The organism is Haloarcula sp. H-GB5, assembly GCF_054850705.1.
The window spans coordinates 108,833-999,002 of sequence record NZ_JBTWBG010000001.1 but is presented as its reverse complement, the minus strand read 5'-3'; the positions used below and the strand labels follow the sequence as shown (position 1 = coordinate 999,002).

The following is an 890,170-nucleotide window of genomic DNA, read 5'->3' as shown; positions in this document are numbered from 1 at the left end:
TCGGCTCCTGTCGGCACGAACGACGGCGTCCGTCTCGACAGCGAGTTCGGCGTCGCTGGTTTCGACGTTGTGCCAGCACTGTTCGGCCGTGTCCGTGAGTGCCACGACGCCGGCGTCAACCGTCGACTGCTCGTCGCGTGCGGCCGCGAGCAGGTCGTCGATGAGCGTCCGCATCCGTTCGAGCGCGTCACTGGCGCTGTCGAGGTGTTCACTGTCGGACTCCTGCTGGGCCAGTTCGATGCGTCCCTCGGCGACGGATAGCGGGTTCCTGAGGTCGTGGCTGACGATGCTCGTGAACTCTTCAAGACGTTCGTTTGTCTCCTCCAGCTCCTGCTCGCGGCGCTTGCGTTCGGTGATGTCACGGTCGATACCGATCGCCCGGACTGGAGCCCCGTCGCCGTCGGATTCGACGCGGCCCTTCGCCTCCATCCAGCGGACCTCGCCGTCACGGATGATTCGGAACTCGGCTTCGTACGTGCCAGTCTCGGTCGCCGATTCGATGCGTGCCGCTACGTCCCGCTGGTCCTCGGGATGGACCAGCGGTAAAAACTCGTCCAGCGACTCGATGTCGGTGCCATACAGTGTTTCGGACCCGGGGTAGTACGACAGGCCGCCGGACTCGAATTCGCGGTCCCAGACGACCGTATTCGTGGTCTCTAGCGCGATTTCCATCCGCTCGCGAGCCCCCTCCAGTTCGCGCTCCCGGAGCTTTCGGTCCGTGATATCCTGGACAGAGCCACGGAGTTTGACAACGTCGCCGTTCTCGGTGACCGGTTCACACAGCGCGCGGACCCACCGGAAGTGGTCTTCGTCTCCGATACGCACCTCCATGTCGTACCCCTCAGCCGTTTCTATCGCTCGATGGAACTCAGCCATGACCGCTTCCCTATCGTCGGGGTGGTACAGGTCGACGATGGATTCGACGCTCAGTTCGTCATCCGGCGTCAACCCATGTATCTGATAGAACTCGCTTGTCACCGTCATTTCCGGCGGGTCGGTTGTCACGTCTATCTCCCAGCCGCCGACACTCGCGATCCGCTGGGCCTGGTCGAGGAGTTCCTTCGTCCGGGTAAGTTCCTGCTCGCGTGCCTTCCGTTCGGTGATATCCCGACCGATACCGGCCAGCATCGGATTTCCGTCGGGGTCCTCGACGCGGGTCGCCGTGAACTCGTGAGGGATCTGATCTCCCGATTTCGTAATAAACGGGACCTCCACGCGGGTGGTATCACCCTCGAACACCGATTCGATCGCGGCCAGAACAAGGTCTCGATGCTCTTCCGGGAAGAATTCAGCTCCATGGGTTCCGGCGACTTCGGCAGCCGTGTAGCCAGTCACGTTCAGCAGACTCTCGTTCCAGCGCCGGAAGCGGCCATCGCTATCGAGGACATAGAACACGTCATCGATGGCGTCCAGCATGTCGTCGGTGTACTCCTTGTACCGTTCGAGCCGCTCCTCGCGCTGCTGACGTTCGAGTTCGTAGCTCACCCACTGCGCCGCGAGATGAACGAACGTCTTCTCGTCCTCGGTGAACGGCGTCTCGCGAGACGATCGGTCGACGAAACAGAGTGTCCCCGAGTGCGTATCGCAGACGCGGACCTCGCCGCTGATGTACGTCTCGAATTCCCATCGTTCGTACGCTGGATCGGACGCCCAGCCCTCTTCGGACGCTTCTGCGATTGCCATGACGCTTCCCGCGTCGGTCATCTTCCGGCAGTACGACTCCGACAGCGGCGTGACAGTTCCCGGCGTGAGCCGTTCGTCGCTCCCGCTCGCATAGCGAATAGTGAACTCGTCGCGGTCAGCATCGTTCGAGGACAGGAACGCGCCGGCGGTCCCGAGACGCTCCCGGCCCAGATCCAGAACCGCCTGAATCTTCTCTTCGAACGAGGCGTCGGCGTCGGCGCTGATTTCGTAGAGTTTCCGGAGCGTCTGGTTGTGCTCCGCGAGCTGGTTCTTCGTGGCTTCGAGTTCGCGCTCGTGGTTCCGCCGCTCGGTGATGTCACGAGCGAATCCGGCCACGCGAACTATCTCGCCGGCGTCGTTCGTGATCGGCTCACCCTGTATCCAAACCCAGCGCTGATACTCCTCTGTTGCGTTGACACGGCATTCAACGTCAGCCGATTCGCCGTTCATGAGGCTCCGCATCGTGTCTTTCATCAGTTCGCGGTCCTCGGGGTGGATGCCGTTTAGGAAGTCGTACGGGTTGTCACGGAGCTTGGCCACCGACCGCCCCCAGATGTCCTCGTAGGCTGAGTTGATCACGAGGACTTCGCTCAGGTCGGCGGTGAACTCCCAGAGGATGTCGTGGGTCGCCTCGGTGAGTTCACGGACGCGGCGCTCTGACTCGGCGGCTTGTCGTTTCGCGCGGTACTCGGAGACCGCGTTTTCGATGCGGTTGGCCAGCAGTTCGTACACCTCGACGCCGAACGACTTCTGTAGATAGTCGGTAACGCCCATCGAGATCGCTTCGCTGGCTACCTCTTCGCTCCCTTTGCCAGTGAACAGAATGAACGGCAGATCCGGGTTCGTCTCCCGAATCGCGTCGAGCAGTTCGATGCCGTTCATCTTCGGCATATCGTAGTCGGAGACGACAGCGTCGAACCCGTCTTCGGCGAGCCGGTCGAGCCCGTCTCGTGCGCTGGTCGCGGTTTCGACGGAGATCCGGTCGTCCGCGGCCTCCAGGGAATCCGCTGCGACAGCCACGAAATCGCGATCGTCGTCGATGTGTAACACCCGAATTTGTTCGCCGACGACATCGGTTTCCCCGTCGAGATGTCGGCCACGAAGCGCCTCGGTCATAGTCAGCTAGTTCACAAGTCCATGCAAAAACAGTTCTGCCGGTTAATCCGTGTTCGCGCGTGAGCGAAGACGGCAGTCATTGACGGCGAGGCCCTACCTGCGTGTGACAACACGGTCCGTCGGTAATCCGACAGCACCGGGACATCCGGCTTCAGTCTGCCGCGCGACTGCCGCCGCCGGCGTACGCGCGAGTCACGTCGACGAGCGCCTTCCGGAATTCGGACTCGTCCGGTTCGGGCGAGAGTGCCGCGAAATGGTGCTTGAATTCCGCGAGGTCGACCGATTCGGCGTCCTGTGCCGCGGCGTGTGCGAGGTCGTACAGGCGGTGGTCCGAGCCGACCAGATCGTGGCGCTCACACAGCGCAAGAGCGAACGCTGCGTTGACAGCTGTGATGTCCGGATCTGCAGCCGGCGTCAGCCGTGCGGCCGGTTCGCTGGGGTGGCGCACCCGGGTCAGCGATGCCGAGCGATCCCAGGTCGGCGGATCGCCGGGGCGGTCCGCGACGGCAGCCGCGAGGCTGGCTTCCAGAAACGGCACCAGCTTGTCGCCGGGAACCACCGGCATCCAGATATCGTCGGCGTAGACGTCCTTCATGTGGTTGGCGATCTGGTAACAGTGCGTGAGCTTTCGCTGTTCGACCGATCGCCCCGCCAGCGCGAGGTAAATGGCTTCTCGCGTCGATTGTGTGTGCGATGGATGCCCGCATTCGTGGTGGTGCATGTGTGCGTACTCGTGTAACGCGAGTTCGCGGGCCATTGCGCTCGTGGCGACCTGGCGGGAGATCGTCAGCTTATGGGCGTCGTCGCTGTGGCTGACGCGGGTACGCTCGTCAGGGTCCTCCCGGACCCGGACAGTCACTGGTCGGTTCAGGTCGTGTTCCGTCGAGAAGAGGTCCCTCGCTCCGAGAAACGGTTCGGCCGGCCCACCCTGCACGTGCACGTCCATGTGTCACTATATCACGGGGCGAAGCGCTATTAATGCACGGGTGGGGGCAGCGTTCGCGTGCAGCGATCAGGACTCAAGCGCCGCGAAACCACGCTCCAGGTCGGCCCGGAGGTCCTCGACGTCCTCGATCCCCACCGAAAGGCGGATGAGTGTATCGGAGATGCCGAGGTCGTCCCGCGCCGCCGGTGAGAGCGGTTCGTGTGTCATCGCTGCCGGAAGCTCCGCTAGGCTCTCGACACCACCGAGGCTGACTGCCAGCGTCACCGTCTCTAACGCTTCGAGAAAACGCTTGGCATCGGCCATCTCTCCGGTCAGTTCGAACGAAAGTACGCCGCCAAAGCCCTGCATCTGCTCGCGGGCGAGGTCGTGCTGTGGATGGCTCTCTAACCCCGGGTAGTGGACCGTTTCGACGCGCTCGTGGTCCTCGAGGTACCGCGCAAGGGCCATGGCGTTGTTCTCGTGGCGAGTCATCCGGACACCCAGCGTCTTGATGCCCCGCGAGATCAGGTAGCTGTCGAACGGGGCAAGCATGTTCCCGAGGGCGATCTGCTGGCGGAACTCTACCGGTTCGGCGACCTCGGGGTCGTCGGTAATCAGCGCGCCGCCGACGGCATCGCTGTGGCCGTTGAGGTACTTCGTTGTGCTGTGGACCACGAGGTCCGCACCGAGCGACAGCGGCTGCTGGAAGTACGGACTCGCGAAGGTGTTGTCGACCCCGACCGTCGCGTCGTAGTCGGCGGCGACGGCCGCAATCGCGTCGATGTCACAGAGTCTGATACCCGGGTTCGTCGGGGTCTCGACCCAGACTAGCTCTGTTGCCGGTGTCATCGCGGCCGCTACAGCGTCGACATCGGTCGCGTCGACGAACTCCACGTCGACACCGAGCTGGTCCCGGAACAGCGTTTCAAACATTCGTCGCGTGCCCGCGTAGAGGTCGTCGAACGCGACGACGTGATCGCCCGGCTCGACCAGTGAGAGTACCGCTGTTGCGACGGCTGCCGTCCCCGAACTGAAGGCATAGGCCCGCTCTCCGCCTTCGAGCGCGGCTAACTCCTGTTCGAGGCCGTGTCGTGTCGGGTTCGACAGCCGCGAGTAGAGGAATTCTCCCTCCCCGGGGTCGATGTCCTCTAGAGACAGGTCCGTGTCGAGCCCGGCCAGTTCGTAAGTCGAGGAGAGGTGTATCGGGAGCGTGACGTCCCCTGCTGCTGACGCCGTCTCAGTATCGACTGCGATCGTGTCGAGGTGTGGACGCCGAGTCATACGCTTCCCTCTGCTGGCTGGCGCTAATACCTTTGCAATCATTACTCATTCGACTGCAAATAATTATAATCACTGAGCATACGCCTTTAGTTATCCATCGGTCGGAATGCCAGACCATGCCACGCGAACGGCCGGATTTCGAGCGGTCACGGCCGTAGTGAAACACTATCCTTTTGACCCTGCTGTTGATAGAAAGCTGTATAATGGGCCGACGTAAGAAAATCGTCCAAGAATGTGAGACACTGATGGACGATCCGGAGCACATCCGGAACATCGCCATCGCTGCTCACGTCGATCACGGAAAGACGACGCTGACAGACAATCTGCTGGCCGGTGCCGGCATGATTTCCGACGACACTGCCGGCGAACAGCTGGCGATGGACACCGAGGAAGACGAACAGGAACGTGGGATCACCATCGACGCGGCTAACGTTTCGATGACCCACGAGTACGAGGACCAGAACCACCTCATCAACCTTATCGACACCCCTGGCCACGTCGACTTCGGTGGCGACGTGACCCGCGCGATGCGTGCCGTCGACGGCGCGCTGGTGGTCGTCGACGCCGTCGAGGGCGCAATGCCCCAGACCGAGACGGTGCTCCGGCAGGCGCTCCGCGAGGGCGTCAAGCCGACGCTGTTCATCAACAAGGTCGACCGCCTCATCTCCGAGCTTCAGGAAGGCCCCGAAGAGATGCAGAAGCGCCTGCTTGCGGTCATCCAGGACGTCAACGAACTCATCCGCGGCATGACCGAGGAGATGGACGACATCGAGGACTGGACGGTCTCCGTCGAGGAAGGGACTGTCGGCTTCGGCTCCGCGCTGTACAAGTGGGGCGTCTCGATGCCGTCGATGGAGCGGACCGGCATGGACTTCGGCGAAATCATGGAGCTTGAGCGCAACGACAAGCGTCAGGAACTCCATGAGCGCACACCGCTGTCCGACGTGGTGCTCGACATGGTGTGTGAGCACTTCCCCAACCCCGTCGACGCCCAGCCGATGCGCGTTCCGCGTATCTGGCGTGGTGACGCCGAATCCCAGCTCGCCGACGACATGCGGCTGGTCAACGAGGACGGCGAAGTCGTCCTGATGGTTACTGACATCGGTGTCGACCCTCACGCCGGCGAAATCGCCGCCGGTCGTGTCTTCTCCGGCACGCTGGAGAAGGGTCAGGAGCTGTACGTCTCCGGGACTGCGGGCAAGAACCGCATCCAGAGCGTCGGCATCTACATGGGTGGCGAGCGCGAGGAAGTCGACCGCGTCCCCGCCGGGAACATCGCCGCCGTCACGGGCCTCAAGGACGCTATCGCTGGCTCCACTGTCTCCAGCGAGGAGATGACGCCGTTCGAGTCCATCGAGCACATCTCGGAGCCGGTCATCACGAAGTCCGTCGAGGCACAGAACATGGACGATCTGCCGAAGCTCATCGAGACGCTCCAGCAGGTCGCCAAGGAAGACCCAACCATTCAGGTCGAAATTAACGAGGACACCGGCGAGCACCTCATCTCCGGGCAGGGTGAGCTTCACCTCGAAGTCATCGGCCAGCGTATCGAGCGCAACCAGGGTATCCCGATCAACACCGGTGAGCCGATTGTTGTCTACCGCGAGGCCCCGCAGGAAGACAGTCGCGAAGTCGAAGGTCGGTCGCCGAACAACCACAACCGCTTCTACATCAGCATCGAGCCGCTCGGCGAGGACATCGTCGAGACGATCAAGATGGGCGAGGCGTCGATGGATATGCCGGAACTGGAGCGCCGTGAAGCGCTGCAGGAGGCCGGTATGGACAAGGACGACTCCCAGAACATCGAGCACATCCACGGGACCAACATCCTGCTCGATGAGACGAAGGGTATCCAGCACCTCAACGAGACGATGGAGCTCGTCATCGAAGGTCTCGAAGAGGCCCTCGACGACGGTCCGCTCGCGTCCGAGCCGGTACAGGGGTCGCTCATCCGTCTCCACGACGCCCGCCTCCACGAGGACGCCATCCACCGCGGTCCGGCCCAGGTCATCCCGGCCGTCCGCGAGGCCGTGCACAACTCCCTCATCGACGCCAGTATCAAGCTGCTGGAGCCGATTCAGCAGGTCCGCATCGACGTGCCCAATGACCACATGGGCGCTGCGAGCGGCGAGATTCAGGGCCGCCGTGGCCGCGTCGACGACATGTACCAGGAAGGCGACCTGATGGTCGTCGAAGGCGTCGCGCCGGTCGACGAGATGATCGGCTTCTCTTCCGACATCCGCTCCGCGACCGAGGGCCGTGCCTCCTGGAACACCGAGAACGCCGGCTTCCAGGTCCTTGCCGACAACCTCCAGCCCGACAAGATCAGCGAGATCCGCGAGCGCAAGGGGATGAAGCAGGAACTGAACCCGGCCATCGACTACTTCTAGACCACCTTTTTCCCGCTCGGGTGAGCGCTACGCGCTCACCTCTCGCGGCAAAAACGTGGGCGAAAAAGGCGCGAATCGCGGAGCGATTCGCGGGAAACCGCGCGCCGTCGGCGCGCGGTATGCGTGTCCGCTCCGCCTCGTCTGATTTCACTGCGTCTGTACTCGTTTTCGGCTATTCCGCTTCTGTCTGCGCCCGTAATCGATCGATACGGTTCCCCAGCGGCGGCGATTTCGAGAACGGGTTCGGGATGCGACGTCGGGACGGTTCCATGTCGTGGACGTCGGCGTACCGTTCGAGGGCGTTCGCGACGGTCTCCGGGCCAACGCGCTCGGCCGCGTAGTCGTCGGCTGCCCGGACGCCGCGGCGAGTGACCCACAGGCTTACCATGATGAGTCCGAGACTCGTACCGACGAGGGGCCACAGCGGGCCGACGTCGGCCAGTGCCACGAACAGCGGAACTACTGCGACGAGCAGGCCACCGGCGAGTCTGAGTAGTACCTGTGCCTCCTGACGACCCGCTTCCACCGCAAGTGACGCCGTCGCAGTCTCGTCGTCGTAGCTGTCGAGGAACGTGCTCGTCACGAATAACCGTCGGTATCGGCCGAACCCTCGGATGGTTGCGCTCGCCGTCTCCTCCTTATTAGTGTCGAGCACCCGGACGTCACGGACAGCTACCCCGGCGCGCTGTCTGAGCGAATCGAGCCGTTCGTCAGTCGCTTCTGCCGGCCTGTGAGTCGACCGTAATAGTGGGATATGCCACGGTGCTGTAGCAAGTACGGCAACAAAGAATACGACGAAGAGGGCAAACAGCGCAGGCGACCCGAGTCCAATTTCAAGCGGTGCGACGCCGACGGTCACCAACACGGACAGCCCGAGGACGTACCGTCCCATCCGGACGAGCGCCCCGCCGGTCGTGAGTTCGATGTCCCGGACGCTTCGGACGCCGCGAACGGTCGGCGCGTAGGCGATCAGTCCCACGACGCCTGCGGCGAGCAGTTCGGTGAACGTCGCCAGCAACGTTTCGACCGCTCCAGTCCCTCCGCCGACCACTGCGTAGCCGAGTCCGACCAGCCGAAAGACGGCGTACGACAGCAGGGCGAATGGGAATAGGAGACCGAGGTACAACTGCCGATATCTGGCGACGGGGTTCGAGAGCCGCTGTACGACTGCGCTTCCGAGTGCGCCGAGGACGATTCCAATGACGGCGAGGACACCGACGAGGAACACCGCCGTCCCTATCGCTATCGGTGATGACTGGAGGGCGTACACATACGACACGCTTCACCGGTGAGGAAAAAACGTAGCGTTCCCTGCCAGTGATTGTCTCGACGGAGGCAGGCCCCACGTTTAGGTCTACTGGCGTCGAACGGCCGGATATGAGTGAGCGTCTGCATCAGATTGTGGACCTTCTCGTCGCTGCTGTCATCGCCGGCACGTCGACGTTCATCTGGAGTTTCGTCCTCCCGACGGGGCTGGCGTTGACGCTTGCGGGGATGTTCGCAGCGATGTACTACTTCTCGCGTAACCCCTGGGGGTCGCCCCGCGGCGAGGCGTACAACGAGTGGATCGACGACCTGTACGATCGGTTTCTGCCCTGAGACCAAACGAACGGTTTCTTATACGTGCCCCTGCTGAGTCATCCACAATGAGCCGAGATACTCAGGAGGTGAGCGGGCGATGAGTGACTCGACCGACGAGGTACGGTCCTACACAGTTCGGCTGGAACTGGTCGACGAACCGGGCGAACTGTTGCGGGCGCTCGAGCCCATCGCCACAAGCGGCGGGAACCTCCTCTCTATCTTCCACGAGCGGGGGAACGTGACCCCACGGGGGCACATCCCTGTGGAGGTCGATCTGGAGGCGACCCCCGAGCGGTTCGACGGGATCGTCGACGCACTCCGGGACGCGGGCATCAACGTTATTCAGGCCGGGGCCGAGCAGTACAGCGAGGCGCTGACGATTATTCTCACAGGCCACCTCGTCAACACTGACCTCTCCGACACGCTCTCGCGGATCCACGAATCCACAGACGCGACCGTGACCGACCTCTCGCTGTCGGCACCGGGGGGAACGGAAGATGCCTCCAGTGCGCGCATCCGACTGGCGACCGAGGAGGGGGCGGTCGACGAGGCGATGCGGTCCATCCGTACCGTCGCCGACGAGAAGGGACTCCACGTCATCGAACCCCTCGCTGCGGGAGGTGACGCATGAGGCTCGCCGTCATCGGAGCCGGTGCCGTCGGCTCCGCCGTCGTCGAACTGGCGAGCGACCACGGCCATTCGGTTACTGCGTTTGCCGATTCCAGCAGCGCCGTCATCGATAGCGCCGGTATCGACACTGCCGAAGTGCTCGACCGGAAGCGAACCGACGGTGTCGTCGGGAACGACGCACCAGAGGACGCGCTTTCGGCCGAGTACGACGTGCTTGTCGAGGCGACGCCGACGACGCTCGGCGACGCCGAACCGGGCTTTAGCCACGTCCAAGCCGCCCTCGAACGGGACCGCCACGCCGTGCTGGCGAACAAAGGTCCGGTCGCCGAACGGTACGCGGACGTTCGCTCGCTAGAACACGAAAGCGAGGGGTCCGTGCTGTTCGAGGCGACCGTCGGCGGTGCGATGCCGATTCTCTCGACTATCGACGACTTCGACCCGAGTCACATCACCGCCGTTCGCGGGGTACTCAACGGCACGGCGAACTTCATCCTCTCGCGGATGGCGACCGAAGGGCTCGACTACGAGCACGTCCTCGCGGAAGCGCAGGATCTGGGCGTCGCCGAAGCCGACCCGACCTTCGACGTAGACGGGACTGACGCAGCGCTGAAAGGCGTCATCATCGCGAACGTCCTGTCAGACGACGAAACGGAGTACACGCTCGACGATGCCGAGGTCGAGGGAATTCAAGAAATCTCTGGCAGCGCGCTCGAACTCGCCCGGGCGGACGGCCGGACTGTCCGACTCATCGCTGAGGTCGTCGAGGGCTCTGTCCGTGTCGGCCCGCGACTTGTGCCGGACAATGCGCCGCTCGCTGTCTCTGGAACCCGGAACATTGCCCAACTGGAGACCGAGCACGCCGGCCAGCTCAATATTTCCGGTCGCGGCGCTGGCGGTCCGGAGACGGCGAGCGCGGTGCTTGCCGATATCGGCCGGCTGTAACAGGACAGCAGGATTTCTAACGCGGCCGCGTCGTTTCTCGCATTCGCTGCCTTTCCCACCCACCAGTTCCGTTTGTCACTCCGAAAGACACTGATCCGGTTGTGACTGCCGGTATCAGCAGCCCCTCACACTAAGTCATCGGGTGTCACACTACCATGGCATGGCGTGCCGAATCGCAAGAAAGCGACGGGCTGACGCTTACACGCTTTCGAAATCGTTTTATGAACCACCAGCTAATAAACCCGATACAGCGCCTCTGCGCGTGAGAGATAACAATGAGCGACGAACAACACCAGAACCTGGCCATCATCGGTCACGTCGACCACGGGAAAAGCACGCTCGTCGGCCGACTCCTGTACGAGACAGGGTCGGTACCGGAGCACGTCATCGAACAGCACAAGGAAGAAGCCGAAGAGAAGGGCAAGGGCGGATTCGAGTTCGCCTACGTCATGGACAACCTCGCCGAAGAGCGTGAGCGTGGTGTCACCATCGACATCGCCCACCAGGAATTCAGCACTGACGCCTACGATTTCACCATCGTGGACTGTCCTGGTCACCGCGACTTCGTGAAGAACATGATTACCGGCGCGTCCCAGGCCGACAACGCCGTCCTGGTCGTCGCCGCCGACGACGGTGTCCAGCCGCAGACCCAGGAGCACGTGTTCCTGGCCCGCACCCTGGGCATCGGCGAGCTCGTCGTCGGTGTCAACAAGATGGACCTCGTCGACTACGGCGAGTCTGAGTACAAGCAGGTCGTCGAAGAGGTCAAGGATCTCCTCACTCAGGTCCGCTTCGACCCTGACAACGCCAAGTTCATTCCGCTCTCGGCGTTCGAAGGCGACAATGTCGCCGAGGAGTCCGAGAACACGGACTGGTACGACGGCGAAATCCTGCTGGAAGCACTCAACAACCTGCCGGCTCCGGAGCCGCCGACGGACGCGCCGCTCCGACTGCCGATTCAGGACGTCTACACCATCTCCGGTATCGGTACGGTCCCGGTTGGCCGTGTCGAGACGGGTATCCTGAACACCGGCGACAACGTCAGCTTCCAGCCGTCTGACGTCTCCGGTGAAGTGAAGACCGTCGAGATGCACCACGAGGAAGTCCCGAAGGCCGAGCCCGGTGACAACGTCGGGTTCAACGTCCGCGGCGTCGGCAAGGACGACATCCGACGCGGTGACGTCTGTGGTCCGGCTGACGACCCGCCATCGGTCGCCGAGACCTTCCAGGCCCAGATTGTCGTGATGCAGCACCCGTCCGTCATCACCGAGGGTTACACGCCGGTCTTCCACGCTCACACGGCACAGGTCGCCTGTACCGTTGAGTCCATCGACAAGAAGATCGACCCGTCCTCCGGTGAGGTCGCCGAGGAGAACCCCGACTTCATCCAGAACGGGGACGCTGCCGTCGTGACGGTCCGCCCACAGAAGCCGCTCAGCATCGAGCCGTCCTCCGAGATTCCGGAGCTCGGCTCCTTCGCTATCCGCGACATGGGTCAGACCATCGCCGCCGGCAAAGTCCTCAGCGTCAACGAGCGATAACGTATGTCCCAGCAGGCACGCGTTCGGCTCGCGGGCACAAGCCCCGAGGACCTCGACGACATCTGCGCCGACGTGCGGGAGATCGCGAACAAGACCGGTGTCGAACTCTCCGGTCCTGTTCCACTCCCAACCAAGACGCTGGAAGTTCCCAGCCGCAAGTCCCCCGACGGTGAGGGGACTGCGACGTGGGAACACTGGGAGATGCGCGTCCACAAGCGGCTCATCGATATCGACGCCGACGAACGGGCACTGCGCCAGCTGATGCGCATCCAGGTTCCCAACGACGTCTCCATCGAGATCGTCCTCGAGGACTAATCTCCGGGGGCTGTCGCTTCGCGACAGCGTCGGTGTGCCACCCGTCCGAACCGCTGGCCGGGACAGTGTGAATCGCTATCGAAGGCCGCTCTCACGCGCAGGGTTTTTATAACTCCGCGTTCGAGTGGCAGACCACGCGGGCTCGTAGATCAGTGGCAGATCGCTTCCTTCGCAAGGAAGAGGCCCCGGGTTCAAATCCCGGCGAGTCCATGCGAATTTCGCTCGTTCGGTAATCGCCCCAAGGCAGTCGTTCTTTATATAACCTACACACCGTTGAGCCGTGTGTTCGCTCCGTCGTGAGGCACAGTTTGCCGGTAGTGTGTTCATGATTTCTTCGAATCCACCCCTCGCTGTATGGTGGTTTTTGAGAATGAACGAAGCTATTGTAGAATACCGGTGGTTCCTTATTCTACTGAATGACTTTCACTTCAACGTCGAACTCATCACCCGATTTACTCCGTCTCCCGGTGAGGTCTGACTCCAGATTAGACTTATCAACAATTTCTGAGTTCCCGTCCCAAACTACAGCGAAGAGATTTGCGCAATTTTCGTGAGAATGGTAGCTCTCAATATCTATTTTCAGCTCATCTCCAATCCCGTTTGCATGGCTACTGTTTCGAACGTACTTTGTTTCTACAATAGACGAAATCTCAGGGACAGAAACATCTACTCTCTTCGAAGAAGTGGCGTGCTTCGGCGTCCATTCCTCAATTCTTGCTGTTTGAAACGTTGGCTTAATAACTGCAAGCAGGAGGTCTTGAATATCGTTCTCACAGGTGACCTCAAACGGAGGTCTGTCCTCTCGTCGGTCTTGTAGGAATAGAGCCGACTCTTTTATATTGAACAACATATCTTTCAATGCTGTAATATTATCAGCGACGGGTGAATCCCCTCTAACTTGATACCGGTGGGGTTTATGACCCGATAATAGCGACTCAAGCCCGTCTGTGATAAAGGCGGCAAAGCACCATGGGTTTACGTTTTCTTCCCCTTCAGCCCACTCAGCGTACTCTTTGGCTCGGTTCCGGACTTTCTCGTTATCGACCCCTTCTAATGCTTCTTTAGGAGTGCATCCCTCATCGCGTAGTTTCAGGAAACGGTCGTATGCTCGGGCCGATTCAACGAATTCTACTATCTCCGCTGGTTCGAATTCTATCCTATAACTGCGGAACTCCTCATCGTCTTCACTCCAGAACCGAGCCGTGGTACTCCCGTCGTACTCTAATGATTTCAACTCATCTTCGATTCCTTTGTTTAGAAAATCAAAGTAGTGACCGAAAGCCTTCATAAATTGTACAGAGTGTTCAGCAACGAAAGGTTTGCCCTGCAGTCTGTCGAGAGCGAAGGTTAGGACATACTACCGATTTGTGTTAGATTTTATCGTATCATTCCCGTCTTCACCGCGATGAGGGGGAGAAAGTGGATTCAAGCTTCAACTCTGCAGTGGCTCAGAACACCGGGGTTCGGTTCTGCGGTGATGCAATCCACACCAGAGATGAACCCCACATCTCTGTCTACACTCCCCGCCTCATCGCATTGAACCTCAGTGAGTTAGTTCTCTGAACCACCGTACAAACTATCCCTCTATTGCCTCCCATTCTTTCTAATCTTGAAGTGGCGACCTCAATAGATAGCGCGATGAGGCAGGTTCAGTAGACACCATTTCACCTCAATCAGCGGGCCGGCTCATTTTGTGGAACCTCTGGTACACAACCCTGAACTTCCGGCACGACAGGCAGGCCGACTGCGCGGTTAGCACACGAAGGTGCGGGCCTGAGGTACACTTAGGTAACCTCGCCTCAGAATTCTGCCAATTTTAACTTCAATTTGGCGTTTCCTGTAGAGCCGTTTTTCAGAGAGTATGAGTATGGAAAAGCAGAGTGTATGGAGAAAACATTAGAATATTTATAGTTTCGCTAAGACTATCAACGGGATTTATACAACTATCTCAACCTATCGGCAGTTACTAACCAACTGTTTGTGACTTGATAATGTGGCACTAACTGACCTAATCCCGTTCATCGGGATTCCAATGCTTATAATGACAGGTGCGGTCACAATTGATTCCCACAGTCGAAACAAGTACGCTACTCCGTGGTTCCTTCTCGTTAGTGTAATTGGATTGTTTGGTGTGGTGTTTTATTATGTCACAATCCGCACAGAGGAACGCGCGGAATCACCCCCTGCCCCGTCAACTCTAACCCGAATCGCATTACCACTTCTCTCTCTTGTAGGCGCACTTTGTGCCTTCGCGGGGATAATCGGGATAATCGGTGCGTTGCGTGGTGACGGCTCTATTGTTGCTTTTCTATACGGATTTCCCGCGTTAGCGATTGGATTTCTACTTTATTACGACTATAGCTTCGGTGACTTCGAGAGACAAAAATTGTTCGTAGAATGTCTTTATGCGTTCTCTCTCGGAAGCGTTCTTGCCCTTTCGTTGTTTCCTCGGGAATTCGCCAGTCAATTTATCTCATATCACATGGGAACCGCTATCATTCTCTTAATCACAGTTCTATTTCCCCTCGGTTGGTATGCTTTCAGAAAGAAAGACGACGGTTGCCTATCTGTTGAAGGGGCTTAATAACTTCCACAGCTATTCTCTGTGTGGTGAGCCGACCTTCTCCTTGCCGTTCCGGGGTTAGTCACCATCCACATCAGAAGGTGCCTAGAACCCCGTAGGCGGTGCGTGGTCATTCTTGAAGATTTAGATGGTTCACGCGATGACGGCGCGTTTGGTTAGAGTGAGAAACAGAACTCCCAAACAAGCAGAGAATACGAGAACTACTTCAATGTGGTCTAAAACCGCCCCGTCATCGCGTTTGAGATTCGAATTAAACTGAGATTGGTAGTTCTACCTCCAACCGCTGAGTCGCCACTCTCAATGACCGTCCACCCTATGGAATGGTAACGGGTATAAGTACCCCATCCCCGTCACTCTCGACTCTTAGCGGTTGAACTGTGCATCAGATACCCCATACTTGTCTATGTCTCTGCTCGCGGGTTCGCTTTCGCCTACTGTCCACGACCTGAGTTTCGCCGCCACCTTCCCGTACGCTTTGAATAGTCGTCGCTGTTGCTCGGTTGGAAGACTATCGTAGTAGTCCTGAAACGTACTCGGCCAATTCGCACGTGCGTTTGGATGTGACTGGCGCTCATCGCGTTCATCCTCTTTCACCAAGTACAGACAAACGCAGAACGCAGAGAGTCGAATGTCGTAGCCAAGCCGGTCGAACTTGAGCCGTCGAAACCATTTCTCGGCTTGCCCCGTCTCGGATTCTGTGAGGCCGAGTCCATTGGCAAGGGACTGAGATAGGTGACGATTTGAGAGATATGTTTGGAAGGCCTGATTGACTCGACCGGCTCCGTTCTTGTGACCTCGATGCTGAGTATCGAGATGCTTCCAATATGTTCGTTTATTCGTCTTCCGCCAATCAGAGTCACTTTGAAAGTCCTCTGTGGTCTCTACATCTTTGGGGTCAAACCACGACGCGTAGTTCGTATCAGCGTTCTCCAATCCGGTATACGAATGGTTTGACCCATCTGTACTGGTTGCTGGTGCTATTGTTGCGCTCATAGTGCGAGAGAATGTACAGTACCGAAGGTAGACTCTCCACTACTGGTTTGTTGAATGGGATAAGAACCTACCCGCGAACTGCCTCACTCTATTAGATGTTCTCCAGCATCCTAAGTGTGGCGAAAAAAGCCGAATGAGGCACTCTAACGACAGACTAATTCAAACTCCACTCCACTATTCTCTCCACGAACACCCGGGATGTGGGTGTAGTGTTCTGTTTGAATAGGGGTTCTTGCTGGAGGTGCGTGTGTCGGCTGGACTGGTTGAGGCCAAACGCGGGGTCGTGGAGGACTACCCCGAAGTGTTCTGACTCCCCTCCGCCTCATCGCATACCGACGCCGCTGAGCCAACAAGACTCAATTTTTAACGAAGTTAACGAAATTTTGAGTGATATTAAGTACCTTCTGGCTGTTGGTCGTCCATGAAGTTCTCAAGATTCAAAATCAAATACCCAAATACAGCGAGCCTTCTTCCTCAAGAGTTTATGAAGAAGGCTGGAGACGAACACCACCTCCGAAAATCGATTGACCGGAACCGACTTGATTATCTTGATTTGGTTGAGCGTTTAGTCGCCAAATCCCCTGCCGAAGCAATTGCCCAAGGTTCATTCCAGAATTCACTTCATTTGAAAGGTAAGTTTAGCGCCTTCGTCTCAGAGTTGCGCGGGAGTAGGATTATGAATGAGTTGTGTTATCCGACCCCGGCTGATGTGCCGGGGAGTAGCGGATTACCTGACCTGAAATGTGACTCCTACGGTAGGCACGGTATCGATGTTGAAATCACACGACTTTCCAGTTGGGATAAAATGGATAATGTCCAGACAAAGGTTACAGATATGTTCGATGGGACAACGTATACTCCGGTTGTCAATTGGACTGACTATTTTTACATAATGCCCTATGATTATAAACAAATTCGTGCCAATGAAATATTTGTCGAGGATATATTAGATGATTTAGATAACATCAACCCGAGCAACCCTCCAAAAAAGATAGAGAACTATGGTATTGAGATTGAATTTGAAAAAAGCAACCCCTCAAATGGGATAATAGCATCCAGTACGGTTCGTGCATTCCCCGTTGACCCAGAGCAGGCTGTAGAAAGTAGAGTGAAGGAGAAGGCGAAAAAACAGCGAGGCTCCCGCCCTCTTATCATTTTTGTCGATAGCCTCCTTTCATTTCTTGATTTAATAGATATGAAGCAGATACTTCTTGGAACCACTACGGGAACGTCTGGGAGTTTGGATATATCTCCAGAACTAAAACAGTACGAGCCTGTTTGGGGAGACTATCTAAAAAATAACGGCTATCTCCCAAGTAGTTCTAAGGGCCGAATATCTGGTATTCAAAGGGGTGATGAAGGGATATTCTCTGAGAAAGAATTCCGATACGTTGCAGGAGTTCTTTTCTTCGACAGAACAAACACCGCTCAGTATCTACCGAATGTTTACTCGGACAAAATTGAGCATCGGTCTATTCACGAAGATATAGAACAGTCCATCAATAGTCGGATGTTTTCGAACATTTAGGTATTTTGATAATTGGTTCATTTGGTAGTGAGGCAATCTCCCCTCTCCCTCATCGCGTCTTGACTCAGTCGAGCTAAACCGAACGAACTTCCAAGGAATTGGAACTGTTGATTTGATACCCGATTTCGTCTGACTCTAAAGTATCAATTGAGGATATTTTTGTACGTGGTTTAAAATGTATTGCCCGTGTCTGGATAAATGATGGGAAAGAAACGCCGGAAAAATAAAGAGCATAAAATCGGCGAGTCAATGCCGGGAACTGTCGGTGATAGTAAAGGTACTTATCACGATGACGCCTCATCGCCTATGGCGAATGTACATAACCGCCGAAATGGTGAATTAATCAGTGGCCGAGAAGCTGATAGATACCTAAATCCTGAAAAATATAAAAGCGAGAATCCGTCAAGTGGGGAAACTAATCCAAGTGACTGTGAGTATGGTTTCCCACTTACAAAAAGAGAAAAGTCTGCTGTGAAATATGGGCACTACTGGACTCCAGAGCAGAAACGGGAGTTCTTAAATAGTGACACTGAGTTAACTGTTGATGATTTGGGTTGGGAAGATTTAGATTTACCTTCGAAAGAAACTGAAGACGACTAAATCTTCTTTCAGACTGCTGAATTATACGTCTATGATATGTTCCTCCCTTCGCTCCATTTGTTCATTCTTCGTCGCCTTGTCGTAGTGCTTGTCCATGACCTCATGAGACATATCCACTCTGTCGGCGGTCACATCCTTAGGCTGGCCTGCGTTCAATGCCTCGGTAACGTACCCTCGCCGGAGCGCATGGGGACTTACCGAGGCAGGACACTTACTGGCTGTATTGTACGAGGTAGCCTCGCACTCATCGAGGTCACGGTCCATTGGACATTTCCCGGTGTAGTGGCAGGGGCGAGTCACCGTGTAGATGTTCCGCTGGATGGTGGAAGGCTCACACCGTTTCCCGTGAGACGACGTGAGTAGCGGCGTGCGTCCGTGTTCATCCACACCGTCGGGATGGTTGAACCGGAGGTAGTCACGTAGCACGCTGGCAACCTCGTCCGTTATGCGTACGTCACGCTCACCCCGACTCTTGTTTTTGAGCGGCGTTTCAGTTTCTGGCCGATGACGAACACGGAGGTATGGGTTCGCGCCGTCCTCGAAGTCGCGCTTGTCGAGTGCATACAATGAGCTTCGGCGCATCCCGGTCTTCCACAGTACTGCAAAGATGACGTGACGCAAGCTCGCGTACTCGTGCTTGTCCAGATACTCCAGAATCTTCGTCGCCTCATCGCCTGTCAGGACGGCGTCGGCTACCTCGTCCTCGCGGTTTGGCTTCGGGATACGGACTAACCCGTGCATCCCGTCTGGGACGGCGTCGATGTGTTCACAGAAGCGGATGAAGTCTTTCACGCACGTCATGTCGGTCTTGAGCGTGATTGTCTTCACACGCTCCAGCCGCCACTCTTTGAATTGCTGAATCTCGTCACTCGTCAGTGTGTTCAACGTCGTCACGCCCGCCTCATCGCACAGCCAATCGCAGAAGACGTTTAGAGTCGTCTTGTAGTTCGACACCGTCGAATCGGTTACATCGGTGGACTTATCTTTCAGATAGCGGTTCTTCGCTTCGTGTGGTGGGGTTGCGTTCATGTGGTTCTCCGACACCGAACGCACGAATCATCCCGATGTATGCTCGCCCGCAGAGTGGCACATCGGTTTCTTCGCACATACCCGCCGAAGCGCCTTCCCCGCGTTGCGGCCTGAAGGCCCTGCTGAGGCGGTAGAGGCCCCGGGTTCAAATCCCGGCGAGTCCATAACAATTCTTCTACAGTAGAACACGGCAGATTAGCGACAGCACTGCGCCTGAGTGGCAGTTATCGATGTAGAGATGAGGCATGAGAGTCTTGCACTGATTTCATACAGTTGCTGTCGCGGATACTCGGCCCTTTCAGCACACCCGGCGTGGTAATCTGGTATTTTTTCGCAGGAGTACTCGCTCCAAGACTCAACTATCGGAACGACCGCTTTCGGTCTAAGGTTCTCACCGTGCAGAATATGGTGGAAACAACTGACTATCTGCAGTCGCGACTCATTGCTCCCCGTTCCGTCGATAGCCGAGCCAGCCAAGCAACAGCGATAGCGAGACGACAACGGCAGCGAGATCGAATCCGGGGCCGGAGCTATCCGTTGTTGTCGTCTGCGTCTCTGAGGCGAATGTCGTCGTGCCAGTCCCAGCGTCCGAAGCTGTGGTCTCTGCGCCAGTCTGCGTCGTGGTGTCGGTTACAGTGGTCGACGCTGTCGAATCTGGTGTCGGTGAGACAGTCGCAGTTGCTGTGCCATTTATGGTCTCGTTCCCAGTTGTATTCATCGTCCCGTTCGTGGTGCTGTTGGCCGTTCGAACGGTCACGTTACCCACATTGGTTGTGTTGAGTTTCACGGCGTGGACACCGGATGAGTTGAACCGGACTGTGAGGTTCACCTGACGCTGTTCTCCCTCCGGGATTTCGAGGCTCGCGTTCGTCCCCGTCACTGTTCCGTTATCATAGACACGCGCTTCGAACGTTCCGTCATCGTCGCCATCATTCTCGATGGTTCCGGACACCATGACTGACTGTCTAGGCGCGACCGATGTTCTGTTGAGCGACGTGTTTATGATCGAATACGATGGTTCAGGTGGGGAGATAGCACCGCCTCCACCCCCACCCCCACCGCCGCCGTTGTTATCATCATCGTCGTTATCGTTGCTGTCATCATCGCTATCATTGTTATCGCTGTCGTTGTTGCCGGTAGAATCGTCGGTCTCGTTTCCTGCTCCATCGTCAGTATTGGTCGCTGTTTCCGTAGCTGTTGGCGTGTCCGTTTCCGACGGTGTCGCCGTGTCTGTTGGGGTCGATGAACCAGTGTCGACGCGTAGCTCAATACTGTTGTAGGCTTCGGGTGTGACAGTCTCGCCGTCGCTGTCGGACAGTTTCGTGTCCGCGTCGACGAAGTCGAGCTGTGTGGACCCAGACGCATTTTCCGGGACTGTGAGCGTGATTTCGGCGAGAACAGGGTCGTCCGTCTCCCCGGGCCGGAGCTGATTGAACGCAACCCAGCCGGCCTCGTTGTTCACGTTTGTGACGGGGTCGTCGAAGTCGTCGCTCCCGGCAACGGTGTCGATCTCCGCGACAGTTGGGTCGAACGTGACATTGGTCTGGTAGCCACGCACTGCCGTTGCGTTGGCCCAGACCTGCACGGTGACTGTTTCACCGGGAGCAACGGCGAGGCCGTCGCCGGACGCTCCCGAGACAGTGGTACCGACCGAAATCGCGCTTGCTGACCCCGGAGCTATGGTAGCGACCGCTATCGGGAGCGTGCCGACTACGACTGTCAGGGCAACGGCGATAACAAGCGTTCGGCTGGCTCTCATGGGTTATCTCCTGCCAAGTTCCGGGCGGCAACGGCATCGCCGATGTCGACGTCGCCGTCGCCGTCGACGTCTGCCGCGTCCCGGTCGATGTCGACGTCTTCGCCGGCAATCGACCGCTGGAGTCGGTCTACGTCGTCAGTGTCGACGTCACCGTCGCCGTCGACATCACCGGCCACCGTTTCGCTTGGAGTGTAGCTGATAGTCAGCGTTGGTGGTCTGGAACTGTCGGCGCTCTGGATGTCCCAGCCGTCGTTCCCGAGCGGGCGAAACACCCACCCGGCGTTCTGTGCGCCGTTTGCCCACGCCTGCACGCTCGCCGTCACATCAATCGAAGTCTTACCCGTCTCTACTGCGCCGGTTCGTGTGACCGCCTCGGCAACGGCCTGGGAACCATCTGCCTGGATGCCACCGTCGAACGACGCCCACGTCGAATCGGCGCTCCACTCCGTTCGCAGTCGATGGACCGCTGCGCCATCCCCCTCGTCCGACGTTTCAAGCGCTACAGTGGCCTGTTTCACGTCCGACCCGGGCGGTATCTGCCCGCCGTCTGTCCCGATGATACCGTCGAAACGGAGGAGAACCTGCGTGGTACTGCCCGACCCCTCCGGATCGCTGCTGTCGATAGACAGTGTCTCGGCGGTGCCGTAGCTCGCCTCCGGTTCGGCGGCGCGTATCACCGTGTCAGTCGCCCCGCTGTAGCCGTCCGTCCCCTGCTGGAACGTGATAGTCGGTATGTCTGGCGTGTCCGGTGTCGCCGTCGGTGTCGGCGTCCCGGGTGACGACGAACCGAACCGAGCGTCGAAGTCGAGGTCGAACCCGAACTGCGAGTCGTCGTCGGTCTGTTCCTCATCCGTCCTCGGCGAGTACGTCCGGACCTTGATCCGATCCGGCGCGTCCGAACCGTCCCCCGGACGGAACTCGATGCGGCGAAGCAGGCCGTGCCCGCCATCGTCTCGGGTCTGGTAGTTCGCGAGCAGTTCGTACACCGACGAGCCGTCGACGTTTGTCGACACCTGATGGGCTTCCCCGCTGCTCTTGCCCGTGCCATCGTGCCAGTGGCCACAGAGAACCATGAATATCTGGTTGTTCGGCGCGACGAACTCCTCCCAGACGGTCTGTCCCATGCTCCCGATGCCGTTCGCCTCCTGCACCTCCCGGGTCCGTCGCTGTGGCCCGTCGCGGAGATACGAGTGCGTCGTGAGTATCGTCGCCCGGTCTGGATGCTGGTCGAGGATACCCTGTGCCCAGCCCAGCGTTGTCGACTGGTCGTCCACCGGTCCCGGCGGCTCCCACTCCAGGGCGAGATGGAGGAAGTCGTAGCCGCCGGCAGAAAACAGCTGGTAGGTGCTGAGGTTGTCCCGACCTTCGCCACCGGCGGTTGGCCCTGCCCCGCCGAACCAGTCCCGGTCCTCGTACCGCGAGGGGCCGAAGTACTCTCTGTACTTCGCAACAGAGGAATTCCGATCCCACAGTGTCGCGTAGTCGTGATTACCCGTCACGGTGGCGTAGGGGACCACCCCATCGAGCGTGGACATGGCTTCGTCCATGTACTCCCACTCCGCGTCGTTGTCACCGTGATCGACCACATCGCCCTCGTGGCTGACGAACGCGATGTTTTCGGCGTCCGCGTTGTCAGCGATCCACTGCGTCTGGTCCTTGCCGTAGGGCGTTCCCTCTTTGGCATACACCTGCGTGTCCGGCAGTGCAACGACTGTCCAGTAGTCCGACTGCTGGCCGGTACTGGCGGTGGTTCCCAGCGCGGTGAGGCCCACGCCAGCACCGGCGGCTTTGAGCACCCGTCGTCTGGTCGTGGTGGCCAGCCGGTCGGACCTGTCGCTACTGTCCATACTCACACCCGGAACAGGTCCTGTGGTGAGTCTGGGCGCAACCCCATCGCTTTGTGATCCACCTGTTGTCTCGCCAGCCACGATGATACTGTTGCGTCTGCCACCGGCCGGTGGCCTCGGCATGTGATCGATACATTGCTAGGCTCTCGAACACAGACCCGTTCGCCGAACGGCGATTAGTTATTGATCGGTTACTGCGAGTATGCTGTTGTTTTTCGGCGCTATCGTTACAGGGACTCTTCGTCACAACTATCCACTGACTCACAGCCAGGGGGCTCACCGTCACTCTCGGTTTCACTCCGTTTTCACGACGCATATACGATACTCGGCTCAGTCCATCGCCTGTATCACACGCGGGGAGTCAAGCGATTCGACGGCCTCGACGATGGCGGTGTCGAGGTTGTGGTCGCCCCAGTCCCGTTTCCGGGGGATGTGTGCGCGGTAGGTCGCTACGTCGTCGAACAGCTCGCGGAACGTCGCTCGCTCCTGTTCGACGACCGCATCCAGAGCGGCAACCATTGAGCCGTCGTCGACGAGCGAATCGTAGGCGTGGAAGTACTCCCTGAGCCGCCCATCCCACTCGAAATTACAGATCGACGACGTGGCCGACATCGCGGTGTCGGTCGAGATGCCTTCTACAGTGATTGTCTCCAGGTTCGGTGCGGCCTGAAGGAAAACGACGGAATCGACAGTCGACCGCTCAACGTATTCCGCGCGCGGATACAGGTCCGAGATATTCGTGAAGTCCCGGCTATCATCGCCGAGAAACGTCTCGTTCAGGAATTTGAGCGCTGTTTCCGGGAACGAACCGGTTCTGTCGACTTGCTCGTCGATAAACCCGTGGAGTTCACTGCGCAGCCGGTCCAGTTCCGTGTCGTGCTGTCGCTTTATTTCGGGGAACGACTCGATATTGAACGACTGGAGGTTCACACCGAGCGGGTAGCCGACAGCCGTGCCGTCCGCGCCGACCCAGAGCCGATCATCGGAGAGGAAGTCCGCACCCTCGCGCAACAGCGACAGCAAGGTGTTGGTCTTGCCGGCCCCGCGCCAAGCCGGAAACAGCGTCGTCCGGCCGTCGAGTCGCACGCCCGAGGCGTGTATCAGCGCCTGCTGTCGCGCAGCCCGCTGCTGTCGGATGTGGAACTCGACCGGATAGATGGAGTAAAACGGCTCGAAGCCGTGTGTCACTCGGATGTGCTGCCAGCCCGGCGTCACCGCCATGAAGTCCGCCCCGTTTCGGATGACGAACTCGTCGCCAGTCCAGGCGTAATGGTCGTCAGGGTCCCCGAGAACGATTTCCGCGTGGACCTCGTCTGTCGTCTCTTCGATGACGATGTCGGGATCGTTGACAGGTGTGTCGGTCTCGAACTGATCGTACATCTTCCGGTACTGCCGGCTCGTCCGCCCGCCAGCCCCGAGAACCGTTACGACAACGTCGCCAAAGAAGTCGTACGAGCGTTGGTTCATAGCCACCTCGATAGATGCTGGCCCGGTATCGGACCGAGATAGACAATCATCTGACTCATCGTTCTCGTCTGTACGCGGTTACTGCATATTGTTATATATGCGACAATATGCTACATTTCACTACTAACGAATGATTAGTTCTCGAAAGCAACATATACGGTCCGAGACGACGCATGATACCAAACGCTGGATTTCAGCCGTCACACGGGATATCTTCGGGTAAGGCTGGGTTATGAACGATTTAGCCGCTCAGAAGAACTGAAACAGATCGTCCCGCTGGACCTCGTGGAGGTGGTGTCGGACGGCTTCGTTCAGTGGCTCGGTGGAGCCGCGCTTTGCGCTGATCGGTGCGATAGTTTCCTGCCACTGCTGCCACGGCGGGTGCAGACCGAGGCGGTCACAGAGTTCATTCAGGCGTTCGTCCTTGTCGTCGACCTTGTCCATCTTGTTGACGGCGACGACCGGTTCGACGCCGACCTCCCGGAGGAAGTGAAACATCTCCACGTCGTGGGGGATCTCGTCGGGACCGGAGTGACGGTCGATGATATCGATAACCGACTTGCCGTCCACGACGAGGATACCGACGAGAATCTGCTCGGCGTTCCGCTCAGTGTACTGGATCACGTCGGTCTTGATTTCCTCGCGGACGTCTTCGGGGACGCCTTTCATGTATCCGAAACCGGGGAGGTCACTGATGACGAAGTCGGCGCTGGCCCAGTCGAAGTGGTTGGGCGAACGCGTGACACCGGGTCGCTGGCCTGTGTCGAACGTGTGGCCCGTTATCTCGCGCATCAACGTCGATTTCCCGACGTTTGACCGACCGACGAGCACCACCTCGGCGTCCCGGTCCGGTCGTGACTCGAACATACCCCGTGTACTCCGCCAGCGGGGAAAAGCGCGTCCGTTTCGCGGGGACCGACTGTTTCGTGATTCACGATCGCATTTCAATCCAGTTCTGCACCCACGACCCGCTAACTAGCCGCTTTTTTACCTTCGCGGGTCCCACCCGGAGCCGTGCGGCTGGTACAGATACTGATTCCGACCGGGAAGCGTGATGCCGTGTTAGGCGTGTTAGCCGACGAGGGCATCGACTACGTGCTCACCGACGAGACGAGCGGTCGGGAGTTCACCGCTGTCGTCACCTTTCCAGTCCCGACAAACGCGCTCGAACCAGTCCTCGAAGAGTTGCGGGATGTCGGCATCAACGACGACGGCTACACGGTCGTCGTGGACGCGAACACTGTCATCTCCAGCCAGTTCGACGAGCTAGAAGAGAAGTACGCCGAGGAGGAAGACGAAGACCGCATCGCCCGGGAAGAACTCACATCGAAGGCGAACGATCTCGCGCCCTCGATGTCGAACTACGCGCTGATGACCGTCATCAGCGCGATTATCGCGACTGCGGGGCTTCTGCTCGACTCCCCCGCTGTCGTCGTCGGCTCGATGGTCATCGCACCGCTTATCGGCCCGGCGATGACCGCCAACGTCGGCACCGTCGTCGACGACCACGAGATGTTCGCACAGGGCGTCAAACTTCAGGCCATCGGGCTCGGACTCGCTGTGGCAAGCGCGACTGTCTTCGCCCTGTTCGTCCGGCACGCCAACGTCATCCCGCCGCTCGCTGACGTGACCGCGGTGGGCCAGATACGCGAGCGGGTCGCCCCCGATTTCCTCTCACTGGTCGTCGCACTCGGCGCTGGCGCGGCCGGCGTCGTCAGCCTCACCAGCGGCGTCTCGACGGCACTGGTCGGCGTCATGATCGCCGTCGCACTCATCCCGCCGGCGGCCACGGTCGGCATTGGCATCGCCTGGGGCCAGCCGCTCGTCAGTCTCGGTTCTGCCGTGTTGCTGCTGGTGAACGTTCTTTCTATCAACCTCGCAGTCCTCGTCGGACTCTGGTACCAGGGCTACCGCCCGGAACACTGGTTTCAGGAGAGCGACGCGCGATCGGCGACTCTCAAACGCATCGGCGTTCTCGTCCTGTCGATACTCGTCCTGTCGGCGTTTCTGGGCGGCGTCACCTTCGACTCCTACCAGCAGGCGACGACGGAGTCGGACATCCGCGAGGGCATCGAGGGAAGCGTCAGCCCGCCTGCCAGCGTGCTGTCGGTCGAAGTCGAGTCCACCAACACTGCGATCTTCCAACAGCCCCGCCGCGTCGTTGTCACCGTCGGCCTGCCGCCGGATGCGACGCGGCCGACGCTCGTAGACCGACTGGACGCGATAGCCGACGAACAGGCCGGCCGGAACGTCACGACGGAAGTCCACTACGTCACTATCGAACGCAGCGATTAACGCTCAAAACCGACTTTGAGCGTTCGACGGCATAAATACCGCGGGGTGTGTCGGAGACGATATGGTATCACGACCACTCGCAATCGCTGGCGTGCTAGCACTGCTTGTTGCCGGCGGCGTCGGGTTCGCATTCGCGGACACCGGGGCCACCGCGCCGTCGTCGAACTCGACTGTGAGCGTCAACGCGGACGCCACCGTCGAACGCGCACCCGACCGTGCAACTGTCACCGTCGCTGCCGTGGGTCGCGGTGAGACCGCCGAAGCGGCACGCAACAATCTCAGCGGCGACGCCGACGCCATCACGTCGGCGCTGGAAGACGAGGGCGCAACCGTGACCTCCTCGCGGTTCCAGATCCGCCCCGAGTACGAGGAGAGTAGAGAGGGCCGCGAACAGGTGGGCTACGTGGCGATCCACACCGTCGAGGCCGAAACGAGCAACGTTTCGACTGCCGGGACACTCATCGATGCCGCCGTCGATGCCGGCGCGGACCGCGTCGAGGGTGTGCGCTATTCGTTGAGTGAGGAGACAAGGCAGGACGCCCGTGAAGAAGCCCTGACGACTGCTATGGACAACGCCCGAACGGACGCCGAAGTCGTCGCCGCTGCGGAGGATCGATCCGTCGGTGACGCTGTCACGGTCCAGACCAGCAACCACGGCCGCCCCGTCGTGTACGCGGAAGCAATGGCGTCCGATGCCGGCGGACGGACGAACATCCAGCCTGGCGATGTCACCGTCGACGCTTCGGTTAGCGTCACGTACGAACTAGAATAAGCCGTTCTTATTCGCTACACCGTTCCCTGTTCGCGTTTTCAAAACACTGCCTGTTGGTGACCACAGTCCTCGCAATGGCGACCGCAGTCCTCGCGGGTCGCCGGGCTCCCCGCTCGGCGCTTTCGAGACGCCTCCCGGTGGTCGGCGTCTCGCTACTCGTCAAACGGCAGTTCGAGTTCGTAGTCCACCGCGTCGATAGCGGCCTGCAACACGCCGTCGACGTTGTCGTCTTCGGTGACGCTCATGTAGTGGTCGGCCTCCACGTCCGTCGAGAGGTCGCTCTTGTTCGCGATGGTCAGCACCGGCACGTCGAAGCGCGCTTCGATGGCGTTTCGCAGTTCCAGCTGGTCCGCGAGCGGATAGCCACACTCGCCACTCGGGTCGATGAACACGAGGACTGCGTCGGCGAGGTGTTCGAGCGCGCTCACGGCCTGGGACTCGATCTCGTTGCGGTCCTCCGGCGGGCGGTCGAGCAGGCCGGGCGTGTCGACGAGCTGGTAGCGGATGCGCTGGTCCTCGAAGTGGCCGACGCGGATCTGCGTCGTCGTGAACGGATACGAGGCGATCTCGTTGTCGGCCCGCGTGACGCGGTTGACGAACGACGACTTGCCGACGTTAGGGTAGCCCGCGACGACGATGGCTGGCTCGTCCGGGCGGATGTCGGGGATGTCTTTGAGGGCGTTGTGTGCGGTCGAGACGGCGGCGAGGTCGTCTTCGACTTCCTCGACGACGTCGGCGATACGGGCGAAGGCCTGCTTGCGGAGCTTCCGGGCAGTGTCGATATCGCCGCGGGCGACGCGGCTCTCGTACTCCTGCCGGATCTCGACGACCTTGTCGGCGGCCCACGAGATCTCCGAAAGGTGCTGTTTCAGCGCGTCGATGCCGGGGTCGTCGTCCGCGGGGTAGGCCTCGCCGACGACAGCGTCGGCGAGTTCGACGTAGAAGGGGTCGAGGTCGTCAATCGTCGGCCACGCGGTCACCACGTTCTCCATGTTGTCGGAGGCGATGTTCGACGCTGTCATCAGCATCGACTGCTGGGCTTCGTTCCCGTCCTTGGCCCCGCCGGCGCGTGACGCCCGCGAGAAGGCTTTGTCCACGAGCTCCTCGGCGGTAGGCGTCGTCGGCAGACCCTCGAAGGGATGGCTCATAGGTCCCGTTGACGGCCGGAGCGTAAAAGCGCGTTCAATCGCTCCCCAAACTGTTGCGAGTCACGTTTTTCAACGCCCCGACCGCAACTCCAGTATGGCACAGATTGACGCCGGCGAGATTCTGCCCAACGACCACGTCCAGCAGATGGCCGCCGAGGGACGGGTCACCCAGATGCACCGTGGTCACCAGTATGCTGACGAGGGCGATACCTTCGAGATAGACGGCACCGAGTTCGAGGTGACAGACGTAACACACCGGACGCTTGGCGACATGACTGACGAGGACGCACAGCGAGAGGGGTCAGAGGACCTCGCTGCGTACAAGGAACGAATGAAAAAGGTTCACGGCAGCTTCGAGTGGGACGACGACAGCGAGGTCGTCAGGCACCGGTTTGCGCCCGTCGACGAGTGAGACGGGAGCTTCTGGTACCGGCCGGCGATTGAATCGACAGCCGAGCAGTCTGACACCGAATCGCAGACAACCCTTATCAACTCCGGTAACTCTCAGTAACTACATGACAGAGACGATGACGAAGTCGAAAGCAGACGACCCGGAGCGGGCGCATCTCGCGGACGTTGAGGACGGCTGTGGCTGTACCGAAATCTGGGAGCACATGAGCGAAGCCCGCGACGAAGACGACGACTGAGCGCCCTATTCTTCCGACACCACGTCGACACCAGTAAACTCGAAGCGTGCACCGCCGGCATCGCTTTCAGTGAGCGTAACCGTCCAACCATGTGCAGCGGCGATCTGTGAGACAATCGAGAGCCCGAACCCGGTGCCGTCAGTCGTCGTCGAGTAGCCGCTTTGGAACACCGTCTCCCGGTCGGATTCGGGGATGCCCGAGCCGTCATCCGAGACGGCGAACCCCCCCGGAATCGCACTCATCGTTATTGTCACGCCCGGACCGTCGTAGTCGCTGGCACCGCCAGACTGCATCTGCTCGTCCGTGGCGCTGTGCTCGATGGCGTTTCGGATCAGGTTCTCCAGCAACTGCTTGAGCCGCGTCGCATCTGCCTGTATCTTGCGGTCGGTGTCGACCACCAGCGCTGCGTCGCCGGTGTCGACGACCTCCCAGCAGTCCTCGACTGCCGTTTCCAGTGCCACCGTTTCCATTTCGGTGATGCTGTCGCCGGTCCGGGCCAGCAACAGGAGGTCGTCTATCAACGCCTGCATCCGGTCGAGTGCCTGCTCTATCGCAGCGACGTTGTCGTCGTCACACTCCTCTTTCAACGAACCCAGCCGACCGATAGCGACGTTCAGAGGGTTGCGAAGGTCGTGACTGACGACTGTTGCGAACTGTTCCAGACGGTCGTTTTGCGTCGACAGTTCCTGCTCACGGTCACGGAGCTGTTTGTCGCGCTCGACGGCGGCGAGGGCCGCCTCCATGTTTGCCGCGAGGACCCGTCCAGCGACGATGTCTGCTTCGTTGAAAGCGTCGATAGTCGCCGATGCGGCGATGAGAAGGCCGTGTTCCCCCAGTGGCAGATATAGCTCGCTGCGTATCGGCGTCTCGGGGTTCTGCACGTCCTCTTCCAGCCGCACGTCTGGAACTGCAGTCGCCTCGCCACGTTCGTACACCCGCCAGGCAATGCTGTCGCCCTGCTCGAACGTTGGGATATCACCGACCAACTCCCGAGCCGACGCGGTCGCGGCGACGGGTTCTAACTGCCCGTCATCGTTGATGAGGTGGACGGCGTTTGCGTCAAGTCCGATAATCTCCGCGGCGGCGTTGACACCGATACCGGCGACTTCGTTGTGGACTTCGGCGGCCATCAAGTGCCGGGTGGCCTCGTGTAGCGCTTCGAGTCGATGCTCGCGCTCGTCGGTATCGCTTCGGTCGCTGATGACCGACACTGTGCCGTCGTTGCCGTCCCAGGTCACGTCACAGGCTGTGATGCTGGCTTGGACGCTGTTGCCGGCCAGCGTTCGTATCATCCGTCTGACCTGGCCAGCCGTCCGGTCGTCCCCGACGACGCGTTCGACGGTCTCGACTCCGCCGTCAGCCGTCGGTTCGACGAGGTCAGTCAGCGGCCGGTCGCGGAGTTCGTCGCTGTCGGCGGCACCGAACAGTTCAGTTGCCGCCGGGTTCGCGTACACGACGGTGTCGGCGACGCTGACGAGAACCGCATCGCTCGTTGCGTCGAGAATCTGTTTTGTCCGTGTCTGTGCGGCGTCGGCTGTTGCTTTCGCTCTGACTCGTTCGACTGTGTTTCGGATTCGCTGCGCGAGTATGGCGTACTGCTGGGACCCATGTCTTTTTTGAATATAGTCAGTGACGCCGGCCGAGACTGCCTCGCTTGCGAGCGACTCGCTCCCCTGGCTTGTAAACAGCAGAAACGGCATGTCCGGGTCTCTGGCGCGGACCGTTTCCAGAAACTCCAGCCCGTCGATACCGGGCATGTCGTAGTCACTGACGATACAGTCTACGTCGTGTTCGTCCAGATACGACAGCCCGTCCGCAGCGCTCGTGACGCCGGTGGCGTCGATCGCCTCGTCGTTGCGTTCGAGATGTGTCGCGATCAGATCTGCGTACGACGGTTCATCATCGACACAGAGGACTGTAATGCCCGACACCACATGGCCCATACCTCCTGATATGAACTGTATCCGTGTCAATCTATCGTGCCCCTCTCCTGGTGACGGGTCGCCTTACCGCCGCTTGGCCAGTTCTGTACGCAAATCGTCGACATCCATCTCCTTCATCGACAGCAGAACGAGCAGGTGATAGACGATGTCGGCCGACTCGTGGGCCAACTCCTCGGTGTCGTCGTCCTTGGCCGCCAGAATCAGTTCCGTGGTCTCCTCGCCGAGTTTCTCCAGTACGGCGTTTTCGCCCTTCTCGTGGGTGAACAGCGACGCAGTATAGGAGTCCTCTGGAAGGTTCGCCTTGCGGTCCTCAATGACAGCGAACAGTTCGTCGATAACGTCACCGGTGTCGTCGCTCATAGCCGCCGTTCGGTCAGCGGGGCCTTCAGGCCGTCGCTACGACTCCACCGAGTCGAAAAAGGCCAGATCGTGGATGCGCGGGTCCTCGGTCAGTTCGGGGTGGAACGACGTGCCGACGACCGGTCCGTCACGGACGGCGACCGGACGGTCGTCCCACGTCGCCAGCACTTCGACGTCCTCGCCGACGTAGTCGATGACCGGTGCGCGGATGAACACCGCCGGGAACGAGTCGTCAAGCCCGGTCACGTCAAGCGGGGCCTCGAAGCTGTCCTTCTGTCGCCCGAAGGCGTTGCGTTCGACGGAGACGTCGATGACGTTCAGCGTGTCGACGCGGTCGTCCTGTGCGTCGGTCGCGCTAACGATGAGCCCGGCACACGTCGCCAGCACCGGCTTGCCGGCCTCGACATGAGATTCGATTTCCTCTGCGATGCCTTCCCGGTGGATGAGCCGCGAAATCGTGGTCGATTCCCCGCCCGGTAGCAACAGGACATCGCAGTCCGGGACCAGGCCTGCCTCGCGTATCTCGACGACCTCCGCGGTCCGGTCGTGGGCCGCTGCTGCCCGCTCGATTGCGTCCCCGTGTTCAGAGACATCGCCCTGAACCGCGAGTACACCCGCGCGTAGCGTCATATATCCCTGTTGGTGACCCCGTGCGAAAAGCCTCTCGTCTCCTGCAAGTGTCCGTTCTGGCAGCGACTGTCCTGACTGAATACAGTGACAGCCATACCGCCGCCCAGTGCTCGCTCGGTCATACCCGAACCAAACGGTTAGGTGAGGCGGACTGTAGACGTGGCACATGGGAAAGCGACGGCAGGACCCGGTCGAGGTAAACGCTGACGGGTCTGCTGACCTCTACGAGATATCGACTTGGGAGCCCCGGTCGACACTGGACCGGTTCGCCCACTGGCTCTACCACATCGGAATACGGACGCTGCGGTATCTGGTTGTCCTCACAGCTATCGCGATTCTCCTCCTGCAGGTCGCGTTCGGGAGCCTCGGCGCGCTCGGCGACCAGCCGCTGTTTGCTGGGATGGCGATTCTCTCTGCCGTGCCAGCGCTCGGCCTTGCGGCCTACATCTACTACGCCGACGTGACCACGCAGGAACCGCTAACGCTGCTCGTGGGGACGTTCCTCCTTGGCGTGCTGTTCGCCGGTTTCGCGGGCGTACTCAACGGGTTCCTTGGCGAACCGGTGCAAACAATCGGTTCCGGGTTCGGACTCGTACCGTTCCTCGGTCAGGTGTTCGTTTTCTTCCTCATCGTCGGTCCCGTCGAGGAGACAGTGAAGTTGCTGGCGGTGCGCCTGTACGCCTTCCGCGACAACCGTTTCGACGCCGTCGTCGACGGTGCAGTGTACGGTGCCGCCGCCGGCCTTGGCTTTGCGACCATTGAAAACGCGTTGTATATCACCCAAAACGCCGAGATGGCTACGGGGACGGTTGAGTTACTCGCGGCCAGTAGTGACATCACCGCGGTCAGAGCACTCGCAGGACCGGGACACGTCATCTACTCGGCCTTCGCCGGCTACTACCTCGGTCTGGCGAAGTTCAACCCCGATGATGCCGGCCCAATCGTGCTGAAGGGACTGCTCATCGCTTCGCTCATCCACGCCGTCTACAACACGCTGGCCGGCCCAGTTACCGCCATCGTGGCCACGATATACAACGTCGACTTCCTCGTCGCGTTCTTCGGATTCGTCATCGTGTACGACTCATTCTTCGGCCTGCTGTTGCTGAAGAAAGTTCACACCTACCGGCGGGCCTACAAGCGCGCTCATGAGGACCCGGACGAGACTGCGCTTCGGCCGGAACAGACCGAGTTCGACCCTTAAACCAGCTGTTCGACGTACTTCGCGACTACGTCGACCTCCAGATGTACCGGATCGCCGACCGTCTTCTCCGACAGCGTCGTCTCGGCGTACGTCGTCGGGATGATCGCCACGTCGAACTCCTCGGAGCGCCGGTCGGCAATAGTCAGGCTGATGCCGTCGACCGTTATCGACCCTTTCTGGACTAGATAGTCCCGATGGTCCTCGGGCAGAGAGAACGTGAACGTCCAGTCCTCGCCTTCCTGCTCGATACCGACGATTTCGGCCGTCGTATCGACGTGGCCCTGTACGATGTGGCCGTCGAACCGACCGTCGGCGGGCATCGCCCGCTCGAGGTTCACCTGATCACCGCCTGCAAGATCGTCGAAGAACGTCCGGGCAAGGGTTTCCTGAGCGAGAAATACCTCGAACCACTCGCCGTCGGCTGCTTTCTCGACGGTGAGACAGACGCCGCTGACGCTGATCGACTGGCCGTGGTCGAGTCCCTCGAACGGCGCGCCGATCCGCATCCGACGCCCGCCCTCGTCGTCAATAACCGCCTGCACCTCGCCGGTCGTCTCGACGATTCCGGTGAACATATGCCAGATACGGCGCGGCTGGCGGAAAGCACTTCGCTTCCCGGAGACATAATATAGACTCGGAATCGAGTAATTACTTACACCAATATTGCAGAAGGAATTTATCATCGCCGCTGGTAACGCAGTGTATGGCAGCCACGCCCGACGCTGACCACGACTGGACTGGCCGTCACGCACGGACGGAGCCGACCGAAACCGGGCGAATCGTCGAGGTGCCCGACGAAATAATCGAGGACTGGGACCTGCGACACGCCGAGACGAAAGGCCGCAGTTAACGCTGCAGCACTTCGACGCCGACCAGTTCCGCGCCGGTCAGTGCCCGGATGTAGGCCCCACCCGCGATAGAGACGTGGCCGAACTCGTCCTCTTCCATTCCGTACATCTCGATGGCTCGTGAGGTGTCACCGCCGCCGACGACGGAGAAGCAGTCGGTGTCGGCGATAGCTTCGAGCACGCCGGCGGTCCCGACCGAGAACCGCTCGTCCTCGAACATCCCCAGCGCGCCCTTCACGAAGACGGCCTCGGAGTCGCGGATGATCGGTGAGTACTCCATGACCGTCTCGCTCCCAACGTCGAGGTAGGAGACGCGCTTCTCCTCGATATCGTCGACGGCCTGCTCAGCGCGGTCACCGTCGTCTTCGTAGGCCAGATCGACCGCGAGCGTGATCTGGTCGCGGTGGTCTTCGAGCATGGACTCGATCTTTTCGCTGTTCTGTTCCCACTGCTCGTCGTAGAGGTTCGCGTCGTCGATGTCGTAGCCGACCGGGTAGCCAGCGGCTCGCAGGAACAGTTCGCCCGCGATACCGCCGAGCAGGAAGTCGTCGACCTTCTCATCGAGGTGAGTCATCACGTCGATGACGTCGGTGGCCTTCGTCCCGCCGACGACCATCGTCACCTGCCCGTCGAACTCCTTCTCGGCGATGGCGGTGTTGGCCTCGTACTCGGTCTCCATCACGCGGCCGGCGTAGGCGTCCATCACCAGCGGGAAGCCCACGAGCGAGGCGTGCGAGCGGTGGGCCGCGGAGTAGGCGTCGTTGATGTAGGCGTCGAACTCCCCGGCCAGCGTCTGGACGAACTCCGTCTGTGATTTGATCTCGGGGTCCTCCTCGGGCAGTTCGTCGTCGCACATCCGCGTGTTCTCCAGAACGAGCACGTCGCCGCCGTCGAGATCGGCGATGTCGTGAATCGCCTGTGGCCCGTAGGTCTCGTCGACGAAGTCCACATCGTGGTCGATGTGGTCGGCAAGGATATTTGCGTGTTGTTCGAGCGAAACGAAATCGTCGCGGCCCGGGCGACCCTGGTGGGCCAGCACCGCGACCTCGAACCCACGGTCGACGAGTTCGCTGATCGTCTCCGCGTGACGGTCGAACCGTCGATTGTCCTGTACCGTACCGTCCTCCACCGGTGAATTGAGATCGAGTCGGACGAGGACGCGCTGTCCGTCGTCGAGGTCATCGAGCGTCTGGAAAGTCATCACTCGGGAGGACACCTGCCGGCCGCTTAACGGTTTCCGAGTCCGAACAGCGAGTGGCCTGTTAGGGGGAGTAGCACCGGTATCTGCTCTGGTTGCCAACGCAAAAGTGAGGGTGGGAGAGGGGTGGGGTGGGGTGGGGAGTTGGTGGGGACACTTGCGCCGTACACAGCCGACGCCGGGACACGGCGCGTCAGCTGCGAACACGGGCTTGTGCCGACACACAGAGCCGACCAGTAGTCAGGTACTGGCTCAGGCTCTCTGTGTATAGTGTCTTTAGTGAATAATAATTATAAACTTTACTGGCGCTGCAAACCGTTTCTGCGCTTACTCGGTGATGTACTCGGCCACGTCGAGCATCCGGTTCGAGAAGCCGTACTCGTTGTCGTACCATGTGAGGATCTTCGTCATCCCGGAGACGACGTTCGTCGACTGCAGGTCGACCTGTGTGGAGTACGGGTCTCCGAGGATGTCGGAGGAGACGACATCGTCGCTCGTGACGCCCAGCACGCCTTCGAGTTCGCCAGCGGCGGCCTCCTCGAAGGCGGCGTTGACGTCGCTCTCCGTCACGTCGTCGTCGAGGTCGACGACGAATTCGGTGATGGAGCCGTTCGGCACCGGGACGCGGATGGCCATCCCGTCGAGCTTGCCCTCAAGTTCGGGCAGGACCTCGGTAGCCGCCTGCGCGGCACCGGTCGAGGTTGGGATGATGTTCTCGGCGGCCGCGCGGCGACGCCGGGGCTTGCCGTTCGGGCCGTCCATCAGGTTCTGGGAGCCGGTGTAGGCGTGGACCGTCGTCAGCTGGCCGGCGTTGATGCCGAACTCCTCGTCGAGAACCTTCGCGACCGGTGTGATGGAGTTGGTCGTACAGGAGGCGTTCGAGACGACGTCTTCGCCGTCGTACTCGTCGTGGTTGACGCCGTAGACGAGCTGTTTGACCGGCTCGTCGCCCTTCGGCGGCGCGGAGATGAGGACCTTGTCGGCCCCGGCGTCGAGGTGCTGGCTCGCGTCCTCCTTGGTGCGGAAGATGCCGGTCGCTTCGAAGGCGACATCCACATCGAGGTCTTCCCACGGGAGCTGTGTGGGGTCGGTTTCGTGGAAGATGCCCGCCTCGAAGTCGGTTCCCTCGACCGTGAGGACGCCGTCGTCGACGCTGGCACCTTCGAGTTCGCCCATGACGGTGTCGTACTGGGCGAAGTAATCGATCTCCGAATCGTCCATCACGTCGTTGATGCCGACGACCTCGACGTTGTCGTTGTGTAACGATGCGCGGAATACGTTGCGGCCGATACGGCCGAAGCCGTTGAGGCCGACGCGGACTGGCTCACTCATTGGTGTCTAGAGAGGCAGTCGGTCAGTGTAAAGTGTTTTCGGATTTGTTGTAAATTTGTGTTTGTTTATGCGTGTTCGGGCTCGAATGATTAATAGTGAGGGTGCTAGCCCGACTGAGGGTGCCCCTCGACAGTGTCAGCTAACAGGGACTAGGTTCGTCCGAAGGCTTTTGAAACGGACGGACGTACTGGTGTATAGGAATGAGACGCGATGACAGTGACGACCCGTTCGACGAGTTCTTCCGGGAAATAGAGCGGATGATGGACGAGATGATGGGGGCCGAAGGCGACGTCCACATCGACCGGGACACCGGTGGCGGCGGGGCCGATCTCCACGTCGACGTTCACGAAACCGACGAGGAGATCCGAGTCGTCGCCGACGTTCCGGGTGTCGACAAGGACGCGATCGACCTCAAGTGCGACGGCACTGTCCTCACGATCAACGCCGAAAGTCCAGAGCGCGAGTACCACGAACGACTGACCCTGCCGACCCGCGTAGACGAACACTCCGCCGCCGCGACGTACAACAACGGCATCCTCGAAGTCACCTTCGACCCCGAAGAGGACTCCGCGGACATCGAACTGTAGCGCTTCCGATACGCGGTTCTGGTTTTCTACGTGCCAGCAACAGCACGCTTGCTTCGCTACTGCTCCGCTGTTTTCCGTATCAACGCCGCCAAGTCGTCCCAGAAGCCGTCCTCGTACTTCGTCGCCGAATCGATCGTCGGCCGGGCGTTCGTCTCGTTGACGACCGCGCGGTCGTCGGTCACTAGCAGGTCGACGCCGAGGTACGGAATCCCCAGTTCGTCGGCCGCGTCTTCGGCCAGTTCCCGCAGCGCCGCTGGCAGTGCCTGCCCTTCCGCCTTGGCCCCGCGATGGACGTTGTGCTTCCATCGGCCCTGGTCACGACTCGCTTCGGGGAGGCGGCGCTCGACCGCGCCGACGTACTCACCGTCGACGACCATCACGCGGTAGTCGGCGGCGTCGGCGATGTACTCCTGCACGAGAAACGACTGGTCGCCGACCGCGCGGTAGTCGTGGACCAGATCGAGGTAGTCGACGATGCCGAGAAACGAATCCAGATCGTGGGCCTTGGCCACGCCGACGCCGCGGGTCGTCGAGTTCGGCTTCACGACTACGGGTGGGTCAAACCGCTCGAAAGCCGCCGTTAGCTCGGCCTCGCTCGCCGGGTTCGACACGACGACAGTCTCGGGAACCGGAACGCCTGCCCGGCCGAGACGCGCCAGTACGTCGGCCTTGTTTCGCGAGCGGAGAATGGCCTCGCGGTCGTTGACCCACGGCACGTCAAGCATGGCATCGGCGACTGCTCCCTCCATGATTCGAGAGGGATAGACGAAACCCACGTCGTATTCGTCGAACGGACTCTCATCGAGTGGCAGCGTCCGCTCGGCCGTCTCGACGTGGCCCACCTCGATGTCCCGGGCCGCCAGCGGGGCCTGCATCCGCTCGAAGGTCTCGGCGTTCGTGGCGACGGCCAGTCTGTGCATGGTGTTTCGTTGTCTTGGACGAATAAAACACGCTCGCAGCCCACAGTCGAAGCCCTGTCGCGCGCCGCCCTCCGGCCACTACAACCCACAGAATGTTGGGTTGTGTGGATGAATACGCAGCTATCTCCGATTTTGTCAAATAAATACTAAGTGTTCTGGGGGAAATTGGCCACGTATGTACGACGATATTCTCTTTCCGACCGACGGGAGTGACGGTGCAGACGAGGCGCTCGCACACGCGCTTGAACTGGCGGAGACGCACGACGCGACGATTCACGTGCTCTCTGTCGTCGACTCGACGTATCTCGGGAGTGCCGCGGCAGAAGCAACGACCATCGAATCGCTACAGGAACAGACTGAACAAGTCATCGACGAGACTGTCGACGAGATCACCGACCACGGCGCGGCCGTTGTCGCCGAGCACCGAATGGGCGACCCATACGAGGAGATTATCGACTACGCAGCGGCTTCGGGTGTCGATATGATCGTCATGGGAACCCACGGCCGGAGCGGTCTGGACCGGTTTCTGCTGGGTAGCGTCACCGAGAAGGTCGTTCGGACGGCGGACGTGCCGGTGTTGACGGTCCAGTTGTCCGGCAACACGTAGCGGGCAACCGGTAGCAGCGCCGGTCACCAGTGTTGTGTGGCGGTCGTTTCCCAGCCGTTTTGCCGAGTCACTCGCCGCCACGACGCCGCCGGAGCACCCACAGCACGAGGAGCGCGCCCTCGACGCGGGCGGCGCTGTACACCCACGGGCGAAGGTTGATCTCGTCACCATCTGTCGTTGCGAGCCCCATCCAGAAGTCGACGACTTTCCGGGGCCGGAGCAGTTCGAAGACGCCGAGGGCAAGGAGTGCGAGTCGGAGTACCATACGTGGAAGTACGCGGGACGGGTGCAAGAGTATTATGGGTACTGGTAACATGAAACAAAAAAGCGGCTACGACTGTGCTGTCTATCGACTGGGGCACCACTCGGTACTTTTCGGAGCGGCGCGGAAAAACGAAGTCGGGACGGTTGCTCCGCCGTCCAAACGGTGAGCGAACGCCGCTGTCTGATTTACTTGATCGGCTGCTCTTCGCGCGCTCTGCGAACGGTGAAAAGACGTTGCTGATTGACTTACGCGATCAGCAGTTCTTCGCCCCGCTCGACCTTGATGCGGCAAGAGGGCGTGATCTTGTTGTAGGCACGGCGGAACGCTTCCTTGACGTGCTCTGCGTCCTCGACGTTGCAGTAGGCGGTGAACAGCTGTTCGCCAGCCTGGACGCGGGCGGCGGTGCCGACGATCTTCCCGAAGGCGGCACGCATCCCGTCGGAGACACGGTCGGCCCCGGCACCGGTCGCCTGCTTGTTCTCGCGCAGGACCTGGTGGGGGAACTTCCGCAGCGTCATCTTGTAGTCACCCTCTTCGCCGATCTCCTTGATCAGGTGGCGGTTGGCCGACAGGCGGGAGGCTTCCAGCGAGCCGTGACGGAGCTGGACGGTCTCCTCGACGATGAGGCTGATCTGGACGGGGTAATCGTCGGCGTCCTTCTGTTTGCGGCCCATCTTGTGCTGTGCGATCTTCGACCCGGGAATGCCTGTGATGTATTCGCGTCGGGTGTACGCGGGCTTGTCGATGTCCCGGTACATTGAGGCGGGTTTGTCCGACATAGGTACTCTTGGAGGATACGTCGCCGAGCGGCCCAATAAGGGCTTCGAACCCGCCCGGCGGCGTGTCGCGGTGTCCCATACACCGGCCCGCGACCGCGAGCGGCCCCAGACTGACCGTTGCTGGGCACCCGCTCTCGGTAGTATCGGGAAACGGTGTTGGTCCGGTAACACCGCTGTCACCGCGCTCTTTTAGGCTTTGCACGCGTACGACTGTTACCATGAATATGCTCGTCGACGGCGAGTGGCGGACCGACGCGTACGAAACGACAGACGAGGACGGGGCGTTCGACCGGCAGGACACGACCTTCCGTGACCGGGTCGAGGCCGACCCCGACGCGCGGTTCCAGCCCGAGGCCGGCCGGTACCACCTGTATGCCTGTCGCGCCTGCCCGTGGGCCCACCGGATTCTGGTCGCCCGGAAGCTGCTGGGGCTCGAAGACGCCATCACCGTCGACTACGTCGACCCGTTCCGCGGCGAGGACGGCTGGCAGTTTACCCCTGAGAAAGACGGTTGCACGCCGGATACGGTCAACGGATCTGACTACCTTCGTGAAGTCTACGTCGCGGCCGACCCCGACGCGACCTGCCGCGTGACGGTTCCGGTGCTGTGGGACAAACAGGAGGAGACAATTGTCAACAACGAGTCAGAGGAGATCCTCCGGATGCTCGATACTGAGTTCGACGACGTGGCCGACAACGACGTCGACCTCTACCCCGAAGGCTACCAGGACGAGGTCGACCGTATCATCGACGATATCTACGAGCCCATCAACAACGGCGTCTACCGCTGTGGCTTCGCGAACAGCCAGTCAGCCTACGACGAGGCCGTCGAGGAGCTGTTCGACGCGCTGGACCACTGGGACGCTGTCCTCGAAGATCAGCGCTTCCTCGCTGGCGACCGCCTGACTGAGGCGGATATCTGTATGTTCACGACGCTCGTGCGATTCGACGAAGTGTACCACACCCACTTCATGTGCAACCACAAGCTCATCCGCGAGTACGACAACCTCTGGCCGTACCTCCGGGACCTCTACCAGCTCCCCGGTGTCGCCGAGACGGTGAACATGGACCACATCACGGAGCATTACTACACCACGCACCCCGACGTGAGCCCGAAGCGCATCGTCCCGATAGGCCCCGATCCCGACTTCGAGGCTGCCCACGACCGCAACGAACTGCCGGGCAACCTCCCCGAAACGCTACTTCCGACGGCGTAACCGGGCAGTTTCGCGGCCGGATATCGAACGCTGAGCCGACGCTGTTCCTTTTATACACCCAGCTCTCACCTGTGGTCAATGAGTCGGGTAGATGGGCGAAGTCGGGCCGTGAGCCCAGTCATCGGCGTCGTCATCCTCGTCGGAATTGCTGCAATTCTCGCGGCCACCGTCGGCGTGTTCGCGCTCGGTTTCAGCGAGCAGCGACCCACGCAGGCACCGCAGGTCGCTATCGTGGCCGACTACAACGAGCGGACCACCGGTAACGGGGAGTATCTGAACCTCAGCTTCAGCAGTGGTGAAACCGTCTACAGGGCCAACCTCACTGTTGTCGTCTCCGGTGCCAAGCGAGCTGACGGCAGCGCCGTGACGCTCGACACCGATCCGATACAGGCACAGGCTTCGACGCGGATCACGTCAGGGACACAGATCACGATACATCAGGGACAGTTCACTGGGAGCGGCGCACCGCTGGACCTGAGCGACGCGACGCTTCGACTCGTCTGGAACCCCGTGGACGATCCGGAGTCGGAAACGTACGTCATCTACCGCTGGCCGGACCCGAGCCAGCGTAACTGAACGGCTGTTTCGGCCCCGCTGTCGGACTGGCTCTCCTCACTCGGCTAGCGAGAGCGTGACTTCGTCGGTTTCGTAGTCCTCGATGAACGATCCGGGGCCGCCCAGCGAGACAGTCCGGTCGCCGATGTCGACGACCAGCGTGTGTTCGATGGGGTAGGAGTTGGTCTCCGGCTCGACCAGGCCCTGTTTCGTCTCGACGACGGTCCCCTCGATGGTGGTGGTGTCGTCGTCGGCCTGTACCGCCCGTACATCCGCGGAGACGTGGATGTCGTGGTCGGCGCGCAGATGGAGCGTCGCCTGGAGGACGGCGTGGCGGAAATCGTGGTAGGTGGCCGGGAGCGAGGCCGGGTCGGTGACGGTCTCCTCGGTGGCCATCAGCCAGTAGTTCCCGAGGAACGACCCCGACAGCACAGGGACGAGCTGTTGCTGGACGAAGGCAATAGCACGCTGGTCGGAGTTGGTGCGTGTCACCATCTCGGTCGGGGAGACGAGACCGAACTGGGCGTCGACGGTGAGCATTATCGGCATCGGCTGGTCCCACGACCGGACCACGGAGGCCAGCCCGCTCGCGTCGTCAGGGCGCAGGCCGTCGGCGCTGCTGACGACAAGCATCGCGAGGACGCCGCGGTCGACGGCCGCGGCCAGTTCCTCAGCGATTTCGGGGAGGTACTGCTGTGGAACCGACAGCATGATCTCGCGTTCCGCGTTTCTGATGTACTCCGTGAGTCGCTTGATGACTGTCACCCGCGACTTGATGACGTCGAACTGCTGGGGTTCTCGCGCACTCGCGGAGTAGCGTGAATCGAGCGCCCCGCTCATCTCTTCGAGCCGGTCGGTCAGGGCGTCGATGACCTCCTCGGGCGGCCGGGCGCGGATCGTCGTGGGCACGACGTGGTCGTCGACCTCGATGAACCCGCGATCTTCGAGCGATTCACTGATGCTGTAGACGTACCGTTTCGAGACACCGGTGTCGTCGGCGATTTCGCTGGCCGTGGCCTCGCCGCTGCCGAGAATCGACAGGTACGTGTCGACTTCCTTCTCGGACAGACCCAGTTGCCCCAGCCTGTCCCTGAGAGTCGAATCGTCCATCTGTTCACATCTGGTAACGGCGGCGGATAATTGTGTTTCGGTGCTGTATGGCCCGCCAACACCTCCGAAGCCGCCGCAACGGAACCGTATCGTCGACTAGCCCACCACCGCTGTTCACAAGAATGAAAAACTATTACACCATATTTTATATTCCTCGCAGTGGTGTCTCTCACCAATGACGCTCCGGACGGCACTTAACGACTTCAAGCGGACCCGGGACCGCCGTCACCAGTTCCCGGGCGAGTTCCGCTCTACGACGGGCACTTTCTCCGGACTCGACAGCCGGTTGGTGCACGTCGACAGCGACGGCTCGCTGCGGGACTACTCCTATCCGCTGTGTGGGCTCACGGGGATCGACCGCTCGCGGTTCGGTATCGACACGGGTTCGACGACGTGGTTCAGCGCCGACGCCGACCAGCGGTATCGCGGTGACGCAGGCGTCGTCGAGACCACCCACGACTGCGGCGATTGGGCCGTCGTCCAGACGGACTGTACTATCGAGCAGGCTCACGTCACCCGGTTCGAACTTCGTGGCGACGCACCCGCCGACGTGTCGCTTCGGGCGTTCGTCGATTTCGCACCCGACGGGCGGGACGGCCGACAGAGCCTGCTGATGCACGGAAACACCGTCGAGGCCTATCACCGGTCCGAACACGACTTCGTCGGTGTCTCTACCGAACTCGACGCCGTTCAGGGCCAAATCCCCGAGCGGTTCCCCGAACTCGTTGACGACGACCCGGTCTCGTTTCCCCGGACCACTGGGGAGCGACGGTACGAGGATACGACGCTGACCGGTGGCGTCCTGCTGTCCGCGCCGTTTGTCGACGGGGGCGTCACACTGGCGACGCTGCTGACGGACACGGACGACACCGACCGCGACGCGGCGCTGTCGACCATCGACCGGCTGGTGAGCGACCACACCTCGGAGACATTGCTCGAAACAGGCCAGGCACAGCGGCGGTGGAGCGTCCCCGCGGACACGCCGAGTCGCGAAAGCGTCGTGGCCGACCTCCGCGTCCTCTCGCTCCTTTCGGCCACGAACGGTGCCAGAATCGCCGCGCCGGACTTCGACCCGTACTACGTCACCTCCGGCGGCTACGGCTACACGTGGTTCCGCGACGACGCGGAAATCTCGGCGTTCCTGCTCGAAGCCGACGGGACGTTCGACCTCGGACTCGATTCGTGGCACCAGCGCTCCGCCGAATTCTACTGTCGCACGCAGCAACCGGACGGGAGCTGGCCCCACCGCGTCTGGCCCGGCGACGAGACGCTCGCGCCGGGCTGGGCGAACGCCCGGCTCGAAAGCGGCTCGGACGCGGACTACCAGGCCGACCAGACCGCGAGTGTCACCAGCTTCCTCGCGACGTATCTCCGGACCGGCGACCCGGCCGACCCGGAGTGTATCGAAGCCACACTCGGGCGCGCCGTCGAGAGCATCGACGACACGCTGGCCGACGACGGCCTCCCCGTCGCCTGCCAGAACGCCTGGGAGAACATGCAGGGCCGGTTCACGCACACCGCCGCGACCTTCCTGCACGCCTACGCGGCCGTCGCCCGCGCGCCCGTCTGTGTCACGCTCCGAGACCACGCCCGGTCACAGGCCGAAACAGTGCTGTCCTCGCTGGACGCGCTGTGGACCGGTGACCGCTACGCTCTCCGCGAACACGACGGGACCATCGACGACCGACTGGACTCCGCGACGCTGGCCCTCCCCGCCGCCTGTCGCGTCGCCACCGAGGCCATCGACCTGCCCACGGAGACCCGTGATCGGCTCTCTACCCACGTCGAGACGACACTCGACGGGCTGGAACGGGACACCGGCGACATCCGCGGCCTCGTCCGCTTCGAGGGCGACGACTGGCGGTGTGGCTCACAGGACCGCGAGAAAATCTGGACCGTCTCGACGGCGTGGGGCGCAAACAGTGCCGCCCAGCTGGGTGCGCTCCTGCGTGATGCCGACGACAGCCGAGCGATGGCGGCCTACGCCCGGTCCCGGGATCTGCTGGGGGAGATTCTCCCCGGCGGCTCGCTCGTTCAGTCCAGCGGCTACCTCCCCGAACAACTGTTCGACGATGGGACGCCTGACTGTGGCACGCCGCTCGGCTGGCCCCACGCACTCCGGCTGGCCACTGTAGCCCACCTCGATGACGCCGGGGAGCTCACTGCCGAACCACTGAGCGCCCGCGAGTGAACTGCTGGGTCACTGGTCGTCCGCGGGTACCCTCTTTCGCGGACCGCGCTGCTTGACGTCCGAAAGCGTAGCGGATGGCCGTAGGGACTCTATAACTAGTCGAAAACAGCGACTACGTCTGAATTTGGAGCACTGGCTATCGCCCTACTGCGGCGTCGCGACAGGCGCGTCCTCGCCGGCCGTGACCGCCTCGCCGGTCTCTGTATCGAACAGGTGCACGGCAGATTCGTCGAACGACACCTGCACGCGGTCACCGATGGCCGGCTCCACGTCGGTGCTCACCCTGGCAATGAAATCCGGTGCGCCGTCGCCCTCGAATCCGGTCTTCGATTCACCCAGGTCGAGATAGAGGTAGTTGTCGCTGCCGATGGGTTCGAGCACGTCGACCGTCGCCGGGACGGCGTTCTGGTCGCCACCGTCGCTGACCGAAACGTGTTCCGGTCGGATACCCAGCACGTACGACCCGCGCTGGCTGTCGCCGAAGGCACTGGCGCGGCCGCCCGTGAGGTCATAGGCGAAGTCGCCGTGCGCGCCGGTGAGCTCTACGCCGCTGCCAAGTGGTTCCGCAGTCACGTCGAGGAAGTTCATCGAGGGCGAGCCGACGAAGCCGCCGACGAACTGGTTCGTCGGGTTCTCGTACACCGTCTTCGGCCGGCCGGCCTGCTGGAGTTTCCCGTCGTTGAGGATGACGATGCGGTCGCCCATCGTCATTGCTTCTTCCTGATCGTGGGTGACGTAGACGGCGGTAATTCCGAGCTCCTCTTGCAGGCGCTGAATCTCCGTCCGCATCGTCGTCCGGAGCTTCGCATCGAGGTTCGATAGCGGCTCGTCAAAGAGGAACACGTCTGGTTCGCGGACGATAGCGCGCCCGAGCGCGACCCGCTGCTTCTGGCCGCCGGAGAGCTGGTCCGGCGTGTCATCGAGCAGGTCCCCGATACCCATCATCTCCGCTGTCTCGGTGACTCGCCCTTGCCGTTCCTCCTTCGAGAGGTCCGTGCTCATCCGGAGGCCAAAGGCCATGTTCTGTCGGATAGACTTGTGCGGGTACAGCGCGTAGTTCTGAAACACCATCGCGACGTCGCGCTTGCGGGCGTGAACGTCGGTCACGTCCTCGTCGCCGATGCGGATACGGCCGTTCGTCGGCCGCTCAAGCCCGGCAATCATCCGTAGGGTCGTCGATTTCCCACACCCCGACGGGCCGACGACCGTTACGAACTCCCCGTCGTCGATGGACAGATCGATGTCGTCGACCGCCACGATGGAGCCACCGTCGAACTCCTTGCGGAGACCGTCTAGTTCGAGACTCGCCATTACACAGAGTCTCACACCCGATGCTAATAAGTTTGATGGGATTTTTCATAGAAGTTCTAGCAGAGTCGATGCAGGCATGGAACCGAGCCCCGTCAGCGGCCGTTCGGCGCTGATACCACAACGATATCGCCGACCTCGACCGTCCCGTCGCTGCCGACCGGGTCACCGCTGAGAAGGTCAGTGTCCGCGACCGGGGTGTCGAGTGAGACGCTCACCGTGCCGTCGCCGAAGTGCAGGACGACCACCAGCGTCTCGTCGCCGTCGGTGCGCTCGTACGCGACGACGCTGTCCGCATCGCCCGTTTCGACGGTGTAGGGAATCGGGTGCACCCCGGGCGCGCGCAGTGCGGTGTGGTCCGACCGCAGTGCCACTAGTCGCCGGTGGAAGTCGGTTAAGTCGTTGTCGCCGTCGTGCCAGCGCATCGTCCCGCGTTGCTGTTTGACGCCGCGCTCCTGCCCGGCGTATATCATCGGCGTCCCGGGGAGGGTGAACGTGGCCCCGACAGCCGCCCGTAGTGACGCGGCCCCGTACTTGTCGAGGTAGCGGTCTTCGTCGTGGTTGTCGACGTACCGCATGTGGCCGGCACGGTCGGGATAGCCGTGCTCGGCCGTCGCGTCGAGCGCCTCGAACAGCGCCGACGCCGGTTCCTCGCCGGTCCCGATCTCGCGGAGCGTGTCGAACAGGTCCGTGTCGTAGTGGACATCGAACTCGTTTTCGGCGAAAGCGGCGTCACGCGGGACTGTCTCGTCGAGCAGCAGGAACTCTGGGTCGTCGGCTTTCACCCGCTCCCGGACCTCCTTCCAGAACCCGTGTGGCACGCCCCAGGCCACGTCACAGCGGAACCCGTCGACCACGTCGCGCCACTCGTCGACCACGTCGAGCATCCAGCGCCGGACGTCGAGCGAGTCGTAGTTGAGGTTTGGGATCCGCGTCCAGTTGAAGTAGTGTCCCGGCGCGTCTTCGCCCGCCCAGTCGACGTCGGAGACATCCTGCGACGCCGGGATTCGCTCGTAGTAGTCGGCGTACTCGGGGACGCCGGCTCGGTGAAGCTGGAACGCCGGATGGTCCCGCGAGCTATGATTGATGACCAGGTCGAAGACGACCCGAATCCCCGCGTCGTGGAGTCGGTCGACCAGCGATTCGAACTCTTCGCGTGTTCCCAAGTCCTCGGCGGTGTCGAAGAAATCAGTAATGTGGTAGCCGTGCCGGGTCGGACTCGCCTGAATGGGGGTGAGCCACACCACGTCGACGCCCAGCGACTCGATGTAGGGGACCCGCCGCTCGATGGCCTCGAAGGTCGTGTCGACGGTCTCACCGGCGAACGACCGGACGAATATCTCGTAGATGGTGGCGTCGCTGGCCCAGGCCGGCGGGTCGGCCGGCCGCGAGACAGATACCGTCTCGCCCGCGCCTGCGTCCTCGCTTTTCCTGCCACATTCCACGACTAGCGTGTCCGCGACACTGTGGCGCTCGGCGACGGCGACCGCGTGAACGCGGGCCGTTTCGGGCAGTGCTTCGCCTGGGACTCGGAGTTCGTCACCGTCGGTGGTCACGGCCGACTCTCCCAGCGTGTCTCGGCCGTCAAGATGGAACTCGACTTCCGGTTCGCTTCCCGACGGGGCCGCGCGGGCGTCTGCCGCGACGACGAGGTCCCCGTCCTCTGTCTCGCCGGTGAGTTCGACCCGAGGGCGACCCGGTCCCTCGACGGTAACCTCGTCAGTCGCGGTCGATTCGAAGGAGCCGTCGAAACTGAAAATCGCGTGGTGGGTCCCCGGCGGGAGTTCGGTCTCGATCACCCATTCGTCGCCGTCGCGCTCGGCCCAGTGGGTTCCCATCGTGAAGTCGTTGAACTTCCCGATGACGATGGCGCGATCGGCGACGGCGAGGTCGCCACCGTGTTCGAAGTCGTCCGCCGTGACGCTGAACTGGACCGCCTCGGTGACCTTCGGGAACGCTCGGACGACTTGCTCGTGTGTGCCGTCCGGTGCGGTTAACTCGGCTCGATAGACACCCGGTGTGTCTGGTTCGAGGTGACTGATTGGGCCGTCGCCAAGCGTTGCCGTACTCGCAGCTGGCCGCTCGACTAGCCGCCACTCGGCAGCCATGTCGGGGTCGGGCTGACGCGGGGCCAGTTCGACCGATTCACCGACGGCGGCGAACCGCGGCGGGCCTGGATGATGCATACGCCTACGGTGCGGGGACGGTACTGTGAGTGTTACGTTTCGAGCTGAATTTAAGAAAAACTATCACATCGTAATTTCCGGCCGCTTGGGTTCACTAAAACCGACACACATCGGAGCAATTCGCTGTCGAGTCTCGGAATCTATCATCATTGTATCCTTCTATTTCCGAATGATTTAAGTTATGAAGGACTATTTCATCCAATATCTATCCATGACAATGGAACGACGGACCGTGCTCAAGCGGATCGGCGGCGTTGGTGCGGCTGCAGCCCTGGCTGGCTGTAGTGTGCAAGAGCAGGGCAGTGGCGGCTCGGACGGGGGAACGGCGTCAGGTGACGGGTCGGGCGATGGGTCAAGCAGCGGGTCCGACGGCGGGAGCCAGCAGTCCGGCGGGACCGCGACGGCGTGGTACCAGCTCCAGGATTCGGAGATCCCCGCACGCAAGGACGCGATGGAGACGTTCACGAGCGAGACGGAGTTCGCCGTCGAGGGGTCGGACATCTCCAACATGGAAAAGAAGACCACGAGCGCGATTCCGGCCGGGCAGGGGCCGGAGATCTTCGAGTGGGCGCACGACTGGGTGGGCGACTACTACCAGCGCGAGTTCGTCGTCGACCAGTCCGACGAACTTTCCGTGAGCTTAGACCAGTTCACGGACGCCGCCGCCTCCGCCGTCCAGTTCGACGACGCCGTCGTCGGCCTCCCGCACTCGGCGGAAACGGTGACGCTCATCTACAACTCCGATATCGTCGACGAACCGCCTGAGACTATCGACGATATGGTGGCGACAATGGAGGAGTACCACGATCCGAGCAGCAGCCAGTACGGCCTCGCCGCGCCGTTTGATCCGTACTTCACGAGCGGGTGGATACAGGCCTTCGGTGGCTACTACTTCGACCCGGAGCAGGACCCGGCGCTCGGGCTGGATGCCGACGAAGCCGTCGAAGGGCTTCAGTTCGCCCTCGACACCCTCCGTCCGTACATGCCCGACGACCCGAACTACGAACCGCAGGCCGCGACGTTCTCCGAGGGGAACGCCGCCTTTGCGGTCAACGGGCCGTGGTACCTGGCGACGCTGAACCAGAGCGACGTGAACTACGAAGTGGCGACGTTCCCTGCCATCGACGGCGGCGAGGTGACGCCGTACACCGGCATCTCGATGTGGTACTTTGCGGACGCGATGAGCGAGGGCGGGGCCGACGCCACGGCCGCCCGGAACTTCGTCGAGTGGTTCGCCACCAACGAGGACCACGCGACGCGGCTCGCCGAGGAGCAGGGCGCGATTCCGGTGCTCGACAGCCTCGTCGGCAGCGACGAACTCCCCGACCACGTCCAGACGTACTCCCAGACCGTCAGCCAGGGAATCCCGATGCCGACCGACCCGCGCATGAACAAGGTGTGGTCGCCGCTTGAGAACGCTCTCATCGAAGCGTTCAACGGCGACGCGAGCGCCGAAGACGCACTGACGACCGCCGCCGAGGAAATCCGTAGCAACTGGGAGTGAGAAACGCCCATGAGTACGGTTTCACGAGCGGCGGACCGGATCGAGTCGGTCCCGTTTCTGACGCGGGACGACGCGTCGTTACTGCTAGTGCTCCCGGGACTGTTCGTGTTCTCGGCGTTCATGCTGTTCCCGGTGCTTTACCTGCTGGGGATCTCGTTTACCAACGCCGAGCCAGCGAACCTGTTCGCCGGCGAGGGCGTCGTCGCCGTACTCACGTTCGGTGACGCGCTGTTCGTCGGGCTGGAGAACTACGCCGACGTGCTGACCGATGGCCAGTTCTGGAATTCATTCGGCGTTACTTGGCTGTTCGTCGCCACGAGTGTCACGCTCAAGATCGGGGCGAGCCTGGCTATCGCGCTCATCGTGACCAGCGACCTCGTCCGTGGCAAGCGCGTTCTGCGCTCGCTCATCATCTTCCCGATGGGCCTGCCGCCGATCTTCACGATCACCGTGTGGCGCGGCATCTTCAGCTCCGCCGAGTTCGGGCTGATGAACCAGCTGCTGACCGCGTTCGGGGCGAGTTCGGTCGCGTGGCTCTCGGGCCGCTGGACCGCCTTCATCGCATACAACGTCACGGAGGCGTGGCTGGCGTACCCGTTCATGGTCATCATCACCGTCAGCGCGCTACAGGACGTACCCGAGGAACTCCACGAGGCGGCCGTCGTCGATGGCGCGGGGTTCCTCGCACGCTTTGCGCACATCACGCTTCCGTCAATCAAACGGCCTGTCCTGTTTGCGTCGATTCTGACATCTGCGGCGTCGTTCCAGCAGTTCCTCATTCCGTTCGTGTTCAACCAGGGCGGCCCGGCGCGGGCGAACGAACTCATCGTCGTCTACGGCTACCGTGAGGCACTGTCGTTCCAGCAGTACGGCCGTGGTGCGGCCATCAGCATCATCGCGCTCGTGTTCATCGGCGCGTTCATGTGGCTCAACGTCAAGAAAGGCAAGCTCGCCGACGGGGTGAACGACTGATGTTGCTCGGTGCAATCGCCAGGAAGCTCGGCGACGACATCAAGACGTTCGCGACGATGCCAGCACGGACGGTCCGAAAGTGGTCTTACACCGTGCAGGCGGTCCGTCGGGGCGAACTGCCCGCGTCCGAAGTTCTGAAGGTCATTCTCTCGACCATCGGTGCAACGCTGGTGGTGCTGGCGCTGCTCTTCCCGATCTACTGGATTCTGATGGCGGCCCTCTCCGGTTCCGGAAGCTCGCTGTACACGTCCGAGAGCTTCTCGCTGTTTCCCGCGAATCCAACAGTCAAACCGTTCATCTGGGTTATCGGCGACCTCATCGTCCCGTCATATTCGATCTCCGCCGCCATCCCGTTCACCGACCTCGCCTTCGTATTCCAGACGCCGGGGATCGAAATTCTGGACGCCTCCGACTACGGCGTCAACCGCCCGTCGGATTTCAAGCACTTCCTCTGGAACAGCCTCATGGTGGCGATTCCGACCGTCCTTATTGCGATGTCGCTCATCATTCCGGCAGCCTATGCCCTCTCGCGCCGTGAGTTCCTCTTCCGGCGGAAGATCCTGTTCCTCTACGTCCTGATGACGCAGGTCGGTGGCGGTCTCGGCGTCGCCCTGCTCATCGGGATGTACGCGCTGTACGTCCAGTTCGGCATCAACGACAGCAAGCTGGCGCTTGCGGTGTACTACGCGGCGACCGCTGTCCCATTCAACACCTGGCTACTGAAGACCTACATGGACGGCATTCCGGTCTCCTACGAGGAGGCCGCCGTCGTCGACGGCGCGCCGCCGTGGCGGGTCGTCACGGAGGTCATCATTCCGATGTCGACTGCCGGGCTGGCGACGGTGTTCATCTTCGTCTTCCTCACCGGCTGGACGGAGTTCGTCGTCGCCCAGACGCTGCTGGGGACGGAGAACTACACCCTGCCGGTCGGCCTGTACGCGATGGTCGACGAGTATTCCATCCCATGGGCGCGCTTCTCCGCGTTCGCGCTCACCTTCGCCTCGCCGATCATGCTGGCGTATCTGTTCGCCCAGCGCTACATCGAAGGCGGCCTCTCCTTCAGCGGGATGGAAGGTTAGGCCGGCGCGACGCCAGCCGTCATCCAGCAGCCTTCGTAGGGCGCTTCGGTCTGCTTTTCGACCGTCCACCGGTAGCTCGTCGTCGTCCCGTTCCCGTTGACCACGGTCACCGGCTGTGACGCGGTGTTGCCGTCGCGGTCCAGCGGTCCGTACCGCACGCCCGTCGCGTTCAGGAGCGGTTCGAACCCGCACTGGATTGTCCGGACGAAGTTCGAGTACGGTCCCGTCAGGTCCCGGTTCGACGGGGACGCGAACTGCCACGTGGTGTTGATGCCCTCGTTCGTCTTCGGGTCGTTGTTCTGCAGCGCCAGCACCTGGATGTGGACGACGAGTCCCGGCGGCCGCTCGCAGTTCGGTCGCAGTTCGAGGACTCGCGGCTGTGTTACCGCTGACCGGTTGGCGTCGACGGAGACGTTCCCCCAGTAGCTCCCCTCGTCCGTCGCTTCCACCGCCTGTGGCTCCTCTGTCGGCACGGTGGCGGGCGTTATCGTCGGTTCCGGCTCTGTTTCCCCAGTCCCGAAAAACGCACCACAGCCCGCCAGTGAGACGAAAACGGCGAGTACGACGAGTACGAGCGGCCGGCTGGCTGTCATACCCCTGTATTGGGGCGGACTGCCTTCGGTGTTCTGTCGGGGACGACGAGTCGCCTGTCAGCGGTCGACGCTCTCGCTGAGTCGCTGCTCGACCGCATCGATGTCGCTCGGCTCGTTGACGTTGTGACACCACCCCTCCAGTTCGACCGCCTCGACCCGGTGGCCGGCGCTCAACAGCAGGTCGATTGCGTCGGGCAGTTCGTACTCGCCACGCTCGGAGGGGCGCGTCAGCGCGCAGGCGTGGCCGATGGCCGGTTCGAACGCGAAGAAGCCTCGGGTGACAAGCGTCGACGGCGGGTCCGACGGCTTCTCGACGAGGCCGGTCACCCCGCCTTCGCCGTCTACCGTGACAACACCGGTCGACCTGGCTTCCGCCCGCGACACGTCCTCGACGAGCAGCGTCGCGCTGGCGTCGGTCTCGCGGTGTCGGTCGAGCGCGTCGCCAAGGTTTGCCCGGCAGACGTTGTCGCCGTTCAGCACGACGAAGGTGCCGTCGACGGCGGAACTGGCCTGTTCGAGCGCGTGCGCCAGCCCCAACTGCTCGTCCTGCTGGACGTACGCTATTGGCGTGTTCTGGTACTGGTCGCCGTAGTGAGACCGGATGTCGTCGCCGCGGTAGCCGACGACGACCACCAATCGGTCGACGCCGACCGACAGCAGCGTCTCGAAGCAGTGTGTCAGCAGTGGCTTTCCGTCCACCTCGACGAGTCCCTTCGGTTTGTCCGCAGTGAGCGGCCGCATCCGCGTCCCTTCGCCGGCAGCGAGTACGACGCCGTCCATATCCGGCCCCACGCTCGGGCCGGCTAAATGCCTGTGGGCGAGCGGGTTTTGTCCGTGGTCTGCCAACCCCGACGTATGGTCGAGGAGTGTGACACCTGCGGCCGGTCGGTCTCTGCCGAGGAAGCCATTCGACGGGAGACGTTCGCCGACCTCGACACCGACCGCTGGCAGACGCTGTGCTGTCCAGACTGTGGTGCGCGGCTCCGGACGATATTCGTCGGGCCGGACTCCTGACGGGGAAAGAGACAGGTGGCAGCAGTGTGTGGGGCTGGCACATGGAAGACGAAGCGTGGCGCTCGGTCGACATCATCCGGGACAACGACGGCGTACCGCACGTCCTCCAGCAGAAGATGCTGGTGTTCACCAGCGGCGTCTCCGAGGAGTCGGCTGGCTACACGAAGCCAGCGATGGAACACCGGCTCGTACCGCTCAAGGAACTCACGAAGTTCGGGCAGTCGTAACGACCAGCCGTCGGGGCAGCCAGCGCTTGGACAGCTAGCCGGAGACCAGACCAGTTGGCCAAGAAACACCTCGGGATACACTTTTGCGCCCGTCGGAACGAGTATCCACAATGGCGGAACCGCTGTACGTCGGCGTTGATCGGAGCGACGAGTCCTGGGTCGCTGTCGCGTTCACCGGCGACGGTTTCGACCACGCGTCGGTGTTCGACAGTATCGGTGAGTGCTGGTCAGCCTACGAGGAGCACGCCCGCCGGATTCTGGTCGGGGTGCCGATCGGACTCGTGGAATCCGGCGAACCGGACCGCCGGTGCGACGAACTCGCCCGGTCAGTCCTCGGTGCGCGCAGCCCGACGATCCGCACACCGCCGGTGCGGGAAGCGACCCGGAAACAGCGCTACTCGACGGCCAATCGCGTCCACAGGCGCAAGACCGACCACGACCTCTCCGAACGGGCGTTCGCGCGCAGCGACAGCCTCGCCCGGGTCGACGAACTCTTGCAGGAACTGCCCGAGGCCGCCGCCGCTATCCGAGAATCCCACCCGGAGGTCTGCTTCCGGGCCCTCGCCGGTGAGCCGCTTAGCTACTCGAAGCGCACTGCTGGGGGATACGCCGAGCGGATGCGGATTCTTGCACAGCACGACCGCGACGCCGCCCCGACAGTCCAGAAAGCCGCCGAAGCGACCGGTGGTGCAGCGGTGGCCGTCGACGACGTACTGGACGCCGTTGTGCTCGCGTACACGGCTGCCCCGGGTGACGGGGAGCTGTACACGCTCCCGCCTGAGCCGCCGCGGGACGCGGTGGGCCTCCCGATGGAGATTGTCTACCGGGCGGCGTCGCCACTGCTCACCTAGAGTTGTCTATCGAGCGATGTCGCCACTGCTCGCGTAGTGACGTGTCCCGCCGAGCGATGTCGCTCGTCGTGAGTTATGTGCATGCCAGCGCCACCGTCGTGTACGCTATGGTACACCGCGACCGCTGACAAGTGATTATAGTGCTAGACTGTAGACAGAAGCCGTCTTACAGTCGCGTGAGGTTGGTCGCACGCGGACCCTTGTCCGCCTGCTCGATGTCGAACTCGACTTCCTGCCCCTCTTCGAGGTCAGGGCCGCCGACGTCTTCCATGTGGAAGAAGACGTCTTCGTCCGCATCGTCGGTTTCGATGAAGCCGTAGCCACCAGTGTCGTTGAAGAAGTCGACAGTGCCTTCCGCCATTGTTAGAGCCTCGTGACGTTGTTGGCGCGCGGACCCTTGTCCGCCTGCTCGATGTCAAATTCGAGCTCCTGTCCTTCCTCGAGGTCCGGGCCGCCGATATCTTCCATGTGGAAGAAGACGTCCTCGTCCGCGTCCTCAGTGTCGATGAAACCGTAACCGCCAGTGTCGTTGAAGAAATCAACCGTTCCTTTCGCCATTGCAACCAAAGAGATGCCAGCACCACGGATAACAGTGTCGGTACGATGCTCTGGTAGGAAACAGAGAAAACCGACCGCTGTCTGGCGATTAGGGGGTGTGTAATACTGTCATGGCACACACGCAGCCAGCTCTCCCGGCTGGCTGTAGGCGCTCCGGTGTCGTGTCCGGTCTTACCGTCTCACTAACCGAATGGAATTAGCCATTCGAGCACAAGTAGTAACCATGTACCGCGGTGTCCGGGCCCGCCTTGCGCCGTGGCTGCTTGCTGGCTTCGGCCTCGCTCTCACAGGTGCGGCCATCGTCTGGCACCTCGGTATCGAGACACAGCGTATCGGTCAGATCGGCGGCCCCGCGCTCGCGTTGGCCCTCGACGGGCTACTACCGCTGGTGCTGGTGTATGGCAGCTATCGCCTCGTTTCGTCGTCGACACCGGGTGAGCAGATCTGGACCGTTTTCGTCTGGAGCGTCGTTGGCAGCCTCGCAGTCGGGACTGTCATCGGTCTGAGCGTCCTCATCCGCATGATGGAGGGCCGGGCAATCGCCGAACCGGTGTTCGTCACCCTGTTGGCGATGGAGACGGGCGCTGTTACGGGACTCATCGCGGGCACGCTCGCGGTCCGGGCCCGTCAGGATGCCAGCCGTGCGACCCGAACCGCGAGCACGCTGTCGTTCGTCAACGACCTGTTTCGGCACGACATCGCGAACGGGCTTGTCGTCATCGACGGCCGGGCGACGATCATCCGGCGTAACGCCGACTCGGAGACGGTTCAAACGGCGGCGGACGCGATCCACGAGCAGGTAACCGAACTCGACAGTCTGGTCGACAACGCCGGGTCTGTCGTCGAAACCCTCGGTTCTGACCCGTCCTTCGAACCGACCGACATCGTCGGGATTACTAAGGCGGTGATACGGCGGATCGAGCAAACACATCCCATCGCTATCGAGCTTCGAGCCCCGGACAGCGCGATGGCATACACCAACGAGGCCGCTCGCCCGGTTCTCCGGAACCTCATAGAGAACGCTATCGAGCACGGGACGCCGGCGGCCGAACTCTCGGCCGAGGGGACCGCGACGGACGGGGCAGTGCTGCAGGACGAGGCACAGCGAGCGGAGACGGCCCAGTCGACGGGAGACGGCCACGATCACCCGTCAGTATTTGTCGCGATCCGCGAGACCGACGACATCGTCGAGATTCACGTGGTTGACGACGGCCCGGGGATTCCCGAGGGCCAGCGCGACAGGATTTTCGACCCACGGGCGGGCGACACGCACGGTGGCGGCCTCCATCTCGTCGAAACACTCGTTACGAGCTTCGGCGGTGATATCTACCTTGCCGACACCGCTGGGAAAACTGACCTTGGATTGACTAATCCCGATCTTGACGGCGCGCACTTCGTCGTCGAACTCCCGCGAGCGTGACATGGTACGGCACGACCGACGTTTCTTGATTGTGGGGGGCACAGTGGGGGTATGTTCCCTCGCCTGCGCGCACAGGGCCCGACTGTACTTATTCCGCTCGCGTGGCTGCTCGTGGGACTGGCCCATCTCGATGTGGTCTCTGACCGGACAGTGCTGATCTTCCACGTCGTCGCCGCCGTCCTCATCGCTGCGTTCGCCGTCCTTTCGTGGGACGAGATGGAGACGGGCGTCCTCCGAATCTGGCGCGACATCCTTCTCGTCGGGCTCGTGCTCACTGTTGGTGGTATTGTCGGCTTGCTCTACTCTCCGCTTCGGGTCCCGTTCTTGACGACGACGATACTGGGGTGGATGGTCGTTCCGGGTGTCGGCCTCTACTACACCGGGGCGCGCGTGCCAGCAGGTCAGCGGATGTACACGGCCGGCGCAGCGCTGAGTGTTCTCGGTGGGGCGGTCTACGCCGGCGCGCTGTTCCCGCCGGCGGAAACCGCACTGCTTGCCGGCATCGGACTGGCGCTAGTCGGCCAGACGGTCGGCATCGTTCAGGCGGTCCGCCAGCCCGACGAAACGTCAGGCTAGGGCCGCGTCGAGTTTCTCCACCGGATGCGGCGGCTCGCCATCACCGTCCTCCCAGTCGTCCAGTTGCGTGCGACAGGACGCGCCGGGCGCGACCACCGTGTCGCCGCGGCTCTCGCCGATCTGGTCGAACAGGATCGAGCCGATGGCCTTGCTCATCGAGAAGTGCTCGGCCTCGTAGCCGAAGGAGCCAGCCATGCCACAACAGCCCGAATCGAGCGGGTCGACGTCGTAGCCGGCCCGCCGGAGGACGCCAACGGCGTGGTGGTCCTTCTTCGTCGCCTTCTGGTGGCAGTGGCCGTGGTAGGTCAGCGTCTCGCCCGCCACGTCCCAGTCGGCCGCCTCGTCCAGCCGGAAGGTATCGAGGTACTCACAGACGCCGTAGGCGTTGACCGCCAGCGTCTCCACGTCCTCGCCCGATAGCAGGTCCAGATAGTCCGACTGGAACATCACGGCGTCGCTTGGTTCGACCAGCACCACGTCCCAGCCCTCCTCGACTGCGGGGGCGAGCGCGTCCACGTTGTCCCGCGCGGTCGCTCGGGACTGGTCGAGAAAGCCCTTGGAATGAGCGGGCCGCCCGCTGTCGGTTCGGTCAGCCAACTGGACGTGGACGCCCGCGGCTTCGAGCACGCGGACGGCGGCTTTCCCGACCTCGGGATGGCTGTAGTTCGTGTACGTGTCAGGGAACAGCAGCGCCCGTCGCTCGGCCTCGTCAGCTGGGACCTGCGGACCGCGTTCGTCGAACCAGTCCTGTAGCGTCATCCGCTGGAAGCTCGGGAGTGTGCGGTCCGGGGCGATACCGACCGCCTTTTCAAGAATGGTGCGAGCGCCCGGGACCTTCGTCGCGAGGTTCGACAGCGGCGCGAACGCGCTCCCGAGTCCAGCAAGCGCATCGACGTTCGCGAACAGTTTGTCCCGGAAACTGGAGCCGTGTTCTTGGTGGTAGGCGTGGGTCACCTCCGCTTTGAGCTTCGCCATGTCGACCTCGCTCGGGCAGTCCTTCGCACACCCCTTGCAGCCGATACAGAGGTCGAGCACCTCGTGCATGAACTCCTCGTCCGTGGGGTCGTCCGGCAGGTCGCCGCTCATCGCCTGCCGGAGCATATTCGCCCGCCCCCGTGTCGTCGTCATCTCCTCCTCGGACGCGCGATAGGTCGGACACATCACGCCACCGGTCGTTTCCTGTGGGCCGCGACAGCCGCCACAGCCGTGACAGAGTTCGACCATTCCCTGCATTCCGTTGTCGTTGTCCCACTCCAGCGCGGGGTCGAAGCCGGCGTCGAACTCGTACTCCGGATCGAAGCGGAGGTTCTCGGTCATGTCGACCGTGCGTGCCCGCTCGGGCATCGCGCCGGACTCGACCTCGCTCGCGTCGACGCCGACGACCTGCCCGGGGTTGAGCAGCCAATCGGGATCGAACGTCGATTTGAGTTCTTGGAACGTTTCCCAGAGGTCCGCGCCGTAGAGCTTCTCGTTCCACTGCGTGCGGGCGCGGCCGTCGCCGTGTTCGCCCGAGACGCTCCCGCCGTATTTCACGACGAGGTCGGTCACCGCGTCGGCGATGGATTCCATGGTCTCGACGCCCTCGACCGATTTGGTGTTGATGAGCGGCCGGATGTGGAGGACGCCGGGACCGGCGTGGGCGTAGAAGGAGGCGAAGGTGTCGTGTTCCTCCAGTATCTCCTGGAATTCGGCGACGTACTCCGGGAGGTTTTCCGGCGGGATGGCGGTGTCCTCGATGAACGAGCCGTGTTTCTCGTCGGTCGTCCGCGAGAGCAGTATCGGGAGGCCGGACTTTCGCATCTTCCAGAACTTCTCGCGCTTTGCCTCGTCGTGGGCCTCCATGGCGTCGAACGCACGTATCGGTGCGTCGACGACCGTCCGATCCGCAGTCGGGTCGGCGGCAGGGTTGACGCCGTTTGTTCGGTCCGCCAGCAGGTCGGCGACCTTCCGCCGGCCGGTCTCCGCGTCGTCGGCGTAGAACTCCACGATGAGCACCGTGCGGGTCCCCTTGGGCAACATCCCAACCACGTCTTCGAACTCGGCGGTGTCGCGGGCTAGGTCGATGAGCACGTCGTCGAGCACTTCGACGGCCGCCGGGTCGTGTTCGAGGATGTCCGCAACGTCTTCCATGGCCTCGATGAGCCCCTCGTAGGCGAGCAGCGCCATCGACTTGGTCTCTGGAATCGGCTCCAGCGACACCTCGGCCTCGGTGACGATGGCAAGGGTCCCTTCGCTGCCGGCCAGCAGCGAGGCGACATTGACGGTCCCGTCCTGTGCGTCTTCGAGCACCCAGTCGAGGTTGTACCCCGAGACGTTGCGCTTCAGGTCCGGGTAGTAGCTCTCGATTGCCTCGCCCTCCTCGGTGAGTATCCGCTCGATTTCGGCGTAAATCTGGGCTTCGAGATCGCCGTCGGAGTCTGCTCGGTCGCGCAGTTCCTCGCGGGTGACCTCGCCAAAGGTGGTGACGGTGCCGTCCGCGAGGACGACCTCGCACTCCTCGATGTAGGCGTCGGTCTTGCCGTACTGCAGGGAGTGGGCTCCGGTGGAGTTGTTGCCGATAGCGCCGCCGAGGACGCTCTTGTCGCCCCACGCTGGGTCTGGTGCGAATTTCAGTCCGTGGTCGGCAAGCTCCCCGTTCAGATCGCCGAGCTTGATCCCCGGCTGGGCCCGCGCTCGTCGGTCGTCGGGCCGGGCTTCGAGGAGATTGTTCATGTACCGCGAGAAATCCAGCACGACGGCCTCGTTGACGGTCTGGCCGGCGAGACTCGTCCCGCCACCCCGTGGCAGAACCGGAATCTCCCGCTGGGCACAGTAGGACATGACCGCAGCCACGTCATCGGTCGACCGCGGATAGACGACGCCGATGGGCAGCACCTCGTAGAGGCTGGCGTCGGTCGCGTACAACTGCCGCGAGTACTCGTCGAAGCGGACTTCGCCGTCGACACGCGCCTGTAAGTCGTCGACGAGGCCTGACCGGGCGACGCTGTCGTTCTGATAGTCGTAGTTCGATACCTCGTCGTCCGAGGGGTCCATCCGGATGCCGGAATCGGTTGCCATAGTTTAGCTCGTGTACAGTTGCCCGGCCACCGACGGACCGAGCACTCGGCGGTTTGCTCTGGCTGTTCTAGCTGTACGCTTGGCAAAACAGTTCCGCTACGGTATCCCATCACGCGCCTTCGAGTCGGTCGAATGCAGGCTGCGGACGGCACTTCCGTCTCCCCGTGATAGAAATAGTTGCGAAAATGTTAATACCAATGTTGGCCCATACAGTGTAATTATTACACACAGCAACGACCTCTTCAACACGATGCTCCGACTCTTCGTACAGACACAACAGGAGATGATGGACGACAGTTTGGGCCGGCGGATGGATGACCATTCGAGACACCTGATAGACGCTAGTCCCGGATACCGCGCCGACCGACCAGCCGCCGGCACGCGCTCGGGCGACCATCGCCGGAATGGAGTCGACACGACCCTCCACGTTGACGAGACCGACGACGGGTACGCCGTAATGGTCGGCCTCCCGGGTTTTGGGCACGACGGCACTCGCCGACACAACCGTCGAATCCGTACTGTGTGGCCGTAATATGTCCGAATCAACCTGGGACGTTCAGGACGGCGCAATCGTCGAGCAACCCCGGAACGTCCGAAAGCACCCGCTGTTGCACCGAATTTACGAGCGACATGACGAGCTAATAGCCGAACAGCTCCCGACCGGCCGGACGCTCGAACTCGCGTTCGGCCAGCACATGCATCCCTGCGCCGATGTGGGACTGGAAGGCTGGCCATCGAACGCCGAAACCGTCCGCAAGCCGGCACTGGCTGGTGACGCCCGCGCGCTGCCGTTCGGCGATGACTCCTTTGACGCCGTTATCGGACGCCGGTTCCTCCATCACGTCCCGCCCGCGGACCGTCCCGAAATACTCCGCGAAACCGCCCGCGTTCTCCGCCCTGACGGCCGCGTCGCTCTGCTCGAAGGAACGCCGGGGCTGTACCGCAAGCTCACTAAGGGTGCCGCGTTCCGGCTGGGGCTTCTGGAGGAGGACACAGATATCTACGGCCACCTCTCGGAAACCGCCGTCACCGACCTCGTCTCCGACTCGTTCACGATCATAGAAAAACAGACGCTCGGATCACCGCTGATGCTCGCGAGCATCTCCGAGTCGGACGCATCGGCACGGCTTCTCGACCTCTACGAACGGACGCAGTTCGTCAAGTGGTGGACGTTCGTGGTGGGCGAGCGTCCCGAGTCTGTCGCGTGACTACAGGTCGACAGTCACACGCAGTTCGCTGTCAGTGATCGTTCCGACGGCGTCGGCGGCGACCTCGATATCGTCCTCGTCGGCATCACCGAATCCGAGTCCCTGCACCCAGGCTTCGGTGAGATCTGGCTCCGGCTCGACGTACGCGACCTGCCTTTCCGGGTCGACCTCGGTCACGATACCGATCTGTTCTCCCTGTGCGTCCATGAGAAACTTTCCCTCGTCTTCTGTCGATAATACTGCCATTTCGTCTGACACCACAGGCCGGACCCAGTAATAAACGTCGGTCACGCCACTCCGCCAGCTTGCCCTTTCCCCTTGCTAGTAACATCCGCTCTTGCTCGCTAGTACCGCGAGAAGTTCTCGTCGGGATAGATCCCCTCGTCAGTGATATCTACCACGTCCAGCGTCGCCAGGCGACTGAGACGGTCCGCCGCGTCACCCTCGTCGATCCCCAGTTCTACCGCCCGTGCCAGCACGCGGTCATGGCTGGGTACGGACTCGATGAAGCCATCACTGTCCGTCTCTGTCTCCTCCGCGATGATCGCCTTCAGAATGGCCCCGTGCTCCCGCTTCGACGGCGTCGTGCTGTCGCCGGTCCAGTCCACGCTTAGGGTCCCGTCTTCGTTGACGTGGGAGACGATGAATCCGTCCGGTAGCGCTTCCGTCACCGCCGCTACCAGCGCTGCCCGGTCGAGCCGCGCCTCGAACCGGAACCGTTTGCCGTCTTTGGACTGGCCGAGACTCCCGACGTTCGTCCCCGCTTCTGCTATGGCCTCCGAAACCGCGTCGGCGAGCCGGTCCTGTACTGACGCCGCGACGGCATCCCGCTCCGCATCGAGGTCTATGAGTTCGTCGGTCAGGGTCGCGTGGCGCTCCATCTGCTCGTATGCTGGCTCCTCTGTCATACCCATGCTACTCGTCGCCACGGAAGTACCTGTTCCGGTGACTAGGACGGACCGACGCAACAGTTAGTCGTTCAGGGTCACAGCCATGAGTCACAGTAACCGGAGATACAAAATCGGGATGCCGCCTCCCGGCGTTGAGCCAAAGGTTCACATGCTGTTGGATAAATGGATATAGTAGAACAGTATGCCGAAAGCAACTCAATCGGACATTGACCATCAACGACAACGGATTCGAGAAGCCGACGAAGTTGCTCCCAAAGACCGCGAGAACCTGTTGGAATGCTCCAAAATCATGGGCCGCAACCAGACGGGTAAGCGTGGTTGGGGTCACGACCGTCATGAGAGTATCCTGAAACGGCTCATCATGCTCGCATGGGGCGGACAAAAGTACGATGCGAGTGAGATGCACGATGCGACTCTGACGGGGGCACTGGAAGATAGAGACGCCGCTGGGGAAATTGTGGAGTGGATTCACGAAAATTACCCGAATGAGGAGACGAACCGGGATATGCGAAATGCACTCCGGGTATTCGGGAAGGTTCTCGCAAGTGACGACCCGACGAGCAAAGCCGCTTCTCCTCCACCGAGTATTGACCAGATTTCTGCTACAACTTCGGAAACCTATGACCCGCTTCCGAATGCGTCGGAGATGATAGCGTGGGAGGAAGTCAAGACGATGTGCGAACATCCGAAAACAAACGCCAGAGACGCCGCGTTGATTGCACTTGCGTGGGATGCCGGTCCCCGAAGTGGAGAACTTGAGGAACTCCGTGTTGGTGACGTATTTGACCACGACGTTGGGCAGAAAGTCAGGATAGAAGACGGAAAGACTGGGACTCGACATCCGACTATCACAAACGCTGTTCCCTATCTCCGACAGTGGTTGAACCAACACCCGGCGACCGACAGTTCTGGAGACCCTGAAGACCCCGCCGCTCCGATGTGGTCTAAACTCAAGACCGCAGAAAGCATCTCTTACAGGCAATTTCGAGATGTTTTCAAAAATGCCGCTGAGCGTGTTGGACTGGAAAAACCGGACACACCGACCAACTTCCGTAAGTCTTCGGCCAGCCACCTCGCAAGCAAAGGGGTCTCTCAAGCACACCTCGAAAAGCGGTATGGTTGGGAGAGAGGGAGTGATGCCGCCGCTCGCTATATCCGTGTGTTTGGAGAGGACGCCGATAAAGAATTGATAGAGGCTCGCGGAATGGACGTGGAGATAGAAGAAGACGAGCCCGATGGGCCCAAAGAGTGTGTTCGTTGTCGTCGTCTTATTGACCGAGAAGCCGAGAAATGCGACGTATGTGGGGCTATCCAAGACGAAGAAAGGGCAGCCAAAGAATCCGCACAAGTATCTGACGGGGACCTCAGCGCAACTATTGAAAGCGCGGTGCAAGAGGAAGTGGAGAAGATTCTCAGCCAAACACCACAACCACCAGAAGGCGACAAAGACGCGCAAGAGAGGGCACAAGAACTGGACGAAAAATTGAAATCGCCGGACTAAGTTCTGCCAGAGCAGACAAACATCTTTGTGATGGCGACGACTATGTATCAGTGACGCCCACAGGCCACCGCAGGCGTCACCCGGCCGCCGCCGGGCTTTCATCCTCATGCTTTCTACCGATTAGCCGAAGGTCCGCGCCGGTTTGACCCGGCCACGGACTGAGATTATCGCTTGTCCTGCACCCGATGGAAGGACTGCTCTGTCTGTTCCGGTTGGGATGGGGAACCCGCCCGCCGTATTTGGAGCCGCCCGGCGGGAGGCGGACACTCCGGCCCGGAGTCGAACCGGGGTCCGTCCAGCAACGCCGGAGTTACAACGGGCCGTTCGCTTGTGCGGGACCCATTGGAACTTGACCCGTGTTCTTTTCGCCTTGTTCGGACTCTCGCTCTATATCCGGTTGTTCTTGCTCCCGTTTAGGTCGGATTTCCGCGCGTGCTGCTTCGCTTTCAATGATTCGAAGCGGGTCCCGGACTGCGCCCTTAGTGACCGATTCAGCAAGCATAAGCGGGTCCGGGAGCGGTACCGCCGTATTATCGTCTGTCATTTTGCTCCATTGCCGCTTCGAGTTCTTGAAGACGACAAGAGTCTCGCTCCCGGTCTCCGAGTTCTGGAGCGAGAGACAGGTGTCGGTCGGCGTACGAGAGCGCGTCATTGAGACGCTTGCGCGTTTGCTCGGATACCCCGAGTTCGGCAGCGGCTTCGGAACTCAGCGAGTCGGTCGTTTTGAAAACCGGTCCCTGAATCCCGTCAGAATAAGCGACCAATCGCCAGTCGGTCCCCGACCCACTCACAACGGGCAGGATTTTGAACGTGAGAGGACCGCTGTCGTAACTGTACGTTGCCAACGCCGCGTCATTACCGCTGAGAGACGCTTTGCCCTCGTTTTCGACTACCTCAATCTCTCTTTCTTTCTGGTTCGAGTGCGGCATATCTGAGGATTGCCGCGAGTTATTATAAAATCTTTGACTAATTGTAAGTCGGTGGGACAATTAACGGATTCGGGGTTATAAACACCTCCTCTTTGTGTTTTACAACTATATCGATTCGTCTTATAAGCCTATATACCAGTTAAATTATCATTCAACTCTTGGCGTGTGTTACTGAGCGCGATTTATGTTCCCCCCCGGATGCGGGGGATAAATTGATGTTACTAATTTCGAATTAATCACCACGCCGTCCAGCGATTAAGAGTATTCACACCGAAATCGGGGTTTAGTACTCCGAAAATCAATAACCGCAAGAAGGCAGTCGAGTGATGATGTTACTAAATCCAAATTAAGGATTACTAACAATCCGGCTAAAATCCGGTTTTACGCGGTACATAGTACATAGCATCCATACCCACTACTACCCCCTCCTCGATTCAGAAGTGGTGTACCCACTCACTGAGGATGGCCCTTATTTTAGGCCACTCTGACTCAGGGTGGCTTGCTGAGTTAACCCACCAACCTCTTGCTGTTTGTTCAAATACTCTTCTGGGGGGAGTGCCCCACAGCGAATCGTGGCAATTCTTTTCCGGTCAGTCTTGGAAAGTTCTCTACTGTATACCCCTTCTTTCAAATAGTATCCAAGTGCTTCAGCAAGATATGGAGGAACGGCGTTTCCTATTTGCTGGCGCACAGAGACGAGACCTCCATCAAAACGATAGGAGTCAGGGAACGTCTGGAGCCGGGCACCCTCACGGGGCGTTAGTCCACGATTTTGGAATGGGTGAATACAACGAGCACTCGACGGCTTCGACATGTTACTTGTAATCGCCACTGCCGGTTCTTGTGAGTCAAGCCGAGAATAGGAGTTATGATAGCCGGACTCGGGCTGAAGTTCGTCGGGGATTGCCGTACGATTCCCGCCATCAGGAATGTGGGAAATCATTTCGACCATTTCATCCGAGTGGTTCGCTGCCTCGTGCGCGGTGAGTTCGTCGTTGTCTCCACGAAGGTCTTTCTGGAGGACCGTCTCGGGTTCTTGAACGTATTCATTAGCCTCTTCACCAGCGTCAAGTTTCGGTAAATCTCCTATTCCATCCATCACGCTGGGTGTCTCCACGGGATTAATTTCGAATCCCTCCAGCGGGTTTGTCTGAATCTCTGATTTTGTAGCCAGAACCACGAGCCTACGACGATGTTGCGGAACTCCGAAGTCTGATGCTGTGACGACGCGGTGAGTTACGTCATATCCGATATTGTCGAATGAATCCTTTACAGCATCAAGGAATTTACCGCCAGCCGTCTTTTGCATCCCACGGACGTTTTCAAAGAGCGCAGCGTCCGGTTCCAGTTCGTTCACCCAATCGATGAAGTGTGTAAAGAGGTGATTCCGTTCGTCAGACCCGTCCGGACTGACTACTTCGGAGAATCCTTGACATGGAGGACCGCCTGCAACAAGGTCAACGGTTTCTTGACCAACGAGGTTCGGAATTGCTGCGGAATCAACCTCTCGAATATCACCCGTGATGTCTTTGGATTCGATGCCATCTCGATTGTTAGCAAACGTAGCACGCGCATCTTCATCTACTTCGACAGCGTGCTTTAGTTCGAAGCCAGCCCGTTCTAAACCGATAGAAAGCCCTCCAGCACCTGCGAAAAGGTCAACGTAGGTCAACGTCTCGACTCCCATGTAGGCGAGTTTTTGGCGAGTTCGTACTTAATCATTCGTACTTCGGTGTAAGTGGGTGGTAACCGTATGGTAAATTGATTCTTACCGTCTGGTACCAATCATCTCGCAAGGTGTTGCTTAGTTTGACATCCGACGACAAAGATGGCGACGACGGAATACTTGATGAAGCGGCGTACGTAATGGGTTCGCAGTATCGGACTTTTGTCCTCGAAACTTTGGCGAATCAACCCTCAACACCGACAAAGATTGCTGATGAACACGACGTTGCTGTCTCTCATGTGAGTCGCGCACTCTCTGAATTGAGTGGACGGGATGTGGTACAGTCTCATAGCAGTGGTTCCCGGACAAAACTTTTCTCTCTCACGTCGCGGGGTGAGCGCATTGTTGAGGTCGTTGATGAAATTGAGCAGGGGGGAAGTGAATGACAGAAGACCGCACTGACTTGGAGGATGAGGCCATCGAAGATTTTCTTTTTCAGTTCTTCCGAGATGAATACGAGCATGACCCATCGGATATTTCTTCGGAGGAAGAGCAAATCATCGGGACGCTTTATCAGCGAGCCGATGAACTCTTCGACACCTCGAAAGGGACGCTGGGCCTCGCTCTGGACTTCCTAATGGTCGCTGAGAACCTTTCGCAAGTTGACCCGTGGCTATCGGGTTTTGATTCTGAACTTACGAGCGATGACGTACTGAGCCACTACGAGCAGGGCGCTACCAAGTCGACACTTACACTCAAGCATGGGGGTGAGAGGGAGAGTATTCGAACGGTCCATGACGATGTTATCGACCTATTTCGGGAAGACTTACAGAGGACGAACTTTCCGAGTTCACCCGGCCATCATACCGGGGAGTGGGAACGCTATCAGGACTTATTGGAGTTGAGTTTCCGTCTTTCCCGAACAGGCCGTTACGAGGCAGCACAGCGTCTCTTCGATTTAGGTCTTGAACGGCTGGACAAGCGGACTGTTACTCGGCGGGACCCTCCGTTCCCAAAACCGTTTCTGGAGATTCTGCGAAATTACGAACGGAGTCATCCCGACGAACTCGGCGGTTCGGCATATCAGGCCTTTTGTTACGGATATGTTAGGACAGAGTGGTCGCACCTCTCACTCCGAGCGAGCAAGGTCCGGGTGGGGTCGTCCCGCCAGAACCGCTACGGAGACATCGACGGATACCTCGGACCAGACCTAATCATCTCTGTCGAAGTGAAAGACCGAGACATCACCGAATCAGACGTAGAGAGTGAACTCGGTACGATGATGACGTTGGCCGAGCAGTCGACGGCAATCTCTATTGCAATCTGTCGGTCTGTCTCTGAGGATGCAAGGGAAAAAATCGAGAGTGCAGGTATAAGATTACTGACCGATGAGGATTTAGAAGAACGGCTGAAAATGTGGGACTATCATAAGCAGAACCGGGCTGTGCAGGGTATGATACACTTCTTTTCAAATATAGAAGAAAACCCGCAGGGTGCCCAACGGTTGCTTCGCTTCCTCGAAGACGTGGACCCAAACAACCCTGCTCTGGCCCACCTCGATGAAGAAAATACGTAGACTAACGAGCAGGTCAGTCTAATCTCCGAACATCTATCTTTCCGATAGATTGCTGACGTACCCGGTATCAACTGGGTGGGTCAAGCCCACTGTTTCCGACTGGGAGTTTTCTATGCGGGGGCGGTGCGGCTTCCGGGTCCACCGGAACTACCTCACCATCCTCGCCGTATTTTACGCCGACCAACTCCCACTCCGCGTTCTCGTATCGGTCTTCGGGGTCATAGGCCATGTAGTCCTGCGCTCCGTTCGACGGTCGCCACATTTGTTTTTCCGTCGCCCACAGCGTGGCGAGCATGATTTGGACGTGTTCAGGCATCTCTCTGGGGTCGCCCTCGTACTCTCCTCCCATGTAGGCCGCGAGATAACTGCTGATGTTGTCCACTGACGAGAGCGGCATACACTCAACGGCCTCCCCGACTGTGTGGGCGTCTCTACCGGCTATTTTACAGTTCCGAACATGAGAGTCGAGTACCGGCTTGAAATCCTCGGCATCCATCCGTGTATCGACGTAGACGGCAATGTGCCAATGGATGTGCCCGCTCTCATGTGCCTCTGGTAGCGCTATTCTCTCATACTCTGCGTGGTCCGGTATGCAACGGTCCAGCGCCGTCGTGACAGCGTTCCACGACTCCATGAGGTCAAGGAAGTGGTCAACCGGAGGACGCGGTGAGCCGTCCGCGTAGGTCGTTGAACCGGTCAGTGTTATCATCGCCTGCGTCGAACGTCCGCCGTAGTCCTCTCGTATCCCGCGTTCGAGGTCGTTGAACTTCGCGTACCGTTTCCGCCATGAGTCTGGCATAAACCGGTTGCCGAGCGGGACTTCTTTTCGCTCTCCCTCCTCATTCTCGAAAACAGCCCACGTATCCAGTGTCTCCTCGTACCACCGTAAGAACGCTTGGACAGCCCAACCGACCGTCACAACCCGATTCAACGACCCATGATGTTCGTTCGGTATCATTACCTCGTTTCTCAGTGCTATCTCCTCGCCTGTGTGTAGTTGCGTAGATTTCACCTCCTCTGTCGAGGTTCCATAGTTGGCTATGCTCATAGCCAACCCCCCGAATCTGGCCAATATAGCAACTGAGCGGCGGCTGTATGGTTATGCTCGGAGAGCCGAGAGTATATGATGAACAGGTGCGCATCGGTTTTACTCGACTGCCGCTCGCGCCAACCACGACCGCAACCGCAACCAAACCCGGGGTTGGGGGCAGTCAGTCGGAACTGGACAAACGTGATTATTTCCGGGTCCTTCTCGGCACTTTGGGAGATACAACAATTTCGCCCGGTAAAGAATAGATGTTCAATTAGAGCGAGACCGACTGGCGAAACGTGGTCTACGGAGGAGTAGTAAGAGGCCGGGAAAATTACAGCATGTGAACCTGAGCCTCTATGCCGCCTCCCGGATTTGAACCGGGGACAGCTCGATCTTCAGTCGAGTGCTCTCCCAGTCTGAGCTAAGGCGGCGCGCACTCCAATCGATGACGAGGGTAGAAAAAAGCATTTCGAAAGCGGGCGCAGGTTTTGTCGCATCCGTCGGGAGGTTTGACTGCCGATTACGGGAGAAACAGGTCCGCGCTGTCGAACGTCTCGCCACAGTCGTCGCATTTGTACTCAGTGCCATTGGTCGTCGAGACGTGCCCGCTACAGGCCGGACACGTCGAGCCGTCTATCATGCCACGCACTACCACCACTCCGGATATATGGATTACGGGCGACTATCAATCGAGATAGACGCCCTGATACCCGGGCTACGATGGTGAGCGCGACTGACAGGAATCGAATCCACAGGGACCATCCGCCCGTCACGTCTGTTCGTCGCAGGATGGGTCCGGGCGGATTCGAACCACGGTCACTCCGCGCTGCTTCGTTCCCTGATTCGAACCGCCCGGGTCGCATCACACACGCGGCGCTCGTCAGTGAGCGCCGCGAGAAGTTCAGTGGGTCCGGGCGGATTCGAACCACGGTCACTCCGCGCTGCTTCGTTCCCTGATTCGAACCGCCCGGGTCGCATCACACACGCGGCGCTCGTCAGTGAGCGCCGCGAGAAGTTCAGTGGGTCCGGGCGGATTCGAACCACCGGCCTCGGCCTTGTAAAGGCCACGTCATAACCAACTAGACCACGGACCCGTATCCCACCGTTTTCCATCGGCAGGAATAACGCTTTCTCTCTCGGTCGACAGTGGGCACCGACAGTATTACCCACGGCCTGCCCCTCACACGGGGTATGCAGCGCCCCGCCGTAGTCGTGCTCGGACTTGTGGGCCTTCTCGTCGCCGCCGCCGTCGTCCTCCAGACCGGCCTCTGGGTCGAGGTGCTGGGAACCGACGAGTACGAGGAAGGCACAGTGACGGTCCGGGAGGGATCGGAGGCGGCAGTGACGCCGACCGCGACACAACCCTCGACAGCGACTTCGACGCCGGAGACGACCATCGCGGCCCGTGAACAAGAGACCAGGGAAGCGCTGGGTACGGTCGAGGTTCGCATCGCACAGACGTTCAATCAGCGCTACGTCGGCCTGAGTGAGACCGAGTCGCTTGGTCCCGACGAGGGCATGCTATTCGTCCACGACGAGGCGGGCCAGCACGCCTACGTCATGCGGAACATGTCGTTCCCGCTTGACATCATCTTCATCGACGCCAACGGCACTATCACAACTATCCACCACGCGCCGCTCCCGCCGGAGGGGACCAGTGGGAGCGACCTGACGCGCTACGAGGGGCGAGGAAAGTACGTCCTCGAAGTGAACCGCGGATGGACGAACCGGACCGGCGTCGAGGTCGGCGACCGGGTCGACCTGCCGCCCGAAGCCACGTAGCCCGACGGCCTTTTGCAGGTTCGGCCCCTGAATTCGACAATGGATTTCGACGCGGGTTCGGACGATGACGTGTTCGAAGACGCCAGAGAACGCGTCGACCGACCGATGCTCCGATTGTTCACCGGCTACGGCCGGGGCCAGTTAGGGGCGTTCGTCGTCGGCCTGTTCAGCTCTATCGTGGCTCGGATGTTGGACCTGCTGCCGCCGATCCTCTTGGCACTGGCTATTGACGCTATCTTTCTACAGGAGGCCGAATACGGCCTCTTCCTAGTTCCCGACGCCTGGATTCCCGACGGGCAGGGGCCACAACTGTGGCTCACTGCCGGTATCATCGCCGCCTCGTTCGGCCTCGGGGCCGTCTTCCACTGGAGTCGGAACTGGGGCTGGAACAAGTTCGCCCAGCACGTCCAGCATGCCGTCCGCACGGACACGTATGAGACGATGCAGCGGCTGAACATGGACTTCTTCGCCGACAAGCAGACCGGCGAGATGATGTCGGTGCTGTCGAACGACGTGAACCGACTGGAGAAGTTCCTCAACGACGGCCTGAACTCCGCCTCGCGGATGATAATCATGGTCGTCGGTATCGCCACGTACCTGTTCTACATGAACTGGCAGTTGGCGCTGGTCGCGCTGTTGCCGGTCCCGATTATCGCCGTGTTCACGAAGCGGTTCATCGACGTCATCCAGCCGAAATACGCCGAGGTGCGGTCGACGGTCGGCAAGCTCAACTCCAGACTGGAAAACAACCTCAGCGGCATCCAGATAATCAAGACTGCCAACACTGAGCCTTACGAGGCGGACCGCGTCGAAGACACTTCTGAGGACTACCTCGACGCCAACTGGGACGCCATCGAGACGCGTATCACCTTCTTCCCCGGCCTCCGGCTGGTCTCGGGCATCGGCTTCGTCGTCACGTTCATCGTCGGCGGATTGATGGTCACCGGCCAGGCACCCGGGCCGCTGACGGCACCGCTCTCCCGCGGGCAGTTCGTCGCGTTCATCATCTACACGCAGCGGTTCGTCTGGCCGATGGCCCAGTTCGGGCAGATCATCAATATGTACCAGCGGGCCTACGCCTCCGCCGAGCGCGTGTTCGGGTTGATGGACACGCCCGGCCGCCTCGAAGAGGCCGAGGACGCGCCGCCGCTCGATGTGACCGAGGGGCGCGTCGAGTACGACGACGTGTCTTTCGGCTACGACAGCGATGACGAGCCGGTGCTTTCGGACATCTCGTTCGAGGCCGACGGCGGCGAGACGGTCGCCCTCGTCGGCCCGACCGGCGCGGGGAAGTCGACCGTACTGAAGCTCCTGCTCCGGATGTACGACGTTGACTCCGGCGCGGTTCGCATCGACGGCCAGAACGTCCGGGACGTACAGATACAGAGCATTCGCCGTGCCATCGGCTACGTCAGCCAGGAGACGTTCCTGTTCTATGGCACCGTCCGGGAGAACATCGCCTACGGAACCTTCGACGCGACCGAGGAGGAAATCGTCGCTGCCGCGGAGGCCGCCGAAGCCGACCAGTTCGTCCGTAACCTCCCGGACGGCTACGACACGATGGTCGGCGAGCGCGGCGTCAAACTCTCGGGTGGCCAGCGCCAGCGCATCGCCATCGCCCGGGCGATCCTGAAAGACCCCGAAATCCTCATTCTCGACGAGGCGACCAGCGACGTGGACACGGAGACGGAGATGCTCATCCAGCGGTCGCTCGACGACCTGACCGCCGACCGGACCACGTTCGCCATCGCCCACCGCCTCTCAACAGTGAAAGACGCCGACACGATTCTCGTCGTTGAGGACGGCCGTATTGTCGAACGCGGGAGCCACGACGAATTGCTCGCCGCCGATGGCCTTTACGCCAACCTCTGGGCGGTCCAGGCCGGCGAAATCGATGAACTCCCCGAGGAGTTCGTCGAGCGGGCGATTCAGCGACGGGCGCGGACGGATGCTGATGACTGAAACGGTGAGAACGCAATGTTCGAACCGTCAGTTATCAGGAGTTGCCGACGACTGAAGCGGAGAGGGCTCCATTCCCGTGCTGTTCGGCCCTGTCAACGGCCAACTCTCCAGAATAAGCCGGATTGAAACAGCTGGTCGCTGAAGGGAGCATCTTTCACAGAATCAAGTTCTCTTCTGTCACTCTGGTCTGGCGGTGTCTGATAGTGCTAGCTAAGTCCCATCCACGGACTATAGTAGACTCTCGCACCTCAGACAGCAGTTCCGCCGCTACCGTCGACCGCCTCTTGCGTGACGAACAAATACGAGACGACGAATGAGACAGCAAACAGCGGCGGGAGAGCCAGGACCTGCATCATCGGATCTGGCGGTGTGACGAACGCGCCGGCCACGAATGCCAGGAGGACGGCCAGCGAGTAGGCAGTGACCACCCGTTCACGCCGGCCGGCTGGCTCCGTGCGCGGCTCCCAGTCGTTTCGGACGTAGCGAAGCCAGACGTAGTAGACCAGCCCAAAACCCGTAGAGAGAAGCAGGAACATCCCGAGCACTGACCCGTTGCGTGCTCTGGCCTCCGCACGGGCCCAGTAGCCCAGTGCGATGAGATTCCCAATGTAGATGCCGACGGTAAGCGCCAGAGCAGCACTCATCATAGGCTGTTCAGCGGCGAACGAGGCGAATTGCACAGCCCTCAGTCGGTTTTAGATATGTATAGGCTTTCCGTGAGAAGAGAGGTACCACCGCTGATTTAACAGCGCAATAGCCCAAGATACTGATTTCTATCCGGCTGGGCACAAACGATTATTACGCATTGCGTTGTAATGCTATCACATGTCAACCACGTACCTCGCTAGCATGGGACTAATGGGTGCATTAGTGGTGGCGGTGGTTGCATGGATGGTCCGCGTGCGTGGCTGGTATCAATACAGTCCGAGGGCGTCGACGAACGGTCGGTCTCCGGCGAGCGACCGCGAGAGCCGCTTCGAGACGTACACCGACAAGCCGATGGTCTGGGTCGCCGCGTTCGCGGTGCTGGTCGTCGGCCTCCTGGTCGGCGTCGTGGCGTCTATCTCCGGTCCCGTCGGAACTCAGTCGATAGCAGGGCTGGCGGTCGCCGTCGTCGCCGGGGCGGCCCTCTGTGGGTACCTGCTGTTTGGCGTCTACCTGTCGGCGACGCGACGGGGGCACCCCCGCTCGCTGGCGGTCGCCGAATCCGCGACCGTCGCCGGCGTGCTCTTTCTCATCGCCATCGGCTTCCAGCTTGTCGGGGCCTGATTCCCGGTGGGTCTACAAATTAAAACGATTGCCACACCGGTGGCACTGCTGTCGTGCCGGGTGTGTAGTGAGTTTCAACGGCTGCTATCAGTCTCCAACGGTGGCGTCTCGAACACGCTGTCACAGCCATCACAGACCACGACTGGGCTGTCCCGATCGCGTCGGGTAAACTGCAAGTCGTCGTGGCCGCAGTCTGGACATGGCTCCGGCCGCCGCTCCGTGTCGCAGTCGGGACAACTGAACGTGAGCGCTGCCCCGCCGGAGTCCAGCCGCATATCGCCGTGCCCACAGTCTGGACAGGATAGCGGGACTCTGATGTCGTCTGTTTCCCGCGGGGCACCGATGGCCAACGCAACGAGTTCACTCTCTGTATCGTTCCAGCCGGTGTGGAACTCTCCCGGTCCGAATCTGACGAACTGGCCCGCAGCGACGGTGACGGTGCGATCCATTGTCTCCACCGTGGCCTCACCGTCGAGTATCAGATACAGTTCTTCTTGATCCATGTGGGCGTGGAGTCCGCCAGGAAAGCCGTCGCCCGGGACGATCCGGTAGTGATTGATCGCGATTTCGGTCGTACAGAGCGTGTCAGTCACCGATTGACGGGTACTGCCTGTGGCGAAGGCTCCGCCGTTGAGTCGGTCGAGAGTGACGTGTTCCATGTAGCATCCCAAGCGGTGATATGACGAAAAACTCCCCCAGCCTGCGCTATAGTATCGAGTACGCCGCCGCAACGGTCAGCGCGAGTGCAGCGACAGTCCCGCCCAGCACGAGGTACGTGACGGCGCGGGGTTCCCAGCGGAGGTGCTGGTAGTACGCGGCGACGCCGACGGCCTTGACGACCGACAGCACCATGATGAGCGCGAAGGCGGGCCAGTAAGCGCTGTCGACGAGGCCGGTGAACTCGACGACGGCCTGCGCGGTCGCGAAGGCGAACAGTACGACGTATATCGCGGTGTAGCCTTTCCAGTCCATTGTTCTAGAGGATGTAGAAGAGGGGGAACAGGAACAGCCAGACGATGTCGACGAAGTGCCAGTACAGCCCGAAGTACTCGATGGCCCTGTCGTCGCCCTGGTAAGCCCCGTTCCAGGCCCTGACGGTCATGTACGCACAGATGATGAGCCCGATAGTGACGTGAGCGCCGTGGAGCCCGGTCGTCAGGTAGAACGTCGACGACGCGATGTTCGTTGAGAGGTTCCACCCGTTCGGGAAGGTCTCTGTGCTGATGTGGAACAGGTGGTTCCACTCCAGTCCCTTGTTGATGAGGAAGCCGACTCCGAGCGCGAACGTTCCGGCCAGCGCGGCGACAGTCCCGCGCTTGCTCTCGCGTTCGGCGGCGACCATCGCCAGCACGACGAGGAAACTGGATGTGAGCAACAGGTACGTGTTGATGAGGCCGGGCATCGTCACGTGCTCGGCAGGGATGAGGTCGTGATGCCAGGCCGTCCAGCCGTAGGCGACCCGGATGAAGGCGTACGAGCCGATGAAGGCCCCGAACAGGACGATGTCGCTGGCAAGGAACGTCCACATCCCGAGTTTCATCTTCTCGACGCGCTCGAAGGGCCACCGCTCGGCGATGGCCATCTCCGGCGCGTGGAACGGCTCGCGGGTCATGCCGACGAGCGACCCGAACGCCGTTACCCCGCCGACGGCCGCCATCGACAGGTAGAACACGCTGCCCGTCCGCACGCCAGACAGCCCGAGAAACGCGATGAACCCGCCGAGACTGATGAGGAACGGCCAGAAGCTGGCATGGCTGGCGTGTTCCTCGCCGCCGACCTCGTGGGCTGACTCTACCCCGGTGGCCGTCACCGCGGCCCTTGCAGTCACCGCGCCGCCGTCCGTCGCGGTCCCGCCGTCGGTCGCCGCATGGCCGCGGGCCGCCCCGCTGGGAGCACGGCCGGTCCGCTCGGTGACCGTCTCGTCGTCAAGGAACTCCAGTCTCCCAGTGGCGTAGCTCGGTACGCCGGGGAAATTTTCGAGCGGCGGCGGCGAGGCGGCAGCCCACTCAGCGGAGGTGGCATACTCCCAGGGGTTCGGCCCGACATCTTCGCCGCGCCAGAGGCTCACGAAGAGGTTGTAGAACATGATTAGGAAGCTCGCGCCGAGGATGAACCCGCCGACAGTAGCCATGGTGTGCCATATCTGCAGGCCGTCGGGATAGACGAACACGCGACGGGGTGTCTCCCAGGCGATGAACATCGGGAAGTACAGGAGATTGAACCCGAGGAAGTAGACGCCGAACTGTATCTTCCCCAGTCGTTCGTTGTACATCTTCCCGGTTATCTTGGGGTACCAGTAGTACAGCCCGCCGAACAGCGCCGTCGCGCCCGCGACCATCACGTAATGGAAGTGCGCGACGACCCAGTAGGTCCCGCGGAACTGGTAGTCCAGCACGATTGCGCCGAGGAAGACGCCGGTGATGCCGCCAATGATGAACAGGATGAGCGCGCCCAGTGAGAACAGGAACGGCGTCGTGAACCGGACCCGGCCCTTCGCCATCGTGTAGATGAGTGAGAACACCATCAGGTCGAAGGGCAGGGATATCCCGATGGTCGTCGCCATGAAAATAGTCTTGATTGGGAGGTTGATGCCGGTCAGGAACATGTGGTGCATCCAGACGACGAAGCTCTGGAGCGCTACCAGCACCATCGAGATGATGAACCACTTGCGGCCGACCAGCCGCCGACCGGTAAAGGTCTGGAAGCACTCGGCCATCACGCCAAGCGCGGGGAAGAAGACGATGTACACCTCCGGATGACCGAAGAACCAGAACAGGTGTGCCCACAGCAGCGACGCACCCGGGTTGTCCGCGTCGGTCGCCATGGTCGTCCCGTCGATGGAGTACTGGAAGTAGGTCGTTCCGAGGATGTGGTCGGAGGCGAGTATCATCAACGCCGCCAGCAGCGCCGCGAAGGCGAACAGCATCATCCAGACGGTGAGATTAATCGACAGCGAGAAGATGGGGATGTCCCGCATCCGAAGCCCTTCGGCGCGCATGCGGTACATCGTCGTCAGGAAGTTCACTGACCCCAGTGTCACCGCGGCGGTGAACATAATGAGCGCCAGCACGACCGAGGTCGCCCCGAGTCCCTCGCCGGGGATGTACGCCGGCGTGTTCAGCGGGGCGTACATGGTCCACCCGCCCGCGAAGGTGGTCCCTTGGAAGAAGGAGACGCCCATCAGGATGCCCGAGAACAGGTACAGCCAGTACGACAGCGCGTTCAGCCGCGGGAAGGCGAGGTCGTCCGCGCCGATCTGCAGTGGGACGACGTAGTTCGCGAAGCCGAAGGCAAAGGGCGAGATGAACCAGAACACCATCAGCAGGCCGTGGGTCGATACCGCCTGATTGTACCCCATCGACCCTAGCAGGTCAGCACCCGAAGAAATCAGTTCGAGGCGAAACAGCAGGGCGAGGGTGCCACCGAAGACGAGGAAGAACAGCGCGGTGATGAGATACAGCACGCCGATGTCCTTGTGATTGGTCGTGAGGAACCACCGGCTAACCGACGATTTGGGCGGCAGGCCGTGTTCGTGCTCCTGGCTCATGCGAGCGCACCTCCGAGGGCGGTCGCCTCAGTCGCGATTCGCTGGTCCGTCTCGTTGCCGCTCGCCGCCGTCCCGTTCGTCTCCGCGTACCACTCCTCGTACTCGTCCTGTGGCATCACAACCACATCCGTCGTCATCAGCGAGTGGCCGCTGCCACACAGCTCGTAGCACTTCGCGGTGTAGGTCCCTGTCTCGTTGGCCGTGAACCAGGCCGACGTGTACTGGCCCGGGACGGCGTCGGTCTTGACTCGTAACGCCGGTATCCCGAAGTTGTGGAACACGTCCGTCGAAGTCACCTGTAACCTGACCACCCGGTCCTGTGGCACTCGGAGCGTGTTGGTCGTGTGCCCGTTCGGATACACGAAGTCCCAGCCGAAGCGGTACCCTTCCACGTCGATCTCCAGCGCCTCCTCCTGGGCCGGATCGGGCCCCTGCTCGATGTACAGCAGTTGCGAGTACGTCCAGGCGATGAGCGAGACGACAATGATGGCGCTGATGCTGAACGAGTAAAACACCTTCCGGCCGCCCGTGCCGCCGGTCGGCATCTCCCCCATCTCGGGCCGCTCGACCTTGTCGGCGTACGGGTCCGTTTCACCCCCGTCATCGCGGTACTTGAGCGCGTGGTACATCGTGTACGCCACGACGACCACCCCGACGGCCGTTCCCAGCAGCAGGAACACCTCGAAGATCTGGTCGAACACCGCACTGGGTGCCCTGACGTCGCCACCGTGCAAGGGGAACACAACCGTGGCGCATGTTATCAAGGATACCGCCATTTCTTCATGATTCTTCCCACCCTGTAATAGGTATTGCGGTCAGATAGCTGACATTTGTCCTTCGCTGGCCTAACGTGTGCGGGAACTTTTTTATCTACTGGCATGTTACAACACACCATGGAAGACACGTCATCCGGCGTCGAGGACCCGCCTATCAACGACGACGGCCTCACAGAGGTCGAGGAGTTCGATAGCCTCGCTGGGATTCTTGCCGACGGTGTCATCGGTGCTGCCGGTGGGCTGGTCGGGACAGCGATGATGTCGGTTGTCTTCCTCATCGCCCAGTCACTGGGCGCGTTCAGTCTCGACGACTTCGCAATCCTCACCGAACTCGTGGGCCTGACCGGCTACGTCCCGGAGGTACTGTTCGGTTTCTTCATCTTCCTCGGCGGCGGGATGTTCCCGTGGCCGTTGTTGTTCGCTTCGCTGAAAGCGTACCTTCCGGGCCAGTCTGATCCCGTCAGCGGTGCGTTCTTCGGCGGCGCGATGTGGACCGGGTTCGTGCTCGCCTTCTACACCGGCCAGTCCGGACTCATGCTGGTACTGTACGCAGTGTTGACGCTCGTCGCCCACGTCGTCTACGGCATCGGGCTCGGCGCGGTGTTCAACTACTTCTCGACGCGCCCGGACTCTATCGTCTGAGACGGCTTGCTGTCGCGTTCGAGCGATAGAACGGAGTCGTGACTCCCGCCGCATCAGGTCCAACACGCTGTGATGCCGGTGGAAAAAAGCCGCTGGACGACGCGAGCGACACGCTGGTCGCAGGCAGACTGAGGTAGGTCCGCCGGGACGTGGCTGTCCCGAACTCAGGCTTCCGCTTCCGCGTCGGCGTCGCCGTCCGCCTCCGCGTCTGCTCCGTCTTCGCCCTCGAACTCTTCGAGCGTGCTGCGAAGCTGTGGAATCGTCGCCGTGAGGTCGCCGACCTGCTCGCGGGCGTCGTCAACGTCGTCGATGAGGTTCGCGATGGTCTCGATCTCCTCGGCGAGGTCGTCGGCATCCTCGAAGGCGTCAGCGCGTTCGCCCATCGTGTACCACTTCTTCGCGTCGCGGAGGTGGTCCTCTGCGTCACCTACGTCGAGCGCTGTTTTGAGCGAGTTCAGCACACCGAGCGTGTTGTCGGCTTCCACGTCCCAGACCGAATCGGCCTCGGGGAGCGCCTCGCGAGCCTTCGCAAGCGACTCCTCGACATCCGTGCGCATTTCGTTGGCCGCCTCTCCGAACAGTTCGTCGTCGTCCAGACTTGACTGACTCATACGGGACCGTTGGTACGGTGAGGGATTAAAAGCCCGCCTGAAAGTGAAAGTGAAACCGCAGGACGTGACCGGTCGGTAATTCTTGAAACCGAAAAGCGGTTGTAGCTACTCGGCCCGGATGTCCGAGCGCACCTCGGGAATCGGGTCCATGTCGGCGTCGATGTCTCCCAGCACGAGCATCGCGTAGTACCGGAGGAACGTCGTTAGCGGGACCTGAACGAGCGCACTGAGAACGATGAAAACCAGTCCGCCAACCAGGCCGATACCGCCGGCCAAAACGATTCCGACAGTTCCCTGAACAACGAGATACAGTGCGAACGCGGCGAGCCCGACCGGAATCCCGACGACGATGAGTGCGATGATGCCGAAAATCGCACCGACGATACCGACACCGATCTGGAGGACGATGGAGAAAAACAGATAGGCGAGGTACTGCTTTGGCTGGCTTTTAATCGACCCCCAGAGCCGCGACCACCCGGAGAGGACCCCGTCGTTGTCCGCCGTCATCAGCGGGACGACAAACACCGTAGTGAAGCCGAAGACGATACCGTAGCTTATCGCGAGCACCGCGAACACGGCGATGAACAGCCCCGACAGCGCGAGGACGCTCGACGCCCCGACGTTTGCGGCCTCACCACCGAGCGTCAGGAAGAAAACGGCTACACCGATTACGAACGCGACGCCGAGCCAGACAATCCCGAGGACAAGCCGAAACAGGAACAGTCGAATGCCGTCCCCGACGTGCTCACTGAAATACCGGCGGACGTGTATCTCGCGGTCGATGAGCGCCTGGGTCAATACGAACTCCATGAAGTTACTCAGGATGCCGTACGCGAGCGCTAGCAGGATGACAAGGCCGATAACGGCGAACACGAGGAGCCCAGCCCCGGCGAGTAGTTCGTCCGGCGCACCGGACGGGACACCGGGTCCAGAGACTTGCATGGCGAGGTCGCCCGGCAGGGACAGCGCAGTTTCAAGCGGCGCGGTCAGCTGAAAGTCGCCTCCCGGGCCGCTTGGTCCGCCGTTCCCGCCGAAATCACCGAAGTTGCTGAACGACTGGGCGTTGTTCAGCCCGACACCGCCGCCACCGATGAAGAACACGACGAACGCCATCCGGAGCCACATCCATTTCTCGAACGGGAACAGGAACGACTTCGTCGCATCGATTGCGTCGTCGATATCGTCGACTGCGTGGAGGGCCATATCGGAAGTCTCACAGCCCCCTCTGGTAAAATTTTCGGGCCTGTGTCAGTGATTCAGGCTTCCTTCCGGCCATTCATTCCTTCACTGCGTCGACCTGCATCAGCGGGTAGCCGTCCTCCATCGCCATGCTCGTCTCGACTGTGACGCCCTCGTATTCGATACGCATCTCGACATTGATGAGCCGCCCGGTGAGTTCTGTGTAGTCCGCCCCACCCTCGGCGATAGCGTTTTCCAGTGCCTCCGTGCGGACGCTGACGGTGACCGCCTCACAGAAGGGCTGGTTCTCGATGGCCTCCTCCATCGCCGCCGCGAGCGAGTCGGCGCTATCCGGGCTGATTGGTGTCCCTGCGAACTGGTGATACAGCGACCCGAACTTGACGCCCGCTTCGAAACACGCCTCCTGCGGAGCTGTGGGTTCCATACAATCGGTCCGGCTGGGCGACACAAAAGCGAACCGCAAGCTACCTATTGCGTGCGACGTATGCTCTCATACGAATGGACGACCCGGTTCTGCTCACCGGCGCTGGCGGCGCTGTCGGGGCGGCCATCCTCGAAGGACTCGAGGACGCCTACGAGTGGAAACTCATGTTCCACAGCCCACCCGCCGAGGAGCCCGACCACGAGTACCTCGTCGGAGACGTGTCCAGCGAGGGCGACGTGGCCGCGGCGATGGACGGCGTCGGCGCCGTCATCCACCTGGCTGGCGACCCCCGGCCGGAAGCCCCCTGGGACTCCGTCCTCGAAAACAACATCGACGGCACCCAGAAAATGTACGAGGCCGCTGTCGACGAGGGCGTCGAGAAGTTCGTCTTCGCCTCCTCGAACCACGCCGTCGGCTCCTTCGAAACGGACGAGCGCACGCCCGAGATGTACCGCCCGGACGACCAGTATCGCCTCGACGGGACGGAGCTCCCACGCCCAGGCAACCTCTACGGCGTCTCGAAAGCGACCGGCGAGGTACTGGGCCGCTACTACCACGACGAGCACGGCCTTTCCGTCTGCAACATCCGCATCGGCAACCTCACGCGGGGCCACCCGCCGATCGACTACGAGCGCGGGCAGGCGATGTGGCTCTCCTACCGGGACTGTGCCCACATCCACGACTGCGCGCTGCAGGCTGACTACGAGTACGAAATCGTCTACGGCATCTCCGACAACGACCGCAAGTATTACTCCATCGAGCGCGCCAAGGACGTGCTCGGCTACGACCCACAGGACAACTCCGCGCACTTCGACGGCGACGAACGGGTCGCCGAACCGGAGCCATAGCCCCTCCTACTCCGCTGTCGCCCGCTACCCCGAACCGTCGAACAGCCCACGGACGTCGTCGTCTTTCTGCTGTTCTAGTTCGACGTGGTCCCGAAGCCGCTGGTAGACGACGGGCCGCTGGTCGCGCTCGCGCACGAACGAGAACAGCATCCCGGCGAACTGCGAACCGCCGTCGCCGTCGAGTTCACTCCGTGCGCGGGCAACAGCGTCAGCGACGACAGCCTCGTCGTACCGGCCAGTCTCCGCCAGTACCCCGGCGGCGATGACCGTGGCGTCGAAATTCAGCGCGTCGTAATCTATGGCTTCGCCCTCGTGTGTCAGCGCCGGCGGGTCCGTCGCCGCGTGGTGGGGGTCAGCCGCCGTCGCCGCGAGGAACGCCCGGACCTCGTCTACCGCCACGCCGTGATACGGGTCGGGCAGGCCGTCGAGGTACTCCGCCGCGCTCTCGGCCAGTCCCTGCGCGCCCGACCAGTTCTCCTCGCTGGCGTGGTGGACGACTGCGGTGAACTGGATGAGGCCGTGCAGGAACTGCTCGTCGTCGCCCGGATCGAGGTCTAGCCAGTACTCTTCCCACGCGTCGTGTGCGGCGTGGTAGCGGCCTTCGTTGTACACTGCGATGCCGGCGCGGAGATGGTCGCGCACACGGGTGGATTCGCCTTACGGCCGGAAAACCACATCGGCACCCGTGTAACCGAACTGATTTGTCACCGACACCGCAAGTCAGTATATGCCACGATCCTGGCGTCGATGGCTGTTCGGTGCGGCCGGCGCGTCCGCCGTGACGGTCCTCGCCTGGCAGTTCTTGGTCACCGATCCCGTGCTCCTGTCGACGTTTGCCCTGACGTTGTTCGCCGCTATTGTCGGCCTCTACACGCAACGAAACGCCCTCCCGATATTCAGCAGGGGCGGTACTTGGGGTGGGGCCTTCGCCGGCGTCACCACCTATGTCGTCGTGACGCTCCAGCAGCAGCTTGCGCTCCCCGGTGGTCAAGCGTTCGTGGTGACGCTCACCGTCCTCGGCCTCGCGTCGTTTAGCCTGGCCGTCGGGAGTGCGCTGACGATAGTGCCGACTGACAACGGGACGACTAGCCGTGACGGAAACGACCGGACAGAGGTCTGAACGGTAACAGACGGTCGCCGGCTGTCGCTCGGTGGTTTGCGTCGGCAGAAACGTCCGGACGGAGTTCCACGCGAGCATCGCGAGCGTGGAGCACGTCCGGTCGTGAACAAAGTGAACGTCCGGACGGAGATTTGAACTCGCCGAGAAATGCTCGCTTCGCTGCGCGTTCCTCGTCTGCTCAAGTCTTCGCTGTCCGTCATCTCTCTTCGCGGTGGCGAGCACACGCTATGCGTTGCTCGCCGGTCTGCTTCGTGAGAATGACGTCCGGACGGAGATTTGAACTCCGGTCCCTGGCTCCGCAAGCCAAGAGGATAGTCCACTACCCTATCCGGACTCATATCGAGAGAGGGTGGTGCACCTAAAAAGGGTGACGATTCGAGTACCGTCACGCGACGTGTCGGCACACGTCGCTACAACACTGGTTTGAGCGACCGCGACTATCTTTCAACTAGAATACATTATGGCAAATATGAAACGGCGAAAACTCCTGCGATACGGTTGTCTTGGGTGCTCAATAGCGCTTGCCGGCTGCTCCGGTGACACCAGTAGTGGGGAAACATCCACAGCGGGTGCGAGTGAAACCCCCAGTGTGAACGAGACGACATTCAGCGTTACCAGGCGACAGTCCGGCTCACAGACAAGTTCGGCGACGGTGGCTTTCGACGGGGACCAGGTCGTCGTTGAAGGTACTATCTGGGGATCCGACGGGTGCAAAACAGCCGACCTAACAGACGTCGTGTACGATACGGATTCTGACGACCTGAGTATCAGCATTGGGACGAAAGAGATGACAGATGCCGGCGATATGTGTACGCAAGCCATCATGGAGATTGACTACCGGGCGACGGTGACGTTTGAGGACGGACTCCCCGGCACGGTGTCTGTGTCTCACGACACTGGTGGCGGTCTGAGCCCGGTAACAACAGCGACACCCTAACGGCTACCTGCGCCGCTCTCACCGTGGTGGAATGTGGGTGACTGCTGTCGGGCCAGCGGACGAGACTTTATATCCCATCCCGTGACCACCTTCGAGTCATGGACGGGACACGACCGAAATCGACCGACAGCGGCCGCACGCTCGCCCAACGACAACGCTTAAGCGCGCCCCAGCCCAGCGTCCCATAGATAGATGGGTGCGATAAAGGATATTTACGAGGACTTAGAGACGGACGTCCCTGAGGAGGAGTTCCGCGAGGCCGTCGAGGAGAAGGTCGAGCAGATGGGTGGGCTCGCCGACGAGGAGACGGCCGCGATGCTGTTGGCCCACGAACTCAACGAGAACGAGGTCAACGCCATCGCCGATATCGAACCCGGGATGGACGAGGTCAAATTCCTCGCCAAGGTGGTGGCCATCGGCGACCTGAAGACCTTCGAACGCGACGACGAGGACGAGGACGGCCGGGTGATCAACGTTGAAGCCGCCGACGAGAGCGGCAGCCTCAGGCTCGCCTTCTGGGACGGCCAGGCCGTCGACATCGACGAGGGGCAACTGGAGGTCGGCGACGTGCTCCGGGTCAAAGGTCGGCCGAAGGACGGCTACAACGGGCTAGAGGTGTCCGTCGACAAGGCGGAGCCGGACGAGGACGCCACAATCGACGTGGAGCCGGGCGCTGGTTCGTCCATCGACGCGCTGACGATGGGCCAGTCCGACGTGACGCTGCGCGGGCTCGTGCTCGACACCGACTCGATCCGGACGTTCGACCGGGACGACGGCAGCGAGGGCCGCGTCTCGAACCTCACACTCGGCGACGAGACGGGGCGCATCCGGGTGACGCTGTGGGACGACCGGGCCGACCGCGCCGAGGAACTCGATGCCGGCGCGGCCGTCGAAGTAATCGACGGCTACGTCCGGGAGCGGGACGGCTCGCTGGAACTCCACGTCGGCGATCAGGGGGCAGTCGACGAAGTGGAAGACGATGTGGCTTTCGAGCCCGACGCGGACCCAATCGCGGAAGTCGAACTCGAAGAGACAGCCGATATTGCCGGCGTCGTCCGCTCGGCCGACCCCAAGCGGACGTTCGACCGGGACGACGGCAGCGAGGGACAGGTCCGGAACGTCCGCATTCAGGACGCGACGGGCGACATCCGTGTGGCGCTGTGGGGCGACAAGGCGGACAAGGACATCGCACCGGGCGACGAGGTCCTCGCGGCCGATGTCGAGATTCAGGACGGCTGGCAGGACGACAAGGAAGCGTCTGCGAGCTGGAACTCGACGGTTGTTGTGCTCGATGACGGCGCGGATCTGGCGACTGGTGGCGCGGGCGGCGGGGCCGGCACCGAGACAACCGACGCCGAGCACGCCGGCTTGTCATCCTTCGGCGGCGGGGGAGACGACACTGACGACAGAAGCGGCAACGAGACGGACGACACTGACGCCAGCAGCGGCGACGAGACGGCCGCCGTCAGCGCTGGCACCGGTGAGACCTCTCCGGACGGTGGGGCACAGAGCGCTGGCCAGCAGGTGGAGTTTACCGGCACCGTCGTCCAGACCGGCGACCCGGTCGTGCTCGACGACGGCGAGCAGACGATGAGTGTCGAAACCGGCCAGCGCGTGCAGTTAGGGCAGGAGGTAACAGTCCGTGGTGAACTCCGTGACGACCGGCTCCACGCTGAGGACGTGTTCTGAGTCGCCGAGCGACGCTACGGAAACTCTTAAGACCGCAACACTCCCGGGTTTGGGTATGAGTGTCGAGCTACCGTTCGCACCGGTGGATGCGGTCATTCGGCGGAACGCGGACGGGCTCCGGGTGAGTGCCGACGCTGCGGAGGAACTGGCTCGTCGAATACAGGACCACGGCGCGTCGCTTGCCGTCACGGCAGCCACGGAGGCCACTACGGACGGCCGAAAGACGCTGATGCCGGCCGACTTCGGTATCGAGCAGGTCCCGGAGAAGGACGGTCTCGAACTCCCCGTCGCGCCGGTCGACCGCATTGCACGGCTCGACATCGACGACGATTACCGCGTCGCCATGGACGCCCGCGTCGCGCTTGCGTCGCTCCTCGAAACGTACGCCGACGACACGGCCGCCGCGGCCGCCACGTTGGCTCGTCACGCTGACCGTCGGACGATCAAGGCAGCTGACGTCGAAACGTACTTCGAACTCGAACAGTACTACTGAATGAATTTCGGCTACCGCGAGGTCTGTCTGGACCACGACACCGGCCCGCGACATCCGGAGAGTCCCGACAGACTTCGAGCGATACGACGAGCGCTCAAGGAAAACCACGGGGTCGAGTACGTCGCCGCCGACGACGCCGATGTCGACCTCGTGCGCGAGGTCCACGACACCGACTACATCGCCGAGTTCCGCGAGTTCTGCGACGACGGCGGCGGGAACTGGGATGCCGACACCGTCGCAGTTGAGGAGACGTGGGACGCCGCACTCGCCTCAGCTGGCCTCGCTGTCTGGGTGGCAGAAGCCGCGCTTGACGGCAACACCGGCCGCGACACGCCGTTCTCCTTGGGCCGACCACCCGGTCATCACGCCGTTGGTGATGACGCGATGGGATTCTGCTTCATCAACAACGCGGCCGTCGCCGCACAGGCGGCCCTCGAAGCCGACGCCGACCGCGTCGCCATCTTCGACTGGGACGTTCACCACGGGAACGGCACACAGGACATCTTCTACGACCGCTCGGACGTGTTCTACGCCTCGATACACGAAGACGGGCTCTACCCCGGAACGGGTGATATCGAAGAGACCGGCAAAGGCGACGCCGACGGCACGAACCTCAACGTGAAGTACAAGCCCGGTGCTGACACCGCCGACTACCTCGCCGCAATCGACGAGTGTATCGCGCCGGCGATAGAGGACTACGACCCCGATCTGCTGCTCATCAGTGCCGGCTTCGACGCACACGAACACGACCCGATCTCACGGATGCGCGTCTCGACGGAGGGGTACGGCGCGATGACCAACCGGATGCGCTCGCTCACAGACACCTGCGACGCCGCGCTGGGGATCATTCTCGAAGGCGGGTACGGACTCGATACGCTCTCAGATTCGGTTACAACCGTTCACGAAGTCTTCGACGGCTACCAGCCGATGGAGCCGGACGACGACGTCAGCGACGACGCCCGCGATGTTCTCGATGCGCTCGCCGATCAGGGCTTCGGCTCGAAGTAGCTCGCTAGGTCGACGCCAAAGCCGTCGGCAAGCGCTGCGATGTCTGTGCCGACCAGTACCTCGTACCCGGTTTCCAGTGCCGACTCGATCCGCGGTCCCAGCCCAACGTCGTAGATGGCATCACTCGACAGGAACCCAGTGGCTGTGGTGAATGCCCGTGGCCGCTCGACGACGTAGCGGTCGCCGTCGATGAACGGACCGGCCACGTCGGGGTCGTCGTCGTACTTCCCGAAGAACCCGCTCGCGTGTTCGCGGACGTGCACCGGCGGTCCCTCGTGGCGCTCGACAGTCGGCCGTTCGGCGACGGCGAATTCGAGCAGCAGGACGGCGTCCCGCTCCTGCCGCTCCGTGTCCAGCGGTTCCGCCTCACCGCTGTCGTCCTCGACGAACGCAGCCGATCGCAGGACCTCGAACTCACGTCGGTCGAGTTCGCTACGGAGCCCGTCGAGGGACTTCCGGAGCTGTGGCCAGAGCTGGTCGTCGACGACATCCGGGGCCGCAAAGCGAAGCGCGACCGGCGTCGTCTCCCGCCGTGACACTGCGGCCTCAACGTCTGCTGCTGCGAACGGGTCCGGGTCGTCCTCGGTGAATAGCGACGCCCGCGGCTCGGCGAGGAGGGTCCGGGCGTGGTGCTGGAGCGTGGCGACGTTCGCTTCGGACAGTACCGCCGCGACGTTGCGCTCCGGGTCCGTCGGGTCGATGACGACCAGCGGATCGTCGAACGTCTCGCTCCCGTGGCTCTCGGGGTCCAGCCGAACCGGCGGGTGCCAGTCCGCGACTGCCTCGACGAACGCCCGGAAGCCGCCGTACTCAAGCACCAGTAGTTCCGTCAAATACCCAGAGAACCCCTGTGTCCGGAGGTCGCTCCCGTAGACACCGATGCCTTTCAGGAACTGTTTTGCCACCCGGACCTCGCCCGCGCCATCGTCGTCGAGTCGCTCCTGCAAATATCTGGTATGGAACGGCGTCCGATCCACCGCGGACTGGATCTCGTTGGTGTCCTCGACCGCATAGCAGGGCACCAGGTCCACGGCATACCCTTCGCGCTCGCCGACGACGTAGGGGTGCTCGGCGTACTCCTCGCGCCCATCGGGCAAGACATCGTGCCCGACGGCCAGCCCGTACTCCTCCAACTGCTCCCGATCGAGAGACGGCGGAAAGCAGACGAACACGTCCACGTCTCGGTCCCCAGCGGTCCACGTTCCCCGTGCCGTCGAGCCGACCTGCACGACCTCAGCCCCGACCGGGAGGTCGGCGATGGCTGCTTCGGCGTCGGCCATCACCGCGTCGGCAACCCGCTGTAATTGCGCTCGTTCGTCGTCAGTGGGCGAGACCCGCGCTCGCACCGTATCGACGACGGCGTCGAACTCATCGCTCATACCGTCGCTTGCGCACAAGTGCGTGAAAGCGTGTCGATGCCGACTGGAAACGAAAGCCCTAATTACCAACTCTGGCAATGACTGAATGCGTTCGCGCCGCCGTAGCTCAGTTGGTAGAGCACCTGGTTGTTACCCAGGTTGTCCCAGGTTCGAGCCCTGGCGGTGGCGTCGTTCTTTCACTCACTAACCGACGAGCGCTGTGACTCTGCTGCTATCGGCTTCTACGGCGCTGGAGCGTGAACATACGAGCGATGTATTGACACTCTGTATTGGCCCAGTTGTATCTCCGAACCCCACTACTCCAACCCGACAGGCTAAAGATGCGGACTCATCAACACCATTCTGAAGGGCCCTTAGCTTAGTCTGGTTAAAGCGATCGGCTCATAACCGATTGAGCGCTGGTTCAAATCCGGCAGGGCCCATTTCTGCTGTCTCAAAGCCAGTAAAAGATGGCTGTCTGTTGAACCGAATAGCCCTCATCGCTTCGAGGCCGGTCTCGCTCGCTGTCCGCTACTCATTCGTCGACAACGACGACCTTGACCTGCTGGACGCCGCCAATTGCCCGGAGCCGGTTGGCTAACTCCGTGATTGCGTCGCCTGCGCCCTCGACGACCAGCGTCTCCATACAAGTGTCGTGGGAGAGATGGATGTGCTGGACGGAGGTGATGATGTCGGCCATCTCGTGTTGGACCGTCTGGAGTTCGTCAGCAATGCCTGAGACGTGGTGGTCGTGGACGATAACAATAGTCCCGTGATGGTGTTGTTCGTCACCGGATTCCCACTCGTAGGTCGCAAAGAAGTCACGGAGCGAGTCCCGTATCGCCTCCGACCGGCTCGCGTATTCCCATTCGTCGACGATGCCGTCTAGCCGGTTGACCATCGACGACGGGAGTGTCAGACTGATCCGGTCGAGATCGTCACTCATGTGTGTCGATAGGGATGGGCCCGCATATGGATATCCGGGCTTCGGTAATACTCACCCACCGGCAGTAATACTGCCCGATGAAAAAGTATTATTACTGCGCCGGGGCCAGACCTGAGTAGTATGCACATTCCCGACGGATATATTGATCTGCCGCTTGCGCTGCTGTTCGGTGCGCTTGCGGTCGTCGTCCTGAGCGTCGCTGCCAAGCGCGTCAACGGTGAGATATCCGACGCGCGCGCACCGTTGCTCGGTGTCGTCGCCGCGAGCATCTTCGCCGCACAGATGCTCGACTGGCCGATTCCGGGCGGCACCAGCGCCCACTTCGTCGGGGGCGCGTTCGCGGCGATTCTCCTCGGCCCGCATCTGGGCGCACTCTGTGTCGCGACTGTCGTCACGATTCAGGCACTCGTCTTCGGTGACGGCGGGCTCGTGGTGCTTGGCGCGAACGTGTTCAACATGGCTGTCGTCGAGGTGTACGTCGGCTACGCCATCTACCGTCTGCTGGTTCCCTACGGCGAGTTCCGCGCCGCCTTCGTCGCGGGGTGGTTGGGAATCACGGCCGGTGCACTGACCGCCGCGCTCCAGCTCGGCCTTTCGTCGGCGTTCCAGTACCAGTTGTTGACGACGCTGTCGATAATGGGTGTCGGGCATCTCGTGCTGGGGCTGATTGAGGGGGCCATCACCGCCTCGGTGTACCGCTACCTCGCCCGCGCTCGCCCCGACCTGCGACCGAACGCTGCTCCGGAGGTGAGTGCGTGATGGCTCGGAACCGCCCCGACTGGCTGCCTCGTGCGCTCGCCGCGCTGCTGGTCCTGACGCTGCTCGCGCCGGTGTTCGGGTGGGCGGCTGGTCAGGTCGGCTACGCTGAACCGCTGGAGAATGCTGCCGAAACGACAGGTGCGACGGAACACGCCACCGCCATCGGTTCCGCGCTGTTCCCCGACTACGGCGTCCCCGGCCTCGGCGGTGCAACCGGGACGTTCGTGTCGGCTGTCGTCGGGACGGCACTGACGCTCCTTCTCGGTGCTGGCATCGGTCGCCTGCTCGGGGCGGACACTGACCAGCGACAGTAGCTGATGTCCGGTAGAGATCTGCTCGACCGGACCGTCGCGGCCATCGCGGCCAGCGCCCAGTGGTTCTTGCTCGCAGAGGACCTGCCGGACCGGGACGGGTTTCTCCAGGCCGTCACGCCGACGGTCAAGCTCGTCGGTATTGCGACGCTTGTCGCCCTGACTGTGACACAGCGGGCGCTGACAGTCGTCAGCGCGCTCGCGCTTTTTGCCACAGTGCTCGCGGCCCTTTCTCGGGTCCCCGTTCGGACCTTTCTGAGTCGGCTGACCGGTCCGCCGGTCTTTGCGTTCGTGGTCGTCGCGCCGCAAGCGTTCTTGATGAGTGGCCCCTCGCTGGGTGGACTCCCACTCTCAGCCCCTGGCGTCGACTACGTGCTCACGTTCGCCGTCCGGGTAACCGCGTGTGTCGGTTTCCTGTCCGTGCTGCTGTTGACGACTCGTTTCGCCGACCTGCTGGCGGCGCTTCGCCGGCTTCGGGTTCCATCGATCGTCGTTTCGCTCCTCGGGATCACGTACCGTTATCTCCTCCTCTTTTTCGCCGAACTCGAACGCATGGTTCGGGCCCGACGGAGTCGAACCATTGCCGAGCCGAGTCTTCGCCGGAACTGGCGAGACTCGGGGCACTTCGTGGGCTCGTTTCTCGTCCGGAGCCTAGAACGCGGCGAGCGGGTCCAGCGGGCCGCCCGCGCCCGCGGCGGCACTGGCTCGACGCCGGTACAGCCGAGGGAACCGCTTGGACGAGCCGACCTCGCCTTCGGTCTGGTCGTCGCACTCGCCGTCGTGGTGGTGGTCGCGTGACTGCTATCGAGGCCACTGATCTCCGGTACGCGTACCCGGACGAAACGCTGGCCGTCGACGGCGTCGACGCATCCATCGAGCGCGGCGAGCGTGTGGCACTGCTCGGTCCGAACGGGGCCGGCAAGTCGACGCTGCTGGAACTGCTGGGCGGTCTGGTCGACCCTGACGGCGGGCAAGTCCGGTACTTCGGGGAGACGACCGACGCCGATACCGTCCGTAGTCGGCTGAGCGTCCTCACGCAGAACCCTGCCGACTACCTGTTCAATCCGACCGTCCGGGAGGATCTCGCCTACGGGCCGGCACAGCTCGACTGCGACCGCGCGGAAGTCGACCGCCGCGTTGAGCGAGTCGCAGACCGACTTGACCTCGACGGCCTCCTGTCGAAGCCGCCGTTCCGACTCAGCGGTGGCGAGCAGCGCCGGGCCGCCCTCGCCAGCGCGCTCACCGTCGAACCAGACGTACTGTTGCTCGATGAGCCGGTGAGCAACGTCGACGCCGCGAACCGGAAAACGATTCTCGACCTGCTCGACGACCTCGCGGCCGACGGCGTCACGCTCGTCGTTTCGACGCCGGATACCGAACTCGTTCCACACGTCGCAGACCGGGTGCTGCTGCTTGACGATGCCGGTACGATTGCTTCGAGGGGGCCGACCCGACGTATCCTGACCGACACTGACCTGCTGCGGGACTGTGACCTGCGCCCGCCACAGGTCGTTAGACTATTCGAGGGGCGAACGGAAGACGTGCCGCTGACCGTCGACGGGGCTGCTGAACGGCTGGATACGGATGGTCCAGATACCGTGGAGTGACAGTCCGGATACCGTGGACGAACTTCTAACTGATCGCTGTCACTCCGACGCGTCGAGCAGGCGTCCGTGGACGTCTATCTCGCCGTTCCGAATTCGGGTACTGCTGATTCGCGTGCCGTCTTCGGCGACAACGAACGGCGGCGTGTGGATCTCCAGCGGGTGGAGTCCCGACTCCCGCCGCTGCTGATTGAGTTCGTAGGCGCGGCGCTGTGCCTTCGCCTCCGGCGACGCGACGAGGGCATCCACGTCCGCCCGTGTCGCGGCCGGTCCTTGTGTGTCGTCTAACCGGACGATCTCATACGTGGCGGTGTACGGCTCACCCAGCTGGTCCAACTCGGAAGCGAGCGCGCTTCGACGGTCATCATACGCACCCAACTGGTCGACGTGCGTCGGGTCGCTACGCGTCTCTGTGGCCAGTTCGGGGCTGGTCAGACCGACGATGACGTGCCCGTCGCCGTTCCCGTCGTGGCTTGCAGTCTGAAACGCTTTGTGTAGGAGCGCCCGGTGGCCGTTGTGAATCGGTGTGAAGGTTCCGCCGAGAATCGCTGTCCGGTCCGCGTCTGCCATACGCGAATGTCCCACCAGTGTCATATATAACTGCTGTCCGCCGCATGACTCGTCAGCGCCAACTGCTTCCATCGACTGTAACCCGGTAACACTCGCGTCAGCAGTCACTCAAGTAGCTCCGGCACGTATTGATACCAATGACCGAAGTCACCCCGACACCGGGTATCCACCACGTCACATGCATCGCGAGCGACCCGCAGCAGAACATGGACTTCTGGGTCGAGACGCTTGGGCTCAGGCTCGTCAAGCGCTCGATCAATCAGGACGACCCCAGTACGTACCACTTCTTCTTCGCTGACGCCGAGGGGAACCCGGGGACGAGCATGACGTTCTTCCCGTGGGAGGATCACGCACAGGGGAAGGTCGGCTCCGGACAGGTTTCACGCACTGCGTTCCGTGTTCCCGAAGGGAGCCTCGACTACTGGGAGGACCGCTTCGACGAGTACGGCGTCGACTACGACGACCGCGTCGAGCGCTTCGACGAGACTGTCCTTCCGTTCCGCGACCCGGACGGGTTGCCGGTCGAACTGGTCGAAGTCGAGATTCCTGACGACGACCCGACCGAACCGTGGACGGAGTTCGTCCCCGAAGACGCCGCGATCCGTGGCTTCCACTCCGTGACGCTGTGGCTGGCTGACCCCGAACCGACGGAGGAACTGCTCCAGACGATGGGCTTAGAAGAAGTCGGTACCGAGCAGGCACAGGGCGACACGCCCGGCGACGAGCGAACCCGCTTCGCCGCGACGGGAACCGTCGGGAAGTATGTCGACGTGTTGCCGACTATCGAGGGCGGCCGTCAGGGCCACGGCACGGTTCACCACGTCGCCTTCCAAACGCCGACCGACGAGGACCAGCAGTCGATGCGCGAGGCCGTTCGCGGTGCGGGGCTGCGCCCCACGTCACAGATCAACCGCCACTGGTTCCGGTCGGTCTACTTCCGGGAGTTCGGCGGCATCCTGTTCGAACTCGCTACGAGCGACCCTGGCTACGACAGCGACGAACCGCTCGATGACCTCGGCGGCCGGCTAGTGCTACCTGGGAAGTTCGAGGACCGACGCGAGGAAATCGAAGCGGGGCTCACGGATGTGACGATTCCCCGACCAGAGACTGCCGAAGCCGACGACTAACGCCGCCGAACCGACCGGTATTCGCTTCATTCGTCCTGTTAGCCTGCGAGTAAATATGAGTGCCCAGAGTGTCCTGTGTCATATGTCCACAGAGGGCCAAGAGTACGTTATCGCGCCGTGGGGGGAGAGCGAGTGTGAGACGACCGACGTGATGGTCAACCTGCCGTCGCGGGATATTGCGGCCCAACTGGAAGTCCCGACAGGCGTGCTAGACCGTATGGCACAGCTCAGCGACGAGCACGACATCTCAGTGACACAGGCGCTCGGGGAGCGACTGGAGATCAACCGAGCGCGGGTATCGCTCTGTGCCGCGAAGTCGGTCGACGACGTGGCCGCCGTCCAGCAGCACCTCACTGACGCCCGCGAGTACCTCTCCGGTGTCGAGGCGCTCGATACGGCCGATCTCGAAGCCGATATCGAGCATCTCTGGACCAACGAACTCGGCGGCGCGTAACCTCGTCGGTGAGGTGGGTGACGGAGTGAGAGCGGCTATTGTGCCCATAGATGCGTAGAACGTCCGTTTATCGGCAACGCTGGATAACTGGTAATGAATGATAGCTGAGAGACGGTACACTACGTGGGAGAAGACCCATCCCCTCTTTTTAACGGGTCAGTGTCTCATTTTCAGGTTCGCTCTCAATTCTTTACCGTCGGCTTGGAGTTTACAGTAACTTTAATTCACTGAGTGTTTCACCTGTCCTCGTGGTAATATCATGAACGATGATAGACGACTGTGGATCGTAGCTGCAGTGTCGGTACTCCTGATATTCAGCGGAAGCGGGCTCGCATGGACGGTACAGACAGACGGCGGTTCCGTGGAGGTTCGCGACGTGACGTTCTCCGGGACCAACGGAACGATGATGAGCGGGACGCTGTACATCCCTGAAGAGGCGAGTAGCGCTTCCCCGCAACCGGGGGTGTTGGCCGTCCACGGGTACATCAATTCGAAAGAGACGCAATCGCCGTTCGCGATCGAGTACGCACGGCGTGGTTTCGTCGTCCTCGCTATCGACCAGACCGGCCACGGCTACTCGGACCCGCCAGCGTTCAAGAACGGCTATGGCGGCCCCGACAGCCTCGAATACCTTCGGTCGCTGGACTACGTCGACAACGAAAACATCGGGCTCGAAGGGCACTCGATGGGCGGTTGGACCGTCGTCACGGCGGCCGCAGCCCACCCGGACGGGTACGAATCGATGGTCATTGAGGGGTCATCCACTGGATCGAACCGCGCCCCCAAAGGCACTGACTCGTTCCCGCGGAACTTCGCCGTCGTGTTCAGCGAATACGACGAGTTCTCCCCGCTGATGTGGGGGACGGCGAGTGCTTCCGACGTTGAACAGAGCGGAAAACTCCAGACGGTGTTCGGGACGGACAGCGCCGTCGAGGAGGGGCGTACCTACGGCAGCGTCGACGATGAGACCGCACGCCGGCTGTACACACCGGCAACGACCCATCCCGGCGACCACCTCTCGACCACAGCTATCGGCGCGTCCATCGAATGGCTCCAGCTCACGCTCGAAGGTGAAGACGAGATGGACCCTGGCAATCAGGTCTGGTACTGGAAATCGCTGGGGACCTTTATCGCCCTCATCGGTGGTGTGTTATCACTGTTCCCGGTCGGTGGGCTACTCGTCGAGCGGGCATCGACTGACAGGCTTCGACGGGAGTATCCTGATGGGAAGGGGATGACCGGCGCCAAGCGGTACGCGGCGTCGCTCCTCGCAGCGGCCATCCCGATTGTGACGTACTTCCCGTTGCAGGACATCGCACCGTCGATCATCGGGCTCAGTTGGCTGTTCCCACAGCAGATCAACAACGGTGTGATCGTCTGGGCGCTGGGGAACACGGTCATCACGGCGGTGTTATTTGCGGTGTGGCATTACACGAGCAACGCGGACGACCCGTCGGTGTCGCTGGCGAACTACGGCCTCGATACGGGCGACGGTGCACGAACGCTCGGCGTCTCGGTCTTAGCCGGCGTCGCTACCGTCGGCGTGCTGTACCTGTTTGAAGCCGTTGTGGCGTTCCTGTTCCAGACGGACTTCCGTATCTGGGTGTTCGCCATCAAACTCCTGTCCCCGGCGCAGTTCCGGATTAGCTTCTCGTATCTCCTGCCGCTGTTTGCCTTCTTCGTCGTTCTCGGCGCGCTCCTGCACGGCCAGCTCCGTCCCGAGGGCGAGTCCCGGTCGCTTCGCCGTGCGATGGCGATGAACTGGCTCATCGTTGTCGGTGGGTTCGTCGTGCTACTGGCGATTCAGTACATTCCGTTGCTGGCCGGCCAGCCCCTGCCGCTTGGTCACCCGCTGCTGACAATTCTGGCGCTGCAGTTCGTCGCTCTGCTCAGCATCGTGGCTTTCGTTAGCACGTACTTCTTCAGAAAGACGGGTCGGGTCTGGGTCGGCGCGACGATCAACGCCGTCCTCGTGACGTGGGTCATCGTCGCCGGAACGGCGACGCAGTTCCCCGTCTAGACCCGGCGTTTCACTCTCTTCTCGTTTCTGTCGGCCAAGTCGTGTTTCGGCGGTGACGACCACAGCCGAAACCCGGCGGTGACTCAGTCGTCGCTCATGACGCCTTCGGCGACAGCCATGTCCTCGACCGTGGGGTCGTCCTCGGATCTCCGGAGGACGAACCGCTTGCGGATCAGGTCGGCTGCGTAGATAGCCGTCCCGAGGATGATGAGCGTGTCACCGGGGAGTCGCGCCCAGAACAGCGTTTGGACGATCGGCTGGTTGTAGAACGCCACGCTCCGGGCCGCGGCGTAGCTGCCGGTGAACGCCGCCTCCAGCTGGAGGAAGCCCACGGGCAGGACGGAGACGAACACCATCAGCGTCAGGCCGACGTTCCAGCACCAGAACGCCGCCCGGAGCCAGGACCCGTCCCAGCGACCGGGTTTGATAGCGAGCTGGAGCATGTAGGTGACCATCCCCAGCGCGAGGAAGCCGAAGGCCCCGAACATCGCAGCGTGGGCGTGGCCGACCGTGAGGTAGGTGCCGTGCTCGTAGTAGTTGATCAGCGGGAGGTTGATGAAGAACCCGAGCACGCCGGCCCCAACGAAGTTCCAGACCCCGCTGGCGATGATGAACATGAACGGGAGCTTGTAGGGGAACCCGCCGGTCTCGGACATCGCCCGGTACTGGCCCAGCGCCTCGTAGAGGATGAACACCAGCGGGAGCAGTTCCAGCGTCGAGAACACGCTCCCGATGGGAACCCACATGTCGGGCATCCCGACCCACCAGTAGTGGTGGGAGACGCCGATGACGCCCGTACTCATCACCAGCAATGCCTGAAACATGACCGCCTTCTCCGCACTGCGGCGGCTGAGCAGGTTCATGGACACCAGCGTCAGGCCGATGATGGCGACGATGAAGAACTCGAAGGCACCTTCGACCCACATGTGGACGACCCACCAGCGCCAGAACTCCGTGACGGCGATGTTGGTATCGGGGGTGAAGAAGAACCCGGCGGTAAACAGCAGGGCGATGGAGCCGCCGGCGTACAGGATCATGTGTGCGAGGCCGAACACCGGCTCGCGGTCCAGCAGCGGCTTCAGGCCTCGGATCGAGAGGACGGCCCACAGGCCGAAGCCGACGAACAGCCCGACCTGCCAGAGCTTCCCGACTTCGAGGTACTCCAGTCCCTCGTTGCCGACGATCCACCAGAGGTCACCGAAGTAACCCTGGGAGCCGAGCCAGATACCGCCGAGGCCGCCGACGGTGACGACGACGATAGCTCCGAGTAGCGTGTTGATATACGTCGACTGGCGTCTGGGTTCGTGGCCGGTCAGCAGCGGTGGAAGGAATAGCCCTGCACCGAGCCACGTCGCGGCGATCCAGAGGATGCCCAGGTCGATGTGCCAGGTCTTCGCTATGGCAAAGGGCAGTAGCTGGAGGATTGGGACGCCGAATATTTCCTCGACGCCGAAGAAGCCGGCTCGTTCGATGTAGAAGTGAGCGAGTAACCCACCGAGCAACACCTGTGCAAGGAACAATCCGGCGGCAACCGGGATGAACCGCAAGGCGGCCCGCTGGCTGGGGAAGATGCTCACGTCGCCCGGTTCGGGCACCGAGAGGTCGCCAGCGGACGGCTCCGGGAGACTGACAGACTGGTACAGCCAGATGCCACCACCGGCAGCACCGACGAGGAGGACCATCGCGATGACGCTCCAGGTCATCGCCGCGCCGGTTGCGTCGTTACCGGCGGCAGGCTCGTAGGGCCAGTCGTTCGTGTAGGAGTGTTCGCCGCCCGGCCGGTCGGTGTGGGAGAACCACGCCGTCCACATGGCGAAGTCGGCGAACTGGCGGGCGTCGGCTTCGGAGTCGATCATCCCCTCGGGGACGCCCCGTTCGTGGCTCCCTTCGTGATATCGTTCGACGTATTCCTGATGGACCTGCTGGTGGGCGTACAGCTCTGCGGCGGAGTACTCGATGTTTCCGCCCTCGTACTCCCCACTGAGGTCCTGTTTCACGTCGTCATCGACGGCGGCCTGTTCGGCCGTCGACAGCGATTCGTACTCGGACCCGTAGCGCTCCTCGGCGTAGTAGGTGCGCATGTGCTGGGTTTTCAACTCCAGCGCGTCGGCGGTGTAGTCCGCGCCGTAATACGCACCGTTCCCGAGAATCGACCCGTGGTTCATCAGCCCGTTCCTCTGGAACGCCTTCTTCCCGTCACGGATGTCCTCACCCGTGACAAACGTCTCGCCGTCGGGTCCGACAACCTGTTCGGGGATAGGTGGCGCTTCCTGATACGCGATCCACGCGCCGGCCCCCATAACGATGAGGTTGAAGACGAACGCGGCGGCGATCACCTTCGCGATTGTTTTGCGTTTGAGCTCCATGTGGTTGGAACTCCAGCATCCCAAAATAAGAAGGGCATAAGTCGTTCCCAGTCGCTGGCGACGGGGGAGAACATGTTCGCCCTGATAGGGACCGGTGGTCTCCTGTCTCTGGATTCGGCGTGAGACGTGGCGGGGTATCACAAGGTAGATTACGACCTGCCCCTCCCTCTCTGATATGCGCCGTCGCCACTTCGTCCAGACGTTCGGGGTGTCAGCACTGGTCGGGAGCGCAGGCTGTACCGGGCAGTCGGACGACACAGCATCGACTTTCGACGTGTCGAGCCCCGCGTTCAGTTCCGGAGACGAGCTTCCGGCCCGGTTCACCTGTGGCGGCGATGGCGTGTCGCCGCCCTTCGTCATCGAGCGTGTCCCGGAGCCGACGGCAGCGCTTGCCGTCACAGCCGAGTACGACGGTGGCGTGTTCAGCCAGCCCGTGTTCTGGACGCTGTGGAACGTCCCCCCGGAGACGGAGCGGATTCCGGCCGGACTCCCTCGCGAGCCGACCCTCGATACGCTCGGCGGCGCTCGACAGGGAACGCAGCCCCCTAACGAGCCGGGGTATGAGCCGCCGTGTCCACCAGCCGGACAGCCCTATGAACATCGGTTTCAGGTGTACGCACTCGGCGAGAAACTATCTATCGAAGGTGGAACCGAGCAGGAAGAAGCGTCAGAGACCATCGCGAACGCACTCATCGCAAGCACCCGCATCACCGTTGACTACACCCACCCGGTTGAGACCGACAGCTAACGGGTGGTACCGGACACGATTGGGTCCGGCGCACTGTTTGAACGACTGCTCATCTAGCGCTGTCTGCTGGTCGTACGGTTCCTGAGTGGCACCGCTCGCTGTGACTGGCCGTCTCGTCGCACGCGGTGTGTCGTTACTTATGGCAATGTTTCACAATACCATTAAACCTATATACTGATGTGCTATACCATATCATGTATGGCGTCCGCACCGAGTAGTGACGATATGTTCGACGAGTTCCTCTCCCAGCGTGGCCACGACGTGGACCAGAGTGGTTGGGAAGAGAGCTATAACAAGAAGCAGTGCCCTGATTGCGGCGGTCTTCACGAGTCGACAGCGGCACAGTGCTCGGTGTGTGGCTGGACACCGGTACGGTAAGGATACTCCGCTTTTCGGTCTTCCACCTTTCATCCGGAAGCGGTGGTACTGACCCGCAGAACCGACAGTTCACTCTCTGCGGGCTGTGTCCCGCTACGTCTGTTGTCGGGACAGCAGCGGCACAGACAGTCGGGACTGTATCACGTTGTGCACAAAGGAAGTGGGGAGTCGCTACGTGGCCAGCCGACGGTTGGGGGGTGATGTGTCGGCGGGCCGACCGGTTCGTAGCCGACGATTGGGGGGTAGTGTGTCGGTGGACTGACCGGTCTACGGTGGTTACAGCGCATCGAGCGACGCATGGAGGAACAGCCCGAGCGCGAGATGTTGGTACGCGGACGTCGCAATCTGCTCTTTTGCAGCCGCGTCGTCCGCAATTCCGTACTGTTTCGTCTGAACGAGTTCGTGCATCTGGAGCGTGCCATCCGCTTCTAACTCGTGCAGCCGGGGATACACTGTCCCCGGACTCAGTTCGGCACCGAACTGGACTTCCAGTTCCTCCATCAGTCCGGTCCCGTGGGTGCCACCATCGGCGACTGCGATCATCGCCAGTAGGATCTCTTCCAGACTCTGTGTGACCAGGCCGTCATCGACCGCTGTCTCGCCGTCGACGACATCCTCAATGACCGGATCCAACAGCGACTCCGTGATGGCGTCACGACTGGGTGGGTCATGCGATTCCGGGCGCTCTGTCTCGCCGAGAGGGGTCACTTGCTCGTCGGCGTTCTGGCCCTGCATCTTGCCCGTCGTCACGCGACGGAGGTTGTCTCCGGACATCGTCTCACCTGAATGCAATCCGCAGTGAGTGCTACAATGGCTATCATGATATAAACGGGGCAGTGTTTTCTGAGCGTGAAACCACCACAGTGCTCGAAAACGCTTATATAATACGACGCGAATCTTGGGGTAGTGGCTGAGGAACAGAGCATCGAGGAGATTCTCGATACGATCGGCGACCAGCACGCGCGCCGTGTGCTCGCCGCAATCAGTCGAGAGCCGCAGTCGGCGAAGGAACTCGCAGAGGAGTGCGACCTCTCGTTGCCGACGGTGTATCGACGTATCGAACTGCTCGACGAGTACGACCTCGTCACCGACCGGACGCTCGTCGCCGAGGACGGAAACCACTACAAGGTGTACGAGTCCAACTTCGAGTCGACGGTCATCTCGCTCGAAGACGAGGAGTACAAAGTACGCATCTACCGGGAGGAAAACCTCCCGGACCGGTTCAGTCAGCTCTGGGACGAGCTGAACCCGGAATGAGCGTGCCGACCAGTGAACGGGTGACCGCATGACGACTGGCGTGACCATCGCCCGTGGCGCGCTTATTCTGATGCGGATGGTTGTGTTCGGGCTGACGCTCGGTATCACCCTGATTAGCTTTCAGGCCTACCGGAAACGGCCGTCGGAACGCCTCCAGTACGCGTTCGTCGGTTTTGCATTCATCAGTATGGGCGTTGCTATATCCAGTGTCATCACGCAACTGAGCGCCGGTGAGACCGGTGCCATCGTTCGCGTGTTCTTCCAGATGGCGGAGACAATCCCGTTCATCATCGGATTCGCGATGCTGTACGTGTCGCTGTACCGATGAGAAATCCGTTCGGGTGCGCCCGTCAGTTGTCGTCCCAGTAAAGCACGTTGTTTATTTGGCCGCGGTCCCACTACATGTTCAATGACTGATTCGACCACCGAGGTTGTCCGCCTGTTCGGTGGGCCCGGTAGCGGGAAGACGACGGCGCTGCTCGACCGCGTCGACGAACTGCTGGAAGACGACGACGTCGATTTCCGTGACGTACTGGTTGTCTCGTACACGCGTGCGGCGGCCGCCGAGATCCGTGAGCGACTTGCGGACCGACTCGGTCTGTCCCCTCGTGCCCTCCGCGGAAATGTCTGTACGATGCACGCGAAGGCGTACGAACTGCTGAACCTCTCCCGCGGTGATGTCGTCGGTGAGGACGACAAGGAGGCCTTCTGCGAGGAGTTCGGTATCGAATACGAGGACGAGTACGAAGGCTCCCGACGCCGGTCGGCCCGTTCGACCACCATCGGGAACAAGATCATCGCGACGAGTCAGTGGCTCCAGCGGACCCGCCGTGACGTGGCCGATTGGTACGACGTTCCGTTCAAGTGGGACGACGAAGAGGTCCGACTGCCGCCGGAGATCGACGACAACGCACAGACCGGCAACAAGTACACGCCGACTTGGCCGACCGACGACGACCGCATCGACGTGCCAAGCGCCATTCGTGGCTGGCGCACCTACAAGGGCGAGAACGACCTGACCGGCTTCGCCGACATGCTCGAACGGGTCGCCCAGCGCTCGCTGCTCCCCAACGTTGACTATCTCATCATCGACGAGTTTCAGGACATCACGACGCTGCAGTACGACGTGTACGACGAGTGGAAACCCCACATGGAACGGGTCCTCATCGCCGGCGACGACGATCAGGTCGTCTACGCCTGGCAGGGCGCTGACCCCGACCTCCTGCTCGAGGAAGTCGTCACTCAGGACGAGGTTCTGCCGAACTCTTACCGTCTCCCCTCGCGTATCCTGAACGTCGTCAACCGCGAGGTCCGCCACATCGAGAAACGCCAGGAGAAAGACCTCAATCCGCGCAAAGAGGGCGGCCGCGTCGAGGCGGTCCAGAACCCCTCGATGTTTGACCTCTCCCGGAACGTCACGCGGACCATCGAGCAGTCCGATGAGACGGTGATGGTGCTGTTCCGGGCCCGCTACCAGATGTTCCAGTTCATCGACGAGTTTATCGACAACGGGATTCCGTTCTCCTGTCTCACCGACCAGCGGATGTGGACCGACCGGCTCACCCAGTACGTCAACGGGCTCGAAGCCGTCGAAGCCGAGGAACCGCTCACGGTGCTCGAAGCGCGTCGGCTCGCGGATATGCTCGTCGACTCTGCCTTCGGCACGGGCGAACGCGATGAACTCTTCGATGCGCTCGAAGAGATCGACGAGTCCCATGAGGACGAAGACATCGCCGATATCGAAATCGAACCCGACGTGGTTCAGGAGCACGTCCCGTTCCTCCCTGACGCGGCCTCTGCGGGCGACATGCTCCGGAAGGTGACTAACTTCCAAGAGCGGACTGTCGACGCGTACTTCACCGGCGACTACACCGGGATGGACGCCGACCGCGTCCGCGTAGGGACCATCCACTCCGCCAAAGGTCGCGAGGCCGACCACGTGTTCGTCGCGACCGACCTCACCGAGAAGGTCGTTGAGCAGATGGCCGCCACGGTCGACCAGCAGGGTATCGAAGTCCCTGGTATGGACGAGTTCACGAAACACACCAGTCCCATCCCGACGCTGACCGACAACGAACGGCGCGTGTTCTACGTCGGGATGTCCCGGGCCCGCGAACGGCTTGTTCTGCTTGAGAACCTCGTCGACGGCGCGCCGACGCTCCCAATCGACGTGTTGTTAGAGAACGAGCCGAGCGACCGCTCCATCGAGCAACTGCTTGACGATGCCAGCGAGACCCTCGCGGCCGACTGACGCAGGCGATTCTCTCACTCGTCGATTGTCCCACCCTTCAGGTAGTACCTCGTCTTGTCACGCGTCGACTGGGCGACTTTGGTAAACGTGACGGCCCGCTGCTCGCCAACTATCTCGTCGTGTTCGACGTGGAGTTCCAGCCCCTGCTCGCGGAAGTACGACAGCAGGTCGTCGATGGTTTTCGGGTCGCCGCGAACGGTATGTGTTTCGCCGACCGGGTCTCCTCTGTCCACCGCCCGTATCGTTTCGACTGCAGGCTTGAGGATAGCCTCGCCCAGTTCCTGTGCCCGTTCTCGGACCGCTGCCGCCGATTCGCCGCGTTCGACGGCCTGAAAGGCCTCCCGCATGACGCGCGTGAAGACGAAGTCTCGCCCGTAGTCGAAGGGTAGTTCGAACGCGTGTTCGAGGTCGGCTCGGTGGATCGCGCTCGTCGTGTACTTCAGCGCCGTCTCGCCGTCTGTCGATTTCAGGACCACCCCCTCCCGCCCGCGGGCGTTCAGGTCGTCGATTCGCTCGCGGGCGGCGTCGACGGCCGCTGCCGGGGTGAACGTTCCGTAGTGGTCGACACTGTTGAGGCCGTAGGTCGCACACCAGTCGAGCCGCCGTTCCACTCCTTTCGGCGTCCCGCTCTCGCGGTGGTGAATCCCGAACACGTAGAACCCGACCTCATCGATCTCACTGTAGTCGTGGTCTGTGTAGGGGTTCTCCGGTCCGACGAGCTCACCACACAACATATACTCTGGGTGGTCGTCGAAAAACGCCTCAGCATCGAGCAACGCTTCGACCTTTCGCGTAGTGTACGGACAGATGAACCCGCTCCGGGTGAACGCCAAGAGGGTGCCGTCGACCCGCGCGACCCTGACGTTGTAGCCGTTGAGCTTCTCCTCGATGGCGACGGGGCCGTCGAACGTTTCCCGGATCGCCGGTTCGAGGACGAGCGCACGCGGCATCGACGGATAGCCGCGAACAACCACGTCACCGACGAGCGCTGTTCCGCGCTCAATGCCGTGGCGCTCGTCGCCCAGGTGTCGGTATCGCTGTCCGCGAAACCACTCGGTATCGAAGTGCTCCAGCAGGTCCTCGGGGTCAGTGTCGACATCGAACAGCGACCCCCAGTCTCTCGACATGATTGGTTCTTGTTGACATGCCACTAAAATACTGCTGGCGCGTGTCACTACCGTTCCTGTCAGAGAACATTAGTGGCAGGCTATCGTAGCGCCAGTATGGTCGACCGCCCGCTCAAACAACGGTTCGTCCTCGACACGTCGCTGTTTCTCACCCCCGAAATCAGAGGCGACGACGAGAATCTGGAGGCGGCCTGTCTGGATCTGCTCGACCTCATTTCGGAGGCGAAACTGGTCCACAACATTTCCTGTTACATGCCCCCGTCAATTCAGGCCGAGCTGACGACGATGCTCGAAGACCGGGCCATCAGCGACGAGGTGCTGACGAAACTGGACACGTGGGTCATCACGAAGTCGCCGGCCCACCACGAGGTGCGGATTCCGGCGGACCTGGTGTATGAGTTCATCGACGAGATGTCCGAGCGAGTTGACCGTGGCCTGCGCGTCTCGGAGAAGGCCGTCCGGAAGGCCGAGGAGTCGCGGGCCGAAACGGTCGAGGAACACGACCACATGACGGAGGTAGACAAGGTCATCTCGGACCTGCGCGACGAGTACCGGGACACGCTCCGACAGGGTGTGCTCGACTCTCGCGAGGACTTCGACCTCCTGATACTCGCACAGGAACTGGAGGCCGGCGTTGTCACGGAGGACCAGGGCATCATCAACTGGGCGGAGGACTTCGGACTGCGGTATCTCAAGGGCCGGAACTTCCCGCCGCTGCTCCGGGAGTACCTCGCTGCGGGCGACCCGGACCGCTGGCGCGACGAGACTTAGTCGTCCTCGCCGCCGTCCGGTGGCTTCCCGCCGGGGAGCGCACTCCGCGCCCGCCCGGCGATTGCACCGGGGATGTCCGTCGGGGAGGGAGCGACCCACTCGATGACCAGTAAGGCGGCGGCTAACCCCAGAAAGACCGCGCCGATCGCTGTCTGGCCGCGAGCGAGGTTATCGACGCCGAGGAGGGTGACTCGCGCGGCGAGTACGACCGCAACCATCAGCTCGATTGTCCCGATGAGTCCCCGTGCCATCGGCCGTCGTAGGCGGTGACTAAACAAAAGCATCGCGCCTGCGTGACGACTACGTCATCACTGGCGTCCGGGTATATGGGTTCAAGTTCCTGCCGGCTGAACATCGCTTGTATGCTGATCGGCATTGTCTCCGACACGCACGACAACGCGTCGCAGGTCGAGGCCGCAGTTGAGACGTTCGCTGACGCGGGCTGTGAGACTGTCGTCCACTGCGGTGACTTCGTCGCCCCGTTCTCCGTGACTCCGTTCGACGGCGACTGGTCGTTCTACGCCGTGCGCGGCAACAACGACGGTGAATGGGCGGTCCAATCTACCGTGGAGGACTTTGGGACGTACTTCGGCGAGATGGGCGAGGTAACGATCGACGGGCACGCCATCGCGGTGTATCACGGGACTAGCGGGGAGATCGTCGACGCGCTGGTCGAATGTGGGAACTACGACTACGTGTTTCACGGCCACACCCATGAACGCGGGCACGAGGAGCGCGCGGGCACGGTACGAATCAACCCCGGTGGCATCTCGATTCCGCCGGCCCCCGAGCCGTTCTCGGTCGCGACACTCTCAACGGAGACCGGCGAGGTCGAATTCCACGAACTGGGGTGAGAATCAGTCGTCGGCGTGACTGTCGACGCGCTGTGGGCTGCCGTCGTGTTCGACAAGTCCCCGGCCGACGCCGAGGGCTTCGTCGGTGCGTCGGATGCTCTTTTCGGCGCTCGCGGTCCGCTCCGAGAGCGCGCGAACGGCATCGATGTTCTCCGGCACGACATCGGCTTCTTGGTGGATCGCCTGGAACAGGTAGAGGTCTCGCCCTTCGACCGTGATGGATTCGGCCCAGATGCAGTTCTCCCACACGTCACCGCGCGGGCGACCGGCGTCGCGGGTGTACTCCTTGAGCTTCCCCGCGCCGTCGATACCGAGCGTCTCCGGGATGAGGAACAGCCGTGACTCGTCGGTCAGCAGCGACGTGACTTCCTCTGTGGTGGGTTCGCTTTCCAGCGTCACGTTGACGCTGTGAGTGTGCATCTGTGTCGTTGGGACCTTCATGCCCATCGTATCGATGTCGAGGTCGGGAAAAATCGTCTGGACGTCAGGACCGTGGTGGGAGGGGATTTCGACGGGGTCGGGGAGTGTGTCGTTGATCGGGCCACGACCGGTCTGGCCCGGGTCGGCACCGCGCCGTACCAGTGTCACACGCGATTTTTCAACGCCGTATGATTCCCTAAGCGGTGCGAGCAGGCGTGACAAGCCTGTTGTATTACAGGAGACGACGCGAGCCGTGTCAGCCCCGACTGCCTTCTCGTAGTTGGCGCGGGCATTGAAGCTCACGTCTGCCACATCGGCGTCCTCCCCACCCTGGAAGATGGCTGGCGTGTCGTGCTCGGCATATAACGGCGCGTTGGCCGCGCCGACGCCACTCGGCGTGGTGTCGACGACCACGTCGCTCGTTTCAATGAGGTCATGGACCGTCCCGGCCGTCGCGAGATCGGCTTCATCGAACGGTTCGCGGCCGTCCGCGGCGTAGAGGTCGTAGCCGCGGTCGTCTGCGATAGTTGCCTCGAAGTTCGGCGAGCGCTTTGCGACGCCCGCGACTGTCATATCTGGCTGGACACGCACCGCGTCAGCGACGCGTTTCCCGATGGTGCCGAAGCCGTTGATGCCCACGTGGAGCATACACGTCCATATCTCCGGGGAGAGTATATTCTTTGTGATTAATTTACGGAGAAATTAACTCAGATAGTTGTACCTCTGGATATTGTGAACTTTTATCACGAACTACCAGAAAACACCGAGATGTCGCGTGTTTCGCTGGCCTGTGCCGGCAGTCTATCAAGAGTTATTCAGACGGAGTACGCAGTCAGTTGTATGGACAACTCGTCGCTTCGTGTGCCCGCCGAGACCGCTGTCAAACAGTGCCTGAACCTCCAGCCCGACGAATCGTGTGCGGTCATCACTGATGACCAGCGGAAATCGATCGGCGAGGCGCTGTATCGTGTCGCCGCAGAGATTACCGACGACTCGGTTTTCGTACGCTACCCGCCGGGTGAGCAACATGGCGCGGAGCCGCCTGCACCGGTTGCCGGCGCGATGGAAACCGCCGATGTCGTGCTCGCGCCGACGACCAAGAGCCTGAGCCACACCGAAGCCCGCACCGACGCCAACGAGGCCGGCGCCCGCGTTGCGACCCTGCCCGGCATCAGCGAGGGCGTGTTTCTCATGGGGTTAGACGCCGACTACCACGCCATCAAACAGCACTGCGAGGACGTGCTGGCACAGGTCGAAGACGCCGATGAAATTCGAGTCACGTCACCCCAGGGGACCGACATCACGTTCGGCATCGGTGCCCGCGAGTGGCACATGGACACCGGCATCGTCCACGAGGCCGGCGAGATGTCGAACCTCCCTGCCGGCGAGGTGTTCCTCGCTCCCGAGACGGCCGACGGCACGTTTGTCGTCGACGGGACGATGCGCCCCCACGGCAAACTCGACGGGAAGCAACTCACCTTCGAGGTCGAGGACGGCTACGTCACGGACATCGACGACCCCGACATCCGCGCGCAGGTCGAGGACGCCGCTGAAGAGGTTGGCCGGGACGCGTACAACCTCGCAGAGCTGGGTATCGGAACGAACGTCGCCGTCACCGAACTCGTCGGCTCCGTTCTCTTGGACGAGAAGGCCGGCGGCACGGTCCACATCGCTATCGGCGACGACCACGCGATGGGCGGCGATGTCCACGCGCCGATTCATCTGGACGGGATTCTGACGGAACCGACCGTGTATGCGGACGGGGAGGAAGTGGAACTTCCTCGTGTCGAGTGAGCGGCAACGCCGCGAACGTAGGGAGGTCGTAGACCTCCCGGAGCCGAGCGGTGAATGAAATGAACCGCGAGATGGGCAAGGAAGCGGAACTTCCTCGTGTGGAGTGAACTGCGACGCCACGAACGTGAACGGCTCCAGGCGGCCGTGCGAGTGAGAACCACGAGCAGCGCCGTGGCGACGACCATTTACGGGAGCGCAGTCAACGGCTGCATATGACAGATGCTACACCGGGCGACCGCATCGCCCTCCCGTGTCCGGCCTGTTCGCCGGACCTGGAAACGGTTCACGAGGTGCTGAAGCCGGGCGGCCACGTGACGGTTCGCTGTACGGACTGCGACCATGTCCACAAGGAACAACTGCCAGAAGATGAGACGCTACAGCGTAGTGTCGTCGTGTCACAGGACGGGGACTCCTTCACCGCCGAGGTCGACGTGCCGGCTGAGGAAGAACTGTCCGTCGGCGAGGAGTTCCTGCTTGAGACCGACGAAGCGGTTGTGACTGCGCGCATCACCAGCTTAGAGACCGCGGACGGCCGCGAGGACGAGGCGGCCGCCGAGGACGTCGAGACCATCTGGTCGCGGGCCGTCGGTAACGTTTCGGTCAACGTCACGATGCACCCGAAAGACGGGACCCACGACGAGACTGAGAGCTTCAAACTCCACGTTCCCGGCGACTACGAGTTCGTCGTCGGCGAGACCGAGGAGTTCGGCGAGGAAGAGTTCACTGTCGAGGGGATTCACGTCCGCGACGACGCCCACGGCTACGACCACGAGAACATGGATCACGACGGAGACATGGGTATCGCGAAGGACATCAACCGGTTGTACGTCAGAGACGAGTCGACCACGGCGTGGTCGGCGTGGTAGGATGGTCGACTGGGACCGGCAGCGGTCGCGGCTGTCCGACCGTCTGCGAGAGCGGGTCGCCGACGAGGACGTTCTCGCGGCGATAGCGTCGGTTCCACGCCATCAGTTCGTTCCGGACGACAAGCGACACGACGCCTACGCCGACCGCCCGCTCCCGATCGGATCGGGCCAGACGATTTCTGCGCCGCACATGGTGGCAATCATGGCCGAGGTACTCGACCTGTCCCCGGGAGACCGGGTGCTGGAGGTGGGAACCGGCTGTGGTTACCACGCTGCGGTGACTGCCGAACTGGTCGACCCCGGGAACGTCTACAGTGTGGAGTACCACGCATCGCTCGCCGACGACGCACGGGAAACGCTGGAAGCGACCGGCTACGGCGATATCTCTGTTCGGGTCGGCGACGGCACGGAGGGGTGGCCAGAACACGCCCCCTACGACCGGACGTATCTGACCTGTGCCGCGCCGGAGTTCCCCGCCCCGCTCGTCGAACAGACCTGCGACGGCGGTGTTCTGCTGGCCCCAATCGGAGACGGACAACAGCGCCTCATCCGTGCGGAGAAACAGGCTGACGGCACGCTCGATAGCGAGGACCACGGTGGCGTCCGGTTCGTCCCGCTCCAGTAGGGTTTTCGACAGACACGGCCGTTGTCGCGCCATTGATATAGCTCTGGCCGAATGTAGTGGTATGGACCCGGCGGTACTACGGGACGACATGGTCGACAGCCTGCAACACGAGAGCAAGGGTGTCGTCCGGAGCGCGTGGCTGTCGACAGCGATGCGTGCTGTCCCCCGGGAGGCCTTCGTCGGCGAGCAACAGGCCTACTCAGATCGCCCGTTTGAACGCCTCGGCACGCGCGTGCTCTCGCCCAGTACCGCCGGCCGGGTACTCGAAACCCTGTCACCAGAAGAAGACGACAATGTGCTCGTCGTCGGTGCCGGCGTCGGCTACACCGCCGCGGTGCTGGCAGAACACGTCGGCGCAGCGAACGTTCATGCGATAGACATCACGCGCCGACTCGTCGTCGAAGCGCGGCAGAACTTGGCAGAAGCAGGGTATGACGCCGTCCTCGTGGATCGCCGTGACGGGGCTGCCGGGCTGCCCGAATACGCACCCTACGACCGCATTCTTCTGGAAGCTGCCGCGATTGACCCGCCACGGGCGCTCCTCCAGCAGTTGACCGACGACGGCCGGCTCGTGATGCCGCTCGGAACCGGCGAACAGTCACTGGCTGTCGTCGAGGCCGATGGCTCGGTCCACCGACACGGTACCGTCGCCTTCCAGCCGATGCTCGTCGAGGGTGAGCAGGCAGACACTGTCGAGCGCAACCGGACCCACCGCGAGGACCGCGAGCGCGCCCGGCGGGCAGCCCAGTCCCGCGCCGGCTGGGAGCAGGAGTGGATCGACTGGGACGGCTAGGGCGACTCGACGACGAGCAGATCGGTGTTCGAGCGGGCGTCCTCGTAATTACTCCCCGCTGGTGGTTTCACCTCGAACGTGACGGTGCCGTCCTGTTGATTTGGTCCGAGCGACGGCGACAGTGAGAGGGTCGCGTTCCCTGCACTCCCTGTCTCGCCAGTCGTGACCGACGAAAGCGTTGCTGTCCCGCTTTTGGCGACCACTGTCGCGCCGGAGACGGGCGACCCCTTCGAGTCGACGACAGTGACAACTACGTCCTGTGTCCCCGAGTTAGCCACTTCTGGATGGGGCTCCACGTCAACCTCATTCACTTGCAGCGTCTCGATTCCGGAGATGGTGCTCATCATGACGGAAAGGCAGGCGACACCGACCACCAGCGCGATAACGAGGCGAATCGGTAGGCCCTCGATAGCACGTTCGTCGTGCCACAGCGAATCTGACATGGGCAGGCGTGGGTCCGAGCTCGTATTTGAACCCTCGGACGAACGTTCAAGTGCTGGAACGGGCCAACCGCCGGCATGGTCGTTATCGGACGTGAGGCAGCAACGGGGACAACGACGCGGCTGGGCCACTATCGGGCCCGCGATGGGAGTCGCGGCGCTGCGGTCGATCTCGATGTCGACCGGCCACACGTTGGTCTCGTCGTCGGCAAACGCGGGTCGGGGAAGACGTACACGCTTGGCGTCCTCGCTGAGGGACTGATTGCTGCTGCAGGGGTCGCCCCAGTCGTCGTCGACCCGATGGGGGCGTTCACGCCGCTGGATACTGCGGATGTGTCTGCAACGGTAATCGACCCCAGCGTTCGCGCGGGCGCGCTTGACCCACGCCAGTGGTGTACGGTGCTCGGCCTCGACCCGGAACGAGGCGCAGGAGCGCTCGTGTGGCGAGCAGCGAGCGAGCGTGCGACTCTCGACGGGATGCGCTCGTGGGTGGCCGATGCGGATGCGGCGGCGAGCACCGTCCGCGCGGCGACGAACCATCTCGCACTCGCCGAGTCTTGGGGCGTCTTCGAGCCTTCGGGTATCGAGACTGAGACGCTGTGTAGCGATTGCCTGACCGTGCTCGACGTGTCGGGGCTCGATTCGCGGCCAGCCGGTGCGGTTCTCGCCGCTGTCGCGACCACGCTGTACGACGCCCGGATGACTGACCGGACGGACCGACTGCCCTGGCTGCTGGTCGACGAAGCCCACGCGTTCACCGACGGCGTCGCCCGGCGTCCGCTCCGCCGGCTCGTTACTCGGGGCCGCCAGCCCGGTGTGAGTTGTGTGCTGGCGACACAGCGACCCAGCGCCGTGCCAGCGACAACCGCTTCCCAAACTGACCTGCTCGTCGCCCACCGACTGACGAGCGCGGCTGACATCGACGCACTACAGGCCGCCCAGCCGACGTATCTCGACGGCGACTTCGCGGCCCGGCTCCCGGAGACGACTGGTGACGCGCTCATCGTCGACGACAGCACTGAATCCGTCCATCACGTGACCGTCCGTGAGCGGCGGACGCCCCACGGCGGCGAGACGCCGCGGGCAAGCGACTTCGGAGCAGACAGGGGGCACGAAGCTCGTGCGGGGGGTTCTGAAATCCGATAACCCGGCAGGAATCAAACGATTTGTACGATGCCCCAGGCCAACCCGATTCCGGCCAACGCACAGGAGAGATTGCCGACGGCGTTGAGGGCGGCTAGGGCCACATAGCCGTCCTCCCATAGTCGGACTGTCTCGACCGAAAACGAGGAAAACGTCGTGAACGAGCCACACGCGCCGACACCGACAAGTAACTCCGCGTCACCGGTCACACCAGCGAACGTCAACAGCCCCAGAGCGAAGCTTCCGATAGCGTTCACTGTGAGCGTCCCGAGCGGGAACGTCTCTCGCTGGACAGCCCCCGCCAGATAGTGGCGACAGAGTGCGCCGATAGCGCCACCGGTGCCGACCAGATGCGCTGGTTCGATAGCGACCATCAGCGCTCACCTCCGGCGAACAGCCGAACGACTTCACGGCCGACAAGGACGCCGGCAAAACCCAGAGCGTAGCTTCCGATGATGTTCGCAACAGCCCACTCGGGCGTTAGAACCGTCTCCACCGCGAACGTACTGTAGGTGGTAAACGACGAAATAAAGCCGGTCGAAGCGGCCAGCTTCGTCTCGCTGGCAAGCGCACCGACCTGCAGCCCTTCGTACACGAGCACGCCGAGTGCGAAACTGCCACAGACATTGACCAACAGCGTCCCCTGTAATCCCGGAACAAAGAGGCCGACGAAGTACCGGAGGTTCGAACCAGCGAACCCACCGAGACCTACGAGAACGATAGTTTCGACCGTTACCAGCGGGTGGGTGTCTGTCATTCTTACTCCCCGAGTATCTCCGCCAGCCGTGCTTCACCGAGCGTGTCGACGAGCTGTGCGAGTTCGATAACCCGCTCTTCGCCGAGCGTATCCACGAGTTCACGGATCTCTGCTGGGTCGAAGGTCCGGGCAACGTAGCCGAGGTTCTCCACCATCCGCGTCGTTCGGTTTAGTGTCTCTTCGTCGGGGCGTAGCGTTAGCGGCCGGTTGGTGAATTTGCCGTTTTCGTTGAAGTAACAGAACCGTAGCTCGGCAGTGTCGCCGTCATCTGGGTCAACGATCTGCAAGACACCGTACCCACTGTCCCACTCGTCTAGTTCGACCTCGAGCAGCGTTTCGTAACGGGTCATATGATCTGCTTCCAATCACGCCGACTTATAAGTTGGCATATGATGAGAGCCACAATCGGTAATGGTTGATATACACAACAAAACAGCAGTATTAGAGAACTAGCATCTCTCCTTATCGCCAATAGCTCCGTCTCGGAATAATATTGGTACAGGTGTTATTCCAGAAGCGACTGTCGGTCTGTCCGCTGTCTGCCGTGTGATACGGCTGCTGCATCTGCTGTATCGGCCCGTAGTATGGACGCTAATCTGTAATTTAGTTCTCGGCAATGAAATTATTTTTATATCCTCTCCGACTACAGCAGACCAATGCCAGAATCAAAGCAAGAATCTAGTGTCGCCCACTTCGATGTCACCAATATCGGTGGGATCGACGAGACTTCAGTCGAGATTCCACCGGGTGTGACGGTGCTGACGGGGAAGAACGCCACAAACCGGACGTCGTTTCTGCAGTCTATTATGGCGGCGATGGGAAGTACGCAGGCCACGCTGAAAGGCGACGCCGACGAGGGGAGTGTTACCCTCACTTACGGGGACGCGGTGTACGAACGGACGCTCACGCGAGCGGGAGACGCCGTTCAGTTTGACGGTGACGGGTACCTTGACGACCCTGCGGTCGCCGACCTGTTCGCGTTTCTCCTCGAAACCAACGAGGCGCGCCGGTCCGTTGCTCGTGGCGACGATCTCCGCGAAATCATCATGCGGCCGGTCGACATCGACGCGATCCGCTCGGAAGTCGAACAGCTGGAAGCGGAGAAAGGCGAGATCAACGACGAACTCGCCACGGTCGAGTCCCGCCAGCGCGACCTCCCGGACCTCGAACAGCGCCGGACCGAACTCCGCGAACAGATCGAGGAGAAACGCGAGGAACTGGCCGATCGAGAGGAGGAGATAGACAACAGCAGCCGGGATATCGAGGAGAGCCGTCAGGAACAGGATATCCTCGAAGAGAAACTCGACGAACTCCGCTCGACGCGGTCGGATCTCGAATCCGTCCGGCGGGATATCGAGGCACAGGAAGAGAGCATCTCCTCGCTAAAACGCGAGCGGTCCGACCTCGAAGACGAACTGGACGAACTGCCGGAGACGCCGATGGGCGACCAGCAGCACCTCGAAGACGAGATCGCAAGCCTGCGCGACCAGCGCCAGCGGCTGAACAGCGAGATATCCGATCTCCAGAGCCTCATCCAGTACAACGAGGAACGGCTCGAAGAGGAAGACTACGACGTCATCCAGTCGCTCGAAGACGCGCCCGAGGGCTCTGACGGCGCGGTAACAGAGCAACTCCTCGAAGGTGAAAACGGGGAATCCGTCGTCTGCTGGACGTGTGGCTCGACGGTCGACCGCGAGCAGATCGAAGACACTGTTGACCGCCTGCAGGACCTCCGTCAGCAGAAGGTCGAGGATCTCAACGATATCAAGTCGGAACTCGACGATCTCAAGGCCGACCAGCGCGAGGCCGAAAAGAAACAGCGCCGCCGCGAGGACGTCGAGCGGAAGATCCAGGAGACGGAGACGGAAATCGAACGCCGCGAAGCGCAGATCACTTCCCTGAAAGACCGGCGCGAGGAACTGACTGATGATGTCGAATCTCTGGAAGATGAGGTCGACAACCTCGAATCCGAGGACTTCGACGAAATCCTCTCGCTACACCGGGAGGCGAATCAGCTCGAATTCGAGATCGACAGCCTGGAATCTGACCTTGACGACGTGTCTGCTGAGATCGAGGAGATAGAGGAAATGGTCAATCGGGCCGACGACCTCCGTGCGGAGCGCGACGCCCTTGTCGAGGAACTCACTGACAAGCGGACGAAGATCGACCAGATAGAGGCGAACGCTGTCGACCAGTTCAACGATCACATGGACGCTATTCTCGGTATTTTGGAGTACGAGAACCTCGAACGCATCTGGATCGAGCGCGTCGAGCAGACCGTCCGCGAAGGACGCCAGAAGGTCGACCGAACGGTGTTCGAGCTCCACATCGTCCGGACCACCGAGAACGGTGCGGCGTACGAGGACACCATCGAGCACCTCAGCGAGAGCGAGCGCGAGGTGACCGGCCTCATTTTCGCCCTCGCGGGCTATCTGGTGCATGACCTCCACGAAAGCGTTCCGTTCATGCTGCTCGACTCGCTGGAAGCTATCGACTCGGCACGAATCGCCGAGCTCGTCGAGTACTTCGCTGACTACGCCGAGCATCTCGTCGTCGCCCTCCTGCCGGAGGATGCCCAAGCGCTCGACGACGAGTTCAACCGCATCACTTCGATCTAACCCCGTAGTCTTTTAGTTCCGGTTACCGTACGTGGGAACAACAGATGGCGAATACGACAGATGGCCGGCCGTCGAGCAAGGTCGCTCGACTCATCGACGAGTACGAACTCGATGGACTCGGTGCGGAGATGGAGGCTCGCTGGACGGGTGACGGTGAAGAGCGTATGAGTCTCCGTGACCTCGCGGAGTTTTTCAACAAGCGCCTCCTCGAACGCGAGCTGGTCGATGCGGGCCTGAGCGCCCTCGAAAGCGATGTCGAATCGACCTACGAGAACCTCACCGGCGACGACATCAGCACAGGTGTCCGGACTGACACCGTCAATCGACTCGAACGCAACGGTGTCGACGTTGACAGTCTCGAAACCGATTTCATCACCTATCAGGCCATCCGGTCGTATCTGAAGGAGTGGCGCGGCGCGGAGTATCAGGGGCTATCCGACGACGAGAAGATCGAAAAGGATCTCGAAAGCATTCAGCGGCTCCTGACCCGAACGCTGTCGGTCACTGACCAGCGCATCGAGAAGCTACGAGATACGGGTCGTATCGACATTGAGGACTTCGAGGTGTTTCTCGACGCACAGGTGCTGTGCCAGTCGTGTGGCAGTCAGTACGCTGTCGCGGAGTTCTTCGACCAGGGCGGTTGTGAGTGCCAGCAGGATTGAATCGCCGCTCTGACTCCATCTGACTGTACCGAGAAGGATACTGTGTTTGAGATGCAGAAACAACTGAAAACGGTTGTGAAACGCAACAAAACAAGCAATATAGCTGCGACAGCCGCCCGTAGAAATAGAACCGACCTGTCGTCTCGGGGATCTGCCGTCGCAGTTACCTAGTGGGTCACACAGGGCTGAAGGCGTCGGGGGGCATCACAACGGATATGGACCCAGCCGAGCTCCGAGCGTCGATTCCGGCACTCGAACGGTGTACGTACTTCAACACGGGGGCAAGCGGGCCGACACCGCGCCCTGTGGTCGACGCTGCGACGGCGTTTCTCGAACACCATGCCTTCGATGCACCTGCGGATGAGGGACCGTATACGGCTGCGTGGGACGCTATCGCGGCGGCCCGTGAAGTTGTCGCCAGCCATATCGGGACCGACGCCGCTAACGTTGCGTTCACCCGCAGCACCGCCGATGGGGTCAACATGGTCGCCGGGGCTATCGACTGGCAGCCCGGTGACGTGGTCGTCCGGACCGACCTCGAACACCCTGCCGGCACGCTCCCCTGGGACCGACTGGCCGACACCCACGACGTCGAAGTCCGCGTACTGGAAACCGAGGGTGGTCGGCTCGACATGGCTGACGTGAAAGACGCCGTGGCCGACGCCAGACTGGTGACGCTGAGTTCCCTCTCGTGGACCCACGGGACTAACCTCCCGGTTTCGGATGTCGTCGATGTAGCCCACGACGCCGGCGCACAGGTACTCGTCGACGCCGTCCAGTCCGTCGGGCAACACCCGGTCGATGTGACCGAGTGGGGCGCGGACTTCGTGGCCGCGGCGGGGCACAAGTGGCTGCTGGGCGTCTGGGGTGGCGGGTTTCTCTATGTCGACCCGGACGCGTATGACCGGTTGCGCCAGACCCGCATTGGCTACCGGAGCGTCGAAGACCCCGGTGCTGACGGATATGACTACTACGAGGGCGCGCGCCGCTTCGAGGTCGGAACTACCTCGCCGGTCCCCTACGTCGCGCTCGCGAACGCCATCGAGACGGTCGAGGCCGTCGGATTCGATACGATTCAGTCCCGTGTCGAACGGCTGACCGACCGGCTCAAGGACGGCCTCGGCGACCGACTGCTGAGTCCCCGCGACTACGAGTCGGGACTCGTGACCTTCACCGCCGACGACCCCGAAGCGACCGTCGAGCGACTCGCGGCTGACGGTATCATCATCAGGTCACTCCCCCACCCCGAGGCGCTCCGGGCGTCGGTCCACGCGTTCAATACAGCCGACGACATCGACCGCCTGCTCAACGCGCTATAGCGCCCACGGCGCGCTCCGATACGACTGGCGTCACAGCCCCGGACTTTCTTGCCGTGGCCGGTCGTTCTTCGTCGCATGGAAATACGCCCCGTCGTGACGTGCTTCCTGCGAAGCGAAGGCGAGGTGTTGCTGTTGCGCCGGAGCGACGCAGTCGGATCGTATCAGAGCCAGTGGGGCGGGGTGGCGGGACACGTCGCCGACGATGCCGGGCGTGATCGGGACCCAGAGACGGCTGCGCGGACCGAAATCGACGAGGAGACCGGATTGGCCGACGCGGTGACGCTCGTCCGGGAGGGCGGATCGTTTCAGGTCGAAGACACCGATCACGGAGTACGCTGGCGGGTCCATCCGTTCCTGTTCGATTGTGAGGCCCGAACGGTCGCGACGAACGAGGAGACGACCGAGACCGCATGGGTCCACCCGCCGGAAATCCTGACTCGTGAGACGGTCCCGCGACTGTGGACCTCCTGGGACCGCGTTCGCCCGCGGATCGCGACTGTGTGCGAGGACCGGACTCACGGCTCGGCGTGGCTCTCACTCCGGGCACTGGAGGTGCTACGTGACGAAGCCGCTCTGGCCGGTGCCGGACGGAGCGACGACCTGGAGGCGGCTGAGCGGGACGGCGACGACTGGGACACGCTCGCCACCGTCGCCGCCGAAATCCGCGAGGCCCGCCCCTCGATGGTCGTCGTCGCCAACCGGATCAACCGAGCGATGACCGCCGTCACCGACGAATCGCCGACGGCCGTCGAACAGGCTGCGACCGAGACGCTGAACCACGCGGTGACTGCCGACCGAGTCGCCGCGGCTGTCGCCGCTGAGCACGTCGGTGACCGCATCGCGACGCTCTCTCGGTCCGGAACAGTCAGTACAGTGGTCGACGCCGCTGCTCCCGAGGCCGTGCTCGTCGCCGAGTCACGGCCTGGCGGTGAAGGCATTGGCGTCGCCGAGACGCTTGCTGACAGAGCCGCGGTGACGCTGACGACCGACGCGGCGTTCGGCTACGCACTGGAGGACTGGACCGCCGAGACGCTCGTCATCGGTGCCGACCGCGTTCTTCCGGACGGTCGCGTGGTCAACAAAGTCGGGACCCGTTCGGCGGCCCTATCGGCAGCCGTCGCGGACGTGGACTGCTACGCAGTGTGTGCGACGGACAAGATTGCGCCACGCGCTACGTGGGACAGAGACGAGCGGGAGCCACAGGAGGTGTACGACGGCGACGCCGATATGGCCGTATCGAACCCGACCTTCGACGTGACGCCGGCGTCGGCAGTGACGGTCGTCACCGAGCGCGGCGTTCTGGAGACGACTGATATCGAGGAGATCGCTGACGCCCACCGGGACCGGGGCGAATGGTCCGAGCGCCGGTGATATCAGAGACTGGCGGGCCCTCTCATTGCTCGTCTAGCACGACTGGGACGCCGGCTTCGGCCACGTCGGCGGCGAACTCGCGGGAGTCGGCTTCGAGGTTAGAGAAGGTGTTGTAGTGGACTGGCATCACGAGGTCCGGGTCGATGGTCGCGGCCAGAGCGGCGGCCTCGTGGCGGTCCATCGTCGCCCGCGGGCCGATGGGCGGACACAGTAGCGATACCTCAAGGGTCCGGTGGCCAGGTAGGACATCCGAATCTCCCGGATAGAAGGCTCTGGTCCCCTCGACGGCGATCATGAAGCCACAGCCGAACCCCTCCGGATGATACGGCGTGCCGTCGGGGAGCGTATGCCGTCCGTCCGGTTCATTGTACGCCGGTGTCGACCATATCGGCACGTCCTTGACCGTCGTCTGCGATTTCATGCCGACCTCGACGATGTCGTACGGCAGCGAGGATAGCGGCGGGAGGTCCCGGTCGCCGACGCGCTCGTCGATACCCTCGTAGGCGACGATGGTGGCATCCTCGCTCGCCACGCGCTCGATACCGTCCGGGTCGTAGTGGTGGACGTGAGTCACACAGACAACGTCGCCGTCTTCCGCACGGTAGTCGCTGCTCGGTGGATGGCCGATGCCGTCCGTGTGGGGTTCCCACTCGCCGGTGAGCACGCCGTACCGGCCCGGATCGACGTACACTACTGTGTCGTCGCCGGCAAACCGGAGCGTTGCGTACCCCAGCCAGTCGACGGTCAGCCCGTCGTGTCGAACTGTCATTGGATGTCGGTACGCGCTACACCCTGAATAAGGCCGCTACTCGCTTCCGTCCTCCCCCAGGCAGAAGATATACCAGGCCACTGTTCGTCTGCCTGCCCGTGCGAAACTTCCACATTACGACGGTCTGGGGGATTCCAATACGGGTCAACGTTTCACTGCTGATTTTCCTGCCGGTGCTGGCCTGGATTATCGGCAGCGGGGCGCAGATCGAAACGTACGCCGGTATCGTGAGTGCCCTGTCGGGTGAGACACTCGACAGCACGGTGTTGACTGCGGGCCAGACCCCGTGGCTCATCGGTACCACCGCGGCCGTGGGCCTGTTCGCCAGCGTCGCTCTCCACGAACTGGGCCACGCCTGGGCGGCGATGCGCTACGACCTCCGGGTCGAGTCCATCACGCTCTGGATTCTCGGCGGTCTCGCTAACCTCGAAGCCATGCCCAAAGAGTGGAACCGGGAACTCGTCATCGCGCTGGCCGGCCCGGCCGTGAGTATTCTGACTGGACTGGCCTGCTACGCCGCACTGTTTGCCCTGCCGGCGAGCGCGCAGGTGACGCTGTTCGTTATCGGCTGGCTGGCCGTCACGAACATCTTTCTCGCCGTGTTCAACATGCTGCCAGCGTTCCCGATGGACGGCGGCCGCGTACTCCGGGCGCTGCTCGCACGAACGCGGCCCTACGCGACGGCTACTCGTATCGCCGCTCGGATCGGCACCGGGTTCGCCGTGCTGTTCGCCGTCGTGGGCGCCATCTCGGTTAGCCCGATGTTGCTACTACTTGCACTGTTCGTCTACGGCGCCGCGTCGAGCGAGTCCCGCACCGTCGCGCTGGCAGCGCTGCTTGAGGGGCTGACTGTCGATGACGTGGCCAGCCCGCTCGATGCGACTATCGAGGCCAATGCCAGCGTCGAGGACCTCGTCGACCGGATGTTCGCTGATCGGCGGACAGAGTTCGCTGTCACGCGTGGCGGCGACGTGGTCGGCGTCGTCACGGTCGGCGATTTCAGGGAACTCTCGACGGCCGAACGCGAAGCCGACACCGTGGCCGACCTGATGGACACCGACCTGCCACGCTTTGCCTCGGAAACGGCTGCGTTCGACGCGCTCGTCGAACTTGATACTGCCAGAGCTACCGCCGCCTTCGTCGACGGCCCTGAGGGAACCCGTGTGGTCTCCCGGGACGACTTCTCCAGTGCGATGGAGATGCGTCGGCTCGTCGAATCGCCGGATCCGTTTTAAACAGCGTTTACTCGCTCGAATATAGCCGCTACCAACTAGAAGGCCCTACCTGAAGCCGACTGGACAACTTGAGCGAACCGAGGGAGTTTTCCTATTCTGTGCGGAGACGACACCAGAACCAGAGATGACCGCTTCTGACTGCCGGTACACCCAAGAGGGGTCGACGTACACTACTGGACAATGCAATCCGGGTTCGTCGACCTGTTCGTCGACCTCGTCGGCACAGATCCGCTGATAAACGGCCTCGTCGGCGGGGTCATCATCGCGACGATGAACCTCTTCGGGGCGTCGCTCGTGTTGATCTGGCGTGACCCCTCGGAGCGGGCGCTGGATACGGCGCTGGGCTTCGCTGCTGGCGTGATGCTGGCCGCTGCGTTCACGAGTCTCATCATTCCCGGCATCGAGGAGTACTCGGGCGGAAATCCGATTCCGACGCTCGTCGGCGTCGGGCTGGGCGCGCTGTTTCTCGACCGCGCGGACGGCCTCGTCCCACACGCCCACTACCTCCTGACCGGGAGCCGCCGGTCGGACGCGGCCAACCCCAGTCAGGACCTCTCGGTTGATGAGTCGAAACTGACGGGCGTCATTCTGTTCATCCTCGCGATCACGCTGCACAACATCCCTGAGGGGCTGGCCGTCGGCGTCGGCTTCGGCGCGGCCGCCGGCGACCCGCTCCAGATCGGCGGCGCGCTCTCGTTGATGCTCGCCATCGGCATCCAGAACATCCCTGAGGGCCTGGCGGTCTCCGTCGCGGCAATCAACGCGGGTCTGGACCGGCGGCTCTACGCCGTCTTCTCGGGGATTCGCTCCGGCGTCGTGGAAATCCCGCTCGCGGTACTCGGCGCTGTTGCCGTCGTGGCCATCGAACCGCTGCTGCCCTACGCGATGGGCTTTGCGGCGGGCGCGATGCTGTTCGTGATTTCCGACGAAATAATCCCCGAGACGCACCAGCGCGGCTACGAACGCGTCGCGACGCTCGGCCTGATGGCCGGCGTCATCATCATGCTGTATCTGGATATCGCGCTTGCAGCCTGAGTCTTGTCTTCGTGTCCACTATTCTTCGTAGGGCCAGTTCGGGTCGCGGTCGAGGCCTGTCGGCTCCTCACAGTCCCCGGCCTCGTCGGGGGAACACGCTCCGTGTTCGCGGAAGTTCTCGCGTGCCTCGGTCAGTGACACGTGGTTCGTATCGCTGACGAACTCTACATCGCCGAACTGGATCGGGTCGTCGAGCCAGTGACACACCGGGCACATCTCGTATGACCCGGGTCGGCCCTCCGGGAGTGTCTGGTAGCCACAGCACGGGCAATAGCCCAGTTCCCGTGCGGCTGGATTGCCGGGCGTCTCGGTTGACATATTTCGTGGTATGTGTCTTCACACCATAGAATTACCGAACCGGGGCGATGCATGATTATCGCTGCGACGGACAGGCTACTCCGACTGTGCGTCTTCGACTCTCTCCGCGTACTCCTCCAGTTCAGTGGCCAGTTCGCGGGCCTGGGCCGCCGACAGCGTCACCGAGTCAGCGTGTGGCTTCACCGCGTCGAGGTCGGTGTTGTCCATCTCTAGCTGGAGTTCGACGTGGTCCGGGTTCTTTCGCGGCGCAGTCACGTTCAGCACGGCCAGGGCCTCCTCCTCGAAGCCGTGGCCTTCTACCTCACCGTCGAGCAGGTCGAAGGTCGTGTACGCGTTGACCTTCATAATACGGTCGACCATACCCCGTATTTGCAGGCCGGCGACTTAACGCCCGTTACTCCTCGGCGGTGACGCCCTCGTAGCCGACTCGCTCGGCGTCGGCCGCCGCGCGGTCGATGGCCGCATCGAGGTCGAACTCCCTGACGACCTTTCCGTCACGAATCAGTGGTTCGAGTAGCGACTCGGCGTCTTCCGGCCCATCACGGTCGGCCAGACCGATGTGGTGGCCGCCGTCGGCAGTGCGGTACACGGACTTTTTCCCCGTGAGCTTCCCCCGCTTGGCCGCTGGCTCGCCGTCCAGTTCGACGATGTCCAGCGCGAAATCCAGCGGGTCGGCGTTGGCGACGTAGCTCCCGACACCGAAGCCGTCGGCTACGTCCCGGAGCTCCCGGAGCGTCGTCGGGGTGAGGCCGCCAGAGAGGAACAGGTCCACGTCCTCGTGGCCGTGGGCGTCCAGCGTCCAGCGTACCTCTCGAACGATGTGGCGGAAGTCCCCGCGCCGGGACCCGGTCGTGTCCAGTCGGACACCGGCGAGGTCATCGACAGACTCCGCCGCACGGAGCGCTTCGTCGGCCTCGTCGCTGTAGGTGTCCGTCAGCGCGATGCGGGGCGTCTCTTCGGGGACGGCGGCATCGAACGCCTGCCATGCCTCTTCCTGATTGCCGCGGCCGAAACAGATCATGAGTGCGTGGGGCATCGTCCCACCGGCCTCCCGGCCGATGACCTCGCCCGCAGCGACGTTCGAGATACCGTCGAGCCCGCCCAGCAGCGCCGACCGCTCGACCATCGCGCCGATAGAGGGGTGGACGTGGCGTGAGCCAAAGGATAGCACCGTCGACTCCGGTGCGGCGTGACGGGCCTCCAGTGCCCGCGTCGCGACACCGGTCGAGTGTGAGAGAAAGCCAAGGAGCGCCGTCTCCAGGCGACAGAACTCCCGGTAGGACCCCTCGATTCGCATCACCGGGCCGCCGTCGAACAGTTGTCCTTCGGGGAGCGCGTCAACGTCGACGTCCCGTCCTTCGAGCAACTCGGCGGCGTCTTTCAGCCCCGCCAGCAGCTTCCAGCGGCCCGTCGCGAACTGGTTCGCCGTCACCTCGGCGACCACGTCCGGGTTCTTGCCTGCGTGTTCCAGCGCCTCCATCGTCCGGTCGAAGTAGGCGTCGGTCGCCCGCCCCTCGCGAATCGCCTCTGGTGAGACGATGTCGAACTCCTCGGTCATTGTCCTGTGTTCGGCCGGGCGAGGGAAAAAGCGGTCCGGTCGGCGGTCACGAGCGATCACTGCCAGCGCCCGTCGCCGCTGAAGCGGTGGGTGCCTCGTAACGTTTTCCACGCCGCAATCGGTACCCGTCGAACGTGCTCAGCCCCCGCCGCTCCGTCGCCCTCCTCCTCGCGCTCGCGCTGCTCGCCTCCGGGACCATCCTCGGTGTTTCGCAGTACCGGACGGCCACCAGCTATGCCGCGACGACGGGAACGGTTGAGAGCGCACAGATGGACAGTTACACCGAGATCAGTCGACCTACGCTGGGGGGCAATCGGAACTTCCGGCCGAACGTCACCTACACCTACCGCGTCGAGGGCCGGACCTACACCGGTCGTGACATCGCGTTCGGCACCGACACCGACACGAACCAGCGGGACCGCGCCACGCGTGTGCTGTCGAACTACGATGAGGGGTCGTCGGTCACCGTCCGCTACGACCCGGATTCCCCCGGCGACGCCTATCTCGCCCAGCGCTTCGATTTCTTCCCCGCTGGGGTTCTGATCGCGCTCGGGCTGTTGCTGCTCGGTGACGCACTGACGCCGCGAACGCGGTGGCTCCGATTCGTCCTGTCGAAGGTTCCGCTGAACCAGACCGAACGGGGCCCGCTCTCCACGCCCGACACCGACGACGGGGTCCCCGACGACCCTACGCGGATTCTCGACCGTGGCGACGCCGCAGCCGGTGAGTCAGAAGGTGGCGACTCGGACTCGGATGCGCCGGTCGGCGGCCGCTGGGCCGTCGTCCTCTGGACGCTCTGTGGCCTCGCCGCGCTCGGAACCGTCGGCATCTACCTCGCCGTCTCGAAACCGCCACACGACCTGACCGCGTACGCGACGGCCATCGTCACAGTCGTGGGATTCGGTCGCTTCGCGTACCGCCGCTTCGTCTGATGCCTGCTCACCCCTCGGCACGGTGGATCTCGTCCAAGTCACCGCTCTTGGGCCCGTTGACGATGCGGACGGTCTTGCCGGACCGGACCACGCGGAACGCGTCGTTGAACTGGTCGTCTGCTGGGACGACGTAGACATTACTGCGGGGCTGGCTGGCGTCGTGCTCTTCGGTCAGCGCCGCCCGGTAAGCCTGTTCGAACTCCTTCGCGTCTTCCTCGGTATCCCAGCGAGTCTCCCAGACGTAGCCGTAGCCGCCGGAGCCGTTGCGGTAGGGCACGACGAGGTCACCGCCCCAGCCAGCCGAGATTTCGCTCTCGTAGCTGTAGCGGTCGCCCTCCGTCCGGCCGTTGTGGTACATCATCGCGTAAATCGAGGTCTCTCCGACCGTGTCGCCGACCGGGTCGTGATCAAAGCGGCTCCACTCCTCGTTTGAGCGGTCCGCGACGCTGACGTTCACTGGTTTTTCGTCTGGATACTTCTCCGGGTGGAGCACCTGCTCGGTGCTGTCGGGGAAGTCGCCGTGCAACGCGTCGACGGTGTCCCAACCGCCGTCCGAGCGCATCTGGTCAATGAACCGCGGCCCGGTGACGTAGGGCTGGTAGAGGACCGTGAACAGCCCCTCGTTGTAGCTCGGCTCCTGACTCTCGCTGTCGCCGTTGTCGCTTCCGCCGTCGCTGGTCCGGTCCGGGAGCGCGATACAGCCCCAGCCGTCACCACAGCGTCGCTCGTAGAGGACGCGGACGTAGTTGGCCTCGCCCTCGGTGACGCCCTGCCGTGACAGTTGTGTGTCCTGGGTCTTCGCGGAGCCGTTCAGCCCGAAGTGCTGGTCCTGCAGGGCGTGAACGAGCTCGTGTGAGAGCGTCCGCCGGTCGATCTGTGGCGTCTCCGTCGGGCTGACGATGACGATTTCGTCCCGGCTCGGGGAGTAGTACCCTTGGACCGTCGTCGAAAGCGTGTCGTCGATTTCGTCGCTGCTGCCGGAGTCCTCGCCGATGAGCAGGAGCGCTTCCCACACCTGATCGTTCCAAGGGTCCTGAGGACGGCTGCTACCGCCGCTGCCGTTGCCCCCCGAGCGATTCTGGTACTCGGCCCGGGAGATAACCGACACCGGGACCGACTGTTTGAACTCCAAGTCGCGGACCTGCTCGACGCGGGCCATCGTTCGGGCGACGACAGCCTCCCGCTCGCTCTCGTTCAGTCCGTCCTCGGTCGTCACCGACACCGAGTCGTCGTACCAGTAGCCGTTCTCGTAGCCGATGGCGTCCTCGCCGGTCGGCGTCTCGGGGTGATCGCTGCCGCCGAAGGAGGGAACCGTACAGCCCGCCAGAACGACCGTCAGCGCAATGAGCAGTTCCTTACGCATCGTGAACCTCGCTCAGTTCGTCGGCCGTCGGTGCGTTCACGACGGTGACCGTGTCCCCGTCAACTCTGACCGAAACAGCGTCGGTGTAGGGACTGTCTTCTTCGATGACCCAGTGGCCCTCCGCAGTTCTGGTGCCGCCCCAGTGAGCGATGACTCCCTCCCAGGCGTCGGCGAACTCGCGGGCGTCGGCTTCGCTGTCCCAGGTCGTCTTCCAGACGTAGGCCGTCTCGTCACCGTTGTCGTAGACGTACATCCGACCGCCCGCCCAGCCGTCGGTCGCGGGCAGGTCGTAGTTGTACGGGTCGTCGCTGTCCAGCGACCCGTCCTCGTAGTTGATGACATCTCGCGTCTGGACGACGCTCGACTCGTTGTAGTCATCGGCGATGGTGTACGCCATCGACCCGGCGATGGCAGAGGGGCCGACGACGGCGTAGTCTGGTCGGTCGCGGTCGGTCGAGGGCCTCACCCGCTCCCAGTCGTCGCTGGACCGGTCCCTAAGCGAGACTGACTCGGGTTCCCACTCGGGGTAGCGCTCGGGGTACGTCACCTCGGCGGCTCCATCGGGATAGTCATCGTAGGCGCCGTTGACATTGCTCCAGTCGCCGCGTTCTCGGAGATTCCCGATCAGGCCGGGCCCGTCGCTGTAGGGGAAGTACTGCATGAAGTTGATGCCGAAGTGGCGGTCACCGCCGCCACCGCCGCTCTGGGCGGGCCTGTCGATACAGCGCCACTCCCCGCCACAGCGGTCGGTGTAGGTCTGGGTGACGGCGACGGCATCGCCTTCGACTACTCCGTTCCGACCCTGCACCTGATCCCGCGTCCGCGCGTCACTTTCGAGCCCGAAGTGCTGGTCCTGCAGGGCGTGGACGAGTTCGTGGGCCAGCGTCCCCCGGCTAATCGTCGGCGTCTCCGACTCGCTGACGATGACGATCTCCCCGCGCTGGCTGCTGTAGTAGCCCAGCACGCTCTCCCCGCGGTTGCTGTTCTGAACGGCGATGGAGTCGCGGTCCTCGCCGATGAAAAACAGCGCCTCGAACTTCGCGTTGTCAAACCGACGCAGCGAATCGCCGGTCTCGCCGCCGCCCGTGTTGTTGCGGTACTCGGCTCGCGAGACGACGGAGACCGGCACTGTCTCCTCGAACTCCAGCCCGCGAATCCGCTCGACGCGGGCCATCGTCCGGGCGACGACGGCTTCCCGCTCCGTCTCGTTCAGTCCGTCATCGGTCGTTACTGACAGCGACTCGTTGTACCAGTAGCCGTTCTCGTAGCCCAACCGGTCCGTCGCAGGTGCTCCCGGGGCGGAGTCGTTGTTCCCGTAGTCGGTCGCGGGTTCGCTCGGCGTCAGATCGGCGTTGCTCGACTCCGTCTGGTCGGGCGACACACTGGGTGCCTGACAGCCTGCAAGTAACAGCACAACGGCACAGAGAACGACGAGGGCGAAAGGGCGGCGCATCTACCTTCACGGTAGGTTACCACAGTGAAAAGTCACACGCTCATCGTGAGCACATTCGTCAGCCAGAAGAATTTTTCACGTCTGTTTCTGCCGCCCAGTCCCCACCCTGGGAGTAACTTTCGTAGTCGCGCCCTGCCAAGGTTCTCACATGGAACTCGACCCAGCGCAGACCGCTCTGGTCGTCGTCGATATGCAGAACGGCTTCTGTCACCCCGACGGAAGCCTCTACGCACCGGACAGCGAAGCAGCCATCGCGCCCTGTGCCGACCTCGTCGACCGTGCCCGCGAAGCCGGCGCGACGGTCGTGTTTACCCGCGACGTGCATCCGCCCGACCAGTTCGAGGACACCCACTACTACGACGAGTTCGACCGGTGGGGCGAACACGTCGTCGAAGACTCGTGGGAAGCCGAACTCGTCGACGAACTCGACCCACAGGACGAGGACCTTGTCGTCGTCAAGCACACCTACGACGCCTTCTACCAGACGGAACTGGAGGGATGGCTCGACGCCCACGGCGTCAAGGATCTGGTTATCTGTGGCACGCTCGCGAACGTCTGCGTACTCCACACCGCGTCCAGTGCTGGCCTTCGAGACTACCGACCAGTGCTTGTCGAGGACGCCGTCGGCTACATCGAGGACGAGCACCGCGAATACGCACTGGACCACGCCGAGTGGCTGTTCGGCGAACTGACTGAGCGCGACGACCTCATGTTTGCCTGACTGAGAGGGAAGGGTCAGCCTACGAACAAGCGAAGTAGCCCCACGCCGAGCGCTACGTGGAGTCGTAGCTACGTGGCGTCGTCGCCGGTCGCGCCTCGCTCGATACTCACCCGCACCTCGTCACCGACAGCGAGGTCGATGGCCTCGCCGACGAGCTTCGCGCCGAAGCGCTTGCAGCCACAGAACAGCGCGATGCCGGTTATCGGTTCGCCGTTTGCCAGCACGGTCAGGTCGTCCCATGTGACTGTGCGGCCCTCAGCTGTTCCGACACGGGTTCCGGCGATAGCGGCGGCCGCTGTCCCGTCACCGGACAGCAAGCCACCGCCCGAGTAGTGGGGCAAGCCGCCGTCGAGAACGCCCGAACCGTCGCCGTCGACAGCGTTAGCGATGCCGACGAAGGAGTCACCGGGTGCCGGATGGGCAGGTTCGTCGAGTCGGGCCCACGTTTCGCCGCCGTCAACGACGGTCCCGGTCCCGTCCCAGGACAGCGGCGTCACGTCGACGGCCACGTCGACCGGCAGCGACCCCGATGCCCGGTAGGGGTTCGAATCAGGGTCGCGGAAGCCGAGATGGATGTGGTTCGGAACCCACGGCGCGAAAAAGCCTGCCCGGACCAGCGCTCCGAGGTCGTCGCCGACGGCCACTGTATCGCCGGGTTCGACAGCGGGGTCGACGTGCAGCAGCCGCGCCACCGTATCGCCGGTATCGATCAGGATGAGGTGGTCGTGCTCGGCGGCGTAGGCCTTCGGCGGGGCCTGAACCGTCTTCGTGTCCAGCACCTCGCCGGCGACCGGTGACGGTGCACGTTCGCCGTCGGGATAGAGGTCGATGGCACACCCCTCGTCGTGGGCGTCGAACGGCGAGTTGTACAGGGAGAACCGGTAGTACTGGAAGAGCACGTCTCGCGGTATCGTGACGACCATCGGCGGCGATTAGGGATGTACCGGTATGGCTCTGTCGTCCAAGGGTTCAAAACCCATGCCGGGACCACCGCTTCGTGTGCGCTGACGACGACCGCGGCGGGGGCAGCGGGTGCGCGACACGTCCCGCCGCGACGGCCATGTGTCGCCTGTTCGCTATCCACCGCTGAAAGGGAGCTGTCTGCTGAACTGGCGGACCGTTTTAACCAGAGAGTCCGTACAGTCTGACTATGCGTCTGCTACGGGGCCGCGCCGCCGATCCCGAAACCGATTTCGAGCGGACCCGCGAGATGGCCGAGACAGTCGCCGAAGACCGAGAGCCAGCCCTGCGAGTCTGGCGACCGCACAGACAGGTCGCGTTCGGCCGCCGGGACGCGAACAGCGACGGTTACGATCAGGCGTGCCGGGCCGCTCGCGACCGAGGTTACACCGTCCTCGAGCGCGCCGTGGGGGGTCGCGCAGTCGCCTACACCGGGTCGACGGTTTCGTTCTCCCTCGCCGTCCCGACCGAGGACCCGCGAGGGACTATCGACGATCGCTACGAGTGGGCCAAAGCTGCTGTGAAGCGTGCAATCGACGACCGCGGTATCACCGCCCGGACCGGCGAACCGGACGCTGCGTTCTGTCCGGGAAGCCACTCGCTTCAGGCAGACGGCAAAATCGCCGGACTTGCCCAGCGCGTCCGCCAGTCCGTCGCTGTTGTCGGCGGTATCGTCGTCGTTCGGGACCACGAGGCTATCGCCGAGGTGCTGGCTCCGATCTACGAGGCACTCGACGTTCCCTTCGATCCACAGAGCGTCGGGAGCGTCGCCAATGCCGGGGGGACCGACGACCCCGAACGGGTCATCGCGGCGCTGGAGCGGTCGCTGGCTGACGGCCGCGACGTGTCGGTGAGCACTATCCGAGAGACTTAGGGGTGCGCCCGGTCGACTGGGCGTATGCTCATCCGTAACGCGACGCTGCCGGACGGCCACCAACGGGATGTCCGTGTGCGTGGCGAGTCCATCGTCGAGGTCGGCCGCGACCTCGACGCGTCCGACCAACACGTCATCGAAGCGACCGGCAAGCGGCTGTTTCCGGGAATGATCGACGCGCACGTTCACTTCCGCCAGCCCGGCTACCCCCACAAGGAGACGTGGGCGAGCGGGTCCCGATCTGCGGCAGCCGGCGGCGTCACAACTGTCGTCGACCAGCCAAACACCGATCCACCGACCATCGACGGCGAGTCGTTCGACCAGAAAGCCGAGTTCGCTGCCGACTCCGTCGTCGACTGGGGCATCAACGGCGGCGTCACGGCCGACTGGATTCCGAACGTCCTCCTGCGCCGTCGCCTGTTCGCGCTCGGTGAGGTGTTCCTCGCGGACTCGACCGGCGACATGGGTATTGAGGCCGACCTGTTCGCGGATGCGCTGGAGGCTGCCACCGGCAACGACGTCCCTGTCACGGTTCATGCCGAGGACGCCGACTACTTCAACGACGATGCCAAGGCTCGCGACGACGCCGACGCTTGGAGCGCGTTCCGGACTGCAAAGGCCGAAGCGAAGGCCGTCGAGCGGGCCTGTGCAGTCGCAAAAGAGCACGACGCGACGATACACATCGCCCACACGTCTACGCCGGAGGGGGTCGACATCGCCAGCGAGGCCGGGATGACAACCGAGGTGACGCCACATCACTTGCTGCTCTCCCGGCGCGACCTCTCCGAGCTGGGAACGTTCGGGCGGATGAACCCACCTTTGCGCCGCGAGAAACGCCGTCAGAAGCTCTACGAGCGGGTCGTCGACGGCACCGTCGACATGATCGCGACGGACCACGCGCCACACACCCGCGAGGAGAAGGACGCCAGCATCTGGGACGCGCCGTCGGGCGTCCCCGGTGTCGAGACTGTCCTTCCGCTCCTACTGGCGGAAGCCCGTGACCCGGATAGCGGGCTCACCTACGAGCGTGTTCGGGACCTTACCGCGCGCAACCCTGCTGACGTGTTCGATATTCCACAGAAGGGGGCCATCGAGGCCGGCAAGGACGCCGATCTCGTGCTCGTCGACACGACCGAGACGAGCGAGATCAGCGGTGAGACGCTCCACTCGAAATGTGGCTGGACACCGTTCGAGGGCCGCGACGCGGTATTCCCTGAGTGGACGATGGTCCGTGGGGTGGTCGTCTACGAGCGCGGCGACGCGCTGGATGCTGACGATAGCACTGCTCAAGAGGACGTGTTCTACGACCATCAGGGCGAGAACGTCCGTGGCGCGGACAGCGAGCGGCTAGAGTAACGCGGCGACGATTGACGTCCCGACCATTATCCCACCGCCACCGCCACAGAGCCGGGCCATCGCTCGCCGCGAATCGCGCTCGGTCCAGTTGCTCCGTGTGTCCATGTGTTCCTGCATGGCTTCGATGCCGCGGCCAGCGAGTATCGACCCAGACCAGCCAAGCAGGCCGAAGCCGAACACTAGCGCGCCGAGGGCGAACACCGTTGCTTCACTCGATCGTGCATCTCCGGTATAGAGCGTCCAGCCCGCCATTCCGAGGCCACCAAGCAGGAGGCCGACGACCAGCCCGCTTCCCACCAGTCGCGCCCGGGCAGCGATGTACTGCCGGAGCCGCGGTGGGGCACCGCTCTGTGCCATCAGTCGATCGCGTCGCGCATCCGCGGATCGAGCGCGTCACGCATCCCGTCACCGAGCAGATTGAACCCCAGCACGGTGATAGCGAGGAACAGCCCCGGGAAGAAGGAGAGCCACCACTCGCCAGTCAGCAGGCCGTTCTCGACGCCGCGGGACAGCATCAGGCCCCACGATGGCGACCCGGCCTGTGCGCCGAATCCGAGGAACGACAGCGCCGCGAGGTCGATGATGGCGAGCCCGAAGTTCAGCGTGGACTGGACAGTGATCGGCGCGAGCGTGTTCGGCAGGATGTGCCGGACGAGAACTCGCGGGTCGGTCGCGCCAAGCGCGACCGTAGCGTCGACGTACTCGTCTTCGAGCACTTTGAGTGCGGCTCCCCGAACGACCCGAGCGAACCGCGGCGTGTACACTAGCACGAGCGCCGCCACGGCCCGCCAGAGTCCAAGCTCTCGCGGGAAAATGGCGACCAGCGCGAGTGCGAGCAACAGCGGCGGGAACGCCAGCAGCACGTCCATCGTCCGCATGATGACGTTGTCGGTCACGTCGCCGTAGTACGCCGCAATAATCCCCAGTCCGACACCAACGGTCGTCGAGGTCCCGACCGTGATCGTCCCGAATTTCAGGGCCAGCCACGCACCGTACAGGCTCCGCTTGTAGATGTCACGGGCCGCCGCGTCCGTGCCGAACAACTGCTGGTTCGCGGGCGCGGGACCGAGCCAGCCGGGCGGTGCGCGGTCAGCGATTTCGGTGCCGAGCTGTGAGCTGGCAAGTGCGCCGAGATCGTATGTCACGCGGGCGTAGATGGCGACAGCGGCCATGCTGAGGATAATCGTCAGCCCGACGACGGCGAGGCGGTTCGTCAGCAGGTCGGCGAGGAACGGGGACGCCCGCAGGCGTCCCAGCGTACCCCGTGTCTCGGTGTCCGTACTCATTGTTGAATCCGTGGGTCGAGGTAGCTGTAGGTGATGTCGACGAAGAGATTAACCAGCGTAAACAGCAGGGCGAAGGTGAGCACTGTTCCCTGAACCACCGGGTAGTCCGAGGCGCTGATCGCGTCGACGATAGTCAGCCCCATCCCGTTGATACCGAACACGGTTTCGGTCAGGACTGCGCCGCCCAGCAGGGTGCCGAACTGGATACCGATGACAGTGACGACCGGAATCAGCGCGTTCCGGAAGCCGTGTTTCATCAGCGTGATCTTCGCGCCCTGACCCTTTGCCCGCGCGGTTCGGATGTAGTCCTGACGGATGACTTCAAGCATCGAGGAGCGCATCATCCGGGAGATGAGCGCGGTCGAGTAGACGCCAATGACGACTGCCGGCAGGAACAGGTGATGGGCCGCCGAGAGGAACGCCTCGGTGTTCCCGAGCAGGATCGTATCGAGCGTGATCATCCCGGTCAGGGGCAGCTCACGGCCGAGCAGCGTCCAGGTATCGGGCAGGAACAGCGTCGACTTGATGCGGCCACTGGTCGGGAACAGGTCGAGATACGTCGAGAACAGCAGGATGAGCAACGGTCCGGACCAGAATATCGGGACTGAGATACCAGTCAGCGCCCCGATCCGGGTGACGTGGTCCGTCAGCGAATCCTGCTTGACTGCGGAGATGATGCCCAGCGGCAGGCCGAGTAGGATGCCCGCTGCTTGGCCATAAATCGCGAGTTCGAGCGTGATCGGGAGCCGGTCCGAGATGACCGAGCGGACGCTGTTCCCGCGGCTGATGCTGTAGGACTGGCCGAAATCGAATCGTGCCGCGTCCCACAGGAAGCTCAGGTACTGCTCCCAGAGCGGCCGCCGAAGTCCCAGTTCAACACGTATCTGTTCGAGCTGTTCGGCCGACGCCCGCTGGCCGGCGATAACGATAGCAGGGTCGCCCGGGGCGAGGTGCAGAATCGCGAAGACGACCGACGCCACGCCGAACAGCACCGGGATGAGCAACAGCAGTCGCTTGATGACGAACCGTGGCGGTACCACCGGCTCGACCAGCCTGAAAAGAGACTGTGTCCAGTTCATTCGAAAGTTCTCTTGAAGTGCTACTGCAGTTCGACCGTGTTAAGATACGGGCCACCGACGGAGCTGATCGTGTAGGTGTCTTCGGCGACAGCCTCGTTGACCGCCCGAAGCGTCTCGGCGTAGTCGATGAACACCCACGGGGACTCGTCGTAGGCTATCTGGCTGGCCTCTTCGTACATTGACTCGCGGTCGCCCTCCGCGTAGGTCTTCTGGGCTTCCCGGACCAGTTGCATGTAGTCGGCGTTAGCCCAGCCGGACACGTTGAGGGTGTTGTACCCGTCGGCGTCGAAACTGACCCAGTCCTGCCCGTCGGGCACGGCGTCCATCTCCACCTGCGGGTCCAGCAGGACGTACAGGAAGTTGTCCGGGTCGGCGTTGTCGGTGTACCAGCCGAGGAAACAGGCGTCGTGTTTCCCGGCCGACGTGTAGTCCAGATACGGTCCGAAGTTGGAGAACTGGTTGATGTTGACCGTCAGACCGATTTCCTCCAAGTCTGACTTCACCTGGTTCGCCGTGTTGACCGGACTGGGGTTGTATCCCCGGGGGTTCGAGAACGTCGCGAGTTCGAACTCGAAGCCGTCGCCGTAGCCCGCCTCTTCGAGCATCGACTGGGCCTTCTCCTTGTCCGTCGGATACGGATCGAGGTCGTCGTTGTGCCCAAGCACGTCCGGTGGGAGCGGCTGGGAAGCCTGCGTTGCAAAGCCCTGATAGATCTGATTGACGATGGCCTCGGTGTTGACGGCGTGCGCGATGGCCTGACGGACCTGCCGGTCTCGGAACGGCTCGAACCGGGCCATGTTCATTGCCATGTAGCCGTGGTTGATGCCGTCCTTCCGCAACAGCGTCGCCGTTCCGCTTTCCTCGGCGCGCTGGAATCCGGACGAGTCGAGGTTATCCGTGATGTGTGAGGCCCCGTTGATGACGTCCTGCACTCGCGTGCTGTTTTCGGTGATCGTCTTGAAGATAACCGTCCCGACGTTCGGGCCGTCACCCCAGTAGTCGTTGTTGGCCGCCAGTCGGATGCGCTCGTTCGGGTTGTCGAGCGTGTCGAACTGGAACGCCCCGGTGCCCGCGGGTTCGCTTCCGAGGTCGGCCTGGCTGTCGCCCAGCGATTCGATCTGGGCTTTCGAAAGGACTGCCGAGGCGAACATCGCGAGGTTCCGCAGGAACGGCGCGAACTGCTGTGTAAGCTCGATCGTCAGCTCGTAGTCCTGGCTCGCGTCGACGCTTTCGATCCAGTCACCGAGCGTGAACGGACCGTACCCCGACCGGGTATCGTCGCCGAGGTAATACTCGTAGTCGCTCTGAGTGAACCGCTGCCAGGTCGCCTTGAAGTCCGACGCGGTGAACTCCTCGCCGTTGTGGAACATCACACCCTCTCGGAGCGTCAGCGTCGCGGTGGTGCCCTCGAGAGTGTAGTCGGTCGCGAGTGCGTCCTCCAGCTGGCCACCGCTCCCGGCTGCGAACTGGATGAGGGTATCAAATACCTGATTGGTGACCTTCGCCACCTCGCCGCTGGTCGACTGCTGCGGGTCGTAGTTCTCGGGGTGGTCACCGCGGGCGTACACGAGCGTCTGGTCGCTCCCGCCGTCCCCGCCGTCGCCACCGTCGCTACCAGTGCCGTCGCCGCCGTCTCCACCTTCGGTGCCGCCACCATCGCCACCGTCGCCGGAACAACCTGCGAGCGTTGCGGCTGCCGCGGCACTGCCGGCCGCGGTAAGGAAGCTCCGTCTGTCCAGAGAATCACCGGATGACATGGGACTTTCTTCAAACAGATCTATTATAATTGTACCGGATAGATCAATGATTCAGTTATATATCTCCTGAGCGTTATGTGCAGCTAAGTAATATTAGTCAGTTGCTGTCTCCGTCTTCCTGTTCGTAAAGGTGACACGCTGCTGGATGAGAGTCCGGTTGCAGTTCGGGGTGCTGTGTCTCACAGACGCTTTCGAATCGATCCCGTAGCACCGATGCGGCGGCGTCCCAGTCCTCGTCCGCGAGATGCTCAATCGACGTTTCGACGACCCGGCGGTTCTCCCCGGTCAGGCTCGTTTCGAAGAACCGGTCGAACATCGTCTGTTTGAACGCTGCCATCGGTACCTCTCCCCTACCGCTCGGCGGCTCGGTGAGGTCCGCGCCACCGTCCGTCGCCGCTGTGGCACTGTCGTCGTTTCCGGCCTGCTTCCGAACTGCATCGATGGTGATGGCCTCGTCTTCGACCCGTTGCCGGTAGTCCATTACCTCGCGATACGTCTCCTGCTCGATATCGATATTCGGGGGGATGACCTCGGGACAGCGAGTCCGGAAGTGACAGCCAGATGGCGGGTCTATCGGTGACGGGACATCGCCTTTCAGCAGTATCCGATCGGCCTCCACGGTCGGGTCCGGTTCCGGGATGGCCGACATGAGCGCCCGCGTGTAGGGGTGTTTCGGGTCCGCGAACAGGTCCGGCGTGTCGGCGACTTCGACCACCTCGCCGAGATACATCACCGCGACCCGGTCACAGATGTGGCGCACCACAGAGAGGTCGTGGGCGATGAACAGATACGTCAAGCCGAACTCATGCTGGAGGTCCTCCAGAAGGTTGATTATCTGGGCCTGGACGCTCACGTCCAGCGCCGAGACGGGTTCGTCACAGACGATGAAATCGGGATCGACGGCGAGCGCGCGGGCGATGCCGACTCGCTGGCGCTGTCCGCCAGACAGTTCGTGCGGGTAGCGGTCGTACTGGTCTGGGTCGAGCCCCACCGCCTCCATGAGGTCGGCTACGCGGTCGACCCGCTGTTCGCGGCGTGAGCCGTCACCGGTGTCTTCCGGGAGATCGTGGATCTTCAGCGGCTCCATGATCGTCTGGCCGACGGTCATCCGCGGGTCGAGGCTGGACATCGGGTCTTGGAAGATCATCTGCAGATCCCGACGGACTTCCCGCAGGCCGCCTTTATCGAGTTCCGAAAGGTCTTGGCCGGCGAAGACCACGGTCCCGTCTGTCGGTTCGAGTAGCCGGAGAATGGTCCGGCCGGTCGTCGACTTCCCACAGCCGGACTCGCCGACGAGTCCCAGCGTCTCGCCCTCGTAGATGTCCATCGAGACGCCGTCGACGGCCTTGACCGACTCCGGTTCGCGCCCGATGTACTTGTCAAGCAGGTCGTCGGCCCGCGAGAAGTGTTTTTTCAGCCCGTCGACTTCCATGAGCTGTCTGTCCGTTCGCGTCGTCTCCGTCGCGGCAACGCCGGTATCGCCGGTGCCGTATTCGTCCGTATCGAACGATTCGAGGATACACTTCGAGCGGTGGGTGACGTCGTCCGGGCCGTGCTGGAGATCTGGAATATCGCCCTCACGGCACTCCGGCTGGGCCCACGGACACCGATCGGCGAAGTGGCACCCTTCGGGCATGTCGATGAGGCTGGGGACGTTCCCCTCGATTGGCGTCAGCCGCTCTGTCCCCTCACCCGGTATCGATTCGAGTAGCGTGTACGTGTAGGGATGTGACGGGTTCTGGAATATCTCCTCGACCGGCCCCTCCTCGACGATTTCGCCGGCGTACATCACGGCGACGCGGTCGCAGGTCTCTGCGACGACGCCGAGGTCGTGTGTGATGAACAGCACCGACATCCCGAGGTCCGCCTGCAGGTCGTCGATGAGGTCCAGAATCTGTGCCTGGATGGTCACGTCGAGCGCCGTCGTCGGCTCGTCGGCGACGAGAAGCTTCGGGCGGCACGCAAGCGCGATGGCGATGAGGACGCGCTGGCGCATCCCGCCGGAGAACTCGTGGGGATACTCGTTGACACGGTCGGCCGGTTCCGGGATACCGACCTCCTCCAGCAGCGAAATAACGTCAGACCGGATCTCCTCGTCCATCTCGCCGCCCCGGCTGATCGAGGGCGTGATCTCACGGACGGCGTTGAACCACGAGTCGTTTCGCTTGCTCCCGTAGCGGTGGAGGCGCAGGCTCTCCGCGACCTGCTCCCCGACTGTTATCGCGGGATTCAGCGAGGTCATCGGGTCCTGGAAGATCATTCCCATATCGCCGCCGCGGATGTCTCGCATCACCCGCTCCGGGGCTGCCGTCAGATCGACGTAGCCATCGGTAATTGTGACGGGCGCGTCGCCGCTCTCCGGGAGAGCCTTCTTCGGGGCCTTCTGAATGAACTGCTCGGCGAGCGTCTTGTCGTCAGCCGTCGTCGAAACCGATTCGGGGAGACGGCTCCGGTCGACCGTCGCCGCCTCGATGGTGATGAAACCGCTGTCACTGTCGGCCGTCCGTACTTCCTTCGGATACTGCCGAGACAGTCGTGTGACTGTCTCAAGTGCACCGAACTGGATCTCCCCACCGGCGATGTGTCCGGGCTCGTCGACGATATCCATCGCCGATAACGCTGTGACAGATTTCCCCGATCCGGACTCGCCGACCAGCCCGACGGTTTCGCCCTCCCTGACAGTGAGGTCGATGCCGTCGACGGCTTTGACGGTGCCGCGGTCCGTCTCGAACTGGGTTCGGAGGTCGGATAATGTTAAGAGGTCGCGCATCTGTCACCCACTTCTCAAAATACCAGTAAAACTGTTGTGCCACTGTCCCACCAACAATTTATCCCGGCCGCTGCCACACTCGACGTATGAACGACCCTGTCGACCCCGAGTCTAACCCCTTCGATCGTGTCGTCGGTCACTGGGAGCAGGTCATCGAGGACATGGCGGCCACGGCGACACAGTACCGCGACGACGGGCGCGAGGCCATCGAACTCCACCCCGGCGACGTGGCGGTGCTGACCGGTGAGCCGCGGACGATGGCCGAACAGACTGGCGAGTACGAGCCCGAAACTCGGCGGCTCGGCTTCGATGTCGTGGTTCCCGGCGATGAGTTCCGGCGGGTCGCCGACGCGCTCGAAGACCGTACTGTCGACCGCTCCGAGGTGTTCCGAGCGACAGACGACGGGATGGTGTTCCTGCTTGTCGCGCTGGAATGTGGTGACGACCTCGCCGTGCTCGTGCCGCTGTACTACGACCAGACCGACCGCGCGGACCTCGCGCAGGTCGCGGCCGACCACGGACTGTACTCGCACATCCGACCGCTCACCGACGACGAGGTGGTCACCGTCACCCACGAGGACCCCGAGCCGTTCTTCCCCGAGTGAAATCTGGTTCCGGATCGGTCACAGACCGCTTAGCTACGAGGTCTCTCGGACTCGGCTCAGTCGGTACGCTGGCACGTCGAAAACGATCCCGTAGAGCAACCGGTTGCCGATGACACCGACACCGAAGCCCGAGAGAACGGCCGCGAGTACGAGTGTCACCGACACCTCGGAAAGCATCATGAGGCCGGCGACAACCCCGGAAAGCACGATGAACGCCGCCAGTGCGGCGACCTCCGGGTAGACGCCCGGGACCGCGTCGTGTTCGACGACAGCCACCGTGATACCCGTCAGGAGTCCGAACCCGACGACCACCGCCAGTACGTCGACCAGTGCTGTCCCCGCCTCCACGTAGCCAAGCACCGCCCCGCCGATGCCAATGGCCAGGTCGGTCCGTAGGACTTCTCGTGTCGCTTCGTGGACCGACATCGACGGCTGTGCGCCGGGGTCGATATCGTCCATCTCAGCCGTGTCTACTCGTCAACTTCGAATTCATTGCCACACTCCGGACAACACACCTCGTCGTGTCGCAGCGCCGCCGACTGCTCGCGGACCTCCCGCATCACCGAGGAAATCCGGTCCTCGGCCTCCATCTCGTCCTCGACGGCGAGGTCGACGCCCTCGACTTCGAGCAGGAACTTCGCGACCTCGGTGGCCTCGTACATCACGTCGTCGAGGTCCTCGGCGGTGAAGAAGTCACACATCGCACCGTAGAGGAACGTCGCACCGGCCTTCCGGACCTTGTCTTCGAAGGCGGCGCGGGCCTGATTGACCGCCTGTGGCGTGTACGTGTCCGTCATGAACGGGACGAGTTCGGGGAGGTTCTCCCCGATCTTCGTCATCTCGACGCCCGTTTCGGTCCGGAAGTCGGCACAGAGCCGGGCGATAGCCCACTCGCGGGCGGTGATGTACGTCCGGTCCCGGAGGAAGTCGTTCGCGCGGTCGTAGGTCCCGCCCTCGATCTTCTTGAAGCGGTCGTACTTCTGTACGTCGGACGGGATGTCACTGGCTTCGGACACCGCCGTCTCGCTGGCTGGCTCGGCCGGGGCCGTCTGTTCAGTGGCCGAGTCCGCAGGGTCGCTGTCCGTGGTGGCGTCGTCGGCCCCGTCACCCGCGGCCGCCGGCTCGTCCGACTGGTGTCCGGTCGATCCGTCATCTGCCGCCTCGACATCCGTCTCGTCCGGCGGTGCGCCCTCAGTCATAGCCGGGAATGCGTGCCCGCGGTGAAAAAGGGTATCGCCGCCGTCCCGCTGTCATTCTCTCCAACCAACAGTTCAGCCGGGTGGCTTTTTTACCGCTCCCATACATGGCCCGACTATGAAACTACTGCTCGGTGTCGGGGGCAGCGAACTGTCCTACCAGGCACTGACCGAGACACTCGAACGCGTATCGGAAACAGGCGACGAGCTGACCGTCGCTATCTTCGAAAACGGCGACATCGACGCCGACCTCGAGACGGTCCAGCAGCGGATACAGGAGCATATCGACGAAAGCGGGCTCGAGCCGCCGATCCGCCACGTCGAAGGCACTTCGCCGGGCAGCGAGCTGGTGAACATCGCCGAGAGCGAGGGGTTCGATAGGATCGTCCTCGGCGGTGGCGGCCGCTCGCCGCTCGGGAAGATACAGCTCGGCCCCATTGTCGAGTTCGTCCTGCTGAACGCACAGACGCCGGTGACTCTCATCCGATGACTCGCACGTATCCAGACGAACCCGCCGAAGCGTTCCCACAGCCGCCGCGGACGATCACCGACCGCAAGGACCGCCCCATCGACGTCATCCCCGCCGACGACGCCGACACGGAGAGCCTCGTCGAGATGTATCTCGATTTCGACCCTGCCGACCGTGCGCAGGGCATCCCGCCGGTCAAAGAGGAAGCTATCCGCGAGTGGCTCGAAACGATCCTTGACGGCGACTGTGTCAACGTCGTCGCCAAACACGACGACACCGTCGCCGGCCACGCGACGCTGGTCCCGGACAACGAGGACGAGCACGAACTCGCTATCTTCGTGCTACAGGCCTACCAGGGCGCTGGTATCGGGACGGCGCTGGTCGAGACGCTGCTGGGGTACGGCCAGACCGAGGGCATCGACCACGTCTGGCTCACCGTTGAGCGGTGGAACGATCCGGCGATATCGCTGTACGAGAAGGTCGGGTTCGAGATCAGTAGCGCCGAGAGCTTCGAGATAGAGATGGCGATCCGTCTTTAAACGGTGAGGACTGGCTGGCTTGCGTACTCGATGACGTAGGTCGCCGCGCGCCCGACAGCCTCTTCGCCTTCGCTTCTTTCCTCGCGCGGGACGACGATGAAGTCCGCGTCGAGGTCCTCTGCCACGTCGAGGACGACGCTGCCCGGCGTTTGCATGAGTCGCGTCTCTGAGAACGCGGTCGCGGACGACGTTTCGAACACGCCGTCGTGGGCGTCGCGGAATCGTTCTCGGATACTCTCGGTGAACGCCTGGTGCTCCTCGGCGATCGCGGTCGCGCTCACGTCGCCGCTGTCGATATCCCGGTGGAGCCGTTCGTCGATGACGAACAGCAGGTGGAGGTCGGCGTCGTACCGCTCCGCGACGGCGATCGCGTACTCGGCCGCTCGTTCCGACTGGTCGCTGCCGTCGACCGGCGCGAGTACGAGGTCGATGTCCATCACTCGCCAGTGCGGCCCCGGCCGGCAAAAATCCACCGAGGTTCGCGCCGGTGATGCAGTGTCATATGGAGAGACCCTCGCCGTGACCAACAGTGTATTTAGTCGCGGCTTCGATGCGTGGTGTATGTTCGATACGGTGGTCATCGCCACGGACGGCTCCGGCAGCGCAGAGCGGGCCGTCGAAGCGGCGCTGGACTTGGCAGCGCGCTTCGACGCAACTGTCCACGGGCTGTACGTCGTCGACACCGGTGAGGTTGAGACGACTCCTAAAGAAGTTCGTGAGGCGCTGGAGCGCGCGCTGGCGACCACTGGTGGCCGCGCCCTCTCGTTCATTCTGGAGGCCGCCGACGCCGAGGCAGACGAGGAACTCGTCACTGCTGTCCGAGAGGGCGACCCGGCCGACGAGATCTGTACGTACGCGGTGGAGCACGACGCCGATGTCATCGTCAGCGGAACCCGCGGCCGCCACGGCGAACACGGGTACCTGCTGGGAAGCGTCGCAGAGGAACTTGTCCGCGAGGCTCCGATGCCGCTGCTGACGGTCCGCCAGCTCGAAGGCGAGCCAAACCCCGAGCGCGAGGACGTGTAACGGAACCCGACGGCTTCTTGACGCCCCGCCCGCTTGCAGGGGCATGGACGATTGGCTCATCGACGACGACCGCCTCTCTATCGGCCGCAAATCCGTACTCCCCGGTGAGGGGTTCTTTATCCCGGATTCCTACGAGGAAGAGCAAGCCGAAGCCGAGGCCGCTGAGACACTGCAGGACGCTAGCGTCATCGTTATCGCCGACCCGGACGCAGACGGACTGGCCTGTACCGCGTTGATTCGGGAAGCCCACGGCGAAGGCGCGCTGCTGCCCGCCGGCCCGCATGAACTCACGGAGGCGCTCGAATGGACCGCCGAGTACGCCGACCCCGGCGCGACCGTCTTCATCTGTGACCTCTGTCCCGACCGCGAGTCCGACATCGCCCCGCTCGATTCACTGGTCGACACCGTCGAACGGGTCGTCTGGTTCGACCACCACCAGTGGCCTGACGACCTTGCCGCCGACGTGGACGCGGCCGGCGTCGAGCGCACTGTCGGTGACTCCGACGAAGTGTGTACCGCCGACGTAGCGCTGTCGGAACTCGACTACGACTTCGACGAGCAGTGGGCCGACCTCGCCGCCGTCACCCGCGACCACGACCTCTGGATCCGTGACGACCCTCGCAGCGACGACCTTGCTGACCTGTCCTACTGGAGCGAACCCGAGGAGTACATCGAGGCGGTCCGCGACCACGGCCCCGACCTCTCGCCGGAGTTCCACGAGTACCTCGAGGAGAAGCGCGTCGAGAAGGAGGCGCTCATCGAGAAGGCCGTCGACCGGGCCGAACTCCGCGACGTGGGCGAGTGGACGGTCGGCGTCACCTACGGCCGCTGCTCGCAGAACGAGGTCGCCGAAGCCCTCCGCGAGCAGGGCGCGGACGCCGCTGTCATCGTCAAGCCCGCCGGCTCCGCCTCGATTCGCGGGACGGACAGCTTCGAGCGCGCCCACGAGGTCGCCCAGCAGGTCAACGGCGGCGGCCATCCGAAAGCGGCGGGCTGCAAGCCCGACATCTACGACGACATGATGGACTACGCCCACCACTGGACGACGCAGGGGGCTGTTGCGAAACAGGCCATTGTCGATGCCTTCCGGCGGCTGCCCGAGGAAGAAGAGGAAGGCGTCGATACCGACCGATAGACGGACCCGACAGCGACGTGAATGGTGTATCGCCGCTCGACACAACGTTGATTTATTTATCTGCCGTCACTCCCGGGTGATGACCGAATCCCTCCATACTCGAATCTGGCGCGAGACAGCCATCCGACAGCGACTCGGAAGCACCGTCGCTGTCGGCGCGACGCTGCTGGTCCTCGACGGCTCAATACGGTACGCCGCAGCCGTGGCGGCGATGGCCTTCTGCGTCCGGCTCGCCGCCGACGCCGCTCAGGTCGCTGTCGGCGACTACGCCGACCACGTAGTGTTTGGCTTCCTTGTGTCCGGCTTCGCGGCGTACACGGTCGCGGCCGCCGGCCCGACGTGGGTTGTCGTCCCGGGGGCGCTCCTCGGTTGCTGGTTCCTCGCCGACGGCGTCCAGCACCTCCGGCACGGCGTCACCCGTGACGAGGTCGGGGTGCCGTACTCACACGACGGCGGCCCCGTGACAGGCCTGCCGAAGGCACTGCTCGTCCGACTGGCTGAACCGTTCCTGCTGTAAGCTACTCCCCGACGACCCACTTGTCGCTGTACCGTTCCCCGCAGGCACACACCGCGTAGGCGTGGACCACGTCCCCCTCGGCGTAGAGGCCGCCAACGTCCTCGTTCTGTTCCTCGGCGAAGGCGAAGACGAAGCTGGTGGTGTGGTCGCTCTCCGGTTCCTCCTCCGCGACCGGACAGACCGCACCCGTCAGGTCGTCGTGAATGTCGCCTTCGGTGCCCATCGCCTGCTGGGCCAGTCCCATCGGGTCGATGCCCGTCGCCGACTGGAACGCACTCCGGCCGTCGTCGCCCGGCAGGACGAGGATGTGCCCGTCCTCGACTTCGTCGGCGTACTCGGCTAGTGCGCCCGGGTTCGAGACGGCGTCCTCGTGGAGGAAGAACAGCACGTCTTCAGGCCGCTCACCCGCCAGAAACTCCGTGTGTTTGGTCATGCAGAGAGGGAGTCACTCGCTGGGCAAAAGTGCCGCGTTCCTCCCACAGGTCACTGTCCCGTCATAGCCTCACTTTTAGGCACGCTCACGGCATACAGACGTACATGACCGACTTCGCCGAGTACGTCACGGACATCGTCCACGAACCGACCCAGACCGACAGCCCGGGGTTCGACCTCACCGTCGCTGCGGTGTACGAGATCGTCGAGCCGGGGCGCATCGATTTCGGCGGCGGCGAACTCGACGCGGCTGAAGTGGTGCCCCACGCGAGCGAAAAGCGAGACCCGGACGACGACTACGAGTGGTGGACGCTGCGGGACGGTCAGTACCTCATCGAGTACAACGAGTCGCTGACCGGCGAGGCGACGGTGACGCTCCAGCCGCGGACGGAACTGCTCGAACGCGGCGCGTCCCACCCGACGCTGGACGTCGACGCGCTTCCGCGTGTGCCGCTATCGGTCGGCGGCGCGGGGCTGAAGCTCAAGGAAAACGCCAGAGTTAGTACGATTGTCGCGGCCGAGGAGTAAGCCGACGAGCGCCAGCACCCTGTCAGGCGTTCACGTCTTCGAGGTGGCGGCTGGCGACAATCTTGCCAGTCGGCGTGAGCGTCGGCCCGTCGGAGCCGTCCTGTACGAGGCCGTCGGCTGAGAGGTCCTGGAGGATCAGCGACACCTGCGAGGAGTCCTTGCCGAGAATACTCGCAAGCGGCATCCCGTCCATGTCGCCGGTCGAGTACATCGCGACCAGCACTTCCTTCTTGTCTTTCGTGAGTTCGACGTCTTTGAGCTCCTCCATGAGTTCGGCGTACTCGCGGCGGAGATAGCGCCCGAGGATGGACATCTTTCGGTTCGAGGCCATCGCAGCCAGCGTCGTCATGGCCGTTCCGTCTTTCATGTGCCGGACCGTCAGCACCGGCCGGCCTTTGCCGTTAATTTCCCGCGTGTTCCGGTCGAAGTCCGACACTGTCTTGAGATCGATGTTGAACGACCCGTCGTTGCGCCGGAACTCGACGTTACCGGGCGTGAGAAACAGCTTCGCCGTTTTGAACGATTCGTCGGTGACGCGACCACCGACGCGGGCGCGCTCTTTGACCGTCGTTTCGGTGCCGTTGATAACCGCCTTGAACAGTACCGTGCCGAACTTCTCGATTTTCTCGTCGCCGGCTTCGATGGCCGCGACGAGTCGCTTCCCATTGCGCTCGAAGGCAATCGTCACCGTCGAGTCGAAAAAATCGCCTAGGTCGGGTGGGACCTGCCCGATGGCGATGTCGAAAATCGAATCCAGCGGGATCGTCAGCTTGTCGTCCTCGCTCGCGGCCAGTACCAGCCGCTTTTGCGAGAGGACGATCCGACCTCTGATGGGGTCGCCCCGACCGGCCACTTCGGAGTTGAATTTGCCGACGAAATCCGCGATCACTGATTCCGACATTCGTCCGTTACCCGATGTACATCAGCACTGATATTGAGCGTTTCGCGCGAGTATCAGCAGCAAAAATCGGATTTATTCGGCAAAATAGTGCCGACCGGCGTCAATTATCGAGATTTCGAGCGATATCAGACAGCGAGGAGTCCGGCCCGCCGGTCGCTGTATAGACGACGCGCTTGCCCGGCGTTCGGAGGCCGTACTCGGTCCCGTCGGTGACCACGTCGAGGTGCGCCGAGCCGTCGAGCGAGACATCACTATCGGCGACCCACTCCGCGAGGCGGTTCGTCCCGTCCCGTTCGCGGGCCAGGCGGCGGTTGTCGGCGACGTGTGAGATCACCGGCTCGCCGTCGAGATTCGTCTCGACGACGGCGTGGTACCGGTCGCCGTCCAGCGCAAGGCGGACGGTGTCGCCGTCGTCGAAATCGAGTTCGTCCGGGAGCACGACTCGCGGTCGGTCGGTTCGGCCGACCGACTCGACGGGAACGCGATGCGTCTCGACGGTTTCGTGGTCACTGGGAACGCGATCCGGCACGTGACTTACTCGTCGTCGCCGAGGAGGTCGGCCACGTCGTCGCTGCCGCGGGCCGTGATCTTCGCGTTGATCTGGCGCGTGTCGTCGCTGACCTCGCGGCCGCGGACGGTGATGCGCTTGCGCTCGCCGTCGGTGGTCGGCTTGAAGCCGACGCCGCCGTCGGACATGATCTCTTTCGTCGTGACGCCGCGAACGTCGGGTCGCATCGGTCGGCCGGAGGTGTCCGAGCCGCCGGTCAGTTCGAGCGTGTAGCCGTCGAGGCCGACAGCGCCGCCGTCGACCTCGTCGCCGAGTTCGCGGCCGATGAAGCGGTTTGCGTCCTGTCCGTCAACGTCGATCTGGTAGGTGTGGCCGTCCTCCGGGTCGGAGACGGCAACCGTGAATTCTGCCATACCTGTTCTCAATCAACCGCGCTTCAAAAACGCGTCGAACCGTCCGTCCCGGTCACTGGTCGGCCATCGCGTCGCTCGCAATCGAGCGGCCGCGGGCCTCGAGCTGGACCTCCCGGCGTGTCCGGACCGGTTCGAGGATATCGGCCTCCATCAACCGGTCGTACACGTCTTCGACTTCCTCGATCTCCATATCGACGAAATCCGGAATCTTGAACGGCGAGATTCCGGAGTACAGCGCCATCAGTACTTGCGTCTCCTTATCGGTGAGGTCTACGTCGTCGGCGATGTTGCGCTGCTCGCCCTGCCGGACGAGCCCCTCGATGAGCGAGACGTGACGCGGCGTCCCCGAAATGTGGGTCTCGACGCTGGTCCCTTCGATAGTGTGTTCGACCTCCAACAGCGGTCGCTCGTCGCCGCGGATCGTCTTCTCTTTGGACTCGACGGTCCCAACGTCGTCAATATCCAGTTCGACGAACGTGCCGCTGGCGATGGCGAGATTGATGCAGTCGCCGTCGAGTTTGAGCCGCCCCTTCTCCCAGCCGCCGTCCTGCACGACGCCGCCCTTGACTGCAGGATGATTGATGAGGACAACAGTCTGGTCAAGCAGCGTGCTGTAGAGCTTCTCCTGAAACTCATCGGCTTTCTTCGCCGAGATGAGCGTCACGTTCCGGCCGGCCTGCACCTTGATGTAGCTGTCCACCTGTGCGAGGGGTTGGTTCATCTGGCTGGCGGTGACGCTGCTGACCTTCGACAGCGGGATTGTCCGCTTGCCGTCGTTGGTCGCGAGGACGAGGCGCTTGTTCGAGAGGAGAATCCGGCCGGGTAACCACTCGATGTCGTTGCGCTTGCGCCCATCCGAGACAACCTGGACGAACTTCCCCTTCGTATCGACCAGTGCGTGTTCTCCATCGCTCATCGGTTAGCCAGCTATCGCTCTCGTGTACGCCCCGCCGCGTCTTAATCCACTCGGCTGACTCATCCGCGGCCACCGAGCTTCGAGATGGCCGAGAAGGCCTTCTTCCGGACCACGTCGTGTTCGGTCTCGTCGATGAGCTTGTCCAGCGTCTTCCGAGAGCGCTCGCCGCCGACCTTCCCGAGGGTGAAGATGGCCTGGCCCCGGACTTCGGGGTCGACGCCGTCGTCCTGTACGATCTTGAGCAGCCGCCGTTCCACCATGTTGTCGTCGTCGCCGAGTTCGGCGAGACTGGTGGCGGCGAACTGCCGGAGCATCTGATCGTCCTCGCCGAGCGCGTCGACCAGCGATTCGATGACGCGGTCACGCTCTTCCTGGCTGGTAACCCGGCCGAGCATCCAAGCGGTGTTGCGCCGCTGTGCGGACTGGGTGCTCTCTTCGAGAATCTCGACCAGCGGCACGACGACGCTGCGGTCGTCAGTGTTCGAGAGCTTCTCAACGACGGTGTCACGGATCTCGTGGCTCTGGTCGGTTGGGACGTTCGACAGGAGTTCGATGAGCGAGTAGACGGCCGTCCGGCGGACGGCGGCGGAGTCGTCCGAGAGGGCTTCGATGAGATAGTCGACGGGCCGGTCGTTGCCGAAGTTCCCGAACGCCCCGACGGCGATGCGCCGAACTCGCTCGTCGTCGTCCTCGTACAGCGGGAGCAGCGCCTGGAGCGCCTGTCGGTTCCCGATGTTGCCCAGCGCGTCGGCGGCTTCACGCCTGACGCCGGCTTTCGGGTCCGACAGGACTGACTCCAGCGGCGTTGTCGCCCGCGAGTCGCCGATCTTCCCGGCAGACCGGGCCGCCCGCGCCCGCACTCGTGGGTCAGGGTCCTCGAAGCGCTCCGCGAGCTTCGGGACCGCGTCAGCCTGGTCTAAGTTTCCAAGGCCGTTCGCCGCTGCCATCCGGAGTTCCGGCACGTCAGCGTCGAGCACCTGCATGTACGCCTTCGCCTTCACCCAGTCGGCCGCGTCGTCTTCGAGGTCGACGCCGGCCATACTCCCGATGAGTTGCGTGATCGCGTCGTCGCCGAGTTCGTCGAGCGAGTCGATAGCCGCGCCGGTGATCGCGTCGCTGTCGCTCTGGGCTGCGTCCACGAGCGCGTTGACCACGTCGCGCCGGTCGTCGTGGTCGTCGAAGTTCCCCAGTAGCTCCGCGGCACGGGTCTTGACCCGTTCGTTGTCGCTCTCTCTGAGGAGGCGGATGAGTTCCTGTGCCTTGCCGTCCCGTTCCAGTTCGTAGAGGCTCATTGGTCGCTACACACGCCGGTAGATGCGGTGTCGTTTGTCGACCGCTTCGAAGGAATCCCGACACTCCCCGGGTAGCGTCTCGGTCATGCCGATCATGAGATACCCGCCCTCGCGGAGCGACCCGCGGATCGTCTCGAAGATGGGGACCTTGAACTCCGAGTCGATGTAGATGAGGAGGTTCCGGCAGAACACCAGATCGAAATCGCGCTTGGGGTCGCCCCGGATGAGGTCGTGTTGTTCGAACGTGACCATCTCCTTGACCCGGTCTCGAACCTGAAATGTGTCGCCGTCCTGTTCAATGTACTTCGTGTAATCGTCCAGCGGTTCCAGTTCATCAGCGATGTCGGTCGTCTGGGAGGTCGCGTAGGTCCCGTCACGGGCCTCTTCGAGGATGTCGGCGTTGATGTCTGTCGCCGTGATTTCGACCCGGCGGGCGTCGATCTCGGGGTCGTCGAGTGCCAGCATCGCCGCCGAATACGGCTCGCGGCCGTCGGCACTCGGGGCCGACCAGAGCCTGACGCGACGGTTGTTCTCCGTGAGTTCGCGGAGGACCGGCCGCAGTCGCTCCCACGCCTCAGGGTTCCGGAAGAAACCGGTGACGTTGATCGACAGCGAATCGAGCAGTTCCTCGCGCTCGCCGTCGTCGCGTTCCAGCAGTCGCTGGTAGGACTGGTAGTCCTCGGTGTCGGTTCGGCGCATCCGCGCGGTGATGCGGCGGTCGAGGTACGAGTCGTTGTAAAAGCCCGACTCGAAGTCCATCTCATCGCCGATGAACTCCACGAGATCTTCGAAGGTGCGCTCGCTACCTTTGTTCATAGCGTCACCACGTCGAGGATGTGGACGATGTTCCCGTCGCCCAGTACAGCCGTACCCGAGAGACCGGGTGTTCCCGAGAGGATACCCTCCAAGGGCTTGACGACGACTTCTTCCTGGCTGTTGACCGAGTCACAGTGGAGCGCGACCTGGCGCTCGGACTCGCGGATGCGGACGAGCATCCCGTCGCCGTTGGCCGTCTCGCCCTCGATGTCGAAGGTGTCGTCGAGGTGGATGACCGGATAGATCTCGTCGTTGTGTTTGATGACCTCCTGGCCGTTGACCTGTTTTGCTTCCTCCGTTCCGGTAATCTCGTCCACGTTCTTGATCGGGACACCGTACTCCTCGTCGCCGACCTTGACGAACAGCACCTTGACGATAGCCATCGTCACCGGCAGGCGCAGTGAGACGGTCGTTCCTTCACCCGGTTCGGAGTCGACGCTGACCGACCCGTCGAGCTGGGAGACCGTGTCGTGGACGACGTCCATGCCAACGCCACGTCCGCTGGTGTCGGTCACTTCGTCGGCCGTCGAGAAGCCGGGGTGGAACACGAGGTCATACACCGCGGAGTCGTCCATCGCGTCCAGTTCCTCTGGCGAGCGGACGCCTTTCTCGATGGCCTTCTCCCTGATGCCTTCCACGTCGAGTCCGGCCCCGTCGTCTTCGACTTCGATGATGACGTGGTCGCGCTCGCGGGAGGCCCGGAGCGTGATGTGGCCGGTACGTGGCTTGCCCGCCTGTTCGCGCTCCTCGGGCGGTTCGATACCGTGGTCGACTGAGTTCCGCAGGATGTGCATCAGCGGGTCCGAGATCTCGGTGAGGATAGTTCGATCGAGTTCGATGTCCTCGCCCTCGATCTCGAACTCGATGTCCTTGTCGAGTTCGCGTGCGAGGTCCCGGACGAGCCGCGGGAACTTCCCGACGACCTTCTTCAGCGGGATGAGCCGCATATCCATCACTGTGTTCTGGAGGTTCGCCGTGATCTTGTCCAGTTCGTTCAGCGTCTCGCCGGTGGAGTCGAGGTCGTCTTTCTCGACACCGCGCCGGAGCTTGATTCGGCTCGTGACCAGTTGCTCGACGAGCCCGTGGAGGTCGTCGAGCTGGTCTACGTCGACGCGAACGGACTTGATTTCGTCGACGCTGTGTTCCTCTTCGGCGTCCGGGTCCGGGTCCGGGTCCGAACCCGTGTCAGTATCCTCGGCAGCATCGGAGCCTGAGTCTGTATCGCTTACCAGTTCGTCGGTCACGTCGGTCACGTCGAAGCTGTCGACCTTCCCGGTCGTCCCGAGTTCGGCGTCGACAGTCGCCGCGTCGGGGCCGTCGAGATACAGGACGAACGTGTCCTCGAACTCGCCGTCCTCGATATCGGCACGGCTCGGACTCGAATCGAGAATGTCGAACCGCCCCTCGATGGATTCGACGGCCAGCATCGAGTCGACGCCGAGCATATCCGACTCCCCAACGCTGATTTCGGCCTGCAGGACCTGCTCGTCGACAGCGTCGCCGTCGATATCGGCATCACTGACGTCCGCATCCGTGGTGAGCGACTCGTCGCTGTCCGACGAATCGCCGTCGTCTGCTGTTTCGGTGTCGCCCGCGGCGGCGGCCCCCTCTTCGAGGACGGCTCGGAGTTCTTCGACCATCTCGTCGGTCTCTGTCCCCGATTCACCATGCTCTTCGATCTCTCCGACGATGATCTCGATCTGGTCGACGCCAGCGAAGACGAGGTCCATCAGGTCCGGCGTGACCTCCATCTCGCCCTGGCGCATCTCGTCGAGCAGGTCCTCCATCGCGTGCGCGAGATTTGCTGCGTTGTCAAAGCCCATCGCGCCGAAGTTGCCCTTCAGCGTGTGGGCTGTCCGGAAGATCGAATCCATCGCCTCCGTGTTGGAGGGGTCGGATTCGAGTTCGAGCAGCGAGTTGTTGAGTTCGGTAATCGCTTCTTCACTTTCACGGATGAATGCGTCTAAATACTGGTCGTCCATTGTCAGGTCACCTCAGTGGTAATCGTGTCGATAATGCCGTCCGCGATGTCGTCGATAGGCAAGACAGTGTCCACACAGCCCGTCTCGACGGCACGCTTTGGCATGCCGTACACCGCGGACGTGGCCTCGTCCTGTGCGATGGTCTTGCCACCGGCCTGCTTGATCTGCCGAATCCCGTCTGCGCCATCCTCGCCCATCCCGGTGAGGATGAGGCCGACGAGCGGGTCGTCGATCGTCTCCGCGGCCGTTCGCATCGTCACGTCGACGGCCGGACGGACACTGTTGACCGGTTCGTCTTGGGTCAGCTTCGTCCGCAGTCGGCCGTTCCGGTAGTTTTTGACCTCCATGTGTCGGTCACCGGCAGCGACGAGGCCCTCGCCGCCGCCGATGCGGGCCCCGTCTGTCGCCTCTCGGACCTCGTAATCGCTTCGTGTGTTGATCCGCTCGGCGAACCGGCCGGTGAACCCCTCCGGCATATGCTGGATGATGAGCACCCGGAGGTCGGCCTCGATTGGGAGGTTCTCCATTACCTGTTCCACCATCTTCGGGCCGCCGGTCGAAGAGCCGATAACGAGCGTCGGGTTCGCAACGTAGGCCGTCTGGCCTGACGAACCCCCGGTTTCTTTCCGGTCAGTAGCTGAACCGCCGGCTGTCGGTGCTGCCGCTCCATTGTCGCTACTTGTCCCGCCGCGGCTGCGCGTCGCGCCAACGTCGACCGCCGCGACGGAGCTGACCATCTCGACCAGCTGGCCTTTCAGGCGTGACATCTCCATCGACACCTCACCACCGGGTTTGGTGAAGAAGTCGACCGCACCCTTATCGAGCGCTTCGAACGTCACGTCGGCGTTTTCGTCGGTGTGGGCCGACAGCATCAACACCGGCGTCGGAGACTCGGCCATGATGCGCTCGGTTGCTTCAATGCCGTTCATTACCGGCATCTCGACGTCCATCGTCACGACGTCCGGTTTGTGTTCGATAACGGCTGACACTGCCTCCTCGCCGTCACGCGCCTGCGCAACGACAGTAATACCGCCATCACTGAGGATATCAGAGATGACACTCCGCATGAAGTGAGAGTCGTCTGCGACCACGGCGCGGACACCATCTGCCATATCACCAACGCTCCCGTCGGACAGGAGACATCGGCGAACGAGACATCCTCATACCTACTTCCAAATCCCGTCCGGCCCCGAAATAAATACTCCGCCCACGTAATCAAAGTTGATAGCCCAGCAGGCACCTTTATGCGCCACTATCCGCGACAGTTTGGATAAGAACCGCAATGGCAGCACAGTCAGCCACCACCGGCCAGGTACTCGAGTTCCAGCTCGGCTCGGAAACGTACTGCGTGAGTATCGACTACGTGACTGAGATCGTCGACATCGGCGAGCTCACGTCCGTCCCGAACGCCCCGCCGCACGTCCGTGGTGTTATGGACCTTCGCGGGCGCACGACGTCGATCGTCGATCCCAAGGTCGTCTTTGGCATCGAAGACGAGGGCGCGGAGAAGCGTATCATCGTCTTCGACCCGGAGATCGTCGAGGAACAGGGCGCGGCCGGCTGGCTCGTCGACGAGGTGTATCAGGTCGTGCAGGTCACTCCGGAGCAGGTCGACCGGTCCCCCGCGAACGATGCTGGTTCGATTCGCGGCGTAATCAAGCGAGATGACAGTTTTGTTATCTGGGTGGACCCCGCCATCGTCCACGCTGGTGACTGATTCCGGTTTGTTTAGCGACACACCAGCAAGACTTTTTAACATTCCCGACAGAGAAGTATCTAATCAACTTCCAGTTCCTTCCGAAACTATGATTGAGCAAACCAAAACGGGGATCGAGGGCCTCGACGACATTCTGAACGGCGGCATTGTGAAGAACTCGACAACACTGGTCAGCGGCAACCCCGGTGCCGGGAAATCAATCCTCTGTCTCCAGTATATCTACAACGGCGTCGAAAAGTACGACGAGAAGGGTATCTATCTCTCCTTCGAGGAAGACGAATCGGACCTCCGGGAGGCCGCCGAATCCCTCGGCTTCGACAACTGGCAGGACCACGTCGACGACGGGAACATCAAGGTGTACGACAAGCAGGTGCTCCTGCGCGAGAACGACTTCACCTCCTCTCTGGATATCCTCCTCGAAGAACTCGAAGACGGCGACTACGACCGGCTCGTGCTGGACTCACTCGCCATGTTCGAACTGTTCTTCGAAAACGAGAAGGAGAAACGGACGTATCTCCTGAAGTTCACCGACATCCTCAGCGACAGCGGTCTCACTACGCTGATGACAAACGAACAGGGAGCCGTCTTCCCGGACACCGAGATCGGACTGGAGAACTACCTGACCGACGGCAACATCTACCTTATCCAGACGCCGACTGATACCGGTGTGAACAGATACGTCTGGGTCGCCAAGATGCGAAAGCAGAACATCGAGACGGATATCTATCCGATGGAGATCGACCGCGGCGGTATCGATGTCCACCAAAACGCTAGCGCCTTCTCGATGATGAGCGAGGAAGAATCACCAATTTAGCGAGACAATAGAGCCATTATTACTCGGTAGAACAACGGATACAGCGGCACAGAACGCTGTTTTCACACGAGCGCTCTGTAGTGCGTGTTTGTCTCCTTTCAGTCGATATCACAGGCGATAGCTTTATTATCGACTGAATTTATGATTTGATAACGATGGATTCAGGGGAGATTCTTCAGACGCTTGGCAATAAATACAGTGCCGAAATCCTTGACGCGACGGATGAACCAGTCTCCGCACAGGAGCTCAGCGACGAACTCGGAATCCCCATTGCGACGTGTTACCGACGCATCGACGAACTGACTGAACATGACCTGCTGGAACTCCACGACAATATCCTCTCTGACGACCGCCGACGTATCAAGGTGTACCGGCGCAACGTGGACGAAGTACGGGTTGACTTCGACGACGAACTGACGGTCCACATCGAAGAGCGGTCCGAAGTGACCAACAAACTCGACGAGGCGTGGCGAACCCTATCGGAGCGGTAGAGCGCCTCATCTTAGCGTTATCACGAAAGATATTTTCGAGCGTGGATTTAATAGCGGGTTCGCTGTAGCCCTGTACAGTGCTGATGATAGAACTTCTCTATGCCATATCGACACTGGTGTTCGTCGTCGCTGGACTGACAATGGTGGGGATGGCCATGCGGGCATACATCCAGACATCCCGACAGGCGATGCTTCACCTCTCGGTGGGATTCTCGCTCGCCATTGCGGGCGCGGCCGCGACGATGATTAGCGCGTTCATCAACGACTTCGAGGGTGTGCGGTCGTTGTTGCTAGTCAACAGTGGGTTGACGACTTTCGGCTACCTGTTCGTGATGTACAGTCTCGTCACGTACGAGTGAATGTGTTTCTCGACCACATCAACCGACCGCCCTGCCTGTGAGCCGACGTCTCTGTACTTGGCATCTCTCTGCCGACTCTGGTTTCAGCGTCTATTTTCGATAGATCGCACCACCAACCAGCCTGCACGCGACACGATATCTCTCGGCTACCACTGAACCAGCTATTCCCATCACTGATTCCGACCTATAGAAGCAATTAAATCTGATTCTTAGAGGGGACGTAGCTCAGTTGTCTTCTTCAGGCCAAACTACCGGCGCTCTTCTGGCAAAACGCCGCCTCAGCCATTCAAGCTGCTATTATCAAGTAGTATAATTTGGGGGGAGGTATTATTACTAACGAAAAGAACGGTTGCATAGGGTCAGACAGACCCGGATTAACAATGCTAACGGAACTAACGAACGACGACGACCGCGGGCAGGTCGGTATCGGCACCCTGATCGTGTTCATCGCGATGGTGCTGGTGGCGGCAATCGCTGCGGGCGTCCTGATCAACACGGCCGGCTTCCTCCAGAGCAGCGCCGAGGAAACCGGCCAACAGAGCAGTGACCAAGTGACGAACCGACTGCAGCTCGTCAACGCCGTCGGTGAAGACATCCAGTCGTCCAGCAGCACGATCAATACAGTCAAACTAACCGTGAAGAAGGCACCCGGTGCAGGGAATATCGATATCGGTAGTACGATCGCTCAATGGGTTGACTCCAGTGGCTCGTACGACCTCACCTACGAGGGGGCCTACGACACGAACCCAGGTGGGAGCGAATTCGCTGTTTCTGCCGTCCAAGACGATGACGACTCGATATCGGGGAGCCAAGTCCTGAACGACCCGTCCGACCGTGCGACGATCATCTTCAGCGCTGAAGAGATTCGCGGTGGCGACGCTGATGACGGCCTCGGTGAGGGTGAGACGGCGACGGTTCGCCTGAACACTCAGTCCGGTGGCACGTCGACCGCTCGGCTGGTCGTCCCGGAGACTCTGTCTGGTAACTCCGCAGTCAGCCTCTAAGACGTCATTTCTTTCAGTTTCAATTGCTGATATACGCATAGCTTATTTCTGCTCTCTGCACGCTCTTCATCAGGTAGCTTGCGTCGTAATACTGACTCTGGTACACACAGTCATCTGCGACTTATGATACTCATTGTTCGCTGACTACTGCTCTCAGAGATAGAATTCAGCGCTGCGTCTATTTTCCGATAAATCCTGTCTCCGATGTCTGAGACTGTTGCTTACAACCACTAGAGATTCGGTTATCAAACCGCATAATTTGAGAGGAGGTATTATTACCAGTGAAAAGAGTCAATTGATAGGGTCAGACAGACCCGGATCAACAATGCTAACGGAACTAACGAACGATGACGACCGCGGACAGGTCGGTATCGGCACCCTGATCGTGTTCATTGCGATGGTGCTGGTGGCGGCAATCGCTGCGGGCGTCCTGATCAACACTGCCGGCTTCCTCCAGAGCAGTGCAGAGGAAACCGGACAACAGAGCAGTGACCAAGTGACGAACCGACTGCAGCTCGTCAACGCCGTCGGTGAAGACATCCAGTCGTCCAGCAGCACGATCAACACGGTCAAGCTAACCGTCAAGAAGGCACCCGGTGCAGGGAATATCGATATCGGCAGTACGATCGCTCAATGGGTCGACTCAACTGGCTCGTACGACCTCACCTATGAAGGAACCTACGACAGTAATCCAGGCGGGGAAGAATTCGCTGTCGCTGATATTCAGGACGACGACGATTCGATTTCAGGAAGCCAGGTTCTGAACGATCCGTCCGACCGTGCGGCGATCATCTTCAGCGCTGAACAGATCCGCGGAAGCGGCAACGGTGACGGTCTCGGTGAGGGTGAGACGGCGACGGTTCGCCTGAACACCCAGTCCGGTGGCACGACGACCGCTCGGCTGGTCGTCCCGGAGACTCTGTCTGGTAACTCCGCAGTCAGCCTCTAAACTCGGCCATCTTCTCGCTTCGACGCAGTTCTCTTTTCGTCCACCCCGACCAGCGACGGAGTTATACGATAGCCTCACACACTAGTACTCATGGCTCGGCGGTCAGACGAATCGAATCCGGAAGAGGGCAAGGTACTCTCGCCCGAAGAGCTCGACATCGCCGACGACGAGCACGTCACTGAAATCGACGAGGGCCGATACGTCGTTTCGTCGGACGTCCGCACTGACGACTCCTACGGGAACCAAGTCTCATCGGATTCGGCGTCTGAATCTCCGCCGTCTCCTACACCGGACCCGGAGCCGTCGGCCCCCGAATTCTCCGATGCGAACGTCCACGAGTGGCTGGCCGAACAGATGGCCGACTCGAACGCCAGATACGGCTTCGACGTGACTGCGAAGTTCGACGGCGACGTCGACCAGCAGCAGCTCGCCTCCAACGACATCGTCACGGTTTTCGAGAGCTTCATGCTCTGGTACGGTCGCCAGATGGACGGGTCGACACCGGTCGAAGAAGTGCTGGGTATTCTGCTGTCGGAATCGAACGTGCCGGTTCGCTACCCGCCGGCGGTCATCAAACAGCTCGTCCGGTCGACGCAACTGACACCGGACGATTCTATTGCTGATCTCTTGGAAGCCGTCGAGGCTGCCGACGGTGCCGAACTCTGAGACGGGCTGCTGTCGGTCATTTCAACAACGGCCACCTGCAATGGAGCAGCTATCGCGATGAACAAGGTCAGCAGCCTGTCCAACCGACGAGGGATTTAAATCCGGGCACGGTAGTGTGTAGGGTAGATAATGGTCCCGCGTTATCCGCCGACGGTCGTTGCCCTGTTCATTCTGGTAACGCTCGTCGTGACGGGACCGCTCGTCGGCGTTGACGCTATCAGGACACAGCCGACGACTATCGGCGACGGGACGGCAGCTATCAGTTCCGTCCAATTGCCTACATCGGAGATACGAATCACGGACGGTCGGTTTGGAACGAACGTTGTGTATCTCCGGGTGCCCGATGCCAGCGTGACCGTCGATTCTGTCACGGGCCGCCCGAGGCTGCTGTATCAGGTCGCGGTCCCTGCGCTCGACATCTCTCGCGAGGACGAACAGGTCCTTTCGAAAGGTCAGTCCGGAACGTACCGGCTCGCACCCGGTGACAGAGCGGTCACGCCGTCGTCACTGGAACGGGAGGTGTACAATGGAACCGTCCTGCTTCGGGTCCAGAGCTTCGAAGCTGCTGAGACAATCGTTGCTGAAAACGTGACTGTGCAGGTGAAGCGATGACCCGAGACGTCGAGTGGTTCACTGGCCGCTGTCGGCAGGCGGGAAAGGCAGTCTTTGGCGACCGCTACGGCTACGCCCTCTGGCTCGGCCTGCTCGTTACGTTCGGGCTCTACTGGCGCGTTGGTATTTTCGTCACCGACACGTACACCACTGCCAACGCGCTCGTCGCTGTCTCGAACGGACACCTCCACATCACGGAGACGCCGTACACCCTGACGCTCGGCGCACAACCTGGCCTGCACGAGGCCGGCGGCAGACTGTACGGGCGAAACTACGGACAGATCCTGCCGGCTGTCCCGCTGGTCTGGGCGTTGCAAGCGCTGTCCGTGTTCATTACACCCCGGCTACTGCTCCTTGGACTCTGGTCGGGCACTGCACTCGTCTTCGTGGCTCACGTCAGCGTGCTCGGACAGCGCCACACCGATACCGCCAAGCGAACGATGCTGTGGGTCGGTAGCGGTCTCGTCGCTGTCCTGTTTCTGGTCGGTGCGCTGACAGCGACAGCCCTTCCGGACACGGCGCTCCCGATAGCTGCGTTCCAGATCTCGACGATGCTCGCGGCAGCGACGACCGGCGTCGTTCTCTACCGCCTCGTCGGAATCTGGCATGACCGCTCGGTCGCTTTGGCGGCCGGTGTCGCAATCGGTATCGCCTCGTCTGTCGGCTTCTGGGCCTCGCTTCCGAAACGGCACGTTCTGGTAGGGTTCTTGCTACTGACGACGGTGTACCTGTTCGCTCGGAGCCGAATTGCGTATGCTGACTCCAGACACCGACTCGGGCTCGGCTTTCGCGCCGGTGCGTACGTCACGGCTGGACTAGTAACCTGGACCCACGCCTTCGAGGGGTTCTTCCTCGTGGTGACGCTGGCCCTCGTGGACCTGATCACTGCAAGGCGAAACTCATTTGGTCATATCGCTGTCATTGGTCTCGCGCTCTTTCTTGGCTCGCTCCCGATGCTCGTGACGAACTTCCTCATCTCCGGTAACCCGGTCAAACCGCCGCGGTTGCTCTCCGCTGTTGGGGGTGCGGACGTCGAATTCACGCCTGAGACCGGTGGTGATGGCGGTACTGGTGGTGGCAGCGGCGCTGGTGGGACTGCGGGGACGGATGGTGGTTCTGTCGGTGTTTCCGGTGGAACCGACGGCGGTACCGGCGCGGGGTCTGATGGGAGTGCTGGTGATTCCGCGGGGGCGGGCGGTGATACCCGGACGCCAATCGTAACCCCGATTCTCGGCCTGTTCAAACAGGTCTTGGGACCCGCGGCACCTGCGATGACGTTCACCTCAGATGCGGTCAGTGGTGGTCTCGACGTACTGGCTACGCCGGAGCGACTGTCACAGATTTTCCTGCGGAGCGGCTCCGCATCACATATCAACTACGCTCCTAATTCTTACGAGACAATCGAACTCACAATGGTTGAGGCCGTCCCGCTTTTCGGTGCGGTCGCGGCACTTCCTGTAGTTCTGATCCGGTCAGCGAACCAGCGGATACGGCGATGGGACGTCCGCCCGTCGCAGTACTCGCCCCAAACACAGACAGATATGCTCGTTGCGGCCCTCGCAGTTGTGTTCACGCTCGTCTATCTGAGCCGCCTGCCACTGCACACACAACTCACCGTTCGATATCTGTTGCCGACGGTCCCGCTCGTCATGTACGGCGTCGTTCGGTTTCCCGCAGTTCACGAACCCGTCAGCGACGCGAGGCGGTGGCTTGTCGGCGGGTACGCTGTGAGTGTCGTCGGGGGCCTTCTCCTTGGACTCGGTGTCGTTGCCGGACTTGATCTGGCGCTCGGGGAGGCGGTACAGTTCCACGCACTCCTCAATCTCGGTGGGGCAGCAGTCTGTGGCGGGACTGTGCTGGGCCGCACACTCGCTCCGAGCCGGGTCTCGTCCAGAGCGGTCGCAGTGGGTCTGAGCCTCCCAGCGGGACTAACGACAGCGTATCTCTTCCTGTCGGGGCTCGTGTACTTCCAGTATGGCCCCTTCGCACTCGATTTCATTCGCGTTCTCACACCGCATCTCCCTGCGGTGTAACTTGGTTTCGGGACCCACCGATATCACACGCGATAATTTACGGGACACCTTTATCTAACTCATCACGATATGTAGGCTTGATAGGCATGCCAGACGTACTGATCGCCGACGATTCAGAGTTTATGCGTAACCTCCTCCGCGAGATTCTCGAAGAAGACCACGAGATTGTTGGGGAGGTCGAGAACGGAGTCGAAGCTGTCGAAGTGTTCAAAGAAGAAGGGCCAGATCTGGTGATGATGGACATCGTGATGCCCATCCGGGATGGCATCGAGGCCACGGACGAGATCAAATCTTCCAATCCCGATGCGAATGTCATCATGTGTACAAGTGTCGGTCAGGAAGAGAAAATGAAGGAAGCAGTGAAAGCGGGAGCTGACGGATACATCACCAAGCCGTTCCAGAAACCCAGTGTGATGGAGGCTATCGAGGACGTCGTTCCCTCATAGATGAACGTCGATATTCAGTCGCTCGGTACGTTCAACCAACTCGCTCACGAGGGGGCAGAACAGGCCACGCAGTCGATGGGCCAGATGACGGGCATCGATGCCGTCGTCGACGTAACCAAGATAACGCTGCTCGACAGAGCAGATGTCGGCGAGGAACTGGCCGGACGTGACTTCGTCGGCGTCCAGTTCTCTTTCGATGGCGTTCTGGAGGGCGATACCGTTCTTGCCTTCGACGTAGACAGCGCCGGCACGATCACCGAGGAGATGATGCCCGGTAGCAGCGACGACGAGGCGATGGCCAGGAGTGGCATCGAGGAGATCGGCAACATCATGATGAGCGGGTTCATCGACGGCTGGGCCGACTACGTCGGTGCGACCATCGACCATTCGCCGCCGGAGTACATCGAGGAGTCCGGCGGTGACGTGCTCCCCGATGCACCTGAGAACGGCGACCATCAGCAGGTGTTCGTGTTCAAATCGGAGATCGAATGGATCGACGAATCGGTGAACTTCTACATCTACATGCTCCCTGAGTACGACTCGCTCACGGAGATGATGGTAGAGCACGTCGATACGGACGGCGACGCCATCCCCATCGACAAGCTCCAGACGTTCAACGAGATGACGACCAGCGGCACCCAGAAAGCCGCTGACAACGTCGAGATGATGACTGGCATCCCGACCGAGTCGGAGGTGACACAGATCAGTTTCGCCCCCATCGAGGACGTGCCAAAGCAGATCGGCACGGATACCTTCGTCGGGACAGTCGTCGAGTTCACCGGGACGCCCAGTGGCTACCTCATGGTGCTGTTCGACGAAGTCTCGGCGATCAACGTCGCGGAGGCGATGATGCCCATTGAGATGGAGAGCGACGAACTAACCGACCAGCACAAGGCCGCTATCGAGGAGCTGGGGAACATCATGACGAGCGGGTTCGTCGACGGCTGGGCGAACGTCCTCCAGACGTCAGTCGAACACACGCCGCCGCGGGTCGTCCACGACATGGGGCGGGCGATCATGGACCCGCTTGCGGCGCAGGTCGGACAGTATCAGGAGCACGCGTTCATCATCGACTCCCAGATGCAGACCGACGACATCGAGTTCCAGGCTGAGATTCACGCCCTGCCCAACGAGAAAGAGTTGCGCGCCGCCCTCAACGACCTCGATGTCGAGCGGGCGACCGAGACGGGCGCGGACGTGGAACAGATATTCAAATAATGAAAGTATACGATGGTAGCCAAACAGAGAGTCCCGAACAAAGTACACCCGAGCGTATCAAAGTCGGCATCGCGGAGTACAAGGTGACCACAGAGCCGGCTGTGCTGACCACGAGCGGACTGGGCTCCTGTATCGGGATCGCAATATACGATACCCGTAACACGGTGGCTGGACTCGTCCACGTCATGCTTCCGTCGGCGGCTGATATCGACGGCGGCAACCACGCGAAGTTCGCGGACACGGGCATCGAAGCGCTCATCGAGGCCATGGCGGATGCCGGAGCGTCGACGGAGGCGATGGAGGCCAAAATCGCTGGCGGGAGCGATATGCTCGATTTCTCTGAGAACGGCTCCTCTATCGGGTCGCGCAACGCCAAGAAGGTTCGCGAGACACTGGACGAACGCGGCGTTCCCGTTGTCGGTGAAGACCTAGGTGGCGACCACGGCCGGTCTGTCAAACTCGAAGCGGACACCGGCAATTTCATCGTCAAAAGCGCGAACACGGATTCGATAACGCTGTGACGTCTGCGAGTAGGACGTATACCCGAGGTGCGGCGTCAGACGGGCGACAGCCGTTCGTCTGCCGGGGGCGCACTGAAACACTCTGTTCCCCGACCTTCCGGCCGAAATTAATATGAAATGTAATAGGCTAGTACTTGAATAGTTAATTTACTTCATCTGAGTCAGGAAAATGGGATATTATTATCAAATATGATACGCTAAGGGGAATATTCAAGAGTAGAAACAGCATGAGATACAAGAGATGAGTAGTCCCGCTCTCGTGCCAATGGCTCCAGCCGTCTCACCGGAATTGGTTGGACTGGCACCCGCCCTCTTTGTCCTGCTGACCGGCGGGCTTGTTGGTATGAGCATCAAGAATATGTTCGATTCGATTCTGTCGGACGACGAGAGCGGGGACGCGACTGAGGACGATGGCGGCGGGATGGCCAACGACGGCGGCCTGATGGGTGACGACGGTGGCGGTGGCGACGATCTCGGCGGTGGTGGCGACGATCTCGGGGGCCTCGGCGGCCTTGACGACGGCGGCGACGACATGGGCGGGTTCGGTGACGACGAGTTCGGCGACATGGAAGACGCGAGCGGGCCTGACACCGACGAGCTGGAACACCGACTCGACGAACTGGAAAACGAGGTCGGTAGCCTCTCCTCGACGGTCAACACGGTGCGGACGGAAAACGAGAGCATCTCCGAGTCTGTTGAAGAAACCGAGGAGAACGTTCGGAAACTGCTCGACATCTACGAGATGGTTACCCGTGGCGTCAACCCCTTCGCCGACGATGTCGACGGCGGTATGGGCGGCATGGGCGAAGGCGGTGGCTCATTTGGCCTGTTCGACGACGACGGGAGCGACGATACCGAAGAGGACATCGACGACGACGTCGCTAACGCCGACGCAGAGGGCTTTTTCGACGAAGACCTGACGGAGGATACTGGTGGCGACATGTCGATGGACGACGGCGGTGTCGACGACATGTTTCCCGACGACGACGGCGACGACATGGGCGGCTTCGAGGACGACGGCGGGTCGTTCGACGAGGAGTTCGACGACTTCGACGACACGGAGGACGACATGAGCATGGACGATGGGATGAGCATGGACGACGGGGAGAGTATGGACGAGGACAGCGACGACGGCGACGGCGGCAAATCGTTCGCAGAGCTCAAAGACGAGTACGAGTCCGGCGACGCCGAGTGGGCCGAGGGCGAGGAACCAGAGGAAGAAACGGACGACGACGATGACCTGCTTGCGGACGACGACGATGATCTGCTGGCCGACGAGGACGACGACCTGCTGGGCGAGGAGGATTCGGACGACGATATGGGCGGGCTGGAAGACGACGACCTCTTCGACGAGGTTATCGAAGACGACGGGAGTGATGAGGCCGAGGCGGCCACGGAAGCTGACCCGGAACCGGAGCCCGAACCGGACCCAGAGCCGGAACCCGAACCAGTTGTAGAATCGGAACCGGAGCCCGAACCAGAACCGGAACCGACTGCTACACAGACTGATTCGTCGGCTACCGGCAGTAGCGATGAGGAAGTGGTAGACGACAGCTCGGACGCAGATGCGGACGACGACGGGAAACCGTATCTGGCGACGATGCCGGAAGGGTTCGCGGCGGACCTCATCATCGTCGAGTGGCTCGAGTTCCTGGTCCAGCACTCGGGCTACCGCGAGACGGCTCGCGCTATCGACTACTACGAGACTATCGACTGGATCGACGAGTCGGTCGCGGATCAACTCAAGGAGTACCTCCGCGGCTTCGACGACGTGAACGACACTGGGGATGGGCTGTCTATCGACCACCATACGGAGAGCCTGCACTATATCTCGCAGCTTGACAGTGACAGCGGCGCTGACGCCGTTGCGCTCTCGAAACTGGTGGGGGGTGGTTCCGATGGGATTCAGCGTTAGCGGCTCGGCAGCCATCATTTTCGTGGCTGCGTTCATCGGCTTCGGGATGTTCTACTCCGCGACCGCGAACAGCTTCGAGCGTGTCAACGACGCCCGCGAGGACCAGCGTGACCGGCTTCTCGATCAGCAAAACACCGACATCTCGCTTGTCTCGGCGACGTGGAACGCGAGCGGGAACGACAACCTCGTCGTGACCATCGACAACACCGGCTCGGAGACGCTGTCGGTCGAAGCGACTGACCTGCTGGTCGACAACGACTACCGAACCGGCTACGGCACGACCGTCGACGGTGACGGGTCGACGGATGTCTGGGCGTCACAGGAGCGGTTGGAGATTACTGTCTCCTCGCTCGGTAGCCAGCCCGACCGGGTGAAAGTCGTCGCCGAGAACGGCATCGCCGAAACGATGGTGGTGAGCTAACATGGCGAGCGTCTCCGTCTCACACCTGATCCTGTTCATCGCGTCGATGGCCATTGCCGCAAGCGTGGCCGGTGTCTTTACGAGCAGTATCGGCGAACTGAGCAACGCTGTCTCGGAACAAGGGCTGGACGTGAGCAGCGATGTCCGGACCGACGTGGAAATAATCTCCGACAGCGGTAGCAACAATATCTACGACGACAGCAGCGAGACAATCACTGTCCACGTGAAAAACACCGGATCAGAGACGTTAGCTCCGGTTCCCGGACAGGTGGATGTCTTCGTTGACGGGACCTTCGCCAGTGACTACACGGTGACGCTGGAGCCGGACGGTGGCAATAGCTGGCGGCCCGGTGAGGTCGTTCGCATCGATATCAACGATAACCTCAGCAGCGGCGACCACCGTCTCAAGCTCATCGTCAACGGCGACGAGGAGGTGTTCGAGTTTAACACATGAGTATCGCAAGTACTGACCTATTCTCGCTCGGACTGGACGATCACGACCGGCTGAACAAGGAACTGGGCGGCGGTATCCCACCCGGCAGTATCATCCTCGTCGAAGGGGACTACGGTGCCGGCAAATCCGCCATGAGCCAGCGGTTCACTTACGGCCTCTGTGAGGAGGGCCACGAAGTGACCTACCTCTCGACGGAGCTGACCGTCGGGAGCTTCCTCGACCAGATGCACTCGCTGTCCTACGACATGGTGGATCACATCCTCGACGAGGACGTGCTGTTCCTGCACGCCGACATCGGTGAATCGAACGCCCTCACCGGCGGTGACGAGCAGTCAGACCGGAAGGAGCTCCTCAAGCGACTGATGGAGGCCGAGGTGATGTGGGATGCTGACGTCGTCGTCATCGACACCTTCGACGCGATTCTCCGGAACGACCCCAAATTCGAGGCCCTCGTCCGTCAAAACGAGGAGCGACAGGCCGCTCTGGAGGTCATCTCCTACTTCCGAGACGTCATCTCACAGGGCAAGTGCATCATGCTTACTGTCGACCCGTCGACGCTGGACGAGGAGGCTATCGGCCCGTTCCGGGCCATTGCCGACGTGTTCATCGAACTGGAGATGATCGAGGTCGGCAACGACGTGCGCCGGCAGATCAACGTCCTCCGATTCGCCGGCATGGGTGAACAGGTCGGTGACACCATCGGGTTCTCGGTCCGCTCGGGAACCGGCATCGTCATCGAATCACGCAGCGTCGCCTAAAGGTGAGCTAAGATATGACAGATCACGGACGTGCGAAACCGTCGGACGAACTTCGACAGATGGCAGCGCGGCGGCCCCACCTGCGGGACCACCTGAAGAAGTTCAAGCAGATCACCGGTGAGTTCCCGATGCTCATCGACGAGGCCGACGACGAATACGAGACGAACCGGCCGAACGTGCTCTACCCGGTCGGTGGCCCTATCTTCTGTCATATCTACGGCGACGTGGGGCAGGACATGAAGTACTACGCCATCGAGCCGGAACTCGACGAGGACGAGCGGGCCGTCTTCGGCAAGGTCCGGAACCGGCTGCTCCAGCGCAGCGTCAACAAGCCTGCACCCGAAAACGAGGCCCAGTTCGACGACCGTATCGAGGAACTCCTGCAGGAGACCACGAAAGTCCGGGACGAGGACAGCGACAGCGGCGTTCTCACACGCCTGTCGAACCTCACCGACGTGAGCAGCGTCGAGGTCACCCAGGAAACCTACGAGAACATCCTCTACCGGCTGAACCGCGACATCGTCGGCCTCGGCCCGCTCGAACCGGTTATGCGTGACCCAGCCAACGAGGATATTCACGTCATCGGCCGGAGCGAATGCCACGTCGACCACGGGGTCTACGGGATGCTCGAAACGACTGTCGAGTGGCAGAGCGAGGAGGCCTTCGACCAGTGGCTCCGCAACATGGGTGAACGGATGGGTGACCCGGTTTCGGACTCGGACCCCATCGTCGACTCGACGCTCCCGGACGGGTCACGTCTGAACCTCATCTACTCCGACGACGTGAGCCTCAAAGGCCCCTCGCTCACTATTCGTCAGGGTGACGACGTTCCGCTCTCGATTTTCCAGATTACCAAGTGGATGACGCTGTCGCCGCAACTGGCCGCGTATCTCTGGCTCTGTCTGGAAAACGAACAGACGGTGTTCGTGGTCGGAGAGACGGCGTCCGGGAAGACGACGACGCTGAACGCGATCACGTCGTTCATCCCCGACGACGCAAAGATCTACACCGCGGAGGACACCGCCGAGGTGCTCCCCCCACACAACACCTGGCAGCAACTCCTCACCCGTGAGGGCGAAGACGAGGGGACCAGCATCGATATGTTCGATCTGGTCGCCGCCGCACTGCGGTCCCGCCCCGACTACATCATCGTGGGGGAGGTTCGTGGTGAGGAGGGGCGGATGGCGTTCCAGGCCGCCCAGACCGGCCACCCGGTGATGCTGACGTTCCACGCGAGCGACATCGTTTCGATGATTCAACGCTTCACCGGCGAACCGATCAACGTTCCCGAGACGTTCATGGACGTGGCCGACGTGGCACTGTTCCAGAACCGCGTCAAGCAGGGCGATCAGGTCCTGCGCCGCGTGACCAGTGTTCAGGAAATCGAGGGCTACTCCAAGGAGATGGACGGGGTCGTCACCCGGCAGGTGTTCAATTGGGACCCCGTCGAGGACGAAATCATCTTCCAGGGGATGAACAACTCTTTCGTCCTCGAAGAGCAGATCGCGACCCTGCTCGGCTACGAGGACACGCGTGACATCTACGACGACCTCGAGTTCCGTGCGAACCTCATCGAGCGGGCCATCCAGGAGGGGATTCTCGGGTATCACGAGGTCAACGACTTCATTTCGGATTTCCAGCGCGACGGCGTCGAAGGGATTCCGTTCAACATGGCCAGGCCCGACTAACGATGGCACAAGGTGAAGCCGAGAGCGACATCGATCTGACGATCTCCGAGACGATCCAGTCGCTCGTCGAGTCCTACCGCCAGATGACGATCCCGCTGGAGCGGTATCTCTTTCTCATCCTGCTGCCAGCGGTCGCCTTCTTCATGATCTCGACGGTCGTCGCCCTGCTGCTGGAGCAGCCCATTGCAGTCCGAGCACCGATCCCCCTGCTTGGGTTCCTGGTGATGGCATCGGCGATTTTCTACCCCAAGATCCTCCTGAGCCAGCGCAAACGCGAACTCAACAACCGGTTTCACCTGCTTATTACGCACATGACCGTGCTAGCGACGACGAAGATTGACCGGATGGAGGTGTTCCGAACACTAGCCGAGGAAGACGAGTACGGCGAACTCGCGATGGAGATGCACCGCATCGTCCAGCTCGTCGACACCTGGAATCTGAGCCTCGACGATGCCTGCCGTCGCCGCGCCAAACAGGTCCCGAGCCGCGCCGTGTCGGACTTCTTCGACCGGCTCGCGTACACGCTCGGAGCCGGGCAGGGACTCGACGACTACCTCCTGACCGAACAGGAACAGATCATCCAGCACTACTCGACGGTGTACAAGAGTTCGCTCGACAGTCTGGAAGTGATGAAAGACCTCTACCTGTCGATGATTCTGTCGATGACGTTCGCGCTGGTGTTCGCCGTCGTTCTCCCGGTCCTGACCGGGACGAACCCGACGATGACGGTCAGCGCCGTCATCGTGATGTTCGTGTTCGTCCAGACCGGCTTCTACCTCGCCATCCGTTCGATGGCTCCCTACGACCCGGTGTGGTTCCACCCAGTTGACTACCCGTCGCCGGTCGAATCAAAGCTCAATAAATCGATGGTCGCCGGTGTGGGGCTGTCGATGCTGCTCGTGTTCATCACACTGGGCGGGATGCTCGGTATCTCACCGATCACGCTGAACGACCTCTTTTTCATGTTTGACGAAGTGCCGCTGCCGCTGTATGCCGCCGCGCCGATCACGCCGATGATCATCCCCGGCATCGTCTTCCGGCAGGAAGAACAGCGCATCAAGGACCGGGACTCGGAGTTCCCGAACTTCATCCGCGCACTCGGTGCGACCGAGGGCGCAAAGCAGTCTACCACCGGCGCGGTGCTTCGTACCCTCCGGAAGAAGGACTTCGGCGCGCTCTCGCCGAACATCGATAACCTCTACAAGCGACTGAACATGCGGATCGAGCCGACCGCTGCCTGGCGCTTTTTCACCGCGGACTGTCGCTCCTATCTCATCCAGACCTTCTCCGAGATGTACCTCATCGGCCGCGAGATGGGTGGGTCGCCAAAGCAACTGGGCGAGCTCATCTCCGAGAACATGAACCAAGTGCTGCAGCTCCGCCAGAAGCGCAAGCAGGCGACGACGACGCTCGTCGGCCTCCTGTACGGGATGACTGCCGCGTCGACGTTCGCGTTCTTCATCGGCCTGCAGGTCGTCAACATTCTCGCTGGTATGTCGCTCAACCTGAGCACTGGGAGTCGGCTCGACGCCGCCTCGCTCATCAACACCAGTGTCTACAACATCCCGCTCATCGAGTTCCTGCTGATCATTATTATCATGTTTGGCGCGATGCTGTCGTCGCTGATGATCCGAACCATTGATGGCGGCCATAACGCCAACACCTACATGCATTTCGTGATTCTCTCATGGATCGGCGCTATTACCGGGACGTTCACGAAGTGGCTGGTGTCGCAGTTCCTCGCTATCTAGTACCTTTTTACTGCGTCGGATGTCCTCGCGCGCTCTTCGAGCGCGCTGTGGGCACCTCTCCTTGCAAAAATCTACGCTAAAAACGACCTCCGAGTCGCGGCCACGGCCGCGCTCGGAGTGAAACCGCTCGCTCCGCTCGCGGTACAGTATCATCCTACAACAGTAGCGACACCTGCCATTCCCCGAGTCGCGCCACGGAGGGCGCTTCCGGCCCACAGCACCGCAGTCCCGCGACAGCTACCCCTCGAAGCCGTCTTCCCAGCGGAACACGCCGTCCTTCTGCACGACTTCGCCGTCGACTTCGAGCCGCGATCCCTCGCCCATCGTCGTGATGAGGTCCTCGTGGACGGCGCTGTCGTTGCCGGATTCGCCCTCGGGGAGGCACGCATCGTACGCGCGCCCGAGCGCGAGGTGGACCGTTCCGCCCATCTTCTCGTCGAAGAGGATGTTGTCGGTGACGCGATTGACGCCGCGGTTCATCCCGATACCGAGTTCGCCCAGTTGGCGGGAGCCGCTGTCGGTTCCGATGATTTCGTCGATGACTGCCTCGCCTTGTTCGGCCGACCAGTCGACGACAACGCCGTCTTTGAACGTCATCTCGACGTTTTTGACGCGACGACCCTGGATCGTCATCGGCACGTCGAAGGTGACGACGCCGGCGGTGTCGTAGGGCGCGGTGAACACCTCGCCGGAGGGGAGGTTGTGTGAGTCGTAGGCCACGCTGGCGGCGGAGTTAACGGCGATGCGGTCGTCGATAAACAGCGTGATGTCGGTGCCGTCGGCGACGATACGGACCTCTTTGCCGCCGTCGAGAATCTCCTTCAGTCGGGCCTGTTCCTCCGCCAGCGCCTCCCAGTCTCGCAGCGTCGCGTCGTAGACGAAGTCCTTGTACTCGGCGTAGGCCATCCCGGCCTGCTGGGCCATTGCTCGTGTCGGGTGCTGGGTCGATACCCAGTCGGTGTCCAGCCGGGCCTCCCTGATTTCCTGTCGAGCCGTCGAGTACGCCTGCCGCTGGTCGCTGTCCACGTCAGCCGTCTCGGTGGTGTTCCGGGATCCTTTCAGGAACAGCACGCTGTCAGCTCGCTCGTACAGCGCCAGTTCGTACTCGGGGTTCTCGGTGAAGGACTCGTCGTGGGCTTGCAGGTAGGCCCGCGTGAGTTCGTCGGACTGGTACGTCGACAGGAGGTTCGCGCCGCGGTCGCCCAACTGCTCGGCCACGGCGACCGCGAGGTCGTGGGCACCGTCCTCGACGGCCACGATCACGTCGTCGCCCGCGTCGATGCGAGCGCTCCAGTTGACGAGAATCTTGGCGTGTTCGCGTATGCGATCGTCCATATTCCTATCTGGAGTGGCCGGAACAAAACGGCGGTGGTCTCGGTAGTACCACGGACGATGTGATTGTATTCCGTGGATTTTTTGCGCTCCAGAGTCGGAGTGTTCGGTGCAGTACGGGACAGGATTCGTGGCACTTGCTGGCTTCCACGACCGCTTCCGGGACGGTCGGTTGGGGGCGGTATCATGACTGACGACGGCACGGGTGGTGTCCGTGCCACGCTTTTCTGTCGAACCGCAATCCCTACCTGTTCGGTCGGCGACTCCACGGTATGGAACTTGGCGTCATCGGACTCGGACGCATGGGCCGCATCGTGGTCGACCGCGTGCTCGAAGCCGGCCACGAGGCTGTCGTCTTCGACATCGATGAGGAGAGCGTCGCTGACGCGGCAGACGCCGGCGCTCGGCCGGCAGCGTCCATCGTGGACCTTGCAGAGAAACTCGGCCCGGAGAAACGGATCTGGCTGATGGTCCCGGCCGGGGACCCGGTCGACGCCGCGCTGGACGAACTGGCCCCAGTACTCGATTCCGACGATATCGTCGTCGACGGCGGCAACTCCTACTTCGAGGACTCGGTTCGCCGCGCCGAGTCGACCGACGCGGCCTACCTCGACTGTGGGACGTCCGGCGGCCCCGCCGGTGCAGAGCTGGGCTTCTCGCTGATGGTCGGCGGCCCGCAGTGGGCCTACGACGAACTGGTCCCCGTCTTCGACGCCGTCGCGACCGGCCCCGACGGCCACGACCGGATGGGACCGGCTGGCTCGGGCCACTACGTCAAGATGGTCCACAACGGCGTCGAGTACGCGCTGATGCAGACCTACGGCGAGGGCTTCGAACTGCTGGCCAACGGCCGGTACGACCTCGATCTCGAATCGGTCGCCAACACCTGGAACAACGGGGCTGTCATCCGCTCGTGGCTGCTGGAACTCTGCGAGGAGGCGTTCCGCGAGGAAGGCAACGACCTCGGCGACGTGGCTGACCGCGTCGAAGGCGGGTCGACCGGCACCTGGACCGTGCAGGAGGCACTCGAACAGGAAGTCCCGGTGCCGCTCATCTACCAGTCGCTGGCCGAGCGGTTCGGCTCGCGGGCCGATGACGGGCGCTTCTCGCGCCGCCTCGCCAGCCGACTCCGATACGGCTTCGGTCGCCACGACGTCCCGCGCCGTGAGTAGCCTGGTCACTGATCTCGGTTACCTTCTGGCCTCCTGTTCGGGGCCGAGGGCTGCTCCGTCAAGCGGTGTCGACGGTGCTCGAGCGCTGAAACAACAGCTAATTAAACCAGTATTCCATAGCCGTGCACATGGTAGAACTCGTTGGACTCGCCGCCGGGGCCACGCTTACCCTGATAGTGGTCGCGCTCCACTACACCAAAGGGACCGGTTGGGAGGCACCGGAAGACATCTCCCAGGAGGTCCTCGAGCAGCGGGCCGCGACAGTCCCCGAGACGGACTTTCCGGAGCCGTACAACCGCTCTATCGGTGGCGGCGGTGCTACAGCGATTCCGGCTGGTGAGGCCGAAGGCGAACTCGGCGAAGGCGAGGAGGCCGAAGAGGAAGACGAGGGCTTCGACCCCGACGATATCGCCGAGGACGAGGTCGAGTACTACGAGATCGAATTCGCCAAGGAGGGCGAAACGATCGAGGTTGCCAACAACGAGCCGCTCCTCGACGCCGGCGAAGAGGAGGGCTGGGACCTCCCCTACGCCTGCCGCGAAGGCCAGTGTATCTCCTGTGCCGGCCACATCGAGGACGGTCCGGCCGAAGACTACATCCGTCACAGCAACAACGACTCGCTGATGGACGACGACATGGAGGAGGGGTACTGCCTGACCTGTGTCGCCTATCCGACCAGCGACTTCACCCTCGAAACCGGCGAGTCGCCCTGAGACTACAGCTCCCCGCATTTCATCGCCGCTCTTTGTGCTGACCTGCTATGCCAACCGAGCTGAACGAAACGCGAGTCCCGACGTGTAAAGACCGATTTCTCGAACACTACGACGGTGTCTCAGTGCGTGACAAAACCGATCGTTCTGCTGTTCGCCCCAGCGGTTCACAACCGTTAAGACGGACAGCCTGATAGCACTTTTTGTGGGCGGCTAGTTCAGCGGACAGAACGCCTGGTTCCGGACCAGATGGTCGGGGGTTCAAATCCCTCGCCGCCCGCTATTCTGCGAGGAACAGACGTGACGAGCGAATAGTGGTACAAGAGCGGTTTGAACCCGGGGAGTCGCAGCGACCGAGCGAAGCGAGGGCGACCGTCTCCACTCGGTTCAAATCCCTCGCCGCCCGCTTTTTGCGACCCACTGTATAGGGCATGTGTCTTGTTCTGCGGTCCCGGACATCGACAGGACTGCATGGGAATCGCCGCAACGTCCTTGGGGTTCCGACACAAGGTACGAGTGTATGCGTGTGCTCGTTGTGGGTGCGACCGGATTCATCGGACAGCGACTGGTTCGTACCCTGAACGAAGCAGGCCACGAGGTGGTGGCTTTCTCACGGAGCGCGAGCGAGGAATCTTTTCCCGATGGGGTCGAACCGTTCGAGGGTGACCTCGGCGATCCAGACTCCCTTGATGGGCTCTGTGATGATATCGACGTTGCATACTACCTCATCCACTCGCTCACGTCCGAGAACTTCGCCGAGTTAGACCGTCGCTACGCCCGTCGGTTCGCCGACTCGGCGTCGGCTGCGGGTGTCGACCGTGTCGTCTATCTCAGCGGCATCAGCGGTGACGAGGAGAACCTCTCGCCCCATCTGGCGTCGCGGCGCGAAGTCGAATCAGTGCTTGCGGAGGGGTCGTTCGATCTGACAGTACTCCGGGCAGCGGTCATCATCGGCCCGGAGAGCGCGAGCTTCCGGATTGTCGATGACCTGACCGACCGTTTGCCGCTGATGCTCGTCCCCAAGTGGGTCCGTACGCCGTGTCAGCCTATCGGCGTCGACGACGCTATCAGCTACCTCGTGGAGTTACTCGATGTCGACGAGACCCGCGGTGGGACCTACGACATCGGTGGGCCGTCGGTGTGGTCCTACGAGTCGCTGCTGAAACTCACCGCGGCCGAAAAGGGCAAGCGGGTGTTTATCGTTGCCGTACCAGTGATGACGCCGGGGCTGTCATCACACTGGCTTCGCTTCACGACAGACGTGCAGTACGCCATTGCCCGGCCGCTGGCTGAGAGTATGCGGAACCCGGTCACGGTCGACCCGGAAATGGACCTGCAGGACGTCGTACCGATCACCCAAACGCCGATCAAGGACGCCGTTCGGCGGTCGCTGATGGAGTCGTAGGCAGCGACCGGTCCCTGCGGGACTGTTTTGGGGCTGTGCGGTGCAGACGTAGCTATGCCCGAATCGGTCGCCGTCACTGGAGGCAACGGCCGCGTCGGCCAGCACGTCCTCGAACATCTGACCGCACAGGGGTATCGAACCATCAACCTCTCCCGTGGGAAACGGGAAGAAGACCATTCGGACGCATACGTCAGGACTGACCTGCTCGATGCGGGTGAGGTCTACGGGGCACTCGCACAATCTGACGCCGACGCGGTCGTCCATCTCGGGATGATTCCCACGCCCGACCACACGCCGGGATACCGGACCTACGAGAGTAACGTTCTGTCCAGCTATCACGTGCTGGAGGCCGCCGGTGAACTGGGTATCGACAGGGTCACTCTGGCATCGAGTTTCAGCGCCATCGGTGGCGGGTTCGAACCGGACCCCATCACGGTCGACTACCTCCCGATTGACGAGGATCACCGCCTCACGCCATCGAACCCGTACGCAATGGGGAAGCAGACGCTTGAGGTCACAGCCGACGGATTCGCCCGCCGGAGCGCGGCCGCGCCGAGGACAATTACATCGCTTCGGTTTCCGTGGGTGGTCGACGACGACTTGGCCCGCGAGACGTTCGTTGAGGCTGACCGTACCCTTGCTGGGCTCCGGAACTCGAAGCATTTCCACACCCAGCGCAACACGCTCTGTGGCTATGTCCACGCTACCGACGCTGTCACGCTCGTCGAAGCAGCCATCGAGGCGTCGTTCGACGGCCACGAGCGGCTCTGGGTATCAGCCCCGGACACGAGCGCCGAGACGCCAAGCGCCGAACTCGCGGCGGAACTGTACCCCGAGGCTGACTACCGGGGACCGGCAGCCGACGATGAGAACCCGTACACAGCGCTCATCGACACGTCGAAAGCCGAGCGGCTGCTCGACTGGGAACCGATCTGGAGCTGGCGACAACTGGCATGAAGCTGGCGGTGGCCCGTGCATCGCTCCGGACGCCATCATTACCACACCGCATGTAGCGGCTGTTTCAGCCGGAACACGTTGCTAAAATGTAATGTGTGTGTAAATAACAGGCATGAGTGACACAGAGCAGCCAGCCGAGAGTGGGACACACGACCACCACGACCACGATCACGACCACGAGGGACCGGGCTATGCCACCCCGCAAGCAGCGATCGAAGCGGCCGAACCTGAACAGACCGCGTACGTGATGGGGCTTCACGTCGGGCAGGACGTCGACGCACCGGACTTCTTGGCTGTCGTCGACGTCGACCCCGACTCCGACACCTACAGCGAAATAATCAATCGGGTCCAGATGCCGAACAAGGGCGACGAACTCCACCACTTCGGGTGGAACGCCTGTTCCTCCTCGTGTCACATGGATGGGTTGGAGCGCCGGCATCTCGTTATTCCCGGCCAGCGGTCCTCGCGAATTCACATCGTCGACACCAAGGAGCGACGTGATCCTGAACTGACGAAGGTCATCGAACCGGAGGAGGTGTACGAGCACGACCTCTCCGCGCCCCACACCGTCCACTGCATCCCTGATGGTGAGATTCTCATCTCCATGCTCGGCGATGCTGACGGCGACCTCCCCGGTGGCTTCCTCGAACTGAACGACGACTTCGAGGTGCAGGGCCGGTGGGACCCACCCGGCGAGATCGAGATGAACTACGACTACTGGTACCAGCCCCGCCAGAACGTAATGCTGTCGACGGAGTGGGCGGCCCCGAAAACCTACTACCCCGGCTTCGATCTGGACGATGTCGAGGACGGGAAGTACGGCCAGCGCCTCAACTTCTGGGACTGGGAGGCCGGCACCGTCGAGCAGACCATCGACCTCGGCGAGGACGGCCTGATTCCGCTGGAAGCCCGGTTTTTGCACACGCCCGAGAGCACTCACGGCTACGTCGGCGCGGCGCTGTCCTCAAACATCATCCATTTCCACGAATCGGACGGTGAGTATCACGCCGAGCCGGTTATCGAGTTCGACGACCGCGAGCACGAGGGGTGGGACATGCCGGTGCCGGCACTAGTGACAGATATCCTCATTTCGATGGATGACCGCTACCTGTTCGGGTCGAACTGGCTCCACGGCGAGGTGTGGATGTATGACATCTCGGACCCGTCGAATCCCCGAAAGGCGGACTCGATCTCCATCGGCGGCTACTTCGGCGATATCCAGCAGGTGCAGGGCCGTGATGTCGTCGCTGGTCCGCAGATGCTCCAGCTCTCGCTCGACGGCGAGCGGCTGTACTGGACGACCTCGCTGTTTTCCTCGTGGGATAACCAGTTCTTCCCCGAGGAGGCCGAGAACGGGTCGGTGATGCTTAAAGCCGATGTGGACCCGCGAACGGGGACGATGTCGCTGGACCGGGACTTCCTCGTTGACTTTGGTGACCTCCCTGAAGGCCCTGCTCGCGCCCACGAGATCCGGTGGCCCGACGGCGACTGTACCAGCGACGTGTGGCAATGAGGGCGACGCGACCGAGCGGCCGATGACCGAGGTCTTGCTGGACTGGCGGGACAGCGAGCGTACCGAGACGATTTCGGTGCCGGATGGCGAGACGATACTTGACGCCGCTGAAGCCGTGGGTATCGGGCTACCGTTCGGCTGTCGAACCGGCGCGTGCGGGACCTGTACTGCTCGGTTGCTGTCCGGCGACGTGGTCCATCACCGCCCGCCGCGGGCGCTTAAGCACCGGCATCTGTCGGACGGATACGTCCTGCTCTGTATCGCCGAACCGACGACCGACACGCACCTCGCCGTCGGCGCGACGGTGCAGGCTGAACTGGTCCCGAACCCCTGGAAGTGACGGGGAGCCGGTTAGGCCCGGTGCTGGCGCGACAGCGCTTGCTGGAGTACCTGTCCCAAGAAGCCGATGGCCGGGACGACGAACACCGTCGCGTGCACCCAGGCGTCGTAAGTAATATCGCTCGGCTTGGTCACGAGAAAGAGCCCGTAGAGGACGACCATCACCACGACCCACAGAACGGTGATAATCAGGAACGGCACGGCGTCCCGGACCGGCTCGGCGACTGCTTCGCGCAGTGTGGCGGACATACTCGGATAGTCGGACGGAATCGGCAAAAACGTACCCCGCGACGGTCCGACCTCCGTCACCAGTTCGATGCAGTCGGTTTCGGCCTCGATAGCCGCCGGCACGTCCGTTGCGGCGCTGGTGTCGATGCCGCGTGCCCCGGACAACGGCGCACTAGACTGCTGACCGGCCGGCTACTGAAGGCTGATTTTATGTTTTGTACCAGCCATCTCCCAGATATGACCCTCCTCCCGATTGTCGTCGCCCTGTTCGTGTCGCCGGCAGTCACCGCACTGGTGTACGTCGACGCCAGGCGGTGTGACCTGTCCCAGCGGTACTGCACCGCCGCCGCCTCTGCCGTCGGTCTCGCCAGTTTCGGCGGATTTCTCGTCGCCAGTGTCCTCGGCAGTGGGATCTTTTCGACGTACTATCGCCTCGTGAGTCGGCCGGCCGTCGCCGTCACGCCGCTTGACCTCATTCTCTCCTTGCTCCTCTTCGGCTTCGCCATCACTGCACTGGCCGTTCTGGGCTATGGACTCACCAGTCGGTACGGCCCGCTTGCATCGTCGTAATCGCAGCCGATCCCCGAACGAGTACCCCTAATTTCAAACCCAGCACGGCCCCACAGAGACGTATGGACGACACTGACTGGATCGGCGAGACGTTCACCAGCACGGTCGGGTGGGACCATCTGGAGACGCTGGTCGACATCGGGAACCGGATGGCGGGCAGCGGCGGCGAACGGGCGGCCGCAGAAGCGACCCGTGATGCACTGGCAGAATACACTCGCGACGCCCGACTCTCCGAATTCGAGATACAGGGCTGGGAGCGGGGCGACAGTGCCGTCCACGCCGATGGGTCGGCGGTCGCGGCGCAAGCCCACGAATGCATCGCCCTCCCGCGGTCGCCGGCCGACGAGGTGACTGGTAAACTGGTCGATGTCGGTCACGGGCTTCCGGAGGATTTCGAGGACGCCGACTGCGAGGGCCAGATTGTACTGGCCCGCTCGGATGTACCCGACTGGTACGACCGGTATATCCACCGGCGCGAGAAGTACTATCACGCTGTCGAGGCCGGCGCAGTCGGGTTCATCTACCGCAACCACGTTGAGGGTGTGCTGCCGCCGACCGGGAGCGTCGGTACGGCGGACGCACCAATCGGCGAGATCCCGGCTGTTGGCGTCGCCAGCGAGACGGGGGCGCGACTGACCCGGCGCTACGCCGGAGAGGACATAACCCTCAGTGTCGACTGCGGGACCCCCGAGGCGACGAGCCAGAACGTCCACGCCGAACTGGGGCCGGACACCGACGAGCGACTGCTGGTGACCAGCCACGTCGACGCCCACGACATCGCGGAAGGAGCGATGGACAACGGGGCCGGGACGGCGATGGTCGTCGAGGTGGCCCGCGCACTGGCTGGCCGCGAGGACGAACTGGAGACACGTGTGGAGTTCGTCGCCTTCGGTGCCGAGGAGGTCGGACTGGTAGGCTCAAACCGGCTGGCTGACGAGACTGCGCTCGATGGCGTAACGGCCGTGCTCAATTTCGACGGTGTCGTTCAGGGTCGCACGCTGAAGTGTTACACCCACGGCTTCGACGCGCTTTCGGCCGCCGCCGAGGCTGTGGCTGACCGCCTTGACCATCCCATTTCGCTCACACCGGAACAGGGTCCCCACAGCGACCACTGGCCGTTCGTCCAGCGCGGCGTCCCCGGCTATCACGTGACCAGCGAAACCGGTGGCGAGGGTCGCGGTTGGGGCCACACCCATGCCGATACGCTGGACAAACTGGAACCCCGGACGTTCCGCGAGCAGGCCGTTCTCCTGACCGAACTCGCCGTGACGCTTGCGGATGACTCAGTGCAGCCTGCTCACAGAGATCCCGCGGCAATCGCCGATGCGCTCGAAGCCCAGAACCTCGCCGAAGGGATGCGGATTACAGGTGACTGGCCCTTCGATGACTGACGTAACGCGGGTCTCGTCACCGACACGTTCGACACGCGCGACCTGTGATAAAGAATTACCAGAATTCTAGTATTTCTGGCCCCGCCTGCGTTCCGGCGCCTTGGTCGCTAACAGCGGATTATAATGATTTACTCAGTATAGAAGTAACATATTCCGTAGGTTATTTACCATATGGGTACATGGAAATCGATGGCAGGTCGATTGGTCTACGTACTGAAGCCACACGTGAACGCCGTCACCGGCGTTCGCTGCCAAGCTCCCATGCTATTCGGTCTCGCGGAGTCCGAGGCCGAGCCGACGTGAGTAAACCATCCCTGCCGTCGTCAGTCAACACCAACACCAATACTTGACGCGACGGCCGTCCACGTGCCAAGGCGGCCGTCGTGTCCACTTTCGGACAAACTTCTGCGGAACACCAGCTGGTAGCGCACACTATGCAAAACAGCACTCAGCGGCAGAACATCGCTATGACTCGTACGCCTGTTCCACGTCAGCCTTCGCCGACGGAATGACCTGCTGTTCGGCGCGGCGCATCGACCGCAACGCCTCGTCGGTGAACTCGACATCGAGCGTGGGGAGGGCCCGTGCGAGACCGCCCAGCACCTCGCCAGGGTCGATGCTCAGTTCGAAAGCGAAGGCGTTCTGTTCTTCCTGTAGTGGAACGGAGAATTCGAAATGCGTCTGGACGATCTCCGTCGCCGTCTCCTGATCGTATGTGTCGGTGACGGCCGTCCAGAAGTCGTCCCTGTCGGCGGCCACCAGTGGTGCGAGGTCGTCCCCGAACGAGCGCTGGCGGGCTAGCAGTCGCTCCCGGATCTGTTCTCGTCGGTCGCCACGGACGGTGTCACGGAGCGCGTTCCAATAGATATCCCGGGCCAGCACTTCGTCAGCATAGGTGTCGAACGACGCGTCAGTAGCGGCGTAATCCAGCACCGGCTCCAGCTGGTTGAGTATCTCTTGCTGGTAGGATTGGAGCTTCGGCCGGATAACGTGGCGTTCTAGCGGACGGCTGTTATTCAGCAGTTTGCCTGCAACGCGGCCCCCGCTTGACCCACGTAGCACGGCTGCCACGTCGAACGCCGCGTACGTCTCGTCGACGAACTGCGAGAGGTAACGTTCGAACTCCCGTTCGACGGCACGTCGTGTCACACCCGATCTTGTGGGCTGCAGTGACCTATCCCTTACGCCGATGTTTGCAAGCGATAGCCGCCTGCAAGACGGACTGTGGCCACCCTTCTCGACCCGGTATCACTGCCGGCCTGCACGGACTGCGACGGAGACCCGATTGGCCACAATATTCATTTTGCCGACAATGTTGTCCTTGTGGACGAAATCTGTCACACCGGCATCCAGCGCCTCGCTAGCGATGGATTCCAGTTTCGTCGTCGTCAGGAGGAGAATCGGTAGTGAGTCCGGGAGGTTCCTGGCCAGCTTGATGCCGGTTTCATCCGGCAGATCGTAGTTCGTCACGACACAGTCGACTCCGCGTTGCGCGACGTGTCGCTCTGCTGCACGGGCAGTCGAAACGACATCGACAGTGAAGTTGTAGCCCCGAAGTGCGTCCTGTAGCTGCGTCCCGAGAAAATCACTGTCCTCGACCAGCAACAACCGAACGGTCGTCATAGTACACAATAGGGACAAAACAGATTAAAACCACCGTCAGTTTGTCTCAGAAGCAACCACCGCAACTGCTGCCCGGGGCTTGCGCCTTGCTGCTCCGCTGTGTATCCAACACGACCGTTATCACTGTGCATATCTAACACTGTCTGTGTCCAGAGACCTGCCCAGCGACGTACACACGGTGCTGACACAACTCGCTGAAGCGGGCGAGACAGCGATCAGTGACGTGGAGTTCGATACGGCTCGACAGACCGTTGCGACGGCCGAGACGGTCAGCCGGAACAAACTCCCGGAGTGTGAGTTGCGCTCGCAGTTGCTCCACGGCTACGAGCAAGTGCGCACCGCGCTCGACAACGACGATCCCGACGCTGCCGCCGAGTATCTCCGAGCGATGAACCGACGACTCGCGGCCGTTGACGACGGACCACGCTCCGACTAACTCTCCGACTAACACGCGGAACCGGCTTCGGCGGTTGCTGAGCGACAGTATGTGGTGAAAGCTGTTCTCTAGTCACGGTCCGCTCGCTCTCGATACACGTCCGCTACTGCACTCGTACTGTCGGACAGTGACTACTGGACTCTCTTCCGTCTTGGTTCCCGTGTTACCGAGGCACTGGCTGGCCAGCTCCCGTGAGAGTTAAGCCACCGACCGATAATACCGTGGTATGTCTCAGCGACTATCGAAGCCCGAGGACACGCTCGCCGACGCTGGCGAACGCGAACTCGTCGTCGGCGGTGACCGGCCGCTCCGTATCTCTGCGGGCCATCGGTTGTTACACCACGACGGGAAATGCTCGCGCCCACACGGACACAACTACGAGATCACTGTCCGCGTCACCGGCGAACTCACGGACGACGGGTGGGTCGTCGACAAGAGCGAGATTACGGACGTAATCGACGAGTGGGACCACCGCTTCCTGCTTGAGGCCGGCGACCCGCTGGTCGAGGCGTTCGACGCCAGTGGCGACGGCGACGCCGTGGTGGTCCTCGACCACCCGCCGACAGCCGAGGTCATGGCCGCGATACTGGAACAGCGCCTCGCCGACCGCCTCCCGGAGACGGTGTCGGATGTGGCCGTCTCTGTTCGGGAAACTAGCGAACTCTGTATCCGCTGATGCCGGTCGCGAACGACGCGCCCGGGGTTGATATCGAGGGAACCGACGCCGACGCGGAGTCGGGCGACCTCCCCATCAACGAGTTGTTCCAGTCCCTCCAAGGCGAGGGCCGACTGGCCGGCGTCCCGAGCGTGTTCGTCCGGACCAGCGGCTGTAATCTGCGGTGCTGGTTCTGTGACTCATATCACACCTCGTGGGAGCCGACTCACGACTGGTTCACCGTCGACGATGTAATCGCGGCTATCGAGGAGTACGACGCCAACCACGTCGTCCTGACCGGCGGTGAACCGCTCATTCATGATTCGAGCGAGACACTGCTGGCGCGGCTGGCCGACCGGGGATATCACACGACGGTCGAGACCAATGGGACCGTCGTCCCCGATGCCCCTATCGACCTCGCCAGCGTCAGCCCGAAACTGGCCTCCAGCACACCGACGGCCGAACGCGACCCTGACGGTGATGGCGAGTGGGCGGACCGCCACGAGGAGCGCCGGCTCGACGTGCCGACGCTGGCCGAACTCGTCGAGACATACGACACGCAACTGAAGTTCGTCGTCACGGGCCGCGAGGACATGGCCGAAATCGAGCGCCTCGTCGAGCAACTCCGCGACACTGCGTCTACCCGCGTTCGTGACGACGACGTGTTACTGATGCCGGAAGGCCAGACGCGCGACCAACTCGAAGCGACCCGGAAGACGATCGCGGACCTCGCGGTGGAGTACGGCTACCGATACACGCCGCGACTCCACGTCGACCTCTGGAACGACGCACCGGGCACCTGACTGACCTGACTGACTACAGATGACTGACGATACCCGCGCTGTCGTGCTCGCCTCGGGCGGCATGGACAGCGCCACGGCAGCCTACGAAGCACAGACTCGCGGCTACGACCACCTGTACCTGCTGCATACGAGCTACGGGCAAAACACCGAGGACCGGGAGTACGAATGCGCCAGCGCGCTGGCCGACCACGTCGACGCGGCTGACTTCCTCCACGTCGAAACCGGCCACCTCACCCAGATCGGCGCGTCGTCGCTGACCGACGACTCGATGGAGGTAGCGGACGCTGACACCGACAGCGACGAGATCCCGACCTCGTACGTCCCGTTCCGGAACGCGAACCTGCTATCGATGGCGGTTTCTTATGCCGAGGCCAACGACTGCGGGGCCGTCTTCATCGGCGCACACAGCGAGGATTTCTCGGGATATCCCGACTGTCGGCCTGCTTTCTTCGACGCCTTTCAGGGCGTCATCGACGCCGGCACGAAGCCCGACACCGACATCGACCTCGTCGCACCCTTCGTCGAGTGGTCCAAGACCGACATCGCCGAACGCGGCGTCGAGCTCGGCGTCCCCTACGCGGACACCTGGAGTTGCTACCGGGACGACGAACCGGCCTGTGGAACGTGTGATGCCTGCGCGTTCCGGCTCGAAGCCTTCCAACGTATCGGCGAACGGGACCCCATTGAATACGCGGAACGACCGACATACGCAGAATAAGCAGCGTTCAGGCGATCATCCACCGAGGAATTAGTCGTCGGCTTCGTCCCGAACCAGCCCTTCGAGGATGTACTCTGCCGAGGTCCGCGTCGTCGCCAGCGGTACGTCGTGGACATCACAGATTCGCAGGAGTGCGGAGATATCTGGCTCGTGGGGCTGCGCCGTCAGTGGGTCCCGAAGGAAGACGATGCCGTCCATCCGGCCCTCGGCGACCTCAGCGCCGATCTGCGTGTCGCCCCCCATCGGCCCGCTCTCTTTGCGTTCGACTGTGAGGTCGGTCTCTGCCATGATGCGCTTGCTCGTCGTGCCAGTCCCGACGAGGTCGAACTCCGAAAGCGTTGATTCGTAACTCTGTGCCAAGTCGATCATTTCGGGCTTCTCGTCGTCGTGTGCGATGAGCGCGACGCGGGTCATACCTGGGGCTCTCGGGCCATCGTCTTATGTCATTTGGACGGGGGCGTGTCAGCGCCGGTTACCCGTCGACAGAAATCTCTCCGTCAGCGGTTATCGTCACGTCGTGGCCTTCGACAGCGAACGTCAGCGATTCCGTCGTCCTCTCTCCGACGACCGCACGGAGTGATTCGCTGTCGACGTACGTATCTAACCCGTCAATATCATCCGCATCCAGATCTGTCGCTTCGAGCACCGCATCGGCAATAACATCTCCCGCGGGTTCGGGGCTCACCCAGTCGTCGGACCCCTCTGTGGCCCGGTTCCGCAGCATATATACGGTCCCCTCGTTCGAACTCATACTCCAGTGTACGTTCCCTTCTGTTATAACAGCGGATGAGCTGTTTCACTGTCTGAAGTAACCGGTGCCACGATGGCGGTCTCACACTGCCGGCTCAAACGACCCAAAACGCAGCTATTCGGCAATATATCGCCCCTAGACCTGCTGCTCACAGCGGGTCGCTGTCCCACCACCATCGCTTCCCACCAGCCGGAAGCCGTTCTTGTTCTATTACTCCGGCGGTGAGCCGACAAGCGGCCGCTCGGGGGCCGCCAATGTGTTCTGTACCAGCGTTCGCGTCCCGCGACGGAGTCGCTCCGAGGCGGCCTGACTGGAGATTCCGAGCTCCGCGGCGAGGTCCGAGAGGGAGGACTCCCGCGGGACAGTGAAGTACCCACGGTTGAGCGCGAGCAACAGCACTTCCTGCTGTGGGTCCGTCACGCCGAACTGGGGGGAGGCTTCCGTGTCGTCAGTGATGGTCTGAATGTCGATGTTGATATCACTGGACACGAGTACGTCACGGAACGACAGCACCGAACTCTTCTCGGGGAACCGGGCTCGGAACACCCAGTCATCACCGGTCTGTGCAGCACCGAGCAGGAATCCGTCGGCGTTCAACAACGCTTCTCCGATCGTATCGATTATTGTATCAGTTGTATGCAGGGTGTACCAGTGACCATCTCCTTCTGCCGCTACGTGGGCATAGTCGGTGATACTCTCGTCCTGGGCCAGATTCGCTTCGATGGCGGGCCGCTCGACGGGGCCAATCCAGGCGACGGCACGGCAGTCGCCACTCTCGCAGTGAAGTCGCTGTATCCGTATCGCTGCTTTACTCAGCGTTTCAGCTGTTCGCTGCAAGAGGGGGGCGTCGATGTGAAATTCTACTATCATGTCTCACTGTCACGCAGCAACGGTGATAAACCCCGGTCAGACAGTTGTCGTACCTGAAAACGGTGCTTGTGTAATTTCCGGGTACTGAAGGCTGACGACGGTATGGACCGGGGTATAGTTGCTTCAAGCACCAATCGATAGCACTCGGGAAATCCACTTAAATTCACAGCATGGCCTACCATGTCTCGGGCTATGAGACACGTCTGGGACCGCGATTACCCATCAGAGATTCTCACCCTGATATGACCCTTCGTACGTCCCCTCGTGCGCGGCATCGGCGAGCACGAGCTGTGCGATCCGCGCGCCCTGTTCGAGTTCGATCGGGTGATGGACCTCAAGTAGCCCCTCGCCTCGCCCTTCGTAGCCGGCGTCCCAGACTGCCGTATCGAGCATACAGGAGTTGCGGAGCAACGACGACCGGGGAAGGAGAAAGCCGATGTGTCCATCTGGAATGACAACCCGGTCGGCGTACTCGACGATGTAGCCGCCGCGGTCGAGCTGATAGACACCGTCGTCAGGCTCGATTGCCTGCCGGTCGCCAACGGTCTTGCCGCCGCGTTCGATGCGTCCCGGCTCGCTCTGCTCGTAGATCGAACCGAGCGTGAGGTCGACGCCGTTCGGTTGTACCTGCGATTCTCTCAGGTCGCCGAGGGCGTCGGCGACGAACCGCCCACTTTTGAACATACGCGGTTCTGTGCGAGTGTCGTGGAAAGACCTGCCGGTCTGGCCGACCGCTGTCCCGACCTGTTGACTCGCTTCTGAGTGACGGACGGAACGGATTTTTATATGAAAAATACGACGGAATACGCGGGATTTATACCGCCGCGCCATCCATTGACGCACGTTATGGGACAGACGCTTACGGAAAAAATTCTCGACGACCATCTCGTCGAAGGGGAGCTAACACCCGGAGAAGAGATCGGGATCGAGATCGATCAGGTGCTGACACAGGACACGACTGGGACGCTCGTCTGGCTGCAGTTCGAAGCGCTGGGCCTCGAAGAGGTTCAGACGGAACTGGCCGCCCAGTACTGTGACCACCAGACCTATCAGTTCGACTTCAAGAACACCGACGACCACCGCTTCCTCCGCTCTGCGGCAGGCACGTTCGGGGCCCACTTCTCGCGCCCCGGCAACGGTATCTGTCACAACGTCCACAAAGAGAACTTCGCCGAACCCGGCAAGACGATGCTCGGGTCTGACTCGCACACGCCGACCCCCGGTGGCCTCGGCGAGCTCGCTATCGGGTCCGGTGGCCTCGACGTTGCCGTCGCCATGGGTGGCGGCGCCTACTACATCGAGATGCCGGAAGTCGTCAACGTCCATCTCGAAGGCGAACTGCCTGAGTGGGCCACCGCCAAGGACGTCATCCTAGAGCTGCTCCGCCGGCTGTCGGTCAAGGGCGGCGTCGGCAAGGTGCTCGAATACACCGGTCCCGGCGTCGAGACGCTGACCGTCCCCGAGCGGACCACCATCACCAACATGGGGACCGAACTCGGTGCGACGTCCTCGATCTTCCCGACGGACGACCAGACCAAGGATTACCTCGAACGCCTCGGTCGCGAGGACGTCTTCGAGGACATCGGCCCCGACGAGGACGCCGAGTACGCCGACGAGATCGTCGTCGACCTCTCGGACCTCGAACCGCTCATCGCCGAGCCGTCCATGCCTGACAACGTCGTGCCGGTCTCCGAGGTCGAGGGCGTCGACGTCGAACAGGTCATGATCGGTTCCTGTACGAACGGCGCTTACGAGGACATCCTCCCGGCCGCGAAGATGCTGGAAGGGCGCAACATCGACAAGAAGACCGAGATGATCGTCGCCCCCGGCTCCAAGCAGGCCTCCGAGATGCTGGCCCGCGAGGGCTGGACCGCGGAGATGATGGCGGCTGGCGTCAACTTCTCCGAGGCGACGTGTGGTGCCTGTATCGGCATCGGTCACGTCCCGGCCTCCGACTCCGTCTCCCTGCGGACGTTCAACCGCAACTTCGAGGGCCGCTCCGGTATCGAGGACGACAACGTCTACCTCTGCTCGCCGGAAGTCGCCACTGCGGCGGCCATCAAAGGCGAAATCGTTGACCCGCGGGACCTCGCCGACGAACTCGGCGACCTCGAGGCCCCCGGTCTGGAGATGCCCGACCAGTACATCGGCAACTCCGAGTCGGACCTCATCGCGCCGGAGAACGCCGTCGACGACGAACTCATCAAGGGCCCGAACATCGGCGACGTGCCGCTGAAGGACCCGCTCGAGACCGAAGTCGGTGGTGAAGCCCTCCTGAAAATGGAGGACAACATCACGACGGACCACATCATCCCGGCCACACAGGACATCCTGATGTACCGGTCGAACGTCCCGAAGCTCTCCGAGTTCACGCTCTCGCGTGTCGACGACACGTTCGCGGAGCGCGCACTCGAAGCTGACGGCGGCGTGCTCGTCGCTGGCGAGAACTACGGTCAGGGCTCCTCGCGCGAACACGCGGCCCTGTGCCCGATGTACCTGGGTATCGAGACCGTCCTCGCACAGAGTTTCGCCCGCATCCACAAGGCGAACCTGTTCAACTTCGGTATCGTCCCGCTCACCATTGACGAGGAGACCTACGAGAAGATCGAGCAGGGCGACGACATCGAGATCGTCGACGACGCGGCCGAGGCCGTCAAATCCGGTCAGGAAGAGTTCACCATCCGCGTGAACGACGACTGGGAAGCGACCGGCCAGCTCGACGCCTCCGAGCGCGAACGCGAGATCCTCGCCGCCGGTGGCAAGCTCTCACACACGAAGCAGCAGCACGACGAAGGCGGCGCTGCACCTGCTGACGACTAAAGCGAGGTCACGGAGCGACCTCAAATCCGAGCGGAGCGGGACCGTAGGTCCCGCAGGCAGTCGGGCGGCATCGCCGCCCGACGACGGGGAGGAACGACCCGCGACGGAGCGATTCCGAGCGTAGCGAGGAATCGCTTTGAAGTCGAACGGCGCTTCGCGCCGTGAGACAGCGCGCTCGCTTCCGACCGCGACTTTTTCTGCGCGGCGAAGGCACGAATAGCGAGAAGCCTTTGTAAGGTCGAACGGAGAGGAACGATCCGCGACGGAGCGATTCCGAGCGTAGCGCGGTCGCCTTCTGACCGCGGTTTTCGAGCAGTGAAACGGACATATACGTTAGCCTCAGGACGGCGCTAGCAGAAGTTTGTCCCGCAACAGTATCCCGTACTTCATCCTAACGCGTGCAGTCGGCGCTGACGGAAGTACTTCTAGGACAACTCGGCAGCGATGGAAAAGTTTGGAAAGAGGGGTGGGGGTGGGGGTGGTGGCACCCAAAACGGGTGCAACTATACATAGAATGGTCAGGCTAAAGAACCTTCCGCCTTTCTAACCTTGTCTCGGTCGTATCGATGCATGAACTATCAGTACTTATCGACAAACAGTCAGAAATCAGGTAGCTTCGGTCGGCGGTAACACATATGTAGGCCCACACCGAACTATGCATGTGACAACGGTCGCTCCTGACGGACCGGAGACGCCGGATACGCCAGCGGTTCGGCGCGCCGTCCGCGCGGACCTCATCGAGATCCACCGCATCGAGCAGGCGTCGTTTCCACAGCCGTGGCCGTTTTCTGCACTGGAGAGCTATCTCGGCGAAGCGGGGTTTCTCGTCGCCGAAACCGGCAATGACGATGATGACCCGCCCGCTGTCGCAGGCTACGTCATCGCGGATACGGTGCCGAACCACGGTACCCCGCTCGGCCACATCAAGGACCTCGCGGTCCGGTCAGCGTACCGGCGGCAGGGGGTTGCGAGCGCGCTGTTGACGCGTGCACTGGAGGTCATCGGCGAGACGGGTGCTGGCTCGGTCAAGCTGGAGGTCCGGGCCGACAACGATGGCGCACGAAAGCTCTACCGGCGCTTCGGGTTCGAGCACCGCAAGACCGTTCCCAACTACTACAGCAACGGCGAGGACGCGCTTGTGATGGTCCGATTACTCTGAGTGTGGCAGCTATGTCTGATACTGTTTGAGCGCTGTGGGTACTGCATGTCTGTTGTCGGATGACCTTGCGCAGCCAGTTCTCCCGAACCGACCACCGCTCCGAGACCCCGACTACATATACGGCTCCGCATCCACGCTTTGCACACCGATGGGATACGCCTGTCCAGTGTGTGACGACCCGCAAGCCGACGACGTGCACTTGGCGAACCACCTCGCGTTTACGGCGATGACCGGCGGTGACGACCACGAAGCGTGGCTCGACGAGCGCGTCCCTGAGTGGGGCCAGCTCGGCGAGGACGAACTCTCCACCGAGGTCGTCGAGTACGCCGAGGAGACGGAGTTTCCACAGGTGTTCGAGGACACGGTTGACCGCAGCGACGATGAGCATAGCCACGACCACGCGCACGGACACGGCCACGGTGACCTCCCGCAGGGTGCGGACCGCCACCGGGGATCGAACGCGCTCAGCGACCACGACAGCGAGGTGCTGGCCGAGGCTCGGGATCTGACGCGGGAGATGTTGCGCGACAGCGACGACGAAACCGATTCGGACGCCGGTGACAGTAACACGTCGGAGTCAGACGCTGGCGACGACACCGGTGCGAACGGAGACGAAACCGAATAGTCCCGCCGGCGGCAAGGGGCCGTATGGACACTGAGGGGCAGTTCGCGCCGGCATCGGCAGCCGAAGCCCGCGAGCGCTACGACGCCTTCGGGCCGACGGCGCAGGTCGTTGTCAAGGAAGTCGCGAAGGCGATGGGTCTCGACCCGGAGACCTACGAAGAGCGAGTCACCAGCGAGGTGGTCGAAACCGCCCGCGACGTGCTGTTCGCGGAATCGCTGGCAGTTCAGGTCGGTTCGATGACGGAGTTTGAGGAGTGGCGCGAAGACACGGACTGCGAGGTGTCGCTGGTCGGCGCGGAGAACGTCGACAACGTCGTCTGGCACGCTGCCCCGTTCGCGGAGCAGGCCGTCGCGGCGACGTTTCAGGACGAACGCCGGGCCGCTGTCGGGACGCTCCGTCGCCAGGCCTTCGGCCGCATCTACCGCGAGGTCGTCTGATGCGTCCGGTCACACGGAACACCTTGCTCGGCATCATCGCCGTCGTCGTGCTGTTGCTGGCGCTGGGTGCGCTACCGGGCCTTCTCAAGAGCGGGGACCCCTACTACACTGTCGCCACGCAAGCCGACGGGGACTACAGCGTCGACAACGGCACGGCAATCAACTGGAGCAGCCAGTCTGAGCGGCGCTTCCCGTACACAAGCGCGGCGCTGGCCGACGCATCCCCGTCGGCGGCCGGACAGTCCGAGCCGTACTGGCGCGGGCCGCTCGGATTCAAAGGTGCGTTCACCCACTCGCCCTTCGACGAGCGAGACGCGCTCAGCCAGCAGTACGATGGGGCTGTGACCGACGACGGCGTCGTCGTCCGGCACAACGGCACGTTTTACCACGTCGCGGTCCGACAAGACGTATGACCCGCGAACCGGCCCACGAGTGGCCCATCGTCGAGAGCAAACTCGAGTACGAAACCGGCTGGTACACCGGCGGCTACGACCGGGTTCGCCAGCCCGACGGCTCCGAAAAGGACTACTACTGGGCTGAACTGCCCGATGCGGCCGTCGTGGTCGCCACGACCGGCGACGAACTCGTCATGGTCGACCAGTACCGCCCGACCATCCGCGAGCAGTGCCTCGAACTCCCGGCCGGTATCGTCGAAGACGACGAGTCCTACACGGCCGCCGGGGCGCGCGAACTCCGCGAAGAAACCGGCTTCGAGGCTGCCGGCGTCTCACTTATCGAGGAGTTCTCGTGTTCGACCGGCGTGCTCCGGCACCGCCGTGGCATCGTCTTCGCTGAGGGACTCGAACCGGTCGACCGAGAACTGGACGACAACGAGTTCCTCTCGGTGACGACTGTGCCCATCGACGAAGCGCTGCAGGTCGCCCGACGCGAACCGGCCAACGACGCGACCATCGAAGGCATCCTGCTGGCACAGGCTGACGGTTTGCTGTAGCCGGTGAAGGTTTAGGTATCGCCCGCTAGCAGCTGGGTATGGACGGCGAAATCGACACCGACGAGCTACGGTCGAAACTCGACGAGGAGGCGGTCCGGGTGGTCGATATCCGCTCGCCCGGCGCGTTCGAGCGGGGTCACATTCCCGGGAGCGAGAACGTCCCGTTCCCGTCGCTCGTCGACGAAGTCGAACGGTTCGAAGGCGACGAGGAGGTCGTGACAGTGTGTCCGAAGGGCAAATCCAGCGTGCAGGCCGCCCGGCTCATCGCGTCGTACGAAGGGTTTGAGGGCGACGTGGTAAGTTTTGAACCCGGACTGAACGGCTGGGACGGGCCGCTGGAGCATGCAAACGCTGATGAGGAGGCGACGGCAGACACTGCGGCTGCTGACGGAGACACCGACGAAGGCCCTGCTGCACCGTTTTAGCCGCTGTTCGGAGTGAAATGGTGGCTCAGGAATAGTCCATCGTCACAAGGGGCTCAGCGGGGGTAACATCTCGTCATCGCCACCAGTCTCCGGTAAACTGCCGCCATTAAAAAGCTCGTCCATTACCGAGTTCTGGCTGGGACTAATGAGACAATCACGATCAGCAGATAAAGGTTGAATATCTGATGGTACGTGGGATTTGACATCATCCTTTGAATATCTATACGTCACCTAGCCACCGACCACGCAACTTATTTTATACCTCGTTGCATATAATCGGACAGTGACCGAGCTAACGAAACATCGAACCACTGTCTGTATCGATGTGGGTACTGAGACTGACGTGTTCCGCCTCAGTGCGGCCGACGAGATACTTGCGCTTCTGGTGGATGCCCACGAGACGGAATTCTCGATTCCCGAGCTTGTCGATGCGACGGGTGCGGCCCGTTCGACTGTTTGGCGGGCCGTCGACCTACTTGACGGCCTCGGCGTCGTCCGCGTCCGCGAGACGCCACAACGCAACTACGTCTCCATTGATCCCGAGCGCTTACAGAAGGACGACCCGATACTGGCTATCGAGCAGACCGAGTTCCACGACCCGATTCGAGCGTTCGTCGATCGTATTGGGGATGCCCTCGACGAAAGCGACGATATCGACGAGATCGTCGGCGTCGTCGTCTTCGGCAGTGTCGCCCGTGGCGAGGCTGACAGACGGAGCGACATCGACCTGTTCGTCATCGTCGATGGCGACCGAACCAGCGCGCGTCGTCTCGTGACCGGCGTGGTTAGTGACCTTTCCGAGGAACGTTTCGACGGCGACCGATTCGCGTTCGAACCGTACGTCGAGTCCATCGACAGCGCCAACCGCGCCGGGTCGAAGCTCCGGGAAATATTCAACGAGGGTATCACTGTGGTCGGAAGCGAGCGGCTCCAATCGATTCGCAAGGCGGTGTTTGCAGATGAGTAGCACGCGTATCGAACAATTTCTCGATGATGCACAGGCCGCGTTCGATCGCCGCCCGACCGACATTGAAGCGGGGCTTGACGTATCCGACGCCGCGCTGCTCCAACTTCGGAAAGCGTGTCGGCTGCTCGCCGGTGCGGAGGCACTACAGGAACAGGGCTACTACACGCTCGTCATAGAAGCATCGTTCGTGGCGATGGAGCGGACTGTCGAGTTCCGACTTCTCGAACGGGGAACGATGGAACCGACCGATCTACCGGGAACGCATCCAGGTGTGTACCGGGAGGCGGCGTCGGTCGGTATCTTCTCTGAATCGATTGCGAACGACCTCGCAGACCTGTGGCGAGACCACCGTGCGAAGACGTACTATCAGGACGGACTCGCGGCAGCCGAACGTGCAGACACTATGTACGCGCTTGCGAAGGAAGTGCACACGTTCGTCGTGGGCCGGTCGTCACAAGGTCACAAGTGTATCTGTGAATAGTACGGCCGTTGGCTATCGGCGTATCTATTAATATAAACTGGGTGTCAGCGGGGGTAACATCTCGCCATCGCCACCAGTATCTGGTACCCCCTCATCGCTGAAAAGTTCGTCTATTGCTTGGCTGTCTTTGAGTATATATAGACGAGATCTCCATTGAAGTTGATCGCGAAGCCCGACTGTGGCTGAGAGACACAAATAATTCCAAAAACTCACACCTTCATTCGCTACTGGCAGTCGTGTTTAAGTAGCAGCATTGTGACAGCTGGGGAACGTTTGCAACCATGTTTCGGTCGTGTTTAGTTAAGCGTGAAAAGTGAGGCGGGAGAATTTCTTGCTGGTCTATGGCAGAAATCGCCCGCCTCAACGGTCATAGAGAGTGGATTGATTTGGATTTTGTGGAGCGCGAGCGGACACCCGAGCCAGCGATGGCGTTGGGTATTCAATCGCATGTTGCGGGGCTGTCACTGTCGAATACTGTCGAATTACTCGATTGTCTGGGTGTCCAACGCAGTCGAAAAGCCATCCATGACTGGGTTCAGAAAGCCGATCTACAGCCAGAATCCGGCAAATCACCGAATCAGATTGCGCTCGACGAAACAGTGATTCGGATCAACGACGAGCAGTTCTGGCTGTACGCCGCCGCCGATCCGCAGTCTAACGAATTGCTTCACGTCCGGCTGTTTCCGACAACTACGACCACTCTCACGGAAATTTTCCTGCGAGAACTTCGGCACAAACACGATGTCGAAACTGCCGTCTTTCTCGTCGATGGCGCTCAACACCACCAAACTGCACTGCAACGAACTGGACTCCGATTTCAAATGTGTCGCCACGGAAATCGGAACGCCGTCGAACGGATTTTTCGAGAGCTGAAACGTCGAACCTCGTCGTTTTCGAACTGCTTCAGCCACGTCAAGCCGGAAACAGCCGAAAATTGGCTCCGGAGTTTCGCTTGCTGGCACAATGCTCCAAACTAAACACTACCCATGTTTCAGCTGTCATTGATTCGGCGGGATCGAAACAGTTCGAGAACCGTACTTTTCAGTTCTTGCCGTTTAGACGACAGGTTCGACATTGTTCTGATTTCCGTAAAGTCCGTATGAATATGGAACGCTGTCGCTGCAAGACTGTTTTGAGCCAGCCTGCACCAACAACGAAAACACGGTGTCGTCGATGTCGTGTTTTCGGCGGTGCTCTCTAAGCAGAACTTCATCGAAGCGGGCGTATGTAGAGTAAGGAACGGGGCTAAGGAGATTTGTTTCTCTCAGGATCGATAATAGCGTACAGCCAGTACTGGAAATGGTTAATGCGCATCACGCTCCTGTCCAACGCAACCCACCACTATGCGACTGTAAATCGACGTTCTACACGCAACCGTAAGCGGTACTTCAAACTCACTTGGTCCCTACATATAACAAATCTATATTGTATCTTAAACTGAGAATTCTCGATCATATATCTGAATACCGATTTCCATTGTATACTCAAATAGCTGTTTACACTCCACAAAATCAAACGCAGTTCAGATACACTGAGGCGGATGATTTCCGGTACGACCATCGAAATATTTCGGGTCTCATCTTTCAGTTTTACTCGGACGCCGTCACGTATAGCCTTATAAATTCACACTCTAACAAGTCAGAAATTACGAATAGCGAGCGAGTGAGATTGCATGTATCGGCTCCAGTTGATAACTTCGGCAGTCGCGGATATTTGATTCCGGAATCGCTCCCATCTCAGTTCTATCGACACACATACACTCCTCAATTTACGGATTTTTTGGTGAATATAGAAATCCGTAGATAAGTATAAATTAATTGTATATTCTGAATTCGGACTCTCGAAATATGAAACGGGGAGGAAGTATTTTATCCCCCGATTAATAAATCTGGAATTAGATGTTACAGAATCGACGACGGGTGTCGGGTGTGTGCTGGGTCGTGGCAGGCTTGCCGATACTGGCGTCGTTCATCCAGGCAGCTATCGCTCTGGGAGGTGCATCAGGAGGCGGCCTGCCAGTCATTGGTGGGTTGAAGCGGCTGTTTCAGTCCGTAGCTGTCTTCGATGCTGCCGGAACTGTGTTCCGGGCTAGTTCGACCGTCGTGTTAGTGCTGTTCCTGCTGGTCACTGTGGCGTGGCTGGCTCAAGGTGCAGGACTGTTCGTACTGCGGCACAGAGTGTTCACCTTGGGTGCGACCGGCTTTGTCACACTGTTTCTGGTTCTGTTCGAACTCGTCTATCTCCCGATACTGTCTGCGGGTGTGCCGGCTGGTCAGGTTGCTGGATTCCTGTTGGTGCCGATTATCGCGTCCGGAGCGAGCTGGGCAGCTGCGCTGGTGTACCAGTGGGACATCACGCTGGACGAGGAGACTGGCGAGGAACTTTCGGACGCACGCACGGACGCACAGGAAGCACTTCAGAAATTTGACGACCGCGTCGAGATCATTGCGAGCGAAACGACTCGACAGTCGCTCCAGTCGTTTGCTCCCGAGGCTGTCGAAAGGTTTGAGCGTGGGGTTACGTCGTTTCGGGATGACTGTCAGTCCGTCATCGACCGTGCAGATGAACTGACGGACAGTTCGATGGCGAGTCGGGAACGCAACGAGGTGGCTTCCCAAATCCGTGCCGATGCGGCCGGACTGGCACCGGACGATCGTGCGGATAGGCTACAGAAAGAACTGGAGCAGGGCGTTACAGATCAAATACGGGGCACGTTCGGTGACCTCCATTACGTCTCTCGATATGACACCGCGTACGAGATTCGGAACCTGCGGGCGTATCACGAAGTTGACCTCCCGACCATCGGTGGGCCGGCGATCCAGCTGGGCGGGACCAGACACGAACTTGACGATCGGCTGGTCGAAGCGATCAATGATGAGGGCCTCAACTCCGTCACGACTGCCATCGAACGTGTCGAATCACACCTCGCGGAAATGGAGACAATGCTTGAGGAACATGAGTCGGCGGTGGCGACAGCACTCGACGAGGCCGATTCGGCGCTGACGGTCACGCAAGATCACCTCGACACGCTCGATGGCGCAGCCAGAGACCGTCTGACCGAGTTCCTACTGGAAGGACGAACGCCCGATGCAACGCTTGCGGTCCCGAACAAGCCCACGGTGACTGATCACGCAGCCGACGCCAAGGCGGCCCTGCACGAGGGGCGGTTCGACGCTGCCCGGCGGGCCGCCGAGCAGGCCCGAACTGAGGCGCAGTCGGTGCAGGCTATTGCCGAATTTTTCGCCGAGAGCGTCGTCGCGACCATGGACTACGGATCGGGCTCGATACCGATTCCGGAGGCGGTCGGGGTAGATCTGGCGGCCCAGCTTCGCGTGCCGTTTGAACGGACATACGACGTGGAGTATGCAGTTGCCGGGACGACGCTTGATATCGCCAGCGACGGGGAGACGACTGAGGGGAATCGCGACCGCACACCCCGGGGCTCGGACCTGGTGACGAACGGTGCCGACCCCGACGATGTGTTGTACGTACTCCGAGAACTACAGTCGGCCGCGGCAGCGAGCAGCACCAACGACACTGTCGAACTACAGACGGAGAACCTCCCAGAAAAGTTCGTCGACGGGGGGATTCTGACCGAAATACAAACGTTCGCTGAGCGTCAGAGCGATGTCGTCAGTGTTACTGTCCCCGAGGATCCGCCACCGGGGTTTCTCTCCGTCAAGGTGACTGATGGAGTCAGCCCGAAACGGGTGATGGATGCCCTCCAGGACCAGTACTCGAACGACCGATGACTGACCGAGACGAAAACCAGCGCGGAGTCAACAACCAATGAGCAACAAGTGCAAGATCTGTCTGCGAGACACCGAAGAGCCGACTATCGAGGAGCATATCGCGGCCAACCACGCGGAGACACCGCAGTCAGTCAGTGAGGTGTATCCCGACCGGTACGACGATATCTTCGACGAACACGGGGAGGTGAAACCGCATTTCCAACCTGACGACCCCGAGCCAAGCAATAGCGACGAGCCGGGGCCGGACAGTCCAGCGGGTGATCCTGACCCTGACAGTGGCATCAGCCCCGGGACGGCACCGCGGACCGACACTGGTTCCGACAGTGTAAATGAGTCACCGGACAGCGGGCTCGGAAGCGGGGATGATACGGGCGTTAGTGGGCCACTGAGCGGTTCGACCGGCAACAAATGGATGATGGTCGGTGTCGGTGGCGCCGGCAACCACATCATCGACGCAGTGTTGATGCGGCGAGACACGCTCCGGGACAACAACAGTAGTCTTGCGGACGTGTGGGAGGGTGGACTGGCGAACTACGGGAGCATCAACACGAACCTCACGGAACTCGGTGAGACGTACTACGCCAAGGAGGACCGTGGCTTCTCCCGGGAAGCGCTCGTTACGAACGGGATGATAGGGTACAGACAACACAATTACTCCGGGGCCGGCCGAGACTGGAAGTACGGCCGTCAGCTGATGAAGCAGGACTTCGATGGGGAAAAGAACGCCATTCGGGACCGGCTTGATCTCAACGTCAACGACATTGAGGCCTCACAGGCGGTGATGCTCATCAACAGTGTCACCAAGGGAACCGGCTGCGGGGCGACCCCAGTGCTGGCCGACAACATTCGGTCGCTCATCACTGAGGGGACGGGAAGCGTGGACAGTATGGCCTTCTCGAAGCCACTTATCAGCTCCGTCGTACTCCCGTCGAACACGGAGTTCGGGGACAGCGAAATGATACGGGGCGTCGTCGGGATGGCGTACCTCTCGAAGGCCGTCGACGGTATCATCCCGTTCGATAACAGTATGCTCGACCAGCCGCCGGCTGACCTAGCGGTTGACATTGACGAGGGAATGCTTGAACGGTACAATCCGCCGATGTACACGGATATCAACCGGTTGCTGGTGACGTTCCTCGAAGCGTTCACAATGTCCTCGACGCCACAGTCGGCAGACACTGCCGGGACGGCCCGTATCAACGGCGAAGTGTTCGACGTGCCGGACAGCTTCCGGCCGGTCCAGCGGAAGTACAGCTATGACGAGGATCGCGCGTACAAACCCGCCGTCATCATGGCCCCGGTCATCGGGAAGACGAGCGCCTCGACGTTCGACCGCTCTCGGCTGGACACGCTGGCCCGCTCGACGCTCCTGCAGGGGCAGCTCGTCGAGTTCGATCCCAAAACCGCGTGGGGCGGGACGTTCATGCTATACGGTCCCGAAGAGAAGATGTCGGAACTCGCGCCCCTGCTGGGTAACAATGAACTCACAGACATTCTCAGCGGCGAGGACTTCCTTGAGCGCGACAGCTTCGAGGGACCCGGCTCTATCGACGTGTACGTCAATCAGCTCGTGGTCCCACATGTCGATGACGTTTACCTCTGGGGGCTACTGTGGAACCCACACCTTCCGACGCTGGAGCGAATGTACGATCACGCCCGTGAACTGGTCGAGCACGGCGAGAGTCAGGAGGCGGCCGAACTCCGCGAGATCTGGGACGTCATCGAGCCGCTGTTTGACTCGCTCGGCCGCGAGAACATGGGGTGACAACTAATGGTCACCGTAGCCCTGACCGCAGCTATCGCTGTGGGAACACTGGTCATTGGTGCCGGCCTTGGGTTCGGGTTGGGTCGGTGGACCAGTGGGGACGATGGTGGAGAGAGCGGCGACACAGTAACATCGGACCTCAAGCGGCCGGCGGAGCGCCTCGGCCGACCGCCCCAGCCGGATGCCGTAACGGACGGTGTCGAGACGCTGGCGAACGCGATAGATTCGGTCGTCGATGCGACCGATCTCGGCGAACGGGCACCCATCCGGCCGGACGACGACCCAATCACGCGGGCGGAGGAGGTTCAACAGGCGGCCGAGCGTGGCGAACTCGTCGAGCGACCGCCGGAACCGACAGAGAGCCCTGAAACCACAGTCGACAGCCCCCCGGAACCGACTTCAGAACCGGAGCCGGTCGTACCCGATGCACTGTCCGGTGCGGTAGCCGCTGTGCGGGCCCAGACGACCGCAGAAACCACAGCGGGACGACGCCTCCTGCAGTATCTGGAAACAGCCGATGACGTCCCCGAACGGAAACTGACGGAGACGTTGCACACGGTCGTGACGACACTGAATCGTCACGATGCGATCAAATCGACGCTGGAGGGGGTCACTCCTCACATCGACCCCCAGGAACTCGCCAGAACGCTGGACCGACAGCGCGACGCCGGTGTATCCGGAGACGCGTTCGGGATTATCGCCGAGCAACTCACGACCGCTGTCTCCGAACGGGAGCAGTATGAATCCGCTCTGAAGGAGCTAACGCAGGATGCAGAGCGGGTGTGTGCCACGGCAAACGAGCAGACGGTGGTCACGTTCGACAGCGCGTCCGAGACGCCGGCCTGGCTGTCGTCGCTGGCCGACCAGCTCGACAACGGGAACGTGTCCTTCACCGACCGCGAGAGCGATCTCGGGAGTATTGCTGGTCGGCTGGACCTGAACCCACAGAGTACCCTCGGAAACGATCTCCTCGACCTCCTGCGGAGCCCGTCGGTTTCACAGCAGGAGTGTGAGGGGACACTGGCGTCAGCCGTCGAAACAATCGACAGAGCGGAGACGACGGGCCATCGGCTTGACGGTATTGACGCCGATGACGTAGCCCGGCTGGCCAACCGGCTGGTCGACGAGTTCCGGGAGACTGACTCGGACGTTGGCTCACTCCTTCAGGAACGGGCGGTGGAACTCGCGGACATGGTCTCACAGGCCGGTGAGTCGGACCTCGTTACTGTGTACGCAGCCCGGCAGGAACTCCGATTCTACGACCACCGCCTGTTAGCACAGCTTCAAGCAGGGAGCGACAGTGGCAGCGGGGAACCGGACGTGAAAGCGTTGCGAGATGCGGTTGAGGACCGGCGGTCGACGATGCGGACACAGTATCCATCGAACTATCCACAGCACGACCACAGTATTCCGATTCATTTCCTCGAACTCGTCAGCGAACTACAGGAAGACGCTGATGAGGCTGTTGCGGGTGGGAATCCGGAGCGAGCCGCCGGGTATCTTGAAGCCGCCGACAAGACACTGGACTGGACCGGTGAGCTGTACGAACGCCACGCTTACAGCGTATTGCTCGAACAGCTTCGGGGCTGAAACGACTCGATTCCCTTCGAATGAGATAAGTCTACTATTCATTTACATAAACTTCGATATTGTTCACAAATGTCTTCTTTCACCTACTCGACACAAGCAGAAACACATTTATAATACTGGATACTCGAATACATATCTAATGCCATACTTTTTTGTGGGAGCTGGACAGGCAGGCAGCTCCATTGTGGACGAGATATTCGCCCACAAAAACATGGGGCAGATAGCGACCCCGCTCGTGTTCAATTCAACAATACGGGACTTACAAAAATTACAGAATATCAGCCGCGACAACTGGTACGGTGTTGCCGAGGGGCCTGGATTGGTGCCCGGAACAACGGACGGATTCGAGGAGCAGGTCACCGGTGGATTCGGCCGCAACCCTGTCCGTGCCGACGAGGTGATGGCTGATAACCGGGATATCCTCGATGGTACGCTCCGGGACGAGCTGTCGGAGCGGACCGAGGAGGGAGACGGCGAAACGACCACTGCCGAGGCGAACATCCCGTTTGCGTTCGTGTTCTGCGGCCTCGGTGGCGGGACAGGCTGTGGAATTACACCCCACATTATCGAGGCCATCGACGACTACACAGATGGGGCCTGCAAGACGATTGCCGTCTGTGTGCTCCCGAACACGCAGGGTCCTGTCGGCCAAACCGATGACGAGACGGCCTCGCCAAGCCGACAGGCTTGGAACGCGCGGTACGGCCTGAACCGTATTGAGGACGAGGCCGACGGTATAATCCTCGTCGACAATCAGCGGCTTTCCTACCACGAGGCCGCCGAAGGCCAGTTCACGGACCTGAACGAGTACGTCGCGGCGTCGATGGTCGACTTGGTCTCCGGGACCGTCCTGGAGCGGATAGACCGTAGCGAGTACGATGTCGACCTGCCGATTATCGACATTCAGGATATCGTCACGAGCCTTTCGTTCGGTCTTGGCGGTGAGCAGAGCGAGACAGGCTATGCGTCGATGGGACGTTCAGTTCAGATGACACAGTCTCTGTCAGGGTATCTATTGCCCCTCGTCGGCGGGAAAACTGTCGATGCTTCCGCACTGGCGCACCTTTCGGACCTCAAACAGACTGTCGAAAACGTCGATACACAGGAGGCCCGGAAAGCAATTGGGCTGCTGCGGGCGCCATCAAAGTACGTCGCAGGAACTGCGTATCAGGTTGACACCTCGAAACTCCGATCTTTCCTTACCACTCGATGTGACGAGGTGAATCTGGGCGTGACGCTTACGAAGCGGAATTTAGTCTCGTTTACCACGCTGTTTACCTATCGCCGGGAAGACCTTGACAGACTCGCTGAACTCGAATCGCTCGCCGCCGAGTACGAACAGGAATCCGAGGCCGTCGTCTCATGAAACGGGCTTGGCTTGGCGGCAGCACGCTCGTGGCTCTGGCCCTGCTCGTCGGGTCGAGCTCCGGCCAGGCGGCCAGCGAAATCGCTGCGGCACAGAGACGGACTGCGGACGTCGCAACGACAGTACAGCTCAGCCAGCAGCCGTTTTTACACGCCGGAACCGGCGTCCTGCTCGGCCTCGGCCTCGGTATCGTACTCGGAAGCGTGTCGATGTTTGCGTACTGGAACACCAAGCTATCATGAGAGCGCGAACGGTCATCATTGCAGTCGTGCTTGCCGCGGTGCTGTGTTCAGGGTCGGTAGCGGCAGATCGAACGGCGGACATACAACAGGCGTGTAACGGGATCTCCGGGGCGCCGGTCGTGTTCGTTGCCGGTCACAGTCAGGGCTACACTGACAGTGTCACGCTGTATCCCGGGACGAACGTCTCCGTCGCCTACTGCGAAGACGGCAGTCCCGTCCGTCCCGAACAGGGCGGCAGCGAAATCTGGGGGATTACCGATCAGGCCGGTTTAGATAACGTGCAGCGTGACGGGATGACATATAGCGCGACAATCCCGACTGAGGGGACACGTGTCGTACTAGGCCCGGAGAGCCTCTCGGGGAAGCCCCAGTCAGCGGAGCTTACTGTCACCCTCCAAATGGGACCGACAGTCGAGTCGCGGCTGACGAACCAGACGCTGACGTTCCACTCTACACAGGCCGCCACGTACGAGACCAACCAAACCGAGTACATCGAAGCGACAAACGACACCAGAACGGCCGCAAACGAGCTAAACGATACAGCTGCACGTCTTAACCCCAGTGAACCGGGCGCATTCCTGGACCAGGTGGAGTCGGCAAACACGACTCTCGAAGAGATGAACGCATCGCAGTCGACTGCGGACGCCCGGGCGCGCATGCTCCGGGCACAATTATACGCACAGCTTCGGGCAGAGATGCGCCCGAGTGCCGCCCACGCGACGGAACTCGAAACCCTCCACGAGAGCCAACAGCGGACAGACACGCAGACTGAAGCCGCACTCGAACAGTATCGGATGGCGCTGCATAGCGTCCAGCAAGCGGCACGACAGACGATTCTCATCAACATGGCAGCGGGCATACTGGCTGGCCTCGTCATCGGGGCCATCGGCGGGGGGTACAGACTCAGGCAGTTCGGGAAGAAGACACAGGACTTCCGTGATTTCAGCGGGAGCGATTTCGACCGGTCGCTGTTGACGGTGCCGGTGGCTATCGGCCTTGCTTTCCTCGTCGGTGGCGTGGCCCTGCTCGTCGTGAGCGGCCTGGGAGGTGCTCTCCTGTGAAATCTTCCGGCAAGACGATGGCTGGGATATTCGGCTTGGTACTACTCGGCGGCCTCCTCAGCGCGGGTGTGTTCGTCCTCTTCGGGTCGCAGCTCGCGGTGTATGCCGCCGCCGCTATCGCACCGATGCTAGTCGTGGTCGGCGGCCTTTGGGTTCGCCGGCGAATTGCTTCGACCGGGACAGATCAGACGCAGTACACGCGCCGGCGCGCACGTGAGGTCGGCGAATCCTTTACTGATGTCTGGGAAAAGCGCGAGCGGATCCGACGGGAGTACCCCGACGTGTTCGGCGATGGCCTTGGCCTGGGCGTGGACGCAGTCATCGCGGACCTCGGCACAGCGGGTATCGACTTCGACCGCGAAAACGGCGCGTTCACCTTGAACGGCGTCGACACACTGGAGGACATCAACTCACTTGCGACTCGCATCGAAGCCTTCGACGAGGACCTCGACAAGGCGTTTGGAGAGCGAGTCCGGCAGCGTATTCAGGCTATCAACGGGGAACTGGAGCGGATAGACGACCTCGTGCCGGCTTCGCGAGGCCCGACGCCAGCGGACGTTCCTGACGACGACTGGACGGCCGCCGGGGCACAGCTCGATGACGCACGTGAGGTTGCTACAGAACAGGTCGACTCGGCAGCCGAAACGATACAGAACACCGTCGGCTCAACGGATGACGTGGACCGTGAGACGGTCGAGGAACAGCTGGCAGAGGCCCGGGCCGCGGCAGCGGCAGACCGGTTTGGGGACGCCGTGATGGCACTGCTTGACACGCGTGATATCGTCCGCAGAGAGGGCGAAAGCGCGTTCAGTACCGTCCGAGCCTCTCTCCGTTCGCTGCTCGACACCATCGAGGCCAGCGACGCGGACGAGTACCTTACCGACACGGACACGGATGTGGGTGACATCCAGCGGGCTGTCGCCGATCTCGACGACGCGATGGAGCTGTCCGCACTGACCGAACACCGCGAAGCGACCCGCGATGTCGCGCTCGTTATTGTCGAAGAACTGGCTGACGACCTTGATGCAGTGGTCGCGAAACTCGACCGAGCTGATATCCCGGACGGCTACTACACCGTTCCGGATGCCCACGACCGGCGGTTCACCACGGACCTACGGGAGACATCGGATCTCCAGAATTTCGAGGATCTCTGGGTCGAAGCGGTCGACGAACTCACTGCGGCACTGGACGCCCTGCAACCGAAAGCCGATGTCGTGAGCGGCTACGACCACGTTCGGGACGTCATCGACACGGAGTTGCAAGCCACCGGCTACGTCGGCGCTGACGATCTCCCGGTCAGACAGCACGAGGAGCAGTTCCTCGGGCTGTACTACCGGGAAAACCCCGAGACGGTCTCGTTTGATATCGACGAACCGAGCCTCTCAATCGACGGCGAGGCCGAGACCTACACGGTCGATGTCACTGCTAAATTCGAGCGCGGTGGTCCGGACCGAGATATCAACATCACGCTCGAAAGCGACAGGCACACCGCAACCGACACCGTGACGACGCCGCTCGTCGGTACGACCACGTTCACCGACGTTCCCTTCGGCGAGTACACGATAAAAGCCATCCCCAGCGACGATGACTTCGGGCCGGCCGAGACGACCGCAGAGGTCGACACTGACTCCGAAGTCTCGCTTGATCTGCCTGAAGTGACACTTCAGGACCGCGTCTGTGACGGCGTGCAGGAGGAGTCCGAGCAGTATCTGGATGATCTCGAAGAGACCTTCGACGACCGGTTCGATGAGGAAGGATATCTCAGCACTGGGATGTCCTACCGTGTCGACGAGAGCTACATCCCCTGTTTGCTGGTCCTGTGGGCTGACCGAGCGGACCACGGCACGACCCAACTCGACGACGGGACCGTTCTCGTCTACGACGGGGAAACACTCGTCGGCGAACTCGAGAACGTCGTGGCGTACAACCTCGAGGACGGCGAGTCGATCGCGTTCGACGAACTTCGGGAGCGGTTCCTCTCCGCACCGGTTCCGGACGCGGCATTGGCTGATATCGCAACCGCAGAACTCGACGACGCAACTGTTGCCGACGATCATCTCACGAAATCATAGCAATGGCACAATCAGACACGTACACCCGCTGGGCCGTTCTCGCATCCGGTGAGGGCGGCGGCCGTATCGCTTCGACGCTGTTCAGTCGCACCGAAAATCCCGGTATCGACGACCGAGTGCTGGTGATGAACACCAACCGGACTGATATCGCAAACACTATCGAGCGACTGGAGCGCAACACTATCGACATACAGGACATACGGGCCGACCACACCCTGGAGTTCGGCCCGCTCGACGGTGTGGGAAACTACTTTCCGGGCGGCGAGCAGTGTGCCGAAATCGACCAGGACCGTATCAACGAACAGATAGTGGAAAGCGGTATCGGTAACTCCGACGCGTTCCTCTACATGATGACTCTCGGTGGTGGGACCGGGAACGGCTCCGTGCCGTACATCATCAAGTCGCTCAAGGACGACCCGCCAAACTCGGCGATGGAGAACATCGTCCACGTCGCACTGGCAGCGTGGCCGTACGACTTCGAGGGGGGCCAGCGGCATTTCAACGCCGTCTGTGGCCTCTCGCGGCTGCTTCGGTGGTACGATGGGACACAGAACGCCGACATGGTTATCCTAGCCTCGAACACCCACGTCTCAAACGATGAGGACCTCAACGGCCCTGATGAAGACCGGTATGAATCCGTGAACCGCAACGTCATCGAAGCAGTCGATATGATGATTGGGGCCGGCCGCCAGACACACAGCGTCGTCGACGTTTCAGACCTCATAACCTGGCCGTCGCGCCTCGATGCCTACCACTTCACGCCCGGCATCGCGATGGATCAGCCCTCGGTGTTCGAACTGGACTTACTGTTCGATAAGGCCGCAGACAACGTGTTCGTCCCGATGGACCCGAGCACGTCCAAGGTGGTGTACGCCGTGGTCCGGGCCCCGGAACATCTCATCGAAGCCGGCGAATACACTGAAGCGGATCTGGAGATGGCACTCCAGCAGTGGCTCGACAACAACGGCATGGACGAGGTGGTCCACCAGATGCCGACGCTGACGCCATCTTCGCGGCAGGGCGACAGTGTCGACGTATTGCTGCTGTTCGGTGGGTTCGATCTCGACCCGCTGCTTGATGCGTCCCGGCCGAAGTTCGACCGAATCATGGACGAGGCTACCGAACACGGCCTCGCAACGGACATCGACACGCCGACGGCGGAGTTCACCGCCGAGCAGTTCCGGACGATTCAGCAGAACCTCGATGAGTACCTTTCGGACAATCGGAGGTGACACACATGGCGATGGCACACCGAGGAAAAACTGGGCGCGTGGTCGTCTGCTGGCTCGTCGTTGCGATAGCTGTTCTCGGGGCCGTCGCTGGCAGCGCCGCGGCCGACCAACACGTCACGGTGACTCGGGATGGAGATTCGGTGACGGTGACCGTCTCCACGGGCGGATTTAACGAGAACGGGATCCAGACCACCAATGTCTCGCTAGGAGACACGCAGGTCGCGAGCTACGACCTGAACTTTTCGAAACAGGAGACAAGCACTCCACCGATACCGGTCTCTGCGTTCCGGAACGTACCCGGAGACCACAGGGAAGCGACGGTGAACGTGACGGTCAACGGGACCACCGTCGGGAAGACGGTAGACCTTCGATACGTTGAAAGAAGCGATAAGGGCGGTGTGGACGGCCGTAACATCACGCTTCCGGTCAACGGAACGTCGGTCGTCGGGATTCCCGAGGGGACGGCTGTACCGGTTGCAATCAAGTACAATTCCGGAAACACGACTGTTGACGGGACGTACAAAGACGGCGAAATTCGCGTCCGAATGGACCGGTTCGAGGGCAACGTCTCGCTGTACGAGACCATCACGTTCGTTGTCCTCCCGGACACTGACCCGGTGGTCTCATACGATGTGAACCCGCAGGCCGAAGCGCCGGCGTACGTCATGCCATCGACAGGCGAGGCTACTGTGAGCCATCCACTCGTCAACAACGGTGAAACGTACGAGGTGTGGGCCAAGACGGAGCGGCCTGGAGGCACGTTCAGCCGAACGGTCACTGCTGGCGGGCCGACGGGGACTGGCGGGACGCTGCCGATACCCGCGCAACTGCTGTACGCCGAGAAGTTACATCTCCGCATTGATAACGGCGACCGTGAGGTGTACAACAAGAGTGGGTCGCCCGAATCGGTCCTGGAACTCGCATCCGCACAGGCGACTGTCGAGTGGAACACGACCAAGCAGAACGTCACCCTCCCAGAGGCTCCCACAGCCCCCTCGTCGGTCTGGATACAGATCAACGAAAGCGGGCCTGTAACGCGATACGACGCGTCGGTCGTGTCGACGGAGGGTGGGACCGCAACGCTGGAGATCCCGAAGCCAGTCCGTGAGAACGGCGACAATTTCACCGTTGCACTGCTCGGACAGGCCGAGGACAATTATCGCGTGGTTTCGGTAACTGCAACGGGTAGTAGCGGCGAGCAAGACGACGGTGGTGCCGGTGTCGATAAGGAGACGACTATGGAACCAATAAACGTACTCAAGGACAATCTCGGCCTCTTACTCGCCGGTGTTCTCGGGACGGGGGCGTTCGGTATAGCTTACGGGCTTTCACAGCGCAAGACCAATTTGAATCATCTGACGTTCGGCGTACTGGTCGGGACGGTCGTCGCCTGGCTCCCGTTCGGCTGGTGGAGCGCTTCGGGCGACCCCGTTGCACTCGGTGTATTCATCGCAACGACAGTTGCGGTTGCCGCCTTCATCCTTGGTATATGGCAGCTTATCACCAAACTGACCGACATGACGATGATGCGTGCGTTGGACACCAGTCTCCTCGTAGTCTGTCTCGGCCTCGTTGGGGTACTGGCACTGCTATACCTCCAGTACCTGCCGGTGTCCTTCCAGCGCGAGATCAGCACTGGACTGGGCTACGGATACGTCGGGACGGGCGCCGTACTCGGGGTTGGCGCGTATAGAACGAACACGGACGCCGCACAGACGCCAACGACCTACCGGACGACGATACGGGTTCACGATTCAGCGGGGACGCCGATTCGGGAACCCATGACAGTCACAGTCAACGAACAGATGGGAACCAAGACGCGTACTGTCGACATCAGTGACGGAAGCGCAACCATCGAACTGGAGGAGGGGCGATGGGAAGCGAAAGCAAAATTCGCCGGTCAGTCGGCTTCCGACAACACACATATCCAGACCAACGATGGCAGACTCGATATCGCATTTGACCGACCTACCGCGTCGGTGACGGTACTTGATCAGGACACTGGCGAACCGATACCGGATATCGACGTGACTGTCTCAATAGACGGGGAACAGCGGTCCGGCCGGACAAGCGAGAACGGCCAGTGGACCGAACCACTACCGGTATCGGCGTCAGCGTTCGAGATGCAGGTCGACCACGAACAGTACGAGTCAGCATCGTGGTCGACGACCGATACCGCCAGAGGTGTCAGTAAAACGTTGAAGCTCCGGCCGCTGGTCGGCAGCGTCCACGCTACGGTTACACTGGATGGGAGAGGCGTTCCCGAGATCCCGGTGACCGTCGAGAGCCAGCGCACGGCGGACTCGGAGACGAAGGCCACGACGGAGGACGGGTCGGTCACGCTGTCGGACCTCCCGGTCGGACGCTACTCGATCAAGCCGTCGCTGGAAGAGTTCCCGTCCCAGTTCAGCGCCGAGCAGGCGTCGGTGACCGTTCGGGATGGCGAGACAGCGCGGACGAAGACCGCCGTCGAGTTCGACTACCGGCTCACGTCGGCGGCAACCGACCGGGTCCGGTCGCTCCGCAGCCGCGCCGACGACATCGGGACCGTGAGCCGCCGTGACGGGGCGATTCCGGCGTACTACGCCAGCGTCGTCGAATCCATCGCCGATACGGCGGCCGAAGTTCCGAACAGTGGCTATCCACTGCTAGTCGCGGGTGTCTCTCCAGACGAGGTCGTCGACGCGGTACTCGACGCCGGCGAGGTCGCAGCGGAGACAATCAGCGACGTGATGACCTCGAAACGAAACGTCGACCTGTTCTCGGCGTGTTCCGATCTTCAGTCCGTCTCGGCGACGTGGCAGGGCCAACTGAGTGTCTCTCGGGTGACGGAGCTGGCGACGCAGGATATCGGGCAACAGCGGGGCGAGATTCTGGACCAGCTTGAGACAGTGGACGAGCGTATCTCGGCCTCGGTCAGCGACATGGCGGAGGTAAGCCCGGCACGGGAGATGTGGGAGGCGGTCCGGACAATGGTCCGGGACAACACGGGCGCGACACAGGTCCAGTCGGCGGCGCTCATCGCGGTTGCGGAGGCGCTACTGGATGCGATTGATGGCCTGTTCGACGACGACGACCTTCGAAGGCGGATGGAACGGACGGTGTACTAACAATGAAAAGCTACTACGTCATTCTGGTTGTCGTCCTCGGGATGGTCACGGTGCCGGCTGCGACCAGTGCGAGCCCGGCCACGTCGACCCCGGTGGCCACTGACCAGCCGACCGCGTTCGCACAGACCAACGAAACAGCGCCGGACTCTGCGTCGGCGTACCTGACGGCGTTCCGAGACCTGAACGGGACGGCCGCGTACACGAGCTACAGCGAGTTCGAGATCATCCGGTCCCAGGCAGTCCTTGCGGTCCAGATCGGGAACTTCACCGAGACGAAAGCCGAGCGGATGGCACTCGTGCTCGACCTGCTGCAGACCTTCGACAGGGCCTATAGCCATCAGCAGGCCGGCGAGTACGGAGCCGCAATCGACGCGGCAAACGAAACAAACGCGGTCAGCAGTCAGCTACGGACCGTCGAGGGTGGCGAGCAATACGCTGTCCTCTCGGCAGTCGCTCTAGAGCGGTTCTACGACCGTACCGGTCGGTCACTCCAGTCTGCCGCCGAATCAGAATCGGTGACCCCAGACCGTATCACGACGCTGCGCCGGGCCGCACTAGCCTACCAGCGAGCGGGAGCGACCGACCGCTACTCACAGGTACTGCTCCGCGTGGAGAGCACCGAGCAAACATATCAGGCAGATATCTCAGAAATGAACACCTCAGCAGCGAGTGCATCGGCGTTCGTCGATAGCTGTACCGACTGTGACAGCGTCACAGGTGCGCTGATAACGTACGGCTTCAGCGTGTTCCCGAAGTACCGGGACGCACAGTCGGCGGCAGTCGAAGCGGAAACCGCCGTCTTTCTGGCGGAGAAACACGGGCTTTCGTCGCGGGCCAGCGCACTGACAACGGTCCAGTCAAGTATCGGGAGCGTCCGGACCACACTGGCGCTCGCGAGTGCCGTTCTCATCGTCGGCTACACTGCAGTCCTCGGACTCGTGTGTTCGCTTATCGCTTGGCGGCTGACAGTCTGGAAGCGGGACTTAGAGGCCGCAGCACACGGCGACTCCGTGCTCGTGGGGGCGATGATCCGTGGATAACTCGACCCGCGTAGCGACGGTTGCGTTCGTAGTGCTGTGTCTCGTCACTAGTGTCGGTCTGGCGGCAGCCTCCAACACGGGCACGCTCGAACTGGAAGCCGCAGAGAGCGGTGACAGCGATACGACGACGCTCAGTTACTCTTTCACGGCCCAGGGGAACGGGACTGCTACTGTCAGCCCGACCAGCGATAGTCAAAGCGCTGGGGACGTGACCTTCACGCTCCAGAGCAGCGAGTCGTTCACAGTCGAAGCCGGTCAGAGTTACACCGTCGAGTACGAGGTGACCGCTCAGGACGGAGCTAGAGAGGGTACCTACGACCTGTTCTCGTCGGTGAGCGGCCCCAGCGGGAGCTACTCGGAAACACTATCAGTGGATGTCGAAGTGCTGGAGCCACAGTTCGATTCGGTCGACTCACAGGACGGCGAGGTGTCGTTCACGACAGACAGCACCGCGTCGACGACTATTGATGTCGATGTGGATAACAGAGGCGACGGCGTCATGACCGGCGTCTCGGCGTCGACAAACGGTGTCCCGTCGGGGATGGACGTTGATGTCTCGACGCCATCGGAAATCGGTGCCGGTGACACTGAAACCGTTGAAGTCGACGTGTCGGCCGAGGAATCCCTTTCAGAGGGGGCACATTCGTTTACTGTGACTGTTGAGGATTCCTTGGGCAACACCGAATCGTTCACCGTTACCATCGATGTCATCAAAGCGCCCGTACTGACCGCAGATGATAGGGACATCGATCTTGGAGACGTTCTCATCGGTGAGTCTGTCTCGGGCGATTTCATTCTGGAGGAAAGCGGTGGGTACGAGGATGTTAACGGCGTGCAGGTAGTCTTCGACAACCAGCATCCCGACGGGGAAATAACGCTATCGGGCGTCGACGGCTACATTGAAGCAAATGGTGAGCGGGTCGGGACAGTGACGATATCACCAGAATCGAGCGCACAGCAACACACGGATCTCTCTTGGGACGCGACACTCCGACCCGACGATCCGGATGGGACCGGCACCACCATCTTGTTCACCGCTCGCGTCATCTATCCTCCCTACTACGAGTCGGTCTCCGCGCCGGACCGCACCATCGCGTTCGACGAGCCACGCGCCCAGCAGAGCGAATTCTCGAACACGGTACCGGTTACAATAGAGAACGGCGGCGACCGGCCGATGGATATCTCGTCAGTGACCCCGACAATTACAGGGAGCGAAATGACGGCGACAGTCGTCGATGCGCCCGACACCATCCCCGGACAGAGTTCCAGAACCGTCGAGGTGCGGGTGACCGCTGACGCCGATTCGGATCCGGGCGACCGGCGGATGAACGTGGCTGTCGACGCTCAAGAGGCCGGACAGGAGCGCACGTCCGCAACAATCTCTGTCGAACACGAGACAGAAATCGACGTGGAGACGACGGACATAGCCTACGGGCGCGTTGTCGCGACCCGAACCGCTACCCGGAACATCGCTATCAGCGAACGATTGGGGTACAACGACATCGAGAACTTCGACATACGTCTGGTGTCTGGGCCCCAAGAAGGCTGGCTCACGCTCGCGGAACGGCCCGACTCACTGGCCGCCGGTGAGACTTCGCCACTGGTTACCTCACTCACCTTCGACACGCGTGCGCAGTTTTTCACCCAGTACACGTGGGAGTATCGCATCACCGGCGATAATATCGAAACACAAACCATCACCGTCACGGCTACGCCGCGACCTGTCGATTTCACGGCGACGGTCGATGACTTGCGGGCGGCCGAAAGTAACGGCGATAACCGTCATCGGACTGTCGCCAGTGAGACGGCAAGCGCGATGGAGGAACTGACGACAGAAATACGAGAGGACAGCTCCCAACAGGCCAGGAACGACGTCACGACCGTCAGCGCGGCCGGTCGAAGCACCGCATTGTTCCTCCGGTACACGATCGACGCTCGGCAACAGATGGATGCCGGAAACCACACTGCGGCACAGCGGTCGCTGACGCGAGCGGCAGCGACGTACAACACGCTTGCGTCTGCGTCCGGCCGCGTGCAGACACCGGCCGCACGCACGCGACTGGACCGCGCTGCCGGTACCGCCGAAGAGATTCTCACAGAACTCCTCGATGAGCAACGTGGCCACTACGAGCAGCGACTGGCGTCGAACGACACGACGATGCTCGAGCGGGCGCAGACCACTCGCCAACTCGCACAGCTTGCAGCCCTCGCTGGCGACGATTCAGAGGCAGAACGGCTGGAAGCGGAGTCTCAATCGGCGTTCAGTAACTACTCCACGCTCGTCAGTGACGGGAACGCGAACCTGCAGTCAGCCCGCCAGGACCAGGCGAATCTCACCGCCGGGACGCTACTGACTGTCGGCGGTCGGCCGGTGTACTGGATAGGGAACCTGGATGGTGTCGAGCGACAACAGTCGGCTGTCGTTGAGTCGTACACGCAGGCTGAACAACAGTTCGAGTCCGCTGGAGCGTCCAGCCGCGCACAGACGGCTCAGTCCGAGCGGATGGCCTTCTCTCAGCGGATGGAGCAGGGCCGACTGCTGTCGTTTGGACTGGCCGGGTTCGTTGTGGTCGCGTTCATAACTGGACTCGGTCTTGAAGCCCGAGCGATCTACCGGTACGTGCAGGACTCGACGGAAGCAGTCAGAGGCGATTTCCTGTTGGCGAACGACACGGCGTAACCAGGTGAGAAACACTCTCTCCGGACTCCGTCTCACCGTTCTCGGTCACGGTCCACTCGTCCACGATATCAGTGTCAGCCAGTTCAGCGTCGGCAGCAGCGACGGGCCCGGTAACATTGAACGTCCGCTCGATATCCTCGTCAGCGACGACGCCCGTCACCGTCACGGTAAACGTCGCTTCACCCTGTGTGGCTGGCTCGATGTCGACGACGTGCCGCTGCGCATTCCCGGCCTCTACGTGACCGATGTCGCGCTCGCCGGTCGCAAGTGGTGTGACCATCCCGCCGTCAGCCTCGACGGTCAGGTCTGACACCGTGGTCCCAGCTGTCAGTGTACACTCGATAGTCGTGTTGCGGCCGACGACCGGGTGTGACTGTGGTACGGCAGAGAGACTGAACAAGCTGTCCTGTTCTGTGTCTGACCCGACCGCCGCGAGGGTCCAGACCCCCACCGTCTCTTCGTCCAATCCCTGGTACTGGACGCCAGCCGAAAACGGGGTATCCGGCACATCCAAGTCGGCAGTGCGTTCGAAAGAGACGGTTTCGCCGGGCGCGAGATCCGGGCTGTCGGAGAGTCGCCATACTCGGTCGGGTCCTGTCTCCGGATCGATGCCGAGTGCGTTGACCCGACGGGGGGTGTCACTAGTGTTCGTGCACCTGAACGCCAGTTTTGTCTCGGAGGGGCCGCCGCTGGCAGTTACACGGAGCAGAAACCGTGACTGATCCACGCTCACTGTCCGGGTTGTGAAGCGGAGCGATTCTCCGCTGTGGGCGACTGTGCCGCCCTTGATGTCGAACGGTCCGGTCTCGAATACGGCGTGGTCACGCTCGATTTCGAGGCGTTGGTCGGGTTCGAGGCGGTCGACGTGGAACTGCTGGCCGGCCAGTTCGAGTGTGATGTCCGTTGCCGGGCGCGTCCCAGTGTTCGTCACCGCAACCGTCTCCGTGAATTTGTGGCCCTTCGGGACCGACTCTGGCACGGCTCTGTTAGTCTGGAGCTCGGGACGGGCCGTCTGGTCGCTGGAACGCTCGCCTCTCGTGTCGGCGGACTCCGCCCCTGTCTGTGATGTTGTCGACCGGTCAGTGACTGGGTCCGACGCCTCCTGAGCGAACTGGGCGGTAGCCGGTGATGCGTGGTCAGAGCGAGTGTCCGAATCGTCCCCGGGTCTGTCAGGGTGCTTCCACGTGTCCCTGGGCAGTGTCTCCTGCTCGGACACGCCGTGGCCCTTGAGCGACGCGGTAACGTCGAGACCGCCCGCGGTGAACGACTCGGTCAGTGGGACGGCAAGGCGGAGTTCTGTATCGCCGGGGAGTTCGACCGGCCGAGTGAGCGATAGCCGGTCCCCGGCTTCCACAGTCAGGCTCCCGACGAGCGTCGCCTCGAACGGTGTGGCGACAGTCACGTCCAGGAAGGGGCTCGAGTGGTCGCCTCCAGCGGAGATATCGAGTGTCGGTGAACCGGTGGGGTGGTCGATAGGTACCGGCATCGTCTCGGTCCGGTCACCGACAGTCACGGACAGCGAGCAGGTCGGCTCGGCGTCGGTCGACGGCAGCGCTGTCACGGACCTACTGTCACCGGCGGGGACGGTAATTGTCTCGTCCTCCGTGGCTATCTCAACTGGCGATGTATCGTCGTTTGTCACTGAGATAGTTGTCTCGATGCCGTCCGGTGTGACACGCTGGTCAGTCGGGACAGCTTCTATGGCGGCTGTCGGGTCAACGTCCCGGTCAGCTTCCACCGTATCCGTCGTGACTGTTGTCCCGTCGGCGTTGAGCGTCACTGTCGCTGGTGTCCCCTCGGTTACGTCTCGGACACGAACACCGACCTCCATGGTGTCCCCGGGGGCGAGCGAAACAGTTGTCTGTTGCCCGCTCACCTGAATCGGGCTGTCAGCCGGCGTCGACGCAGTTACCGGAACGTCGACGTGGTCGGTCCCCGCGTTAGTGACCCGGTAGCGGACTGGCTCCCCTGCACTGACCGTCTCGGTCAGCAGTGTGGCTTCGAGACTGGCGGCTGGCGGTCTTCCGCGGCGAAACACCGTCTGTGTGCCACCCCCGGCAGTGACGACGAACGAGCCGTCAGTCGCTGCGACGACTCTGTCACCGCCCGGCAGCGAAAGGGGTTCGACGGTACCGTGACTATCGACGTAGTTGAGGCCCTCGTCGTCGACCGTCAGAACGCCGTCGTCAAGCGGTGACAGGTCATGGGCGTCCGTCGACTGTGTCCACGTCTGGGAAGCCTCAGGGAGCGACAGTCGGGTCAGCCGGCCGTCTTTCAGTTTCACCACGACAGCGTCGCTGAGGACAGCTACCTGAGCGATGGCTCCATCGAGGTTTCGGTCGAACAGCACGTCGCCGGTGTCATCGAGCGCCGTTAGAAACGACCAGGCGGCGACAGCCACGCGTCCGTGTCCGCCGGTCACTGCCGCGATATCCGAGACGTCAGCGTGGGGCCGCTCGCTGTCGTATAGTTCGGTTCCGGTTTCGGTGTCCAGTCCGACAACACGACCGTCATCGGTGACACAGGCTAGGAGGCCACCGGTTCCAACGACCGCAATCGCCGTCGCCGTCTCGACGGTCGTCGTCCACAGTTCGATACCGCTTGTCGTCTGTGCAGTCACTGTTCCGTCGGCGAGCGTAAACACATAACCGTCAGCCGCCACAGATTCGACTGGCCCGCCGACGGAGAGCGTCCGCGTCCCGTCTTCACCGACAACGTTGATGCGGCCTGCGGGTGTCGCCAGTACCACCGCCGACGTATCGGCGGCAAACATGGTGTCGCTCCCGAGCGAGAACTCCGTGACCGTCGTGTATGTTCGGTCCCCCCATGACATTGATTACGCCCCCGAACTGTCGTCGTTCTCCGCGACGGCGGCCAGTTGGTCGGCCAGTGACCCACTGCCCATCGAGAGGTCTAGCCGCTCGGCCTGCTCACTGACGTAATCGCGCATCGCCGGATATCCTTCCAGAGCGTCGGCTTCGTCCCTGACGCTGGTGACGAACTGTCGTACCGTCTTCGGCTGGTGGTCCTCCAGACGGCCAAGCAGGTACGCTGTGTCCGGCGTGACTGGCTCTCTGGAGTCGTCTATCACGCTTCTGATGAGGTCGCGTTGCAGGTCGGTACCCAGAACACGGTCGGCAATCTCGGCTGGCGTGTACCCGATAGAGGCGTCACCAAGCTGGTCGTAATCGATGTTCGCGTCGCCGTTTGCCGCTTCGAGACTAGCGAGTTCCTTCTCCCAGACCTGGCTCATCACGGCCTGGCCCGGCTGAGGGATGAACTGCTGAAGCGGGAACCGGCGGCTCGCTGCCGGGTCAATGGTAAACGGCATGTTCGTCGCACCGATGACCAGCAGGTTGTCCTCCATCTTGTCGGTCCCCATCTCTTGGAGGAATGCATTGGTCAAGGAGCGTTCGTGGCGCTGGAGATTATCGTCACTCCGGTCTGGAATGAGCGTCTCTATCTCGTCGAAAAAGAGAACGGCGAATCCGTCTTGTGCGACCCGATGAGCCTCCTCAAAGACGGCTTCGACACGACGCTCAGCTTCACCTGGATACCGTGAGAGAATGTCGCCGCCTTTCACCGGGAGGAACTTCACGTCGCCGTACTCCTCCTCGATGTTCGTGTTGTTGGCCGCTTCGTATGCGATAGCCTCCGAGACGAGCGTCTTCCCACAGCCCGGCGGACCATACAGGAGCATACTACCGCCGCGTGACGCGAAACTCTCGCCGTAACGGTCGCTCACCGCCTGCTTTGTCTCAGGATCGAACAGCGCCAGCAGCATCCTAGCAGTCTCTTTAACCTCTTCAAGACCCGCTACGTCGTCCTCGAAGCTAACCGTCGGTTTCTCTGGCGAGACATCGATATCTACATCCATTTCTCCGGCATCACCGCTCCCGGACTGTTCGTCGCGACCCCTGTCACTACTTTTCTGTCGCTCATAGGCCTCCCGATCAAGGAACGTCAGTTCCGTCTCCGGGGTCACGCGGACGGTGCTGTATCGGGCGGGACTCACGGATGCGACATCGACACTGACGAAGCCATTGGACGTGCTGATGACTTCCTCTATGGAGTGGAGCAGGTAGTTGTTCTCCCGCATAAACGATTCAACCTGCTCTCGGGTAGCAGATCCCTGGATGTACAGTTCGGCCTCAGCGCAGTCGGGAACCTTGTTCACCGAGACACCGGTGTCGACGATGAACGTCGACGGGTCGGCGATCTGGTCGCCAGGTCCGAACAATTCGGCGACGTTCTCATGGAGGCGTGCCTTGTTCTTGTTGCCTGAGAGATAGTCGTCGACAGGCTTAGCATAGAAGTAAACGCTCGTGCCGCTGCTCTCTATCTTTACCAGCGTCGTTGAGTTTCCGATAATAGTCTTACCGATCTTGACGTACGCTGTGGGCTGTTCCGTCTCGATTATTGGGGTAAGATTTGTTCGTGTCATTGATGTTGTAGGCTATTAGTTGTCCAGTCAAGAAGACTGTCAAGGGATTCGTCGTTGGTGGTCGTGAAGTGCGTGTACAGGTCTGACCGCGCTATTGCCCGTGAGAGCAAGTCCGTGAGCGCTACCAACCATTCGTCGACAGAGCGCCAGCGGGCGACTATTGCAGCGTCATCGGCGAGGCCGTCGGCTATTAACCGCGAGACGATACGATTGACCTGGTTCGACGCCTCGGTGGCCCGTGCGAGCGTGAATCCGACGACAACCTGCCAGTTCCGGTAGTCAGGATCGACACCGAGTGGAACAGTGACAGTCTCGCCGACGGTTCGGAGACGCTCGCTTTTGAGGACCGAGTCGGGGTCGTGGCCCGCCGCGGAAAGCGAGTCCCGGATGGCCTCTATCGAGACGGTTTCGTCGTAGCGACAGCGAAGTATGGTGAACACAGGGTCAGTGTCGATGGCACTGACAACCAAGCTCCGTTGCAGTTCCGCGTACGGGAACGCACCCTGTAGCTGTGACGCAAGGTCAAGCAGCGTCGACCGAATGTGGGTCACCTCCGCCCAGCACTGAGGGTTATCGGCGAGTTTCGGTGCTGCAAGGACGCGCTCGACGGCGTGGTGAATCTCGCGACACCCGACGACAAGCGAACACGCTAGCATCGATTAGCGCCCCCAGTGTGCCCGACCGCCGCATCGTAGGTCCCGGAATCGGGCATCGTCAGTCCTGATCCATCACCATGTCGTCGGTTGTGTCGCCGAGATCATCGTCGACCGTCTCATTGGCAACTTCAGTCATGGTGTCGGTTGAGTTCAGCGCGTCGCTGACCGCGTCTTTGAGGTCTTCACTGTCCATCTGATCCACCTCTTCGGAGACGCTGGAGGTGTTCGACAGGGCAGTTATCATGTCGGCCATGTTGTTTGCAAGATCAATAGCGTCGTCGGGGAATACCTGTTTGCTAAGCGCCCAACGCCGGACTTGGTCCAGCTTTTCTTCGTAGGTCCCCTTGGCGGCTTCAAGTCGGTCGATGTTCCGGACGAGTTGATTGATTCCCTGTTCGACGGCGCCGAGATTCTCCTGTTCGACTTCGTGGAGTTTCTTGTAGTAGACGAAGTCTTCCTTGAGTTGTTCGTATCGGCCCCGGTCACTTTCGTCGAGATCAGCCGGGTCGGGAATGCCCGATCCGCTCCCCAGCGTTCGGAGCTCCTGTCCCCGCTCTTTCATCAGGCGTTCGGCTTCACTGGGTTCGTTCTTGACCTCCGAAGTGCGGTCTTGCAGCCGCTCTTTTGCCTGTTCGAACTCGGAGAGGGTCCCGTCCATGCGGTCTATACAGGCGTCTATCGCGGCGGCCCAGCTGAGGATACGGTATTCGGCGCTGCCGTTAATATCCGCTTCCTCATCAGCGAGTGCGTTCGGGTCTGACAGTAGTATCACATCGCCGTCGTCGATGGTTATCGCACCTTCCTCAGCGTCGAAGTAGTCGAGTAGGGCGTGTGCTATCTCCTCGTTCTCAGCGAACGACTCACCTCCACTGGTTCTCTTAGTGAGGTTCTTGACTGCTTTGTCACGGCTGATAGATCCTTTCCCTTCTTGGAGGTTCATCTCCCCCATCAGGTCGTTCTGGATTATCGCACCGACGACCGTCTCCCACTTGCCCTTCTCACCGGGTTCGGCATCGAACCACCCGGTCTCGATTCGGACATCGTCGAAGTTCTGTTTCTGCGATCTGGCGATAATGTACTCGCCGTCGGACATCTCCCGCGGTTCACTGAATTCGGTGTATATCTGTGTCATTGGTGTATTCAGGCTCGTTCGCTGCTCCACTCGATATCGACCAGTTTGTCGAACCGGTCGGTGATTGCGTCGCGAAGGAATGACTGGGTCGTTTCTGTCTTGCCGACGTCTAACTCCTCGATCATCGGATGGCCGACTTCCCGGTAGTCTTCGGCCTTAGTCAGGGTTTCATCACTGTCGATGACACGGTCGAAGATCATCTGCGCGTGAGTGTCGACGAACTCGTCAAAGCCGTCGGCGTCGTTCGTACCGGACTGCATAAGAACCATCACCGTACCGTGTCCAGCGCGTTCTGTTTCGAGACCGAGCTCGGGCCTAAGCGTATCCTTCGTTGCCTGAATGACGTCGTCACGCAGTTCTGGCGCCGTACGGAGGAGGTCGACATCGTCGTTGATATTGTTCACAACGATCTGATCGAGTTCAGATTGCGGGATGACGTACCCGGCTTCCTCGAACTCCGTCTCAACGCGTTCAGTCATCCGGTGAGCCAACTCCGCGCAGTAGTCGTCGATCGCGTTCTTGACAAGATACTCGCCGTCGAGGTCAGCGATGAAGTCGTTCTTCTCTAGGAACCGAATGACGTCGTTCGTGGCGGCAACATCTACGACGGTCTCCAGATCAGTGTGTGAGATTGTCCCGTGCTTTGCTTCCTCCTGCAATCGGGAATCAACGCTTGCGTCGCCGGATGTTTCGTCTTTCAGCCGCGGCCCGCTGACAAAGTAGTCGCGGTCACCTGCAGCGATACGCTGGACGTAATTCTCGCGTTTGAGTTCGTCGGTGAAAAAACCCACATCGGTCGGAGCGATGTCGAACCGCGACTCGATTGTCTGGGTGTTCACTACCAGATCGTAGGTAAAGATACTCTTGAGTTCGTCGCTAACACGACTGCCTTCGCGCGTTTCGAACGGATCGTAGTAGTAGACACCGCTCCGACGGCGTTCGAACGGTGAGATATCGTCCTCCGCGATATCCTGTAGTGTCCCCTCAATATCAGACAGCGACAGGCTTCCGGCTTTTGTCAACCCCGTCTCGGAACTTTCGTACTCTGTTTGTATCTGGTCTTTGTGATCGTTTACGTACAGGAACCCGAAGTTGTCGAGCGCAATGTCCCGACATATATCCTGTAGCGCTTCCTCATCGACGGGACGTATCATATACGAAAATGTACGGCTCGGTTAGTAAATGTTGTCCTGAAAATTTCCCCTCAGGGCACTGTCTTGTCGGATGTTGTCTGTTTCCGATGAATCGCTCATTCAGTGTTTAGGTGGGACAGGTGGTTTCACACACCTCCACCATCAACAACAGTTGACCTATCATTCCCAAGATTGTACGAGCGAAAATAGTTGTACAGCCAGAATTAGCGTCGAACCACCCTTGAATAATAAACGAGATGACATATTATAATAGTAGTACAGATATTATTTCACGCCCATAACTACGCAGTTGCGCGCTGCTGAGACCTATTTGGACCGCAGTGTGGATGCCTGATTTTCTGGAGCCTCGAGACGCCCATTGCAATTCTAATCCCGAGACACGAACGTAGACTGACCTTTCCGAATCATGTATGATAGAAATGAAACCCAACGCCCCAGATCAGCATCAACACCGCCGAAATGAGAAGCATTCCACTGATTTGATTCGGAAGAGCGACCCCAGTGATGCGGGTAAACACGTTGCCAGCTACGTGTGATAACTCACGGAATGACGGGAGAAACGCAGTAACGTGCTCCACTAACAGTGCTCCCGCGACAAGCGATATCAGGTGCCCTCCCACATGTGAGCCGCTTGATTTTGTTGGCACACGTGAATGACTATCACAATCGGACAAAAATGTTAGCGGTACCTCCTCCACTAGTCGCTCGATCGGTCGTCCCTCTTACATTATGTCCCTATGCATATTTTAATATGAAATGGATGGTTATAATATTAAATAAACCTCATACCTTTGCGAACATATCTATCCAGACCCATTCGACGCTAATTCTCTATAAATACCTTGTAGACTGTACCATCTGTCCCTTTAATATACCCAAGCGCGACATCATGGGAACGAGATATGGCTATCATCGATGGTTCAGTATCGGGCTATAGCAACAATTGAAACGGTTCACACACTGATCGCACTGATATCGTGCGATCAGGTGTGCATCGATTTTCAATGGCTACTATTGGATCTGCTGAAATGTGGGTAGTGAGGGAGAGAATTACCAGTAGCGGACGCCAGAGATCGCCTGTCCCAGCGGAGGTAACGACTAGATAGATACCGTTGCGACTTCGTGGGCCTGTGAGCCTGCCGCCGAATTGTGTAAAAACTGTGCGGCGCTGTATCCTTCCCTGCTCGCGCCTCCTATCCGGTCGGTGCTCGCTGAAGAAGGGGCTTAGCGCCTCAATTCAGCTAACCACAATCGGTTATTCACTGCTAGAGAACTGGCTCCTGAAACCGCTGGAAAACGATAGTAGCACGGCCTGCCGAGCTTGTCCCGATCTGCCCGTTGGTTGCTCGGCGATAGCAGTACTGTCGACTATATAGCGAACATATAAAATACCTATACGACGACAGCCGACCGTTCGGTCGAGTACTCCGTGTCTGACACTGAGACGAGCCAGCCACAGATCGAGCAGGCGCTCGCTGTCGTTCAGCGGGAGGTCGACTGTATAGAGGCTGAACTGTCGGCTTTCAGTCGCTTTCGGTCTAAGCTCGTGTCCATCGAACCGACGGTGCAATCCGCGGGCATCGCCGACACCGCAGCGGGCGGGGTGTCGGCACTCAGTGCCCGGCGGCCGAAACCAGAGGCGAGCCTGCGTGCCGTCCGGGAAGCCTACCGAGAGACGGTCATGGCTGTGCCACACTTCGAGGCCGAGTACGACGACTCGCTGGAGGCGAACATGTCGATGGAGTTCGGGCCGGAACTCGGCACGCAGATCGCCACGGGAACGCGCCTGACCCCGCAGTTGTACGAGGCACTCCTGACCGCGAGCGAGGGAGCACGCGACGAGCGCGAGACGTTGCTCCCGGCACTTGAAGACGAGCGAGAGTCGTTACAGTCTGTGCGAGCGACACTCGACGACTGTGAACGCCGCGGGGCCGCACTCGGTGCGAACGCACGCCGAACGACTGATCCGGCACGACTCGACAGCATCGACGCGCAGCTCGCCGAAATCGAAGCCGACTGTGAGGCGGCCGCGGCGACCCGCCAGCAGCAACTCCACAACCGGTCGGCCGCCGCCCTCTCCGGTGTTGACGGAACCAGTCTCGCTCGGTATCTCTACGGCGACTGTCCAGTGACGTGTCCGGCGCTCGCTGACACTGTCGACTGTCTCGACACGATCAGGCGGCATCGTCGTCACTGCATCGTTTCGACGAGTTAAGGCGACAAGGCAGCTGTCTATCGTTCTGCGTTTTGCGGATTCGTCAGGACTGCGGTCGCGGCGCAGCCTTCTGGAGCGCGCTCTCGGCGATGTTACCGCCGTAGTCAGCGGTCCGGGACAGGGAATCGACGATGAGGCCCAGTACCTGTGCGCTCTGTGGGTCGAACTCGCGGATCTGCCCGTCGACCTCACGGGCAGTCTCGTCGACACCGGGGATCTGGCTCCGGGCCTCGTTTGCCAACTCGACGGCTTCATCGGAGTCCTCGGTCAACAGGGCGTCCATCGCAGTCTCTGGGACGGCAATCGCCTCTGCTTCCAGCTGATCGAGCAGGTCGGCGGTTTCCCCGGTGATCTCCCCGATTTCCTGGGAGAGGCTGGCGATCTTGGTCGCGTGGTCGGCGATACGCTCTAGCTGGCGGGCACTAGACTGGAAGTCGAAGACGGTCTCGCGCGGGAACCCGATCTCGTTCGCTGCCGTTGGGTTTCGGAGGACGGTTCGGAACACGCGCGAAACCATGTACCAGAGGCGGTCCACGTCGTCGTCGCGTTGCATCACATCTGCCGCAAGGTCGTCGTCGTCTTCGATAAGTGCCTCGACAGCGTCGGAGAGCATCGTCAGCGAGACCAGCCGCATTCGCGTGATCGCGTTGTGGACCGACAGTTCCGACGAATCGAGCAGGTCCTGCAGGACGACCCGGTTGGTTGTCTCCTCGATCATCTCTAAACCGACCAGTCCCTGGGTCGCATCGCGGATGATGCGACGCTGCTCGGCCGTTATCCGAGTCGCTTCGAGTTGGATGATGTCGAAGCCGCTGACGTACATCGTCATCACCGCCCGCGTGAGTTCGTGCCTGTTTTCGAGTCCATCCACGTCGAGACTCCCCTCCACGCGGCCGTTGTCCCGCTGTGGAGCGAGCAACAGCAGGTCCCGTTCGGCGTGGAATTCGACGACGCTGCCCGCGCTCACGTCGTTTTCTGTCGCCCATTCCTTGGGTAGGGAGACGGTGTACGTCGATCCGCCTGTCACCTGGACCTTGCGTGTCTCCATGTGACTGGCACTCGTTCACGAGATGATATAAATCCACTCATATCTATATACTATATCCGAGATCTAATATTTGGGGACATATCCACCGGCTAAACGTCGAATCTGCGGCAATATTTACTGGCATGAGCAATTCAACGGGCTGAAAATGCTACTTCCGGGCGCTCGCCCATATACGCCGTATTCGGGTCTCTAGTGGCCTGAGGAAGTAAAAGTCCAGATATGATTATGCTTGTTTGTGGGTTTTTAACACATCAATTCTATATAGTAGTATAGTGCACAATATATCCATCATAGTAGACTACTCATTATCTGTCTCGTCAGGTTTGTGTTCGTGCGGGTGTACGTGGCGTGCAATCGACCGGACCGCTCGTCGAAGGAAATCAAAGCCCCACCCTCCACGAGCGAGGCCATCAGGTTGAGCGAAGTGTAGGGCAGTTGGCGCACAGTTAGGCGGCCCACTCCGGGCGAGTGACGCTCGTATTCCTGACTGTGCGGGTCCGGTGTCGAATTTCCACGCGGACCTGCTCGCTGCGAATGGTTGTGTCGTACCGAACCTGAACTGACCGAATTAGACCTGTCTCTATCACGACCACTTGCGCGGTGACGTTCCACGCCTCGCTCACGGTGAGGGGGATCACTGTTGCCGGGAGGGTCGACAGTTCCATCGGCCGGAGCACAGCGCCGTCAGTGGTCGGTTCAACCGTTCGGAGATAGGTTGACGGCAGTATTAGATATTGCACCGGAATTCGCGTCGGAATACACCACAGAATAGCGTACGCCGGTAGTAGCTGATGAGCGCGTCGGCGCTCGAAACAGTCACGTCGTGCGGTCGGCCGGGCGAAGGTCGTCGAGTTCCGACTGAACGGCGGCCCAGTCGACGGGTGGTTGCCAGTCCGATAGCATCTGTTCCACCGCATCGACGGACGCCCCGTGACGGTCTCGCCACGTTGGCTGGCCGGCTCGTTCTAGGCTCGAAGCCATATCGGTCACCCGCTCGTCGAGCGTGTCGATGCGTTCCGCGACAGCGTCCCAGTCGGGATCTCCGTCGGTCGCAACTGGCCACGACCGGAGTGTGTCCAGTTCGGCTCGAAGATCCCTGACAAAGAGGGCGAGCGACGCGCGCTGTATCGCTGTATCGGCCCAAGCTGCCGCATCGCCGTCCACCATGACATCCTCGACCGAATCCTCAAGTGCGTCGACTGCTGCCGCGAGGTCGTCCACGTCTGCGTGTACCCCGGCAGCGCGTTCGTCTTCGTCAGTCACCCACGTCTCGAACTCCTCAAGAGCGACCTGAACCTCGTCGGCACGCCCCTGAACCGACGAGGCGTCCTCATACACGTCCCGCATCTCCCGGACCGCGGTGTAGGTGACTCCCGTGTCGCGGCCGGTGATCGCTCCGAGTGCCGCCTGGACGGTTTCGAGGTCTGCCGTCGCTGCATCGACCTCTGCCGCCAGGTCGTCCAATCGTGCCTGGACGACAGCCAGGTCGGCGACCGGTTCGGCCGCCGCTCGTGCGTCCTCCAGGGCCGAAACGGCCAGCTCAGTCCGTGTCTCAGCCGTCGAGAGGACCTTCGCTGTCTCGCTGAGTGCCGCTTCGAAGGCATCGACGGTGATGACTCCATCCTCGGCGACGCGGCTCAGCGTTGCCCTCGCCGTCTCACGGGCAACGTCCTCCGCGGCCACCACGTCGTCGACTGCCGTCTCCAACTGTCGGTCAGCCAGGTTGCGGTCCCCGTCTGCTCGGCTCATGAGCGATCGGTCGCGTCGGAGCGGTATCATCTTTTCCGTCGTTCAATATATAGAAATAATAGCAGTATATTTCCTCACATAGACACTGTATCCATACCCATTGATATTGGGGGGTAGAGGGGGTAACAGGCCAGTATTATAAATCGCTTTAGTTATCCCATCTCCCCTTTCAGTTGATGACGTCAGACAGAGAACGGTCGAAACGGGTGTCACGTCGCAAATTCCTTCTCACATCGGGTGCGGTCGGGGCAGCCGGTCTAGCCGGCTGTGGTGGTCAGTCCAGCTCGGACGGGGGCTCCGATGGAAGCAGCGGTGGCGATGAGACCAGCGACGGTTCTTCGGACATGACCAGTGACGGTTCCTCGGACGAGACCAGCGACGACTCGGGCGGAGGCAACTCGACCGAACTGCTTGACGCCGAGGGTTCCTCGACGGTGTACCCCATCGCGAACAAGGGGAGCTCATACTGGAACTCCAACGCGCCGCCGAGTGACGGCGAATACTGGGGCGAGAACGACGAAGGCAGCGTCCCTGGCTGGGACGAGATCGACACCGACATGCTGCTGGCCGACTACTTCGCCAGCCAGTTCGGCTTCGAGCCCACGGAGCAACGCTCGGAAGCTCCGTTCCAGACCACAGTCGGCCTGAGCCACTCCGGGACCGGCTGTGAGGCCGTCGTCGACGGGCTCGTCGACATCGGTAACTCTTCCGGCCCCATCACCGCGGAGCTGGGATGGAGCGAGGAGAAGCGCGACAACACGGTCGTCGATAACGTCGTCGGTCGTGACGGTCAGCCGGTCGTCGTCAGCAAAGACGTCTCCGACGAAGGCATCGATCAGCTGACAGGCGACCAGATTCGTGCGATATATCAGGGCGAGGTCGACAACTGGAGCGACCTCGACGGAGTCAGCTACGACCAAGAGATCTACGTCATCGGTCGCGCCGAGGGCTCCGGGACGGACACCTCCTTCCGCCTGAACATGCTTGGTGACGCGAACGCGTCGATGGAAGTCGACACCCGCCAGGGCCAGAACCAGCAGGTCGCCCAGCTGGTCTCCCAGAACGACGGCGCCATCGCCTACATGGCGCTGGCGTTCACCAGCGACCAAGTCCTTCCCATCGCCATCGACTTCGAGGGGACGGTCTACGAGCCTGACCGTGACGCCGAACACACGATCTACGACAGCGACTACCCGCTTAATCGGGACCTCCACATGTACACGCTCATCGAGGAGGGCAACCCCAACGGCGGGGGCCGCGACCGGCGTGAGGCCGCCTTCATCAACATGTTCCTGACGGAGTTCGGCCAGACGCTCTTCGTCGAGGACAACAATTACATCCCACTGCCGACCTCCGATCTCGAGGAGATGCAGGAAGCGGTCAACCAAGTCAAGCCCTGACGCTGTCGACTCCGTCTTCGCTTAATGAAATCTTCACGTTCTCATACTGTCAAATCTTAAACTATTACACTTCCCCACATGACTGAAACTACAAACGAGCCGGGGACCGGCACGGGACAACGCAGGATACGGCAGGCAAGACGGTTCGTCGACCGCACCGAGACCGGGGCACTGGTGACTGTCTCGGTGATGTCGGTGGCCTTGCTGGCTGCGCTGGCAGGGTTCCTCGCCGTCTCCTCGCTGACGATAGCCCCGTTCGCGCTGTTTTTGATCACTGCCGGCTATGGCTGGCTGCGGCATCAAGAACTGACCGCACGAGCGTTGACGCTGGCGATGACTGCCTCGACGCTCCTGATACTCGGCCTCATCATCGTGTTCATTTTCCAGGCTTCTGTGCCGGTACTCAGCTACGAGAGCATGCGGGTGTTCGGCGTCGAGGTGCCCGGCCTCCGGATGTTCCTCGAGACGCGGTGGGACGCCGTGAGCGATCCAGTCAGGTATTCGATGGTCCCGATGATCCACGGGACGCTCGTTGTGACGGTCATCGCAACCGTGGTGGCGGCCCCGCTCGGCGTCGCCGCCGCCCTGTTTCTCTCGGAGATCGCTCCGCCGGCGGTCCGTGATATCGTCAAACCCGGCGTCGAGATCCTCGCTGGCATCCCCTCCATCATCTACGGATTCATCGGGTTCACGCTGTTGAGTCCCTGGGCCAGCAGGCAGTTCCAAACCACCGGTCAGGGAACGTACCTGTTTGTCGGTATCGTCGTCGGCCTCATGGCGCTGCCGACGGTGGTTTCGGTCGCCGAAGACGCGCTGAGCAGCGTGCCCGAGTCGATGAAGAGCGGGTCGCTGGCCGTCGGGACGACCGACTGGCAGACGATGACCTCGATCACACTCCCCGCGGCGTTCTCGGGCGTCTCCGCCGCGGTGATACTCGGCGTCGGCCGGGCCATCGGGGAGACGATGGCTGCGACGGTGATGCTCCGGGGTGTCCCGCGGCTCACTGACCCGCTTATCAACGTCTTCTACGGGCAGGAGACGCTCACGTCGCTCATCGCCCGCAACTACGGGGAGGCCGACGGCCTCCAGATGGACGCGCTGTTCGTCGCCGGAACCATTCTTTTTGTCACAGTCCTGATCATCTCTATTGGGTCCCAGTATATTGAGTGGCGGATGCGAAAGAAGCTTGGGGGTGAGGTCTAATGGCGAGCGCGACCGAGTCAGACCTGATCAGCGGCAGGACGGACTCCACCGAGGCCGTCGCTGGGATCGCCGTGGGTCTGGCCGCCCTCCTGTTTGCGCTCTCGCTGGCCACATTCTTCGACGTGGTGTCGGTCACCGGCACCCTCGTGGGAGTTCCGGTCGTTCCGCTGGTCGGTGGCCTGCTAATCCTCCTCGGCGGCGCGATCATCACGTTCGGAATCGGGTCCTACCTCGGCTACGTGGAAACGACACCCAGCCCGACCGCCGGTCTCGTCGCAGCCGTCGCCGCGGCCGTCCCGTGGTTCGTCGCCGGCATCAGCGTCGGGTCGATCATGCTCGGATTCGGTTCTACGGGCGGTGTGGTTTTCGGCCTTGTCACCGGCGCAGTCGCGTTCGCGGCCACCGCGTTCCCCCGCGAGGACCTCGGATCGACGCTCCCGATCGGCGCACTCTCGATACTGGCCGGGCTGGTCCTCCTCAGCGGCATCATCGGGCCGGAGTGGGTCTGGGACCTCGGCTGGGAGCAACAGGCGTCGCTTACGGCCGGGTTTGTCGTCCCGGCGTTGACGCTCGTAACGTCACTGTACGTCGGGTGGGCTGCCGCGAAGGCCTACGGCGGGTTCGGGGCCCGCGGCCGCCACGTCGGCGCGTACGCCCTCGTCTACGTGAACGCGCTATCCATCGTTGCGGTACTCGTCATTCTGCTGGCGTTCACCGTCTTCCGGGGCATCCCGGGGCTGCTCACCGGGGCCGAGGTGGGTCTGGGTGTCGGCCCTGAAATCGGCCTCGGTATCCATTTGCCGGTGTCGCTGCCGTTCGTGATGCATGGTGTTGACCTGCTGAACGACTACCAGGGCGTCTTGCCTGCCATCGTCGGGACGTTCTGGCTGGTGATCGGTGCCGTCCTGTTCGCGGTGCCGCTCGGGATCGGCGCCGCCATCTTCCTCACGGAGTACGCCGAGCGCGGACGGTTCACCCAGGCCGTCGAGGTGGCCACCAACGGCCTCTGGAGCACGCCCAGCATCGTCTTCGGCCTGTTCGGCTTCGCCTTCCTCATCCCCCGCTTTGGCAACGGGAAGTCGTTGCTGTCGGGGATGCTCACGCTCGGGTTCATGCTGTTGCCGCTGGTGCTCATTACGAGCCGCGAGGCCATGCTGTCGGTCCCCGACGAGTACCGCGACGCAAGTGCCGCCCTCGGGGTCACCAAGTGGCAAACCATCCGCAGCGTCGTCCTGCCTGCGGCCCTCCCGGGCGTCATCACGGGGGTCATCCTCGGTGTCGGTCGCATCGCCGGCGAGACGGCACCTATCCTGCTGACGATGGCCGGTGGCACCTTCACCTCCGGCGGCCAAACAGTCGATGTCATCGGTGGCTTCCAGTTTACGGCGACGCCCCCGTTCGTCGCCAATCCGGAACTCCTCCAGGCGACCACGGCGTTGCCCTACCAGCTGTTCGCGCTCATCACCGCTGGCGTGGGGTTGGGTGATAACGTCGCGAACCCGAACGACTTCCGCTGGGCGACGGCGCTGATCCTCCTCGTCGTCGTCCTGTCGTTCTACGCTATCGGTATCGGGGCGCGCTACTACTTCCGACGGAAACTCCAGTACGAGTGATCATGAGCGAAACCACACATTCAGAGAGAACCGATACAGACAGCACGATAGAAACGACCGCGGGCGAGACCATAGAACAGGTCCAAGAGTCTTGGACTGACTACAAGTTCCAGGGAGAGGCCAAGCTCACCAGCGAGGGCCTCGATGTCTACTACGGCGACGACCACGCCCTCAAGGACGTCACCATCGAGATCCCCGAAAAGAGCGTTACGGCGCTCATTGGCCCCTCCGGGTGTGGGAAGTCGACGTTCCTGCGCTCGCTCAACCGGATGAACGACCGCATCCGCTCGGCGCGGGTTGACGGGTCGGTTCAGTTCGACGGCAAGGAGATCTATCAAGAGGGAATCGATCTGGTCGAACTTCGCAAGCGCGTCGGCATGGTGTTCCAGTCACCGAACCCCTTCCCCAAGTCCATCCACGAGAACATCACCTACGGTCCACGCAAGCACGGCGATATCGAGACGGGTCTGCTCGCGCGCCTGCTCGGCCGTGATGACCGGGACGAGGCCGAAGAGCTGGTCGAGCAGTCCCTGCGCCAGGCCGCGCTCTGGGACGAGGTCGCCGACCGTCTTGACGACAACGCCCTCGGTCTCTCCGGCGGGCAACAACAGCGGCTCTGTATCGCCCGGTGCCTGTCAGTCGACCCCGAGGTCATCCTGATGGACGAGCCGGCGTCGGCGCTGGACCCCATCGCCACCTCGAAGATCGAGGACCTCATTCACGATCTGGCCGAGGACTACACTGTCGTCATCGTCACTCACAATATGCAACAGGCGGCCCGTATTTCCGATCAGACCGCCGTGTTCCTCACCGGCGGCAAGCTCGTCGAGTACGACGACACGGACAAGATCTTCGAGAATCCGGAGAGCCAGCGCGTCGAGGACTACATCACCGGCAAGTTCGGGTGACCTATGTCACGCGAGTCGTACCAGCAACAACTGGACGAACTTCGGAAGGACGTGGTCGCGATGGGCGAACTCGTCGTCGAGCGTCTCGATGCAGCGCTTACCGCGCTCCGGTCCGCCGATGAAGACCTGGCGCAGTCGGTCATCAACGGCGACGACGAGGTCAACGAACTGTATCTGGCCCTCGAAGCCGACTGTATTGACCTGTTTGCCCTCCAGCAACCGGTCGCGACGGACCTCCGATTCGTCGCGGCCTCGTTCAAGATTATCACCGATCTCGAACGCGTCGCGGACCTCGCGACGAACCTCGCCGAGTACGCCCTGTCGGCCGACCGTCGACTCGCCCCGGATGTCGATGTCGACACGATCGGCCGCGAAGCCACCGAGATGGTCGAGCGAAGTATCGACGCCTACCGGCGGGAAGCTGTCGAGGAGTGCCGTGCTATCGCTGCTGACGACGATGCGCTCGACACGCTCTGTCAGCGGGCCAGCGAAACCGTCGCCCGGGACCTCATCGAACGAGAGGCCGACGGCGACGACGGCTGGGCGGTCGAGCAGCTGCTCGACGACGTGTCCCGACTCCTGTTGACGGTCCGGGACCTCGAACGAGTCGGTGACCACGCTGTCAACATCGCGGCACGCACCCTGTATATGGTCGAAACTGATTCGGAACTCATCTATTAACCATGGAAACCCGAAAGGTACAGACCGTCGGCGGCGGCACGTACACCGTTTCGCTACCGAAAGCGTGGGCCGAATCGGAGAACTGTACGGCCGGGACGACGGTGAACCTCCACACACACATCGACGGGCTGCTGGTGATTCAGACCCCGGAGTCCCGGACCGCACCGCGGAACCACGTCACACTGGAAGCCGGAAACGACGACCCGGCGGAGATAGAACAGCTGCTTCGGGCCGCTTACGCCGCCGGGGTCGAGTCCGTCGTCCTCGAAGCTCCCGACAGCTTCACTGACAAACAACACCGAGCGATCGAACGCGTCACTCGAAACTTGACCGGCGTGACTGTCGCCGAGGAGACCGAATCACAGGTGACGGTCCAGACGCTGCTCGACGCCAGAGAGGTGTCGGTCAGACAGTCGGTCCGCCAGCTCCAGTTCGTCGCGCTGTCGATGCACCGGGACGCGATGGCTGCGCTCACGACCGGGACGACCGGCGATCGCTGGGCCGACCGGGACGACCAGGCCGACCGGCTGTACGCCATGATCGACCGCTATTTCGAGCGGAGTCTGGGTCGCCTCGACGAGATCGACGCACTCGGCCTGACGCGCCCGGAACTGTTCACTCTCTGGGGGACTGCGAACGACCTCGAACGCGTGGCCGATCACGCAGAACGCATCGGAACGGTCGCCGACCAACTCAACGGCCAGCCCGACGGACCCATTGTCACGGCCCTCGCTGACATTGCACAGGATATCCACACCATCGTCGAAGACGCAGTCAGCGTCATCATCGGCGACGCCTGCGTCGACACCGCCCGACAGACACTGGCCACGCGCCGGGATGTCCGAGAGCGGATAACCAGCCTCGACCGACAACTGTTCGAGGCCGGTGACGCCGACTACCGGCTCACGCGCGCTCTCGATAGCCTCGCCAGAACGGCGGAACACGGCGGTAACATCGCCGAGTTCGGCCTTCGGATGGCCGTCCGCGACGGCGCGCTCACGGCTGACAAAGCCGACACTGACGAGGCAAACACGCCGAGTTCGACAGCCGAAACGGAGTCCTGACGAACGCACAGCACACAAGGGCCATCGGTTCCGAGACCCGCTATGGTCGACTGGGACGTGTACCTCGTCACGCAGGCGTCGCTCTCGGCGGATCGGACAACCGACGAAATCGTCGCGGAGGCGATCGACGGCGGCGTCGGCGTCGTCCAGCTTCGCGAAAAGGATCGGACCGCACGCGAACGCTACGAACTCGGTCTGGAACTGCGGGAACTGACCCGCGAGGCCGGCGTCACGTTCGTCGTCAACGACCGCGTGGACATCGCCCAGGCACTCGACGCCGACGGGGTCCACCTCGGCGACGACGACCTTCCAGTTCCCGTCGCGCGGGAGCTTCTGGGAGACGACGCGCTCATCGGGCGCTCGGTCTCGACCGTCGAAGACGCTCGGGAAGCGGCGGCGGCCGGTGCGGACTACCTCGGTGTCGGCGCGGTGTTTGCCACTGGCTCGAAAGACGATATCGACGACGACGAGTACGCCGTTGGCACCGACCGCGTCGCTGCTATCGCCGAGGCAGTAGACATCCCCTTTGTCGGCATCGGTGGCATCACGGCCGAGAACGCCGCCGAAGTCGTCGAAGCCGGAGCCGACGGTGTGGCTGTTATCACAGCAATTACGCGGGCTGACGACCCGGCGGCGGCGGCTGAAGCATTGCAACACGCAGTCGAACGCAGTCAGTAGCCCCGGCAGCCGTCGACGACTTGCATTCCAACGTTCCTGTGGGAGGGCAACGCGACGACTCCCGAGACAGTACGGCAGTCAGCCCACGATGAAGTCGGGTGCAACGACGGACACAACGACGAGACAGAGGAGCACAAGAATCGCGACGGAGCGAAGGACACCAGCCGTTTGCCGCCGCCGCTCCGGCAGTGCTTCGGCGATGCCGGCTATTCCGGTCCCGAGTACCATGACGAGCAGCCAACCACCGGAAGACCCACCGACAACCCGGCCATAGATATACAGACCGGCGAAAATGAGCGTGCCGGCGGCGTGGACGAGTGAAATTGGGCGTCCGGACGGTTCGCTGAAGATCGTCTCACTAATACTGGAGGGCATCGCCGACATATTATCACCGAGAAATGATAAGCTCACTGGCACATGGTTGAGAGACCCGAGCTGGTCTCAGTAGTGAGCGATCTGCTTCACTGTCGGTGAGTGTCTGACCCGCTGTGTGACACTCGCAGCGGGAGGCTACCGACTGTTCACTCGATGCCCATAGCCCGCTGATTACGACGCCCTCCGGCTACGCCGACTGCTGCAGTTTCTCGCGCAACTGTCGCTCGTCGACGTGGTATTTGAACGCCGGCGAATCATCGACGAGGACATACGGGACGCGCTCGCCGTACTCCTCGCGGAGGTCGGGGTCTTCGTCGACGTCGACGAGGTCCAGCGCGATGGCGGCCCCCTCGTCGTCGGCGACTCGCTCGATTGTCTCGATGGCTTCCTCACAGAGATGGCAGTTCTCGCGCGTGTAGACGGTGATCGACACGTCGCTCATCACTGGAACACGGGGGCGACGGCATAAGACTCTCACTCTCCCGCCGGCGATGGGTTTCAGTGTCTCGCGCCCGTACCTGTGCCAATGACAGGCTGGACTATCGAAGACATGCCTCCGCTGACGGACCGGACCGTGGTTGTGACTGGCGCGAACAGCGGGCTGGGACTCGAAGGCTCGAAAGCGTTCGCTCGCAGGGGCGCAACGGTGGTGATGGCCTGCCGGAGCGTCGAACGCGGTGAGTCGGCCGCTGCGGAGATCCGCGAGGCCGTTCCGAACGCGACGCTCGATGTCCGGGAGTGTGACTTGGCCGACCTGTCGAACATCGCGTCGTTCGCCGACGCCCTCCGGGACGACTACGACGCCGTCGACATTCTCTGTAACAACGCCGGCGTCATGGCGATTCCCCGGAGCGAGACGGTCGACGGCTTCGAGACGCAGTTCGGCGTCAACCATCTGGGCCACTTCGCCCTGACCGGGCACCTGCTGGACCTGCTCGGGGCCGCCGATGGCCAATCCCGAATCGTCACGCAGTCCAGCGGTGCACACGAGATGGGCGAGATCGACTTCGACGACCTCCAGCGCGAGCGCTCCTATGGGAAGTGGTCGGCGTATGGCCAGAGCAAGCTCGCCAATCTGCTCTTTGCCTACGAACTGCAGCGCCGGCTTGGCAACCACGGCTGGGACGACGTGCTAAGCGTCGCCTGCCACCCCGGCTACGCCGATACCGATCTCCAGTTCCGCGGACCGCGAGAGATGGGGTCGACGCTGCGAACCGCGGCCATGGGCGTTGCCAACGCCGTGCTCGCCCAGTCCGCCGAACAGGGCGCGCTGCCGATGCTGTACGCCGCCACCGCCGAGGATGTCATCGGCGGGGAGTACGTCGGGCCCGGCGGACTGTTCGACATGCGTGGCCCGCCCGAGTTCCAGCAGTCCAACGACGCCTCGCGTGACGAGGAGACCGCCGAGCAGCTCTGGGAAGTCTCGACTGACCTCACCGGCGTCGAGTACGACTTCGGGAGCACCTGAGAACAGCCGACAGCGCTGCTGCGACGCGAGCGGGACCGGCAATCCCCACTTTTTCACCGGCGGAACGTGAACTTCGCCGGCACATGCAACCAGTCGAAATCGCGGTCAGGCTGCTTGCAGGACTCGCCCTGATCCTCGCGAACGGCTTCTTCGTCGCCATCGAGTTCGCGCTGACGAGAGCCAGACAGTACACCGAATCGGAGTTCGACGAGCCCGGCCTCCGGCGCGCCTGGGAGATGACCGACGATCTGGAGATCTATCTCACCAGTTGTCAGGTCGGCATCACCGCCTCCAGTATCGCAGTCGGTATCATCGCAGAGCCGGCGCTTGCAGCCATCTTCGAGCCGTATTTCGAGTCGTCGGTCCTGGCCGGTGTCGGCGTCGGCGGCGCTATTGCCTTCCTCCTCATCAACCTCGTCCACCTGACTCACGGCGAGCAGACGCCGACGTATCTCGGCGTCGAGCGCGCGAAGTTCGTCTGCCGATACGGTGCGACACCGCTGTACTATTTTGCCAGGCTCATCTCGCCGATTATCGCCGTCGGTGACGGGGTGGCCAAGTGGACGCTGGGACTGTTCGGCGTCGAAATGTCCGGCGCGTGGCTCGAAGCCGAAGTCGATAGCATCGAGTCCCGCGGGGAACTGCGAAACGAACTCGGCTCCGTTCTGGACCGCGGCGACGTATCGGATGAGCGCCGCGAGGAGGTTCTCTCTGCGTTCCGCGTCGGCGACCGCGAAGTCGGCGACGTGATGATTCTCCGGGAAGACATCGTCGCGCTGTCGCCCACCAACGACGACGCGACCAACGCCGAACGGATCGCCGAGACACCCCACACCCGGTATCCACTCGTCGGCGAGACGCTCGAAGACTTCCTCGGTATCGTCTACATCCCCGCGCTCGTTGACGAGCGTGAGGAGCAGGCCGGCGACGGTGGTCTGCTTGACCGTATCGACCTCGAAGCCGTCGCCTCGCCGCCGATGACGATGTCGCCGGCTACGACCGTCAGCGACGCCATCGACCAGTTTCAGGCCGAGCGTCAGGAACTCGCCTTCGTGCTCGAAGACGGCGAGGTCGTCGGGCTTGTGACGGTCACGGACCTGCTCGAAGAGGTCGTCGGCGACATTCAGGACCCGATGGACGCCGAAGCCGGCGTCGCCTAACGCTGAAAGCATTTACCGGTCGGCCGGCAACCGACGACTATGCCCTCCCGCCGGACCATCCTCGGCACCGTTGCCTGTACGCTCGTTACCGGCTGTTCCGGACTCAGCGCCCCGTCATCGCAGGAAGCCACGACGACAGCGACGCCAGCCCCAGTAGTGCTGTCACCGGTCGACGCCGCAGCAGTGCCCCACACGGCGACCGTCGGTATCTTTTCGGAGACGGTCGAGGAACTCAAAACGGCTACCCGCGATACGTCGGCAGACGTGACCGACCATAGGTGGGCGTATGTGCTTCATCAGTTCGACTGCTTCGCGTTCGACGGGACGACGTACACGGTCGTCGAGCGGACCAGCGGGTCCGTCGGGTATGTCAAAGAGTACAGCGTGAGCGAAGTCGACGACCCCGGGAACGAGTCAACGGTTCGCGTGGCCGACCTTCCGGGCAGCCACCGGCGCGCCGCTGTCGACGCGATTGCAGCGGGAAAGCACCGCTATGACTCCGATAAGGGCGGCTTCGAGCCAAACAGCTCGGTGTACGCCTACAACGGGTCGTACTACGTGTTCTCGCTGGAGGTCACCGCCGACAAGCCCACCGTAGTCAGGTATTCGGTCGAACCGACGGACGGCGACCGATGTGTAACGCTCGAACCGCTGTCACTCGACGCCGCCCAAGTTGAGGCACTCGACGCGACCCTCCAGCCGGATGCGGCGTCGACTGTCACTGATGACCCAGCTCAGACACTCGCAGCGTCGGATGCGGGATTTGTCATCCGGGACGGCACCTGCTACGAACTGTCCCCTCCGAACGACGGGACGGCGACCTGAAACGACTATCGCGGCGGCGTGTAGAAGTTGACCGTCTCCAGTGGCTCGGTCCCGTCGTTTTCGATGCTGTGGCGTTCGCCGGCCTCGATGCGGACGAGGTCGCTGGCGTCGATCCGGTGGGTCTCGCCATCGACTGTGACGACACCGGTACCGCTGACCACGAACAGCCACTGGTCGCTGTCAGCGTGGTAGTTCTCCGGCCCGCCGACAGACTGGCCGGGCTCGACAGCCATCTCCGCGGCCTGTGCCTCCGCAGTCTCCATGGCGACTTCGAAGTAGCGGTCGAACCCGAGATGCGACTGCTCCATACGTTTCGGTCCGTCTGTACGGTAGAATCGCTTTCGGGAGAGCGCACAGCAGGGACTCACTCACTGCTGGTGAGCCGCCCGACCCGCCCGGTGAGCCGGGCTGCGAGCCCCTCGAAATGGGCGGTACTCCAGCCCGCGACGATGAGTGCGCCGACTGTATTGAACACGAGGTCGTTCACGATGTCACTCGTTCCGTGCTGGGCGAGGACCGCCTCGCCGCCGATCATCGACGCAACGCCGCCGCTGGCAAATTCTAGAATCTCCCAGCCGACCCCCATCGCGAGGACGAACAGGACGACGAAGGTCGCGCGGAACTCCCTGTTGAAATCAACCGCCCCGGAGTAGCGTTCGACTGCCCGTGCGATCGCGTATCCCACGCCGGCCACGAGCGATGCCGAGACGGCGTGGGCCAAACTGTCATACCAGCCAAACGCCTCGTACAGTTCGAACGCGCCGGCCGCGTGCAGCGTCGACGCCACCGTGATCCACAGTACGAGACCAGTGTTCATCGCGTAGCCGTACTCCCGGCGGAACAGCGCCGGCAGGAACGTTATCATCAGCGGGCCGCCGCTGTTGACGAACAGCGTCACATTGCCCTGCGCGAGTGCGAATACGGCTATCCCACCGAGGATAGCCTGTAGCGCCCGGACCGCGAGACGATGGCGCTGATCGTCTCCGGGAAGAGACGCTCCCGGTTGGTCAACTGCCGACAGATCCGGGTCAGAGGCGCGCAATCGGGCGATGCGTGCTGACCGCTCGAAGTACAGTTCGAACACGACGCCGGCGACGATACCGGCGGCCGTCGCAGTGACGAGATCCCACATTAGCTCTGTCTGTCCATCGAGAAACGTGGTTCCCAGTAGCGTGTCGGTCGCATAGGTACCGACCGCCCAGACACCCGCGACGGCCATCGTCACGATGACGACGAACACCGTTGCGAACCGCGGCGTCATCGCCAGCGAAGTACACGCATCGAGGACGACGGCCAGCAACAGTGCGACCCCGGCGACCACGAGGAACGGGGTGACCTGTGGAAAGCTACCGAACGCCCGAACGAGTACTGGCACCGCGACCAGTCCGAGCAACTCCGCCGGGACCGTCGTTTCGAGGTCTCGCGTGGCGAGCGGAACCGTGACCGCGATAGCGACGAGGAGTGCCGTGAGTACTGCCCAATCGAATTCGCCACCGGCCGCGAACCGTCCGACGCCACCCATGAGAATTCCCGTTACCGCCCATGCGCCGAGCGCGTCGAGCCGGTGGGAACCGATCAGAGACTGTAGCGAACCCATCACTGTGGATACGCCACGAGTCGTAATCAAAGCACGGCGGTTTCCTGATACTCTTCCGGAGTTGCTTGCCTTTGTGACCGCTGTCACGCGACTGACCGACGGCTGTCTGACGAGGATATATTTCTCTGGCCGTCCAACTCCCCGTAATCAATGGACGAAGCGTTTCTGGACCTCGAATCGATCGAGGTCGAACTGGACGAGGAGTTGCTCGACGCGATTGATGACAAGGCGTTCGCCGACCATCGCGACAACCGGGACGCCGCAATCCGCGACCTGCTTGACGAGTGGCTGAAACAGCGTGCTGCTGAGGATGCGGACGAGAGTGACTGAGCGGGGCCGCGGTCGCCTGTGTGACTGCCTACCGGAGGGCCACGGTCGCGCCTAACTCGGGCGCTGTCGCGTCGTAGCCGTCCTCGCAAAGCGTAGTTGCAAACGCTTCGCAGCGGTCGCCGTGGTTCACGAGTACCGGCGTGTCACGGTAGCTATCGAGGTACGCCAACAGCCCATCCCGGTCGGCGTGTGCCGAAAAGTCGTACTGCTCGACCCGTGCGCTGACTGGCATAATCCGGCCGTCGATCTCGGCACTGCCCGTCTCTAGCAGGTCCCGACCCGGCGTTCCTTCGACCTGATATCCGGTCATCGTGATCTTGTTCATCGGATTGCCGCGGATTTCAGGGATGTACGTCATCGCCGGGCCGCCCGAGAGCATCCCGCTGGTGGTGACGATTGCCGCCTTCTGGTCGGTGATACGCTTCCGCTGGCCGTCCTTGCCCGTGACGAATCGGGCGTGAGACTTCGCCCGCCGGAGCGCGTCCGCGTCCCGAACGAACTCGGGATACTGCCCGAGCATCTCGGTCACTTGCTTCCCCATCCCGTCGACGTAACACGGGATGTCGTGTGCCTCACAGACGAGCAGCATCTCCTGCGTTCGCCCGATAGCGAAGGCGGGTACGACGACGGTGCCGCCCTCCCAGAGTGTCGTCTCGACGCTTTCGACGAACCGCTCCTCAACTGTCTCTCGGGGTTCGTGGTCGACGTCGGCGTAGGTACTTTCACAGATAATCGCATCCGCGTCCGGACGGGCCGTCGTCCCGGCCACGAGGCGCTGGTCGTCCGTGTGGAAATCGCCCGTGTACAGCAGTCGGGTGTCGCCGTCGTCGACGAGGACGTGTGCACTTCCCGGGATGTGGCCGGCGTTGTAGAAGGTGACCTCGTAGCCGGCGGCCTCGAAGGTTTCGCGGTAGCTGTGGGTCTCTGACACTTGCGTAACTCGCTTGACGTTCGTCTCGGTAAAGGGACAGTTGACCGTGCCCCCGTGGAGTTTGAGCGTGTCCCGCGCGAGCGTCATCGCCAGTTCGTACGTCGGCGGCGTCCAGTGGATCGGCGGCCGCGCGTCGCCCGACACCAGCGCCGGGATGGTCCCGACGTGGTCGAGATGGCCGTGCGAGACGACGACGGCGTCCGGCGACGGCGTCCGCACCGGGAACTGTGGCGGCGAGTCGGTCAACATCCCGAAATCCAGCAGCAGCGACTCGTCGATGAGAACGGCGCTCCGCCCGATCTCACCCGCCCCGCCGAGAAACTGCACATCCATTATCGGGATGGACGCGTCGCGCCCGTTTCCGTTCGTCGGTTCTGACTGAACCGTGTCGCCAACCGCTGAACAGACAGAATACATTTGAACCAGAACACGACGATATCTGGACGTTCAGTGGCTATGAATCATCAGGGCGTTGCTTTCGGCTACAGTATTGTGTACAGATAACACATAGGTTGAGCAGTGTTATCACGCTAGCATAAACAATTATTATACTCGGGGCTCATTATCCACCTGTCATGGCGACACGCCAGCAACCCCCGACGACGTACCACACGTGCAGTTGCGGTGAGGAGTTCGACACGACGGAGGAACTCCTCGAACACGCACGAGAGGCACACGGGCTTAGCGTACACTGACTGGCGTCGCGCCGTTTTTCGCACACAGAAATCCCCGACAGCGACAGGTCAGGATGTCTTGTCGATGTCCTGTCGCACGCTGAACCGCGCGTAGCCGCCGTGTGAGAGGTCAAGTGCACCCAGCCACCAGTTCCATCGCTCGGCGAGTTGATAGTCCTCGGGCGCGTCCGCGAGGTTGTCGACGACATCTTCAACGGTCAGTTCCGCCCCGAAGTCGGTCACGAACTGGTCCGACTCCGAGAGGTCCCGCGCCTGTCTGGCGACGACCGTGACGATATCCGGGTCGGCGTCGAAGGCGTCGCGGAGTTCCCGTTCGAGTTCCGTTCGGTCCACACCCGGGTGTAGGACCCGCATCTGACTTGAATGTACGGTTGGAAACGCTGCTGTCTTTTCCGACTGAAAGAGAGCCGTTCGGAACGTATCACTCTCTCGGCTACGGGCGTTGTCACTCACCGAACAGCGCCACAAAAATTCGAAAGTAGGTCTCCAATTTTGCGCCGTCGCTTACTCAGCTTCGCCTTGCTTCACGGGTCGCCCTACGGGCTCCCCGTTTCGCTACGAAGCGAACTCCCTCGCTTCGCTTGCTCGCGGGCATGGCCCGCTCGCCTAACCGAGATTCTCCTGTCGGTCGAATCTCGCGTTAGTCGTCCGCTTCGCCCTTCTCAATAGGCGCACCAACCAGATTGCCCCATTCGGTCCAGGAGCCGTCGTAGTTGATGGTGTCGTCGTAGCCCAGCAGTTCGTGCAGGGCGAACCAGGCGACAGATGAGCGCTCACCGATGCGGCAGTACGCGACCGTCGTGGAGTCGCCGTCGATGCCGTACTCGGCGTAGAGTTCTTCGAGTTCGTCGTAGTCTTTGAACGTCCCGTCGTCGTTGGTGACGGCCGCCCAGGAGATGTTCTGTGCGCCGGGGATGTGGCCGCCGCGCTGCGCGGTCTCCTGGAGTCCAGGGGGTGCGAGGATCTCGCCGGAGTACTCCTCGGGCGAGCGAACGTCGACGAGCGGCAGTTCGCGCTCGATGGCGTTCTCGACGTCCTCTCGGTAGGCGCGGATGGACTCGCGCGGGCCGGAGGCTTCGTAGTCGACCGCGGAGAACTCGGGCTCTTCGTCGGTGAGTTCGTAGTCGTTCTCGACCCAGTACTCGCGGCCGCCGTCGAGCAGCTTCACGTCGTCGTGGCCGTAGTACTTGAACTGCCAATATGTGTAGGCGGCGAACCAGTTGGAGTTGTCACCGTAGAGGACAACCGTCGAGTCCTCGCTGATGCCGTGTGACCCGAGCAGGTCCTCGAAGTCCTCCTTGTCGAGGATGTCACGGGTGGTCTGGTCCTGGAGCTGCGTCTCCCAGTTGAAGCCGATTGCGCCGGGCGCGTGGCTCTCGTCGTACAGTTCCGTGTCGACATCCACCTCTACCAGTCGGTGGGCGGGGTCGTCGCTCTGGAACTCGTCCAGATGCTCGCTGACCCAGTCGGCCGAGACGAGCACGTCGTTAGCGTAGTCAGTCATAATGCATCGAAGCGTAAGTCTACCAGACATATATTACTACGACTTTCGGCATGTTCGGCCACTCATCCACCGTGCCGGCAGATATTGCTTCTACTGGGACATGTCGCTGTCCACTACGTTCGCCGCCCAGCGGACAGGGGCCATGGCGTTCCATGTCCAGATATGAGTCAGGCCGCGCTCTCGCGAGAAGCGGCAGCATTTGCAGCCACCTTCGACCGGCTGTGATGGGAGTTTTCAAGCGGACGGAGCGGTTACGCGTGGACGATGACTGATTTCGTCTCTGCGGAGTGGGTGTCGAGTCGGGGCGACGACCTTCGGGTGGTCGACGTGCGAGACGCGTGGGAGTACGACGGCCTCGGACACCTCCCGAGCGCGGTGAACGTACCCTTCGATTCGTTCCGGGCGGACGAACACGGCGCGGAGTCCGATGACGGTGAGGGGATGCTCCCCGACGAAGACGACTGGGCGAAGCTACTCTCAGAGGCCGGCATTACGCCGGAAAGCGATATCGTCGCGTACGACGACCACCACGGCGTCTTCGCCGCACGGTTTCTGGTCACTGCGGAACTGTTCGGCCACGACCCCGACCGGCTACATCTCCTCAACGGCGACTTCTCCAGTTGGCAACTCGAACGGGAGACGACGAGCGAGACGCCGACCGTCGAGCCGACCAACTACGAGGTGACACGACCCGACTCGACGCCGCTGGTCGGCCCGGATGCGGTCGCTGATGCCGCGGACGACCCTGACGCGGTGCTGGTCGACACACGCGAGGACGAGGAGTACGACGCAGGCCACATTCCCGGTGCAGTCCTGCTGGACTGGCGGGACCTCGTCGACGACGAGACGCGGGGACTGCTGCCGCAAGACGAGGCACTGTCAGTTCTCGAAAGCGCCGGGATCGTCCCCGGGAAACGTATCGTCCTCTACTGTAACACTGCCCGTCGAATCAGCCATACCTACGTCGTCTTGCGGCATCTCGGCTTCGAGCAGGTGGATTTCTACGAGGGGAGCCTCACCGAATGGGAGGCACAGGGGCGGCCGCTGGAGACCAATTGAGTCGGCGTCGCGACCGCTGACACAGTCCACACTACGTCAGTTTCTGCTGGTCTCCCTGTCGCTCGCTCGTCAACAGCGACGACAGTTCGACCAACAGCGCGATGACGACTGGCCCGGCGATGAAGCCGATAACACCCAGGGTCAACACGCCGCCGGTGAATCCGACGAAGTAGAGGCTAGCTGGGAGGCCGGTCGTGTAGCGGGCGAGCTTCGGTCTGATGACCGCGTCGGGGAGGAAGCCGACGAAGACGAGGCCGAGCACGGTTACCAGTATCGCACCGGTGATGTTACCGTTGATGACATCCGTGACAGCGATGGTCAGGACGACGACGCTGGGGCCGACAACGGGGATGAACTGCAGGATTCCGGCGACCACTGCTAGCGCGAACGCGCCCTGATAGCCCAGTATCCAGAACACGAGCCACGCTACGACGAAGGTCCCGAACGCCGTCGCCGCCTGGAGAACGTAAATCGCGTACAGGGTTCCCCGGAGCCGCTGATGGAGTCGGTTGACGACCTCGTGATACGATGTCGGCACCGTCCGGTAGACGGCTTTTTTCGGGGCCTGTGGCTGCCAGAGCATCGCGTAGACGAGAATCGTAAACAGGACGGCTTTCAGCGCCAGGACGGGCGATTCTGCCGCGAGGTCGACTGCGAAATCCGTGAGTATCCGTCGTGCTGATATCAGCGTTGGCGCAATCTCGACCGGATAGCTAAACTCGCCGATATCGATGGTCACCATCGGCGGGAGTTGCTGGAAGAATGTAAACAGGTCACGGCGGCGCAGGTACAGCACGGCCCCGAGCGGGACGACGATGAGTGTCCCGCTGACGAAGGCGATACCTGTCGTCACGGCCGCCGAAAGCCGCTTGTTGAGCCCGTGGCGTCCGAGCCATTCCGAGACGGGGAACAGCACGTATGCGACCGTGATTGCGAAGAATATCGTCGATAGCACTCGCGCGAGCAGGACTGTCGTCAGACAGCCAGTGAGAACGAGCAAGCCCGCGAGGACGTAGGTTCGTCGGCGTGTTACCACGCCCGCCCTTTTCCAGCGGTCGGTAAAAACGTTACCTGCACACGATAGTTCGGTAACACGTCGTCAGGACCGGGAGAACAGCGCTGCTAACTGCTCCCGGGAGAACAGCGTCGTCGGCCGGTCCATGTGGACACCGATCTCGCCCTCGAAGGCTTTCATCCCGGCTTTCTGTATCGGCTCCGGCGCGGAGTAGCCGGCCCGCACCGCGTGGCCCAGGCGGATCTCCTGTCGGAGGTCGTCGCGCCACGCCCGCTCGTACTCGCCCAGCGTCGCCGGGTCCTCTGGGTCGATTTCCCGGGCCGCGTGGTCGGCGGCGGTCATGCCGTAGCGGATGCCGCCGCCGGTGAAGGGCTTGGTCTGGGCCGCGGCGTCGCCGATGAGGAACGACCGTCGGCCGGTGACTCGCTTCGGCGGGCCGATCGGGATGAGTCCTGAACACCGGTGATCAGTTTCGACGCCGTAGCCGTCGACGAACTCCTCGAAACGGCCGCGAGCGTCGTCGCCCGGCGGCACCGCCAGCCCGTACTCGACGCCAGCCTCGCCCCGCGGGATACGCCAGGCGAAAAACCGTGGGACCGTGAGGTGGACATCGACGAAATCGTTGTGATCCACCTCGTCGCTGAACCCGAGGACGCCGTGCAGCAGTTCGTTGGGCTCCGGAAGGTCGAGTTCCCGCCGGACGCGGCTCTTCGGGCCGTCACAGCCGGCGACCATCTTCGCCCGGTGTGTCTCGACGCCGTTATCGCCGCGGACCTCGACGGTGACGCCGTCTCTGTCCTCGGTGACGCCGACGACCGAATGCTCCTCGCGTACATCCGCACCGGCGTCGTGGGCCACTTCTGCGAGATGCTTATCGAGTCCGACGCGGTCGATGACGTTCGAGATGACTTCGTCCTTGTAGAAGGGGTGGTCCTGGCTACCGGGACCGCCGGTGTGAAAGCGTGCGCCAGAAATCTCGTTCTGGAACAGTTCGTCGCGGGCGTCCTCGGTGAAATCCCAGATATCTGTGCTCACGTGGCCCGAGCAGGCCAGCGGTTTGCCGATCTCCCCCTGTTCGAACACCACCACGTCGAGCCCCCGACTCGCCGCCTGGCGCGCGTACCGGGACCCAGCCGGTCCCGCGCCGACCACCACAACATCGTGCATACACATTCTCTCGGTGTCACGAACCAAATAGCTTCTCGATTCAGACGGACTGCTGTCCCTATTTTCGGGGCGACCGCCGGGTCAGCTACTCGCCGTGGGGACCTTTGGATGGCCCTGTCGCTCGGCCAGCCAGCCGCCGTAGCGACCGGCCAGACCGCCGACCACAACCGGAAACACGAGCAGGAATACACCGACTGCCAGCGCCATCCCGACGCCGACGGTCCGGAACCACAGCGGGTTCGGAATCGTCGGGATAGCGACCACCAGCTCTTTCAGCGACCAGAGCGCTGGAATACCGCCGATGAGTCCGGCTCTGACTCCGGCGGCAGTCCCTGTCCCGCCGTGGCGTTTGACCAGATATCCTGCGATGACGCCACCGAGGAAGAGCCCCTGAAATGTGATATCCGATCCTGACCGCAACACGTCTACGAGCGTGAACGCTGCGGGGACAAGGCCGCCGATGAGGGCACACCTCCACGTCTTCGATAGCTTGAATTGGAGGGGCATAGCCGGATGGTTGACCGCCGAACTGAAAAATCACATCCCTGATGATACAAAACTGCTGGCAGCGTCTGTTGCGCCACCGGTCCAAGCAGGGCGTATTTGTCGGTGTAGCCCCTGTTACCGCCTATGACAGAGTATCAGCCCGGGGTGTGTAACATCGGAGCGAACCAGCGCCGCGCCCGCCGACTGTCGGCCATTGCTTCATTCGCGGTCGCCATCGGTGTCGCCCTCGCCGTTGCAGTGGGTGCGGTCCCCGACCTGTCGCTGTGGGCGACTATCCCCTTCGTTTTCGGCGGGTACGTCGGCGCGTTTCAGGACTACTTCCGATTCTGCGTGGCCTTCGGTGCGCTCGCCCGCTACGACCTCTCGGGGTCCGGCGGTTCAAGCGGGCGCGTCGACGCCAGCGAGGCCGTCCGCGCCGATCGGCGAAAAGCGGCGAAGATTCTCCTACTCGCGACCGCCGCGACGGCGGTGACGACCGGCCTCGGGTACGCGGCCATCACCAGCCTGTGATCGGGTACCCCCGTCACCGCAGTGAAAGCGTAAACGCGACGACAGCGAGCAGCAGTAGGCCCAGCGCCAGCGGCGACGGCGTCCCCGTCACGGACCGGTAGACGAGATAGCCGATACCCCCGCCCGCGGTCAGGAGTACCACGACCGAGACGGTGTGGACGAGTTCGACCCGGAGCGTCGGGGCCACGGAGCCCACCTGCGCACCCAACCGCAACGCGTGTCTGGCGGTCACCCAGGACAGCACGACCGGCACCGTCGCGCCCAAGACCCACTCCGGCGACCCGTCAGCACCGGCCTGTAGCACGGCCACGAACAGGCCGCCGACGCCGGCCGTCAGCGCGAACTCGATCCGACGCAGCAGGCCGACGCCAACCGCTAGCCCGCCGACGACGGCGAACGCCAGGGATACAGGGTCGGACGCGACGAATCCGAAAACGGCCAGAACCGAAACCGCGCTGACTCCGGTGCTGAACCGCGGCAGCCCTGGTTCGAACCGTCGGTCCCGCTCAGACCGCCGCGCCACGGGCTTGCACCTCCCTGAGCGGCGTCGTCGGGTCCCAGTCCCGGACCGGGATGTCGTGCCCCCGAAGCGTGGAAAGTCGGTTTTCACGGGCGAGATGCGCGTAGGCCCCGGCGACCGTCGACGGGTCCGTACAGTCCGGGCTGACCACCGAGACACCGTGGCCGGCTCCCTCCAGTTGTCGGACGAGGTCGACACCGTCGTCGTCACAGAGCGGAGAGACGACGACCACCTGCACGTCGGGGTCGAGCCGCGCCGTCAGGTCGTCGACGGCCTCGCGGATCTGCGTCGACTCCTCCGGTGGCGTCCACGGAACCGCGGCGTCGCCGGCTAGACGCGTCCGGATGGCCTCGCGGTGGGCCTCACCGGTCGTCGCCGGCAGCCAGCAGTCGCCCGCCCCGACAGTCCCGATACCGACTGGAACCCCGTCGTCGAGCAGTCGGTCGGCGACGCTGTAGGCGGCCGACGCGCCGTGGCGTGGCGCTGGGACATCGCCGGGTGTCGCCGCGACGTACGCCGCACGGCGGGCGTCGACAACCACGGCGACCCGCGGCTGTCGCGGTTCCTGAAACTCGACTGTCGCCAGGTCACCGGTCTTTGCGCGGTGGTGCCAGTCGATCCTCGACGCCGGGTCACCGGGGCGGTACGCACGCAGCGAGTCGAATTCGACGCCGCTCCCGGTGACTCCTGCCTTCTGTTGCCCCGGCATTTGCGTCGCCTGCTCTCGGGGCGAGCTGGCGTCGTCACTGCGCCGCTCGAAGCCACACGCCAGGCTGTCGTGGCCGTCCGTCACTGCGACGGTCCGGACCGTCTCGCGTGCGCCAGCGAAATCGCCCGCAATCACGAGCGGCGATTCGAACGCGTGGGTGCCCGGGGCCGCCGTCAGCGCGTAGGTGAACGACCGCTCGGTGCCGGGCCGCAACGCGGTGGTCAGCCGCGGCGACCCCGAGTGGACGCTGAGTCCGGCGGGGACCCCGTCCAGCAGCCGGAGGTCCGGAACCGTCGTCTCGCCGACGTTCCGCACCGTCACGGTGACCTCGACGGTAGATCCGGGGGTCGGCGTCCGCGGTTCGAGCGTCCGAGTGAGTTCGATGTCAGCCGTCGGCTCCCAGATCCGGGCGGCCCCGGCGAGTGCGATCCCGAACGCGGCGGTCAGTACCGCTCCGGGAACGCCCATCACGACGCCGCCCGCGCTGGCAAGCAGAACCGCGACGGCGACGCGCCTGGTCCGTCCGGTCGACCGCGTTCGGGGGAGTTCGGCGGTGGGCCAGTACTCGCCCTGGGCCGCCCCGTCACCTATCGTTTCGACCGGAGCGAGCCGGCTGGCCGGGTCGGGCGCGTTGGCTGCCAGTCGCTCGGCTAACTCGGCGACGGCGTGACGCGCCCGACGCACCACGGGTAGCTCGGGTCGAACGAGGGGGAGTGACGCCCGACGCGGCAGCGGCGGGCACAGCCCGTCGGCGAAGAAGGCGGCGGCCGCCTCGTCGTCGGTCCACGCCCCGTCCGCGAGCCGGTCGGCGGCTGCGCCCGGCGTGTCCCCGTCGGTCCGTCCGAGTACATCGACGCCAAGCTCGTGGAGCGACGCGTACACCCGCTCCCTGGGCGTTCGCTCCCGCGTCCCGTCCCACTCGTCCGCGTCGTCGGCAGCGCGGCGACCGACAGTGCTGATCCGGTCGAGCCGCTCGGCGAACGCCGCCCCGGGGACCCGATACTGGGGCCGGGACTCGGGCGTCGGAAGCCGTAGCTCCGAGTCGTCGCTGTCGAACAGCTCTCTGGCCGCGAGCACCACTGCCGCGGCCCCGACCCCGACTGTCAGCAGCGTCGCGGCCACGCGGGGCAGAAGTCCACCGCCCAGTTCGGGTAGTGCCAGCAGGAGCACGCCGGCACTGATAGCCAGGAGGCCGACGATAGTCGGAATGCGTCGCCGCCTCACGATGCATCACCCCGGACAGGCGTGTCCAGCGACAGTGTGGTTGCGACCGCTCGCGCCCGCCGCTCCCGCTCCGGTGTCGCGGCCGCGTCGCCGTACCGGACCGCACAGAACAGTTCGGTCAGCGCCGTCACCGGCTGCTGTGGGAGGCCGGACTCGATTGCCCCCTCCCGAACGTCGGCAGGTGTCACGGGCTTCTCAGCCGACAGTCCGGACGCCTCGCCGACCGATTCGACGTGGGTTCTGAGTGCGGACCACGCCCGATACACGTCGTTTTCTGGTGGCACGTCCCCTGTGAGCAACACGGAATCGGCCGCGGGTGCCGCCGGCGTGGGCGGCGGGTCCTCGTCGTCGGAGTCCGGTTCGGTCGCCTCGCCGCGAGTCAGTTCGTACAGGACGACCAGCCCGCCCAGCACGACGAGCGCGAGGCCGGCGACGACCTGCCAGCGCGGCGGCCCGTCACCTGCGTTCGACGCGGCCGCAGTCTCAGCGTCCGTCTCGGGAATACGGGTCGCCGACTGGGTCCCTTCCGGGGTACCGGGTCCGCCGCCACCCGGCCCTTGCGGGGGCGGCGTCGAATCGCCTGTCGACTCCCCGGTCGTCACCGTCGGCGCTGTCGAGACGGTGTCGAGCGAGGCGGCGACCATCGCCAGCGCGACGACGGCGAGAACAGCCAGCGCCAGCGAGCCGAACCGCGCCACAGTTACGCCTCCCGATTGCCGGCTCCAGCAGGCCGGTGCGACTGTCTTTCCACCATCCGACTCACTCCCCGGCCGCCGGCGTCTCGGGGGCAGCCGGCGACACCGTCGGCACTGCGACGCTGTCGAACACGTCAGCAACGACATCGTCGGCGGTCGTCCCGTCCACGGTCGCATCGGTCGTCAGGACCAGTCGGTGGGCCAGAACCGGCGCACCGACGGTCTGTACGTCGACCGGGCGCACGTACTCCCGGCCGGCGATCACCGCGTGGCTCCGGGCGGCTTCGAGCAGGCGCTGGCTCCCGCGAGGGGAGACGCCGACCTCGGTCCGGGCGTCTCGGCGGGTCCTGTGGACGATGTCGATGAGGTAGCTCAGGATGTCGTCGTCGACGGTCACTCGCTCGGGAACGGATTGCAGACGGCGCACGCCCTCGGGGTCGAGGACATCGTCGACAGAGGGGGCCTTGGACTCCCGCTCGGTCCGCTGGCGGAGTAACCCCCTCTCGGCGCTGGCCTCGGGGTAGCCGATGCTGGTCTTGACGAGAAAGCGGTCGCGCTGGGCCTCCGGCAGGGGGAACACACCCTCGCTCTCGACGGGGTTCTGGGTCGCAACGACGACGAACGGCTCCGGCAGTGGGTGGGTGTCGCCGTCGACGGTCACTTGGCCCTCCGCCATCGCCTCCAGCAGCGCGGCCTGGGTCTTCGGCGGCGCACGGTTGATCTCGTCGGCCAGCACGAAGTTAGCGAAGATCGGCCCCTCGGAGAACTCGAACTCGCTATCGCCCTCACGGTAGACATGCGTCCCGGTCACGTCCGCCGGCAGCAGGTCGGGCGTGAACTGCACCCGCGAGAAGGAGAGGCCAAGCGCAGATGCGAAGCTCCGGGCAGTCAGCGTCTTTCCGGTCCCCGGTACGTCCTCGATAAGAACGTGACCACGCGCGAGGACGGCGGTCAACACGGTTTCGAGGAACTCTCGTTCGGCGACGACGCTCTCAGAAACCGTCTCGAGAAGTCGGTCGCAGTCGGCGCAAGCGTCTGAAACGTCCATCGTACTCCCGGCTGGGACCCCCAATATGTTAGTAGTGTGAACCGATCTTCTCACCGAGAAAACGGGGTCAGACGACGGCCAGCCCGCTCGGGACCTGGTCGTACTCGGCTGTCCAGTCTCTATCGTCAGGCCATCGCCTGACCCACGTCTCCCCCCGGTTCGACTGGAACAGGCCGTGGTTCGTCAACGCGAGAAATCCGTTGTCCGGGTCAGCGGCGAGCACCGGCCGGGCCAGCCCCGACGGTCTCGGCAGTCCGTCCATCGATTGTGTCCACCGGGCACCGTCCCACCGATACACGTAGCTCTCGCCGCTGGTGCTGTGCGCCGACCGGGGGCCGCTGGCGGCCGAGACGACGACGCGGTCCGGGTCGTCGGGGTGAACGGCTAGTCCCCACACGTACCGATGCTCTAGTCCCTCCTGTGGGTGGGTCCACGTCTCGCCGCGGTCGGTCGACAGGGCGAAGCCGTCGCCAGCAGCGGTGTACACCCGATCCGGGGCATCGGGATGGGTCGCCAGCGTGTGGTTGTCCCGCCGCGCGCCGTCGGGATGGTCGACCCACGTCTTTCCGCCGTCCGGACTGCGGACGAACGCGCCGGCCTCGATGGCGGCGTACACCTGCTCCGGGTCGTCCGGGGCGAGGGCGATCCAGCGCACGTGGTGAGTCTGTGGCCGCGGCGGGAACGACCACCGCGACGCCGAGTCGAGGTCGGTCAGCCCGGGTTTCTCGGTCCACGTCTCCCCGCCGTCAGCCGACCGGTAGACCGCGCTCGGCTCCGTTCCGGCCCACACCACGTCAGCGTCGTGTGGGCTGACCGTGACGCTCGTCGCGCGGTCGCCAGCGGCCAGCACCTGCTCCCACGTCGCGCCGCCGTCGGTCGTCCGCTGGAGACCGGTGTCTGCGGTACCCGCGAAGGCACGCTCCGGCTTGGCCGCTCCCGCAGCGACGCACTCGATGTCGTAGCCCAGAAGGCAGTCGTCCCAGCCGCTGTGGCTGTCGCCGACGAGGACGCGGTCCCCGAGCGCGGCGTAGACGGTGTGCATAACCGACTGTACGACCGCCGAGCGAAGAAAGCTGGCGGTGGTCAGCGACTGACCGACCGTGTCAGTGCGAAGACGTACAGCGCGACGAAGAAAGCGCCGAGGAACGCCTCGGACTGTGCCAGCAGGGAGACGGTCGGATCGCTGACCTCGCCGACGCCGCCGAGGAAGAAGGCGATGAACGACCCGAGGCTGAGCTGGGCGTACTGGCCCACGCTCTCGAACAGGGCCGGCGCGATAGCGAGGTACAGGCCGGCGTAGGCGGCGATGAGTACCGCCGACGCCGCGAGCGTGTACGACGCCCGCTCGCCGTAGCCGGTCGTCACGAACAGGAACGCGTTCATCCCCCAGCGGGCGAGCGCCCGTGCTCGCTCTCGCAGGGATGCGCCGCTGTCGCGGACGCGCCGGGACTGACAGCGCCGCCGGTAGGCCAACTGTGACATGAAGAACTCGGAGGCGGTGGTGTTGTCGGCGATGTCGTTCGCGCCGTTTTTCGCCCGGAGGTACGTCACTTCGCCGGCGGCAGCGTCGATTCGCTCCGCTGTGGCCGTCGAAAGACGCTCGAAGGTCGCGCTGGCGTCCGGTCCGAGCGCCCCGTCACTTGCCTGTTCGGCCGCCAGGTCGACCACTGTCGCCGGTTCGTCGGCCGCTGAGTCCGTGCTGTCCGCCAGGGCTCCGACCGCGTCATCGAGGGCGGCCGGGTACGCTAGTGCGACCCGAAGACCGTCCCGAAGCGCGCTATCGAGTTCGTGCAAGCAGTAGTTGGCCCCCTCCAGGTCGAGAGCATCGTCATCACGGAAGTCGAAGCCCGCGAACCGCGTCCGATAGAACACAACTCTGTCGAGGACGCTGTTTGTCCCGTCGCCCTCGAACCTGACTGTTCCCAGCGTCGCCCGCTCCAGATCGTACACAGCGGCGCCCGCGTCCGGCTGGCCGAACGCGCCGTCCTCGACCGCCGTCTCTGACAGCGAGACGACCACGACCCCGTTCGGTCCAACAGCGGTCGGTTGCAGGTCGACCGTACCGACGGTGCAGTCGTGGAGACGGACAGTGCCAAGACAGGTCACGTCCGCCGCACGCAGCCGGTCGATTGTGCTGTCCGCGAACCGCGGGCTTGCCAGCGTCGCCCCGTCCAACTGCAGGTCTGCGATGGCCGTGTCAGCGAACTCAGCCCCGAGTACCGCCGCGTCTGTGGCGTCGAGTCGCTCGACGTCCGCCCCCGTGAAGTCGGTACCCACGAACACCGAGTCGTGGACGACCAGTTTCATCGAGACGGCCGCATCGGCAAACGTCGCGTCGGTGAGCGTCACCTCTGGAAGGTAGAGCCGCTCGGCCTCGACCCGCTCGAAGACGGCCTCGTCGTAGCTGGTCCCGTTGAAGTAACCGCCGCTGAACGTCGCGCCGTAGAACCGCGCCATGCCGAACTCCGCCCACCGAAAGTCCGCCTCGTCGAAGGTGGCATGGTAGAAATCCCCGGTGCCGAACGTTGCCTCGTCGAAGTCGGCCATCTCCAGCGTGGCGTGCTGGAACGACCCTTCCTCGATAGCTGCCCGGTCGAAGGCAGCGTCGGCCATCGACGCCCGGTCGAAGGTCGCGGTTCCGATTGTCGCGTCACGGGCGTCAATCCCGGAGAGGGTTGCGCGCTCGAACGCAGCGGTATCCAGTTGTGCCTCCCGGATGTCCACCAGGTCCGCCGTTACCCCGGTAAACACCGCCTCGGCAATCGTCGCGTCCCTCGCGTCGACCTCGTGGTACGTCCCGTCGAACGTCGCCGTCTCCGTGACCGTCGCGCCCCGGAGGTCGAGCCGCTGGCCGAACTCGCTATCGGTACAGTCAATCTGGTCGATCGTCGCTCCGCGGAGGTCGACCGGATGGTTGTCGCCGGCGTCGACCACCGCGTTCGACAGGTCGAGAACGTCGAAGGTGGCTCCGATGAACTGCTTCGCACGCTTGCGGTCCTGTCGACTCTCGGTAGGATCTCCAGCAATCGCATCGAGGAACGCCTCGGATACGTCCACGCTGTCGGGGACATCCTCGGGCTGGCAGTGGTACGGACAGCGCTCTTTGCCTTCGAGTGCGCCGTGTGGACACTCCCACTCCTGTTCGGTTTCGCCGTCCAACTCCGTGCGGTCGACTGTGAATGCACACTGGCTCTCGGTACGCCCCGACCAGACCATCGTTGACAGAAACGCTCGGCAGGCAGAGTGATAAGCGCTGTCACACCCGTCACAGTAGTGATTAGTTGGGCAGAGATCCTTCGACAGCCAGCACGCCTCCCAGCCCGCGTCAGACTGGCTTCGCGTGGACGGAAACGCGGCTGCTGGCTCTCTCCGCAGGGTTTGATACCGGAGACCGGGCCTACGGCGTCCACCAGCGCAGGCCGACCATCACGAAGACGATCGCTAGTTGCATCAGTCCCTGTAGCCCTCCGAGCCTGGCGTTTCGCATCCCGATCTCCGAGACGAGGTCCACGTCCGGGTTCTCGGAGACGACCTGCCGGTAGATGCGGACCTCACCGGGCAGGACGACGCCGAAGCCCTGCACGGATAGCAGGGTCACGATACCGAGCGTGGCGACGATCCACCACGAAGTCATCGCAAAGGCCGGCAGCGTCGTCACGAGATACGCGCCGGAGCCGACGACGGCGACGCCGAGGACGCCCAGCGTCTTCGGGTCGGTCAGCGCGTCGAACTGGTAGCCGATGAGGAGGATGACCGGAATTAGTGTCGCGGCGGTCAAGATTGCCAGCCACGGGTCGGCGTTGGGGAACTTCCCGAGCCTGAGCGCCAACAGGATGCCGCCGGCGATGGTCACCGTCGCCAGCGTCGGCATCAGGAACGTCATCTTGGGCGTGAACGAGGCGAAGAAGTCGGCCCGTGCTTCTGGTTCCTGACCGCCGAGTACCGGCCCCAGAACGAGCCCCATGAACAGGTCGATACCGGTCCACAGCACCCCGGCCATCACGTGCACGTACGTAAGCGCCCGAATGTTCCCGCTAGCGACGGCTCCTGCAAACGCGATGAGCGGGACGGCCACCGCCCCCGCTGCGAACGCCGGATTCGCCTGCTTCGCCAGCCCACCGATACCCCGTTTCCGCTCGACGCGGTCCGCTGTCGACTGTGCCATGGTTGGGAATATCAGGGTCCGCTACCGGCAAAAACGTTAGTGGCCGTTCCAGCTATTGCCAGCTTTCAGGGTATTAACTGCCTCAGTCGTCGTCCGCGGCCGGCTGTTCGGCCGCTGTGTCGCGGTCCGCCCGCGGCCCTTCTAGGTCGACGTTCGGCAGCAGGTCGCGGAGGTACTGTCCGGTGTAGGATGCCTCGGTGCGGGCCACCTCCTCCGGCGTCCCCTGCGCGACGAGTTCGCCGCCGTTCTCCCCGCCCTCGGGACCGAGGTCGATAATCTGGTCGGCGTTCTTTATGAGGTCGAGTTCGTGCTCGATGACGACGACGGTGTTGCCGTCGTCGGTGAGCCGGTGGAGCACGTCGATGAGCTTGCGCTCGTCCTCCGGGTGGAGCCCAGTGGTCGGCTCGTCGAGCAGGTATAGCGTCTCGCCGGAGTCCTTCTTGCCGAGTTCCTCGGCGAGTTTGACGCGCTGGGCTTCGCCGCCGGAGAGCGTTGTCGAGGGCTGGCCCAGCCGCATATAATCCAGCCCCACATCTTTCAGGAGTTCCAGCCGGCGACGGATGCCGCTGTGGCTCTCGAAGAAGTCGTACGCTTCTTCGACGGTCATGTCGAGCACGTCGGCGATGGTCGCGCCCTTGTAGGTCACGTCCAGCGTCTCGTCGTTGTACCGCGCGCCGCCACACTCCTCGCAAGGCACCGTCACGTCCGAGAGGAAGTTCATGTCGATGGTGACCGTCCCCTGACCGCCACAGCCCTCACAGCGGCCGCCTTTGACGTTGAACGAGAATCGACCCTTCTCGTAGCCGCGCTGTTTCGAGAGGCTCGTCTCGGCGAACAGCTCGCGGATGTGGTCGAAGACGTTGGTGTACGTCGCCGGATTCGAGCGGGGCGTTCGGCCGATAGGCGACTGGTCGATGAGCCGCACCGTCTCGATGTCGTCGAGGCCGTCGATGGCGTCGTGCTCGCCGGGGTTCACGTCGGTGTCGTTCATCCGACGCACCAGCCCCTTGTACAGCACGTCGTGCATCAGCGTGGACTTGCCCGACCCCGAGACGCCCGTGATGGCGGTGAACGTCCCAAGCGGGATGGACACGTCGAGATCGGCGAGGTTGTGCTGTCGAGCGCCCCGAACCGTGAGTTCGCCGTCCGCCGCGCGACGGCTGTCGGGCACCGGAATCGTCCGCTCGCCCGAGAGGTACTCCCCGGTCACCGATTCCTCGGTGTCGATGACCTCGTCCATCGGGCCGTTGACGACGACCTCGCCGCCGCGCTTGCCCGGCCCGGGTCCCATGTCGATTATCTGGTCGGCCCGGCGCATCGTCTCGGTGTCGTGTTCGACCACGAGCAGCGTGTTCCCGAGGTCCCGGAGCTCTTCGAGCGTGTTCAGCAGGCGGTCGTTATCCCGCTGGTGGAGGCCGATAGAGGGCTCGTCGAGGACGTAGAGGACGCCGACGAGGCCGCTCCCGATCTGGGTCGCCAGCCGGATGCGCTGGCTCTCGCCGCCGGACAGCGTCGACGCCTCCCGGTCCAGCGTCAGGTAGTCCAGCCCGACCTCGGTCATGAAGCCCAGACGGGCGCGGATCTCCTTGAGAATCTCCTCGGCGATCTTCCGGTCCCGGGCCGAGAGGTGCTCCTCCATCCCCTCGAAGTGCGCCAGCGCGTCGCTGATGGACATTTCGTTGACCGCGGTTATCGAGGTGCCGTCGACGAGCACTGCCCGCGACTCCGCTTTGAGTCGCGTCCCTTCACAGGCCGGGCACGTCGTCGTCGCCATGAACTCCTCGATGTGCTCGCGGGCGCGGTCTGAATCCGTCTCGACGTGTCGCCGCTCCAGATTCGGGATGACGCCCTCGAACCGCTCAGTCTTCTCGCGGGTCCCGTTCTTGGTCCGCCACTCGAAGTGGACCTGGCTGTCGGTGCCATAGAGGAACTGCCGCTGAATGGACTCGTCTAGCTCCTCGAACGGCGTCGTGAGGTCCACGCCGAAGTGCTCGGCGACGTTGTCCAGTTGCCGCGAGTAGTACGTCCGGTCGTAGCTCCAGGGCTCGAAGACGTGCTTGAGCGGCTTCGTCGGGTCGGTGATGACGAGGTCTTCGCTGACTTCCTTGGTCTCGCCCAGCCCCTCACACTCCGGGCAGGCCCCGTGCGGTGAGTTGAACGAGAACGACCGCGTCTCGATTTCGGAGATGTCGATGCCACAGTGCGTGCAGGCCAGGTCCTCGGAGAGTTCGACGACGATGCGGTCCGAGGTGGCCCCGTCGTCCGCTTCGTCTCCGTCGGCGAGATCACCTGTTGCCCGGGCATCCGACCCGCCGAGCGTCTCCGCCGCGCTCTCGGGCGGGTCCGGCAAGATGACCTTCAGCGTCCCGTCGGCCTCTTCGAGCGCGGTTTCGACGGAGTCCGTGATGCGCGAGCGGGCGTCCGGCGAGATCTTGACGCGGTCCACGACCACGTCGACGGTGTGGTCGTAGTTCTCGTCCAGTTCGGGCCGATCCAGCGTGAGGTCGAACTCCTCGCCGTCGACCTCGACGCGGCTGTACCCCTCGCCGACGAGGTCGTCGAACAGGTCCTCGAAGGCACCCTTCTGGTCGCGAACGACCGGTGCACACAGCTTGGCGCGAGTGCCCTCTGTCAGTTCCAATAGCCGGGAGACCATGTTCTGAGCGGACTGCTCGCCGACCTCGCGGCCACACTCCGGACAGTGGGGCGTGCCGACGCGCGCGTACAGTAGGCGGAGATAGTCGTGCAGTTCAGTGACGGTCCCGACCGTCGAGCGGGGGTTGTTGGCGGCGTTCTTCTGGTCGATCGAGATGGCCGGCGACAGCCCCTCGACGTTCTCGACCTGTGGCTTGTCCATCTGCCCCAGGAAGTTCCGTGCGTAGGCCGAGAGGGACTCGATGTAGCGCCGCTGGCCCTCGGCGTACACCGTTTCGAATGCGAGCGAGGACTTGCCCGACCCCGACAGCCCGGTGACGACTGTCAGCTCCTCGCGGGGAATCTCCACGTCGACGTCCTTGAGGTTGTGTTCCTCGGCCCCTCGGACCTCGATGATATCCTTGCTCATCTTTGCATCTTCGTTGGCCGGCAGGAGGGAAACCCTGTCGGTTCGGGTGCCCATAGGCGACGCCTCGCGCATGACTGGTTTTATTTTGGAAAATATGGCGAAAGATTTACTACCGTTATTGGATATGAGATGGTATGGGTACGAGCGACTACGACATTGCAGGGATTGATCTCTCCGACGACAGCTACACAGTCGAACAGAGTCTGATCCGCAGCAAGTACAAAGCCATGGACGCCGCCGGGAACGTCGTCCTCCGCGGGAAACAGAAGATGATGAAGATGAAAGAGGAGTTCCCGTTCGTCGACGCAAACGGCAACGAGGTGTTTCAGGTCAAGGCCGGTGGCATCATCGACGTGGCCGGCAACTACGTGCTGACAGACTCAAAGACCGGCGAGGACATCGTTATCCTCGACAACGACTACTCGATTTTTCAGGACACGTGGAAGGTTCGGGACGCCAGTACCGAGGCAAAGATCGCCGAGATCAATTCTCAGGGCGCGCTCGTGACCATCGCCCGCAACGTCGTCCCGTTCGGCGGCTGGATTCCCCACAAGTACGAGATCACCGATCAGGACGGCAACCACGTCGGCAACATCGACGGGCAGTTCTCGCTGAAAGACCGCTACGAGATCACTATCGACGACGCCAGCACGGTTCCGAAGGAGCCGATCATCGCCGCGGCGATGGTTATCGACGCGATTCAGGGGAACTGACGCCCCACCGGAATCCTTCTTGCCCTGGCTCCCCCAACGACCGCTATGCGCCGCCGGACGGTCCTCCGACGACTCGCCCTCGCAGGAACAGGTGTCGGCCTCGCTACGGGGACGACCCGAGGTCACCCGACGCCGACCGGTGACGGAACGGCCGAGCCAGCGGCCTCCGGCACCTCGACCGGCGAGGACCCGCTTGGCGTGCTGGAGATGGAAACGGTGTACGAGGTCGTCACCAGTCCCGACGGACACACGGCCTACGTCGCGACGGGTGACGGCGTCGCGCTTGTGGACCTCGTTACGCCGACCAGTCCGCGACTACTCAGCCGCCGGACCGACCTACTGGCCGAGAGCGACGACGGGCCGATACAGCGCGTGCAGGACCTCGCCGTCAGCGGCTCGCGGCTGCTTGCCGCCGGTCCTGCCCACCCTGCTGACGGCGCTCACGGCCTCGTCGTCTTCGACGTGAGCGACCGGCAGGACCCGACACGGATTGCGGGGCTGGAACTGGACACGCGGGTTCACAACTGTCACTTCGACGGCCGCTACGCCTACCTGACCGCAAACGACCGCGACGGCAACCCCTTGCTCGTGGCCGATGTCGAAGCCGAACAGGAAGCCGGCGAGTGGTCACTGCTTGATGCCGGCGACGCATGGACCGACGTTCCGACGGGTCTCTGGCCGCTGCACGACGTGTGGGTGCAAGACGGCCGGGCGTACCTAGCCTACTGGGACGGCGGGACGTGGATCTTAGACGTGTCGGACCCGAGCGACATCTCGCTCGTCTCGAAGGTCCGCGGGCGCTCCCCCGAAGACCTCGCCGCCATCGAGGACCCCGGGACCGAACGGAGCGAGCCGCCGGGCAACGACCACTTCGTGACGGTCGACGAGGATGCCTCGCTGCTCGGTGTCGGCGGCGAATCGTGGGACCTCGCGGACGACGACAGCGGCGGCCCCAGCGGCATCGAACTGTACGACATCAGCGATCCGGCCGACGCCGAGCTGCTGTCGACGCTCGACCCGCCGCCGACCTCGGACCCGTCGCCGGGGGGCATCCTCACGACGGCACACAACTTCGAACTGACCGCTGACCGCTGTTACTCGGCGTGGTACAACGGTGGGGTCCGGGTCCACGACCTGACGGACCCGACCGCGCCTGAACTCGCGTTCGAGTGGCGCGACACTGAGTCGACCTCATTCTGGACCGCCCAGCGGGCCGCCGGCTGTTTCGTCGCCGGAAGTACGAACGCAAGCCAGGGGACCGATGTCCAGCCCGGGCTGTACACGTTCCCGGACCCACAGATACGGACGCCGACGGCTACGGGCGACGAGGACGACAGCGCTAGCGGCACTGACGGCACCGCTCTCGGCGTCGGCGGTCCCGGCTTCGGCGTCGGGTCGGCTGTCGCGGCGGTCGGACTCGCAGCGTGGCGCGCCCGACACCAGCAAGACTGACGCCGCATCGCGTGACTGTGCTCCGTTCTGTTACTCCAGCGCGCTCTTGACAGCGGCGGCGACGCTCCGTGCGCGCTCGGCCAGCGGCTCGGGGACGTGTCCACGCTCGACGGCCGCATCGAGTTCGTCGTCGTCGACCCGCTCGACGGTCCCGTCGGCGTGTTTCACCACGTCGACGTGGAGGTCGACGTACCGGGCAGTGTCGGGGAATATCTCGACGGGCGTACAGACGTTGACGTACGTGCCCTTCTTTTCGCCGTCGCTGTCGCGGTACACCGTCGGGTACCACCAGCGACCCTCCTTGACTTTCGTCTCGGCGATGTCGCCGGCCTCCTTCGGGACGCCCAGCGCGTCGTAGGTGCCGCCGGGACTCATCTCGCGCTCGATGGTCACCGTCCCGTCGTCGTCGACGGACTGGACCTCCCCGTTGCCCAGCGTGATGAGTCGGCCGTCGGGCTTGCCGTGGCCCAGCGACAGGGACCCGCCGACTTGCGGGCCGAACTGCTGGGCCGTCACGGCGAAGGGGAAGTCCGTCTCGCCGGTCCCAATGTCGTCGCATAGCGCTTCGACGTAATCGACGGCGGCGCTGGCCGCGCGGTCGCCGGCTTTCACGCGGTGGTGGCCCGGCATCGTCGCCGTCACCTCGCGGCGGGCCTTGTCGAGGGCGAACCGGCTCTCGCGACCGAACCACAGCCACGCCGTCGCCAGTCCTTCGTCGTAACAGGCCGGTGCGCAGTCCTCGGGCGGGTCGGCTCCCGTAAGCGCGTCGTCGACCGCCGCAGCACGGTCGTTGGCGGCGTCGAGCGCGTCGGCCAGCGCGTCGAAACTCGCGTCCTCGCTCGCTGACTCCCACGAGACGCGCCAGCCGTCCCGGGGCTCCGCGGCGATGAGGTCCAGCATCGCCGGGCCGCCGGTCCCCGACGTCGGCCCGCTTCCGCCGCGGACGAGCGAGAGCAGCGACCCGCGAACCGCGATGGTGGTGTCCAGCACGGGCCGGCCGTTCGTCCACGGCGCGCTCGCTTCGACGACCTGCACCCGGATCGCATGGCCCGTCTCGACGCGCTCGTCCGAGGACGAGTACGGGAGGAAGCCCTCACCGTCGCCGAGGTCGACGATAGCGCCGCTCCCCAGTGTCTCACTCACGGTGCCGGCATAGACCGCGCCCTCGGGCGTCGGATCGGTCCAGTGCAGCGTGTCTCGCCCGAGTTCTGTCAGGCGGTCCGTAACGGCCGCGGCAGCTTCGTGGTCGCCGACGACGCCGACGCCCTGCTGGTCGTCCGTCGTCGTCACGGTGACCGCCGCCCGCTCGTCGCGAAACTCACCGTCGAAGCGGTTCTGGATCGGTCCCGACGCCTGTACGACCTCGTGACCTGCCTCGCGCAGCAACTGGGTCAGCGCCGTCGCGTAGATGCCCCTGACCCGGACGGTCATAGCGCGTCCTCGTCGGCGGCGAAGCGGACCCGCCCGTGGACTGTCGGCCCGAGCGAGAGCTCGACCTTCTCCTCGCTCAGGACGCGCCCACCCTCGACCGGGACACCCCAGGTGTCGAACCGCAGATAGCCCCGGATGTCGTCGGCGTGGGTAAACAGGTCGCAGTACTCGACGGTGTGTTCCTGAATCTCGCTGGAACTGTGGGCGATATCCATATCAGAGTACACCGTCTCGCGGCCGTCGAAGAAAGCTTCGAGCGCAGCGGCCGCATCGTCAGTGGCTTCGACCACTGTGTCGGAGGCCGCTTCGATGGTGTCTTGATCGACACCGGCGTCACGGAGCGCCTGCTGTTCGCGTTGCGTGAAGTGCATACCCGCGAGTCAGTGGCGGGGAGAGGAAAACAGTGCGGAATCGCCTACACGATCATCGCGTTCAGCACGAGCATCAACAGCCCGAACATGACGCCGGTCGCGACGATTGTTCGAGGGTCGATACGGACCGTGTTCTGGTCTTCAGCGTCGAAATACCGGACCAGTCCCGCACTGGACATCAGCCCGCCGCTGTCGCTCCCACTCATACTTCAGGGTGGTGTATCACCAATACTAAGCCTTTCGGGTCGCCCGCGATTGCGTGGCCAAGGTACACATGGATAACCCTTATCAGATACCGCGGGCTAAGACGAACAGAGTACTATGACGGTTACACTGAAGGACTTCTACGCGGACTGGTGCGGCCCTTGCAAAACGCAGGACCCGATCCTCGAAGACCTCGAGGAGGAGTGGACGGACGTCGAGTTCGAGAAGGTCAACGTCGACGAGGAACAGGACGTTGCGAACGAGTACCAAGTACGCTCCCTGCCGACGCTCATCATCGAGAACGACGACGGCATCGTCGAGCGCTTCGTCGGCGTCACGCAGGCAGACGATATCGACGACGCGCTGCAGCAGGCCTCGGCGTAACGCGGTCACTTTTGCGGTTCGTCACACGGCCAGTAGCGATCGCTGGATCACTCCTGTTCGGCCAGTCCCGAATCGTCGATTTCGTCGACGGCGATCAGCATCCGCCCACCGTCGAGTGCCGTCACCATCTTCGACTCGGTGAAGGTGGTCTCGTCGGCCCGCAGTCCTTTGCTCTGGCCGGTCCACTTCCCGCCGCTTCTGACGACGGGAATGACGTGTGTCCTGATGTGCTGGACCTCGTTGCTCGGGTGGAGTTCCGACCAGTGCTCGCCGACGAGTTCCTCCGACTCGTAGCCGTAATACGAGGCGTAGGTCTCATCGACGCGCTCGAAGCGTTCGTCCGTGCCGATGACGCCGACGCCGCTGAGTTTGACTTCGCTGCCTGTTTCGAAGCTGCCGTCCGAGTCGACAGCGTGTTCGACCCGGCGGATGAGCGACGTGTACTGGTCCGTTCCGACTGATTTCTTCAGGTAGTCGGTGACGCCGGCCTGAATGATTTCGGCGGCGACGTCACCGGTCTCCTCACCAGAGAACAGCAACACGGGTAACTCCTGATGTGTCTCCCGAACGGCTTCGAGGAAGTCGATACCGTTCATCTCCGGCATGTCGTAATCGCTGACGACACAGTCGAAGTCGGTCTCCGACGACCGAATCAGCGACAGCGCGGTTTCGGGGTTTGTCTCCGTCGTGACGGTACAATCGAGGCCGCTATCCTCTCGCTCGAGATATAGTTCCACGAGGTCTCCCAACGCCCCGTCGTCGTCAACATGGAGTATTGCGAGCGGCTCTTCGGTCTCCATCCTCTACTAACATGGCTGCAGCACGCAAGTATTTGCTGCTCGCCTGAATCCATCTAATAACTATATGAAACCGCAACCCTCGCTTCGGGCCGCGCCAGCGTTTCATCGCTGGCGACGGGGAAGGGCAGGCCTGCAGTGGAAGCGGGATGCGGAACGGCACTGCTGCTGGCGGCTGTGCGGTCGCGGCGGGCATACCGCTCGCCGATGGCGAGCGGTTTCATCCCGAGCGCGCGAGGAGAGGGGGGTGACGTAAAAAGGTACTACTGGAAGCGCACGCCGAGGTCGTGCAGACCGTCGTTGTGGCGAGCGACGTTGATGAGAAGAGGTGTCAGTCCCTCGATTTCGGCGGCGTTGGCGAGCGGGCCGCCGTCAAGCGCGCGAATCCCGTCGATGCCCTCGGCGAGTTCACAGACAGTGTCTTTGGCGTCAGTGTCGTCGCCGACGACGATGGTGTCCCAGTCGAGGTCGGCGTCGAGGTTAGCGAGGCGACCGGCCGCGAGGTTGTGGAAGGCACCCACGACGGGGGTGTCGTCGGGGGCGGCGTTGGCGGCCAGCTGCGTGACGCTGCCAGCACCGGGCCGGTTGTAGTGGAAGCCGTCCTCGTCACGTTGCATCCCGACAGCGGGGGAAACGAGCGTGGTGTCGTCGAGTTCGTCGGCAACGGCGTCGATTGTGTCCGTGAGGTGGTAGGCCGGGACGGCAGCGACGACCACGTCGGCGCGGGCGGCGGCCGCCTCGTTACCCAGACCGGCGATTGACACGTCGTCGTGGCCGCGGCTGGCCAGTTCTGCCTCGTACTCCTCGGCTTTGTTCGCCGCCTTCTGGGCTTTCCGGGAGCCGATGATGATCGTGTGGTTGGTGTCGTCAGCCCAGCGGAGGGCGAGGCCTTGGCCGATGTCTCCAGTACCGCCAAGCAACGCGATGTCCATACTTACGGCGTAGGCCGACCACTGAATAAACGTTGTGTGACAGGTTCCCTCAGGTGTACGTCTCCCAGGCCTGGTCGAACCCGCCAGCGAAGGCGACGTACAGCGCGCTTCCGAGGCCCGCCAGATAGCTGACCCACTGCGTCGCGACGCCGACGGCTGACGTGTCCCCGAGTGCGAGCGCGAAGACAGTCGAAATCGGAACCATCACGAAAAAGAGGACGATGATGAACATCCCGACACGGCCCGGCCGGTGGACGGATTCGAGGACCTGATCGTGCTCACGCATCGTCCAGTAGGCCGCGACGAGACCGAGTAGCTGGCAGATAACGGCATACAGCGGCACCAGATCGACCGACGGCTCGCGGATGACTGCACCCCCGACAAGCCCGGCCCAGATGCTTACCAGCAGCGCCCAGCCGAACGTCGGCAGTCGTCGCATACCCGAGGTCTCTGTTCCGTCGGTGAAACCGTTGCCGTTTACAACCAGTCGGTGGCCGACGCCCCGGAACCCCAGTTATGCCGTGTCGAGAAGCCCGGGGAGGTCGGTGACCGATTCGATGACGGCACTCGCGCCGTTGTTGGCGAACGTCTGGCGGCCGGCGTCGCCGGTCAACCCACCGGTCAGGACGCCGATGCCGTAGTAGACGCGGTCGTCGTCGGCTTCGTCGGCGTTGACCGCCGTCGCCACGTCGTCGAGGGTGTCCCCGGCGAAGGCGACTCGTTCGGCGTCGAAGCGCTCGGCGAGCGTCCGCAGGGCGGCGGGGTGGGGCTTCCCTTCCTCCCAGTCGTCCATGGTGAAGCGGTGCTCCCCGGGAAGTTCGAGGCCGACGCGCTCCAGCGCGATGTCTGCCTCGGCGGCCGGGCGGCCGGTAACGACGCCGACAGCGAAGCGGTCCTGCAGGGCCGACAGCGTCTCGTCGTCGACCAGTAACGGCTCGTCGTGGATGTAGCCCGGCGCGGCAAACGGCGGCTCGCCGCCCTCGATATCCCGGTAGAGGTCGGTCCCGAGATACAGCGTCTGGAACACGTCCCGGAGCTGTTCGCGGTCCCAGGCGTTGAAAACCCGCGTCTCGGCCGGGTCATCGAGCAGGTCACGGACCACTGCCTCGGCCGCGTCGAGACCGCCGCCACGCTCGGCGATAGCGTCAGTGAACGCCGCTATGTCGGCGACAGTCGACTCGCGGCCGGCGAGAACGAACAGCGCCGCCGCGTAGGTCAGTTCCCAGTCGTTGTTGAATCCGCCGGCATCCTTGAACTGCTGGACCGCCGATTTCTCGATCGTGTCGCCGTACACCCGGTCGATGGATTCGATGATCGCCCGGCGATAAGAGTCGGCCACGTCCACCAGCACGCCGTCGATGTCGAGGACGACCGCGTCGATTTGCATGGGCGAGCGAAGGCAGTCCTCACTCAAGCGCCTTGCTATCTTTCGCCCGGTACAGCGTCTCCCCGCCACGGAGCTGCTCGCGCTCGGCGGCGACCGTCGGCTGGTCGCCGCCCAGCGTCGTGAACCAGAACGCCGCTCCGACGGCGTCGGCAACGGTCAGCGTCGGCCGGTGCAGTTCAGGCGGGAGATTCCGGGCGAATACGATGTCTGAATCCACATACACGGACTGATCAGGATCGAGAATATCATCCACGACAAACTGCACCCCGTCGGGGACCTCCCGTTCGACGATGTCCGTCGCGGTCACAGCCACGCCCCGCTCGGCTAAAGCATCGGCCACGTCAGGGTGGTTTCCGATGCCGACCTCGACGACGGAATCGACGGACGCCAGTCGGTCGACGAGCGGGTCGGTGGTGTCGGTCACGTCGTACAATTTATGAGATGCGGGCGCATATGCGTTCCCATGCACGTCGACATCGTGCCGGTGGGCGAGGTCTCAGCCCAGGTCAAACGCGAGGCCTCGGACGGACTCCGCTCCGTCTACGACTGTGAGGTCTCGATGCACGAGCCACAGTCCATTCCCGCCGGCGCGTACGATGGGGACCGCGACCAGTACCGCGCAGAGGAGTTTATCGACCTCGCCCGCCGGGTCGGCTCTGGCGGTAAGAACATCGCTATCACGCCGAAAGACCTCTTTTACCGCCGTCGAAACTACGTTTTCGGGCTCGCGTACCTCGGTGGCTCCGGCAGCGTTATTTCCACGTACCGGCTCCAGACATCCTCCGATGGCGGCTTCTCGAACCGCTCTGCCGGTGAGATCTTCTCACAGCGGGTTCGAAAAGAGGTCGTCCACGAGGTCGGCCACACGCTCGGGCTGGAACACTGCGACAACAAGCGCTGCGTGATGAACTTCTCCCCCACTGTCCGACAGGTCGACGTGAAGGAAGTCTCGCTGTGTGGCTCTTGCCAGCGAAACGTGCTGTAGTTTGCGAACGGATACCAAACTGATTCGGTATAGCGCCTACACTTCTGTGGTACTTGTACACATACGCGATGAGCAAGAGTCAGTCCCCCGAACGCGTTGCGGAACTGCGAGACATCTTCGTGACGGTCACTGGTGATGAAGCGGTTACTGAGTCTCAGACAGACGAGCAAACGGACCGCGAACTCGACCCTGACGAGGAGTTCGATCCAGAAGAAGTCGCCGACGGGTTAGACGATGCGGTTGCGGGGTCTGAGACGGGCAGTGACAGTGATCCCGCGGCGTAATTCTCGTAGGGTATAATGCGGTCCAATCCTGCTGTCTCCAGTCCCGACCACGCTGTGCCTACGGCGCGTAGTAGTACTCGCCGGCGTTCTTCTGCTCGCGGTCCAGTTGCGAGTCGGGCTTGTTGATTCGCGGCCGGGAGGTCCGCTCGTCGCGGCGGAACGTGATGTCGAGGTTCTGGAGGAACTCGTTCATGCCCTCGCGCATACCCTGTGGGGGCGCGGCGTGGCCGTTCTTGGCCGGCTCGCCGTCGAAGACGAGCAGGCGGTCGGCCAGCAGGTCGATCATGTAGATGTCGTGATCGATGACCATCGCCGTCGCGTCGTGGTTCTCGGCGTAGCGGCGGATGGCGGAGGTGGCCATGACGCGCTGTTCCACGTCCAGATGGGCCGAAGGCTCGTCAAGCAGGTAGAGGTCGGCGTCCTTCGAGAGGCAGGCCGCGATGGCGACCCGCTGGCGTTCCCCGCCAGAGAGGTCGGTGAGTTGCTGTTCCATCACCGACTCAAGCTGCAGCGGCTGGGCGATTTCGGTGTTCCAGTAGGAACTGCCGAAGTCGTCCGTAATCGACGCGAGGAACGCGTCGACCCGCATCGGCTGATCGATCTCGATGTACTGGGGCTTGTAGGCGATGTCGAGGCTGGTGTCGATGTCGCCCGCAGTCGGTTCCAGCCGGCCGGCGAGCATCTTCGCGAACGTGGACTTCCCGATCCCGTTCGGGCCGACGACGCCCAGCACCTCGCTCTCGCGGATGGTGCCGGCATCGACGGACAGCGAGAACTCGCCGTCGCCGTAGCTCTTCTGGAGTTCGGGGTACTCGATGACCACGTCGCCGGTGGAGGCGGTCCGCGGTGCGTGTTCCTCGAACTCGATTTCCGTCTGGCGGACGCGCATGTTCTCGTTTTCGAGGTAGCCCGAGAGGTACTCGTTGATGCCCTTCTTCGTCGATTTGGGCGGCGTGATGATACCGAACGCGCCGGGCGTCCCGTAGGCGACGTTGATGTTGTCCGCGAGCAGATCCAGAATCGCGAGGTCGTGCTCGACGACGAGCATCGAGCGGTCCTCGTCTTCGGCGAGTTCCCGGATGAGCCGCGCGGCGGTCATCCGCTGGCCGATGTCCAGATACGGCGTGATCTCGTCGAGGAAATAGAAGTCGGCGTCACGCGCCAGCGTGGCGACGAGCGCGACCCGCTGGAGTTCCCCGCCCGAGAGGTCGTCGATGTGGTTGTCGACGACCGGGCCGATGCCGGTTCGCTCGATGAGATAGTCGAGGTCGCCACGTTCGTCAGTCTGGTCGAGTAGCTGCCGGGCCTTGCCGTCGAACTGGTCCGGAATCCGGTCGACGTACTGGGGCTTGCGAGCGACGGTCACGTCGCCGTCGCGCATCTGTTCGAGGTACTCCTGCAGGGCGGTGCCGCGGTACTCGTCGAGAATTTCGTCCCAGTTCGGTTCCTCGCCGTAGCGGCCCAGATTGGGCTGCATCTCGTCGGCGAGGATCCGCACAGCGGTGGTCTTCCCGATACCGTTCGGGCCGAGAATCCCGGTGACCTGCCCCTCAGCAGGGCTTGGGAGCCCGTACAGCGCGAAGGCGTTCTCCCCGTAGCGGTGGACCGGCTCGTCGGTCAGCTCCTGTGGGAGGTTGATGATCTCGATCGCGTCGAACGGACACTTGTTCACGCAGATACCGCAGGACTCGCCCAGACAGATTTCCTCGGAGATGCGGACCTGATCGGGCTGGCCCTCGAAAGGCTCGTCCTCCTCGTACTCGTCTTCCCGCTTGACGATGCACTCTTTCCCGCTGCGGTTGGGCGGGCAGTAGTTCATGCACTCGTAGTTACAGCGGTCGGGCTGACACCGCTCAAGGTCGACGACGGCGATACTGTCCTCGGCCATCGTTACGCTCCCGTCGTCAGCAGGATGCCCCACGAAACGAACCACAGTGCGAACGTCATGAAGCCGACGTAGAGCACGTCCTTCGTCGAGAGGTCGTCCGTGTCGATGCCGATCACCCGCAGAATCGGGAACTGTGCTGCGATAGCGACCGCGAGGACGAGCACGCCTTGTGGGTCGTTTGGCGTGGCCGCTAGCGCGTTGGAACCGAACGCGGCGGCGATGCCAGCGACGGCTGTCAGCGTCGTGACAGAGAGCCCCCGCATATGGGAGCTCATTCCGTCCGCCGTTTCCGTAGCCATACCACACGTTCCACTACCCGCAACCAAAAGGTGCGCGGTTCAGCACTGTGACGCGGTCGCGAATGCATGTGCCGGTGAGACTGACTCCTCAATCTTTATGCGCCCGGCGCTTGTGATTACGGGTAATGACGGACTCTGATGGGGAGGCCATCGCAGACCTTCCGCCGAGCGCAAAGCTCGTGTACAAGGTTCTGGAGTACGACGGCCCACTGACACAGAAAGGCATCGTCGAGGAGTCGATGCTTTCGGCACGGACCGTCCGCTACGCTCTGGAACGACTCGACGAAGTCGGTGTTATCGAAGAAGACGTGTACTTCGCCGACGCGCGACAGAACCTCTACGAGATTACCGAACAACCGGCAGAAGCAGACGCCGCAGTTTCGGACTGACTCGCCTTCTCGTTCGTTGTTTCCCAGCGCGGTCAGGAGCTTGCAGTTACAGCGACGCGACCACGTCGTCCGTCGTTGCGATCGTCGCGAACTCACCACGCAGTTGCGCCAGCGCCGTTCGATGGACGAGGTCCGGTTCGAAGCGTTCCCCGTCGAGCGTTCGGTCGAACGTCGCCGTCGCGTCGCCCGGGACGACGACATCGAACCCGCGGTTTTCGGCCATCCGCGTCGTCGTTGAGACGCAGTGGTCGGTCGTCAGGCCACAGACGACGAGCGTCTCGGAGGCGTTGTCGTGGAGCCAGTCCGCCAGTCCGGTGTCGATGAACGCGCCGTTGACGCGCTTCTCAAACGTCGCTTCCCCCGAGTCGGGCCCCAGTTCAGGTTTGAACGCGAATCCCGGTCCACCGCGTCGAAGCGGCGACTCCGGCTCCGTCGAGTTATGCCGGACGTGCGCAACTGGCAGACCGCGCTCTCGCCACGCTGTAAGCAGGCGTGCCGCGTTCGCCTCGGCGTCGGGGTTGCTCCGCGTCCCCCACGCCGGGTCGTCGAACCCCTGCTGGAAATCCACCAGCACGAGTACTGGCGTCTCTGGTAATGCGACCATTTCAGTCGGCCGGCTCCGGTGCGGGTGTCTCGACGAGCCACTTCGATTTCGGATGCTCGCGCGTCACAGTCATCGGACATTCCTCCGGCGACGCGTCCTCGTCCGACGACAGCATGTACTGGGGCCACTCCCGGTCGCCCTCGACGCCCCAGTCGCCCAGATCGGCGTGAGGACAGACGCCGTCGTACTCCTCCAGTCGTCCCTGAATGACATCGCGGGCGTGCTGACCGGCCTCGGTGTCGGCCGTGACGTTCAGGTCCTCGAACAGCGCCCGTGGCTGGAACGTAATTTCCAGCCCGACCGGACAGTAGCGGCTCTTTCGCGTGTCGTAAAACGGCGCGCGGCAGGTCGGAAACATCGGCTTGCCGCCGAAACAGAACTCCCAGTGGGGGTCGTCCGGGTCGGTCGGAATATCCTCGGGCCACGGCTCCGGGTCGTGGACGTGGAGGAACTGAAGAATGTGCCAGAGTCGGTCGTGGTACTCGGCCTCTGTCAGTGGCCGTTCGGGTGGCCGGAAGAAGGTCACCAGCGAGGCCCGCTCGCTGTGGTCCTGATAGGTGTCGAGGTACTTCAGTAGCGTCTGGCCAAGGTCGAACAGCGCGTCCGGGTCGCTCATCGACGGGACGGCCGTGTACAGCGGCTCGCCGTCTCGAACTGACTCCGCGCCGAAGAAACAGGGGAACGGAGAGCCGTTTCGCTCACCGGTCAACCCCTCGCGGAAGGTCCGCCAGTGGGCCCCGACCCACTCTGGCGCGTCGCCACGCTCCACTCGGGCGGCCAGCGTCTCCTGGTCTTGTAACTTACCGACGACTGCATCGGTCATAGCTACACTGTCGTGTTCCAGCGGAATTTAGCTGTCGTTTTCGCCGGCTCGGCCCCATTTTCCCGGCGATAACCGCACGACTGGCCTGCTCGCCGAACCCTACGACGGCACGACGGTAATCGTGCTTCCGCGGTCGATAGCTCGCTCCAGTTCCTCGGCGATGCCCGACCCGCGCGAGACCTGAATCTCGCCGCCACGGGAGACGGTCGCGGTAAAGAGGTACTCGCCGTCGGCCTGCAGTTCGACCGTATCGCCGGCGTGACCGTCGAGCGGCACGATGACGTGCCGGGAGGTGACCTCCGGCTGGACGATTTCGCCCTGCTTGCCGCCGGACTCGGTCTGGGGACCGCCTGACTGCCCGGAGGGGCGTTCCTCGAAGGTCCGTACGTCGATGTCGATACCAAGGCGGTTTTCCACGTCGGAGATACGGCCGCCGCCCTTGCCGATGACCTGCGAGATGTCGTCGTCCTCGACCCAGACGACGGCGGTGTTCGGGCCACGGAGTTCGACCTCGACGTGGCCGCGAGCGATAGAGCGAATCTCGCGTTCGACCTCCTGTTTGGCGAGGCGGTCGACGCCGGAGTCTGGCTGGTCCTCGTCGTCGTTCAGCGGGACGGTGACGACCTGCCGGTTGAACGTGTAAATCTCGTATTCGGGACGGCCGGTCTCGAAGTCCTTGACCATGATGACCGGTCGCGCGAGGTCTTCTTCCATGAGTCCTTGCGGGACCTTGACCTCCGTCGACACGTCGTAAACCGTGTCGACCTCTCCGGCTTCGATGTAGACGACGGTGTCGACAATCTGGGGGATGAGCCCCAGTTCGACGCGGCCGATGAGTCGCTGGAGCGCGTCGATGGCGCGAGTCGCGTGGACGACGCCGACCATGCCGACGCCGGCCAGCCGCATGTCCGCGAACACTTCGAAGTCGTCGGTCTTGCGCACCTCGTCGTAAATGGTGTAGTCCGGCCGGACCATCAACAGCGAGTCAGCGGTCTTCTCCATCGAGCCGCCGAGTTCGGTGTATTGCGTGATGTTCGGGCCGACCTGGAGGTCCCGCGGTTTCTCCATCGTCTTGACTGCGTAATCGGCGTCGACGAGGAACTCGCCGACCGCCTGCGCGAAGGTGGACTTCCCCGCCCCGGGCGACCCGGAGATGAGGACGCCGCGCTGGTGTTCGGTGAAGCGGTCCCGGAGTTCGTCCGCGTACTCGTAGTCGTCCAGTTCGGTCTTGACGATGGGCCGGACGGCCGTGATTTCGAGTGCGTCCGAGAAGGGCGGTCGCGCGATGGCGATTCGGTAGTCCCGGAACTGGGTGATGGTCATGCCGGGCTCGTCGAGTTCGAGGAAGCCGTCCGGTGCGGCGCGTGCGCTCTCCTCGATGTCGGCGGCGTACTCCCGGAGTTCGCTTTCTGTTGCGGGGTCATCACGGATCGGTGTGTACTGCATGTCGCCGATAGAGCCCTTCTTGGCGTAGGGCTGGACACCGACCTTGAGATGGACGCTCATCGTCCCCTCATCGAAGAAGTTCTCGATCTGCAGGCGGTCGACCGTCCGCTTTACCGACTCGACGAACTCCACTTCGAGCCCCTTCGCACGGGCGACTTCGGCCTGTACGTCGTCGCTGGTCACGAGCGTCGCGTCGCGGTCACCGGCGATGTCCCGAATGAGCGCGTCGATCTGTCCCTCGCCGGCCTCACGCTTCTCGATGGCGTCGGGCCGTCGGCCGACGTACTCCACGTCGATGAGGCCGTCTTCGGCCAGGTCGACGAGCGTCTGGAGTTCTTCGAGCCCCTCCCAGCCTGTCTCGCGGCCGTCGTTCGCCTGTGCTTCGAGTTCGCCGACGACGGCCTCGGGAACGACGACCGTCGCGCCGGCAAAGCCCATGCCATCGACATCCGTGTCGGGGTCGGCATCAGCCTTCACTTGGTCGGACACGCGGCCGTCGATGACCACGCTCGTGTCCGGTACAATTTCCATACGCGAACGTTGGAGACTGCCGTTGATAAGGGTGTGGAGTCTCCCGCTCCGGACCGACGTTTGACAGTGAATAGTGTGCCTGCTCACTCCGGGCCTGGCACACGGGTGGTGTCAGCCGCGCGCAGGCGAAACAACGACCGCTCCTTGCCGTGGGATTCAATCATCACATCCGATTGTTCGGTGAGCCATGTCGGGACAGCAGCGACGTGGTCAGCGTGCGCCTGTGGGCTCGCATCGCTGTCGGGCCGGAGGCGCGCCGGCTCCGAGTAATGTGTGATTGGCCGGACGCTATCCCACGTTTCCCGGGCCAACTCGAACCCCGCACGATAGGTGAGCCCGCGGTCAGTGAAGCTGTGATGGTGATAATCGAACGTCACAGGAATATCGACCTGACTGGCGACATCCGTGACCAGTTCTTGGACGCTCCACAGCGACTCGGCGTCGTCGTTCTCGACAGTCAGCCGGTCGCGAGCCCGCGGCGCAAGGTCGCTGAGGACATCGCAGAACCGGTCGGCTGTCGCCGCCTTGTCACCGTAATGAGCGCCGATATGGACGTTAATCGCGTACCGCGGCGACCGCGGGAGCCCCATCAGGTCCAGCCAGCGGCCGTGGTGTTCGACCGACTCGACGGAGCGAGCGACGGTATCCTCGGACTCGCTCGCCAGCTTACACCAGTGGCTCGGGTGGAAAGTCAGGCGCATATCGTTGTCCTGTATGAGCGCGCCACACTCCGCTGCCAGTGACTGGACCCGCTCGTAGTTCGGCAGGGCAGTAATGTCGAACTGTGAGTTCCACGGGACGAGTTTGGAGCTACAGCGATAGAAGTCGATGCCGTGGTCGTGGTTCCACAACAGAATCTCGCGAAGGTCCTCAAAGTTCTGCGCAGCGAGCGTGGCCGCGTACTCGATACCCTCGGACTCCCAGGTCTTCTTCTGCATGTCGCGATTGCACCGTCGAGGCGGGTCACGCTCTCGGAGCGTCCGGTTCATCGCAGCGTAGCCCAGCATTACCCGAGTATTGCCGCTCGGGACACACAGGTGTTCGGTTCGAAACGGACACCGGAAGTCTCAGCGAAAACCGCGCCCTTCCAACCCGTTTCAGGGCTGATACAGAGTCATCGAGGGACTGACGCCCACCATTCGGATCGGGTCGGCATGGACCGGCCAGCCAACGCGAGCGTCGCCTGCCGCGGATTTTTGTTCCGCCGGCTCCCGACCCACGAATATGGATACACTTGCGTCGCTGGCTCAGGACCTCGTTTCGATCCCCAGTCACGACGACGAAGCGGCTGCTGGGGAGTATATCACATCGTGGCTCCGGGAGCACACCGATACACGCGTCAGCCGCGATGACCACGGCAACGTTATCGCCCGCAAGGGTCAGGGCGACGACTCGCTCGCCCTCGTCGGCCATCACGACGTGGTCCCGCCGGACGAATCGCAGGTCGATGCCGACGACGAGTACGTCGTCGAACAGCGCGACGGCCGCCTCTACGGCCGCGGCGCGGCGGACATGAAAGGGTGTGTCGCTGCGGCGATGTTGGCCTTCCGGGACGCCGACCCCGCCGGCGAACTGGTCTTCGCCTCCTTCGTCGGCGAGGAACAGGGCGGTATCGGCTGTCAGGCCGCTATTGAGGATGGGTTCGCGCCCGATTACGCCGTCGTCGGTGAGGGGTCGACTGGCTACTCCGCACCCGGAACGACAGACGTGGCCGTCGCGCACAAGGGCCGGCGGGGATCGACTCTCGTCGCCGAAGGCGCGGCGGCCCACGCTAGCGAACCCGCCGTGGGCGCGAACGCAATCTATCGTGCAACCGACGCCGTCGACGTGGTCCGGGACCTCGACTTCCCGTCGACGACCGTGCTCGGTCACGAGATGAGCGGGAGCGTTGCCGTCACCGAGATCGACGGGGGATCAGCTTGGAATGTCATCCCCGAGCGCTGTGAGATCACGGTAGACGAGCGAACGGTCCCCGGCGAGCGCGCGCCGCTGGACCGAGTCGAAGCTGTCGACGGCGTGTCCTGGCGCGTTGACCAGGACCTCCCGCCGATGGCCTGTGGGGACGCCGACTTCGCGGAGAGGGTGCTGGACGCCGCTACCGCGGCTCAGGACGCTACACCCGAACACGTCGTCAAACCGCACGCGACCGATGCCGGCTGGCTCGCCCAGGCCGGAACGGACTGCGTCGTTGTCGGCGCGGCCGAACCCGGCGAGGCACACACCGCCGACGAGAGCGTGTCGCTAACCGTCGTCGAACGATGTCGGAACGTCTACGAGCGCGTCGCCGAGTCGTGGCCGTCCGAGTGATCGGCGACTGTTCCGTGTCGCCTTGATATGCCCTGTTAGCCAGTGCACCCCTTACCGGCGGCATCGGGTCTTTACCGTCGCCGGCCTAACCCCGCCGTATGGCAACAGCGAGCGAGGACAGCGAGTCCACGTACGAGCAGTTTCTGGATCACGTCCGCCGCCTCCACTACGTCCAGGACGCCGGCGGCGTCCTCAACTGGGACCAGCAGGTGATGATGCCCGACGCCGGCACGCCGGCCCGGGCGAAGCAGACCTCCGCCATCTCCACGCTCCATCACGAACTGCTGACTGACGACGACTTGGCCGACTGGCTGGACGAACTCGACGATGCCGACCTCGACCCCGAGCAGGCGGCTGTCGTCCGGGAGGTCCGGCGGGACCACGAGCGGGCCACCAAGGTTCCCGCCGATCTGGTCGAACGCATTTCCGAGGCGTCCTCGAACGCCCTGCCGGTCTGGAAGGAGGCCAAGGCCGAGGACGACTTCGACGCCTTCGCTGACACGCTCGAAGAACTCGTAGAACTCCGCCGGGAGTACGCCGCCGCCATCGACCCCGACCGTGACCCCTACGAGGTGCTGTTCGAGGAATACGAACCGTACCTTGGCATCGACACCGCCGAGGACGTGCTGACGGACCTGCGAGACGCGCTCGTCCCGCTCATCGACGACATCGCCGACAGCGACGTGACGCTTGCGGACCCGTTCGAGGGGACGTACGACGACGACACACAGCACGCCCTCGTCGAGACGGCGCTGGACACGCTAGGGTACGACTGGGACCGCGGCCGCCTCGACACCGCGCCCCACCCGTTCTCGATGGGGACGCAGTTCGACGCCCGCGTCACTACCCGATTCACCCCCGAAGAACCGCTGGACGCGCTGGGCTCGACCATCCACGAGTTCGGCCACGCCACCTACACGCTCGGCCTGCCACAGGAGCAGTACGGCACGCCGCTGGGCGACAACCGCGACCTCTCGGTCCACGAGTCACAGTCCCGCTTCTGGGAGAACCACGTCGGTCGTTCACGCCCGTTCTGGGACTTCTTCACCGAGACGGCCAACGATCACCTCGGGACTGACGCCACCGCCCAGCAGTTCTACGAAGCGTTCAACGAGGTGTACGACGACAATCTCATCCGGGTCGAAGCGGACGAACTGACTTACCATATGCACATCATCGTCCGCTTCGAAATCGAGCGCGACCTCATCCGCGGGGACCTCGACGTGGCGGACGTGCCGGCGGTCTGGAACGACAAGATGGAGGAGTATCTCGGCGTCCGTCCCGACACCGACGCCGAGGGCTGTCTGCAGGACATCCACTGGACCAACGGGTCCTTCGGCTACTTCCCGACCTACACGCTCGGGTCGGTGCTGGCCGCGCAACTGGACCACCACGCTCGGCAGGACATCGACGGCTTCGACGACCACGTCCGCGCCGGCGAGTTCGACCCGATCCACGACTGGCTCACCGAGAACGTCCATCAGCACGGCGCACGCTATCGGACTGACGACCTCGTCGAAGAAGCGACTGGCGAATCCTTCACCGCTGAGCACTTCCTCAACTACGCCGATGAGAAGTACCGCACGCTGTACGACTGCTGACACGATGGTCGACGAACGCCGTTCCAGATATCGACTCTGATACTATTGGGCAACTCGTTTTATATTCCCCGTCCATTGTGACGACTACTATGGCTGAGAGACCGACGGAAAATGTACGGGGCCAAACAGGTTCGGGGATCGACGACAATATCGACGCGGACATTCAGAGTGATATCTCGGAGAATATCGACACGGAGGCCGGCTACAGTCACGCCGCCGCAAGCGAGATTCAGACGATGCTGTCCGAGTTGGAGGGGTCGTCAGTCGGCATCGCGGAGGAAACCGCCGACATCCGCGAACAGGCCGCCGAGCAGTACGAGAGCCTGACAGACATCGCAAACGAAGTGTCGAACCTCTCTGCGTCGGTCGAGCAGATCGCCTCGTCGTCCGAAGAGGTGTCCGCGGCCTCCCGCGAAGCGAAGGAACTCGCCGAGCGCGGGCAGGGGAACGCTGACGATGTCCACGAGGCGATGGAGAACATCCAGCAGGCGGCCGACAGCGTTGCCGAGGACGTCAAGACGATTCAGGAGAGCGTTCAGGAGATCGACGAGATTGTCGACGTCATCAACGACATCGCCGACCAGACCAACATGCTGGCGCTGAACGCGTCCATCGAGGCCGCTCGCGCCGGCGAAGCGGGTGAGGGGTTCGCCGTCGTCGCAAACGAGGTCAAGAGCCTCGCCGAGGAGTCACAGGAGCAGGCGACGACTATCGAGCAGATGATCGATGGCATTCAGGACGATACCGAAAACGCCGTCGAGAGCCTCGAAGAGAGCAACGAGGAGATCGACGATGGGATCGACACCGTCGAGGAATCGACCGAAATTCTCGAAGAGATCGACGACACCGTCCGCGAAGTCAACAACGGTATCGAGGAGGTCGCGACGGCCACGGACCAGCAGGCCGCCTCGACCGAGGAAGTGGCCAGCATGATCGATCAGTCCGCGGACACAGCCAAGGATATCGCCGACAGCACGGCCGATATCGCCGACGAATCCGATGAGCAAACAGATCTGCTCACCGAGATCAATCAGGCGATAGACGACCTCGTTGCGGACCTCCAGCGCAACAACTGAGTCGGCTGGACATCTCGGCCCTACAGCTCAAAACACTCGAGACGAACCAGTCGTTTATTTCTCCGGGTGGCGTACGACCACTATGCGACCGGATCTGGACCCAGAACAGCTTGACCGCTACTCCCGGCACATCATCATGAACGACGTCGGGCCGGAGGGCCAGGCCGCGCTGCTCGACACCGATGTACTGGTCGTCGGGGCCGGCGGCCTCGGCGCACCAGTCCTCCAGTACCTCGCGGCTGCGGGCATCGGCCGGCTCGGGATCGTTGACGACGACGTGGTCGAGCGGTCGAACCTCCAGCGGCAGGTCATCCACGGTGATGACGACGTTGGCCGGCCAAAGGTCGACAGCGCCGCCGAATTCGTGACCGGGCTCAACCCCGACGTGACCGTCGACCGCCACGAACTGCGGCTGGCGCGGGAGAACGCGACCGATCTAGTGGCCGACTACGACATCGTCGTCGACGCCTCCGACAACTTCGCCACGCGCTTTCTTGTCAACGATGCCTGCACGCTCTCGGGCACGCCGTTCTCCCACGGGGCGATCTTCCAGTTCGAGGGGCAGGTGACGACGTTCTCGGGCGACAGTCCGTGTTACCGCTGTCTGTTCCCCGAGGCCCCACCGGAGGGCACCGTCCCCGACTGCGCGACTGCGGGCGTTCTCGGTGTCCTGCCGGGCACTATCGGATGCATGCAGGCGACCGAAGTCGTCAAACTCGCAATGGACTACGGTGAGACGCTGGAGGGGCGACTCGTCGCCTACGACGCCGCCGAGATGTCCTTTGAGGAGATTCCCGTCGCCGCCAATCCCGACTGCCCGGTTTGTGGCGACGACCCCGCTATCGCGAGCATCGCCGACGCCAGCTACGAGGGTCGTTGTTCACTCGCCGAGGACTGACTGGCACCGTTCCGTTCTCCCGTCTAATTCTCACGGCTGATACTGTGGAACCGAGGTTTATCCACCGATAGCCCAGAGTAACGGTATCGCCTCACATGTCCCAGCCCGACCACGCCTCTCACCCCCTCTCAGTTCGCTTTGAGAAGCCCAGCTACGTCGAACTGGTGTTCTCGCTGGTGCTCGTCTGGGGCTTCGGCGACGCGCTGTCGACGCTGTTCGCTGCGCAGTTCGCCGGGCCGGGGCTGGAGGCCAACCCGTGGATACGAGTCCTCCTTATCCACGAACCGCTGCTCGTGATTGCGCTGAAGATGGCAGTCGTCCTCTACGTCGGCGTCGTCCTGCTCGAATGTCGTGACGTGGTCGAGCGGGTCCCGCTGTGGCGGGCCTGGCTCCTGTCTGTCGTCGCCCTCGGTGCGGTCGTCGTCCTCGGCAACACGTACGTCGGTTTGGCCGCAGCCGCCGCTTAGGCCCGAACTGTCCCGAGTTCTACGACGGCGTCCCGCGGCGGTGTCTCGAACAGATCTGGGTGGACGAGCGCCGCCAGAAACTCAAGCGTATCCACAAGCCGCGGCCCCGACCGATTCACGTAGTGGTGGCCGTCCATCACGTACGTCCGGCCGTCCCGAACCGCAGTCAGGTCGTCGAACCCGGGTCGTCTGGTCAGGTCTGTGAGGTTCTCGCGGGTCTGTGCCACGTCGAAGCCACACGGTGCGGCCACCAGCACCTCTGGGTCGTATTCGACGACTTCCTCCCACTCGCGCGGCCGGGAGTGAGCGCCGGCTTCCTCCATCCCGTAGGTGCCGCCCGCCATCTCGATCATCTCCGGGACCCAGTGCCCGGCAGCCATCACCGGGTCGAGCCAGTCGAGTACCGCCACGCGAGGGGCCGTCTCGGCCCGCGTCGCTGTCGTTTCCACTGCTGCGACGCGGTCTCGGAGGTCCGCAACGAGTTCGGCGGCGCGCTCGTCGCGCTCGACCGCCGCGCCGACCCGGTGGATGGAGTCGAACAGGTCGTCGAGACTGTGGACATCGAGTGTCAGTACGTCGGCGTCCAGCCCCAGTTCCTCGACGGCTTCGGCGACCACCACGTGGTCGACGGCGCACACGTCACAGACGCCCTGAGTGACGATGAGGTCGGGGTCCAGTTCCGCGAGTGTCTCGTGGTCGATGGCGTAGACGCCGTCACTCTCTTCGGCAGCCGCGACCTGCTCGTTGATCTCGCCGCTCGACGCCTCCGGGTCGATGCGCGACCGATTGACCGACGGCTTCTCGCGGGCTGCCGGCGGATGGTCACATTCGTGTGAGACACCGACCGGCTCGACGCCGAGCGCGTAGACAATCTCCGTCGCCGAGGGCAGGAGCGTGACGACTCGCATACCCTGACCTTGGCCCGCGCGAACAAAAGCTTGCGTCCGCCACATCGCCCGCGCGCTTCGTTACGCTTACCCTCTGTCGCCGACGAGACGCGGGCATGGAAGTCAAGTCGCGACACCACCTCCGTTCGGACGAGGTCGACACCATCACGACGGCGCTGTCGGACAACCTCGGTGTCGAACTCGACGCGGACAGCTTCGAAAAGGTCGAGTTCGACGACAGCGACTGGGACGTCGTCCTCGTCGACGGCGACCCACTCGTCCTGTATCTGAACGGCGAACCGTTCCTCACAGTACAAGGTGCCAATCAGCATCCGCCCCAGAAACACATCGTCACCGTCGACGCCGGGGCCGTCTCCTTTGTCTCGGACGGCGCTGACATCATGCGGCCGGGTATCACTGAGGCCGACAATGACGTCAGTGAGGGCGACCTTGTCGTCATCAACGAGGAGTCCCACGGGAAGTTCCTCGCTGTCGGCCGTGCACAGACCGACGGCGACGACATGGTCGGCGACAGCGGGAAAGTCGTCAAATCGCTCCACCACGTCGGCGACGACCTGTTCGAGTTCTCGGTGTAGCGCGATCCACTGGTATCGTACTCCGGTCACACCAGCGGTCGGAGCCCGAATCGGTCGAGGGAACGGTCTATGCTGATTCTAACAACCGCTTCGGCCACGCCAGCGCCCACGGCCACCCCGAGCAGCAGCGGCCAGACGGTGAGATACGACGACAGCGGGTGGAGATGTGTCCCGTACAGCCACTGAGACACTGTGTTGCCAAGCAGCCAGAGCGTCACGAGGACCGGCGTGACAAGCGAAAGGCGGCTACAGAGATACAGCGGGACGGCGGCTACGAGGACCATCCCAACGGCGGCGTAGCCGGCCCCGAACACGAGTTTCGTCGGGTCCTGCGACGAGAAATGGACGCCGTTTGCAAACAGCCACGACAGCACGCCGACGGCATAGAGAACGCCACCGACGGCTGCGACGGTGCGGGGAGTCATCCTAATGGAGGGCGGACGCATCGGTGTCAGTATTCGTTCCGTCATCTGAATAACGTTTTGTGCATCGCAGGCCGTCACCACGCCTGCTCAGGGGGTGCTATGGAGATACGTTCGATGGACGAAAAGTTGAAACGGGTAGCGCACGCCGTGAGTGACATGGGACTGATGAGCAAGATCCTCGGGGAGTCTGGATCCTCTCGGAACACCGAGGATTACGTCGAACTGGACGCGAACGAATTCGAGATGACCGGGACGGAACTCGAGCGCCAGGTCCGGATCGCCCGTATCAGCGACAAACAGGACGTCATCGACATCAAAGACGCCGTCTACGACGGCGACGTGGTCGTCGCGGACATCACGCGCCACTCCACGCAGGACCGCACGATGGAACACATCAGCGACGAACTCAAGCAGGTCGCCAACGAGGTCGGCGGCGACATCGTCCAGAAGGACGATGACCAGCTCATCATCACGCCGGCTGGCGTCGGTATCTCCCGCGAGCGCCTCGGTCGGTAGGGGCTGTTCCTTTCTTTACGGTACCGCTCCGCGTTGTCTTTCCTGTCAGTTCGTCTCAGTCTAACTGCCGGTTTTCGGGGGCTTCAATGCGTTTTTCGGTGTCGCCACGCTAAGGGCGGCAATGACTGAACCGGCGATACGCGCCAGTGGATTACAGAAGCGCTACGGCGACGTCCAGGCGCTCGACGATTTGGACCTGACAGTCGATCAGGGTGAGTTCTTCGGACTCCTTGGCCCGAACGGCGCCGGCAAGACGACGTTCATCAACACGCTGGTCGGCCTCGTCCACAAGGACCGCGGGACTGCCGAGGTCTTCGGCTTCGACGTGGAAGACGACTACCGGGAGGCTCGCGACCGAATCGGCGTCGCGCCACAGGAGTTCAACGTCGACCGTTTCTTCCCCATCATCGAGGTACTCGAACACAAGGCGGGCTACCATGGCATCGGTCGGGCCGAGGCCCGAGAGCGCGCCGAAGACGCCCTGAAGACGGTCGGCATCTGGGACAAGCGCGACACGCGCTTCGACTGGCTCTCCGGCGGGATGAAGCGCCGCTTCGTCCTCGCCCGTGCGCTGGTCTCCGACCCGGACCTGCTCATCCTCGACGAGCCGACGGCCGGGGTCGATGTCCAGCTCCGCCACGACCTCTGGGAGATCATCAATCGGATGAACGACGCCGGCACGACGATTCTGCTGACGACCCACTACATCGAGGAGGCCGAGCGCCTCTGTGACCGGGTCGCGATCATGGACGACGGACAGAAGGTCGAGGTGGCGGCCCCCGACGACCTGATGGCCCGCGGGACGGATACCATCGTCCTCGAACTCGCCGAGATGCCGCGGACGGCCCCGAGACTCGACGTTGAGGGCATTACTGACATCGAACTGACCGATGAGGGGCTGGCCGTCACTGCGATGGGCGGGAGCCAGACCGCGCCGTCGATCATGCGGGAACTCGAAGCACAGGGCCACACCGTCACCTCGCTGGACATCCGCCGCGCGTCGCTCGAAGAGGTGTTCGTCGACATGACCCGCGACGACCGCGAGTACGCGGAGGTGTCCGCATGAACCAGAACGCGACGCAGTTCCTGACGCTGGTCCGTCGGGAAATCCTCCGGTTCGTCCGCCGCCCGTACAACACCTTCCTCCCGCCGATCATCACGAACGCGCTGTATTTCTCCGTGTTCGGCGTGATTCTGGGGAGCCGAATCGGCGAAATTGCGGGCGCGAGTTATCTCCAGTTCGTCCTGCCCGGACTGGTTGTGCTTGGGGCCATCTCGGACAGCTTCGAGAACGCCTCCTTCACTATCTTCCACGGGCGCTGGAACGACTACATTCAGGCTGTCCTCACCTCGCCGATGTCGAACCGAAGCATGGTGGCGGCCTACGTCTCGGCCAGCGCGCTCCGGGGAATCGTCACGTCGCTGCTGATCGTCGGCGTGGGGCTGATATTCACTTCGGTTTCAGTCCCCAACCCCGTGTATCTCGTCTCGTTCCTGCTGGTGATTACCACATTGTTCGGCGGGCTCGGCGTCATCGGCGGCCTTTGGGCGAGCGACTTCGACTACCTCACGGTGATGAACCAGTTCATCCTCCGCCCGCTGGTGTTCTTCGGCGCGGTGTTCTACTCGCTTGAAGACCTCCCTGCGTTCTGGGGGAGCGTCTCGCTGCTCAACCCGATGGTGTACATGGTCAACGGCGTCCGCTACGGGATGATCGGCGTCACCGAAATAAACCCGAACACATCACTGGCCGTCCTGACCGGAACGACCGTGGTCGTGCTGTCAATCGACTACGTGCTGTTCAGACGCGGCTACGGACTTGCTGAATAGCACCCTTCTGACTGTCGAATCTTCCGATCAACGGCTGTATTTTCCCGCGAATATCGTTCCGATAAAACGGGAATGTCGGGCTCGATAACTGACCTGGCCGCGAATGCCGGATTGGGTCCGCTCCGGCGGGCGGACAAACTATGACAGGCTGCCCCGGAGCTGGCTCCGTGGCAACACGAGGGGTGTCTCGTGCCCCGGATACTTGTGCGCGCCTCCGGGCGAGGCGTATGTGAACTTATGCCACAAGCGTATTTAGATGTGACGCCCGTCTGACGCTGAGTGATACTGGCGGTACTCAGTGTCGATATCGGAGAATTTCCGGATGCCTACGCGGGCCGTGCCGAACCGATACGCAGTATCAGCCTGCCGGCACTCGTGGACATTGTGCGCCCGACGACCGCCGTTAGACGTTGTCCGGGGCGTCGGCGTCGTCCTCGACCGAGCGCTTCAGCGAATCGCGTCGCGCCTTCGCGTCGCGGTCGGTTGCTTCTTCCAGGAAATCGTTCTTCACGGCGACGGCGTCCTCGGCCGCATCGACGTTGCCCTCGGCGATGACATCCTCTGCCGGTCGCTCGTCGATGTGGAGCGCGAGCTTGTCCTTCTTGGAGCCATACTCGACGCGGCCCGCGACAACCCGGTCGAACACGGGGTTGTCGGGGTCGTCGACAACCAGTAGGTCGTTGCCCTCGTACTCTTCTGTATCCGTTACCTCGCCGAAGTACTCCTCGACGAACGCTTCCATGTCAGGGACGCGGTCTTCGAGATGCTCGCCCCGTCGCATCTTGTACTCTCGCATGGGCGAGTTTTTGCGAGGGGCTGTCTTACCCTTTGCGTTCACTCCTCGCCACGGGTGATAAGTGACCCCTTGTGACACTCCGGACAGAAGTCCCCGGCGCGCAACGATGTCGATTCTACCTCGGTAGTGAACCCACACTCCGGACAGGCGAACTCGCCTTCCGGAACCGTCACGGCGCTATCGCTGGTCGGCTCGACATCCGAATCGTTGTCCGTTCCGGTGTCGACCGGCATCGTCTCCGGCGACCAGCCGTCCCCGTCGTCTCCCGGCTCATCGGGCCACTCACCGGGCTGGCGGTCGTCGTCGGTCGACTCCGATTCCTCTTCCTCGCCGAGGATGAGGCCGTCGTCCTTCTCCGGATCAGTCTCGTCTTCGGTCACCGGCTCCTCGCCCTCTGCGTCCGGGACGTCGACCGTCGTCGTCGGCTCGTCCAACTCGACGTCGCCGCTCTCTTCTTCCTCCTCGTCGCTGTCGTCGATGATCTCGGCATCGTCGGCCGACGGATCGACCGGCTCGCCGTCGTCCACGACGTCGTCGCCGATCTCGCTGTCTCCCGGTGTTTCGACCGGGTCGTCGACGCTGTCCCAGCTGTCCGAACGCTCTGCACCCTCATCATCGGACTCGACCGTACTGTCAGTCGGTTCGTCTTCCGGCGGTGACTCGGTTTCCGCCGTTTCGGATTCGGACTCGTCTTCGACGAGGTCGCTGGCGATGTCCGACGGCGTCTCGATAGCCGTTACCTCCTTGTTCTCCGAGACAATTCGCGTATTTTCACACCGCTCACAGGTCTCCCGTTCCTGGATGGTGATGACGACTTCGCTACCCTGCTCTTCGCGCTCGCGCTCGACGGTGGTCTCACCGTACTTGTGCCCGAGGACGGAACATTTGAGACCCATTGCCAGAACTTCCCACCGTGGTGTACTTAAACCCTGCCCGTTGGCTCGGCCATTCGTGACAGAACGCTACCTGTTTCACGACCGTGATGTGTTAATTTCAGTTTGGATTGTGAAATTTTATAACTGGTACCGGTGCTACGCTACCCCAATGCAGCGGACGACGACACTCGTGGTGTCGGTCCTCGCCCTCTCGGCGCTTCTCGGCGGGACAGCGGTGGCGACCGAGAACCAGCCACCGCTTGCCGACGCCGGACTGGACCAGTCCGTTCAGCGGGCCACGACGGTTCAGTTGGACGCTAACGGCTCGCGCGACCCCGACGGCTCAATCGAAGATACCGAGTGGTCTATCGAAACGCCGGACGGTACGACACGCACACCCGACTGCCCGACCTGCGTCCAGACGACGTTCTCCCCGGCCGACACCGGCCAGTACAACGTCACGGCCACTGTTACTGATGATGACGGGGCATCGCGTTCGGACACGCTCCACGTCGACGTGGTGGCCGCTGGGGGGCCGTCAGTCTCAGTTTCGGCCCCGCCCGCGGTTCCCGTTGGCCTCCGGCGGAATCTGACTGCCAATGCGACTGCCGGCGATGCCGACCTCCGAACACTCGCGTGGGTCGTCAACGGCACCGCGCAAAACCAGACGCGACTCACCGGCGAGAATGGGACCTCGACTATCACGCATACGTTCAACAACTCCGGTTCTGTGTCTGTCCGTGCGGTCGCCTACGATGCCGCCGGACGGCGTGGCGTCGCCAACCGGACGATTCAGGTCGCCGGCTCGTCCGGCAGTGGTGGCGGTGGCAACAGTTGCTCGGGTGGCAGTGGGAACTACTACGTTGACGGGCAGAACAGGGGCTGTACGAGTGCTGCCATGCGAATCGGAGATACTTTTGTCGATACTGACGGACGGGATGGCCTGCATGTGTACATTGACAATGAGCTCACTAAGATAGCAGACGAAAATGAACTGGATTCGCTCTCTGAAGACGGTTATGGCGGAGTATTCAGCAAGGAGACTGTTAATGAGATATCAGATGAAGCGGAAGAGAGGAAACGCTCAGCTTCTGATGGTGACGATGATGGCGGTGGTAACGATAGTAATAATGATGAATGCAGTTACTGCAGCACCGATAGCACTGCTAGCAATTCTAATTCTGACGGTAGTACTCGCCCAGGCTCTAGCGTGCCAAACGATCTAGATGGAGATTCCAGTAACGATGACGATGATGACGGGGGCTATGACTGGAGCTACGATGATGACGATAGCGGCAGTAGCGACGATGATGATAACGACGGTGGTCAGTTCAGTGGTGAGGGCGGCGACGATGATGATGATGACAGCGGCGGTTGGTTCGGCGGAGGGAGTGACGATGACAGTAGTGACGATGGTAGCGATGACGATGACGGCTGGAGTCTCTGGTAGGTATTTTCAGTATTATTTTCAGCGTAGGTTTTATAAGAAATAGAAATTGATTTTGAGATAGAATGAATCGAAATCACAGTATTGCAGAGGTTGTTGTTTACATACTAACGACAGTTGCAGGCACTCTGCTACTCCCAATCGCTGTTCCGGCTTTCATGTGGTGGAACGGGCATGGCTATGCAGATGAATACCTATGGCTGTCTGATATCCAGTCAGGTAATGGACTTGCCAGCGGCTTGACTCCATTTGTTTTCGTAGTTGTCTTCGCTGCTCCTATTCACGATATTCCGATTTTCGCCTCTGGCGGTGGGACCGTGCGTGCCTCATCAGTGAGACTGGACGATAGCGGGCCGGCAGCTAGTTCGACGTCAAAACTAATGCCGACCTCAACTGAGGTCCCGATCCCTCTGCTCTTTGAAGAGGATAGCAGGGATACAGACCTCAACAACGAGACTCAAGAACTATGTTAGATACTAACACATCATATAGTGCTGTCGCTATCGCTCTCCTGATTATGTCTGCCGGATGTTCCGGCTTCGTGGGGGGGAGTGGGCCAACCGAACAGACAGCTGCGCCAACGCAGACGCCAGCAGCCACACCTGAGCCTACACCCAAGGCTACTGAAACGCTAACGTCCGAGCCAACGGCCGAAGCTACTGAAAGCTCAAACGCTGAGCCAATAGAAACCGAATCCGATAGGGAAGAGCTAACGAAGACTGAGAAGTTTGCAGAGTTCGATGAGGATATGCACCGAATGTATCGTATAACTAATAGAAGTGGCGTGCTTGAAGAAACCGAAACCTTCCCTGAGAACGACACTTATCATGTGACTGTTAATATGCGGGATACCACAAACCGGACTAAAACCGTAACCGATCGGCGTGACCCCCTTTTGAATTATTATGCCCTTGTGGCTAATTATAATGAAAACACAAGGGGATTTGACGAAGAGGACCACACGTATATTCCTGACACAGTCAACGTAACGTTTGTTACGGAAGACGGTGAGATGTTCGAGACGCGGTACATCAAGTACGTCTGGGCGTGGAAGTATTCTACCGGTGATTGGTCAATGACGGTGTATGCCGGAAAATATGCCGGGACCGTGAAGAAGGGACCAGGATATCATGAAAAGTGGAAGTAGAGGGCCAGTCATCTCAATATTATGAGTTACAGAGCGGTTGTCGGTGACGACCGCACTGCCTATGAGTAAGCCAAGTATATTTTCCACTTGTAACGGTCCGAAAGGACCGGTTGCAGAATCTAAGTGACTGGACGAGCGAGACGGCAAGCCCCATCTTCGACACCGGTGTTGTACGGTTTACTTCACAGAGCAGTATATCAAAATTCCGAGGGACAAAGATTAGACCCAGCCGGTTTTAGAGGGACATATGAGAGCGAAGCCGGAGTATCGCGACCGGGACGACACAGAGGTTGCGGTGCTCGATGCGCTCGCTGACCGCCGCGACGAGGGGATGACTGTCTTCGAGCTTCGGTCGCGGACGGAAGAGAACATTGATCGCATCGAAGACGCGCTCGCGTCTCTCAAGGCGGACGGCCTCATCGAGGTTGAGGACAACGGAGAGCGGACCGTCATTCTCCCGGGAGAGGGCGTGGTGGGTGAGTCGGTGCCGGACGAAGACGAATCGATTCTCGACCAGATTCGCAAGCGGCTCCCGTTGTAGCCACAGCCGAGTATCACACCACGTCCGACGGCGCGGCTGCGCAGTTGTTCGGACCGAGTTCGAGATCGAACGCGGTGTCGTCGTCGGCCGTCTCCGTTCCGAGGTTGATGGCGATAACCCGCTCGAAGTTGGCGGGGCGCGGCGGAATGTCGTCACAGACGTACTCGACGAACGCCTCTCGGTCCATCGCGAATCCCGGGAGCCGGTCGCGGAGCGTGCCGAGGGTGGCCGTGAACGTGCCGTCGTCAGCCGGCACCGTCGACTCGCTGTAGTGGCCCGGGGCGACGCGTGTCTTGTCTGGTAGTTCCCCCAGTCTGTCGGTCAGCGTGCGATGGAGGTCACGGGCGAGGTCACGAGCGCTGTCGGCTCCGGCTTCGAGGTCCGGGCGGGCGACGCTGTCGAGGAAGACGCTGTCGCCGGCCAGAAGCACGTCGCCGATAGTAAAGCCAGTCATGCCGGTCGTGTGGCCAGGCAGAGGGTGCGGCTCCAGTGTGGCTGACCCGACCTGAAGCGATTCGTCGTCGGCCAGTGCAGTCACATCGTCGACACCGCGGGCGACTGCCCGCTCGGAAAGGATCGGTTCGGCATCGATTTCTTCGGCGAGGCGGCGGACGCCGCTGATGTGGTCGGCGTGGACGTGCGTGTCGATAGCGTGGGTGACCGAGGCGTCGCGGTCGGCAGCGTCGGCGACGTACCGGTCCGTAAAGGCCCGGAGCGGGTCGATGACGGCAGCCGAGCCGTCGCTGACGATCATGTAACCGAGACAGCCCGACGACGGACGACGGTACTGGAGGACAGTTGCGGTGTCACACGGAATCTCGCGAGCTTCGTAGAGCCGCGCCCACCCCTCCATGCCGTCGCTGAGGTTCTGCGCCTCAACGCCGTGTTCAGTCAGCAGTCCGGCGACGAAGGCACTGGCCTCGCCGCGGCCACAGACGACCGTTATCGGTCCGGTGCCGGCCACCTTGGCGACAACGTCGTCCACCTCGCCGGTCACCTTCGCCTGGAGGAACTTCGTAAAGGGGAGCTGTGTTGCCGTCACGGCCTCGCCGCGAATCCGCCACTGCTCGTACTCGTCGCGGTCACGGACGTCGAGTAACCGGACCGATTCGCCGGTGTCGAGTTTCGCCTGCAAGGCTGCTGCGGATAGTGACGGCGGCTCCGTCGGCGGGTCAGGGTAGTCTTCGGCCATACCGACTGTAGCGCTCCCCGGTGGATAAATCGGGCGGGGATTTCAAGCCCCTGCCGCGCCCAGCGGACGTATGGACGCCGGAGCCACTATCGATGCTGTGCGTGACCAGACTGAGACGGAACGGGACAGGCTGGGATCGGACAAAGTGCTTATTGCAGCGACAGATGCGACACTGGAGACAGATGGGGTGCTCACGGCAGCGGCGACCCGCGAGGCAGGGCTTGCAGATGCCCTCGGCCAGTGGGCCGCCGAGACAGACAGCGACGTGGCGACGCAGTTCGAGGCAGCCGCAGAGGCCGCGACAGAGCGAGCGGACCGCATCGGTGGGGACGCCGGTGACAGCGACGGGTTCATTGACCACCTCGAAACCGTCAGTGGGACTGCACGGCGTGTCGGGGCGGGTCTCGTCGCCGCGCCGCTGGTTGCCGACCGGTTCTACCTGCAGGTAGTGAGCTTCTTCATCAACGAGGCGGACGAGCAGCGAGCCGATACGTTCCGCGAGATTCGAGAGGAGGCGTCGGCACTCGACAACGGGAAGACCGCCCTCGAACATCTCTCGGAATCCGACCGCGAGGCGGCAGCGGCGGCCGCGACGGACGCTATCGGAGCCGCGTACGATGATTACGCAGAAACGCTGGAGGCGATGGGACTGGACCCGAAGCCGATCTGCTAATCCAGCCGGTACGTCGCAACACGGTTGGCGGCATAGAGGAACCCGGCGACAGCGCCAGCGACTGCGATCCCGCTGCTCGCCACCAGACCTCCGCCGAGGAGCCAGATTTTGTCGAACGGGAGCGCGAACAGGTCACGGACAGCGAGCAGGTACGTCAGGCTCCCCGGTGCGACGGCCACGCCGAGGATGAGGAAGTACAGCCCGAACGCCCAGCCGCTCGGAACCACCACTTCGCGGCCCTGCACCGATGACGACTCGAATTTCGGGAACACGACGCCGGCTCCGACGGCGATGGCCGGCGCGGCGAGGGTCGCGACGAGTGTGATTGTGAGTCCGGCAGCGAGCGTGACCGGCGGCGTGCCAGCCGCGACGCCGAGGCCAGCGACCAGTAGCGTCGTCACCACGACACCGGGCAGTGCGCCCGCGAGGACGAGCCCGGTGACGAACGCCCGTCCGGAGACGTTGGCGGTTAGCGTCAGCGGTAGCACTCCTTCCTCGCCGCCGAGCGGATTGAGCGAAAACGCGGCCCCGAAGGCCGCTGAACTGGCGAGGCCGGCACTGAGCGGGAGCGTCGGCGGGACCACTCGATCCAGAATGACGATCTGGAGATGATACACCAGGAAGAAAAACGGCATGATCGCGAACTGGACGGTGACGGGGGCTCGCTTGGCTCGGAGCCACGACTTCTGTGCGACCACGCGGGTCGCTGTTGGAACCCGTCCACTCAGCAGACGGTCCGAGAGCGTTCGTTCATCAGCGTCGAACTCGTGATCGGGCTGGACCGGATCGACATACCAGACCCGGCCGACTAGCCACAGACACGCGACTGCGCCGACCGGGAGCGCGCCGAGAATCCCCGCTGTGGCGACGGTGGCAGCGACCGGATCGCCGCCAGTCCCCAGCACGAGCAGGACCACGTCGGCGGGCCACGAGAGCGGGGACTGGGTCGCCAGTTGGAGCACGCGAAGCTGTACTGTCGGGACGGTCGTCATCGCGACCCAGCCAAGCGGCAGGATGAGCGAGACGGCGGCTCCGACGCTCGCTCGATGCCGCGCGATGAAGGCCGAGCGGTTCGCGACCAGTTTTATGACCAGCCCCAGACCGAAGCCGAGGACCGTTCCCAGCAGGGCAACCGTGACCGACCCGATGAGGGCCACGACAGCGATGAGTATCCCGGCATCACCGACTGCAAGTCCGCCCACCAGCGCCAGAATCGGAACGGCGAGCGCAACCAACACTCGACCGACCTCGGCGGCGAGCAACCCGGCCGCCGCGTCCTCGTAAGGGACTGTCGTCAGCAGGCCGTCGGCGGCGTCCGGTTCGCCAGCCGACTTCACCGTGTGCTGAAGCGTGAAGAAGCCGACGAGTCCGAGCAGCCCGACGATGCCCGCCGTCGTCGCGAGTCTGACCGTGTGGGTGTCGCTGCCAGCGAGCGCACCGCCGAGAAAGAATGCTCCAGCACCGATAGCGAGACTGTATGTGGTGATGCCCAGGCCGCCGCCAAACAACATGAGCGTCCCGCGCGTCGTGCCCATGAGCTTGCGCCAGGTGCGCCGAAGCTCTGTCCGCACGATCAGTCGCATCCGCCGTCCGTTCGGCCGCTTCATCGCTCTCCCGGGTGCTCGCTTGTCACGTCGAGGAACACGTCTTCGAGCGTGCTCCCGGATTCGACGCTGTTGGTCAGTTCCTCGGGAGACCCCTCCGCCACGAGGTCGCCGTCGTACAGGACACCAACGGTGTCGGCCAACTCCTCGACGACGGGCAGGATGTGCGTCGAGAGAAAGACCGTCGTGTCAGCGGCCGCGACCTCGCTGATGGTATCGCGCACTGTCCGAGCCGCCCGTGGGTCCAGCCCTGAGGTCGGTTCGTCCAGAAACAGCACGTTGGGGTCGTGCAACAGCGCCTGAACGAGACCGAGCTTCTGTTTCATCCCCTTCGAGTACGTCTCGACGCGCCGGTCGGCGTCCGTATCGAGGTCGAATCGGTCGAGGAGCGACTCCACGCGGTCCCAGTCCTCGTGCCCGCGCAGGCCGGCGACGTATTCCAGTTGCTCGCGGCCGGTGAGTTCATCGTACAGCGGCGGTTCTTCGGGCAGGAAGCCGATGTGTTCGACCACCGCGGCGCGGTCGGCGACCGACTCGCCCGCCACCCGTGCGGTGCCGCTCGTCGGGTTCGTCAACGTCGTCAGGATGCGAATCGTCGAGGTTTTGCCCGCACCGTTGGGGCCGAGAAAACCGAAAACACTCCCGCGAGGAACCGTCAGGTCGAGGGATTCTATTGCCGAGACGCCGCTGTAGCGCTTCGTCAATCCCTCGGTGACGATTGCGGGTGCTGGAGGGCACATACGGGCAGTGCCGCACCGACTGTGAAAAGGTCTTGCTGTTGGCGAGTCCGCTCCCCGAGCCTGCCAGCGTTACTCCTCGACTGCTGCGTCGGCGGCATCGGCTTCAGCGTCTTCATCCTCATCATCGTCATCAGGATTTTCGACGACCTCGATGCCGCGGTTGTTGACTGCTGACGGATCGAGCCCGACCTCCTGTAGGAAGTTCTTGTACTCGCGCTCGCACTGCTCGGCGTCCTTCTGGCGGTCGCTGGCGCGGTCACACAACGCGATCAGGTCTTCGGGCACGTCGTTGGTGTAGACGATCCAGTGGTTGATGAGGTCCGAGAGGCGGCGAATCGGCGAGGTGAAGTGGCCGTAGATCTCGAAGTTCAGGGCGTGGTGGCCGCCGAAGGGGTCGTTCATGTACTTCGCGCGGGGCATCACCTTCATTACGGCCCACTGGATCTTGTCGAGCTGGCGACCGGGTGCCTGTTCGAGCGTGGCGTTGACGGCCTTCCGCGGGTCGTCCCAGGCGTCGCCGGGGATGGAGACCCCGTCGAGTTCCTGAATCTCGACCAGCGCTTCGTCCCACTCGTCGGGACTTGGCTGTGGGTGGACGCGGTACATCGCCTCGACCCCGCGGTCCCACATGAGTTCGTGCGTGACGGCTTTGTTCGCCTTCAGCATACACTCCTCGATGATTGTGTGGGCGCGGTCCCGGGCGGGGTTGAGGACGAGCGAGCCCTCCTCCTTGCGCTGTTCGTGCATCGCGTCAGCCAGTTCCCAGACGCGCTCGGTCTTCTCCGCGAGGTCGACGCTCTGGTCTTCCAGCACGTCCTCCGCGGTCTCCGGCTCGTCCAGCAGGCGCTCGGCCTCGGTGTAGGTCAGTCGGGCGTCCGAGCGGATGACGGACTTGTAGATGTTGATATCCTCGTAGCCGAGATTCTCCTTGTCGAGGTGCATCTCGACGGTGTGGGCCAGGCGGTCCTCGTTGGGGACCAGCGAACACACCGTCTCGGCGAGGACGGGTGGTAGCATATGGACGGTGTAGGCCGGGAGATAAACGGTGTTCCCCCGCTCGACGGCCTGCTCCCACATCTTCGTGTCGGGGTTGACGTAGTGGGTCACGTCGGCAATGTGGACCCAGAGGACGATCTCGTCCTCGCGCTCCTCGATGGAGATGGCGTCGTCGAAGTCCTGGGCGTCGATAGGGTCAGTTGTCCAGGTTGTCATCTCCCGGAGGTCCCGTCGCTCGTCAACCTCGTCTTCAATCTCTGCCTGAACGCCCTTCGTGCGCTCCTTGGCCTCTTCCAGTACCTCCGGTGGGAACTCGTCGGGGATGCCGAACTTCTCGAACAGTTCCTCGCGCTTGTTCTCCAGATGGCGTGCCATTTCCGGGTCGATCTCGACGGGGCCTTGCCCCTCGGCGGTCCCGGCAGCCGCCTGCGCGTCCTCGGTAGTCATGTCACCCGGTACGAACAGGGCGTAGTTAGGGCTGTCGGGGTGGGACTGGGCCGTGACTTCCGTGTCTCATTCCCTGTGCGCGTCGCCCTCGGAGAGTTCCCGGAACCGTTTCAGGAACGTCTCCTGATCGGCCTCGCCGGCTCCGGCGGCATCGAGCGTCGTTTCGAGGCCGTCCCGTGGCTGCTGGCACAGGTCGGCAAAACAGGCTTTACAGAGGTGTTCGAACGTCTTGTTCCGGCGGTCCCACCGATCGCCGTGTTTGTCGTACTCGCGAGCCTCGGACCGCGAGACGGACTCTCCACACGCGATACAGGTGACCGATTCCGCCCGGGAACTCCGGGACCCGAACATACGAACCAGTTGCGACTGACAGCGCTTAGAGTTTTCCGCACGGGCAACAGTTCCCCGTTCCGGGCCACACGTTTATTCACCCGCCGCCATTACACAAGGTATCGGCTATTCGGAGCCAGGGACACTGAATGAAGCCACCAGAGACACTCGCTCACTCGACGTTGGACACGCTACCCATCAATATCGCTGTCCTCGACGACGAGGGGACGATCCTGTTCACCAACCGCGCCTGGCGGGAGTTCGCGGGCGACGAGGACGGGGAGATGGAGGGGACGAACTACTTCGCGACGACTGATGTCGATGCAGACGAGTACGCCGGGCAGGCGCTCGGCGGCATCGAGTCGGTCATCGACGGTGAGCAAGAGCTGTTCACGATGGAGTACCCGTGTCACTCTCCGGAGGAAAAGCAGTGGTTTCTGATGCGGGTCGCACCGCTGCCCGACGACGAGGCCGGGAGTGCGGTCGTCGCACACATCGACATCACCCAGCGGAAGCTCGCCGAACTGGCGGCCGAGCGGCGGAGCGAGGAGCTCAAAGCCGAACGCCAGAACCTCAAACAGCTGGTCAACCGGGTCGACGGGCTATTGAAGGCGGTGATGGGCGACGTACTGACCGTCGACTCGCGCGAGGCCATCCAGCAGACCGTCTGTGACCGGCTGGCCGAAGTCGACTCCTACCAGTTCGCCTGGGTGTCCGAACTCGATCTGCGCGACGAGACGCTGTCGTCGACAGCGCTCTCCGCGGACTACCCGACGACGCTATCCATCCCGCTGGACGCTGACGATCCGGTTGCGGAGGCGGCCCGAACCGAGGAGATGCAGGTCGTGACCGGCGATATCGACGAGCAACACAGCCGACTCGCTGACTCCGATGTCGCGTCGGTCGCGGCAGTCCCGCTCGTCTCCGGCGAGTCGCTGTACGGCGTGCTCACCGTCTACGCCGACAGCGACGACGTGTTCGACCCCCGCGAACAGGCCGTGCTGGGGACCATCGGCCGGGCGACCGCGGCGGCTATCGACGCCCGCGAGACCAGCCGGCTGCTGACCGCCGACAACGTCACCGAACTCGAACTGCAGGTCACTGACTCAGGGGTTTTCTACATCGACGTAGCGAGCGAACTCGGCTGCTCGATGGAGTACGGCGGGAGCGTCCCCGATGGTGAGGAAACGGTGATGTTCTTCCTCGTCGAGACGGACGACCCCTCGGCAGTCTGTGCCGTCGCCGCCGACCACCCGCAGGTGTCTGGCGTCTCACACGTCTCGACGGCGGACTCGTCGGCGCTGTTCGAGTTTACCGTCTCGGACCCACCGATCGTCTCGGTCGTCGCCGACCGCGGAGCCCAGACGGGCGACATTCTGGTCGAACCGGGGAAGGCGACAGTCACCGTCACGCTCCCGGCGTCGATGGAGACCCGAAGCGTGGTCGAGCAGGTCCGCAACCAGTATCCGGAGACAGAACTGCTCTCCGTACGGGAACGGGACGAACCGCCAGCCTCCCGGCAGGCGTTTGTCGCAAACGTCGAGGAGCGGTTGACCAACCGCCAGCTAACGGCGCTCCGGAAAGGGTTTCTCGGCGGCTTCTTCGACTGGCCACGCGACGTGTCCGGCGAGCAACTGGCCGAGTCGATGGACATCTGCCCGTCGACGTTCCACCAGCACCTCCGTGCCGGTGAACGAAAGCTACTGGAAGAAGTGTTTGAAAACTGGTAACCCGTGCCTCTGAACTCCTCTCCTGACGGCGGATTCCTTGCGCGATCCCCGAAGCAGTTTGGTAGTCCGCTTATCCCGATAACAACCGTATATACATGTAGTGATATCGAACCAGTGTCCTATCTGTCGTCAGCGAACGGACAGGACACGCCGCCCCGTGATAGCGGTGCAACCACGGGCCGACCGGACCATTACGCACAGCCCACCGACAAGCGCGCGACGCATCGTCCGCCAATGACTGCCCGATAGCTTTCAATGCACTCCGATAACATCCAAACCAGCAAATCGATACAGCAGGAAACCGGACGGACGTTCCACCTCGCGACGCGTCTGCTTCCGGAGCGTATCCGCCACCCGACGTACGTCATGTACGCGTTCTTCCGGGTTGCGGACGAGGTCGTCGACCAGACGGACGGGCCGCCGCCGACTGTCCAGCACGAGCAACTGGAGGTAATTCGCGAGGCCGCACTCGGGAACATCGACCCGGAAGAAACCGACCACGAGGCGGTCATGGCGGCGTTTCAGGACCTGGCCGAGCGTCACGACATCTCCGAGGAAACGATCAACGTCTTCATCGACGCGATGGAGATGGACATCGCACAGGCCCGCTACGAGACGTTCGAGGACCTCCGTGAGTACATGGGTGGCTCGGCCGTCGCCGTCGGCCACATGATGACCGAAGTGATGGACCCGCCACAGAAGGAGGAGGCCCTGCCCCACGCGACGGCACTGGCCGAAGCGTTCCAGCTATCGAACTTCCTGCGGGACGTTCGCGAGGACATCCACGACTACGGCCGGGTGTACCTCCCACAGGAGACGCTTGACCGCCACGGCGTCACCGAGGAGCAACTGGCTGACGCCGAGGTCGACGACGCCTTCCGCGCCGTGATGCAGGAGGAACTGGCCCGGACCGATGAACTGTACCGCGAGGGCGTCGCCGGTATCCGATACCTCCCGGAGGACTGCCAGTTCGGCGTGCTGCTGGCTGCGGTCCTGTACGCTGACCACCACCGGCTCATCCGCGACCGCGGCTACGATGTGCTGACGGAGACGCCGGACCTCACCCGTCGCCGCCGGCTGTGGCTCCTCGCCCGCACGTGGTGGCACTGGCGGCGCAACGGCGACCCCGAAGCGACGTTCTACACCGTGAGCGCTGTCTCTGAGCGTGGCCCCGGCGAGACGCCAACGGACACTCACAGCCACGGGCAGCCCACGTGGCGTGGATGACAGGCACGCACCGGGCATCGTTTTTGACTCCCTGTTGTACCTGAACTAATGTTGCCCACGCTCACGTATCTCCAGTTCCACGCCCTGTTCGTGGTGCCGGTCGTGGCCGGATTGGCACTGACAGCCACCTATCGCCTCGGGAGCCGACGGGACGTACTCACAGGGACAGCAATACTCGCAGGACTGGCCCTCGTCTACACGACGCCGTGGGACGGCGCGCTCATCCGACGCGGCGTCTGGTGGTACGGCGACGGCACCGTGCTGGCACGGTTCTGGTCGATTCCCCTCGGCGAGTACCTCTTTTTTATCCTGCAGACCGCGATGATCGGGCTGTGGGTAGCCCGGTTTCGGGTGGACACGGAGCGTCCGCTGACCATGCCAGTACGAACGCGACTCGTCGGGCTCGCCGCTGCGCTCGCCGTCGTTCTGTCCGGCCTCGCACTCCTGCGCTCTGACTCTGGGCTGTATCTCGGGTCCCTGCTGGTCTGGAGCGGGCCGATTCTCGCTATTCAGTGGCTGTTCGGGTGGCATTTCCTCGTCGGCGAGTGGCGGGTTGTGAGCGTTGCGACACTGGTTCCAACGGCCTATCTCTGTGGTATCGACAGCGTTGCCATCCGACTCGGCGTCTGGACCCTCTCGAAACAGTACACGACCGGGCACACGGTTCCCCTGCTCGACCTGCCGATTGAAGAGGCGGTCTTCTTCCTGCTGACGACGCTGTTCGTCGTGCAAGGGGTCGTACTCTACGTCTGGCTTATGGACAGATGGGAGTGAGTCACCGCACTATCGTCGAGCCGTCGGTTCGCTACCGGGTCGCACTGGCTCCCGGCTGGATCGCCAGCCTCGCCGTCGTCGCTCCATTCCTCGCCGGGGTTTCGATACCCCCCGAGCTCCAGTACGTCCCGCTGGTCGTCAGTGCCGTCCTGCTTGGCCTTCCCCATGGCGCGGTCGATCATCTCGCGGTCGCGCGCACCCGCGGCGAGCGCCCGGATTGGTGGGCTATCGCCCGTGTGTTCGCGCTCTACGGCGTTGTCGGCGGTGCCTACGCCATCGCCTGGTTCCTCGCACCCGCCGCGGCCTTCGTCCTGTTCATCGCGGTGACGTGGTTCCACTGGGGGCAGGGCGACCTGTACGCGTTGCGTGCGCTGGCCGACGCTGACCATCTCCAGTCACTTCCCCAGCGAATCGGAACCGTCCTCGTCCGGGGCGGCCTGCCGATGCTGGTCCCGTTGCTCGCGTTCCCGGAGTGGTATCGCCGCGTCGCGACGGATCTCGTCTCGCTGTTTGCGCCCGACGCTGTGGCAGCCATCGGCTGGGCGTTCCAGACCGACGTTCGGACTGCGCTTGCCATCGCATACGGCGTGCTCGTCGTGGCGACGCTGACCGTCGGATTCGTCCGTGCCGACGCTCGCCGGCCGTGGCTGCTTGACGCCGGTGAGACGCTGGGCTTGCTCGCGTACTTCGCCCTCGTTCCGCCGGTGCTCGCCATCGGGGTGTACTTCTGTCTGTGGCACTCGCTGCGCCACGTCGCCCGCCTCCTTCTGGTCGACGACGACGCCACTGCCGCGCTCGCAAACCGCGACCCAGCGGCGGCACTGGCTCGATTCGCCCGCGACGCCGCCCCGCTGACCGCCGCCTCGCTTGCCCTGCTCGGCGGGCTATACTTCCTCGTTCCGAATCCACCGGGGTCCGTGCCGGAGTGGGTCGCGCTGTATCTGGTGTTCATCGCTGTCGTCACGCTGCCCCACGTTGTCGTTGTCAGTATCATGGACCGCGAACAGGGCGTCTGGGTGTAGCCTCCCAACGACTTCGTCGAAGTCACGCGAAAAGCATGAGTACCGTTCCGGAAACCGCGAGCACAGCGCCGAACGCAGTGACCATCGCGACCCGTCGTCCCACGCCCGATGTCGCATCGGTCACGAGGCTGTAGACGCTCACACCTGCCATGAGGACACCGCCAGCCGCCATGGCAACGCCACCGACATCGCTGCCGCCGCCGGTCCGCACCGTGACGAACCCGTTGATTCCCAGCGAGAGGCCGATGAGCAGCATCGAGAAGTGGTGGAGGCGTGCCGCATCCATACTGGCGGGTGACACCACTGTGACAAGAGCGTTCCGCTCCGGGAGACGACCTCGAACGGGCGGCGCTGTCCCGGTTCTCGATCCGTGACTTGGCCAGTCCTGCCGGACCCACAGCTCTTCGGAATGAACGCTAAGACGCAAAAATACTGGATAGAACCGCTACGTCGGCGTTACTTGCCCTTGCCGCGGTTGCTGCGCAGCGACGGGCGGGTCTTCTCGCTGCCCTTGCCCTTGCCGCTGAGGCCGCGGTTGCGGCGGCCGGCACCGGTCAGACCGCGGAAGACGCGGTCGGCCTGATCGTCGGCACAGATCCACGACAGGTCGTCGTCGTTCTGGATGGCCGGGTGGTTCGGGTCGATGAGGATGATCTCGTGCCACTTCTGGCGGCCGTCCTGACCGACGGAGTAGCTGTTGAGCACGCGCAGGTTCGGGAAGGTGCGGGAGGCGCGTTCCTCGGCGACGCGCTGGATGTCCTTCCGGCGGGTGATGCGCGTGACACCCTGGCGCTTGGAGCGGCGACCGGCCTTGTGGCGGCGCTTGCGTGCGCTGCCCTTGCGGACGGAGACGCGGGCGACAATAACGCCCTGCTTGGCCTTGTAACCCTGCGAGCGGGCCTTGTCGAGGCGGGTCGGGCGCTCGATGCGCTCGACAGCCCCTTCGTTGCGCCATTCCTGCTGGCGCTGCCACTGTAGTTCTGCGAGCTGTCCGTCGCCTGGGTTCTTCCAGGCATCTCGAATGTACGAATATGCGCTTCGTGCCATATGTATTCACCACGGGCGTTGCGTGGTTCAAGTCGCGTTTCGCGACTCACATCCCGACCTGCACACGCAGGTGCCCGCTGGTGCCCGTCGCCCAGCGAGTTACTCCGGAGTTTGCCGTTCGGACTCTTAAGCGGTTCGGACCAGACTCGTGGATGCGACCCGGTCACGAAGACCCAGTGATCGCTGAAACCGTCAGATATCTGTATTTTAGCAACACAAACCGTTAACTTGCTCGCGGCCAGAGAGTCACGTATTACCATGACAGACCTTGGTGGCTTCCAGGACCACGTGGCACGGATCGACCTCGGAGACGGGGACGTAGCCTACGAAGGTATCGACGAGGAAGACGCGAAAAAGTATATCGGTGCACGCGGACTCGGCGTCAAATACGTCTTCGACCAGGGACCTGACGTGGACCCGCTGGGGCCGGAGAACCTGCTGGCGTTCATGAACGGGCCGCTGACGGGCACACAGGTGACGATGAGCGGCCGTATCGCCATCTGTACCAAGTCGCCGCTGACGGGGACGGTCACTGATTCCCACCACGGCGGCTGGTCGGGCGCGCGGCTGAAATGGTCGGGCTTCGACGGACTGCTGTTCGAAGGCCAGGCCGACGAGCCCGTGTACGCGCTCGTCGAAGACGGCGAGGTGGAACTGCGCGATGCATCCCATCTCTGGGGCCAGGGCGTCCACGACACTATCGACGACCTCGAAGAAGAGATCGAGGGCGGTTCGCTGGGCAAGAACCTCTCCGTGATGGCCATTGGCCAGGGCGGTGAGAACGAGGTCAAATACGCCTGTATCGTCAACGAGGACGACCGCGCGTCGGGCCGCGGCGGCACCGGTTGCGTGATGGGCAACAAGAACCTCAAAGCCGTCGTCGTCAAGTCCAGCACGCGGATGCCCAAACCGAAGGACCAGGAGACGTTCCAGGAGGGCCACAAGCAGGCGATGCAGGTCATCCAGGAGTCCGACGTGACCGCGCCCAACGAGGGCGGGCTCTCGATGTACGGGACCAACGTCCTGATGAACCTTACCGAGGAGATGGACGGCCTTCCGACGAAGAACGCCAAGTACTCCTCGACGCGGTCGTACTCGGACGCCGAGGGCGACGGCGAGCGCATCATCGACTCGGAGAACGTCTCGGGCGAGAACGTCCGGGAGAACATCCTGGTCGACGAGCCGACCTGTCACTCCTGTCCGGTCGCCTGCAAGAAGGAAGTCGAGGTGCAGGCGATGCACAAGGGCGAGGAGATGAACGTCCGCACTGAATCCTACGAGTACGAGTCTGCGTGGGCGCTCGGCCCGAACTCCGGCCACGTCGAACGCGACAAGATCGCCGTGATGCTCGAACGGTGTAACGACGTCGGTGTCGACACCATCGACGTTGGCAACACCATGGCGATGGCGATGGAGATGACCGAGGAAGGCAAACTCGACGAACTCGGCGACGGTCTGGACTGGGGCGACGCCGACACGATGATCGACATGATCGAGATGATCGCCCACCGCGAGACCGAACTCGCGGACCACCTCGCCGAAGGGCCGGACCACCTCGCCGAGGAGTTCGACGCCCACACAAACTCCCTTGCGGTCAAAGGGCAGACGATGGCCGCCTACGACCCGCGTTGTATGAAGGGGATGGCAATCGGCTATGCGACCTCGAACCGCGGGGCATGTCACCTGCGTGGCTACACGCCGGCGGCCGAGATTCTCGGTATCCCGGAGAAGGTCGACCCACGAGAGTGGGAGGGCAAAGGCGAGCTGTGTGCCACCTTCCAGGACCTGCACGCTATCAGCGACTCCTTCGACATCTGCAAGTTCAACGCCTTCGCAGAGGGTATCGAGGAGTACGTCCTGCAGTACAACGGCATGACCGGGCTGGACGTGAGCGAGGAAGAACTGATGGAGGCTGGCGAACGAATCTACAACCTCGAACGGTACTACAACAACCTCGCCGGCTTCGACGGCTCCGACGACGACCTGCCAAACCGGTTCGTCGAGGGCGACGAGCACGCGATGCCGGCCCAAGGCGGTTCCGAGGGCGAACTCGCAGAGCTCTCGAAGATGAAAGACGAGTACTACGAGGTGCGTGACTGGGAGAACGGCGTCGTTCCCGACGAGAAACTCGACGATCTGGGAATCGACATCGGCCCCGGTACCGGCGTCAGCTCCGGCGGCGCAGCGGCACCGAGCGACGACTGAGATAGCCCCGGCCGCCGAACACATTTCACTTCTCTAATGCGCAAGGAAGATATCGACGACTTCGAATTTCAGGTAGAGTCCCGACTGACCAGCCACGGCGTGTACGTCACCGACTTCGCTGATGAGGGCGATACGTACCGGCTCACCTACGAATCGATTTCGGCCGACGAGGCGGCCGTTATTCCTCACCGGGAGATCGGCCGTGTCATCAACGTCTTCCGGGACCTCCACGCTGACGACTGGTCGGGGGTCGACATCGAGGCGACGGTGACGGACCTCGAAGACACCGAACTCGGCGAGTGGTCGGTCGACAGCGAGTGGATCGACCAGCTCGAAAACGGCGACCTCTCGGAGACGGCGTTTTCCCAGCGCGTGCTGGAGACGATTACGGTGCGAAGCTGACTGCCAGTACGTCCTTACGGGTCGGAGCTGACTGCCAGCACGTCCCTGATTTCCAGCGTCGTCTCGAACTCCTCGCTTCTGTCAAGCCGCCGCCCGTCGCGCTCGAACTGGGCGGCGTGGGCCCGCCGAACCGCGTCCTGTTCGCGGTCGCTCAGTCCGAGTTCTGTGCCGATACTGTCCCAGTGGCCCGACTCGGCACAGACGTAATCGGCTTCTCTGGGGCCGCTGATGCGCTCGTACTCCCTGTCGTAGGTCTCTCGGTTTTCCCGGAGATACGTCTGGACCCGTTCGAGCAGCTCCGGGAGCTGGTCGAGTGGAATGCTCGCACGGGTGCCGGCCAGCAGGATGATCTGTCCCTCGATCGGGTACGATGAATCAGCCATCGCGTCCCGGTCAGCCGCCCGCCCGCATCGCCTTCTGTGCAAACTTCTCGATGAGCGGCTCCAGCGTCTCGGGGTCGCCGTCGAACTCGATGGTCACCTCGTTGAGTTGGAGACTCGGGCCGATGGCGACTTTCTCCTCTGACAGTGTCGCTGCCCAGCCGTCGCCTTCGACGGTCGCTTCGCCGCGTTGCTCGCCGCCGAGGTTCTCCAGATACCCGATAGCGGCTCGAACTGAGATGCCGCGAAAACTCCGTTCACGCTCCATCGTGTGGTCGTTACGGGTGTGGTCGTCTAAACCTATCGGCGGCACTGCGCCGTTCTGCCACACCCGCGCTCTCCCGAACGGATGCCACCGCTTCCGGACGGCTACGGCTTATCCCGGCCGGATACCGTCGTCGACGATGCGGGCGTTGCGCTCGCGGTTGATGCGCTCGTCTAAGTCCTCGTGGTCGTAAATCTGAGCGATGACGGCGGCGTGGAGGTCGCGCCAGGCCATCGCGTAGATGGGTGACTGGCCCCAGGCCCGGAGTTCGACGACGTACTCGTCGTAGGCCTCCCATCGGTTCTCGAACTGCTCGATGTGGTCGACGACGGCGCTGGCCGGCTCCGCAGAGTCGAGCGCGGCGTTGAGTTCCCGTTCCCAGCCGCCGACAGCCTGTTCCATGTCGCGTTTCGTATCCTCGCTGTCCGGCGGCAGCGACTCGACAATCCCGGACGGAATCCCTAGTTCGATATTGTTCATATCGCCACACAGAGTTCGGCGCAAATAAACCCCAGCGATGGGCGAACATGTTCGTGTTTATTGATTTGTAAGAGCGGGGTGTAGCACACATATGAGTAGTGAGACACTGGAACGGCAGGCGTCGGACCCAGACCTGACCACTGTCGAGGTCAGGTGTACCGGCCACGTTCGCCGGGTCGTCGGCGAACCGTCGCTGTCATACACGTTCGAAGGGAACACGCTACGTGACTTCCTCGATGCGTTCTTCCGCGAATACGACGTGAGTGATATGCTCATCGCGGAAACCGAAGCCGACGCCACCACCGAGGGCTGGGCCCCGGAGATGGCGGACCTGCCGGGCGACTGGGCGAAAAACCCCGAAGGCGAGCAGACCAGATGCTACGCGCGAGTGGCGGTCAACGGCGAGTTCAACGAACACCTCGACGGACTGGACACGGAACTGGAAGCCAGCGACCGCGTTGGGCTGATGTTCCCGTTCATCTTCTGTTGCTGATTCGGCAATCGACTCTGGAAGGACGCTATCCCCCGGCGACTGGCGGGAACACGCTGAGCTCGTCTCCGTCCTCCAGCGCGGTCTCCAGCCCATCGAGATGGGTAATATCCGTTCCGTTCCGGAGAATCGTCAGGTACTCCCGCAGGTCGCCATCCTCGAACAGGTCCATCTCGGTGAACTCCTCGGAGAGCTGTCGGAGCACATCACCCGCCTGCAGGTCGCTTTCGTACTCGCGGTGAACCGTTTTTTGCCCGACGGCTTCCCGGAAGTTGGCGAAAAACCGCAGCTCGATTTGCATACCGCTGGATTGGCGGTCGAGTGGCTTAAATCACAGCGCTCGGACCGCGTGTCTCGAACGAGCAACGGGTTCATTCGTTGTATTCAATCTATCATGGACCTCGAATTCCTATTCGATGGGAACGACTTCGACCCGTTTTAGCGTCCTAGTCCATGACTCCGCACATGGAACGTGTGGTCGCAAGCGATGACCCGATGATAGATGTCGACCGACTGCGGGCGGAACTCGACGCTGATGTCGTTGTCGCGGAGACAGACGACGAGGACGCGCTCCGGGATGCCGCCGCCGGGGCAGCGGGGCTCGTCGTTGACGTGAACACGCCGGTCACTGCCGCGGTGCTCAACACGCTGGACGACCTGCAGATCGTCGCGCGAGCGGGCGTCGGTATCGACAACATCGACGTGTCCGCGGCGGCAGACAACGGCGTGACCGTCACCAACGTCCCCGAGTACTGTACCGACGAGGTCGCTACCCACACGGTGACGCTACTGCTCGACTGTATTCGGACGCTCACGGCCTACGACCGCGACGTTCGCGACGGTGGCTGGGGCTGGGAGCGGACCCGCCCGGTACATCGCGTCCGCGACCAGACGCTGGGTCTCGTCTCCTTCGGCCCCATCGCACGGCGAGTGCGCGACCAGCTGCGGGGCTTTGACCTCGATGTGATTGCGTACGATCCCTACGTCGACGCCGAGGAGATGGCCGAAGCCGATGTCGAGAAAGTCACGCTGGAGACGCTGTACGAGCGGGCTGACTACGTCTCCCTCCACGCGCCGCTGACCGAGGAGACGGAAGCGATGATAGACGCCGACGCGCTCGCGGCGATGCGTGACCAGGCAATCCTCGTCAACACCGGCCGCGGCGGCCTCGTCGACGAAGCAGCGCTCCGGACGGCACTGGACGACGGAACGATTGGGGGCGCCGGTCTCGACGTGCTGATCGAGGAACCGCCGACGGCGGACCATCCGCTGGTCGGCCTTGACAACTGTATTGTCACGCCCCACGCGGCCTGGTACTCGGAAGAAGCCCGCGACGACCTGAACGCCGCCGTCGCCGCGAACGTCAGGGCCGTGCTGGCCGGCGAGACGCCGCCGAACCGAATCGATCCGGAAACGGACTGGCTGTAAATATACGGCCGGGTTTGCCTGCTACACCATCAAAACGGCTGCCGGCGAGTGGCGTTATCTCGACTCAACATCTGAGGAATTCACGACGCTGGTCGCCGAGTGCGCTCTGGCCACTCCCCGCCGTCTTGATATCCCGAACGAGATTCGAGAGGTACGCGCGAAGACCGGGGTCACAGGTCCCGAATCGTCTGGCCTGGCGGTAATCACACCAGAGCGCGACCGGCAACAGCGGGGCCGCGAACAGTCCGGACAGCGTGACGCCTAACTGGAACGGGTGACCGGTCGGGACGGCGAGCCACGCGGCGGCCACGACCGCCCAGAACACCACCCCGTAGACGACGGTGTGTCGCCAGTTGTGCGTCGGTAGTTCATATCCGCGAATACGTGACGGCGAGTCGTCCGGTGTGTCGCCAGTGACCGCTCCGCCGGACGAGTCGCCAGTAGATGGAGAGACAGGACACGACATACTCCTTTGAAAACGTGCTTCGATAATGACGGCTTGTTTGGCATACGCCGAACGAGACAGTGCGTATAAGCCACTCGACACGCAATGGGGTGTACATGCGAGAGTTCATCTTCACTATCGACTACGAGCGGAACGTCGACCCCGTCATGGACGTGTTCATCGACTATCCGGAAACACACTCCCGGACTATTGCGTGCAACGTCACACGAGACGGGATGTGGCGGCTCGAACGCGTCGCCGGTCCGGAAACCGCCCTCGAACAGCTTGACGACGTGTACGATGACCCAGTCCAGTGTACTGAGTGTATCGGGACCCGCAACTGCAAGACCGACTGGACGTACGAGGTCATCGGCTCGGACCCTGGCGCTCGGACGGTGTACAGCTACCGGTCGGAAGCCGGCGACTGCCACTCGATTCCGCGGCTGGCCATCGACCACGTCGGCCGCGGCGTCCTCGTCGAGACCGAACGCCGCGGGAGTCGGTGTGAGTGGCGACTGCTCCTGTGCAGCGACGCCGGCGTCGACGGGCTGTTCGAGGAGATGGAATCCGAGCTTCGCGAGGGACTCACCGTCGAATTCCGGCAGCTTAGCTCGCCTTCGTACTGGGTCGACGAGGCCGTGACGCTGGCGGAACTCCCGCCCGAGCAACAGGCCGCCGTCGAGGCCGCCGTCGAACACGGCTACTACCGGACGCCGCGGGACACCTCGCTCACCGAACTCGCAGAGACCCTCGACGTGTCGCGGTCAACGCTCCAGTACCGTCTCCAGCGGGCTGAAGCATGGATCGTCCGGTCGTTCGTCACGCGGTCGATGGGGCCGGTTCAGGCCGACGAGGACGTCGCCGAGGGCGGACGCCTCCGTATCGGCCGCTCAGGCGTGTAACCGGCGGTATTGTCTCTGGCACCATCACCTGACCGGCTTGCACTACCTGCATACTGCCGCGTCGCAGTTCAGAACGGGGTAACAGCAGGCGGGGAGGCATGCGTCGTGGTATGCCAGACATGACATATCGTCACTACTTCTCCGAAGTTCGGCATGTGCCAAACGAGTCGTCATGGGGGATGCACCCCTACAATTGGGTACGACCGCGGGCGTTCCCACGCGCTCGCAGAGGCACACTATGACGACACGCAGCATCTATTCCCCCGACGAACGCGATGAAAGTGCGGACGAACAGGCCGAGTCCGAGGCGAGTACCGGCCACGCCTGCCCGGACTGTGGCGGGAGCCTCGTCACCGACGACAGTCGCGGCGAGACGGTCTGTGAATCCTGCGGCCTCGTCGTCGACGAGGACGAGATCGACCACGGGCCGGAGTGGCGCGCCTTCGACAGCCAGGAGCGCGACAACAAGCGCCGCGTCGGCGCGCCGACGACCGAGATGAAACACGACAAGGGCCTCTCGACCAACATCGGCTGGCAGGACAAGGACGCCTACGGAAACTCCCTGTCGACGCGCCAGCGCGAGAAGATGCAGCGCCTGCGCACCTGGGACGAACGGTTCCGAACCCGCGACCACGCCGAGCGCAACCTCAAGCAGGCGCTTGGCGAGATCGACCGGATGGGAAGCGCCCTCGGCGTCCCCGAGAGCGCCCGCGAGACGGCCAGCGTCATCTACCGCCGTGCCCTCGACGAGGGGATGCTGCCCGGCCGCTCCATTGAAGGAATGGCGACCGCCGCGCTATACGCCGCCATCAGGCAGGCGAACCTCCCACAGACGCTCGACGACATGGCCGTCGTCAGCCGCGTCGACGAGATGGAGTTCACCCGCGCGTACCGCTATCTCAACCGGGAACTCTCCCTGCAGGTCGGCCCGCCGGACCCCGCGACATACCTCAGCAAGTTCATCTCTGAACTCGGCGCCGACGACGCCCTCGAACGCCAGGCCCGCGCCCTCATCGAAGCGGGGAAGGAAGCGAACGTCCACAGCGGCAAGAGCCCTGTCGGCCTCGCCGCCGCGGCCATCTACGCCGCCGGCCTGCTGCTCGGCGAGGAGATGACGCAGGAAACCGTCAGCGAAGCAACGGACATCAGCACCGTGACGATTCGCGAGCGCTACCGCGAACTGCTGGAAGCCGAGGCGGAACTCGACGACAGCGCCGTCGACGTGACGAGCGGCGCCGAATCCGGCGCGAGCGCCTAATACGACCGCTACCCCTTCGTTCTCCTAGCTTCGGTCTCCTTCGAAATCTTCCAGCCACCCACGCACGGCGCTCTGTATCGCACCGGTGGTACTTCCGACGTGTAGTATCTGATACCCCGACTCTGCCTTCTCGTTCACGTTGTCCATCCCGAAGCCGAGGCCGCCGACGGTGATATCCGCCTCGACCGCCGCCGAGCGGACTATCTCTACGGCGTCCTGTACCTCCGGGTGATCGATTTCGCCGGGGTGACCCAGCGACACCGAGAGGTCGAACGGCCCGATGAACACGAAGCCCAGTTCTGGCACGTCCAGAATCGCGTCGATGTTCTCGACCGCCTCCTTCGTCTCGATCGTGGTTCCGATCAGCGTCTCCTCGTCCGCGGCCTCGATGTAGTTCTCACCCAGGCCCCAGCGGCGCGCCCGGGGCGCGGCCAGCCCCCGGTCGCCCGGCTCGCCGTCGTATCGGAACCGCCCCGACTTGACGGCCGCCCGGACTTCCTCGGCGGTCTCGACTCGCGGGAGGAAGACGTTCTTGACCCCCAGGTCCAGCGCCTTCCGCACCAGCGTTGGCGACGTATCCGGCAACCGAACCAGTAGCTCCGTTCCGGTCCCGTCGGCCGCCCGCAGGAGATCTTCGACGGTCGCCGCGTCCCACGGGTCCGGCCCGCCGTGTTCGAAGTCAAGCCAGATGAAGTCGACGCCGAGGTCGCCGTAGAACTCTACCAGCGTCGGGCTGTACGTGTTGTCGAGGACGCCCAGCGCGACACCGCCGCTGTCGACTGTCTTGCGGAGTCCGTTCGTCGGCAGTGGTTCTGCCATGTCTGGTCTGTGCTGTGCGGTACCAATAAACGTAGTGCGGAAACAGTTACCCGGTACTGCTCTGCCGACTGTCACGCGCCTACTGTCCCGGTAGCGGGCAGAGGCTCGCAGTCAGAACAGCGATTTCGTCAGTGTGGTTGTGCGCGCCGTGGGCCTGCCCGCGCTCGTTCAGGACGACGCCCGGAGCGGCGATGGTTTCCTCGGTGTCGTCCTGCTGGACGGTCACTTCGCCCCGGACCACGTGGAACACGTTCGTCGCATCCCCATGTTCGTGCGGGTCGATTGTCGCGTCCGGCCCCAGCGCGAACGCCTTCACCAGCACGTCGTCGGTCACTGCCAGTTCCCCGTCGATGACTTCGCCTGCTGCCGGTTCGGCATCGAACGTTGCTAATCTGTCGAGTGACATACCGGCACGTGGGCCGGGGCGTCCTTAGCCGTTCGGCTGCTGGGAAAGTCCATGTCTGTTTGTCTGGGTACGTGTGCTGTTCAGACTCGTCTCACGAGACACTCACACGACTCACCCATCTGCCAGCCGGAATGCGAGACTGTACATCGTCCCGGTTCGCTCGGAGCCGATAGCCGCGACCAGATCTTCAGCCATCGCAGTCAGTGGCTCCCCGAGCGAATCCGGAAGCCTCGCGGCGTACTCACGCACCACTTCGGCGTGGGCATCCAGATGGGCCTCGGTCCAGGGAACCGGGTCCAGCAGCGTCTTTTTTTGCTCGACAGTCCAGCCGTAGTCGACGAACACCGCGGCCAGCATGGCGGGCGGGTAGAACGTCAGCGCCGGCCGGCCGTCAACCATTCGTGCGGCGGTGTTCTCCAGCGCGAACAGTCGGTTGACAGCTGCGTCGGCGGGTGGCACCGCGTAGTCGTCGACGACGAGGCGGCTGTCGGGCCTCGCGACCCGCGTCAGTTCGGCCGCGACGGCGTCCAGTTCAGTCGGTGGCAGGACGTTACACAGTCCGTGGGCGGTGACGAGGTCGACGCTGTCTGTCGCAAGCGGTGTCGCCCGGAGGTCGGCCTCAAGGACGACCAGCCGGTCGGTGTTTCCGTCGCCGATGCGGTCGCGGACTGTTGCGGCGTGGTCGGCGTCGTCCGTCACCGCGTACACCCGCTCTGCGCCCGCGGCCAGCAGCCCCGCCGTCGTGTTCCCGACGCCGGCCCCGGCTTCGAGACAGACCTGCCCCTCGACCTGCCGGTCTGCGAGTGCCGTCGTTACTGTCTCCGGAACGTCGTCCACGTTCAGTGGTGCAGTTGCTCGGGTACCGGGCTATCGTCGTGGCGCGCTTCCTCGATGAGCGCGCGCTGCCGGGCCTCGTCCATCCCCGTCGAGCGGCTGGCAGCGTCGAGCACCATCGCGACGAGTTTCGGGTCGCCGGGGCTGACGACGGTGTCGAGGCCCTGGGCGGCGGCGAAGTCGAACCGCTCGCGGATGACCTCCGGCGTATCGACCGGCTCGTACCAGTTCGCGTACGGGCGGTCGGCCTCGGCCAGCTCGTCGGTCGGTGGCCACGACCCCTTCGCGAACGCCTTGATGCCCAGCGTACCGATGCCTTCCGCCTCACAGCGTTCCAGCACGGCCTCGTAGTCGTACTCGTCGCCGTCCTTGCCGGCGACGACGGGGTTCAGCGGGAACATCACCGTCTCAAGGTCGTCGATGCGGTCAATGGCGTCGAGGATGAGTTCAGGGTTGCCGTGGCTCGTCAACCCGATGTGGTCAATTTTCCCGTCGTCTTTTGCCTCGCGTATCGCGTCGAGCGCGCCCCCGTCGGCGGTGATCGTGTCCAGTTCGTCCTCGTACTCCAAGCCGTGGATCTGGTAGAGGTCGATAGTGTCGATACCGAGGCGGTTCAGCGACCGGTCGATTTTCCGCGCCGCTCCCTCGTACTCTCGTTCCTGAGTCTTACAGCCTAGAAAGATGTCGTCGCGGTACTGGCGGAGCTTCGGCCCCAGTTTCAGCTCCGCGTCGCCGTAGGTCGGTGCCACGTCGAAGTGGTTGACGCCGTGGTCCAACACGAGTTCGACCAGCTGGTTCGCACCGTCCTGTTCGAGCCAGTTGAGTGCGATCGAGCCGAACGTCAGCACCGTGCTCTCCTGTCCAGTGTCGCCCAGTGCTCGGGTCTCCATACCGGTTCCACGCCCCGGAGACCAATAACCGTTGGTCGCTGCCGTCTCAGACAGTCTGGATACCGGACTGCGAGGGGGTGTGCCGGCCGGGGTTTATTACGCCCTCAGTCCGAACGGGATGTATAGATGTTTGGGAGAGAACAACTGTTCTCGGCGATGACGGCGTCGTACGTGATCGCAGTCACGCTCGCCCTCGTCATCGCCGCGATATTCGCGCCGGTCATCTGGAACGGCGTGCCAAGCGGTGGTGACGACGACCCGAGCGTCGCCGTCGTCACCCTTCGCGGCGGCACAACTGACGCTAACGTCAACGCTGTCAAGCAGGACCTCCGCGAAGCACGAACCAACGAATCAATCGAGGCAGTCGTCCTCCGGATCGACAGTCCCGGTGGGCCGGTCGACTCGAGCGAGGAGTTCTACCTCGCCGTGAACCGGACCGCCAGCGAGATGCCCGTCGTCGCCTACGTTGAAGGCACGGCCGCATCGGGCGGGTACTACGGCATTACGCCGGCCGACGAGATCGTGGTCAAGCCGAGTTCGAACGTCGGCAGTATCGGCGTCATCGTTCAGGCCCCGCTGAGTCTCATCGAGCAGGTCGAAAGGCAGGGCGAGACGTTCGTCCGTTCGGGACCGGATAAGGCCCAGATAAGCAAAGACAGCCTCCGCGAGGACATCGAAGTGCTCCAGCGGTCATTCGTCGGCACGGTCATGCGCCACCGGGGCGAGCAACTGACGCTCTCCCGCGAGGAGGTCGCGAACGGCGGCACGTACCTCGGCGCACAGGCAACCCAGAACGGTTTCGCCGACCGGATCGGCGACACTGAACTGGCCATCGAACGGGCCGCCGCACTCTCAGACGACATCGAAGGCGACCAGTACGACGTGACCTATCAGGGCAGTGGCGGTGCCAATTTCAACGTCATCATCGTCCCTGCCGGCGCCGAGACCGTTCAGGGCGCGAACAACGTGACGTATCTCGTCCATCCCGACGACAGTGAGACGACGTTCCGGGAGCCGGTGAAGTACTACGCCGTCTGGGGAATCCCCGCTGAGGACAACAATGCAACGGTGATTCGCAATGACTGAGGGCCGTATCGTCAAGCCGCTGGCCGTGTTTATCGTCGTTCTCGTGGTGATACTGGGTGGCACGTTCCTTCTCGCAGTCGCCAGTCCGGGGTCGTCGGGACCGCCGGACGGCCAGTCTATCGATGGCCAGTCGCCGTCACAGTATCAGCCTGACGCCGTCAACGCACCCGCCGACCCCGAAGAGGGTGAGATTTCGGTCGACGCCGACACGAGCGACAAGCGAATACTCGTCGATACGAGCCACGGCAATCAGGTGACCGAATCCGAACTCGAACCGATCACAGAGGCGGTGTTCGAGGCGGGCCACACTGTCGAGTACGGCACGTCCGGCACCGCCTCCTTTGCCGATTCGCTCGGCCGGTACGACGGTGTACTCATCGTCCAGCCGCTCGACAGCTACTCACAGGCGGAACGCGATGCACTACAGGAGTACACGGAGGACGGCGGGCGTGTCGTCGTTCTGGCTGAGCCAACACAGACCCGCCTCTCGACCGGATTCACCCAGTCGACGACGACGGTGTCGTTCGGGGCCAACAACGCCACCGAGCGCTACGGCATCCGGATGGGTGCCGAACAGCTGTACAACGTCGACGACGAAGCCAACGACAACAACTTCAAGGCTATCTACGCGTCGCCGAGCGACAACGGTGAACTGACCGACGGTGTCGAGACGATTACGTTCGACACCGCCGGCTACGCGGTGATGAACGGTGACGCCGAGACGAAGTTCACCGCCGCCGAAGGTACACGGACGCTGGAGACGCGCCGCACCGGCACGTACGCGACAGTCGTTCGCAACGACAACATGGTGTTTGTCACTGATTCGACGTTCATCAGCAGTTCCGAGATATACGACGCCGACAACGAGGTGTTCATCGGGAACCTGCTTTCGTTCCTGCTCGACGGCGAGGCACCCGATCCGGGCGGTGGCGCGACCCCGGATGCCGGATTCGGAACCGGCGGTGATACTTCGACCGAAACACCACCGGAACCGACCTCCAGCCCGACTCCGACGCCCGCACCCCCAAGCGGGACCTGAGCCGGGCTGCTCGGGCTGCCATTGGTCGCGGCTTCACTGATCGCTAATGCTGACCGTCGTCTCGCTGTACAGGCCACGCTCGGCAGCGTCGGCCACACTTAGCCCCGCTCCGATAGTGTACTCCCCGGCCGGCGCGGGTTCCCACTCGTCGTCGCTGACCCGGAACATCCGGTCCCACCGCCGTCTGAACTGCTTTCGCTCGCCGCGGTCGAACCGGAGACTGCCGTCATCACCGGGTACGCTGTCGACGTGGGACGCCTCGGCCACTCCATCGACGTACCACGTCCACGGCCGCGGCGAGTCCGTCGGGAGCGTTATCGGCACTGGAAGCGCGTTCCGCATCGTCACGACGAACGGTACCTCGGTTCCCGCCGGATACTCAGTCTGTGGCACCTCGATATCGACCGACACCGCGCGATAGCGGAGCCACGTCGGCACTAGACGGTCGCTCCAAGCCCCGCCGTCGATACTGCGTGCGGCCTGTGGCCGCGCTCCACGCTCGGTGGGCGCCCCTGGCTCATCGTCGTCGCGATGGAGCGCCCCCGAGTCGTAGATGCGACGCATTGTCAGAGGGTGGACCGGCGCACGCAAAAGTGTTATTCGGCCCCGCATGACTGTGCTGTCGTGGTCGGCCACGTCTGCACGCTAAGCATTATGATTGAGAGAATCGACGGAAAACTCACGTCTATCTGTACCTTTCACACACCACGTATGTTATACACAGCCAAACATAATAAGTGGCCTGACCACTGAGACAGCAGCAAGCCCTCTGCTCCGATGCTATCGACAAGTGACACGGTCCGGTTGTTGCACGTCGACGACGAGCCGGATTTCGCTGAGACAGCCGCCGCGTTCCTTGAACGCGAGAACGATCGACTCCAGGTTGAGACGGCGTCGAGTGCGGAAGACGCGCTGGAGCGGCTCGAAGCGTCAACGTTTGACTGCATCGTGTCGGACTACGACATGCCCGGACGCGACGGCATTGAGTTCCTCGAAGCCGTCCGCGAGGAGTACCCCGACCTCCCGCTCATCCTATTCACTGGGAAGGGGAGCGAGGAAGTCGCGAGCGACGCTATCTCGGCCGGTGTCACCGATTACCTGCAGAAGGAAGGTGGGACAGACCAGTACACACTACTGGCTAATCGGGTCCAGAATGCGGTGGCGGCGAGACAGTCGGCGACCGAGGCCAAGCGCCGGCGACACCGACTCGAACAGATCCTCAAGACCGTCCCGTCGTGTGTCGTGCAACTCGACCGCGACGGCCAGTTCGTGTTCGCCAATCAGCGCGCCGTCGACGTTCTCGGTCTGTCGCAGTCGGCGGTGAAAGACCGGGCCTACAACGATCCGGAATGGGAGATTCGGGACCTCGATGGGAACCCGATACCGGACGCGGAGCTCCCGTTTCGGCAGGTTCTTGAAAGCGGCCAGCCCCTCTCCGACGCTCGGCACACGATTCACTGGCCGGACGGCACGGAGAAGGTACTCTCGGTGAACGGTGTGCCGCTGTTCGACGATGACGGGGCTGTCGAAAGCGTGGTCTGTACGCTGACCGACATCACCGATAAGCGCGACCGGAAACAGGACTTGGAGGAAACCGAACGCCGCCTCCAGCTGGCGCTAGAGGCCAGCGAAACGGGTGTCTGGGAGTGGGACTACGAGACAGACGAGGTCGCGTGGAGCGACACGCTCGAACGACTCATGGGCTTCAAACCCGGCGAGTTCGACGGGACGCTGTCGTCCGTGCTCGACCTGATTCACCCGGAGGACCGCTCCAAAGTCCGCAAACAGATAGAGCAGGCAGTAGAGACGGACGGCGTTTACGACGCGGAGTTTCGGATGAGCGACATGGACGGCGACGTGCGGTGGGCCTCCGTTCGGGGACAACCCATCGAGGATGACGACAGTACACTGATGGTCGGCGTCCACCACGATATCACCGAGCGAAAGGAGCGTGAGCGTGACCTGCGGATAACAGAGCGCCGACTCGAGGCGATTCTGGAAAACACCACGACCCCGATGTTCATGAAAGACGACGAAGGGGAGTACCTCTTCGTTAACCATGGCTATCGGGAGATGACCGGACTCACTGATGCGGAAATCGTCGGCCGTACGGACTTCGAGTTGTTCCCCGAAGAGACAGCTGAAGCGACGTGGGCAAACGACCGCGCTGTCCTGCAAACCGGGCAACCGCTGGAGGTCGAGGAGCGTGTCGTTATCAATGGCAGGGCACAACAGTACCTCTCGACGAAAGTCCCGATATACGACACGGGTGAACGGTCCGACCCGGATACACCGGTCGCCGTGTTCGGCGTCGCCAGCGACATTACCGACATCCGCGAGCAAGAGCAGGAACTCCAGCGCGAGCGTGACCGACTCGCCGAGTTTGCCAGCGTCGTCAGTCACGACCTTCGCAGTCCACTGAGCGTCGCACAGGGACGACTGAAACTCGCCCGGACAACCGATGATGAGAGTCATCTAGAGGGGATCGAGAGTGCACTCGATCGGATGGAGCGAATCATCGACGACGTATTGCTCTTGGCTCGCCAGGGATGAGACATTCAGGAGACCGAGCCAGTCTCGTTCCGTGACGCGGTCACGGATGCCTGGAAAATGGTCTCTCAGGACGCCGAGGACGGGAATCTCGTCTTTGCCGACACCGACGAGCGGGACGTGACGATTACCGCCGACCGGCCGCGCCTGCTACAACTGCTCGAGAACCTGTTCCGGAACAGTGTGGAACACGGCTCCACGCACAGTCAGTCGGCGGTCGACAGCGCTGTAGAGCATGGGTCGGCGGAGTCACGTTCACAGGGACGGGCGGATGTGGACCACGGCGCTACGAGTAGCCAGACGAGGCCGGAGGACACAGCCAACACCGGGGGCGTAACGATCACTATCGGTGCCACCGAGGACGGCTTCTACGTCGCCGACGACGGCCCCGGTGTTTCGGAAACCGAGCGCGAGACACTGTTCGAAGCGGGATACTCGACCGACGACGACGGCACCGGGTTCGGGCTGGCAATCGTCGACCGTATTGCCGAGGCTCACGGCTGGTCGGTCGGCGTGACGGAGAGCGCCGACGGCGGGGCACGCTTCGAGGTCACCGGTGTCGAGTTCACGTAGCGGGCGGTCCGGGTCGGGTCGCCGTACCGGTGATGTGTCCGGGACTAGCTCCTCCGCGTTGGCGTCTCCGGATACGCGTCGTCGTACAGCAGACAGGCGATGCGGTGGTCGTCACCGACATCGAACAGCTCGGGATCGGTTCGCTCGCAGGGGGATTCGAAGGCGTCGTTCAGCGCCGTCCGCGCGGCCTCGAAAGCCCCGTCGTACAGGTGATCGAGGGCCGTCCCCAACACTTCCTCGGCCTCCCGGTCGCCGACCGTCTCCGGGAGGCCGAATTCGGCCCGGACCCGGGCTTCGAGAGCGGACCGCGAGAGTTGACGCAGGTCTTCGTCCTCGACACCTTCCCGCACTGCGGTTACCGCTTCCAGCGAGTCGGCCTTGCGGAGCCGTTGTTTCAGGTCCATCAGCGACCGCCACTCGGACTGTGCCATGTCTGTCCCCTTGGGCTGGATAACCTTCGGACAGCGGGTGTGGAACCGACAGCCCGACGGGGGATTCAGCGGCGATGGAACGTCGCCGGAGAGGAAAATACGGTCGCCCTCCCAGCCGGGGTCCGGCTCCGGAATGGCGGACAGCAGCGCCTCGGCGTAGGGGTGATACGGCGGCTGGAACACCGACTCGGTCGGGCCGACCTCGGCGAACTCCCCAAGATACAGGACGCCCACGCGGTCAGCAATGTGTTCGACGACGCTGAGGTCGTGGGCGATGACGATGTAGGAGAGGCCGAACTCCGACTGCAGGTCCGCAAGCAGGTTCAGAATCTGGGCCTGCACGCTCACGTCCAGCGCCGAGACGGGTTCGTCACAGACGATAACTTTGGGGTCGACAGCGAGTGCGCGGGCGATGCCGATGCGCTGGCGCTGGCCACCGGAGAACTCGTGGGGGTAGCGGTGGGCGTGCCGCTGATTGAGTCCCACGGTTTCTAGCAGGTCGCTAACGCGATCGGCCCGGGCCTCGCCCTCGGCAATGTCGTGGATGTCCAGCGGCTCACCGACGATGTCACCGACCGTCAGCCGCGGATTGAGGCTGGCGAAGGGGTCCTGAAAGATGTACTGGATGTCCTTCCGGAGCGCCCGCAGGCGGTCGTCGGAGGCCGCCGTCAGGTCCTCGCCCTCGTAGCGGACCGTCCCGGCCGTGGGCTCGATGAGTCGCAGGAGGCTCCGGGCGAGCGTGGTCTTGCCACAGCCAGACTCCCCGACGATACCGAGGGTCTCCCCGGGGTATAGCTCCAAGTCGACGCCGTCCAGCGCCTTCACTTCCTGACTCCGGCCCAGCAGGGTGTCGACGAGGCCCCCGCCGGACTCGTAGTACTTCGTGAGATTTTCGACCTCCAGAATCGGGCTGTCTGCTGTCTTAGCCATCGCTCAGCCCTCCCGCATCGTCCTCCCCGTCGTCGTTCTGGTCCAGCAAGTCGGTGTCGAGGCCGACGGGATCGGAGTCTGTCCGGACCGGTTCCGAGTCCGGTCGCCGGACTCGGGGGTCGGACCGGGTGCCGTCGGGTTGCTCCGCTCGACCTCGCACTTCGACCTCGTAGTCCAGTTCGTTGTCGAGGTCGCCCGTGTAGGCTAAACAGGCCGCTGCCCGGTCGGACAGCCCAACGCCCTCGCCGGTGTCGGGGTCGACGAGTGGCGGCTGCTTGCGCGTACACACCTCTTCGGCGAAGGGGCACCGAGGGTGGAAGCTACAGCCCGAGGGCACCTCCACGAGGTCCGGCATCGTCCCCGGAATCGTCTGGAGCCGGTCCTGCCGGTCGCCAATGCGGGGAATAGCGCTCATTAGCCCGACGGTGTAGGGGTGTTTCGGGTCGTAGTACAGCTCCTCGACGGTCGCCTTCTCGACGGCGCGGCCGGCGTACATCACCATCACCCGGTCGCACATCTCCGCGATGACGCCCAGATCGTGGGTGATGAGCTGAATCGCCGTGTCGTACTCCTCGGCGAGGCGTTCGAGGCGGTCCAGGATCTTCGCCTCGATGGTCACGTCCAGCGCCGTCGTCGGCTCGTCGGCGATGAGGAGGTCGGGGTCACAGGACAGCGCCATCGCGATGACGACCCGCTGTTGCATCCCGCCGGAGAACTCGTGGGGGTAGTCGTCGTAGCGGGCTTCCGGCTCGGGGATGCCTACGTCATCGAGCAGCCGAATAGCTCGGTCGCGGGCGGCCGCGTCGCCGTAGTCGAGGTGGTGACGGATCGCCTCGGCGATCTGCTCGCCCACCGTGTAGACGGGGTTGAGCGCGGTCTGTGCGTCCTGGAATATCATCGCAATGTCGTTGCCCCGGACATCACGGACCTCGGATTCGGACATTTCCATGAGGTCTTCGCCGTCGAAGCGGACAGTCCCGCTCTCGATACGGCCAGGCTCCTCGATGAGTCGCATCACCGACAGCGCGGTGACGCTCTTGCCCGCGCCGCTCTCGCCGACGACGCCGAACTTCTCGCCGTGCTCGATGCGAAAGGAGAGGTCGTCGACGGCGGTGACGACGCCCTCCTCGGTGTAGAACTTCACCGTGAGGTCCTCGACTTCCAGCAGCGCCATCAGACCTCGCCCCCGCGGGCCACGTCTTCGCCCTCCTGGGCATCCAGCGCGTCGTTGATGCCGTCACCGATGAGGTTCATCGACATCACGAACAGGAAGATCGCGCCGCCGGGGAAGACGGTGACCCACCAGGGAATCGACCCGCCCGGCCCCTGGACGATGGTTTCGCGGGTCTGGTCCAGCATCGTGCCCCACTCGGCAGAGCTGGGCGGGAGGCCGAGGCCTAGGAAGCCAAGCGCCGCCACGCCGATGACGACGGTGCCGATGGAGAGCGAGGCCTGGACGATCAGCGGCGCGATGGCGTTGGGAACGACGTGTCTGAAGATGACACGGCGGTCCCGCGCCCCGAGCGCCTTTGCCGCCAGCACGTACTCGTTTTCTTTGACCTTCAGAATCTCGCCGCGTATCAGCCGGGCGTAGCCGGCCCAGCCGATGGCCGTGAACGCGAGCACCAGCTCCCAGTACCCCTTGCCGAGCACGGCGACGATAATCAGCGCCAGCAGGAGGCCGGGGAACGCGAAGATGAGGTCGAGTAGCCGCATCAGCACCTCGTCGACCCGGCCGCCGTAGTAGCCGGCGACCGCGCCGTACACCAGCCCGATCGCGGCGGTGACGAGGACGACGATGAAGCCGATAGAGAGGCTGAACCGGCCGCCGTACAGCACGCGGGAGAACACGTCCCGCGCGGAGCCGTCGGTCCCGAACGGGTGGGCCAGCGACGGGGCCTCGTAGGCGCTCACGTCCAGCCCCTGCGCGTACAGTATCGCGCCCGGGTCGTACGGTGCGAGCGAGATCGGCTGGACGGTGACGCCGGCAATCGTGACCGGACGGGCAAACAGCGCCAGCAGCGACATCGCGATGACGATATACAGCCCGAGCATCGCGCTGCGGTTCCGGCGGAACTCCCGCCAGGCGCGTGTCCAGCGGCCCTCTGTCTCCGTGTCTCTCGTCTCTGTCCAGTCGGATAGCGGTTCGCGGGACTCGACGCGGTCGGCGTCGAACCCCGTTATCCGGATGCGTCCTCTGTCCGTACTCATGGGTCAGTCATAGCGGATTCGTGGGTCCAGCACAGCATACATAATGTCTGCAAGCAGGTTCGCGAGGATGATGATCACGCCGGTAAACAGCGTGATAGCCATGATGAGGTCGACCTCGCGGCCGATGATCGCGCCGACGAAGGCCCGGCCCAGGCCGGGCCAGGCGAACACCTGCTCGACGACGACGGCACCGGCGAAGATGCTCGCGGTCAGGAACGCGGCGATGGTGGTCACCGAGATGAGCGAGTTCCGCAGGACGTGTTTCAACACGACCGTCCGCTCGGGAAGTCCCTTTGCCCGCGCCGCCGTGACGTACTCCTTGTTCATTTCCTCGGCCATCGACGAGCGCATCACGCGCATCAGCGTCGCCGACGACGCCGTCCCGATGGTGACGCCCGGCAGGACGAGATACCACAGCATCTCGGCTGAGAGTAGCGGTTTGTCCGGAGCCAGCACGGGCCAGAGGTCCAGCCAGAGCGCGAACACGAGAATGAGCATCAGGCCGAGCCAGAAGTTCGGCAGGGAGATGCCCGACAGTGCGAACACCCGCGAGAGGTCGTCGCCCAGCGTGTCCTTGTTCACTGCGGCGTAGATGCCGGTCGGGATGGAGATCAGCAACGCGATGGCCCAGCCGAACAGCCCCAGCGCGATGGTTTCGGGAAGCCGGGCCATGATGTAGGGCAGGACCGGCTGGTCGACGCTGATGACCGTCCCGAGATCGCCCTGCAGGACGTTGCCCATCCACGTGAGGTACTGCTGCCAGACCGGCCCGTCGAGGCCGTATCTGGCGCGTATCGCCGCCTCCTCGGCCGGCGAAATCTGTGGATTCAGGGCGACCATCTGGTCGATGGGGTCCCCCGGTGTCAGGTGGACCAGCGCGAAGGTAAGGACCGAGACGCCGAACAGTATCGGCACCGTCGCGGCAACGCGAACCGCGATGAATCGTCTGAGGCTCATCTACTGACTCACTCCCGGTCCAGATACGCGACCTGCTGGTCCGTCGGGTCGTGCAGCCCGTAGGGAAGAATCCCGCCCGAGAACGTGTACGTGTTGTGCCCGACGTAGTCAGTCGACAGCGAGGAGACGTTCGTTCCGAAGACGGTGTAGCTGTTCGGGGCCTGCTCGATGAGTCCTCGCCACACCTGGTCGTACTGCTCCCCACGGAACGCGGGGTCCTCGACGGCCTCGACTGAGAACCGCGCTTCCGTCGCGATCTCGTCAAGCTCCGGGGTATCGACCCGCTGGAAGTTACAGCACTGGCCGAAGTTGTCGATGGAGTTGACGGCGTCGTAGAAGCTCCCGGGGTTGAACGTCCCGGAGAGGCCGATGAGGACGATGTGGCCCTGCTGGTGGTACTCCGGGCCGAGGATGCGCTGGACGAACGTCGTGAACTCGAAGGTCTCGACGCCGATGTCGAAAAACTCCGTGTTGCTCATCACCTGCGCGATGAGTTCGGCCTCGCGAACCCGGTCGTCGGAGGTGTTGGTCTCGATTGTCGCCTCGATGGGTGTCTCGACGCCGAGGTCGTCGACGGCCTCCCCCAGCAGTTCGGTCGCAGCCTCAGTGTCCTGTTCGGTCTCCGGGCGCAGTTCCTCGACCAGCGCCTTGTAGTTGGCTGATCCCTCATCGGCGGCCAGTTCAGGCAGCGGCGTGTACGCCGGGTTCCGGTACCCGTTGTAGATGTTCTCCGCGATCTGAGCCCGCGGAATCAGCTGATTGACGCCCCGCCGAATGCGTTCGTCGTCCCACGGCGACTGGGTGACGGGGTACTGGAGGAAGTTGTATGCCCCGGCGTTGGTTACGCTGAGCCGGTAGTCCTCCGCACTCCGGTACTCGCTGTAGGTGTCGCTCGTGAGCCCGTAGGTGAGGTCTATCTCGTTGTTGTTGAGCGCGGCTGCACGGGTCGCGTCGTCGGTAACGATGGAGACCGTGACCTCGTCGACGACCGGGCTCGTCGGGAACCTGTCCGGGCCGTCCCACCACTCCAACGCGTCGAGGCCGAGGTCGTCCAGCCAGTAGTCGTCGAAGGTGCTGAACTGGGCGCGCTGTTCGGCCTCGTAGGACTCGAACTCGAAGGGACCAGTCCCAATAGGCGTCAGGTCGTTTCGTGGGTCGGCTCCCGTGTTCGGGTACTCCTCGATGTGCTCCATTGGGTACACTGTCGTCGCGAGCTGGCTGTCGGCCTCGGCGTCTGGCTCCTGCCCGTAGATATCGACGGTGTAGTCGTCGACGGCCTCTGCGTAGAGGAAGGAGTCGAAGGTCTGGGCCGAGATCGAGGAGTTCTCCAGCACTTCGTAGGACCGCGCGACGTGCTCTGCGGTCATCTCCTCGCCGTTGTGGAAGGTGACGCCCTCGTGGAGTTCGGCCCGGTACTGTATCCCGTAGGTGCCGTCCTCGACAGCGTCGGGCGCTTCGTTGACCGTCAGTACCTCGCCAGCATCGGGGTTCCTGATGATGATCTGGTCGTCGGCAACGAGGTTCCCCTCGTCGTCTGTCTCCGCCGACACCATGTACGGCTCGTAGGCCCCGTCCTCGACTTCCTGGACGTCCATCCGTTCCCACGTCTTCGCGAGCCACGGGTACACAGTCCCCGCGGCGTCCTGTGTGATGAGACTCTCGTAGATGAGCCCGTGGACGTTGCCGGCTGGCGCGCTGGTGCTGTATGACGGGTCGAAGGAATCGATACCCGCACCGAGGCCGAACCTGAGTGTCCCGCCTTCCTGAATCTCGTCGACGGTGACCTCAGCCCGCTCCCGGACCGGGTCGAGGCTCTGGCCGCCCTGGCTTTCGCCGTCCCCGCCTCCGTCACTGCCGGCGCTACAACCGGCGAGCGCCACTACTGTTGACGCGCCCGCGGTCTTGAGGACACGCCGTCGCGTCACTGTACTCGTGTCCGCAGCTGCGTCATAAGGCATTCGCGTTGACCTCGAAAGTTATGAGTTATGTTGCCTTCCCACACACTTATAGCATGACGGCGTTCGGGGTCAGGCAACACCTTCGGAGCGCGACAGTCAGGGAGTACACTATACAGAGCCGATACAGACCCCGCGGCCGAGCTTCACCGCCAGCAGAACGACGCCAGTGGCCGGCCTCAGACCGGCGATACGTCACCCTGCGACCGCCTGTTGTTCGAGACCGTGTCTAGAGGGAACGACACGTGGGATCGGTCCTTCGAACTCGGCTCGATGCCGGACGCTCTCCGGGACAATCCAACGAAGCCCCGATCAAACGTGGGGCCGATGTCTACAGTCGCGATTCGGGTTCGAACGGCCGTTTAGAACGGCTGGCCGTAATCCTCGTACTCTCCATCTCGTTCATGTTGCCGATCTTTGAGGTGGAGTAGTCGCTCAGTTGCTGTCTCTATCTGACGCCGCCGAACCTGTCCCTGCGGCGTCCTGTCTCCGTCCTGTCTCGGCGTCACAGGGGAGCGTAGCCGCCAGCCGCTCGGCGACCATTGGACTGACCAGACCAGCCAGTTCCATCGCTTCCGTCTCGTGGTCGTCGAGATCCAGCACGCCTCGGAAGAACCACGAGACGGTCACGTACGTCTCGTGTAACTCTGTGGCTTCCTCGCGTCCTGATTCGGTCAGTGTCACTCCATCGTAGGGCTCGTAGAAGACGAGACCGTCTTCGGCGAGCTGCTGGCACATCTCCGTCACCGCCGCTGGTGACCGATCGAGCATCTCCCCCAACTCTCCCGGCGCGACTGGCGGGTCGTCTCGGTGCTGTGCGATGTAGATCGCCAGCAGATACTCCGGTGCCGTTCTCATCGCTCCGCCGAATCCGTCCCGTCCCCGCCGCTTGTTGCGGGCGTACCGGCCGTCGATTCCCCCGTCGACAGCTCATCGGTCCCGAAGACCACCGCGTAGGCCCAAGCCCACAGTCGAGCGCGCGACCGTTGCGGGCGTTTATCCATCGTCCGGTTCCCCCGATATCCCGCTATCGCTGTCGCCACTCATCAGGCAGACGCCCCCCGATAGTGTCGGCAGAGCACGGGCGGCCGAGCAACTGCTCGCCGTTGGGGCCTCGGGATATGGCCCCAGTGTACACCGCCACCATGCGGAAGGTGCCGATGTAGTCCTCGACGATACGAAACCGTTCGCCATCGACCCCTCCGGGGGTCTCTCCCCGTTTGTGCCCTCCACACAGTACCGTCGTCTGCCATATATTTTAGGCCCACCTAATAATATAAAACGTCTGCGATTTTAGGGCTGCCTAATACAACCGACAAGTCGGTAAACGGGACAGCCGAATCCACAGTCCGGCAAAGCGATCCGTCGCGTGGCACTCGGCCTCGCTACCGGGAACACAACTACCTCTGTCACCGCTGTTTCGAATCGACCCGGTCAGTACGGTTTAGTCGATTTGATATCGCACTATATGATTTATCGACCTCGCGATCGGCCAAACTCCGGCTCGTCCGTGAACAGCCAACAGAAGGTGAGTAGCGGCTAAAACGTCGCTATTCGGTAAACTCGGTAATAGAATCGAACGCGTCGGTCGCCAGCCGCTCGGCGACCGCGTCTCTGTCCACGTCGCTGATCTCCTGTGGGTATTTTCGCTCGAAGTAACTCACGATGTTCTCGACATCGCGAGTTAGCAGTTCCCGGGCGTTTTCGTGGTCGGTCGGGACGGCCTGGGGCCAGTCGAAGACGACGACGCCTTCGTTCGTGACGAAGACGTTGTACTCGCTCATGTCCGCGTGAACGTACCCCTCGCGATAGGCCGTCTGCATCTCCTCGAGCACGAGATCCAGAATCGGCAGTACCTGTTCCGGTTCGAGTTTCGTTCGGGAGAGTTCGACGCCGTCTATCTTCTCCATGACAATCGCATGGCGGTTCGTATCGATTGGCTGTGGAACTGCCACGTCCGGATACAGCGTTTCGAGGGCATCGTACTCCCGCTCGGCGGCCTTCCGGGCGGTGTAGAGCCAGGAGACGTGGTCGCGATCGGCAGTGTACTCCCGCTCTTTCATCACTTCGCGGAAATTGGTGTACCCTTCGCGGTGGTATTTCAGCGCTACCGGTTTGTACGACTGAGCCTCGTACACGTCGCTTTCCTTGCCGACACCCAGCGGCGAACCAACTCCTTCGATAGTGTCGCGCTCGGCAAAGGTATGCAGCGCAAGTGTATCGTACCCCTCGAAAGTGAGTTTGAACCCCTCGTACTGGATGGTCTTGCGCTCGACCAGCCCCCGGTCCGCACATCGGTCAAGCCGGTAGTCGACATCTTCCGTCGTCAGCCGGGAGAACTCGGTCAACTTCTCACGGGCGACGTACTCCGAGAACCGCATCCCCTGTTCGACGCCAGAGAGCAGATGGAAGTCCTCGGGTTCCAGCTCCGCCATCACTGAAGCCACGTTCTGGACCATTAGGGTCCTCTACTGGGCCAACTGGTAAAAGGCCGACGCGTTCGGCGAATGGCATTGATAAATTAGTGCTCGCTATACTAAATCTCGTCTCCGCCTCGTTGCTGTTCGGCTTGCAACCGGACTGTCGATGTGCCGATCAGTACGTTTGTTGGGAAAGCGGAGTTGTTCTGTGGGGTGTCGATCTTATACGCCGCTGTACCGAGCACCGTTTCAAACACCGTTCAGCGTCGCCGTGTTGAGTCGGAGCAAAAGCAGTCCGCTCGTAAGAAGGCACAGGCTCCCTTGTGCAGGACAGACCAGTTCCAGTATTAGGTATCTAACTACACTCCGATACGGACTCGGTTTCGGTGTTTCGCGATCGCAACAGTGTCTGAGACAATATCCTGCCGAGTAGGGAATACTTTAACCCAGATAAGTACATGTTCTCATAGTAGTACTATCGTTCGGATATCACTGCTGTACTACCGTTTCTGTAGCTCAAACCACGACTGAGTACTCCGTGAATGCGGGCTCCGAGCGGTTGCAGTCCCCATTATATGAACCGTGTCTGGAAGCCACCGCGAGTAACGCATTAGACTGCAAATACAATCATAACCTCGGTAGCTGTATATGTAATGCGAACAGTGGATGCCTTCATCTACTTCATATGTTCTAAATTAGTCTCTACTTTTGGTCACCTGAACACAAACACCCTGTGTGAGCAGACGAAACAAAGACCAACTCAGAGATCTGCTTCGCTCGCTTGCCCTCCATCCCCACGATAGACGACTCGCGTTTCCAGTGTTGTTCGCCGTCGGCACACAGGTGTACTTTTTCCTGACAATCACACTCAGTTCTCCTCGACCACCCATGGCACCCGACGCTGGGATCTTTGAGCATCTTGGCTGGTATCTGACACACGGCGGTCGGTTGTACGTCGACGCCTGGGAACCGAAGCTTCCGCTGTCCTACGAGACGACCGGGATACTGGCATTGCTGTCCGGTGGCGATATGTACCGTCTCCACCTCTTCAGCGTGGTGCTGATGTGCGGTGCGGTGTGTGCCATCGTCGGACTCGTTGTGATACTCGTCTACGACGTCACCGGCGATGATATCGTTGCGCCGCTGGCTGGCCTCTCGATGTTCCTGTTGCCGGGGTTTGCTGTCCGTCCGGCGTATGGGTTCAAAGCGAAATATCTTCTCGTTCTCTGTGGGTTACTGGCGATATATCTGTACACGCGTGGCTACCCGGCACTGAGCGGTGTCGCTGCGGCAGCCAGCGTGGGATACTGGCAGGCTGGGGCCATCTTCCCACTGATTGTGGTCGGCTTAGCGATTCAGCAGCGCGACACACGGGCGCTTGAGCGTGTCGTTGCCGGCGGCCTCGGGTTCACCGTCGTCATGTTGCTGCCAGTGTTCCTCCTCTGGCACTCAGCCGCAGAGATGGTCGTTCAGGTCGTTCTCGTCTCATTACAAACGGAAGAACACGCGTCGTTGCTCACTCGGGTTGTCGCCGGTGTCGTCCACTTCAAATGGGCGTCACCGTTCGTCTTGCTCGGTGGACTTGGCCTCGTTCACACTGTTCGATGCTGTTTCACCGGCCATGATGGCGTTGTCGGACGCACCGACTGGTGGATTCCGGTCGGTGCAGCGTGGTTCGCGTTTCTGATACTGTTCGTCGATTTCGAGACTGGTGGCTACACCGACCTCATTCCGGGCCTTGCGTTCGTCGCAATCGGTGTCGGGGTGATCGCGACGGTGCTTCGCGACCGGCATCAGACGACGTATCTCGGCGGCGCTCTTGCACTGGTCCTCGTCGTGAACGTCGCCTTCCTCGGTAGTGTCGGCGTTATCTTCACACCCGTCGAGACACCGGGTCCGGAACCGATGTCGGATCTCGAAACTCACGATCTCCCGGAAGCATACGACGAGGCCGAACCAGTTCCCGATGTCCGGTACATCTACTGGCAACAGATCGAGCCATCGACGTGTCACTACCGACTCTCGGTGATGGAGTTGCGGTGGCTCGACCGAATCGACTCGTCGGTAGACAGCCGCTGTCTCGACTTGGGGACCGCCAGAGGCCGACTCGGGAACGGGTAGCCAGTTACGACTCCGCGGAGTCGTAGTCGGAGAGCGAGGTCTGTGTCGTTTCGACCGAACCCGTGATGATGTAGGGGACGATAATCCGGAAGAACTGAGCGGCGAGCACCAGCAGGATTGGACCCAGGAAGATGCCGTAGAAGCCAAACGCGATGGGGCCGAGGATGTACGCGAACATCAGCAGGCCGATGTGGGTCAGATCACCGCTGACGTACGGGCGGATCAGGAAATCCGGGATGGTGTCGACGACGACAAGCGTGACTACGAGGAAGAGGACAACCCAGGCCAGGGCTGCCGTCTGTCCCGTGATGACCGCGGAGACCGCAAGCAGTGCAGCCACGGGCAGGTAGACGATCTTCATCCCGACCACTGGAACGAGGCTACCGATGCCGGTGAGCGCGCCGACGAGTGGGGCAAACGGGATCTGCACTGAGCCGGGCGCGACCAGATTGTACAGCGAGAACACGAAAATCCCGATAACGCCCGTCACCAGTGCGTTCAAGATGTTCCCGAAGAGAATCGAGGATAGTTCCTCGTCGACCGCCGCTGCGTAGTTGCGAAGGACACCCGACCCATCGAAGGTGTCAAGGAACCAGCCGACGAGCCGTGGTCCGTCGGTAAGCAGGTAGTACGTTCCGGCGAACATTATGAACACACGCAGCAGCAGCGCCGTCAGCATACTCAGGGAGCCGATGATCGTATCGGAGACGCGTCCCAGCCACGACTGGACTGTCGTGTTTCGCAACAGGTCGATCACCTCATCCGGCCCCATTGCCAACACATCTGAGAACCCGAGATCGGCGAGCGGCCCCGGCGGCGAATTACCCTGGAAATCCTGGAACTGCGACAAGTACGCTGCGCCCAGGCCACCTTCGCCGAAGAACGACTGTAATTCGGGAACAATAAGCATGATCGTGTAGCCGACCAGAAGCACGAACGGTAGCAGGAAGAAGAAAATCGTGGCCGCTGCATGGATCTGCTTCTGGTAGGGGACGGCCCGACCCATGAACGACTCGGGCAGCGGGAGCCACCCGAGCCGCCGATAAATCGGTCGGCTGGCATAGTACAGAAAGACAGTAAACACGAGCGTCGGAAGGAACTGGGACAGGACGAACCCGACCACGAGGAACAGTGCTACGCCCGCGGTGGCAAGGAGGACGCGCCGTCCGAGGTCGGTACTGTATTCCATATGTTTTCAGTACAACATCTCGATAAAAAATAAAACCACCGGTCGGCCCGATGGCTGTCAGGATGAGCGGGGCAAAACGGGCGTTTCACGGCATCGGTTGTGGCTACAGCCCTTCGAACTGCGTGATCGCCTCGCGCCAGTCTTCGGGGATCGGGCGCGAGGACTCCGTGTCACGGTCGTATGTAACGACGGTCGTTTCCCCGGTCGCAGCCACACCATCCTCGGTCCGGACCTCGTACTCGAAGGGGAAACTCTTCTCGCCAAGACGTGGAACCCGGACGGCAACGGCGACTGAGTCACTGATCTGGACAGGCTGGATGTAATCGATTTCGAGATTCGCGATTACCATACCGGTGCCCGACTCGCTGCCCGAGAGCAGCGCTTCGCCACAGTCGACCACGTCGTGTAGGTAGTCGATGCGAGCCTCTTCGAAGTAGGTCGCGTACGTCGCGTTGTTGACGTGGCCGTACGTGTCGATGTCCGTGTATCGGACCTCAACTTCTGCCGTGTACTCGAAGCTCATGCCAGCAGTTCCGCGTGTTTCTCTTTGAGCTTCTCGATTTTCGGCGGGATGGTCAGCTGACAGTAACTCTGGTCCGGGTTCTTCTCGAAGTAGTCTTGATGGTACTCCTCGGCGGGATAGAACGTCTCCAGTGGCTCGACTTCGGTGACGATGTCGCTGTCGTAACCCGGCTCTATCTCCTCGATGAGGGCTTCGACGGTTTCGCGCTGGGCCTCGTTGTGGTAGAACACAGCCGAGCGATACTGCGTGCCAACGTCGTTACCTTCCCGGTCTTTCGTCGTCGGGGTATGCGTCGTGAAGTGGACCGCGAGCAGGTCCTCGTAGCTCACCTCGTCCGGATCGTACGTAATCTGGATACACTCGGCGTGGCCCGTTTCTCCACGGCAGACCGCCTCGTAGCTGGGGTCGGCGACGTGACCGCCGGCATAGCCCGAAACCACATCGGTCACGCCGTCGATCTGCTTGAACACCGATTCCGTACACCAGAAGCAGCCGCCCGCGAATGTCGCTTGTTCAGTCATCACCGGACGTACGTGCCCGGCGTACAAAACTCACTGGCTATGCCCGTCGCAGATGAGTGCCGGCCTACCGGTCGACCTCCCCCATGATAGTGTCCAGGCTGCCGATTGTCGCCACGAGATCTGGCACGTATTCACCGCGAGCCATCTCGGACAGCGCCTGCACGTGTGAGAAGGAGGGGCCGCGGATCTTGAACCGGGCCGGCGTTTCCGTCCCGTCAGAACGGATGTAGATACCGAGTTCGCCCTTCGCGGCCTCGACGGCGCGGTAGATTTCGGTGTCAGGGTCGGGCCGGAGCGTTCGGGGGACGTTCGCCTGTATCTCGCGGTCGTCCTCGGGCCAGTCCTCCAGCAGGTCGACGCACTGGCCGATGATCCTCGCGGATTCCTCTACTTCGCGCAGGCGCACGAGCAGGCGCGAGAAGTTGTCGCCGCCCTGCTCGGTGACGACCGACCAGTCGAGTTCGTCGTAGTAGCCGTACGGGTCGTCCCGGCGGAGGTCGTAGTCGACGCCGGAAGCCCGCGCGACCGGGCCGGTACAGCCGTAGGCTTTCGCGGTTTCAGCCGAGAGATGGCCCGTGTCGACTGTCCGGAGCTGGAGGATCTCGTTGCTGGTGAGCATGTCGTGGTACTCTGTGAGCTTGTGGGGCAGGTCGTCGAGGAACGCACGGATCTTCTCGAAGAACGCCTCGCGGGGTTCGGGCAGGTCCCAGGCGACCCCGCCCAGCCGCAAGTAGTTGAACATCAGCCGCTGGCCGGTCAGGTCTTCGAGGATGTCCTGAACGAGTTCGCGGTCCCGGACCCCCCACTGGAAAGTGGCGGTGAACTCCCCGACCACGTCCAGCGCGTAGGTCGCGACCGCGAGCATGTGCGAGAGAATACGTGAGAGTTCCCCGCCCATCGTCCGGATGACCTGCGCGTACGCTGGCACCTCGATGTCGGCGAGGTCCTCGGCCGCGCGGGCGTAGGCCCACTCGTTCAACAGACCGGCTCCGCCCCAGTCCCAGCGGTCCGGGTAGGGCATGATCTGGTGGCGGTAGGTGCCCTGCTGACACATCTGCTCCTCACAGCGGTGGATGTAGCCGATGTCGGGGTCGACGGCCGCCACCTGCTCGCCGTCGAGCTGGGCGTTCAGGTGGAGGACGCCGTGCGTCGAGGGGTGGTGTGGCCCCATGTTGAGGTGCATCGTCTCCGGCCCTTCGCGGTGGTCTTCGAGCAGTCGCTCGTGCTCGCGGAAGGAGACGATCTGTGGCTGGTTCTGGTCGTAGTCCCAGCTCAGTGGATGGCCCTGCCAGGTTTCAGGCAGGAGAATGCGTCGGAGGTCTGGGTGGTCCTCGTACTCAATGCCGACGAGGTCGTAGGCCTCCCGCTCGTGCCACGCCGCCGTCGGATACACGGGCGCGGCGGACTCGCTGGTCGGCGACTCCTTAGGTGTCGGAACGACGACCGAGAGCTCCTCTGTCGGGTCGGCGTAGCGCCGCAGATGATAGATCGTCTCGAATCGGTCGGCGTACTCCTGGGCCGTGACGCAGGCGCAGTGGTCCAAGCCGGCATCCTCTTTCAGTGTTGAGAGGACAGTCTGTACCTCGTCGGCACGGATGACAACGGCTGGGGCGTTCTCGTGGGTGTCCGTCGTGAGGACGTGGTCGCCAATCGGGTCGATGAGTGGATGGACATCGTCGGTGCGGTGGACTGTTTGGGCCATCTCCGTGGCCGTGCGTTCGCTGGCTGAATGCCTCGGACTATCCCCTCATGCCCGAGGTTATTTTAAATGCCTCCCGGAACAGTCAGCTATGAAGTACGTCACGCTCTCGCTGTGGATGGCCCCCGAGGTCCGCCACCCGATGCACCAGTTCGTCGTCGAACACGACGGCTACGAGGCGAGCTATCTCCTCCGGGGCAACGACATCGGTGCCGACCTCCAGACGCTGCTGTTTCACGTCGACGGCTTCCCGCCGGAGCCCTACCGGGCGGCACTGGAACAGGCCGACACCGTCCGGGAGTACGCAATCTCGACGTGCCCCGACGAGACGTTCTACCTCTACGTGCAGGACTCGCCGTCGGCGACCGGTCACGACCTCGTCAATGCTCTCACGCGGGCCGGTCTGGTCATTGTCTCGCCGGTCGCCTACCGTGCCGACGGCACGGTCGGACTCACACTGGTCGGTCCGGGCGGGACGGTCCAGCAGGCGGTCGAGACGGTGCCCGACGGCGTCTCCGTCGACGTTCGGGAGGTGGGGGAGTACGACAGCCGGCGGCTCGACACTGGCGCGGCACTCACTGACCGGCAGTTTGAGGCCGTCGCCGCCGCTGTCGACTGCGGGTACTATGGCGACCCCCGCGAGGGGAGCGTCGATGATGTCGCCGATGCGCTCGGCTGTGCACCCGGAACTGCTGCCGAACATCTCAGGAAGGCCGAGGCCCACGTGATGGCCGACATACTCGAACAGCGTCCCGTCTCAGTGGAGTAGTCTGGCGTCTCCGAGACCCACCCGAGTGGCTGTGCTCCCGAAAAACTATAAACTCTGGAACAGTGTCATCTAGCGCTGGATTGCGGCCACACGATAGGGGCCAGCGGTGGCCCACTCAGGACAACACTGACCATGGACACAGTAACTATCGACGACGTACCGGTTGAACGGAATCCGATGGAGGTACATGATATCCGCAAGCCCGTCTCCCGAAAACTCGGGACCGAGCATTTCGCGGCAAACTACTTCGAACTCGAACCCGGCGACTCCTTCTCGGGGAGCCTCCACCGCCACCACGACCAAGAGGAAGTGTTCTACATCGAACAGGGGCAGACCACCTTCGAGGTCGGCCTCGACCGCGAGAAGGTCGACGTTGCGGGCGGCGAACTGATTCGCTTCGAACCCGGCGAGTTCCAGCAGGGGTACAACTCCGGCGACGAGCGCGTCGTCGGCTGGGCCTTCGGAGCCCCCGGTGCCACGCACGACTGGGACGATCTGGAATCGAGAGCGCACTGCCCGGAGTGCGACGCGGAGACGACCCAGAGCGTTGACCTCGTTGGCGGCCGGTTCCAACTCACCTGTACCGAGTGCGGAAACGTTCAGGGCTAGCAGTCGCTTCAGTTTTTGTGGAACTACAGCTTCAGCCGATCGCCCCTTTCAGTCCTGCCCAGTATTTCTTGTCCAACCGGCTGTGGGTGGACTGAAAGGGGCCGAGCGGAGGACGAGTCTGGCGACAGTAGCACCGCAGTGAAGCGAGGAGCGCACGGAGTCAAACGAGTCGTCCGCGAGGGGGCTTTCTGGTTCTCTGAACCAATTTCGCACACTACCTCTCTCAATCGTTACTAGCCCACAATTCATATCGCATCGCGTCACGAAGCCCGGGTATGTCACTGGCCGACCTGGAGTGGCGCGTCATCGGCGAGGAAAAGCGACCTGGACCGATGACGATGGCGTTGGAAGCGGCCGCTGCCGAAACCGTCGCTGCCGGCGGGCCGGCAACGGTACGAGTGTACACTTGGCCCGATACGCTGTCGCTGGGCTACGGACAGGACCCGGACACGATCGACTGGGCGTTCTGCGAGCGCGAGGACATCGGGGTGACGCGGCGGCCCACCGGGGGCGGCGCGATCTACCACGACAGCGTGGCTGACATCTCCTACGGTATCATCGCGCCGGCCGAGGCCGTTCCGGGCGATCTGATGGCGTGCTACGAGCAGTTCTGCGAGCCGGTTCTGGACGCGTTCGAGCGCATGGGCGTCGACGCGTCGTTTGCTGACGACGAGCGGTCGGCGGTCCACCAGCCGGCCTGTTACCTGCGACAGCTTCACCCGGCCCACGACATCGTCGGCCCTGACGGCCGTAAACTCAGCGGGAACGCGCAGTACCGTCAGAAGGACGCCGTTATCCAGCACGGCTCTCTATCCGTCTCGCTGCGTCCCGACCGCCACTGCGGCTGTTTCACTGCCGACCCCGACTCGGAGCGGTTCACAGAGCGCGTCGGGGCGATAGACGAGTACACCGAGATCGACCGCCCCGAAGCCGTCGAGACGCTCCGCTCGACATTGGCCGAGTGGGTCGACGCGACCGAGGGTTCGTGGACAGATGACGAACTCGCACGCGCACGCGAACATGCAAAACAGAAGTACGACGCAGACGAGTGGATTCGACGGTCGCCCTGACGCTGGCGGCACAGTCCTGCGATGACGGGCGTTCCGGGCCGCCACGAGCCGCGTACTACCCTGGAATGTCGGCCTTCAGAGTGTTTCCTCGACAAACTGCGAGACGATGCGGTCCTCGGCAGTCCGGAGCTGATACTGCACGGTCGACCGGGGTTCGTCCAGTATCGATGCGAGGTCCTTGACTGAGACTTCCCGCGGCCGCTCGTAGTAGCCGTGGGTCACGGCGGCCTTCAGCACCCGCCACTGTTGGGGAGAGAAGTTCGCCGCGACCCGTTCGGTCGCCTTCCAGTTTCCGGCACTGGTAATGTGGGACACTGAGAGTGTGACGCCATCGCGGAGGCTCGATTCGATCTTGTCGTACACCTCGCCGATTGGGTTCGATCCCGGATAGAGGACGCGCCAGCGGTACTCGTCGCCAGTTCGTCGGGATTCGAAAATAGTCCCTTCGCGGACGTGCCGGTGCAGGAAACTCGGCAGCGACTGACAGCCGCTGATTTCACGACGTAGCGTGTACACTGTCCGCGACGTCTCCCCGTGGTCCAGCATGTGGTACGTCCGCGTCGTCTCACAGCTCGCGACGTCGAAACACTCGTTACAGCGGTCTTCGTCCAGAAAGACCTCGTCGAACGCACGCAGTGCCTCGGGCGTCCCTTTCGCGTGGTCCAGTCGCCACATGTGGTCGTCACCGACGAAGATAGCAGAGGACCACACGGAGAGACTCTCGTACTGCCGGAACACGTCCATCAGGCTATCGGCCCCTGCGTCGAACTGCAAGACGAACTCGAACTCGCGTGTTTCATCTACTTCGGCCTGTGGTTCAGTCATTTGGCTATTGCTAATTTAGAACATTCAGTATAAGTCAATTACTGGGCTATCAAGTCCACTTGAGCTTTTCAGTTGTCTTCTGATAAGCGACAGCCGCCGATTGGCTGTGGGCCGTACGTCTCGAATGATGGGTCTACAGACTAGAGGACAGTTCTGACAACAGACCTACGCCACCGTTTTGTGGAACCCCAGCCAAGCCATGGCATGGTCTCGTCCCCCGCTGATGACGACCCTGCCGACACCTCCACCGACGGCAGCGTCGCAGCCCTTTCCGAGGAGGAACTGTACGCGATTGTCCGTGTCGCGGCCGAGGACGCGGTGCTCGGCGCGCTCGGGACGCTCATGCTGGTCGGTATCGGAATCGTGCTGATTGCCACCGGTGCGTCCGCGCTGCTGACATCTGTGACACCGGTCTCGGTGCTCGTCTCGGTTGTGCTCATCGGCTTCGGCGTCTATCTCACCACCTCGAGTCTTGGTGTGATTCCGCCCGCTCGCGAGTGGCTCTGACTCCGGAACCTCTTTTGTCGGCCATCACCGACCGGTGTGCATGGTACGAGTCGGGGCACACACCTCCATCGCCGGCGGCGTCTACAACGCCGTCGAAGAGCAGGTCGAGTACAGCGGCAACTGCGGGCAGATCTTCTCGCACTCGCCGCAGGTCTGGCAGGACCCGAACATCGACGACGACGAGGCCGAGCAGTTCCGCGACCTCACAGCCGACCACGGCGTCGGCCCATGGGTCATCCACTCGTCGTACCTTGTCAACCTCTGTACACCGAAAGACGATCTCCGCGAGAAGTCCCTCGATTCGATGCAGAAGGAGGTCGACGCCGCCGCGAAGCTGGGTATCGAGTACGTCAACGTCCACCTCGGCGCCCACACCGGCGCGGGTGTCGATGGCGGCCTCGACAACGCCGCGAGCGTGCTGGACGACCTCGACATCCCCGAGGGTGTCACCGTGCTGGTCGAATCCGACGCGGGCAGCGGGACGAAACTCGGCGGCCAGTTCGAGCACCTGGCAACGGTCCGCGAACGCACGGACCAGGACATCGAGTTCTGTCTCGACACGGCCCACATGTTCGCCGCAGGCTACGACCTCTCGACGCCCGAAGCCGTCGACGAGACGCTCGCGGAGTTCGACGAAGTCGTCGGCGGCGAGGACCTCGCCTGCGTCCACCTCAACGACTCGAAACACGAGTGCGGGACGAACAAGGACGAACACGCCCACATCGGTGAGGGCCACATCGGCGAGGACGGGATGCGCGCGTTCGTCAACCACGACGCCATCCGCGACGTGCCGCTGGTGCTTGAGACGCCAACCGAGAACGGCAAGAGCTTCGCCTGGAATATCGAGCGCGTCAAGGAACTACGCGGCGAATAGGGCCTTTCGACCGCGATACTTTTGGGGGCGACTCAACTGTGAGGAACTGTGCGCAGGTTCTCCGCCGACTACCTCGAAACCACCCGCCGGGGGATGTGGGCCGACTCCCGCGAGGCGCTCTCGGGCTTGCAGTTGGGCGAGTGCGAGCGCGTCCTCGACGTGGGCTGTGGGACCGGTGAACTGACCCGCGTCCTCCGGGAGGAGACCGACGGAACGGTCGTCGGCCTCGACGCCGATACGGACCTGCTGGCCGCCGCCGGCGACCCGACTGTCTGCGGGGACGCGACGCGGCTCCCCTTTGCCGACGACAGCTTCGACCTGGTGGTGTGCCAGGCGCTGCTCATCAACCTCCCTGCCCCCGAGATCGCGGTCCGGGAGTTCGCCCGCGTCGCCACCGACCGGGTGGCCGCCATCGAGCCGAACAACGCCGCCGTCACCGTCGAATCGACCGTCGACGACGAACCCGTGCTGGCTCGCCGCGCTCGCCGGCTCTTTCTCGATGGTGTGCGGACGGACGTGACTCTCGGGAGCGACGCCGCCGACGTGTTCCGCGACGCGGAGCTAGCTGTCGTCTCGACGACGCAGTACGACCAAGAGCAGCGCATCGAGCCGCCCTACGACGACGTGGCGATACAGGCGGCCCGGCGGAAAGCAACGGGAACGGGGCTGGCTCACGACCGCGAGACGATTCTCAACGGCGAGGCGACGCCCGCCGAGTACGACGCGCTCCGGGAGCGCTGGCGGTCGATGGGCCGTGACGTGATCGAGCAGATGCAAGACGAGGCCTACGAGCGCCGCGAGACGGTGCCGTTCTTTGTTACCGTCGGCGAGGTTCCGTGACCCACTCGCTTCCGGCTTCGGGGAGCAGATAGCCCGCCAGTCCGTAGACTGCGATGTCCAGCAGGCTGGCGAGCAGACCGACGACACCGCCGACGACAGCGGCCACACCGGCTCCGATGAGCAGGACCAACAGCACCGCCTGGAGGCGAACCCCGCCGCTCTGGAGCGTCGGAACGAGCACCACCGCGAACAGTCCCAGCAGGAACGTGACGCCCGCGACACTCCCGGCAGCGGTCCCGTGGAGTACGAGCGTGCTAACTTCGGCTGAGTCGAGCGCCACCCGGCGGTGAATCCATCGGACCGCCAGAACGAACAGCGCCCAGAGGTAGCAGAAGACGGCGACGCCGACGAGGGTGTTCAGCACGGCGAGCAGGTCGGCGAGGTCGCCGCTCGCGTGGGCGGCGAGGACGCCGAGCAGGACAAACAGGGCAGTGTCGAACGTGGCGAGCGTCCACGTCACGAGTGACACCGGTTGCGTGGAGATCTGTGTGGCGTCGCGCGCTGGCTCAGTCTGATTCCCTTTTTCAGCCACGGCCTCCCGCTCACGCTGGTCCTCACCCATGTGCGAGGACCTCCGCGAGGACGACGATGCCCAGCATGACAGCCGCCGTCGCGCCGTAGACCCGCGAGAGCGTTCGTCGAAGGGCTGGGGGCAGGTCGTCGAACGTGTTCTCGCGGTCACTGGCTCGAACGAGGAGCAGCGTGCGGACGACCGATCCCCCGAGGAAGCCAACGACGACTGCGAGTTTTACCAACAGGGTTCGTCCCCAGCCGGTTCCAGGACCTGGCGGTCCGAGCGCACCGAGGTTTCCGACGCCGGTGAACACCAGTACACCGACCCCTCCCCAGAATAACCATTCAAACTGTCGTGCGGGCGCGAGTGTCGCGATAGCGCCGCTCCGATAGCTGTACCAGAGCACGGTCGTGCCGCCGACGAGAGCCGCCATCGCGAGGACGTGGAGGGTTCGTATGGCGAGGGATGTCAGGGCTCCCATGGTCGGCGGTACTCGGCGCGGTCTCATAGAACGGCGGGGTGTCCTACCGGTCGATTGTTACCACGCCCTCGCCCGTCGCCACGTTGTACCGCGTCGACGGGTCGACGGTCAGGCTGACGACGCCGCTGTTGACCGCGTCCGGGCGCTCGAACCGAGCCACCGTCGTGCGGGCGGTGTAGTCGGCGGTGTAGACGCAGGGCCGGGTGTAACAGCCGAAGGCGTGGATTCCGGTGTCGGTCGCCTCGATGCGTTTCAGATGAGGCAGTATCGACCCCGATCCCCAGCCGGTCTGGACAACGAAGACGGCCCGGCGCTCGAAGTCCGTCTCGGAGACGAACGCGTGAATCTCGTCCCCGTCGTCGTTGAGTCGGTCGACATCGTCTGGCCCGGTCAGCAGCGTCGCGTAGAGCTGCTTGCCGTTTCCGCCGCTGTCGTCGCCGGGCGAGAACTGTAGCCCGTCGTCGCGAAACACCGTTCCCCGCGCCGGCCGCTGGTCGAACGCCAGCGACGGCTCGGCCGGCATGTTGGCACAGAGGTACAGCGGGTCGTAGTCCTCGTTCTGCCCGTCTCCCGAGCACGCGGGCTCCTCGATGTCGTACGGCGGCGCGTCGACCCGATCGACGCCCGCGGGGAGTCCGCTCGGCGTCTGGGTCGGGGTGTTGGTCGGCGTGCCCTGATCGGTGTCGTTTCGCGGCGTCGGGTGCGTCGGCGTCGTCGCGCTGCCGTCGCTTCCGCCCGAGCCGTCGTCGCCAGCCTCAGGAGCTAAACAGCCGCCGAGGACGGTCGACGCGAGGCCGCCGACCAGCCCCAGTGTCTCGCGTCTCGTTCGGTTCATACGAGACGCTCCAACCGGCGCGGATGTATCCCTTCTGTACGCTCAAAACCGCGTTGTAGTTGTCATGGGCTGTGTTCACGCCCGATGCCCCGCCTGGAACGATGTCGCCCGCCGATAGACCCTTGCGGGGCAAGCGGCTACGAACGAACGTGCCGATTCGCGTCTTCCCATGATACCACCGCTCGTCCGTCGCTGTCCGGAGTGCCGCCACGTGACTTGGAGCCGTCGGTTCGCTGCCGTCGACGACGGCGAGCGCGGCTCGCGGCTCGTCGAATGTCCCGCCTGCGGACACCGGTTCTCGACGGTCGACGCGCTCTGGCTACAGTAAGTCAGCTTGTCAAAGTCAGTGCGATATCCCCCTACACCACGTCGCCCCGAACTGTCGCCCCCTCCTGCTGTGCCCGGTACTCTTTGACCGCGTCGGCGGCGTCGCCGGCCTCCGTCTCATCCATCCCGAGCATCGACAGCGACTGGGTCAGCGTCGGGAAGACGAACTCGTTGTCACGGAGCTTCTGGAACGCGTCGGGCGACCGTTCGCCGTCGAGCCACAGACAGGCCCCGCGGGGGTCCAGAATCTGCTCGTAGTCGTTTCGCATCTTTGCACCCTTGAGCCGCTGGGTAACGTTGTCCTCGAAGGAGGCGTTGCACACTTCCAGATGGACCGGTTCGTCGTCGTTCAGGAGGTGGGCGGCGAGACACTTCTCGGGGGCGGCGTGTCCGTTGGCGTTCGCGCGGATGTACTCGGGGTGCTCGTCGGCCCACGCGGCCCGGACGGTCTTGCCGACGCCGTCGACGCCGTGACTGCGCTGGAACTCCTCGGCGCGCTCCGGGGCGTCCTTGAACAGGATGTCCTTGGTGACGTACACGTCCAGCCGCTCGACCGGGTCCAGCCCGAGCGCCACGTCGCCGTACACCCACACCTCCCGGACCGGGACCGGCATCGTCTCGTCCTCGACCGTGGCGACGATTTCTTCGACCCGCTCGACTGCCTCCGGACGGTCCAGACTCATTGCCTGCCCTACTACGTGCGCGGCCTAAACGCTGACTCTCCGGAGCCGAACACTGATACCACTGTGCTGTCTCCACGACGATATGTCAGCGCTTCAGGCACAGTTTCAGAACCTGGCTGAATGGGCCGACGACTCCTCGCCGCTGTACGCCCATCTCTGCCGTGAGGCGGCTGAGGACAGCGATATCCCCGACATCGCAGCGACCGTTCCCGAGGGTCGTCAGGCCCCGCACCTCCTGCTTGCCGCGGTCCATTATCTGCTTACCCGGAACTCGGATCATCGGCTGGCCGAGTACTACCCGAGCATCACCCAGCCGGCACGCGACCCCGACGACGAGTGTTTTCAAGCCTTCCGCGAGTTCTGTCTCGACCATGCCGACGACATCCGGCCGCTCCTGCGGACCCGGCGCACGCAGACGAACGCAGTGCGGCGCAGTGCGGTCCTCTACCCGGCCATCTCGCAGGTGGCCCGCGCCGCCGACGGGCCGCTCGCGCTGGTGGAACTCGGGCCGAGTGCCGGCCTGAACCTGCTGTTCGACCGCTACCGCTACGATTACGATATTCGTGTAGTGGGTAACAGTGATTCACCGATTACCATCGAGAGCAGCGTCCGACATGGCGATCCGCCGCTCCCGGAGACGCCGCCCGCCATCCGCTCCCGGGTCGGGCTTGACCGCAATCCGCTTGACGTGACCGACGAGGTCGACAGGGACTGGCTCCGCGCACTCGTCTGGCCCGAACACGAGGCGCGGCGCGCCGTTCTAGACGGTGCGCTGACGGTCGCACGGGACGACCCACCTGCGCTCATCGAGGGCGATATGCTCGATGACCTGCCGGCGGTACTCGACGAGATTCCGTCCGACGTCCCGGTCTGTGTCGTCAACACGCTCGTGCTGTATCAGGTTCCAGCGGAACTGACCGAGGCGTTGGCGACGTTGCTCGAAGACCTGATGGCCGACCGGCCGCTGCACTGGCTCACCGGTCGGCGGGACCTGTCGGGCGGCGAGTCAGTGGGACTGGACTGGAAACGCCAGACCGACGATGGCATCGAGACCACCCACCTCGTCGACTACGAGCCACACGGCGCGTGGCTGTCGTGGCAGCCCTGAGCGCACGCACGGGCATCTACGTCGACAACGCGACGGGCGGCTGTCGGGCGTTCACCCGGGCTTATGTCCCGGCCGCAGGAACGTCGGGTATGCAGATCCGCGTGTACGACGAGGGGGCTGCCAGAGACTGCCTGTTCGTCCTCGGCTGGGGGAACCGGTGTCGACACCGGAACGTCCAGTGGCTCATCGACCAGCTTGCCACGGCGTACCGCGTTCACGCCGTCGAACTGCCGACACACATCACCGACTATCAGCGGGAGTGGGTCGGTCCGATTCAGGAGTACGCCGCCGACCTCGGCAGGTTCGACCTGCTCGGACACAGCGCGGGCGGACTGACAGCAGCCCATCTCGACGCCGACGGTATTGGCAACCGGGTGTACCTGAGCCCCTGGTGGGACAGTGATTTCCCGTTTCCGGGGCCGGTACTCGACGCCATCGCATCGCTCCCGATTACCAGACCGTTCATCCCTATCGATACCTTGGACGCCGACGCTATCGGCGACTTGGCGACGGCCCAGCAACTCGCGGAGGCTCCGTCGTCGGTTTCGCCCGCCTTCCTTCGGACTGTGTTTCGGGCCCAGCGGTCGCTGCCGCCGGCCCGGGACACCGCCGCGGCGTTCTGCACACTCACGGACGCCGTTGTCGACCCGCGTGCCGTCGGGGAGCGCTTGCCGGCCGACCGTATCCGACTGTACGACGGCGGCCACGAACTGTTCTCCTCAAGCGGCCGCGAGCACACCGTCGAGACGGTCCTCGATGCGTTACAGCGTGGTCCTGACGCGCTGTGAACGGCGTCTCTAGTGAAATCGCTGTAAGCCGCCGTGCCGGACCCGAGACGAAACCCTCTCACCATTGCGGCCACGACTACTCGCTACGATGGAGTGCGACAAATGCGGCGAGAACGCGGTGTTACACGCGGCCTATTCCGGGCTTCACCTCTGTGAGTCTCATCTCTGCCGAGCGGTCACGAAACGGGTTCGCCGTCGCATCCGCGAGGACGGCCTCGTGTCCGACGACGCCACGGTCGAGGACCCCGAGACGTGGGTCATCGGACTTTCTGGCGGCAAAGACAGCGTCGTTCTCACGCAGATTCTCTACGACACGTTCGCCGAGGACCCCCGCATCGAACTGGTCGCCCTTTCTATCCACGAGGGCATCGAGGGGTACCGCGACGCGAGCTTAGAGGCCTGCGAGGAACTGACCGACGACCTCGGCATCGAACACGTCACCGTCTCCTACGCCGAGGAGTTCGGGGTCCAGATGGACGATGTCGTTGAGGACGACCCCGAAGGGATGGCTGCCTGCGCCTACTGTGGTGTGTTCCGCCGTGACCTCCTCTCGAAGTACGCGGAGGAACTCGACGCCGATAAGCTCCTGACCGGTCACAACCTCGACGACGAGGCCGAGACGGCGCTGATGAACTTCCTCGAAGGCGACATCTCCCAGATCGCCAAGCATTTCGAGGCGTCGCTGGGGCCGTTCGACTCGTCTGCCGACGCGCCCACGGAACAAACGCGCGAGGCCCAAGACCACCACATTCCCCGGGCCAAGCCGCTCCGTGACATCCCGGAGAAGGAAGTCGCGCTGTACGCTCGCTTCCAGGACCTCCCGGCACACATCACCGAATGCCCACACGCCGAGGAGGCTTACCGTGGTGAGATACAGGAGCTTATGCTCGGTCTCGAAGAGAATCACCCCGGCACACGCCACTCGATTATGGCCGGCTACGAGAAACTCGCGGCGTTAGCCGCCGACACTTACGGCGGCGAGAACGGCGACACCGACTACGGCGAGTGCGAGAACTGCGGCGCGCCGACGGCGCGGGACCTCTGCCGGAAGTGTAATCTGCTGGACGCCCTAGAAGCAGTCTGACGCGTTCGCCGTTTCTGTCTGACACCGCGGGTCGTTGTCTGCTACTTCGCTGAACCCATCGCTCGTGGCCGTAGAACCCGAAAAAAGAACCGTGGACGTCGCTACTTGTTCGTCCGGATGACGTCGAGTCCGTTGTTCTTCTCGCGCTGGTCCTGTCCGCCGTCAGTCTCGCTGTACCCAGCGTTGCGACCGCCGCTGTTCTGATTCCCGCTGTTCGGGGCGGGACTGTCGAAGCTTTCGACGTTGTCGGACGCGTCGAAGGACGTGTCGTCACCGACTTCCTGAATCGCCTCGCGGGACTTGTTGGCCTGCTTCTGGGTCGTCGGACCGAGCACCTGGGCGGACTGGACGCCGGTCATGATGGCCATGACCCGCACCTTGCCCTTGTACTCTTCCTGAATCCGCGCGCCCCAGATGACGTTGGCGTCGGCTTCGAGCCGCTCAGTGATGTTCTGTGCGATGCCCTCGGCCTCCTTCAGCGTGAGGTCCGGACCGCCAGTGATGTGGACTAGGCCACCGCTCGCGCCGCGGTAGTCCACGTCGAGCAGCGGGTGGTTCATCGCGTCCTTGACCACTTCTTCGGTCTTGTTCTTGTCCTGGGTCTCGCCGACCAGCATCACCGCGACGCCGCCCTGATTCATGATAGATGTCATGTCGGCGTAGTCGAGGTTGATGAGGCTCGGCTGAGTGATGGTCTCCGAGATGCCTTTGACAGTCTCAGCGATGATCTGGTCCATCACGGAGAACGCCTTGCCGATCGGGAGGTTCGGGACGTAATCGAGCAGGCGGTTGTTGTCCAGCACGATGATGGAGTCCGCCTCGTTGCGGAGCTTCTCCAGCCCTTCCTCGGCCTTGACCGTGCGGGCCCGCTCGACGTTGAACGGCGTCGACACCATGCCGACGACGATTGCGCCCTGCTCCTTGGCGATCTTCGAGACGACGGGGGCGGCCCCGGTCCCGGTTCCGCCACCCATGCCGGCGGTGACGAACACGAGGTCAGCGTCGCCCAGCACTTCCTTGATCGTTCCCTGTGCCATCTCCGTGGCGCGCTCGCCCATCGACGGGTCACCGCCGGCCCCGAGGCCGTTGGTGAGGGACTTGCCGACCAGAATCTTCGTGTCGGCTTCGATCATCTTGAGGTGCTGTTTGTCCGTGTTGATGGCCACGGTGTCGGCGCCCTCGACGCCGATGTTGTACAGGCGGTTGACCGTGTTGTTGCCGGCGCCACCACAGCCGACGATGACGATGCGCGGGTCGCCGAACCCGTCGACGTCCTCGTTGGACATCTTCTTCTGTTCTTGCTCGTCGCGTTCGAGGGCCTCGTTAACGATATCCTGCATCGTTACACCTTGGCCCAGGACCGCTTCTTTTCGGAGGCCTGTTCGGAGCCTTCCTCGGCGAGCATTTCCCGAACCGCCGAGCGAATCGCTTCGCTCCGATTGGGGTACTCGCCCGTCTCGACCATCTGTTCGACCTCTTCAATCTGCTGCTTCGGAATCCGTAGTGTCACACGCTCCATGTTTGGTAGTTTCCCCTTGGGTAAGACGGCCCGGACGGGATCCGTTTACGCCCCGCACGAGTGTTTACACAGCGAAACCGCAGTACGAGGGCGGCATCCCCTCGCGTTCGCCGCTGTGTAAGACGACCGTCTTACGCAGAATAAACCACTGACCCTGATGTATTAAAACTTACGGGCAGTGTCATACACTTTCCCGTTTACGGCGTTTGAGGGCGCGTAACGCGTGCAAACGCTAGTTTAGGTCTGATCAAGTACATCCGCCGCGGGCGTTCGTCTGCCACAACCCGGGCAGAAACCCCAGTCCGACCGGAGCTCATCACCGCAATCACAGAACACCCGGCGGGATGCCTTCTCACCGCAGTTCGGGCAGTAAACGTGGTCAGAACCCAGGTTTTCACCACATTGTGCGCACGTCTTACGTTCTTCTACCTCGGTTCTGTCCCGTGTTTCCGGCTCTGTCTTACGCCCGCTCGTATCAGACGTTTGACTTTCGTCGTGGGACCGCCCGCTCTCGGTACTTGTACCTCGGTCAGCGGTGCGCCGTCGTTCGGTTTCGGCGTTCGCTGCCCCTGCGCTTACGCCGTCTAACGAGATGTTTACGTTGACATCCTGCGGCTGCGAAGGTGGGCGTTGCGTCTGCAGTCGGTCGGCGATGATGCTGTCGACGCGGTCTTCGATGAGTTCGTCGATCGTCTCGGCGTCGGTCACTGACTCTGACGCCGACGACGATGGTTCCGACGCTGACGGTGACGCGTCTCCGAGGTACTCCCGGAGCGCCTCACGCATGACCTCGCTCTTCGAGGCATCGAACGCCTCGAGTTGGTCGATGAGGTCATCGTCAGCACGGAACGTTATTTTACTCATCGGGCTCGATGAAGGTATTATACAGGCTGGTATTTTAATCTTCCCGCGCTGTCTGACGCCCGTCAGCTACCGGCATGACGCGATACATCTCTGTTCGGTCAGACACCGTTGATAGACCGCTTCGATCCGCTATCGGGAGATCGGAAAGCGGGTCAGACGTGTCAGACGCCGGTCGGTGTGTCACTCCGCGTCGTGTGACCGTTCGGCGAACCCTCCACGAATAACAACCCTTAAGTCCAGACGGCGGGGTATTTTCGGGTGTCGACCGCCCTTAGCTCAGACTGGTAGAGCAGTCGACTGTAGATCGACTTGTCCCCCGTTCAAATCGGGGAGGGCGGACTTGGTTTTCAGCCGAACTATGGCTGATAGCGTACGCCATGTTTGCGCGGCGTAGAACCCATCTACCGCTTGATTCACTTTCCCGCGAGCGACGGGAAAATCCAGAGTGGAGCTTGATTCCAGCTGGGGGTCGCCGCCTTCTCGCGAATTTCATAGCTGAGAGGAGTGGTCGGCGTGAGCCGTTCCCACCCCGATGCGGACGGCCTCGATGTGCCGAAGACGGCCGTGCGAAATCGGTCCCAGTACGCGGACACCCTTCACCGACCACGCCGATGCGGACGAACCGAAACCTGCGTGTGTCGAATCAGACTATCGGTCTGACGCCGACTTCACGGACGTTCCGGTTGCAGCGTATCCGCACTACAAGCTCTGTGAAAATCCGGAGTGTTTCGGGAGTGAGTGGTGGTGAGTCCGCAGTCGTCACCCTTCAACTTCGAGCCGGACCTGTCGCCGCTGACTGACGCCAAGCAAGAGGTGTACGAGGCTGTGGGCCCGAAATACTTGCAGTAGAGATTATGACTGTCTATCGGCTACAACTGAGGTGGTTCCTCACCAAGGATGTCCTCAATCGCCTCTCGGAACATCTGGAGGTTCTCCTGTGAATCCGGTGCTGTTGATGCCTTCGTTCCCGGAAGATTCGTTTCCTTGGCCAGCTCGATCTTGCCGGAGAAGCCTTCTTCTTCCTCAACAAGGCTATAGTACTCCATGAGTTTTTCTCCCATATTTATACCTCCTCGTAGAAGTCTTCAAGTGCGTCAATGTACGGGTCGGCTTCCTCACCCCACTCATCAAGCGGTTTGATAACCCACTCGCAGACGTCGTCGCCCATACCAACACAGCGTGACTCCATCTCTAGAACTGGCGTCCCCATGAACCCGCTACACCACGCCGAGCCATACCCCATGAGACTCCAGCAGACCGGGTGGTTGCTCTCTCCGTTATGTATGAGATGCTGCTGTGCTTCGTACGAGTTGTGCCAGAGGCCCCTGAAATAAAAGTCGCCAGCCTCGCGGTCGTATTCCATTTCGAGTGGCTCGACAGCGACGATTCCTTCCTGGGTGTGGAGTGCAGGACCAACCTCCAATAGATCTCCGGGAGTCTCCCAGTCATAGCTCGCCTGCATCTGCAGGAAATCGGCGTACCCTGACTGAAAGCCGAATCGGAGGAGTTGCTCTCGGGCTTCCTCAATCCCCATCGAGTCGATGAGCTGTTGCCGGAGGAGCCCGATAGCATCGGCGTTGAATGACACCATCCGGTTGTTCTTGAACACGTTCACGCCCTGCTGCGACCCGTAGGTTAGGTCGCTCTCTAAGTCGAAGTCTGATGCCTGCATCTACGCCTGAGTAACTGGCAATTGTACAAATTTGTATGGCTCTCAGTATCAGATATTGTAATAGAGCCGTAGTCACACCTCTATAACAGCAATGCGAGAGCCGCGGCAACGGACCTAAGCAGATCGGGAGTTGGAGCATTCCATGTTTTTGACTCCATAAGAAGCTTTATCAGGGATTTATATGATATGTGATAGACAATATTCGATCGTTTTGGTAGCTACACCCCCTGTATTGACCACGGCCGGGTCATGAGTTACAACCCGATGAGGACTTCAACAGAGCCGAACGTACATAAAAGCGAACGCAGGCAAATTATTGAGTCGGTGTTTTAGCTCCGGTCTGCACCTCGAATCGCGTGAGGTAGCTTTGAGAGTTCTGTCTCACTCCCACGAAAGCGATACTTTGAGGAATTGGTTTTAATGACGAGTGTTGCCTTCGCCATTAGGTGTCCGGCGAATATTGAGATGGCTCCCAACATGAAGATAATAAGAGCGATGGCCTGACCGCTTGGCAATATAACTGACAATAGAAGCCAGAGAATCCCTGAGAAAACGATTCCCAAAAGCCCAGCAACTGTCGCTCTATTGAGGTATGACGGTGGGGAGTAATCGATCTCGGAAATACTGTCCACTCGAATATCTGTGATTGACTTGGCGGTGTCAAAGACCAATCGAGAATCCGTGCAAACGAGTTTGCCCGTGCCTGTTAACGGGGGAGTTGGCGTTGTCTGATCAACCTCTGCGGATGCCAGACGCGACTCATTATTTTTCACATAGTCATCTGCATTCATATTACGATACTAAATACGTCCGTCAGTATCTACTTTAACTTGCGCGTTACTTCCCACTTTAACACTAGCAAGAGGTATAGGCAGGAGAATACCTCACGTCGTGGAGGACAGACTTGCCTTTCGACCCTGCCCCATCCGGCCCACTGGAGGCGGTCAGCCGGTGAGCGTAACCGGGCGTTCGGCAGCGAGCATGATGTCCTGCGTGGTGCTCCCGAGGAGGACGTTCGCGATCCCCGACCGCTTGCGTCCGCCCATGACGATGTTATCGGCATCGCAGTCCGTTGCGGCGTCGAGTATCTTCCGTCCGACTTCACCGCCGACGGCGACCCGTTCGACGGAAATCCCCGCTGCTTCCAGATGCTCGGCGGCAGTGACGGCGGCGTCGACCTCCTCGAACTCGTGCGGTGGAGCCCCTTTGTAATCCTGATGTGGGAACACGAAGAGGACCGTTGCTTCGACTGACTGGGGGGCATTGGGAAGGGAGGCGAGGTATTCAGCCTGGTTCTGTGCTCGCTCTTCGCTCGTATCGACCGGGACGAGTACCTGCCGTATCCCTTCGCCGGGCACGACGGTCTCACCCGTGATCGTGACCGGTCTGTCGGCCGAGAGCAACACGTCCTGTGCAGTGCTCCCGAGCAAGACCTTCGAGACGCCCGACCGCTTGCGTCCGCCGACAACGATCTCATCACTGTCCAGTTCAGTCGCGGTACGGACGATCTGTTGCGCAACGCCGCCGTCATCAACCATTCGAGTTACGGAGACGCCGGCTTCTTTCAGTTGATCGGCTGCCTGAACGGCGGCGTCTATGTCACCGAACGCCACCTCGTCGGCATCGGCGAATTCGTCGGGCGGCATCACGCAGAGCACTGTCGCCTCGACGGTTTCAGTGGCATCCGGGAGCTGTGAAACGTATGTCGATTGATTGGACGCGCGCGCCTCGTCCCTGTCGACGGGTATGAGTACACTGTACATCACACGGAAATGGTACCTCAATTGAATTAAACCATGTCACAAATTCTCACGGGGTAAGAAAACCAGTGTGGCAGACCACGTCGACCGACCGGACGGCATGGATCGTACCGCTGGGACGCGCTCGAAGCAGTAGATGCCACGGCGCTTGAAACAAAGTAACAAGCGATGGGATCGCGAGAGCTGTCGAAGATGAACCCGGCAGAATCTCGAATCGAACTGCCGGTGTCGGCTTGGCGTCAGAACCGCTCGCTCATCGCTGCCAGCCCGGCGTCCACGTCGACGACCGCGCCCTGCTCACCGAGTGCGTTGCCCAGCGCCGCGAGCAGGTAGCTGACGTTCTGCCGGCGGGCCGAATGGCCCATGCAGCCGATGCGCCAGATGTCGCCCTCCAGTGCGCCCAGGCCACTGGCGATTTCGAGGTCGTACTCGTCCAGCAGGTGCTGGATGACTGCGCCGTCGTCGACGCCGTCGGGCACACGGACGGTGTTCAGGCTCGGGAGCCAGAAGTCGTCGGGGGCGTTCATCTCCAGCCCCATGCCCTCGACGCCGGCTTTCAGCGCGCCAGCGACGCCCAGGTGGCGGTCCCAGCGTTCTTCGATGCCTTCCTCGGCAACGAGGCGAAGCGCCTCACGGAGTGCATACACGTTCGTGATCGGGGCCGTGTGGTGGTAGGCGCGCTCGTCGCCCCAGTACCCTTCCAGCAGCGAGATGTCTAGATACCACGAGCGGGCCTCGGACTCGCGGGAGAGGACTTTGTCCATCGCGTCGTCGTTGAGCGTGAGCGGGCTCGCGCCCGGCGGACAGGAGAGGCACTTCTGCGGGCCGGAGTAGGCCACGTCGATACCCCACTCGTCGACGCGGAGTTCGACGCCGCCCAGCGAGGTCACGCTGTCGGCGATGACCAGCGCGTCGTTTGCGTGGGCGATGTCAGTGAGTTCGGGCACCGACGGCTGGAGGACGCCGGTGCTGGTCTCGGCGTGGACGAATCCGAAGACGTCCGGGCTGTGTTCGTCGAATGCCGCTTCGACCGCCGCCGGGTCGAGCGGCTGGCCCCAGGGGGCGTCGACGGTGACGACCTCGCCACCCGCGCGCTCGGCCATGCTCGCCATCCGGTCGCCGAAGTAGCCGTTCGTCGGGACCAGCATCGTGTCGCCCGGTTCAACGACATTGCCGATGGCCGCCTCCATCGCCGCGGACCCGGTCCCGGAGACCGGAATCGTCCACTTGTTGTCCGTCCGGAACGTGTACCGGAGGAGGTCCTGAACTTCGTCCATGATCTCGATGAACGAGGGGTCGAGATGGCCGACCAGCGGCGTACTCATCGCCTTGAGTACGCGCGGGTGTACGTCGCTCGGGCCGGGGCCCATCAGCGTCCGGTCCGGTGGTGACAGCTCTCCGACAGCGGGTGCCTCGTCCATATCGTCTGTTACCCGGTGACTGGGCATTAAAATCCGCGGTCACGACGCTCTGTTCAGGGCGGGGTCGGTCCCACGCCTCTGCTGAGAGCGTAATTCCCTCACTGCAAGCGTACAGTAAATCTCACTTTTGTGTCGCCAGTCATTGGCTGCCACTACCCTCCCCCATAATCACAATCGCCGGACGCCACTGTTGTGAAGGGTGTGAACAATCTACCCTGTTTTTACTCTCGTACTGCAAAGGTGGTGTGTGGTCGTCGATGGGATTGTTCGATAACGCTGCGTCCCCTGGGGAGGAACCGAGACGCCGATACACCTGTCTGGTGTGCCAGGCGTCGTTCGACGTTCAGTACCACTCGTGTCCGGACTGCGGTGCGTACGACATCCGCCGGACGAAGTGGCTCACGTAGCCCCCGGCGTCCACGTTGGCACGTCCACCGGACTGCCTGCTATCGGGCTACACTGCCCTTTTTTAGACTGGTGCCGCGTACCACAGCCACCAAGTGACCGCCGACGGTACGGTCGTCCGTGAACCGACGACAGTTAGGGATGACAGGGCACGACGTGACGGATGTCGGACTTGGCACCTGGAACATCGGTGGTGACTGGGGCGACGTCTCGGCGGAGGAGGGTCGGGAAACGGTCCGGACCGCGCTCGACGCCGGCGTCGACTTCATCGACACCGCCGACGTGTACGGCGACGGCTTCAGCGAACAGCGCATCGCGGAAGTGCTCGACGAACGCGAAGTCCGCGACGAGGTGACCGTCGCAACGAAGGCTGGCCGCCGGCTCGACCCCCACACGGCCGAGCGCTACAACTACGACAACCTTGCCGACCACGTCGACCGCTCGCGGGAGTACCTCGGGGTCGACTCGCTGGAACTCCTGCAACTACACTGCCCGCCGACGGACGCCTACTACCAGCCCGAGACGTTCGACGCCCTCTCGCGGCTGAAAGACGAGGGAAAGGTCGATCACTGCGGCGTCAGCGTCGAACGCGTCGAGGAAGCGCTGAAAGCCATCGAGTACCCGCAAGTCGAGACCGTCCAGATAATCTTCAACATGTTCCGCCAGCGACCCGCGGAGCGGTTCTTCGAGGAGGCCAAGCGTCGCGACATCGGCGTCATTGTCCGGGTCCCGCTGGCCTCCGGACTCCTGACCGGCAAGCTCGCCCGAGAGATGGAGTTCCCCGAGAACGACCACCGGAACTTCAACATCGAGGGCGAGGCGTTCGACCGCGGCGAGACCTTCGCCGGCCTCCCGGTCGACGAAGGCTTCGATGCCGTCGACGAACTCCGCGAGCACGTCCCCGAGCGGATGACGATGGCCCAGATGGCGCTGCGCTGGATCCTGGACCACGACGCGGTGTCGACTGTCATCCCCGGCTCGACCAATCCAGAGCACGTCCAAGCGAACGCTGCAGTCAGCGAGATGGCCCCCCTCTCGAATCAGGTCCACGGCGCGGTGCGTGACATCTACGAGGCGCACGTCTTCGATGACGTCCACCACCGCTGGTAGTCACCGCTCCGCCGATGTATCTGACTACATATGTGTTTGCACGACGGTAGAATACGATTGAAGTAGCAAAATTCGGGTCAAAATTCTATTGCGAAGGTCGCTTTCGTGGGTTGATTATTATACTAAATTTGACCATTCTGGCGACGGTATACATACGAATACAGACAGTTTTCGGACATAGTCGTGTCAGAATATGACACTGAGTCTGACGTGCTATTGAGCGTGCCGCGAGGTCGTGAAGATCTCGCTGCCAGTCCAGTTCATCCGTAACGCCGTCGTGATGAAGTGCCAATCAGTGCTGCCGGACATCAGCATCGCGCCCATCGATGTCGGGCTTCAGATCCCGGAGCCGACCTTGGACTGGCACTGTCGGACCGACGTACCAAGGACCAACGCCGGGTGGGCAAAACCCGGCGTGGAACCGTCCCGTACAGGGGAGCATGGAACGGTGGGCGTCGGGAGAGTACGAGCACGAAGCGTGCTCGCATACTGTCTTCCGCGTTATCCGATGTTTGTTATACAGCTCTTTATATGGTGTCAGCCGACAGGCTGAGCGACAGGAGGACGCTACTGCACTTCGTTCACGCCAGCTGGGAATACATCGCCATTGAACGCCGCAACTGATGCTCCGGCAGGTGTTACAGCTCTGGCTTTGGCTATTACTGACCGTCTGTGGCGAACTAGCCACCCGCTACCGGCCGGACTGTGGTGAATCACTACGCCGTCCCGGCGTGAGACAGGTTGGCCCTCGGTGGACCCGTCGCAGTGGTTCTTACTCTTCGGTGGTGAGTTTCGGGCCGGGCTTCCAGGTGTTGCCTTCGAGGACAACGAGGTCGTAGCGTTCGAGCACCTGAAGCGTATCGACGACCGCCTGGGCGTCGAAGGAGACGGTCATATCTTCGGGCAGTTGCTGGGCAATTGCACTGCGTGTCCCACCGTCCATCCGGACTACCGTATCAAGCAACTGTTCGAGGTCGTCGAGTAGCGAGACGAGCGACGTCGACCCCTCGTCTTCTGTCGCCAGTTTCGACATGACTTCGTCGTAATTCCCCGATATCTCCATCGATACTGACACGGTCTCGGCTTCGATGTCTTCTTCGTCTCCCATAGGGGCAGATATATGCACACTTGTAGAAATACGTTTCCATATTTGTTACAACAGACGCATCTACCGGCTGTTTCACTGCAAAAGTGAGTTGTATGTCTGTTATTACCTATCCAACACGTATAGCTATAATCATGTAATAAGAGGGTATTTTGGCCTAATATGATTGTGTACTCCTCTATTTAGTAGTCAAATTTTCTATCCAATATCAGTCTGTCGGAATAATTGGATAAATTTCGCATATTTGAACATATATTCTTCGCCAGGACTGTTACCATGGTCTCGGTAATCTCACATCATCAAAGACGCACTGCCCCTGTTGTGATCGTTCGGATAGGTCGAACGATATCAAAAGCGCCTGCGTCGTAGCGTAAGCCCGACCCGGTGGCAGCTAACTCGTCCACGTCGACTGGTACTCTGCCGCTGTGCCGGTGTATCCGCTCCCACAGGCGACACACGCTCGGGCAGTCTGCTCTCTCTTGTCCCGCCGGATAACAAAAGTACGGTTATTATTCGCTTGAACTGAATAGTCTCCTGTCTCTTCCGCTGGACGGGGCTATCGGCGAGCCACAGTGCCGTGGAACACTGCCAGTTTCAGCATACGGAACAAGCAACACATCGATTGTGTTTGATCCCGGTGCGCTCTACGTTTGCCGGCAATGGACCGACATGGTAGGGGACAGCGGCAAGTGCGTACAGCCACGTATGAGCCCATTTCACGGGGCGCTGTAGTCCGATGGATGGCCACCCGTTACTTTCACTGTATTCGGCATCTGTTCGAGAATACGAACTATCGACAGCGAAGTGCGACTGCGCGAGTGCCAGCCGGCGACGGACGTAGTGTTAGCACACGTCCGAGAGTTCGGTTCGCCGACGCTCGCTCAGTGGATGCCGACGTACGCCTCTGTGATGTAGTCGTTGTTCTGGAACTCCGCGGCGGAGCCACTGAGCTCGACCCGGCCGGATTCCAGCAGTGAGAGCCGGTGGGCGTGGCGCAGCGCGAACGTGGCGTTCTGCTCGACGAGCAGGAGCGTCTGGCCCTGGTCGTTCAGCGTCTCGATGGCGTCGCTGATGTCGTCGATGATGACGGGAGCCAGCCCGAGCGTCGGTTCGTCGAGGACGAGCAGTTCCGGGTCGCCCATCAGCGCCCGGCCGACGGCGAGCATCTGCTGTTCGCCGCCACTCATGGTCTGGGCCTCCTGGTCCCGGCGGTCGTCGAGCCGCGGGAACAGGTCGTACACCATCGTCAGGTCCGCTCGGACGGCGTCGCGGTCCTCGCGGAACTGCGCGCCCATGAGCAGGTTCTCGTGTACCGAGAAGAACGGGAACAGGTCGCGGTCCTCGGTGCAGTAGATGAGGCCGTCGTTGACCAGCTGCTGGGGGTTGAGGTCGGCCACGTCTCGCCCGTTGAACCGAATCGTCCCGCCGTAGTCGAGGAAGCCGGCAACGGCGTCCAACAGCGTCGTCTTCCCCGCGCCGTTGGGGCCGACGATGCCGCCGATCTCCCCGCGCTCGACGGTCAGCGAAACGCCGTCCAGCGCCTGAGACTTGCCGTAGTACACGTCGAGGTCTTCGACTTCGAGCAGCGGGTCGCTCATTGGACCGCGCTCACCTCCCCGGCGAGGTAGGCGTCCTGAACCCGCTCGTCACCGACGATGTCGGCCGGGTCACCCGACGCCAGTTTCTGGCCGTTGTGCAACACGACGACCCGGTCGACGAGGTCCATCAGCCCGCGCATGTTGTGGTCGACGACGACCATCGTGATGCCCTGCTCGCGGAACGACTCGAACTGCTCGGAGAGCCGACGGACCTCCGTCTGGTTCAGGCCGGCGAAGGGCTCGTCCAGCAGGAGGAGGTCCGGCTCTGTCGCCAGCGCCTTCGCGATTTCGAGGCGGCGAACGTCGGCGTGGGGCAGGGAGCCGGGGTCGTCGTTGAGGGCGTCCTCGATGTCGACCTGTGCGGCGTAACTGGCGATTGCCTCGTCGCTCGCGCCGCCGTCGAACGAGCGAATGCTGTTGGGGAACGTGAATAGCTCGATGTTCTCTCGGACGGTCATCGACCCGATAGGGTTGGACTCCTGAGAGACGCGTGACAGGCCGCAGTTCACGATTTCGTGGGTCTTGTCGTCCGTGATGTCAGTCCCGTCGAAGCGCACCGTCCCGCCGGTCACCTGGTAGATGCTCATGATGCAATTGAACACGGTCGTCTTGCCGGAGCCGTTGGGGCCGATGAGGCCGAGTATCTCGCCGCTCTCGACGCCAAAGGAGAGGTCGTCGACGGCGACGAGACCGCCGAACTGCTTGGTCAAGTCCTCAACCGACAGCAACGTCACCGTCGGTCACCTCCCAGCGCGCCGAGCGCACGCCAGAGGAGACGGAACAGTCCGTCCCGGGCGAACACCAGCACGAGGAGAACGAGCAGCCAGAGGGCGAGCCAGCGCAGTTCCTCGCCGAGGCCGACGAGGAACACGTCCCGGAGTCCAATGAACAGGAACGCGCCGCCGAGCGGCCCCAGAATCGAACTCATGCCGCCGATGACCGCCATCGCTATCATCTGGATGCTGTTGTCCACGATGACGAACGTCTGGGGGTCCACGCCCGCATTGACGTGGGCGAGCAGGACGCCGCCGATGCCCATCGGGACCGCACTCAATACGAACGACCAGAGCTTGAACTTCGTCGGGTCCAGCCCGGCCGCGGAGACGGCGTCCTCGTTCTCCCGGATGGCGATCAGCACTGTACCAATATCGGAACGCCCGATGTAGGTCAGCGTGGCCGCAACGGCGAGCATCGGCACCACAACCATGTAGTACTGCAGCGTCAGGTCGTAGGTGAACACGTCGACGCGGATGCCTCGAAGGCCGTTTGTCCACTCGCTCAGGGCCTTCGTCAACCGGTAGAACAGCAGGACGGTGACGAAGGTGACGAGCGAGAAATACGGGCCACGGAGCCGGAGCGAGGGGACGGCGATGGCCAGCCCCAGCGCCGTCGTCACGAGTATCGACAGCGGGACTGTGACAAACAGCGATAGCTCCGGGTTCAGATGGAGCACCAGCAAGCCGGTGGTGTATCCGGCCGCCCCAGACAGCGCCGAGTGGCCGAAGCTGATGTAGCCGGTGTAGCCGCTCTGGATGTCCCAGCCCATCGCGAAGACGGCCCAGACCGCGCCAAGCGTGAGCGGTCTGAGGTAGTCCTGGCCCCACAGCGGCGCGGTGACGAGGCCGCCGAAGGCCACTACGAGCAGCAACAACTGCAGGCCGGTGACCTCGCCGAAACGCTCGCCGAGTCTGCGGTTGTACCGCTCCGCGACCGGCCAGAGCAGCCGTTCCGCTGGCCGGCCGACCGCCCCGACGACGCCGGCCCCCTGCGCGAGGAGGGTGTCTCTCAGGACCGATTCGGCGCGGCCAATAAGCCGGCCGATACCCCGGCCGGTCTGTTCTCGGTCACTCATGGACGAACTCCGTGCCGTACAGGCCCTGTGGCAGCACCAGCAGGACGACCACGAGGACCACCAGCGACATGATACCGCGCACGCTCTGTCCGAGGAACTGTCCGGTCGCCGTCTGCAGGTAGCCGACGATGTAGGCGGCGGCGACCGACCCCTTGATCGAGCCGATGCCGCCCACGACGACGATGATAAAGGCGAGCGCGAGCGGTTCCAGCCACATCGTCGGTTCGGCCGCCCCGATACCGCCCAGGAACACGCCGGCGATGCCAGCCAGGCCGCCCGCGACGAGCCACGTGCGGGCACGCACGCCCGACACGTCGACGCCGGTGAGCATGGCCCCGCGCTCGCTCATCGAGGTGGCGCGTATCGACCGGCCGCTGTCGGTCTTGGTGACGTAGTACCAGAGCAGCCCCATCGCACCCCAGGAGGCGACGAAGGCCGCGAGTTCCACGTAGAGGATACGGGTCCCGAGCGCTTGGACCTGCAGCACGCCCGGTACCACACTGTACTGGTAGGGCTGGGCGTGGAACACGAGCGTGACGAGTTCGGTGAAGGCGATGGCGACCACGATGGTCGCGAGGAACGTGATGACGACGTTCTCCTCGATGGTCCGGACCAGCACGACGTAGAGACCGTAGGAAATGAGCCCGACGATGACGATTGTGAGCGGGAACGCGACTATCGGATGCAGCGTCACGCTCGCGAGGATACTGTCCGAGACGAGACTCAGGTAGGTGTACGCGCCGGCCATTATCAGCGCGCCGTGGGCGAGGTTCAACACGCCGCCGACACCAAACACCATGGTGAAGCCGATAGCGATCAGGGCGTAGACGGCGCTGATGAGCGCGCCGTCGACGATGACGCTGGCAATGTCTCCCAGCATCGTTCACCCCATCCACGGTGGCGCGGCGTGTTCGGCGGTCCGCAAGCCTTCCGGGTAGACGCACTCCAGAGACCCGCCCTCGCGCCACTGGGTAAGCGGGTAGTTCGTGATGAGGCCGTCACTGTCCCGCTTCTCTCGGAGGTCGTGGGCGTACGTCTCGTCGGCCCCGTAGAACTGGACTTGCCCGGCCGCTCCGGTGAAGTCGGTCTGGAGCAGCGCGTCGACAATTGTATCGAGGTTGTTCTCCTGATCGACGGTACCGGCGCGCTCGGCGGCGTTTTTGAAGACGTGTATCGCATCGTAGGTCACAAAGCCCATGTACATCGGCTTGCTCGGCGGGTCATCGGCGTCCCCGTACTCCTCCATGTACGACTCCGTGAACGGGACCGTCTTCGACGTGATGTCGGTGACACCCGCCGCGCCGGACTGGGTCGTCGTCTCGTAGGCCGCCGCACCTTCGGTGAGCTGGTAGTACGCCGGCAGCATCGACGCGACGTGGACTCCTTCGATGCCAAATTCGTACTCGCCCTCCGCCCAGCGGGCCGCCATCGGCCCGCCGTTGATGTGCGCGAAGAAGCGGAACATCGCGTCCGCGCCCACCTCGTCCACGTCGTCTAGCACCGACCCGAATGAGGTGGTATCAGTTGCCAGCCCGTTCACCATCGGTACGTCCAAGTCCGCCTCCCTCAGCAGGTCGACCAGCCGGTTCCGGAACACCGTCGTCCACTCGGCGTCGTCGGCGACGACGGCGAACGTGTTCCACCCGTGGCGGTCCGAGAGGTGGCTGGCGTACTGGCTGATGACCTCCGCCTGGAAGTGGGAGTTCACCGGCCCGACCCGGAACGTGTTCTTGTAGCGCTCGTAGTCGGACGCGACGAACTCCGTGACGGTGCTCGGCGCGGCGGAGCCGGTGACCAGAAACGGCGTGTTGAACTCCGACACCAGGTCCATGATGGACTGGGTCACCTCGCTGGAGAACGTGCCGACGATGGCGTCGACTTCCTCCTGTCGGACCAACTCGCCTGCGACGGTGCGCGCCTCGGACGGCGACGCCCGCGTGTCCTTCGTAACGAGTTCGACGGTCTGGTCGGCGATACCACCGTCGTCGTTGATTTCCGCGACCGCCATCTCCGCCGACCGCTTCGAGCCGATGCCGAGTGGGTTGTTCAGCGGTGCGAGGTGGCCGATGGTGACCGTCTCGGAGATGCCACCACCTCCATCAGGGTTCTCCCCACCACCGCCGCCGTCACCGCTGCAGCCGGCGAACAGTCCGAGCGCTGCGCTCGCCCCGGCCGCTCTGATGAATGACCGCCGACCGGTACCGTTGGTATATGCTGTGCTCCTGTCGCTGGGTGTGCTCGTTGGGTCTGCCATGGTCTACCCTCGTTGGGTGGTACCACGTTCCAAACCATTCACATTAAAGATGCGGGAGAGTCCGCAGTCTGTTCCAACCTCCCTCACAGGTACAGCGGGACGGTCACGATGGTCTGGCCATCAAAGCCCATGCCGACAGTGGGCGCTCCGTGGCCGTCTGCCCCGGCACGCAGAAGACACAGTCGACCAAATCTATATTTGGGTGGCCATCACACATCGAATATGGCGTTTAGCTTGACGGCCGAGCAGACGGCAGTCCGAGAAGCAGTGCGTGAATTCGGCGAGAACGAGATAGAGCCGCTCGGAACGGAATGCGACAGGGAGAAGCGCTACCCGGAGGAACTGATGGAGCAGGCGGCACAGTACGACCTCATCGCGCCGGAAGTCCCCGAGAAGTACGGCGGTGCGGGGATGGACAGCCTCACTGGCGTCGTCGTCACCGAAGAACTGTGGCGTGCCGACCCGGGTATCGGGAGCGCCATCGGCTCCCGTGGCTTCGGGTCGAGCATGATTCAGAAGTACGGCGACGAGTGGATGAAAGAGAAGTGGCTGCCGAAGATCACCAGCGGCGAGTCGGCGTGTGCTAGCGCCATCAGCGAACCCGCCCACGGCTCGAACGTGGCCGGTATCGAGACCTACGCCGAACGCGACAGCGACGGCTGGGTACTCAATGGCAACAAGATGTGGATCACGAACGGCACCGTCGCTGATGTGATGGTCGTGATGGCAAAAACCGACCCCGACGCCGGCCACGAGGGCATCAGCGCGTTCCTCGTGCCGACGGACACCGGCGGCCTGCAGGCGGAAAAAATCGATAACAAACTCGGCATCCGCGCGTCGGACTTGGCCGAAGTAATTATCGACGACGTTCGCGTACCCGAGGAGAACCTCATCGGAGAAGCGGGCGCTGGCTTCTACCAGTTGATGGACTTCTTCGCGAGCGGGCGGGCGAACGTGGCCGCACAGGCCGTCGGCACCGCGCAAGCCGCTCTCGACGACTCGATCCAGTACGCGAACGAGCGCGAGCAGTTCGGCCAGCCGATCAGCGAGTTCCAGGCCATCGAACACAAGATCGCGGAGATGGCCACCAACGTCGAGGCTGCGCGGTCGCTTACGTATCGCGCCGCCAGCGCCATCGATTCTGGCAACCTCGATGTGGCGACGAAGTTGGCCAGCATGGCGAAGTTGTTCGCCAGCGAGCACGCCGTCGACGTGGCCGACGAGGCGATTCAGGTCCACGGCGGCGCGGGCTACGTCACCGACCACAACGTCGAGCGGTACTACCGCGACGCCCGCATCACCAAGATCTACGAGGGGACCAGCGAGATCCAGAAGAACATCATCGCCGACCGCGTGCTGTGAGACTGCACTAAAGCTGAGAGATCGCGCAGCCTACCGCCGGAGCGTCAGGAACTCGGCCGAAAAGACAGCTTCGTCGGCCTGATTCACCGCGGTGACTTCGGTTCGGACGACGCCCGTCGCAACCGGATGGTCCCGCCGTTCGGTGTCGACAATCTCGGCCTCGACGTGAATCGTATCGCCTAGGAACACCGGCTTGACGAACCGAAGCCGGTCGATGCCGTAGAACGCGACCATGTGGCGCTTTTCGGCCTCGTCGCGGGCCTGCCACAGCAGGCCAGTGACGACTGAAAACACCAGCGCACCGTGGGCGATTCGTTCGCCATACCCCGAGTCGGCCATCCGCTCGGCGTTCGTGTGGAGGTGATTGAAATCCCCGCTGACACCCGCGAAGTTGACCACGTCGGCCTCAGTGATGGTTCGCCCCGACGTGGTGAAGCCGTCGCCGACTTCGACTGCATCGAACTCGCCGGCCATCTTACCGGCCCTCACAAGCGGCCGTGGCACGACGCTTCGGTTGCTGGTCGAGTCGGCACTGCCGCGTTCGCACCCGCCGGTCCCGGGACTGTGGTCCGCTACTATTGCTAGACATACACATCGTCACCGTGTCCCGCACCGGTGTTAATGCTACCGGGGATCGCCGGTTACTCGCGACGCCACCTCAGGGAGACACAGCGCCCACAGGCTGTTCTGGCTGTTCAACTATATTCAACGGAATCCGGCAGAGAACACTCAGGACGTAGCTTTATTGCGGATGCCCGAGATGTCCGATGCGATGTCAAAGTCACACACGGAGCGGTTTCGCCTGGAAGGTCAGCGGGCGATTATAACGGGTGCATCGAGCGGCATCGGCCGGGCAATCGCTGAGGAGTTCGCGGCCGACGGGGCCGACGTGGTTGTCTGCTCGCGCGAGCAGGACAACGTCGGACCGGTGGCCGACGAAATCAACGACAGCGACCGGCCCGGTGAGGCGGTCGCTATCGAATGCGACGTGACAGACCGCGAGGCCGTCGAGGCGCTAGTGGAAGCGACCGTCGACGAGTTCGGCGGGCTGGACGTGCTCGTGAACAACGCCGGGGCGAGCTTCATGTCCGGGTTCGACGATATTAGCGAGAACGGCTGGAAAACCATCGTCGACATCAACCTCCACGGGACCTACCACTGTACGCAGGCGGCCGGGGACGCGCTGGCCGCGGACGGTGGCGGGACGGTCATCAACCTCTCCAGCGTCGCCGGGGAACAGGGCGCACCGTACATGAGCCACTACGGGGCCGCAAAGGCCGGCGTCAGCAATCTCACGTCGACGCTGTCGGCGGAGTGGGCCGACCGGGACATCCGCATCAACTGCATCGCGCCGGGCTTCGTCGCCACGCCGGGCGTCGAGTCACAGATGGGCGTCAGCGCCGACAACATCGACCGCGAGGCCGTCGAGCGCCGCATCGGTCTCTCGGAGGAGATCGCCGATATCGCGCTGTTCCTCGCCAGTCCGGCCTCGTCGTACATCGTCGGTCAGACCATCACCGCCGCCGGCGTCCCACGGCTTGAAGAGACGCCTGACATCTGAGCGCTGGGAGTTCCAGTCACGCCGGTCGGAGCCGCGGCCTCACTTCGAAACGCCGAGCCAGTCCGGTAACTTTCGGAGATCGTCAAGAGCCACATCCACGGCGGGTCCGTCCTCGGCCCCGTAGGCGACCGTCCACAGCCCGGCCCGCGTTCCGCCGTCCATATCGTGCTCGTAGCGGTCACCGATCATCACAGACTGTGCCGGTTCGACCCCGGCCTTCCCGAGCGCCGTTTCGAACATCGCCGGGTCCGGCTTGGTTCGACCGACGGCCTCTGAAGTGGTGTACGAATCCATCGCGTCCCAGACCTCGAAAGTCCGCAACAGTTGCTCGCCCTCGTCGTCGTCCACATCGCTGATGACGCCCTGATGGAGCGGCGCGTCTGCCAGCGCCTCGATCGCCGTGATGGCGTCGGAGTTGGGCTCGACCTGTTCGTTGCGGATTTCCTGAAACAGTGCTTCCCACTCGGTTTCCTCGGGACTGACTGTCAGAATTTCATCGATTGCCCGCCGGTACCCCTCGCGGGCTGGCCGGAACGCTGTCCCCTCGCGCTCGCCGAAGTATGTTCCGAGGACGTCCCGCCATCGTTCGAGGGCCGCGTCGGAATCCGCGGTCGCCGGGTACTCCGCACACAGGCGTTCGACAAACTCGCGGTGGGCCGCCCGGACGGATGCCATCCGGAGGATCACGCCCCCGATGTCCCAGAAGACGGCCTCGACATCTGGACTCTCGCTCACGGCAGCGGCTTGGACTGGCCCGGGTATGAAACTACCGCCGACGCCCGGTTCCGTGGGTGCGTCGCGATGGGTGTGCGGGACGCTACGCTGGAAAATAAACGACCAACCACGCGTTCGCTGTGCTCCAACACTTATGATGTCGACGTGCGAGAACGAGAATGTGCCATGATATCGTTCACCGATTCCGAGGCCGCGACTACGCTTGCCGAGCGTGCCCGAGCGTTGATGGACGAGGTCGTCATCCCGCGGGAGCGAGAACTCGCGGGCGGGACGGCTATCTCCGACGCAACAGTTCGCGACCTCCGCGCTGCCGCACGGGAGTACGACGTGTACGCCCCGCAAATCCCCGAAGAACACGGCGGGATGGGCTACGATTTCCGTGACGTGTTGCCGACGTTCGAAGAAGCGGGTCGAAGCCTCCTTGGCCCGATTGCGATGCGCGTCGACGCGCCCGACGAGGGGAACATGCACCTGCTGGAGATGCAGGGTACCGAACTCCAGAAATCGGAGTACCTCGACCCGCTCGTCGAAGGCGAGATACAGTCTGGCTTCGCGATGACGGAGCCGATGCAGGGCGCGGGCTCCGACCCGAAGATGATACGAACCACGGCGCAGAAGGACGGCGACGAGTGGGTCATCGACGGCCACAAGTGGTGGACAACCGGCGGCGTCGACGCCGATATCCTGCTTGTCTTCGCTCGGACGGACGAGGACGTCCACCCGTATGAGGGGTGTTCAGTGTTCATCGTCCCGGCCGACGCCGACGGCGTGGACATCGTTCGGAACGTCCCGCATATGGGCAGCCAGGGTGACCCGAAGGGCCACGCCGAGATCGAGTTCAACGGCGTTCGCGTCCCCGAAGAACACCTGCTGGGCGAGGAAGGCAACGGCTTCCAGCACGTCCAGCAACGGCTCGGCCCGGCGCGGCTCACCCACTGCATGCGTTTCTCGGGGATGGCCGAACGGGCGCTGTCCATCGCCAAAGCCTACACCACCGAGCGACAGGCCTTCGGCGACTCCGTGGCGGACAAACAGCACGTCCGCTTTGAAATCGCCGAACAGGAGACACAGATTCAGGCCGCGCGGGCGCTGGTCCGGGCCGCCGCGGACGCCATCGCCGCCGGCAAGGAAGCCCGCGTCGAGGTGTCGATGAGCAAAGTGTTCGCCGCCCGGGCGACTCAGGACGCTATCGACACCGCCGTCCAGTTCTGTGGCGGCAACGGCATCGGACGGGACCTCCCGCTTGCTGACTTCTATGAACTGGTCAGGACGTTCCGCATCGTCGACGGGGCCGACGAGGTCCACCTGCGAACCATCGCCCGCGAGGCGTTCGAGGACGTGGACAGCGAGGAACTGGAGCCGGTGCGTCGCTACCGCGAGTAGGACGGGGCCGTCAGCGGCAACGGTCGCTACTCTCCTTCGAATTCCGGTTCCCGGTCGGCCGCAAAGGCCGCCGTCCCTTCCGCTACGTCGTCGGTCGTCAGCAGGAGCGCAAATGCCTGGCTCTCCATTTCGAGGCCAGCGTCGAGGCTCTCGTCGGCCCCTTCGTTCATCACGCGCTTGGCCTTCCGCAGGGCAATCGGCGGCCCGGAAACGAGGTCCGCGACGAACTCCCCAACCACGTCATCGAACTCGTCGGCGTCGACGGCCCGGTTGATGAGTCCCCAGTCGGCCGCCCGCTCGGCGGAGATGTGCTCGCCGCGGAACACGAGTTCCTTCGCCCGGGCGTCGGTCAACATTCGGATCGCGCGCTGTGTCCCACCGCCGCCGGGGAGCAGGCCGAGCGTGATTTCGGGGAAGCCGAACTCCGAGTCGGTCGTCGCCAGCCGGAGGTCACAGGCGAGGGCGAGTTCCAGCCCCGCGCCGAGACAGTAGCCGTCGATGCGCGCCAGCGTCGGCCGGGGGTACTCGGCGACCGTCGTGAACACTTCCGTCGGCTCCGAAGTCTGTGCCGGATCGCGGTCTGCAAAGCCTGAGATGTCGGCTCCGGCAGAGAAGGCGCGGTCGCCGGCCCCTTCGAACACGACGGCCCGGACGTCGTCCTCGTCGACCGACGAGAGCAGGTCGACGACCTCGTCCGCGAGGGTTTCGCTGATAGCGTTCATTCGCGATGGACGGTCGAGTTCCACTCCTAGCAGGCCATCGTCGTCGAGTTCCCAGTTGATCGTGTGGTAGTCACCCGGGCCGTCGCCGGTGTCGTACTCGTGGAAACCCCGTCCTGCTTCCGTGCCGGTGTGGCCGGCTTCCACGAGTTCGACGAGGTACTCCGCTGGCTCGTAGCGGTCGTCGCCGTGTTCGTCGTAGAGCGTTCGGAGTTTTTCGAGGATGTTGTCGAGGCCGATGTCGTCGGCCCGGCGGCAGGTCCCCTCAGGGAAGCCCGCCCCGAGTCGCATCCCCGTGTCGATGGCCTCTGCCGTTGCCACGTCGTCGCCGACGAGCTTTGCGGCCTCGTTCGTCATCACCGCTTCGACGCGGAGATGGTCGAACCCCTCGGCATCCTCGGGGACGTACTCCGGGCCGTCGCCCTCCTCGTAGTCGTAGTACCCCTTGCCGGTCTTGCGCCCGAGGTTTTCGTTTTCGACTTTCTCCGCCATGATTGGCGGGACCGGCCTTCCGGCCTCCCTCCGGACGTGGTAGCCGATGTCGATGCCGGTCAGGTCGCCGAGTTCGAACGGCCCCATCGGGTAGCCCCGCTCGTGGACCATCGCGGCGTCGGCCTGCCGGATAGTCGCCTCGCCCGCCGAGACCATCCAGGCCGGTTCGCTCATGAACGGCCCGAGGACGGAGTTGACGACGAACCCGCGCACGTCCTTGCGGACGTAGATCGGCGTCTTGCCGAGAGATTTGATGAACTCGTAGCCGCGCTGGGCCGTCTCGTCGGTCGTTGCCTTGCCGTAGATGACCTCGACGAGGTCCATCTTCACTGGCGGATTGAAGAAGTGCAGGCCCAGCACCGAGTCCGGTCGCTCTGTCGCTGCGGCGATCTCCGTGATGGACAGCGAGGAACTGTTCGTCGCCAGCAGCGCATCTTCGGGCGCTGCGGCGTCGACGGACTCGAAGATGTCCTGTTTCACCGAGAGCTGTTCCGGGCCGGCCTCGATGACCAGATCCGCGTCGCTCACCGCCGCTTCCAGATCGGTCGTCGTCGCGACCCGCGCCGCCACGTCGTCGGGGTCCTCGTCGAGTCGCCCCTTCTCGGCGAGCTTTTCGAGCGACCACTCGATCTCGTCGTAGCCGTCCTCGACGATGTCCGCCTCGATGTCACGCAGCACGACGTCGTAGCCGGCGATTGCCGTGACCTCGGCGATGCCGTGGCCCATCGTTCCCGCACCGAGCACTGCAACTGTCGCTATCTCTGGCTGCTCTGCTCGCATACGCGTAGTGTCTATTGCAACACATATCAATCATCCCCCTAGCGTCCGTTTTGTGTCGCAATACGTCGAGGATTATTACCAGCCAGAAAGCCCCCGGCGAGCTGTGTATGTGGTTGCTACAATCTGCCGGGGCTTCGACACGCAAATCGGCTCTTGCTTCGTCGCTGCTAGAGCGGTTCGTCGCCCTCGATAATCCGGATCGCGCGGTCGGCCAGCGCCGGCACGCGGTTCTCCATCAGCGGATAGAACGGGTCGTCGGCGTTCCCTTCCAGATAGCGCCGGTAGAACATCTCCCCAAGGGCGGCGAGCTTGTACACGGCGAGCGTCCGATAGAACCGCTCGTGTTCGAACGTCAGGCCGGTCTGGGCTTCCCAGCGGTCGACCAGATCTTTCCGGGTCGGGTAGCCCGGTGCTTCGATGAACTCCATCGCAAGGTCGGGAATCTCCGGTTCGGGGTCCTTGGCGTCACGCCAGTACGAGAGCAGCCAGCCGAGGTCGGCCCGTGGGTCGCCAAGCGTCGCCATCTCCCAGTCGAACACGGCGGCGAGGTCCGGGTCGTCACCGGGGCCGAACATCACGTTGTCGAGCTTGTAATCGCCGTGAACCAGTGTCTCCGGATGGTCGTCGGGACACTCGTCCTGAAGCCACGAGCCGACCCGCTCCAGTTCAGGGACAGTGCGGGACTCGGCCGTCCGCTCGAACGCCCACGCCAGTTGTTTCCCCCAGCGCGTGACCTGCCGCTTCGCATACCCTCTCGCACGGCCGAGGTCTGACAGGCCGACGGATTCGGTATCAACCTCGTGGATGGCTGCGAGGGTGTCCACCAGTTCGGTGCCGACTGCCGTCCGGGCGTCGTCGTTCCCGAAGCGCGCTGGCTCGTCGTCTCGGATGACGGTCCCTTCGACGCGGGCCATGACGTAGAAATCGCTGCCGATGACCGACTCATCGTCACAGGCCGTCACCGTCGGCGGGACCGGGACGGCTGTGTCCTGCAGCGCGTCGATGACGCGATACTCCCGCAACACGTCGTGGGCTGTCTCGGCGGTCTGGCCCGGCGGGGGCCGCCTGACGACCAGCTCACGGTCACCCCAGGTGACAAACAGCGTCTCGTTGGAGTGGCCCTGCTCGTGGCGCGCAACGTCGAACGTGTCGACCGGGCCGACTTCCCTCGTGAGGAACTCTTCGAGCGCACTTTCGTCGACCAGTCGCTGGTAGTAGTCGGTGCTGTGTTCAGTCATGGTCGCTGATTGGGTTCCGTGTCATGAAAAACTGCGGGTCGTGTCACCGTCCGACGAACTCCGGCCGGCGGTCGGTCAGGAACGCCTCGACGCCCTCCTCGTGGTCGGCCGTCTCGAAGACGATACCCTGGGCAGTTGCCTCGTCGCGCTGGGCGCGGTCGAAGGACTTCTCCAGGCCGTCCTGAAGCAGCCGCTTTGAATGCCGGAGGGCAACGGTCGGCCCATCGGCGATGCGGCTGACAGTCGCCTCGACTTCGGACTCGAACGCTTCAGCGTTGTAGACGTGATTGAACAGGCCCAGCTCCGCGGCTCGCTCGGCGTCGAGAATCTCGCCGGTGAACACTAGCTCCTTTGCGACGTTGGTCCCGACGATACGGGGGAGTAGATACGACGTGCCAGCGTCGACGCTGAGGCCGACCTGCCGGAACACGAAGCCGATACTGGCCGCCTCGCTCGCCAGCTGGATGTCACAGGCGATCGCGAGGTTCGCGCCGGCCCCGACGGCCGACCCGTCGACCTTTGCCACGGTCGGGACCGGTAGTGCGACGACTCTGGCGATGGTGTCGCGGGTCCGGCGAGCCAGTTCGCTGACGGCGTCGTCGGTCGGGTCGTCGTTCGTGAGCCGCTCGCTCATTCCCTCGATGTCGCCGCCGGCCGAGAACGACTCGCCAGTGCCTTCGATGACGACGCATCGAACATCGGACGCAGTCTCGATGGTATCGAGGTGGCGCTCCAAGGCGTCGTATACGGGCTGTGTGAGTGCGTTCCGCGTTTCCGGTTCGTTCAGCGTCAGCGTGGCGATGCCGTCGTCGATGGAGAGCAGTACGGACTCGCTCACCGGATATCACTCCGTTGTAGCTGCATGGGTTCGCTTCACACGGTCTCGGTATAAATTTACCGCTGGTTTACAGTTTCAGTCAGCGCTGGCCACGAATGGAGATGGCACGCCACAGGCCACCACAGCTAGCAGGGCTAGTTTTAACATATCGGTGTGTGTTGACACGGAGTATGCCAGGTGGTGCACCACTCAACCTCCGGTCGTTCCTGTGGCGTGGCGAGAACGTGTTCCCCGACAGCGAGATCGTCTCGCGGACACATCAGGGGATTCACCGATACACGATAGCGGACTACGCCGAACGCGTACGGAAGCTAGCCTCGGCCCTCGAACAGTCAGGTATCGAACGCGGCGACAGGGTCGGGACGTTCGCCTGGAACAATCACTGGCACCAGGAAGCCTACTACGGGGTCGCCTGCATGGGCGCACAGGTCCACATGATTAACCTCCTCTTGCCCGACGAGCACATCCAGCACATCGTAGCCGACGCCGAGGACGAGATCCTCATCGTCGACCCCGTCATGCTAGAAAAGCTCGAAGGGGCGTACGATGAGGAAGCCTTCGCTTCTGTCGAGCAGTACATCGTGATGGGCGACACTGTCCCCGAAACGTCGCTGGAGCCGGTCGTCGACTACGAATCGTTCATCGCCGACGGCGACCCCGACTACTCCTTCCCGCAACTGCCCGAGGACCAGCCGGCGGGGATGTGCTACACGTCCGGGACAACAGGCAAGCCGAAAGGCGTCGAGTACACCCAGAAGATGTACTGGACACAGGTCATGTCGCTGATGACCAGCCAGGCCGGTATCAAGACCGACGACGTAGAGCTGACGTACGTTCCGATGTTCCACGTCAGCGGCTGGTGTCGTCCGTTCACGACCATCGCTGCCGGAGCCAAGACGGTCCTCCCCGGGCCGAACCCGTCGGCCGAGGACTTGGCGAAGCTAATCGAAGAAGAGGACGTGACCGTCTCCGCAGCGGTCCCGACTGTCTTCATGGACCTGCTGGAGTACGCCCGTGAGACCGACGTGGACTTCTCCTCGGTTCGGTACTTCACCAGCGGCGGGTCCGCGACACCGCGGTCGCTGATGGAAGATTACAAGCAGGAGTTTGACGTGGACCTCATCTCCGGCTACGGCATGACGGAAACGTCACCGGTCACCCACGCCTACGAGCCCAAGCCCGGAATGACGGACCTGCCGGAGGAGGAACTGTTCGACCTGCGGAGCCACTCCGCGGGGCTTCCGATTGCCGGGCTGGAGTTCAAAGTCGTCAACACCGACGGCGAGGAAGTGCCCTGGGACGGCGAGTCGCTGGGCGAACTCTGGATGCGCGGCCCGTGGGTCACTCAGGAATACTACAACGCCCCCGACGCGACCGAACAGGCCGTCACCGACGACGGCTGGTTCAAGACCGGTGACATTGTCCGGGTGAGTCCGGAGGGGTACGTCGACGTAGTCGACCGGATGGACGATCTCGTCAAGAGCGGCGGCGAGTGGATCGCCAGCGTCGAGGTCGAAAACGCGGTTATGGGTCATGACGAAGTCGTCGAAGCCGCCGTCGTCCCTGTTCCCCACGAGCGGTGGGACGAACGCCCTGCCGCGTTCGTCGTCACACGCGACGCTGTGTCCGATGAAGCCGCGCTCCGTCAGGAAATTAAAGACCTCGTCGCCGAGTCCTATCCGTCGTGGTGGGTCCCCGACGCCATCCGTCTGGTCGATGGGATCCCCAAGGGTGCGACCGGGAAATTCTCCAAGCAGACGCTCCGTGACGAGTACGTTGACGAGTCGGTCATCGAAACCGTCGCCGAGAACGCCCCGGCAACGTAACTCGGCCGAAACGTGGCGGACCCTCTGGCTGTCAGGCACCGTATCGACGGCAGCGTTCCAGACAACGTACAGCCACCGACACTGAGCCAGCCCCAACGAGTCCAGTCGCGGATAGGTATTTATGATAGCCCTGTGATGATTGTGGTATGCGAGCAGCTGTCATTGAGGAGCACGGCGAACCGCTCACGATTCAGGACGTGCCCTACCCGGAGCCCCAGCCGGACCAGATCGTCATCGAGACCGAAGCCTGCGGGGTCTGCCGGAGCGACTGGCACGCTTGGCAGGGGGACTGGGAATGGTTCGGCATCCAGACCGGTCCCGGGCAGATTCTTGGTCACGAGCCGGCCGGGGTCGTCGCCGACGTGGGCGCAGATGTCGAACAGTTTTCCGAAGGGGACCGCGTCACGGTCCCGTTCCACCTCGGCGACGGGTCGTGCCAGTACTGCCAGCGCGGGCACGCCAACATCTGCGAGACGTCGATGCCGCTTGGCTTCCTTGAGGCCGCACCGGGGGCATTCGCCGAGGCGTTCCCTGTCCGCGAAGCCGACTTCAACTGTGTCACGCTGCCGGACGCCGTCGACTTCACTGAGATGGCCGGGCTCGGCTGTCGGTTCATGACGGCGTACCACGCGCTGACCGACCGGGCGGATCTCAGGCCGGGAGACGCCGTCGCGATCCACGGCTGTGGCGGCGTTGGACTCTCGGCAGTCCATATCGCGGATGCGCTGGGAGCCGAACCGATTGCGGTCGACGTACAAGACAGCAAGCTCGACCGGGCGCGGGACCTCGGCGCAGCGACGACAATCAACGCTGCCGAGGTGGACAACGTCCCCGGAGAGGTTCACGCAGTCACGGACGGCGGGGCCGATGTGGCTATCGACGCGCTGGGTATCGCGGAGACGTGTCGCAACGCGGTCGGCTCGCTGGACAAGCAGGGCACCCACGTGCAGGTCGGACTCACGACTGACGACGAGGCCGGGGAAATCTCCCTCCCGGTTGATACGATGACCCTGCAGGAAATCGACTTCCATGGCTCCTACGGGATGCCGCCGATCCGGTACGACGAACTGTTCCAGCTCATCGACGCCGGGACGCTCGAACCCTCCAAGATCGTCGGGGAGACGCTTTCGCTCGACGACGTGCCGGCGACCCTCTCGTCGATGGGCGAGTACGAGACGGTCGGAATCCCCGTCATCGACGAGTTCTGAGAGACGCCGGCACTGCGCTGTGATCGTCGGTCCCTACGAACGGTTCGCTGCCAGCCAGTCAACGGCGAAGTCTACCATCGGCTGTTGGTCGAGGAGTTTCGACTCGCCGACGCCGACAGTCCCCGTCTCGACGGCGCTGGGGTGGGCACGCTCGAACGCATCGCCGCAGGCCTGAAAATCCGTATCGGTGAGTTCGATGTCCGTCCAGTGGGACCACTCGCGCTCGCCCTCGACAAGGACGGCGCTGGCGTGTCTGGTCGTGTCGGTATCGATATCGGCGCGGTACTCGGCGAGGTGCAGCGAGGTGTTCGTCGCATGTGAGGTTCCGAGAAACGGGACCCTCCCATCACGGTCGTAGACGTCTGCCAGCGGTGATGCTTCCCCGAGCGAGTAATCGTAGGCGTGCCCGTCAGCGATGGCCTCGGCATCGGTACCCCATGCAGCGAACGAATGCTGTGGGTGCTTACTCCGGTAGACACTCGGATACGTGCGAAAACACTCGGCGATTGCACCCATTCCCTGCGTTGGCGTCACTGCTGGGCGGTACGGTGGGAACTGCTCGCGAATCGTGTCGGCCCACGAGTCCGGGACTGGTGGGTTCCCCATATTGTCGGGGTCTCTGTTGCCGGGCGAGTGCGTTGGCATCACTACGGTCCCGCGCTCGGTGACGACGCGCTGCAGGGCGTCAACCACCGCTGGTGCGCCACCACAGACCCATCCCAGTTCGGACAGCGACCCGTGGACCAGTACTGTTTCCCCGCTTTCGAGACCCAGCGTCCGGAGGTCGTGTGCTATCGAATCCACGGTGACCGGTTCCGCTGAACGGTCACTTGGGCGCGGCGTGTCCATGAGAGACGATAGCCGAAAGCGGGCATAAGTTTCGTGTTCCCAGCGACACCGAGCTGCTGTTGTAGGTGCCTACTGTAGCCCCGAATCCACTGGCTTAGAGCAGCTGGTAGTCGCGCTCTTCGTGCTGGACGGAGATCCACTTGGTCTCGGTCAGTTCGTCCATGATCCACTCGCCGTTGTACCGGCCGATCCCGGAGTTCTTCATTCCGCCGAACGGGGCGTTGGGTTCGTCCTGAATCGGGTGGTCGTTGACGTGGACCATCCCGGCGTCGATCTGGTCGGCGATGGACCGCCCGTGTTCGACATCACCGCTGTACACGCCCGCAGCGAGGCCGTACTCGGTATCATTGGCGAGTTCGACGGCTTCCTCATCGGACTCGAAGGGGATGACTGGAGCGACGGGGCCGAAGTGCTCGTTACATGCCGCGGACATATCGTTGGTACACCCCGAGAGGACGGTCGGTTCGAGGAACAGGTCATCCGCCTCGCCACCTGTTTCCAGCGTCGCGCCGGCATCGACAGTCTGCTCGATGAACGAGGTGAGCTGGTCGACCTGGCTCTCGTTGATGATCGGACCGAACTCCACGTCCTCGTCGAGCGGGTTCCCGATAGTCAGCGACTCCGCGTGCTCGACGAGCTTCTCGACGTACTCGTCGTAGACGTCCTCGTGGACGAGATGGCGGTTGATCGAGATACACACCTGTCCCTGATGGCCGAACGCGCCGACGGAGCCGGCCTTGGCGGCTGCCTCGATGTCGGCGTCCTCGGTGACGACGAACGGGCCGTTCCCCCCGAGTTCGAGCGCTGGGAGGGCGAGCGCGTTCCCAGCCTGACTCGCTACTGACCTGCCGACTGCCGTCGACCCGGTGAACGACATCACGCGGGCAGTCGGATGGCCGGCCATCCGGTCGCCGATGTCGGAGCCGTGGCCCGTGACGACGTTGACGACGCCGTCCGGGAGACCGGCTTCCTCGGCGATGTCGGCCAGCAGGAGCCCGCCGGTAATCGGCGTGTCCGTCGCAGGCTTGAGGACGACGGTGTTCCCCAGTGCGAGCGCGGGACCGAGCGCTCGCGTCGTGAGGTGCAGCGGGAAGTTCCACGGCGAAATAATTCCGACGACCCCAGCGGGCTCGCGGACGATGTGATGGTCCTTGTCCTCGTGATACATCGAGTCACGGACCTCCTCTTCCGGCGGGACCATCTCCAGTGCGCTCTGGAAGTCCGCCATGGCGAAGTTGGCCTCGGCAGTTGCTTTGGCCTGGACGCTGCCCGACTCCGTCGCGAGCAGTTCGACGATCTCGTCGAGTCGCTCCTGCATCACCCCGATCATCGCCTCGACGTACTCGTTGCGCTCCTCGCGCGACAGCGCCGCCCAGTCGGACTGGGCCGCCTCGGCGGCCTGATAGGCGTCGTTGACATCCCCCTCCGTTCCGGCGGGTACCGCCGCGATTTCATCGCCTGTCGCGGGATTAGTCACCGGAATCGTCTCAGATGCGCTGGCGTCGCGCCACTCACCGTCGATGTATAGTCGGCTCCACGCCGTCTGGCTATCTGGTTGTGACATTCCATAGTATCGACAGCGCCACGGACTTTTAGCACTTTGGCAGCAGGCAAACGCTTAATTGAACCCCGGCCACAGATCCTATATGATCGATTACCTCGGTCTCGAAGACGACCTCGGCGAGGAAGAGCGGATGGTCCGTGACACAGCCCGGGAGTTCGTCGAGAACGAAGTCAAGCCGGACGTCGGGCAACACTGGATCGACGGCACGTTCCCGACGGATCTCATCACCGAGATGGGCGACCTCGGGTTCTACGCCCCAAACCTCGATGGGTACGGCCTGCCGGGCCTCAGCGAGACGGCGTACGGCCTCCTGTTGCAGGAGCTGGAGGCCGGCGACAGCGGCCTGCGCTCGATGGCCAGCGTGCAGGGGGCACTCGTCATGTACCCGATTCACGCCTACGGCAGCGACGCCCAGAAAGAGGAATGGCTGCCGGCACTCGGCAGCGGCGAGCAGGTGGGCTGTTTCGGCTTGACAGAGCCCGAACACGGGTCGAACCCGTCAGCGATGGAAACGACGGCCGAGCGCGACGCCGACGGCTACGTCCTGAACGGCTCGAAAACGTGGATCACGAACGCGCCTATCAGCGACGTCGCAGTGGTCTGGGCAAAGGTCACATCCGCCGACGGCAACCCCGTTCGGGGCTTCCTCGTCGAAACGGATCGTGACGGCGTGACGACGAACAAGATCGACGAGAAGCTCTCGCTGCGGGCATCGATTACCGGCGAGATCAGCCTGCAGAACGCCCGCGTCCCCGAGGAGAACATCCTGCCGGGCGTCGAGGGGATGAAGGGGCCGCTGTCCTGTCTCACCCAGGCCCGCTACGGTATTGCCTGGGGGACGGTCGGGGCCGCGATGGACTGTTTCGAGACCGCCCACGAGTACGCCACCGACCGAGAGCAGTTCGGCAAGCCGATCGCCGGCTATCAGCTCCAGCAGGAGAAACTCGCGGAGATGGCGACCCAGATATCGCTGGGTCAGTTGCTCGCCCACCGGCTCGCAGACCTGAAGGAACGCGGCGACCTCCGCCCGGAACAGGTGTCGATGGCGAAGCGAAACAACGCACGAATGGCTCGCGAGCAGTCACGAGTGGCCCGCGAGATGCTCGGCGGCAACGGCATCACGGCTGATTACTCCCCAATGCGGCACCTGACGAACCTCGAAACCGTCTACACTTACGAGGGGACCCACGACATTCACTCGCTCATCATCGGTCACGACCTGACCGGTATCCCGGCCTTCGAGTAGAGGCCGTCCGACACATTCCGGGATACGGAACGACCGCGCGCCGGCGCGAAACAGCACTGCTCAATCGTACGTGAGGTCGATCTTCAACTCGCTGGCTTTCCGCTCCAGCAGGTCGGGGTACGTCGATTCGATGTCGTCCTGGCTTACCCGGCCATTCGGTCCGAAGACGCTCAGCGCGCCGATAAGGTCGTCCTCGTGGTTGTACACCGGTACGCCCGCTGCTCGCAGGCCGTCCATGTGCTCGGACATGTTGGTCGCATAGCCCCGCTCGCGGATCTGTTCGAGTTCCTCGAACAGCGCGTCCCGGTCGGTAATCGTGTTCGACGTCAGCTCTTCGAGGGCAGTAGTTTCGGCGAACTCCTCGATGCGTTCGTCAGCCCACTCCGCGAGGATGGCTTTCCCCGAGGCGAGCGCGTGCAGCGGCCGGCGTTTGCCGATCATCGTGTCGCTCTGGAGCGGGTTCCGGCCGCCGGCTCGGTGCAGATACACGCCCTCGAACTCTTCCTCGACCAGAAATAGCGCCCGCTCATCGGTCTCTATCGCCAGTTCGATGACTTTCTGCTTGGCGACGATGTAGCCCGGCCGCCGTATCCGCGGCGGTTCGCTGAGTTGCAGAAATTGGAGTGACAGCCGATACTCCCCGTCTTCCTCGACGAGATAGTCCATATCGTGCAGCGTCTTGAGGTGCCGATACACCGTGCTCTTGGCCAGATCCGTCTCCGCCCGGATGTCCGCGATTGTCGCGCCTCCCGCGTCTCGAATCAGCGCGAGAATCTCGAACGACGTCCGGGTCGTCGACACCTCAGACGTTCCGTTCTTGTTTTCGAGCATACGGAGTTGTGATTTCTCAGTGTCATCAACGTTTCGCACAATCGACCATGATGGTGCGATAGCTCGAATGCAGTCAGTAGCTATCCGCTGTTCGATTCCATCGCCGAACCGAACCTAATTTGTAGTACGCGACTGGATTTTACACAGACCATGTCACGGCTTAGCGCAGACGATATCGAACAGCTCCGGGCCCAGTTCGAGCGCCAACTCGATGTCGGACTGCACCACGGCGCACAGCTGGCAGTGTACGTCGACGGCGACCTTGTCGTCGATTTCGCCGGCGGCTCCACGGGTCCCGACGGCGACGAAACGACGCCCGAGACGCGTCACCTCCTGTTTTCCTGTACGAAACCGTTCGCCGGTGTCGGCCTGCACCAACTCGTCGAGCAGGGCGAACTCGACTACGACGATCGGGTGGTCGAGCACTGGCCGGAGTTTGCCGACAACGGCACACAGAAAGCATCGATCACTGTCCGGCAGGTGCTCAGCCACACCGCCGGTATCCCCTTCGGTGAGTTCGACGACCAGCCCGAGCGATGGGGCGACTGGGATGCCGTCGTCACGGCGATGGAAGACATTGAACCCGTGTTCGAGCCCGGAACGACCCCGGCGTATCACGCCATCAACTACGGCTGGCTGGTCGGCGAACTCATCCGACGCTGTAGCGGCCAGCCGGTCGAAGAGTACGTTGCAGAGAACGTGTTCGAGCCACTGGGAATGGACCAGACGGGCATCGGGCTACGGGACGACGAGCCCGACGACGTGGCAACCCTATCCGGCTACGAAGCGTTCGAGCGGTGTCACGACGTCGAAGAAGGGCTCGAAGACCCTGCCGCGGAGTACGCCGCGGCGTTCAATCAGGAGGCGATGCGTCGGGCAGTGATTCCCGCGGCCAACGGCATCGGCACTGCCCGGGACATGGCCCGGTTCTACGCCTGTCTCGCAAACGGCGGGTCACTGGACGGGACGGAACTACTGACCGAAGCAACCGTCGACGAGGCGACCACGACCCACGCCGAAACCGAATCCGACGGCACGCTGTCGCGTCCGGCCCGCTACGGACTTGGCGTCTGGACTGGCGGGTTGGCCGCGGATATGTTCGGGGCCGCCAGCAAAGAGCGGATGTTCGGCCACGCCGGCCTCGGGAGTTCGTTCGGCTGGGGCGACCCCGAACTGAACGTCGGGTTCGCGCTCGTCACGAACGGTATCCGCGAGGAGTCCTTCGAACACGCCGCCCGCGTCGGCCAGCTTTCCGACGCCGTCCGGCTGTTGTTACAGGACTGAGCGCAACACCCACTGACACCTGTCGCCACAGGGGTTTTCTGACCGTTTGCGTCTCCAGCTAAGAGACGGTTGCACGACCCGAGTCTTTGTATGGCCCGCGGCTAACCCTCCGATATGAACTTCCCCGACCGAGGCGACGTGGACCATCTCATTGATCCACAGCCGCTGCCGGACTTCGCTCGTGTCCAGTACGAGCCGGAGACGGCCGCCGTTGACGACCCGGCAGCCGTGGCGCAGGCTGAACTCGACCGCCTCGATCTTGACGGGTTGGAACCGGGCACAACCGTTGCCGTTGCCGTCGGCAGCCGCGGCATCCACTGTATCGACGACATCGCCGAGGCTGTCGTCGAGGCCATTCGCAGTAGGGGATTCGAACCAGTCGTCGTCCCGGCGATGGGGAGCCACGGCGGAGCGACGCCCGAGGGCCAGCGCGAAGTGCTGGAGAGCCTGGGCATCACGGAGTCGCGCCTCGATGCCCCCATCGACGCTCGGATGGACACTGCACAGGTCGACACCGTCACCGTCGGTGAGACCGAGTTTCCGGTCCACGTCTCGACGGCGGCACGGGAGGCGGATGCCGTGGTTGTCGTGAACCGAGTAAAGCCCCACACCAACTATAGCGGCCGCATCGAGAGCGGGCTGACGAAGATGACCGTCGTCGGGCTGGGCAAGCAACACGGCGCGAAGGCGTTCCACTCGACAGCCATCAAGGAGGGATATGTGGAGACGCTGGAAGCCGCGCTCCCGGTTGTCGAGTCGGCGCTGCCACTGGTCGGCGGCGTGGCGCTGGTCGAGAACTTCCACGAGGAGACAGCCCACGTCGAAGCGATTCCGGCGGGCTCGTTCACCGACCGCGAGCCAGCGCTGCTGGAACAGGCCTACGACGAGATGGCGACGCTCCCGGTCGACGACATCGACCTGCTTGTCGTCGACGAACTCGGCAAGGATGTCTCCGGCGCGGGAATGGACACGAACGTCATCGGCCGCTACCGCGTGCTCAACGCGCCGGACCCCGACGAACCGTCGATCAAGCTGCTGTACGCCCGCGGGCTCACAGAGGCGACGAAGGGCAACGGCAACGGTATCGGCCTGGCCGACATCACCCGCCGGGCCGCCGTCGACCAGCTGGACCTGCAGAAAACGTACGCGAACGCGCTCACCAGCGGGTCGACAGCGAAGGCGAAGCTCCCGCTCGTCGCGCCGGACGACGAGTTCGCCATCCGGACGGCGCTGTCCGCACTCGGTGGCTACGACCCTGACACTGTCCGGATCGTCTGGATACAGAACACACAGGACCTCTCGACGCTCCACGTCTCCGACCCGCTAATCGATGATCTGCCGGCCGCCGCCGCAGTCACCGACCACGAGTCGCTCGCGTTCACCGACGGCACCGCGTCGTTTACCCGCGATTGACATTTGGGTGACGACGGTCCCCGTCATGTATCTGGAACAATTTCTAACAACTGTACATTCGTTTCTCTGGTTACAACTCACCAGTTGGATGAAACTATCGGAATAGGATTTCAGTCCGAACTGGCAGAGGAACGGGATGCAAGCAGAAGCGGGAGGATTGCGTTCTACTTTTAGGTAATTAATTTATATCGGGTGGCCATCTATAGCTATATCGAGTTCGAAACTCTCAGAAGGAAACTATATGAACATTTTATCGAATATATGGAGTTAAGAACGCAAAAATAACATAGAAAATCTGCATATGGGGCCAAAAGCCGATGGGAGCGCAATATATGGCGATATATCTGGCTCAATCATCGTCAGATATAGGGGTGTCCGGACACTGTCGGTCCGGATTGCTCTCTAAGCTCCGCGAACGGTCGCTGACCCTGTCACACCGACTGTTCGACTGTCGGCGTGTCCGGTAGTCGCTCGGCGACGACTTCGATAGGATGGGGCGGAATCTCGTCGACGCCGTCGCGGTCACCCAGCTGGGAGCGGCAGGACCCGCCCGGTGCAACGACCCGATCGCCGTCGCTTTCGTCGACTTTGTCGAACAGCAGCTGCCCGATGGTTTTCGAGAGGTCGTAGTGCTCGTCGTGGTAGCCGAAGCTCCCGGCCATGCCACAGCACGTCGAGTCGAGCGGGTCAACCTCGTAGCCCACGCGGCGCATGACGCCGACGGCGTGGTGGTCCTTGTTGGTCCCCTTCTGGTTGCAGTGGCCGTGATAGCTGACCGCGCCGGCGGCCCCGAGCGAGCGGTCCTCGACCGGGAGCGCGTCGTCGAGCCGGAACGTGTCGAGATATTCCAGCACGCCGTAAGCGCTGTCGGCCACCTCCGAGACATCGGGGCCGTCGAGCAGGTCCCGGTACTCGTCCTGGAACATCACGGCGTCGGAGGGTTCGACGAACACGACGTCCCAGCCCTCGGCGACGCGGTCCGACAGCCGATTTGCGTTCGTCTCGGCACGCTCGCGAGCCAGGTCCAGCATCCCGGTTGAGTACGCCGCTCGCCCTGACGGTGCGGTGTTGTCCGGAATGGTGACGTGGACGCCAGCGGCTTCCAGCGTTTCGACGGCGGCCTTGCCGGCGGCCGGATACGAGTAGTTCGTGTACGTGTCGGGGAACAGCAGGACCTTGCGGTCGGCCTCGGCCCGTGAGAGAGTCGAGCCGCCGCGGGCGTCGAACCAGTCCCGGAGCGTCTCCCGGCTGAAGGTGGGGAGTTCGCGCTCCGGCGCGATACCGAACACTTTCTGCATGACCACCCGTGCGCCCGGGATGTCTGTCGCCCAGTTCGAGACCGGCGCCAGCGCCGACCCGATTTTCGAGGCGGTGTCGATGTTGGCGAACAGGCGCTCCCGGAGGCTGGTCCCTTCTTCCTGATGGTGCTGGTGTTTCAGCTCGGTCTTGAGTTTCGCCATATCAACCCCGGTCGGGCAGTCGCTCTTGCAGCCCTTGCAGCCGACACAGAGGTCGAGCACTTCCTCCTGGAAGCGCTCGGAGTGGATTTCGTCCTCGTCTAGATCACCACTGATGGCCGACCGGAGGAGGTTCGCACGGCCCCGCGTCGTCTGGACCTCCTCCTCCGAAGCGCGGTAGGTCGGACACATCACGTCCCCGTCGGTCTGGCGGCAGGTCCCACAGCCGTTACACAGTTCGACAAGCTCCGAGAAGCCGCCTTCATCCTCGAAGTCCAGCGTCGTCTGTGGTTCCAGAGACTGATACTCCGGGCCGTACCGGAGGTTCTCCCGCATGTCTGCACCGACACCACGGTTGGCATCGGGGCCGATGTCCTCTGGCCCCTCGCGGTAGACGACGTTGCCCGGGTGTATCCACCACTGCGGGTCGAAGGCCGTCTTGACCTCCTTGAACGCATTCCAGAGCGTCTCGCCATACATCTTGGGCGTGAACTCCGTCCGGGCCATCCCGTCGCCGTGCTCGCCGGAGAACGACCCCTTGTGTTCGAGCACGAGGTCGGTCACGTCGTCGGTGATGGAGTGCATGGCCTCGATGCCGGATTCCTCTTTCAGATTGAGAATCGGCCGGATGTGGAGCGTCCCGGAGCCGGCGTGGGCGAAGTACGCGGCGGAGGTGTCGTGGTCAGCCAGCACCTCCTCGAACTTCTCGACGTACTCGGCCAGTTCGGCGGGGGGGACCGTCGCGTCCTCGATGAACGGGTACGGCTTGGGGTCGCCATCCATGGACATCAGGAGCGGAATCGCCGCTTTTCGGAGCTTCCAGAGGTCGGCCTGATCCGCGTCGGTGTAAGCCTCGACCACGTCGAAAGCCGTTCCGTTATCGAGGAACCGCTCGTTGGTCCGCGCGATGGCCGCCTCGAAGTCGTCGTGCAACTCCGAGTCGTATTCGAGCATCAGCGCGGCCGCCGCGCGGTCCGGAATCGGCTCGACGTACTCGGCGTAGCCGTCGGAGCCGGCCGCGAGCCTGAACACCTCGTCGTCCATCAGCTCGACTGCGCTGACGTCGTAGTCGAGCGCGACCGGGACGGCCTTCATCGCGTCGGCGAGCGTGTCGAAACAGTACAGCGCCAGTGCGGTCTCCTCGGGGACGGTCACCAGCGAGAGTTCGGCCTCGACGATGACCCCGAGGGTTCCCTCGCTCCCGACGAACAGCTTCGCGAGGTTCAACACCCGCTCGCCGTCGTCGTTCTCGTAGATGACGCGGTCGAGGTTGTAGCCCGACACCCGGCGCTTGAGGTCCGGGTAGCGGTCCTCGATTTCCTCGGCATTCTCCTCGACGACTTGGCGGACCGTCCGGTAGATGTCGGCCTCACGGTCGTCCTTGCGCACGATGTCGTCCCACTCCGGCGAGTCGATGACGACCTCGCGGGCGTGGATGAGTGAGCCGTCAGAGAGGACGGCCTTCACCGCATCCGTGTAGGCGTCGGTGATGCCGTACCTGACGGAGTGTGCGCCGGTGGAGTTGTTTCCGATGCCACCGCCGACAGAGGCGCGGTTCGACGACGCCGGGTCCGGGGCGAACTTCAGGCCGTACTCGGCCAGTGTGTCGTCTAAGTCGTCCTGCACCACGCCGGGCTGGATTCGCGCCGTCTGTTCGTCCGGCCGAATATCGAGGATGTCGTCCATGTGCCGGGACATATCCAGCACGACACAGCCCGGGCCGACAGTCTGCCCGGCGAGCGACGACCCGGTCCCGCGAGGGAGTATCGGAACGCCGTGGTCTGTCGCCACTTCGACGGCTGCCCGAACGTCGTCGATATCAGTCGGATACACGACTCCTGCCGGTTCAGCGCGGTAGATGCTCCCGTCCGTCGCGTATAGAATCCGGGCGTATTCGTCGAACTCAACCCCACCTGCGACCTGCGAACGGAGCGCGTCCGCCAGGTCCCGATACGCGTCGACATCCGGTCGATCCAGGTCCAGTTCCTGTGCTGACCAGGTGTCCTCGACATTTTCGATCGCCATACGGGCATTCAGGAGTAATAATCATTAAACTCTATGGCATGCGGTCACAATTCGCTCTTGACGCCCGCCAGCTATTTGCCCGAGGGCACTGGAAGCGATGTATGGCCAGTGCAAGCATACTCCACATGTGCCTGAACGTCGCCGACGCCACAGAATCGATCGCGTTCTACGAGCAGTTCGGTTTCGAGGAGTCCTGGCAGTTCACCACGCCGGACGGCGAGACGACGAACTACTACGTGGCCGACGACAGCGGCGTCGAGCTGCAACTATCGGAAACCAACGGGGAGACGAGCTTCGAGATGGGGTCCGGCTGGGACCACCTCGCACTCAGCGTGGACGACGTCGACGCGACGGTCGAGCGAATCGACCACCACGGTGTCGTCAAAGAGCCAGGTCCACAGCCGGAAGCCGGTGCGTACACGGCTTTCGTCGCTGACCCCGACGGCCATCACGTCGAACTCATCGAACCGCTCGAAGACTGAACTGCGCCCACGGCGTTTCGAGTGACGAAATACTGAGTCCGACCGTCAGTTCCCGACGGCCGCGGCGCGTTCGACGATGTCGGCGCCGTACATCTCCTCCAGTTCCTCATGCTGGTCCGGCCGGTGCTCGTACACGTCCTGGAACAGCGTAATGGGCGTCTGTGCGGCCTGATAGGTGGCTTCGTCCCACATCCGGTCTTTACTGATATCGACTTCGACGCCGTCGATGACCAGCGTCGCGGCCTGGGTCATCGCGATGGCTCCCTTGCCGGCCGCCTTCGCGGCCTCGAACTCTTCCATGGAGTCGACGATGTCGTTCATGCTGGGGATATACGCGGTGCGGTCGAGCAGTTCCTCGGTGAGTTCGTCCTCGTCCAGTTCCAGTCGCTCACCGCCCGCCTGCAGGACGTAGCCGCCGTCGCCGTCCGCCTCCAGCGAGAGGTCGTCGCCGTCGTACACCTGCTTGCCGTCCTGTGCTTCGAGTTCGACTTCCTGACCGCCGGCTTCGAGGAGCCAGCTGCCAGTCTTCGGCGGGAGCGGAGCAGTGTTCGCCTCCACGATTTGCCCCGGCGTCAGCGACCAGATGCCAGTCATCCCCTTCGCGCGGTTGTCCTTCATCCGCTCGCGGTACCCCTCGACGTCCCGGATGTCGTCGTACGGGCCGTCGACGGCGATGAGGCCCGCGGCGCTGGCACCCCGGGAGGTGTTGTGGCGCAGTTCCGGCCACGGCGGGAGTTCGCCGGTGGGCGTCATCGCGCGCATGTCCTTCGTGTAGTCGACCTCGCCGTCGACGAGCAGGAACATGCGTTCGAGGTTGTTCGAGGGCTTGCCCATCTCGTCCCGCAGGTCACCCATCGCCAGTTCGGCCTCGCCGCTCTCGACGATGACTGACATGGAGAGGCTCCCCTCTTCGAGCCCGTGTTCGTTCTCGATGATGGTGAAGAACTCATCGGCCTTCTTCCAGTCGTCGATGTCGCCGACCTCCGGAATGACGAAGCCGTCGATGTGTTCGACCGCCCCGTTTTCGGGGTCGGTGATTTCGAGCATCTGCTGGAAGCCCTGATAGCGGGTCGACGGCGACTCGCGGTGCCAGACGACGCGCGGGTGGATCTCACCGGGGAACTCGGCGCCCTGATTGGCGACGACCTCGATGATGTTCTCGACACCCTCGTCGCGCATGTTCGGTGCCGTCGCGTCCTCGTTGTCCGGAACCCAGACATCCGGGGCCTGCAGGCCACGGAGCTGGCCGGCGCTTCGTAGCATCTTCGCTGAGTCGTCCTCCCCGTCGACTGCTGTCGGAGAGGTAAAGAACGTTCTAACGAACTCGCGGTCGTAGTGTCGCGTCACACTCATAACTCGTCTCAAAGAATCCAGCGAAACCGCTTAAATCTACCGTCCGTCTCCGGCCGAAACATCGACCAGCGTGGTCGTTCCACCGTCTCTCAGCAGATTCGGAAATGCGAAATATTCGTGCTATATTACATTCGATCATCTGTTCATCCGAGCGACATAACGGTCAGTGGTGCACACTGATCTGTCGGCATCTCGTGGCCGTTCAGTCGCCACATCACGAACTCCCAGCAAATTCGGCCGCTGTTTTCACCCCAGCAAACTCCACTTTCTGTTTCGTCTTTTCGAATATCTGTGCCGGGCATGGAGCCGAATGACGCCTATTTCGGGTACGTCCTGTCTCGGAAGTCACCGCAGAGCGGTTGTCACAGCCGATACGGCAATTTTATTCGAGCGGCACCAGAACTGGTGTCTAATGACACGGGCAAAAACGGACTCGGTCCGGGCGACACAGACCTCGCTGTCGGTCCTCTCTGGTATCAAAGACCTCGGCGGGAGTGCCACGCTGGTCGAACTCGCCGACTCGCTGGAGCCGGCCAAGAGCACGATATACAAACACCTGGTGACGCTGGAAGACGAGGGCCTGGTCGTGGAACGGGACGGCGAGTATCGCATCGGGCTCCGGTGGCTGGAGTTCGGCGGCATGGCACAGCGCTACGACGGCATCTATGAGGTCGCAAAGCCCGAGGTCAGGCGGATGGCCGTCGAGACCGGCGAGTTGGCGAACCTGATGATCGAAGAGCAGGGTTACGGTATCTACATCCACACGACCAGCGGCGATCAGGCAGTCGCGCTCGATACGCGTCTCGGGAAGCGGATTCACCTCCACAAGACCGCCATCGGCAAAGCCCTCCTGTCGAGTTTCGACGATGACCGGGTCACAGAAATCATCGAGACCCGGGGGCTGCCGGCCGAGACGGACAACACTATTACAGACCGCGAGACGCTGTTCGCGGAACTGGAGACGATCCGAGAACGCGGCGTCGCCGACGACACCGAGGAGCGGGTCGATGGAACCGGCTGTGTTGGGGTCCCCATCGATACCGGCGACCGCCGCGAGGCCGCCATCAGTATCACCGCGCCTATCAACCGACTGCAGTCCCCTGGCCGCAAAGCCCAACTGATCGATACGGTGAAGCAGGCTGCCAACGTCATCGAGGTCAATCTGGCCCACGAATAACCGCTCTGCGTTATTAACAGAACAGCCGCCATCCATCGTTGACAGCTGGGGTCTGGTGGAATCTAATACCAGTACAGTTGTTATTCGGAAATCGAGTGTCAGCTATCTGTGATAGACAAGGTGGACTGAGTTAGAGAGATATCCTGCAGCTCTACCTCTATACTATCCCTATACTAGGCTATAGAATGTCATCTTAGATGTTTCTGACCCTGATTTGGACATGAAAACCTAAATACCAGATTAAGTGGTAAAAATAGATATTATATGGCCTCGTTATAGGTCCGATAGGATGGGTATAGTTGCGTATCTGTACTGAGTACACAAAGGCGGATATAGAAAGTCTAGGATCGGGTTACGGTTCGGCAGCTATGCGTATGGCTATACCGCTGATATCACCTGTAACTATCCGGAATACCGGGTGCATCGCTGGAAAATCATCTGCCACTCCCATCGACCGGCGTTGTTCCTGTGGGGGCGAACGATCACTGGTAACACAGACTCACGGCGAGAAGAGCGAAGTACGTCACGAATCCCCAACACGCCGCGGCGACGACGACCGGCCCTACGAGAGCGGCGAGCACCAAAGCGCAGGTCAGGAGCGCGACAGCCGAACCCGTCCGCACGCCGCGGCGCTCCCACAGCGACGCGACGGGCGTATCGAGCACGAACAGCGCCTCGACACCCAGTGCGCCGGCCACGCCGACAGCGATAGCAGATTCGGCCCAGAGCGTGTCGAGCGCGTCCGTTTGGCGGAGATACATGACGAGTACAAGTCCACAGAGCAGCGCGAACCCGGCATCGCGTCGGTAGTCGGGCACAGGGGCGGTACACGCCATAGTCAAAAAGTAATGCCGCTGGCGGCGGGACGCTCGCGGCTACCCCAAGTACAAAGACACTGACAATCGCAGTGCACCTATGCACCATCCTGGACCGCCGCGGTTCGTGGCGACGGGTGACGAGATCGAGCTCGCACCCCGGGACCCGGACCCAACAGCGACGTACAGTTGGCACGTCGCGCGCGCACCAGTACAGTCAACCGCCACACTCGGAGATGACCCGGTCGAACAGTTCGTCCCCGACACGCCGGGTAGATATGTCATCCGCCTCAGCGCACCGGACGGCAAGCACGACCTCACCGTCCGCGCGTTCCCTGGGACCCTCAAATCGGGCGGGACACACACCTCCGGACTGTCCGGTCGCTCAGGCGAGCGAAGCGGTGGCGTCTCCGGTGGGCAAAGCGGCTCCGGGCTCAGCGGGAGCGGCGAGTACACACAGGCAGGGGACGGCAGCGACGGCGGGGGTGGCGGCGGTCGGCCGCGTCTGACATTGCGGCCGGAAATCGAGGGCGACGAGGCCGTCGTCCGCGCGGACTGCAGCGCCCATCCGGAGGGGACCGAGACGGCCGGCGACCTCGCCGTCGAGTTCCTGCTGGACGACCGCGACGACATCGACGCCGACGCGGTGACCCGGGACGGGACGGACCTCCGGATTCCGCTGGACGCGCTCCCGGACCGCGCTCGTATCCACGCCGTTGCTGTCGGGGACTACGGCTACAGCGTGCCCGACGCCGTCGAGTTCACTCGCAACGGGGACGGTGTCGAGACGGTGGTGAGCGGCGCAGGGGTCGCCGCCAGACGCCCGTACGACGCGCCGGCATGGGCCGAGGACTCGGTCATCTACGAGATCTACGTCCGCACGTTCGCTGGCGAGGGCGACGATTCGCCGTTCGACGCGATCATCGACCGGCTGGACTACCTTGACTCGCTCGGCGTCGATGTCATCTGGCTCACGCCGGTGTTACAGAACGACCACGCACCGCACGGCTACAACATCACTGACTTCTTCGAGATCGCGTCGGATCTGGGTACCCGCGCGGACTACGAGCGGTTCATCGAGGCAGCTCACGACCGTGGGTTCAAGGTGCTGTTCGACCTCGTCTGCAACCACTCGGCCCGGACCCACCCCTACTTCGAGTCCGCCGTGGAAGGGCCGGACGCCGACTATCGAGAGTGGTACGAGTGGCGAAGCGACACCGAACCGGAGACGTACTTCGAGTGGGAGCATATCGCTAACTTCAACTTCGATCACCTGCCGGTCCGCCGGCACCTGCTCGATGCGGTCGCCCAGTGGGCCGAACTGGTCGACGGGTTCCGCTGTGACATGGCCTGGGCCGTCCCGAACAGCTTCTGGCGCGAGATCCACGACTACTGCAAGGACCGCGACAGCGAGTTCCTGCTTCTGGACGAGACCATCCCGTACATCCCCGACTTCCAGGCCGGGCTGTTCGACATGCACTTCGACTCGACGACCTACGCCGCGCTCCGGCAGGTCGGGGGCGGCGGCGATGCCGAGGCGGTCCTCAGTGCTATCGAAGGGCGAGCGGAGATCGGCTTCCCGGAGCACGCGTCGTTCATGCTGTACGCGGAAAACCACGACGAGACGCGCTATATCGTCGATTACGGACGGGATGCCGCCGAGGCTGCCGCGGGCGCGCTGTTCACGCTCCCGGGCGCGCCATTGTTGTACGCCGGCCAGGAGTTCGGCCAGCGCGGCCGGCGCGACGACCTCGCGTGGGACCACGCCGACGAGACGCTCCAGTCGTTCGTCAGCGACCTTTCGGCAACCAGACACGACCAGCCGGCGCTGTCGGCGGATGCGGACCTCGTCCGAATCCCGTACGAGGTCCGAGACGGGCCGTCCGACCGCGTCGTCGCGTACGCTCGGACGACTGACGAGGACGCGGCTGTCGTAGTGCTCAACTTCAGCAGCGAGCCGACGACGGTCGAGCTACCGGTCGGGACCGACGACACCGACCTCGTTTCCGGGGAGCACCGTGGGGGGGCTGGTGACGGGGACACGACCGTTACAGTCGATAGCGTGGGCGTGTTCCCGACTGACAAGAGCAATCTGAATCAGTAGTCCAAGCGACCGGGCCCGTTCAGCATCAGCGGCCCGCCCTCTTGGGGTACACAGTCGTGGCCCCGAAGTATCACTAATTTGTCCGAACCACAGGAGTTTATAGAGATTGGTCTGCTTTGATGTGTATGCGGCTTTCGACAGCGCTCAACGAATACAAGCGGACTCGTCACGAGCGCTTTCCAGAGGAGCGCAGGACTGTTTCAGGCTCTTTCTCGGGGCACGGTGATCGACTCGTACACGTCGGCGAAGACGGAACGCTAAAGGATTATTCCGACTCGCTCTCCGGGCTCTCCGGTATCGACCGCTCCCGACTCGGAGTTATGCTTGGAGACGAGACACGGTGGTTCAGTGACTTGGAGACGATCCGACAGCACTACTACCGCGAGACACGACTCGTCGAGACCGAATACGACGCGGGATCGTTCACGGTCCACCAGTACGACCTGACGCTGGGACGGGCACACGTCACGCACGTCGCGATGCGCGGGGCGGTTCCACAGAACGCCAAACTCGTGGCGTTCGTCACGCTGGCCCCCGATAGCAGCGACAGCGGCGTCGGCTCGCTGATTCACGAGGATGCCGGACCCGACGACTCGCGGGTGCTTGAAGTGTACCACCGGCGAGAGCACGATTACCTCGCCTCGTCGACCGGGCTGGACGCCGTCGCCGGGCAGCGACCGGAACGCCTCGCCGAGATACTTGCGGACAGCCCGATCGAGTTCCCTCGGTCGGAGCCGGTCGAACGACGCGACCAGACCCGCCTCACCGGCGACTTCCTCGTGACCGCGCCACTCGACCGATCCGGACGCAGCAAGGACACGACGCTGGTCAGTCAGCTCTCGAACCACGACGAGGTCGACCGGGAGACGGCACTGCTCGACCTCGCCGACTGCGTGACGGAGCACACGACCTCCGACGACCTCCGGCAGGCCGGACGGGAGCGAACGCGCATCGACGTGGTCGAAGCCATGCCACGCTCGGACTCGATACGGATGGACCTGCGGGTGCTCGACCTGCTGTCCTCGCCGACAGGCGGCCGCATCGCTGCCCCGGAGTTCGACCCGTTCTACTCGAACTCCGGCGGCTACGGCTACGTCTGGTTCCGCGACGACGCCTCCGTCTCCCGGCATCTGCTCGAAGCCGGGTCCCGACTCGATGTCGACACCGTGGAGATGTTGCTCGAGAGCGCGGAATTCCTCTGTGACAGCCAGCTCTCCGACGGGCGGTGGCCCCACCGCGTCTGGGCCGATACCGGGGACATCGCGCCGGGCTGGGCAAACGCCAGAGTCGAGCACAACGCCGAATCGCCGGAGTATCAGGCCGACCAGACCGCGACCGTCACCGCCTTCCTCGCGACGTTGCTGCGAACGCACCGCAGTAAGATGGACGCCGAACTGACCGCAACGGTTCGAGGGACTATCGAGGCGGCCGTCGATACGCTCGTCCAAGACATCGCGGCCAACGACCTGCCTGAGTCGTGTCAGAACGTCTGGGAGGACTCGGTCGGCCAGTTCACGCACACCACTGCGACGTTCATCGAGGCCTTCGCCGCGGTGGCTCGCGCCCCGATGGCCGAGTCGGTTTGCGAGCGGAGTCTGGCGGCAGCCGATCGGTTGCTCGACGGGCTGGAGACGCTCTGGGACGAAGATCTGGGCGTGTACGTGATGGGGCTAACGAACGGCACGCCGGACCACCGTATCGACGCTGCGGGGCTCCATCTCGCAGATGCGCTGCAAGAGTACGACAGCGTCGAGTCGACCGCGCTTACTGATCAGCATCTCACTCGGCTGGCAGACCACGTGAGTACGACGCTTGACACGCTCTTCCGGAACCCCACAGAGAGCCGGGTCGCGGGACTGGCCCGCTACGAGGGCGACCGTTGGCGGACCGGCCACCAGGACAGCGAGAAGATCTGGACCGTCACGACGGCGATGGGGGCACTCGCCGCCGCCCGCGTCGGCGACATGCTGAACGACCGCGGCGAGGGCGGCGACGCCTACCTCGACCGTGCGAGCGACCTGTACGAACTGCTCGAAGAGGACGGACCGCTCACGACCGACGCCGGCTACCTCGCCGAACAGGCCTTCGACGACGGCGCTCTCGACAGCGCGACGCCGCTTGGCTGGTCCCACGCGTTGCGGCTTCACGCGACCGCACGGCTGGGCGAACTCAACGCGCTCCCGACGACATCGGCCGGGACTGAGGGGCCGAGCGAGCGCCCGACCTGGACCACCGGGGAGAAGTACGGCGTCGGTACCGTCGCCGACCACGACGAGCAGGACCCCTCGCGCGTCTGGTTCACGCTCACCGAGGGCGCGCTGACGGAGGCCCGCTACCCGCAGGTCGACCTGATGAACCTGCGGACGCTGGATTTCCTGGTCCGGTGTACGGACGAGACGGATTACGCCGTCCGGACCCACCGCGAGAACCGCCGGACCGACGACAGCGTCAGGCGACGCGTCGAACCCGTCGACGACGAGGCGCTGCTCTATCGCCACGTTTTCACCGAGACCGGCGACGGCCAGGGCCACGAGTGGACGCTCACCGTCGACTACGCGACCGACCCCGAACACGACGCCATCGTCGCCGACGTGTCTTTCAGCGCCGACGACGGCAAATCATACGACGTGTTCTCCGTCGCAGACATCGCACTCACGAGCACGGTCACCGAGGACCGTGCCATCAGATACGGTCAGCCCGGGAGCTACCACCTCGTCGGTCGGAACCCCCGCGCCTACACCGACCAGACGGACAACGACTTGCTCGTCGACGAGAACGGCGACGCCTACTCTATCGCCGTGGCGATGGCCGCGGCCGGGCGCTTCGACTGGGCAACCGTCGGTGCGGCCGGCAGCGACCACCTCGACGGGCTGTACTCCGACGGTGATCTCCCGGACCCGGTCGAGTCCATCGACGGGACGAACCTCGTCCTCATCGGTCGGCTGGATTCGGGAACCAGAGTCAGCGACACGGTTGCGCTTGGCTTCGCGCGACAGGCTGACACCGCCGCCGCGCTGGGCGAAGCCGACGGCGCGCTCGACCGCGGCTACGAGACGGTCAGTGCCGAGTACGCTGACAGCTGGGGCGACTTCCTTTCGGACAAGCAGCTCCCGGACTCGGTCGCTGACGACGACGCGCTGGCGAACCAGTACAGAACCGCGCTGATGACGCTTCTGGCCGTGGAGGACAAGACCTACCACGGGGCGTCTATCGCCTCGCCGTCAGTGCCGTGGGGCGAGGCCGTCCACGCCGAGGAGCCCAAGGGTTACGGGTACAATTTCGTCTGGTCCCGGGACCTGTACCAGGTGTTCAGCGTGTTCGACGCCATCGGGTCCCTAGATATCGCGACGGACCAGCTGGAGTACATCTACCAGTACCAGCAGGACGAGGCCGGCTTCATCCCACAGAACACCTACATCAACGGGACGACCCGCTGGGGCGGCGAGCAGATGGACAACATCTCGTTCCCGCAGGTGATGGCCTACCGCCTCGCCGAGAGCGGCGTCGACTTCGAGGACGTCGAGTACAGCTACGAGAACGTCCGGCGGTCGGCCGAGTACGTCGTCCGCCACGGCCCCGAGACTGCACAGGAGCGCTGGGAGGAGGAGGCCGGCTTCTCGCCGTCCTCGATTGCGGCCGAAATCGCGGGGCTCGCGTGTGCGGCGAAGCTCGCGCTGGACACCGGTCACGAGGCCGACGCGCTCGTCTGGCTGTCGCTGGCTGACCAGTGGGCGAACAACGTCGAGGCCTGGACCGCGACCGAGACCGGGACCGAGCGCCACACCAACACGCCCTACTACACGCGGATCACGCTCGATGGCAACCCCGAGATGGGACACCTCCGGACGCTCGCCAACGACGGTCCGACGCTCGACGAACGCAACATCATCGACGGCGGCTTCCTCGAACTCGTCCGGCTGGGCATCAAGCCCGACGACGACGAAACGATCCGGAACTCGCTCGTCGAAGTCGACGACACGATCAGCGTCGACACGGAGTACGCGCCCGGGTTCTACCGGTACAACGGTGACGGCTACGGCGAGCGTGGCCGGGACGACCAGGGCGCGCCGTGGACGGTCGAACACAAGGGGAAGGGTCGCCTCTGGCCACTGCTCACCGGCGAGCGCGCCGAGTACGAACTCCATCGTGACGACCCGGACATCCCGCCCGAGAACGGTCTCCGAATGATGCAGGACGTGGCGAACTCGGGCCGGATGATCGCCGAACAGATCTGGGACCGGGGCCACGCGACCGAGTACGACTGGGAATTCGCCGAAGGGACCGGCTCGGCGACGCCGCTGGCGTGGTCGATGGCCCAGTACGTGCGGCTGGCCCACGGCATCAGCGCCGGCGAACCGGTCGAGACGCCCGCGTTCGTCGACGACCGCTATCGGGAGCGGCGCGCGCACACGCCCGACCGCAGCCCCGCACTCCGCGTCGACACGCAGTTCCGCGGGAACGAACTGGTCGTCTCCGGCGAGACGACCGGCGTCTGTGTCGTCGTCAAGACCCCTGCCGACATCACGTACATCCCCGTCGAGGACCGTGAATTCGAGGTCGCGGTCGACGTCGACCCCGGTGAGAACCAGGTGATCGTCGCCGCCGCGGACGACGAGGATCTGGTCACTGCCGGAACAACTGTCTGGCAGCTAAACCTATAGGAAATCCAACAAGTAGTTACCACTTTATAATTCGGGTCTGACTGTGGGATATGGACGCGATAGTTTTAGCTGGCGGCTACGCGACACGGTTGTGGCCGATCACGCGACGTCTGCCGAAAATGCTACTCCCGGTCGGTGAAACGACCGTTATCGACGGCGTTCTCCAGTCACTGGAAGACGACGACCGAATCGGGACGACGTACCTCAGCACGAACGAGGCCTTCGCCGACGAGTTCGAAGCCCACATCGACGAGATGGGCTATGAAAAAGTCCAACTCTCCGTCGAGAGTACGGCTGACGAAGACGAGAAGTTCGGCGTCGTCGGCGCGCTCGCACAACTGATCGACCGCGAAGGTATCGACGACGACCTGTTCATCATCGGCGGCGACAACCTGATCGGCTTCGACCCCTCGGAGTTCCTCGACTTCTTCGAGGCGCGCGACGGGCCGGCACTGGCCGCCTACGACGTGGGCTCGCGGGAGAAAGCCAAGTCCTACGGACTGGTCGAACTCGACGGCGAGCGCGTCATCGACTTTCAGGAGAAACCTGACCATCCCAACAGCACGCTCGTCTCGATTGCCTGTTACGCCTTCCCGGCCGACTCGCTCCGCTTCGAGGAGTACCTCTCGGGCGACAACAACCCCGACGAACCGGGCTGGTACATCGACTGGCTGCAACAGCAGGAACCGGTGTCCGCGTTCACGTTCGACGATGTCTGGTTCGACATCGGGACACCCGAGTCGTACTTCGAGACCGTCGAGTGGAAACTCGACGGCGGGTCGCTCATCCACCCCGACGCGACCGTCGAGAACTCCGAGATCGGTGACACCGTCCACGTGATGGCCGGCGCAGAAGTGACCGACAGCAGCCTCGACCGGACCATCGTCTTCCCGGACGCCGAGGTCAACGACTGCGACCTCGACGAAACGATTCTCGGTGAAGACGTCCACGTCGAAGGGTACAACATGTCAGGGTCGCTCATCATCAACCGCTGATGGCTCGCTCACCCGAGCGACTGCTCGGGCGTGGGATTCGGTACGGCCCGCCCTCGGTCACCGGACCGCTGGCGAAGGACTAAGTGACACAGCGTCGTTTACTCGCCGTACGAGAGATACCTGACAACATGGCACAAACAGAAACGGAGCCAGTCACGTTCGAGATGACAATCGACGACGGCCGGACCAGAATCGACGTCTCGGGCGACCGCGACACGGCCGTCGTGGTCCGCTCGAAATCGGGCGAGAAGATATACCTGCCGCCGGAGGATTTCGACCGGCCGCCGGAGGACAGGCAGACACCCTACGACAGCCCCTACCAGTCGGCTGACGGGACCGCCGATAGCCCGTATCGGACGCAGACGGACACAACGTCCGTGACGGGACTGGAGCCAACCGCCGACGGCTACCTGATCGTTCATCCGGAACCGGTCACGGACGTTCGCTTCCTCCGCTGATCGCGGCCGGTCAGGCCCCGTTCAGAACCTCGTGGTAGAACTCGACGTGTTCGTCAGCGACTTCGCCCCAGGTCCGAACGTCGTACTCGATGGGTGTCGACAGCGATAGCGCGTGCTCGATCCCCTCGGCGATAGAGTCCGAATCGGGTTCGACCTCGATGACACAGTCTTCGTTGAGAAGTTCCGCGGCCCCGCTCTCGCAGGCGACGACGCGCGTCCCGACCGACAGCGCTTCGACGATAGTGATGCCGAACGGTTCCGCTAGCGACGGCGAGACGAACAGGTCGGCGCTGTTGTAGTAGTCTCCGAGTTCCGACTGGGGGAGATACCCCGGGAAGTAGACCCGATCCTCGACGCCCAGCAGCTCGGCGAACCGTTCGAGCTGTTCGGTGAGATGGCCCGAGCCGCCAAGCACCAGACTCACGTCGTCCCGGCCGAGCTTCGAGAGCGCGTACAGCAGGTACGACAGCCCCTTCTGGTCGGTGTGCCGGCCGACGAAAAACAGCATCTTCCCGTCGATACCAAGCTCCGCCTTGATATCCCGGCCCGTCGGCTCTACCGACGAGAACCCGTTGTAGATGACCGTCGAGTCGGCGTCGTACTGCTCACGGATCCGCCGTTGTGTGAATTTGCTCACCGCGACGAGGTGGTCCGAGCGGTTCGCGACCCGCTGTTCCGTCTCGACTTCCCGCTGTGGCGGCGTCACGTTACGGTCCGCCGACAGCGAGTGGAACGTCGAGATCCATTCGAGGTCGTGGGACGATTTGGCCCGTGATCCGGGGTTGTAGCCGAACCAGTCGTTCGTGTGGATGATGTCGGCGTCGGCCGCCTTGTCGGCGAACTCCCCGGCCAGCCGGCCGATGCGGGTGATGATGTCACCGCTCCCCGTCGAGACGCCGTGGATGCCGTCGCGGTCCGGCGGCGCGTACTCCGCGGGTAACACCAGCTCGAACTCGACATCGTCTCTCGGTTCGAGCTGTTCGAACAGCTCCCCGATAGCGGTATCAAGCCCGCCGGTGATGTTGGGTGGGAACCCCCAGCCAAGCATCAGAACGTTCGGTGGCATCTCTGTTACTGGCTCACTCATCGTAGCATCAAATGGATACAATATATATGTTTGCGTGCGCCGCTCTCTGGACCCTCAAGCAGTTACAACAGCAGTCAACAACCCCGCCCATTGAAATGCCTGTCAGGGCAACAGGTGCGTATGCAATTCCAACGGCAGAGTGGCGTGTTCCTCCACCTGACGTCGCTCCCGGGGCCACACGGTATCGGTGATCTCGGTGCCGGAGCGCGGGCGTTCGTCGACTTCCTCGACCGGGCGGACCAGTCGCTGTGGCAGTTCTGCCCCTTCGGACCCACGGCGAGCATCCACGGGAACTCCCCGTACCAGTCGTCGTCTGCTTTCGCCGGGAACCCGCTGCTCATCGACCTCCGCAAGCTTGTCGACCGCGGGTATCTAACCGAGGGCGATATCGAACCACCGGAGGACCTCTCACAAGAGCACGTCAACTACGATCGCGTGACCGAGTTCAAGAAGGCCCGACTCCGAGACGCGCACACCGCCTTCGACGAGAGCGCAAGCGACGCAGACCAGCAGTCGTTTGCCGAGTTCTGTGAGCGTGAGGCGGGCTGGCTGGACGACTACGCGCTGTTCACGGCACTGAAAACCGAGTTCGACGATGCCGGCTGGATGGACTGGCCGGACGACATCAGAACGCGCGAGCCAGCGGCAATGGAGCGATATCAGGAGGAACTGGCCGACGACATCCGCTACCACAAGTTCGTCCAGTGGTGTTTCGATAGCCAGTGGCAGGCACTAGCCGAGTATGCGGCCGAGCGGGATATCGGCCTCGTCGGCGACCTCCCCATCTACGTCGGCCTCGATTCGGCGGACGTCTGGGCGCATCCCGAGGTGTTCCGACTCGACGACGGCCACCAGCCTGCGGAAGTGGCCGGCGTTCCGCCAAATCCCGGCGACGACGGACAGCGATGGGGGAATCCCGTCTATGACTGGGAGACGCTCCGTGCGAACGACTACGGCTGGTGGGTCGACCGGTTCGAGCGGCTGTTCGACCTCGTCGACATCGCCCGCATCGACCACTTCAAGGGCTTCGACGAGTTCTGGTCGATTCCCGCAGCGGCGGACGACCCGGCCGCCGGGCAGTGGCGCGACGGCCCCGGCGCGCACTTCTTCGAGACAGTTAGGGACAGGCTCGGAGACCTCCCGTTTTTCGTCGAGGATCTTGGCTTTCTCGACGAGAGTATCGTCGCGCTCCGGGACGAGTTCGGCTTCCCCGGGATGCGGGTCCCGCAGTACGCCGACTGGTGCGAAGAAGGGCACATGTACCAGCCGATGCACTACCCGGAGTCGGCCGTCGGCTACACGTCGACCCACGACACGGACACCATCGTCGGCTACTATCGCGGCCTTTCGGATCGCCAGCGTGACTGCCTCCAGTACAACCTCGGCACTGACGGGGAGGAAATCAACTGGGACCTGATCGAGGCGGTGTGGAACTCGAACGCCGTCGTCGCGATGACGACCATGCAGGACTTGCTCGGCCTCGGTAGTGACGCACGGTTCAATGTCCCCGGCACGGCGACCGGGAACTGGCAGTGGCGGGTGACCGAAGCCGCGCTTGACGCCGACGTTGCCGAGCGGCTCCGCCAGGTCACCGACAGGACAATCCGATAAGACCCTTCAGAACTGCAGGATGCCGTCCTCCGTGACAACCGTATCGAGCAGGCGGGTCGGCGTCGCGTCGTAGCCCGGATTGCCGATGTCGAACCCCTCCGGCGGTTCGAGCATCACGTCCGAACCTTGCCGGAACGTGTTTCTGAAGGAGAAGCCGCTACCGATGAACTTCGACGAGGTTCCGACGACAGTCACGGGAACATCCATCTCGTTAGCCGTCGCGGCCAGCGGTAGTGTTCCGATACGGTTGTACACCGTGTCGTCGATGAGGCAGTTCATGCCGACGAAGACGCGGTCGGCCTCCGAAAGGTAGTGGCCCGCTGCACCGTCGACGATGAGCGTCACGTCGGCCCCGTCGCGGTCGGCCAGCTGGCGGGCTGTCCGTCGGCCCAGGAAATGCGGCCGGGACTCCCTCGCGTACAGATGGAATTCCTTGCCGTCGTCCAGCGCCGCCATGAGCGTCGCCATCACCGTCGAGGAGTTCTCGTGTGTCACCAGTACGTCGCCGTCGTCGATGAGCGTCGCCGCTCGCTCCGCCGCGCGGTCCTTGCTGGTCTCGATTTCCGTGACGACCTCGTCGATCGTGTCGAGCAGTCGCTCCTTGGCCGCCGAGACAGAGTCGAGGTCGGCGTCTTTCAGATCCGTCACGATGCGTTGCTGCGTGGTGTACAGAGGCGCGTGCGAGCGGTTCGCCCGCTGGAGTGCGCTGCTGTTGCGCTCGACGACGCGAAGGAAGTCCTCGACCGTGTGGCACTCGCGGTCTGTCAGTTCGCGGAGCGCCTTGGCGGCTTTCACGGCGGCAATCGAGGAGCTCTGTGTTTCCATCTCCTCGATCTGCCGCACGGTCTCGTTTATCATGAGAGCATGTGCGGCTGCCACCCTTATAACGGTACAGTCAGCCGATAGTCCTCTTTCTCGGCTTGGGTCAGGGCAACAATGAGCGTGGTTACGCTGACCCGACCACGTCTTCGTCAGTCGGGCCCTGCCCGTCGAACTCGGCCACGAGCGCGTCCAGTTGTTCTGGGTCGTCGACGTTCGGGAGTGTCTGGTCCGCAGTCCGGCAGGCAGCGTCGACGCCGAGGTCGTCACAGACGAGGTCGGCCGTCGCCTCGGCCATCTGTCGGTAGGTGGTCAGCTTGCCGCCGACGATGCTCGCCATGTTGTCGACGCCGTCGTCGGCGTGGTCGAGCAGGAAGAAGCCCCGCGAGATACCACGGCCGCGCTCCGCCTCGTCGGGCGCGTACAGCGGCCGGACGCCCCACCAAGTCCGGACTTCGGACGCGTCCGCGACTGCCGGCAGCATCGCCGCACATTCCTCGATACTCTCTTCGACTTCCCACTGCTCCGTCTCGTACTCGTCCGGGTTGCGGACCGGCACGCTCGTCGTCCCGAGGACAGCCTCGCGCTCGTGTGGCACGACGATATCGCCGTCGTCGGGGTCCCGACAGCGGTTGAGCACCGGCCCGAGGTCGTCGTACTCGACAGAGACCATCACGCCCCGCGTCGGTTGCATTTCGACGTCAAGGCCGGCCAGTGCGGCGAACTCGCCCGCCCACGCACCGGTCGCATTGACGACGTAGCCGGCTTCGATAGTGTCCTCGACGGTCCCGCCGACCCGCACACCGGCGACTTGGTCTTCGACGAGTACGTCTTCGACGGGCGCATGTGGGTGTATCGCCGCGCCGTGGTCGCGTGCGTCTGCGGCGTTCGCAGCGACGAGCCGCGACGGATAGATGACGGCGTCGGGAACTTCGAACGCGCGCTCGACATCTGACGCGAGGTCGGGCACGCGCTCACGGGCCGCGTCGGCGTCCAGCGTCTCTACGGGAATACCGATCTCCTCGCAGGCCGCCCGCTTGGTCTCGAAGTAGTCAGGGTCGTCTCCGGCAAGCTGGACGAACAACCCACCGGTGTCACGGATGCATTCTCCGGCGATTTCCTTGAGTATCCGGTTTTCGGTGATGCACTCCTCGGCACCGATCTGATCCGCCTCGGCGTAGCGGGCCCCGCTGTGCAGCAGTCCGTGTGAGCGCCCGGAGGTACCGCTTGTCAGGCCGTTCCGCTCAACAAGCGTCACGTCGACGCCACGGAGTGCAAGGTCACGAGCGACGCCAGCGCCGGTCGCCCCACCACCGACGACGAGGACATCCGTCTCAATTGCCATGTATATGATTAGGGTAGCTGACGTAAGGGTCCTCCGATACCGGGGGTTTCGGCAACTGTGCGACCCGTTTCAGTGACAGTCCCCATCTCAAACGACGGCGACGCACACGGCGTAACAGTGCTACTGTTTCGAGCAACTAACAGCCGGTTTCGGCGGCCAGTACCGTCGACCACGCGCAGGAAAAACAGCAGAGATGCCGTTTCGAGCCGACTGTCGCTACATCGCGTTCGACGAGCGCCGCGGCGGCCTCAGATATCCTGCCCGGTCGGCCTGATCAGGAGTTCGTTCACATCCACGCGGGCGGGCTGGCTCGTCGCGTACACGATGCCACGAGCGATATCGTCGGGGTGGAGCATCGGGAGGTCCATCTCCGCGAACCGCTCCAGCACCTGTTCGTCCGGCACGTGTGTCGCGAGCTCCGTATCGACAGCCCCCGGTTCGATAACCGTCGTCCGGATGCCCTGTGTCGTCACTTCCTGCCGGACTGCCTCAGTGAACGCGTTCACCCCGAACTTCGTCGCGTTGTAGCCGCTCGAATCGGCCGACGCGCGGCGTCCCGCGACGGAGGAGACGTTGACGATGTGGCCACTCTCCTGCTCTTGCATGACCGGGAGTACCGCGTGGGTGAGGTTCATCAGTCCGAGCAGGTTCACCTCGACCATCTGTCGGAGGTTCGAGCGGTCTGCCCGTTCCAACGGTTCGAGAAGCATCACGCCGGCGTTGTTGACGAGAATATCGATGCGACCGTACTCGTCTGTTGTCGCCTCGACCAGCGAGTCGATGTCGTCCTCGTCGGTGACGTCGGTCGGTACAACCAGCGCATCCCCACCAGATGACTCGATTCGGTCCGCAAGGGCCTCCAGTTCGTCAGCGCGCCGGGCTGCGAGAACGACGCTCGCGCCCGCGTCGGAGAGGGCCTCCGCAGTCGCCTCACCGATTCCCGATGACGCGCCGGTGACAATCGCAACGTCGCCTGCAAGTCGCTGTGTGCTCTGGTCGTCGTCTGTCTCGGATTTATCTGCCATCAGTGTTCAGTAGCTGCGACAGCCACGAGCGTGCTTTGCTTACTGATAAGCCCATTTATAAGGTGGCAGGGAAGCCGCGGTCAAACAGGAGCGTGGTTACTGTGCGAGTGCGTTCCGGAACTGGTCGGGACCGACCGTCGAACTGATGAGCTGTTTTTCGGCTCGGCGCAGGAGGTCGGACGCTGCGGCGGCCGACACGTCGAGTTTGTCGGCGAGTTCCGCCGTCGAACACCGACGCGGGGAGTCGTAGTACCCCGAGGAGAGGGCGATGGACATCGCCCGATACTGCCTGTCCGTGAGGCCGAACTGGTCCCGTTCACCGGGATTCTCGGGGTCTGAGGCGATGTTCAGTAGTTCGAGCGGGATGTCGTTGACCGCACACCGGTCCTGTAGTGCACTGAACGCGTCGTAGTCCGAGAACACCTTCTGTTCCCGTATTCCTTCGCCGGTGACCGTCGCATCCATCGCAACGCCCTCGAACTCTTCCGGGTCATGTGACGCAATGAGACTCGACGCGTCGTCGACGACCACTTTGTAGAACCAGCCATCGGCCGTCTGCCCGATCTCCGCCGCGTCGGTGATCTGTGGCCGCGCGTCGAGTTCGCGCTCGAAGGCGTCGCGAGAGCCAGCGTCGACGCTAACTGTAAGCAGCAGTCTTCCGTCTTCGAGGCCGACAGCGTTCGAAATCGAGAGTTCGCCGCTCGGAATTGAGTCCGCCACGCCGACCAGCGGAAGCGTCTCGTCCGCGAGAAGGATTTCAGCAACGATGGCCATAGCGTGCCATCGGATTCGACGTATATAGTCACCAGCATAGCGATTACAGGCACGTGCCGACAGCCCCGTTCCGCGTTCGCAGCCGCTCAGTCAGAACTGGACGCCGCCTCACCATTCAGCAATCGCTGTAGCTGTTCGATCAGGGAGCGGCTTGCGGGCTGCCCACGATACACCCGCACGGAATCGAAGCCGGCGTAGCCGTGGTCCCCGGAGTCGTCGCGCTCCCAGTACAGCCATGCTGTCTCCTCCCCACCGTCGAAGCCCATCTCGTCGACTGGGAACGTGAGAACGAGCGACGCCTGGCCGTCCGCAGCATCGTCGTCCGGTTCTCTGATCTCGCCCCCGTCGACGGGCCGAGCACCCTCGCCGTCTTCCAGTACAAGGCGCGAGCCGAACCGATAGCGGACGGCCCGCTCCGTAGGGTCGAACGTCTCGCTGTCCCCGTCGCTGTTGACGAACTCTGACTGCTTGACTGCGACGGTGATGGTGTCGTGCTCCGACAGGTCGATGAAGTTCTCCGCGTTCTCGGGCTGGATGTCGATCGCGAGCTGAACTGGGAAATGGGCCGCCGCGACACTGCTCAGGCTCGGAACCGCTGCCGCGGTCGCTGCTGTGCCAAGTGCTCCTTTGATGACCCGTCGTCGTGTGGCGGTTGCCGACTTTGTGCTATCATTGCTCGTCGCTGACTGCCTTTCTTTCATCCAAATGACCGATCCGCTGGCACAGTTATGATAATTCTGGTGCATATCTCGAAACACTGAGTGATGGCAGACAACGGCCTTAAAAGCAGTTTCAGATCGCTTACTTAGCGGTTTTTTGACGTTATCAGAGGACCCTATTGTGTTCGTATGCTTCTATGCTGACAGGCATTTTTATGGCTTGTCCGGTCCCTCGTTACCCTGAACTAGACTATTATATTTTAATTAAATTTCTCAAAACAAAGCCTACAACTTTAAATACAATAGTTAATTTAAAGCTGCGTATGACTGCACAGGCTGGCAGGGAGACCGCACCGGAGGTTCCCGCACCGATGCCACCGGACGCCGCCGACGCCTGGTACGCGCCGGACGTTCGTGAGCAAGACGAGGTGTATCCGGGGGTCGTCGTGACTGTTCGACGGGGACGGAATGGGTTCCGGTACGACGTCCGCGACCCGGTGCTTTCAGCGGCAGAGGCCGACGCACTGTCGACTGTCGAGTCACACTTCGCAGGTGCGAACATCGAGCGTCCACGGACGCGTGAGGGGGCAGTGGAGCGAATGGACGGGGGGTTCGACGCCAAACACCGTCGGGTCATCGACCGATTGATCGACGCGTCGCCAGCGAGCCGTCGTCGAATCGAGTATCACGCGCTCTCGTCACTGGCGTGTTTCGACGACCTGACTCCGTATGCGCTGGATTCACGCATCGATGTCGCCGACGTGACTGACGACGGTGTCGTCGTCCATACCGATGATTACGCCCCGGCCGAAACCGACCTCGGTCCGGACCCAGCGTATCTCAACCGATTCGCGAGCGAGCGCGTCGAACGCCACACCGTCCGGTTTCAGGGCTTCGCGATTCCGGTCGTCGTCTACCGCGAGCATCTCCTCGGTGCCGATCCGTTCACGACGAAGTACGCAGTTCGAGAGCCGGACCTGCTCCCCGGCGACGAACAGCTCATCGAAGTGTGCAAGGAGCGCGTCTGGGAGACCGGCGTCAACGGCGTCGTCGAGGACCGCGTTGAGTTCGTCCGGGAACGCGCTCGATCACTGCTCGCCCGGCAGCTAACTGTCCGTAACACGACAGAGTGGGTCGACGCTGCCCGCTACCGGCTACGCTCGGCGCTGGCCGAACTGGATCTGGCCGTGCCGCCGGTTGACCACCGGTTCGCCGACGACCGCCTTGACGACCTGCTGTACTACGTCCTTCGGGATCTAGTCGGCTACGGAAAACTTACTGTCCCGATCCGGGACCACACGCTAGAGGACATCGAGGCGAACCGGGTCGACGAACGCGTGAAGGTCCTCCCGCGCGCCGACCTCGGCCACGACGGCCGCGTCCCGACCAATCTCGCCTTCGACTCCGAGGCGGCCTTTGTCAACGTCGTCACGCAACTGGCCGCCGACGACGGCGTTGAACTCAACGCCTCGAACCCGAGCGCGAAGGTCAACATCGACCCCGACGGCGACGGCCTCCACGACGCCGACGACACCATCCGCTGTGCCGTTGCCCTGCCAACTATCAGCGAGGGCGGGCCCCACATCTCTATCCGGAAACAGTCGGGCGATGCGATGACACCGGTCGACTTAGTCCAGCGTGATTCGCTGCCGACGGAACTCGTCGCGCTGCTGTGGCTCCTGTATGAATCTCACGGCGTCGTTCTCTTTTCGGGACCCACCGGAGCCGGCAAAACGACCCTGATGAATGCTCATATGCCATTTATCCCGTACCGGGACCGCCCCATCAGTATCGATGAAGGGTCACGCGAAGTCCGCATTCCTCACGAGACAGGCGTTTCGCTCACCACTCGGGACCACGAGCGGGACCACCGCCGCGTGACGATGGCCGATCTAATGACGCAGTGCAATTATCTCAATCCGGATGTCGAGGTCATCGCGGAGATCAATACGGCTGCGTCGTTCGAAACCTTCGCTGAAACGCTCAACACCGGCCACGGCGTTATCGGGACGACCCACGCCGACGACATCGAATCGCTGGTCAACCGCGTTATCGAGAAGGGCGTACCGACCTACCTGCTCAAAGAGATCGACCTCGTCGTGTTCCCTCGGCACGTCGATGGTGAGCGCTACGTCGGCGAGGTAGTCGAGTTCGTCGACGACCCGTCTGTCGTCGAAGGTGGGAACGACCGGAGCGGGACGATACACAAGGACGGGACGACTATCCACTGGAACTCCGTCTGCTGGCGACGGCCCGACGGGAACTTCGAACTCTCCTACGACCACCCGCAGTTCGGCGACGACCGGCGGCAGGTCGACACCGGCATCTTCGACCGACTCTCGGATCTCCGTGACGAACCAGTCTCGGCCGTCGAGGACGCGTTCCACCGTCGCCACCGTTACGTCCAGTACCTCGTTCAGGAGGGGCTGACTGATTTCGACGACCTGTTCGGCGTGCTGGCCGATCTGGAGACGAACGAGGCAGCGACCGTCGAGCGACTGCGGCGACAGGCCGGGACCCCCGATAATCCGCACTTGGAGGTCGGTACGGGTGACGACTGAGGGCAGCGGGACACTCGGCTTGCTCGACCGGGGCCTGTACGCCCTGTTTGCCCACCATGCAGAGGACGACCGCCACGCAAGTACGCGCGACCGCTACCGGGCCGCCTATCCGAGCGCCGGCTTCGGCGTCTACGTCGCCAGAGTGTACGGGCTCTCGTGGCTAGCGCTCTGTGTCGGTGTTGTCGGAACTGCCACGATAGCGATGCTCGTGCCGCCAGGGACCTTCGACTCGTTCGTCGCGGTACTCCAGCAGAGCCTTCCAGTGATTAACCGACTGGCGCTACCGGAAGTCCCTCGCCTTCTCGTGGCCACTATTCTCGGAGCCGTCGCTGGACTCACGCTCAAACGGGGCGTGTTCGTCGCCGGGAACCGGTATCTCTCGTGGGTCGCAAGCGCGCGGCGCGCAGACATCGCAGCCACGCTCCCCGGCGCAGTCCGATACCTCAGAGTTCTCGCCTCCGGTACCCACGACCGGCGCGAGATGCTACGTGCCGTTGCCGAACAGGACGCCTACGGTGAGACGGCGGTCGCCTTCCGGCGTGCACTCAATCAGGGCATTCTCACCGGGAGTCTTGACACCGGAATTGAACGGGTCGCCAGCGAAACCCCTTCTCGGGACCTGCTCGCGCCGTTCCTACTGAAGTTCCGCGAACACGCGAACCAGAGCGCCGAGGCACTAGAGGGATATCTGGAGATGGAGGGTCGCTTGCTCTCACACGAGCAGAGCCGACAGCACGAACGGGCGACCGGCTATCTCGAACTCCTCGCGGAACTATTCGTCGTGTTGCTGGTGTTGCCCGCGCTCGTCGTGCTCATCGTCACTGTGATGGGTATTCTCGCACCCGGCCTCTCCGAACCCGTTGCGACGCCGCTGGGCGAAACGACTGTCCGTGCCATCGTCGTCTACGGGAGTGCAGCGTTCGTGATGGCTGCCGGGTTGCTGGCGGCATTTGTCGTTGCTGCGCTTCGCCCGCGGAACACTGCCGCCCCAAGCTACAGCCTGCCGGATAGCCCCGTCGCCATACTCGCAACGATTCCTTCGAACCCTGCGAGCGCACTCCTCGCCTGCGTACCACTGGGCGCAGTAGTCGCAGCAGGCCTCTGGTCACTGGGCTACCGTCCGGTCAACGTCGCGCTCCTCTCGTACGCCACCGTCGGCGTCCCCGTCGGTGTGGTAACGGTCCGCCGGGCCAGAGCGGACGACGCGAAAGACCGAGAGATTCAGGACTTCGTTCACGCCGTCGCCGGCCACGTCGCGCTGGGCCGCCCGTTTCCAGAGGCGGTCCGACGTGTCGCCGACGACGTGGAACTCGGCGCGCTCGCTAGCGATGTCCAGTCGCTCGCATTCACGCTCTCGCTGGGCGATAGTCCAGGTGATTCCGCGGCCGACCGCCGAGCCGCAGCACTCGATCAGTTCGTCGACCGCGTCGGAACGCCGATGGCAGAACAGACCATCGGACTTGTCGTCGGCGCGTTAGATACAGGAAGTGACGCGGAAGACGTGTTCGAAACGCTCCAGACAGAGATCGGCCAGCTCTATCATCTCCGGAAATCGATCCGTTCCGCTCTGCTCGTCTACGTTGCCGTCGGCTGGACGACAGCGCTGCTCGTCATCGGTATCACCGTCGCCGTCAACGTCTACGTCCTCGATAGCTTCGCACAACTGTCGTCAGTTTCGGGCGGTGCGAACATCGCCTTCGACCCAAGCGCAATCAAACCCGTCCGGGAGCAACACCGGTTCTACGTCGTCACGCAGGCGACGATGCTGGCCTGTGGTTGGTTCGCCGGCACGGCGAGTCGCGGCGTTTACGAAGCGCTGTTGCATTCCTCGGGACTGGTGCTCGTCGCTTACGTCGTCTTCGCGGGGGCTGGTCTGATTTGAGGTCCGACACTGACGCCCAGTCACACGTCGTCGGCGTGGTGCTGTTGCTGGGGCTGACCGTCGTCGCGCTCGGTGGACTAACGGCTGTTGTCGGGACCGTCGTCGACGGCCACACTGCGACCGCCGACGAGGCCCGCGTCGCCAACACGTTCGAGACGACGTTCCGGCCAGTGGAGCAGACGGGCCACCAGACGGCCCGTGTTCGGTTTACTGAAGGACGACTGACCACGGTAAAGCGAGAGCTCCGAGTCCGCAACGACTCCGGCATCCAGCGAACGGTCCCAATCGATGCAGTGGTGTACGAGTCCGGAGACAGCTCTGTCCGATTTCTCGCCGGGAGCGTCGTCCGCGGGACATCGGGGAACGCGTGGCTCGAATCGGACCCGCCGGTGACAGCGACGCGGGACGACACGGCGGTCATCGTCGGCGCGCCGCTCGTCAACGCCAGCGGTGGCACAGTGTCCGGGACGGGTGGTGTGTCTGCAGACATCCGTCAGAACGTCAGCCACGAGCGTGAACGGCTCCCGCCCGACAACTACAGCGTGGCTATCGAGACGGAGACGCCCCGGCCGTTCGCCGAGTACTTCCAGCGTGTCGGTGCAACCACGCAAGTCAAGGACATCGACGGCGACGGCGTCCAGAGCGTCGTAGCGACCTTCCCGGGCCGCCGGACACTGTATCTGGTCCGCCACGATATGCGGACGGAGGTGGGGCATGGATAACCGCGCGCTCAGCACGGTTGTAGAGAAACTGCTGAGCATGGGGATTGTGCTGCTGTACATCGGATTAGTGACGACCACGCTGTACGGCGGCACTGTCCCAGCGTATCAATCCGCTGTCGGGGCGGAACTCGGCGACCGAACGCTCGCCGAAGCGACGGCCCGCGTCGAACAGGCTATCCCACCCGATGCCCGGACCGTCTCGGCGACGGTTCGGGTGTCGCTACCGGAGACCATCGACGGGGCAGGATACAGCATCCGGACTGACGGAACTGCTCTGGTCCTCGACCATCCCGACCCAGAGATCGGCGGCCGTACACGGCTGGTGTTGCCCGATAGCGTCGATACTCTCGAAGGCGAATGGCAGAGCGGCAGTCCAACCGTGGTCACGGTTTCCGGAACGCGAGGGAGCGTGACGGTGACTCTGGAGGCGGAGCGATGATCACGCTAACCGATCGCTCTGACGGTGACACACGCGCCCAGACATCATTACCAGCGCTCGGCGTCGCGCTCGTGCTTTTGACTGTCGTCACCGGACTGGGGGTCGCCATGGCCGACACCGCAATCGCCGGTGCGGATAGGACCCCCGACGAGCGACGGGTCGCCGCCGCAATTGCTGACCGGCTCGTCGCGGCGGACGGACCGCTGGCCGCCCGGAGCAACGTCCTCAACCAATCTCGGGTGGACGACTTCGACCAGTCGGCGCTGGAGCAGAATGCACCGCCGGCCAGCGAGTATGCGGTCAGCATCGAGTTGGCTGACGAGGAGATAGCACGTAGCGGCACGGTACACGATGGGACACGAATCAGTCGTCTCGTCGTGGTCGAGTCCCGGGAATCACGAACACTCACACCTGACCTGGCGACGACCGACGCGGTGACGCTCCCCCGCCGGAGCGCGCGGGCGACAGTGACAATCGACCCGCCTTCCGGTACGACCGTCTGGACGGTCCGTGCTAACGACCGGGTCGTGCTTCATAACAGAAGCGGGCTGGACGGCAGCTACGAGGTTTCGCTGGTGCCCTACGAGACGACGGAGCTGCGCTTCCAGCGCGCCGGACGACTCGAACCCGGCAACGTGACTGTAGAGTACGACGCCCCGCGGTCGACGAAAGAAACCCTGGTGGTGACCGTCGATGTATAGGGCCCAGCTGCCGCTGTCGCTCGTGGAAGTTGCCCTCGGGACAGTGCTGATTCTCGGCGTCGCGCTCGGGTTTGCTCTAGGGACGCCAGCGCCGGACACACAAGAGCCACAGCTCGACGCCTACGCTTCGGATACGGCGGCGCTGCTCGCTAACGACCCGCCGCGACACAGCGGAGCGACGCGGCTGCAGGAGATCGTGTCGAGTCCGACGGCCTTCGATCGCGAACGGGACGCGCTTTCGAACCGGGTCGCCCGCATCCTGCCCGACAACGTCCTCTTCCGGGTCGAAACACCGCACGGGGCGGTCGGGACACCGACGCCACAGGGCGTCAGCACTGGAACCGCAACTGTGCCAACGGGACACGGGAGTGTCCAAATCATCGTGTGGTACGCATGACCCGGCGCGGACAGCTCGTCCTCGTTGCGGCCACCGTTGTGGCTGTCGCACTTGTCCCGATTCTCTTTGCGTCCCTGCAACTGGGCTATCACGACGACGTTCGGGCGACGGCCGACTACGACGACGATCCCTCGGCTGATGCGCTTCGGGTTCTTGAGCGAGCCGTTGCAACCGAGAGCGCATCCATCCCGAGCCAGTACGCTTGGTCGGCGAACGATTCGGCAGTGGCGGCCGTTCGCACTGGAATGGAACCTCGGCTCGACCGGCTCCAGACATCCCAGATCGAGGACGGTATCCACTACAATATAACCTACAACGGTACTGCGGCACGGCGGTGGAAAGACGCGAACTGTCCCTCCGGACCGGGCCGCCAGTTTGGGGACTGCGTCGCCGACCGTGGCGTCGTCGCTCAGGATCGGGTGGGCCGCACACACGTTCTCGCCGTCGGCTTCGACGTGACGACGACGACCGAACGCGGCGAGACCACTGTCACCGTGGTTCTGGAAACCAGCGGTCGGTCCTCGCGGTGACTGTCTAAAACAAAAGCTACCTCTCCCGGCGCAAATCAGGAGACTGTCCGTAGTATGTTACTCCGTTTCACCCGGCGTTTCGGTTCGAACCTGTGACCGAATCTGTTCGAACGTCGCTTGCGAGAGGATGCCGGTGACACTTTCGATGGAAAGGGTATCGATGAGGCCGGCCGGCGGGCCAGTGACCAACAGCGCACCCGCCTGTGAAACGGAATCGTCGACAGTGAGGCCGAGTTCAGATGTCGCACGCTCTTCGAATGAATTGATTGCGTCCTCAGCAAGGTTCTCCTGTGCGGTGCGGTACTCTGCCTGCGCCTCGCTCTGTGTGAGGTTCCCCGCCTGGAGTTCGGACTGGATCTCCTGTTGTCGTTCCCGCAACTGGGTCTGGTCCGGTTCAACCACGACTGTCACCGTTGCAGGCTCCCCGTCCGCGCTCTGGCTTTGCGACCCTGTTCCCGTGTTCGTTCCGTCGCTGTCGCCTCCCTGAAGGGCGTTACAGCCAGCGAGCGACACTGTCGCGCTCGTTCCGGCGAGTTCCATGAAGCGGCGGCGTGTAGACTCGAATTCCATTATCGACTAGCGCGGGTCCCGCGGTGTAACCCTTCTGGTAGCCGACCGCGGCTCCCTCCAGTCCCTGCGGTCGCTCTCCCGAACACTGTGGCTTCGAGAGACGAAAGACAGTGGTGCCTGTGGTCCAATGCTGAATTAATAACGCGTATGGCGGGACTGGAGCCGGGGAGCACGCTGGAGACACCACGGCAAGACGCGATTCCGACGCTTGCCGACGACGAGGCTGGGACGGTCGTCTGGCACCGTGAACACCTTCGGATTCGTGACCAGGCTGCAGTAGCGAGGGCTGCAACGTCCGAGTACGTGCTCCCGCTGTTCGTGTTCGATCCGGCGTTCTACGGCGCGGACGGCCTCGCCTGTGACAGCCGCATCCGGTTCCTGCACGACTGTCTGGTCGACCTCTCAGACCAGTACCACACCGCCACTGGTCGCGGGCTCACCTACGCACATGGGGACCCGGTGGCCGTACTGAGGCGGTTCCGCGAGGCCGGCTGGGATATCGTTACGATGGCCGTTCCCACTGGACGCTATGGCCAAGAACGGGACCGTCGGGTGCAGGAACAGTGCGGTGTGACATTCATCGACGGCGACGGGCTGGTCCGCGACCGAGCGGAGACCCGCGATGGGTGGCAGGACGACGTGTCGGCGTGGTTCTCCGCCGACCAGTACGACTGGAACCCGAGCACTGTCACCTCACGGAGCTTCGACAGCGGTATCGACATCGGCGTGATCGAGGACCACTACGATGTCACGCCGTCGAAGTCCGACGTTCCCCGCGGTGGGACCGGGCCAGCACGCGAACGGCTGTCAGCGTTCGCCGAGCGGATCGACGACTATCCGGGGAACATCTCTGCGCCGACGGACGCGCGAGACGGGACCAGCGGACTCTCGCCGTATCTCGCCTTTGGCTGTCTCTCCGTGCGACAGGTCATCCAGTACATCGACGAGCACGCGCCCGATGGTCGAGGCAAAGAGATGTTCGTCTCGCGGTTGTTCTGGAACAAACACTACGAGCAGAAGCTCGAAGACTGGCCCGGCTGGCTCAATACGGCAGTGAATCCGGTGTTGAAGGGGTTTAACGCGGAGCAATACGACCCCGATCTGGTGGCCGCTTGGAAGCATGGACAGACCGGGTTCCCGATGGTCGATGCCTCAATGCGGTGTCTCAAACAGACGGGCTGGCTCAACTTCCGGATGCGGGCGATGTGTGCCTCGGTCTACTACCACCTCCTCCAGCAGCCCTGGCTGATCGGCGCGGACTGGTTCTATCACCACCTCATCGACGCTTCTGCGGCGATCAACTACACGCAGTGGCAGTCCCAGTGCGGACTGATAGGCAAGCCGGCCCTTCGGCTGTATAACCCCCGCAAGCAGGTCCGCGATCAGGACCCGAACGGCGAGTTCATCCGCAAGTGGGTACCCGAACTCGATTCGCTCCCCGACGAGTACCTCGACCAGCCCGAGCAGACACCGGTCCACGTGCAGGCGTCCTGTGGTGTCGACATCGGTGAGGATTATCCGCACCCGGTCGTTGACTACGACGCGGCCCGACAGGCGTTCCAAAGGCGATACGAGGCAGTGCGTGCCGACGCAGCCGACGCCCTGCGCGACTCGACGATTGCACGTCGCGCCTCGTTCTCTGGTGGCCGCGACGCCGCTGCACGTATCGCCGCGGAATACGGGACGGATGCCTCGAACGGCGAAGAAGACGGCGGGACCCAGACCAGTCTCGACTCGTTCGGCGACGAGTAGCTTCAGCACTCGGTCAGTGTTGCCACACGCCAAAGAGGCTAAGACAGTCGCCAACCCACACGTGTACAATGGCGGAGGGTCCGGACGATACCGTTTTCAAGGACTGCCAGTTCCTTACTGGGTCACCACAGCGGTTCGCGGTGTTGGCCCAGCTCCGGGAGCGGCCGGCACGGCCAACCGATTTGTGTGATACGGTAGATGCGACCCGAACCACAATCCAGCGGATACTCGCGGGCTGCTCTGAGCGCCAGTGGGTCGTCAAACGGGACGGTGAGTACCGGCTCACGGTGACTGGTCAGCGGGTGTTAGACCAGTACACGGCACTCATGAGCGAGGTCGAACGAGCTCGGGCGGTCGGCCCGCTGGCCGTCCATCTCGGTTCTATGGCGGCGGACCTCCCGGCGGAGCTGTTAGACCCCGATTGTCTCACGACGAGCTCCGAACAGAACCCGCTGGCCGCGATTGATCGGTTCACGGACTGGTTGCACGAGGTCGACGGCGACGTTCGGGCCATCTCGCCCATCGTTACATCGGTGTTCAACGATGTCGCGGTGGATCTGCTCGAAACGGGGACGCATATCGAATTCATCATCGACCACGGCGTACTCGAACGGTCCGCGTCCGATTTCTCGGACGCACTGGAGCGAGGCGTCGAACACGAGAACATCGATACGTACGTCCACGATACGCCACTCGATATCGGCCTCGCGCTGGACCGCTCACGGGTCTGTCTGGCGGCCTACGACGACCGGAACAACGTCCGGGCAATAGCCGAATCTGATGCCAAAGCGGTCTATAACTGGGCTGAGACAGTGTTCGACCGATACAGAGCGCGGTCACAGCCGCTTGAATCCGTCCTGTCGGTGCAGGAAAACAAGCAGTAATCCAGTCGCTCACGGATGGAGTCCGGTGTGGAAGGGCCGAAGGGAGCACTGGTCGGCGCGCCAGCACCCACTGGAGGGCGGGATTGCGTATCCCCGGAACATGCTATAGCCGGTGGGTGCCTATACTTATTCGCTGTAACTGTTTCGGGATATAACACATGTTACAGGGGCTGTAACAACTGCGGAAATTCGTGCCAGTCTGACCCGACATCCGGGATCGTTTTGTGACAACAACCGGCTATGTTTCTATAATTTCATCCAGAATGAAATAATAGCCGACAGTATAAGTGTGTGGCAATCGTTGACAGAAGTATGTCTCCGCCTGGACGAGAGATCCAGTACACTGAATCGGACGTTATCGAGGTGTTCAGACACCGGAACGATTACGCGGAGCCACTCACGGCGTCGGAGGTGGCGGACAGACTCGGCTGTTCGCGCCGGACTGCGCTGAATAAACTCCACGACCTCGAATCAGAGACGGATATCACGAGCAAGAAAGTCGGGGGCCGGTCGCGGGTGTGGTGGATCCCAGTCCGAGCAGACTGATCTCGATTGGTGTAGATTACTTGCAGATAATGTCGATCTCGGGGCCTACGCATAGCGGTATCTTGCGACAGCAATACCGACGAGCCGTCATGGACTCCGTTTCGGGGTGAAACCGGGGCCGTGTCGCGATGTACACACTGAAGACCTGTCGCGAAGCAGACCGATAGCGGCAGTAGTGTATCGAATTCTCTCTAAGCAAAGCCGTCAGAAATCCCACTCTTGTGCGCGTTCGCGGGCCTCTGAGCGTGCCTGCTGCTTGATGGCCTCGATTTTCTCGGCGTCGTCGAGGAACGCTTCGACGGCACTCTGGTCGGCGGTTCCGTCCTCGGGTGCTGTCGTGTCGCCGTCGCCCATCGCTGACAGCCGCTTGTCGGGGGCCGCCCGTCGCGTACTATCGGCCAGCGCCGGGTCGCCGCCCAGCCGTTCGGCGGGCATTCCGGGCGGGACTCGGAGGTCGGCTGCTTCGTGTGCCGATTCGAGGTCGGTGGCGTCGAGCGTGTACAGCGAGACGTGGTACGGCCCGGGGACGGCGAGGTCTGCAAGCGCCGGCGGACCACCGCGGTCTGTCCCGGTGTGATAGACCAGCACGGGGACGCCGTCAGTGAACGTCATGACCCCCCGCCCCTCGCCATCGAGGAGGAGCGTCTCCTGGGACTCGAAGACGGCGTAGCCGGTCAGTTCGCGGTCGAGTACGTCGGCAAGCGTGTCTCGCGGATCCGTGACGACGCGGGATTTGTCGAGTCGGCCGCGGGGCAGTTTCATAGTGACTCGGGGATGACGGCGCTCTGGAACCGATCGGCGGCGTCGGCGGCTGCCCCATCCCGCACGGTGAGCGATTCGGCGGCCGCTCGGTAGGCCGTCGCCGCCTCGCATTCGGGAGCGTGGGCAAGCAGCGGTCGGCCGGCACGCCGTGCCTCACGGGCCCGCTCGCTTTCGGGGACCACGGCCAGCGTCGGCCCGTCGAAGTACCGCTCGGTCTTCTCCGAGACCTGCTCGATGGATTCGGACTCGCGGACCTTGTTGAACAGGAGTCCGGCTACGTCCGTGTCGTAGGTCGTCGCGTACTCCTGGACCTTTAGCCCGTCCGAGATAGCAGGAATCGTCGGTTGAAGGACGACGACGATGCGGTCGGCCAGCACGATTGGGAGGACGGCAGTTCGGCTGTCCAGCGCCGGCGGCGAGTCCAGCAGGATGATGTCCGTGTCTTCCGCAAGCGCCGCAACCACGTCTCGAAGCCGGTCCGGGTCGGCGTCCCTGAAGCCGTCGAGGCTCGTGCCACAGGGAACGACGGTCAGACCGAACCGGTCATACGTAGCCGCCTCGACGGGTGCCTCGTCGGCCAGCACGTCGTGCAGCGTCGTCTCGGCGTCGGAGAGGCCGGCGTGAAAGAGGAGGTTCGCCATGCCCGTGTCGGCGTCGACAACTGTCACGTCGTAGCGGTCGGACAGCGCCATCCCGAGGGCGACGGTGCTCGTCGTCTTGCCAGTCCCACCCTTCCCACTGGCGACCGCGAACACTTCGACCATTGGGGAATATTGCGGGCTAGCTATATATAAATTTCCGGAAGTTGAAGTAGTATCAAACACTCACCGATCAGGCAGTCCGAGCGGTCCCAGGTCGACGTGATCGTCGATGAGCCCGGCCGCTCGTTCGTACGGGTCGCCGTCGGCTCGCTCGGTTGCGGCTGGAAGGTCCATACCAGCACTTTCGAACGCATTTCTCACGAGGGCATTTATGGCAGTGTCGTTGACAAAGAGGTCGTGGAGGTACGTTCCCAGAACGCTGTCGGTCGCCGCTCCGTCACTGTCGAAGGGGCGGGCTGCCTCGCCGGTCAGTGTTGAGTCGCCCATGTGAATCTCGTAGCCCTCGACGGTCCCGCTCGCCCCGGAGAGCGGTCCGACACCGTCGAGGGCCCGTTCGACGTGTTCGACTGTCTTCGATTCGCTGAACGCCGTCGTCACCGGGAGCAAGCCAAGCCCCTCGATCTGGTCCGCGTCGCCGGTCCCTTCGACTGCAGCGTTCGTGATTTCCTCGCCGAGCATCTGGTAACCGCCACAGAGGCCGACGATGGGACCGTCGAACGCCCGCAGTCGGTCACCGAATCCAGCGTTGGTGAGTTCCTGTAGGTCGTCGACCGTGTTCTTGCTCCCCGGCAGGACCACCGCGTCGGCGTCGGCGAGGGCGGCATCGGGCGGAATGTACGCGACCCTGACGCCGGGTTCGCGGGCGAGTGGCTGAAGGTCGGTGAAGTTCGAGATTCGCGGGAGCCGCGGGACCGCGACGGTGATGCTCTCCTCATCGGGTACACCGTCATCGTCGCCGACGACGGACCGCTCGCCGACCGGCGGCAGCGCAACGCTGTCCTCCTCGGGGAGGCCCGGGTCGTCGTAGGGAATCACGCCGAGAACTGGGACGCCAGTTCGGTCCTCAAACTCGTCGATACCCGGCTCCAGCAGTGAGCGGTCGCCGCGGAACTTCGTGATGACCGCGCCGGCCACCTGTCCCCGGATGTCATTGGGAACGAGTTCGAGCGTCCCGACGAGCGAGGCGAACACGCCGCCGCGCTCGATATCTGCGACGAGTAAGATGTCGGCGTCGGCGAAGCGCGCCGTCTCAACATTCGCCAGGTCGCGGTCGTGCAGATTGATTTCGGCGATAGAGCCCGCGCCCTCAGCGACAATCACGTTGTGGGACTGCGCGAGTCGGTTGTGGGCCGCGCGGGCCGTGTCCAGCGCGTCACCCCAGTGCTCGTCGTAGTAGCCCCGGGCCTCGAAGTGGCCGACGGCCTCGCCGTCCAGAATGAGCTGTGATTCGCCGTCGCCCCGCGGTTTCAGCAGCACTGGATTGTGGTCGGTCGACGGCGCGACACCGGCCGCGCGGGCCTGCACGTACTGTGAGACACCGACTTCGCCGCCCGGTGTCGCCCGGGCGTTGTTGCTCATGTTCTGAGCCTTGAACGGCGCGACCGAGACGCCACAGTCGGCCAGATAGCGGCAGAGCCCGGCCGCAACGGTCGACTTGCCGACGTGGCTGGCCGTCCCGGCGACCAGCAGCGTATGAGCCATCGAGCAGTGCTGGGGCCGCCGCGAACATCAGTGATTCGGCAGAGGTTCTTTCTCCCGGCCTTCCGAGTTCCCTCTGTGACAGACGAACGGCTACAGGCGTTGCACAGACACCTCGCCGAAACCGGGGAGCGGCCGGTCGAACGAACGGCCAGCCGCTGGCTCGGGGAGGCGGAAGCCGTCGCCGCCGACATTGCTGACGGTGAACTCCCCGAAGACGTGCTGGCCGAGCGGCTGACGACCATCGACCACATTCTGTCACACGTCGACAGCACCGACGACGCCATCGCAGACAACCACGTTGAAGCGGCCCGCGAGATCGTCGACGATCTACTGGACGAACGGTAGCGCTGTTCGGGATACTGCGTTCAGAACTCCGTCCCCTTCCGCGCGCCCTGGCCGGCGTCGATGGGGTGTTTCTCCTTGCTGACCTCGGTGATGAGGTCCGCGTGGTCAGTCAGGAACTCGGGCCGCTCGTGGCCACCCGTGAGAACGAGTTCGAGGTCCTCGGGCTTGGACTCGATAAGCCCGAGAACGTCCTCGGGATCGACGAGCCCGCGGTTCGCAGCGTAGAGAATCTCGTCGAAGACGAGCATGTTGACACCGTCTTCCGGCGGGCCGTCGGCGTCTCGCGGCATCGAGAGGTCGGCGTCAGCGCTGGCCTGTACGAGCTCCCGAGCGCGGTCGAGCGCCCCCTTGGCGCGGGCCTCGTGCTCGTCGTCCTCGCTCCCGTCGAGGAAGCCGTGCCAGCCGTAGTGGCCGGCGTTCTCGTAGGAAAATCCCGGCAGGGCGGCGATAGCGTTGTACTCACCGCGGACATCCTCGACGGTGCTGGTCCCGCCTTTCATGAACTGCAGGAGGTGGACGCGGTAGCCGTGACCGACGGCGCGGGTCGCCATCCCCAGCGCCGCCGTCGTCTTGCCCTTGCCGTCGCCCCACCAGACCTGCACCAGTCCGAACTCTTCGGGCGCGCTCGGCTCGATGGGTTCGGCGGTTGGGCCGGCCGTGTTGTCGGTCATGCCCGTCTGTTCGGCCGGATTCTGTTTAGCCGTTTGGACTGCGGGACTGTCGTATGACACACTGTCCTTTCACGGCTCGAAGACCTCGGTATCCCGGTCGGTAACGACGCCATACTCCGCGTTTTCGACAGTCGGCAGGGCGTCGCCCCCGTAGCGGGCGGCCAGACTCGCTCTGATAGCATCGCGGACACAGACGCGGGTAGCGGCCCCGATTTCGGTCGCACTCCCGGCGAAAGACGCGCGCTCAGCGCTCGGGACACAGCCGACGATGGCCGCGTCCGATGTGGTTCCGGGGACGCCCGCCGCGTCCAGCAGCGTCGCAGCTTTCGCCTCGACGGCGGTGGCGAGTAGCGTCGCCAGCGCGCCCTCGTCCAGCGCGCGGTCGACGCCGACGACGAGATTGACCGTGCCGGGCCGCCAGTCGGGGCTGTCCGCCGTATTCGACGCAGTCCCGTCGGAGCCGTCGGCTGTCTCCGCTGCCGACATCGGCAACGCGGCGGGGTTCGAGAGGCCAGCTGTTGCCAGCACCGACACCGGTCCGCTCCGGGCACAGCGGGCGTGCTCCATGTGGACGCCCGTGAGTAGCGCCGGGCCAAGGGGGAAATCGGCCCCGGACAGCCGCTCGGTGCGGTAGGCGTCGAGGTCGGTCCGCTCAAACCCCTCAGGGACGGTGACGTTGTAGACGGCGTCCACGGTCCGGTAGCCGCCGTCCCACGCCGTCGAGAGCCAGCGGGCTCCTTCACGGCGAAGCTGACAGACGCCATCCCGAACGGTCGTCTCAAACATCCAGCGCGTCCAGCAGCCGGTCGTCTTCTTCGGGTGCTCTGACAGCGACGCGGATGTGCGAGTCCAGCCCGCGGAACGTCCGGGCGTCCCGGAGCGCGATACCAGCCTCGCGGGCCGAGGCGAGGATGTCGTCGACGGACTCGTCGGCCTCGCTGACTGACAGCAACAGGAACGGCGCATCGGAGGGGAACACGTCGAAGCGGTCGCCGAGGCGCTCCCGCATCCGCGCTCGCTCGTCGGCGACACGGGCTTTCGTCTCCGTGACGAACTCCGCTTGCCCGTAGCAGTGTGCCCCAACCGCCGCTGCAGCGGCGCTCATCGACCAGGCGCGTCGCGCGGTCGCGAGTCGATCCCCGGCGTCACCGGTCCCGACGGCATAGCCCATCCGGATGCCGGGAAGGCCAAACAGCTTCGTCAGCGAGCGCGCGACGATGACGCTCTCGCGGCCCGCCAGTGACTGCTCGTCAGTGAACCCGAGAAAGGCTTCGTCGACCAAGAGGGTCGTCCCGGCTTCGCGACAGTCATCGGCGAAGGTCCGTAGCGCTGCCGGGTTCGCTGTCTCCCCAGTCGGATTGTTCGGGTTGCAGACGATGGCGAGCGCGTGACTGTCCGGGTCGGCGGCCAGCAGTTCGTCGTGCGGGACGAACTCCGGCGTTCCGCCCTGGAGACGGACCTCGCGGGCGTACTCGCCGAAACTGGGATACGGGACGAGGACGCTATCGCCCGCCCGAACCGTCGTCTGGATCGCGAGGCGTATGGCTTCGAGGCCGCCGGCCGTGGGGACCACCTGCGCCGGGTCGCAGTCGACGAAGGACGCCGCGGCCTCGCGGAACGCGGGGTAGTCGTCCGCCGGATACGAGCGGGCGCCCTCGAACGCCGCCCGGTACGCCTTCTGTGCGCCCGGTGGGACCCGGGGGTTCGTGTTCGCGCTGAAATCCAGTAGGTCCGGATCGTCGCTGCTGCCGTGTGGCACGCGCCCGTCCGGACCGATGGCGTCCCCGGCACCGTCGCCGCCACTCGCCCGCAAGCCCTCCACCGAATCAGGGTCCATTGACGGGTGCTACGGCGGGCGGTATGGAGAAAGTTTCGCGCGGCCGGTGTCTGTGGTTACAGCCACTGTCCTGCCACGCGTGCGTCAGCGAGCGTGTTGACGTTGACCGCGACGCGTCGGTCCCGCGTGAGCCAGGTGTCGTCGGAGCCGTCGCCGACGACGTTGACGCCCGTCGGCGCGACTTCCCGGTCGCCGTCCTCAAACGTCGTGTCGTCGCTGACGCCGAGATTGCGCTTCAGCGAGGCCGGGACCAGAACCGATAGCGAACCCCCGCTGTGCTCGTCCAGCACGCGGTCGACTACCTCGCCATCGAGCAACGGCAGGTCGGCGGCGACGGTCAGCACCGGCCGGGAGAGTCTGTCATCAGCCAGCGCTGCGTCGAGGTCCGCGACGTACCCTTCACCCGGCGACTCGATGCAGGGAACGTCCAGATGCGACCCCGTATCCGGCGCGTTCGGCGACGTTGCGGCGATAATTCGCTCGGCGGAACTATTTTTGAGTGCACCGACGACACGGTCGACCATCGGCACGCCGCCGATTCGAAAGAGCGGTTTCTCGACCTCAGTGTCGAGTCGCGTCCCGCGACCGCCACACATCACGAGAGCGTCCACGCGAGCACCCCCCAGTCGACGAGCGGTATCGACCAGACGCTACCGAACAGCGACCACGCGGCGACGCCGGCGTGGAGCGCAATGGCGCGGGTGAGTTCGTTGGCCGCACCGAACGCGTCGCCGCTGACGCCGCCTAATCGGCGGTCGGCCCAGCGTGAGAGGCCAAGCGCCAGCAGCGGGCCGGTGAGAACTGCGACGATGGTTGCCGGAACGGCGATCACAGCAGCCGGGAGCGCGACGGCGAGCGAGCCGACGAGGTGGCGCGGGCCGTTCCCGTCGATGACCGTCGAACCGAACCCCTCGTGGCTCGGGCGGCCGACGCAGGCCAATGTCGCCATCGCGAGTTTCGCTCCCACCTCCGCGGCGAGGGCCAGCGAAACGGCGACTAGCGGTGGAAGTCCGGCAACAGCCACCGTGGCCAGCGCCAGCGCGAGGAGGACGGTCCCTAGCGCGAGGACGGCCCCGACGCCGATAGTCGTGTCCTGCATCACGTCGCGGCGCTCCGCCGGGTCGCCGTGGACGACGGCGGCGTCCCCGAGGTCCGCGAGCCCGTCGGCGTGGTTGACGCCGGTGACGAGGACGACGCTCCCGAGATACGCCGCGGCGATGACCGGGGCTGGGAGCAGGCCAGCGGCGAGAAACGGGAGCGCGACGAGGCCGCCGACGACGTAGCCGGCCAGCGGGAACGCCGCCGGCGTCGCGACAAAGGCATCCCACGCTTGTTCGCTGTGGCCGACCGGGAGCCGCGAGAGGAATCCCAGCGCCCCACGGACCGCGGTCAGAACCACGCGAGCACCCCCAGCCCGGCTAGCAGGTACGCCAGCACCCCGGCGACGCCCACCCGCGTCACGCTACGCTGTGCCGTCGCCACGTCGGGGAGTCCGCCCGCAGGGTTCAAGACGTACACGCCCGGCTTTTCGAGTCGAACGTCAAGCGCCGCGGCGGCCGTCCCCATCGGCCACCCGGAGTTCGGCGACGGGACGCCGTCCAGCCAGGCCCGGGCGCGGGCCACTGATTGAGGCGACCCGCAGGCGGTGGCGAGCAGGAGCGCGCTCACCCGTGCTGGGAGCCACATCACGGCGTCGTCGAGCCGTGCCGCAGGCGTTCCGATGCGTTTCGAGCGGTAGCCAAGCATCGAGTCCATCGTGTTGACGGCCTTGACCCACGCCGCTGCACCGGCAGCGGCGGGAAGGGGTGACAGGCCAACGCCCGCAGCGACGAGGCCGGCCACGACAAACGCGGCCAGCGACGCGACGAGGCCGTCGGCGAGGTTCTCGGACGCGCTCTCGACGGCCGCGCTCCGGACCTCGCCCGCAGACAGATCGCTCGCGTCTCGGCCAGCGAGTGCAAGGAGCCCGTCCCGAGCAGCTGTGAGGTCGGTGTCGGTGTCAGCGATGACACCCTGTGCAGTCGAAAGAAGACTTCGGAGGCTCGTGGTCAGGAACAGCGCGAGGCCGGCGAGTGCGACGGCGGCGAGGGGCGTGAGGCCGGCAGCGAGTGCGACGCCGCCACTGACGACGACAGCGACCCCGAGCGGCAACAGGGTTGCGGCGAGTGCACCGACGGTAAGCGGGTGGTCCCACTCGCGGTCGACCGTCCCGACGAGCCGTCCGAACCACGCGACGGGATGCAGGCGGGTCGGCGGCTCACCGATCACAAGTTCTAGTCCCCCGGCGATGGCCACGGCCAGCGCGCTCAGCACAGTTTTCCCTCGCGGAGTTGTTCGGCTATCGCCGGGAGCGAACGGTCCTCCAGCAGCATCGACTGCGCACCCACGCGGCCCGCGCCGCCGTCCGTCCGGGCGTCGTCACCGACGTGGACGAGGTCGGCAAGCGCCACGTCGAGTGCGTCGGCGGTCGACTCGAAGATATTTGGATGGGGTTTCCGCCAGCCACAGCCGACGCTGGTGACGACGGCGTCGAACGAGTGGTCGCTCCGGGCTTCGATAGCTGCTCGTTCCAGCGTTCGCTCGACCAGCCCTGGGACGCTGCAGTTCGAGCAGATAGCGACCGGGCCTTGCTGTGCTGCGGCGTCTACCGCGTCGATGGCCCCGTCGCGGACCGTGACTGGGCTGTCGAAGGCGTCGAGGACGGCCCCGGTCGCCGTCTCCTCCGTGACCTCGATTCCGCGGCTGGCAAGTGCCAGCCGAACGTGCTCGTCCAGCGGCGCTTCCCGGCCGCGGTCGTAGTCGCGATGGGCCGAGCGGTAGGCGTCCTCCCAGTCGTCCGGCACCCGAACCGACCGGGTCACAAGCGCCTCAGCAACGGCATCCCACGGCTCCGACGGCCGGTCTGCCGTGACGAGTGTCCCGAACAGGTCGAACGAGAGTGCCACACCTGTGTGGTTAGTGCAAACTCACTTGAACTGTGGGGGTAGGACGGAAACGGTCGCCGGACGCGGTGTTGCTGTCGGGACGTTCTGGGCGTGCGTGTCCCACACGCTACGCGAACCCAGCTATAGAGCGGGAGTCGCGACGGGTCTGGCTTGCGGCATTCCAAACCGTTTATACCCAAACAGGGGTAATCCGGCGGTATGGCAAGAGAGCAGACCGAAGTTCGAGAGCTCGACGAAGGTAGCTACGTCATGATCGAAGACACGCCGTGTAAGATCAACTCCTACAGCACGGCCAAGCCGGGCAAGCACGGCAGCGCCAAGGCCCGAATCGACGCCAAGGGCGTCTTCGACGGGAAAAAGCGCTCGCTGTCCCAGCCTGTCGACGCGAAGGTCTGGGTCCCGATCGTCAACCGGAAGCAGGGTCAGGTCGTCTCGACTGACGGCAACGACGCCCAGGTCATGGACCTCGACACCTACGACACGTTCACGATGCGCGTCCCCGAGGACATCGACCTCCAGCCTGACGACGAGATCGAGTACCTCCAGTACGAAGAGCAGCGCAAGATCACACGCTCGTAACGATGTTGCCCGGTGCGGGGGCCGACCGCGGGGCGGCCGACTACGCGCTCGTGGGCGCGCCGCTTGACGCGTCGACGTCGTTTCGCCCCGGGGCCCGGTTCGGACCGCGCCGCGTCCGCCAGTTCGGCCAGCAGTTCGACGACTACGACCACCGCACCGACCAGCACTTCACAGATTGTTCCGTCTACGACCACGGCGACATCGGTCCCACGGCCGACGTTGCCGAGTACCTCACTTTCCTCCAGGGCACCCTCTCGGATTTCGATAGCGAGGGGGCCGTCCCGCTCGTCGTCGGTGGCGAACACACCGTCTCCGTCGCTGGTGTGCGCGCGCTCGATCCGGATGTGTTCGTCTGTCTGGACGCGCATCTGGACCTGCGCGAGTCCTATGCCGGCGACGAGTACTCCCACGCGACAGTGACCCGCCACGCGCTCTCGGTGGCTGACGAGGCAATCGTGCTGGGCGCACGCACTGGCTCGGAAGCCGAATGGGACCGCGCGAACGAGGACGACGTGACCGTGGTTCCGCCGGAAGACGTAGCCGACTGGACGCCCGGGTTCGCCGACGAGCGAGTGTACCTCTCCGTCGATATCGACGCCGCCGATCCCGGGTTCGCGCCGGGGACCGGGACGCCGGAGCCGTTCGGTCTCGAACCACGCGAGCTGCACGACGTAGTCCAGACCGTCGCACCGCACGCCGTCGGCTTCGACGTTGTCGAGGTCAACGACCGCGACGACGGTCAGGCGGCGACGCTGGCCGCGAAACTCCTCCGGGCGTTCGTGTTCGCCCACGCAGACCAGCGCTAAGCCGGAATATATCCGGGTCCATTCCCGCCGTCCGTTCAGCAGATGACTCGGTCGATATCTAGCGGGGATGCCCGCCGGACAACTGCGTCAACCGGGTCTGCGACGGACGAGAGGTTGTCCGAGTCGCCATCGAGGACCAGTAGGGCGGCCCGGCGACCGGGTTCGATGACACCGCAGTCGAGACCAACCGCTTCGGCTCCAGCGGTCGTCGCCATCCGGAGCACCGTCCGCGAGGGGAGGTCGAACGTCTTCGCGGTGTACTCCATTTCACGGAACATCGATGGGGCATTCAACATCACGTTGTCCGTCCCGAGCGCGACGTCTGTGTACTCAAGCAGCGTCTCAATCGGTGGCCGGCCGACCCCGAGGACGCGATTCGCACGGGGACAGACCGCGATGGGGACGTTCTGGTCAGCTACCCGTTCGAGGTGCTCCGTCTCGGCATGGACCATGTGGACCAGCAGCTCCGGCTCCAGATCTAGTGCCGGGTTGATATCGGTGGCGTCCGGTTCGCCGGCGTGGATAGCGAACGGGGCTCCACGCTCCTCAGTGGCGGTCCGCCGGGCGGTGAAATCGTCGTCGTTCGCGCCGCTGGCACCGAATCCGTCAGCTATGTCAAGCACTTCGGAGTCGTCGCTCCCGAAGATGAAATCCTCGATATCGAGTCCCTCGGCGGCCTCACGTAGCGCCCGCGCCCCGTCTACGCCGAACTCCCGGAAGTCGAGAAACGCCGCGGTGCCGGTTCGCTGCATGAATCGAAGCGTGCGGTGCATCGCGGCAATCAGCGTCTCGTCGTCGGCCGCTGCGATCTGCTGGTGTTTCAGGCTGTCTGGTGGGACCACTGCTTCCTCCAGTCCAAGACCGACGGCCGCCTCCTTCGCAACCGAGTCTCCAACGTGCGTGTGGGCGTTGACGAACGCCGGCAGGACAATGCGGTTGTGGTCGCTTTCGTCGGCCGGCGTCTCCTCGATGGCCGTTATGTACCCGTCCTCGACGATAACGCTCCCGTGGATCGGTTCGAACGACCGCCCGGCAAGGATGGTGCCCTCGATTCGCTCCATGGGATAGCGAGGGAGCGGAGCTATATGTGTCTCATGGAGGCACAATCCGCTCTGTTCATCGCGTGGGCCACGGTACACTGATACGGCCGGCACTGGACAGTTCGCGTATGAGTATTGGTCCCACAGTTCCGGAGGGCCGCGCGCTGTCGCCGGACGATTGGCCCCATCCGGCCGAGCGTCGGTACGCGGACGCCCAGGCTCGCCTCGCCCACCACTACGACCTCGCCGTCGAGTCACGAGTGACAGAGACGGACGCTGCGGGTCGCGTTCACTATCTCGCTGGCGGGAACCCGGATGGGGACCCCGTCGTTCTCCTTCACGGCGTCGGTACACCGGCGGCGACGTGGCTCCCCCTGTTCCCGTCGCTCACCGACGAGTACCGCGTGTACGCTCCCGACCGGCCCGGGCTCGGCCTTTCTGCCGCGCCGAGCTATCGGGACCGGGACCTCCGCTCGTTTCTGGTCGCATACTTGCTGGAACTGCTCGACGACCTCGCTATCGACCGGCCCCACGTCGTCGGCAACTCCCACGGCGGCTTGCAGTCGTTCCTGCTCGCACTCGACCACGACCGCGTGGACCGACTGCAACTGGTCGGCGCACCGGGCGGCGTCTCGCGGGACCTCCCGCTCCTGTTTCGCCTGCTGACGGTTCGTGGCCTCAACCGCGTGTTGCTGTGGCTGCTCAGCCGTGGCGACCCAGTCGAAAACGCGAGGCAGTCGATGGAGCGGGTCAACGTCGTCGACACCGCAGCGATACCGAACGTGTTCTACGAACTGCTCGCCGCCGGCCAGGACCTACCCGGGCGGCCGGAGAGCCAGCAGTCGCTGGCGACCGCACAGGGCTCGTACGGCCGCGCCCACCCCCTCTTTGATATCCGAAACGAAATTGTGCGGATCGACCGCCCGACGCAGTTCATCTGGGGGACGGAGGATGCTTTCTACCCGCCAACTGTGGGCCGTCCCGTCGCCGAAAAGATGCCCACCGCCGAGTTTCACGAACTCCCGGGAGACGGCCATACGCCGTGGCTGGAGCCCGGTGACGACGTCGCAGAACTGGTTCGGGCGTTCTTCGATGAATGAGTGTTTTCACTGTAATGCACCGTAAACGCCGGCTCAGCTCCGTTCTGTTCGGACCGCCGTGGCCGTCGCCACTTGCTCGGCATCCGACACAGCAAGTAGTCTTTTAGTGAACAGACCATTTCTTTTTCGAGCATGGACCAGCTATCGTCGTGTTACTTCTGTGGCGGCGCGCTCGATGTCTCACTCTCTGAATATCCGATTATCCCGAAATCGCTGGACCCGGAAGCCGAGAAACAGGGGACCGTCGTCCTCTGCTCGACCTGCCGGGAGAAGCTCGCAACCATCGTCGAACCGGCCGTCGAGGCGGCGAAGGTGGACGCCCGCGAGACAGCGGAAACGGCTGGCGATGCTGGGACAACGGAGTCGCCGGGACTGCTGGACGAATCCGAGACACCGACGACTGACGACCCGCTGACCGACGAGCCGACAACCACCGACAGCGTGGTTGAAACGGCCGATGATGTCTCGCTGCTGGGTGACGATAGCGCGAGCGCGGCGGGACAGGAACAGTCGTCGCAATCACCGGAAAATGAGGACACGGCTGCGGAGTCCGATTCGACGAACGCGGCGGCGGACACCACGGACAGGCAAATGGCGGAACCGACTGCGTCGAGTGGCTCGGCGGCCAGAACTGAGAGCGGAGACACCGAACGTGGTTCGGACAGCGACGACAACTATGGCAGCGACGACAGCCCCTCGCTGACGAAACTGGAGTACAACAAAGTGATGCGCTTGCTCCAGAACCGCGAGATGCCAGTCGACCGTGCGGAGATCCGTGAAGTCGCGGTCAACGCCTACGACATCGACGGTGAGCAGTTCGACGCCATCATCGACGCCGCGGTGGACCGGGACCTCATCGGCCAGGAAAACGGCCAGTTGGTCGAATCGAACGGGTAGCCAGACGCCGGTAGAGAAAAGCATACCACCGGCCGTCTCGAAGCCCGCGCTATGAACGCCGGAGACATTGCGGCACGTCTTGACGAGAGACTCGATATCGAGGCTTACGCCGACATCGATGCCAGTCCGAACGGCCTCCAGGTCGGGCCGGCGAGCCAACCGGTCGAGCACGTCGCCTTCGCGGTTGATGCGGCCGTCGAGACTATCGACCGCGCCGACGAGGCGGGCGCAGACCTGCTCGTGACCCATCACGGCATCGTCTGGGGCGGGATGGAGCGCGTGACCGGCACCAACTACCGCCGCGTCGCGCCGCTAATCGACAACGACCTCGCGCTGTACGTCGCCCACCTCCCGCTCGACGGACATCAGTCGCTCGGCAACGCTGCCGGCGTCGCGGACCTGCTGGGGCTCGACAACCGTGCGCCGTTCGGATCGATGGGTGGCGAGTACATCGGCCAGCGTGGAACGCTCTCGGAGCCACAGACGGTCTCCGAACTCGCAGGTTCGCTCGAAGGCAATATAGACACTGGCGGACAGCCGGTTCAGGTACTGGACTTCGGGCCGTCAACCGTCGAGGATGTCGCCGTCGTCACCGGTAGCGGTGTCGACTGGCTTCAGGAGGCAGTCGAAACGGACGCCGACGTACTCATCACCGGCGAGGGGAAACAGAAGGTCTTCCACGAGGCACGCGAGCAGGGAATCCACGTCATTCTCGCTGGCCACTACGCGACGGAGACGTTCGGCGTCCAGTCGCTCCAGACCGTCGCCGAGGACTGGGAACTGGAGACGACCTACATCGACTGCCCGACCGGCCTCTGAGGCGATGGCCGAGGGCGTTTCGTTCGAGGGTATTAGGTCAGATACGGACCTCATCGCCTGGTCGCGGGAGTACTGCCGGCGAGTCCGCCGCGAGCAGGGCGTCTCGGTTCGGTTCGACCTCGTCGACTGGGAGGTGTCCCATCGAGCCAAGCGACGGGCCGCTGCTGTCAAGCGGCCGAAGCTGGACGACGCCGCCGTCGGCGAGCGATACGACTGGGACAGTGTCGGCGGAAGCGACGGCCGTCCGCTCCCGTGTACCGTGTCGCTGACCTGGGACGCGTTTTCGGCCTTCGACAGGGACGCCTGGGAAGCGACGCTGCGCCACGAACTCATCCACGTCGAGCAGTACCAGCGCGACGGGACGACCGACCATGGCCGGTCCTTCCGAAAGCGGGCCGCGCAGCTCGATACTGATATCCACTGTCCGGCCTTCACCGACCCGAAGCACGTCCTCACCTGCACGGCGTGTGGTGACCTCGTCGCCCGCCGCTATCAGGACTGCAAGCTCGTCGAGCAACACGAGCAGTACCGGTCTGACTGCTGTGGGGCCTCGCTGGAGCTGGGCTGACTACAGCAGGAACCTGATGGCCCAGAGGACGCCCATGCCGGTCACCATTGTCGCGAACACGTCCTCGGTCCGCCAGGCGACACCTGCTGCGAGCGCGCCGGCAACGAACTTGTCCGCGGCGAAACTACCGGCATCGAGGGTCACGAACGACGGGAGGACAAGCGCAGCGAGGACGGCGGCGGGGACGAACCGCAACACCCGCTCGACGACCGGCGGAATCTCGTCGAGCCGACCGAACAGCGCGATGAAGGAGAGCCGACAGGCGTACGTCAGCACGCCGATGACGGCGATGACGCCAGCAATCTCGACCGGGCCGTAGTTAGTCGCCATCGGTCCCTCCCGTGGCGGACTCGGTGAGCACGCCGGCAGTGATACCAACGCCGGCCGCGACGAGCAGTCCGAGATTGAGCGGGAAGCCAGCGCCGACCACGGCGATGGCACCGCCGACGACGGCAGCGACGGCGGTCGCCGCGTCTTCGATTGCCGGAACCAAAATCGCGAGGAAGACGAGCGGGATAGCGAATTCGAGGCCCCAGGCGTCGGGGATGCCGGTGCCGAGCAGTGCTCCCACGACAGTCGTGACCTGCCACACCACCCAGAGCGTCACGGCGACGCCGAGGTAGTACCACTTCCGTTCCGTCTCGCTGTCGGACCGGTAACTGGCGACCGACAGCGCGTACGCCTGATCGGTCAACACGTAGGCGAGGACGGCTTTCCACCGGCTGGTGAACTCACGGAAGTACGGCGCAATCGATGCCGAGTACATCAGCAATCGGAGGTTGATGACGACTGCCGTCGCAACGACGACCGTCAGCGGTGCGTTCTGTCCCAGCAGTTCCAGCGCCGCGAGCTGTGATGCGCCGGCGAAGACGACCACAGACAATCCGACTGCGGCTGGCAGCCCCAGCCCGGCGTTAACCGTCGCGATGCCGGCAACGAGGCCAAACGGGATAATCCCCAGTAGAAGCGGCGCAACATCGCGAACGCCGCGCCGAAACGAAGCGGTATCCATAGCGTCCCATCCAACGCAGGGGTGTCTAAGCCCTCCGTTTCAGCGGCGGTATGTGATTATCAACCAATGTATAGCCCGTATCCACCGTGACGAACCACGACGTTGAAACCCGCCCGCGCTCGACTGCACAGCAATGAGCGACCACACCGACGAGCGAGAGACGTTCCATCACGACCCTATCGGGCACGCGGAGGCCCGGGCCGGAATGACGGTCGGTGAACTGGCTGATAGCTACGGTGAGGCCGGCATCGGCGCGAGCGACATTCACGAGGCCGTCGACATCTACAGCGAGATGCTCGACGACGATGTGACGACCTTTTTCGGACTCGCCGGCGCGATGGTCCCGACCGGGATGCGGGCTATCGTCAGCGAACTCATCCGCGACGGCCACATCGACGTGCTCGTCACCACGGGCGCGAACTGCACCCACGACAGCATCGAGGCCATCGGCGGCAAGCACCACCACGGCGAGGTGACGCCCGAAGGGCAAACCGAGCGCGAACACGACGAGACGCTCCGGGATGAGGGCGTCGACCGCATCTACAACGTCTACCTGCCACAGGAGCATTTCGCCCTGTTCGAGAACCACCTCCGGGACGAGGTGTTCTCGACGCTGGAAGACGAAGGAGCGGTTTCGATCCAGCGCATGACGGAGGAACTGGGCCGGGCCAACAGCGAAGTCAACGAGCGCGAGGACGTGCCCGAGGACGCCGGCGTGCTGGCGGCGGCCTACGAGAACGACGTGCCGGTGTACTGCCCGGCGTTCCAGGATTCGGTGCTGGGCCTGCAGGCGTGGATGTACTCACAGACCAGCGAGTTCACGGTCGACGCGCTAGCGGACATGACACAGATTACGGACATCGCCTACGAGGCCGACAGTGCCGGCGCGATGGTCGTCGGCGGCGGCGTCCCGAAGAACTACGTCCTCCAGACGATGCTGGTCTCTCCCGATGCCTACGACTACGCCGTCCAGTTGACGATGGACCCCTCGAACACCGGCGGTCTCTCCGGCGCGACGCTTGACGAGGCCCGCTCGTGGGGGAAACTTGAAAAGGACGCCCGGAATGTCTCGGTGTATGCTGACGCGACGATTACACTCCCACTGGTCGTGGCCGCGGCCCGCGAGCGGCACAGTTCGTAAGCCTGTGGACTCGGCCGCATACGGCTACACGCCTGACCGTTGGAACACATTTCTACTGAGAGGCATATACTCCTCATATAAACGGTCTTTCACGACCGCTCGGCAGCCGTACCTAGTATGTCACAGTACATCGGTCGGCGGACGTTCGTCGAAGGGACGGCGGCGACGCTGGCGAGTTCCGGGATTGCAGGGAGCACGACGGTACAGGAATCGGATGCCGGTGAGACCGACACCGATGACGGCACTGACACCGGGGGCGATGGAATGACCGACGACACGACGCTCATCGCCCACCGCGGGTTCGCCGGCGTCTACCCGGAAAACACGGAACTGGCGGTCGAGGCCGCTTCGTTCGGCGGGCCGGGAGCCCAGACGGCCCACCGGCGCGCCGACATGGTCGAGGTCGATGTCGTGCCGACCGCCGATGGCACGCTCGTCACCTTCCACGACAACGGACTGGCCGAACGCGACGGCGGCGAGCGCGGGCTGACAGACACTGAGGGACTCGTTTTCGAGACCGACACGGATACTGTGACAGGCGCGACTGTCTTGGGGACCGAAGAAACGGTCCCGACGCTTGAGACCGTCATGGACGCGATTCCACCGAGCGTCGCTGTCAATCTGGAGTTCAAGAACCCCGGGAGCGACGACCTCGCGTTCGCCGAGTCGCTGTCGGACCGGGCGCTGTCGACGCAGCGAGAGTTGTGGCGACCCTACACCGAGCGCACGCTCGACCTCGTTAGCGAGTACGACAACGACATTCTCGTCTCGTCGTTCTACGAGGCTGCGCTCGCGACTGTCCGCGAGTACGACGACTCAGTCCCCGTTGCCTTCCTCTTCTGGGACAGCATCGAGGAGGGGCTGGAGGTCACCCGCCGCTACGACTGCGACGCGATGCACGTCCCCCGCAACATGGTTCAGGGAACGTCCTTCTTCAACGACGGCGAGTACACCGAGTCCGATCTGAACGACATCGATCTCGTCGACGTCGCCGACGACGAAGACCGAGACCTGAACGTCTGGACGGTCAGTACGTGGTATCAGGCCCGAGAACTGGTCCGGGCTGGCGTCGACGGGCTCATCTCCGACTACCCCAGCGTACTCTCGTTTCAGGACTGACGAACGCCGATGCCGAATGTTGAAGGGGCGACCGGCCGACGACGCTAGTATGGAAGCACCGACCGGGGACGCAGGAATCTACGCCCGCGAGTCGTCGTATCTCGACCGGTACGTCCAGCTTGGAGAGGCCGGTGACCGGATTATCTCGCTGTCGTTTCCGTCTCAGCCAGAGGCCGACGCCGGGGAGGACCACGCGCTGCTCGACCGCATCGACGAGTACCTTCAGGGGGTCGAGGACGACTTCACCGACGTCACCGTCGGCCTCACCGTCCCGACCGACCAGCGCACAGTACTGGAAGCGGTCCGAGAAATTCCGTACGGCGAGGACGCCTCCGTCGCACAGGTCGCGCGCATGACGCCGGACCTGGACGATGACGACGAGGACGACCTCGCACAGGTCCGGGAGGCACTGGCCGCGAACCCCGTGCCGCTGTTGATTCCGGATCATCGGGTTCGGGATGGGCCGAGCGCAGCGCCGCCGCCCGTCGAGCAGAAGCTCCGCGCTATCGAGGATCTCTAAACCCAGAGCCGGTCGACGCCCAGTCCCTCGTGGACAATCAGTTCGAGGGCGTTGACGAGGTAGTGGGCCACGACGACGGCAAGTAAGCTGTTTGTCGCGATGAATAGGCCCGCGAGCGCCAGCCCCAGCGTTCCGGTGACGACGATGCCCACCCGGCCCTGTGCGCCGTGGCCCAGCGCGAAGGCGACAGAGGCAACGATGGCCATCGCCCACGCTGGCGCGTTGAGGCCTGCTACGGGGACGCCGATAGCCGCTGCCCGGAAGAGCAGTTCCTCGACGACAGCGATAACCGGGAGGACGCCGCCCAGCAGGATGACCCAACCGCCGGCCGAGTTCGGAGCGAGCAGTTCTCGTAGCGACTCGTCGAAGGCGACGCCGAAGCCATCGGCCAGCGCGGCGGCGAGTTCGTTGCCCAGCCAGAACCCGACCCCTGCGCCGATACCGATAGCTAGCGCTGGGAGTCCCGTCGAGAGGGAGTCCATGGCGATGCCGAACGCGCTTGCCGGGATTTCGAAGTAGAACGCACCGGCGACCAGCAGGACGCCGAACAGCCCCTGCGTGAACGCGACGTTGGCAAGTAAGGCCCCTGTTGAGAGGTCACTCGGCGCGAGCGTATCCTCCATTTGCCGCCGCTGGGCCGCTGCCCGCCGGGTCTCGAAACGCGGGATGGTCGGGTCGCCGTCGGGCATCGAGACGCCGTCAGCTGTGGAGGAAACGCCGCCGTCGGGCCGTACGGCTCCCTGCGAGAGCCGTGCGAGACCGAGAAGTGCGGTTAAAAGAAACCCCGTCAGGCCGACGAACGCGGCCCACTCGGGCATTTATTGGGGACTTGGACTGCCGCTCTGTCGGCCGACCTCGTGGTCGAGTGCCTTGCCCGTGATGGACTTGAGGCGGTCGACCAGCGAGTCCTTCTCGGCTTCGCCGGCGAGGGCGACCTCGAGGACCTCTGAGATGTGCGAGACCGGAATGATCTCGATCATGTCCTCGTACTCGTCCTCGATCATCACGTCCTGCGTGTTCGCTTCAGGAATGATGACCGTATCGAGGCCGGACTTGGCGGCCGCCTCGATCTTGTGCGTGACGCCGCCGACCGGGAGCACGTCACCCCGGACCGACAGCGAGCCGGTCATGGCGAGGTTCTGCTTGATCGGGACGTTTTCTATCGCGGAGATAACCGCGGTGGCGACGGTGATAGAGGCGGAGTCGCCGTCGACGCCGCCTTCACCGGCCTGGACGAACTGGATGTGAACGTCTTTCTCGGAGATGTCCTCGTCAGAGAACTTCTTGATGATCGCCGAGACGTTCTGAACGGCTTCCTCGGCCATCTCCTTGAGCTGTCCAGTGGCGATAACCTGGCCAGGACCCTGTGACGGGCTGACCTCGGCCATCACGGGGAGGACGATACCGCTGTCCTCGCCCATGACGGCGAGCCCGTTGACACGGCCGACTACGTCGCCTTGATTGACGGTGAGCTCGTAGTCCTTGCGGCGCTCGATGTAGTTGTCCGCGAGCTGTTGCTCGATGGATCGGGAGCGCCGTTTGGCCTGCAGCACGTCCGCTCGCTCGGTGCGGTCACGGTCCTCGGCGCGGGCAATGTCGCCGGCGACGCGGACCAGTCCGCCAAGGTCACGGAACTTCAGGCTGAGGTGGCCTTTGCGGCCGGCGCGACGCCGGGCTTCCAGGATGAGTTCCTGGACAGCCTCCTCGGTGAAGTGCGGGAGCCGACCGTCGTTTTCGACCTCCTGGGCGATGAACCGGGCGTACTTCCGTCGCATCTCGGGGTCGTCCTCGATGGTGTCGTCCATGTACACCTCGTACCCGTACCCCTTGATACGGGACCGCAGTGCGGGGTGCATGTTCTCCATCGCGTCGAGGTTCCCCGCGGCGATCATGATGAAGTCACAGGGGACGGGCTCGGTCTGGACCATCGCGCCCGAGGAGCGCTCGGACTGGCCCGTAATGGAGAACTCGCCCTCCTGAATGGCCGTCATCAGCTTCTGCTGGCTGCGGATATCGAGCGTGTTGATCTCGTCGACGAACAGCACGCCCTTGTTGGCCTGGTGGATCGCGCCGGGTTCGACGCGGTCGTGGCTCGGCGTCTCCATCCCACCGGACTGGAAGGGGTCGTGGCGAACGTCACCCAGCAGCGCGCCGGCGTGGGCACCCGTGGCGTCCTCGAACGGCGCGGTCTTCTGGTTGGCGTTGTTGACCAGCAGGTTCGGGATCATCGCGTCGCTGCCACGCGAGCCGTAGCGGAACGCGAGATAGATGACACCGGCCGCGAGAATCCCCAGCAGGACTTGCTGGACGAGGATCAGGGCGTAGCCGATGACGATGGCGATGATGATCCACATGAGGAAGGTTCGCATCTGGTTGCGCTTGCGGGCCTCCTCCTTGTGGGCCTCGACGATCTGTTCCCCTTTGCCGCCGGGGACGGTGCGAACTTTCGGCTCATTGCCGTCGTCGGGATTGTGGTAGACAAGAACGTCCTGCAGTTCCTCCCGTGGGAGCAACTGGGACATCGCCTTCGCCAGCATCGACTTCCCCGTCCCGGGGGAGCCGATCATCATCACGTGGCGGCGCTGCTTGGCCGCCTTCTTGATCACGTCACGGGCGTGGTCCTGCCCGATAACCTGGTCGACGAGTCGGTCTGGCACTTCGATGTCGGCGGTCGAATCGATTTCGAGACCGCCGAGGAGATTTTCCTCGTCTCCGTCCAGTTCGGACTCGCCGTCAACTTGGACATCGCTTCCGAGTGTCGTTTCGGACGTTTCTCCCTCGCCCCATCGGTCCTCTGAGGGGTCGGATGGCTCGTCGGCTGAGGGGTCAGAGGCAGGCTCGTCGGGGTTCTGTTTGGCCCCGTTGGTCGACGCCTCTTCCTCCCCAGCGTCGGATGCCTCCCGGTCAGGGTCGGGAGTCGCGTCGGTGTCGGTGTTGTCGCTCATACAAACGTTGCTAACATACTCACGGAAGGCCTGTCGACTGATATACTTTCTCCCCGTGTCGGTTGTTGCAACACCCCTAAAACCGCAGTACAGCGCCCGAATTGGGTGGGGCTGTATTTCCGTAGTACCGCGTCGTCGGGTTTATCAAACCACCACACCCACTGGGGAATATGCGTGGGTTCTACATCGGTCGCTTCCAGCCCTACCACAACGGCCATCACTCGATGGTCGAGCGGATTTCGGAGGAAGTCGACGAGCTCGTTCTGGGTATCGGAAGCGCCGACGATTCACACACCACACACGACCCCTTTACCGCCGGTGAGCGGATCATGATGATCACGAAGGCCGTCGCGGAGTACGACCTGACGACCTACGTCGTGCCCCTGGAAGACATCAATCGCAACGCTGTCTGGGTGAGCCACGTCGAAAGCATGTGTCCGGACTTCGACGTGGCGTACTCGAACAATCCGCTGGTGGTCCGCCTGTTCGAGGAGGCCGGCATCGAGGTCCGTCAGTCGCCGATGTTCGACCGCGACCGGCTGGAGGGCAGCGAGATCCGCCAGCGGATGATCGACGACGAGTCCTGGCGTGACCGGGTCCCGTCGTCAGTCGTGGAAGTCATCGAAGAGATTCACGGCATCAAGCGGCTCCAGCACGTCTCCGACAGCGACTCGCTCGAACGGTACGCCGCCACGGGCGAATCAGTCCCCGAATCGCTCGACGACCTCGACGACTGATGATTACGCTGAGTTCAGACTTCGGGTCTCCCTACCCGGCCGCGATGAAAGGCGTCATCTGTCAGGCGACCGATGCGCGTATCGAGGATATCGCCCACGATTTTCCACGGCAGGACGTGCGAGCAGCGGCCTTCTGGCTCACGCAGACGCTCCCGTACTTCCCGCCGGCAGTTCACTGTGTCGTCGTCGACCCGGGCGTCGGAACCGATAGGGACGCTATCGTCGTCCGCACGGGCGACCATGCGCTCGTGGGCCCGGACAATGGCGTCCTCCTGCCGGTCGCCCGTGAACTGGCTGCAAACGAGAACGACGCCCCGGACGCGTTCGAGGTGTTCACCTGGGCCTACGACGACCCGGCGAGTACGACCTTCCACGGGCGGGACGTGTTCGCGCCCGCCGCGGCGGCCGTCCACGACACCGGCGTCGACAACCTCCAAACCCGGCCCGAAACCACCCCCACCGACGACTACGTCGACCTCCAGTTCCCGGCGGCCGCGGTCGAGGGTGACGGAGCGACCGGCGAGGTCCTCGTCGTCGATGACTTCGGGAACGCTGTGACGAACGTTCCCGGCGAGTTCCTCGCGAATCAGTTCGGCGCGACGGTCGCAGTCGACGGGGTCGAGGCCCCAGTCCGCCGAGCCTACGCCGCCGTCGACCGAGGTCAGCGACTCGTCACCGTCGGCAGCCACGGGAACGTCGAACTCGCCGTCAACCGCGGCCGCGGCGACGAAGCGTTCGGCGTCAGTACCGGGGACGCTGTGGACCTGTCGCTGTAATAACCAGTCACTGTCTGGCGGTTTAGGGACACCAAAAGATCGGTGGGCTTAAGTCTTTTAGGCGAACCTAATCGTCTGTATGCCACAGAGACGTGACTTGCTGAAGACGGTGGGGATCGCTGCGACGGGACTGCTCGCCGGGTGTCCAGGGGTGGGGTCGTCCGACTCGAACACGGCGTCAGCTGATACCGAAGCACCGACAGAACAGGCAACGACCGCGGAAACCGACGATAGCGGCGAAAGCAGCGTCTCGGTCGGACCGATGACTGCTGTCGCGAGTGAGTGGAATGTCTACCGGGCGCGGCTGTACGACGCTGTCGCGCTGGGCCGGGCCGGCGCACCCGGTGCAGGGGCGAGTGTCGCCCAGAGCGTTTTCGCCCGGTTCGAAGGCGCGTCCGGTGAGTACGGGGCCCACGAACAGCTTGAATCTACATCCGAGTCAGCATACGAGGGGTTCGAGGATGCCCTCGGGGCGGTCCAGTCGTCGCTGTCAGAGGGCGACGTGTCCGGGGCCGCCTCGGCCGTAGACGAGGCGTCGGGCCACCTCCAGACGGCCCAGCAGGCCGCTGCCGGACAGCAGGCCACCAGAGTGCTGGACCTGCTCTTGCTGGGTAGTCGAGCGAGCAATGCTGCCATGGCTGGGACGCTGGGCGCTTACGAGGGAGCCGCCACTATCGCGGAGGAGACGATGACCGCGTTCGAAGACGCGCTGGTCTACAGCCAGATTGAGGAGGCGGACGCGGAGTCCTACGAAGCCTTCGAGAACGCACTGGCCGGCATCGGTTCCGCCGCGGGCAACGAAGCGGCAAGCGGCGTCACTGAACAGGCCCGTGCCGCGCTCGATGCGACCGTTTCGGGCGCGTACGCACTGGTTCAGGAAGCGTCGGTCGCTGGCGCGGGCCACCTCGCGACGATGCAGGCCCGTGGCTGGGATGCGGCCGCGCTCGCCTCCGCCGGCGGTCCCGGGCAGGCGTACGCGCACACGGTCACGCTGAACAGCTACCGTGCTCGCGTCGCCGACGCAGACTGGCTCGCCGCCAACGATGCGACCGATGCAGCGTCGACCGCCGTCGAGAACGTCTTCGCTCACTTCGAGGGGGCGAACGCACACGACGCGCTGGAGGAGGCCGACGGCGAAGCCTACGAGGCATTCGAGGGCGGGCTGGATGACCTCTCCAGTGCTATCGGGAACGGGAACGCGGATGGTATCGACAGCGCCACCGAAACGGTCGATACGAACCTCGTCACCGGTATCGAAGCGCTGGTCGGCGGCGAGGACGCCCGCGCGGCGCTGGAGTCAGCGTTCTTCCGCGCCCGTATCGCGGACGCCCGCGAACTGTATCGCCTCGGTGACGCCGACAGCGCGGCGACTATCGTCTCGGACGTATTCGCCCGCTTCGAGGAGAACGAACTCGGCTTCCACGAGACGATGGAACACGAGAGCGAGGACCTTTACCACCGCTTCGAGGAAGAGCACCTCACCTCGCTACAGTCGGCTTACGAGAACGACGACAGCGAGGCCGTGGCGACACACCACGACGGAGTCCAGCAGGCCCTGCTCGACTTCGAGTCGGCCCTGTCGACGGCCGTCGCCAGCGGGGCGGAGGCGGACTATATGATCGGCCGGGCCTTCGACGCGGCCGGACTCGCGGCGCTGTCAGAAACCGACCGCGCGGCGACCGTCATTCAGGACACCTTCGCCCACTTCGAGAGCGGCGCGGCGGGCTTCCACGAAGCGCTGGAAGAGGCCGACGAGGAAACGTACGAAAGCTTCGAATCGACGCTTACGGACGTTCGCTCCGCGGCCGAGGACGGCGGGGATGTCACCGCTGCGGCGACGGCGTTCAACGACGAGGCCATCGCGGCGGCGTACGCCATCGCCGGGAGCGCCGGCGGCAACGGGGAGGCCGCGGCAGCCATCGTACAGGACGTCTTCGCGACCTTCGAGGAGGCTCGGGTCCACGAGATGCTGGAGGAGGCGGACCACGACGCCTACGAGAGCTTCGAGGCTGCGCTGAGCGACTACTCGAAGGGACTCACGAACGGCGACGGCAATCCGACAGTGCTTGCGGATGCCACGCGAACCGCGCAGTTCGCCGTTGTCGGTGCTGTCGACAGCGCCCCGAGCGGATCCGGAGGCCACGGCAGCGAGGAGTCCGAAGACACCGAGTCGTCGCTGTCCGGCGGCCCGAACGTCGTCAAGGGCGTTCCCGAGGACGCCGACCACGTCGTCGACATGGAAGCAGTGGCGTTCGCGCCCGAGGAACTCACGGTCAGTGTTGGTGACACGGTCGCCTGGAAACACGTCGGTGGCGAAGCGCACTCGGTCACCGCTGTTGAAGAAGACCTCCCGGAGGACGCGGCGTACTGGGCCTCCGGTGGGTTCGAAAGCGAGTCGGCTGCACGCGAGGGCTGGGAGAACGGCAAGGGGGCCGTTCAGTCCGGCCAGAGTTACGTTCACACGTTCGAAACGGCCGGCGAGCACGCCTACGTCTGCATTCCGCACGAGGCTGCAGGGATGGCTGGCACCGTCATCGTCGAGGAGTAATCGACACCATCTTTTTGGCCCGCCTAGAAACCGGTGGCTTTTTGTGTTTTAGGGTAGCCTAAACAATTGTATGCCGGACGAACAGGCCACATCGAGGCGGGATATTTGTCGCCGTAGCGAGTCGGGTACTGCCGTCCCTGTCGTCCGCGCAAACGCCGCCCGACAGGAGGTGAGAGTCAGGACGTGAGTGTGTACTGACCTGTCAGTCTCGACCATCTTTCGCGGCGACGGCCACCGTGGGCATAGCCCGTCGCCGCACGCCACGAGCTTTTCGTGTCTGTCCCGTGGGCGTCTCGCCCCAAGGACGCCCCATTTCAGGTCCTTTGCTGTGGACCACACTGGAATCACCGATTCTCGCCAGCCGCCGGTATACGCTTCGTCTGCGCTGCGACCGACTTTCGGGACAGGCGTTTTGTCGGTCCCAGCCTTGGCACCCGGTATGAACGACGAGGAACCAGCGGAGAACATCAGCGGCGGGACCGCTGGCGGTGGCCAGTCGGCAACGTTCGACCCGGAGACGGCGGGGACGCGAGCCGAAGCCGTCGTCGACCGTCTCGGCGAGATGTACTGGACGAAGACCTACGGCGGCCGGGACGCCTTCGAGTGCCTCGTCCGGACGATTCTCAGTCAGAACACTTCCGACAAGGCGAGCCAGCCCGCCCACGACGAACTGATGGCACGGTATGGCGGCGATGAAGATGCGACCAGCGAGGGGGACACTGGCGGGACCGACCTCGCCCGTGCGCTGGCCGACGCCGACCAGCCCGAACTCGCTGAAACCATCTCCTCGGCCGGGCTGTACAACCAGAAATCCGAGCGCATCATCGCACTGGCACAGCGCATCTGCGAGGAGTACGGCGGCGAGGCGGGCTTCGACGAGTTCGTCAGAGAGAGCGACCCCGAGGCGGTGCGGTCGACACTGCTCGACATGAACGGTGTCGGTCCGAAGACTGCCGACTGCGTCCTGTTGTTCGCGGGCGGTCGCGGCGGCGTGTTTCCAGTCGATACACACGTCCACCGCATCGCCCGCCGGATGGGACTGGCCCCGGCCGACGCCGACCACGAAACCGTCCGTGAGTATCTGGAGCGCGATGTGCCCGCGGAGAAGTGCGGGTTCGGACACACCGCGATGATTCAGTTCGGCAGGGAGTACTGCTCGGCCAGAAAGCCGGCCTGTCTGGACGACCCCGATGCGTGCCCGCTGGCGGGCCACTGCGATCAGGTCGGCGTGTATCCGGCCACTGATGAGGTCGTCGACCCCTCGGAAACTGTCTGACGCGCTTCAGAGTATACTGTCGGTACGGCCGATGTGTGCTGATCGCTACTTCTTCCCGTTAGAAATTAAACAGAAGTGCGTTTCAGGAAGGATCTTAGTCCCCCGAAATTGACAGCATTCGTATGTTCCGATCGGTATCCGACCGTGGGTTAGTGCGCCGGTACTATCTGTACCGTGCCACGATCGCTGTCGGATTTATCACTCCTGTTTTCACTCTGTTTCTCCTGCGAACGCTGACGTTCACACAGGTTGGTATCCTCTCAGCGACCTACTCAGGGTTATCTGTCGTCGGCGAGATCCCAACAGGCTACGTCGGTGACAGGCTCGGGCGGCGGGCGAGCCTCCTTCTCAGCGTGCTGTTCACCGTTGTCTCCCTCGCGGGCTTCGTTCTCGCGTCGGGTTTCCTCTGGTACGCCTTCCTCTATGCACTGTGGGCGCTGTCGCTGACGTTACGCTCGGGTAGCATGGATGCGTGGCTGTACGATACGCTCACTGAACGACTCGATAGTGGGCAGTTCAGTCATATCCGTGGCCGGGGCGACGCAGTGCAGAAGTGGACTGCAGCGGTATCGATGGTTGTCGGTGGCCTGCTGTACGGGTTGCACCCGAGCTATCCGTTCGTTGCTGCGATCGGTTTCAACAGTCTCGGCTTCCTCAGCCTGCTCTCACTGCCGAAAAATCGCCAGTACGCTGCCCGGGGTGATGACGGGAACTCCGCCGACCGTCTCGATCCACTGGAAACCGTCTCCGTCATCTACACGTATCTGGCTCGACCGCCGCTTCGGGCACTGATCCTGTACATCGGGCTGTTCTATGCCGTTTTGGGCGTTTCCAGCACCTACGTCCAGCCGATGGTCGTCGAGACACTGGGGCCGTACGCCACCGCTATCGGCGTTCAGATTCCTGCCGGTGGTCCGATCGCGGCGGCGCGAGCAGGCGAGGCCGGCGCGGCACTTGCCCTCGGACTGGGGGTGCTGTACGCCGTCCTGACAGCAGTGTCGTCCGCTGGCGGCTACTACGCCGGCACAATTGAGGACCGTCTCGGGGTCCACAGAGCCGTCGTCGTCGTGCCAGTTCTGACGGCTGTCGCGCTCGTGATACCGCTGTGGATCGCGCTTGCGGCACTCCCGGCGTTCGCGACGATGCGAACCGCGAAGCCGCTGGTCCAGCCGATCGCTAACGGATACGTCAATGACCATGTCGAGGCGGTCGGACGGGCGACGTTGCTCTCCGCGGTGTCGATGTTGAATATGCTACTCCGGACGCCACTGGCACTTGCTGCTGGGATGCTGGCGGATGCAACCACGGCGACCACGACAGTCGCAGCGCTTGGCGGCCTGTTTCTCGTCACTGGCGGAGCGGTCTGGCTGTTGGGCGAGATTGCACCTGAGACAGTGGCTGTTTCTGGTGACAGGGCCAGCAAATCAGCGTCGTAAATCTATCAGTAGTCGGCCGAGAATCTTACCGGGCCGCGATTAGATCGAACGCCCCCGGAACGACGAGAGCATCTCCTGACTCCAGCGTGGTTCTGTCAGTTCGTCTCCCAATTACGCTCGGTGGCCCCAGCGCTCGCCGTCCTCGGCGTAGCGGGCGCTCACGATCCGGTTGAACTGCTCGTCGGACAGCGAGATGTCCGTCGCACCGACGTTCTCGTCGAGTTGATCGACGGTGCGGGCACCGACGATGGGGACGCAGGTGAAGTCCGGCTGTTCGATGAGCCAGCGGAGCGCGACCTGGGCGGGGGTGGCATCGAGTTCGTCTGCGACGGCGCGGAGTTCATCGAGGACGTGCCAGCCGCGCTTGGAGAGGTAGAAGTCCTCGAAGCGGTCGGACAGCGAGCCCCGCGAGCCTTCCGGCCCTTCGAAGGCCGTCGGGTCGTCGTCGTCCGTGCGCTCGTACTTGCCCGTGAGGAACCCACCGGCCAGCGGCGAGTACGGACAGACGGCCATGTCCTGGTCGGCACACACATCCAGGTAGTCTTTCACGTCGTCGCGGTAGCCGGCGTGGAACAGGGGCTGTGTCACCTCGAAGCGCTCGTAGTCCTCAACGTCGCTCTTCCAGAGGGCTTTGGTCAGCTGCCAGGCGGCCATCGTCGACGCGCCGAGATGGTGGACTTTCCCCGCACGGACGAGGTCATCAAGCGTCGACAGCGTCTCCTCGATGTCGCTGTGCTCGTCCCAGCGGTGGATGTAGTAGAGGTCGAGATAGTCCGTATCGAGGCGGTCCAGTGTCCCCTCAATCTGGGCGCGGATGTGCTTGCGCCCGAGCCCGGAGTCGTTGGGACCGGGCTCGCCGCGGCCGTCGAAGGGGAAGTACACCTTCGAGGCGATGACGAAGTCCTCGCGGTCGTAATCGTCGAGCCACTCGCCGATGTACTCCTCGCTGGTCCCGTTTGGATTGCCGTAGACGTTGGCGGTGTCGATGAAGTTGATGCCCCGCTCCCACGCCGCATCGAGGAGTTCGTGAGCCTCCTCGCGGTCGGTCTCGACGACGCCGCCCGTTTCCCGGCCGAAGCGCCAGGTACCGAAACACAGCTGTGAAACCGTCGTTCCGGTCGAACCGAGTCTAGTGTACTCCATATCGGAGCCACGTCGGGCAACCCGAAAAAGGGGCGCGGTCCCGGCGAAGGCTGTCCGGTATCGGCCGCTCACTGGCTTTCTTGTTCCCGCGAATCAGAACTGACTGCCAGACGGTCGCGCGGCCGCAGCGACCAGCCCGGTCACAAGTACGAACGCCACCAGCGAGAGGTTCGGCACTGTCAGGCCGAGTACGCGGTACTGAATCTGTGCACAGCTGATCGCCCCGATACCACAGGTCGTCTGGCTCACCTGCAGCCAGGAGTGGTAGGCCGCGATGGCGGCACCCGGCACGGCAAGCGGCAGCGCCGTCCGGATGACACCGGGTCGGCGTTCGATGGCGGCGACGCCGAGAATGACTACCAGCGGGTACATTAGGATTCGCTGGTACCAGCAGAGCCGGCAAGGCGTCAATCCGAGGCCAAGCGAGAGATAGAGGCTGCCGGCCGTCGCAACGGCGGCGACAGCGGTGGCGGCGGCCAACAGGAGCCGAGGTCGGTCGGAGACGAATCGGGAGTCGACCACAGGAAAGCCAGTGTTTGCTGGCGGAAAAAGCGTTCCGAGAATCAGCCCCTTTCTTGGCTCCCGCTTGACCGGAGCGCCAGCGCTCGCTTTTTCAGGCCTGCCGCCGACAGCCAGCGTATGCCCGACGATTCGGACCCCGAGGCGAACCTCGAACAGTGGAAGTCCGCGATGCAGGAAGAGCACGCTGAGGCCATCGCGAACCCTGACCCCGACGAGTCCCACCAGATAGAGGGCGTGGCACAGGTCACATATCGGGTGACATTCGACTACGACGCTGACGAGGACGTACTCGACCGGGCCAGCGCCGAGGAGGTCGACGACCTGACCGACCCCGACCTGCTCTCCTGTGCATGTGGCGTTCGCGGGATGACGCCCGAGGAGGCCCGGGAGCACATGGCCGCCGCTGTCGAGCAGGGGTAACGTCTCGCGGCAGGCGTCGGCTCAGTCGTGGATAGTCACGCCGTCCTGGTCGACCGAGATGTCGAGCAGGCTGGTCACATCGTAGTCGGTGTCGTCGAGCGCTGAGTCGCCCTGTTTCCGGAAGACGACGACGATATCCGAGATGTTCGCCCCGATGTCGTCGAGCGCCTCGCAGATTGCGGCCATCGTTCCGCCCGTCGAGAGCAGGTCGTCGACGATGAGCAGGTCGTCGCCCGCCTCGATGTCGTTGATGAACATCTCCGACTCGGAGTAGCCGGTGGTCTTGTGCAGCGGCACCTCATCCTCAAGGCCGTAGGAACGCTTCCGGATGACCACGAGCGGGATATCCGTCTGCAGTGAGAGCGCGGTCGCGATGTGGATACCCATCGCCTCCGGGGCGACGATCTTGTCCACGTCGAGGTCGGCCGCCCGCGTCACGCCGACGACGACCTCGCGGAGGAGTTCCGGCTCCAGCATCGGGACGCCGTTGCTGAGCGGGTGGACCAGATAGGAGTATCCGTCCTTGTCAATGATCGGGGCCTCGTGTAGCGACTCGCGGAGCTTCTCCATGCCCCCGTTACCTGAAGCGGGACAATAAACTGTTCGAGGCTCCGCCGCGGTGTGTGCAACGGTAGCACGCTGTGATTCGAACGGTTCGCGGACACTTCCCGCACAGCGGGCGGCGTCAGTCCGCCGTCGAGGCCGAGCGGTCCTGCTTCCTCTCGAACGGGCTGTCCTCGATGATGTCCCGGGCGGTGTGTTCGCCGCTGATAAGACACATCGGCATCCCGATGCCGGGCGTCGTGTAAGCTCCGGTGTAGTAGAGCCCGTCGAGGCCGGCGCGGTGGCCGGGGCGGAGCGGTCCGGTCTGGAACAGCGTGTGTGCCAGTCCGAGCGCCGTCCCCTGGGGGTCGCCGTAGCGCTCGGCGAACTCGCTGACACACGCCGTCTCTTCGACGACGATGCGGTCGCGGAGGTCCACGTCGGTCTGTTCGGCGAGGTCGTCCAGAACGAACTCCCGGTACTCCTTGCGGATGTCAGGGCTGTCGTCCAGCCCCGGCGCGATTGGGACCAGAATAACGACGGCGTGGTGGCCGTCGGGAGCGACTGTCTCGTCGGTCTTCGACGTGACCGAGAGATAGTAGGCGGGGTCGTCGGGCCACGCCGGGCGGTCGAATATCTGCTGGAAGTGGTCGTCCCAGTCTGTCGGCAGGACCAGCGAATGGTGGGCAAGTGGGTCCACGTCGCCCTCGACACCGAGATACAGCATGAACGCCGACGGCGCGTACGTCTGGTCGTCCCAGTGGTCCGGGTCGTGGTCGCGAACGGCGGGGTCGAGCAGATTCTGCTCGGTGTATGCGGGGTTGGCGTTACTGACCACGAGGTCGGAAGTGACGACGCCGTCCTCGGTGGTCAGTTCGAACGCCCCCGCCTCGCCGGCGATGTGCTGGACTTCAGTTCCAGCCTGGATGTCGACGCCGAGTTCCCGAGCCAGCGACCCGAGGCCGTCGACGACGCCGGCGATGCCGCCCTCCGGGTAGAACACGTTCATGTTCAGGTCGACATGGCTCATGATGCTGTACAGTGCCGGGGTGTTGTGTGGCGCGCCGCCGAGAAACACAAGCGTGTATTCCAGCAACTGCCGGAGTTTCGGGTGGTCGATGTAGCGGCTGACGTAGTCGTCCATCGACCCGAACAGCCGTGCCCGCGGCGCGAGCGGGAGGAGGTCGGTGTCGACGTAGTCACGCAGCCGTTCGCGGCCCTCGTAGACGACCCGGTCCATCGCGAGGTCGTAGTTTTGCTCGGCTCGGTCGAGATACTCAACCAGCGCGTCGCCGGCTCCGTCCTCGTAGGACTCGAACACCTCGTACGCGTTCTCGCGGTTCGGCCGCATCGTCACGCGGTCGCCGTCCTTCCAGAACACCCGGTACTGGGGGTCGAGCCGCTCCAGTTCGTAGTAATCGCTCGGCTCGCGGTCGAAATGCCCGAAGAAGCGCTCGAACACGTCGGGCATCAGGTACCACGACGGGCCGGTGTCGAACCGGAAGCCGTCGCGTTCAAGCACGCCTGCATGGCCGCCGAGGCGGTCGTGGCGTTCGAGCAGTCGCACGTCGGCCCCGGCGTCGGCTAAGTAGCACGCAGCCGAGAGGCCGCCGAAGCCGCCGCCGACGACGGTCACCGTCCGGTCGCGAGGAAGGCCATCACGCATAGCAGCCGCTAGCGACTATGCCTGAAAAAGGGTTCCTCGGATTCCCAAGACCTCACAACGGATATCTATTCAGTCAATCCATCGGTCTGTTCCCAGTCTGCTGGAATCCATTGCATCGTTTATTGTGAGTATTTCCCTAGGCTCGCGATATGCCCACGACCAGCCTAGGGTCCGTCTGGCAGCGGCATCGGGACACCGACCGCCATCCGTCGCTTTTGCTTTCGCGGGCGAGCCTGCTGGTACTTGCTGTCATTTTCGGTCTCCTCGGCGCTGCCGAGGTCAGAGTCCCGCTCCGGGCCCAGATGGTGGTGTACCTCGTCGGGATGGTCGCACTCAACCTTCCCCACGGCGGGTACGAGCACTTCGAGAACCTCCGTCGCCGCCGCCCCTCATTCCGCTGGCGCTACGTCGCGGTGTATCTGGCGGCTATCGGCGGGTTCGTCGGCCTCTTTCTCGCCGCGCCAGTCGCCGGCCTCGCGCTGGCGCTGACCGTCGCCATGGCGAAGGGGGGCCTCGGCGGCCTGCAGGTGCTGGAGGCTACGAGCGGTACCGACCACCTCCGGACCCGGTTCCAGCGCGGGCTGGCGGCGGCTGTCCGCGGCGGTGCGGTGATGCTCGTCCCCATCGTGTTCTGGCCGCAGACGTTCCACGCGTTTAGTTCGCTGATGGTTGGCCTCGTCGAACCGGGGGCACTTTCGTCGTACGCGGGGTCGTTCGACACAACTCGACTCGTCATCGGGTCGGGCTACGGGCTCGCCCTGACGGCGCACATCGTGCTGGGCTACATACGCGGCGGCGGCCGCTCCTGGCTCGTCGACGCCGGGGAGTCGCTGTTGCTCGCGGTGTACTTCGCATCTGTGCCGGTCCTCGTCGCCGTCGGTCTGTACTTCCCGTTCTGGTACTCCGCCCGACAGGTGGCGCGGACAGCGTCCGTCGAGACAGAGCCGGTCGGCGACGAGCGCTGGGACCTGCTCGGCGGCGCGGACGCCTCGACCGTCGCGTTGCGCGCCTGGATCGTCCTCGTCCTCGGGGCGCTGGCCACTTTTGGCGTCCTCGTCGCCGTCTACTGGGCGTTCCCGAACCCGCTGGGAACAGGCAACCTGCTCCCTGGTGCGGTGGCGTTCTGGAGCATGTTCATCAGTATTGTCGCGCTCCCGCACATCGTCGTCGGGTCACTCCTTGACCGAGACCGGGGTATCTGGTACGTGCCGTGACGACCCACTTCCGAGAAGGACCGCGACGCCGGCCCGCAGATGACTAGGTTTCTGTAGCTGGCGACCGCCTGCAACGATATGTCCGAGTTCCGCCCCGTCCCGGCGACTGACCGCGAAGCCTGCCAGCGGATACTCCAGTACGCGTTCGCGCCCAGCAAGGGGCCTGTAATCCCAGACTCAGACGGCGACTGGCCGCCGTCGCTGTTCGACCAGCGAGGCCTCTACGACGACGACACCCTCCGGGCGGTCTGCAAGCTGTACTTTCTCGACACGACCGTCCGCGGCACGGCGACGGCGGTCGGCGGCCTCGGTGCGGTCGCGACACCGCCGGAGCATCGCGGACAGGGGTACGCTGCTGACCTCTGTCGCCACGCATTGCGCGAGTACCGCGAGGCTGATGTCGGCTTCGTCACTCTCTGGCCGTTTTCGACGCCGTTCTACCACCGTCTGGGATGGGGAACGGCGAACACCTCTCGCCGCTTCGACCTGCCACCGTCGGCGCTCCCGGACGATGACACTGCTGGACAGATGATCAGCCTCGACGCCGACGACTGGGAGCGGCTCCGCCGGGTCGAAACCGCTGCGGCTGCCGGAACGGCGCTCTCGCTCCGGCGCTCGGAAGCGTGGTGGCGCGAGCGGACCCTCGCCGATTGGGACGACGACGGTGTCCCGTACTGCTACGGCTACGAACGCGACGGCGACCTCCGTGGGTATCTCGTGTACACCGTCGCGGACGATGCCGACCACACGCTCTCGGTCTCGAACTTCGCGGCCGTCGACGAGGAAGCCCGCCGCGCGCTGTTCGCGTTCCTCGGGAATCACGGGGCACAGATCGAGCGCGTCACGCTCCAGCTACCGCCTGACACTGACCTCCTCCATCGTGTCGACGACCCCGGTGCGGTCGACTGCACAGTCGAGGCCGGGCCGATGGTTCGGCTCACGGACGTGAGCCACCTCGAACGCCTCGACTGGCCCGGGGGCGATCTCGACTGTACGCTCTCGGTCAGTGACCCGCTGCTCGACCGCAACGACGGTCTGTTCCGTCTGTCAGTGAGCGGTGGGACCGCGACGGTCGACCAGCTTCCATCCGCCGACTCGGCAGCCGATGTGGCCGTCGACATCGCGACGCTCTCCCAGCTGGCCGTCGGTACGCACGGCGTCGCTGCAGCTGAACGCCTGGCTGGTCTTGAGATACACGACGAGGCGGCTCGCGAGCCGTTTACGGACGTTTTCAAGCCCAAATCTGTCTATCTGGGCGAGTTCTTCTGACCGTCACTCACTCGGCCGACAGCGAGTCGTCAGCGTCGCCCTTGCTTATCTCGACCGTCGAGATTCGGGTGCCGTCGACGCTCGTCACCTCGAACACGTGTCCGGCTGCTTCAGCGGTGTCGCCGACCGCCGGCGCGCGGTCGAGCTGACTCAGCACCAGTCCGCCGATGGTTTCAACCGCGTCCATATCGAGGTCGACACCGAGCGCCTCGCCCACTGTCGATAGCGGAACGCCGCCGTCGGCGTCGTACCTCCCGTCGCTCTGCTTGCGGATCGCGTGTTCGCGGCCATCGACATCGAACTCGTCGCGCAGGTCGCCGACGACGGCCTCGACTACGTCCTCGATCGTCGCGATACCCTCCAGCGACCCCCACTCGTCGATGACCGCGGCCATCTGCCGGCGGTCTTGCCTGAACTGCAACAGGAGATCGTTGATCGCTGTCGTCTCCGGGACGACCGGTATCTCGCGGGCGATGTCGCCGGCAGTCACGTTCTCGCTGTCTTCTTCGCCGGCCCGCAACACGTCCTTGACGTCGATGAACCCGACGATCTGGTCGCTGTCGTCGGCGTCGACCACCGGATACCGGGTGTGTCCCTCAGCGAGGACGACCGACCGGATATCCGACAGCGTGGCGTTGGCTGGCACGCTCACAACGTCGGGACCCGGGACCATGACCTCCCGGACGACCGTATCGTCGAGGTCGAACACGCGTTCTATCATGTCGACCTCCGCCGCGTCGATGTTCCCCTCTTCGCCGGACTGAGCAAGCACCCGGCGTATCTCGCGCTCGCCAAGTGTCTCGTCCGTTTCCGACGCCGGTGGGACACCCAGTAATTGCGTAAAGGCGTTTGCCGAGCCGTTGAACACGACGATACCGGGATAGAACAGATAGTAAAGCGGCTTCATCGGCGGCGCGAGCAACAGCGAGAGCCGCTCAGTCCGAGCAATAGCGAACGTCTTCGGCGCGAGTTCACCGAAGACGACGTGGAGGAACGTGATGATGGTGAACCCGATTGCGAACGCAACGACGTGAAGGAGGCTCTCCGGCAGTACCGGGGCGAGGACGGGTTCAAGCAGCGCTGCGACGGCGGGCTCACCGACCCACCCCAGTCCCAGCGAGGCAAGCGTAATCCCGAGCTGGGTCACCGCGAGATAGTTGTCTAGGTCCGCCATCACTGCCTGAAGCGAGCCTGCGCCGGCCCGGCCTTCGTCAGCGAGCTGTTCGACCGATGTGCCGCGAACGCGGACGAAGGCGAACTCGGCGGCGACGAAGAAGCCGTTCAGTCCGACGAGTACGAGCGCGAGTACGAGCTGTGCTGCCGAGAGCGCGAGGTTTACCATCGTACCCTCCGAGCGGAGCGCGTCGGTGTGTGCATACACACCCATCTCCGTCACCGTACTAAAACACTGGAATGTCCTCGCCTGTACCGCCCTTGCTTCTCAGCGGTACGCGGCGCGAACAGTGTCCGCGATGACACCGGGCTCTCGGTAGTGTTTGCTCACCGGGGGCACCTCCTGATCGAGGTCGAGCATCTCGTAGACGGCGGTCATCGCCGACCGGACGGAGTACTCGACGGTGAACACGACGTCCCGTGGCTGTTCGGCGTACTGTCCGAGGAACGCCAGATTGTGCGACCCGTCCGGAACGACGTCGGGCCGGTCACCAGGCTCCCGGGGCTGGAAGTGCGCCGTGATGAACGGCATCATCACCGGGATGCAGGTCACGTCGTCGAGTATCTCCGGGAGCCGTTCCTCGCACTGCAGGTGGTAACACAGCTCCTGCAGGATCTCGCGGCCGGTACACTCGGACATCGGTTTCTCCACGTAGTTCCCTTCCCGATCCGGGAACAGCGCGTAGCCCCAGAATACCTTCACGTCATCCGGCTGGTTCGCGAAGTGGGGCTGGTCGGCGACGACCGTCGACAACAGCCAGTTCGACCCGAGGTAAGTGACGAGCCCGTTGCCCGGTTCCTCGTTAGTGAAATCGACGATGTGGTCGAACAGCTCGGTGTTGTGCAGGGTAACGGTGAACGACTCCCATTTCGTCTCCGTGACGTTGTCCGCGAACACCGACGGATTACCGAACTGTGGGTTGTCCTCGGCGATGGACTTCCACAGCTCCCACGACGCGCCAGTTTCGTTCAGTTCGGGGGCCTCGTCCATCCCGCCGATAGACGAGCCGTCGGTCATCGACCCGTTCGTCACGAACACGAGGTCGGACGGCTCGACGGGAACCGTCTCCGTTCCGCTGTCGGTCTCACAGTAGAGCTGCTCGACGGTGCGCCCCGTCCGCGACGGGACGATGTCCATATCCGTCACCTCGTGGCCGTACTCGAAGGAGACGCCCCTGTCTTCGAGCCAGCGCCGGAGCGGGAGGATCATCGAGTCGTACTGGTTGTACTTCGTCCGGTCGATACCCTCCATGGTGTGCAGGCGCGGGAACTCTTGGAGGAAGCGGTACATGTACCGTCGGACCTCGGCGACGCTGTGCCACGGCTGGAACGCGAAGATGGTCGCCCAGACGTACCAGAAGTTCGTCTCTAGGAACGACTCATCGAACCACTCTTCGATGCGCGTGTCACCGAGTCGCGGTTCGGGCGTGAGGAGCAACCGAACGATCGACTGCCGGTGCTGGCGCGTCAGTCCGTACTCACCCGCGTCGATCCGTTCGCCCTCGCGCATCAGCCGTGTTTTCGCGTACGAGGGGTGCGCTTCGTTGAACTCGTCCATCACGTCTTTGACCGAGCGCGAGTCGTCTTCGAGCGACGGAATCGTTTCGAAGAGGTCCCACGTACATTCGTACGCCGGGTAGTTGAACATCCGACCGCCCCGGATCAGGTACGCCTCGTCCGGGTCGCCGGCACCGTCCATCGCGCCACCGACGACGTCCAGCTTTTCGTAGACATGGATGTTTTCGCCGGGCATGTTGCCGTCCCGGACGAGGAACGCCGCGCCAGCGAGGGAGGCAATACCGCCCCCGACGAAGTGTGCTTCGCGGTCAGTGACGTGTGGGTGCTGTTGAATCGTCATTTTGGATCACCGTCATGTAGTGCTACGCAAGTCCCAGCCCTAACCGTTGCCAACATATGTACAGCAATTTATAAGAGAGGTCATTTCGCCGAAATAGCCGCGCTCCGACTAGCCGGCTGTCACTGTTCGGAGCTGGCAATCGTATGGTCGATCAACTGGTCCGTGCCACGACGGAGGCGCTCCGAAATCGCGGACGTGGTCGTACCGAGTTCCGCTGAAAGTTCCGTCAGGTCTGCCCCACGAGGGACGGCGAAATATCCCAGTCGATGGGCTGCCAGCAGCGCCTCTCGCTGCGGAGCGGTGAGCCCGTAGTTGTCGCCGCCGTGCTCCGTCTCGCAGAGCCGATGCGGACGGAACGCGACACTGCTTGACTGACAGGCGTCCCGGAACGCTTCGAGATCTGCTCGGTCGGCGAACTGCGTGCTCACCTTCCACCCGTGCTCGGTCACGAGCGCACCCATCGGATACGTCTGCCGGTCGACGAGTTGGGTGTACATTTCGACGTAATCCGTATCGAGGACGACCCGATACCGTGACTCGATGATATCCGAGTCCATGGCGACGAACTCCACGACTGATTCGTCGCCGAGCAACGCCGATTCGAGCGCGTCCGGTTCGACGCCCGTTGCGGAGAACACGAGTGCCGGCTCGTCGGTCGTGCCGGAGACGACATTGTCGACGATCAGTCGGGTGTTCAGTTCGGCAGCGACTGCACACAGCGGCATATCTGCGGACTGCAATTCGAATTCACAGATGACGCTCATGTGTGTTGCTCAGCCGAACAAAATAAAGGCATACTGGTGATTCTCACGCGCCGAAACCGACCGGCGAGGTCGGGTCAGCGTTGCGGCCGACATATGTAGCAAAGCGCACCCGCGTCACGACCAACACACGTAGCGAACCGGTACAGGAAGCCGTGTGTACGGGACGGTTTCGAGCGTCAGCCGGGGGCTGCTCCGTTGTCGATCAGCGGTCTCGGGATCGCTGGCTCTCGTCGACAGCGACGTCAAACTCGGACAGTAGCGTCTTGAGCTGTTCGGCCTGTCCGCTCAGCGACTTGATGCTGTCGTTAATCTCCGACATCGAGGCCGCTTGCTCCTCTGCGGCGGCGGACACGCTCTGTACCTCATCAGCAGTGGATTCACTGAGGTCAGCGACCTCCTCGGTCATCGACACCGCTTCTTCAGTGCTGGCGGCCTGGTCATCGGTGGTGTCGCTGATCCCCTGAACGCCGGCGTCCGTCTTGTCGGCGTATTCCGATACTTCTGTGAATGCCGCCATGACTTCTTCGACCGCATCGATGCCTTCTGCCATCGATTCCTCAGCCACTCTGGCTTCGTCGACGGTTGTCTCCGTCTGTGACTGTACGTCCGTAATGAGTTGCTCGATCTCGGTCGCGGATGCCTGCGTTTCCCCGGCGAGTTCCTTGACCTCGTCGGCCACGACGGCAAACCCTTCGCCGTCTTTGTCGGCACGGGCAGCTTCGATGTTCGCGTTCAGCGCGAGCATATTCGTTTGCTCGGCGATATCAGCGATCAGCTCAACGATGGTGCTGATCTCCGCCATTTGCTCGTCTAACTGTTCAACGTTCTCGACAGTCGTGTCGATTGCCTCCTGTACCCTGCGCGAACTTTCGAGCGCGTCTCTGGCCGTGTCCTCGCCTTCTCGGGCGACGTCAGCGGTCTGATTCGAGTGGTCTGCAACCGAGTCAGCGGACGCAGCCACCTCTTCAATGGCTGCCGAAAGGTCAGTCATCTCTCCTGAGACTGTGTCCAGCATATCGCGTTGCTCGTCGGCGGCAGCCGCGATCTCCTGAACCGATTCGCTGACCTCGCCGCTCGCACGCTCGGCGTCAGCCGCCCCGACTTCAGCTTCCTCGCTCGCGGCTGTGACGGTATCCGCGAACTCCTGAATGTCGACGATAGTGCGTTCCCACTGTGCGAGCATATCGTTGAACGACGAGGCGATAGCCGCCATCGCCTCGTTGTCAGTCTCGCTTTCGGGCAGACGACGGGTCAGGTCACCGTCTGCGCACGCTTCCATCACGTCGCTGTATATTTCTGCTTGCTGTTCGAGTTCCGCTGCAAGCGCTTCAGCTTCCTCCTTTGCCTGCTCAGCGCGCGCACGCTCTTCCTCCGCTTCCTGCTGAGCGTCTGTTGCTTGCTCACGGGCAGCTTCGGTTTCGTCGATTTTCGAGACGAGTGCATCGCGCATACTCCCGATAGACGTGAACAGTTGACCGATCTCATCTCGGCGGGAGCTCGAAACGTCGACATTGTACTCGCCCTCCTCGATGGCGGTCGCGGCCGCGGAGAGCTGTTGTACGGATGTCGCCGTGTTCCGTCCAATCGTTCCACCGATGACGACCACACCACCGAGTGCGATCAGAATGAACGCCAGAATATCAGTTCGGATCTGCTCGCTCAGTGCGAACGCGTTCGCTGCAGGTGTGTGCTTGATGACGACCCAGTTTGTTCCGGGGATGGTCGCGTACGCGGCGACGTAATCGGTGTCAAGCACTGCTTCCTTTGCTGGCGTATTGGTGAAAGTACCCTGTTCAGTAGCTGTACTGATCTCGGGGATATCAGCCTGTGACTGATTTGGGATGTACGGCTGTCCGACAGCATCGGTACCGGCGTCGGAGAACAACACCTCAGTCGAACTTGAGGTCGGACGGACAACCTGCGTGAACGTCCCGTCGATACCAGTGCTGAACTGCTTGCTCAGGTCGCTGGCGTCGTACTCGACCACGAGTACGTGGGTGAAATCGGCGGCAACACTCATCGAACTGACCACTCGCTTGCCGTTCGCGTTCGTGTACGGGTTGGATGAAACCACTGTGTCGCGGCCGATGGACCGAGTCCGGTCGACCCACGGATGTGCGTCCGATGTGACGCGCGTTCCGCGGAGCGTTTCGTCAGTACTCGCCACAATCCTTGCCTCCCCCGCTGTGCCGACGGTGGGGTCTGCAAGGTGGACGGCAACGACGCGGTCGGCCTGTAGCTCGTCTCCGGCCAGTCTTTCCATGTAGGCCTGCTGGTCCTCGCGCGTCGTGTTGAAACCGAGCAACGGATTGTTTGAGGCGACGAGCACCGGCCGCTCGTTCCGCTCAACCCACTCGTTCAGCAGGCCGGACTCGGCGTTGACCTCCTGCTCAAGCTGTTGTGCTGTGTCGTCTTCGAGTGTGGCAGTTGCGTTCCCCTGCACCCAGAATCCGCCGGCCGCAATGAGTACCACAATTACGAGCAACGCAACAGCGAACTTGACGATGTACGACTGAAGTGGCAGTAGCGCAACGGCTTTCGCTCGCTCCAGCCCTGTCGTGTTCGAGGCCGCTGACTCTGTCGCGTCTGCTGATTCGTCGTCACCGTCGCCTGAATGTGTTGTAGGTTCGTCCATACTGATTCAGATGAAGCCGTTGGCCTTGAGGTGCTCAACAACCGCCTGCTGGCTGCCGACCTCGGTTGCGTGACTGTTCAGCTCTTGCATCGTTTTCGCGTCAGGAATGGCGTCCGGCATCTTGTTCAGTGCCGACACCACGGCGTCCGTTGCGACGTCCTCGTGAACGACGCCGACCGGGTGGAAAAACGGCCAGAAATTCCGGTCGTCATCGAGGTACACGATATCTTCAACGGTTGTGAGCCACGCGCTGGTGCTGTACCCGAAGCTGAGATCAGCGTAGCCTTCGTCGACGGCCGTGCCAGCCGCCTGCGCCGACGCTGCCTCGATGAACTCCTGTTCTGCCTCCCAGCGCTCCACGTGCTCGCTCTCAAATCCGTAGTACTCGAGCAAGGCATCGAAACCGTCGCTACGATCCCTGAATCCGTCGCCAAACGCCGGTCGGATATCGTAGTTTCCGTCGTTGACGTAGCCGGCGAGATCACTGATTGTCTCGATACTGGTCCCTTCGATAGCGTCCTCGCGGATGAACACGGCCCACGTGTTCTGCCAGTCTGCGCGGTCAAGGATCCGAATCGGATGTTCTGATTCCATCTCGGATTTTAACGCGGTGTACTGCTCGTCTGGCGTCTCGAAGGTCGCTTCGTCGTGCTGGGGCGGGTGCGCAGCCCACAGCGACCCCATGTAATCGTAGTATGCGTGGATGTCCCCGGCCTGATAGGCCTCGGCGTGTGCAGCATTCCCGCCGAAGCCGGTTTCATCTACGAGACTCACACCCGTGTTGTTGGCGAGCAATTCGTAGGCGAGGTATCCGAGATTCAATTGCTCTGTGTAGCCTTTCGAACTGACAACGACTGACTGGGAGCTGTTGGTTGACCCGGCCGCTCCGTTCCCACCGTCGGCTGTACTTGATTCAGCGTCTCCACCACTCGAACAGCCACCCAGTGTGGCCGCTCCGCCCGCCGCGAGCATTCCAAGCACCCGCCGCCGGCTTCCAGTCCACGGCTGCTGTCTTTCATCTTCCATTGCTCAATCTGTAGCTAATGACCGGGAAAAAGCCGTTGCCGAGAGTATCAGCAGTGATACTAGAACAATAAAACTGTGTATAATTTAGCTTCTAATCGTGGTAAATACTCATAGAGAGCATTTCTACAGGAGGGGGGGTCACAGTGACTTTCGTTCTAGATACGTCCCATGTCGGTGGCAACTGAGCTCTAGAGATACCTGCAGAGAACCGTCCTCAATCACAGCTAGGGAGTGGCAAAGAGCCTCGGCACTCATAGGGCTCGTCATCAGCAGGGAGTCACCCCGGTTCGGCCCAGTGAGTCGTCGTCATCGGCCGCCAGATGGTACCGCCGCCGGCGACAAGACGGTTACTCATCGGGGCCACACAGTAGAACAAACGCTAAACCAACGCGGGCCAACCAGTCGTACATGAACAGACGACGCTTTCTCACGCTTTCCGGGGTGGGTGTCGTCGGCGCAGTCGCAGGCTGCAGTAGCGAGGCGGACAGCGCCGAATCCGTTGACAGCCACCCGGCGGCCGCCGATCTCGACGCCCAGCCCCGCCGCGGCGAGCTGGGTGGCCACGTCATCCTGGCGTTCGAAGACCCCTCCTGTCCCACGTGTCGCCGCTTCCACGAGAACACGCTCCCGGACATACGGGAGAACATCGTGGACACGGGCAAAGGCGCGTATGTCGTCCGGACGTACCCGGTCATCTACCCCTGGGGTGAGCCGGCGACACAGGCGCTGGAGTCGACGTTCGCCCGTGACAGCGAGGCGTACTGGTCGCTGTTCGATCACTACTTCGCCGAGCAGTCGTCGTTCGACCCGGACAACGTTCTGGACCGGACGGCGACGTTTCTCACCGAGGAGACCGAGGTAGACGGCGAGGCGGTCGCGCGCGACGCCCGAAACAGGGTACACGACGACGCTGTCCAGGCCGACATCCAGGCGGCCGAGGACGCCGGATTGGGTGAGACGACGCCGATCATTCTGCTGTTCGAGGACGGTGAGTTCGTGACGAAAGTCAACGGGAGCGTCAGTTACGACCTCATCGCGGAGGCACTGGGAGAGCGCGACGAATGAGCATCACGCGCGGGCTCCGACTGCCGACGACGCGCGGCGACTGGCGACTCATGGGTCGGACGGTCAGGCTCGTGCTCACACTTCCGGTCTATGCGGCGGTCGCGGTGATCGCTGCCGCCGTCTCGCTGACGCTGTTCGTCGTCTCGCTGAACGTCCCGCTGGTGCTTGACCTCGTGGTCGGTGGGTCGCTCCCGCTTGCCAGCCGACTGCGCGTGCTCGCCGAACTGTACCCGTTCATCGGCACGTCGTTCAACCCTGCACAGGGAATCCTGCTGGTCGTCGTCGCCGTCCTCACCGGCGTCGACATCGGTCTGGTGACGTACCACTTCCGCGAACACGGTCTCGACCTCCAGCAGGGCGGTGCAGGCGTTGCGGGCGTCGTTCTCGGAACGCTCGGCGCGGGCTGTGCGGCCTGTGGGTCGGCGGTGCTGCTGGGGCTGCTGTCGCTGCTCGGCGTCTCGACCTCGCTGTTGTTTCTACCGCTTGACGGGCTGGAATTCGCGTTGCTTGCGCTCGTGGTGTTGACCCTCTCCATTTACTGGCTCGCCGAGGGGATGCGTGGCGGTGAGATCAATGGGTGTCCGGTCGACTTCTGACTGTGTCGGTGGCGGGTCTTCGTTTCGCCACGGTCACGGAGTCCCCAGCCGTTCCAGCGGGAGAAAACGTATAGTGTCGTCGGCCGAACACTACTGCCGAGAAGTATGCCCGAGACGGAGACCCAGGTGACGGCCTCGATGGAGTCCCCCACCGAGTACGAGCACCTCCACCGGAAGCGGAAAGAAACGGCCGGCACGGTCGAACTGGCCGAGGTCGTCGACGTGTGGGTCGGCGAGAGCGAACTCGTCTGTCGGTTTCAGTTCGACTGGGCGACCGAGACGATACAGCGACGCTACGACCTTGACAGCGACCGCGACATCGCCAAGGTCGAGCGGCTCTGTGAAGCGACCGGCCTGCAGTTCGAGCAGGCCAGTCATCTCGAGGGGTCGCTAATCGAACTCGAATACACCGGCTCCCAGTGGCTTCCGCGGCCGGAGGCCGCCTACACCGACGGCGAGGGGTCGGCCGCCGAGACGTTCCGTGCGGAGTGGCGGTTGCTGGTCGATGAACTGGCGCAGTCGCCCGCGTTCGTCCGGCGGGGCATCGAACGCGTCCGGGGGCTGTCGACGACGCAACTGATCATCGGCGTCATCCTCGTCAAGAAAGTCGCCATCATTGCCCTGCTGGCTCACCTCTTGCTGTAACCGTACGCCTCCCGGCCGACAGTGTGTAAATCAGTACCTGACTCGTTTCAGTCGCTCATCGCGGACTCGGTGCCAGCCGGCGCATCCACACCGTCGGTCCCGGTGGTATCGAACTGTGAGAGTTCGTCGTTGAGCGTCTCGGCGACGTCAGCGAACCGCTCCACCGAGTCGACCATCCCGGCAACGGTCTGGCCCTGCTGGTCCACCGTCGTTGCCATCTCACGGGCGTCGGTTGCGGTCTCCCCGGCGATATCGTTGATGTCGTCGATTATCCGCACGACTTCCTGTGCGCTGGTCGCCTGCTGGTCGGTCGCCCGGTCGATCTCCTGAATGCCGCCGTTAACATCGACAGTGGCGTCGACCACGTCTTCGAGCGTCGTAATCGTCTCGGAGATAGTGCTGCTTCCGCGGTCGACAGCGTCTTCCATCGTCTCCATGGCGTCGACGGACGTTCCGACCTGCGACCGCAGCGATCCGATGAGGTCCTCCACGTCGCCGGTGGCGGCCTGTGTCTCGGTCGCGAGCTGTTTGATTTCGTCCGCGACGACGGCAAAGCCCGAGCCTGCCTGGCCGGCACGGGCGGCTTCGATGGAGGCGTTCAGCGCGAGCATATTCGTCTCCTCGGCGATACCGTCGATGACTTCGACGATCTCGGCCATGTCTTCGGCGATATCGTCGAGTTGCTTGACCTCGCTCGCGGTGCTCGTCGAGTAGTGTCGGATCTCGTCGACGGCGCTCTGGGCCTCCGACGAAGACCGCTGAGCGTCTCGGCCGAGGTCCGCGGCAGTGTTGCTCTGGTCAGCGATTTCAGCGACGGAGGACGCCATCTCCTCGACAGTCGCCGAGAGGTCACTGAGTTCACTCGCCGCATCGTCTAGCTGCTGGCGCTGGGTTTCTGCCCCGTCGGCGATGTCAGATGCGGTGTCGGCCACGGACTGTGTCTCGTCACGGACCTGCTGGCCGTCGGTCAATACGGTTTCACTCCCAGTGGCGATACGTGTCGAGGTCGACTGGCCGCTGCCGATGGCAGTCTCCAAGGCAGCCAGCGTCTCGTTAATCGCCGTCCCGACGGCCGCCATGGCGTCACTGATGCTGTCAGTATCGACGCGGGCAGTCAGATCGCCGGCGGCTGCGTCGTCGAGTGCTGTTCGGTACTGTGTCGCTTTCAGTTCGAGGTGACTGCTCAGCGCCTCCATCTCGCTGCGCTCAGACTCCGCGGTTTCACGGGCCTCCTCGGCTGCTTCGCGCGCTTCCTCGGCGCGTTCTTGGGCTTCGTTTGCCTCCTGGATGCTCTGGCCGAGCGAGGTCGCGGCCCGTTCGAGTTTCGTGTACGCGTCTCCGACCTCGTCGATCCGGTCGACGCCGAAGTCGATGTCGTACTGGCCGTTGTCGACTGCCGTCGCCTTTCGGTTGATCTCGATTATCGCGCGGTACATCTCACAGTAGCCCAGAAAACCGGTCACGGCGACGACAAACCCGATGAATATCGCGGCGGCTGTCACGGAGGAAAACAGCACGACAGCCAGCGCCGGTGCGCCCACAATCGACATCGCTGCCAGCAGAAAGACACGGGCGCTGAACGTCCGGCGGAGCGGCGTCGGCAGGTACGGTTCGATCGTCATCGGCACAGTGCCGACCGCAAGCATAAGTCGGCCAAGCGGGCCCGTCGAATCATCCGTCGTCGTCATTGAAATCGCCTCGGCGCTGCTGTCAAATAGACAACGGAACGGGGTCGTACGAGGTGCATGTGAAAAATTCACACCGGCGTTTAAAAAATCGCACCCCCAGAGTATCAGCGGTGAATCTTACAGTATCAGTTCGTTGTCGTAATTTCGACGACGTCGCGGTGATCGAGTTCAGTGTCAGCGCCGATCTGTCGCTCGGTGCGCACGTCGTGGGCATGGAGGAATCCCTCGCCGATATCGGTGTGCAGGAAGTACGCGAAGTCCTCGGCGGTCGACCCGTCGGGGAGGACGAAACAGTCCTGCAGGAAGGTCCCGTCCTCCTGTGGCTTGCGAGCGCCGGGGAACACCGCGATAGCCCCCAGTTCCTCGAACAGTGCGGTTTCGAGGGCCTGCTGGACGCCCGTGCCGCCGAACTCGGTGACGAACTCCCGGATCTGTTCGAGGCCTGCGGCCTTCTCTTCGGGCAGGTCAGCCGTCACGGTGAAGTCCTCGTCGCCCGGTCGGTAGTCAAGCACGCCCTGCTCGTTGCCGTTTTTCAGCGCCTTCTCAGCATGGGCCGAGACGGGCACGAACGTGAGGTGTTCGTACTCCGGGTCCTCGGTGACGGTCTCCCAGTTTTCTTGGGCTTCCGGGGTGTCCATCTTGTTCGCCGCGATGAGCATCGGCTTGGTCCGGATGCGGATTTCCCGAGCGAGTGCCTCTCTGTCCTCGTCGTCCCAGGCGTCGGGGTCGAGTTCCAGATCCAGCGCGAGCACGACCTGTTTGATCTCGTCGGCGTTGATCTTGAACGCCGACATCTGCTCGGCAAGGTCGTCTTCGATGGCCTTGTCCTCGCCGTGGTAGCCCGAGCGGTAGCGTTCGATGCCCTTCTCAAGGATGTCGAGATACCACATGTCCAGTTCGTCTTCGAGGAAGTCGATGTCCTCTCGCGGGTCGTGGTCCTCGGTGGGTTCCCCTTCAAGGTCTGTTTCGCCGGTGAAATCCACAACGTGGACGAGCACGTCGGCCTCGTTGAGGTCCGTAAGGAACTGGTTCCCCAGCCCTTTCCCCTCGTGTGCGCCGGGGACGAGGCCGGCAACGTCGACGAGTTTCGTTGGGACGAACCGGACGCCCTCTGTACAGTAGCCGTGGTTGGGCGTGCAGGTGTGGTCGAATTCCGGGGCCGCACAGTCGACGCGGACGTACGCTTCGCCCATCGAGGGATCGATTGTGGTGAACGGGTACGCGCCCTCCGGCACATCGTTCATCGTCGCCGCATTGAAAAACGTAGACTTGCCGACAGAGGGCTTGCCGACGAGTCCGATCTTGTAGCTCATTGCACCGACGAAGCGGTTTCAGCGGCTTAAACGCTGTTACACGAGCTACGAGAGCGTGTGAGTCACACACGCGGTGTAACTCCCGGATGGCGTTTACAGTCGTCGCTCGTAGACGTTCACCGGATGTTGCTGTCCATCGACCTCGGTCGTCCGCTCGCCGACCTTCTCGAAGTGGGAGCGGTAGAACGCGTTGCCGACCTCGTTCTCGGCCAGCACCTCGTCGCGGATCTTCCGCACCGAAAGTTCGTGCAGGTGCTGTTCGCCCCGATGGAGCAGCTCCGTCCCGATCCCTTCGCCCCAGTAGTCTGGATGGACGTACAGGTCGAGGTCGCCGAAGCCTGTCGCGTCCGTCATCCCACAGCTCATGTACGCTACTACGTCATCGTCGGCTGTAGAGACGAACAGACCGACTTCTTCGAGTTCGATCATCTGCTCCAACAGCGGCGGCGCATACCCCTCGTTGAGGAGACTGTTCACCGTCTCTTTCCCGAGGACATTGTCGTATACCGCGTGCCACGCGGCTCTGGCGACCCGGCGGATATCCGCGATATCCATCGATTCGGCCGGTCGGATGGCTGTCTGGAACGACATGTGTGAGCAGTTAACGCGGAAGAGTATAGAAGTGTGCCATGGTTGACAGCCTGCTGGTTCGCTTGTATTCTGCTCCCCGAGAGAATAGGACAACTCTTATGTACACTTCTGTACGTTAGTGTTCAGTAATGGACGACAGTGAGGAGATAGCACCAGCGGTTCAATCGATTCTCGACGCGGCGCGGGAGCGCGGTGGCAGCGGAGACCGGGTATCGGTGACGCCCCGCTCGCTGCCCGATGCCTTCGACGCGGCGGTGGTCGACGGGCGGACGCCGGTCATCGCCGAAATCAAGCCGACGAGTCCGACCGCGGACGGCGAGCGGACCGACGACCCGGTCGACCTCGCACGACAGATGGTCAAGGGCGGCGCGGCGGCGCTCTCGGTGTTGACGGAGCCGGACCACTTCGGCGGGTCGGCGGCGACGCTCGAAGCTGTGCGGGACGCTGTCGACGTGCCCGTCCTGCGGAAGGACTTCATCCTTCACGAGGCACAGCTGGATGTGGTCGAAGCGGACGTGATACTGCTCATCGTCCGCTTTCTTGAAGCGGACGGGACCGATGACCTCGCAGATCTCCTCACGGCCGCGCGCGAGCGTGGCTTCCAGGTCCTCGTCGAGACTCACACCGCGGCAGAGGTCGAGAAAGCGCTCGACGCCGGCGCGGACATCATCGGCGTCAACAACCGCGACCTCGGCGAGCTGGCGGTCGACCTCGGAACGTTCGAAGCCGTCGCGCCAGACGTTCCAGAGGGCGTCACACTCATTGCTGAAAGTGGCATACAGACAGCGGACGACGTCAGGCGGATGCGCGACGCCGGTGCGGACGCCCTGTTGATCGGTTCGGCGATCATGGACCACGACGCGGCGACGGACGTGGAAGCGAACACGCGGCGATTGACACGCGCGGACACTGATGCGGTTGAGACGACAACTACAGACACATGAGCACTGACGACGCATACGATCCCAAGTTCGGCGAGTACGGTGGACAGTACGTGCCCGAGGCATTGATGCCAGCTATCGAGGAGCTGACCGACGCCTACCAGCGGTACGTGCTCGAAAACGAGGACGGCTTCATGGACGAGTTCCGGGAACGGCTGGCCGACTTCGGTGGCCGACCGACGCCGCTGCAATACGCTGACCAGCTTTCGGCCCGGTACGACACGGACGTCTACCTCAAGCGCGAGGACCTGCTTCACGGCGGCGCACACAAGCTCAACAACGCGCTCGGGCAGGTCTTGCTAGCGAAGTACATGGGCAAGGAGCGGATTATCGCCGAGACCGGCGCGGGCCAGCACGGCACGGCGACGGCGATGGCGGCAGCTCACTTAGACATGCCCTGTGAGATCTACATGGGCGAGACCGACATCGCGCGACAGCGCCCCAACGTCTTCCGGATGAAAATAAACGGCTCGGAGGTCGTCCCCGTGACCGTTGGCCGGGGCACGCTCAAGGAAGCGATCTCTGAGACGATGCGCGAGTGGGCGACTACCGTCGAGAACACTCACTACGTCATCGGAAGCATCGTCGGTCCGCACCCGTTCCCGAAGATGGTGCGTGACTTTCAGGCAGTCATCTCCGAGGAGGCCCGCGAGCAGGCTATCGAGAAAATGGGCGGCCTGCCCGATTCCGTGATGGCCTGTGCTGGCGGCGGCTCGAACACGATGGGGACGTTCGCGCACTTCATCGAGGACACTGGCGTCGACCTCTACGCCGTCGAGGCCGGTGGCTCCTCGCTGCAGGTCGATGAGGAGGAAGGCGTGGCACCGAACTCCGCCACCCTTTCGACCGGCGACGAGGGTGTTCTTCACGGCGCGCGCACGAAGCTCCTGCAGGACTCCGACGGCCAGATCATGGAATCGCACTCCGTCTCGTCGGGGCTGGACTACGCCGGTGTCGGCCCGGAACTCGCCCACCTCGTCGACGAGGACCGGGTTACGCCGGTCAACGTCGACGACGACGCCGCGCTGGAGGCGTTCCACCGCCTCTCTCAAGACGAGGGTATCATTCCGGCTCTGGAGACGGCCCATGCCTTCGGCTATCTCGAAGAGCACCACGACGAAGTCGGTGACTCCGTTGTCATCAACGTCTCCGGCCGCGGCGACAAGGACCTCGAAATAGCCATCGAGGAGACCAGCAAGCGAGACCTCGATATCGCGCCCGATATGTCTATCTTTGAGCGGGTCGGCGGGGGTGGCCTCTGATGGGGCTCGAACGCGCTTTCGCTGACGAGCCTGCTTTCGTCCCGTACCTCGCGGCCGGCGATCCGAACTACGAGGCGTCACTAGAATACGTCGAGGCGCTGGCCCGGGGCGGCGCGGATGCCATCGAACTCGGCCTGCCCTTCTCCGAGCCGATTGCCGAAGGCAAGACCATCCAGAACGCCATCGTCCGCTCGCTGGAAGCCGGGATGACGCCCGATCGCTTCTTCGAGTTCGTCGAGGACCTCGACGTGGACGTGCCGCTGGTGTGTATGACCTACTACAATTTGATTTACCAGTACGGCGAGAGCGAGGGTCCGCGACCGTTCGTCGAGAAGGCCGCTGCGGTCGGCATTGAGGGTCTCGTCGTCCCGGACCTGCCCGGGGAGGAGGCCGGCCCGCTCCGGACGGCCTGTGACGAGTTCGGCCTCGATCTGGTGTTCATCGTCGCGCCGACGACGAAGGGCGACCGGCTCGAACGGATGCTCGAACAGGTGTCGGGCTACGTCTACGTCCAGGCGCGTCTGGGTGTCACCGGCGCACGAGAGGACGTGGACGACGCCACCGAGGAGTCGTTGGCCCGGCTCTCAGACTGGGACGTGCCAAAGGCCGTCGGGTTCGGTATCAAGACCGGTGACCACGCCGAACGCATCGTTTCTTCCGGCGCTGACGGTATCATCGTCGGCTCCGCACTGGTCGATATCGTTGCAGAGGGCCACGAGAACGGCGATTCGGCCGACACCGTGGCCGACCGGCTCGAAGCGAAGGCTCGCGAACTCAAAGAGGGCGCACTCCGGGGAGCGGCAGGACGACCGCAACCGGAACGCACATAATCGTACTTGCCACACTGTCTCATAACATGACTGCAGGAAAACGCGCACGACTCGAACGCATCGGGACAGACGACACATACGTCATCGTCCCGATGGACCACGGCATCACAATGGGGGCTGTAAAGGGCCTCAAAGACATCGAATCGACCATCGACGCGGTCACCAGCGGCGGCGCGGACGCCGTCCTCACCCAGCGAGGTATCGCCGGGCGCGTCCATCCGAACAAGAACGACGCGGGCTATATCACGCATCTCAATGGCTCTACTACTATCGGACCGGACGAGCAGGACAAGCGGACCACGGGGACGGTGGAAGACGCCATCCGCGCCGGAGCCGACGCCGTCTCGTTCCACATCAACGTCGGCAGTCAGTACGAACCCGAACAGATCGAAGAGCTCTCCGAACTGACGACTGAAGCCAGCCAGTACGGCCTGCCGGTGCTGGCGATGGCTTACGCCCGCGGCCCCGACATCGACGCCGAGAACGAGGACTACAACCAGTCCGTCGGCCACGCCGTCCGACTGGCCGAGGAACTGGGCGCGGATATCGTCAAGACCGGCTACACCGGCTCCGCCGAAACGTTCCAGCACGTCGTCGAGTCCACGTCGCTGCCGGTGGTCATCGCCGGCGGCTCGAAGGGGAGTGACGAGGACACCGTCAGGATGGTCCGCGGGACGATGGACGCCGGGGCCTCCGGCGTTTCGATGGGCCGCTCTATTTTCCAGCACGACGAACCGGAGAAGATTGCCCGTGCTGTCTCCGCCGTCGTCCACGACGATGCGACCACCGAGGAGGCGCTCCGCGAGGCGGGACTGGCCGTCGAGGCCTAAAAGCCAAACAGCGACCGCATTCTCTCGCCGAGACCGTTAGCTTCGTCTCCGTCGTTGGCATCCGCGTCGCTCTCGTGGGGAGCGTTCGACGGTGAGTCACTGGGTTCCTGTTCCGGTCCGTCAGCATCTCGTAGTGTACCGGCGTCTCGCTCTGCCTCGTCGGCATCTTGCTCCGGCCCGTCGACCAGTCCTGAGTCGCTTTCCACCAGATCAGTCCCGTCGATTATCGATGTGGCTTCGTCTTCGGCGTCCGCCTCCGAAGTGGCTGGCTTACCGAGATCGGTCGATTCGGCTACGTCCTCCGCTGGCGGCTCGCCCCCCCTGTCCTGCTTGGCTGGTGCTGGACCGGTCGGATCGCTGTTGTCCCTGATTGCGTCCGATGGGTGGACCGTCTTGCCGCCGTCCGTTGTCCCGGGGATGTGCCGCTGTGGTGGCTGTTCCGCTGGCCGGGTCGTCAGTTCTGGGTCGTCCGAGTCGGGTGGCTTCCCCGAACCGGCCGCATCTGCCGTGGTGTCAGTCGACGCCTTCTCAGTATCGACGAGCTGCTCCGAAATCCGCTCGTAGGCGATCGCGGCACCGCTGTTGGGCGCGTTCCGGACGACGGGCGTACCACTGTCCTGAGAGTGCGGGACGGCGTCGTCCTCCGGGACGTGGCCGAGCAGTTCGACGTCGAGGAACTCCGCGATTTCATCGGCACCCGGCGACGCTCCCGTCCCGGATTTCGTGAGGACGAGGCCCCGCACCGGCGCTCCGACCCGCTCTGCGAGTTCTTTGGTGTTCGAAACGTTCCGTATCGATGCCACGCGCGGCGTCGAAATGAGCAACACGTCGTCGGCGAGCTTGAGCGGCTGAATCGTCTCATCGCTCAGTCCCGCCGGGGTGTCCAACAGGACGATGTCGTGGTGCCACCGGAGGGTTTCGACGATGCCGGGCAGCCGGTCGAGATCGGTGTTCGCGTACCCTTCGAGCGTGGTCCCGCTCGGCACGATTGAGAGGTCAGCGTCAGTCTCATACATCGCCTCTGTGACTGCCGCCTCGCCGGCGAGTACGTCGTGAAACGTCGCGTCCTCGTCGGTGTCGATGTCGACATCGAGAAAGTCGACGAGGTTCGCCATCGCGAGGTCCATCTCCACGACGACGGTCGAGTATCCTGCCTTCGCCAGCAGTGTGCCGAGGTTGATGCTGGACGTCGTCTTTCCGATCCCCCCTTTCGCCCCGGCGATTGTGTAGACGTGGTTAGTAACCATCCGTAGCTGGACCGTATTGTGTGGATGCTTTATTAGTAAAGTTCACTGATAAGTCTACTGGCCAACATTTAATTGCGATAATTGGGAACAAATAAATAACAAATGTTGTATACTACAAATTATAATTTCAGGAAATACGGCTAATATCGTCTGATATGGGCATATGCTTTCCCCGTACGCCACTCGACAGGCCGACCCGGGTTCCGCCACGTTCAAGCCTCGCCGTTGCGGACGTGGGCGTATGACTCGAAGCGTTTGGCTCAAAGCCGACAGCGAGGTCGGCGACTGGGAGACACGGAAACGCCGGATAACCGCCGGTATCGAGGCCGGCGTCGACTGGGTACTGGTCGACGAGGAAGACGTCGACCGCGTCTCGGAACTCGGGCAAATAAACATCGCCGCGTTCACCAACGGCGATGTCCACGTGATGGAGGCCGAGGCGGAGGACTCAAAAGCTGATGCAACCATCGTCGGGAAAGACGGCGAGGGCGACGGGACGGTCGATCTCCCCTCCGACTTCTCCGGCTCCGCTGACCTCTCGACGCTCCGACAGAACGGGGCCGCCCCCGACGGCGGCTACGTGCGTATCTTCGACGAGGACTATGAGGCCTTCGCCGAGGCGGTCGCCGCCGAAGCCGACTTCACCATCGTCATCGGCGAGAACTGGCAGATCATTCCGCTCGAAAACCTCATTGCCCGCGTCGGCGAGGAGACGGACCTCATCGCTGGCGTCCGGACCGCCGAGGACGCCCGGACGGCCTACGAGACGCTGGAACTGGGGGCCGACGGCGTCCTGCTGGACACCGACGACGTCGACGAAATCCGCAAGACAGTGGAGGTCCGCGACGAGATGGGTCGGGAGTCGCTCGATCTAGAGTACGCCGAGGTCACCGCCATCGAGCAGACCGGCTCCGCCGACCGCGTCTGTATCGACACCGGCAGCCTGATGGAACACGATGAGGGGATGCTCGTCGGGTCGATGGCTCGCGGACTCTTTTTCGTCCACGCCGAGACGGCCGAGTCGCCGTACGTCGCCTCTCGGCCGTTCCGCGTCAATGCCGGCGCAGTCCACGCCTACGTCCGCACCCCCGACGGCGGGACGAAGTACCTCTCGGAACTCCAGTCCGGCGACGAGGTCCAGATAGTCGACGCGAACGGACGCACCCGCGAGGCCATCGTCGGCCGCGCGAAAATCGAGAAGCGCCCGATGTTCCGCGTGCAGGCGGAAACTACGGACGGCGACCGCATCGAAACGCTGCTCCAGAACGCTGAGACGATCAAGGTCCATACCCAGGACGGACGAACCGCTGTCACAGACCTCGAACCCGGCGACGAGATTCTTATTCACCACGAGGACACGGCGACGCACTTCGGCGAGCGGATCGAAGAGAGCATCATCGAAAAGTAAGCCGACTGCGTTCGAGGCTGACCGAACCTGCAGGTTACTGCTGGTCCGCCTCGACCGGTTCCAGTTGCGTCGTACACCAGTGACAGAAGTCGATGTCTTCGTCGAGTTCCTTGCCGCAGTTCGGACACGTCGTGCCGGCTTCGACTTCCTGGGCCTGATTCTCGTTGACCGCGACCCAGTAGGCGTCGACGACGTTGAGCGTCGTAATCACGACCGAACCGATCGTCACCTCGGTGGGTCTGGACTGATACGACGACGAGATAGCATCGAGGCTTAGCTGGGTAACAGGGTCGATAGCGCCAGTGGCGACGAACACCACCGACAGCATGAACAGTAACCCGAGCCACAGCAGTCCCCGCACCCACTTTCGGAGGTAGAAGTGTCCCAACCCAGGGAAGATGAACGCAAGCACCACGGCCAGCAACGGCCGCTTGCGTCCTTTGTCAGTCATACTCGGCGAATCTATCTCGCACACCCCTATATCTTCCGAAGGATCACTAGCCGGAGGAAAGCCCCGTAGCGGGCGGCTACACCCTCAGCCGTCGCTCTGTAGCTGTCCGACCAGGGTCCGGAGCGTCGCCAAGTCGTACTGGCCTGGAGCGGTCGCGTCAGCGGGGTCGACCGGTGCGTAGCCGATGCGGGAGCCGTACAGCGGGGCGACAGCTCTGGAGTGCCGACCGGCCGCACCCATACACATCGTGGCGACCTGTTCGCCGTCGGCAGTCAGTTCGCGGGTTGCCCCGAGCATCGCCAGTACGTCGTCCGGCGACTGGGCTGTGCTGGCCATCTTCCCCACGTCACCGTGCGAACAGGCTCGATCGAGCCGACTCACGATCGCGTCACGGTCGGGCGTCGACTCGAAGTTGTGCGTCGAGACGACGACGGACGCTCCGTGGTCACAGGCAACGTCGGCGACGCGGCCGGCGTCGTGGTCGCCGGCTCCCTCCAGCGCCGCGAGTTCGAGGTCGACAGCGGTCACGGCGTCGTGTTCGAGTGCGGTTTCGAGCGCGTTGAGGCGACCCGCGGTGTCGGCGGCTTCGCCGCCCTCCCACGTCGGCCGGTTGGTGACGAGTATCGGGAGGTCACCATCGTAGGCGTCCAGTTGTGCCAGCGGCTCGTCGGCGAAATCCATCCGTAGCTCCAACCCGTCGGCATCGGCCCGGGCGGCCGGTTCCACCCCGAGGTCGTCGGTGGCGGCGAGCAGGGTGAACGACTCGAAGTTCATAGGTCGGCTTCGACGGAGCCGCACAAAAAGCCGTGCTTACTCGACCGGCTCGTGGACGGACCGGAAGCCGTCGTCGGTCGCCGTAACGGTATCGACTGCGTAGAACTGAATCCGTTGTTCCTGTTTCGTGTTGACGGCGAAATCGTACTGCTCGGCCTCGTATCCCGGTTCTTTCCCGTCGGCGCGCCGCTGCTCTACCCACGAGCGGTGGTCGGCGAGGCGCTCCTCAGCGATGGTTCGAGAACGCTCCGGGGCGGTGGCAACCCGGTCTTCTAGAGCGGACAGCAGGTCCGGGTCGCGGTCCACTCCGACCGAGTTCCGGCCGGCGATCATCGCCGCCAGCGTCGTCGTCCCAGTGCCGAGAAACGGGTCGAGTACGGTGTCGCCGTACACCGAGAACATCGATATGAGCCGGTAGGGCACCGTCAGTGGAAAGGCACCCGAGCGGTCCCGAAGCCCGTCGTCGAGGTTCTGGGTCTCGCCGGGGAGTTCCCAGAGGTCGGAGAACCACTCGTTGCGCTCCTCCCAGAAATAGGCGCTCTCGTAGCGACGGTCCGCGCCCGGTTCGAGGCGGCGGCGCTCCCCGTTGCGGAACACGAGGATGTGTTCGTGTTCGAGCGTCGGGTAGGCGTTTGGCGGCACCATCCCAGATCCCATGAACTTCGCGCCGCTGTTGGTTGGCTTACGCCAGAGGATATCAGGCAGCGCGCGCAGTCCGTGATCGGTCAGCCGGTCGGTTATCTCCGCGTGGTTTGGATAGGAGCGAAACCCATCCTCCAGAGACCGCGTCGCATCCCCGACGTTGATACAGGCAATGCCACCGGGAACCAGCACGCGCTCTATCTCGGCCCACACTGCATCGAGTACCTCGTGCATCAGTGTGAACGCCCGGTCGCCGTCCCCGTCGTCCAGCGCCGCTCCGATGGCGGGGTCCAGTTCGGTGAAGATGTCGTCCCACATCTCGATCATCGGGTACGGGGGGGACGTGACTACCAGTTCGACGCTGTCGTCGGGACACTCAAGCGTACGGGCGTCACCGGTTCGAACCCGGTGTGTCGTCTCCATACCGGTCCCAGCGGATGAGACGACTCTAGTCTTGCGGTTATCGGTCGACGGAGTACACGCTCTGCGTGTGGCAACCGATGGCAAAAACAGCTCTCACAGCGATGCAACGCGAATACCGAGGTTACGCGACGGGCAGGTCCTGCTCGGCTTCCAGCAGTTCGTGGTAGCGGTTGCGGATGGTGACCTCGGAGATGTCGGCGACCTCGGAGACGGCGGCCTGCGTCGTCTTCTCGTTGGTCAGCAGGGCGGCGGCGTACACCGCGGCAGCGGCGAGACCGACCGGTGACTTGCCGGAGTGGACGCCCTGTTCCTTGGCGTTCTGGAGGAGCTGACGGGCGCGGTGCTCGGCCTCGTCGGACAGTTCCAGCGAGGAGGCAAAGCGCGGGACGTAGCTCTCGGGATCGGCTGGACGGACTTCGAGGCTGAGTTCCCGGACGACGTAGCGGTAAGTGCGGGCGATCTCGCTCTTTTCGACCCGGGAGACCTCCGTGATCTCGTCGAGCGAGCGCGGGACGCCGGCCTGTCGCGCGGCGGCGTAGACGGAGGCCGTCGAGACACCCTCGATGGAGCGGCCGGGCAGCAGGTCCTCGTCGAGTGCACGGCGGTAGATGACGCTGGCCGTCTCGCGGACGTTTTCCGGGAGTCCCAGCGCAGAGGCCATCCGGTCGATTTCGCCCAGCGCCTGCTTGAGGTTGCGCTCCTTGGAGTCCCGAGTTCTAAAGCGCTCGTTCCACTTGCGCAGGCGCTGCATCTTCTGGCGCTGTTTGCCCGACAGGGAGTTCCCGTAGGCGTCCTTGTCGCGCCAGTCGATGTTGGTCGAAAGGCCCTTGTCGTGCATCATGTTCGTCGTCGGCGCACCGACGCGGGACTTCTCGTCTTTCTCGCTGGAGTCGAACGCGCGCCACTCGGGCCCGCGGTCGATTTCGTCGGACTCGACGACCAGCCCACAGTCTTCACAGACCGTTTCGCCGTGTTCGTCGTCGATAACGAGCGAGCCACTGCACTCCGGGCACGCTGTGCTCTCCGATTCCGTCGACTCCGTCGTCTGTTCGTCACGCTGCTGTCGTGTCCGTGTGTGTTCACTCATTGGTTGCGAAGGCGGGTGCTCACCGGGTGGGAGACATCACAGAACCCGGAGGCAGTCGGTAACACTGTATTCGAACGAAAGTCATTAAAACATTCCGGTATTGTCATGGATACCACCGATACACGTCACGAAACCCACGTTTGTGCATTAGTCCCATGACCATTCATATAATAGCTGCCGGGTATTTTTGACTGATTTCCCACAACCCAGTTATAACCGTATACGATGGGTAGAGTCGCCCCCTTCGCCTTCACGTCCTACTGAAACGTCTCGACGACGTCGGGCATACACCCCTCATCGGGCTCGTAGTAGGAATTGTGATCGGCGACGGTTTCTGTGACATCATAATCGGTGTAGTTCTCTGGGGCGTCTCCGGGACTCTGCACACCCGTTTCACCGACCGCTTCCGCCCACTCGGCAGCACTGAATGCAGTCCCCAGCACCGCGTCGTCGTCCTTGTGGAAGTTGTCGAAGGACGTGGTGGCGTACTCGATAGATTCGCCGTATGTCTCGTCGACCTCAACGACGGATTCACCGATAGCGCCGCCCAGTAACGCCACCGACTTGACTGCATCCTCACGACCACGCTCGTGAAGCGACGCCACCGCTTCTACAGCCACCTTTGCGCCGAGCGAATGTCCGATTACCCGGACTGGAAGCCCACCGCTGTCGTTGTGGTCGACAACCCACTGTGCGAGTTTTGGACCGTTTTGTTTGGCGATGGCGACACCCTCGTACCAGCCGATGCCGTCGCCCTTGTCAGCATCCCAGGTAAATCCTACGTTGAACTGGTCGTATTCGTTCTCTTCAAGCCCGACCTGACAGGTGTAGGCGGCGTTTCTGGCATCCGTCTCCCCGAGACTCCAGCCGTGGACGAAGATGACGAGTTCCGTATCGTCGCTGGCTCGGCTAGAATCCCAGTCCCCGATTGTTTCGTACTCTGTCTCTGTATATTCAGACTTCAGTGTAGCGTCGTCAGTGAACTGATCACGCGTCGAAACGAGCGGGAATTCCGCTGGAGCCGTGTACTCTCCGTCATCACCACCGAATTTGCCGCCCCGTACAGAACCACTCGCACCGAGTGCCGCCACCGATGCCACAGCACCGGTTGAGGCCTTGAGGAAACTGCGTCGCGTTTGCCTGTCCGGTTCGCTCGATTGTATGATACGTTGAAACATAGCAGAACTGCGTAGATTTCCACATTATATAATATTAACTACTAGATTAAACATTGTTAGTAAGGTCGCCCTTATTTATAATATTCGTAAAGAAATACACCGCTCTGGTGGCTGGTAGCTGGAAGAGCAGTCTCAGTAGAGTGCTGTTGGACTGTCCTAGTATTGCCAGCGCAATCCCAGTCGTGACGGAGTGTGGGGGGCGTCAGAACTGCGATCAGTCGTTCGTTTCCGGTTCGATAGCGTCTGTGGACTGAGACTCTTCGACCGCCGTCGTCAGCGAGACGTTGAGCCAGGCCATCGATGCGACGCCGCCGATGATGGTGACGATGTTCTTGACTGCGTGGTCGACGATAGCGACGCCAATGGCCGCGGCGACGCCGACCGGCGTCAGCGACGCGACGATGACGGTGAACGCTCCCTCGTAGAGACCGACCCCCCCGGGTGTCAGCGGCAGGACCTTTGCGAGGTTCCCGACGCTGACCGCAAAGAAGCCAACAGCCACCAGCGACGGCGTCAGGCTGTAGCCGAAGGCCGCGAAGACGATCAGGGCCGTTATGACATCGAACGTCCAGATGAGGAGGCTTCCGATGCCGACACGGGTGAAGGCCGACCCGTCGGCGGCCACTGTCTGCACATCGCCGACGAACCCCTCGATGACGCCAGCGACGTGGTCGGCGTAGGAGTCGCTGCTCAGCCGGCCGATGACCGCTCGAACGAGGTTCCGGTCGCTCCGCGCACTGGCGACGATAGCCACCACCGCTCCGATAGCGGCGACGCCGACACCGCCGGCCACGGCCACAGCGGTCCGTCCGCTGCTGGCCGCGTCGCCGCCGACAGTGTCGCCCGTCAGCGCCGTCAACAACTGCTCGGCCGAGCCCGTTACAGCCAGCCCGATCATGACGACGCCGGCCAGTAGCGTGATCGTCAGCAGGTCGAACACCCGCTCGACAGCCAGCGATGCGAACCCGGATGGGTACGGAATCGAGCGGCGGGCCTTGATTACGTACGCCCGGACGGCGTCACCAGCCCGCGCCGGGAACACGAGGTTCCCGGTCTGGCTGATGAATATCGCCCCCGTTAGGAAGCCCCACCGCTCCCGATACCCCATCGAGACGAGGATATCCCGATACCGAATACCCCGGAGCGGCCACGAAACGGCGTAGACGACGGCACTCAGTGCGACGATTTCGGGGGCTGCGCCTGCCATCTCGGCGAGGACGCGGTCAGGGTCGAGATACTGTGTCATCAACAGGAGCGCAATGACGACGAGCATCGTGCCTGCGCCGAGCGACACCTCCCGCGTGATTCTGGGGCTAACCGACAGCTCCCAGAAGGTCCGGAGTATCTGGCTGCCCATCCCGAACACGTCCCGGACGATATCGACCTTCGAATCGCCCTTGGGTGTCCAGTCGACAGGGAATTCCTTCACCCGGTAGCCGTTGCGCTGAGCCTTGACGAGCAGTTCCGTGTCCCAGAACCAGTGCTCGTCCTGCACGCGGGGCAACAGCGTTTCCAGTGCCTGCCGGTCGAAGGCCTTGAACCCGCACTGGTGATCCTTGAGATCCGAACGGAGGACCGCCCGGACGAGCGTGTTGTAGCCGAAGCTCGGAATCCCACGCTTTGCGGGCCGGTCGGCTCGGTTTTCGGGCATCCATCGTGACCCCGTCGCCACGTCGTAGCCGTCGACACGCACGGCGTTGACGAGTTCTTCGAGATGCGACATATCCGTCGCGAGATCCGTATCGAAATACACCAGGGTCTCGCCGTCGGCCCGCTCGAAGGCGTACTCTAATGCGCCGCCGCGGCCGAGCCGGTCGTCGCTGTGGACGTGTCGGACCCGGCTGTCCTCGTTCGCGAGTCGCGTCGCGATTTCGGGTGTGCGGTCCGAGCAGCCGTCCTCTGCGACGATTACTTCATACGCGTCTTCGGGGAGAAACGAGGCGAGCGTCTCGAGCGTTGTCGACACTGTCTCCTCGATGGTGTCTGCTTCGTTGTAAGCGGGGAGAACGACACTCACCTCGACCGCAGTCATACGCTCTTGGTCATCCCCGGAGTGAAAAGTACTTTCCGTTCGTTAGGCTGAGGGGACCGGAGCCGCCGTTAGTCAGCGCCTTCCCCCGACTGGGTGGTCGCGAACCGCTCGATGGATGCGACGTCGATGTCCCCGACCGACTCGTAGGGCCTGTTTACCACCACGTCGCCGGCGGTGCTCCGGCCGATGCCGGGAATCGCGGTGAGTTCGTTCATCGACGCGCTGTTGAGGTCCAGCGGGTAGGGGACGCCGGTGACCGACCGGTAGCCGTGGTCGGTGACCGCGATGTCGACGACGCTGCCGAGTTCGCGCTCGCCCGGAATGCCTACGAGTAGCGGGTACGTCCCCAGTTGACGGCCGAAGGTCTTGCCGTCCTGGTGGTATTCCAGATGCACGTCGGGCAGAACCGTTCCTGGCGGCGCGACCCGCTGGAGCATCGGGTTGTCGATGGTCTCCCGGACCTCCTGTTTGTACTGCTTGAACAGTTGCTTGTGGTCCTTGGCGATCTCCGCGCCGGTGTCGGCCATGTCGGTCCCCTCGAAGGCCATCACCTGACGGATGTTCACCCGCCGGAGCATCAGCCCCTCGTCGTAGACCCGCTGGAGGAACCGCTTGTTGTGCTCGAAGGTCTCCCGCGTCTCGCCTTTCAGCCCGTGGACCAGATTGATTCCCGGGAGCAGTTTGGGGAGCCGCCGGGCGGCGTCGTCGCCGAAGTTGGGTGCAGTCCCCTTCTCTCCGCCAGGCCGCCAGCCAGCCACCTCGTTGACGATCTTCACCGCCTCGAAACACTGGTCGGCAGTGACGTTGAGATTGTTGTCGCTCATCACGTTCGGATCGGCCGACTCCAGTCCGAACGCGGCGGTGTCACCGGGCGTGTTGTGCTCGGCAATGATACGAATTCCCTCGCGGGCCTTCTCGGGCCACTTCACGACCGTAATGGGGTTCATGTTGTCGAGATGCAGCGTCTCAAGGTCCGGGGCGACCTCGCGGATGCCACCGTAGAGCCGCCGCAGGGCGTCGGGATTCGGTGCTTCGCCGTCGCCGCCGTACGCGAGGATGTCGGCCTGCCGGCCAAGCCGGAAGTGCTTCACACCGCGGTCCGAAAGGGCGTCGACCTCGTCGACGACGCTCTCGGGCGGCCGGAAGTCCGGGTTGCCGTACATCGGCTCCGTGCAGAACGAACACCGGTACGGACAGCCCCGGGAGGTCTCCATCTCGCAGATGAGGTAGTCGGGATGGTTCGGGTGCTGCTCGACGACGAACGCGCCGGCGCGTGCCCATCGGGTCTCCTCCTCGATGTCACGGTAGCGGTCGTTGAATCCTTCCAGACCGGATTCCACGAGGTCGAACACGGCGGCCTCCACGTCGGCCATGGCGAGGAAGTCGAAATCGAGGTCGTCGCGGGCCGTCTCGCTCGCGCCCTCGTTGGCATCGCCGACGCCGAAGCGGACCGGGCCGCCCATGATGGACGTGCCGTTGGCCGTCCAGGCCAGCTCGCGCACTTCGTCGGGTTCCGCCGGAGTCCCGCCGACGTACTTGCCGGGGACGGTCATGCCGCCGACGTACACCATGAGGTCGGCGGCCTCGACATCTCGCCAGACGGCGTTGTCGTCCCGGAGTTCGTCGATAGTGTGATACGTAATCTGCTCGCGGGGGACGCCGGCATCGACGAGCGCGCCGGCAGCGTACCGCGGGTACGTCGAGATGTACGGCGGCACCCCGAAGTGTGCGGGCTCGTCGACGTAGCCGTCGACGATGGTCACGTCGAGCGTCTCGGGGTCAGTCATACCCCTCGCTTGACGTTCGACGCCTAAAACCGTGTCTGGTCCAGCTTGCCTCGCGTTCCGGTGAACGGATTATTTGAACGCCGGAAAGCTCCGGACGGTTCTGGTCGTCTTTCGGTGTCCTCTCCCAACGTCCGGGTGGAATGCTCGGGCTGGACGGCGGTTTCTGCCTCTCCGCAGTTTCTGGACGAACAGCGTTTCAGCGAACAGTGCGCACACATTCGCTGCCGCTTTGCTGTCGTCTACAGGTCGAAGAGGTAGGCGGGACTCGCCGCGCGAAAGACGGGAGAGCCAACGAGCGCGGTCGTGTCATGGAGCGCGACTGCAAAGCCGAACTCGGCGTCTTGGTTGGGGTTTTTCGGAACCAGCCGTCGCGTCCCGGTCCAGTCGTCGGCCGCCCTGAACACGTAGGCGTGGCCGGACTCGCCCGCATCGGGTGCTCCAAGGACCGCCAGCCCGTCAGTGTACGCCACCGACCGGCCGAAGTCGTCTCCCGAATCGGCAGCTGTGGCGGTGAGCCGGGCCCGGCGCGTCCATCCGGTTTCGGTTTGTTCGAACATGTACGCACTGTCGCCCCCATCGCCCGGAGCACCGACGACTGCTGTGTCGCTGTCGAGCGCGACTGCCTGTCCAAACAGGCCATCGTCCACCGGGTCGTCAGGCGTGAGCATCGTCTGTTGCAGCCACTCGCCATCCGCCTGCTCGTAGACGAACACCGCGCCCGTTTCCTGGCCATCCGACTCGGCGTAGGGCGCACCGATCAGAACAGTGTCGCCGGCAACTGCAACAGCGGTCCCGAAGAGGTTCTCGGCGTCGCTTCCGAGCGCGGCCTCCTGTGTCCAGTTCGTCCCGTCGCGCCCGAACACATACGCGCTCCCGCTCCACGACTCCATCGTCGTCGGATTGTTGTTGTCGCCGACGACAACCCGTTCGCCGTCGAACGCGACTGACCGGCCAAAGTCATCCCTGTCTTCGTTGGGGACAAACTGATGTCGCTGTCGCCACTGGCCGTCGTCCCGCGCGAAGAGGTAGACTGCACCCCCTTCGGAACCGGCACCAGGGCCACCGAGAATCGCTTCCTCACCGACCATCGCAGCCGAGATATTGTAGCCGCCGAAGTTCTCTTGATCGTCAGGAGTCAATACTGTGGTCAAGCGCCAGTCGCCGTCAGCCTCGAACACGTAGGCCCCGTCGCTTTCGGCGAGGACGACTGCGGCGTCCGCCGACAGCGCAACGGCCCGGCCGAAATCGTCGACGGTCCCACTGGGTGCGGGGGTGAATACAGGGGTTCCGGCCTCCTCCGTCACCCCTGCTGAGGCTGTCTCAGTGGGACTCGAGATGGCTGTTGTGGTCTCCGTGCGTGTCTCAGAGCGTGTGGACGGCGACGGCTCACCGTCCGTTGGCGGGGGCAAAGTCGCGGTGGGTGTCGCTGTCCGTGTCGGGGTGGCTACCTCATCCCTACCGCCGTTGGTGAACATATTACACCCGGCCAGTCCGGCAGGGACTGAGACGCCAAACGCTCGAAGGAGGGCCCGTCTGGAAACCATTTCGTAAAATATCAAAACCTATGTATAAACTTTTTATGAGGTGTTCAGAGAACGGGAATCAGGTCTGAATCCACGTACTGCGCTTCCCTCTCACTCTGAAACCGCAGCGGCGACCAGTTCGGCGTTCTTGACGTTGGCCTTCCAGTAGGCGTCGAAGAGGTCACCGACGACCGGCACGCTCCCGAGCACCGCGTCCACCGCGATGTTCGCGAGCAGTCGAATCACAGTTTGTTTCGGGACGCCGAGTCGCACGGCTTCGGCAACGATGTACAGCGAGCACACTGCCGTGGCGAAGTCGCCCGCAACGGGTAGCAAGCCGATTATCGGATCGAGCCCGATTCGAAGCGTTGTGCCGGGTATGCGGACGCTCTCGTCAAGAATGTGAGCGACAGTTCGGATGCGACCCAGCGCCGCCGGTTCCGTGTCCATGGTTGACACACGAGTGGGGGCCTAATGCTCTCATTGCTTGAGTGACAAATCTCGGCTGGGCAACGTTCAGTCGTCGGCGACAGCGGACGACGTGACCGAATCAGCCTGCTCGGACCCGTCGTATCGGCCACCGAACAGCGTTGTCGCGAACAGGATCAGCGGCGAGAGGAACGCGAAGAAGTAGTACGGGGCGTACGCGAGCGTTCCAACCCCAAAGACCGCAGACATATAGACGGCACCGGCGTGCCACGGGAAGAGCGCGCCGGTCGGAGTACCGGCGGATTCGATAGCCTGCGAGAGGTCGTCGCTGGCCAGGCCGTACTCGTCATAGAGATTTCGGAGCGTGAGGCCGGGGACGACGATGCTCATGTACTGCTGTGCCGAGAAGGCGTTGACGAAGATAGCCGAAATGCCGGTCCCAATGACTAAGCTACGCTGGCCACGGACAGCGGTTGCGAGATGGTGTGCGAGCACGGCGAGGACGCCGGTCCGTTCGAGGAGCCCACCGAGACTGAGGGCCGCAACGACGACGGCAATCGTCCAGGCCGATCCCGAGACACCACCGCTTGCCAGCAGGTCGTTCACGAGCGCCGTCCCCGTTTCAGGGGCCGTCCCGTCGAGAAAGACGGTCCAGGCGGCAGTGAACGAGCGGCCCTGCACGAAGATGGTCGTGAAGGCTCCAGCAAAGACCCCGGCGACGAGCGTCGGGAGTGCCGGGATTCCGTACAGCGCCAGCCCGAAAGTGACAACGAGCGGTATGAGTACCAGCACCGAGAGGTCGTAGCTCCCAGCAAGCGCGCCCTGTATCTCGGCGACGCGCCCAGTCGGGATTTCGCCGACAGCACGCAGTCCCAGCGCAGCGTAGAGCAGTACTGAGAGGCCAAACGCCAGCACAGTCCCGTTACGCATCGCCCGGATGTGGTCGTAGAGGTCGGTGTTCGTCACGGCGGCGGCGAGGTTCGTCGTATCCGAGAGGGGTGACTGCTTGTCGCCCGCGTATGCACCCGAGAGGATGGCACCGGCAGTCATCGGTGTCGGCACACCGAGACCGGAGCCGATACCGATGAAGGCCACGCCGAGCGTGCCGGCCGTCGTCCAGGACGAGCCGATTGAAAAGGCGACGACCATCGCAAGCAGCGCTGTCGCCGGGAGGAACACGTTCGGCGTCAGTATCGAGAGTCCGTAGTACATCAGCCCGGGGATAGTTCCCGCACTAACCCACGTCGCGATGAGGCCATAGATGATGAACAGGATGAGAATGGCCTGCAGTCCCATCAGCAGACTGTCCGCGAGCCCCTCGTAGAGATCATCCCACGAGTAGCCCAGCCAGTATTTGCCGACTGCACCCGTCAGCACGATGCTCCAGAGCAGCGGCCCGTGTGGGGCCAGCTTCAGATATCCCGATCCGATGCCGAGGAAGAGCACGACACCGAGTACGGGGACCAGTGCCTGCAGTACCCCCGGACGGCGCTCCTGCGGGATGTCCTCGTACGTCAGCGGTTCGAGAGTGAGTGATGTCACGTCTATCCCGCCCTAATAACTTGTGTGTATTAAAACGAGCGATAATATCTCTGTAGCGCATATGTGACGCTGTCACGTTCAAGGCTAGCGTTACCAAACATCGACACAGCAGACCCAAACCGCGGCTAACGCGCATCTGACTGTCGGCCACGCTGGCTCCTATTGACAGGCTCGAATGAGGCAATCAAATATTTCGTGACAGTGCAGTCGGTCGCATCACCGCTACTAATCTTCCGCCGAAAACGCTCGGACAGCAGCAGTCTCAGTCGTCAGCGCTGACCGCCCGGTCGTCGGCCTGTGCGTGCCAGAGATCAGCGTAGTCGCCGTCGGCCGCGAGTAGGTCGGTGTGGCTGCCGCGTTCGACGATTTCGCCGTCGTCCATCACGACGATGCGGTCCGCGTCCTGAATCGTGGAGAGGCGGTGCGCGATGACGAAGGCGGTACGGTCCGCAACCAGTTGTTCGATGCTCTCTTGGATGCGGTCTTCCGTCTCCGTGTCCACGTCGCTGGTCGCCTCATCGAAGATGATGATTTCAGGATCGTTCAGCAGGGCACGGGCAATGGCGACGCGCTGGCGCTGGCCGCCGGAGAGCTTGATGCCACGCTCGCCGATCTGCGTGTCGTACCCATCCGGCAGCTCCTCGATAAACTCGTCGGCCTGTGCGGCTTCCGCCGCGTCGCGGACGCGGTCGCGCGCGACTTCCCAGCCACTCCTCCGCGCCTCGTCGTCTGACTGCTCGGCGTCGAGGACGTCGCGGTCGCCGTAGGCGATGTTCTCGGCGACCGTCCCCGAGAACAGGTACGGCTGCTGTTCGACGATTGCGATCTCGTTTCTGAGGCTCTGGAGGCCGTATTCACGCACGTCAACGCCGTCCACTCTCACCGCACCGCTATCCACGTCATGGAACCGCGGCACCAGTTTCAGCAGCGTTGATTTACCGGCTCCAGTCGCCCCGGCAAGGCCGATTGTCGCCCCGTCAGGTACATCCAGCGACACGTCGCGAACGACTGCCGGTTCGTCGCCGTAGCCGAAGGTCACGTCGTCGAATTCGACCGACCCGTCGATGCCAGCAGGTTCGTATGGGTCCTCGGGGTCGGTGACTTCGGGCTCCTGACCCAGCAGGCCGAACACGCGCTCGGCGCTGGATTTGGCGAGCTGGTACTTGTTTGCGGACCGCCCGATTCGGCGCATTGGCGAGTACAGCCGGCGGATATACAGGAAAAACAGGGCAAACGCTCCGGTAGACAGTGCCGCTTCGCTCTCAGGATTCGTGATGAAGTCCATCCCGGCGACATACAGAATCAGAACGAACGCGATCCCAGTAAGCAGCCGTAGACCGGCAAAAAAGGCCCGCCGGATGCGCAGGGCAGCCACTTTCTGGTCGTGATACTCTTGGCTCTGGTCGGTCACCCGTTTGCGCTCGAAGTCGTAGCGGTCGAACGCCTTGATGACTGGCGCGCCACTGAGGTTGTTCTCTAGCCGGGTGTTGAGCCGCGATACTGTCTGGCGGATGGAGCGATATTTCGGCTCGATCCAGGTGAGGAAGAAGCCACTGGCGATGCCGATGAGTGGGACGGGTCCGAGCGCGATGAGCGCCAGTTTTGGAGAGTACCGATAGAGGATGACCGCGATGCCACCGACAGTCGCGACCACTCGAATCATCTGGCGGAACTCTGTGTTGAGGAACGACTCCAGCCTGTTGATGTCGCTGTTGAGTATCGACATCATCCCGCCGGTCTGGTGGTTCGCAAAGAAGGACAGCGAGAGGTGTTGCAGGTGGTCGTAGGTGTCGTTCCGGAGGTCCCGCTGGATTTTCTGTGCGCTCGACTGGAGAAGATATCTGGAGGCAAAGCGCGTCGCCGAGCGGAGCAGGTAGGCGATGGCCGCAATGGCGACCAGCCGCTGGAGGAACGCGATACGGGCAGCCTCGCCCGTGATTTGGCCGGGGGGCAGCAGACCGGCGTCTGTCAGCAGCCCCGGTTTGCCGCTGCTAAGGACGACGCGGTCGATGGCTGCGGCGACGATTATCGGCGGCACGAGGCGGGCGAACCGGGTACAGAACGCCGCCAGAATACCGACGAATAGCCGGAGCCAGTACGGCGTCGCGTAGCCGACGAGGTTGACCATCGGGTGGCCATCGACGTTCTCGCGGACACCCTCGAAGCCGCCCTGGTCGTCAGGCATAGACGGTAGTTGGGCCGGAAACTGATATATGCCGGGCTTCGGCCCGAAGACGGTCCCCTCACTGCGTCGTCAAACGTAGATACAGCCTTCACTTTCGGGACCCGAGGTGAGCGGTCTTGCGCCGTCGGCCAGCCGGCTCGCGGAGATGACGGCGGCCAGCGAGTCCAGCGCGTCGTGGTTCCCGAGGTAGGTGTCGCGATGTTCACCAACGGTGACGCTACAGGCTTCGACCGCCGTGACGTTTGCCTCCCGGCGCTGTCGGGGGTCGTCGACGTTCTTGTACCCCTCGCGGTAACAGCCAAGCCAGCCAAAGGTTGCGGCGGGGTACACTTCGGCGACGAGCGTGTCGGCGTTCCAGCCTTGCATCGGTACGACGGCTGTTGCGTCGTCGTCTCGCAGTTTCCCGAGTACGTCCCGGACGCCGTAGAAAGTCATACTGCGCGTCCGGTTCGTGTAGGGACACAGCGCGCCGCGTCGGAAGTCCGTCTCCCGGCGCAGGTCACGGCTGCCAGTCGTCATCTCGGCGGTGTGCCGGCACGCCTCGGAGAGCGACCCCGGGTCGGTCGGGCCGCTCCCGCTCGCAAGCCAGTCGACGAAACCGGCCCAGGTCCCGCCACACTGCGCGTCAAGGAGCGCCTGTGGCAGACTGAACGGGAAATCCATCCCGACCGTGCCCACATCGTCGTCGGTAATGCGGTCGACGAGGCCGGCGTGGGCCGCTTCACGGTCACGCCCCCACTCGTCCGTCCCGCGGTAGCACTGTTGAATCTCCAGCCCGTCGTCCGTCGGTATCGCCTCGGTGACCCAGAGCGCGTCGCCAGCGGTCGCTGCGCCGCTGAAATCCACCCCGAGGACGCGTTCACTCATACACCCGAGTACGCCGGTGACGGTATCAATGTTGGGACTGGCAGGAACGGGATGCCCCCTTCCCCGTCCGTAAGGGGTTTGTCCCCGACGGACCAACGAAATAGTATGCCAGCCACCATGGAGGTCGTCTGCACGGACGACAGCTGCGAACTCGACATGTTCGAGATGCACTACACGTACGATATGCCGGACGATGTCGAACTCGCGGCGTTCTCCTGCCCGTACTGTGGCGGGACGGACTGCCTCGACGAAGTGGAACTATGATGCGGGACATCGGCTCCTCGATCAGCGACGCGATATTCGAGAACATCGGCCGGGCCGCCGGCCGGGTGCAGGAGAACAAGCCGCTGGCCTCGGACCTGCTGGAGTCGGACGACTCCTACCTCGTCGTCTTCGACGCCCCCGGCACGACGGCGTCGGACATCCAGGTCCGGTACGTCGACGACCGTGTTGAGGTCCGTATCGACCGCTTCCGTGACTTCTACGAGGGCTTCGAGATGCGCTATCCCGGGCGCGGGCTCGCGCTCGATGGGAGCGTCACCCTGCCGAGCGACGCCGCTGTCGACCCAGAGACGGCCCAGGCCACGCTCAAGAGCAACGGGACGCTCCACGTTCGCATCCCGAAAGCCGAGACGGGCCACGACGAGGACGAAGCGACGGATGTCGGCGTTGAAACCGACGACAGCGAGCCCGACGAGGAGACCGAAGCGGCTGGGGAGGGCGAAACGGCCGACGTTGAAGACGTGACCGAATCAGGCGACGAGGGCGAAGACGACAACGCCTGACTGCCCTGTATACCTTTTCTTACAGCGTATTCACTCGTCCCAATCACGCGTCGGGTCGTCCAGCGCGGCGAATTCTTCGGAGCCATCGAACCGTGTCGGGTCGATGCGGTCGGGCAGGTTTTCCGAGAGTGGGTTCGGGCGACTGAGTACGTCTGCGGCGACATAATTGCCCATCGCCGGCGCGCGCATGAGCCCGTGGCCCTGCCAGCCAGTCGCTACCCAGAGCCCGTCGGCGACCTGCCCGGCCAGCGGCGCACCGTCGGGCGTCGCCGTACACAGGCCGGCCCAGGCTCTGTCACAGGCCGGCGTCAGCGCCGACGTTTGCTCGACGCGGTCGAGGCTCCGAGTGACGAACTCGGCGTCCGCGTCGGGGTTCCAGTCCGTCGGGTCGACCTCGTGTGCGCCGTCACCGACAAGTAGTGCGTTGCCCTTCGGCCGCCAGTAGAACTCCCGCGTCGCGTCGTAGAACGACGGCAGCGTGGCGTCGACCGGGTCAGTTACGAGCGCCTGCGCTCGGTAGGCTTTCAGTGCGAGCGAGACGCCGACATCGGCGACGAGCGGCTTCGTTTGCGGGCCGGCCGCGACGACCACCGCGTCGAACGGCCGAGTCTCGTCCGCTGTTTCGACGGTTGCCGGCGAATCGAGCGAGACCGGGGTACCCGTTTCGATGGTTGCACCCGCTTCGCGGGCCTGCTCTGCCAGTGTCGCCACCACCTTGTCCGGGTCGAGTACGCCGGCGTCGCGGGCGAGGCCAGCCACCTCGATGCCGCTGGTATCGAGTGTGGGGTAGCGGTCACCGAGTTCCGCCGACGTGAGCGTCTCGACCCCGACGCCGTTTCCCTGCATCTGCGTGATCTGCTCGCGGACGGCCGTGGCGTCGCTCTCGTCGCGCGCGACCCAGACGTAGGGCTGGGGCTCGAACAGGTCCATATCACGGTAGCGAGCGAGCGCATCCGCGGCGACGGCGGCGTCCACGTCGTCAGCGAACGCGTCGTAACAGAGGCCGGCCGCCCGGCCGCTCGCGCCGCTCCCGAGGGTGTCGCGTTCGAAGACCGTCACAGACGCGTTGCTGCGAGCCAACGCCAACGCGGTCGACAGGCCGACGGCCCCGCCGCCGATGACGGCAACCGTCATTTACGAGAGGAACGGGTCGAGTCCACGCGCCGGGTAGCCGACAACCGTGTCGACACCGATGTCGTGGAGTCGGTCGGTTCGCTCGGCAACTGTTTCGACGGAGCCGACGAGCGCGTAGTCGCGGATCGCCTGTTTGAGCACGTCTCTGGCCCGGTCCGTCGCTCGGCTGTCCGTCGGCGCACCCTCGGGTAGTGCGTCCCGAACTGGGCCGCGCCGGGCCGCGTAGTCGCCGACGGCGTCGAGCATCGCGTCTTCACTGTCCGAGAGTACCAGCGGGGCGTAAACGGCAATCGAACCGTCGAAGCCGGCGGTCCGGAGTGTCCGAACGTCGCGGACGGTCGTCCGCGAGAGGAGTTCGTACTGCGTCCCGCCGACCGCCAGCGCGAGGCGTTCGATGCCCTCGGTACCGACCCAGGGGTCGCTGGTATCGTCGACGGCCGCCCGTAACCGCGGTGCGACGGCTCGTTCGGCCTCGTCCGCTGAGAGATACGCGCTGTGGCCGGCGACCAGTACGTGTCCCGCACCTGCCGGCAGCGCGTCGAACCCGCTGTCGTCGCCCAGCGGGTCGAAACCGTCGGCCCGAACTGGCGCGGTAACACGCACGTCAGTGGTCGACGCCAGCTGTTCGATGGTGTCCGGCTCCGGAACGTGGGCCGCTCCCTCGTAATCGATTGCGAGTGTCTCAACGTCGAGGGCTGCCGCTCGCGACACGTCTATCTCCGTCGGTTTGAGCGCTACCGCGTCGATGCCGGCGGCCGCCAGTGTCGCACCGGTAAGCGTGGTCATCCAGTACGCTATGAACGACATCGGGTCGCAAAATCCTGTCGCTCTCGGTCCCGCCACAACCGGCCTTGTTTCACTCGGCTTCGTCGCGCACGCTCGGCGGCAAGTCGTCGTCCGGCTCCATATACCGGTCAGGTTCGGGCGGCATCCGCCAGTCGGTCGCGAGTTCGAGCAACTGGACGAGCATTCGTGCCGTCGCGCCCCAGACGGTGTAGCCGTCGACGTAGAAGAAATGGAGCCGTATCTCGCCGTAGTGGGGGTGGTCCCGGTGTTCGGACTCGTAGTTGTCCAGATCCGTTAGCTCCGACACCGGCAGGGTGACTATCTCGGCGACTTCTTCGTCCGAGGGCAGATAGTCACGGTCCGGAATCCGCCCAACGAACGGGCGCACGGAGTAGCGAGTGATGGTCCGGATATCGTCCAAGCGACCGACGACATTGACCGCCAGTGGGTCGAGCCCGATCTCCTCGTTGGCTTCCCGGAGCGCCGTCCGCAGCAGGTCATCGTCTTCGGGTTCCCGGCCACCGCCGGGGAACGACATCTGCCCGGGGTGGTCCGACAGGTGGTCGGCACGTTTCGTGAACAGTATTGCCTCGCCCGCAGGTCGCGTGACGACCGGGGCGATGACGGCGGCCTCCTGTGGCTCATCGTCCACGACGACTGGCTCGTGGGCCGCGACCCGGTCAAACTGCATAGCATACTGTAGGTAACCGACCGTCTTAATTCGGGCGGCTCACTCCTACGAACTAGCCGGTTTAATGGTGCAGAATACGGAATGCCGCCCCTCCCCCATTGAAAGCTCGAATCGAATCCCGTCTGATAAAAACGAACGCTGGTCGCGTTCTGACGTTGTCACCAGTCGATCACACGTCGTCGAGACGGTCCCGGAGACCGTCCATCTCGACGTTCTCCCAGGCTTCGATGTCGTAGCTCACGTCGAGCAGTGTCTCGACGCGGTCCTCGTCGCCGTTCTTGACGGCCATCACCGCATCCTCTCGGAAGCGGGCCTTGACGGCCTCAATGACGGCGTCACGCGCGAGGTCGCGGGCCGGCACGTCCATGATGTGCGGGAGGTCGACCGCGCCGTCGGGCAGGGCCGGGAACGCGACCGGGCCGACGACCAGCAGCGTCTCGTCGGTGTCGGCGGCGTGGTCGTCGACGGCGACGAGGTGATACGAGTCGATAGCGTCGTCGATAGCCGCGCTTACCGCGTCCGGGTCGGTGTCGATGCCCTGCTTGAAGGCGAGTTCGCCGCAAGCGTCGACGAGTTCCGCTCTGGTGAGCGAGCCGAAGAGGTCGACGACGCCAGCCAGCTCGTCCGGTTGCAGGTCCATACAGGTGACGCGGCACCGAGCGGCTTCAGCCTTTAGGCTCGGGCTGCGCTCGGCAGTCGGCCATTGAGATGCAGCGATACCATCGCGACGAGGACGACAAGTAACGCGATTCCCATGCCGCGAAGCAGCGTCGGAAACGTGACGCCGGCGTCGAGCAGCCGTCCGACGATTGCGCTTCCGGGAGCCTGCATCACCATCATGCCCGCGCCGTAGGTGGCGTAGGCGCTCGCGCGGTGGCGGTCCGGGAGCGAGCCGAGCAGGTACGCGTCCACCGCCGGGAAGATACTGTGGATGACGTAGCCGACGACGACGCTGAACGCAGCCAGCGACCAGAACCCGGTTAGCGACGGCAACACCAGCACACAGCCAGTAAAGGCCGCAAGCATCGTCAGAAGGTACGGAATCGACGGGAGCCGATCGGCCAGACGGCCGCTGACGTAGAAGGCCGGCACCCCGGCTCCGAACGCGAGCAACAGAAGCGTTCGTCCCCGTCCGGGCGTGAGGCCGACGCTCGTGGCGTAGGTGACGTAGAAATTGAACAGCCCGTTCCAGACCAGTCCCGCGACGCCGATAGTAGCGACGCTGGTGACGATGATGTGCCACTGGGCACGCGCCGCCCCGAGGAGGTCGCGGTCTTTGCTCCCGGCGTCTGGAAGCTGGGCGCGCCTCGCAATGAGCGTGAACGCGACGGTTACCACTCCTGCGGCGACGGCGATCCCCTGTAGCGCGGTTCGCCACGTGCCGACGACAAGGACGAACGATATCAGCGCCGGCGCGCCGACAGCGGCGAGCTGGGCGGCGACGCCGTGTTGCCCGAGCGCGCGGCCGGGCCGCTCCGGAAACAGTTCGCTGACCAGCGTGTTCGCCGCGGTCAGGTAGACACCGCTTGCAAGCCCCATGCTAAATGCGCCGACGAGCAACAGCGTCGGGTCGAACGCGAGGGCGGTGAACGTCGTCCCGAGAGTCAACACGACACCGGAGCCGAAGATGACCTTCGCCCGCGATATCCGGGTCAGCAGGACGCCGGTGGGGAGCCGAGGGAGGGCGCTCCCGGCCCAGACCATCGTTGCAAGCAGTCCGAGTGTCGCATTGGAAGCGCCCGTCGTCGTCCGAATCGGCTCGATAAGTGGTGCGAAGACGACTCTCGCGAGGTTGATGCAAAACACCATCCCCAGCAGCGAGCCGAAGATACGGCGACGAGACACGACCGGCGATAGATCGGAACACCTGAACAACGTTCCGGAACGCCGCCACGGGGTTTTTACACGCGGGTAGCACACTGGCAGGTATGGACTCAGTGAGGAAGGCCCTCCGGGCCGGCGATGTCGAGAAGGACAACTACGGACGGCTCTCCTGTACCAGTTGTGACGAGCCGCTCGCGACGGAGAACGACCCGGACGAGGTCGGGAAAGTGCGCGTCTGCCCCGAGTGCGACGGCAAGTGGAAGGAACTCAGCTAGCTACTCGAAGACGGCGTCGAACGCATCGGCACCGAGCGGTTCGTATCGGCCCGCATCGACGTTTTCGCGGGCGTGCTCGACCGAGCCCGTCCCGACCAGCGAGCAGGTCACGCCCGGCGCGCTGCGCGCGAAGTTGATGGCGCGCTGTGCGCTCGTCTCACCCGAGAGCTTCGCCGCCACGTCGTCCGGGACTTCCGCGGCCAGCTTGCCCTGCATAATGGAGGCGCTGGTGAACACGTCTAGCCCGGCCTCGTGAGCGAACCACAGCGCCGACTGGGGTCCCTCTGCGCCGTCGTGGGACTCGACAGTGAACGCGTCGGCCATCGCGACGTTGAACGGCAACTGAATCGCGCGGAGGTGCGTCGCCGCGTTGCCGGCCGTCTCTGCCGCGGCACGGGCGCGCTCGACGACTTCCGGTAGCGAGAGGTAACTGTCGTGGTCGGCAGGCACGCGAAACGCCTCCCACGTCGCGACGCCGTAGTGTTTGATGTCGCCAGCCGCTGCTCGCTCCTCCAGTTGCTCGAAGGTCGCCTCTAGCTGGTCGTACACTGCCTCACGGGACTTCGATTTCAGTTGCGTCTCCGGGTTGTGGACGTAGTAGAGATCGATGGTGTCCAGCCCGAGGTTCGTCAGTGACCGGTCGACCTGGTCGTCAATGTAGTCGGGTGCGATGCAGTGCTGGCCCGCAACGAGGTCGTCGCGGTCGACGATGCCGGTGTCGAGGTACTCTGACTGGACGAACGCGCCAGGATCTGCTGGGCGTTCCCCGTCAAATGGGATGAACCCGCCTTTCGTCGCAACAGCGATTGCCTCCCGGTCTACCTCCGCGTCCGCGACGGCATCGCCGACGACGCGCTCGGAGCGCTGATGGCGGTAGTTTATCGCCGTGTCGACGACGTTGATGCCGGATTCGAGCGCCGTGACGATAGCGTCGTGATAGCTCGCATCCCGCTCGTCGGTCGGGTCGCCCAGATACGTGCCGATGCCGATACTGGAGACGACGCCGTCGCCGAACCGCCGGTAGAACGTGCGCGCGAACTCGTCGTGGTCGTCCCGGTACGCCCAGGTCGCCTCCCGTGTGGCCATACCGGCCGTTGGTCGGGCAGTGACAAAAGGACAGAGATTCACTGGAATCAGTGAGGGCGCTCCAGTCGCTCGCTACAGCTCGCCGCTCATCGCGTCGAACACCCGTTCGCGGAAGTCCTCCCGGGAGACGCCGTCGCTGGGGCCGAGGCCGGCCATGTGCTCGACCGGGACCTTGCCACCGCCCATTCGCGCGTGGCCGCCACCCTCTGCCATCGGGATGTCGTCGACGACGGCCTCTATCGCCCGCCCGATGTGGACGCGGTCGTCCCGCGAGCGCCCGGCGATACGCATGGTGCCCTCCTTCTCGCCCACGACGACGACCGCGGAGACACCCTCTAACGTCTCAAGTTCGTCTGCTGCCTGTGGAATCGCGTCCGTGTTCGACACCTCGCCCACATCGCTGAACGCGTAGGGCGCTCGTACCTCTCGTTTCCCGATAGCCCGGGATTTCACGTCGAGCACTTCCGCGTCGACCTGCGGGTTCGCGATGCGGTTGAGCAGGTCGCTGTCCATCCCATCGTAGAGGTACGCGGCAGCCGCGAAGTCCTCTGACTTACACCCGTTGGTCAGCGACCGGGTGTCCGACTGGATACCGTATATCAGCCCTGTTGCCAGCGCACAGGGGACGGTTTCTGCCGGTGCAGCGTCGATATCGATACCCCCGTTCCCCTGTGTGTCGCTGAACTCGAATTCTAACTGATTGAAGTAGCTCGCGAAGATGGTCGCACAGGCCCCGTAGTCGGACCGGATGTCGGTGAACTCATCCCCGCTGCCGTTGCCGGGATGGTGGTCGATGACGGCGACTGGCTCGACCTCCTCGGCACCGGGGAAGCCGCGTGCCGTGTTGTGGTCGACGAGGACGACCGCCTCGCCGTCGATGTCTTCGACAGTTTCGATATGGTCGAAATCCAGATCCAGCACTGTTTGGAAGGCCCGGTTTTCCGGGCGGCGTATCTCTCCGGGGTACAGCAGCGACGCCGACGTATCGGTGCCGGCGACGAGTTGGTTGACGGCCAGGGCAGAGGCCATCGCGTCCGGGTCCGGGTTCGGGTGCATCAACACCGCGATCCGGTCGTAGCCGGTCAGCGTCCGACGCAGTCGCTCGCCGGGCGTTCGGCTGAGATACCGACGCAGCCAGACGCCAGCACCGAGAAGGACGAGGAGGGCCACAGCGACACCAGCGATCAGCAGGGGATTCCCGCTAGCGAACGCCGCGGCGGCGTCGATCTGGAGTCCGCCGCCGGCAACGCGTGTCATACCACGCAGTTCGCCAGCCTATCAGTAATAAAGTTCGCCCCTTATACAGCTAATTTTGCCGGTATTCTCGGACGGCGTCGCGGTACCCCTCCCGGAACGTCGGGTACTCGAATGTATACCCGAGTTCCCGGAGCCGGTCGTTCGAGCATCGCTTGCTCGTCTGTATACGGCGCTTTGCGGTCTCTGAGAGGCTATCGTCGGCGAGTCGTTCCTCGGTCGTCTGTTTCGGCGGGAACGGGACCTCACACTGTTCGGCCAGCCAGTCGGCAAAGGCCCACTTCTCGACGGGTTCATCGTCGACGACCAGCACGACTTCGTCACGGTGGTCTGCAGTCAACAGGTGGCGCACGGCCCCGGCCGCGTCGGCCCGGTGGACCATGTTCAGGTAGCCGGCCGTCACTGGGCCCTCAAGATACCGCTCCAGTCGGTAACGGTCCGGGCCATACAGGCCGGCAAAGCGAGCAACTGCACCGTGGCCGCCGTGTTCCACGGGACGCTCGCGAGCGACCCGCTCCGCTTCGGCTAGCACCTCTGTCTTCTCTGTCTGAGGGTCCAGCGGCGTCTCCTCGTCGACCCACGCACCGTCGTGGTCGCCGTAGACGCCGGTACTGGAGGTGTAGACCAGCCGTTCAGGGGGGTCGGTCCGTGACCAGAAGTGGTCGATAGCCGTCCGGAGTCCCTCGACGTACACCTCGCGGGCGGCCTCGGCTCCCCGCCCGCCAGAGCTTGCGGCGAAGACGAGCCAGTCGGTGTCCGGCACCGCAGACAGCGACTCGGCGTCGGTTACGTCGGCCCGGACCGCCTCGAAGCCGGCGTCCTCGATAGCCGCGATACCGTCGTCGGACCGGCGAACGCCAACGACCTCGTAGTCGTCCTGCAACTGCCGCCCGAGTTCGAGGCCGACGTAGCCACAGCCCAGAATGGCGACGCGCTCCGTCACCGCTTTTCCCCCTCGATGTAGCTGTGCAGGAGGGCGTACTCGGCCAGCGTCACCGGGTAGCGGCCTTCGATCTTCTGCTGGATTTCCTTCGGCTCCAGTTCGTCGTCGATGCCAGAGGCCAGCGATTCTACGTCCATCACAGCTGTCGTCATCCCCATCAGGAGGATATCCTGAGCCTCGGCTTGCAACGCGTCAGCGTCCGGCCGGTTCGGTCCGGTCGCCAGTACGGCGACCGCCTCATCGAGCGTCCGGTCGGCGATATCGCCGTCGGCGAACGCTGTTACTGTCGCTTGATCGAGACCGGTCTCGGCGACGATTTTCTCGACGCCGACTGTCTCGACCGTTTCGGCCAGCACGGTGCTGTAGGCCGCCAGTAACTCCTTGGAGGACTGCTCGCCCGCGTCCGGAAACTCGCCTCGAAGCATGGGCATCGATATGGCCCCGGGGTATTTTACTTCGGTCATGCGGCCCGGATTCAGGAGCCTGCGTCCGGCCACCCGCTGGATTCCTCCACAGCATTGCCGCCCTTGTCACCGACTCCGCGCGGTTTCGGTGGCACCACGACGACAACGCCTGTATCGGCTCGGAACGAGACGCGGTCGGCGGTACCCAGTCGTTCGGCCTTTCGGTCGTCGTCAACGTCGAGCGTGACGTCGTGGCCATCGCGTGCGTAGGTGGTCCGCGCGCCGGGTTCGCTCGGCGGGCCGTGGCTCGCGGAGACGGCGAACCGTGCGTACTCGCCTTCGACAGTCACCCACCAGATGTTCGCTGTCGCGTACCAAGGGGTGACTGGTGGTGCCAGCGGGAGACCTGCCGGGAGCCTGTCCGTCCCAAGCCGCTTCTTCGCGAACTGCTGAGCCTTCTGTTCACCGGCACTTGCCAGGGCGCTGCTCAGTTCGGATTTCGCCACGGACCGCACCGTCGAGGCCGTCCCGTTCGTGGACCCCAACGTCGGTCTGGTCGCCGGTGTATCGACCGAGAGCAGTCGCAGGCGGAGGCGGTCGCGTTCGACCCGCGTAAGGTTCAGTCGGGTACCGGCGACGCGGGCGACCCGTTCCTGAGCGGAGCCGTTGGTCAGGGCCAGTGCTCGGGCCGCCGATGTTTCCCACGGCGACATCGCTTCAGTGACAATAGCCTTGCTCTCGCCCTGTTTAGCCTCGGTGTGCTGAGAGACTGCCAGCCAGAGTGTCGTCGTCATTTCCTTGTTGGCCGCCTCGACCTCCCGCTGGAGTGCGTTGCGTTCCGAAGCCAGCGTGGCGTTCGACTCCGCTTCGAGGGTTTCGTTCGCGGCCGAGAGTGTGTTCGCTGCCGTTGCGAGGCGTACCCTGTCACCACTCTCGAACGTACCGCCAACGACGGCGTCAGCGGCGTCGCCATAGGGGACTGTGAACACGTTCGCGTTCCGCGCCACCAGCGGATGCTCGCTCCCATCCAGCGCGCGATACCGGCTCTCGTTTAGCTCGGCCAGCGTCAGATACGGTGTCTGCGCATCGACCCGCGTTCTGACAGGGCCGGCCGGACCGACCGGCACCGGACGCGAGCGCGGAACGGGCGTCTCCCGCGCCGTTAACCCTTTCCGGAGGGTACGCAGCGACCCGTCGGTATGTTCCGATAGCTGTGTATCGACTCGCTCTCGGTTGCTGTCACGCGCTGTGGCCTGCCTATTCAACTCCGCAGACACCGCATTCAAATAGGTCAGCCGGGCCGCGACGCGTGCCTTCTGTGCCGCGCTGTCGTAGGTGTCCGGCACGGCCGCAAGGGTTGCACGACGTTTCGCGACCCGTTCTCGGAGTTCCTGCGGGGGATTCGTTTCGAAGGTCCCGACGTGTCCACGCTCGACGGTGACGGTCGTGTTTCGGACTGACGCCCGTAGGTCCATCAGGTCCCGATACACCCAGTCGTGCAGTTCTGGCGGTCGGTCGGCCGTCACCGTCGCCTCCGTCCGGCTGAGGCTATCGTCGATGACTCGCTCAGCGGTCTCGTCTCGCCCCCCGGTGTGGCCGACGAGCGTGTCCATCGCTTTCGGTTCCACGTCGGCGAGGTTCGACCCGTTCAGCGGACTCGGGCTGGCGTCGTGTGCGGTCCGAATCGAGCGGTTCGGTGCCGGTGAACGGCCGTGATGGCGGCCGACGACGGCGACGGTCACGCGATAGCGCGCGGTGCTTGACGTCGTTGTCCGCTCACGTACTGACCCGTTCTGCCAGACGGCGGTCCGCGTGTACTGACGCTCGACAGTCCGGCTGAACGTCTCCAAGGTATGCCAGTCGTTTGGCGTCGCGACGCGACCACTGGCGTTCCCAACTGCCTCCGTAGCGGTGGTCGTCCGGTCGGCGACCAGTGTCCACCCGGTGCCCGGCGACGGCGGCGTCCCCGGCGGCCCCCCGCCCAGTCGATGCTTGTCGGTTTCCAGCGCTACCTCGACCGTGTATGCGTCTTTGAGCGTCTCGTTGAGGGCTGACGGCTGGGTGACTGACCGGAACGCAGTGTCGGCTGTCTCGTTGACGCCGACGGTCATCGAATCGGTCGAGCTTGGACCCGTTGTGGATTTCGGACGCGGCGGTGTCTCACTGATCGGCTTGTACTGGGCTTGGCCGACCACGTCGCTGGAGACAGCAGTTCCCCTGCTGCCCCGAATGATGTCTTTGATCCCAGTCACCGCTGTTGCCTCTTTCAGCGCACGGCGACCAGCCGGGTCGCTCCGTCCGAAGGTTGATCGCTGGACGCCGAGCAGGGCGCCGTTCGTCGCCAGCGAGACGTGCCGGTTTGCGACGACGTTTTCGATGCCAGCGCCGCCGTATTGTGCGTAGCCTCTCGCCCACGCTATCGGGTACAGCCGGGCAGTCATTCGCTGGCTCAACCCCGGCCTGTCTAGACCGTTGTTCAGACGCGTCTGGTAGGTCGACACTTGATCGTGGAGCATGAGCGCCTGTGTCGGGACGACGACAGTCGGCGAAATGCGCCGCGTCGAGACCACCGCTCCGTTGCGCCGGACCGTCAGAGTAACATTCTCGACTGCGGCTCGCATCGCGGTTTCGTTCGGCCCAGCGCGTTCGACCGAGACACGGTGTTTCGCTGTTCGGAGGTCGGTTACGTTAGAAACCGCTGGCAGGCTGGCGGTCACAGTCACGTCACCGCTTCGGCCGGAGACGCGCTCCAGCCGGTCGGCGACCCGGAGATAGGCACGGATTCTGAGCGAATCCCGGAACGCCGTCGAGTCGTTCAGGACCCGGCCAGCCGCTGTGTCGGCCGGCGTGACGGCCGGATTCGCCGCTGCCTGCTGGCCAGCTGTCGAGACGCCGTCTCGCACGGCGACCTGTGTCTCCGCCGTGGCTTGATTCAGCGCCCGTTCGACCGCCGTCTCGCTCGGAGCCGGTTTGGTGACGAACGTCGGGGCTAGCGTGAGACTGCTCACCAGCAGGAGAACGCCGAGCAACGCGAAGGGGACTCGGCCACGGGTGTCGTCCCTCACGGCGACCACGTCCTGACAGTGACGCGGACGCGGCTCGCCCGAACGGCGCTGGCAGCGTCCGCCGGCGAGTCGTACCGCGACCGCATATCGGTTCGAAGCCGCGCTGCGAGCGCTTCGGTCAGGTCGCGGTTCATCTCGACCGTCGACTGTCGTTCGACAGCAACGCTCGTTCCTGTCAGATCGGCCATGCGCTCGTATCGCGTCGCCAGCAGCACGTCTGCGGGGTAGTCGCCACGGAGGGCGTACCGCGACTGCGTCGGCGGGAACAGCCCGTCGACGATGCTCCGAGCCACGACCGTCGCCACGCCGTCGTAGCCGTTTGTCCCCGCCGCTTCGCGGGCTGGCTCCGAAACGTTCTCCATCCCGCTCGGGACGGTTACCGTCGCCGCTCGAACGTCTACAGTACCCGGCGGCTGGTCGCCGACGCGGTACTCACCGCTGACTGGCGCACCGCGATACGGTGCCCAGGTGACGCGGACGGCCGTTCGATGCCCCTGGCTGTGGAGTCTATCACGCGTCGCCGCCGCGACTCGTGACTCGAAGTCCGTGCCGGCGCTCGATACCCGATCGCCGTCCACGGTGACACCGCTCATCGCCGCCTCACCGAGTAGTTCTGCGACGGTCCCGTGACTCGTCCGCTGCCGCCGCGTGGCGTGGTCGGGTGGCCTGCGGTGCTCTGACGGTGGGACGAGCAAATCGTACTCGACGCTCGCGGTACTCGTTGCCAGCGTCGACGCTTGGTCAGCCGCAGGGTTTGTGGTCGCCGCCGGCTTCTCGACCCCGACGCCGCTTACGAGAGTCCCCGCAGCAGCACCGACGAGCAGGAGGAACACCGTCACGTCAGCGACGGCACTCATCGCCCTGTTCATCGCCACACCCGCACGGTGAGCGTTCCGCGACGGACTGCTCCCGCTCCGACTCGCACGCTCACCGTTCTGGTTTCGGTGTCGGCGCTCTTCGGTGGCTTTTGCCCACTGCTCCATCGCTCGCCGGTCGTCGATGTGATGGTCGCGTTCCCGTGGTAGTTCGCTGGCACCGCATCGAGCGCGCTATTGAGTGCCTCTGGCCGAACGACGCCAACCGACGAGAGCCGCTGTTCCACAGCATCGGCGGTCGGCGTGGCGATATTGCGCTCGTCGTTGAGGGTTCCGAACGCTTCGTCGACCACGCCAGCGTACAGCGCCACGCCGAGCGTGACGGCGAAGACAGCGACGAGCGCGGCAAGCGGTTCCGTCGTCGCCCTATCCGACGATAGTGACATCGGTCCCTCCCCAAGCCACATGCCTGACGGTCACCCGGTCCGGAGCCGGTCGCCACCTGTCGTTTGTAGTCTGGGCCTGACGGGTATCTCGATGGAACGCCGCTGGTGATTCGTACACCGCCTTCGGCCGCGCACCGTCGACCACAGACTGTAGCTGCTCGGTCCGCGCCGGGACAGCCGTTCGAATCAGTCGTGCGGTGGCTGTCCCACCGTCGTTGCGAAGACGGATTTCACGGCCATCGAACGCCCACTCTGTAGCGACGAGTCGTCGATGTGCGACGGACCCGGGCGGGCTGGTTGTGACCTCATCGATAGTCGCGGCCGCTGCCGTCGCGTCCGGCGGTGCGGTCGTCGGGAGGCCGACGACGACGCCGAGGACGGCCACGCTCACTGTTCCCAGGCCGACCCAGAGATACAGCGTATCGACGTGCGTTTCGAACATGGGACATCCTGGCTGCGTTTTCTGATTTAAATTCTCAGACCAGCATCTCGGTGGCGACAACGGCGACGAGGAAGGTCGCTGTGGCCGACAGGAGCGCCAGACCGGTTCGATAACCAACGAGCGCGCGGTCGAGGCCCCGATGCAGACCCGTCGCTAGCGCCGTCAGCAGGACAGCCAGAACGAGAACGTACCAGCCGACGACCGGCCCCAGCAGTGCACTCGGAACGGTAGCGAACTGCTCGCCGCCCCCCATCGATCCGGCCAGCGCGACAGTCGCACCGCCGATAAGCGGACCGAACAGCGCGGCGGTGTTCGACAGCGTTTCGGTTATCTGCGAGAGGTCCCTGCGCGTCTCGCGCTCGATGGTCCAGAGTGCGTCCAGATGCTCGCCCATCGTTGTCACGGACGTTCCCGCCGGTGGCCCGATTGTCGCGGCTGTATCCAGCAGAGTCGCCGCTCGACGGGTACGGCGGCTCGGGACCTCAGCGAGCGCGCCGCCGGGACCCAGAAATGCCCCCTCGACGCTGGTGCCGAGGCGTTCCTGACGCGCGACGGCGGATTCGATCACGGCGCTGGTCGGTTCGGGAGTCTCGTCGACAGCCTCGACAAGCGCGGCTTCGACCGACTGGCCGCGGCCCAGTCGACGACCAACAGCCGATAGCACGTCCGGGAGGCCCGATTCGACATCTGTGACGTAGTCGCGCACCTCGGCGACGGGGCGGTAGTAGCTGACGAGCGCGCTCCCGACGCCGGCCCCAAGCGCGCCGATGGGAGACGCCCACGTAGCGACAAGTGTGCTGGCAAGGAACCATCCACCGATTCCGGCGATGATGCCGCCCGCGATCGACGGGAGCGCCGACGCCGGCACGTCCGGATGGCTCCGCGGAATTGTCGCCGGCGGGAACGCGACCGGCCGCCGTCCCAAGAGCCAGCAACAGGCGACCAGCAGCGCGGCGGGCAAGACGACGCCGTAGATCCCGACCAGCACAGGGGCGGTCACTGGCACACCCGCGGCAGCGGCGGCCGGCAGCAGCGACGCCATCGCCAGTGGCAGGAGAACACCGAACGCGTACAGCCCGGTCGCCGGTCCTTGGAGTGAGGCCGCGAAGGCCGCCATCTCATCGCGCGTCCCGTCGAGGATGCATCGCCGCGCGCGTTCGAGAACTTCGGGCCGCTCTTCGGCTGGAGCCGCCGTCGCGTTCTCGACCAGCCCGACTGCGCGTTCGAGCGCGGGGAAGCGGTCGCTCCAGGCTGTCGCGAACGTTTCCAGACCGCTCCGTGGCGTCCCTGCGGCTCGCTGCCGATGGTGTTCCAGCCGGGTAGCGAGCGGGCCGTCTCCGGTCTGCCCGGCGAACGCCGCCGCCCGCTCAGCGCTGGGCCATAGCGTCGCGCCAAGCACCAGCGTCGTGACGAGCGAGGGCGCGGCCCCCAGCGTCCGAATCCGCTTCGCCTCCGCCGTGAAGGGGATACCGTACCGCCCCAGCGCCGCGACACCCAGAGACAGGCCGAGGAATCCGAGGCTGACAGTCGTCGCCAGCAGTCCGGTCACCATCACACCGACGAGTAGTGCGAGCAGGGAGCCACACACCGCAACGGCGTAGCTCGCCGTCAGCAGTGTCTCGGGCGGAGCCGAAACCGAAAGCAGCCGACACGCTCGCCGGTAGTCGTCCGGTACCTTGACAGTGCCCGGGCAGGCCCCAATGAGCGCGGTTGTGAGCGGTGCGGCTGATTCCGTGTTCGCGTCGTCACGAGAATCGTCTGAATTGCCGGCGTGGCTCACGGCTGGACCTCGCCTGTGGGCAGCTCGTTCTCAGGCGTCTCGACAGCCACCGACTCCTCGAACCGTTCGGTTCGCGCCTCGATAGCGTCGAGTACCTCTGCATAGGACTCCCCGGGCGCGGCGAGTGACTCCACCAGACGGCTGTTGCCCCGCGTCAGGCGACCGGTAGCCGTCGCTGTCGATCCGTCGCGCTCGTAGAGCATCTCGAAAGAGACATCGTCGCCATGAGAGACGGTTTCGGCGACAGATGCGATGCCGCGGCCGTGCGCCGACGCGGGCGGTGCCAGCGTTATCACAAGATCCGTCGCCGCGAACGACTGGACCGGGACGCCGAGGTCCGACACCAGCCGTTCCCGAACGGCTTCGGGGCCGTTACCGTGAATCGTTCCGAGGACGGCCCCATCGCCGCCACCGACACGCATCGCCTCGTAGAGAACGCTGGCCTCCTCGCCACGGACTTCTCCAACGGCGAGCGCGCCCTCGCCGAGGCGGAGTGCTGTTCGCAGGGCCTCTGTGGCGTCGACCGACGGTCCTTCTTCGCGAGCAGTCCGAAGCGCCTGCACGTCCCGTCCATCGGACCGCAACGACGACGCTGGAAGTTCGGGCGTGTCTTCGATCAGGATGGTCCGGACCTCGTGAGGGAGTTCCCAGAGCAACGCCCCGAGTGTTGTCGTCTTGCCCGCGCCGCGGGGGCCGGCGACGAGGCAGGCCCCGCCGCGCTCCGCGACGATGGAGAGCAATCCGGCGACGGCGGTCGGCATCGTCCCGTTGTTGACGAAGTCGGCCAGCCGCCATACGTCGCTGTCGTGGGCGCGAAAGGCGAAGGCGAGGCCGTCACTGACCGGTTCGCTTACACCGGCGACGCGGATCTGCCGGTCAGCGACTGTTGCTGTCGCATCGAGCGTCGGGTTCGCTTGCGAGAACGCTCGACCGCTCGACCGTCTGAACGTCGACGCCAGCGTGTTCGCGCCCGCCGGCGTCAGGCGGACGTTCGTTCGCATGGTCTCGCCGTCACACTGCACTCGGAGCCGGGTGTCACTCACGGGGGCTGTCGCGAACACGTCGGACACCCGCTGATCGGCGAAGATGTCTTCCAGAATCCCGAGCCCGCCCGTGTGTTTTTCCAGCACTGCACCGACCGCAGTTGCTGTCGTACTGTCGCCGGCCACCGCGGTAGCTGCGTCGTACGGGTGACAGCCATCATCGACGGCAGCGGTCGCGACTCGCTCGTACGCTCCGACGAGCGTCTCCATCGTGTCCGCGTCGAACCGCTGTTCGCGGGGCTCGATGTGATACATCGGTAGTTGGTCGCCGTGCGTGTCGTATCGCCGAACGACAGCCTCTGTCGGGAGCGTCTGCTGGTCCCGGAGCGCCGAATCCGCTGGTGGTGCTGCCCCGACACGGGCGTCGCTAATCGTTGGTCCAGTGTATGCAGTAAGCGCCTGTTCGCTGGTATCGAAGCCTTCTGTGGCGACAGCCAATCCGGTTTCCGAAGCCAAGTCAGCGACCGGCCCCGCTCGACCGACTGCCTCCGCGGCGGCACCAACGGGGTCCCGGCGGGCACAGGCTGCGAGGCGGTCGTCCAGCGAGGCGACTCTGGTTGCGAACCGGCCAGCAGCAGTGAGTACTGCCGCCGGCCGCTCGGCGTACACTCGCTCCTGTCCTGCCTGTTTCGTGACGACAGTCTCGATACCGGTCGACGTGAGCGACTCGACGACTGTCGCCCGACAGTCAGCCGACGCGGCGAGGTCGCCGCCGCCCGGACACTGGTCCGCTGTTACCAATAGCCGCCCACCCTCGATGGCTGTTTCACAGCAACAGCCGGACGCGGTCGATGATCCGAAAAGCCACTCACGCATGGCCGTGCCTCGCCGCGGCTTCGGACTTAAACCGATGGACCCGCAGTATCCGCTGGCCATCTGACCGCGTCAGCACGAACACGAGCCGATGTGTGCCGGGTTCGTCGAGTCGGTCGGTCGCCGCTGTCGTTCGGATCGAAATACCGACCAACCGCTCGGTCTGTTTCCGGGACTCGACTGTCCAGGTCGCGATACCGACACCGGCCCGCTCCGCGAACTGTAGCTGACTGACGCCGGCGTTCGTGTAGGTCCGCACGGGGAGTTGTATCTCCACCACGCGTCGCGCATCGCCGTTCGTCGTCGCGTCGTCAGTCTCGACTAACGTCGTCAATTCAGCCTCCAGTTCGTCCAGTTGACGCTCCATCGTATCGCTGGCTGTGTCAGCTCTGGCCGTCGACAGTGCTGGCGCTGATACACCGACAAGTGCGGTCATGACTGCGACAGCGAGGACCAGTCGGTATATCACAGCAGCGCGCGGATGCGCCCGACGATGCCCGCGTCAGGAGTCCCGTCGTTGTCGGGGTCACCGCCGTCGGTGATGGCGGAGAAATCGGTCGGCTCTTCGGTTGTGGCGTTCGTTTCTGTGCGATCACCGCTATCCGACAGACCTGGATGGCCCTGTGCTGTCTCCGCCCGTAACTGATCTGTCCCCGCCGCTGGTGGGTCAGATGTCGACGGCGACGACAGTGCTTCGTCGAGTCGGATTTCCAGTCGGTCGGTCGCCGCCAGCGCCGCGTCGGCGCGTTGCTCGACGTCTTCGTTGACCGCGCGGATGTTCCCCACGTAGCCGCGAAGGGCCTGTGTCGCGGCTTCGAGTTCCGCCGTCCGCTCGTCGATGTCGTCGATACGCTCTTCGACGGTGTCCATACGGCTCTCCAACTCGGCGAGTTCCGTTACCTCCGGGAACTCAGTCGTTCCGTCCGTGACCGTGCGTTCGACTGTACGGAGCCGCTCGGCCAGCGTCTCGATATCTGTCATGCTTGGTGCTGGTTCCGTGCTGGTACTTGAACGCTCGGACGGGGTACTGCGGGAAACGTACCGGTCGTTGTCAGAAAGCGCTCGTCCAGCCTCACCCGCCGAGGATGAACAGCGCGAGGATGATGGAGATGAGCAGGGTTACCAGAATCAGCAGCGCGACGACTGTGATTGACGAGAGCGCTTTGTCGTCGGAGCGGAGTTCGCACAGCGGCATGATGCTGAACTGTTAGTAGTTCTTCGTCCGGTAGCACTGGTGCTGGACCGTTAGTTCTATCGAACCAATCACCACACTGATCTGTACGCGCTTTCGGTCGGTTCGGTCGAGTGATTGTCTCCAAGGCGCCAGTATCTGCCCCGGAGCCAGCAAACGTTCATATCGGATGCCGTGGCCACGCCGTTCTATGGCCGATAGCGACCAGGTGAAAGCGGCACTCGCGGCGCTCGCTGACGGGGAGGGCGACAACAGCGACGGCGGGGGCGGGGCTACCCGAGCAGCCGACCGGGAGGGCGGTAGTAGCGCAGGCCGGATGGAGGCCCATGAGACGGGTGGTGACGCCGGCTACCGGACGGTCATCGAACGAGCAATCCGGGCAACCGACGATTTAGACGAAGCGGTCGCCTTCGTCGAGACGTTCGGCGTCGGACGACTCGAAGCAGCCGTCGCACAGGCCGAACACGAGGTGAGTGGGCTGGCAGACGAGGGCCGGGCGGCTTTGCGAGCGTTCCGGCGATACCGGGACGCCGCGGCGGGACCCAGCGATGGATCGTAGCCACCGGGCTGACCACAGTGCCGCCGACCACTTTCACTCCGCTCACGATACCCCTTTAGGTGGCGCTGGCTTACGGGTGGGCAAATGACACGGGTGATACACACCGGCGATACCCACGTCGGGTATCAGCAGTACAACGTCCCCGACCGGCGGGACGACTTCCTCGATGCGTTCCGGCAGGTGGTTCGAGACGCCATCGCGGACGACGCCGATGCCGTTGTCCACGCCGGTGACCTGTTCCACGACCGCCGTCCGGCCCTCGCAGATATCATGGGCACGCTGAACGTTCTCGAAGAACTCTCCAAAGCCGATATCCCATTTGTTGCCGTTGTGGGTAACCACGAGGCAAAGCGCGACGCCCAGTGGCTCGATCTGTACGAATCGCTGGGCTTGGCGACGCGGCTCGACGACGAGCCGACCGTCATCGGCGACACCGCCTTCTACGGCCTCGATTTCGTGCCGCGCTCGCAGCGCGACGACCTCGACTACGACTTCGCTGCCCACGATGCGGACAGCGCCGCGCTGGTCACCCACGGCCTGTTCCAGCCCTTCGACTACGGCGACTGGGACGCCGAAGAAATCCTGACCGAATCGTCGGTCGAGTTCGACGCGATGTTGCTCGGCGACAACCACGACCCCGGCAAACAGCAGGTCGAAGACACCTGGGTCACCTACTGTGGGTCGACCGAGCGCGCGAGTGCGAGCGAGCGCGAGGATCGCGGCTACAACATCGTCACCTTCGACGACGAGGTCCGGATCACCCGCCGCGGTCTCGACACCCGCGAGTTCGTCTTCGTCGACGTAGACCTCGGGCCCGAGGAGGGCGTCGAACGGGTCCGGAGCCGCGTCGGCCAGCACGATCTGGAAGACGCCGTGGTCATCGTCTCCATCAGCGGTGACGGCGACCCAGTTACCCCAGCCAGCGTCGAATCGTTCGCACTCGACGGGGGGGCGCTCGTGGCTCGCGTCACTGACCACCGGGAAATCACGGCCGAGGAGCGAGAAACCGATATCAGCTTCGCCGACCCGGACGACGCTGTCACCGAGCGCGTCCGCGACCTCGGATTGAGCGAGGCCGCTCACGACATTGACGAGACGATCCGCGCCTCGAAGGTCGCCGACGCGAACGTCAAAGATGAGGTCGAACGGCACGTCCGTGAACTGCTCTCCGAGGAGTCGGATGCCCTCGCAGCCGACACGGAAACGGCTGCGAGTGATGAAGCGCCCGACACCGCGAGCGTAAACGAGGATGATACCGACGACAAGGCACCGGTCAACGGGGCCGATGACGACGGTCAGGCGAGCGTCGAGGAGTTCCTGTAATGGAGGGTCGACAATGAAATTCAAACGCGTCAAGCTATCCAACTTCAAGTGCTACGACGATGCCGACCTGCGACTGGACAACGGCGTGACTGTCATCCACGGACTCAACGGGAGCGGGAAGTCCTCCCTGCTTGAGGCCTGTTTCTTTGCGTTATACGGCTCGAAGGCGCTGGATGAGAACCTCGGCGATGTGGTTACCATCGGAGCCGACGACTGTACCGTCGAACTGTGGTTCTCCCACGCCGGTGGCGACTACCACCTCACGCGCCGGGTCCGCGCGACTGGAGCACAACCGACGACGGCGAAGTGTGTGCTGGAGACTCCCGACGGAAACTACGAGGGGGCGCGCGACGTGCGCCGGCGGATTACGGAGCTCTTGCGGATGGACAGCGAGGCGTTCGTCAACTGCGCCTACGTCCGCCAGGGCGAGGTGAACAAGCTGATCAACGCCTCCCCCAGCGACCGGCAGGACATGCTCGACGACCTCCTGCAACTGGGGAAACTGGAGGAGTACCGTGAGCGGGCCAGCGACGCCCGCGTCGGGGTCGGTCGCGTGCGTGACGACAAGCAGGGAGCACTCTCACAACTCGACGAACAGATACAGGAAAAAGAGGCGAAGGACCTCCACGAACGCCTGAACGGCCTCGAAACAAAGGAGTCAGAACTGCAGGACGAGATCGAACACATCGAGGATCAGAAGGCTACCGCCGAGGAGACGCTCACGCAGGCCGAGTCGGTCCTCGAAGAGTACGAGGAGAAACGCGACGAACTGTCGACCCTCAAAACCGACATCGAGGAACTGGAGACGACCATCACCGAGACCGAGACGGAACGAACCGACCTCAAAGAGCAAATCAGCGACTTGCAGGACCAGCGAGAGTCGCTGCGGAAGGACCTCTCGGAAACCGTCGCTGAAACCGACCTAGACCGTTCGGAGCCGGACCCGGAAACCGTCGATGCGCGACTCGACGAACTGCAGTCCCGCGACGACGAACTGCAGAGCCGCATTGAGGACCAGCGGGTCGACGCGAAGGAACACAGCAGCACCGCCGATGCGCTAGCCGAGAGCGCCGCGGACCTCGAATCCCGAGCAGAGGACAAGCGCGAGGAAGCCGACGAACTGGAAGCCGACATCGAAGCTGCACGGGAGACCATCGCCAAGCGACGGGAGCAGATCAGCGATATCGACGACCAGATCGCCGATCTCGAAGCCAGGTTCGAGGACGCGCCGACCGACCGCGGCGGGGTACAGTCACACAGAGAATCCGTCGCCAGTGACCTCGAAGACGCCCGACAACGGGTGACCGAACTGGAGACGAAACTGGAGAGCGAGCGCGATGCGCTGGCCGAGGCGGAGGCGCTGCTGGAGGCCGGAAAGTGCCCCGAGTGCGGACAGGACGTGGCCGAGTCGCCACACGTCGACTCCATCGAGGACGACCGCGAGCGGATTTCGGAGCTGGAGGCGACGCTCGCGGACGCCCGTGAGGACGTGTCGAACCTGCAGGCAGAACACGAATCGGCGACGGTCTTGGTCGAGACCGCGGACGAACTGGCGACGCTGGAGAACAACCGCTCGACCATCGTGCAACTGGTCGAGGAGAAAGAAGACGGGCTAGACGCGGACCAGGAGCGCATCGAGACGCTCCGCGAGGAAGCAGCGAAACACGAGTCCGAGGCCGAGACGAAGCGCGAGAAAGCTGCCGAAGCCCGCGAGCAGGCCGAGGACTGTCGGTCGGTCGTTGCCGAGTGCAATCAGGAGCGCCAGCAGGTCAAACAATCGATAGAGAAGCTAGAGCGAGTCGAAGACCTGCTTGCGAACATTGACGACTGCACTGATGACATCGAACGTCTGCGCGAGAAGCGCACGCAACAGGCCGAACTGAACGACCAGCGCCGCGAACAGCTCGCGGAGAAGCGCGAACGCAAGCAGGACCTAGCCGAGTCGTTCGACGAGGAGCGCATCGAAGAGGCCCGCAATGAGAAGCAGCGCGCGGAAAAGTACATTGAGCAGGCCAAGGCGGCGCTGGCCGAGAAACGCGAAAAACGCGACGAACTGCAAAACGCCATCGGCGGCGTCACGAACGAAATCGAGGAACTGGAGTCACTACGGGACCGGCGCGAGGACCTCGAAGCGACTCTGGAGAAACTCGAAACGCTGTACGAGGAAACCGAGGAGCTACAGGAGATGTACGGGACGCTTCGGGCGGAACTGCGCCAGCGCAACGTCGAGACGCTCGAACGGATGCTCAATCAGACGTTCGACCTGGTGTATCAGAACGACTCGTACTCCCACATCGAACTTGACGGGCAGTACCAGCTGACGGTGTACCAGAAGGACGGCGAGCCGCTGGAGCCCGAACAGCTCTCCGGCGGCGAGCGGGCACTGTTCAACCTCAGCCTTCGGTGTGCAATCTATCGGTTGCTCGCCGAAGGTATCGAGGGGGCCGCGCCGATGCCGCCGCTTATCCTCGACGAACCGACGGTGTTCCTCGATTCGGGCCACGTCACGCAGTTGCTCGACCTCGTGGAGTACATGCGCGACGAGGTCGGTGTCGAGCAGATTCTCGTGGTCAGCCACGACGATGAACTCGTCGGTGCGGCAGACGACCTCGTCCGCGTCGAGAAAGACGCAACGACCAACCGCTCACGGGTCGAGCGGGTCGAAGCAACAGTTGCGGAACTGGCCTGACCGCAGGTCCGACGCTGAGCTGGCCTCAGCCGCGGAGATGTGCCAGCCCATCGCTGGCCGTTTCGGTCGTGTCGTAGCCACGCTGGCCGTGGACCGTCGCCTCCGTGAGCAGGCCGGCGGCGCGGAACTCGGCCAGCAGGCCGTGCAGGTCGCTCTCACAGAGGTCGTAGGCTGAGAGCAACTCCGCCACGGAGAGCGGCCCGCGCTCGTCGAGTTCCACGAGCAGGCCGAGCGCGCGCTCATCGTGGGCCGCTGTAATGACCTGGCGAGCGGTGTCGGGAACGCCTTCGGCGGCCGTGGCCAGCGGCGATTCGCCATCAACGGGTTCGAGATCAGCGTTTGGGAGGTGTTGCTGTTCGCCGGTTTCAGGGTCCCTCACCAGACTCGAATCGGTGGACTCCTTCAGTAGTAAGTACCGCGTGCCGTCGTCGTCCCGCACAGTACGCATATGGCCGTTCGTAGCCGACCGGGCCGGTTAGCCGTTGTGGTCGCCTCACTCCGTGCCGTCGGGCTGGGTATCCGTTGTCTCGGTTGGTTCGTCCTCGTCGTCCGATTTGCGCTCCCGCTCGAACTGGACGTACCGGAACGTTCCGTAGCCGAAGGCGATGACGCCGACGAGGAAGATCCGAATCCCGAGGTCGACCTGTCCCTCGAAGTAAGCAAGCATCGGGCCGAGCGAGAGCGCCAGCAGCGCGACGTTGAAGACGATGACGAGCTTGACGAACAGTCCCGTGGCGTCGCCGTCGTAAGCGCCGTCCGACGGCGATGGCACGTCCGGCCCGAGACTCTCCGGGTCGAACTCTTCGGGCTCATACTCGCTCTTTTCCGAGAGGACACCGCCGCTCTCGTTCGGGTCGTCCTCGCCGGGGATATCCATCACACTAGCTACGACGGGTGGACGCTAAAAGTACTTCCTGTCAGGCGATCTCCTGTAAGGTAAGCGCCGTGTCAGTCTGCAGCCACGCGAGAGGGTTCTCGGCGTCGTAAAACACTGTCCCCTCCTCGGTCTCGTAGGTCTCGGTCGTCTGGATGGCGTCCGGGAGCGCCGGCTCCGACCGCAGTTCTTCGGACCTATCCGCCTCGCCGTGGGGGGATGCGTGGTGCGACATTGGCCGTCAAACTTGGGTATGTTACTCGATGGCATATACTTTCTGCCTGTGGCAATACCCCGTCGACCGTCGGTGTTTTTATGCGGCATCTCGAAACACGGCTAAGAATGAGTGACGGGACCCAGGGCACGCTGGGGGACTTCGAGCAAGACGCGGAGGAGGACCGCCCGGTCGCCGACGAAGCGGCGGCCATCGCGGGCAACGGTGGGAGCGATAGCGGGGACACGAGCGTTGTCGACATCGACGAGCGGCAGTTCCCGCCGGTCGAGGAGACCGTCGAGTTCGTCGTCACACAGGTCGACTACACCATCGAGGGACAGGGCGACGACGAGTTCCCAGTCGTCCACGTCTTCGGACGCACCGACGACAACGAGCCGGTCCATGCGCGTGTTTTCGATTTCCAACCCTACTTCTACGCACCGACCGACAGCGTCACCGAGGACGAACTCCGCCAGTACGACAGCATCAGCGGGTGGGAAGAAGCCGACGGGGACGGCGAACCCTACGAATCGATTCGCGGCGAGCGCCTGACGAAGATATTCGGCCAGACGCCGCGCGACGTGGGACAGATCCGTGACGACTTCGACCACTACGAGGCAGACATCCTCTTTCCCAACCGCCTGCTCATCGACAAAGACATCACGAGTGGCGTTCGCGTCCCTGCCCGCGAACTCGACGATGGGAGTCTGAAGGTCCATCACGAGGAGGTTCGGCCGGTCGAGGCCCACGCCGACCCGCGAGTCAACACCTTCGATATCGAGGTTGACGACCGCCATGGCTTCCCCGAGGACGGCGAGGAGCCGATAATCTGTCTCACCTCCCACGACTCCTACCGCGACGAGTACGTCGTCTGGCTATACGAGTCCCCCGACGGCATCAACGGCCCCGAGGCACTGGCCGGCTACGACCCGATTCGGGAGGACTTCGAGGCCGACGTGCGTGTCTTCGACGAGGAGGAGGCCATGCTGGAGGCGTTCGTCGACTACATCGTCGACACCGACCCGGACGTACTGACGGGCTGGAACTTCGATGACTTCGACGCGCCGTACTTCCTCGACCGCCTGGAGGAACTCCAGAGCTACAACCACGACTTCGACCTCCAGATAGACCGCCTCTCGCGGGTAGACGAGGTCTGGCGCTCAGGCTGGGGCGGCCCGGATATCAAAGGCCGTGTCGTCTTCGACCTCCTCTATGCCTACAAGCGCACCCAGTTTACCGAACTCGAATCCTACCGTCTCGACGCCGTCGGCGAGCAGGAACTCGGTGTCGGCAAGGAGCGGTACACCGGCGACATCGGTGACCTCTGGGAGCAGGACCCCGAGCAGTTGCTGGAGTACAACCTCCGGGACGTGGAGCTCTGTGTCGAACTCGACCGCGAGCAGGACATCATCGACTTCTGGGACGAGGTCCGCACCTTCGTCGGCTGTAAACTGGAGGACGCGACGACGCCCGGCGACGCCGTCGACATGTACGTCCTCCACAAACTCCACGGCGAGTTCGCGCTCCCCTCGAAGGGCCAGCAAGAGAGCGAGGACTACGAGGGTGGCGCAGTGTTCGACCCCATCACGGGCGTCCGCGAGAACGTCACTGTGCTGGACCTGAAGTCGCTGTACCCGATGTGCATGGTGACGACCAACGCCAGCCCGGAGACGAAAGTCGATCCGGAGATCTACGACGGCGACACTTACCGCGCGCCCAACGGCACCCACTTCCGAAAGGAACCGGACGGCGTCATCCGGGAGATGGTCGATGAACTCCTCTCAGAGCGCGAGGAGAAGAAGGCCGAGCGAAACAGCTTCGACCCGGACAACCCCGAGTACGAGCGCTTTGACCGCCAGCAAGCAGCGGTGAAGGTGATAATGAACAGCCTGTACGGCGTTCTGGGATGGGACCGCTTCCGGCTCTACGACAAGGAGATGGGTGCGGCGGTCACTGCCACCGGTCGGGAGGTCATTGACTACACCGACGAAGTCGTCGCGGACGAAGGGTATGAGGTCGTCTACGGCGACACCGACTCCGTCATGCTCCAACTCGGAGATATCGGCCCGGATGATGTCGACGGGGACGCGACGGTCACCGACGAGATGCGCGAGAAACACCCAGAGATGGGCGACGACGAACTCGAACTCGTCGCTGCGACCATCCAGAAGGGATTCGAACTGGAGGAGACGATCAACGACTCCTACGACGAGTTCGCGATGGAGCGGCTCAATGCGAGTGAGCACCGATTCCAGATAGAGTTCGAAAAGCTCTACCGGCGGTTCTTCCAGGCCGGCAAGAAGAAGCGCTACGCGGGTAACATTGTCTGGAAAGAGGGCAAACACGTCGACGACATCGACATCACCGGGTTCGAATACCAGCGGTCCGATATCGCGCCGATCACGAAGCGGGTCCAGAAGGAGGTCATCGACCGTATCGTTCGCGGCGAGGACGCCGAGTCCATCAAGCAGTACGTCAGCGACGTTATCGAGGACTACCAGGACGGCAACGTCAACTACGACGACGTTGGCATTCCCGGCGGCATCGGGAAGAAACTCGACAACTACGACACCGACACCGCGCAGGTTCGGGGCGCGAAGTACGCCAACCTCCTGCTGGGGACGAACTTCCAGAGCGGCTCAAAGCCGAAGCGACTGTATCTCGACCGGGTCCACTCGGACTTCTTCCAGCGCATCGAGAAAGAAGAAGGGCTGGACCCCCAGCGGGACCCGCTGTACGGCGAGTTCCGGCGGGACCCCGATGTGATCTGTTTCGAGTACGCGGACCAGATTCCCGAGGAGTTCGAGATCGACTGGGACAAGATGCTGGATAAGACGCTGAAAGGGCCGATTGCCCGCATTCTGGAGGCAATGGATATCTCTTGGGAGGAGGTCAAGTCCGGGCAGGAACAGACGGGACTCGGGAGCTTCATGTAACCCACAGAAAGCAGGTGGTTACTGCTGCAAGAAATATTGTTTCTATATACAGAAGTTGAGTTCACGGCAATGCGAAAGCTTCATGGGTGAAACGTACCTTCTTTCGGTTGACCTAAGAGATACCTATGGCTAAACTCGAAATCAACAATCTCCACGCAGAAGTCGCAGAAGAGGACGGTGAGACGATTCTCCGCGGTGTCGACCTCGAAGTCGAGTCCGGCGAGATCCACGCGCTGATGGGTCCCAACGGCTCGGGCAAGTCGACGACGGCGAAGATCATCGCCGGCCACCCCGCCTACGAGGTAACCGACGGCGAAGTACTCATCCACCTCGAAGAGGACGAGTTCGGTGACGAAGAGATCCCGGAGGATCTCCGAACCTGGAACCTCCTCGACCTCGAACCGAACGAGCGCGCTGCGCTCGGCATCTTCCTCGGCTTCCAGTACCCGGCCGAGATCGAGGGCGTCACAATGGTGAACTTCCTCCGCACCGCGCTCAACGCCAAGCTCGAAGAACGCGAAGAGCTCTTCGAGGACGACGACGAGGAAGACGAAGCCGACGCAGAGGGTGGCGACACCAACGAGGACGCCGCCGGCTACGACACCTCCCCGATGGAGGGCAACGTCGAAGAGGGCGAAATCGGCGTCGCCGAGTTCCAGGAAATCCTTCAGGAGAAGATGGAGCAACTGGACATGGACGAGAAGTTCGCGTCCCGGTATCTCAACGCTGGCTTCTCGGGCGGCGAGAAGAAGCAGAACGAAGTCCTCCAGGCCGCGATCCTCGAGCCCTCCGTTGCCGTGCTCGACGAGATCGACTCCGGGCTGGACATCGACCGACTGCAGGACGTCTCCAACGGGATCAACGCGCTCCGCGACGAGCAGGGCGCGGGTATCCTTCAGATCACCCACTACCAGCGCATCCTCGACTACGTCGAACCCGACCACGTCCACGTGATGCTTGACGGCCAGATTGCCACCTCCGGTGGCGCAGAACTCGCCGAAAAGCTCGAAGACGAAGGGTACGACTGGGTCCGAGAGGAAGCCTACGAGGCCGCGTAACGCCCTTCCGTACACAGCGATAACACTACACACACTATGAGCTCAGATCAAGACCACCTCAAAGAGACCGACACCGAGAAGCGCTTCGAGTTCAAGAAGGAGGAGAAGTCCGCCTTCGAAGCCGAGAAGGGCCTTACGGAGGAGACCATCCGGGTCATCTCCGAAGACAAGGACGAGCCCGAATGGATGCTCGAACGCCGTCTGCGCGCACTCGAGCAGTTCCACGAAATGCCGATGCCGGACGGCTGGCCGGGCGCGCCCGACCTCTCCGAGGTCGACGTCGACGAGATCGTCCCGTACATCCGTCCCGATATCGAGACCCGCGGCGGGGTTGACGACTGGAACGACCTCCCCGAGGAGATTCAGGACACTTTCGACAAGCTCGGCATCCCGGAAGCCGAAAAGAATGCCCTCTCGGGCGTCGGCGCGCAGTACGAGTCCGAGATTGTCTACCAGAACATGCAGGAGCGCTGGGAAGACAAGGGTGTCATCTTCTGTGACATGGACAAGGCTGTCCAGGAACACGAAGACATCCTCAAAGAGTACTTCATGACCAAGGCCGTGCCGCCGAGCGACAACAAGTTCGCGGCGCTACACGGCGCTATCTGGTCCGGCGGGTCGTTCGTTTACGTCCCCGAGGACACCACGGTTGATATGCCCGTACAGGCGTACTTCCGCATGAACTCCGACGGCATGGGCCAGTTCGAGCACACGCTCATCATCGCCGAGGAGAACTCCGAAGTCCACTACATCGAGGGCTGTTCCGCCCCGAAGTACTCCGAGTTCAACCTTCACTCCGGCGGCGTGGAAGTGTTCGTCAAGGAGAACGCCCACGTTCAGTACTCGACCGTCCAGAACTGGTCGAAGAACACGTACAACCTCAACACCAAGCGCGCCATCTGCGAGGCCGACGGTACGATGGAGTGGGTTTCAGGGTCGATGGGCTCGAAGGCCACGATGCTGTACCCCTCCACCGTTCTCAAGGGGCCGGGCGCGACGGACAACCACATCACCATCGCCTTCGCCGGCGAGGGTCAGGACATCGACACGGGCGCGAAGGTCTACCACAACGCCCCCGAGACGAAGTCCACCATCGAGTCCAAGTCCATCAGCAAGGACGGCGGCCGCACGAACTACCGCGGTCTCGTCCACATCGCCGACGGAGCCGAGGACTCCTCGACCTCCGTCGAGTGTGACGCGCTGATGTTCGACAACGAGTCCACGTCGGACACGATGCCGTACATGGAGATTCAGGAGTCCAAGGTCGACGTTGCCCACGAGGCGACCGTCGGCAAGATCGGCGACGAGGACGTCTTCTACCTCCAGTCCCGCGGACTGGACGACGACGACGCCAAGCAGATGATCGTCGCCGGCTTCATCGAGCCGATCACGGAGGAACTGCCGATTGAGTACGCCGTTGAGCTGAACCGCCTCATTGAGCTTGAGATGGAGGGGTCGCTCGGATAACCATGAGTACGCAGGTACACGCCAATCTCACAGAGACCCAGGTGGAACAGATTTCAGACGACCTCGGCGAACCCGAGTGGCTGCTCGAAACCCGGAAAGACGCGCTCGCGGCGCTCGACGAGCTTGACATGCCGGACGTCATCCGGACGCCGGGTCGCACCTGGACGAACCTCGACGCGCTCGATTACGAGTCCCTAGTCGACCCGCTCGACTACGCACAGGACAAGGACCGCATCGATGCCGAAGGCGTCGAGGTACTGTCCTGGAGCGAGGCGCTCGACGAGCACGCGGACCTCGTCAAGGAACACTTCGGCAGCATCGTCGACCCACAGCGGGACTACCTCACTGCGCTGTCGACGGCTCTGTTCTCCGCCGGGACCGTCGTTTACGTCCCCGAAGGTGTCGATGCCGAGGACGTGAAGATCCGGACGACGATGAACAGCCAGTCGCTGTTCAACTACACGCTCGTCCTCGCAGAGGAGTCCTCGTCGGTGACGATTCTCGAACGCCAGGGGACCGGCGAAACGACCGATGCCGATCAGTACTACTCCGGTATCGTCGAGGTCGTCGCCGAGGAGAACGCCTACGTCCAGTACGGCGCGCTCCAGAACCTCTCAGAGGAGACCTACAACTTCCAGGTCAAGCGCGGCCACGCCGACACCTACGCCACGGTCAACTGGATCGACGGCAACATCGGCTCCCGCCTGACCAAGTCCAACGTCGAGACGCGACTGCTAGGTGACTCCTCCGAGTCACAGATTCTGGGTGCATTCTTCGGCCACGAAGACCAGCACTTCGACATCGCGTCGCGTGTCTGGCACGAGGCCGAACACACCATCGCCGACCTCGTCACCCGCGGTGTCCTCGACGACGACGCCCGCTCGGTGTACGAGGGCGTTCAGGACGTCGGCCGAGAGGCCTGGGACACGTCGTCCTACCAGCGTGAGAACACGCTCATGCTCTCCGACGATTCCGAGGCCGACGCGTCGCCGAAGCTCATCATCAACAACCACGACACCGAAGCCTCCCACTCCGCGACGGTCGGGCAGGTCGATCAAGAGGACATGTTCTACATGACCTCTCGCGGTGTCGACCCCGAGAGCGCGAAGAATATGCTCGTCGAAGGGTTCTACGTCCCGGTACTCGAAGAGGTGGAGGTCGACGAACTCCGCGAGGACCTCGACCAGCTCATCTACGAGCGTCTGCGAGAGTAATCGCCCGATTACTCTCGCAGGCTCACCAGAACTTGCTCTGATGGTGTCTTCGGGAGTGAACGGTAGCGAACGACCGAAGGCTCAAAAGAACTCGTTCTTTTGATGTCTTCGGGAGTAGCGAGGTCCGTAGCGACTTCGAACGTTGCGTGACGAGTTCGGTTCTGTCGCCTTTTGTATCCGGTCGCGTGCAGCGGTCACCAGTCGCTCTTGTCGCCGCGAAGCCAGACGTAGTCACACGAGTCCAGCAGGAAGGTGACGCCGCCGTCTTCGATGTGGTAGCCACCGTCGCCGAGTTTCTTCGACGTGTCGGCATCAGGGACCTCCCACTGAAGGACGGATTTGCGGGACTCGTCGGAGAAGTTGTGGGCGAAGATGAACGCGGTGTCGTCGGTGTCGACGCGGTGGATGAGCACGTCCTTGTGGCCGGACTCGGCGAGGTGAAGGTCGCCGTCGCTGAGTTCGGGGTTGCGCTTGCGGGCCGCGATGATGTGCTGGATGCGCGACAGCAGCGAGTCAGGATCGCCCTGCTAGTCGGCGACGTCGTACCCGTTGTCCCGGAGCGGACTTGGGTAGAACGGTCGGAGCCAGAGGCAGGTGACGCTGAGGTCCTCAATGTAGTCGAGCTTCTCGATGAGGCCCTGGAAATCGCCCCAGCCGTCGCCGTCGCTGTCATTGAACGTCTTTACGTCCAGTGTGTAGATGACCGCGTCCTCGTGCCAGCCACGTTCTACCATCGGTCGTGTGTGCTATCGAGTCCCATCCTCTGGTAGTTTCGGGTGGTCACCGGCCCACAACTCGAGTCGGGTGGTCGCGACAGCGGCCGAGAGTTTCGCCCTCTCCGTTGAATCACATTGGGGGGCCTTCGGGGCGACGCAGCCACGGGACCGACAGGGAATGGGCCCGACGACAGGGAACCGCTTAAGTCCAGCCCTCCCCGAACTACGTGTATGACTGCAGCACAGCGCCGATTGGGGGTGTTGCCGTGAGTCTCACACAGCCGGTGGCGTCCGACCATCAGCTCGCCCGGCTGCTACAGATCGGTATCGTCTTGGAAGAGGTCGTCGAGGCACGGTCGGCCAAGCACGCCGAGGAAACGGGTGAAAAACATGAACAGGCTGTACTCGATCTCCTCGAACACGCCGAGACCGAGTCCGCCGAGCACCGCCGGCAACTGGAGGCGCTCATTGACGACCTCGAAGCGGACACCGTCCCCTTCGAGGAGATCGAGATGCTTGTCGAGGCCCAGTACGAAGCCGACGAGGACTTCGACGGCGTGCTGTACGACCAGCTCTGTAACGAGGAGACGGCGTACAAGTTCTATGACGACCTCATCGACGCGATCGAGGCGTCGGACGTGACATTTACCATTGACCGCGAGCGGCTGCTGGCCGTGCTGTCGGATATCCGCGAGGACGAGGCGGAGGGTGTCGAAGACGTGACCGACCTGATGGAGGACTACCAATGAACACGCAGGCCCAATATCTGAAAGCGATCTATCTCACGCAACAGCAAGAAGACGGTCCGGCATCCACCGGCGACGTGGCCGATATGCTCGATGTCAGCCCGGCTAGCGCCAACGAGATGATCGGCAAACTCGAAAACCGAGGGCTGCTGAACCACGAGAAGTACAAGGGCGTCGACCTCACCGACGACGGGATCGCACAGGCTCGCGAGGCGCTCCAGAACTACTGCATTATCGAGCGGTTCCTCATCGAAGTGCTCGAGGTCGAGGAGTTCCGGGCCGAGGCAAAACAACTGGAGGGTGTCATCGACGAAACGGTCGCTGATCGCCTCGATACGATCATCGACCGCGAACCGCAGTGTCCGGACTGTTTCGACCCCGAGGGCGATGTCTGTGGCCTGCTCGAAGTCGAGGCCGAAGTCACCAGCGACTGACCGCCCGCTCTCGAAGCGTTCAAGTGCGTTCCGTCGATTATTCCGAATACAGTAAGTGCAGTCCCGTGGTGTAGTGGCCAATCATAAGGGCCTTTGGAGCCCTTGACGGCGGTTCGAATCCGCCCGGGACTATTCTGTCCGAACAGTGTGAAGACGAATAGCGGCAGGTGGATTCGAAACAGGGAGTGGAGCAACGTGGAACGACCGCGGTTCGAATCCGCCCGGGACTACTTTTGTCGCAAATAACTTCAAGAGCGACAAATGTGCAGCTGATTCGAAGCACGTCACGAGTGGAGCGAAGTGACGGCGGTTCGACTCCGCTCGGACTGTACACGACCTGAAGTCGAACAGCGCCCGCATTCCGGTACGACGCGACAGCGAGTGGACAGGAGTCAGTCACAAGCCGGCTGAGGCCACAATTCGCAGTGTCCCTGTATGAATAGCCTAACGAGTGTCCCAAATTCTGACATCGAACTGTAGATTTATGATGTTCCGTGCCAACTAGTGGCATATGAAAATCAGAGAGGCAGTGTCGTCGGACCGGCCGGCTATCCGTGACGTGGCGCGTCGCTCGTTGGAGGCGTCGTATTCGCTGGGACCGAAGGCGATTACGAGCGCGATCGAGGAGTGGTACGACGAAGAGCGCATCGAGGAAGTGCTCGACGATGAGAGTAATCGGTTGATTCTCGTCGGCGAGCAGGATGGGCAGGTGGTCGGCCTCTCCGAGAGTGTTCTATCAGGAGATAGTATCGGGACGATTCTCTGGCTGCACGTCGACCCGGCGTACCGTGGCGAGGGTATCGGGTCAGCGTTGTTCGACGAGACTCACGGGGAACTCCATGACCGGGGTGCTGAGACACTCCAAGGGCGCGTGTTGGCCGACAACGTCGAAGGGAACAGCTTCTACGAGGACCGCGGTTTCGAGCGCGCCGGCACGGGTGAAGTCGACATCGCCGGACGGACCTATGTCGAGAACCTCTACACCGACGCCGACGAACTTGGCCGCGAACGGATAACCGACGACGGCCGGACAGTCTACGTCGATCACAACAACCACGAGTCCGGGTCGATGGCGCCGTTCCACGTGGTCCACGTCACAGAAGAGGGCAGCGACCGCTACGGGTACTTCTGCAGTAACTGTGAGACACTGGCGAACGCGATGGACTCGATGGGTCGCATCGAATGTGACAATTGCGGGAACGTTCGCAAGCCGATGCGCTGGGACGCCGCCTACCTATAATTACGGCGGCGACTGCCCTCCCCTGCGCTGTGACGATTCCTGCCTGTTCGCCGGGACCAGTATCAGCTTGTAGTACAGTCCGAACAGACACAGGGCAATACCGATGCCAACGAGGACATCAGTCATCGCATGTTCGTTCGCCGCGTGGGTCACGATCGACACATCGCCGACGGGCGTGTGGAGTGGCTGGAGAGGCATATGTACCGATTTATCTATTAGCTGTAAAAAGCCGGACTAATGTTCCCAGCCGCTGAGAACCAGCTGCGGCTGTCGCCCGACAGAGACCTCACCTGACATGGAATCGGGGACAGTGATGGCGGCTGTCCGCCGCTCGGACACCTGCTCCGAAGACCGGTTTTGCGACGCTGTTTGTATCCAGAAACGCCGGGTGTGGCAGCCGTTCTCCCTGTCGTAACGCTAAAGAGTCGAACGTACGTCTATATGTGTAAGATGAATATCGAAATCCGTCTCCGGAGGTGGTGCTGTGGGCGTCGAGATTAGGGAGTCACCTGTCTCAGCCGACGCGTTCGAGGAAATGAAGGAGTTCGTCCACGACTACCTCGCGGCGAGCGTCGAAAACGAAGAAGAAGGCGGTCGCATGCGCTGGTACCCGTGGCACTCCGCGGAGTATCGCTTCAACCACATCCTCAACGTCGTCGACATCGCGACAAAAATCGCCCGCAAGGAAGGGGCGAACGTGGACGTGACTCGCGTGGCAGCCTTGTTTCACGACATCGCGAAACTGGAAGCCGAACAGGACCTCCACGCGGAAGCCGGCGCGCGGATCGCACGCGAGTATCTGCGGGCACACGGTGACTACCCCGAATCATTTATCGAGCAGGTCTGCGCCGCCGTCGATGCCCACTCGTATCAGGGGCCGCTGGACGATCTACCCCTGGAAGTGCAGTGTCTCATCGAAGCGGATATCCTAGACAAGGTCGGCGCGAACGGGACCGCCCTGATGTTGCTGCGTATGGGCTATGAATCCCGGACGCACATGGATGCGGCCGAGATGGTCGACCGTGTTATCGAGCGCGGCGAAGACGCGCGCGAGCGTGTCCAGAGCGACACCGCCGAGTCCATCGTCCATCAGCGGCTCAAGCGGACCCGCTGGTTCCAGGAGTGGCTAACGATGGAAGTCGCCGACATGGCTGTCGAAGACGACCTCGACGACGTAGCGACCGGGATGGGCGACTCATAGCGCCCGCAGCAGGAACAGAACGCCAGTCCCGGCGAGAACAGCGGCGCTAACCCACGCGATTAGCGGCGCGAGCCGCTCGATACGCGTTCTCGCGGCGACAATCGCCGCCGGAAATCCCGTAATCCAGAGGCCGATCCCGCCGAAAAACCCTCCTAACAGCACCGGATGACCGGTTTGTATTGTTAGCGTGTCAGTCCCGACCGCAGGCACGTACGACGACACGTCGACCACACCGGGTTCGAGGAGGCCGATGCCGACGGTGAGCCAGAAGATGACCTGATAGGGATTTGTCAGCGCCAAGACGAGGGCCTTGCGAAAGCCACGGCTATCCCCGGCAGTGACCGACGAGTCCCCCTCGGTCACGACCGTATTGGCTTCCTGAACTGCGCCGTACGCGAACCAGAGCATCAGGAGCCCGCCGGCACCGACCATCACGCGTTGAACGCCCGGCGTCTCGGTGATGACTGTGGCGGCACCGAGCACGGCGAGCACGAGAAAACAGGCGTCGGCAGTCATCGCGCCGAGGCCGGCAAAGAAGCCAGCCCGCCAGCCCCGCAGTGCGCTCTCCTCGGCGATAACGGCGTTCATCGGGCCCGGCGGCGCGGCGAGTGCGAGGCCGAACAGGACCCCACCGAGGGCTGTCGGGACGAGCGAGAGTGCGCCGAGCTGGAGCAGGCCGAGTGAGTGATGCATCTATTGTCAGTGAAAACAGAGAGAAAATCCTGCAGAGTTACAGCTTGCCGGCCTTCTGGAGCTTCATCAGGTCCTCGGTGTCGAGGGTTTCGCCTTCCTTGAACTTCTGATAAATTTCCTCGGCTTCCTCGCGAGCGGCTTCCTGCTTCTCCTCGCGCTGGGAGCGCTCCTGCTCTTCTTCCTTCTTGTCGAGTTCGCGGAGGCGCTTCTGGACGCGGACGAAGTCCTCGTGGTGCTGGTCGGCCGCTTCCTGCGCGTCGACGAACTCCTCGTGCTTCTCGTCGGCCTCGTCACGGATCTCGTCGGCCTCGCGATAGGCCTCGATCATCTCGTTGTGGTGCTTCTGGGCCTCGTCAGCCAGTTCCGTGACCTTCTGGTGGTGCTTTGAGGCTTCCGAGCGGACCTCTTCCGCTTCCTCTTTGAGCTCTTCGAGGTCGCCGCCCTGATCGAGCTTCTCCTGTTTCTCCTGGAGCTTCTCGCGTTTGGTCTCGATCTTCTCGATGAGCTCTTTCTCGTCTTCCGAGGAGAGCACTTCGGTCTGTTGCTTGAACTCGAGGTCTTCGATCTCCTCTTTGAGTTGTTCGACCGACGTGCCCTCGTCGAGTTCGAGGTCGTTTTTCAGGTTATCGACCTTGTCGAACAGCTCGTTTGCTTCCGCATTGAGCTCGTTGCGCTGGTCCTTGTGCTCTTGGACCTGTTCGTTGAGCTCGTCGCGCTTCTCGCGGTGTTCCTGCGCTTCGTCGACCTTCTCGCGAGTCTTCGCGTTCAGGTCGTCGCGAGCGGAGGCCCGCTCGGACGCCATCTGGTTCAGCTCGTTTCGTCGGTCGCGGAGCTGGCCGGCGAGTTTGATGAGCTCGCCTTTCGATTTGTTTTCGAGATCCTCTTCGGTTACTGTAACGTTCTTTGATTCGTCTATCGAGTCTGCCATTGTTGAATCCTCTATGCCATCACCGCTTCAGCACAGACAGTCGGCCCACTACTGAGGGGCTGACACCAATAACAAGGGTTCCCTCTCATGTTGGGCTGAAAGCGATACTGCCTGAACGCGGAAGCGTTCTGGTGTCTACAAATAGAGGTGGATATTGTTTAAACATTCCGGTGCATTGAATACCGCGTCAACGTCTCACACGCCATATTTCAGGGGTGAGACGGCCACTATCGCATCGAGTTTCCATGGCATATCACGCACCTGTATTACTCGCTAATACGATACTCGTTCTTGACGACAGTCTGGCCGTCGGTGGCTGCAAGCGTCACATCGTCACCAGCTGAAAGGGTGAGCGTGTCGACGGTGACGCGTGCAAACGGACCGACAGTGTGCTCGGCCTGTTCGCGATCCCCGTTGCAGTCCCACTCCACGGTGAGGTCCGCTTTTTCTGGACGGTCGTGGAGGACAACGATATCCCGCTCACCGGGCGTTGCATCCGAGAGCATCACCTGTGTGGGCTCGTAGCTGTCGGCGAGACCACTAAAAGCCGCCTTCTCGGAACCATCCTCGGCGAGCAGTCCCATGCCGGCGTCACCGACATCTCGGAGGCTGTCCACGACGATGAGCGGCGCGTTGCGTTGACGGAGCGTTTCGGCAACCTCGCGGACGACATCGGCCTGATACGTCTGCGATGCTTCGATTCCACCGTCGACGTGGCGGTCGTGGCAGGCGCTATCGAACCCAGGACTGTCGCTCGGGTCCGGCGTTCCTAGCGAACCGGCGCCAAAGCCGGCGACGACGTCGCCAACGTCGAACTGCGAGCAGAGCCACGGGAGGTCGGCCGTGTCGCCGTATCGCCAGCCCGGATACAGCGTGACCGCATCGGGGTCGATTCCGGGGGGGCCGACGACTGGGAACGTCGGGACGGAGTCGACGGCCGACGCCACCGATGTGGCGTCCGCGTCGCCGTAGCTAGCCCGCCAGGCACGCCATCGAAAGCGAAGTCGGTCGAGAAAGCCCGATCCCAGCCCATTGGCGTACGACGGCACCGGCTCGTCGTGGACGCCGACCGCGGCGAAACTAGGATGCTGTGCGTAGGTCGCAGTGAGCCGTGCTGCGAGACCTTGCCCTCGCTCCGTGTCGAACGACCCGGGGCCGGAAAGTGGGAGGTCCTGCCAGAGCAGGACGCCGTGGTCGTCACAGGCCCGGGCCACTTCGGGCGGCGTCCCCTGCGCCCGTACCCGAACCAGATTTGCATTGGCGTCGACGGCCCGCTCGACGTCCTCCGCGGTCGGGTCCAGCAGTGTCACGCCGCGAACCGGCACGTCTTCGCCGTTGACCTGCAGGCCATCGTCGTACGAGACGGTACGCAGTCCCGTCGTCACCGAGTGTTCGTCGTCGCCGAGTTTTGCCCTGAGCACGTAGCGGGACTGGTCGCCGCGGTCGTGGGGCCACCACAGCGACGGGTCGCGCACGTCCATCGTGTAGGTCACCGTCGTTGTCGCTTCGTCGGTCGAGACACGGGCGCGGTCCATCATCCCGCCGCCACGAACGTCACCCTCCGGCCGGAGCGAGAGTGTAATCCGGTCGTCGAGTGGCTCCGCAGTCAGGACGGTCGCCGACACGTCCACCGTCGCGTCGGTCACGTCTTCTTCCGATAGCTGTGGCTGGACCGAGAGTTCGCTCACACACGGGTCGGGTCGGGTTTCGAGGGTCGCGTCCCACCAGATGCCCGGAACGCAGCGTTCCGGCGGCAGCTGATCGGTCGCGTGTAGACCGCCGAAGCGGTCCTCCGGCGCACGACACTCCACGACGATCCGGTACTCCTCGCTCTCGGGGAGTCGGACCCGGAGCGGCTCGAAGTAGGCGTCATGACTCGTGAGCAGATCGCCGTTGCACCACACGCGTGTGTGCGCGTAGGTTCCATTCAGTACGAGCAGGGCGTGTGCGTCGCTCTCGCCCCGCGGGTCCGAGAACGTCGTTTCGTAGGCCACGGCCTCGGCGCCGGCGAACTGTTCGGGCCGGCCGGGCACCGATACCGGCTCCCACGACTCCGGGGACGGCATCTCGTCGTCCGGCGCAACCGCCGCGCCGCGCCACTCCAGCGACATACCTTGTGGCCCGTTCCCCGAGGGCATATCCTTTGCCCCACGCCTTCACTTTCACTTTCACTCCGGGGATGGCTCGCTTTGACATAGGTAGCCACCTACTATCCAGATATGCTCACCCAACTGCACGAGGCGGCGACACCGACCTGCGAGGCCCAGCACTGCGAGCGCCCGCTCGGCGAGCCAGCGCTGGTGTTCGAGACTGAGGCCGGCCGCCGCGAGGCCTACGAGTGCGCCTGCGGTGCGGTGACGGTTACCGTCGCCCGGTCGGAGTCGTCCCGCTGAAGTACGCCCGGCAGTGATCGGGAGGTATGACACTTGAGGAGGTGGTCCACGCACAGGGCCACGAGAACGTTTCCGGCGAGCACGCGAGCACGCTGGAAGTGACGAGCGACGACTTCCTGACTCCTGCAGGTGACTGTATTCTGGCTATCGAAGCCGACCGCGTCCCTGCCGACTTCGACAGCGAATTCGTGACGGCCTGTCAGAGCACTGACGCGACGATTACGGCGACTATCGAGGCCGGCGACCACACCGTTACGGTGGCCGGAACCGGCCACCCCGACCTGTCCTTCGAGAACGACCGTAGCCACGTCCTGCGGACGAGTGACTACGTCGACGACCGGACGGTGATGGTAAACGCCGACGCGGCAGCCGGCGACGTGGACCGGGACCTCGTCGACGCGCTCGCTGACGGCCACGATGCGACGCTGACGCTGTCTGTCGAACCGAGTGGCGACTGAGCGGTAGTTTCTACAGCGGTCGCGCCGCTCTCTGGCGCAGTCAAAAGAAAACAGGTTGTGAACACTCGCGACGAGACGCTCGAGTCTCTAACTCGACGAGATGACGTCGTCGATGCGGACGATCATCGTCGCCGCCTCGGTGGCGGAGTCGACCGCTTCGCGCTTGACAGCGGCGGGGTCGAGGATGCCGTAGTCGACGGGGTCACCGACGACGCCGGTCTGGCCTTCGCTGATGATGCCAGCGATGCCCTCGCTCTCGTGTTCGGCGCGGAGGTCGACGAGCGCGTCGATGGCGTCGAGACCCGTGTTCTCCGCGAGGGTGCGGGGCAGCACGTCGACGGCGTCGGCGAACGCTTCGACGGCGAGCTGCTTGCGGCCCTCGATGGACGCCGCTTCGGAGCGGATGTGGTCGGCGATGGCGATCTCGGTCGCGCCTGCGCCGGGGACCACACCGCCAGCGTCGAGCGCGGCGATGACGGTGTCGAGCGCGTCGTTGAGCGCGCGTTCGAGTTCGTCGACGACGTGTTCGGTGGAGCCGCGAGCGATGACCGTGACGGACTCGGCGGTCGCGCCGCCGGTGATGAACGTCACGTCGTCATCGCCCTGCTTCTCGACGTCGACGCTGTCGGCGTGGCCGAGCGCGTCCTCGTCAAGGGATTCGAGCGAGCCGACGCGCTTTGCGCCGGTAGCCTCGACAATGTCTTTGGCGGTCGAGGAGCTGATGCTGTCGGCGACGAAGACGCCTTCCTTGGCGAGCTGGGAGGCGACGCGGTCGGCAACATCCTCAGTGACGAACGCGACGTCAGCGCCGCTTTCGAGGACATCCTCGGCGTAGCCCTGCAGTTCGCCCTCTTCGGCGTCGAGTGCGGCGTTGAGCTGGTCGACGCTGGAGACGTTGTACTCGGCGTCGATGTTGCTCTCGCGGACGTCGAGCTCGGTGTCGATGACCGCGATGGACGCGTCCTCGACCGAGGTCGGCATGTTGTCGTGGACGGCCGTCTCGTCGACGATGACGCCCTCGACAAGCTTGGTCGCGGAGGAAGCCGCACCCGTCTGGGTGTGGACTTCGATGTTGTCCCGGCGAACGCCGTTGTCGCTCTTGGCGTGGCGGACGGCGTCGACAACGACTTCGGCAAGTTTCTCGGCCTCGACGTCACCGGTGCCCTTGCCGGTCATCGAGGATTCGGCGACTTCGACGAGCGTCTCGTCGTCGAGGTCGACGTCGAGGACGATCTCGTTGATGGCGTCCTGTGCGAGTTCAGCCGCGGCGGAGTACCCCTCGACGATTGTTGTCGGGTGGACGTCGTCGTCAAGCAGGTCTTCGCCCTTCGTCAGCAGTTCCCCGGCCAGCACGGACGCCGTCGTCGTTCCGTCGCCCACTTCGTCCTCCTGAGTCTGGGCGACTTCGACGATCATCTGGGCCGCAGGGTGTTCGATGTCCATCTCGGAGAGGATGGTCGCCCCGTCGTTGGTGATGACCACATCACCATCGTCGGAGACGAGCATCTTGTCCATGCCGCGGGGACCGAGCGTGGTCCGTACAGACTCGCTTACGGCCTTTCCGGCGGAGATGTTCGATGACTGTGCGTCCTTCCCGTGTGTGCGCTGGGCGTCCTCATCAAGGATGAAAAGAGGCTGGCCGCCCATGCGTCGCTGGCCAGATGACATATGTGTTGAACCTCACTTAAGACAAGGCAAGCGGTTCTATATAAAACTTTCTAACGGCGTAGACCACTCGTCGGGCGACAGCGCCGTGCTGTCCCTGTAATCCCGGCCGGACCTACACACCTTTTAATATGGGTGTATACACACCGTATAGTAGATGCTGGAGTTGGAGCACGGCTTTCGCGTCGTCGACGTGCACGCACGGCTGGAACCCGACGAGCAGCGCCGACCCCGAGACGGCATGGGTGACCCGGAGCAACTGGAGCGGGAGATGCACCAGGCCGGCGTCGTCCGCTCCGTCGTCTTCCCCGGCGAACGAGACGGCTCGTATCTGAAAGCGAACAACGCCGTCGCCCGGATGACCGTCGAGCGGCCGATGGTGGCCTTCGCCAGAGTCAACGGCTCTCGGGCTCCGGGGACCGGCCCCGGATCGACGCTCCGCAACCTCGCAAATAGCCGCACGGAGGCCCACACTTCCCCGGAGGACATCGAGCAGTACGCCTACGACGACCGGTTCTACGGCTTCAAGCTCCATCCGCCGACCGACGGGTTGCCAGACGAGGACGTGCTTGCAGAACTAGAGTCAGTATCGCTGCCCGTCATCGTCCACGGCGGCGAAGGCTTCCAGCCCGAAGCCGTCGCCGAATCGCTATTGACGTACGACTTCCCAGTCATCCTCTCACATTTCGGCGCACATCCCCTCCGGAAGGACCTGATGGAACGAGCCATCGATCTGCTGGAGGGCCACGACAATCTGTATCTCGATACCAGTGCGGTCCGCTACCGGGGGCCGATGGAACGGGCAGTTCTGGAACACCCCGACCGCGTCCTCTTCGGGAGTGGTGTCCCCAGCGTCCACCCGAACGTGGCCGTGATGGAGATTCTGACGCTGGACGTCCCCGAAGACGCGATGCGCAAGGTGTTCTCGAACAATCCAAACCGCGTCATCGAGGCGCTGGCCCCCTGATTGCCGACTACTCTCGTTCCGGTCGAACGGTTGCGGCCAGTATCGGCTACCGCCAGTCGTACACAGTTACTGCGCGGTCCGCACGCGCGGACCGACCGTTCGGATTCCGGCGGGGCGTCCGGTCGGTCACTCGTGCCCGGACGCCGTCGACGATTCCTGACCCGACGCCGCCGAACACGTCCTGCCCGTTGCCGAGCCACTGCGACGGCGTCGTCTCCCCGCGCACGACATCGACCAGTGCGTCCTTCGCGTCACCGACTGCGTGGCTGAGGATTCGCCGTACCACGGTCGGGCGAACGTTGTAGTTCTTCACCAGCCGATACGCGAGCGAGCGGTACTTCCAGTTCCAGTCGGTCTCCGTGATGCCGCCGTCGGCCTCGAACTCGCGGCTGACACACATCTCTGTGCGCCAGTCGACGTCGTACTCACTGGCGGCCATCCGGTGTGCGAAGTCCCGGGCGCTGCCAACGTTCAGGTACTCGTCGAACCCGTCGAGAGCTTCCAGCACTTCCGCGTCGAACGCGACGTTGCCGGGGTTGAAATACGTCACGTCGCGGCCGGCTATCGTCCGTGTTTCCTCTGTCTCGGTCGTCATCCCGGCCCACAGTTGCTGGTGTGTCGGCCCGGTGATGGCCTGAGTTGCCCCCGAAAGCCCGGTTCTCACGGCGTCAGCCCAGCCGGATTCGACCGAGAGCGACTGATGGACGAGGGCGATAACGTCCCCTGTCGCTCGGTCGATCCCGGCATTGCGGGCGACTGTGACCGAGCGGTCGGCGATTTCGACAAGAATAGACACGTCGTCCCGGTCGCGAATCATGCCAGTCGTGCCGTCGGCTGACGGGCCGTTGACGACGATCACTTCGGCATCCGGGACCTGCTCGGTGAGTGCGTCCAGACAGCCGGCCAGCTCTTCCCGGCCGTTCAGCGTCGGGACCACTACCGAGATATCCATACCTCTGGGTAGGACGGCGAAGGCGCTTAAAAGTCGCGGGAGACGGACGCGGACTTCCCGATACAGAAAACGGGTCGTTCGAGCCGCGGTACGCTACACGTGGGTGTTCCAGTACGACACCGAGGCCAGCTTTTCGCCGAGGGGCGTACCGCCGAGCGCCGTATCGAGCGACCGGAACGAGGCGGCCAGTTCGTTCGGAATCTTCCGATAGAACCCGTACGGAAGCAGCCAGTCGTGGTTCGCGTCGGTCAGTTCCAGTCCGGCCCCGTCCAGCAGCCGGTCGATCTCCCAGCGAGAGTAGAGCCGCGACCCCATCGGGAGCGCCCAGTTGTATATCGACCGGGTCGAAAACCGGTTGAAGGTATCGAAGAAGACCTGCTCCTTCGAGACGCGGCGCATCTCCGCGAGGAATGCCGCCGGCGTATCCGCCAGATGGAAAAAGCGCATCGCAAACACGGTGTCGAAATGGTCGTCCGGGAACGGCAGCCGGGCCGCGTCGCCTCGCATGAACTCGACGTGGTCGTCGACATCAGTCGCCTGTGCTTTCTCGCGGCCCTGCTGGAGCATCGGTCCTGAGATGTCCAGCCCGGTGATGTTCGCACCGCGCTCGGCCAGCATCACGGTGAACCGTCCGGTCCCGCAAGCTACTTCCAATACGTCCTTGTCAGCCACAGGGCCGATCGCGTCGAGGACGGCCTGCTTCTCGCGTCGGTCGATCAGCCGACCGCCGCGGGAGAACCGCTTGGCCTCGTACTCTTCGGCCACGGTGTCGGCCTGATACCACTCCTGCCCTTTCACGGTGTATTGCTCACCCCGCGGGGGATAAAACGATACTGGAATCCCCTTTCATCGGTCGGGCTGTTTTCCAGTCAGGCTAGACCCGCTCGCGCTCTCGACCTGATAGTTCTGGGCGTACCTTCTGGATAGCGACTGGAACCACACGACGGCGGCTCTGTATAAGGACACATTAAACACTTCATAGAATCTGTATTGTTTGGTCATGCATATAGCCAAGTTTTACCAGTAAGTCTGGAATATCAGCTACTATGAGCGCATTAACTGAAAACGCTGCACCGGCACCATTCACCGACGAGGAGTTCCGCGACACGCTGCGTGAACTCCCACCGAGCGCGAAGCTCGTCGCGAAGGTGCTGGAAGACGATGCTCCGCTGTCCCAGGGCGACTTGGCCGAGAACTCGCTACTCCCGGACCGCACTGTCAGGTATGCTCTGAACCGCCTGGAGGAGTCCGATCTGGTAGACTCGCGGTACAGCTTCACTGACGCACGCAAACAGGTTTATTTCCTCACGGTCTGACCTGCCGACATGGACTGGCAGCGGGCCGACGTGTCCGTCCCGACACGGGCACCGACCGGCAGCACGGCAGCATACGTTTGCGGCGACGAGGCGGCTCTTCTCGTAGACCCCGCGGCGACGGATGATGCGCTCGATTCGCTTCTCAGTGACCGTACCCTCGCCCACATTGCGCTCACACACTATCACCCTGACCACGCCGGTGCCGTCGCACAGTACGCCAGAGAGACGAACGCGACGGTCTGGGCGCGCCGTGGCCGGGCAGCCGCATTCGAGGCTGCGACCGGTGTCACCCCTGACAAACTGTTCAGCGACGGAACGGCGATTCCGACCGATGCTGGCCCGGTGACCGTCCTCGACACGCCGGGCCACGCGCCGGAGCACGTCGCCTTCGCAACCGACGGGACCGTCGTCTCCGGCGACCTCGCTGTCGCCGAGGGTAGCGTCGTCGTCGGCGCACCCGAGGGCGACGTTCGGGCCTACCTCGCGTCGCTGCGTCGTCTCCACGCAAGAAACCCCAATGCACTGTTGCCAAGCCACGGACCGCGTATTGAGGCCCCACGGGAGACCTGTGTGCGCCTCATCAATCACCGACTGGAACGCGAGCGACGTGTTCGGCGGGCTGTCGACGAGGGAGCCGACACCCTCGACGACATCCTCGACGCCGCCTACGACAAGGACCTCACTGGCGTTCGCGACTTGGCCCGCGGGACAGTACTGGCCCATCTGGAAAAACTGGCCGTTGAGGGCGCTGTTTCGTGGGACGGCCAGCGGGCCGCACCGAATCCAGCGGAGTGACGCGCCCTTTTTGCCTATCGGCCCGCTATCGGGGCTGTGGACTCCCTGGAAACCGAACTCGAACGGGCCCGTGCGCTCGACGAGTCGGAACTGGCCGACGCTATCGAGACAATCGGGTTCGAATGCACCCGCTGTGGAGCCTGCTGCAAGGCCGAGTCAGCGTGTGGTGAGAGTGGAGAGAGTGACGACGAGGCTAGTGACGTCGCTGATGGTCACAGTGGAAAGACTGAGCCCGCCGAAACCAACGCCGAACCCCACACCGCGACCGTGTTTCCCGACGAGATCCGGCAGCTACAGGCGGCCGGGGAGTACGACTTCCGCGACGTGGCCCGGCCGATGCCGTACGGACTGGCCGACGGCCCGGACGGCCCCGAAGGCGAGACCTTCGAGTGGGCGCTCCAGACTGACGACTGCGGTGACTGTACGTTCTACGCTGAGGACGACGACGGGACAGGTGCCTGCACGGTCCATGGCGACCGCCCGCTCATCTGCCGGACCTACCCCTTCAGCGTCGCGCTCGGCGGGACGAGCCAGCCGATGGGCGAAGCCGTCGACGAGGAGGGAATGGTCCGGGCCCACGAATGCGAGGGACTCGGTCGGGATATCTCAAGAGCCGACGCCAAGGAGTTGGCTGCAGCGCTCAAGGAACGAGCCGTTCGGGAACTGACGGAAGCAATCGGCGTCCGTGACAACTACCGGCCGGTCGACCAGTCAGACGGACAGGTCGTCGTCTACGACTCCGAAGGGGCAAAGCGCCCCGACGGCAGCCCGTACGAGTAGCGTCACACGTCGTCGATGATTTCGCCGACCGCGAAGTTCGACTTGACCTCGGTGACTTCGATCTTGACTCGTTCGTCAATTTCGGCCCCCGGAACGATAATGACGTAGCCGCGCTCGACGCGGGCGATGCCGTCGCCCTGCTTGCCGATGTCTTCGATTTCGACGTAGCGCGTCTCACCCGGTTCGACCGGCGGCTGTGGCTGATCCGGTGGCGTGTCCGACACCGTCTCCTCGTCCGTCTCTATACCCTCGTCTGCGGAGATGAGCGCAACGCGGTAGGTACTGTCCGAGTCGACTGCGCCCGTCTCGACTTCTCGACGCGGGACCTCCACGACGTACCGGTCCCCCTCGTCGCGGATATCAGCACTGAACAGACACAGCAATTGATCCGAGATTTCCAATGTGATAGACCTCCGTTCGGCCACAAAACGGGCCATTACTAAAGAACTGCCGGAGCGAACGACTGTTACTGTCCCAACTGCGGAGCGATGACGAGCACGCACGGTGTTTCCCGCTTGTACCAACTACCTGTCCCGTGGCCCAACTCGCGGCAGTATCTCCACTTCGAGCAAGAGAAAACCGCAAGACGGCGAGCCGTTAACCGTCTGTACCAAATCCCATAAGGGTGTCTCGGTACTGTTAGTAACTGTACTAATGAGCGCCACCGCACAAACCACCGACAGTCCGCTTTCGGACAAGCAGCGACGTATTCTGGAGTATCTCCGCTCTAACGCTGACGACCAGACGTATTTCAAATCGCGGCTTATCGGCGACGCGCTCGATCTCTCGGCCAAGGAAGTCGGGACCAATATGACCGCCATCGCCGATGGCGACTACGATCTGGCCGTCGAGAAGTGGGGATACTCTTCCTCGACGACCTGGATGGTCGAAACCTGAACGGGAACCGGCTCGGCCGGGAGACATTGGCGCTCCCACTTTGTCGCCCGAACGGGTCCGCGGTGTAGGCCTGCGTAGAGGAGTCACGGTGCTGTCGCTCACTTTTCGTTGCAGCCACGTTACCCTGATAGGACAGAATATATTGTAACGAGCGAATGTCCATATTGATAACCATTGAGGTCATAGTCTATTGCATCAATGGGCGAGGCTGGTTCCGCCATTCAGGTTCTTCACGTCGACGACGACCGGGAGTACACGGAGATGACGGCGGCGTTCCTTCAGCGAGAGTCGGTCGATTTCACTATCGAAACCGCGACGAGTGCATCGGAGGGCTTGCGGTTGCTCGACAGGGAGTCGGTCGACTGTATCGTTTCCGACTACGAAATGCCCGGCGAGAACGGCATCGACTTCCTCGAATCGGTCCGCGAGGACTATCCAGACCTCCCGTTTATCCTGTACACGGGCCGTGGGAGCGAAGCCGTCGCCAGTGACGCTATCTCTGCAGGTGTCACTGACTACCTACAGAAAACAGCCGACACCAGCCACTACGCCCTTCTCGCGAACCGGATCGTCAACGCCGTCGAACAGTACCGGTCACAGCGTGCCCTCGAAGCGAGTAAAGACCGGCTCTCGCTGTTTATCGACCAGTCGCCGCTCGGGTTCGTCGAATATAACCAGGACTTCGAGATCGTTCGCGTCAACGACACCCTCACAGATATATTCGGCTACACTGAAACGGAACTGCTCGGGGAAACGTGGGAGATGTTCGTGAGTTCTGAGAGCTACGACGACGTCGATGCGGTTACGTCCGCTCTCAGTGAGGCCAGCGGCGGTTACCACAGTATCAACGAGAATGTCCGGAAAGACGGCGAGTGCATCGTGGTTGAGTGGCACAACCGCCTCGTTACCGACGATTCAGGCGATGTTGTCACCATCTTCTCGCACTGTCAGGACGTTACGGAGCGCATCGAACACGAACAGAACCTCGCCCAGTTACGCGACTTCTTCGCCGAGGCGGAGGAACTCGGCGACCTCGGGGCCTGGGAGTTCGACGAGAGCGGGATGTCGACTTGGACAGCGGGCACCCGCCGCATCCACGAGGTCGGCGACGACTTCGACCCGACAGTTGAAGACGGGCTGTCGTTCTACCATCCCGAAGACAGAGAAACGGTCGCGGACGCAGTTGACGCGGCCCTCGAACACGGGGAGTCGTACGACCTTGAGGTCAGACTCACCACCGCCAAAGGAAACCGCCGGTGGGTCCGGACCCGCGGCAAACGCGTCGAGGGCACGGAGAAGCGGACAGTTCGGGGCTTCATCCAGGATATCACCGAACAGAAGGAGCGCGAACGCCGCCTCCGTGTCCAAAACGAGCGACTGGATTCGTTCGCCAGTGTCGTCAGCCACGACTTACAGGGCCCACTGACAGTCGCACAGGGGCATCTAGAACTGGCACAGCAGGACGTGACCAACGACCACCTCGACAGCATCGATGCCGCTCACGAGCGGATGCAGACACTCATCGACGATATCCTGACGCTGGCACGGGACGGACGTGCGGCGACGACCACCGAGCCGGTCACTCTCCAGACTGCCGCGACCGCATGCTGGGAGACTGTCGAAACGGAGAACGCGACTCTGGAGGCCGATACGGACAGTGTTGTGCTCGCTGACCCTCGCCGGTTGCAACGCCTGCTGGCGAACCTATTTCGGAACTGCGCGACGCATGGGGTGGAGTCCTCGCTCTCCCAGCTACAGGGTGAGCACTCGGAGCGTGGGTCGACGAGCAGTCCGGGACAGTCCGGTGGGGCCGTCGAGAACGACGGCGGTGTGACAGTCACTGTCGGTGATATTGACGACGCCAGCGGCTTCTACGTCGCTGACGACGGCCCGGGCATCCCCAAAGACGAACGAGACGCCGTGTTCGAAGCCGGCTACTCGACTGCATCCGAGGGCACCGGCTTCGGCCTCGCAATCGTCGCCGATATCGCTGCCGTCCACGGCTGGGACGTCAACGTAACCGACAGCGAGTCGGGCGGAGCCAGGTTCGAAATAACCGGCGTCGACAAAGAGACGTAAGCGAGAAACGGATGCGACCGGGCCGACAGTGGGCGGAGCCTCACGGGTCGTAGCGCAGCAACGAGTCGGCCTCGCCGGCCAGCGCGGCGACATCGTCGCCGAACGAGTCGGCGTACCGGATCAGCAGGGTCAGCATGGTCTCGGGTTCCGTCACCGCGTACCCGTCTTCTCGCGACAGGAGCCCGGCAGACTCCAGATCGGCGGCGTAGTTGCTCACCGTCGGTCGCGATACATCCAGTTCGCTAGCCAGTTCTGACGCCGTCACGTCCGGGCGACGCAGCAGGGTGACGAGCATCCCGCGGGCGGTCGAACGCCGCAGGTAGCCAAGCGCCACCTGCTCGAACTCGGAGAACTGGCCGGCCGGGAAGTACCGTCGGTAGTCGCCGTCCTTCTGTGAGGTGACGACGCCCTCGTTTTCCAACCGGTGGAGGTGGTGCTGGGCCTCACCGGTCCCGAGTTTGAGGTCGTCGCGAAGCTTCGAGAAGTGCGTCCCGGGATGTGTCGAGACGTACCCGGCGATGGCGTCGGGCGCGTCGCTCTCGCTCCCGCTGTCGCCGAAGCGGGCAAACGGGCTCGCTGCACCGAGGGCGGCAAAGCGACGGAGCGTCGCTCGCTTGTCCTCGTCTACGTCGCCCTCACGCGTCATTGCTACCGAAAAGGTGGGTCGGTAATAAAACGTCTTCGCCTGATTCTCAGTTAGTTGTCTTTGTCGACTTCCGACGTTCGCGTCGTGTCGTCCGGACCGCCGGCCACATCAGTCGTCGACGAGTCGTCGTCGATTTCAGCGTCCATCTCCTGAATCATCTCATCGGCGCTGTCGAGGCCACTGTCCTGACCCTGCTTGATTTTCTGTGCCTCTTCTTCCATAGCCTCGACATCGACTTCGGCTTCCTCGTCGATCTGGCCGAGGATTTCCTCGATGTCGTCCAGACCGAGCATCTCACGGGTCTCGTCGTCGAAGTCAAGCGCCTCCAGCGAGTGCCCGTTCTGCTTCACGTCCGAACCCTGGAGGTGTTTGCCGTAGCGGCCCACCAGTGAGGTGAGTTCCTGCGGGAGGATGAACTTCGTCGACTCGCCCTGGCCGATCTCGGCGAGCGTCTCCATTCCCTTGTCGATAACGGCACGCTCGCCCATCGATTCGGCGGATTTCGCACGCAGGACGGTCGAGATTGCGTCACCCTGTGCTTCCAGGATCTGGCTCTGCTTCTCACCCTGTGCACGGATGATGTTAGACTGCTTGTCACCTTCCGCTGTCTCGATGGCGGAGCGCCGTTCACCCTGGGCTTCCAAAATCATAGCACGGCGTTTCCGCTCGGCGGACGTCTGTTGCTCCATCGCCTGCTGGACGTCCTTCGAGGGGTTGACCTCGCGGACCTCGACGCTCTCGACACGGACACCCCACTCGTCGGTGGGTTCGTCGAGTTCTTTCCGGATTCGGGCGTTGATTTCGCCCCGCTTGTTCAGCGTGTCGTCCAGTTCCATGTCACCCAGCACGGCACGGAGGGTCGTCTGGGCGAGGTTAGAGACGGCACGCTCGTAGTTGTCGACTTCGAGGAACGCCTTCTTCGGGTCCATCACCTTGATGTAGACGACGGCGTCGGCGGTCACCGGCGAGTTGTCGCGGGTGATAGCCTCCTGCCGTGGCACGTCAAGCGTCTGGGTACGCATGTCGAACCGCGTCACATCGGAGACGAAGGGATAGATGAAGTGAATCCCCTGGTCGAGGACGCCGCGGTAGGTACCGAGGACCGTGTAGGCACCTTTCTGGTACGGGCGGATGATCACGACGCTGGAGTACACCAGCGCGATGGCGATCAGGAGGAATATGACGGTAACGAAACCGACGAGTCCTCCCAGACCTTGCAGCGGTGCTGTCGCGGGGAACATGACAATGAGAACTCCGGAGCGCGCAAGGAAAAGGCTTCGGTGTCCCTGTCACAAACTACCGAATTACACACCTACGCCCGCTCGGACTCTCGCTCCGGTTCGGCGTCGTCGTTCTCGCTGCCCCGGTTTCGATCACGTTCGAGCGCGCGGTCGATCTCGTCGCTCGCCGACTCCACCGCTTCGACTTCGAGTACGTTCCCGCCGCCGGGGTCGATGACGATGACCTCCGTCCCTTCCTCTATCGGGTCGCCGGAGCAACGAGCCTGATAGTACGGATTGAAACCGCCGTCTTCCAGTTTGACCTCGCCGTCGCTCCGGGTTACGCGCTCGGTAACCGTTCCGAACTGGCCCGTAAGCGAGTCAGAACTGAGCGTCTGGCCGCGGCCCGGCGCGGCGAAATCGAGCTTTCGATACCCCCAGAGCGTGATCGCTGTTGTTGCGAGCACGACGACAGTAAGAATGAGCGGCGCGAGGATTCCCAGGCTCGCTGGGATGAACAGCCCGACCAGCCCCGCCGTCAGCAGGGCCACGCCGAGCACGAAAAAGTGGGTCCCGGGGGCGAGCGCTTCGCCCACGATGAGGCCCGCACCGGCCAGAAACAGCAGGATGGAGAGCGACATACCTAACAGTGGTTCGGCCTGCAGCGGGGCAACTGTCGCCAGCGGGTTCACCATGCCCTGACTTAGTGTCGGAGCAGGATTAAGTGTCGGGGTAGAGAGCGCGACTCCGGAATCGCCGGTACAGTCTCACACGTCGCTCGTCCGGACGAAGAACCCATACAGCACAGCGGCTCCGAGTGCAACGGACAGAACCACGCCACCGAGGACGGACGGCGTGTACATCTCCGCTCCGAGAAACATCCGTCCGAGCGCGAGAATTGCGATACAGACCCCCAACGCGACGAAGACGACATTCTCAGGCTTCGGTGCGTCGGGTGTCACTTCAAGATTCGGGGCAAAGGAGCCGGCGACTGCGCCCTCCTCGTCGTCGGGCGCGTCGCCGTCAGGGCCTTCCTCGACCTGAATCACGTCGGCGTCCGTCGCCAGTTCGTACTCTTCGGTGAACGTATCACCCGTAGCGGCCGCATCGTCTCGTGCGGCCCCGTCGTCATCCATGGTCTGCGATACGGGCCGTGACTACAAAAGCGCTGGCGACTGCGGTTACTTGATGCGGGTCCCCAGCGGCGCGTCCTCGTGCGTCGTCAGCAGGTCCGCCTCCTCGCCGGCGGCCAGCACCATCCCGTTGGATTCGATGCCGAACAGTTCGGCTTTCTCCATGTTCGCAAGCAGGATGACACGCGTCCCGGGGAGGTCCTCAGCGTCGTGGAGCTGTCGGAGGCCAGCGACGACTTGCCGGACCTCGTGGCCGATGTCGACCTCTAGGCGAAGGAGCTTGTCCGCGCCCTCGACCGGCTCGGCGCTCCGGATCTCGCCGACGCGCATGTCGACGCCCTCGAAGTCCTCGAAGCTGATGCGGTCCTCGACAAGAGGCTGGAGGTCGGCGGTCTCCGCGTCGTCGTCCCCTTCGTCTTCGGCGGCTTCGCCGCCTCCGTTCGAGGCTTCTGCCGAAGCCTCGCTGGCCTCCTCGACCCGTTCCTGCAGTTCCTCGTTCAGCGCCTTGATGTGGTCGTCCTCAACCTGCTCGAACAGTTCCGCGGGGTCGTCGAACTCGGCCGGCGGCGCTTCGAGCGCGCTGTCGAGGGTCACGTCGGCGACGGAACCCTGTTCGCCCAGTTGGCCCCAGAGGCGCTCGGCCTTGCCCGGCAGCACAGGCTGCATCAGCACCGCGACGGCCTTCGTTAGCTGGACGCAGTCGCGGATGACCTGCTCGGCTTCTTCGGGGTCGTCGTCGACGAGGTTCCACGGCTCGTTGCGCTGGATGTACTCGTTGCCGTAGTTCGAGAGCTCGATGGCGATTTCGGCCAGTTCGCGGATGTCGTACTCCCGGACGGCGGCCTCGAAGTTCTCAATCGCGTCCTCGATTCGCTCGCGCACGTCGTCGCTGACCGTGGCGTCGGGCGTCCCGTCGTAGTTCCGCTCGGCGAACAGCAGCGACCGGTAGATGAAGTTGCCGACGTTGCCCACGAGTTCGCCGTTGACCCGTTCCTGAAAGCGGTCCCACGAGAAGTCCACGTCGGTATCGATCTGTGCGCCGGTGGCGATGTAGTACCGGAACAGGTCGGGGTGGAAGCCGGCGTCGAGGTACTCGTCGGCCCAGACGGCACGGTTCCGCGAGGTCGAGAGCGCATTGCCGTCGATGCCGACGAATCCGGTCGCCAGAATGGACCGGGGCTCGTTGTAGCCCGCGCCGCGAAGCATGGCGGGCCAGAACACCGCGTGGTGCTGGATGATGTCACGGCCGATGACGTGGATGATCTCGCCACTGTCGTCGGCCCACTCGTTGTCCCACTCGGTGCCGTGGCGCTCCTCGACGTCGATCTTCCAGACTGCTTCCCAGTCGTACTCGTCGCCGACGCGCTCGGAGTACTGCTTCGTCGAGGCGACGTACTCGATCGGCGCGTCGACCCAGACGTACAGCACCAGTTCGTCGCCGCCGTCGACATCCTCCGGGTAGTCCACGCCCCAGTCCATGTCCCGTGTGATACAGAGGTCTTGCAGTTCGCCCTCGATCCACTCGCGGGGCTGGTTCTGGGCGTTGTCGGTGCCTTCCAGACGGTCGAGGAATCCCTGAAGGTATTCCTGGAAGTCAGCAAGCCGGAGGAACTTGTGCTCGCGGGTGCGGTACTCGGCGGGGTTCCCGGTCAGCGTCGACACCGGGTCCTCGATTTCGCCGGGTTCGAGGTGGCGCTGGCATCCCTCGTCACACTCGTCGCCGCGGGCCTGCTCCCCGCAGTAGGGACAGGTACCCTCGACGTAGCGGTCGGGGAGAGGCTGGTCCTCCTCGGTGTCCCAGGCGACCTCGATCTCCTTCTCGTGGACGTGGTCGTTTTCGACCCACGAGCGGACGAACTCCTGCGTGAGTTCGACGTTGGTCTCGTCGTCGGTGTGTCCGTAGTTGTCGAACTCGATGTTGAACTGCGGGAACGTCTCGGCGTAGGTCTCGTGGAAGTCCAGCGCGAACTCCCGCGGTGCGACACCCTCTTCGGCGGCGTTGACCGCGACTGGCGTACCGTGCATATCTGATCCCGAAACGAACGCCGTCTGCTGGCCGATCCGCCGGAGGGCGCGTGACAGTGCGTCCCCGTCGACGTACGTCCGGAGGTGGCCGACGTGCAAGTCACCGTTCGCGTAGGGCAACCCACAGGTCACGACCGCCGGCTGGTCCGTCGGAAACTCGTCGTGGCTCATACCTGTTCGTGTGCCACCGACGGGTCAAAAGGGGGTTGGTTTCGGCGTGGGAGCGACGCTCCGGTCACAGCAACGCGAGCGTGCCGCTGGCAAGCCCGAGTGTCACGACGAGCCGCCCAGCACTGCCGAAGAACGTCGCCGCGCCGAACCGATAGTAGTCGCGTTCGAGGACGGTGAACGCGTAGATAGAGATCGTATCGGGGAAGAACGGAACACAGAGTGCGAGCGCCAGTCCAACGTAACCGTACTTCCGTGCAAGCTGTACCGTCTTTCTTTCAGACCACTCGACGAGATTGAACCGTGAGCGCTTGATCCAGCGCACGAGTGGGCCGTACTCCTTTGCCTCCTGCCCGATATGGAAGGCGACGAGACTGCCGAAGGCCTTTCCGAGGCCACTGACGAGGATAATCGCCACCAGATTCCCGTTCGTGGAGAGTCCAAGCCGAAGGGTTTCGGCCGGAACCAGGACGACCTCGCTCGGGAGCGGGAGAATGAACGCGATCAGGAACGAGTACACCGCGATGATGCCCAGTCCGGTCGGACCGGTGGCCGTACAGACGGCTTCTTCTAGCGGCGACAGTGGGGTGCCGGCGGTCGTACAGTCGCCGATGAAGGCAATGAACGATGCGGTCGGTACTACCAAGTCCACGCCTCTCTGTAGCAAACAGGGACTTCTAAACCTTCGTATGTCCTCTCGGGAGCGCTCAATACCAGTATGTTCGAGAGCGGAGACAGCGATTCAGTACTAATCGAGATCCGCGACTTAGCGCCCGCCGAGGGCAGCGATTCAGTACCAGTCGAGATCCGCGACGAACGACCGCAGCATCGACCGCGTGACGTGGGGCATACACACGACACGCATTTCGCCGGCCCCGGTCTTCGAGACTCGCCAGCCCCGGTCCCGGAGTTCGTCTGTCATCGGCATCGAGAGGTCGGCCGCGACAAGCGGGAGTTCGGGGCCGACAACGTCGTGGCCTCGCGCCGACAACTGGTCGGCCAGCCAGTCGGCATTGGCCATCGACGTTTCGTACTGCTGCTCGTAGCCCGTCGGCCACAGCGACTCCATCGCCGCGACGGCGGAGGCCACGCCAGCGCCCGACCGGGTGCCCGTCAGCGTAAGCTGGTCCGTCGATTCCAGATACGGCGTTTCGACGGCGAGTTCGTCAAGCAGCGACCGGTCGCGAGCGAGCAGTCCGCCGGCGGGGACCGCCGCTTGCCCGACCTTGTGGGGGTCGATCGTCATCGTGTCGATGTCCGCGTGGCCGAAGTGCCAGTCGTGGTCGGTGAACGGAAGGTAGAAGCCGCCCCAGGCGGCGTCGACGTGACAGAGGGCATCGACCGTCTCGGCGAGGTCGGCGATGGCCGGAATCGGATCGACGTAGCCGTACTCGGTCGAGCCGGCGACGCCGACGACACACACCGTGTCCTCGTCGACGAGTTCCGCCATCGCCGCCATGTCGGCGCGGTAGTCCGTCGCCGGCGCGGTCCGCAGTTCTACGCCGAGCACGTCGGCGGCCTTGGTAAACGAAAAATGCGCGTGGACGGGCGCGACCACGTTCGGGTCGTCCGTATCGGCGCGGTTGCGGGCGATACGTATCGCCTGAAGATTGGCCTCTGTCCCGCCCGAGGCGACGTAGCCCGCGGGGTCGGAGAGTCCGGTGATATCGCCGAGATAGTCAACGGCCTCGCGTTCCAGATCGGCGATGGTCTCGTACGTGCCCGGGTCTCCGGGGTTCGTTGCGAGGAAGCGTTCTGCCGCTTCGCGTGCCGACGGATGCGGCACGGTACACATCGACGAGAGGACGCGATCGAAATCCTGTGGCTCTGCCCGCTGGAGCATCTATCGGGTGTATAGCGGGGGAGTGGTTTAGCCGTTGTGCTCGTCCGTGTCGTTGTCTGCTGTTTATTCCTCCTGATGGCAGCACGCTGGTCAGGCAGGACGGCCACCCGGACTCGGTGCGGGAGCGCGCTTTACCGTCGAGTTACCAGTTCGACGGCCCGATCTTCTTTGTCGCTTTCGCACGAAAGCCCGTGGGGCCAATCAGCGACTCGAAGACGGTCTGGCGCTCCGTATCGAGCGCGCCGCCGAAGGAGCCGACCCGCATCGTCCGATACGTCTCGAACCCCTTGTCGTTGGAGTAAAAGTAAACGCTGCCGTGCAACAGCCCGTGGATGAGTTCGTCCGACCGCACGTCGCCGGCGGGTCGGTCAAGCTTGACAAAGGCCACGTTCCCCCAGTTGACGACCGCTTCTCGGAGCCCCATCAGGAACGCAATCTCGTGGTTCTGGGGCAGCCCGAACTCCGTCGCCCGTTCGAGGTCGGTCAGCGAGTCGATGACGATGAGCGTCTCCGCGGCGTCGCTTACCCGGTCGCTGATGTCGGTCAGCAGTTTCTCGAAGGTTTCCTCGGAGGGTTTCGACTCGGGCGGCTCCGCATCCGGCTGTTCGATGTCGTCGGCGCTCCGCCGAGCGTCGAACAGCGGCTCCGGGACCGGCAACAGCTCCATGAACCGCTGGGAGAAGTCGGCGACAGTCATGTTGTCCGTGAGCGTCTCGAACTGGTAGCCGTCGAGTACGGCGTCGAGTTCGCTGTAGACGTGTTCCCGGTCGTGCGAGAGCGTGATGTAGGTCACTGACTCCGGAATCGCCTCGCTGCGCCGGGCGATACCGTTGGGGACCATCTCGGGGCGGTGTTTCGCGAGCATCAGTGTCGCGAGGCTGGTGTAGGTGAAGGCGTCGCCCCCCGCGTCGGAGGCCCCGGCCAGCAGGACCGTGCTCCCGGTCGGAATCCCGCGGACCTGTCCATCCAGCCCGGGGATGCCGAAGGGGATGTAGGACACACCGGAACTGATACTCTTGGCTTCCGGTGTCGATTCGGGTGCCATACCGCAACGAAGCGAACGGCGCAAAAAAACCTGCTGGCTATGCCGGGCTGTCGTCCCTAGCGGACCGATTCCAGCAGTAGCCGCTGTTCGACGCGCTTGACCTCGTGTTGCACGTCACGCACGGCGTCGATGTTCGGCGAGATGGAGGTGACTCCCTCGTCGACGAGGAAGTCCACCATCTGTGGCTTCGAGGCCGCTTGGCCGCAGATGCTCGTGGCGACGTCGTGCTCGCGGCAGGTCCCGATGACCTGCCGCATGAGTTCGAGGACGGCCGGGTGGAGTTCGTCGAATCGGTCGGCGACGTTGCCGTTGTTGCGGTCGACGGCCAGCGTGTACTGGGTGAGGTCGTTCGTCCCGAAGGAGACGAAGTCGATGCCAGCCTCGCAGATGTCTTCGATGGACAGCGCGCTTGCCGGCGTCTCGACCATGACACCCCAGTCGCGCTTCTCGGGGTCGATGCCGACCTCCTGCATCAGCGCCTTCGCCCGCAGGATGTCCTCGGCGTCGGTCACAAGCGGGAGCATCAGTTCGACGTTGTCGTAGCCGAGGTCGTACAGGCGCTCGAAGGCCCGGAGTTCGAGTTTGAACTCGCCGGGGCGGTCGAGCGACCGTCGGATGCCCCGGTAGCCCAGCATCGGGTTGTGCTCGCTGGGCTCGTCCTCGCCGCCCTGCAACTGACGGAACTCGTCGGAGGGGGCATCGAGCGTACGGACGCGGACCGGGCGCGGGTAGAACGCCTCGGCGACCGAGCGGACGCCCTCAACGATTTCGTCGACGTACGCGCGCTCGCCGTGGTCTTCGACGTAGCGCGAGGGCGTCTTGTCCGTCGAGAGAATCATGTGCTCGATTCGCAGCAGGCCGACGCCGTCGGCCCCCGTCGCGGCGGCGCGCTCGGCGGCTTCCGGAATGGAGACGTTGACTTTGACCTCTGTTCCGGTCATCGGCTTGACGGCCGAGTGTGCCTCGACCGGCCCGGCCTCTTTCTCCTCCTCAGTTGTCTCGGGTACTTGTGCACCTTTCTCGACTGTGCCTTTGTCTCCGTCGAGCGTGACCGTTTCGCCGTCCCGGAGCTTCTGTGTCGCGTCCTCAGCCCCGACGACGGCCGGAACACCGAGTTCTCGGGAGACAATAGCGGCGTGGCTGGTCATCCCACCCTCGTCGGTGATGATCCCGTTTGCCCGTTTCATCGCCGGCACCATGTCCGGCGTCGTCATCTCGGCGACGATGATGTCGCCGTCTTCGACCTTGTCGAGGTTGTCGAGCTTGTCGACGATGCGGACGATGCCAGTGACCCGGCCCGGCGCGGAGCCGATTCCGGAGAGCCGAACTCCCTCCGACTGGCTCTCCATCGCCCCGCCGTCGGCGACACCCGACTTCGCCCCCGGCGGCTGACTCTCGGCTTCGTTGGCCGAGCCGGCGCTTCCTTCGGGGTCGTCAATGGTGGTGATCGGGCGGGACTGGAGCAGATACACCTCGCCCTCGTAGACCGCCCACTCCACGTCCTGTGGAGTGTCGTAGTGGTCCTCGACGCGTTCGCCGACTTCCAGGAGTCGGTGAATCTCCTCGTCGGAGAGGACGCGCTCGTTACGCTTCTCTTCCGGGACGGAGCGTTCGATGGTCTCCCCGTCCTCACCCCGAACGCACATCACCTTCTTGTCGGCGACGGTCACCTCATCGATGGTCCCCGTCTCGCGGTCGATACTGTAGTTGTCGGGCGAGACTGCGCCGGAGACGACCGCTTCACCCAATCCCCACGCGGCCTCGATGATGGCTGTCGGACCACCGGTCGAGGGATGGCTGGTGAACATGACGCCGGACTTCTCCGCGTCGACCATCTGCTGGACGACGACGGCGATGTCCACGGCGTCGTGTGCGAAGTCGTTCTCGTTGCGGTAGTAGATGGCGCGCTGGGTGAACAGCGACGCCCAGCATTCCTTGACCCGCTGCAGGAGGTCCGCACGCGAGACGTTCAGGTACGTGTCCTGTTGGCCGGCGAAGGAGGCGTCTGGGAGATCCTCGGCAGTCGCCGAGGACCGCACCGCCACGTCCTCGTCGCCCATCTCGTCGTAGGCGGCCAGCAGGTCCTCGCGGACCGACGGCGGGGTGTCGGTTTCCAGGATCAACTCCTGAGCGCGTTCGGCCGCCTCGGCCAGCGCCTGCGAGTCGTCGCTGTCGACATCGACGGCCTCGAACAGCGGCTCGTCGATTCCAGTTGCTTCGATGAACGACCGATACGTGTCGGCGGTAACGACGAACGCCGACGGAACGGGCAGGCCCGCTCCGGTCAGTTCTCCGAGAGACGCCGCCTTGCCGCCGACCCGCGCCAGGTCGTCGGCACCGATTTCGTCGAGCCACAGTGTTGGCATGGACTCACTCGTATCATCTTCAACGACAATTAAGGAAGTTCCGGTTACAGCCAGTGAGGCGACCGTTCTTCACTCGATTTCGAGTGAATCAGGCAGTCACGCCGCCGGTACGGTTCTGCGGTCACGCCTCGATGATATCGTCGTCATCGACGGCGGGGACGGTCACTGTGCCGTCCAGTGCAGTGACAGCGCGCCCGCCGACCCACACCTCTGTCCCGTCGGTATCGACCGACACCGTGCCGGGGCGGTCACGGAAATGCCCGCCTTCGGCGATTATCTGTTCGATGGTGTCATCGAGCGCCCCGTAGCGGCGGACGAACGCCGCGCAGGCCCCCGACGCCGCCGCGGTTACTGGTTCCTCAGTTCGGCTCCCGGCCCGGAACGCTCGTCCGTGGAACGTCGACCGGCGCGTCGCGTCGGCACCGACTGTGTCGAAGGTGAACGGATACACGCCGGCTGCGTCGGCGCGGTCACAGAGCGAGTCGACGGCAGCCACGTCAACGCTGAGATTGCTCAGATGCTCGAAGTAGTTGACCGGAACCATGAGCCACGGCTCGCCCGCGTCGGCCGTCACGAGCGGCAGGTCGGCACCCACGTCTTTGAGTGTGGCCTCGTCGAGTCCGAGCGCGTCCGCGACATCGGCGTAGGGGATGTCGACTTCGGTGATGTCGGCCCGCCCCTGTTCGACCCAGACCATCCCGTTCTGTTTCGTCTCGACAGCGACTTCGCCGGCGGCGGTGGCGACTGTCCACTCGCCGTCGCCGATTTCGCCACGTTCGGAGAGCGCTGCATGAGCCGCAACTGTGGCCGTCTCCGCCTGTGTTAGTTCCTCGGTCGGCGAGAAACAGCGAAGTCGGCGGTCGGCGTCTCCCGCTGGTAAGATGAATGCCGTTTCGAGGGCCCCAAGTTCGCTGGCGACGGCCTGCATTTGGTCGTCAGTCAGTCCGTCAGCTTCGGGGACGACGCCGGTCGGTGTGCCCGCCGTTGGCTCCGCGGCGAACGCGTCGACAAGCAACGCCTGTCGGGTATCCATGGCACGGAGTTGTGCTGACCCGCAGATAATCTTTTCCGGAGGTAGCTGGAGTCGGCCGGTGGTCGGTTCCGTCGAAGCACACGACGTCGGCCGAGACGCGCCCCTGACGGACGACTTTAGTACAGGGAGGTATCACTGGAACGTATGAGTGAGGACGTCGATCTCCCTGAGAGCCACCCCCGCTACGAGTCGCTTTTGACCCGCCACCGTATCGAAGCGGGCGTCGACCGCGGTATCACCTCCCGGCAGGGCCTCATCGCCCAGGGCCGTGGCGAGGCCTTCGACTACCTGCTGGGTGAGCGCACTATCGACAGCGCCGACGACGCCGAACGCGCCGCCGCGGCACACCTCCTGTCCGCAGACCACGCCGTCGTCTCGGTCAACGGCAACGCTGCCGCCCTCGTCCCCGGCGAACTCGTCGAACTCGCCGAGGTGACCGGCGCAGACCTCGAGGTGAACCTGTTCAACCGGACCGAGAAGCGTATCGAGGCCATTGCAGACTACCTCCGCGAGCACGGCGCGACAGACGTGAAGGGGCTGACCGCCGACGGACGCATCCCCGGCCTTGACCACGAGCGCGCGAAGGTTGACGCCGATGGCATCGGCGCGGCGGACGTGGTGCTGGTCCCGCTGGAAGACGGTGACCGTGCCGAGGCGCTGGGCGAGATGGGCAAGACGGAACTCGTCATCGACCTCAACCCTCGAAGCCGCTCGGCGGAAGTGGCGACGGTCCCCATCGTCGACAACATCATCCGCGCGATCCCGAACATTACCGAGCACGCCCGCAACCTCCGTGGCGACCCGGACGCCCAGCAGGACGCCATCGACGCGTTCGACGCCGACAGCGCCCTGACCGCTGCCGAGCAGACGATTCGGGAGGGCGACCTCGAATGAGTCTGCCACCGTACATCTACGCCGACCGTCGGGTACCAGAGGAGGAGACCGTCAGAGAGACGCTCGACCAGCGGACGATGACCGCTTTCGGGGACGCCGAACAGCTGGAACGCCTCCACCGGGTCTTCTATCCGGTGTTCAAAGTCGACTACGAGTACGAGACCGGCAAGGGGAAGCTGCTCGGGACGACGACGAAGTCCGAAACGGCGTTTCTCGACGGCCTCTGGGCGGACAACGACCGGGCTGTCTCACAGTACGTCGACGACACCGACGCGGTGGTCCGCCGAGCGACCAGCGACTACGACCTCGGCCGCAGCGACCCGGCGCTTGGCCGCTCTGTCCTGCTGCAGTTTCAGGTTACTGACGACGACGCCCGAGCGTTACTGCCCCAGCGTGTCGCGGAGTACCGCGACCAACAACAGAACGCCGCCTCCGGCACGGCCAACGTATTCCTCCGGAAACTGCGCGAATCCTACGGGCTCCCCGGGGATTTCGACCCCGACGGATTCGACAGCGTGACTGGCGTCGACCGCCTGTATCTCCCCTTCTGGCTTGCCGAGTACCACTCACCCGACAGCACGGACGTGAAGCTCGTCACCTTCCGGGACCCCGATGCCCCGACCGAAGAGCTACAGCGCCACGGCTGGCTCGCGGAGTTTTTGAGCGCCGAACCCCGCCGGCTGGCCGAGTACGGCTACGAAGTCAATCCGGACCGGCTCGAACGGAACATTCGGGAGCGAATCGACCAGTCCGACGAATCAAGTTCGACCGGGACGAGCGGCAATACCAACTCGAACAGTACCGACGGCGCGCCCTCGATAAACCGCGAGCAGCCCTCGGACGACGGGACGGTGGTCCAGCCCGACGGCGTCGACATGGAAGCCGACGGGCTGGTCGACCCGAACCCGTCCCGGAGCTTCGCCGATGTGGGCGGGATGGCCGAGCTACTGGAGACGCTCAACCACAAGGTCGTCCGGCCGCTGCAGGACCCGAGCGCCTTCGAGGAGTACGGCATCGGCGTCGTCAACGGTGTCCTGTTGCACGGCCCGCCCGGCTGTGGGAAAACCCACGTCGCCGGCGCGCTCGCAGGCGAGGTCGACCACGCCTTCATCGAGGTCACGCCCGCCGACGTGACGAGCAAGTACATGGGCGAACCCGCACAGAAGGTCGAGGAGCTGTTCCAGATCGCCCGTGCGAACGCCCCATGTATCCTTTTCATCGACGAGATCGACGGCATCGCCGGCGCACGCGACGGCGACAGCAACATGAACAGCAGCGAGCAGCAACTGGTCAATCAATTGCTCACCGAACTCGAGGGCATCGCAGACGAGGACGTGGTGGTGCTGGGCGCGACGAACCTCGTCGAGGACGTGGACGACGCCATCCGCCGCTCGGGCCGGTTCGACGAGCGGGTGGAGGTCCCCCCACCGGACCCGCAAGCTCGAAAGCAGATTCTGGAGATTCACTTGGCCGGCCGACCGACGGCTGCCGATATCGACCTCGACCCAGTCGTCGAGGAGACGGCCGGCTTCGCGGCCAGCGACATCGAACTCATTGCCGAGGACGCCGCCCGGAAGGCGTTGCGGGCGGACGCCCCGATCGGGACGGACCATCTCATGCAGGCCGCCACAGAGACCGACACCAGCATTCCGGACTGGGTCGACCCCGAGATGGTCGCCGAAAACGGCGTCGTCCAGCCCGACGGCGTCGATCTACAGGCCAGTTCGCTGGTCGAGACTGATCCGGGACGGGACTTCGGCGACGTGGGCGGGATGGGCGAACTGAAGGACCGGCTCGAAGACACGGTCCTCGACCCGCTTCAGAACGCCGACGCCTACGCCGAGTACGGCATCGACGTGCTCGCCGGGCTGTTGCTGTACGGCCCGCCCGGCTGTGGGAAGACCCACCTCGCCGGCGCGCTCGCGGGCGAGCTCGAACATAGCTTCGTCGAAATCAGCCCCGCGGACGTGACGAGTAAGTGGATGGGTGAGCCAGCCCGCAACGTCGCCGAGGTGTTCGAGGTGGCCCGCGCGAACGCCCCCTGCGTGCTGTTCATCGACGAAATCGACGGCATCGCGGGCTCGCGTCGCGGCTCGATGAACACGAGCGAGCAACAACTGGTCAATCAACTGCTCACCGAACTCGAAGGCGCGGCGGCCGAGGACATCGTCGTGGTCGCCGCGACGAACTTCGTCGAGGACATCGACGCGGCGCTGCGGCGCTCTGGCCGGTTCGACGAGCGTGTGGAGGTCCCGCCGCCGGACGCCGAGGCTCGCAAGCAGATTCTGGAGATCCACTTGCAGGACCGGCCCGTCGCCAGCGATATCGACTGGGACGCCATCGTCGAGCCGACGGCTGGCTACGCCGCCAGCGACCTCGAACTCGTCGCCGAGGACGCGGCGCGCCACGCTCTGCGAGACGGCTCGGAGATAACGCAGGCGCACCTCGAAACCGCCGTCCGGGAGACGCATTCGAGCATCGCCGACTGGGACGACCGCGACCGCTATCAGGGAGCGGCGGGTACCGCGGACCTGGGGCTCGGGTCCTGAGGACGGCTCACTCTAGCTCTTCGTCGAGCGCCGCAGCAACCCGCTCGGTGAAGGCCGGTGACTCGACGAGCGCGCCCGCGGCCTCGATGTCTTCGTGGACTGGGCGGTCCGCCGTCAGCTTCGGGACCACTGCACGGACGGCGTCGTAGGCTTCGGCGGACCCGACGCCCAGTTCGAGGTCTTCGTCGACGAAATCGGCGGCCTGCGCTCCACAGCATAGCTCGACACCGAGGATCGCAGCGGTGTTTCGCGCCGTTTTCCGGGCCAGATACGCCGACTGCGCGCTCATGCTGACGTGGTCCTCCTGATTGCCGCTGACGGGGGTGTTGTCCATCGAGGGCCGGCCGAAGGACCGACATTCGTTCAACAGCGCCGCGGCGGTGTACTGGGCGATCATGTAGCCCGAACGGACGCCGCTCTGTTCGGTGAGAAACGGCGGGAGGTGTGGCTCCTGCAGATTGGGGTTGAGCATCCGGTCGGTCCGGCGCTCCGAGATGGCCGCGAGTTCGGTGAGCGCGTTCGTCAGATAGTCGAGACGCATAGCGAGTACCGCGCCGTGGAAGTTCCCGCCGGAGAGCACGCCCGCGCTGTCGGAGCCGGAGGCCCGATCGTCGACGCTCACAGCGCTTGCCTCGCTCGCTTCACGTCGGTCGCTCCTGCTCGCTCGGCCCGAGGATTCACTGCGCTCGTCTTCGCGGGGGAACACCAGCGGATTGTCCGTCGCGCTGTTGAGTTCCACCTCGACGGCTTCCCGGAGGTGGGCAACGGCGTCACGGACCGCGCCGTGGACCTGCGGCAGACAGCGCATCGCATAGGCGTCTTGCACGCGGTCGCAGTTTCGGTGTGACTCGACCACGTCGGAGTCGGCCGTCAGTCGCCGGACGTTTCGTGCACTCGCGGCCTGGCCAGCGTGGGGCCGGACGGCAGTGATGGCTTCGTGGGACGGCACTGTCGAAGAGAGGGTCACCTCCGTCGTGAGCGCGCCGGCGACGTCGGCGGCAGTGACCAGTCGTTCAGCGTCGTCGAGGAGGAGCGCGGCGACGCCGACGGTCAGTTGCGTCCCGTTGATGAGCGCCAGCCCCTCCTTGGCCCGGAGCGTCACCGGTTCGAGATCGGCCGCGTCAAGCGCCTCGTCGCCGGGGAGTCGTTCCCCCTCGACCTCGGCTTCCCCTTCGCCGATGAGTACCAGCGACATATGTGCGAGCGGGGCGAGGTCACCGCTCGCGCCGAGGCTGCCCCGCGACGGGACGACTGGATGTACACCCGCGTCGAGCATCGCTACCAGCAGGTCGACAACGGACTCGCGGATGCCCGAATACCCTTTCGCCAGCGTGTTCGCCCGCGTGACCATCATCGCTCGGACCTCCTCGGTCGTCAACTCCCGGCCGACCGCGGCGGCGTGGCTTCGCAGGAGGTTCCGCTGGAGGGCATCGAGGTCATCGCGTGGGATGCGCTCGTCGACGAGGTCGCCGAAGCCGGTGGTGACGCCGTACACCGCCTCGCCGCTGTCCAGCACGCTCTCGACGCGCTCGCGGGACTCGCGGATTCGCTCGCGGGCGGTTTCGGCAACTGTGACGGTCGCGCCGTTCCGGGCGACGGCGACCACGTCGGCGGGTGTGAGCGACTCGCCGTCAAGGACAACGTCGGCGGTCATGGTTGTCCCTCCCGGTGGTATGACTCATGTGTTGGGGTGCTGACGACCGACCCGTCTTTCAGGACGGTGTCGACGACGTTGGTCCCGTACTGGTACGGAATGTGGACGTGACTCGGCGCGGCAAGGACGACGGCGTCACCGGGCGCACCCTCGCGGAGCGTCCCCAGTCCATCGGTCCTGTCCAGCGCGAGCGCGGCGTGTTTCGTTCCAGCGATTAGCGCTTCGGCCGGCGTCAGCCCCATCTCGACGCAGGCCAGCGACAGCGCAAAGCCCATGCTGTGGCTGTGGCAGTTTGGATTGAAATCTGTCGCTACCGCGACGGGTGCACCCCGGTCGCTGAACGCCGTCGCATCCGCGTACGCTGCGCCGAGCCCGAACGCCGTCCCAGGAAGCAACACCGGCGTCACGTCGGCGTCGACCAGCGCGTCGATGTCCGCTTCTGTCGCGTGGAGGAGGTGATCGGCACTGGCCGCGCCCACGTCCGCCGCTAGCTGCGTCCCGCCGATATGGGCCAGTTCTTCGGCGTGGACCTTCGGCGTCAGTCCGGCGGCCGCGCCTGCTTCGAGGACCCGCCGGGACTGCGCGACTGAGAATACACCCTCCTCGCAGAACACGTCGCAGAACTCGGCGATGCCCTGTGACTCGACCGCTGGAATCTGTTCGTCGACGACCGCCGCGGTGTAGTCGTCGGCGTTCCACCCCTCGGGGGCCGCGTGTGCGCCCATGAACGTCGGGACCACATCGACGGGATGGATGTCGTCGGCGCTGTCGATAACCCGGAGCATCCGTAGCTCTGTCTCCGTGTCGAGCCCGTAGCCGGACTTCACCTCGACTGTCGTCGTCCCGTGGGCGAGCATGGTGTCGAGATGGGCCAGCAGGTTCGACAGCAGCGTTTCCTCGTCGGCGTCCCTGACCGCTCGGACCGTTCGGAGGATGCCGCCGCCTTCGGCGAGGATATCCTGATAGGACTTCCCGCGCAGTTTGGCGGCGAACTCGTCAGAGCGGTCGCCGGCGAACAGCCCGTGGGTGTGGGGGTCGACGAAGCCCGGAACGACAGCCTGCCCGCCGGCATCGACAGCGTGACTGGCGCTCTCCGGCGGGTACTCGGCGGTTACCTCCGCCGTCGGACCGACAGCGGCGACCGTGCCGTCAACGATGGCGACCGCGCCATCCTCGTAGGTCTCCAGACCGCGGCCGTCCGCCGCCGGGCCCGCGACGAGTTCGGCCGCGCCGTAGACCACAGCGTCGAGAGTTGTCATCGGTCACCTCCCAGGCCGCTGAGGAAGTGCGCGACGGCACGGGCCCCGGCACACGCGGTCCGGTTCCCGACATCAAGCGGCGGCGCGCACTCGACCACTTCGAACCCGGCGATGCGGTCGTCGGACGCCACGCGACCCAGCATCCGGAACAGCTCTCGTGTCGAGAGGCCGCCCGGTGTCGGCGCGCTCACGCCCGGTGCGGCCGCGGCGTCGAGCACGTCGAGGTCCAGACTGACATAGACGGCGTCTACGTCGCCCAGTGCGGCGAGAGCGTCGTCAGCCGCGCCAATGGGGTCGCCGGCCACCGACTCCGGCGGCAAGACTGTCCCGCCCTGCTCGGCGAGGTAGTCGTGGTACGCTGTCGAGGTTTCGAAGTGACGCGCGCCGACGACGGCCAGCGTGTCGAGGCCCACATCGTGGAGCTGACGGTACGGCGTCCCGCTCGTCGGTTCGTCTTGCACGGCGCGGCAATCGAGATGGGCGTCGAAGCTGATCGCGCCGACAGTGCCATCAGCCACCAGCGGTGCGGTGTTCGGGAACGTCAGCGAGTTGTCGCCACCGAGAAACACCGGTATCGCGTTCGTTGCGTGGACCCGGTCCGTTACCGAACGGACGGCACGCTGGACCTGTTCGACATCGCCAGCCGGAATCTCGATGTCGCCGAGGTCGGCGACTGCGTGGACCGGCCCACGTTCGATGTGATGGGTCTTCGTTCCGCTGAGTTCGCGTCGGAGGGCCGACGGGCCGGCACGCGCCCCCGGCCGTCCGATGACGGCCCCGTCGTACGGCTCGCCCACCAGCACAGCGTCGTACTCGGAAGCGGTCGCGAGCGTGGCCGTCTCGACGATGTCACCGAACTGCTCGTCGTTTGGGTCGCCGGACGGGCCGGTCCACGGCGACGGGTCTGTCAGGTCGGTCATCGGTCGCGGTTGCGGTCGCGCATCGGGACCGCCACGTCGTTCTCGTCGGCGATGTCCTGTGCGATCTCGTAGCCGGCGTCGGCGTGGCGAATGACGCCCATCCCGGGATCGGTCGTGAACACGCGGCGAGCCTTCTCGGCTGCGAGATCAGACCCGTCGAGGACGACGTGGTTGTTCGTGTGGAGTGAGTTACCGATGCCGACGCCGCCGCCGTCGTGGACGCTGACGATATCCGCGCCAGCCGCACAGTTCAGCAGGGCGTTCAGGATCGGCCAGTCGGCAACGGCGTCAGTTCCGTCTTTCATCGCCTCGGTTTCGCGGTTTGGCGAGGCCACGCTCCCGGCGTCCAAGTGGTCCCGCGTAACGACGATGGGTGCCGAAATCTCCCCGTCGGCGACGAGTTCGTTGATACGGAGCGCGAGGCGGGCGCGCTCGGTCAGCCCGTCCTCGGTCGCGTACCCCAGCCAGCACACTCGCGAGGGAAGCCCCTGGAAGGACACCTGCTCTTGGGCGAGGTCGATCCAGCGATGGAGGTCGTCTTTCTCCGGGAACAACTCCTTGACTGCGTCGTCAGTCCGATGGATGTCCGCGGGGTCGCCCGAGAGCGCGGCCCAGCGGAACGGCCCCTTGCCTTCACAGAACAGTGGGCGGATGTACGCGGGAACGAATCCCGGGAAATCGAACGCGCTGTCGAGGTCGCGCTGGTCCTCGACCTGCCCGCGGATGTTGTTGCCGTACTCGAAGGCGATGGCACCCCTGTCCTGCAGTTCCAGAATGCCCTCGACGTGTCGCGCCATCGTATCGAGGCTCTCCGCGACGTACGTCTCGGGGTCGCGTTCGCGGAGCCGGTCGGCTTCCTCGACGGTGTAGCCAGCGGGGTAGTACCCTTCCAGTTCGTCGTGTGCGCTTGTCTGGTCAGTCACTACATCGGGGACGAACCCCATCTCAAGCATCTCCGCAAGCATATCCGCGGCGTTCATGTGGACACCGATGCTGTAGGGCTCACCGTTCGCCGCGGCCTCCTGTGCGCGCTCGATAGCCGTTGGGAGGTCGTCGGTCTTCTCCTGACAATACCCCGTCTCGATGCGCCGGTCGATACGGTCCTCGTCGACTTCGGCCGCGATACAGACGCCGTGGTTCATCGTCACTGCGAGCGGCTGCGCACCGCCCATTCCCCCGAGGCCGCCGGTGACGACAATCTTCCCGCGGAGGCCGTCGTTGTCCGGGTAGTGTTCTCGAGCGAGCGCGGCCAGCGTCTCGTAGGTTCCCTGAATGATGCCCTGCGTGCCGATGTAGGCCCACGAACCGGCGGTCATCTGGCCGTACATGATCTGGCCCTTCGCTTCGAGTTCGTGGAAATGCTCCCAGTTGTCCCACTTGCCGACGAGGTTCGAGTTCGCGATGAGGACGCGGGGGGCCTTTTCGTGGGTTTCGAACCGACCGACCGGCTTGCCGCTCTGGACGAGGAGGGTTTCGGTGTCGCCGAGTTCGCGGAGCTCGTCGACGATGGCGTCATAAGCGTCCCACGACCGAGCCGCACGCCCGGTTCCGCCGTACACGACCAGTTCCTCCGGATTCTCGGCGACTTCAGGGTCGAGGTTGTTGTTCAGCATCCGCAGCGCGGCCTCCTGTCGCCACCCTTCACACTCGATATCGGTGCCGGTGGGCGCACCCTGGTACTCGCGCCACTGTTCCGAGGGAGTCCCGATGTCGTGGTCGGTGTCCGGGGAAGACTGCTGTGCCATACCCTCCTATTCGTGCCCTAGCGTGATAGCGGAGACCCTCCGTTCGGAACTGTTTTTATATGTATATGTGTATTGGTTGTTATGTACGAGGCGGTGTTCCGGGTGGCCGGTGATGGGACCTACGAGACGGCGACAGACGGGACCGGCACGCGAATCGAACTGTGGTGTACCGACCACAGCGACCTCCTCCACGTCCGCGGTGGGGATGTCGGGCCGGTCGTCGAACAGGTCCGCGAGACTGTTGGCATCGCCGAGCGCCTCGAAACGGACGATGGGCAGGTTCTGGTCACAGAGGCGTGTCTGAAGGTCCACCTAGCGGACACCGTCGAGCGCTATCTGGCCGACGAGGGGTGTCTGCTCGTGCCGCCGCTTCGGTACGCGGAGGGGCACAAACTCGTCCGGGCGCTGGGGCTTAGTTCCGACGCGCTATCGGCAGTGTACCGGTCGTTAGCGTCGGCGTTCGAGGTCACTGTCGAGTCGAAACGCGAGGTCGGGGCAGTGACGCCCGACGCGCCGCTGGTGACCGCTGGCGACGTGGTACCGTCTCTTTCGCCACGCCAGCGCGAGGTGTTCCTGACGGCGTACGAGCACGGGTACTACGAACTGCCGCGCGAGACGACAACGGCGGCTATCGCGGACCGTGTTGGGGTCCAGCGCCGAACCGCGGAAGACCATCTGCGGCGCGCTGAAAAGAAACTAGCCGACGCGCTGGTGGCGTACCTGTAGCTGCGGGGGTTGCGACCAGTACGCTGACGCTAACAGCACCCAGTTCGGGGCTGGTGTCGATGCCCACAGTCCGGACACGTCGCGCTGAACGCCGGTGCGTCATACTCGAAGCCGGTGTCACACTGCTGGCAGACGAGTAGCTGTGCCATAGCGATGATGCAGGCCTGCGTGCATATCAGTGTCCTGCCGCCACTGGCGGGGTGTACTTCCGTGTTCGGGCTAAGGGTCGGGTATGGACCTCGACCGCTTTACCGAGGATACACCGGCCGACGACGCACCCGGTGGGGCCCGGGTCTGTGTCGTCGCCGCACAGACAGAGACGTTCGAACGCTGTCGACAGGGCTTCTATCCGTCACCAGAGTCCTACGACCGAACGACAGAGTCGTTCGACTACATGGCGTTCTACCGGACTGCGCCGGTCTCGGCGGTCACGCACTACGCCCCGGTGACCGATCGAACGGATCAGACCCGTGGCGGCCCGGGACCGATGGACGCGGACGACTGGGGAGCCCTCATTGACTCGTTCTCGGAGACGGACAACGTCGTGGTGTTCGAACTAGACGACCTCGTGCCGCTCGACGCCCCTGTCGAGAACGACCAGCACGGCCTCCGAGGCGCGTGGTACTGCACTATCGACGATCTTCGGGCCGCCGATACGCTCTCGACACTGGCCGCTACCGCGACTACCTGAGCAGGGGCCGGTAGCCCACGCAACGCCCCGGTATCAGTGGCGAGGGTTCAAACGGGAAGCGCCCTTACGAAGGGCGAATGCTCATCTACCCATCGGTCCGGGACCACGGTGTTTCGCTGTGCGAGCGGGCCGGCTACGATGTGGCGGTACGTGACGATAGCGGCCGACCGCCCGCGCTCGCGACGCCGAACAACGACGCGGTCGGTCTCGTGGATGCGACAGATCCGCGGCCGATCGCTGTCGAACCACTGACCGAAGCTAACGTCGGCCCCGATGGACTCATTCCCCGGTTTGTCGATGCGGTTCGGGAGGGGCGGGACTGTCTGTTCGTGGTCCCGTCGACAGAGGCGATGGGAACAACACTGACCCAGATGGTCGCCACCGTTCTGGGTGAGCCCACCTGTCTGGCCGCCGACGGCCCCGACGGACGGCAGTTCTACAACGGCCCCGACCGCGTCCCGCTCTCTGATGGCACATACGCCTGTGCGCGAGCACCGGCCGATGACCTCCAGTGGCGCGAGGTCAAAGTCGATCAAGGACGACCCAGACTCGAACTCGGTGTCGGAACGGAAGTGGTCGCCGTTCTCAAACACGTCGATTCGCTCGCCGATGCCGGCCGCCACGCTTTCCAGCACGCCTATCGCCGGGCAGACAACGGGCAGTTCGAGGTGACAGCGGGCGGCGATGTAGTCGAGCGATTCCCGGGGCCGACGGCGATGCGGCGCGGCGGCTACCCACCCGTGCCGATGCCGCTGGTCCCTGAGCACCTGTTTCCCGAGGACGCGGACCACTCGCGGTGGGCTGTCTGCCAACCCGATGGCGGCACGGACGTACTGACCGCTGATGGACTGAGCGCCTGGGCCTGACGGCGGCTATTTCTCCCTGATGCTGTGTGAACAGCGACCGATAGCTGCATCAGAACGACTATGTATCACCAATGAATATCACTAAGTGGTATGAGCGATTCCGATTCATTCGAACAGTTCAGCGACGTCGGCGAGGCGGAAGTCACACGCGCAATCGGGCAGGAATGGACCGAGGAGTTCATGGACTTCTCGGACTCCGATGTCATCATTGTCGGCGGCGGCCCATCGGGGCTGATGGCTGCGAAGGAACTCGCCGAGCGAGGCGTGCAGGTGATGGTCGTCGAGAAGAACAACTACCTCGGCGGCGGCTTCTGGCTCGGCGGTTTCCTGATGAACAAGGTCACTGTCCGGGACCCTGCCCAGCAGGTGCTCGACGAACTCGAAGTCGACCACAAGCAATCCAAGGACAGCGAGGGCCTCTACGTCGCTAACGGTCCGGAGGCCTGTTCCGGCCTCATCAAGGCCGCCTGTGACGCCGGCGCGAAGATGCAGAACATGACGGAGTTCACCGACATCGTCATCCGCGAGGATCACCGTGTCGGCGGTATCGTGATGAACTGGACGCCGGTCCATGCGCTACCCCGCGAAATCACCTGCGTCGACCCGATTGCCGTCGAGGCTGACCTCGTCATCGACGCGACGGGCCACGACGCGATGGCTGTCAAGAAACTCGACGAGCGCGGCGTCCTCAACGCGCCGGGCCTCGAAGACGAAGCCAGCGGCATGGACCAGACCGACGACGACACCTACGGCGCGCCCGGCCACGACTCGCCCGGCCATGACTCGATGTGGGTCGGCGAGAGCGAGGACGCTGTCGTCGAACACACCGGTCTTGCACACGACGGCCTCGTCGTTACTGGCATGGCCACCGCGACCACCTACGGCCTCCCGCGCATGGGGCCGACGTTCGGTGCCATGCTCGTCTCCGGCAAGCGCGCCGCACAGGTCGCGCTTGATGAACTTGAAGTCGACGCCGAGCCGGTCGACGTTACGAGTCGCGACGCAACCCCTGCTGACGACTGAAATCCTCCCCACGTCCCGCTGGTTTTTAAGCGTCTGTCTTTTTCGGAGTTAGTTACTCATTCAGGCCATAATATCGCACTAATACAAACAATTATGCAAGCGTGCGACAATTATGTTAGTGATTATCAACCAATGCCCGAAGAGATGCAGCGGAGCGACAACCACGGGTCTGACGAGCCAGTCGGCGGCGAGATCGCGGTCCACCTCTGGAGTCGACGGCCGGTTTGTGGTCCCCGAACGACAGCTATCGACCGGTTCACAGAACTCGCCGCAACGGGAGTTGTCGATGATTTCGATATCCAGACGTGGCCCGAGGAAATTCCCGTGTCCCAGCGGAGCGAACACGGCGAGGTGCTGGAGACTGTCGACCGGTACGAACAGTGGGCGACCGAACGGGGACTGAGTCTTCGACCACCCTTTGAGACGCGGACCTCGTCGCTACTTGTCGGCGGCAGTACGGAGGTGCTGCGACTCCCGATGATAGCCGTCGCCGTTTACGCGGACGACGATCTCGTGGGGGTCTACCCGTGTACTGACGGAGAGACGACGTGGTCCGTCACCGATTGCATCGACGCGCTCACTGCGGACCCGACGGCACTCCCGCACGAACCGAAGCAGTGACGCCCGACTGAAACGGCTCAGTCTGTCCGGTGGCGGTCCTGTCCAGCACTGCGATCGGTGCCCGTCTCTCGTCTGAAACACCACACTGGCTCGCTCACTCTGACTCTCTATTTTGCACCTCAATGCGCAGTGATCCCCGATGCACAAACGGTATTACCAACCAATACCACTGGCAAATAAAATGGAGTCCGTCACGCTATATCGCGCCCCGACGACGGTCGCCGACGCCGACGCCATCGCCGGCTGGCTCGACGCGCGGATCGAGGCCACTGTCTCCGTCCGGGACCGGTTTCTCTCGCTGCACGGTGACTCGGACTTGGCGGAATCGTTCGCGGAGGCGCGGGTACTCTCGCCGTACGACCGCGAGACCGGGAACACGATGCTGGGTATCGTCCGGTACGAGGAGCGAGCGCTGGAGTCCCCCGAACGGGCCGGCGGCGTCATCTACGACGGGCTGGCGGTCCAGCGGGCGCTCCACGAACGAATTCCCGAGTCCGAGCGGTCACTCGACCACCTCCACGTCCCGCTGCTGGACCGCGTCGTCGGGACCTGGGGCGACCATGACGGCCGCTGGCACAAGCGCGTGAACGTCCTCGGACAGCCCGCGGTCGTCTCGGTGCCGGGGCTGTACGAGGCCCCCGCAAAACCTGAACAGTACTACAAGGAACAGCAGAAACACGCTCTGCTCGGCGGCGGCGCACCGCCCCGGGAGGTACTCGAAAACGAAGTCGAGGGCGAGTTCCTCGTCGAGGACGACCCGCGGACGACCGACGCGCTCAAGGGGTACGTCCTGCAGGCCTGCCACTACCTCGACACTGGCGAGGCGTTCTGTGACGAGGAAACATGCCGGCTCCACAACTCCCACCGCCAGCCCGACGTCGTCGCCGCACAGCTACGGGAGCCCCAGTTCTGTCCGGAGCACGCCGAGCGGTATCGGCCATAGCGATTCGGCCGTCCCGTCAGGGCACAGTCCCGCTGAGCAGTCCGGCGAAGCCGCCGGCCATCGTCTCGTACCGCCGGTCGACCGTCCGCTCGGTGATTCGGTCGCGGGCCGCCCGCACCCGTCGCTCGAACGCGCTAGCGTGTGACCGCGTGGAGAGCCGCGTCCCCGGCGCGGAGAGGCGGACGAACCCCTCGAACACGAGATTCAGCGGCGCGGCGAGGGCGCTGGGGCTCCGCTGGAAGTTCAGCAGGGCGACACGGCCGCCGGTGCCGACGCTGTCACACCACGCGTCGACCGCCGCCGCGGGGTCCTCGAAGATGCCGGCGACGAACGTCGCCAGAACGGCATCGGCCTCTCGAATCGGCGGACGGGCGGCATCGGCCTGCACGTAGTGTACGCTTTCGCCCGTCCGCGCGGACCGCTCGCGGGCGCGGTCGAGCATTTTTTGCGTCACGTCGATGCCGACGACTCGACCCGCCGGAGCGACTCGCTCGCGGAGATGGGGGACGTTCGCGCCCGTGCCACAGCCCATTTCGACGACGGTATTGCCGGGTGCAAGCGCCAGCGAGTCCGCCGCTCGGTCGCGCCAGGACGCCACACCCGGCGCATTCGCTACCCAGTCGTACACTTGCGCCCACCGGCCGTAGAACGATTGCGCGTCGGTCACAGGATTTCGCGCGCCGTTTCGGCGACCGATACGGCGTCGTCCCCGAGCAGGTACACCACCGGCTCGATCCCCATCGCGCCAGTGTGATAGAGCACGTCGGCCCCCGGGTCGTCAGCCAGCGCAGCCGCGACGGCCGGTTCGACGCTCTCCTCGGCATCGAACTCGACGACGGTGAGGCCCGCGTCTCGGAGCGTGGCCACGACAGACTCGTCGTAGCGGACGTTCAACACCGCGCGGGCGTCGCTTCCGGCAGCCCGCGCCGCCAGCAACAGCGTCGCGACGTGCTCGCTGACGCCGAACTCCGGGTCCGCCGGAATCGTTGCCCGCCCTTTCACGTCGAGAATTCGCCCCGGGACGGCGGCCACGTCATCGATGCTGTCGGCGCTAGGGAGACACTGAACGAGGTTCGACCCCACCGCCGGGATGAGCGTCGCGAACCCGCTCGTGTTTTCCAGCACACTGAGTCCGCGCCGCACCGAGGCGAGCGTCCGCTCGGCCGTCCGAAGCTGTGAGTCCGGGTCGTGGACGGCGAACTCGTCGTCGTAGTCGCCCAGTTCCGGGACCGCGTCCTCGTGTAACTGTGCGAGGACACCGCCCTGTTCGAGTTCGCGGATGAACACTTCTGTCTCGACCAGCGCCTGAACGGAACTCATATCGCCATTTGCCAGCCCGTCGGCCAGCCGCTCAACCAGCTCTTCCAGCCCGCGGTGGGCCAGCAGGTCCTCGTGGCGCGCCACGTCGCCGTGGACATACTTCGACACCGCGCTCTGGCTGATTCCCAGCAGGTCGGCGACCTCGGACTGCGTCAGCCCGCGCTCTCTGAGAGCGTCGGCCAGCAGCGAGCGAAACGTCGGCAGGAAGTCGTCGACGACGATTTCCTCGATGAATCGCACTATTGGTCGCCTCCAAATTCTCTATCTCCCTGTATCTTGCTCGCCTGCGGCCCAGACTGGCCCTGATACTTCGAGCCGCGTTCGGCCCCGTACGGACGGTCAGCGGGCGTCTTGAGTTCCGTGAACGTAAGCTGCGAGATTCGCATCCCAGGCGTGAGCGCTACCGGCGCGGTGCCGAGGTTCGACAGTTCGAGCGTGATCTGACCCTCGTAGCCGGGGTCACACAGGCCAGCCGTCGCGTGTACTACGATTGCCAGCCGGCCCAGCGACGAGCGCCCTTCGACGTGGGCGATGAGGTCGTCGGGGATGGCGACCCGTTCGTGGGTCGTCCCAAGCACGAAATCACCGGGGTGGAGGATGAACTCCCCGCCCTCCTCGATGACGGTTTCCTCGACGTAATCGGCGACTTCGTCCTCGGAGTTCGGGTGGATACAGGGGATGTTGGCGTGCTGGAACTCCAGGAACTCATGCCCGAGGCGGAGATCGACGCTGGCGGGCTGAATCTGGATGTCCGGGTCGTCGAGCGGCTCGACGACAAGGTCACCCTGCTCCAGCCGTCGGAGAATATCCGCATCTGAGAGTATCATGAGAGTGGCGTGTGCGGCCGGAAGCCTAAACTCCCCGATTCTTATGAGGCGATCACGGGTAGCGTCGCAACGATGACAGCGATGGCGACCGCCGCGTACCTGCTGATCTCGTGAACGACTCTGAGGCCGCCGGCCCAGACGTACGCCTGCCAGGCTGCGGTCCCGACCTGTATCGCGAGAAAGACGAGCCCCGAAAGGCCGTTCTGGAGACGCCGAACCTGTTCGAGCAGCAGTTCCGGCGAAGATGCAGAGAGATCGGTATTGGCAGCGAAAAAGACGAGTGCAGCACCGCCTGCGGCAACGCCGACCACGGAGGGCAGCAGTCCCCAGGCAGTGATCTCCGCTGTCTCGCCGAACCGGCCGGAGCCACCGGCTAGCTTTGCGCCGACATACAGACCGATCATCAATCCGATCCAGACGATGATGAAACCGACGAACAGCCCCGGAAGGACCTCAGTCGCATAGTCCCAGATGAGCGACCCGACTTCGACAGTTTGCGTTGCCGGTTCGTCACAGCCGGAAACGGTTATTCCGCCGACGCCGCCGTCTTCGCACATCTGGTCCGGCGGCCGTGCGGGGTTGTCTCGCTCGACAGTGCCGGTGAACTGTGTGGCGAACAGCCGCAGCGAGACTCCGAGAATGGCTGTTACGGCGACGGCGATCCCAAGAGCGAAGGCACCGCCACGGTATCCGTTCAGCCGCTCACGCCGCTGTTCGAAGAACGACCCCGGTCGCAAGAGGAATGTCCGGATGGTGGAGGGCATCTCCGGGGTGTGCTCGGCCACGGCGTATGTACTCTGTGGTATGTGCAACCGTGGAGGGAGTCCGACGGGAGTTTAAGTACGGGTGGCCATGTAATCGTATGAAGCAGGCTATCGTCGCGCGGGCCGACATCGGCATGGGCGAGGGCAAGCTCGCCGCCCAGGTTGCCCACGCCTCGCTGTCGGCCTACGAGGACGCCGGCCCGAAACCCCGGAAAGCCTGGAAGGGCGCGGGGCAGAAGAAAGTCGTCCTGAAGGCCACCAGCGAGTCCGAGCTGTTCGAACTCGCAGACGTGGCCGAGCGCGAAGGCCTGCCGCATGCGGTCGTCCGGGACGCCGGCCACACACAGCTCGATCCGGGGACTGTTACGGCACTCGCCGTCGGCCCCGCCGAGGACGAGCTGGTGGACCGCGTCACCGGCGACCTGCCGCTGTTCTGAGGGCAGCGGCCCGCGATACGGTTATATAAGAGCAACCCTAACCTCAGGTGAACAACAACACGATACATTATGCAAGGAAACGAACAACAGGCCTACGACCGCGGGATTACCATCTTCTCCCCGGACGGACGCCTCTATCAGGTCGAGTACGCACGAGAAGCCGTCAAGCGCGGAACCGCCAGCGTGGGGGTCCGCACCGAGGACGGCGTGGTCATCGCCGCCGACCGCCACGCCCGGTCGCCGCTCATCGAGCGCGACAGCATCGAGAAGATCCACGAGATCGACTCTCACGTCGGTGTCGCTAGCGCGGGTCACGTGGCCGACGCACGCCAGCTTATCGACGTGGCGCGCCGGCAGTCACAGGTCAACCGCCTGCGTTACGACGAGCCCGCCTCCGTCGAGTCCCTGACCAAGGAGATCACGGATTACATCCAGCAGTACACTCAGACGGGCGGTGCACGCCCGTTCGGTGTCGCGCTGCTGGTCGCCGGTATCGAGGACGGCGAACCGCGCCTCTTCGAGACGGACCCCTCGGGGACGCCCTACGAGTGGCAGGCTGTCGCCATCGGCGGCTCCCGCGAAGACATCCAGTCGTTCCTCGAAGAGGAGTACGCCGAGGGGATGGACCTCGAAGGCGGCATCGAACTCGCGCTCCGGGCGCTGGCCTCGGTCAACGAGGACGGCCTCGACGCGACCGGTGTCGACATCGCCACCATCGATGTGGAAAGCGAACAGTTCGAAAAGCTCGCCGAGGACGACATCGCCGAGCGGCTTGAAGAGTTCGAACTCGGAGGTGAGGAATAATGCACGACCCCGAGAACCGACTGACTGATGCCTACGAACCCGAAGTCGGCACACTGCCGAACGAGGACGGCGGGCGCGACGAGGAGAACGTCGTCAAGACCGGCACGACAACCGTCGGTCTCTCGACGGAGAACGGCGTCATCATTGCGACGGACCGGCGTGCCTCTCTCGGTGGCCGCTTCGTTTCGAACAAGCAGGTCCAGAAGGTCGAGCAGATCCACCCGACGGCCGCGATGACGCTGGTCGGCAGCGTCGGCGGGGCCCAGTCGTTCATCCGCTCGCTTCGCGCCGAGGCCGACCTCTACGAGGTCCGCCGCGACGAACCGCTCTCGATTCACGCGCTGGCGACGCTTGCGGGTAACTTCGCCCGCGGCGGCCCGTACTTCGCCATCAACCCCATCGTCGGTGGCGTCGACGAAGAGGGCAGCCACGTCTACAGCGTCGACCCAGCCGGTGGTGTGCTCGAAGACGACTACACCGTCACCGGCTCCGGGACGATGGTCGCAACGGGGACCATCGAGGGGCAGTACGACCCCGAGATGACCCTCGACGAGGCCCGCGGTCTTGCGATCCGAGCCGTCAACGCCGCGGCCGAGCGTGACACCGGGTCCGGCAACGGCGTCGTGCTTGCCGAAATCACCGACGAAGGCGTCGAAATCGACGCTTTCGACGACTACGAGTCGGCCGAATAACCCGGCTACTCAGTTTTCGGTTTCTTTGCGGTCGGTTGTCAGCGGCCAGTGGCTACTCACTCCCGGGGAACGACCCGCATCGGATAGTCGGACTGCCGCATGATGTCCTGCGCGACGCTGCCGAAGATGAGTCGGTCGGTCTGGCTCCGCTTGCGGACGCCGATAACGAGTTCGTCGGCATCGATCTCCTCGGCGATGTCGAAGATGTCCGTCGCCGGGCTGTTGCCGCGGATTATCTGATAGGTCTCGACAGACACTTGATCGCCCAGTCGGTCCGAGACGACTTCGAGTGCGGCTTTCCCGTCGGCGACCGCTGTCGATGACGTGCTGTCACCACCGCGCTGTGAGTTGACCGCGTAGACGCTGTCGTCCGGGTCGAGGACGCCTTCGAGGTACGAACACAGTGTCTGGCTGACTGTCTCGGAGTTCGTCGCGAGCACGAAGGTCTGCATATGCGATGTTCCACAGCCATCATGATAAGCATGTGTACTGTTACCGCGAACCACTTTCTGTCCAGGCTCTTCCGGCCGTCGGGCTACTCGGTCAGGACCAGCCAGCCGACGGCGAGAAAGACCCCGAGCACGAGCAGAATCGACCCCCAGGCCAGCGCCGCGAACGCTGTTGACCCGAGTGCGGCGAGAGGGACGATGGCTGACGGCGTCATTGCTCGGACCCCCCGTCAGCCACCGGATCGTCGAGCGCACGGACCTCCCGGCCGAGTGCGTCGAGGTCGGCGTCGGCCCCGCCCAGAACTGTCGCCGCGACGGTGAGAGCGGCCGAGACGAGCGTTGCACCGGCGAAGGCAATGAGGAACGACGGCGCTGGCAGCATACTCCCGACGCCTGGTATGGCGCTGACGAGGCCACGGAGCGACGGGAAGTAGGTGAACCCGACGAGTAGCCCCGCGATGCCCGAGACTACCGCGCCCGGACCGGTGAGCCGCTCGGTGTAGAGACCGGCGAGGAAGGGAACGAAGACGCCGGCGGCCAGCAGGTCGGCAGTCAGGAACAACTGGAGGACGCTGTACCCCTGCGCGCCGATGAACATCGCGGCGAGCGCGACAGCGACCGTCAGCCCGCGCCCACCCAACCACAGGGTCCGCTGGTCGGGGTCGTCAAGCAATCGAGCGAGGTCGGCGGTGACGACGCTGGCGATGGCGTTGAACATCGTGTCGGCCGAACTCATCACCAGCAGGACGGCGAGGACGACGACTGCCAGAGTCACCCACGTCGGGAACGCCTCCGCTACCACGAGGAAGAAGGCGATGCTGGCGGAGCCGGACTCAGTGAGTCCCAACCCCGTGGCGGCGATGCCGAACAGCCCCGACAGCAGGAGCATCGGGACGACCACGAGGGCGGCGATTCCCATCCCACGCCGCAAGGCGCCCTCCCCGTCGGCGGCGTACACCCGCTGCCAGACGCCCTGGTTCAGCATATTCGCGCCCAGAAGCGCGAAGGCCACGTACAGCCCGAACTGCAGACCAGGACCGAACGTCGGGTCGAGCAGTGTCGGGTCCGCCGACACCACCGTCGCGTGGAACTCGCTCGTGCCACCAAGTGAGAGGAGCGCACCGGCGAAGCCGACGGCCAGAAGCGGGAGGATGACCAGCGTCTGGACGGTGTCGGTGACGATGCTGGCAAGCAGGCCGCCGTAGGTGGTGTAGACAAGGACGAACCCACCGATGAGTAGCGAAGTCTGCCAGAGCGGCACATCTGCGACGAGCGCGAGCGCACCAGCGATGCCGGTCATTTCCGCGGCGAGGAAGATGAACATGTAAAACACTGAGACTAGCAGGACGAGCAGGTACATCCCAGAGCCAAACCGGGCGTAGGCGAACTCCGTCAGCGAGTGGCCGGCGGGCATCACCTCGCGGATGCGAGCGCCGACCGGGATAAAGAGGACGAGGGGAATCGCGCTGCCGATGGCGTAGCCCAGCACGGCGGGGAGTCCGCCGAACGCGGCCCCGGCCTCTGCCGGACTCAGTAGAATCCAGACGCCCATCATCGACGCGATGACTGTCGCGGCGAGGGTCCCGCTGCCGGCCGAGTCGCGGGCAGAGATATACGTCTCCACCGAGTCGATGCGGCCACGTGCGGCGAAGAGGCCGACGCCTGTGAACACAAGGACGGTCGCCGCGGTCAGGCCGAGGACCACAGCCGAAGAAGCCATCTACGGACTCACCTCGCTGTCGACTGTTGCTTGGCGATTTTCGTAGGCCGTCTCGAAGAACTGTCGTTCGAGCGTGACCGTGCGGTCGAACAGCGACGCGACGCGGGCTTCCCGGCGGGGCGAAAGTGTCGGTCCGATGGCGTCAAGTTCGCCCCGGAGCCAGTCGACGAACGCGACGAAGGAGTCGACGGCGTGGAGGTCGACCCACTCGGCGAAGTAGAACGGCAGTCCCATCCCCGCGCTGGGAAGCCCATCGCTGTCCGGGTCACCGTGGGCCGTGGCAGCCGCCGTCGCCCACGACTCGTATATCCACTCTGCCGGAACGAGGACGGCCAGCGTCTCTGCGTATCCGCCTTCTCGGGCAGCGCGACCCAGTAGGTCGATGAACGCCGCCGTTGCATCCGTTGGCTCGGGGTCTTGCCAGCGTGAATCTTCGACGCCGAGTGTGGCAAAGGAGCGCTCGAAGTAGTCGTCTTCCTCGTCGGTCACGGTATCGAGGAACTCCACAAGCTGCCGCTTGGCGGCCATGTCCGGGGCCTGTCCGACCGCGTGGCCGAACGTACCAACGAGTTCGTCGACGAACGCGTAGTCCTGTACCAGATACTCGGCGAACGCGTCTTCGTCGAGTGTGCCGGCCCCGAGTTCCTCGACGAATCGGTGTTCGACGGCGGCGTCCCAGTCCGGCTGACTCTGTTCCCGGAGCCAGTCAGTAAACCGGGGCTCGTCTGTGTGTTCGGCGTACGCCGCGTACGTCTCTCCTGTCATAGCTCCCACCCCTCCTGCGTGTAGGCCATCTCCCAGAACCGGTGTTCGAGTTTCGCGCTCGTGCGGAACGCGTCTTCCATGGCGTCGTGTTGGCCGGGATAGCGCTCGCCACAGCGGTCGACGTACGCCCGACACCACCCCGTCGCCTCCCGGAAGTCGTCGCTGGTGTACATCTCGATGAACGGCATGTACCGGTGTTCGCCGTCGGCCAGGTCAGCCATGTGTTCGGCCACGTCGAGGTAGCCCTGCATACAGGGGTACAGTGCGGCGGCAATCTCCGCCTCGTGCCCCTCGTAGGCCGTTCGAACGAGGAAGTTCGTGTACGACAGACACGTCGGAGCCTTCTCGGTCGACTCCAGCTCGCGCCGCGAAATGCCGTAGTCCGATGCGAACTCCCGATGCAGGTCCATCTCGGTGTCGAGCACCTGGTGGGCGACCCCGAGCAGGTGCGTCATCGTCGACTCGTCGCCGGCCGTCGCCCCAGCGAGCGCGAACAACCGTGCGTAGTCCTGCAGGTATCGGTAGTCCTGTTTCACCCAGTGTTTGAATGCCGCCTCGTCGAGCGTCCCGTCGGCCAGTTCGCGAACGAACGGGTGGTCCTTCTGTGCGTCCCAGATGTCCTCACCGATGTCGAGCAGGTGGTCGCTGAATGCCATTGGTAGCCGATACAACAAACTCCGACGTATTATATCCTGCTAATACAACCAAGTTGTACTCGCTGGAGAGAACGATGCGCACAGCAACTGCGGGGTTTGGGTGTCTCGGAGCTTTCTGGCTGCTTGCACCCACAGTGGCGTAGTCGACCGACAGCGTTCGTAGTCCCAACTGCTAAACGAACTACGCACTCACTTCCGGTAATGACACTGCAGTTACCGAGTGAGATCGTGGTCGAGCGATTTCTCCCGACGGCTCGGGCGATGCTCGCCACGAGGCTCGACGAGGAGGGCTGGACCCAGCAGGAGATCGCCGACCAGCTTGGCGTGACACAGGCCGCAGTGAGCAAATACGGCAGCGGTTCGGTCACCATCGAGGAGCGGTTCCGGGAGGACGCCCGGATGCAACAGACCATCGAGCGCATCGCCGATGGGCTGGCCGCAGGCGAGATGGACGAGTTCGCGGTGCTGGGCGAACTGCTCGCTCTGGTGCGGGAGTTCGAGGACCGCGGTCCCATCTGTGCGGTCCACGAGGAGGAGATGCCGGCCCTCCAAGGGATGGGCTGTGACCTCTGCGTTCGAGGGACAGACACCGCAGTACAGGCGGAGCGAGCCGTGCTGTCGTCGGTCCGGCGAGCCACGCGACTGCTGGCGAACAGCGATATCATCGTCGACGCCATCCCGAACGTGGGGATGAACGTCGGCATGGCGCTGCCGGACGCTGCAGACGCGCTCGACGTGGCGGCAGTTCCCGGCCGGATTCACGACCTGCGAGGGCGGGTCAACGTCCCATCGAACCCCGAGTTCGGCGCGTCGGAACACGTCGCGGGGACGATACTGGCCGCGATGGCGGTCGACCCCTCTTGTCGAGCGGCGCTCAATCTGACGACCGATGAAGCGTTCCTCGATGCCGCCCGGAGACGGGGTATCGAGCCGCTGGAGTTCGACGCCGGCTACGAGAATCGGGACGAACGGCTCGAAGCCACTTTCCGCGAACGCGGCGATGTCCCCCGTGTCATCTACCACGGCGGCGCGTTCGGCATCGAGCCGATAACCTACGTTTTCGGTGAGTCGGCGGTCGAAGCTGCTGACCTCGCAATCGAACTTCTTGACGCTGCTGACACCTGAGCTGTCTCGTTCGCCGAGCCCATCAGAACCAGCTGGTCTCGGGGTCAATAGGGTTCTCGGGCTCCTCGCCCCGGAGGACCCGGATGACGTCTTCGGTCACGGTTTGTGTCAGTTCGACCCGGGACTCCTCGGAGTACCACGCGACGTGGGGGGTACAGACGACGCTGTCGAGGTCGTGCAGCGGCGAGTCGCCGGGCGGTTCCGCCTCGCGAACGTCCAGTCCGGCCCCGCCGAGATCACTGCTGACGAGTGCGTCGTACAGCGCTGTCTCGTCGACAAGCCCGCCCCTGGCCGTGTTCACGAGCAGCGCGTCGTCGCGCATCCGGTCAAGCGCGTCCGCGTCGATCATTCCCCGAGTCTCGTCGGTCAGGGGGGCGTGCAGCGAGACGATATCGGAATCGCTCAACAGCGTCTCGAAGGTGACCGACTCAACGTCGAGGTCTCCCATCCGGTACTCGGGCGCGTACGGGTCGTATGCGATGACATCAACGTCGAACCCCCGGAGCTTCGCGGCGAACCGGCTGGCGAGCTTGCCGAAGGCGACGAGGCCGACGGTGCTGCCGGCGAGGCGACGGATCGGCTGTCCGACAGCCCACTCCCACTCGCCGCGCTTGACCGAGCGGTCGAACGTGGGTATCTTCCGCAGGCAAGCGAGTACGAGCGCGAACGTGTGGGTCGACACCTCCTCCACAGAGTACTCCGGGACGTTGACGACCGTCACGCCGGCCTCGACCGCTGCCTGCACGTCGATGTTGTCCACGCCGATGCCGGCCCGGCCCACCACTTTGAGCGAGTCGGCGGCGTCGATGACTTCGGCCGTGACCTGCGTGCCGGCGTCGACGATTACCGCGTCAGCGTCTTTCACTGCGCGTGCGACGGCCGCCGGCTCTTTCGCCGCTATCGTTTCGACGGTCGCGTCAACCGCGTCCAGCACCGCCGCCCGTGTCTCCCCGTCCATCACTTTAGTGTCAGAGACGACGACTTTGTATGTCATACGCTGGCTTGCCTCGGGCCCGAAATAAAATCATCTGTCAGGATCGGTCCGGTCGTCGAAATCGCGCCACAGGACTGTGGCTGCACAGCGGTGATTAGCGGAGAACTGACAGAATAGTAGCAAACATTTATGATATATTCGCGAGGAGGTGGCAACAGTATGTCGGCTAGTAACACAGGCGAGACAGCGCTCGAACGTATTGGCTATCGACTCTCTGCGTGGGTGGAACGGTGGATGCCGAGCCCGTTCCTGTTCGCGCTCATTCTCAGCTACGTCGTATTTCTGGCCGGCGTCGGTCTCACTGGCTCCGGCCCAATCGAGATGGTCCAGTTCTGGTACGACGGGTTCTGGGCCTTCTTGACGTTCTCAATGCAGATGGTGCTCATCCTGATGACGGGCTTCGTTGTCGCGTACCACCCGCGTGTCAACGCCGGCATTCGGCGGCTGACAGAGATCCCCAACACCGGAAAGCAGGCGGTCGTCCTCGTCGGCCTGCTGACGATGCTGCTTGGCTGGGTACACTGGGGACTGAGTCTCATCCTCGGCGCGATCTTCGCCCGTGAGATGGGCAAGACCGCCCACGAGAACGGCATCGACGTCCACTATCCGGTCCTCTGTGTCGCGGGCTATCTCGGCCTCGGCCTCACCTGGCACTGGGGGCTGTCCGGGTCCGCGCCGCTCTTGCTTGCGACGGAGGGCAACGAGTTCATCCAGCAGGGCGTCATCGACGTTGTCGTCTCCGCCTCGGAGACCATCTTCCACCCATACGGCCTCATTCTGACCGGCCTGTCGATAGCCTACGCGCTCGGCGTCCTCTACGTCATCACGCCGACCGGCGACCAGGCGCGCGGTATCACGCATTACATCCCCGAAGACGACCTGTTCGAGTCCGCGAGCGACGGCGGCGTGGAAGCGACTGCCGCCACCAATCCGGTCCCAGCCGAGCGTCTCAACCACAGTCGCGTTCTCGGCGGGATTATCGGCTTGACCGGCATCGCACTCGTCGCCTCGCAGTTCGTCCAGTCCGGTATCGATGCGCTCGGGCTGAACATCGTCAACTTCGGCTTCCTGACGATTGGCATCTTCATCTACATGGACCCACAGACCTACCGAGAGAAGTTCGGCGAGGCGGCGACCGCCGCGTCGGGCATCGTGCTGCTCTTTCCGTTCTTCGCCGGCATTCAGGGGATGATGGCCACATCCGGGCTGGCGCAGTTGATGGCCAACGCGCTCATCTCGGTCTCGACGCCCCAGACGTTCCCGGTCATCGCCTGGCTCACCGGCGCGACGGTCAACATCTTCGCGCCGTCCGGCGGCGGCGAGTGGATTATTCTCGGGCCGCCGATTCTCGAAGCCGCCCAGAACCTCGGCGTCCCAGTCGGGCAGGCGACGATGGCCTACGCCGTCGGCGATGCCCATACGAACCTCCTGAACCCCTTCTGGGCGCTGCCACTGCTCGCCATCACCCGCATCAAAGCCCGTGAGATGTTCGGCTACGCCATCGCGATGTTGCTCGCGCTCACGCCGTTCCTGGCTGTCGTGCTGTTCGTCCTGCCGTACTGAACATGGACTCCGGCGAGACAATACGGCCGATTGCCCCTTCTTCGAGCGTTAAGTTGGTGGGGAAACTGCACTCCGATAATGGCAACTGAGACAGGGACCGACGAGGATGTGGACCTGCTCGACACCTTCCGACAGTTCTTCGCGCTGGAGCGGGACGTGCTCGTCCTGTCGCTGTCCATGCTGGCGTTTAGCCTCGCGTTCCAGATGACCAGCCGGTATATTCCCGAATACATGCGGATTCTGGGGGCCAGTGCCGGCGTTATCGGTCTGTACGGCAGCGTTGGGAATCTCATCAGCGCGGTGTATCCCTATCCCGGCGGCGCGGTGTCGGACCGCATCGGCTCGCGGCTGGCGCTGACCGCCTTCGCGACGCTGGCGACGCTCGGCTTCGGGGTCTGGTATCTCGCCTCGGTCATCGGCGATATCACGCTCGGCGCGACGACGCTACCGGCCTGGACGCTCGTCTTCGTCGGCCTCTTTCTCGCACAGGCATGGAAGTCCTTCGGGCTGGGTGCAACCTTCGCCATCGTCAAGCAGAGCGTCCCGCCACAGCGACTGGCGATGGGGTTTGCCAGCACGGAGGTGTTCCGCCGCATCGGCTTCCTTCTTGGGCCGCTGGCCGCTGCGGCGCTGCTCGCGACGACTGCGACCTTCGTTGACGGCTTCCAGCGCGTGCTGTTGGTCGCGCTGGCCTGTGGCCTCGTCGCCACTGTCGCTCAGCACTTCCTCTACGACGCCAGCGAGGATACGCTCGGAAAGTCCTTCGAGGGCATCGACCAGATACTTGCCGACCTGCGGACGATGCCGGCGACGCTTCGCCCGCTCCTGATTGCCGATACGTTCGTCCGCTTCGCTAACGGCATGGTGTACGTCTTCTTCGTCATCGTCGTCACCGAGTTCCTCTCTGTGGGGTTCACCGGCTTCGGTGTGCAACTGCGGCCCGACGCCTTCTTCGGTGTCCTGCTCGGCGTCGAGATGATCGTCGCCATTCTCTTGATGGCTCCCGTCGCAAAACTCACCGAATGGGCCGGCCTCAAGCCCGCCGTCGCGCTGGGCTTTCTCGTCTACGCCGTCTTCCCGCTCCTGCTCATCTTCGCACCGGATGACCAGTGGGTGCTGGTGCTGTTGTTCGCGTTCTCGGGCCTGCGTTTTGCCGGCCTGCCCGCTCACAAGGCGCTCATCGTCGGCCCGGCAGAACAGGATACTGGCGGCCGCGTCACCGGGACGTACTACCTCCTTCGGAACACGCTGGTCATCCCCAGTGCCGCGCTCGGCGGGTGGCTCTACGGCAGTGAGTGGGTGGTGGCCGTGGGCGATGTCGTCATACAGGCCGGTCCGGAACTGGCCTTCGGCGTCGCTACGGTCATCGGCCTCGTCGGTGTGGCCTACTTCATCATCTTCGGCCGGGAGTTTGAGGCGTACGAATAAACGCTGTGTTAGCTACCACTCCTCGCGTGGCGGGAACTCCTCGCCACAGCGCGGGCAGTACCGCATCGGTGCGCGGGACTCCTGGCCGTCCCTGTCGAAGGTAATCTCTCGTCCGCAGCTCTCACATGCTAGCTTTGGCATCGTGGTGCTCTCCGGTCGCCCGCATAGCCACGACCTGAGGCTAGATAGAGTATGTCCCGTGATAACACTAGGTATCGACTGAGAGACGGACCCACGCCGAGTCCGCAAGCGCCAATCATAAGCGCCGAGCCGCGAACAGTCGACCAATGCAAGCGGCCCACCCAATCGAGCGCGCGGTCGGTATGGAGTACTACGTCAGCGACGCCGACGGGGTGGGCGGCCGCCTCCGCTCGTCGCCCGCAGACTTCCGCGTTCAGGAACTGGAAGCGTTCGACACTGAACCGATCGACGCCGACACCGGGGCGTACCCACATCTCGTCTTCCGGGCTGAACTGCGTAACTGGGAGACCAACGACTTCGCCAGCAAACTCTCCGACCGATTAGGTATCTCTCGCGAGCGGGTGTCGTGGGCGGGGACGAAAGACAAGCGAGCGGTCACGACCCAGCTGTTCTCGGTGAAGGGAGTCGCGGCAGAGGACCTGCCGGAGATCGGCGGTACGGACATCGAGGTCATCGGTCGCGCTGGCCGCCCGATCCTCTTCGGCGACCTAGCGGGCAACGCCTTCGAGATAGTCGTCCGGGACACCGAGAACACAGATAACGCCGCCAGCGTGGTAGCGGATCTTCAGGCGTTCGCGAGCGATGGCGACCCGACGCCGAACGAGAGTCGGACTAGCGACTCACAACTACCCGACGGCGACACGACCGTCGGCGTCCCCAACTACTTCGGCCAGCAGCGGTTCGGGTCGCGCCGGCCGGTCACCCACGAGGTCGGGCTGGCCATTGCCCGTGGCGAGTGGAAAGACGCAGTTCTCGCCTACGTCGGAAACCCGAACGAGCGCGAACCGGAGTCGACGCAGGAGGCGCGGGGATACGTCGACGAAACCCACGACTGGGCCGGCGCGCTGGACAAGCTCCCCGGTGCGCTGGGCTACGAACGCTCCATCTGTCACCGGCTGGTCGAGAACGGAGCCAGCGAGCCGGAAGATTTCCGCGAGGCGCTGGAGGCGCTTCCGTCGAACCTCCAGTCGCTGTTCGTCAACGCCGCCCAGTCGTACGTGTTCAACCGCATCCTCTCGGAGCGGCTGGAACGGGGACTCCCCTTCGATCGACCCGTCGAGGGCGACGTGGTCTGTTTCCGGGACAGCGACGCACCCGAGGACTTCCCGATTCCGGACGCCGACCGCACCCAGCAGGTCACTGGCAAGCGACTGTCGACCGTCGAACGCCACTGCGAGCGCGGGCGAGCGTTCGTCACTGCGCCGCTTGTCGGAACCGACACCGAACTCGGGAGCGGCGAACCGGGCGACATCGCCCGCGACGTACTCGACGACGTGGGCCTCGAACAGGGTGACTTCGACCTCCCCGGGGCGTTCGACAGCAACGGGACGCGGCGGGCTATCCTGCTCCGGACGGACCTCGGTGTCGAGCGCGACGGTGCTGACCTGACGTTCACGTTCTCGCTACCGAAGGGGAGCTATGCGACGGTCCTCCTCCGTGAGTTCCGGAAAGGCGACCCGGACGCGTAGCGGTTCGACCATGCTCGGCAACTGATGCGGAATATGCAACGGTTAAGTCCGGCCACACACGCCATCTCGTATGGGCGAGCTACCGGACGAGTTTTCGTGTACCATCACCGACTGGGAGTACATCTACGGCCTCTGCCGGGACGTGGCCGACGACGTGAAAGCCGCCGAGTTCGAGCCCGACGTGGTCGTTGCGCTGGCACGCGGCGGCTGGTTCGGCGGGCGCTGTCTCTGTGACTTTCTCGGGCTGGACGACCTGGCGAGCCTGAAAGTCGAACACTACGTCGGGACTGCGGCGAAAGGCGAGGAAGCACAGGTGAAATATCCGCTTGCTGACGGCGCGGTCGAAGGGAAGGACGTGCTGGTTGTCGATGACATCGCCGACACTGGCCAGTCTATCGAGACGGCCGCTGAGTGCGTCCGCGACCGAAACCCGAGCAGCGTTCGGACGGCGACGCTCCAGTTGCTCCAGACCAGCGACCACGAACCGGAGTTCGTCGGCGAGCGACTCGACGAGTGGACTTGGGTCGTCTACCCCTGGAACTTCGTGGAAGACATGGTCGAACTCACCGCAGGCGTGATGGAAAAGAGCGACCAGCAGACCCACACCGAAGACGACATCCGCCGTCTGCTGCGGGAGTTCCACGGCGTTAGCCGCACGAACTTGGAAATCGCACAGCCGAACCGACTGGGCGAGGTCACGGCCGAGATGGAACGGCGGGGCGTCGTCAAATCGGTCGGCGACGGCTGGCAACTCACCGACGACTGAGCAGGCCAGTCGCGGTAGCCCGACAGGCGTCGCTCACATCCGCTAGTCTCGCCGTCCACTATCGCTAGTCGCGCGTCCTCCGCTAGTCAATAAAAAGCCGATTAGCGACGGCTGCGACCGTCGTCTCGGACGTACTCTAACGCGCTGACGAACAGCTCCGTGTCGACCCGGTCCTCTGACTCTTCGAGTCGTTCCCGGATTTTTGTTGGAGTCATGTGTATTGGTAACATTGTTCTACGTCGATATAACTCTTTCTCACCATCTAACATATTCCGCGCGGACACAGGTCTGACACAGTAACTGGACCGTCCGGTGGACCCCAAACCGCTGTACCGAGGTGACGCCCCTGTCGAGGGAATATATTTATACCTTGCTCACCCAACGGAAACTATGGCCGCTTACGGCCGGCCGTCACTTCGAGACCTGTTCGATGAATCACCGACGCCGCACATCGCGCATCCGCCGCGGAGTCACCATCGAGACTTCTACATCGCCACAGACGGGTCGTTCAGACCCCACAACGGCACGACATCGTCCGACAGCGAGTCGGACAGCCCGACGGGCGGGCTGGGTGTCGTCGTCGAAACTCTCGACGGTGAGCGCGTTGTCAGGCTATCTGTCCCGGACACCTGTCCCGACAACAACGTCGCGGAGTATCGGGCGCTCCATCTGGGACTCGACGTGCTTGCGAGACGGGCCCCGCCCAACGCCCGCGTCGGCTTACTCATCGACCACGACCAGCTCGCCGAGAACGTGAACGCCGAGGTGCTAGCCTCCCACGGCTCCGCCTACGACCCGCCACACTCCGTGTCGGTCCCACCGGCGACAGGACTGCACTGGCGCGGGATTCAGGCACGTATCAACGGGTTCGGCGAGGTCCGTGCCGCGCGGATCTCCGGCGACCGAAACCCCGCCCATCCGCTGGCGAACGCCCCCGACCAGTACGCACACGTCAACGGCGAGCCGGACCGGTGTGTCCTCCCTGACGCGCCGACCGTAAACGAACGCGTCCCGCCGCCGTCACGCGCGGAGCGTGGCGGCGCATCGGACTGACGGGACCCGCCCGGTAACTGCCGACCGGCGACATCGTCTTCTTTCACATCGCCGCCGACAGTCGCGCGTCGCCGTAGTACCACCTCGCTCAGCACACGGCTGTCGTGCTTGAAATATCACATACGACTGCAGTTCTGAAAGGAAGATCGACTACGGATAGAAATACTTGTAGCTGGGGGCTCCGAGGCTCTCCGCCAGTCCCCTTTCACAGGTAATAATCTTCATAAGTTATGAAAATAGTTGCACCTGTTACTACGTACGTTCGGGGAACGTCACACAGACCAAATCTTATGTATTAGAAGTGGGATAGTATACCGTGGGAGGTGAGTTACGTTGAGTACCAGAACTAACGGATCGGACGGTTTCAGCGGACAGTACGTCGAGCAACTGTTGCCGCGTCAGTCGCCGACGCGGCACGACCTCGTCCTCGCCGTCATCCCCGCGGTGTTCGTCCTCACGCTCGCCGCCGCGGTCGTTCTGGACCTCTCGCTGCAGGTGGCAATCGCCGGCGGCGCACTCGTCGGTGCTGTGGCGGTCCTCGATGCACTCTTCATCCATCCCCCGACTCGCGGTCGACGGCGAGGCGATACGTGACATCGCGTTCCGGCGACGGGCCTGAACGCTGATCTTTTCTGAATCGGCTTCAGAACGAACCGAACTCAGTACCTTCCACAGTAACCGCTGGCAAAAGCCGGTTGTATCGATTACTCCTGCTGTGCGTCGACGACGGCGACGCCAGCGAGGTTCACGATGTCGCGACCACCTTTTTCAGCGTCGGGTCTGCTCGCGTCGCTCGCACACCACTCCTCAAAAAACGTGGGCGAAAAAGCGCTCGCTCTGCTCGCGTCGCTACTCCTGCTGTGCGTCGACGACAGCGACGCCGGCAAGGTTCACGATGTCCTTGACCTCGTCGCCGCGCTGGAGGACGTGGACCGGTTTGTCCATGCCGACGAGCATCGGGCCGATGGCCTCAGCGCCGCCCAGCCGCTGGAGGAGCTTGTAGCCGATGTTCCCGGCTTCGAGGTTGGGGAACACGAGGACGTTCGCAGGGTCGTCGAGTTCGGAGAACTCGTAGGTGTCTTGCAGGATATCCTCGACGACGGCGGTGTCGGCCTGCATCTCGCCGTCGACCGGGAAGTCCACGCGGTCGTCGTCCTGCAGGCGCGAAACCGCCCGACGGATCTTCTTGGTCCCGGGGTTGTCGACGCTGCCGAAGTTCGAGTACGACAGCATCGCCGCTCGCGGTTCGACGTTGAACCGACGCGCCAGTTCCCCGGTGTGGCGGGTGACCTCCTCCAGCACGTCCGTATCGGGGTCCTGATTAACTGTGGTGTCCGCACAGAAGATGACGCGGTTCTTGAACGTCAGCATGTACACCCCGGCCGCGTAGTCGGCGTCGTCGGCCGTGCCGATGACCTGCAGCGGCGGGCGCAGGGCGGAGGGGTAGTGGTGAGTCAGGCCGGTCAGCATCGCGTCGGCGTCGCCCATCTCGACCATCACACTGCCGAGGTAGTTGCCGTCCCGAATGAGTTCGTCAGCCTCGCGGCGCGTGATGCCTTTCCGCTGGCGGAGTTCGTACAGTCGGTCGGCGTAGTCGGCCACGTCGGCTGTCTCGGGGTCGACGACGACAGGGTCGAACTCTAGGCCGAACTTCCGGCGCGTGGACTCGATGCGGTCGGCGTCGCCGATGAGTATCGGCTCGGCAATACCCTGTTCGACCAGTTGGTAGGCCGCGCGGATCATCTTCTCGTCGTGGCCCTCGGCGAGTACGACCCGCTGGGGGTCGCTCTTGGCTTTGTTGAGCACGACGCGCATCATCTCGCGGGACTTGCCCAGCCGCGCTTCGAGCTCCTCGACGTAGGCCTCCGTATCGATTTCCGTCCGTGCCGCGCCGCTCTCGATGGCGGCCTCGGCGACCGCGGGAGTCACCTCGAACAGGACCCGCGGGTCCAGTGGTTTCGGAATGATGTAGTCAGGGCCGAACTGTAGCGGTTGGTCGCCGTAGGCCTTGACGACCTCGTCGGGCACGTCCTGCCTTGCGAGATCGGCCAGTGCGCGGGCCGCGGCAACCTTCATCTCCTCGTTGATTTCGGTCGCTCGCACGTCAAGTGCACCGCGGAAGATGAACGGGAACCCGAGGACGTTGTTGACCTGATTCGGATAGTCTGAACGGCCGGTCGCCATAATGACCGTGTCGTCGCGGGCGGCCTTGGCCGACTCGTAGTCGATCTCCGGATCCGGGTTCGCCATCGCGAAGATGATGGGGTCGCTGGCCATCGACTGCACCATCTCCTGATCAACGATGCCACCGACAGAGAGCCCGACGAACACGTCCGCCCCCTCCATCGCGTCGGCGAGGTCACCCTCCGGGATGTCGCGTGCGAACTCCTGTTTGAACCGGTTGAGTTCCTCGTGGGTCGCCCGTTCCTCGGTAATGATGCCTGAGGAGTCACACATCGTGATGTTGTCCTTCGAGACGCCCAGCGAGACGTAGAACTTCGCGGACGCAATCGCGGACGCTCCGGCCCCGGAGAAGACGACCTCCAGGTCCTCCAGTTCCTTGTCGGCGATGTCGGCCGCGTTGACGAGCGCCGCGCCGGAGATGATCGCGGTCCCGTGTTGGTCATCGTGGAACACCGGGATGTCGAGTTTCTCGCTGAGCCGGCGCTCAACCTCGAAACACTCTGGGGCGGCGATATCTTCGAGATTGATGCCGCCGAAGGTCGGCTCCATCGCCTCTACCGTCTGTATCATGGCGTCGGCGTTGTCCGTGTCCAGCTCCACGTCGAACACGTCGATGTCGGCAAAACGCTTGAACAGCACGCCCTTCCCCTCCATGACCGGCTTCCCGGCTTCCGGACCGATGTCGCCGAGGCCGAGCACGGCGGACCCGTCGGAGACGACGCCCACGAGGTTCCCTTTCGCGGTGTACTCGAAGGCTTTCTCGGGATCTTTATCGATCTCCTCACACGGCGCGGCCACGCCGGGCGAGTAGGCTAGCGAGAGGTCCCGCTGTGTGTTCGTCGGCTTCGTCGTCGCGATCTCTATCTTCCCCGGCGGCTTGCTCCGGTGGTACTCCAGTGCGTCCTCGTCAAGTCCCATACCCGGATGTCGAACCCAACTGTAAAAAAGACAAGTTTACCGTCAATGGACGAGCGGTATAACGACGGTTGTCGAATGTCGGCTTGTTGCAGCGGTTTTTGTCCCGCTCGTATCCCATCAATTGGAAAATACCCATCGCCGGGACATCGTCGTGCTGGATTACCTTCGAAGCTCAGTTCTTGCTAGTGAGTTCGCCGACTCGGTCGGTCAGTTCGGTGACCGCGTCTTCCTGCTGGTCGGTCGCCTCGACGATCTCCTTCGTCGCCGCCTCGGCCTCTTGAGCGTGGTTCTGTGCGTCTTCGACCATCGAAGTCACGTTCTCGATAGCGCTCGCCTGGTCGTCGTTGGCGTCGGCGACCTCTTGGATACCTCTCGTCGCCTCCTCGACGGCGTCGGAAATCTCGTCCAGCGCATCCAGCGCGTCTGCGATCTCGGACTCCGCACGCTCGACCTGCTCGTGGGAGGTTTCGACCATGTCGGCCGTTTCGGTCGCCTGATCCTGAATCGTCGTGATGCTTGTCGAGATCTCGGAGGCGTACTCGCTCGTCTCGTTTGCGAGCGTCTTCACCTCGTCGGCCACGACAGCGAACCCGCTCCCGCTTTCGCCGGCCCTGGCCGCCTCGATGTTGGCGTTCAGCGCGAGCATATTCGTCTGCTCCGCCACGTCGGCGATTATCTCGACGATCTCGCTCACTTCGTCCATCTGGTCGTCGAGGTCTGTGACGGTGTCCACGAGGTCTTCGCTCGTCTCGGTGAGGCCATCGGTAACGTCCATGACTGCTTCACCGGCATTTGATCCGTCTTCCGCAGCCGCCTTCGCGCGCTGTGCTGCTGACGCTACTTCGCTAGACGTTGCGGCAACCTCCTCCATCCCAGCCCCGATGTCCTGAATATTGTCGGCCGCCTGGGTGAGGGAGTCGGTCTGTTCGGTAACCCGGCTCTCGACAGCCGCTGCGGACGAATTCGCCTGCTCGATAGTGGTCGCAAGTTGCTGTGCCTGTGCGTCCACTTGGTCCGCCAACTGCTCGACCTGTTCGGCCATGTCGTTGAGCGAACCGACGACCTCGTACAGCTGGTCGTCGACGTATTCGCCGCCGTCGGCTCGGTCGAATGACGCCCGAGCGTCGAGGCGACCGCTCTTGAGTGCAGCCATGGTCGATTTGACCTCATCGACCAGGCTCGTCACAGCCTCGTGGCGGTTGGCCTCGTCAGTTCGGTCCTGGACCATCTCGACGACCGCGATGAGTTCGCCGTCGCCGTCGTAAATCGGGGCAGCGCTGAACGAGATGTGGCGTTCGTTCCCGTGCTGGTCGGCCATCACGCTCGTATCGCGGTACAGCGTGAAATCCTCGTCCTCGACCTTCGGCACGTCGTACTCCGTGTGGGTCGTCTCCGGGGCGTCGAGCACCTTGTCGGCGAGGGTCTTCCCGCGCCGGCCGTCCGGATAGAACGCCATGCTCGCCATCTCCATCTCCTTTGCTTCGGCCTCAGAGACGCCGGTGAGGTTTTCTATCGAACTGTTCCAGCTGAGGATATCGCCGTTCGTATCCAGAACAAAGAGCGGCGTCCCGATATGCTGCAGTACGTCGTGGTAGTCGAACCCTTCGTTAGCGCCGCTTTTAGCTGCAGAGCCGCTGAACGAATCGATGCCGGCCTGGGAGACGGATCGTGTCGTTTCCAGTCCTTCGTGAAGCTCCGCCTCGACAGTGTCGATGGCGGCCTGGGCATCCGGGCCGAGTTCATCCCGAAGCTGCTCGAACGCACCTTCGACGAGCGATTCGGTGACGAAGCCTTGGGTTGCGATGAACTCGCGCTGGCTGATTCCGGCGCTTTCGTAGTCGCCGATCAGCGCTCGGAGTTCGTCAGGTTCAACTTCGAACTGTCGCTCGACGTGCTGTGTCCCGGTAGCGGCCTTCTCGGGGTCGTCGAAGCAGTCGTTGAGGCGTGGCGAGTCCGGGTCAATGGCGTCGGCCAGAAAGCGAGTTCGCCCGTCGCTCGTGACGAGTCCGCCATCCGCCCGTCTGGCCGCAGCGTCCGGAGAACGGGACCGCTGGCCGTAGAGATAGGTGCGGATCTGTTCGAGCATAAGGTAGCTATGTTCCATTCCAACACACCTGTAGATAAAGATGACTCCGGGAGTATCAGCAAAGATAATTGTACTTGTCGGCAGAGCGGGAAAAGAGAGCATAAGTACGTGCAACCGAAGTGCTAGGTATGACCACCCGTTTCCGCCGACTGGTGGCGACGACGACGGTGCTGACGTTCGCACTCATCCTGCTCGGCGTGTACACCGGTGCTATTGGTGCCGGGCTGACCTGTGAGGCACGCTGGCCGTTCTGTGACGGCTGGATGGGGCTGTTCCCCGCAAATTGGGCGAGCTTCGTCGAGTGGTTCCACCGTCTAGTCGCAATGGTTACTGGCTTCGGCATTCTCGGATCGACAATTGCCGCGTGGCGTGGCGAGTACAGCCGGCGGATCAAGCTCGCGACTGCCGTCGCAACGGTCGTGCTCCCAGTGCAAGTCCTCCTCGGAGCGAACACCATCTTCAACTTCGGTGCCACGGCGCAGGTGCTCCACCACGGAGCTGCACAGCTCATCTTCGGCGCGATGGTCGCGGCGACGGCGTGGGCCTACACCGATACGGCGGAGTCGCCGTCGGTACAATCGGCCGATACCCAGCACACAGCACGCGCTGACGATTGAATACGAGTCCCACCTCCGTGGGTAACACGTAAGATATATTCCGGTCTGTCGTGTGGTGAGGACTATGTCAGACGACGGCCTTTCACGACGCCAGTATCTCTCCACGGTCGGTGGAACCGCAGTAACCGTCTCACTTGCCGGCTGTTTCGGCGGCGGTGGCGGTAACGGTGGCGACGGCAGTACCGAAATCACTGCTGGAACTGCACCGGGGTTCCCCCCGTTCGAGATGAAGCAGGACGGCGAACTCGTCGGGTTCGACATCGATCTGCTTGAAGCGGTCGTCGACGAGACCGACTACACCCTGGCCGGCTGGGAGGAGTTCGAGTTCAAGTCCCTGATTCCGGCGCTGACCAACGAGAACATCGACGTGGTCGCCGCGGGGATGACGATAAACGACGAGCGCGACGAAACCATCGACTTCACCGATCCGTACTACAGTTCGAATCAGGCGATTGTCGTCCGTGAAGACGGTGACTTCTCACCGGCGTCACTGTCGGATCTCTCCGGACGTGCTATCGGCGCACAGAAGGGGACAACCGGTGAGAGTACGATCCAGTCGGAGCTCATCGAACCGGGGAACCTCGGCGAGTCGAACTACAACTCCTACGGCAACTACGTGCTGGCAGTCGAAGACCTCCAGAACGGCAACATCGACGCCGTGGTCATCGACGAACCGGTCGCCCAGACTTTCGCCGCCCAGCGCCCGGTTAACATCGCCTTCACGTACGAGACGGGCGAGAACTTCGGCTTTGGCGTCCGCGATGGCGACGACGAGTTCACGCAGGCACTCAACGATGGCCTGTCCACCGTCAGGGATGGCAGCACCTACCAGGACCTGACGAACAAGTGGTTCGGCCAGCAGTAACTGATGCAACCCCTCCCGTTGCAGAGTGACTGGGCGTTCGTTGCCGGGAACCTCGACCTGCTATTCGACGGTACGGTTTTCACCGTCGGCCTGACAGCGACGAGCATTCTGCTTGGCTTTCTGCTTGGGTTTCCGGCGGGAGCCATTGAGGTGTACGGCCGCGGCCCGCTCAAACGCGCCGTTGAGACAGCCGGCGTCGTTCTCCGCGGGACGCCGTTGCTCGTCATCATGATCCTGCTGTTTTTCGGCCTATCGGTGTCAAGCAGCGCCTTCGTGACGGCGACCATCGCGCTCGGCCTCCGGAGTGCCGCATACCAATCACAGATCTTCCGCGGCGCGCTCCAAAGCGTCGACGAGGGGCAACTGGAAGCCGCGCGCGCCATCGGCATGGGTCGTCTCCAGGCCATCCGTAGCGTCGTCGTCCCGCAGGCGTTGCGCCGGAGCGTGCCCGGCTTCCAGAACGAGTTCACGATCGTCCTCAAAGACACGAGTATCGCCATCGTCATCGGCCTCGGCGAACTGCTGACCGTCGGCCAGAACCTCTATCAGGGCGGTCAGAGTACCGCTGCACTTGAGATTTTCCTGACTGTGAGCCTCATTTACTTCGTTCTCACGTTCGTGACGAACCGCTCGCTCGATTACGTCGACGACCACTTTAGCATCCCCGGAGGTGAGCGGGCGTGAGCGACCCGTTACTGGAACTTGACGATGTGTACAAGTCCTACGGCGAGGAACAGGTGCTCTCCGGTGTCAGCTTCGAGATGGACGCCGGCGATGTCGACGTCGTTATCGGCCCCAGCGGAAGCGGCAAATCGACGATGCTCCGTTGTGTGAACCGCCTCACCGAGATCAATGGCGGCGACATCTACCTCGACGGCGACTGCATCACTGACGCCGACACTGACGTGAACGAACTGCGAAAACAGGTCGGGATGGTGTTTCAGGATTTCAACCTCTTTGCCCATCTCACGGCGCTCGGGAACGTCACCCTCGGTTTGCGGAAAGTCCGCGGCATGGATAAAGCGACAGCTCAAGAGCAGGGCTACGAACATCTGGAGCAGGTCGGGCTGCTGGATCAGGCAGACTCCTATCCCGCCGAACTCTCCGGCGGACAGAAACAGCGCGTCGGCATCGCCCGCGCGCTTGCGATGGACCCGAAGCTGCTCCTGTTCGACGAGCCGACCAGCGCGCTTGACCCCGAACTCGTCGGCGAAGTCGTTGAGGTGATGCGCGACCTCGCCGCCGAAGGCATCACGATGCTCGTCGTCAGCCACGAGATGGGGTTCGCGCGGTCTGCAGCGTCGGACATCATCTTCCTTGACGATGGGCAAATTGTCGAACACGGCCCGCCGGAACAGCTGTTCCAGAACCCACAGGCGGCCCGGACCGGTGAGTTTCTCAGCCGTCTCGAAACGGCCCACGAGGAGGAGTGACCGATGGGGACGCCGGAGTCCACGACTTCCGGGCGAACGCTCCGTGCCCGCGCCGCCGGGCTGACAGACCAGCCACTGACGCTACTTACCGTCGGGGTCTTCTGGACGTGGCTCGTCGTCCGATGGACGAACGACTTCCTGCTGGACGGCGCGCTCATCGAGCGCAACACGTCGTTCTTCCCGGTCGGGCCGTTTGAGGCAGCCGCGTCGACGCTCGGCGCTCTCGCCGCGAGTCTCGGTCCGGTCGGGTTCCCCGTCCGCTGGCTCGCCGGCTTCTTCGAGTTTCTGGCGGCGTCGATTCCCTACTTGCCGCAACTGGCGACCGGCGTGTGGGCCACGATACTGCTGACGGTACTTGGCATCGCGCTGGGGTTCCTCATCGCCGTCCCGCTCAGCGTCGCCCGGGTGTACGGCGGGAGTGCCACTCGTTTGCTCGCGCTGGGATACACCGAACTGTTCCGCGGGACGCCGCTGCTCGCCCAGCTGTTCGTCCTCTACTTCGCGACGCCGCTGACGACGATCATCCGTGAACTGCCCGCGGTCGGGGCCGGATTCATCCCCGCGCAGGCGTTCTGGGTGGCCGTTATCGCGTTCATGCTCAACAGCGCCGCCTACCAGTCGGAGTACATCCGCTCGGCGCTGAACTCCGTCCCGGAGGGGCAACTCACCGCCGCGCGTGCCATCGGGCTCTCGAAAGTCGAGGGGATACGCCACGTCGTCCTGCCCCAGGGCCTTCGCTACGCCATTCCGGGCTGGTCGAACGAACTGGTGTACCTAATCAAGTACTCGTCGCTTGCGAGTTTCATCACCGTCCGCGAACTGTTCGAGCGGACCGACGCTATCGCCAGCGAAACCTACCGGTACACGGAGCTGTTCGTCCTCGCCGGCCTGCTGTATCTGGCGCTTGTTATCTCGGCGTCACTGGTGATGGAATACGTCGAGGACCGGGTCGCGATTCCCGGTCTCGGCACGACCAGCCGATGACTACATAAAGTCAGAAAGGCCGGACTGCTGGTCGTCGTCTTCGGCTGCGTCGCTCGCTGTTTCCGTCTCGTCATCGGTAGCGGTGCCGTCACTGGTGGCGTCGGGTTCAGCGCCATCGTCCGCCGCAAGGGTCACCTGCTGGTCACCGCTCCCCTCGCCAGCATCGGTATCTGGAGCATCGCCACCTGTATCGCTTTCTCCGTCACCGCCGTCAGCACTCGCACCCTCGAAAACCCCGCCGGAGTGTTCGACGGCGGCTTCCTCCTTGAGCGCCTCTGCGTCGGCGACGATGTCCTGCACCTTGTTCGTGTCCTTGCCCGACCCGGTGACGAAAGAGACGTGTTCGGCCTCCATATCGTAGGTCGCAGCCATTGCCACCGTTAGTTCGCGGTTCCGGCAGTGGTGCGTCATCGTCGCGAGGAACGGCATGATCTCCCGGCGGGCGGTTCGCATTGATACGCCGTCGATAGCGGCGATCTGCTGGGCGACGTAGTCCCGCGTGTTTCGGGTTCCCTTCGACCGGCCGAGTTTCGACCAGTAGCTCGGCGGGCCGTAGCGGGTCCAGCCGCCCTTCGTTCCGTCACGTGCCGCGGCGACGCCGGCGGTCATGTTGTCGCCGGCGTACCGCCAGAAGGAGTAGTTCTGTGTCTCGCGGACGCGGCCGAGCCACTGGTCGGCGTTCGAGAGGAACTCGTATGCGCGGACCAGTTCGCCCCCCTCGTAGTCCTTGGGCATATTGTCCTCGATCCAGTTGATGAGGTCGTCTGGCGTCTCGTCCACGTCGTAACTGGCCTCTAGCGCTTCCTGCGCGTCGGCCTCCTTGAGCACCACATCGAGGTACTCGAAGATGCCCTCGGTCGTATCGCGCTCGCCGGTCACCACGTCGTCGGCGGTCAGGCGCTCCGTCGTCTCGGCGATGGCCTGGAGGTCCTTGACCGCGCCCCGCAGGTCGCCGCTGTTCTGCTCGGCGAGTTCCTGCAGCGCGTCGGACTCGTACTCGACATCCTCCTGACGACAGAGGTCACGCAGGACGGGGACGATAGAGCGGGGCGAGACATCCCGGAACTCAATGTCTTGGCAGTTGTTCCGCAGGCCGTTTGACATCTCGTAGTACTCGTTGGCGATGAGGATCATCGGCTGGCTGGCCTCCTTCACGAGGGCCGTTATCGCCCGTGCACCCCCGCGGTCGGCGTTGCCGTGGATGTTGTCCGCCTCGTCCATGATGACGAGCCGGCGGCCGCCACCGCCAGCGGTCAGTGTGCCGGACTTGGCGGCCTCGCCAGCCACCCGATTGATAACGTCCTTGGTCCGGGAGTCGCTGGCGTTGAGTTCGATGGTCGGCCACCCCATGTCGTTTGCCAGCGCGTGGGCGGCCGAAGTCTTCCCGATACCCGGGGAGCCATAGAGGATGACCGCCTCGCGGTGGTCGTCCCACGTGTCCGCCCACTCTTTGAGTGCGTCGCGGGCCTTGTCGTTGCCCCGCACCTCCGACAGCGTCGTCGGGCGGTACTTCTCCGTCCAATCCATTTGATTGTGATTGGCGCGACCGGCGTTTAGTGATTGCGGAGCAGTACCGGTCTACTGCTGAGGTTTTTATCGGAAGCAACGGACAGCGTGTCTCACCAGTGGCCGGACGAGATCTCCATTGTGACCCTCGCGGCGTCAGTCCCGTCATCGGCGTGGTCCTCATGCTCTCGGTTACCGTTCTCCTGGCGGCGACAGTCGGCGGATTTGTGTTCACTGCGAGCAGCGACCTGAACCAACCGACACCCACCGTCGCCCGCTCAACCGGAAACTTCGTGACTGGCCCATCAGGGGGATGCGGCGGAAACACAGTAGCGATTCGACACGATGGCGGCGACTCGGTCCCAGCGGACGAACTGGAAGTCGCTGTCACACTACCGGACACCGACGCCCGCATCGTCGACCTGCCGGTTTCCGGGACGGCGCTGTCAGCAAGCAATACCGACGACCCCGACAACGTCGTCTACGATTACTGTGTCGGCGGTGTCATCGCCAACGGGGGTCAACAGTGGTCGGCGGGTCGGGCCATCACCTTTCAGTTGAACGCCGGCGGTGGTACCGTCGAACCGGGCGATACCATCGAGGTACGTGTCGTTCACACCCCGTCGAACGGTGTCCTTGCTGCCATCGAACTGACTGCCCGCCGGTAAGCGCCCGTGGTTCCGATACCCTTTTATTCGCGACCCTCCAGCGTGTGAACTAATGGCAGGGGGCGCACGCGATGACCTCGCGGAAAAAATGGCGGGTGAGGTGGCACTGAGCGACGACCCAGGGGCGACCCTGCGGAAGTGGCGCACTGACTTCGGCGTTGCACAGACCGAACTCGCCGACGAACTCGACGTCTCCCCGTCCGTGGTCTCGGACTACGAGAGCGGGCGGCGCGACAATCCCGGTATCGGCGTGGTCCGGCGGCTCGTCGTCGCACTGCTCGACATCGACGAGAACCGCGGCGGTGACCACATCCGCCAGCACGCCCGCGTGCTCTCGGCGGGGTTCGACAGCGACGTGGTCCACGACCTCCGCGAATACTCCGCGAATGTTGGCGTCGAGCGCGTCTACGACGCCATCGACGCCGAAGAACTGTTCCGGGGCAGTCAAGACACCGTCGCCGGTCACACCGTCATCAACTCCATTGCCGCCATCACGCGCCTCTCCTCGGACGAGTTCTACCAGCTATACGGTCAGTCGACGAACCGCGCGCTTGTGTTCACGAACGTGACCCGCGGCGAGTCCCCGCTCGTCGCGCTCCGGGTCGTGTCACCGACGCCAAACGCCGTCATCCTCCACGGGCTTGACGAGGACGCTGTCTGGGAGCACGCACAGGATCTCGCTCGCATCGACGACTTCTCGCTTGCGATCACCGACGTGGATCTCGAAGACCTCCTCGGCGGCCTGCGGACATTGCCGTAACGGGGAAGTCGCTGACGCGGTCCTAATTCAGAGAGCGACCAGCAGATCCGTCGCGTACATAATGACCAGTCCCAGAAGGAACGCGAGGACGTTCGTTGCCGTCCCGAGGGACCCTTGGTCACGAATCATCGTGCCGATCTCCCAGTTTACTTGGAGGATCGCGCCGACGCCGATCGCCAGGAAGAGCGCTCCGAGAGTCGGTGAAAAGGCGACGCTTCCGATCCACCCACCGAAGATGACTGGGGCACCAGCGATGAGGCCCAGTGCGGCAAAGTGGGCGAGCGATGGGCGTTTCCCGTCGGCGACCGGGGCGACCACGGCCGGCCCCTCGGTGACGTTGTGGATCATGAAACCGATGACCAGGAACGCGCCCAGCGACACCTTTCCAAGGGCGATGGAACTCCCGATGGCAAGTCCCTCAGCGAGGTTGTGCAGCCCGATCGAGAGGGCGACAAGGTAGGCCAGACCGAGTGGCGAGACCCTGTCAGCGTTCCACTTCGAAACGGCCTGGATGAGCAATAGCGCACTCAGGATACCGAGGACCACGAGCAGTGACCCCTCGTAAGCACCTGGTATCTGCTCGGCAAGTTCGAACGCCTCGAAGCCTGCGTCGAACGCCAGGAACGCTAGCACGCCGATTGCGAACATGAGCGTGCCGTGAAGCGCGCGCACGCTCATCCGCTGCATGACGGGGAACCAGAGCATCCCGAGGACAACCGGGATGACTCCGACAAAGAGCCCGATGACAGCCAGTAGCCCGATGAGGTCACCCGTGAGGCCTGGGTTGACGGCAGGTGCAGGAATCGTGTGGCCGAACGTCGCGCCGTTGTCCAGGACAATCTTGGTGTGGATGTCCCACCCGGACGTCCAGTGATACGGGACGACGATCCGCCCGCTCTCCATCGATCCGAGTGTATCCGTCTCCCCACCACCGGCGTACAGCGTGAAACCCCAGTACGCGTCGTTTACCTGTACCTGACTGAGCGTCACCTGGTTCGGCCCGTTGTTCGTCACGTGGAGGACGATGGTTTCGTCGTTCGGGAGCGACGTGTGCGTGATGGACACGTCCGGCGGTGCCTCGCCGGTTTCCAAGCCAGCAAACGGGGTTGCGAGCAAGAAGCCGGCGACGACGATGGCGAGCAATACGAGCGGCGCAACTGCGCCGACCCATGTCGGTACCCCGAACGGCATCTCGGATTTCGCGTCCACTGTTCCGCCGTCGGTTCGCTCGCGGTCACTCATGATTTCACCTCGAAGAAGCTCATCCAGCCGAGTTCAGCGAACTCTGACTGGTGTGCGTGAAACATGTACAGCCCCGGCTGGTGGTCCGAGTAATCCAGTTCGATGATGCCGCGCTGTGCCTGACACTGCATGATCGTGTCGATTTTCTTATGCGTCGGCTTGAGCGTGGTACCGTGGTCGTAGTAGTCGAAGAACTGCGAGTGAGTGTGAAAGGAGTTGATCAGGTCGAACTCGATGGCGTTGACCAGATACACCCGCTGGCGCTGGTCGCGCTGTATCTGGATCGGCTTGATCGTCTCACCGCCAGTCCATTCTCCTTCGGTGGCATCGGTGTCGGCGACGCCGTACGCGAACGCCCGCGTATTTGCCGCGTACACCTCGTTGTCGCCGTCGAAATTTGTGTCAAAGCCGTTCATCACCATCACCATCTCGTCGACCTCGTCGGCCCGGTGTTCGTGATTCCGGAGTTTCGCCTCCTCGACTAGTTCTGCACGGAGTTCGTCCGTCATCGGGCCGTGGTAGTTGACGTAATCCCGTGGATTGTTCCGCACCCGTTCGGGGTCCGGATCGACGATCATCGCGCCGTACAGCCCGCGATGGATGTGTTCTTTCAGCGGCATCGAATGGCAATGATAGAAGTGACAGCCGGCCGGTTTGGCCTGCCACTCGTAAACGAACTCCTCGGTCTGTTCGATGACGCCGGGGCCGTTTTGCGGGATGCCGTCCATCCGCGGGTTCACGTTCTTGAGATGCGGGTGAATGGTATGGGGGTGTTCCTGGCCATTGGTGAATTTGACTCGGATGATCTCGCCCTCGACCGCACGGATCGTCGGCCCGGGCACCTGGCCGTTGTACGTCCAGGCGGGGAACGTGACTCCCGGTGCGATTTCGATGTTCCGTAACGAGGCCGAGAATTCGAACTCGCGGACGCGTTGCCCGTTCTCCTCTTTGACTGTTCCCGTGTTGAACTCTCGGAGGAACGAGTGCGGGTCGAAGTCCGCCGACTGGTATTCTCCAACGGTCCCTGATGCGCCGTGAGGGGACGGGATCGATTCGTGCTCACCGTCTGCACTGACGGATCCCGAGAAACCAATCGCACTGGCACCGGCGAGTCCAAGACCGCCCAGTACTGCTCGACGACTGACGGCCGCGTCTTCCTTGACAGCCGAAACGAGTCGGCCGGTTAACGTCTCTGTCAGTTCTGCGGCGTCGTCACGTTTTCCGCCCGGAGACTGGCCAGATTCCCGGTCAGCAGCCGCGTTCTCTCCGGCGGAGTCCTGCCGGTCATTAGCCATCAGGCTACACCCCGACGTTCGTCCGTCTTCGTACCGGCCGGATGGACGCGAATGGCGTCAGTGATACTGTCAGGCAGCGACTGTTTGGTTCCGTCGTCGAGTGTGACCGGCTCACCGCCCTCGGTGAGCCGTGTTCCAGTGTACTTCTCGCGGTCGATCAATTCGTACGGTTCGAGTGTGTCGGGCATCCTCGACACTATCGGTGGTTGCACGCCGATCGCCTCGGCAATACGTTTCGTCGTAACAGGACTGTTACTCTCCTGTTCGAGGCAATAGATTGCCTCGGGATAGGGTTCTATTTTGGGCCTCATCGTACGATAGATTAGACTTATCTAATTTATAAATTTGGTGGTACTAATACATGGTCGGCGTTGTATTCCGATAGGAGGGTGAAGCAGGCAGCGGCTCTCTTGGATTGGTAATCTTCGCTGAAATAAGAGAACGGGAAGTTGGCGGGCTCGACATCGGGATCGTGTTGCCGCCCTATCTGCTGGCAATCGATCAAACAGGTGGACGCTTCCAACTCGCCACGGGGACGGACACCTCGCTGTTGGCTCTTGTGGACGAGAGTGGCCGGAGCAGTGGACAGGCCCTTGCAGCGGTACAGGGCCAGGCCTCAGTCAGGAATATCGGACGAACCGCCGGTCACCGTGTTCACCGGCTGGAGCCTCTTACTCGCCGCTCCGCCGCTCGGCTTATACGAGAGCTACCCCCTATGCTCGTGCCTCTCGCCATTCTCCACGGCTCCCTACGGTCGCCGCCCCGATTCGAGGTTCCCGCTCGCGCTGCTCGCTCCGAACCTCGCTAATCTCACGGCTGTGCCGCTCGTCGTGTGCGAGAGCCACTCCCTACGCTCGTGCCTCTCGCTATTCCACGTACCGATATTTCCGCTCACCCATCCGGCCCCAGCCGTCGAAGGCGAACTCCTTTTCTGGTGCGGTGAACTCCTCGACATCGGCCTCAGTATCGTGATTATGGACGTCGTGGACCTGTTCGTACTCGGCGAAAGAAAGGTCGTAGCGGTTCCGGATCTGCTCGTCGATGTCGAGCGCGCCGATTTCCTCCTCCCAGCCAGGGACAACGGTTTCGGCGTGGACCTCCGCCTGTGCGCCGGACCCGTAGGAGGCCACTAACAATCGGGCTTCGTCCAGATCCAGTCCGTTCTCACGGGCGTGTTTCAGCCCAGAGGCACGGGCGATGTGGACAGAACCGGTGTACCAGTTCCCGACCTCCCGGGAGATCTCGAGCGTCGGCTCGATGGTATTGGCGTACCAGTCCTGATAGCGCTCGGTTTCGGTGAGTGCGTCCGTGTACTCCTTGATGGCGGCGTGGAACTCGTCGTCTGTCTCGAAGTCCGAACGCATGGGCTGGTGGCCGATTTCTTCGGCGAGCAGTTCACCTACGTCCGTGCCGCGAACGATGTGTCGGTAGCCAAGTGCTGCGGCCTTCCGGACCATCCCCGGGAACGGCGTGTGGAACGGAATCATCTCGTAGTCGCCCGGGTGGATGTCGCCGGCCACCTCGGCGAAGTCCTCCAGCGCCTCGCGCATACGGGCGAGGTAGACGTTTACCGAGCGCTTGCCATCGACGGACGGGAACTGCTGATTGGGCTTGAGGAAGTCAGTTTCGTCGGCGCTACCGTACCCCTGCTCGGTCGAGAGTTCGACCAGATTCGGGTCTTCGTCGACGAGCATCGCCACCGCACCGGCTCCCTGCGTGGCCTCGCCGGGATCGTCGCGGGCGTACAGTGCGGTGTCAGTTGCGATGACAAGCGCGGCCCGACCGCGGTTCCGTCCGGCGCGGATCCAGTTGTATGCGTCGTCGAGGCTCTGTGTCCCGGAGATACAGGCGAACTTCCGCTCGCCCTTATTGGCGTGGTGGAAGTTCTCGTCGTACACCTGTTCGAGACAGCCCGCGATGTACGTCGAAACGGGCTTCGAGTTGTCGAAGGCACTCTCAGTCGCCACGTCGATACGGCCGATATCCTCGGGCGTCAGTCCCTTGCGCTCCATCAGGCGATGGGCCGCGTTCGCCCCCATCGTGACGATGTCCTCGTACACGTCCGGGAACGACGACGCGCGCAGGCCGAGCCCCTTCGTGTACTTCCCCGGATCATCGCCTTGAGCCGGCGCGAACGTCTCCGCGAGGTCGAGTTTGAGCTTCCCGGTCCAGATCTCCATGGCATCGATACCGACTGCAGTCATGAATCTAGCGTCAGCGTGGATGTATATGGGCTTGTCGACTTGCATTTCGACGGTTGACTAGTATTACGCAGATGGGCCACGAACCCACTGTAAGACAGTTACTCGCTGGTCGTCGGTTCCGTGTTAAAAGAGAAATCGACCATGCATTCGCCTTCGAGAACATCGTACGGCTCGTCCGGTGACGGAACGGCACGTGACCAGTCGGTGTTGTTGACGACGAGCCGATACGTCCCCGGCGAGATGGTAATTCGGTTCTCGGGGACGTTCGTCTCGTGGAACCGCGACACCTCGCCAGCGTACCGAGCCCGGTGGCGGCTCTGAAATGCCCGGTACTCGTCTTCGGTGAACAGGATGACGTCCACGGCTGGGCCGCGCCGAACGATGAGATCGTAGGTGAGCGTCGTCTGGTCAGTCGCGTCAACTGTGAAATCCTCGTACTCGTTTTCCTCCAGTCGGAATGTCGTATCAACCGACCGGTGGTTCGGCTCGGGTGTCGGCGTCGGTGTCTCAGTCTCGACCTGAATCCGTGCCGACGTCTCCGTAGAGCTGTTCGTCCGCGACGCCTCGGTGCGCTGCGCTGTTGACGTGTTCGCCGGAGCCGCAGCGCGATCTGTTGCTGGGGTCGAGGTAGTACCGACGCGATCAGTTGTAGTAGTCCGCTGTGACGCTGCCGGTTCCGGGACTGGTGTCGTCTCGGACTCCTGTGCAGGTCGATTCCCGAGACAGCCGGCGGAGAGCGCGGCGAGCACCGAGGCCCCGAAGCCGCGCCGCGACAGGTCACCCATACTTCAGGACACTCATCCACAGTAAAGATGTTTACGGGCGGGTTTTCGCCGCTGGTAATCGGAGCGCCAACACTGTCCAAACATATTTGTGGAGAGAGAGCCGAATGTACGCCGTTCGAGACGGTTCCGGGACAACTGTGACTCAGATATCAGTTCTCGGAACGGGACAGGAACGTTTCATATGAACAGATCGGTCATCACACTCGGTTTGGTAGTTCTGGTGGCACTCAGTGTCTCTGGACTCGCAGGAGTAGCGGTCGAGGGGACGCTTGGTGCAAACGCAACCGAGTCAGCACCGGCGGAATCCACGGAACCATCACCAGCAGCGACGCCCAGTGCAGAACGTGCGTCACCGGCGACGCCGAGTAGCGAGGAGACTGCGGCCGGAGTGACGCAGTCCGCAGAACCTACCGCGACGCCGGATGCGGCACGGACCACGCCAGCTGATTCGGGGACAGATATCGATACGGACCGGCTTGAAATCAGGCTCGTGGCAGCAATCAACGACCGACGCGGCAACCCAGTTGCCAACGACGCCTTCGATGGTTCTCTCTCAGATGAGACCAACACCGGGCAGAAGTTGTCGGCGATGGCCGGAAACCACAGTGAGCGAATGGCTGCACAGGGGGCGGCCTCCCCGATTGCGAACGGGTCAGACACGACAGACCGGTACGCAGCCGCCGGACTGTCCGAGCAGTGTCGCCTCCGCCACGAAGGGAACGCGTACTTCCGCCCGGTGACTGACCTCGAACTGGTCACGAGCGTCGACCCGAACGGGGCAAACGCGACCCGAGTCGCCGATACCGTCGCCGACCACTGGTTCGACCTCTCCGGTCCCCGCGACACGTTGTACATGGCGAACGCGAACCACATCGGCGTCGGCGCGGCGACTGCCGACGGTGTCGTCTATATTACCGTGAATCTCTGCTGAGGTCGGTGACGGGACGGAATGACAAAACGGACGTTATGGCACTTCTTTACGGACCGTGTCGGCGTTCCCTTCTGCGTCGACGACACGGAGCGCTACTTTCGTGCCAGACGACACCCGTCTCTTCTCTAATGTCTGGCCGTTCGCATCGTCGAAGATACCGTCGCCGTCGAGGTCCCACTCGTAGGCCGCGATGTCTCCCTGCGGGTCACTGGACTGGCTGGCATCGAAATCCCATTTCCCGTTCGATTCTCCCCCGTTGGAGGTTATCGTGAAGTCCGCGTTCGGTTGCGCGCTCGTGTTCGCGCCGCCGGGGGTGACCGTGAACATCTTCGAATCGGTACCGCCACTCGATAGCTCGTAGGTGACGGTTATCGTGACGCTTTCGCCGTTCATCCCTGTCTGGACACCGAACCGTTCGAACTCGAATAAATGAAACGTCGCAATCGAGCCGTCGGACATGACTGGATTCGGCCCGGCTAGATCTCGCTCTTGATTGTCGACATCGATGACACGTGGAATGTCTGTCCCGCCATTGAAATCAGTGTAGCCGTCGGTGTCCGCTTCGATGTACAACTCGTTTTCTTGGGGCGCTGGATCGCGGTAATTGCGGTAACTGTCACTAAGAAAGTCGATATTTTCGTCCACAGCGTCGATAGCAACCGTTGTTATAGTGATCGTATCACCTACCTCATTTGTGACGCTAAACTGCACACCCCCATCAGGACCTCCGTCACTGTCGAGGGCAACGGCGTCCTCGTTGTAGATGAGGCCACTGTTGCCGGACCCACCACCGGAGCCTTGGTTCGCCTCCGTCACCGTCACCGGAATCGAAACGTTTTCCGGAGTCTCACCGACGAACGAACCGTCGATTTCATCGAGGCTGAACTGGACGGTGTATGTTCCAGTTGCCGTCGACTGGCTTGCGTTGTAGACGAATTTGACGCGACCGTCGCTGTCAGACGATTCTGTGTCCGGGGTAAGTGACCCCGTGTTACTCCCTTCGACTGAGCCGTTGACTGTGACACCGCTTACAGGGTTGTTGTACGCGTCCCGAACCTCCAGTACGATTTCTCCGTCGCCGCCCTGCTGGACGCTGATCTCGTTATCATCGACAGTCGTAAGATACGCGTCGTTCTCCGCAGTTACCTTCGTCCCGACACCCGCCTTCGCCATCTTCAGGCGGTAGTTCACCCCTCGCTCGAAGACGATGGTGACGTTGTAGAGCGAGCCCGGTCCCTCTGCTTCGATGACGTTCGCGATGTACCGGTCGTTGCTTTTGTTACCCGGATTCGGATCGACTTCGTCGTCGAGAAGCGCTCTCCATTCCGACGCCGGCAGCCGTGAGAGAAACGACACTGAGACGTTCGACGTCTCCGTTGCGTTCGTCACGCGGACCGTTCGAGACGACTGCGACGTCGGCTTCACGTCGACCGTGACTGAGTCGCTTGCCGAGCGACTCAGCGACCCATTGAGAGCGACGAGCGTGATGTCGCGCCCGTCGACCATCGCCTGTTCAGAGAGCGTGATGTTGCCCTCGCGGAACTGGTTGTAGACGAGCGAGTGCTCGTAGACAGTTTCCGGGGCCTCCCCGTAGACGTTGTACTCCGGCTTGTACGCGATGGCGCCCGTATTGTAGTGCCGTGGCGTGGCTCCGTCCCAGTAATCTGCCGTCTCAGGCGTAATCGCCTCGGCGTTGCGAACCGTGAGGTTTTGCGATTCGTTCGTCGTGCCGTCCGTGTACAGCAATCCTGACGGCGGCCCGGGATTCGTCGCTACCAGCCGACTCGGGTATCGCGTCCCCAGCTGAACCGAGACGGCCTGCCGGCTCGGCTGTCCCGGGACTGAGATGATGGCGTTTCGCAGGTCCTGCAGTTGCGTCTGGACCTGCTGATTGTGGTTGAACTCCACCTCCCGGTTTTGCTCCGGGACAGCAAACGCCTGATACGAGGAGAAGGCGATGATAAGCACGCCGAACAGCAGTACAGCCCCGACCTGTACTGACTGCGCGCGCTCATCGCCCGTGAAAGTCATGGCGATGAGTTGCGGAGACGGCGGTAAAAACCTGACTGCCGAATTATCAACTCTCGTCTTCTTCGACGACTTCCGGGTCGCTCATCGCGGTCTGGAGACTGTCGAGTCCGTTGACCCACTCGGAGACGAGCCCGTATTCGAGGTCTTCGGCGACCTCCATCGGGAGCTCCGACCCGCCAATGATCTGCGTGCCGGCCTGCACACAGTAGCCCAGCGCCGCGTCGAGGTCTTCTTCGGCTTCCGCGTCCGCGGCGGCTTCGATGTAGTCCGTGATGGTCGCGTCGTCCGCGGCCCCTTCTGCGACAAACTCCTCGGCCGCGTAGAACACGCACAGTAGCGAGGTCTGGACCCCGTCGATCAGCATCACAGTCTCCTCGTCGTCGATGTCGATGTCGTCGAGGACGATCTCCCGGACGCCGGCAAGCTCGTCGAGCGTCGCTTCCTCGTCGAGCGGCCCGTCCTCGTAATCGGTGAGAATCTTCGCGATCGCGATCGCGGCGTCGTCCTGGAGGTTCAACAGGAGCCGCGCCGAATCCTCGTCTTCAGGGTCGACGTCTTCTTCCTCGATACGGTCTAGCCAGTTCTGCCAGCGTTCTTCGGTGTAATACTCCCCCGGCGGAGTGCTCATACCAGTCCGTTCGTCCCGTTGGGGATAGTAGTTTCGACCGGCGGCCGCTCCGCCGCGGCGTCCATACGGTAAAGACCGAGCAGCGATCCACTATGTTAGCGCCTGAAACAGCTTTTCCGCGGGTTTCCCGGATTGCCTTCGCATCCCGAATCCATATCATGGCCTCCGTCGAAGAACGCACTTTTATGGCAATGAACATGTTATGAAATAGCATGGCACAGCGACAGCCGGTCCCGACCTGTGGCCGACCTCTCGACCCGGCTGCAACCGCCGCGCTGGCCGAACGTGTCGGTCTAGTGCTGATCGCCGTAGCGCTACCGGTCGCCGTCGGTGCATTCGCCGGGTTGGCCCTCACTGCCGGGTCGCTCTCGGCCGCGAGCGATGCCGCGACCGCCACGCTGAGCGGGCCGCTGACAACAGAGCAGGGGCTGTCCTGGCTGTTCTACGTCAGCACGCTCGGGACTGCACTGGGATGCTGGGTTCTCGGACTGGGGCTCCTTCTCGACGGTCTCGATCTGTAGGTCAGCCGTCGCCGTCCGGACGCATCTCCACGCCGCCTTCCAGCGCCTCCTCGTCCGCCGCGTCCACGCGGTTCGAGAGGGTCCGCTGTGGGAACGGGATGGAGATGTCTTCCTCGTCGAAGGTGGCTTTCACACCCCGGACGACTGCCGAGATGGCGCGCCACTTCCGTGGCGGTGTCGGGTGATCGATCCAGAACCGGAGTTCCATCACCACGGCAGAGTCTCCGAAGTCCTTCGGGACAACGTCTGGCGTCGGCGAGTCGACGACGTGTTCGATGTCGGCCATCGCCTCGCGAGCGAGGTCCATCGCCCGGTCGACATCAGTGTCGTAGTCCACACCGATGTCGACCGTGAGGCGCAACAGCCCCTTGCGACTGCGGTTCGTCACCGCGCGGTCGCTCACGCGGTCGTTCGGGATGATGACGAACTCGCCGTCGAAGTTCTCCAGCCGCGTGTTGAAGATGGTGATATCGGTCACGATCCCTTCCTGGTCGCCGACGAGCACCCAGTCGCCGATAGTGAACGGGCGGGAAAACATCAGGACGAAGCCGGCGATGAGCGAACCGAGCGTCTGTCTGGCAGCCAGACCGACGACGATACCGAGGAACCCAGCCCCGACGAGCAAGCCACTGAGATCGATGCCCCAGACGGCGAAGACCGTCGCACCGATAGTGACGAAGACGGTGACCTGCCCCAATCGGAGGAGGATCTCCTCCTGATGTTCGGTGAAGCCGGTAACAGCCTGACTGAACCGGCCGATCCACCGCTGCATCTGGTCGGACAGGACAAAGGCCAGCATGACGAGAACGATCGTCTGTATCGTCGCCAGTACTGACTGATCGCTCCCGTCGAGGTACGGCCCAACCATCTGGACGATATCGAGAACACCCCAGACGATGAGGAACGAGACGACGACGAGAACGACCATCGAGAACTGGGCGATCCGGAGAAACACGCCCCGGATGGTCGTCGGTGTGTAGTCGGCCATGACCTGCAGCCAGTCGCCGGTTCGGTCCGATGTGATAGACCGAAGCCAGGAGAGGACTGCTGGCACGACGACGACACTGACAAGCAGGACGATCAAGAGGATGAGCGTCGCGACGAGTCGCCCCTGCGCCGCGACCAACTGGTCCAGCAGCCGCTGTAACACGGTAAAGAGTTCCAGAAGGCCTTCACCGGTATCGTTGGCCGCTGGCGTGGGCGTTGCCGTCCCCTGCACAGCCACCTATCGCCGCCGTAGGAACTTGTGTCTTCGTCTTTGTGCGGCGGTCTGTACGGTGTCTGATACCGAAAGAAAAAACGACTGGTCGCGGTCCTTGTTAGACGCCGCGGCCCTGCAGCTGCTCTTCTTCGTCCAGATCCGCGTTCGCCTGGCCTTTCATCCCCTTGCCGGGGTTCTTCGCGATCTCCTTGAGCTGTTCGGGGTCGTCGTAGTTGTTGACCGCCGCGACGATGGACTCGCCCATTGCCTGGGGGTTCTCCGCGCCGAAGATGCCCGAGCCGACGAAGATGCCGTCACAGCCGTGTTGCATCATCAGTGCGGCGTCGGCGGGCGTCGCGATGCCGCCGGCCGCGAAGTTGACGACCGGTAGCCGGCCGCGGTCCGCCGTCTCGTGGACGAGCCGCCGGGGCGCACCGTGTTCGCGGGCCCACTCGTCGCGCTCCTCGTAGGCCATCCCTTCGAGCATCCCGATGGAGCGCTGGATGTTCCGCTGGTGGGTGACGGCCTGATTTACGTCGCCGGTACCTGCCTCGCCCTTCGTACGAATCATCGCTGCGCCCTCGTCGATGCGGCGCAGCGCCTCGGCGAGGTTCCGGGCTCCGCAGACGAACGGCGCGGTGAACTCGCGCTTGTCGATGTGGTAGCGGTCGTCGGCCTGAGTCAGTACTTCCGACTCATCGACCATATCCGCGCCAGCGGCTTCCAGAATCTGGGCCTCGGCAGTGTGGCCGATGCGGGCCTTGCCCATCACCGGAATCGACACCTCTTCGATGATCTCTTCGAGTTTGCTGGGGTCTGCCATCCGGGCGACACCGCCCCGCTTGCGGATGTCGGCCGGCACCGACTCCAGGTGCATCACGGCGACCGCGCCGGCGTCCTCGGCGATTCGGGCTTGCTCACGGTTGACGACGTCCATGATGACGCCGCCCTTCTGCATCTTCGCGAAGCCGCGCTTGACGAGGTCAGTCCCGCGACGGAGGTCCTCGAGGTCGGTCTCTTCAGTCATTACCCAGACTTAGGACTGGATTTACTTAACGCGTGTCCTTTCGCGGGACAGAACGCCGTTTGACCCGCACGCGGGGGGGCCTGATATCGGACCAGCGACTGCGATATTCTCCAGAGGACGGGGCTGAGACCACTACCGTTTTCATCGCGTCTCCCCACTGCATCGACATGGCTCCGGACGAGGGTGTCGGCGGGCGAATCGACGCGGCTGTCGCGCGGGTGTTCAGCCGGCGGCTCCCCGATACCGAGGGACTCCCGCGGTACGTCGCGCCGCTACCAGCGTGGCTGGAGAACGTCGGGCTCAGACTCGCCTGGCCCATCGCGCTCGTCAATCTGGTCGGGACGCTGTTTGGCTTCTGGTACTACGCCGGCCGGCCGCTGAACACAGCGCCGCCGCTCGTGGAGGGCCAACTCGGTGCGGCTCCGCTAGCCGCCTACCCCCTGATTCCGGACTCCCCAGTCGCGACGATGTTCATCGGGCTCTCGCTGGTAGCTTGGCGGCTCGACTGGAATGCCCAGTGGCTCCACATGCTCGGCTTCTTCGGCTGCATCAAGCTCGGCCTCTGGACGCCGTACGTCCAGCTCGCTCTCAATGGTCCCGGCGGGATTCCGCTGTGGCTCTACTGGTTCCTAGTTCTGAGCCATCTGGCGATGGCCGCTGAGGCATTTCTCATCCACCGCTATGCGAGCTTTTCCGTCACCGCCGTCGCCGTCGCGGCGTTCTGGTACGGCTTCAACGACGTGGTCGATTACTTCGTCCCGGTTCTCGACGGGCCACACCACACCTGGCTGCGTGCAGAGCCAATTGTCGCTGCCGGTGGGTTCGACCACACGGTGCTCGCCCATGACCTCGCAGCGGGCTGGGCGGTCGTGCTGACGCTCATAGCGACGTTTCTCGCACTGGCGACGCGTGTAGAGAAAGTGAAACGGCAAGCCTGACCGGCGCTGTCCTTCGTTGGCGGTTCCGGCAGCGTCTCAGGTCGTGAACCCGTCCTCTGTCTCGCGCTCGTCGAGGACCCACTCCAGTTCCTCGATAGCGCGCAGGATGGCGACCTCGGCCTCGTCTTCCAGTTCGGTCGACGGCGGGTCGTGCTTGTCGTACTCGTCCTGCAGCGCCTCGATTCGGTCCCGAATCGTCTCCTCTGTTCGCATGGTTTCAATGACCGGACCCGCAGGTCTTGATGCTACTGGTCGCGGCGATGTGCGGCCCGGTGGCCGCCGAAATACCTGTAAAACGAGCCGAGCTTACCGAACCACGACGACGGCGCTCTCGGTTTCGGTCATCTCGCCCTCGCCGGAGTAGGTCCGGGACTCCTCGACGGTGAACATCTCGTCGTCGAGTTCGACGCCGGCGACCCGTAGCGTGTCGCCGTCGATCTCGTAGTCGCCGTCCTCGATAGCGGCGTCGATCGCGCCGACTTCGCTGCCGAACTCGGGGCCGACGAGCGAGTAGTCGAGGTCGATGCCACTGACCTTCGTCGTGATGTCCGGGGCCTCGTCGTAGGTGTCAAGTTGAGCAACGTGCATCGCCTCGCCGACCGCGTCCTCGAAGCCAGCGATGTGGCCGAACACCTCAACGTGGTCGAGGTCGGCGTTCAGCGGCAGCCCGTTCTCGGTCTTGTACCGCCGGAGCGCGGAGACGACCTCCATCGCCGTCTCGCCCGCTTCGAGGTCGGCATCGTAGCCGCCCGCGGTCGGCCAGTCCGTCGTGTGAATCGAGCTATCTTCCTCGTAGCACCGCTCCCACAGTTCCTCCGTAATGTGTGGGAGGAACGGCGCGAACAGTTGCAGGAAGGTCCGGTGGGCCTGCAGGAGCGTGAACTCGGTTGACGCGTCGCCACCGTCGGAGAGACGTTGCTTGGCGATTTCGAGGTAGTCGTCACAGAACGTGTTCCAGAAGAACGACCGGAGTTCGTTCCGGGCCTTCGAGAACTCATAGTCCTCGAACTTCGTCGTGACCGACTCGACGGTCGCGTCCAGTTCGGCCAGCAGCCACTCGTCGACCGCGGCGAGGTCGTCGGGCTCCTCTGGCTGACTCGCAGGCGTGAGCTGGTCGACCAGCCGCGAGGCGTTCCAGAGCTTCTGGAGGAGTCGCTCACCGGCTTCGAGGTCCCCCTCCTTGTACGGGAAGTCGTCGCCGATGGAGGTGCCGGCGGCCCAGTAGCGGGTGGCGTCGACCGGGAACTTCTCTAAGACCTCGCTGGGCGGGATGACGTTGCCCTTGGACTTGGACATCGCCTCGCGGTTCTCGTCCAGCACCATCCCGTTGATCATCACGTTCTCGAATGGCACCTCGCCGGTGTGCTCGTAGCACTTGACGACAGTGTGGAACAGCCAGAAGGAGATGATGTCGTGACCCTGCGGACGCAGGTCGAAGGGGTACAGCTCCGGCAGTTCCATCGTGAACGACTCGCTGTCGGCGTCCCAGTCCCAGCCGGCATTCACCAGCGGGGTCAGCGATGAAGTCGCCCACGTGTCGAAGACGTCCTCCTCGGGCGTCAGCGAGTCATGGCCACACTCGGGACAGCTATCGACCGGCGGGTCGTCCGACAGCGGGTCGACCGGGAGCTGCTCGCGCTCGGCCATCACGGGCTCGCCGCAGTCGTCGCAGTACCACACCGGGATCGGGATGCCCGAATCGCGCTGGCGGGAGATACACCAGTCCCATTCGAGCCCCTCGATCCAGTGCTCGTAGCGGGTTGCCATCTTCTCGGGATACCACTCCATCTGGCGGCCAGCCTCGATGTACTCCTCTTTCTTGTCGAGCAGTTCGATGTACCACTGCTCGGTGACGAGGTACTCGACTTCCTCTTCACAGCGCTCGTGGACCTGCACGGTGTGGTCGTGGTCGCGGCTCTCGAGCAGCGAGCCCTCCTCGCGCAGGTCCTCGATGATGGCCTCGCGGGCCTCGGTGGTGTGCATCCCCTGATACTCGCCGGCCACGTCCGTCATCGTCGCCGACTCGTCGATGGCGAGCCGCAGCGGTAGGTCGTGGGCCTGGTACCACTCGATGTCGTTCTGGTCGCCAAACGTACAGCACATCACGATGCCGCTGCCGGTCTCCATGTCGACGCGCTCGTCGGCGATAATGGGGACCTCCTGTTCGAACAGGGGCACCCGCGCACTGCCGCCGACGAGGTGTTGATTCTCGTCGTCGTCGGGATGGACGAAAACGGCGACACACGCCGGCAGTAGCTCGGGCCGGGTCGTCGAGATGGTGAACGTCGCGTCCTCGTCGGCCGGTCCGTCGCCCGTCTCGACGAGGTCGAAGGCGATGTCGTTGAACAGCGTCGACTTGTCCTTGTCTTCCTGCTCGACCTGTGAGATGGCCGTCTCACAGTCCGGACACCAGATGGTCGGCGCGCGCTGGCGGTACTCCCGGCCCTGCTCGTAGAGGTCGAGGAACGACAGCTGGGAGACCCGCTGGACATCCGGCGCGATGGTCTTGTAGGTGTTGTCCCAGTCGATAGAGATCGCAAGCGACTGGACGTCCTGTGTGAACTCGTCCTCGAACTGTGTACACACGTCGCGGCACTTCTCCTGGAACTCCCGTCGCGGGTAATCCTGGTGTCGGATGTCGAGTTCACGCTCGGTGAGGCGTTCCGAAGCGATGCCGTTGTCGTCGTACCCAAAGGGGAAGTAGACGGTGTCGTCGCGCATCCGGTGGAAGCGGGCGACGAAGTCCTGTAGCGTGAACTGGTAGAGGTGGCCCATGTGGAGGTTCCCCGACACCGTCGGCGGCGGCGTGTCGATGGTGAAGCGGGTGTCAGCGTCCTCGTCGTAGGCGTAGGTCTCGTCTGCGACCCACTGGTCCTGCCACTCCGGCTCTACCTCGCGGGGGTCATACTCCCCGTCGAGGGCGTCTGCTGATTCGTCTGCGGTCGATTCGTCCTGCGGTGGGTCCTGTGTATCACTCATATTCAAGCGGTGGGTGTAACACCCGGATAGCATCTGACTGCGGCGTAGTTATCAGCGGTGCGTACGTCGATTTGGAGCGGTGATGTGGGGCGTGGGGGCCCCTACACCGACGGGCGCGAGAACCAGCGTTCGGGAGAGTCGACGCACCATCTGTACAATACTCGATCAACGGCAGGATTAATGACTTCGGTTTTCGCTGGCGTTCCAACAGGCTCAGGACACCGCCACTCTTTACGGCAGGTCGGACTTGCGATGCTCGCGGTCCTCGGCGGAGTGGGCACGAACCCACAACTGCCCGATGCGCGAGAGCGTTGTCCGGTAGGATTTCCCGTGTTCCTCCTGCTCGATGTATCCTTTTCCGCCGGGACCAAGCCTGTCGACGTTGTAGATGACCTTCGAGCGGAAGGAGTCGGTGTACTCCTCACCCAGATCCCGAGCCAGCTGCTGGGCCAGTTCGGAGACGGACTCGAATTCACCGTGTTCGCCGAGGGTAAAGAGGATGACTTCCTCGAAGGGCTTGACGTTCGAGAAGGAGGCGACCGGTAGTTCGACCACGTGGGAGCCGTCGATCTCCTTCGCGCCGATGGTCGTCCCGCGCTCGTCGAACTCCGCCAGCAGGTCCCGTGCGGTTTCGAGTCGGTCGTCGACTCGTTCGTCGACATCCTCACCCGTGCGCATGTCCTCCAGCATATCAATCTGCTTGCGCAGTTCTTCGGCGAGTTCTGTCTCCAAGTACTTCTCGGGGACCGTGTAGTAGGTGTGGATGCGGTCCCGGTCGCCCTCGCGCTCGACCATAATCGAGTGAGCCGCAGTCGCAAAGGCAAAGGAGACAGTCCGGGGCATCGCGGAGACGTTGACCCACACCTCGCTGCCCGCGTCGAGTTCGGCGTTGATGAGTTCGAACGCCTGCTCGAAGGCCTCGTCGTAGTCGTACACGTCGGCGACGACGAACCGCTCGGTTTCCGCCCCGAGCAGGTTCTGGTAGTCCTTTTCGAGCTTCTCGGCGAGGTTGCGCGAGTACTCGACATTGGCTTCGCTGCCGACCGCCCCCTCAAGCAGGATGACGCGGTCAACGTCGAGTTGCTCGCGCACCAGCGGCGCGATGAGCCGGTCGTAGTCGAACCCGACCGGGACGATGTGGGTCTGCATACCCAGAACAACGGTATGGTGTTTAAATAAAGCACCAGTTTCGTTACCGGTGTTTATGACCGAACTCTCTCAGGCTTCTATGAATACGTATGGTAAATTCCATTCTGTCTCTCCCTCGATTCCGAAGTGAATACGTGGGTTAGATCCCGTTGACGGGGCTATTTGATGGGTTTTGAGAAAGTTCGTTTCCACGTTAATAAAGAGAAAACCCAGTCTATGGCTTATCTTGATTAATTCGTGAGGTTCTGAAACCCGAGTGTGAAAGAGAGTTTCCACCAGAGTGCCGATGGCAATCGTACAAGCGTTGAGGAGACTCGCGAGGTAGATTGAACACCTCTGCTGTGGCCGCTTGTGACCTGCCCAGTGGCGTGAAGAACTGTCGTAGTTGTAGGGTGTCTGGGCCGAGTCAATTCGCTGATAGCTAGTGTGGCACCGGGGATACCGCAGGAATTCGTGTCTCAGAGCGCACTACTTTTTACCTGTACTCCTGAAGAGTGAGTATGCTTCCCGAACGATATAATATAAGTAATATACAACGAGTTTTTGACAATCCCTCACTCATCAAGCGAGAGCTTGGGCGTCTGGTGTCAAAATTTATATTCCCGATACATAACCACTTGTTTGAAAGGAAGTACGGGAATGGTACTGATGTAATGTCTAAAGACTGGGATAACTTGATTATCCTTGATGCGTGCCGATATGATTACTTCTCAGAACAAAATACAATCCCAGGTTCGCTGCATCGAGTTCTCTCCAAAGGAGCACACAGTTGGGAATTTATGAGGGGGAATTTCGTTGGTGAGTCTTTTTATGATACGGTTTATGTAACGGGGAATCCACACACACCAAAGTTACCTGATAATACATTCCACTATATTGATATGCTACACAACCCATCTAAGCCCGAAAATACGGTAGAGAGGGCTATCAACGCTCATGAGGAATTTCCGAACAAGCGTCTAATAGTCCACATTATGTCACCTCATGCTCCCCACCTTGGAGAAACTGCCGAGAAACTTAGAGAGCGAAATTCGGCGCTGAATGGGACAGAAACAGAAAATGATGGCGGAATCAACATCTGGAAAGCAGTAATAGAAAAACAAGTTACACGGAAAGAACTTTGTCAGGCATATCAAGAGTCGGTCAACATTGCCTTAGAGTGTGCTGAGACACTAATTAATGAAATTAACGGTAAATCAGTTATAACCTCAGACCATGGGGAAATGCTCGGCGAGAAGACGTTTCCATTAACCCACCGTCAGTACTCTCACCCACATAATTTATACACCCGTGAGTTACGGTTTGTTCCGTGGCTGGAGGTTGAAAAAAATTCAGAAAACCGACGTGAAGTGGTTAGCGAACCACCTACGGAGTTCAATAGGCCAGATAAGGAGACCGTTGACGATCGTCTTGAAGCATTAGGTTACAAATCCTAAAACATTCAACAATATCTACTTTCGTGGAACCCTACTGACAGTCCTCTGTCCTTGAATTATGAGCGGGAACTAATCCAGTAGCTTTGTATTTTCAAAAGCGTGAGTTCCGCCGACTTCCTCCAGTTCGACAAATCCGGCAGAGAGTATTTCATCCACATATTCTTTTTCATTAAACCCATAAAATGGATGAAATTAAATAATTGCAAAAAGGACAGACTCGGAAATAACCCCCATCTCTTCATCAATCATTTTGAACTCTCCCCTTCCATGTCAGAGATCAATACGAATTCTTCCAACCCATACTCAGAACATATTCTCGATATGCTGAACCCCTCAACACTGATCTTTTCACCTGACATCTTCTTTTCTGTGCTTCCAGAAGAAAATTTACTGTCTAAGTTCAACACCACGTCCTCGCCATGTGCAGAGTATGCACCTTCTAAAAAGAGATAGCCACACCCATTCAGACTCTTTGTCGTTTTGTTACAATTAACGTTCTCCGGATTTGGTTCTACAACAATCTGCATCTCGCCTTCTCTGAGTTTATCGTTAATGTAAGCAGAGATATACCCGATTCCGCCACCGAACTCAACCACCGAATAGTCATCCGAGAGATACTTATCAATGAGGGTCCTTTCCCTGGTCGTGTTTAGTTAAGCATCAAAAGTGAGGCGGACGGATTTCTTGCTGGTTCATGGCAGAAATCAGCCGCCTTAGCGGACATAGAGACTGGATTAATTTGGATTTTGTGGAGCGCGAGCGGACACCCAAGTCGGCGATGGCGTTGGGTATTCAATCGCACGTTGCGGGACTGTCGTTGTCGAATACCGTCGAATTACTCGAAGATCTGGGTGTCCAACGCAGTCGCAAAGCCGTCCACGATTGGGTACAGAAAGCAGATCTACAGCCAGACTCGGGTAAATCGCCGAATCAGATTGCGTTGGACGAAACAGTGATTCGCATCAACGATCAGCAATTCTGGCTGTACGCTGCTGCCGATCTACAGTCGAACGAACTGCTTCACGTCCGGCTGTTTGCGACGACTACGACCACCCTCACAGAAATTTTCTTGCGCGAACTTCGGCAAAAGCACAATGTCGAAACTCCTGTCTTTCTCGTCGATGGCGCTCAACACCTCCAAACTGCACTCCAACGGGCTGGACTCCGATTTCAGATGTGTCGCCACAGAAATCGGAACGCCGTCGAACGGATTTTTCGAGAGCTGAAGCGTCGAACCTCGTCGTTTTCGAACTGCTTCAGCCACGTCGAACCGAAAATTGGCTCCAGAGTTTCGCTCGCTGGCACAATGTCACTAACTAACCACTATCGATGGTTCCCCCCCACAAATCGCAAATCAATCTTGTCCGTGCGAATGCCATATTTCTCTCCTGCTCGGACTGTTCCACCGGTTTCGTCGCCGGCGACAGGTATGGCCGGGCAAGCTGGGCATGGTTACCCAGGAAAGCATAGTCTCTTTCATTCCACTCTGTCCTCCATCAGGATACCTCGACCCTGTTCGGGTCCTGTACGTGGGACTACTTGAAACGCAGCAGATCGCGTCCCGAGAGCGAATTCAAGTTCTCTACGTCTCCCACATCGCACCACTCTACGAACTTTTCGAGTTTGTATCGGTAGAAATCGACGGTTGGGTCAGCTAATTCGATCCGTTGATCGCGAAGGTAGGGGGAACCGTCTCGTTTAGTGCAATGGGTCCAATGATGATGTCGGGCACTGTGAACACCTTCGAAAGCCCGAAAGAGGGCCGCGGCCGACCCGAGGCCGATGAGCCGGCGTAGTCGAGACCGATGTAGGTCTACACACGTGGCTGACTGGGACGGTGATTATAAAAAGAACCAGACTCGGGCCGCTGAGCGGTCGGGGCCGACGTTACTCGCAGGTTTCGTGGACGATAGCGCCGTCGTCGTTCGGCCCACGGCGCTCACCGGGAACAATAGGGTCCTCACAGACGGCACAGGTCAGCTCGCCGCTGGCGTGGCCGTTCGCGGTTTCGGTGTCGTCAGCGGAGGTAAAGTCGACGCTCACGTCCGTCGACTCGTCGGCTGCCGACTCGTCGTCCATATCCGGCGCGAACACGTCGTCGTCTTCACTGGCCGTCGTATCGATATCGAAGGTGTCGTTGAATCCACAGTACCCCGTCGAAGCGTTGAATCCCAGGCCAAGCGCGCCGATACCGGCGAGCAGGCCACGCTTGCGCTTCCCGCTCCGAAGCCAGCGCAGGGAGACGATTGTCAGGACAGCTGCCAGCACCGCACGGATGAGGCGGTCGCGACCGCCGACGTTCTTATCGGAGTCCATACCTGCATATTGGGCTGGATGCTTTTGTAGGTTTACATGTCCGCCGGTGGCCGCTGTCCGGTGGTTGTCGCGGTGAACGGTCAGCACCTCTCAGTCGCTTTCGATGCCGGTGACGGCGTAGGCGGTGCGGTTCTCGGTCGCAGCGGGGGCAGTCACCAGCGAGATGCCGACCGTCAGCACGAGACCAACTAGGATGCCGACGATGCCGGGCGTCCAGCCCAGGTACGCCGTCGGCAGGGCGACATCGAGGCCGACAAGTCCGCCAAGTGTCGAGAGCACCGGGAAGACGTGCAGGCCATAGAACACCTGGCTGCCGATCACGCCGGCGTACATTCCCGAGCGCGTCGTTCCCTGCCAGTACAGCGCAAGTGCGACAGGAACCGTAAGCTGTGCGAAGCCGCTGAAGGCCGTGTCGCCGATCTGGACCAGTGTTCCCGGCGTGTAGAGACTCGCAACGAACGAGAGGGTAGCAAAGATGACGACGCCAATGCGGGCGACGAGCGCCTCGCGGCGGTCGGTCGCTTCGTCGCTAGCATCGCTGCGGCCAGTGAGCGGCCGATAGAGGTCCCGCGTGAGGTACGACGAACCCGACAGCAGCATCGAGTCGCTGGAGGACATCATCGCAGCCATCGCGCCGGCGATGACCAGCGCGGTGAACCACGTCGGCGTGTACTCGCCCAGTAGCGCCGGAATAACGTTGCCGCCCTCCGGGACAGTGATGCCGAGTCCCGCGGCCCACGCGCCCAGCATGAACGCCGGAACGAACAGGAGCAGGACCAGCACCGGCCAGAGTGCAAACGTGCGCTTGAGCACTTTCTTCGAGCCGGCGGCGAAGAAGCGCTGATTGATCTGTGGGAACATCGTCACGCCGAAGGCGATGCTGACCGCGGTCGAGATGATGTACTGGGGCGTGTAGAGTCCGCCACCAAGGCCGACGAAGGCGGGCTCTTCGGACGCGAGCAACGCCGTCGCCTCGCCAGCGCCGCCGACGGCAGAGAGGACCCAGGCGACGGCGACCCAGATCAGCGAGAGCATGAACAGGCCCTGGAGCGTGTCGGTCCAGGCGACGCCGCGCATCCCCGAGAGTGCGACGTAGAGAATCATAAACAGCGTGATGCCGCCGGCCCCGACCCAGAACGGGACCGCGCCATTCGTGAGGCCGACGATGGCCTGGCCGGCCCCCTTCTGCTGGAGCATCACGTACGGGAACAGCCAGACCAAGCTCACGCCGGCGACGACGACCCGCAGCGCCGTCGACCCGAATCGGTCACCCAGCATCTCACCAAGCGTCACGTAGCCATGGCGCTTGCCGACCAGCCACTGCTTGTAGCCCAGTACGTACCAGAGGACAGCGAAGATAATGCCGTCCATGAGCCCCATCACGAGAATCCATTCGGGGCCGGCGCTGAACGCGAGATTCGGGCCGCCGAAGAACGTAAACGCTGACAGTAGCGTCGCGAAGGTCGTAAACAGCAGGACGACTGTGCCAAGCGTTCGGCTCGCAAGATAGTAGTCCTCGGCGGTCCGGTCGGTGAGGCGATAGGCGACTGCACCCACCGCGAGTGCGACGATCATGTACGCGCCGACGATACCCAGTTGGAGTGCGGTGTCAGCCATCTCACCGCACCTCCTCGACGCCGAGGCCCCAGTCGGTACGTGCGAAGACGGCGAATACGACGCTTGCAAGCACCATCCACCCGATATGCCACCACAGCCACACAGGCAGTCCGGCCGCGATCGTGCTGGTGTCCCAGAGGAACCATGGCACTGCCAACGCCATCAACACGAGCGCGACGACTGTCCACCCAGCGGCCCTGACCGTACTCATATTACGACAGTCTAGCCGCTGGCGGTACTAATGGGTAACGAACCTTCACTATCTCTTGTTGAAGAACAATCGCCTTCAATACGTCCACGTCACAGAATCATCTTCAATACACCCGCGTCCCCGGCTCGACCTCCCGTTCGGGCGTCAGGTGGACGACGCCGTCCTCGCTGTCGACGCCGGTCACCAGACACTCGCTCTCGAAGCCGGCGATAGAGACCGTCCCGAGGTTGACGACGGCGACGACCTGTGAACCGAGGAGGTCCTCGGGGTCGTACACGTCTGTCAGTCCCGCGGCGGATTGGCGTGTCTCGTCGCCGAAATCTACGTCGAGCTTGTACACATCCTTGCGTGCTTCGGGAAACGGTTCGACGTCGACGATTTCGCCGATACGCATCTCTACGTCTTCGAGGAACCGTGCGGGGTCGATCTCGGTTTCAGTGAATCCCATGCCCCCCGATTGTCCGTCCAGTTATTTTACGACAGCGTTCGCAGCAACGGTATGCAGACAGCGATCCAGCTCTGGACGCTCCGTGAACTCCGGGAACCGCTCTCGGACGTGCTCGACCGCATCAGTGCCGCAGGCTACGACGGCGTGGAGTTCGCCGGTATCGGCGACCCGGGCGCGTCCCGGCGCGCGCTCGACGAAGCGGGACTCGGCATTGCCGGCGTCCACGTCCAACTGGAAGACCTGCAGTCCGACCCGCGCACCGTTGGCAATCAGGCCCGAACACTCGATGCGCCGTACATCGTCCTCCCGTATCTCGACGACGACCACTTCGCCAGCGAGCGGGCAGTCGAGTCGACGGCGACCCTGCTCGGGATGCTTGCGGCGGACTTTGACCGACCGCTCCTGTACCACAACCACGACCACGAGTTCGTCCCGCTCGGCGATGGGACCGCCTTCGACGCGCTCGTCGACCAGACGACCATCGGCTTCGAGTTCGACGCCGGGTGGGCCCACGCTGCGGGGCAGGACCCCGTCGAACTGATCCGGCGACTCGACGGACGCGTCCCAGTCGTCCACCTCAAGGACATGACAGCAGACGGGGAGCCGACAGCGCTCGGCGACGGCGTGGTGCCGATTCAGGGGGTGGTCGATGCGGCCCGCGAGGCCGGGACTGAATGGCTCGTCTTCGAGCACGACGACCCAGAGGACCCGGTCAACGCCATCCGGGCCGGTGTCGACGGCATGAGTTCGTTACTAAACTGAGTGGCCGATCTGTCGGGAATGGAACGTTTCACAGAAGCGGTGTCGGGTCGCTGCGTCCCTGCGAGAAGGTTTGATCATCGAGTCGGGTGCGCAAGGTTATTCCGCTGTACTTCCCAACATCAATATAGTGACAGCAGTCCGTCGAAACACCGGGAGACGGGCTGGAAAACAGGACAATCATGCAAGATACGGCGAAATATCTGATACATGCCGACATCACGGCGGCGGGAGTCGTCGAGCGGAGCGACGTCGTCGGCGCGGTGTTCGGCCAGACGGAAGGATTACTCGGCGACGAACTGGACCTGCGGGACCTGCAGGACTCGAAAAAGGTCGGCCGCATCGACGTGGAGATACGCTCGGAGGGTGGACAGTCCTTCGGCGAGATTACCGTCGCGAGCGGGCTCGATAGGGTCGAAACGGCAATTCTCGCCGCGGCACTGGAGACCATCGAACAGGTGGGGCCGTGCCGCGCCGAGATCGAGGTCGCCGAGATCGAGGACGTGCGCAGCGCCAAGCGGCGAGAGGTCGTCGAGCGCGCGACGGAGCTGCTGAACGACTTCGAGGAAAAGTCCATTCAGACGGAGGACATCGTCGAGACGGTCAGACAGCAGGTCCGGGTCGCCGACGTGACCGACTACGAGGGGCTCCCGGCCGGACCGCGGGTGGCCGACTCCGATGCGATTGTCGTCGTCGAAGGGCGCTCTGACGTGATGCAACTGCTGAAATACGGCATCAAGAACGCTGTGGCCGTCGAGGGCACAGACGTTCCGGACGCTATCGCAGACCTGACGGCTGGCCGGACGGTGACGTCGTTCCTCGACGGCGACCGCGGTGGAGATCTCATTCTGAAGGAACTCGCGCAAGTCGGTGACGTGGATTACGTCGCCGTCACGCCAAGCGGCAAGTCCGTTGAGGACCTCTCCCGGAGCGAGGTGATGTCGGCGCTCCGCGACAAGGTGCCCTACGAGACGGTCGCAAGCGCGAAGAGTCTCGACAGCATCCGCGAGGAGATGTCCCACGCCGGGGAGTCGACGACCGCCGACGGCGGTGCGGTGACCGCTGCGATATCGGACGACACCGCTGACAGCCAGCCCGCGCCCGATGCACAGACCAAGTCGGCGCAGACAGAGACAGCCGACGGGGCGACGAACGGCGCGAAAAGTCCGAACGCGGCCGCCGTGACGGATGCCGCGACCGACGCGGAGACGACCGAAAGCAATGACGGACCGACCATCCCGTCGCTCTCGGACCACATCGAAGCCGTCATTCGGAACAACAGTGGGACGGCCAGGCTGGTCGACGAGGACGCGACACTGCTCGCTGAGGGCGACGCCGACGACGTTGTCTCGTTGCTTGAATCCACCGAGGACGTTCCCAAAACTGTCGTCATCGATGCCGACTGCTCGCAGAAGCTCCTCGACGTTGCCGCCCAGCGCGGCGTCGACGTCGTCGTCGCGGCCGGCCACGGCGAGTACGTCAAACAGCCGACGGCCGTGCAGGTCCGTATCGAGGGTTAGAGGTCCCGGACGAGCAACACGCCGTCGCCGTCGTCGTAGTGATCGGGTAGCTCGTCAGCGACCGAGAATCCGAACCCGTCGTAGAAGCCGCGTGCCCGCTCGTCGTCCGCGCGCGCTGTAAGCCTGATTGTCTCGAACCCACCAGTCCGGAGTCTATCGAGTAGCCCGTCCATCAGCGCCGTCCCGAGGCCCTGCCCTTGCTTCCCGGGCGCGATTGCGAACTCCGCTAGGTACGCGATCGGATGGTCCGGCACGACCAGCGCGTAGCCGAGCGGTTCGCCAATATCGAGCACCAGCACGAGTGGCGGGCCGTCGATCCCGACACTGAGTAGGTCCGGCCACGGCTCGTCAAGTGCGTTCGTCTGAATAGCCCGGAGCCGGGATTCATCCGCGGGACGGGCCTCGCGAATCATAGAAGACCAGCGACCAGCACGACGCCGACCCCGGCCAGTGCGGCCGCCAGGGTTGCGAGCATATTGACGCCCTGGTTGCCGACGACTGAGCCCTCGACGGTCGCGCCAAGCAGGCTGTCGACGATCATCCCGACCAGCCCACACAGGAGTATGACGCCACTGCCCACTGTGGTGATGTCTTGCGTGAGCGCGGCGATACCGGCGATGATGCCTGCGCCGACGGCTCCAGCGGCCACACCCTGCCAGGTGACGCCGCCGTCAGTGCCCGGCTCGACGGGTTTGAGCGTCGTAATGAGCCGTGGGTTGTCGTAGAGCCCGCCGAACTCACTGGAGAACGTGTCGGTCATCGCGGCGGCGACAGCCCCGGCGAAGGCATAGAAGAACAAGAGCGGGTTGACAGCGATGTGGCTCGGACTCGCCGCCGCCGCGACGACGGCGAACAACGCGACGATGGAGTTTGCGAGCACGTTCCCGCTTCCGCGTGCGCCCTCGTTCTCCTCGGCGATGCCGCGGTCCAGTTTCTCCTCGTAGCGGAACTTCGTCGAGAGGCCACCGAGCGCGAAAAAGGAAATCAGCATAGCGAACCAGCCGAAGCCGCCGAGCACGATGGTCAAAAAGGAGAGGAGAACGCCGGTGAGCATCCCCGGAAGGGATGCGGTGTCGAGCGCGTAGGAGAGATAGCCGAGCAGGACTGTCACGGCGAGCGCGATGACGACGCGCTGTGCCGTCACCGACGGGTCGAGTTCGAAAAACAGCCACAGTAGCAGTCCCACAGTGAGCATCACCAGCGGGTCGTCCCGTTCGAACAGGACCGAGCGAAGGAGCGCGGCGACAAACGCGCCGCTGGCGGCGAGAAACAGCACGAGTGGAATATCGACAGCGGCCGCTCCTTCGCCGACAGCGGCCTGAATCTGCGTCCCGAGAACCTGCCCCGCGACGCCGGCGACGAAGCCGACGAGAACGAAGCCCGCAGTTGCGACCACTTCGTCTGAGCGGACGGTGTATGCGAGCCGCTGGCCGAGGTTGCCGTAGGCGACGATGACAACGACACCGACGAACACCGGCACCGGTAGACTGAAGCGGACGGCAAGCAGTGCGAGCCCGGCGGCGGCAAGCGAGAAGGCCGCTAGCCCGTACAGTTTCCCGTCCTCGTAGTCACCGGGGCGGGCGAACAGGTCGAACAACCGCGAGTCCTGTCCGATGACCGTGACGCCGAGCGCGGCGACGAGGACGAAGGGTGCGATAGCGGCGACAGTCGCGAGTTCGAGCGAGCGAAAGCCCGTTGCGGCCGGGACGGCGACCGCGAGGGTCCCCACGGCGGCAAACGCACCTGCCCGACGGACTGTGCCAGTCACGTCCCACCGGTATCCCCGAGAGGCACTTACCCTTTCCGAACTGTGGAGGCGACGGTACCGTGAGATTTACTGGGGCTGTCAGCATACCGGCGGACGTGGGACTATACGACCGATATCTCGCGACGCGCGTTCGGCGCAGCGACGCCGACCTGCCCGAGACGGTCGCGCTGGTGATTACGGAGCGGGATCTGCTGGGAGACGGTGCATACCGGACCCTAGAACGATTTTTCGACTGGGCGGTCCAGTACGGAACCGATACCGTCGTCGTCTACGTGAGTGTTCTCGACGAGGAAGCGATTCCGACGCTGCAGCGCGAACTCGAAAGCGTCACCGCGCCACGGGAGATAGCGGTCAGAGTACCGGACGACGAGACGACGGCTGATGCCCCGATTCAGATTTCGATCGGCCTCGGCGGACAGTCTGAGTTCGCAACGGCCGTCCAGAAACTGGCAAAAGATGTCGATGCGGGCTCGCTCGACCCGAGCGACATCGACGAGGCCGCAGTAGAGGAGCATCTCGTCTTCCCGGCCGACCCGGATCTGGTCATCAAGACCGGAGCCGAACGGCTCTCCGATTTCATGATCTGGCAGTCCGTGTACTCGGAACTGTACTTCACAGACGTGAACTGGCAGAACTTCAGACTGCGGGATTACCTGCGAGCGTTACGGGATTATCAGGAGCGACAGCGCCGGTTCGGGCGGTAATCAGTCCGCGAGGTCGTACTCCTCGTCGAGTTGCTCGCGTTCGGTACTCGGGAGCGCGTCCCGGAACCGTCCGAGCATCCGTTTAGCCGTCGGGAGTTCCGACTGCTCAATAGCACGAACCAGTGCGAGCGAGCGCTCAGCGCGGGTCGTCCGCCAGGACTGCTCGCGGTTCTGGTACGTCCGGATCGCTCGCAGGAAGTCGACTTTCCGGAACTCGGGCCAGTAGGGGGTACAGAAGAACGTAGCGGCCTCGTTGCCGTTGGCGTGCCACGGCAAGAAGTTCGAGGTACGTTCGTCACCGCCGGTTCGGACGATGAGGTCGACGTCGCGGGTCGGCCCCTCGTAGAGCCGCTTTTCGATAGTTTCCGCGGAGACATCCGTCGGGTCGAGGGCCCCGTCCTCGACGGCAGTAGCGACCTCGCGGGCCGCACCGAGTAACTCGGCCCGGCCGCCGTAGGCTAGCGCGATGTTGAGGTTGAGCTGGTCGTACTGTGCGGTTCGCCCTTCAGCGTAGTCGATTGCGTCCCGGACCCGCTCGGGCAGCATCTCCGTCTCGCCGATAGCGCGGATGCACACGCCGGCTTCGTGGACCCGGTCGGCGTCGGCAAACGTCCGGAGCTTCTGTTCGACGAGGTCGAAGATGTGTTCGCGTTCCTCGGGGTCGCGGTCGAAGTTCTCCGTCGAGAACGTGTACAGCGTCACCTCACGAACGCCGAGTTCGTCGCACCAGTTCAACAGCGCCTCCGTCGTTTGGGCCCCTTCTCTGTGGCCCTCCTGCTTTTTCGCGCCCTGCTTTTCAGCGTATCGTCGGTTCCCGTCCATAATGACTGCGACGTGGTCGGGCGTCCCTGACAGTTCCCACTGGAGCAATCGCTCGTAGGCCGCATATCCCAGTCGCTTCCCCCTCGATAGCATCGTTGTGTACATTTCAACCACTCAATAAGGGCTTTGTGGAAAGGATCGGGTACAGTTATTTCCCACCTAATCTATCGAAATATATGCGCATAGTTTTAATATACCCCGGCTTAACGTTCAAATTGCAATGGCGACCGGTACGGTAGACTTCTTCAACGACACAGGCGGTTACGGTTTCATCGATACCGAAGACTCCGACGAGGACGTCTTCTTCCACATGGAGGACATCGAAGGTCCTGACCTCGAGGAGGGGCAAGAAGTGGAATTCGAGATCGAGCAGGCCGACAAAGGCCCGCGCGCGAAAAACCTCACGCGGCTGTAACCATGGCGACAGGCACTGTCGACTTCTTCAACGATACGGGTGGCTACGGTTTCATCGAAACCGACGATGCCGACGAAGACGTGTTCTTCCACATGGAAGACGTCGGCGGCCCGGACTTAGAAGAAGGGCAAGAAGTCGAATTCGACATCGAACAGGCAGATAAAGGCCCGCGGGCGAAGAACCTCGAGCGACTGTAAGCGAGAACGGCTCGCTTTTCAACGGGTTCCTACTGACCGAGCGGCGCGACTTGACAGCGCGTGGGTTCCCACCGCTGTGGCCGCGCCGTCTCTTGATCCGAATATCTTCGGGTAGACGGATCAGCGCTCTGAATCCGAAGCGTCTTAGGGACAGCGACACCGACCGCAAGGTATGAGCGAGGCCGACGCACTCGACGATGACCTTTACCGGCGGACCAAGCAACTGCTCGAACCGGGCGAGATTCAGCTCAACGGCGCTGTCGTCCATACGGAGTACGACGGCAGCGACGAGATCGAGATGATGCAGGCCACCATCGAGGTCGGCGAACTCATCGCCGAGGGCGCTGGTCTGGACCCGACGGACACATTCGTCTACTCAGGGAGCGACGATTCCGAGTTCGCGTCGAACCAGCATCAGGGCCTCACGCTTGACGACGAAGAGTTCGTCTGGGAGTGCCAGCAACTCCTGCGAAACGGCTCCTTCGATCTGGTGTTCTACTACAAGGCGAGTGCCGACCACGACGGGATTCTCGACGCTATCGAGGACGCTGGCTACGCGGTCACTGGCGTCGAAGGCGAGTAAACGCGTCAGTCGCTAGCCGACAACCGTTCTTGACAGTTGTGACAGTAGGTGTAATCGGGGCCGTTCGCCGCGCCACAAATACGACAGTTTCTCGCCTCAACCGCGGCCTGTTCGAAGTAGGCGTTGAGCTGGCCGGTGTCGCGACCGTTGCGTTGGCCGCTGAACTGGTCGACGAGCGTATCATGTGCGGCGTAGTCCATGAGCCGAAACATGAGGACAAACCACAGCGGCACCCCTATCAGAACGAACAGGTAGACCAGCAGCCGGACCGTCAGTTCGGCTGTCGAGATTGCCACACGTGAACTAGGGGCGCAAGGGGATAAAACGCTCCGGCGACCCGGACATGCGGGCCGCGTTCGCTCGCCTGTCCCGGGCTGTTTTTATTCGCAGAACCCCCAGCTTTCCGTATGAGCGAAGACCTCGGGACGGTAGACCGGGCGGTGTTGAACGCCTTCCAGGGCGGCTTCCCGGTCGTCGAACGGCCGTTCGAACCGGCCGCGGCGGCCCTCGCCGACCACGGCGTCGACATCGACGCGGACGAGCTGCTAACGCGCGTACAGGACCTCGACGACGCGGGCGTGCTCACGCGGTTCGGGGCACTCATCAACGCCGAAGCGATCGGCGGCACTGCCACGCTCGTCGCAACCCACGCCCCCGAGGACAGCTACGACGAACACGCCGAGATGATAAACGCGTACCCGGAGGTCGCGCACAATTACGAGCGCGAACATCCGCATCTGAACATGTGGTTCGTTCTCTCGGTGGCCGAGGAAGGACGGGTCGAGGAGGTTCTGGCCGAAATCGAGGCCGAAACCGGCGAGGAGACGTACAACCTCCCGAAACAGCAGGAGTTCCACGTCGGCGCGAAGTTCCCCGTCGAGGGGCCACAGACTCAGGACATCGACTGTTCGGATCTGGGTCCGGACGTGACGCCGACGGACAGCCAGTCTCTGACCGCCGACGAACTGGACCTCGTGCTGGAAATCCAGGACGGTCTCCCGGTCACTGCCACACCGTACGCCGACGTGGCCGACGAAATCGACGCTGACGTTGATTGGGTACTGGAGACGATCAAGCGCTTCAATGCGGAGGGGAAAGTCCGCCGCGTCGGCGTCATCCCGAACCACTACGCCCTTGGCTACAGCGAGAACGGGATGACCGTCTGGGACGTGCCCGACGAGGTCATCGACGAGGTCGGCCCGGCTATCGCCGAGTTCGACTTCGTAACCCACTGTTACGAGCGGCCCCGTCACGACGGTGTCTGGCCGTACAACTTCTTCGCGATGACCCATGGGCGAAGTGAAGCGGAGAGTCAGGAGCGCATCCAACAGGTCCGCGACCGGATGACCGACCACTGGGACGTCTCTGAGGACGACTGGGACACGCTGTTCTCGACGCGCATCCTGAAAAAAACAGGCATCAGGCTGGACGAACGAGCGCGGCAGAACACAGAGACGGCGTGATCGTGCGTATGCAGGACCGTAGTGTCGAATCAGGGAGTGCCAACCGATGATTCCGCTTATGCACGATTTCGAGGGCGAGACGGTGCTCGTCGTCGGTGGCGGCCCAGTCGGTGCACGCAAGGCCCGAACGTTCGCCGCGGAGGCGAGTGTTGTCGTCCTCAGTCCCGAGTTCGGCGACCGAACGTTCGCTGACGCTGAAAAGGTCCGGGCCGCACCGGCCCCCGAGGACGCCACGGAGTGGGTCGAGCAGACCGACCCGGCGCTGGTCGTCGCCGCGACGGATGACTCGGACCTGAACGACGCCTTCAGCATAGCCGCTGAGGAGCACGGCGCGCTCGTCAACCGCGCCGACGACCACGGCGACCAGTCGTTCGGCAACGTCGTCGTGCCGGCCACGGTACGGGACGATCCGGTGACGCTCGCGATTGCGACCGGCGGGCACGCGCCGGCGCTGTCGAAACACCTTCGCGAGCGGTTCGAAGACGAGTTCGGAAACGCTGGTCTGATGGCCGAGGTCGTCGGCGACCTCCGTGAGGACCTGCGCGACCGGGGGGTCCCGGCGGCCGAACGGCGCGACGCCGTCAGGTTCGTTGTCAGGTCACGGGAAGTTTGGAAGGCTTTAGATAGTGGCAGGTACAAGGGAGAGCAAGTAGCTAGAGACGTGATCGGAGAGTTACCTGGTGATCAAACGTGAGAGGGGACACTGGTGCAATCGTTGGGGTCTGTATCTCCCATGAGCGCGCAAGCGTCGACCAATTAGAGACCGCTGCGGCGGACAGCGAGCGCCACGCCGTTGAATCCCTGCTCGCCAACCCAGAGGTCGAAGAGGCGATTGCGCTGCAGACGTGTAACCGTACCGAAGGGTACGTCGTCGTCTCTGATCACGAGGACGGGCTTGACGCGCTCGAACTGTTCACCCGTGCCGTGCCCGATGACGTCGTTGTTGAGATGGGTCACGAGGAGAGCCTCCGTCACTTGCTCCGAGTAGCCGCCGGGCTCGAATCGATTGTGCTGGGTGAGGATCAGATCCTCGGCCAGCTCCGGACCGCCTACGAGACCGCACGCGGCGTCGGCGGCATCGGACCGATGCTGGAAGACGGTGTCACGAAAGCGATTCACGTGGGCGAGCGCGCTCGCACGGAGACGAAGATCAACGAGGGTGTCGTCTCGATTGCCTCCGCCGCGGTTCGCCTTCTCAAACAGGAGAGTTCGCTAGCGGACGGGACAGCGCTCGTTGTCGGGGCCGGCGAGATGGGCCAACTCGCTGCGGAGGCGCTCAGCGAGGAAGTAGACCGGCTGCTCGTGGCCAACCGGACGGTCCCACACGCAGAGCACATCGCTGAATCGGTCGATATCGACGCCAGCGCACTCGCACTCGACGGTATCGAAGCCGCCGTCTCCGAGGCCAGTGCCGTCATTTCGGCGACAGGGAGCGGTGATCAGGTGTTCGATATCGGGACCTTCAGCGATTCCGGCGACGTATCCATTGTCGATATTGCCCAACCGCGTGACGTCCCGGCGGGCGCGGACCGCCTCCCGTCGGTGACAGTGTATGACCTTGATGCGCTGGAGTCGGTGACCGCCGAAACGCGGAACAAGCGACAGCGAGCCGCCGAAGCGGTCGAGCGTATCGTTGATGAGGAGTTCGACCGCCTGCTCACGCAGTACAAGCGCAAGCGCGCAGACAGAGTTATTTCGACGATGTACGAGAGCGCTGAACAGGTTAAGGCCGCAGAGATCAACAGCGCACTTTCGGCAGCTGACTTTGACGATGAGCAGGCGGAGGTCGTCGAAGCAATGGCCGACGCCATCGTCTCGCAGATCCTCGCCGCGCCGACCAAGAGCCTGCGCGACGCCGCGGAGGAGGACGACTGGTCGACGATCCATACGGCGCTCCAGTTGTTCGATCCGGACTTCGGCGGCCCGGATCAGGCCACGCCGCCCGAGTTCACCCAGGGTATGTCGGTCGACGACATCCCCGACGGCATGCGCGACGAGATCCCGAACGCGATGCTCGACCGACTCTCTGACGACTGATCACGCCCACCTTTTTGCCAACGCCGCCCGACGTAGGCGATATGGCAGACTTGCTCTCTGACGACGAGATTAGCGACCGACTACCCGAGCAATGGACCCGCGAGGGCGACGAAATCGTCCGCGTCTTCGAGTTCGACGGCTATCTGGACGCGTCGGGCTTTCTGAGCGCCGCGGCGGGCCTCGCAGAGGACGCGTGGCATCACCCGGAGATGACCATCCGCTGGGGCGAGGTCGAAGTCCGGCTCACAACCCACGATGCCGGTGGCATCACCGAGAACGACATCGACCTCGCCGAACGGCTGAACGGCATTCACGACTGACGGTGTGACCGTGGACACGACCGACGGACTCGCGTCGCTCCAGCCGACTGATCCCGACGGCGCGACCGCACAGTATGTTTTCCAGGTAGAAATTCGGCTGGAGCCGGACGCAGATGGGCTGTGGACTGACCCCGATCGGTTCGAAACGACGCTGTACCGGACGGCTGACGACCCGGGCAAAAGCGGCTGGCTATTCTTCCGGGACACGCTCTGGCGGGGCGAACTCGCTGACGAACCGCATTTCCGTCGGCTCGTCGAGGACGAACTCGGCTGCCCAGTCGTCTCGGCGTCGTTCAGTGAACTCCGGACCGACGAGGCGTATCTGGATTCGCTGAAAGCCGAAATTGCCGACGATCTGTCCCTGTTCAACGCTGACTCGGTCAGCGAGGTGCTCACCAAGTACCTCGGAAGTTCGATACAGGTGACATAAGCGGAGCCGCTGCTGTGTAGTCAGTGACTACAGATGTGTTATACACCTCAAAACTGACAGTAGGGCCCGAAAGACTTTATTAGAAAATCCCCAATAAATCTACCTCTCATGACCACCGACTACGACTTCTGGCTGTTCGACCTCGACGGGACCCTCGTCGACATCGAGCCAGCGTACCCCCGGAAGGTAATGGGCGCCGTCGGCGACCGCCTCGGCGTCGAGTTCACCGACCGGGAACGGGATGCACTCTGGTACGGATTCGGTGGGACACGGTCGCGGACGCTTGCGGAGCGTGGCGTCGACCAGCAGGAGTTCTGGCGGCTGTTCCACGAGGAGGAAGACCCTGTCGCCCGGGCCGAGGCGACGTATCTCTACGACGACGCCGAGGCGTTCCTCGCCACCCTCGATACACCGGTCGGACTGGTCACACACTGCCAGCAGTACCTCACCGAGCCGGTACTCGACCACCTCGACATCGCCGATTGGTTCGAGACGGTCGTCTGCTGTGACGACGACATCGGCTGGAAGCCCGACCCGAAGCCGGTGGAGTTGGCGATGCGGGAGATGGATGTCTGGTACAACGGCCACAGCGGCGTGCTGGCGGGAGATAATCCGTCAGACATCGGCGCGGCGTGGAACGCGGGCCTCGATGGCGTCCACGTCGGCCGGCGGTCCCCGGCAGAGACAGGTCGGTGCGTGCGTGGTGACAAACGCGTCGCTACGTTACTCGACCTGGCGTCGTCTCAGGGCAGGTAGTCCCAGTTTTCCACAGTGACGGTCGTTCCGGCATCGATACCAGTCTCGTCAGCAGCCACGGATACCCAGCCGTCGGCCCGGGTCGCGGTCGCGAGATCGACGCCGGGCAGCGGCGTTGCTGTCCCGTCGCTCACAGCGACTGGCGTAAACGTCCTGACACCGTCCTGACTGTCGATGGCCGCCGCCAGCGTCGCTCGTGTCGCTGGATGTGCAGACAGCGGTGCATCGGCAAACGCCTTCAGTAGCGGACGAAGGAGCTGTACCGCGCCGACGCGGGCTGCACTCGGCGACTTCGGCAACAGCAGGACCGGGCGGTCCTCGACGACGGCGACGCCCGTCCGCTGGCCCGGGTCGATATCGACGTAGTCGGTGAACACCTCACCGAGATCTGCAACGACCTCTCGAAGCGTATCCCCCGGCTCGGTCCCTGTGATGACGAGCGCATCTCGGGTGAGGTCACGCTGGACGGCCATCCGGAGCGCCGGCGCGTCGTCAGCGACGGGGTCCCGGTAGGTCACCTTCCCGCCCCAGCGGTCGACATACTGCGCCAGCGTGAACCCCGCCGTCTCGACCTCGCGGGCTGGGCTGGCATCCGCTCGGAGTTCGTCGCCAGTCGGTACGATGCCGACCTGCGGTCGCTGGCGGACGAGCAGTTCGGAGACGCCGGTCGCCCGCAGCAGTCCCACGTCGCCGGGCCGTACCTGATGCCCTTGGTCGAAGACGGTGTCATCGACCGAGATATCTGCCTCTTCGACGGGTTTATTGGCCGTTGCATCTGTCGCCAGCACTCGTCCGACAGCGACGGAAAGCGGAATTCTGTCTGTTCGGTCGACAGGGACAGCGAAACTACCGAGCTGTCTGCGGGCAGTCTCCAGCGCGAGCGACTCAGCCTCCGACGGCGGGGAGCCAGCCATACCCCTGCTAGTGGGTACTGTGGCAAAAACACCCCGAGTGGCCACGCCCCAGCCGTCGCTTGTCCACATGGACTGAGAACGTTTTTCCTCGGTCGGGTCGGCATCGGCGTATGGTCCTCCCGCAACTGGTCGGCATCGTGTTCCTGATCATCGGCGGTTTCGTCCTCCTTCGCGGTGGCCGGGAATTCAAAACGGTGTTCCACATTCTTCGAAACGATCCCGTTCCGGTGCGCTCGCTCGACGGGCACACTGGTCCCGTCGAAATTACCGGCACAGCCGTTGCCCAGGAGGATGCCGGGACCGTCACCTCCCCCTTCACCGGTAGCGAGTGTCTGGCCTACACCTACGAGGTCGAGGAGTACCGGTCGTCGGGCAAACACTCGAACTGGGAGACGCTGGACGAGGGGCAGGACGGCGTCGACTTCATCGTCGACGACGGGAATGCGCGCGTTCGCGTAAACCCGGACGGAGCGGACGTGCGGTTCGAGTCCCAGTCGGTAACGGTGTCCCCCGGAACTGAACTCCCCGAGCGTCTGGCCGACTACGTCGAGCGAACGGAGGGTGTCGAGGCCCAAGATGGGTCGGTGAACCTGCTCGTGACGGAAATCAGCCTGGGGAACAAACAGCGCTTTACCGAGCGTCGGCTGGACGTTGACGAGGACGTGTACGTCTACGGCCAGGCGATGCGTGGCCCCGCAACGGCGTGGGGGAGCAATCTGGTCGACGCTATCGTCGGGGACGGCGACGGGACGCCGGTGTTCGTCATCTCCGACACCAGCGAGCGTGGCACTGCGCGGCGGATTGTTCGAGGTGCTATCGCCGAGACTGTGTTCGGTCTTGTCGCGGTTATCATCGGCAGCGTTGCCCTCTTGTCCGGGCTTCTGTAGTGGCCGAGACCGTCGGGTTTACCACTGCGTACCACTTAGATGGGCGCATGTCTGCCCTGCGTGAAGCGCTTCGGGACCTTCCCGACGCCGTGTTCGCGGACGTGCTCGAATCCGAGGACGAATACCTGCTCGTGCTCGATCTGCCGGGTGTGACCGCGGATACAATCGACGTGACCGTTGAAGGGGGCCGCCTCCGCATCGACGGGCAACGAACCAAGGACGTGCCCGGCGAGTTCACGTTCGTCCGCGAGGACCGCTCCGTGTTCCTCGATGCCGAGCTTCCGCTCCCGCCGGACACGACCGGGCAGGGCGGGGATGGGACCGTGGAAAACGGCGTCCTCGAACTCCGCCTGCCGAAGGCGACAGCCGCACCGAGCACCACGATCCCGATCGACGGGGACTGATCCAGAGGTGGCAAGCCGGTGAATCTTCGCGCGTACTGGCGGTTCCTCGTCGTTGCACGCCACTTCCTGCCCCTGTTGGTCGCGTACGCACGAGACCGAAAGCGGTTCTTCGTGGTCGGCTCATCGCGCCGCGTCACGGCTGAACAGCGTCGCAAACGTGCACAGCAGCTACTCGACTCGTTGCTGACCCTCGGCCCGACGTTCATCAAACTCGGACAGATTCTCTCGACGCGGCCGGACGTCCTGCCACCGGAGTACATCGAGGAGTTCTCGAAGTTACAGGACCGCGTGCCGCCGGCCGACTGGGACGAGGCACGGATTGTCATTGAGGACGAACTGGGGTCCGTCGACGACCGATTCGACGAGTTCGAGACGGAGGCGATAAGCGGCGCGTCGCTCGGTCAGGTGTATCTGGCAGAGATCGACGGCGAGAAGGTCGCCGTCAAGATTCGCCGTCCCGGTATCGAAGCGCTCGTCGAGGCCGACCTGCGGGTCGTCCGCTGGTCGCTCCCGCTGTTGATGTACTTCATCGACGATTCCCGGTCGTTCTCGCTCGAGACACTGGCCGACGAGTTCTCGAAGACCATCCGCGAAGAGATGGACTACCAGCGAGAGGGCCGGATGCTCACCGAGATCCGGGAGAACTTCAGGGACAACGACCGCATCTGCATCCCCAAGGTCAAGGAGTCCCACTCCACGCGGCGCGTCCTGACGATGGAGTACGTCCCCGGTACGAAGATCAACGACATCGACAGCCTCGATGCGGGCGGGATCAATCGAACGGAACTGGCCGAGACGCTCCAGCGGGCGTACCTCCAGATGATTATCGACGACGGCGTGTTCCACGCCGATCCGCATCCCGGCAACCTCGCCGTGCAGGACGACGGGACGCTCGTCTTCTACGACTTCGGGATGTCCGGCCGGGTCGACCCGTTCGTGCAGGACAAGATCATCGACTTCTACGCCGCCGTCGCCGACCAAGACATCGACGCCATCCTCGATGCCCTCATCGAGATGGGGACGCTCTCGCCAGAGGCTGACCGGCAGGTAATGGGTGACGTGATGGAACTGGCCATCGCTGACGCTCGTGGCGAGGACATCGAGCAATACCGCGTCCAGCAGATCATCCAGCAGGTCGAGGACACCATCTACGAGTTCCCGCTTCGCCTGCCGGCGAACCTGGCGCTCGTGTTGCGCGTCGCCACGGTCGTCGAAGGCGTCTGTGTCACGCTCGACGAGGACTTCGACTTCATCGGCGTCGCCACCGACTACCTCCGAGAAGAGGGGTACATCGCCGAGGGTGTGCGGAACTTCGTCGAAGACCGGGCGACTGAAGTGTCCGATGCCGCCCGGTCAGCCGTCCGAATCCCGCCGAAACTGGAGTCCGCGCTCGACAGGGTTGAACGAGAGGACTTCCGCGTGCAGGCCGACATCGAGGACTCCGATGGCTTGCTCGCAACGATGACTAAGCGACTCATCCTCGGGATGTTGCTCGCGAGCACGCTGTTCTCGACAGCGTTCCTGTACACGCAGGCGTCGCTGCCGGCCACTGGTGTCGGCATCGCCGGAACCGTCGGCCTCTCCCTGGCGCTGTGGTGGTCGTTCCGCTCGAAGAAGGCCGTCCGGGCCAAGCCGCAGTTTACGCGACAGAGCATGCGCGAGCAGGACCGGGAGAGCCCGGGCGGGCTCAACACCTCCTTCGGCGAGGACACTGACGACGCCTACAGCGGCGACTGAACGCCGACCCGGTGCTACAGTCAGAGCCACTTTTCGAAATGAACGAGTTCGTACTCGCCCTGTGTTGACCGGTCTACCTCCTGATACCCTTCGTCACGGTAGAACGCGACTGCGGCGGGCTGGCTCTGTGATGTCGTCGCAAGCAGGACATCGTATCCCTGCTCGGCCACTTGCTGTTCGAGCTTGTGGAGGAGGTTGCGACCGTAGCCGCGCCGCTGCCGGGACGGAGCGACCCGCATTCGGTGGAGTTCGGCCGCGCCGGGGACGGTGCGCTCGTCCGCGTGGCCGACGTCATTCGGGAGGAACCCGCCCATCGCGGCCAGGCCGCCGTCGAACGTTTCCGGGAGTTCGTCGTCGGCAGTGGGAACGACGCCGACGAGAAACGCGCCGCCGTTGTCAAAATACCGCGTCTCGATGTTTTCCAGGTCCGACGTTCCGGGGATGTCGCTGGGGTCGTTGCCAGTCGCCCGCATCGCCCATTCGTGGAGACGCCAGACAGCGTCGGCGTCCCGGTCGTTGTAGGACCGAAATTGAATCTGGTCGGTCATCGAATACTGGGGAGCACATTACCGGAGAAAGGGTTTAATTCTACCTTATTAGCGTATGGTTCTATTATACGCCTCTGAATTTATCCGGAACGTTCAGTATTCAGTGTCTGGTATAGGGGGTATGAGAAAACACGGTGGCACGTGCTGGGTGCAACCCCCAGTCTGCGGACGCGATACGTCGGTAACATTGCGAGTGAGGGGGAAGGTGGGTCGGTTATGACAGCCCCAGCAACCCAGAACGTGGTGCTAGTCACGATTGACTCGCTGCGGGCCGACGCGCTGGGAGGCACTGACAGCGTCTCTCCTGTCATGGATTCCCTCGCCGACTCGGGCGTCGTCTTCGAAAACGCCGTGGCACAGGGGAACTGGACGCCGTTCTCGTTCCCTAGCATTCACGGATCACGCCCAGTATTCTCGGAAAGCGAGGACATCGGTCTGGCGTCGACGCCGACGCTGGCCGAGCAGGTGTCCGATGCCGGTATCGAGACGGCTGGGTTCAACGCCGCAAACGGCTTTCTCACCGATCACTGGGGATACGACCGCGGATTCGACGAGTTCGAGCCGTTCGTCGACAGCGGCGGCTACAGCAAGTACCTGGCAGCTCACCCGACGATTCAGGCATGGGTCCAGCTCGGCACTTCACCGTTCCGTCGTGCCGCGACCGTCCTCAGCGGGGGGTCCGACGAGCGCCCCTTCGCCGACGTGTCTCGTATGGGGGACCTCGAAGACCACGCCACCGAGTTCCTAGAGACGACCGACGGACCGTTCTTCCTGTGGGTCCACTACATGGACACGCACACACCGTACGTCCCGGCCCCGCGGCATATCCGCGAGGTATCAGACAACCACTTCGGCGTCCTCCGGATGCTCAGCTCCCACCTCCGAACCGGGCTGGGCTGGGAGGTCGACGACCGGACGCTGGAGACGCTCCGGACGCTGTACGAGGCGACAGTCCGACAGGTCGACGCCAGCGTCGGTCGGCTTCTCGACACTCTCGAAACCGAGGGGCACCGCGACGACACAGCCGTCATCGTCGCCGGCGACCACGGCGAGGAGTTCCTCGAACACGGTCACCTTGCTCACTATCCCAAGCTCTACCGGGAGCTCATCGATGTTCCCTACATCGTCTCAACGCCGGAGAGCGAGGGCCAATCGGTCGAGACGCCGGTCGGCCTCGACACGATCGCACCGACGGTGTGTGATCTGCTTTCGCTCACGCCGGCGGCGGAGTGGGACGGGGCGTCCGTCGCTCCAGCGATACACGGCGAGACCATTGAAGATCGCGGCCCCATCGTCTCCGCGGCGGTCCGGGGCGAGAGCGTGACCAGTCAGCCGATTCCGCGGAGCCGTGCGGACGGCGAACTCCTCCTCAGTGCGCGCGACGAGCGGTACACGTACATCGAGTTCACGGAATCAGGGCGCCAGGAACTGTACGACCGGACGAACGACTCTGAGGAACAAGTCAACCTCTGCTCGGACACGACGGACGCCGACCCGCCCGCGACCGTCCTCGACCGGTTGTCGGAGGCTGTCGCTGATCACCTCGCCGAACTCGACAGCGACGGGAATGGGGCTGGAAACACTGAAGCGTCCGACGAAATAACAGCACGGTTAAAAGCGCTCGGTTATCAGTAAGGCTGTATGGCGTCCGCTGTCGTCACACCGGCCCGGCGACAGCAACTCATCCGGTTTTTCCTCGTCGGTGTGTTTGCCGCGTCGATTCAGCAAGCGCTACTATGGTTGTTCAACGATATCGGTGGCCTGAATTACATTTTCGCAGCCGCTATCGCAATTGAGTGTACGATTTTGCTCCAGTACGTCCTCAACAACGCCTGGACGTTCCACCGGTCACAGCATTCGGATTTCCGGGAGTACGTAGTCGGGTTAGGGAAGACAAATCTCGTTCGTGGGACGGCGATCCCGCTCCAGTTAGGCCTCCTCTATGCCTTTGTCACCTGGGGTGGCGTCGTGCCGCTAGTCGGCAATGGTGGGGCTATCGTCATCACCGGCGTGTACCGATACGCGCTGGACGCCCACTGGACGTGGGGTTAGACCGTCGGAACGGGGACCTCGTCGAGCACACTCTGGATGACTGTTCCCTTGTCGACTTGCTCGACGCGGGCATCAGGTGTCAACACCAGCCTGTGGGCCAGCACCGGCTGTGCGACCCGCTTGATGTCGTCCGGCGCAACGTACTCCCGACCAGCAATCGTCGCCATCGCTCGCGTCGCCTCGAACAGTCGCTGGGTCCCGCGCGGTGAGACCCCGACGTCCACGCGGTAGTCGTCCCTAGTCGCCCGGACGAGGTCAGCCATGTACTGCAGCAGGTCGTCGTCGACGGTAACCGTCTCCGGTACGCTCCGGAGTTCTTTGACTGATTCCGCGTCGAGTATCGGTTTCACCGTTGGACTCTGTGTCGTCCGGCCGGCACGCCGCCGGAGGAGTTCGACCTCGCCTTCGTCGTCAGGATAGCCGAGTGATGTCTTTGCCAGGAACCGGTCGACCTGCGCCTCTGGTAACTCGAAGGTCCCCTCCATGTCGACTGGGTTCTGCGTGGCGATGACGAAGAACGGTTCGGGCAGGTCGTACGTGTCCCCGTCGACAGTGACCTGTCCCTCTTCCATCGCTTCGAGCAGCGCGGACTGGGTCTTTGGCGGTGCGCGGTTGATCTCGTCGGCCAACAGGACGTTGGCAAACACCGGCCCCTCAGTGAATTCGAAGCTCCGGGATTCCTCGTTGAAGATGTGTGTCCCAGTGATATCGGCCGGCAGGAGGTCCGGCGTGAACTGGATACGGGAGAACGACAGTCCCAGCGCGGTCGCGACGCTGCGGGCGGTCAGCGTCTTTCCCGTGCCGGGCACGTCCTCAAGCAGGACGTGGCCCTTCGCGACGACTCCCAGCAGCACCGTCTCGAAGAAGCCACGGTCAGCGATGACGGCACTCCCGATCTCGTCGAGGATCTGACTCGACACTTCGCTTGCCTCGGTAGCGTCCATAGCCTGTCATGTTACGGGTTCGATAAAGGGGTGTCGAGTCCGAAATCGAAACCCCTAAAGAGCAAACGGCGGTACTGATGGGTGAGCCGAGGTAGCCTAGCCTGGCCAAGGCGGTTGCTTCGAGAGCAACTGTCCTCACGGACTCAGGAGTTCAAATCTCCTCCTCGGCGTTCTCTGTAACAGAACCGACGAGCGTAGCGAGTCGGCAGTGTTACAGAAGCGGATCGTATCCGGTCGAGCCGTCAGGTCAGCAGGAAAATCAATACGCTGATCGTCATTACGACGAGAATAAACGCACCAGCCAGCGCGCCACCCATCGAGACCATCGCGTTGGCAGTCGAGGCCAGCGTCTCGGTCCGGTCGTTGCCGAACACCGTCACGGTCGCCTGTTCGCTCGCCATCCCGGCCTCGACGGGTTCGAGGTCGGCGACAGCTCTGTCGACGAGGTCGCCGATGAGCGCAACGATCTCCTTCTCGGGGATCGCCTGTCCGACCTGGTTCTCGGCCTCGACAGTATTGACGATATGAGTGTCACTGGTCATTACCTCCACCATATCCACGCCTTCGGTGGCGTCGATGATGCGCTGGCGGAGGCCCGGCTCCATGTTGTTGCCGTCGATGAGTACGTACGCCGTTCGCTGGTCGTTGACCTCGAAGACACAGACGCGGATCCCGAGCGGGCCGATGCCCTCTTTGGGTTCCCAGGGGGTTTCGTCCCAGGCGACGCCACAGCTGAGTCTGCCAGTTTCGGCGTCCGTGAGCAGGCTTCCAAGCTGTCCGGCTCCGTGGAGCATATCGAAGGACCGCTGACTGCCGGGCACGACGTGGCCGAGGTCATCACCTTCGAGTCCGTCGTTGCAGTTGTGCGCGTCGACCAGAAGCACGTCGTTGAGCCCGTCGGCCCGCGCTTCCGACATCGCCGAGAGTCCGACGGCGTACTCAACGTCGTCGGCACAGCCCGGCGCGTACGTGTTCACGACGAGTGCGTCGTCGCCGAATGCCTGGCCGGTCAGCGTGGCTTCCCCTTCGGTGACGCGAGTCCCTGCCGTCGCCTGGTCGTCGTATTCGAGGTTCTGGTACGCTGTCTTGGCCGTCGACAGGATGGTGTCGACCTCCCGTTCCGTGACGAGGTTGAAGTCGTGGCCGGCGGTCGCGTGTGGTGGGAAGGCCAGACCCTCAGCCGACTCGGCGACGCGTCTGGGGAGGTTCCCACCGCCGATTTCGCCCATCGGGCCGGGGTGAATCATCGGCAGGACGAATCGGGCTTTCTCCTCGCCGCCCGGCCGGCGGACCGACAATACGGTGACCGGGACGACGGCTTCTTCGCCGATGTCCTCGAAGAACTCCTCCAGTTCTCGCGTGCCTTCGGCGATGTGCCCGATGAAACCACGGAGGAAATCCAGCGCGGAAACGCCGAGCGAGGAGCGCCACGGTTGGTCGATGACGACGAGGAACAGCCAGACCGCCAGCGCGTAGATGACACAGATAACCGCGAGAATGATGAAATCCTGTGGAATAAACCCCTGTACCTGTGGCGGAACCTCCTCCGGGCGGGAAAGGTACTCCCGGAGCATCGGGTTATCAAGGATGAACGCGGTTGCCCCGCTGTATATCGCCAGCAACACGGCGGCAGTGACTGTCTGGACACTTGCAGGAATCGCCGCTTTCAGGAGTGAATGCCGCGAGACAGCCATCAGTATCAGCAGCCGGAAGGCGAATATCGACGCCAGCGCGACTAACAATACGTCGAAGACGAAGTTCTGCCCGAGGCGGACGGTAACGATGGCGATGAGGCCGGCCACGGTCAGCATCGCAATAGTGATGAGCTCACAGATGACTGCAAGCAGGGTAGCCCGGTTCGGGGTGAGTTGTCCGCCCAACTGCCGGTCGACCCACGGCGTCACGGCACTGGCGATTGAGGTCGGCAGACCGATGAGAAACACGCCCTGCCAGGCGTCATCGAGAATGAATCGTGAATCAAACGCAACAATGCCAGTCATCGCGGCGATGACCAGCGCGAAGGCTAGGCTCGTATACCAGGTCGGAGCCCTGAAAATAAATCGCGAAAGGCTAGCAAGATTGCCCTGTGTCGCCGTCATTTTTGTATCACACCCTACGAGCGAATATAAAACCAGTTACATTCTTCCCCGACGGTTACTGGCGAGCGACAGACTGCTTGTCACAGACCGACAGGAAGTTCTCGAACACTTCCTCGCCCTCTTCAGTGTGGGCGACCTCCGGATGCCACTGGACGCCGTATATCGATTCGTCCGTGTTGCTCATCGCCTCGACGCCACAGACGTCGGAGGTCGCGGTCCGCTCGAATCCGGGTGGTACTTCCTTCACTTCGTCGGCGTGGCTGGCCCACACGCGCGTTTCGGGATACAGCGAGCCCAGAAGCGGGTCGTCCTCGTCGAGGATGTCGACCGTCACGTCCGCGTAGCCGCCGTACTCGCCGCCGCCGACCCGGCCGCCGAGTTCGTCGGCGATGAGTTGCATCCCCAGACAGATACCGAGTACGGGAACGTCGAGGTCGAGGTACTCGGGGCAGTTCCCGATATCGTCCATGTCCGGGCCGCCCGATAGGACGATGCCGTCGGCGTCGATTTCCTCCGGGGGTGTCGTGTTGTCCCTGAGCGAGACGTCGACACCCATGTCACGGAGTGCGCGTTGCTCCAGATGTGTGAACTGTCCGTGATTGTCGATAACGTCGATTCGGGTCATTACTGACGCGAAGGCTACGAAGGCGTATATATCTCCTGATGCGGTCGACGGATGGCTTCGTGTCCGGCTTCAGGGCCACTCTCGAAGGGTTTGGCGAATCTCGTCGATCACTGTTGGGCCACACAGTTCTAACGTCACGACATTGCCGTCGTCCGAGGTCGTGAGGTGTACCGCCCCGCCGTAACTCTCGACGATCCACGTCGTCAGCCACAGCCCGACACCCTTTGAGTGGCGCAGTTGCGTCTCCGCGCCGCTGTCGAGGACCTCCTGTTCGTGCTGTGGAATCGACGGACAGTTATCGCCGATATGCACGAACACGGTTCGGCCGTGCTCCTCAACGGAGACATACAGCGTCGGGGTTGCCTCACAGTGGACGACCCCGTTCTCGATGACGTTCTGTAACACCACGTCGAGCATCCAGTCGGCATACACTTTCGACTGGTCCGGGAGATCGAGATCAACAGTTGTCTCCGGATACGATTGTGTGATCTTTTTCGCTTGTTCCCTGACGCATGGCACGAGGTCGATCGGTTGCTGTGCGCGACGGTCCGCATCGAACGCGAACTCTATCTGTCTCGCCTTCTCCGTAGTGTCGATGATATCGTCGATGGTATCGTTCAACTGCTCGACGTGTGCACGCAACTTGGGGTCATCACGCTCTGCCGTTTCCCGCTGCAGTTCGCCGAGGTGGCCGAGCGCGACGTTGAGATCGTTCCGGAGGTCGTGTCGAAGCACCCGAAACAACACCTCGTTGCTCTGGGCGAGTCGGCGTCGGGACCGCCGGAGTTCGAGCAGCCACCCGAACAAAACGCCGCCGAACCCGCCGACCGCAACCCCGCTTGCGAGTATCGACGGGACCATCGAGGACTGCGGTACCGGGGCGAGCAACACGACGATTTTGATGAGCGTAAACAGTGCGATACCGAGTCCACACCACTCCGCGGCGGTCCATATCTGGTCGCCGGACAGTCCACTCACCGGGAGCCAGTAGTTCGCCGCTACCAAGGCTAGCGCCGGTGTCAACCCCACGGCGAGGATGACCACGTCTATCGGGGACGGCCGGACGAGAGACATGCCGTGGGCGAGTAATGCGCCGGAAATCACGACGCCCGTCGCGACGACATATCCCGTCCCCAGCGACTGTTTCGTGAGCGCCGGAGAGGTCACTTTAGTAACTGGTTACGACGTGCCTACTTATCTGTGCGGCAGTAATTATCAAATAAGATATTCAGCACGCCTACGAGTCGTCGTAGCGGTCGGCCGCCGATTCGAAGCCCAGTTCGGATTGCTCCTTAGAGCGGCGCTGCTCCCGCTGTGCGATGGCTTCCGGGTCCGGATTCACGTCGTCGTCGAGCCGCGCCCACGACTGGTGGATCTTCGCGTGACACCACCGACAGAGAAAGACCGTTATTTCGTGTGATAGCTCGTCACCGCCTTCGCTGTACGAGAGGTGGTGTTCCTCTAATAGTGGCTGCTCGTCGGAGTGGGCCATCCGCCGCTCTTCGAGTCCGCAGCGAACACACTCTCGGTCGTGGTTCCGGGAACGGAAATGCGGGCAGTCGGCCCAGTCCCACTCCGGCTCCGCGTCTGCGTCCGTGTCGTCGGGCGCAATCGCCGCCGGACAGCGAAAGTCGTCGGCACTCCGGGCATTGGCGAATTCGGGGTCGTGATGGCCGTGTTCGCGCGCCCAGCGGCACTTCCCTTCGCTGGTAACGAAGTCACACCGCTTCACGTGGTCGTACGGGTCGTCGACGCCGACGGACGTTCCCCCGGGAGCCTTCTCCATATCATGTAGCCCGTGCCGTGCCCCCTCAAACCCTCCGTTCCGACAGAAGCCTTTTTGCCCACCTACGACTTCCGCGGTGGTATGCGGCTCGTTCACGACCCCGATGGCGCGGCTCGCCCCCTCGCGACGGAGGTAGAGTACGCCGAGTCGATGCTCGAACAGGGCCGGGGGTTGATGTTCCGGTCATCGATTCCCGACGACTACGCGCTCGTCTTTCCCTTTGACCACGCGAGCCGACAGTTCATCCATATGCTGTTCGTCCGGTTCCCGCTCGATGTACTCTGGCTTGTCGACGAGGAGGTCCAGGCCGTCGAAACCTTGCACCCCTGGCGCTCGGTCGGCTACGCGAACGCGGACACTGTCATTGAGTTGCCCGGTGGCGCGGCGTCGGCTGTTTCTGAAGGTGACACGGTCCGTTTGGAATCCTGAATGCGACAGGCATGAGGTGTGGTAGTCAGTTCCGTCACCTTTTAGACCGTGAAGAGTAGAGTAGACACCACTATGTCGGAACACCCGACGGAGGATAGAGGAAGTCGCCGCGAGGCGGCTGGCCGCGAAATTCGTGGCGCGTGATGGAGCATCTTCTGTGAGTCAGAACACATTGTTCGAGGGGCACCCAGCGATGCGTGCGCTCTCAGATGTCGGTGAGGTACAGTTTCTCGACACGACACTGCGCGACGGTGAGCAAGCCCCCGGCGTCTCGCTGACGCCGGACGACAAGGCCGATATCGCCCGCTCGCTCAATGCGGCGCGTATCGATGTCATCGAGGCCGGAAGCGCCTGTACCGGGCCCGGCGAGCGCGAGACGATCTCTCGCGTCGCGGGGCTCGACCTCGACAGCACTGTCACCAGCTTCTGTCGTGGTATCCAGAACGATATCGACCTCGCGCTCGACTGTGGTGTCGACGGCATCAACCTCGTCGTTCCGGCCAGTGACAAGCACGTGGAACAGAAGGTCGGCACCTCCAAGAGCGAAAACGTCGACAACACCGTCGAACTGGTGGAGTACGCCGTCGATCACGGGCTTTGGGTCGAGGTCATCGGCGAGGACGGCTCGCGAGCCGATCTGGACTACCTCGAAGAACTGCTCGGCGCTGCCGTCGAGGCCGGCGCGGACCGCATCTGCTGGGCCGACACCGTCGGCCACGCGACGCCGGACCGCGCGCTCGAATGCGTCTCACGGCTCTCTGATCTGGGTCCAGTCAGCACTCACACCCACGATGACCTGGGGCTGGCGGTGACCAACGCGCTGGTCTCTATCGCGGCGGGCGCGGACCTCGTTCATGGAACCATAAACGGCATTGGCGAGCGTGCCGGCAACGTCGCCCTCGAAGAGGTCGCCATCGCGCTCGACCACGGTTACGGCGTCGAATCGATGGACCTCACCGAGGTGTACGACCTCGCCCAACTCATCGCCAACCGGACCGGCATTCCGCTGGCTCCAAACAAGGCAGTTGTCGGCGAGAACGCCTTCACCCACGAGTCCGGTATCCACACCGACGGTACGCTCAAGGACGACTCGATGTACGAGCCGTACCCGCCGGAGAAGGTGGGCCGCGAACGCCGCCTGGCGCTCGGCAAGCACGCGGGCCGGGCCGGTGTCGAGGCCGCACTCGACGAGCACGACGTCGAGGTCACCGATGATCAGCTCTCGGAGATCGTCAGCCGCGTCAAGGAGATCGGCGACCGTGGCAAGCGCGTCACCGACGCCGACCTGTTGACCATCGCTGACGAGGTGACCGGCGACGCGCGCGACCGACGGGTCGAACTGCGCGGCCTGACTGCCGTTTCCGGCTCCGATACCCCGACTGCGAGCGTCCGGCTCGCGGTCGACGGCGAGGAACGCAAGGAGGCAGCGGTCGGCTCCGGGCCGGTCGACGCCGCGATGAACGCCGCCGAGGTAGCACTGTCACACACCGCCGATGCAACGCTCGAAGACTACCACGTCGACGCCATCACCGGCGGGACGGACGCGCTCGTGACGGTCGAAATCGAGATGTCACGCGGCGACGACCACGTCGTCGTCTCGGCCAGTGATTCCGACATCACCCGGGCGTCCGTGCGCGCGATGGTTGACGCGATGGACCGCCTCGTCGCCGACGACGAGGAACCGCTCGTCGCTGACGACTGACGGCACAGCATCCGTTTCAACTGATATTCCGTAGAATTAGACGCCAGTGTTCCCGTGGACGGGGGACGTTACTTGTATCCGCGGCTGGCTTCGTGGTACTGAAACACGGTTTCCATGCCCTGCACCAGCGCGTCCAGATCGACACTGTCCGTGTCGAACTTGCGATCACGAACGGATTGGTAAATCTCGGCCCACCGGTCTCGGAACCTAGCCTCGAACTGCTCGGCTTTGATTTTGTCGATGAGTTCGGCTTTCCCGTCGGGGTTTTCCAGTTCTTCGGGAGTGACGAACCCCTCTTGGAGGGCCAGCACGACGATTCCCGCGGTGTAGTCCCCTTCTTTCACCTCTCGTTCCCAGGTGGTGAGCCAGTTGCCGATGCGGGCCATCTCCTGCAGGTCCCAGATCAGGTCCCGGACCGTGCCGTAATCGGCGAGTTCGAACTCCGGCGAATACATGAGGTCAACGGCCGCGTAGGGAAACATTACCATGTTATGTGCCCCATAGGTTTCGGCCCCGCTGAGGTTCGCAATCCGTGGGTTCTCGTTGACGACGGCGCTGTAGTCCATCGCGTTTAGCGTCTGTCGCATATCGTAGGTGAACACGTCGTAGAACTCGTCGACGCGCGGTGCGTCAGTCAGGCCGCCCTCGAACTCCCGCCACACACGCTGGATAAAGGAGAAGAAGTCATCGCTTACCGCCGCACGGTTCGGGTCAACGGACGACGGGTCCTGCACGAGTCGTCGGGCCTCTTCGAAGGTGTCTCGGTCCCCGTCGTTCTCGACGATGTCGTCCAGAATCGTGACGTACATCGTGAGTAGCGTCTTCTGTGTCCGGACGTGGTCGGCGTGATCCGGGTGGACAGAGGAGAGCGTGAACTCGGGGAACAGCGAGTAGATCCACTGCCAGAGGAACCGGTCACGCTCGCCACAGACCCGCTCGTACTCGTCTGCCAATTCTGTAACCCGTTCCGGAAGGCTGGTCGTCCGAACCTCTTCGAGGAGGTCCTGTGTCTCGACTGGGGGCGACTCAACGCTCATTGTGACTGCCCCCCAACGCTTGCACCCCGAACCTCGGCACAGCCGGCGGAATAATGTTCGATTAACTGAAGTTTGGGTGTTTCTACTTCTTCAGATTGATTGGTCGCTGCCGCGATGCTCTTGCCCGACTGCGAGCCGGTTTCGATCAGTTGGTGTCCACGGTCCATACATTCGAGAGGCGAAGTTGCGCTTATATTGGTACTGACGTGTGAGATGCTAGTAGTATACTATTAACAATGTATTTGGTCGACTTTACTCCAATTTACGTACCAGTTTTTCAATTGCTACCGCAAAAGAAATATCTACTTACTGAAAAATATCGGCAGCATGTGAGATGAAGAGGAAAATAAGGTGACATTAATAACCCTGTCATCGGCACTACTACTCACAATAGAGAGTGCCAGCAGAACAGCCGCACGCAGAGCGCAGTTACGCTTCGAGTCCAGTTGCCGCCGAGCCGTCGCGGGATGGTGTCACCAGCACCGAACGATTCCCTTCGACTTCGATACGACAGCCAGCCATACTGAACACGACTAGCCCGTCAGGACTTGGAGTGCCATCCGTATCGGGACGGAACAGCCGGTCCAGGGCATCAGGGTCGATACAGTCACTGATTCGGTCATCGAGGTCGATGGGGTCGACACCCAGTGTGTCGGCTACTGCGTGGACGATGGTTTCGCTCAGCGGTTCGTTGGGTGTCGGTCTGTAGACCAGTTTTGCCTGGGACATGGTTCGTCGCTGTTTATCCCTTAATGAGTGATTGAAAAGCCGATTGTGGCTATACAGATACAGCCCGCCGGACTAGTCACTAACACTATAGCGACGGTCTCAGCTATCGCCGAACACGAGTTCGAGGAGCTTTCGCTCGCTGACGCGGAGGTGGCGGTTGACCGTCGGCTGTGACACGTCCAGGCTGGACGCGATTTCCTGGCCAGTAGTCTCCCGGGGCCAGTCGAAGAAGCCACTCAGATACGCCGTCTGGAGTACTTCGAGCTGTCTATCGGTGAGTTGCTCCTCCAGTGCCGACCGGACTGTACTGTCCCGCTGGCCATTGGACTGTGTGCCGTCACGGCGCGCGATCAGCGTGACATCCGCATAGCGCTCGCCGAGCTGTTCGACGAACTGGCGGACATCGGTTTCGCCCGAGACGACAACTGTCACCGTGAGTCCGCCCGGCGACGTTCGGATCGTTTTCAACCGCCCACCCTGTTCCAGCAGCGTCTCCGCGACGGTCTGGCCCGTCACGACGACCTCGTAAAGCCCGTCCAACTGGTCGGTCGAGATCGCTCGTGCGGTGTCGACACGAGCCATCGACAGCATCCGTTCCTCGACGACAGCCGGGTCACAGTCCGAGATAGCGAGGAAGAGACGGATCGCACCGTCGCTCCGCTGTACGGCCCCCTCACAGATGACCGGGACGCCGACCCGGTCTGAGAGGTGTGTCAGGAACGACTGCGGGGCCGACAGCGACAGTTCGAGTTCGACAGTCCCGTCGCCGGCCCGCCGCTGTCGGGACTCGACCTCCCGTATCGCGTTCGCGATGGTTTCACCGAGTTCGGTAAACACTTCCTGGAGCATCTCGTCGAACCCGTCTTCCTGCCCGGCGTACACCGTCAGGACGCCGTAGACGAAGTCGTCGTATTCGAGCGGGATGCTGAGCGCCGACTGGAACTCGCGGGAGAGCGCCTCCGTCCGCCAGTGGTCGCCCCGAAGGTTGTCAGCCACCGACGGGACGATAGTCATCGCTTCGGACTGTGCAGTCTGGACGGCCGGCGGCCCGCCCTCGCGCTCAAGCGACAGCGAGATAGCGTCCAGATAGCTGGCGGTGTCGCCCGCCCAGGCTCTGGGAACGAGTTCCGTCGCGTCCTGTCGGCCGATCCAGGCGAAGGAGAACCACTGGGATTCGGCCAACTGATCACACACCGCCTGTTCAATCTCCTCGGTGGTCTCCGCTTCGACGAGCACCTGATCGATCCGACGGATGATCGCGTTGACCTGCTTGAGCCGTCGCAGTTCGCGGTTCTGTTCGCGGCGCTCGGCCTCGCGTTCGCGGAGCGTCGTCTCGCGGTCAACGCGCGCGAGCGCGGCTTCCGCGCTGGCGGCGAGCAGGTCCACCATCTCTCGTGTCCTGGCGTCGCTATGTTGCTCGCCCAGTTCGATGTAGAACACGCCATGGTCTTCGAGCGGGAGGCAGAGCCGTTTCGCGTCGGCTGTGACCGGTCCCGCCCCAAGGTCGATGCGCTCGCCGGGGGCGATCTCGACGGTACTGTCCTGCACGAACACGTCCCACACTGTGCCCTCGCCCGGCCCGATCGACGCGCTTCGGTCCGCCTCGGCATCGCCGACGCTACGAAGGGTGTTGTCGCTTCGGTCGAACAGGTAGATCTCCACGTCGGGGAGTTCCAGCACGTCGACGGCCGTCTCGAGTATCTGTTCGGCTACGGCTGTCTTGGTTTCCGTATGCAGCAGCTTTCTGGTCGACTCGTGCAGCGCCGCGAGCGTCTCCTCGAACCGCTTCCGGTCCGAAATGTCCCGAACGACGCCGACCTGCCGGTAGCTCCCGTCTTTGCGGTCGTATGTCGTGAACTTGGTCTCTATGGGGAGCGTGTCCCCGTCAGCGGTTCTGAGGTCCGTCGTCAGCGTCCCGACGTCGCGCTCGCCCTCGATGAACTGCCGCGACATCTCCGCTGCCTCCTCGATAACGGATTCGTCTGCCAGCAGCGTCGCGTTCGATCCGATCAGCGTGTCCTTGTCGTAGCCGGTCATCGACTCGACAGCGCTGTTGACCGTCTGCATCGTGAACCCTTCGTCGAGCGTGTAGATACCGTCCTCGATCGTCTCGACGATCCGCTCGTACTGCTCGAGCATCTCCGTCCGCTCGTGGCGCTCTGTGATATCGTGGACGATTCCCAGATACAACTCCTCGCCGTCCCACTGCTGGGGCTCGAAGGCGATCTCGACCCACCGTTCCGTGTCGCCGACCGAACACGACGACGTCAGCGGTGATTCCGGTGACTGACTGCAGTGGGTTCCGAGGTCAATGTCACGGAGGTCCGGGAAGAGCTCAGCTATCTGGCTTCCAAACACGTCCGACGGGTCCGAGTCGAGGAGGTCACAGAGGTGATCGTTCCCGGTTTGTATCTCCCCGTCTGCGGCGGTGACGACCACCGGTTCGGGCATTCGTGCGGCGAGGGTCTCCAACAGCACAGGGGGGGACTGCTGTGCCGGTGTGTCACGTGCCGCTTGTTCGTTCTCATCCGTTCCACCGACCGGCTTCTCCATACCGTTTCACGGCACTTGCCATGGGAAAGGTTGCTTTCAGTATACGTACCAGAACGTGATGGCTGTGTATCCGTTAGATCCGGATACGGATCAGTCGCTCCCGCTGCGTCGGCCAGCGATCCGAACTACGTCTTCGAGCCCGGAAACGTCGTGGTCCGGTGTCACGTCGAGTCGGGTGTCGGTCCGATGCGGACGACGGATGAACGCCGAGTCGATTCCAGCCCGGTGTGCTGCCTCGATGTCGGATTCGTTGTCGCCGACGAACAGGGCGTCGCTGACACCGAGGTCCTCCATCGCCCGCTCGATGTAGTACGGCTGCGGTTTCTTCCGGCGGAGGCTCTCGACTGTCGGCTCGCGCGCCCAGACGGTATCGAAGTAGTGGCCGATGTCGAAATGCTCGAAGGCGAAGGCGACGGTATCACGTTGGTTCGAGGACACCACGCCCAGCGGACAGTCCAGTCGGTCAAGCATGGACACGTCTCCGTAGGGCTGTTTCTTGCCAGCTCGGATAAGCGCCTGCTGGACCGCGGTCAAGGCCTCGTCACGAGCCCGGAAGAACCGCTCGGGGTCGATATCGTACTGCGTACAGACCTCGGTGAGTTCGGGAACCGTGACGCCGATACTCATCGCCTCGACGTGGGCTGTCGACGGTGACGGCACGCCGAGTTCCTCGAAGGCCCGGCGTGCGCCGACGTAGTGTGCGTCCATGTCAGTCAGCGTCAGCAACACGCCGTCGTTGTCGAAAATGACCGATTCGTACCCCATCAAGGGTAGCAAGGGCGGACAGACGCAGAAATGTTTCGCGTTCTCACAGTCCGAGGTCTTCGCTTCCGCTCCCTCCTTGATCGAACTGCTCCGGCGGGCGCCCGGCCTCATCGATAACGTCATCTGTTACCACGACCGGGCAATCTACTCGGAGGGCAATCGCGATAGCGTCCGAGGGGCGGGCGTCGAACACCATGTCTTTACGCCGGTCGTCAGTGTACTGCTCCGCGTCGATCTTCCCGTAGAAGGTCCCGTCTGCTAGGTCGTCGATACGGACCCGGTCGATGGCACCCCCGAACTCCGTCACCATCTCGACCAGCAGGTCGTGGGTGAGTGGTCGCTCGAAGGGCTCGCCGGCAATCGCCAGTTGCATCGACTGGGCCTGATCCTTGCTGACGAAGATGGGGACGATCTCCTCGCGTGCACGGAGCAAGACGACCGGCGTGCCGCCCCCCTCCTCGTTGACCCCGACGCCGACCCCTTCGACCGTGGCATCGTGTTCCATGGACCAGTGTTGGATTCGCGGGTATGAAAAGCTACCCCGGGGCGGTTTCAGCGGTCTGTCCTGTCCGCTATTCTTCGCCGACTCCGGATACGCTATTGCGACCGGACCGACCGTGCGACGCGCACGCCAGCTATCCCGCCCAGCAGTCCAGTCTAGACGCGACGGAGTGGCGAGCGCCCGCTGAAGCGGAATTAAACCGAATTAAAACGGGCGGTAGATCGGCCAATTCGGATGAATTCGACTTAACTCGCCTTTTCCGCTTGCCCCCTTCATATGCCACTGGGCCAGAGAGACGAGCGGAGGCAACGATCAGAATGAAACTCACTACGATCGCCGGCGGCCTGCTTGCTGTGCTCGTCATCACGGGCTCGGCGGCGGCACTCCCCGGCGCAGCAGGCGCACAGGCCGACGACCATGCGGACAACGCACAAGCAGACAACGCTGCCGAGCAGGCGGCGAACGAAACAGCGAACGCAGCCGAGAACGAATCCGACGGCGCTACCGAGGCGGCTGACCGCCGCGGCCCGCCCGCTGATGCCGGTCAGGCAGGCGACCAGCGCGGCCCGCCGTCGGATCTCCCCGAACAGGTCCCTGACTTCGTCAGCGAGATCCACACGCTCATCGGGCAGAAGCAGGCCGGCGAACTCACGGGCGATCTGGGCGCACAGATCAGCGACCTGACCCCTGGTGACGATGCTAACGACGAATCGGCGTCCGAGGACGCTGGTTCAGATGACGCTGATGCGGACGACGAGCAGTCCACTGTGGACGACGACGCGACCGAAGACGCGGACGACGACAACGACGCATAACCCCCTGACTGACCGGCTCTCCACCGACGACTGACCAAGCGCGGTTTTTTTGCTTGCTGAACTCTGAGGGACGGGTATGGATGACACCGCCGAGTCCAGCGTCCACGCTGACGACGGAGCCCGTGACCGCACGACGGCAGATCTCCTTGCGGGTGACGAGGACTCGTCGGCGTCGGAATCGTCGGGCGAGATGAACCGGAAGCGGGCCCTCTTGTTTGTCTCGCCGTTTCTCGCTATCGGGCTGTTCGACTTGGCCCTCCTACTTGGCTGGGGACTGGACCCTCTATGGGGGTTCATGATTCTCCCGCCGATACTGTTCGTCTCAGTGCTCGGCTGGATTGCGTTCCGAACCGGGTTCGCGAGCGATCGGACCGGGGACCCAGCCGTCGATAGCCACGACTGACGGTTCGCGGCGTCGATAGAACACCGAGTGACTGCCCGCTCCGGTGCGGGTCCCTATTCTTCGAACAGGTCGTCGACGGCGGCCCGAGCGGCGAGGGCAGCGTCGTCCGCGACCTGTGCCTCGCCCTGCCGACTGTCGGGCGCGTTGACGTACACGTCGACGTCCAGCACGCCGTCTTCGAAGGTGACAGTCACGTCGAGGTCCTCGACCGCGCTGACATCGTATCGCGAGAAGACAACGTCTTCGGCTGCGGTCGAGGCTGTCTCGACGACCTCATCGTCTGTCGGCATCGCCTTATGCGCCGCCAGCGCCGGGGCCGCCGGCCGGACCCGCGCCGCCTGCGCCGCCGAGCATCTGCTGGAGCTCGCTCTGGAGCTCTTCGAACTGCTCCTGCACGCGCTCTTCCTGCTTTTCGAGCGTTTCCACGCGGACTTCGAGGCTGTTGACCTTCTCTTCGAGGTCGTCCTGCGCCTCGTCGAACTCGGTCTTCACGAGGAGTTCGCCGACCTCGCGGTACATGGTCGAGTCCTCGTCGATGTCGTCGAGCTCGTCCAGCGCCGTCTGGGACTCCTGGAGCTCTGTCTCGGCCTGCTGTTTCTGTGCGGCGACCTGTTGTGCTGTCTCTTGAAGATCCTGCAGTTCCTCGAGCTTCTCCTGTGCTTCAGGCGGAAGATTACCCTGCATACCTCCAGAGTTGGGAGCCGGAGTGTTAAACCCATGCATCTAGCTCCGAACGATGGTGGCGGCATCCCGGCTCGCTCAGGGTCCGAAACGTCTGAAACCGGCGTATGTCGTCGGAATTGGCAGGCAGAGTCAGTACACGCACCGATAGCGGAATGACACGGACCTGGGCCAATTTCTGATACCATGGCATTATACCGGTGTCGGGACACAGTACCCGAGTCGGCGTAACACGTTTGCGTCTCACAGCCTTTACTACGGTATGTCCCACCCGTCACCGGAGACAGCCGCTGACCCGGAGGAGTTGGTCGCTGCACTGCCGGACCCACCGACACCGTGGCAGCGAAGTGACGCCAACGGCGGCATCGTCGAATATCGGATTCCGGACGACGATGGCGTCTGTGCTGCGGCCAAACTCGTCGTTCGCCCCGAACTTTTCGACGACAGCGCGGTCCGGGTCGATAGAAAACAGGGGTGCAAAGACGTCGGAACGGGGCGACATCCAGATATCGAGAGCGCCGTCGACGCCGTTACCGCGGAACTGGCCGCCGCGGTCGGCGAATAGCTGTCGCGGCTATCTACGCTGGCCCGTCGGTCAGCCCGGCGACCGTGACGTACAGTCCGAACGTCGAGATGACTGTTCCGGCGAGCTGTGTCCCGGCGGTGGCGAGAAACCCGACGTCTGTGTACAACAGCGGGGCGAGCATGAACCAGCCACCGAAGATCGTCGTCAGGACGGCCGGTGGTAAACTCGGCTCGCCGGTCGCACGGAGCAGTTGGAGGTTTCGCACCGTAAAAACGAGTCCGAGAAGCCCGCTCGAAGTCACGCTCCCGGTAAACGCGGCGGTCGACCCGACGACAATCGGGAGCAGTGCACCGACGAGACAGCCCAGCACGCAGACGATAGCTGAAGCCACGAGAAACTGCGGCGCAGATTGTTGTGACACGACAGGAAGTACGGACGATATTTATTAGTTCCTTGTCCCGGCACAGATGGGCTGGCTCCGTCCCGGCCTCAGTCGATCCTATGCGACCTCACCGACTGCCCGCTCCCGCAGTTCCCCGGTCAGATGCATCCCGTGTTGATCGATGCGCCTGACGATCCGCTTCGCCTGGGTCGGTTTGAGGTACTTGTCCTCGATAGCGGCCCGGACCACGACGCCGAAACTGCTCGTCACCTCTGCGCCGAGACCCTGCGCCATCCGGCGGACAGTGCGGTCCTCGGAGACGACAGCTACGGCAGAGCGGTCGTCGCTGTCACGGTAGGCTAACACGCCAGCGAGCACCGTCACGGCGGGTCCGAGGTCGGCGTCGCCCAGCAGGGACCTGGCCTGGTCGATGTGGTCCTCGTCGACGCCGGTGTCGATCCCGTTCTCGCGGTACTCGGTCAGGTTCGTCGCGGTCGGCTCAACTTGCACCTCGTCGATGACGGGCTCTGGAATGACGATGTCGCCGTCGAACGCGTCCAGCAGCGACAGCTCCCCAACCTGCCCCAGCGAGTACAGCGCTGTCGGCCCGACGTAGATGCGAGTCATAGCTCCGCGGCCGTGTCGGCATCGAGCTCCAGATCGGACAGCTCAAGCTGTGTCGTCAGATTTCGCTCGCGGGCCACGTCGAGCCACTCCGCGATAGAGAGGTCCGCAAGCTGTGCGGCTTCGGCCGCCGACACGTCACCGGACTGGTACTGCTCGACGGCGACGCGGAGTCGGAGCGTCTCCAGTCCCTCCCGGAGCGCCTTCCGAATCGTGGTCGATCGGTCCTCGGAGAGCAACTCGGCGACGTCGTCCAGTTCATCTTTCTCTTCGCTCGGGAGTCGCGCGCTTATCGTCGGCATGTTTGCACAGTCATCCGCCGTAAACACACATCAAACTACGGGTCGGAGAACCGCCTGTCGGTCGTCTGAAACTCTGTACGGAGAGAACGTCCGACAGCCTGTGTGGCCGGAGCGGCCGATCACCAATCCTTAACGCCACCGGGTCCCACGGAGAGGCAATGAGCGACGAAGCACACGCGTTCGTTCCCGGCCACATTACGGGCTTTTTTACCGTTGACCGGGGCGATGACCCGATCGAGACCGGCTCTCGCGGGGGCGGACTGGCCCTGTCTGACGGCGTCTCCGTTACTGTCAGCCGCGGGGCTGAAACCGAGATAACGCTGAACGGCGAGTCGATTCAGGTCGAGGCCGTCGAGCGAGTGCTGGAGGCCCTGCGAACAACGGCGACTGTCACTGCCGAAACGCCGCTCCCGCTCGGGTCCGGCTTCGGCGTCTCCGGCGGACTGGCGCTTGGCACTGCGCTGGCGGCTAACGCCGTCTTCGGCCACGGGCTCTCGTACAACGAACTGGTGACCATCGCCCACGGCGCGGAAGTTCAGGCTGGCTCGGGCCTCGGCGACGTCGTCGCGCAGGCTCGCGGCGGCGTGCCGCTCCGCCTCGAACCCGGCGGGCCACAGTTTAATTACCTCGACGCCATCCCGGCGCGCAGCCGCGTCGAATACCTCACGCTCGGCGAGCTGTCGACGGCGGACGTTGTCGGCGGCGATACGGAGACACTGACGGCCGCCGGCGAACGTGCACTCTCTACCGTCGTCAAAGAGCCGAAGCTCTCGACGTTTATGCAGGCCGCCCGGCAGTTCTCTCGTGAAGCGGACCTGCTGACGCCGGAGGTCAAGGCGGTCATCGATGATGTGGCCGAAGCCGGCGGTGACGCCGCGATGGCGATGCTCGGCGAGACGGTGTTCTCGCTCGGGACCGGGCTCTCCGACGCCGGCTACGACGCCACAGCCTGCGCCATCTATCCGCCCGGTGCGACCATCGAAGACGACGCCTGAGCGTGTCGCTGCGTGAGGCGTGAACCGTCTTGCTTATCAGCGCGGACCCGTAGCCACAGCTATGGACTGTCGGCAGTGTGCCACGCCGCTTGACCGGCCGGGCGATTACTGTCTGGTCTGTCACACTGCCAATACGGACGCCGTCGTCCTCGAACTCGACCGCGAGCGGGCGACAGTGACCTCGCTGCTGGACGGGTCGGTCGTCGGCCAGCGGACGGTGACGACGACGCCGGAGGGCGAGGGGAGCGACGAAACGGTCGTCGTCGAACTGCGGAACTTCGCCGGCCTCGTCGCGGACGAGGTACGACGAAAACGGCCGGAGGAGGTGTACGTCACGGGCGACCGCGACGTTATCGCCGCCGTCCGCCCGCAACTGCACTACGAGTTCTTCCGCGTTGAGGGCGAGGACCCGGTCCAGCGGGTCATCGACCGCCAGGGCGAGCCCGCGCTCGAAGTGGTCGACGCCGCGCCGGCGGAGAAACTGGGCGGGAGCCACTCGACGCTCATCGGCGGCCGGTCGGGCCAGCGGGTCATCCAGACCGTTGCCGGCCACCCCCACGTCAAGAAGGTTATTCCCGGTCCCATCGACGCTGGCGGTGCGAGCTCGCCGACGGGCGTCCGAGCGAAGGCGACCCGCGCCGACGCCAACGGCAACGTCCGGGTGCTCATCCGCGACGGCTCCAGCGTGCAGGAGAACCGCGTCGTCACGACGGCCGGCGACCGCGAACTCGGCGAACACGTCCGGGCCGACCTGAACGAGGCACTCAAGGAAGCCGAACTGCAGGAGTAGTCGGCCAGTGGCTCGGCCGCTATGTCTCGGTCCCGGCGGCTCAGACTTGTACTGGCTGGCTCCGCGTATACCACCAAGCGACGACCGCGATGAAACCGTTCAACACCATCGAAGCGGCGAGCAGCAACCGATTAGCAAAGAGGAACCAGCCGCCACTGAGCAACAGAAACACCGCTGCAAGCCCCCAGAACACGTCTTGATGTGAAATGTCCACACAGGAACCTGTTGCCAGTGAATTAAGAGTCGGTCGGTCCCGGCGTCAGGCAATTATAACGCCGGCAACGAGTACCGCGGCCACCGCAACTCCGACGACACCAGTCCGGTGAACAGCCGGTAACGCCGTTCGTACATCGAGGAGCATTGGGAGCGCATGGAGCGTGGCGAGTGCCAGATAGCCGACTGGGGAGACAAGCGGAAACGCTACCGCCCCGACGGCCAGCAGACCGAGTCCGACGACGCCCGCACCCAGGTAGCCACGTCCGCGCACGGGCTGCCCGCCCCCTTCGAGGACACCGCCGGTCCAGCAGTAGCCGATAGCCGTCGCACCGATCCACGCGTGCCAGAACGCCAGCGACTCGGGCACGGCACCGAGGAGGCCGCCGACGGTCAACGCCATCGCAGTGGTGTTGACCGTCCCCCAAGCGAGCATCGCGTCGGAGAAGCGGACGGAGTCCGGCGCGTGCAGGACTGTCAGGCCGATGAAGCCGCCGATCAGGACGACCCACAGCGCCGTGGCGAGCAGCGCGCCGACAGCGCGGTCCGACCACGCAATCGCCTGCGTGCCGCCCCAGCCGAATAGACCCGCCGCCGCGCCCGAAAGCAAGAACTCCGAGGCGGTAAGCCGCCCGCTCGTGGCCGGCGCGACCCGCTGGAGGCGATTGCGCACTCCGTCGAACGCTGCCATCGAGCGACGGTTTGCCCGCCTCCCCCTTGAGTTATGTCGCCGCGGGCTCGCCGGGAACCGAATCTCGAAGGCCTTATGTGGCCGCTCGGCGGACAACAGATCACTATGGCTAGCAAGAGCGGAAAGACCGGCAGTTCGGGCCGTTTCGGCGCTCGCTACGGTCGCGTGTCCCGACGCCGTGTTGCGGAGATCGAATCGGAGATGAACGAGGACCACGCCTGTCCGAACTGCGGCGAAGACCGCGTCGACCGTCAGGGGACGGGCATCTGGCAGTGCAGCTACTGTGACTACAAGTTCACCGGCGGCAGCTACAAGCCGGAGACGCCTGGCGGCAAGACTGTTCGACGCTCCATTCGGGCCGCACTGTCCGAAGACGAGGAGTAAAGGACCTCCATCCCTATCTCTCAGCTATGAGCTACAAGTGTTCACGCTGTAAGCGCGACGTGACGCTGGACGAGTACGGCGGCGTTCGCTGCCCGTACTGCGGACACCGCGTCCTGCTGAAGGAGCGGTCGCCCGACGTCAAAGAGATCAACGTCAACTGAGGCAGTCGGGACGCGGCCGACAGTCGACGGCCGACTGCGCCACGTTGCACACGGCTTTTCTGGGGCAGTCCGGCGACCGATGCGATACCCCGAACAGTATGACTGCACCACATCAGACCTACCTCACCGCCGAATACGATAGCGCCGACCGGGCTTGCGCCATCGAGCGAAGCATCCGTCCCGAAATCGACGATATCGAGGGTGACCGGACGACGGCGCGGCTCAGCCGGAATGGACGGCAAGTCGAACTCGCTGTCGAGGCGGCCGACCTCGTCGCACTACGGGCCGGCATCAACACGTGGCTGACGCTGCGTGGTGTTGCTGAGGACGCTCTGGTGGGACATTCGTGAAGACAGCGGCGCGGCAGTCGAGCGTTACTTCCGGTAGCGGTCCGGGACGTGGGCCGCAATCGATTCGGGAACGTTGCCGAACACGACCGGGGCAAGGGCTGCCAGCCGACGACGCAGGAGCCCGTAGGTCGCGCCAGTGAGGAGGGCCGCGGCGACGACCCACCGGAACGGCCCGTCCAGAACGAGGAACAGCGGCGCACCGACGAGTACCATCAGCCCCACGTCCGCGGGCGAACCGTCGTACAGTATCCATCGCTTCGGTGACCGCCATCGGCCGCGGACGTGGTCGTACACGGCGCGCTCGGACGTGGCCTCCCACGGACGGAGTTCGAGACCGCCGCCGTACCGGTCCATCCGGCAGTGAAGGGCAGCGCCCATCAGAACGAAGGTGAGCGCAACGAGCAGCGGTGTCTGGAGGATTGCGGCGAAACCGGCACTCGGGACAACCGCGAGCGTGTACCCGCTGGGGTAATGCAGCGTACGCCGGTGGCCCGAGTACAGGTCGAGGTCGGGCAGAACGCCACCGACGAGGCCGCCAGCGAGCGCGACCGCGGCGTGGTCCGGCGCAAGGACGAGCAGCGGTGTCGCAATGGCGAGCCCCGCTATCGCGTGCGTCGGCAGCATCATATACCTGTATAAGGGCCTGTTGGTGGTATAAACACGTCGCTGGGTTTATTCGCTGTCGTATCCCAGTTGGACGCAATGACGGATGGGTCCGAGCGTCCTGAGAGCAGCCTCGGGAACATCGACCTCGACGACACGTTCGAGAAGCTCTTCCGCGATGGGCGAACAAACGCACTCATCGCGTGGCTGTTCGTCGCGATTCTCACGGCTGTGTTCGTCGAAAGTGTCCTCGATATCGACTATCAGTGGATACTGCTCGTCGGTGTCGTGGGCGCTGTCGTGCTTGTCCCCCCAGTCGCCTACCGCGAGTGGCGCGTCATGTTGCCTTGGGAACTGCTCTTCCTCGCCTGTCTTCCGATCTTGGTCCGCGGCCTCGTCGGCGGGACGGTCGGGACCTTTGCCACGTATCTCTCATTGGCAGCACTGTCGCTGCTCGTTATCGTGGAACTGCATATGTTCACTGAACTGGAAGTCACACACTGGTTTGCCGTCTGTCTCGTCGTCCTGACGACGCTCGCCGCCGTGGCGGCCTGGACAGTGTTCCGGTGGAACGCCGACCGGTTTCTCGGAACGTCGTATCTCACGACCAACGAGGCGCTGATGACCGAGTGGCTGTACGTCACCCTCGCTGGACTCGTCGCGGGTGTGTTGTTCGATGGCTACTTCAGACGACGGGACCGCCGCCTCTGGCGCGTCATCAGACGGATGGTGCGACGATGAGGCTGCCCCGGCCGTCGATGCGGAACCAGCGGCGGATCACCCGCGCGATGCAACTCGTCTTGCTCGGGCTGGTCGGCTACGGCATCGTCACCGGCCGGCCGAAGCCGATTACGAACGGCAGTGTCGGCTTGCTGGTGACGTTCCTCCCCGCAGTGACGCGGCGAAACTACAATCTGGCGCTAGACCCGTGGCTCGCTCTCTGGATCACGACCGCGGTGTTTCTGCACACGCTCGGGTCGGCCGGGCTCTACGGACAGATCGGCTGGTGGGACCACCTCACCCACGCGATGTCAGCCTCGCTCATCGCCGCGTTCGGGTACACGACGGCCCGGACTATCGACCTCCACAGCGATTCGATTCACATTCCCAATCGCGTCTTCTTCGTGTACATCTTCGTCGTCGTGCTCTCCTTCGGGGTGATCTGGGAACTGTTCGAGTTCGCACTCGATATCGTCGCCACCGAAACGGGTGTCACAATGCCGCTGGCGCAACACGGTCTCGACGACACAGTTCGGGACACGATGTTCAATTCGCTCGGGGCGCTGCTGGTCGCGGCGTTCGGACAGGCCCACCTCACTGATGTCGCCGAAACCCTCCGGGAGCGGCTGCTCGTTGTCGACTGATGTCGGGTGTTCCGCTGGGTTCGATGGCCGAGATGCCAGCTAGCGAGGTTCTGTGGCCGAGCACAGTACACAATCGGCCCGAGCGTTTTGTGTCCGATAGGCCACGACAGGAGCCGTGGGACTCCCGACTGTCTGGCCACTGTGACTCCCGAACGTGTGATCTGACCGTCCGGACATAACTGTCGCCGCCGAACAGTTATTACGTCTCAGCAAAGTGATTGAACAGCATACCAGGGTGATGATTGGAAACGACCTCGACAACATCGCGTTTGCGGGAGCGAGACAGACCGACGCTGCCAGCCGAGAAATCGAAGTCGTGTATCTCGATTCCGACTCGACGGCACGAGAGCAAATACACGAGGGGCTGGCGGACCACGACGCTGAGATAACGGTGACGAGCGTGGCAACAACAGATGCCGCCTTGGAGGCCGCCGCGTCGACGGATGTCTCCTGTCTCGTCCTCGACCCGACCGGGCTGGGCGATATCCCGGCTGCACTGGTGTCGAACGACCGCTACCCGGTCGTCCTCTACACCGACGCCACTGCGCCAAACAGCGTTGCGACTGTCTTCGACGACGCAGAGACAATCGTCACAAAACAGGGGGACGGACAGCTGCGGCTGCTGGCGGAGAAGGTCGTCGGCGTCGCATCAGCGTCAGTCGATCGGACCGAGTCCGCCCTCCGAGATGCAGTGTCCGGAATCGAATCGCGTGCAGAAGCGAACGAAATCGCCATCTTACTGTCGGATGACGGGGCTGTACAGTGGTCGAGCGAAGCGGTGTCGGCGTTCGTCTCCGGTCTCGACGACACTGTCGAGGTTGAGGATTTTTACGACGCCATGGCTGGGGCACTTCCTGATACGCCCAGCGGCCGTCGGCAGCGACAGCGACTCCGGGACTCTCCGACCGAATCGGTTGCTGTCCGGGTTCCGGGAAACGACCGCGATCAGTGTCTTCTTCGACGTGGGTACGAGCTACCGGAGGCAGCTGGTGGGCTCATGCTCGTCCTGCTGCGAGACATCACCGAAACTGCTCGGCGTGACGCTCGCATGGCGCTGCTTGATCTCCTCGTCGAGCGAGCACAGGACGGGCTCTACACGCTTGACGAACGCGGCGTCATCGGTTTCTGTAACGATTCGTTCGCGGCGACCCTCGGGTACGAGGCAGACGAACTGTGCGGCAAACACATCTCAGCAGTCCTTGCACCCGGTGAACTTCCGAAGGGACAGGCGGCTGTCGAAGAGCTACTCGAAGCACCTGAACAGGGGAGCACGACCGTCGACCTGACGTTTCGCCGGAAAGACGGTACCGAACGGGAGTTCTCATTCAACCACACACTGACTCGCGACGACGCGGGCAACTACAACGGGGTCATCGGCGTCGCACGGGATGTTACGGAGCGAAATCGTCGTGAGCGAGAGTACCAGGAGATGATGGAGCGATTTAACTTTGCACTTGAGGGCGCGGAACTCGGCGTCTGGGACTGGAACCCCAAAACCAACGATGTCACCTTCGACGAGCGCTGGACTGGAATGCTCGGTTACACTACGGCCGAACTGGAGCCACACTACGAGACGTGGGCTGACCTCGTCCATCCAGATGACCTTGACCGAGCGGAACAGGCGCTCGAGGAACTGAAAGCCGGAGAGACCGACCTGTATCAGTGCGAGTTCCGAATGCGGACGAAAGACGGGGACTGGCGGTGGATTCGCGATCTCGGCAAGGTGTTCGAGTGGAACGACGACGGCGAAGCGATCAGGGCAGTCGGAATCCATCAGGACATCACTGAAGAACGGAAACGCCAGAACGAAATCGAACGACAGCGTGACGAGCTGGTAACGCTTGACCGGGTTAATGTTCTCGTTCAGGATCTCATCCGTGCGCTGGGAACGACGACAACGCAGGACGAACTCGCCGTAACAGTATGCGACCGGATCGTCGAGTCTGAGCTGTGGGATCTGGCCTGGATCGGTGAGCGATCCGGGGTCAACGACAACCTCACTCCAACGGCGGTCGCCGGCGGCGATGAAGGGTGTTTTGATAGCATTACCAGTGACAACCAGACCGACTCCAGTCCGGGTGAAACGGCGCTTCGGACGGGAACAATTCAGACAACGACAATTAAACGCGGGTCCGAAGTCACGTCAGGGGAAGGCACTGGGAATGACCGCGGAACCCGCTCTATTGCGGCGATTCCAATCGTTCACAGCGACATAGTCCACGGAGTCCTGTGTGTGTGTACCGACCAGCCAGATGCGTTCACCACACGTGTCGAGGAGAGTTTCGCCGTCCTTGGCGAGATGCTCGGCTTCGCGTTCACCGCTGTCCAGAACCGGCGGCTGCTTTCCCACGACAAGATCCTCGAACTGACCTTCGAATCGCAAAACGCTGATACGCCCCTCGTCTCGGCAGCGAACGCATGCGGTTGCCGAATCGAGGCCGTCGGATCAGTCGATATCGGCCCGGCCCATCTGCTGTATCTCGCTGTCGATGGGGGAACAATCGATGCAGTCTCGGAACAACTTCGCTCTCACGAGGACGTTCTCGACTCGCGGGTCGTTTGTACAGATGACGACGGTGGTGTCCTTGAACTGCAGGTGACGGAAACCATCCAGTCCCTCCTGCTGGATGTCGGCGCTCGCCGCCAAACGCTGGTCGCAGAGGAAGGGAAGCTTTCGATAACGGTTGAAGCACCACTCGACGCTGATTCCCGAACGATACAGGAGGCACTCGCTGTCTGTACGTCTGACTTTACGCTGACGGCGAAACAGGAGCGTGAACAGGCAAACGACGTACTCGAAGACGAATCGGACCCGCGTGATCACCTGACTGATCGCCAGCAAGAAGTCCTTCGCACGGCGTTTCTAGCCGGGTACTACGCGTGGCCACGAGATACGAACGCCGAGCAACTCGCGGCCACGCTTGACATCGCCTCGTCGACACTCCTCCAGCATCTCCGGCGAGCAGAACGGAATCTCATTGATGCCATTTTTGATATCTAGTCGTGTAGCATAGTTGTATTGTTGGGTAATTCACACCTGTGTCTCGGACACTACCTAGTAATCTAGGCGTGTGATTGATGATTACTGCGGCAGTTAATTTATTGCGCACAAATGAGTAACCAAAGGAATGCTGGGCCACGAAGTGACCAGTGGTGTGGGATGAGGCCGTCAGACAGGACACTGTCTACGGCAGATGTAGATAACGTGTTCGAGGTTTTGGCTGACTGGCGGCGCCGTGCCGTCTGTCACTACTTTACGAGCGCTGACCAGACGGCCGCTGACGTTGGGGCGCTCGCATCGGCAATCTCGGAGCTGGGAGGCACGAGCGCGGTCGATGCAGCAGATACGTCACCCTCGACTATCCAAACACAACTCGAAGAGGAGCACCTGCCGGTGCTCCATCGGATCGGACTCATCGACTACGACGAGCGAAGCGGCGCAGTGAAGTACTGGGGGTCCCCCACCGTTGAAAAGTGGGCTGACCACGCGGCGGCTGTCACGCAGCAGACCGATTTCTAACCGATCGACGGGCCGCATCTGGGGGGATGCGGGCCGGCGGAGCCACTACTGCTTTTTAACGGTGGTCCGAACGCTGGAGCATGGACCTCCCGCCAGTCGGTCTCGGCACGATGGGTATCGAAGACGAGGCTGTCGTTCGGACAGCGATCGACTATGGTTACCGCCATCTCGACACCGCCCAGATCTACGAGAACGAGAGCACTGTCGGTGCGGGTATCGCCACCGCCGAAACCGACCGGGTCGACCTAACCGTCGCGACGAAGCTCTGGATCGACGCACTCGGGGCGACTGCCGTCCGTCCGGCGACAGAGGCGAGCCTCGACCGACTCGGCCTCGACGCCATCGATCTGCTGTACATCCACCGCCCACGTGGCGACTACGACCCAGAAACGACGCTACCCGCCGTCGAGGCCCTGCGCGAGGCAGGGCTGACTGAGCACGTCGGGCTCTCGAACTTCGACCCGGACCAGTTGGCTGTCGCGCGCGACCACCTCGATGGGATTGCTGCACATCAGGTCGAGTTCCACCCGCTGTTCTGGCGTGAACCACTGCTCGCTGACGCCCAGAAACACGGCTACCCGCTGGTCGCGTACGCACCGCTGGCCGGCGGTCGCGTCTTCGAGAACCCGACCATCGTCGACATCGCTGACCAGCACAACACGTCGCCGGCCGCTGTCAGCATCGCCTGGGTGACCAGCTACGAAAACGTCGTCACGATTCCAAAAGCCTCCTCCCGATCCCATCTCGAAGCCAACCTCGCTGCTGCCGACCTAGAGCTGACCGACGCCGAAATTGCGCGCATCGAGGCCATCGAGCGTGAAGAAGAGCTGTTCCCGGAGTGAGTCGCCCGCTCGCTAGCGAGCCGGCAGGCGTGTCTGAGGCTGTTTAGCACGGTGATTCCACCCTCGTGTCCGGGACTGGCCCGGCCCTTCCGAAACCCGAATCCAACATCGGATACCGATACCGTTTGGCTACGCGTCTTTAAGTGCTCTCTTCGTAGTTAGCATACATGACAGCTGCCAGTACCACTGCAACGACAATGCTTCAGGCGACACAATCAGACGTACTTCAGGAGATACAGTCGAATTTTCTCCTGAACTCATCACTCTGGGTGAACATCGCGCTGGCGGGCGTCGTCATCCTCCTGTTCGTCGCGATGGGTCGAGACATCGAGTCGCCCCGCGCGAAACTCATCTGGGTCGCGACGATGTTGGTTCCGCTGGTCTCGATTTCCAGCTACGCGGGGTTGGCCTCCGGGCTGACGGTCGGGTTTCTGCAGATGCCGCCGGGCCACGCCCTCGCCGGCCAAGAGGTCCTGTCACCGTGGGGCCGCTACCTGACGTGGACGTTCTCGACACCGATGATTCTCCTGGCGCTGGGACTGCTGGCCGACACCGACATCGCGTCGCTGTTCACCGCCATCACGATGGACATCGGGATGTGCGTGACTGGTCTCGCCGCCGCGCTGATCACCTCGTCACACCTGCTGCGCTGGGTGTTCTACGGCATCAGTTGCGCGTTCTTCATCGCGGTCCTGTACGTCCTGCTCGTCCAGTGGCCGGCCGATGCAGAGGCTGCCGGGACGAGCGAGATATTCGGGACGCTCAAGATTCTTACCGTGGTGCTGTGGCTCGGCTACCCGATCCTGTGGGCGCTGGGTTCCGAGGGCGTTGCCCTCCTGAGTGTCGGCGCCACCTCGTGGGGCTACTCCGGGCTGGACATCCTCGCGAAGTACGTCTTCGCCTTCTTGCTCCTGCGCTGGGTTGCCGCCAACGAAGGCACTGTCTCGGGGTCCGGAATGAGTATCGGCTCCGGCGGTGCTGCGCCCGCAGACGACTGAGTCCCGTGCCGTGACGTGAGCAGTATTCACCCTGCTTGCGTATTCTCGGTCGTATTCTGGCTGCTCTCCATCCTGCCCGCACAGTAGCAGATGCAGAAAAAATAAGCTATGTCGACCAAGTGACTAGTCTGTATGCCCTCCCCATTCGATAACCCAGCCATTCGCTACGGTCTCCCACTGCTCAGCGCTACGGTTGTCGCGGCTGTCGCGTTCCTCTTCCTTGAGGGAACAGTACGGTATGTTGCACTCGGTATCGCTGTCCTCGAAGTTGTGGTCGCCCCACAGATTCTGAAGCAGGCGGCGGCAAACGCATAGTCAGGGGCAAGTCGGCCCTCCGTCGTCGTGCCAGTCCGGTGTGCAGCCCTGTGGCTGTCCACCTCTGACACTCTACGCTTGGCAAAATTGAATCACTGCGAGACAGGGCGAGGTTCTTCCCCGGGGTCAGACCCTCGCTTCCTACGGGCTCAGACGCTGTCGGTCTCGAACCGCTGCGAGACAGTGCGCTCGCGGGTCGTTCCTCCCCGCTCGCTTTACCGAGGGTCTTCCCCGGGGTCAGACCCTCGCTTTCTACGGAGAGAGTCGCTGTCTGTCCTGCGGGACTCACTACGCTCGTCCCGCTGGCTCTCAGGTCTTCGCCCTACGGCTCAGACGCTGCCGGTCTCGCGGGAACACTGTGAGACTCGCTCCGCTCGCCTCACAAGCTCCCGCTCGACATAGACAGCGCTGTCTCAGGGAGACAAGCGCTGTCGGTCTCGCGGGAACAGCACCGCTTCCCGGATGTTCTCCAGCCCGAGCATCGTCATGATGAGGCGCTCGCCGCCGAGGCCCCAGCCGGCGTGTGGCGGCATGCCGTACTTGAACATCTTGGTGTAGTACTCGAAGGCTTCCGGGTCCAGCCCTTGCTGTTCGAATCCTTCGACGAGGTGGTCGAAGCGGTGCTCACGCTGGCCACCAGAGACCAGTTCCATCGACGGGTGCATCATGTCGAAGCCGGTCGAGATCTCCTCGTCGTCGTCGTGGTCCTTGATGTAGAACGGCTTGATCTCGCTGGGCCAGTCGGTGATGAAGTAGTGCTCGCCGACTTCCTGCCCGAGGACGTGCTCGGCCTCCGTCGAGAGGTCGTCGCCCCACACCAGCGGCTCGTCGAGTTCGCCGGTGGCGTTGATTTTGTCGAGCGCTTCCTCGTAGGTGAGCCGTGGGAAGTCACCTTCGGGGGCCGCGAACTCGTCTTCGAGGCCGAGCGCTTCCAGTTCGTCCTGACAGTTCTCGGCGACGCCCTCGTAGGCGGACTGGACGACGTGTTCGCAGGCGTCCATCGCCTCGGTGTGGTCGTAGAACGCCGACTCGAAGTCGATGGAGGTCGCCTCGTTGAGGTGCCGGGGCGTGTTGTGCTCCTCGGCGCGAAAGATCGGACCGATTTCGAAGACGCGTTCGAGGCCGGAGCCGACCATCAGCTGTTTGAACAGCTGCGGGCTCTGGTTCATGAACGCTTCCTGGCCGAAGTACGTAATCGGGAACAGTTCGGTACCGCCCTCGGTGCCCGTGGCGACGATCTTCGGTGTGTTGATCTCCGTGCAGTTGAGGTCGCGGAACGCCTCGCGGACCGACCGCAGGACCTCAGCGCGGATCTCGAAGATGGCCTTCACTTCGTCCTTGCGGAGGTCGAGCGTGCGGTTGTCGAGGCGGGTCGGGAGTTCGGCGTCGACCTTGCCCGACGGGTCGAGTGGCAGTTCAGGGTCGGCTTCCGAAATCACGTCGACGGACTCCGGCGTGACTTCGACGCCGGTCGGCGCGCGTGGCTCCTCTTCAACGTCGCCGGTCACCGAGATGACCGACTCGCGCTGGACGTTCAGCCCCGTTTCCACGAGGTCGTCGTCCATCTCGTCTTTCTCGAACTTGACCTGTATCTTTCCGGTGGTGTCTCGAAGGATGAGGAAGGCAATACCACCGAGGTCTCGGATCTCGTGGACCCAGCCGGCGACGGTGACCGTGTCACCCGGCGCTGCGTCCGCCGTGTAGGTTCGGTTTTCCATGGCTGTTCGTTCTTGTGGCCGTAACTTAAGAACAGTCTTTCGAGGCGAGGGAAGGTCGCTCGCAGACCACGGGTGGTTTTAAAAAGGACATAGTACCGCTCAGGTCCGACCGAAGCGATAGCCCGTTTTCGTTTAAACATAGCAACAGTTGACAGTGTGTTTTATATAATACACTTTCAAACCCGACCATATGGCCCTCCCCCGATGGTTCCCCGTTGCACGGAAAGAGGCAACCACGTTACTCAAATCCAAAGGCACCTGGATACTTGCACCCCTGCTCGTCGTCTGGGGGTATGGTCCCACTTACATCAGTTGGGATACCCTTGGCCCGGACGTTACGGTCGGGTTCGTGCAGGTAGCCGGGTCGCTCCTCCTCCCGCTCTGTGTACTGTTACTGACGTATCGGTCGATTATCCAAGAGCGCACGTCGGGCAGTCTGAAATTCCTGCTGGGGCTGCCACTCACGCGGACTGAGATCCTCATCGGCAAAGTCTTCGGTCGGAGCGTCGGCGCTGTGGTACCATTTGCCCTTGCAACAGTTGTTCTCGGCGTGATTGGCGGTGTCAAGTTCGGGCTGTTCTCCCCGTTACGTTTCATCGGCGTGTTTCTGGTGACGGTGCTGTACATCGCTGTGCTCGTGTCGATCGCAACAGCGGCATCGGCAGTGACGACCAGCACAGTCCGTGTAACCGCCGTGCTCTTTGGCGGTTTCTTTCTGCTGCTGACACTGGGGTGGAAAATTGTCGGTGTCCGTCTCTACTCGGCTGTGACCGGTAACCCAGTCAATCCGCTTGATCCGCCGGCTGACGGCCTGTTGTTCGCTATACTTCGGTTGTCGCCGGGTCGAGCGTACCGAACTGTAACGAACTGGATACTCGGACTGGCGAACTCCGGTGGCCAGTACACGTCAGTCGCCACAGTACTGTATCCCGGGCACTCGGTCAACGAGTACGTCGTTGACGCGGCCTTCAGTGGACAGCCAGTCCCAGCCTATCTCCACGAATCGATCGCTCTCGTCGTATTGCTTCTCTGGGGAGTCGTCCCGCTAGCACTGGCCAGCTATCGATTCAACCGAGGTGACCTCGCATGACGTCGCCGGCAATCGAGACTGATGGCCTTTCGAAACAGTACGGCGACGTTGTTGCGCTTGATGAACTGAACATGACTGTTGCACAGGGCGAGGTGTACGGCTTCCTCGGCCCGAACGGCGCCGGCAAGTCGACCACGATCAACCTGCTGATGGACTACATCAAACCAACGTCGGGGACAGCGCGCGTTCTCGGCCACGACCCGTGGAACGATGTCGTCGCCTGTCATCAGCGCGTTGGTATCTGCCCCGACCGTTTCGAGACCTACGAGTCGCTGTCCGCGCGGCGGCATCTCGAACTGGTGATTGATACGAAGCGTGCGGACGACGATCCACGGGCACTGCTTGAACGCGTCGGACTGGCCGACGCCATCGAAAGGCCCGCCGGCGAGTTCTCACAGGGGATGGAACAGCGGTTGGCACTTGCGATGAGTCTTGTCGGGGAGCCGGACCTCCTGATTCTCGACGAGCCGTTCACCGGGCTTGACCCCCACGGTGTCGCGCTGGTACGAGATGTTGTGGAAGCGGAGTCTGAACGCGGTGCGACGGTGTTCTTCTCCAGTCACGTTCTCGGGCAAGTCGATCTAGTCTGTGACCGCGTCGGGATTCTCTATGGGGGGGATCTCATTGCCGAAGGGACCCTGCCGGCGCTCCGAGACACCTGTGACCTTTCGTCTGACGCGACAGTCGAGGATATCTTCATGAGACTGACTGACGGCTCCGCACACGCCGGGGAGGTGGACGCGTGAATCGCCGCCAATATCTGGCCGTGTCGACGGCGGCGCTGTCCGGGCTCGCCGGCTGTCTGGGCGAGGCCGAGTACACGATCTCCAGCGTGGAAACCGGAGATGATTCGCACCCGCTCGCGCTCGACGTGACAGCAGTCGACCGAAACATAGCGATCGAAAGCCCCGGGCAACTGGATATAACGCTTCGGAACACTGGGACACAGGACGTTATCATCAAGAACACCGGCGTCTGGCCACTCGGGGTGTTAGGACTGATCCCAGCGGATGAGTCAGGGGCCGCTGACATTCTACTGCTGGCTGACGAGTATGCGGAGGCAGATACTGTCGAGGTACGGCCAAACGGGGCGAGTAAAGATAATGCCCCACTCACCGGAACACTGGCAGCTGCTGAATCTATTCAGCGGCAGTATGAAATCGACGGGCGGCGGGTTTCAGCCGCTGGCACGTACACGTTGCAGGGCTACTTTGACGAAGTACCCCTCTCCTACCGCACAGGCCAGAACGCGGACTGGGTCGCATATCACCCGTCAGTGACCGTGACACTCACCGAACAGTCGATGCTTCCCTGAGACACAGCGGCGTCTGTACCTCGAACCCGCGTAGCGAGTCCGTATGCTACTGTTGAGGCACAGGTGAGTGTTGAAAACGGCCGGACAAAACCACAGCATCCGGGCCAATATCCTGAACCTTTGTACTGGTAGCCATCAAAACAGCCGCCATGGCCGACGCGGAGTACCCTATCGACGACCTGGACCGGAACATCATCTACGCGCTCCAGCAGGATGCGAGACACACGTCCGCGAGTGAAATAGCCGAATCGCTTGACGTCTCCGCACGAACCGTTCGGAATCGCATCACGAAGCTCGAAGACGCCGGTGTCATCGCCGGCTACGATGTCGATGTCGATTACGAGGCCGCGGGGTATCAGCTCCATACGCTCATCGTCTGTACAGCACCGATCCACGAGCGCGAGGAGGTCGCACAGCAGGCACTCGACGTGTCCGGTGTCGTCGCCATCCGGGAAGTCATGACCGGGGCCGACAACGTCCACGTCGAGGTGGTTGGAACCGACGGAAACGACCTGAGCCGCATCGGCAGGGACCTCAACGACATCGGACTGGAGGTCGTCGACGAGGACCTCATCCGGAACGAGTACACCCGGCCGTTCCACCAGTTCGGGCACGACGATGCTGAGAGTGCGTCTAAATAGTATAAACTTCCGAAAGGTGCTTATATAATCATAATAGTCCTGAATCGGAACTCTAGCCTAGATATTTATCGCCTTCCGGAATCAATAGGTGCGTACCGGCCGGCTCGATCCGGCTCCACGAACCCAATGATATCCCTTACCGGACTCCGCGAACGTGTGGACGACGACATCGACCCCCCGTCGGTACTGGTCATCAGCGACCGGCACGTCGGGTCTGAGGTAGTAGCGACGTTAGATCGAGGCACCGATGCCTGTCTCGTCACCGACCACGACGGTGTTGCCGGGCAAACGCCCGACGACACCCGCGTGGTAGTCGGTGACGAGCGGGAGTGTGCTGTTCTCCGGGACGCTGGGGCCCAAACGACCGATATCGCACTGGTCTCGATGCAGACGGACCGCGGGGCGTTCCTCGTGACACAACTGCTTCGGACGCAGTTCGATGTTGAAACCGTGGTCGTCGTGCTCAACGACCCGCAGCATCGACCGGCGTTCGAGTCAGTCGGCTCTGAGGTGGTCTGTGGCTCGCAGATCCTAGCGACCGAACTGGAACGCACTGTGGAAACAACGCTCCAGACGCACGAAACTGCGTAATAATGGCCAAGGATCTGGAACGCGACCTCGGACTGCTGTCAGTGGTAGCGATATCAATCGGCGCAATGGTCGGCAGCGGCATCTTCATTTTGCCGGCACTGGCGGTGAAAGACGCCGGGGCCGGCATCATCGCCGCCTACCTGCTCGCGGGCGTGCTCGTGCTCCCTGCCGCACTCAGCAAGGCCGAGATGGCGACAGCAATGCCCGAGGCTGGCGGCACGTACGTCTACATCGAGCGGTCGATGGGGCCGCTGCTGGGCACAGTTTCGGGACTCGGAACGTGGTTCTCCCTCTCGTTCAAGGGCGCGCTCGCGCTCGTCGGCGGCGTGCCGTACCTCGTCCTTCTGTTCGACCTGCCGATCCGTCCGGTCGCGATCACGCTCGCCGTCGTTCTCGTCCTCGTCAACATCCTCGGGGCGGAACAGACCGGCAGACTCCAGATTGGCATCGTCGCGGTGATGCTCGTGGCGATCGGCTGGTTTGTCGCCGGCGGCGGCCCGGCAGTCAACACCGCGACGTACGGCGGGATGTGGGACTACGGCGTCGAAGGGATCTTCGCCGCGACCGGCCTCGTGTTCGTCTCCTTCGCTGGCGTGACAAAGATCGCCTCCATCGCCGAGGAGGTCGAAGATCCGGACCGTGTCATCCCGCTGGGGATGCTCGGGTCGCTCGCCTTCACCACGCTGCTGTACGTGCTCGTTGTTGCCGTCGTCGTCGGCGTCATCCCGCTCGATCAGCTCGCCGGGAGCACGACCCCGATTGCGGACGCGGCAGAGGCGACGCTTGGCACCGCCGGTGTCGCAGCTGTCGTCCTTGCGGCGATTCTGGCGCTGGTCAGTACGGCCAACGCCGGTATCCTTTCCTCGTCGCGCTACCCGTTCGCCATGAGCCGCGATGGCCTCGCCCCCGGTCTGTTCAGTACGGTCAGCGACCGATTTGGCACGCCAGTGACCGCTATCACGCTGACCGGCGGCGTGATGTTGCTGCTCATCCTCTTCGTTCCGATTCTGGAGATCGCGAAGCTCGCGAGCGCGTTCAAAATCCTCGTGTTCGCGCTCATCAACGTCGCGCTCATCGGCTTCCGCGAGAGCGACGCCCCCGACTACGACCCCTCCTTCGAGGTGCCGCTGTACCCGTGGACGCCGATATTCGGCACCCTGACCGGGTTCGCCCTGCTGACGCAGATGGGCCTGATCGCGATAGTCGGGGCTGTCGGCATCGTCGTTGTCAGCGTCGTCTGGTATCTGGGCTACGTCCGACCGCGAGTCACCAGAGAGGGCGCGATCAAGGAATCCGTCCGCCGGAGCATCGGCGACCGCGCGCTCGACCGGACTGAGGAAACGCTCGATGAGACGGCAGAGACCTCCGTCCTCGTCGCGCTTCCCGAAGGTGCTTCGCGGCAGAGCGAAGCGACACTGCTTGAACTCGGGGCTGCGCTTTCACCCACCGGCAGCGGTCTCTCCGTCATCCAGTTCGACGAAGTGCCCGATCAGCAGCCCCTCGATTACGCCTCCGGCGTCCAGTCGCAAGACGACCTCGAATTTGAGTGCCGGACTGATACGCTGGCGGCTGACCTCGATACCCCTGTCGAATACGGCGAACTCGTCAGCCACCACCCCGAGCGGGCTGTCGCCAATACTGTCAAAGAGCGGGATGTCGACGTGCTTCTGGTGGAACGTGGCGCGTCGTTCGAGGATTCGCTGTTGGGCGACAGTATCGACCGCATCCGCAAGCAGACCGACTGCGACACTATCGCCGTGGACGCACAGCCGCTCGACGCGCTGGACACGATCACGCTGCTTACCACTCGCGGCCCGTACGATCCACTGAAAGTCCGGGTCGGTAACGCTGTCGCGACAGCGGCCGAGGCCAACCTCCAGTTCCTCTACCCGCTCGACGAGCGCCAGTCGGCCGAGGAACGCCAGCAACTCGAAGCGTACCACGACGACCTGCTGGACCTCTGTGATGTCCCGACGGAGCGAAGATTTGTCGATCGGGGCGACATTTCAGATGCGATAGATGCGGCTGACAGTGACAGGACGCTGCTCGTACACGCGAACAATGGTGGGCTTTCAGCCCGCGCGTCAAACGACGGCGGAACCGCGGAGCCAGCAATCCAGGACAGCGATCACGCGTCAATGGAAGTGGATACGAAACGCCACCCCGGCGGCGTCGTCGGTCGGCTGCTCGAACGGCTGGCGTTCTAGCTACCGGACTGTCGCCGTCGCGTCCTTCGCGCCTTTCACCGTCTCCCGCACCGCGTCGACGCCTTCGTCGTGGACGAGGTCGCCGACAACGATGGTATCGGCGTGCTGTGCCATCGTGCGGGCGGACTCGTAGTCGTGGATTCCGCCGCCATAGAACAGCGTCGCGTCGTCGAGAATATCTGCGGCGGCGGCGACGATGTCGGTGTCGCCGAGCATCCCCGAGTACTCCACGTAGACGATTTCCTGCCCGAGGAGGTGTTCGGCGGCTTCGGCGTAGGCGGCCACGTCGGCCGCGTCGAGGTCGCAGTTGGCCTGTGTGTAGGACGCCACCGACGCCTCCGGGTTCATGACGATGTAGGCTTCGGTGAAGGTCCGCGACCAGTCGATATCGTCGTCGATGCGTATCCACTCCTTGTGCGCGCCGGTGATCCAGGCCACGTCGCCGGCGTTCATCACGACCGGAATGAGATACCCGTCGTGACGGTCGCTGTGGACGACTGACGCGGGGTTGGACGGCTCGATGTACACGGGGATGTCGTGTTTCCCGCAGGCGTCGACGACCCGCTTCATCTTCTCCTCTGTCATCCCAGTGGTCCCGCCGACTTCGATGGCGTCGGTCCCTGTCGCCGCGACGTCTTCGAACGTCTCTCCGTCGACCAGCGTCTTGTCGGGGTCTATCTTCACGATATGGTCCCAGTCCGCCCAGTCGCTCATACCTGCCAGACTTGCGCGTGGCCGTATAACCGCTTCGGATACACCCATCACAGTGGGTCACACTGACAGCCCTGTACGGACAACCCGACCGGTGTCGGCTCCGGATATATACGTCTCCGAAGATTTATGATGGTTATGTTACAATCGTCAGACAATGACCGCGGACAAGCGTCGGTACGTCGTCGCTGCTATCCGGGCCGCGCTCGTTCTCACGGGCGCTGTCGTGACGGTGGCAGTGCTGTACTCGTTTTCGACGATGCCGACAGCGTCACCGTCCGACAACGGCTTCGTCCGCGGGCTCTCGTATCTGTTCGGTAGCGTTTTCTTTATTCTGGCGCTGGGCGGTGCCGGACTCGGTCTCGCCTTGCCATCGCTGTTGGGGGCTGAGGACGCGTTGGCGTTCGACCGCTGGCAACGCCGCTGTCTCCAGGGCGCTGGCGGCCTTTTCGTCGGTGGGTTCGTCGTCGGACTGGCGGCAGGACTACTCACCGAGTTGCAGTTCGGTCTCTTTCTCTGGCTCGTCGCGATCGTCGTTGCCGTGCTCGTCGTCAGTTGCGTCTTGGTCTGGCGACTGTTCGAGGTGTTCGTTACCGCACTGGTGCGCCTCATCGCCGCGGAGACCGGCGAGTGACGTTCGCGGTTGCTGTTCGATGCGCCACACGATAACGCTGATACCGGGGGCAGCCCAATACGCCGCCGTGCAGCGACTTACGACAGTCGAGACGGTACACGAAGACGGGTCGTGGCTGTTCACCGCCGAAGACCCATACGGCGACCTTGAGGAGGTCGTTCTCGTCCCCTGCGAGGACGGCGTCGAGGCATGGGTGAACCGATGTACACACGAGGCACAGCGGTTCGACACCGGGCGGGGTGTCCCGATGCGGGGCGACCAGCTCATCTGTCCCCGACACGGCTCGCTGTTCGACGCCTGTGACGGCGGCTGCGACAACGGCGACGCCGCTGGGACGACGCTCCCCGGCGTCGAGATTTCGGCGACTCACGGCGACGTGTTCCTCACGGACGACGACTACACGTTCGCACACGAGGGCGGCATTGATGACGACGACGGTCCGAGTTCGACATCCCACCTCCAGTTGTGACCGACGGCAACAGCATCGACCGGGACCGACTGCGAGCGGGCGTCGTCGAATGTCCGCTCTGTGAGCGCCAGATTCCCGAGCCAGTAACGCATGCGGTCGTCTACGGTGCCGTCGAGACAGTCACAGCCGACAACGCGGACGCCGTCGAGTGTCCGGTCTGTGACGGCGTGACGTTCGTCGCCGACTGACCGGGCCCCCTCAGGCTTCCAGTTCGTCCTGCCAGTCTCGGACCTGCGTGGCGCTGACGCCCTGTACCTCGGTCGCGACGATGTCGGGGTCGGCCTCCCGGAGCGCCGCCAGCGAGTCGACACCAGCGTCGCCGAGCTTTTCGGCGGTCGCCGAGCCGATGCCGCTCAGATCTTCCAGGTCCTCGACGGCGGTTCGGGCCTGGTACTCCTCGTAGTTGCAGATGGGACAGCCCAGCTCCCACGGGTCGTCGCTGTCGGCATCGATGACCAGCTCCGGCAGGTCGTGCTCCTCGCAGAACGCCTCGGTCACGGAGATGTCGCCGTTGCGGGGCAGCGGCAGCGAGTAGTCACAGTCGGGGTAGCGCGTGCAGCCGACGAGCCGGGAGCCCGATCGGAGGTGTTTGATGGCAAGTTCCCCGTCGTGCTCGGAGCCGCATTCAGGACACGGCCCGATGACCTCGTCCTCGCTCTCGTCGGCCTTCTCGGCCTCACAGCGGGGACAGCCGTGGACGAACGTGTCCCGGCCGGCGAGCATCTTCACGTGGTGCATGTCGTGCTCCTCGCAGTGCTCTTCGAGCACTTGCGGCTCGCCCGTCGACGGCAGCGGGAGCGTGTTGCGACACTCGGGGAAGCCGTCACAGCCGACGAAGTACGACCCCTGGCGCGAGCGCCGAACCAGCATATCCTCGCCACACTTGGGACAGGGACCGAGCGTCTTGTCGGCTTTCAGCGACTCCTGAAGGTGCTCGCCGATCTCCTCGCGGGAGTCGCGCAGTTCGTCGAACACCCGCTTGAGCATCTCGCGGGACTCGTCAGCCACCTCGTCGAGCGTCGCCTCACCGTTGGCGATGGCGGTCATGTCCGCCTCTAACTGGGCGGTCATCTCGTCGCTGACGACGTGGTCGGCGAACTCCTCGGCGGCCTCGACGACGGCCATCGCCAGCGTCGTCGGGCGGGGCGGATCGCCCTCGATGTAGCCGCGTTCGTACAGCTTCTCGATGGAGTTGTGTCGCGTGCTCTTTGTCCCCAGCCCTTTGTCCTCCATTGTCTGGATGAGCCGCGACTGGCCGTAGCGGCGGGGCGGCTGGGTCTGCTTGGCCTCCATCCGCACTTCGGAGATGGCCAGTTCCTCGCCTTCCTCCACGTCGGGGACGTGGTTCTCGCTGGCGCTGGAGTAAGGGTACACCTCGTGGTAGCCTGGTTCGACCAGACGCTTGCCGTTGGCCTTCAGCGAGCGGCCGCCGGCGTCGGCGACGACGCGGAGGTGTTCCCACGTGGCGGCCTCGGCGACCGTCGCGAAGAAGCGCCTGACGACCAGTTCGTAGATCTCCCACTCGTCGTCCGAGAGGTCGACCTTCGGCGGAATCTCGCCCGTCGGGTGGATGGGTGGGTGGTCGGTTGTCTCTTCGTCGCCCTCGGTGGCGGTGATATCGTCCTGCTCTAGTAGCTTTTCGGCGTCCTCGCCGAAGTGTCCGGCTCCGACGAACTCATCGAGCAGGGCGTCTTCTTCGAGGTCGTCCGGGTAGACCGTGTTGTCCGTTCGCGGGTAGGTGATGTAACCGGTGGTGTACAGCTCCTCGGCGATCGACATCGCCTGCTGGGCGGAGTAGCCCAGCGAACTCGCGGCGGAGATGAAGGCGGTGGTGTTGAACGGCGTCGGCGGGCTGTCGGTGCGGGTCCGGCGGCGGACGCTCGTCACCGTCGCCGCGTCGACGCTCGTCAGGTCAGCGTAGGCATCGTCGGCGTCGTCCTCGACCCAGACCCGCTCGGCCTCTTTGCCGTCGTCGTCGTAGAAGTACTGGGCCTCGAAGCCCGACCCGTTCTTCTGGAGGTCGGCGAAGATCTCCCAGTAGTCCTCGGGGTCGAAGGCCTGAATCTCACGCTCGCGGTCGACGATGAGCTTCAGCGTCGGCGACTGGACCCGACCCACAGAGATGAAGTCGTCACCCAGTTGTCGGGCCGACAGCGAGAGGAAGCGAGTGAGTGCTGCGCCCCACACGAGGTCGATAATCTGGCGGGCCTCGCCCGCAGCCGCTAGGTCGAAGTCGATGTCGTCAGGGTTGGCGAAGGCGTCCCGGACCTCCCGCTCGGTGATCGAGGAGAAGCGGACCCGGTCGACGGGTACGTCGGTCTCCTCGCGGATGAGTTCGTAGGCCTCCTTGCCGATGAGTTCCCCCTCGCGGTCGTAGTCTGTCGCGATGGTGGCCTCGTCGGCCTCGCGTGCCAGTTGCTTGAGCGTGGTGACGATGTTCTCCTGCGTCGGTTCCTTCGTCACGTCGGCGTCGATGAGTTCGACCGGCTCCACGTCGCGCCAGTCGTTGTACTCCTCGGGGAAGTCGACGCCGACAACGTGCCCGGAGAGGCCGACGACGCGGGTGTTCCCCCACCGATAGACGTTGACGCCGTTTTGCCTGCTCGCGGACGCGCTCCCCTCGGAGAGGATCTCCGCGATGCGGCGGGCGGCGTTGTCTTTCTCGGTGATAATCAGCCGCATCAGACACCACCTGTCTCTATCATTACCCGTCGCTACGGAGTCAGTTATTCTAAAGGCTTTCGGGAAAATCAGGCGACAGCGCGGGTGTGCGGGCGCTTGCGGGGCCGCTCGCGCTCGCGCGGAGGTAGCCCCCATTACCACTTCGGCAGCGGTCCCGCGCTCCCGCTGGACATGCCGGTACGTATCACTTCGATGCACTCTTGCCACTGCCACTCCGACTGTCGGTATGGATCGCCGGACGACCAAACTCCTCCGCGGAACCGCCGCCACACTCGTTTTCGTGACGGCGGCGTTTCACCTCTGGTGGGGGCTCCCGCGAAGCATCATCTACGCGCAGGCGATAGAGGGACTGTTCGGCCGGGGGCTCCCGCCGGACCCTCGCCCGTTCCTGTTCGTCGCCTTCGCCGCGGTGTTGCTCGCCGGCCCGTATCTCATCACCCGGGGTATCATCGGCCTGCGGAACGCCTATATTGCCGGGACGCTCCTCATGATCGCGTCCATCGCCGGCTGGGTGTTCTGGCACGCTACCGGGCACGGCGCCTTCCTCGTCGAGGGGTTCTCCGCACCGTCGTCCGGTAGCGGCGGACACCACGGCGGGAGTACCGCGTTGCTGATACTAGACCATTTCAACACTGAACCGACCGAATCAGCTATCAAGACCCTCGAAGCGCTCGCCGCTGCGATCCTCGTCACGCTGCTGTGGAAGGACCCCGCGATCATCCCGGGCGAGCGGCGCGAGAGCGTCGAATCGAACGCGTCGAGCGAATCGTAGTACGCGGCGCAGCGTAGCGGATACTGGACGGGCTCTCAAGCGAAACGCACCTGTACGATTCAGGACCGACTCGGCAAGGAAACGGCGGTATCGTGGCATTTATCATCAATAGTATGTCTCTTGTTACAGGATGGAAACCTCTATCCCGGACGTGATATGGGACCCAGGGATGGATCGGGTATTCGAGGCGTTGTTTACCCGCCGTCGCCGAATGATTCTGTTCATGCTGAAACAGGATAGTCCACGGCCGATTGTCGACTTTCTGCCAAGAAGTGTCGGGGCTCAAAGTACTGAAACTGAACTCCGCCACGATGACTTACCCCGTCTGGCCAGTTTAGCGTACATCAACTGGGACCGGGCAGCCGACGAAGTATCACGGGGCCAGCGATTCGACGAAATAGAACCGATACTCGAACTGCTCGAGAACCACGCGGATGAACTGCCAGACAACTGGCCACAGCAGTGACTGCGACAATGCAGACGCACCACTGCACCGCTCAGGCCGAGTAGGACGCTGTCTTAGCTCTCCAACTCCTCGCGAAGCAGCCCGTTTACGTCCCCGGGATCGGCGCTCCCGCCGGTCTTTTGCATGACCTGCCCGACAAGGAAGTTGATTGCGCCGTCCTCGCCGTTGTGGTAATCCTCGACGGCGTCGGGGTTCTCGTCGATAGCGTCCACGACAGCCTGCTGGACCTCGTCGCCGGAGGTCTTGCCCAGTCCCTCGCGGTCGACGACGGTGTCGGGGTCGTCGCCCGTGTCGAGCATCTCCCGAAGCACAGTCTCATGGGCGTTTTTGGCCGTGATCTCGTCCTCGGCGACGAGTTCCACGAGCCGGGTCACCTCGTCGAAGCGGTCGTCGATGTCGGTGATAGCCATATCCCGGTAGTTCAGTTCGCCGAGCAGGTTGTCGGCGACCCACGTCGCAGCCAGATCGGCATCGAAGCGCTCGGCCACGTCCTCGAAGAAGTCTGCGACCTGCTTCGTACTCGTGAGCTTCGAGGCGGCCTCTTCGCTGAGACCGTACTCCGCGACGAACCGTTCGCGGCGGGCGTCGGGGAGTTCCGGGATCGGCACCTCATCCTTCCAGTGGCTGACTCGCAGGGGCGGCAGGTCGGCCTCCCGGAAGTAGCGGTAGTCCTTCTCCTCTTCTTTCGAGCGCATCGACACCGTGTTCCCGTGTGTCTCGTTGAAGTGGCGGGTCTCCTGCTCGACGGCGCGGCCCGACTGGATGAGCTTTCGCTGGCGGGAAGCCTCGAACGAGAGCGCCTGTTCCGCGCCCTTGTGACTGGAGATGTTCTTGACCTCGGTGCGGTTGGCATCTTCAAGGACGGACTCGTCGATGTCGCCGGTGTCGTCCACCTCGCCCGCGTCGACCATCGAGAGGTTCGCGTCGATGCGGAGGCTGCCGTCCCGCGTCGCGTCGAACACGCCCAGGTATTCGAGGACCTCTTCGAGCTTTTCGAGGAACGACCGGACCTCGCCCGGCGCGCGGAAGTCCGGTTCCGTGACGATCTCCATGAGCGGCGTCCCGGCGCGGTTGTAGTCGATGAGCGTGTAGTCCGCGCGCTCGATGGAGCAGGTCCGGGACTCCAGCGGGCCCGACCCCTCGCGGACGTGCTTGATAGAGCCGGGGTCCTCTTCGAGGTGCGCCCGGCGGATGTCGACGCTACGACGCTCACCCTCGACGGAGAATTCGAGTTCGCCGTTCTGACAGATCGGCGAGTCGTACTGCGTTATCTGGAAGTTCTTCGGGAGGTCGGGGTAGTAGTAGTTCTTCCGGTGGAAGGTGGTCTCCTCCGGGATGTCGGCATCGATAGCCTTGCCGACCTTCACGGCGGCCTCGACCGCACCCTCGTTGACCACCGGAAGCGCGCCGGGAAGGCCCAGACACACCGGACAAGTGTGGGTGTTGGGTTCGGCATCGGCCACGTCGGTCGAGCAGCCACAGAATATCTTCGTCTCCGTCTCAAGCTGGACGTGGACCTCCAGCCCGATGACGGCCGCGAGTTCGCGGGCTTCGGACGCTTGCGCAGTCATTGTCCGGGGTTCGGTGGCGCGTGGCTAAAGGCTAACGACCCCATCCGCAGCAACTCCCCAGCCAGACCTGTATTCACTCTCGATAACGGCCCGCCACTTTCAATACGGAGAATCAAATGTGTGGCAGTGTGACGATATCGGCGTTCATCGATACGGTTCCGCTAGCTCGGCGGACGCTGACGGTGTTTAACGACGATGAACCCGAGCCGTTGGTGCGGATGCTCAAGCGGATGGTGGATTCACCGGCTGTCGAGATAGGGGCCGGCGAGATATCGCCAGAAACCCCAGAGAACGCTGTGATTGTCGAGGACGAAGACGGGACGGAGCTGGCTGTGTCATCGATCAGTGAGATCAGTGCCTGCGTGTTGCTCGTCAACTCCGATCTGTATGTCACCGGAACGCGGTCTATCGAGGAGGTGGACACGCCGGCGGCGCTGCGACACCTCGATGAGGTTCGCTTTTCGGTCACGGGCAAGCGGAAGATGCTGCTCATCGAACTTTCACGGTACATCGAGTCGCTTGGATGGCAATCAGACGATAACACGCTTCACGCCGGGTTCCAGTACCTCTCCCGGATTGACGACGAGCGCGGGACCCGACGCGTGTACGACCGACTGGCCGACAGCGACACCGATCTGCACCTGTACGGCCTTCCGGACCGTGTCCCCGAACTGTCCGGGGACACCACTCTCCATACCGAATCCTGTGACGAACTGCGGGAGTCCTGGTTCGTCGTCAACACGGACTGTGACGCCGATATGAAGGGGGTCCTCCTCGCCGAGCGGACCGGACCGAGCCAGTGGCGAGGCTACTGGTCGTTCGATGCCAACCACGTCGACGAGATCTCGGCGTACCTCCAGAACCGTTACTCAGCGTGACGCGGACGTACGGTCCGTGCCCTGTGTCTTCTGACAACTCTGTACGATGTATCAGTCGGACTGCCAATGTCTGACGTAGGTATAAGTGTCCACAATGGCTGGGTTACGGATATGTGCGGCAACCGAGTCGAGGAACTCGAAACGCGCGTCAGAGAACTGGAAGCGTCGGTCGAAGGACTGACCGACGAACTCGTCGAATGCAAGGTCCGTATCCGGGAACTCGAAGCCAGCGTGGACGAGGACAACGGATTCAGCGCCGACGAGTCCGACTCGGAAGAATCGGCCGCCACTCAGACGGAGGCCGACACACCTAACACCGAGGATACCGACGAGGTTGATAACAGGGAGGAAGCCGAGGCCGCGTCGGAGACCGAGACCGAAGAGGACTCGGAGTCCGACATCATCGTCGCGTAGGGCTGTCGGCCACACCACCGCATGCATATCAAAGAGCTCGTCCTCGACAATTTCAAGAGCTTCGGACGCAAGACCCGAATCCCGTTCTACGAAGATTTCACTACTATCAGCGGCCCGAACGGCTCGGGCAAGTCCAACATCATCGACGCGATTCTGTTCGCGCTCGGACTCGCTCGTACCTCGGGCATCCGCGCCGAGAAACTCACTGACCTCATCTACAACCCCGGCCACGCCGACGAAGACGCCGAGTACGACGGCGAACGGCAGGCCAGCGTCGAGGTGATTCTGGCAAACGACGACCGGACGCTGTCACGTTCACAGGTCGTCAACGCCGCCGGCACCGAGGACGTGGGTGACGTGGACGAGATCGCGATCAAGCGCCGCGTAAAAGAGACCGAGGACAACTACTACTCGTACTACTACATCAACGGTCGCTCGGTCAACCTCTCGGACATTCAGGACTTGCTCGCGCAGGCGGGCGTGACGCCGGAGGGGTACAACGTCGTCATGCAGGGCGACGTGACCGAGATCATCAATATGACCGCCGGCTCCCGCCGGGAGATCATCGACGAGATCGCCGGCGTCGCCCAGTTCGACGCGAAGAAGGCCGACGCCTTCGATGAGCTGGAAGTCGTCCAAGAGCGAATCGACGAGGCCGAACTTCGCATCGAGGAGAAGCAGGAGCGACTCGACCAACTCGAAGACGAGCGAGAGACGGCGCTCAAATATCAAGAACTCCGTGACGAGAAAGAGGAGTACGAGGGGTACCGCAAGGCCGCCGAACTCGAAGACAAGCGAGAGGAACTGGCGGCCGTCGAGGAAGCAATCGACGAACTCGAAAGTGAGCTCACCGAACTCCAGACGGAACTCGACGAGCGCCAGGGTGCGGTCATCCGGCTGGAAGACGAACTCCACGAGCTCAACCAGAAAATCGAACGCAAGGGTGAGGACGAGCAGCTCGCCATCAAACGTGAGATCGAGGAGATCAAAGGCGACATCTCCCGGCTGGAGGACAAGATAGAGTCCGCCGAGGAAACGGTCGAAGCCGCCGAGAACGAGCGCCGACAGGCGTTCGTCCAGATCGACCGCAAGCAAGAGACCATCGACGACCTCGAAAGCGACATCCGCGAGACGAAGGTCGCCAAATCCAACGTCAAGGCCGCCATCGCGGAGAAAGAATCCGAACTCGCGGAGGTCCAGCAACGCATCGACGAGGTCGGCGAGGAGTTCCAGGAGGTCAAAGACGAACTGGAGGAGAAGCGCTCGCGACTGGAGACGCTCAAAAGCGAGAAGAACGACCTCCAGCGCGAGCAAGACCGCCTGCTCGACGAGGCTCGGCGGCGCTCGAACGCCGAGGACGAGAAGCGCGAGGCTATCGAGGCGGCCGAAGCCGAGATTCCCGACCTCGAAGCCGATATCGAGGATCTAGAGACAGAGCTGGAGAAAGCGAAACAAAACAAGGCGACTATCGGCGAGGTCGTCGACGACCTGCGGTCCGAGAAGCGCGAACTCCAGTCGGACCTCGATGAGCTGGAAGACGAAATCAGCGCGAAGCAACAGGAGTACGCCCAGCTCGAAGCGAAAGCCGGCGAAGACGGCGACTCATCGTACGGACGCGCGGTGACGGCGATTCTCAACGCCGGTCAGGACGGCGTTCACGGCACTGTCGGCCAACTCGGCGGGGTCGACCCCGAGTACGCCACGGCCTGTGAGACGGCGGCTGGCGGGCGGCTCGCCCACGTCGTCGTCGACGACGACAGCGTGGGTCAGCGCTGTATCGAGTACCTCAAATCACGCAGCGCCGGCCGGGCAACGTTCCTCCCGATCACGCAGATGCAGAACCGCTCGCTGGGCTCACTGCCCAGCGCCGACGGCGTTATCGACTTCGCGTACAACCTCGTAGACTTCGACCGCGAATATGCGGGTATCTTCTCCTACGTGCTCGGCGACACCGTCGTCGTCGACAGCATGGACACCGCCCGCGAGCTGATGGGCGACTACCGGATGGTCACGCTTGAGGGCGACCTCGTCGAGAAATCCGGCGCGATGACCGGCGGCTCCTCCTCAGGCACGCGCTACTCTTTTTCGGGTGGCGCGGGCAAGCTCGAACGGGTCGCCACGCGAATCAACGAACTCGAAGACGAGCGCGCTGACGTGCGCGAGGATCTGCGGGACGTGGAGGAGCGCCTCGACGACGCCCGCGACCGCGAGTCCGACGCGACCGAGCAGGTCCGTGATATCGAGACGAGCATCGAGCGCAAACAGAGCGCCCTCAAAGACACCCGCGAGCGAATCGAGCAACTGGAAGCCGACCTCGAGGAAATCGCCGCCGAGCGCGAGGACGTGGCCGACCAGATGGACGAGCTGGAGGCCGATATCGAAGAAAAGACCGAGGAGATCGACGCGCTCCAGAGCGACATCGACGAACTCGAAGCCGAGGTCGAGGACTCGGAACTGCCGGACCTGACCGACCAGCGGGAGTCGATCAAAGACGACATCGACACGCTCGAAGACCGGCAGGGCGAACTCGACGCCGAACTCAACGAGTACCAGTTAGAGAAGCAGTACGCCGAGGAGGCTATCGAAGGCCTCCACGACGACATCGAGGCGGCCCAGAACCGCAAGGCAGAACACGAGGAACGCATCGATGACCTCGAAGCGAAGGTCGCGGAGAAGCAGGAGCTGAAAGGCGAGAAGGAACAGGCTGTTGCTGACCTCGAAGAGGAACTGGCCGAACTCAAGTCTGAGCGCGAGGACCTGAAAGCCGACCTGCAGGAGGCCAAGGAGGCCCGCGACGAGCAACAGGCCGCCGTCTCCGAAGTCGAGCGCGACCTCGGAAACGAGCAGGAGACCCAGGAGCGTTTAGACTGGGAAATCGACGAACTCGAAGCGCAAGTCGGCGACTACGACCCCGAAGACGTGCCCGACCACGAGACGGTCGAGCGGGAGATTGACCGGCTGGAAACGGAGATGGAGAAACTGGAGCCGGTCAACATGCGGGCTATTGAAGAGTACGACCGCGTCAACGACGACCTGCAGGAACTCGAAGACAAGAAAGCGACGCTGGTCGAGGAGGCCGACGGCATCCGCGACCGCATCGACACCTACGAGGCCCGCAAGAAGGAGACGTTCATGGAGTCGTTCACGGAGATCAACGACCAGTTCCAGAACATCTTCGAGCGGCTCTCGAACGGCACCGGCCATCTCCACCTCGAAGACGAAGACGACCCCTTCGAAGGCGGACTGACGATGAAGGCCCAGCCGGGCGACAAGCCGATTCAGCGGCTGAACGCGATGTCTGGTGGCGAGAAATCCTTGACGGCGCTGGCGTTTATTTTCGCCATCCAGCGACACAACCCCGCGCCGTTCTACGCGCTGGATGAGGTCGATGCCTTCCTCGACGCGGCCAACGCCGACCTCGTCGGCGAACTGGTCGACGAACTCGCCGGCGACGCCCAGTTTGTCGTCGTCTCCCACCGCTCGGCCATGCTGGAGCGGTCCGAGCGCGCCATCGGCGTGATGATGCAGGGTGACAACGTGAGCGCCGTGACCGGCATCGACCTCTCGGGCGAGGGCGACGGTGACGAGGAGGTGCCGGCCGATGACTAGTGAGCCGCCACGCGGCTCGGAACAGTCGAGCGGCGACCACGGGGAGCCACGAGACGATGAAGAGACGGGAGACCAGGCGGATGACATCCCCCTGAACATCACCGGCCACGAGGACCGCGAGCCGCCGGGCGGCTCGGATGACGCGGCGGCGCTACTCGGTGAATCCACAGACACGGACGGCGAGACAACGGCACAGGACCGCCCCGAAAACGACCAGCCGACCGGCAGCGACGAGGACGGAGACGAAGACGTCGAACCGGTCGAAGTGCTGGTCCAGCTCGCCGACGACGGCGAAATCGACCCGTGGGACATCGACGTAGTGCGGGTCACCGACAAGTTCCTCCAGCGCATCGACGATGCGGACCTGCGCACGTCAGGGCGGGCGCTGTTCTACGCGAGCGTCTTGATTCGGATGAAAAGCGACGCGATGCTCGGCGAGGGCGAGGACGAGGAGGAGCCGGCCGAGCCGTGGGAGCAGGCGATGCACGAGGACGCGCCCATCGAAGAACCGGACCCCTTCGCCGCGCTGGAGTCGGAGATGGACCGCCGGCTCGAACGCCGCCGTGCCCGCGGGATGCCACAGACGCTCGACGAACTCGTCCGGGACCTCCGCGACGCCGAGCGGGAATCGTGGTGGAAAGAGTCCCGCGAGTACGACACCAGCGACTCTCCGAGCGGGTACGACCGCGGGACGCAGGAACTGGACTACCGCGGGGCCGACGACATGCGACTGGACGAGGAGCCGTCGGCCGCCGACGTGACCGGGACGGCCCACGCCGAGAACATCGACGACATCATCGCCGACGTACACGACGCCGTCCGCGAGCAGTACGACCAGGGTCGCGACGAGGTACTGTACCGCGAGGTCGACACGGCCGGTGGGACCCGCGTCGAGACGTTCCTCGGACTGCTCTTTTTGGCGCACCGCGGTCAGGTCCGACTCCAGCAGGACGACCTCTTCGGCGACCTCTGGATTCAGGACCCCAGCGCCGCGACCGGGTCGGACGAGGCCGTCGCGGACTGACCGGGCCAGTCGCCGACGGCTTTATTGTGTCCAGTGGGGCCAGCAAACAGGTTCAAACGGGTCGAACCCTAAACGTAGGTAATGGCGACCCAGTCCTCGCAGCCGGAGTTGCCGGACCCGGAAGCGCTGGCAGACACGTTTTACGTGTACGAAATCGACAGGACCGCCGAGGACGGCGTCCGGTACTACGGCGAGCCGATGACCGAGTCAGAACAGGTCATCCACCGAATCGCGCCGGCGTTCCGCCAGCGCGGGTATCGCGTCGCGCTCAAGCGGGAGATGGGCGAGTGGGTACTGATCGCGCGGGAGCGGTCGCTCGGCGTCGACGGCATCCCGTGGCTGAACGTCGGACTCGCTGTCCTGACGCTGGTGTCGACGCTGTACGCCGGGACCCGCTGGTACGGGCTGTCTGTGCTCGAAGACCCGACAGCGATGCTGCAGGCGTGGCCATTCGCTGCGGCGGCACTCGGTATCCTCGCCGTCCACGAGTTCGGCCACTACGTCATGAGCCGCTACCACGAGGTGGAGGCGAGCCTGCCGTACTTCCTGCCGTTCCCGAACGTCCTCGGGACACTGGGTGCGGTCATCAGTATGAACGACCACATCCCGGACCGCAAGGCGCTATTCGACATCGGCGTCGCCGGGCCGCTGGCGGGCCTTGTCGCGACAGTCGTCGTGACCGCTATCGGCGTGACGCTCCCGCCAGTGGAGGTAACCCGCGGCATCGTCACGAACATCGAACTCGGCTACCCGCTGTTGCTGCAGGGCATCGCCGCAGTGATGGGTGAACCGTTGGAGTACGCGAACCCGCAGCTCCTCCCGAACCCGGTCGTCATCGGCGGCTGGGTAGGAGCGTTCGTGACCTTCCTGAACCTCCTCCCGGTCGGCCAACTCGACGGCGCACACGTCGCCCGGTCGCTGTTTGGCGACCGCCTGTCGCTGGTCCAGCTCGCCGTCCCCGTCGCCCTGTTCGGGCTGGCGGGCTACCTCGTGGTCTTCGAGGGGGGCCGAGCGGCCGGACTGTGGGCGTTCTGGGGGATTCTGGCGCTGGTGTTCGGCCGGCTCGGTTCCGCGACGCCGCTGGACGAGACACCGCTGGGGCCGGGCCGCTGGGCTGTTGGCCTAGTTACGTTCGTTTTAGGGATGCTCTGTTTCGTCCCGGTGCCGCTCGTCATCACGATGTAGCGCCCCGCCGCTCGTTCTTGCCGTAGCCAATTCACAGCCCGTACGGGTCGTACTCGGGTCTGTTGTCCGCGCCGGCAGAGAGATCATATCGCTCCCGGAACTCAGTGAGCAGTTCGTCAGCGCCAGCAGTGAACAGCACGGCGACGCCGCAGGGTCGTGAGTACGAGTCAGCATCGGGCGGGTCGGGGTCGATGAAAATAGCGTCCGTCGGCGGCTCGCCGATACCGGGGAGCTCGGTCAGCAGTGATTCCATCGGCACGAGGCCGGTGAGCACGCTCGGGACAAAGGTACCGCCGGGCAGCGGCGCGCGCGGCTGAACGAAACACTCCGCGACCGGTTCGCCATCTTCTTCGAGTACGGCGCTTGCCGGACGTTCCAGCCCCGGCTCCCAGAGGTCAGCCGCCACTGCTGGGATTTCGGTGTCAACGGCGAAATCCATCGTCACGCGATCGAGCCGCTCGAACGAAAGCAGCGACCAGGCCTCATCCGAGTCGTCGGGGTCGCCGCCCAGCGTCGCTTCGACGAGATCGCCCGTTCGGAGGTCGTCGACTGCCGGCTGTCGCTCGCCGTAGCCGGACTGGTACACGGTGTAGAGCCGCGTTGCATCGGTGTCGAACAGATTGATGTGCGGGACCGCGTCGACGACGCGGTAGACCCTGAACACGCCCGTGCGCTCGTCCATATTTCCCCGACGCGCTCCATCGTCAAGACTCCGCGGACTCACCGGTGCTCAGGCAGCCGTCATGAGCTTGAGCCACTCGGTCAGGCAGTCGTCGCTACAGTGGTGGTGACGCTGTCGGTCGCCGCTCGTATCCAGCACACCGACGACGAGATGCCAGTCGTCGGCGTACACGTGGCCGCCACAGACCACGCAATCGCGCACCGTCTCGTCGTCCGTCCGCTTCCCGACAGACACCGTCTCGACGTAGTAGGTCCCTCCGAGGGCGTACGGCGTTTCCAGTTCCATCAGCGCAGTCTGGGGACTACACACGCCTAAATGACGGGTGCAAACCGACCGGTCCGACGCAACACGGACGTAGCTTCGGCTCTAAGCCACAGGTATGAGTCAATCTACGGAACTTCCAGACCCAGACCCGGAACAGCTCCGCCTGGCCGTCGAACGGCTGCTCGACGAGACGGTTGACCGCGACGAGGCGCTCCACGTCACGGCCGATGATCTATCAGTCTCCATTCCAATGCGGTTCGGATCGGATTCCCCGCAGGCGACGTGGCGGTTCGACGGCGACGTGACGATCTCAGTCGACGGTGTTCGGGGGCCGCTCAGAGAGTGGGTCGACCTCCTCGAGGAATAGCCGGCGTCGGAGCCGAAGCGCTCAGAACGCCTCAACGTGGGGGCGGAGATCGAGTTCCAGCGTCCACGCCGAGCGGTCCTGTTCGACGAGGTGCCAGTACGACTGGGCGACCTCGTCGGGATCAAGGTACGTCTGGGCGTCGCGGTCGGCTGTGTCCGTAGCGTCTGGTGGGCGAATCTGGCCGTCGATGATGACGTGAGCGACGTGGATGCCTTCCGGACCGAGTTCCCGCGCCATCGATTCAGCTAGCCCGCGGACGGCGAACTTGGCGGCACTAAACCCGACCGCACCGTCGCGGCCCCGGACGGCAGATGTCGCACCGGTGAAGATGATCGTCCCGCCGTCGCCGGCCAGCATATCCTCGACGGCCTCCTGCGAACAGGCTAGCCCGCCCGTCGGGCCGACGGCGAGTGCGTGCCGGAACTCGTCGTGTGTGATCTCCTGTGTGCCTTTCCACGCGCCGCCGCTGGCGTGGTTCACGAGCACGTCGACGGGGCCGAACTCGTCCCGGACCTGCTCGAAGCCCGCCGCGACTTGGTCCGGACTGGTAATATCAGTCTGTACTGCGAGCGCGTCGTCGCCGAGATCCGCCGACAGTGACTCCAGATACGACGCCGACCGGGCGAACAGGCCGACCTGACAGCCTTCGCCGATGAACGTTCTGGCCAGTGACTCTCCGAGGCCCGGACCGACGCCTGCGATGACTGCTGTCCGTGACATATGGACACGAACGACTACCGGGTGGATGAAAGTATGGTCACAGCGGGGGTTCGGAATGGAGGGCTGCAATATCAACGGAGAGACCTGGAATCACAGGGCTCCGTGTCAGTCGGCTCCTCCATGTGCGTGGCCGATACGCAGCGTCACGGCGTTGCAGACGACGAGCGCGACGAACGCGATCCGCGTCGCCCCGGAGTTCAGGCCGGTAACCAGTAACGGAAGATACAGAAATGGGAGCGCAATCGCTGTCCAGAACGCGATGCCTCGAACGGCGGAGACGAGCGGCTCGTCGAACTCCGGTATGGACTCATCAAACTGGGCGAGTAATTCGTATGCGGACGAACTTGACATATGGAGGGACCTACCCACGGCTTCTATTGGAGATAGCTTATAACCGCTAGAGGTTTCCGCCCGTTTCGCTTCGTTTCACGCATAGCGGCCCCTAGTCGTTCATTTTATTATCGGCTGAGCGACGCTTAGACATTTTATCAGCGGTGCAGCTGTGGTATGATACGTATAACACCGCCGGTTACGATGACACCTCCACTGGACGTGTACGACCGATTATGGTCCGAGTAGTGACACAGTTACGTCGTGCTCTGTGTCGTTTAGTGTCGTACTATCGACGACGTGGTCCGGAAGTGACTCCCGCCACTCGGCGAGCCGCTGCTCGTGGTAGGTCCGGTGGCGCTCCAGCGAGTACGTCTCGTCGTCGGCAGCCCGAAGCTCGTCAGCGGTGTCATCGGGCGTCGGATACGGCGGTGCATCCGTAGTCAGCAGTGAGTCGGGCTCGATGTGGATCGTGTTATCGTCGTCGTCGGGCTGGACGACGTGGAGGCGCGCCCGCATCCGGCCACTGAACGGTGGTGTGACGCGTAACACGGTCTCTGATCCGTCTGCAGTCGATTCAATGGCCGCGACGAGATCAGTGGCGCTTATCGCGATTGATCTGATGTCTGTCGGGTCGGTGTCCATGGCTGAGTCTGTGTGTTCCATTGTTCAGGCAGTTACATCCGATTGCTGTAGTCCCAGGTGTGGAGTCGGTCGGGCGTAATCGTGATCTGTATCTCACGACGGTCGGGTGCAAGCAGTCGTTCGGCCAGCGGTGAGTCGGTGCCGCCGAGATACCGGTGCAATAAGTCGGTGAGAACCGTCTTATCCTCGTCCGCTGTCATCGTCGCTGTGCCATTGCCCCTGACGCCGCGGTACGGCGGCTCGTTCGTCGAGACTTCGAACGAGACGTGGTCGTCATAGTCGAGGTAATCGACAACGGCGGCGTCTGCCCCGGTCGCACACTCGAAGACACCGTCAACGAACCGATACCAGAGCGAGAGCATCCAGGGTTTGTCTGCTGGAGTTCGGCATCCGAGACGGAGTGGCACAGTTTCGGTGCTGAGAAACTGTTCCATCTCCTCGTTCGTCCACGGTCCGGAGACGGTCACCATACACGCAGCGTACGGTCGCCGCTATGTTAACATCTCTGGCATGAGTCACTGCTTTGTGACAGCACCTACCAAAGAAAAGTCAATAGACCAACTCCACTGTTCTCAGAATCGATAATACGCTGGGTACCTTTATTTTGGTGTTCGGGAAAGTCACCGTGAGAGCAGTACGTGAGTCGACAGGAGGGACAACAAGTGCAAAAGCGTGTTGAGACGGAGGAGGCAACGGTTCTCGTCGTCGACGATGAGCAAGATATCGCGGATCTGTATTCGACGTGGCTGCTGACCGCACACGACGTTCGGACCGCACACAGCGGTACGGAAGCGCTCCAGTTAGTCGATGCGTCCGTCGACGTCGTCTTTCTGGATCGGCAGATGCCCGATATGAGCGGTGACGAGGTTCTCGATACCATCGCGGAACGGGGTATCGACCCGGCAGTGGTAATGGTGACGGCCGTCGACCCGGACTTCGACATCATCGAGATGCCCTTCGACGAGTACCTGACGAAGCCGGTCAGCCGCGAGGACCTCCTCGACACCGTCTCGGAGATGCTCGTCCGGACCACGTACGACGATCAGGTGCAGGAGTACTTCGCCGTGGCCTCGAAGAAAGCGACGCTGGAAACGCAGAAGAACACCGCGCAACTGGAAGCTAACGACGAGTACCGGACTGTCAGCGAGCGACTCGAAGAACTCCGCGAGACGGCCGATTCCACGGCCGCAGAGATCGACGACTTCGAAGCCGTGTTTCACGAGTTCCCTGGTGGCGGCCTCTCGTCTGGCTGACCGCTGGCGATTCTTCTCCTGTGAAACCACCGTCTAAGTCTCCAAACAGTCGTGACAAACACGACAGTGTTCGGGAGCGACTCGGCGGGGATGCCGTCTACTCGCTCGGTGCAGCACTGCTCGCCCCAGTCGCGTGCTGTCTGTTCGGCACGGGCCAGTGATACTGCTGGCTATTGGTCGATGTGATCTGGAAAATGCCCGGGGAGGGCTCCGAACCCTCGATCTCCGCATGGCCCAGGTCTGGGGCGTGACGAGCGCCCCGGGGTCATGACGGGTTTGCACTGCCGCATGAGTCGAGAGACCCTATGAGTGCGGCGCTATGTCCAGCTAAGCCACCCGGGCGCGGGTGCATTCAGCCGTTGGCCGTTGGCCGTCTTGAAGGTTCTCATCTCTGCCGGGACTGTGGCACAGTCCCACGCTGTGTCCGCCTGATCGGCGCTGATAATCGACCCGCGGATTTAAGCCACCACGCAGGTATGCAGGCAGTATGGAGATACCAGACCTCGTCCAGCAGGAACTCGGGGACGAGGAGATCCGGGGCGGTGTCAACCTCGGCGACGAAGACGCGGCCTGTTTCACACCGACCCGGACGCTCGTCTACCGCGGTGAGGGCCTTCTCAGCGACGAGAAGGTCGACAGCTATCCGCACGACTTCGAACGGCTCACGGTTTCGGAAGGCCGACGCAAGACCAAGTTCTCGCTCATCTACACCAGTGAGAAACTCGAACTGTCTGTTCCCGGGAGCCGCAGCGACGCCGTCCTCGAACGGCTACTCGAAGGGAAGCTCACTGTCTCGGGCGGTATCGACCCGGACGAGAGTCTCGCCGGCGTGTTCCGGTTCAGCGAACTCACGTTGGTCGTTACCGACCGCCAGCTACTCAAGCACATCGGCAACGTCTCCTGGGATGCCGACTACGAGGCGTTCTCCTTCGACGACGTGACCGGCCTGGAGTTTGAGGAGGGGAGCGTCGCTACGGCTGTCGTCCTCTCGTTCAACGAGCGGCCAGAGCGGATCAAGGCACCGTCTGAGCAGGCACCAATGGTCCGGAAAACACTCGAGGAGGCTCTCTTCGCGTACCACGAGGTCAGTTCGCTCGCTGAGCTCAATGCCAAGGTTGGGGCCAGTTCCGAGAAGAATGCCGACGAAGCCGGCAACGGTCTCGGCCTCGAATCCGGCATCGACCCGCTTGTGAGCAACGACGAGCAGGGCGGTGACGGTTCCGAAGGCGAATCCACGAGCGCCAGTACGCAGACCACGACCGCAGCGACCACCGAACAGGGAACCACCGCCGAAGCCACGACGGATTCCCAACCCAGTGACGCATCCAGCATCGACACCGACTCGGCTGAGCCGGACACCTCGGCAGACCCCGACATCGCTGAACTCGAAGCACAGGTCGCCGAACTGACCGCCGCTGTTGAGGCCCAGAACGAACAGCTCCAGAAGCAGGAGCGCACTATCAAACAGCTCATCAAGGAACTCCGCCAGGGCCGCTGAACCGTCTGTTTTTGACTTCACTCGTGTGTTTAGGGCCGTTTGTCTAACGTCGTGACCGCGGCTACGACCTCGCTGCCACCAGGGCCGCTCTGCTATTGTGCTGCTCACGGCTCCTTCCGTCGCCGTTCGCATCAACGAGGGCCGCTCACTCCGTTCGCTCCCGTCGCTACTCCCGCCCTAACACTTTCCGAATGCACGTCGACCCGAACGGGCCCAGTTCACCGCCGTCGAACTGGACGAAGTGGCCCGTACTGATAGCCGCGCCACAGCGCTGACACGAGAACTCCCCCTCACGAACGACTACGTCGCTGTCGAAGTTCACGTACGATCCCTGTGATCGGGGGCGGACGACGCCGTTCTCGCGTTCGATGAGGCCTCGCATCACTGCGGTGTCGAGGATCTCGCGCTGGACCTGCGGGTTCGTTGTCACCGTCTCGATACGGTCGAGCGCGTCGGCGACGGACAGCTCCCCGTGTTCCAGATGGGCGAGTAGTTCGACGCCGAGTTCGACCGGGTCTCGCGTCTCGGACACAATCGCCGATTCAACCCCGAGCAACGTAAAAGATACCACAAAGCGTTTGTCGATTGCTACCGCCCAATTGGATAGATGGACCGCCTCGCGAAGCGACAGCTGGTCGGGACTGCCGGGCTGGTGGTAGTCGTCGCTATCGCGACAACGCTGCTCACGCCCGAACGGGTGGTGGCCCAGCTGATGCACCTCGCCGACCACCCCGTCTACCTCGCGGGTGTCATCGTCGGGCTGTATCTCGTCCGCCCCTTCTTCGCGTGGCCGACGATGCCGCTGTCCGCGTTCGTCGGGTTCGTCCTCGGCGTCAGGTACGGCTTCCCGGTCGCACTGATGGGCGCACTCGTCACCTGCCTCATCCCCTACCGGTTCGCGCTCCGGGCCGGCGAACAGGGCGGGATGTTCGGCTGGCTGGGGGACTCCGGCCGCCGGATCATCGAGGTGACAGGCGAGACACGGGGCGTCCTCGCGGCGCGGCTCTCACCGGTGCCCGCGGACCCTGTTTCCTATGGGGCCGGGTTCGCTCGCGTCTCGCCGCGCTCCTTTGCGGTCGGGACGTTCCTCGGTGAGATTCCGTGGGTCGCCGTCGAGGTCACTGCGGGTGCGTCACTGCGGTCGCTGACGCTCACTGGCCTCACTATCGAGGCGCTCCCGCACGTCCTGCTGTTCTCCGCTGCGCTGGCCGTGCTGGTGCTTGCGGGGCCGGCCTACCGCCACGTCAGCGCTCCGAACTCGTCGTGAACTCGAACCGTGTCCCGCCGCCTTCGCTCTCTGTCACTGACACAGACCAGCCGTGGGCCTGTGCGATCTCAGCGACGATTGCCAGCCCGAACCCGGTTCCGGTGGTACTTGTGGTGTAGCCGCGCTCGAACACGTCGTCTCGCTCTTCCGGCGGGATACCGACACCGTCGTCGGCGATGTAGAACCCGGTGTCCGTTGTCCCGACGGAGACAGTGATCGGTTCGTTGCCTGCACAACCTTCGTGAGCCCCCGTATCGTCTGACTGCGCCCGACTGTTCGTGGTCCCATGCTCCACACTGTTCCGGAACAGGTTCTCGAACACCGCCCGGAGCCGTGCCGCGTCGGCCTCGATCGTCGCCGTCCCGTCCTTTTCCAGCGTGGCTTCGCCGGTCTCGACATCGACCCAAGCCTGCCCTGCGAGGGCGGCGAGATCAACCATCGTCGTCTCGCCGACCGTATCGCCCTGTCTGGCGAGCGTCAACAGGTCGTTAATGAGTTCGTCCATCCGGTCGGCCGCGGACGCCGCCGCCTCGAGGTGTGATACGTCACCCGACGTCCGGGCGACCGATATCCGCCCTTTGACCACGTTCAGCGGGTTTCGAAGGTCGTGGCTGACGACGGATGCGAACTCCGCGAGCTGTCGCTCTCTCTTTTTCCGGTCGCTGATATCGCGGATGACACCCGCTGTACCGTTGAACTCCCCGCCCGCGGCCGGAAGCAACGCGATGTGGATCTCGATAGGGGTGTGCTCCCCGGCCTGGTCGACGATGTCCGTCTCGAAGGTCACGTTCTGTCGAGTCGGGTCAGACAGCATGGTCCGGATGAGGTCACTGCCGCGGCTGATGTCCTCGCCGGCCATGATCGTGGAGATATGCTCGCCGACGAGTTCGTCGGATTCGAACCCCGTCAGTCGCTTTACCGCTTCGTTCACGTAGGTGAACACACCCTCGTCGTCGAGGGTGTACACCGGGTCGCCGACGGCCTCGATGATCGTCTCGTAGCGTTCGAGTTCCCGCTCGCGTCGCTTGCGCTCCGTCGTCTCGCGCATCACGCCGACCGAGCCGTCGAAGTTCCCGTCCTCGTCGAACAGCAGTGCGACCCTGTCCTCGTTAATACTGACTGTCCCGTCAGCGGCTATCGTCCGCATCTCGTAGGCCGCCCACGTCCGATTATCGTCGTTAATCAGGTCACGGATGAGTGCTGTCCCTCTCTCGACATCCCCTTCGGGCATGAACCGGGCCGGCTCTGAGCCAATGATTTCCGAGCGGTCGTACCCCAGATGGGCGGCCATCGCATCGTTCACCATCTCTATCGTCCCGTCCCTATCGAGGACGTACATCGGGTCCCCGACGCTTTCGACCAGCGTCCGATACTCTCTGAGCTCCCGCTCCCGGCGCTTCCGCTCTGTGATGTCCCGGCCGATACCGGCAATCCCGAACAGGTCACCGCGCTCGTCCTCGATGAGCGATCCTTTGAACTCGTACTGGAGTCGCTCGCCGTCAGCCGTCTCGACACCTGCCTCGATAGTTCCGTACCCCGTCTCCAGCGTCTCTTCGAATATCCTCCATAGTTTCTGGTGGTCGGACTCCACGATGAGTTCCCCGATGTCCATCGATGCTAACTTCTCGTTTGTGTAGCCGGTCACCGACTGGACGGTATCGTTCCATCGGACCAGACTACCGTCGGGGCCGACAACGTAGAACATATCGTCGACGGAATCGATGAGTTTCTCAGTGAACGCCCGCTGGTTCGCGAGTTCCCGCTCGCGCTCTTCGCGTGCGGTTACGTCAGTGATGAACCCCTCTAGGATTTCGACGCCGTCGTCGTCGGTGTCGACCACACGCCCGCGCTCCCACATCCAGCGAGTTTCACCGTCGGCCGTCTCGATCTGATAGGAGACTTCGAACGGTTCATTGGCGGCGATACAGGTCTGAACCGTCTCCCAGAGACGTTCCGTCTCAGAGTCTTTGATCAGCGTTCCCCAGGAAACGTCCCCACTCTCGAGTGCCGCCGAACTGTGGCCGACTAGCTCCGCTGCACCGTCGCTGACGAACTCCATCGGCCAATCGGGTTCGTTCCGTGCGCGGTACACCATCCCTGGGAGGTTCGAGATGAGCGTCGACAGCATCCGCTCGGACTCTTCGAGCGCGGTCTTGGCCCGCCGTTCCCCCACAGCCCGCTCGATACGGTTCGCGAGTACGGCGTACTGGTCTGTCCCGACCCCCTTCTGCAGGTATTCGGTGACGCCGGCAGAGATCGCATCACTTGCGATTTCCTCGTTTCCTTTGCCGGTAAAGAGAATAAACGGAAGCTCCTCGTACTCCTTGCGAACGACCTTCAGAAACTCGAGTCCGTCCATCCCCGGCATGTCGTGGTCGCTGACGACACAGTCGAACGCCTGTTCGGACAGTCGCTCTAACCCGTCGGTCGCACTTCGCTCGGTACAGACAGAGATATCGCTGTGCGTTTGCTCCAGATGGACCGCAACGAGGTCACCGAGGTCGGGATCGTCGTCGACATGTAACACCGAAATCTCTTCCCCGTGACCACTCATACCACCCTTTTCATCGTTCCACGATAATAAACCCGTGAGCGTCCCGTCAGTAGAACGTGTCAGCGCAGTCGTAGACGACGCCGTGTTCCGGACAGACGTACTTGCAGTGTCGGTGGTACATCGCCCGCTCACAGAGCGGACAGGGCCGACCGCCGGGCTGCTCGTCCATGATTCAGTAGAGCAGCCGTGCTCGCTTGTGTCTTCCGGAGTTTCGGAACAGAATCTGGGTGAAATTGGAACAATCTCTTTTGCCGGGTAGACCGTCAGTTCAGGCATGACTGACGACCTTCTCGATTCGCCCGGCGGCCGGCTGCTGGTCAGCGCCGTCGCAGCCATCGCCGGCCTGGCCGGCTCCTACGCGGTCACTGGCTACGCACCCGCGTTCATCGCCTCACCTATCGAACGGACGCTCGCGCGGTCGATGCCCGGCATCGTCGTCTCGACCGCTATCTCGACGCTCGGCAGCCTCGGCCAGCAGCTGAATCTCCTGCTCGCGATTGGCCTCGCGGGGCTGTTCATCGCGCTGGCTGCCAGAGCGGCCATCCTCACCGGCCAACTGGCGAACAACCGTGCCCTCCCGGTCGTCGGAACGGCTGTCATAACCTGGGCTGTCAGTGTCGTTCTCACCAGTGAGGTCGTCCTCGCCGCCGGACCGGCGGTGTCCGCTGCCGCCGTCGTTGGCGTTGCACAGGTCCTCGACGGGCTCAGCGGCTCGGTGTCACCGATATCCTCGAAACGACGACGGGCACTCTCGACGGTCGGTGTGGCTGTCGGGGCGGCAACGGTCGGTTACACGGTTGGCAACCGGCGATCGATCGCCGCGACCGGTGACGGCGCGCCGGCACTCACTGCCCCGGGAGCTGACCTCGCCGACGTCGAAGAAAAACTCGCCGTCGCGACCGACTCCTCCCTGCAACTAGACGACATGGACCCGCTGGTCAGCGAGAGCTTCTACGAGGTCGACATCAACTCCATCGACCCGGAGCTGTCGGCCGACGACTGGTCGCTCTCTATCACCGGTGCCGTCGACGAAGAGGTCACGCTGGACTACGAGGACCTCCAGCAGATGGACGCCGAAAACCGGTTCGTCACGCTCCGCTGCGTCGGTGAGAGTCTGAACGGCTACAAGATGGACACCGCGCTGTGGACCGGCGTTCCCGTCGACAGCCTGCTCGAAGAAGCCGGCGTACAGAGCGGCTGTGAGTGCGTGATGCTCCGGGCCGACGACGACTACTACGAGGAGTTCCCTATCGACGCGCTCCGGGGCGGAATGCTCGCCTACGGCATGAACGGGAAGATCCTCCCGCGCGGCCACGGCTACCCCGTCCGGGCGCTGGTTCCCGGCCACTGGGGCGAAGTCAACGTCAAGTGGCTCTCGGAAATCGAAGTCCTCGACCAGGAAGCCGACGGCTACTGGGAGAAACGCGGCTGGCAAGGGACCGGGCCGGTGAATCCCGTCGCCAAACTCCACCACGAATCGATGCTTTCGGACGGCCGCCGACGGATCGGCGGCCACGCGTATGCCGGCCTGCGCGGCGTCCAGCGCGTCGAGGTCTCCACTGACGGCGGCGAGACCTGGGCGGACGCAACGCTCTCGGACCAGCTGCCGGCAGCCGACGGTGACGGCCCCGCCGAGGACGCGTGGCGACAGTGGGAGTACACCTACGACCCGCCCTCGGACGGTCACACCGTCGTCGTCCGGATGGTCGATCAGCGCGGCGAGGTACAACCCGAGGCGGAGACCGACTCGTATCCCAGCGGCCCCTCTGGCTGGGTGTCCAAACAGTACTCATAGTGCAAAGCGAGCGGCACATACCGCTGTAGTCGCTACCGTGCGTATGGACGAGACGATTGCGGGCGAGGTAATCCACGTCGTCCCGCCGGCCGACCACGAGGACTACGACTTCGAGCCCAAGATGGCGTCGCTCGCTGAGTCACGCTACGTCATCGTCTGCCGCAAGGGCGGGAAGCCGTCGTGGCTCGAACGGATAGTGGCATTTCTCCGCCGCCAGCCCATCGAGCCGGTCACGCTCGTCGCAGATTCGGCGGCCGAGGAAGGAACAGAAGTCACCGCGACTGTCGAGGAAACGACGATTACCGGCGTGTACGACGTGACGGAATTCCGGTAGCCGGCTCTGGGCGAGTCAGCGGAAAGTGAAAAGAACGGGCTTCAAGCGAGCGGAATTCGAATCCGCGTAGTTAGGCGACTACGTCAGCACTCGGACCAGCCACAGGACTCGCAGGTCTTGCAACCCTCTGAGTAGTACAGCGACAGCGAGCCACAGTCAGGACACTCCGGGCTCTCGCCGGCGTCGATGATGTCCTGCTGGTCGCCGCTCGTGTCGGTTGCGGCGGCCGCGCCACCGTCGGTCTGGGTCTGTGTGGCGGCCTCAGACTCGCGTTCGGCTTCGTCGGCCTTCTCGGCCGTCTCCTCCAGCGTGGTCTGGTCGGGGTAGGCCTTGTCGACGTCGCCGTCGAGGTAGCGACGCAGGGCCGTGCCGATGGCGTCCGGGATGGACTGGATCTGCTCGCCCTTGTCCCAGGCGACCTTCGGCGACCGGATGCCCTGCAGCTCGTCGGCGATCTCTTCGGGGTCGACGCCCGAGCGGAGTGCCGTCGAGATGGTCTTGGCCAGCGCCTCGGTGAAGGAGGCGGTGAAGCCGCCGGAGTTGCCGATGTTGGCGAACAGCTCGAACGGTCGATCGGCCTCGGGGTCCTCGTTGATGTTGACGTAGAGCTTCCCGTAGCCGGTGTCGATGCGCTGTGTCACGCCGTGGAGCACGTCCGGTCGGGTCTGCTTTTCGGCGTACTCGGCATCCCCGTCGGCGACACCCAGCACCTGCTGGATGGAGTCGTCGATAGCGGCCTGAACGGCCTCGTCTTCGAGGAAGCCCTCGATGCCGCCGAAGACCTCCTCGATCTGTGCGACGATCTCGTCGGCGTCCATGTCCGAGAACTCCGTGTTCTGGGCGCGCGTCGTCAGCACCTGCTTGCTGCGGGTGCCGTCACGGTAGTAGGTGACGCCCTTGCCGCCGTGGTCGTAGATGTACTCGAACACTTCGGCGGCGTCCTCGGTCGTGGAGTCGTTCGGGGCGTTGACCGTCTTCGAGATGGCAGAGTCGACGCCCTCCTGACAGGCCACCTGAATGCCTGCGTGCTGCTTCGCGGAGAGGTCGCCCGTCGTGACGAACAGTTCGCCGATGGCGTCTGGCACGGTCGTCAGCCCGTCGACGCCGTCGAACTCGTTGTTGGCCATCTGCTCCTGGGCCTCCTGTTTGACGGCTTCGACGTCGATGTCGTTGTCCTCCAGCGCACGGAGGAAGTAATCGTCGAACTCCACGAGCATCTCGTCGCCCTGCACGTCGTCGGAGACGTTCTTGTAGTAGGCGACGTTGTAGATCGGTTCACACCCGCCGGTCGTGTTGCCGATCATCGAGGTCGTCCCGGTCGGGGCGATGGTCGTGGTGTTGTGGTTGCGGATGGCGTAGCCGTCTGCCCAGTCCTCCGCGTCCTCGCCGGTCTGCTTCTCGAACCAGTCAGGGTACTCCGTCGGGTTTGCGTACTTGGAGTTCTCCCACTCGGAGAAGACACCACGTTCCTCGGCGAGTTCGTGACTCGTGGCCTTGGACCCGTGGTTGATGTGGCGCATCGTCTGGCGGGCGATCTCGTTGGCCTCCTCGGTCCCGTAGGCGACACCGAGCTGGATGTACAGCTGGGCCAGGCCCATGATACCGAGCCCGATCTTGCGCATCTCCCGGACCTTCTGCTCGATCTTCTCGACCGGGAAGTCGGACATCGTGACGACGTTTTCGAGGAAGCGGGTGCCGAGTTCGATGCGTCGGTCGAACTCGTCCCAGTCGATGGCGTCCTCGAGGAACGCGTCGATAGCGGCTTCCGTCGAGTCATACTCGTCGGCGTGGGCCTCCGACCAGACGCGCCAGTCCGGCGCGTCCGTGGCGGCCAGCGTCGAGAGGTTGATGTGCCCGAGGTTGCAGGCCTCGTACTCCTCGAGCGGCTGTTCGCCACACGGGTTCGTGGCGAGAATCTCGTGGTCGGGGTGCTCTTCGACGTCGAAGGAGTGCTGCTTGTTCACCCGTTCGAGGTAGATGACGCCGGGCTCGCCGTTCTCGTGGGCGCCCTCGACGATGTCGTCCCAGAGTTCCTCGGCCGGAATCGAGAGTTCCTCGCCGACCTCGACGTGTTCGCCGAGGCCGAACATGTCGTACAGTTCTTTCGTCTCCTCGGTGACGATGTGGGCCTCACCCGTTCGCGGGTTCGTGAACGTGAACTCCTCGCCGGCTTTCAGCGCCTCCATGAAGTCGTCGGTGACGCCGACGGAGATGTTGAAGTTCGACAGGTGGCCCTCGACGGCGTTGCGGAGGTGCTTTGGCACCTTGCCGTCGTCGTCGATGAGTTCCCGTGCTTCCTCCAGCGCTTCGGCGAAGGAGTTGTGCGTGAAGTCGTCAGGGTCGTTCAGGCGCAGCGTCTCGGCCAGCGAGACGTCCTTGTTCTTGGCGTGGATGAACTGGATGACGTCCGGGTGGGAGACGCGCATGACGCCCATCTGTGCGCCACGGCGGGCGCCGCCCTGCGCGATCGTCTCGCACATCTGGTCGTAGGTCCGCATGAACGTGATTGGCCCGGAGGCGATGCCGCCGGTCGAGCCGACGGGGTCGCCGTACGGACGGAGCTTCCAGAACGCATAGCCCATGCCACCGCCGGACTGGAAGACCTGCGCGGCCTCCTTTGCGGTCTGGTGGATGTCGTCGATGTCGTCGCCCGGTGAATCGACGAAACAGGCGGAAAGCTGCTGGAGTTCGTCGCCGGCGTTCATCAGCGTCGGCGAGTTCGGCATAAAGGAGAGCTGCTCCATCTGCTCCTGGAAGGCGTCGGCGGTCGATTCGACGTGGTCGCGGACATCCTCGGGCAGTTCCGGGACGACCGTCTCGTAGGCGAACTTGTTGACGTTATAGACAGAGAGTTCGGTCTCGACGTCGTCGTCGACTGACGTGCCCTTGCCGAACACTTCGTCGGCAAGTTCGTCGCGGCGTGGGTGGTCGGGCTTCAGCTGGTCGGGCGAGACGTGTACGTCGACGTCCTGCTTGTTGGCCTCGAACACAGCCTCGGCGAGCGCGATGTTCTTCGCGACACGGTCGAAGAGGTCTTCGGGTTCCTCGATGAGGTCGCCGTCGGCATCCTTCCGGAGGTAGCGAGCCGGGAGGATGTTGTGGTAGGCGTTGCCTGTGAGTCGCTCTTCAATAGTGTCACCATCGGTACGTTTGATCGGGAGCGTGATCTCGTCGGCGGAAAGGTCGCTGTTACTCATCGCCCGCTCCTCCTCCCGACAGCGGCCGTCTGTCGGTCGATACCCCTCGTCGTAGCTACCCGTGATCCTGTCATTTCTGGCGGCGAATACGTATTCATCGATAGCGTTTAATCCTTCTTGTCTGCGATCGGCGGTAGTCGTAGCGGTCTCCGGAGTCGTGGCTACGGTGTTCGACGAACTGTGCTGGTGACGCGTGAAACGATAGTCGCGTACAACGGAATAGATGCCGTCGTTTCTCCTTAATACTGTCCAGACCGAGGTGAAAGTGAAACCCCGACCCTGTGAACCACCAGACGTGAGCGAAATATCCAGTAGAAACTGGCGGGGGTTTGTGGCTAGCGATATACGCTTACTAACAATTCGTAGGGAGGGAGTAAGGCTGTGTCAGACGCATCGCTGTAATGCGGTTTTGACAGAATTTGTCTATCAGTCCGTACGATGTCGGTCTTGTGTTCGTATGCGCTGTTTCGCCCCTGTCCCGTCCGGGACGCTGTCCGCTATCGAGTTTAGGGGCAGACCGGCTGGGGTGCGAGAGGCGGGACGCTTACAGGTCTGTGGACCAAAGAAATGTGCGTGCAGTACGACGGGCTCACCAAGGGAATCGCAGTGGTGTTCGGAGGCCTGACAGTCGTCCTGACAGCGGTGGGCCTCGTTATCAATCCCGCAGTACTCTTCCTAGCACTCATGTTCGGGGTGTCGACGTATTTCATGTACTACCACCTCAGCGGGAAGATGGCTGCAAGCCTCTACGAGCGGGTCGAGCGACAGGCGGCACAGAACACGGGGAACGCCCGCCGTGGCGGGTTTGGGGCCGGCCCACGGGAGGAGTGGGAACCACCGCGAGACGGTCGCCGAGCGCGCCGTTCGCAGGCGAGCCAGGGGCGCCGACGTCGCCGGCAGGGACGGCAGCGACAGCGACGCCAGACAGCGGGCGACCGACAGCGCGCCCAGTCATCGGGACCGAGTCCGGCGGAAGCCTACCGGCGGCTGGGCCTCGATCCGGACGCCGACCAGAGTACTATCAAACGAGCCTACCGGGAGAAGGTCAAAGAGGTCCATCCCGACACCGACAGCGGGAGCGAGACGGAGTTCAAGCAGGTGCAAGCGGCCTACGAGACGCTGACCGACGACTGACCGCAATTCCCATATACGGTGCTCCAAACCCGGACGTATGGACAGCGACACGCCGCCGATTATTGTCGATATCGATGGGACACTAACCGACGAGAGCCGCGCAATCGACCCTCGCGTCATGCCGGTCCTCCGCGAGTGGCCCGCACGCGTCGTCATCGCGACCGGGAAGGCAATGCCGTTCCCGATTGCGCTCTGTGAGTTTCTCGGCATCGAGCGGACAGTCGTCGCCGAGAACGGCGGCGTCGTGTTCGTCGAAGCGACCGACGAACTCAGGCTGGAAGGCGATCAGGAGGCGGCGCTGGCGGTCGGCGAAGCCTACCGTGATCTGGGCCACGACCTCGGGTTCGGGCAGGTCGACCTGGCAAACCGATGGCGCGAGACGGAACTCGTCGTCTCGCTCGACCAGCCGCTCGAACCGCTGGAGGAACTGGCCGCGGCACGCGGGCTCGTCGTCCTCGACACCGGCTTCGCCTACCACGTGACGGACCCGGTCGTCGACAAGGGGACAGGACTCGAAGCGGTGTGCGCGGAACTGGATCTGGAGCCGGCAGAGTTTCTGGCGGTCGGCGACTCGGTGAACGACGCCCAGATGTTCGACCTAGCCGGTGAGGCAGTGGCTGTCGCCAACGCCGATGAAACGGCGCTCGAACGGGCCGACCGGGTGACCGATGCGAGCTACGGCGACGGCTTTCTCGAAGAGGTCGCGCCGTACCGGGACTGACCCCTCCCGTTCGGCGTTCCCTGTTGCTGTCAGAACCGTCGCTAACCGGATTGGCAAGCAGGAGACACCAATCGACAGCGGCCGGTTATCAACGGGCGGCGTCACACGACCGTAACCCCCGTTTAGCGGCTCAGTCCACGAGTGTTTTGGCTGCACCTTCGCGTATAAATATCCGTCCGGTCACTACTGTGAGAGACACACTCAGCCACCGGATTCAGGAGCGCTCTGGAGCCGTAAATCCGGGGAAGGCTTATATCTGCCCCACAGTAACGGGAGAATATGAGCCCCGACCGGGCTGTCCTCCGGCGCGCGCTTGACCGCGGTGAACGGGAGGGCGGCAGCGTCGAGTTCAAAGAACGGCTCACCGAGAACCTCCATCTGTCCGAGGGGCGACTCGAATCCCTCGCGGCACAACTCCGCCACCGCGTTCTCTCCGGGGATGGGGAGGCGACGTATGTCGTCGGCGTCACCGACGACGGCGGTCTCGCCGGCATCTCGCCAGCGGAGTTCTCAGAGTCGATGGACGTACTCAGTCTGCTGGCAGAGGAGGCCGGCGCACACATCGAGGAGGTGAAAACGTGGGGCGTCGACGGCGTCTCAGACGACGGGTCGACCGACACAGATGGTATCGTGGGTGTCGCGACGGTCTCTGAAGGGTCGGTCCTCGCGGACGACGACCACATCGTCGTGGGCACCGCTGGCCACGTCGACCACGGCAAATCCACGCTCGTGGGGTCGCTGGTCACCGGTGATGCCGACGACGGCGAAGGTGGGACACGCGGCTTTCTCGATGTCCAGCCTCACGAAGTCGAGCGGGGACTGTCCGCCGACCTCTCCTACGGCGTCTACGGCTTCGACGACGACGGTGAGCCGATCCGCATGGACAATCCCCATCGGAAGGACGACCGTGCTCGCGTCGTCGAGGAGTCCGACCGGCTCGTCTCTTTCGTCGACACGGTGGGTCACGAGCCGTGGCTCCGGACGACGATCCGTGGTCTCGTCGGCCAGAAACTCGACTACGGCCTTCTGACCGTCGCGGCCGACGATGGGGTGACAGAGACGACACGAGAACATCTCGGTATCCTACTGGCGACGGATCTTCCGACGATTGTCGCCATCACCAAAACCGATCTCGTCGACGGAGAACGCGTCGCCGAAGTCGAACGCTCCGTCGAGCAGGCACTGCGAGAAGTCGATAAGACACCGCTCCGGGTCGAGCGTCACGGCGTCGACACGGCTATCGATGAAATTTCTGAGACCGTCGTTCCCGTCGTCACCACCAGCGCCGTCACGAAGGAGGGGCTGGACGCCCTCGACGAGATGTTCGAGGCGCTGCCAAAGACCGCCGGTGAAGTGGGTGACTTCCGGATGTACGTCGACCGGACGTACAACGTTCAGGGGGTCGGCGCGGTCGCCTCCGGCACCATCAAATCCGGCGAGGTCGAGGCCGGCGACGAGCTATTACTTGGACCCATGCAGGACGGGAGCTTCCGGGAGGTCGAAGTGCGGTCCATCGAAATGCACTACCACCGGGTCGACGAGGCCAAGGCCGGCCGCATCGTTGGTATCGCTCTGAAGGGCGTCCGCGAGGCGGACATCGAGCGCGGGATGGTCCTGCTGCCGAGCGACGCGGACCCGTCGCCGGTACAGGAGTTCGAAGCCGAGGTGATGGTGTTGAACCATCCGACCCGCATCGGCGACGGGTACGAGCCAGTGGTCCACCTCGAAACGGTCAGCGAGGCCGCGGCCTTCTACCCGGAAGGAGGACAGCTGCTCCCGGGCGACGCCGGCAAGAGCCGAGTCCGATTCAAGTTCCGCTCCTATCTCGTCGAAGAGGGCCAGAAGTTCGTCTTCCGCGAGGGAAGCTCGAAGGGCGTCGGGACCGTCACAGATATCGACCCGACGGAGTAGCGACCCGCCGTCTCCACTCTCTGCTCACCGGTCCACGTCATCTCCGGTCGGTAACCGATAGCCGTCATCCGTTTTCTCGGCGAGTCCGAACAGCACGGCCCACTCCAGCAGATTCGCCGTGCGCTCCCGCCAGACGGCTTCCCAGTCGGCGTGCCGCTCGCGCTCCCAGCGGGGAATCTCAGCCCGGAGCGCATTGAACGCAGCTTCAGTGCCTATTGCCTCCGAATCGAGAGCGGCGAGGAGTACGTCGACACCGAAAATCGATTCCTCGAATGCCGCCGCAAGGTCCGCCCGGTCGGGGTCGGTCCTCGTCCGGTAGTAGCCCCGGTCGCTCTCGGCGACCAGTCCTAGCGCCCGCAGGAACACCAAGTACTCTTGGGCAGTTTCGCGGTCTGATACGTCAGTCGCCGTCTGTATCGCCCGGCAACAGTCGGCCTCGCTGTCGGGGACGAGCGGAATCGCCGCTCTTGCAGTGTCTAAAAAAGAGTCCGAACGGGCCGGCGGTGCGACCTTGTAGCGCACGGTTCCTACAGGCCGAAGCTCTCGGCTAACACGTTCTCGCTCGTCCCGCCGACAACGTGCGTGTCGCCACCGACGACATCGATGGTGACGGCGGCCGGGCCGAACAGTTCGACGGGAAGCTCCGCGAAGTCCCAGTCCACACCCTCGAAGACGCCCTCCAGCGGTTCGCCGTATTCTCGGGCTGCGATGGAGGGAACCTCGTCGAAGCGGTCGAAGGACTCGTCGACGGTGAGATGGACCTCGCTCCCGTAGGCGAGCGCGTCAGTGGTCCGGGCCATCGCAGTAGCTTCGTCGCCAGCGACCGGCGCGACCGGCGCACGGCCGCTGGCCGACAGCACCGACACCGGGTCGAAGCCGAGTTCGGCAAGCCGGAAGACGGCCAGTTCAGCGGCTCGGGCCGCGGCGACGACGCTCCCGGTGACACTCGCCGTCGCGAACGACGGCAGGAACACGCCGGTCTCGGGGACGCCGGTACGCTCGGCGACCTGGCTCGCGACGGCCTCGTCCGGCAGTTCATCGGTCTCTAGAGCCAGCACAGCGAAGTCGGCGTCCTCGCGGTAGCCGATCCGCTCGAAGGCTTCCTCTTCGGCAACGAGTGCGCGTGCGGGACCGCTCCCGAGCGCCTCGAAGCCGTCGGCGGCCAGCTCCCAGCCGCCCTTCTGTGAGCACAGCAGGGCCAGTGCCGGGTGGTCCGTCGACAGTTCGACGTGGTTCAGCGGCGCGCCGCCGATGGTGTCCATCGTGGACTGGACCGTCGCCAGCCCGGCTGTCTGAATTTCCGCGAGCAGCATGCCGGCCTCGACAGCGCCAGGGACTTCGACGCCGAAGTCCAGCACCGCGGCATCGCCCTCCAGCGCGTGTACGTCTATCGTGAGCTCGTCGGCGAAGTCGATGGCCTCATCTACGAGTTCCGTGGCCATCCGATTGAGACTATCCATACGCCGTCTTTGGCACCCTTCCCTTTAATCTCCGCCTTCCCCGGCGTCGCTTCTGGCCGCCCGACCGAGATGCTCCTCGACGGCATCGACCTTGTCCTGTGCCTGCTGGTCGACGCTCCGCTTGTCGTCGATCTTCAGGAACGTGCTCACACGGTCGGTCTGCTCGCCGACGGCCTCGTGAGCGGCGTGGGTGGCCGCGAACAGTTCCTCGCTGTCTTCTGCTTCGATTATCGTCCCCATCGGCGTCGTCTCGTACTCGACGTCGAACGCCTCCAGCGCCGCGACGGCGTCGGCGACGTACGACGACATGCTGCCTTCGATGACCGGTGCGACCGAGAGAAACCCTATGCAGGTCATACTGATTCCCACGCGCGCCCACGACCTAACCGCTATGGTACTCGCGCAACGCTATCTGTGTTGGACTTGAGTAAAGAACTGCCGCCGTTCGAAACGCTTACTCGCCTTCCTCGACCGGTGCCCCGCGAGCGTTCGTCTTGACGCTCTGGAGCCCCTGCTTCGCTTTCTGCTTGGAGGCGTAGCCCTGCCCGCAGTCGGCGATGATCTCGCCGTTGTCGTGGCGGAGTCGCCAGCGCGCCTTCCCCTCGCTGTCTTTGAATAGTTCGAACGTCGCTTTGCTGCCTCCCTCTTCGACAACACCGTCGTCGTCTTTGGACTTGTCGACGACGTACGCGCCGGGCGCGTTGGTTTTGACGCTTCCCAGGCCCTGCTCGGCCTTCTGCTTGGAGGCGTAGCCTTCCCCACTGTCGGCAATGATGTTGCCATTGTCGTGGCGAAGCCGCCAGCGGTACTGCTCGGCGCTGTCCTCGTACACCTCGAACGTCGCCTTACTCGCGGCCACATCGGTCTCCACCGCACCCTCGTTCTCGTCCCACTCCATATCGATTTCGAGTGTGACAGTCCCGTCTTCCCGCTCGACTTCGACCTCGAACTCGGATTCGGCCGGTGGTGTGACTGTCACCGTCTGTTCCTCGTCAGCCGGCGCGGGCTCACCGCGGCTGAGCCTGTTTGCCAATCGCCGGAAGTACGACGCGATTCCTCTGCGACTCCGTGTTTCCTGTGACTCGTGGACCGTCTCGTCCGTCATACACTCTCATTGTCGATGGGGCAACAAATAATGGTACTCCCCGGTTTCCGGGTGGCGCTCAGACGACTCAGGTGAGTACATGATAGCGGTACCATATGACTGGGCGACGCGATTGCGAGCCACGACGGACGAAGTCCGTCGGTGTTTGAACCCGATGCAAATCCCCACTGACGCCCGGATTTCCGTGATTCAAATCCAGTACGATTGTACGACTCACGGATACCGAGCACACGTGTCGCGGTGCTCAGTGGAATAGTTCGTCGTAGAAATGCGCTGGCTGGGATTTGAACCCAGGTTGTGACCATGGCAAGGTCACGTGATACCAACTACACTACCAGCGCTTGCTTTGTTTGCCCTGGCCTTCACGACGGGTGGTCGCTCAGTGCCAGCGTGCAACCCCTCGTTGCAATCAAATCTGGCGGGGGTGAGAGTAAAAAGCCTTCCGTTTTCCGGGGAAAACCATGGGAAGTGAGGGCACTCGCCGCCCCGTCTGAGGGCCGGATCATGTGATGGCGTCACGAGACATGGCCTTTCGGAAGCGGCAATCTCGTGATCGGGTGCATCGGTCCCGAACCGGCATGACGGACCATGTGAACGCGACGCATCGCGAACGTGAAACGGGGGCTTTTTAAGCCCTGGAAAGGGAGATATCGGCACAGTCTAGTGGCGCGACGTGGAAGCGTCACGGCATGACGACCAGCGTACTCGTGCCGTCTTCCCTCGCACGGGAAGCCGAAGACAGACGCGAGGCAACTCGCAAGCTCGGTTACGTGGCCCGCGCGGCCGCGGTCTACCGGGTTGATCGGCTGACAGTGTACCCCGACCCTGACGGGGCGGGCAAATGGGAAGACGGGTTCGTCGAAACCGTGCTGCGGTACGCCGCGACGCCCCCGCACCTCCGAAAGGAGATGTGGGGTAAGCGGGACGAACTGGAGTACGTCGGCGTCCTGCCGCCGCTCCGCGTGCGTTCACAGACCGGCTCCGGATCTGAGGGTTCGGGGTCGTTAAGACAGGGAATCGTGACCGAGGTCGGAGCTGATGGGCGCGTCCGGGTCAATTGCGGCATGCAACACCCGATCTCCCTTCCCGTCCCAGCGGATATGGACGTGGAACAGGGAGAGCGCGTGACCGTCAGGGTCTCTTCGCGACGGCCGGTCCGGGCGAAACTCGTCGACGCCCCTACAACGGGATTCGACGTTGTCGCCGCGGACCTCGATGCGGCACTCTCGCGCGACGATGCCGGGCTCACTATCGCGTCCTCGCGATACGGCGAGCCGGTAACGTCGACCCGTCTCGGCCAGCTGGCCGAGCGGCGCGACGCCGAGGGCGGCATGACAGTCGCCTTCGGGGCACCCGAGCGCGGGTTACCGTCGATACTCGACGTTGCCCCGGACGCCGTCGGGGGAGACCAGACGAGCGACGAACCAGAAGGGTTCGACCTCTGGCTGAATACGGTTCCGAACCAGGGCAGTGAGGTCGTGCGAACGGAAGAAGCTCTGTTCGCCTCCCTCACCTGTCTAACCCTCACGGAGTAAACGAATGCCACAACCAAGCAGACCACGCAAAGGCTCAATGGGCTTTGGCCCGCGCAAGCGCTCGACGAGCGAGACACCTCGCTTCAACAGCTGGCCGTCTGACGACGGACAGCCGGGCGTCCAGGGGTTCGCCGGCTACAAGGCAGGCATGACACACGTCGTGCTTGTCAACGACGAACCCAACTCCCCCCGCGAGGGGATGGAGGAGACTGTCCCGGTGACAGTCATCGAGACGCCGCCGATGCGCGCCGTCGCCCTGCGAGCGTACGAAGACACGCCGTACGGTCAGCGTCCGCTGACGGAAGTCTGGACCGACGAGTTCCACTCGGAACTCGACCGGACCCTAGACGTTCCGGAGGACCACGACCCGGACGCTGCTGAGGAACAGATACGCGACGCACACGAGGCCGGTGACCTCGGGGACTTGCGACTCATTACGCACACTGTCCCCGACGCCGTCCCGAGCGTCCCGAAGAAAAAGCCCGACGTGATGGAGACTCGCGTCGGCGGTGGGTCCGTTTCGGACCGCCTCGACCACGCCCTCGACATCGTCGAGGACGGTGGCGAACACGCGATGAACGACATCTTCCGCGCCGGCGAGTACGCCGACGTGGCCGGTGTCACAAAAGGCAAAGGGACGCAGGGTCCCGTCAAGCGGTGGGGCGTCCAGAAGCGGAAAGGCAAGCACGCCCGTCAGGGCTGGCGCCGACGGATCGGCAACCTCGGTCCGTGGAACCCGTCCCGCGTGCGCTCGACGGTCCCCCAGCAGGGGCAGACCGGCTACCACCAGCGCACCGAGCTCAACAAGCGCCTCATCGACATCGGCGAGGGCGACGAGCCCACCGTTGATGGCGGCTTCGTCAACTACGGCGAGGTCGATGGGCCGTACACGCTCGTGAAGGGCTCCGTGCCCGGTCCGGACAAGCGCCTGGTGCGCTTCCGGCCCGCGGTGCGTCCGAACGACCAGCCGCGCCTCGACCCCGAGGTGCGCTACGTCTCCAACGAATCGAACCAGGGATAACCTATGCAGGCAACAATCTACGACCTGGACGGCAACACAGACGGCGAGGTCGACCTGCCGGACGTCTTCGAGACGCCGGTTCGGACCGACCTCATCGGCAAAGCTGTACGTGCCGCACAGGCCAACCGAAAGCAGGACTACGGGTCCGACGAGTACGCCGGCCTCCGAACGCCGGCAGAGTCCTTCGGTAGCGGCCGCGGGCAGGCACACATCCCGAAGCAGGACGGCCGTGCCCGCCGCGTCCCGCAGGCGGTCAAGGGGCGAAGCGCCCACCCGCCGAAAACCGAGAAGGACCGCTCGCTCGACCTCAACGACAAGGAACGGCAGCTTGCCGTTCGCTCGGCGCTGGCCGCGACGGCCGACGCCGACCTCGTCGCCGACCGCGGCCACGAGTTCGACCGTGACGAAGTGCCCGTCGTCGTCTCCGACGACTTCGAGGACCTCGTCAAGACGCAGGAAGTCGTCTCGTTGCTGGAGGCGCTCGACGTCCACGCGGACATCGACCGCGCCGACGAGACGAAGATCAAGGCTGGACAGGGTTCGGCCCGCGGACGGAAGTACCGACGTCCCGCCTCGATCCTCTTCGTGACCAGTGACGAGCCGTCGACGGCTGCCCGCAACCTCGCGGGGGCCGACGTGGCGACCGCCAGCGAGGTCAACACTGAAGACCTCGCGCCCGGCGGCGCGCCCGGTCGACTCACCGTCTTCACGGAATCCGCACTCGCGGAGGTGGCCGAGCGATGAGCTGGGATGTCATCAAACACCCGCACGTCACTGAGAAGGCCATGAACGACATGGACTTCCAGAACAAGCTCCAGTTCGCCGTCGACGACCGCGCCTCCAAGGGCGAGGTCGCCGACGCCGTCGAGGAGCAGTACGACGTGACAGTCGAACAGGTCAACACGCAGAACACGATGGACGGCGAGAAGAAGGCCGTCGTTCGCCTCTCAGAGGACGACGACGCCCAGGAAGTCGCCTCCAGAATTGGGGTGTTCTAACGATGGGACGACGAATCCAAGGACAACGGCGCGGCCGCGGGACCTCCACGTTCCGTGCTCCGTCGCACCGTTACAAGGCTGATCTGGAGCACCGCAAGGTCGAGGACGGCGACGTTGTCGCCGGCACGGTCGTCGACATCGAGCACGACCCGGCCCGCTCGGCCCCGGTCGCCGCCGTCGAGTTCGAAGACGGCGACCGTCGACTCATCCTCGCGCCGGAAGGCGTCGGGGTGGGCGACGAGCTACAGGTCGGCGTCAGCGCCGAGATCGCACCCGGGAACACGCTCCCGCTGGCCGAGATCCCAGAGGGGGTCCCGGTGTGCAACGTCGAATCCAGCCCCGGTGACGGTGGGAAGTTCGCCCGCGCGTCGGGTGTCAACGCCCAGCTGCTCACCCACGACCGCAACGTCGCGGTCGTCAAGCTCCCCTCCGGGGAGATGAAGCGGCTTGACCCGCAGTGTCGCGCCACCATCGGCGTCGTCGCCGGTGGCGGCCGAACTGACAAGCCGTTCGTGAAGGCTGGCAACAAGCATCACAAGATGAAAGCGCGAGGGACGAAGTGGCCAAACGTCCGCGGTGTGGCGATGAACGCCGTCGACCACCCGTTCGGTGGTGGCGGACGCCAGCACCCCGGCAAGCCCAAGTCCATCTCGCGGAACGCCCCGCCTGGCCGTAAGGTCGGGGACATCGCCTCGAAGCGAACAGGTCGAGGTGGCAACGAATGAGCTCAGAATACCAAATCGGCCACGAAGGAGAGTTCTCCTTCCGCGGCCACACGCTCGACGAGCTGCAGGAGATGGAGCTCGAGGAAGTCGCGGAACTGCTCCCCGCTCGACAGCGGCGAAGTATCGTACGCGGCCTGACCGAGGAGAAACACAAGCTCCTCGAGAAGGCCCGCGAGGCCGGCGAAGAGGAGACAGCCAACGACCCGATCCGGACACACCTGCGTGACATGCCGGTTGTCCCGGAGATGGTCGGGCTGACCTTCGCCGTCCACGACGGCCAGAACTTCGAGCGTGTCAAAGTCGAGCCCGAGATGCTCGGCCACTACCTCGGTGAGTTCCAGCTCACCCGGAGTAGTGTCGAACACGGTCAGGCCGGTATCGGAGCGACACGCTCCTCGAAGTTCGTACCGCTCAAATAATCATGGGAATCAGTTACTCAGTCGAAGCCGACCCGGACACGACGGCCAAAGCGATGCTCCGGGAGCGGCAGATGAGCTTCAAGCACAGCAAGGCCATCGCCCGCGAGATCAAGGGCAAAACGGCCGGCGAGGCTGTCGACTACCTCGAGGCGGTTATCGAGGGCGACCAGCCCGTTCCGTTCAAACAGCACAACTCGGGCGTTGGCCACAAACGCAAGGTCGACGGCTGGGACGCCGGGCGCTACCCGGAGAAGGCCAGCAAGGCCTTCCTCGACCTGCTCGAGAACGCGGTCGGCAACGCCGACCACCAGGGCTTCGACGGTGAGGCCATGACGATCAAGCACGTCGCCGCCCACAAGGTCGGCGAGCAGCAGGGTCGCAAGCCCCGCGCAATGGGGCGTGCCTCGGCGTGGAACAGTCCGCAGGTCGACGTCGAACTCATCCTCGAAGAGCCGGAGGTCGAAGACTAATGGCCGACGAACAACAGTTCATCGAGGACGGACTCCAGCGCACCCAGATCGACGAGTTCTTCGCAGAGGAACTCGGTCGAGCCGGCTACGGCGGCATGGACGTCGCCAAGACGCCGATGGGGACCCAGATCGTGCTCAAAGCCGAGAAGCCAGGGATGGTCATCGGCAAGGGCGGGAAGAACATCCGGAAGATCACGACGGAACTCGAGGACCGATTTAACCTCGACGACCCGCAAGTCGACGTGCAGGAAGTCGACGAGCCGGACCTCAACGCCCGCATCGTCGCGGACCGCCTAGCCAACGCACTCGAGCGTGGCTGGTACTTCCGCAAAGCGGGCCACACCACCATCGACCGCATCATGGAGTCGGGCGCACTCGGCGCAGAGATCGTCCTCTCCGGAAAGGTCACGGGTGCACGCTCACGCGTGGAGAAGTTCAACCGCGGCTACGTCAAGCACAACGGCGAACCCGCGGAGGAGATCGTCGACAGCGGCGTCGGCGTCGCCGTGATGAAGCTCGGTACCATTGGGGTCCGAGTCAAGATCATCCCGCCGGACGCGGAACTCCCCGACGACTTCGAGATCTACGAGGATGTCGACGTCGAGGACTACGTGGCCGACACCGACGGCGAGTCCGTCGAAGAACTCCTCGAAGGCGAGCCCGAAGACAGCGAGACGGCCGAAGAACTCGACGAAGACGTGGCCGCCGGGGCCGACGACGACTCCGAGACCGACGAGGAGTTCGTCGATGAGGAGATCGTCGAGGAAGACGTCGAAGTCCCGACTGACGACGATGTCGAGGATGTCGATGTCGACGAACTCGAAGACGCTGTCGACGAGGAACTCGACGAGGACGTCGAAGCGGAAGCAGAAGAGCTGATGGACGAAATGGACGACGAGGAGGGTGACGACGAATGACCGTCCTGCACGTCCAGGAAATTCGGGACATGACGCCCGCCGAGCGCGAGGCGGAACTCGACGACCTGAAGACCGAACTACTGAACGCCCGGGCCGTCCAGGCCGCGGGTGGTGCGCCGGAAAACCCCGGTCGCATCAAGGAGCTGCGGAAGGCCATCGCCCGCATCAAGACGATTCAGGGCGAAGAAGGCGACCTGCAGGAGAACGAATAATGCCACTGACACCCGAGACGCTCCCACGACACGAACTCGTCGGCCTCGACTGCGAGGTCGTCTCGGCGTCCAATCCGGACGTCATCGGTATCAGCGGAACTGTCGTCATGGAGACGACACAGATGCTGACACTCGAGGGAGCCGACCGGGTGTGGCACGTGCCGAAGGACAGCGCGACGTTCGCGTTCGACCTGTCGACCGAGACGGTTCTCGTCGACGGCGACCGACTCGTCGCACGTCCCGCTCGTCGCACAGAGAACACAGGAGATTCACTATGGCGCTAGGACTGAACGTACAGGAACCGGAGGAAACCTGTGCCGATCAGAACTGCCCGTTCCACGGAGAGCTCTCCGTGCGCGGACAGACACTGAACGGCGAGGTAGCCTCCACTGACATGGAGAAGACCGTTGTCGTCGAGCGCGAGTACGACGTGAAGGTGCCGAAATACGACCGCTTCATGAAGCGGCGGAGCCGCGTTCCGGCTCACGCACCGGATTGTCTCGACCTCGCGGTCGGTGACACGGTCACGATAGCAGAGTGTCGACCGCTCTCGAAAACGAAAAGCCACGTCGTCGTTGGCGTGGTCGCCGACGAACAGGACGGTGATGCCTGATGGAAGCACTCGGTGCTGACGTCACGCAAGGCCTCGAGAAGGGCTCGCTCATCACGTGTGCGGACAACACGGGAGCGCGCGAACTCAAGGTCATTTCCGTCCACGGCTACTCGGGAACGAAGAACCGCCACCCCAAAGCTGGGCTGGGCGACAAGATCACGGTCTCGGTCACCAAGGGGACGCCCGAAATGCGTCGCCAGGTGCTCGAAGCCGTCGTCGTCCGCCAGCGAAAGCCGATCCGTCGACCCGACGGCACCCGCGTCAAGTTCGAAGACAACGCGGCCGTCATCGTCGACGAGAACGAGGACCCGCGCGGGACCGAGCTGAAAGGTCCAATCGCACGGGAAGTCGCACAGCGATTCGGCAGTGTGGCATCAGCAGCGACGATGATTGTATAGAACCATGAGCAAGCAACCAGACAAACAACGCAAGAGTCAACGACGTGCCCCGCTTCACGAGCGGCACAAGCAGGTCCGGGCAACGCTGTCTGCCGACCTCCGCGAGGAGTACGGCCAGCGCAACGTCCGCGTCAACGCCGGTGACACCGTCGAGGTGCTTCGTGGCGACTTCGCTGGCGAGGAAGGCGAAGTCATCAACGTAGACCTCGACAAGGCTGTCATCCACGTCGAAGACGTCACGCTCGAGAAGACGGACGGCGAGGAAGTCCCGCGACCGCTGGACACCTCGAACGTCCGCGTGACGGACCTAGACCTCGAAGACGAGAAGCGCGAGGCGCGTCTCGAATCGGAGGATGATTCCGCATGAGTAACCACCAGAAGCGACTCTCGGTGCCGAACAGTTGGCCCGTAGAGCGCAAGACTGCGACGTTTACGGTGAAAGCCGGCGCCGGCCCGCACGGTGAGGATGGGGTTCCCCTGCTCATCGTCCTTCGGGACGTGCTCGGCTACGCCGACAACCGCAAAGAAGCCCGCTACGCCCTCAACGAGGACAACGTCCTCATCAACGGGAAGGCCATCTCCGACGAGGAACGCCCCGTCGGGATGTTCGACATCCTGGCCTTCACCGAGCGCGAGGAGTACTACCGCGTGTTCCCTGGCGAGGGTGGTCGGCTCGCGCTGACCGCAATCGACCCGGACGCGGCCCAGTCCAAGCTCGGCAAGATCGTCACCAAGACCCACGTCTCCGGTGGCGATGTCCAGCTGGGTCTCCACGACGGTGAGACGCTCATCGTCGAGGACGACCAGACCTACGACGCTGGCGACTCCATCGTCGTCGGCAACGAGGACGGCGAAATCGTCGCCCACTTCGAGTACGAAGAGGGCGCACTCGTCACCGCCGTCGACGGTGCCCACGCGGGCGAAGTCGGCGAAGTCGAGGAGATTCAGGTGACGCCGGGGTCGGCCCAGAACAACGTGATCGTCTCGCAGGACGAGGGCGAAGGCTTCGAGACAGTCGAAGAGTACGTCGTCGTCATCGACGAGAACTTCACGGGTGATGACGAATGAGCTCCGAGAGTGAGTCCGGCGGCGACTTCCACGAGATGCGCGAACCGCGCATCGAGAAGGTCGTCGTCCACATGGGTATCGGCCACGGTGGCCGCGACCTCGCCAACGCAGAGGACATTCTCGGGGAGATCACCGGGCAGACGCCAGTACGAACGAAGGCCAAGCGGACCGTCGGCGAGTTCGACATCCGCGAGGGCGACCCCATCGGTGCGAAGGTCACCCTCCGCGACGAGATGGCCGAAGAGTTCCTTCAGACGGCGCTGCCGCTCGCCGAACTGGCGACGAGTCAGTTCGACGACACCGGCAACTTCAGCTTCGGCGTTGAGGAACACACCGAGTTCCCGAGTCAGGAGTACGACCCGAGCATCGGAATCTACGGGCTGGACGTGACGGTCAACCTCGTCCGTCCCGGCTACCGCGTCGCCAAGCGCGACAAGGCGTCGCGCTCGATTCCGACGAAGCATCGACTCAACCCGGCGGACGCCGTCGCCTTCATCGAGTCGACCTACGACGTGGAGGTGAGCGAATGAGCGAAAGTGAAACCACAGACGAGCCCGATTCCGAGACGGCATCCAGTGAGCGAACTGGCCAGCTCGAGTCCTGTCAGCGCTGCGGTCGCGAACAGGGACTCGTCGGCAAGTACGACATCTGGCTGTGCCGCCAGTGCTTCCGCGAGATTTCGCGGGGCATGGGCTTCAGGAAGTACAGCTAACAATGACAGGGAACGACCCATTTGCCAACGCACTGTCGGCGCTTAACAACGCCGAAAGCGTCGGGCACCTAGAGCAGACAGTATCGCCAGCTTCGAACGAGATCGGCAGCGTCCTCGAGGTCTTCTACGACCGCGGGTACATCGACGGATTCAGTTTCGTCGACGACGGCAAAGCCGGCGAGTTCGAAGTTGAACTGAAAGGAGCCATCAACGAGTGTGGCCCGGTCAAGCCCCGCTACTCTGCGGGCGCAGACGAGTTCGAGAAGTGGGAGAAGCGGTTCCTCCCTGCCCGTGACTACGGGACCCTCGTCGTGACGACCAGCCACGGCATCATGAGCCACTACGAGGCTCGTGAGCAGGGCGTTGGTGGCCAAGTCATCGCGTACGTATACTAACAATGCCACGAGTAGAACTGGAGATTCCGGAGGACGTGGACGCCGAGCAGGACCATCTCGACATCACTGTCGAGGGGGACAACGGCAGCGTCACGCGTCGGCTCTGGTACCCTGACATCGACGTGTCCGTCGACGGCGACACAGTCGTCATCGAATCCGATGAGGACAACGCCAAGACGATGTCGACGATCGGTACCTTCCAGAGCCACATCGAGAACATGTTCCACGGCGTGACCGAGGGCTGGGAGTACGGTATGGAGGTCTTTTACTCTCACTTCCCAATGCAGGTCGACGTCGAGGGTGACGAAGTCGTCATCGAGAACTTCCTGGGCGAGAAGGCCCCCCGCCGCACGACGATCCACGGCGACACGGACGTCGAAATCGACGGCGAGGAGCTGACCATCAGCGGTCCCGACATCGAAGCCGTCGGCCAGACCGCTGCCGACATCGAGCAGCTTACGCGCATCAACGACAAGGACGTGCGCGTGTTCCAGGACGGGGTGTACATCACCCGCAAACCGAACCGAGGTGACGCCTAATGGCGGACAACGAAGAAGACGTGCCAGAGGAAGAGTACACCGAGCTGACCGACATCAGCGGCGTCGGTCCGTCCAAGGCGGAGTCGCTCCGCGAGGCCGGCTTCGAGTCGGTCGAGGACGTTCGCGGTGCCGATCAGTCCGCGCTCGCCGATGTCAGCGGCATCGGGAACGCGCTGGCGGCCCGAATCAAGGCCGACGTCGGCGGACTCGAAGTCGAGTCCGAGACCGAAGCCGAAGTCGAAGAGGAAGGCGGCGAGGAAGCGCCCGACGAGGACGTGGAGACGGAACTCCAGGCCCGCGGGCTCACCGAGAAGACGCCGGACCTCTCCGACGAGGAAGCGCGACTACTGACCCAGCGACACCGGGTCGGCAAGCCGCAGTTCAACCGCCAGGACCACCACAAGAAAAAGCGCGTCTCGACCTCGTGGCGCAAGCCCCGCGGCCAGCTCTCGAAGCAGCGTCGCGGCATCAAGGGCAAGGGCGACACGGTTCAGGCGGGCTTCCGCTCGCCGACTGCGGTGCGCGGCAAGCACCCATCCGGCTTCGAGGAGGTTCGCGTGCACAACGTGGACGACCTCGAAGGCGTCGACGGCGACACCGAAGCCGTTCGGATCGCCTCGAAGGTCGGCGCTCGCAAGCGCGAGCGAATCGAAGAGGAGGCCGAGGACGCGGGCATCCGCGTGCTCAACCCCACCTACGTCGAAGTCGAGGTGAGTGAGTGATGACTGATCTCTCTGCACAGAAGCGACTCGCGGCTGACGTCCTCGACGTCGGGAAGAACCGCGTCTGGTTCAACCCCGAGCGACAGGGCGACATCGCCGACGCGATCACCCGCGAGGACGTTCGCGAACTGGTTGATGAGGGCGCCATTCAGGCGAAAGACAAGAAAGGCAACTCCCGTGGACGCGCCCGGGAACGCCAGAAGAAGCGTGCGTACGGCCACCAGAAGGGAGCCGGTTCCCGGAAGGGCAAGGCAGGCGCACGGCAGAACTCCAAGGAGGACTGGGAGTCACGCATCCGCGCACAGCGGATGAAGCTGCGCGAACTGCGTGACGAGGGAACGCTTTCGAGTTCGCAGTACCGCGACCTGTACGACAAGGCCGGCGGTGGCGAGTTCGACAGCGTTGCCGATCTCGAACGTTACATCGACGCAAACCACGGTGACGCATAATGGCGACAGGACCACGATACAAAGTACCGATGCGGCGACGCCGCGAGGCCAGAACCGATTACCATCAGCGGTTGCGCCTGTTGAAATCCGGTAAGCCACGTCTCGTTGCTCGAAAGAGCAATAAACACGTCAGGGCGCAGCTGGTGACGCTTGGCCCCAACGGTGACGATACTCTCGCGTCCGCTCACTCGAGCGATCTCGCCGAGTACGGCTGGGAGGCCCCGACGGGCAACATGCCCTCGGCCTACCTCACCGGCCTACTCGCCGGGCTTCGCGCGCAGGAAGCGGGCATCGAGGAGGCAGTGCTTGACATCGGACTCAACAGCCCGACCCCCGGAAGCAAAGTATTCGCAATACAGGAAGGCGCAATCGACGCCGGCCTGGACATTCCGCACAACGACGACGTACTCGCCGACTGGCAGCGCACGCGCGGTGCCCACATCGCCGAGTACGACGAGCAGCTCGACGAGCCGCTGTACAGCGGCGACTTCGACGCTGCAGACCTCCCGGAGCACTTCGACGAGCTCCGAGAGACCCTACTGGACGGTGACATCGAACTATGAGTGCTAACAACGGATGGGAGCCACGGACACGCCTCGGCAAGCAGGTCGTCGAGGGCGAGATCGACTCCATGCAGGAGGCGCTGAACTCCGGACTCCCGCTGAAAGAATCGGAAGTCGTCGACCAGCTCGTTCCCGATCTGGAAGACGAAGTGCTGGACATCAACATGGTCCAGCGGATGACAGACTCCGGCCGCCGCGTGAAGTTCCGCTGCGTGGTCGCCGTTGGCAACCGCGACGGTCTCATCGGCTACGCCGAAGGGCGTGACGATCAGGTCGGCGGTGCCATCCAGAAAGCCATCGACATCGCGAAGCTGAACATCATCGATGTCTCCCGTGGCTGCGGGTCCTGGGAGTGTGGCTGTGGCCGTCCGCACACGGTCGCGCTACGCACCGAGGGCAAGGCCGGGAGCGTCGAGGTCGAGCTGCAGCCGGCCCCGCGTGGGCTGGGCCTCGCGGGCGGAGAGACCGTCCGCAAGGTGCTCGAACTCGCCGGCATCGAGGACATCTGGACACGCAGTAGCGGGAACACGCGCACCACGGTCAACTTCGCGAAAGCGACGTTCAACGCCCTGCAGAACACGGCCGAGGCGCGCGTCCCCGAACGAACCTTCGAGAAACGAGAGGTGATCGAGTGATGCACGCACTCGTCCAGCTCCGTGGCGAAGTCAACATGCACACCGACATCCAGGACACGCTGGAGATGCTCAACATCCACCACGTGAACCACTGCACGCTCGTCCCTGAGACGGACGCCTACCGCGGCATGGTGACGAAGGTCAACGACTTCGTCGCCTTCGGTGAGCCGAGCCAGGAGACGCTGGAGACAGTTCTGGCCACGCGCGCCGAACCGCTCGAGGGCGACGCCGACGTGGACGACGAGTGGGTCGCCGAGAACACGGACTACGACGACATCTCCGGGCTCGCGTTCGCGCTCCTCTCTGAGGAGACGACGCTGCGCGAGCAGGGCCTGTCCCCGACGCTCCGTCTGCACCCGCCACGCGGCGGCCACGACGGCGTCAAACACCCCGTCAAGGAGGGCGGCCAGCTCGGCAAACACGACACCGAGGGAATCGACGAACTCCTGGAGGCGATGCGATAATGACGAGTAAAAAGAAACGACAGCGCGGCTCGCGCACGCACGGCGGCGGCTCGCACAAGAACCGACGTGGTGCCGGCCACCGCGGTGGTCGCGGTGCCGCAGGCCGTGACAAGCACGAGTTCCACAACCACGAACCGCTCGGCAAGAGTGGCTTCAAGCGCCCGCAGAAGGTGCAGGAAGAGGCCGCAACTATCGACGTTCGCGAGATCGACGAAAACGTCACGCTGCTGGCTGCCGATGACGTCGCTGAAGTCGAAGACGGTGGCTTCCGCGTCGATGTCCGTGATGTGGTCGAAGAGGCCGACGACGCCGACTACGTGAAGGTACTCGGTGCCGGCCAGGTTCGCCACGAACTCACGCTCATCGCCGACGACTTCTCCGAGGGCGCTCGCGAGAAGGTCGAAGCCGCAGGCGGGAGCGTCGAACTAACCGACCTCGGCGAGGAGCGCCAGGCCGAGGCCGAAGAAACCGAAGACGCGGACGCGGACGAGGAATAACGAACGATGAGCTGGAAGGACACCGCCGAACCACTGCTTGTCCGGATGCCCGCAGTCCAGCGGCCGGAAGGACACGTCCCGTTCAAGCGCAAGCTCACTTGGACAGGGGGCGTACTCCTGCTGTATTTCTTCCTGACGAACGTGAAACTGTTCGGGCTGGACATCGACGCCAGCCAACAGGTGTTCGGGCGCTTCTCCTCGATTCTGGCCTCTGGCCAGGGGAGCATCTTGCAGCTGGGTATCGGTCCGATCGTCACGGCGTCCATCGTGTTGCAGCTCCTCGGTGGGGCGGACCTGCTCGGGCTAGACACCCAAGACGATCCACGTGACCAGATCCTCTATCAGGGGCTCCAGAAGCTGCTGGTGCTCGTAATGATCTGTCTCACCGGGCTCCCGATGGTGTTTGCTGGCGGCTTCCTCCCGGCAGACACGGCGGTCGCAAGTTCCCTGGGTATCGGTACGACCGGTGTCCAGTGGCTCATCTTCGGCCAGATGTTCGTCGGCGGTGTCCTCATCCTGTTCATGGACGAGGTCATCTCCAAATGGGGTGTCGGCTCCGGTATCGGCCTGTTCATTGTCGCCGGCGTGAGCCAACGGCTCATCGGCGGCGTCCTGACGACGCCGTTTATCGGCAACAGTGAAGGGATCATCTACACCTGGTACCTGTTCATCACCGGCCAGCGCGGCACCGGGCCAGTGCTGGCCGCTGATGGCCTCCAGACCGTGCTGCTCCAAGGCGAACTGCTGGGGCTGTTCACGACGGTCCTCATCTTCGCAGTGGTCGTCTACGCCGAATCCGTTCGTGTCGAGATCCCGCTGTCGAACGCCCGCGTGAAAGGTGCCCGTGGCCGGTTCCCGGTCAAGCTCATCTACGCGAGCGTCCTGCCGATGATCCTCGTCCGGGCGTTGCAGGCGAACATCCAGTTTCTGGGCCGGATTCTCGACGCTCAGCTGGGCTCGATGCCGGCGTTCCTCGGGACGTATTCGAACGGTCAGCCCACTGGCGGCCTGTTCTACTTCCTCGCCCCAGTTCAGAGCCGTGGCGACTGGATGTGGTGGCTCGAAGGAACCACCCAACCGGTCTGGCAGATCCTGACACGCGTCGGCATCGACCTGTCTGTTATGCTGGTCGGTGGCGCCGTCTTCGCCGTGTTCTGGGTCGAAACCACCGATATGGGCCCGGAGGCGACGGCCAAGCAGATCCACAACTCCGGGATGCAGATCCCCGGCTTCCGACAGAACGTCGGCGTCATCGAGAAGGTCCTTGAGCGGTATATCCCGCAAGTGACCGTTATCGGCGGCGCACTCGTTGGGCTGCTCGCAGTGATGGCCAATATGCTGGGAACCATCGGCGGCGTCTCCGGTACCGGGCTGCTGCTGACGGTCTCCATTACGTACAAGCTGTACGAGGAGATCGCTGAAGAGCAGCTCATGGAGATGCACCCGATGATGCGCCAGATGTTCGGATAGGTCAGCAGATAATCTGTTTTATCCGCCTTATTCTGACCAAGTGTTACCCGATTTGTTCGAAATTGATTAGTGACCACGCTTCAGGCGCTCTTTCTAAAGGTAGATGGAGTGGACTAATTTGATCTTCTCCGTTGTACCTTACATTCGGTCCACCCTCTTGCACCCACCCTCAAGCTGCCAGCGTCAACTGCTATTTTCACCAATCGCCACTCCCTCCGCGATTACTCCGGGTCACAACGGCTATCATACTGCTTCAACGCAGAACATTACCGCCCAGTCAGATTGATACTGACCGGGGAACGGACATACTTCCCGAGTTAATCTGTAGCGATGTGCTTGGACGACCACTTGAGTTCAAGTCGTCGGGCCAAATCGCCAATGAACACAGCCCCGTGACGGAGATGCTGACACATGGATCCCGTGCTGGAGCGGTCATTGACGACACCGGCCTTGCGTTCTGTATTCAGGTAGTCTAACTGACAGAACTGCTTTTGAAGCTCAGGACGTCGTTGATCGGTTTGCCAAATGGTGCGATAGCCACCCCTCAACCACAGTGCGGACTGTCCATTTCATGACCACAGCGCTTCTCGTTCATGTTGAGTAAGTCCTCTCTGTACATCACGAATTTGCCGCGAGAGAAATCTCATGTCAGGTATTGTTTATTCTATCGATGTAGATCGGAGACGAGATCGTGATTCGGTGAGGTCATGCTCTGTTGTCACCACACAACCGGGTATGCACTTGGTTGAGATTATCTATGCTAAATCACCAATGTGGAAAATACTCGGTATCCTCTTACAGGATACCTATACGGGATGTACACCTCTCGAAGGTATCTCGTAAGTATTCGCTCATCGGTTAATTCCCTCGGCGAGTCGGCGATCGATAACTGATACCATCGTTTCAACGGTACGAGTCCATGTATGCGAACCGGCCCAACGCTGTGCTCCCTCTGAGAACTGCTGGCTGTTCCGCAGAACCTCACGAAGTCCTGACGCGACAGCGTCTGGGTTGGGACGAGTACACCTGCCTGATACACCATCCGCAATTGCGTCTTCAGCACCAGTGCCGACCGTTCCAACAACTGGGACTCCATGGCGATTTGCTTCAAGATATACGAGTCCAAAGCCCTCGAAATGATGGTTGATGTATCGGGGTGTCAAAACGAACGCTTCGGCGGTCGCATACCACCGCTCAAGTTCATCGTCCGAAACCTTCCCCTCAAAATGGACACGATCACTCAGCCCGTTCTCACGCGCGATGTTTCGAACACCGTCTGCGTACTCGGTGTCTGATCCACTCCCGACCAGATGGTAGTCAACGTCCGGTTCGTCGTCGGCAATACGTACAAACGCTTCAGCAGCGAGGTGCTGACCTTTCCGGGGCTTGAACGCTCCAACAGTCAGTAAGACACGGTGATCGATCGAAAACGGTGGCGGGGGATCGTTTACCGGAGTCACGCCGTTAGGGACTGTGACGAGGTTCTGAAGCTCCGTAGCGGACCGAATACAGTCAGCGGTAAACGTCGAAACGCAGAACGCCACGGCTGCCTGAGACAACGCCAAGCGTGCCGGGAGCCTGTGCTTCGAGTGGAGCGGCTCAACTGCGTATGTGCCATGACACGAAACGAAGTACGGCACGTCAGAGCGACGGGTAGCGAGGTATGCGATCAGCGAGTATGGGTAGGCGACCAGTGAGAAGACGGCGTCTACGTCATCTGTCGCGCGGCGAATACGTTGAGCCGCCCGGAGAACAGAAACAGGCGATGACCGCAACGGTAGTGGATCGGGGAGGTCGGTTCGGACGTCAACTTCGTAGTGGTCACGAAGCCCTGAGACGACTGCTTTGGAGTACCGCCCCCAGCCGGTGTCAGGGGATATGGTCGGCGTCATAACAAGAAGGCGATCCATGCTGTATGGAACCAGTTAGTCATATACCCAAATACCTGTTGCCGTTCCATGCTGCGGATATCGCATTGGATAGTATCTTATGTCAGGGAGTGTGGTTTACTGACGGCAGCACGAGAATCGTTGGTGTCGCTTGCCGGATTAGCCGAGCGAAGGCATAACGAAAAGATTCACCATTTGCCGCTGTCCTTGGTTCAATTAATGACGCTGACAACGCTGGTAGCTGGCGGCGGCGGCTTTCTTGGAAGTCACCTCTGTACGGCACTGGTCGAAGACGGACACGAGGTCATCTGCATCGATAACTTTGGCAGTGGACGTCGCGAGAACATCGCACACCTTGAGGACCATCCGCGGTTCATGCTTATTGAGGCCGATATCCGCGAACCGCTAGGGCTACCCGCTGCTGACCGCGTGTACCACCTTGCGTCGCGTGCTTCACCGACGGACTTCACTGAGTTTCCAGTACAGATCGCGTTGACAAACACTGAGGGGACACGCAATCTACTCGACTACGCGGTCAAGCACGATGCTCGGATGGTGTATGCAAGCACAAGTGAAGTATACGGCAACCCGGAGGTCCATCCTCAGCCCGAGAGCTACACCGGAAATGTCAATATAAGAGGTCCACGCGGCTGTTATGACGAGTCGAAGCGTTTCGGCGAGACGCTGACCGTCGCATACGAGGAGCGTTATGACATTGATGTCCGGACCGCACGAATCTTCAATACATACGGTCCCAGGATGCGAGCCGACGACGGTCGAGTGGTTCCCACATTCGTCACGCAGGCTCTCGACGGAGAAGATCTTACCATCTACGGTGATGGTACACAGACCCGGAGTTTCTGTTACGTAACAGACATGGTGAGCGGTCTCAGGGCTTTGATGGACCAGCCAGATATTGACGGCGAAGTGGTCAACATCGGCAGAGAAAACGAGATCACGATTCGGACCTTGGCCGACCGTATACTGGAACTCTGTGATACGGACAGTGACCTTACGTTCGACTCACTGCCTGAAGACGACCCTGAGCGACGACGCCCTGACATCTCGAAGGCAAAGGAACTGCTTGACTGGGAGCCGAATGTGTCGCTGAACGAAGGGCTTCGCCAGACCATCTCGTACTTCGGACGCAACTACTGAACCGACCGTAGCAGGTCAATGTATTTACCCGCCTGCCGGCTCAAGTCAAACTGCCTCCGGACACGCTCACGACCCGCATCACCCATCCGCTCAGCCTTCTTCTGGTCTGTGACCAGCTCTAACAGTCGGTTCGCTAGTTGGTCGGTGTCGCGTGGATCCACAACAAATCCTGTCTCGCCGGACTTAACCATCTCCTTAGACCCTCCAAAGCAGGACGTCACTACGGCAGTTCCTGACGCCATTGCCTCTAAATTCATTGTCGGGAGTGGATCTAGGTAGAGAGACGGCGTTGCGACGACCGTCGCCGCGTCATACGCCGCAGCAACATCTGAATTCTCCAGCCAACCAGTGGAGACAATAGCGTCTCCATGTGGTGATACGATGTCTCGCATATCCTCTACTACTGTGTCTGCGTGACCTGTAACCAGAAGGACCGCATCCTCACACTCATTCACGATAACTCTGAATGCTTGTGAAAGATGCTGAGAACCCTTCATATACCCGACTCGACCACCAAACAGGATGATGGGCGAATTCCCGAGTCCGTATTTCCTTCGGAACTTTGCCCCGGTTCCCGCGGAGGTGAAGTCTTCAACTGAAATTCCGTTTCGGATCACCTGCACCGGTTGGATTTTGTTCGCGGTTAGCGCGCGTCTGAGTTCGTTGCTCACCGCGACCCGCTTGTCTACAGTCCCATTAATATATTTCCGATTGAAGACGTTCCGAAGCGGGAAGTACTGAGTTCGATTTCGGAGCAGTTGTCGTATTGGACTTACTTGATACACCTCCTTGGGAATCTGGTCTGGATTCTCCGGTACTTGATCGACAAAGTCAACCAATTTACCGTACTCGAAACTCATTGCGTCGTGGAGCGTGAGGACGACCGGTATCGATCTGTCCTTCGCCAACTTGAGACTGTGATACGAAAGATTCTCGTGGACGTTGTGAGCGTGAACCACGTCGGGTGACAGCCTGTCTAGGATGTCTGCCACCTCCGGTACGGTTTTTGGGTTGTAGATCCCGAGGTATGCTCGCAGTTGAGAGGAAACATCGCTCTCTATAACGTGGACGCGAACGTTCTCATATGTATACGTAGACTGGTCTGGAGACGGCGAAGTGGTAACGACGCTGACCTGATGACCACTTTCGGCGTACTCTTGCGCTAACCGGCCCGCTATTTTGCCGGCACCGCCCGCTGAGTGAGGGGGAAAGTAGTCGGAGAAGACGCAGATGTGCATTGTCAGAAAGGATACGAAGTGTCAAAATATAGGTTTTGGAAACGGATACGGTTCCGGAACGTATTTTCGCCGGCGACCAGTGCTAACGGTAATGGCAGTTAGTGAATTGCTGATTCCCGGAGTGGATGCCGCGGACTTCAGCATTCTCAGTTCGGACTCGGTTTCACTTCCGACACTCGAACGGCTCATGCAAGGGGGTGTTTCAGTATCTCTCAAGAGTACCACACCTTCGATAACCGGAGCGGCGTGGCCTGCGATGGCCTGTGGGAGCGACCCCAACAGCATCGGGATGTTCGACTTCCGGAACTTCTCCCGGAAAGATTGTCGGAAGTATCGTCCCTCGCCGTCGGCACTAAACCAGTTCGTGGGTGTCGTTCCGCCCAACGCACACGGGATCGCCCGGACCGATCTCTACGAGTCCGGTATCCGGCCAGCGTCACCGCCCGAAACCGGATTCAAAGATTTCCAGCAGACACTAATCGAGGACCGATCGGAACATGGAGAGATGGACGAGGTGAAGAAGAAACTGGCCGAACTCGGGTACTCTGAATAGTCTCAATGGTATCGGATTTCATCCGCGACTTGCGTTGGGTGTCGTTCGCCGAAGTCTTCTCGCAGATTGCGTCATTTGTCACAGTCCCGCTTCTTACACGGGCACTGGTCTCATCTGACTACGGTCTCTATCGATCAGCGTTCGTCGTGGTCTCACTGTTGACATTCGTTCGGGGTGTAATGAACCTCCAGCCGCTTCTCCTCGACCAACTTCCACGACTCGAGAGACCGCGACAGAGGTCGCTGACGGTGGCAGTCACCGTATGTACGATCGCTTTGACCGCAATCTCGCTCGTCGGACTCGTTTTCTTGACGGAGCTAGGGCTATTGACCGAGGTTTCGAGTCGGCTCCAAGAGTTTGTGGCCGCTAACCTTTGGTTGGCCATGTTACTCGTGGCATCGAAGTCGCTGTACCAGTACGGCCTTACCGTATGCAAGGGTCTGGACGAGTTTGCGATGTACAGTGGTGTCAAATTCCTGTACGAGATAACGTTTCTGGGAGCGCTCGCCGCGCTCGTTGCGGTCGGTCAGCTCACGATTGTGACGGCGATTTCGGCCTACGTAGGTGCAAGTATGTTAGCCGTCGCTATTATCTTCGTGACCATCCATGACGAACTCCATGCGAAGCCCGACTTTGAGACGCTGGTACAGGAGTACCGTCGGATCTCAGCGCCACTAATTCCGCGATCACTTGTCAAGAAAGTAAGGGGGATTGCTCCTCAGTTCCTCATTATCAGCGCGTTCGGGATCGGAACCTTTGGTAGTTGGTCAGTTGTGTTCACTCTCGCCATGTCGTTTCGCCTATTGAGTAGGCCGTTTTCAGAGATGCTCCTGCCGAAAATATCGACAGCACTCTCCAAAGGACAGTCGCTTGATGGACTTATACACCAGTACTACCGCGTAATGGGGACTCTCGTTTTCCCCGCGGTCGTCGGCGGGTGGCTTCTCGGTGCTGAGATCATTCGCCACGTATTTGGTCCGGAGTATGTACTGGCCGACGCTGTGATTTGGCTTTTGCTCGCCGGATTCGGCGTCCAATCGATCAACAGCATAACGGGTTCGCTACATGTGGCCACAAATAGGAGTGATCTTGAAACATATATCAATATTTTGTCCACAGCCGGCCTCCTTTCACTCGTACTACTTGGATCTTTCATCTTCGACTCACTTGTTATCGTCTCAGCCGGGTATCTCGTAGAGAATCTTATTGTGCTAGCAATTTCACTCAAATATCAATCCACGATTATTGAACTGCCACGTCCGAGTTTCGCGACGGTCTGGAAGCTCTGTTTTTCACTCACTGTGATGGCGGCAGCCGTAGTACTCGTAGAACCGTGGATAGCTGGTGTACCAACGACATTCGCCGCTGTCGCCGTCGGCGCTGCCACGTACTTCGTGGCGCTCTATGCCACAGGATTCGTCCGTGAGCAAGAGTGGAAGCTCATTCGCCAATTTATTAGCGTATAACCAACATGTACTTATTCGCGCGGCCTATTCCGATAGTACTGTCCTTGGACCGAACGCATGCACGTACTTTCAATAAGTTTAGATGAGTCGATTATGCTGTCGGAGAACGATGCTCGCAAGCGACAGCAAAGGTATGCCAAGTATTTTGACAGCTATAGTATCGTGGTCAAAACCGATACGGGACACGAAACGCAGATTCGGGATGGGGCGCTACGGCTGCTTCCAACGAATTCAACGACACGGTACTGCTTCCCGATAGACGCCTATCGAATCGGGTGCGCGCTCGCCAAGGAGCGGGAACCTGATTGCGTGACGACACAGGATCCGTTCTCGACCGGCGTCGTGGGACTCGCGCTCGCACAACAGTTCAATGCGTCGCTACGGGTGCAGGTTCACGCCGATTTCATATCTAATCCGAAGTGGCGCTGGCAGTCGGTGAAAAATCCGTTGGCGGAAGCGCTTGGCAGAACGGTATTGAAGCGTGCTGATGCGGTTCGAGTTGGAACTGAACACGAACGTAACAAGGTTCGTTCGGTCGTCAAGGACTCGACTACGGTTTCGGTTGCCCCGGTTCGGATGGACTTTGATGGGGTCGTGGACGGTGGTGAACGGTCGGTGACTGAACTGCGGTCGGCCTTCGGCTTTGATGATCGACCCGTCATCTTCTTTGCGGGCCGCTTCACCGGACAAAAGAATTTGAACAAGTGGCTTGAAGTTGCCACAAAGGTTCACGAAGCTGTTAACAGGGCACCAATATTCGTCATGGTCGGGGACGGTCCCCAGTCCGAAAACATACAACAGCAGGTCACCGATCTCGGTATAGAGGATAGCTTTCGGTTTCCGGGATGGGTAGAGACCGACCGCCTCGCAGAATACTACGGCCTTGCAGACGTGTTTTTAATAACCTCTGATTATGAAGGGACTTCTCGGGTCGTCGTCGAAGCCGGAATGAACGAGACACCGGTCGTCGCGACACCGTTTGCAGGGGCAATCGATAACATTGTTGACGGCGAGACTGGCTTCGTCGCTGACGACGTGGAAACACTCGCTCAGCGGGTCTGTGAGTTGATTGAAGACGCGACCGTACGACAACAGATGGGAACTCGGGCGCGAGAACACTTGATGGGACGATTTGACGCCGAGCGACTGACTGAAGAGTACGTCGAGTTCCTGCAGGACGGAATATGTGGAGAATGAATACATTAGATTTTGGAATTTCTCGCATCAAATAGATAGAGCAAACCGTTGAGGGCGACGCATACTCGGCGCGGGATTCGTCGGTGAGTATAAGACGTACCTCGAAGCCGGCGACCATGTCCGGTTCGTTGACCCGCTCTCACTGTCAAGTCTGCTTGAGAGTCACGAGTTCCGGGTCGAAGAACTGACCCATCAGAATGTCACTTTACTTAGGATATCGACACTCCCTGACTGGGATATCCTCCGGCGATTCCCGTTTAATCGGGGTAGAACATACACCTGCATCGTTGGGATAATAAGAGTGATTTAGCCGCCATCGCAGGTTTCTCGTAGGACAGAGGCTAGCTTCGACATCAGAGCCTGTACGTCGTGGCGGTCACAGGCAACTTCCCGACTCCGCTGACAGAGGCTACAATACTCTGCGTCGTCCAATTTCAGGATGGCCTCAATACGATCAGCGAGTGCCTCTGGATCGCCACTTGGGAACGTGAGGCGTGAGGCGTCGAGATCCGAGTCATGAATCATATCTACGTATGAATCATTAGAAGAAATGACTGGAGTTCCAGACGCCATTGCTTCGACTTCCGTCTTATCGAGGCTGCCGGTACTACTGTCGTTCAAGAAGACACCTGCACGCTGGTACCTCTGGACGACTTCGTCGTGCGGGACAGAGCCGACGAACTCAACCGAGTCGGTCAACCCTTGAGAATCCACTGTCTCGTATAATTCTCTAACGTAAGCCTCGTCACTCGATGGTGCGCCAACTATATCCAGTTTCGCACTGATGCCGCGGTTATCAAGTATCTCGATAGCAGTGATGAGTGTCTCGAACCGTTTTACCGGATCAAGACGACCGACGCCGAGAGCCAGTTGCCGGTCGGTGATCGAACGATCTGGAACGAACGTATTGGTGTCGATACCGTGGCCAAGTACGGAGAGTTTATCTGACAAAAGACGGAAACTACCATCCGTAGCGGTCACTACACGATCAGCCAGCCGATGTGCAACCTGTAGATGCCACTCAACGCTACTGTGGGCGTACCAGAGCGTAATCGGTATTCCTGCCGGCCTGAACCAAGGCCAGCCTGCAATGACGTAATGTGGAATCATGTGGGCGAAGACCGCATCGACACCTCGCCGTACAGCCTCGATACAGTGTCGCTCGAATGAGAGAACCCGCCTCGCCTTCGAGTACCCCTTCTCCTTCCCGAAGCTGTAAAGCGTAACGTTGTCGGGGAGGTCGTAGTGGCCGATATAGCTCGTCAACACGTCAAGCTTCTCTATATGTTTGGCGAGTGCACTGATCCAATCGACAGTGAAGCCGAGAATATCATCGGTCGAGTCTACCTTCTGCGTAATCATCAGAACATGCATGATCAGGCACCCGCTTGTAGGAATTCTACAATGTTTTCAGCTCGGTGTTTCCATGTGTACTGTTTCACATTTTCCCGAGCGTGGCGTGCGGCCTTGCTCGCGTCCGGATCATCCAACACCTGACGTATCGAGTCCGCGAGCGAACCGGAGCTGTCAGGTAGTGCAAAATAGGCACTGGAGTCGTTCAACACCTCTCTCAGCGACGGGATATCGGTGGCGATTATCGGCCGCCCTGCCGCCATGTACTCGAACAGTTTGAGCGGCGAGGTGTAGCGGCGTGAGATCTCTCTTTCAGCTGTGTTCGGGAGGATGAGCGCATCGCTGGCTGCGAGATACTTTGGAACCTGATCTGGGTGAACGTGTCCAACCATCTCAACGTTGTCTGGTATTGTCTCCACAGCAGTCTCAAGTCGGTTCTGCTGATCGGCCGTACCGCCCACGAGGCAGATAGTCACTTCAGGTACATTTTTAGCTGCTTCGACCAGCGTATCGACGCCTTTCCATGGTTTAAGGCTACCAGTGTAACAGACTAACTCACCGTCTGGGAGCGATAGTTCGGTTCGAAGCGACGACTTCGAGCTCTTGATTGTGAACCGCTCAAGGCGTACACCATCCGGTGCGACAAGCATCGGCGCATTAGTGAACGACTGCCACTCGTCTCGAAGGCCCTTACTGATGACGACGACACCGCGAGTGTGCTGCAATGCATACCCAAGAAATGCTGCGACTCGGTCTCTCGAGGGTCGGCGGTGTAGTTCGACTGCAAGCGAATTCCCGAACAATGGTGCTCCGAGGACGGCGAACAGGAGCGCACGGGAATACAGCCAGTCTCGGTCGGACCGGAGTGTGTACGCGAGCGCAGCGAGCGTGAACGTAATCGACTGGAGGTAGAACGCAAAGCGGAGGGACAGTTGGTGAGAGCTGCTACCGAGAAAATCGAGGCACGGAAGTCGCGTTGTCTTGAAATTGAGTGGCGAGTCAAAGTACTCCTCCATTGAATCGGGAGCGTCGTCCGGCTGTACACGTTCGGGTACAATGAGTTCGACCTCGTGGCCGTTCTCGGCAAGCGCGTCACACATCTGGACGATCTGATAGGCGTGTGCCCGCCGGCTCGGAAGGCGTGCATTTGCCACGTATTGTATCTTGGCCATAATTGGTCTTATTGGCAGCCTCTCGTGGAAGCTACCTCTCGAAGAAGCGTCTCGTATTCGGCAACCATCTTTTCGTGCTCGAACTGGCTCTCAAGGCGCTTGTACGCTTGCGCTCGGAGCTGGTCTCGGACCGAAGGCTTCGAAAGTAATTGTTCAAATCGCTTGGAAAACGATTCGACGTCGTCCTGTGGGACCAGGAAGCCGTCTTCACCGTCGGTGATGACTTCGGGAGTCCCACATACTGCGGATGCGACGACAGGCGTCCCGCAGGCCATTGCTTCGAGGACGACATGTGGAAGGCCCTCGTAAGTCGAGTTCAAAGCGAAGACGCGGCTCCGAGAGACTATCTCAAGAACCTGCTCATGGGGAATGCGACCGTGGAAGACAACTTGATCACCCACACCCTGCTGACTGGCGCGTGCTTCGAGGGCGTTTCGTTCGGGCCCGTCACCGACGATGTGTAACTCCGCGTCGGCCACGTCGGTTTGCTGGAAGGCGTCAATAATTCCGCCGATCCCTTTCCATGGAACGAGTCGACCGACAGTCACGATTCGTGGCGGTCGATTAGAGTCGGCCACTGACGGTCGGTCAATATCTATCGCATTGTAAATAACGCTCGTCTCATCAGGATCTACCCCCCAACCAGTAACGAGTGAGCGGAGGAACTCGCTTGGCACGGCAACGTGATCGGCCAGCCGAACTGGTGCCGTTCTGAGAAGCTTCCAGCCTTCGAGTTTCGGATTGAATGTGAATTGTTGGAAATATTTTATCTGTTTGCCTGTTTCCCCGGACCGGCGGGCCCGCTCCCACGCCGAGTCACCGACAATCTTAGACACTGTCGGTACGCCTACGATACGCCCGGCAGTCGTTGCCTGCAAGTCGAACGCGTTCACCAACATCACATCTGGCTCATATGAGCGGAGTTCAACCACGAGGGTTCGAATCTGCCGGGCGTATCTGGAGACGACGGAATTACCACGAGGAATGCGCACAACTTTGAACGGGTACTGGTCGTCAAACTCTGAGGAGGCGCGACCGTTCGTGACAACACGGACTGAGTGACCCCGGTTGACGAGTTCGCGGCCGAGCGACGAGACGAATGTCGCCGGCCCCCCAGAATCGGGCGGAAAGATTCCGGGAGCGAGCAATACATTGAGGGACTCCTTCACTGTTGGCTGAACAGTGTCTGTCACGCTTGAAATATCGTTCTATTCGCTGTGGGGCCCTCGGAAGGGGGTGAGGTGGACATCTGAAAGTGTATCACTTCTCCTGGACAGGTTCAGCAGGAGTATGGTGACTGCAACGATTTCGCCAGTGAGGATCGCTTATATACCACAGAACATCGTCTCGATTGGTTTCAGTAGCGCCCGGGTTGACTATACGAAAGTGGAAGATCGCGACTGAAGGAGAACCCCCTGCAGCGTGGTTCTCCCACGAGTCCGGAAGAACCAGCCAGATCGGTCAGAAGTACTGGAAATGGCTCGCTCACTCACTGGAACATAAAACCGCAGAGCGACGGTTCAGATTACTGTACGACTCGGGACTACACACATATATGCACTACAAATAACGAGTTTTGTGTTCTACCAGCCAAACCCGTATTTCCACAAGTCCAGCGATAGACGAATTTCAGTCTGTAAAGAGATCAGCACGCAGTCGGTCAACCTCGGCTCCGGACCAGAGCAAACTGAAGCCAATACATCTTTGTTAGAACGTTATAAACGAGAGGCAATGACAGATTCGCCGAACGTTCTGCATGTTATTTCCGGCATCGATGTCGGCGGAGCAGAGAATCACCTTCTAATGCTCCTCGACGGACTCTCCTCACGTGGGTTCGACGTTACCGTAGCGTATCTAAAAGGCGATGGCGAGCTCGCGAGCGACTTCCGGGAAGCGGGCTGCTCTGTTGAGCGAATCGGTATTCGATCAGACTTTGACCCGCTCGGGTTCGGCAAGCTCGTCACAGAGATGGTGCGAAACGATTATGACCTCGTTCACACCCACCTCTTTCACGGCGACGTATACGGCGCGACAGCCGCGACCGTCGCTGGAGTCCCAGCTATCGTCTCCTCGAAGCACAACGATCCACCGTACTGGCAGGAACAGCCGTACAAACTAATACACGACCTGTCGCTGTCTCGTACCGACCGTGTTTTCCCAATCTCTGAGCACGTTCGCGACTACCTGCTTGAAACTTCGAAGATCAGTCCGAATCGGGTTCAGACGATTCGATACGGATTCTCACCAACGGACTTCGATGGCGTCTCTGAGCGCGACGTCCAATCGGTACGACGAGAATTTGTCGACGATAATACACCACTCGTGGGGACCGTCGCTCGACTCACTGAACAGAAGAATCTTGAGACGCTCCTACGCGCGTTCGAGCAAGTTAGAGACCGGGTGCCAGACGCACACCTCGCCATTGTCGGACGCGGTGAGGAAGAAGACCGCCTGAAACGTCTTGCAGAAACTCACAATATCGAGGACGCCGTAACCTTCTCTGGATTCAGGACTGACATTCCCGAGCTTATGCATGCATTCGACGTGTTTGCATTACCATCGCGCTGGGAGGGGTTCGGTGTTGTTTTTCTCGAAGCAATGGCCGCCCAGACCCCCGTCGTTGCATCCGAAGTCAGTGCCATCCCAGAAGTGGTCGCAGACGGCGAGACGGGACTGCTATGTCCACCTATGGACGAGTCGAAGTTTGCCGATGCCATCTCAACTCTGCTTGAGAATCCAGAAATGGCCGAATCGATGGGCAAAGCTGGGAGAGAACGACTCGACCGAGAATTTGCGGTCGACAGGATGATCGGAGAGGTGGCGACAATATATCAAGACATACTATCTAGCAAATCACAGTAGAGCGATCGGTACGATTGCTGCATCCTTTCGATATCAAACCGATTCAGATCGGCGGTAGTTCGTTCGCTCATCTCACGTCGGAGCGACGGGGATGCGACGAGTTGCTCGATACGCGCGCTCAGTTCTGAAACGTCCCCCGGCTCCACTAAAAATCCGGTTTCACCGTGCGATACCTGTTCAGGGATTCCTGCCACGGCCGTAGAGACGATCGGCAACCCTGCGGCACGGGCTTCAGTAATGACACGGGGCATCCCTTCACGATACGAGGGGAGTACGAAGATATCAGCCGAGGCGAGGAGACGGGGAATATCATCGCAATACCCGAGAAATGAGATACTGTCTTCGAGCCCACGTCGCTTGACTGCATCTTGTAGTTCTTCTCGGTTTTCTCCGTCACCTGCAATATCCAGCTCAATCGAATGCCTTTCGGCGACCTGATCGACTGCCTCTACCAGATCAAATAGTCCCTTGCCATCCGTCAACCGACCGACAAAAAGCAGCGAAACTGGTTCATCGGCAGGTAGCAAGTCGTCCCAGCGGTCCGGAACACGATACGCATCTAGGTCTAGACCGTCGTAGATGACCTCGTACTGGTCCGAATGGCCGAACCCGCGCTCAAGATAGGTATCACGAACTCGGCGCGAATTCGTAACTATACGGTCGCTCAGCGGCGCACTCACTCGCTCGACAACGTAGAGCATGGCGTTCAATAGCGGGTTCCGGTCGCTTGCAATTGGGTCACCGTGGACGCTGTGGACAGTGACTGGTACATCAGCAAGGACGCTCGCCCAGCGGCCAATCACACCAGCCTCCGTGCTATGCGTGTGGAGGATATCTATCTGCTCGCTCTGGAGATAGCGTGCGACGTATAGAACTGCCGGAAGTGCAGTCACTGGGTTGTAGTGTCTAATCGTCCGGAACACAGCTACGTCGGTTCCCGTCTCGCGGAGAGCATCCAGTCGCGCGGGATCGTACTCCGCACCGACACCGACTCGTAGGTCGTACTGCTCTGGCGCAGTCCGAAGCGCCGAGAGGATGTCTTCGACGCTCTTCTCCGCCCCACCATCGAGAAACCGGGTGATAAGATGGAGGACACGATACGGCTCAGTCACGAGTCTACGTTGCCACGAGCCGACTAAAGAATTGCCGAAATTTCACTGTCAAACGACTAATCTACGAACAATCCGCACGATATTCACAGTGAACGATCAGGCCTTTCAAGTGAACTATCGTGCCGAAGTAGCATACTTAGCCCCAAACCTTTTGAATGCTGTTCGGTATTCTCTTTCGGCTTCGCGACTTCCTCAGGTTGCTGGTCCCGACGATCTTGGCCGGTCTGAGCCTGACGAGCATCGCTTACGCCAGTCAGATGCCAATATTGCGTTTGGGATACTTGCAATTCCGCTTATGATGCTCTCGTTCACACCCGGAAGTGTGACCCAATTTACTAGACTTCATCCGATGCGCGTCTCGGAGACACGATCAAGCCTACTAATGTCGGAGTCTGTCATGCTATTGGGTTCTACACTAACCGCCGCACTGCTGTTGGACTTTGTATCAGATACTATATCATGAGGGTGAGACAGTTACTTATGCCTCAGGGGAGACCATCATAGCTATAATTGTTGATTGCAGTGTTTCAACGGAGAGGTAATGACGTACAAGTCAACGTTCCGTGACCGATTACACGAGTGGCTCCTCCGAGTCAATCGACTCTATCACAAACGGTTTTACACCATAGACTCCAACCCTGACGGAATCGATATCTTTGAAGAGGACTGGGATTCGCTTGTCCTTCTTGACGCCTGTCGGTACGATGCCCTCGCAGACCAGGACGAACTGCCCGGTAATCTAGAGTCCCGGATTTCAAGAGGATCACAGACGTACGAATTTCTCCGAGCGAACTTTACGGACCGTGACTTGCGGGATACGGTTTATGTTACTGCAACGCCGCAGTACCACCGGTTCGAAGACGAACTCAACACGACGTTTCACGATGTCATCAACATCTGGAGCGATGATTCGAACGTATGGTACGATAAGGGACGGCAGGTCGTGCGCCCCGAAACGACCACAGAGCACGCACTTCAGGCCGCCGAGCGATACCCGAACAAGCGGCTACTGGTGCATTATATCCAACCACACACTCCTTTCCTCGATCGACCGACTGAAGAACTGAGAACTGATAAGAACATATATCGGCAGTTCATCAGTGGAGAGTTACCAGTAGACGCCTCAACACTGCGGGAGGCGTACCGTCGGAACGTTGACATTACTATTCCCCACGTAGCTGATCTGGTTAAAGGACTTGACGGAAGGACAGTTGTTTCTGCAGACCATGGAGAGCTACTGGGCGAGAGATTATTCCCGGTGCCGGTTTCGGGCTGGGGGCACCCGCACGGAACATACGTTGACGAACTCGTACGTGTGCCGTGGCTCGTTCACGAACAGGGCGAGCGACGAGACGTGACCGCCGAATCGTCGAAGAACAGCGTCGAAGAAGTCGAAAAGGATGTTGTCAAAGAGCGACTCCAAAGCCTGGGTTACACGAACTAGTCAAAAGAAGATTGGCCGGACTGACTCCACTTAGTGCGACCCCTCTCACAGGTAACCGAGGTCTCGCAGATGTTCGGTCGCCTCCTTTCGTTCAACTGCGTTCGTGTTATCTTGCTCGTCAGTCGCCTTCAGTTCGGACTCGGGCTTGTACTCGTCTCCATCATGTGCAGTCATGGTCACTCACGGCACGCATTGTATATTTGGCCGAATCGATGTCTGACAGAGTCGGGCGTTCATCTGCAACCGTGTTAGTACGTCTACACAGCATGTATCAAGTATGATGAGCATACCATCGTCTCGCTCGAGGGCATTCGCTCCAGGTTATCGGGAAGCGAACGAGTGTTACAACGCAATGTGCGCGTTCTGCGGGCTTTTCGAGATCAATGCAGTAATTTTAGTCGTCTGCATGAATCGGTCGTGTTTAGTTAAGCGTGAAAAGTGAGGCGGACGGATTTCTTGCTGGTCTATGGCAGAAATCACCCGCCTCAGCGGACATAGAGACTGGATTGATTTGGATTTTGTGGAGCGTGAGCGGACACCCGAGCGGGCGATGGCGTTGGGTATTCAATCGCACGTTGCGGGACTTTCACTGTCGAATACCGTCGAATTGCTCGAAGCACTGGGTGTCCAACGGAGTCGAAAAGCGATTCACGATTGGGTGCAGAAAGCCGATCTACAGCCAGACTCGGGTAAATCACCGAATCAGATTTCACTCGACGAAACAGTGATTCGCATCAACGATCAGCAATTCTGGCTGTACGCCGCCGCCGATCCGCAATCGAACGAACTGCTTCACGTCCGGCTGTTTGCGACGACTACGACCACCCTCACAGAAATTTTCCTGCGCGAACTTCGGCACAAACACAATGTCGAAACTGCCGTCTTTCTCGTCGATGGCGCTCAACACCTCCAAACCGAACTTCAACGAGCTGGACTCCGATTTCGGATGTGTCGCCACGGAAATCGGAACGCTATCGAACGGATTTTTCGAGAACTGAAGTGTCGAACCTCGTCGTTTTCACACTGCTTCAGCCACGTCGAACCGGAAACAGCCGAAAATTGGCTCCAAAGCTTCGCTCGCTGGCACAATGCTCCAAACTAAACACTACCCATGAATCAAGACACATTGCTATTTACCTCCAATGGGTGGTGGCTTTGAGAAATCCGCGATTAGCCTTCCCTCAAGCAGAGGTGGTGATGATACCGGGTCTCTCCCCTGTTGGGGCTTCTGAGGTATGTCGAAGATAACAACACAGGAGATAATATCTTCCGATAGAGTTTATACGACGATATCCGAAACGCTAGTGAATGCGCCATAGCGCTTTGATGGCGGTGGGAGCCGGAGTGACGACAGGTGTTGTCATGATTCTCGCTACGTGGGGTTTGACAGCGGTGCTTACTTTGGTTTCGCTCGTACTCACCCTCCTTATTCTCTTCAGCGGTGCAGCCCTCCTCTGTCGAAGTCGAGTATGGTTCGGGATCCTGGTCGTCAGCATACTCGTTCGGCTCCCGTACACGGTATTGAAGCCCGTCCACGACGATTCTTCGATCTACGTTGGCAGAGCACTCGACCTGCTTGAAGGGCAGATCGTCATCTCGGGTCACATCGGTGTAGAAGCCATCATGGCGCTGTTTCTTGGTCTCTTTGGCCAGATGGGCGGTAACCTCGCGTCGTTTGCAGCGTCGTTGGCGACGGTGTGGCTCGCCGGTCGAACAGCCACTGTATTGTTTGATTCTCGTCGGGCAGGGCAAGCCGCCGGATTCGTCCTCGCAGTTACGCCGCTCCACATCAACTTCTCGTGGTGGGCTTACACAGAGCCGATTGCTGTTTGTTTCTTCACTCTCAGCCTGTACTTCCTCGTCAGTCGAAGGTATGCAGCCGGAGCGGCCATTGGAGTGATTGTGCTATTTATGCGTCTAGAGTACCTGTTTCTCATCCTCGCTCCACTCGCTGGACTCTACGTGTTCTCTGAAAACAGGTTTCGGCACGTCTTCGTACTTGGTCCACTGCTGGGACTCGTTGGAACCATACTTCTTTATCAGCTCCCATCGGGGAACTCACCCGTAATTGCCATTCGGACGCTCGTATCAATGCCTTCGCTGTTCTCCACCGGCTTCTTTGTCGGCTTGTCGCAAGCACCGGTTGAACACACAGTCCGGAATCTCCAATTCTATGCGCCTCACTTTCTCCATTGGGGTGTTCCGTATTTCGAATCCCCACTTGTGAATCCCATTCTACCGATGCTCTTTATTATCGGAGTAATCGCTCTCCTGCCACGGGTTCGGTACGCCCGCCTCTTACCGCTTATTAGCGCTATTGTCATCGCCGCTGCATTCGTACACCGTGAGCTAACTGTCGGGAAGGGGCTAACCGGGGCTTCGACAGGGATGATTGCAGGGCTATACACTGGCGTTTTCGTTGCACTCGTCGTTCTTGTGGTACAATCGAGCGATAAGCGACTCTTCCCGCTGTTTGCTACGATTCCGTATTTGTGTCTCCTTGCCATCCTATACCTGGCCCCTAGATACCTGCTTCCAATGGCTGTCGTAGGTAGCCTTTACGCCGGCTACGGACTCAAAACTATTCTTGACATGGTGGTTATCAGCGGCGGTGATACCGAAAGCGACACGACTGCTAAATCGCAGAGTGTTACGAGTTCCACATAGGTATTCATACTACCCGCGGTTTACTCAATCTCAGTCAGTGACCCGCTCGGTACCTTCAGAAACTATTGGCTTTTGATGCAGTAGCGACATCCACAACCGTTTCAAATTGTTAGTTGTGATATACCGGCGACGAGCAATTTTGGGCGAGCGTGGGAATCTTTATACTCTGGTTGACCCACTGATGTTTTACCAAGACGATGCGTGAGAGTTTTAGAGAGCTTCCCAGGACGAGGGTGACAGCAACGATTCTGGTTATTTTAACGGTTCTCGGACTGGGTTTGCGTGGGTATATGGTTGATCAATATTTTCTACAGGTTGACGAGGCGAACCGGCTGGGGCTTGCGATGCTTGATGTGCCGTTCCTACCGTGGCTTCATTTTGATATGACTGTTCGAATGCAGAAGCGTGCTCACTCTTCCCTCTTTCTTATCCTGACGAGAGGTTTTGTGGCCAGCGGTGCGTCGCCGGTCTTAGCGATACGACTGCCCAGCGTCATTCTGGGAACACTTACTGTACCAGCAACGTACGTTATGTGGCGGAGGGTGTCTCGGAGAGTTGCGATGATCGCCGCCGGCCTGATCGCTGTGCTACCCTATCATGTGTTTTACAGTCGAACAGGCTGGCACGTCTCCGCCATGACGTTTTGTCTCGTAATGAGTTTAGCTTGTCTTGAGCGCGGGTATTTTACACAAGATGACTCCAAAATAGAACGCTTACAGTCTTTTGGATACATCCCAGCTCGGTCAGATATATACCTATTTTTCGCTGGAATGTGGGTGTTCGCTGGCTATCTATTCCATGAAACTATAATAGCCATGCTGGCACCAGCCACTCTCTTCATTCTTTGGGACCAGTATCCTGATTGGGACAGTCGACTGGGTGTTATTATCTGTTCATTGTTGCCGATGCTTGCTTACTACGTAATTTGGCCGTTACATACAATTCTCGGAAGGCAGAACAGCGATCAATTTGCAACGGAGAGTGGTATCAACCAGTTCTTGCTATCAAAGCTAACTCAGATGGTTAATAACTTATCTCAATTGTTTAACCTTGCGAGCGGTGACTCCGTAGTAGCAGATCAGTCGCTCTTAGCGTATCTTACAGTACCAGTAGTCGTTTTTGCGGTTATTGGTATCTGGGCCGTTTATAGGCATGGACGCCCATTTGAACGGTTCCTTGCAGTATTAATTCTGCTGTATCCCCCAGTCATCTCGTTTCTCCATTTCGGTGCCCAGAAGCCCCGTTTCTACGTGGTTACGATTCCGATTTTCGCCATTCTCGCCGCACAGGGTATAGTGGCCCTCAGTGAGCAAACACCTCGTCTCAAGATGCCTCTCGCTGCTGGTGCGCTGTCGTCTGCTCTTATCCTAATTCTTGCAATTATGACCGTTAGTTCATTGTTCATGCCAGTCTCAGGCATGCCACAAACAGAGGACATCTCTGACCGATATCAATCTCGCGCCGGAGGGGGAGAAGAAATGAAGCAGTTTGTGGTACAGAATATGAACCAAACCGGCGATACCAAGATCGCCATTCTTGGTGGGGGACAACCTCAATATCACCTCTGGGAATACCGTTCGGAGGTACAGTACGTAGGACTCTCAAGAAACCCCCAGATTGCTCTCGTTCAACCATGGACTATCAACCAGACGCAGGAAACGAAACTTCAGGAGTGCTACACCCATTCTGTATCCGTGCACGCCTGGGAGGGGTATATTAGAACTTCATGTACCACTGATACCAGTCATTCCTGAATGGGACGGGCGATCTGGAGCTATTCAGTTTATGTACTCTGTCTATCTTTTTCTTATGGATGGGTCCAAATACTAACAATCAGACGCTGTGCAGGCGTAGTTAGCCGATGGCAGCCACAGTCAGACAGACCATATTTCGAAAGCCCACGACCGGTTTCAGTGTGGCTATCAATATAGCATCTCGATTTTCAGACACTATCCATATAGTGGTAATGTCCTTGTGCACGATTCGTTTGGTGTCCATATGCGCAATACCGGCGACCAGGGGTCAGCGGCCGAGGCAAACCAGCCAGTCGATGGTGGTGGATACGGGCCGGCAAGCCCATCGGAGACGGATGGGACGTCACAGAAGAAAAGCCTCGGTGTCGATCTATGCCTGAGTCATCCGGAGCTGATTCTGACGGAGGCAATCGAGAGCAGTCCGGACGTGACAGTCCGTCCGGAGCAAATGGTCAGCGACGGTACGTCGAGTTTTCTGGTGATAGAGGCCGCAGGTGAGACACTCGACCAGTTCGAAACAGCACTGGCGAGGGATAGCACAGTGTGTGACCTCATCGTGTTAGACTGGACGGAAACGAATCGCGTCTATCGCGTCGAGGTGGCCGAAAGCGCCGTCTGGGTCATGCCCTCGCTCGTCCGTGCTGGTGGCCGTGCGCTCGACATCGAGGGGACAGGTGGACAGTGGCTGGTACACGCACAGTTTCGGTCGCGGGCAGCACTGTCGCAGTTTCGGTCCGAGTGCGCTGAACGGAATATCACATTTAGACTTGACCGACTGTACTGGACCTCCGAAGAAGCAAACGCCGGTGCATGCGGGCTGACCGCAGATCAGCAAGTCGCACTCGAGACAGCACACAGAGAGGGGTATTTCGACGTGCCCCGTGGTATCTCACAGGCTGAGCTGGCGGACAAGCTCGATATTTCACCATCGGCGATGTCACAGCGGATTCGGCGCGGGATGGATCAGGTCGTTGGGTCAGAGCTCGGACTATCCGATGAGTAAGTAGTTGGGACGCGGAGGGAACTGTCGCTGAATTATCAAGCGTGCCTAGAGGTGACAAGGAGATTATGTGCCAAAAAGGATATTGTCCCGGTGTGACACTCGTACTGTATGAGACACCGTATCGTGAGCGGGATCTGCGCTTTACTCCTCCTCTTGACAGTCGCATCTGTCTCCGTAGGTGTCGCTGCCGCAGCGGACGCCGGGCAGTATGCTGAATACACAGCGACAGGCAACGAAACGGCGCCAGCGATACAATCGGTTGAGCCCACACAGGCTGCTGCAGACGGGCCGAACGGAACCGCGTTCGTCTGGGAACGGATAGACGGTGAGCGGGTCGGCGGGTATCGGGTCGCAGTGACCGTTAGTTCGCCGCAAGAAAACCTCTCAGTCTGTGCGCATGCGAACGGGTCGTCAACCTGTACGTCGGTCGGCCCGAACGAAACTGCAGCCTTCACGACCCCCGGAACGGCGGGGCTTGATCACCTCTCTGTCTCGCTCTACAACACGAGCTCTAACACCACGCTAGATCGGAAGTCGGTGTCTCTACAGCCGATTCAGCGTGCCGGTGATATTGACGACGACGGGCTCAACAACAGCAACGAGGTGTCTCAGGGGACAAATCTCACTGATGCTGACACTGACGGCGACGGGCTGACGGATGGTGCGGAGGTTCACCAGCACGGGACGGATCCTACGGCCGCAGACACTGACGAAGACGGTGTTGCCGACAGGACTGAGATTCAACAGGGTACCGACCCGCGACATGGTGACACGGACGGCGACGGGCTGTCGGACGAACGCGAACTGTCACTCGGGACGAATCCGACCGTCGTCGATACGGACGGCGATGGGCTGTCCGACCAGCGAGAGGCATCCGGCAAGACCGACCCGACCGACGCAGACACGGACGACGATGGCGTCGCCGACGGTCGGGAGCTGGAGGTCGGTACGAACCCGGTACAGGCTGACACTGACACCGACGAGGTCGCCGACGGGCGAGAGTTGGCCATAGGCACGGACCCGACAGTCGCGGACACCGACGGAGATGGGGTAACAGACGGGAGAGAACTCGAAGCGGGCACCGCGCCCACCGAGAGCGATACGGACAATGACGGCCTCAACGACGGAAAGGAACTGGCGGCTGGAACGTCCCCAACCACCGCCGACACGGACGGCGATGGTCTCAGCGACGGGCGCGAGGTTTCAGACCTCGGAACGGACCCGCTCGCGGCCGATTCGGACGGTGACTTCCTGACTGATCGGCAGGAAGTCACCTGGGGAACGAATCCGAACAGCGTACTGACGCCAGCCTGGGTGACGAGCTCCCTTCTTGGGTTCCTCATCGGAATCGGGCTGACAGTCGTAGCGATCGGGCGCGGCTGGGTCACGGAGCTTACCGTGGCGGCCAGACTGTACATCTATCGCCGCCTCGAACTGGACCGAGAGATAATCGAGGTCAACCGTGAAATCGAGGCGACGGACAGGGTGGCTGAAGCTGACCAGCCAGACATCGACGCGGATACCGCCGCTGAAGCCTTCGAGCAGGCCGAACAGGAACTCACCCCCGACGCACAGCTCGTGAAGCTGATGTTGCAAGTCGAGAATGGCCGTCTGCACCAGACCGACATCGTCGAGGCGACGGACTGGTCGAAAGCGAAGGTTAGCCGTCTCCTTTCGCGGATGGCCGATGACGACGAGATAGTAAAGATCCGGCTCGGAAGAGAGAACCTCATTTGTCTGGAGCGGGCAAAGCCCGCCGCGGCGAGCTCGCCCCATGCGGGCGATATCAAGCCGCCGACGCCCGGCGGATAAACCGGCTCACGTCCCAGATAGCCGGTCGATAGTGGTATCACTGTTCACTACCGGCGCTTTTCAGGTGTGCCTCCGTCACCTGCAACTGTTCGCCCTGTCACAACAGTCGTAACTGAAGCCACACCGATAGCCGGCAGACATATGGAAGCGGTAATTTCCGGCTTTTTGACCCTTCTATACCCAACAAACGGCAGAATTGGCCCGAGATACAACGCCTGACGCGACTGCACGTATGTATATTTGCAGATCTTATTTGCCGTTGTAGCGGTGAAACAATTTAGTATGCTGTGTGAAACAGCAGTGGAACAGAGTTCTTGAGCCGAAACCTCGTCAAATATGCGTAACGCCTTTACAACGCCGTTTAATCGCGCGTTGGTCCCGGGTAAGTCGGCCATTATCGACCCGTTAAATCGGTGAAACAGCCGCAATCGGCGGAACAGTCGATCCGGTATATGTCGGTTGCTGGAAAAGGAACGAGCGAACATGTCGATAGCTGAAACGACTTCCGAACCCACGACAACTGAGGCCGAAGAGTCCGCGACAGAGGAGTCGTCTGCGGAGTCCACATCGGGCGACGAACTCACCCGCGACGACCTCTTCCACGTCCTCCAGTGTCGTCGACGCCGCCTGGTCCTCAAGTACCTCCACGAACACCCCGGCGACGAGCCGGCCGATATGAGCGACATCGCAGAACATATCGCGGCGCTGGAACATGACACGACGGTCGACTCGCTCCGCTCGAAACAGCGCCAGCGCGTCTACATCGCGCTATACCAGTCTCACCTCCCGAAGATGGACGACGCGGGCGTCATCAACTACAATCAGGATCGCGGACTCGTCGAAGCGACCGCACTCGCGGACTCTTTCGACGGGTATCTGGACGAGGAACCATCGCTCCTGTCGACGCCGGCTTCGGAGTCGACGCCGTCAGCCGGGCCCGTGACTGATCATAATCGGACAGGTACTCACACGTCAACCGACGAGCGCTGGGCGGGTCGGTATCTCGGGACTGCGTGTGCCGCACTGATTGCGGTTAGTGGACTCGCACTCAGCGGGATCACAGTGCCGGGCGTCGCAGTCGCGCTCGTCGTGAGCGTAGTGTTCGTAGCGCTGGCGCTGAGCCACAGGCTCTCACTGTCGGCACCACAGTCACCTGCTGACCGTCTACGGGCCGCTCTCAGCCAGGAATCGTAAGCTCGCACTGGACAGATGCGTACACACAGCGGTACGTTCGGAGGGCGATAACGAATGGCGCCGACAGTCGAACTCGATGCAACACTCGACGCCGGAGAGACGACTGTGTCCCCAGACCAGACCGGCCTCACTGACGCGACGCTATTCGATCTTCTCGGTGACGAGCGCCGCCGCACATGTTTGCACTGTCTTGCTGAACACGAGACAGTGCTATCTGTAAGCACTCTAAGTGAACAGGTGACGCGCGCGATCGCTGATACAGAGACTGAAAGTGGGACTCTACGACAGCATGTACATTTCACTCTGTCAGACACACCTGTCCAGACTCGACGCTGGCGGGCTAGTAGAGTACGAGCAAGACCGAAAGCGGATCAGGCATGGACCCGGATCGACACTATCAAGGCCCAATTCGACACGGCTTGCATAATCGAAGAACAGCCAAGCGAGAGTATTCGCGCCGAGACTATCGTACCAATTCTGACGGTGGTGATAGGCGCAGCCGCAATCGCGAATCCACCGGCAGCCAGAACGGCACTGCTTTTCGGACTCGTTGCGATTCAGCTTCCCGTACTCGTGCTTGCGTCCACATCCACGTCTACAATTAGTTATTAAGCCTGCCCGCGTACGGAAAGCGACAGCTACACCGAGCAGCGACAGGTCAGTAGTCACCTGCTACTACAGCGAGCGTTCCGCCAAACGGCCGCTGCGTGCTGGCGAGGACTGCAGACGAGAGACCGGAGTGGCTGTTGAAGCCCAGTTCCTGAGGTCAGGTTCGACGAACGGATCGATGCGAGCGGCCGACAGAAGTAGGCGTCTACCGGACAGATAGCGGGCGTAAAGAACCACATAATCAAACGGTGGGGAGACAGACGAAGTGTGTATGACCGACTATGCCAGTATGCGAAAAGCAATCGAAGAGACCAAGGAATCGTTCGATGCGGTTGAACGGTTCCAACGTCGGTCGGTCCTCTGTCCCTGGTTAGACGTGCCGCTCCGAGACGAGATCTGAGAGGCTCGACGGCTGCATCTCGATCGGCCCATCAGTACTTATTCACGGTCGGGTTTCGGTGCTTGTCCACCACAACGCTCGGGGACGCCGTTCGCTGGCCGGATGAAAATACACTTCACCCATCGGTGGAAAGCTGATGCACATGTATCAGGCGGAGGCGCAGCCGTGTATATCGTAATCGTCGGTGCAGGCGAGGTCGGCTCGACCATCGCCGAGAGCCTCGCAGAAAGTCACGAAGTCGCCGTCGTAGATATCGATCCTGACCGTGTGGAGAGCCTGATGTACGAGGCCGATGTGCTCGGTGTCGAAGGGGATGGTGCGGAACTCGACACGCTCGCGGAGGCCGGTATCGAGAAAGCCGACGTTCTCATCGCCAGTACCGACGACGACGAGACGAACATCGTCACCTGTGGGACGGCGGTAACGGCGGCTGACCCGTTCACCATTTCCCGCGTCAAGAGCGCGAAGTTCCTCCGGACTTGGGAGAAATCCGGGGGCGCCTTCGGTGTCGACCATATGGTTGCGACGAACCTGCTCACCGCGGAGAACATCGCCCGCGTCATCGGGCTTCCCGGTGCGCGCGACGTCGAAACGTTCGTCGATGGGCAGGTCCAGATGGGGGAGTTCGGAGTTCGCGAATCCAGTCCAATCGCGGACCAAACCGTCGCGGAGGCTGACCGCTACGAATCCCTGACCTTTGCCGCTGTATTGCGCGACGACGAGATCATTATCCCGCGCGGGGAGACGGTCATCAAGGCAGGCGACGATATCGTCGTCATCGGTAGCCGTGAGAGTGTCCGCCTGTTCGCGACCGAAATCGCGCCGGAGTCGGATGCGACCCAGAACGTCCTCATCGTCGGCGGGAGCGATGTCGGCTATCATACCGCGCGACTGCTTCAGGATCGCGGCATCAAGCCGCGACTCATCGAGCAAGACCACGACAGGGCGCGCGAGCTCGCGGAGGATCTGCAGGGAACCACCGTGCTGGAAAGCGACGCGACCGACAGCGAGTTCCTCGAACAGGAACACGTCTCGGACGCCGACGCTGTGGTTGCGACGCTCGATAGCGACGAGAAGAACCTTTTAGTGACGCTGCTGGCCAAGCGACTCGGCGCGGAGCGAACCGTCGCTGTCGTCAACTCCGGGGAGTACGTCGATCTGTTCGAGGCCGTCGGCGTCGACGTGGCCGTCAACCCCCGTGAGACGACCGCCGAAGAGATTACGCGGTTCACCCGGGAGTACGACGCGACGAAGGTGGCCATCATCGAATCCGACCGCGCCGAGGTACTGGAAATCGAGGTATCCGCCGACAGCGTCCTCGCCGGGCGACCGATCCAGGAGTCGGTACAGGAACTGCCGACCGGCGTGGTCATCGGGGCCATCAGTCGCGGCGGCGAACTGGTCATCCCCCGCGGTGACACCGTCATCGAACCCGGCGATCACGTCGTGGTGTTCGTGGACTCCGACTGCTTGGAAGCGGTCAACGACAAATTGTAGCCGTTCCGAAGAAGCCGTGCCCAAGGGACTAAGCCTGGCTCCCACCTCAGCTAGTGTATGGCTCCCGTTGCGGACCGTATCGTGCTCTCGTTTGCCCCCAGCACCGCCGATAGGGACCCGTGGTCAGGCGTCGATACCGAGTGGATAGTCGACGAACTCCGCGGGGACACCTATCAACAGTACCTCCGACGCGCCCATGGCGGAGCGGTGGCCGTTGGCGAGGAGTGGGCCGAGTTCGTGAGCTGTGGTTGTGCAACGCCACAGGACGTGGTGCTGCGCGTCGAACGCATCGAAGGCGGAGCGGCAGTCGGCGACGCGACGACGCTGGACGTTCGTCCTCGTGACGACGCCGAGGCAGTGTCACAGTAATCGGTTCTCGCTGTCGGGCATGCCAGTCCCTGCATAGCACGCCCGCTGCTACCGTCACGCCGGTCGGTATCGGGAGATATTGGGAGAAGGGAAAGGCTGATGCATACCACCAGCACATTCCGGACTATGCCACGCGATTCCTATCAGGAGGGACTGAACTCGCTTCGCGAGGACGTCCTTTATATGTCAGAGATCGTCCTCGAACGGCTCCGGCTCGGTCTCGACGCGCTCGAACAGAAAGACGAGGAGATGGCCCAGGAGGTCATCGAGGGCGATCACGAGATCAATCAGCTGTATCTCGACCTCGAACAGGACTGTATCGACCTGCTGGCGCTGCAACAGCCGGTTGCGTCCGACCTCCGCTTTATCGCCGCGTCGTTCAAGATCATCACCGATCTCGAACGGATCGGCGACCTCGCCACGAACCTCGGCGAGTACTCGCTCACTGCTGAACGCGACGTGTTCCCCGAGGTCGACATTCAGGATGTCGCCGACGTCACCATCGAGATGGTCGAAAACGCCATGGAAGCCTACAGCGATCAGGACGCCGACCAGTGCTATACCATTGCCGACATCGACGACGAGGTGGACGAACGGTGTGAGGCGGCCTCCGAGACGGTCGTGCGCGACCTCATTGAGCGCGAGATCGACGCTGACTCCAGCGAGGCCGATATCGAGCAACTGATGGCCGACGTGTCCCGCCTCCTGCTAACGATTCGGGACATCGAGCGGGTCGGAGACCACGCCGTCAATATCGCCGCGCGGACACTGTACATGGTCGAGAACGACGACGACCTCATCTACTGAACCTTTTTCATCGTCGGGTCGCCGAAGGCGACCACTCCTCGAAAAACGTTCATGAAAAAGGCCGAGCACGGCATGCCGTGCTCGGTGAAACCGCGCTCGCTCCGCTCGCGCGGTATGCACTCTGCAACGGCAACAGCCACAAAGCCGCGACAACCACACACCTCCCCAGCCGACTGCGTTGCTCGGCTCGCTTCGCTCGCCTGTGCGACTCGTCCCTCACGCTTGCGACGCGGCCGTCGCCGCGACGGTGCGCGCCCGAGACTGCTGTCGAGATCCGAGCGACCTACTGCGGCGTTTCGGGCGTGTCGTCACCCACCAGTCCCGAGTCAGTGATGCGGAACTGGGCCGTGTCGCCGGCCGGTTTGGCGCGGTGTTTCTCCAGCGTCGCGCGTCGGTTGCCGCCCCGGAACCGGTCCAGACGGATGATTGCGCCGGACCAGTGGTTCAGGGTGTGGCCGCCCAGCGCCGTCGAGCGGTCGCTGTCGGGGTCGGTGAACACCTGATTCGTGTACAGAACAGCGATGTCGTGTTTGCGGGCCAGCGAGAGCAGATGGGTAATCTGGCGGGCCACATCCCGCAACGTCTCGCCGCCGTCCTCGTCGTCCCGGCGGAGTCGGTAGAACCCCGTCGCACTGTCGAGGACGATGAGTTCGACCTCGGCGGCGAACTCGGCGGCGTCCTGCACGGCCTCGGCCTGCTCGTCGTAGTCCAGCGCCTCAGTGATGATGAGCCGGCCGGCGAGGTCGTCCACGGTCTGGGCCGTCCCGCGTGCGCGGCCCCTGGCGACCTGCTCCATCCGGTCTGCGGAGAGTCCTTCGGTGTCGATGTACAGCGCCGCGTCGCCGGCAGCGGCGACTTCCATCACCGCCGACAGCGCGAAATTGGTCTTCCCGGCCGCCGGCGGGCCGTACACTTGCGTGACCGCGCCGCGCTCCAGCCCACCACCCAGAAGGTCGTCGATCGCCTCACACCCGGTCGGGACGTACTCGCTCACAGGCAGGGGTTGGGCAGGTTCGGGTAAAAACACTGGTACCTGCAGGCACTGTTGTCAGCCGTCTGAAAGTCGCTCGGCCAGTGTCCACTCTGCGAAGGACACGTCGTCGATGTCGGCTGTTGCGAACCGCAGGTCTGTTCCCCATTTACGAGTGATGACGAGCGAGTCGGCGTCGAGGTCGTAGGATTCCAGCTCGTCCCAGGCATAGAATCGCCTGGCGACCGGCAGCCTGATTTCCAGACCGCGCTCGGTCGCCACGGCGGTTCGTGTCCCACCTGTCGAGAGGAGGACGAACCCGGACGGGAACAGCACCTGACCAGTGTACTGGAGCAGGGCGATATCGAACACTGCGCCGACTGCGAAGCCCACAATCGCGACGCAGGCGACAGCCCCGCCGATAAACAGCCGCCGCCGCTGTGCGGACTCGGGCCAGCTCGCTCGCCACCGCGTCAACTCCTCCGCCTCTGCGGTGACTGCGGCGGTGTACCGCGTTTGTGACATAACCGCGATAGCGACTCCGAGCAGAAAGGCCAGCAGGCCGAAGAAAAACGCCAGCACGCCACCGATACCACTCATCTCCAGCGACGCAAACCCGACGATCGCATACCCGGCCGCGGTCGCCACCGGAAGCCAGCGAGCGTGAGTCGCACCGAGTGTAACGGCCACTGTTGGTCGATCAGATAGCACCAACACCGTTACGGCGGTCACAGCGGCGACCGTCCCGACCAGCCCGGTGTATAGTGCCCACGCTTCGGTAACGCCGACCCACTCCAGCCCCAGTACGACTGGCGGTGCCAGAAGCAATCCCAGATAGGCACCGCTGACACCACCGAATAGCGGGTCGGAGGCCGCCCCTGCTCCGTCAGTGCGAACCACCGGACGCATCACTAGCAGTCCAGTCAGCTATGATAAAAATCCTATCAAATATAATAGGGGACGGAGATACCTCCAACTGAACGTATCCAGAGGCGTCTGGCAAATAGCTGAAGTACAAACGTGGACCAACGGACTCCCATATCTGTAAGTAAGCGGCGGCCGAAATCAGGTCGTGATTGTCGTCGCCACCGAGGATTTCGAAGTGTACCACGGCGTCGTCAACGAGCTACGCGACCGCGGCGTAGAGTTCACGACTATCGAACCAGGCGACGAGTGGCCCGAAGAGGCGGATGTCGCGGTCATCGCGGCCGGGGAGTCGGTCGAAATCCCCGACAGCGTGGATGTCGTGCAGGCGGACCCGGATGCGCCGCGGCGGGCCGTCGAAACCGTTATTTCGGCGCTTCGCGGTGGCGACGGTCGCACTGTCATCGGTATCGACCCCGGCGAGCGACCGGGTGTCGCGATTCTCCACGGCGACATGGTCGTTGCAGCGTTTCAGGTGCCCGCGGCGGACATCACCGAAATCGTCCGCGAGGAAGTCGAAGACGCGGTCGACCCGGTCGTTCGCATCGGCGACGGCGCGCGGCTCGTCGGCGCGCGCATCATCGACGAGATACAGTCCGTGCCGGTGGAGCTGGTCGACGAAACGGGGACAACGCCGTATCTCGGTTCCGGCGCACGCGGGATGGGCGACGTGCTGGCCGCGGTCAACATTGCCCGCCTCGATGGCGAGGAAATCGACAGCCGAACCATCGAGCCGACGGCCGGCGAACTCCAGAAGATCAAGGATCGCTCGCGGGAGGCAAGCGAGACGAACCGGGCGATCAGCGAGGACCTCGCTCGGCAGGTCGCGACCGGCGCGCTCACCGTCGAGGAGGCGCTAGCTGAACACGACAGCGACAGTCCGACCGCCGACGAGGGCGAACCCGACAACGGATAGCGCTACTCTCGGACCATCCGCTCGGCCCGCTGCATCACGTCGCGGACAGGGAGTCCGGTCGCGTCCGCGACGGCCGCGGCGTCGTCGTACTCCGTGCTCACGTCGAACACTGTGCCGTCGGTGTCGCTTGCAATCTTGACCGTGACCTCGAACTGCTCGCCGTCGACGGAGAGCACGACCGTCTCGTACTCCCGGTCGGCGACCCAGCGATGACCGGCCCCGGACTCGCGCACGCCGAGTGTCCCGGTCGCTTCGGCGAGGCGGCGCGCGACCCGCTCGGCGTCTTCCGGCTTGCAGATTACCTTCACGATGTGGCCCGGCCGGGACTTCTTCATCGTCGTCGGCACTATCGACACGTCGCGTGCGCCGACGTCCGGGAGCGAGCGCTGGAGGTCGCCAAGCACTTCGGGTGGAGCGTCGTCGACGTTCGTTTCGAGGACCGTGATTTCGTCGCGACGGAGCCGCCCCGCGCCGTCGCCAACCATCGCCCGCAAGACGTTGGGGCGGTCGCTGAGGTCCCACCCGCCAGCGCCGTAGCCCGACGCATCGATGTCGAGCGGCGGCAGCGATTCGGTCCCGTCGGCGATGTGTGCGAGAATCGCCGCCCCGGTCGGTGTCAGGACTTCCCTGTCGATAGGGCCACCCTGCAGCGACCAGTCGGCTTGCTCTGCGATCTCGACCACCGCGGGAGTCGGGACCGGGTAGGTACCGTGGCTCATCTCGACGGTCCCGCCGCCGGTCGACAGCGGTGTGGTCACGACTTTCTCGACATCGAGATCATCGAGCAGGAGACAGACGCCGACAATGTCGGCGATGGCGTCGTCGGCCCCGACCTCGTGGAAGTGCGTGTCGTCGAGATCCGTCCCGTGGACCGACGCCTCGGCCTCGCCGAGTATCTCGAAGATCGCTAGTGCATCCGCTCTGACGGCTGTCGGAAGATCCATTGCCTCGACGAGTTCGACGACCTCGGCATACGTTCGGCTCGGCCCGTGGCCCTCGGCGTGGGTGTGGTCTCCGTGGGCGTGGGAACGTGCGTCGTCGTCCCCGGTGTGGCTGTGTCCCTCATCGTGGTCGTGGGAGTGTGAACGCGAGTGATCGTCGTGAGCGTGGTCGTGGGACCCATCGCCGTCGCTAGCAGCGTCGGTCAGCAGTACCTCGACGCGCGTTGCAGCAATCCCGCAGCGATCAACCTCAGAAACGGCGTATTCAACGGGGAGGGCGTCCTCGACCGGCGACAGGGCCTCGCGGTCGGCCCCGGCGGCCAGTAGTGCCCCCAGCAGCATGTCGCCGGCGGCACCCATTCGGCCGTCGAAAGCGAGTGTTCGCATACACGGGGCGTCGCGCCCCGCGAGTAAAAGCCCTCATACTACGATTCCACTCAGGTGTCGCGACGACCGACGGGTCAGGCCTGGCGGACGATATGGATATCGTAGGACTCGCCGTCCGTGACTTCGCCGATAGGGACGACGATGTCTTCGGTGTCGTCGCTGCCGAGGAACACGACGCTGGCGTCGACATCGCGGGCGGTCTGTCTGATCGTCGTCGACAGTTCGCTTGTCGAGTGGGCGCTCACGTCGTCGTAGCGGAGTTCGGAGTCGTCGGTCGCCTCCTCGATCTTGCGCCGGAGGTCGTCCGCGGCAGTTTCGGCGGCGAAGTCCTCGGTCGGGTCGACGCGACGGCGGCGCTCGGCGTAGTCGGCCCCGGTCGGGATGAACGCGACGGCGACGACGTCCTCGTCGAGGGCCGCGGCGTAGGAAACGGCACGGTCGAGCGCGGCGTCTGCGAGCGGTGACCCGTCGAAGGGAACGAGAAATACCATATCGGCGCTATCGCGTCCAGCCTTATGAAACGCGGCGATGGCGGCAGCCTGTGTTACCGCCGCCCTGGCCGGAGGGTATTAGCCCCTTCTGTGCGGTGTGTTATTAGGTATCATATAAACCCGTCGCCGTGCGTCTTGCCCGCCGGTAGCATAAAGCATATCTCCGGGGCTACCCGAGTTCGTTGTAAGCAGGCTCTACTATGAACGAAGTCCAATTGGAAGTGGCGAAAGCGTACCCGAACGACTCGGGGCGCGGTATCGCCAGACTCGACCCCGATACGTTGCTGCACCTCAAGCTCTCTCCCGGCGACATCATCGAGATCGAAGGGAGCGATACGACTGCGGCCAAGGTGTGGCGTGCTGACCGGCAGGACTGGAACACTGACACCGTCCGCATCGACGGCTTCACGCGCCAGAACGCCGACGTGGGTATCGGCGAGCGCGTCACCATCCGGAAGGCCGAGGCCGAGAAGGCCGACAAGCTCGTGCTTGCCCCGCCCGAGGAGGCGTCGGTTCAGTTCGGTTCCGACGCCGCTGGCATGGTCAAACGGCAGATACTGAAGCGGCCGGTCGTCGAGCGCGACATCGTTCCGGTGATGTCCTCGACGAACCACCCGTTCATGCGTTCGCCCGGACAGGCCATCCCGCTCATCGCCGTCGAGACAGAGCCCGAGGGCGTCTGCCTCATCACCGAGGACACCGAGGTGGAACTCCGCGAGGAGCCCATCTCCGGCTTCGAGAAGACCGGCGGGGGCATCACCTACGAGGACATCGGCGGGCTGCAAAACGAGATCCAGCGTGTCCGCGAGATGGTCGAGCTGCCGATGAAACACCCCCAGATCTTCAAGAAGCTCGGCATCGAGCCGCCACAGGGGGTGTTGCTCCACGGGCCACCTGGGACTGGGAAGACCCTCCTCGCGAAAGCTGTCGCCAACGAGACCTCTGCTAGTTTCTTCTCTATCGCCGGCCCCGAGATCATCTCGAAGTACTACGGTGAGTCCGAACAGCAGTTACGCGAGATCTTCGAGGACGCGAGCGAGGAATCGCCCTCGATCATCTTCATTGACGAGCTGGACTCCATCGCGCCCAAGCGCGAGGACGTAACCGGCGAGGTTGAGCGCCGCGTCGTTGCCCAGCTACTGACGATGATGGACGGCCTCGAATCACGAGGGCAGGTCATCGTGATCGCCGCGACGAACCGTGTCGATAGCGTGGACCCGGCGCTCCGTCGCCCGGGCCGCTTCGACCGCGAGATCGAGATCGGCGTCCCGGACGAAGTGGGCCGCGAGGAGATCCTCCAGATTCACACCCGCGGCATGCCGCTGTCGGACGATGTGAACCTCGCCAAGCTGGCGACGGACACCCACGGCTTCGTCGGGGCCGATATCGAGAGCCTCACCAAGGAGGCCGCGATGAAGGCGCTCCGGCGCTACCTCCCAGAGATCGACTTAGACGAGGAGGACATCCCGCCGAGCCTCATCGATCGGATGATTATCAAGCGGGACGACTTCAAGGGCGCACTCAACGAGGTGAGTCCATCGGCGATGCGGGAGGTGCTGGTCGAACTCCCGAAGATGTCATGGGACAACGTCGGCGGCCTCAGCGGGCCCAAAGAGCAGGTTCAGGAGGCCGTCGAGTGGCCGATGAACTCCCCGGAGAAGTTCGAACGCATGGGCGTGACGCCGCCGTCGGGGGTGTTGCTGTACGGTCCACCCGGCACCGGGAAGACGCTCATGGCGAAAGCCGTCGCCAACGAGACTGACGCGAACTTCATCTCGGTCCGCGGCCCACAGCTGCTCTCGAAGTGGGTCGGCGAGAGCGAGAAGGCTATCCGGCAGACGTTCCGGAAGGCCCGCCAGGTGGCCCCGACCATCATCTTCTTCGACGAACTCGACTCGCTGGCACCGGGTCGGGGCGGCGAGATGGGGTCGAACGTCTCCGAGCGCGTCGTCAATCAGCTCCTGACCGAACTTGACGGGCTGGAAGAGATGGAGGACGTGATGGTCATCGGCGCAACCAACCGGCCGGACATGATCGATCCGGCACTGATCCGTTCGGGTCGGTTCGACCGGCTGGTGATGATCGGCGAGCCCGATATCGAGGGCCGCGAACAGATCCTGAAGATCCACACGGACGACACGCCGCTGTCGCCCGACGTGAGCCTGCGCGAACTGGCCGAAGTCAGCGATGGGTTCGTCGGCTCGGACCTCGAATCCATCGCCCGGGAAGCCGCCATTGAGGCACTCCGTGAGGACGACGACGCGGAGGAAGTCGAGATGCGCCACTTCCGGCAGGCGATGGACAGCGTGCGCCCGACCATCACCGACGACATCCGCGAGTACTACGAGCAGATGGAAGAAGAGTTCAGAGGCGGTTCCAGCCCGCAGCGCCAGGCCGGGAGCGGCGGCCGGATCGGCTTCCAGTAACTCCGACTCTCTCGGTCCTGCTCCTCGCTGCGATTCGAGCGTGGTTTTTCGGTTTTGCTGTCCCGATCAGCGATGTCCCTTCCGCCAGCTGCACAATACCCGTGTATAATTATTAGATAAACTATAAAACCGGTGCTTGTTTCTCCTTTCGAAGCCCCCTTTCGGGTCCCAAGTGTATAGGGGGTGATGTCGAACACTAACCGCGTTTACCGGCTAGCGAAGCGCCCCGAAGGGACCCCCGACCACGATACGTTCGAGCTTTCCGAGGAAGAGATACCGGAACCGGGGCCTGGCGAGGTGCTCATCAAGACGCTGTACCTCTCTGTCGACCCGTATATGCGCGATCGGATGCGTGACAGCGAATCGTACGAAGAGCCGTGGGACGTGGGCGACCCGCTCAAGGGTGCAGTCGTCGGTGAGGTCGTCGAATCCAACGGTGCACGCTTCGACGAAGGTGACGTCGTCACCGGCGAGCTAGAGTGGGCGGAGTACGCCACGGCACCCGGACCGGTACTTACGGAAGTCAATCCGGAACTCGCACCGATTTCGACAGCGCTCGGTGTTCTTGGCATGCCAGGCCTGACAGCGTACTTCGGCACGCGTGAAGTCGCACAGCCGTCCGCCGGGGATACGTTCGTCGTCACTGGGGCTGCCGGAGCCGTCGGCTCCGTGGCAGGACAGCTCGCCAAGCTTCAGGGCGCACGTGTCGTCGGCTTCGCCGGCTCCGACGAGAAGGTCTCGTTCCTCGAAGACGACCTCGGCTTCGACGTGGGCATCAACTACAAGACGACCGACGACTACCAGGCTGCGCTGGACGAGGCCGCGCCGGACGGCGTCGACGCTTACTTCGACAACGTCGGCGGACCGATTACCGACGCGGTGTTCACGCGACTCAACACCGACGCGCGCGTCGCCGTCTGCGGACAGATCTCGCTGTACAACAGCGAGGACGTACCGGTGGGGCCGCGCAAGCTGACACAGGTCATCCAGTCCCGTGCGACCGTTGAGGGCCTCCTCGTCTCCGACTTCGAGCCGCGGTTCGAGGAAGGAACGAAGCAGCTCGGTCAGTGGGTCGCCTCGGGCGACATCTCCTACCGAGAAACCGTCACCGAAGGCATCGAGAACGCGCCCGACGCGTTCCTCGGGCTGTTCGAAGGCGAGAACATCGGCAAGCAGCTCGTGCAGGTCGCCGAACGGTAGAAAAAAGCGAGTCTCAGGTTACAGTTCGCCGAGTTTGCGGAGGAGCTGGCCGCGGTACTCCTCGTCAGCCTGAACGCCTTTCAGTTCGAGCACGTTGCGCTCTAGCTTGTCGAGTGCGACGTTGAACGCGGTTTCAGCGCCGTAGCCTTCGCCGGAGCCGGCTGCCTGCCCCTTGTTGGTCCGCAGGCGGATCTGACACTGGATGAGCGGCGTACCACGGAGCTTCTCCTTGTGCTCGTGGAACCGGACGTGGGCGTGCTGGACCTGCATCGCCCCGTACTTGTCCGCGACCGTTTCGATGTCGGCCCGGAGGTCCGCACGGGAGATGGTGTCCAGCAGTTTGATGTTCGTGATCTGGACGTCCATGTGTTCCTCCTCGGTGTAGGTCAGCGCACGGAGCACGTCGGTTTTCGTGAGGATGCCGGCGACGTGGGTGTCGTCGTCTTCCGGCGTGACGACGAGCCCGGCGAAGTCGTTGTCGAGCATCCGCGCGACGGCGTCCTCGACGGAGTCGCCGAGCTTCGCCGTCTCGACAGGGCTGCTCATCACGTCGTAGACGGGCATGTCGAGCACGCGCTCGATCTCGCCGGAGCGGTCGCCCCGCGTCGTCTTGTTCATGTCACGGACGACGACGTCGACGATGTCGTGGCGCGTGACCATCCCGGTCAGGCCATCGTCGTCACCGAGCACCGGAAGCCGGGAGATGCCGTGTTTCCGGAGGAGATTGACGACTTGCCCGACGTTGGTGTCTTCCGACACCGTGATGACATCCCGCGTGTAGATGTCCTCGACGCTCAGCGCGTCGAGGTTGTCGAGAACCGCATCGAGGATATCGTCCTCGGTGACGATACCCCAGAGCTCGCCCGCCTCGAACACCGGCGCGAGCTTGACACCACCCTCGACGAGGACGCGCGCGACTTCGCGCACGTCGTCGGTGCGCTCGACCTTCGGTGCCGAGCGCGTCATCGCCCCCGCTTTCGCGTTGTCCTCGACATGGGACTGGACCAGCTGTTTCTGCGTGATAACGCCAGCGTAGTCACCGTCCTCCGTGACGATGATACCCTTGGGATTCTCGCGTTCGAAGATAGACCGGACTTTCCCCAAGCGCTTGTTGGCGTCAACCTCGACAAATTCTCTGGTGGCGATATCAGCAATGTCCATCGTTCTTCACAGTTCGTAGATTCGACGTGTGGGGTTATCAAGGTTGGTTTAGTCCCCGGAAACCGAGAGACGAACTAAGCTTTAGGCCCTTGGATCTAAGGTGGCTGTATGCTGCCTGACATCGGCGTCTTCGGCCCCTACACGTATCTGGTCACGGAGGTAATCTGGGGGAGTATCGCCCTCGTGTTGCTCTGGCGCGCGCACGCTCTCCGGATGGCGGCCAAGACTATCGCCGTGCTCTATCCGATCGCGTACGTCTGGGACTGGTACACACTGACCGTCGGTGTCTTCGCAATCAAACTCCGGACCGGTGTCGACCTCCTCGGGATTCCCATTGAGGAGCATATCTTCATGATTGTCGTTCCCGCGCTTATCCTCGGTATCCACGAGAACCTCCACGGTCTTTCGTCCGGGTCGAACAGCGAATAGTTAGAAAACCGATATCGGTTTCAGCTGTTAATTACTGCTAAATCAGCGTTACAACTGGAAGAGTATCAATTCACAGGAACCGTTGATTTCGCACGTTTCTAGCCCTGAAAGGACTATCTGCACTATGCAGACATCTCTCACAGTATCTATATGTGTCAGCCGAGAGTGCCGTCTGATAGCTATGAGTGATACTATCCCGACACCTCACATCGAGCTGTATGTCCGGTCGATGCTGCCCGACGGCGCACACGAACGACAGGAAGCGGTCATCGACCGCCTCCAGACGCTCGACGAGAGCGACCACATCGACGGATTCAACGTCATCGTCTGGGGCAAACAGATCGCACCGCAGTCGGCCGCCGCACGGACAGAGGAAGGCAAGTACATCCTGAACCGCGTCGCCGAATTCAAGCAGTGGGCACTGAGCAACAACGTCTCACTCGAATCCTTCTATCAAGACACGACCGTCGATTCAGAAGTGGCGGCGTCGGCGTACGATGCCATGGCCCTACCCGTGATGGGATTGGCTGAGTACGATGACAGCGAACTCGTCCACGTCGCACCCTGTACGAAAGACGACGTCGTCCACACGATCATGGACCGTCTCGACCGTCTCGAAGCGGGCCAGCCGCCCGCTCTCGACCAGGAGCGCGGCGGCGTGAGCGTCGTCTAACGAGGGACGCTACGAGGACCGGACCGTCTCGATATACGACTCAAATTCGTCCGTTGCCGACAGCGCTTCGAGTACCTCGTCCGGGTCGCCAGACAGTTCGTAGCCTGGCCGTCCTTTCCCCGTCGCCGACTCCGTCTTTTCGTCGCTCAGTAGTCCCTTGTCGGCGAGTCGGCCCAGCGTCGAGATGACCTTCTGGCGCTCGACACCGCCGAACGGCTGTCGGTCGATATCTGCGAGGTGCGCTTTCATTGTCTGTGTCACGTGGTATGAGTGGACCGGCGTTTCGCCGGCTGTTTCGAGTTCTGCAACCGCCAGTAGGACGAACTGTTCGAATGCGTCCGCCGACTGGACCTGATCTCTCATATGGATGACTCTAACGCGGTTAGGGCAAGAAACTATGGGACGACGGTGTCGGCCCGCTGGCCTTATTTCGACTCTGACGGCCTAATGGTCTTATTTCGGCACTATCGAAACGCATCCGTGTCGAAACCACTGACTCAACGACGATAGAAGTGGGTTCGGGAGGATTGTGACCCACGTCGAGACGGATTCACTTGTACACGACTCGTCTAGTGCGAATCCACCGGCCGCTGTCGACTCGCTTCGCTCGGGAATAGCGACAGTAGAAATGGGTTCGGGCGGATTTGAACCGCCGGCCTCCTCCATGTCAAGGAGGTGTCATAACCGACCTAGACCACGAACCCTCACTGCGAGGTACACCACAATGTTTCCGGTGGGTATAATTGAAGGTTTCGAATTCCGTATCGCCACGTTGTCTGTTGATTGCCCACACATATACGTCAGTGAGTAAGGGTCCCGATAGGCTTAAGTCAATGTACGGATTTGTACATCACAACACGAAAGAGTTCATTGGTGAATACAATGCAAGAGTATATTGAACGCGTCACTGACGGTGATGACCTGACACAGGACGAGGCTCGGGCCGTTGCGACGACTGTTTTCGAGGATGCAACCGAGGCACAGATCGGTTCGCTCCTGACGGCACTGCGGGCGAAAGGGGAGACGGAGGCTGAGATAGCCGGCTTTGCTGAGGGGATGCGCGACGCCGCACGGACCATCCGGCCCGACCGCGAGGGCCTTGTCGACACCTGCGGGACCGGTGGCGACGACTACAACACAATCAACGTCTCGACGACGAGTGCCATCGTCGCTGCTGGGGCTGGCGTCCCCATCGCCAAACACGGCAACTACTCTGTCTCTTCATCTTCGGGGAGCGCCGACGTGCTCGAAGAGGTCGGCGTCGACATCGAGGCCGAACCGCCGGACGTCGAGGAGACGATCGAACGAGACGGCATCGGCTTCATGCTCGCGCCGGTGTTTCACCCGGCGATGAAGGCCGTCATCGGCCCGCGAAAGGAACTCGGGATGCGGACTGTGTTCAATATTCTCGGCCCACTGACGAACCCTGCCGACGCGGACGCACAGGTGCTGGGCGTTTACGACCCGGACCTCGTGCCCGTGATGGCAGAGGCGCTGGCCCGACTGGATGTCGAGCGGGCGCTGGTCGTCCACGGCGACGGCCTTGACGAGATCGCCATCCACGGCGAGACGGTTGTCGCAGAAGTCACCGGCGACCGGATCGCAGAATACACCATCACCCCGGAAGACATGGGGCTCAAAACACGTGATATCGAGGCCATATCCGGGGGATCGCCGGAAGAGAATGCCGCCGACCTTCGTGGCATCGTCACGGGCGAAGTCACCGGCGCGAAGCGGGACATCATCCTCGCCAACGCCGGCGCGGCCATCTACGTTGCCGGTGTCGCCGATACGCACGAAGCGGGAGTCGAACAGGCCCGGCAGGCCATCGAGTCGGGCGCGGCGGCCGACAAACTCGAAGACCTGATCGGGGCATGACGCGCGTGAAAATCTGTGGCGTGACGGGCGAAGAGGACCGCGACGCCGTCGTCGCGGCCGGCGCTGACGCGGTCGGCGTCATCCACGGCGTCACGGTCGATACGCCCCGCGAGGTCAGCGAGGGGACGGCCGAGACGCTCGTCGGCGGCGTCCCGCCGTTCGTGACGAGCGTGCTGGTGACGATGCCGACGACGGTCCAGGAGGCCGTCAGGCGCATCGACAGGATCGAACCTGACGCGGTGCAGGTCCACGATAGCCTCTCGCCGGCGGAACTTGGAGCTCTCGACAGCCGGATTACCCAGAACATTGTCGCTGTGGTCGAGGCAGGCGAGCCAGCCATTGGAGACTACGCTGCCCATGCCGACGCCCTGCTTGTGGACTCGGTCGACGCCGACGGCGGCGGCGGCACGGGCGAGACGCACGACTGGGAGCGCACGCGAGACCTCGTGGACTCGCTTGACGTGCCCGTCGTGCTGGCCGGTGGTCTGACCCCCGAGAACGTGGCCGAGGCCGTCGAGACGGTTGAGCCGTTCGCCGTCGACGTGGCGAGCGGCGTGGAGTCCGCTGGCGGCACGAAAGACCACGACACGGTCAGGCGGTTCATCCAGAACGCCAAGCAAGCGTCGGAGGGCGCAGTATGACCCTCGATATCTCCCGCGAGGAGTTCATCGAGCATGCCAAGGCAGACCGCCCGGTCGTCGTCCGCACCGCCGCCGAACTCGATGTCGATGTGGAGCCGTTGACCGCATACGCAGCACTGACCGGTCGCACGAGCGACGTGGCCGCAAACGACTACACGTTCCTGCTGGAAAGCGCCGAGAAGGTCGCCTCCAGCGACCCTGACGGCGCGTTCGCGCCGGAGACGGACGACCGACACGCCCGCTTCTCCTTCGTCGGCTACGACCCGCGCGCCGTCGTCACGGTGACCGGCGACGAGAGCGAGGTCGAGGCGTTCGACGACCGCTACGCCGACCTCGTGACGACCAACGGCGGCGACGTGGTCGACGACCTCCGGGCGGCGATGCCCGACGTGGCGCTGCGGAACTTCCCGGCGATGGACCGCCAGCACCTCGAAGGCGGCCTCGTTGGCTTTCTCTCGTATGACGCCGTCTACGACCTCTGGCTCGACGAAGTCGGTCTGGATCGGCCCGACTCACGATTCCCCGACGCCCAGTTCGTGCTCACCACGTCGACGGTCCGGTTCGACCACGTCGAGGACACTGTTTCGCTCGTGTTCACGCCCGTTGTCAGGCAAGGCGAGAACGCCGGCGAGCGCTACGACGAACTGGCCGCCGAGGCCGAGCGGGTCGAGGACGTGCTTTCGGACCTGTCGCCGCTTTCGACCGGCGGCTTCCGCCGCGAGGACGAGATCGCCGGGCCGCAAGACGAGTACGAGGATGCCGTCGAGCGCGCCAAGGAGTACGTCCTCTCGGGAGACATCTATCAGGGCGTCATCTCCCGAACGCGGGAACTGCATGGTGAGGTCGACCCGCTGGGCTTCTACGAGGCACTTCGGGCGGTGAATCCCTCGCCGTACATGTACCTGCTGGGCTACGACGACCTAACCATCGTCGGCGCGAGCCCGGAGACACTTGTCTCCGTCGCCGGCGATCACGTCGTCTCGAACCCCATCGCGGGGACGTGCCCGCGTGGGAACTCCCCCGTCGAGGACCGCCGGCTCGCCGGCGAGATGCTCGCCGACGGGAAGGAGCGGGCCGAACACACGATGCTTGTCGACCTTGCGCGCAACGACGTGCGTCGGGTCGCCGAGGCCGGGAGTGTTCGGGTTCCCGAGTTCATGAACGTCCTCAAGTACAGCCACGTCCAGCACATCGAGTCCACCGTGACGGGGCGGCTCGCCGAAGACAAGGACGCCTTCGACGCCGCCAGAGCGACGTTCCCGGCGGGGACCCTCTCGGGTGCGCCGAAGATCCGCGCCATGGAGATCATCGACGAACTCGAACGCTCGCCGCGTGGTCCCTACGGCGGCGGCGTCGGCTACTTCGACTGGGACGGCGACACCGACTTCGCCATCGTGATCCGCTCGGCCACGGTCGAAGACGAAGGCGACCGGGACCGCATCACCGTCCAGGCCGGGGCCGGCATCGTCGCGGACTCGGACCCCGAAAGCGAGTACGTCGAGACCGAGCAGAAGATGGACGGCGTATTGACGGCGCTGGAGGAAATCGAAGATGGGCCGGTCGACGCGGCTGGAAGTGCTGACGACGCCGAGGCTGCGACCGGAGCCGACGGCCCCGAGGAGGTGACCCGATGAGCCCGTCACAGCCGGCTGCTGAGGCCCCCGTCAGGGACGACCTCCGCGTGTTGTTCGTGGACAACTTCGACTCCTTTACGTACAACCTCGTCGAGTACGTCTCCGAACACGCCGAGACCGAGGTCGTCCGAAACACCGCGACGCTCGACGACGTCGAGGCGTTCGACCCTGACGCAATCATCCTCTCGCCGGGTCCGGGCCACCCGAAGAACGAACGGGACGTCGGTGTCACGCTCGACGTCCTCCGGGAGGTCAGCCCCGATGTGCCGACGCTGGGCGTCTGCCTCGGCCTCGAATCGGCGGTGTACGCCTACGGCGGTACTATTGGCCGCGCGCCGGAGCCGGTTCACGGCAAGGCGTTTCCCATCGACCACGACGAGCAGGGTGTCTTCGAGGGACTGGAACAGGGATTCCAGGGCGGGCGCTACCACTCGCTCATCGCTGCGGACATTCCCGAGGCGTTCGTCGTCAGCGCGACGACGGAAACCGAGGACGGCACGGAACTGGTGATGGGCGTCCGCCACCGCGAGTACCCTATCGAAGCCGTACAGTTCCATCCCGAGTCAGTCCTGACCGCGGTCGGCCACGACGTGATCCGAAACTTCCTCGCAGGTCTCTAGATGACCTGAAAGCCGAGCATTCCGAGTATCCAGAGGACTGCGACGGCGATGATAGCGATGATGACGAGCCGCCACGCCACCTTCATAACGAGCCGACCGACCAGTAATACCACGGCGATAGCCAGCAAGCCGACGAGTAACGCTGGCAGTGACGGAAGCGATCCGAGCTGGAGGAGTGGCAACATAGTACAGATAGGAATGGCCACGGGGAAATACTTCGTGGCCAGCGGGGAGAGTGTCCCCGGCATGGGCTCGCCGAACTACTCCGGGCTCACGCCGGCAAAGATTCAAACCGTCAGCTATGCTATTCGATAGCATGAGCGTAGCCGGACTGTGTGAACTCTGTGAGCGCCCCGACGTGGATCACACCTGCGACAGGTGTGGGCGGCTCGTCTGCGACCGCCACTGGGACGAGGACACCGGAATGTGCGTCGAGTGCGGCGCGGAGGTCGGCCAGCCGGGCGACCGGACGTCGCCAGAGAATATGCCTGATGGCGTGGACACGTACCGCTTCTGAACTATCTTGATTCGGAGGGAGAATCTCGCCAGCCACTGCAGGCACAGATGGACCGACGTGAGGCGTGACTGGGCCGAGTGCAGCGCCCCGCCGTTCGAGTGATACGGAACGATGTCAGCGTTCGATGGCGTACATATACCCGTCGTTGCTGCCGAAGTAGACAGTGTCATCGGTGAGGAATGGTTTGGAGAACACAGCATTGCCGGTTTTGACTGCCCACTGTTGTTCTCCAGTCTCAGCGTCAAAGGCCCGCATATAGCCGTGCCGGTCACCGACATACACTATGCCATCAGCAACCCTTGGATTGCTGTTAAGTGGCCCTTCTGTTTCGTCGGTCTGCCAGCGGACATCGCCCGTGGCTGTATTCACAGCATAAAAGACTCCAAGATGATTACCGAAATAGACGGTCTCATTCCAGACAACTGGGGCAGAATTAATATCAAGATCAGTTTCCAGTGACCAGAGCAAACTACCGTTGTGACGGTTCAGTGCGTACAGCGTGGCGTCAGTTGACCCGACAAAGACATGATCCCCAGCAACTGTAGCGTCTGCCCAGATCTTGTCCTCAGTCGAGAAGTCCCACAAATGCTCACCAGTTGTAGCGTCAAGCGCGTACAATGATTTGTCACCACTTCCTACATACACAATCTCGTCGTGTACAGTTGGACCTGCCCCGACACGACCCTTGGTCAGGTACTCCCAATGCTTGTCTCCTGACTCGGCATTGAGTGCGTAAATGTGGTTATCGGAACTTCCAAAATACACTGTTCCATCATCAACGGCTGGACTACTGGTGATATCGTCGCCAGTTTCGAAATGCCAGCGCTCCGTTCCGCTGGAAGTTACTGCGTAGAGGCTATTATCTCGACTGCCAAAATATACGGTATTGGCAGTTACTTCTGGGCTCGACCAGATTTCACCATTGGTTGCAAACCTCCAATTAAGTGACCCATCAGCTGGCTCTAATGAATACAGATGGGTATCACCGCTTCCAACGTAGAGTTGGCCATGCCTACTGCGTACTGCGGTGGGGACACGGCCGTTTGTTTTATATCGCCACCGAAGCCGCTGTGGCTCAGGCACACGGTTGCTCTCAACGCCTTGATTTCGGCCCTGGAAGGAAGCGTAACAGCCGGCGCTCCCAGCCACACCGCCAGCGATTAGCGTCAAAGTTTTCCGTCGGGTGTATGCCATGTAAATTCTTGGTTATACTCAGTTGTTCCGTAGAGACGGTGTAGAGGGTTCTAGTTTAGATTTAGTTCATCAGTTAGTGAGTGTAAAATACCTTCGGTTGATCCGAACGATTGCTTATCCGGGTCCTCACAGTTTCGTTCCCCTTAGTGTCGATTTTCAGGGAACAGAACGAGTGGATCCGGTGACGCTCGGCGTTTCCACACTTAGCTGGTGCTCCACACGTGTGGAAAGCCGCCATGTCCTCGAGCTTGGTCCCTCTCTGTCTACGGTACGGTGGCTGTCACCGGAACTGATTCAGTCGCTGCTTGAGCTGTTTGGCCGACTGTCCGGCGGCCTTGAAAAACGCGTCGCCGGAGTCGTCCCGCCGCGTGTCGGCGTCCTCGCCGGCGAAGATGATACCCCGAGAGGAGTTGACGAGGCCGACGCCGTCGGCGAGGCCGTGCTCGACGGCGGCCTCGGCGTCGCCGCCCTGCGCCCCGACACCGGGAACGAGAAACGGGATGTCCGGGACCAGCTCGCGGATCTCTTCGAGTTCGTCGGGGTTGGTCGCGCCGACGACGAGACCGACGTTCCCGTTGCCGTTCCAGAGGTCCGCGAGGTGGACAACCCGCTCGTACAGCTTCTCGCCGGAGGCCAGTTCGAGGTCCTGGAGGTCCTCACCACCGGGGTTTGACGTGCGCCCGAGGACGAACACCCCCCTGTCCGCGCGCTGGAGGAACGGCTCCAGCGAGTCCCGGCCGAGGAACGGGTTGACCGTGATAGCGTCGGCCGCAGGCCCGTCCTCGTCGTCGAGAATCTGGGCGTACTGCCGCGCCGTGTTGCCGATGTCGCCCCGCTTGGCGTCCAGCAGGACGGGCACGTCCTTCCCGTGTGCGTAGGCGATTGTCTCTTCGAGGGCACGCCAGCCGTCGGAGTCCTCGTAGAAGGCCGCGTTCGGCTTGTAGCAGGCGGCGTGTTCGTGGGTCGCGTCGATGATCCGGCGATTGAACTGCCAGCGCGGGAGGTCGGCGCCCAGTACGCTTTCGGGGAGGCGGTCGGGGTCCGGGTCGAGGCCGACCGACACCACGCTGTCGGCGGCTGCGATGCGGTCCTCGAGACGGTCGAAGAAGTGCATAGATACCGCGGCGGTTGGCAGCGATACAAGCGTTTCCTTCTCGCGTCGTAGGCCACGCCCTCGGAATCAGATTTGATATTTTTGCCCCGGTCTATTTTACACCGCAGGTAGAAGCCCGCTCATGGACCATTTCATGGATGTCGGCCACGTGGCCGAGACCCTCCCGGACCTGAGCGAAGCCCTGGAAGACCCGCGGCTACGGCAGTTCGGGCTTGTCGGCGGCGTCGGACTCGTCGGCGTCGGCGCGCTGCTGTCGCTCGCGCCCGCGTCTGGGCAGTGGCTGTTCTGGTCGTACGCCGTCGCCGCGACGCTGGTGTTCATCGGCGTCCCGCTGCTGTGTCTCGGCCTCGCCGCTCCTGACCCGGAGCCCGGGTCGCTGTTCCATCTCGGCATCGAACTGACGACGACACAGCGCCGGGCCGTCGCGCTGGGCTCGCTCTGTATCACCGTGACGCCGATCGTCATCGCCATCGGAACGCCGCTCGGCCTCCCGACGCTGGTGCTCGCTATCGCTGCCGCGACAGCGGTACTCGGTTCCGTGCTCGTCCTCACCGGCTTCGTCGCATGGACGTCCGCGGCTATCGCCGATCCGAGCCGTCACTGATTGCAGGTATTTCAGCTGGAGCCGAAGCCAACCGTTTCTTTCCGTCCGGAGAACTGTCCTACCCCGAGAGAGTCTCCTCCAGCACGTCGACCGCGGCTTTCACCGCCGCGCCGCTGTGAACGACAACAGTTGCCCCGTTGGTCGTGATATCGTCACGCTCCGGGACGGTTGCGGGCTCCTCGTTCAGGAGCAGGCGGGCCGTTTCCGGTGTCACCTCGACGACTGCCACTTCGGTGTCGTCAGCCGTCACGCGGTAGGCGAAGGCCCCCTCCGGCGTCGGGTCCACGTCCCTGTCCGCATCAACGACGGACACGTCGGCAAGCGGCCCGCGCTGGAGGCCGGTCAACTCCGAGGCGAGCAACTGTCCGATCCGTCGGCCGTCAGTGATTCTATCTTTGACCATTAGAGTTCCTCCCGAACGTCAGCAGCGATGGCTTCGACGTCGACGCCCTCACTTCGTGCGTACACGACGGCCGCCGTCTCCAGTGTCACGCCGATGTCGGTCTGGAGCGCGTTGATACCGGCGACGGCGGTCTGTTTCTCGATGCCGGCCTCGACGACGGCGTCGAGTACCTGCTCGAACGTCGACCGCGACTGCAGGATTTCCTCACCCGGCGTGAAACCGTCCGGGATATCGGTGTGCGTGGCGTCGAAGGCGACCACGAGGTCGTCGTCGTCCCGTTCGACCAGTCCCTCGCTTGCGGCCACGTCGACCAGCGTCTTGGCCTGGTCGGGCGAGAACCAGTTCCGGTCCAGCGAGAGCGCGACAACGAACTCACTTTCCGCCATCCGGTCGGTTCCACGCTGACGGAACGGCGCGGCGACGGCCGTCTTCAGACTCATCGTCAGAGCAACCGGTCGGCGTGGGGGTAACGATTACGATGACGAGTCGGCATCGAACGGTTCAAGTAGCCGCTGGGTCTTCCTTCCCGTATGAAAGACCAGGGACGCTCCCCTCGCAAGCGGACAGGCGGCCGCCGACGACCGAACCACAAGAAGAAGAAACACGAGCTCGGCAAGGATACCGTCGAGACGCAGGTCGGCGAGCAGCGACTGAAAACTGTCGACTCCCGCGGTAACACCCAGAAGGTCCGTGCGGTCAAGACCGACGTTGCGAGCATCGCTGACGGCGCGGAAACCATCGAAGCGACTATCGAGAACGTCGTCGAGAACCCGTCGAACCCGAACTACGCCCGGCGAAACATCATCACGAAAGGCGCAATCCTCGAAACCTCCGAGGGACGTGCCCGCGTGACCTCCCGTCCCGGGCAGCACGGGCAGGTCAACGCCGTGCTGGTCGAGTAATCCGGCACGCAATCAGCTTTTTCAGCTGTTCACCACTTCGGAGCGACAGCGTCGACTATGGCCGCGGAGCTGCCTTCTGGAGCGCGCTTTCGGCAATGTTGCCGCCGTAGTCGGCGGTCCGGGACAGCGAGTCGACCACGCGGCCAAGTAGCTGTGCGCTCTGTGGGTCTAGCTCTCTGACTTTTCCATCGACCTCACGGGCGGTTTCATCGACTTCGGGGATACGAGAGCGAGCCTCGTTTGCCAGTTCCACGGCCTCGTCGTTGTCGTCAGCTAACAGCGCATCCATCGCGGTTTCGGGGACGGCAATGGCCTCGGTTTCCAACTGGTCGAGAAGGTCGGCTGTTTCACCGGTGATTTCGTCGATCTCCTGTGAGAGGCCGGCGATCTTGGTTGCGTGGTCGGCGATACGTTCGAGTTGCCGGGCGCTGGACTGGTAATCGAACACCGTCTCGCGTGGGAAGCCGATCTCGTTGGCAGCCGTCGGATTGCGAAGGACGGTCCGGAACACACGCGAAACCATGTACCAGAGCCGGTCCACGTCGTCGTCGCGTTGTATCACGTCTTCGGCGAGGTCGTTGTCATCTTCGATGAGCGCCTCGACAGCATCGGAGAGCATCGTTAGCGACACCAGCCGCATACGCGTAATGGCGTTGAGAACGGAGAGTTCTGAGGAGTCAAGCAGGTCCTGCAGAACGACTCGGTCGGCCGTCTCCTCGATCATCTCTAGGCCGACCAGTCCCTGTGTTGCATCGCGGATGATACGCCGCTGTTCGGCCGTTATCCGGGCGGCTTCCAATCGGATGATATCGAAGCCGCTGACGTACATCGTCATCACCGCCCGCGTGAGTTCGTGTCTGTTTTCGAGGCCAGTCACGTCGAGCGTTCCCTCGACGTGGTCATCACCGTGTTGTGGCGAGACCAGTAACAGGTCGTCTTCGGCGTAAAACTCGACGATACTTCCGCTCTCGACGCCGTTCTCCGTCGCCCACTCCTTCGGTAGTGAAACAGTGTACGTGGACCCGCCCGTCAACTGTACTTTGCGCGTCTCCATAGTACTCTGAATACGCGCTGAGGATTTATAAAATATACTGTGACTATATATCAACGGTCGGAACTCTGACTTGCGCTGTCATGGAATCACGACCCACGATGCGGGCACTCAGCCAAGTGGTCTGCTAGCAATATCATCCCGATGATTGTTGCCCAGATCGGGTCGAAATCGGCTTCAGACAGCTGTTACGCCGTCTTCGGCGTGTAACAGGGTAGCGCCACATAATAATATATAGCAGTATATAGCGTTTATATCTGGATATAGGGCTAATAGTAGGGTACTTATCCGCTCTGTAACTTCCAACAGGTGATGACAGATTCACCGAGCGGTGGTCTCTCTCGCCGTCGTTTTTTGACAAGTTCTGGTGCAATCGGGACACTGGCGCTGGCTGGTTGTGTCCAGAATACGAGCCGTGGCGACGGCAGTGGCTCCGATGGCAGTGGGTCTGACGGGAGCTCCGACGGACTTTCGGGGCAGGTCATTATCAAGGGCAGCAGTACCGTGTTCCCAATCTCCGACGCGATGGCTGAGGAGTTCATGGAGGAACACGGAAACGTCAACGTGACCGTCGACTCCACAGGGAGTGGGGGCGGCTTCGAGAACTGGTTCTGTCCCGGCGACTCCGATATCAACGGGGCTTCCCGCCCCATCAGCGACGCCGAGATAGAGCAGTGTTCGGGCAACGACGTCGAGCCTGTCGAGTTCGAGATCGCGGGCGATGCCCTGACCGTCGCGGTCAACAACGACGCCGACTGGGTCGACTGCATAACCTTCGACGAACTGCGCCAGATCTGGAGCGACGAAGCGGGAGTCACGAACTGGTCGGACGTACGCGACGAGTGGCCCGACATGGAGATCGAACGCTACGGCCCGGCGTCGACGTCCGGGACGTTTGATTACTTCAACGAGAACGTCGTCGGTGAAGACACCGAACACACGACCGAGTACCAACCGACGGAGGAAGACGAGACTATCGTCAAAGGGATCCGTGACAACGAGGGTGGGATAGGGTATTTCGGCTTCGCCTACTTCAACTCCAACTCCGAGGCGGTGAAAGCTGTCGAAGTCAAGGCCGAGGAAGACGGCGAATGTACCGCCCCGAGCCTGGCAAACGCCAAGGACGGCTCGTACCCGCTGGCCCGGCCGCTGTTCATTTACGCGGCCGAGTCAGCGCTTCAGCGAGAGGAAGTGTACGAGTTCATCGAGTTCTACCTCGAGCAGGCCGAAACCGATATCGTCCAAGATATCGGGTACGTGCCGTCGAGTGCCGAGCAGCGCGACGAGAACCTCGAAAAGCTGGACGAGGTCGCTGGCTAACACAGTATAGAATCGGCTTACTCACATGGATACATTATTGGAGACAACACAATGAGCACCGAGACGCCCGGGCCGGATATTACGTCCAGACCGACCGGACGTGCAGCACGCGAGCGTATGTACCGATATGTCTTGCTCCTGTGTGCTGCCGCGTCGATTCTCGTCACCGTCAGCATCGTCGTGTTGCTCGCACGCGACGCGATTACGTTCTTTACGCTGGTGAACCCGGTCGACTTCTTCACCGGAACGGAGTTCCTCATCAGTCGGAACGTCTACGGGTTGCTCCCGCTGTTGAGCGGCACGCTGTTGGTCACGGTGATCTCTGCCGTCATCGCACTCCCGACGGGCGTCGCGGCCGCAGTCTATCTCAGCGAGTACGCTAGCGACCAGATGCGCTCAGTGCTGAAACCGGGGCTGGAAATTCTGGCCGGTATCCCGACAGTCGTCTACGGTATCTTCGCGCTCGTGTACGTGACACCGTTCCTCCAGACCATCGGGCTCCCGGTCAACACGTTCAACATCCTCAGCGCTTCCATCATGGTCGGTATCATGATTATCCCAATGGTCTCCAGTCTGAGCGAGGACGCGATGAGCTCTGTCCCGGACTCGCTACGACAGGCCGGCTACGGGATGGGTGCGACGAAGTTCGAGGTGACTACCGGCGTCGTCGTCCCCGCGGCGGCCTCGGGCATCTTCTCCTCGTTCATTCTCGCCCTGTCGCGGGCTATCGGCGAGACGATGATCGTCGTCGTCGCGGCCGGCAGTCGACCACGGATGCTGAACCTCTCGGACCCGCTCGCGAACCTCTTCCAGGGATACCAGCCGATGACGGCAGCAATGGTCCAGATCAACAGCGCCGACAGCGTCAGTCAACTGGGCTTTACCAGTCTCTTCGCTATCGGCCTGACGCTGTTCGTCATCACGTTCCTGTTGAACCTGCTGAGCAACCGAATCGCGGCGCGCTACCGGGAGGAGTACGAATGAACACTGGGGGACTGAACTGATGGCAACACGAGAACCTGAAACGGGCTGGCACGGGGAGAACAGCGACGTCAACCATCTGCGGGGGCGTGCCTTCGAGGCGACCTGTCTCGCGGCAACCGCCTTCGGACTCGTTTCAGTCCTGCTCCTCCTGCTGTTCGTCGCCAACGACGCGTTTCGGCCCTTCTCGGCGGACGCAGGGTGGCTGGCGACCTACGCCGCCACCGTAGTGGTACCGCTGGCTGCACTGGCTGTTTATTACTATCGTCTCGACGAACCGGCCGGCGAGGTCGCCTACGTCACCAGCGGACTTCCGGTCGTTGGACTGCTGCTCACAGGCGGGTTTGCGGTGCTGTTCATCGAACTACTCTCCGTGCTTGAGTGGTTCGCACTGCTCATCTCGCTGGTCGTGGCCGGCGGCCTGATCGTCGCACACGGCCGACTGCGGCCGAAGGCTGCGCTCGAACGCCTCGCCGTGGTGCTCCTCGCCCCGATTATCACGGTGTTCGGGCTGCCACCCGCCAGATTTAATTGGTTCGTCACCGACGCCGCCGCGGCGCTCGGCCTCGATTTCGGGCTGTACTATCGCGTAATAAGCCTCCGAGAAGCGATTCTGATGCTCCCGTTCGTGCCCACGGACTGGGTCATGCTACTCCTGACGCTCGTGCTCCCGATCGCCGGTGCCGCAGGCTGGTTCGTCGAACAGCGGCGCGAGTCACGGCGTGACGGCCTGACCGTCGTCGGGCTGACGACAGCAGTGGCGGTACTGGGTGTCGTCGCTGGGCCGCTACTCGGAATTGGGACTGACGTGTGGCTGCTCATAGTCACGTTCGCCGTACTCCCGCTGGGTGTCTACGTCGAAGGCGTGGTCCGTCGTGGCGAGGGTGTCCGTGGCCTCGCCTTCCCGGTCGTCGCCGTGCTGGGCGTGGTCGTCGGCGGCGTCGTCACCGGTGCACTTGGGTTCGCCGGACCGGACCCCTGGCTCGACTGGGGGTTCCTGACGAGCGCGACCTCCCGGACCGCCGCTGATGCCGGTATCTACCCTGCGATGGTCGGCTCAGTGATGATGATTATCGTGATCGTCCTGACTACTTTCCCGGTCGGTGTCGGGGCGGCGATTTACCTTGAGGAGTACGCCCCCTCACAAGGATTGATGGGCAAGTTCGTCACGCTCATCGAGATCAACATCGGGAACCTCGCCGGTGTCCCATCGGTCGTGTACGGCCTGCTCGGACTGGCGCTTTTCATTCGGGTGCTCCAGTGGCCCCAGGGGTCCATCATCGTCGCTGGCCTCGCCGTTGGCCTGCTGATACTCCCGATCGTAATCATCTCCGCTCAGGAGGCAATCCGATCCGTTCCCGACTCGTTCCGACAGGCGTCCTACGGAATGGGAGCGACCCGCTGGCAGACGATCCGTCAGGTCGTCCTCCCCGAAGCACTTCCAGGCATTCTGACCGGAACGATACTGGCGCTGGGTCGGGCTATCGGCGAGACGGCCCCGCTGCTGATGATCGGGGCGGCGGCGTCGGTCCGGCTCGCGCCGAACAGCTTCTTCGACGTAGCGAGTATGATGCCCCGCCAGATCTTCTCGTGGTCGTCGGAGCTGGACCCGGCGTTCCGCCACGGCGTGCTGGCGGCCGGCGTAATTACACTGCTTGCGGTGTTGCTGGTGATGAACGCGACAGCGATTGTCATCCGGAACCGGTATCAGCGAACAGGATAATTCATGACAGAGAACGAGATGACGAGCAACGACAGTACCGAGCCCACACCGACTACTGAAACGGCCGCGTCGTCACCGGACCCGTCTGGCGACCCCCTCATCGAACAGTCGATCGACGTAGAGGGAACCGGCGACACCGCGGGCGAGACGGGGAAGCCAGTCATCGAGTCCCGCGACCTGAATGTGTTCTACGGCGAGACGCAGGCGCTACAGGGGATCGATCTGGCCATCCCGGAAAAACAGGTGACGGCCATGATCGGCCCTTCCGGCTGTGGCAAGTCCACGTTCCTGCGGTGTATCAACCGCATGAACGATCTCATCGACGCGGCGCGGGTCGAGGGAGACCTCTACTTCGAGGGGAAGAACGTCTACGATGCCGACGTGGACCCGGTGGCGCTGCGGCGACGCATTGGGATGGTGTTCCAGCATCCGAACCCCTTCCCAAAGAGCATCTACGACAACGTCGCCTACGGCCTCCGGATTCAGGACCAGACGGAGAACATCGACGAGAAGGTCGAAACGGCGCTCAAGCGCGCCGCACTGTGGGACGAAGTCAAAGACCAACTGGACAAGAGCGCGCTCGATCTCTCGGGCGGCCAGCAACAGCGGCTCTGTATCGCCCGCGCCATCGCCGTCGACCCGGATGTCATTCTGATGGACGAGCCGGCGTCGGCGCTTGACCCGATCGCCACATCGAAGATCGAGGACCTCATCGAGGAACTGGCCGAGGAGTTCACTGTCGTTATCGTTACTCACAACATGCAGCAGGCGGCTCGTATCTCCGACAAGACGGCTGTCTTCCTCACTGGCGGCGAGCTCGTCGAGTTCGACGATACAGACAAGATCTTCGAGAACCCCGACAGCCAACGCGTCGAGGACTACATCACTGGCAAGTTCGGATAGCCGTCTCTCGCAGCCGTTTTTGTCACCGCTCCAGCGTCGCTTCCGTGTCGATACCGTACACCGCTTTCGGTGTCTCGACGTGTGCCGTTCTGACCGCGTCCTCGTGCCCGTTTTCAACTAGCCAGCGGACGCGCCGCGGCACAGTCTTCGGTCCAAGCACCGCGCCGGGGCGGTCCGGGTCGTCGATGTAGTCCGTCTCCATCAGGAACGGCTCGTCAGTCTCGACCGCGATCTCCAGTTCGTCTTTGTCTGCAAGTACTGATTTGACCGGGCCACGGAGTTGACCGCCGGAGTAGTGTTTGACGACCTGCGTCCGGTCGAGGCCACGATCTTCGGCCCAGCGAGCGACTGCTTCGAAGTCTTCGCCGCCTTCCGTATGGAGCTGTATCGCACAGCCCACGTCGGCGGCGCGTTCGAACCCGTGACACATCACTTCGTTCGAGGCCTCCCAGACGGCGTCATCCACGTCGTAGTGCGGTCGCCCGGACTTCATCGCGAGCGCGTCGCTGTTATCGACGTACTCCGCCGCCACGTCGAGGCCGGTCTGCATGATGTCCCGCGCCTCCGGCGGTGCGTAGCCGCCGTCGACGAGCTTCGAAATCAGCGCCGGGTGGACACCGAGGACGGGCCAAGCGCGACCGTCCAGCACTTCAGTCGCAGCGGCAGCAGCTTCGACAGTGAGGTCGAACACCTCACGGAAGATCGCCTCGTCGGTGCCCTTCTCGACGAGATGCCACGACGGCTTGTTGAGCACCAACAGGTGGGTTCCGCCCTGAGACGCGAACTCCTCGGCTGCCGCGACGTTCCGGCCGTTGACCGGGTCGAGATGGAGGTGGTTGTCCAGTACCGGCGTGTCGTCGATATCCATACGTGCTCAATGGTACTGGCCAAAAAAACAGTTGGCGTCATGGGCTTCAAACCCTAGAGCGTCACTGCATCTTCGGCCGCGTTGCGTAACGCGTCGGAGCGGCCGTACTCACCCGGCGCGATAGCGACCGTTTTGACCCCCTCCCGTGCGGCCACTTCCAGCGCCGGCTTGAAATCCGTATCTCGCGAGGCGACGGCCAGTACGTCGATCTGTCCCGAGGCGACGGCATCAGTCGCGTCAACGGCGAGCCGGACATCGACGTCACCGCTGGTGGTTCGAACCTCGAACCCGCGAGCCTCGGCGGCCTGGATGAGTCCCGGCGAGGCGTTCTGGTCGACGTAGAGGCGAGTGACTGCCAGCGGGCCGTACTCGGCTGCGATATCCCGGACCTCGTCCAAATCGACATCGAACTCGGACCTGAGTACGTTCGGACCGTCGACGAACAGCCCGACGCGCTGTCGCGAGTCTTTCTCTTCGAATAGCCGACGGAGCAGCTTCATGCGCCTCTTTCCCCGCCCAGGCCGCTTATGCGTGCCGCTTCGTTCTGTAAACTCTTCACCGCTATATAGAATGATGTGGCACAAAACTTAGGACGATACCTCCCACACACTACAGACACATTTCCATGCGGAGTCGGCCAGCAACAAGCACAGGATTAGACATATGAGTAAAGAATCTCTGCACGATCAAGACGTGCTAAACGGGCTTTGTGAGATAATCTCCGATCCGGCTATCGTCCTAGACGCCAACGGCGTCTTTGTCGACATCATCCACAACGCCCACAACGGGGCATTATTTTTCAAAGAGCCGGATGCACTGCTGGGAACGGACCTCTGGGATATTTTCTCTACAGCACAGGCTGACCAGTTCTACGCGATTATCGAAGAGGTCTTAGAAACAGGTGAACAGCAGCACATCGAGTATCAGCTATCGCTCGATCACGGGGAGCGATACTTCGAGGCTCGTGTCACGCCAGTCGGCGGTGATAGCGTTGGGCGGGTGCTATGGCTGGCGGAAGATATCACGCAACGGAAGCAGCGGCGAGAGAAGCAAGCCCTCATCGAGCGGGTGTTCGAGGTCAGTCCGGTCGGCATCGTCGTCGTAGAGCGGTCCGGCAGGATTTCGCTGGCTAACGATCGCGCCGAGGAGCTACTCGGGCTCGAACGCAAGGAGATCACTCGGAGACAGTACAACCAACCGGAGTGGAATATCTTCTACGAAGACGGGACCCCGATCCCTGAATCGGACCATCCAGTTACGCAGGTGTTCGAGTCGGGCGAACCGGTGTTCGGATTCGAGCACTGGATAGAACTCGACGACGGGAGCGAGCGGTGGCTTTCGAGCAATGCCGCGCCGATACTGGGTGATGACGGGACCATCGAGCGCGTCGTCGTTGGTCTGGACGACGCAACGAGGCTGAAACAGCGGGAGGAACAACTGGAATGGCTCGTCGGGACCGAAACCCTGGCTGACGTTGGCGGGTGGGAGCTCGATCTGGAGACGGATATGATAGAGGGAACTGCCGGGATGAAGCGCCTCTATGGAACGCCGGAGTACAATCCGACGCTCGAAGAAGCCATCGAGCAGTACCACCCCAACGATAGAGCGGCCGTTCGCGACGCTATCGAGACCTGCCGTGAAACTGGCGAACCGATGGAACTGGAGGCACGCCGCCAGACCGCTGACGAAACCGAGCGCTGGTTTCGACTCCGGGCGGAAAAAACTGTCCGGGACGGGACGCCGAAACTGCGTGGCATCGTTCGTGACATCACACAGGACAAAGAACGGGAGCAGCGGCTCATGGTCATGAGTCGGATTCTCCGGCACAACATCCGGAACAAGCTGACCGTGATACGAGGTAATTCGAGACTCCTCAAAGAAGAACTCGACTCGTCTGATTTCTCCGTTGACGCTGCTAGTGGACACATCGATAGAATCGAAAACGCCTCGAAAGAGCTTGACTCGCTGGCCGAGCGCGCACGGACGTTTGATCGGGCTATCGAGCGCGACCTCCGTGATGGCACACTTCACCTCCAGCAAGCCTTCACCGATATCCGGGACGAATTCACACCGCAACACCCCGAAGCGACCATTGAAGTCGTACCGACCGACACAGAGGTATCGGGTGACAGGATGGCTATCGACCTGATACTGGAGATTCTCGTCGAAAACGCCATCGAATACAGCGACCTACCCGATCCGAAAGTCAAGCTTACCGCCGAAGAAACGATGACAGGCCAAGTGATAGTCAGCATCGATACCGATGGATCTGCTATCCCAGATATGGAACGCAATGTCTTGGCCTCAGAAACCGAGGGGCCAGTGGCACACAGCCGTGGACTCGGACTGTGGGCAGTTACGTGGCTCGTCCGACGCCTTGGTGGGTCTGTGACAATCGACGAGGACCACGACGAAACGCGGGTCGAACTCGTGTTCCCGGTGGCACGAAGCGAGTAACGGGCTGACCGCTAATTTTCGGTTCTGCTCTTGCCGTCCATATGCCACAAAAGCCAATTTGATATCGTGGTATATGATTTATCAGCGACGCCACAGGCGGTGAAGGGCCAAACGGTAAGACCACGCGGTTCGACAGGTCCGGGTATGACACTGCGGGCACCACCGCTCTCTGCGATTCACCGGCGGGCCGACGCTTCGTTCACCGATTTCGGCGGGTGGGAGATGCCGGTCGAGTTCGAGTCGATCCGCACAGAACACGAGGCAGTCCGGAGCGAAGCCGGGAAGTTCGACGTTTCGCACATGGGACAAATAACCGTGGACGGCCCGGACGCGACGACGCTGACACAGCGGCTGACCACCAATGATGTGACCGTGCTGGACCCGGGCGAGGCCCAGTACGGGGCGATCACAGACGAGGACGGGATTATGCTGGACGACACCGTCGTCTACCGACTACCGGAAGGTGCGGCCGACGAGTTCCTGTTCATCCCGAACGCCGGGCACGATGGAGAGATGACCGAACGGTGGCTCTCTGAGCGGGACGAGCGCGGGCTCGATGCAACGGTGACGAACCGGACCGAGGAGTACTCGATGATCGCCGTCCAGGGGCCTGACGCGCCGGACCTGCTGGCGGCTGAGACGGATGTTTCGCTCGCTGGCTTATCGCGGTTCGAGGTGGCTGACGGGGTCGTTGCTGGCGTCGACTCGCTGATTGCTCGGACGGGCTATACGGGCGAACGGGGCTTCGAAGTCCTCTGTCCACCCGACGGTGCCGAGGCGGTCTGGAGTGCGCTGGAGTGTCAGCCCTGTGGACTGGGCGCGCGCGACACACTTCGTCTAGAGATGGGTTTTCTGCTTTCCGGTCAAGAGTTCCATCCGGTCGACGAGCCCCGGACGCCCTACGAGGCCGGCATCGGCTGGACGGTTGCGCTCGATACGGAGTTCGTCGGTCGGGACGCACTGGAGGGCGTCGCCGCGGACGGTCCCGAAGAGAAGCTCATCGGCATCGAACTCATTGACCGCGGCGTCCCGCGCCACGGGTACGACGTGACAACGCCGGAGGGGGAGCCGATCGGCCACGTCACCAGCGGAACGATGAGTCCGACACTGGGATCGCCGATTGCCCTCGCCTACGTCCCGGCGGCGTACGCCGAACCGGACGAGTCCGTCCGCGTTGTCGTCCGCGGTGAACCGAAGAAAGCACGTACCAGGAGCACACCATTCCTCGATAGATGAGCTTCGACGTTCCCGACGACCTGCGATATCTGGAGTCACACGAATGGGTACGCGTCGCCGGCGACACCGCCGAGGTCGGCATCACGGCGTTCGCACAGGACGAACTCGGCGATGTGGTGTTCGTCGAGCTGCCCGAGGAAGGGGCGGAGCTGACCGCTGGTGAGGACTTCGGCGTCGTGGAGTCGATCAAGGCTGTGTCCGACGTGTACGCCCCCGTCTCCGGCACCGTCACAGCAGTCAACGACCGACTCCGCGACGAGCCGGAACTGCTGAACGAAGACCCGTTCGGCGACGGCTGGATGCTCAAGCTTGAGGTCGACGACGAGAGCGAAGCCGACGACCTGCTCTCACCCGACGCGTACCGCGACCAGATCGAGTAAGGCTTGGTGGCAGCGGTCCCCCGAAGGGGGTGAAAGGAGTAACCTAATGTGGACACGGTCGCTAGCTGTCGATATCATGTCACCCCGGCGCTACTGGGTGGTTCTCCAATGAGCGATAGTGATTCACATGCCACAGGCAGTCCGTACGCACCGCAGACGGCCGCAGAAACCGCGGCGATGCTCGACGCGGTCGGAGCCGACGACCTCGAGTCGCTGTTCGACGTTCCCGAATCAGTGGCTTTCGACGGCGAGTTCGGTATCGACGCCCGGAGCGAACGGGCGACGCGCCGGGAAGTCGCTCGTCTCCTGGGTCGTAACGCCGACCTTACTGAGTTTCTCGGGCGCGGCCACTACGACCATTACGTCCCGAGCGTTGTCGATGACCTCGCAAGCCGGTCGGAGTTCCTGACCTCCTACACGCAGTACCAGCCAGAGGTCGCACAGGGGTTCCTGCAGGCCCTCTTCGAGTTCCAGTCGATGCTGGTGGAGCTCACGGGACTGGGCGTCGCCAACTGCTCGATGTACGACGACGCGACGGCGCTGGGCGAGGCGGCGACGCTGTCCCAGCGCGTGCGTTCGGTGTCCGGCGATCGGATTCTAGTTCCCGAACACCTCCGAGAGGGCAAACGCGCCGTGCTGTCGAACTACGCCGATGGACCGGACCTCACGGTCGAGTCGTACCCGATGACCGACGGCGTCGTCGACGTGCCGGCGCTGGCCGACCAGATCGGCGACGCTACCGCGATGGTGTACGCCGAGTCGCCGACGGTCCGGGGCGTCATCGAGGAACGCCTCAGCGCAATCGGCGATCTGGCCCACGATCACGAGGCGCTGTTCTGCCTCGGCTCGGACCCGATAGCGCTGTCTCTGCTGGAGCGGCCGGCCGATGTCGGAGCCGACGTGGTCGTCGGCGACGCCGCGTCGCTGGGGACCGGAACGGCGTACGGCTTCGGACTGGGGATGTTCGTCACCCGCGAGGAGTACTTGCGGCAGGTTCCCGGTCGGCTGGTCGGGGCCAGCGAAGACGCCGCCGACCGCCGCGCGTACACGCTGACCCTCCAGACGCGAGAGCAGCACATCCGCAAGGAGCGGGCCACTTCCAACATCTGTACAAACCAGGCGTGGGTCGCGCTCCGAACCGCGATGCACGCCGCGTGGCTCGGCCCGGACGGGCTGGTTGAGCTCGCCGAGGACTGCGTGACCCGCGCCCGTGACCTGGCCGACCGCCTCGACGACATCGTCGGCGTGAAAGCGCCGATTCACGGCCGCCACCACTTCCGGGAGTTCCTCGCCCGCACGGACCAGCCTGCAAGCGCAATCGTTGCCGATCTCGCGGCTGAGGGCTTCGCAGTCCACGCGGTCGACGACCATCTGGTACAGGTGTGTGTGACCGAAACCACTGCTGACGCCACAGACGAGTTCGTGGCGGCGTTCCGGGAGGTGGCGAAATGACACTCGCCTCACTGCGTTCGGCGAAACACCGTGGGACAAACCACGTCCCACGAGCTTCACGCTCGACATGGGGGTGTCTCGCGTGAAATACGATCAAGCGCGCTGGACCGATAACAGCGACGACCGGTACGAGCCGCTGCTCTCGGAGAAAGCGAGCAAAACGGTCGACATTGAGGACTCGCCACTGCCCGATGATCTGACGCGGGACAGCCTCTCGCTGCCGGACCCCGCCGAGCCTGAATTGGCCCGCCACTACACCCGCCTCTCGCAGATGAACTATGGCGTCGAGAGCGGGCCGTTCCCGCTTGGCTCGTGTACGATGAAGTACAACCCCTCCTTCACCGAGGACGTGGCCGCACGGGCTGACGCCGCAATCCACCCGAACCGACCCGATTCGACGATTCAGGGGACGCTGGCACTGTGTCACCGGCTGCAGGACTATCTGGGCCGCATCGGCGGTATGGACGCGGTGACCCTCCAGCCGCCGGCCGGCGCGGCCGGTGAGTTCACCGGCATCCAGATAGCGAAGGCCTACCACGAACACAACGACGACGAGCGCTCGGAGGTCGTCATCCCGGACTCGGCCCACGGCACGAACTTCGCGACGGCGGCGATGGCGGGCTACGAGGTCGTGGAGCTACCAAGTGGCGACGACGGCCGCGTCGACATTGAGGCACTGGAGGCGGCTGTCGGCGACGACACCGCCGCGCTGATGCTCACAAACCCCAACACGCTGGGGCTGTTCGAGCGCGACATCGAGCACATTGCCGACATCGTCCACGACGCCGGCGGCCTGCTGTACTACGACGGCGCGAACCTCAACGCCCTTCTGGGGCGCGCTCGCCCCGGTGACATGGGCTTCGACGTGATGCACTACAACGTCCACAAGACGTTCGCGACGCCCCACGGCGGCGGTGGCCCCGGTGCCGGCCCGGTCGGCGTCCGCGAGGGATTGGCCCAGTTCCTCCCGAACCCACACGTCAGAGAGCGCGGCGGCAACTACGAACACTACGAGCCGGACCACTCAATCGGGAAGGTGCATGGCTTCTATGGCAACTGGCCGGTACTTCTCAAGACCTTCGCCTATATCGCCAGGCTCGGCGACGAGGGGCTCCGGGACGCCAGCGCCAAGGCCGTGCTGAACGCGAACTACCTCGCCGAGCAAATCGAGTACGAGGTGCCCTTCGGCCCGTTCCACCACGAGTTCGTCGCCAGCGCGGGCGAGCAGGACGCCGCCGACGCGGCCAAGCGGATGCTCGACTACGGCGTCCATCCGCCGACGACGAAGTGGCCCGAAATCGTCGACGAGGCGCTGATGACCGAACCCACGGAGGGCGAAACCAGACGCTCGCTGGACCAGCTCGCAGCCGCGTTCAACGCTGTGGCCAGTGATTCGGACGCCGAACTGGCCGACGCGCCGTCGCGTCCGGCGGCGAAACGCATCGACCAGGCGACTGCGGCCCGGAACCCGCGGCTCTCCTGGCAGGCGCTTGACGACACGTAGCCGCTCGTTTCGACATTTGATACTCTTGCCCGAGCGTATATGCCACCCCGACGTATAGCCGTTACAACGGAACGCTATGTCCGATATGCCGAATTTGTTGTACGTAGGCCGTGCCGACGATGACGCGGATACAGCCATGCCAGACGCGCCGGCCACGGTCACGTCAGTCACCACCGTGGCGGCCGCGCTCTCGGAACTGGCCGAGCACGCCTACGATGCCGTCATCTGTGAGCAACACCTGCCGGGCACGGAAACCGGTCTAGAGGTGATAGCGGCAGTACGTGAGCAGTACGACACGCTCCCAGTCGTTCTCTGTACGGCCGAGCCAGATGGGATGGTCGCCGCCCGCGCGACACAGCTCGATGTAACCGAGTACGTCCCCCGCAGCGACGTGTCGCTGATGGACCGAGTGTCCGACATCGTGACGCAGGGGAGCGAACCGGCGGGCCACGGCAACGGAAGTAGCTCACCGGCTACTACCGATGACCGACCGACGCGGCTTCCGCCGGAACTCGCGGACTCTTTCGACGCTATCGCGGGCAGTATCTCCGACGCCGTCGTCACCATCGACGCCGACAGCGAAGTCGTGTACGCCAACGACGAGGCTGCCGAGCTGACGGGCTATGACCGTGAGGAGCTGGTCGGTGACGATTTCGCGAAAGTGATCCCCGAACACCTGCGAAGCTCCCACTTCGAGGGAGTGGACCGCTACCGCCGGACCGGCGACCGGAACGTCGACTGGGACTATCTCGAACTCCCGCTCGTGACCGCTGATGGGAACCAGCTGACCGTCGCGGTGTCGTTCGGTGATTTCGAGCGAAACGGACAGTGGTTCTGTACGGGCGTTCTCAGGGATATCTCCGATCGGAAGGAGCGCGAGCGGGCCCTCGAAGAGACGAACCGGCGGCTCGATCTGGCGCTGGACGGGACAAACACCGGCGTCTACGAGTGGAACCTGGACACCGACGAGATGGTCTGGGACGAGGCGACCGCGGAACTCTTCGGGACGACGCCAGCGACCTTCGAAGGCACTGCCTCGGCATTTTACGAGTACGTCCATCCCGACGACCGCCAGTCACTCGAAGCGGCGGTCGAGCGGGTTTCAGAGAGCGGCGAACGGGTCGACGCCGAGTTCCGTACCGACGTCGACGGGGAGACGCGGTGGCTCCGGACGCGCGGAGTCATTGAGGAACGCGACGCACAGGCTCCGCGTCTCGTCGCCATCGCCACGGACATCACGGCACGCAAGGAGCGGGAACGGACGCTGCGTGCCAACAATGACTCGCTACAGGAACTGACACAGCTTGCAGCCGGGAACGGACTCAGCGAGGCCGAAACTGTCCGTCGGGTCATCGAAATCGGGCTGGACCGACTCGACATGTCGTTTGGCTACCTGAGCCGTATCGAGGACGGAGTCCACGAAATCCAGATGGTCTCCGGTAACACTCCTCTCGAATCCGGAACAGAGACGCCGCTTGAAGACACGTACTGTCAGCGAGTGCTCGAATCCGGCGACCTCTACGCGATTACCGATGCCACCACCGAGGACGGACACGCGTCGGACGTGTACAGAAAAACCGGCGTCGCGTGCTACGCTGGTGGCCTCATCACAGTCGACGGCGAGCCCTACGGAACGCTCTGCTTCGGCGACGAGCAGGCCCGGGTGGAGTCCTTTTCCGACAGCGAGGAGGCGTTCATGAAACTGCTCGTTGAGTGGGTGAACCACGAACTCGAACGCCGCCACCGTGAGGACGAACTCGAACGGTACGAGAACATCATTGAGGCGGTCGACGACGGCGTGTACGCCCTCGACTCCGAGGGGTACTTCCAGTTCGTCAATCAGGCGATGACCGACCTCACGGGCTACTCCGAATCCGAGCTGCTTGGGTCGTACACCGGCTTCATAAAGAACGACAGTGTCGTCGAGCGTGCCGAGTCCATCGTCCAAGAGATGATATTCGGGGACCGCGACGACGAGGAGACGTTCGAACTGAAGATCCAGCAGGCGTCGGGGGGCTCGTTCCCGGCACAGGACCACATGACGCTGCTGTACGACGACGACGGGCGGTTCGCTGGGACTGCGGGCGTCATCCGGGACATCACAGAGCAGAAACGGCGCGACGAGGCGCTGTCCGGACTGCTGGACACGACTCGGTCGCTCATGCAGGCACAGACGCCACAGGAGGTCGCCGAAACGGTCATCGAGGCGACCCGGTCTGATCTCGGATTCGACCATTCACTCGTGCGGCTGTACGACGATGAGACGGATACGCTCCAACCCGCCGCCGCCAGCGACAGAGTCCCGGAGCGGCCGGTGTACGACGCCGACGAGGGGTTCCCCGGCGACGCATTCCAGCGCGGTGACCCGCTGGTCATCGACGAGTTCGAACGGGTCGACAACTACGACTCCGACGTTCTGTCGGCGACGATGTACCTCCCGATGGGCGACCACGGGGTCGTGAGCATCGGCGCACAGGACGGGCAAGAGTTCACCGATTCGGACATCTCTGTGGCGGAAATCCTCGCCTCCAACGCGGCCGCTGCGTTCGACCGTGTTGAGCGTGAACGGAGCCTGCTGCGGTACGAATCAGTGGTCGAGAACGTCCGTGATATGATGTACGTCCTCGACGACGACGGTCGGTTCCAGCTGGTCACCGAACCGCTCGCGGAGTGGCTCGGCTACGAGCGGGCGACGCTTCTGGGCCAGCACCCGCGGATTGTCCTCGATCAGGACGCGATTGACGAATTTACGTGTCGCATTGGCGATCTCTGTCAGCAGGGCGGAACCGGGGCAGTCAAGCTCGAAACGGCACTGGAAACGGCACACGGAGAGACGCGTCCGGCAGAGATCGAGGTGTCGCTGCTCGGCGCGGACCAGTTCCGTGGAACCGTCGGCGTCGTCCGGGACCTGACCGAACTCAAGCAGGCACGGGCAGAGCTGGAGGACGAGCGCGACCGGTTCTCGTACCTGTTCAACACGCTTCCCGACGCCGTCATCGAGACGGAGACCGTTGCAGGCGAGTCGGTCGTCAGATCCGTCAATCCCGCGTTCTCCGACGTGTTCGGGTACGAACAGGACACGGCCGTCAACAGTCCCCTGTCGGACCTCCTCCGCCCACCGGACACTGCGCACGATGAACTGCCCCGGTTCGACAACGGGCAGGCAAACGGCGACCCCTTCCAGACGGAACTCCGACTGATGACCGAGACGGGGTTCCGCGACTTCCTCTTCCGGGGCGTGCCGTACAGCCGGGACGGTGACAGCATCCGCGGATTCGGTATCTACACCGACATCACTGAGCAGCGCGAGCGCGAACGCCGGCTGAAACTGCTCAACCGCGTTCTTCGGCACAACCTCCGCAACGACCTGACTGTCGTCCTCGGGATGGCTGACGCGCTGGATGAGCGAATTAACGACGAGGACCAGCGTGCCATTCTCCATCGGCTTCAGCGAAAGGCGGAGGAGATGGCGTCGCTGAGTGAGCGCGCACGCGACATGGAGCGCTCCGTTCGCCGCGACCAGTACGGTACGGACCCGGTCGACGTGCCCGCAACCGTTACCGATACCGTGTCTTCGTATCGCGACGAGTACGCCAGTGAAATCAAAACAGACCTCCCGGATGTGTCGGTTACGGCGGGTGATGGGCGATTACATCGAATCCTCGGTGAACTCCTCGAAAACAGCCTCGAACACGCCGGCGACGACCCGTCTATCCGCATCGGTGTCCAGACGGGCCCACGAACCGTCTCAATCACTGTCGCCGACGACGGGCCGGGGATTCCACAACACGAACTCGATGTCGTGACCGGCGACGAACCGATTACGCAACTGCGTCACGGGACCGGACTCGGTCTGTGGCTAGTCGTCTGGGTGACCGAAACCTACGGCGGCACAGTTGACTTCAGTAGCAGTCCGGACGGCGGAACAGTCGTCACACTGGAACTGCCTCGGATAGACGCCTAGATGGTGTCGCGAATCCGGTCGGCGAGCACGCTGTACTGCTCCGTGCCCGTTCCTTTCTGGACCACGGCAGTGACGCCGTGTTCTGCGGCAGCATCTGCGACGTCGTCGTGTTCGCGGGCCGTAAACAGCAGAAACGGGATGTCGACGTCGTTATCTCGGAGCGCGCGACACAGTTCCATTCCGTCGAGCCGGGGCATCTTGTAGTCACTGACGACGGCGTCGAAGTCGCCGTTCGTTGCCAGGTCCAGTGCCGCTTCTGGGTCGTCCTCCGTCGTTATCTCGAACCCGTCTTCCTGTCCCAGAAACGTCCCGACGATCTCCAGAACGTCTACGTCTTCGTCTACCAGTAGGACCTCGATACTCATCGGTTCTAGATCCGTGGTTCCCCGATAAAAACTCTCGGTCACCGCATCGCATCCAGATCGACGACGACCTCCTTGTCAACGGTAATCCACGTCGATAGCTTGGCAATGCCGGAGAGCCCCCGCGGTGACACGGTACAGCGATCCGGTTCACCGGTGTACTCAACCACGGTCATCGACAGCTTGTGCGGGGCCTGCGTTCGCTCGGTGGTCGCGTTCCCTGCACCGTGCGGGTCGTGCGGGTCGAGACTCATCGGTAGCAGATATCTCTCTGGGACGGTGTAAAACAGCTGCTAAGAGGTCTCTATACCGATCCGGAGAGCTATGCTGCCTGTCCAGTGTCGACTTCGCCGTCGATGCGGACGAACCCGTAGTCACACTCAGGGCAGTGCCACTTGATCTTGGTCCCCAGGTGCATCGTCGTGCTCGCGACCTTCCAGAAGTCGCGGTACTCTTCGCATTCAGGACAGTAGTGTTCGAGTTCGAGGCTCATACTCGGTTGTTTTCGCAGGGGTACAGTTGAATTTCCCGGTTCCACGCGGGGCGTCGAAGCAGGCAAACCGCTCGAACCCCTGTCTTCCAGTATGACTCAGAGTGCGTACGAGCCGACCCATCCGACCGAACTGGCCGTCGACGCTGAATCGCTGCCGCCATCGGCGACCGAGACGGCGACGTTCGGCATGGGCTGTTTCTGGGGCCCGGACGCGCGGTTCGGCGCGATGCCGGGCGTGGTCAGGACGCGGGTGGGCTACGCTGGTGGGGCCGAACCGAACCCCAGCTACTACTCGCTGGGCGACCACACCGAGGTCGTTCAGGTCGAGTACGACCCCGACGCAGTGAGCTACGAAGCGCTGCTGGACGTGTTCTGGACGAACCATGCACCGTTCTCCGCGCCCCTGAAGCGCCAGTACCGCGGCGTGGTGCTGGCACACGATGACCGGCAGCAGGAGACCGCGGAACAGACGCGCGAGGAACTCGAATCGCGGACCGGGAAGACCGTCGAAACGGCTATCGAAGCACTTGACCAGTTCTATCTGGCGGAAGACTACCACCAGAAGTACGAACTGCGCTCGACACCGGTGATTGCCGACGAACTCGAAGACCGCTACGGCGGCGCGTTCGTCGATTCGACGGTCGCCGCCCGGCTCAACGGCTTCGTTGCCGGCCACGGCGAAGACGACGGCCGCGAGGCACTGTTTGCCGAACTTGATATCTCACCGGCTGCGCTCTCGGAAGTCCGTCGCCGGCTCTGAACGCGGTGCCGGCGGTCCACAGTCGCCACGGGGCTCGGCCGTCCGCGCTCGCCACGGATCTCAGCCGCCCGCGCTCCCCAACGATTCGCCCACGGCTATAAGACGCTGGCAGTGCCAGATTCAGCTATGACTATCTATACCGGTCGCGGCGACCAGGGCCAGACAGATCTCCGGAACATGGAGCGGGTCTCGAAGGACAGCCGCCGTATCGAGGCCTACGGGACCGTCGACGAGGTGAACGCGCTGGTCGGCGTCGTCAGGCCGACCGGTCAAGACGACATCGACGAGAAGCTCCGGGTCATCCAGAACCACCTCCACATCGTCCAGGCCGACTTCGCCAACCCCAGCCCAGAGGAGGACGACCCGCGGATACAGGAGTCCCACGTCGAGACGCTCGAAGACCTCATCGACGAGGCCGATTCGGAGCTGGACCCGCTCGAATCGTTCATCCTCCCCTCCGGATCCGAACCTGGGGCGAAGCTCCACCACGCCCGTGCGGTCTGTCGGCGCGCCGAGCGCCGCTGTGTCTCCTTCGCCGCCGAGGAGGCCGGTGTCAACGAGACGGCTATCATCTACCTGAACCGCCTCTCGGACGCCCTGTTCACGCTCGCCCGCCTCGTCAACAAGCGCGAGGGCATCCGCGAGGAAAACCCCGAGTACTGACGCTTCGGGGCTTTTTCTCGGCAGGAGACATCTGAAACTCGACGCCACGCTAGCGGCGGCGGTTCGCAATAGCAAAGTGACCGGCCCGGAAGGGTGAGGTATGAAAGCGACCGCGAAGGCACATCCGATTCAGGGGCTGGTCAAGTACCACGGGATGCGCGACGAGGAACTGCGACTGCCGTACCACGACAGCATCTCCGTCTGTACCGCACCGAGCCACTCGAAGACGACGGCCGCCTTCGACCCGGACCGCGAGGAAGACGTGTACGTCATCGACGGTGAGGAGGTCACCGGCCGCGGGGCCGAGCGTATCGACGCCGTCGTGGACCACGTCCGCGACCTCGCCGGCATCGACCACGGCGTCCGCTTCGAATCGGCGAACAACTTCCCGACGAACATCGGCTTTGGCTCGTCCTCGTCGGGCTTTGCCGCCGCGGCGATGGCCCTCGTTGAGGCGGCCGGTCTCGACATGACGCGACCGGAAATCTCGACGGTCGCACGCCGCGGCTCCTCCTCGGCCGCGCGTGCGGTGACGGGTGCGTTCTCCCACCTCCGGACCGGCATGAACGACAGGGACTGCCGGAGCGAGCGCATCGAGACGGACCTCGAAGACGACCTGCGAATCGTCGCCGGGATGGTCCCATCCTACAAGGAAACCGAGGAGGCTCACAAGGAGGCCGCCGAGAGCCACATGTTCGAGTCGCGGATGGCTCATATCCACAGCCAGATTTCGGATATGCGCGATGCGCTGTACGACGGCGATTTCGACGCCGTCTTCGACCTCGCCGAGAAGGACTCGCTGTCGCTGGCCGCCGCGACGATGACCGGGCCGGCCGGCTGGGTGTACTGGCAACCGCGAACCATCGAGATATTCAACGCTGTCCGGGAACTCCGGAACAGCGAGGACGTTCCCGTGTACTTTTCCGTCGACACCGGCGCGAGCGTCTACATCAATACGACCGAGGAGTACGTCGGCCGCGTCGAGGAAACGGTCGCCGACTGCGGCGTCGACACCCGCGTCTGGGATGTCGGTGGCCCCGCACAGATTCTCTCCGAGGACAAGGCGCTGTTCTGAACTGGTACTGAACCCGGCCCGTCGCCCGCGAGAACAGGGTTATCCGGACGCCGCTCTAACCGGCGGACACAATGCGCGTCGCCGTTCTCGGAGCCGGATATGCCGGACTCTCGCTCGCCAGAAAGCTCGAACAGACTCTTCCCGACAGCGTCTCGCTGGTCGTCGTCGACGAACAGACAGAACACCTCGTGCAGCACGAACTCCACCGGGTCGTCCGGCGGCCGTCACTGGCCGACGAGATCACCGTCGACCTCGATGAGGTACTCGACTGTGAGATTCGACAGGCGAGGGTCACGGATGTAGCGCCCGACGAAGGGACTGCGACGCTGGACGGGTCTGAGACCCTGTCCTACGACGTGGGTGCGGTGTGTCTCGGCGCGCAGACGGCGTTCTACGACCTCCCGGGCGTACGCGAGCATGCGACGCCGCTGAAGCGCCTCGACGATGCCCGCGAGATCCGCGAGCGCTTTCTCGAACTCGGCGATGGCGACCGTGTGATCGTTGGCGGCGCTGGCCTGTCAGGTGTGCAGGTGGCCGGCGAACTGGCCGAGATGCGCGAAGACAGCGATATCGAGGTCCTCCTGCTCGAACAGGAAGACGCCGTCGCGCCGGCGTTTCCGGCGTCGTTCCAGTCGGCCGTCCACGACGCGCTGGTCGACGCCGGCGTGACCGTCAGGACCGGAACCGGCGTGGCTGAGGCCGATGCCGACGCGGTTACGCTCGGAGACGGCACGGACCTGTCGATGGACCAGTTCGTCTGGACCGGCGGTATCGAGGGGTCGCCGGCACTCGACGCCGACCGGCCCGTCGTTCGGGCGGACCTCCGACTCGGCGAGTCGACGTTCGCCGTCGGCGACGCCGCCCGGGTCGTCGACAGCGACGGCGAGGCTGTGCCAGCAAGCGCGGCGGCGGCCATCCGCGAGGCCCGTGTCGCCGCGGACAACATCGGGACACTCGTCGAGCAGTCACAGGGTAGCCACGGCGAGTTCCAGCCCCGACTGACCCAGTATCAGTTCAACGTGCCAGGCTGGCTCGTCTCGGTCGGCGACGACGCCGTGGCGAAGGTCGGCCCCTCTGTCCTCACCGGGCGCGCCGCGCTAGCGCTCAAGACGACTGTCGGTGCGGGCTATCTGGGAACGGTGGGTGCCGTCCAGAACGCGGTCGATCTCGTCAGTGAGGAGCTGGACCTCGACACGGACGAGACGGAAAGCGAGTAAAAATACCGGAAACACGAACTTGGTGAAACCCGCAACCGATGATCGGTTTTCGCGGCCGCGCTGTATAGCGGGCGTGAGTCGATTACGGATGGACTATAGTAACAATTGAAACGATTTACACACTGATCGCACTGCAGTCGTGCGATCAGGTGTGCATTGATTTTCAATAGCTACTATAGAATAATCGTGGTACAAACAGAATCACGCTACAGCTCTGCGAGGGCGGCTACGTATGCACTACCGGTCCCGACAGTAACGACGACGCTGAGAAAGACCATCCACTGGGCCAGCACAGACCGCCTTGAGGCTGTTCCGGTCCACGCCGACGAGTATCGATGGACTCCGTAGGCGAACAGCGTGCTCGCCAAGACGAACACCGCCGGCAGGAGTGCGAGTGACAGAGTCGGCTCGCCACGGCCCGGGAACAGCCCCAGCCTTATCAGCGGGCCAAGAAGCGCGACAAATGTTAATCCATACAAAATACCGAACACGAACGACAGGAGTAGGTATCGGGGTCGAAGGACCACTCGCCAAGACGGGGTCTCGTCGTCCGGGCGGCCACCGGAAGCCTGGACGAGAAAGCGGCGGACATCCGGGAGCACGGACAACACCGGAACGGACAGTACGCCCCCGGCCAGTCCGATGCCGCCAGTTATCGCCACCATCACCCCAAGCTGTAGCATGAAAAACAAAAGAAGCTGTAAAATCAACATAAGGAGGGTTACCAGAGAATCAAGTATTTGCATAGATATGTAATTTCAACATAACGTAATAAAGCACTGCGTGATGGTTGTCGGGGGTTTGGGTGCCCCACCGACTGTGGTCGTTCGATCAGACTGTGACAATTAACACAGTGCTGGTAGCAACTATTTTACGCTCTATTCAGCAGGATGGATGAAACAATCTCTGAAAACGAACATCAATAGATTTCCCCATTCGTTCTGGTAAATCACAGCGGAAAGTGAAACGACACCATCCGTTGCCGAATATTCTGCCTGTATGCAGCACGGCATTTGTATCAGTTACTAAGGATTTCAACCAAGCCGAAAAAACAGGAAGACGGCGCGTCAGTCCTCACCGTCCGCGGTTGCGTTCCCGAGCACGTCGTCGGGTTCGATCCAGATGACGAACTCGTCTTCGCCGTCGCGGTCGACGACACCGTTGATGTAATCGCCGTCGACGGGGGCGGTGTTCACTTCGGATTCGGCGACAGGCACGACCTGACGGACCTCATCGACGATCCATCCCATCGCGCCCTGTTCTTCGAACACACCTGCGTCGAAGACGACGATGAGGTTCTCTGACCCGTCGCTGTCGATGTCCATCATCTCCTTGGGGTTGAGGATCGTCGTAATCTGCCCCCGGAGGTCGACGACGCCCTCGACGTAGTCATCGGTGTTGGGGACGCGAGTGACCGTTTCGCGTTTGACGATCTCTTCGACGTAGTCGATGTCGAGACAGTAGTACTCGTCGCCGAGCGCGAATTCGAGGACCCGGACCAGTTCCTCTGTCTGGGTCGCCTCGTCGTCGATAGCCGCAGCGCGAGCGCCACCCTCGGTCGTGGCGGTGTTGTCCGACGCCATCGCCTCCTCGATGAGTTCCTGGTCCGGCAATTCGACGCCGGTCGGGCCCTGCATCGGGTTGGCCGACGCCGAAAGGTCGTCCGTCGGCTGGTCGACGGCACCAGTGTCGGTGTCGCCGGCCGTTACCTGTGTGGAGGCCTCGGCCGCTCGCTGTGCGGCGGCCATCGCGTCAGTGTCATTCTGGTCAGCGACTGCGTCGCTGGCGTCGGTGGCGCTGCCGGTGTCAGTGTGGGCCTGTCCATCGGCTGCAGACGCTTCGTCAGTCGTGTCGTCGCTGGCCGCGATCGCCGATTCCGCGTCGGCGGTCTCGCCTGCCGTCTCCTCGGTTTCGCCCTCGTCGTCGGGCTGCTCACCGGGCCCATCCGCGGAGGCGTTGTCTGTCTCCTCGGTGTCGTCGGTAGTTTCTGCCTTGTTCCCCTCGCGCATCTGCCGGATGCGCTCCGCCCTGTCCATACGTTCGTCGTCACTCATGCTGGTACCTCTGTGTCGGTAAAGCCGAACTGCTCGTCGAGTTCTGCGGCGATGTCCTCGAAGACAGCCGCCATGTCACACGATTCCTCGGTCGCGAAAATAGACTGGCCGGCGCTGAACGCGCGCTGCAGCGCCACCCGTTTACGGACCTCCCAGACGGGACTGTCCGGGAACGCCATGTTGAACCATTCGAGCATCGTCTCGTCCTCGGACGTCGTTTCGACCCGATTGGCGACGACGCCGAGCGTGTTGATCGACGCGTCGGTCTGGCGCTCCATCGCGGCCATCTGGTCCATCAGCAGTTCGATGGCCCGTTCGGAGGTGGCCTCAGTCAGTGCGGGAATGAGGACGTTCTGTGCGGCGTACATACCGGTGTCGGTCAGCTTCCCGTAGAACGGCGGGCAGTCGATGATAACGTAGTCGTAGTCGGCGTCGAGCGTCGACAGCGCCCGGTCGAGCGTGTCGAGCGCGTGTGACCCCGTAACCATCTCCGGCGTGATGTTGATAGCGAACGAGGCTAGCGCGGCCTGGTCGATATCCCCACCCTGTGTGTTGACCCGGGCGATGAGGTCGGCGATGGTCAGTTCGTGCTCGGCCTGAAGCATGTCGATGCTGGAGGGGATCACGTCCATCTCCTCGCCCTCGCAGATAAGCTCACCCAGCGCCGATGGATCGCCGGTCAGTGCGTCGAATAGCGTCGGCGGGTCGGCGTCGTACGCCTCGACGAGGCCGACGCCTTCCGTGGCGTTGCCCTGCGGGTCGAGGTCGATAAAGAGGACGTCCCGGCCGCGGTCGTTCAGTGCACCGGCTACGTTGATAGCAACTGTCGTCTTTCCGGTCCCGCCTTTCGCGTTGGTCACACAGAAGCGGGCTGGACCGGTTTCTGATTGCCGGTTCATCATCCAAGTATCCACAGGTCGACTCCGAGTCACTATAAAAATGTGGTCCCGATTATCAACGTCGCAACTGGGGGACGGAGCACGGACGAGACTGAAACACCCGCGAGCGTGTGCATGACGGCCGTCTGACGGTGTGCAAGATTTATGATTGTGTAGATTGAAGGGTCAGTATCATGACCATCAACCCGCGCGATTACGACCTCGACGAGTTACGGAAGATGGCTCGTCAGCGGGGCAACGGGATGGGCGACGAGGACGTCCCGGACCCGACGGACCTGGACATGGGGCTTGACGACGCCGATGAAGAGGTGCTTGCGGGGAGTTCGTTCCGCTCCGGACTGTACCGTGAACTGCTGCCGTTCCTCGGTGGTGACGCCCACGAGAAGCCCTATCTCGAAGCACTGCCCGAGACCTACGCCGCGGAGTTCGTGGTCTTCGAATGGCTCGAGTTCCTCCTGATGCACTCCGGGTATAAAGGGGCCGACGAAGCGCTCGATTACTATCGCTCGATCGACTGGCTAACAGAGGACGTACAGGACGACCTCTCGGATTACCTGCTTGGCATCGACGAGTCGGCGACCAACGACGACAACGAACTGAGCGTCGACGACCACATGCTGAGCCTCGTCTACATCGCGAAGCTCACTGCGATGACGTAACCTTCGTTTTCAGCACCAATTCTGTCCGTCGAATCCCCGATACTGAGGGGGACGCAGTATCAGTCACCCGAGGGGACAGCTATCAGTCCTGAATACTAGGGAGAGGATATATATCGGGCGGTCGACAAGGACGACCGTATATGAGTGACGAGGATGCGGACGACGACACCGGGTCCGAATCGGACGCCGGTGTGTCGTCGGACGGCGCTGCCGCTGTTCCGGTCGGGGTCAAGCTCGGGAGCACCCGGACCGTCATTGCCCTGCCGGGCGAACACGGCACGGAGAACCGGATCATCAAGACACTGACGTGCATGGCGACGTACGAGGACGCCCTGACCGGCGAGGAAAAGGTCCTCTACGGCGAGGAAGCGGCCCGCGAGTATCCAGACCGCGTCGAGTACATGCTTCGGTCGGGGCTTCCCGAGGACGCCGACCGGGCCGAGATGACCAAGACGTTCTTCGAGGCCATCATCGAGGAGCACGACATCCCGGCAAACAGCGGCGTCGTGTACGCCATCCCGACCATCGACAATCCGACCGGGCTGGAGAACCTCCAGAACGTCATCGAGAACTCCTCTATCGGGCTGGACCTCGTCGAGAGCTACCCGGAGTCGCTGTGTGGCTCTATTCCGGCCTTCGGCGACGACCTCGAAGCCATCGACGAGATATTCGTCTCCGTCAACATGGGGTCGACGAACCTCGAAGCCTCCGCGTACCGACGGGGCGAGCAACTCTCTCCGTTCACGACGGGCGCGGTGACCGGAAACGAAGTCGACCGGATGATCGCCAACTACGTCGAGGAAGAAACGCAGGGCCGTGTCAACATCGACAACCAGACCGCCCGCGAATACAAGGAAGAACACGCCGACTTCGTCGACTTCGAGCCGTTCACGGACATCATCCAGCAGCCCGGCGGCGGCTCACACGAGTTCACCATCGAGCGCTCAGTGATGGACGCGGTCAACGAGTACCTCGACGACGCCGTCGACGAACTGGCCAACACGTTCCTGCCGGAACTGGCGAACGATTACATGAAAGTGTACCAGCTCGCGCTGGACCGGCCGATCGCCATCACCGGTGGCATGGCCTGCATCCCCGGTATCGTCGACGAGTTCGAAGAACGCCTCAGCGCGGAGCTGAACCGCGACATCGATGTCATCGCTGCTGAGGAACCGGACATCGCACCGACCATCGGCGCACAGCGGATCGCAGCGCGCCTCGTCGAGACCAGCTAGGGATTCCGCCAGCAGTCCAGCCACCGCTCGATTCTGGGCTCGGACTGTGCCATTTTATGACCGCGACCGGTCGAGAGCAGTTCGAATACGTCGGTGTCGATTCCGAGGCTGGTCGCGTCCGTTGCGAGGTCACCACCCTGTCGCTTCTGAGATGAACCCCCGCCGAGACTGGTACGTGGCATATGCTCGGCTACGGCAGCTTGATACCTAAAGCCAAGTCAGACACCCGTCTGCCGGCTGACGGACGGCGTGACGAGACACGTGGAGTATCGACGGCCACAGCCCTGACGGCGACGCGACAATGCAATTCACGTTGGGTTTATATTAATTTACTACGCCAGTATCAGAATACATAAGTCAAACTCAAACCTTCAGACGTATTCTGACCCGATAATGGGGAAAATTATCAGGTTAGATAATCTGGAGACAGATCCACCCGATGTTCTCACTAGTACCGGTTCGGGCGGGCTCTTCTCGACCGGATATCTCCACGACGAGCCGGCACTGGCAGCCGTCGACGACGACGAAACCCCACGGTTTGCTCTCACCAGCCGCAAGCACGGCGTCGAAATCGGCACCTCAGAGTCAAGTGAGACTGTGCGGCCGGGCAGCAACTACCGAATGGTCGGCGTCGTGACTGACAAGCGGGTCCTGTTGCTGGTGGGCGATGACGACGGCGACAGGCGGTTCGCCATCCCGCACGTCGATATCGACCAGGTCGCGGGCGACCACTCCCTGGGCCACGGCCAGATCACGTTCCGGCGGTGCGGTGAGACGGAGTGGCGGGTTCACTGTGGCAAGCAGGGAATCGTCGACCTGACCGCGTATCTCTCACACGCGTCACAGGCGTGGGTCCGTGTCGAGAACATCTTAGACGAGGTCAAGCGGATGCTGGTGACGGCGACAGAGCAGCGCGATCAGGGAGACTACGAGCAAGCACTGGCGACGGTGCTGGAAGCCGGGGACCGTCTCGACGCGGCCGGGGAGACGGCTACCGAGTTCGGGCCGCCTGGCGATACAAACGCGCTCGAAGACCGGGTTACGACGGTACAGGAGCGCTATATTGCGACGCTCACGGAAGTCCGTCGAAGCCGCGCCCGCAGAGCAGTCGACACCGGTGAGCAACACTGGCGGGAGAACGATTTCGAAGCGGCGTACGATGCCTACGAGGCGGCGCGAGCAGAGTACGACGAGATCTTTTCGCTCCCCACAGAGGACATCCCCGAACTCACCGACATCCGTGCCGAGCGGGACCGACTCGACACTGTTATTGAGGACCTCAAGCAGTCACCGCTGCACACTGCGGCTGCAGCCGACAACGAGGCTGTCGCGGCGGAAGACCCCGCTGTTGCCGCCGACCACTGGGCCGAGGCGCTCGAAGCCTACCGAGACGTTCTCGAACTCGACTGGGGGGCGGACGAACGGCGGTTCGCTGGCGACCCCAAGCGGGTCCGGGACCGACTGGGGACCGTCGCGGAGAACCTCGTCACCGCGCGGCGGACAGTCGCGACGGACGCGATGGAGGCAGGGGACTGGTACGCCGACGCCAGCCAGCCCGACGCCGCGTTAGCGGAGTACAAGACGGCGAAGGCGGCGTTCGAAACTGCCCTGGTAGACGCCAGAGACTGTTATCCGGACGCCACCGACCACCTCGAAGCGGAACTCGATGCCGTGGAACAGCGGCTCTCACGGGCGAAAGCCAGACTCGATGAGGAACCCGTCGACGTGGACGACCGCTTCGACGGGACCGAGACAGCGCCGGACGTGGACATCACGACCGCCGACGAACGCTCGCCGTCTGCGACTGACACGACCGACCGCTCGGATACCGAGACCGGTAGCACTGACCCGAAAATCGATCCGACTGGACACGGCGGGTCGTAGTCCCCGCAAGCCACGCATTTTCGGCTCACCGTCTACTGTCTGTGCTCGTCCACGCTCTGGAGACCTGTGTAGTGATGTGCTATCGCCACAGAACGAATGCTTCTGCGGGGCCCCATGAGACGAGATAGCATAATTCAGCCGTGTCAGACCGTCTCTCGCCCGGACCGACTATGGTCAGGAGAAAATTTATATCCTTCAATAGAATATATACAATTATAATGGATTGCACCAACTGTGGCACACGGATGTCATACAACGACCAGACGACAAAGCTCACCGAGTTCGTCTGTCCCAGCTGTCACGAAACCGTCATCGACTGGAAGGCCGAGGCCCGCAACGCTCGCGTCCACTGACCGGTCCCGCTCGCTTTTTCATCGAGAGTTCGCCGTGAGCCACTGCTCTGGTCATTGATTTCGGTCTCCCCGCCGTCGTAACCGGGGTGAGGTTACGCTGTAGGCAGCCAGTGCTTGCCGGCTGCTTTGCCGCCTCAAGCACCGTCAATATCCACAAGAGCGTGCATATTCGATCAGAAACGATTGCCGAATGTTTTTATATTTCAGGAGGGGATAACGGGCAATGGCAGATTCGCCACGCATCGGCTGTCTCTACGTCGACGCCTGTACGGACGAGCAGGCGTCGGCCTACGACTGGTGTCAGGAGGCGGTCGACGGTGCGGAGCGATGCGCACTTTCGTCGGTCGAGCCCACCGAATACGACGTCCTCTGGTGGCATCGTGACGAACTGTTCGACGAGCGAACCCTTACCGACGCGCCGGCCCTGGCCGCATACGTCCGTGACGGTGGCTCACTCCTGCTGACGCTGAACGCGCTCTCGACCGTCGAACCGCTCGGGTTCGAGGAGGTCGCACCCGACGCCACCGGCTGGGAAGAGATCCCCGAGTCAACTGGTCATCTCTGGCAAGCCCTCTACGATGACCACCCGATCCACGCGGACTACGACACCCTTCGCGTCCATACCCGCGGTGCCGGTGTCACGATTCCCTACGCGAGATACGAGTCCATCGCACCACAGTCGGGAGACGTGCTCGCGAGCACGGTCCGGGGCGACACCGATGTCGTCAAGCAGATGTCGATTCTCTCCTGGGAGCCCGGCAACGGGCAGGTGCTGGGTATCGGGTCTTCGGTGGCGTTCGCCCAGCCGACCCACGATGTGTGTCAGGGCAACCGCGAGACACTCATCGAGAACGCGCTTGACTTTCTATCGACGGACGACCGGCACCCGCTGACCGGCCGCCCGAAGGATGTCGACACGTTCGGGCAGTTACGCGAGCGGCTCGACGACGACCCCTGTCGCCCGTCCTACCACGTGACGCCGCCGGCGAACTGGCTCAACGACCCGAACGGCCTCATTCACTGGAATGGCCGCTATCACCTGTTTTACCAGTACAACCCGGCCGGACCGTTCCACAACACGATCCACTGGGGCCACGCTGTCAGCGACGATCTTGTCCACTGGGAGGACCGCCCTGTCGCACTCACACCGTCGCCCGACGGCCCGGACCGGGACGGCTGCTGGTCCGGCTGTGCGGTCGACAACGACGGCGTCCCGACCGTACTATACACGGGCGGTCGCGACAAGCGTCAGCTCCCCTGTATCGCCACCGCTAGGAACGACGGCCTCACAGCCTGGGACAAGGACCCGGACAACCCCATCATCGAGGAGTTGCCGGCCGAACCGGAGGTGCTCCGGACCGAGGACTGGGAAGGGGAGTTCCGGGACCACTGCGTCTGGCGCGAGGACGGGACCTGGTACCAGCTCATCGGGGCCGGGATCGAGGGCGGCGGTGGGGCGGCGCTGCTGTACGAATCCGCCGACCTCCGGAACTGGGAGTATCAGGGCCCGATACTCGCTGGCGACCGCGACACCGCTGGAACCGTCTGGGAGTGCCCGGAACTGCTCGATTTCGGGGACCGCCAGCTCCTGCACATCTCGAACTACGAAGATGTGGTGTACTTCCTCGGGACATACGAGGACGGCGAGTTCAAGGCCGACCGCCGCGACAAGCTCGACCACGGCGACTTCTACGCCCCGCAGTCGATGTGGACCGACGACGGCCGCATCCTGACCTGGGGATGGCTCCCCGAAGCTCGCGACGTGAGCGGGCAGTGGGACGCCGGCTGGTCCGGTGCGATGTCACTTCCCCGGGAGCTGTCGCTGGCTGACGACGGCGGCCTGTGCCAGCGGCCGGCCCCCGAACTCACTGAATTACGTGGCGACAACACGAGCTACGACGTGGTGCGCCTCGACGCGGGCGACACCGAGCAGTTGCCGGTCGAGAGCCGGTCGTTCGAACTCCGTGCCACGGTTCGGCTGGAGGACGCCGAAGCCGTCGAGCTGTCCGTCCTCGAATCGCCGGACGGCGAGGAGCGGACGCCGATTCGGTACTCCTACGAGAGCGAAATCGCCGTCGACCGGTCGGCGTCGAGCACCGATCCGCAGGCGACCGGCGATACCCAGTCGATGCGGGTCCAGCCGTACGACGCGCCGCTGTCGCTGCGTGTCTTCGTCGACGGGAGCGTCGTCGAGGTGTTCGCCAACGAGCGCCACTGCCTGACCAGCCGCGTGTATCCGACTCGCGGGGACGCGACCGGCATCTCGCTGTCGGCCGAGGGCGGTTGCGCGACAGTTGCGTCGCTGGATGTCTGGGAACTGGATTCAGTCTGGTAGACGGTCCGGCCGGATACGTGGAAAAAGGCCGCTTTGAAGTCACTACTCCCCACTCAGTCTCGGCTCAGCCGTCGTAGCCAGCGCCGCCTGCATCGTCGCTTTTGCCGCGCCGAATCAGCTCTCGGTCCGTCAGTGGGAGTTTCTCGCCGTCCAGCGGGATGTGCCAGTGCCCGAGCGTCCCGATGATTCGCGTCCGACTCCTCTCAACGTTGAGTCGGAGTGTCGGGCCGAGTGAGCCGCCGAACCGGCGCATCTGCTCGGACTCGGACAGGTGGGCGATTTCGTCCAGCGTCTCGCCGTCGAAATCGTAGTAGTTGAAGAAGCTCTGGACCAGCACCTCACTGTCGTGAGGGAAGGCCATCCACGAGTAGGACTGGAACGGCGCGTTCTCGGGGTTTGTGGCGACGAGGCCGGACTCGTTCAACGGGACGTAGTCACCGCGGAGGTTCTCCGCGACAAAGCCGTACAGCGCGTCGAAGCCCTCAAGCCCCGGCGCGAAGGTGTGGAGATGGCTGGAGATAAAGAGGTAGTAAAGCCCGTCCCGATACACGATGTGTGGCCGTTCGAGCTCCTGATTGACGCCCACAGCGTCCAGCAGCGGGTCTTCGAGGTCCCACGCTAGCGGGTCGCCCGTCGGCGAGTGGGCGATGCCCACGCTCCCGTTGAACTCCTGCAATGCGTCGTCGCCACCGCAGACATCGCTCCCTTCTGGAACCGGCGTGTTCGCCTCGAACAGGAGCCACGTCTCGCCCGTCTCGGGATCCTCGAAGAACCACGGGTCGCGGAAGGTGTATATCATCCTGCGAGACTGGTCTTCGCGCTCGTAGCGGTCGCCGTCGGGCTGGAGCAGTTCGTGGTGGGTCCACGGACCTGAAAGCTCGAACCCGTCGGCCGTGTCGATGCTCCCGCCGCCTGCACCGACAATACGCTGGGTGTAAGTCAGATCCTCGGCTCCGTCTTCGCCGGCCGCGGTATAAAACAGGTAGACGCTGCCGTCGTCGTCGTACAGTGCCGACCCAGCCCACTGGCGCTGGCCCAGTGCGTCCTCGAACACCGGGCCGGCGTTGTGCCAGTTCCGCCCGTCATCGGAGTAGAAACAGCGGATGGTCGCCACGTCGTGGCGCTTGCCGGGCAGCAGATCCGACGGGGCGGTCAGCGAGAAACAGACCCGATAGCCGTCAACTGTCGCCAGCGTACCGTCGCGGTTCCGGAGAAACCAGGTGTCCCAGATGTGGACCTCAGGGATCTGATCGGTTTCCGGCGGGTAGACGATGGGGGCAACGGTGTCGTCGGTCCGCTCGATCCGACTCGCCTGCTCGCGTGTCCACCCGGCGCGTCCCCTCGTTCCGGGACGACTCACACCGAGCGTCTCGTTTGTCATATCTCACGTTGGGCCGACTACGGGTATAAATGTTGTCGGCTGGGTACTACGGGTGTTGTATGAAAAATTTACAATACGTATGTCCTTGCGACGTGGCTGGCTGAGAAAACTGATGGCTGGTCGTCAAGGGAGGCAGAACAGCGCGTTACTCGCCCGAGTCCTCGCTTCGGCTGACACCCTCCGGACCGGTGATATCGAGCGGCCGGACCCACTCGTACCAGATGAAGACGACGCCGAGGCCGTACCCCAGCGCCCAGACAGCGCTTCCGACCCAGGGGTAGCCGAGCGTACTGAATCCCCAGTTTGCGAGGCCCGGGAGGATGATCGCGGCGACGACCGTCAGCGCCAACGTCAATGCGTCCTGATTGTTCACGGTTGTGCCCTCCCGGTCGCTATGCCGTTCATACGGTAAACTAGGCTCGGACACTCCTGAGTCTGTCGGAACACCGAACCGTGACCGGGACGGAACTGACGCCGTAGCCGTCCCATTTTTATCATCGTATGCCCTACCCCGGATGTCGGGAATGTCTCAGAACCACACAGACCGGTCGTCTTCGGAAGACATCGAGTGGTGCTACGATGCCGTCCATCGTGTGTCGCGGACGTTTAGTCTCACAATTTCGGAACTCAACGAACCGATGGCCCGGGACATCTGTCTGGGCTACCTTCTTTGTCGTGTGGCTGACACGATCGAGGACGCCGGTCATCTCCCTCCAGCGGTGCAGACCGAACTCCTGCAGACGTACAGCCGCTCGCTCGAACCGTCGAGCGGGACGACCGTGTCGACGTTCCACGATGCCGTCGAAGAGTGGATCCCTACGACGACGAACGCCGACTGGGAAGTCGTCGAGAACACGGGCCGTATCGTCGACGTGTTTCACACGCTCGACGACCACTCCACGCGGACCATCCGCGGGCCGGTCCGGGAGCTCGTCGACGGGATGGCGATGTTCGTCGACCGCTACGCCGATGCCGGCGGGCTTCGGATCAAGACGCTCGACGAACTCGAAGAGTACTGCTGGTACGCCGCCGGGACCGTCGGGACGCTGGTGACCGGGCTGGTCTCCCACGAAGCCACCGACGAGCAGATCGCCCAGATGGAGGAAAACGCCCGCTCCTTTGCCCTGCTGCTCCAGCTCGTCAACGTCGCCAAGGACGCCGCGACGGACATGGAAGAGGAAAACAACGTCTATCTTCCGCTTGAACTGCTCCACGAGCAGGGCCTCGACCACAGCGACGTGAGCGACACGGACAACGTCGACTCGCTGGTCCCCGTCATCGAGCAGGTGACCGAGCGAGCGGAGGGCTACCTCGACGACGCGCAGGCGTGGCTCGAAGCCATGCCCGAAACCCGCGGCAACACCCTCTCAGCGTGGGCCATTCCGTTCCTGCTCGCGGTCGGAACGATCCGTGAGCTCCGCGAACGTCCCGCCGACGTCATCGAACAGGGCAATGTCAAGATCTCCCGCGAGGAAGTTCACTCCGTGACACAGCAGTTCGGCGGCGACGGCGACCCCTCTATCGGGGAACTACGGGCCAAAATCCGCCAACAGCCGCTTCACCAGTACTGACGACCAGCAGAGACATTCCTATTTTCTCACCGCCCGGTTGGTTGTCCGGCCGTGGCGTCGCCATATCATCCTGTTACCGTGTAGATGATACGCGGCTGTCGAGTAGCACTGAATCAGCCGCCCGCTGATCGCTCGTCTGGGGACAGAACACTCATGTCTGCCCTGTGTGAACGCCGTCTATGGCCACAGCGGCGTCGGGACTCTCCGAGCCACAGGTACTCGCCCGGACGAAAGACCGGCTGTTTTCGGACCGCGAGGACGCCTACGTCGTCGCGGACACGCAGTTCGCACAGCAGCGCTGGCTGGACGAAACGCCCATCCAGGCGTCCGTGCAGGCGACACTCGCACCGTTCAACCACGTCCAGATCGGAACTGGCTATCCCGACCTCGTCGGCGTACAGACGCTCTCGACGGACCTGTTGTCCGTCGACCGACTCGGTGACCGGCCGCCGCTCATCGCTGTCGAGGCGAAGGGCTACACGGGCAACGGTGGCGTCGACGCGGAACGCGGGGTCGTGCAGGCCCACGACCGACTCAACGAAGCGAACGTCGCCTTCCTGACCGCACCCCGGAGCGGCATCTCCACCGCCGCACGGACGATGGCCCGCGAGCTAAACGTCGGCGTGCTGGGCGTCGACTCCGACGGCGCAGTCACGGTTCTGGAACGGCCCCGCGTGGTCGGCCACGGGTCGATGGACGCCGCCTCGGCGATCCGGTTCCAGGCAAGCGCACAGGGCGTCGCCGACCAGAACTTCGGGCTCAACCATCCGAAGAACTACATCGCGGTGCCACTGGCTGTCCACCACGACGGCAACGCACGGGACCTGCTTGCTTCCCATGTCGTCGGGGCCGTCGACGGTGCTATCGCCGGCGCGGCGTTCCTGAACCTGATCGACACCGGCCGGGGCTCGCTCACGCTGACACCACTGGGCCGGGAAGTTGTCCGGTTCGCGCTCCGGACGGTCGGCGACATCGACGCTGCACTCCGCCGGTTCGAGGACTGGCAGCGGTCCCGAAAGCGATTCATCGACGTCGCGCCCCAGTGGGGCCAGCTCGTCCGCCGTGTCGTCTCCGACTATCCGGCCACGGAACTCCTCGTTGACGGGCTCTACACCTGTCACCGGGACGGGTACGAGTCGCCGTCGCTCGTCGAGTTCGTCGAGTATCTCCATGCGCTGCACCCAGAGTTCACCGTCGAACTGTTCCTCCGTGGCAACGAGGCCGTCCGCCAGCGAGTGCTGACCGGGGACGGGGAACTCCGCCGCTCGGAACTGACCGACGGCAGCGTCTACCACTCGCCGACCGTGTTCCAGCTAAAGGCGATCTACTACCACGCCGGCATCGTGACTGATCGGGGCGCGGAGCCCACCAATCTCGACCCTGAAACGGACGAGTGGGCGCTGTGTGACCCGCTCGCGTAGCGACAGGCGTCCAGCCGCTCTACCGACACATAACCCTGAAACGTGGGTAGCCCCTACAGTGATACAATGTCCCAGACCCTGGAGCTCCCCAATGGCGACGTCGTTTCGCCGGACGACGTGTTCTGCTACAACGACTACCCCTATCGGCTCGTCTGGCTGGAAGACGACACTCACGAGTTCGCGCTCTCCCCGCTGTACTGGGGCGACAGCGGCATGGACATCCCGTTCCGCGACCGGGAGGCGCTGGTCGACCAGTGGGAGGTCGATTCGCAGGGCCGAATGACAGCTGAGGAGTGGGCGAACTGGCTCGACGACGCGACGGCGGACCACCGCTACAGCGACGACGAGGTCACGTCGCTCGCGGCCGAGCTACCGACGGAGTGGGACCCTGAGGGCGAGGATTCTGACTCCAGTGGCGGCGGTCTTCGGGACCGCCTTGGACTGTAAGCGCTGTCGCCGGAGTCTGAAAGGTATTAATCCGTTCGCCCTGCAACCCCTGTCATGGAACCACTCTGGCTCGCCGCCGGCGGGGCCGCCCTCGCCGTGGGCCTCGCGCTGGCGTTTGCGATTACCCGCCGTTCATCCAGCAGTGCATCGAAGCGTGCTCACGAAGCCGCACAGGAGCGAGAACCGCCAGTCGAACTCGGTGAGACCTACGAGTTCGGCATCACCGAATTCAGCGATCACCACTCCGGCGACCGCGTCGCCGTCGGGAAAGTCGAAGGGTTCGTCCTGTTTACCGAGGACGTGCCGTCGTCGGTGTCGGCCGGTGACGTGATTCGGGCGAAGGTGCTGTCGTTCAACCGGGATCACACCTCCGCTGACGCTCGGTTCGTCGAACGCGCGTGAGCGGTGACAGCGTTGCGGCGAGGCACGTTCCGGTCGACGACAACTCCACAGTCCCGACGGAGGGAGAAACCGATATGTGCCTACCACGATAAAACAGGCCATGAGCGAATCGGACGGGCAGAGCACGCCACAGGACACCCGAGAGGTCATTATGGAGGCCACCTTTCGGGCGCTGAGCAAGCACGGCTACAAGGACTTGCGAGTCCGGGACATCGGCGATGAGATGGATATGTCCCGGCAAGTGATTCACTATCATTTCGACGGCAAGTACGACCTGATCTCGTCGTTTCTGGAGTACATTATCGACCAGTACGAGGGAAGCGTCGTGGTTGACGACGAAACCGACCCCCGCACAGAACTCGATGTTCGCATCGACCGGTGCCTGTTCGGCCCGGAGTTCGACGACTTTTCCCACTGGGACCGGATGAAGGTGTACCACGAACTGTACGCATACGCGCAAAACGACGAGGAACACCGGGCGCTGTTCAACGAGCACTACGACCGCCTTCGAGAAAGCATCGCCACGGTCATCGAAGACGGAATCGAACAGGGCGCGTTTCGGGATGTCGACGCCGAACTGATGGGCCAGCTCATCACGGACGTGATTCACGCGGCCCGCGGCCGGCGGATCGCGCTCGGCCACGAAGACGCACCCAACGAAGCCAAGCGTGCCGTCAACGACTTCATTCTCGACTCGCTATACCCACCGCAGTAGATCGAGCCGACCAGCCAGCGTCAGATGGGGCTGATGCCGACGCTGAGCGCCCACGTTCCGGTTGCCGACGCCGCGACGACGAGCGCCCCGCCCGCGAGCGTCACGTTCTTCAGGAAACTGTTCAGTTCGTCCTGCCGGTCCTCGTCCGGCACGGCCCAGAAGTCGTGCATCGCAACCGCCGAGACGATGAGGAACGCGGCGAGGGCGATCGCTGCGACGACCGGAAAGACGCCCACGGTCACGCCGAGCCCGCCGAGAATGAGGAGGGCACCGGACGCGAGGACGGAGAATTTCGGTGCCGGGAGGCCCTTGTACTCGGCGTAGCCGGCCATCTGTTCCGTCTGTGTGAAGTGGCTCAGGCCGGTGAATGCGAGCACGCCGCCAAAGAGGACGCGGCCGACGACGAGCAACACGACGTTGAGTTCGGGTGCCATCACAAACTCACCACCGAGACTGCACGAGCGTTTCCAACAGTACGGTTCGGGATTGTAGCGAGAGTCATTGTAGTAGTAGATTTTGACTGCATCGTTAGAGCTCCGGCACGTCTGACGGCATATCGAAGTCGTGGTAGTATTCGCCTTTCTCCTTCGAGAGAATGTCGAGGACAGCGGCCGCACCGTCACCGGCTGCAATGACCGCCTGCCACTTCTCCGCTCGACCCATCGCCCCGGTCGCGTACACGTTCTCGACGGACGTTTCCATGTCGACAGTCACGTCGACGACATCCTCATCGGTGAAGTCACAGCCGAGGTCCTCGGCGAGGCTGCGGTCGCCACCAGTCGCGAGGACGACGTACTCCGCGGTGTACTCGTCGTCGGCCGTCGTGAGGACGAATCCATCGTCGGTCTGGTCGATAGCCGTTACTTCCGTCTCGTACAGCGTCGCGCCGCGGTCGCGGGCCTGCCCACGAGCGACCGTGAGGAACTCCTCGCCGCTAATGGAGCGCACTGCGGGGTAGTTGAACAGGTGCGCCTTGTGCATCCACGACTCGTCCGTATCGAAGGTGATCGTTTCGAGGTCGTTCTTCGCCGCGTACTGTGCCGCGCTCAGGCCGGCGGGACCGCCGCCGACAACTGCTACGTCTGCCATGTCTCACAGCACGGACCGCCCACAGAAGAGTTTTACCATCTGGTAAAATCTAGTCAAGCCCTCACGTCTGGCCCTGAACCACCCCGCACCGCCCACCTATAGAACGTACGGGCCGCGCTGTCGGATCGGCTCGCCGTGCGGGCGGCCCGAGACGGCGACAGCACGAAGCGACTCATCGCTTTGGAGTGTCACCGACCGCTCGTCAGTGACCGGTAGGAAATCACCGTCGGAGAACGACTGTCCCGCGACCGTTCCGCTACCGGTGACACCATAGAGAAATCCGGACCACTCCGCCGGGACCGACCACGTCCACGCGTCGGCCACAGATACATCCAGATATTCCATCGGCGTATGGAGGCTGATCGGTGAGCCCTCGCCGATAACCGTCGTGACCGTCGCACCGTCCTGTTCCGTTGTCGGGAGCGCGTCGGCCGTGGCGTCAATGTAGTCCGGGTCAGCGTCCTTCTTCGCCTGCGGCAGATTCACCCAGAGCTGTAGTCCGGTGCAGGCCTGCCCGTCGGCGGGGAATTCGGAGTGGCGTATCCCACTGCCGGTCGTGATACGCATCGCGTCGTTCTCGTATGCAGTGTTTGCGACGCCCAGCGAATCCTCGTGTTCCATCCCACCCTCGATCATGTACGAGACGATCTCGAACCCGCGATGCGGATGCATCGGGAACCCCTTGTCGGGGTCGATGTAGAACTGCTCGAACAGGACAAACGGGTCCAGATTGGACGAATAGCTCTCCGTCGGAAACGCACGGTTCGAGTTCACGCCCGTCCCATGCCGGACCATCTCTCCTGATAGCGGCCCGTCAGGCGACGTCTGCGACTCACTTTCGGTCATATGCTGCTTTGTTTACCGAGCGGTAAAAACTGTCGGGCTGCGCGTAACCGATCGCTATCCGTACACCTGTAGCGCTAAGACGACGGTAACAGCTTCGTATGCGCTAACTGAGGCTGCTTCTGGGTAAGGTCACGGCTCACGGTGTAGTAACTCATCGTTACGAGGTGGCTCCAGACACCCATACAGACTCCTTCAAAAGTGTGCAGTGAGCGGATGGGTTGGGGCGGATTCGAACCGCCGACTTCCTCCGTGTGAAGGAGGTATCATAACCGAACTAGATCACCAACCCAGTGCACTCAATCCTATTCGAGCGCATCCCTTAAGAATTGCTTTCCGACTACGCTTCCGGCTCTTCCTTACCGCGATACGCACCGATCTTCTTGCGGGCGTCAGCGATCGCTTCCTCGGCTTCGCCCTCTGCTTTTCCCTGCAGGTCCTTCAGGTCGGCCTTGACGGCCTCCAGGCGGCTGGGTTCGGGCTCTTCTTCCTTCCCAGTGAGTTCTCGAAAGCGTTCCTCGACCGGTTCGAGTTCCTCTTTGACGCCCTTGGTGGCGGTTTCCCCGGCACGCTTCAGGTAGTACCGTGCGTCTTCGAAGTGCTTGTTCATATCTGTCCCTACGCGAAGGACGAATATATCTCTTGTGCCCGGAAAACCATGAGGAACCACAGCTAACCGAGGGACAGCGAGCGCCCACGATGGTAAACGTGCCGTGCGGGTACGAACTGTTTTGCGCCACCACCTGCAACGGGGAGATATGTTCACACGGGTGTCGATCCCGACGCCGTTTCAGGTCGGACCAGTCAATGCATACATCGCGCGGCGAACGATTGTCGATCCGGGACCCGACAGCGAGGAAGCGTGGTCGCGTCTGATCGAGGCGCTTGAAGCACGTGAACTGTCCCCAGATGATATCGAGCAGGTGCTGGTCACCCATCCGCATCCGGATCATTTCGGCATGGCGAACCGGTTCGCCGAGCGGGGAGCGCGTGTCCTCGCCAGCGAACCGGGAGCAGAAATCATGGGCGATTTCGCGGCGCAACTACACACTGAGCAGTCCTACTTCGCGGATTTCTTCGAGCGGTGTGGTGTCTCACGCGAGACCGCCGAAACGGTCACACAGCTACCGGAAGCCTTCCTGCCCTACGCCCAGAGCGTCGACACCGACCGCGCGCTCGTGGCCGGTGATACCGTCACCGTCGATGACACAGAACTAACGATTGACGCCGTGCAGGGCCACTCCGCGGGCGAAATAATCTTTTCGTACGACTCTCAGGGCCGGCGTGAAGCGGTCGTCGGCGACAACGTGCTGGGCGACATCACACCCAATCCGTTCCTGCAGGTGCCCGACGAAAGCGGGGCGCGGCCGAAGGTGTTACCGGCATTTAACGACTCGCTCCGATGGCTCCGTGAGCAAGGTCACGACCGATTTCTCACCGGCCATCGCGAGCCCGTCGAAGCACCGCAGGAGCGTATCGACGACATCCTTGCGGAACACGACCAGCGCACCGCGGAGGTCGCCGACATCGTCTCCGGCGGAGCGACGACACCCAGTGACGTGATGACGGCGTTGTTCGGCGACCTGCCCGCCACGGAGTACTTTGCTGGGATGAGCGAGGCTGTCGGCCACCTAGACGTACTCGAAGTCACTGGCCGCGTCGAGAAACGTGAGAGCGGCGGCGTGTTCGTCTACGAGTCAGAATAAAAGAGACCGGCGAGTGTATCAACCCGCGCTTACAGCAACTGCGCGGCCTGGAACGCGATTTCGGAGACGCGGTTGAAGCCGGGCAGCAGGAGCACCGTCACGATAGCGGCGCCCACCACAGCGGTGTACAGCCCCATCGGGTACGACTCGATGGTCCGGCTGCCGGTCGGTTCCTCGATCCACATCGCCTTGACGACGCGGGAGTAGTAGAACAGGCTAAGCGCGCTGTTGATGATGAGCGCGGCGGCCAGCGACCACGCGCTGACGTTGAGCGTCGCCTGGAACAGGTAGAACTTCGAGAAGAACCCGCCGCCGATCGGCAGGCCGGCGAGGCTGAACAGGAACACCGTCATCGCCGCACAGGCGACCGGCGCTTCCTTGCCGAGGCCGTTGTAGTCCTCGAAGCGGCGGCCGACGCCCCAGTACTCGGCCAGCGCAATGAACAGGAACGCGCCCGTGTTCATGAAGCCGTAGACGAGCAGGTGGGACATCCCCGCACTCATGCTGAGGCTCAGGCCCTCACCGGAGCCAGACACGGCGGCGAGTCCGATGAGGACGTAGCCGGCATGGCCGACGCTGGAGTAGGCCAGCATCCGCTTGACCGTCTCCTGGGTCGCGGCGGCGAAGTTCCCGATGAACATCGTCGCGATGGCGAGGATCTGGAACGCCATCACCCAGTTGATCGCGCCGCCGGCAGCGAGTAGGTCACCGATCGGGAAGGCGACGGCGAACGCGCGGAACGCCAGCACGAAGCCGGCGGCCTTCGACGCCGAGGAGAGGAACGCCGAGATCGGCGCTGGTGCGCCCTCGTACGCCTCGGGTGCCCAGAAGTGGAACGGCACGGAGGCGGTCTTGAACGCGACGCCACCGATGATCATCAGGATACCGACGCCGAGGATAGCCATCGGGACGGCAGGGTCACCGGCCTGGGCCTGAACCGACCCGTCGACGATGGTCTGGACCGTGCCACTAGAGATGGCCGTCGCGACGCCGTCGAATCGAAGTACGCCCGTCGCAGCGTACACGAGCGAGATACCGTAGGCCAGCACCGCTGAGGACACCGCACCGATGAGGAAGTACTTCAATCCCGCCTCGACGCTGCCCTTGTTCTCCTTGAGGAAGGCGACGAGCGCGTAGGACGGTAGGGATACCAGTTCGAGTGCGACGAAGGCCGTCGCAAGGCTGTTGGCCGCGCTCAGAAGGCTCATCCCGGTTGCGGACAGCAGGACCAGCACGAAGAACTCGGCTTGGTAGCTGTGTTCGGCGACGTAGTCGTAGCTCGCGAGCACGACCAGCGTCGTGACGCTGCCGACGATGGCCATGAAGAACAGGGCCATCTGATCGACGACGAGCTGGTTGTTGAACAGCGCGACGCCAGTGCTATCGGCCATTCCGGTGCCGGCGGTGATAAACCAGCCGGCGAACCCGAAGGAAAGCAGGGAGCCGAGCACCGAGATACCGGCCAGCAGCCCCGTGTTCGTCGTGTCCGGGTCGACCGAGTCCGCCAGCAGCAACACCAGGGAGGCGAGGGCCAGCGAGAGTGCCGGGGCAAGCGCCATCCAGTCAGGGAGTGCGACCATCTATGCACCACCTCCGATTTCGAGAACCGGTGAAATCGAGTCCTGTATCATGGCAAAGGAGAGGTCCGGTGCGACACCGAGTGCGATGACCAGCAGGAGCAACACGGCCAGCGGCGCGACGTCGTGGAACGCGGCCGGGCTGACCTCGTAGTCCGTCTCCAGATTGAAGCCACCGAACAGCGTGCGCTGCATGGCCCACAGCAGGTAGCCGGCCACGATGACGATGCCGAACATCGCCAGCGAGGTCAGCACCGGTGCAGCCCCACCGAGCGTCGGTGCGTTGAACGAGCCCTGGAAGATGAAGTACTCCCCGGCGAAGCCGGCCATCAGCGGCAGGCCCATGTAGCCGAAGGCGGCGGCGACGAAGATGCCGACCGTCCAGGGCATGCGGTCCGCGAGGCCGGACATATCGCCGACCATGCGCGTGTGCGTCGTGTTGTAGATGACACCGACGCACATGAACATCAGCCCCGAGATGAGGCCGTGGGCGATCATCTGGAAGGTCGCCCCGCCCATGCCGTAGGGCGTGAACGCGACCAGACCTAGAATGACATAGCCCATCGATGAAATCGACGAGTAGGCGACGATGCGTTTGAGGTCGCGCTGTGCCAGCGCGAGCATCGCGCCGTAGATGACGCTGACAACGCCGATAATCGCCAGCGGAACCGCGAGCTGACGTGCCGTGTCAGCGAGCATCGTGAAGTTGAACCGCAGCAGTGCGTAGGTCCCCATCTTCAGGAGGACGCCGGCCAGCATGACCGACACCGGCGTCGGGGCCTCAACGTGAGCGTCTGGCAGCCACGTGTGCAGCGGGAAGACGGGCACCTTCACCGCGAACCCGAAGAACATCAGGATGAAGGAGATGGTCATCAGGTTCACGCCGGCGATGGTCGGCAGCCCGCTCGCGGTGCGGAACGCCTCGGCCATCGCAGGCAGGGACAGCGACGTGAGATCGGTGCTGAACACGAGCGCGAACAGGCCCGCGAACATGATTAGCGACGCCACGTTCGTGTAGACGAAGAACTTGATCGCGGCGTACTTCCGGCGCGGACCGCCCCAGACCCCGATAAGCAGGTACATCGGGATGAGGACGCCCTCCCAGAAGACGAACCAGAGGAAGAAATCGAGCGCGGAGAACACGCCGATGAGGCTCACTTCCATGAACAGCATCAGCCCGTAGAACTGGGACTGACGCTCGTCGATGGGTGTCCACGCCGAGACGATGGCAAGCGTCGTCAGCACCGTCGTCAGCACGAGCAGCGGCATACTGATGCCGTCGAGGCCGACGTAGTACGACACTTCCAGTTCACCCAGCGTGATCCACGGGATCTGCTGGCCGAACGCGATGTCGGCGGGCGACAGCAGCGCGTTGCCCGTGCCGCCGTACTGCGTGAGGTACACCCAGTACATATAGATGCTGCCAAGCGCCGGCACCACACTGACGGCCGCGGCAAGCTTTCCGGCGTACCGGTCGGGCGAGAGGAACACGAGCCCGGTTCCCAGCAGCGTCACGAGCAGGAGCGCGGCGACCCACATCTAGAACCACCCTCCCATGATGCCGAAGGCAGCAAGCAAGAGCACGAGTCCAAGCGTCAGCAGCGTCGCGTAGTTGCTGACGACGCCGGACTGGATGCGTCGGATGCGGCTGCCGCCGAACAGGCTCACGCTGGAGATGCCGTTGACGACGCCGTCAACGACACCCTGGTCGAACTTGTTCATCACACGGGCGAGCGGGTAGGTGACACCCGTCGCGAGCCACACCTGATATTCGTCCTGATAGTAGTTGTGCATGAGTAGCGTCTTCAGACCGCCAAGCTTGTCGGTATGCTCGACCGGGTCGGCACCGGCATAGAGGCTCCGCGCGACGAGCACGCCGGCAAGTGCGAGACCCAGCGAAACTCCCGCAGAGGCGAGCAGCGTCGTCATCTCACCGAGCGGGTAGCCCTTCGCGACGTGAGCCACGTCCTCTAGGAGCGTCTCGTAGTGGTGCAGTCCAGTGTTGAGCGTTGCGGGCCAACCACCCTCTTCAGGGCCGTTCAGCCACACGTGCAGGAAGTCGATGTGTGCGCCGGTCAGATCCGCGACGGGCTTCATGTTGATGAATCCGATAGTCGTCGCAAGGATGCCAAGCACCGTCAGCGGACCCTTGACGTTCCAGCGGACTGGCTCGGGGTCACGTGCGGTGTCCGAACGCGCGTCGCCGTGGAAGGTCAGGTACACCATCCGGAAGGTGTAGAAGCCGGTGAAGAACACGGCCAGTAGCCCCATCGCGTACGCGGCGAGGTAGACCGTGCCGAGGCCACCCTCAGTGCCGAAGCCGTGGATGAGCGCCTCGTACAGCACCTCGTCCTTGGACCAGAAGCCGGCGAAGGGAACGATCCCGGCCAATGCGAGCGAGCCGGCGAGGAACGTCCAGTAAGTCACTGGCATCCGGTCTTTCAGACCGCCCATGTCCCACATGTTCTCGTTGTGGTGCATGGCGATGATGACCGACCCTGCACCGAGGAACAGCAGCGCCTTGAACACGGCGTGGGTGGTCAGGTGGAAGACAGCGGCGATGTAGCCACCCGAGCCCAGCGCGAGCATCATGTACCCGTACTGGGAGATGGTGGAGTACGCGAGCACTTGCTTGATTTCCTGTTTGACCAGACCCATGGTTGCCGCAAACAGCGCGGTGAAGCCGCCGATGAGGGCGATCACGGCCAGTGCCGTCGGCGAGAGCGCGTAGAAGCCGTACATACGCGCGACGAGGTACACACCGGCTGCGACCATCGTCGCTGCGTGAATCAGGGCCGAGACCGGCGTCGGACCTTCCATCGCGTCGGGCAGCCACGTGTGCAGCGGGAACTGCGCGGACTTGCCGACAACGCCGCCAAGCACAAGTAGGCCGAGTACGGTGAACCAGGCCTGTGGCCCCATGCCGACCGTCTCGAGCATCGCGATGCCCTCAACCTCGCCGTCGACGATAGCGTGTTCGGCCAGCATCGGGAAGCTCTCGGCGACCACTTCGCCGCCCTGCGTGATCGGGGCGAACAGGCCGGTCCCGAAGGTAGCAAAGATGCCGACGACGCCGATGAGGAAGAAGTAGTCACCGAAGCGGGTGACGAGGAACGCCTTCTTCGCGGCACTCGGCGGGCCATCCTGACGGAACCAGAAGCCGATGAGCAGGTACGAACACAGGCCCACCAGCTCGAAGAACATGAACGCCATCAGGAGGTTGTTGGCGACGACGAACCCGAGCATGCTCGCCGTGAACAGGCCGAGCCCACCGTAGTAGCGCGGGAGGCCAGTCTCGCCCTCGTCGTTCATGTACCCGAGCGAGAAGATGTGGACGAGGAACGAGATGAGACAGACAATAAGCAGCATGAGCGCCGACAGCGGGTCCAGCAGGAGTCCGAAGTTGAGCTGGAGCGTCTCGACGCTCGCGGTCCACGTGTACAGTATCTCGTTGTGGACCTCACCGCCGGCCACTGTCAGCGCGACCCAGATCGACAGCAGAAGCGATCCGCCCGTCGCTGTGATCCCAGCGAGCGCGCCGCCTTTTGGCATGCGATCGCCGGCAAACAGCGCGACGAGGAACGATACGAACGGCAGCAGGACAATCGCCGGAGCGTATGTGAATGCAGCCATCTGTTACCACCTCATCGTCGTCGCCTTCGTCACGTCCACGTCTGTGAAGTTGCGGTACAGGACCAGGATGATGCCGATCCCGATGGCGACCTCTGCGGCGGCGAGTGCCATCGTGAACAGGCTGAACACCTGACCGGTGAGGTTCCCGTGTTGCAGCGAGAACGCGACGAGGTTGATGTTCGCAGCGTTCAACATCAGCTCGACGGACATCAGGAAGATGAGCGCGTTCCGTCGGGTAAGGATGCCGAACAGACCGATACAGAATATGGCCGCCGACAGAAGGAGATACGTCTCGGCCGGAATCACGAGTCGTCACCTCCCGGACCACCGTCAGCGGCAACGGCCATGTCGTCGTCGTCCGTGGTTTCGACACCGAGCGTTACTGATTCGCCAGCGACTTCGCGTCGGGCGAGCATGACGGCCCCGACGAGGGCGGCCACCAGCACGATGTCGATCACTTCGAAGGCGACGAGGAACCCTTCAGCGGGGACGGCCGACTCACTCTCGCCCATAATCGCGCCCGGGGCGATATCGAACATCGCCGCGCCGAGGCTCTTGGTTATCGCCGCTCCCTCGCCGAAGCCCGCTGGCGCGGGAAACGAGACGCCCATGAACACTGCACCGAGAACGACGAACAGGGCGATTGCGGCCAGTCCAGCGACGAAACTCCCCTCCGTCTGTAGTTCGGGTTTTGTGGTCATGGTGTCACCTCGATCACCGACTCGTCCTCGCGGGTCAGCATCACCGCGAAGGTGATGAGAACGAGGACGCCGCCGACGTACACCAGGATCTGCATCGTTGCGACGAACGCCGCCTGGTTCATTACGTAGAACACTGCGACGCTGACGAGTGACACGCCCAGTAACAGCGCCGAGTGCCAGACGTCCCGGACTAACACGACGCCCGCAGCGCTGCCCACCGTTACCATAGCGAACAGCGCGAACGCAATTGACTCTGCCAGTGCCATCTTACTTGGAGACTCTTTGCGGCGTCCCTTTGAAGATTCCTCTTTCGTCTCGCCAGTAGAGCCACTGTTTGCCGGTATGGCCCCCAGATTTCGGGGCACTTCCGTCCTGCTGGCGAAAATGTGCCACTCCAGCACCGTTTTTGACGCCACACACCGTCGTTCCACCTCGGATCGATACCGGAAAGCTCGCTTGAGCGGTTGCGGCCGTTCTGGAAAGCCCGCGCTAATCAGAACAGGGCAGTCGCTCCGGGGGTAGTAAGCGAAACCCGCCGAAAGTCCGTCGAAGGAGTTACTGGTAATCCACTTCGCCGTCGCCCTCGCCGATCCACGCGCCCCGATCGGGTTCGCGGGACTCTAGTGGGTCGATATCCTTGTACCACGGCACGTTCTTGAGTTGCTCCTTGTCGTAGGCGAACTCGTCTTTCGTGTCCGCGGTGAACTCGAAGTTCTGTGTCAGCAGGATGGCGTCGGTCGGACAGACCTCCTCACACAGCCGGCAGTAGATACACTGGCCGATGTGGAGGTTGTACTGCTCGCCGTTGCGCTGCTCGTCCATCACAATCTGGATGGTGTTGTTCGGGCAGACGTTCTCACACTGCCGACACCAGATACACCGCTCCTGGCTCCACTTGTGGACGCCGCGGAAACGGGGGCTCACCTCGGGGGCGACGTCAGGGTACTCTACCGTGAACGTCTCCCCGTCGAGGGCGTGTTTCATCGTCGTCGCCATTGATTTCAGGATTCCAATCATGAGTGGTCACCTCCGGTCGCTCGCGGGTCGGTTCGCGTGGCCGTCATCAGACGGTCACCCCGACGATAACCGCGGTCAGCAGTAGGTTCGCCAGCGACAGCACCAGCATTCCCTTCCAGCCGATTTCGATAAGCTGGTCGATCCGGACGCGGGGCACCGCCGAGCGGGCCCACTGCGTGAACAGGAAGACGCCCCAGATCTTGATGAGGAACCAGACGATACCCGGCAGGACCGGGCCGGCCGGCCCGCCGAGGAAGATCGTGGCGATGATCGCCCCGCCAAGGAAGATGTGGATGAACTCGCCGAGATAGACGAGCACGAAGTACACCGAGGAGTACTCGGTCTGGTAGCCGGCGACAATCTCGGTCGGCGCTTCCGGGATGTCGAACGGGTTCCGGCCAACCTCCGCGAGGTTCGCGATCAGGAACAGCACGAACGCGAAGGGATTCACGAACGCGTACCACGACGGCAGCGGGCCGATCAGCGACTGCTGCTGTGCGGCGACGATCTCGCTCATCTGGAGCGAGCCGGCGAAGATGACCACCGACGCGCCCGTCAGGATGAGCGGGATTTCGTAGGCGAGGTTCTGCGCGACAGCACGCAGTCCGCCGAGGAACGAATACTTGTTGTTCGATGCGTAGCCGGCCATCACCAGACCGACGGAGGCCATCGAGGCCGTCGCGAACACGTACGCCAGACCGACCTCGGGGTCGGCGAGCTGGATGCCGTTCCCCATTGGAATGACAGCGAAGCCAAGCAGTGCGGTACTGGCGATAATAAGCGGCGCGAGGTCCCACGCCGGTCGGTCAGCGCCTTCGGGAACGATAAGCTCCTTCGACAGCAGGCGGACAGCGTCGGCCACGATAATGAACAGCCCGTACGGACCGATACGGTCGACGGCGATGCGGTCGGTGAACGCGGCCGTAATCTTTCGCTTCGCCCACGGACCGGCAAGCGCCGTGTTCGTCATCATAAGCGTCCCGATGAGCCCCGCGCCGATGAGGCTCATTACGATCATCACGGCCGTGCTGTTGGGATCCAGCCCGAGCAGGTTCGCGAGCGTTTCGGGTAACGGCGCCGACTGCATTACCGGTCCACCTCCCCGAGTACGATGTCGAGGCTCCCGAGCGAGGCGATCATATCAGGGATGTACTCGCCCTGGGACATCTCCGGCAGCGTCTGCAGGTTCGAGAAGCACGGGCTGCGGATCTTGAACCGGGCCGGCTTGTCCGTGCCGTCCGAGCGGATGTAGATGCCGAGTTCGCCCTTCGCGCCCTCGACGGAGCGGTAGATCTCCTTGTCGGGGTCCGGGCGGAGTGTCCGCGGGACGTTGGCCTGAATCTCGCGGTCGTCTTCCGGCCACTGCTCCAGCAGGTCGACACACTGCTCGATGATGCGCGCGGACTCCTCGACCTCGCGAAGACGGACGAGAACGCGACTGAAGTTGTCGCCGCCCTGCTCGGTGACGACATTCCAGTCGAGTTCGTCGTAGTAGCCGTACGGGTCGTCCCGCCGAATGTCGTAGTCGACGCCCGAGCCGCGTGCCACGGGCCCGGTCGCGCCGTACTGCTTGACCTGCTCCGGGGAGAGGACGCCGGTATCGACACACCGCATCTGGAAGATCTCGTTACCGGTGACGAGGTCGTGGATCTCTTCGAGCTTGTGCGGGAGATCGTCGAGGAAGTCCCGGATCTTCTCGAAGTACTCCTCGCGGGGCTCGGGCAGGTCCCAGGCGACCCCGCCCAGTCGGAGATAATTGAACATCAGCCGCTGGCCGGTCAGGTCTTCCAGGAGGTTCTGGACGATCTCGCGGTCGCGGATGCCGTACTGGAAGACGGCGGTGAAGTCACCGAACACGTCCAGCGCGAACGTCGCCAGCGCGAGTTCGTGCGAGGCGATCCGGCACATCTCCGCTGCCATCGTCCGGATGACCTGCGCGTACTCCGGGACCTCGATGTCGGCGAGGTCCTCGGCCGCGCGGGCGTACGCCCACTCGTTGAGGATCCCAGCGGAAATGTAGTCCCATCGGTCCGGGTACGGCATGATCTGGTGGCGGTAGGTACCCTGCTGGCACATCTGCTCCTCGCAGCGGTGCAGGTAGCCGATGTCGGGTTCGAGATCGGCGATCTGCTCGCCGTCCAGCACCGTCTCGACGTGGAGCACGCCGTGGGTCGCCGGGTGGTGCGGGCCGATGTTGACGAACATCGTGTCCGGATCGTCCTCGCTACGCTTGTCGTCTTCCAGCGGGTTCGCGTGCTCGCGCAGTGAGACGATCTGTGGCTGGTCCTGATTGTAGTCCTGACTCAGGGGGTGGCCCTGCCAGGTCTCGGGCAGCAGGATGCGCCGGAGGTCCGGATGGTCGTCGTAGTCGATGCCGACGAGGTCATACGCCTCCCGCTCGTGCCAGTCTGCGGTGTCGTAGACACGAGCGGCCGACTCGTTGTGCGGGTCGTCTTTCGGCGATGGAACGACGATCGACAACTCCTGTGTCGGGTCGTTGTACTTCCGCAGGTGGTAGATGGATTCGTACCGGTCGTCGTACTCCTGTGCCGTGACACAGGCGCAGTGGTCGAACCCAGCCTCCTCTTTCAGCGTCGAGAGGACTTCCTGAACCTCGTCGGGACGGATGACGAACCCCTCGGCGTTGAGGTGTTCCTCGCGGTCGAGGACGTGGCCCCCGAGCAGGTCCGCGAGTGCGTCGTAATCGAGGCCGTCCTCCGTAACGCCGACATCGAGCGCCGTATCGCGTGATGGTTTTTCTAAACTCATGGCAAGTTAGGGGGAGTCGTTCCAGTTGTACCGCATGACGAGGTCATCCTCGTTGATCTCGCTGGCGAGTTTGTCCACGAGCTCGTCCTGTTCGAGGTCACCGAACTGCTCCAGTTCGTAGGGTTTGACCGTCACCGGCGAGGACTCGCCCACGGCGATGCGCTCTTGCAGCTTGGCGACGCCGTAGATGAGTGCCTCGGGGCGTGGCGGACAGCCCGGCACGTGGATGTCGACCGGAATGACCTCTTCGGCGCCCTTGATGACGTTGTACCCTTCCTGGAACGGCCCACCGGAAATGGTACACGACCCCATCGAAACGACGAACTTCGGCTCGGGCATCTGGTCGTAGACGCGCTTCATCCGCGGCGCGAACTTCGAAACAATGGTCCCCGGGACGATGATGACGTCCGCCTGGCGTGGGGACGCGCGCGGCACCCCTGAACCGAAGCGGTCGAGGTCGTGTTTGATCGCGTAGGTGTGGATCATCTCGATGCTACAGCAGGCGATCCCGAACTGCAGCATGAACATCGAGGAGCCCCGGACCCAGTTCATGAACTTGTCGAACTTGGTCAGGATGAACGGCGTCGACCCGAACGCCTCGCGTAGCGTCGAGTTGAAGCGGTCGTCGGCCCCGTCACCCATTCGGGCCTCCTGTGTCGATACGTCTCTCGCGGCCGGTGGTGTCTGGTCACTACTCATATGTGTCTGCCCCCTTCGTGGCGCGCGGACTGCGCACCCACTGAACTGCGCCGTTACGCCAGGCCCAACCGAGTCCGATGGCGAGAATCGCGATGAATACGACCATCGGTAGCAGTGCCGTGGTCATCCCGAACTCAGCGGCGGCGTCGCTGTAGATGACCGTCCACGGGAAGATGAAGACGGTCTCGATGTCGAAGACGACGAACAGCAGCGCGACCATGTAGTACTGGATATTAAACTTGATCTGTCGACTGCTGCCAGTCGGCACTTCACCGGACTCGTAGGTGGTGCGTTTGCCTTGTTCCGGCACGCTGGGCCGCAAGAGGCTCGAAACTGCCATCATCGTCAGTGGGATGGCTAGCGCCACGACCGCGAGCGCGCCGATGGCGATCCATGGATTACTCATTCCGGTATCTCCTATCGTCTGCCGGTTAGAAGTACTCGCATATAAGGGTTCATTGTTCGGTTTTTCGGCCCTGTGGGTCTTTAAGAGCCGACGCGCCTTCGGATGGAAAGAGACCTGCACCCACCGCACTTCCCGTATCGCGACGCCCCTCGCTGCTCACTCGTCCCAGTACTCGCGTTTGAATCCGGGCGTCCCGAGTTCGTGGAGGTCACGCGACGCCTCGCCGACCTCGGTTTGGAGCCCCTCGTGATACGAGACGAGTCGATCCCGAAGCTCGTCGTGTTGCCGTGCCAGAATCTGTACCGCGGAGAGCGCGGCGTTGAACGACTTGCCGGCGTCGACCGCGGTGATGGGCGCACCCTGGGGCATCCCGATGACCGAGTCGACTGATTTCTCCTGCACCGGAACCCCGATGACCGGTAGCGGGTAGGCAATGCTTGCGGTCATGTTCGGCAGGTCCGCGGACTTGCCGCCCGCGCCGGCGATTATCACGTCGATACCGCGGTCGGCGGCCGTCTCTGCGTACGCGTACATCAGGTCCGGCGTCCGATGGGCCGAGCAGACGAACGTCTCGAACGTGAAGCGATTTTCGGGCGCGTCAGTGTAATCCGTCTGTTCCTCGAACCCGAGTTCGTCGGCGAGCGCCGCATAGGCCCCGGGCCGTTTGCCTTGCCCGCCGGCCATCGTCGGCAGGTCCGAGTCGGAGCCCATGATGATGCCGACATCGGGCGTCAGGTCGTTCGGTCGGTCCATCTCAGCTTCTTCGTGTAACTGGTCGATGAGCGACTGGACGCTGTCTGCAGGCATACGACCGACTGGAACCGGGACCGGCGTAAGTGTAGGCGGTTTCCAGTCAGTCGGCCAGCGCCGCTTCCAGTTCAGTAAGGAGTGCCTGTGGCTCTGCGGGAAAGCACCTGAGTGGATCGGTACGGCCGGTTACCTGTATCCGGAGCGCGTACCGCTTGCGATACGTGAGCGCGAGACTGACGATACCGGCGGCAGCGAAGACCCCGCCGAGGAGGACGGACCGGTCGAATGACAGCAGGCCGAACCCGACCAGCGCGGCGCTCATCACCGCAAGAAACCAGTCGATGTCCTGTAGGCTCACCTCGACCACGTCGTCGAGGTCGATTACCACCGGACCGTCACCGCGGTCGACCACCAGTCGGTCAGCGCCGAGGACGACAGTCCCGCCGGTTCGGAGCGTGCCGGTGTACCGTTCGGTGTCGATGGACGGGACGGTGTCCCCGGTCGCACCGTCGCTATCGCTGTCCACGGTCAGTCGTCGCTCACCGCGGGCGGGCGGTCGCCGCCGCGGCCGCGGATACGGTCCATCGACGAGACGTACTCACTGTCGTCTTCGGTGAGCGCGGCCCAGGCCGCGAGCCCGCGCTCCTCGCGGGTCCCAGGCACAGTGTTGTCGAGGACAAAGGCGACAATGCCGCCGACGACCATCCCGGTCCCGCCCATGACGAACAGCGTGGTCGCGACGACATCGGTCCCGAGGACGCTCCCCAGCACCGGCACAGCCGCGAGGCCCTGCTGGAGGGCTGTCGCCCCGCCGACATCCATCCCCTGTCCGACCTGGCTCATGTACTCGGGCACTGCGAGCCCGGCAAACATCGCGAAGCCGACGATGAAGACGTTTCGGTTGGCATCAAGGTCGACGTACTTGAGCTGTGAGAGCCCGACAGCGGCGATCTGGCCGAACATGACGATGTAGAGGCCGCCGATGATCGGCGACGGGATGGTCGCGAACAGCTGGCCCGCTGGCCCGAAGTATCCGACCAGAATCATCACCGCGGCACCGATTTGCACCACGTAGCGGGACGCGACGCCGGTGATAGCGATGGCACCGATATTTTCGGTGTAGGAGGTGCAGCCGTTGCCGGTGCCCATGATGCCGGCGAACACGTTGCCAACCCCCTCCATCCCGATGCCGTCGTTGATCCGACTGCTGTTCGGTGCGCCGCGACCGGCGATGCGGGCGACGGAGTGGTAGTCACCGAAGCTCTCAACGACGGAGGCGAGCATCCCGGCGAACATCCCGACGATGAAGCCCGGCGTGAACTGCGGGAGCCCCCACTGGAACGGATATATGGGCTGGACCAGCGGTGCGCTCGTGACCGAGCCGAGCGAGACGTAGCTGACCGACCCCGCGGCGAAGACGCCGGTGACCGAGAGGATAGCTGCGACAGTCCATGCAAACAGAATTCCCAAGAGTACGGGAAAGAGCTTGAACGCGCGGTGGCGTCGATCGAGGTACTGCGAACACGCGATAATCGAGAGCATCGTCAGCCCGAGGAGCCACCAGTTCTGTCCGGTCCCGGGGTCGCCGAAGTTCGGGTTCGCTATCTGTGGGACGTTAAACAGCGACAGTCCGATGAGCGCGATGACCGGCGCGATGACGACCGGACCGACGTATCGTTTCAGCTTCCCCATGAGGCCGCTGTAGCCGATCACCACTTCGACGATACCGGCGACGATGACGGCCCCCTGTAGTTCGACGAGCATAGTCTGCCAGTTCGCACCCTGCTGGGCCAGCACGCCGATGATGGCCAGCCCGGGCGCGAGCATTGAGAACGTCCCGCCCTGAACGATCGGATATCTGTTCCCGAGCGTCGTCTGGGCGAGCGTCGCGATGCCCGAGACGACGAAGAACGTCCCGATGAGACGACCGACCTGATCCGGCGCGGCCTCGAACATCCCCATCGCGCCCGCCAGTCCGAGCGGGATCGCGACGGACGCGCCGATCATCGTCAGGTAGTGCTGGACGCCGAGCAGTATCGCTTGCTTTCGCGGCGGCTTGTCGTCGATGCCGTACTCGACGAAGCCGGCGGTTTCCGGTTCCTCCGGTGTGGTTGCACTCTGGCCGTCATCGGGCGGTGTCGCGTCAGTCATGCTCGCTACCCATGGCACTGCAACTCCCGATACATATTCTTTGCTCGTTGGCCCAGCGCCGACGGGGCGCAGCCGCCTCGAAAGGAAAACGCTCTTGGCCCGCTCCGACACAGTCTTCGACATGAGCAACGGGGACGACGATGCTGACGCGTCGGACGACGCCGAGGCAACAGATGAGATCGACGTGACCGCCGAAGAACTGGAATCGCGTCTCACAGAGGCCGGCGACGCGTTAGAGGCTGCGGAGACGGAGGCCGACCTCGACGACGTTGAGTCGTCCCTCGACGACATCGAGAGCGACCTCGAAGCCGCCGACCTGCCCGAACCCGATGAGGACGATGACGAGGCCGAGGACCCCCGCGAGGAGCTAGAGTCCCAGCTTTCGGACCTTCGCGACGATCTCGAGGAACAGCGCGGCCCCTACGCTGAGGATGTCGTCGCCATCGTTTCCGACGCCGCCGACACCGTCACTGACAGCGAGTGGACCGACGATGGAGAAGGCGAGGCGCAGGAAGCCATCGAGACGTTCCTCGACGAAAGCGCCGAGTTCGTCGACCACGACGCCGACACTGGCGGCGATTTCGTCGCTGCCGGGGATGCACTGAGTACAGTCGCCGACGCCATCGAAGCGGCAAACCTCGATCCCGACGAGGACGCGGAGACTATCGAAGGCCTCCTCGAGGCGGCCGAGACACTGGAAACGGGGCTTGAGGGCGCCGAAGTCTGGGACGATCTCACGGTACAGGAGCAACTCGACGCCCGCGGGTTCTACGATATCCTGACCAACGAGAACCGGAAGGACTTCCCGCCGGAGTGGAACGCCGCGAAGCTCCACGCCGAGGAGGGGGACTTCGAGCAGGTTCTGTTCGCCTACGAAAAACTAGGATCGGAGTTCTTCGACGGCTACATCGTCGACCTCCTGTACAACCTCGGGAGCGACGCCGAGCCGGCCTTCGACGCGATGCACCAGCGCGCACAGAAACGCGACAAGGGACCGATCGAGGTACTGGGGAAGATCGGCGACGAGCGCGCGACCGAGACGCTGCACGACTACATCGACGGTGACGGCGACCCCGCGCTCCAGAAAGTCACGCTGCGCGCCCTGGGCGCTATCGGCAGTGCGGAGTCGGTCCAGCCGGTCGCCAATCGGCTCGACGCCGACAGCGAGGAGGTCCGCTCAGTCGCGGCCCGCGCCCTCGGCCTGCTCGGTGACACTCGCGCTATCGAGCCGCTCGGCGACATCCTCGAGTCCGACGACAGCGACTCCGTGCGAGCCTCCGCCGCGTGGGCGCTCCGACAGATCGGGACCGAAACGGCGCTCGAGGAAGCCGCCCGCTACGCGGACGACCGTGCGTACATCGTCCAGGCCGAAGCCGAAAAGGCCTCAAGCGCCTGAGTCAGGAAACCTTTTTATACGAACGGGGGGCCAGACGCCCCGATGCGGTCGCTCGCTCCACTCGTCTGTTGCGTGCTCGTCCTTGTCGCGATAGGGCCACATGTTGTCACCGGCCAAGCGACCCCGACCACAACAGCAGCCAGCGGTCCTGGGGAACCGTCGATTCACGCGGTGTATCCGGATCCTGTCGCTGGCGGCGACGAAGGAGAGTTCGTTGTCCTCAGCGTCCCCGACGGGATTGACATCGGACAGTATGCTGTCACCGACGGCGATGGAATCGCGGGGATTCCGAACACCAGCGCACGCGGGCGCGTCGTTCTCTCGACGGCACCGAACCGGACACGGGAACTTACTGACTGGCCGGTCGTCGGTTTCGATGGTTATCTCGCACTGGCAAACGGCGGCGAACGAATCCGGCTGCAGCGAGGCAACCGGACTGTCGATGCCGTCCGATACACGGACTCCACTGAGGGGGAACTCGGCGTCGTTAACGGGTCAGTCGTCCGTTGGCGACCGCTGGGAGCGAGCGACCGCCCAGTCGTTAGGGCCGCCGGTGGTGAGGTGCAAGCGTTCACGCTTCCGGACTCGCCCGCCGCCCCGGTTCAACCGATTCGCAACGCTACCGAACGGGTGTACTTGGCGGGCTACACGCTCTCCTCAGCCAGAGTTGCCGACGCCCTCATCGCCGCTCAGCGCCGCGGCGCGACGGTCCGCGTCCTGCTTGAGGGCGAACCGGTCGGCAGTCGTACCGCCACTGAGGCCAGCACCCTCGATCGGCTCACAGACGCCGGCGTCGCGGTTCGGGTGTTGACCGGTTCGCGAGCCAGATACCGCTATCACCACGCGAAGTACGCTGTCGCCGACGGGCGGGCCGTCGTGCTGACGGAGAACTGGAAGCCCGCGGGAACCGGTGGCAACAGCAGTCGGGGCTGGGGTGTCGTTACGGCACAGCCGCGGGTTGTCGACGGGCTGAACCAGACGTTCCAGTCCGACGCCGGGTGGCAGGACAGCGAGCGGTGGAGAGAGTACCGTCAGGGCCGACAGTTCGAGCAGGGCGAGCCAGCGACGGGTTCGTACCCGAGCGAGTTCCGGGCCGAATCGGTGTCCGTCCAGCGGACAGATCTTCTGGTCACCCCAGACAACGCCCAGGGGGAACTCGTCGCGACGATAGACGACGCGGACGACTCTATCGACGTCATCCAGCCGACGGTCGGGGACTGGGACAGCCCGCTTCTCCGGGCGCTCCGGCGGGCCGCGTCGCGCGGCGTCGAGGTCCGCTTACTGTTGAGTGACGCGTGGTACGTCCGCGAAGAGAACAAACAGACAGCACAGCGGTTTCGAGAGTGGGCCGACCGCAACGACGCGCCGCTGACAGCGAAAGTGGCAGACCCCGACGGTCGCTACGAAAAAATCCACGCGAAGGGTGCCGTCGTCGATGACAAGCGGGTCGTCGTCGGCAGCCTCAACTGGAACGAGGCGGCAGCAACGTCGAATCGCGAGGTCGTACTGGTGTTGCACGGCAGCGATGCGGCCGACTATTTTGGAGCTGTCTTCGACGCTGACTGGGAGGCGGGCGGCTTCGACATGCCGGTCGGAGCACTCGTGGCCCTACTCGGTCTTCTGGTAGTCGCCGGGCTCGCCGCTCGTCGGGTTTCGTTCGAAGCGTAGAAAACGGATTGCGTGGCGAGCTTACACTTCTTCAGGCAACGCCGTCGAACTTCCGAGCTCCTCGTCGATCTCGGCCTCTGCCATCTTCTCGACGAGGGCGTCGATAACCGACTCGCGGCGGCCCTTGACAAACTTGATGGAGCCGACGACGAGGTGGCCGCCGCCGGAGACACCGCCGCCGTCGACCTCCTCGGACAGTTCAGTGACCATCCGCGGGATGTCCAGGCGGACGCCGTCGGAGCGCAGGACAGCGAAGTCCGGGCCATAGCCGATGGTGATGACTGGGTCGCCCGTCTCGGCGACCTTCCGATCGTGGATTTCGCCGGTTGTCTTCCCCGGCGCTGGGTAGGTAAAGCGGTGGGCGTGGTTCTCCACGTCGATCGTGTAGAGGTGGGCGCCGTTGTCGAGGCGCTCGTGCTCGACGTGGCTCATGGCGGCGTCGAGTTGGTCCTCGACATCGCGCTCGGCCCGCTCGGCGAGGAAGTCGACGACCTCCCCGTGGCGGTCCCGGTCGTCACAGTCGACGTTCAGCACGTCGGTGATGAGCTGTTCGCCGGAGTTGTAGCGCAGCCAGTGGGTCGCGTAGTCGAGCGCTTCGCCGATGTCGCGCAGATCGTTCTCGTCGTAGCCCTTCTCGCTTGCGAGATCGATGTAGTCCCGCATCGCCTCAGCCTCGGAGCGGTCAGACAGGCCCGCGACTGCGGGAACGTGCTGAAGGTCCGCAGTGATCTCGGGGTCGATCATCCGGGCGAGTTCGACACACAGCATCCCCGTGGTGATGCGGTAGTCCTCGTCGTGGAGGTAGGGGTTGACGTGCTGCTCGATAAGCGGCTCGACAGCTTCGGGGTCCGGGTGGTGGTGGTCGACGACGACGACCGGGATGTCGTAGTGCCGGAGGTTTCGGTAGGCCGGCGTGTCCTCCTCGGTCGAGCCGTTGTCGAGCATCAGCAGCATCGGAAGCTTCTGTCCGTGGCGGGTCCGGTCCTCCAGTGCGAAGTTGAGATCCCGGGTTACGTCCTCCATCTCGTAGTAGGGGGCCTTGCTCGGCAGGCGCTTGAGGAGGTGCTGGGGCGCGCTGGCGTCCTCGTACTGGGAGGCGATGAACGACTCCAGCGCGACCTGCAGTGGGACGCTCGCACAGAGCCCGTCGCCGTCGGCGTGGTGACGCATCCGGATCGGCCGGCCCGAAAGCACCGTCTTTCGGAGTTCTGTCGCGACCTCGCGGAGGTCGTCCCACAGTTTCTCGAAGGCGGGCCACTCGACCAGCGGCTCGACGTCGGCCGGTTCAGCGGCCTCGGCCAGTGCGGCGTCGAGGTCGCTTTCGACGGCGGCGGCTTCTTCGCCGTCGAGGACGGTCAGCGATTCGGCCTCGACCTGCAGACCGTCGTCGCGCTCCTCGGCACGTCCGGAGACGCGGACGATGTCGTCGATCTCGACGTCGGGGTGCGCCCGGACGCCGGCCTCCTCGAAGGCAGCACACGGGACGATACCGGTCTCGTCACGGACTTGGAACACGGTAGGGCCGCCGGTCTGTTTGATCTGGACGACCTGACCCTCGATGATAACCGTCTCACCGGTAGCGGCGGCGAGGTCGGTTACGGTGGTCGCGTTGCCGTGGACAACGCGCTGTTCCTCGTAGTCGGCGACCTGTACTTCCTCGAAGCTCAGGTCGCCGTCGGGGCGGATTTCGCCGAGTTCGACGATGAGGTCGTCGCCCACGTCGTACTGGCCCAGGAGATTAGAGTCGTGGACGAGCCCGGAGACAGCATCGGAGAGATCGACGAACACGCCGTATTCGACGGTGCCGTTGACAGTTGCGTGGTACAGTGCGCCTTCTTCGAGATCATCGGACGTACATTGGTCCGCAAGATCGTAGACGATGGTCCCGCCGTCGGGGACCGTCGCACCGTCACCGGTGCCAGTTGGCGAAGACATTTGTCAATCCTTCGGTGCTCCCCCGTTTGTACTCTTCGGAATCCACGGAGGGACGAACACAACGCGTAAAAAGCGTCCGACCTGACAGCGTGGTATGGGGTTGTTCCGAACGAGCGGGATACTCGGGATCGCGGAGTCCGCACTCGAGTTCGCGCTCGCAGCCTCCGAGGAGGCCCATCCAAACGAGTACATGGGTTTTCTCCGGGGCGATGACGCCAGCAAGCTTGGGCTCGACGATGACGGTACTGTTCTGACCGACGTTCTGGTCATCCCGGGGACAGAGTCGAACCCGGTCAGTGCGACCGTCAAGACGAGCATGGTGCCAAACGACATGCGAGCGGCGGGGTCGATTCACTCGCACCCGAACGGCGTCCTCAAGCCCAGCGACGCCGACCTCGCCACGTTCGGTCGCGGCGATGTCCACATTATCGTCGGCTACCCGTACGGCCGTGACGACTGGCAGGCCTTCGACAGTGACGGGACAGAAGTCGACCTCCCGGTACTCGACGTGGAACCGCCGGAGGAGTCCTTTTTCGACTTCGATCAGGCCGATATCGACGCGGAGCTCCGCGAGGAGGAGTTCGATCAGTGACCCGCGTCGTCGCACAGGGCACGTTCGACATCCTGCACCCGGGTCACGTCCACTACCTGCAGGACGCCGCCGACATGGGCGACGAACTGCACGTCATCGTCGCCCGCTCGGTCAACGTCACTCACAAGGAGCCGCCGGTCGTCCCGGACGAGCAACGCCGGGAGATGGTCGCCGCGCTCAAACCGGTCGACGAGGCGCACCTGGGCCATCCCGAAGACATTTTCGTCCCCATCGAGCGCATCGAACCGGACATCATCGCGCTTGGCTACGACCAGCATCACGACGACGAGCAACTCGAAGCAGCGCTGTCCGCCCGCGGCCTCGACTGTGAGATCTGCCGGGCCAGCCCGCTAGAAGCCGAATCGGCTGACCGACTCCTATCGACTGGCCGGATTATCGACCGGATTCTCGACGAGCGTTGCTAACTCGGTACCGCGGTTTATACGCTCGTATCGGGAGCTTAGCAAAATTATTTTACAATGCTACGCCTCTAATGTAACCAACAGTTGTGTTGATACGATGGGAATGGTTACAGTCAACGACGTCGATTCGCTGTCGTACCGCGCTGTCGAAGTACTGCTGCTCTTGCCGACCCTCCTGTTTGGGTTTCTCGGGCTTGGGGTGATCCTCGTCGGGCTAGGGGGCGAGAGCGTGGGCGATGGTCCACTCGGAATGGCTAGCATCTTCGGGACGTTCGGCGTCTGGTATATCGGCGTCATTGTTGTCGCACTGATATCGTGGCTTGTAACCCCAATTGTCCTCTATTTCGACACCAAGAAGATACGAGATGCGGACGTGGACTGGGACCCGAATCCGGTCCTGTACGCGGTCGGCGGCTTCTTCCTTGGGTACTTGATGAAGCTTCACCACCTGTATCATCGCCATCAGTATGTCGTCGACTGGGTGGACCGGGACTGGTGGTGGACGGTTGTCGCTGTCGGAACCGTGCTGCCGCCTGTCTGTATCGCTCTCGGGGCCACGCTTGTTTCGAGCGGAAGCCTCGGCATCGGATTTGTCTTGGTTGGTGTCGGCATTCTCACAGCGGTACCGTTCTCTGTCGCCATCTACCGCGACGCGACCTACGTCCGTCTTCAGTCGGGGGCCTGGCAGCCCAATCCAGGGAACTACGTCAATCTCGGCGTCTTTTTCTTGCTTCTCGGGCCAATAGTGTACCCCATAATCGGCTGCTACTACCTGTTCCGTCGCCATCGGGCTATCGGGACGCTGTAATCGGTGCCTCGTCTATCCCTGCTTCCGATCCGGGATACGAAGCAATATGAGAAATGGTTGGCACATGCTGCGAGTGGGTCCCGGTTCCAGTCTTTCTGCAGTTTTCATTCTACAACGGTGACCGTCGCCTCCGAGATGACGCGCTCGTCCGAGGTATCCGTCCCGGCCTCGACCGCCAGCATGTACTCACCGGGTGCTGCACCGTCCGGGACGGCGACGGCCAGGCTGCCCATCACTGAATCAGCGACAGGGTCCCAGACGAGCTCTGGCGGATAGGACTCCCGTACGGCGGTCGGTTCCGGTTCGAAACCTTCGTGTATCACCTGCCAGTTTTCGGGGATTTCGGCCAGCTGCCAAGTCAGGACGCCGACCGACGAGGCCTGCACCTCGATTCTCGCCGTCCCGCCGGGCGCGGCGGTCACGTCTGCGGTTTCGATGGTGAGTCCGCTGTCCGAACCGCTGCCAGGAGCCCCACAGCCGGCCAGGCAGATCGACCCTGCCGAGAGTGCAAGCATGGTTCTCCGGGTTCGCATACCGGCTGTTCCAGTGGCCGAGTGAAAACGGTTTACACGGAGATTGCTCGAACCTGTGTCGAGTTCGGATGGCGATGCTGTCCAGCGTGCGAAGAATCGAGGGACCGCCATCCGGGAAAACTGTACATCCGTGTTTCTTCACCACCGGTACGCCTAAAAGGCGATCATGAATACCAGAGTCTGGAATGTAGCGGTCAGATGATTGTCCCGCCGCTCGGAGGATAAACTGCCATGCCAGGCACCGTAACCACGGTCATGTTACAGACGGGTGGTCCCGCGATATCCGCCGAGGCAGCCAGCTATCTCGCCGGGGGACTCGCAGCCCTCGCCGTCGGGTTAGCGGCGCTGGGCTCCGGGTTCGCCGAGCGTGGTATCGGCGCTGCGGCCGTCGGGGCCATCGCCGAGGACCCCGATATGTTCGGCCGGGGACTCATCCTCACCGTGCTGCCCGAGACGCTCGTCATCCTCACGCTGGTGACGGTGTTCGTCGTAACGTAGCAAAACAGCCAACCTAAGATCTACCCACTTTTTCAGTGGCTCGGGCGGTTTTGATACTGAACGTCGACGAGGGTAAGACGCGACGGGCCGCTTAGATGAGGTCCGCCTCGGCCAGTCGGTCGACAGCTTCCTGCAGTCGCTCCTTGCTGTTGGCGTAAGAGATGCGGGCGTAGCCGGGCGTCCCGAACGCGGTCCCGGGGACGGTGGCGACCTGGGCCTCCGAGATAGCCTGGTCACACCACTCGGTATCGTCGCCATCCGGCGCGATCTCAGGCATCATGTAGAACGCGCCCTGTGGTTCGGGGACGTGAACGCCGTGGTCCTCGAACAGGCCCATGAGGAACTCGCGGCGCTCCGCGAAGGCCTGGCGCATCTCTTCGACGGCGTCGTCCGTGTTCGTGATGGCCTCGACGCCAGCGTGCTGGACGAAGTTCACGGCACACGAGACCGAGTGGGAGTGGACCTTGCCGGCCTGTGAAACCAGTTCTTCCGGAGCCGCGAAGTACCCCAGCCGCCAGCCGGTCATCGAGTAGGCCTTCGAGAAGCCGTTCAGCGTGATGGTCCGGTCTTCCATGCCTTCGAGCGTGCCAAGCGAGACGGCTTCGACGCCATCGTAGGTAATCTCCTTGTAAATCTCGTCGGAGATCACCGTGATGTCGTGCTCGACGGCGAGGTCGCGGACGCCCTCCATCGCCTCGCGAGAGTACACCGCTCCGTGGGGGTTACCCGGGGAGTTGACGACGAGCAGTTTCGTCTCGTCGGAGACGGCGTCGGCGAGGTCGTCGAGCGCGCCTTCGAGCTGGAAGTCGTGGGCGGCAGTGTCGACGCGGGTCAGCGTCCCGCCGGCGAGTTTCGCCATCGCCTCGTAGGACACCCAGGCCGGGTCGAGCAGGGCGACCTCGTCGCCGTCGTCGATGATGGTCTGGAAGATCTCGTACAGCGCCTGCTTACCGCCCGGCGTGACGATGAGGTTCTCCGGGCCGTACTGGGTGAGGCCGTCGTCGTGAAGCTTGTCGGCGATGGCCTCCTTCAGTTCGGGGATCCCGTTGGAGGACGTGTAGCCGGTGTGGCCGGCGTCGAGTGCGTCCTTGGCGGCGTCTTTGATGTTTTCGGGCGTATCGAAGTCGGGTTCGCCGACGCTGAGGTCGACGACGTCTTTCCCCTCGGCTTCGAGTTCTGCGGCCTTGTTGCTGATCGCGAGGGTCGCGCTCGGTTCTACACGTTCGACGCGGGAAGCGAAGTCCATAGTCATTGTTCGAGTTCGGTGGCGAGTTCGATTGCACTCCGGACGGCCGAGGCCCCCTTGTCGGTTCGGGCCTCGGCCTCGTCTTGGCTCATGCCCGGGCCGATGATGCCCAGCGTGACGGGGGTGTCGCGGTCGAGGGACACGTCGGTCAGCCCCTGCGCGGCGGCGTTGCCGATGACCTGGTCGTGGTCAGTGTCGCCGCTGATGATCGCGCCGAGGACGGCCACAGCGTCGACATCCGACCGGCGCGCGAGCCGGTCGGCGGCCAGCGGCGTGTCGTAGGCCCCTGGGACATCGATCGACGCGACAATCTCGGCGTCGTTGTCGGCAGCAGCCTCGTAAGCCCCGTGCTCCATCTCCTCGATAACGGCCCCGTGTTTGTCGTACTGAGCGACAACCAGCCCGAGCTGCACCATACCTGACTCCCGGGGAGGGGCGACTAAAGAACTACCGTTCCGTGCCTGCGTGGCCGCAGGTCGACTGTGCCGGTATCGGCGATGGGCGGGTAGCTTAAAAACCTGTTATAGAAACCAGAAGGATTCTAATGTCCCATGTGCTTGAGCCAGATATGGCTGAGTCGTCCCTGCTGTCTACCCTCCACGATATCCGGGACCGGAGCCGGTCCTGGTTCGCGGACGACCCCCGCGCTACCGTGAAGGTCGTCGTCGCCGTGACGGTTCTCGGTCTCGTCCTCAGAATCGCGGCTCTCGGGAGCCGCGTCGCCCACTTCGACGAGGGGCGCGTGGCCTACTGGGCGCTACATCTCCGCGATTCCGGGTCGTTCGCCTACCGCTACATCATCCACGGCCCGTTCATCCAGCACGTCGACAGCTGGGTGTTCACCGTCGCCGCGCCGACCGACTTCACGATGCGGCTCCCGGTCGCGATTGTCGGCGGCCTCCTCCCGCTGACGGCGCTGCTCTTTCGCGAACATCTCCGGTCCGACGAGACGGTGTTCATGGCTGTGTTTCTCGCGCTCAACCCGGTCCTGTTGTACTTCTCCCGCTTCATGCGTAGCGACGTGCTGGTCGCGGCGTTCATGTTCACCGCCTTCGGCCTGCTCGTCCGGTTCGTCGACACCCGGAAAGCACGGTATCTCTACGGCGTCGCCGCGTTCATGGCGCTCGGGTTCGCTTCGAAGGAGAACGCCATCGTCTACGTGCTGACGTGGCTCGGCGCGACTGGCCTCCTGCTGGCGAAGGTGCTCGTCCTCCCGAACGGCTACCGCGACGCCGTCGGCTTCCTCCGGACCGTCCCGAGCACCGGTGCAATCTGGGGCCGGCTCCGAGGGCGTTTCTGGGCAGACGTGCATCTGGGCCGCGATATCATCCGCTCGTTCCGTGACCGCCACGATAGCGCCGCCTCCGTCCTCGCAGCATACGCGAGTCATATCGTCCTCGCCGCGCTGGTGTTCGGTCTCGTTTCGCTGTTTTTCTACGCCCCCCGCGGGGCTGGTGTCGCGGGTATCGAATATCCGCCAGCGCCGGCCGCCAGCGGCGACGTGAACTTCTGGTCCGGCGTGACGAACCCGTCGCTGTTCCCCGAACTCGTCCAGACCACCTGGGAGCGCGTCGCTGACCAGTACAGCGAGTGGTTCTCGCCGGCCTCCGAAAAGGCAACGACGACGGATACTGGCCTCGTCGAGTCCATCGGGACGTTTTACGAGAGCGTCGACGGCCACTACGAGGTGCTGTTGAAAGCACTAGGCTACACCGCGGCACCACTGCTCCTGTTCTCGCTGTTCGGGTACGCGCTCGACCGACTCGGAACGGTCAGGCCGCGCCATCTCGTCCCGTTCGCGGCCTACGGTGGCTACGTCTCGATTCTGGGGTACCCCATCGGAACCGACATCGGTGCGCCGTGGCTCGCCGTCCACGTCGTCGTCCCGCTGTCGATCCCGGCCGCCGTCGGACTCGCTGCTGTAATCCGGTGGGGCAACGAATCGCTGTCGACTGACGACGTGACCGGCGCTGCCATCGCCGCCGCCATCGTTCTGCTCGTCACTGCACTCGTCGTCAACACGACCGCAACGCGGGTGTACACGAACGAGCATCTGGAAGGGAATCCGCTGGTCCAGTACGCCCAGCCACAGGAATCGCTCCGTGCGGATCTGGCGGAAATGGACCGGATCGCGACGGCCAACGGAAACGGCACCGATGTCGTCATGTACCACGGAGAACGCGGCGACGCCTACGACGGTGACGACGCGTACGTCAAGGAAGACCGCAGTCAGTGGAACGACTCGTGGTGGAACACCAGACCGGTCTGCCTGCAGTGGCACAACTCGCTGCCGCTGCCGTGGTACTACGCGGCTGACGACGTGAACGTCTCTTGTGAGACCCGCCCCGACATGCTCGCCGAGCAGGCGCAGACGGATCAGCCGCCGATAGTCATCACCCAGCAGATCGACAGCACGGTTCCTGCCGAACAGCTCGAAGCCGCCGGGTACGTGCCCAAGACCCACCGGATGCGAACGAAATACGGCTCGAACGACATGACGGTGTGGGTCCACGAGTCTTACGGCCGAGAACCGAACCGTTAACCCTGCTGCTGTGAAAGCGCGCGGTATGACGCTCACGTCACCAGGGCCGACCGTCGGCGTGGTCGGCGGTGGCCAACTCGGCCGGATGCTGGGCGAGGCGGCTGCGCCGCTCGGCCTCGAACTGCTTGTGACCGACCCGACGCCGGACTGCCCGGCCGCGCCGGTCGTCCGCGACCAGATCGTCGGGGATTTCGACGAGGAGGCGACCCTGCGGGAGCTCGCCGAGCGCGCCGACTACCTCACCTTCGAGATCGAACTGGCCGATCCGGACGTTCTCGAACGGGTCGCCGAGGAGACGGGGACGCCGGTCCATCCCGCTCCCGAGACGCTCCGGACGATTCAGGACAAGCTCGTTCAGAAGCGCCGGCTGTCGGACGCTGGCGTCCCCGTGCCGGCGTTCCGCGCCGTTGACACCGCCGACGACCTCCGCGAGGCCTGCGAGGAACTGGGCTACCCCGCGATGCTCAAGGCCCGGACCGGCGGCTACGATGGCCGCGGGAACATCCGTGTCGAGGGGCCGGAGGCTGTCGAGGACGCTGTCGACGAGATTGCCGGCCCAGCGATGGTTGAGGCGATGGTCGACTTCGAGCGGGAACTGGCGGTCATGGGCTGTCGCGGTGCGGACGAGCGGGACACGTTCCCGGTCACTGAAACCATCCACCGCGAGGAGATCCTCCGGGAGTCCGTCGCGCCGGCCAGAGCGTCACGAGCTGTCCGCGAGCGCGCCCGAGAGGTCGCTCACGACGTGCTCGACGTGATGGACGGCCGCGGCGTGTTCGGCATCGAACTGTTCGAGACGACCGACGGCGAGATACTGCTCAACGAAATCGCGCCCCGACCACACAACTCCGGCCACTGGACTATCGAGGGGTGTCACACCTCGCAGTTCGAGCAACATCTGCGGGCCGTCACTGGCAAACCGCTGGGGTCGACCGACCAGCGGTTCCCGACCGTGTCGACCAACATCCTTGGAGACGTGACCGAGCGCCAGCCGGCGGAGCTACGGGGCGAAGACGGCGTGCTGGAGACGCCACGGGCACACCTGCACTGGTACGGCAAGCGCGAGGTGTACGAACTCCGGAAGATGGGGCACGTAACAGTGACGGCCGACGACCGCGACGGCTTGCTTGACGACGCCCGCGAACTCCGTGACAGCCTGACTTTCGAGTGAGCGACACGGACTGACCACAGAGTTCTCCGCAGTCCGGAACCGAGCGGCCTTTGACTATGCGGTCCTGAGTCGTAGTATGGAGCGACGGGATTTTCTCCGTGCGGCCGGCCCGGCGGCAGTCGCAGGGCTCGCCGGCTGCCTCGGCGGTGGGAGCGCTGACACCGACTACGACGTTGGGATGTCCGCGAAGGCGTACCGCCCGGTTCGCATCGCTGTCGAACCGGGGACGACCGTGCGGTGGCTCAACACGAGCAAACAGGGCCACTCGGTTACGGCCTACGAGGACGAGATCCCCGACGAGGCAGATTACTTCGCCTCCGGCGGCTTCGACACCGAACAGGCGGCCCGGGACAACTGGGGGGGCTCCTCCGGCGGGACGATGTTCGAGGGTGACGATTTCACGCACACTTTCGAGGGGGTTGGCGAGTATCCCTACTTCTGCATCCCGCACGAACGAGCCGGGATGGTCGGGACTGTCGTCGTAACCGAAAATCCCGAAACGACGACGAGCGGCGAGTAGCGGTGCTGTCGGTTTTATCGAGTCTCTTTTCGTCCGCGCTGAGTAGGGCGTCTGCGCGTTGCTTTGCGGTCTCGGTCGCTAACTCCGACCATCAGCAACAGCGTCACTGAATGTGGTCATGTCCGCCGCGTCGCTGTCGCGCTCGGTCTCAGTACGACGGAAAAATTCGAACGTCGATGCTAAACTGCGTTAGGCTTCGACGTCGACGTCTTCCTCGTCCACGTCGACAGCCGTCTCCTCTTCGGCGGCGACTTCTTCGGGCCGCGCTTCGAGCGTGGTCTTCTTGATCTCGACGCGTCGGAGCGGGTAGATGTCCTTGGCCTCGCCGTAGATGGCCGAGGAGAGACGCCCTTCGACGACGCTGTCGACGAGCTCCTCGAAGGTGCGGTCTTTGGCCGTCTCGCGAACGAGGTCGATCATCGTTCGGCGGATGGCCTTCTCCTGGGAGGCGTCGGCCTTCTTCGTCGTCACGGCGACGGGCTGGATCTGGACGCGGTAGTCGTCCGTCGTCAGCACGGTAATGTAGGCCTCGACCTTCGAGGAGCCCCGTCGGACGAGCGAGCGGAGGTAGTCCCGCGTGAGTTCGTGGCGGATGAACTCCGTGTACGCCGTGTCCGAGGCGACCTCGTTGATCTTGAAGGTCAGCTTCGTGTTGTTCTCGCTGGCGTCGTTGGTCAGTTCGCCGAGCGTCGTTTCGATGGTGCGTCCGAGCACCTTGTCCGGTTCGTCTGCCGGTGTCTTACCGAGAACCTCCCGGTCGAACTGCTCGGGAGCCTGCACGGTGTACCACCGTTTCTGTTCTGTGCGCTTGGAAACGCTTCGTTCACTCATGGTTGGATTGTGTGTGTTGGTCTGCGAGCTGTGCTGCAACCCGGATGTTGACGACGTAGTCGTCGACGGTCGCCTGCAGGCCGCCGGTCGAGTCGCGTTCGACGGTCGTGACAACGGCGTCGTCCTCAACGCACGTGGTCATCTCGTCGGTGTTGTCCGGCCGCACCGCGCGTGCGACGCGTTCGGGCGAGTCGTGTGTCGTCCGAATCTCGGCCCGTTTCATACTGCCTCCCGGAACGCTTCGATGAAGTCGGCCGTTGACACGTCGAACCGGGCGCGTGCCCGGTCGCCCACCCCGACGGCGTCGCCGCCGACCGTCTCGGCGGCTGCATGCATCGTCTCGGCCACGTCCCGTCCGTCCGTAGCGCGGGCCGCGGCCCGGTCGTCGGTGACGACGAGCGTCACCGGTTCCGGCGCGCGGTAGTCCGCGAACAAACGGGCGACGGTGCCGGTCGGCATCGCGTCGCCGCGGGCGACGAACAGGCCGTCGTACCGGCCTGTGGTCGCCTCGGACACTGCTTCGTGGACGCGAGCGGCGTGAGTCCGCCACGCGGCCAGCGCGTCCTCGTTGACAGCCTCGTGGCCGAGCGCGAGCGCGACGGCAGTGCCCGGCTGTTCGCGGGCGACGGCGTCGAGCACGTCGGCGTAGCCACCGACTGTCTCGAAGGGGCCGCCCGTCGTCGGGCGGAGCGCGCGTTGGACCGCGTCGGCGGCCCGGGGTGGTGTGTCCGCGGTGACGGCCAGCGCGACCAACGACGCGAGGCGTCGGTGGTCGTCGACTGAGAGATCCGCAGACTGGTGTGCGTCGATGCCCAGGTCGGCGAGCGCGGCCCGCGCTGCTTCGGTGTCGCCCGAGAAGGGCGCGACGAACAGCGTCGAGTGGGCCAGCCCATCTGCGAGGTCCGCTGTCGGCACGGCGACGCCGGGCCGTCGGTCGAACCCCGCCTGCTCGGCGGCTTCGGCGACGGTCCCGTCAACGTTCCCGGCGGCAATCGTGCCAGCCAGGGCGAGCGCGGGGTCGGCCGTGCCGAGTTCGCGGGCGGTCTCGAAGGCAGTCGCGGCGGCGCGGTCGGTCAGCGTCACGTCGGCGGTCGGCTGCGTGCGACCGATTGCGACGGTGATGTCGGTCTCCGTGGTCCGGTCGGGGTCCTCGAACGGGCGGACGACGCTCGCCTGAAACGGCGTGTCATCGAGCGCCCGTGCCAGCAGGCCAGTCGCAGCCAGTGCCTCGCCGGTTGCATCGCTGACGAGGCGCACAAAGGTGGCCTCACGCAGCGATCCAGCGAGGTCACCGGGCGACGTGGCTGGCGTCGGTTCCCGACCGGTCGCCGACATCTATTCGAGACCCAGCGCCTCGACGGCGTTGTCGTAGCTGTAGGTGAAGTCCTCGTCGACTTCGTCACCGCGGTAGTAGTCGATGAGGCGTCGGATCTTCGACTGCGTGTTCTGGAGCGCACGCTTGTTCTGGTAGTCACCGGGGTTCTCGTCCATGTGATCGCGAAGGCGGACGGCCCGTTCGAGCAGGTTCCGAAGGTCCTCCGGCAGATCCGGTTCGGCTTCGTTCTCCTCGAGGATCTCGGTGACTTTCTTGCCGGTCGCGAGCGAGACGTCAGGGATCGGCGTGCCCTGAACGCCCTCGTCGCGCAGCTTCAGGCCGATCTCGCTGGGCGAGTGGCCCTGTTCGGCCAGTTCGACGATGCGCGCTTCGATTGCGTCCTCGTCGACGTCGCTCCACTCCGGGGGTTCGTCTGCCGCCGGTTTGTCCGAGTCGGACGAACCGCGGCGGCGTGTATGCATTCGTGCCATTGTAATCTGGTTGGAACCGCACGAACCGCTCTCGTTACGAGGCGTATTGGCACTGTATAGTGCCGAACACGGCCGCAATCCCGAGCTGTGAAAGTCCACAGCGAGTCAGATTTGCGGTCGTGCTGTTCCCATCTCCCTGTCTGAGAGGGCGCGACTAAACCGTTCCGCTTCCCGGCCGCGTCTCGAAGCGGCGACATCGTCGTGGAATCCGTTCCACAGCCGAACCGCTTCGAAGTATTACAATTGATAACCTGCCCATCTCTTTTAAGTTATTTGTCCGGATAGGTGCGTAGTATGGATAGCGCTGGGTGGAGACTCGGAAGTCGTGGACAAAGTGCTCCGCTCGGGCTAGCGCTGGTTTTTGCGGTGATGATTATATCGACGACGGCGGTCGTTGCGCTGGGTGCTGACGCAATTACAAGCACGCAGACGCAACTCGACGCGGAACGGACCGAGAAGTCGCTGACGGAACTCAATTCCAAAACCGCGCTCGTGGCACTGGGACAGACAGACGTGCAACAGGTTTCTCTTCCCGCGAGCAGTTCGAGTACCTATCGTATTGACGAGGATGCCGGGTGGATGAACGTCTCCTACCGGAATACAACGTCCGAGAATCGGACGACTGTGTTCAACGAATCGATGGGTGAGGTGGCGTATCACGGCAGTGATGAAACGCGACTCGCGTATCAGGGCGGCGGCGTCTGGCGGGCCAACGGCGATGGAACGTCGGTGATGGTATCCCCACCGGAGTTCCACTATCGGGACGCGACGCTAACGCTGCCACTCGTAACGGTGAGTGGGTCCGGCGCAATCAGAGACAGCGCGTCGATCTCCCACAACCGAACGACGTCGCACTTTCCAAACAGCACGCGCAACGCGAACTTTACGAACCCGCTCGAAGACGGGAAAGTCAACGTTACCGTCCAGAGCGAGTACTACCGCGCGTGGGGAGGATACTTCGAGGAGCGAACGGACGGTGAGGTGACGTACCATCCCGATAGCAATCGTGTTTCGATCATTCTCAAGGTCCCCGCAGGGCCGCGAAAAGTTCGGAACGCCGTCGCCGCGACGAGCGACTCCGGTTCGATCAAACTGAGCGGGAACGACGCATTTACCGACAGCTATACTTCGGCGGATGGGGACGGGTACGACGCCTCCGAGGCTGGTGATGGCGGCAATCTCACGACGGCAGGTGATGTCATCGTCACTGGGGGTGCGGAACTGAACGGAAACATCACCTCAGGCGGGCGCGTCGAATTCAGTAGTAACTCGATGGCGTTCAACGGCGACCGGGTAGAATGGGCGGACGCGTTCGACGACAAACACGGCGCGTGTACAGGGTCCTGTTCCGACGAACAGATCAGTTCGTTCAGCGAGACTACCAACATCAACTCTCACGTCGACACACAGGTCGACGACCTCTCGTCGTCGAACGATAACGCGGGAACGATAGCCGACGACGGCGTCATCGACGGTACGGAGGGGACGACGACGCTGTCTGCCGGCAGGTATCACGTCGACAAAATCGACTTGAGCAACGACGTTGAGTTCGACACGACTGGTGGAAACGTAATCATTGGCGTCGAGAACTACGTGAGTCTCAATACCGGGAACGACATCGCGGTGTCCGGCCCGAATCAGGTCAAGATATACATAAAAGGCGAATCGCCCGCGTCTGGCGGGAGTGCCGACGGCTATCACTTCTTCACACGGGCGAGTGAGATCAGGACAACCGGTGCGGTCAGTGAGCGGTCGACACAGGTGTGGATCTACGGGAAAGATAACCTTCAGGCTCGGATGGAGAAGAAAGGATCAGACAAGTCCAGAGTCACTGGTGTCATCTACGCGCCGGGTGGAGAGTCCGGAACGAGCAGGTTCGAGATATGGAAGAGCGACCTCTACGGTGGTGCGGTCACCAGCCAGGTCAAACTGAAAAAAGGTGGACGAGTCCACTTCGACCAGGCACTCAGACAAGAGCGCACACTCCCCAGAGACACGAGCGTGGTCGCGATCACCTACCTCCACATCTCGACGAACGACGTCAATATTACATCGAACTGATAGCGGACACACCCACTTCACCACTATCAAAAGTAATAGCAATTGACGTCGATCGGTTCCTGCTGTGGCCGGCATAAACAGCCACTGGTGGCGGCTGTTCAGAATTCGGCCAGCAATCTTATCAACCGTGATAACTACAGTCGGATAATGCACTTCCCCTGGGGTCAGGAACGCGCCCAATCAGCTCCGCTCGGGCTGCTACTGGTCCTCAGTCTCGTCATCGTCGGGTCCGGCGTCGTTGTCAGCCTAGGAGCGACGGCGCTAGTCGATACTGAGGCTGGGCTCGATGTCTCGCGGGCGGAGACGGGGATGACTCAGCTGGACTCACAGGCGGCGCTGGTGGCGCTTGGGAACGCTGACAGCCAGCAGGTATCACTCGTCGGGACAGACCAATCCACGTACCGAATCGACGACACTGCGGGTCGGATGACGGTCAATATCACCAACCACTCCGCTTCGCCCTCGACGACAAGGACGCTGATGGATGAGCGACTCGGCGCGGTTGTTTACGAAAACGGGAATCAGAAAGTCGCCTATCAGGGAGGCGGGGTATGGCGGCGCTCCGGCAGTGGCAGTGTCATGGTTTCACCGCCGGAGTTCTACTACCGCGACGCGACGCTGACGCTCCCGCTCATCACCGTCCGCGGTGACCACTCGCTTGGCTCACGGGCAAGCATTACCAAGGACAGCACGACGCAGGTGTATCCCGACCAGGCAGCCGGGAACGTCAATCCGCTGGATACGGGGACGGTCAATATCACCGTCGAGAGCGAATACTACCGGTCCTGGGGGCGCTACTTCGAAGAACGAACTGACGGTGACGCGTACTACGACCACAAAAACGACAGCGTAACCACGACGCTAGTCGTGCCGACGGGGCCGCGGGAAGTGACGAGTGCCGTCGCGGCCACGTCCGCGGGCGGACAGATTACGCTCTCCGGTAGTGGCACTGATCCCGCACGAACGGACAGCTACAACTCGTCTGTCGGCGATTACTCGACCTCACGGGGATCGTTCGGGACAATCACCACAGCCGGTGACGTGTACGTGAAAGGGAACAGCGAGGTGGACGGCACTGTTCGGTCCGGTGACCGGGTCGAAGTCAAAGGTAGCGGCGTCGTCACCCGTGACGTGGAATACTCAAGCACGAAGCACATCAAAGGCACTGTCAATGGCGATGTCAGCCAGATCTCGGGCGTCGAGGGGGCCGGCGCCATCGACGGCCTGGTGAATCGGCGAGTCGCCAATGCAAGCGATACCAATGACAACGGTGCGACCGGTAGCATTTCGGGCAACCAGCTTGTCACTGGCGACCAGACGTTGGACGCGGGCACATACTATCTTGAAGATCTGACGCTGGACGGCGAGACGCTGACGATCAATACGGGTGGTGACGACGTGACCATCGCCGTCCGGGACTACGTCTACATCGAGAACAACGGACGGATCAAAGTTAACGGTGACGGGAAAGTCCGCCTTTACGTCAAAGGCAAAGCCACGTCCGCCACCGGCCACCACTTCCACATCTATCGTACCGGGGACGTCGACGTTGATACCGCGCAGAACTCGACACAGTTCTGGGTGTACGGCAAGTCGGACTTCGACGCCGTCATTGAGGGGGACACTGATACTCCGCAGTTCGAGGGCGTCATTTACGCACCTGCCGGCGGCGTCGGCGCCAGCACTGTCCTACTCAAGAAGGCGGAACTGTACGGCGGCCTCGTCGCTGGGTCCGTCACGGTCGATAACGGCGGGCTGGTCCATTACGACCGGGCGCTCAGAAACGAGCGAGCCGTCCCGAAGAACACGAACATCATCCGGCTGACGTACCTCCACGTCTCGAAGAACCGAATCAACGTAACCAGCGGGTAGTCGACCGGTTACTGGTCGATTTCGACCGCGATGTCGTGGTAGACAACGTACGTCCGGTCGATCCCCCCGGCGGGAGCAGTAAAGTTACACCAGCCGTTGGCCGCGCACGTGAACCCTTCACTCTCGAAGTACGACTGCCAGAGCTCCTCGCGTCGTGGATCGGAGTCGACACTGACGTTGACATGTTCGATGTTGCCACCGGTATCAGCGAACGAGACGTTGCTGTTCCGGTGGCTTGTCCGGACGAGCACCGTCGACCCACCCAGACTCTGCTGGCCACTGGCGGTCGTGCCGACCACGGTGATGAGTACGCGGTCATCTGAGACGAGTATCGGCGGCGTTCGCTTTTGGACCCCACCGTCCCGGTTCGTCCGATACACTGCCCCGGCCTCGTAGACGAGCTCTCGCTCCTGATTGCCGGCGTAGATGATTGGTCGTATCTCCCAGGTCCCGACGTCTTTGGGAGCGGTCCCGTCGTGGACCTGTACCGATATCGTCGTGTTTTCGCCTGTCCTGAGCGATGCCTCGCCGAGGCTGACCTCTGTGGCACGGCTCGGTGCACCCTGCTTGTGGAGGTCCGCGATGTTGTCCGAGAGCACATCGAATGCCCGCTCAGCGTTCTCCATCTGCTCCGCGTCCCGAGCGTTCTGTAACGCCCCCAGGCCGCTCACTGAGACGAGTATGATCGACGCGACGATGAGGCTGAACACCAGGGCAAAGCTCAGTACTTCACTTACGGCGCGATCAGCCATTTTGGACCTCCAGTCGGTCGTCGTAGAAGACGGTTATCACACCGCCGCCGGCGGTAGAGTCCCTCAGGTCTGTCCGGGTTTTGAGTGAAATAGTCACAGACACCTCCGGCGATGTCGATTCGAGCGTGAGTTCATCGGCGGTGGAGTCAATCGAGACCCGGTAGCCGGACCCACTCACCCGCGCCGGGAACGTGTGGTTCAGTCGCACAGTTGGGTCGTTGTCGGCAGCGACCACCAGCCGATCAACACGAGCGATGTCAGAGGCCACCTGCTGTCCGATGACTTCGAGTTCATCCCTGATGACCTGTTCCTGCCGATTTTCGACGAAGTTGCCGCCGGCAATGAGGAGGCCAGACACCAGAATCGAGGCGATTGCCAGACTCAGCGTGTAGCTCAGCGTCGTCGAGACGGCGCGGTTACGACGCATCTGGCTCACCCGGGGCCACCCGTATCTTTGCCTCGTACCGTAAATTAGAGGTGTCGTAGCGGTAGCGGACAGTCGCGTTATAGATCGCGATAGTGCTGAGCGGCGATTTGGGCGCTGTATCGAGCGGGTTTGCTGGCCTGCTACCGCGAACGACCATCGAGTAATTCCCCTTGATCTGGTCGCCCCGCTTGTAGGTAATGTTGTACTCGTCGCCGACGCCGTGAGCGAACCGCCCATCGAAATCCCCACCCTGGAGCGCGAGACACGGTTCGCCCTGGACCGTCCCGCCGGTCACGTCGATATGGGCATATGGCTCCTCGATAGAGACGCCACACGCCTGCGTACTTGGCGTACCCGCTGGCCTTTCGACTGACACGTTGACCGTCCCGCTGGGTCCGACACTGCCCCAGATACGCATCTTCCATTTCGAGTTGCTACCGGTCCCATTCGCGGTGACGACGAACTTGCTTCCCGAACTGGGGAGCTCTGTTGCGTTGATGACGAACCGTCTGGTCGCGTTCGTTCCGTCACTTGGGCGCTTGATCCGCTCTCCGACCGTCCAATCGGTGCTTGGTGTCGCTTCGCTGGAGTTGAACACCGACGTATCGTTCTGGGCGATCCGCGTGCCGTAGGTCGGCGAGTCGGCGAGTGTGACGTTTACCAGTGTCCCGCTCGTGACCCGCTGGCGCTCCGTCTGTGTACTGACGGTCCGGATGCTCTCACGCGTACCGGTTTTGAGTGTTGTTTGGTTCGAGTGGTTGTACCTGTTGGCTGCGGTGATTCCCTGTCCGACATTCGACTCTACCATCGCCCGCATCTCCAGTGCGTCGTTGCTCCCGGCAACCTCGCCCCGGCTCGCGAGGTTCTGCGTGTAAATCGCGGAGTTGACGACCAGCGCAAGGCCGATGAACGTCACTGCAAGCGCTAACGCGGCGATGAGGATTATCTGTCCGCCTTCGTCGTCGTTCAGATGCGCCACGCGACCACCTCCACGCTGACCGTGTTGTAGACGTTCTTTCCGGTGTCCGAAACCGTATAATCGGTCGCCGGATCACCGAGCCGCGTGCTGTTGCGCGTCCCGTCTGCATCACGCAGGTGATCGTCGTCCATGAGTGTGATTGTGTGGCTCGCACGCACCGCGTTGTCGCTCGGTTCCCCGCTGTAGACGTAGCGGGTCGTGACGGTTTTTTCCTGCGTGTTCTGGAACCTGAAATAGACGTTGTACGCGATGCCCCGTTGGTCAAACGCGCGTTCTAACAGCTCTCCGAACCGATTGTCCGGCGGCCCGTTCGTGTAGTACTCCCGGCCACCGGCCGTGTTGTGGAACTGCGCCGTGCTGTTGTCCCAGTAGAGCACAGCCGGCTTTAGCGCGTCCTCTGCCGCCGCCGAGGCAAGCACTCCATGGCCGATTGCCTGCTGTTGGTTCTCGATGTGCTGACTCGACGTACTCGCCGACAGCGGTGTCACCGCTGTCATCTGCAGCGCGAACACCAGGCTTGCCAGTAACAGCATTCCACTGACGATGGCTTCGAGCGTGTGTGCTTGCGCGCGCATGCTACCACATCACCACGCGGACTGTGACATCCTGCCCGTTCAGCGAGACCACTCGCAACGCAGTGACCGACGCGTCGTTGTTTGTCGGCGGGTTCCCGCCGGTCGTGAGTATCGTCCCACAGCCGGTCCCGGCTTCGACGAGTTCCTCGCTTGCTCCATCCCAGCAGAGCGTTTCATCGGCGGCTGCTGTTGTCGTCGCGTTCCCTCTGATTGTGACGTTCACATTCTCCAGAGCCGGGTCGAGGCCGACCCGCTCCTCCACACTTCCGCCGGAGTCGTAGCCACACCCTGACGGTGGTGCGTTCCCAGCGAAGAACTCCTGCGTACAGTGCTCGTCCAAGACATACGGTTGCTGTGGCGAACCGAGCATCCCCATTGTGAGCCCGTCAGCTACTCTATCAGTCGTAACTGTCTCCTCTTGGATCCCCGCAGAAAACGGCGACAACAGCCCCGGAATGAACAGGAAAATGAATATCAGAACGCTCAGAAAGAGGCTCATACCGATTGCGAAGTCCAGCGTCGTCTGCCCCCGCTGGTGCCCTCCGATCAAGAGTGACGGGCCGACACGCCGGTTGGTAGACTGCGTCTCGTTTCTCCTACGGTTCATAAGCCTGAATCACTGAACTGAGATTACTGTAGGGATGGTATCAGGCGTTATAACCATTGTGGCCGTATTGTAACTCCGATTACCAAATTTGCAAGCGCTCTGGGAGGCGGATACATTATCGGGTTGAATCGAGACCGTGGGGCCGGTTCTCTATGTCCCCGTGCTTCGATGGGTTTAAGCAATCCCATCGGGAAGCAATCAGTGCACGCAAGGGCTCGTAGATCAGGGGTAGATCACTCCCTTGGCATGGGAGAGGCCCCGGGTTCAAATCCCGGCGAGTCCATCCTAATTTTACCGTCGTAAACAAGGAATTTATATCACGGCGAGAGCGCCGCTTCTCCCTGTTTTCGGCACAATCGGGGTTCGAAGACCGTCCCCAGAGAAAGAGAGTTCATTGGACATCCGGATGCAGCCCTCGCAGTCATGCGCTTGTTCCGAGGGAGTCTGTTTCTCTAACACTTCTTGGAGATGGTCGGCGTGCCTCCTGACCGCAACCACGCTCAGCCTACCGACTGACCGTTCGCTCGTGATGAGTTCGTCCGTGCGTCTCGCCTCTTGGAAGCGACCGACGACGATGTTCAGCGAGCTACCGAGCGCATTGAGGGCGGTGGTCAGCAGTGACGGACTGGTTGAACTACGCCCAGTACCGCTGTCCACTCTGTCAGGACAACTGCATCAACAGGGCCGATCATCCAGCGGCGGAGGCCAATCGCTGTAAGCAGTGCTACAGTGTCCCCTCAGCAGACCTGCCGAGCATCGCAACCCTGTACGTCAACGGCGAGCAGATCGACCTGTCGGAGATTGGTGGCGGTGGCAGTGGCAGCTACTCGCCGCCGACCCAGCAGTCCCAGCCGACGACGACACAGCGGCCAGCGACAAGCGGCGAAAATAGAGGTAATTCCATGCTCATCCTCCTCATTGCGGCATTTACAGCGACGGCAGCTTATTTCAGCCAGCAATGAGCTTCCCGCATCACACCGTGCTGGATTAAGTCCACTTTTTGAACATAGCAGATTAATCTATCAATATATTAGATAATAAAAAAAATATCCCAGCAACTATCGGTACTATTAAATTGGGTTTAGGAGCCTAATGATGTAGATGTTGTCAAGAGACAGAGTGCAAGAGTCGCTCGCTCTCTTTGTAATTATATCGGGTCTCTTTACTTGGGCTTTCAGATTAGCACAAAGCCCGTTACCCGAACTCACAGGCGATCCACATAATATCATGCAACGATCAATGACCGTAGCACAAACGGGTAACATTTTTGCGACTGTTGACCCGCCATTCCGTTATATTCCTGTAGCTACGCTTTTCGAGTTGTTTGGTGTAACCACTGTTGGCGATCAAGCTGCATATATAACGCATTTGTATTCGACGACGAGCACATATGTCATCATACCAATATCACTCTATTTGCTCGTCCGATTAACCGTTGGCAGGAAGACAGCATTGCTCACGCTGCTTGGTGTCGTGTCGTGGCGTGTTTTCGGTATCGGCCTCAATGCCTACGTAGATGGATATTGGATGTATGATTACACAATTCCGCTGATTTTTCTGACTATTTATCTTGGCCACAAATGTGTCTCTGAGCAGTCGCCGCGGTCCTCAGTCAAACTCGCTGTTGGAACGGGTATTGGCATTGGAAGTGTTGGATTAAATGAATATATTTTGGGAGCTTATACTGCTGCAATCATCACGGTCTTGTTCATATACCATCAGAAATATTTGGAGTTGGCAACATCAGGAATTGTCGGCTCGTTGATGGCATCCTCTCTTATTTTCATGACAGATTATGCTAAAGAATTTATACTTTCTTCGGGAGGTAATAGGTTAGAATTGCTTCCAGTGTCTTTGGTGGTGCCTAATGCAATTTCTATCTTGACCACACCAGCCTACCTATTTCCGGTATTCCTCGCTTTCCTCGCTGTTTTGCTGTATTACTGGAATCAGTCGACACCGACCGATACAAACGTGTTGGTCATTTCGTGCAGTGTTCTGGCGGTTGCATGGCTGTCACGATTTATTCTTGCCACAGGCTGGTTCGCGTTATTGGCGCAGTACACCGGACAATACCTTGTCTTGGCGCTTCTAATGCATCAAATGGTAAAAAGCGCAGAGTTATTTAATATTATTTAGAAGTTCTTCTCAGTGGAAGTCAGGTCAGCCCTCCACCAGTGAAATTGATCCCGTGACTGCTTAGTTGGAACAAACCAACAACTTTCACGCTTCTATAGAGATAAATCGTGTATTCTAGTGCATCCGTGTCCGGTTCTCACCCAAGAGTCGGACAGGAGTGTCCTCACGACGAGGACCCAAAAACTTGCGACTACATGAAGGCGAGACGCGCCAGCGAGTGCCCGAGTTCGCACTCGCCTCATGGGATTCGGCGTGGAGCACTCACCCGGATGCTGCGACAGGGGACACCCGAGGAAGTTGTCGGTGACCAGAGCAACGTCTCGCGGGACGTGCTGGAACAGCACTACGACCGACGCACTGAGCGAGAACGAATGGAACTGCGGCGCGACCTACTGGAGGACATATGACACCACCAACTCACCCACCAAGAGAGCGACAGAATCGATAAACGAACCGCCGGACTGCGGGCCGATCAGGATGCCCGTATCCCGGCGAGTCCATCCTCGTTTTACCGCCACAATTGAAGAATCCCCCAACACTGTTAGACGGGCTAGCGATGAAGCCCGGTAGCTTTTATTATACCCCAGATAATTGAAGTTGCAACCACATTCAATAACGATCTAAGAATCCATTCAAATATTAATAAGAGCGGGCCAATACTTGCGCGTTCTCCACAGGCTCATTCGAACTGATTTCAGGCGTGCTTCGTAGGTCGCTCCTAATCCTCCAGATGCAAACAGTCAGGAAGTCAAATCCAACTGCTGTTTGTTTGCTGTTAACATGAAACGGATCCCTACTGTCATATAGAAGGTGGCACAAACAGTAATACATTATCCTGATTGATCATCGAAGCGTTGGTGAACACAATACAGACGTAACGGAACCAATCGTCTACAGTGGGAGTCGTGCTGGTTTGGGACTAAGTAGATGCTGTTCAAAGTCGGCGGGCCCTGATTGAGCTATCATTAATATAGATTGAAACAGTACACTTATGTGCAATAGTTGGTATGTAATTGGATATGTTCGAGTGGGGCAGCCGGGGGGCTGGAGACCGGGGTGTATCGCATGTTTTGGGTGTGGTGTTGTTGGCAAGTGCAGTCATTATCGGTGCTGTACTGATCGTTCAAGTGGGGCAGCAGACGATCGGAGATATCAACGACGATGCGAATGTCGAGCTCGCTGAGGAGGTGCTGCTGTCGGTCGATCAGAGCTTCCAGCGGTCGGATACAAACGAGTCAGTCAAGATTCCCGACCGGGTTCGATCTGATGTCGCCGTCTCTGACGACGCGGCATACAACCTGACGCTGAACGGCCGCTCGGCCTGTTCAACGGGGAACCGTTCGTTGCAGACGATTCGATATCAAAAGAACGGCCAACAGGTCGGCTATCAGGGCGGGGGTGTCTGGCGGATGACCGAGTCAGGTGCGACGATGTCGTCGCCCCCAGCAGTGAACTACGACAACGGGGCGCTGTCGGTCTCGTTCGCGAATATCTCCGGGCAGCGGATCGAGGGGAGTTCAGTTGCGATTCAGTCGAACGCGACGGCCAAGCGGTCTCACGAAGCGGCACTGCAGATGGCCCTGTTCACTGACGCGTCCTACGAGGACGCACGAACCGGCTCAATTTCGTCACCCAGCTATGAGTGTACTCCGTCGCAGGTCGCCAACGCCACACTGACTATCCAAAACAGTAGCTATTCCCGCGCCTGGGCGGACTGGGCACGGAGTACCTACGATGATCAGTATGTTACGGTGGCCCCGGCGTCTGTCAAGCCGGGAGAGACCGTTCACATACGCTTTGCACTCGGCGATGTGACGAACCCGAAGTTCAAAGTCGAGGATGTCACGGTCAAGCCGGTTCCGTCAGACCCCGGAAAGGCGGACGTAACAGCGACGGTCCGTAACACCGGGGGCTTGGAAGATACGCAAGACATCACGCTGAAGCACAACCAGTCGGGGTCACCAAGCGAGGTAGACGAGACAGTGACCCTCGCCGGCGGCGAATCGACCACTGTGAGTCGGTCGCTGAGCGTCTCGACTGCGAAGCCACACAACTTCACTGTGGAGTCAAAGCAGGACGAAGACTACAAAATCATCAAGTATGCGTCCCCCCACGGAACGCCGTCGCTGGACGTCACTGGCAATTCGATTCCGGCAACAGCACGACTGAATCAGGTCCCAGCGGCCCCGGTCACGGTCACAAACACCGGGCAAATGACCGCAGATCAGGAGGTTACCTTCCGCGTCAACGGGACGGTACGCGCGACGCGAAGCGTGCTGGTCGATCCGGGAGAGAGCCGAACCATCGACTTCGGTCCGTCGCTGCCGACTTCGGAGAACGGGACGTACGATCTAGAAGTCGAGACAGAGGATGACCTATATTCGCAGCACACCGATGACGGCCACTACTTCATCGTCGGTGACGCAGGTGTCTTTGAAATTTCGTCTATCTCGCCGCCGGGTGGATTGCAGAGTGGGGATACGGCGACCGTCGAAGCGACGGTCGAAAACACCGGTGACATTCGGAAATCCACCGATGTCGAAGTCCGTATCGAGAACGCAACGTCTGGCAACGTTGTTGCGTCACAAAAAACGACGCTCACGCTCAACGGTACGCGTCGGGGAACCGAGTCGGGGACTGCTTCAGTGACCAGTAGCCCGATAACAGTCGGGTCGCCACAGCATTATGTCTATGTCGTCGATACACCGGACGACACTCAGACAGGGTCCTTCGTCGTCGGTTCCTCGCCCCCACCGCTGTTCGAGATCACTGCTGTGGACGTACAGAACCCCGTTGCACCGAACAACCAGACAAACGTCGAGTTCACTGTCGCGAACACTGGCGGCACGGAAGGGAAACAGACACTGCGTGTCAAGTATAACGGAACGACTCACATTGCGGAGGACGAACGGCTCGCCCCCGGAAAAAGCGTCACGCTCAATCGGACTGTCACGGCGCCTGGAAAGCCCGGCAAGTACTTGCTAACGTTCTCGACGGCAAACCGATCGCGACAGTCGACGCTGTACGTCCAGCCGGACTCGCTGCTCGAAGGGAACGGCTCGACAATCACGATCCAGCAGTCCGTCAATGCCTCGGTTGAGCTGAAGGGTGCGGATCTAGAAGGGTTCAACTCGGAATACTCGTACATCTTCCACGCACCCGTACAGATGTCGTTATATGTCGACAACGGGTCCAACCAGCAGTCGATCGGACTCTGGCGAGGGTACGAGAACGGCGACATCAACGGCCCACACGCGGAGCAACGCCTCGTCTCTGACGAGTACGAGAACCCGTACTACTACTCCGATTCGTTCGAACCCGGAACGGAGGTTTCAGTCTTCGCAACAGCCTATGGCTGTGACGGATATACCTTCACCGACCCCTTGATCAGACTCGCAGATGAGAATTATGCTACAGCGTACTGTAGCGATTGGGATAGATATGACACGACCACTGTCAGTCAGACACAGAACCAGCAGAACCTCGTCATTCTGAACGACGGCGACGAACTCCCGGCATTTGAGCAGGCACAGTGGTACCAGCGAGACATTCGGGACACACTCGGCAACCGTGTGAACGACACGGGGTATCTCCAGCTTGGCGATGGGGAGCGCGCATTCCTCTATGAACTCTCGAAAGAGAACGCGGACCCAGCTAACGCGGCGAATGACGGTGACCCGGACTACAACGATGCCGTTGTCCTGTTTACAGTCAATGCGATCGAAAAAGACGTGCAGACAGGCCCGGAGTACGAGTTCATCGATGCCGACGTCACCCCAAGCAAAGTTGATGAAACCACCGACGCGACGCTGACGGCTGAAGTAATAAACGTCGGTGGACAGAGCGGTGAAGTTACTCTAAAAAGTAGCTTCGATGGCAACAGTTCCGGGACGAAGTCGGCGACAATTGAACCTGGTGAGACCGAGACCGTCACGTTCACGCTTCCGACTAGTTCAAAACCACCCGGAGAGTATCCATACACGGTCTCTATTGTTGGTTCACAGAAGAAGGCAGGCGGGAACGTGCGTGTTGGCGATACGTCGGAGCAGTTCATGCAGGTCGACTCAGTCCGCGGACAGAGCGTCATCGACAGCGACGACACCGCGACTGCGACCGTCAACATCACCAACGTCGGTGGCCAGGCTGGCACAGATACCGTTGCCCTCCGTGCGAAAAACAACGACGATGCGAGTCCGTCGTTCACCACTATCGACTCAGAAACGATGTCGACGATACTATTGCCCGGTGAAACACGGCAGTTTACGCTCGATCTGCCGTCTAGCCGCGGTAACTACACCTACTACGTCGAAACGTCGAACTCCACATCCCCGGAGCAGTCGTTCTTCGTTGGGGAGTCGAACGTTGTGGTCAACGACACGCAGTCGGTGAACATTGGCGCGGAGACCTACAACACCTCAGAGCTAATCGAGCGTCGCGGCGACGCACAGCGGATGACTGTAGAGGTGCGCAATAACGGAACCGTCGGCGACGAGCGGGAAGTGAACCTCACAATCAAGAACAAAAGCGACGGGTCGACCGTCTTCGCAGGCTCCAAGATGGTCACTGCCGGGAGCGGCGACCTGACCAATACCGATCCGTTCCCGGCCTGGGCGGGCTACGACGTCGATCTCGACCCCGGCTACTACACCTATGAGGTGACCGTGTACGACGAGACAGCGAGCGGCACCGAGGCCGATACCGCGACGGGCGAAATATATCTCAAGAACGTCGACGAAACCGGGGCGACCGGAAACGACTCACCGGTTACGGTCGACTCAGACACGGTGACACTCGGTAGCTAAACGGTCGCAGCGACATCCTTCTGCAGTCGCTCGTTCGTTCAGCAGTTCACGGACAAGGCACTACGGCGGTTTTCAGGATTCGAACGCCAGCGATGGCTCTCACCGGTCAAGCGCACGCAAAGAAAAACTGAGCTGTGTTGAACCGAATTAGCCGAAGAGTTCGCCGAGGCCCTCACCGCTTGCCTCGTCGTCTTCGTCGTCATCGTCGTCGCCGCCGTCGTCGGCAGCCTCTTCTTCGGCTTCCTCGTCGGCCTCGTCGGCCTCGTCAGCGTCACCCTCTGCGGGTGCGGCCGCACCACCGCTTGCCGGCACCGGTGCCGCAGCGGCCTGGTCGACGGCCTCCTCGATGTCGACGTCCTCAAGGGCGGCGACGAGGGCCTTGACACGGGATTCCTCGACGTCGACGCCCGCGGCGTCGAGCACGTCAGTGAGGTTGGCTTCGTTGATTTCTTCGCCCGATTCGTTCAGGATGAGTGCAGCGTATACGTATTCCATTGTTGTAGTGTGTGTTGTTAGAACATCTCTCCGAGTGCGTCGCCGGCGTCGCCATCATCGTCGTCCTCGTCGGCCTCCTCGGCCTCCTCGGCCGCGTCGTCGGCGTCCGCGTCGTCCTCGGATGCGGTGTCCTCGTCTTGGTCGTCAGTCGGTTCCTCTGTCGCCACGTCGGCCTCGACGCCCTGGAGCTCTTCCGGGAGCGCCTCTTCGTCGTCGATCTGCGAGGCGAGCGCACGGACCTGTGCGTCAGCCTTGCTCACGAGGTCAGGCACGACCTCGGGGTCCTCGATGGCCGCCTGGAGCGCGAGGCTCTTGGCGTTGCCACGAGCGGACTGGAGCATCGTCGGGGCCGTCGTCGCAGTCGGGTAGTCGGCGTTGACCGAGAGATTGAACGCTCGGCCGGCAGCCGCCTGGATGTCGCTCCGGTACTCGTCGACGTCGAGTTCCAGTTCCTCGGGTTCGAACAGCACGCCGTCGGCGAAGACGGCGCGAAGGTCGAGACCGACCTCCTTCGGTTCGATACCGAGTTCGTTCAGAACGTTTGCGAGTTCCTGAGAGACTTCCTCGCCGGTATCAAGCACTGTCGAGTCAGAAAGGACCTGAATGGAGCCTTCCTGAATACGTGCGTCGGCACCCACGCTCTGGAGTTCACCGACGAACGGACCGGGGTCGACGCCCGTGTCGCCTTCCGGAATCACGATGTCGTTCGGGGCCACCTCGCCAGCACCGATGGGTGCGGGCGTCTTGGAAGCCTCGAGTTCCTGAAACAGCGAGAACGGGTTGTCGTCGGTCCCGATGAGCCCGACTTGTCCGGTGATGTAGCTGTTGAGGTCTTCGAGTCCGTCGTCGACTTCGTCGAGTGCACGCTCGAGGAGCGTGTTCCGGGAGACGCGAAGCTCGGCAGTCCCGTGCAGGTCGCGTCGCATGTCCTGCAGCTGGCGGGACGGGATCCCGGCGATGTTGACGACGCCGACGCTCTCGTAGGACTCGATCATGTCCACGATGGCGTCGACCTCTTCCTGCTTCCACTCGGGGATAGTTTCCGTCTTGCGTTCGGATTCGGCGCTCATATCAGGCAACCTCCATCGCAGGCCCCATCGTCGTCTTCACGTAGACGCTGTCGATGTTGAGCGGGCCCTTCTCGAGGTCCGCGTGCAGACGGCGGAGGATAACGTCGATATTGTCCGAGATGTTTTCGGCGGACATGTCCTCCGCGCCGACCCGCGTGTGGAACGTTCGCCGTTCCCCGCTGCGGAGCTGCACGGTGTTTTTCATGCGTTCGATGACCTCGACGACGTCGTCGTCGGGGTCGAGCGGTTCCGGCATCTTCCCACGCGGACCGAGGACGGTCCCGAGGTAGCGACCGATGTCCTGCATCAGATCCTTCTCCGCAATGAAGAAGTCAGTGTCATCGGCGAGGTCCTTGGCGGCGTCGTCGTCGCCACCCAGTTCCTCGAGTTCGTCCTCGTCGAGTACGTCGTCTGCGACTTCCTCGGCACGGAGGGCGGTTTCGCCCTCGGCGAAGACCACAATAGTGGTCTCCTGACCGGTGCCAGCAGGAAGCACGACGGACTCGTCGACGCGGTTCGACGGGTCGTTAAGATCTAAGTCGCGCAGGTTCACAGCGAGGTCGACCGTTTCGCGGAAGTTCCGCTCAGGTGCGTCCTCGAGTGCGCGCGAGACTGCGTTCTCTATTTCCTGATCTGCCATTGTTCACCTCCGTAGTACGCCAATCGGCTTCTACGGGTCAGTGAAACAGGCGGATGCCTGTCTCGTGCGGGTAGACGCCAATGCGACACTTAAACCCGTCGAACCAGCCCAAGGACCGCTGACAGGCGTGTTTCCGGTTCGCAGGGACCAGCCGTTGACGGGGGTCTAGCCGACAGTGCAGTGACTCAGTAGTGTCGAAAGCAAGGGAAAACACACGCCAGTCGCACGGCGGTCCGACTTACGCCTGTGCTTCGGCCGCGAACACGTCGTCGTACTCGCCCGCGTCGATGCGTTCCTTGAACTCGCGTGGGTTCTCGCCTTCGATGGTGACACCGAGGGAGGTGCACGTTCCGACGACTTCCTTTGCGGCGTTCTTCAGGTCGTAGGAGAGCAGGTCGGGATGCTTCTGCTCGGCGATCTGCTTGACCTGATCGACGGAGAGGTCAGCGACGAAGTCTTCCTGAGGCTCGCCGCTGCCGGTCTCGAAGCCGGCCTCGTCCTTGATGAGTTCGGCCGTCGGCGGGACACCGACTTCGATCTCGAAGGAGCCGTCGTCGTCGTACTCGACAGTGACGGGGACTTCGGTGCCGTCGAACGCTGCCGTCTGGTCGTTGATCTCCTGTACGACTGCCTGCACGTCCACCGGTGTCGGGCCGAGTTCCGGGCCGAGTGGCGGGCCAGGGTTGGCCTCCCCACCGGGAACGAGGACTTCGATAGTTCCAGCCATACATAGTGGAATCCTCGCGGCAGTTTAAAGGATTGCGTTTCACGGATCGCTGCGTGAGGCTCCCGCACGCACGAACACTCACTGTTTGGACGCAATATCGGGACTGCCAGCGCACCAAAGAATAGGTTCCCCGCCGCCTCAGGCGAACGTCACGCCATGCCGTGCAAGGAAATCACTCGCGTCTTTGATTTCGACCGGGGAGCCGATTATCCGAACCTGTTCACCCTCTTGATGAACGCTCACAGTGAACCGTTGTTCCAACTCCTCGCGAATCCCGTCGAGCGCACCGACTGGCAACAGTATCTGCGTGCTGTCGCGGAACCGACTCGCCGCTCCCATTATCGACACATGACGCAGGATACCCTATAGGTGTGTCGAATTACATGAGCATTGTTTGACCATTTCGAACGGCAGAACGGCCCCGTTATCCCGTGTCGATGTGGCGGCGTCGGCGAGGGAGGAAAGCCTTATTCGGTGCGAGGGGCCGACATACATCTAATGGGGCTCGAAGAGGAGATTCAGGAACTCGAAGACGAAATCGCAAGCACTCCCTACAACAAGTCTACAGAGGCCCATATCGGTCGGCTGAAGTCCAAGCTCGCGGAGAAAAAAGAGAAACTCGAACAACAGGCCTCCTCGGGCGGCGGCGGTGGCTACGGCGTCGAGAAACACGGTGACGCGACCGTCGCGCTCGTCGGGTTCCCCAGCGTCGGGAAGTCGACGCTGCTGAACGCCCTCACAAACGCCGAGTCCGAGACCGGTGCATACGAGTTCACCACGCTCGACGTCTATCCGGGGATGCTCAAGCACAAGGGGGCGAACATCCAGATTCTCGACGTCCCCGGTCTCATCGAGGGCGCTGCCGGCGGCCGCGGTGGTGGCAAGGAAGTGCTGTCCGTCGTCCGGACCGCGGACCTCATCGTCTTCCTCATCTCCGTCTTCGAGATCGACCAGTACGACCGACTCAGCGAAGAGCTGTACAAGAACAAGATCCGACTCGACCAGGACCCGCCGTGGGTCAACGTCCGGAAGAAGGGCAAGGACGGGATCTCGGTCAACACGGCCACCGGCGTCGAACTCGACGACGAGACGGTCAAAGCTGTCCTGCGCGAACACGGCTACGTCAACGCCGACGTGACCATCGGCGAGCAGATCGACATCGACCAGCTCATCGACGGGGTGATGGACAATCGCGTCTACCTGCCGTCTCTTGTCGCCGTCAACAAGGCCGATCTCATCGAGCCAGACTACCTCCCGAAAGTCGAAGACGAACTCCGAGAACGGGACATCGACCCCGAGGAAGCGATCTTCATCAGCGCCGAGGAAGAGAAAGGGCTGGATAGCCTCACCGAGCGTATCTGGGAGGAACTCGGCCTGATCCGGATCTACATGGACAAGCCGGGCCGTGGTGTCGACCGCGAGGAACCGCTGATACTCCTCGAGGGCGATACCGTCGACGACGCCTGCGAGAAGCTCGGTGGGAGCTTCGACGAGCGGTTCCGGTTCGCCCGTGTGACCGGCCCGAGTGCCAAGCACGACGAACAACAGGTCGGGCGCGACCACGAGCTTGCGGACGAGGATATTCTGCGGATCGTCGCCAACCGATAGGTGTCGCGCGCTGGCTCGCGCGTGCACGTGATCTCATCAGTGCACTGGAGTAGATGCGTTCATGCGTGTGGAGCCCTGCGACCAGATATGGATCGTGGTCCCCGACGCCGTCTTGTTGCCGTCGTCGTTGCTGGCCTCGTCCCCTGGACAGTGGTGGTAGTCGGGACGGACCTGACGCTTGTCTTCTCCTTTGGCCTGTTCAACACAAACCCGCCGGAGCTCCTCTCGGTCTACAGCTACTTCGTTCGGTTTACCAACGCACTCCCACAGTTCATCGAATCGTGGGGTTCGGGCGTCCTGCTGTATGCTTTTGCCTTGGCCAGCGCCGTCGCCGGTGTCGTCTGGCGTGAGGACGTCCGGCTCACCGCCCTCGCACTCGCGGGTGCGGGTCTGACTCAGTTGCCCGTGTTTCTGGGATTCAACAGACGGCTCAACTACGTGGCTGTCCCGGTCGGTTCCCTCGTCCTGCTTATCATGGTCTGGTGGTACTATCTACCGGCCATCCGGGCCGACACAGCGACGCAGTGACCACGGTATCGAATCCGGACGGAACCGCCTGTGGCGGTAGCCTTTTCGCTCGCTCGGACCACATGCCGCGTATGTGGTCACTCGATCATACGATGATGCGCGTCGAGGATCTGGACGCCTCGCTGGACTGGTACACGACACACCTCGATTACGAGGAGAAGGGCCGCTGGGAGGCCGACACCTTCACCAACGTCTTCCTCGGTCCAGAGGATGTCCACGACGAGGGTGCACTGCTCGAACTGACGTACAACCACGACGGGCGCTCGTACACGATGGGCGACGCGTGGGGGCACATCGCCGTCCGCTGTGACGACGTGTACGAGGCCTACGACGAGCTGATGGACGCCGGCGTCGAGGACTACCGCGACCCGGACTCCTGTGGCGGCTCATACGCCTTCGTCACGGATCCCGACGGCCACGAGATCGAAATCGTCGAGCGGGACCACGGTGCGAAGTGGTCCCTCGACCACACCATGATCCGTGTCGAAGACGCTGAACAGGCTATCGGCTGGTACACCCGGAAGCTCGACTACGACCTGTTCCGACGCGAGGAGTTCGACGACTTCGCGCTGTACTTCCTCAAACCCGAGGACGCCCCCGACGAGGCGATGTCGGTCGAACTCACCTACAATTACGACGGTCGGTCCTACGAACTCGGCGATGCATGGGGACATCTCGCGGTCCAGACTGATGACCTCCACGACGCGTGGGAGACGCTGATGGGGCGCCACGCCGAGGACTACCGCGACCCCGAGAGCTGTGACGACCGCTATGCGTTCACCAAAGACCCCGACGGCCGCGAAATCGAAATCGTGACGAACTGACGGCACTGGCCGGAAGTGGCTGCTCTCACACCTCCTCTATTCTCACGCAGTAGCGATCAGAAGATGATCCTTCCACGGAGTCGTTTCTGAGCCAGCAGTCAGGGTCTGTGAATCCCTAGTTTCTCAGTCCAATGATATTAGCTCGAATATGTACATCTGAGCCGTCAGACGCTCGAATGACGATCCTGTTCTAGACCTACAAGCACCTTATACCACATCTAATCACCACTGATAGTGTCCCTAGGCCTGAATATTCATGACAACCAGATTTTCTTACCACAAAACATTTACAACAGACACCTATCGTTTAGACTGTACCCCTACCCATGGCGTCAGAAGTGAGTACACCGGTCCGGTCTACACGCGATCGCGGTGATTGCGTTCCGACCACGTGGAAAACTGCTGGGGCCGCCCGATAGCAAACACAAACTATGACAGGAAATTCAAATAAGGTTCGTAGCCTGTTCCTGACGGCGCTGATGGTCTTCTCGGTATTCGCCGGGACCGTCGCGTTCTCCGGTGGCGCAGCCGCCGCCGCGAACGTCAGCGTCGAGCAGGCAGCAGAGTACAATAGCGGTACAGTCGAATTGGCATTCAGCAGTTCAACCGCCGATACAGTTGATTCCGGTGACATCGATGTCTACATTGACGGGAACGAGAACCCGAGCAACTACGGCGTCGACAGCGTCGATGGGACTGACGATGGCACGACTGGACGTCTTGAATTCAGTCTGGATCAGGACGTTCAGCCGAACCGGAACCTGACGATCAAGGTCACTGACCTCAATGGCGGCGATGGGACGGTCATCGCTGAGGACATCGACGTGACATCCGAGACGATCACGACAAGCGGGTCGAATGACACGGAGTTCAACGCCTTCCGTGGTGAAGTGATCGCCGTTGAAGACACCGACGCAGACACTGGTAGCGGCCCATCTGTCGAGGTTGAGGGAGACAGTGTCGTTCTGTCTGACTCGTACACTGACAACAGCGAAGTCTACACTGTTGACACGAGTGACCTCGACACTGGCGAAGATTACACGATCAGTGTCGACGACACCGAAGAAGCAGTCGTCACCGTCAGTGACCTCAGCTTAGAGGTGAACATTGATGACGATGTTGGTGAAGGTGCCAACATTGACGACACGGACACCCTCGCGGTCAACGTCTCCACGAACCGTGGTGGCGAGCCGGCCAACGCGACGCTGTACAACGAAGACGACGACAAGGTTGCCACGCAGATCAAGAACCTGCAGGGTAACAGCAATGTCGTGTTCGACTTCGGCAATCAGAGCGCTGACGACAGTCCGTACTACGTCAAAGTGACGGACAACCAGACCGGCGTCTCCGCAGAGTCCGACCAGATCAATGTCTCTGAGTCTGACGACGGTGACGCAAGCTTCGAAACCTCAACTGTGCAGGACGAGATTGGCGACGTCAGCAACATCACGGTCCAGATGTCCAACACCGAGGACGCCGTGATTAACGTCGGCAGTCAGGAGGACGACAACTACTACATCCAGGGCCAGCTTACGGACGAAGACGGTGACGGCGAAGTCACTGTCCAGTTCAACAGCTACACCGCTGGGACTAACAACAACAACACGGTTATCACCGTCCCCGGTGACGACGACCTCGATGATGTCGAAGAGGGTGGTAGCTTTACCGGAAGCAGAGCAAGCCTCGATGAGGACGTACTTGAGGCTGGTTCCTACTCGATGAACGTGACTGCCGGGACGTCCCCGGACGTCACCAGCCCTGATACGGTTGGAACGCTCCGACTCAACGAGAACTCCGTTGAGAATATGCGGACTTGGGTTGCACCGAGTGACGCGGACATCGACAACGAGGATATCGACATCTACGACCGCATCGGTGAGAACCTCACGCGGTCCGACGATGTCGCAGCTGAGGATATCGTCGTCCACGAAATCGAAGCATCCGGTATCGAAGGTGCCCTCGAATACGAACAGGAAGATAACGGATCTTCCGACGTGACTGAGGCGTTCATCGCTGCTGCCGACACTACGCCGGAGCGTATCAATGACGACTCGAGTGCGTCCGGTCTCCGACTCTACGTCAACCGAACCGATGTCGGTGCAAACGCTGACGCTGACCCAGTTAACTTCACGAACAGCAGTAGTGGAGTGACTGTCGTTGACGACCCGGACAACAACACCTACTTCGTCGCTCTCGACACCGAGGACGTCGAGTTCGAGTCCGGCGAAACGATCGTCGACGAAGAGGACACGGCACTCAACGCCACCTTCTCCGTTCAGGAAGGGCCGTTGAGCGACGATAGCACGTCCGAAAGCGCACTCTACACGACGTCCGAACGCAACGCGGAGCTGAACCTTGACGACGACGGCTTCGTCACCGTTGGAGCCGCGGTCGGACAGACTGTGAGCGGCGATACGAACGTCGCCCCTGGCTCCGAGCTCGAAATCGAAATGGAGTCCGAGAGTGAAGCGAACCCGTTCGTCGAACGACCCGAAGCAACTGTCGGTCCGAACGGCACGTACGTCGCTACGGAAGACTTCGACGACTACTCCGCTGGAACGAACTTCACCGTTCAGACACTGGACGTCGACGGTGACTCTGACTTCAGCGACGAGGAAGACGGCCGCATCGTCGAAGCCGACACGGCCACTGTGAGCATCAGCGATCAGGAATCCGACGGCAGCGAAGTCGTCGTTGACAGCGCCCAGCTGTCCAGCGGTGGGTTCATCGCTATCCACGAGGATAGCGCATCCGGCGATGTCATCGGGAACTCCGAGTACCTCGAACCGGGTACCTACAATGATCTCACGGTGACGCTCGACGAGCCGATGGACGAGAACTTCACCGCGGTCGCGATGCCGCATCAGGACACCAACGACAACGAAGCGTACGACTTCCCCGGCGATGACGGTCCGTACACCTCGAACGGCTCCGCCGTGACGGACAGTGCGAACGTGACTGTCACTGCCGAGGAACCGACAGACACGGAAACCGAAACCGAAACCGAAACCGAAACCGAAACCGAAACCGAGGATCAGACTGAGGAGACCACCACCATGGACTCCGGAACTGATGAAGTCGAGACCACGGAACAGACCGGTCCCGGCTTCACGGCAGCCCTCGCGCTCATCGCGCTCGTCGCTGCTGCACTCCTCGCCGTCCGACGCGACAACTAACTGGAATCGCTCCAGTCCCTGAACACCGTTCTTTCTTTCGCGCGCGCGTACCCGAGGAGTGCAAACAGACTGCAGACCAACTCAAATAGACTGCAGAGTGACTCGAGGACTCGTTGTTTAGATACTACTCAGTCCACTTCTGAACGGCTAACTGCCCATCGTCAGTCGTGACTGGATCACAGTCGAACGCTGGCACAGCACGGCAGTGATTTGGTACCTGCCGGACATCCCCTCGATGTCCGCCGCTGTGAGGGCGCCTTGGCAATCATTTGGGACCCGTCCGTAGTCGAGTGGTGGAACAAATCCCGATAAATCAGAGGCGTGTTTCTCAGATCCGATCTCAAGAAGAGTCAAATAAATGTCCAGAACAAGTGTACATATCACTTCAAAATAATTATTACCCGATACGAATATGTAATTTGGATGCAACCTTTATCCATAAAGCATTTACCTCACTTCCGGCAATATATCGACACCCCTACCCATGACGCCAGAAGTGAGTACGCCGGTCCGGTCTATGCGTGGTCGCGGTGACCACGTTCCGACCACGCGGAAAACTGCTGGGGTCGCCCGATAGCAAACACAAACTATGACAGATACAAACGAAAAAATCCGCAGCCTGTTCCTCACGGCGCTGATGGTCTTCTCGGTATTTGCCGGGACCATCGCGTTCTCCGGTGGCGCAGCCGCCGCCGGCGCGAACGTGGGTATTGAGCAGGCAGCAGAGTATAGCGCGAACACGGGGTCAAACCCAGCACAGATCGAAATTGCACTGAGCAATACTGGAAAGAATAACAACGTCCAGCTCAAGAACGCCACCATCTTCGTTGATGGTGACGAGAACCCAGACAACTTTGTGACCACGGGTGACAAAGACCTGGGTGGCTCAGTTCAGGGTACGAACGGACAGCGCGTCTTCATCCCTCTCGACAAGGATGTCCAGCCTAACCGTAACCTGACCGTCAAGCTCGGTGTTACGAATGGTACCGATGCCGACGCGATCCTCACCGCTGAGGACATCGACGTTACGTCCAGTGAGATCGTCGCAGACGGTCAAAGCGACGACGACGATAAGAGTGTCTTCCGTGGCGAGGTCATTGCCATCGAAGACGTGACCGCGAACAACGGGGGCTCCCCTAGCGTTGAAGTCAAAGAAGAGGACGGCGGCGTTGTCTTCTCTGACAACTACGCTACGGACAGCCTGGTGTACACCATCGATACGTCTGACCTCGACACCGGTCAGACGTACAACGTCTCCGTCGATGGCCAGAACGAGAACACCTTCACCGTCAGCAGCCTTGACCTCGCAGTCAACATTGACGACGATGTGGGCGACGGTGCCAACATCGACGACAAAGACACCCTCGCGGTCAACGTCTCCACGAACCGCGGTGGATCCACTGCGAACGCGACGCTGTTCGACGAAAACGACGACCCGGTCGCAGAAAGCGACCTTATCAACAGGGAGAATCCGCAGTTCAAGACCCTGAAGGGTAACGACAACGTCGTGTTCGACTTCAACAACGTGAGCGCCGACGACAGTCCGTACTACGTCAAAGTGACGGACAACCAGACCGGCGTCACTGCTGAATCCGACCAGATTAACGTCTCCGAATCCGACGACGGTGACGCAAGCTTCGAAACCTCGACCATTCAGGACGAGGTCGGTGACGTTGTCAACATCACGGTCCAGACGTCCAACACCGAGGACGCCGTGATCAACGTCGGCGACGAGAACGACGACAACTACTACATCCAGGGCCAGGTTGAGGACGACAACGGTGACGGCGAAGTCACTGTTCAGTTCAATACCTACACCGCTGGAACCTACGATGACGGCAACACGGTTCTTAGTGTCCCCGGTGACGACAACATTGACAACATCAAGGAGGGTGGCGACTACACCCGAAGTTCCTCCGGTAGTAACGACCTGACCGCGGACACACTCGAAGCCGGTTCCTACTCGATCAACGTGACCGCCGGGACCTCCCCGGATGTCACCAGTCCTGACACGGTTGGAACGCTCCGACTCAACGAGAACTCCGTCGAAGGCATCCAGACGTGGGCTGCACCGAGTGACGCAGAAATCGACGACGACGAGATCGACATCTACGACCGTATCGGCGTGAACCTCACGCAGTCCGACAGCGTCGCAGCCGAAGACGTTGTCGTCCACGAGATTCAGGCCTCCGGTCTGGAAGGTGCACTCGAATACGAACAGGAAGACGGAAGCGCGTCTGACGCTACCGAAGCATTCCTTGACGCGACCGACACCACGCCGGACCGCATCAACGACGGTGACACGACGATGTCCGGTCTCCGACTCTACGTCAACCGGACCGACGTCGGTGCAAACGCGGAAGCGCAGCCGATCGACTTCTCGGACAGCAGTGGCGCGGTGACCGTTGTTGACGACCCGGACAACAACACCTACTTCGTCGCTGTCGACACCAGTGACGTTGAGTTCGAAAACGACAAGACGATCGTCAGTGAAGAAGACACGCGCATCAACGCTACCTTCTCCATCCGAGAAGGGCCGCTGACCGACGACCGGAACAGCGAAAGCGCGATCTACCGAACGTCCGAGCGAGACGCCACGCTGAACCTTGACGACGACGAACTCGTCACGGTTTCAGCCGCTACCGATCAGACCGTGACTGGCGATACGAACGTCGCCCCTGGCTCCGAGCTCGAAGTCGAAATGGAGTCCGAGAGTGACGCGAACCCGTTCGTCATCCGTCCGGAAATTGAGGTCGCCACTGACGGTACGTACACCGCCACGGCTGACTTCGACGAGTACTCCGCTGGAACGAACTTCACCGTCCAGACGCTTGACGTCGACGGTGACTCTGACTTCAGCGACGAGGAAGACGGCCGCATCGTCGAAGCTGGTACGGCTACTGTGAGCATCAGTGAGCAGGAATCCACCGGTAGCGAAGTCGTCGTCGGCAGCGCACAGCTGTCCGAGGGTGGCTTCATCGCTATCCACGCCGGTAACGCATCCGGCGACGTCGTCGGCAACTCCGAGTACCTCGGCGCAGGCAGCCACGAGGACGTCACGATCACGCTCGACGAGCCGATGGACGAGGACTTCACCGCAGTCGCGATGCCGCACCGCGACACCAACAGCAACGAAGCGTACGACTTCCCGGACGCTGACGGTCCGTACACCTCGAACGGCACGGCTGTCACGGACAGTGCGAACGTGACCATCGTCGAGGAGCAGACCGAAGCACCGGACACGGAAACCGAAACCGAAGCGCCGGACACGGAAACCGAAACCGAGGAGCAGACTGAGGAGACCACCACCATGGACTCCGGAACTGACGAAGTCGAGACCACGGAACAGACCGGTCCCGGCTTCACGGCAGCCCTCGCGCTCATCGCGCTCGTCGCTGCTGCACTCCTCGCCGTCCGACGCGACAACTAACTGGAATCGCTCCAGTCCCTGAACACCGTTCTTTCTTTCGCGCGTTACGTGGGTAGCGGCGGCACTGCCGATAGGTCGGTCTGACGACGACACCGCACAGTAGCGCAACGACAAAACATATAGGCCGGTTTGGCTAACGTACGAGCAATGAGTGAGACAGTCCTGCAAGCAGGCGTCGATATCGCTGGACTGTCGTTCGACCCGGTCACGGTCTCGGAGCCGCTGATGTGGCTCGTTCTTGCGGCGTTTCTGGGAAGTGTGGCTGTCGCCCAATATGACGAGCGACTGGCCCGTCCAGTCGCAACGGTCGGTTGGGGGCTGTTCGCAGTGTACTGGCTCGCCCTGGCTCCGCATTTCATTCTGATACAGAAGAGCGTCGTTGAGGGCCTGGGGAGCGTCATCGCCGTCCCACTGTCGCTGTACACCGGCTATTTACTCTGGAACGGCCGGGAATCGCTGCTGGTGTTGACCCGTGCCATCGGTATCATGGGCGTCATCTACGTGCCCTTCCTCACCATCGGGCCGCTCCGCCAGACAATCATCGAGGCCGTCACCGATCAGGTCGCCTTTCTTATGACGCTCATCGGGTACGAACCGACAGTAGTTGGCGGGCTCTCACACAACGGGATCGATATCACGTCGAAGCAGTACCCCTACGAAAACACGTTCTGGTTCGGTGAACACGAGCGTCCGATAACATACACTATCATTTTGGCCTGTACAGGTATCGGCAGCATCTCCATTTTCGCTGGCGGAATACTGGCAGTCAAAGCTCCGTGGCGACGGAAGCTCCGTGTGCTGCTCGGGGCTGTCGGCATCATCTACGTACTGAATCTCCTTCGGAACCTCGGGATCGCGCTGGCGTTTGGCCTCCAGAAGGCGCAGTTCTTCCCGGAGACGGTCATGGCACTGTTCGGCCTTAGCGACGCACAGCTCGTGTCCTACTACATCGTCGACCGGATGCTGGCGCAGTTCGGCTCCGTTATCGTCCTCGTCGGGCTGACGTGGGTGTTGATGCGGGAGCTACCGGAACTTACGGTTATCGTCGAGGACCTCCTGTTTCTGGTGACTGGCACGGAGTACGACCTCGGAACGGCGTTCGAAAAGAACCAGTCGGAGTCTGGTCCCGCAACGCCCGGTGACGACTGAACTGCGCCGTGAGGCGACGGCCGTTATTCGACTGCTGCTCCAGCAAGCGACTCAAGTACGTCCGCTTCGAGCGGGTGGAGCGAACCGGGGATCACGAGCAGGTGTAGCGGTTCACCGAACGTCTGCGTAGCGAGTTCGTCGAGCGTATCAGCGACCACCAGCGGGTCCGGACTGCCGGCTCTGGCCACGACAACCCCGAGCGTGTCCGGGAACGGCTCGGATAGCATAGCGGCGGCCTGGCTGGCGGTCATGTACGTGTCGTCGCTGTCGTCCCAGTGGGGGTCGTCGACCTTGATGTCGAGGTATACCAGTGTATGCAGGTCCCGGTCCCGATTGCCCTCGATAGTAGCGACGACGCTGTCTGGAACACCGTCACCGCCGTGGGCATCCTCGAATGGGAGCGTCGTGGCCTTCCCGAAGCGGTAGTTCTGCAGGCCGGTCAGCGAGCCGGCGGCGGTCTGGGCGGTCGTCCCGTGGACGATTCGGGTTTCGATACCGCGGTCCTCGGCACGGAGTCGGAGGTCGGTGTGTGTCGTCGAGACCATCGTATCCCCGGCGGTACAGAAGACGACGTTTTCGCGCTCAGCGGCTTCGAGAATCGGTTCCGGGTCCTGTTCGATGCCGGCTCGGTCCCTGACTTCGATACTCGTCCCCAGCGACGACTCGAGCGTTTCGATATCAGTCCCGATCAGCCGACTCGTGTAGAACTCGGCGAACACCCGGTCGGCATCCCGGATGGCGTCGCGGCCCGCAACCGTGACTGAGCGCTCGTCGTAGAGGCCCAGTCCGACGAAAGTGAGCATATCCGGAGTGGGTCGCCGCCAGACATAAAGGGCGCGAAGCGTCAGGCTTACCGCCCACGGTCTGGGAGACGAAGTATGGGCGTTCCCTGCGTTCGCGTTCCCCGTGAGGCCGGCGAAGAGACGCGCCAGCGCCTCGCAGAGGCAAACCTCGTCGACGACGGCTACGACATCACGGTCGCTGACGGCCAGCTGTACGTGCCTGTCACCGACTCCACAGCGGTGCCATCGGACCTTACCGTCGTGGAGGCAGATCCACCGGTCCGCGAGGGCCAGACGATGCCGTCGGACGCCCTCGACTTCGATCCGAGTTACGAGCGCATCGGTGACGTCGCGATTGTCGACGAAGACGACGACGAGCGGGCGCAAGCGATTGCCGATGCGATCATGGATTCTGATCTGCCCGTGCGAGCGGTGCTGAACCGCGCGTCGAAGATCAAGGGTGAGCAGCGGGTCCGAGACTGGGACGTACTCGCTGGCGACGGGACAGAAGTCACCCACCGAGAGTACGGCTGTACCTTCGATCTTGACCTCGCCGAAGTGTACTTCTCGCCGCGGCTAGCGACGGAACGCCATCGCGTCAGCGAGCAGGTCAACGAAGACGAGCGTGCCTTCGACATGTTCGCCGGCGTCGGTCCGTTCGTGATTCCGTTCGCCAAACGCGGGGCGACCTGCGTCGGAACGGACATCAACGAGACGGCGATCGAGTATCTCCGGGCGAACGCGGAGCGGAACGGCGTCTCCGACCGCGTGACCGGCATCTGCGGCGACGTACGCGAGGTCGCCGGCGAGTACGAGGGCTGGGCTGACCGCGTCGTGATGAACCTGCCCCACAGCGCCGACGAGTTTCTGGAGACCGCCGTCCGCCTGGCGGCCGACGAGTGCGTTCTGCATTACTACGACATTCAGCACGAGAATGACCTGTTCGGGCCCGGCGAGCGAGCGATCCGGGCGGCTGCGGAGCCGGCCTACGACGTGACGGTCGAAACGCGCCACACTGTCCGGTCGTATGCTCCGAAGGAACACAACGTCGTTCTCGACGTTCGACTGACGCGCTGAAACGAACAATTATTGTTATCACCGGCACGGGGACCGAACTGCTTAACGACGAGGAAGTCGGACGCTTGTATCTAGGAGGATAAAAAATATGTACACGATACTTGTCCCTGTCGACGCCGACGAAGACCGTGCTCGCGGCCAGGCCGCCTTCGTCGCGGAGCTACCGTCTGCTGAGACCGAGATCGAGGCCGTGATCACACACGCACTGACCAAGGAAGAGGCAGAAGCACCCGAGGAGATACGCAACGTCGAGCGGATCTCGACAGTCAGACTCGTGCGCGACTACCTCGAAGACCACGATGTCGATGTCCAACTGGCCGAAGGTCAGCAACCGCCCGCCGACGGCATCATCGATCTGGCCGAAGAGTTCGATGTCGACCAGATCGTCATGGGCTCCAGAAAGCGGTCGCCGACCGGCAAGGCCGTGTTTGGGAGCGTCTCCCAACAGGTCCTGCTCGAGGCGGATGACCCGGTTACCGTCGTCGGGTCTCGAACGGAGTGAGAACGTCTCCCTCGGTGGCCCCGATTCGCAATCCTTATTGCGGTTATGCGTCCAACAACTGATGTACGCGAGCGACGCGCCGGTGTAGCTCAGACTGGCAGAGCGAATCCTTCGTAAGGATTAGGCCGAGGGTTCAAATCCCTCCACCGGCTTCAGGAATAAAGGTTCAAAGCCTTTCTCCGCTGTTCTTATCGACTCTCGCGGCTTCTCAGATAGCCGGCGAAATAGGTGTGCGGGTGTCGTCGTCCATGAGCCGGCTGTGGGTTTCCCCTACTGGTATGTATGCAATTGATATTTTTAGATACACTCGAAAACCGACGTACTACGTACAAGTGGTCTTGTTCATTCAAAGAAAATGATAAGTTCCTGGGGCGCATGAACACATCTAACGACGACAAAGTACGACCGGCAGGGGCCGGGAGTGGAAGACCCCCGCCGACCAAAGGACTTGAGGACCCCAATCCGGGACGGATTGGGTGTCTGTTCCTTACACGTCGGCGGTCTTAAAACGTCACTCCCTCCCGCCTGTGTGGTCGTTCTCGCGTCGTCGGGGACCGAAGGCCGAGGACCGCCCTCACCGTACAAAACCATGACCACGGAACACACCGCCGACACCGCCGAACACAAGCAGTCGGCCCGACGTAGAATCGACCACAGCGGCCTCGAAGCCGCCCGCGAGCACCGCGACGGCCTCGAAGCCGCCCGCGAGCACCGCGACGACCTCGAAGCCCTCGCAGACACGGACCTCCCCGCCGCCGTGTGGGCGCGTGAGATACTCGACCTACTCGACGCTGAGGACGCGAACGGGGGTGGGCCGGCGTGAACGAACTGGTGGACCCCGACTCTGACCCCGACCCCGACGAGGAACTCGACCCTACAAACGTGGGCTTGTTCGACGCGGCGACCGACCACACCGGGCGGCTGGACGACGTGACGGACATATCGCCCGACGGTGTGGACGCCCACGTTACCGAGGCAGAACTGTTCGCTGTCTGTCCCACCTGTGGTGGGCTTCGGCTCCGCGACGAAACCGACGAGGAATCGCTTCCACGCGCGGTCCCACTCCGACCCGACCGGATTCTTACGCCCGTCTGCATGGGGTGTTACGACGCCTTCCAGAAACGCCGATACCGGGACGGATACACGAAGGAAGAGGCTGCTGACGCAATCGACCACAGGCGGAACGGTCCCCCGCCCATGCGTGAATGGGCTGCCGGCAGCAACGGAGGCGACGGCGCGTGACGCCGCAGGACGCCGACCACGCCGTCGTCGGAAGCGACGAGGGTGATACCACGCCCGACGGGACGACCGCCACCACGGGGCGCGTGTGGCCCTCACATTCACACGAGGATGCGGCGGTGAGCGAGATGGTAATCTTGCCCTCACGAGCGCCGAGGGAGGACAAGTACCACCGGCCCGGAGCACCGGGATTGCCGCTCCCCGCGTGTGGCACGTTCGACTCGACGGGTGTCGCCGCCGACCGCGACGAACTCCGCGAGCGTGGGTATCGGCCCTGCCGGCTGTGCTGGCCCGACGCCGCCGTGGACGGCGAGGGAGGTGAACGCCCGTGAGCACTAACGCCGACTCGGACGTGGACAAGGGGGCTTCCGTGGACGCCGACGAGGGTGCGGCTATGAGGCCGGACCCGCCACTCGGCCCGGACCCCGAGGGTATCCCCACGACGCTCCGCGACCGCGAGGCGTGGGTGTGCTGGCACGTCGGCTGTCGGAACTGCCACACCACCGTTGAGTATGGCGTCGAAACCTGTCCCGAGTGTGGCAACGACACCTCGAAAATCCCCGACGACGCGACCTCGGGACGGTACGCGAGTAGCACCGACCCAGAGACGTGGACAGACTTCGAGGCGGCGCTCGCCTACTACGAACGCGACGACACCCACACGGCTGGCGTGGGCTACGTGTTCACTGAGGACGGTCCCTTCGTCGGCGTGGACCTCGACAACTGCCGGGACCCCGACACCGGCGACCTCGACCCGTGGGCCGCCGACGCTATCGAACGCTGTTCGTCGTATGCGGCGGTGTCCTCGTCAGGGACGGGTATCCACATCCTCGCTGTGGGCGAATTACCCGAGGGAGGGAACCGCTCGGGGAACGTCGAGATGTACGAGGCCGCCCGGTACTTCGCGCTCACCGGCAGCCATATCGACGGGACGCCCGAAGAGCCACAGTCCGCGCAGGACGCCATCGACGCGCTTCACGCCGAACACATCGCCGACGACCCTGCCGGCGACGACGACCAAGCAGTCTTGGACGACGTGGACGGTATCGAACGCCACGACACGGACACCGGCGACGGTGTGGGTACGAGCGCGAGTGTGGGCATAGGGGTGGGGTTCCCCGGAAGCGACGACGAACTCGTTGCGGCGGCCACACGGGCGGAGAACGGCGAGACGTTCGAGCGGCTATGGTCCGGGGACACTACGGGGTACGACAGCCACAGCGAGGCGCGACAGGCGCTTGCGAACCTGCTGGCGTTTTGGACCGGCGGGGACGAACAGCGAATGCTCGACCTGTTCCACCAGTCGGACCTGTACCGGGACGACGACGACCTGCGGACGTTCGAGAACTACGAAATCCCCACGGCACTCGAAGATCGCGACGCGGAGGACTTCTACAACCCCGACCACAACGGCGACGGACAAGACGGCTTGGACGCTCCCCGGGACGTGGGTAGCCCCGGGGCTGAGTGGGAGTACGTCCGCGACCTGTTCAACCGTAGCGACAAAGGCACAACGACGCTGGCTTACAACGCCGCCGTGGACGCGGCGCTCGAAACCGAAACGTACACTCGCATCCGCGAGAAGGATGCGTGGTACTGGTTCGACCCCGACGACGGCTACCACAAACGCCCCGGGGACGAACACCTCCGCGAGCAACTCGCTGAGGCGCTCCCGGGTCACATGAACAGTAACCGGGAGTCAAACATCATCGGTCGGATGCGACCGCGTATCAACGTTAGCAAGGACGAGTTCACCCCGCCGGAGAGGAAAGTCGTCGTCGGGAATGGCGTCCTCGACCTCGACACACGCGAGGTGGAACCCCACACCCCCGACTACTACTTTACAAGTGCGCTTGCCTGTGATTACGACCCCGACGCTCGCGCCAACGAGTGGCTCGACGTGCTCGCCGAATGGGTCCCCGACGACGACGCACGGGCGACGCTGCAAGAGTTCGCCGGCTACTGTCTCGAATCCGCCCACCACAAACGCGAGAAGACCCTGTTCTGTGTCGGTCCCACGCAGTCCGGCAAGAGCACGTTCGCCGACACTATCGCCGCCCTCTTCGGGAACAGCGACCCGAGCGTGACCGGCCTCTCCCCACAGGAAATTTCCCACGGGCGGTTTGCTCGGGCGGGACTCATCGACGCCGCCGTGAACATACGGAATGACATTAACAACACGCCCATCGAGGATTCGGGGACGCTCAAGACCATCCTCTCGGGCGAAGCCGTCAAAATGGAACGGAAACACAAACCGGCCACACGGGACCGGAGCACCGCGAAACACATCTTTACCGCCAACTGGCTTCCGCCCCTCGTCGGGCAGGACGAAGCGTTCTTCCGCCGCGTCCTCCTCGTGGAGTTCCCCCACACCGTTCCCCGAGCGGAACGGGACAACGACCTGAAAGAGCGCCTCGCCGACCCCGAGACGCTCTCGGGCGTTCTCAACTGGGCGCTCGACGGGTACGACCGACTCCACGAACAGGGCGGATTCACCCGCGACCGCCCGCTCATGGAGACGCGGATGAAGTGGCTCGGATGGCGAGCCGCACCCCTCCGGTTCCTCTTCGACCGCTGCACCATCACCGGGAACAGCGACGACGACGTTGGAAAAAAAGAGGCCTATCAGGCGTACAAAGAGTGGGCCACGCGGGAGGGGGCGGACATTCACCCACAGGAAAGTATGACGCAACTGTGGAAACAGGTCCCCTTTGTCGAAGCCACAACACGGAGCGCCGATGACACAATCGGCGGTGGTCGGAGGGGGGTATTCGCGGGGGTGCGTCTCGACGGGGACGCGGCAACCGGATGGACGCCGCCACGTTGACCCACACCCCGCGTCTCGGCTCATCATGTGGTATGATAACAAAGTCGGCACCGTCTTCGACAGTTCTTCTACACCCTGTATTCACCACTCTCGCTCTATACCCCAAAATCGCTCTCGCTGCTGTTTACACAGGTGACGCTAACTGTCGAAGACGGTGCCGACCTTGCTAACATACCACATGGTTGTCTGTGGAGACCACGGGAGCGGGCGTCGGTTGAAGGGCCGCCGCGCCGAACGTGTGGACATGGCCGAGCAACTGCGACGCTCTCCGACGCCGGTGGACCCCGCCGACGTGGTGGACGCGGTGTACCGTTGCACCCCGGCGGGGACGGTGGAGGTGGCGGAAATCCTTGGCGTCTCCCGGCAGGCCGCCACCTACCACCTCCGCGACCTCGAAGACACGGGCCGCGTGTGGTCGAAGAAGGTTGGCACGGTGCGCGTGTGGATACACCCTCGAATTATGTCGGAACCGACGCCCAAGCCGCCCCGATGATTGGGAGCGACGAATCACAAGACAGCGAGAGGATGGATTGTCTCGGCGCAATTAACTCGACAGGATAGCGCGCACGCGCGCGAGCGGCCTCTCCGCCCCTTCGGTTTTATCGTTCAAACAGGTAACAGTCCGTCAATTACTGGAATTTCTACACTCCGTAGCCGATCCTGAAGAGACGCCGAAAGCCATTTATATACCGGGTGTCTTCTATTGTCTTAGAGTGATTTAGAATACCCTCAGAAAGAGATAGTGAAAGTGGAGTTGACGTAGAGCATCTCCTCGAAGAAGTGGAGCAATTGACCCCCGAACAGCGAGCGGAACTGCGGGCAAAACTTAACGAAGAGCCCCAGCCGCCGATGGCGGGTTGGTCGCCCGACCCACTCAAACTCAAGAGTGCTCTGAAATATCTCAGCGATGGGGCAGAGGCGACGCGCGAAGAGTTAGCGGAATACCTGAGTTCTATTGATGAAATCAGCGAAATTTCGTCGATGGACTATGGTTTGGCGGGACGTTCCTCGAACGACATCTTCCACGTCGAAAAGGGAGACAGCAAGGCTGATGACGTGCTTTCTTTAACGGAACAGGGCGAGCAGTTAGCTGAAATGTTCGATGAGGATCTGGACGGTCTCCGGCCCGTCGAGAAAACTCTCTACCGGGGTCTTTCGCTCTATGGTCATATGGGTGCGTTCCTCGGTATCCTCGAAATGCACCGCCAGAATGGTGGACACCCTGATGGGATGCTGAAAGAAGAGATTGTTGACGAGATGGAAGAATTCTACGGCGGTGAGGCAAGCAACTATACGGGTTACCTTGGGACGCTCTGTGACCGCATTGAACTCATCTCGCGCACCAGAGATGGAAATCGAGCCCGCTACAAACTCTCCATTCCTGAGCGATGGTAAACCCAAATACTTCCGTGTCAGGGAGGCTGTCGGGTACCGACTAAAGACGACGAGATATGAGAATTCAGTCTCCTATATAAACGGACGTGTGCAAACATTCCAGCAAAGGTTTTATATGGTGGGCAAGGGAATGTTTGCACGCAACATGAGCGGACAAGCGACCCTCGACGGTGATGAAATTGAAGAGGGAAAAGTCATCGACTTCTGGACAGGTGGCGAACTGGACGAGACTGACGAAGAAAAGGTCCGGCAAGAATACGAAGAGATCCTAACCGAAGACTATGGCTATCCCGAAGACCACTGCGACATCGAAGTCTCAGTGCAGGTCGGGTCAGAAGTGAAGCGTGCCGACGGCGTCATCTACGAGAGCGCCGACCAGGAGAGCGCTCACCTCGTACTCGAAACGAAACGTCCGGACAAGTCGGACGGCGTCGCACAACTGAAGACCTACATGAAGGGTGCGGCCAGGAATCCCGGCGTCAACTGGTCACCGGAATACGGGGTGTGGACAAACGGTGACGAGACGGTGTACCTCTACCGGGAGCCGGGAACGGACAACTTCACAGAGATCACGAACATCCCGAGCTACGGCGAGAGTCTGAGCGACGTCGGCCAACTGAACAAAAAGTCCGACCTGGAGCCGGCAACCAACCTCGACGCTGTCTTCCGTCAGTCGATCAACTACATCTACGGCAACCAGGGCGTCCAACGGACGGTTGCGTTCAACGAGCTGCTCAAACTCATCTTCGTGAAGATGTACGACGAGCAGCTACCGGACGCCGAGTGTAAGTTCGGCGTTCCCGAGGTCGAAGTCGAGTCAGCCCGGAGTAGCAAGGCTGTCCGGTCGCAAATCGAACCTCTGTTCGAGGAGGTCAAGGCCAAGTACGACGACGTCTTCGACGAGAACGAGAGCATCAACCTGAACGACGACACGCTCACCTACGTCGTCGGGAAGCTGGAGGACTACGACCTGCTGAACACGGACATCGACGTGAAAGGGTCGGCCTTCGAGAACGTCGTCGGTGCGAATCTGAAGGGTGACCGCGGAGAGTTCTTCACCCCCCGCGAGGTCGTCCGGATGACGGTCCGGATGCTGGACATCGAGCCTGTCGAAAAGGTTTGTGACCCAGCATGCGGGTCCGGTGGGTTCCTCATCGAGGGGAATAAGCAGGTCCGCCGAAAGATAGACGACGCCCATGGCGAACGGCTCGGGCCGGCTGAACTGGAGCGGATGAAGTCGGAGGCCGTCGACGAGTTCTACGGCATCGACTTCAATCCCGAACTCGCTCGGGCGGCGAAAATGAACATGGTGATGAACCAGGGCAACCACTGGAACGTCGTCTCCGAGAACAGCCTGCTCCCGCCCGAAGAGTGGAGTAGTGAGACCCGGCAGCGCTTCGGCATTGACCCCAACGCTGACGACCCACTCGGCGTGTTCGAGGTCGTCATCACGAACCCACCCTTCGGGGCCGACATCCCCATCGAACGCTCCGACATCCTTCGCCAGTTCGACCTCGGGCACAAGTGGCGCAAGGAGGACGGCGAGTGGAAGAAGCAGAACGAACTGAAGGCCCGCGAGGCTCCCGAGGTGCTGTTCATCGAGCGGTGTCTCGACCTCCTGGAGGAGGGCGGGCGCATGGGTATCGTCATCCCGGACGGTATCCTCGGGAACCCCGAGGCGCATGGGTACGTGCGCAAGTTCATCGAACAGAACGCGAAGGTGCTCGCGGTCGTCGACCTTCCCGTCGAGACTTTCCTCCCACAGGTCGGGGCGCGCACCAGCGTCCTCTTCCTGGAGAAGCACACCGGCGGGGTCGACGAGGACTACGAGATCTTCATGGCCGTCGCCGAGAAGACTGGGTCCGACCGACGCGGTAACACCATCTACCGCACGGACGATGAGGGCAACTATGTTGTTGAAGACGGCGAGCGCGTCGTCGCCAACGACCTGCCCGACATCGTCGAAGAGTACGAACAGTTCCTGGAGGGTGAGTTCTGATGGAGGCATTCTCGCTCGGTTCCGACAGCATCGAGGACCGCCTCGACGCGACACACTACCTTCCCACCAACAGGCGGGTGGTGAAGGCCGTCGAGGAGTCAGGGATGGAGGTTTGTGACCTTGGGGACCTGTCCAGCCGGGTATTTTATCCGGGACGGTTCTCGCGCAACTACGTCGCCAAAGACCTGCCGTACATCGAGTACGACAACTCGAAGCCAGGCCAGCCGTTCGTCACGCCCTCTGAAGCCAAAAAGAATCCCGAGATTCGACGGGTGCACCGACTCTCCGCAAGCCAAGAGGTGCCCGAGTATGTTCTCGAAGACGAGGACTGGATTCTCGTCACCCGGTCCGGGACCGTCGGTGTGACAGTACGGACGAACGAACTAAAGGGCGTCATCGGGAGCGAGGACTTCATCCGCGTCGTTGCCGATGAGGACGACACCGGACACTACCTTTACGCGTTCCTGAACAGCGAGTATGGTCGCCCTCAGTTGAAGATGGGTGCACACGGCTCCGTCATCGAACACCTTCGTCCCGAGAGCATCGAACAGGTCCGCGTACCCCTTCCCGAAGAGGAGTCTCTAGCGTCCATCGCCCAGCAGGTCGGCGAAGCGATGGAGGACCGGAGATCGGCCGATTCTTCGATGCGGGCCGCTCTCTCGGTCTTCAGTCGCCACTTCGACATAGACGGCGAGCGGAACGAGACGTCGTCCGAACGGGCGAGTTTCGTCGTCGAGTCGACGGACATCGAGGACCGTCTCGACGCCAACTACTATCTCCCGCAAAACCGGCGCATCGTGGCGGCCATCAACGACTCCGACTACGAGACCACCACTGTCGGCCACGAGGCGGACCAAGTGTTCTACCCACCGAGGTTCCGTCGCAACTACGTGGCGAAAGACGTCCCGTTCCTCTCTCGCCACAAACAGGAAGGGGGCGTCCCGTACCTGAAACCATCTGAGGCAAAGAAGGTCCCCGAGGCCCGCCGGCTGAACTACCTCTCGGAGTCGACGAGCAAGTTGGATCGGTATCTGCTGAAGGACGCCGACTGGTTCGTCGTGACGCGGTCGGGTACGGTCGGAACAACCCTTCGGGTGGGCGAGGACTACGAAGGCTTCGCCGCCAGCGAGCACTTGATTCGGGTCGCCCCGAGCGAGGAGCGCATGGGGAAGTACCTCTACGCGTTCATGCTTCACCACCTGGGCAAGTCCCAACTGAAGATGGGCACCCACGGCTCAGTGGTGAAGGAGATCACCCCCGACCATGTCGAGGAGGTGGTCGTTCCGGTGTTACCCGGAGCGGAGTTCGACGAGGTGGTCGAGAACATCGACGACGCCCTCGAACATCGGCGGAACGCTAACGAGAAAATCAGTGACGCTATCAGCCGCCTCGAAGACGCGTTACCAGACACCAACGAAATTCAGCCGTAAACGCGGACTGACTACCTATCCAGTCCCGGGCTGTTGGTCACATCCGTTCGGTGGCTACTTCAAGCGACACTGACTACGTATTTGCACATGTGTCGTTTGAGGTAACGAATATCGTGGGGACGCTAACGTTCGACCAAGAGCTTGACCTCGCCGCTTTAGAACAAGGTCTCGGGGAGTTTGATAAAATATCTGGGATTAAATACAAGCCCTCCGACAATCACTGGCTACAGACCCGGTTCGGTGACGACGAGACATATGTCGCCTTCTATCGGACCGGTAAGTGCGCTATTGCGGGTCCCAATTCCTTAGATGAGTTTCAACGCACCGCCGAGATGGTGGTTGATGTGATGGAGTCTCTGTTAGATAGGGAGATTGAAGCCACATCTAAAATAGAGAATATCGTGGCTACGGATACGTTAGGAAACAGCGTGAACTTGGAAACTCTCGCTATCGCTCTGGGTCTGGAACGGACTGAATACGAACCCGAACAGTTTCCGGGTTTGATTTACAGGGGAAATAATTACACGATGTTGGTGTTTTCGAACGGTAAATTCGTCTGTACTGGGCTAACTGATCTGGCTATGGCCGACTCGGTAATAACTGAATTTAAGAAAAAGATACGCGATGCCCTGCTGTGACTGAACCGTGGCAAGGAATCAGAGGCTAATTAGTTCGATCATAGGTTACGTGTTATTATTTCGATACCATCTCTCACGACATTCTTTTCGGTCGCTCCGCCAATAATGACCTTGCCTGTCGAAAAGACAAGAAAAGTTGCGTCTATCTCGTCGGGACGGTATACCAATCCAGGAAACTGCTCTGGTTCGTACTCAATTCGTTCCAACCCGAGCGTCACGGCCAGTGTTTCCAGATCCACTTGCTGACCGAGGTCCGATAAAAATACAGAGGTCTTGTGGTCGAACGTCGGATTGGATATTGGGACTTGTTTTTTCTTGAGATATTCCACCAATCGGTCAGCAGCCTCATGTAGGTCTTCTGGGCTAGCTGTCCCACGAATTTGGAACGTACCGGTCCGATATATCGAATTGGCCGGCCCGTTCTCTTCCAGTCGAAACGTAATCATCGCAGAGGTGATAGAACTAACAGATACATCATCTTCAGCTAACTCCTCTCGGAATTCGGATAAATCTATTTCACATCCAAGATGTCCACTACCCATAGTGCTGACTACTTCCATAATAGACGGAGTGAAGGATTTTCAGGGCACATTTTACTTTCCTCCTCGCTTCTGTAGGAGTTCGTCAATACGGCTGGTGATTTCATCATATGCTTCTTCAGCATCGGATAACGACGTTGCCCCGGTAACGATCAGTTTGCCAGTGCGGAAAATCATCACAGTGCAATCGACGTTGTTTGGCTTATATAACAGCCCGGCAAATTGCTCGGGTTCGTATTCGGTCTGCTCCACCCCGAGACCGACCGCCAAAGTAGCCAGTTCAAGCTCTCTGCCTACGTCACCACTGCAAACAAAGTTCTGAATTTTGAACCAATCAATAGTTAAGTCGGTATCCATCACATCGGATAGTCTTCTCACTGCCGCCTCTTTCACATCGTATAATTCATCAACGGTCTTGGCACCTACAACGATGAATTTTCCAGTCCGATATACCGTAGTTAGTGGTCCGTCCTCCCCGCGAAATCGCAGATACATCCCCGGATAGATTTCAGGCTCATACTCCGCTTGCTCTCCGAACTCCTCGGCGAGAGACATTAGATCGAACTCGGCAATAAATTGCCCAGATCCAACGATGTTCTCAATTGCTACATTCGGCATCTATACCTAACCGAGCAGTTGCAAGTTAAAAATCCCAAGCACTCCATCTGCTACTGTCAGTACCAATACCGAGGTCGTTTAATCACCTGTGACGGTACCGCCTAACGAGACCGAATTGTCTCCATCGCTCCAGAAATCCCTCGTCAGTCTCTTCAGTGCCAACCCGTCGAAGTCTTCCGAAAGGAAATTACGAGTCTGTGCCCGCATGATTTCGCGTCGTAAGGCATCAAGTCGAGCGCGATAGTAGTCCTCGTTCTCCAGTTCATCGCCCAACCATGTCGGTCCCTCAACACCGAATTCGTCTACGTACTCTCTCATCGCAAGTTGGTAGAGCCTTGGCACTACCCCTGTCGCTGCACCAGCATCCATCGAGGCGGAAGCCAAGTAGGCGACGGCCTCAGGTAATGTCGCAAGCTCTATAGGAGCGTTAGCGGGCGCGGTGCGAAGTCGCTTCATACGGGCAGTTATGATGTGACTCATAAGGTCATCGCTGTCAGCGAATCCCCAGTCGACGTTTCTTTGGTGGGTGATTATTGGATCAGCATACACTCGGTGCAGGCGTACTTGTTGGAGTTCGGCGAACCGTTCTGTTTCTTCATTCTGGTTGTCGTGTGGCATATTCATTCGCTACTGGTGAAGTAGCGTTACCTATTGCTACGAGACAACTGGGTATAAATCTACCCCTATTTTCTTGTGGCAACAGGCATAACCGGCAATAACGATGGAGAGAGAAAGAGACGAACAAGGTAGATATACTGGTCAGATTGCCCCCCAGGACGTCTTGAACATTTTACGCGAAAGCGACACACCCGTGATGACCGCAAAGCAAGTTGCCGACAAACTCGGGTGCACACGCGAGGCTGCCAGGCAGAAACTGGAGTCGCTTTATCAGGAGGAAAGAGTAGAGAAAATGAAAGTCGGGGCCAGAGCAGTCGTTTGGTGGCGAAACACGAACGAATAACTCCGGTTGAATTTGGATACGACCAATACTCAGATCAAAATCTGAATTACGAAGCTACTCAATACGCGCTAAAAGCGCTGATTTTACTTCTGGATCGTCAAGCAGTTCATCAAGTACATCCAGCTTGCCTCTCGTCTCGGCATTTCTGGGATCTGTTTCAGCGTAGGAGTGCTTTACATCAGTATCAATCTCAGTTTCCAATTGAGCGGCATTCTCACCCTTGAGCGCGTAACCGCAGCGCATACAATACGCCGCATCAGGCTCGTTGAGTTCCTGACAACGTTCACACTCGCGGATCTGTGGTTCGTCGCCATCTTCCTCGGGAACGTACAGGCCGTGCATTTCGTCGTAAGCATTGTCGATGTCACGCCCGGAGAGGTGAACGTACCGGGCAGGCACGTCAGACCCTTGCACCCATCCGAACCACGCGCACAGTTGCGCCTCTTTCAGATGGTTCGCAAGATACGACGCCCGCGAGTGGCGGTAGTGGTGTGGGTTCGACGGCTTATCGATACCCGCCTCTTTCATTGTCTTCCGTAGGATCTTGTCACGGATGTAGCGGTAGCCGAGTTGGTCGTCCGGGCTGCCCTGCTGAATCTTACACCACAGGGGGACGTCCTTCGTCGGGTTCGGGTGGTCGTTGAGCCATTTGTTGAGGTGGGGGACGGATTCGACCAGCGGGAGGCGACGCGCTCCGGTTTTCCCTTCGATTACCACCTTCTTGCCGTGCTTTCTATCCTCGATGTCGCCCACCGTGAGATCGATGAGTTCGCCGATGCGAGCGCCGGTTTCGTAGAGCAACCAGATGAGTGCCCGGTCCCGTGGATTCTTCGCAGCCTCTACCTGCGCTTCGATGTCTTCCTTCGACAGTAGGTCCTTCGGGAGTTTGTCGTTGCCCGTGGAGTTGTTGAGTTTGATCCACGCGACAGTCTCAGGTGCGTCTCCGTCGGCGTCGGGGTCCAGCCATTTCCAGAAACTCCGGATGACGTTCTTGTACGTATCTATGGTCTCGTCGCTATCGTACTCGTTGTGGACCCATGCGACGAGGTCCTTCACGGCCCCCTTGTCCATCTCGTCAAGTTGCTGCCCCCCAAGGTGCTCGGTAATGATTTTCAACCGGGTGACGTTCTTCAGGAGCGTGGCCTTGCTCAGGCCGTCAAGAACTTTGTCGCGTTGATAGTCCCGGATTAGTTCCTTGTTCCGAGCACAGATGACCTCGGACTGCTGGATGTTTTCCAGCGTCTCGTTAAGCCGCTTCTCGTAGTTCTCCGTAGGCATGAATTACCTACGTGCCGCACTAGCATAACTGTTTGTAACCCTTGTTCCGTAAGCCCTCCACCGGCTTCTTCTTTCCAGCATCGTTCTGACAGGTCTTTCTCATACTGAGATTCTACCAGCAGCCGTCGGTCCTGCGTCGATGGCCTAGCGGTCCCTCACAGGATGGATAAAAATGACCCTCACCAGCGAGGCGATATGGCGACGACCTTCTGGATAGAATTTCCGTCTGCAAACGATGATCACACAGGACAGACTGCCGGCGTGTACTGCTGTGTGCCCGGGAGAGCGGTCTAACGGACACACGTACGGGCAGTCAGACGGGGTGTGGTTCTGATGGATTTCAGAAACGCCTGGCACCGCGACGGCGATGAAGAGGTCTGCTGCATCGCATGTGGAGACACAGTTGCCCGGTCTGACGCCAGAGAATACGACAAGTACGGCGACCGCTGGGACCGTGACGACAAATCCTTCGAGTACTTGTGCAAGCCCTGCTATCGGGAGTACTGTCACTTCGACCGCACCGGGCTGGAAGATCGGCTCGAAGCGGCCGGTGCCGGGTCCGTGAACCGAGACGTGTTCCTCAGACGCTATCACGACTTGGCCGACGAAGCGGAGCAAACCCGCGCTGACGGTCACTGAGCCGGAAGAGGAGTGTTCTGTCCGGCGATACGACACCGCACCACAGGCGGTTCAGGGCGTAATAACCGCTCGGCCCTCGATTTCCCGGTCTTCCAGCATCTGTGCGACGGTGTTCACCTCGCCGAGGTCGTACTGGGTCGTGTGGAGGTCGACCGCACCGCGCTCGACGAGCGCGACCAGTTCCTGAAGTTCGGTGTACTGACCGACGATGTTGCCCTGATAGGCGAACTCGCCGTTGACGAGCGCCTGTGCGGGCTCGTGGATGTGGCCGCCGTAGCCGATGATGTGGTGGTCGCCGCCGGCGGCACAGATATCGGGTGCGAGTGCCGTCGTCTCGTCGGCCCCGACGAAATCGAGTACCTGGGCGGCACCCACGCCGTCGCTGATGGCCTCGACCTCGCTGGCGACATCTTCCCTTTCGGGGTTGATGGTGTAGTGTGCGCCGAGGTCGTCAGCGAGATCGCGGGCGGACTGCTTGATGTCGACGGCGACGAGGTCGGCGGCACACATGGCGTCGAGACACTGGAGGCCGATGTGGCCGAGGCCGCCGATGCCGATGACCACGGCGGTGTCGCCCGGATTGAGCCCGTCGACGGCCTTCTTCGCCGCATGGTAGGCCGTGATGCCGGCGTCGGCGTGCGGGGCGATGTCTGCCGGGTCGACACCCTCCGGCAGCGGGATGACCGACCGGTCGCTGGTCAGTAACTGGTCGGCGAAGCCGCCGTCCGTCGTCAGGCCGTTGAACGCGTCGTTCTCGCAGTACATCGTCTCCCCTTGCCGGCACGGTCGGCAGGTCCCACAGGTCTGGACCGGGTGACAGATGACCTGGTCGCCCTCGGCGACGATGTCAACGTCATCGCCCGTCTCAATTACTGTCCCGGCGTTCTCGTGGCCCAGTGTCATCGGGAGGTCCTGCGGGACGTACTGCTCCCACATCCCCTCGATGATGTGGTTGTCAGTCTGGCACCAGCCGGCCCCCTCGACTTCGACGATGACATCATCTCCGGATGCGACCTGTGGCGCATCTACGTCGTCTATCGAGAGCCCGTCCGACATGTCGTGCGTGTACTCGTGGAGTCTGGCTGCGCGCATCGTCCTGTATCCGGACGAAACGACAATAAACCCGCATTATAAGATATCGGATATATTAGCGGTATCGCTCGTATCACTGTCTGGAAGAGTAATAGCCACCCGGCCAGCGTCTGTAGACGCTGACTCCAGGTACAAAGAACAGTGCGTGCGGTGACGCTTGCAGCTACTCAGTCCCGACTGGCCAGCAGTGCGGCCCCGAGCAGCGCCACGACTGCGACGGGAATCCCCATTCCGGGGCCGAAGGCTGACGACGGTGCAGGGCTGGTCGCGCGGATCGGTTCTTCGACCGGTTCGTCAGCTGCGTACTCCCAGACAGCGGTCTCGTTTTGAACGATATCAGCGTTCGAGGACGAGACGTCGGCGGGCATCGTCAGTCGGTACTCGACCGCGACACCATCGCCGAAGGCAACGTCGGTATCCTCGTTCGCAGTGACGAACGTCCGGTCTTCGTACGTGACGTTGCCCTCGCTAGCGTTGACCGACACGTCGCTTTCCGGGCCGGGGTTCCAGTCCGTGAATGTCATCGAGAGTGTGACGTTTTCCCCCTCCAACTCTTGCTCGTACGTGTGGTTCGACATCCGGCTGGTGTTCACGTCGGCTAGGAGATACCCTTCAACCGAATCATGGCCCTCCTGCTGGGCCTGACTCTGAAGGCCGTCGTACACCGACGGAGACATTTCGAGTGTCAGGTCGTACTCCGAAACTGTGCCGTCGGCGGCCACTGTTGAGTCAACTGTCGCCGTCACACAGCCGGAGAGGATGACGAGGGCAGCGAGACCGATCGCAGGGACAATCCGATTCATACCTCACCGAATCGGGTCAGGTGGGATAAGCCTTGTTACCGGGGCCGATACGGCTCAATGTGTCAGGACCAGTAGCTGGTCATCAGTCCGAACCAGACAGAAGGGCGACCCGGGATCTCCGAAGGTGTTCGTCCGCTTTTCGCTGATAAAGAGCGTCTCGAACTCGTTGTCACAGGCCGGACAGGCGAACCCCTTGCGGTTCGACAGCGTCATCGTCCCGCGGTCGTCTTTCAGCAGCTTGAGCCCGTGTCGGTACTCGTGTACGTCGAAGCTCCCGCTGACGTCTAGCTGGTCCATGCGTGTGAAACGAGCGGCGGCTGTCTAAAACTCGTCGGCGACCTACACCAGGTTCGCGCCCATGTAGAGCACGACGACAAGGAAGATCCAGACGATGTCGACGAAGTGCCAGTACATCGACGCCGTCGAGACGGAGGTATGCCGTTCAGCCGAGTACTGACCGTAGTACGCGCGGGTGAAGACGATACCCAGAAGGACGGCCCCCATCGTGACGTGGAGCCCGTGGAGTCCCGTCAGGCCGTAGAACGCGGAGCTGTAGATGCCGCCACCGACTGTGAAGCCCTCGTGGACGATGAACTCGTAGTACTCGTACACCTGCCCGCCGATGAAGACGATTCCCAGCAGCAGCGTCGTGCCCAGCAGTTTCACGAACCGGCTCCGGTTCCCGTTCCGGAGCGCGATGTGACTATAGTGTAGCGTCACCGAGCTAACGACCAGAATCAGCGTGTTGATGATCACCAGCGAGCCGAACACCTCGGGCACTGCCGCCTGTGTCCAGACCTCGCCGCCACGCACGATGAAGTAGTAGACGAAGCCAGCGCCGAAGGTGGCGATTTCGCTCCCGAGGAACAGGAGCATCGCGAACTTCAGCGTCTTATCCGAGTGGTAGTCCGTCCCGCGCTCCCAGAAGTCCGAAACGAAGGCGTGGTACAGCCAGCCGTAGATGCCGACGAGGAAGAGGCCGACGCTCCCGGCCATTGCTCCCGCCCCGACCGTCTGGCTGACAAGTGCGTTCTCGCCGATCGAGAGCACGAGCAGGGCCGCGCTGACGTAGATGCCCGAACCACCGATCGCCGTCACAAAGGGCCACCAGCTGGCCTCGCCGAACCCGTGGGGCCAGTCCTCCGTCGCCGGGAGGTGGTGTTCCCCGTGCCCGTCGTCCGCGTGTTCATCGGAGACACTCATACTAGGGCCCTTGCGAACGGAATACTAAAAGCCCATCCAATTCCCTGCGGACTGTGCCGCCGCCAGCCCGGTCCGACGGATAACTCGCCGGCATCCCGGAAGCTACACGAGGGCGAAGACCCAACTGCCGACGATGACATTTGGGAGGCGTCGTACGGTCGCGCTGGTGGTGTGTGGGCTGGGCTGGCTGGCGGCGACAGGGACGGCAAGCGCACACGGCGGCAGTCTCGCCGGTGGCGGCCGCGAGTCGCTGACGATACCGACGTGGCTGTTCCTGAGTACCGGCGGTGCGGCCGTCGGCGCGTCGTTCCTGCTGGCGTCGTTCGTCACCGACCGCACATTCGTCGAGCGCATCCACGACTGGGGGCGGCCGCTATCAGGCGACTACGAGCGCGTTCTGAAGTTCGCCGGCCAACTCGTCGGGCTCGCCGGACTCGCCGCGGTGTTCGTTGTCGGCTTCCTCGGACCGACGAACGCTCGGACGAACCTCGCGATACTGCTCGTCTGGGTCGGCTGGTGGGCCGGGCTGGCGATGACGACGTACCTCGTGGGGAACAGCTGGGCAACGCTCAATCCGTTCAAGACCCTCGCCCAACTCTTACCGACGCTTGACCGTCCGTACCCAGACCGCGTCGGGTCGTGGCCCGCCGTCGGCGGCCTGCTCGTGCTGGTGTGGCTGGAAGTCGTCAGCCCGCTCGCCGACCAGCCGCGCCTGCTCGCGTCGGTCGTCGCCGGATACACCGTGCTGACACTCGCGGGCGCGCTCGTGTTCAGTCCCGATGACTGGTTTGCTCACGCTGACCCGGTTGAACGGGTGTTCCGATACTACGGCCGCTTTGCGCCCATCGGCCGCGACGAGAACGGGCTCCGACTTCGGCTCCCCGGCATGGACCTCTCGACGCCGCGGCTGGTCGACGGTCCTGACGAGGTGGCGTTCGTGGTCGCATTGCTGTGGGTTACGACCTACGACGGGCTGGTCACGACGCCGGCCTGGCGCGACCTGACGACGCCGATCGTCGACGCCGGCGTCCCGCCGCATCTCCTGTATCCGGTCGCGCTCGCCGTCGGGTTCGCCGGCTTCCTCGGTGTGTATCGACTCGCGGTCCGGCTCTCTCGGGATATGTCGGAGACGTACCTGGCCCCGGCGGTGCTCGCACAGCGGTTCGCGCCGCCGCTCGTCGCTATCGCCGTCGGCTACCACTTCGCGCACTACCTCGGGTACTTCCTCGTACTCGCACCCTCGCTGGCCGTCGCGCTCACGTCGCCGTTCGCGGACCCGGCAGTAGTGCCGACCATCGAACTACCGGAGTGGTTCGGTGCGATCGCACTCGCGTCGGTCATCATTGGCCACCTGGTTGCCATCTGGGTGGCCCACGCCGCCGCGTACGATCTGTTTCCCGCGCGTCTGCAGGCGATTCGGTCGCAGTACCCCTTCATCGCGGTTATGGTGTTCTACACGATGACGAGCCTCTGGGTCGTCTCCCAGCCGGAGGTGGCACTTCCGCATCTATGACTGACACAGCAACCCAACCAGTAGCCGATACGGCAGCGACAGATACCGACGAGGAAGCAGTCTACGATGTCCCGGCCGACGCCACGGCATACCGGTGTTCGTATTGCGGCCGGCCGTTCGCCCGCGAATCATGGCTCGCGCTCCACCGTGGCCTGGTCCACCCCAGCGAACTCGACGACGAGGAGGTCGAGGCCTTCCGGGCAGCCCACGACGAGGAGGAAGAGTCGCTTTCGACCTTCCGACTCCAGGCACTGGGCGCGCTCGTACTCATCTACTTCGGCTTCCTGATGGTGTACGCGCTCGTGTAGTTCCCGGGTTTCACGGCGTCACCGACACAGCGGACAGGAAGCGAAGCGTTGATGGGTCGCAGGTGACCAAAGAGTTGGTATGGACCTTCGCGTTATCGACAAATCCGACACGGAACTCTCTATCGAAATCGCCGGTGAGGACCACACGTTCATGAACGTCATCAAGGGGGCACTGCTGGAGACAGATGGCGTCACGGCGGCGACCTACGACGTGAACCCGGAACAGTCGGGTGGCCAAACGGACCCGGTCCTGACTATCAAGACCGAGGAGGGCGTCGACGCGCTTGAGGCACTCGAAGACGGGACCGACGCCGTCATCGAGAAGGCGGACAGTTTCACCGACGCGTTCGAAGCCGCCGCGTAATCCTAGCAGAGGACGTACGTGACGAACACCCGTTCGTCCGGGCCGACGTGGATATCGATACCGATCAGTCCGGCGTCCGACTTCTGAATCCTGTTGCCCCGCTCGATGTAACTGTCGACGAGCGCGGTCGCCAGCGCCGTCTCGTTCTGGAACTGGCCGAGTGACTGTGGCGTTCGGTCGTAAGCCACCTCGTAGCTGACCACGACTGGGCGGTCACAGGGGAGCGGGAACCGAGACACCCCCTCTCGCGTGGGTCGCTCCGCGTTGTCGTATCGCACATCGACGCGGCCCTTGTTGTAGTAGGCCGCGGCGTCGTCTATGGTCGCGTTCCGCGAGACCGTTCCGCCGCCGACGCCCGACCGCCGGACGTTATACACGTCGACGTATGTGTCCTCAACCTCGGCGAGCGAGAGCGAGTTGACGGTGTCGCCGCTCCCGGCAGGGGACGCGATCGACGGTGGGCCGGTGGGGGTTTCGGCAGCAAAGCCTGGCAGCGTGATACCGCCTACAGCAGCGAGCACGATGAGGCCGAGCAGCAGTGCCACGGCGGCGTAGCCGATTACGTACTTCGTTTCGAGCACGTCCAGCCAGCCGGTCTTTATTTCGTCCAGCGGGTCGTCTTCCGGCGGCCCCGTCCGTCGCTCGAAGTTGCTTCCGCCACAGCGTTTGCACGGTGGAGAGTTCTTCTGGTGCTGGCGACCGCAGTCCAGACAGACCCACCTAGGTCCGCCCTCGACGACTTCTTCGTTGACCTGCGTCACGGCCTCCTCGAAGGAGCCGTGCCCGCAGTTGTCACACGGCGGGTCGTTCTCCTCGTGGGGTTTGCCACACCATTCACACCGCCATTTCATTGTTGAGTCTCCGTGTTGGGCGGATAAAACCTGCCCGATGCCCGGACACAGTGCTGCGGTTCTCCGGCGGTGTTCCTCCACGGTCGCTCGGTCATCGGCTGACTCATCGGGGCCGTTCGACTCCGGTGACACCTGCTGCCAGAGGCTGGGCTGGGTGTGACTGCTGACAGCGGGAACCGATATCGCACGCCGAGACGCGGGGAAGATCGAGGCAACCGAGGCGACAGAAGAACTGCGTCATACAGATATAATGACAGGTGTGGGTATTTAATATTGCTACCCTAAGTCGGTGATGGCGTTACAGTCGGATGGAATCTGTAGGGCCGCCCAAACCGTAGTCCAGCGGTCACCTCTAGCCCCTAAATGTGTACCACAGTCGCTTCAGCACAAGAACTGAGCGAGATATATCTCACCGTTGACTGCGTGGACGTCGACGCCAGTCGCCCCCCGGCTATAGCTCGAGAACTCCTCGGTGTTCTCAACGAATGCAGTCACCAGCGCGGCGGCCAGAACTGATTCGTTCCGGTAGGGATCTGGGTGCTTGGCCGCCAGTTCGTCAGTGGTGAACGCAAAGTCAGCGCGGTAATACTTAACCGTGCAGGCGTCACCCATTATCCCCTCGCGTTGACGCTCGGTCGTGCCGCTCCCATCACCGTAGTCCTGCTTCACCTCGTGTTTGTTGTGGAACGTGGCCAGTTCGGTGAGTTGATGGCTCCGGTCGAGCTGGTCGTAGCCACTCGCGGCCCGGCGGTCGTTGAGCTGGTCGAGGTACAGCCGCTCGACGGTGTCGATATCCAGCCCGTTCACCGTAGCGCCATTTCCGGGAACGTCTTCCACCCTTGGATTGCCATCAGCGGTCCCTGGGAGATTAATAACACCGGCAGTTGCTAGGAGAACTGTCACGAGAAACAGCCCGGCAAGGAGGTAGCCGACGACGTATTTTGCCTCCAGCACGTCGAGCCAGCCCGTCGACCCAACGTCCTCAAACTCATCGGCGTGCTGGGTGTCTTTCCGGAGAGTAGCGTTCCCACAGCGGCTACACGGCGGCGAGTGTTTCTGGTGGCGTCGGCCACACTCTGTACAGACCCACTCGGGCGTCCGCTGGGCACCAGTACTCTCAGGCCCCATCGGAACGACCGCCCGCTCAAATCTTCCGTGGCCGCAGTTGTCACACGGTGGGTCGTTCTCCGCGTGAGGTTTCTCGCACCATTCACACCTCCATTTCATTACCGACGCTATGCAGTGATAATATAAAGAATAATCGGTGCGAACTCAACGTGTTCGAGGTACCCCGGTCGCCGAATATTCAGGCCGATGACCCATGTCACGTCGGCTTCGATATCGGCGTGGCACCAAGTGAGCGACAGGTGGCCCACTGTCACCGCCGCTTCCGACCAGCAAAAGAGTCACACAACGACCATGCCAAGCAACAGTGGGCTGTGGAGCAAAGTACCGAAATAAAATATCGCGAGAAACATCCCAACAGGGACCAATTCAACGGGGCCAATGTGTCGGTAGGTGGACTGCTTCGTGCAGCGGCGTTCGATGTAGCAAATCTAAAACTATAGAGTCCTAAGACTGTCACCAGCTACAATCGGACCGGAATCCCCTTGCTGTCGAGGTATTCCTTGGTCTCGGCGATGGAGTACTCACCGAAGTGGAAGATAGAGGCGGCGAGGCCGGCGTCCGCGCCGGCATCGACGAACACTTCCTCCATGTCCGCCGGGCCGCCACAGCCCGAGGAGGCGATAACCGGTGTCGAGACGGTGTCACAGACGGCTTTCATCAGCGGGATGTCGTATCCGTCCTTGGTTCCATCGGCGTCGATGGAGTTGACGAACAGTTCACCGGCACCGCGCTCTTCTGCTTCGGTGGCCCACTCGACGACGTCCAGCCCGGTACCCTCGCGCCCTCCCTTGACCGTGCATTCGAACCAGCAGGACTCGCCGTCGACCTCGGTGTAGTACTCGCCGTCCTCGTCGAAGCGCCGGCGAGCGTCGACGGAGATGACGATACACTGGCTCCCGAACGCCGCCGCTCCCTCGTTGATGAGGTCGGGTTCGGCGATAGCGCCGGAGTTGATCGACACCTTGTCCGCGCCGGCCCGCAACGTCTCTTTGATGTCATCACGGGTGCGGATGCCGCCGCCGACGGTCAGCGGGATGAACACCTCGTCGGCCACGGCCGAAACTGTATCGAGCATCGTCTCGCGCCCCTCGGCGGAGGCGGTGATGTCCAGAAAGACGAACTCGTCGGCCCCGGACTCGTTGTATGCCTTAGCCATCTCTACCGGGTCGCCGGTGTACTCTAGATCCTCGAAGTTGACTCCCGTGTACACCGCCGCGTCCCCGTTCTCGTCCACATCGACATCGATACAGGGGATGATCCGTTTCGTGAGCGTCATTCGATACCTGTGAGTTCGACACAACGCCGTTTGACCGTTTCGACTGGTGCAAGTGTCTGGCCGAGTACGCAGTGACAATCCGACAGCTACACGTACGACGCTCCAGAACCACCGGCTATGGCAGACGACCACCACGAGGAGGATCGGCCGGATTACGACCCCGAACACGTCGAACTGCCCGCGCGAGAACCGCCGCTTCGGTCGACGGCCCCACAGAGTCCGTTCACCATGTCTCAGGTCGGGACAGGGCTCGGCGTCCTGCTGGTCGGACTAGTGCTTACGTTCGGTATCGCACTGGCGCTGGCCTGAGCAGGTTGGTATGACCACGTCGCCCTCCAGAGATATCATTTTTGATACTTCTGGGGAGAGTATATAGGTTTCCACGCGAATAACGGTTGTATAATGTCTCCCCATTCAGACGCGAGTACAGCGGTCGCAACGGGAACGTCAGTGGCGACCGCTGGTACGCGCGCTGGCCGGGAGGCGACGAGCGCCGCTCGTGACCGACTGGACGCCGATCGGGTGGACTTCTGTCAAGTGTTTGCTAGCTCGGGGTTCGATGCTGAAGCCGTTCTGGCGGGCGTGAATGCGCTCGTCGACGGCGAGACAGCCGTTGTCGGCTGCACGGCTGGCGGAACGTTCACTGAGGGGCGAGCGATGGATGCCGGCGTGGCCGTCACGCTCGTTACCAGTGATTCGTTCCGGTTCGATACAGCCCTTGCCGCCGGTCTCAGCGAGAACACCCGCGGGGCTGTCAGAGATGCTGTCCGAGCGCTTCCCGAAGATATCGAGGAACCCTACCAGTCAGCGATCGTCCTCCACGACGGGCTGTCGGGCGTCGGTGAACAATTGTCGTTGTCGGTTCAGCGACGGCTTGGCCCCTATGTCGAATTCGCAGGTGGGGCAGCCTCTGACGGTCTCCGAATGGAGTCGACACCAGTGTTTTGCGATGAGTCGGTTGTCGACGACGCAGTCGTTATCGTGCTGGTCTCCGGCGAAAAGCGTCCGATCATTACCGTCAACCACGGTCACAACCCCATCTCAGAGCCGTGGGAGGTAACCGACGTGTCCGGAAACGTGGTTCACGAACTCGACGGAGAACCAGCGTTTGCGGTATGGAAAGACGCTGTTCGAGACCACGCTATGGAGACATCAGGGATAGCTGTCGACGATATCTCAGTCGGGTCAGCGGAACTCAGGAAGCTCATGGTCACGTACCTGTTCGGTATCGACCAGGGTGAAACCTACAAGATCCGCTGGCCCCGGACCGCGATTGAGGAGACTGGCGCACTGCAGTTCGCCGTCGATATTCCGGAGGGGACTGTCCTTCGTATAATGCATGGCAACAGAGCGGACCAGATCGCGTCCGCCGAGCAGGCTGCTGCCGACGCTGTCTCGCTGTGTGACGGGAACATCGCTGGCGCGTTCGTCTATGACTGTGCGTGTCGTCAGCTTCTCTTCGACGACGCGTTTTCAGCGGCTGTCGATGGTATCATATCGACCCTGTCGGCCCCAGTTGCTGGGTTTGAGACGTACGGGGAGCTGTGTATGCAGGCTGGACAACTCAGTGGCTTTCACAATACGACAACAGTGCTTTTCGCACTGCCGGAATAACAGATGAATCGAACAGGACTCGTTTCAAAGTTCGCAGAAACGGTCGGCATCGAGAAGGCGTCGGCTATCGTCGACGACGCGATGGGTGACCTTGGTATCAGTGACGAAACGGAGATAGACGACACGGATGCACAGGACATCTGTGATATAATCCAGCACAACAACGAGGGATACGTCGCACTCGTCGCGAGTGAACTCCGCGTACAGCTGGCGGCACAGGAACGCTTTGACGCGCTCCTGGGGAACATCCCGAACCCGGCTGTCGTCGTCGAGTTTGAGCAGCGAGAACCATACGTCAAGTCGATCAACGAAGCGTTCGCGGACTCGTTCGGCTACGACCGGGCGGCTGCAGTCGGATCGGAGCTTCGGACACTCCTCGCGCCGCCCGGAGCCGACTCCGAAGTCATCAGGACAGACTGGTGGGAACAGACTGGCCAGTCGGAGCAAGAGGTCAGACGGATGACCGCATCAGGCGAGGTCCGGACCTACCTGTTCCGGAGTACGATTGTCTCTCGTGATAGCAGTCAACTGGAAGGGTACGGGATATACACCGACATCACTGAACGGAAGCGCCGCGAACAACAGCTGAAACACCAGAACGAGCGCCTTGACGAGTTTGTCAGTATCGTCAGCCACGACCTGCGGAACCCGTTGAACGTCGCATCCGGCCGCACCCACCTCCTGCTCGATGACATCGAGGACCCGGCTGTTCAGGAGGGGCTACAGGAGGTCGCTGCGGCACACGAGCGGATGGCACGGATTCTCGATGACACGCTGACGCTCGCTCGTCAGGGGCGAGTCGTCGGCGAAACCGCGAGCGTCTCCATCGAAGCCGTCGCAGCCGACGCGTGGCAACAGGTCGAAACCGAGGACGCAACGCTTACCATCGAAACCGACGCGACCATCGAAGCGGACTCCGAGCGCCTCCAGCAGCTATTCGAGAATCTTTACCGGAACGCCATTGAGCACGCCGGCGCGGCATGCACTGTCGTTGTGTCCGCATCCGGGGCACACGAGCAGAACGGGTTCTTCATCGCCGACGACGGCCCCGGTATTTCACCAGACGACCGTGAGTTGGTGTTCGAACACGGCTACTCGACCAACTCGGACGGGACAGGGTTCGGCCTGTCAATCGTTCAGAGCATCGCTGAAGCACACGGCTGGTCAGTCGCAGTCTCAGAAAGCGAAATGGGCGGTGCGCGGTTCGATATCCGCTGGTAATCAGGCCAGTTCGTCCTCGATGACTGACCGCAGGTCGGCGATGTCCGCAGCGTCGTACGCCAGCGTCTCGTCGTTGACGGTGATATCGAGGTGGTTCGAGCCGTTTGCTTCGCCCAGTTCCGTCACCGGGGCGACGCCGTCGAAGGCCTCGCGGACGGCCGCCGGGTCGGTTGTCTCGAACACCACGCGGCCGGGTCGTTCGTTGAACAGGAGGCGCTTCCGTGTCCCGCGGTCGACCGTGTCGAGCTCGACGGATGCGCCGGCGTCCTCGTGGACCATCTCGGCCAGCGTCACCGCGAGGCCGCCGTGGCTCACGTCGTGGCTCGCCAGCACGTGGTCGGCGTCGGCGACCTCGGCAATCGTCTCGATGGCCGCCGTCGACTCCGCCGGGAGGGCGGGGAAGCGGTCAGTGCCGCCGAACTGCGCGGTGTACTCGGACCCGCCGAGTCGCGGATCGGTCTCACCTTCCAGTGCGGTGTCGCCGACGACGACGAGCGTTCCCTCGCCGGACAGCGACAGCGACGGGGCGTCGTAGCCTTCCTTGACTCCGACCAGCGCGAGCGTCGGCGTCGGCGGAATCGGGCCGTCCTGGGAATCGTTGTACAGCGAGACGTTCCCGCCGACGACCGGCACGTCGAGGTCGCTGCACATGTCCGCCAGGCCGTCGACGATGCCTTTGAAACCGCCATACACGTCGGGCTTCTCGGGGTTGCCGCCGTTCAGGCAGTCCACGGCTGCGTGGGGTGTCGCGCCCTTTGCAGCGACGTTCGTGGCGTTTTCCAGCGCGACGGCGCGTGCGCCCTCGTACGGCGCGGCGTCAGTCCAGTTGGGGTCTGCGCCCGCCGAGAAGGCGAGCCCGGTCCCGGCCTCACGGATGGCGAGCAGGGCGGCGTCGTCGCCGGGCAGGACGCTCGTGCGGACCTGCACCTCGTGGTCGTACTGGCGGTACACCCACCGTTTGGAGGCGCAGTTCGGGCTGGCGACGATCTGCTCGAACGCCTCGTCCAGCGACACGGTCGGCAGGTCCCGTTCCTGCTTCGGTGGTGCGTTGCTCGGTAGGTCGTTCATCGGCGCACCGTCGCCGAGGAACGCCGCGTCCACGTCGACGACCGTCTCGGCGTCTCGCGAGCGCTGCCCGCTCGACTCGTCCGTGGCAGTTGCCTCGCTGCCATCGAACGTACAGACGTAGTTCGTCCCGGGTTCGGTGAGTTCGCCGATGACCGAACAGCCCAGATCGAACCGCTCGGCGAGCTCGGCCACGCGGTCGACGTTCTCCGGCGCGACCTCGTAGACCATCCGCTCCTGGCTCTCGGCCAGCAGAATCTCCATCGCGTTCATGTTCGGCTCGCGCTGGTGGACGCGGTCGAGTTCGATGCGCGCGCCGAGGCCGCCCTTGGCGACCAGTTCGGACGACGCGCCGCCGAGGCCGGCGGCCCCCAAGTCGCGGGCCGACTCGACGAGGTCCTCGTCCAGCAGCGCCTCGTTGCACTCGACGAGCAGCTTCTCGGAGTACGGGTCGCCGACCTGCACGGCCGGCCGGTCCTCCGTTTCGGCGTCCTCCGCGAGGTCCTCGCTGGCGAAGGACGCGCCGCCGAGACCGTCCCGGCCCGTCGCGTTACCGACGAGGACGAGCTTGTTGCCCGGCTCCTGCGCCTCGGCGGTGATGGTCCGCTCGGGCTCCAGCAGGCCGATGCAGGAGACGTTGACGAGCGGATTGCCCTCGTAGTCGTCGTGGAAAGCGACGCTCCCGGTGACAGTCGGGACGCCGATGCAGTTCCCGTAGTGGGAGATACCTTCGACGACGCCCTCGAAGAGATAGCGGGAGTGCTCCCGGTCGAAGTCGCCGAAGTACAGGCAGTCGGCCAGCGCGATGGGGTATGCCCCCATCGACAGCGTATCTCGGACGATGCCGCCAACGCCCGTCGCCGCGCCGTCGAACGGGTCGACGTAGGACGGGTGGTTGTGTGACTCGACGCCCATCGTGATGTACATCTCCTCGCCGTCGCCGTGGGACGGAAGGGAGACGACTGCTGCGTCATCGCCGGGGCCGATGACGACCTGATCGCCTTCGGAGTCGAACGCCGACAGCAGGGGGCGAGAGGAGCGATACGCGCAGTGTTCGCTCCAGAGGTTCTCGAAGAGAGCGGCCTCCGCCCGTGTCGGCTCCCGACCGATCTCCTCGACCACGAGTTCGTGGTCCGCGTCAGACAGGCTCATTACCTCGTCGTGGCCGCCCACAAGATAAGTCCCTTTCCATGCACCCGCGCTGGCAGGACGCGAACGTGCCCAGCGTCAGCAGCATACGAACCGCGTCTGTCGCGGCAAGCACCTGTACAGCGACTCGATACACTCCTTCGGCTAGGACTCATTTCTGAATACAGCGGATCACTGATATCGGCTGTGGGTTTTCCAAGAGCCACAATATGAGTTATTGATGGGGCTGTGCCACGGATTCTGACTCAATACTCGGCGGGGCTACGTGACACCTCTCCTTTTCAAATCAGATAACTGGCCCTCGCAGTATATATGACCGCTGGCCATACCCCAACGCAGTATGGGTGCTGCCGATGGTGACTGGCTAACGCTGGAAGGGAGCTCCTTCTCCAGTCGGTCCTTCTCCAGCGTGTGGGCGGTGGCGCTGGCCACCTACGGCGTCGGCGACGTGGTTACTACCATCGCCATCGTCTATTTTGTCCCGACGTTCACCGAGGCGAATCCTGCGATCCGGTGGGCGATCCAGTCGTTTGGCGGCGGCGGCTTCCTCGGGCTCAAACTCCTCGTTATCTACTGCTGTCTCGGTCTGAGCATCTGGGGCGGCGTGCTGGAAGAGGACCCGCTGCTCTACTACGGCCCGCCGGCGCTCCTGACAGTGCTGGGGCTCGTCGTGACAGGATTCAATCTCGCGCTTCTGTTTTCCTGAAACGCTCCCACGGCAACGACCCTTCGCAGCGGAGACAAAAATGACAAGTCTCGGTCGTTGACGGACTATTCGGCCGTCGTGTTGGTGCTGTTCCCGTCTGACTGGTTGGGAGCCGGTGTCGGGGTTTCGGACAGGAGCGCACTCGGCGGCGGCGAGGCACTGCCACCGCTTTCGGTCGACGCGGAATCAGTTCTATCCGGTGTTTCTGTTGGCGTCTCCGTCGGGCGTGGCGTCAGTTCGGTGGCGGGCTGGTCGGGTGCCGAGTCGCTGTTGTCGGTGAGACCGAGGGTCCCAACGCCAGCCCCGATGACGGCGAGTAGAACGAGAAGAACAAGTCCCAGAAACCGCTTGTTGTAGGTCCCGTCCGAATCCCGAAAGATACCGCTATCCATCTCAGCTCCGCCTCCGGCCAGCCGCGACGCCACGCTGGAAGTAAGCCAATACCATCGTTTTTGATATGTTGTTGCTTCTGTCGTGGAGGGAGCCGCCCCTGTCCCACCAAGCCACCGATATCCCACTTAGTCGGTTCGGCTTACAGTATGTCGCCCAGCAGACGGTATAATGGTTTCTATGTTTTCAGCCGTCAGAACGGTACGCTCCCGTCGGACGATTCGTCTTTATCGTCCATCCGGAGTTCACCGGTTTTCCGGTACCGCGTTTCGAGTTGCTGGAGTTTGTCGTTGATACTCGTACTCTGGTGGTGGCCCGGGCTCACGCGGACACGAACGAGGTCGTACTCATGGCGGTCCGACAGCCCGTTCCAGGCGCGGAACGCGCCAACAGTTAGGGTATCGCTCTGGGGGCAGAACTCGGTCGTCGGCGTGAACTCGGTTCGGAGCACACTGCTGTCGTCCGTTTCACGGCCGTAGCGAAAGCCTGCGTCCGGGTGCCGGTGGTCGAGGTTTAGCCGTGCAAGGTTGTATCCGAAAGTCATGTCGTACACGCCACGCTCGTCAAATAGGTCCATCGTGAGTCGGTGGAACGCGGCGTGGTCGGTGCCGGTCAGTACTGCTGTCTCAGACAGGAACGGGCCGGGGTCCGGGTTGTGTTCGGGAACGAACGTCCCGTAGCTATCGAACCCGACGTCTGAGCCGCCACGGAGGCCGGAGAGAAGGCTCATACTGGAACGAACGGGCGGCATCCATCAGGACCTACTCCCGAACAAGTTCGGGAGAACCCCCTCGAAGATACCCGACGAACGTGCAGGTGATGCCAGCAACCACACTTGACCTGCGCGAGACGCCGCCGCCGGAGCGACATTCGAAGATACACGACTCCTTCGAGGCGCTGTCCTCAGGGGAAACGCTTCGGATTATCAACGATCACGAGCCAAAGCCGCTGTTCTACGAGATGCAAGCCGAGGTTGAGGCGTTCGACGCGGCGAATTACCAGTGCGAACAGGATGGGCCACAGAAGTTCGTCGCCGACCTTCCGAAACAATGAGCGAATCCACCGTCACAGAAACGGAGCAAACAACGCTCGACGGCGACGGAGACGGTCGGACGAAGTTGTTCGACGGGGAGCCAAAGACCATCCGGTTGACGCTCGATGCGGGTGAGTCGATTCCGGCTCA

The 890,170-nt window shown here is 62.6% G+C and carries 902 protein-coding genes, 16 tRNA genes and 5 pseudogenes (2 of these 923 cut by a window edge); 481 read left to right on the top strand and 442 right to left on the bottom strand.

Annotation, left to right across the window (positions count from 1 at the left end):
- From ACYJ11_RS05205 to ACYJ11_RS05195, 3 genes are all read right to left on the bottom strand, one after another.
- Positions 1-2,799: the 5' portion of a PAS domain S-box protein gene (locus ACYJ11_RS05205; RefSeq protein ID WP_461646977.1), read on the bottom strand. Its footprint begins 300 nt before the window's first position; only the first 2,799 of its 3,099 coding nucleotides appear in the window; its start codon is at positions 2,797-2,799; its stop codon lies beyond the left edge, outside the window.
- Between the two features lie 151 nt (positions 2,800-2,950).
- Positions 2,951-3,745, bottom strand: coding sequence for a DUF5781 family protein (locus tag ACYJ11_RS05200; protein WP_461646976.1), 795 nt, complete (start codon positions 3,743-3,745; stop codon positions 2,951-2,953).
- A 66-nt stretch (positions 3,746-3,811) separates the two neighbouring features.
- Positions 3,812-5,005, bottom strand: a complete 1,194-nt coding sequence (locus ACYJ11_RS05195; RefSeq protein ID WP_461646975.1) for a trans-sulfuration enzyme family protein — start codon at positions 5,003-5,005, stop codon at positions 3,812-3,814.
- Between the two features lie 203 nt (positions 5,006-5,208).
- On the opposite strand from ACYJ11_RS05195, the gene ACYJ11_RS05190 reads away from it, so the two are divergent.
- Complete coding sequence (locus ACYJ11_RS05190; RefSeq protein WP_461646974.1) at positions 5,209-7,395, top strand: elongation factor EF-2; 2,187 nt, start codon at positions 5,209-5,211, stop codon at positions 7,393-7,395.
- Between the two features lie 172 nt (positions 7,396-7,567).
- Here ACYJ11_RS05190 and ACYJ11_RS05185 read toward each other — a convergent pair whose 3' ends face one another.
- Complete coding sequence (locus tag ACYJ11_RS05185) at positions 7,568-8,623, bottom strand: peptidase (RefSeq protein WP_461647376.1); 1,056 nt, start codon at positions 8,621-8,623, stop codon at positions 7,568-7,570.
- A 149-nt stretch (positions 8,624-8,772) separates the two neighbouring features.
- On the opposite strand from ACYJ11_RS05185, the gene ACYJ11_RS05180 reads away from it, so the two are divergent.
- From ACYJ11_RS05180 to ACYJ11_RS05155, 6 genes are all read left to right on the top strand, one after another.
- Positions 8,773-8,994, top strand: a complete 222-nt coding sequence (locus ACYJ11_RS05180) for a hypothetical protein (RefSeq protein ID WP_461646973.1) — start codon at positions 8,773-8,775, stop codon at positions 8,992-8,994.
- Positions 8,995-9,073: 79 nt separating this feature from the next.
- Entirely contained in the window at positions 9,074-9,607 is a 534-nt protein-coding gene (locus ACYJ11_RS05175) for an amino acid-binding protein (RefSeq protein WP_461646972.1), read from the top strand.
- A complete protein-coding gene (locus tag ACYJ11_RS05170) occupies positions 9,604-10,548 on the top strand; it encodes a homoserine dehydrogenase (RefSeq protein ID WP_461646971.1) in 945 nt (314 codons plus the stop codon). Before ACYJ11_RS05175 ends, ACYJ11_RS05170 begins: the two co-directional genes overlap by 4 nt.
- 275 nt (positions 10,549-10,823) lie before the next feature.
- Entirely contained in the window at positions 10,824-12,089 is a 1,266-nt protein-coding gene (gene tuf, locus ACYJ11_RS05165) for a translation elongation factor EF-1 subunit alpha (protein WP_005537153.1), read from the top strand.
- Positions 12,090-12,092: 3 nt separating this feature from the next.
- Complete coding sequence (gene rpsJ / locus ACYJ11_RS05160) at positions 12,093-12,404, top strand: 30S ribosomal protein S10 (protein WP_004590697.1); 312 nt, start codon at positions 12,093-12,095, stop codon at positions 12,402-12,404.
- A 138-nt stretch (positions 12,405-12,542) separates the two neighbouring features.
- Positions 12,543-12,614, top strand: a tRNA-Ala gene (locus ACYJ11_RS05155).
- A 199-nt stretch (positions 12,615-12,813) separates the two neighbouring features.
- Here the strand turns inward: ACYJ11_RS05155 and ACYJ11_RS05150 are convergent.
- A complete protein-coding gene (locus tag ACYJ11_RS05150; RefSeq protein ID WP_461646970.1) occupies positions 12,814-13,692 on the bottom strand; it encodes a PD-(D/E)XK nuclease domain-containing protein in 879 nt (292 codons plus the stop codon).
- Positions 13,693-16,402: 2,710 nt separating this feature from the next.
- On the opposite strand from ACYJ11_RS05150, the gene ACYJ11_RS05145 reads away from it, so the two are divergent.
- Together ACYJ11_RS05145 and ACYJ11_RS05140 are read left to right on the top strand one after the other, a co-directional pair.
- Complete coding sequence (locus ACYJ11_RS05145) at positions 16,403-17,509, top strand: hypothetical protein (protein WP_461646969.1); 1,107 nt, start codon at positions 16,403-16,405, stop codon at positions 17,507-17,509.
- Positions 17,510-17,707: 198 nt separating this feature from the next.
- A complete protein-coding gene (locus tag ACYJ11_RS05140) occupies positions 17,708-18,109 on the top strand; it encodes a hypothetical protein (protein WP_461646968.1) in 402 nt (133 codons plus the stop codon).
- Between the two features lie 21 nt (positions 18,110-18,130).
- Here ACYJ11_RS05140 and ACYJ11_RS05135 read toward each other — a convergent pair whose 3' ends face one another.
- The 5 genes from ACYJ11_RS05135 to engB form a co-directional block, all read right to left on the bottom strand.
- Positions 18,131-19,138: a tyrosine-type recombinase/integrase gene (locus ACYJ11_RS05135; RefSeq protein ID WP_461646967.1), complete on the bottom strand. Its 1,008-nt coding sequence runs from the start codon at positions 19,136-19,138 to the stop codon at positions 18,131-18,133.
- 439 nt (positions 19,139-19,577) lie between these two features.
- Positions 19,578-20,897, bottom strand: a complete 1,320-nt coding sequence (locus tag ACYJ11_RS05130; protein WP_461646966.1) for a cohesin domain-containing protein — start codon at positions 20,895-20,897, stop codon at positions 19,578-19,580.
- Positions 20,894-22,744, bottom strand: coding sequence for a DNRLRE domain-containing protein (locus ACYJ11_RS05125; protein ID WP_461646965.1), 1,851 nt, complete (start codon positions 22,742-22,744; stop codon positions 20,894-20,896). Before ACYJ11_RS05125 ends, ACYJ11_RS05130 begins: the two co-directional genes overlap by 4 nt.
- Before the next feature lie 330 nt (positions 22,745-23,074).
- Entirely contained in the window at positions 23,075-24,211 is a 1,137-nt protein-coding gene (locus ACYJ11_RS05120; RefSeq protein ID WP_461646964.1) for a hypothetical protein, read from the bottom strand.
- A gap of 249 nt (positions 24,212-24,460) precedes the next feature.
- Positions 24,461-25,078, bottom strand: a complete 618-nt coding sequence (gene engB, locus ACYJ11_RS05115) for a GTP-binding protein EngB (protein ID WP_461646963.1) — start codon at positions 25,076-25,078, stop codon at positions 24,461-24,463.
- A 147-nt stretch (positions 25,079-25,225) separates the two neighbouring features.
- Between engB and ACYJ11_RS05110 the strand changes: the two genes are divergently transcribed.
- A complete protein-coding gene (locus tag ACYJ11_RS05110) occupies positions 25,226-26,506 on the top strand; it encodes a TIGR00341 family protein (protein WP_461646962.1) in 1,281 nt (426 codons plus the stop codon).
- Positions 26,507-26,567: 61 nt separating this feature from the next.
- Entirely contained in the window at positions 26,568-27,278 is a 711-nt protein-coding gene (locus tag ACYJ11_RS05105; RefSeq protein ID WP_170096846.1) for an SIMPL domain-containing protein, read from the top strand.
- 152 nt (positions 27,279-27,430) lie between these two features.
- Here the strand turns inward: ACYJ11_RS05105 and ACYJ11_RS05100 are convergent, their stop codons facing one another.
- Positions 27,431-28,426: an NOG1 family protein gene (locus ACYJ11_RS05100; RefSeq protein WP_005537191.1), complete on the bottom strand. Its 996-nt coding sequence runs from the start codon at positions 28,424-28,426 to the stop codon at positions 27,431-27,433.
- Positions 28,427-28,520: 94 nt separating this feature from the next.
- Here ACYJ11_RS05100 and ACYJ11_RS05095 point away from each other — a divergent pair, with 94 nt between their 5' ends.
- Both ACYJ11_RS05095 and ACYJ11_RS05090 read left to right on the top strand, forming a co-directional pair.
- On the top strand, positions 28,521-28,838 hold the full coding sequence (locus ACYJ11_RS05095) for an ASCH domain-containing protein (RefSeq protein WP_004590920.1): 318 nt from the start codon (positions 28,521-28,523) through the stop codon (positions 28,836-28,838).
- Between the two features lie 103 nt (positions 28,839-28,941).
- Positions 28,942-29,073 (top strand): hypothetical protein, encoded by a 132-nt coding sequence (locus tag ACYJ11_RS05090; protein ID WP_461646961.1) that lies wholly within the window; start codon positions 28,942-28,944, stop codon positions 29,071-29,073.
- A gap of 5 nt (positions 29,074-29,078) precedes the next feature.
- Here the strand turns inward: ACYJ11_RS05090 and ACYJ11_RS05085 are convergent, their stop codons facing one another.
- The 3 genes from ACYJ11_RS05085 to pdxT all read right to left on the bottom strand — a co-directional run bounded on the left by ACYJ11_RS05085 (position 29,079) and on the right by pdxT (position 32,006).
- On the bottom strand, positions 29,079-31,016 hold the full coding sequence (locus ACYJ11_RS05085; RefSeq protein ID WP_461646960.1) for a PAS domain-containing sensor histidine kinase: 1,938 nt from the start codon (positions 31,014-31,016) through the stop codon (positions 29,079-29,081).
- A 63-nt stretch (positions 31,017-31,079) separates the two neighbouring features.
- On the bottom strand, positions 31,080-31,376 hold the full coding sequence (gene hisE / locus ACYJ11_RS05080; protein WP_005537195.1) for a phosphoribosyl-ATP diphosphatase: 297 nt from the start codon (positions 31,374-31,376) through the stop codon (positions 31,080-31,082).
- A 36-nt stretch (positions 31,377-31,412) separates the two neighbouring features.
- On the bottom strand, positions 31,413-32,006 hold the full coding sequence (gene pdxT / locus ACYJ11_RS05075) for a pyridoxal 5'-phosphate synthase glutaminase subunit PdxT (RefSeq protein WP_461646959.1): 594 nt from the start codon (positions 32,004-32,006) through the stop codon (positions 31,413-31,415).
- Positions 32,007-32,172: 166 nt separating this feature from the next.
- Here pdxT and ACYJ11_RS05070 point away from each other — a divergent pair, with 166 nt between their 5' ends.
- Positions 32,173-33,207, top strand: coding sequence for a PrsW family intramembrane metalloprotease (locus ACYJ11_RS05070; protein WP_461646958.1), 1,035 nt, complete (start codon positions 32,173-32,175; stop codon positions 33,205-33,207).
- Here the strand turns inward: ACYJ11_RS05070 and ACYJ11_RS05065 are convergent.
- Positions 33,204-33,782, bottom strand: coding sequence for a riboflavin synthase (locus ACYJ11_RS05065; RefSeq protein WP_170096852.1), 579 nt, complete (start codon positions 33,780-33,782; stop codon positions 33,204-33,206). The two genes, ACYJ11_RS05070 and ACYJ11_RS05065, sit on opposite strands and share 4 nt — an antisense overlap.
- A 128-nt stretch (positions 33,783-33,910) precedes the next feature.
- Here ACYJ11_RS05065 and ACYJ11_RS05060 point away from each other — a divergent pair, with 128 nt between their 5' ends.
- The gene (locus tag ACYJ11_RS05060) at positions 33,911-34,057 is read left to right on the top strand and encodes a hypothetical protein (RefSeq protein ID WP_188975265.1); all 147 of its coding nucleotides are present in this window, start codon (positions 33,911-33,913) and stop codon (positions 34,055-34,057) included.
- Here ACYJ11_RS05060 and ACYJ11_RS05055 read toward each other — a convergent pair.
- Together ACYJ11_RS05055 and gap are read right to left on the bottom strand one after the other, a co-directional pair.
- On the bottom strand, positions 34,054-35,256 hold the full coding sequence (locus tag ACYJ11_RS05055) for a phosphoglycerate kinase (RefSeq protein ID WP_461646957.1): 1,203 nt from the start codon (positions 35,254-35,256) through the stop codon (positions 34,054-34,056). The genes ACYJ11_RS05060 and ACYJ11_RS05055 overlap by 4 nt on opposite strands.
- Before the next feature lie 324 nt (positions 35,257-35,580).
- Positions 35,581-36,585 (bottom strand): type I glyceraldehyde-3-phosphate dehydrogenase, encoded by a 1,005-nt coding sequence (gene gap / locus ACYJ11_RS05050; protein WP_461646956.1) that lies wholly within the window; start codon positions 36,583-36,585, stop codon positions 35,581-35,583.
- Between the two features lie 200 nt (positions 36,586-36,785).
- On the opposite strand from gap, the gene ACYJ11_RS05045 reads away from it, so the two are divergent.
- Positions 36,786-37,172, top strand: coding sequence for an Hsp20/alpha crystallin family protein (locus ACYJ11_RS05045; protein ID WP_004590910.1), 387 nt, complete (start codon positions 36,786-36,788; stop codon positions 37,170-37,172).
- A gap of 56 nt (positions 37,173-37,228) precedes the next feature.
- On the opposite strand, the gene ACYJ11_RS05040 is transcribed toward ACYJ11_RS05045, so the two are convergent.
- Positions 37,229-38,092 carry an ATP-grasp domain-containing protein gene (locus tag ACYJ11_RS05040; RefSeq protein ID WP_461646955.1) on the bottom strand — a complete coding sequence of 288 codons (864 nt, stop codon included), beginning with the start codon at positions 38,090-38,092 and terminating at the stop codon, positions 37,229-37,231.
- A 175-nt stretch (positions 38,093-38,267) separates the two neighbouring features.
- On the opposite strand from ACYJ11_RS05040, the gene ACYJ11_RS05035 reads away from it, so the two are divergent.
- Positions 38,268-38,699 carry a universal stress protein gene (locus ACYJ11_RS05035; protein WP_461646954.1) on the top strand — a complete coding sequence of 144 codons (432 nt, stop codon included), beginning with the start codon at positions 38,268-38,270 and terminating at the stop codon, positions 38,697-38,699.
- A 67-nt stretch (positions 38,700-38,766) separates the two neighbouring features.
- Here the strand turns inward: ACYJ11_RS05035 and ACYJ11_RS05030 are convergent, their stop codons facing one another.
- Together ACYJ11_RS05030 and ACYJ11_RS05025 are read right to left on the bottom strand one after the other, a co-directional pair.
- Positions 38,767-38,964, bottom strand: coding sequence for a hypothetical protein (locus ACYJ11_RS05030; protein ID WP_170096858.1), 198 nt, complete (start codon positions 38,962-38,964; stop codon positions 38,767-38,769).
- A 245-nt stretch (positions 38,965-39,209) separates the two neighbouring features.
- The gene (locus ACYJ11_RS05025; RefSeq protein WP_004515406.1) at positions 39,210-39,743 is read right to left on the bottom strand and encodes a 50S ribosomal protein L16; all 534 of its coding nucleotides are present in this window, start codon (positions 39,741-39,743) and stop codon (positions 39,210-39,212) included.
- A gap of 218 nt (positions 39,744-39,961) precedes the next feature.
- Between ACYJ11_RS05025 and ACYJ11_RS05020 the strand changes: the two genes are divergently transcribed.
- Both ACYJ11_RS05020 and ACYJ11_RS05015 read left to right on the top strand, forming a co-directional pair.
- On the top strand, positions 39,962-40,960 hold the full coding sequence (locus ACYJ11_RS05020) for a glutathione S-transferase family protein (protein ID WP_461646953.1): 999 nt from the start codon (positions 39,962-39,964) through the stop codon (positions 40,958-40,960).
- Between the two features lie 108 nt (positions 40,961-41,068).
- Positions 41,069-41,536, top strand: coding sequence for a type IV pilin (locus ACYJ11_RS05015; protein WP_461647375.1), 468 nt, complete (start codon positions 41,069-41,071; stop codon positions 41,534-41,536).
- A 36-nt stretch (positions 41,537-41,572) separates the two neighbouring features.
- Here ACYJ11_RS05015 and ACYJ11_RS05010 read toward each other — a convergent pair whose 3' ends face one another.
- A complete protein-coding gene (locus tag ACYJ11_RS05010) occupies positions 41,573-42,625 on the bottom strand; it encodes a TrmB family transcriptional regulator (protein WP_461646952.1) in 1,053 nt (350 codons plus the stop codon).
- Between the two features lie 175 nt (positions 42,626-42,800).
- Here ACYJ11_RS05010 and ACYJ11_RS05005 point away from each other — a divergent pair, with 175 nt between their 5' ends.
- The gene (locus ACYJ11_RS05005) at positions 42,801-44,816 is read left to right on the top strand and encodes a glycoside hydrolase family 15 protein (RefSeq protein WP_461646951.1); all 2,016 of its coding nucleotides are present in this window, start codon (positions 42,801-42,803) and stop codon (positions 44,814-44,816) included.
- 144 nt (positions 44,817-44,960) lie between these two features.
- Here ACYJ11_RS05005 and ACYJ11_RS05000 read toward each other — a convergent pair whose 3' ends face one another.
- The gene (locus tag ACYJ11_RS05000) at positions 44,961-46,127 is read right to left on the bottom strand and encodes an ABC transporter ATP-binding protein (RefSeq protein WP_461646950.1); all 1,167 of its coding nucleotides are present in this window, start codon (positions 46,125-46,127) and stop codon (positions 44,961-44,963) included.
- 92 nt (positions 46,128-46,219) lie between these two features.
- Complete coding sequence (locus ACYJ11_RS04995) at positions 46,220-48,310, bottom strand: alpha-amylase family glycosyl hydrolase (RefSeq protein ID WP_461646949.1); 2,091 nt, start codon at positions 48,308-48,310, stop codon at positions 46,220-46,222.
- A gap of 211 nt (positions 48,311-48,521) precedes the next feature.
- On the opposite strand from ACYJ11_RS04995, the gene ACYJ11_RS04990 reads away from it, so the two are divergent.
- The 3 genes from ACYJ11_RS04990 to ACYJ11_RS04980 are packed head-to-tail and all read left to right on the top strand — an operon-like array spanning position 48,522 to position 51,865.
- Positions 48,522-49,814: an extracellular solute-binding protein gene (locus ACYJ11_RS04990; RefSeq protein WP_461646948.1), complete on the top strand. Its 1,293-nt coding sequence runs from the start codon at positions 48,522-48,524 to the stop codon at positions 49,812-49,814.
- A gap of 9 nt (positions 49,815-49,823) precedes the next feature.
- Positions 49,824-50,786, top strand: a complete 963-nt coding sequence (locus tag ACYJ11_RS04985; protein WP_461646947.1) for a carbohydrate ABC transporter permease — start codon at positions 49,824-49,826, stop codon at positions 50,784-50,786.
- A complete protein-coding gene (locus tag ACYJ11_RS04980) occupies positions 50,786-51,865 on the top strand; it encodes a sugar ABC transporter permease (protein ID WP_005537220.1) in 1,080 nt (359 codons plus the stop codon). Before ACYJ11_RS04985 ends, ACYJ11_RS04980 begins: the two co-directional genes overlap by 1 nt.
- Here ACYJ11_RS04980 and ACYJ11_RS04975 read toward each other — a convergent pair.
- Together ACYJ11_RS04975 and ACYJ11_RS04970 are read right to left on the bottom strand one after the other, a co-directional pair.
- Positions 51,862-52,458 (bottom strand): DUF4864 domain-containing protein, encoded by a 597-nt coding sequence (locus ACYJ11_RS04975; RefSeq protein ID WP_461646946.1) that lies wholly within the window; start codon positions 52,456-52,458, stop codon positions 51,862-51,864. The genes ACYJ11_RS04980 and ACYJ11_RS04975 overlap by 4 nt on opposite strands.
- A 57-nt stretch (positions 52,459-52,515) precedes the next feature.
- Positions 52,516-53,238, bottom strand: a complete 723-nt coding sequence (locus ACYJ11_RS04970; protein WP_461646945.1) for a sugar phosphate nucleotidyltransferase — start codon at positions 53,236-53,238, stop codon at positions 52,516-52,518.
- Positions 53,239-53,313: 75 nt separating this feature from the next.
- On the opposite strand from ACYJ11_RS04970, the gene ACYJ11_RS04965 reads away from it, so the two are divergent.
- The 3 genes from ACYJ11_RS04965 (at position 53,314) to ACYJ11_RS04955 (ending at position 54,550) form a co-directional block, all read left to right on the top strand.
- On the top strand, positions 53,314-53,472 hold the full coding sequence (locus ACYJ11_RS04965; protein ID WP_461646944.1) for a hypothetical protein: 159 nt from the start codon (positions 53,314-53,316) through the stop codon (positions 53,470-53,472).
- A gap of 41 nt (positions 53,473-53,513) precedes the next feature.
- Positions 53,514-53,699 (top strand): hypothetical protein, encoded by a 186-nt coding sequence (locus ACYJ11_RS04960; protein ID WP_005537226.1) that lies wholly within the window; start codon positions 53,514-53,516, stop codon positions 53,697-53,699.
- A gap of 110 nt (positions 53,700-53,809) precedes the next feature.
- On the top strand, positions 53,810-54,550 hold the full coding sequence (locus ACYJ11_RS04955) for a DUF429 domain-containing protein (protein WP_461646943.1): 741 nt from the start codon (positions 53,810-53,812) through the stop codon (positions 54,548-54,550).
- 166 nt (positions 54,551-54,716) lie between these two features.
- Here the strand turns inward: ACYJ11_RS04955 and ACYJ11_RS04950 are convergent, their stop codons facing one another.
- Together ACYJ11_RS04950 and ACYJ11_RS04945 are read right to left on the bottom strand one after the other, a co-directional pair.
- Complete coding sequence (locus ACYJ11_RS04950) at positions 54,717-54,911, bottom strand: cold-shock protein (RefSeq protein WP_004515391.1); 195 nt, start codon at positions 54,909-54,911, stop codon at positions 54,717-54,719.
- A gap of 2 nt (positions 54,912-54,913) precedes the next feature.
- Positions 54,914-55,108, bottom strand: coding sequence for a cold-shock protein (locus ACYJ11_RS04945; RefSeq protein ID WP_004515390.1), 195 nt, complete (start codon positions 55,106-55,108; stop codon positions 54,914-54,916).
- Positions 55,109-55,331: 223 nt separating this feature from the next.
- On the opposite strand from ACYJ11_RS04945, the gene ACYJ11_RS04940 reads away from it, so the two are divergent.
- Together ACYJ11_RS04940 and ACYJ11_RS04935 are read left to right on the top strand one after the other, a co-directional pair.
- Positions 55,332-56,528: an ATP-binding protein gene (locus ACYJ11_RS04940; protein ID WP_461646942.1), complete on the top strand. Its 1,197-nt coding sequence runs from the start codon at positions 55,332-55,334 to the stop codon at positions 56,526-56,528.
- A 51-nt stretch (positions 56,529-56,579) separates the two neighbouring features.
- Complete coding sequence (locus ACYJ11_RS04935) at positions 56,580-57,104, top strand: hypothetical protein (RefSeq protein ID WP_461646941.1); 525 nt, start codon at positions 56,580-56,582, stop codon at positions 57,102-57,104.
- On the opposite strand, the gene ACYJ11_RS04930 is transcribed toward ACYJ11_RS04935, so the two are convergent.
- Both ACYJ11_RS04930 and ACYJ11_RS04925 read right to left on the bottom strand, forming a co-directional pair.
- Entirely contained in the window at positions 57,096-60,161 is a 3,066-nt protein-coding gene (locus ACYJ11_RS04930) for an FAD-binding and (Fe-S)-binding domain-containing protein (protein WP_461646940.1), read from the bottom strand. The two genes, ACYJ11_RS04935 and ACYJ11_RS04930, sit on opposite strands and share 9 nt — an antisense overlap.
- A 109-nt stretch (positions 60,162-60,270) precedes the next feature.
- On the bottom strand, positions 60,271-60,645 hold the full coding sequence (locus ACYJ11_RS04925) for a hypothetical protein (protein ID WP_461646939.1): 375 nt from the start codon (positions 60,643-60,645) through the stop codon (positions 60,271-60,273).
- Positions 60,646-60,694: 49 nt separating this feature from the next.
- On the opposite strand from ACYJ11_RS04925, the gene ACYJ11_RS04920 reads away from it, so the two are divergent.
- Positions 60,695-61,369 carry a class I SAM-dependent methyltransferase gene (locus ACYJ11_RS04920; protein WP_461646938.1) on the top strand — a complete coding sequence of 225 codons (675 nt, stop codon included), beginning with the start codon at positions 60,695-60,697 and terminating at the stop codon, positions 61,367-61,369.
- On the opposite strand, the gene ACYJ11_RS04915 is transcribed toward ACYJ11_RS04920, so the two are convergent.
- Together ACYJ11_RS04915 and ACYJ11_RS04910 are read right to left on the bottom strand one after the other, a co-directional pair.
- A complete protein-coding gene (locus ACYJ11_RS04915; RefSeq protein ID WP_461646937.1) occupies positions 61,370-61,615 on the bottom strand; it encodes a hypothetical protein in 246 nt (81 codons plus the stop codon).
- 98 nt (positions 61,616-61,713) lie between these two features.
- Positions 61,714-62,283, bottom strand: coding sequence for a hypothetical protein (locus ACYJ11_RS04910; RefSeq protein ID WP_461646936.1), 570 nt, complete (start codon positions 62,281-62,283; stop codon positions 61,714-61,716).
- A 358-nt stretch (positions 62,284-62,641) separates the two neighbouring features.
- Here ACYJ11_RS04910 and ACYJ11_RS04905 point away from each other — a divergent pair, with 358 nt between their 5' ends.
- Positions 62,642-63,781 (top strand): tyrosine-type recombinase/integrase, encoded by a 1,140-nt coding sequence (locus ACYJ11_RS04905; RefSeq protein ID WP_461646935.1) that lies wholly within the window; start codon positions 62,642-62,644, stop codon positions 63,779-63,781.
- 530 nt (positions 63,782-64,311) lie between these two features.
- Here ACYJ11_RS04905 and ACYJ11_RS04900 read toward each other — a convergent pair.
- Both ACYJ11_RS04900 and ACYJ11_RS04895 read right to left on the bottom strand, forming a co-directional pair.
- Complete coding sequence (locus ACYJ11_RS04900; RefSeq protein ID WP_461646934.1) at positions 64,312-64,710, bottom strand: hypothetical protein; 399 nt, start codon at positions 64,708-64,710, stop codon at positions 64,312-64,314.
- A gap of 469 nt (positions 64,711-65,179) precedes the next feature.
- Complete coding sequence (locus ACYJ11_RS04895) at positions 65,180-66,397, bottom strand: DNA cytosine methyltransferase (protein WP_461646933.1); 1,218 nt, start codon at positions 66,395-66,397, stop codon at positions 65,180-65,182.
- A gap of 110 nt (positions 66,398-66,507) precedes the next feature.
- Between ACYJ11_RS04895 and ACYJ11_RS04890 the strand changes: the two genes are divergently transcribed.
- Both ACYJ11_RS04890 and ACYJ11_RS04885 read left to right on the top strand, forming a co-directional pair.
- Entirely contained in the window at positions 66,508-66,822 is a 315-nt protein-coding gene (locus tag ACYJ11_RS04890) for a winged helix DNA-binding protein (protein ID WP_461647374.1), read from the top strand.
- Positions 66,819-67,952 carry a hypothetical protein gene (locus tag ACYJ11_RS04885; protein WP_461646932.1) on the top strand — a complete coding sequence of 378 codons (1,134 nt, stop codon included), beginning with the start codon at positions 66,819-66,821 and terminating at the stop codon, positions 67,950-67,952. Before ACYJ11_RS04890 ends, ACYJ11_RS04885 begins: the two co-directional genes overlap by 4 nt.
- Before the next feature lie 67 nt (positions 67,953-68,019).
- On the opposite strand, the gene ACYJ11_RS04880 is transcribed toward ACYJ11_RS04885, so the two are convergent.
- The 3 genes from ACYJ11_RS04880 to ACYJ11_RS04870 all read right to left on the bottom strand — a co-directional run bounded on the left by ACYJ11_RS04880 (position 68,020) and on the right by ACYJ11_RS04870 (position 70,079).
- A complete protein-coding gene (locus ACYJ11_RS04880) occupies positions 68,020-69,000 on the bottom strand; it encodes a hypothetical protein (RefSeq protein WP_461646931.1) in 981 nt (326 codons plus the stop codon).
- A 342-nt stretch (positions 69,001-69,342) separates the two neighbouring features.
- Positions 69,343-69,416, bottom strand: a tRNA-Phe gene (locus ACYJ11_RS04875).
- A gap of 589 nt (positions 69,417-70,005) precedes the next feature.
- Positions 70,006-70,079 (bottom strand) — tRNA-Val (locus tag ACYJ11_RS04870).
- A gap of 97 nt (positions 70,080-70,176) precedes the next feature.
- Here ACYJ11_RS04870 and ACYJ11_RS04865 point away from each other — a divergent pair.
- Together ACYJ11_RS04865 and ACYJ11_RS04860 are read left to right on the top strand one after the other, a co-directional pair.
- Positions 70,177-70,767 carry a DUF192 domain-containing protein gene (locus ACYJ11_RS04865; protein ID WP_461646930.1) on the top strand — a complete coding sequence of 197 codons (591 nt, stop codon included), beginning with the start codon at positions 70,177-70,179 and terminating at the stop codon, positions 70,765-70,767.
- A gap of 39 nt (positions 70,768-70,806) precedes the next feature.
- Positions 70,807-72,729, top strand: a complete 1,923-nt coding sequence (locus ACYJ11_RS04860) for an ABC transporter ATP-binding protein (RefSeq protein ID WP_461646929.1) — start codon at positions 70,807-70,809, stop codon at positions 72,727-72,729.
- Between the two features lie 248 nt (positions 72,730-72,977).
- Here ACYJ11_RS04860 and ACYJ11_RS04855 read toward each other — a convergent pair whose 3' ends face one another.
- Positions 72,978-73,376 (bottom strand): DUF7534 family protein, encoded by a 399-nt coding sequence (locus ACYJ11_RS04855; RefSeq protein WP_461646928.1) that lies wholly within the window; start codon positions 73,374-73,376, stop codon positions 72,978-72,980.
- Positions 73,377-73,554: 178 nt separating this feature from the next.
- On the opposite strand from ACYJ11_RS04855, the gene ACYJ11_RS04850 reads away from it, so the two are divergent.
- Complete coding sequence (locus ACYJ11_RS04850; protein ID WP_461646927.1) at positions 73,555-73,998, top strand: hypothetical protein; 444 nt, start codon at positions 73,555-73,557, stop codon at positions 73,996-73,998.
- 74 nt (positions 73,999-74,072) lie between these two features.
- Here the strand turns inward: ACYJ11_RS04850 and ACYJ11_RS04845 are convergent, their stop codons facing one another.
- From ACYJ11_RS04845 to coxB, 4 genes are read right to left on the bottom strand one after another with little or no spacing between them, the layout of a single operon-like run.
- The gene (locus ACYJ11_RS04845) at positions 74,073-74,657 is read right to left on the bottom strand and encodes a cupin domain-containing protein (RefSeq protein WP_461646926.1); all 585 of its coding nucleotides are present in this window, start codon (positions 74,655-74,657) and stop codon (positions 74,073-74,075) included.
- A 46-nt stretch (positions 74,658-74,703) separates the two neighbouring features.
- Positions 74,704-74,970 (bottom strand): cytochrome C oxidase subunit IV family protein, encoded by a 267-nt coding sequence (locus ACYJ11_RS04840; RefSeq protein WP_461646925.1) that lies wholly within the window; start codon positions 74,968-74,970, stop codon positions 74,704-74,706.
- A gap of 4 nt (positions 74,971-74,974) precedes the next feature.
- Positions 74,975-77,545: a cbb3-type cytochrome c oxidase subunit I gene (locus tag ACYJ11_RS04835; RefSeq protein ID WP_461646924.1), complete on the bottom strand. Its 2,571-nt coding sequence runs from the start codon at positions 77,543-77,545 to the stop codon at positions 74,975-74,977.
- The gene (coxB, locus tag ACYJ11_RS04830) at positions 77,542-78,321 is read right to left on the bottom strand and encodes a cytochrome c oxidase subunit II (protein ID WP_461646923.1); all 780 of its coding nucleotides are present in this window, start codon (positions 78,319-78,321) and stop codon (positions 77,542-77,544) included. The genes ACYJ11_RS04835 and coxB overlap by 4 nt, the downstream gene beginning before the upstream one ends.
- Before the next feature lie 117 nt (positions 78,322-78,438).
- On the opposite strand from coxB, the gene ACYJ11_RS04825 reads away from it, so the two are divergent.
- Positions 78,439-78,963, top strand: coding sequence for a DUF6789 family protein (locus ACYJ11_RS04825; protein WP_188975178.1), 525 nt, complete (start codon positions 78,439-78,441; stop codon positions 78,961-78,963).
- Positions 78,964-79,127: 164 nt separating this feature from the next.
- On the opposite strand, the gene ACYJ11_RS04820 is transcribed toward ACYJ11_RS04825, so the two are convergent.
- The 3 genes from ACYJ11_RS04820 to ACYJ11_RS04810 all read right to left on the bottom strand — a co-directional run bounded on the left by ACYJ11_RS04820 (position 79,128) and on the right by ACYJ11_RS04810 (position 81,198).
- Positions 79,128-79,574 (bottom strand): DUF5790 family protein, encoded by a 447-nt coding sequence (locus ACYJ11_RS04820; protein WP_188975176.1) that lies wholly within the window; start codon positions 79,572-79,574, stop codon positions 79,128-79,130.
- Between the two features lie 105 nt (positions 79,575-79,679).
- Positions 79,680-80,777, bottom strand: coding sequence for a DUF7544 domain-containing protein (locus ACYJ11_RS04815; protein WP_461646922.1), 1,098 nt, complete (start codon positions 80,775-80,777; stop codon positions 79,680-79,682).
- A 73-nt stretch (positions 80,778-80,850) separates the two neighbouring features.
- Positions 80,851-81,198, bottom strand: a complete 348-nt coding sequence (locus ACYJ11_RS04810) for a dihydroneopterin aldolase family protein (RefSeq protein ID WP_461646921.1) — start codon at positions 81,196-81,198, stop codon at positions 80,851-80,853.
- Positions 81,199-81,272: 74 nt separating this feature from the next.
- On the opposite strand from ACYJ11_RS04810, the gene azf reads away from it, so the two are divergent.
- Positions 81,273-82,046, top strand: a complete 774-nt coding sequence (gene azf, locus ACYJ11_RS04805) for an NAD-dependent glucose-6-phosphate dehydrogenase Azf (protein ID WP_461646920.1) — start codon at positions 81,273-81,275, stop codon at positions 82,044-82,046.
- Positions 82,047-82,070: 24 nt separating this feature from the next.
- Here azf and ACYJ11_RS04800 read toward each other — a convergent pair whose 3' ends face one another.
- Positions 82,071-82,688 carry a DUF309 domain-containing protein gene (locus ACYJ11_RS04800; RefSeq protein WP_461646919.1) on the bottom strand — a complete coding sequence of 206 codons (618 nt, stop codon included), beginning with the start codon at positions 82,686-82,688 and terminating at the stop codon, positions 82,071-82,073.
- A gap of 85 nt (positions 82,689-82,773) precedes the next feature.
- On the opposite strand from ACYJ11_RS04800, the gene ACYJ11_RS04795 reads away from it, so the two are divergent.
- Positions 82,774-83,166, top strand: a complete 393-nt coding sequence (locus ACYJ11_RS04795) for a hypothetical protein (RefSeq protein ID WP_461646918.1) — start codon at positions 82,774-82,776, stop codon at positions 83,164-83,166.
- Between the two features lie 261 nt (positions 83,167-83,427).
- On the opposite strand, the gene ACYJ11_RS04790 is transcribed toward ACYJ11_RS04795, so the two are convergent.
- Positions 83,428-83,500, bottom strand: a tRNA-Arg gene (locus ACYJ11_RS04790).
- A 255-nt stretch (positions 83,501-83,755) separates the two neighbouring features.
- Between ACYJ11_RS04790 and ACYJ11_RS04785 the strand changes: the two genes are divergently transcribed.
- The 4 genes from ACYJ11_RS04785 (at position 83,756) to ACYJ11_RS04770 (ending at position 87,293) form a co-directional block, all read left to right on the top strand.
- Positions 83,756-84,103, top strand: a complete 348-nt coding sequence (locus ACYJ11_RS04785; protein ID WP_461646917.1) for a hypothetical protein — start codon at positions 83,756-83,758, stop codon at positions 84,101-84,103.
- A gap of 192 nt (positions 84,104-84,295) precedes the next feature.
- Positions 84,296-85,792, top strand: a complete 1,497-nt coding sequence (locus ACYJ11_RS04780; RefSeq protein WP_461646916.1) for a single-stranded DNA binding protein — start codon at positions 84,296-84,298, stop codon at positions 85,790-85,792.
- Between the two features lie 55 nt (positions 85,793-85,847).
- Positions 85,848-86,285 (top strand): histone, encoded by a 438-nt coding sequence (locus ACYJ11_RS04775; RefSeq protein ID WP_005537260.1) that lies wholly within the window; start codon positions 85,848-85,850, stop codon positions 86,283-86,285.
- Positions 86,286-87,293: a histone deacetylase family protein gene (locus ACYJ11_RS04770; RefSeq protein WP_188975159.1), complete on the top strand. Its 1,008-nt coding sequence runs from the start codon at positions 86,286-86,288 to the stop codon at positions 87,291-87,293.
- Here ACYJ11_RS04770 and cca read toward each other — a convergent pair.
- Positions 87,272-88,672 (bottom strand): CCA tRNA nucleotidyltransferase, encoded by a 1,401-nt coding sequence (gene cca, locus ACYJ11_RS04765; RefSeq protein ID WP_461646915.1) that lies wholly within the window; start codon positions 88,670-88,672, stop codon positions 87,272-87,274. The two genes, ACYJ11_RS04770 and cca, sit on opposite strands and share 22 nt — an antisense overlap.
- A 95-nt stretch (positions 88,673-88,767) precedes the next feature.
- Between cca and ACYJ11_RS04760 the strand changes: the two genes are divergently transcribed.
- Positions 88,768-88,840, top strand: a tRNA-Asn gene (locus ACYJ11_RS04760).
- A 179-nt stretch (positions 88,841-89,019) separates the two neighbouring features.
- Positions 89,020-89,094: transfer RNA gene (locus ACYJ11_RS04755), tRNA-Ile, on the top strand.
- A gap of 92 nt (positions 89,095-89,186) precedes the next feature.
- Here ACYJ11_RS04755 and nikR read toward each other — a convergent pair.
- Positions 89,187-89,597, bottom strand: a complete 411-nt coding sequence (gene nikR, locus ACYJ11_RS04750; protein WP_461646914.1) for a nickel-responsive transcriptional regulator NikR — start codon at positions 89,595-89,597, stop codon at positions 89,187-89,189.
- Between the two features lie 120 nt (positions 89,598-89,717).
- Here nikR and ACYJ11_RS04745 point away from each other — a divergent pair, with 120 nt between their 5' ends.
- From ACYJ11_RS04745 to ACYJ11_RS04730, 4 genes are read left to right on the top strand one after another with little or no spacing between them, the layout of a single operon-like run.
- Complete coding sequence (locus ACYJ11_RS04745; protein ID WP_005537288.1) at positions 89,718-90,356, top strand: energy-coupling factor ABC transporter permease; 639 nt, start codon at positions 89,718-89,720, stop codon at positions 90,354-90,356.
- The gene (locus ACYJ11_RS04740; RefSeq protein ID WP_461646913.1) at positions 90,356-90,670 is read left to right on the top strand and encodes a PDGLE domain-containing protein; all 315 of its coding nucleotides are present in this window, start codon (positions 90,356-90,358) and stop codon (positions 90,668-90,670) included. Before ACYJ11_RS04745 ends, ACYJ11_RS04740 begins: the two co-directional genes overlap by 1 nt.
- A 3-nt stretch (positions 90,671-90,673) precedes the next feature.
- Entirely contained in the window at positions 90,674-91,465 is a 792-nt protein-coding gene (gene cbiQ / locus ACYJ11_RS04735) for a cobalt ECF transporter T component CbiQ (RefSeq protein WP_461646912.1), read from the top strand.
- Positions 91,462-92,274 carry an energy-coupling factor ABC transporter ATP-binding protein gene (locus ACYJ11_RS04730; RefSeq protein WP_461646911.1) on the top strand — a complete coding sequence of 271 codons (813 nt, stop codon included), beginning with the start codon at positions 91,462-91,464 and terminating at the stop codon, positions 92,272-92,274. Before cbiQ ends, ACYJ11_RS04730 begins: the two co-directional genes overlap by 4 nt.
- Positions 92,275-92,313: 39 nt before the next feature.
- Here the strand turns inward: ACYJ11_RS04730 and ACYJ11_RS04725 are convergent, their stop codons facing one another.
- Positions 92,314-92,841, bottom strand: coding sequence for a phosphopantetheine adenylyltransferase (locus tag ACYJ11_RS04725; protein ID WP_461646910.1), 528 nt, complete (start codon positions 92,839-92,841; stop codon positions 92,314-92,316).
- Positions 92,842-92,978: 137 nt separating this feature from the next.
- Between ACYJ11_RS04725 and ACYJ11_RS04720 the strand changes: the two genes are divergently transcribed.
- The 3 genes from ACYJ11_RS04720 to ACYJ11_RS04710 all read left to right on the top strand — a co-directional run bounded on the left by ACYJ11_RS04720 (position 92,979) and on the right by ACYJ11_RS04710 (position 96,442).
- The gene (locus ACYJ11_RS04720; protein WP_461646909.1) at positions 92,979-93,968 is read left to right on the top strand and encodes a VOC family protein; all 990 of its coding nucleotides are present in this window, start codon (positions 92,979-92,981) and stop codon (positions 93,966-93,968) included.
- Between the two features lie 82 nt (positions 93,969-94,050).
- On the top strand, positions 94,051-94,422 hold the full coding sequence (locus ACYJ11_RS04715; protein WP_461646908.1) for a hypothetical protein: 372 nt from the start codon (positions 94,051-94,053) through the stop codon (positions 94,420-94,422).
- 259 nt (positions 94,423-94,681) lie between these two features.
- Positions 94,682-96,442 carry an alpha/beta hydrolase family protein gene (locus ACYJ11_RS04710; protein ID WP_461646907.1) on the top strand — a complete coding sequence of 587 codons (1,761 nt, stop codon included), beginning with the start codon at positions 94,682-94,684 and terminating at the stop codon, positions 96,440-96,442.
- Between the two features lie 83 nt (positions 96,443-96,525).
- Here the strand turns inward: ACYJ11_RS04710 and ACYJ11_RS04705 are convergent, their stop codons facing one another.
- Entirely contained in the window at positions 96,526-98,808 is a 2,283-nt protein-coding gene (locus tag ACYJ11_RS04705; RefSeq protein ID WP_461646906.1) for a nitric-oxide reductase large subunit, read from the bottom strand.
- A gap of 175 nt (positions 98,809-98,983) precedes the next feature.
- Here ACYJ11_RS04705 and ACYJ11_RS04700 point away from each other — a divergent pair, with 175 nt between their 5' ends.
- Together ACYJ11_RS04700 and ACYJ11_RS04695 are read left to right on the top strand one after the other, a co-directional pair.
- Positions 98,984-99,556, top strand: a complete 573-nt coding sequence (locus ACYJ11_RS04700; protein ID WP_461646905.1) for a YbhB/YbcL family Raf kinase inhibitor-like protein — start codon at positions 98,984-98,986, stop codon at positions 99,554-99,556.
- Positions 99,557-99,754: 198 nt separating this feature from the next.
- Entirely contained in the window at positions 99,755-99,934 is a 180-nt protein-coding gene (locus ACYJ11_RS04695; RefSeq protein ID WP_004515335.1) for an HVO_0416 family zinc finger protein, read from the top strand.
- A gap of 276 nt (positions 99,935-100,210) precedes the next feature.
- Here the strand turns inward: ACYJ11_RS04695 and ACYJ11_RS04690 are convergent, their stop codons facing one another.
- Positions 100,211-100,708, bottom strand: a complete 498-nt coding sequence (locus ACYJ11_RS04690) for a PadR family transcriptional regulator (RefSeq protein ID WP_461646904.1) — start codon at positions 100,706-100,708, stop codon at positions 100,211-100,213.
- A gap of 132 nt (positions 100,709-100,840) precedes the next feature.
- Here ACYJ11_RS04690 and ACYJ11_RS04685 point away from each other — a divergent pair, with 132 nt between their 5' ends.
- The 3 genes from ACYJ11_RS04685 (at position 100,841) to ACYJ11_RS04675 (ending at position 103,442) form a co-directional block, all read left to right on the top strand.
- On the top strand, positions 100,841-101,191 hold the full coding sequence (locus ACYJ11_RS04685; protein WP_004515333.1) for an ArsR/SmtB family transcription factor: 351 nt from the start codon (positions 100,841-100,843) through the stop codon (positions 101,189-101,191).
- 28 nt (positions 101,192-101,219) lie between these two features.
- Positions 101,220-101,519, top strand: coding sequence for a DUF7521 family protein (locus ACYJ11_RS04680; protein ID WP_170096902.1), 300 nt, complete (start codon positions 101,220-101,222; stop codon positions 101,517-101,519).
- A gap of 81 nt (positions 101,520-101,600) precedes the next feature.
- Positions 101,601-103,442 (top strand): UvrD-helicase domain-containing protein, encoded by a 1,842-nt coding sequence (locus ACYJ11_RS04675; protein WP_461646903.1) that lies wholly within the window; start codon positions 101,601-101,603, stop codon positions 103,440-103,442.
- 14 nt (positions 103,443-103,456) lie between these two features.
- Here ACYJ11_RS04675 and ACYJ11_RS04670 read toward each other — a convergent pair whose 3' ends face one another.
- Positions 103,457-104,569 (bottom strand): RNA ligase, encoded by a 1,113-nt coding sequence (locus ACYJ11_RS04670; RefSeq protein ID WP_461646902.1) that lies wholly within the window; start codon positions 104,567-104,569, stop codon positions 103,457-103,459.
- Positions 104,570-104,665: 96 nt separating this feature from the next.
- Between ACYJ11_RS04670 and ACYJ11_RS04665 the strand changes: the two genes are divergently transcribed.
- Entirely contained in the window at positions 104,666-105,340 is a 675-nt protein-coding gene (locus ACYJ11_RS04665) for an RNA ligase partner protein (protein WP_461646901.1), read from the top strand.
- Here ACYJ11_RS04665 and ACYJ11_RS04660 read toward each other — a convergent pair.
- Positions 105,337-105,591, bottom strand: a complete 255-nt coding sequence (locus ACYJ11_RS04660; protein ID WP_461646900.1) for a DUF7533 family protein — start codon at positions 105,589-105,591, stop codon at positions 105,337-105,339. The genes ACYJ11_RS04665 and ACYJ11_RS04660 overlap by 4 nt on opposite strands.
- 111 nt (positions 105,592-105,702) lie before the next feature.
- On the opposite strand from ACYJ11_RS04660, the gene ACYJ11_RS04655 reads away from it, so the two are divergent.
- A complete protein-coding gene (locus ACYJ11_RS04655; RefSeq protein ID WP_461646899.1) occupies positions 105,703-106,194 on the top strand; it encodes a metallophosphoesterase in 492 nt (163 codons plus the stop codon).
- A 3-nt stretch (positions 106,195-106,197) separates the two neighbouring features.
- Here the strand turns inward: ACYJ11_RS04655 and ACYJ11_RS04650 are convergent, their stop codons facing one another.
- Positions 106,198-107,262, bottom strand: coding sequence for a type II glyceraldehyde-3-phosphate dehydrogenase (locus ACYJ11_RS04650; protein ID WP_058994192.1), 1,065 nt, complete (start codon positions 107,260-107,262; stop codon positions 106,198-106,200).
- A 192-nt stretch (positions 107,263-107,454) separates the two neighbouring features.
- Here ACYJ11_RS04650 and ACYJ11_RS04645 point away from each other — a divergent pair, with 192 nt between their 5' ends.
- From ACYJ11_RS04645 to ACYJ11_RS04630, 4 genes are all read left to right on the top strand, one after another.
- The gene (locus tag ACYJ11_RS04645; RefSeq protein WP_461646898.1) at positions 107,455-108,408 is read left to right on the top strand and encodes an aminopeptidase; all 954 of its coding nucleotides are present in this window, start codon (positions 107,455-107,457) and stop codon (positions 108,406-108,408) included.
- 212 nt (positions 108,409-108,620) lie between these two features.
- On the top strand, positions 108,621-109,274 hold the full coding sequence (locus ACYJ11_RS04640) for an HVO_0476 family zinc finger protein (RefSeq protein WP_005537310.1): 654 nt from the start codon (positions 108,621-108,623) through the stop codon (positions 109,272-109,274).
- A gap of 1 nt (position 109,275) precedes the next feature.
- Positions 109,276-109,899, top strand: a complete 624-nt coding sequence (locus tag ACYJ11_RS04635; RefSeq protein ID WP_461646897.1) for a protein-L-isoaspartate(D-aspartate) O-methyltransferase — start codon at positions 109,276-109,278, stop codon at positions 109,897-109,899.
- 61 nt (positions 109,900-109,960) lie between these two features.
- Positions 109,961-110,692: a protein-L-isoaspartate O-methyltransferase family protein gene (locus tag ACYJ11_RS04630; protein WP_461646896.1), complete on the top strand. Its 732-nt coding sequence runs from the start codon at positions 109,961-109,963 to the stop codon at positions 110,690-110,692.
- On the opposite strand, the gene ACYJ11_RS04625 is transcribed toward ACYJ11_RS04630, so the two are convergent.
- Complete coding sequence (locus ACYJ11_RS04625; protein ID WP_461646895.1) at positions 110,689-111,135, bottom strand: DUF7382 domain-containing protein; 447 nt, start codon at positions 111,133-111,135, stop codon at positions 110,689-110,691. The two genes, ACYJ11_RS04630 and ACYJ11_RS04625, sit on opposite strands and share 4 nt — an antisense overlap.
- Positions 111,136-111,210: 75 nt before the next feature.
- Between ACYJ11_RS04625 and ACYJ11_RS04620 the strand changes: the two genes are divergently transcribed.
- Entirely contained in the window at positions 111,211-112,278 is a 1,068-nt protein-coding gene (locus ACYJ11_RS04620) for an ATP-binding protein (protein WP_461646894.1), read from the top strand.
- Between the two features lie 11 nt (positions 112,279-112,289).
- Here the strand turns inward: ACYJ11_RS04620 and crcB are convergent, their stop codons facing one another.
- From crcB to ACYJ11_RS04605, 3 genes are read right to left on the bottom strand one after another with little or no spacing between them, the layout of a single operon-like run.
- Positions 112,290-112,649, bottom strand: a complete 360-nt coding sequence (gene crcB / locus ACYJ11_RS04615; protein ID WP_188975107.1) for a fluoride efflux transporter CrcB — start codon at positions 112,647-112,649, stop codon at positions 112,290-112,292.
- A complete protein-coding gene (locus ACYJ11_RS04610) occupies positions 112,649-113,032 on the bottom strand; it encodes a fluoride efflux transporter FluC (RefSeq protein ID WP_188975105.1) in 384 nt (127 codons plus the stop codon). The genes crcB and ACYJ11_RS04610 overlap by 1 nt, the downstream gene beginning before the upstream one ends.
- A gap of 2 nt (positions 113,033-113,034) precedes the next feature.
- Positions 113,035-113,382, bottom strand: a complete 348-nt coding sequence (locus tag ACYJ11_RS04605) for a hypothetical protein (RefSeq protein WP_461646893.1) — start codon at positions 113,380-113,382, stop codon at positions 113,035-113,037.
- Positions 113,383-113,688: 306 nt separating this feature from the next.
- Between ACYJ11_RS04605 and ACYJ11_RS04600 the strand changes: the two genes are divergently transcribed.
- From ACYJ11_RS04600 to ACYJ11_RS04585, 4 genes are all read left to right on the top strand, one after another.
- Positions 113,689-115,650, top strand: a complete 1,962-nt coding sequence (locus tag ACYJ11_RS04600) for an archaea-specific SMC-related protein (protein ID WP_461646892.1) — start codon at positions 113,689-113,691, stop codon at positions 115,648-115,650.
- A 44-nt stretch (positions 115,651-115,694) separates the two neighbouring features.
- Positions 115,695-116,312 carry a rod-determining factor RdfA gene (gene rdfA, locus ACYJ11_RS04595; protein ID WP_461646891.1) on the top strand — a complete coding sequence of 206 codons (618 nt, stop codon included), beginning with the start codon at positions 115,695-115,697 and terminating at the stop codon, positions 116,310-116,312.
- Between the two features lie 215 nt (positions 116,313-116,527).
- A complete protein-coding gene (locus ACYJ11_RS04590; RefSeq protein WP_461646890.1) occupies positions 116,528-117,631 on the top strand; it encodes an aminotransferase class V-fold PLP-dependent enzyme in 1,104 nt (367 codons plus the stop codon).
- A gap of 75 nt (positions 117,632-117,706) precedes the next feature.
- A complete protein-coding gene (locus ACYJ11_RS04585) occupies positions 117,707-119,002 on the top strand; it encodes an NUDIX domain-containing protein (RefSeq protein ID WP_461646889.1) in 1,296 nt (431 codons plus the stop codon).
- 22 nt (positions 119,003-119,024) lie between these two features.
- Here ACYJ11_RS04585 and ACYJ11_RS04580 read toward each other — a convergent pair whose 3' ends face one another.
- A complete protein-coding gene (locus ACYJ11_RS04580) occupies positions 119,025-119,771 on the bottom strand; it encodes an MBL fold metallo-hydrolase (protein WP_461646888.1) in 747 nt (248 codons plus the stop codon).
- Between the two features lie 98 nt (positions 119,772-119,869).
- Here ACYJ11_RS04580 and ACYJ11_RS04575 point away from each other — a divergent pair, with 98 nt between their 5' ends.
- Both ACYJ11_RS04575 and ACYJ11_RS04570 read left to right on the top strand, forming a co-directional pair.
- Entirely contained in the window at positions 119,870-121,006 is a 1,137-nt protein-coding gene (locus tag ACYJ11_RS04575) for a site-2 protease family protein (protein WP_461646887.1), read from the top strand.
- Positions 121,007-121,186: 180 nt separating this feature from the next.
- A complete protein-coding gene (locus tag ACYJ11_RS04570; protein ID WP_188975091.1) occupies positions 121,187-122,041 on the top strand; it encodes a ZIP family metal transporter in 855 nt (284 codons plus the stop codon).
- Positions 122,042-122,059: 18 nt separating this feature from the next.
- Here ACYJ11_RS04570 and ACYJ11_RS04565 read toward each other — a convergent pair whose 3' ends face one another.
- The 3 genes from ACYJ11_RS04565 to ACYJ11_RS04555 form a co-directional block, all read right to left on the bottom strand.
- The gene (locus ACYJ11_RS04565; RefSeq protein WP_188975089.1) at positions 122,060-122,359 is read right to left on the bottom strand and encodes a CPCC family cysteine-rich protein; all 300 of its coding nucleotides are present in this window, start codon (positions 122,357-122,359) and stop codon (positions 122,060-122,062) included.
- A 75-nt stretch (positions 122,360-122,434) separates the two neighbouring features.
- The gene (locus ACYJ11_RS04560) at positions 122,435-122,719 is read right to left on the bottom strand and encodes a DUF6360 family protein (protein WP_461646886.1); all 285 of its coding nucleotides are present in this window, start codon (positions 122,717-122,719) and stop codon (positions 122,435-122,437) included.
- A gap of 34 nt (positions 122,720-122,753) precedes the next feature.
- Positions 122,754-123,917 (bottom strand): nicotinate phosphoribosyltransferase, encoded by a 1,164-nt coding sequence (locus tag ACYJ11_RS04555; protein ID WP_461646885.1) that lies wholly within the window; start codon positions 123,915-123,917, stop codon positions 122,754-122,756.
- 134 nt (positions 123,918-124,051) lie between these two features.
- Here ACYJ11_RS04555 and ACYJ11_RS04550 point away from each other — a divergent pair, with 134 nt between their 5' ends.
- Positions 124,052-124,849, top strand: coding sequence for a DUF3592 domain-containing protein (locus ACYJ11_RS04550; RefSeq protein WP_188852707.1), 798 nt, complete (start codon positions 124,052-124,054; stop codon positions 124,847-124,849).
- Between the two features lie 7 nt (positions 124,850-124,856).
- Here ACYJ11_RS04550 and ACYJ11_RS04545 read toward each other — a convergent pair whose 3' ends face one another.
- Both ACYJ11_RS04545 and ACYJ11_RS04540 read right to left on the bottom strand, forming a co-directional pair.
- Positions 124,857-126,212, bottom strand: a complete 1,356-nt coding sequence (locus ACYJ11_RS04545; RefSeq protein ID WP_461646884.1) for an Hvo_1808 family surface protein — start codon at positions 126,210-126,212, stop codon at positions 124,857-124,859.
- Positions 126,205-127,665: an Hvo_1808 family surface protein gene (locus ACYJ11_RS04540; RefSeq protein WP_461646883.1), complete on the bottom strand. Its 1,461-nt coding sequence runs from the start codon at positions 127,663-127,665 to the stop codon at positions 126,205-126,207. Before ACYJ11_RS04540 ends, ACYJ11_RS04545 begins: the two co-directional genes overlap by 8 nt.
- Before the next feature lie 148 nt (positions 127,666-127,813).
- On the opposite strand from ACYJ11_RS04540, the gene ACYJ11_RS04535 reads away from it, so the two are divergent.
- Positions 127,814-128,386 carry a cysteine hydrolase family protein gene (locus tag ACYJ11_RS04535; RefSeq protein ID WP_416005606.1) on the top strand — a complete coding sequence of 191 codons (573 nt, stop codon included), beginning with the start codon at positions 127,814-127,816 and terminating at the stop codon, positions 128,384-128,386.
- Between the two features lie 68 nt (positions 128,387-128,454).
- On the opposite strand, the gene ACYJ11_RS04530 is transcribed toward ACYJ11_RS04535, so the two are convergent.
- Entirely contained in the window at positions 128,455-129,309 is an 855-nt protein-coding gene (locus tag ACYJ11_RS04530) for a hypothetical protein (RefSeq protein ID WP_461646882.1), read from the bottom strand.
- Positions 129,310-129,536: 227 nt separating this feature from the next.
- On the opposite strand from ACYJ11_RS04530, the gene ACYJ11_RS04525 reads away from it, so the two are divergent.
- Together ACYJ11_RS04525 and ACYJ11_RS04520 are read left to right on the top strand one after the other, a co-directional pair.
- Positions 129,537-130,220 (top strand): lipoate--protein ligase family protein, encoded by a 684-nt coding sequence (locus ACYJ11_RS04525; RefSeq protein WP_461646881.1) that lies wholly within the window; start codon positions 129,537-129,539, stop codon positions 130,218-130,220.
- Positions 130,221-130,244: 24 nt separating this feature from the next.
- Positions 130,245-131,576: a dihydroorotase gene (locus ACYJ11_RS04520; protein ID WP_461646880.1), complete on the top strand. Its 1,332-nt coding sequence runs from the start codon at positions 130,245-130,247 to the stop codon at positions 131,574-131,576.
- Here the strand turns inward: ACYJ11_RS04520 and ACYJ11_RS04515 are convergent.
- From ACYJ11_RS04515 to ACYJ11_RS04495, 5 genes are all read right to left on the bottom strand, one after another.
- A complete protein-coding gene (locus tag ACYJ11_RS04515) occupies positions 131,568-131,933 on the bottom strand; it encodes a DUF7268 family protein (RefSeq protein ID WP_461646879.1) in 366 nt (121 codons plus the stop codon). The two genes, ACYJ11_RS04520 and ACYJ11_RS04515, sit on opposite strands and share 9 nt — an antisense overlap.
- The gene (locus ACYJ11_RS04510; protein ID WP_188975070.1) at positions 131,933-132,862 is read right to left on the bottom strand and encodes an ABC transporter permease; all 930 of its coding nucleotides are present in this window, start codon (positions 132,860-132,862) and stop codon (positions 131,933-131,935) included. The genes ACYJ11_RS04515 and ACYJ11_RS04510 overlap by 1 nt, the downstream gene beginning before the upstream one ends.
- Positions 132,859-133,941, bottom strand: a complete 1,083-nt coding sequence (locus ACYJ11_RS04505) for an ABC transporter permease (RefSeq protein ID WP_461646877.1) — start codon at positions 133,939-133,941, stop codon at positions 132,859-132,861. The genes ACYJ11_RS04510 and ACYJ11_RS04505 overlap by 4 nt, the downstream gene beginning before the upstream one ends.
- A gap of 20 nt (positions 133,942-133,961) precedes the next feature.
- The gene (locus tag ACYJ11_RS04500) at positions 133,962-135,698 is read right to left on the bottom strand and encodes an ABC transporter substrate-binding protein (RefSeq protein WP_461646876.1); all 1,737 of its coding nucleotides are present in this window, start codon (positions 135,696-135,698) and stop codon (positions 133,962-133,964) included.
- Positions 135,699-135,795: 97 nt separating this feature from the next.
- On the bottom strand, positions 135,796-138,468 hold the full coding sequence (locus ACYJ11_RS04495) for a dipeptide ABC transporter ATP-binding protein (protein WP_188975064.1): 2,673 nt from the start codon (positions 138,466-138,468) through the stop codon (positions 135,796-135,798).
- Between the two features lie 86 nt (positions 138,469-138,554).
- Here ACYJ11_RS04495 and ACYJ11_RS04490 point away from each other — a divergent pair, with 86 nt between their 5' ends.
- The gene (locus ACYJ11_RS04490; RefSeq protein WP_461646875.1) at positions 138,555-139,073 is read left to right on the top strand and encodes a DUF7529 family protein; all 519 of its coding nucleotides are present in this window, start codon (positions 138,555-138,557) and stop codon (positions 139,071-139,073) included.
- Positions 139,074-139,106: 33 nt separating this feature from the next.
- On the opposite strand, the gene ACYJ11_RS04485 is transcribed toward ACYJ11_RS04490, so the two are convergent.
- Complete coding sequence (locus ACYJ11_RS04485) at positions 139,107-139,532, bottom strand: hypothetical protein (RefSeq protein ID WP_461646874.1); 426 nt, start codon at positions 139,530-139,532, stop codon at positions 139,107-139,109.
- 11 nt (positions 139,533-139,543) lie between these two features.
- Positions 139,544-140,272, bottom strand: a complete 729-nt coding sequence (locus ACYJ11_RS04480) for a DUF5806 family protein (protein ID WP_461646873.1) — start codon at positions 140,270-140,272, stop codon at positions 139,544-139,546.
- A 115-nt stretch (positions 140,273-140,387) separates the two neighbouring features.
- Between ACYJ11_RS04480 and ACYJ11_RS04475 the strand changes: the two genes are divergently transcribed.
- Positions 140,388-140,759 carry a universal stress protein gene (locus ACYJ11_RS04475; protein ID WP_188975058.1) on the top strand — a complete coding sequence of 124 codons (372 nt, stop codon included), beginning with the start codon at positions 140,388-140,390 and terminating at the stop codon, positions 140,757-140,759.
- The gene (locus ACYJ11_RS04470) at positions 140,756-141,277 is read left to right on the top strand and encodes a GNAT family N-acetyltransferase (RefSeq protein ID WP_005537351.1); all 522 of its coding nucleotides are present in this window, start codon (positions 140,756-140,758) and stop codon (positions 141,275-141,277) included. The genes ACYJ11_RS04475 and ACYJ11_RS04470 overlap by 4 nt, the downstream gene beginning before the upstream one ends.
- Here ACYJ11_RS04470 and ACYJ11_RS04465 read toward each other — a convergent pair.
- Positions 141,274-141,714: a universal stress protein gene (locus ACYJ11_RS04465; RefSeq protein ID WP_005537352.1), complete on the bottom strand. Its 441-nt coding sequence runs from the start codon at positions 141,712-141,714 to the stop codon at positions 141,274-141,276. The two genes, ACYJ11_RS04470 and ACYJ11_RS04465, sit on opposite strands and share 4 nt — an antisense overlap.
- Before the next feature lie 124 nt (positions 141,715-141,838).
- Between ACYJ11_RS04465 and ACYJ11_RS04460 the strand changes: the two genes are divergently transcribed.
- The 3 genes from ACYJ11_RS04460 to ACYJ11_RS04450 all read left to right on the top strand — a co-directional run bounded on the left by ACYJ11_RS04460 (position 141,839) and on the right by ACYJ11_RS04450 (position 143,955).
- Positions 141,839-142,303 (top strand): universal stress protein, encoded by a 465-nt coding sequence (locus tag ACYJ11_RS04460; protein ID WP_461646872.1) that lies wholly within the window; start codon positions 141,839-141,841, stop codon positions 142,301-142,303.
- A 43-nt stretch (positions 142,304-142,346) separates the two neighbouring features.
- Positions 142,347-143,438, top strand: coding sequence for a DHH family phosphoesterase (locus ACYJ11_RS04455; RefSeq protein WP_461646871.1), 1,092 nt, complete (start codon positions 142,347-142,349; stop codon positions 143,436-143,438).
- A 79-nt stretch (positions 143,439-143,517) separates the two neighbouring features.
- Positions 143,518-143,955, top strand: coding sequence for a hypothetical protein (locus ACYJ11_RS04450; RefSeq protein ID WP_461646870.1), 438 nt, complete (start codon positions 143,518-143,520; stop codon positions 143,953-143,955).
- A 1-nt stretch (position 143,956) separates the two neighbouring features.
- On the opposite strand, the gene ACYJ11_RS04445 is transcribed toward ACYJ11_RS04450, so the two are convergent.
- Positions 143,957-144,388: a DUF5807 family protein gene (locus ACYJ11_RS04445; RefSeq protein ID WP_188975050.1), complete on the bottom strand. Its 432-nt coding sequence runs from the start codon at positions 144,386-144,388 to the stop codon at positions 143,957-143,959.
- A gap of 104 nt (positions 144,389-144,492) precedes the next feature.
- On the opposite strand from ACYJ11_RS04445, the gene ACYJ11_RS04440 reads away from it, so the two are divergent.
- Positions 144,493-144,915, top strand: coding sequence for a dCTP deaminase/dUTPase family protein (locus ACYJ11_RS04440; RefSeq protein ID WP_188975048.1), 423 nt, complete (start codon positions 144,493-144,495; stop codon positions 144,913-144,915).
- 22 nt (positions 144,916-144,937) lie between these two features.
- Here the strand turns inward: ACYJ11_RS04440 and ACYJ11_RS04435 are convergent, their stop codons facing one another.
- From ACYJ11_RS04435 to cheB, 8 genes are all read right to left on the bottom strand, one after another.
- The gene (locus ACYJ11_RS04435; RefSeq protein ID WP_461646869.1) at positions 144,938-145,816 is read right to left on the bottom strand and encodes a CheF family chemotaxis protein; all 879 of its coding nucleotides are present in this window, start codon (positions 145,814-145,816) and stop codon (positions 144,938-144,940) included.
- A 100-nt stretch (positions 145,817-145,916) separates the two neighbouring features.
- On the bottom strand, positions 145,917-146,345 hold the full coding sequence (locus tag ACYJ11_RS04430; protein WP_461646868.1) for a DUF7112 family protein: 429 nt from the start codon (positions 146,343-146,345) through the stop codon (positions 145,917-145,919).
- A gap of 5 nt (positions 146,346-146,350) precedes the next feature.
- The gene (locus tag ACYJ11_RS04425; RefSeq protein WP_461646867.1) at positions 146,351-146,737 is read right to left on the bottom strand and encodes a 30S ribosomal protein S6e; all 387 of its coding nucleotides are present in this window, start codon (positions 146,735-146,737) and stop codon (positions 146,351-146,353) included.
- 52 nt (positions 146,738-146,789) lie between these two features.
- The gene (locus ACYJ11_RS04420) at positions 146,790-147,653 is read right to left on the bottom strand and encodes a CheF family chemotaxis protein (protein WP_188975043.1); all 864 of its coding nucleotides are present in this window, start codon (positions 147,651-147,653) and stop codon (positions 146,790-146,792) included.
- 59 nt (positions 147,654-147,712) lie between these two features.
- Positions 147,713-148,945 carry a HEAT repeat domain-containing protein gene (locus ACYJ11_RS04415; protein ID WP_421641950.1) on the bottom strand — a complete coding sequence of 411 codons (1,233 nt, stop codon included), beginning with the start codon at positions 148,943-148,945 and terminating at the stop codon, positions 147,713-147,715.
- Positions 148,946-148,951: 6 nt separating this feature from the next.
- Positions 148,952-149,761: a CheR family methyltransferase gene (locus tag ACYJ11_RS04410; RefSeq protein ID WP_461646866.1), complete on the bottom strand. Its 810-nt coding sequence runs from the start codon at positions 149,759-149,761 to the stop codon at positions 148,952-148,954.
- On the bottom strand, positions 149,758-151,743 hold the full coding sequence (cheA, locus tag ACYJ11_RS04405) for a chemotaxis protein CheA (RefSeq protein WP_461646865.1): 1,986 nt from the start codon (positions 151,741-151,743) through the stop codon (positions 149,758-149,760). Before cheA ends, ACYJ11_RS04410 begins: the two co-directional genes overlap by 4 nt.
- A 2-nt stretch (positions 151,744-151,745) precedes the next feature.
- The gene (gene cheB / locus ACYJ11_RS04400) at positions 151,746-152,855 is read right to left on the bottom strand and encodes a chemotaxis-specific protein-glutamate methyltransferase CheB (RefSeq protein ID WP_461646864.1); all 1,110 of its coding nucleotides are present in this window, start codon (positions 152,853-152,855) and stop codon (positions 151,746-151,748) included.
- Between the two features lie 170 nt (positions 152,856-153,025).
- On the opposite strand from cheB, the gene ACYJ11_RS04395 reads away from it, so the two are divergent.
- The 18 genes from ACYJ11_RS04395 (at position 153,026) to flaJ (ending at position 169,560) form a co-directional block, all read left to right on the top strand.
- Positions 153,026-153,460, top strand: coding sequence for a chemotaxis protein CheW (locus ACYJ11_RS04395; RefSeq protein ID WP_004515274.1), 435 nt, complete (start codon positions 153,026-153,028; stop codon positions 153,458-153,460).
- 88 nt (positions 153,461-153,548) lie between these two features.
- On the top strand, positions 153,549-154,274 hold the full coding sequence (locus ACYJ11_RS04390; RefSeq protein WP_188975031.1) for an RAD55 family ATPase: 726 nt from the start codon (positions 153,549-153,551) through the stop codon (positions 154,272-154,274).
- Positions 154,275-154,429: 155 nt separating this feature from the next.
- Positions 154,430-154,765 (top strand): ArsR/SmtB family transcription factor, encoded by a 336-nt coding sequence (locus tag ACYJ11_RS04385; protein WP_004515272.1) that lies wholly within the window; start codon positions 154,430-154,432, stop codon positions 154,763-154,765.
- An 83-nt stretch (positions 154,766-154,848) separates the two neighbouring features.
- Positions 154,849-155,124: a DUF7521 family protein gene (locus tag ACYJ11_RS04380; protein WP_004590763.1), complete on the top strand. Its 276-nt coding sequence runs from the start codon at positions 154,849-154,851 to the stop codon at positions 155,122-155,124.
- 380 nt (positions 155,125-155,504) lie between these two features.
- Positions 155,505-156,128, top strand: a complete 624-nt coding sequence (locus tag ACYJ11_RS04375) for an archaellin/type IV pilin N-terminal domain-containing protein (RefSeq protein ID WP_461646863.1) — start codon at positions 155,505-155,507, stop codon at positions 156,126-156,128.
- 325 nt (positions 156,129-156,453) lie between these two features.
- Positions 156,454-157,077, top strand: coding sequence for an archaellin/type IV pilin N-terminal domain-containing protein (locus tag ACYJ11_RS04370; RefSeq protein ID WP_461646862.1), 624 nt, complete (start codon positions 156,454-156,456; stop codon positions 157,075-157,077).
- A gap of 90 nt (positions 157,078-157,167) precedes the next feature.
- Positions 157,168-157,743, top strand: coding sequence for a DUF7500 family protein (locus ACYJ11_RS04365; RefSeq protein ID WP_461646861.1), 576 nt, complete (start codon positions 157,168-157,170; stop codon positions 157,741-157,743).
- 129 nt (positions 157,744-157,872) lie between these two features.
- The gene (locus ACYJ11_RS04360) at positions 157,873-158,355 is read left to right on the top strand and encodes a hypothetical protein (RefSeq protein ID WP_461646860.1); all 483 of its coding nucleotides are present in this window, start codon (positions 157,873-157,875) and stop codon (positions 158,353-158,355) included.
- A complete protein-coding gene (locus ACYJ11_RS04355) occupies positions 158,352-160,388 on the top strand; it encodes a hypothetical protein (protein ID WP_461646859.1) in 2,037 nt (678 codons plus the stop codon). The genes ACYJ11_RS04360 and ACYJ11_RS04355 overlap by 4 nt, the downstream gene beginning before the upstream one ends.
- Before the next feature lie 86 nt (positions 160,389-160,474).
- Positions 160,475-160,834: a chemotaxis protein CheY gene (gene cheY, locus ACYJ11_RS04350; RefSeq protein WP_004515265.1), complete on the top strand. Its 360-nt coding sequence runs from the start codon at positions 160,475-160,477 to the stop codon at positions 160,832-160,834.
- The gene (locus ACYJ11_RS04345) at positions 160,835-162,052 is read left to right on the top strand and encodes a chemotaxis protein CheC (protein WP_461646858.1); all 1,218 of its coding nucleotides are present in this window, start codon (positions 160,835-160,837) and stop codon (positions 162,050-162,052) included. It abuts the gene before it with no gap.
- Positions 162,052-162,573, top strand: coding sequence for a chemotaxis protein CheD (locus ACYJ11_RS04340; RefSeq protein ID WP_421641958.1), 522 nt, complete (start codon positions 162,052-162,054; stop codon positions 162,571-162,573). Before ACYJ11_RS04345 ends, ACYJ11_RS04340 begins: the two co-directional genes overlap by 1 nt.
- 241 nt (positions 162,574-162,814) lie before the next feature.
- Entirely contained in the window at positions 162,815-164,488 is a 1,674-nt protein-coding gene (locus tag ACYJ11_RS04335) for a FlaD/FlaE family flagellar protein (RefSeq protein WP_461646857.1), read from the top strand.
- The gene (arlF, locus tag ACYJ11_RS04330; protein ID WP_461646856.1) at positions 164,472-164,909 is read left to right on the top strand and encodes an archaellum stator protein ArlF; all 438 of its coding nucleotides are present in this window, start codon (positions 164,472-164,474) and stop codon (positions 164,907-164,909) included. The genes ACYJ11_RS04335 and arlF overlap by 17 nt, the downstream gene beginning before the upstream one ends.
- 1 nt (position 164,910) lies before the next feature.
- A complete protein-coding gene (gene arlG, locus ACYJ11_RS04325) occupies positions 164,911-165,363 on the top strand; it encodes an archaellum stator protein ArlG (protein WP_461646855.1) in 453 nt (150 codons plus the stop codon).
- On the top strand, positions 165,360-166,121 hold the full coding sequence (gene arlH, locus ACYJ11_RS04320) for an archaellum protein ArlH (RefSeq protein WP_004515259.1): 762 nt from the start codon (positions 165,360-165,362) through the stop codon (positions 166,119-166,121). The genes arlG and arlH overlap by 4 nt, the downstream gene beginning before the upstream one ends.
- Positions 166,122-166,135: 14 nt before the next feature.
- Positions 166,136-167,809: a type II/IV secretion system ATPase subunit gene (locus tag ACYJ11_RS04315; protein ID WP_188975014.1), complete on the top strand. Its 1,674-nt coding sequence runs from the start codon at positions 166,136-166,138 to the stop codon at positions 167,807-167,809.
- Between the two features lie 2 nt (positions 167,810-167,811).
- Positions 167,812-169,560 carry an archaellar assembly protein FlaJ gene (flaJ, locus tag ACYJ11_RS04310; RefSeq protein ID WP_461646854.1) on the top strand — a complete coding sequence of 583 codons (1,749 nt, stop codon included), beginning with the start codon at positions 167,812-167,814 and terminating at the stop codon, positions 169,558-169,560.
- Between the two features lie 237 nt (positions 169,561-169,797).
- On the opposite strand, the gene ACYJ11_RS04305 is transcribed toward flaJ, so the two are convergent.
- A complete protein-coding gene (locus ACYJ11_RS04305) occupies positions 169,798-170,895 on the bottom strand; it encodes an aminopeptidase (RefSeq protein WP_461646853.1) in 1,098 nt (365 codons plus the stop codon).
- A gap of 269 nt (positions 170,896-171,164) precedes the next feature.
- Between ACYJ11_RS04305 and gnd the strand changes: the two genes are divergently transcribed.
- The 7 genes from gnd to ACYJ11_RS04270 all read left to right on the top strand — a co-directional run bounded on the left by gnd (position 171,165) and on the right by ACYJ11_RS04270 (position 176,989).
- Positions 171,165-172,064, top strand: a complete 900-nt coding sequence (gene gnd, locus ACYJ11_RS04300; protein ID WP_005537390.1) for a phosphogluconate dehydrogenase (NAD(+)-dependent, decarboxylating) — start codon at positions 171,165-171,167, stop codon at positions 172,062-172,064.
- 128 nt (positions 172,065-172,192) lie between these two features.
- Positions 172,193-172,777, top strand: coding sequence for a 2Fe-2S iron-sulfur cluster-binding protein (locus ACYJ11_RS04295; protein ID WP_461646852.1), 585 nt, complete (start codon positions 172,193-172,195; stop codon positions 172,775-172,777).
- A 204-nt stretch (positions 172,778-172,981) separates the two neighbouring features.
- Positions 172,982-173,054 (top strand) — tRNA-Arg (locus tag ACYJ11_RS04290).
- A 240-nt stretch (positions 173,055-173,294) separates the two neighbouring features.
- The gene (locus ACYJ11_RS04285; protein WP_461646851.1) at positions 173,295-174,179 is read left to right on the top strand and encodes an NAD(P)H-binding protein; all 885 of its coding nucleotides are present in this window, start codon (positions 173,295-173,297) and stop codon (positions 174,177-174,179) included.
- 54 nt (positions 174,180-174,233) lie between these two features.
- Positions 174,234-175,136 carry an NAD-dependent epimerase/dehydratase family protein gene (locus ACYJ11_RS04280; RefSeq protein WP_461646850.1) on the top strand — a complete coding sequence of 301 codons (903 nt, stop codon included), beginning with the start codon at positions 174,234-174,236 and terminating at the stop codon, positions 175,134-175,136.
- A 112-nt stretch (positions 175,137-175,248) separates the two neighbouring features.
- A complete protein-coding gene (locus tag ACYJ11_RS04275; protein ID WP_461646849.1) occupies positions 175,249-176,649 on the top strand; it encodes a selenium-binding family protein in 1,401 nt (466 codons plus the stop codon).
- 22 nt (positions 176,650-176,671) lie between these two features.
- On the top strand, positions 176,672-176,989 hold the full coding sequence (locus tag ACYJ11_RS04270; protein WP_188975000.1) for a 2Fe-2S iron-sulfur cluster-binding protein: 318 nt from the start codon (positions 176,672-176,674) through the stop codon (positions 176,987-176,989).
- Positions 176,990-177,000: 11 nt separating this feature from the next.
- On the opposite strand, the gene ACYJ11_RS04265 is transcribed toward ACYJ11_RS04270, so the two are convergent.
- Positions 177,001-177,381: a hypothetical protein gene (locus tag ACYJ11_RS04265; RefSeq protein WP_461646848.1), complete on the bottom strand. Its 381-nt coding sequence runs from the start codon at positions 177,379-177,381 to the stop codon at positions 177,001-177,003.
- A 72-nt stretch (positions 177,382-177,453) separates the two neighbouring features.
- On the opposite strand from ACYJ11_RS04265, the gene ACYJ11_RS04260 reads away from it, so the two are divergent.
- Together ACYJ11_RS04260 and ACYJ11_RS04255 are read left to right on the top strand one after the other, a co-directional pair.
- Positions 177,454-177,786: a hypothetical protein gene (locus ACYJ11_RS04260; protein WP_461646847.1), complete on the top strand. Its 333-nt coding sequence runs from the start codon at positions 177,454-177,456 to the stop codon at positions 177,784-177,786.
- A 62-nt stretch (positions 177,787-177,848) separates the two neighbouring features.
- A complete protein-coding gene (locus tag ACYJ11_RS04255) occupies positions 177,849-179,177 on the top strand; it encodes a M28 family peptidase (protein ID WP_461646846.1) in 1,329 nt (442 codons plus the stop codon).
- A 465-nt stretch (positions 179,178-179,642) separates the two neighbouring features.
- On the opposite strand, the gene ACYJ11_RS04250 is transcribed toward ACYJ11_RS04255, so the two are convergent.
- Both ACYJ11_RS04250 and ACYJ11_RS04245 read right to left on the bottom strand, forming a co-directional pair.
- Positions 179,643-180,326, bottom strand: a complete 684-nt coding sequence (locus ACYJ11_RS04250; RefSeq protein ID WP_461646845.1) for a hypothetical protein — start codon at positions 180,324-180,326, stop codon at positions 179,643-179,645.
- Positions 180,327-180,425: 99 nt separating this feature from the next.
- Positions 180,426-180,800, bottom strand: coding sequence for a response regulator (locus tag ACYJ11_RS04245; RefSeq protein ID WP_005537403.1), 375 nt, complete (start codon positions 180,798-180,800; stop codon positions 180,426-180,428).
- A 145-nt stretch (positions 180,801-180,945) separates the two neighbouring features.
- Between ACYJ11_RS04245 and ACYJ11_RS04240 the strand changes: the two genes are divergently transcribed.
- The 4 genes from ACYJ11_RS04240 to queC all read left to right on the top strand — a co-directional run bounded on the left by ACYJ11_RS04240 (position 180,946) and on the right by queC (position 183,412).
- The gene (locus ACYJ11_RS04240) at positions 180,946-181,236 is read left to right on the top strand and encodes a hypothetical protein (protein ID WP_170096972.1); all 291 of its coding nucleotides are present in this window, start codon (positions 180,946-180,948) and stop codon (positions 181,234-181,236) included.
- A 226-nt stretch (positions 181,237-181,462) separates the two neighbouring features.
- Complete coding sequence (locus ACYJ11_RS04235) at positions 181,463-181,912, top strand: 6-pyruvoyl trahydropterin synthase family protein (RefSeq protein WP_461646844.1); 450 nt, start codon at positions 181,463-181,465, stop codon at positions 181,910-181,912.
- The gene (locus ACYJ11_RS04230; RefSeq protein ID WP_461646843.1) at positions 181,912-182,694 is read left to right on the top strand and encodes a 7-carboxy-7-deazaguanine synthase QueE; all 783 of its coding nucleotides are present in this window, start codon (positions 181,912-181,914) and stop codon (positions 182,692-182,694) included. The genes ACYJ11_RS04235 and ACYJ11_RS04230 overlap by 1 nt, the downstream gene beginning before the upstream one ends.
- 19 nt (positions 182,695-182,713) lie before the next feature.
- Positions 182,714-183,412 carry a 7-cyano-7-deazaguanine synthase QueC gene (gene queC / locus ACYJ11_RS04225; RefSeq protein WP_461646842.1) on the top strand — a complete coding sequence of 233 codons (699 nt, stop codon included), beginning with the start codon at positions 182,714-182,716 and terminating at the stop codon, positions 183,410-183,412.
- Positions 183,413-183,442: 30 nt separating this feature from the next.
- Here the strand turns inward: queC and ACYJ11_RS04220 are convergent, their stop codons facing one another.
- The 4 genes and pseudogenes from ACYJ11_RS04220 to ACYJ11_RS04205 form a co-directional block, all read right to left on the bottom strand.
- Positions 183,443-183,826 carry a methylglyoxal synthase gene (locus ACYJ11_RS04220; protein WP_170096976.1) on the bottom strand — a complete coding sequence of 128 codons (384 nt, stop codon included), beginning with the start codon at positions 183,824-183,826 and terminating at the stop codon, positions 183,443-183,445.
- Positions 183,827-183,884: 58 nt separating this feature from the next.
- Positions 183,885-184,163, bottom strand: a complete 279-nt coding sequence (locus ACYJ11_RS04215; protein ID WP_170096977.1) for a HalOD1 output domain-containing protein — start codon at positions 184,161-184,163, stop codon at positions 183,885-183,887.
- Between the two features lie 210 nt (positions 184,164-184,373).
- Positions 184,374-185,033 carry a helix-turn-helix domain-containing protein gene (locus ACYJ11_RS04210; RefSeq protein WP_005537411.1) on the bottom strand — a complete coding sequence of 220 codons (660 nt, stop codon included), beginning with the start codon at positions 185,031-185,033 and terminating at the stop codon, positions 184,374-184,376.
- 222 nt (positions 185,034-185,255) lie between these two features.
- Positions 185,256-185,738 (bottom strand): annotated as a pseudogene (locus ACYJ11_RS04205) (deoxyuridine 5'-triphosphate nucleotidohydrolase); the annotation flags it as partial.
- 141 nt (positions 185,739-185,879) lie between these two features.
- On the opposite strand from ACYJ11_RS04205, the gene ACYJ11_RS04200 reads away from it, so the two are divergent.
- From ACYJ11_RS04200 to ACYJ11_RS04100, 21 genes are all read left to right on the top strand, one after another.
- A complete protein-coding gene (locus tag ACYJ11_RS04200) occupies positions 185,880-187,853 on the top strand; it encodes an aconitate hydratase (protein ID WP_170096978.1) in 1,974 nt (657 codons plus the stop codon).
- 661 nt (positions 187,854-188,514) lie between these two features.
- Positions 188,515-189,012, top strand: a complete 498-nt coding sequence (gene rimI, locus ACYJ11_RS04195) for a ribosomal protein S18-alanine N-acetyltransferase (protein WP_188974984.1) — start codon at positions 188,515-188,517, stop codon at positions 189,010-189,012.
- A 148-nt stretch (positions 189,013-189,160) separates the two neighbouring features.
- Positions 189,161-189,637, top strand: a complete 477-nt coding sequence (locus ACYJ11_RS04190) for a DUF5810 domain-containing protein (protein ID WP_170096980.1) — start codon at positions 189,161-189,163, stop codon at positions 189,635-189,637.
- A gap of 23 nt (positions 189,638-189,660) precedes the next feature.
- A complete protein-coding gene (locus tag ACYJ11_RS04185; protein ID WP_005537419.1) occupies positions 189,661-190,074 on the top strand; it encodes a DUF5809 family protein in 414 nt (137 codons plus the stop codon).
- Positions 190,074-190,487 (top strand): hypothetical protein, encoded by a 414-nt coding sequence (locus ACYJ11_RS04180; protein WP_461646841.1) that lies wholly within the window; start codon positions 190,074-190,076, stop codon positions 190,485-190,487. The genes ACYJ11_RS04185 and ACYJ11_RS04180 overlap by 1 nt, the downstream gene beginning before the upstream one ends.
- Positions 190,484-191,026: an NUDIX hydrolase gene (locus tag ACYJ11_RS04175; RefSeq protein WP_461646840.1), complete on the top strand. Its 543-nt coding sequence runs from the start codon at positions 190,484-190,486 to the stop codon at positions 191,024-191,026. The genes ACYJ11_RS04180 and ACYJ11_RS04175 overlap by 4 nt, the downstream gene beginning before the upstream one ends.
- Before the next feature lie 38 nt (positions 191,027-191,064).
- Positions 191,065-191,451 carry a rhodanese-like domain-containing protein gene (locus tag ACYJ11_RS04170; protein ID WP_461646839.1) on the top strand — a complete coding sequence of 129 codons (387 nt, stop codon included), beginning with the start codon at positions 191,065-191,067 and terminating at the stop codon, positions 191,449-191,451.
- Between the two features lie 283 nt (positions 191,452-191,734).
- Positions 191,735-192,418, top strand: a complete 684-nt coding sequence (locus ACYJ11_RS04165; RefSeq protein ID WP_461646838.1) for a nucleotidyltransferase domain-containing protein — start codon at positions 191,735-191,737, stop codon at positions 192,416-192,418.
- Complete coding sequence (locus ACYJ11_RS04160) at positions 192,411-192,899, top strand: hypothetical protein (RefSeq protein ID WP_461646837.1); 489 nt, start codon at positions 192,411-192,413, stop codon at positions 192,897-192,899. Before ACYJ11_RS04165 ends, ACYJ11_RS04160 begins: the two co-directional genes overlap by 8 nt.
- Before the next feature lie 341 nt (positions 192,900-193,240).
- Positions 193,241-193,876, top strand: a complete 636-nt coding sequence (locus tag ACYJ11_RS04155; RefSeq protein WP_461646836.1) for an IS6 family transposase — start codon at positions 193,241-193,243, stop codon at positions 193,874-193,876.
- Between the two features lie 921 nt (positions 193,877-194,797).
- Entirely contained in the window at positions 194,798-196,651 is a 1,854-nt protein-coding gene (locus tag ACYJ11_RS04150; protein ID WP_461646835.1) for a hypothetical protein, read from the top strand.
- Positions 196,652-196,688: 37 nt separating this feature from the next.
- Positions 196,689-198,416, top strand: coding sequence for a cell division protein FtsZ (locus tag ACYJ11_RS04145; RefSeq protein WP_461646834.1), 1,728 nt, complete (start codon positions 196,689-196,691; stop codon positions 198,414-198,416).
- Positions 198,417-198,422: 6 nt separating this feature from the next.
- Positions 198,423-200,006: a hypothetical protein gene (locus ACYJ11_RS04140; RefSeq protein ID WP_461646833.1), complete on the top strand. Its 1,584-nt coding sequence runs from the start codon at positions 198,423-198,425 to the stop codon at positions 200,004-200,006.
- Positions 200,007-200,190: 184 nt separating this feature from the next.
- Positions 200,191-201,372 carry an FtsZ/tubulin family protein gene (locus ACYJ11_RS04135; RefSeq protein ID WP_461646832.1) on the top strand — a complete coding sequence of 394 codons (1,182 nt, stop codon included), beginning with the start codon at positions 200,191-200,193 and terminating at the stop codon, positions 201,370-201,372.
- Complete coding sequence (locus tag ACYJ11_RS04130; protein WP_127014171.1) at positions 201,369-201,614, top strand: hypothetical protein; 246 nt, start codon at positions 201,369-201,371, stop codon at positions 201,612-201,614. Before ACYJ11_RS04135 ends, ACYJ11_RS04130 begins: the two co-directional genes overlap by 4 nt.
- On the top strand, positions 201,611-202,675 hold the full coding sequence (locus ACYJ11_RS04125) for a hypothetical protein (RefSeq protein WP_461646831.1): 1,065 nt from the start codon (positions 201,611-201,613) through the stop codon (positions 202,673-202,675). Before ACYJ11_RS04130 ends, ACYJ11_RS04125 begins: the two co-directional genes overlap by 4 nt.
- Positions 202,672-204,747, top strand: coding sequence for a hypothetical protein (locus tag ACYJ11_RS04120; RefSeq protein ID WP_461646830.1), 2,076 nt, complete (start codon positions 202,672-202,674; stop codon positions 204,745-204,747). The genes ACYJ11_RS04125 and ACYJ11_RS04120 overlap by 4 nt, the downstream gene beginning before the upstream one ends.
- Before the next feature lie 2 nt (positions 204,748-204,749).
- On the top strand, positions 204,750-205,979 hold the full coding sequence (locus ACYJ11_RS04115) for an FtsZ/tubulin family protein (protein ID WP_461646829.1): 1,230 nt from the start codon (positions 204,750-204,752) through the stop codon (positions 205,977-205,979).
- Between the two features lie 11 nt (positions 205,980-205,990).
- On the top strand, positions 205,991-209,089 hold the full coding sequence (locus tag ACYJ11_RS04110; protein WP_461646828.1) for a hypothetical protein: 3,099 nt from the start codon (positions 205,991-205,993) through the stop codon (positions 209,087-209,089).
- Positions 209,090-209,091: 2 nt separating this feature from the next.
- Entirely contained in the window at positions 209,092-210,129 is a 1,038-nt protein-coding gene (locus ACYJ11_RS04105; RefSeq protein ID WP_461646827.1) for a hypothetical protein, read from the top strand.
- A complete protein-coding gene (locus ACYJ11_RS04100; RefSeq protein WP_461646826.1) occupies positions 210,122-212,809 on the top strand; it encodes a hypothetical protein in 2,688 nt (895 codons plus the stop codon). The genes ACYJ11_RS04105 and ACYJ11_RS04100 overlap by 8 nt, the downstream gene beginning before the upstream one ends.
- Here the strand turns inward: ACYJ11_RS04100 and ACYJ11_RS04095 are convergent.
- Genes ACYJ11_RS04095 through ACYJ11_RS04075 form a run of 5 tightly spaced genes read right to left on the bottom strand, consistent with a single transcriptional unit; the run spans position 212,772 to position 220,195 of the window.
- Positions 212,772-215,642: an outer membrane protein assembly factor BamB family protein gene (locus ACYJ11_RS04095; protein WP_461646825.1), complete on the bottom strand. Its 2,871-nt coding sequence runs from the start codon at positions 215,640-215,642 to the stop codon at positions 212,772-212,774. The genes ACYJ11_RS04100 and ACYJ11_RS04095 overlap by 38 nt on opposite strands.
- A 3-nt stretch (positions 215,643-215,645) precedes the next feature.
- Entirely contained in the window at positions 215,646-217,253 is a 1,608-nt protein-coding gene (locus ACYJ11_RS04090) for an AAA family ATPase (RefSeq protein WP_461646824.1), read from the bottom strand.
- Positions 217,250-217,909, bottom strand: a complete 660-nt coding sequence (locus ACYJ11_RS04085; RefSeq protein ID WP_461646823.1) for a hypothetical protein — start codon at positions 217,907-217,909, stop codon at positions 217,250-217,252. Before ACYJ11_RS04085 ends, ACYJ11_RS04090 begins: the two co-directional genes overlap by 4 nt.
- A 58-nt stretch (positions 217,910-217,967) precedes the next feature.
- The gene (locus ACYJ11_RS04080; protein ID WP_461646822.1) at positions 217,968-219,041 is read right to left on the bottom strand and encodes a hypothetical protein; all 1,074 of its coding nucleotides are present in this window, start codon (positions 219,039-219,041) and stop codon (positions 217,968-217,970) included.
- A gap of 8 nt (positions 219,042-219,049) precedes the next feature.
- A complete protein-coding gene (locus tag ACYJ11_RS04075; RefSeq protein ID WP_461646821.1) occupies positions 219,050-220,195 on the bottom strand; it encodes a hypothetical protein in 1,146 nt (381 codons plus the stop codon).
- A gap of 1,429 nt (positions 220,196-221,624) precedes the next feature.
- Between ACYJ11_RS04075 and ACYJ11_RS04070 the strand changes: the two genes are divergently transcribed.
- On the top strand, positions 221,625-222,410 hold the full coding sequence (locus tag ACYJ11_RS04070) for a DUF7260 family protein (RefSeq protein ID WP_461646820.1): 786 nt from the start codon (positions 221,625-221,627) through the stop codon (positions 222,408-222,410).
- A 43-nt stretch (positions 222,411-222,453) separates the two neighbouring features.
- Here the strand turns inward: ACYJ11_RS04070 and ACYJ11_RS04065 are convergent, their stop codons facing one another.
- Both ACYJ11_RS04065 and ACYJ11_RS04060 read right to left on the bottom strand, forming a co-directional pair.
- The gene (locus ACYJ11_RS04065) at positions 222,454-223,458 is read right to left on the bottom strand and encodes a PhoU domain-containing protein (RefSeq protein ID WP_461646819.1); all 1,005 of its coding nucleotides are present in this window, start codon (positions 223,456-223,458) and stop codon (positions 222,454-222,456) included.
- Positions 223,459-224,274: 816 nt separating this feature from the next.
- Complete coding sequence (locus ACYJ11_RS04060; protein WP_461646818.1) at positions 224,275-225,207, bottom strand: hypothetical protein; 933 nt, start codon at positions 225,205-225,207, stop codon at positions 224,275-224,277.
- Between the two features lie 176 nt (positions 225,208-225,383).
- On the opposite strand from ACYJ11_RS04060, the gene ACYJ11_RS04055 reads away from it, so the two are divergent.
- The 7 genes from ACYJ11_RS04055 (at position 225,384) to thiE (ending at position 232,754) form a co-directional block, all read left to right on the top strand.
- On the top strand, positions 225,384-226,607 hold the full coding sequence (locus ACYJ11_RS04055; RefSeq protein ID WP_461646817.1) for a PstS family phosphate ABC transporter substrate-binding protein: 1,224 nt from the start codon (positions 225,384-225,386) through the stop codon (positions 226,605-226,607).
- A gap of 78 nt (positions 226,608-226,685) precedes the next feature.
- Positions 226,686-227,810, top strand: coding sequence for a phosphate ABC transporter permease subunit PstC (pstC, locus tag ACYJ11_RS04050; RefSeq protein ID WP_461646816.1), 1,125 nt, complete (start codon positions 226,686-226,688; stop codon positions 227,808-227,810).
- The gene (pstA, locus tag ACYJ11_RS04045; RefSeq protein ID WP_461646815.1) at positions 227,810-229,423 is read left to right on the top strand and encodes a phosphate ABC transporter permease PstA; all 1,614 of its coding nucleotides are present in this window, start codon (positions 227,810-227,812) and stop codon (positions 229,421-229,423) included. The genes pstC (ACYJ11_RS04050) and pstA (ACYJ11_RS04045) overlap by 1 nt, the downstream gene beginning before the upstream one ends.
- 2 nt (positions 229,424-229,425) lie before the next feature.
- Positions 229,426-230,331: a phosphate ABC transporter ATP-binding protein PstB gene (pstB, locus tag ACYJ11_RS04040; RefSeq protein ID WP_461646814.1), complete on the top strand. Its 906-nt coding sequence runs from the start codon at positions 229,426-229,428 to the stop codon at positions 230,329-230,331.
- A 3-nt stretch (positions 230,332-230,334) separates the two neighbouring features.
- On the top strand, positions 230,335-231,012 hold the full coding sequence (gene phoU / locus ACYJ11_RS04035) for a phosphate signaling complex protein PhoU (RefSeq protein ID WP_461646813.1): 678 nt from the start codon (positions 230,335-230,337) through the stop codon (positions 231,010-231,012).
- Positions 231,013-231,014: 2 nt separating this feature from the next.
- Complete coding sequence (locus ACYJ11_RS04030) at positions 231,015-232,076, top strand: PhoU domain-containing protein (protein WP_461646812.1); 1,062 nt, start codon at positions 231,015-231,017, stop codon at positions 232,074-232,076.
- A gap of 42 nt (positions 232,077-232,118) precedes the next feature.
- Complete coding sequence (thiE, locus tag ACYJ11_RS04025; protein ID WP_005537432.1) at positions 232,119-232,754, top strand: thiamine phosphate synthase; 636 nt, start codon at positions 232,119-232,121, stop codon at positions 232,752-232,754.
- 78 nt (positions 232,755-232,832) lie between these two features.
- Here thiE and ACYJ11_RS04020 read toward each other — a convergent pair whose 3' ends face one another.
- Positions 232,833-233,129 carry a hypothetical protein gene (locus ACYJ11_RS04020; RefSeq protein ID WP_461646811.1) on the bottom strand — a complete coding sequence of 99 codons (297 nt, stop codon included), beginning with the start codon at positions 233,127-233,129 and terminating at the stop codon, positions 232,833-232,835.
- A 187-nt stretch (positions 233,130-233,316) separates the two neighbouring features.
- Entirely contained in the window at positions 233,317-233,571 is a 255-nt protein-coding gene (locus ACYJ11_RS04015; RefSeq protein ID WP_461646810.1) for a glutaredoxin family protein, read from the bottom strand.
- An 84-nt stretch (positions 233,572-233,655) separates the two neighbouring features.
- Between ACYJ11_RS04015 and ACYJ11_RS04010 the strand changes: the two genes are divergently transcribed.
- The 3 genes from ACYJ11_RS04010 to ACYJ11_RS04000 all read left to right on the top strand — a co-directional run bounded on the left by ACYJ11_RS04010 (position 233,656) and on the right by ACYJ11_RS04000 (position 236,582).
- Positions 233,656-234,597, top strand: coding sequence for an oxidoreductase (locus ACYJ11_RS04010; protein WP_461646809.1), 942 nt, complete (start codon positions 233,656-233,658; stop codon positions 234,595-234,597).
- A gap of 83 nt (positions 234,598-234,680) precedes the next feature.
- A complete protein-coding gene (locus tag ACYJ11_RS04005; RefSeq protein ID WP_461646808.1) occupies positions 234,681-235,757 on the top strand; it encodes a CNNM domain-containing protein in 1,077 nt (358 codons plus the stop codon).
- A 39-nt stretch (positions 235,758-235,796) separates the two neighbouring features.
- Positions 235,797-236,582 carry a hypothetical protein gene (locus tag ACYJ11_RS04000; protein ID WP_461646807.1) on the top strand — a complete coding sequence of 262 codons (786 nt, stop codon included), beginning with the start codon at positions 235,797-235,799 and terminating at the stop codon, positions 236,580-236,582.
- Between the two features lie 5 nt (positions 236,583-236,587).
- Here the strand turns inward: ACYJ11_RS04000 and ACYJ11_RS03995 are convergent, their stop codons facing one another.
- Positions 236,588-236,890 carry a cupin domain-containing protein gene (locus tag ACYJ11_RS03995; protein ID WP_461646806.1) on the bottom strand — a complete coding sequence of 101 codons (303 nt, stop codon included), beginning with the start codon at positions 236,888-236,890 and terminating at the stop codon, positions 236,588-236,590.
- 56 nt (positions 236,891-236,946) lie between these two features.
- The gene (locus tag ACYJ11_RS03990) at positions 236,947-238,179 is read right to left on the bottom strand and encodes a hypothetical protein (RefSeq protein ID WP_461646805.1); all 1,233 of its coding nucleotides are present in this window, start codon (positions 238,177-238,179) and stop codon (positions 236,947-236,949) included.
- A gap of 150 nt (positions 238,180-238,329) precedes the next feature.
- Here ACYJ11_RS03990 and ACYJ11_RS03985 point away from each other — a divergent pair, with 150 nt between their 5' ends.
- Positions 238,330-238,509 (top strand): ribbon-helix-helix protein, CopG family, encoded by a 180-nt coding sequence (locus ACYJ11_RS03985; RefSeq protein WP_170096999.1) that lies wholly within the window; start codon positions 238,330-238,332, stop codon positions 238,507-238,509.
- 28 nt (positions 238,510-238,537) lie between these two features.
- Here the strand turns inward: ACYJ11_RS03985 and ACYJ11_RS03980 are convergent, their stop codons facing one another.
- The 3 genes from ACYJ11_RS03980 to ACYJ11_RS03970 form a co-directional block, all read right to left on the bottom strand.
- Positions 238,538-239,773, bottom strand: coding sequence for an MBL fold metallo-hydrolase (locus tag ACYJ11_RS03980; RefSeq protein WP_461647373.1), 1,236 nt, complete (start codon positions 239,771-239,773; stop codon positions 238,538-238,540).
- Between the two features lie 410 nt (positions 239,774-240,183).
- Positions 240,184-240,489 carry a hypothetical protein gene (locus ACYJ11_RS03975; RefSeq protein ID WP_188974949.1) on the bottom strand — a complete coding sequence of 102 codons (306 nt, stop codon included), beginning with the start codon at positions 240,487-240,489 and terminating at the stop codon, positions 240,184-240,186.
- Between the two features lie 286 nt (positions 240,490-240,775).
- Entirely contained in the window at positions 240,776-241,639 is an 864-nt protein-coding gene (locus ACYJ11_RS03970; protein ID WP_188974947.1) for a sulfurtransferase, read from the bottom strand.
- Between the two features lie 264 nt (positions 241,640-241,903).
- Between ACYJ11_RS03970 and ACYJ11_RS03965 the strand changes: the two genes are divergently transcribed.
- Entirely contained in the window at positions 241,904-242,698 is a 795-nt protein-coding gene (locus ACYJ11_RS03965; RefSeq protein WP_461646804.1) for a sulfurtransferase, read from the top strand.
- 31 nt (positions 242,699-242,729) lie between these two features.
- On the opposite strand, the gene ACYJ11_RS03960 is transcribed toward ACYJ11_RS03965, so the two are convergent.
- The 3 genes from ACYJ11_RS03960 to ACYJ11_RS03950 form a co-directional block, all read right to left on the bottom strand.
- Positions 242,730-243,734, bottom strand: a complete 1,005-nt coding sequence (locus tag ACYJ11_RS03960; RefSeq protein ID WP_170097004.1) for an AI-2E family transporter — start codon at positions 243,732-243,734, stop codon at positions 242,730-242,732.
- Between the two features lie 63 nt (positions 243,735-243,797).
- On the bottom strand, positions 243,798-244,880 hold the full coding sequence (locus tag ACYJ11_RS03955) for a geranylgeranyl reductase family protein (protein WP_461646803.1): 1,083 nt from the start codon (positions 244,878-244,880) through the stop codon (positions 243,798-243,800).
- Between the two features lie 81 nt (positions 244,881-244,961).
- Positions 244,962-245,387, bottom strand: a complete 426-nt coding sequence (locus ACYJ11_RS03950; RefSeq protein ID WP_461646802.1) for a DUF5518 domain-containing protein — start codon at positions 245,385-245,387, stop codon at positions 244,962-244,964.
- A 123-nt stretch (positions 245,388-245,510) separates the two neighbouring features.
- Between ACYJ11_RS03950 and ACYJ11_RS03945 the strand changes: the two genes are divergently transcribed.
- Complete coding sequence (locus tag ACYJ11_RS03945; protein ID WP_461646801.1) at positions 245,511-245,897, top strand: hypothetical protein; 387 nt, start codon at positions 245,511-245,513, stop codon at positions 245,895-245,897.
- Positions 245,898-245,910: 13 nt separating this feature from the next.
- Here ACYJ11_RS03945 and ACYJ11_RS03940 read toward each other — a convergent pair whose 3' ends face one another.
- The 8 genes from ACYJ11_RS03940 to uvrA all read right to left on the bottom strand — a co-directional run bounded on the left by ACYJ11_RS03940 (position 245,911) and on the right by uvrA (position 257,322).
- Positions 245,911-246,420: a DUF7519 family protein gene (locus tag ACYJ11_RS03940; protein ID WP_461646800.1), complete on the bottom strand. Its 510-nt coding sequence runs from the start codon at positions 246,418-246,420 to the stop codon at positions 245,911-245,913.
- The gene (locus ACYJ11_RS03935; protein ID WP_461646799.1) at positions 246,404-248,350 is read right to left on the bottom strand and encodes a DUF58 domain-containing protein; all 1,947 of its coding nucleotides are present in this window, start codon (positions 248,348-248,350) and stop codon (positions 246,404-246,406) included. The genes ACYJ11_RS03940 and ACYJ11_RS03935 overlap by 17 nt, the downstream gene beginning before the upstream one ends.
- A complete protein-coding gene (locus ACYJ11_RS03930; RefSeq protein WP_461646798.1) occupies positions 248,347-249,048 on the bottom strand; it encodes a DUF4129 domain-containing protein in 702 nt (233 codons plus the stop codon). The genes ACYJ11_RS03935 and ACYJ11_RS03930 overlap by 4 nt, the downstream gene beginning before the upstream one ends.
- A 61-nt stretch (positions 249,049-249,109) precedes the next feature.
- Complete coding sequence (locus ACYJ11_RS03925) at positions 249,110-250,093, bottom strand: AAA family ATPase (RefSeq protein WP_461646797.1); 984 nt, start codon at positions 250,091-250,093, stop codon at positions 249,110-249,112.
- A gap of 67 nt (positions 250,094-250,160) precedes the next feature.
- Positions 250,161-251,135: a WD40/YVTN/BNR-like repeat-containing protein gene (locus ACYJ11_RS03920; protein WP_461646796.1), complete on the bottom strand. Its 975-nt coding sequence runs from the start codon at positions 251,133-251,135 to the stop codon at positions 250,161-250,163.
- 41 nt (positions 251,136-251,176) lie between these two features.
- Positions 251,177-253,309: a pentapeptide repeat-containing protein gene (locus ACYJ11_RS03915; protein ID WP_461646795.1), complete on the bottom strand. Its 2,133-nt coding sequence runs from the start codon at positions 253,307-253,309 to the stop codon at positions 251,177-251,179.
- 181 nt (positions 253,310-253,490) lie between these two features.
- A complete protein-coding gene (locus tag ACYJ11_RS03910) occupies positions 253,491-254,258 on the bottom strand; it encodes a hypothetical protein (protein ID WP_461646794.1) in 768 nt (255 codons plus the stop codon).
- An 82-nt stretch (positions 254,259-254,340) separates the two neighbouring features.
- A complete protein-coding gene (gene uvrA / locus ACYJ11_RS03905; protein ID WP_461647372.1) occupies positions 254,341-257,322 on the bottom strand; it encodes an excinuclease ABC subunit UvrA in 2,982 nt (993 codons plus the stop codon).
- Between the two features lie 134 nt (positions 257,323-257,456).
- On the opposite strand from uvrA, the gene ACYJ11_RS03900 reads away from it, so the two are divergent.
- Both ACYJ11_RS03900 and ACYJ11_RS03895 read left to right on the top strand, forming a co-directional pair.
- Positions 257,457-258,035, top strand: coding sequence for an LURP-one-related/scramblase family protein (locus tag ACYJ11_RS03900; RefSeq protein WP_421641995.1), 579 nt, complete (start codon positions 257,457-257,459; stop codon positions 258,033-258,035).
- 45 nt (positions 258,036-258,080) lie between these two features.
- Complete coding sequence (locus ACYJ11_RS03895; protein ID WP_461646793.1) at positions 258,081-259,487, top strand: LVIVD repeat-containing protein; 1,407 nt, start codon at positions 258,081-258,083, stop codon at positions 259,485-259,487.
- 30 nt (positions 259,488-259,517) lie between these two features.
- Here the strand turns inward: ACYJ11_RS03895 and ACYJ11_RS03890 are convergent, their stop codons facing one another.
- Genes ACYJ11_RS03890 through ACYJ11_RS03880 form a run of 3 tightly spaced genes read right to left on the bottom strand, consistent with a single transcriptional unit; the run spans position 259,518 to position 261,495 of the window.
- Positions 259,518-260,918 (bottom strand): ribonuclease FAU-1 family protein, encoded by a 1,401-nt coding sequence (locus tag ACYJ11_RS03890; RefSeq protein WP_461646792.1) that lies wholly within the window; start codon positions 260,916-260,918, stop codon positions 259,518-259,520.
- Entirely contained in the window at positions 260,915-261,289 is a 375-nt protein-coding gene (locus tag ACYJ11_RS03885) for a DUF7532 family protein (RefSeq protein ID WP_461646791.1), read from the bottom strand. Before ACYJ11_RS03885 ends, ACYJ11_RS03890 begins: the two co-directional genes overlap by 4 nt.
- A gap of 44 nt (positions 261,290-261,333) precedes the next feature.
- Positions 261,334-261,495, bottom strand: a complete 162-nt coding sequence (locus ACYJ11_RS03880; protein WP_170097013.1) for a preprotein translocase subunit Sec61beta — start codon at positions 261,493-261,495, stop codon at positions 261,334-261,336.
- A gap of 115 nt (positions 261,496-261,610) precedes the next feature.
- On the opposite strand from ACYJ11_RS03880, the gene ACYJ11_RS03875 reads away from it, so the two are divergent.
- Positions 261,611-261,877: a thioredoxin domain-containing protein gene (locus ACYJ11_RS03875; protein ID WP_004514909.1), complete on the top strand. Its 267-nt coding sequence runs from the start codon at positions 261,611-261,613 to the stop codon at positions 261,875-261,877.
- Positions 261,878-261,924: 47 nt separating this feature from the next.
- On the opposite strand, the gene ACYJ11_RS03870 is transcribed toward ACYJ11_RS03875, so the two are convergent.
- The 5 genes from ACYJ11_RS03870 to ACYJ11_RS03850 form a co-directional block, all read right to left on the bottom strand.
- Positions 261,925-262,677 (bottom strand): response regulator, encoded by a 753-nt coding sequence (locus tag ACYJ11_RS03870; RefSeq protein ID WP_461646790.1) that lies wholly within the window; start codon positions 262,675-262,677, stop codon positions 261,925-261,927.
- Positions 262,678-262,937: 260 nt separating this feature from the next.
- On the bottom strand, positions 262,938-263,606 hold the full coding sequence (gene npdG, locus ACYJ11_RS03865; protein WP_188974909.1) for an NADPH-dependent F420 reductase: 669 nt from the start codon (positions 263,604-263,606) through the stop codon (positions 262,938-262,940).
- Positions 263,607-263,655: 49 nt separating this feature from the next.
- Positions 263,656-264,045 carry a hypothetical protein gene (locus tag ACYJ11_RS03860; RefSeq protein ID WP_461646789.1) on the bottom strand — a complete coding sequence of 130 codons (390 nt, stop codon included), beginning with the start codon at positions 264,043-264,045 and terminating at the stop codon, positions 263,656-263,658.
- A 75-nt stretch (positions 264,046-264,120) separates the two neighbouring features.
- A complete protein-coding gene (locus ACYJ11_RS03855) occupies positions 264,121-264,993 on the bottom strand; it encodes a TIGR01548 family HAD-type hydrolase (protein ID WP_461646788.1) in 873 nt (290 codons plus the stop codon).
- A 19-nt stretch (positions 264,994-265,012) separates the two neighbouring features.
- Positions 265,013-265,426 (bottom strand): UPF0146 family protein, encoded by a 414-nt coding sequence (locus ACYJ11_RS03850; protein ID WP_461646787.1) that lies wholly within the window; start codon positions 265,424-265,426, stop codon positions 265,013-265,015.
- 30 nt (positions 265,427-265,456) lie between these two features.
- On the opposite strand from ACYJ11_RS03850, the gene ACYJ11_RS03845 reads away from it, so the two are divergent.
- Positions 265,457-265,978: an archaemetzincin family Zn-dependent metalloprotease gene (locus ACYJ11_RS03845; RefSeq protein ID WP_004514915.1), complete on the top strand. Its 522-nt coding sequence runs from the start codon at positions 265,457-265,459 to the stop codon at positions 265,976-265,978.
- A gap of 68 nt (positions 265,979-266,046) precedes the next feature.
- On the top strand, positions 266,047-266,262 hold the full coding sequence (locus ACYJ11_RS03840; protein WP_188974901.1) for a hypothetical protein: 216 nt from the start codon (positions 266,047-266,049) through the stop codon (positions 266,260-266,262).
- A 58-nt stretch (positions 266,263-266,320) separates the two neighbouring features.
- Here the strand turns inward: ACYJ11_RS03840 and ACYJ11_RS03835 are convergent, their stop codons facing one another.
- Both ACYJ11_RS03835 and ACYJ11_RS03830 read right to left on the bottom strand, forming a co-directional pair.
- Positions 266,321-268,150 (bottom strand): ribosome biogenesis/translation initiation ATPase RLI, encoded by a 1,830-nt coding sequence (locus ACYJ11_RS03835; RefSeq protein ID WP_461647371.1) that lies wholly within the window; start codon positions 268,148-268,150, stop codon positions 266,321-266,323.
- A gap of 2 nt (positions 268,151-268,152) precedes the next feature.
- Complete coding sequence (locus ACYJ11_RS03830; RefSeq protein ID WP_170097020.1) at positions 268,153-268,449, bottom strand: EMC6-like membrane protein; 297 nt, start codon at positions 268,447-268,449, stop codon at positions 268,153-268,155.
- A 125-nt stretch (positions 268,450-268,574) separates the two neighbouring features.
- Here ACYJ11_RS03830 and ACYJ11_RS03825 point away from each other — a divergent pair, with 125 nt between their 5' ends.
- Complete coding sequence (locus ACYJ11_RS03825; RefSeq protein WP_005537476.1) at positions 268,575-268,838, top strand: winged helix-turn-helix domain-containing protein; 264 nt, start codon at positions 268,575-268,577, stop codon at positions 268,836-268,838.
- A 46-nt stretch (positions 268,839-268,884) separates the two neighbouring features.
- Here ACYJ11_RS03825 and ACYJ11_RS03820 read toward each other — a convergent pair whose 3' ends face one another.
- From ACYJ11_RS03820 to uvsE, 4 genes are all read right to left on the bottom strand, one after another.
- Entirely contained in the window at positions 268,885-269,442 is a 558-nt protein-coding gene (locus tag ACYJ11_RS03820; protein WP_461646786.1) for a cysteine hydrolase family protein, read from the bottom strand.
- Position 269,443: 1 nt separating this feature from the next.
- Positions 269,444-270,265, bottom strand: coding sequence for a YqcI/YcgG family protein (locus ACYJ11_RS03815; RefSeq protein ID WP_461646785.1), 822 nt, complete (start codon positions 270,263-270,265; stop codon positions 269,444-269,446).
- Positions 270,266-270,364: 99 nt separating this feature from the next.
- Positions 270,365-272,242 carry an ATPase, T2SS/T4P/T4SS family gene (locus ACYJ11_RS03810; protein WP_461646784.1) on the bottom strand — a complete coding sequence of 626 codons (1,878 nt, stop codon included), beginning with the start codon at positions 272,240-272,242 and terminating at the stop codon, positions 270,365-270,367.
- An 83-nt stretch (positions 272,243-272,325) separates the two neighbouring features.
- Positions 272,326-273,249, bottom strand: coding sequence for a UV DNA damage repair endonuclease UvsE (uvsE, locus tag ACYJ11_RS03805; RefSeq protein WP_461646783.1), 924 nt, complete (start codon positions 273,247-273,249; stop codon positions 272,326-272,328).
- Between the two features lie 217 nt (positions 273,250-273,466).
- Between uvsE and ACYJ11_RS03800 the strand changes: the two genes are divergently transcribed.
- From ACYJ11_RS03800 to ACYJ11_RS03780, 5 genes are all read left to right on the top strand, one after another.
- Positions 273,467-274,549 (top strand): M20 family metallopeptidase, encoded by a 1,083-nt coding sequence (locus tag ACYJ11_RS03800; RefSeq protein WP_461646782.1) that lies wholly within the window; start codon positions 273,467-273,469, stop codon positions 274,547-274,549.
- 98 nt (positions 274,550-274,647) lie between these two features.
- Positions 274,648-276,150 (top strand): carboxypeptidase M32, encoded by a 1,503-nt coding sequence (locus ACYJ11_RS03795; protein WP_461646781.1) that lies wholly within the window; start codon positions 274,648-274,650, stop codon positions 276,148-276,150.
- 89 nt (positions 276,151-276,239) lie between these two features.
- Positions 276,240-277,226 carry a methyl-accepting chemotaxis protein gene (locus tag ACYJ11_RS03790; protein ID WP_461646780.1) on the top strand — a complete coding sequence of 329 codons (987 nt, stop codon included), beginning with the start codon at positions 276,240-276,242 and terminating at the stop codon, positions 277,224-277,226.
- Positions 277,227-277,308: 82 nt separating this feature from the next.
- Positions 277,309-278,124 carry an SAMP-activating enzyme E1 gene (gene ubaA / locus ACYJ11_RS03785; RefSeq protein WP_461646779.1) on the top strand — a complete coding sequence of 272 codons (816 nt, stop codon included), beginning with the start codon at positions 277,309-277,311 and terminating at the stop codon, positions 278,122-278,124.
- 95 nt (positions 278,125-278,219) lie between these two features.
- Positions 278,220-278,591: a DUF5658 family protein gene (locus tag ACYJ11_RS03780; RefSeq protein WP_461646778.1), complete on the top strand. Its 372-nt coding sequence runs from the start codon at positions 278,220-278,222 to the stop codon at positions 278,589-278,591.
- Here ACYJ11_RS03780 and ACYJ11_RS03775 read toward each other — a convergent pair.
- Entirely contained in the window at positions 278,588-279,499 is a 912-nt protein-coding gene (locus ACYJ11_RS03775) for a cobalamin-binding protein (RefSeq protein ID WP_461646777.1), read from the bottom strand. The two genes, ACYJ11_RS03780 and ACYJ11_RS03775, sit on opposite strands and share 4 nt — an antisense overlap.
- A 95-nt stretch (positions 279,500-279,594) precedes the next feature.
- Here ACYJ11_RS03775 and ACYJ11_RS03770 point away from each other — a divergent pair, with 95 nt between their 5' ends.
- A complete protein-coding gene (locus ACYJ11_RS03770; protein ID WP_461646776.1) occupies positions 279,595-280,074 on the top strand; it encodes an RNA-binding protein in 480 nt (159 codons plus the stop codon).
- Between the two features lie 26 nt (positions 280,075-280,100).
- Here ACYJ11_RS03770 and ACYJ11_RS03765 read toward each other — a convergent pair whose 3' ends face one another.
- Positions 280,101-280,499, bottom strand: a complete 399-nt coding sequence (locus ACYJ11_RS03765) for a hypothetical protein (protein ID WP_461646775.1) — start codon at positions 280,497-280,499, stop codon at positions 280,101-280,103.
- Between the two features lie 156 nt (positions 280,500-280,655).
- Between ACYJ11_RS03765 and ACYJ11_RS03760 the strand changes: the two genes are divergently transcribed.
- The 3 genes from ACYJ11_RS03760 (at position 280,656) to ACYJ11_RS03750 (ending at position 282,845) form a co-directional block, all read left to right on the top strand.
- Positions 280,656-281,015 (top strand): cell division protein SepF, encoded by a 360-nt coding sequence (locus ACYJ11_RS03760; RefSeq protein WP_004514932.1) that lies wholly within the window; start codon positions 280,656-280,658, stop codon positions 281,013-281,015.
- Between the two features lie 121 nt (positions 281,016-281,136).
- A complete protein-coding gene (locus ACYJ11_RS03755) occupies positions 281,137-282,081 on the top strand; it encodes an ABC transporter ATP-binding protein (protein WP_461646774.1) in 945 nt (314 codons plus the stop codon).
- Positions 282,078-282,845, top strand: coding sequence for an ABC transporter permease (locus ACYJ11_RS03750; RefSeq protein ID WP_461646773.1), 768 nt, complete (start codon positions 282,078-282,080; stop codon positions 282,843-282,845). Before ACYJ11_RS03755 ends, ACYJ11_RS03750 begins: the two co-directional genes overlap by 4 nt.
- A 403-nt stretch (positions 282,846-283,248) precedes the next feature.
- On the opposite strand, the gene ACYJ11_RS03745 is transcribed toward ACYJ11_RS03750, so the two are convergent.
- Together ACYJ11_RS03745 and ACYJ11_RS03740 are read right to left on the bottom strand one after the other, a co-directional pair.
- On the bottom strand, positions 283,249-283,641 hold the full coding sequence (locus ACYJ11_RS03745) for a DUF5611 family protein (protein ID WP_170097036.1): 393 nt from the start codon (positions 283,639-283,641) through the stop codon (positions 283,249-283,251).
- Positions 283,642-283,679: 38 nt separating this feature from the next.
- Positions 283,680-284,537 carry a DUF7093 family protein gene (locus ACYJ11_RS03740; protein ID WP_461646772.1) on the bottom strand — a complete coding sequence of 286 codons (858 nt, stop codon included), beginning with the start codon at positions 284,535-284,537 and terminating at the stop codon, positions 283,680-283,682.
- Between the two features lie 148 nt (positions 284,538-284,685).
- On the opposite strand from ACYJ11_RS03740, the gene ACYJ11_RS03735 reads away from it, so the two are divergent.
- From ACYJ11_RS03735 to ACYJ11_RS03720, 4 genes are all read left to right on the top strand, one after another.
- Positions 284,686-285,966, top strand: a complete 1,281-nt coding sequence (locus tag ACYJ11_RS03735; protein ID WP_461646771.1) for a PKD domain-containing protein — start codon at positions 284,686-284,688, stop codon at positions 285,964-285,966.
- Between the two features lie 62 nt (positions 285,967-286,028).
- Complete coding sequence (locus ACYJ11_RS03730; protein ID WP_461646770.1) at positions 286,029-286,436, top strand: hypothetical protein; 408 nt, start codon at positions 286,029-286,031, stop codon at positions 286,434-286,436.
- Positions 286,430-287,110: a hypothetical protein gene (locus ACYJ11_RS03725; protein WP_461646769.1), complete on the top strand. Its 681-nt coding sequence runs from the start codon at positions 286,430-286,432 to the stop codon at positions 287,108-287,110. Before ACYJ11_RS03730 ends, ACYJ11_RS03725 begins: the two co-directional genes overlap by 7 nt.
- A 247-nt stretch (positions 287,111-287,357) precedes the next feature.
- Positions 287,358-287,651 (top strand): DUF6432 family protein, encoded by a 294-nt coding sequence (locus ACYJ11_RS03720; protein ID WP_188974869.1) that lies wholly within the window; start codon positions 287,358-287,360, stop codon positions 287,649-287,651.
- Positions 287,652-287,664: 13 nt separating this feature from the next.
- Here ACYJ11_RS03720 and ACYJ11_RS03715 read toward each other — a convergent pair whose 3' ends face one another.
- The gene (locus ACYJ11_RS03715) at positions 287,665-288,843 is read right to left on the bottom strand and encodes an MBL fold metallo-hydrolase (protein ID WP_461646768.1); all 1,179 of its coding nucleotides are present in this window, start codon (positions 288,841-288,843) and stop codon (positions 287,665-287,667) included.
- A 70-nt stretch (positions 288,844-288,913) separates the two neighbouring features.
- On the opposite strand from ACYJ11_RS03715, the gene ACYJ11_RS03710 reads away from it, so the two are divergent.
- Entirely contained in the window at positions 288,914-289,516 is a 603-nt protein-coding gene (locus ACYJ11_RS03710; protein WP_461646767.1) for a transcription antitermination protein, read from the top strand.
- Here ACYJ11_RS03710 and ACYJ11_RS03705 read toward each other — a convergent pair.
- The 4 genes from ACYJ11_RS03705 to ACYJ11_RS03690 form a co-directional block, all read right to left on the bottom strand.
- Positions 289,513-291,099 carry a hypothetical protein gene (locus ACYJ11_RS03705; RefSeq protein ID WP_461646766.1) on the bottom strand — a complete coding sequence of 529 codons (1,587 nt, stop codon included), beginning with the start codon at positions 291,097-291,099 and terminating at the stop codon, positions 289,513-289,515. The genes ACYJ11_RS03710 and ACYJ11_RS03705 overlap by 4 nt on opposite strands.
- 20 nt (positions 291,100-291,119) lie before the next feature.
- Positions 291,120-291,860, bottom strand: a complete 741-nt coding sequence (locus ACYJ11_RS03700) for an ABC transporter ATP-binding protein (RefSeq protein WP_461646765.1) — start codon at positions 291,858-291,860, stop codon at positions 291,120-291,122.
- Positions 291,861-291,929: 69 nt separating this feature from the next.
- Entirely contained in the window at positions 291,930-293,303 is a 1,374-nt protein-coding gene (locus ACYJ11_RS03695) for an RNB domain-containing ribonuclease (protein WP_461646764.1), read from the bottom strand.
- A 66-nt stretch (positions 293,304-293,369) separates the two neighbouring features.
- Positions 293,370-293,654 carry a DUF7562 family protein gene (locus ACYJ11_RS03690; protein WP_188974859.1) on the bottom strand — a complete coding sequence of 95 codons (285 nt, stop codon included), beginning with the start codon at positions 293,652-293,654 and terminating at the stop codon, positions 293,370-293,372.
- Between the two features lie 128 nt (positions 293,655-293,782).
- Between ACYJ11_RS03690 and ACYJ11_RS03685 the strand changes: the two genes are divergently transcribed.
- The 4 genes from ACYJ11_RS03685 (at position 293,783) to ACYJ11_RS03670 (ending at position 298,386) form a co-directional block, all read left to right on the top strand.
- A complete protein-coding gene (locus ACYJ11_RS03685) occupies positions 293,783-295,363 on the top strand; it encodes a bacterio-opsin activator domain-containing protein (protein WP_461646763.1) in 1,581 nt (526 codons plus the stop codon).
- A gap of 255 nt (positions 295,364-295,618) precedes the next feature.
- A complete protein-coding gene (locus ACYJ11_RS03680) occupies positions 295,619-296,590 on the top strand; it encodes a phytoene/squalene synthase family protein (protein WP_170097046.1) in 972 nt (323 codons plus the stop codon).
- 48 nt (positions 296,591-296,638) lie between these two features.
- A complete protein-coding gene (locus ACYJ11_RS03675; protein WP_461646762.1) occupies positions 296,639-297,364 on the top strand; it encodes a lycopene cyclase domain-containing protein in 726 nt (241 codons plus the stop codon).
- Positions 297,361-298,386 (top strand): Brp/Blh family beta-carotene 15,15'-dioxygenase, encoded by a 1,026-nt coding sequence (locus ACYJ11_RS03670; RefSeq protein ID WP_461646761.1) that lies wholly within the window; start codon positions 297,361-297,363, stop codon positions 298,384-298,386. The genes ACYJ11_RS03675 and ACYJ11_RS03670 overlap by 4 nt, the downstream gene beginning before the upstream one ends.
- A 22-nt stretch (positions 298,387-298,408) precedes the next feature.
- Here the strand turns inward: ACYJ11_RS03670 and ACYJ11_RS03665 are convergent, their stop codons facing one another.
- Entirely contained in the window at positions 298,409-298,672 is a 264-nt protein-coding gene (locus ACYJ11_RS03665; RefSeq protein WP_188974852.1) for a hypothetical protein, read from the bottom strand.
- A gap of 170 nt (positions 298,673-298,842) precedes the next feature.
- On the bottom strand, positions 298,843-299,433 hold the full coding sequence (locus ACYJ11_RS03660) for a 50S ribosomal protein L15e (protein ID WP_005537511.1): 591 nt from the start codon (positions 299,431-299,433) through the stop codon (positions 298,843-298,845).
- 258 nt (positions 299,434-299,691) lie between these two features.
- Between ACYJ11_RS03660 and ACYJ11_RS03655 the strand changes: the two genes are divergently transcribed.
- Together ACYJ11_RS03655 and ACYJ11_RS03650 are read left to right on the top strand one after the other, a co-directional pair.
- The gene (locus ACYJ11_RS03655) at positions 299,692-301,638 is read left to right on the top strand and encodes an aldehyde ferredoxin oxidoreductase family protein (protein ID WP_461646760.1); all 1,947 of its coding nucleotides are present in this window, start codon (positions 299,692-299,694) and stop codon (positions 301,636-301,638) included.
- A 36-nt stretch (positions 301,639-301,674) separates the two neighbouring features.
- A complete protein-coding gene (locus ACYJ11_RS03650; protein WP_461646759.1) occupies positions 301,675-302,040 on the top strand; it encodes a hypothetical protein in 366 nt (121 codons plus the stop codon).
- 14 nt (positions 302,041-302,054) lie between these two features.
- Here ACYJ11_RS03650 and ACYJ11_RS03645 read toward each other — a convergent pair whose 3' ends face one another.
- The 3 genes from ACYJ11_RS03645 to ACYJ11_RS03635 form a co-directional block, all read right to left on the bottom strand.
- Complete coding sequence (locus ACYJ11_RS03645) at positions 302,055-302,423, bottom strand: hypothetical protein (RefSeq protein WP_461646758.1); 369 nt, start codon at positions 302,421-302,423, stop codon at positions 302,055-302,057.
- Positions 302,424-302,433: 10 nt separating this feature from the next.
- Positions 302,434-302,688 carry a hypothetical protein gene (locus ACYJ11_RS03640; RefSeq protein WP_170097053.1) on the bottom strand — a complete coding sequence of 85 codons (255 nt, stop codon included), beginning with the start codon at positions 302,686-302,688 and terminating at the stop codon, positions 302,434-302,436.
- A 108-nt stretch (positions 302,689-302,796) separates the two neighbouring features.
- Positions 302,797-303,165: a hypothetical protein gene (locus ACYJ11_RS03635; RefSeq protein ID WP_170097054.1), complete on the bottom strand. Its 369-nt coding sequence runs from the start codon at positions 303,163-303,165 to the stop codon at positions 302,797-302,799.
- A gap of 91 nt (positions 303,166-303,256) precedes the next feature.
- On the opposite strand from ACYJ11_RS03635, the gene ACYJ11_RS03630 reads away from it, so the two are divergent.
- On the top strand, positions 303,257-303,658 hold the full coding sequence (locus tag ACYJ11_RS03630; RefSeq protein WP_461646757.1) for a pterin cluster protein: 402 nt from the start codon (positions 303,257-303,259) through the stop codon (positions 303,656-303,658).
- A 25-nt stretch (positions 303,659-303,683) separates the two neighbouring features.
- On the opposite strand, the gene ACYJ11_RS03625 is transcribed toward ACYJ11_RS03630, so the two are convergent.
- Positions 303,684-303,956, bottom strand: coding sequence for a ubiquitin-like small modifier protein 1 (locus tag ACYJ11_RS03625; RefSeq protein ID WP_004591081.1), 273 nt, complete (start codon positions 303,954-303,956; stop codon positions 303,684-303,686).
- A 164-nt stretch (positions 303,957-304,120) separates the two neighbouring features.
- Between ACYJ11_RS03625 and ACYJ11_RS03620 the strand changes: the two genes are divergently transcribed.
- Positions 304,121-305,083, top strand: a complete 963-nt coding sequence (locus ACYJ11_RS03620; protein ID WP_461646756.1) for a C-terminal binding protein — start codon at positions 304,121-304,123, stop codon at positions 305,081-305,083.
- Between the two features lie 64 nt (positions 305,084-305,147).
- On the opposite strand, the gene ACYJ11_RS03615 is transcribed toward ACYJ11_RS03620, so the two are convergent.
- The gene (locus ACYJ11_RS03615) at positions 305,148-305,549 is read right to left on the bottom strand and encodes a hypothetical protein (RefSeq protein WP_170097059.1); all 402 of its coding nucleotides are present in this window, start codon (positions 305,547-305,549) and stop codon (positions 305,148-305,150) included.
- 95 nt (positions 305,550-305,644) lie between these two features.
- On the opposite strand from ACYJ11_RS03615, the gene ACYJ11_RS03610 reads away from it, so the two are divergent.
- Positions 305,645-306,430: a helix-turn-helix domain-containing protein gene (locus ACYJ11_RS03610; RefSeq protein ID WP_188974840.1), complete on the top strand. Its 786-nt coding sequence runs from the start codon at positions 305,645-305,647 to the stop codon at positions 306,428-306,430.
- 238 nt (positions 306,431-306,668) lie between these two features.
- Positions 306,669-307,688: a transcription initiation factor IIB gene (locus tag ACYJ11_RS03605; RefSeq protein ID WP_461646755.1), complete on the top strand. Its 1,020-nt coding sequence runs from the start codon at positions 306,669-306,671 to the stop codon at positions 307,686-307,688.
- Between the two features lie 24 nt (positions 307,689-307,712).
- Here ACYJ11_RS03605 and ACYJ11_RS03600 read toward each other — a convergent pair whose 3' ends face one another.
- The 4 genes from ACYJ11_RS03600 to ACYJ11_RS03585 all read right to left on the bottom strand — a co-directional run bounded on the left by ACYJ11_RS03600 (position 307,713) and on the right by ACYJ11_RS03585 (position 310,637).
- Positions 307,713-308,507, bottom strand: coding sequence for an HpcH/HpaI aldolase family protein (locus tag ACYJ11_RS03600; RefSeq protein WP_461646754.1), 795 nt, complete (start codon positions 308,505-308,507; stop codon positions 307,713-307,715).
- Positions 308,508-308,586: 79 nt separating this feature from the next.
- On the bottom strand, positions 308,587-308,913 hold the full coding sequence (locus ACYJ11_RS03595; RefSeq protein ID WP_461646753.1) for a cupin domain-containing protein: 327 nt from the start codon (positions 308,911-308,913) through the stop codon (positions 308,587-308,589).
- Between the two features lie 111 nt (positions 308,914-309,024).
- Positions 309,025-309,750, bottom strand: a complete 726-nt coding sequence (locus ACYJ11_RS03590; protein WP_461646752.1) for a class I SAM-dependent methyltransferase — start codon at positions 309,748-309,750, stop codon at positions 309,025-309,027.
- Between the two features lie 2 nt (positions 309,751-309,752).
- Positions 309,753-310,637, bottom strand: a complete 885-nt coding sequence (locus ACYJ11_RS03585) for an aldo/keto reductase (protein ID WP_461646751.1) — start codon at positions 310,635-310,637, stop codon at positions 309,753-309,755.
- Between the two features lie 126 nt (positions 310,638-310,763).
- On the opposite strand from ACYJ11_RS03585, the gene ACYJ11_RS03580 reads away from it, so the two are divergent.
- Positions 310,764-311,723, top strand: a complete 960-nt coding sequence (locus ACYJ11_RS03580; RefSeq protein WP_461646750.1) for a S49 family peptidase — start codon at positions 310,764-310,766, stop codon at positions 311,721-311,723.
- Positions 311,716-312,762, top strand: coding sequence for a DUF4350 domain-containing protein (locus ACYJ11_RS03575; protein ID WP_461646749.1), 1,047 nt, complete (start codon positions 311,716-311,718; stop codon positions 312,760-312,762). Before ACYJ11_RS03580 ends, ACYJ11_RS03575 begins: the two co-directional genes overlap by 8 nt.
- A gap of 33 nt (positions 312,763-312,795) precedes the next feature.
- Here the strand turns inward: ACYJ11_RS03575 and ACYJ11_RS03570 are convergent, their stop codons facing one another.
- Positions 312,796-313,326 carry a hypothetical protein gene (locus ACYJ11_RS03570; RefSeq protein WP_461646748.1) on the bottom strand — a complete coding sequence of 177 codons (531 nt, stop codon included), beginning with the start codon at positions 313,324-313,326 and terminating at the stop codon, positions 312,796-312,798.
- Between the two features lie 213 nt (positions 313,327-313,539).
- Between ACYJ11_RS03570 and ACYJ11_RS03565 the strand changes: the two are divergent.
- Positions 313,540-315,885: pseudogene (locus ACYJ11_RS03565) on the top strand (PAS domain-containing protein).
- A gap of 44 nt (positions 315,886-315,929) precedes the next feature.
- Here the strand turns inward: ACYJ11_RS03565 and ACYJ11_RS03560 are convergent.
- The 8 genes from ACYJ11_RS03560 to ACYJ11_RS03525 form a co-directional block, all read right to left on the bottom strand.
- Positions 315,930-317,246, bottom strand: coding sequence for an ABC transporter ATP-binding protein (locus ACYJ11_RS03560; RefSeq protein WP_461646747.1), 1,317 nt, complete (start codon positions 317,244-317,246; stop codon positions 315,930-315,932).
- Positions 317,239-318,420, bottom strand: a complete 1,182-nt coding sequence (locus ACYJ11_RS03555) for an ABC transporter ATP-binding protein (protein WP_461646746.1) — start codon at positions 318,418-318,420, stop codon at positions 317,239-317,241. The genes ACYJ11_RS03560 and ACYJ11_RS03555 overlap by 8 nt, the downstream gene beginning before the upstream one ends.
- Positions 318,420-319,457, bottom strand: a complete 1,038-nt coding sequence (locus tag ACYJ11_RS03550) for an ABC transporter permease (RefSeq protein ID WP_461646745.1) — start codon at positions 319,455-319,457, stop codon at positions 318,420-318,422. Before ACYJ11_RS03550 ends, ACYJ11_RS03555 begins: the two co-directional genes overlap by 1 nt.
- 3 nt (positions 319,458-319,460) lie before the next feature.
- The gene (locus ACYJ11_RS03545) at positions 319,461-320,414 is read right to left on the bottom strand and encodes an ABC transporter permease (RefSeq protein WP_461646744.1); all 954 of its coding nucleotides are present in this window, start codon (positions 320,412-320,414) and stop codon (positions 319,461-319,463) included.
- 8 nt (positions 320,415-320,422) lie between these two features.
- Positions 320,423-322,372, bottom strand: coding sequence for an ABC transporter substrate-binding protein (locus ACYJ11_RS03540; RefSeq protein ID WP_461646743.1), 1,950 nt, complete (start codon positions 322,370-322,372; stop codon positions 320,423-320,425).
- Positions 322,373-322,804: 432 nt separating this feature from the next.
- Positions 322,805-323,227, bottom strand: coding sequence for a metal-dependent transcriptional regulator (locus ACYJ11_RS03535; protein ID WP_461646742.1), 423 nt, complete (start codon positions 323,225-323,227; stop codon positions 322,805-322,807).
- On the bottom strand, positions 323,224-323,373 hold the full coding sequence (locus ACYJ11_RS03530) for a hypothetical protein (RefSeq protein WP_461646741.1): 150 nt from the start codon (positions 323,371-323,373) through the stop codon (positions 323,224-323,226). Before ACYJ11_RS03530 ends, ACYJ11_RS03535 begins: the two co-directional genes overlap by 4 nt.
- A 546-nt stretch (positions 323,374-323,919) precedes the next feature.
- Positions 323,920-324,828, bottom strand: coding sequence for a serine/threonine-protein kinase RIO2 (locus tag ACYJ11_RS03525; RefSeq protein WP_005537541.1), 909 nt, complete (start codon positions 324,826-324,828; stop codon positions 323,920-323,922).
- An 849-nt stretch (positions 324,829-325,677) separates the two neighbouring features.
- Between ACYJ11_RS03525 and ACYJ11_RS03520 the strand changes: the two genes are divergently transcribed.
- A complete protein-coding gene (locus ACYJ11_RS03520; protein ID WP_461647370.1) occupies positions 325,678-326,910 on the top strand; it encodes a DolP-mannose mannosyltransferase in 1,233 nt (410 codons plus the stop codon).
- Positions 326,911-326,914: 4 nt separating this feature from the next.
- On the opposite strand, the gene ACYJ11_RS03515 is transcribed toward ACYJ11_RS03520, so the two are convergent.
- The 4 genes from ACYJ11_RS03515 to ACYJ11_RS03500 all read right to left on the bottom strand — a co-directional run bounded on the left by ACYJ11_RS03515 (position 326,915) and on the right by ACYJ11_RS03500 (position 330,845).
- The gene (locus tag ACYJ11_RS03515; RefSeq protein WP_461646740.1) at positions 326,915-328,099 is read right to left on the bottom strand and encodes an AI-2E family transporter; all 1,185 of its coding nucleotides are present in this window, start codon (positions 328,097-328,099) and stop codon (positions 326,915-326,917) included.
- Positions 328,100-328,202: 103 nt separating this feature from the next.
- Positions 328,203-328,622, bottom strand: coding sequence for an acyl-CoA thioesterase (locus ACYJ11_RS03510; RefSeq protein ID WP_005537544.1), 420 nt, complete (start codon positions 328,620-328,622; stop codon positions 328,203-328,205).
- Positions 328,619-329,143: a peptide-methionine (S)-S-oxide reductase MsrA gene (gene msrA, locus ACYJ11_RS03505; RefSeq protein WP_188974805.1), complete on the bottom strand. Its 525-nt coding sequence runs from the start codon at positions 329,141-329,143 to the stop codon at positions 328,619-328,621. The genes ACYJ11_RS03510 and msrA (ACYJ11_RS03505) overlap by 4 nt, the downstream gene beginning before the upstream one ends.
- A gap of 64 nt (positions 329,144-329,207) precedes the next feature.
- Positions 329,208-330,845, bottom strand: a complete 1,638-nt coding sequence (locus ACYJ11_RS03500) for an NADH-quinone oxidoreductase subunit D (protein ID WP_461646739.1) — start codon at positions 330,843-330,845, stop codon at positions 329,208-329,210.
- Positions 330,846-330,933: 88 nt separating this feature from the next.
- On the opposite strand from ACYJ11_RS03500, the gene ACYJ11_RS03495 reads away from it, so the two are divergent.
- The 3 genes from ACYJ11_RS03495 to ACYJ11_RS03485 all read left to right on the top strand — a co-directional run bounded on the left by ACYJ11_RS03495 (position 330,934) and on the right by ACYJ11_RS03485 (position 333,290).
- Positions 330,934-331,611, top strand: a complete 678-nt coding sequence (locus ACYJ11_RS03495) for a helix-turn-helix domain-containing protein (protein WP_461646738.1) — start codon at positions 330,934-330,936, stop codon at positions 331,609-331,611.
- A gap of 132 nt (positions 331,612-331,743) precedes the next feature.
- Positions 331,744-332,220 carry a cupin domain-containing protein gene (locus ACYJ11_RS03490; RefSeq protein WP_461646737.1) on the top strand — a complete coding sequence of 159 codons (477 nt, stop codon included), beginning with the start codon at positions 331,744-331,746 and terminating at the stop codon, positions 332,218-332,220.
- A 275-nt stretch (positions 332,221-332,495) separates the two neighbouring features.
- A complete protein-coding gene (locus ACYJ11_RS03485; protein WP_461646736.1) occupies positions 332,496-333,290 on the top strand; it encodes a lipoate--protein ligase family protein in 795 nt (264 codons plus the stop codon).
- A gap of 75 nt (positions 333,291-333,365) precedes the next feature.
- Here the strand turns inward: ACYJ11_RS03485 and ACYJ11_RS03480 are convergent, their stop codons facing one another.
- Entirely contained in the window at positions 333,366-334,115 is a 750-nt protein-coding gene (locus ACYJ11_RS03480) for a helix-turn-helix domain-containing protein (RefSeq protein WP_461646735.1), read from the bottom strand.
- Positions 334,116-334,319: 204 nt separating this feature from the next.
- Between ACYJ11_RS03480 and ACYJ11_RS03475 the strand changes: the two genes are divergently transcribed.
- The 3 genes from ACYJ11_RS03475 to ACYJ11_RS03465 all read left to right on the top strand — a co-directional run bounded on the left by ACYJ11_RS03475 (position 334,320) and on the right by ACYJ11_RS03465 (position 336,336).
- Positions 334,320-334,622: a hypothetical protein gene (locus ACYJ11_RS03475; protein WP_461646734.1), complete on the top strand. Its 303-nt coding sequence runs from the start codon at positions 334,320-334,322 to the stop codon at positions 334,620-334,622.
- Positions 334,623-334,662: 40 nt separating this feature from the next.
- On the top strand, positions 334,663-335,496 hold the full coding sequence (locus ACYJ11_RS03470) for a deoxyribonuclease IV (RefSeq protein WP_461646733.1): 834 nt from the start codon (positions 334,663-334,665) through the stop codon (positions 335,494-335,496).
- 93 nt (positions 335,497-335,589) lie between these two features.
- Positions 335,590-336,336, top strand: coding sequence for a class I SAM-dependent methyltransferase (locus tag ACYJ11_RS03465; protein WP_461647369.1), 747 nt, complete (start codon positions 335,590-335,592; stop codon positions 336,334-336,336).
- Here ACYJ11_RS03465 and ACYJ11_RS03460 read toward each other — a convergent pair.
- Genes ACYJ11_RS03460 through ACYJ11_RS03450 form a run of 3 tightly spaced genes read right to left on the bottom strand, consistent with a single transcriptional unit; the run spans position 336,314 to position 338,166 of the window.
- Positions 336,314-336,898 (bottom strand): hypothetical protein, encoded by a 585-nt coding sequence (locus tag ACYJ11_RS03460; RefSeq protein WP_461646732.1) that lies wholly within the window; start codon positions 336,896-336,898, stop codon positions 336,314-336,316. The two genes, ACYJ11_RS03465 and ACYJ11_RS03460, sit on opposite strands and share 23 nt — an antisense overlap.
- Positions 336,891-337,322 carry a CopD family protein gene (locus ACYJ11_RS03455; protein ID WP_461647368.1) on the bottom strand — a complete coding sequence of 144 codons (432 nt, stop codon included), beginning with the start codon at positions 337,320-337,322 and terminating at the stop codon, positions 336,891-336,893. The genes ACYJ11_RS03460 and ACYJ11_RS03455 overlap by 8 nt, the downstream gene beginning before the upstream one ends.
- A gap of 52 nt (positions 337,323-337,374) precedes the next feature.
- On the bottom strand, positions 337,375-338,166 hold the full coding sequence (locus tag ACYJ11_RS03450; protein WP_461646731.1) for a hypothetical protein: 792 nt from the start codon (positions 338,164-338,166) through the stop codon (positions 337,375-337,377).
- Between the two features lie 169 nt (positions 338,167-338,335).
- On the opposite strand from ACYJ11_RS03450, the gene ACYJ11_RS03445 reads away from it, so the two are divergent.
- Entirely contained in the window at positions 338,336-338,494 is a 159-nt protein-coding gene (locus tag ACYJ11_RS03445; protein WP_188974785.1) for a hypothetical protein, read from the top strand.
- Positions 338,495-338,525: 31 nt separating this feature from the next.
- Here ACYJ11_RS03445 and ACYJ11_RS03440 read toward each other — a convergent pair whose 3' ends face one another.
- Positions 338,526-339,176: a DUF7095 family protein gene (locus tag ACYJ11_RS03440; protein WP_004591112.1), complete on the bottom strand. Its 651-nt coding sequence runs from the start codon at positions 339,174-339,176 to the stop codon at positions 338,526-338,528.
- A gap of 82 nt (positions 339,177-339,258) precedes the next feature.
- Here ACYJ11_RS03440 and ACYJ11_RS03435 point away from each other — a divergent pair, with 82 nt between their 5' ends.
- The 3 genes from ACYJ11_RS03435 (at position 339,259) to ncsA (ending at position 342,156) form a co-directional block, all read left to right on the top strand.
- Positions 339,259-340,284, top strand: coding sequence for a DUF2332 domain-containing protein (locus tag ACYJ11_RS03435; RefSeq protein WP_461646730.1), 1,026 nt, complete (start codon positions 339,259-339,261; stop codon positions 340,282-340,284).
- A gap of 89 nt (positions 340,285-340,373) precedes the next feature.
- Entirely contained in the window at positions 340,374-341,072 is a 699-nt protein-coding gene (locus tag ACYJ11_RS03430; protein ID WP_461647367.1) for an alpha/beta hydrolase, read from the top strand.
- An 88-nt stretch (positions 341,073-341,160) separates the two neighbouring features.
- Positions 341,161-342,156, top strand: a complete 996-nt coding sequence (gene ncsA, locus ACYJ11_RS03425) for a tRNA 2-thiolation protein NcsA (protein WP_461646729.1) — start codon at positions 341,161-341,163, stop codon at positions 342,154-342,156.
- A 101-nt stretch (positions 342,157-342,257) separates the two neighbouring features.
- Here the strand turns inward: ncsA and ftsZ are convergent, their stop codons facing one another.
- The 3 genes from ftsZ to ACYJ11_RS03410 form a co-directional block, all read right to left on the bottom strand.
- Positions 342,258-343,496 (bottom strand): cell division protein FtsZ, encoded by a 1,239-nt coding sequence (gene ftsZ / locus ACYJ11_RS03420; protein WP_461646728.1) that lies wholly within the window; start codon positions 343,494-343,496, stop codon positions 342,258-342,260.
- Positions 343,497-343,498: 2 nt separating this feature from the next.
- Positions 343,499-343,675 (bottom strand): ribbon-helix-helix domain-containing protein, encoded by a 177-nt coding sequence (locus tag ACYJ11_RS03415; protein ID WP_004515010.1) that lies wholly within the window; start codon positions 343,673-343,675, stop codon positions 343,499-343,501.
- A gap of 237 nt (positions 343,676-343,912) precedes the next feature.
- Positions 343,913-344,539: a CopG family transcriptional regulator gene (locus ACYJ11_RS03410; protein WP_461646727.1), complete on the bottom strand. Its 627-nt coding sequence runs from the start codon at positions 344,537-344,539 to the stop codon at positions 343,913-343,915.
- A gap of 265 nt (positions 344,540-344,804) precedes the next feature.
- Here ACYJ11_RS03410 and ACYJ11_RS03405 point away from each other — a divergent pair.
- Positions 344,805-344,878 (top strand) — tRNA-Tyr (locus ACYJ11_RS03405).
- A gap of 530 nt (positions 344,879-345,408) precedes the next feature.
- Here ACYJ11_RS03405 and ACYJ11_RS03400 read toward each other — a convergent pair.
- The 4 genes from ACYJ11_RS03400 to ACYJ11_RS03385 form a co-directional block, all read right to left on the bottom strand.
- Complete coding sequence (locus ACYJ11_RS03400; RefSeq protein ID WP_170097818.1) at positions 345,409-345,600, bottom strand: hypothetical protein; 192 nt, start codon at positions 345,598-345,600, stop codon at positions 345,409-345,411.
- 2 nt (positions 345,601-345,602) lie between these two features.
- On the bottom strand, positions 345,603-346,211 hold the full coding sequence (locus ACYJ11_RS03395) for a XylR N-terminal domain-containing protein (protein WP_170097819.1): 609 nt from the start codon (positions 346,209-346,211) through the stop codon (positions 345,603-345,605).
- 944 nt (positions 346,212-347,155) lie between these two features.
- Positions 347,156-347,974: a universal stress protein gene (locus tag ACYJ11_RS03390; protein WP_461646726.1), complete on the bottom strand. Its 819-nt coding sequence runs from the start codon at positions 347,972-347,974 to the stop codon at positions 347,156-347,158.
- 236 nt (positions 347,975-348,210) lie between these two features.
- Positions 348,211-349,392 carry a pyridoxal-phosphate-dependent aminotransferase family protein gene (locus ACYJ11_RS03385; RefSeq protein WP_461646725.1) on the bottom strand — a complete coding sequence of 394 codons (1,182 nt, stop codon included), beginning with the start codon at positions 349,390-349,392 and terminating at the stop codon, positions 348,211-348,213.
- Positions 349,393-349,649: 257 nt separating this feature from the next.
- Here ACYJ11_RS03385 and ACYJ11_RS03380 point away from each other — a divergent pair, with 257 nt between their 5' ends.
- Together ACYJ11_RS03380 and ACYJ11_RS03375 are read left to right on the top strand one after the other, a co-directional pair.
- A complete protein-coding gene (locus tag ACYJ11_RS03380; RefSeq protein ID WP_167321083.1) occupies positions 349,650-349,799 on the top strand; it encodes a hydrogenase maturation nickel metallochaperone HypA in 150 nt (49 codons plus the stop codon).
- A gap of 118 nt (positions 349,800-349,917) precedes the next feature.
- Positions 349,918-350,907: an aldo/keto reductase gene (locus ACYJ11_RS03375; RefSeq protein WP_461646724.1), complete on the top strand. Its 990-nt coding sequence runs from the start codon at positions 349,918-349,920 to the stop codon at positions 350,905-350,907.
- A gap of 772 nt (positions 350,908-351,679) precedes the next feature.
- On the opposite strand, the gene ACYJ11_RS03370 is transcribed toward ACYJ11_RS03375, so the two are convergent.
- From ACYJ11_RS03370 to ACYJ11_RS03345, 6 genes are all read right to left on the bottom strand, one after another.
- Complete coding sequence (locus ACYJ11_RS03370) at positions 351,680-352,015, bottom strand: hypothetical protein (RefSeq protein ID WP_005537575.1); 336 nt, start codon at positions 352,013-352,015, stop codon at positions 351,680-351,682.
- An 878-nt stretch (positions 352,016-352,893) separates the two neighbouring features.
- Complete coding sequence (locus ACYJ11_RS03365) at positions 352,894-353,610, bottom strand: ABC transporter ATP-binding protein (protein WP_188974761.1); 717 nt, start codon at positions 353,608-353,610, stop codon at positions 352,894-352,896.
- Entirely contained in the window at positions 353,607-354,344 is a 738-nt protein-coding gene (locus tag ACYJ11_RS03360) for an ABC transporter ATP-binding protein (RefSeq protein ID WP_461646723.1), read from the bottom strand. Before ACYJ11_RS03360 ends, ACYJ11_RS03365 begins: the two co-directional genes overlap by 4 nt.
- A complete protein-coding gene (locus tag ACYJ11_RS03355) occupies positions 354,341-355,462 on the bottom strand; it encodes a branched-chain amino acid ABC transporter permease (RefSeq protein WP_461646722.1) in 1,122 nt (373 codons plus the stop codon). Before ACYJ11_RS03355 ends, ACYJ11_RS03360 begins: the two co-directional genes overlap by 4 nt.
- Positions 355,455-356,342: a branched-chain amino acid ABC transporter permease gene (locus tag ACYJ11_RS03350; protein WP_005537581.1), complete on the bottom strand. Its 888-nt coding sequence runs from the start codon at positions 356,340-356,342 to the stop codon at positions 355,455-355,457. The genes ACYJ11_RS03355 and ACYJ11_RS03350 overlap by 8 nt, the downstream gene beginning before the upstream one ends.
- 3 nt (positions 356,343-356,345) lie before the next feature.
- The gene (locus ACYJ11_RS03345) at positions 356,346-357,716 is read right to left on the bottom strand and encodes an ABC transporter substrate-binding protein (protein WP_461646721.1); all 1,371 of its coding nucleotides are present in this window, start codon (positions 357,714-357,716) and stop codon (positions 356,346-356,348) included.
- A gap of 222 nt (positions 357,717-357,938) precedes the next feature.
- Between ACYJ11_RS03345 and ACYJ11_RS03340 the strand changes: the two genes are divergently transcribed.
- Positions 357,939-359,078 (top strand): acyl-CoA dehydrogenase family protein, encoded by a 1,140-nt coding sequence (locus tag ACYJ11_RS03340; RefSeq protein ID WP_461646720.1) that lies wholly within the window; start codon positions 357,939-357,941, stop codon positions 359,076-359,078.
- A gap of 30 nt (positions 359,079-359,108) precedes the next feature.
- Here ACYJ11_RS03340 and ACYJ11_RS03335 read toward each other — a convergent pair whose 3' ends face one another.
- Complete coding sequence (locus ACYJ11_RS03335) at positions 359,109-359,552, bottom strand: MaoC family dehydratase (protein ID WP_058994409.1); 444 nt, start codon at positions 359,550-359,552, stop codon at positions 359,109-359,111.
- A gap of 277 nt (positions 359,553-359,829) precedes the next feature.
- On the opposite strand from ACYJ11_RS03335, the gene ACYJ11_RS03330 reads away from it, so the two are divergent.
- A complete protein-coding gene (locus ACYJ11_RS03330) occupies positions 359,830-360,639 on the top strand; it encodes an SDR family NAD(P)-dependent oxidoreductase (protein WP_058994410.1) in 810 nt (269 codons plus the stop codon).
- A gap of 39 nt (positions 360,640-360,678) precedes the next feature.
- On the opposite strand, the gene ACYJ11_RS03325 is transcribed toward ACYJ11_RS03330, so the two are convergent.
- On the bottom strand, positions 360,679-361,374 hold the full coding sequence (locus tag ACYJ11_RS03325; RefSeq protein ID WP_461646719.1) for an HAD family hydrolase: 696 nt from the start codon (positions 361,372-361,374) through the stop codon (positions 360,679-360,681).
- Between the two features lie 165 nt (positions 361,375-361,539).
- Between ACYJ11_RS03325 and ACYJ11_RS03320 the strand changes: the two genes are divergently transcribed.
- Positions 361,540-362,757 carry an acyl-CoA dehydrogenase family protein gene (locus ACYJ11_RS03320; RefSeq protein ID WP_461646718.1) on the top strand — a complete coding sequence of 406 codons (1,218 nt, stop codon included), beginning with the start codon at positions 361,540-361,542 and terminating at the stop codon, positions 362,755-362,757.
- A gap of 26 nt (positions 362,758-362,783) precedes the next feature.
- Here the strand turns inward: ACYJ11_RS03320 and ACYJ11_RS03315 are convergent, their stop codons facing one another.
- The 3 genes from ACYJ11_RS03315 to ACYJ11_RS03305 form a co-directional block, all read right to left on the bottom strand.
- Positions 362,784-364,748 (bottom strand): 3-hydroxyacyl-CoA dehydrogenase/enoyl-CoA hydratase family protein, encoded by a 1,965-nt coding sequence (locus ACYJ11_RS03315; RefSeq protein WP_461646717.1) that lies wholly within the window; start codon positions 364,746-364,748, stop codon positions 362,784-362,786.
- A gap of 167 nt (positions 364,749-364,915) precedes the next feature.
- Entirely contained in the window at positions 364,916-365,986 is a 1,071-nt protein-coding gene (locus tag ACYJ11_RS03310; protein WP_461646716.1) for a phosphotransferase family protein, read from the bottom strand.
- A 43-nt stretch (positions 365,987-366,029) separates the two neighbouring features.
- On the bottom strand, positions 366,030-366,824 hold the full coding sequence (locus ACYJ11_RS03305) for an enoyl-CoA hydratase/isomerase family protein (protein WP_461646715.1): 795 nt from the start codon (positions 366,822-366,824) through the stop codon (positions 366,030-366,032).
- A 170-nt stretch (positions 366,825-366,994) separates the two neighbouring features.
- On the opposite strand from ACYJ11_RS03305, the gene ACYJ11_RS03300 reads away from it, so the two are divergent.
- Positions 366,995-368,650, top strand: coding sequence for a long-chain-fatty-acid--CoA ligase (locus ACYJ11_RS03300; RefSeq protein WP_461646714.1), 1,656 nt, complete (start codon positions 366,995-366,997; stop codon positions 368,648-368,650).
- A 146-nt stretch (positions 368,651-368,796) separates the two neighbouring features.
- Complete coding sequence (locus ACYJ11_RS03295) at positions 368,797-369,858, top strand: zinc-dependent alcohol dehydrogenase family protein (RefSeq protein WP_461646713.1); 1,062 nt, start codon at positions 368,797-368,799, stop codon at positions 369,856-369,858.
- Positions 369,859-369,891: 33 nt separating this feature from the next.
- Here the strand turns inward: ACYJ11_RS03295 and ACYJ11_RS03290 are convergent, their stop codons facing one another.
- Positions 369,892-370,707, bottom strand: a complete 816-nt coding sequence (locus ACYJ11_RS03290) for an AAC(3) family N-acetyltransferase (protein WP_461646712.1) — start codon at positions 370,705-370,707, stop codon at positions 369,892-369,894.
- Between the two features lie 94 nt (positions 370,708-370,801).
- Positions 370,802-372,271 (bottom strand): aldehyde dehydrogenase family protein, encoded by a 1,470-nt coding sequence (locus ACYJ11_RS03285; protein ID WP_461646711.1) that lies wholly within the window; start codon positions 372,269-372,271, stop codon positions 370,802-370,804.
- Positions 372,272-372,353: 82 nt separating this feature from the next.
- Between ACYJ11_RS03285 and ACYJ11_RS03280 the strand changes: the two genes are divergently transcribed.
- Positions 372,354-373,517: an acyl-CoA dehydrogenase family protein gene (locus ACYJ11_RS03280; protein ID WP_170097112.1), complete on the top strand. Its 1,164-nt coding sequence runs from the start codon at positions 372,354-372,356 to the stop codon at positions 373,515-373,517.
- A 60-nt stretch (positions 373,518-373,577) separates the two neighbouring features.
- Here ACYJ11_RS03280 and ACYJ11_RS03275 read toward each other — a convergent pair whose 3' ends face one another.
- Positions 373,578-374,348 (bottom strand): IclR family transcriptional regulator, encoded by a 771-nt coding sequence (locus ACYJ11_RS03275; RefSeq protein ID WP_461646710.1) that lies wholly within the window; start codon positions 374,346-374,348, stop codon positions 373,578-373,580.
- A 150-nt stretch (positions 374,349-374,498) separates the two neighbouring features.
- Here ACYJ11_RS03275 and ACYJ11_RS03270 point away from each other — a divergent pair, with 150 nt between their 5' ends.
- Both ACYJ11_RS03270 and ACYJ11_RS03265 read left to right on the top strand, forming a co-directional pair.
- A complete protein-coding gene (locus ACYJ11_RS03270) occupies positions 374,499-375,632 on the top strand; it encodes a serine hydrolase domain-containing protein (protein ID WP_461646709.1) in 1,134 nt (377 codons plus the stop codon).
- Between the two features lie 114 nt (positions 375,633-375,746).
- Positions 375,747-377,045, top strand: coding sequence for a nickel pincer cofactor-dependent isomerase, group 22 (locus ACYJ11_RS03265; RefSeq protein WP_461646708.1), 1,299 nt, complete (start codon positions 375,747-375,749; stop codon positions 377,043-377,045).
- A 431-nt stretch (positions 377,046-377,476) separates the two neighbouring features.
- Here the strand turns inward: ACYJ11_RS03265 and ACYJ11_RS03260 are convergent, their stop codons facing one another.
- Positions 377,477-380,527 carry an FAD-binding and (Fe-S)-binding domain-containing protein gene (locus tag ACYJ11_RS03260; protein WP_461646707.1) on the bottom strand — a complete coding sequence of 1,017 codons (3,051 nt, stop codon included), beginning with the start codon at positions 380,525-380,527 and terminating at the stop codon, positions 377,477-377,479.
- A gap of 101 nt (positions 380,528-380,628) precedes the next feature.
- Between ACYJ11_RS03260 and ACYJ11_RS03255 the strand changes: the two genes are divergently transcribed.
- A complete protein-coding gene (locus ACYJ11_RS03255) occupies positions 380,629-381,009 on the top strand; it encodes a VOC family protein (protein WP_421642076.1) in 381 nt (126 codons plus the stop codon).
- Between the two features lie 45 nt (positions 381,010-381,054).
- On the opposite strand, the gene aceB is transcribed toward ACYJ11_RS03255, so the two are convergent.
- Positions 381,055-382,362, bottom strand: coding sequence for a malate synthase AceB (gene aceB, locus ACYJ11_RS03250; protein WP_461646706.1), 1,308 nt, complete (start codon positions 382,360-382,362; stop codon positions 381,055-381,057).
- 412 nt (positions 382,363-382,774) lie between these two features.
- Between aceB and ACYJ11_RS03245 the strand changes: the two genes are divergently transcribed.
- Positions 382,775-383,539, top strand: a complete 765-nt coding sequence (locus ACYJ11_RS03245; protein ID WP_461646705.1) for an IclR family transcriptional regulator — start codon at positions 382,775-382,777, stop codon at positions 383,537-383,539.
- A gap of 482 nt (positions 383,540-384,021) precedes the next feature.
- On the opposite strand, the gene ACYJ11_RS03240 is transcribed toward ACYJ11_RS03245, so the two are convergent.
- Positions 384,022-384,357: a hypothetical protein gene (locus ACYJ11_RS03240; protein ID WP_461646704.1), complete on the bottom strand. Its 336-nt coding sequence runs from the start codon at positions 384,355-384,357 to the stop codon at positions 384,022-384,024.
- A gap of 97 nt (positions 384,358-384,454) precedes the next feature.
- On the opposite strand from ACYJ11_RS03240, the gene malA reads away from it, so the two are divergent.
- The 4 genes from malA (at position 384,455) to ACYJ11_RS03220 (ending at position 392,572) form a co-directional block, all read left to right on the top strand.
- Positions 384,455-386,458: an alpha-amylase MalA gene (gene malA, locus ACYJ11_RS03235; protein ID WP_461646703.1), complete on the top strand. Its 2,004-nt coding sequence runs from the start codon at positions 384,455-384,457 to the stop codon at positions 386,456-386,458.
- Positions 386,459-386,583: 125 nt separating this feature from the next.
- Positions 386,584-391,119 (top strand): glycoside hydrolase family 15 protein, encoded by a 4,536-nt coding sequence (locus tag ACYJ11_RS03230; RefSeq protein ID WP_461646702.1) that lies wholly within the window; start codon positions 386,584-386,586, stop codon positions 391,117-391,119.
- 50 nt (positions 391,120-391,169) lie between these two features.
- Positions 391,170-392,114, top strand: a complete 945-nt coding sequence (locus ACYJ11_RS03225; RefSeq protein ID WP_461646701.1) for a sugar phosphate nucleotidyltransferase — start codon at positions 391,170-391,172, stop codon at positions 392,112-392,114.
- 128 nt (positions 392,115-392,242) lie between these two features.
- Positions 392,243-392,572, top strand: a complete 330-nt coding sequence (locus tag ACYJ11_RS03220) for a DUF7510 family protein (protein ID WP_005537614.1) — start codon at positions 392,243-392,245, stop codon at positions 392,570-392,572.
- A 10-nt stretch (positions 392,573-392,582) separates the two neighbouring features.
- On the opposite strand, the gene ACYJ11_RS03215 is transcribed toward ACYJ11_RS03220, so the two are convergent.
- A complete protein-coding gene (locus ACYJ11_RS03215) occupies positions 392,583-393,638 on the bottom strand; it encodes a glycosyltransferase family 4 protein (protein WP_461647366.1) in 1,056 nt (351 codons plus the stop codon).
- 141 nt (positions 393,639-393,779) lie between these two features.
- On the opposite strand from ACYJ11_RS03215, the gene malQ reads away from it, so the two are divergent.
- Positions 393,780-395,270, top strand: coding sequence for a 4-alpha-glucanotransferase (gene malQ / locus ACYJ11_RS03210; RefSeq protein ID WP_461646700.1), 1,491 nt, complete (start codon positions 393,780-393,782; stop codon positions 395,268-395,270).
- A gap of 6 nt (positions 395,271-395,276) precedes the next feature.
- On the opposite strand, the gene ACYJ11_RS03205 is transcribed toward malQ, so the two are convergent.
- The 5 genes from ACYJ11_RS03205 to ACYJ11_RS03185 form a co-directional block, all read right to left on the bottom strand.
- Entirely contained in the window at positions 395,277-396,128 is an 852-nt protein-coding gene (locus ACYJ11_RS03205; RefSeq protein ID WP_461646699.1) for a translation initiation factor eIF-2B, read from the bottom strand.
- Positions 396,129-396,216: 88 nt separating this feature from the next.
- Entirely contained in the window at positions 396,217-397,434 is a 1,218-nt protein-coding gene (locus tag ACYJ11_RS03200) for an FAD-dependent oxidoreductase (protein ID WP_461646698.1), read from the bottom strand.
- Positions 397,435-397,682: 248 nt separating this feature from the next.
- Positions 397,683-398,459: an SDR family oxidoreductase gene (locus ACYJ11_RS03195; RefSeq protein ID WP_005537623.1), complete on the bottom strand. Its 777-nt coding sequence runs from the start codon at positions 398,457-398,459 to the stop codon at positions 397,683-397,685.
- A gap of 96 nt (positions 398,460-398,555) precedes the next feature.
- Positions 398,556-399,233: a helix-turn-helix domain-containing protein gene (locus ACYJ11_RS03190; protein ID WP_461646697.1), complete on the bottom strand. Its 678-nt coding sequence runs from the start codon at positions 399,231-399,233 to the stop codon at positions 398,556-398,558.
- Positions 399,234-399,319: 86 nt separating this feature from the next.
- A complete protein-coding gene (locus tag ACYJ11_RS03185) occupies positions 399,320-399,934 on the bottom strand; it encodes a hypothetical protein (RefSeq protein WP_461646696.1) in 615 nt (204 codons plus the stop codon).
- Positions 399,935-400,215: 281 nt separating this feature from the next.
- On the opposite strand from ACYJ11_RS03185, the gene ACYJ11_RS03180 reads away from it, so the two are divergent.
- Genes ACYJ11_RS03180 through ACYJ11_RS03150 form a run of 7 tightly spaced genes read left to right on the top strand, consistent with a single transcriptional unit; the run spans position 400,216 to position 407,124 of the window.
- A complete protein-coding gene (locus tag ACYJ11_RS03180; protein ID WP_461646695.1) occupies positions 400,216-402,453 on the top strand; it encodes a type II/IV secretion system ATPase subunit in 2,238 nt (745 codons plus the stop codon).
- Complete coding sequence (locus ACYJ11_RS03175; RefSeq protein ID WP_461646694.1) at positions 402,443-404,335, top strand: type II secretion system F family protein; 1,893 nt, start codon at positions 402,443-402,445, stop codon at positions 404,333-404,335. The genes ACYJ11_RS03180 and ACYJ11_RS03175 overlap by 11 nt, the downstream gene beginning before the upstream one ends.
- Complete coding sequence (locus tag ACYJ11_RS03170; RefSeq protein WP_461646693.1) at positions 404,332-405,057, top strand: DUF7289 family protein; 726 nt, start codon at positions 404,332-404,334, stop codon at positions 405,055-405,057. The genes ACYJ11_RS03175 and ACYJ11_RS03170 overlap by 4 nt, the downstream gene beginning before the upstream one ends.
- The gene (locus tag ACYJ11_RS03165; protein WP_461646692.1) at positions 405,050-405,496 is read left to right on the top strand and encodes a DUF7266 family protein; all 447 of its coding nucleotides are present in this window, start codon (positions 405,050-405,052) and stop codon (positions 405,494-405,496) included. Before ACYJ11_RS03170 ends, ACYJ11_RS03165 begins: the two co-directional genes overlap by 8 nt.
- A complete protein-coding gene (locus ACYJ11_RS03160) occupies positions 405,493-406,197 on the top strand; it encodes a DUF7263 family protein (protein WP_461646691.1) in 705 nt (234 codons plus the stop codon). Before ACYJ11_RS03165 ends, ACYJ11_RS03160 begins: the two co-directional genes overlap by 4 nt.
- Complete coding sequence (locus tag ACYJ11_RS03155) at positions 406,190-406,594, top strand: DUF7262 family protein (protein ID WP_049944098.1); 405 nt, start codon at positions 406,190-406,192, stop codon at positions 406,592-406,594. Before ACYJ11_RS03160 ends, ACYJ11_RS03155 begins: the two co-directional genes overlap by 8 nt.
- On the top strand, positions 406,591-407,124 hold the full coding sequence (locus ACYJ11_RS03150) for a DUF7261 family protein (RefSeq protein WP_461646690.1): 534 nt from the start codon (positions 406,591-406,593) through the stop codon (positions 407,122-407,124). The genes ACYJ11_RS03155 and ACYJ11_RS03150 overlap by 4 nt, the downstream gene beginning before the upstream one ends.
- 57 nt (positions 407,125-407,181) lie before the next feature.
- Here ACYJ11_RS03150 and ACYJ11_RS03145 read toward each other — a convergent pair whose 3' ends face one another.
- Positions 407,182-407,694 (bottom strand): hypothetical protein, encoded by a 513-nt coding sequence (locus ACYJ11_RS03145; protein ID WP_461646689.1) that lies wholly within the window; start codon positions 407,692-407,694, stop codon positions 407,182-407,184.
- Positions 407,695-407,841: 147 nt separating this feature from the next.
- Between ACYJ11_RS03145 and ACYJ11_RS03140 the strand changes: the two genes are divergently transcribed.
- The 3 genes from ACYJ11_RS03140 (at position 407,842) to ACYJ11_RS03130 (ending at position 410,876) form a co-directional block, all read left to right on the top strand.
- Complete coding sequence (locus tag ACYJ11_RS03140) at positions 407,842-409,446, top strand: FAD-binding domain-containing protein (RefSeq protein ID WP_461646688.1); 1,605 nt, start codon at positions 407,842-407,844, stop codon at positions 409,444-409,446.
- A gap of 68 nt (positions 409,447-409,514) precedes the next feature.
- Complete coding sequence (locus tag ACYJ11_RS03135) at positions 409,515-410,330, top strand: helix-turn-helix transcriptional regulator (protein ID WP_461646687.1); 816 nt, start codon at positions 409,515-409,517, stop codon at positions 410,328-410,330.
- A gap of 312 nt (positions 410,331-410,642) precedes the next feature.
- Positions 410,643-410,876 (top strand): HTH domain-containing protein, encoded by a 234-nt coding sequence (locus tag ACYJ11_RS03130; protein ID WP_008308192.1) that lies wholly within the window; start codon positions 410,643-410,645, stop codon positions 410,874-410,876.
- 204 nt (positions 410,877-411,080) lie between these two features.
- Here ACYJ11_RS03130 and ACYJ11_RS03125 read toward each other — a convergent pair whose 3' ends face one another.
- The 3 genes from ACYJ11_RS03125 to ACYJ11_RS03115 are packed head-to-tail and all read right to left on the bottom strand — an operon-like array spanning position 411,081 to position 413,941.
- Positions 411,081-411,638, bottom strand: coding sequence for a hypothetical protein (locus tag ACYJ11_RS03125; RefSeq protein WP_461646686.1), 558 nt, complete (start codon positions 411,636-411,638; stop codon positions 411,081-411,083).
- The gene (locus ACYJ11_RS03120) at positions 411,635-412,402 is read right to left on the bottom strand and encodes a nucleotide-binding protein (protein WP_461646685.1); all 768 of its coding nucleotides are present in this window, start codon (positions 412,400-412,402) and stop codon (positions 411,635-411,637) included. The genes ACYJ11_RS03125 and ACYJ11_RS03120 overlap by 4 nt, the downstream gene beginning before the upstream one ends.
- A gap of 60 nt (positions 412,403-412,462) precedes the next feature.
- Positions 412,463-413,941, bottom strand: a complete 1,479-nt coding sequence (locus ACYJ11_RS03115; RefSeq protein WP_461646684.1) for a cobyric acid synthase — start codon at positions 413,939-413,941, stop codon at positions 412,463-412,465.
- 75 nt (positions 413,942-414,016) lie between these two features.
- On the opposite strand from ACYJ11_RS03115, the gene ACYJ11_RS03110 reads away from it, so the two are divergent.
- On the top strand, positions 414,017-414,286 hold the full coding sequence (locus tag ACYJ11_RS03110) for a hypothetical protein (protein ID WP_188974674.1): 270 nt from the start codon (positions 414,017-414,019) through the stop codon (positions 414,284-414,286).
- A gap of 20 nt (positions 414,287-414,306) precedes the next feature.
- Here the strand turns inward: ACYJ11_RS03110 and ACYJ11_RS03105 are convergent, their stop codons facing one another.
- The 7 genes from ACYJ11_RS03105 to ACYJ11_RS03075 form a co-directional block, all read right to left on the bottom strand.
- Positions 414,307-414,957 (bottom strand): cob(I)yrinic acid a,c-diamide adenosyltransferase, encoded by a 651-nt coding sequence (locus tag ACYJ11_RS03105; protein ID WP_461646683.1) that lies wholly within the window; start codon positions 414,955-414,957, stop codon positions 414,307-414,309.
- 69 nt (positions 414,958-415,026) lie between these two features.
- Entirely contained in the window at positions 415,027-415,743 is a 717-nt protein-coding gene (locus ACYJ11_RS03100) for an adenosylcobinamide amidohydrolase (protein WP_461646682.1), read from the bottom strand.
- Complete coding sequence (locus ACYJ11_RS03095; RefSeq protein WP_461646681.1) at positions 415,736-416,794, bottom strand: threonine-phosphate decarboxylase; 1,059 nt, start codon at positions 416,792-416,794, stop codon at positions 415,736-415,738. Before ACYJ11_RS03095 ends, ACYJ11_RS03100 begins: the two co-directional genes overlap by 8 nt.
- 56 nt (positions 416,795-416,850) lie before the next feature.
- A complete protein-coding gene (locus tag ACYJ11_RS03090) occupies positions 416,851-417,390 on the bottom strand; it encodes an NTP transferase domain-containing protein (protein WP_461647365.1) in 540 nt (179 codons plus the stop codon).
- On the bottom strand, positions 417,390-418,193 hold the full coding sequence (gene cobS / locus ACYJ11_RS03085; protein ID WP_461646680.1) for an adenosylcobinamide-GDP ribazoletransferase: 804 nt from the start codon (positions 418,191-418,193) through the stop codon (positions 417,390-417,392). The genes ACYJ11_RS03090 and cobS overlap by 1 nt, the downstream gene beginning before the upstream one ends.
- Positions 418,184-419,107 (bottom strand): CobD/CbiB family cobalamin biosynthesis protein, encoded by a 924-nt coding sequence (locus ACYJ11_RS03080; protein WP_461646679.1) that lies wholly within the window; start codon positions 419,105-419,107, stop codon positions 418,184-418,186. Before ACYJ11_RS03080 ends, cobS begins: the two co-directional genes overlap by 10 nt.
- Positions 419,101-419,739: an HAD family hydrolase gene (locus tag ACYJ11_RS03075; RefSeq protein ID WP_461646678.1), complete on the bottom strand. Its 639-nt coding sequence runs from the start codon at positions 419,737-419,739 to the stop codon at positions 419,101-419,103. Before ACYJ11_RS03075 ends, ACYJ11_RS03080 begins: the two co-directional genes overlap by 7 nt.
- Before the next feature lie 198 nt (positions 419,740-419,937).
- On the opposite strand from ACYJ11_RS03075, the gene ACYJ11_RS03070 reads away from it, so the two are divergent.
- Both ACYJ11_RS03070 and speB read left to right on the top strand, forming a co-directional pair.
- Positions 419,938-420,318 (top strand): translation initiation factor IF-5A, encoded by a 381-nt coding sequence (locus ACYJ11_RS03070; RefSeq protein ID WP_004515075.1) that lies wholly within the window; start codon positions 419,938-419,940, stop codon positions 420,316-420,318.
- A 2-nt stretch (positions 420,319-420,320) separates the two neighbouring features.
- Positions 420,321-421,124 (top strand): agmatinase, encoded by an 804-nt coding sequence (speB, locus tag ACYJ11_RS03065; protein WP_461646677.1) that lies wholly within the window; start codon positions 420,321-420,323, stop codon positions 421,122-421,124.
- 35 nt (positions 421,125-421,159) lie between these two features.
- On the opposite strand, the gene ACYJ11_RS03060 is transcribed toward speB, so the two are convergent.
- On the bottom strand, positions 421,160-422,185 hold the full coding sequence (locus ACYJ11_RS03060; protein WP_461646676.1) for an amidohydrolase family protein: 1,026 nt from the start codon (positions 422,183-422,185) through the stop codon (positions 421,160-421,162).
- Between the two features lie 107 nt (positions 422,186-422,292).
- Here ACYJ11_RS03060 and ACYJ11_RS03055 point away from each other — a divergent pair, with 107 nt between their 5' ends.
- The 4 genes from ACYJ11_RS03055 (at position 422,293) to ACYJ11_RS03040 (ending at position 425,548) form a co-directional block, all read left to right on the top strand.
- Complete coding sequence (locus ACYJ11_RS03055; protein ID WP_461646675.1) at positions 422,293-423,264, top strand: alpha/beta fold hydrolase; 972 nt, start codon at positions 422,293-422,295, stop codon at positions 423,262-423,264.
- 132 nt (positions 423,265-423,396) lie between these two features.
- Complete coding sequence (locus tag ACYJ11_RS03050; protein WP_461646674.1) at positions 423,397-424,161, top strand: hypothetical protein; 765 nt, start codon at positions 423,397-423,399, stop codon at positions 424,159-424,161.
- A gap of 51 nt (positions 424,162-424,212) precedes the next feature.
- A complete protein-coding gene (locus ACYJ11_RS03045; protein WP_461646673.1) occupies positions 424,213-424,980 on the top strand; it encodes a Nif3-like dinuclear metal center hexameric protein in 768 nt (255 codons plus the stop codon).
- A 4-nt stretch (positions 424,981-424,984) separates the two neighbouring features.
- Positions 424,985-425,548, top strand: a complete 564-nt coding sequence (locus ACYJ11_RS03040) for a SprT-like domain-containing protein (protein WP_461646672.1) — start codon at positions 424,985-424,987, stop codon at positions 425,546-425,548.
- Here the strand turns inward: ACYJ11_RS03040 and ACYJ11_RS03035 are convergent, their stop codons facing one another.
- Positions 425,549-425,878 (bottom strand): AzlD domain-containing protein, encoded by a 330-nt coding sequence (locus tag ACYJ11_RS03035; RefSeq protein ID WP_170097155.1) that lies wholly within the window; start codon positions 425,876-425,878, stop codon positions 425,549-425,551. It abuts the gene before it with no gap.
- Entirely contained in the window at positions 425,868-426,560 is a 693-nt protein-coding gene (locus ACYJ11_RS03030) for an AzlC family ABC transporter permease (protein ID WP_461646671.1), read from the bottom strand. Before ACYJ11_RS03030 ends, ACYJ11_RS03035 begins: the two co-directional genes overlap by 11 nt.
- A gap of 133 nt (positions 426,561-426,693) precedes the next feature.
- Between ACYJ11_RS03030 and ACYJ11_RS03025 the strand changes: the two genes are divergently transcribed.
- From ACYJ11_RS03025 to ACYJ11_RS03015, 3 genes are all read left to right on the top strand, one after another.
- Complete coding sequence (locus tag ACYJ11_RS03025) at positions 426,694-427,701, top strand: deoxyhypusine synthase (RefSeq protein ID WP_461646670.1); 1,008 nt, start codon at positions 426,694-426,696, stop codon at positions 427,699-427,701.
- Between the two features lie 117 nt (positions 427,702-427,818).
- On the top strand, positions 427,819-428,820 hold the full coding sequence (locus ACYJ11_RS03020) for a glycerophosphodiester phosphodiesterase (RefSeq protein WP_461646669.1): 1,002 nt from the start codon (positions 427,819-427,821) through the stop codon (positions 428,818-428,820).
- A gap of 16 nt (positions 428,821-428,836) precedes the next feature.
- Positions 428,837-429,340 carry an MGMT family protein gene (locus tag ACYJ11_RS03015; RefSeq protein WP_461646668.1) on the top strand — a complete coding sequence of 168 codons (504 nt, stop codon included), beginning with the start codon at positions 428,837-428,839 and terminating at the stop codon, positions 429,338-429,340.
- Here the strand turns inward: ACYJ11_RS03015 and ACYJ11_RS03010 are convergent.
- Together ACYJ11_RS03010 and lonB are read right to left on the bottom strand one after the other, a co-directional pair.
- Positions 429,337-430,158, bottom strand: a complete 822-nt coding sequence (locus tag ACYJ11_RS03010) for a lysostaphin resistance A-like protein (protein WP_461646667.1) — start codon at positions 430,156-430,158, stop codon at positions 429,337-429,339. The genes ACYJ11_RS03015 and ACYJ11_RS03010 overlap by 4 nt on opposite strands.
- The gene (lonB, locus tag ACYJ11_RS03005) at positions 430,159-432,285 is read right to left on the bottom strand and encodes an ATP-dependent protease LonB (RefSeq protein WP_005537692.1); all 2,127 of its coding nucleotides are present in this window, start codon (positions 432,283-432,285) and stop codon (positions 430,159-430,161) included.
- A 170-nt stretch (positions 432,286-432,455) separates the two neighbouring features.
- On the opposite strand from lonB, the gene ACYJ11_RS03000 reads away from it, so the two are divergent.
- The 5 genes from ACYJ11_RS03000 (at position 432,456) to ACYJ11_RS02980 (ending at position 439,058) form a co-directional block, all read left to right on the top strand.
- On the top strand, positions 432,456-433,022 hold the full coding sequence (locus tag ACYJ11_RS03000) for a nicotinamide-nucleotide adenylyltransferase (protein ID WP_005537695.1): 567 nt from the start codon (positions 432,456-432,458) through the stop codon (positions 433,020-433,022).
- Positions 433,022-433,798: an SAM hydrolase/SAM-dependent halogenase family protein gene (locus ACYJ11_RS02995; RefSeq protein ID WP_461646666.1), complete on the top strand. Its 777-nt coding sequence runs from the start codon at positions 433,022-433,024 to the stop codon at positions 433,796-433,798. The genes ACYJ11_RS03000 and ACYJ11_RS02995 overlap by 1 nt, the downstream gene beginning before the upstream one ends.
- 79 nt (positions 433,799-433,877) lie before the next feature.
- Positions 433,878-436,346, top strand: coding sequence for a DUF5059 domain-containing protein (locus ACYJ11_RS02990; protein WP_461646665.1), 2,469 nt, complete (start codon positions 433,878-433,880; stop codon positions 436,344-436,346).
- 439 nt (positions 436,347-436,785) lie between these two features.
- On the top strand, positions 436,786-437,622 hold the full coding sequence (locus ACYJ11_RS02985) for an endonuclease III domain-containing protein (RefSeq protein WP_461646664.1): 837 nt from the start codon (positions 436,786-436,788) through the stop codon (positions 437,620-437,622).
- 122 nt (positions 437,623-437,744) lie between these two features.
- The gene (locus ACYJ11_RS02980; protein ID WP_461646663.1) at positions 437,745-439,058 is read left to right on the top strand and encodes an MFS transporter; all 1,314 of its coding nucleotides are present in this window, start codon (positions 437,745-437,747) and stop codon (positions 439,056-439,058) included.
- Between the two features lie 111 nt (positions 439,059-439,169).
- Here the strand turns inward: ACYJ11_RS02980 and ACYJ11_RS02975 are convergent, their stop codons facing one another.
- On the bottom strand, positions 439,170-440,201 hold the full coding sequence (locus ACYJ11_RS02975; RefSeq protein WP_461646662.1) for an aldo/keto reductase: 1,032 nt from the start codon (positions 440,199-440,201) through the stop codon (positions 439,170-439,172).
- Between the two features lie 93 nt (positions 440,202-440,294).
- Positions 440,295-440,723, bottom strand: a complete 429-nt coding sequence (locus ACYJ11_RS02970; protein ID WP_188974618.1) for a disulfide bond formation protein B — start codon at positions 440,721-440,723, stop codon at positions 440,295-440,297.
- A 117-nt stretch (positions 440,724-440,840) separates the two neighbouring features.
- Between ACYJ11_RS02970 and ACYJ11_RS02965 the strand changes: the two genes are divergently transcribed.
- Positions 440,841-441,143, top strand: coding sequence for a hypothetical protein (locus tag ACYJ11_RS02965; protein WP_421642128.1), 303 nt, complete (start codon positions 440,841-440,843; stop codon positions 441,141-441,143).
- 21 nt (positions 441,144-441,164) lie between these two features.
- On the opposite strand, the gene hpt is transcribed toward ACYJ11_RS02965, so the two are convergent.
- Both hpt and ACYJ11_RS02955 read right to left on the bottom strand, forming a co-directional pair.
- Positions 441,165-441,713, bottom strand: coding sequence for a hypoxanthine/guanine phosphoribosyltransferase (hpt, locus tag ACYJ11_RS02960; protein ID WP_421642129.1), 549 nt, complete (start codon positions 441,711-441,713; stop codon positions 441,165-441,167).
- Positions 441,714-441,828: 115 nt separating this feature from the next.
- Complete coding sequence (locus tag ACYJ11_RS02955) at positions 441,829-443,352, bottom strand: phytoene desaturase family protein (protein WP_461646661.1); 1,524 nt, start codon at positions 443,350-443,352, stop codon at positions 441,829-441,831.
- A gap of 149 nt (positions 443,353-443,501) precedes the next feature.
- On the opposite strand from ACYJ11_RS02955, the gene ACYJ11_RS02950 reads away from it, so the two are divergent.
- Positions 443,502-444,566: a Brp/Blh family beta-carotene 15,15'-dioxygenase gene (locus tag ACYJ11_RS02950; RefSeq protein WP_461646660.1), complete on the top strand. Its 1,065-nt coding sequence runs from the start codon at positions 443,502-443,504 to the stop codon at positions 444,564-444,566.
- 78 nt (positions 444,567-444,644) lie between these two features.
- Positions 444,645-445,835: a GNAT family N-acetyltransferase gene (locus ACYJ11_RS02945; protein WP_461646659.1), complete on the top strand. Its 1,191-nt coding sequence runs from the start codon at positions 444,645-444,647 to the stop codon at positions 445,833-445,835.
- Between the two features lie 7 nt (positions 445,836-445,842).
- Here the strand turns inward: ACYJ11_RS02945 and ACYJ11_RS02940 are convergent, their stop codons facing one another.
- From ACYJ11_RS02940 to ACYJ11_RS02920, 5 genes are all read right to left on the bottom strand, one after another.
- Complete coding sequence (locus ACYJ11_RS02940; protein ID WP_461646658.1) at positions 445,843-447,222, bottom strand: hemolysin family protein; 1,380 nt, start codon at positions 447,220-447,222, stop codon at positions 445,843-445,845.
- A 54-nt stretch (positions 447,223-447,276) separates the two neighbouring features.
- Positions 447,277-448,866, bottom strand: a complete 1,590-nt coding sequence (locus ACYJ11_RS02935; RefSeq protein WP_461646657.1) for an oleate hydratase — start codon at positions 448,864-448,866, stop codon at positions 447,277-447,279.
- 119 nt (positions 448,867-448,985) lie between these two features.
- The gene (locus tag ACYJ11_RS02930) at positions 448,986-449,630 is read right to left on the bottom strand and encodes a helix-turn-helix domain-containing protein (protein ID WP_461646656.1); all 645 of its coding nucleotides are present in this window, start codon (positions 449,628-449,630) and stop codon (positions 448,986-448,988) included.
- A 202-nt stretch (positions 449,631-449,832) separates the two neighbouring features.
- The gene (locus tag ACYJ11_RS02925; RefSeq protein ID WP_461646655.1) at positions 449,833-452,265 is read right to left on the bottom strand and encodes a methyl-accepting chemotaxis protein; all 2,433 of its coding nucleotides are present in this window, start codon (positions 452,263-452,265) and stop codon (positions 449,833-449,835) included.
- Positions 452,266-452,271: 6 nt separating this feature from the next.
- Positions 452,272-453,291 (bottom strand): glycine betaine ABC transporter substrate-binding protein, encoded by a 1,020-nt coding sequence (locus ACYJ11_RS02920; RefSeq protein WP_461646654.1) that lies wholly within the window; start codon positions 453,289-453,291, stop codon positions 452,272-452,274.
- A 408-nt stretch (positions 453,292-453,699) separates the two neighbouring features.
- Here ACYJ11_RS02920 and ACYJ11_RS02915 point away from each other — a divergent pair, with 408 nt between their 5' ends.
- From ACYJ11_RS02915 to ACYJ11_RS02905, 3 genes are all read left to right on the top strand, one after another.
- Positions 453,700-454,356 (top strand): thioredoxin domain-containing protein, encoded by a 657-nt coding sequence (locus ACYJ11_RS02915; protein ID WP_461646653.1) that lies wholly within the window; start codon positions 453,700-453,702, stop codon positions 454,354-454,356.
- Complete coding sequence (locus ACYJ11_RS02910; RefSeq protein WP_461646652.1) at positions 454,353-454,952, top strand: hypothetical protein; 600 nt, start codon at positions 454,353-454,355, stop codon at positions 454,950-454,952. The genes ACYJ11_RS02915 and ACYJ11_RS02910 overlap by 4 nt, the downstream gene beginning before the upstream one ends.
- Before the next feature lie 105 nt (positions 454,953-455,057).
- Complete coding sequence (locus tag ACYJ11_RS02905; protein ID WP_461646651.1) at positions 455,058-455,597, top strand: hypothetical protein; 540 nt, start codon at positions 455,058-455,060, stop codon at positions 455,595-455,597.
- 47 nt (positions 455,598-455,644) lie between these two features.
- On the opposite strand, the gene ACYJ11_RS02900 is transcribed toward ACYJ11_RS02905, so the two are convergent.
- The 3 genes from ACYJ11_RS02900 to ACYJ11_RS02890 form a co-directional block, all read right to left on the bottom strand.
- Positions 455,645-457,285, bottom strand: coding sequence for a methyl-accepting chemotaxis protein (locus tag ACYJ11_RS02900; RefSeq protein WP_461646650.1), 1,641 nt, complete (start codon positions 457,283-457,285; stop codon positions 455,645-455,647).
- Positions 457,286-457,410: 125 nt separating this feature from the next.
- Positions 457,411-458,598: a redox-regulated ATPase YchF gene (locus ACYJ11_RS02895; protein WP_461646649.1), complete on the bottom strand. Its 1,188-nt coding sequence runs from the start codon at positions 458,596-458,598 to the stop codon at positions 457,411-457,413.
- A gap of 93 nt (positions 458,599-458,691) precedes the next feature.
- Positions 458,692-459,189 carry a GNAT family N-acetyltransferase gene (locus tag ACYJ11_RS02890; protein ID WP_188974589.1) on the bottom strand — a complete coding sequence of 166 codons (498 nt, stop codon included), beginning with the start codon at positions 459,187-459,189 and terminating at the stop codon, positions 458,692-458,694.
- A 128-nt stretch (positions 459,190-459,317) separates the two neighbouring features.
- Between ACYJ11_RS02890 and trpC the strand changes: the two genes are divergently transcribed.
- From trpC to ACYJ11_RS02870, 4 genes are read left to right on the top strand one after another with little or no spacing between them, the layout of a single operon-like run.
- Positions 459,318-460,133: an indole-3-glycerol phosphate synthase gene (gene trpC / locus ACYJ11_RS02885; RefSeq protein WP_461646648.1), complete on the top strand. Its 816-nt coding sequence runs from the start codon at positions 459,318-459,320 to the stop codon at positions 460,131-460,133.
- Complete coding sequence (trpB, locus tag ACYJ11_RS02880; RefSeq protein ID WP_461646647.1) at positions 460,130-461,392, top strand: tryptophan synthase subunit beta; 1,263 nt, start codon at positions 460,130-460,132, stop codon at positions 461,390-461,392. The genes trpC and trpB overlap by 4 nt, the downstream gene beginning before the upstream one ends.
- On the top strand, positions 461,392-462,222 hold the full coding sequence (gene trpA / locus ACYJ11_RS02875; RefSeq protein WP_188974583.1) for a tryptophan synthase subunit alpha: 831 nt from the start codon (positions 461,392-461,394) through the stop codon (positions 462,220-462,222). Before trpB ends, trpA begins: the two co-directional genes overlap by 1 nt.
- A gap of 26 nt (positions 462,223-462,248) precedes the next feature.
- Positions 462,249-463,052: a 2-amino-3,7-dideoxy-D-threo-hept-6-ulosonate synthase gene (locus ACYJ11_RS02870; RefSeq protein ID WP_421642144.1), complete on the top strand. Its 804-nt coding sequence runs from the start codon at positions 462,249-462,251 to the stop codon at positions 463,050-463,052.
- Here the strand turns inward: ACYJ11_RS02870 and ACYJ11_RS02865 are convergent.
- Positions 463,049-464,299 carry a P-loop NTPase gene (locus ACYJ11_RS02865; protein ID WP_461646646.1) on the bottom strand — a complete coding sequence of 417 codons (1,251 nt, stop codon included), beginning with the start codon at positions 464,297-464,299 and terminating at the stop codon, positions 463,049-463,051. The two genes, ACYJ11_RS02870 and ACYJ11_RS02865, sit on opposite strands and share 4 nt — an antisense overlap.
- 241 nt (positions 464,300-464,540) lie before the next feature.
- Here ACYJ11_RS02865 and ACYJ11_RS02860 point away from each other — a divergent pair, with 241 nt between their 5' ends.
- On the top strand, positions 464,541-465,707 hold the full coding sequence (locus ACYJ11_RS02860; protein WP_170097186.1) for a 3-dehydroquinate synthase II: 1,167 nt from the start codon (positions 464,541-464,543) through the stop codon (positions 465,705-465,707).
- 34 nt (positions 465,708-465,741) lie between these two features.
- On the opposite strand, the gene ACYJ11_RS02855 is transcribed toward ACYJ11_RS02860, so the two are convergent.
- The 12 genes from ACYJ11_RS02855 to ACYJ11_RS02800 form a co-directional block, all read right to left on the bottom strand.
- Positions 465,742-466,158: a DUF6677 family protein gene (locus ACYJ11_RS02855; RefSeq protein ID WP_005537745.1), complete on the bottom strand. Its 417-nt coding sequence runs from the start codon at positions 466,156-466,158 to the stop codon at positions 465,742-465,744.
- A gap of 84 nt (positions 466,159-466,242) precedes the next feature.
- Entirely contained in the window at positions 466,243-466,932 is a 690-nt protein-coding gene (locus ACYJ11_RS02850; protein WP_461646645.1) for a type I 3-dehydroquinate dehydratase, read from the bottom strand.
- A gap of 36 nt (positions 466,933-466,968) precedes the next feature.
- Positions 466,969-467,997 carry a DNA-methyltransferase gene (locus ACYJ11_RS02845; protein ID WP_461646644.1) on the bottom strand — a complete coding sequence of 343 codons (1,029 nt, stop codon included), beginning with the start codon at positions 467,995-467,997 and terminating at the stop codon, positions 466,969-466,971.
- Between the two features lie 121 nt (positions 467,998-468,118).
- Entirely contained in the window at positions 468,119-469,084 is a 966-nt protein-coding gene (locus ACYJ11_RS02840) for a transcription initiation factor IIB (RefSeq protein ID WP_170097190.1), read from the bottom strand.
- A 257-nt stretch (positions 469,085-469,341) separates the two neighbouring features.
- Positions 469,342-470,262: a DUF726 domain-containing protein gene (locus ACYJ11_RS02835; protein WP_461646643.1), complete on the bottom strand. Its 921-nt coding sequence runs from the start codon at positions 470,260-470,262 to the stop codon at positions 469,342-469,344.
- A 214-nt stretch (positions 470,263-470,476) separates the two neighbouring features.
- Positions 470,477-472,294 carry a flippase-like domain-containing protein gene (locus tag ACYJ11_RS02830; protein ID WP_461646642.1) on the bottom strand — a complete coding sequence of 606 codons (1,818 nt, stop codon included), beginning with the start codon at positions 472,292-472,294 and terminating at the stop codon, positions 470,477-470,479.
- Between the two features lie 68 nt (positions 472,295-472,362).
- Positions 472,363-474,081 carry a radical SAM protein gene (locus ACYJ11_RS02825; RefSeq protein ID WP_461646641.1) on the bottom strand — a complete coding sequence of 573 codons (1,719 nt, stop codon included), beginning with the start codon at positions 474,079-474,081 and terminating at the stop codon, positions 472,363-472,365.
- A 239-nt stretch (positions 474,082-474,320) separates the two neighbouring features.
- A complete protein-coding gene (locus ACYJ11_RS02820; RefSeq protein ID WP_461646640.1) occupies positions 474,321-475,625 on the bottom strand; it encodes an FG-GAP repeat protein in 1,305 nt (434 codons plus the stop codon).
- A 90-nt stretch (positions 475,626-475,715) separates the two neighbouring features.
- Positions 475,716-476,054 (bottom strand): DUF4112 domain-containing protein, encoded by a 339-nt coding sequence (locus ACYJ11_RS02815; RefSeq protein WP_461646639.1) that lies wholly within the window; start codon positions 476,052-476,054, stop codon positions 475,716-475,718.
- Positions 476,055-476,120: 66 nt separating this feature from the next.
- The gene (gene arcD, locus ACYJ11_RS02810; protein ID WP_461646638.1) at positions 476,121-477,575 is read right to left on the bottom strand and encodes an arginine/ornithine antiporter ArcD; all 1,455 of its coding nucleotides are present in this window, start codon (positions 477,573-477,575) and stop codon (positions 476,121-476,123) included.
- Positions 477,576-477,837: 262 nt separating this feature from the next.
- Complete coding sequence (locus ACYJ11_RS02805) at positions 477,838-479,760, bottom strand: ABC transporter ATP-binding protein (RefSeq protein ID WP_461646637.1); 1,923 nt, start codon at positions 479,758-479,760, stop codon at positions 477,838-477,840.
- A 69-nt stretch (positions 479,761-479,829) separates the two neighbouring features.
- Entirely contained in the window at positions 479,830-480,627 is a 798-nt protein-coding gene (locus ACYJ11_RS02800) for a DUF429 domain-containing protein (protein ID WP_461646636.1), read from the bottom strand.
- Between the two features lie 105 nt (positions 480,628-480,732).
- On the opposite strand from ACYJ11_RS02800, the gene ACYJ11_RS02795 reads away from it, so the two are divergent.
- Complete coding sequence (locus ACYJ11_RS02795; RefSeq protein ID WP_004517194.1) at positions 480,733-480,891, top strand: DUF7559 family protein; 159 nt, start codon at positions 480,733-480,735, stop codon at positions 480,889-480,891.
- Positions 480,888-481,412 carry an Hsp20/alpha crystallin family protein gene (locus ACYJ11_RS02790; protein WP_461646635.1) on the top strand — a complete coding sequence of 175 codons (525 nt, stop codon included), beginning with the start codon at positions 480,888-480,890 and terminating at the stop codon, positions 481,410-481,412. Before ACYJ11_RS02795 ends, ACYJ11_RS02790 begins: the two co-directional genes overlap by 4 nt.
- Before the next feature lie 30 nt (positions 481,413-481,442).
- Here the strand turns inward: ACYJ11_RS02790 and ACYJ11_RS02785 are convergent, their stop codons facing one another.
- From ACYJ11_RS02785 to ACYJ11_RS02765, 5 genes are all read right to left on the bottom strand, one after another.
- Positions 481,443-482,546: an NAD(P)/FAD-dependent oxidoreductase gene (locus tag ACYJ11_RS02785; protein WP_461646634.1), complete on the bottom strand. Its 1,104-nt coding sequence runs from the start codon at positions 482,544-482,546 to the stop codon at positions 481,443-481,445.
- Positions 482,547-483,332, bottom strand: a complete 786-nt coding sequence (locus tag ACYJ11_RS02780) for a DUF7388 family protein (protein WP_461646633.1) — start codon at positions 483,330-483,332, stop codon at positions 482,547-482,549.
- A gap of 70 nt (positions 483,333-483,402) precedes the next feature.
- On the bottom strand, positions 483,403-484,023 hold the full coding sequence (locus ACYJ11_RS02775; protein WP_058994508.1) for an NUDIX hydrolase: 621 nt from the start codon (positions 484,021-484,023) through the stop codon (positions 483,403-483,405).
- Between the two features lie 169 nt (positions 484,024-484,192).
- Positions 484,193-484,663, bottom strand: coding sequence for a DUF7109 family protein (locus ACYJ11_RS02770; protein ID WP_461646632.1), 471 nt, complete (start codon positions 484,661-484,663; stop codon positions 484,193-484,195).
- Positions 484,664-484,695: 32 nt separating this feature from the next.
- Complete coding sequence (locus ACYJ11_RS02765) at positions 484,696-485,832, bottom strand: MFS transporter (protein ID WP_461647364.1); 1,137 nt, start codon at positions 485,830-485,832, stop codon at positions 484,696-484,698.
- A gap of 119 nt (positions 485,833-485,951) precedes the next feature.
- On the opposite strand from ACYJ11_RS02765, the gene ACYJ11_RS02760 reads away from it, so the two are divergent.
- Complete coding sequence (locus ACYJ11_RS02760; RefSeq protein ID WP_004517187.1) at positions 485,952-486,122, top strand: HVO_0758 family zinc finger protein; 171 nt, start codon at positions 485,952-485,954, stop codon at positions 486,120-486,122.
- Here ACYJ11_RS02760 and ACYJ11_RS02755 read toward each other — a convergent pair whose 3' ends face one another.
- The 13 genes from ACYJ11_RS02755 to ACYJ11_RS02695 all read right to left on the bottom strand — a co-directional run bounded on the left by ACYJ11_RS02755 (position 486,123) and on the right by ACYJ11_RS02695 (position 499,408).
- Positions 486,123-487,208 carry an aldo/keto reductase gene (locus ACYJ11_RS02755; protein ID WP_461646631.1) on the bottom strand — a complete coding sequence of 362 codons (1,086 nt, stop codon included), beginning with the start codon at positions 487,206-487,208 and terminating at the stop codon, positions 486,123-486,125.
- 72 nt (positions 487,209-487,280) lie between these two features.
- Positions 487,281-488,465, bottom strand: a complete 1,185-nt coding sequence (locus ACYJ11_RS02750; RefSeq protein ID WP_461646630.1) for a DHH family phosphoesterase — start codon at positions 488,463-488,465, stop codon at positions 487,281-487,283.
- A gap of 49 nt (positions 488,466-488,514) precedes the next feature.
- Positions 488,515-489,405, bottom strand: a complete 891-nt coding sequence (locus ACYJ11_RS02745; protein ID WP_461646629.1) for an SDR family oxidoreductase — start codon at positions 489,403-489,405, stop codon at positions 488,515-488,517.
- Positions 489,402-489,830: a DUF5791 family protein gene (locus ACYJ11_RS02740; protein WP_461647363.1), complete on the bottom strand. Its 429-nt coding sequence runs from the start codon at positions 489,828-489,830 to the stop codon at positions 489,402-489,404. The genes ACYJ11_RS02745 and ACYJ11_RS02740 overlap by 4 nt, the downstream gene beginning before the upstream one ends.
- A gap of 50 nt (positions 489,831-489,880) precedes the next feature.
- Entirely contained in the window at positions 489,881-492,883 is a 3,003-nt protein-coding gene (locus tag ACYJ11_RS02735; protein WP_461646628.1) for a DUF7286 family protein, read from the bottom strand.
- The gene (locus ACYJ11_RS02730) at positions 492,871-493,731 is read right to left on the bottom strand and encodes a DUF7284 family protein (protein ID WP_461646627.1); all 861 of its coding nucleotides are present in this window, start codon (positions 493,729-493,731) and stop codon (positions 492,871-492,873) included. The genes ACYJ11_RS02735 and ACYJ11_RS02730 overlap by 13 nt, the downstream gene beginning before the upstream one ends.
- 8 nt (positions 493,732-493,739) lie before the next feature.
- Positions 493,740-494,135 (bottom strand): DUF7285 family protein, encoded by a 396-nt coding sequence (locus ACYJ11_RS02725; protein ID WP_461646626.1) that lies wholly within the window; start codon positions 494,133-494,135, stop codon positions 493,740-493,742.
- Positions 494,116-494,577, bottom strand: coding sequence for a DUF7283 family protein (locus tag ACYJ11_RS02720; protein WP_170097209.1), 462 nt, complete (start codon positions 494,575-494,577; stop codon positions 494,116-494,118). Before ACYJ11_RS02720 ends, ACYJ11_RS02725 begins: the two co-directional genes overlap by 20 nt.
- 34 nt (positions 494,578-494,611) lie before the next feature.
- A complete protein-coding gene (locus tag ACYJ11_RS02715; protein ID WP_461646625.1) occupies positions 494,612-496,357 on the bottom strand; it encodes a type II secretion system F family protein in 1,746 nt (581 codons plus the stop codon).
- Entirely contained in the window at positions 496,354-498,216 is a 1,863-nt protein-coding gene (locus ACYJ11_RS02710; RefSeq protein WP_461646624.1) for an ATPase, T2SS/T4P/T4SS family, read from the bottom strand. The genes ACYJ11_RS02715 and ACYJ11_RS02710 overlap by 4 nt, the downstream gene beginning before the upstream one ends.
- Positions 498,209-498,682, bottom strand: coding sequence for a DUF7311 family protein (locus tag ACYJ11_RS02705; RefSeq protein WP_461646623.1), 474 nt, complete (start codon positions 498,680-498,682; stop codon positions 498,209-498,211). The genes ACYJ11_RS02710 and ACYJ11_RS02705 overlap by 8 nt, the downstream gene beginning before the upstream one ends.
- Positions 498,679-499,194 carry a DUF7310 family coiled-coil domain-containing protein gene (locus ACYJ11_RS02700; RefSeq protein ID WP_461646622.1) on the bottom strand — a complete coding sequence of 172 codons (516 nt, stop codon included), beginning with the start codon at positions 499,192-499,194 and terminating at the stop codon, positions 498,679-498,681. Before ACYJ11_RS02700 ends, ACYJ11_RS02705 begins: the two co-directional genes overlap by 4 nt.
- 91 nt (positions 499,195-499,285) lie before the next feature.
- Positions 499,286-499,408: a hypothetical protein gene (locus ACYJ11_RS02695; protein ID WP_461646621.1), complete on the bottom strand. Its 123-nt coding sequence runs from the start codon at positions 499,406-499,408 to the stop codon at positions 499,286-499,288.
- Between the two features lie 187 nt (positions 499,409-499,595).
- Between ACYJ11_RS02695 and ACYJ11_RS02690 the strand changes: the two genes are divergently transcribed.
- The 3 genes from ACYJ11_RS02690 to rad50 all read left to right on the top strand — a co-directional run bounded on the left by ACYJ11_RS02690 (position 499,596) and on the right by rad50 (position 503,976).
- Positions 499,596-499,964 (top strand): hypothetical protein, encoded by a 369-nt coding sequence (locus tag ACYJ11_RS02690; RefSeq protein ID WP_461646620.1) that lies wholly within the window; start codon positions 499,596-499,598, stop codon positions 499,962-499,964.
- A gap of 84 nt (positions 499,965-500,048) precedes the next feature.
- The gene (gene mre11 / locus ACYJ11_RS02685) at positions 500,049-501,287 is read left to right on the top strand and encodes a DNA double-strand break repair protein Mre11 (RefSeq protein ID WP_461646619.1); all 1,239 of its coding nucleotides are present in this window, start codon (positions 500,049-500,051) and stop codon (positions 501,285-501,287) included.
- 13 nt (positions 501,288-501,300) lie between these two features.
- A complete protein-coding gene (gene rad50 / locus ACYJ11_RS02680) occupies positions 501,301-503,976 on the top strand; it encodes a DNA double-strand break repair ATPase Rad50 (RefSeq protein ID WP_461646618.1) in 2,676 nt (891 codons plus the stop codon).
- Positions 503,977-504,001: 25 nt separating this feature from the next.
- Here the strand turns inward: rad50 and ACYJ11_RS02675 are convergent, their stop codons facing one another.
- The 3 genes from ACYJ11_RS02675 to ACYJ11_RS02665 are packed head-to-tail and all read right to left on the bottom strand — an operon-like array spanning position 504,002 to position 505,085.
- Entirely contained in the window at positions 504,002-504,424 is a 423-nt protein-coding gene (locus tag ACYJ11_RS02675; RefSeq protein WP_461646617.1) for a DUF7346 family protein, read from the bottom strand.
- A 45-nt stretch (positions 504,425-504,469) separates the two neighbouring features.
- Entirely contained in the window at positions 504,470-504,853 is a 384-nt protein-coding gene (locus ACYJ11_RS02670; protein ID WP_461646616.1) for a DUF7322 domain-containing protein, read from the bottom strand.
- 40 nt (positions 504,854-504,893) lie between these two features.
- Positions 504,894-505,085: a DUF7331 family protein gene (locus tag ACYJ11_RS02665; protein WP_004517169.1), complete on the bottom strand. Its 192-nt coding sequence runs from the start codon at positions 505,083-505,085 to the stop codon at positions 504,894-504,896.
- Positions 505,086-505,192: 107 nt separating this feature from the next.
- Between ACYJ11_RS02665 and ACYJ11_RS02660 the strand changes: the two genes are divergently transcribed.
- The 4 genes from ACYJ11_RS02660 (at position 505,193) to sufD (ending at position 511,739) form a co-directional block, all read left to right on the top strand.
- Positions 505,193-508,000, top strand: coding sequence for a DNA-directed DNA polymerase (locus ACYJ11_RS02660; RefSeq protein ID WP_461646615.1), 2,808 nt, complete (start codon positions 505,193-505,195; stop codon positions 507,998-508,000).
- A 125-nt stretch (positions 508,001-508,125) separates the two neighbouring features.
- Positions 508,126-509,058, top strand: coding sequence for an ABC transporter ATP-binding protein (locus tag ACYJ11_RS02655; protein WP_170097220.1), 933 nt, complete (start codon positions 508,126-508,128; stop codon positions 509,056-509,058).
- A gap of 36 nt (positions 509,059-509,094) precedes the next feature.
- On the top strand, positions 509,095-510,525 hold the full coding sequence (sufB, locus tag ACYJ11_RS02650) for a Fe-S cluster assembly protein SufB (RefSeq protein ID WP_005537802.1): 1,431 nt from the start codon (positions 509,095-509,097) through the stop codon (positions 510,523-510,525).
- A gap of 2 nt (positions 510,526-510,527) precedes the next feature.
- Positions 510,528-511,739, top strand: coding sequence for a Fe-S cluster assembly protein SufD (sufD, locus tag ACYJ11_RS02645; protein ID WP_461646614.1), 1,212 nt, complete (start codon positions 510,528-510,530; stop codon positions 511,737-511,739).
- Positions 511,740-511,933: 194 nt separating this feature from the next.
- Here sufD and ACYJ11_RS02640 read toward each other — a convergent pair whose 3' ends face one another.
- Positions 511,934-512,152, bottom strand: a complete 219-nt coding sequence (locus ACYJ11_RS02640) for a hypothetical protein (protein WP_461646613.1) — start codon at positions 512,150-512,152, stop codon at positions 511,934-511,936.
- A 114-nt stretch (positions 512,153-512,266) separates the two neighbouring features.
- Positions 512,267-512,473 (bottom strand): alpha-amylase family glycosyl hydrolase, encoded by a 207-nt coding sequence (locus ACYJ11_RS02635; protein WP_461646612.1) that lies wholly within the window; start codon positions 512,471-512,473, stop codon positions 512,267-512,269.
- 248 nt (positions 512,474-512,721) lie between these two features.
- Here ACYJ11_RS02635 and ACYJ11_RS02630 point away from each other — a divergent pair, with 248 nt between their 5' ends.
- The 4 genes from ACYJ11_RS02630 (at position 512,722) to ACYJ11_RS02615 (ending at position 514,875) form a co-directional block, all read left to right on the top strand.
- Positions 512,722-513,204: a ferritin-like domain-containing protein gene (locus tag ACYJ11_RS02630; protein WP_170097222.1), complete on the top strand. Its 483-nt coding sequence runs from the start codon at positions 512,722-512,724 to the stop codon at positions 513,202-513,204.
- The gene (locus tag ACYJ11_RS02625; RefSeq protein WP_004591305.1) at positions 513,201-513,635 is read left to right on the top strand and encodes a metal-dependent transcriptional regulator; all 435 of its coding nucleotides are present in this window, start codon (positions 513,201-513,203) and stop codon (positions 513,633-513,635) included. The genes ACYJ11_RS02630 and ACYJ11_RS02625 overlap by 4 nt, the downstream gene beginning before the upstream one ends.
- Positions 513,636-513,694: 59 nt before the next feature.
- Positions 513,695-513,767, top strand: a tRNA-Gln gene (locus ACYJ11_RS02620).
- 379 nt (positions 513,768-514,146) lie between these two features.
- Positions 514,147-514,875, top strand: coding sequence for a GNAT family N-acetyltransferase (locus ACYJ11_RS02615; RefSeq protein ID WP_461646611.1), 729 nt, complete (start codon positions 514,147-514,149; stop codon positions 514,873-514,875).
- On the opposite strand, the gene ACYJ11_RS02610 is transcribed toward ACYJ11_RS02615, so the two are convergent.
- Positions 514,876-515,073, bottom strand: coding sequence for a hypothetical protein (locus ACYJ11_RS02610; protein WP_461646610.1), 198 nt, complete (start codon positions 515,071-515,073; stop codon positions 514,876-514,878).
- A 286-nt stretch (positions 515,074-515,359) separates the two neighbouring features.
- Here ACYJ11_RS02610 and ACYJ11_RS02605 point away from each other — a divergent pair, with 286 nt between their 5' ends.
- On the top strand, positions 515,360-516,076 hold the full coding sequence (locus ACYJ11_RS02605) for an HD domain-containing protein (protein WP_005537812.1): 717 nt from the start codon (positions 515,360-515,362) through the stop codon (positions 516,074-516,076).
- Here the strand turns inward: ACYJ11_RS02605 and ACYJ11_RS02600 are convergent.
- The 3 genes from ACYJ11_RS02600 to ACYJ11_RS02590 form a co-directional block, all read right to left on the bottom strand.
- On the bottom strand, positions 516,071-516,769 hold the full coding sequence (locus tag ACYJ11_RS02600; protein WP_461646609.1) for a LysE family translocator: 699 nt from the start codon (positions 516,767-516,769) through the stop codon (positions 516,071-516,073). The genes ACYJ11_RS02605 and ACYJ11_RS02600 overlap by 6 nt on opposite strands.
- Before the next feature lie 37 nt (positions 516,770-516,806).
- Positions 516,807-517,697, bottom strand: a complete 891-nt coding sequence (locus tag ACYJ11_RS02595; protein ID WP_004957913.1) for a coiled-coil protein — start codon at positions 517,695-517,697, stop codon at positions 516,807-516,809.
- Between the two features lie 266 nt (positions 517,698-517,963).
- Positions 517,964-519,808, bottom strand: a complete 1,845-nt coding sequence (locus ACYJ11_RS02590; protein WP_461646608.1) for a glycoside hydrolase family 2 protein — start codon at positions 519,806-519,808, stop codon at positions 517,964-517,966.
- A 108-nt stretch (positions 519,809-519,916) separates the two neighbouring features.
- Between ACYJ11_RS02590 and ACYJ11_RS02585 the strand changes: the two genes are divergently transcribed.
- The gene (locus ACYJ11_RS02585; RefSeq protein WP_461646607.1) at positions 519,917-520,090 is read left to right on the top strand and encodes a hypothetical protein; all 174 of its coding nucleotides are present in this window, start codon (positions 519,917-519,919) and stop codon (positions 520,088-520,090) included.
- Between the two features lie 26 nt (positions 520,091-520,116).
- On the top strand, positions 520,117-520,548 hold the full coding sequence (locus tag ACYJ11_RS02580; protein WP_461646606.1) for a DUF371 domain-containing protein: 432 nt from the start codon (positions 520,117-520,119) through the stop codon (positions 520,546-520,548).
- Between the two features lie 87 nt (positions 520,549-520,635).
- Here the strand turns inward: ACYJ11_RS02580 and thsA are convergent, their stop codons facing one another.
- Positions 520,636-522,195, bottom strand: coding sequence for a thermosome subunit alpha (gene thsA, locus ACYJ11_RS02575; protein ID WP_461647362.1), 1,560 nt, complete (start codon positions 522,193-522,195; stop codon positions 520,636-520,638).
- 175 nt (positions 522,196-522,370) lie between these two features.
- On the opposite strand from thsA, the gene ACYJ11_RS02570 reads away from it, so the two are divergent.
- Positions 522,371-523,180, top strand: a complete 810-nt coding sequence (locus tag ACYJ11_RS02570) for an amidohydrolase family protein (RefSeq protein WP_461646605.1) — start codon at positions 522,371-522,373, stop codon at positions 523,178-523,180.
- A gap of 46 nt (positions 523,181-523,226) precedes the next feature.
- Here ACYJ11_RS02570 and ACYJ11_RS02565 read toward each other — a convergent pair whose 3' ends face one another.
- Both ACYJ11_RS02565 and ACYJ11_RS02560 read right to left on the bottom strand, forming a co-directional pair.
- Positions 523,227-524,132 (bottom strand): glycosyltransferase family 2 protein, encoded by a 906-nt coding sequence (locus tag ACYJ11_RS02565; protein ID WP_461646604.1) that lies wholly within the window; start codon positions 524,130-524,132, stop codon positions 523,227-523,229.
- A gap of 93 nt (positions 524,133-524,225) precedes the next feature.
- Entirely contained in the window at positions 524,226-524,930 is a 705-nt protein-coding gene (locus ACYJ11_RS02560; RefSeq protein WP_461646603.1) for a class I SAM-dependent methyltransferase, read from the bottom strand.
- 248 nt (positions 524,931-525,178) lie between these two features.
- Here ACYJ11_RS02560 and ACYJ11_RS02555 point away from each other — a divergent pair, with 248 nt between their 5' ends.
- Genes ACYJ11_RS02555 through ACYJ11_RS02545 form a run of 3 tightly spaced genes read left to right on the top strand, consistent with a single transcriptional unit; the run spans position 525,179 to position 527,023 of the window.
- Positions 525,179-525,448: a MarR family transcriptional regulator gene (locus ACYJ11_RS02555; RefSeq protein ID WP_005537824.1), complete on the top strand. Its 270-nt coding sequence runs from the start codon at positions 525,179-525,181 to the stop codon at positions 525,446-525,448.
- 9 nt (positions 525,449-525,457) lie between these two features.
- Complete coding sequence (locus ACYJ11_RS02550) at positions 525,458-526,243, top strand: MBL fold metallo-hydrolase (RefSeq protein WP_461646602.1); 786 nt, start codon at positions 525,458-525,460, stop codon at positions 526,241-526,243.
- Positions 526,244-526,279: 36 nt separating this feature from the next.
- Positions 526,280-527,023, top strand: a complete 744-nt coding sequence (locus ACYJ11_RS02545; RefSeq protein ID WP_461646601.1) for a YkgJ family cysteine cluster protein — start codon at positions 526,280-526,282, stop codon at positions 527,021-527,023.
- A 2-nt stretch (positions 527,024-527,025) separates the two neighbouring features.
- Here the strand turns inward: ACYJ11_RS02545 and ACYJ11_RS02540 are convergent, their stop codons facing one another.
- On the bottom strand, positions 527,026-527,424 hold the full coding sequence (locus tag ACYJ11_RS02540) for a TRAM domain-containing protein (RefSeq protein WP_005537827.1): 399 nt from the start codon (positions 527,422-527,424) through the stop codon (positions 527,026-527,028).
- Between the two features lie 253 nt (positions 527,425-527,677).
- Between ACYJ11_RS02540 and ACYJ11_RS02535 the strand changes: the two genes are divergently transcribed.
- Positions 527,678-527,920, top strand: a complete 243-nt coding sequence (locus ACYJ11_RS02535) for a DUF7123 family protein (protein WP_005537828.1) — start codon at positions 527,678-527,680, stop codon at positions 527,918-527,920.
- Positions 527,921-528,118: 198 nt separating this feature from the next.
- Positions 528,119-529,999, top strand: a complete 1,881-nt coding sequence (locus tag ACYJ11_RS02530; RefSeq protein WP_461646600.1) for a PAS domain S-box protein — start codon at positions 528,119-528,121, stop codon at positions 529,997-529,999.
- 40 nt (positions 530,000-530,039) lie between these two features.
- On the opposite strand, the gene ACYJ11_RS02525 is transcribed toward ACYJ11_RS02530, so the two are convergent.
- The 10 genes from ACYJ11_RS02525 to ACYJ11_RS02480 all read right to left on the bottom strand — a co-directional run bounded on the left by ACYJ11_RS02525 (position 530,040) and on the right by ACYJ11_RS02480 (position 541,478).
- Positions 530,040-530,645 (bottom strand): winged helix-turn-helix transcriptional regulator, encoded by a 606-nt coding sequence (locus ACYJ11_RS02525; RefSeq protein ID WP_461646599.1) that lies wholly within the window; start codon positions 530,643-530,645, stop codon positions 530,040-530,042.
- Positions 530,646-530,695: 50 nt separating this feature from the next.
- Positions 530,696-531,886, bottom strand: a complete 1,191-nt coding sequence (locus tag ACYJ11_RS02520) for an SPFH domain-containing protein (RefSeq protein ID WP_461646598.1) — start codon at positions 531,884-531,886, stop codon at positions 530,696-530,698.
- A gap of 71 nt (positions 531,887-531,957) precedes the next feature.
- Entirely contained in the window at positions 531,958-532,560 is a 603-nt protein-coding gene (locus ACYJ11_RS02515) for an NfeD family protein (protein WP_461646597.1), read from the bottom strand.
- Positions 532,561-532,632: 72 nt separating this feature from the next.
- Positions 532,633-533,001: a DUF7312 domain-containing protein gene (locus tag ACYJ11_RS02510; protein WP_170097239.1), complete on the bottom strand. Its 369-nt coding sequence runs from the start codon at positions 532,999-533,001 to the stop codon at positions 532,633-532,635.
- A 45-nt stretch (positions 533,002-533,046) separates the two neighbouring features.
- Positions 533,047-535,194: a methionine--tRNA ligase gene (gene metG, locus ACYJ11_RS02505; RefSeq protein WP_461646596.1), complete on the bottom strand. Its 2,148-nt coding sequence runs from the start codon at positions 535,192-535,194 to the stop codon at positions 533,047-533,049.
- Positions 535,195-535,258: 64 nt separating this feature from the next.
- Entirely contained in the window at positions 535,259-535,843 is a 585-nt protein-coding gene (locus tag ACYJ11_RS02500) for a YqaA family protein (RefSeq protein ID WP_188974525.1), read from the bottom strand.
- 138 nt (positions 535,844-535,981) lie between these two features.
- A complete protein-coding gene (gene mfnA, locus ACYJ11_RS02495; protein WP_461646595.1) occupies positions 535,982-537,034 on the bottom strand; it encodes a tyrosine decarboxylase MfnA in 1,053 nt (350 codons plus the stop codon).
- Positions 537,035-537,176: 142 nt separating this feature from the next.
- A complete protein-coding gene (locus ACYJ11_RS02490; RefSeq protein WP_461646594.1) occupies positions 537,177-538,079 on the bottom strand; it encodes an RAD55 family ATPase in 903 nt (300 codons plus the stop codon).
- A gap of 56 nt (positions 538,080-538,135) precedes the next feature.
- Complete coding sequence (gene ppsA / locus ACYJ11_RS02485; protein WP_461646593.1) at positions 538,136-540,445, bottom strand: phosphoenolpyruvate synthase; 2,310 nt, start codon at positions 540,443-540,445, stop codon at positions 538,136-538,138.
- A 121-nt stretch (positions 540,446-540,566) separates the two neighbouring features.
- Complete coding sequence (locus ACYJ11_RS02480; protein WP_461646592.1) at positions 540,567-541,478, bottom strand: PhzF family phenazine biosynthesis protein; 912 nt, start codon at positions 541,476-541,478, stop codon at positions 540,567-540,569.
- A 144-nt stretch (positions 541,479-541,622) separates the two neighbouring features.
- On the opposite strand from ACYJ11_RS02480, the gene ACYJ11_RS02475 reads away from it, so the two are divergent.
- Both ACYJ11_RS02475 and ACYJ11_RS02470 read left to right on the top strand, forming a co-directional pair.
- Positions 541,623-542,372, top strand: a complete 750-nt coding sequence (locus ACYJ11_RS02475) for a 4-phosphopantoate--beta-alanine ligase (protein ID WP_461646591.1) — start codon at positions 541,623-541,625, stop codon at positions 542,370-542,372.
- Positions 542,369-544,921 (top strand): AAA family ATPase, encoded by a 2,553-nt coding sequence (locus ACYJ11_RS02470; protein WP_461646590.1) that lies wholly within the window; start codon positions 542,369-542,371, stop codon positions 544,919-544,921. Before ACYJ11_RS02475 ends, ACYJ11_RS02470 begins: the two co-directional genes overlap by 4 nt.
- Before the next feature lie 7 nt (positions 544,922-544,928).
- Here ACYJ11_RS02470 and hutH read toward each other — a convergent pair whose 3' ends face one another.
- The 4 genes from hutH to hutU are packed head-to-tail and all read right to left on the bottom strand — an operon-like array spanning position 544,929 to position 550,499.
- Positions 544,929-546,575: a histidine ammonia-lyase gene (gene hutH / locus ACYJ11_RS02465; RefSeq protein ID WP_461646589.1), complete on the bottom strand. Its 1,647-nt coding sequence runs from the start codon at positions 546,573-546,575 to the stop codon at positions 544,929-544,931.
- Complete coding sequence (hutI, locus tag ACYJ11_RS02460) at positions 546,572-547,834, bottom strand: imidazolonepropionase (protein WP_461646588.1); 1,263 nt, start codon at positions 547,832-547,834, stop codon at positions 546,572-546,574. Before hutI ends, hutH begins: the two co-directional genes overlap by 4 nt.
- Positions 547,831-548,754: a formimidoylglutamase gene (gene hutG / locus ACYJ11_RS02455; protein ID WP_461646587.1), complete on the bottom strand. Its 924-nt coding sequence runs from the start codon at positions 548,752-548,754 to the stop codon at positions 547,831-547,833. Before hutG ends, hutI begins: the two co-directional genes overlap by 4 nt.
- Positions 548,751-550,499, bottom strand: a complete 1,749-nt coding sequence (gene hutU, locus ACYJ11_RS02450) for a urocanate hydratase (protein WP_461646586.1) — start codon at positions 550,497-550,499, stop codon at positions 548,751-548,753. Before hutU ends, hutG begins: the two co-directional genes overlap by 4 nt.
- Positions 550,500-550,580: 81 nt before the next feature.
- On the opposite strand from hutU, the gene ACYJ11_RS02445 reads away from it, so the two are divergent.
- From ACYJ11_RS02445 to ACYJ11_RS02420, 6 genes are all read left to right on the top strand, one after another.
- Positions 550,581-551,225: a helix-turn-helix domain-containing protein gene (locus tag ACYJ11_RS02445; protein ID WP_461646585.1), complete on the top strand. Its 645-nt coding sequence runs from the start codon at positions 550,581-550,583 to the stop codon at positions 551,223-551,225.
- Between the two features lie 232 nt (positions 551,226-551,457).
- The gene (locus ACYJ11_RS02440) at positions 551,458-551,916 is read left to right on the top strand and encodes a hypothetical protein (RefSeq protein WP_461646584.1); all 459 of its coding nucleotides are present in this window, start codon (positions 551,458-551,460) and stop codon (positions 551,914-551,916) included.
- Between the two features lie 77 nt (positions 551,917-551,993).
- A complete protein-coding gene (locus ACYJ11_RS02435; RefSeq protein WP_461646583.1) occupies positions 551,994-552,782 on the top strand; it encodes a hypothetical protein in 789 nt (262 codons plus the stop codon).
- Between the two features lie 90 nt (positions 552,783-552,872).
- A complete protein-coding gene (locus tag ACYJ11_RS02430) occupies positions 552,873-553,805 on the top strand; it encodes a sulfide-dependent adenosine diphosphate thiazole synthase (RefSeq protein WP_005537851.1) in 933 nt (310 codons plus the stop codon).
- Positions 553,806-553,937: 132 nt separating this feature from the next.
- Positions 553,938-554,426 (top strand): HTH domain-containing protein, encoded by a 489-nt coding sequence (locus ACYJ11_RS02425; RefSeq protein WP_188974511.1) that lies wholly within the window; start codon positions 553,938-553,940, stop codon positions 554,424-554,426.
- 181 nt (positions 554,427-554,607) lie between these two features.
- The gene (locus ACYJ11_RS02420) at positions 554,608-555,369 is read left to right on the top strand and encodes a DUF7001 family protein (protein WP_461646582.1); all 762 of its coding nucleotides are present in this window, start codon (positions 554,608-554,610) and stop codon (positions 555,367-555,369) included.
- A gap of 16 nt (positions 555,370-555,385) precedes the next feature.
- Here the strand turns inward: ACYJ11_RS02420 and ACYJ11_RS02415 are convergent, their stop codons facing one another.
- Genes ACYJ11_RS02415 through ACYJ11_RS02400 form a run of 4 tightly spaced genes read right to left on the bottom strand, consistent with a single transcriptional unit; the run spans position 555,386 to position 558,301 of the window.
- The gene (locus ACYJ11_RS02415; RefSeq protein WP_461646581.1) at positions 555,386-556,036 is read right to left on the bottom strand and encodes a class I SAM-dependent methyltransferase; all 651 of its coding nucleotides are present in this window, start codon (positions 556,034-556,036) and stop codon (positions 555,386-555,388) included.
- The gene (locus tag ACYJ11_RS02410; protein WP_461646580.1) at positions 556,033-556,929 is read right to left on the bottom strand and encodes a thiamine-phosphate synthase family protein; all 897 of its coding nucleotides are present in this window, start codon (positions 556,927-556,929) and stop codon (positions 556,033-556,035) included. The genes ACYJ11_RS02415 and ACYJ11_RS02410 overlap by 4 nt, the downstream gene beginning before the upstream one ends.
- Positions 556,929-557,516: a dCTP deaminase gene (dcd, locus tag ACYJ11_RS02405; RefSeq protein WP_004591373.1), complete on the bottom strand. Its 588-nt coding sequence runs from the start codon at positions 557,514-557,516 to the stop codon at positions 556,929-556,931. The genes ACYJ11_RS02410 and dcd overlap by 1 nt, the downstream gene beginning before the upstream one ends.
- Before the next feature lie 41 nt (positions 557,517-557,557).
- Entirely contained in the window at positions 557,558-558,301 is a 744-nt protein-coding gene (locus ACYJ11_RS02400) for a Yip1 family protein (protein ID WP_461646579.1), read from the bottom strand.
- A gap of 77 nt (positions 558,302-558,378) precedes the next feature.
- Between ACYJ11_RS02400 and pth2 the strand changes: the two genes are divergently transcribed.
- The 3 genes from pth2 (at position 558,379) to psmB (ending at position 560,213) form a co-directional block, all read left to right on the top strand.
- Positions 558,379-558,717: a peptidyl-tRNA hydrolase Pth2 gene (gene pth2 / locus ACYJ11_RS02395; protein WP_004591375.1), complete on the top strand. Its 339-nt coding sequence runs from the start codon at positions 558,379-558,381 to the stop codon at positions 558,715-558,717.
- A 69-nt stretch (positions 558,718-558,786) separates the two neighbouring features.
- The gene (gene psmA, locus ACYJ11_RS02390) at positions 558,787-559,521 is read left to right on the top strand and encodes an archaeal proteasome endopeptidase complex subunit alpha (RefSeq protein ID WP_004957832.1); all 735 of its coding nucleotides are present in this window, start codon (positions 558,787-558,789) and stop codon (positions 559,519-559,521) included.
- Positions 559,521-560,213 carry an archaeal proteasome endopeptidase complex subunit beta gene (gene psmB, locus ACYJ11_RS02385; RefSeq protein WP_188974506.1) on the top strand — a complete coding sequence of 231 codons (693 nt, stop codon included), beginning with the start codon at positions 559,521-559,523 and terminating at the stop codon, positions 560,211-560,213. The genes psmA and psmB overlap by 1 nt, the downstream gene beginning before the upstream one ends.
- A 56-nt stretch (positions 560,214-560,269) precedes the next feature.
- Here the strand turns inward: psmB and ACYJ11_RS02380 are convergent, their stop codons facing one another.
- From ACYJ11_RS02380 to tenA, 5 genes are all read right to left on the bottom strand, one after another.
- Complete coding sequence (locus ACYJ11_RS02380; protein ID WP_421641610.1) at positions 560,270-560,665, bottom strand: universal stress protein; 396 nt, start codon at positions 560,663-560,665, stop codon at positions 560,270-560,272.
- Between the two features lie 83 nt (positions 560,666-560,748).
- The gene (locus tag ACYJ11_RS02375; protein ID WP_277347977.1) at positions 560,749-560,877 is read right to left on the bottom strand and encodes a hypothetical protein; all 129 of its coding nucleotides are present in this window, start codon (positions 560,875-560,877) and stop codon (positions 560,749-560,751) included.
- Positions 560,874-562,382, bottom strand: coding sequence for a sodium:solute symporter family transporter (locus ACYJ11_RS02370; protein WP_461646578.1), 1,509 nt, complete (start codon positions 562,380-562,382; stop codon positions 560,874-560,876). Before ACYJ11_RS02370 ends, ACYJ11_RS02375 begins: the two co-directional genes overlap by 4 nt.
- The gene (locus ACYJ11_RS02365) at positions 562,383-563,147 is read right to left on the bottom strand and encodes a TenA family protein (RefSeq protein WP_461646577.1); all 765 of its coding nucleotides are present in this window, start codon (positions 563,145-563,147) and stop codon (positions 562,383-562,385) included.
- Complete coding sequence (tenA, locus tag ACYJ11_RS02360) at positions 563,144-563,803, bottom strand: thiaminase II (RefSeq protein WP_461646576.1); 660 nt, start codon at positions 563,801-563,803, stop codon at positions 563,144-563,146. Before tenA ends, ACYJ11_RS02365 begins: the two co-directional genes overlap by 4 nt.
- Positions 563,804-564,004: 201 nt before the next feature.
- Here tenA and ACYJ11_RS02355 point away from each other — a divergent pair, with 201 nt between their 5' ends.
- Positions 564,005-564,928: a thiamine-phosphate synthase family protein gene (locus ACYJ11_RS02355; protein ID WP_461646575.1), complete on the top strand. Its 924-nt coding sequence runs from the start codon at positions 564,005-564,007 to the stop codon at positions 564,926-564,928.
- A gap of 22 nt (positions 564,929-564,950) precedes the next feature.
- On the opposite strand, the gene ACYJ11_RS02350 is transcribed toward ACYJ11_RS02355, so the two are convergent.
- Positions 564,951-565,922 carry a C-terminal binding protein gene (locus ACYJ11_RS02350; RefSeq protein ID WP_461646574.1) on the bottom strand — a complete coding sequence of 324 codons (972 nt, stop codon included), beginning with the start codon at positions 565,920-565,922 and terminating at the stop codon, positions 564,951-564,953.
- A gap of 159 nt (positions 565,923-566,081) precedes the next feature.
- Here ACYJ11_RS02350 and ACYJ11_RS02345 point away from each other — a divergent pair, with 159 nt between their 5' ends.
- Positions 566,082-567,485 carry a short-chain fatty acid transporter gene (locus ACYJ11_RS02345; protein ID WP_461646573.1) on the top strand — a complete coding sequence of 468 codons (1,404 nt, stop codon included), beginning with the start codon at positions 566,082-566,084 and terminating at the stop codon, positions 567,483-567,485.
- 78 nt (positions 567,486-567,563) lie between these two features.
- Positions 567,564-568,913 carry an MFS transporter gene (locus tag ACYJ11_RS02340; protein WP_461646572.1) on the top strand — a complete coding sequence of 450 codons (1,350 nt, stop codon included), beginning with the start codon at positions 567,564-567,566 and terminating at the stop codon, positions 568,911-568,913.
- A 12-nt stretch (positions 568,914-568,925) separates the two neighbouring features.
- Here ACYJ11_RS02340 and ACYJ11_RS02335 read toward each other — a convergent pair whose 3' ends face one another.
- On the bottom strand, positions 568,926-569,054 hold the full coding sequence (locus tag ACYJ11_RS02335; protein WP_255410195.1) for a hypothetical protein: 129 nt from the start codon (positions 569,052-569,054) through the stop codon (positions 568,926-568,928).
- Positions 569,055-569,200: 146 nt separating this feature from the next.
- On the opposite strand from ACYJ11_RS02335, the gene truD reads away from it, so the two are divergent.
- The 4 genes from truD to ACYJ11_RS02315 all read left to right on the top strand — a co-directional run bounded on the left by truD (position 569,201) and on the right by ACYJ11_RS02315 (position 572,996).
- A complete protein-coding gene (gene truD / locus ACYJ11_RS02330; RefSeq protein ID WP_461646571.1) occupies positions 569,201-570,583 on the top strand; it encodes a tRNA pseudouridine(13) synthase TruD in 1,383 nt (460 codons plus the stop codon).
- A 70-nt stretch (positions 570,584-570,653) separates the two neighbouring features.
- Positions 570,654-571,349 (top strand): phosphoribosyltransferase, encoded by a 696-nt coding sequence (locus ACYJ11_RS02325; protein WP_461646570.1) that lies wholly within the window; start codon positions 570,654-570,656, stop codon positions 571,347-571,349.
- A gap of 390 nt (positions 571,350-571,739) precedes the next feature.
- Positions 571,740-572,402 carry a ribonuclease H family protein gene (locus ACYJ11_RS02320; RefSeq protein WP_461646569.1) on the top strand — a complete coding sequence of 221 codons (663 nt, stop codon included), beginning with the start codon at positions 571,740-571,742 and terminating at the stop codon, positions 572,400-572,402.
- A 333-nt stretch (positions 572,403-572,735) separates the two neighbouring features.
- Positions 572,736-572,996: a hypothetical protein gene (locus tag ACYJ11_RS02315; RefSeq protein WP_188974494.1), complete on the top strand. Its 261-nt coding sequence runs from the start codon at positions 572,736-572,738 to the stop codon at positions 572,994-572,996.
- 255 nt (positions 572,997-573,251) lie between these two features.
- On the opposite strand, the gene ACYJ11_RS02310 is transcribed toward ACYJ11_RS02315, so the two are convergent.
- Positions 573,252-575,504, bottom strand: coding sequence for an NADP-dependent malic enzyme (locus tag ACYJ11_RS02310; protein WP_170097272.1), 2,253 nt, complete (start codon positions 575,502-575,504; stop codon positions 573,252-573,254).
- Positions 575,505-575,676: 172 nt separating this feature from the next.
- Positions 575,677-577,590 carry a methyl-accepting chemotaxis protein gene (locus tag ACYJ11_RS02305; protein ID WP_461647361.1) on the bottom strand — a complete coding sequence of 638 codons (1,914 nt, stop codon included), beginning with the start codon at positions 577,588-577,590 and terminating at the stop codon, positions 575,677-575,679.
- A 128-nt stretch (positions 577,591-577,718) separates the two neighbouring features.
- Here ACYJ11_RS02305 and ACYJ11_RS02300 point away from each other — a divergent pair, with 128 nt between their 5' ends.
- The 5 genes from ACYJ11_RS02300 to ACYJ11_RS02280 all read left to right on the top strand — a co-directional run bounded on the left by ACYJ11_RS02300 (position 577,719) and on the right by ACYJ11_RS02280 (position 581,489).
- Positions 577,719-578,207 (top strand): COX15/CtaA family protein, encoded by a 489-nt coding sequence (locus ACYJ11_RS02300; protein ID WP_170097273.1) that lies wholly within the window; start codon positions 577,719-577,721, stop codon positions 578,205-578,207.
- A gap of 64 nt (positions 578,208-578,271) precedes the next feature.
- The gene (locus tag ACYJ11_RS02295) at positions 578,272-579,072 is read left to right on the top strand and encodes a basic amino acid ABC transporter substrate-binding protein (protein ID WP_461646568.1); all 801 of its coding nucleotides are present in this window, start codon (positions 578,272-578,274) and stop codon (positions 579,070-579,072) included.
- Positions 579,073-579,075: 3 nt separating this feature from the next.
- Positions 579,076-579,756, top strand: a complete 681-nt coding sequence (locus tag ACYJ11_RS02290) for an amino acid ABC transporter permease (RefSeq protein WP_188974492.1) — start codon at positions 579,076-579,078, stop codon at positions 579,754-579,756.
- On the top strand, positions 579,753-580,505 hold the full coding sequence (locus tag ACYJ11_RS02285) for an amino acid ABC transporter ATP-binding protein (RefSeq protein ID WP_188974491.1): 753 nt from the start codon (positions 579,753-579,755) through the stop codon (positions 580,503-580,505). Before ACYJ11_RS02290 ends, ACYJ11_RS02285 begins: the two co-directional genes overlap by 4 nt.
- A 3-nt stretch (positions 580,506-580,508) precedes the next feature.
- Positions 580,509-581,489 (top strand): amino acid ABC transporter permease, encoded by a 981-nt coding sequence (locus ACYJ11_RS02280; RefSeq protein WP_461646567.1) that lies wholly within the window; start codon positions 580,509-580,511, stop codon positions 581,487-581,489.
- Here ACYJ11_RS02280 and ACYJ11_RS02275 read toward each other — a convergent pair whose 3' ends face one another.
- Positions 581,490-583,016, bottom strand: coding sequence for a replication factor C large subunit (locus tag ACYJ11_RS02275; RefSeq protein WP_461646566.1), 1,527 nt, complete (start codon positions 583,014-583,016; stop codon positions 581,490-581,492). It abuts the gene before it with no gap.
- Between the two features lie 98 nt (positions 583,017-583,114).
- Between ACYJ11_RS02275 and ACYJ11_RS02270 the strand changes: the two genes are divergently transcribed.
- Both ACYJ11_RS02270 and ACYJ11_RS02265 read left to right on the top strand, forming a co-directional pair.
- On the top strand, positions 583,115-583,663 hold the full coding sequence (locus ACYJ11_RS02270; RefSeq protein ID WP_461646565.1) for a type IV pilin: 549 nt from the start codon (positions 583,115-583,117) through the stop codon (positions 583,661-583,663).
- A gap of 52 nt (positions 583,664-583,715) precedes the next feature.
- Positions 583,716-584,423 carry a helix-turn-helix domain-containing protein gene (locus ACYJ11_RS02265; protein ID WP_188974487.1) on the top strand — a complete coding sequence of 236 codons (708 nt, stop codon included), beginning with the start codon at positions 583,716-583,718 and terminating at the stop codon, positions 584,421-584,423.
- A gap of 27 nt (positions 584,424-584,450) precedes the next feature.
- On the opposite strand, the gene ACYJ11_RS02260 is transcribed toward ACYJ11_RS02265, so the two are convergent.
- The 5 genes from ACYJ11_RS02260 to ACYJ11_RS02240 all read right to left on the bottom strand — a co-directional run bounded on the left by ACYJ11_RS02260 (position 584,451) and on the right by ACYJ11_RS02240 (position 589,949).
- Positions 584,451-585,665 (bottom strand): ZIP family metal transporter, encoded by a 1,215-nt coding sequence (locus tag ACYJ11_RS02260; RefSeq protein ID WP_461646564.1) that lies wholly within the window; start codon positions 585,663-585,665, stop codon positions 584,451-584,453.
- The gene (locus ACYJ11_RS02255; protein ID WP_461646563.1) at positions 585,662-586,960 is read right to left on the bottom strand and encodes a multicopper oxidase domain-containing protein; all 1,299 of its coding nucleotides are present in this window, start codon (positions 586,958-586,960) and stop codon (positions 585,662-585,664) included. Before ACYJ11_RS02255 ends, ACYJ11_RS02260 begins: the two co-directional genes overlap by 4 nt.
- The gene (locus ACYJ11_RS02250; RefSeq protein ID WP_461646562.1) at positions 586,960-587,271 is read right to left on the bottom strand and encodes a helix-turn-helix domain-containing protein; all 312 of its coding nucleotides are present in this window, start codon (positions 587,269-587,271) and stop codon (positions 586,960-586,962) included. Before ACYJ11_RS02250 ends, ACYJ11_RS02255 begins: the two co-directional genes overlap by 1 nt.
- Positions 587,272-587,826: 555 nt before the next feature.
- Positions 587,827-589,164, bottom strand: a complete 1,338-nt coding sequence (gene hmgB / locus ACYJ11_RS02245; protein WP_188974483.1) for a hydroxymethylglutaryl-CoA synthase — start codon at positions 589,162-589,164, stop codon at positions 587,827-587,829.
- A 98-nt stretch (positions 589,165-589,262) separates the two neighbouring features.
- Positions 589,263-589,949: a hypothetical protein gene (locus tag ACYJ11_RS02240; protein WP_461646561.1), complete on the bottom strand. Its 687-nt coding sequence runs from the start codon at positions 589,947-589,949 to the stop codon at positions 589,263-589,265.
- A 181-nt stretch (positions 589,950-590,130) separates the two neighbouring features.
- Here ACYJ11_RS02240 and ACYJ11_RS02235 point away from each other — a divergent pair, with 181 nt between their 5' ends.
- Complete coding sequence (locus tag ACYJ11_RS02235) at positions 590,131-590,880, top strand: spore germination YkwD domain-containing protein (protein WP_461646560.1); 750 nt, start codon at positions 590,131-590,133, stop codon at positions 590,878-590,880.
- A 33-nt stretch (positions 590,881-590,913) separates the two neighbouring features.
- Here ACYJ11_RS02235 and ACYJ11_RS02230 read toward each other — a convergent pair whose 3' ends face one another.
- Both ACYJ11_RS02230 and ACYJ11_RS02225 read right to left on the bottom strand, forming a co-directional pair.
- Entirely contained in the window at positions 590,914-592,911 is a 1,998-nt protein-coding gene (locus tag ACYJ11_RS02230; protein WP_461646559.1) for a hypothetical protein, read from the bottom strand.
- Positions 592,912-592,957: 46 nt separating this feature from the next.
- Positions 592,958-593,539: a DUF2150 family protein gene (locus tag ACYJ11_RS02225; RefSeq protein WP_461646558.1), complete on the bottom strand. Its 582-nt coding sequence runs from the start codon at positions 593,537-593,539 to the stop codon at positions 592,958-592,960.
- 212 nt (positions 593,540-593,751) lie between these two features.
- On the opposite strand from ACYJ11_RS02225, the gene ACYJ11_RS02220 reads away from it, so the two are divergent.
- On the top strand, positions 593,752-594,060 hold the full coding sequence (locus ACYJ11_RS02220; protein WP_461646557.1) for a hypothetical protein: 309 nt from the start codon (positions 593,752-593,754) through the stop codon (positions 594,058-594,060).
- Between the two features lies 1 nt (position 594,061).
- Here the strand turns inward: ACYJ11_RS02220 and ACYJ11_RS02215 are convergent, their stop codons facing one another.
- Complete coding sequence (locus tag ACYJ11_RS02215) at positions 594,062-595,285, bottom strand: mechanosensitive ion channel family protein (RefSeq protein ID WP_461646556.1); 1,224 nt, start codon at positions 595,283-595,285, stop codon at positions 594,062-594,064.
- 94 nt (positions 595,286-595,379) lie between these two features.
- Positions 595,380-596,288, bottom strand: coding sequence for a pyridoxal 5'-phosphate synthase lyase subunit PdxS (gene pdxS, locus ACYJ11_RS02210; protein ID WP_170097288.1), 909 nt, complete (start codon positions 596,286-596,288; stop codon positions 595,380-595,382).
- Positions 596,289-596,455: 167 nt separating this feature from the next.
- Here pdxS and ACYJ11_RS02205 point away from each other — a divergent pair, with 167 nt between their 5' ends.
- Complete coding sequence (locus tag ACYJ11_RS02205) at positions 596,456-597,226, top strand: DUF1405 domain-containing protein (RefSeq protein ID WP_461646555.1); 771 nt, start codon at positions 596,456-596,458, stop codon at positions 597,224-597,226.
- 36 nt (positions 597,227-597,262) lie between these two features.
- Here the strand turns inward: ACYJ11_RS02205 and ACYJ11_RS02200 are convergent, their stop codons facing one another.
- From ACYJ11_RS02200 to ACYJ11_RS02190, 3 genes are all read right to left on the bottom strand, one after another.
- Entirely contained in the window at positions 597,263-597,439 is a 177-nt protein-coding gene (locus tag ACYJ11_RS02200; RefSeq protein ID WP_170097290.1) for a hypothetical protein, read from the bottom strand.
- Between the two features lie 93 nt (positions 597,440-597,532).
- Positions 597,533-600,205 (bottom strand): valine--tRNA ligase, encoded by a 2,673-nt coding sequence (locus ACYJ11_RS02195; protein WP_461646554.1) that lies wholly within the window; start codon positions 600,203-600,205, stop codon positions 597,533-597,535.
- 231 nt (positions 600,206-600,436) lie between these two features.
- Positions 600,437-601,354, bottom strand: coding sequence for an HFX_2341 family transcriptional regulator (locus tag ACYJ11_RS02190; protein WP_188974475.1), 918 nt, complete (start codon positions 601,352-601,354; stop codon positions 600,437-600,439).
- A gap of 500 nt (positions 601,355-601,854) precedes the next feature.
- Between ACYJ11_RS02190 and ACYJ11_RS02185 the strand changes: the two genes are divergently transcribed.
- Entirely contained in the window at positions 601,855-602,790 is a 936-nt protein-coding gene (locus tag ACYJ11_RS02185; protein WP_461646553.1) for an alkaline phosphatase family protein, read from the top strand.
- A 245-nt stretch (positions 602,791-603,035) separates the two neighbouring features.
- Here the strand turns inward: ACYJ11_RS02185 and ACYJ11_RS02180 are convergent, their stop codons facing one another.
- Entirely contained in the window at positions 603,036-603,386 is a 351-nt protein-coding gene (locus ACYJ11_RS02180; RefSeq protein WP_461646552.1) for a class I SAM-dependent methyltransferase, read from the bottom strand.
- A 98-nt stretch (positions 603,387-603,484) separates the two neighbouring features.
- Between ACYJ11_RS02180 and ACYJ11_RS02175 the strand changes: the two are divergent.
- A pseudogene (locus tag ACYJ11_RS02175) lies at positions 603,485-604,110 on the top strand (IS6 family transposase).
- A gap of 567 nt (positions 604,111-604,677) precedes the next feature.
- Here ACYJ11_RS02175 and ACYJ11_RS02170 read toward each other — a convergent pair.
- The 4 genes from ACYJ11_RS02170 to ACYJ11_RS02155 form a co-directional block, all read right to left on the bottom strand.
- Complete coding sequence (locus ACYJ11_RS02170; RefSeq protein WP_461646551.1) at positions 604,678-605,106, bottom strand: YgaP family membrane protein; 429 nt, start codon at positions 605,104-605,106, stop codon at positions 604,678-604,680.
- Between the two features lie 90 nt (positions 605,107-605,196).
- A complete protein-coding gene (locus ACYJ11_RS02165; RefSeq protein WP_461646550.1) occupies positions 605,197-606,723 on the bottom strand; it encodes a sodium:solute symporter family protein in 1,527 nt (508 codons plus the stop codon).
- Position 606,724: 1 nt separating this feature from the next.
- Positions 606,725-606,934, bottom strand: coding sequence for a DUF3311 domain-containing protein (locus tag ACYJ11_RS02160; protein ID WP_188974472.1), 210 nt, complete (start codon positions 606,932-606,934; stop codon positions 606,725-606,727).
- A gap of 103 nt (positions 606,935-607,037) precedes the next feature.
- The gene (locus ACYJ11_RS02155; RefSeq protein WP_008312635.1) at positions 607,038-607,382 is read right to left on the bottom strand and encodes a tRNA-binding protein; all 345 of its coding nucleotides are present in this window, start codon (positions 607,380-607,382) and stop codon (positions 607,038-607,040) included.
- Between the two features lie 51 nt (positions 607,383-607,433).
- On the opposite strand from ACYJ11_RS02155, the gene ACYJ11_RS02150 reads away from it, so the two are divergent.
- Positions 607,434-608,144: a sugar phosphate isomerase/epimerase family protein gene (locus tag ACYJ11_RS02150; protein WP_461646549.1), complete on the top strand. Its 711-nt coding sequence runs from the start codon at positions 607,434-607,436 to the stop codon at positions 608,142-608,144.
- 179 nt (positions 608,145-608,323) lie between these two features.
- On the top strand, positions 608,324-609,661 hold the full coding sequence (dnaG, locus tag ACYJ11_RS02145) for a DNA primase DnaG (RefSeq protein ID WP_461646548.1): 1,338 nt from the start codon (positions 608,324-608,326) through the stop codon (positions 609,659-609,661).
- On the opposite strand, the gene ACYJ11_RS02140 is transcribed toward dnaG, so the two are convergent.
- Positions 609,658-610,074, bottom strand: coding sequence for a GNAT family N-acetyltransferase (locus ACYJ11_RS02140; protein WP_461646547.1), 417 nt, complete (start codon positions 610,072-610,074; stop codon positions 609,658-609,660). The genes dnaG and ACYJ11_RS02140 overlap by 4 nt on opposite strands.
- Entirely contained in the window at positions 610,071-611,429 is a 1,359-nt protein-coding gene (locus tag ACYJ11_RS02135; protein WP_188974468.1) for a DUF92 domain-containing protein, read from the bottom strand. Before ACYJ11_RS02135 ends, ACYJ11_RS02140 begins: the two co-directional genes overlap by 4 nt.
- Positions 611,430-611,524: 95 nt before the next feature.
- Here ACYJ11_RS02135 and ACYJ11_RS02130 point away from each other — a divergent pair, with 95 nt between their 5' ends.
- Positions 611,525-612,133: an undecaprenyl diphosphate synthase family protein gene (locus ACYJ11_RS02130; protein WP_170097301.1), complete on the top strand. Its 609-nt coding sequence runs from the start codon at positions 611,525-611,527 to the stop codon at positions 612,131-612,133.
- On the opposite strand, the gene uppS is transcribed toward ACYJ11_RS02130, so the two are convergent.
- Positions 612,134-613,060, bottom strand: a complete 927-nt coding sequence (uppS, locus tag ACYJ11_RS02125) for a polyprenyl diphosphate synthase (RefSeq protein WP_461646546.1) — start codon at positions 613,058-613,060, stop codon at positions 612,134-612,136.
- Between the two features lie 115 nt (positions 613,061-613,175).
- Here uppS and ACYJ11_RS02120 point away from each other — a divergent pair, with 115 nt between their 5' ends.
- The 3 genes from ACYJ11_RS02120 (at position 613,176) to ACYJ11_RS02110 (ending at position 614,150) form a co-directional block, all read left to right on the top strand.
- Entirely contained in the window at positions 613,176-613,370 is a 195-nt protein-coding gene (locus ACYJ11_RS02120; protein ID WP_008312646.1) for a cold-shock protein, read from the top strand.
- Positions 613,371-613,372: 2 nt separating this feature from the next.
- Entirely contained in the window at positions 613,373-613,567 is a 195-nt protein-coding gene (locus tag ACYJ11_RS02115) for a cold-shock protein (RefSeq protein WP_004957702.1), read from the top strand.
- A 172-nt stretch (positions 613,568-613,739) separates the two neighbouring features.
- Positions 613,740-614,150: a DUF5778 family protein gene (locus ACYJ11_RS02110; RefSeq protein WP_170097303.1), complete on the top strand. Its 411-nt coding sequence runs from the start codon at positions 613,740-613,742 to the stop codon at positions 614,148-614,150.
- A 5-nt stretch (positions 614,151-614,155) separates the two neighbouring features.
- Here the strand turns inward: ACYJ11_RS02110 and ACYJ11_RS02105 are convergent, their stop codons facing one another.
- Complete coding sequence (locus ACYJ11_RS02105; protein WP_461646545.1) at positions 614,156-614,446, bottom strand: DUF7577 domain-containing protein; 291 nt, start codon at positions 614,444-614,446, stop codon at positions 614,156-614,158.
- Between the two features lie 111 nt (positions 614,447-614,557).
- Between ACYJ11_RS02105 and ahbB the strand changes: the two genes are divergently transcribed.
- The 6 genes from ahbB to ACYJ11_RS02075 all read left to right on the top strand — a co-directional run bounded on the left by ahbB (position 614,558) and on the right by ACYJ11_RS02075 (position 619,156).
- The gene (gene ahbB, locus ACYJ11_RS02100) at positions 614,558-615,613 is read left to right on the top strand and encodes a siroheme decarboxylase subunit beta (RefSeq protein WP_461646544.1); all 1,056 of its coding nucleotides are present in this window, start codon (positions 614,558-614,560) and stop codon (positions 615,611-615,613) included.
- 46 nt (positions 615,614-615,659) lie between these two features.
- On the top strand, positions 615,660-616,307 hold the full coding sequence (locus ACYJ11_RS02095) for a precorrin-2 dehydrogenase/sirohydrochlorin ferrochelatase family protein (RefSeq protein ID WP_461646543.1): 648 nt from the start codon (positions 615,660-615,662) through the stop codon (positions 616,305-616,307).
- Positions 616,304-617,650, top strand: coding sequence for a glutamyl-tRNA reductase (hemA, locus tag ACYJ11_RS02090; RefSeq protein ID WP_170097307.1), 1,347 nt, complete (start codon positions 616,304-616,306; stop codon positions 617,648-617,650). Before ACYJ11_RS02095 ends, hemA begins: the two co-directional genes overlap by 4 nt.
- A gap of 41 nt (positions 617,651-617,691) precedes the next feature.
- Positions 617,692-617,970, top strand: a complete 279-nt coding sequence (locus ACYJ11_RS02085) for a 4a-hydroxytetrahydrobiopterin dehydratase (protein WP_170097308.1) — start codon at positions 617,692-617,694, stop codon at positions 617,968-617,970.
- A gap of 10 nt (positions 617,971-617,980) precedes the next feature.
- Positions 617,981-618,400 (top strand): LWR-salt protein, encoded by a 420-nt coding sequence (gene lwrS, locus ACYJ11_RS02080; RefSeq protein WP_461647360.1) that lies wholly within the window; start codon positions 617,981-617,983, stop codon positions 618,398-618,400.
- Between the two features lie 108 nt (positions 618,401-618,508).
- A complete protein-coding gene (locus ACYJ11_RS02075) occupies positions 618,509-619,156 on the top strand; it encodes an HAD family hydrolase (protein WP_461646542.1) in 648 nt (215 codons plus the stop codon).
- Here ACYJ11_RS02075 and ACYJ11_RS02070 read toward each other — a convergent pair.
- Entirely contained in the window at positions 619,144-620,070 is a 927-nt protein-coding gene (locus ACYJ11_RS02070) for a molybdopterin-binding protein (RefSeq protein WP_461646541.1), read from the bottom strand. The two genes, ACYJ11_RS02075 and ACYJ11_RS02070, sit on opposite strands and share 13 nt — an antisense overlap.
- Positions 620,071-620,180: 110 nt before the next feature.
- Here ACYJ11_RS02070 and ACYJ11_RS02065 point away from each other — a divergent pair, with 110 nt between their 5' ends.
- Genes ACYJ11_RS02065 through ACYJ11_RS02055 form a run of 3 tightly spaced genes read left to right on the top strand, consistent with a single transcriptional unit; the run spans position 620,181 to position 623,098 of the window.
- Positions 620,181-620,957, top strand: a complete 777-nt coding sequence (locus ACYJ11_RS02065) for a GIDE domain-containing protein (RefSeq protein WP_461646540.1) — start codon at positions 620,181-620,183, stop codon at positions 620,955-620,957.
- A gap of 47 nt (positions 620,958-621,004) precedes the next feature.
- Positions 621,005-621,361, top strand: coding sequence for an Hsp20/alpha crystallin family protein (locus ACYJ11_RS02060; protein ID WP_461646539.1), 357 nt, complete (start codon positions 621,005-621,007; stop codon positions 621,359-621,361).
- 18 nt (positions 621,362-621,379) lie between these two features.
- A complete protein-coding gene (locus ACYJ11_RS02055) occupies positions 621,380-623,098 on the top strand; it encodes an ABC1 kinase family protein (RefSeq protein WP_188974458.1) in 1,719 nt (572 codons plus the stop codon).
- Between the two features lie 20 nt (positions 623,099-623,118).
- Here ACYJ11_RS02055 and ACYJ11_RS02050 read toward each other — a convergent pair whose 3' ends face one another.
- Positions 623,119-623,646, bottom strand: coding sequence for a GNAT family N-acetyltransferase (locus ACYJ11_RS02050; protein ID WP_461646537.1), 528 nt, complete (start codon positions 623,644-623,646; stop codon positions 623,119-623,121).
- 216 nt (positions 623,647-623,862) lie between these two features.
- On the opposite strand from ACYJ11_RS02050, the gene ACYJ11_RS02045 reads away from it, so the two are divergent.
- Positions 623,863-625,281 carry a sulfatase gene (locus ACYJ11_RS02045; RefSeq protein WP_461646536.1) on the top strand — a complete coding sequence of 473 codons (1,419 nt, stop codon included), beginning with the start codon at positions 623,863-623,865 and terminating at the stop codon, positions 625,279-625,281.
- Between the two features lie 6 nt (positions 625,282-625,287).
- Complete coding sequence (locus ACYJ11_RS02040) at positions 625,288-625,698, top strand: GtrA family protein (RefSeq protein ID WP_188974454.1); 411 nt, start codon at positions 625,288-625,290, stop codon at positions 625,696-625,698.
- Here the strand turns inward: ACYJ11_RS02040 and ACYJ11_RS02035 are convergent.
- Entirely contained in the window at positions 625,695-626,642 is a 948-nt protein-coding gene (locus ACYJ11_RS02035) for an AAA family ATPase (RefSeq protein ID WP_004591469.1), read from the bottom strand. The two genes, ACYJ11_RS02040 and ACYJ11_RS02035, sit on opposite strands and share 4 nt — an antisense overlap.
- A gap of 85 nt (positions 626,643-626,727) precedes the next feature.
- Here ACYJ11_RS02035 and ACYJ11_RS02030 point away from each other — a divergent pair.
- Positions 626,728-626,812 (top strand) — tRNA-Ser (locus ACYJ11_RS02030).
- A 72-nt stretch (positions 626,813-626,884) separates the two neighbouring features.
- Here ACYJ11_RS02030 and ACYJ11_RS02025 read toward each other — a convergent pair.
- The 4 genes from ACYJ11_RS02025 to ACYJ11_RS02010 form a co-directional block, all read right to left on the bottom strand.
- The gene (locus ACYJ11_RS02025) at positions 626,885-628,741 is read right to left on the bottom strand and encodes a DUF2070 family protein (protein WP_461646535.1); all 1,857 of its coding nucleotides are present in this window, start codon (positions 628,739-628,741) and stop codon (positions 626,885-626,887) included.
- Between the two features lie 55 nt (positions 628,742-628,796).
- Complete coding sequence (locus ACYJ11_RS02020; protein ID WP_170097319.1) at positions 628,797-629,366, bottom strand: GMP synthase subunit A; 570 nt, start codon at positions 629,364-629,366, stop codon at positions 628,797-628,799.
- A 69-nt stretch (positions 629,367-629,435) separates the two neighbouring features.
- On the bottom strand, positions 629,436-630,533 hold the full coding sequence (locus tag ACYJ11_RS02015) for an ATP-binding protein (RefSeq protein ID WP_461646534.1): 1,098 nt from the start codon (positions 630,531-630,533) through the stop codon (positions 629,436-629,438).
- Positions 630,534-630,603: 70 nt separating this feature from the next.
- Positions 630,604-631,152, bottom strand: coding sequence for a DUF7097 family protein (locus ACYJ11_RS02010; RefSeq protein ID WP_461646533.1), 549 nt, complete (start codon positions 631,150-631,152; stop codon positions 630,604-630,606).
- Between the two features lie 81 nt (positions 631,153-631,233).
- On the opposite strand from ACYJ11_RS02010, the gene ACYJ11_RS02005 reads away from it, so the two are divergent.
- Together ACYJ11_RS02005 and ACYJ11_RS02000 are read left to right on the top strand one after the other, a co-directional pair.
- Positions 631,234-631,581 (top strand): DUF192 domain-containing protein, encoded by a 348-nt coding sequence (locus ACYJ11_RS02005; RefSeq protein ID WP_461646532.1) that lies wholly within the window; start codon positions 631,234-631,236, stop codon positions 631,579-631,581.
- Between the two features lie 193 nt (positions 631,582-631,774).
- Positions 631,775-633,283, top strand: coding sequence for a (R)-citramalate synthase (locus ACYJ11_RS02000; RefSeq protein WP_188976091.1), 1,509 nt, complete (start codon positions 631,775-631,777; stop codon positions 633,281-633,283).
- 68 nt (positions 633,284-633,351) lie between these two features.
- Here ACYJ11_RS02000 and ACYJ11_RS01995 read toward each other — a convergent pair whose 3' ends face one another.
- From ACYJ11_RS01995 to ACYJ11_RS01975, 5 genes are all read right to left on the bottom strand, one after another.
- Complete coding sequence (locus ACYJ11_RS01995) at positions 633,352-634,320, bottom strand: terpene synthase family protein (protein WP_461646531.1); 969 nt, start codon at positions 634,318-634,320, stop codon at positions 633,352-633,354.
- A gap of 429 nt (positions 634,321-634,749) precedes the next feature.
- Entirely contained in the window at positions 634,750-635,049 is a 300-nt protein-coding gene (locus ACYJ11_RS01990) for a HalOD1 output domain-containing protein (RefSeq protein ID WP_188974447.1), read from the bottom strand.
- A 99-nt stretch (positions 635,050-635,148) separates the two neighbouring features.
- The gene (locus tag ACYJ11_RS01985) at positions 635,149-637,602 is read right to left on the bottom strand and encodes a bacterio-opsin activator domain-containing protein (RefSeq protein ID WP_461646530.1); all 2,454 of its coding nucleotides are present in this window, start codon (positions 637,600-637,602) and stop codon (positions 635,149-635,151) included.
- A gap of 90 nt (positions 637,603-637,692) precedes the next feature.
- The gene (locus ACYJ11_RS01980) at positions 637,693-638,367 is read right to left on the bottom strand and encodes an HAD family hydrolase (RefSeq protein WP_188974445.1); all 675 of its coding nucleotides are present in this window, start codon (positions 638,365-638,367) and stop codon (positions 637,693-637,695) included.
- Between the two features lie 43 nt (positions 638,368-638,410).
- Positions 638,411-638,872: a bifunctional nuclease family protein gene (locus ACYJ11_RS01975; RefSeq protein ID WP_170097327.1), complete on the bottom strand. Its 462-nt coding sequence runs from the start codon at positions 638,870-638,872 to the stop codon at positions 638,411-638,413.
- A gap of 314 nt (positions 638,873-639,186) precedes the next feature.
- Between ACYJ11_RS01975 and ACYJ11_RS01970 the strand changes: the two genes are divergently transcribed.
- Positions 639,187-639,684, top strand: coding sequence for a hypothetical protein (locus ACYJ11_RS01970; RefSeq protein ID WP_461646529.1), 498 nt, complete (start codon positions 639,187-639,189; stop codon positions 639,682-639,684).
- Between the two features lie 76 nt (positions 639,685-639,760).
- Positions 639,761-640,087 carry a hypothetical protein gene (locus ACYJ11_RS01965; protein ID WP_170097329.1) on the top strand — a complete coding sequence of 109 codons (327 nt, stop codon included), beginning with the start codon at positions 639,761-639,763 and terminating at the stop codon, positions 640,085-640,087.
- A 53-nt stretch (positions 640,088-640,140) separates the two neighbouring features.
- On the opposite strand, the gene ACYJ11_RS01960 is transcribed toward ACYJ11_RS01965, so the two are convergent.
- Positions 640,141-640,377, bottom strand: a complete 237-nt coding sequence (locus ACYJ11_RS01960; protein ID WP_461646528.1) for a DUF3194 domain-containing protein — start codon at positions 640,375-640,377, stop codon at positions 640,141-640,143.
- A 4-nt stretch (positions 640,378-640,381) separates the two neighbouring features.
- A complete protein-coding gene (locus tag ACYJ11_RS01955; protein ID WP_170097331.1) occupies positions 640,382-640,771 on the bottom strand; it encodes a prefoldin subunit beta in 390 nt (129 codons plus the stop codon).
- A gap of 259 nt (positions 640,772-641,030) precedes the next feature.
- Between ACYJ11_RS01955 and ACYJ11_RS01950 the strand changes: the two genes are divergently transcribed.
- The gene (locus tag ACYJ11_RS01950; protein ID WP_461646527.1) at positions 641,031-641,333 is read left to right on the top strand and encodes a hypothetical protein; all 303 of its coding nucleotides are present in this window, start codon (positions 641,031-641,033) and stop codon (positions 641,331-641,333) included.
- Positions 641,334-641,346: 13 nt separating this feature from the next.
- Here the strand turns inward: ACYJ11_RS01950 and ACYJ11_RS01945 are convergent, their stop codons facing one another.
- The 3 genes from ACYJ11_RS01945 to ACYJ11_RS01935 form a co-directional block, all read right to left on the bottom strand.
- Positions 641,347-641,664, bottom strand: coding sequence for a hypothetical protein (locus ACYJ11_RS01945; protein ID WP_170097435.1), 318 nt, complete (start codon positions 641,662-641,664; stop codon positions 641,347-641,349).
- Positions 641,665-641,793: 129 nt separating this feature from the next.
- Positions 641,794-642,303 (bottom strand): hypothetical protein, encoded by a 510-nt coding sequence (locus ACYJ11_RS01940; RefSeq protein ID WP_461646526.1) that lies wholly within the window; start codon positions 642,301-642,303, stop codon positions 641,794-641,796.
- Positions 642,300-642,602, bottom strand: coding sequence for a UPF0175 family protein (locus tag ACYJ11_RS01935; RefSeq protein WP_004517029.1), 303 nt, complete (start codon positions 642,600-642,602; stop codon positions 642,300-642,302). Before ACYJ11_RS01935 ends, ACYJ11_RS01940 begins: the two co-directional genes overlap by 4 nt.
- 158 nt (positions 642,603-642,760) lie before the next feature.
- Between ACYJ11_RS01935 and ACYJ11_RS01930 the strand changes: the two genes are divergently transcribed.
- Together ACYJ11_RS01930 and ACYJ11_RS01925 are read left to right on the top strand one after the other, a co-directional pair.
- Complete coding sequence (locus ACYJ11_RS01930; protein ID WP_461646525.1) at positions 642,761-643,597, top strand: pantoate kinase; 837 nt, start codon at positions 642,761-642,763, stop codon at positions 643,595-643,597.
- Positions 643,598-643,658: 61 nt separating this feature from the next.
- A complete protein-coding gene (locus tag ACYJ11_RS01925) occupies positions 643,659-644,387 on the top strand; it encodes a DUF2103 domain-containing protein (RefSeq protein WP_188974440.1) in 729 nt (242 codons plus the stop codon).
- Positions 644,388-644,427: 40 nt separating this feature from the next.
- On the opposite strand, the gene ACYJ11_RS01920 is transcribed toward ACYJ11_RS01925, so the two are convergent.
- Together ACYJ11_RS01920 and ACYJ11_RS01915 are read right to left on the bottom strand one after the other, a co-directional pair.
- Complete coding sequence (locus ACYJ11_RS01920) at positions 644,428-644,601, bottom strand: hypothetical protein (protein WP_461646524.1); 174 nt, start codon at positions 644,599-644,601, stop codon at positions 644,428-644,430.
- A gap of 45 nt (positions 644,602-644,646) precedes the next feature.
- On the bottom strand, positions 644,647-645,291 hold the full coding sequence (locus ACYJ11_RS01915) for a hypothetical protein (protein WP_461646523.1): 645 nt from the start codon (positions 645,289-645,291) through the stop codon (positions 644,647-644,649).
- A gap of 75 nt (positions 645,292-645,366) precedes the next feature.
- On the opposite strand from ACYJ11_RS01915, the gene ACYJ11_RS01910 reads away from it, so the two are divergent.
- From ACYJ11_RS01910 to ACYJ11_RS01900, 3 genes are all read left to right on the top strand, one after another.
- Positions 645,367-645,675: a 50S ribosomal protein L37ae gene (locus tag ACYJ11_RS01910; protein WP_461647359.1), complete on the top strand. Its 309-nt coding sequence runs from the start codon at positions 645,367-645,369 to the stop codon at positions 645,673-645,675.
- 26 nt (positions 645,676-645,701) lie between these two features.
- Positions 645,702-645,836 (top strand): DNA-directed RNA polymerase subunit P, encoded by a 135-nt coding sequence (locus ACYJ11_RS01905; RefSeq protein WP_004517024.1) that lies wholly within the window; start codon positions 645,702-645,704, stop codon positions 645,834-645,836.
- 98 nt (positions 645,837-645,934) lie between these two features.
- Positions 645,935-646,186, top strand: coding sequence for a KEOPS complex subunit Pcc1 (locus ACYJ11_RS01900; protein ID WP_461646522.1), 252 nt, complete (start codon positions 645,935-645,937; stop codon positions 646,184-646,186).
- A gap of 24 nt (positions 646,187-646,210) precedes the next feature.
- Here ACYJ11_RS01900 and ACYJ11_RS01895 read toward each other — a convergent pair whose 3' ends face one another.
- Positions 646,211-646,813 carry a metal-dependent hydrolase gene (locus ACYJ11_RS01895; RefSeq protein WP_461646521.1) on the bottom strand — a complete coding sequence of 201 codons (603 nt, stop codon included), beginning with the start codon at positions 646,811-646,813 and terminating at the stop codon, positions 646,211-646,213.
- 75 nt (positions 646,814-646,888) lie between these two features.
- On the opposite strand from ACYJ11_RS01895, the gene ACYJ11_RS01890 reads away from it, so the two are divergent.
- From ACYJ11_RS01890 to ACYJ11_RS01860, 7 genes are all read left to right on the top strand, one after another.
- On the top strand, positions 646,889-647,530 hold the full coding sequence (locus tag ACYJ11_RS01890; protein WP_170097340.1) for a hypothetical protein: 642 nt from the start codon (positions 646,889-646,891) through the stop codon (positions 647,528-647,530).
- 17 nt (positions 647,531-647,547) lie between these two features.
- The gene (locus ACYJ11_RS01885; RefSeq protein ID WP_170097436.1) at positions 647,548-648,153 is read left to right on the top strand and encodes a hypothetical protein; all 606 of its coding nucleotides are present in this window, start codon (positions 647,548-647,550) and stop codon (positions 648,151-648,153) included.
- Positions 648,154-648,391: 238 nt separating this feature from the next.
- A complete protein-coding gene (locus ACYJ11_RS01880; protein ID WP_461646520.1) occupies positions 648,392-651,154 on the top strand; it encodes a PAS domain S-box protein in 2,763 nt (920 codons plus the stop codon).
- 159 nt (positions 651,155-651,313) lie between these two features.
- On the top strand, positions 651,314-651,673 hold the full coding sequence (locus tag ACYJ11_RS01875) for a DUF7344 domain-containing protein (RefSeq protein ID WP_170097342.1): 360 nt from the start codon (positions 651,314-651,316) through the stop codon (positions 651,671-651,673).
- 80 nt (positions 651,674-651,753) lie between these two features.
- A complete protein-coding gene (locus tag ACYJ11_RS01870) occupies positions 651,754-652,515 on the top strand; it encodes an aldo/keto reductase (protein ID WP_461646519.1) in 762 nt (253 codons plus the stop codon).
- A 167-nt stretch (positions 652,516-652,682) separates the two neighbouring features.
- Positions 652,683-653,513: a halorhodopsin gene (hop, locus tag ACYJ11_RS01865; protein WP_461646518.1), complete on the top strand. Its 831-nt coding sequence runs from the start codon at positions 652,683-652,685 to the stop codon at positions 653,511-653,513.
- 132 nt (positions 653,514-653,645) lie between these two features.
- On the top strand, positions 653,646-653,828 hold the full coding sequence (locus ACYJ11_RS01860) for a hypothetical protein (RefSeq protein WP_188853135.1): 183 nt from the start codon (positions 653,646-653,648) through the stop codon (positions 653,826-653,828).
- A gap of 413 nt (positions 653,829-654,241) precedes the next feature.
- Here ACYJ11_RS01860 and aspS read toward each other — a convergent pair whose 3' ends face one another.
- Entirely contained in the window at positions 654,242-655,546 is a 1,305-nt protein-coding gene (gene aspS / locus ACYJ11_RS01855) for an aspartate--tRNA(Asn) ligase (RefSeq protein WP_461646517.1), read from the bottom strand.
- A 190-nt stretch (positions 655,547-655,736) separates the two neighbouring features.
- Here aspS and ACYJ11_RS01850 point away from each other — a divergent pair, with 190 nt between their 5' ends.
- The 6 genes from ACYJ11_RS01850 to ACYJ11_RS01825 all read left to right on the top strand — a co-directional run bounded on the left by ACYJ11_RS01850 (position 655,737) and on the right by ACYJ11_RS01825 (position 661,390).
- Positions 655,737-656,636 carry an ABC transporter permease gene (locus tag ACYJ11_RS01850; protein WP_461646516.1) on the top strand — a complete coding sequence of 300 codons (900 nt, stop codon included), beginning with the start codon at positions 655,737-655,739 and terminating at the stop codon, positions 656,634-656,636.
- Complete coding sequence (locus ACYJ11_RS01845) at positions 656,633-657,382, top strand: ABC transporter ATP-binding protein (RefSeq protein ID WP_461646515.1); 750 nt, start codon at positions 656,633-656,635, stop codon at positions 657,380-657,382. The genes ACYJ11_RS01850 and ACYJ11_RS01845 overlap by 4 nt, the downstream gene beginning before the upstream one ends.
- A complete protein-coding gene (locus ACYJ11_RS01840) occupies positions 657,379-657,951 on the top strand; it encodes a hypothetical protein (protein WP_461646514.1) in 573 nt (190 codons plus the stop codon). Before ACYJ11_RS01845 ends, ACYJ11_RS01840 begins: the two co-directional genes overlap by 4 nt.
- 149 nt (positions 657,952-658,100) lie before the next feature.
- Entirely contained in the window at positions 658,101-658,592 is a 492-nt protein-coding gene (locus tag ACYJ11_RS01835) for an Lrp/AsnC family transcriptional regulator (RefSeq protein WP_005537991.1), read from the top strand.
- A gap of 126 nt (positions 658,593-658,718) precedes the next feature.
- Positions 658,719-659,183, top strand: coding sequence for an NAD-binding protein (locus ACYJ11_RS01830; protein ID WP_005537992.1), 465 nt, complete (start codon positions 658,719-658,721; stop codon positions 659,181-659,183).
- 2 nt (positions 659,184-659,185) lie between these two features.
- Positions 659,186-661,390, top strand: coding sequence for an APC family permease (locus ACYJ11_RS01825; RefSeq protein ID WP_461646513.1), 2,205 nt, complete (start codon positions 659,186-659,188; stop codon positions 661,388-661,390).
- On the opposite strand, the gene ACYJ11_RS01820 is transcribed toward ACYJ11_RS01825, so the two are convergent.
- Positions 661,391-662,104 (bottom strand): phosphoglycerol geranylgeranyltransferase, encoded by a 714-nt coding sequence (locus ACYJ11_RS01820; RefSeq protein WP_005537995.1) that lies wholly within the window; start codon positions 662,102-662,104, stop codon positions 661,391-661,393.
- Between the two features lie 154 nt (positions 662,105-662,258).
- Between ACYJ11_RS01820 and ACYJ11_RS01815 the strand changes: the two genes are divergently transcribed.
- The 3 genes from ACYJ11_RS01815 to ACYJ11_RS01805 all read left to right on the top strand — a co-directional run bounded on the left by ACYJ11_RS01815 (position 662,259) and on the right by ACYJ11_RS01805 (position 663,392).
- Positions 662,259-662,735 carry a hypothetical protein gene (locus ACYJ11_RS01815; RefSeq protein ID WP_170097352.1) on the top strand — a complete coding sequence of 159 codons (477 nt, stop codon included), beginning with the start codon at positions 662,259-662,261 and terminating at the stop codon, positions 662,733-662,735.
- A gap of 67 nt (positions 662,736-662,802) precedes the next feature.
- Positions 662,803-663,204 carry a Rieske 2Fe-2S domain-containing protein gene (locus ACYJ11_RS01810; protein WP_170097353.1) on the top strand — a complete coding sequence of 134 codons (402 nt, stop codon included), beginning with the start codon at positions 662,803-662,805 and terminating at the stop codon, positions 663,202-663,204.
- Positions 663,201-663,392, top strand: coding sequence for a hypothetical protein (locus ACYJ11_RS01805; RefSeq protein ID WP_461646512.1), 192 nt, complete (start codon positions 663,201-663,203; stop codon positions 663,390-663,392). The genes ACYJ11_RS01810 and ACYJ11_RS01805 overlap by 4 nt, the downstream gene beginning before the upstream one ends.
- 10 nt (positions 663,393-663,402) lie before the next feature.
- On the opposite strand, the gene ACYJ11_RS01800 is transcribed toward ACYJ11_RS01805, so the two are convergent.
- Positions 663,403-665,886 carry a DNA topoisomerase I gene (locus ACYJ11_RS01800; RefSeq protein ID WP_461646511.1) on the bottom strand — a complete coding sequence of 828 codons (2,484 nt, stop codon included), beginning with the start codon at positions 665,884-665,886 and terminating at the stop codon, positions 663,403-663,405.
- A gap of 226 nt (positions 665,887-666,112) precedes the next feature.
- On the opposite strand from ACYJ11_RS01800, the gene ACYJ11_RS01795 reads away from it, so the two are divergent.
- Both ACYJ11_RS01795 and ACYJ11_RS01790 read left to right on the top strand, forming a co-directional pair.
- Complete coding sequence (locus tag ACYJ11_RS01795) at positions 666,113-666,658, top strand: hypothetical protein (protein WP_461646510.1); 546 nt, start codon at positions 666,113-666,115, stop codon at positions 666,656-666,658.
- 169 nt (positions 666,659-666,827) lie between these two features.
- A complete protein-coding gene (locus ACYJ11_RS01790) occupies positions 666,828-667,124 on the top strand; it encodes a hypothetical protein (RefSeq protein ID WP_461646509.1) in 297 nt (98 codons plus the stop codon).
- A gap of 53 nt (positions 667,125-667,177) precedes the next feature.
- Here the strand turns inward: ACYJ11_RS01790 and gatB are convergent, their stop codons facing one another.
- Complete coding sequence (gene gatB, locus ACYJ11_RS01785; protein WP_461646508.1) at positions 667,178-668,695, bottom strand: Asp-tRNA(Asn)/Glu-tRNA(Gln) amidotransferase subunit GatB; 1,518 nt, start codon at positions 668,693-668,695, stop codon at positions 667,178-667,180.
- A 128-nt stretch (positions 668,696-668,823) separates the two neighbouring features.
- Here gatB and ACYJ11_RS01780 point away from each other — a divergent pair, with 128 nt between their 5' ends.
- From ACYJ11_RS01780 to ACYJ11_RS01760, 5 genes are all read left to right on the top strand, one after another.
- Entirely contained in the window at positions 668,824-669,573 is a 750-nt protein-coding gene (locus ACYJ11_RS01780; protein WP_461646507.1) for a DICT sensory domain-containing protein, read from the top strand.
- A 111-nt stretch (positions 669,574-669,684) separates the two neighbouring features.
- Positions 669,685-669,987 (top strand): DUF7518 family protein, encoded by a 303-nt coding sequence (locus ACYJ11_RS01775; RefSeq protein ID WP_170097359.1) that lies wholly within the window; start codon positions 669,685-669,687, stop codon positions 669,985-669,987.
- A 21-nt stretch (positions 669,988-670,008) separates the two neighbouring features.
- Positions 670,009-673,596, top strand: coding sequence for a chromosome segregation protein SMC (gene smc, locus ACYJ11_RS01770; protein ID WP_461646506.1), 3,588 nt, complete (start codon positions 670,009-670,011; stop codon positions 673,594-673,596).
- On the top strand, positions 673,589-674,620 hold the full coding sequence (locus tag ACYJ11_RS01765; RefSeq protein ID WP_461646505.1) for a segregation/condensation protein A: 1,032 nt from the start codon (positions 673,589-673,591) through the stop codon (positions 674,618-674,620). The genes smc and ACYJ11_RS01765 overlap by 8 nt, the downstream gene beginning before the upstream one ends.
- Before the next feature lie 81 nt (positions 674,621-674,701).
- Positions 674,702-675,805, top strand: coding sequence for a site-2 protease family protein (locus ACYJ11_RS01760; RefSeq protein ID WP_421641680.1), 1,104 nt, complete (start codon positions 674,702-674,704; stop codon positions 675,803-675,805).
- Positions 675,806-675,836: 31 nt separating this feature from the next.
- Here ACYJ11_RS01760 and ACYJ11_RS01755 read toward each other — a convergent pair whose 3' ends face one another.
- Both ACYJ11_RS01755 and ACYJ11_RS01750 read right to left on the bottom strand, forming a co-directional pair.
- Positions 675,837-676,487: a hypothetical protein gene (locus ACYJ11_RS01755; RefSeq protein WP_461646504.1), complete on the bottom strand. Its 651-nt coding sequence runs from the start codon at positions 676,485-676,487 to the stop codon at positions 675,837-675,839.
- Positions 676,488-676,535: 48 nt separating this feature from the next.
- On the bottom strand, positions 676,536-676,772 hold the full coding sequence (locus ACYJ11_RS01750; RefSeq protein ID WP_188978885.1) for a DUF7576 family protein: 237 nt from the start codon (positions 676,770-676,772) through the stop codon (positions 676,536-676,538).
- 94 nt (positions 676,773-676,866) lie between these two features.
- Between ACYJ11_RS01750 and ACYJ11_RS01745 the strand changes: the two genes are divergently transcribed.
- Positions 676,867-677,118: a hypothetical protein gene (locus tag ACYJ11_RS01745; RefSeq protein ID WP_461646503.1), complete on the top strand. Its 252-nt coding sequence runs from the start codon at positions 676,867-676,869 to the stop codon at positions 677,116-677,118.
- A 21-nt stretch (positions 677,119-677,139) separates the two neighbouring features.
- Here ACYJ11_RS01745 and ACYJ11_RS01740 read toward each other — a convergent pair whose 3' ends face one another.
- From ACYJ11_RS01740 to ACYJ11_RS01725, 4 genes are all read right to left on the bottom strand, one after another.
- Positions 677,140-677,838: an SDR family NAD(P)-dependent oxidoreductase gene (locus ACYJ11_RS01740; protein WP_461646502.1), complete on the bottom strand. Its 699-nt coding sequence runs from the start codon at positions 677,836-677,838 to the stop codon at positions 677,140-677,142.
- A gap of 105 nt (positions 677,839-677,943) precedes the next feature.
- On the bottom strand, positions 677,944-678,189 hold the full coding sequence (locus ACYJ11_RS01735) for a hypothetical protein (RefSeq protein ID WP_461646501.1): 246 nt from the start codon (positions 678,187-678,189) through the stop codon (positions 677,944-677,946).
- A gap of 213 nt (positions 678,190-678,402) precedes the next feature.
- A complete protein-coding gene (locus tag ACYJ11_RS01730; RefSeq protein WP_461646500.1) occupies positions 678,403-678,834 on the bottom strand; it encodes a hypothetical protein in 432 nt (143 codons plus the stop codon).
- A gap of 11 nt (positions 678,835-678,845) precedes the next feature.
- The gene (locus ACYJ11_RS01725; RefSeq protein WP_188978893.1) at positions 678,846-679,283 is read right to left on the bottom strand and encodes a pyridoxamine 5'-phosphate oxidase family protein; all 438 of its coding nucleotides are present in this window, start codon (positions 679,281-679,283) and stop codon (positions 678,846-678,848) included.
- 192 nt (positions 679,284-679,475) lie between these two features.
- Between ACYJ11_RS01725 and ACYJ11_RS01720 the strand changes: the two genes are divergently transcribed.
- On the top strand, positions 679,476-680,066 hold the full coding sequence (locus tag ACYJ11_RS01720) for a HalX domain-containing protein (protein ID WP_188978895.1): 591 nt from the start codon (positions 679,476-679,478) through the stop codon (positions 680,064-680,066).
- Between the two features lie 195 nt (positions 680,067-680,261).
- Here ACYJ11_RS01720 and ACYJ11_RS01715 read toward each other — a convergent pair.
- Positions 680,262-680,408: transfer RNA gene (locus ACYJ11_RS01715), tRNA-Met, on the bottom strand.
- Positions 680,409-680,553: 145 nt separating this feature from the next.
- Here ACYJ11_RS01715 and ACYJ11_RS01710 point away from each other — a divergent pair.
- Positions 680,554-681,564, top strand: a complete 1,011-nt coding sequence (locus ACYJ11_RS01710; protein ID WP_461646499.1) for a DUF7115 domain-containing protein — start codon at positions 680,554-680,556, stop codon at positions 681,562-681,564.
- Between the two features lie 166 nt (positions 681,565-681,730).
- Here the strand turns inward: ACYJ11_RS01710 and ACYJ11_RS01705 are convergent, their stop codons facing one another.
- Positions 681,731-682,120, bottom strand: coding sequence for a DUF5830 family protein (locus ACYJ11_RS01705; RefSeq protein ID WP_170095927.1), 390 nt, complete (start codon positions 682,118-682,120; stop codon positions 681,731-681,733).
- Between the two features lie 51 nt (positions 682,121-682,171).
- On the opposite strand from ACYJ11_RS01705, the gene ACYJ11_RS01700 reads away from it, so the two are divergent.
- Positions 682,172-682,831 (top strand): TVP38/TMEM64 family protein, encoded by a 660-nt coding sequence (locus ACYJ11_RS01700; RefSeq protein ID WP_005538089.1) that lies wholly within the window; start codon positions 682,172-682,174, stop codon positions 682,829-682,831.
- Here ACYJ11_RS01700 and ACYJ11_RS01695 read toward each other — a convergent pair.
- Both ACYJ11_RS01695 and ACYJ11_RS01690 read right to left on the bottom strand, forming a co-directional pair.
- Positions 682,809-685,385 carry a PAS domain-containing sensor histidine kinase gene (locus ACYJ11_RS01695; protein WP_461646498.1) on the bottom strand — a complete coding sequence of 859 codons (2,577 nt, stop codon included), beginning with the start codon at positions 685,383-685,385 and terminating at the stop codon, positions 682,809-682,811. The genes ACYJ11_RS01700 and ACYJ11_RS01695 overlap by 23 nt on opposite strands.
- A gap of 46 nt (positions 685,386-685,431) precedes the next feature.
- Positions 685,432-685,554 (bottom strand): HVO_2523 family zinc finger protein, encoded by a 123-nt coding sequence (locus ACYJ11_RS01690; RefSeq protein WP_004591539.1) that lies wholly within the window; start codon positions 685,552-685,554, stop codon positions 685,432-685,434.
- A 105-nt stretch (positions 685,555-685,659) separates the two neighbouring features.
- On the opposite strand from ACYJ11_RS01690, the gene ACYJ11_RS01685 reads away from it, so the two are divergent.
- Both ACYJ11_RS01685 and ACYJ11_RS01680 read left to right on the top strand, forming a co-directional pair.
- On the top strand, positions 685,660-687,180 hold the full coding sequence (locus ACYJ11_RS01685) for a sulfite oxidase (protein WP_461646497.1): 1,521 nt from the start codon (positions 685,660-685,662) through the stop codon (positions 687,178-687,180).
- A gap of 43 nt (positions 687,181-687,223) precedes the next feature.
- Positions 687,224-687,514 (top strand): DUF7526 family protein, encoded by a 291-nt coding sequence (locus tag ACYJ11_RS01680; protein WP_005538095.1) that lies wholly within the window; start codon positions 687,224-687,226, stop codon positions 687,512-687,514.
- Positions 687,515-687,597: 83 nt separating this feature from the next.
- On the opposite strand, the gene ACYJ11_RS01675 is transcribed toward ACYJ11_RS01680, so the two are convergent.
- Complete coding sequence (locus ACYJ11_RS01675; protein ID WP_461646496.1) at positions 687,598-690,711, bottom strand: adenosylcobalamin-dependent ribonucleoside-diphosphate reductase; 3,114 nt, start codon at positions 690,709-690,711, stop codon at positions 687,598-687,600.
- A 573-nt stretch (positions 690,712-691,284) separates the two neighbouring features.
- Here ACYJ11_RS01675 and ACYJ11_RS01670 point away from each other — a divergent pair.
- The 3 genes from ACYJ11_RS01670 to ACYJ11_RS01660 all read left to right on the top strand — a co-directional run bounded on the left by ACYJ11_RS01670 (position 691,285) and on the right by ACYJ11_RS01660 (position 694,477).
- The gene (locus ACYJ11_RS01670; protein WP_188979021.1) at positions 691,285-691,845 is read left to right on the top strand and encodes a J domain-containing protein; all 561 of its coding nucleotides are present in this window, start codon (positions 691,285-691,287) and stop codon (positions 691,843-691,845) included.
- Positions 691,846-691,882: 37 nt separating this feature from the next.
- Complete coding sequence (locus ACYJ11_RS01665; RefSeq protein ID WP_461646495.1) at positions 691,883-692,566, top strand: phosphoglycolate phosphatase; 684 nt, start codon at positions 691,883-691,885, stop codon at positions 692,564-692,566.
- A gap of 279 nt (positions 692,567-692,845) precedes the next feature.
- On the top strand, positions 692,846-694,477 hold the full coding sequence (locus ACYJ11_RS01660) for a GTPBP1 family GTP-binding protein (protein ID WP_461646494.1): 1,632 nt from the start codon (positions 692,846-692,848) through the stop codon (positions 694,475-694,477).
- A 24-nt stretch (positions 694,478-694,501) separates the two neighbouring features.
- On the opposite strand, the gene ACYJ11_RS01655 is transcribed toward ACYJ11_RS01660, so the two are convergent.
- From ACYJ11_RS01655 to ACYJ11_RS01635, 5 genes are all read right to left on the bottom strand, one after another.
- A complete protein-coding gene (locus ACYJ11_RS01655; RefSeq protein WP_461646493.1) occupies positions 694,502-694,999 on the bottom strand; it encodes a hypothetical protein in 498 nt (165 codons plus the stop codon).
- A 5-nt stretch (positions 695,000-695,004) separates the two neighbouring features.
- Positions 695,005-695,937, bottom strand: a complete 933-nt coding sequence (gene mch / locus ACYJ11_RS01650; RefSeq protein WP_461646492.1) for a methenyltetrahydromethanopterin cyclohydrolase — start codon at positions 695,935-695,937, stop codon at positions 695,005-695,007.
- Between the two features lie 24 nt (positions 695,938-695,961).
- Positions 695,962-696,294, bottom strand: a complete 333-nt coding sequence (locus tag ACYJ11_RS01645) for an MTH1187 family thiamine-binding protein (protein WP_170095641.1) — start codon at positions 696,292-696,294, stop codon at positions 695,962-695,964.
- A 97-nt stretch (positions 696,295-696,391) separates the two neighbouring features.
- Positions 696,392-697,042, bottom strand: a complete 651-nt coding sequence (locus ACYJ11_RS01640) for an HVO_2922 family protein (RefSeq protein WP_421641691.1) — start codon at positions 697,040-697,042, stop codon at positions 696,392-696,394.
- A 269-nt stretch (positions 697,043-697,311) separates the two neighbouring features.
- Positions 697,312-697,383 (bottom strand) — tRNA-Gly (locus ACYJ11_RS01635).
- Between the two features lie 348 nt (positions 697,384-697,731).
- On the opposite strand from ACYJ11_RS01635, the gene ACYJ11_RS01630 reads away from it, so the two are divergent.
- Genes ACYJ11_RS01630 through secY form a run of 25 tightly spaced genes read left to right on the top strand, consistent with a single transcriptional unit; the run spans position 697,732 to position 711,864 of the window.
- Positions 697,732-698,577: a putative RNA uridine N3 methyltransferase gene (locus tag ACYJ11_RS01630; protein WP_004957426.1), complete on the top strand. Its 846-nt coding sequence runs from the start codon at positions 697,732-697,734 to the stop codon at positions 698,575-698,577.
- A gap of 4 nt (positions 698,578-698,581) precedes the next feature.
- Positions 698,582-699,598, top strand: a complete 1,017-nt coding sequence (rpl3p, locus tag ACYJ11_RS01625) for a 50S ribosomal protein L3 (RefSeq protein WP_005538112.1) — start codon at positions 698,582-698,584, stop codon at positions 699,596-699,598.
- 3 nt (positions 699,599-699,601) lie between these two features.
- Positions 699,602-700,342, top strand: coding sequence for a 50S ribosomal protein L4 (gene rpl4p, locus ACYJ11_RS01620; RefSeq protein WP_461646491.1), 741 nt, complete (start codon positions 699,602-699,604; stop codon positions 700,340-700,342).
- Entirely contained in the window at positions 700,339-700,596 is a 258-nt protein-coding gene (locus ACYJ11_RS01615; protein WP_004591553.1) for a 50S ribosomal protein L23, read from the top strand. The genes rpl4p and ACYJ11_RS01615 overlap by 4 nt, the downstream gene beginning before the upstream one ends.
- 2 nt (positions 700,597-700,598) lie before the next feature.
- A complete protein-coding gene (locus ACYJ11_RS01610) occupies positions 700,599-701,321 on the top strand; it encodes a 50S ribosomal protein L2 (protein WP_004516968.1) in 723 nt (240 codons plus the stop codon).
- Positions 701,318-701,740, top strand: a complete 423-nt coding sequence (locus ACYJ11_RS01605; RefSeq protein WP_004516967.1) for a 30S ribosomal protein S19 — start codon at positions 701,318-701,320, stop codon at positions 701,738-701,740. The genes ACYJ11_RS01610 and ACYJ11_RS01605 overlap by 4 nt, the downstream gene beginning before the upstream one ends.
- 2 nt (positions 701,741-701,742) lie before the next feature.
- Complete coding sequence (locus ACYJ11_RS01600) at positions 701,743-702,210, top strand: 50S ribosomal protein L22 (protein WP_005538121.1); 468 nt, start codon at positions 701,743-701,745, stop codon at positions 702,208-702,210.
- The gene (locus tag ACYJ11_RS01595; protein WP_170095646.1) at positions 702,210-703,127 is read left to right on the top strand and encodes a 30S ribosomal protein S3; all 918 of its coding nucleotides are present in this window, start codon (positions 702,210-702,212) and stop codon (positions 703,125-703,127) included. The genes ACYJ11_RS01600 and ACYJ11_RS01595 overlap by 1 nt, the downstream gene beginning before the upstream one ends.
- Positions 703,124-703,339, top strand: coding sequence for a 50S ribosomal protein L29 (gene rpmC / locus ACYJ11_RS01590; RefSeq protein ID WP_004516964.1), 216 nt, complete (start codon positions 703,124-703,126; stop codon positions 703,337-703,339). Before ACYJ11_RS01595 ends, rpmC begins: the two co-directional genes overlap by 4 nt.
- Entirely contained in the window at positions 703,339-703,623 is a 285-nt protein-coding gene (locus ACYJ11_RS01585; protein ID WP_170095647.1) for a ribonuclease P protein component 1, read from the top strand. The genes rpmC and ACYJ11_RS01585 overlap by 1 nt, the downstream gene beginning before the upstream one ends.
- The gene (locus tag ACYJ11_RS01580; protein WP_004591559.1) at positions 703,614-703,952 is read left to right on the top strand and encodes a 30S ribosomal protein S17; all 339 of its coding nucleotides are present in this window, start codon (positions 703,614-703,616) and stop codon (positions 703,950-703,952) included. The genes ACYJ11_RS01585 and ACYJ11_RS01580 overlap by 10 nt, the downstream gene beginning before the upstream one ends.
- Entirely contained in the window at positions 703,952-704,350 is a 399-nt protein-coding gene (locus tag ACYJ11_RS01575; protein WP_004516961.1) for a 50S ribosomal protein L14, read from the top strand. The genes ACYJ11_RS01580 and ACYJ11_RS01575 overlap by 1 nt, the downstream gene beginning before the upstream one ends.
- 4 nt (positions 704,351-704,354) lie before the next feature.
- Positions 704,355-704,717, top strand: a complete 363-nt coding sequence (gene rplX / locus ACYJ11_RS01570; RefSeq protein ID WP_004957398.1) for a 50S ribosomal protein L24 — start codon at positions 704,355-704,357, stop codon at positions 704,715-704,717.
- Positions 704,714-705,418, top strand: coding sequence for a 30S ribosomal protein S4e (locus tag ACYJ11_RS01565; RefSeq protein WP_188979048.1), 705 nt, complete (start codon positions 704,714-704,716; stop codon positions 705,416-705,418). The genes rplX and ACYJ11_RS01565 overlap by 4 nt, the downstream gene beginning before the upstream one ends.
- Positions 705,415-705,948 carry a 50S ribosomal protein L5 gene (locus tag ACYJ11_RS01560; RefSeq protein ID WP_004591562.1) on the top strand — a complete coding sequence of 178 codons (534 nt, stop codon included), beginning with the start codon at positions 705,415-705,417 and terminating at the stop codon, positions 705,946-705,948. The genes ACYJ11_RS01565 and ACYJ11_RS01560 overlap by 4 nt, the downstream gene beginning before the upstream one ends.
- Positions 705,945-706,130, top strand: a complete 186-nt coding sequence (locus tag ACYJ11_RS01555) for a 30S ribosomal protein S14 (protein WP_004591563.1) — start codon at positions 705,945-705,947, stop codon at positions 706,128-706,130. Before ACYJ11_RS01560 ends, ACYJ11_RS01555 begins: the two co-directional genes overlap by 4 nt.
- Positions 706,131-706,132: 2 nt before the next feature.
- Positions 706,133-706,525 (top strand): 30S ribosomal protein S8, encoded by a 393-nt coding sequence (locus tag ACYJ11_RS01550; RefSeq protein ID WP_004516956.1) that lies wholly within the window; start codon positions 706,133-706,135, stop codon positions 706,523-706,525.
- Positions 706,526-706,527: 2 nt separating this feature from the next.
- Entirely contained in the window at positions 706,528-707,064 is a 537-nt protein-coding gene (locus ACYJ11_RS01545) for a 50S ribosomal protein L6 (RefSeq protein ID WP_004591564.1), read from the top strand.
- On the top strand, positions 707,064-707,786 hold the full coding sequence (locus ACYJ11_RS01540) for a 50S ribosomal protein L32e (RefSeq protein ID WP_005538129.1): 723 nt from the start codon (positions 707,064-707,066) through the stop codon (positions 707,784-707,786). The genes ACYJ11_RS01545 and ACYJ11_RS01540 overlap by 1 nt, the downstream gene beginning before the upstream one ends.
- Complete coding sequence (locus tag ACYJ11_RS01535) at positions 707,786-708,235, top strand: 50S ribosomal protein L19e (protein WP_461646490.1); 450 nt, start codon at positions 707,786-707,788, stop codon at positions 708,233-708,235. The genes ACYJ11_RS01540 and ACYJ11_RS01535 overlap by 1 nt, the downstream gene beginning before the upstream one ends.
- Complete coding sequence (locus ACYJ11_RS01530; RefSeq protein ID WP_049944128.1) at positions 708,235-708,798, top strand: 50S ribosomal protein L18; 564 nt, start codon at positions 708,235-708,237, stop codon at positions 708,796-708,798. Before ACYJ11_RS01535 ends, ACYJ11_RS01530 begins: the two co-directional genes overlap by 1 nt.
- Positions 708,795-709,433 carry a 30S ribosomal protein S5 gene (locus ACYJ11_RS01525; protein ID WP_004957374.1) on the top strand — a complete coding sequence of 213 codons (639 nt, stop codon included), beginning with the start codon at positions 708,795-708,797 and terminating at the stop codon, positions 709,431-709,433. The genes ACYJ11_RS01530 and ACYJ11_RS01525 overlap by 4 nt, the downstream gene beginning before the upstream one ends.
- Positions 709,433-709,897 carry a 50S ribosomal protein L30 gene (gene rpmD, locus ACYJ11_RS01520; protein ID WP_050036837.1) on the top strand — a complete coding sequence of 155 codons (465 nt, stop codon included), beginning with the start codon at positions 709,433-709,435 and terminating at the stop codon, positions 709,895-709,897. Before ACYJ11_RS01525 ends, rpmD begins: the two co-directional genes overlap by 1 nt.
- A complete protein-coding gene (locus ACYJ11_RS01515) occupies positions 709,897-710,394 on the top strand; it encodes an uL15m family ribosomal protein (protein WP_170095649.1) in 498 nt (165 codons plus the stop codon). Before rpmD ends, ACYJ11_RS01515 begins: the two co-directional genes overlap by 1 nt.
- Positions 710,395-710,400: 6 nt before the next feature.
- The gene (gene secY / locus ACYJ11_RS01510) at positions 710,401-711,864 is read left to right on the top strand and encodes a preprotein translocase subunit SecY (protein ID WP_170095650.1); all 1,464 of its coding nucleotides are present in this window, start codon (positions 710,401-710,403) and stop codon (positions 711,862-711,864) included.
- 851 nt (positions 711,865-712,715) lie between these two features.
- Here the strand turns inward: secY and ACYJ11_RS01505 are convergent.
- Positions 712,716-713,324: a glycosyltransferase gene (locus ACYJ11_RS01505; protein ID WP_461647358.1), complete on the bottom strand. Its 609-nt coding sequence runs from the start codon at positions 713,322-713,324 to the stop codon at positions 712,716-712,718.
- A gap of 6 nt (positions 713,325-713,330) precedes the next feature.
- A pseudogene (locus ACYJ11_RS01500) lies at positions 713,331-713,756 on the bottom strand (glycosyltransferase); the annotation flags it as partial.
- 216 nt (positions 713,757-713,972) lie between these two features.
- On the opposite strand from ACYJ11_RS01500, the gene ACYJ11_RS01495 reads away from it, so the two are divergent.
- Positions 713,973-714,911 (top strand): UDP-glucuronic acid decarboxylase family protein, encoded by a 939-nt coding sequence (locus tag ACYJ11_RS01495; protein WP_461646489.1) that lies wholly within the window; start codon positions 713,973-713,975, stop codon positions 714,909-714,911.
- Here the strand turns inward: ACYJ11_RS01495 and ACYJ11_RS01490 are convergent.
- A complete protein-coding gene (locus ACYJ11_RS01490) occupies positions 714,905-716,149 on the bottom strand; it encodes a glycosyltransferase family 4 protein (RefSeq protein ID WP_461646488.1) in 1,245 nt (414 codons plus the stop codon). The two genes, ACYJ11_RS01495 and ACYJ11_RS01490, sit on opposite strands and share 7 nt — an antisense overlap.
- 91 nt (positions 716,150-716,240) lie before the next feature.
- On the opposite strand from ACYJ11_RS01490, the gene ACYJ11_RS01485 reads away from it, so the two are divergent.
- The 3 genes from ACYJ11_RS01485 (at position 716,241) to ACYJ11_RS01475 (ending at position 719,365) form a co-directional block, all read left to right on the top strand.
- Complete coding sequence (locus tag ACYJ11_RS01485) at positions 716,241-716,702, top strand: alkaline phosphatase family protein (protein ID WP_461646487.1); 462 nt, start codon at positions 716,241-716,243, stop codon at positions 716,700-716,702.
- A 179-nt stretch (positions 716,703-716,881) separates the two neighbouring features.
- Positions 716,882-718,168, top strand: coding sequence for a hypothetical protein (locus ACYJ11_RS01480; RefSeq protein WP_461646486.1), 1,287 nt, complete (start codon positions 716,882-716,884; stop codon positions 718,166-718,168).
- Positions 718,169-718,225: 57 nt separating this feature from the next.
- Positions 718,226-719,365 (top strand): glycosyltransferase family 4 protein, encoded by a 1,140-nt coding sequence (locus ACYJ11_RS01475; protein ID WP_461646485.1) that lies wholly within the window; start codon positions 718,226-718,228, stop codon positions 719,363-719,365.
- 306 nt (positions 719,366-719,671) lie between these two features.
- Here ACYJ11_RS01475 and ACYJ11_RS01470 read toward each other — a convergent pair whose 3' ends face one another.
- The 3 genes from ACYJ11_RS01470 to ACYJ11_RS01460 are packed head-to-tail and all read right to left on the bottom strand — an operon-like array spanning position 719,672 to position 723,059.
- Entirely contained in the window at positions 719,672-720,727 is a 1,056-nt protein-coding gene (locus ACYJ11_RS01470) for a glycosyltransferase family 4 protein (protein ID WP_461646484.1), read from the bottom strand.
- Between the two features lie 14 nt (positions 720,728-720,741).
- Entirely contained in the window at positions 720,742-721,890 is a 1,149-nt protein-coding gene (locus tag ACYJ11_RS01465; protein WP_461646483.1) for a glycosyltransferase family 4 protein, read from the bottom strand.
- Between the two features lie 8 nt (positions 721,891-721,898).
- Positions 721,899-723,059 (bottom strand): glycosyltransferase family 4 protein, encoded by a 1,161-nt coding sequence (locus ACYJ11_RS01460; protein WP_461646482.1) that lies wholly within the window; start codon positions 723,057-723,059, stop codon positions 721,899-721,901.
- A 409-nt stretch (positions 723,060-723,468) separates the two neighbouring features.
- On the opposite strand from ACYJ11_RS01460, the gene ACYJ11_RS01455 reads away from it, so the two are divergent.
- The gene (locus ACYJ11_RS01455) at positions 723,469-724,752 is read left to right on the top strand and encodes a glycosyltransferase (RefSeq protein ID WP_461646481.1); all 1,284 of its coding nucleotides are present in this window, start codon (positions 723,469-723,471) and stop codon (positions 724,750-724,752) included.
- Here ACYJ11_RS01455 and ACYJ11_RS01450 read toward each other — a convergent pair.
- Positions 724,722-725,864, bottom strand: a complete 1,143-nt coding sequence (locus tag ACYJ11_RS01450) for a glycosyltransferase family 4 protein (protein ID WP_461646480.1) — start codon at positions 725,862-725,864, stop codon at positions 724,722-724,724. The genes ACYJ11_RS01455 and ACYJ11_RS01450 overlap by 31 nt on opposite strands.
- Before the next feature lie 541 nt (positions 725,865-726,405).
- Here ACYJ11_RS01450 and ACYJ11_RS01445 point away from each other — a divergent pair.
- The gene (locus ACYJ11_RS01445; protein WP_461646479.1) at positions 726,406-727,308 is read left to right on the top strand and encodes an alkaline phosphatase family protein; all 903 of its coding nucleotides are present in this window, start codon (positions 726,406-726,408) and stop codon (positions 727,306-727,308) included.
- Positions 727,309-727,353: 45 nt separating this feature from the next.
- On the opposite strand, the gene ACYJ11_RS01440 is transcribed toward ACYJ11_RS01445, so the two are convergent.
- Complete coding sequence (locus tag ACYJ11_RS01440; protein ID WP_461646478.1) at positions 727,354-727,482, bottom strand: hypothetical protein; 129 nt, start codon at positions 727,480-727,482, stop codon at positions 727,354-727,356.
- A 292-nt stretch (positions 727,483-727,774) separates the two neighbouring features.
- On the opposite strand from ACYJ11_RS01440, the gene ACYJ11_RS01435 reads away from it, so the two are divergent.
- The 11 genes and pseudogenes from ACYJ11_RS01435 to phoU (ACYJ11_RS01385) all read left to right on the top strand — a co-directional run bounded on the left by ACYJ11_RS01435 (position 727,775) and on the right by phoU (ACYJ11_RS01385) (position 739,420).
- Positions 727,775-728,410, top strand: coding sequence for an IS6 family transposase (locus tag ACYJ11_RS01435; protein WP_461646477.1), 636 nt, complete (start codon positions 727,775-727,777; stop codon positions 728,408-728,410).
- A 206-nt stretch (positions 728,411-728,616) separates the two neighbouring features.
- Positions 728,617-729,975: an ArnT family glycosyltransferase gene (locus tag ACYJ11_RS01430; protein WP_461646476.1), complete on the top strand. Its 1,359-nt coding sequence runs from the start codon at positions 728,617-728,619 to the stop codon at positions 729,973-729,975.
- A 233-nt stretch (positions 729,976-730,208) separates the two neighbouring features.
- Positions 730,209-731,729 carry a hypothetical protein gene (locus ACYJ11_RS01425; RefSeq protein WP_461646475.1) on the top strand — a complete coding sequence of 507 codons (1,521 nt, stop codon included), beginning with the start codon at positions 730,209-730,211 and terminating at the stop codon, positions 731,727-731,729.
- A gap of 244 nt (positions 731,730-731,973) precedes the next feature.
- The gene (locus ACYJ11_RS01420) at positions 731,974-732,732 is read left to right on the top strand and encodes a helix-turn-helix domain-containing protein (protein WP_461646474.1); all 759 of its coding nucleotides are present in this window, start codon (positions 731,974-731,976) and stop codon (positions 732,730-732,732) included.
- Between the two features lie 108 nt (positions 732,733-732,840).
- Positions 732,841-734,544: a helix-turn-helix transcriptional regulator gene (locus ACYJ11_RS01415; RefSeq protein ID WP_461646473.1), complete on the top strand. Its 1,704-nt coding sequence runs from the start codon at positions 732,841-732,843 to the stop codon at positions 734,542-734,544.
- Positions 734,545-735,027: 483 nt separating this feature from the next.
- Entirely contained in the window at positions 735,028-735,738 is a 711-nt protein-coding gene (locus tag ACYJ11_RS01410; RefSeq protein WP_461646472.1) for a DUF7344 domain-containing protein, read from the top strand.
- A 54-nt stretch (positions 735,739-735,792) separates the two neighbouring features.
- A pseudogene (locus tag ACYJ11_RS01405) lies at positions 735,793-736,165 on the top strand (DUF7344 domain-containing protein).
- A gap of 453 nt (positions 736,166-736,618) precedes the next feature.
- A complete protein-coding gene (locus ACYJ11_RS01400) occupies positions 736,619-736,747 on the top strand; it encodes a hypothetical protein (protein WP_461646471.1) in 129 nt (42 codons plus the stop codon).
- A gap of 165 nt (positions 736,748-736,912) precedes the next feature.
- Positions 736,913-738,244: a Trk system potassium transporter TrkA gene (gene trkA, locus ACYJ11_RS01395; protein ID WP_461646470.1), complete on the top strand. Its 1,332-nt coding sequence runs from the start codon at positions 736,913-736,915 to the stop codon at positions 738,242-738,244.
- Between the two features lie 57 nt (positions 738,245-738,301).
- Positions 738,302-738,613 (top strand): hypothetical protein, encoded by a 312-nt coding sequence (locus ACYJ11_RS01390; RefSeq protein ID WP_461646469.1) that lies wholly within the window; start codon positions 738,302-738,304, stop codon positions 738,611-738,613.
- A gap of 126 nt (positions 738,614-738,739) precedes the next feature.
- Complete coding sequence (gene phoU / locus ACYJ11_RS01385) at positions 738,740-739,420, top strand: phosphate signaling complex protein PhoU (RefSeq protein WP_188979081.1); 681 nt, start codon at positions 738,740-738,742, stop codon at positions 739,418-739,420.
- 283 nt (positions 739,421-739,703) lie between these two features.
- On the opposite strand, the gene radB is transcribed toward phoU (ACYJ11_RS01385), so the two are convergent.
- Together radB and ACYJ11_RS01375 are read right to left on the bottom strand one after the other, a co-directional pair.
- Positions 739,704-740,414 carry a DNA repair and recombination protein RadB gene (radB, locus tag ACYJ11_RS01380; protein ID WP_461646468.1) on the bottom strand — a complete coding sequence of 237 codons (711 nt, stop codon included), beginning with the start codon at positions 740,412-740,414 and terminating at the stop codon, positions 739,704-739,706.
- A gap of 54 nt (positions 740,415-740,468) precedes the next feature.
- Positions 740,469-741,299, bottom strand: a complete 831-nt coding sequence (locus ACYJ11_RS01375) for a hypothetical protein (protein ID WP_461646467.1) — start codon at positions 741,297-741,299, stop codon at positions 740,469-740,471.
- A 163-nt stretch (positions 741,300-741,462) separates the two neighbouring features.
- On the opposite strand from ACYJ11_RS01375, the gene ACYJ11_RS01370 reads away from it, so the two are divergent.
- Positions 741,463-742,230: a hypothetical protein gene (locus ACYJ11_RS01370; RefSeq protein WP_461646466.1), complete on the top strand. Its 768-nt coding sequence runs from the start codon at positions 741,463-741,465 to the stop codon at positions 742,228-742,230.
- A 2-nt stretch (positions 742,231-742,232) separates the two neighbouring features.
- Here ACYJ11_RS01370 and larC read toward each other — a convergent pair whose 3' ends face one another.
- Together larC and ACYJ11_RS01360 are read right to left on the bottom strand one after the other, a co-directional pair.
- Positions 742,233-743,558, bottom strand: a complete 1,326-nt coding sequence (larC, locus tag ACYJ11_RS01365) for a nickel pincer cofactor biosynthesis protein LarC (protein WP_461646465.1) — start codon at positions 743,556-743,558, stop codon at positions 742,233-742,235.
- Between the two features lie 74 nt (positions 743,559-743,632).
- Positions 743,633-744,049 carry a universal stress protein gene (locus ACYJ11_RS01360; RefSeq protein WP_170095677.1) on the bottom strand — a complete coding sequence of 139 codons (417 nt, stop codon included), beginning with the start codon at positions 744,047-744,049 and terminating at the stop codon, positions 743,633-743,635.
- Between the two features lie 200 nt (positions 744,050-744,249).
- Between ACYJ11_RS01360 and ACYJ11_RS01355 the strand changes: the two genes are divergently transcribed.
- Positions 744,250-746,475 carry a CDC48 family AAA ATPase gene (locus ACYJ11_RS01355; protein WP_005538167.1) on the top strand — a complete coding sequence of 742 codons (2,226 nt, stop codon included), beginning with the start codon at positions 744,250-744,252 and terminating at the stop codon, positions 746,473-746,475.
- A gap of 186 nt (positions 746,476-746,661) precedes the next feature.
- Positions 746,662-747,675, top strand: a complete 1,014-nt coding sequence (locus ACYJ11_RS01350) for an NADP-dependent oxidoreductase (RefSeq protein WP_188979093.1) — start codon at positions 746,662-746,664, stop codon at positions 747,673-747,675.
- A gap of 18 nt (positions 747,676-747,693) precedes the next feature.
- Here ACYJ11_RS01350 and ACYJ11_RS01345 read toward each other — a convergent pair whose 3' ends face one another.
- A complete protein-coding gene (locus ACYJ11_RS01345; protein WP_461646464.1) occupies positions 747,694-748,836 on the bottom strand; it encodes a CBS domain-containing protein in 1,143 nt (380 codons plus the stop codon).
- 108 nt (positions 748,837-748,944) lie between these two features.
- Between ACYJ11_RS01345 and ACYJ11_RS01340 the strand changes: the two genes are divergently transcribed.
- Together ACYJ11_RS01340 and ACYJ11_RS01335 are read left to right on the top strand one after the other, a co-directional pair.
- Complete coding sequence (locus ACYJ11_RS01340; protein WP_170095680.1) at positions 748,945-749,265, top strand: lycopene cyclase domain-containing protein; 321 nt, start codon at positions 748,945-748,947, stop codon at positions 749,263-749,265.
- 181 nt (positions 749,266-749,446) lie between these two features.
- The gene (locus tag ACYJ11_RS01335; RefSeq protein WP_461646463.1) at positions 749,447-749,938 is read left to right on the top strand and encodes an HTH domain-containing protein; all 492 of its coding nucleotides are present in this window, start codon (positions 749,447-749,449) and stop codon (positions 749,936-749,938) included.
- A 9-nt stretch (positions 749,939-749,947) separates the two neighbouring features.
- Here ACYJ11_RS01335 and ACYJ11_RS01330 read toward each other — a convergent pair whose 3' ends face one another.
- Complete coding sequence (locus ACYJ11_RS01330; protein WP_461646462.1) at positions 749,948-750,301, bottom strand: hypothetical protein; 354 nt, start codon at positions 750,299-750,301, stop codon at positions 749,948-749,950.
- Positions 750,302-750,567: 266 nt separating this feature from the next.
- Positions 750,568-750,642, bottom strand: a tRNA-Val gene (locus ACYJ11_RS01325).
- A 178-nt stretch (positions 750,643-750,820) separates the two neighbouring features.
- On the opposite strand from ACYJ11_RS01325, the gene trpD reads away from it, so the two are divergent.
- The 4 genes from trpD to trpG are packed head-to-tail and all read left to right on the top strand — an operon-like array spanning position 750,821 to position 754,711.
- A complete protein-coding gene (gene trpD / locus ACYJ11_RS01320) occupies positions 750,821-751,816 on the top strand; it encodes an anthranilate phosphoribosyltransferase (RefSeq protein WP_461646461.1) in 996 nt (331 codons plus the stop codon).
- A complete protein-coding gene (locus tag ACYJ11_RS01315; RefSeq protein WP_461646460.1) occupies positions 751,813-752,457 on the top strand; it encodes a phosphoribosylanthranilate isomerase in 645 nt (214 codons plus the stop codon). The genes trpD and ACYJ11_RS01315 overlap by 4 nt, the downstream gene beginning before the upstream one ends.
- Complete coding sequence (gene trpE, locus ACYJ11_RS01310; RefSeq protein ID WP_461646459.1) at positions 752,454-754,091, top strand: anthranilate synthase component I; 1,638 nt, start codon at positions 752,454-752,456, stop codon at positions 754,089-754,091. The genes ACYJ11_RS01315 and trpE overlap by 4 nt, the downstream gene beginning before the upstream one ends.
- Positions 754,088-754,711, top strand: coding sequence for an anthranilate synthase component II (trpG, locus tag ACYJ11_RS01305; protein ID WP_461646458.1), 624 nt, complete (start codon positions 754,088-754,090; stop codon positions 754,709-754,711). The genes trpE and trpG overlap by 4 nt, the downstream gene beginning before the upstream one ends.
- Here the strand turns inward: trpG and ACYJ11_RS01300 are convergent.
- On the bottom strand, positions 754,708-754,896 hold the full coding sequence (locus ACYJ11_RS01300) for a hypothetical protein (RefSeq protein ID WP_188979117.1): 189 nt from the start codon (positions 754,894-754,896) through the stop codon (positions 754,708-754,710). The two genes, trpG and ACYJ11_RS01300, sit on opposite strands and share 4 nt — an antisense overlap.
- Positions 754,897-755,027: 131 nt before the next feature.
- On the opposite strand from ACYJ11_RS01300, the gene ACYJ11_RS01295 reads away from it, so the two are divergent.
- On the top strand, positions 755,028-755,228 hold the full coding sequence (locus ACYJ11_RS01295) for a hypothetical protein (RefSeq protein ID WP_005538182.1): 201 nt from the start codon (positions 755,028-755,030) through the stop codon (positions 755,226-755,228).
- Between the two features lie 114 nt (positions 755,229-755,342).
- On the opposite strand, the gene ACYJ11_RS01290 is transcribed toward ACYJ11_RS01295, so the two are convergent.
- The gene (locus tag ACYJ11_RS01290; RefSeq protein WP_461646457.1) at positions 755,343-756,311 is read right to left on the bottom strand and encodes an outer membrane protein assembly factor BamB family protein; all 969 of its coding nucleotides are present in this window, start codon (positions 756,309-756,311) and stop codon (positions 755,343-755,345) included.
- 391 nt (positions 756,312-756,702) lie between these two features.
- Positions 756,703-757,536 carry an orotidine-5'-phosphate decarboxylase gene (pyrF, locus tag ACYJ11_RS01285; protein WP_461646456.1) on the bottom strand — a complete coding sequence of 278 codons (834 nt, stop codon included), beginning with the start codon at positions 757,534-757,536 and terminating at the stop codon, positions 756,703-756,705.
- 121 nt (positions 757,537-757,657) lie between these two features.
- On the opposite strand from pyrF, the gene ACYJ11_RS01280 reads away from it, so the two are divergent.
- The gene (locus ACYJ11_RS01280) at positions 757,658-758,140 is read left to right on the top strand and encodes a hypothetical protein (protein ID WP_005538186.1); all 483 of its coding nucleotides are present in this window, start codon (positions 757,658-757,660) and stop codon (positions 758,138-758,140) included.
- A 58-nt stretch (positions 758,141-758,198) separates the two neighbouring features.
- Here ACYJ11_RS01280 and ACYJ11_RS01275 read toward each other — a convergent pair whose 3' ends face one another.
- The gene (locus tag ACYJ11_RS01275) at positions 758,199-758,543 is read right to left on the bottom strand and encodes a hypothetical protein (RefSeq protein ID WP_461646455.1); all 345 of its coding nucleotides are present in this window, start codon (positions 758,541-758,543) and stop codon (positions 758,199-758,201) included.
- The gene (locus ACYJ11_RS01270; protein ID WP_461646454.1) at positions 758,543-758,983 is read right to left on the bottom strand and encodes a DUF2240 family protein; all 441 of its coding nucleotides are present in this window, start codon (positions 758,981-758,983) and stop codon (positions 758,543-758,545) included. The genes ACYJ11_RS01275 and ACYJ11_RS01270 overlap by 1 nt, the downstream gene beginning before the upstream one ends.
- 90 nt (positions 758,984-759,073) lie before the next feature.
- On the opposite strand from ACYJ11_RS01270, the gene ACYJ11_RS01265 reads away from it, so the two are divergent.
- Complete coding sequence (locus ACYJ11_RS01265) at positions 759,074-759,445, top strand: 30S ribosomal protein S8e (RefSeq protein ID WP_053968944.1); 372 nt, start codon at positions 759,074-759,076, stop codon at positions 759,443-759,445.
- A gap of 55 nt (positions 759,446-759,500) precedes the next feature.
- Here ACYJ11_RS01265 and ACYJ11_RS01260 read toward each other — a convergent pair whose 3' ends face one another.
- Positions 759,501-760,499, bottom strand: coding sequence for a phosphate uptake regulator PhoU (locus ACYJ11_RS01260; protein ID WP_005538194.1), 999 nt, complete (start codon positions 760,497-760,499; stop codon positions 759,501-759,503).
- 309 nt (positions 760,500-760,808) lie between these two features.
- Between ACYJ11_RS01260 and ACYJ11_RS01255 the strand changes: the two genes are divergently transcribed.
- Genes ACYJ11_RS01255 through pstB (ACYJ11_RS01240) form a run of 4 tightly spaced genes read left to right on the top strand, consistent with a single transcriptional unit; the run spans position 760,809 to position 765,423 of the window.
- Positions 760,809-761,816, top strand: coding sequence for a PstS family phosphate ABC transporter substrate-binding protein (locus ACYJ11_RS01255; protein WP_461646453.1), 1,008 nt, complete (start codon positions 760,809-760,811; stop codon positions 761,814-761,816).
- A gap of 51 nt (positions 761,817-761,867) precedes the next feature.
- Positions 761,868-762,800, top strand: coding sequence for a phosphate ABC transporter permease subunit PstC (pstC, locus tag ACYJ11_RS01250; protein ID WP_416006883.1), 933 nt, complete (start codon positions 761,868-761,870; stop codon positions 762,798-762,800).
- A gap of 19 nt (positions 762,801-762,819) precedes the next feature.
- Positions 762,820-764,520, top strand: a complete 1,701-nt coding sequence (pstA, locus tag ACYJ11_RS01245) for a phosphate ABC transporter permease PstA (RefSeq protein ID WP_461646452.1) — start codon at positions 762,820-762,822, stop codon at positions 764,518-764,520.
- A 3-nt stretch (positions 764,521-764,523) separates the two neighbouring features.
- The gene (gene pstB / locus ACYJ11_RS01240; protein ID WP_188979128.1) at positions 764,524-765,423 is read left to right on the top strand and encodes a phosphate ABC transporter ATP-binding protein PstB; all 900 of its coding nucleotides are present in this window, start codon (positions 764,524-764,526) and stop codon (positions 765,421-765,423) included.
- A gap of 22 nt (positions 765,424-765,445) precedes the next feature.
- On the opposite strand, the gene ACYJ11_RS01235 is transcribed toward pstB (ACYJ11_RS01240), so the two are convergent.
- Together ACYJ11_RS01235 and ACYJ11_RS01230 are read right to left on the bottom strand one after the other, a co-directional pair.
- Complete coding sequence (locus ACYJ11_RS01235; RefSeq protein WP_461646451.1) at positions 765,446-766,291, bottom strand: TatD family hydrolase; 846 nt, start codon at positions 766,289-766,291, stop codon at positions 765,446-765,448.
- 53 nt (positions 766,292-766,344) lie between these two features.
- On the bottom strand, positions 766,345-766,791 hold the full coding sequence (locus tag ACYJ11_RS01230; RefSeq protein ID WP_005538204.1) for an NYN domain-containing protein: 447 nt from the start codon (positions 766,789-766,791) through the stop codon (positions 766,345-766,347).
- Positions 766,792-766,954: 163 nt separating this feature from the next.
- On the opposite strand from ACYJ11_RS01230, the gene ACYJ11_RS01225 reads away from it, so the two are divergent.
- The 6 genes from ACYJ11_RS01225 to ACYJ11_RS01200 all read left to right on the top strand — a co-directional run bounded on the left by ACYJ11_RS01225 (position 766,955) and on the right by ACYJ11_RS01200 (position 777,284).
- Entirely contained in the window at positions 766,955-768,748 is a 1,794-nt protein-coding gene (locus tag ACYJ11_RS01225) for a sensor histidine kinase (RefSeq protein WP_461646450.1), read from the top strand.
- 144 nt (positions 768,749-768,892) lie between these two features.
- A complete protein-coding gene (gcvT, locus tag ACYJ11_RS01220; RefSeq protein WP_461646449.1) occupies positions 768,893-769,984 on the top strand; it encodes a glycine cleavage system aminomethyltransferase GcvT in 1,092 nt (363 codons plus the stop codon).
- On the top strand, positions 769,981-770,364 hold the full coding sequence (gcvH, locus tag ACYJ11_RS01215; protein ID WP_461646448.1) for a glycine cleavage system protein GcvH: 384 nt from the start codon (positions 769,981-769,983) through the stop codon (positions 770,362-770,364). The genes gcvT and gcvH overlap by 4 nt, the downstream gene beginning before the upstream one ends.
- Positions 770,365-770,472: 108 nt before the next feature.
- Positions 770,473-771,816: an aminomethyl-transferring glycine dehydrogenase subunit GcvPA gene (gene gcvPA / locus ACYJ11_RS01210; protein WP_461646447.1), complete on the top strand. Its 1,344-nt coding sequence runs from the start codon at positions 770,473-770,475 to the stop codon at positions 771,814-771,816.
- An 82-nt stretch (positions 771,817-771,898) separates the two neighbouring features.
- A complete protein-coding gene (gene gcvPB / locus ACYJ11_RS01205) occupies positions 771,899-773,320 on the top strand; it encodes an aminomethyl-transferring glycine dehydrogenase subunit GcvPB (protein WP_461646446.1) in 1,422 nt (473 codons plus the stop codon).
- 76 nt (positions 773,321-773,396) lie between these two features.
- Positions 773,397-777,284 carry a PAS domain S-box protein gene (locus ACYJ11_RS01200; RefSeq protein WP_461646445.1) on the top strand — a complete coding sequence of 1,296 codons (3,888 nt, stop codon included), beginning with the start codon at positions 773,397-773,399 and terminating at the stop codon, positions 777,282-777,284.
- On the opposite strand, the gene ACYJ11_RS01195 is transcribed toward ACYJ11_RS01200, so the two are convergent.
- From ACYJ11_RS01195 to ACYJ11_RS01185, 3 genes are all read right to left on the bottom strand, one after another.
- Positions 777,281-777,649 carry a response regulator gene (locus tag ACYJ11_RS01195; protein ID WP_188979145.1) on the bottom strand — a complete coding sequence of 123 codons (369 nt, stop codon included), beginning with the start codon at positions 777,647-777,649 and terminating at the stop codon, positions 777,281-777,283. The two genes, ACYJ11_RS01200 and ACYJ11_RS01195, sit on opposite strands and share 4 nt — an antisense overlap.
- Before the next feature lie 38 nt (positions 777,650-777,687).
- Complete coding sequence (locus ACYJ11_RS01190) at positions 777,688-777,900, bottom strand: DUF7511 domain-containing protein (protein ID WP_188979147.1); 213 nt, start codon at positions 777,898-777,900, stop codon at positions 777,688-777,690.
- Between the two features lie 68 nt (positions 777,901-777,968).
- A complete protein-coding gene (locus ACYJ11_RS01185; RefSeq protein ID WP_005538215.1) occupies positions 777,969-778,139 on the bottom strand; it encodes a DUF7838 family putative zinc beta-ribbon protein in 171 nt (56 codons plus the stop codon).
- Positions 778,140-778,230: 91 nt separating this feature from the next.
- Between ACYJ11_RS01185 and msrA (ACYJ11_RS01180) the strand changes: the two genes are divergently transcribed.
- From msrA (ACYJ11_RS01180) to ACYJ11_RS01165, 4 genes are all read left to right on the top strand, one after another.
- A complete protein-coding gene (msrA, locus tag ACYJ11_RS01180; RefSeq protein ID WP_461646444.1) occupies positions 778,231-778,899 on the top strand; it encodes a peptide-methionine (S)-S-oxide reductase MsrA in 669 nt (222 codons plus the stop codon).
- 126 nt (positions 778,900-779,025) lie between these two features.
- Complete coding sequence (locus ACYJ11_RS01175; RefSeq protein ID WP_461646443.1) at positions 779,026-779,562, top strand: cob(I)yrinic acid a,c-diamide adenosyltransferase; 537 nt, start codon at positions 779,026-779,028, stop codon at positions 779,560-779,562.
- A gap of 100 nt (positions 779,563-779,662) precedes the next feature.
- Positions 779,663-780,637 (top strand): phosphomevalonate decarboxylase MvaD, encoded by a 975-nt coding sequence (gene mvaD / locus ACYJ11_RS01170; RefSeq protein WP_461646442.1) that lies wholly within the window; start codon positions 779,663-779,665, stop codon positions 780,635-780,637.
- Between the two features lie 71 nt (positions 780,638-780,708).
- Entirely contained in the window at positions 780,709-781,854 is a 1,146-nt protein-coding gene (locus tag ACYJ11_RS01165) for an NAD(P)/FAD-dependent oxidoreductase (protein ID WP_461646441.1), read from the top strand.
- 206 nt (positions 781,855-782,060) lie between these two features.
- On the opposite strand, the gene ACYJ11_RS01160 is transcribed toward ACYJ11_RS01165, so the two are convergent.
- From ACYJ11_RS01160 to ACYJ11_RS01150, 3 genes are all read right to left on the bottom strand, one after another.
- On the bottom strand, positions 782,061-782,537 hold the full coding sequence (locus ACYJ11_RS01160; protein WP_461646440.1) for a hypothetical protein: 477 nt from the start codon (positions 782,535-782,537) through the stop codon (positions 782,061-782,063).
- 384 nt (positions 782,538-782,921) lie between these two features.
- Complete coding sequence (locus ACYJ11_RS01155) at positions 782,922-783,908, bottom strand: chemotaxis protein CheW (protein ID WP_461646439.1); 987 nt, start codon at positions 783,906-783,908, stop codon at positions 782,922-782,924.
- Entirely contained in the window at positions 783,905-784,810 is a 906-nt protein-coding gene (locus ACYJ11_RS01150; RefSeq protein ID WP_080505498.1) for a ParA family protein, read from the bottom strand. The genes ACYJ11_RS01155 and ACYJ11_RS01150 overlap by 4 nt, the downstream gene beginning before the upstream one ends.
- 170 nt (positions 784,811-784,980) lie before the next feature.
- On the opposite strand from ACYJ11_RS01150, the gene ACYJ11_RS01145 reads away from it, so the two are divergent.
- Positions 784,981-785,466, top strand: a complete 486-nt coding sequence (locus ACYJ11_RS01145; RefSeq protein ID WP_170095709.1) for a FlaD/FlaE family flagellar protein — start codon at positions 784,981-784,983, stop codon at positions 785,464-785,466.
- Between the two features lie 140 nt (positions 785,467-785,606).
- Positions 785,607-786,701, top strand: coding sequence for a rod shape-determining protein (locus ACYJ11_RS01140; RefSeq protein ID WP_005538227.1), 1,095 nt, complete (start codon positions 785,607-785,609; stop codon positions 786,699-786,701).
- Here ACYJ11_RS01140 and ACYJ11_RS01135 read toward each other — a convergent pair.
- Positions 786,698-786,883, bottom strand: a complete 186-nt coding sequence (locus ACYJ11_RS01135; protein WP_461646438.1) for a hypothetical protein — start codon at positions 786,881-786,883, stop codon at positions 786,698-786,700. The two genes, ACYJ11_RS01140 and ACYJ11_RS01135, sit on opposite strands and share 4 nt — an antisense overlap.
- Before the next feature lie 211 nt (positions 786,884-787,094).
- On the opposite strand from ACYJ11_RS01135, the gene ACYJ11_RS01130 reads away from it, so the two are divergent.
- From ACYJ11_RS01130 to ACYJ11_RS01120, 3 genes are all read left to right on the top strand, one after another.
- Positions 787,095-788,585: a hypothetical protein gene (locus ACYJ11_RS01130; protein WP_461646437.1), complete on the top strand. Its 1,491-nt coding sequence runs from the start codon at positions 787,095-787,097 to the stop codon at positions 788,583-788,585.
- A 218-nt stretch (positions 788,586-788,803) separates the two neighbouring features.
- Positions 788,804-788,938 carry a hypothetical protein gene (locus tag ACYJ11_RS01125; RefSeq protein ID WP_023843340.1) on the top strand — a complete coding sequence of 45 codons (135 nt, stop codon included), beginning with the start codon at positions 788,804-788,806 and terminating at the stop codon, positions 788,936-788,938.
- A 223-nt stretch (positions 788,939-789,161) separates the two neighbouring features.
- Positions 789,162-791,273 (top strand): GH32 C-terminal domain-containing protein, encoded by a 2,112-nt coding sequence (locus ACYJ11_RS01120; RefSeq protein WP_461646436.1) that lies wholly within the window; start codon positions 789,162-789,164, stop codon positions 791,271-791,273.
- A 64-nt stretch (positions 791,274-791,337) separates the two neighbouring features.
- Here the strand turns inward: ACYJ11_RS01120 and ACYJ11_RS01115 are convergent, their stop codons facing one another.
- Entirely contained in the window at positions 791,338-792,654 is a 1,317-nt protein-coding gene (locus ACYJ11_RS01115) for a glycoside hydrolase family 68 protein (RefSeq protein ID WP_461646435.1), read from the bottom strand.
- Between the two features lie 145 nt (positions 792,655-792,799).
- Positions 792,800-793,027: a hypothetical protein gene (locus ACYJ11_RS01110; RefSeq protein ID WP_461646434.1), complete on the bottom strand. Its 228-nt coding sequence runs from the start codon at positions 793,025-793,027 to the stop codon at positions 792,800-792,802.
- A gap of 151 nt (positions 793,028-793,178) precedes the next feature.
- Between ACYJ11_RS01110 and ACYJ11_RS01105 the strand changes: the two genes are divergently transcribed.
- The 5 genes from ACYJ11_RS01105 (at position 793,179) to ACYJ11_RS01085 (ending at position 797,210) form a co-directional block, all read left to right on the top strand.
- Positions 793,179-794,225 (top strand): phytoene/squalene synthase family protein, encoded by a 1,047-nt coding sequence (locus ACYJ11_RS01105; protein WP_461646433.1) that lies wholly within the window; start codon positions 793,179-793,181, stop codon positions 794,223-794,225.
- A gap of 179 nt (positions 794,226-794,404) precedes the next feature.
- Positions 794,405-795,646 carry a hypothetical protein gene (locus tag ACYJ11_RS01100; protein WP_461646432.1) on the top strand — a complete coding sequence of 414 codons (1,242 nt, stop codon included), beginning with the start codon at positions 794,405-794,407 and terminating at the stop codon, positions 795,644-795,646.
- A 66-nt stretch (positions 795,647-795,712) separates the two neighbouring features.
- A complete protein-coding gene (locus tag ACYJ11_RS01095) occupies positions 795,713-796,093 on the top strand; it encodes a hypothetical protein (protein WP_170095717.1) in 381 nt (126 codons plus the stop codon).
- Between the two features lie 54 nt (positions 796,094-796,147).
- A complete protein-coding gene (locus ACYJ11_RS01090; RefSeq protein WP_005538238.1) occupies positions 796,148-796,495 on the top strand; it encodes a TRAM domain-containing protein in 348 nt (115 codons plus the stop codon).
- A gap of 100 nt (positions 796,496-796,595) precedes the next feature.
- Complete coding sequence (locus ACYJ11_RS01085; protein ID WP_461646431.1) at positions 796,596-797,210, top strand: TetR/AcrR family transcriptional regulator; 615 nt, start codon at positions 796,596-796,598, stop codon at positions 797,208-797,210.
- A 20-nt stretch (positions 797,211-797,230) separates the two neighbouring features.
- Here ACYJ11_RS01085 and ACYJ11_RS01080 read toward each other — a convergent pair whose 3' ends face one another.
- From ACYJ11_RS01080 to ACYJ11_RS01060, 5 genes are all read right to left on the bottom strand, one after another.
- Positions 797,231-797,644, bottom strand: a complete 414-nt coding sequence (locus ACYJ11_RS01080; protein ID WP_461646430.1) for a DoxX family membrane protein — start codon at positions 797,642-797,644, stop codon at positions 797,231-797,233.
- Between the two features lie 94 nt (positions 797,645-797,738).
- Positions 797,739-798,299, bottom strand: a complete 561-nt coding sequence (locus ACYJ11_RS01075; RefSeq protein ID WP_421641749.1) for an FAD-dependent oxidoreductase — start codon at positions 798,297-798,299, stop codon at positions 797,739-797,741.
- Between the two features lie 96 nt (positions 798,300-798,395).
- Positions 798,396-799,145, bottom strand: coding sequence for a pirin family protein (locus ACYJ11_RS01070; protein WP_461646429.1), 750 nt, complete (start codon positions 799,143-799,145; stop codon positions 798,396-798,398).
- A gap of 214 nt (positions 799,146-799,359) precedes the next feature.
- Positions 799,360-799,434: transfer RNA gene (locus ACYJ11_RS01065), tRNA-Val, on the bottom strand.
- A 48-nt stretch (positions 799,435-799,482) separates the two neighbouring features.
- Positions 799,483-799,752 carry a DUF7553 family protein gene (locus ACYJ11_RS01060; RefSeq protein ID WP_005538247.1) on the bottom strand — a complete coding sequence of 90 codons (270 nt, stop codon included), beginning with the start codon at positions 799,750-799,752 and terminating at the stop codon, positions 799,483-799,485.
- A gap of 148 nt (positions 799,753-799,900) precedes the next feature.
- Here ACYJ11_RS01060 and ACYJ11_RS01055 point away from each other — a divergent pair, with 148 nt between their 5' ends.
- Positions 799,901-800,848, top strand: coding sequence for an MBL fold metallo-hydrolase (locus ACYJ11_RS01055; protein ID WP_461646428.1), 948 nt, complete (start codon positions 799,901-799,903; stop codon positions 800,846-800,848).
- Positions 800,849-800,877: 29 nt separating this feature from the next.
- Here the strand turns inward: ACYJ11_RS01055 and ACYJ11_RS01050 are convergent, their stop codons facing one another.
- From ACYJ11_RS01050 to ACYJ11_RS00985, 14 genes are all read right to left on the bottom strand, one after another.
- On the bottom strand, positions 800,878-802,428 hold the full coding sequence (locus ACYJ11_RS01050) for an NADH-quinone oxidoreductase subunit N (protein WP_461646427.1): 1,551 nt from the start codon (positions 802,426-802,428) through the stop codon (positions 800,878-800,880).
- The gene (locus ACYJ11_RS01045; protein WP_461646426.1) at positions 802,429-803,964 is read right to left on the bottom strand and encodes a complex I subunit 4 family protein; all 1,536 of its coding nucleotides are present in this window, start codon (positions 803,962-803,964) and stop codon (positions 802,429-802,431) included.
- Positions 803,965-806,058 carry an NADH-quinone oxidoreductase subunit L gene (nuoL, locus tag ACYJ11_RS01040; RefSeq protein ID WP_461646425.1) on the bottom strand — a complete coding sequence of 698 codons (2,094 nt, stop codon included), beginning with the start codon at positions 806,056-806,058 and terminating at the stop codon, positions 803,965-803,967.
- A 3-nt stretch (positions 806,059-806,061) separates the two neighbouring features.
- Positions 806,062-806,364: an NADH-quinone oxidoreductase subunit NuoK gene (gene nuoK / locus ACYJ11_RS01035; protein WP_004518191.1), complete on the bottom strand. Its 303-nt coding sequence runs from the start codon at positions 806,362-806,364 to the stop codon at positions 806,062-806,064.
- Positions 806,361-806,759, bottom strand: a complete 399-nt coding sequence (locus ACYJ11_RS01030; RefSeq protein ID WP_461646424.1) for a proton-conducting membrane transporter — start codon at positions 806,757-806,759, stop codon at positions 806,361-806,363. The genes nuoK and ACYJ11_RS01030 overlap by 4 nt, the downstream gene beginning before the upstream one ends.
- Entirely contained in the window at positions 806,756-807,025 is a 270-nt protein-coding gene (locus ACYJ11_RS01025) for an NADH-quinone oxidoreductase subunit J (protein WP_004591678.1), read from the bottom strand. Before ACYJ11_RS01025 ends, ACYJ11_RS01030 begins: the two co-directional genes overlap by 4 nt.
- Before the next feature lie 289 nt (positions 807,026-807,314).
- Entirely contained in the window at positions 807,315-807,776 is a 462-nt protein-coding gene (locus ACYJ11_RS01020) for a NuoI/complex I 23 kDa subunit family protein (protein ID WP_004518194.1), read from the bottom strand.
- Between the two features lie 46 nt (positions 807,777-807,822).
- Positions 807,823-808,863, bottom strand: coding sequence for a complex I subunit 1/NuoH family protein (locus tag ACYJ11_RS01015; RefSeq protein WP_170095729.1), 1,041 nt, complete (start codon positions 808,861-808,863; stop codon positions 807,823-807,825).
- Positions 808,863-810,545 carry an NADH-quinone oxidoreductase subunit D gene (locus tag ACYJ11_RS01010; protein WP_170095730.1) on the bottom strand — a complete coding sequence of 561 codons (1,683 nt, stop codon included), beginning with the start codon at positions 810,543-810,545 and terminating at the stop codon, positions 808,863-808,865. Before ACYJ11_RS01010 ends, ACYJ11_RS01015 begins: the two co-directional genes overlap by 1 nt.
- Before the next feature lie 6 nt (positions 810,546-810,551).
- Complete coding sequence (locus ACYJ11_RS01005; protein ID WP_461646423.1) at positions 810,552-811,244, bottom strand: NADH-quinone oxidoreductase subunit B; 693 nt, start codon at positions 811,242-811,244, stop codon at positions 810,552-810,554.
- A complete protein-coding gene (locus tag ACYJ11_RS01000) occupies positions 811,237-811,650 on the bottom strand; it encodes an NADH-quinone oxidoreductase subunit A (protein WP_005538264.1) in 414 nt (137 codons plus the stop codon). The genes ACYJ11_RS01005 and ACYJ11_RS01000 overlap by 8 nt, the downstream gene beginning before the upstream one ends.
- Positions 811,651-811,806: 156 nt before the next feature.
- Complete coding sequence (locus ACYJ11_RS00995; protein WP_461646422.1) at positions 811,807-812,457, bottom strand: AIR carboxylase family protein; 651 nt, start codon at positions 812,455-812,457, stop codon at positions 811,807-811,809.
- Positions 812,458-812,503: 46 nt separating this feature from the next.
- The gene (locus tag ACYJ11_RS00990; protein ID WP_461646421.1) at positions 812,504-812,926 is read right to left on the bottom strand and encodes a hypothetical protein; all 423 of its coding nucleotides are present in this window, start codon (positions 812,924-812,926) and stop codon (positions 812,504-812,506) included.
- A gap of 2 nt (positions 812,927-812,928) precedes the next feature.
- Positions 812,929-814,551: a uracil-xanthine permease family protein gene (locus ACYJ11_RS00985; protein ID WP_461646420.1), complete on the bottom strand. Its 1,623-nt coding sequence runs from the start codon at positions 814,549-814,551 to the stop codon at positions 812,929-812,931.
- Between the two features lie 121 nt (positions 814,552-814,672).
- On the opposite strand from ACYJ11_RS00985, the gene ACYJ11_RS00980 reads away from it, so the two are divergent.
- Positions 814,673-815,947, top strand: a complete 1,275-nt coding sequence (locus ACYJ11_RS00980; RefSeq protein ID WP_461646419.1) for a HEAT repeat domain-containing protein — start codon at positions 814,673-814,675, stop codon at positions 815,945-815,947.
- A 42-nt stretch (positions 815,948-815,989) separates the two neighbouring features.
- Entirely contained in the window at positions 815,990-817,615 is a 1,626-nt protein-coding gene (locus ACYJ11_RS00975) for a phospholipase D-like domain-containing protein (RefSeq protein WP_461646418.1), read from the top strand.
- A gap of 21 nt (positions 817,616-817,636) precedes the next feature.
- On the opposite strand, the gene ACYJ11_RS00970 is transcribed toward ACYJ11_RS00975, so the two are convergent.
- Complete coding sequence (locus ACYJ11_RS00970; protein WP_461646417.1) at positions 817,637-819,550, bottom strand: DHH family phosphoesterase; 1,914 nt, start codon at positions 819,548-819,550, stop codon at positions 817,637-817,639.
- 94 nt (positions 819,551-819,644) lie between these two features.
- Between ACYJ11_RS00970 and ACYJ11_RS00965 the strand changes: the two genes are divergently transcribed.
- The 3 genes from ACYJ11_RS00965 (at position 819,645) to ACYJ11_RS00955 (ending at position 821,372) form a co-directional block, all read left to right on the top strand.
- Positions 819,645-820,142, top strand: coding sequence for a Mov34/MPN/PAD-1 family protein (locus ACYJ11_RS00965; protein ID WP_188979207.1), 498 nt, complete (start codon positions 819,645-819,647; stop codon positions 820,140-820,142).
- On the top strand, positions 820,139-820,567 hold the full coding sequence (locus ACYJ11_RS00960; RefSeq protein ID WP_461646416.1) for an adenylyltransferase/cytidyltransferase family protein: 429 nt from the start codon (positions 820,139-820,141) through the stop codon (positions 820,565-820,567). Before ACYJ11_RS00965 ends, ACYJ11_RS00960 begins: the two co-directional genes overlap by 4 nt.
- A 94-nt stretch (positions 820,568-820,661) precedes the next feature.
- Positions 820,662-821,372 carry a hypothetical protein gene (locus ACYJ11_RS00955; protein ID WP_461646415.1) on the top strand — a complete coding sequence of 237 codons (711 nt, stop codon included), beginning with the start codon at positions 820,662-820,664 and terminating at the stop codon, positions 821,370-821,372.
- 104 nt (positions 821,373-821,476) lie between these two features.
- Here ACYJ11_RS00955 and ACYJ11_RS00950 read toward each other — a convergent pair whose 3' ends face one another.
- Positions 821,477-821,905: a hypothetical protein gene (locus tag ACYJ11_RS00950; RefSeq protein ID WP_461646414.1), complete on the bottom strand. Its 429-nt coding sequence runs from the start codon at positions 821,903-821,905 to the stop codon at positions 821,477-821,479.
- 231 nt (positions 821,906-822,136) lie between these two features.
- Between ACYJ11_RS00950 and ACYJ11_RS00945 the strand changes: the two genes are divergently transcribed.
- Positions 822,137-822,403 carry an ATP synthase subunit C gene (locus ACYJ11_RS00945; RefSeq protein WP_005538283.1) on the top strand — a complete coding sequence of 89 codons (267 nt, stop codon included), beginning with the start codon at positions 822,137-822,139 and terminating at the stop codon, positions 822,401-822,403.
- 91 nt (positions 822,404-822,494) lie between these two features.
- Here the strand turns inward: ACYJ11_RS00945 and ACYJ11_RS00940 are convergent, their stop codons facing one another.
- Together ACYJ11_RS00940 and ribH are read right to left on the bottom strand one after the other, a co-directional pair.
- Complete coding sequence (locus ACYJ11_RS00940; RefSeq protein ID WP_461646413.1) at positions 822,495-823,655, bottom strand: pyridoxal phosphate-dependent aminotransferase; 1,161 nt, start codon at positions 823,653-823,655, stop codon at positions 822,495-822,497.
- A complete protein-coding gene (gene ribH / locus ACYJ11_RS00935; RefSeq protein ID WP_461646412.1) occupies positions 823,652-824,065 on the bottom strand; it encodes a 6,7-dimethyl-8-ribityllumazine synthase in 414 nt (137 codons plus the stop codon). Before ribH ends, ACYJ11_RS00940 begins: the two co-directional genes overlap by 4 nt.
- Positions 824,066-824,217: 152 nt before the next feature.
- Between ribH and ACYJ11_RS00930 the strand changes: the two genes are divergently transcribed.
- The 3 genes from ACYJ11_RS00930 (at position 824,218) to ACYJ11_RS00920 (ending at position 827,882) form a co-directional block, all read left to right on the top strand.
- Positions 824,218-826,191, top strand: coding sequence for a flippase activity-associated protein Agl23 (locus ACYJ11_RS00930; RefSeq protein ID WP_461646411.1), 1,974 nt, complete (start codon positions 824,218-824,220; stop codon positions 826,189-826,191).
- A gap of 25 nt (positions 826,192-826,216) precedes the next feature.
- Positions 826,217-827,362, top strand: a complete 1,146-nt coding sequence (locus ACYJ11_RS00925; protein ID WP_461646410.1) for a 5-(carboxyamino)imidazole ribonucleotide synthase — start codon at positions 826,217-826,219, stop codon at positions 827,360-827,362.
- 76 nt (positions 827,363-827,438) lie between these two features.
- Positions 827,439-827,882, top strand: coding sequence for a plastocyanin/azurin family copper-binding protein (locus ACYJ11_RS00920; RefSeq protein WP_461646409.1), 444 nt, complete (start codon positions 827,439-827,441; stop codon positions 827,880-827,882).
- Between the two features lie 189 nt (positions 827,883-828,071).
- On the opposite strand, the gene ACYJ11_RS00915 is transcribed toward ACYJ11_RS00920, so the two are convergent.
- From ACYJ11_RS00915 to ACYJ11_RS00900, 4 genes are read right to left on the bottom strand one after another with little or no spacing between them, the layout of a single operon-like run.
- Positions 828,072-828,713: a 30S ribosomal protein S3ae gene (locus ACYJ11_RS00915; RefSeq protein WP_004591699.1), complete on the bottom strand. Its 642-nt coding sequence runs from the start codon at positions 828,711-828,713 to the stop codon at positions 828,072-828,074.
- Positions 828,706-828,936 (bottom strand): KEOPS complex subunit Pcc1, encoded by a 231-nt coding sequence (locus ACYJ11_RS00910; RefSeq protein WP_461646408.1) that lies wholly within the window; start codon positions 828,934-828,936, stop codon positions 828,706-828,708. Before ACYJ11_RS00910 ends, ACYJ11_RS00915 begins: the two co-directional genes overlap by 8 nt.
- Positions 828,933-830,048 (bottom strand): hypothetical protein, encoded by a 1,116-nt coding sequence (locus ACYJ11_RS00905; protein WP_461646407.1) that lies wholly within the window; start codon positions 830,046-830,048, stop codon positions 828,933-828,935. Before ACYJ11_RS00905 ends, ACYJ11_RS00910 begins: the two co-directional genes overlap by 4 nt.
- Positions 830,049-830,519, bottom strand: a complete 471-nt coding sequence (locus ACYJ11_RS00900; RefSeq protein ID WP_461646406.1) for a 30S ribosomal protein S15 — start codon at positions 830,517-830,519, stop codon at positions 830,049-830,051.
- A 294-nt stretch (positions 830,520-830,813) separates the two neighbouring features.
- On the opposite strand from ACYJ11_RS00900, the gene ACYJ11_RS00895 reads away from it, so the two are divergent.
- A complete protein-coding gene (locus ACYJ11_RS00895; protein ID WP_461646405.1) occupies positions 830,814-832,580 on the top strand; it encodes a DUF7289 family protein in 1,767 nt (588 codons plus the stop codon).
- A gap of 147 nt (positions 832,581-832,727) precedes the next feature.
- A complete protein-coding gene (locus tag ACYJ11_RS00890; protein WP_461646404.1) occupies positions 832,728-834,452 on the top strand; it encodes a polymer-forming cytoskeletal protein in 1,725 nt (574 codons plus the stop codon).
- Between the two features lie 8 nt (positions 834,453-834,460).
- Here the strand turns inward: ACYJ11_RS00890 and ACYJ11_RS00885 are convergent, their stop codons facing one another.
- The 5 genes from ACYJ11_RS00885 to ACYJ11_RS00865 are packed head-to-tail and all read right to left on the bottom strand — an operon-like array spanning position 834,461 to position 837,792.
- Entirely contained in the window at positions 834,461-835,204 is a 744-nt protein-coding gene (locus ACYJ11_RS00885) for a DUF7289 family protein (protein ID WP_170095749.1), read from the bottom strand.
- Positions 835,197-835,631, bottom strand: coding sequence for a DUF7266 family protein (locus tag ACYJ11_RS00880; protein ID WP_461646403.1), 435 nt, complete (start codon positions 835,629-835,631; stop codon positions 835,197-835,199). Before ACYJ11_RS00880 ends, ACYJ11_RS00885 begins: the two co-directional genes overlap by 8 nt.
- Complete coding sequence (locus ACYJ11_RS00875; RefSeq protein ID WP_461646402.1) at positions 835,621-836,610, bottom strand: DUF7261 family protein; 990 nt, start codon at positions 836,608-836,610, stop codon at positions 835,621-835,623. The genes ACYJ11_RS00880 and ACYJ11_RS00875 overlap by 11 nt, the downstream gene beginning before the upstream one ends.
- Positions 836,598-837,185, bottom strand: coding sequence for a DUF7288 family protein (locus ACYJ11_RS00870; protein WP_461646401.1), 588 nt, complete (start codon positions 837,183-837,185; stop codon positions 836,598-836,600). The genes ACYJ11_RS00875 and ACYJ11_RS00870 overlap by 13 nt, the downstream gene beginning before the upstream one ends.
- A gap of 1 nt (position 837,186) precedes the next feature.
- A complete protein-coding gene (locus ACYJ11_RS00865) occupies positions 837,187-837,792 on the bottom strand; it encodes a DUF7287 family protein (RefSeq protein ID WP_461646400.1) in 606 nt (201 codons plus the stop codon).
- Positions 837,793-838,003: 211 nt separating this feature from the next.
- Between ACYJ11_RS00865 and ACYJ11_RS00860 the strand changes: the two genes are divergently transcribed.
- From ACYJ11_RS00860 to ACYJ11_RS00840, 5 genes are all read left to right on the top strand, one after another.
- A tRNA-Ala gene (locus ACYJ11_RS00860) sits at positions 838,004-838,075 on the top strand.
- Between the two features lie 334 nt (positions 838,076-838,409).
- Entirely contained in the window at positions 838,410-838,754 is a 345-nt protein-coding gene (locus ACYJ11_RS00855; RefSeq protein ID WP_461646399.1) for a hypothetical protein, read from the top strand.
- Positions 838,755-838,911: 157 nt separating this feature from the next.
- Complete coding sequence (locus ACYJ11_RS00850) at positions 838,912-839,931, top strand: hypothetical protein (protein ID WP_461646398.1); 1,020 nt, start codon at positions 838,912-838,914, stop codon at positions 839,929-839,931.
- A 269-nt stretch (positions 839,932-840,200) separates the two neighbouring features.
- On the top strand, positions 840,201-840,338 hold the full coding sequence (locus tag ACYJ11_RS00845) for a hypothetical protein (RefSeq protein WP_461646397.1): 138 nt from the start codon (positions 840,201-840,203) through the stop codon (positions 840,336-840,338).
- Positions 840,339-840,950: 612 nt separating this feature from the next.
- Positions 840,951-844,733, top strand: coding sequence for a DUF7289 family protein (locus tag ACYJ11_RS00840; RefSeq protein WP_461646396.1), 3,783 nt, complete (start codon positions 840,951-840,953; stop codon positions 844,731-844,733).
- Between the two features lie 147 nt (positions 844,734-844,880).
- Here ACYJ11_RS00840 and rpl12p read toward each other — a convergent pair whose 3' ends face one another.
- From rpl12p to ACYJ11_RS00815, 5 genes are all read right to left on the bottom strand, one after another.
- Entirely contained in the window at positions 844,881-845,228 is a 348-nt protein-coding gene (gene rpl12p, locus ACYJ11_RS00835) for a 50S ribosomal protein P1 (protein WP_121535095.1), read from the bottom strand.
- 17 nt (positions 845,229-845,245) lie between these two features.
- Positions 845,246-846,298: a 50S ribosomal protein L10 gene (locus ACYJ11_RS00830; RefSeq protein WP_461646395.1), complete on the bottom strand. Its 1,053-nt coding sequence runs from the start codon at positions 846,296-846,298 to the stop codon at positions 845,246-845,248.
- A 1-nt stretch (position 846,299) separates the two neighbouring features.
- Positions 846,300-846,938 carry a 50S ribosomal protein L1 gene (locus ACYJ11_RS00825; RefSeq protein ID WP_005538335.1) on the bottom strand — a complete coding sequence of 213 codons (639 nt, stop codon included), beginning with the start codon at positions 846,936-846,938 and terminating at the stop codon, positions 846,300-846,302.
- 238 nt (positions 846,939-847,176) lie between these two features.
- Positions 847,177-847,665, bottom strand: a complete 489-nt coding sequence (locus tag ACYJ11_RS00820) for a 50S ribosomal protein L11 (protein ID WP_004591731.1) — start codon at positions 847,663-847,665, stop codon at positions 847,177-847,179.
- A 138-nt stretch (positions 847,666-847,803) separates the two neighbouring features.
- The gene (locus ACYJ11_RS00815; protein ID WP_004591733.1) at positions 847,804-848,004 is read right to left on the bottom strand and encodes a VNG_1110C family protein; all 201 of its coding nucleotides are present in this window, start codon (positions 848,002-848,004) and stop codon (positions 847,804-847,806) included.
- Between the two features lie 159 nt (positions 848,005-848,163).
- On the opposite strand from ACYJ11_RS00815, the gene ACYJ11_RS00810 reads away from it, so the two are divergent.
- From ACYJ11_RS00810 to artA, 6 genes are all read left to right on the top strand, one after another.
- Positions 848,164-849,273: an OBG GTPase family GTP-binding protein gene (locus ACYJ11_RS00810; protein WP_461646394.1), complete on the top strand. Its 1,110-nt coding sequence runs from the start codon at positions 848,164-848,166 to the stop codon at positions 849,271-849,273.
- Positions 849,274-849,360: 87 nt separating this feature from the next.
- Entirely contained in the window at positions 849,361-849,801 is a 441-nt protein-coding gene (locus ACYJ11_RS00805) for a TIGR04206 family protein (protein ID WP_461646393.1), read from the top strand.
- A 71-nt stretch (positions 849,802-849,872) separates the two neighbouring features.
- Complete coding sequence (locus ACYJ11_RS00800) at positions 849,873-850,625, top strand: VOC family protein (RefSeq protein WP_005538339.1); 753 nt, start codon at positions 849,873-849,875, stop codon at positions 850,623-850,625.
- A gap of 431 nt (positions 850,626-851,056) precedes the next feature.
- Complete coding sequence (locus ACYJ11_RS00795; RefSeq protein ID WP_461646392.1) at positions 851,057-853,801, top strand: DUF7282 domain-containing protein; 2,745 nt, start codon at positions 851,057-851,059, stop codon at positions 853,799-853,801.
- Positions 853,802-854,390: 589 nt separating this feature from the next.
- Positions 854,391-857,231 carry a DUF7282 domain-containing protein gene (locus tag ACYJ11_RS00790; RefSeq protein WP_461646391.1) on the top strand — a complete coding sequence of 947 codons (2,841 nt, stop codon included), beginning with the start codon at positions 854,391-854,393 and terminating at the stop codon, positions 857,229-857,231.
- Positions 857,232-857,378: 147 nt separating this feature from the next.
- The gene (gene artA / locus ACYJ11_RS00785; RefSeq protein ID WP_461646390.1) at positions 857,379-858,380 is read left to right on the top strand and encodes an archaeosortase A; all 1,002 of its coding nucleotides are present in this window, start codon (positions 857,379-857,381) and stop codon (positions 858,378-858,380) included.
- 23 nt (positions 858,381-858,403) lie between these two features.
- Here artA and dph5 read toward each other — a convergent pair whose 3' ends face one another.
- Positions 858,404-859,183: a diphthine synthase gene (gene dph5 / locus ACYJ11_RS00780; protein WP_461646389.1), complete on the bottom strand. Its 780-nt coding sequence runs from the start codon at positions 859,181-859,183 to the stop codon at positions 858,404-858,406.
- A gap of 75 nt (positions 859,184-859,258) precedes the next feature.
- Between dph5 and ACYJ11_RS00775 the strand changes: the two genes are divergently transcribed.
- The 12 genes from ACYJ11_RS00775 (at position 859,259) to ACYJ11_RS00720 (ending at position 870,269) form a co-directional block, all read left to right on the top strand.
- Positions 859,259-860,239, top strand: a complete 981-nt coding sequence (locus ACYJ11_RS00775; protein ID WP_461646388.1) for a class I SAM-dependent methyltransferase — start codon at positions 859,259-859,261, stop codon at positions 860,237-860,239.
- Positions 860,240-860,327: 88 nt separating this feature from the next.
- Complete coding sequence (locus ACYJ11_RS00770; protein WP_461646387.1) at positions 860,328-860,741, top strand: universal stress protein; 414 nt, start codon at positions 860,328-860,330, stop codon at positions 860,739-860,741.
- A 78-nt stretch (positions 860,742-860,819) separates the two neighbouring features.
- Positions 860,820-860,893, top strand: a tRNA-Thr gene (locus tag ACYJ11_RS00765).
- A gap of 437 nt (positions 860,894-861,330) precedes the next feature.
- On the top strand, positions 861,331-861,564 hold the full coding sequence (locus ACYJ11_RS00760; RefSeq protein WP_461646386.1) for a hypothetical protein: 234 nt from the start codon (positions 861,331-861,333) through the stop codon (positions 861,562-861,564).
- Positions 861,561-861,983 carry a hypothetical protein gene (locus ACYJ11_RS00755; protein ID WP_461646385.1) on the top strand — a complete coding sequence of 141 codons (423 nt, stop codon included), beginning with the start codon at positions 861,561-861,563 and terminating at the stop codon, positions 861,981-861,983. Before ACYJ11_RS00760 ends, ACYJ11_RS00755 begins: the two co-directional genes overlap by 4 nt.
- Positions 861,980-862,312, top strand: coding sequence for a hypothetical protein (locus ACYJ11_RS00750; RefSeq protein ID WP_461646384.1), 333 nt, complete (start codon positions 861,980-861,982; stop codon positions 862,310-862,312). Before ACYJ11_RS00755 ends, ACYJ11_RS00750 begins: the two co-directional genes overlap by 4 nt.
- The gene (locus ACYJ11_RS00745; RefSeq protein WP_461646383.1) at positions 862,309-864,807 is read left to right on the top strand and encodes a phage/plasmid primase, P4 family; all 2,499 of its coding nucleotides are present in this window, start codon (positions 862,309-862,311) and stop codon (positions 864,805-864,807) included. The genes ACYJ11_RS00750 and ACYJ11_RS00745 overlap by 4 nt, the downstream gene beginning before the upstream one ends.
- A 244-nt stretch (positions 864,808-865,051) precedes the next feature.
- Positions 865,052-865,300: a helix-turn-helix domain-containing protein gene (locus ACYJ11_RS00740; RefSeq protein WP_461646382.1), complete on the top strand. Its 249-nt coding sequence runs from the start codon at positions 865,052-865,054 to the stop codon at positions 865,298-865,300.
- A gap of 287 nt (positions 865,301-865,587) precedes the next feature.
- Positions 865,588-866,202 (top strand): hypothetical protein, encoded by a 615-nt coding sequence (locus ACYJ11_RS00735; RefSeq protein WP_461646381.1) that lies wholly within the window; start codon positions 865,588-865,590, stop codon positions 866,200-866,202.
- 145 nt (positions 866,203-866,347) lie between these two features.
- Positions 866,348-868,201: an N-6 DNA methylase gene (locus tag ACYJ11_RS00730; protein ID WP_461646380.1), complete on the top strand. Its 1,854-nt coding sequence runs from the start codon at positions 866,348-866,350 to the stop codon at positions 868,199-868,201.
- Positions 868,201-869,631, top strand: a complete 1,431-nt coding sequence (locus ACYJ11_RS00725; RefSeq protein ID WP_461646379.1) for a restriction endonuclease subunit S domain-containing protein — start codon at positions 868,201-868,203, stop codon at positions 869,629-869,631. The genes ACYJ11_RS00730 and ACYJ11_RS00725 overlap by 1 nt, the downstream gene beginning before the upstream one ends.
- Positions 869,632-869,681: 50 nt before the next feature.
- Positions 869,682-870,269 (top strand): TATA-box-binding protein, encoded by a 588-nt coding sequence (locus tag ACYJ11_RS00720; protein ID WP_461646378.1) that lies wholly within the window; start codon positions 869,682-869,684, stop codon positions 870,267-870,269.
- 38 nt (positions 870,270-870,307) lie between these two features.
- On the opposite strand, the gene ACYJ11_RS00715 is transcribed toward ACYJ11_RS00720, so the two are convergent.
- The 3 genes from ACYJ11_RS00715 to ACYJ11_RS00705 all read right to left on the bottom strand — a co-directional run bounded on the left by ACYJ11_RS00715 (position 870,308) and on the right by ACYJ11_RS00705 (position 872,044).
- Positions 870,308-870,829, bottom strand: a complete 522-nt coding sequence (locus tag ACYJ11_RS00715) for a transcription factor (RefSeq protein ID WP_461646377.1) — start codon at positions 870,827-870,829, stop codon at positions 870,308-870,310.
- 33 nt (positions 870,830-870,862) lie between these two features.
- A complete protein-coding gene (locus tag ACYJ11_RS00710; protein WP_461646376.1) occupies positions 870,863-871,426 on the bottom strand; it encodes a TATA-box-binding protein in 564 nt (187 codons plus the stop codon).
- Positions 871,427-871,504: 78 nt separating this feature from the next.
- A complete protein-coding gene (locus ACYJ11_RS00705; protein ID WP_461646375.1) occupies positions 871,505-872,044 on the bottom strand; it encodes a hypothetical protein in 540 nt (179 codons plus the stop codon).
- Between the two features lie 103 nt (positions 872,045-872,147).
- On the opposite strand from ACYJ11_RS00705, the gene ACYJ11_RS00700 reads away from it, so the two are divergent.
- On the top strand, positions 872,148-872,387 hold the full coding sequence (locus ACYJ11_RS00700; protein ID WP_461646374.1) for an HTH domain-containing protein: 240 nt from the start codon (positions 872,148-872,150) through the stop codon (positions 872,385-872,387).
- A 54-nt stretch (positions 872,388-872,441) separates the two neighbouring features.
- Here ACYJ11_RS00700 and ACYJ11_RS00695 read toward each other — a convergent pair whose 3' ends face one another.
- Positions 872,442-873,665 (bottom strand): tyrosine-type recombinase/integrase, encoded by a 1,224-nt coding sequence (locus ACYJ11_RS00695; RefSeq protein ID WP_461646373.1) that lies wholly within the window; start codon positions 873,663-873,665, stop codon positions 872,442-872,444.
- A 333-nt stretch (positions 873,666-873,998) separates the two neighbouring features.
- Between ACYJ11_RS00695 and ACYJ11_RS00690 the strand changes: the two genes are divergently transcribed.
- Complete coding sequence (locus ACYJ11_RS00690; RefSeq protein WP_461646372.1) at positions 873,999-874,304, top strand: DUF7562 family protein; 306 nt, start codon at positions 873,999-874,001, stop codon at positions 874,302-874,304.
- A gap of 51 nt (positions 874,305-874,355) precedes the next feature.
- Here ACYJ11_RS00690 and ACYJ11_RS00685 read toward each other — a convergent pair whose 3' ends face one another.
- The 4 genes from ACYJ11_RS00685 to ACYJ11_RS00670 all read right to left on the bottom strand — a co-directional run bounded on the left by ACYJ11_RS00685 (position 874,356) and on the right by ACYJ11_RS00670 (position 877,402).
- Positions 874,356-875,396, bottom strand: a complete 1,041-nt coding sequence (locus tag ACYJ11_RS00685; protein WP_188979258.1) for an NAD(P)-dependent alcohol dehydrogenase — start codon at positions 875,394-875,396, stop codon at positions 874,356-874,358.
- A gap of 167 nt (positions 875,397-875,563) precedes the next feature.
- Complete coding sequence (locus tag ACYJ11_RS00680) at positions 875,564-876,199, bottom strand: PGF-CTERM sorting domain-containing protein (RefSeq protein ID WP_188979264.1); 636 nt, start codon at positions 876,197-876,199, stop codon at positions 875,564-875,566.
- Positions 876,200-876,253: 54 nt separating this feature from the next.
- Positions 876,254-876,496, bottom strand: coding sequence for a DUF7385 family protein (locus ACYJ11_RS00675; RefSeq protein ID WP_461646371.1), 243 nt, complete (start codon positions 876,494-876,496; stop codon positions 876,254-876,256).
- A gap of 42 nt (positions 876,497-876,538) precedes the next feature.
- Complete coding sequence (locus tag ACYJ11_RS00670) at positions 876,539-877,402, bottom strand: cytochrome c oxidase subunit 3 (RefSeq protein ID WP_188979268.1); 864 nt, start codon at positions 877,400-877,402, stop codon at positions 876,539-876,541.
- Between the two features lie 166 nt (positions 877,403-877,568).
- Here ACYJ11_RS00670 and ACYJ11_RS00665 point away from each other — a divergent pair, with 166 nt between their 5' ends.
- The 3 genes from ACYJ11_RS00665 (at position 877,569) to ACYJ11_RS00655 (ending at position 879,587) form a co-directional block, all read left to right on the top strand.
- Complete coding sequence (locus ACYJ11_RS00665) at positions 877,569-878,915, top strand: hypothetical protein (RefSeq protein ID WP_461647357.1); 1,347 nt, start codon at positions 877,569-877,571, stop codon at positions 878,913-878,915.
- The gene (locus tag ACYJ11_RS00660) at positions 878,912-879,223 is read left to right on the top strand and encodes a C2H2-type zinc finger protein (protein ID WP_461646370.1); all 312 of its coding nucleotides are present in this window, start codon (positions 878,912-878,914) and stop codon (positions 879,221-879,223) included. The genes ACYJ11_RS00665 and ACYJ11_RS00660 overlap by 4 nt, the downstream gene beginning before the upstream one ends.
- A 79-nt stretch (positions 879,224-879,302) precedes the next feature.
- Complete coding sequence (locus ACYJ11_RS00655) at positions 879,303-879,587, top strand: DNA-directed RNA polymerase subunit L (protein WP_137684216.1); 285 nt, start codon at positions 879,303-879,305, stop codon at positions 879,585-879,587.
- Positions 879,588-879,589: 2 nt separating this feature from the next.
- Here the strand turns inward: ACYJ11_RS00655 and ACYJ11_RS00650 are convergent, their stop codons facing one another.
- From ACYJ11_RS00650 to hisF, 3 genes are all read right to left on the bottom strand, one after another.
- Entirely contained in the window at positions 879,590-880,438 is an 849-nt protein-coding gene (locus ACYJ11_RS00650; RefSeq protein WP_188979270.1) for a toprim domain-containing protein, read from the bottom strand.
- Positions 880,439-880,819: 381 nt separating this feature from the next.
- A complete protein-coding gene (locus ACYJ11_RS00645; RefSeq protein ID WP_461646369.1) occupies positions 880,820-881,566 on the bottom strand; it encodes a hypothetical protein in 747 nt (248 codons plus the stop codon).
- Between the two features lie 460 nt (positions 881,567-882,026).
- Positions 882,027-882,842 carry an imidazole glycerol phosphate synthase subunit HisF gene (gene hisF / locus ACYJ11_RS00640; RefSeq protein WP_461646368.1) on the bottom strand — a complete coding sequence of 272 codons (816 nt, stop codon included), beginning with the start codon at positions 882,840-882,842 and terminating at the stop codon, positions 882,027-882,029.
- Between the two features lie 117 nt (positions 882,843-882,959).
- On the opposite strand from hisF, the gene ACYJ11_RS00635 reads away from it, so the two are divergent.
- The 3 genes from ACYJ11_RS00635 (at position 882,960) to ACYJ11_RS00625 (ending at position 885,677) form a co-directional block, all read left to right on the top strand.
- Positions 882,960-883,151: a DUF7550 family protein gene (locus ACYJ11_RS00635; protein WP_004591771.1), complete on the top strand. Its 192-nt coding sequence runs from the start codon at positions 882,960-882,962 to the stop codon at positions 883,149-883,151.
- A gap of 93 nt (positions 883,152-883,244) precedes the next feature.
- Positions 883,245-884,456, top strand: coding sequence for an FIST signal transduction protein (locus ACYJ11_RS00630; RefSeq protein ID WP_461646367.1), 1,212 nt, complete (start codon positions 883,245-883,247; stop codon positions 884,454-884,456).
- Positions 884,457-884,459: 3 nt separating this feature from the next.
- The gene (locus ACYJ11_RS00625) at positions 884,460-885,677 is read left to right on the top strand and encodes a sensor histidine kinase (RefSeq protein ID WP_461646366.1); all 1,218 of its coding nucleotides are present in this window, start codon (positions 884,460-884,462) and stop codon (positions 885,675-885,677) included.
- Here the strand turns inward: ACYJ11_RS00625 and purL are convergent, their stop codons facing one another.
- A complete protein-coding gene (gene purL, locus ACYJ11_RS00620; protein ID WP_461646365.1) occupies positions 885,678-887,894 on the bottom strand; it encodes a phosphoribosylformylglycinamidine synthase subunit PurL in 2,217 nt (738 codons plus the stop codon).
- Positions 887,895-888,231: 337 nt separating this feature from the next.
- Between purL and ACYJ11_RS00615 the strand changes: the two genes are divergently transcribed.
- Positions 888,232-888,597, top strand: a complete 366-nt coding sequence (locus tag ACYJ11_RS00615; RefSeq protein ID WP_188979282.1) for a hypothetical protein — start codon at positions 888,232-888,234, stop codon at positions 888,595-888,597.
- 65 nt (positions 888,598-888,662) lie between these two features.
- Here the strand turns inward: ACYJ11_RS00615 and ACYJ11_RS00610 are convergent, their stop codons facing one another.
- Both ACYJ11_RS00610 and ACYJ11_RS00605 read right to left on the bottom strand, forming a co-directional pair.
- Positions 888,663-888,989 carry a superantigen-like protein SSL4 gene (locus tag ACYJ11_RS00610; RefSeq protein ID WP_188979284.1) on the bottom strand — a complete coding sequence of 109 codons (327 nt, stop codon included), beginning with the start codon at positions 888,987-888,989 and terminating at the stop codon, positions 888,663-888,665.
- Positions 888,990-889,180: 191 nt separating this feature from the next.
- Positions 889,181-889,717, bottom strand: a complete 537-nt coding sequence (locus ACYJ11_RS00605; RefSeq protein ID WP_461646364.1) for a hypothetical protein — start codon at positions 889,715-889,717, stop codon at positions 889,181-889,183.
- 89 nt (positions 889,718-889,806) lie between these two features.
- On the opposite strand from ACYJ11_RS00605, the gene ACYJ11_RS00600 reads away from it, so the two are divergent.
- Positions 889,807-890,040, top strand: a complete 234-nt coding sequence (locus ACYJ11_RS00600; protein ID WP_005538388.1) for a DUF2249 domain-containing protein — start codon at positions 889,807-889,809, stop codon at positions 890,038-890,040.
- Positions 890,037-890,170: the 5' portion of a cupin domain-containing protein gene (locus ACYJ11_RS00595; protein ID WP_461646363.1), read on the top strand. 184 nt of this gene lie beyond the right edge of the window; only the first 134 of its 318 coding nucleotides appear in the window; its start codon is at positions 890,037-890,039; its stop codon lies beyond the right edge, outside the window. Before ACYJ11_RS00600 ends, ACYJ11_RS00595 begins: the two co-directional genes overlap by 4 nt.

Excerpts from the sequence above, each read along its gene's own strand:
- ACYJ11_RS04280 (WP_461646850.1), top strand. The coding sequence starts at position 174,234 with ATGCCCGAATCGGTCGCCGTCACTGGAGGCAACGGCCGCGTCGGCCAG.
- ACYJ11_RS00680 (WP_188979264.1), bottom strand. The coding sequence starts at position 876,199 with ATGAATCGGATTGTCCCTGCGATCGGTCTCGCTGCCCTCGTCATCCTC.
- ACYJ11_RS02775 (WP_058994508.1), bottom strand. The coding sequence starts at position 484,023 with ATGCAGTTTGACCGGGTCGCGGCCCACGAGCCAGTCGTCGTGGACGAT.
- ACYJ11_RS03410 (WP_461646727.1), bottom strand. The coding sequence starts at position 344,539 with ATGAGTAAAATAACGTTCCGTGCTGACGATGACCTCATCGACCAACTC.
- ACYJ11_RS00890 (WP_461646404.1), top strand. The coding sequence starts at position 832,728 with ATGCACTTCCCCTGGGGTCAGGAACGCGCCCAATCAGCTCCGCTCGGG.
- ACYJ11_RS03200 (WP_461646698.1), bottom strand. The coding sequence starts at position 397,434 with ATGGCAATTGAGACGGATGTCCTCGTCGTCGGTGGTGGGGCGACCGGC.
- malA (WP_461646703.1), top strand. The coding sequence starts at position 384,455 with ATGCACCATCCTGGACCGCCGCGGTTCGTGGCGACGGGTGACGAGATC.
- ACYJ11_RS03835 (WP_461647371.1), bottom strand. The coding sequence starts at position 268,150 with ATGGCCGAGGACAGTATCGCCGTCGTCGACCTTGAGCGGTGTCAGCCC.
- ACYJ11_RS03185 (WP_461646696.1), bottom strand. The coding sequence starts at position 399,934 with ATGAAAGAAAGGCAGTCAGCGACGAGCAATGATAGCACAAAGTCGGCA.
- ACYJ11_RS01565 (WP_188979048.1), top strand. The coding sequence starts at position 704,714 with ATGAGTAACCACCAGAAGCGACTCTCGGTGCCGAACAGTTGGCCCGTA.
- ACYJ11_RS01020 (WP_004518194.1), bottom strand. The coding sequence starts at position 807,776 with ATGATTGGAATCCTGAAATCAATGGCGACGACGATGAAACACGCCCTC.
- ACYJ11_RS00895 (WP_461646405.1), top strand. The coding sequence starts at position 830,814 with ATGGATAGCGCTGGGTGGAGACTCGGAAGTCGTGGACAAAGTGCTCCG.
- ACYJ11_RS04815 (WP_461646922.1), bottom strand. The coding sequence starts at position 80,777 with ATGGCCCTCCACGCAGTCGACGATATCGACGACGCAATCGATGCGACG.
- ACYJ11_RS03540 (WP_461646743.1), bottom strand. The coding sequence starts at position 322,372 with ATGCCTTATGACGCAGCTGCGGACACGAGTACAGTGACGCGACGGCGT.
- ACYJ11_RS04645 (WP_461646898.1), top strand. The coding sequence starts at position 107,455 with ATGGACAACTCGTCGCTTCGTGTGCCCGCCGAGACCGCTGTCAAACAG.
- ACYJ11_RS01640 (WP_421641691.1), bottom strand. The coding sequence starts at position 697,042 with ATGACGGACGAGACGGTCCACGAGTCACAGGAAACACGGAGTCGCAGA.
- ACYJ11_RS01420 (WP_461646474.1), top strand. The coding sequence starts at position 731,974 with ATGCGCAATACCGGCGACCAGGGGTCAGCGGCCGAGGCAAACCAGCCA.
- ACYJ11_RS02690 (WP_461646620.1), top strand. The coding sequence starts at position 499,596 with ATGGCCGATAGCGACCAGGTGAAAGCGGCACTCGCGGCGCTCGCTGAC.
- ACYJ11_RS01755 (WP_461646504.1), bottom strand. The coding sequence starts at position 676,487 with ATGGACGAGCGCACGGGCGTGTTCAGGGTCTACCGCGTCGTCGACGCG.
- ACYJ11_RS04935 (WP_461646941.1), top strand. The coding sequence starts at position 56,580 with ATGTTCCCTCGCCTGCGCGCACAGGGCCCGACTGTACTTATTCCGCTC.
- hop (WP_461646518.1), top strand. The coding sequence starts at position 652,683 with ATGACAGCTGCCAGTACCACTGCAACGACAATGCTTCAGGCGACACAA.
- ACYJ11_RS04410 (WP_461646866.1), bottom strand. The coding sequence starts at position 149,761 with ATGAACAAAGGTAGCGAGCGCACCTTCGAAGATCTCGTGGAGTTCATC.
- ACYJ11_RS04635 (WP_461646897.1), top strand. The coding sequence starts at position 109,276 with ATGGTCGACTGGGACCGGCAGCGGTCGCGGCTGTCCGACCGTCTGCGA.
- ACYJ11_RS03630 (WP_461646757.1), top strand. The coding sequence starts at position 303,257 with ATGAGTAGTGAGACACTGGAACGGCAGGCGTCGGACCCAGACCTGACC.
- rdfA (WP_461646891.1), top strand. The coding sequence starts at position 115,695 with ATGGCGAATACGACAGATGGCCGGCCGTCGAGCAAGGTCGCTCGACTC.
- larC (WP_461646465.1), bottom strand. The coding sequence starts at position 743,558 with ATGCGAACACTCGCTTTCGACGGCCGAATGGGTGCCGCCGGCGACATG.
- ACYJ11_RS02035 (WP_004591469.1), bottom strand. The coding sequence starts at position 626,642 with ATGGACGCTACCGAGGCAAGCGAAGTGTCGAGTCAGATCCTCGACGAG.
- ACYJ11_RS04215 (WP_170096977.1), bottom strand. The coding sequence starts at position 184,163 with ATGAGTTCGAACGAGGGGACCGTATATATGCTGCGGAACCGGGCCACA.
- ACYJ11_RS02235 (WP_461646560.1), top strand. The coding sequence starts at position 590,131 with ATGAACAGATCGGTCATCACACTCGGTTTGGTAGTTCTGGTGGCACTC.
- ACYJ11_RS00925 (WP_461646410.1), top strand. The coding sequence starts at position 826,217 with ATGACGCTCACGTCACCAGGGCCGACCGTCGGCGTGGTCGGCGGTGGC.
- metG (WP_461646596.1), bottom strand. The coding sequence starts at position 535,194 with ATGAGCCACGACGAGTTTCCGACGGACCAGCCGGCGGTCGTGACCTGT.
- ACYJ11_RS02325 (WP_461646570.1), top strand. The coding sequence starts at position 570,654 with ATGGGCGAGCTACCGGACGAGTTTTCGTGTACCATCACCGACTGGGAG.
- ACYJ11_RS03535 (WP_461646742.1), bottom strand. The coding sequence starts at position 323,227 with ATGAGAACGGCACCGGAGTATCTGCTGGCGATCTACATCGCACAGCAC.
- ACYJ11_RS01100 (WP_461646432.1), top strand. The coding sequence starts at position 794,405 with ATGGCCACAGCGGCGTCGGGACTCTCCGAGCCACAGGTACTCGCCCGG.
- ACYJ11_RS00710 (WP_461646376.1), bottom strand. The coding sequence starts at position 871,426 with ATGCCGAATGTAGCAATTGAGAACATCGTTGGATCTGGGCAATTTATT.
- ACYJ11_RS02985 (WP_461646664.1), top strand. The coding sequence starts at position 436,786 with ATGAACGACGAGGAACCAGCGGAGAACATCAGCGGCGGGACCGCTGGC.
- ACYJ11_RS01800 (WP_461646511.1), bottom strand. The coding sequence starts at position 665,886 with ATGCGGCTGATTATCACCGAGAAAGACAACGCCGCCCGCCGCATCGCG.
- ACYJ11_RS03160 (WP_461646691.1), top strand. The coding sequence starts at position 405,493 with ATGATCACGCTAACCGATCGCTCTGACGGTGACACACGCGCCCAGACA.
- ACYJ11_RS00805 (WP_461646393.1), top strand. The coding sequence starts at position 849,361 with ATGGATCGTGGTCCCCGACGCCGTCTTGTTGCCGTCGTCGTTGCTGGC.
- phoU (WP_461646813.1), top strand. The coding sequence starts at position 230,335 with ATGTCACGCGAGTCGTACCAGCAACAACTGGACGAACTTCGGAAGGAC.
- ACYJ11_RS03740 (WP_461646772.1), bottom strand. The coding sequence starts at position 284,537 with ATGGGTCTCAAATGTTCCGTCCTCGGGCACAAGTACGGTGAGACCACC.
- ACYJ11_RS05195 (WP_461646975.1), bottom strand. The coding sequence starts at position 5,005 with ATGACTCGGCGTCCACACCTCGACACGATCGCAGTCGATACTGAGACG.
- ACYJ11_RS04910 (WP_461646936.1), bottom strand. The coding sequence starts at position 62,283 with ATGGGTATGACAGAGGAGCCAGCATACGAGCAGATGGAGCGCCACGCG.
- ACYJ11_RS01350 (WP_188979093.1), top strand. The coding sequence starts at position 746,662 with ATGTCGAACACTAACCGCGTTTACCGGCTAGCGAAGCGCCCCGAAGGG.
- ACYJ11_RS01875 (WP_170097342.1), top strand. The coding sequence starts at position 651,314 with ATGAGGCCGTCAGACAGGACACTGTCTACGGCAGATGTAGATAACGTG.
- ACYJ11_RS02200 (WP_170097290.1), bottom strand. The coding sequence starts at position 597,439 with ATGCGAACAGAGGAGACGATTCGGGACCGAATCGAGGCGCTGCAGGAC.
- ACYJ11_RS00690 (WP_461646372.1), top strand. The coding sequence starts at position 873,999 with ATGGATTTCAGAAACGCCTGGCACCGCGACGGCGATGAAGAGGTCTGC.
- dnaG (WP_461646548.1), top strand. The coding sequence starts at position 608,324 with ATGCAAGATACGGCGAAATATCTGATACATGCCGACATCACGGCGGCG.
- ACYJ11_RS04155 (WP_461646836.1), top strand. The coding sequence starts at position 193,241 with ATGGCAGAAATCGCCCGCCTCAACGGTCATAGAGAGTGGATTGATTTG.
- ACYJ11_RS04845 (WP_461646926.1), bottom strand. The coding sequence starts at position 74,657 with ATGGAACACGTCACTCTCGACCGACTCAACGGCGGAGCCTTCGCCACA.
- ACYJ11_RS04525 (WP_461646881.1), top strand. The coding sequence starts at position 129,537 with ATGCGTCTGCTACGGGGCCGCGCCGCCGATCCCGAAACCGATTTCGAG.
- ACYJ11_RS04010 (WP_461646809.1), top strand. The coding sequence starts at position 233,656 with ATGACAGGCTGGACTATCGAAGACATGCCTCCGCTGACGGACCGGACC.
- ACYJ11_RS05040 (WP_461646955.1), bottom strand. The coding sequence starts at position 38,092 with ATGCACAGACTGGCCGTCGCCACGAACGCCGAGACCTTCGAGCGGATG.
- ACYJ11_RS03795 (WP_461646781.1), top strand. The coding sequence starts at position 274,648 with ATGGCAACAGCGAGCGAGGACAGCGAGTCCACGTACGAGCAGTTTCTG.
- ACYJ11_RS03480 (WP_461646735.1), bottom strand. The coding sequence starts at position 334,115 with ATGACTGAACCACAGGCCGAAGTAGATGAAACACGCGAGTTCGAGTTC.
- ACYJ11_RS00725 (WP_461646379.1), top strand. The coding sequence starts at position 868,201 with ATGGAGGCATTCTCGCTCGGTTCCGACAGCATCGAGGACCGCCTCGAC.
- ACYJ11_RS01430 (WP_461646476.1), top strand. The coding sequence starts at position 728,617 with ATGCGCCATAGCGCTTTGATGGCGGTGGGAGCCGGAGTGACGACAGGT.
- ACYJ11_RS04345 (WP_461646858.1), top strand. The coding sequence starts at position 160,835 with ATGAACGTCGATATTCAGTCGCTCGGTACGTTCAACCAACTCGCTCAC.
- ACYJ11_RS02225 (WP_461646558.1), bottom strand. The coding sequence starts at position 593,539 with ATGAGCACTCCGCCGGGGGAGTATTACACCGAAGAACGCTGGCAGAAC.
- ACYJ11_RS02910 (WP_461646652.1), top strand. The coding sequence starts at position 454,353 with ATGAGCATCACGCGCGGGCTCCGACTGCCGACGACGCGCGGCGACTGG.
- ACYJ11_RS01665 (WP_461646495.1), top strand. The coding sequence starts at position 691,883 with ATGGACAGCGACACGCCGCCGATTATTGTCGATATCGATGGGACACTA.
- ACYJ11_RS02720 (WP_170097209.1), bottom strand. The coding sequence starts at position 494,577 with ATGTTCGAAACGCACGTCGATACGCTGTATCTCTGGGTCGGCCTGGGA.
- ACYJ11_RS04520 (WP_461646880.1), top strand. The coding sequence starts at position 130,245 with ATGCTCATCCGTAACGCGACGCTGCCGGACGGCCACCAACGGGATGTC.
- ACYJ11_RS04080 (WP_461646822.1), bottom strand. The coding sequence starts at position 219,041 with ATGACACAGATATACACCGAATTCAGTGAACCGCGGGAGATGTCCGAC.
- ACYJ11_RS02275 (WP_461646566.1), bottom strand. The coding sequence starts at position 583,016 with ATGGATTGGACGGAGAAGTACCGCCCGACGACGCTGTCGGAGGTGCGG.
- ACYJ11_RS00810 (WP_461646394.1), top strand. The coding sequence starts at position 848,164 with ATGGGGCTCGAAGAGGAGATTCAGGAACTCGAAGACGAAATCGCAAGC.
- hutG (WP_461646587.1), bottom strand. The coding sequence starts at position 548,754 with ATGACCGACCTGACAGACCCGTCGCCGTGGACCGGCCCGTCCGGCGAC.
- ACYJ11_RS02375 (WP_277347977.1), bottom strand. The coding sequence starts at position 560,877 with ATGACGCCGTCAGCCATCGTCCCTCTCGCCGCACTCGGGTCAACAGCG.
- trpA (WP_188974583.1), top strand. The coding sequence starts at position 461,392 with ATGGGGCTCGAACGCGCTTTCGCTGACGAGCCTGCTTTCGTCCCGTAC.
- ACYJ11_RS02475 (WP_461646591.1), top strand. The coding sequence starts at position 541,623 with ATGAGTGAGGACGTCGATCTCCCTGAGAGCCACCCCCGCTACGAGTCG.
- ACYJ11_RS01775 (WP_170097359.1), top strand. The coding sequence starts at position 669,685 with ATGTGCGGCAACCGAGTCGAGGAACTCGAAACGCGCGTCAGAGAACTG.
- ACYJ11_RS03205 (WP_461646699.1), bottom strand. The coding sequence starts at position 396,128 with ATGATAAACGAGACCGTGCGGCAGATCGAGGAGATGGAAACACAGAGC.
- ACYJ11_RS04560 (WP_461646886.1), bottom strand. The coding sequence starts at position 122,719 with ATGGTCGACCGTATTATGAAGGTCAACGCGTACACGACCTTCGACCTG.
- ACYJ11_RS01980 (WP_188974445.1), bottom strand. The coding sequence starts at position 638,367 with ATGGGGTACGAATCGGTCATTTTCGACAACGACGGCGTGTTGCTGACG.
- ACYJ11_RS05140 (WP_461646968.1), top strand. The coding sequence starts at position 17,708 with ATGATGGGAAAGAAACGCCGGAAAAATAAAGAGCATAAAATCGGCGAG.
- thiE (WP_005537432.1), top strand. The coding sequence starts at position 232,119 with ATGGTCGACTGGGACGTGTACCTCGTCACGCAGGCGTCGCTCTCGGCG.
- ACYJ11_RS01125 (WP_023843340.1), top strand. The coding sequence starts at position 788,804 with ATGGATTGCACCAACTGTGGCACACGGATGTCATACAACGACCAGACG.
- ACYJ11_RS00615 (WP_188979282.1), top strand. The coding sequence starts at position 888,232 with ATGGGTGCTGCCGATGGTGACTGGCTAACGCTGGAAGGGAGCTCCTTC.
- ACYJ11_RS02140 (WP_461646547.1), bottom strand. The coding sequence starts at position 610,074 with ATGATTCGCGAGGCCCGTCCCGCGGATGAATCCCGGCTCCGGGCTATT.
- ACYJ11_RS01070 (WP_461646429.1), bottom strand. The coding sequence starts at position 799,145 with ATGACCGAAAGTGAGTCGCAGACGTCGCCTGACGGGCCGCTATCAGGA.
- ACYJ11_RS05095 (WP_004590920.1), top strand. The coding sequence starts at position 28,521 with ATGGCACAGATTGACGCCGGCGAGATTCTGCCCAACGACCACGTCCAG.
- ACYJ11_RS04535 (WP_416005606.1), top strand. The coding sequence starts at position 127,814 with ATGGAACTCGACCCAGCGCAGACCGCTCTGGTCGTCGTCGATATGCAG.
- ACYJ11_RS01710 (WP_461646499.1), top strand. The coding sequence starts at position 680,554 with ATGGAGATACCAGACCTCGTCCAGCAGGAACTCGGGGACGAGGAGATC.
- ACYJ11_RS04420 (WP_188975043.1), bottom strand. The coding sequence starts at position 147,653 with ATGAGCGATGGAGAACACGCACTGGTCGATACGAAGGGGAAGTTCGTC.
- ACYJ11_RS02845 (WP_461646644.1), bottom strand. The coding sequence starts at position 467,997 with ATGGAGACGACACACCGGGTTCGAACCGGTGACGCCCGTACGCTTGAG.
- ACYJ11_RS03060 (WP_461646676.1), bottom strand. The coding sequence starts at position 422,185 with ATGGAGCGAATCGAGGGCACCATCCTTGCCGGGCGGTCGTTCGAACCG.
- ACYJ11_RS04625 (WP_461646895.1), bottom strand. The coding sequence starts at position 111,135 with ATGTCAGATTCGCTGTGGCACGACGAACGTGCTATCGAGGGCCTACCG.
- ACYJ11_RS03220 (WP_005537614.1), top strand. The coding sequence starts at position 392,243 with ATGGCACAAACAGAAACGGAGCCAGTCACGTTCGAGATGACAATCGAC.
- ACYJ11_RS02940 (WP_461646658.1), bottom strand. The coding sequence starts at position 447,222 with ATGGGTGTGTATGCACACACCGACGCGCTCCGCTCGGAGGGTACGATG.
- ACYJ11_RS03955 (WP_461646803.1), bottom strand. The coding sequence starts at position 244,880 with ATGCACGATGTTGTGGTGGTCGGCGCGGGACCGGCTGGGTCCCGGTAC.
- engB (WP_461646963.1), bottom strand. The coding sequence starts at position 25,078 with ATGTTCGAGTCACGACCGGACCGGGACGCCGAGGTGGTGCTCGTCGGT.
- ACYJ11_RS04825 (WP_188975178.1), top strand. The coding sequence starts at position 78,439 with ATGGAAGACACGTCATCCGGCGTCGAGGACCCGCCTATCAACGACGAC.
- ACYJ11_RS04130 (WP_127014171.1), top strand. The coding sequence starts at position 201,369 with ATGAAACGGGCTTGGCTTGGCGGCAGCACGCTCGTGGCTCTGGCCCTG.
- ACYJ11_RS02070 (WP_461646541.1), bottom strand. The coding sequence starts at position 620,070 with ATGGCTGGCTCCCCGCCGTCGGAGGCTGAGTCGCTCGCGCTGGAGACT.
- ACYJ11_RS01960 (WP_461646528.1), bottom strand. The coding sequence starts at position 640,377 with ATGCCGACAGACGATGAGGTCGTCGAGACAGCCTCGACCGCAGCCGAA.
- ACYJ11_RS02305 (WP_461647361.1), bottom strand. The coding sequence starts at position 577,590 with ATGCTCGAACAGATCCGCACCTATCTCTACGGCCAGCGGTCCCGTTCT.
- ACYJ11_RS01440 (WP_461646478.1), bottom strand. The coding sequence starts at position 727,482 with ATGACTGCACATGATGGAGACGAGTACAAGCCCGAGTCCGAACTGAAG.
- ACYJ11_RS00915 (WP_004591699.1), bottom strand. The coding sequence starts at position 828,713 with ATGAGTGAACGAAGCGTTTCCAAGCGCACAGAACAGAAACGGTGGTAC.
- ACYJ11_RS02710 (WP_461646624.1), bottom strand. The coding sequence starts at position 498,216 with ATGCGTGAGTGGCTTTTCGGATCATCGACCGCGTCCGGCTGTTGCTGT.
- ACYJ11_RS03115 (WP_461646684.1), bottom strand. The coding sequence starts at position 413,941 with ATGGCTCATACGCTGCTGGTCGCCGGGACGGCCAGCCACGTCGGCAAG.
- ACYJ11_RS01975 (WP_170097327.1), bottom strand. The coding sequence starts at position 638,872 with ATGGAACACGATGCCACGGTCGAAGGGGTCGGCGTCGGGGTCAACGAG.
- ACYJ11_RS03150 (WP_461646690.1), top strand. The coding sequence starts at position 406,591 with ATGACCCGGCGCGGACAGCTCGTCCTCGTTGCGGCCACCGTTGTGGCT.
- ACYJ11_RS04210 (WP_005537411.1), bottom strand. The coding sequence starts at position 185,033 with ATGATAGTAGAATTTCACATCGACGCCCCCCTCTTGCAGCGAACAGCT.
- hutU (WP_461646586.1), bottom strand. The coding sequence starts at position 550,499 with ATGGCACAGCAGTCTTCCCCGGACACCGACCACGACATCGGGACTCCC.
- ACYJ11_RS04940 (WP_461646942.1), top strand. The coding sequence starts at position 55,332 with ATGTACCGCGGTGTCCGGGCCCGCCTTGCGCCGTGGCTGCTTGCTGGC.
- ahbB (WP_461646544.1), top strand. The coding sequence starts at position 614,558 with ATGAGCGAAGACCTCGGGACGGTAGACCGGGCGGTGTTGAACGCCTTC.
- trpB (WP_461646647.1), top strand. The coding sequence starts at position 460,130 with ATGAGCACTGACGACGCATACGATCCCAAGTTCGGCGAGTACGGTGGA.
- ACYJ11_RS02065 (WP_461646540.1), top strand. The coding sequence starts at position 620,181 with ATGGTCCTCCCGCAACTGGTCGGCATCGTGTTCCTGATCATCGGCGGT.
- ACYJ11_RS03030 (WP_461646671.1), bottom strand. The coding sequence starts at position 426,560 with ATGGATACCGCTTCGTTTCGGCGCGGCGTTCGCGATGTTGCGCCGCTT.
- ACYJ11_RS02370 (WP_461646578.1), bottom strand. The coding sequence starts at position 562,382 with ATGGCTTCTTCGGCTGTGGTCCTCGGCCTGACCGCGGCGACCGTCCTT.
- ACYJ11_RS05175 (WP_461646972.1), top strand. The coding sequence starts at position 9,074 with ATGAGTGACTCGACCGACGAGGTACGGTCCTACACAGTTCGGCTGGAA.
- ACYJ11_RS01165 (WP_461646441.1), top strand. The coding sequence starts at position 780,709 with ATGCGCGTCGCCGTTCTCGGAGCCGGATATGCCGGACTCTCGCTCGCC.
- ACYJ11_RS04640 (WP_005537310.1), top strand. The coding sequence starts at position 108,621 with ATGACAGATGCTACACCGGGCGACCGCATCGCCCTCCCGTGTCCGGCC.
- ACYJ11_RS00635 (WP_004591771.1), top strand. The coding sequence starts at position 882,960 with ATGGCAGACGACCACCACGAGGAGGATCGGCCGGATTACGACCCCGAA.
- ACYJ11_RS04365 (WP_461646861.1), top strand. The coding sequence starts at position 157,168 with ATGGCTCGGCGGTCAGACGAATCGAATCCGGAAGAGGGCAAGGTACTC.
- ACYJ11_RS01150 (WP_080505498.1), bottom strand. The coding sequence starts at position 784,810 with ATGATGAACCGGCAATCAGAAACCGGTCCAGCCCGCTTCTGTGTGACC.
- ACYJ11_RS03725 (WP_461646769.1), top strand. The coding sequence starts at position 286,430 with ATGTTAGATACTAACACATCATATAGTGCTGTCGCTATCGCTCTCCTG.
- ACYJ11_RS04220 (WP_170096976.1), bottom strand. The coding sequence starts at position 183,826 with ATGACCCGCGTCGCGCTCATCGCACACGACGACGAGAAGCCCGAAATG.
- msrA (WP_461646444.1), top strand. The coding sequence starts at position 778,231 with ATGACTCAGAGTGCGTACGAGCCGACCCATCCGACCGAACTGGCCGTC.
- uvrA (WP_461647372.1), bottom strand. The coding sequence starts at position 257,322 with ATGAGCAAGGATATCATCGAGGTCCGAGGGGCCGAGGAACACAACCTC.
- ACYJ11_RS03910 (WP_461646794.1), bottom strand. The coding sequence starts at position 254,258 with ATGGCACAGTCGACAGCGGACCGCGTCGAGCGGAAACGGGGTATCGGT.
- ACYJ11_RS03380 (WP_167321083.1), top strand. The coding sequence starts at position 349,650 with ATGGGATTGTTCGATAACGCTGCGTCCCCTGGGGAGGAACCGAGACGC.
- ACYJ11_RS02595 (WP_004957913.1), bottom strand. The coding sequence starts at position 517,697 with ATGGCAGACTCGATAGACGAATCAAAGAACGTTACAGTAACCGAAGAG.
- ACYJ11_RS04385 (WP_004515272.1), top strand. The coding sequence starts at position 154,430 with ATGGATTCAGGGGAGATTCTTCAGACGCTTGGCAATAAATACAGTGCC.
- ACYJ11_RS04255 (WP_461646846.1), top strand. The coding sequence starts at position 177,849 with ATGGACGACACTGACTGGATCGGCGAGACGTTCACCAGCACGGTCGGG.
- ACYJ11_RS04055 (WP_461646817.1), top strand. The coding sequence starts at position 225,384 with ATGACGTCAGACAGAGAACGGTCGAAACGGGTGTCACGTCGCAAATTC.
- ACYJ11_RS04085 (WP_461646823.1), bottom strand. The coding sequence starts at position 217,909 with ATGCTAGCGTGTTCGCTTGTCGTCGGGTGTCGCGAGATTCACCACGCC.
- ACYJ11_RS01885 (WP_170097436.1), top strand. The coding sequence starts at position 647,548 with ATGCGGAACCAGCGGCGGATCACCCGCGCGATGCAACTCGTCTTGCTC.
- ACYJ11_RS03020 (WP_461646669.1), top strand. The coding sequence starts at position 427,819 with ATGTCACAGTACATCGGTCGGCGGACGTTCGTCGAAGGGACGGCGGCG.
- ACYJ11_RS03275 (WP_461646710.1), bottom strand. The coding sequence starts at position 374,348 with ATGCTCGAAAACAAGAACGGAACGTCTGAGGTGTCGACGACCCGGACG.
- ACYJ11_RS00840 (WP_461646396.1), top strand. The coding sequence starts at position 840,951 with ATGTTCGAGTGGGGCAGCCGGGGGGCTGGAGACCGGGGTGTATCGCAT.
- queC (WP_461646842.1), top strand. The coding sequence starts at position 182,714 with ATGACTGACGATACCCGCGCTGTCGTGCTCGCCTCGGGCGGCATGGAC.
- ACYJ11_RS03090 (WP_461647365.1), bottom strand. The coding sequence starts at position 417,390 with ATGTGTGGCGGTCGCGGGACGCGACTCGACACTGAGGTCGAGAAACCG.
- ACYJ11_RS01680 (WP_005538095.1), top strand. The coding sequence starts at position 687,224 with ATGGACGAGACGATTGCGGGCGAGGTAATCCACGTCGTCCCGCCGGCC.
- ACYJ11_RS03875 (WP_004514909.1), top strand. The coding sequence starts at position 261,611 with ATGACGGTTACACTGAAGGACTTCTACGCGGACTGGTGCGGCCCTTGC.
- ACYJ11_RS04990 (WP_461646948.1), top strand. The coding sequence starts at position 48,522 with ATGACAATGGAACGACGGACCGTGCTCAAGCGGATCGGCGGCGTTGGT.
- ACYJ11_RS01140 (WP_005538227.1), top strand. The coding sequence starts at position 785,607 with ATGAGTGACGAGGATGCGGACGACGACACCGGGTCCGAATCGGACGCC.
- ACYJ11_RS01530 (WP_049944128.1), top strand. The coding sequence starts at position 708,235 with ATGGCGACAGGACCACGATACAAAGTACCGATGCGGCGACGCCGCGAG.
- ACYJ11_RS03580 (WP_461646750.1), top strand. The coding sequence starts at position 310,764 with ATGTTTGGGAGAGAACAACTGTTCTCGGCGATGACGGCGTCGTACGTG.
- ACYJ11_RS02870 (WP_421642144.1), top strand. The coding sequence starts at position 462,249 with ATGACTGCAGGAAAACGCGCACGACTCGAACGCATCGGGACAGACGAC.
- hpt (WP_421642129.1), bottom strand. The coding sequence starts at position 441,713 with ATGGAGAAGCTCCGCGAGTCGCTACACGAGGCCCCGATCATTGACAAG.
- ACYJ11_RS02730 (WP_461646627.1), bottom strand. The coding sequence starts at position 493,731 with ATGAGTGCCGTCGCTGACGTGACGGTGTTCCTCCTGCTCGTCGGTGCT.
- ACYJ11_RS01485 (WP_461646487.1), top strand. The coding sequence starts at position 716,241 with ATGGCAGTTAGTGAATTGCTGATTCCCGGAGTGGATGCCGCGGACTTC.
- ACYJ11_RS01555 (WP_004591563.1), top strand. The coding sequence starts at position 705,945 with ATGAGCGAAAGTGAAACCACAGACGAGCCCGATTCCGAGACGGCATCC.
- ACYJ11_RS00975 (WP_461646418.1), top strand. The coding sequence starts at position 815,990 with ATGCGGTCGCTCGCTCCACTCGTCTGTTGCGTGCTCGTCCTTGTCGCG.
- ACYJ11_RS01190 (WP_188979147.1), bottom strand. The coding sequence starts at position 777,900 with ATGAGTCTCGACCCGCACGACCCGCACGGTGCAGGGAACGCGACCACC.
- ACYJ11_RS03190 (WP_461646697.1), bottom strand. The coding sequence starts at position 399,233 with ATGGCCATCGTTGCTGAAATCCTTCTCGCGGACGAGACGCTTCCGCTG.
- ACYJ11_RS03720 (WP_188974869.1), top strand. The coding sequence starts at position 287,358 with ATGAGAGCGAAGCCGGAGTATCGCGACCGGGACGACACAGAGGTTGCG.
- ACYJ11_RS02420 (WP_461646582.1), top strand. The coding sequence starts at position 554,608 with ATGGAGTCCGTCACGCTATATCGCGCCCCGACGACGGTCGCCGACGCC.
- ACYJ11_RS02345 (WP_461646573.1), top strand. The coding sequence starts at position 566,082 with ATGTCGGCTAGTAACACAGGCGAGACAGCGCTCGAACGTATTGGCTAT.
- sufD (WP_461646614.1), top strand. The coding sequence starts at position 510,528 with ATGAGTACGCAGGTACACGCCAATCTCACAGAGACCCAGGTGGAACAG.
- ACYJ11_RS04795 (WP_461646918.1), top strand. The coding sequence starts at position 82,774 with ATGCCACGATCCTGGCGTCGATGGCTGTTCGGTGCGGCCGGCGCGTCC.
- ACYJ11_RS03550 (WP_461646745.1), bottom strand. The coding sequence starts at position 319,457 with ATGAGTACGGACAGAGGACGCATCCGGATAACGGGGTTCGACGCCGAC.
- ACYJ11_RS02050 (WP_461646537.1), bottom strand. The coding sequence starts at position 623,646 with ATGACCGACCAGATTCAATTTCGGTCCTACAACGACCGGGACGCCGAC.
- ACYJ11_RS04555 (WP_461646885.1), bottom strand. The coding sequence starts at position 123,917 with ATGACCGAGGAGTTCGACATCGTCTCACCAGAGGCGATTCGCGAGGGG.
- ncsA (WP_461646729.1), top strand. The coding sequence starts at position 341,161 with ATGGAGTGCGACAAATGCGGCGAGAACGCGGTGTTACACGCGGCCTAT.
- ACYJ11_RS03525 (WP_005537541.1), bottom strand. The coding sequence starts at position 324,828 with ATGGTCCAGAACGTGGCTTCAGTGATGGCGGAGCTGGAACCCGAGGAC.
- ACYJ11_RS01870 (WP_461646519.1), top strand. The coding sequence starts at position 651,754 with ATGGACCTCCCGCCAGTCGGTCTCGGCACGATGGGTATCGAAGACGAG.
- ACYJ11_RS02005 (WP_461646532.1), top strand. The coding sequence starts at position 631,234 with ATGCGGCTCGTTCACGACCCCGATGGCGCGGCTCGCCCCCTCGCGACG.
- ACYJ11_RS04360 (WP_461646860.1), top strand. The coding sequence starts at position 157,873 with ATGGTCCCGCGTTATCCGCCGACGGTCGTTGCCCTGTTCATTCTGGTA.
- ACYJ11_RS01890 (WP_170097340.1), top strand. The coding sequence starts at position 646,889 with ATGACGGATGGGTCCGAGCGTCCTGAGAGCAGCCTCGGGAACATCGAC.
- ACYJ11_RS03265 (WP_461646708.1), top strand. The coding sequence starts at position 375,747 with ATGAACTTCCCCGACCGAGGCGACGTGGACCATCTCATTGATCCACAG.
- ACYJ11_RS00705 (WP_461646375.1), bottom strand. The coding sequence starts at position 872,044 with ATGCCACACGACAACCAGAATGAAGAAACAGAACGGTTCGCCGAACTC.
- ACYJ11_RS04780 (WP_461646916.1), top strand. The coding sequence starts at position 84,296 with ATGGGTGCGATAAAGGATATTTACGAGGACTTAGAGACGGACGTCCCT.
- ACYJ11_RS03990 (WP_461646805.1), bottom strand. The coding sequence starts at position 238,179 with ATGGGTTCGCTACAGTCTCTGATCGGTTCCCACCGGCTCGACGCGCTC.
- ACYJ11_RS00910 (WP_461646408.1), bottom strand. The coding sequence starts at position 828,936 with ATGAAACGGGCCGAGATTCGGACGACACACGACTCGCCCGAACGCGTC.
- mfnA (WP_461646595.1), bottom strand. The coding sequence starts at position 537,034 with ATGCTCCAGCGGGCAGAGCCACAGGATTTCGATCGCGTCCTCTCGTCG.
- ACYJ11_RS05100 (WP_005537191.1), bottom strand. The coding sequence starts at position 28,426 with ATGAGCCATCCCTTCGAGGGTCTGCCGACGACGCCTACCGCCGAGGAG.
- ACYJ11_RS00770 (WP_461646387.1), top strand. The coding sequence starts at position 860,328 with ATGTACACGATACTTGTCCCTGTCGACGCCGACGAAGACCGTGCTCGC.
- ACYJ11_RS04395 (WP_004515274.1), top strand. The coding sequence starts at position 153,026 with ATGGCAGCACAGTCAGCCACCACCGGCCAGGTACTCGAGTTCCAGCTC.
- ACYJ11_RS02795 (WP_004517194.1), top strand. The coding sequence starts at position 480,733 with ATGCCAGCCACCATGGAGGTCGTCTGCACGGACGACAGCTGCGAACTC.
- ACYJ11_RS04620 (WP_461646894.1), top strand. The coding sequence starts at position 111,211 with ATGGTCGTTATCGGACGTGAGGCAGCAACGGGGACAACGACGCGGCTG.
- hutH (WP_461646589.1), bottom strand. The coding sequence starts at position 546,575 with ATGACCGCCGACGTTGTCCTTGACGGCGAGTCGCTCACACCCGCCGAC.
- ACYJ11_RS04850 (WP_461646927.1), top strand. The coding sequence starts at position 73,555 with ATGTCAACCACGTACCTCGCTAGCATGGGACTAATGGGTGCATTAGTG.
- ACYJ11_RS01495 (WP_461646489.1), top strand. The coding sequence starts at position 713,973 with ATGACGCTGACAACGCTGGTAGCTGGCGGCGGCGGCTTTCTTGGAAGT.
- ACYJ11_RS00610 (WP_188979284.1), bottom strand. The coding sequence starts at position 888,989 with ATGGATAGCGGTATCTTTCGGGATTCGGACGGGACCTACAACAAGCGG.
- ACYJ11_RS02530 (WP_461646600.1), top strand. The coding sequence starts at position 528,119 with ATGGGCGAGGCTGGTTCCGCCATTCAGGTTCTTCACGTCGACGACGAC.
- ACYJ11_RS02860 (WP_170097186.1), top strand. The coding sequence starts at position 464,541 with ATGACTCGAAGCGTTTGGCTCAAAGCCGACAGCGAGGTCGGCGACTGG.
- ACYJ11_RS03120 (WP_461646685.1), bottom strand. The coding sequence starts at position 412,402 with ATGGTCGAAGTGTTCGCGGTCGCCAGTGGGAAGGGTGGGACTGGCAAG.
- gcvT (WP_461646449.1), top strand. The coding sequence starts at position 768,893 with ATGACACTGCGGGCACCACCGCTCTCTGCGATTCACCGGCGGGCCGAC.
- ACYJ11_RS03845 (WP_004514915.1), top strand. The coding sequence starts at position 265,457 with ATGCACGTCGACATCGTGCCGGTGGGCGAGGTCTCAGCCCAGGTCAAA.
- ACYJ11_RS02725 (WP_461646626.1), bottom strand. The coding sequence starts at position 494,135 with ATGTCACTATCGTCGGATAGGGCGACGACGGAACCGCTTGCCGCGCTC.
- ACYJ11_RS01750 (WP_188978885.1), bottom strand. The coding sequence starts at position 676,772 with ATGGAACTGGAAACGCCGTACGCCCTCGGAGGGACCTACTACGTCGAG.
- ACYJ11_RS01825 (WP_461646513.1), top strand. The coding sequence starts at position 659,186 with ATGGCCAAGGATCTGGAACGCGACCTCGGACTGCTGTCAGTGGTAGCG.
- ACYJ11_RS03995 (WP_461646806.1), bottom strand. The coding sequence starts at position 236,890 with ATGGAGCAGTCGCATCTCGGGTTCGACCGCTACTTCGAAGTCGCCATG.
- rpl4p (WP_461646491.1), top strand. The coding sequence starts at position 699,602 with ATGCAGGCAACAATCTACGACCTGGACGGCAACACAGACGGCGAGGTC.
- ACYJ11_RS01330 (WP_461646462.1), bottom strand. The coding sequence starts at position 750,301 with ATGAGAGATCAGGTCCAGTCGGCGGACGCATTCGAACAGTTCGTCCTA.
- ACYJ11_RS03655 (WP_461646760.1), top strand. The coding sequence starts at position 299,692 with ATGACAGACCTTGGTGGCTTCCAGGACCACGTGGCACGGATCGACCTC.
- hisE (WP_005537195.1), bottom strand. The coding sequence starts at position 31,376 with ATGAGCGACGACACCGGTGACGTTATCGACGAACTGTTCGCTGTCATT.
- ACYJ11_RS04720 (WP_461646909.1), top strand. The coding sequence starts at position 92,979 with ATGACCGAAGTCACCCCGACACCGGGTATCCACCACGTCACATGCATC.
- ACYJ11_RS03470 (WP_461646733.1), top strand. The coding sequence starts at position 334,663 with ATGGTACGAGTCGGGGCACACACCTCCATCGCCGGCGGCGTCTACAAC.
- ACYJ11_RS01820 (WP_005537995.1), bottom strand. The coding sequence starts at position 662,104 with ATGAGCGACTGGGCGGACTGGGACCATATCGTGAAGATAGACCCCGAC.
- ACYJ11_RS02265 (WP_188974487.1), top strand. The coding sequence starts at position 583,716 with ATGGCAGGGGGCGCACGCGATGACCTCGCGGAAAAAATGGCGGGTGAG.
- ACYJ11_RS03880 (WP_170097013.1), bottom strand. The coding sequence starts at position 261,495 with ATGAGTGGGAGCGACAGCGGCGGGCTGATGTCCAGTGCGGGACTGGTC.
- ACYJ11_RS03965 (WP_461646804.1), top strand. The coding sequence starts at position 241,904 with ATGACTGATTTCGTCTCTGCGGAGTGGGTGTCGAGTCGGGGCGACGAC.
- ACYJ11_RS01605 (WP_004516967.1), top strand. The coding sequence starts at position 701,318 with ATGAGCTCAGAATACCAAATCGGCCACGAAGGAGAGTTCTCCTTCCGC.
- ACYJ11_RS03315 (WP_461646717.1), bottom strand. The coding sequence starts at position 364,748 with ATGCGAGCAGAGCAGCCAGAGATAGCGACAGTTGCAGTGCTCGGTGCG.
- rpl3p (WP_005538112.1), top strand. The coding sequence starts at position 698,582 with ATGCCACAACCAAGCAGACCACGCAAAGGCTCAATGGGCTTTGGCCCG.
- ACYJ11_RS04335 (WP_461646857.1), top strand. The coding sequence starts at position 162,815 with ATGAGTAGTCCCGCTCTCGTGCCAATGGCTCCAGCCGTCTCACCGGAA.
- ACYJ11_RS00760 (WP_461646386.1), top strand. The coding sequence starts at position 861,331 with ATGACCACGGAACACACCGCCGACACCGCCGAACACAAGCAGTCGGCC.
- cca (WP_461646915.1), bottom strand. The coding sequence starts at position 88,672 with ATGAGCGATGAGTTCGACGCCGTCGTCGATACGGTGCGAGCGCGGGTC.
- ACYJ11_RS01930 (WP_461646525.1), top strand. The coding sequence starts at position 642,761 with ATGAGCGACGAAGCACACGCGTTCGTTCCCGGCCACATTACGGGCTTT.
- ACYJ11_RS02610 (WP_461646610.1), bottom strand. The coding sequence starts at position 515,073 with ATGCCTCTCCAGCCACTCCACACGCCCGTCGGCGATGTGTCGATCGTG.
- ACYJ11_RS01120 (WP_461646436.1), top strand. The coding sequence starts at position 789,162 with ATGGCAGATTCGCCACGCATCGGCTGTCTCTACGTCGACGCCTGTACG.
- ACYJ11_RS01615 (WP_004591553.1), top strand. The coding sequence starts at position 700,339 with ATGAGCTGGGATGTCATCAAACACCCGCACGTCACTGAGAAGGCCATG.
- ACYJ11_RS00820 (WP_004591731.1), bottom strand. The coding sequence starts at position 847,665 with ATGGCTGGAACTATCGAAGTCCTCGTTCCCGGTGGGGAGGCCAACCCT.
- ACYJ11_RS00845 (WP_461646397.1), top strand. The coding sequence starts at position 840,201 with ATGCTGCGACAGGGGACACCCGAGGAAGTTGTCGGTGACCAGAGCAAC.
- ACYJ11_RS00815 (WP_004591733.1), bottom strand. The coding sequence starts at position 848,004 with ATGGGAGCGGCGAGTCGGTTCCGCGACAGCACGCAGATACTGTTGCCA.
- ACYJ11_RS00670 (WP_188979268.1), bottom strand. The coding sequence starts at position 877,402 with ATGAGTGTCTCCGATGAACACGCGGACGACGGGCACGGGGAACACCAC.
- ACYJ11_RS02990 (WP_461646665.1), top strand. The coding sequence starts at position 433,878 with ATGCCACAGAGACGTGACTTGCTGAAGACGGTGGGGATCGCTGCGACG.
- ACYJ11_RS04030 (WP_461646812.1), top strand. The coding sequence starts at position 231,015 with ATGGAAACCCGAAAGGTACAGACCGTCGGCGGCGGCACGTACACCGTT.
- pstC (WP_461646816.1), top strand. The coding sequence starts at position 226,686 with ATGACTGAAACTACAAACGAGCCGGGGACCGGCACGGGACAACGCAGG.
- ACYJ11_RS04545 (WP_461646884.1), bottom strand. The coding sequence starts at position 126,212 with ATGCGTAAGGAACTGCTCATTGCGCTGACGGTCGTTCTGGCGGGCTGT.
- ACYJ11_RS03495 (WP_461646738.1), top strand. The coding sequence starts at position 330,934 with ATGAAGTACGTCACGCTCTCGCTGTGGATGGCCCCCGAGGTCCGCCAC.
- gatB (WP_461646508.1), bottom strand. The coding sequence starts at position 668,695 with ATGACTGCGCAAGCGTCCGAAGCCCGCGAACTCGCGGCCGTCATCGGG.
- ACYJ11_RS02700 (WP_461646622.1), bottom strand. The coding sequence starts at position 499,194 with ATGACAGATATCGAGACGCTGGCCGAGCGGCTCCGTACAGTCGAACGC.
- ACYJ11_RS04440 (WP_188975048.1), top strand. The coding sequence starts at position 144,493 with ATGACCGACTTCGCCGAGTACGTCACGGACATCGTCCACGAACCGACC.
- trpD (WP_461646461.1), top strand. The coding sequence starts at position 750,821 with ATGCAAGAGTATATTGAACGCGTCACTGACGGTGATGACCTGACACAG.
- ACYJ11_RS01010 (WP_170095730.1), bottom strand. The coding sequence starts at position 810,545 with ATGAGTTTAGAAAAACCATCACGCGATACGGCGCTCGATGTCGGCGTT.
- ACYJ11_RS01300 (WP_188979117.1), bottom strand. The coding sequence starts at position 754,896 with ATGTTGCCACTCCTCCAGCTCGGATCGCTTCCGTCACTGCCAGCGTTA.
- trpG (WP_461646458.1), top strand. The coding sequence starts at position 754,088 with ATGAGCCCGTCACAGCCGGCTGCTGAGGCCCCCGTCAGGGACGACCTC.
- ACYJ11_RS01675 (WP_461646496.1), bottom strand. The coding sequence starts at position 690,711 with ATGAGTAACAGCGACCTTTCCGCCGACGAGATCACGCTCCCGATCAAA.
- azf (WP_461646920.1), top strand. The coding sequence starts at position 81,273 with ATGGACGACCCGGTTCTGCTCACCGGCGCTGGCGGCGCTGTCGGGGCG.
- ACYJ11_RS03810 (WP_461646784.1), bottom strand. The coding sequence starts at position 272,242 with ATGGAAATTGTACCGGACACGAGCGTGGTCATCGACGGCCGCGTGTCC.
- ACYJ11_RS01850 (WP_461646516.1), top strand. The coding sequence starts at position 655,737 with ATGGCCCTCCCCCGATGGTTCCCCGTTGCACGGAAAGAGGCAACCACG.
- ubaA (WP_461646779.1), top strand. The coding sequence starts at position 277,309 with ATGCGACCGGATCTGGACCCAGAACAGCTTGACCGCTACTCCCGGCAC.
- ACYJ11_RS02335 (WP_255410195.1), bottom strand. The coding sequence starts at position 569,054 with ATGCCAAAGCTAGCATGTGAGAGCTGCGGACGAGAGATTACCTTCGAC.
- ACYJ11_RS04450 (WP_461646870.1), top strand. The coding sequence starts at position 143,518 with ATGACCGAATCCCTCCATACTCGAATCTGGCGCGAGACAGCCATCCGA.
- ACYJ11_RS03695 (WP_461646764.1), bottom strand. The coding sequence starts at position 293,303 with ATGACTACCGAGGACGCGCAGGCGGCTGCCGGGACCGCCGAGGGGCAA.
- ACYJ11_RS03980 (WP_461647373.1), bottom strand. The coding sequence starts at position 239,773 with ATGGATGTGCAGTTTCTCGGCGGGGCGGGTGAGATCGGGCGGAGCGCC.
- ACYJ11_RS02255 (WP_461646563.1), bottom strand. The coding sequence starts at position 586,960 with ATGGCTAATGACCGGCAGGACTCCGCCGGAGAGAACGCGGCTGCTGAC.
- phoU (WP_188979081.1), top strand. The coding sequence starts at position 738,740 with ATGCCACGCGATTCCTATCAGGAGGGACTGAACTCGCTTCGCGAGGAC.
- ACYJ11_RS03215 (WP_461647366.1), bottom strand. The coding sequence starts at position 393,638 with ATGCCACCGAACGTTCTGATGCTTGGCTGGGGGTTCCCACCCAACATC.
- ACYJ11_RS05145 (WP_461646969.1), top strand. The coding sequence starts at position 16,403 with ATGAAGTTCTCAAGATTCAAAATCAAATACCCAAATACAGCGAGCCTT.
- ACYJ11_RS03300 (WP_461646714.1), top strand. The coding sequence starts at position 366,995 with ATGCCAGGTGGTGCACCACTCAACCTCCGGTCGTTCCTGTGGCGTGGC.
- ACYJ11_RS03855 (WP_461646788.1), bottom strand. The coding sequence starts at position 264,993 with ATGCAAATCGACGCGGTCGTCCTCGACATCGACGGCGTGCTGGTGGAC.
- ACYJ11_RS03715 (WP_461646768.1), bottom strand. The coding sequence starts at position 288,843 with ATGGCCGAAGACTACCCTGACCCGCCGACGGAGCCGCCGTCACTATCC.
- ACYJ11_RS02320 (WP_461646569.1), top strand. The coding sequence starts at position 571,740 with ATGGCCGCTTACGGCCGGCCGTCACTTCGAGACCTGTTCGATGAATCA.
- ACYJ11_RS05085 (WP_461646960.1), bottom strand. The coding sequence starts at position 31,016 with ATGGGCCATGTGGTGTCGGGCATTACAGTCCTCTGTGTCGATGATGAA.
- rpmC (WP_004516964.1), top strand. The coding sequence starts at position 703,124 with ATGACCGTCCTGCACGTCCAGGAAATTCGGGACATGACGCCCGCCGAG.
- ACYJ11_RS03860 (WP_461646789.1), bottom strand. The coding sequence starts at position 264,045 with ATGCGACGACTGCCGACGTTCGGCTGGGCGCTGCTGGTAAGCATCTGG.
- ACYJ11_RS03575 (WP_461646749.1), top strand. The coding sequence starts at position 311,716 with ATGACTGAGGGCCGTATCGTCAAGCCGCTGGCCGTGTTTATCGTCGTT.
- secY (WP_170095650.1), top strand. The coding sequence starts at position 710,401 with ATGAGCTGGAAGGACACCGCCGAACCACTGCTTGTCCGGATGCCCGCA.
- ACYJ11_RS04115 (WP_461646829.1), top strand. The coding sequence starts at position 204,750 with ATGGCACAATCAGACACGTACACCCGCTGGGCCGTTCTCGCATCCGGT.
- ppsA (WP_461646593.1), bottom strand. The coding sequence starts at position 540,445 with ATGCCAACACTGTGGCTCGACGAAATCGGTGCCGACGACCTGGCGCGG.
- ACYJ11_RS02160 (WP_188974472.1), bottom strand. The coding sequence starts at position 606,934 with ATGAGTACGGTCAGGGCCGCTGGGTGGACAGTCGTCGCGCTCGTGTTG.
- ACYJ11_RS04470 (WP_005537351.1), top strand. The coding sequence starts at position 140,756 with ATGACTCGCACGTATCCAGACGAACCCGCCGAAGCGTTCCCACAGCCG.
- cheB (WP_461646864.1), bottom strand. The coding sequence starts at position 152,855 with ATGGCAGATGGTGTCCGCGCCGTGGTCGCAGACGACTCTCACTTCATG.
- ACYJ11_RS04065 (WP_461646819.1), bottom strand. The coding sequence starts at position 223,458 with ATGGAGACACGCAAGGTCCAGGTGACAGGCGGATCGACGTACACCGTC.
- ACYJ11_RS04580 (WP_461646888.1), bottom strand. The coding sequence starts at position 119,771 with ATGACAGTTCGACACGACGGGCTGACCGTCGACTGGCTGGGGTACGCA.
- ACYJ11_RS01560 (WP_004591562.1), top strand. The coding sequence starts at position 705,415 with ATGAGCTCCGAGAGTGAGTCCGGCGGCGACTTCCACGAGATGCGCGAA.
- ACYJ11_RS02565 (WP_461646604.1), bottom strand. The coding sequence starts at position 524,132 with ATGGATATCTCGGTAGTGGTCCCGACGCTGAACGGCCGGGAAGAGCTG.
- ACYJ11_RS03595 (WP_461646753.1), bottom strand. The coding sequence starts at position 308,913 with ATGTCACTCGACAGATTAGCAACGTTCGATGCCGAACCGGCAGCAGGC.
- ACYJ11_RS04270 (WP_188975000.1), top strand. The coding sequence starts at position 176,672 with ATGACCGAGGTCTTGCTGGACTGGCGGGACAGCGAGCGTACCGAGACG.
- ACYJ11_RS00675 (WP_461646371.1), bottom strand. The coding sequence starts at position 876,496 with ATGGACCAGCTAGACGTCAGCGGGAGCTTCGACGTACACGAGTACCGA.
- ACYJ11_RS01030 (WP_461646424.1), bottom strand. The coding sequence starts at position 806,759 with ATGACCACAAAACCCGAACTACAGACGGAGGGGAGTTTCGTCGCTGGA.
- purL (WP_461646365.1), bottom strand. The coding sequence starts at position 887,894 with ATGAGCCTGTCTGACGCGGACCACGAACTCGTGGTCGAGGAGATCGGT.
- pth2 (WP_004591375.1), top strand. The coding sequence starts at position 558,379 with ATGAAGCAGGCTATCGTCGCGCGGGCCGACATCGGCATGGGCGAGGGC.
- ACYJ11_RS03710 (WP_461646767.1), top strand. The coding sequence starts at position 288,914 with ATGGACGCCGGAGCCACTATCGATGCTGTGCGTGACCAGACTGAGACG.
- ACYJ11_RS02310 (WP_170097272.1), bottom strand. The coding sequence starts at position 575,504 with ATGGGACTTGACGAGGACGCACTGGAGTACCACCGGAGCAAGCCGCCG.
- ACYJ11_RS04770 (WP_188975159.1), top strand. The coding sequence starts at position 86,286 with ATGAATTTCGGCTACCGCGAGGTCTGTCTGGACCACGACACCGGCCCG.
- ACYJ11_RS02900 (WP_461646650.1), bottom strand. The coding sequence starts at position 457,285 with ATGACGACGACGGATGATTCGACGGGCCCGCTTGGCCGACTTATGCTT.
- ACYJ11_RS01900 (WP_461646522.1), top strand. The coding sequence starts at position 645,935 with ATGACTGCACCACATCAGACCTACCTCACCGCCGAATACGATAGCGCC.
- ACYJ11_RS01970 (WP_461646529.1), top strand. The coding sequence starts at position 639,187 with ATGAAACTCACTACGATCGCCGGCGGCCTGCTTGCTGTGCTCGTCATC.
- trpC (WP_461646648.1), top strand. The coding sequence starts at position 459,318 with ATGGACGACAGTGAGGAGATAGCACCAGCGGTTCAATCGATTCTCGAC.
- ACYJ11_RS04015 (WP_461646810.1), bottom strand. The coding sequence starts at position 233,571 with ATGAGCGACGTGTCGATCACCGTCTACACGCGCGAGAACTGCCATCTC.
- ACYJ11_RS02625 (WP_004591305.1), top strand. The coding sequence starts at position 513,201 with ATGAACACGCAGGCCCAATATCTGAAAGCGATCTATCTCACGCAACAG.
- ACYJ11_RS04060 (WP_461646818.1), bottom strand. The coding sequence starts at position 225,207 with ATGAGCCGAGCAGACGGGGACCGCAACCTGGCTGACCGACAGTTGGAG.
- ACYJ11_RS02850 (WP_461646645.1), bottom strand. The coding sequence starts at position 466,932 with ATGAACTTCGAGTCGTTCACCCTGCTCGCCGCCACCGACGACCTCGGG.
- psmB (WP_188974506.1), top strand. The coding sequence starts at position 559,521 with ATGCACGACCCCGAGAACCGACTGACTGATGCCTACGAACCCGAAGTC.
- coxB (WP_461646923.1), bottom strand. The coding sequence starts at position 78,321 with ATGGCGGTATCCTTGATAACATGCGCCACGGTTGTGTTCCCCTTGCAC.
- ACYJ11_RS01255 (WP_461646453.1), top strand. The coding sequence starts at position 760,809 with ATGACAGATTCACCGAGCGGTGGTCTCTCTCGCCGTCGTTTTTTGACA.
- ACYJ11_RS03015 (WP_461646668.1), top strand. The coding sequence starts at position 428,837 with ATGTTGAAGGGGCGACCGGCCGACGACGCTAGTATGGAAGCACCGACC.
- ACYJ11_RS03765 (WP_461646775.1), bottom strand. The coding sequence starts at position 280,499 with ATGACTCCCCGCACCGTCGCAGCCGTCGGTGGCGTTCTCTATGCCGTC.
- ACYJ11_RS00965 (WP_188979207.1), top strand. The coding sequence starts at position 819,645 with ATGGGGTTGTTCCGAACGAGCGGGATACTCGGGATCGCGGAGTCCGCA.
- ACYJ11_RS01115 (WP_461646435.1), bottom strand. The coding sequence starts at position 792,654 with ATGACAAACGAGACGCTCGGTGTGAGTCGTCCCGGAACGAGGGGACGC.
- ACYJ11_RS00775 (WP_461646388.1), top strand. The coding sequence starts at position 859,259 with ATGGGCGTTCCCTGCGTTCGCGTTCCCCGTGAGGCCGGCGAAGAGACG.
- ACYJ11_RS00730 (WP_461646380.1), top strand. The coding sequence starts at position 866,348 with ATGAGCGGACAAGCGACCCTCGACGGTGATGAAATTGAAGAGGGAAAA.
- ACYJ11_RS05125 (WP_461646965.1), bottom strand. The coding sequence starts at position 22,744 with ATGGACAGTAGCGACAGGTCCGACCGGCTGGCCACCACGACCAGACGA.
- ACYJ11_RS03000 (WP_005537695.1), top strand. The coding sequence starts at position 432,456 with ATGCGTGGGTTCTACATCGGTCGCTTCCAGCCCTACCACAACGGCCAT.
- ACYJ11_RS03320 (WP_461646718.1), top strand. The coding sequence starts at position 361,540 with ATGATATCGTTCACCGATTCCGAGGCCGCGACTACGCTTGCCGAGCGT.
- arlF (WP_461646856.1), top strand. The coding sequence starts at position 164,472 with ATGGGATTCAGCGTTAGCGGCTCGGCAGCCATCATTTTCGTGGCTGCG.
- ACYJ11_RS01580 (WP_004591559.1), top strand. The coding sequence starts at position 703,614 with ATGGCGCTAGGACTGAACGTACAGGAACCGGAGGAAACCTGTGCCGAT.
- ACYJ11_RS03500 (WP_461646739.1), bottom strand. The coding sequence starts at position 330,845 with ATGGCCCAAACAGTCCACCGCACCGACGATGTCCATCCACTCATCGAC.
- ACYJ11_RS04675 (WP_461646903.1), top strand. The coding sequence starts at position 101,601 with ATGACTGATTCGACCACCGAGGTTGTCCGCCTGTTCGGTGGGCCCGGT.
- ACYJ11_RS01490 (WP_461646488.1), bottom strand. The coding sequence starts at position 716,149 with ATGCACATCTGCGTCTTCTCCGACTACTTTCCCCCTCACTCAGCGGGC.
- ACYJ11_RS04670 (WP_461646902.1), bottom strand. The coding sequence starts at position 104,569 with ATGTCGAGAGACTGGGGGTCGCTGTTCGATGTCGACACTGACCCCGAG.
- ACYJ11_RS03605 (WP_461646755.1), top strand. The coding sequence starts at position 306,669 with ATGACGACACGCAGCATCTATTCCCCCGACGAACGCGATGAAAGTGCG.
- ACYJ11_RS04305 (WP_461646853.1), bottom strand. The coding sequence starts at position 170,895 with ATGGACGATCGCATACGCGAACACGCCAAGATTCTCGTCAACTGGAGC.
- aspS (WP_461646517.1), bottom strand. The coding sequence starts at position 655,546 with ATGGAAAACCGAACCTACACGGCGGACGCAGCGCCGGGTGACACGGTC.
- ACYJ11_RS02435 (WP_461646583.1), top strand. The coding sequence starts at position 551,994 with ATGCTCATCTACCCATCGGTCCGGGACCACGGTGTTTCGCTGTGCGAG.
- ACYJ11_RS05070 (WP_461646958.1), top strand. The coding sequence starts at position 32,173 with ATGGGAAAGCGACGGCAGGACCCGGTCGAGGTAAACGCTGACGGGTCT.
- ACYJ11_RS04530 (WP_461646882.1), bottom strand. The coding sequence starts at position 129,309 with ATGGTCGTCACGATACCGCGAGACGTGCTCTTCCAGTACTACCGGTTC.
- ACYJ11_RS02470 (WP_461646590.1), top strand. The coding sequence starts at position 542,369 with ATGAGTCTGCCACCGTACATCTACGCCGACCGTCGGGTACCAGAGGAG.
- ACYJ11_RS03665 (WP_188974852.1), bottom strand. The coding sequence starts at position 298,672 with ATGGATGCGGCACGCCTCCACCACTTCTCGATGCTGCTCATCGGCCTC.
- uvsE (WP_461646783.1), bottom strand. The coding sequence starts at position 273,249 with ATGCTGGGCTACGCTGCGATGAACCGGACGCTCCGAGAGCGTGACCCG.
- malQ (WP_461646700.1), top strand. The coding sequence starts at position 393,780 with ATGCAATTCCAACGGCAGAGTGGCGTGTTCCTCCACCTGACGTCGCTC.
- ACYJ11_RS01965 (WP_170097329.1), top strand. The coding sequence starts at position 639,761 with ATGGATGACACCGCCGAGTCCAGCGTCCACGCTGACGACGGAGCCCGT.
- ACYJ11_RS02010 (WP_461646533.1), bottom strand. The coding sequence starts at position 631,152 with ATGGAGAAGGCTCCCGGGGGAACGTCCGTCGGCGTCGACGACCCGTAC.
- ACYJ11_RS02110 (WP_170097303.1), top strand. The coding sequence starts at position 613,740 with ATGAGCGAGGCCGACGCACTCGACGATGACCTTTACCGGCGGACCAAG.
- pdxS (WP_170097288.1), bottom strand. The coding sequence starts at position 596,288 with ATGACTGAAGAGACCGACCTCGAGGACCTCCGTCGCGGGACTGACCTC.
- ACYJ11_RS00920 (WP_461646409.1), top strand. The coding sequence starts at position 827,439 with ATGGAGCGACGGGATTTTCTCCGTGCGGCCGGCCCGGCGGCAGTCGCA.
- ACYJ11_RS03055 (WP_461646675.1), top strand. The coding sequence starts at position 422,293 with ATGAGTATTGGTCCCACAGTTCCGGAGGGCCGCGCGCTGTCGCCGGAC.
- ACYJ11_RS00655 (WP_137684216.1), top strand. The coding sequence starts at position 879,303 with ATGGACCTTCGCGTTATCGACAAATCCGACACGGAACTCTCTATCGAA.
- ACYJ11_RS03755 (WP_461646774.1), top strand. The coding sequence starts at position 281,137 with ATGACTGAACCGGCGATACGCGCCAGTGGATTACAGAAGCGCTACGGC.
- ACYJ11_RS03790 (WP_461646780.1), top strand. The coding sequence starts at position 276,240 with ATGGCTGAGAGACCGACGGAAAATGTACGGGGCCAAACAGGTTCGGGG.
- gcvPA (WP_461646447.1), top strand. The coding sequence starts at position 770,473 with ATGAGCGATAGTGATTCACATGCCACAGGCAGTCCGTACGCACCGCAG.
- arlG (WP_461646855.1), top strand. The coding sequence starts at position 164,911 with ATGGCGAGCGTCTCCGTCTCACACCTGATCCTGTTCATCGCGTCGATG.
- ACYJ11_RS03585 (WP_461646751.1), bottom strand. The coding sequence starts at position 310,637 with ATGGAGACCCGAGCACTGGGCGACACTGGACAGGAGAGCACGGTGCTG.
- ACYJ11_RS02950 (WP_461646660.1), top strand. The coding sequence starts at position 443,502 with ATGCCCACGACCAGCCTAGGGTCCGTCTGGCAGCGGCATCGGGACACC.
- ACYJ11_RS03155 (WP_049944098.1), top strand. The coding sequence starts at position 406,190 with ATGTATAGGGCCCAGCTGCCGCTGTCGCTCGTGGAAGTTGCCCTCGGG.
- ACYJ11_RS03295 (WP_461646713.1), top strand. The coding sequence starts at position 368,797 with ATGCGAGCAGCTGTCATTGAGGAGCACGGCGAACCGCTCACGATTCAG.
- ACYJ11_RS02770 (WP_461646632.1), bottom strand. The coding sequence starts at position 484,663 with ATGGACCTGCAACCGGACGAGCTGGCTGGCGTCGTCGACCTCTTCGGC.
- ACYJ11_RS01355 (WP_005538167.1), top strand. The coding sequence starts at position 744,250 with ATGAACGAAGTCCAATTGGAAGTGGCGAAAGCGTACCCGAACGACTCG.
- ACYJ11_RS04275 (WP_461646849.1), top strand. The coding sequence starts at position 175,249 with ATGAGTGACACAGAGCAGCCAGCCGAGAGTGGGACACACGACCACCAC.
- ACYJ11_RS02445 (WP_461646585.1), top strand. The coding sequence starts at position 550,581 with ATGTACGAGGCGGTGTTCCGGGTGGCCGGTGATGGGACCTACGAGACG.
- ACYJ11_RS02535 (WP_005537828.1), top strand. The coding sequence starts at position 527,678 with ATGAGCGCCACCGCACAAACCACCGACAGTCCGCTTTCGGACAAGCAG.
- ACYJ11_RS03285 (WP_461646711.1), bottom strand. The coding sequence starts at position 372,271 with ATGTCACAACCAGATAGCCAGACGGCGTGGAGCCGACTATACATCGAC.
- tenA (WP_461646576.1), bottom strand. The coding sequence starts at position 563,803 with ATGGCATTCAGCGACCACCTGCTCGACATCGGTGAGGACATCTGGGAC.
- ACYJ11_RS04230 (WP_461646843.1), top strand. The coding sequence starts at position 181,912 with ATGCCGGTCGCGAACGACGCGCCCGGGGTTGATATCGAGGGAACCGAC.
- ACYJ11_RS04895 (WP_461646933.1), bottom strand. The coding sequence starts at position 66,397 with ATGGGAGTCGAGACGTTGACCTACGTTGACCTTTTCGCAGGTGCTGGA.
- ACYJ11_RS02155 (WP_008312635.1), bottom strand. The coding sequence starts at position 607,382 with ATGGGATTCACTGAAACCGAGATCGACCCCGCACGGTTCCTCGAAGAC.
- ACYJ11_RS03890 (WP_461646792.1), bottom strand. The coding sequence starts at position 260,918 with ATGACCGTCCGGGTCAGGGGCATCTACGCGACGGCGCTGACCCAGTTG.
- ACYJ11_RS04075 (WP_461646821.1), bottom strand. The coding sequence starts at position 220,195 with ATGATACGTCCCGTCGATGAGGAAGCGCTACAGGATATATGTCGGGAC.
- ACYJ11_RS03450 (WP_461646731.1), bottom strand. The coding sequence starts at position 338,166 with ATGAACCGAACGAGACGCGAGACACTGGGGCTGGTCGGCGGCCTCGCG.
- ACYJ11_RS04565 (WP_188975089.1), bottom strand. The coding sequence starts at position 122,359 with ATGTCAACCGAGACGCCCGGCAATCCAGCCGCACGGGAACTGGGCTAT.
- ACYJ11_RS03345 (WP_461646721.1), bottom strand. The coding sequence starts at position 357,716 with ATGGCAGACCCAACGAGCACACCCAGCGACAGGAGCACAGCATATACC.
- ACYJ11_RS02355 (WP_461646575.1), top strand. The coding sequence starts at position 564,005 with ATGACACTGCAGTTACCGAGTGAGATCGTGGTCGAGCGATTTCTCCCG.
- ACYJ11_RS03290 (WP_461646712.1), bottom strand. The coding sequence starts at position 370,707 with ATGGACACGCCGCGCCCAAGTGACCGTTCAGCGGAACCGGTCACCGTG.
- ACYJ11_RS02490 (WP_461646594.1), bottom strand. The coding sequence starts at position 538,079 with ATGGCACCCGAATCGACACCGGAAGCCAAGAGTATCAGTTCCGGTGTG.
- ACYJ11_RS04095 (WP_461646825.1), bottom strand. The coding sequence starts at position 215,642 with ATGTCATGGGGGGACCGAACATACACGACGGTCACGGAGTTCTCGCTC.
- ACYJ11_RS03510 (WP_005537544.1), bottom strand. The coding sequence starts at position 328,622 with ATGAGCTTCGAGTACACGGCAGAAGTTGAGGTCCGATACACGGACATC.
- ACYJ11_RS02350 (WP_461646574.1), bottom strand. The coding sequence starts at position 565,922 with ATGACATACAAAGTCGTCGTCTCTGACACTAAAGTGATGGACGGGGAG.
- ACYJ11_RS02915 (WP_461646653.1), top strand. The coding sequence starts at position 453,700 with ATGAACAGACGACGCTTTCTCACGCTTTCCGGGGTGGGTGTCGTCGGC.
- ACYJ11_RS04775 (WP_005537260.1), top strand. The coding sequence starts at position 85,848 with ATGAGTGTCGAGCTACCGTTCGCACCGGTGGATGCGGTCATTCGGCGG.
- ACYJ11_RS01905 (WP_004517024.1), top strand. The coding sequence starts at position 645,702 with ATGAGCTACAAGTGTTCACGCTGTAAGCGCGACGTGACGCTGGACGAG.
- ACYJ11_RS05030 (WP_170096858.1), bottom strand. The coding sequence starts at position 38,964 with ATGGTACTCCGACTCGCACTCCTTGCCCTCGGCGTCTTCGAACTGCTC.
- ACYJ11_RS02820 (WP_461646640.1), bottom strand. The coding sequence starts at position 475,625 with ATGGTTTCCAGACGGGCCCTCCTTCGAGCGTTTGGCGTCTCAGTCCCT.
- ACYJ11_RS04695 (WP_004515335.1), top strand. The coding sequence starts at position 99,755 with ATGGCGTCCGCACCGAGTAGTGACGATATGTTCGACGAGTTCCTCTCC.
- ACYJ11_RS01280 (WP_005538186.1), top strand. The coding sequence starts at position 757,658 with ATGGACCATTTCATGGATGTCGGCCACGTGGCCGAGACCCTCCCGGAC.
- ACYJ11_RS01940 (WP_461646526.1), bottom strand. The coding sequence starts at position 642,303 with ATGACTCGCATCTACGTCGGGCCGACAGCGCTGTACTCGCTGGGGCAG.
- ACYJ11_RS01860 (WP_188853135.1), top strand. The coding sequence starts at position 653,646 with ATGCCCTCCCCATTCGATAACCCAGCCATTCGCTACGGTCTCCCACTG.
- ACYJ11_RS03650 (WP_461646759.1), top strand. The coding sequence starts at position 301,675 with ATGCGCAAGGAAGATATCGACGACTTCGAATTTCAGGTAGAGTCCCGA.
- ACYJ11_RS01055 (WP_461646428.1), top strand. The coding sequence starts at position 799,901 with ATGTTCACACGGGTGTCGATCCCGACGCCGTTTCAGGTCGGACCAGTC.
- ACYJ11_RS04995 (WP_461646949.1), bottom strand. The coding sequence starts at position 48,310 with ATGCATCATCCAGGCCCGCCGCGGTTCGCCGCCGTCGGTGAATCGGTC.
- ACYJ11_RS04810 (WP_461646921.1), bottom strand. The coding sequence starts at position 81,198 with ATGGAACCCACAGCTCCGCAGGAGGCGTGTTTCGAAGCGGGCGTCAAG.
- ACYJ11_RS04505 (WP_461646877.1), bottom strand. The coding sequence starts at position 133,941 with ATGAACTGGACACAGTCTCTTTTCAGGCTGGTCGAGCCGGTGGTACCG.
- ACYJ11_RS02525 (WP_461646599.1), bottom strand. The coding sequence starts at position 530,645 with ATGACGCGTGAGGGCGACGTAGACGAGGACAAGCGAGCGACGCTCCGT.
- ACYJ11_RS03225 (WP_461646701.1), top strand. The coding sequence starts at position 391,170 with ATGGACGCGATAGTTTTAGCTGGCGGCTACGCGACACGGTTGTGGCCG.
- ACYJ11_RS05180 (WP_461646973.1), top strand. The coding sequence starts at position 8,773 with ATGAGTGAGCGTCTGCATCAGATTGTGGACCTTCTCGTCGCTGCTGTC.
- ACYJ11_RS05045 (WP_004590910.1), top strand. The coding sequence starts at position 36,786 with ATGAGACGCGATGACAGTGACGACCCGTTCGACGAGTTCTTCCGGGAA.
- ACYJ11_RS03530 (WP_461646741.1), bottom strand. The coding sequence starts at position 323,373 with ATGGATAAACGCCCGCAACGGTCGCGCGCTCGACTGTGGGCTTGGGCC.
- ACYJ11_RS02520 (WP_461646598.1), bottom strand. The coding sequence starts at position 531,886 with ATGTTCCCCGCGACAGCACCGCTGCAAGGTCTGGGAGGACTCGTCGGT.
- ACYJ11_RS04480 (WP_461646873.1), bottom strand. The coding sequence starts at position 140,272 with ATGACTGAGGGCGCACCGCCGGACGAGACGGATGTCGAGGCGGCAGAT.
- ACYJ11_RS01475 (WP_461646485.1), top strand. The coding sequence starts at position 718,226 with ATGCACGTACTTTCAATAAGTTTAGATGAGTCGATTATGCTGTCGGAG.
- ACYJ11_RS00970 (WP_461646417.1), bottom strand. The coding sequence starts at position 819,550 with ATGTCTTCGCCAACTGGCACCGGTGACGGTGCGACGGTCCCCGACGGC.
- ACYJ11_RS02755 (WP_461646631.1), bottom strand. The coding sequence starts at position 487,208 with ATGGCCACACGGGAGGCGACCTGGGCGTACCGGGACGACCACGACGAG.
- ACYJ11_RS03025 (WP_461646670.1), top strand. The coding sequence starts at position 426,694 with ATGAGCGACCACACCGACGAGCGAGAGACGTTCCATCACGACCCTATC.
- ACYJ11_RS01375 (WP_461646467.1), bottom strand. The coding sequence starts at position 741,299 with ATGCGTCCGGTGGTTCGCACTGACGGAGCAGGGGCGGCCTCCGACCCG.
- ACYJ11_RS02740 (WP_461647363.1), bottom strand. The coding sequence starts at position 489,830 with ATGCTTCGAGGCGAGTTTCCGGACGCGGGCGAGCAGTCCTCCAAGGAG.
- ACYJ11_RS01910 (WP_461647359.1), top strand. The coding sequence starts at position 645,367 with ATGTGGCCGCTCGGCGGACAACAGATCACTATGGCTAGCAAGAGCGGA.
- ACYJ11_RS04885 (WP_461646932.1), top strand. The coding sequence starts at position 66,819 with ATGACAGAAGACCGCACTGACTTGGAGGATGAGGCCATCGAAGATTTT.
- mre11 (WP_461646619.1), top strand. The coding sequence starts at position 500,049 with ATGACACGGGTGATACACACCGGCGATACCCACGTCGGGTATCAGCAG.
- speB (WP_461646677.1), top strand. The coding sequence starts at position 420,321 with ATGTTGCCCGGTGCGGGGGCCGACCGCGGGGCGGCCGACTACGCGCTC.
- ACYJ11_RS00685 (WP_188979258.1), bottom strand. The coding sequence starts at position 875,396 with ATGCGCGCAGCCAGACTCCACGAGTACACGCACGACATGTCGGACGGG.
- ACYJ11_RS02975 (WP_461646662.1), bottom strand. The coding sequence starts at position 440,201 with ATGGAGTACACTAGACTCGGTTCGACCGGAACGACGGTTTCACAGCTG.
- ACYJ11_RS04150 (WP_461646835.1), top strand. The coding sequence starts at position 194,798 with ATGTTACAGAATCGACGACGGGTGTCGGGTGTGTGCTGGGTCGTGGCA.
- ACYJ11_RS04600 (WP_461646892.1), top strand. The coding sequence starts at position 113,689 with ATGCCAGAATCAAAGCAAGAATCTAGTGTCGCCCACTTCGATGTCACC.
- ACYJ11_RS00940 (WP_461646413.1), bottom strand. The coding sequence starts at position 823,655 with ATGACTATGGACTTCGCTTCCCGCGTCGAACGTGTAGAACCGAGCGCG.
- ACYJ11_RS02000 (WP_188976091.1), top strand. The coding sequence starts at position 631,775 with ATGCGTGCGCTCTCAGATGTCGGTGAGGTACAGTTTCTCGACACGACA.
- ACYJ11_RS01155 (WP_461646439.1), bottom strand. The coding sequence starts at position 783,908 with ATGAGTGACGACGAACGTATGGACAGGGCGGAGCGCATCCGGCAGATG.
- uppS (WP_461646546.1), bottom strand. The coding sequence starts at position 613,060 with ATGTACACAACGATGCTATCGAGGGGGAAGCGACTGGGATATGCGGCC.
- ACYJ11_RS03615 (WP_170097059.1), bottom strand. The coding sequence starts at position 305,549 with ATGTCGTGTCCTGTCTCTCCATCTACTGGCGACTCGTCCGGCGGAGCG.
- ACYJ11_RS02570 (WP_461646605.1), top strand. The coding sequence starts at position 522,371 with ATGCTGGAGTTGGAGCACGGCTTTCGCGTCGTCGACGTGCACGCACGG.
- pstC (WP_416006883.1), top strand. The coding sequence starts at position 761,868 with ATGAGCACCGAGACGCCCGGGCCGGATATTACGTCCAGACCGACCGGA.
- ACYJ11_RS01740 (WP_461646502.1), bottom strand. The coding sequence starts at position 677,838 with ATGTCACGGACAGCAGTCATCGCAGGCGTCGGTCCGGGCCTCGGAGAG.
- ACYJ11_RS02585 (WP_461646607.1), top strand. The coding sequence starts at position 519,917 with ATGCTCACCCAACTGCACGAGGCGGCGACACCGACCTGCGAGGCCCAG.
- ACYJ11_RS05130 (WP_461646966.1), bottom strand. The coding sequence starts at position 20,897 with ATGAGAGCCAGCCGAACGCTTGTTATCGCCGTTGCCCTGACAGTCGTA.
- ACYJ11_RS02825 (WP_461646641.1), bottom strand. The coding sequence starts at position 474,081 with ATGACTGACCCCGAGACGCTCGACGTGACCATCGTCGACGGCTACGTC.
- msrA (WP_188974805.1), bottom strand. The coding sequence starts at position 329,143 with ATGACTGAACAAGCGACATTCGCGGGCGGCTGCTTCTGGTGTACGGAA.
- ACYJ11_RS03800 (WP_461646782.1), top strand. The coding sequence starts at position 273,467 with ATGGATACACTTGCGTCGCTGGCTCAGGACCTCGTTTCGATCCCCAGT.
- ACYJ11_RS04415 (WP_421641950.1), bottom strand. The coding sequence starts at position 148,945 with ATGAGCCTCTACGAACTGGAACGGGACGGCAAGGCACAGGAACTCATC.
- ACYJ11_RS03180 (WP_461646695.1), top strand. The coding sequence starts at position 400,216 with ATGACTGCACAGGCTGGCAGGGAGACCGCACCGGAGGTTCCCGCACCG.
- ACYJ11_RS03490 (WP_461646737.1), top strand. The coding sequence starts at position 331,744 with ATGGACACAGTAACTATCGACGACGTACCGGTTGAACGGAATCCGATG.
- ACYJ11_RS03145 (WP_461646689.1), bottom strand. The coding sequence starts at position 407,694 with ATGGAATTCGAGTCTACACGCCGCCGCTTCATGGAACTCGCCGGAACG.
- ACYJ11_RS02295 (WP_461646568.1), top strand. The coding sequence starts at position 578,272 with ATGTCAGACGACGGCCTTTCACGACGCCAGTATCTCTCCACGGTCGGT.
- ACYJ11_RS01790 (WP_461646509.1), top strand. The coding sequence starts at position 666,828 with ATGGATCGGGTATTCGAGGCGTTGTTTACCCGCCGTCGCCGAATGATT.
- ACYJ11_RS01025 (WP_004591678.1), bottom strand. The coding sequence starts at position 807,025 with ATGGCACTGGCAGAGTCAATTGCGTTCGCGCTGTTCGCTATGGTAACG.
- ACYJ11_RS02750 (WP_461646630.1), bottom strand. The coding sequence starts at position 488,465 with ATGACACGCGTTGCCGGCGGCGGACTCCAGATCGACGCCGCCGCGGCG.
- ACYJ11_RS03435 (WP_461646730.1), top strand. The coding sequence starts at position 339,259 with ATGTCAGCGCTTCAGGCACAGTTTCAGAACCTGGCTGAATGGGCCGAC.
- ACYJ11_RS02955 (WP_461646661.1), bottom strand. The coding sequence starts at position 443,352 with ATGCGTGATGGCCTTCCTCGCGACCGGACGGTGACCGTCGTCGGCGGC.
- ACYJ11_RS00865 (WP_461646400.1), bottom strand. The coding sequence starts at position 837,792 with ATGAACCGTAGGAGAAACGAGACGCAGTCTACCAACCGGCGTGTCGGC.
- ACYJ11_RS03750 (WP_461646773.1), top strand. The coding sequence starts at position 282,078 with ATGAACCAGAACGCGACGCAGTTCCTGACGCTGGTCCGTCGGGAAATC.
- ACYJ11_RS04965 (WP_461646944.1), top strand. The coding sequence starts at position 53,314 with ATGGTCGAGGAGTGTGACACCTGCGGCCGGTCGGTCTCTGCCGAGGAA.
- ACYJ11_RS04390 (WP_188975031.1), top strand. The coding sequence starts at position 153,549 with ATGATTGAGCAAACCAAAACGGGGATCGAGGGCCTCGACGACATTCTG.
- ACYJ11_RS05065 (WP_170096852.1), bottom strand. The coding sequence starts at position 33,782 with ATGTTCACCGGAATCGTCGAGACGACCGGCGAGGTGCAGGCGGTTATT.
- ACYJ11_RS04160 (WP_461646837.1), top strand. The coding sequence starts at position 192,411 with ATGAGTAGCACGCGTATCGAACAATTTCTCGATGATGCACAGGCCGCG.
- ACYJ11_RS04835 (WP_461646924.1), bottom strand. The coding sequence starts at position 77,545 with ATGAGCCAGGAGCACGAACACGGCCTGCCGCCCAAATCGTCGGTTAGC.
- ACYJ11_RS01990 (WP_188974447.1), bottom strand. The coding sequence starts at position 635,049 with ATGTCCCAGGCAAAACTGGTCTACAGACCGACACCCAACGAACCGCTG.
- ACYJ11_RS01415 (WP_461646473.1), top strand. The coding sequence starts at position 732,841 with ATGAGACACCGTATCGTGAGCGGGATCTGCGCTTTACTCCTCCTCTTG.
- nikR (WP_461646914.1), bottom strand. The coding sequence starts at position 89,597 with ATGAGTGACGATCTCGACCGGATCAGTCTGACACTCCCGTCGTCGATG.
- ACYJ11_RS00825 (WP_005538335.1), bottom strand. The coding sequence starts at position 846,938 with ATGGCAGATCAGGAAATAGAGAACGCAGTCTCGCGCGCACTCGAGGAC.
- ACYJ11_RS03355 (WP_461646722.1), bottom strand. The coding sequence starts at position 355,462 with ATGAGTGACCGAGAACAGACCGGCCGGGGTATCGGCCGGCTTATTGGC.
- ACYJ11_RS02925 (WP_461646655.1), bottom strand. The coding sequence starts at position 452,265 with ATGGACGAACCTACAACACATTCAGGCGACGGTGACGACGAATCAGCA.
- ACYJ11_RS02580 (WP_461646606.1), top strand. The coding sequence starts at position 520,117 with ATGACACTTGAGGAGGTGGTCCACGCACAGGGCCACGAGAACGTTTCC.
- ACYJ11_RS03775 (WP_461646777.1), bottom strand. The coding sequence starts at position 279,499 with ATGCGAGTCGTCACGCTCCTGCCCTCGGCGACGGAGATTGTCTACGCG.
- ACYJ11_RS04920 (WP_461646938.1), top strand. The coding sequence starts at position 60,695 with ATGTCCGAATCAACCTGGGACGTTCAGGACGGCGCAATCGTCGAGCAA.
- ACYJ11_RS01080 (WP_461646430.1), bottom strand. The coding sequence starts at position 797,644 with ATGGCACCCGAACTCAACGTCGTGTTGCTCGTCGTCGGCCGCGTCCTC.
- ACYJ11_RS01335 (WP_461646463.1), top strand. The coding sequence starts at position 749,447 with ATGAGTGATACTATCCCGACACCTCACATCGAGCTGTATGTCCGGTCG.
- sufB (WP_005537802.1), top strand. The coding sequence starts at position 509,095 with ATGAGCTCAGATCAAGACCACCTCAAAGAGACCGACACCGAGAAGCGC.
- ACYJ11_RS02785 (WP_461646634.1), bottom strand. The coding sequence starts at position 482,546 with ATGACGGTTGCCGTCATCGGCGGCGGGGCCGTCGGCCTGTCGACCGCG.
- ACYJ11_RS04000 (WP_461646807.1), top strand. The coding sequence starts at position 235,797 with ATGCCCTCCCGCCGGACCATCCTCGGCACCGTTGCCTGTACGCTCGTT.
- ACYJ11_RS04650 (WP_058994192.1), bottom strand. The coding sequence starts at position 107,262 with ATGCTCCACGTGGGCATCAACGGCTTCGGCACCATCGGGAAACGCGTC.
- ACYJ11_RS00950 (WP_461646414.1), bottom strand. The coding sequence starts at position 821,905 with ATGCGAACCCGGAGAACCATGCTTGCACTCTCGGCAGGGTCGATCTGC.
- ACYJ11_RS04425 (WP_461646867.1), bottom strand. The coding sequence starts at position 146,737 with ATGGCAGAATTCACGGTTGCCGTCTCCGACCCGGAGGACGGCCACACC.
- ACYJ11_RS01815 (WP_170097352.1), top strand. The coding sequence starts at position 662,259 with ATGACCGCGGACAAGCGTCGGTACGTCGTCGCTGCTATCCGGGCCGCG.
- ACYJ11_RS02115 (WP_004957702.1), top strand. The coding sequence starts at position 613,373 with ATGGCGACAGGCACTGTCGACTTCTTCAACGATACGGGTGGCTACGGT.
- ACYJ11_RS01830 (WP_005537992.1), top strand. The coding sequence starts at position 658,719 with ATGATATCCCTTACCGGACTCCGCGAACGTGTGGACGACGACATCGAC.
- ACYJ11_RS01685 (WP_461646497.1), top strand. The coding sequence starts at position 685,660 with ATGACTGACGACCTTCTCGATTCGCCCGGCGGCCGGCTGCTGGTCAGC.
- ACYJ11_RS01880 (WP_461646520.1), top strand. The coding sequence starts at position 648,392 with ATGATTGGAAACGACCTCGACAACATCGCGTTTGCGGGAGCGAGACAG.
- ACYJ11_RS02815 (WP_461646639.1), bottom strand. The coding sequence starts at position 476,054 with ATGGACACGGAACCGGCGGCGCTGGGTCGCATCCGAACTGTCGCTCAC.
- ACYJ11_RS01760 (WP_421641680.1), top strand. The coding sequence starts at position 674,702 with ATGGCGACCCAGTCCTCGCAGCCGGAGTTGCCGGACCCGGAAGCGCTG.
- pstB (WP_188979128.1), top strand. The coding sequence starts at position 764,524 with ATGACAGAGAACGAGATGACGAGCAACGACAGTACCGAGCCCACACCG.
- ACYJ11_RS03350 (WP_005537581.1), bottom strand. The coding sequence starts at position 356,342 with ATGCTGGGAGACATTGCCAGCGTCATCGTCGACGGCGCGCTCATCAGC.
- crcB (WP_188975107.1), bottom strand. The coding sequence starts at position 112,649 with ATGGTCGCTATCGAACCAGCGCATCTGGTCGGCACCGGTGGCGCTATC.
- ACYJ11_RS01105 (WP_461646433.1), top strand. The coding sequence starts at position 793,179 with ATGTCTCAGAACCACACAGACCGGTCGTCTTCGGAAGACATCGAGTGG.
- ACYJ11_RS04175 (WP_461646840.1), top strand. The coding sequence starts at position 190,484 with ATGACCCGCGAACCGGCCCACGAGTGGCCCATCGTCGAGAGCAAACTC.
- ACYJ11_RS03195 (WP_005537623.1), bottom strand. The coding sequence starts at position 398,459 with ATGGCAGATAAATCCGAGACAGACGACGACCAGAGCACACAGCGACTT.
- ACYJ11_RS01410 (WP_461646472.1), top strand. The coding sequence starts at position 735,028 with ATGTCGATAGCTGAAACGACTTCCGAACCCACGACAACTGAGGCCGAA.
- ACYJ11_RS01445 (WP_461646479.1), top strand. The coding sequence starts at position 726,406 with ATGACGTACAAGTCAACGTTCCGTGACCGATTACACGAGTGGCTCCTC.
- ACYJ11_RS01895 (WP_461646521.1), bottom strand. The coding sequence starts at position 646,813 with ATGATGCTGCCGACGCACGCGATAGCGGGGCTCGCCATTGCGACACCG.
- ACYJ11_RS03445 (WP_188974785.1), top strand. The coding sequence starts at position 338,336 with ATGATACCACCGCTCGTCCGTCGCTGTCCGGAGTGCCGCCACGTGACT.
- ACYJ11_RS03245 (WP_461646705.1), top strand. The coding sequence starts at position 382,775 with ATGACACGGGCAAAAACGGACTCGGTCCGGGCGACACAGACCTCGCTG.
- ACYJ11_RS04370 (WP_461646862.1), top strand. The coding sequence starts at position 156,454 with ATGCTAACGGAACTAACGAACGATGACGACCGCGGACAGGTCGGTATC.
- ACYJ11_RS02085 (WP_170097308.1), top strand. The coding sequence starts at position 617,692 with ATGGCAGACTTGCTCTCTGACGACGAGATTAGCGACCGACTACCCGAG.
- ACYJ11_RS02945 (WP_461646659.1), top strand. The coding sequence starts at position 444,645 with ATGTCCGAGTTCCGCCCCGTCCCGGCGACTGACCGCGAAGCCTGCCAG.
- psmA (WP_004957832.1), top strand. The coding sequence starts at position 558,787 with ATGCAAGGAAACGAACAACAGGCCTACGACCGCGGGATTACCATCTTC.
- ACYJ11_RS03340 (WP_461646720.1), top strand. The coding sequence starts at position 357,939 with ATGGCGTTTAGCTTGACGGCCGAGCAGACGGCAGTCCGAGAAGCAGTG.
- ACYJ11_RS02660 (WP_461646615.1), top strand. The coding sequence starts at position 505,193 with ATGAGTGACGGGACCCAGGGCACGCTGGGGGACTTCGAGCAAGACGCG.
- rpmD (WP_050036837.1), top strand. The coding sequence starts at position 709,433 with ATGCACGCACTCGTCCAGCTCCGTGGCGAAGTCAACATGCACACCGAC.
- ACYJ11_RS00930 (WP_461646411.1), top strand. The coding sequence starts at position 824,218 with ATGGCTGAGTCGTCCCTGCTGTCTACCCTCCACGATATCCGGGACCGG.
- ACYJ11_RS04680 (WP_170096902.1), top strand. The coding sequence starts at position 101,220 with ATGACGACTGGCGTGACCATCGCCCGTGGCGCGCTTATTCTGATGCGG.
- ACYJ11_RS03310 (WP_461646716.1), bottom strand. The coding sequence starts at position 365,986 with ATGACTGAACACAGCACCGACTACTACCAGCGACTGGTCGACGAAAGT.
- ACYJ11_RS03385 (WP_461646725.1), bottom strand. The coding sequence starts at position 349,392 with ATGGACGAGGCACCCGCTGTCGGAGAGCTGTCACCACCGGACCGGACG.
- ACYJ11_RS01360 (WP_170095677.1), bottom strand. The coding sequence starts at position 744,049 with ATGGTATTTCTCGTTCCCTTCGACGGGTCACCGCTCGCAGACGCCGCG.
- ACYJ11_RS05150 (WP_461646970.1), bottom strand. The coding sequence starts at position 13,692 with ATGAAGGCTTTCGGTCACTACTTTGATTTTCTAAACAAAGGAATCGAA.
- ACYJ11_RS02195 (WP_461646554.1), bottom strand. The coding sequence starts at position 600,205 with ATGAGTGATACACAGGACCCACCGCAGGACGAATCGACCGCAGACGAA.
- ACYJ11_RS03915 (WP_461646795.1), bottom strand. The coding sequence starts at position 253,309 with ATGGTCTGGTCGGGGCGTACCGAGAGCCAGTGTGCATTCACAGTCGAC.
- ACYJ11_RS01135 (WP_461646438.1), bottom strand. The coding sequence starts at position 786,883 with ATGCCACGTACCAGTCTCGGCGGGGGTTCATCTCAGAAGCGACAGGGT.
- ACYJ11_RS03885 (WP_461646791.1), bottom strand. The coding sequence starts at position 261,289 with ATGCACTTCACGCAACGCGAACAGCAGGCGCTCCGTGACGCCGGTGTC.
- ACYJ11_RS01315 (WP_461646460.1), top strand. The coding sequence starts at position 751,813 with ATGACGCGCGTGAAAATCTGTGGCGTGACGGGCGAAGAGGACCGCGAC.
- ACYJ11_RS05190 (WP_461646974.1), top strand. The coding sequence starts at position 5,209 with ATGGGCCGACGTAAGAAAATCGTCCAAGAATGTGAGACACTGATGGAC.
- npdG (WP_188974909.1), bottom strand. The coding sequence starts at position 263,606 with ATGGACATCGCGTTGCTTGGCGGTACTGGAGACATCGGCCAAGGCCTC.
- ACYJ11_RS01730 (WP_461646500.1), bottom strand. The coding sequence starts at position 678,834 with ATGGAACACACAGACTCAGCCATGGACACCGACCCGACAGACATCAGA.
- ACYJ11_RS01185 (WP_005538215.1), bottom strand. The coding sequence starts at position 778,139 with ATGAGCCTCGAACTCGAACACTACTGTCCTGAATGCGAAGAGTACCGC.
- ACYJ11_RS02220 (WP_461646557.1), top strand. The coding sequence starts at position 593,752 with ATGGCACAGCGACAGCCGGTCCCGACCTGTGGCCGACCTCTCGACCCG.
- ACYJ11_RS02190 (WP_188974475.1), bottom strand. The coding sequence starts at position 601,354 with ATGCAGACCCACATCGTCCCGGTCGGGTTCGACTACGACCGGCTCATC.
- ACYJ11_RS01515 (WP_170095649.1), top strand. The coding sequence starts at position 709,897 with ATGACGAGTAAAAAGAAACGACAGCGCGGCTCGCGCACGCACGGCGGC.
- ACYJ11_RS04125 (WP_461646831.1), top strand. The coding sequence starts at position 201,611 with ATGAGAGCGCGAACGGTCATCATTGCAGTCGTGCTTGCCGCGGTGCTG.
- ACYJ11_RS03635 (WP_170097054.1), bottom strand. The coding sequence starts at position 303,165 with ATGAACAATATCGAACTAGGGATTCCGTCCGGGATTGTCGAGTCGCTG.
- ACYJ11_RS00695 (WP_461646373.1), bottom strand. The coding sequence starts at position 873,665 with ATGCCTACGGAGAACTACGAGAAGCGGCTTAACGAGACGCTGGAAAAC.
- ACYJ11_RS03730 (WP_461646770.1), top strand. The coding sequence starts at position 286,029 with ATGAATCGAAATCACAGTATTGCAGAGGTTGTTGTTTACATACTAACG.
- ACYJ11_RS03830 (WP_170097020.1), bottom strand. The coding sequence starts at position 268,449 with ATGGCTACGGAAACGGCGGACGGAATGAGCTCCCATATGCGGGGGCTC.
- ACYJ11_RS04880 (WP_461646931.1), bottom strand. The coding sequence starts at position 69,000 with ATGAGCATAGCCAACTATGGAACCTCGACAGAGGAGGTGAAATCTACG.
- ACYJ11_RS05005 (WP_461646951.1), top strand. The coding sequence starts at position 42,801 with ATGACGCTCCGGACGGCACTTAACGACTTCAAGCGGACCCGGGACCGC.
- ACYJ11_RS03945 (WP_461646801.1), top strand. The coding sequence starts at position 245,511 with ATGACAGAGTATCAGCCCGGGGTGTGTAACATCGGAGCGAACCAGCGC.
- ACYJ11_RS03950 (WP_461646802.1), bottom strand. The coding sequence starts at position 245,387 with ATGCCCCTCCAATTCAAGCTATCGAAGACGTGGAGGTGTGCCCTCATC.
- ACYJ11_RS00700 (WP_461646374.1), top strand. The coding sequence starts at position 872,148 with ATGGAGAGAGAAAGAGACGAACAAGGTAGATATACTGGTCAGATTGCC.
- ACYJ11_RS01050 (WP_461646427.1), bottom strand. The coding sequence starts at position 802,428 with ATGGTCGCACTCCCTGACTGGATGGCGCTTGCCCCGGCACTCTCGCTG.
- ACYJ11_RS05000 (WP_461646950.1), bottom strand. The coding sequence starts at position 46,127 with ATGGCGAGTCTCGAACTAGACGGTCTCCGCAAGGAGTTCGACGGTGGC.
- ACYJ11_RS03975 (WP_188974949.1), bottom strand. The coding sequence starts at position 240,489 with ATGCGGGTCCTACACCCGGGTGTGGACCGAACGGAACTCGAACGGGAA.
- ACYJ11_RS05020 (WP_461646953.1), top strand. The coding sequence starts at position 39,962 with ATGAATATGCTCGTCGACGGCGAGTGGCGGACCGACGCGTACGAAACG.
- ACYJ11_RS03260 (WP_461646707.1), bottom strand. The coding sequence starts at position 380,527 with ATGGCGATCGAAAATGTCGAGGACACCTGGTCAGCACAGGAACTGGAC.
- ACYJ11_RS04975 (WP_461646946.1), bottom strand. The coding sequence starts at position 52,458 with ATGACAGCCAGCCGGCCGCTCGTACTCGTCGTACTCGCCGTTTTCGTC.
- ACYJ11_RS04585 (WP_461646889.1), top strand. The coding sequence starts at position 117,707 with ATGGAAATACGCCCCGTCGTGACGTGCTTCCTGCGAAGCGAAGGCGAG.
- ACYJ11_RS04005 (WP_461646808.1), top strand. The coding sequence starts at position 234,681 with ATGCAACCAGTCGAAATCGCGGTCAGGCTGCTTGCAGGACTCGCCCTG.
- ACYJ11_RS02340 (WP_461646572.1), top strand. The coding sequence starts at position 567,564 with ATGGCAACTGAGACAGGGACCGACGAGGATGTGGACCTGCTCGACACC.
- ACYJ11_RS05025 (WP_004515406.1), bottom strand. The coding sequence starts at position 39,743 with ATGTCGGACAAACCCGCCTCAATGTACCGGGACATCGACAAGCCCGCG.
- ACYJ11_RS01725 (WP_188978893.1), bottom strand. The coding sequence starts at position 679,283 with ATGGTGACCGTCTCCGGACCGTGGACGAACGAGGAGATGGAACAGTTT.
- gnd (WP_005537390.1), top strand. The coding sequence starts at position 171,165 with ATGGAACTTGGCGTCATCGGACTCGGACGCATGGGCCGCATCGTGGTC.
- ACYJ11_RS01550 (WP_004516956.1), top strand. The coding sequence starts at position 706,133 with ATGACAGGGAACGACCCATTTGCCAACGCACTGTCGGCGCTTAACAAC.
- ACYJ11_RS03475 (WP_461646734.1), top strand. The coding sequence starts at position 334,320 with ATGGTCTCGTCCCCCGCTGATGACGACCCTGCCGACACCTCCACCGAC.
- ACYJ11_RS04110 (WP_461646828.1), top strand. The coding sequence starts at position 205,991 with ATGGCACACCGAGGAAAAACTGGGCGCGTGGTCGTCTGCTGGCTCGTC.
- ACYJ11_RS04900 (WP_461646934.1), bottom strand. The coding sequence starts at position 64,710 with ATGCCGCACTCGAACCAGAAAGAAAGAGAGATTGAGGTAGTCGAAAAC.
- ACYJ11_RS03125 (WP_461646686.1), bottom strand. The coding sequence starts at position 411,638 with ATGAAACTGCCCCGCGGCCGACTCGACAAATCCCGCGTCGTCACGGAT.
- ACYJ11_RS02790 (WP_461646635.1), top strand. The coding sequence starts at position 480,888 with ATGATGCGGGACATCGGCTCCTCGATCAGCGACGCGATATTCGAGAAC.
- ACYJ11_RS01835 (WP_005537991.1), top strand. The coding sequence starts at position 658,101 with ATGGCCGACGCGGAGTACCCTATCGACGACCTGGACCGGAACATCATC.
- ACYJ11_RS04630 (WP_461646896.1), top strand. The coding sequence starts at position 109,961 with ATGGACCCGGCGGTACTACGGGACGACATGGTCGACAGCCTGCAACAC.
- ACYJ11_RS03050 (WP_461646674.1), top strand. The coding sequence starts at position 423,397 with ATGGACCAGCTATCGTCGTGTTACTTCTGTGGCGGCGCGCTCGATGTC.
- ACYJ11_RS02510 (WP_170097239.1), bottom strand. The coding sequence starts at position 533,001 with ATGGATGACGACGGGGCCGCACGAGACGATGCGGCCGCTACGGGTGAT.
- cheY (WP_004515265.1), top strand. The coding sequence starts at position 160,475 with ATGCCAGACGTACTGATCGCCGACGATTCAGAGTTTATGCGTAACCTC.
- ACYJ11_RS04105 (WP_461646827.1), top strand. The coding sequence starts at position 209,092 with ATGAAAAGCTACTACGTCATTCTGGTTGTCGTCCTCGGGATGGTCACG.
- hisF (WP_461646368.1), bottom strand. The coding sequence starts at position 882,842 with ATGACGCTCACGAAACGGATCATCCCCTGTATCGATGTCGATGTGGAC.
- ACYJ11_RS02855 (WP_005537745.1), bottom strand. The coding sequence starts at position 466,158 with ATGACTGACAAAGGACGCAAGCGGCCGTTGCTGGCCGTGGTGCTTGCG.
- ACYJ11_RS02590 (WP_461646608.1), bottom strand. The coding sequence starts at position 519,808 with ATGTCGCTGGAGTGGCGCGGCGCGGCGGTTGCGCCGGACGACGAGATG.
- ACYJ11_RS03365 (WP_188974761.1), bottom strand. The coding sequence starts at position 353,610 with ATGAGCGACCCGCTGCTCGAAGTCGAAGACCTCGACGTGTACTACGGC.
- ACYJ11_RS03105 (WP_461646683.1), bottom strand. The coding sequence starts at position 414,957 with ATGACCGACAACACGGCCGGCCCAACCGCCGAACCCATCGAGCCGAGC.
- ACYJ11_RS01950 (WP_461646527.1), top strand. The coding sequence starts at position 641,031 with ATGTCCCACCCGTCACCGGAGACAGCCGCTGACCCGGAGGAGTTGGTC.
- ACYJ11_RS03900 (WP_421641995.1), top strand. The coding sequence starts at position 257,457 with ATGGGTACGAGCGACTACGACATTGCAGGGATTGATCTCTCCGACGAC.
- ACYJ11_RS03620 (WP_461646756.1), top strand. The coding sequence starts at position 304,121 with ATGGAACGTGTGGTCGCAAGCGATGACCCGATGATAGATGTCGACCGA.
- pyrF (WP_461646456.1), bottom strand. The coding sequence starts at position 757,536 with ATGCACTTCTTCGACCGTCTCGAGGACCGCATCGCAGCCGCCGACAGC.
- ACYJ11_RS00905 (WP_461646407.1), bottom strand. The coding sequence starts at position 830,048 with ATGTCGGCGACCGGTCGGGAACCGACGCCAGCCACGTCGCCCGGTGAC.
- ACYJ11_RS02830 (WP_461646642.1), bottom strand. The coding sequence starts at position 472,294 with ATGACTGCGGTCGAGGTGAGTGTCGTTCTCCCCGCTTACAACGAAGCA.
- ACYJ11_RS03040 (WP_461646672.1), top strand. The coding sequence starts at position 424,985 with ATGGCCGAGGGCGTTTCGTTCGAGGGTATTAGGTCAGATACGGACCTC.
- gcvH (WP_461646448.1), top strand. The coding sequence starts at position 769,981 with ATGAGCTTCGACGTTCCCGACGACCTGCGATATCTGGAGTCACACGAA.
- ACYJ11_RS03095 (WP_461646681.1), bottom strand. The coding sequence starts at position 416,794 with ATGGACCCTGATTCGGTGGAGGGCTTGCGGGCGAGTGGCGGCGACGGT.
- ACYJ11_RS02675 (WP_461646617.1), bottom strand. The coding sequence starts at position 504,424 with ATGCGTACTGTGCGGGACGACGACGGCACGCGGTACTTACTACTGAAG.
- ACYJ11_RS01145 (WP_170095709.1), top strand. The coding sequence starts at position 784,981 with ATGACCATCAACCCGCGCGATTACGACCTCGACGAGTTACGGAAGATG.
- mch (WP_461646492.1), bottom strand. The coding sequence starts at position 695,937 with ATGGATAGTCTCAATCGGATGGCCACGGAACTCGTAGATGAGGCCATC.
- ACYJ11_RS03520 (WP_461647370.1), top strand. The coding sequence starts at position 325,678 with ATGGCACCCGACGCTGGGATCTTTGAGCATCTTGGCTGGTATCTGACA.
- ACYJ11_RS00900 (WP_461646406.1), bottom strand. The coding sequence starts at position 830,519 with ATGGCACGAATGCATACACGCCGCCGCGGTTCGTCCGACTCGGACAAA.
- ACYJ11_RS00630 (WP_461646367.1), top strand. The coding sequence starts at position 883,245 with ATGTCTCCCCATTCAGACGCGAGTACAGCGGTCGCAACGGGAACGTCA.
- ACYJ11_RS04740 (WP_461646913.1), top strand. The coding sequence starts at position 90,356 with ATGGCTCGGAACCGCCCCGACTGGCTGCCTCGTGCGCTCGCCGCGCTG.
- ACYJ11_RS02905 (WP_461646651.1), top strand. The coding sequence starts at position 455,058 with ATGCCCGAGACGGAGACCCAGGTGACGGCCTCGATGGAGTCCCCCACC.
- ACYJ11_RS03680 (WP_170097046.1), top strand. The coding sequence starts at position 295,619 with ATGCACTCCGATAACATCCAAACCAGCAAATCGATACAGCAGGAAACC.
- ACYJ11_RS01390 (WP_461646469.1), top strand. The coding sequence starts at position 738,302 with ATGGCTCCCGTTGCGGACCGTATCGTGCTCTCGTTTGCCCCCAGCACC.
- ACYJ11_RS04700 (WP_461646905.1), top strand. The coding sequence starts at position 98,984 with ATGCGCCGTCGCCACTTCGTCCAGACGTTCGGGGTGTCAGCACTGGTC.
- ACYJ11_RS00625 (WP_461646366.1), top strand. The coding sequence starts at position 884,460 with ATGAATCGAACAGGACTCGTTTCAAAGTTCGCAGAAACGGTCGGCATC.
- ACYJ11_RS03610 (WP_188974840.1), top strand. The coding sequence starts at position 305,645 with ATGCGAGAGTTCATCTTCACTATCGACTACGAGCGGAACGTCGACCCC.
- ACYJ11_RS02020 (WP_170097319.1), bottom strand. The coding sequence starts at position 629,366 with ATGACCCGAATCGACGTTATCGACAATCACGGACAGTTCACACATCTG.
- ACYJ11_RS02670 (WP_461646616.1), bottom strand. The coding sequence starts at position 504,853 with ATGGATATCCCCGGCGAGGACGACCCGAACGAGAGCGGCGGTGTCCTC.
- ACYJ11_RS03985 (WP_170096999.1), top strand. The coding sequence starts at position 238,330 with ATGGACGAAGCGTTTCTGGACCTCGAATCGATCGAGGTCGAACTGGAC.
- pstB (WP_461646814.1), top strand. The coding sequence starts at position 229,426 with ATGAGCGAAACCACACATTCAGAGAGAACCGATACAGACAGCACGATA.
- ACYJ11_RS01795 (WP_461646510.1), top strand. The coding sequence starts at position 666,113 with ATGGATCGCCGGACGACCAAACTCCTCCGCGGAACCGCCGCCACACTC.
- ACYJ11_RS02935 (WP_461646657.1), bottom strand. The coding sequence starts at position 448,866 with ATGACGATTCAACAGCACCCACACGTCACTGACCGCGAAGCACACTTC.
- ACYJ11_RS02550 (WP_461646602.1), top strand. The coding sequence starts at position 525,458 with ATGGACTGGCAGCGGGCCGACGTGTCCGTCCCGACACGGGCACCGACC.
- ACYJ11_RS02380 (WP_421641610.1), bottom strand. The coding sequence starts at position 560,665 with ATGCAGACCTTCGTGCTCGCGACGAACTCCGAGACAGTCAGCCAGACA.
- ACYJ11_RS04540 (WP_461646883.1), bottom strand. The coding sequence starts at position 127,665 with ATGCGCCGCCCTTTCGCCCTCGTCGTTCTCTGTGCCGTTGTGCTGTTA.
- ACYJ11_RS01260 (WP_005538194.1), bottom strand. The coding sequence starts at position 760,499 with ATGGAGACGCGCAAAGTACAGTTGACGGGCGGGTCCACGTACACTGTT.
- cheA (WP_461646865.1), bottom strand. The coding sequence starts at position 151,743 with ATGGACGACCAGTATTTAGACGCATTCATCCGTGAAAGTGAAGAAGCG.
- ACYJ11_RS04570 (WP_188975091.1), top strand. The coding sequence starts at position 121,187 with ATGCAATCCGGGTTCGTCGACCTGTTCGTCGACCTCGTCGGCACAGAT.
- ACYJ11_RS00600 (WP_005538388.1), top strand. The coding sequence starts at position 889,807 with ATGCCAGCAACCACACTTGACCTGCGCGAGACGCCGCCGCCGGAGCGA.
- ACYJ11_RS04485 (WP_461646874.1), bottom strand. The coding sequence starts at position 139,532 with ATGGACGATATCGACCCCGGCGCACAGCCGTCGATGTCGGTCCACGAA.
- ACYJ11_RS04340 (WP_421641958.1), top strand. The coding sequence starts at position 162,052 with ATGAAAGTATACGATGGTAGCCAAACAGAGAGTCCCGAACAAAGTACA.
- ACYJ11_RS05200 (WP_461646976.1), bottom strand. The coding sequence starts at position 3,745 with ATGGACGTGCACGTGCAGGGTGGGCCGGCCGAACCGTTTCTCGGAGCG.
- ACYJ11_RS03440 (WP_004591112.1), bottom strand. The coding sequence starts at position 339,176 with ATGAGTCTGGACCGTCCGGAGGCAGTCGAGCGGGTCGAAGAAATCGTC.
- ACYJ11_RS03280 (WP_170097112.1), top strand. The coding sequence starts at position 372,354 with ATGATCGATTACCTCGGTCTCGAAGACGACCTCGGCGAGGAAGAGCGG.
- ACYJ11_RS04915 (WP_461646937.1), bottom strand. The coding sequence starts at position 61,615 with ATGGCAGTATTATCGACAGAAGACGAGGGAAAGTTTCTCATGGACGCA.
- ACYJ11_RS01340 (WP_170095680.1), top strand. The coding sequence starts at position 748,945 with ATGCTGCCTGACATCGGCGTCTTCGGCCCCTACACGTATCTGGTCACG.
- ACYJ11_RS03415 (WP_004515010.1), bottom strand. The coding sequence starts at position 343,675 with ATGGAGCGTGTGACACTACGGATTCCGAAGCAGCAGATTGAAGAGGTC.
- trpE (WP_461646459.1), top strand. The coding sequence starts at position 752,454 with ATGACCCTCGATATCTCCCGCGAGGAGTTCATCGAGCATGCCAAGGCA.
- ACYJ11_RS03035 (WP_170097155.1), bottom strand. The coding sequence starts at position 425,878 with ATGGCGACTAACTACGGCCCGGTCGAGATTGCTGGCGTCATCGCCGTC.
- ACYJ11_RS04905 (WP_461646935.1), top strand. The coding sequence starts at position 62,642 with ATGCTCGCATGGGGCGGACAAAAGTACGATGCGAGTGAGATGCACGAT.
- ACYJ11_RS01005 (WP_461646423.1), bottom strand. The coding sequence starts at position 811,244 with ATGAGTAGTGACCAGACACCACCGGCCGCGAGAGACGTATCGACACAG.
- ACYJ11_RS03735 (WP_461646771.1), top strand. The coding sequence starts at position 284,686 with ATGCAGCGGACGACGACACTCGTGGTGTCGGTCCTCGCCCTCTCGGCG.
- ACYJ11_RS02835 (WP_461646643.1), bottom strand. The coding sequence starts at position 470,262 with ATGTTTCAACGTATCATACAATCGAGCGAACCGGACAGGCAAACGCGA.
- dph5 (WP_461646389.1), bottom strand. The coding sequence starts at position 859,183 with ATGCTCACTTTCGTCGGACTGGGCCTCTACGACGAGCGCTCAGTCACG.
- ACYJ11_RS04510 (WP_188975070.1), bottom strand. The coding sequence starts at position 132,862 with ATGAGTACGGACACCGAGACACGGGGTACGCTGGGACGCCTGCGGGCG.
- ACYJ11_RS03395 (WP_170097819.1), bottom strand. The coding sequence starts at position 346,211 with ATGCAGGCATCAGACTTCGACTTAGAGAGCGACCTAACCTACGGGTCG.
- ACYJ11_RS03045 (WP_461646673.1), top strand. The coding sequence starts at position 424,213 with ATGAACGCCGGAGACATTGCGGCACGTCTTGACGAGAGACTCGATATC.
- gap (WP_461646956.1), bottom strand. The coding sequence starts at position 36,585 with ATGAGTGAGCCAGTCCGCGTCGGCCTCAACGGCTTCGGCCGTATCGGC.
- ACYJ11_RS01540 (WP_005538129.1), top strand. The coding sequence starts at position 707,064 with ATGGCGGACAACGAAGAAGACGTGCCAGAGGAAGAGTACACCGAGCTG.
- ACYJ11_RS04295 (WP_461646852.1), top strand. The coding sequence starts at position 172,193 with ATGGTAGAACTCGTTGGACTCGCCGCCGGGGCCACGCTTACCCTGATA.
- ACYJ11_RS03460 (WP_461646732.1), bottom strand. The coding sequence starts at position 336,898 with ATGGGTGAGGACCAGCGTGAGCGGGAGGCCGTGGCTGAAAAAGGGAAT.
- ACYJ11_RS02165 (WP_461646550.1), bottom strand. The coding sequence starts at position 606,723 with ATGGCTGACACCGCACTCCAACTGGGTATCGTCGGCGCGTACATGATC.
- ACYJ11_RS00995 (WP_461646422.1), bottom strand. The coding sequence starts at position 812,457 with ATGCCTGCAGACAGCGTCCAGTCGCTCATCGACCAGTTACACGAAGAA.
- ACYJ11_RS03255 (WP_421642076.1), top strand. The coding sequence starts at position 380,629 with ATGGCCAGTGCAAGCATACTCCACATGTGCCTGAACGTCGCCGACGCC.
- ACYJ11_RS02655 (WP_170097220.1), top strand. The coding sequence starts at position 508,126 with ATGGCTAAACTCGAAATCAACAATCTCCACGCAGAAGTCGCAGAAGAG.
- ACYJ11_RS04145 (WP_461646834.1), top strand. The coding sequence starts at position 196,689 with ATGAGCAACAAGTGCAAGATCTGTCTGCGAGACACCGAAGAGCCGACT.
- pstA (WP_461646452.1), top strand. The coding sequence starts at position 762,820 with ATGGCAACACGAGAACCTGAAACGGGCTGGCACGGGGAGAACAGCGAC.
- ACYJ11_RS03645 (WP_461646758.1), bottom strand. The coding sequence starts at position 302,423 with ATGGCTGATTCATCGTACCCGATCGAGGGACAGATCATCCTGCTGGCC.
- ACYJ11_RS04170 (WP_461646839.1), top strand. The coding sequence starts at position 191,065 with ATGGACGGCGAAATCGACACCGACGAGCTACGGTCGAAACTCGACGAG.
- ACYJ11_RS01465 (WP_461646483.1), bottom strand. The coding sequence starts at position 721,890 with ATGGCCAAGATACAATACGTGGCAAATGCACGCCTTCCGAGCCGGCGG.
- ACYJ11_RS00980 (WP_461646419.1), top strand. The coding sequence starts at position 814,673 with ATGAGCAACGGGGACGACGATGCTGACGCGTCGGACGACGCCGAGGCA.
- ACYJ11_RS02440 (WP_461646584.1), top strand. The coding sequence starts at position 551,458 with ATGGACCTCGACCGCTTTACCGAGGATACACCGGCCGACGACGCACCC.
- ACYJ11_RS02170 (WP_461646551.1), bottom strand. The coding sequence starts at position 605,106 with ATGGACTCCGATAAGAACGTCGGCGGTCGCGACCGCCTCATCCGTGCG.
- ACYJ11_RS04660 (WP_461646900.1), bottom strand. The coding sequence starts at position 105,591 with ATGGCACGGGGACTCATCGGGACAATCGAGCTGATGGTTGCGGTCGTA.
- ACYJ11_RS04690 (WP_461646904.1), bottom strand. The coding sequence starts at position 100,708 with ATGTCCGGAGACAACCTCCGTCGCGTGACGACGGGCAAGATGCAGGGC.
- tuf (WP_005537153.1), top strand. The coding sequence starts at position 10,824 with ATGAGCGACGAACAACACCAGAACCTGGCCATCATCGGTCACGTCGAC.
- ACYJ11_RS01085 (WP_461646431.1), top strand. The coding sequence starts at position 796,596 with ATGAGCGAATCGGACGGGCAGAGCACGCCACAGGACACCCGAGAGGTC.
- ACYJ11_RS05010 (WP_461646952.1), bottom strand. The coding sequence starts at position 42,625 with ATGGACGATTCGACTCTCAGGGACAGGCTGGGGCAACTGGGTCTGTCC.
- ACYJ11_RS04180 (WP_461646841.1), top strand. The coding sequence starts at position 190,074 with ATGCGTCCGGTCACACGGAACACCTTGCTCGGCATCATCGCCGTCGTC.
- ACYJ11_RS04980 (WP_005537220.1), top strand. The coding sequence starts at position 50,786 with ATGTTGCTCGGTGCAATCGCCAGGAAGCTCGGCGACGACATCAAGACG.
- ACYJ11_RS03820 (WP_461646786.1), bottom strand. The coding sequence starts at position 269,442 with ATGGTCGCATTACCAGAGACGCCAGTACTCGTGCTGGTGGATTTCCAG.
- ACYJ11_RS03515 (WP_461646740.1), bottom strand. The coding sequence starts at position 328,099 with ATGGAATACAGTACCGACCTCGGACGGCGCGTCCTCCTTGCCACCGCG.
- ACYJ11_RS03230 (WP_461646702.1), top strand. The coding sequence starts at position 386,584 with ATGCGGCTTTCGACAGCGCTCAACGAATACAAGCGGACTCGTCACGAG.
- ACYJ11_RS04725 (WP_461646910.1), bottom strand. The coding sequence starts at position 92,841 with ATGGCAGACGCGGACCGGACAGCGATTCTCGGCGGAACCTTCACACCG.
- ACYJ11_RS03370 (WP_005537575.1), bottom strand. The coding sequence starts at position 352,015 with ATGGGAGACGAAGAAGACATCGAAGCCGAGACCGTGTCAGTATCGATG.
- ACYJ11_RS04490 (WP_461646875.1), top strand. The coding sequence starts at position 138,555 with ATGAACGACCCTGTCGACCCCGAGTCTAACCCCTTCGATCGTGTCGTC.
- ACYJ11_RS01470 (WP_461646484.1), bottom strand. The coding sequence starts at position 720,727 with ATGATTACGCAGAAGGTAGACTCGACCGATGATATTCTCGGCTTCACT.
- ACYJ11_RS00880 (WP_461646403.1), bottom strand. The coding sequence starts at position 835,631 with ATGCGTCGTAACCGCGCCGTCTCGACGACGCTGAGCTACACGCTGAGT.
- ACYJ11_RS04855 (WP_461646928.1), bottom strand. The coding sequence starts at position 73,376 with ATGATGAGTGCTGCTCTGGCGCTTACCGTCGGCATCTACATTGGGAAT.
- ACYJ11_RS04020 (WP_461646811.1), bottom strand. The coding sequence starts at position 233,129 with ATGCCCTCCAGTATTAGTGAGACGATCTTCAGCGAACCGTCCGGACGC.
- ACYJ11_RS05035 (WP_461646954.1), top strand. The coding sequence starts at position 38,268 with ATGTACGACGATATTCTCTTTCCGACCGACGGGAGTGACGGTGCAGAC.
- ACYJ11_RS03430 (WP_461647367.1), top strand. The coding sequence starts at position 340,374 with ATGCAGATCCGCGTGTACGACGAGGGGGCTGCCAGAGACTGCCTGTTC.
- hutI (WP_461646588.1), bottom strand. The coding sequence starts at position 547,834 with ATGACAACTCTCGACGCTGTGGTCTACGGCGCGGCCGAACTCGTCGCG.
- ACYJ11_RS01230 (WP_005538204.1), bottom strand. The coding sequence starts at position 766,791 with ATGAAGCTGCTCCGTCGGCTATTCGAAGAGAAAGACTCGCGACAGCGC.
- ACYJ11_RS04435 (WP_461646869.1), bottom strand. The coding sequence starts at position 145,816 with ATGTCGGAATCAGTGATCGCGGATTTCGTCGGCAAATTCAACTCCGAA.
- ACYJ11_RS01585 (WP_170095647.1), top strand. The coding sequence starts at position 703,339 with ATGCCACTGACACCCGAGACGCTCCCACGACACGAACTCGTCGGCCTC.
- ACYJ11_RS03165 (WP_461646692.1), top strand. The coding sequence starts at position 405,050 with ATGGATAACCGCGCGCTCAGCACGGTTGTAGAGAAACTGCTGAGCATG.
- ACYJ11_RS04315 (WP_188975014.1), top strand. The coding sequence starts at position 166,136 with ATGACAGATCACGGACGTGCGAAACCGTCGGACGAACTTCGACAGATG.
- ACYJ11_RS01200 (WP_461646445.1), top strand. The coding sequence starts at position 773,397 with ATGTCCGATATGCCGAATTTGTTGTACGTAGGCCGTGCCGACGATGAC.
- ACYJ11_RS00985 (WP_461646420.1), bottom strand. The coding sequence starts at position 814,551 with ATGACTGACGCGACACCGCCCGATGACGGCCAGAGTGCAACCACACCG.
- ACYJ11_RS02300 (WP_170097273.1), top strand. The coding sequence starts at position 577,719 with ATGACCACCCGTTTCCGCCGACTGGTGGCGACGACGACGGTGCTGACG.
- ACYJ11_RS04140 (WP_461646833.1), top strand. The coding sequence starts at position 198,423 with ATGGTCACCGTAGCCCTGACCGCAGCTATCGCTGTGGGAACACTGGTC.
- cbiQ (WP_461646912.1), top strand. The coding sequence starts at position 90,674 with ATGTCCGGTAGAGATCTGCTCGACCGGACCGTCGCGGCCATCGCGGCC.
- ACYJ11_RS02920 (WP_461646654.1), bottom strand. The coding sequence starts at position 453,291 with ATGGAAGATGAAAGACAGCAGCCGTGGACTGGAAGCCGGCGGCGGGTG.
- ACYJ11_RS03705 (WP_461646766.1), bottom strand. The coding sequence starts at position 291,099 with ATGCGACTGATCGTGCGGACAGAGCTTCGGCGCACCTGGCGCAAGCTC.
- arlH (WP_004515259.1), top strand. The coding sequence starts at position 165,360 with ATGAGTATCGCAAGTACTGACCTATTCTCGCTCGGACTGGACGATCAC.
- ACYJ11_RS01095 (WP_170095717.1), top strand. The coding sequence starts at position 795,713 with ATGTCCCAGACCCTGGAGCTCCCCAATGGCGACGTCGTTTCGCCGGAC.
- ACYJ11_RS01545 (WP_004591564.1), top strand. The coding sequence starts at position 706,528 with ATGCCACGAGTAGAACTGGAGATTCCGGAGGACGTGGACGCCGAGCAG.
- flaJ (WP_461646854.1), top strand. The coding sequence starts at position 167,812 with ATGGCACAAGGTGAAGCCGAGAGCGACATCGATCTGACGATCTCCGAG.
- ACYJ11_RS00660 (WP_461646370.1), top strand. The coding sequence starts at position 878,912 with ATGACTGACACAGCAACCCAACCAGTAGCCGATACGGCAGCGACAGAT.
- ACYJ11_RS03825 (WP_005537476.1), top strand. The coding sequence starts at position 268,575 with ATGACGGACTCTGATGGGGAGGCCATCGCAGACCTTCCGCCGAGCGCA.
- smc (WP_461646506.1), top strand. The coding sequence starts at position 670,009 with ATGCATATCAAAGAGCTCGTCCTCGACAATTTCAAGAGCTTCGGACGC.
- ACYJ11_RS01400 (WP_461646471.1), top strand. The coding sequence starts at position 736,619 with ATGACCGACTATGCCAGTATGCGAAAAGCAATCGAAGAGACCAAGGAA.
- ACYJ11_RS03400 (WP_170097818.1), bottom strand. The coding sequence starts at position 345,600 with ATGGGAGAAAAACTCATGGAGTACTATAGCCTTGTTGAGGAAGAAGAA.
- ACYJ11_RS02765 (WP_461647364.1), bottom strand. The coding sequence starts at position 485,832 with ATGGTGTTTTGCATCAACCTCGCGAGAGTCGTCTTCGCACCACTTATC.
- ACYJ11_RS01645 (WP_170095641.1), bottom strand. The coding sequence starts at position 696,294 with ATGACCTGCATAGGGTTTCTCTCGGTCGCACCGGTCATCGAAGGCAGC.
- ACYJ11_RS04380 (WP_004590763.1), top strand. The coding sequence starts at position 154,849 with ATGATAGAACTTCTCTATGCCATATCGACACTGGTGTTCGTCGTCGCT.
- ACYJ11_RS02615 (WP_461646611.1), top strand. The coding sequence starts at position 514,147 with ATGAAAATCAGAGAGGCAGTGTCGTCGGACCGGCCGGCTATCCGTGAC.
- ACYJ11_RS03010 (WP_461646667.1), bottom strand. The coding sequence starts at position 430,158 with ATGCCCGAGTGGGCCGCGTTCGTCGGCCTGACGGGGTTTCTTTTAACC.
- ACYJ11_RS04655 (WP_461646899.1), top strand. The coding sequence starts at position 105,703 with ATGCTGATCGGCATTGTCTCCGACACGCACGACAACGCGTCGCAGGTC.
- ACYJ11_RS03840 (WP_188974901.1), top strand. The coding sequence starts at position 266,047 with ATGAGCAAGAGTCAGTCCCCCGAACGCGTTGCGGAACTGCGAGACATC.
- ACYJ11_RS04500 (WP_461646876.1), bottom strand. The coding sequence starts at position 135,698 with ATGTCATCCGGTGATTCTCTGGACAGACGGAGCTTCCTTACCGCGGCC.
- ACYJ11_RS01935 (WP_004517029.1), bottom strand. The coding sequence starts at position 642,602 with ATGCCGACGATAAGCGCGCGACTCCCGAGCGAAGAGAAAGATGAACTG.
- ACYJ11_RS02150 (WP_461646549.1), top strand. The coding sequence starts at position 607,434 with ATGCAGACAGCGATCCAGCTCTGGACGCTCCGTGAACTCCGGGAACCG.
- ACYJ11_RS05120 (WP_461646964.1), bottom strand. The coding sequence starts at position 24,211 with ATGAACCAACGCTCGTACGACTTCTTTGGCGACGTTGTCGTAACGGTT.
- ACYJ11_RS03465 (WP_461647369.1), top strand. The coding sequence starts at position 335,590 with ATGTGGGCCGACTCCCGCGAGGCGCTCTCGGGCTTGCAGTTGGGCGAG.
- ACYJ11_RS04930 (WP_461646940.1), bottom strand. The coding sequence starts at position 60,161 with ATGGCAACCGATTCCGGCATCCGGATGGACCCCTCGGACGACGAGGTA.
- ACYJ11_RS03760 (WP_004514932.1), top strand. The coding sequence starts at position 280,656 with ATGGGACTGATGAGCAAGATCCTCGGGGAGTCTGGATCCTCTCGGAAC.
- ACYJ11_RS01130 (WP_461646437.1), top strand. The coding sequence starts at position 787,095 with ATGGGGAAAATTATCAGGTTAGATAATCTGGAGACAGATCCACCCGAT.
- ACYJ11_RS01690 (WP_004591539.1), bottom strand. The coding sequence starts at position 685,554 with ATGGACGAGCAGCCCGGCGGTCGGCCCTGTCCGCTCTGTGAGCGGGCG.
- ACYJ11_RS01000 (WP_005538264.1), bottom strand. The coding sequence starts at position 811,650 with ATGAGTAATCCATGGATCGCCATCGGCGCGCTCGCGGTCGTGGCGCTA.
- ACYJ11_RS02895 (WP_461646649.1), bottom strand. The coding sequence starts at position 458,598 with ATGAGCTACAAGATCGGACTCGTCGGCAAGCCCTCTGTCGGCAAGTCT.
- nuoL (WP_461646425.1), bottom strand. The coding sequence starts at position 806,058 with ATGGCTGCATTCACATACGCTCCGGCGATTGTCCTGCTGCCGTTCGTA.
- ACYJ11_RS02665 (WP_004517169.1), bottom strand. The coding sequence starts at position 505,085 with ATGTCGCACCACGCATCCCCCCACGGCGAGGCGGATAGGTCCGAAGAA.
- pstA (WP_461646815.1), top strand. The coding sequence starts at position 227,810 with ATGGCGAGCGCGACCGAGTCAGACCTGATCAGCGGCAGGACGGACTCC.
- ACYJ11_RS04860 (WP_461646929.1), top strand. The coding sequence starts at position 70,807 with ATGGATTTCGACGCGGGTTCGGACGATGACGTGTTCGAAGACGCCAGA.
- ACYJ11_RS03335 (WP_058994409.1), bottom strand. The coding sequence starts at position 359,552 with ATGGCCGGCGAGTTCGATGCAGTCGAAGTCGGCGACGGCTTCACCACG.
- ACYJ11_RS02515 (WP_461646597.1), bottom strand. The coding sequence starts at position 532,560 with ATGGTGAACCCGCTGGCGACAGTTGCCCCGCTGCAGGCCGAACCACTG.
- ACYJ11_RS05170 (WP_461646971.1), top strand. The coding sequence starts at position 9,604 with ATGAGGCTCGCCGTCATCGGAGCCGGTGCCGTCGGCTCCGCCGTCGTC.
- ACYJ11_RS01175 (WP_461646443.1), top strand. The coding sequence starts at position 779,026 with ATGACTATCTATACCGGTCGCGGCGACCAGGGCCAGACAGATCTCCGG.
- lonB (WP_005537692.1), bottom strand. The coding sequence starts at position 432,285 with ATGAGCGACAACACCGACACCGACGCGACTCCCGACCCTGACCGGGAG.
- ACYJ11_RS03870 (WP_461646790.1), bottom strand. The coding sequence starts at position 262,677 with ATGGAGACCGAAGAGCCGCTCGCAATACTCCATGTTGACGACGACGGG.
- ACYJ11_RS00830 (WP_461646395.1), bottom strand. The coding sequence starts at position 846,298 with ATGAGCGCCGAATCCGAACGCAAGACGGAAACTATCCCCGAGTGGAAG.
- ftsZ (WP_461646728.1), bottom strand. The coding sequence starts at position 343,496 with ATGCAGGATATCGTTAACGAGGCCCTCGAACGCGACGAGCAAGAACAG.
- ACYJ11_RS01295 (WP_005538182.1), top strand. The coding sequence starts at position 755,028 with ATGAGCGTAGCCGGACTGTGTGAACTCTGTGAGCGCCCCGACGTGGAT.
- ACYJ11_RS03390 (WP_461646726.1), bottom strand. The coding sequence starts at position 347,974 with ATGTACAGTGTACTCATACCCGTCGACAGGGACGAGGCGCGCGCGTCC.
- ACYJ11_RS02840 (WP_170097190.1), bottom strand. The coding sequence starts at position 469,084 with ATGAGTGAACACACACGGACACGACAGCAGCGTGACGAACAGACGACG.
- ACYJ11_RS02890 (WP_188974589.1), bottom strand. The coding sequence starts at position 459,189 with ATGTCGTTCCAGACAGCCATCCGACCGGCCGAATCGATGGATATCGCG.
- ACYJ11_RS00715 (WP_461646377.1), bottom strand. The coding sequence starts at position 870,829 with ATGGAAGTAGTCAGCACTATGGGTAGTGGACATCTTGGATGTGAAATA.
- ACYJ11_RS04190 (WP_170096980.1), top strand. The coding sequence starts at position 189,161 with ATGGGATACGCCTGTCCAGTGTGTGACGACCCGCAAGCCGACGACGTG.
- ACYJ11_RS03770 (WP_461646776.1), top strand. The coding sequence starts at position 279,595 with ATGGAAGTCAAGTCGCGACACCACCTCCGTTCGGACGAGGTCGACACC.
- ACYJ11_RS01745 (WP_461646503.1), top strand. The coding sequence starts at position 676,867 with ATGAGTCAATCTACGGAACTTCCAGACCCAGACCCGGAACAGCTCCGC.
- ACYJ11_RS00955 (WP_461646415.1), top strand. The coding sequence starts at position 820,662 with ATGGGAATGGTTACAGTCAACGACGTCGATTCGCTGTCGTACCGCGCT.
- ACYJ11_RS03070 (WP_004515075.1), top strand. The coding sequence starts at position 419,938 with ATGGCAAGAGAGCAGACCGAAGTTCGAGAGCTCGACGAAGGTAGCTAC.
- ACYJ11_RS00740 (WP_461646382.1), top strand. The coding sequence starts at position 865,052 with ATGGCCGAGCAACTGCGACGCTCTCCGACGCCGGTGGACCCCGCCGAC.
- ACYJ11_RS04590 (WP_461646890.1), top strand. The coding sequence starts at position 116,528 with ATGGACCCAGCCGAGCTCCGAGCGTCGATTCCGGCACTCGAACGGTGT.
- ACYJ11_RS03745 (WP_170097036.1), bottom strand. The coding sequence starts at position 283,641 with ATGCGAGAGTACAAGATGCGACGGGGCGAGCATCTCGAAGACCGCGTC.
- ACYJ11_RS01610 (WP_004516968.1), top strand. The coding sequence starts at position 700,599 with ATGGGACGACGAATCCAAGGACAACGGCGCGGCCGCGGGACCTCCACG.
- ACYJ11_RS03600 (WP_461646754.1), bottom strand. The coding sequence starts at position 308,507 with ATGGCAGAACCACTGCCGACGAACGGACTCCGCAAGACAGTCGACAGC.
- ACYJ11_RS04610 (WP_188975105.1), bottom strand. The coding sequence starts at position 113,032 with ATGACAGACACCCACCCGCTGGTAACGGTCGAAACTATCGTTCTCGTA.
- ACYJ11_RS01225 (WP_461646450.1), top strand. The coding sequence starts at position 766,955 with ATGAGTAAAGAATCTCTGCACGATCAAGACGTGCTAAACGGGCTTTGT.
- ACYJ11_RS01090 (WP_005538238.1), top strand. The coding sequence starts at position 796,148 with ATGGAACCACTCTGGCTCGCCGCCGGCGGGGCCGCCCTCGCCGTGGGC.
- ACYJ11_RS02480 (WP_461646592.1), bottom strand. The coding sequence starts at position 541,478 with ATGGATACCCGACAGGCGTTGCTTGTCGACGCGTTCGCCGCGGAGCCA.
- ACYJ11_RS03815 (WP_461646785.1), bottom strand. The coding sequence starts at position 270,265 with ATGACCGATGCAGTCGTCGGTAAGTTACAAGACCAGGAGACGCTGGCC.
- ACYJ11_RS04090 (WP_461646824.1), bottom strand. The coding sequence starts at position 217,253 with ATGACACGAACAAATCTTACCCCAATAATCGAGACGGAACAGCCCACA.
- ACYJ11_RS03700 (WP_461646765.1), bottom strand. The coding sequence starts at position 291,860 with ATGTGCCCTCCAGCACCCGCAATCGTCACCGAGGGATTGACGAAGCGC.
- ACYJ11_RS00800 (WP_005538339.1), top strand. The coding sequence starts at position 849,873 with ATGTGGTCACTCGATCATACGATGATGCGCGTCGAGGATCTGGACGCC.
- ACYJ11_RS04260 (WP_461646847.1), top strand. The coding sequence starts at position 177,454 with ATGACCCTCCTCCCGATTGTCGTCGCCCTGTTCGTGTCGCCGGCAGTC.
- ACYJ11_RS02425 (WP_188974511.1), top strand. The coding sequence starts at position 553,938 with ATGCCCGAAGAGATGCAGCGGAGCGACAACCACGGGTCTGACGAGCCA.
- ACYJ11_RS02800 (WP_461646636.1), bottom strand. The coding sequence starts at position 480,627 with ATGAGTGAACGCGTCCTCGGGGTGGATTTCAGCGGCGCAGCGACCGCT.
- ACYJ11_RS01575 (WP_004516961.1), top strand. The coding sequence starts at position 703,952 with ATGGAAGCACTCGGTGCTGACGTCACGCAAGGCCTCGAGAAGGGCTCG.
- ACYJ11_RS01765 (WP_461646505.1), top strand. The coding sequence starts at position 673,589 with ATGACTAGTGAGCCGCCACGCGGCTCGGAACAGTCGAGCGGCGACCAC.
- ACYJ11_RS04820 (WP_188975176.1), bottom strand. The coding sequence starts at position 79,574 with ATGAGTCAGTCAAGTCTGGACGACGACGAACTGTTCGGAGAGGCGGCC.
- ACYJ11_RS02365 (WP_461646577.1), bottom strand. The coding sequence starts at position 563,147 with ATGACAGGAGAGACGTACGCGGCGTACGCCGAACACACAGACGAGCCC.
- ACYJ11_RS02555 (WP_005537824.1), top strand. The coding sequence starts at position 525,179 with ATGAGCGCATTAACTGAAAACGCTGCACCGGCACCATTCACCGACGAG.
- ACYJ11_RS01845 (WP_461646515.1), top strand. The coding sequence starts at position 656,633 with ATGACGTCGCCGGCAATCGAGACTGATGGCCTTTCGAAACAGTACGGC.
- ACYJ11_RS01660 (WP_461646494.1), top strand. The coding sequence starts at position 692,846 with ATGAGCCCCGACCGGGCTGTCCTCCGGCGCGCGCTTGACCGCGGTGAA.
- ACYJ11_RS03970 (WP_188974947.1), bottom strand. The coding sequence starts at position 241,639 with ATGACTGACTACGCTAACGACGTGCTCGTCTCGGCCGACTGGGTCAGC.
- ACYJ11_RS03895 (WP_461646793.1), top strand. The coding sequence starts at position 258,081 with ATGCGCCGCCGGACGGTCCTCCGACGACTCGCCCTCGCAGGAACAGGT.
- ACYJ11_RS04945 (WP_004515390.1), bottom strand. The coding sequence starts at position 55,108 with ATGGCGAAAGGAACGGTTGATTTCTTCAACGACACTGGCGGTTACGGT.
- ACYJ11_RS00795 (WP_461646392.1), top strand. The coding sequence starts at position 851,057 with ATGACAGGAAATTCAAATAAGGTTCGTAGCCTGTTCCTGACGGCGCTG.
- ACYJ11_RS03135 (WP_461646687.1), top strand. The coding sequence starts at position 409,515 with ATGGCGGAGGGTCCGGACGATACCGTTTTCAAGGACTGCCAGTTCCTT.
- ACYJ11_RS05135 (WP_461646967.1), bottom strand. The coding sequence starts at position 19,138 with ATGAACGCAACCCCACCACACGAAGCGAAGAACCGCTATCTGAAAGAT.
- ACYJ11_RS01075 (WP_421641749.1), bottom strand. The coding sequence starts at position 798,299 with ATGGCAGACGTAGCAGTTGTCGGCGGCGGTCCCGCCGGCCTGAGCGCG.
- ACYJ11_RS02045 (WP_461646536.1), top strand. The coding sequence starts at position 623,863 with ATGACAGCCCCAGCAACCCAGAACGTGGTGCTAGTCACGATTGACTCG.
- ACYJ11_RS04745 (WP_005537288.1), top strand. The coding sequence starts at position 89,718 with ATGCACATTCCCGACGGATATATTGATCTGCCGCTTGCGCTGCTGTTC.
- ACYJ11_RS04985 (WP_461646947.1), top strand. The coding sequence starts at position 49,824 with ATGAGTACGGTTTCACGAGCGGCGGACCGGATCGAGTCGGTCCCGTTT.
- aceB (WP_461646706.1), bottom strand. The coding sequence starts at position 382,362 with ATGAGTGTGACGCGACACTACGACCGCGAGTTCGTTAGAACGTTCTTT.
- ACYJ11_RS03925 (WP_461646797.1), bottom strand. The coding sequence starts at position 250,093 with ATGGACGTTTCAGACGCTTGCGCCGACTGCGACCGACTTCTCGAGACG.
- ACYJ11_RS02060 (WP_461646539.1), top strand. The coding sequence starts at position 621,005 with ATGTCTGCCCTGCGTGAAGCGCTTCGGGACCTTCCCGACGCCGTGTTC.
- ACYJ11_RS02930 (WP_461646656.1), bottom strand. The coding sequence starts at position 449,630 with ATGAGCGTCATCTGTGAATTCGAATTGCAGTCCGCAGATATGCCGCTG.
- ACYJ11_RS01060 (WP_005538247.1), bottom strand. The coding sequence starts at position 799,752 with ATGAACAAGCACTTCGAAGACGCACGGTACTACCTGAAGCGTGCCGGG.
- ACYJ11_RS00650 (WP_188979270.1), bottom strand. The coding sequence starts at position 880,438 with ATGAAATGGCGGTGTGAATGGTGTGGCAAACCCCACGAGGAGAACGAC.
- ACYJ11_RS02290 (WP_188974492.1), top strand. The coding sequence starts at position 579,076 with ATGCAACCCCTCCCGTTGCAGAGTGACTGGGCGTTCGTTGCCGGGAAC.
- ACYJ11_RS04960 (WP_005537226.1), top strand. The coding sequence starts at position 53,514 with ATGGAAGACGAAGCGTGGCGCTCGGTCGACATCATCCGGGACAACGAC.
- ACYJ11_RS02185 (WP_461646553.1), top strand. The coding sequence starts at position 601,855 with ATGCTTCCCGAACGATATAATATAAGTAATATACAACGAGTTTTTGAC.
- ACYJ11_RS02260 (WP_461646564.1), bottom strand. The coding sequence starts at position 585,665 with ATGAGTGACCGCGAGCGAACCGACGGCGGAACAGTGGACGCGAAATCC.
- ACYJ11_RS03485 (WP_461646736.1), top strand. The coding sequence starts at position 332,496 with ATGTCACTGGCCGACCTGGAGTGGCGCGTCATCGGCGAGGAAAAGCGA.
- ACYJ11_RS02280 (WP_461646567.1), top strand. The coding sequence starts at position 580,509 with ATGGGGACGCCGGAGTCCACGACTTCCGGGCGAACGCTCCGTGCCCGC.
- ACYJ11_RS02995 (WP_461646666.1), top strand. The coding sequence starts at position 433,022 with ATGATTACGCTGAGTTCAGACTTCGGGTCTCCCTACCCGGCCGCGATG.
- ACYJ11_RS01700 (WP_005538089.1), top strand. The coding sequence starts at position 682,172 with ATGGACCGCCTCGCGAAGCGACAGCTGGTCGGGACTGCCGGGCTGGTG.
- ACYJ11_RS01925 (WP_188974440.1), top strand. The coding sequence starts at position 643,659 with ATGGACTGTCGGCAGTGTGCCACGCCGCTTGACCGGCCGGGCGATTAC.
- ACYJ11_RS03100 (WP_461646682.1), bottom strand. The coding sequence starts at position 415,743 with ATGTTTGAGACGACCGTTCGGGATGGCGTCTGTCAGCTTCGCCGTGAA.
- ACYJ11_RS02865 (WP_461646646.1), bottom strand. The coding sequence starts at position 464,299 with ATGGTTACTAACCACGTCTACACAATCGCCGGGGCGAAAGGGGGGATC.
- ACYJ11_RS04710 (WP_461646907.1), top strand. The coding sequence starts at position 94,682 with ATGAACGATGATAGACGACTGTGGATCGTAGCTGCAGTGTCGGTACTC.
- ACYJ11_RS05090 (WP_461646961.1), top strand. The coding sequence starts at position 28,942 with ATGACAGAGACGATGACGAAGTCGAAAGCAGACGACCCGGAGCGGGCG.
- rplX (WP_004957398.1), top strand. The coding sequence starts at position 704,355 with ATGAGCAAGCAACCAGACAAACAACGCAAGAGTCAACGACGTGCCCCG.
- ACYJ11_RS01045 (WP_461646426.1), bottom strand. The coding sequence starts at position 803,964 with ATGTGGGTCGCCGCGCTCCTGCTCGTGACGCTGCTGGGAACCGGGCTC.
- ACYJ11_RS04970 (WP_461646945.1), bottom strand. The coding sequence starts at position 53,238 with ATGGACGGCGTCGTACTCGCTGCCGGCGAAGGGACGCGGATGCGGCCG.
- mvaD (WP_461646442.1), top strand. The coding sequence starts at position 779,663 with ATGAAAGCGACCGCGAAGGCACATCCGATTCAGGGGCTGGTCAAGTAC.
- dcd (WP_004591373.1), bottom strand. The coding sequence starts at position 557,516 with ATGATACTCTCAGATGCGGATATTCTCCGACGGCTGGAGCAGGGTGAC.
- ACYJ11_RS03780 (WP_461646778.1), top strand. The coding sequence starts at position 278,220 with ATGTCCCAGCCCGACCACGCCTCTCACCCCCTCTCAGTTCGCTTTGAG.
- ACYJ11_RS02760 (WP_004517187.1), top strand. The coding sequence starts at position 485,952 with ATGGACTCAGTGAGGAAGGCCCTCCGGGCCGGCGATGTCGAGAAGGAC.
- ACYJ11_RS04515 (WP_461646879.1), bottom strand. The coding sequence starts at position 131,933 with ATGGCACAGAGCGGTGCCCCACCGCGGCTCCGGCAGTACATCGCTGCC.
- hmgB (WP_188974483.1), bottom strand. The coding sequence starts at position 589,164 with ATGACTGCAGTCGGTATCGATGCCATGGAGATCTGGACCGGGAAGCTC.
- ACYJ11_RS04460 (WP_461646872.1), top strand. The coding sequence starts at position 141,839 with ATGTTCGATACGGTGGTCATCGCCACGGACGGCTCCGGCAGCGCAGAG.
- ACYJ11_RS02240 (WP_461646561.1), bottom strand. The coding sequence starts at position 589,949 with ATGGGTGACCTGTCGCGGCGCGGCTTCGGGGCCTCGGTGCTCGCCGCG.
- rpl12p (WP_121535095.1), bottom strand. The coding sequence starts at position 845,228 with ATGGAATACGTATACGCTGCACTCATCCTGAACGAATCGGGCGAAGAA.
- ACYJ11_RS04285 (WP_461646851.1), top strand. The coding sequence starts at position 173,295 with ATGCGTGTGCTCGTTGTGGGTGCGACCGGATTCATCGGACAGCGACTG.
- ACYJ11_RS01735 (WP_461646501.1), bottom strand. The coding sequence starts at position 678,189 with ATGTCAAGTTCGTCCGCATACGAATTACTCGCCCAGTTTGATGAGTCC.
- ACYJ11_RS03625 (WP_004591081.1), bottom strand. The coding sequence starts at position 303,956 with ATGCAAATCGAGCTGCGGTTTTTCGCCAACTTCCGGGAAGCCGTCGGG.
- ACYJ11_RS04840 (WP_461646925.1), bottom strand. The coding sequence starts at position 74,970 with ATGGACTGGAAAGGCTACACCGCGATATACGTCGTACTGTTCGCCTTC.
- thsA (WP_461647362.1), bottom strand. The coding sequence starts at position 522,195 with ATGGGCGGCCAGCCTCTTTTCATCCTTGATGAGGACGCCCAGCGCACA.
- ACYJ11_RS04455 (WP_461646871.1), top strand. The coding sequence starts at position 142,347 with ATGGACGATTGGCTCATCGACGACGACCGCCTCTCTATCGGCCGCAAA.
- ACYJ11_RS00790 (WP_461646391.1), top strand. The coding sequence starts at position 854,391 with ATGACAGATACAAACGAAAAAATCCGCAGCCTGTTCCTCACGGCGCTG.
- ACYJ11_RS02600 (WP_461646609.1), bottom strand. The coding sequence starts at position 516,769 with ATGCATCACTCACTCGGCCTGCTCCAGCTCGGCGCACTCTCGCTCGTC.
- ACYJ11_RS00885 (WP_170095749.1), bottom strand. The coding sequence starts at position 835,204 with ATGGCTGATCGCGCCGTAAGTGAAGTACTGAGCTTTGCCCTGGTGTTC.
- ACYJ11_RS04665 (WP_461646901.1), top strand. The coding sequence starts at position 104,666 with ATGGTCGACCGCCCGCTCAAACAACGGTTCGTCCTCGACACGTCGCTG.
- rad50 (WP_461646618.1), top strand. The coding sequence starts at position 501,301 with ATGAAATTCAAACGCGTCAAGCTATCCAACTTCAAGTGCTACGACGAT.
- ACYJ11_RS02250 (WP_461646562.1), bottom strand. The coding sequence starts at position 587,271 with ATGAGGCCCAAAATAGAACCCTATCCCGAGGCAATCTATTGCCTCGAA.
- ACYJ11_RS01015 (WP_170095729.1), bottom strand. The coding sequence starts at position 808,863 with ATGCAGTCGGCGCCGTTACCCGAAACGCTCGCGAACCTGCTCGGGCTG.
- ACYJ11_RS03140 (WP_461646688.1), top strand. The coding sequence starts at position 407,842 with ATGGCGGGACTGGAGCCGGGGAGCACGCTGGAGACACCACGGCAAGAC.
- rpsJ (WP_004590697.1), top strand. The coding sequence starts at position 12,093 with ATGTCCCAGCAGGCACGCGTTCGGCTCGCGGGCACAAGCCCCGAGGAC.
- ACYJ11_RS03640 (WP_170097053.1), bottom strand. The coding sequence starts at position 302,688 with ATGGAGCGTGAACGGAGTTTTCGCGGCATCTCAGTTCGAGCCGCTATC.
- ACYJ11_RS01535 (WP_461646490.1), top strand. The coding sequence starts at position 707,786 with ATGACTGATCTCTCTGCACAGAAGCGACTCGCGGCTGACGTCCTCGAC.
- ACYJ11_RS04465 (WP_005537352.1), bottom strand. The coding sequence starts at position 141,714 with ATGGACATCGACCTCGTACTCGCGCCGGTCGACGGCAGCGACCAGTCG.
- artA (WP_461646390.1), top strand. The coding sequence starts at position 857,379 with ATGAGTGAGACAGTCCTGCAAGCAGGCGTCGATATCGCTGGACTGTCG.
- truD (WP_461646571.1), top strand. The coding sequence starts at position 569,201 with ATGCAAGCGGCCCACCCAATCGAGCGCGCGGTCGGTATGGAGTACTAC.
- ACYJ11_RS01695 (WP_461646498.1), bottom strand. The coding sequence starts at position 685,385 with ATGAGTGGTCACGGGGAAGAGATTTCGGTGTTACATGTCGACGACGAT.
- ACYJ11_RS03685 (WP_461646763.1), top strand. The coding sequence starts at position 293,783 with ATGAAGCCACCAGAGACACTCGCTCACTCGACGTTGGACACGCTACCC.
- ACYJ11_RS02965 (WP_421642128.1), top strand. The coding sequence starts at position 440,841 with ATGCCCGACGATTCGGACCCCGAGGCGAACCTCGAACAGTGGAAGTCC.
- ACYJ11_RS05055 (WP_461646957.1), bottom strand. The coding sequence starts at position 35,256 with ATGACTTTCCAGACGCTCGATGACCTCGACGACGGACAGCGCGTCCTC.
- ACYJ11_RS03545 (WP_461646744.1), bottom strand. The coding sequence starts at position 320,414 with ATGAGCCTCAGACGATTCATCGCGGTTCGCGTTGCCGCGACGGTGCCG.
- ACYJ11_RS02120 (WP_008312646.1), top strand. The coding sequence starts at position 613,176 with ATGGCGACCGGTACGGTAGACTTCTTCAACGACACAGGCGGTTACGGT.
- ACYJ11_RS04950 (WP_004515391.1), bottom strand. The coding sequence starts at position 54,911 with ATGGCGGAAGGCACTGTCGACTTCTTCAACGACACTGGTGGCTACGGC.
- ACYJ11_RS02075 (WP_461646542.1), top strand. The coding sequence starts at position 618,509 with ATGACCACCGACTACGACTTCTGGCTGTTCGACCTCGACGGGACCCTC.
- ACYJ11_RS01435 (WP_461646477.1), top strand. The coding sequence starts at position 727,775 with ATGGCAGAAATCACCCGCCTCAGCGGACATAGAGACTGGATTGATTTG.
- ACYJ11_RS01345 (WP_461646464.1), bottom strand. The coding sequence starts at position 748,836 with ATGGACATTGCTGATATCGCCACCAGAGAATTTGTCGAGGTTGACGCC.
- ACYJ11_RS05105 (WP_170096846.1), top strand. The coding sequence starts at position 26,568 with ATGGTATCACGACCACTCGCAATCGCTGGCGTGCTAGCACTGCTTGTT.
- ACYJ11_RS00870 (WP_461646401.1), bottom strand. The coding sequence starts at position 837,185 with ATGCGCGCGCAAGCACACACGCTCGAAGCCATCGTCAGTGGAATGCTG.
- ACYJ11_RS01480 (WP_461646486.1), top strand. The coding sequence starts at position 716,882 with ATGAACCTCCAGCCGCTTCTCCTCGACCAACTTCCACGACTCGAGAGA.
- ACYJ11_RS04705 (WP_461646906.1), bottom strand. The coding sequence starts at position 98,808 with ATGGAGCTCAAACGCAAAACAATCGCGAAGGTGATCGCCGCCGCGTTC.
- ACYJ11_RS03690 (WP_188974859.1), bottom strand. The coding sequence starts at position 293,654 with ATGTTCGGGTCCCGGAGTTCCCGGGCGGAATCGGTCACCTGTATCGCG.
- ACYJ11_RS03675 (WP_461646762.1), top strand. The coding sequence starts at position 296,639 with ATGTTGCCCACGCTCACGTATCTCCAGTTCCACGCCCTGTTCGTGGTG.
- ACYJ11_RS01915 (WP_461646523.1), bottom strand. The coding sequence starts at position 645,291 with ATGGCAGCGTTCGACGGAGTGCGCAATCGCCTCCAGCGGGTCGCGCCG.
- ACYJ11_RS01270 (WP_461646454.1), bottom strand. The coding sequence starts at position 758,983 with ATGAGTCTGAAGACGGCCGTCGCCGCGCCGTTCCGTCAGCGTGGAACC.
- ACYJ11_RS02230 (WP_461646559.1), bottom strand. The coding sequence starts at position 592,911 with ATGACTTTCACGGGCGATGAGCGCGCGCAGTCAGTACAGGTCGGGGCT.
- ACYJ11_RS04185 (WP_005537419.1), top strand. The coding sequence starts at position 189,661 with ATGGACACTGAGGGGCAGTTCGCGCCGGCATCGGCAGCCGAAGCCCGC.
- ribH (WP_461646412.1), bottom strand. The coding sequence starts at position 824,065 with ATGGTGCAGCTCGGGCTGGTTGTCGCTCAGTACGACAAACACGGGGCC.
- ACYJ11_RS02805 (WP_461646637.1), bottom strand. The coding sequence starts at position 479,760 with ATGCCTGACGACCAGGGCGGCTTCGAGGGTGTCCGCGAGAACGTCGAT.
- ACYJ11_RS03330 (WP_058994410.1), top strand. The coding sequence starts at position 359,830 with ATGCCCGAGATGTCCGATGCGATGTCAAAGTCACACACGGAGCGGTTT.
- ACYJ11_RS04235 (WP_461646844.1), top strand. The coding sequence starts at position 181,463 with ATGTCTCAGCGACTATCGAAGCCCGAGGACACGCTCGCCGACGCTGGC.
- ACYJ11_RS04245 (WP_005537403.1), bottom strand. The coding sequence starts at position 180,800 with ATGACGACCGTTCGGTTGTTGCTGGTCGAGGACAGTGATTTTCTCGGG.
- ACYJ11_RS02695 (WP_461646621.1), bottom strand. The coding sequence starts at position 499,408 with ATGCCGCTGTGCGAACTCCGCTCCGACGACAAAGCGCTCTCGTCAATC.
- ACYJ11_RS01595 (WP_170095646.1), top strand. The coding sequence starts at position 702,210 with ATGGCCGACGAACAACAGTTCATCGAGGACGGACTCCAGCGCACCCAG.
- ACYJ11_RS01630 (WP_004957426.1), top strand. The coding sequence starts at position 697,732 with ATGACGACCAGCGTACTCGTGCCGTCTTCCCTCGCACGGGAAGCCGAA.
- ACYJ11_RS02635 (WP_461646612.1), bottom strand. The coding sequence starts at position 512,473 with ATGGTAGAACGTGGCTGGCACGAGGACGCGGTCATCTACACACTGGAC.
- ACYJ11_RS03660 (WP_005537511.1), bottom strand. The coding sequence starts at position 299,433 with ATGGCACGAAGCGCATATTCGTACATTCGAGATGCCTGGAAGAACCCA.
- ACYJ11_RS01955 (WP_170097331.1), bottom strand. The coding sequence starts at position 640,771 with ATGCAGGGTAATCTTCCGCCTGAAGCACAGGAGAAGCTCGAGGAACTG.
- ACYJ11_RS01525 (WP_004957374.1), top strand. The coding sequence starts at position 708,795 with ATGAGTGCTAACAACGGATGGGAGCCACGGACACGCCTCGGCAAGCAG.
- ACYJ11_RS03270 (WP_461646709.1), top strand. The coding sequence starts at position 374,499 with ATGTCACGGCTTAGCGCAGACGATATCGAACAGCTCCGGGCCCAGTTC.
- ACYJ11_RS01195 (WP_188979145.1), bottom strand. The coding sequence starts at position 777,649 with ATGAGTATCGAGGTCCTACTGGTAGACGAAGACGTAGACGTTCTGGAG.
- ACYJ11_RS01160 (WP_461646440.1), bottom strand. The coding sequence starts at position 782,537 with ATGCTACAGCTTGGGGTGATGGTGGCGATAACTGGCGGCATCGGACTG.
- ACYJ11_RS04475 (WP_188975058.1), top strand. The coding sequence starts at position 140,388 with ATGAAACTACTGCTCGGTGTCGGGGGCAGCGAACTGTCCTACCAGGCA.
- ACYJ11_RS00645 (WP_461646369.1), bottom strand. The coding sequence starts at position 881,566 with ATGGGGCCTGAGAGTACTGGTGCCCAGCGGACGCCCGAGTGGGTCTGT.
- ACYJ11_RS04865 (WP_461646930.1), top strand. The coding sequence starts at position 70,177 with ATGCAGCGCCCCGCCGTAGTCGTGCTCGGACTTGTGGGCCTTCTCGTC.
- ACYJ11_RS04495 (WP_188975064.1), bottom strand. The coding sequence starts at position 138,468 with ATGCGCGACCTCTTAACATTATCCGACCTCCGAACCCAGTTCGAGACG.
- ACYJ11_RS01275 (WP_461646455.1), bottom strand. The coding sequence starts at position 758,543 with ATGGTCAAAGATAGAATCACTGACGGCCGACGGATCGGACAGTTGCTC.
- ACYJ11_RS02430 (WP_005537851.1), top strand. The coding sequence starts at position 552,873 with ATGAGCGATTCCGATTCATTCGAACAGTTCAGCGACGTCGGCGAGGCG.
- ACYJ11_RS04605 (WP_461646893.1), bottom strand. The coding sequence starts at position 113,382 with ATGACCCGTTACGAAACGCTGCTCGAGGTCGAACTAGACGAGTGGGAC.
- ACYJ11_RS01235 (WP_461646451.1), bottom strand. The coding sequence starts at position 766,291 with ATGGATATCGACGACACGCCGGTACTGGACAACCACCTCCATCTCGAC.
- ACYJ11_RS04715 (WP_461646908.1), top strand. The coding sequence starts at position 94,051 with ATGTCCACAGAGGGCCAAGAGTACGTTATCGCGCCGTGGGGGGAGAGC.
- ACYJ11_RS02980 (WP_461646663.1), top strand. The coding sequence starts at position 437,745 with ATGTTCCGATCGGTATCCGACCGTGGGTTAGTGCGCCGGTACTATCTG.
- ACYJ11_RS01985 (WP_461646530.1), bottom strand. The coding sequence starts at position 637,602 with ATGGAGAAGCCGGTCGGTGGAACGGATGAGAACGAACAAGCGGCACGT.
- ACYJ11_RS05060 (WP_188975265.1), top strand. The coding sequence starts at position 33,911 with ATGGCAGCCACGCCCGACGCTGACCACGACTGGACTGGCCGTCACGCA.
- ACYJ11_RS04955 (WP_461646943.1), top strand. The coding sequence starts at position 53,810 with ATGGCGGAACCGCTGTACGTCGGCGTTGATCGGAGCGACGAGTCCTGG.
- ACYJ11_RS04445 (WP_188975050.1), bottom strand. The coding sequence starts at position 144,388 with ATGACCAAACACACGGAGTTTCTGGCGGGTGAGCGGCCTGAAGACGTG.
- ACYJ11_RS01265 (WP_053968944.1), top strand. The coding sequence starts at position 759,074 with ATGAAAGACCAGGGACGCTCCCCTCGCAAGCGGACAGGCGGCCGCCGA.
- ACYJ11_RS02040 (WP_188974454.1), top strand. The coding sequence starts at position 625,288 with ATGGCGTCCGCTGTCGTCACACCGGCCCGGCGACAGCAACTCATCCGG.
- ACYJ11_RS00605 (WP_461646364.1), bottom strand. The coding sequence starts at position 889,717 with ATGAGCCTTCTCTCCGGCCTCCGTGGCGGCTCAGACGTCGGGTTCGAT.
- ACYJ11_RS03555 (WP_461646746.1), bottom strand. The coding sequence starts at position 318,420 with ATGGCGCTGCTGGAAGTCGAGGACCTCACGGTGAAGTTCTACACCGAG.
- ACYJ11_RS03920 (WP_461646796.1), bottom strand. The coding sequence starts at position 251,135 with ATGCACACCGTCTACGCCGCGCTCGGGGACCGCGTCCTCGTCGGCGAC.
- ACYJ11_RS02025 (WP_461646535.1), bottom strand. The coding sequence starts at position 628,741 with ATGACGGCGACACAGGGCAATCTTGCTAGCCTTTCGCGATTTATTTTC.
- ACYJ11_RS02205 (WP_461646555.1), top strand. The coding sequence starts at position 596,456 with ATGGCTCCGGACGAGGGTGTCGGCGGGCGAATCGACGCGGCTGTCGCG.
- ACYJ11_RS00945 (WP_005538283.1), top strand. The coding sequence starts at position 822,137 with ATGCCAGGCACCGTAACCACGGTCATGTTACAGACGGGTGGTCCCGCG.
- ACYJ11_RS04375 (WP_461646863.1), top strand. The coding sequence starts at position 155,505 with ATGCTAACGGAACTAACGAACGACGACGACCGCGGGCAGGTCGGTATC.
- ACYJ11_RS03130 (WP_008308192.1), top strand. The coding sequence starts at position 410,643 with ATGTCTCCGCCTGGACGAGAGATCCAGTACACTGAATCGGACGTTATC.
- ACYJ11_RS03570 (WP_461646748.1), bottom strand. The coding sequence starts at position 313,326 with ATGCGTCGCATCTACGACTCGGGGGCGCTCCATCGCGACGACGATGAG.
- ACYJ11_RS01995 (WP_461646531.1), bottom strand. The coding sequence starts at position 634,320 with ATGAGCGTTGAGTCGCCCCCAGTCGAGACACAGGACCTCCTCGAAGAG.
- ACYJ11_RS02780 (WP_461646633.1), bottom strand. The coding sequence starts at position 483,332 with ATGACCACGCTTACCGGTGCGACACTGGCGGCCGCCGGCATCGACGCG.
- pdxT (WP_461646959.1), bottom strand. The coding sequence starts at position 32,006 with ATGACGCTACGCGCGGGTGTACTCGCGGTTCAGGGCGATGTCTCTGAA.
- ACYJ11_RS04355 (WP_461646859.1), top strand. The coding sequence starts at position 158,352 with ATGACCCGAGACGTCGAGTGGTTCACTGGCCGCTGTCGGCAGGCGGGA.
- ACYJ11_RS01600 (WP_005538121.1), top strand. The coding sequence starts at position 701,743 with ATGGGAATCAGTTACTCAGTCGAAGCCGACCCGGACACGACGGCCAAA.
- ACYJ11_RS02095 (WP_461646543.1), top strand. The coding sequence starts at position 615,660 with ATGATTCCGCTTATGCACGATTTCGAGGGCGAGACGGTGCTCGTCGTC.
- ACYJ11_RS04200 (WP_170096978.1), top strand. The coding sequence starts at position 185,880 with ATGGGACAGACGCTTACGGAAAAAATTCTCGACGACCATCTCGTCGAA.
- ACYJ11_RS03560 (WP_461646747.1), bottom strand. The coding sequence starts at position 317,246 with ATGGCTAAGACAGCAGACAGCCCGATTCTGGAGGTCGAAAATCTCACG.